Consider the following 922,746-nt stretch of genomic DNA (forward strand, 5'->3'; position numbering starts at 1 on the left):
GCGGAGGCATTCTTGAGCTTCGACCAGCAGTTCATGGAGCTGATCGACAAGCTGGGAATGAGTTCCGAGTTACGCACCCCCTCTACGGCACGCTCCTCCTTCCTGGTGGATGGCACATTCGTTGACATCCCGCGGGAGACCCTGATGGGCATTCCAGTCTCTGCCGACGTGGCATCCGAGGTGCTCAGCCCCGCGGAGGCAGCCCGGCTCGACGCCGAGCGGGACGGCCAGCCGATGACGTGGAACGCGGGTGATGACACCACCGTTGGCGCTCTGGTTGAGGCCCGGTTGGGCAAGGCCGTGGTGGATAAGCTGGTCTCGCCGCTACTGGGTGGGGTGTATTCCTGTAGCGCCTATGACCTCGGCGTGCGTGCCACCCTGCCACAGCTGGCGGAGGCATTGGATCGTGCAGGTGAGGGAGGTCAGGCTTTCTTCCTGCTCGACGTCGTGGAGGAGTTGCTCGCGAAGCGCCGGGCCACGGCGGTTGGTGGTGGGGGATCGCCATTCCGTTCCTTCGACAAGGGCTACCGCAGCCTGATCGAAGAGATGATGCGCCAAGCTGACCCTGAACTGATCCTGAACTCCGCTGTCGAGGAGCTCGGCAGGACGTCGGATGGCCGGTGGGTCATCGACCCACTGGGGACGGTGGACGCCGTCGTCGTCGCGACCTCTGCGCCAACCGCGTCGGTCATCTTGCAGGACGCTGCGCCTGCGGCCGCGGAGGCGTTGGGCAGCGTAGAACTCTCGAGCTCGGCGGTGGTGGGGATGCGTTTCGCCTCCGACCACGGTATCCCGGAGCGCTCCGGCGTGTTGCTGGGCTCTAACTCAGGCACCGCAGCGAAGGCCTTCACCTTCAGCTCGAAGAAGTGGCCGCATCTCGCCCAGGGCGGTGGAGCCTTCGTCCGCGCCTCCTTCGGAACCAAGGACGAACCCTGGTACGTCGACGCGAGTGACAGGGCTCTGTTGGCTTATGCTCTGGAGGATCTGGAGCGGGTCACAGGCGAGCGGAAAACTCCGGAGGAAATCTTCGTGCAGCGCTGGCACGGTGGGATCCCGTGTTACGGGGTTCACCATTCCGAAAAGATGTCCCGGGTCTTGGAGGACGTTGCCGGGGTTCCTCGTCTCGCGGTGGCTGGTTCGATGCTACGCGGGGTTGGGGTGCCGGCTACCGTTGCGTCCGGGGTCGCTGCGGCAGATAAGATTATCGCCGACTTGGGCTAAGGCCCACGTTGCGCGACTACGCGGCAGCAGTGAGCGCATTAAGCCGGGTGCAACTCCCTCAATGGAGTTGCACCCGGCTTCTTTCTGCTCGGGCGGCCGTTTGCTCTAAAGCTCGCGGGGCTCGAGAGTCAGCGCGATGCTGTTGATGCAGTAGCGTAGGTCGGTGGGGGTGTCGTAGCCCTCGCCCTCGAAGACATGACCCAGGTGGCCATGGCAGGTCGCGCAGAGAACCTCCACGCGACGCATACCGAGGCTCAAGTCCTCCCGCAGAACAACCGCATCGCTGTCAGCTGGGTCGAAGAAGCTCGGCCAGCCACATCCGGAGTGGAATTTCTCCGAGGAGCGGAAGATCTCGGAGCCACAGCCGCGGCAACGGTATACCCCCTCAGTTTCGGTATCGACGTATTCGCCGGTGTGCGGGCGCTCGGTGCCGGCCAGGCGCAGCACCTGAAACTCCTCGGGATTGAGGCGCTGGCGCCACTGCTCGGCGGAAAGATTCTGGAAATCTTCGGTCATTGGAAAAAGATTTACCTTTCCAGGCTTGGGTTTTTGTTCTCGTCTGCCGGCTTGCGGTGCCGTCCACTCAAGGTTGGCGGGGTGGAACGGTTGAGCAACCAGATCAGTGCAGTGATTGAAATGCTGACGAGCAGCAGCATCCAGCCTACGGTGCCGCGTAGCGTTTCGAAGATGCGCCCAGCCCAGAACCATCGATCCGAATACCAGCTGTCGATAGCCAGGCAAAGGTAGACCCCCAGCCAGGCGACTGGATTATGCACTGTCGACCGGCGAAGGAAGGCAGTGAAGAGAAGCGGAACGATAAGCAGCGAATAGTACATCTGCCCCAGGGAACTGACGAGGAACACCCCGATCAGCAGCAGGGAAGAAGTCGTGAACGCCCACATCACGCGATCCTCGTGACGAGTGGAACGGCGCCACGGCAACAGGGTGAAAGCGCCGATAAGGACGAGTACCGCGGCGAGAATGCGCCACAACCAAATCGTTGCAGCGCTGGCACCGAAGTACACACCGACACCGACGATCGAGGAGTTCGCGAAGTCACGGACCTCGCCGAGGTAGGGCACAAGATGATCGACGAAGCCCTGGGGTTCAGCCATCAACACCCACCCCACAACGTTGCAGACGATAGGCAGAAGGAGGGCCGCAGCCAGGCTTAGCCACTGACGTCGAAAGAAGGGAAGAAACAGCAGGACGATGAACTGGGGCTTGATCGTGATCGCGAGCCCCAGCGCGAGACCGCTGATTACTTGGGAGGAGACGCCGTCGCGTAGGAGGAAGTACAGGAAGAGCGTGGCCAAGAGCAGGAGCACACCGTTGATATTCGCGAAAAGCAGGTTGTTTTTTACAGCCTCGGTGTTGAATACGGCGATGATGCTCAGCGGCCACAGCGCGCCGGAAAGGGAGCCCAGCCAGGTCTCCGACCAGCCACGGGCGGTGTAGATGATGTGGCTCAAAAGCCCCAGGGCAATCACGATCGCGATGGCGTTGCCGAAGACATATAGCGCCCGCGCTGCTTCAAAACTGCCGAGGGCCGACAGTGGGCTCAGGAGCATCGTCCCGCCCGGAAGGTAGAGATAGTGCGGGTCTGTGGTGGTGTAGTCCTCGGAATACACGGGAACACCCGACCAGAAGCGGTTGAGGGCCTCCCAGACTGTGGTGAAATCGTCCGTTGTGCCACTCTCGTAGGAAGCCCAAATCTTATGCAGGGCAGTGAGGATCGCCAGAGGCCACAGCGCCCAACTTATCCACGGGAAGCGCTCATCGAAGCGGCTCATGCTTGCACTGCCGCGCCGAGGCTCGTCCGGGGCCGGTGACGCGGAAAAGGGCGCTGGGGAAGTGGCAGAGAGGCTCATGGTGTCTTCGAGAATATCTTGGGGATATGAGAAAAGAGGCAACAGTGTGAATACTGCTGCCTCTTCTTATATGGAGCGGATGACGAGACTCGAACTCGCGACCCTCACCTTGGCAAGGTGATGCGCTACCAACTGCGCTACATCCGCGTGCGAACTCACCGTTAAGGTGAACTCACCGTGCGCGATACTGGGATCGAACCAGTGACCCCTTCCGTGTCGGGGAAGTGCTCTACCGCTGAGCTAATCGCGCTAGCTTTCAAGTTCAGCCGTGGTGGCGAACTGAGAGGTGGAAACGGGAATCGAACCCGTGTAGACGGTTTTGCAGACCGTTGCCTAAGCCACTCAGCCATTCCACCGTGGCGTGAAACCCGCCTGATGTGGTGATCCTCCACGCAGGGTAGAGAATACCTGGAGCGGATGACGAGACTCGAACTCGCGACCCTCACCTTGGCAAGGTGATGCGCTACCAACTGCGCTACATCCGCGTGCGAACTCACCGTTAAGGTGAACTCACCGTGCGCGATACTGGGATCGAACCAGTGACCCCTTCCGTGTCGGGGAAGTGCTCTACCGCTGAGCTAATCGCGCGGTCCTCTAAAATAAGAGTGGAGCGGATGACGAGACTCGAACTCGCGACCCTCACCTTGGCAAGGTGATGCGCTACCAACTGCGCTACATCCGCATTGCACAAGCTTTCACTGAGAATCTACGATTCGTCGGTTGCAAGCTGTGCTGCAGCACTAAACGATAGTCAATGGTGTGCGAAGCAACAAATCGCCAGGTGTAGGGCTGAAAATCGCGTTGGCTTAAAGTCACTTCGTTGTTATTTGCCTGCCGTTGTTGCTTTGGATGCGGACGTTTTAGACGCCGTTGGCGCACTGTGGGGTGCCAAGTGGTCGCGGTGGGGCGCCGCGGGCTGGTAAGTATCGCGCTGAATGCGGTTGTGGCCTGCAGGTTTTGGAAAAAATTATGGAGCTAGGCTAGATTATGTGCTGCTAGGTCCTATAGCTCAGTGGGAGAGCACTTCGTTCACACCGAAGGGGTCACTGGTTCAATCCCAGTTAGGACCACGGTTGTTAAGGGGCCGGTCGTCAGTGACCGGCTCCTTTTTTGTATCGAATGTCCCCTGGTGTAGAGGGGGTTAAGTAGCAAAAAGTGTGTCTGCCCGGCGTGTCGCCGGGTGGGCCCTTTTTATCTCATGGGCCCTTTCCGGATTCCTATGTTGTGTTGGTATTCGGTTGGGATAGCGTTGTCGTAGAAGGCTGGTCGTCCTGTTTCGTGGTCGGCTTTGTTGTGGTCTTCTGGGACAAGATCGTTGACTTTGGCGAGTTGATCTTGTCCGTAATTGCACTGCCTGGCGATCTTTAGCAGGTCGTCAGGCAGCTGCGTTTTCGAGTGCAGGTACCACTCGAGCATTTTGCGTTGGCGTTCCCCGGATCTGCCGCGGTGGGCATCGGCGATGCGTTTGAGTTGGGCGTTGATGCCGCCTTCCAGACTGTTTGTTGTTGATGCCCAGCGCTGTGGTTCGAGTGCTTCTGGTGGGGGCTGCAGGTAGGTAAACAGCCATCCTTTCCGTGAGAGGTGCAGCAGGGAGTTGTATGCCTTGCGAACTCGCAGGTGGGTCCATTCCCACTGTTTATTCAGGGTGCGGCGTTCTTTGGGGAGGGGTGTTTTTTCGTTGAGGAATGCTTTGAATACCTGTCCGAAGTCATGCAGACGCAGCGTCCACTCCCGTGCCTGGTCGAGTGTGGTGATACGGGTCAGTTTCAACGCCAGGGCGTAGATGGCTTTGCCGGCGTCGGTGCGTGGACGCGATGTGGTGTAGCGACGGATGACGCGTTGGGCATGGACAAGGCAGCGTTGAATCCGTGTGTTGGGCCAGCAGGCTTTGATTGCTGAGTAGGCGCCTTGGCCACCGTCGAGGACAACGCATAGTGGTGGGGCGATGTTTTTGAGTAGTTGGGTGTAGGCGTGGGCGGTTTCGCGTTGTGTCCAGTGCCATGCGATGACGTGGTCGTGGCTGGCCGCCACAAGTAAGCAGCCCGCGTCGGTGTAGGTGCCGTCGATGAAGATCTGGTCGTAGACCCGGTTGGGGTCCGGGGTGTGAGGGACATTGATGAGCCAGAATGGTTCGAATTTACGGTCCAGTGTCCAGCGTGAGCAGCCGACTTCCGAGGCGATGCGAGTCAGTGGTGCTGTCGTAGTGACGTAGCGGTGAAATGTTGTGAAGTCGCGGGCCAGTGCTTGATCTTTGCGGTGTCGTGTTGTTGAGCATCCGCAGTCAGGGTTTTTGCACCGCCATCTGGTTGTTCCTTTGGTTGTGGTGCCGTTTTTCTTCATGTGCCCAGTACATATAGGGCATCGGGGTCTGTTTGGAGTCACCCAGAAAGACAACCAAGCCGCTGATACCACATGCAGGAGCCATTCCGGTGGATTGGACAAGAAACGGGCCTGAATAAGGTCTGGAACCTTATATAAGCCCGTTTTATGCGGCCTGACCAGCAGATAGGCTGAAAATCAGACACACTTTTTGCTACTTAACCCTGTAGAGGGGCGGCTGGTGGCTTCAACTACTTGTCTGAAGATCTCTAACAAGGAGCGGCTGCGCTCGACCTGGGGTGAGCAGCCAGGGGTACGCTCGGGCGGAGAACAGTTCGCGGGAACTTAATCGGGCGATTGTCCGACTATCTATATCGGACCCGAACATTAATGGAAGGTGAAGATGCAGTTGTGGTTTGCTGACGCGCGCAAGCGCCGGTCCCGGTTTGCGGGCCTCGTGGCGGCACTCGTTGCGGGGATTGCGATGTTGGGGGCTGGCGTTGGCCCGGCGGCAGCGCACGACCTCGTGGTTGAATCCACGCCGAAGCAGGGGTCGAAAATCCAGGAGCCGGTCAAGGAAATCTCCTTGACGTTCTCGGGTGTTCCGAAGGAGGGATTTAACCGTATCGCACTGTCCCGCGATGGGCAGGTTCTCTTCACAGGGGAGCCCGATGCGGATGGTCGAGTTTTGAGTATCGATGTCTCGGATGATGTGGACTGGCAGCCCGGTGAGTACACCGTGGGCTATCAGATCACCTCTTCGGATGGCCACGCTACTCGCGGCTCGCTGCAGTTCCAATACGGGGACACCGAGTCTTCGGATTCCAGCTCTTCCGAGCAGTCGGAGGAATCCGAGTCTGAGGGGCTGGGCGTGCCTACCTGGATTTTCGGCGTAACCAGTATTGTTGTTATTGCAGGAGCTCTCGTTCTTGCCATCGCACGGTGGCGGGATATCTCCAAGTAGTTTGGGGCGTCTGTCTGCGGCGCGAGCCGCGGCAGGGACGAAGAGAGCACGAGAAACATCAAGGAGTCTGAAAACCGTGAAGCAGAACCGCACTGCACTGTCCGCCGTCGTCGCGCTGAGCGCCGCACTCGCGCTGGCTGCCTGCGCTCCACCGAATGAGAACGCTACCGGCACCGAGCACATCGACACCGCCACCGTCGGGGCAAAGACCCCGGAGCTGGCCGATAAGACGGACAAGAAGGCCGACTCGGCAACTTCTGAGACGCAGGAGACCACCACGTCTGAGGAGGCCACCGAGACGGAGGAGGCCCCCGCTGACGTTCAGCCAGGTACGGCTGACGTTGCTGGCACTGAGCCTGTGGCAGGCACCGTCAACTAAACCGTTCTGGTTGGGTCCACATCCCATGCGCGTGGGGTGAGAGGCTGGGTACGGTTCGTTCGTCCTGGCGTTTCCGCCCTCCGCACCAACCACCTCCTTGAGAATCAAGGACTTTTCCGTGAGGTACACCATGAATACAACCGTTGGACACTCTGTGCGCCGCCCAAAGTCCCTGCGCGCTACCGCTGTCGCGCTGATGGGCGTCACCGCCCTCGGTCTGGCTGCATGCTCCCCGTCGGAGGAGAAGCCTAGCGAGCAGACGGCTTCTGAGTCTCAGACCGCCGATAATGCCGCTGAGGGCCTGACCTTCGAAGAGGCATACGTCGGGGCCAAGGGCACCGATAAGGACATGACCGCGGTCTTCGGCAAGCTGGTCAACAACACCGACAAGGATATCCACATTGTCTCCGCATCCGGCAGCCTGGACGCGAAGTACGAGCTCCACGAGGTTGTCGATGGTGTTATGCAGGAGAACCCGGATGGTCTGCGTATCTCGGCCGGCGGCGACCTGGAGCTGAAGCCGGGCGGGGACCACATCATGATCATGGGGTACTCCGAGGAAATCGCTGCAGGTGACGACATTACGGTCACCCTCAAGGCAGAGGATGGCACGGAGTACGAGCTGAAGAACATCCCGGCCCGCGTACAGCAGTCCAGCCACGAGCACTACGGCGATGCCCCACGGTGATCACGCTGGCATGGAGGGCCACGGTGATCACGTTGGCATGGAGGATCACAGCGAGCACGGCAGCCATGGTGCCGAGATGGGCGGCGAGGGGGAGCACGCCGGTCACGGCGAGCACTAAAGCTGCCTCCCATCACCTCATGCAGTGAAAGCCTGGGCCGCGTGACCAACGCGGGGCCCAGGCTTTCCCGCCATTTGGCTGCGGTTTTAGAGATTTAGCAAGGATAAAAGAAGGTAGTTGAGTGAGATGAGTACTGGGGAGTCTTCGGGATTTTTTAATGTCAGCCGGCGTGGCCTATTTGCCGGTGTCGGTGCAGCGGGCGCGGCTGCCGTGCTCGCCAGCTGCGCGGAGGGCGAGGGACGCGGGGGAGATAAGCCCAACTCCTCCGGGCACATCGAAGAAAAGTTGACCGTCCCCTTCGACGGTGCTCGCCAGGCTGGCATCCAAACGCCACACCAGAGTCATGGGCTCATTGTGGCATTCGATTTCCACAACACAAACAGCCGTGAGGCCCTCCGTAAGGACCTCCGCCGGCTCATGCGCGTGTGGACCCCGGATGCCCGGAAGCTGACCCAGGGTGAGGCGGCGTTGGCAGACCTCGAGCCCGAGCTCAATCTGCAACCCGGCAACCTGACCATCACTATCGGCTGGTCACCGGCCCTCATCGAGAAGATCGGGGCCCTGGATTCAGCACCACAATGGGTTTCCTCCCACACGAAGGGGCTGCCTAAGTTCAAGGGCGACGATTTGGACCCGGCGTTTAGCGATGGGGACGTCGTCGTCCAAATGTGCGGCGAGGACCTGACCACCCTGTCGCATGCGATGCGGGTGCTGACCCGTGGTGGTCGGGACTACGTTAAACCACGCTGGACCCAGCGCGGCTTCGTCGATATCCGGGAGGGGCAGACCGCGCGCAACCTCATGGGCTTCAAGGACGGCACCGTCGTTCCGCGCACCGACGAGGAATTCGACAACGCGGTCTGGGACGACCGTAACGGCACCTCCATGATCGTGCGTCGGGTGACATTCGATATGCCTGGTTGGGAAGCTCTCGACCGCGAGAGCCGGGAGAATGTCTTCGGCCGCAAGGCCATCAGCGGTGCGCCCCTGACCGGAGAAGATGAGTTCGACGACCCGGACCTCAACGCGGTGGACTCCACCGGCTTGCCCGTGATTGACCCTAAGAGTCACGTGGGGATCACGGCCGGGGAGGGCAAACACATGCTGCGACGCCCGTTCAACTGGGACGGCGAGGTGAATGAACACGGTGATTCCGGCCTGATTTTCATCTGCTTCCAGGAGGACCCGGATACCTCGTTCACCCCGCTGCAGCACCGTCTGGCGGAGAACGACCGACTCAATCAGTGGATCACCCACACCGGTTCCGGGGTCTACTGGGTGCTGCCTGGCACCGAACCGGGCTCCTACTGGGGGCAACAGATCCTCGAAGGGTAAACTGAAAGGTCGTTAGTGGCAGTCACCCGGTATGTGACCGCCCACGTCGTTGCTTGAAGGAGCATTTTCTTGAACTCTCCCGTTTCCGCACAGCCTGCCGTTAAGTTCCTCGTTCCGGCTGGCGAGACAGCCGGTGCGGCCATGCGTCCGCTGGAACTGCCGAACAAGGGGCCCGAGGCCATCGTCGTCGTGAAGGACCCAGAGGGCAACCTCCGCGACCTTGCCTGGGCCCCGGAAGTGGACACCGAGGTCACTGCGATTGCGTCAGATACGGAAGAGGGACGCGGCGTGATCCGCCACTCCACCGCGCACGTTCTCGCCCAGGCGGTGCAGCGGGTTTTCCCGGGTACCAAGCTGGGAATCGGGCCGGCCATCGATGGTGGTTTCTACTACGACTTCGATGTCGCGGAGCCGTTCACGCCCGAGGATCTGAAGAAGATCGAGCGGGAGATGAAGAAGATCATCAAGTCCGGACAGCGCTTTGAGCGCAAGGCCTATAGCTCTAACGATGAGGCCCGCACCGAATACGCGGCCGAGCCGTACAAGCTCGAGCTGATCGAGGATAAAGGCAACGTGGCGCCGGACTCGGAGGAGGCCATGGAGGTCGGTGCAGGCGAGCTGACCGCCTACTCGAACGTCAACCCGCGCACCGGCGAGGTCGAGTGGTATGACCTGTGCCGCGGCCCGCACGTGCCGACCACGCGCTACATCCCGGCGTTTGCGATTACCCGCTCCTCGGCGGCGTATTGGCGCGGCGACCAGGACAACGCAGGCCTGCAGCGTATCTACGGCACCGCATGGGAGTCCAAGGAGAAGCTCGCCGAGTACCAGCACATGCTGGAGGAAGCTGAAAAGCGCGACCACCGTCGACTGGGTGCGGAGCTTGACCTGTTCAGCTTTCCCGACGAGGTGGGCTCCGGCTTCCCGGTTTTCCACCCGAATGGCGGCATCGTGCGCCTCGAGATGGAAGAGCACTCACGCAGGCGCCACCTGGCGAGCGGCTACTCCTTCGTCAACACCCCGCACATCACGAAGGGCGACCTGTTCCAGAAGTCCGGTCACCTGGACTTCTACGCCGAGGGCATGTTCCCCCCGATGCAGCTGGATGGCGAGACCGACGAGGAAGGCAACGTCACCAAGCCGGGGCAGGACTACTACGCCAAGCCGATGAACTGCCCGATGCACAACCTCATCTTCGCTTCCCGTGGCCGCAGCTATCGTGAGCTGCCCCTGCGGCTCTTCGAGTTCGGCACCGTATACCGCTACGAGAAGTCCGGCGTGGTGCACGGACTGACCCGCGCACGTGGTTTCACCCAGGACGACGCGCACATCTACTGCACCGAGGATCAGCTCGAGGACGAGCTGACGACGGTACTGGAGTTCATCATCTCCCTGCTGCGCGACTACGGTCTGGACGATTTCTACCTGGAGCTGTCGACGAAGGACCCGAAGAAGTTCGTCGGCACCGACGAGATCTGGGAGCGTTCCACTGAGATTCTGCAGCGGGTCGCTGAGAAGTCCGGCCTGGAGCTTGTACCGGACCCGGCGGGTGCAGCCTTCTATGGGCCGAAGATCTCCGTCCAGGCTCGCGACGCCATTGGTCGTACCTGGCAGATGTCCACCGTGCAGCTGGATTTCAACCTGCCTGAGCGCTTTGACCTGGAGTACACCGCGCCGGACGGCACCAAGAAGCGCCCGATCATGATTCACCGCGCGCTATTCGGCTCCATCGAGCGCTTCTTCGGCGTGCTCCTGGAGCACTACGCCGGCGCCTTCCCCGCTTGGCTGGCACCGCACCAGGTCATGGGTATCCCGGTGGCCGAGGACTTCACCGAGTACCTGGAGGAGTTCGTCGCCGACCTTCGCAAGGACGGCATCCGCGCCGAGGTTGATACCTCCGATGACCGCATGCAGAAGAAGATCCGAACCCACACCAAGGGCAAGATTCCATTCATGCTGCTCGTCGGAGGACGGGACGTCGAGAATGGTGCGGTGAGCTTCCGCTTCCACGACGGCACCCAGGTCAACGGAGTGCCTCGTGAGGAGGCAGCCAAGGCGATTAAGGAGTGGATCGGCCAGCGTCGCAATGAGCAGCCGACGAAGGAACTCATCGCGTCGGAGCTGGGCTAAGCATCGCCCGGCGACAGCTACTACAGGTAGGGGTGTGAAGATAGTGAGTTGCGACCCGGACCAGGTTCCGGCCGGCCGGTGGTCCTCAGAGCAGGGGACGGCGGAACCTGCGGCAGCTGAGCTATCTACCCCGGGGCCGTCGGAAGATAAAGACCGGGTCGTGGATACCGGGGTGGGCTCGCAGCCTGAACTCTCCGGCGGTTTGGACCGCCTCTGGGCGCCCTACCGCTCCGCTTACCTCGCCGATCGGCCGAAGAAGTCCGCCCAGGAGGGAGCAGGAGGCCCCGAGGGCGGTGAGAAGAAGCCTGAGGACCCGTTCCTCGACCTGCCTAACCTTTCCGACGAGGACGCGCTCATCGTCGCTCGTGGTGAGGAGGTCTTCTGCGTTCTCAACCTGTTTCCCTATAACCCCGGGCACATGATGGTGATCCCATACCGCCAGGTCGCGAATTACGAGGACCTGACAATGTCGGAGCTTATTGAGATGGCGACCTTCACCCAGCATGCAATCAAGACCCTGCGCTTTGTCTCGGGCCCGGACGCCATCAACGTCGGCATGAACCTTGGCCGCCCGTCAGGCGGCTCGGTCCCAACACACCTGCACCAACACATCGTTCCCCGCTGGACCGGGGATACAAGTTTCATGACCGTGATCGCCGGCGCTAAAGTGCTACCGCAGACACTTCGCGATACCAGGGCTCTGCTCTCTCGGGCGTGGCGCGAGCTTGAGGATCAAAAATAGTGGATAATACCGGGCGTAGGGGACCCGTACTAAGGATGATCGTGATGACTGAAAGGAAGGCTTTATGTTGAGCGAACACGCCCGTCGGCCTGCCTCCGTCATCATTGAACCCATCGCCCGCACCCTTCAGAAAGCGCACGTGAGCCCGAATGCGGTCACGCTGGGCGGAACAGTCGCTGCGGTGGTGCTCGCGCTGTGGTTGATCCCAACCGGGCATCACTTCGCCGCGGCCGTGCTGATCGGGCTCACGACCGCGCTGGACATGGTCGACGGCACCATGGCCCGGATGGCGGGCGGCGGCACAAAATTCGGCGCCACCCTGGACGCAACCTGCGACCGGGTCACGGACGGTGCGATCTTCGGTGCGCTCGCTTTTTGGTTTGCTCTGGACGCCGAGTCCCACCCGGTGCTGCTCGCTCTCACCCTCACGATTCTTGTCGCGGGACAGGTGACCAGTTATGTGAAGGCGCGAGCAGAGGCCAGCGACCTGCCCGTTGACGGCGGCCTCATCGAGCGTCCAGAGCGGCTCATTATCTCGTTGGTCGCCCTGGGCCTGTCCGGCCTGGGTGTGCCTTACGTGCTCTGGGTTGGCCTGTGGCTGCTTGGCCTGGGGTCCGTGTTCACGGTGATCCAGCGCCTCGTGATGGCTTCCCGCTCGGATGCATCTACCGATCACATCGCGGCCCCCGCGGGAGCACGGGAGTTTTAGCCCGTGGCCAAGAAGCTATCCCTCCCCAGCGGCGAGGAACTGTCTGCCCTGGGGTACCAACTGGGTTGGGCGGCAACCAAGCGCCTGCCGGAACCCGTCGCAACCGTGCTTTTCAACGTGATCGCGGATGCTGCCTCTGGTAAGGGGAAGGGGCCTGATCAGCTACGTCGTAATCTGTCGCGTGTCGTCGGGCCCGAGAATGTCACTCGTGCCCTCGTGCGCCGCGCCATGCGCTCCTATCTCAGGTACTGGAAGGAGGCCTTCCGGCTGCCCAGCATGGTCGGGAAAAATTTGGCCGTCACACTCGACCGGGGCTTCGACTCCCCAGTGAGCAAGCAGCGCGTGGCTGCGGCCGTCGAGGAAGGGCGCGGACTCATCCTGACGTTGCCGCATTCCGGGAACTGGGACATGGCTGGGGTGTGGCTCGTTCATACCCACGGCGGTTTCGCGACCGTCGCGGAAAGGCTGAAGCCAGAATCGCTATTTGAAGCTTTCGTCCGCTACCGCAACCAGCTGGGCTTCGAGGTGCTCCCACTGACTGGTGGCCAGCAACCCCCGATGGCCCGGCTTGAGGAGGTCCTCCGGGGTGGCGGGATCGTGTGTCTGATGGGGGAGCGGGATCTGACCGGTCGTGGAGTTCCCGTGGATTTCTTCGGCGAGCGCACCTCCATGCCCGCAGGCCCCGCTCTGCTTGCCCAGAAAACTGGGGCAGCCCTGCACGTAGCTCACAGTTTCTTCGGCGAGTCCACGGATCAGTGGGGCTTTTCTGTGGGGCCAAGGATCGACGCGGACCGCCCGATCGCGGAGGTTGCGCAGGATATTGCCGACGGCTTCGAGAAAAATATCGCTGCCCACCCCGCCGACTGGCACATGCTGCAGCCCCTTTTCTATGACGACCTGAGCGAGGCGCGCCGTGCTCGGCTCGGTGCGGGGGAGGTTCCGTGACCCAGGATCAACTCGCAGTGACTGGCGAGCGCCCCCTTAACATCGGAATGGTGTGCCCCTACTCCTTCGACGAACCCGGCGGGGTGCAGATCCACGCGATTGAGCTCTGCACCGAGCTACAGCGCCGTGGCCACCGCGTGAGCCTCATTGGTCCGGGGGAGCAACCGGAGGGGCTGCCGGAGTTTCTGGAGTGCGGAGGCCCCAGCATCCCCATCCGCTACAACGGTTCCGTGGCCCGGCTGAGCTTCGGACCTCGAACACGCCGGCACCTTCGCCGCTGGATTGCGCGAAATGATTTCGACGTCGTGCACATCCACGAACCGAACTCTCCGTCCTATTCCATGCTGACCCTGGCAGTTGCCGAAGGACCCATGGTGGCCACCTATCACGCTTCGGCTAGCGGTTCGAAGCTCCTGAAGCTCGCTTTGCCGGCTTTGCGGCCGTTTCTGGAGAAGATCCATGCCGGCATCGCGGTCTCCGAGGAGGCGCGGCGCTGGCAGGTGGAGATGCTCGCCGGCGACCCCGTGCTGATCCCCAACGGGGTTGACACTGCTGCGTACCGGGAAGCCAAAGTGTTGACTGAGCTAGACCCTGACCGGCCTCGCCTGATGTTCCTCGGTCGCTTCGATGAGCCGCGCAAGGGTCTCCAGGTGATGCTCGGGGCGATGCCGGCAATCCTGCGCCAGCACCCGAATGTCGAACTGTTGGTCGTGGGTGCGGGGTCTGTTGAGGCACTCGGTAAGCGCCTGGACGGGATGGGGCTGAGCTGGGTCCACGGCAGGCAGCCTAGTGAGGCAACAGTGCGGGTGTTGGGCAAGGTCAGTGACGCGGAGAAAGCCCGCGCCCTGGCCAGCAGCGACATTTACGTCGCCCCCAACACCGGAGGCGAGAGCTTCGGCATCGTGCTTGTGGAGGCAATGGCTGCAGGTGCGGCCGTCGTCGCCAGTGATATCCCGGCCTTCCAAGCGGTCGGCGACCAGGGGCGCGCCGCGTGCCTGTTCGCCAACCACGATGCAGCCAACCTCGCGCTGAAGGTCAACGGTCTGCTCTCGAAGCCCGCCGAGATTCGCGAGCTGGCTGCCCGCGGGCAGGAACGGAGCCAGATGTACGACTGGAACACCGTGGCCAGTCGCGTGGAGCAGGTGTATCACACAGCCACACTCAAGGGACGGAAGGTGACCTGCTCGTGATTGCGATGCCGACCTGGTTCGTCGTACTTGCTGCCGTGCTGGCTGTTCTGCTGGTGGTCGGCCTGTGGGCCTATTTCACCGCCGCCCGACTCAACCGTCTGCACATCCGCACTGATAGCGCCCGGCTCACTTTGGAAGGCGCGCTGCATGCTCGCGCGATGTTGATTGCCACGCTGCGGCCAGATCTGAAAAAGCAGGCGGACCGGGTGTCCCGAGTACCCCTGCAGGCCACCGATATGGGGGCGCACTCTGAGGCGGAAAACAGCCTGCTTGCGGCGCTGGACGCCACCGTTATCGAGCACCCGGAGTTCATCGCAGCCTCCACCCGCGTTGACCTGGCTTCCCGCTTCTATAACGACGCCGTGTGGGACACTCGCCAGCTGCGTTCGCGGGCCGGCGTTCGGGCCCTCAAGCTGGCCGGTTTCGCGCCCATACCTGAGTTTTACGAGGCAGCTACGACCGATCACGTGGCATGAACCCGGCCCTGTTAGACGGGCCACAACTAGACAGGTTAGACTAGTGGCCTAAAACAGCAACGAGTTGGAACGTGTTGGTGTCCTTAACAAGCGCGCGCCCGAGGGAACTCCGCAAGGCTAACCCGAGGGCTAAGGCGGGTAAGGGCCAGCACGCCCAGCCACGAAGAGACGGGAATACAACGTGAGCAAGGCATCCAAGACCGCTGCGGCGGACGCGTCCATCACCACCGGTTCCGCGCGCGTCAAGCGCGGTTTTGCCGACAAGCTGAAGGGCGGCGTCATCATGGACGTCGTCACCCCTGAACAGGCCAAGATTGCCGAGGACGCAGGCGCCTCCGCTGTCATGGCACTGGAGCGCGTTCCGGCTGACATCCGCGCACAGGGCGGTGTGTCCCGCATGTCTGACCCGGACATGATCGCTGGCATCATCGACGCGGTCGAGATCCCGGTCATGGCTAAGGCCCGCATCGGCCACTTCGTTGAGGCAGAGGTGCTCGAAGCACTCGGCGTGGACTTCATCGATGAATCCGAGGTGCTGAGCCCGGCCGACTACAAGAACCACATCGACAAGTTCGACTTTGAGACCCCATTCGTCTGTGGCGCCACCAACCTGGGCGAGGCCCTGCGCCGCATCAATGAGGGTGCGGCCATGATCCGTTCCAAGGGTGAGGCTGGCACCGGCGATGTGTCCAACGCAGTGACCCACATGCGCACCATTCGCGCGGAGATCAACCGCCTGAGCAACATGGCCGAGGACGAGCTCTACGTCGCCGCCAAGGAGCTGGCCGCACCGTACGAGCTCGTCGTTGAGGTCGCACGCAACGGCAAGCTCCCAGTCACCCTGTTCACCGCCGGTGGTATCGCTACTCCGGCCGATGCTGCGATGATGATGCACCTCGGTGCTGAGGGCGTGTTCGTCGGCTCTGGTATCTTCAAGTCCGGCAACCCGGCTCAGCGCGCCGCAGCCATCGTCAAGGCGACGCAGAACTACCAAGACCCGAAGGTCATCGCGGACGTTTCCCGCGGCCTGGGCGAGGCTATGGTCGGCATCAACGTCGACGAGCTGCCAGTGTCCCACCGCCTCGCAGAGCGCGGCTGGTAATTCCCCATGGTCGCCTCCTCGTCCGCCGCCCGGCCCCGTATCCTCGACGTTCTCGACCTTGAGAAGATCGACGGGGATATCTTTCGGGGACGCGTGATTCCTTCGACGTTGAGCCGAACGTTCGGCGGGCAGGTGGCTGCTCAATGCCTGGTCGCTGCCACCCGGACCGTGGGAGCGGAATATCAAGTGCATTCCCTGCACGGGTATTTCGTGGCCCCCGGACGTTCCGAGGAACCCACGCTGTATATCGTGGAACGCATCCGCGATGGCAGGTCATTCTGCTCCCGTCAGGTGAAGGCAGTTCAGCACGGCAAGCCGATCTTCATCATGCAGGCGAGCTTCCACGTTCGCACGGACGAAGGGCCGGAGCACTCCGACGAGATGCGCCGGGTGGTACCGCCGGAGGAGGTCGTGGTCAACCGCGACGAGCTGCCTCCGGTGCGCAAGGCGCTGTTTGATGAGTGGCGCGAGTGGGATTTGCGGGTCGTCCCGGAAGGGGACTTCGAGCCGAATAAGTATGCGGCCTCCCAGCAGGTTGTTTGGTTCAAGTCGAAGGCCAAGCTCCCGGACGACGAGACTTTCCACGTGTGCACGCTGGCCTATATGTCTGACATGACTCTGTTGTCCTCCGCTCTTGTCCCACACCGGGGCGAGCAGTACCAGGAGGCCTCACTCGACCACGCGATGTGGTTCCTGCGACCGTTCCGTGCCGATGAATGGCTGCTCTACGACCAGGTCAGCCCATCGGCGCACGCGGGGCGCGCCATTACCCACGGACGCATTTTCAACCAGGCCGGGGAATTGGTCGCCGTCGTGACTCAGGAGGGGCTGACCCGAAAGATCGTGGGCGACCGCCCGGCCGTCCCCCTCAAGGGCTTCGAAGGGAATTAATCTTCGAACTCGCGCCCAATCGGGGCAGTGGCCTCGATGTAGCAACAGAACCGCCGTGCCAAGGAGCACGGCGGTTTTTCTTTCGAGGAACGCTCCACCCGCGCGATGACTACTGCGATGGCCACGAAGAGATGCTAGCGAAACGCGCGGGCCAGTGGTTGCTTAGAAAAGCCACCGGAGGTGCGTAGTAAGCTGGTAAATGCGAAAAACTGCACCGCAGTTTAAAGGAATTATTCGGCTAGTAGGAAGAGGACGATGGCAGGCCATTCAAAGTGGGAGACCACGAAGCGTAAGAAGGCAGCAATCGACGCCAAGCGTGGCAAGGAATTCGCCCGACTGGTAAAGAATATTGAGGTTGCGGCGCGCATGGGTGGCGGCGACCCCGACGCCAACCCGACGCTCCAGGACGCCATCACCAAGGCCAAGAAGTCCTCTGTTCCCAATGACAACATCGAGCGTGCCCGCAAGCGTGGCTCCGGCGAGGAAGCTGGTGGCTCCGACTGGGAGACCATCATGTATGAGGGCTACGGCCCGGGCGGGGTCGCGATGCTCATTGAGTGCCTGACCGATAACCGCAACCGTGCGGCCACCGACGTCCGCACCGCGATGACGAAGAACGGTGGCAACATGGCGGACGCCGGCTCCGTGTCCTACCAGTTCGAGCGCAAGGGGCAGGCCCTTCTCGACAAGGGGGAGCTGACCGAGGACGACCTGCTGCTGGCTGTCCTTGATGCCGGTGCCGAGGAAGTCAAGGACCACGGCGAGCAGTTCGAGGTGCTCTGCGATATCTCGGACCTCATGGGCGTCCGCGAGGCGCTCAAGGAAGCAGGCATCGAGTACGACTCGGTCGAGCAGGTGTACCGCTCGAACCTGGAGGTTCCGGCGGACGCAGAACTGGCCCGCAAGGTCGCTAACCTTATCGACGCTCTCGACGACGTCGACGATGTCCAGGAGATTTACACCAACATGTCCGTCTCCGACGAAGTGGCGGCCGAACTCGCTGAGGACTAGTCGGTCTACCTAAGGGGCGCTACGGACCCGCGTGCCCCATGGGAAAGAGCTGGCTGCCTGGCCGCATTCCGAGTTACTTCCAGGCCACGGCAATTTCGATCATGTGTGCTATATTCGGTAATCATCATGAGCACAAGGTCTAATGCAGTGCCGGATGCGGCACCAGGGAAGGCTGATCACACCGCCTTCGGCCACAACCCTCGATCGGCGGGAGGGTGGGGTTCGCCCACGGGATTTCGACGTGCAGAATCGATGGTCGGCAAACGCGTCATGGGGATCGACCCAGGTCTGACCCGCTGCGGGCTCTCCGTCGTACAAGCCGGTCAAGGTCGCGCAGTGTTTCCTGTCGCGGTGGGGGTGGTGCGCACCGAGTCCCATGTCCCGCTGGAGCAACGACTCCAGCGGCTATACCGCGCCGTGAGCGAGTGGATCGCTGATTACTCCCCGGATGTCGTCGCGATCGAGCGGGTATTCGAACGTTCGAACGTGTCGACGGTGATGAATACCGCTCATGCCTCCGGGGTACTGATGCTTGCTGCGGCGGAACGCGGATTGGCCGTAGAAAGCTATACCCCCAGTGAGGTGAAGAAGGCGATTAGCGGCAATGGTCGGGCCGATAAGGCTCAGATGACCAAGATGATCACCCGAATCCTCGGGCTGTCGGAGGCGCCGAAGCCCGCGGATGCCGCTGATGCGCTCGCGCTGGCGGTCTGCCACTGCTGGCGGGGGCCGATGAATCAATTCCTGCGCGCCTGAGGCGCCGGGGCAGAAAAACAATAGAAGGATGATGAGTTCGACATGATTTCCTCGCTGCGCGGTGACGTAATCGATAAGGGCTTGGACTACGTTGTGATCGAATGCGGCGGGGTGGGATACCGCTGCCTCGCGACCGGCGATACCCTCGCCACATTGCGGCGCGGCGAGTCGGCTTTCGTCCTCACCAGCCTCGTGATCCGGGACGATGCGCATACGCTCTACGCTTTTTCCACCTCCGAACAGCGCGAGACCTTCGGGATCTTGCAGAAGGTCTCCGGTGTGGGCGCCCGCCTCGCCATGGGCGTGATGAGTGTGCTGCAGCCGGCGGACATTGCTCGGGCTGTCGAGGAGGGGGATATCAAGACCTTGCAGCAAGCCCCGGGGGTGGGGAAGCGGCTAGCCGAACGCATGGCTGTCGACCTCAAGGGCAAGTTTCCGGCTCTGGAAGCGACGAGCGGCCAGGCGACCATTGGCGACATCGCGGCGACCGGCAACGACACGGCGTTGCAGTCGCAGGTCGTGGAGGCGCTTGTCGGCCTCGGCTTCACTGAAGCCAAGGCAGCCACGGCTGTGAAGAAGATTCTCGAGGAGCAGAACGGAACCACCGACCCATCCTCGGTGCTGCGTGAGGCGCTACAACGGCTGAGCGGCCAAAAGCGTTAATCGCTCGACGGCCACGATACACCTAGGATTCACAGCAGCAGACCACACAGGCAAAGGACGCACAAATGTCAGACATCGAACGCACCGAATTCGAACTGCCGGGTTCGTCGTTACCCACCCCGCGCCCCAAGCCTGGGAATCAGCCCACGGGCCAGCCGCCGAATAGCGAGCTCAGCGGGGCGCAGATCCCCGGAGACACCGAGTTCGATAGCTCGCTTCGCCCGAAAAGCCTGACGGAATTCATTGGCCAGCCGAAGGTGCGCCAGCAGCTTGAGCTCGTGTTGGGCGGGGCGCGCAGCCGTGGTGTGGCGCCCGACCACGTGTTGCTTGCCGGCCCGCCGGGGCTGGGTAAGACGACAATGGCGATGATTATCGCCCAAGAACTTGGCTCCTCTCTGCGTATGACCTCCGGGCCGGCTCTCGAACGGGCAGGGGACCTGGCGGCCATGTTGTCGAACCTCATGGAGGGCGACGTCCTCTTCATCGACGAGATCCACCGCATGGCGCGGCCAGCCGAGGAGATGCTGTACATGGCGATGGAGGACTTCCGCATCGACGTCATCGTCGGTAAGGGACCTGGCGCTACGTCGATCCCCATCGAGATCGCTCCGTTCACGCTCGTCGGCGCGACGACTCGCGCTGGCATGCTCACGGGCCCCCTCCGTGACCGCTTTGGTTTCACGGCCCAAATGGAGTTCTATGACACGCCAGAGCTCACCCGGGTCGTGACCCGCGCCGCAGGCATCCTTGGCGTAGACATCGATTCCGACGCTGCCACTGAGATCGCCTCCCGTTCGCGGGGCACGCCGCGTATCGCTAACCGGCTGCTTCGCCGTGTGCGGGATTATGCCGACGTGCAGGCCGATGGTCGAATCACTGTGGACATTGCCCGGCAGGCGCTCGTCGTTTTCGACGTCGATGAGGTGGGCCTCGACCGTCTCGACAACGGGGTTCTAGAAGCCCTGGTGCGTGGCCACGGGGGTGGGCCGGTGGGAGTGAACACCCTCGCATTAGCGGTTGGGGAGGAGCCCTCGACGGTCGAGGAAGTCTGCGAGCCATTCCTCGTGCGAGCAGGCATGGTGGCCCGCACGCCGCGGGGGCGGGTTGCCACCGCTGCTGCATGGCGACACGTCGGCCTGGAACCACCAGAAAACGCACCGGGTATGTAGAGCACTACGGCGGGCGCACTGTGAACGAGCTGGTGTCTCCCGGCTACCACTGGTGTTGGGAACCAACGGCGCTCACGGTCGCGGCTGCGTGCAAAAACCTGAGAATGTGAGACACTGAACATTATGAATTCTTTGATACTTATCCTGATCGTCGTCGTGTTTATTGCTCTGCCGTTGCTGCAGATCCGCAAGCAGAACCAGCGGATGAAGCAGATTCGCGAGTTCCAGGATTCCCTCCAGCCGGGGATGGTCGTCCAAATGACCTCGGGCATCCAGGGGCGCGTGACCCACGTGGGTGACACCTCGATTGATCTGGAGATCAGCCCTGCGGTCGTCACGACCTGGGACCGTGCCGCCGTGCTGCAGGCCGTGAACTCCGTGGAGCCTGGCTCGCAGCAGGAAGAGCAGCTGACCAACCGTCCGGATAGCCCGGCCGAGACGGTTGACGGCGACGTCCAGAACACGGATTTCGACGTCGACGGTGGTAACGCCGCCGGCGGCGAGTCCCGCAACTAGTTGGCGGCGCGCCCCGCCGGGTGCGGCAATCGCCGCCCACGCGGACTCTGACATCTGGTGACCGGAGACAAGAATCCGGGTGCCAGATGTTTTGCGTCTCAAGCAGGCACTAAGATATTTTCCCAGCTTTCATTTAAACCCGATTAACAGCTCAGGAGCCCAACTGTGGCCACAGCGCGAACTCGGCAGCAGAAGCCCACGAAAAAGAAGTGGTTGAAGCGCTCGCTGCTCGTATTCTTCGTTATTTTCCTCGCCGTTTACGGACTTGTTTTCACCACTGGCGACAAGTCCGCCACGCCGAAACTCGGCATCGACCTGCAGGGTGGCACGCGAGTAACCCTCGCCCCGCAAGGGGAGCGACCGACCGCCGACCAGCTGCAGCAGGCGCGCCGCATCCTAGAGTCCCGCGTCAACGGCATGGGTGTCTCCGGCGCGGAGGTTGTCACCGACGGCGATAACCTCGTGATTACCGTCCCGGGTGAGGATGCTAGCGAGGCCCGCGCCCTGGGGAAGACTTCCCAGCTGCTGTTCCGCCCGAACTCCCAGCCACAGCCGACGACCGCGAAGTTCGCCGAGGTTTACCAGGACATGGCGAACCGCTGGGTTGAGGCGGGAATCCTGAAGAAGCAGCCCACCCAGGAGAAGATGAACGATCTGCTCAAGGCCATGAAGGAGCAGAATGCACCTGGGCTGCCAGACAAGCTGACGGTGACGGCCAAGGAGCCAGCGGAGCCGAAGAACTCTGTCGAAGAGCAAAAGCGCCGTGATAAGCAGGTTCAGATCCTGCTGAAGGACCGCCAGGCCGAGAACGCGGACACGCAATCCGCAGCAGCGGGGCTGCTTGACTGCTCCGGACCAGACCCACTATCTGGTGCTGATGATCCTGCCAAGCCGCTGGTGACGTGCTCGCCGCAGGGGCCAATGGTGCTGGGCCCGGCCCCGGTGCTCATCGGTGATGAGAATAAAGACAAGCCTCGTCGCCTGACCGGTGACATGATCGATACGAATTCCACTATCACCGGTGGTTTCGACGCTCAGTCCGCGCAGATGGCCATCACGTTCCGTTTCAAGACCGGCAAGGACACCCCAGGTGGTGAAACCTGGTACAAGCTTGGCCAGGACATGATGAACCAGCAGGTCGCAATCACCCTGGACTCCCAGGTCATCTCCGCCCCGCAAATTCAGGGTGCAACCCCGCCAGGCGAGGTTTCCCAGATCACGGGCCAGTTCACCGAGAAGGAAGCCCAGGACCTCGCCAACAACCTGCGCTACGGTGCGCTACCACTGAGCTTCGTGGGCGAGAACGGCGAGCCGGGGGGCACCGCGACGACCATCTCGCCGACCATGGGTGAGGCCTCCCTGCGCGCTGGGTTGATCGCCGGGCTCGTTGGGCTTGTGCTCGCTTCCCTCTACGCGCTCTGGTACTACCGCGGACTCGGACTGATCGCCATTGTCTCGTTGGTGGCCAGTGTGGCTATGGTGTTCGGTCTTCTGGTCCTACTGGGACGCTGGATCGGTTACAGCCTGGACCTGGCTGGCATCGCTGGTCTGATCATCGGCATCGGCACCACCGCCGACTCCTTTGTGGTGTACTTCGAGCGCATTAAGGACGAGATCCTCGGGGGTTCGACGTTCCGTTCCGCCGTGCCTCGCGCGTGGGATCGGGCTCGTGGGACGATCGTCACCGGTAACTTCGTGTCTCTCATTGCCGCGGTGATCCTGTACTTCCTCGCCATTGGCGACGTCAAGGGCTTCGCGTTCACCTTGGGGCTCACCACCGTCGTCGACGTCGTGGTTGCCTTCCTGCTGACCGCACCTCTGACGATCATGTTGTCCCGTAAGCCTTTCAGCGCCAACCGGAAGGTCAATGGTCTTGGACCGGCGTTCCGCCTTGCGGAGTCCCGCGGCTACTCGCCGACCCGACCACAGTTTGCTGCCACCACGGCAGACGTTAAGACGACGAGTGGCTCCGTGGAGAGCGACTCGACCGAGGAGGAGACCCGATGAGCAGCACGGACACTGCCATGAGCAGCGTGAATACTGCGCAGCCAAAGGAGCAGGACAAGGGCTCCCGGCTGAGCCAGATGTACAACGGCACCGGAAACTTCCCATTCGTGGCGAAGCGGCGCCTCTGGTACCAGATTCTGATCGCTATCTTCGTCCTGTGCATCGCGACGATCGGCTTCCGGGGCTTTAACCTCGGCATCGATTTCGAGGGCGGTACCCGCATCAGTATGCCGCCGAGTGCAAACGTTCAGCAGGATGCCGTCGAACGGGTTTTCACTGAGGCCACGGGAGTAGCGCCCAACGCGGTTCAGACCGTCGGATCGGGAGACTCTCAGGTCATCGAGATTAACTCCGAGCGGCTCAGTGAAGATCAGATTCGTCAGGCCCGGGCCGCGCTCTTCGAAGAGTTCAAGCCCGTGAATGCTCAAGGACAGGCCTCCGAGGACGCAGTGAACGACTCCACGGTCTCTGAATCCTGGGGCTCGTCCATTACGAAGCGCATGCTTCTCGCGCTCGGCGTTTTCGTGCTCGCAGTCTTCGCCTACATCGGGCTGCGGATGGAGCGCGACATGGCGATCTCCGCAATCATCGGTGTGCTCATCGACCTGACTGTCGTTTCGGGTATTTACGCCCTGCTGGGGCTCGATGTCTCTCCGGCGACGGTCATCGGACTGCTGACCATCCTGGCTTACTCGCTGTACGACACTGTCGTCGTGTTCGACAAGGTACAGGAGAACACCGCCGGGCTATTCGACTCGAACCGCGCGACATACGGGGAACAGGTCAACCTCGCGATCAACCAGACGGTGATGCGCTCCATCAACACCTCCATTTTCTCGCTGGTGCCGATCGCCGCGCTGTTGGTCATTGCAGTGTGGCTCATGGGCGTGGGCACCCTGAAGGACCTTGCCCTCGTGCAGTTCATCGGCGTGATCTGCGGTACCTTCAACTCCATCTTCTTCGCCGCCCCCATGCTGGTGAGCTTGAAGATGCGGCAGAAGAAGTATCGGGAGCACGACGATCGCGTTCTTCAGGCCCGCGAGCGGGTCGCTGCGGGCGAGGAACCGGCTGAGGACTCCGAGGAGGAACCCCGCGCGGGAACCCGCACCGTCGTGAGCCCGAACGCTGGTCTTGGTGCTCAGCGTAAACAGCAGCCGGATACCTCGGGCCTGGATACCAGCGGGGTATCCTGGCGACCTGGAATGTAGCTGGCGAAGGCCCAAAGACCTAAGGAGATCCTGGGGGAGCGTTCGCATGGCGGTGAAGCCAAGCGCACGCTCAAGGAGGTGTGAAGTGTTTAAGCATCGTGGATTCCGTATGGGAATAGCGACCCTGGCCGTAGGAGCCTTGCTGGCCGGCTGCGGTAGCGATGGCGGCGGGCTCGGCCGTGCCGAACCGCAGTTCGGCTATCAGCTACCGACCACGCCGGTCACCACCAACGCGGGATCAGCTGTCGGGGTGGCCACCGACGCGGCGAAGCTTTCCGCCCGCCTGTACCCAGGGGCTTTTCTTGCGGGGCCGGAGGGCCAAATGCTGCCCAACCGGGATTTGGTTGAAGTGACTCCGAGCAAGAAGCATCAGGAAGTCGTCGATTACAAGATCAACCCAGCGGCAAAATATTCCGATGGGCATAAGGTCGTTTGTGATGACTTCCAGCTGACGAAGTTGGCCAGCGAACGTGCTGATCTTTTTTGCGTCGGATTTGCCCATCTATCACCAGGTCGCTGAACTTTATTGCGCCCCAGGAGCGGACCGTTTCCGGGTGGTGTTCAAGCCGGGTTTCGGGCAGCGCTATCGCGAACTTTTTAGCGCGGGCACGGTTCTGCCGGCCCACGCTGTGACCAAGCGGGCCGAGGTGGAATCAGTCACGGCAACTGTTGAGTCTGGGGTGGAAGAAGACCTGCTTCGCCTGGGCAAGGCTTGGCAGGAGCTCTTCGATATCACCAAGACGGACCCTGCCACTGTCCCGACGTTCGGCCCGTACCGAATCGCCGAGAAGGGCGAGCGAGGCCAGCTGGTGCTCCGGGAGAACTCGGAATGGGCGGGGGACCGCCCCGCACAGCTGCCGATCTACGTGTGGGGGCCGGGGGCGGACCTGCCGAAGCTCGCCGAGGACAACCAGATTTCGGTGCTTGACGCGCCCGTCAAGACTGATTTCGCCGCCGCCGGCATCGCATCGGAGAAGTTTTCAATTAGCCGCCAGCCCAGTGATCGTCTCGATACCCTGAGCCTTGCGGACACCGGAATCTTCGCTGACGAAGGTTCGCGGCACGCCTTCAGCTCCTGCATTGACCGCAAGGCCCTCGTTAAGACTACGTCGGAGTTCTCCCGCAATCGCGTGACTGCCACTGGCCTGCGCGTACTACAGCCATCTGCGCCGACTCACCCCCGGCTGAAGGCACTGTCCGGGGCGCACATGACCCGGGATATCCCCGCGGCGAAGGCTGCTCTCGAGGGAGCTACCGTGCGCATCGGTTACCTGCAGGAGCACGAGCGTTACGCCAAGCAGGTTGAGACCATCAAGAACAGCTGCGCGGAAGCCGGGATCACCGTCGAAGCAGTGCCACTGACCGCCACAAACTACGGAACCTTGGGGGAGGACTACGACGCGCTGCTGTCGACCCTCAGCGGGTTCGGACGCAATGGGCTCAGCAAGGCGGACCAGGCATCGCTGTTGCCGGAGATCCTTCGTGCGGAGAAGGAACTGCAGCAAGCGATGTGGACGATTCCGCTGACCACCGAGCCGCGGGCGATTGCAACCCTGAAGAACCTAGACAACGTCGTGGATAACCCGGGCAATGTCGGCCTCAGCTGGAATATGGACCGGTGGGTCGAGCTTGACCACATCCCCGAAACCACCAGCGCAACGGACACATCCACCAAGAAGTCTTAAAGGATTAGTCGACAACCATGACCCAGGCATCAGATTTCATCCTCTCCGACCCGAGCGCGATCAAGCGCCAGGAATACGCCCAGAAGCTGCTCGCCGATCACATTCGGCTCGTGCCAGGATTCCCCGCCGAGGGCATTGTTTTCGAGGACCTCACGCCGGCGCTCGCCGACGCGGAGTCTTTCCGCGCCGTTGTTTGTTCCTTGGCTGACGCTGCCCGCGAGATGGAACCGGACCTGATCGCCGGGCTCGACGCGCGCGGGTTTTTGCTTGGCAGCGCTGTGGCTTATGAGCTGGGACTCGGCATCCTCGCGGTGCGTAAGGGCGGAAAACTACCGCCGCCGGTCCACCAGGCCAACTATCAGCTGGAGTACGGCACCGCCACGCTTGAGATCCCAGCCGACGGCTTGGACCTGCGGGGGCGGCGGGTGCTGCTGCTCGACGACGTCCTGGCGACCGGGGGTACCCTCCAGGCTGCCCGCAGCTTGCTTGACAAAGCTGGTGCGACGGTCTGCGGCCTTGGGGTAGTACTTGAGGTACAAGCGCTGGACGGTCGTCAACGCTTCCCTGATATCCCGTTGTATGTCGTAGGAACCGATCATGAGTAAAGAAAAGGGTTCGCTGTGGATGGCGGCGCGCATCGCGCGTACCCTGACGGGGACCGCCCGCCCGAAGGTGAACCCTGTGCTAGGACCGCTTATCGTGGTGCACCGAAAGTTCCACCCGAAGGCGAATCTTGAGGTACTCAACCGGGCGTATAACACCGCGGAGCGACTGCACGACGGCGTGATGCGCAAATCGGGGGAACCGTACATTACCCATCCACTGGCCGTGGCGACCATCGCCGCGGAGATCGGCATGGACACCACCACGCTAGTGGCGGCGCTCCTGCACGACACGGTGGAAGACACCGACTATTCACTCGAGGAGCTCACCACTGACTTCGGGGAGGAGGTTGCCCGCCTCGTGGACGGTGTCACCAAGCTGGACAAGGTGGCACTCGGTTCCGCAGCGGAGGCCGAGACCGTCCGCAAGATGATCGTGGCGATGTCGCACGACCCCCGCGTGCTGGTCATCAAGGTCTGCGACCGGCTGCACAATATGCGCACCATGCGCTTCCTCCCGCCTGAGAAGCAGGCGAAGAAGGCTCGGGAAACCTTGGAAGTCATCGCGCCACTCGCACACCGGCTGGGGATGGCGACGGTCAAGTGGGAACTCGAGGACCTCGCCTTTGCGATCCTGTACCCACGCAAGTACGAGGAGATCGTCCGCATTGTTGCGGACCGTGCGCCAAAGCGCGACCAGTACATCGCCCGCGTCAAGGATGAAATCGAGTCCGCGATGCAGGACACCGGCATCAACGCCGAGGTCGTGGGCAGGCCGAAGCACTACTGGTCGATCTATCAGAAGATGATCGTCCGTGGCCGCGACTTTGACGAGATCTTCGACCTGGTCGGCATCCGCATCCTCGTGGAAACTGTGCGTGACTGCTATGCCGCCGTGGGCGCGGTTCACGCGCTGTACCAGCCCATGCCGGGGCGGTTTAAGGACTACATCAGCTCGCCGCGCTTCGGCGTATACAAGTCCCTGCACACAACTGTTCTCGGGCCGGACGCTAAGCCGCTGGAAATCCAGATCCGCACCCTGGAAATGCACCGCAACGCCGAATACGGCATTGCCGCGCACTGGCGCTATAAAGAGACCCGCGGCACCCACAGTGGAACCAGCGAGGACCTGGACCAGATGGCGTGGATGCGCCAATTGCTGGACTGGCAGAAGGAGGCAGCGGATCCGAATGAGTTCCTGGATTCACTGCGTTACGACCTCTCCACCGATGAGATCTTCGTGTTCACCCCGAAGGGGGATGCCATTACGCTTCCTGCGGGTGCCACCCCCGTGGACTTCGCCTATTCCGTGCACACCGAGGTCGGGCACCGCTGCATCGGTGCGAAGGTCAACGGGCGTTTGGTTGCGCTGGAAAGCAAACTGCAGACCGGCGACAAGGTCGAGATCTTTACCTCTAAGGACCAGTCGGCAGGCCCCAGCAAGGATTGGCTGAACTTCGTCGTTGTCCCGCGAGCCCGTGCCCGCATCAAGCAGTGGTTTGCTAAGGAGCGCCGCGGTGAAGCTGTCGAGGTGGGGCGTGACGCACTCGCCGCAGAGGTGCAGCGCAACGGCGTGCCGGTGCAGCGCCTGTTCACGCCCGAGTCAGTCCGTGCCCTGGCAGCCGACCTGGGGTACGACGACGTCGACGCCCTGTACGCCGCCATCGGCCGCCACGACGTCACCGCCGGGCACGTCGTCAACCAGCTCATGGAACAGCTCGCTGGCGAGGATGACGCGCCCGCGATGCTGCCCAACGAGGTTCCCGTCCACCCGGCGAGCCGGATCGCGAACACCCCGCAGGAGGGCCGCGGCGACGGCTCCGGCATTCTTGTGCAGGGGGAGGCGGACTTTTCCGCGAAGCTGGCGAAGTGCTGCACCCCGGTACCGGGAGACGCGATCTTCGGCTTCATCACCAAAGGCGGCGGAGTCTCGGTCCACCGTACGGATTGCACTAACGCTCCGAAGCTGCACCAAGACCAGGAGCGAATCATCGAGGTGGGCTGGGCACAGAGCTTCCAGAATGCCGTGTTCCTCGTGACGATCCAGATCGAGGGTCTGGACCGCAACGGCCTGCTCTCCGAAGTCACCCGCGTGGTCAGCGAGCAGAAGGTTCCGATCATCGCGACGAGCTCGCGCACCTCAGAGGACCGGGTGGCGATGATCCGTTTTACCTTCGAGGTCTCCGATACCAAGCAGCTGGGCTACCTGATGGGGCAGCTGCGCAACATCGAGGGTGTATTCGACGTCTACCGAGTCACCACCGGCGGTTAGGGGCCAGCCAACGCGGTCTGTGACTTAAGTTCTAGTGGTCGTTGCAACACTGATCTGAAGGGTTGGTGTTGGTGATGACGGTGTCACGGTGGGATCCACCGGTTGAGGAGATCACTCGGTTTCACCAGTTGGTGGTGGGTGATGGTTTGTCGGTGCGTGCGGCTGGGTTGGATCTGGGATGGTCGTTAGCTACGGCGTATCGGATTGCGCATCGTGATGGGTTACCACTGCGGAATAAGACGTTGTCGTCACAGGTGGTTGACGAGATTGTTGCGTTGTTTGCCCAGAATGTCGCGCCAATGGATATTGTGCGGCGGTTGGGTGTGAATCCTTCGTCGGTATACCGGGTGGGGATATCGATTGGTGCGCGGCCCCGTCCTGCTCCTGAGGGTCGGCGGGCTGTGGCTACGGCGCGGCGAGTGGAGTATTTGGAGCTTCGGGCCTGTGGGTTGGATCGTCGTTCTGCTGCAGCTGCGTGTGGGATGGGGTTACGTGGTGCGCTTGATGTTGATAAGGGGGTGATTAAAACACGTGGTCGGCGTGTGCCGTTTGTGCCCGATGGTCAGGCAGTTTATCGCTATAAACGGCTTATGCAGGTTCTTGCGTATGTTGATGGCCGGGTCAGTGTTCCGGTGGAGGTGCTGCCGCAGGCTGCGGTGGAGAAGGTGATTGACCGGCGGTACTTGTCGTTGGTGGAGCGGGAGCGCATCGCGGATCGGGTGAATCGGAATTTATCGGTTCGGGCGATTGCGCGTGAGCTTGGGCGTGATCCGGGGACGATTTCGCGCGAGATTAGTCGCAATAGTGGTGATGATGGCATTTATCGCCCGTTTGAGGCGCACCGGAAGTCAACGCTTCGGAGGTTTCGGCCGAAGGTGTCGAAGATTGCGGCGAATCCGCGGTTGAAACAGCAGGTGTGGCAGTGGTTGCGGATGGAGTTTTCCCCTGAGCAGGTGGCTGGCCGGTTGCGCAGGGAATTCCCTGGCGATGAGACTATGCATGTGAGTCATGAAACGATCTATCAAGAGCTGTACTGCCAGGCCAGAGGCGAGTTGAAGAAGGTGGTGGCCCATGCCCTTCGTACGGGGCGGACGCGGCGTAAACCGCGTGGTCAGCGTGTTGCGAGGAGTCGGTTTGTTGATCCGATGATCATGATTGCTGATCGTCCTGCTGTTGTTGAGGATCGGGCTGTGCCGGGGCATTGGGAGGGTGATCTGATTATCGGTGCAGGTGGAAGGTCTGCGATTGGGACGTTGGTGGAGCGGACGACGCGGTATGTGATGTTGCTGCATTTGCCGGATGGGCATGGTGCGGTGGCGGTGCGTGATGCGCTGGTGGAGGCGATTATGACGTTGCCGCAGCATCTTCGGGGGTCGTTGACCTGGGATCAGGGTTCAGAGATGGCTGGTCATAGGTCGTTTAGCATTGCGACGGATTGTCCGGTGTATTTCTGTGATCCGGGGTCGCCGTGGCAGCGGGGGACGAATGAGAACACTAATGGGTTGTTGCGTCAGTATTTTCCGAAGGGTGCGGATTTGAGTGTTTATGGGCGGGAGGAGTTGGAGCTTGTTGCTCATCGGTTGAATTGTCGGCCGCGTAAGACGTTGGGTTTTGCTACTCCTGCGGAGCGGATGGCGGAGCTGTTAGATTTAGCTGAAAGCTAGGAAATGTTGCAACGACCCCTAGAATCCGCCTGAGGCAAGGACCAACGAAAAGCCCGGGTACCCATTTGGGGTACCCGGGCTTCGTGCAGCTAGGGGAGCTTAGCTGACGGTGGCCTTCTCGATCTTCACCTCATCAGCCGGCTTGCCGTCGCCTTCTGGGGCAGCGTCGTAGATCTTGTCCAGGGTGGCCAGACCCTCGTCGCTGATCTTGCCGAAGACGTTGTACGCCGGTGGCAGCGTAGTGTCCTTCGTGACGAGGAAGAACTGCGAGCCGTTGGTATCCGGGCCGGAATTCGCCATTGCCAGGGTGCCACGCGGGTAGGTCAGCGGGGACTGGCTTTCGCCCTCGGCCACACCGTTGAGCGGGAACTCGTCGCCGAACTTGTAGCCCGGTCCACCCGTGCCCTTGCCGGTCGGGTCGCCGCACTGCAGGATGCCCATCTGGTCGGACTTCACGTGGCGGTGGCAGACCGTGTTATCGAAGTAGTTCTGCTTGGCCAGGGACTCGAAGCTGTTCACGGAGCACGGGGAGGTGCCGCGGTCCAGCTCAATTGGAATCTCGCCGGCGGTGGTCTTCAGGTTCACCTTGACCAGGCCCTCCGTCGCGATATTCTCGCCGCCTGGCTTATCGACCTGCTTGGCGGCGCCGCCCTCATCCTGGTACTCGCAGCTGACCTGCTTCGGGTAGACCTTCATTGGGCCGTCCGGCAGCGGCGGGTACTGCTGCTCGTCCTGGGCCTGGGTTTCCGTCTGATCCTCCGAATCCGAGGACCCCGTGTAGGTGCTGGCGAAGTAAATGCCGCCCACGATTGCGGCCAGGACCACGACGGTGGTCACCATCACGCCGAGCGGCGCGAGCTTGGCCTTGCGCTCGCGGCCTTTGATCGCCTTGTCGAGGTTATCCAGCGCCTCGTCGCGGCGCTGCGCGTTGGGCATCTTGCGCCCAGTGTTCTCACTCACGTGTTGAACCGGTGCCTTTCTTCCTGCGTGATCAGCTTTAGCGTGATCATGGACGATTCGCGCAGAGCCTGGCTGTGGGGCCGCGGGCCTGCGTAACCTTTCCCATTATGCCCTAAGAAAGTTATTTTCTGACACGATGGGGGCATGAAGCACTCCGAGAACACCGGTGCAGGGGCGGCCACCCCCTCCTTTGAGCTGCTGGGCTTCCCGGCGGGCGCCTTCCAGACCAATTGTTACGTGCTGATCAATACGGATGAGTCCGCAGCACGCGACGCCCAGGGGCACAGGCCCGCCACGGTGGTGGACCCGGGGCACGGCGCCCACCAGGTCATCATCGATGCCGCGAGCGAGCACAATTTCTATGTGGAGTCGATCGTGCTAACCCATGGCCACATCGACCACATGCGAGATGCCGCGGAGTTCGGGGTGCCGGTCCACGTCCACGAATATGATCGTTCGATGCTCGAGGATCCGGGGATGTACACCAATGTCCTCGACTTTGCTCGCATCTTCGATACCGAGAACATGAAAGTTCCCGAGGACATCCGGAACCTCAGCGACGAGGTGAGCATCGGCGGCCAGAGCTTCGCCGTGCACCACATGCCGGGGCATTCCCCCGGATCCGTCATGTTCCGCATCCCGGGGCTGATCTTGGGTGGGGACGTCCTCTTCAACGGCGGCGTGGGGCGGACGGACCTGCCTGGTTCGGACCCGGCGGATATGACTCTGTCCCTGAAACGTCTGGCAGCCGAATTCGATGACGACGACGTCGTCCTTCCCGGTCACGGTCCGCAGACAACGATCGGTCAGGAAAAGAAGACCAACCCCTTCCTGCACGAGGTGGGGTAGTGCTACGCCCGTAGCGGTCCAGTCACTAAGATCTGGTGGCGTGACTAACTCAGGTGAAAAGAAGTTCCAGCCGCTGCACGCCCCGAAGGGTATTCCGGACTACGTGCCACCGCAGTCCAGCGAATTCCTGGCGGTGCGCACCGCGTTTCTCGACGCCGCCCACAACGCCGGTTATGAGCACATCGAGCTGCCCGTGTTCGAGGACACCTCGCTGTTCGCCCGCGGCGTGGGGGAGTCCACCGACGTGGTGAGCAAGGAAATGTATACCTTTGCTGACCGGGGTGGTCGCTCGGTGACGCTGCGCCCGGAGGGCACCGCTGGAGTGATGCGTGCGGTGATCCAGCACAATCTCGATCGTGGGCAGTTGCCAGCCAAGCTGGCGTATCACGGCCCGTTTTTCCGCTACGAACGCCCGCAGGCCGGCCGTTTCCGCCAGCTTCAGCAGGTCGGAGTGGAGGCCATCGGGGTGGACGACCCGGCGCTGGATGCCGAGGTCATCGCCCTGGCAGACCGCTGCTTCCGTTCCATTGGGTTGGACGGCTTCCGTCTCGAGTTGACGAGCCTGGGGGATAGCACCGATCGCCCGGCATACCGCGCGAAGCTCCAGGAGTTCCTGGCAACGCTACCGCTGGATGAGGAGACCCAGCGCCGCGCGGAGCTCAACCCGCTGCGAGTGCTGGACGATAAGCGCCCGCAGATGCAGGAGATGCTGGCGGACGCTCCGTTGATGAAGGATCACCTTTCCGACTCCTCCCGCGAGCACTTCGAGACCGTCACCGGTCTGCTGGAGGACATGGGCGTGGAGTACACGATCAACCCACGCATGGTCCGTGGGCTTGATTACTACACCAAGACCTGTTTCGAGTTCGTCCACGATGGCCTCGGGGCGCAGTCCGGAATCGGCGGCGGTGGTCGCTACGACGGCTTGATGGCCCAGCTTGGTGGCCAGGATCTCTCCGGCATCGGCTTCGGCCTCGGCGTGGACCGGGCGCTGCTGGCCCTCGAAGCAGAGGGCAAGACGGCTTCTACCGGTCGCCGCGTGGACGTGTTTGGGATCCCGATGGGCGATGCCGCGAAGCGCCACATGGCTGCTTTGATCAACGAGCTGCGCGCGGCGGGTGTTGCAGCGGACATGGCCTATGGCAATCGCGGGCTCAAGGGGGCGATGAAGGCTGCCAACCGGGCACATGCTCAGCTCGCCGTCGTCATCGGTGACCAGGAGCTCGAGGCGGGCACCGTGGCGGTGAAGGACCTGCAGCTCGGAGAGCAGCACGACGTCGCGGTGGCAGATCTGGTCACCCACATCCGTCGACAGCTGGCGTAGGTCCGAAGGACCCCTATACAGCTCCTTCGGGCTAGTAAAAACGGCACTGTGCGAAAAGCACAGTGCCGTTTTCTTTACCATGGGCCGTTTGGCCGAGCGGAGCGCACCGGCCATGGCGGGCCTTGGCTCGTGGTGAGCTTAGCGGCGGAAGTTCGCCTCGCAGCTGGCCATTGTTCCGCCCTGGTAGCCGCGCAGGAATGCGTCCACGCGCTGCTGGGAGGAGCCGTGAGTCCACTTCTCCGGGTTGACCGAGCGACCGGCAGACTTCTGAATGGCATCATCGCCGATGGACTGGGCAGTTTTCACAGCCTGATCCACCTGGTCCTGTGTGATCGGGTCGAGCATGGCGTCCGGCCCCTTATCTGCCTGGCTAGCCCACAGACCCGCGTAGCAGTCAGCCTGCAGCTCCATCTTCACGGCGTTGGAGTCCTCACCCGGGTTGTTGTAATCGGAGAGACCGAGGTTGCCCTCGAGGTGTTGAATGTGGTGGCCGAACTCGTGGGCGACAACATACATCTGGGCGAACGGGCCATCGGAGCCACCCATCTGCCGCAGCTGCTTAAAGAATGGCGTCGCGAAGTAGGCGGTCTCATCGCCCGGGCAGTAGAACGGTCCGGACTGGGAGGCATCAGCCGCCCCGCAGGCGGTGTTCAACTGACCAGAGCCGATGAAGAGCCCCGGCTTGGTGTACTCAATATTCGCCTCCTGGGGGAGCGCCTCGCCCCAGAAGTCGTCCAGAACCGTCGCGGTGGCCTGGATGCGGCAGTCGTCGTGCTCGTTGGCGTCCTCGTACGTCTTGCAGTGCGCGAGCGCATCCGAGTCGGTCTGCGGGCCCTGCACATTGTTGGCCCCGCCGCCAATGCCTGGGATTCCGCCGCCGCTGTTGAGGAAGAAGATCACCAAGCCGGCGATGATGATGCCGGGCAGCCCGAAACGAGCGCCCACCTGACTCACCAACATGTTGATGAGGAAGTTGCCGCCGCCACGGTTTCCGCCGCCGAAGTTGGAGCCCCCGGAATTGCCGCCACCTTGGGCGCGGCCGGAGGAGTCGCCTAGATTTTGATTGAAGGTCACGCCCTAAAGTTTGCCACACTTGTTGATGGACTAAGCTGAAGGGTTGAATTCGACACCCTTTTTCAAAGATTGAAAGCATCGGAAGGATAAGCGACGTGCTGCGAACCCATCTAGCAGGCGAACTTCGCCCAGGAGACATCGACTCAGAGGTCACCCTCACCGGCTGGGTAGGCCGTCGCCGAGACCACGGTGGCGTGATCTTCATCGACCTGCGCGACCGTTCCGGCGTCGCACAGGTCGTGTTCCGCGAGTCCGAGGTCGCCGAACGTGCCCACGCATTGCGCAGCGAGTACTGCGTCCGCGTCCGCGGTCGCGTGGAGGCCCGTCCGGAGGGCTCCGAGAACCCGAACCTGCCGTCCGGCGCCGTCGAGGTCAACGTCAGCGAGCTCGAGGTACTCAACGAGTCCGCCGCGCTGCCGTTCCAGATCGACGACCCGTCCTCCGCCGGCGAGGTCGGCGAGGAGACCCGCCTGAAGTACCGCTACCTGGATCTGCGCCGCGCCTCCCAGGGCGACGCACTCCGTCTGCGCTCCAAGGCCAACGCTGCGGCCCGTAAGGTTCTCGAGCGCCACGATTTCACGGAGATCGAGACCCCGACGCTGACCCGTTCCACCCCGGAGGGCGCACGTGACTTCCTGGTTCCGGCACGCCTGAAGCCAGGCACCTTCTACGCTCTGCCGCAGTCCCCGCAGCTGTTCAAGCAGCTGCTCATGGTCGCCGGCATGGAGCGGTACTACCAGATCGCTCGCTGCTACCGCGACGAGGACTTCCGCGCCGACCGCCAGCCAGAGTTCACGCAGCTGGACGTCGAGATGAGCTTCGTCGACCAGGAGGACGTCATCGCCCTGGCCGAGGAGATCCTCACCGAGGTGTGGTCGACCGCCGGCTACGAGGTCCAGACCCCGTTCCCGCGCATGACCTACGCCGACGCGATGCGGCTCTATGGCTCCGATAAGCCGGATCTGCGCTTCGACATCCAGATCACCGAGTGCACCGAGTTCTTCAAGGACACGACCTTCCGCGTGTTCCAGAACGAGTACGTCGGTGCTGTCGTCATGGACGGTGGAGCTAGCCAGCCACGCCGCCAGCTCGACGCCTGGCAGGAGTGGGCCAAGCAGCGCGGTGCGAAGGGCCTGGCCTACATCCTGGTGGGCGAGGACGGCGAGCTGTCCGGCCCAGTTGCGAAGAACATCACTGATGATGAGCGCGCTGGCATCGCCGACCACGTTGGTGCGAAGCCGGGCGACTGCATCTTCTTCGCAGCCGGCGACACCAAGTCTTCCCGTGCCCTGCTGGGTGCGGCTCGTGGCGAGATCGCCCAGAAGCTGGGACTCATCGACGACAGCAAGTGGGCCTTCACCTGGGTCGTCGACGCGCCGATGTTCGAGCCTGCAGCCGATGCCCGCGCAGAGGGCGACGTGGCGCTCGGCAACTCCGCATGGACTGCCGTGCACCACGCCTTTACCTCCCCGAAGCCCGAGTTCCTGGACTCCTTCGACCAGGACCCAGGTTCCGCGCTGGCCTACGCCTACGACATCGTCTGCAACGGCAATGAGATCGGCGGCGGTTCCATCCGTATCCACCAGCGGGACGTCCAGGAGCGCGTGTTCCAGGTCATGGGAATCTCCCAGGAGGAGGCCCGGGAGAAGTTCGGCTTCCTGCTCGACGCCTTCGCCTTCGGCGCTCCGCCGCACGGCGGCATCGCGTTCGGTTGGGACCGAATCGTCAGCCTGCTGGGCGGCTTCGACTCCATCCGCGACGTCATCGCCTTCCCGAAGTCTGGCGGCGGTGTCGACCCACTGACGGATGCGCCGAGCGAGATTACCCCGGAGCAGCGTAAGGAATCCGGCATCGACGCGAAGCCGAAGAGGGCCGCAGCGGCGCAGGCCGGTGCAGCCAAGGCCAGCTCCAAGTAGAGCGAAAAGGTAACAAGACCAGCTGGGGCGGCACACGGTGCCGGCCCGCCTGGCAATAAGGATGAGTAAACAGGTGGCCGAACACAATCCAGCCCTCTCCGTGGCGGCAGTCGGCGAGTCCGCGCAGCGAGTTCTCGCCGCCCGCTTCGGCGGATCGCCGGAACTGAGCAACCCGGAGAACCTCGGAGGAAACGGATCCTCCCTGGTTCTACGCGCTCGGGTCGGGCACAATGACTTCCTCCAGGAACGCACGGTGGTGGTCAAACAGCTACCACCGCAGCCCTCGGGGGAAGAGCCCTCATCCCTCGCTGACCCGGAGGCCAACCGGTCTCGGGGTAGCAGGCGAATCTCCTTCGACCGCACCGGGCTCTTCCGCGAGCTTGTGGCTTATCAGTTCACAAACACCCTTGCTGAGGAATCACGACCAGGCCCGTTGCTGCTCGCGTATGACATCCAGGAGCGCCTCCTGATCCTCTCAGACCTTGGTGACGGCCAGAACTTCGCTGAGGTGCTCACCGGACTCTCGGCCAAGGACCGCCGCACCGCACTGCGGAAGCTGGGGCGCTCACTCGGCCGCATGCACGTAGCCACGGCAGGTAAAGAAGAGTCCTATGACACCCTCTTCCGCCGCCAGTGCCAGAAGCATGGCTACGCCTTCGAGGATGTCGTCGGCCAGCAGCCGAAGATTGAGGAAACTATCATCCTCGGACTGGAGCTGATGGAGAGCAACTCAATCAGCATGCACCCGGAGGTCATCCGGTTGGCGAATCTGGCGGCGAGCCGACAGGCGGATGCCACCGCTCGCGCCTTCACCCCGTTCGACCTCATGCCAGACAACATCGTGTTGGCACAGCGGGTGTTCTTCCTCGACTACGAGTGGGCAGGGTTCCGCGATATCGCCTTCGACGTCGCGTGCGTCATGGCCGGTTTTCCGCAGGACCTGTCAACTCCGGCCCTGAGCGACCAGGAGACCGCCGAGTTTCTCGATGCCTGGCGGGCCGAGGTCGTCCACTATTGGCCGGAGTTCCGGGATGACGGCTACTTCAACGAGGTCCTGGTAGCCACTCTGATCGCGTGGGCCTTCTTCTCCCTGGCGCTGTTGTACTACGGCTCCGATAAGGTGAACGACCTCCGCGAATTCGATATCGAGGCCGATGACTTGAAGAAGCTGACCACCGCACAGCTCATCGACCTCGCGACCACCGTGGACGCCATCTTGCGCTTCACCGCAGGGCTAGGCGAGAAACGTTTCGCTCCTGTCACCGAGCTTGCAGAAAATCTCCTAGCGGCGCTGGCCCCACTGGGCGCGCATCCGCAGCGACGTGAGGACTAGGCGCGACGTGGAAGACCTGTTCAGTCAGGCCGCCCCACACCAGTCTGGGGCCGGTCCAGCGGAGGTGGAAGCATACTTCCACCCGGGTTCGCATGCGCCGCTGGCGGTCCGCATGCGGCCGCGAAGCCTGGCTGAGGTGGTGGGGCAGGACCACGTGCTTGGGCCAGGGACCCCGTTGCAGCGGCTCATTGACGGGCGCGGAGACTCCTCCGTTATCCTCTTCGGTCCGCCCGGCACGGGCAAAACCACCATCGCATCTCTGATCTCGGCGGCATCCGGACGCCACTTTGTCGCCCTGTCTGCCCTGAATTCGGGAGTCAAGGAGGTTCGGGCCGTCATCGAGGACGCCCGCCGTCGCCTGCTCCACGGTGCACGCACCGTGCTTTTCATCGACGAGGTGCACCGTTTCTCCAAAACGCAGCAGGACGCTCTGCTCGCCGCCGTGGAGAACCGCACGGTGCTGCTGGTCGCCGCCACGACCGAGAACCCGAGTTTCTCCGTGGTCTCGCCACTGCTGAGCCGCTCGCTGCTTGTCCAGCTGAAGTCGTTGGACGAAGACGGCATTAAATCCGTGCTGCGTCGCGCGATCGCCGATGAGCGAGGCTTGGCCGGCCAGGTGCAGATTGCTGACGACGCCCTGGACCAGCTCGCCGCGGTGTCTGGTGGGGACGCTCGACGCAGCCTGACGTACCTCGAGGCCGTCGCCGAGGACGTCCTCCAGCAGAAGGAGGCTGGCGACGAGGCTCCTACGATCACGGTCGCCGACGTCACTCGCTCCACGAATAAGGCGGTGGCTCGCTATGACCGCGACGGCGACCAGCACTACGACGTCACCAGCGCTTTTATTAAGTCCATGCGTGGCTCTGATCCGGATGCCGCGCTGCATTACCTCGCGCGGATGCTCGAAGGAGGGGAGGACCCCCGGTTCATCTCCAGGCGTTTGGTCATCGTCGCTTCCGAGGACATCGGAACAGCTGACCCTACCGCCCTGCAGGTCGCAGTCGCAGCGCACCAGGCGGTGAGCTTCATCGGCATGCCGGAGGCCCGCATTACGCTGGCCCACGCCACCGTCCACATGGCCACCGCCCCGAAGAGCAACGCCGCCTACGTCGGTATCAACGAGGCCATCGCCGATATCCGGGCAGGCAAGGGGGCGATCGTTCCTGCTCACCTGCGCGACGGACACTACAGCGGCGCGAAGGCCCTCGGAAACGCCACCGGCTACCAGTACCCGCACGATGATCCTCGGGGCGTGTTGCGCCAGCAATACCTGCCGGATGACCTGGTCGAAGCGGTGTACTACCGGCCCACCACCCACGGCCACGAGCGTACGATTCACAGTCGCCTGGACACGCTGCGGGGCATTGTGCGTGGTTCCGGCCCGGGCAAGTAGAATGCCATCTGTAGTTTTAGCTTTCCCCGCGGCATGAAACCCGTAGGAGGCGGTTGGCCCCACCAGGGCTGCCGAGACAACCCGAGACAGATTGAGGTAGCACTACCGTGCAGACGCATGAGATTCGCCAGCGCTTCACCGACCATTTCGTGAAAAGCGGTCACACCGAGGTGCCCAGCGCGTCGTTGATCCTCGACGACCCGAACCTGCTCTTCGTCAACGCGGGCATGGTCCCCTTCAAGCCCTACTTCCTGGGCCAGGAGACCCCGCCGTTCGGTACCGCCACCTCCATCCAGAAGTGCGTGCGAACCCTCGACATCGACGAGGTCGGCATCACCACCCGCCACAACACCTTCTTCCAGATGGCCGGCAATTTCTCCTTCGGCCAGTACTTCAAGGAAGGCGCGATCAAGAACGCGTGGACGCTGCTGACCAATTCCGTCGACGACGGTGGCCTTGGGCTGAACCCGGATCGCCTCTGGGTCACTGTCTACGAGGACGACGACGAGGCCGCGCAGCTGTGGCACGACCTCGTCGGTCTACCAACCGAGCGCATCCAGCGCCTCGGGATGGAGGATAACTACTGGCACATGGGAGTGCCCGGACCGTGTGGGCCGTGCTCCGAGATCTACTACGACCGTGGCCCGGCTTATGGCGAAGACGGTGGCCCGGCAGTGGACGATAGCCGATTTATCGAGATCTGGAACCTCGTGTTCATGGAGTTCGAGCGTGGCGAAACTAAGCCCGACGGCAGCTTCGACATCGTGGGCAACCTGCCGAAGAAGAACATCGATACCGGCATGGGTGTGGAGCGCCTCGCATTCCTGCTGCAGGGGGTGGACAACGTCTACGAGACTGACCTGCTGCGCCCGGTGATCGACACCGCCGAGAAGCTGACCGGCACCCGCTACGGCACGCAGGACAAGGACGATATCCGCTTCCGCGTCATCGCCGACCACAGCCGCACCGCGCTGATGCTCATTCTCGACGGCGTGACCCCAGGCAACGAGGGACGCGGCTATATCTTGCGTCGCCTGATTCGCCGCATCATCCGCTCTGCCCGTCTGCTGGGCGCCCAGGGGGCCGTCATTGAGCAGCTGCTGGGCACGGTCCGTGAGGCGATGACCCCGTCCTACCCGGAGATCGAGGAGAACTGGGAGCGTATCCGCTCCGTGGGAGTGACCGAGGAAAAGGCCTTCCTGAAGACCCTCGAGTCCGGATCCCAGCTCTTCGAGCAGTTCCTCACTGAGGCCCGCAATAGTGGTACCTCGGTTGTTCCGGGTGCAGTGGCTTTCTCGCTGCACGATACCCACGGCTTCCCGATCGACCTGACCCGCGAGATGGCTGAGGAGGCCTCGCTGACGGTCGACGAGGCTGGTTTCCACGAGCTGATGGCCGAGCAGAAGGCCCGCGCCAAGGCTGATAGCGCCGCAAAGAAGCACGTCCACGCGGACTTGAGTGTCTACCGCGCATTCATCGACTCCCACCCGACCCACTTCACCGGCTACGAGAACACGGCGGACGAGGGCAAGGTGTTGGGCCTGATCGTCGACGGCCAGCTCGCCGACCGTGCATCTGCCGGGCAGCACGCCCAGGTCATCCTGGACCAGACCCCGTTCTATGCCGAGTCCGGTGGCCAAATGGCCGACCGCGGTAGCCTCCGCGGCCCAGGAGGCCTGGCGAAGGTCGTGGACGTCCAGAAGATCGCCAAGAAGGTCTGGGCGCACCTGATCGAGGTCACCGAGGGCGAGCTCGCCATCGGCGAGCTTCTTGAGGCGCGCGTCGACCAGAAATGGCGCCACCAGGCCCGCCAGGCGCACTCCGGTACCCACCTGATCCACGCTGCGCTGCGCGAGGTACTGGGTCCAACAGCCGTGCAGGCCGGATCCATGAACAAGCCGGGCTACCTGCGCTTCGACTTCTCCTACGGGGATCAGCTGACCGAGAAGCAGCTGCAGCAGATCGAGGAGATCGCGAACTCTGCGGTCGACACCGACTACCAGGTCAACACCATCGAGACCTCCCTGGAGGAGGCCAAGGCGATGGGAGCGATGGCCCTATTCGGCGAGAACTACGGAAAGCAGGTTCGTGTCGTCGAGATCGGCGGCCCGTTCTCCATGGAGCTGTGCGGCGGTATCCACGTGGACCACTCCTCGCAGATCGGCCCGATTAGCGTGCTCGGTGAGTCCTCGGTGGGCTCTGGGGTGCGCCGCATCGAGGCTTATACCGGTATGGATTCCTTCCGCCACCTCGCCGCTGACCGTTCCCTGGTTGCCAACCTCGCGGCGAACTTTAAGGCCACCAGCGAGGAGATCCCGGAGCGCATTGACGCGCTGACCGCCAAGCTCAAGGCCGCAGAGAAGCAGGTCCAGCAGCTGCGCGCCCAGCAGCTGGCTGCCCAGGTTGGCAGCATTGTGGACAGTGCTGCGGATGTGTCCGGCGTGAAGGTGCTTACCCAGAATCTCGGGGAGGGCCTGGGTGCGAAGGAGCTGCGCTCTGTGGCGCAGGACGCCATCGCCCGTTTCAATTCCGAGACGGCGGTCGTGCTCTTCACGTCTCAGGATGGGGAGAAGGTTCCATTCGTTGCTGCGGCGAACCCACAGGCAGTCGAGCGCGGCCTGAAGGCGGGCGACCTGGTGAAGGCATTCGGCGCCGAGGTTGGTGGCCGCGGTGGCGGTAAGCCAGCCCTGGCGCAGGGCTCCGGTTCCGATGCTTCCGGCGTCGACGCCGGCCTGGCGGCCGTTCAGCGCCTCGTGAACGAGATCCTCAGCTAGTTCCACGAGGTCGATCACCGATGACATCCGGTTTTTCCCGCGAGGAGATTTCTCCCGACCGTCCCGACCCGGAGACCGATCCAGGGCGGGGACGGCGGCTGGCGCTCGACGTCGGCAGCGTACGCATCGGTGTTGCACTGAGCGACCCGGATGGCATCCTGGCCTCTCCGCTGGAGACGGTGGCCGCTGCCGTGGACGGCTCCGACGTGGCGCGCGTGGTGGAGCTGATCGAGGAGAACTTCGTCGTGGAGGTTATCGTCGGTCTTCCGGTGGCGTTGCGCGGCAACCACACCTCGAGCACCGTAGCAGCCCTGGACTTTTATGAGGACCTTGGCGAAGAGCTACCGGAACTGCCCATACGGCTCGTCGACGAACGCATGTCCACCATGGCTGCGACCCAGGCCTTTCAGGCTTCCGGGGTGAGCGCCAAAAAAGGGTCGGAAGCGGATTGACCAAGCTGCGGCGGTGCATATTCTGCAGGGGTGGCTCGACGCCCGTCGGCGCGTCATCTCGTAATCGAATCGTGATCATGGAATAATGTCCGATGATCGATCCACGATCATCGGATGCATCGCTGTCCTATGGCGATGCTTCGCGTTGCCTTCACGCTTCGAGCGTGGCCGCGCGTTCCGTAGCACCTGAGATCCGAAAGGCATAGTTGCATGACCCTGAAGCGGAGTATGCAACCGAAGTACCGGCGCCGCCGTCAACTGGCTGTCGCGCTGGCTTTGGCGCTCACCCTCTTGTTGGTGGGCATCTCCGGGTACGTCTGGTACCAGCGGTCCGTTGTTGGCCAGCGTGACTACGAGGGTGCGGGCAATGGAACGGTCGTGATGGTCAAGGTCGGCGAAGGCGATAGCCTGTCTTCCATCGCCCCGACCCTGGTGGAGAAGAAGATTGTGGGGTCCAGGCGGGCGCTGATGCGCGAAGCCGAGGCCCGCGACGCCAGTCTGCAGACCGGTTATTACCCGCTTCAGGAAAAGATGTCGGCCTCAGCCGCGCTGGACGCACTGACGGACGACGCTAACCGCCGAGGCGTCGTCGATATCCCGAACGGCCTGCCGCTGGAGGACGTCACCGTCGTGGGCGGGAAGACACGCGAGGGCATCTACTCGTTGATCTCCGCCCAGACCTGTTCGAGCCAGGATGAATGCATCACCTCCGATACGCTGCGCGACGCTGTGGTGAGCTCCACTCCGGAGGAGCTGGAGGTACCGCAGTGGGCGAAGGGGGCGGTGGCTAGCCGTGCCGACGATCCGCGCCGCATCGAGGGGCTGATCTCCCCGGGCGTGCACCTCTTCGACCCGACCGCGACTCCGCAGGAGATCATGCGAGAGTTGATCAGTAACTCTGCTGCGGAATACGAGGCGACGGGGCTGCTCAAGGCCGCTGACGCAGTGGGACTGAGCGCCTACGAGATGATCACCGCCGCCTCCCTCGTCGAGCGCGAGGCTCCGGCCGGAGCTTTCGACAAGGTTGCCCGCGTTATTCTCAACCGCCTCAAGGAAGACCAGCGTCTGGAGTTCGACTCCACGGTGAACTACGACGTCGCCGAGCAGGAGGTCGCCACGACGGATGACGACCGCGCTCGCCGCACCCCGTGGAACACCTATGCGAAGAAGGGGCTGCCGGAGACCCCGATCGCCTCCCCGGGTATTCAGGCGCTGCAGGCGATGGAACACCCCGCCGAGGGCGATTGGCTCTACTTCGTCACCATCAACAAGGATGGTGAGACCGTGTTCAACCGGGACTTCGATGCCCACGAGGCCGCGATCGAGAAGGCGCGTGCCAATGGCGTGCTGGACTCGGCTCGCTAAGCGCTAAGCCAGGAGGAAGAGGAAGTCGATGTCGGAAAACCAGGATGCCCAGTTGTCTACCGGCGGTGACCCTCTGCCCATTGGGGATTCGGCTGGCGCGAGCGTGCTCAGCCCGGAGGAATTTCTCGCGCTGAGCGGGCCGCGTTGCGCGGTGCTGGGCAGCCCAGTGTCGCATTCGTTGTCCCCGTTGATCCACAAGGCTGGCTACCGGGCCACGGGCCTGGATCTGGATTACTACCGCGTGGAAGCGCCCGAGGCCCGAGATATCCGGGTGATCGTTCAGGCGCAGGACCCGAACATCCGGGGCCTGTCCGTCACGATGCCGGGTAAGGGGGCGGCGCTCGAGCTGGCTGGGCTTGCGACGAAGCGTGCGGAGGACATCGGTTCCGCCAATACGCTGGTCCCGCAGGAGGATGGTCGCTGGCTGGCGGATAATACAGACGTTGACGGGCTCACCGCGTGCCTGGACGCGGTAGCAGCTGAGCTCGCCGAACGTGATCCGGAACGAGGTGCACCCTTCGCCGGACAGACCGCAGTCATCGTCGGTAACGGCGGTACCGCCCGCCCTGCCGTCGCTGCCGCAGCGGCTGCTGGCTTCGCAGAGATTAACGTGGTCGCCCGATCGGAGCGTGCTCTGAACCTACAGGCACTCACCGAATCTCTGGGTATGGCGTTCTCCTGGACTCGGTTCGACGCTCCGGAGCTAGGCCATGTATGTGGCCAGGCTGCGACACTGATTTCGACGGTGCCGGAGGACGTCGCTGCGGAATATGTGGATGCGTTCTGTCGCGCCGAGTCGGTCATCGACGTGATTTACGATCCCTATCCGACCGCGCTTTTGGCCCAAGCCAAGCAGCAGGAGCTGCCATTTTCTGATGGCCTGCAGATGCTCGCTGGCCAGGCGGAGGAGCAGTTCCGGCTGTTCACCGGCCAGCAGGCTCCTGAAGGGCTATTCTTGACCGAACTGCGCCAGCACTTGGCGCTGGACTAACCCGGGGGCTTATCTTCTCTAGCGTAGGCAGGGCACTTATTCCTGCGCTGGGGGGGGAAGAGGCAGGCTCTTGAGTCAGGGGATCAGGAGCTATAGGGGGGGGGAGGGCTATCGATGATGGGCGCCGTGCTTGCCGCTCTTGGCGTGGCAGTGGCCTATCTGGCTGTCGTTGATTGGCGGTATCGTCGCATCCCCAACGCAGTGGTGCTCCCCAGTATCCTCTGCGCGATTGTCGCGGCGGGTGCTTGGCAGCCTGCCGCACTCGCCGGTGGCGCGGGGTGGTGGCTATTGTTCAGCTTCTTCCACCATCGCGCTGCGAAACACCGCCGGAAGGGGAGTAGCGCTGCCGGCCGCTATTTAGGTGGAGGGGACGCCAAGTTCGCGGTGGTGTGCGGCATCCTTGCCTCCTGGCATGGTTCGGGGTGGGTGTTGCTCGCGATGGCTGCCGCCGGGATGTTGTCTACCGTGGCCATTTTGTATCGGGGGCACAGCCGGAAACTTCCCAATCAGCGAGCCGTGGCCATGGGGCCGGCGATGGCTCTGGGCACGTTGCTGGCTTTCCTGGTGACCTTGTAGATGTTTGATGGCTCACACAGTAGACCTAGTAGCCTGCGTCGATCACGGCTTCCTCCACCGGGCCCATCAGAGTGCGGAATAACCGCTAACGGACTCGTGTTGTGGACTGCATGACGACACTCTTCGACTCACTTGAAATTGGACGACTAACGCTGCCAAATCGCGTGACCATGGCACCTTTGACCCGCTCACGGGCAGGCCGCGACGGTGTCCCCACGGCCTTGCATGAGACGTACTATTCACAGCGCGCTTCCATGGGGCTTATCGTAACGGAGGGCGTATTCCCTGCGGTCACGAGCCGCGCTTTCCCCGGCCAGCCTGGTATTGAAACTCCAGAGCAGATTTCCGGCTGGCGGCGTGTGGCCGATTCCGTACATGAGGCCGGCGGACGCATCTTCATGCAGGTGATGAATGGCGGGCGTTTGTCCCATGCGGGCCTGCTCGAAGGGGCTCAGCCGGTGGCCCCCTCTGCGTTGGCATCGGGCACTGCGGTGCGGGATTTCGAATCCCGCAAGGAATGCCCAGTGCCTCGCGCCCTCGGCATCGAGGAGCTACCGCGCATCGTCGATGAGTTCCGGCAAGCTGCCCGCAATGCGATCGACGCTGGCATGGATGGTGTGGAAATCCATGGTGCGAACGGGTATCTGCTGCAACAGTTCCTTTCCCCGAGCTCCAATCACCGAGAGGATGCTTACGGCGGAACCCCAGAGAATCGCTACCGCCTAGCGCAGGAAATCCTCACCGCTGTGGCCGAGGAGATCGGGGCCGACCGCGTGGCGTTGCGCTTGTCCCCGCAGCACAATATTCAGGGGATTGAGGAAACCGACGATGCAGATGTCCGTGCCACCTACGGCGGGTTGCTGCGCGCAGTCGCAGACCTTGGTTTGGCCTACGTTTCCTTCCTGCATGCAGAGCCCACCGGTGAGCTCATTACTGAGCTGAGCGCCGAAGCCCGCGCTAACGGGCGTACCCGCGTCATCCTGAATTCGGGATTTGGGCGAGTGACCCAGCGCGCGGAAGCCGAGGACCTGGCACGGCACGGTGATGCCGTTGCTGTGGGACGGTTGGCCATCTCCAACCCGGACCTAGTTCGCCGTTGGCAGGAGAAACTCCCGGTCACTGCGCCGGATGAGACCACGTTCTATACAGGAGGAGAGAACGGCTACACCGATTACCCGTTCTATGCGGTCAGCTCTTAAGACGCAGCTCGTTGAGATCGCGCGCGCTGCAACGCTCCCGTAGCGCGCATTCATCGCTGGACTAGCCTTGCTCCACTTGATGTGAACAACCCCTTTCCACCACAGAAAACCACCAGGTAGCTGTGTCTGGAATGGCATTGATTACTCACCTGCGACCTCAGCCGGGACATCGCCCCAGAGGGCTGTAGCCATGGGGTTGGCGATGGTTCTGGGCACACTGCTGAGCTTCGCGGCGTCCTTATAAATGTTCAATGGCTCACATAGTAGACTCGTCGGTATGCTTCGATGGACTACTGCTGGTGAATCCCATGGCCAAGCGCTGATTGCGCTGGTGGAAAACCTCCCCGCTGGGCTGAGCGTGACTCGTGAGGACGTCGCGGAACAGCTCGCTCGCCGTCGCCTCGGCTATGGCCGTGGCGCCCGGATGAAGTTTGAGGCCGATGAGCTGACCTTCGTCTCTGGCGTCCGGCACGGCAAGACCCTCGGTAGCCCCGTTGCCGTCATGATCGGCAACACCGAGTGGCCGAAGTGGACCACCATCATGTCCGCTGACCCGGTGGACATGGAGGACCCGGAGGTAGCCAAGGCGATGGCCTCTGGTCGTGGGGCTAAGCTGACCCGCCCGCGCCCAGGTCACGCGGACTTCGCGGGCATGCTGAAGTACGACCACGACGAGGCTCGCCCGATCCTCGAACGCGCCTCTGCACGCGAGACTGCTGCCCGCGTCGCTGCCGCCACCTTCGCCCGTGCCCTGCTGCGCGAGGTGTTGGGAGTGGAGGTATTCAGCCACGTCGTTTCGATCGGCCGGAGCGAGCCGTATACCGGCGCCACCCCGAGTTTCTCTGACCTGGAAGCCATCGATGCCTCTCCGGTGCGCGCCTTCGATAAGGCCTCGGAGGATGCGATGGTCGAGGAGATCAAGGCTGCAAAGAAGAGCGGTGACACCCTCGGCGGCATCGTGGAGGTCGTGGTGAAGGGCCTGCCGATCGGCCTGGGCTCCCACACGTCCGGCGACGCTCGCCTCGACGCCCAGCTGGCCTCCGCCGTGATGGGAATCCAGGCCATCAAGGGGGTCGAGATCGGCGACGGATTCGAGGAGGCGCGTCGCCGCGGCTCCGAAGCTCACGACGAGATGGTGCGCGAGGACGGCGAGATCACCCGCCTGAGCAACCGCGCCGGTGGCATCGAGGGCGGCATGACCAATGGTGAGGACGTCATCGTCCGCGCCGCGATGAAGCCGATCAGCACGGTTCCGCGCGCGCTGCGTACTGTCGACATGGCCACCGGAGAGGCCGCCACCGGCATCCACCAACGCTCCGACGTCGTCGCCGTCCCCGCGGCAGGCGTCGTTGCCGAGGCGATGGTCGCCCTCGTGCTGGCTCGGGCCACCGTTGAAAAGTTCGGGGGCGACTCCCTCGCTGAGATGAAGCGTAACGTGGCCGCCTATCAGCAGCAGGTTGCCGAGCGGCTGGACTTCTAACCGACCTGCGAACAAGGAGGCTTCGCGAAAGATGACTCGATTCGGGCAATCTGAACCGTCGGACGCGCCGCACACCGCATCTGGGCAGCGCCCAAAGGTCGTGCTTGCTGGCTTGCCGGGAGCGGGCAAATCCACGATGGGGCGCCGCATCGGGCATGCTCTCCACCTGCCCGTCATCGATACCGATGAGCTCATCGCCGAGCGGTTCAACAAGCCCTGCGGCGACGTGCTTCGGGAACTCGGCGAGGAGAAGTTCCGCGCCGCTGAGGAGGAAGCCATCGCTCAGGCGCTGAAGACCAACGCGGTGGTGTCCCTAGGTGGGGGAGCTGTGAAGAGCGCGAAGACCCGCGAGGCTCTCATGAACCACCAGGTTGTCTACCTCTATGTGGACGTTGCCGAGGGCGTTCGCCGTACCTCTGGGAACAAAACCCGCCCGCTGCTGGACGTCCCCAATCCCGAAGAGGTCTATCAGCGGCTGTACGACGAGCGCCACGAGCTCTACGAAGAGGTCGCGAGCTTCCGCATCCGCTCCGGCAACCACGACCCGCAGCGGACGGTTTCCGCCATCCTGCAGTACCTCGAAGACGCAGAACAGCTCTAGGCCACAGCCAGCCGGCCGATCAACCGCAGCACAGAGATCACTGCATAACACCACAACGACCACAGCACGAGAGAAAGAACGTGACAGCGTGACAACGCCTAACTCCGCGCAGCAGCACACCCCACGGCGCATCGATGTGCGCACCGCTTCGCCATACCCCGTCCTCATCAGCCGCGGCATCGAGACGATGATCCCGCCGATGCTCGAGGTGACGGAAGGGGCCAGCACATTTCTGATCATCCACCAGCCGGCCCTGGCTGAGCGCGCGGCTCATGTCGCACGCTTGCTGGAGGCCGAAGGCAAGGTCGCCGAGCTCCTGGAGATCTCCGATGCCGAGGACGGGAAGACCATCGCCTCCGCCGAGCGTTGCTGGGATCGCTGCGCAGACGCCGGGTTGACTCGTCAGGACTGCATCATCTCCGTGGGCGGTGGCGCTGCCACCGACCTGGCCGGATTCATCGCCGCCACCTGGATGCGTGGCATCCGCGTGGCGCACGTCCCGACCTCTTTGCTCGGGATGGTTGACGCTGCCGTGGGCGGCAAAACGGGGATCAATACCACCCGAGGCAAGAACCTCGTCGGTGCCTTCCACGAACCAGCCGCAGTCCTCATCGATCTGGATACCCTCAAGGACCTGCCCCGAGAAGAGCTGATCGCGGGCTCCGCAGAGATCATTAAGGCCGGCTTCATTCGCGACGAGCGCATCATTGAGATCTACGAGGACGATCCGACCGAAGCGCTGAACCCGGCAGGTGACGTACTTCCGGAACTGATCGAGCGGGCGATCAAGGTCAAGGCTGACGTCGTGGCCCAGGACCTCAAGGAATCCTATATCCGAGAGATCCTTAACTACGGGCACACCTTCTGCCACGCGGTCGAACAGCAGGAGAACTACCGGTGGCGGCACGGGCAGGCCGTGGGCGTGGGGATGATGTTCGAGGCCGAGCTGGCCAAGGCCGCTGGCCTCATCGACCAGGAGCTCGTGGACCGGCACAGAAACATCCTGCGCAGTGTGGGGTTGGCGACGACTTATCGGCACTCCGATTTCGACACCCTCATTGAGGTTATGGGTCGGGATAAGAAGAATAAGCAGGGCAAGATCCGCTTCGTTGTCCTCGAGGGGCTGGCTAACCCTACGCGGCTCGAGTCCCCGAGCAGGGAACACCTGGACGCAGCGTGGGAGGCGATTTCGGAATGACCGCACAGGAACAGCAGCTGACGGTGAGCGTGCTCAACGGCCCGAACCTCAACAGGCTGGGCAAGCGGCAGCCGGAGGTCTACGGGGCGACGACGCTGGCTGACGTCGAGACGCTCATTACCGAGGAAGCAGCACGCCTGGGCGTGGCGGTGGAGTTTTTCCAGAGCAACCACGAAGGGGAGATGCTGGATCGCATCCACGCTGCAGCGGACCGGGGGCACGCGGTGATCATTAACCCGGGTGGCTGGACGCATACTTCTGTGGCGCTGCGCGACGCTCTCGCGGAGGTCGCCGACGGGCAGGGTTTCGTGGAGGTCCACATTTCTAACGTTCACGCCCGTGAGCCCTTCCGCCACCACAGCTACCTCAGCCCCATTGCCCGCGGCGTGATCGCAGGCCTGGGTATCGAGGGATACCTGGCCGCCCTGCGTTACCTCGCGAAGGGCTAGTACCGCCGCCGACTTTTACGGTGAGACCGGGGCTTGACGCTCCGTGCACTCACCCGGGCCTGCGAGCCGGGACATGCAGGGGAGTAGCGTGGGAGTGATTAACCCTAGCGCGGGACACGGACCGATCGAAGGAGAGCGCGAATGACCCAGACTCAGCGATACACCGAGCGCCGAAAGAAGCTGGCCGCACGCCTACAGGAGCGCGACCTGCCTGGCCTTTTGGTGACTGACCTGAAGAACGTTCGCTATCTCACCGGTTTCAGCGGATCCAACGCGGTCTATCTCCAGCAACCGGATGGCCGGGGGGTGCTCGGTACTGATGGCCGCTACGCCACCCAGGTGGAGATTGAGACCGGCCAGCCGGAGGATATCGAGCTCCTTATCGAGAACAAGCTGCTCGAACAGGTGCCGGAGCGAGCTGAAGTCACCGGCTTTGCCGTGGAGTCCAGCCTGAGCATTGGCGAGGCAAAGACACTTGCCGCAGACGGCCCGCTACCGGAGGTGGCAGCCGGCATCGTCGAGGAGCTGCGTCTGGTTAAGGACAGCCAGGAGATCGCCGCCCTGGAGGCAGCAGGGGAACTCGCGGACGCGGTGTGGCAGGAATTCCTCGACGATGGCGGTATCCGCGAGGGCCGCACGGAGATCGAGGCCGCAGCGGACTTGGAATACCGCCTGCGCAAGGCTGGTGCGGAAGCATTGAGCTTCGACACCATTTTGGCTTCGGGCGTCAACGCCACCAAGCCACACGCCGGTGTCTCCCGCGACCCGATCGTGCCGGGTCTGGTCACCGTCGACTTCGGCATCTACCTGGACGGTTACGCCTCCGACCAGACACGTACCGTCTGCGTAGGGGAGCCGGACGAGCTCTCCGCCACCCTCTACGACGTCGTCCTGCGCTCGCAGCGGGCTGGTGCCGCGGCCGTCGCCCCGGGAACCGCCCTGTTCGATATCGATAAGACCTGCCGGGACATCATCACCGATGCGGGCTACGGCGAGTACTTCGTGCACTCGACGGGCCACGGCGTGGGCCTGGACGTCCACGAAGCGCCGTCGGCGAACTCCCGTGTTGACCGATCAGTGACGCTTGCTGAGGGGATGACGCTGACCGTGGAGCCGGGGATCTACATCCCGGGCAAGACCGGCCTGCGCATCGAAAACACCTACGTGGTCACTGCCGATGGTGCCAAGAGCTGCAACGCCTCCAGCACTGATCTGCGCATCGTTTAAGGTGTTAGAATAAGTCGAACGAGAACGCCTGAGACCTCGGGCGTCGACGTGCGCGCAAAAAAATCTCAACGAGAATAGAGGAGCCTGAACTAGTGGCAACCACTGCAGATTTCAAAAACGGTATGGTCCTGATGATCGACGGCAAGCTGCAACAGATCGTGGAGTTCCAGCACGTCAAGCCAGGTAAGGGCCCGGCGTTTGTGCGCACGAAGCTCAAGGACGTCGTCTCCGGCAAGACCGTGGACAAGACCTTCAACGCAGGTGTGAAGGTCGAGCAGGCCACCGTTGACCGTCGCGACATGACCTACCTGTACAACGACGGCTCCGCCTACGTCCTCATGGACGACAAGACCTTCGAGCAGGTCGAGCTGCAGCCGGAGCTCATGGGCGACGGCGCGAAGTTCCTGCTGGAGAACTCCCGCGTCAACGTTTCCTTCCACGACGGCCAGGCACTGTTCGCTGAGCTGCCAGCCAACGTTGACCTCAAGATCGAGCACACCGACCCGGGCCTGCAGGGCGACCGCTCCACCGGCGGCTCCAAGCCAGCCACCCTGGAGACCGGTGCCGAGATCCAGGTGCCGCTGTTCATCGAGACCGGCAACGTCGTCAAGGTGGACACCCGCACCGGCGAGTACCTGTCCCGCGTCACCCAGTAACACCCCAGGAGCCTGATACTTCCTCATGGTTGAACCACAGTCGCCGACGCCCTCCTCGCGCCCTCAGAACCACGACCCGCAGTCTGCGGGGAAGGGGTCTGGCTCGAAGGATGAGCGCTCGGCTGCGCGTTTCAAGCGGCGTGGTGCGCGCTACAAGGCCCGCCGCCGTGCCGTGGACATCCTCTTCGAGGCGGAGTTCCGCGATATCGACCCGGTCGACATCATGGAAGAGCGCGCGGAGCTGGCCAAGGATCAGGAAAACCAGATCAAGCCGATCCCGGAGTACACCTCCCAGATCGTGCCCGGCGTGGCAAGCAACCTCGACGCGATCGATGATGCCATCGCCGTGCACCTCACCAGCGATTGGACCCTGGATCGCATCCCCGCCGTGGACCGCGCCGTCATGCGCGTGGCGGCGTGGGAGCTGATGTTCAACGCGGACGTTCCGCACCGTGTCGCTCTGTCCGAGGGGATCGAGCTTGCCAGCGAGTACTCCCACGTCAAGGCCCCGGACTACGTCAACGCTGTGCTCGACGGCGTGGCCACAGACGCGGACGCCGCGATGGCTGATCGCCTGGCCGCCCAGCGGGAGCAGGAGCAGTCGGGGTCCGAGAGTGGCACTACGACTGAGCTGGCGGGCATCGACGCGCTGGTTGATTCCGTGATCGCAGACCCGGCCGAGCAGGCAGCGGACGCAGCCACCGAAGGCCCCGAAGACAGCCAGGCGGGCCCTGCTGAAAGCACCGCCGCCGAAAACCAGGATTCCGTGTAAAACGCGAGGTTTTTCAGCGGCACATCCGTGCTGGCGAATGATCGATTCTCACCCATCTACCCCCGGTTGCCCCGCGCAGCCGGGGGTAGTGCTTTGTGCTATCGTTCACATGAAAGGTTTTCTTTCAGAGGCATCCTTTAACAGACCGCACAGAGAGGCGGGAAAGGAGGTCACGATGAATCCGACAGTCGATAGTCATTCCGTGGTTCTGCTGAACCCGGACGATGTCAATCGCACGGTCGCACGCATCGCGCACCAAATCATCGAGAAGACGGCTCTAGACAGCGGATCCGCCCGGCGGGTCGTGGTTTTGGGTATTCCGTCTGGGGGAGTGCCGCTCGCGGAGCGGCTGCAGAAAAAGATCAGCGAATTCAGTGGCGTGGATGTGTTCCAAGGCTCGCTGGATATCACGCTGTACCGGGACGATCTGGGGCGCGGCCCGCACCGTGCGCTCAAGCCCACGATCATCCCGGACGAGGGGATCGACGGCGCAACCGTCATCTTGGTCGACGACGTCCTGTTTTCGGGCCGCACCATCCGCGCCGCGTTGGACGCCCTCCGGGATCTCGGTCGACCCGATGCCGTTCAGCTGGCCGTCCTGATTGACCGCGGTCACCGGCAGCTGCCGATTCGCGCCGATTACGTGGGCAAGAACATTCCGACGGCAGCCTCCGAGGACGTCACCGTCGCTCTCCACGAGCTCGACGGCCGCGACGAGGTCACCCTGACCCGATCGACCACACCCGCCGACCAGCAACCAGCGAATCAGGGCGGGCAGGTACCGCCCGCTGCAGACAAGGGGCGTGCGTAGTGAAGAATCTGCTTAGCATTTCCGATCTCACTCCGAATGAGATTTTGAGCATCATGGACGAGGCGGATCGCTTCGCCGAGGCGTTGAAGGGCCGCGAGGTCAAGAAGCTGCCGACCCTGCGGGGACGCACCGTGTTCACGATGTTCTACGAGAACTCCACCCGAACCCGGGCCAGCTTCGAAACGGCGGGGAAGTGGATGAGCGCGGACGTCATTAACATCTCCGCGTCTTCCTCGAGCGTGAAGAAGGGCGAGTCCCTCCGGGACACGGCACTGACGCTGAAGTCCATCGGCGCCGATGCGCTGGTCATGCGCCACCCGTCCTCCGGAGCGGCGCAGCACGTTGCCAACTTCATCGGCGATACGGCCGTGATCAACGCTGGCGATGGCTCCAACCAGCACCCCACCCAGGCGCTGCTCGATGCCACGACGCTGCGCCGCCAAAGGGGTGATCTGTCGGGGCAGCACGTCGTGATCGTCGGTGACATCCTGCACTCCCGCGTCGCCCGCTCCAACGCGCAGCTGCTCAATGCTCTGGGCGCGGACGTCACCTTCGTCGCACCTCCGACGCTGCTTCCGATCGGGGTGGAGAACTGGGGCGTGCGCGTCAGCCACGATCTTGACGCGGAGCTGCCGAGCGCCGACGCGGTCATGATGCTGCGGGTCCAGGCGGAGCGCATGAACGGTGGTTTCTTCCCCTCGCACCGCGAGTACGCCACCCGATACGGACTGTCGAAGGCCCGCCACGCCATGCTGAAGCCGGACGCGGTCGTCATGCACCCCGGTCCGATGCTGCGCGGCATGGAGATCAACTACAGCGTCGCGGACGCCCCGAACACCGTCGTGCTCCAGCAGGTCACCGCCGGTGTCCACGTCCGCATGGCGATCCTCTTCCAGCTGCTGATCGGCGGCCACTCCGCCTCCGAGACCGAGACAGACGCTTAAGGCCAGAAAGGACAAGCGATTTTTATGGTCGACAACAAGAACTTTCCCCCGACTGGCCCACTGGCTGCGCACCCGGCGGGCGCCGAGAACGCGGTGCTGCTGAAGGGCGTGCTCATCTATGGTGAAGGCGAGCCCCAGGACGTCCTTCTCTCCGACGGCGTGATCGCCAAGATCGGTGCAGATCTCTCCACCGAGGCTCCGGCTGAGGCTGAGGTGCTCGACCTTTCTGGACAGGTACTCCTGCCGGGCCTGGTGGACATGCACGTTCACCTGCGCGAGCCGGGCCGCGAGGACACCGAGACCATTGCCTCCGGCTCCGCTGCTGCTGCGAAGGGTGGGTTTACCGCCGTGTTCACCATGGCGAATACCTCCCCGGTCATGGATGACCCAGCCATCGCGGAAAGCGTCTGGTACAAGGGCCAGAACACAAACCTCTGTGATGTCCACCCCGTCGGCTCCATCTCCAAGGGACTGGAAGGTAAGGAACTCACCGAGTTCGGCATGATGGCCGATTCCGATGCCAAGGTGCGCATGTTCTCCGATGACGGCAAGTGCGTCGACGATCCGCGCCTGATGCGCCGAGCCATCGAGTACTCCCGCGGCATGGACGTGCTGCTCGCTCAGCACTGTGAGGAGCCCCGCCTGACCGAGGGGGCGGTGGCCCACGAAGGCGAGACCGCCGCCCGCCTGGGGCTTCGCGGCTGGCCACGAGTGGCGGAGGAATCCATCGTCGCCCGCGACGCCCTCATGGCCCGCGACTACGGCGGCCGGATCCACATCTGCCACGCCTCGACGGAAGGCACCGTCGAGCTGCTGCGCTGGGCGAAGGGCCAGGATATCCCGCTGTCCGCCGAAGTCACCCCGCACCACCTGATCCTCACCGATTCCCGGTTGGAGACTTTCGACGGCGTGAACCGAGTGAACCCGCCGCTGCGTGAAGAGCGGGACACGCTGGCCCTGCGCCAGGCCCTCATCGACGGTGTGGTGGACTGCGTGGCCACCGACCACGCCCCGCACTCCTCGGAGGAGAAGTGCTGCGAATTCGACCAGGCCCGTCCCGGCATGCTCGGCCTGGAGACCTCCCTGGCGATCATCGCGGATCTCTTCGTCATCAATGGTGACCAGGACTGGCGCTTCGTCGCCAAGGTGATGTCCGAGCGTCCCGCCGAGATCACCAAGCTGCCGGGCCACGGCCGCCCGATCGCCGAGGGCGAGCCAGCGAACCTGTGCGTGGTGGACACCAACGCCAGCTGGACCGCCGAGGCCAAGGAGATGGCCTCCAAGTCCGAGAACAACCCCTACGAAGGCATGCCCATGCCGGTCCGAGTATCCACGACGATCCTGCGTGGCAAGGTGACATGCCGCAACGGCAACCCTGTGAAAACGGACTAGCTGCGCGATTCACCCAAGAATCGGCAACTGACCTTGAAAGAAAAACTAAGGACTAAAGATATGCAGACTCACACTCCAGCAGCACTGGTTCTCGCAGACGGCACGATCTACCGCGGCTTCGCGATGGGCGCGACCGGCAAGACCCTCGGCGAGGCAGTGTTTACCACCGCCATGACCGGCTACCAGGAGACCCTCACCGACCCGTCCTTCCACCGCCAGATCACGGTGCTCACCGCACCACAGATCGGTAACACCGGATGGAACGACGAGGACTCCGAGTCCCGCGACGGCAAGATCTGGTCGGCCGGCCTGGTCATTCGCGACCTCTCCAACACCGTCAGCAACTGGCGGGCCAAGCGCAGCCTCAACGAGGAGCTCGAGGAGCAGGGCATCGTCAGCATCTGCGGTGTGGATACCCGCTCCGTCGTACGCCACCTGCGCGAGGAGGGGTCCATCGCCGCCGGCATCTTCTCCGGCGACGCCCTCGGCACCGACGAGGAGATGATCGCTCAGGTCAAGGAGCAGCCGTCGATGAGTGGTGCGGACCTGACCGCGGACGTCACTACCAACGAGCCTTATGTCGTCGACGCGGAAGGGGAGCGCAAGTACACCGTCCTCGCCTACGACATGGGCATTAAGACCAACACGCCACGCGAGTTCGCCAAGCGTGGCATCCGCACCGTCGTCATCCCGGCTGACACCGAATTTTCCACCCTCGAGGGCTACCTCAGCGAATACGACGCCCAGGGCGTGTTCGTCTCCAACGGCCCGGGCGACCCGGCTACCGCCGACCACACGGTGGAGCAGGTCAAGAAGGTGCTCGAGGCCGACATTCCCTTCTTCGGTATCTGCTTCGGCAACCAGATCTTCGGCCGCGCCCTCGGCCTGGACACCTACAAGCTGAAGTTCGGCCACCGCGGCACCAACGTGCCGGTGAAGGACCTCGAGACCGGCAAGGTCGCGATCACCGCCCAGAACCACGGCTTCGCTCTCGCCGCACCCGCCGGCGGCCTGGAGAAGGAATTCGACACGCCGTTCGGTTCCGCCAAGGTCACCCACATCTGCCTCAACGATGACGTCGTCGAGGGTGTGGCGTTGACCAGCGGACGCGCCTTCTCGGTGCAGTACCACCCGGAGTCCGCCGCCGGCCCGCACGACGCAAACCCCCTGTTCGACCACTTCCTCAACCTGTTGGAGCAGGAGAAGAAGGCCTAAGCCGGCGCCTTTTTCACAGCACAGAACGCATCCAGCAGCACAACGCCCAACAGAAAGAGAAACATTCATGCCACGTCGTGAAGACATCAACCACGTCCTCGTCATCGGTTCCGGCCCGATCGTTATCGGTCAGGCCTGCGAATTCGACTACTCCGGTACCCAGGCCTGCCGCGTGCTCAAGGAAGAGGGCCTCCGCGTCACCCTGATTAACTCCAACCCGGCGACCATCATGACCGACCCGGAGTTCGCCGACCACACCTACATCGAGCCGATCCAGCCCGAGTACATCGAGAAGATCTTCGCCAAGGAGAAGGCAGCGGGCCACCCGATTGACGCAGTGCTGGCCACCCTCGGCGGCCAGACCGCGCTCAACGCCGCGATCCAGCTGGACCGTCGCGGCATCCTCGACAAGTACGGCGTCGAGCTCATCGGTGCAGACATCGACGCCATTGAGCGTGGCGAAGACCGCCAGAAGTTCAAGGACATCGTCGAGAAGATCGGTGGGTCCTCCGCCCGCTCCCGCGTCTGCCACAACATGGACGAGGTTCACGAGACTGTCGCCGAGCTGGGCCTGCCGGTCGTCGTCCGCCCGTCCTTCACCATGGGTGGCCTGGGCTCCGGCCTGGCCTTCGACTACGAGGACCTGGATCGCATCGCCGGCGGGGGGCTTGCCGCGTCCCCGGAGGCCAACGTCCTGATCGAGGAGTCCATCCTCGGCTGGAAGGAATTCGAGCTGGAGCTGATGCGCGACGGGAAGGACAACGTGGTCGTCGTCGCATCCATCGAAAACGTCGACGCCCTGGGCGTCCACACCGGTGATTCCGTCACCGTCGCCCCTTCCATGACCCTGACGGACCGCGAGTTCCAGATCATGCGTGACCAGGGCATCGCCATCCTGCGCGAGGTCGGCGTGGAGACCGGTGGCTGCAACATCCAGTTCGCCATCAACCCCAAGGACGGCCGGATCATCACGATCGAGATGAACCCGCGCGTCTCCCGTTCCTCCGCGCTGGCATCCAAGGCCACCGGCTTCCCGATCGCGAAGCTCGCTGCGAAGCTGGCGATCGGCTACACCCTCGACGAGGTCCGCAACGACATCACCCAGGTCACCCCGGCTGCCTTCGAACCGACCCTGGACTACGTCATCGTCAAGGCCCCGCGCTTCGCCTTCGAGAAGTTCCCGGGTGCTGACGACACTCTCACCACCACGATGAAGTCCGTCGGTGAGGCAATGTCCATCGGCCGTAACTACATCACCGGCCTGAACAAGGTCATGCGCTCCCTGGAAACCAAGCAGGCCGGCTTCTGGACTGTCCCGGATGAGGACTTCGCGGGCGAACGTGCCACCGACAAGGCAGCCGTCCTCGAAGACCTCAAGCGCCCGACCGAGGGTCGCCTCTACGACGTCGAGCTCGCCATGCGTCTCGGCGCGACCGTTGATGAGATCTACCAGGCCTCCAGCATCGACCCGTGGTTCCTGCATGAGCTCATGGCCCTGGTGGAGTTCCGCCAGCAGCTGATCGACGCGCCGGTCCTGGACGTGGATCTCCTGCGTTACGCGAAGTTCCTGGGCCTGTCCGACCGCCAGATCGCCGCCCTGCGCCCGGAGTTCGCAGGGGAGGACGGCGTGCGTTCACTGCGCTGGTCCCTCGGCATCCACCCAGTCTTCAAGACCGTGGACACCTGTGCCGGCGAGTTCGAGGCGAAGACCCCGTACCACTACAGCTCCTATGAGCTGGACCCGAACGCTGAGTCCGAGGTTGAGCCGCAGAAGGATAAGGAAAAGGTCATCATCTTGGGCTCCGGCCCGAACCGCATCGGCCAGGGTATCGAGTTCGACTACTCCTGCGTCCACGCTGCCCTCGAGCTCTCCCGCGTCGGCTACGAGACCGTGATGGTCAACTGCAACCCGGAGACCGTCTCCACCGACTATGACACTGCCGATCGCCTGTACTTCGAGCCACTGACTTTCGAAGACGTCATGGAGATCTACCGGGCGGAGTCTGAGTCGGGCACTGTCGCGGGCGTGATCGTCCAGCTCGGTGGCCAGACCCCACTGGGCCTGGCGCAGCGCCTGTCCGACGCCGGCGTGCCGATTGTCGGTACCACCCCGGAGGCCATCAACCTGGCCGAGCACCGCGGCGAGTTCGGCAAGGTCTTGCGCGACGCTGAGCTGCCGGCCCCGGCTTTCGGCACCGCCACCAGCTTCGAGGAAGCCCGTGAGGTCGCCGCAAACATCGGCTACCCGGTGCTGGTCCGTCCGTCCTACGTCCTCGGCGGCCGTGGCATGGAGATCGTCTACGACGAGGCCAGCCTGCGCGATTACATCTCGCGCGCCACGGAGATCACCGACGAGCACCCGGTCCTGGTTGACCGCTTCCTGGATTCCGCGATCGAGATCGACGTCGACGCTCTCTGCGATGGCGAGGACGTCTACCTCGGCGGCGTGATGGAGCACATCGAGGAGGCCGGTATCCACTCTGGCGACTCCGCCTGTGCGCTGCCTCCGATGACGCTGGGGGAGCAGGACATCGAGAAGGTCCGGGAGTCTACCCGCAAGCTGGCCCAGGGCATCGGTGTGAAGGGCCTGATGAACGTCCAGTACGCGCTGAAGGACGATATCCTCTACGTCATCGAGGCCAACCCGCGCGCCTCCCGCACCGCCCCGTTCGTGTCCAAGGCCACGGGCGTGCAGATGGCCAAGGCCGCTGCCCGCATCATGCTGGGCTCTTCCATCGCCGAGCTCAAGGAGGAGGGCATCCTTCCTTCCGATCGCGATGGCGGCTCGCTGCCGATCGGTCACCCGATCGCAGTCAAGGAAGCCGTGCTGCCGTTCAACCGTTTCCGCAGCTTCGAGGGCAAGGTGCTGGACTCGCTGCTGAGCCCGGAGATGAAGTCCACCGGTGAGGTCATGGGCCTTGACTCGGACTTCGGTACCGCGTTCGCGAAGTCCCAGGAGGGTGCTTATGGTGCGCTGCCGACGAAGGGGAACGTCTTCGTCTCCGTCGCCAACCGCGACAAGCGCACCCTGATCCTCCCGATCCAGCGACTGGCCTCCCTGGGCTTCAACGTTCTCGCGACCGCGGGCACCGCAAGCATGCTGCGTCGCAATGGTGTGGAGTGCGAGGTCGTCGCGAAGGTCTCCGACACCAGTGGCGAGGGCGAGAATGCCCGCAACGTCGTGGACTACATCCGCGACGGCGAGATCGACCTCGTCATCAACACCCCGGCCGGTTCCGCTGACGCGCGCACCGATGGCTACGAGATCCGCGCGGCTTCTGTGAACAGCGGTGTGCCGTGCGCGACGACCGTTCAAGGAACCGTCGCAGCGGTGCAGGGCATCGAGGCACTGCTGGACCACGACACGACGGTGACCCCGATCCAGGAAGTGGAGCACTAATGACCACGCCGGTGGGGCAGGCTGCAGACCAGTCGCAAACCTTCGGCGAGCGCTTCCTGGCTCGGGCTGCCGAGCTAGGGCCGTTGTGCGTGGGGCTTGACCCGCATGCGCACATCCTCGAGCGCTGGGGCTTGACTTATGATCTGGCTGGACTGAAAGAATTCACCGATACTGCGGTAGCTGCCTTTCGGGATACTGTCGCCGTCGTCAAGCCACAGGTGGCCTTCTATGAGGCTTTCGGGGCAGCAGGCTTCGAGATCCTCCAGAACGCGATGGCCGAGCTGCGGCAGGCCGGGGTGCTGGTGATCGCCGATGCCAAGCGTGGCGACATCGGTTCCACGATGGCGGGCTACGCCAACGCGTGGCTGAGGCCCGGTTCGCCGCTGGAAGCAGACGCGTTGACGGTCTCCCCGTGGCTCGGGGTGGATTCCCTAGCCCCGGTGTTTGAATTGGCTGCTGAGTACAACAAGGGCGCCATCGTTCTGGCAGCGACCTCCAACCCGGAGGCGTCGTCTGTGCAGCTGTCCCAGACCCAGTCTGGCACCACGCTGGCTCAGGCGGTGTGCGACCGCGTCGCCGAACTCAACGCGGGGGACAGGCCCGGAAACGTTGGCGTCGTCGTCGGTGCGACGGTGGATGATCCTCCGGTACTCGACCACGTCAACGGCATGATCCTCATGCCCGGCGTTGGTGCCCAAGGCGGCACGATGGCCGATGTGCGGCGCATTTGCGGGCAGGCGGCACGCTACGCTAGCCCTAATGTCTCCCGCGCGGTCCTGAACGAAGGGCCGGAGGAGCCGAACCTGCAGGCCGCCGCCCGCCGCTTCGCCGCGGAACTTCAGTTGTAGCCCGCATGTGTAGTCGAGGTGAATCCGCGCGTCGCAGTTGCCACCACGGCAAAAGCACCTTAGGATTCACCTTCGTGCTTTGCTTTCTTAAGCAAGTAACGCCCTTAAAAGGGGTGTTCCAGCCAGCAGCCCCACGCTGATTGGCTAAAATGCAAGACATTCCACAAGATTTTCAAAAAACGATTACGTACGGAGGAATCCCGTGGCACTTCCCCAGCTGACCCCGGAGCAGCGTGCAGAGGCCCTGAAGAAGGCTGCCGAGGCACGTAAGGCACGCGCCGAACTTCGCGAGAAGCTCAAGCGCGGCGGCACCGATCTGCAGCAGGTCCTGAAGGACGCCGAGACCGACCCGATCCTGGGCAAGATGAAGGTCTCCGCTCTGCTGGTCTCCCTGCCGAAGGTCGGCAAGATCAAGGCCGAGGAAATCATGAACCAGCTCGAGATCGCCCCGACCCGCCGTCTGCGTGGCCTGGGCGACCGTCAGCGTCGCGCTCTGCTGGAGCACTTCGGCTTCGACCCAGAGGCCTAAGCCATGACGCAGGAATCGGGCCGCGGTCGCGTGGTCGTCCTCGCCGGGCCGTCCGCCGTTGGCAAGTCCACGGTGGTCTCGAAGCTTCGCGAGTCGGTTCCGAACCTCTTCTTCAGCGTCTCGATGACCACGCGCGACCCTCGCCCCGGCGAGGTACACGGTCGTGACTACCTCTACGTGACGCGAGACGAGTTCCAGTCCAACATCGACAGCGACCTCATGCTCGAATGGGCTGAGATCCACGGTGGACTGCAGCTCTCCGGAACGCCCCGCAAGCCGGTGGAACACGCCATGGCTGCCCAGCATCCCGTCCTCATTGAGGTGGACCTCGAGGGGGCGCGAAACGTGAAGAAGATTCTGCCGGAGGCACACACCGTCTTCCTCGCCCCGCCTTCCTGGGAGGTGCTGGTGGACCGACTGACCGGCCGCGGCACCGAGTCCGACGAGGTGATCCAGCGTCGCCTGGAGACCGCCCGCGGGGAACTGGCCGCTAAGGGTGAATTCGACCACGTCATCGTTAACTCGGATGTGGACGAAGCCGTCGCAGGAATCCGCGACATCCTGGTGCCGAAGGCCTAGGGGACCTCGCCTCCGAGACAAACGGCCCCACGGCGCCTGCTTCCGCACCCCGCGACCCACCGACGTGGGCGTGGGGTTAGGCGCTTTAGGGCGATTAAGATATAGTTTCCCCAAAGCCGTCGTGGGGTTAAAGACGCGGCTTAATGAAGTAATCGAAAGAATAGGTGCATTTCGTGGAAAATCAGGACGTCAACTCAAACGAGACGGTTTTCGATCCGCCAGTCGGCATCACCAACCCGCCGATCGACGAGCTCCTGACCAAGGTGTCCTCGAAGTATGCCCTCGCGATCTTCGCAGCTAAGCGCGCGCGCCAGATTAACGACTACTTCCAGAGCATCGACGAAGGTGTGCTGGAGTTCGTTGGCCCGCTGGTGACCCCGGAGATGCACGAGAAGCCACTGTCCATCGCCCTGCGCGAGATTAACGCGGATCTCTTGGAGCACACCGAGGGCTAAGAGGCTATCCTGTCACGTGTGACTGATAACGCTTCGAAGAATAATACGAGCAAGCCGCTCCGCATCCTGGTGGGTGTTGGGGGCGGCATTGCTGCGTTTAAGGCGGCCCACCTCGTGCGCTATTTCACGGAACGGGGACACAATGTCCACGTCGTTCCCACCGAATCCGCCCTGAACTTCGTGGGCGCTGCCACCTGGGAAGCCCTATCCGGTAATCCGGTCAGCACGACCGTCTGGGACGACGTCTCCGGGGTGCAGCATGTCCGTCTCGGGCAGGAGGCTGACCTCATTGTCGTCGCCCCGGCCACGGCTGACCTTATGGCGCGGCTGCGTATGGGGCGCGCGGATGACTTGCTCACCGCGAGCTGCCTCGTCGCAACCTGCCCGGTTGTTATCGCCCCGGCGATGCACACCGAGATGTGGGAGAACCCGGCGACCCAGGACAACGTGGCCACGCTACGTAGCCGGGGTATAACGGTGCTGGAGCCGGCCCACGGTCGCCTCACCGGTAAGGATAGCGGACCTGGTCGACTGCCTGAGCCCGACCACATCGGAGCCCTGGCACTGGCAGCCCACGCCCAGCCGGGAATCTTCCACCAGGACTTGGTCGGCACCCGCGTGGTGGTCACCGCCGGCGGCACGCACGAGGAGCTCGATCCGGTGCGCTTTTTGGGCAACGCCTCCTCTGGCCGCCAGGGGTACGCCCTGGCTGACGTCGCAGCACAGCGCGGCGCCGACGTTCACCTGATCGCGGGGCACACCGAGGACCTGCCGACGCCTTCTGGTGCGCGGGTGACCCGAATCAGCAGTGCCTTGGAGTTGAAGGACGCGACTGAGCAGGCTGCCCGGGAGGCGGATGTCGTCATCATGGCGGCGGCAGTGGCGGACTACCGCCCTGCGCAACAAGCCGACTCGAAGCTGAAGAAGGGCGGCGAGGACCAGCTGGAGGTCATCGAGCTGGTAGAAAACCCCGACATCCTGGCAGGTCTTGTCGAACTGCGACGGGCAGGGGAGCTGCCAGAGGGGCTGCGCATCGTTGGCTTCGCCGCCGAGACCGGTGACTCGGAATCCACGCCTCTCGAACATGCTCAGCGGAAGTTTCTCCGCAAGGGCTGCGACCTGCTGATGGCGAACGCGGTAGGCAGGGGTAAGGTCTTCGGTCAGGAAGACTCCGCGGGGTGGCTGATCACCAACCCGTTCGGCTCCGACAATCCGGAGGCGCTGGAGGTTCGCGAAGTACCGGCCGGGCATAAGCTTGAGGTAGCCGGAGCGATTCTCAACGCGCTGCCGAACACCTAACGTGCAAATCTAGACCGCTTGGTCTATTATTATTGGATTAGTTCACCGTCCAGGTCGTCGCCCGCCGCCTGCCATCGACGGGCCGAACCAAGAATACGAACGATAGAAGCGAGATAACTAGTGTCTAAGCGCCTATTCACCAGCGAATCCGTGACCGAGGGGCACCCGGATAAGATCTGTGACGCGATCTCCGATACGATCCTCGACGCCATGCTCACCGAGGACCCGCAGGCTCGCGTCGCCGTGGAGACCGTGGTGACCACCGGCCTCGTCCACGTCGTCGGCGAGGTACGCACCTCTGGCTACGTTGAAATCCCGCAGCTGGTGCGCGACACCCTCAAGGAGATCGGTTTCACCTCCTCCGACATGGGATTCGATGGCACCACCTGTGGTGTCTCTGTCTCTATCGGTGCGCAGTCGCCAGAGATTGGGGCCGGCGTGGACACATCTCACGAGGTCCGCGGTTCCTCCTCGACCGACGAGGACGACCGTCAAGGCGCAGGCGACCAGGGTCTGATGTTCGGCTACGCGACTAACGAGACCCCTGAGTACATGCCGCTGCCGATCTCCGTTGCCCACCGCCTCTCCCGTCGCCTGACGGAGGTCCGGAAGGAAGAGATCGTCACCGGCTTGCGCCCAGATGGCAAGACCCAGGTCACCTTCGAGTACGACGATGCTGGCACCCCGGTGCGCCTGGACACCGTCGTCATTTCCACGCAGCACGACCCGGAGCGCACCCAGGACGAGCTGCGGGAGCTCCTGTCCGAGCACGTGGTTGGTCACGTGCTGGCTGACGAGAGCCTCAAGCCCTTCGTAACGGAGGACTTGAACCTTTTGGTTAACCCCTCGGGTTCCTTCATCTTGGGCGGTCCAGCGGGCGATGCCGGCTTGACCGGTCGCAAGATCATCGTCGACACCTACGGCGGCATGGCTCGTCACGGCGGCGGCGCTTTCTCCGGCAAGGACCCGTCGAAGGTGGATCGTTCTGCCGCCTATGCGACGCGTTGGGTGGCGAAGAACATCGTGGCTGCAGGTCTGGCCGATCGCGCCGAGGTTCAGGTGGCCTACGCGATCGGTGTGGCCCGCCCCGTCGGCCTTTATGTGGAAACCTTTGGCACAGAGAAGGCGCCGGTGGAGGACATCCAGCGCGCCGTCGCCGAGGTCTTCGATCTGCGTCCGGCGTCGATCCTGCGCGAGCTGGATCTGCTCCGCCCGATCTACGCTCAGACCGCCGCTTATGGCCACTTCGGCCGCAATGATCTTGACCTGCCATGGGAGCGCCTCGATAAGGTCGAGGAGCTCAAGAAGGCGGTTGGAGGCAACTAACGGCGGCTCTCAGGGCGCGTGTTCGGGCGCCCACCGGGGGTGTCTTCGCCGTCGGCTAGCCTGTAGCTCATGAATACGACCGCACAGCCAGCCACAGCCATCCCCGGTGATGGTAAGCCGCTCGCTGCCCGTGCGGGACGCGGGCCTCGCCGGATCGCCCGGGTGCTGCCACTGGTTGGAGTGCCGCACCTCGACCGTCTCTTCGACTACGAGGTCCCGGCCGAGATGGACGACGACGCCCAAGCCGGCGTACGGGTGCGTATTCGGTTTAATGGACGCCTCGTGGACGGCTTCATCATCGAGCGACGTACGAGCAGCGACCACTCCGGAAAGCTGCGTCCGTTGGAGCGGGTTATTAGCCCGATTCGGTTGCTGCCGGAGCACATGTGGCGCCTCGTTAATCAGCTCGCCGAACGCGCTGCTGGTACCCGGGCGGATGTTCTGCGGGCCGCGATCCCGCCCCGCCACGCGAGCGCCGAGAAAGCCGGGCTGTTCGCGGCAGGCAAGGCGTGGGAGGACCTTTACTCTCCATTGGAGCCCGTAGCCGAGCTGCGGGCCCAGGCCCGGAGTGATGCCGAGGCCGCGCTTTCTAAGTATCACTTCGGGCCGCGCTTCCTGGCGGCCCTCCTGGATGAGGACGCCACACCGCGGATGTCCTTGCTCACCGCCCCCGGGGACGACGACGCCCGCTTGGCCGCTGTCCTTGCCGCTGCCACCGCATGGGCCGGGAAAACGGCGCTGGTGATCGCCCCAAATCAACGGCTCGTGGACCGGGTTAGCGAGGCCCTGGCCGCCTGGACGTCATCCGAACAGGTGCTCCAGATGACAGCCGCGGAGTCCTCGCACGTGCGTTACCGGCGTTTTCTCTCCATCGTGCTCGGCCAGGCGAGGATCGTCGTCGGTACCCGCAATGCGGTCTTTGCGCCACTCAAAGACCTCGGCCTGGTGATCGTATTGGGAGAGGGGGACGATATGCTTGTCGACCCCCGAGCTCCCTACCTCCACGCCAGGGAGGTCGCGAAGACGCGCAGCCAAAGTGAATCCGCCGCACTGGCAATCATCGGTCACCACCGCACCGCCGAGGTTCAGCAGTGGGTCGCGGCAGGAGCGTTGGCTTCCATTCGTCCTACGCCCGAAACTCTGCGCGCCCAGCTGCCCTGGATCCGTGGACTCGGTGACACCGAACGCCAACTCGAGGCAGAAAGCCACGCCCCGGGAAGCCGGCTTCCGGCCCTGGCTTTCGCCACGATCCGCGAGACATTGGATGCGGACCGCACCGTGCTGGTCCAGGTGCCGCGCCGCGGCTACGCCCCTGCGCTGGCCTGTGCACGCTGCCGCACACCGGCCCGTTGCCGGAACTGCAATGGCCCGCTCGAGCTGCCACAGGCGAAGGAACAATCAGCTCCCACGTGCCGGTGGTGCGGACATCTGCACCCGACTTTTACTTGCACCAACTGCGGTAATCACGCATTACGCATGAGCGTGGTGGGCCACGACCGCACTGCAGAGGAGCTGGGCCGCGCATTCCCCGGCGTACCGGTGACGACCTCGGGCGGAGAACAAGTAAAAACTTTCGTCCCGCCCGGGCGCCGCATCGTCGTCGCCACCCCAGGGGCCGAGCCGATCCTCCGTGCCCCCGATGCGCCACCCGAGCAGCCCAATGGGCACTATGGGGCGGCGATCATCTTGGACCCCTGGGCGCCGCTGACCCGCGCGGATCTGCGGGCAGAGGAGAACGCCTTGCGTCAGTGGATGGGTGCTGCCGCACTCGTCTCACCCCGCGAGGACGGAGGCCGGGTCATCGTGGCCGGGGACTACCGGCTTGGCGTGATCCAACAACTCATCCGCTGGAACCCGGATGCTTCAGCCGCCGCAGAGTTGGCCAGCAGGGCTGAGGCACAGTTCCCGCCGGTAGTGGTGGTGGCGGTCGTGGATGGCATCCCCGCCAGCCTGGCCGAGTTAGAGGAGGCCTGGGAGCTGCCGGAATCAGCGGAACTTTTGGGTCCCGTCGAACTTCCAGCCGGAGTCAGGCTTCCCGCGGGGCTGTCTAGCGGCCATGCGGATGAGGCCCGCCGACTCATCATTCGCGTGCCGCACGCTGATGCGCTTTCCTTGGGCAGTGCCCTGAAAAGTGCCGTTGCTGTGCGCTCCTCCCAGCGGCACTCCGCACCCCTACGCGTGGTCATGGACCCGGTACGTATCGGATAGAGTATCCCCATGGCTGTTCTGTCCCTGCGCTACTTCGGCGACCCCGTCCTCCGCACTCCTGCTGCCGAGGTCGAGGCCGATTTTTCTTCCGACGCTGCCCTCGCCACCCTTGTGGCGGACATGTTGGAAACCATGGACCATCACGGTGGAGTCGGCCTGGCCGCGAACCAGGTCGGAGTCACCAAACGCGTCTTCGTCTACGACTGCGAGTCCGACCGTGGGCACGTCATCAACCCCACCTGGGAATCGGTCGGCGAGGAGACACAAACGGGCCCGGAAGGCTGCCTGTCCATCCCCGGGATCCGCGGCGAGGTCCAGCGTGCGGAGACTGTGCGACTGCGTGGACAGACACTGGATGGCGAGCTGGTCGACATGGAGGTCTCAGGTCTACTGGCTCGCTGTGTACAGCACGAAACCGATCACCTGGACGGTGTGCTTTTCCTGAAGCACCTCTCGCCGGAGGACCGCAAGCAAGCCATGGCAGACATTCGACGCTCGGAGTGGTTTTAGATGAAGATTCTTTTTGCTGGCACACCCAAGCCCGCCGCTATCGTTCTGGAGCACCTGCTCACTGATCCGCGGCTGGAGGTCCTCGGGGTCATCACACAACCCGACGCTCGACGCGGGCGAGGCCGGAGCCTGCATCCCAGCCCCGTCGCGGAGGTCGCCGAGGGCGCTGGACTGAAAGTGCACAAGTGGCATTCCCTCGGGGCCAGCTCCGAGGACGCAGCGGCTGTCCGCGAGACCCTGGCTGCCTATCGCGAGGCGGGCGCCACAGCGGTGGCCGTGGTGGCCTACGGCAACCTGATCCCGGCCGACCTGCTCGACGCTGTTGAGCACGGCTGGGTGAACTTGCACTACTCCCTGCTTCCACGCTGGCGCGGTGCCGCTCCCGTACAGGCAGCCATCGCCGCGGGCGACCAGGAGACCGGTGCGACAATCTTCCGCATCGAGCAGGGCTTGGACACCGGTCCGATGCTGTCGAAGAAGGCTTATGAGATTGGAATCCGCGAGACCGCCGAGGAAGTGCTCATCGAGCTCACTAATTCCGGCAAGTCGCTGCTGGCCGACACCCTGGTGGAGCTCGGCGAAGGTAGCGCCACCCCGCAGCCGCAGCCAGAGGAGGGGGCGACGCATGCCCCGAAGCTTCACCCTGCTGACGCGCGCATCGATTTCTCTGCACCCGCGAAGGTGATTCAGCGCCGCGCCCGTGCCCACACCCCAGCACCGGGTGCGTGGTGCACGCTGGATGGCCAGCGCTATAAGTTTGGGCTGATGCTACCGGTAGCCGAAGGGGAGGAGTTCCCGGAGCTGGCTCCCGGCCAGCTGTGGGCAGATAAGACGCGAGTGCTCGTCGGCACCGGCGATACTCCGCTCCTGGTGGAGACGATCCAGCCGCCGGGCAAGAAGATGATGCGGGCCGCCGATTGGGCCCGAGGTCAGCAGGAATTGCTGGCTCAGTCCCCACGCTTTGATATCGAGGAAGACACGGCTAAATGAGTTCTTTTCGTTCGAGGTCCGAGTCCGCGCGTAGCGGCAAGGCACGCCCCAACACGGCCTCCCGCGGCACCGGACGTGCTAAGCAACGCGAATCGGGGCGGGCTCGGGGCTATCAGCAGCGTCGCCCGGAACACCGCCAGGAAAAGAGCCGACGGGCCGGGACCGGGGATAAGGCCCGCGACGCCGCATTTGCCGTGCTTCGGCAAGTCACCGAGGAGGACGCCTACGGCAACCTCGCCCTGCCCGCCGTCTTGCGAGAGCGCGGGATCAGTGGCAGGGATGCGAACTTCGCCACCGAGCTGACCTACGGCACGCTGCGGGCAACCGGGCTGCTCGACGCGATCATCGCCAAGGCTGCGGGACGGCCCGTGGCGAAGATTGATTCGGTAGCGCTCGACGCGCTGCGCATCGGTGCCTATCAACTGCTCCGCACCCGGGTCGAGCCTCACGCCGCGGTGGACACCTCGGTAGAGCTGGTCAAGGCCAACGGCGGCGGCAAGGCTAGCGGTTTCGTCAACGGCGTATTGCGCACGATTTCTCGCAGCACACCCGAACAATGGCTGGACCGGGTGGCTCCCGGTTCGGACTTGGCCAACATGGCGCTGCGCTACGCTCACCCCGAGTGGATCGCCGCCGCCTTCAACCAGTCGCTCGGCGGGAGCTCGGAGAAGCCCGCAGCTGATCTGGCCGAGGCGTTGGAAGCCGATGACGCCCGCCCCACGGTGCACCTAGCCGCCCGACCAGGGCAGATCTCCGCCGAGGAGCTCGCGCTCATCACCGGGGGCGAGCAGGGCCGCTGGTCTGATTACGCGGTCTACCTGGATTCGGGTGCACCGGGCGAGCTCGAGGCGATCACCCAGGGCCTGGCGAGCGTCCAGGACGAGGGGTCCCAGTTAATTTCCTTGGCTCTGGTTCAAGCACCGCTGGGGCGGGAGGACCGCGGCCGTTGGCTCGACCTGTGCGCAGGACCGGGCGGCAAGACTGCCTTCATCGGCTCGTGGGCGCAGGCAGAGCAGGCCACGGTGGACGCCACTGAGATCTCCGCCCACCGCGCTGAGCTCGTCGCGAAATCCACCAAGGAGCTGCCAGTGCGGGTTCGTACCGGCGACGGGCGGAACCTCGCGGGGGTTCGCGACCTCGAACTTCCTGAGGAGGGTTTCGACCGTGTCCTCGTCGACGCCCCGTGCACCGGTCTGGGTGCGCTGCGTCGACGCCCGGAGGCTCGCTGGCGCAAGCAGGAGACGGACGTCACCGAGCTGGTTCCCCTTCAGCGAGAGTTGCTGCGCTCGGCGTGGGAGGCCACCGCACCGGGCGGGGTGGTCATCTACTCGACCTGCTCACCGCACCCGCTGGAGACCACGCAGCTGGTGGATTCCTTCTGCCGCGACACTGGGGCCGAGCCCATCGATCTGGGCGCCGAGGTGCCGGCGCTGGCCGCCGCAGCAGCTGCCGGGGGAGCGGTCGGACCCTATATCCAGCTGTGGCCGCACCGCCACGGCACCGACGCGATGTTTATCGCGGGCATCAGAAAAGCCTAAGTAGAGTGAGTGTTATGAGCACAGCCAACGGACAGCAGACCATCATCGCCCCCTCCATCCTCGCCGCGGATTTCTCCGCCCTGGGCGCGGAGGTGGGCGCCATTTCGGACGCCGAGTGGGTGCACATCGACGTGATGGACGGCCACTTCGTCCCCAACCTCTCCTTCGGAGCCCCGGTCGCCAAGTCCCTGATTGGGAAGACCGAGCAGTTCCTCGACGTCCACCTCATGATCGAGGACCCGCAGCGCTGGGTGAAGGAGTACACCGACTTCGACAACGTCACCTTCCACGTGGAGGCTGCCGGCGGAGTCGAGGAATCCGTGGCTCTGGCTCGCGCCTTGCGTGCTGCCGGGACCAAGGCCGGTGTGTCCGTCAAGCCAAATACCCCGGTGGAGCCACTGCTGGAGCACTTAGCGGAGTTTGACCTCGTGTTGGTGATGAGCGTGGAGCCGGGCTTCGGCGGGCAGAAGTTCATGCCCGAGGTGCTGGACAAGGTTCGCGCTTTGCGGGAACGCATCGACGCCGAGGGCTTGGAGACCCTCATCGAAATCGACGGCGGCATCGGGCCGGAGACCGCGGTTCAGGCCGCTGCGGCCGGGGTTGACGTCTACGTCGCGGGTTCCTCGGTCTTCGGCAAGGAGGACCGCAACCAGGCAATCGGCGAGATCCGCGCGGCCGCGGAGGCCAACGCTGGTGCCTAACAGCCCCCAGCACGGGTATCAGACAGCAATGCAGGGGACGAGCCCGTCGCGTACCGAGATTCCAGCGGACCTCCCAGCAGAGTTTGTGCTCGCCGACGAGATGGGCTGGCAGGCTGCGGGCAGCACGCGGCCGAACCCGCCGGTGGGCTGCGTGATCGTGGACTCGGCCGGCACGATTCTTGGCCGGGGCGCTACCGAACCGGCAGGCGGTAGGCATGCCGAGGTGGTTGCGCTGCAGGCCGCCGGCGCGCGCGCAGCTGGCGCCACCGCATACGCCACCCTCGAGCCTTGCAACCACACCGGACGTACTGGACCGTGCGCGGAAGCCCTCATCGCTGCCGGAGTCGCGGAAGTGCACTATCTTTTCGCGGACCCGGGCAAGGCCGAGGGTGGGGGAGGCGAGCGCCTGCGAGCTGCAGGTGTGACCGTGAGTGGCCCCTACCTTGAGCCCTTCCACCTGGGGGAGCACCGGTTTAGCGTCGAGCCCTGGCTACGCGCCGCGTACCTGGGCCGACCACACGTGACGCTGAAATTCGCTAGCACCCTCAACGGCATGGCTGCTGCCACAGACCGCACGAGCCAGTGGATCACCGGCCCGACTGCCCGCGCGGACGTTCACGCAGACCGGCAGTACCGGGAAGCGATCCTGGTGGGCACCGGAACCGTCCTGGCCGACGACCCGCAGCTCACCGCCCGCCCCGGCGGGGTGGAAGGCCCCAGACAGCCACTGCGGTTCGCAGTAGGGCAGCGGGAGATCCCCTCCAGCGCCCGCCTCCTCCAGCCCGGCGCGCACGCTCTAGCAGGCCAGCATCTTCCCACCCGGGACCTCGAGGCGGCGCTAACGACGCTGCGCCGGCAAGGCATCTCGGATGTGCTGGTGGAGGGCGGACCCGAACTTGCGGGAAGCTTCCTTGCTCACGGCCTGGTCGACGAGATCCGGGCTTATCTGGCCCCCGCTTGGCTGCCGCGCGGTCTGCCCGCACTGGGGGACGGCGGCATCGGCAGTACGTCGATCACGGATCTGCAGCGCTTCGCCACGCGCAGCGTGCAGCGCATCGGCGAGGACATCCTCTGGCTGGCGCAACGCCAGACCGGGGATTGACCCGTGCGTAAGCGCAAGAAGATATATCATCATTGGTAGTTTTGGCCCCGACGTCAGAGAGGATGGCTGTGTTTACCGGAATCATCGAAGAGATCGGTCACGTCGAGAAGATCGAGAGTCTTCCCGACGCCGCGCGCATCCGCGTCGCCGCATCGCGAGTGGTCTCCGATGCCGACCTGGGAGACTCCATCTCCGTCAATGGCGTCTGCCTGACCGTCACCGACTTCGACGACACCGGCTTCACCGCTGACGTCATGAAGGTCACCCTCGATTACACTTCGCTGGGCACACTCTCCGAGGGGGCGTCCGTCAACCTGGAGCGCGCGATGTCCGCCCGGGGGCGCTTCGGCGGACATGTCGTCCAGGGACACGTCGACGGCACCGCTACCTTGCAGGACCGCGTGCCCTCTGAGCATTGGGAGGTCTTCCGCTTCCAGCTTGACGATCCGGAACTTGCCACCTACCTGGTGAAAAAGGGATCGATTGCAATCAACGGCACCTCCCTGACCATCGCGGAACTAGCCGATGGACTCTTCGAGGTCAGCCTCATCCCTGCCACTTTGGAGGCCACGATGCTGGGCGAACTCCAGCCGGGGGATAAGGTCAATATCGAATGCGACGTGCTTGCGAAATACGTCCGCGCCATGCTCGACCGCTGACCCGCCGCAACAGAACCACAAAGAAGAATTCGACAAGCCTAAAGCCACCCGCCCCGACCGGGCGAGGGTGGCATCGTTGGAAAGAAGCTATGACCGCTGAACGAGACTCGCTAGTCCTGGATTCCGTCGAATCCGCCATCGCCGATATTGCCGCTGGCAAAGCGGTGGTCGTCGTCGATGATGAGGACCGCGAAAACGAAGGCGACCTGATCTTCGCTGCGGATCTGGCAACCCCAGAGCTCGTGGCCTTCATGGTGCGCTACACCTCTGGTTACATCTGCGTTGCCATGGAGGATGAGCGCGCCGACGCGCTCAACCTGCCGCCGATGGTCGCCCGCAACGAGGATGCCCGCTCGACCGCCTACACCGTCACCGTGGATGCGGCCACGGGTTCCACCGGTATTTCCGCCCGCAGCCGCTGCGAAACCATCACCCGCCTGGCCGACGAGAGCTTTGGCCCCGAGGCCTTCACCCGGCCGGGCCACATCGTCCCCCTGCGCGCCCGCCGCGGTGGCGTGCTCGCCCGCGATGGCCACACTGAATCCTCCGTAGACCTGTCCCGACTGGCCGGCCAGGCACCCGTCGGCGTTCTCTGTGAAATCGTCTCCGAGGACGACCCCACTGACATGGCCCGTGGCCCGGAGCTGCGCCGCTTCGCCGACGAGCACGGACTACGCATGGTCTCCATCGAGCAACTCATCGAGTACCGCCGCGCCACCGAGCAGACCGTGGAGCGCAGCACCGAGGCCCGGCTGCCAACGACCCGCGGCGAGTTCCGCGCGGTGGGCTACACCAGCCTCATCGACGGCACCGAGCACGTCGCGCTCGTCCACGGGGACGTCACCGGCCAGAAGGACGTACCGGTCCGCGTGCACTCCGAGTGCCTCACCGGCGACGTCTTCGGCTCCCTGCGTTGCGACTGCGGCGAACAGCTCCATGCCGCCATGGAGGCTGTCCAGGACGAGGGCCACGGCGTCGTCATTTACCTGCGCAACCAGGAAGGCCGCGGGATCGGGCTGGTTCCGAAGCTGCGCGCCTACGTCCTCCAGGACGAGGGCCTGGACACCGTGGAAGCGAACACCGCCCTGGGCCTGCCAGCCGACGCCCGCGAGTACAGCGCGGCCGCATCGATCATCAAGGAACTCGGGATCGAAAGCGTCCACCTGATCTCCAATAATCCGGCGAAGAAGCAGAGCCTCGAGAACTTCGGGGTGTCCGTCACCGGCCGCATCCCAGTGCAGCCGCCGGCTACCAAGGACAACGCTCGCTACCTGCAAACCAAGCGGGACAAGATGGGCCACCAGCTCGACAACCTCAACGTTGCACCGGCAACCGACGCTGACGCGAAGGAGAACTAACATGCCAGCAGAAGGTATCCCGCAGATCAACCTGGACCCCGGTGCAGCCGAAGGGCTGCGCGTCGCCGTCATCAGTGCCCAGTGGAACGCCGAGATCACCGATAAGCTCCACGCCGAGGCTATCGGCGCGGCCCGCGAGCTCGGCGCCAGCGTCGAAGACTGGCGGGTGGCAGGCGCACTGGAGCTGCCGGTCGTCGTGGCCGCGGCCTGCAAGAACTTCGACGCCGTGATCGCCACCGGCTGCGTCATCGAAGGCGAGACCGAGCACTTCCGTGTGGTCTGCGATGCCGTTACCTACGGACTGACCCGCGTTAGCCTGGATACGGGCGTGCCGATCGGCAACGGTGTGCTCACCGTGGCCAACCACCAGCAGGCCGTCGACCGCGCTGGCGGGCCGGAGGCCAAGGAAAACAAGGGCGCGGACTCGGCAACCGCGGCAATCCACGCCGCATTGGTTCTCCGTCAGATCGCGGCGGTAGGGTAGTAGCCGATACATTGTGGCAGTACGAGCGAGGAGAGCGGTCGAGTTTCACAGATGAGTAATCCAGTGTCGCAGGCAGCATCGGCCGAGGGGCAGTGGCTCTTTGAGGCCCGTTCGCCCTTCCTGAAGCGGATCGCGATCATCGGCGTCGTCGTCATCATGATCATCCACATTTTCATGGCCTTCATCGTGGGGATCGGCGACACCGGCGTGACGCTGACCTCGGCGGACCAGTGGTCCTTCATCGGTATCGGCCTGCTGTTCTCCGGTGTGTGCCTGTTCCTGCTGCGCCCCCGTGTTCGCATTGATGAGCGCGGGGTCGAGGTGCGCAACATCGCCAACGCCCAGTTCTACCCCTGGCAGATCATCCACGGCCTTTCCTTCCCGGCCAAGGCGAAGATGGCGCGGCTGGAGCTCCCGGATTTCGAGTTCGTGCCGATGATGGCGCTGAACATCTACGACAAGGAGACCATCGCCGCGAACGTCGAGCGGTTCCGCCTGCTTGAGGACCGCTACATGCCGGAGGACTAGCCGGTGGCGGAACGCACCCCGAACACCGTCGACTATCGGCCCGCCCCCGGCACCATCCCCACACAGCCGGGGGTCTACACTTTCCGCGATAAGCACGACCGCGTCATCTACGTAGGCAAGGCCAAAAACCTCCGTGCCCGTCTGTCCAATTATTTCCAAGACTTCAGTCAGCTCCATCCACGCACCCGCACCATGGTGCAGACCGCCAACCGGGTGCAGTGGACCGTCGTGGGCAGCGAATTTGAGGCCCTCAACCTCGAGTACACGTGGATTAAGCGCTTCAACCCGCGCTTCAACGTCATGTACCGGGACGATAAGACGTACCCGATGCTGGCCATCAGCGTGAAGGATCGCTTCCCGCGCGCTTATCTCTACCGTGGGCCGCGTCGCAAGGGCGTGCGCTACTTCGGGCCCTATCCGAAAGCTTGGGCGATCCGAGAGACCTTGGAATCCCTGACCCGGGTCTTTCCCATTCGCACCTGTGCGCCTGGAGTATTTCGCCGCCACGAAGCCCTTGGCAGGCCCTGCCTCCTCGGCTATATCGACCGTTGTTCCGCCCCCTGTGTCGGCAAAGTAACCGAGGCCGAGCACCGGAGCCTCGTCGACCAATTCAGTAGCTTTTTGGCAGGCAACACCGAGCCCGTGCTGCGCCGGGTGCGTGGCGAGATGGAGGAGGCCGCCGAGAACCTGGACTTCGAGCGTGCCGCGAGCCTGCGTGATCAACTGCAGGCCATGGAGAAGGCAATGGAGAAGCAGGCGGTCGTGTTCTCCGACGCCACGGATGCCGATGTCCTCGCCATCGAGCAAGACGAGCTGGAAGCGGCGATCCAGATCTTTCACGTCCGCGGCGGTCGTATCCACGGCCAGCGCGGCTGGGTGGTGGAGCATTCGGACGAGTCCCGCGCGGAGATGATCGGACAGTTCATCACCCAGTTCTACGGCGGGGAGGCCGAGCTGGTCGCCGCGACGGAGACGGCGGTTGGTGGCGCCGCAAGCTCGCATGTGGATGTCGGCCTGGCCACCGCCATTAACCCGGCCTCGGCCGCGGAGCTCGGCGGTTTGGTGGGGGATGTGCAGGTCTCTCCCGTTCCCCGCGAGGTGCTCGTGCCCGAGCTGCCCGCCGGCAACGCACGTCTCGGCGCGTGGCTCAGCGAATTGCGCGGCTCCAAGGTCACCATCCGGGTCCCGCAGCGTGGCGATAAGAAGGCCCTGTTGAGCAACGCGCACACTAATGCCACTCAGGCGCTGGCACAACATAAGCTGAAGCGCTCCGGGGACATCACCGCTCGCTCCGCGGCCCTTCGAGACCTGCAGGAGGCCCTCTGGATGGACGAGTCACCCCTGCGCATTGAGTGCACGGATATCTCGCACATCCAGGGCACGGACGTCGTCGCAAGCCTCGTCGTTTTCGAAGACGGCCTGCCGAAGAAGGCGGATTACCGCCGCTATAAGATCCGGGATGCCGCGGGCGACGGACATTCCGACGACGTCGCCTCCATCGCCGAGGTCGTCCGTCGTCGTTTCTTGCGGCACAAGGAGGACATCACCGCCGTCCCGACTGGTGATGACGCCGGCGACCGACTCGAAGGAGAAGAGGAACTGGAGCAGGCCAAGACTGAGGAGCCGAAGCGCGCCTTCGCCTACCCACCGCAGCTTTTCATCGTGGACGGTGGCCCGCCACAGGTCAACGCCGCGCAAAAGGTACTAGACGAATTGGGGGTCAACGACGTCACCCTCGTGGGCATCGCTAAGCGACTGGAGGAATTGTGGCTGCCCGAGGACCCGTACCCGGTGATCATTCCGCGCGATTCCGACGCCCTCTATCTCGTGCAGCACATCCGCGATGAGGCGCACCGCTTCGCGATCAATTTCCACCGTCAGCAGCGCAGCAAGCGGATGCGCGCTTCCGTCTTGGATGAGGTGCCGGGGCTGGGGCCGAAACGCCGCCAGGAGCTGGTGAAACACTTCGGATCCGTGGCGAAGGTACGTGCCGCCACTGTCGAGGAGATCGCCGAGGTACCTGGTTTTGGCCCCGCGCTGGCTAAGAAGGTGCATGAGGCGGTGCAGGCCCGCCCCACTAAGCCAGCGGGGTAGCTACTATGGGCAGCATGACCTCGTCGAAGAAGGGACCCTCGTTAATCCTCGTTACAGGCATGTCCGGTGCCGGTCGTCGCACCGCCGCAGCCGTGCTTGAGGAGATGGGCTGGTACGTCACGGATAACCTCCCACCGGAGCTGATCGTGCGGATGGTGGAGCTCAGCTTTGACGCGGAATCCCCGGTGGAGAAGCTGGCGATTGTCACGGACGTGCGCTCTCGATCCTTCGCCGGCAGTCTCACGGGGGTTCTGGACAAGCTGGTCGACTCCGGGCGCAAGCCCACCGTGCTCTTCCTTGAAGCTTCGGATGAGTCGCTGATCTCCCGCTTCGACGAGGTGCGTCGCTCTCACCCGCTGCAGGACGGCGACTCCTTGCAGAATGGCATTGACCGCGAGCGGGAGATGCTTAGTGGGATCAAACAGGAGGCCGACATCGTGGTCGACACCTCCAGCACGAGCATCCACGACCTGCGCCGCATCCTCGAGATGAAGTTCTCCGACGCGGGTGGCGACAGTACCCGGGTGGTTCTGCAGTCCTTCGGTTTTTAAGCACGGGGCTCCCAGGGACGTGGATATCCTCATGGACGTTCGCTTCTTGCCGAATCCCTACTGGGTTTCTGAGCTCCGGGGACTGCGGGGAATAGATAAGCCGGTGTCCGATTACGTATTGAGCCAGCAGGACGCCCCGGGTTTCCTAGACTCCTTCGAGTCGATGCTGATGGCCATGCTGCCGGGTTTCCACCGAGAGGGGAAGGGCTTCCTAAGCATCGGGGTCGGCTGCACCGGTGGTCACCACCGTTCCGTCGCGGTGACCGAGGAGGTCTCCGCCAGGTTGCGGGAGCGGGGAGTGGAGGTTCGTACCAGACACCGCGATCTGGAACGCGGCTGATGGCCGACGACGCACTGAACATTTCCTTCATCCCTTCGTTCCCCGTCGTGTGGGGAGCGCACACTGCTCATTGGGAAGTTGCATCTCATGTCTCATAACGATCGCCCCGAGGTCGGTAGCCCGACCACTCCACCCGCTGCGGAGGCGGGTGATAAGCCCCTCCAGCGTCTCGTATCGCTCGGCGGTGGCCACGGTCTTTTCGCCACCCTGCGCGCAGGCCGAACCATCGCGGATCACGTCACCGCCGTCGTGACCGTCGCTGACGACGGCGGTTCCTCGGGACGTATGCGCCGAGAACTGGATTGCCTGCCCCCGGGGGATCTGCGCATGGCGCTGGCAGCATTGACCCAGGACAGCGATGAGGGACGCTTCTGGGAGGAGGTCATTCAGCATCGCTTCGGCGGGCAGGGCGCGCTCAACGGGCACGCGGTAGGAAACTTCCTCATCACCGGGATCTCCCAGGTCTTGGGCGACGACATCGCCGCCCTGGATACCCTCGCGAAAATGCTGGGGGTCCGCGGCCGAGTGCTGCCGATGAGTACCGAGCCTCTGGACTTGGAGGCGGATGTGTTGGGGTTGGCGAAGGACCCCCGAGAAAGCGTGCAGGTGCGTGGCCAGGTGGCCGTGGCCACGACGATCGGCGAGGTGCGCCGGGTGCGTGTTCACCCAGCCAACCCGCCTGCCGCCGCACCGGCCGTGGCCGCGATTAAGGACGCCGACCTCATCACCCTCGGCCCCGGGTCGTGGTTCTCCTCGGTGATCCCGCACTTGCTGGTGCCGGGGATCGTTGAGGCCCTCAACGAATCGGAGGCCCCGACCGTGGTGGTTCTGAACCTGGTGGCAGAAGCCGGGGAGACAGCCGGTTTCTCCCAGGAGCATCATGTGCACATGCTGCACCAGCACGCCCGGGACCTGAACGTGGACTACATGCTCATCGACCAGTCCACCATGCCTGGCGGGACGTTGGGCACCCACATCGAACGCGCGGCGGCGTCCATGGGCGCCGAGCTGATCTGCGCGGACGTTCGAGAGGACGATAACCGGGGGCGCTGGACCGACCGCCACAAGCCCAAGAAACTGGCTGCCGCCCTAGCAGATATCGCCGCGAAGCATCGCGCAGGGTAGCACCGCCGGAACGCATGAAGCACCCGGTTCTAAGACAATGAGTAGAGGAAAGAGGTAAGCAAGCCGTGGCTCTCACCGCCGATGTGAAGGACGAGATCGCCCGCGTCAGCGTCGTTCGCGCCGAGGACATGAACGCCGAAGTGGCCGCACTGCTGCGCTATAGCGGTGCGCTGCATCTGGTCGCCGGCCAGATCGTGGTGGAGTCCGAGGTGGACAGTTCCGCGACGGCGCGGCGCTTGATGGAATTCGTCGAGCAGCTCTACCACCACGAGGCCCAGCTACAGATCATCGGCGCGGGCAACCTGCGCAAGAGCGCGCGCTACATCGTCAAGTGGATCAAGGGCGGCACGGAGATCGCCCGCCGTACCGGCCTGATCGACCGTGCGGGTCGCCCTGTGCAGGGGCTGCCGCGGACCATCATCGGCGGCCCAAAGTCCGCGTGTGTGGCAGCCTGGCGTGGTGCGTTCCTGGCGCGCGGCACCCTCACCGAACCCGGGCGCAGCTGTGCGCTCGAGGTCGCAACCCCCAGCAATGAGGCGGCACTCGCCCTCGTGGGCGCGGGGCGTCGGATCGGGGTGACCGCGAAAACCCGCGAAACCCGTGGCGTCCACCGCGTGGTGGTCAAGGACGCCGAATCGATCAGCGCGCTGCTAACCCTCATGGGAGCGCAGGCCACCCGTCTGGTCTGGGAGGAGCGCCGCATGCGCCGGGAGGTTCGTGCCACAGCCAACCGCCTGGCCAACTTCGACGATGCGAACCTACGCCGCTCTGCCCGCGCCGCGGTCGCCGCTGCGGCCAGGGCAGACCGGGCGCTGGAAATCCTCGGCGAGGACGTTCCCACCCACCTCGCGGAAGCAGGCCAGCTGCGCGTCAAGCACCGGCAGGCCTCCCTGGAGGAGCTTGGTCAGCTGGCGTCACCACCGATGACGAAGGACGCGGTAGCCGGCCGCATCCGCCGCCTGCTTTCGATGGCGGATAAGCGAGCCGAGGAGCTGGACATCCCGGACACCCACGCCGCGGTGACCGAGGATCTCTTCCAGGACGTCGAATAATCCCTAAGATCGGGAACTGGAAGCCTCAAAAACCCATCAACCACGACCAATAACCTTGCCGCAGGCGGCTAGAGATACCCGCAGGCACCGGACCCGCGGGGTCGAAGAAGCGAAAGGACAGTGGCAATAACCATGCCAACGAGTAACCAGAAGAAGATCAACATCGGCATCAACGGCTTCGGCCGTGTGGGGCGCAGCTTCTTCCGCGCGGTGCGCGAGATGCACCCCCACCTCAACATCGTCGCGATCAACGACCTGACCGACAACGCCACCCTGGCCAACCTGCTGAAGTACGACTCCGTCATGGGGCGCCTCGGCGAGCCGGTGCTGCATTCTGAGCACTCGCTGCGCATCGGTGAGGAGACGATCCGCACCTTTGCGGAGCCAGACCCGGCGTCCATTCCGTGGTCCGAGGCTGGCGTGGACATTGTCGTCGAGTGCACCGGCCAGTTCACGAAGAACGAGAAGGCTCACGGCCACCTCGAGACCGGCGTGAAGAAGGTTCTGCTCTCGGCACCAGGCAAGGAGGTCGACGCCACCCTCGTCATGGGCGTCAACCACGAGGACTACGACCCGGAGAAGCACACCGTCGTCTCCAACGCTTCCTGCACCACGAACTGCCTCGCACCGCTGGCCAAGGTCATGAACGACGCCTTCGGCATCGAGCGTGGCCTGATGACCACCGTGCACGCCTACACCGGTGACCAGCGCATCCACGACGCCCCGCACAAGGACCTGCGCCGTGCTCGCGCCGCCACCCAGAACATCGTCCCGACCTCCACCGGTGCTGCCCGCGCCGTCGGACTGGTGCTGCCGGAGCTGGAAGGCAAGCTGGATGGCTATGCCGTGCGCGTGCCGGTCATCAACGGATCCCTGGTTGACCTCACCTTCGAGGCCAGCAAGCCGGTGACCGTCGAGGCCGTCAACAACGCCCTGCGCAATGCTGCGGAGGGGCCGCTGGCGGGCATCGCACTGTACTCCAACGGGGAGCCCTACGTCTCCACCGACATCATCGGTGACCCGCACTCCACGATCTTCGATTCGGAGCTGACGAAGGTTATCGGCTCTCAGGTCAAGGTTGTCTCCTGGTACGACAACGAGTGGGGATACTCCTGCCGACTCGCGGACCTGGCTGACTATATCGGCGCCCGCCTCTAGGTAGAATCGCAGCGGTTACTTATCGCGCACGCCCGGTGGCTTCCGGCCGCTGAGCGTGGGTGCGAGCAGAAAACTTTCCCTCAAGCTTCTTTCAAAGGATGTCGAGTTTCATGGCAGTAAAGACCCTCAAGGACCTTCTGGCCGAAGGCGTGGAAGGCCGCCACGTGCTGGTTCGTTCGGACCTGAATGTTCCGCTGGCTGACGGGGAGATCACCGACCCGGGCCGTATCGACGCGTCCATCCCGACGCTGCGGGCCCTGTTGGACGAGGGGGCTCGCGTCATCGTCGCCGCCCACCTGGGCCGTCCCAAGGGCGAGGTCGACCCGGAGCTGTCCCTGGCACCAGTCGCCGAGGCGCTCGCCGAGCGTCTGGACCAGTGGGTGCCGCTGGCTGGCGACGTGACGGGGGAGGACGCCCACGAGCGCGCCAATGGCCTGGACGACGGCGACATCCTGCTGCTGGAGAACGTCCGCTTCGACCCCCGCGAGACCTCTAAGGACGCCAGCGAGCGCGCGGAGTTCGCCGCGGAGCTGGCCGAGCTCACCGCCGATAACGGCGCCTTCGTCTCCGATGGCTTCGGCGTGGTTCATCGCGAGCAGGCCAGTGTCTACGACGTGGCCAAGAAGCTGCCGAGCTACGCCGGTGGCCTGGTCTCCGCGGAGCTCGAGGTTCTTGAGAAGGTCTCGGGCGCCCCGGAGGCGCCGTACGCGGTCGTGCTGGGAGGCTCCAAGGTCTCCGACAAGCTGGGCGTGATCGAGGCGCTGGCACCGAAGGTCGACCGTCTCATCATCGGCGGTGGCATGTGCTTTACCTTCCTGGCCGCCCAGGGCCACGACGTCGGCGGCTCCCTGCTGCAGGAAGACATGATCGACACCTGCAAAGACCTGCTGGAGCGCTACGGCGACGTCATCGTCCTGCCGACGGACGTCGTCGCAGCAGAAAACTTCTCCAAGGACGCCGAGCACAAGGCCGTGGGCCTGTCCGAGATCCCGTCAGGCTGGATGGGCCTGGATATCGGCCCGGAGTCCGCGGACGCGTTCGCTGCGGTGCTCGGCGAGGCGAAGACCGTCTTCTGGAATGGCCCGATGGGTGTCTTCGAGTTCCCGGCGTTCGCCGCCGGAACCAAGGCGGTGGCTGAGGCCATCATCAAGGCCACCGACGCCGGCGCCTTCTCCGTGGTCGGTGGCGGAGATTCCGCTGCCGCTGTGCGCACCCTGGGGCTGGATGAGAAGGGCTTCAGCCACATTTCCACCGGCGGTGGCGCCTCCCTGGAGTTCCTGGAGGGCAAGACCCTGCCGGGCGTCGAGGTACTGGGTTAGTCCGAGATACCGGGTTAGTCCGAGGTGCCGGGCCGCAACCCGCCGTTTTTCCCGCACCCGAGGCACGGGGCGGGGAAGTCACAGAAAGGATTCTTGAGTGGCAGCTCACAGCGCCGTCAAGCGCAAGCCCCTGATCGCGGGCAATTGGAAGATGAACCTCAACCACCTTGAGGCGATCCAGGTGGTGCAGAAGTTTTCCTTCGCTCTGCCGAAGGAGTACTACGAGCGAGTCGACGTCGCGATTCTGCCACCGTTCACCGACATCCGCTCCGTGCAGACGATCGTCGAGGGTGACAAGCTGCAGATCAGCTATGGCGCCCAGGACGTCTCTGCCCACGACTCCGGTGCGTACACCGGTGAGGTCTCCGGTGCGATGCTCGCGAAGCTGGGTTGCAGCTTCGCGGTTGTCGGTCACTCTGAGCGCCGTCAGTACCACGGTGAGGACGATGCGACGGTCGCTGCGAAGGCGCGTGCCGCGCTCAAGCATAGTCTGACCCCGATCGTCTGCGTCGGCGAGCCGCTGGAGGTTCGTGAGGCGGGCGAGCACGTGGGCTACGTCGTCGACCAGCTCCAGGCGTCGCTTTCCGGCCTCGGTGGGGAGGAGCTCTCCAAGATCGTGCTCGCCTACGAGCCCGTCTGGGCCATCGGCACCGGCAAGGTCGCCTCCGCCGCGGATGCGCAGGAGGTCTGCGCCGCGGTCCGCGAGGCGCTCGCTGAGCTGGGAGGGGAGGACGTCGCCGCTGGCGTCCGTGTCCTGTACGGCGGCTCCGTTAAGCGGGAGTCCATCGGCGAGCTGATGGCCCAGCCGGACATCGACGGCGGCCTGGTCGGCGGCGCGAGCCTCGACGGCGCGGAATTCGCCCGCCTCGTCGCGGCATCCGTCAGCTAGGCGTTAGGCAACTTTCCTGCCTGGCGGGCGGCGCGCCGAATTGCCCGTCGCCCGCCTAGCTGGGTAGATTTGTTCTGTTAGTTAGATTCTTCAGCGAGAAGTTTTTAAAGGTTAAGGCTTTGATCCTCACTCTCCAGATTCTCCTTGTCATCACCAGCCTGCTGCTGGGGCTGTCCGTGCTGCTGCACAAGGGCAAGGGTGGCGGCCTGTCCAGCCTCTTCGGCGGCGGTATGCAGACCAACCTCTCCGGCTCCACGGTCGCCGAGAAGAACCTGGACCGGCTCACCGTCGGCACCGGTGTGGTGTGGCTGCTGTGCATCATCGCGCTGAACCTGGCGCTGCACTACGGCTAATCTGTCCTCGCAACCAGCAAGCAACGAGCGCCGCTGCATAGCGCTAGCGACGCTCGGGTAGTTTTAAGCCCCGCTCGGCGGTACTGCCGAGCGGGGCTTCGTGCTAACTCTATCTAGTTTTTTGCTGCCTTAATCAGCCGTGTCATAGGCAGTGCCATTGGCGAGCCACGGGGAGGCGGCCTCATCGACCCACAGTACGGTGCGCTCCACGCCGGCCACGATCGCGCCCGGCCACTGCGCCCCGTTGCCGCCGCCCGCTACCTGCTGGGCGGCCTCGGCCTTCTCGGCCCCAGCGACTAGGAGCCACACCTGGGCCGCCCGGTTCACCGCGTTGATCGTGAGGCTGACCCGCTCCGGCGGGGGCTTGGGGCAGTCACGCACTGCCACCACGTCACCGGTGGCCTCCAGCAGCTCAGGGGTGTGGGGGAATAGGGAGTTGATGTGTCCCTCTGGCCCCATCCCAAGCAGGTGGATATCGAAGCCTTCCGGGGCCAGGCGGGCCAGCTTCTCCTCGTAGTCTCGTGCCGCTTCATCCAGCTCCGCCCCATCATGCGGAGCGGCACCGGTGGGGGCGAGGTAGCTGACGATGTTTTCTGCCGGAATCGCGACATGGTTCAGCAGCGCGTCGCGCGCCTGCTTCTCGTTGCGTTCCGGGTCATCCGCTGGCACGAAACGCTCGTCGCCAAAGAAGACCAGCACCCGGGACCAGTCGATGGCGTCGATAGGGAAGTCCTCCGCAGCGGTCGTGGCGGCGTGGTCCAGCACCGCGAGCTCGCGGAGCGTCTGGATACCGGCACCCCCGCCGGTGAGAACGACGCGTGCAACCCCATCGCCGTGGACGCCGGACTGTTCGCGTTGGACCTTCGTGACCGTGCGCACGAGATCCCGTGCCGCAGCAGCAGCCAGGCCTCGTTGGTCAGCATTCTGGATGATGGTGACGCCACCGTCGCTCACGGTGCCGTCGATGGTGCTGTGTTCTGCACGGTTATCTGCGGTCATGCTTTCTCCTTGTGTTCAGCCACAACTGGGTGGGGAAGAAGTGCTTAACGCTGGGACTCGAGGCTCTCCAGGTCCTCGACGATGCGGGTGACCGTCTCGCCGCTGCGGCGGGGGCGATTAACCCGAACCAGTCCACGGAGGGCCCGCCCGAAAGCGTAGTCGGAATCCAGGTGGCGCAGCTCCTCGGCGAGGCAGTCGCCCAGATCGCGGGGAGCCAGGGCCACCAGGGAACGTCGCGTCCCGACGGTGACCTCGGCGGTGTGGGCGTCCTGAGCAGCGACGGTGATGTCCGCGCCCTTCCGCTTCAGGACCGTTTTCTGGACCGGGACGGTCTCGTGTCCAGCGGCGTCGACGGGAGGGACCGGGGCGTCGGAATTGATCCGCTTCACCGGAACCCCCAGCTGGTCGGCGAGCCAACCCGCTGCCAGGTCTACGGCGGCGTCGTCGGCGGGCCCGGTAACCTCAGCGGACTCCACCGGCTCGAAGGGCGGCTGGTCCAGCGTGGATGCCAGCAGCGCCCGCCACAGGGTGATGCGGCTCCACCCGAGGTCGGAATCCCCGCGGGAGTAGGTGGTACGTCGGCGGTAAATGCTGCGGGTGGTGGTCTCCGCGTTGACATCCGTGATGCGGCGATCCGCTAGCACGCCAAGTGGGTCGGCGGCGGGGTTCCGGGGCGCATCTCCCGGCCACCAGACGACGATCGGGGTGTCCGGGAGCAGCAGCGGGCGGACGATGGAGTCCTCGTGCTCGGTCAAGCCACCGTGCAGGCTCAGCACGATGATCTCGGAGGCACCGGCCTTGCCGCCTAGGTGGATCTGCGCGTCCAAACGCGGTTCATCGCTGGGTCCGTCGGCCTCCTGCAGGATGATCACACGGGCGGGGTGCTCGCGGGCGGCGTCGGTGACCGGCACCAGGATTGACTCCAGCGGGGTTGCTGCGGTCGAGCTGACGACCACGGTGAGCACGCGGCCAGACGCGACCTCACCGCGTTCCTCGCGGGCCTTGTTGAGCCGCTGGGTCACCTCACGGGTGCTGGTGTTCGGAAGCGTGATGATCATGCCTGAACTCTTCCTTCTCTCGCTTGAATGGTGGGGAAGCGGGCTTATGGGCGGCGCCACTGGCGGCCGCTGCGGGACATGAGTTCGTCTGCTCCCGGTGGACCCCACGTGCCGGCTGGGTAGTCTTCTGGAGTACCGTGGCTTTCCCAGGACTTCAGGATGGGGTCCAGGATGCGCCAGGAGAGCTCGACTTCTTCGTTGGTGGGGAAGAGGCTCGCCTCGTCGAGGAAGGCATCCAGGATCAGGCGCTCGTAGGCCTCGGGGGATTCCTCGGTGAAGGACTCGGAGTAGGAGAAGTCCATGTTCACATCGCGGACCTCCATCCCGGAGCCAGGCACCTTGGAGCCGAAGCGCATGAGCACGCCCTCCTCGGGCTGAACGCGGATGACCAGCATATTGCTGCCCTGGGCGGTGGTCTGGCCGTCCACGAAGGGCAGGTGCGGGGCCTTCTTAAACACCAGCGCGATCTCCGTGACCCGGCGGCCCAGGCGCTTGCCGGTGCGCAGGTAGAAGGGCACGCCCGCCCAGCGGCGGGAGGAGATCTCGAAGGTGGCCGCCGCAAAGGTCTCGGTGGTGGACTCCGGGTCGAAGCCCTCCTCCTCCCGCAGGCCACACACCGGAACGCTGCCCTGCCAGCCCGCGGTGTACTGGCCCCGTGCGGTGGTTTTCGCGAAGGGGCCGACGGGGCGGGTGGCGCGCAGCACCTTGATCTTTTCGCTCTGCAGCTCTGCGGGGTTGAAGGCTACGGGTTCCTCCATCGCGATGAGGGCGAGCAGCTGCAGCAGGTGGTTTTGCAGCACATCCCGGGCGGCACCGATGCCGTCGTAGTAGCCTGCGCGCCCCCCGAGCCCGATGTCCTCGGCCATCGTGATCTGCACGTGGTCGATGTAGTGGGAGTTAAACAGCGGGTCGAAAAGCTGGTTGGCGAAGCGCAGCGCCAGGATGTTCTGCACCGTCTCCTTACCCAGGTAGTGGTCGATGCGGAAGACATCGGACTCGGGGAAGACCTCGTTGACCACATCATTGAGCTCCTTCGCGGAGGCCTCGTCGTGGCCGAAGGGCTTCTCGATGACCACGCGGCGCCAGCCGTTTTCGCTGCGGGCCATTCCGGAGCGCTGCAGCTGGTGGATCACGCTGGAAAAGTGCTGTGGCGGAACGGAGAGGTAGAAGGCCCAGTTCCCGGACGTGCCGCGCTGCTCGTCGAGCCGGGCGGTGACGGCAGCGAGCTTGTCGAAAGCGGCGTCATCGGAGAAGTCGCCCTGGACGAACTCGATGCCTTCGGCGAGCCGGTCCCAGACCGCGTTACGCCACGGGGTGCGGGCTCCCGCCTTCACGCTCTCCAGAACCTGGGCTTCGAACTCCGCCTTGCTCCACGCGCGTCGCCCGTAGCCCACCAGGGAGAAGCCCGGGGGCAGCAGGCCGCGGTTGGCGAGGTCGTAGATCGCGGGCAGCAGCTTCTTGCGCGCCAGGTCACCGGTAACCCCGAAGATTACCAAGCCGCCGGGGCCGGCGATGCGCGGGAGGCGCTTATCCTGCGGATTGCGCAGCGGGTTGTTCAGGTTCTCCTGTGATGCGCCCACGTCGAAGCGATCCCCTTTCCGATTGGCAGTACTCGTGGCGGAAAAACTACTTGGCCTTCGCGAGCTGCTCGCGCAGGGTCGCGAGGAGCTCGTTCCAGGCTTGCTCGAATTTCTGCACGCCCTCGGTTTCCAGGCGCTGCCAGACCTCCGGCAGGTCGATCCCGGCGCTGGTGAGCGCGGAGAAGACCTCGAGGGACTCGCTGGCCCGCCCGCTCAGCTGGTCGCCGGTGGTCTCGCCGTGGTCAATCGTCGCGTCGAGGGTGGCCTCAGGCATCGTGTTGACGGTGTTGGGGCCCGCGAGCTCGGTGACGTAGAGGGTGTCCGGGTACTGCGGGTTCTTCACGGAGGTGGACGCCCACAGCGGGCGCTGGGTGTTCGCCCCGCGGCCAACAAACTCCTGCCAGCGGGGGTTATTGGCCAGCTTGTCGAGGTAGGAAGCGTAGGCCAGGCGGGCGTTGGCGAGTGCCGCCTTGCCCTGCAGCGCTGCGGCCTCCGCACCCTTCTCAGCCAGCTGCGGATCGATGTCGCTGTCCACGCGGGAGACGAAGAAGGAGGCAACAGAGTGGATCTTGCTGATGTCCTGGCCCGCCTTCTCGGCGGCAGCGATGCCCTCGATGAAGGCTTCCATGACCTGCTCGTAGCGTTCCACGCTGAAGATCAGGGTGACGTTGACGCTGATGCCTGCGGCCAGCACCTCGCTGATCGCGGGCAGGCACTCGGTGGTCGCGGGGATCTTGATCATCAGGTTCGCGCGGTTAACCTGAGCGGCCAGCTCCTTGGCCTGCGCGACCGTCCCGGCGGCGTCGTGGGCGAGGCGAGGGTCAACCTCGAGGGAGACCCAGCCGTCGACTCCGCCGGTCTGCTCGTGGACGCCCGCCAGAACGTCGCAGGCATCCTGCACGTCCTTGACCGCCATGGCGAAGACCGCCTCGTCAGCGGCGATGCCGGCGGCTGCGAGCTGATGCAGTTGCTCGTCATAAGCATCCCTCTGGGACATGGCGGCCGCGAAGATGGCTGGGTTGGTCGTCACTCCCACGATGCCCTTGGTATCGATGAGGGAGGCGAGCTCACCGCTGGTCAGACGTGGTCGGGACAGGTCGTCGAGCCAGACGGAGGTGCCAGCGGAGGCGAGTTTCTGGATATTGCTTGGAGTGTTCATCGCTCACCAGCCTACTGCTGGCAGGCGATGGTTTCGACTTTGCTCCCCCGGGGAGAAAACCCGCCAAAAAAGGCCAGGGGAGCGAGTCGAAAAAGAGCAGGTTAGACGAGCTCGCGGGCGGCGTCGGCGACAGCCTCTGCCGTGATGCCGTACTCCTGGTAGAGGCGCTGGTAGTCCGCCGAGGCACCGAAGTGCTCGATGGAGATGTTGCGTCCACCAAAGCCGGTGAACTCGTGCCACGGCATCGCGATGCCCGCCTCGACAGAGACGCGGGCGGTCACGGACGGCGGCAGAACCTCGTCACGGTAGGCCTGATCCTGGGCCTTGAACCACTCGACGACCGGCATGGAGACGACGCGGGTGCCGATGCCCTCGGCTTCCAGAGCCTCGGCCGCTGCTACTGCCAGCTGCACCTCGGAGCCGGTGCCGATGAGGATGACCTGCGGGGTCTCGGTGGAGGATTCGCGGAGGATGTAGCCACCGCGGCGCACGCCCTCGCGGGCCTTCTCCTTGGTGCCCTCCAGGACCGGGACGTTCTGGCGGGTGAGGATCATGGCCTTCGGTGCAGCCGGAGCCTCGAGGGCTTCCGCCCATGCGGCGGAGGTCTCGTTGGCATCCGCCGGGCGGATCACAGCGAGGTTCGGGATTGCGCGCAGCGCAGCCAAGTGCTCGATCGGCTGGTGGGTCGGACCGTCCTCGCCCAGGCCGATGGAGTCATGCGTCCACACGAAGTAGCTATCCGTGCTCATCAGCGCGGCCAGGCGGACGGAAGCGCGCATGTAATCGGAGAACTGCAGGAAGGTCGCGCCGTAAGGGCGGGTCGGGCCGTGCAGGGCGATGCCGTTGATGATCGCGCCCATCGCGTGCTCCCGGATGCCGAAGTGTAGGTTTCGACCGGTCGGGGAGGTGGTGAAGGTGGAGGTGGAGATACTGCTCGGGCCGAAGGAGTCCTCACCATTGATGAGGGTGTTGTTGGAGCCAGCCAGGTCGGCGGAGCCGCCCCACAGCTCCGGCATCTTCTTCGCCAGGGCCTGCAGTGCAGCGCCGGAGGCCTTGCGGGTAGCGACGGACTCGCCGGCCTCGTAGCTCGGCAGCTCGGCGTCGAATCCTTCCGGCAGCTCACCGGAGAAGAGGCGGTCGAACAGGGCCTTGTTTTCTGGGTTAGCCTCAGCCCAGGCGTCGAAGCTCTTGCGCCACTCGGCCTCCGCCGCCTCGCCGCGCTCGATCAGCTGGCGGGTGTGCTCGATGATCTCTTCTTCGACCGGGAAGGGTTTGTCCGGGAAGCCGAGGTTCTTCTTGACCCCGGAGATCTCCTCGGCACCCAGGGCCGCACCGTGGGAGGCGCCGGTATTCACCGCGGTCGGCGCGCCGTAGGCGATGACGCTGCGCATGCGGATGAAAGTCGGCTTGTTCTTCTCCTGCTTCGCGCGCTCCACGGCGTCGAGGATGCCCTCGACGTCCTCGCCGGTGACCTCCAGGACCTGCCAGCCGTATGCCTCGTAGCGGGCGGCGACGTCCTCGGTGAAGGCGATGGTGGTGTCGTCCTCGATGGAGATGCCGTTATCGTCCCAGAAGACGATGAGGTTGCCCAGCTCCTGGGTACCGGCCAGGGAGCCCGCCTCGGCAGTGATGCCCTCCTGGACGTCGCCGTCGGAGGCGATGACGTAGACGAAGTGGTCGAACGGGGACTCGCCGTCGCCGGCGTTCGGGTCGAAGAGCGCCTTCTCGCGGCGGGCGGCCATCGCCATGCCCACGGCGGAAGCCAGGCCCTGGCCGAGCGGGCCGGTGGTGATCTCCACGCCGTCGGTGTGGCCGACCTCCGGGTGGCCCGGGGTCAGGGAGCCCCACTGGCGCAGCTGCTTGATGTCCTCGAGTTCCAGGCCGAAACCACCCAAGTACAGCTGGATGTACTGGGTGAGCGAAGAGTGGCCACAGGAGAGGACGAAACGGTCGCGACCAACCCAAGTCGGGTTCTTCGGGTTGTGGCGCAGCACGCGCTGGTAGAGCGTGTAGGCCAGGGGCGCGAGGCTCATCGCGGTGCCCGGGTGGCCCGAACCGCACTTCTCCACGGCGTCGGCGGCAAGCACGCGGGCGAGGTCAACCGCCCGGGTGTCCTTCTCAGACCAGTCCGCCGGGAAGTTGCGGACCATCAATGCTTGGAGCTCGGCAGGGAGATTCGGATTATAAGACACGAACTTGGGCCTTCCTCGGGGTGTGACGTACTCGGGTTGTAGCTCTCGCCACCGCGGACGCGCGGGCGAGGCTTGACTATGCATATTCAATCTACCGGCCAGGGCGAAACTCTGCGTTCTTGGGGCAGCCGGAACTTTTTAGCGGTCATTTTCGACTACTCAAGAGGGCTTGATGAATCATCCCCAATCCGGCTTTCAATCTGGCGACTCGCGGTATCGGCGCAGTTTCGCCCACAGAATGCGCTCGGGTAGCGTATAGGCGGATAAGACGTGGAGAAGTGGAGGCAGAAGGCTTCGTGAATGGAATCTTGGATGCGGTCAAGGCTTATCTAGCGTTGACGAAGCCCCGGGTCATCGAGTTGCTCCTCGTCGCGACGATCCCGGCGATGCTCCAGGCCAATCGCGGTGAGATTGAGCTCGGCCTGATCATCCTCACCCTCATCGGTGGCTGGATGGGCGCAGCCTCCGCTAATACCTTCAACATGGTCGTCGACTATGATATCGACCAGTTGATGCGCCGCACGCGCCGCCGCCCGCTGGCCAAGGACACGGTTCCGGTCGAGCACGCAAAGATCTTCGCCTGGGTGCTGATGATCGCCAGTGTGCTGTGGCTGACCTTCCTCGTGCACTCTCCGCTGTCTGCCGCGTTCATCCTGCTGACCATCTGGTTCTACGTCTACGTCTACTCCAAGTGGTTGAAGCGCCGCACTTGGCAGAACGTCATCTGGGGTGGGGCCGCCGGCTGCATGCCCGTCATGGTCGGCTGGGCAGCTGTGACGGATAACAACGGCGGTGCCTTCAACGCCGGCTGGAGCTCCTGGATTCAGGCGATCATCCTGTTCATGGTGATCTTCTTCTGGACTCCGCCCCACACCTGGGCGCTGGGCATGCGCTACCGCGAGGACTACAAGGCCGCGGGCGTACCCATGATGCCGGTGGTCAAGCCGCCGCTGGAGGTCACCCGCCAGATCCTCTGGTACACCTGGGCTACGGTCATCACCTCGCTGCTTCTGGTCCCCGCCGCGGGTTGGATCTACGCCGTCGCGGCTCTGGCCTCCGGCGCCTGGTTCATCTTCCGCGCCCACGGCCTGCACCGCGGGGTCAAGGAGGGCACGCCGGTCAAGCCGATGAAGCTGTTCTTCCTGTCGAATAACTACCTTTCCCTGCTCTTCGTTGCCCTTTCGGTCGACGCCGTTATTGGCTGGGACACCATTTGGCAGATGCTCGGCAACTAAGGTGGAGAGCCAACCCGGGGAATCGCCCCGATCTGCAGGCCGCATCCGGGAGGCTGCGGCCGTTATTTTTTTGTTAGCGAAGAGGAGTACCGATGCCGCTCTTTTCCATCATCATGGTGACTTCTTACCTGGCCGGGGGCGCCGTATTGCTGTGGGTTGGGGTGAAGGGCGGATCAGAAACTCTGCCCCGCAACGACTGGATCGGAATCAGGACCCACAAGACGCTTTCCAGCGATGAGGCCTGGCTGACGGGGCATAAGGCTGCTGCGGGCTATCTCAAAGCCAGCAGCGTGCCGATGATCCTCGGTGGGATCTTCTTCATCTTCGCCAGTGACGAGCAGATTGGCTACGCAACTCTGCCAACTGCGGGGATCACGTTTGTGCTGGTGATGCTCGCAGTACGCAAGGCGCATACAGCCATCAGCGAATAGGTCTCGCCCCCGTCGTGGTGAAAAGCCCGGGCCGAGCCGTTGGAAAACAACGGTCCACCCGGGCTTGTGCGCGTCACGGGCCGCGTCGATATGTTGCGGCTCCTGGAAGGTTTTTGGGGGCGTTTGCCCGGCGCTTGAGTGTGTCCTATGCGCCGGGTTGGAAAGCCGTTTAGTCTCCCTGGACGGCGTGGCTCACCGTTTCGCTCTGTTCCTCGTGGGTCTTCTGGTAGCGCAGCGCCCACAGGTAGCCGGTGGCCAGGGTGACCAGACCGGATCCGATGACGTGGACCGGGACAGTCCAGCGGGGCACGCCCAGCCAGAACTGGATGATGCCCACCACGCCCTGGAAGAGGATGCCGGCGCACATCCAGGCGGCGGCCTTCCGCACGCGTGGCGCGGCCACTACGGCGATGAGGGCGGCGATCAGGCCGATCGTCAGGCCCAGGTAGAGGTACATGGCGTGGGCGTGGATATGGGCGATGGATTCGAGGCTCACCTGCAGTCGGTGCTCCGGCTTGATGGCCTCGTCACCGGCGTGCGGGCCCGCACTCGTGACGAGTACACCCGTGATCAGGGTGAAGGCCAGTGCCACGGCGCTCATCGTGGTGAGCACGCGCAGGGCGGCGGGCATCTGAGGTTTGACGGGGGCGTCGTCGTCCTCGGTGACCTTGACGAGCAGAATCGCAGCCAGGAAGACGAGCAGCATGGAAGGCAGGAAGTGGGCGGCGACGATCCACCACGCCAGATCCAGGCGCACGCTGATGCCGCCGATGATGGCCTGGGCGATAATACCCAGACCCTGGATGAAGGACAGGTGGAGGATCGAGGAGCGCCGGCCTGCTCGCAGCAGAGCGATGAAGGCTGCGAGCGCCGCAGCAATCAGCACGAAGGTCAGCAGCCGATTGCCGAACTCAATAATCTGGTGGATCCACGGCGCAGAGCCAGCAACGGGAACGAAGGAACCTGGGTGGCACTGTGGCCAGGTCTCACAGCCGAGGCCGGAGCCGGTCACGCGGACGAGGGATCCGGTGAAGGTGATGCCCGTCTGGCAGATCAGCAGGATAAGGGTCAGCACCCACTGGGTCTTGAGGCGCGGGACCTTCACGGCCTTGTTGCCATCGGCGTCCACCTCGCGGGGCAGGCCGACCTTGCGGTCCGCGCGGTAAATAGCTGCGTAGAGTTTCAGCATTGCCCGGCTCAACGGGTTGTTCGTTTGGGCTGCTTGTTGGCTAATCGGATCCATCACAGCACTCAAGATTAGTCGTGGTGAGGGAGCAAAGCTAAAGGGCGCGCGCTAGGCGAGGCCTAACACGCCAGGCTGTGAAGAAGCACACATAAAACTTGGCGTTGAGGCCAGTTCCGCCGGTGAGAAGCAGTCTTGCTCTAATCGCCCTTGATGGTGAAGGAGAAGAGCTTCTGGGCGGCGGCCGCACCCACGATCGCCCAGACCGCGAGGACGACGATGGCGAACCAGTCGACCCCGCCGGCGAAGGACTCTTCCAGCCCGGCGGCCAGCGCCACGGATGGAATGAGCTGCAACAGGGTTTGGGCCTGGGGCCCCAGATCGGAGGCGACGGTGGAGTAACCAACCGCGCCCAGCAGCACAAACCAAATGGTGTTCGCGAGCGCGAGCACCATCTCGGAGCTCAAGGTGCCCCCAAGCAGCAGGCCCAGCGAGGTAAAGCAGCCCACGCCCAGAATGAGGAAGATCACTGCGATGACCAACCCAAGCCCCGGTGGTGACCACCCCAGCAGCAGCGCAACGACCGTGAGGATCAGCACTTGGATGGCGACCACGATCAACACCGCAGCGATCTTGCCGGCGATGAGGGCAGAGGTGGGAACCCCGGCCGCGCCGATTCGCTTGAGCGCCCCGTAGCGCCGGTCGAAGGCCACGGCGATGGCCTGGCCGGTGAAGCCCGCACCCATAATCGCGACTGCGAGCACCATCGGGAACGCGCTGGCCACGGGATCATCCAGCGGGACGACCGGTACCAGGGCCAGCCCAAGCAGCAGGCCGACCGGGATGATCAAGGACAGCAGCTGCTGCTCGCCGTGGCGCAGGAAGAGCAGGGACTCGATCTTGGTCTGTGCCAGCAGCATGCGGACAAAGCTCGCCTGCTTCGGGGCGGGTTCAAAGGTGCCGACGGGGAAGCGGCCGCCGGTTGCTGGCGCGTCCTCCATCACGGACCCCGTCTCGGTACCCTGCTCTGCGGGAGCACCGGAACCCTGCCCCGACGGCATGCCGGCGGGCTGGCCACCTTGGGCGCCTAGGTTGTTCGTGGAAGTCATGAACGCATCTCCCATCCGGTTAGCGAGAGGAAAACTTCCTCCAAGGTCTGTTCAGTGCTATCGAGCTTCGTGATCATCGTCGCGCAGTCGCGGGCAGCGAGCGCGAGCATCAGGACGCCGTCGGGAGTGGCAGGGATACCCTCCACGGCGAATTGGCGTGGCTTGATCTCCCGCACCCGTACGGATGGCGCCGACGCCGCGCCGCTGGCCTCATCCAGCAGCGCCCCCTGTGCTGCCTTGGCCGCACCGGCCTTGACCTCGAGGAGCGCACGGTGGAAGTGATCCCGGTCGAGGTCGGCGTCGACACTGACCTGGAAGGTATGCCCGCTTCCGCCACCTGAGCGCTCGGAGGTGAGTTCCTTCGGGGTACCCGCGGCGACAACCTTGCCCTTGTCGATGATGACGACCCGGTCGGAGAGCGCCTCAGCCTCGTCGAGCAGGTGGGTGGTGAGGACCACGCCCACGCCATCGCGACGCATGGAGCGCACGATATCCCATACCGCGTGACGGGACTGTGCATCCAGCCCTGCGGTGGGCTCATCGAGGAAGACCAGTTCCGGGCGGTTCACCAGGGCGCAGGCGAGCGCCAGACGCTGCTGTTGGCCACCCGACAGGCGCCGATAGGTGGTGGAGCGGTGCTTGGTGAGCCCCACCATGTCCAGCAGCCACTCGGTATCCAGTGGGTCCTCGCTGTAGCTGGCAACCAGCTTTAGCATCTCGCCGACCCGGATGCCGGGGTAGGCGCCGCCGCCCTGCAGCATCACCCCAATGCGGGAACGCACGGCGTCGGATTCCTTAGCGGGGTCTAGGCCGAACAGCCGGATCTCGCCGGCATCCGGGCGGGCGAAGCCCTCGCACATCTCGATGGTCGTGGTTTTGCCCGCACCGTTGGGGCCCAGTAGTGCCACGATCTCGCCGGGGTAGACCTGGAAGTCCAGCCCATCGACGGCGGTGTGGGCGCCAAACTTCTTCACCGCGCCAGTGACCTGCAGCAGTGGTTGGAGTTGGGGGGCCGAAGAGTCCTGCATTTTCACAGCTATTCAGTCTAGCCAGATGACTGTGGCTAGGGGATCACCGGTTGTTGGGTGTGTCTGCCTTCGTGGGCATCTCTTTGGGGCGAGGCAACGCGAGGGCGTTGGCATATGCCGGGTGTTTCTTGAGGTAGCGCCAGCTGGCGACCAGAAACGCGAGGAAAAGTAGCGCGGACATGGCGTAGATGAAGGCCACCGTCGCCGGCGGTAGCCCGAGACCACGGGGCAGGATGAAGAAGCTGAAAGCTACCGAGTACACGATTGTCGCGAAGTGGAAGACCGGCCGGTTGGCCCACGCCGCGAGCGGCAGAATGGCCCAGAGCAGATACCAGGGGTGGACGACGGGGAAGAAGATCACGAGGAACAAAGTGGCGACCCCGAGCCCTCCCACGGGGTGGATGCGGCCCCGGTAGGAGGCCCACAGCATGCGCACAACCCAGAATGCGCCGATCATCACCCCGATGAAGCGGAAGACGAGCAGCGCAGCGGACTGTTGATCCCCGAGGCCAAGGAGGGTCCCTAAGAACGACGACGCCAAACCCGCCAACGTGGACAGGCTCATCCAGCTGATGATTTCTGCCGCCCCACCCTGGGAGGTGATCCAACCGAAGCCCACGCCTGTGATCACGGAGAACAGACTCGCAGTGGCCGCGGCGACCACCGCGCTGGCCACTCCTGCACCGATAAGGTGTCGCAGTCCCTCGCCCCACCAGCGCGCGATCGCCACTGCGGTGAAGCCGAGAGCCATCAGGGCGGTCACCTTGATCAGGCCCGCGCAGGTGACGAGCACCGTGCCGGAGGCCATGAGCAGCAGGCGGCTGCTCAAAGGTCGCTCGTAATGGTCGGTGCCGCGCAGCACGAACTCCATGCCCACGAGCAGAAAGCCGAGCATGAGCGCCTCGTTGTGGATACCCGCGACGAGGTGGAGCAGCGTCAGCGGGTTCAGCACCCCGAGCCACCAGGCTGTCTGGGGCGCGATGCCGCAGCGCTGGGCGAGCCTCGTCAACGCCCAGCCGGTGAGCACCAGGCCGGTGATGCTCATCAGCCGATGGCCGAAGACCCCCAGCACGATGTTGTTGCCGGTGATCATGGAGATCACGGCCCCGTAGCCCAGTGCGACCGGGCCGTAGGGCGCAGGGGAGTGCGCCCACAGCAAGGGCACGGAACGGGCGAGCGGGTCTTGCACCCCGAGGATGTCCACCGGACCTGCGCTATACGGGTCCAGCCCCTGCGCGGCGATCGCCCCTTGGGCTAGATAAGAGTAGATGTCCTGGGTGAACATCGGCGCAGTGATCGCCAGGGGAAGCACCCAGAGGGCGAAGATCCGCCAATAGGTGCGGATGGGCAGGCGGGGGACTTGCCTTCCCCCTGGCCCCAGCACGAAGGCGCCGAGTAGGAGCCAGGCGAGCACTAGGAATCCGATTCCGACGAAGACGGTCACGGTGGTGCTGTGCAGCATCCGGGCCAAGACGTTGATCCCGGGAACGGACCAGAATGGGTTGCCCACCACGGGCATGGCGCCCGCGCCAATACCCCCGAGAGCGATGAGAATGGTGCCGATGGATCCCAGCCACACCGCGATCTGCAGCCGCAGCCGGTAGGCGGGGTTAAGGGGCTCCAACGGCGCGTGGAGGGGAAGCACCCGACCCTCTTGGTGGAGCTGTGCTGAGCGGGAACCGGCCAGTCCGAGCCGGGGCAGCACATGCAGATAGCGGCGCCATAGGCTGAAGGGGTCCCGGATCAATGCGCGACCGGGTCGGTTCGAAGACATGCAACCACGATAATGAAGCCAGCGTTTTTAGGGAACATAGGTTCGCCTTAGTGGACAGGGGGAATTATTTAAGACACACTCTTGTTGTCTAATCATGACGGCCCTCAACGATGAAAGGCGGGTTGATATGGCACCAGTGGAAACCGACACGCGCCGTCGCATCCTGCTCTATGTCTTGAGACACGGGCCAGTGAGCGCGACAACCATCAGCGAGGCTTTTGGTTTGAGCGCCGCTGGCGTGAGGCGCCATCTGGACAACATCGTCGCGGATGGGCTCGCCGAGGCCGTTGACGCGCCACGGTCAGGACAGCGTGGGCGACCGGCGAAGCTATTCCGCCTCACTGATGCGGGTCGAGCACAGTTCGGTCATGATTACGACACCCTCGCACTCCTCGCACTGCGTGCCCTGAAAAACTCGGGCGGAGAGGAAGCAGTCGAGGCCTTTGCTGCGCAACGCATCAATGATCTGCTGGGGGACATCCCCGAACTCGACGGTGACTACGCAGACGACCGTGATGTAAAGGCCCAGGCCAAGAACATCGCGGAGGCGCTGACCAACCGAGGCTATGCGGCAACCGTGAGCCATGCGGCCGGCGGCGTCCAAATCTGCAGGCACCACTGCCCAATCCAAGACGTGGCGGAGGAGTTCCCCGAGCTGTGTGCTGCAGAGCACCGGGTAGTTGCGGAACTACTCGGCCAGCACACTCAGCCACTCGCTACGATCGCGGACGGCAACGGTATCTGTACGACCCATATTCCGCTGACCACCATTACCCCTTCCGCAACGAAGGAAAGCTAAAGAATCTATGACTCAAGCTGCTGACAAACTGCAATCCGATCAGGAAATCATCGACTCGATCGGTGCCTACGGCTACGGTTGGCACGATTCCGACGACGCCGGCGCCAGCGCGCGCCGTGGCCTGAACGAGGACGTCGTCCGGGATATTTCTGCCAAGAAGAACGAGCCAGAGTGGATGCTCGAGCGCCGCCTCAAGGCTCTCGAGATCTTTGACAAGAAGCCCATGCCCACCTGGGGCGCGGACCTATCCGGCATCGATTTCGACCAGATCAAGTACTTCGTCCGCTCCACCGAGCAGCAGGCCACGAGCTGGGAGGATCTGCCGGAGGATATTAAGAACACCTACGACAAGCTGGGCATCCCGGAGGCGGAGCGCCAGCGCCTCGTCGCCGGTGTCGCCGCGCAGTACGAGTCCGAGGTTGTTTACCACCAGATCCGTGAGGACCTGGAGGAGCAGGGCGTGATCTTCGTCGACACCGACACCGCCCTGGAGGAGTACCCGGAGCTGTTCAAGGAGTACTTCGGCACCGTGATTCCCGCGGGCGATAATAAGTTCTCCGCGCTGAACACCGCTGTGTGGTCCGGTGGCTCCTTCATCTACGTGCCGCCGGGAGTCCACGTGGACATCCCACTGCAGGCCTACTTCCGCATCAACACGGAAAACATGGGCCAGTTCGAGCGCACCCTCATCATCGTCGACGAGGACGCCTACGTTCACTACGTCGAGGGCTGCACCGCCCCGATCTACAAGACCGACTCCCTGCACTCCGCAGTCGTCGAGATCATCGTGAAGAAGGGCGGCCGCTGCCGCTACACGACGATCCAGAACTGGTCGAACAACGTCTACAACCTCGTCACCAAGCGCACCAAGTGTGAAGAGGGCGCGACCATGGAGTGGGTCGATGGCAACATCGGTTCCAAGGTCACCATGAAGTACCCGGCCGTCTGGATGACCGGTCCGCACGCCAAGGGCGAGGTCCTGTCCGTCGCCTTCGCAGGCGAAGGCCAGTTCCAGGACACCGGCGCGAAGATGACCCACATGGCGCCGTACACCAGCTCCAACATCGTCTCGAAGTCCGTGGCCCGCTCCGGTGGCCGCGCGGCCTACCGTGGCCTGATCGAGGTACACCCGAATGCGCACCACTCCGCCTCCCAGGTTGAGTGTGACGCCCTGCTGGTGGACTCCATCTCGCGGTCGGACACATACCCGTACAACGACATCCGCAACGACCACGTCACCTTGGGCCACGAGGCAACCGTCTCCCAGGTCTCCGAGGACCAGCTCTTCTACCTGATGAGCCGAGGCCTCGAGGAGGACGAGGCGATGGCGATGATCGTTCGTGGCTTCGTTGAGCCAATCGCCAAGGAGCTCCCGATGGAGTACGCGCTTGAGCTCAACCGTCTGATCGAACTGCAAATGGAAGGATCGGTGGGCTAAGCCAGATGACCACCTTGGAAAACGTTCAGAACCAAACCGTCAAGGCGGGAACCGATCACCAGACCAAGGGCGACCGCTTCACCTCCTTCAAGGCTGAGGACTTCGCGATCCCGAAGGGCCGCGACGAGGACTGGCGCTTCACCCCGCTGCGACGTCTTCGTGGCCTGCACGACGGCACCGCCGCAGCGCCGACGGACGCCAACGTCGTCATCGAGGTCCCGGAGAATGCCGGTGACAACGTCTCCGTGACGAAGGTTGATTCTTCCGACCCGCGCGTCGGTCTGGCCGGCGCACCGGTCGACCGCGCCGCAGCCCAGGCCTGGGAGAACGCCCCGGTCGCGGACTACGTCCAGGTTGCCAAGGACACCGCGCTGACCGAGCCGATCGAGATCACGATCACAGGCCCTGGCCAGGACCAGGTGTCCTACAGCACCCTCGTCGTCGAGCTCGAGCGTCACGCCGAGGCCGTCGTCATCCTGCGTTACGAGGGTTCTGGCGCGCACTCCGACAACGTCGAGTTCGTCGTCGGCGACGGCGCGAAGCTGGTCACCGTGGTGCTGGAGGACTGGGAGGACGATGGCGTCCACCTCTCCAACTCCCACATTCAAGCTGGCCGCGACGCCACCGTTCGCCACGCCTACGCAGCATTCGGCGGCGAGATCCTGCGCTCCGTTCCGCACGTGCGCTACACCGCACCGGGTGGCGACGTGGAGATGCTGGGCGTGAACTTCGCCGATGCTAATCAGTACTTCGAGCAGCGCCTGCTCATCGACCACTCCGTCCAGAACTGCCGCTCCAACGTGCTCTACAAGGGCGCACTGCAGGGCGACCCGGCCGACGCTGATCGCCCGGCGTCCGAGCGTAAGCGCGACGCCCGCACCGTGTGGATCGGTGACGTCCTCATTCGCCCGGAGGCCACCGGGACGGACACCTACGAGACCAATAACAACCTGCTGCTGACCACCGGAGCCCGTGCGGACTCCGTGCCGAACCTGGAGATCCAGACCGGCGAGATCGCAGGTGCCGGCCACGCCGCCACGGTGGGCCGCTTCGACGACGAACAGATGTACTACCTGCAGGCCAGGGGCATTCCGGAGGCACAGGCCAAAATGCTCATCGTCCGCGGTTTCTTCACCGACGTCATCCGCCGCATCCCGGTGGAGTCCGTCCGCGAGCACCTGGAAGAGCTCGTCGGCAACGAGCTTGAGCGCACCGTCCTCTAACCCCGCTAATCCTCCCAAGATTTTTCAAAGGAAACATCACTAGTATGAGCACTCTTGAGATCAAGAACCTCCACGCCCAGGTCCTGCCCTCGGACGAGAACGACGAGCCGAAGAAGATCCTCAACGGCGTGAATCTCACCATCAACTCCGGCGAGACCCACGCAATCATGGGGCCGAACGGCTCCGGTAAGTCCACCCTGGCGTACGCCATCAGCGGTCACCCGCGCTACGAGGTCACCGAGGGCGAGGTCCTGCTCGACGGCGTGAACCTCCTCGACCTCGACGTCGATGAGCGCGCCCGCGCCGGCCTCTTCCTGGCGATGCAGTACCCAACCGAGGTGCCAGGTGTGTCCATGGCCAATTTCCTGCGCTCCGCAGCCACCGCCACCCGTGGCGAGGCCCCGAAGCTGCGCGAGTGGGTCAAGGAGGCCCGCGAGGCCATGAACGAGCTGGACATCGACCCGTCCTTCTCCGAGCGTTCCGTCAACGAGGGCTTTTCCGGCGGCGAGAAGAAGCGCCACGAGGTGCTGCAGCTCGGCCTGCTGAAGCCGAAGTTCGCCGTCCTGGATGAGACCGACTCCGGTCTGGACGTCGACGCCCTGCGCATCGTCTCCGAGGGCATCAACCGCTACCAGGAGCGCGAGAACGGTGGCGTGCTGATGATTACCCACTACCAGCGCATCCTGAACTACGTGAAGCCGGATCACGTGCACGTCTTCGCCGGCGGCCGCATCGTCACTTCCGGTGGCCCTGAGCTGGCCGAGCAGCTGGAGAACGAGGGCTACGACAAGTTCGTCAACGCCTAAAACACCCCGAAAGCCCACCCCGCAACCCCCTGGGGTGGGTTTTCAATCCCCTCCCAATGCTTTAACCGCGGCACAGCGGACAAACAAGCAAAGAATCGAAGGTTTTCATGGTTGATACTCACCTCAACACCGAAGCGATCCGACAGGATTTCCCGATCCTCTCCCGCACCGTTCGGGACGGCCAGCCCCTGATCTACCTCGATTCCGGGGCGACCGCCCAGCGGCCCCTGCAGGTGTTGGACGCGGAGCGCGACTTTCTGACCAAGCACAACGCCCCGGTTCACCGCGGTGCCTACCAGCTCGCGGAGGAAGCCACGGATGCCTATGAGAGCGCCCGGGAGGCCATCGCGGCGTTCGTTGGTGCGGAAGATGAGGAGATCGCCTTCACGAAGAACGCCACCGAGGCGCTCAACGAGGTGGCCTTCGTCCTGGGGGACTCCCGTGCCGGTGAGCTGCAGGTCGAGGAGGGCGACGAGATCGTCGTCTCTGAGCTCGAGCACCACGCCAACCTCGTGCCCTGGCAGGAACTGGCGCGCCGCACTGGTGCGACCCTGAAGTGGTACCAAACCACCGAGGATGGCCGCATCGACCTGGATAGCTTGCAGCTGAGCGAGAAGACGAAGGTCGTGGCGCTCACACACCAGTCAAACGTCACCGGCGCCGTTCTGGACGTCAAGGAGGCCGTGCGGCGGGCCCGGGAGGTCGGCGCGCTCTTCGTGCTGGATGCCTGCCAGTCCGTGCCACACATGGCGGTGGACTTCCATGAACTGGATGTGGATTTCGCGGCCTTCTCCGGGCACAAGATGCTTGGGCCCAACGGCGTGGGCGTGATGTACGGCAAGAAGGAGCACCTGCGCGTCCTTCCACCGTTCCTCACCGGCGGGTCGATGATCCAGAAGGTGACGATGGAGGGCTCCACCTTCGCCGACGCTCCGCAGAAGTTCGAAGCGGGCACCCAGATGACCTCCCAGGTCGTGGGTCTTGGTGCCGCGGTGGCATACCTCAACGAGCTCGGCATGGATAAGGTCGCCGCCCACGAGCATGAGCTCACGGCCTATGCGCTGGAGCAGCTCAGCGACATCCCGGGACTGCGGATCATCGGTCCGACGGATATGCACAACCGGGGTAGCGCGGTGAGCATGGTGGTCGACGGCATCCACCCGCACGACCTGGGGCAGATCCTGGACGACCAGGGTGTATCCATCCGGGTGGGGCACCACTGCGCGTGGCCGGCCCACACCTGCCTCGGTGTGCAGGCCACGGCGCGCGCCAGCTTCTACGTCTATAACGAGAAGTGGGAGGTCGACCGGCTCGTCGAGGGCATCCGCAAGGCGCAGGAGTTCTTCGGCGTCTAGCCCCGCCGCCAGGGTGATGTCGCTCTTTTTAAGGACGTCACCGCCCTCGCGTAGCGGAAGACCTGAATCCAACTACACAACCTCAACCTTCAAAACGGTGGTGAAAGTACATGAGAATGGAACAGATGTACCAGGAGGTCATCCTGGACCATTACAAGCACCCGGAACACGCGGGTCTGCGTGAGCCGTATAACGCGGAGGTCTTCCACGTCAACACTTCCTGTGGTGACGAACTGACGCTGCGGGTGCACCTGAGCGAGGACCACAAGACGGTTCAGGACATCTCCTACGACGCCGTGGGATGCTCGATTAGCCAAGCATCCACCTCCGTGATGGCCGATGAGATCGTGGGCAAGCCGGTCACGGAAGCCTTCGCAAAGCTCGCCGAATTCGAGAAGATGATCACCTCCCGAGGCAAACTGGAGGGCGACGAGGACCTCATCGGCGACGGTATCGCCTTTAGCGGTGTCTCCAAGTACCCGGCCCGTGTGAAGTGCGCCCTGCTGGGTTGGAAGGCCTTTGAGGCCGCCGCGATCGACGCAGGCGTTACCCCACCCGAGCAGTCCGAAGACGCTTAGAAATCACCCATTAACTAACAACTCACCGTTTCTTTCACGGCACTTAAGCCCAACCCCCAAAGCGAGGAAAGCAATGTCTGAACAGAACCCTTCCAGCCCGGAGATGGACCCATCGCCGCTCAACGAGGTTCCGGAGCCACCGGCAAACCCAAGCCAGGAGGATCTTGAGCGTTACGGCAAGATCGAGGAGTGCCTGCTCGACGTCATCGACCCGGAGCTGGGCATCAACGTCGTCGACCTTGGTCTGGTATACGACATCTGGGATGAGGGCAAGACTGTCATGATCAATATGACGCTGACCTCCCCGGCGTGCCCGCTGCACGACATGATTGAGGACCAAGCGCAGACCGCGGTGCTGAGCACGCTCCAGGAGTATGAGGACCTGCAGATCAACTGGGTCTGGACCCCAGCCTGGGGCCCGCAGATGATCAACGAGGAAGGCCGCGAGCAGCTGCGTTACCTCGGCTTCTCGGTCTAATTTCGCTGCAGGCCGAAGCGTAGGTACCGCCAGGGGCGGCGATAGAGGGGGAGTAACACCGGGTGAACCCACCCGGTGTTTTTCCTTAACCGCCACATGGTTCTGGCGGTGCGCAGCCCGCTGCGCCCGGAAAGGTAAGCCAGCTGGTCGGCGGTGGACAGGGAAAAGAAGGCGGCGAAGAAGCTTTGGACGTCCTCGGTGTCGGCCTCGGCGACAAGCAGGGAACCGATCCGCCGCAGTGCCCGGGCGAGGGTCACGTTCGCCCGCCGAGCCAGCCCCATAAGATTCGCCCCACTGCGTCCTAACCCAGTGCGTTTTACCCCACTGTGACCTAACCCAGTGTGTTTCGACCGAGCCTGTGTCGCCCCCACTCGGTCGAGGAAGCCATCCACCTCCTGCAGCGCCGTACCTACCGAATAGCCGGTCGCGGGGTGGATGAAGCCGTCTCGGGCCCCGAAAGCGAGCGCCTTTGAGCCGGCAGCGGTGGTGCCCATAGGGATGGCGACGAGCTCCTCCTCCACGATCTGAAGATCATCGCGCCAACCCTCACCCTGGAGGCTTGCCAGTCGCGCCTCGAGCCGGGCGCGCAGCAAGCAGAAATCAGCGTCGGTGGGGTGGGACGTGCTCGCCAGGATCGTTTCTTCCGCGAGCCAGCCATCGGGGAGACGCTGAACGTAGAGGAAGCTTGGTTTGGCGTCGAGGGATTCCGCCGCGGGGGATGCGGTCCAGTCCATGAGAGTCGGGGTGGTCAACGGCTCTGAGAGCGCGACGTCGGAGGCGGGATGGGGGCGAAGCACGTACCCCACCGCGATCTGCCACAGTGCCCCTCGGGTGGCCGCACCGCGGCAGTCCACTGTGAGCCCCGGCAAGCCAGCGAGTTGATGCTCGGCGATGACTTCGTCGTATAGGCGCCCCTCGCTTCGCTTCACCGCCTCGGCCACAGCAGCGCGCAGCTCATCTTTGGCCATCATCCGGTAGCCAAAACCCAGCTGCTTGGTGCTCCCCCGGGGTGGGGGTCACGCGGATGGCTTCGGCGGGGGAGAAGAAGCTCCCGGCCCAGTCTGGGATCTCCGGAGCGAAGGCACCGTAGGTGGCGGGCCAAGCAGGCCATGCATCCGCCCCTGCTGCGTTTGGACGTGAACCGGGATCGTAGCCGTGCACCTGCCAACCCCGCTGCGCGGCGCGGAGCGCGAGGATCGCGCCCGCTGGCCCCAAACCAATGACGTTGATTCGGCGCGTCCCAGCGCCCCGGAAAGGGGCCGCCGGGGCTGCGGTAATTCTCCAGCTCATGCCCCCAATCTAGCTAAGGGCCGAGCAGTGTTAGGGTATTGCCTGTGATTGTGACGAAGGATCTGGAAGTTCGGGTGGGCGCACGCACCCTCCTCACCGCACCAGGCGAGCACCTGCGGGTGCAGCCGGGCGACCGTATCGCGCTGGTGGGACGTAACGGCGCCGGTAAAACCACCACGATGCGGATCTTGGCGGGGGAGACCGAGCCCTACGGTGGCAGCGTCGTCAGCTCCGGGGAGCTGGGCTACCTGCCACAGGACTCGAAGGAAGGGGACATCGAGCAGAGTGCGCGGGACCGCGTCCTCTCGGCACGAGGCCTTGACCGGATCCGGCAGTCCATGGAGCGCCAACAGGAGATCATGGAGACCGCGACGACGGACTCCAAGCGCGACGCCGCGATCCGCAAGTACTCCCGGCTGGAGGAGCAGTACCACTCGCTGGGCGGCTACGAGGCCAATGCCGAGGCGGCCCGCATCTGCGACGCTCTGGGCCTGCCGGAACGCGTGCTCGACCAGCAGCTAAAGACCCTCTCGGGCGGCCAGCGCCGACGCGTGGAGCTCGCCCAGATCCTCTTCGCCGCCACGGCCGGCTCCGGGCGCTCCAAGACCACCCTGCTGCTCGACGAGCCGACCAACCACCTGGACTCGGATTCCATCGCCTGGCTGAAGGACTTCCTCTCCAAGCACGAGGGTGGGCTGATCATGATCTCCCACGACGTCGAGCTCATCGAGGCGGTCTGCAACCGGGTCTGGTTCCTGGACGCGGTCCGCGCCGAGGCGGATGTCTACAACATGGGGTGGAAGAAGTACCTGGACGCTCGCGCCCTGGACGAGGCACGTCGACGTCGGGAACGGGCGAATGCGGAGAAGAAGGCCTCCGCACTGAAGAAGCAGGCCGATAAGTTCGGGGCGAAGGCGAATAAGGCCCGCGCCGCTAAGCAGATGGTGGCCCGCGCTGACCGGATGCTCGACCAGCTGGATGAGGTGCGCGTCGAGGATAAGGTCGCCTCGATCCGTTTCCCGAAACCCGCCCCGTGCGGCAAAACCCCGCTGTTCGCCAAGGGGCTGACCAAGATGTACGGCTCCCTGGAGGTCTTCGCTGGCGTAGACCTGGCGATCGACAAGGGCAGCCGCGTCGTCGTCCTGGGCTTCAACGGTGCCGGTAAGACCACGCTGCTGAAGCTGCTGGCCGGGGTGGAGCGCACGGACGGGGAGGGCGGCATCGTCACGGGCCACGGGCTCAAGATCGGCTACTTCGCCCAGGAGCACGACACCATCGACGGGAGCAAGTCCGTGTGGCAGAACGCCATCGACGCTTGCCCCGATGCCGATGAGCAGGAGCTGCGCAGCCTGCTGGGCGCGTTTATGTTCTCCGGGGAGAAGCTGGACCAGCCCGCGGGCACGCTCTCGGGCGGCGAGAAGACGCGCCTGGCGCTAGCTACGCTGGTTTCCTCCCGTGCGAACGTGCTGCTGCTCGACGAGCCGACGAATAACCTCGACCCGCAGTCCCGCGAGCAGGTCTTGGACGCGCTGCGCACCTACGAGGGAGCGGTGGTGCTGGTGACCCACGACCCGGGTGCCGTGCGGGCTTTGGAGCCGGAGCGGGTCATCGTTCTACCTGATGGTGTGGAGGACCTGTGGAACGACGAGTACATGGAGATCGTCGAGCTGGCGTAGGCGCCGCCGTCATTGGACGGTTAGTCGGGGAGGTAACGGCGCGGTGCTTCCGCTCTTACCAGGCCCAGCCGGCCCGCCCGAACCAGTTGCGCTCCGCAAGGTTGAAGACGGCTTCGCGCTGCTTCTGCGTCAGCCCGGAGTCCAGCTCCGCGTGGGTTTGGCCTGGGCGACGGCTGATGCCCACGATCGCCCAGCCGTTATTGTTCCAGTCATCCACCGTGGCATCCCCCTCGGAGCTCGCCATGTTGAAGCGGGAACGGTACCAGTCGGGTTTGCGGCTCATTTCGAACTCGAAGGAGTGCATCTGCCGGGTCGTGCCGTCGGGGAGAAGCACGGTCAGCGGGGCCCGGTAGTAGTAATGGAACGTCCGGCCGGAGTCGCTGGAGCTGCTGACATCAGTGCGGCAGTGATAGAACTGCCCAACGAGCGCCGGATAGTAGTCGATCCAACCATTCTTCCAAGCCGTGATGATCCGCTTACGCCGGTGAAGATCGCGCGAGATCGCGTACGCCGCGACGCACACAAAGATGCTGCCGATGATGGCAAAGAAGATGTCAATGGTGTCGAATTTATCTCTCCACGACCCGGTGGCACTCAGGTCGCTGAGCAGGAACCTGAAGCCGATCAGCGCGAAAACGCCGCCGAAAAGGCCAAAGATCAGGAAGAACACGACGCGACCGGGCAGCGAACGCAGGTATGGCGCGGGGCCTGCTCCCCGCACCGCTTCGAAGACTCCGCTGCGATCCCGCATCGGGTTGGGGGCGGCGTAGTAGTCCTCGCCTCGTTCGGGCACCAGAGGGGTCTCCAACCCAGATTTAAACTTCAATTGAGTGCGCGGCATGCGCGTCGGCTGCGTCACGGCTGTAGCCCCTCGTCGCTGTGAAGTAGACAACAAAGTGCCACCAGAATACGTAATGACGCCACCGTGGACACGAAAAAACCGAGCTGCAGCCAAGCACAGCGCCGATCTTTAGACGCTGTGCTGGTCCGCGCTCGGGAAGTTTCGCTAGTTACGGAAGCCGTGCACCGGGGCTGGGATGAAGCCACCGCGGTGGACGAAAGCATCGTTGCCCTTCGCGTTCACCGGGATGACCGGGGCGTAGCCCAGCAGGCCACCGAAATTCACCTCGTCGCCAGGCTTCGTACCTGGCACAGGGATGAGGCGAGCGGCGGTGGTCTTATGGTTCATCACGCCGATCGCAGCCTCGTCGGCAATCATGCCGGCGATGAGCTCGGCCGAGGTATCGCCCGGGATGGCGATCATGTCGAAGCCGACGGAGCAAATGCTGGTCATGGCCTCGAGCTTGTCCATGGTGATGGAGCCTTCGCGCACGGCGTCGATCATGCCCTTGTCCTCGGACACCGGGATGAAGGAACCGGAAAGGCCACCCACGCGGGAGCAAGCCATCATGCCGCCCTTCTTGACCGCGTCGTTGAGCAAGGCCAGAGCAGCGGTGGTGCCGTGGGTACCAACCTGGTCCAGGCCCATGCTCTCGAGCACGTGCGCCACCGAGTCGCCCACCTCGGCGGTCGGTGCCAGGGAGAGGTCGACGATGCCAAAGGGGACTCCGAGGCGCTCGGCAGCCATCGTGCCGACCAGCTGGCCTGCGCGGGTGATCTTGAAGGCAGCCTTCTTGATCTCCTCGGCAATCTCGTTGAGGGAGGCACCAGCCATCGGGGCGATCGCGTTGTTGACCACGCCCGGGCCGGAGACGCCGACGGAGATCACCGTGTCCGGCTCCTCGATGCCGTGGAAGGCACCCGCCATGAACGGGTTATCACCGACCGCGTTCGCGAAGACCACGAGCTTCGCGCAGGCGATGGAGGACTCGTCCTTGGTCAACTCGGCTGCTTCCTTGACGACCCTGCCCATCAGGCCGACGGCGTCCATGTTCACGCCGGCACGGGAGGTCGCGACGTTGACCGAGCCGCAGACCGCGCCGGTGGTAGACAGCGCCTCGGGGATGGAGCGGATGAGTCGCTCATCGGAGGTCGTCGCACCCTTTTCGACCAGCGCGGAGTAACCACCGACAAAGTTCACGCCCAGCTCGCCAGCGGCACGGTCCAGTGCCTTGGCGATCTCCACCGGGTTACCCTCCACACCGGCAGCGACGAGGGAGACAGGGGATACGGAGACCCGCTTATTCACGATCGGGATACCCAGCTCACGCTCGATACCCTCGCACACCGGCACCAGGTCACGGGCGCGCTCGGTCACGCGATCGTATACCGCCTGAGCCGTGGCCTCCATGGTGGAGCGGGTGCAGCCGATGAGCGAAATACCCATCGTCACCGTGCGGATATCCAGCCGGTAGTCCTCGATCATCCGGATGACCTCGAGGAAGCGGGCAGAAGAGAATTCGAAGTTCACGCCGCGCCGCCTTAAATATCGTTGATGGCGCTGAACAGGGCCTCGGACTGGATGCGCACAACCATGCCCAGCGGCTGGCCCGCGGCGTCAAAGGCCTCCTGGAGGGCACCCATATCCACGCCGGTATCCGGCAGCTCCACGCGCATGATCATGGTGAAGAAGTCATCCATGATGGTCTGGGAGACGTCGACGATATTTAGACCCTCGTCGGCTGCCGCCTTGGCGACGGCGGCGATAACACCGGGGCGATCCTTGCCGGTAGTGGTAATGATTGCATACATGTGGCCAGTATAGACCTGGAAAAATGCAGCTAGAAAAGGGGTGTAGGGTGGGCGCCATGAAAAAGCAACATGTTCTCGTCCTTGGCGCCGGCGGCAACGTCTCGCGCCACAGCATCCCGAAGCTCGTCGCAGCAGGCCACAGCGTCTCAGCGCTGGTCCGCAACCCCGATCACGTCCAGAAGCTCGTCGACGAGGGCGCAACCGCGATTGTGCGCGATCTCACGACGATCAGCACTGAGGAGTGGGAGCGCCTGCTCCGCCCATTCGATGTGATCGTTTGGTCTGCCGGTGCCGGAGGAGGCTCCGCAGAGCTGACTTACGCCGTCGACCGCGATGCTGCGATGGCAATGATCGACGCCCTCGAGTCCCTTGGGGATGCAGCCCCGTTTACCGTCATGGTCTCCTACGCGGGCGCAACCGAGGCGACGACCGAGGACGACGGCGGTTCCTGGTACGCCTACGTCGAATCCAAGAAGGCGGTCGACAAGCGACTGCTCGGTTCCACGCTGCCGTACCAGATTCTGGGCCCAACCCGCCTAACCGACGACGCGGCAGCAGGCGTCACGGTGCTGGATGGCGCCATGGACCCCGCGTCCGAGACGGCGCGCGAACTGGTCGCTGACGTCATCGTCGAGTCCGTCGGGCGCGGGGAAGCGTTTGACCGCAACCCGCTCGACTTCGAAAACGGCACGGGCGACGTCGCCGACGTCTAACTGCGAGGGCTACTCGCCGCGCACCGACTGCTCGACGAGGTCGAGCATCTTCTCGAGCTGCGTGGTGTCAGCTCCTTCGGCCATTTTCGTCATCAACCCGTCCATCACTGTCTCGAGGTAGGTCTGGATGACCTCCAGCGGAACATCGGTGCGCATCGAGACATTGTGGGACAGGCGAGCCCGGATGGCGGCATCGAGGACCTGCTGGTGCTTGCGCCACCGCGCCTCGAACTCCGGGTCGGTACGCAGCTTGCGGATCGTTTCCGCACGCGTGATGTACCAACTGTTGGTCTCCGGGTGCGTGATCATGTGCCGCATAACCTCAATGAGGCCGTGGTTCGACACGACTTCCGCGTGACGGGCGGCATCCTCCCGCACCACCGCGAGGAAGAGAGCTTCCTTGTCTGCGAAGTGGTGGAAGATCGCGCCCCGGGTCTTGCCGGTGGCTTTCTCCAGCCGGGCGACGGTCGCCCCCTCGTAGCCATATTGCGCGAAACAACCACGGGCTTGCTCGATAATCTCCCGACGACGGCGGGATAGTTCACGGTCGCTGACGATGGGCATGGCAGATTCCTTGGTTGCGCGCCCTCGATATGGGGTTTGGGGTCGCGCGGGGTCGAAGAAAAAGTTTAAGAAAAGGGGAGAGGGGCCCACCGGCTAGGCCGGAAGGCCCCTCAGCAGATGGGGAGAACTACTTGTTCTCGTCCATCATGTTGCGCAGGACGAACTGCAGGATACCGCCGTTGCGGTAGTAGTCAGCCTCGCCCGGGGTGTCGATACGGGTCACGGCGTCGAACTCAATCTTCTCGCCGTTCTCCTTGGTAGCGACGACCTTCACGGTCTTCGGGGTCTCGCCCTCGTTGAGCTTCTCCAGACCGGTGATGTCGAAGGTCTCGGTGCCCTCGATGCCCAGGGACTTCCAGGACTCGCCCTCCGGGAACTGCAGCGGAACAACGCCCATACCGATGAGGTTGGAGCGGTGGATGCGCTCGAAGGACTCTGCGATGACGGCCTTAACGCCGAGCAGCAGGGTGCCCTTTGCAGCCCAGTCACGGGAGGAACCGGTGCCGTACTCCTTGCCGCCGAGAACCACGAGAGGAGTGTTCTGCTCCTTGTAGTTCATTGCAGCATCGTAGATGTAGGACTGTGGGCCACCCTCCTGGGTGAAGTCGCGGGTGTAGCCACCTGCAACGCCGTCCAGCAGCTGGTTCTGCAGGCGGATGTTCGCGAAGGTACCGCGAACCATGACCTCGTGGTTACCACGACGTGCGCCGAGGGAGTTGTAGTCCTTGCGGGCAACGCCGTTCTCGTCGAGGTACTGAGCAGCCGGGGTGCCCGGCTTAATGGTGGAGGCAGGGGAGATGTGGTCGGTGGTGACGGAGTCGCCCAGCAGAGCCAGGACGCGTGCACCCTCGACGTTGTTCACTGCCTCCGGCTCGCGGCTCATGCCGTCGAAGTACGGAGCCTTGCGGATGTAGGTGGACTTTGGATCCCAGTCGAAGGTCTTGCCGGTCGGGACCTCCAGGCCCTGCCAGCGCTCGTCGCCCTTGAAGACGTCGGCGTAGTCAGAGACGTACATCTCCTTGGAGATGGAGGACTTGATGACCTCTTCGATCTCCTCGGTGGACGGCCAGATGTCCTTCAGGAAGACGTCGTTGCCGTCCTGGTCCTGGCCCAGCGGCTGGGTCTCGAAGTCGAAGTCCATGGTGCCGGCGATGGCGTAAGCGATGACGAGGATCGGGGACGCCAGGTAGTTCATCTTGACGTCCGGGTTGATGCGACCCTCGAAGTTACGGTTACCGGACAGGACTGCGGTAGCAGCCAGGTCGGAGCGGTTGATGCCCTCGGAGATCTCCTCCGGCAGCGGGCCGGAGTTACCGATACAGGTGGTGCAGCCGTAGCCGACGAGGTAGAAGCCCATTGCCTCGAGGTCCTCCCACAGGCCGGCCTTCTCGTAGTAGCCGGTGACGACCTGGGAACCCGGTGCCATGGAGGTCTTGACCCATGGTGCAGCCTTCAGGCCCTTCTTGCGGGCGTTGCGTGCCAGCAGGCCTGCGCCGAGCATGACGGACGGGTTGGAGGTGTTGGTGCAGGAGGTGATGGACGCGATGGCGACCATACCGTGGTCCAGCTCGATGTCCTGACCGTTGTAGTTGACGGTGGTCGGAGCGGACGGACGGCCTTCAGCACCAGCGGCTGCGGACGGGAGGTTGCCCTTGGCGTCTGCAGCGGAAGCCGGGGTGCCCTCGGCCTTGGAGGTGTCGTCCGTGCTTGGGCCTTCAGCGTCGAAGGTGCCGCCGTCCTCACCGACTGCGGTGTCGATGTAGTTGTGCAGGTCCTTGCGGAATTGGGACTTGGAGTCGGTGAGTTCGATGCGGTCCTGCGGACGCTTCGGGCCAGCGATGGACGGAACGACGGTGGACAGGTCCAGCTCGAGGTACTCGGAGTACTCGACGTCGGCCTCCGGGTCGAGCCACATGCCCTGCTCCTTGGCGTAAGCCTCGACGCGGTCCAGGGTCTCCTGGTCGCGGCCGGTCAGAGCCAGGTAGTCGACCGTCTCCTGGTCGATCGGGAACATCGCGGCGGTGGAACCGAACTCAGGGGACATGTTGCCGATGGTTGCGCGGTTTGCGAGCGGCAGCTCGGCAACACCTGCGCCGTAGAACTCAACGAACTTACCGACGACACCGTGCTGACGCAGCATGTCGGTGATGGTCAGGACGACGTCGGTTGCGGTCACGCCAGGCTGGATCTCGCCGCTGAGCTTGAAGCCAACAACGCGCGGGATGAGCATGGAGATCGGCTGGCCAAGCATTGCAGCCTCGGCCTCGATGCCACCAACACCCCAGCCCAGGATGCCCAGGCCGTTCTGCATGGTGGTGTGGGAGTCGGTACCAACACAGGTATCCGGGTAGGCCACGCCGTCCTTCTCGAAAACGGAACGAGCGAGGTACTCGATGTTGACCTGGTGGACGATACCGGTTCCCGGAGGAACGACGCGGAAGTTCTCGAAGGCGCCGGTGCCCCAACGCAGGAACTTGTAGCGCTCCTCGTTGCGCTCGTACTCGATCTCGACGTTCTTCTCGAAGGCTGCATCAGAACCGAATGCCTCGATGATGACGGAGTGGTCGATGACCATCTCAGCCGGGTTCAGTGGGTTGACCTGGTCAGCGTCGCCGCCCAGGGAGACCACTGCGTCGCGGATGGTTGCGAGGTCAACGATGCAGGCCACGCCGGTGAAGTCCTGCATGATCACACGAGCCGGGGTGAACTGGATCTCGATGGACGGATCAGCCTTGGGATCCCAGTTCGCGATGGCCTCGATGTGCTCACGGGTGATGTTCTTGCCATCCTCGTTCCGCAGCAGGTTCTCGCCAAGCACCTTCAGGGAATAAGGGAGCTTCTCCATGCCAGGCACTGCGGACAGGCGGAAGATGTCATAGCTCTTCTCGCCAACCTCCAGCGTGCCCTTCGCGTCGAAGGAGTTGATGCTTTCAGTCACTATTAGCTCCTGAGTCTCTTCTCGTAGTCGATAAGTCGCTCCGCGGCTGGAGCGCGGGGGAGCGCTCCTTAAAATTACGTCCCGGAGTTCGTCGTGGACGTAGCACGGGGAGTACACCTCTATTATGCAGGTTTTCCCGGTGACGTCTGCCACCGACATTAACAGTACGGCCGTTACGTTTAGAAATCTTTCGACGCCACTTCCCGGAAGGGCATTACCCCCGGCCACCCACAGACCGCACAGCCCCTCAAGAGAAAACTGAATTACCGGGCCGAGATGCGCGACGAGACAGCCATGATCTACACTTCATGGAACCAAACCCTCAAGTTCCCCTTTAAAGTTCCGGATGGAGTTCTTATGACCAACACTGCGTGCCCCGCAGCCACGTCACCCCATCCAGACACCGTACAGAAATTCGCCAAGCTCGGAATCGATGCGCCGCAGATCATTAGCGGCCTCGAAAAGGACACATTGTGGGTGGACCCCAAAATTGCGGATCGCGTGGAGCCTGAAACGTCGGGAATGCGCGCCGCGCTGAGTAACGCGGAAGGGGGATCGCGGATTCAGCTCGCGGTCCTCAACAGCACCCAGCTCGAGCCGGCAACTGAGCGAGACCTCGCGCAAATCCTTCACGATGCTACTTGTTCGGACACAACACTCGTGATGACACCAAAGTGGGGGACGTCGGTATCCGACATCTACCCACGCTTCACCCTGGAGCGGAACCATGAGAAGCTCCACGGCAACCTCAACGTAGACGCGGTCGAGAATTTCCTCAGCGCGATAGACGACACAGCAACACCGACGACTGCCGTCAGTAACGGCCTGCTGGGCATCATCATTCTATCGATCGCCATCACGGCCTTGTTCGCGCAGCGATCCCGCTAGCAAAACACAAGCGACTGCAACCACCGGCAGGGGATTTAGCGGCGCCATATGCTCGCACCCTCGCCCCCAAACCTTGAGTCCCTCCACGCCAGCTCACGCCCAGCGGGGCATCAGGGCAATAACAGGGGGACTGTCAGTTGATCGCGCCTTTCGGAGCTTAAGGTCACGAAACAGCAAAGAAAGACCGCACAACCGAACCGCCGAAAGTCGGGTCAACCCCAGAGGCTTGACGTACCTAAATTGAAAGTTCAGCGATTTGCAAGCCTTCTTGCACACTTCAAGCAGACACGCCATCAACACCTTAAATGTGACCCACCTCACAAATTTGCCAATTCTTTACCTTTCCGCTGGTCAAGCCATATGACATGACCAAAGTGGCGTGTGTTTAATTTGATACTTATGTGAATTGAGTCGCTCCGTTATGCATTTGTGCCCTAGGGTTTTCAACGTCATCGACTGAAACAGGAGGGCACTCGAGTTACTCGAGCTGCGCCGAAGCTTTCGGACACCCCCTGGACCGTGCTTCATCTCATGGGGAAGTGAGATAAACCGGACCGCGGGCGACCTTCCTGTGGATGTCCACCGTCAACCAGGAGATCTTTAACGTGCTATCTCGCCCGAGCATCGGCCGTATCGATACGGCAAACATCGCGCGGTCTAGTCGCACTCTTCTCGCGGTCGCTGTGACCGCTGGCATCTATGCGCACACGGCCACCGCACCCGCACTAGCAGAGGACCAGGAGTCCGTTGAGGCATACCTCGCGGACCTAGTGGACCAGACCTCCAGCAAGCAATCCGAGGTTGACAACATCCTCAACCGGATGGGTGGCATCCGCGAGGCGGCAAATAAATCCCGCGTGGACCTGGAGCGCAGCCAAAAGGCCGCCCAGGAGGCGCAGGATAAGACGCTGTCCGCGCGCAAGCGACTAGACAGTGCCGAAAAGGACGTCAACACTGCCCAAGAGAAGCTAAACGAGATCGCCCGCTCTGCATATAAGCAGGGAGGCCACACAGCTCCGGTAACTCTCGCTGCGGGAGGCGATTCCGCAGCGTCCCAGTTGGATCGCGCCAGCTATGTTCGTCTCGCAACCGAAAAGCAGCAGGGCGTAGTCAACCGCCTGGACTTGTCACGCACCCAGAGCGCAAACGAAGAATCTCGTCTTCGCGCATCCCGCGAGGCCGCGGATAACGCAGTCCAGAATGCAGTCAAGGCGCATCAGACTGCCGTGGAAACGCTGCGCAATTCGCAGCAGCAGCTGCAGACGATCTCCGCGGAGTACCAGAAGCTCAAGCGTCAGGCCGAGCAGGCTCAGGCGAAGCTTCGCGCAGCCAAGAGCGCGATCGAGACGCTGGCAAACCAGAAGCCGAAGGCGTCCTCCTTCGAAAAGCGCGCCGCTGCCGAGAAGGCCGCAAACCTGGTCGAGGAGAAGGCGGAGAAGGACTCCGCTAAGAGCTCCGAGCAACCAGATACTCCACAGCAGAACACGCCACAGACCGAGGAACCAGCCTCCGGAGACAACACCGCTGAGACTACTGCTGCAACGACTGAAACCCAGGCGCCGTCCGAGGCGCCTACGCCGGACACCGCGGCAACTACTGCGCCAGAAACCCCCGCAAGCTTCGAACAATCCAGCTCTGGTGACGATCACCGCCAGAAGGCCATCGATGGTCTGATCGCTGCTGGCCAGGACGCCTTCCGGGCGGGCGCCACTGCCGCCGCCAACGGTCAGGACCGTGCCGGTGCGCTGCGTGCTGCTGGTGAAGCGGGCCGCAACACCGCCGGCCAGCACTACGATCAGCTCGTCGCTAACGCGGGCAATGCACAGAGCACGCAGACCACTCCGGCTACCAGCGAGGCGCCGTCGCAGAACCAGACGACGACCCCTACCGAAGCCGCGCAGGAGCCAGCTGAGCAGCAGGCCGAGCAGACCGCAGAGGCAGAGACCCCGGATCAAAGCGACAACCCGGCTCAGCAGGCAGAGTCCCAGGGCATTCTGATCAATCCGGAGACCGGCCTCCAGGAGGAGCGCCCCGGCGAGATGCCACCGGTCACGGCACCTGATAACGACAACCTGCCGTCCGCGGACACCACCGTCGACACCAGCGGTACCGCTGAAGAGAAGATCGAGCGTGTGATCGACCGCGCGATGAGCCAGCTCGGCGTGCAGTACGCCTGGGGCGGCGGAAACGCCAATGGCCCGACGCTCGGAATCCGCGACGGGGGTGTGGCGGACCAGTATGGCGACTACCAGAAGATCGGTTTCGACTGCTCCGGTCTAACCCTCTACGCCTTCGCCGCAGTGGGCCTGGATATCGGCCACTACACCGGCTACCAGTACAACCAGGGCCGCAAGATCCCGGTCTCGGAGATCAAGCGTGGCGACATGCTCTTCTGGGGACCGAACGCCGAGTACCACGTCGCGATCTACCTCGGCGACGGGAAGATGATCGAGGCCCCGCAGTCGGGCGATGTGGTCAAGATTTCCGACGTTCGCTACAACGGCATGAGCCCCTACGCGGTGCGCATGATCGAGTGATGAGACGCTAAATGAGCTCCTGCGGAACTGCTCCGTTAGTCAAGTTATTCGCCTTGACTAACGGAGCAGTTCTCGTTGCGCATAATCCACTGCCGTCATGCGCGCAACCCGCACTGCCCGCCCCAGCGGCAGGAGAAAAGGATCGAGGCTTGACTGAGGCGCAGAGTCGCGCGCGACATCAATGATGGCCGCGACATAGTCGGCACGGGCCATGAGCTTCTCCGCGCGCGAAGGAACGTTCACGGGCAATCCTGGCACGCCGAAAGCATCGCTCAGCGCCCCGACCAACATCCGTGGACCGACCGAACCGGTCGGCCAGCGAACGATCACCCCGCTGGATTCGATCCCCGCAACCGCCCGGTCCGTCGCTTGCCGCAACATTGCATCCGCGTCGCCCGGCCCGTTGGTTGGCAGTTGCGGAGCTCGCCCCTCAGCGGTGTACCAGTGCCAGTAAATCACCGAGGAATCAACGATCTCAGGCACGGCGACGTGGTGGACGAGCGGGTCTTCGTCCGCAAAGGAGATCCCCGCACCCGCCGCGGCGACCGCCGCAGCGGCCTCCCCAACCGGCAATGGTGGTGGATCACCCATCCCAGCCAGCGCCAAATTCACCAGCGGCCGGTGCTCTAGTCCGACGGGAGCCCCGTCAGTGACTGCGCGCACGGTCTTAAGGAGGTCAATCAATCCGGTGGCCTCATCCGCCTCTGTGGCGGTGCTTGAGACAGACCCGCTGGCCTTTGCGAGAACCCGGTGGTGGCGTCCCTGCACCGCATGGAAGGAGTCGATCACCTCGTCGGTGCTAATGACCCCGTGCAGCCACCACGCCAGCCATAGGGACGTGTTCTGCACTGGAGACCACAGCTGGCTGCGGATCAGCCGTTTCGTTTCAGCGTTAGGCATTGCGCCACCGACATCTTTCATTCGCCTTAGCCTAAGCTTGACAGCCATGAGCTTCAACAATCGCGACCCTTACTCAGGCGACATTCTTAAAGGTCACGCCCGCACGAAACGGCCACAGTACCCGGAGGTGCCCGCCGAGCCGGGGCTGATCATCGAAGTTCTCGCCGATGATTTCGTGGGGGAGGTCGTCGGTGGGGAGAAGACGATCGATGGTTGGTGCGTGAAGCTTGAAGACCGCCATGGCGCCCAACGCCTCTTCCCGCTGCGCCCCGGCGGCTTTCTCCTCGAGGGGCAGCGGGTCAGCCTCAGCCGGTACGTCGCGCCCCGCGAGGTGCCCGTCGAACCCACGATCTCCAATTCCGGCTCCCGCCGGGTGGCTAACGTCGAAGCAAAGGTCGCCGCCCCCTCCCGCATCTGGGTGGAGGGAATTCACGACGCCGCGATCGTCGAACGCGTCTGGGGGCACGACCTGCGAGTCGAGGGCATTGTGGTGGAGTACATCGAGGGCTTGGACAACCTCCACGAAAGGCTCGCTGAGTTCCAGCCAACCGCCGATCGGCGCGTCGGCGTGCTCGCCGATCATCTGATCGAAGGCACCAAGGAGATGCGGCTCGTTCAGAGCCTTGGCCCCCACGTGATGGTCACCGGCCACCCGTATATCGATATCTGGGAGGCCGTGAAACCGTCCTCAGTTGGAATCAAAGCTTGGCCACACGTGCCGCGTGGGATCGATTGGAAGACAGGGGTGTGCCAGCAGCTCGGCTGGGGAACCCCACAGGATGGCTGGCGGAAGGTCTATTCCTCTGTAAAAACCTTCCGGGACCTCGACTCCTCGCTGCTGGGGGCAGTGGAGCGGCTCATCGACTTCGTGACGGTCGGGGGATAGCGAACCCTTATATCCGCGGGGCGTTCCTAGGTCGCTCGGTTGGCCCCCACGCGGGTTCAGCGCCCCTGGCAGTTGCCTCAGTCCCGGTGCGAGTTAGCCCAGCTCGTCCACGCGGGCGAGCATGTGCACCGCAAGGTTCCACCCGGCCTGCTCGGCCTGCCAACCCGCAGAAGCAAGCCGTTGGCTCATCGCCTGCTTGGAGATCCCGACGACCTCCGCAGCCTCCGACTGCGAGTAACCAGACCGCAGAAGGGCGGTAGCCTCACGTCCCTCCTTTGTCCGCCGCGCCAACACGTGGGCGATGAGGGTAAACGCGGCGGCAATATCTTCAGCAACCTCCGTGCCCTTGCCTGGTGCCTGTGTGTGATTTGAGCCAGGCAGTTCCAGCCGAACACTCACCTCACCAGCCCGCTGCCGGATGCGGACCGCTCTCCGCGCGACCTCGCCAGTAGCAGCCATCTGCTCGTACGGCGCCAATTCCTCCCAGTCCTCAGCGCTTTCTGGGTAGAGCTCGACCATCGTCACGGTGCGTCCGATACCAATGGCGAAGTCCCCGGCCTGGATCAGGCTTAAAACGACCGCGAGTGTCTCCTCAGCCCCCTCGGTGTGGCAGAGCAGGTCCTCGACACCGACCTGTTCCACGTTCAGCACAGAGTCCGCGTTAGCGAAGGCCTCGGCGACCTCCTCGACGTATTCCGCCCGCCGGCGGGAGCGGCCACGGTAGGAAGCGAAAATTGCGAACACTGCTGCTGTCTAGGCTTTCTTAATTGGGGACTGCGGGACTCTAGCTGCGTTCCTGCGACGGCAGGGAGACATCAAACGGGACGGCGCGTGTGCGTCGATGAACACCATTCTAGGACCTGCTGCCGACGAGCTTGCGCCAAAGCCAGGCCTCACGGGACGCGATAGCCAGTCCCACCAGCATCAACAGGGCCGAGGCCACGAGCCACAGCATCCGTGAACTAGGGTCCAGGTGCTGGGAGGTGAGGCTATTGGTCGCAATGATGAGCCCCACAGTATTGGGAGCGCTGCCCACCACCGTGGCGAAGAGGAAACCGGGCAGGGGTACACGCACCAGGCCGCAGGCGTAATTTAGCAAGCTAAACGGCACCGCTGGCACGAGCCGAAGCCCCAGCACAGCCAGCCAGCCACGCTGTTCAATCAGTTTGCGCAAGGTTGCCACGCGCGGGTCGGCACCGTTCTCGGCCGAACTCCACCGACCACCGACGCGGCGGAAAATCAGCACGGAGATGGTGGCTGACAGCGCGAGCCCCAGGAACATCAGGGTAATACCCAGCAACGGGTTGAACATCAGCCCCGCGCTCAGCGTCCAGACTGTGCGAGGGAACGGAAACTGGGTACACAGGACCATCAACACCAGGTATGCCAGTGGCGCCCAGGGGCCGGTTGACCCCACCCAGTCGCGGATGGTGTGCGGGGAGGGCAGAGGGATGAAGAAGAGGCAGGCGATCACCGTGAGCGCGGCGAGGAAGAGACCGATCTGAGCCCTGGTTCCCAGCTGCGCCCAGCGCTCGCGAAGATGGGTCAGCACTTGAGGGCGCCCCTTCCAGCCACGTGAGATCCAATGAAAAATCGCCCCGCTTGGTTCAAGCGGGGCGAATCTCTGGTGTCCGGAGGGGGACTTGAACCCCCACGCCCGTTAATAGGGCACTAGCACCTCAAGCTAGCGCGTCTGCCATTCCGCCACCCGGACAGGGTAAGCATGCACTGCGATTAGATACCTTAGCACCTAGGCCGTGCGTGCTTGAAACACTCTATCCAGCTTATGAAATTAAAACAAATTGGCTGGTCAGGGCATTAAAGTTCCGAAAAATCATGCGTGGAGCAAAAGATTGTTCGGTAGACTAAACAGCATGACTCTTAACCCAGAAGATGCTTCAACTCACGCTTCCTATGTCGACGAGCGCTTCCCGGGTCCGGACCCGTATGCGCCACTAGCCGACCTGCCCACGCTGAAGGTCACCAGCGAGACCTTCGCCGACGGGGACCGCCTCCCGGAGGCACAACTTGGCGGCAACGATGTCTCCCCGCAGCTCAGCTGGGAGCCGGGTCCGGAGGGGACCGAAACCTACGCAGTCACGTGCTTTGACCCGGATGCGCCTACCGCCAGCGGCTTCTGGCACTGGGCCGTCTTCAACATCCCCGCCTCCGTGACCAGCCTCCAACTCGACGCAGGCGATGACGAGCTCGCTGGCCTGCCAAAGGGAGCAACAGCACTGCGCGGAGACTCTGGAAGCCGTGGCTACTACGGCGCCATGCCCCCGGAAGGCCACGGCCCGCACCGCTACCTCTTCGCGGTGCACGCCGTCGGGGAGAAGCTGGACATCAGCGACTCCGCAACACCGACCGTCCTGGGGTTCAACCTTCAGTTCAAGGCTTTGGCGCGCGGCATCCTGTGGGGTTGGGCGGAGAATTAAGCCCCCACACAAGAGCTCATCGCGTGGGGGCTGCTTAGAGCTCCTTCCACTCCAGACCCGAGCCCACCGCTTCGGAGATATTCCGCAGGCCGTGGGCTCGAATTTGTGCGGCCACACCCCGGTGGATCTTCGAGATCCAGTTGGGGCCGCCATAAATGAAGCCGGTGTAGCCCTGCAGCAGGCTTGCACCTGCCGCGATGCGCTCCCAGGCCTGCTGCGGAGTCTCGATGCCGCCCACACCGATGAGCACGAGCTTGCCTTCCGCACGTGCCGCGATGCGACGTAGCACCTCGAGGGAGCGTTCTGCCAGGGGAGCACCCGATACCCCGCCCGCACCAAGGGAGCGAACCCACTGCGCGTCGGACTTCAGGCCCTCTCGGCTGATCGTCGTATTCGTCGCGATCAGGCCGGTGACACCCAGCTCAATGGCCAGATCGGTCACGGCGTCGATGTCCTCATCGGAAAGATCCGGCGCAATCTTAACGAACAGGGGAAGATCGGCCTCCTCCTGAACAGCCGCGACGATGGGACGCAGCGAATCCACGGCCTGCAGGTCCCGCAACCCCGGCGTATTCGGGGAAGACACATTGATCACCAGGTAGTCAGCAACGTCCTTCACCGCACGCGCGGACTCCCGGTAGTCGTTAGGCGCGAGCTCCGGTGGGGTGATCTTCGCCTTGCCCAGGTTCACACCCACGGGCTCTAGGCAACGGCGACGGGAGAGGCGCTGTGCAGCGGCAATCGCGCCGTCGTTGTTGAAACCCATGCGGTTGAGGATCGCGCGGTCCTCAGGAAGTCGGAACAACCGTGGGGTCGGGTTGCCTGGCTGCGAAACGCTGGTCAGCGTGCCAAGCTCCGAGTAGCCAAAGCCGAGCGGACCCCAGATGTGGAACTCCTCGGCGTTCTTATCGAAGCCGGCAGCCAGGCCGAGAGGCCGATCAAAGCGGATACCGGCCACCGTCTGGGAGAGCACTGGATCGTCGACGACAAGCGCGCGGCGGACCGCAGCGCAGGCCACCTGCGAGTCAGCGATCCGACGGAAAACGCCCGACAGCATGCCGTGAATTCGCTCTGGCGGGATACGGAACATCAACTTCAGCAACTTGTCATATGCCGAGCCCGAAAGGCGCTCGAAGCGAGGGGAAGTTGGGGTGTGGGCCATGGCAGTCTCCTGAATTGTGTTGTGATGGACGTGGTTTTCTGTGGCGACCAGTGGGCTACTGGTCCTCGTGAATCACGGGGAAGTCCTCGGCCCCTGGAACCCCACGCTCAACGGTGGCATCAAGGTCCGCGGCCGACACCTGCTGGGTTGTCCCATCCGCACCGAAGAGCAGCATGTCGCCGCCGGGGGAGTCCAGGATGTGACGCACGTTCGCGATGGAGTCGAAGCTCGCTACCTGGATCGGGGTGCCGCTATCGATGCGGTAGCCGGTGACCTTGTTATCGCCGGTGGTGGAGACCCAGGCGATCTGGCGCTTGCCGTCCCACAGGACTGCCCAGGGGCTCTTGCCGGTGGGGGCGGCCTGGACCTGGCGCACCACGTCGTTCAGAGTGAAAACCTGGAATTGATCCTGCACGGTATCCGCCGCGATGAAGATCCCTTGATCCCCTCGGCCAACGCTGGTCAGGCCAACTCCCTGGCCGATGCGCAGGGCACCGCGCGGGCCGTTAGTAGCGAGATCGATGTCGGTGATGCTGGTCTGGTCGCGGTCGATTACCGCGAGCCTTTCCTCACCGTGTTCGTTGTTGACGTGGACGAGGTCATCGAGGCTACGACTGACGACGATGGACTCCGATTCTCCGAGCTGATCGCCGGACGGGGAGTAGTAGTTCAGCTTGTTCGAGCCCTTGAATCCAACGAAGACCCGGCCGTCCGTCGTGGCGGTGGCCACCGTGGGGGTGCCGTCGACGCTGTACTTCTTCAGCTGCTTGCCGTCGGTGCCGTATTCGTACAGCTCGCCTTCACAGGCAAGCATGACGCCGTCGGCCGAAGGCGTGACCTTCGTGCATTTCTCCGGCACGTCGATCTTCTTCGCCTCTCCCTCACCAGACAGCTCGGTTAGCGTGCCGATGCGCAGCGTGGACGCGCTCAGTGCCGCCACCTGCTTGGTTTTCGGATCCAGACCGATCTGGGAAACGTCGATGACCTCGCCAGCATCGCTATTCTTCTTCACTTCACCGAGCGGGTCCTTCGCAGTCGGGGAGCCCGCCGGGGTGGCAGGGGTGCCGCCCTTCGGCGCCGATTCCTTGGCTGCTGATCCCTCCGGCGCGCTGTTATCTGCCGTGTCCTCGGTGGCACAACCTGCCAGCCCGAGCCCAAGGGTGGCTGTCACCGCAGCTGCCCACGTCAGAGGTTTCTTCCAAGCCATCGCGTCATCGCCTCGTTTACGCCAAACACGCTTACCTGCATTCATCAGGTAGTACGCTACCAGCCGATGTGGGTGGGTCGGTGTATCGTCCTAAAGCATGCCTACCGAAATGTCTTGGCTGCAGACGATCGTGCTCTCGATCGTGCAAGGTCTCACCGAGTTTCTACCCGTTTCCTCCTCCGGCCACCTGCGGATTGTCTCCGAGCTGTTCTGGGGAGCCGACGCGGGCGCCTCCTTCACCGCCGTGATCCAGCTCGGCACGGAGCTGGCGGTGCTCGTGTACTTCGCGAAAGATATCTGGCGGATCCTCACCGCGTGGTTCGCGGGCCTGGCGGATAAGTCCCGGCGGAACCACGATTATCAGATGGGGTGGATGGTCATCGCCGGCACCATCCCCATCGCTGTGCTGGGGTTCTTTGGTAAAGATCTGATCCGCGACCAGCTCCGTAACCTGTGGATCACCGCTGCCATGTTGATCCTCTTCTCCTTCGTTTTCATTCTTGCGGAGAAGGTTGGACGTCGACGCCGCTCCTTCGACGAGCTGACCATGCGCGATGCGGTGCTCATGGGTTTGGCCCAGTGCCTCGCCTTGATCCCTGGGGTGTCCCGGTCGGGCGGTACGATTTCCGCCGGTCTGTTCCTCAACCTGGACCGCGAGGTCGCTACGCGGTTCAGCTTCCTGCTGGCGATTCCCGCTGTGCTGGCCTCTGGTATTTTTTCGCTCGGGGATGTCTTCGATCCGGCAGCAGGCCAGGCGGCAAGCGGAGGCCAACTGGCTGTTGGCACACTGATCGCCTTCCTCGTCGGATACGCCTCTATCGCCTGGCTGTTGAAGTTCGTGTCTAACCACAGCTTCGCCTGGTTCGCGGCCTGGCGAATCCCGGTCGGCGTGCTGGTGATGGTGCTGCTGGGCGCCGGAGTTTTGCAGCCGTTATAGTGGGTAACCATGCATTCTTGGTCTGCTCCCCGTGTTCCACAGTTCCCGTCGTCCATTCCGGCTGTAGCGGATTCCCCGGCCGCTGAGGTGGCTGCTCTGCCAGAGTTGCGGCTTTATGACACGGCGGATGACCGGGTCAAGGCGGTCGCGTTGCCGGACGATGGCGCGCCGGTGGGCATATACGTCTGTGGGATCACCCCTTATGACTCCACCCACCTGGGGCACGCGGCAACCTATAACACCTTCGACCTGGTGAACCGCTATCTGCGCGCTGCCGGTCATGGCGTCACTTATGTCCAAAATGTCACGGATGTCGACGACCCACTGTTCGAGCGTGCCGATCGCGATGGCGTGGACTGGCGCGAACTTGGCAAAGAACAGACCGACCTGTTCCGCTCCGACATGACTCAGCTGCGGATTCTGCCGCCGGAGTTCTTCGTCGGGGCGATGGAGACGATCGATGAGGTCGTTGAGATGGTCAGCACGCTGCTGGATAAGGGCGCGGCCTACGTCGTGGACGGGGAGTACCCGGATATCTACGCCGACCACACCTACACCGAGCAGTTTGGCTACGAGTCCCGTTACGACGAGGCCACCATGCGCGAGCTCTTCGCCGAGCGCGGTGGCGACCCGGAGCGGGAGGGGAAGCGCCACCCGTTGGACGCACTGCTGTGGCGGGCCCACCGCACCGGGGAGCCTGAGTGGGATGCCCCATTCGGCTCGGGTCGGCCTGGCTGGCACGTGGAGTGCGCGGCCATCGCGACGAACCGATTGGGGGAGCAGTTCGCTATCCAGGGCGGCGGCGTTGACCTGCGTTACCCGCACCATGAGTACTCAGCGGCGCACGCCGAGGCTGCCTGCGGCAATCAGCGCATGGCGGGCCACTATGTGCACACCGGCATGATCGGTCTCGAGGGAACCAAGATGTCTAAGTCCTTGGGCAACCTGGAGTTCGTCTCTGCGCTGACTGCGCAGGGATTCGACCCCGCAGCGATCCGGGTGGGGCTCTACGCCGGGCACTACCGGGAGGACCGCGACTGGTCCGCGGAGGTCCTGAATGAGGCAGAGGATCGCCTCGCCAAGTGGCGTGCCGCAGCCGCCGAGGAGAACAACCCACAGCGCGTCGCGGAGGTGCTGGCTACCGTCACCGGACACCTGGCCAACGACCTCGACACTCCCTCCGTGCTGCGCACTCTCGATGAGTGGGCAGCCGCTGTGAACGAGAGCATTGGCGCGAGCGGCTACCAGGTCACCCCCGCCGCCGACCGCACTGCGGCTTCCCAGGCGCTCACCGCGGGTCTCGACGCGTTGCTCGGTGTTTCGGTCTAGGAGGACGAGCACAGTGGCAGAACACCGACGCCCGGTGGGCGATGCTTTGCTCTCCGATTGGCCACCAGATGTCCGTGAGGCAGCCACGGAGTTCATCGAAAACCTCCGGATGATGGCCACCGGCAGCTACCTGCGCGCCGAGGAGCGGGGGCATTGGGATCCTCCGTATCCGGAGTCTGCCGTGAACGAGGCTCAGGCCGAGCTGGTGACGATCGGGGAGAGCATTCTCGGCGGGGCGGATCCACAGGAGACGTCCCTAGCGGGGGCCCGCAGAATCATCGCAATCTCCGATGCCAACGGAGGGCTGCTGTTGGATAGCGAGGAGCTGGACGAGCTGCTGGTATTCCTCAGCCGTCTCACCGAGACGGTGGGTGGGGAGCCCGCGGTGGTCTGCGACGCCGTGCGAGAGCTCGTCGAAGAGTAGACTTTTAAGCCCCCTGGCTCCCGGCCTCAACCCCAATGTGGCGGACTATTCACCCCACTATCGGGGCTCCTTGCAACCTGCAGGGGAGACGCGTGCCACAATGGGGGCGTGAGCAATCCCAAGAATTTTGATTCCCTATTCGCGGAGCTTTCCGAGAAGGCGCGCACCCGCCCAGAAGGCTCCGGCACCGTCAAAGCCCTCGACGCCGGCGTCCATTTCCAGGGCAAGAAGATCGTCGAAGAGGCTGGGGAAGTGTGGCTGGCCGCCGAGTACGAGTCTGATGAGGAGCTGGCCGAAGAGATCTCCCAGCTGCTGTACTGGCTGCAGGTTGTGGCAGTCGGTCGGGGCCTCAGCCTCGAGGACATCTACAAGCATCTTTAGTCCAAGCTAAGCGCCACAATTAAACGCACGGACCCCCGACTGCGCCGCACCAATCACCGCGACGGCGCGCAAACCGCATCCACCACGCAAGGAGCCACATGACCCCGGTCGCGCCCAACCTGAACGCCCCGATCCCTGAAGACAACGCCACCAACTCCGGTGAGCGCTACCTGCGCGTCGCCGTCCCGAACAAGGGTTCGCTTTCGGAAGCCGCGACGAACATCCTCAAGGAGGCGGGCTACACCACCCGCGCCGATTCCAAGGCACTAACCGCAGTCGATCACGAGAACCAGGTCGAGTTCTACTTCCTGCGCCCGAAGGATATTGCCATCTACGTTGCCTCCGGCCACCTCGACATCGGAATCACGGGCCGCGACCTTGCCGCAGACACCCGTGAGGAAACTGCCGAGCTGCTACCGCTGGGCTTTGGGGCCTCCACCTTCCGCTACGCCGCCCCGATGGGCGAAGGCTGGACGGTCGAGAAGCTGGCGGGCAAGCGCATCGCTACCGCCTACCCGAACCTCGTGCGCAAGGACCTGAACAACCGGGGCATCGACGCCACGGTGATCCGCCTGGACGGGGCAGTGGAGATCTCCATCCGCCTGGGTGTGGCCGACGCGATCGCCGACGTGGTTTCCACTGGCCGCACCCTGCGCACGCAGGGTCTGGAGCCCTTCGGCGAGCCACTGTGTGTCTCTGAGGCCGTCATGATCGGGCGCAAGGGCGCTGAGGTAGACGAAGCTAAGCAGGTGCTGATCAAGCGCATGGAGGGCATCCTGCACGCCCAGAATTACGTCATGCTGGACTACAACGTCTCCCGTGACGTTCTGGACGAGGCTGCCGCCATCACCCCGGGGCTCTCTGCCCCAACCGTCTCTCCGCTGGCCAATGAGGGCTGGGTCGCGGTACGCGCAATGGTGCCGCGCAAGCAGGCGAACGCGCTGATGGATTCGCTATCCGCCTTGGGAGCGGAGGCGATCCTCGCCACGGATATCCGCATCGCCCGTATCTAGCGGATTCTCCTTACCCTTAACGGGGTCGCCATCCGGGCGGCCCCGTTTTTCGTGCGTGGGTACCCCAGGGGAGATAGCCCCGCGCCCGAAACGCGGCGTTTCTTCTACACTCATTAAGTACACCCCGTACCAACACCGGTCAGCGAGAGCTTCCCATGCTCCGCCGCACCGGGACATTGGTGCGGCTCCCATCCCTCTTTGACGCCTGCGGCGATTGACGCGAAAGTTTAGGTGGCAGTTTCACATGGCACACCGCCCCAAGCCCTCTCCGAACTCCCAGAGCTCCAGCAACGGGCACGTCCTGAGTTCGACGGACATCATCACCTCGGCTGAATCATCCTCTCTGGAGGCCCGCAGCGGCGCGCACTACCGCCTGGAGGAAGATCTGCTGGGCACGTTGAAGGTTCCGGCAGACGCCTACTACGGAATCCACACCCTCCGCGCCGTGGATAACTTCCAGATCTCCCGCACGAACATCAACCACATCCCGGAGCTCATCCGCGGCATGGTGATGGTGAAGAAGGCCGCCGCGATGGCCAACATGCGGGTCAAGGCGCTGCCCATCGACAAGGGCGAGGCGATCGTCGCTGCCTGCGACGCGGTGCTCGAGGAACACCGCGCGATGGATCAGTTCCCCATCGACGTCTTCCAGGGCGGGGCCGGGACGTCCCAAAATATGAACACCAACGAGGTCATCGCGAACCTCGCACTGGAGCACCTCGGGTACCCGAAGGGCCGCTACGACATCATCAGCCCGAACGATGACGTCAACATGTCCCAGTCCACCAACGACGCTTACCCCACCGGGCTGCGCCTGGGGCTGCACTTCGACATCGACGAACTGCTCAAGCATCTTGCTGCGCTGGAGCGCGCGTTGTACGCGAAGGCTCAGGAGTTCGACCACATCATCAAGATGGGCCGAACCCAGCTGCAGGACGCCGTGCCCATGTCCCTGGGCCAGGAGTTCCGCGCCTTTGCTAACAACATCGCCGAAGAGTCCGCGCAGCTTAGGCATGCGCAGTCCCTGCTGCGCCAGGTGAACCTGGGTGGCACCGCGATCGGCACCGGTGTGAATACGCCCCCGGGCTACCGCGAGGCGGCGATCGAGGCTCTGCGGGAGATCACGGGCCTGGATATCACCTCCGCGTACGACCTGGTGGAGGCAACGAGTGACACCGGCGCGTTCGTCAATACCCACGCGGCGGTGAAGCGCACCGCGATGAAGCTGTCCAAGATCTGTAACGACCTGCGTCTGCTGTCCTCCGGCCCGCGCGCTGGCCTGGGGGAGATCAACATCCCACCGCGCCAGGCGGGCTCCTCGATCATGCCGGCGAAGGTCAACCCGGTGATCCCGGAGGTCGTCAACCAGATCTGCTTCAAGGTCTTCGGCAACGACGTCACCGTCTCCATGGCAGCGGAGGCCGGCCAGCTCCAGCTCAACGTCATGGAGCCGGTCATCGCGCAGTGCGCCTTCGAATCCATCCGCTTTATGGCGCGCGCCTGCACCACGCTGCGCACGCTGTGCGTCGTGGACATCACTGCCAACGAGGACGTCTGCCGCGAATACGTCGAGAACTCGATCGGCATCATCACCTACCTCAACCCGCTGATCGGCCACCACAATGGTGACCTGATCGGCAAGGAGGCCGCGGCAACCGGAAAGTCCGTGCGCGAGCTCGTCCTGGAAAAGGAGCTGCTCGACGAGGACACTCTTAACGAGGTGCTGAGCACGGAAAACCTGCTCAACCCGATGTACCGGGGTCGCCGCTACGAGTAGGCGCTAGCGGACCCCCGGGTACTCCGGGGGCGTGCCGCCGAAGGCGGGGCAGAGTTCCTGGAAGGCGCACCAGTCGCAGAGCTTGGAGGTCTTCGGCTGAAAGTCCCCGCTCTGGATATCAGCGAGGATGCTGTCCCAGAGCTCGCGCAGGTCGCGCTCGAAGTACTGCAGTTCAGCGGGGGTGGGCTGTAGTACCAGGTCATCGGCCACCTTCAGGTACATCAGCCGAAGCTGGGCCGGGATCAGGTCGTACAGCCGCCAGTAGACCAGCGCGTAGAACTTCATCTGGAACAGCGCCTGGGCGGCGAAGCGCGGTGGCGGCTTTTTTCCAGTCTTGTAGTCGACGACGCGTACCTGGCCGTTCGCGGCGACGTCCACCCGGTCGATGAATCCGCGGACGGGAACCCCATTGGGCAGGGTGGCTTCGACGAATTCCTCGACCTCGTGGGCGTCGAAGCCCTGGGGGTTCTCCATCTGGAAATACCCCTTAACCAGTAAGCGAGCCTCGACGAGGAAGTCATAGAGCTGCTCATCCGGGACGAGTTCGTTCAGGTCGGCGTCCTTGTCCACCATCTTTGCCCACGCGGGCTTCAGCATCTTCACCGCAACCGGGTAAGTGCGTTGCTCCCTCGGCAGGGCGTGGAGCTCCTCGAGCACCGCGTGCACGAGGGTTCCCTTCACCTGCGCGATCGTCTTGGGTTCCGGCAGCTTATCGATACTGCGGAAGCGGTAGAGCAGCGGACACTGCTGATAATCCCCGGCGCGGGAAGGGGAGAGCGCCAACCGGTCGAGGGAGACCTTCGGCTGGGGTTTCTCGGATGGGGTAGACACAGCTTCTCCTTCTGCTTAGTTCTCGGGGTGTCGGGTCAACACAGATGGACTGCGCAGCGCGGTTGGGTTGGGCTACAGCGGCAGGCCGGCGCGGCGGCGATGCTCGCGAACCAGCTGGTTGATCGCCACAGTCACCAGGGTGATCAACGTCAGCAGCTCGATAGCGTGGATTCCCAGCATGTGATAGGCCACGGCGCCAGCGATCGCCCCAACGGACAGGCTCAGCCACAGCGAGAGGTTGAGGATCCAGACGAGGTGACGGCCGTCGAAGAACGCGTCGACGAAACGCTGCCCCGTGCGCACCAACGTGCCCGTCATATACGTCAGCGGGATCGCGACCTCGCCGTTGCGCTCAAAGATGCTGTTCATGGTACCCACCCCGATGGACAGGGCGATGATGGCCGCTCCGTGGTGCTCCAGCTCGATCAGGACGCTGGAGAGGATGAACCAGAAGCTGACGTTGACGAGGACGAATTCCCGACCACGGGTTTCATCCAAGGCTCGCACCACGATGCGTTTCGTGAACGCCCCGTTGATCACGCCGAGCAGGAAGAAGAGGATGCAGCCACCGGCCACTTTCACCATGTCCCAGTTGCCGTCGACGATGGCGGTGGCGGAGCGGGTGGTGTTGCCCGACATGAAAGAGAGGAACACCCCGCCCAGGTAGAGAAAACCCACCGAGTCGATAAAGCCGGCAATGAAGGCGAATACCCCTGCCAGCACCCGTTCCCCGGGACGCGATTCCATCATAGTGATTTGAGAGTCTAGTAGGTTAGGGTTTTCCTATGGCATATACCGGACCTTTTACCGCCGGAGACCGCGTCCAGCTGACCGACGCGAAGCGGCGACACTTCAGCATCACCCTGACTCCGGGGGAGAGTTTTTTCACCCATAAGGGCGAGATTCGTCACGACGACATCATCGGTGCGGACGAGGGCACCGTCGTGGAGTCCAGCGTGGGCGGGGAATACCTCTGCTTCCGTCACCTTCTGGTCGACCAGGTGCTTTCCATGCCCCGTGGCGCAGCGGTGATCTACCCCAAGGATGCAGCGCAGATCCTGGTGGAAGGGGATATCTTCCCCGGCGCGACGGTGCTCGAAGCAGGCGCCGGTTCCGGCGCGATGTCCAGCTGGCTGCTACGCGCGGTCGGTGAGCACGGAAAGGTCATCAGCTACGAGGTCCGTCAGGACCACCTGGACTACGCGGTGAGCAACGTCCACAACATCATGGGTGGGGAACCGAAGAATTGGGACGTTCGCCTGGGCGACGTCAAGGAGGCCACTCGCGAGACTGTGGGCGAGGTCGACCGCGTTCTGCTGGACATGCTGGAGCCGTGGGAGGTTCTGGAGACGGTGCGGGACGTCCTGGTTCCGGGCGGGGTGTTCATGACCTACGTGGCTACCGTCCCGCAGTTGATGAAGGTGATGGAGGGCATCCGGGAACTTGGGTGCTTCACCGAGCCGCGCGCCTGGGAGTCGCTGGTGCGCGAGTGGAAGGTGGAGGGCCTGGCAACCCGACCGGAACACCGCATGAACGCGCACACCGCGTTCCTCATCTGGGCCCGCCGCCTGGCTGACGGGGTGACCGCCCCGCGACCGCAACGCCGGGCGCGTCGTTAGAGCGCTCCGGGCACGGCTACCGGGGCGCGTTTCCCGGTGGCCGCTCCGCTAGGCCTACCGGCGGGTTTTGGGTCGCGGGGGCTTCAGTAGGATTGATGGCATGACTGCGCAGAATCCTTCCGATCAGCCTTCGCCCACCGCCCGCGAATTGCGGCTGGCCAATCATCGGTTGGGGGCTCAGAACGAGAAGCTCACCGAGGCGCTGAAGGCCTCCCGCGAGAAGCTGGCTGAGATCAATTCGCGCCTGGCGGATATGGCGGAGCCGCCGAGCACCTACGGCACGCTGCTGCAGCTCAACGGGACGGGGAAAACCGCGGAGGTCTTCACCTCGAACCGCCACATGCGTTTGGCTGTCTCCCCGCTGCTGGATCGGACGGATCTGCAGCCTGGGGCGACGGTGCGGCTGGGGGAGAACCTGCAGGTGGTGGAGGTCACCGGTTTCGCTGATTCCGGCGACGTTGCCGCGGTCGTCGAGGTCGTCGGCGACCGGCTGATCGTCGCGGACAAGCTGGGGGAGGAGGCGATCGTCAAGGCAGCCCGACCGCTGCAGTCCCTGATCACGAACCGGGAGCTCACCACCGGCGATAGCGTGGTCGTCGACCGCCGCAGTGGCTGGGCCTTCCACATGATTCCCCGGGCCGAGGTCAGCTCACTGGTGCTGGAGGAGGTCCCAGACGTCAGCTATGAAAACATCGGGGGCCTGAGCAATCAGATCGAACAAATTCGGGACGCGGTGGAGCTACCCTTCCTCCACCCGGAGATCTACCGCCACTACGGGCTACGCCCGCCGAAGGGCGTGCTGCTCTACGGCCCTCCCGGTAACGGCAAGACGCTCATCGCCAAGGCTGTGGCCAACTCGCTGTCCAAGTCCATGGGCTCCAGCGACAAGGCGTCCCGCTTCGCGGATTCCTACTTCCTCAACGTCAAGGGCCCGGAGCTGCTGAATAAATTTGTTGGTGAGACGGAACGTCAGATCCGGCAGATCTTCGAGCGCGCCCGAAAGATCGCCCACGCCGGTAAGCCGGTGATCGTCTTCTTCGACGAGATGGAAGCCATCTTCCGCACCCGTGGCACCGGCGTGTCCTCGGACATGGAGTCCACCGTCGTCCCGCAGCTGCTCTCCGAACTAGACGGCGTGGAGGGGCTGGATAACGTCATCGTCATCGGCGCGTCGAACCGTGAGGAACTCATCGACCCCGCCATCCTGCGCCCGGGCCGCCTGGACGTGAAGATCCGGGTGGACCGCCCCGACCAGGAGGCCGCCCTGGACATCCTGTCCAAACACATCGACGCCTCCCTCCCGCTGGCCGCGGACCTGGTGGCGGAGCACGGCGGCAAGGAGGAGGCCGCGGCTGCGCTGTGCCGCGCCATCGCTGAGGAACTCTTCCGCCGGGATGCCGCACACCGCTACGTGACTCTCCACCTGGCGGATGGCCAGACCAAGGACCTGTACTGGGCGGACTTCGTCTCCGGCGCGATGCTGGCCAATATCGTCGACCGAGCAAAGACCTTCGCGATCAAGCGTGCCCTTTCGCAAGCCGCGTCCACCAGAGACGCCGCCGCTGAGGGCGGACTGAACACCGCGGACGTCCTCGATGCCATCACGGCGGAGATCAACGACAGCGAGAACCTGCCGGATACCACCAACCCCACGGAATGGGCTCGCATCTCCGGGCACGCCACCGGCCGGGTCGTGGACATCACCCTGGCGGACTAGAGAACCAAGCCCGACGAGACAACACTTTTCGACTCCTGGAAGGAAAACCCTGGTGAACGCGCAGAAGGATAACGAGGCCACCGGCTACGTGCTCGGCTCCGAGACGGAGTTCGGCATCGTCGCCGTCGACGCCCCGGAGGCCAGTCCCGTGTACACGAGCACGCAGGCGGTCGTCGCCTACGCGGAGGTCTCCGGGCAGGGAGTCAACCGCCGGACCCGCTGGGATTATGACTCCGAGTCTCCGCTCCGCGACGCCCGTGGCTTCGACCTGCGCCGCTACCGTTCCGGCGCGGCCCCCAGCTACGACCCGAACGCGGTGGGCATCGCCAACGTCATCACCCCGGCGGGTGCGCGCTTCTACGTGGATCACGCCCATCCGGAGTACTCCTCGCCTGAGGTCACCTGCGCCTATGACCTGGTGGTCTGGGATCAGGCCGGCGACCGAGTCATGCACGCGGCTGCCCAGGCAGCAGGGCAGGTCGAGGGCCAGCCGGAGCTGAAGATCTACAAGAACAACGTGGACGGCAAGGGCGCGTCCTATGGCGCCCACGAAAATTATCTCTACCCGCGCAGCCTCAACGTCGAGGACGTGCACCAGGCACTGATCCCGCACTTCGTGACCCGCCAGATTTACGCCGGCGCGGGCCGCGTGGGGCTCGGGCAGGCAGGGGAGCAACCCGGCTTCCAGATCTCCCAGCGCGCCGATTACATCGAGACGGAAGTCTCCCTGGAGACCACCCTGAACCGCGGAATCGTCAATACCCGCGACGAGCCCCATGCCACCGCGGATGATTGGCGCCGCCTCCACGTGATCATCGGCGATGCGAACTTGAGCCAGTTCGCGACCTACCTGCGCTTCGGCACCACCGCGCTGGTTCTCAAGGCCGTCGAGGCGGGGGCCGATTTCAGCGACATCGTTCTCATCGATCCGGTCGAGGATGTCCGCCGGGTCTCCCGCGATCTGGAGCTGACAACCCCGCTGCGGCTCTACGGAAACACCACCGCCACCGCGATCGAGCTGCAGCGCAGGATCCGCGAGAAGGTCATCGCCGCCCTCGAACCGGCAGGAAAGCTCACCACCGACGAGCAGCGAGTGCTGGCGCTGTGGGAGGAGATCGTGGACGACCTTGCCGCCGACCCGCTGCGCACCGCCGACCGGCTGGACTGGACGGCGAAGTACGCGCTGCTGCGCGGCTACCGCGCCCGGGGGTTGGAGTGGTCGGATCCGCGGATGGCGCTGGTCGATATCCAGTACCACGACATCGATCCGGCCCGCGGGCTGTACCACGCGCTTGTCGCGCGCGGGAAGATGCGCACGCTGGTCGACGACGCTGAGATCGCAACGGCCGTCGACACCCCGCCCCGGGGAACGCGGGCCTGGCTGCGTGGGGCGCTGGTGAAGCACTACGCCCCAAAGATCCTCGCCGCGAACTGGGATAGCGTTGTTCTCGATCACTCGTACGAGGGGCACCCAGCGATGCGGGTCGGGCTGCCCGAACCGCTGCAAGCCACGGCCGACAGCTTCGCGGGCACCGTGCTCGCGGATCTCGCGGAGGCCGAGCCGGGCCAGGCCCCGGAGTTCTCGGAGGTGGCTGCCGCGCTGATCGCCGCTCTGCCCGAGCGCGTGATGGGCGTGGGCTAGCGCCGAACGCGCCTGGGAGCCCAGGTAATGTGAAGTTCAACTAATCAACGTTTGAGGAGATAGGCATGGCAAACGCTCAGCAGCAGGTCTTCGGCGGCGGGGGCGGCGACGACGCCGAAAACAACGACGCCCCGCAGCAGGGTTCGGGCACCCAACAGGTCAACGTCACCGGGACGGATGACCTGTTGGACGAGATCGACGGGCTGCTGGAGACTAACGCCGAGGAATTCGTCCGCTCCTACGTCCAGAAGGGCGGACAGTGAGCCCAGTGACCGGAGAAGAGACGCCAGCGGAGCAACAGGGTACGGCAGACAACCCCGTCTATGTCCGCCGCATCATGGGGCTGGAGACTGAGTACGGCATCACGAATGTCCTCGACGGCACGCGCCGCCTGGGCCCCGATGAGGTCTCCCGTCTGCTGTTTTCTCCCATCGTGGAGAAGTATCGCAGCTCCAATATCTTCACCGAGAACGCTTCGCGACTGTACCTGGACGTGGGCGCCCACCCGGAGATTGCCACTGCGGAGTGCGATAGTCTCCACCAGCTGCTCGCCTACGATCGCGCAGGCGACGAGCTTGTCCAGCAGCTGGCCAGCCGCGCAGAGGAAGAACTAGCCAGCAACGGTATCGGCGGGAACGTCTTCCTGCTGAAAAACAACACTGACTCGATGGGCAACTCCTATGGCTGCCACGAGAACTACCTGATCAGCCGCAACGTGCTGCTCAAGCACCTGTCCTCTCAGCTGCTGCCGTTCCTGGTGACCCGCCAGCTGATCTGCGGGGCTGGCAAGCTCACAATCCCAAGCCCGGGCGCCCCGAACGAGAACTTCGAGGCCGGGTTCATGATGAGCCAGCGGGCGGACTACATGTGGGAGGGCATCTCGAGTGCCACCACCCGTTCCCGGCCGATCATCAATACCCGCGATGAGCCGCACGCGGACTCGTCGAAGTACCGCCGCCTGCACGTGATCGTGGGGGACTCGAACATGTCCGAGACCACCACCGCACTGAAGATCGGTTCCGCGCTGCTGGTCCTCGAGATGATCGAGGCGGGTGCGGAGCTGCCGAACTACGAGTTGGCCAATGAAATCCGCGCGATTCGGGATATCGCCCGAGACTTCACGGGGCTCACCGAGGTGAAGCTGCGCAGCGGCGAAACCGCCACCCCGCTGGAGATTCAGCGCACTTTCCACGCCGCCGCAGTGCACTGGCTGGAGCACCGCCCGGAGCCAGAGTGTGTCGATGGGCGTTGGCTGGGTACCCCGCGCGAACAGCTGGCTCCGGTCGTCGAGCTGTGGGGCCGCGTCCTGGACTGCTTCGAGACCGGGGACTTCTCGCCGGTGGACACCGAGATCGACTGGGTGATCAAGAAGAAGCTGCTGCACGGCATGGCCTCCCGCCATGGGTTGGAGATGACCGATCCGCGGTTGGCGCAGATTGACCTGCGCTATCACGATATTCACCCCGCCCGTGGGCTGTTCAACGTGCTCAAGCGTCGCGGGCAGGCCGCGTCGATTCTCGGTGAGGAACAGATCCGCGAGGCAATGGATCAGGCGCCGGCGACGACGCGCGCGGCCCTGCGTGGGAGGTTCCTCACCGCTGCACGGGAGCACGGCTGTGCCACGACCGTGGACTGGATGCGGTTGAAGATCAACGGCGAATTCGGCAGCGAGGTCGCGCTCCCGAACCCGTTCGCGGCCACGGATCCGCAGGTGGACGAGATGATCGCCAGCATGGCGGATCTCGGTGACACCGACGCGACCGCGCGAGGTTAATCGCCGATGGTGCCTCCACAGAAGCCAGGCAGCGCCGGGTCCCGCAACCGCCCAGTGAAGGTGACCTGGCAGCAGGGCGCGAGTCGGCTATTCAACCTGGTCATCGGCCTACTGAACGCCCCCAGCCCGCGCCCGACCGCCTGGGTCGTGAAAAATATCGCAGGCTACTCCGGGCAGCTTAAGTCCCGGGAGCGCGTGTTCCACCGGGACCGGGAAACGCTGCGCCAGCTGGGGATCCAGTTGAGCCACGAAAACCGGGAGGGCCAGGACTACTGGCTGCTGCGCCCCGAGCAGGTCTTTCTCCCGGACCTGGCCCTCTCGGATGCCGAGCTACAGGTATTGGCGACCGCCACGCAGTGGGCACGCCAACCGGTGGACTCCGCGATGGCGGGTCCGACGGCACAGGCACAGCTGAAGCTCGCGGGTGCGGGACTTAGCCGGATCGATGACTCCGCCGTGGTTCAGCCCGTTCCCGACATGGTGGAGCTGGATCCGAGTAGCGTCGACGCTATTTTTCGCGCCACCCAGCGCGGGCTGCGGATGACCTTCTGGTACTACCCGGCCTACTTGGTCGAGCCGGAGCAACGCACGCTGGATCCGTGGGCGGTCGCCGGGGTCGAGGGCAGGCTCTACGTCACCGGTTTCGACGTGGACCGGGGAGCTCAGCGCACCTTCCGGCTCGCCAGGCTCTCCGATGTGCGCGCGGAGGCGCAGTTCATCGAACACCCGGCGCCCACCGATCCAGCCACCGGGCAGCCAGTGCCGGCCGGCGAGTTGATCCGTCGCGGCCTTGAAGGCCACCAGACGAAGGTCACAGCCAGCGTGTTGTTCACGGGGGAGGGGGCAATCGAGCTTCAGGACCTGGCCCACGACCTCCGCGACACCCCCGAGGGCAAGATCGGCACGGTTGGTCCGGTGGATCGCGATTGGCTGGTGCAAACTGCGGCGAGCTACGCCCCGGACGCGGTGCTGCTGGAGCCACAGCAGCTGGTCGGTGACGTCGTCGACCTTCTGCAACGCGCCCAGCGGTTGGGCGCCCAGGAACGCCCTTCAGCAGGCGAGGCTACAAACACTTCTCCCGGGGCCTTGGAGGGCACGTCAGCGAGGGCCGAGCACGAGCCGGAGGTCACGGATTCAGACGATCCCAATCAGGCCGTCGACGAAGATGGGCCAACCGAGGTCACGGCACCGCCGGCAAACCTGGTCGCCCAGCAGTTCGCCCAGACGCTCTCGGTGCTGGCCTGGTTCCAGGCGAACCCGCGTGGTTCCTTCATGCGGGCCTCCCGCGACCTGGGCCTCAGCGTGGTCCAAATCCAGCACGAGCTGAAGCAGCTGAGCATGTGTGGGCTGCCGGGCTACTACCCGGGCTCGCTCGTTGAGATTGCGATGGACCGCACCACCGCGGAGGCGCAGTTCACCGCCGGGTTGGACGGCCCGGTGCGGCTCAGCACCGTTGAGGCCGGTGCCTTGCTGTTGAACCTGGAGGCGGTCCGGGACACCATCCCCGCCGAGCAGCGGGAGGCCGTGGACTCGGTGACCGTCAAGCTCCAAGGTCTGCTGCAGGGAACACAGGGCACGCCCAACCAGCCTGCGACGGAAACAGGCGCCGATCCCTCGCAAGACAGCGCCCTCACCGCGGAGCACCAGGAAACACCGACACCGCCACAGGCTCACGCCCCCGAGGATCCCGTAGAGGCCACGCTGGGCCTGCTGCGCAGCGCACTTGCGGAGCGTCGCCTCGTGGACTGCGAGTACCTCACCCTCAGCAGGGATCAGCGCAGTAAGCGCAGGCTGGTGCCCGATGCGATCCGCATGATCGAGGGCAACGCCTATCTTCTGGCGCGCAGCCTCGATGACGCGGGTGTGGTGCACGAGGCCCCGAAGAACTTCCGGGTATCCCGCATGAGCGAGATCACGCTCGGGGAGGAAGCGAGCGCGCCAGCAGGATTGCCCTCCGAGGTCGATGCCACCGATCCCTTCGACTTCGGTGCGGCCACCGAGTGGGCCCACTTCCGACTGTCCAACTCCGCGCTGTGGATGCTGGAGTACTTCCCGCTGTGGCAGGACGCCGACGCCGACGATGGAGACGTGAGCGAGGACGCCCGCCCCGAATCCAACTCCGCGTCCACCACCCCCGAGGCTCGGAGCATCGCGGTGACGATGCCGGACACCGGGGCCTGGCTGGAGCGCTTCCTGATCGCCCATGCCGGGCAGGTCGCGGAACTCTCGACCCCGGACCTCGCCGGACGCGTCGCGCGACGCGCGGAAACAGGGCTGGGGGTTTATCGGGACCGTTTCCCCGATGTAAGCTGAAGGCTGAGATTTTTAACGCAGGTCCTGAAAGGCAAAAACCTTCATGCTCTCTGGTAGCCACATCCTCATCCTGTTGCTGGTTGTCCTTCTCGTGTTCGGCGCATCCCGCCTGCCGAACGCAGCCCGCTCCCTCGGCCGTTCGATGCGCATCTTCAAGTCCGAGATGGACGAGATGCGCACCGATAACCCAGAGCAGAACGGGCAGGAGGCCATCGAGCAGCAGCGCGCGCCGCAGCCGAATCCAGCGCAGCAGGTTAATCCAGCACAGCAGCAGAACCAGAACAGCAACTAGCTAAAGAATTCGCGCCCATCTTCCGGCGCGTTTTCGTTTCCCCGCATGAGTAATACCCCTCAGGCAGCACGCCCAGCCCGGCGGCCCCGCCACCGGGCTTTTCGCCGTGCCAATCAGCGACCAACCGATGGCGCGATGAGCATCGTCGAGCATATTCAGGAGCTGCGCCGCCGCCTCATTATCGCGGTCATCGCCATCCTGATCGGCACGATCTTGGGCTACCTCTGGTACGGCACCAACGTGGGCCCGCTGCGTAGCCTGGGCGAAATCCTCCGCGAGCCCTACTGCAAACTTCCTTCCGAGGTGCGCTTCGGCGCCGCGACCGGGGAGTGCCGGCTGCTGGCCACGGGCCCCTTCGAGATGTTCCTGCTGCGATTGAAGGTCGGTTTCATCGCTGGCATCGTGCTCTCCGCACCCGTGTGGATTGGCCAGATCTGGGGCTTCATCACCCCAGGGCTGAAGAAGAATGAACGCCGCTGGGCGGTCTCGGTCTCACTCGTTGCGACCCTGTTTTTCTTCTTCGGCGCCGCACTGGCCTACCTGGTCCTGCACCACGGTCTGCACTTCCTTCTCACGGTCGGCGACGAGGCCCAGATCACCGCGCTCAAGGGCAGCGAGTATTTCAGCTTCGTCCTCATCCTCCTACTCGTCTTCGGTGTGAGTTTCGAGCTGCCGCTGTTCACGGTGCTGCTGAGCTTTGCGGGGCTGCTGCGCTACGACAGCATCAAGACGAAGCGCCGTTATATCATCGTCGGTCTCTTCGCTTTCGCGGCCTTCGTGACTCCGGCTGACCCGTTCTCCATGCTGGCGCTCGGCTGCGCGCTGACCCTGATGATGGAGATCGCCTACGTGATCATCCGCTTCAACGACAAGCGTCGGGATAAGCGGCAGGCTCGTGAGGCCGACGCCCCTGGTTCCGACATTCGCCCTTCCGGTGCGGTCGCGCCAGCGGAGGCTGTCGAACGGGCCGAGCCGATCAAGGCGTCCCAGGGTATCGCGGGTCAGGGTCCGGCAGACCCGGGCATGGGCCGGCGGAACTCGTTCAACTACGCCGAGATCTTCGACGAGGACATCTAAGCCCCACCTCGCCCTCGATGGGCAGCGGGCCGGGGCGTGGGTGCCTGCCCGAACCGAGGTCCTGAAACGCGTGAGCAACAGCGAGCGGATAGACTCGGTACACATATGGCTAACAGCGCTACGTGCAACGCAAAAAACTACCCCACGCTGGTCGAAGAGTTCCGGAAGGAATACGACTTCGAACTCGATGAATTCCAGCTCGACGCAGCCGCTGCGATCGCCGAGGGCAGGGGAGTGCTCGTGGGAGCACCGACCGGCGCCGGAAAGACGATCGTCGGCGAATTCGCGGTTTACATGGCCTTCCACGGTGGTGGGGCCTGCTTCTACACCACGCCCATCAAGGCGCTGAGCAATCAGAAGTACCACGACCTGTGCGCCAGCTACGGGGAGGAGAACGTCGGACTGCTCACCGGCGATGTCACCCTCAACCCGGACGCGCCGATCGTCGTCATGACCACCGAGGTCCTGCGCAACATGATCTACGCGGACTCGGATCGGCTGGCCAGCCTCACCCACGTGGTGATGGATGAGGTCCACTTCCTGGCCGACCGGTGGCGCGGACCGGTGTGGGAGGAGACGATCCTCAACCTGGACCACAGCGTGACCCTGGTATCGCTGTCGGCGACGGTCTCCAACGTGGAAGAATTCGGCGGCTGGCTGCGCACGCTACGCGGTGAGATGGACGTCATCGTCACCGACAAGCGCCCCGTCCCGCTGACCCAGTACATGATGGTCGGTTCCAAAATCATGCGGCTGTTCAGCAAGAACGCCGAACACCTGGCGGGGGAGGACCACCCCGGCGCGATCAATCGCTCCCTGCTGACAGCTGTGGGCAAGGCCGAGGCCTATGGCAATCAACGTGGACCCCGGCGCGAGGACGTGGTTCGCCACCTTGAGCAGGCGAAGATGCTGCCGGCGATCTACTTCATCTTCTCTCGCATCGGCTGCGATAAGGCGGTGCAGCAACTCCTGATCCGGAAGGTGGAGCTCACCACGCCCGACGAGGCCCGGGAGATCGGCGAGATCATCGACGAGGGCGTTGCAGGGCTGGAGCCGGCGGATCTGCACATGCTGGGCTTCCGCCAGTGGCGCCGGGCGCTGATGCGGGGCTTCGGGGCGCACCACGCCGGGATGTTGCCGGCCTTCCGGCACATCGTGGAGAAGCTGTTTAGCCGTGGGCTGCTGAAGGTCTGCTTCGCCACCGAGACGCTGGCGCTGGGAATCAACATGCCCGCCCGCACGGTGGTGCTGGAGAAGATGACGAAGTTTAACGGGGAGGCTCACGCGGAGCTGACCCCAGGGCAGTACACGCAGCTGACGGGTCGTGCGGGGCGCCGCGGTATCGACACGGTGGGCAATGCCGTGGTGCTGTGGAGCCCCCAGGTCGACCCCTATGCGGTGGCTGCGCTTGCCTCAGCCCGGACCTATCCGCTGGATTCGACGTTCCGGCCGGGCTACAACATGGCGGTCAACCTCATCGCTACCAAGGGCTGGGCTGAGGCGCACCGGATCCTGGAGCGTTCCTTCGCCCAGTACCAGGCCAATGACACGATCGTGGAACGCGCGCACGCTGTCGAACTGCGGCGTCAGGACTTCGACCGGGAGCGCGCAGAGTTGGAGGCCCTGGTGGGTCGCGCCGAGGCGGCACAGCGGGAAGACGCAGCCGAGCTCACCGAGCAGGTCTTGGATTACGCCGAGCTGCGGCGCACGCTCTCCCACGAGGAGCGGCAGGCCAAGCGGGATGCTGCCCTCGAGCGCCAGCAGGAGGTCGAGCACCTGCTGCGCTCGATCAACGTCGGCGATGTGCTCGCCCTCCCGACAGGCAAGAACCCGGCGACGGCCGTGGTCGTCCGTTCTGATTCAGGCCGCAATCCGCGCCCCACCTTGGTTCTCGACGACGGCTGGGTGGAGCGCGTCGCCGCCGACATGTTCCGTAACACCCCGGTGGTCATCGGGCACATGCGGATTCACCGAGGCGTGGAACGCGCGCCGAAGCGCCACGCTCGGGCTGTGGCTTCCCAGCTGCGTCGGATGCACCTGGATAAGCCGAAGAAGATCCGCCCACATGCCCGCGGCGGCTCCAAGAAGGCTGCGGATCTGCGCAATCAGCTCCATGTCCACCCGGTGCATTCCTGGGCAGAGCGCGAGGAGCTGGCGAAGAAGGCGCAGTCGGTGTTGAAGGCCGGTCGGCGTTGGGAGTATCAGAAGCAAGAGTCCGAGCAGCCTGGGGACTCGCTGACCGCCACCTTCGACCGGATTATCGCGCTGCTCGAGGAGCTGGGTTACGTGGAAACCTGGACTGCCGAGGGCGGTACGCCGGCGGCAAAGGTCACCGAAGAAGGTGAGAAGCTGGCCCGGATTCACCATGAATCCGATCTCCTGGTGGCCCAATGCCTCCGCCGCGGGCTGTGGGATGATCTCGATCCGGCCGAGCTGGCCGCTGCGGTGAGTGCCTGCGTGTTTGAGAACCGTCGAGAGTCCACCGTGCGCACCCAGCTTCCGACCGATGCGCTGGAGGAGGCGGTGGCTCACACGCTGCGCGTGTACAAGGAGCTGGTCAGCGACGAGGAACGCCACCGCCTGACCGCCACCCGGGAGCCCCAGCTGGGCTTCGCCACGGCTGTGCACCAGTGGGTGGCCGGGGCACCGCTGGAGTACTGCCTGCAGGCCGCGGAGGCCTCGGGGGCGGTGCTGACCCCGGGCGACTTCGTCCGCGCCTGTGGTCGGGTGAAGGACCTGCTGGATCAGATCAAGATGACCGGTTATTCCAACGACGTGAGGAAGTCCGCGCGTAAGGCCGTGGACGCGATGCAACGAGGGGTTGTGGCTATCGATGTCTAATATCGCCATTTTCGGCGCCACCAGCGAGATCGGCGAGCACATCGCGCGCCTGCTGGCACCGGGGCAGTCCTTCCTTTTGGCAGGACGCCGGCCTGAAGCGCTGGATACCCTGGCCGAGGAGCTACGAGGCTTGGGCGCACGGCAGGTGGAGACCTACTTCTTCGACGCAGCAGATACCGCGAGCCACAGCGGCCTGATCGATGAGATGGAGGCGGCGTGCGGACCGATCGACACAGCCTTCGCCATGTTCGGGGTACTGGGTGATCAGCAGCTCGCGGAGGTGGACGGTGCTGAGGTCTACCGGGTGCTGCACACCGACTTCACCGCGCAGGCCGTGCTGCTCACGGAACTATCCCAGCGGATGAAGCGCCGCGGCACGGGCACGCTGGTGGCGTATTCCTCGATCGCCGGTGCCCGGGTGCGCCGCCCGAACTACGTCTACGGTTCGGCGAAGGCCGGCCTGGATGGGTTCGCCCAGGGGATGCAGGACGCCCTGCGGGGCAGCGGGGTGCGGCTGATGGTCGTGCGCCCCGGCTTCGTCATCGGCCGGATGACCGAGGGGATGGATCCTGCACCGATGTCTTCGACCCCTGACGTGGTTGCGAAGGCGACCGTGGAGGCCCTGGAAGGCAACCGCGACGACGTGTGGATCCCGGGGAAGCTCCGCGTGCTGGCTGTGGTGATGCCGCTGGTGCCGCGTTGGCTGTGGCGGCTCGCGCCGCGTTAGCGCGCTTTTGCTTCCGCCGGGACTACGATGGAATCTCTAGCACCACCGCGGTGTTGGTCCTATCAGGTACCGCATGTCGCTGGTGCAGGTGATTGTTTTTAGGAGGACACAGAAAACTTATGCGCAGGAGCTTCTTCCTCTACGTGGTCGTGGAGCTGTTGGCCTTTGTTCTGCTGGGCAAGTGGCTCGGCTTCGGCTGGACGATCCTGCTGTACCTGGGGCTGTTCATCCTCGGTGTCGCCATCGCCGCCTGGCAGATGCGTGTGCTGACGGTTCGCGTGCTTCGGGACCGCAGGTCGCCAGGAAAGTTGACCGGTGATGCAGCGCTGTCTGCATTCGGCGCCCTACTGGTAGCCCTGCCGGGCGTGGTGACGGGGGTTGTGGGCATTCTTTTCATGCTGCCGCCGACCCGCTCTTTGGCGCGGCGTTCCATGGGTACCGCTTTGCGTGCGAAGATCACCCGGCTGGGTGGAGAGTCTTTCATCGTGTCCTCCCGCGCCAGCGATCCACAGGTGCGCAACATTCCAGGCTGGGGAGAGGTCATTGACCACCGCAGCGAGGAGTTCGGTGATGAGGGCCCTGCTGGGACCACTAGCGCCCGATGAAGCAGTGGCTCGCTAAACTTCCCTCGCCGTGGCGGGTGGTGGGAGCCCTGTTTGCGGGCTTCATGGTCTTCGCGTCCTACGAGCCCACCGGGCTGTGGTGGGCCGCCCCGTTGGGCTATGCGCTTTTCTTTGGCGTTCTGACGCAGCGGCATGCAGTGTCGCTTGCCTTCCTCAATTCGCTGGCGACGTTTGGTTTTCTGCTGCCCTGGATCGGGGAGTTCGTCGGTGCTTCGGCCTGGATCGCGCTTGCCATCGTGCAGGCGCTCTACGCCTTGATTTTTTGGTCTTGGGGCTCGCAGTTTGCTGCGCTGGGGCAAGGGAGCCTGGAACTGGCGCAGCATCGTGGGCGCGGCGGCGTTCTTCGTCGCCGTCGAGGGGGTCCGTTCCCACTGGCCGTTCGGGGGCTTCGGTTGGGGACGGCTGGCGTGGGGTCAGGTGTCCGGGCCGCTGGCCGCCGATATCCGGCTTGGTGGCTCCGCGTTCGTGAGTTTCCTGGTCGTCTTGCTCGGTGGCTTCATCTACTTGGCAGCCCGTCCGCCGTACACAACGCGGGCTGCTATCGCCTCCAAGCTCCGCCTGCAGCACGCGGGCGTGGTGGCCATTGTGTTGCTGGCCTCCGCCATCTACGGCTCGAGTTTTAGCCAGGAGCCCACCGCGGGCCAGGTCAACGTCGCAGCAATCCAGGGCAACGTCCCCCGAACTGGTCTCGACTTCGCGGCACAGCGACGCGCCGTGTTGAACAACCACGTGCAGCGCACCCATGAGCTCGCGGATTCGGTCGCAGCCGGCGAGGCTAAGCACCCCGACGTGGTGATCTGGCCGGAAAACTCATCCGATGTGAACCCGTTTAAGGACCCGGACGCCTACGCCGCCATCGACTCAGCAGTAACGGAGATCGATGCGCCCGTGATGGTCGGCACCGTCATCGGAAATGAGAACACGATGCTCACCTGGGGCCCGGCCGGCAGCAGCGAGCCGGGCCCGGGGGAGAAGCACGTGAAGAAGTTCCTTCAGCCCTTCGGCGAGTACATGCCCTTCCGCGAGATCCTCAAGCACGTTAACGAGAACGTCGAGCGGGCGGGCAACTTCGTCCCCGGCGACGGGCCTGGTGTCGTGCGGATGCCGGCTGCGCGTGGGGACGTCCTCGTAGGCGTATCCACCTGCTACGAGATCTCTTTCGACGCCAGCGCCCGCGACGCGGTGCGCAATGGTGCCCAGTTCCTGGCTAGTCCGACGAACAACGCCACTTTCGGCTTCACGGACATGAGCTACCAGCAGCTCGCGATGAGCCGGATGCGGGCGATCGAGACTGACCGGGCGGTCGTGGTGGCTGCCACCTCCGGTGTCTCGGCGATTGTTATGCCGGATGGGGAAGTGGTGGACCAAAGCCGACTGTTCCGCCCAGACATCCTGCAGGCAGATATTCCGCTGCGGGATGGCACCACGCCGTCCGTGGCTGCGGGCCCCTGGGTGGAACGGGGGCTGGCCGCCGCAGGTGTTTTGGGGATAATCGGGGCCTTCCTCGCGTCTCGCCCCACACCACGCAAGAAAAGCAGATAAACTAATCACATTATGAAGAAGCTCAGCGATAAGACTCTCGTCATCATCCCGACTTTCAACGAGCGCGATAACCTTCCGATCATCACGCGTCGCCTGTTGGAAGCCGAGCCGGAGCGCGTCGATCTCCTCGTCGTCGACGACAACTCGCCGGACGGTACCGGGGAGCTGGCGGATCAGATGTCCAAGGACGACTCCCGCATCCACGTGCTGCACCGCGAGGGTAAGGGCGGCCTCGGTGGTGCGTACCTGGCCGGTTTCAAGTGGGGCATCGAGAACGGTTATGAGGTTCTCTGCGAGATGGACGCCGACGGCTCCCACGCCCCGGAGCAGCTCCACCTGCTGCTGGACAAGATCGACGATGGCGCGGAACTCGTCCTGGGGTCCCGCTACGTTAAGGGCGGAAAGACCGTGAACTGGCCGGCCGACCGCAAGTTCCTCTCCCGTGGCGGCAACATCTACGCTTCCATGGCACTGGGCGCCGGCCTGTCCGACATCACCGGCGGTTACCGCGCCTTCCAGCGGGATCTTCTGGAGCGGATGGATCTCGACGCCGTGGACTCCGCAGGTTATGTCTTCCAGGTGGACATGGCATGGCGCGCCGTCAACGAGGGCGCTGACGTGCGTGAGGTCCCGATTACTTTCACCGAGCGTGAGATCGGCGAGTCCAAGATGAGCAGCCGCATCGTGGGCGAAGCGATGGCTCAGGTGACCCGCTGGGGCTTCCGCCACCGCATGTACCAGGTTCGCCAGCTCATGCGCGAGGGCGCGCGCATCGGCGCCGGCACCGTGGAGCGTGCTCTGCAGAGCTAACCCGAGAGCTCAACGCTAAAGGCCTGGCCACGTTGGTTTCGTGGCCAGGCCTTTATGTGTATTGACGCGAAAGAAGGGCCGGTCTAGGCCTTCTCCTGCTCCTTGAGCAGCTTCATGGCCTCGCGGCGGCGCTTACGCAGCAGCTCGATACGCTCCTCCAGCAGCTCGTCAAGCTCCTCCAGGGAGCGGCGCTCAAGAAGCATGTCCCAGTGCGTACGTGGTGGCTTCGCAGGCTTAGATTCGATGCCCTCGCCCTCGACGAGGGTGCCCATCTGGCCGTTCTTGCACAACCAATCCTGCGGGATCTCGGCGTCGTCAGCGAACGGGACCTCAAAAATTTCGCCGTCCTCAGTCTGGTACTTCACCATCCGACGTGGCGCGAGATCGTGGTCCCGGTCGGTTTCATACGACACGGCACCCATGCGACTGCCTCGCAGTACGCGGTCTGCCATTAGTTCCTCACTTCCGAAGTTCGCTAGCGGCGCCTCCGGGGCGCCATCAATGTAGCTAACGCGCCGGGTGCGTGTTTTGTTCCCAGTTTTTCCAAAAGGGTTAGGATCTTTAGCCATGAGTACCCCCACTTGGCGCGAGGATTTCCCCCACACGCCGGGCTTCTGCGCATGGTGCGGGGAGGAAATGCCTGGCCAGCAACGGGGGAGACCACGCAAATTCTGCAGCCGGTCATGTCGCCAGCGGGCCTACGAGCAACGCGCCAGCCATTCGGCGGCGGATGCCCCCACGGTGAAAAACACCCAGCTGCCGACCTTGAGTGTGAGCGGGGAGGAACTGGCCGACCAGCTCTTCGAACTCCGCTGCGCTGCGGAGGACCTCGTCACTGCGATGGACGAGCACGCAGAGCCCGCCGCGCTGCGCAACATGGCTACGGACCTGGTGCGGCTGGCACACCGCGCGGAGCAGCTCAACCACCCCAACGCCCGGGACGCGCTTGAACCCCACCTTTTCCTAATCTTCCCTGCTTAGCACTAGGCTGGGTGCCATGCGCAAGGGAATTATCACTCTGGGTGTTATCGGTATTATCGCGGCATTCCTGTTCGGTGTAGGGCCGATCGCGTATCAGCTGCTCACTGATCGCGGTCTGCAGACCGCTGATCTCGTCGAGGGTGGTCCTGAACCAACGACGTCAGCGGACGGTCACTGGGTGATCGTCCCTGGTGCCGGCGCCAACCACACCCAGGCTGGTTATACCTTCCGTGAGATCCTGCCGGGGCAGGAGAAGACCACCTCCGGACGTGCGGACAACAGCACGGAGGAGAACATCAAGGGTGACCTGCAGGTCACGGACGGAACCCTCACGGAGGGCCTGGTGGAGGTCCGCGTTGCAGGGATCTCTTCAGACGTGGAAAAGCGCGACATCAACGTCCGCCGTTCGATCCTGCACACGGAGGACTACCCGAAGGCGAAGTTCAGCATCACCGAGCCGGTGGATCTGAGCAAGGTGCCGGAGGATGGCTCCGTCGGTGAGGTCGAGGTCACGGGGGATCTCACCCTCCGCGGCGAGTCCAATAAGGTCACCGCACCGCTGAAGGTACTGCGGACGGGGGACAAGGTCGTCGTCCAGGGGAAGGTGCCGTTCAAACGTTCGGACTTCAACATCGAGACCCGGGAGTTCGTCGCGGCCAAGATTGCCGACGAGGGAACGATCGACCTGCTCCTCGTGTTCGAGAAGCCTTAAGCCCCCACGCGGGACGCGCGCGACAATAATCGCGGTCACTGTTAGGAGCACCATTGAATACCCAATTTCTGCTGTGGTCCCGGGTTATCCGGCTCGTGGTGCTGCTCGCCCTCGGCGGGTGGCTCGTGAGTAACGGCACGGGTCTTGACTACTTCTTTGCCGCGATCTGCGCCGCGTTGATCGCGCTGACCGGTTATCAACTGTGGGCGAGCGTCCAAAGGGGAGGCCACTGATATGGCGTCGAACGCACGTTTCCTCGAAGACCTGCTGGACGATAAGGACCTCGACGCGGTAAGCCGATGGCTCGCCGACCGCTCGTCCGTCGTGGTGGCCGAGGAACTCGGCCGAATCTCCGGGGCGGAGCAGGCAGTGGCCTTTCGGTTGCTGCCCAAGGACCGTGCCCTGGACGTTTTCGAGTACCTGGACCCGGTACACCAGGCTGAGCTTCTGGAGGCGCTACGCGACGACCACGTCACGGAGATCTTCGCGAGTCTGGCCCCAGACGACCAGGCGTCTCTGCTGGACGAGATGCCCGCGAAGGTCGCCTCGCGCCTCCTGCAGGGCCTGCCGTACTCCCAGCGGCGTGTGACCAGCGGGCTGCTGGGCTACCCAGCAGAGTCCGCGGGGCGTCTGATGGTGCCCACGCCCACTGTGCTGACCCCGGATGCCACCCGGGAGGAGTCCCTGGAGAAGCTGCAGTCGCGCGCTAAGCGCTACGCAGCGGGCCCGCATCACTCAATCGCATTGGCCACGGTGGCGGTGACCGACGAGTCCCGCAAGCTGCTCGGCATGCTGGAACTCGCGGACCTGGTCACAGCACCTGAGGGCACGCTGGTCGGGGAGTTGCTCGACGAGGAGCAGCACAGTGTCTCTGCCTACGACGACCAGGAGCACGCCGCCCGCCTGATCCAGGAAGCGGACCTTCTGGCGCTGCCTGTCGTCGATGACGAGGACCGCATTCTGGGCGTCATCACGGTCGATGACGCCATGGAAGTCCTCGAGGCCGAGGTGACGGAGGATGCCTACCGCGCCGGTGGTGCCGAGCCGTTGAACGAGCCTTATCTGACGGCGACGGTGATGACGTTGGCGAAGAAGCGCGGCGTCTGGCTGATCGTCCTAATTTTGGCGGCGTTCCTCACGATTAACGTGATGCAGTTCTTCGAGGACGTGCTCGAGGCCGTGGTGGTGCTCAGCATCTTCGTGCCGATGTTGATCGGTACGGGTGGTAACGCGGGCTCGCAGGCGGCGTCATCGGTGGTGCGTGCGCTCGCGGTCAATGAGGTCAGGCCTCGCGACGTGTTGCGGGTCATCGGCCGTGAGGTTCGGGTGGGCTTCCTGCTGGGTGTCTTCCTGGGCGCAGTGATCTTCCCAATCCTGGCTTTCTTGTACTATCCGCAGGTCGCGTTCACTATTTCGCTGACGATCGTGGCGATCTGTACCTGGGCCTGCATTGTCGGCGGCGTGCTGCCGCTGGTCGCGAAAAAGCTGGGCGTGGACCCGGCGGTCTTCTCGACGCCAGTCGTGTCCACGCTGGTGGACGCCACCGGCCTGATCATTTACTTCAGCATCGCCGGTGTGATCATGGCTGATCAGATCCGCCAGGCGACGGGCGGCTAGCGCCGGGGTTGGGCCCTGAGCCGGGGTTCGTCCCCACCACGGGGGGCTGGGGCCTACCGCCGACCGAACTTCTCCAGGTCGGCGGGCGCGCCGGCGAGGATGACGTCGTCGTCGGGGGAGAGCTGGTGATCTGCAAAGGGTGGGGCCCACTGGTTACCGCTGTGCACTGCCACCAGCTGGACGCGGTGCTTCGCCCACAGGCTGTGCCGGTTGAGGGAGTGGTTGACCAGCTCCTTGGGTGCCCGCAGGGTGATCATCGCATAGCCCTGGTCGAATACGGTGTAGTCCTGGAAACGGCCGCTGAGCAGGTGCGCAACTCGGCGACCGGTGTCCCGCTCGGGGCGGACGACGTGGTGCACGCCGACGCGGGTGAGGATGCGGGCGTGGGCATCAGAATCCGCCTTGGCCCAAATGTCCTTGACCCCAAGTTCCACGAGGTTGGACGCGGTCAGGATCGAGGCTTCGAGGCTGCTACCAATGCCGATGACGACCTGCTGGAAATCCTTCACTCCGAGCTGCTTGAGCGCCTCGGGGTCGGTGGCGTCAGCGATGAATGAGTCGGTGAGGTGGGGGTCGCTGTCGTGCAGTAGCTTCTCGTCGACGTCGATGCCGAGGACGTCGACGCCGTGGCTGTGGAGCTCCTCGGCCATGGCGGAACCGAACCGGCCGAGCCCAATGATCGCGACCGGTGGCAGATCGATGGGGCGGGCGTTGGGGAGGAGCTTGTCGAGTGGGTTAACCAATGTAGGGCCTTTCTGCAGGATAGGAGTAGTGTTTGCTCGGGGTAGTGGTGGCGAGTGCTGCGACGAGGGTGATGGGTCCGACGCGGCCCATGAACATGAGGACGCAGAGGAGGATCTGCGAGGCACCGCTGAGGTCAGCGGTAATGCCGGTGGAGAGGCCGACGGTGGCGAAGGCGGAGATGACCTCGAAATGGATTTGGTCGGCGCTGAACTGAGAGTTGAACGTACGGAGGCACGCGATAACGAATGTTATGACACCTACCGCCACAGCACCGACGGTGAGAGCCTGGCGGATCACGGTGTGGTCAACGCGACGACCGCCGACGACAGTATCTTTGTCACCCTTAATTTCTGCCACGATCGCCGCGAGCACCACGAAGAACGTGGTGATTTTCAGGCCACCTGCGGTACCGCCGGATCCGCCTCCAATGAACATCAGAATGTCGGTGCCCATCAGGGTATTGGGGGACATCTCGCCAAAGTCCACGGACTGGAAACCAGCGGTACGGGTCGTAATGGACTGAAACACTGCCGCTAGGGCGGCATCCCAGCTGCTCAGCTCGGCGAATGCATGATTGCGCTCGAGCACCCAGAACATGACGAAGCCGCCGATGAGGAGTACCGCAGTGCCATCAAGAGTGATCCGAGCGGTCATAGACAGCCGCGGCGGTTTCCTTCGCTGCCTGCGCAGGCGCACTCGCGCGATGAGCTCATCGAGCACAGGAAAGCCGAGCCCGCCAAAGACGATCGCCAAGCCGATCGGCAGGACGATCCATGCATCGCCGACATAAGGAATGAGGCTACCGGCGTTCAGCCCGAAACCGGCGTTATTGAAGGCGGAAACGGCGTGGAAGATACCCATCCACGCAGCAGAGCCCAGGCTATCGACATAACCGCCCGTGAACATTCGTATCGCGAGGACGCCCGCAACGAGCAGCTCGCAGATCACTGTGAGAACGATGGCGCCAATAATGGTGGATTTCACGCTGCCGACGGTGAGCGTGCGCCGCTCCGCGACGGTATAAAGCTTAGTTTTCAGCCCTAGTCGGCCACTGAGGATGAGCCCAGCCAAAGACGTCAAGGACATGATCCCGAAGCCACCGATTTGGATGAGGGCCAGAATGACGACCTGCCCGGCGGCAGTAAAACCCGTGCCGGTGTCGCGAACACCCAGCCCGGTCAGCGTCACGGCGGACGTCGCGGTAAAGAAAGCCTCGAGCGGCGAGACGGAGTTACCGTCGGGCGCGGAGAACGGCATCAGCAGCAAGAAAGTGCCGAGCACGATGAGGCTCAAAAACCCGACAGACACGAGGCGCGCCGGATTCTGCGTCAGGGACGCGGATAACCGATTCACCAGAATGATCCTAGACCTGTAGTGGCGCGCACACTAGAGTTTTGTGATCGATTCAGAAACACGGGGCTACAGGGATCATCGCGACATCCGTCGGCAAGCAGCCTGGTCGCTATTGTCCGATAATATACATTATGACACTTTGCTTTTATGGGGCCGGGCCTGCGCCATGCCCCAGCGGCCCCGTCGCAGCAGATGCAACGGGCGCCACCCCCTCGGAACTCTAGGAGTCCTTGGCTCCCTTCAGCTCGGAATCCTCGCCGGGCTCCCAATCAACCTCGAGCTCATCCATGAGCTCCTGGGTCGAGTTTTCGATCTCCGTCGTGGCATCCTCCTCCGAAGACGGCTCCTCGGAGGCCTCTCCGGTGTCGGCAGCGTTCTCCTCAGCCGAGTCCTTCTCGTCCAGATCTTCAGAATCACCGTGGTACTCGCGAGTGAGCGCCTCGGCGAGCTCGTAGTTGCCCACGTTGGACTTCTCCACGATCTTCTTGAGCTCGCGGCTCTCCGAGTCGCTCAGCTCTTCCTCCCCCTCGTGGAACTTATTCACCAGTTCGGTGGCGCGCTCGCGGTACTTAGCCTCGCGCTGGATGCGCACGCGAGACTTGATCCACCAGGCGACGAGCACTGCGATCGTCAGTAGCCCCACCCAGCCGATGATCGGATAGACATTGGCCATCAGCGCTTCGAAGCCGAAGAAGCTCACGCCGAAGCCCACCAGGCAGACACCCAGGAACACCGGACGGTACTTATCGCGGTGATTGGCCGTCAGGCGACGCCCCAGCGCGTAGAACATGCCGATGCAGGTGTTGTAGATCATGATGAAGATAATCACGGCCATCACATAGGACAGCGGGTGATTGATGTGGTCGATCAAGCTCAGCATCGGCACGCTCGAATCCCCGACCACATCGAAGTTCGCGAGCAACACGAAGGTCGCCATCATCAGCATCGTCAGGTAGATCAGACCACCCATAAGGCCGCCTACACCCGCCTCGCGCGGCTTGGTGTTGGCACCGCCGATGACCAGGGCCATCGAGAGCCCCAGCAGCAGCGCGAGCCCCGTGTAGTTCAGCGCAGACAGCCACCACGGGCTAATCGGCGATTCCGCCCCCTGGGCCAACTGCCCCATTTCCGCCATGTCATCCGGCAGGTTGAACAGCGTGTAGCCGAAGGCGAAAAGCACCGCGATGATGATCAGCGGCGTCACCGTCGAAATGATGCTGGAAACTTTGTCGACGTCCATCAACCCGGTGATCATCACCAGGATCAGCATGATCAGCGAGCCGACCCAGGCGGGCCAGCCGAACTGCTGCTCCAGGTTGGACCCCGCCCCCGCGAGCATCACGAAGCCCACGGCAAACAGCGTGAAGGTCACGCCGAAGTCCAAGAACCTGGAGACGATCGGGTGGGACATGTTTCGGAACACCATGCGGTGCTCCTGCGCCAGGAAATAGCTGCCGAGCTGCAGGATCACTGCCCCGGCGATGGTCATCAGGACTCCGGCGAGCAGCGCGCCCCACAGCGCGGAAAGCCCAAAGGAGCCGAAATATTGAATGACCTCTTGACCAGTCGCGAAACCCGCGCCGACCAGGAGGCCCACAAAGGATAATGCAATTTTAAAAGTGTTTTTCAAAGACACTAATGAGAGCCTCTTTCGTAAATATCACAAATACGAACGCTTCCCAGTATTGCTTAATATTCCCTTATTCTCATATTGCGAAACTGTGTTCGCAGACACAAATCGCCCCCGCATCCCCTGGGTCACGCCAGTTCGCGGGCAAGATCCAGGAGCTTTTTCTCGGCGCCGACATCTCCCACCATTTGCACGCTGGTCGGAAGCCCGTCGCTGCCCTGCCCCATTGGCACGGCTAGCGCCGGCTGACCCGCGACATTCCACATGGCGGTGTAGGCGATCGAGGGCATGCTCAGCAGGGAGGCACGAATGGCTCCCTTCCCCACCAGCAGGTCAGCGCGGCGTGGCCGGTCGGCCACGGTCGGCGTGAGGATCGCATCAATACCCTCGCGGGCCATGATGTCCGAGACCTTGCGCCCAATGGCGGCTGCCTTTTTCTCCGCCCAGGACACCATCTTCGGCGTCATGAGCGCGCCCACCAGCTTGGTCAGTCGGTGGCGCTTTTCGATGCGATCGGGCTTTTCCAGCAGTCCGATTTCGCTCCGGATTCCGGCGAACATGAGGATCAGGAACGGCAGCGTGGGATCCGGCAGCCGAGCAGACAGCGGCCGAACCTCCACCCCCTGCGCCTCGAGCTGCGCGGTGGCACGCTTTCGCGCCTCGCGATTGGCCGTGGCCACCGGGATGAACGGCGTGCTCGAGCGGTCCAGCCACGCAACCCGCCAGGGCCTCTCCCCTTCGTGTCCACGCGGTCCGAGTGGAGCAGGATCGTAGTCCTGCAAGACGGACATCATCAGCTCGATGTCCTCCACCGTGCGCGCCATCGGGCCGGACGTCCCCAGGGACTTCCACAGGTCGGTATAGGGGGCGGTGGGCAGCACTCCCCGACCCGGTTTGAGCCCCACCAGCCCGCACATCGCCGCCGGGATTCTCACCGAGCCACCACCATCGCCGCCCATCGCGATCGGCACCATCCCCGCCGCTACCGCTGCGGCGGAGCCCCCAGAGGAGCCACCTGGGGTCCGGGAAAGATCGATCGGGTTGCGGGTCACCCCGTAACCCTGCGAGGAGGTCAGTGGATAAGCGCCGAACTCCGGCATGTGAGTCTTGCCGATGATGATCGCCCCCGCGGCGCGGAGCCGGGCGACGACCGCGGAGTCTGCGGTCTTCGGCGTGTGGTTCGCGCGGGTTCCAAAACTCGTCACCGCACCAGCGACATCGAGCTCCTCCTTAATGGCTACGGGGACGCCGTGGAGAGCTCCACGCTCCGAGGGATCAAGCTGGTCGAGCGCTGAAGCTGCCCGCAGGGCGTCTTCCGCAAAGACCTGGCTGAAAGCGTTGATGAACGCGTCTCGCTCCTCAATCCTTTCGAGGGCTGCGCGCACCCCTTCCACCGCCGAACGCTCCGCGACCCTCGCGCGCCACTGGTGCGCGTCGAGCTCGTGCCACGGGGCGTCCCCGACGTTTCCATGACGGGCACTGGCGTTGTTTTCCTGAGGCGCCATCTCCACTCACCGCTTTCTTTCGATCTATTTCCAGCTCCTGATCCCCCGCGCTACAGCGGGGCACAGCGCTCACCCGGTCACCCCACCCGGCGTGAGCCCTGCCACCCTCGGGTCGCGCTATGCCCCAGCGCCGGCCTTAGGCAGCGTGTACCTCAGCTGCTCGCCGACCCGCTTTCCGGAGTGGATGCAGCCGCCGAGGAAGGTTCCCTCCAGCGCGTTCTGGCCGTGCATACCGCCACCACCGAAGCCCGCGACCTCGCCGACCGCGTAGAGCCCCGGCAGGACTTCCCCATCGTTGGTGAGGCAGCGCCCAGCCAGGTCGGTCTCGATCCCGCCCAGGGTCTTTCGGGTCAGCACACTCAGACGCACGGCAATCAACGGCCCGTGCTTCGGGTCCATCAGCTCATGTGGCGAAGCACAGCGCACCACCTTGTCGCCCAGATACTGGCGTGCGGTGCGGATGTAGTTGATCTGATAGTCCTTGGAGAACTTATTCTCGATCTGGCTATCCCGATCCTCGATCTGGCGGCGCAGCTCGGCCTCGTCGACCTGTGGCTTATCCGGCCCGACCAGCTCGTTCATCTTCTTGACCAGGCTGCTGAGGTCGTCCGCGATCACCCAGTCCTCGCCGTGATCCATGAAGGCCTGCACGGCGACCTGCATGCCGGAGCCGAGCTTGGAGAGCAGCTTCTTTACGCTCTTGTCCGTGAGGTCCGGGTTCTGCTCGGAGCCGGAGAAGATGAACTCCTTGGCGGCGATGGTCTTGTTCAGGATGAACCAGCTGTAGCCCATCCCGGTGCGCCCAATATGGCTCAGTGCCGCGAGGTTATCGCCGCCCGGAATGAGGGTGCTGGGCAGCCGCTGCCCCGCAGCGTCCAGCCACATCGCGCTGGGACCTGGGATGATTCGGATGCCGTGGCCTGGCCAGATGGAGTTCCAGTTGTGCATGCCCTCCGGGTAGTGCCAGGTCCGGTCGGTGTTCACGAGGTTCGCGCCCGCAGTTTCGGAGATGCCGATCATGCGGCCGTCGACGTGGGCCGGCACGCCGGTGACCATGTCCTCCGGGGCGGGTCCCCAGCGGTCCGTCGGCCAGCGCTTGCGCACCAGGTCGAGGTTTCCGCCAATTCCGCCCGAGGCGACGACGGTGCCCGCCGCCCGGAACTCGAACTCACCCACCGCTGTTCGGGAGGACGCCTCGCCGCGCGGGAGGTCCGTGGCTTCCAGGACCGTGCCACGCACGCCCTCGATCCGGGTGCGCCCGTCGGCCCCGGATCCCGTGATCAGCTCGTCGACGCGGTGACGGAACTCGAAGCGGATGCGACCCTCCTGTTCCAGCTTCTCGACCTGCTCGCGGAAGACGCGGACGACCTCCGGTCCGGTCCCCCAGGTCAGGTGGAAACGCGGCACGCTGTTGCCGTGCCCGGAGGCGTCGCCGGAGCCGCGCTCCGCCCAGCCGACGGTGGGCAGGACGTTGAGCCCCAGGTTCTTCAGGTAGCTGCGCTTCTCGTTGGCGGCGAAGCGGACGTACTCCCGGCCCCAGGCCTTCGGCCAGCGGTCGTTCGGGGTGTCTTCGAATTGCGCGGAGTTCTCCCAGTCTCGCCAGGCGAGGTCTTCGCTGTCCTTGACCCCCATGAGCCGCTGCTCCGGGCTGTCGACGTAGAACAGGCCGCCGAGGGACCAGAACGCCTGTCCGCCGAGGTTATTACGGTTTTCCTGGTCCAGAATGAGGACGTTCAACCCGCTCGTTGCGGCCTCGTATGCGGTGACAAGGCCTGCCAGGCCTGCGCCGACGACGATGACGTCCGGATTCCACTGCGTGCTCAAACTGTCCTCCCCTTATCTACGGGCATCTGCCTCGGCTCCACGGGATCGTGGGGCGCGAATATAGATGGTTAGTTTAGGCAAAGGACATTGCTGTGTGCGTGAATTGCGAAATTTCCATCAACCCCTCGCGCGACCGACCCCGCCTCGCGCTAATGGCGGTGGCGAATAACGAACTGCATGCAGTCGATGTCGCCGGCGTCCACGAGAGCCTGGTGCAGCGCGAGCTGGAAGTCCCAGAGGCGGCGATAGATCGCGTCGAAGCCCGCGGCAGCAGCCTGTCGCTCGCGGGAAGCGAAGTGGGCACGCCACATCGGCAGGGTCGCCGCGAGGTGCGGCCCCAGGTGATTTTCGGCGACGACGTCCAGCCCGGCGGCGAAGATGTGCTGGCGGATCAGTGCCGCCGGCGAGTATTCCAGCGCGGGCCAGATGTAGCCACGCACCACGTCGAGGGATTCCCGCGCGGTATCGCGCATCTGCGGGGTGGCGACCAGGGTCTGCACCACGGCCACGCCCCCGTCCGCGAGGAGCCTATCCACGGCCCGGAAGAAGTGCCCAAGGCCACCTCGCCCCAGGGTTTCCAGCCGCTCGGTGGAGAAGATCGCGTCGTATTCGCCTGCCCATTGCCGCGGCGAGGGTACCGGGCCACTGATCAGCTCGACGCGCACGCCGCCGGCTACGCCGGCCTGGCGCACACGGGAGCGCACCACCTCGGCGTGCTCCTCATCGGAGGTCAGCACACTCACCGAGGCGCCCCGCTGGGCCGCGAGAATCGCTAGCTGACCGCCGGAACTCGAGAGTTCGAGGACGCGGTCGCCCGGGCCAACATTCGCCTCGTCCAGCATCAGATTGATGCGGCGCAGCTGCCCGGAGTTGAGGTCCTGGCGCTGCGCGTCGGCGGGCTTGAGGTACCAGGTTTCATCAAGAGTGACGGGCTGCTCCGGCTTGCTGAGTCGGCGGCGCACACCTGCCAAACCGCGGGGCTCGGGATTCTCCTCGTCATCCACTAGAGTCTCCCCGGTCCTGCGGTCGACCTGCACGGTTTCCGTGGTGCGGGCGGCAGAGGCAAACAACGCAGTGGCGGTGGCGCGGGTGGCTCCCGCGTACAGCTCCACGAGACCGTCGGGCAGCTCGCCGGCACGCACCGAGCCGAAGTTATGTCGCGGCTTGAGCGGGCTAATGCCACCGAGCAGGGTGTTCATTGGAGCCTCGAGGGGCTGGCTGAGAAGAACCTCCAGCACCTTGACCAGCGGATCGGCCCGCCACTCCCCGATCAGATAGCTTTCCGCGAGCCCCAGCCAGCCTTGGGCGACCACCCGGTCGAGCATGAGCCCGTCGCGTACCTCGAGGTAGGTCTCGTCCTTGGAGTCGAAGGAGACCCCCTCATCGTCCAAGAGTTTTTCCAGTCGCTCGCGAAATGCCTCGGATCGCTTGCCGAGGAACCGGCCGCGGGGCAGCTCAGCGAGGTGCGGCCACCGCTCGGGGTCGATATAGGGGTCGAGAGAGAAACGCTCCACGGGAACTATCAGACACTCCTCTCCCGGTGCTCGCGGGGCCGACTCGGCCATTCGCGGTGAAGTTATCCCTAAAGTTAGCCGATATTGTGGCCCAAACGGGGTATTAACACTCAGGAAGCAACTCATATCAGGTGGATCCCGGAAGTGCTTTAGAAGGCCTTAAGCATTAGGATTGTTGAAGCACGCTTCGTGAGGATCTCACAGGGTCCGTATATCAGCGAGAACTTGAATACAAAAACCAAAAATATTGTGCTGAGGAGCATTAGTTTCTTATGACCACCAACTCCCTTGGTCCAGCAGGTAAGCGCCACCACGTCGTCATCATCGGCGGCGGTTTCGGCGGTCTGTTCGCGGCAAAGAAGTTCAAGGGCAAGGACATCGCGGTCACCATCATCGACCGCACCAACCACCACCTGTTCCAGCCACTGCTGTACCAGGTCGCGACCGGTATCCTGTCTGAAGGTGAGATCGCACCTTCCATCCGCCAGCTGATGGCGGACGACGAGAACATCCGCGTGATCAAGGGCGAGGTCCGCAACATCGACATCGACGGCCAGAACGTCACCGCGGACCTGGGCGGCAAGGAAGCTGTCATCGAGTACGACTCCCTGATCCTCGCTGCGGGCGCTGCACAGTCCTACTTCGGTAATGACCACTTCGCCGAGTTCGCGCCGGGCATGAAGTCCGTCGACGATGCCCTGGAGATCCGTGCCCGCGTCACCGGCGCCTTCGAGCGCGCCGAGATCACCACTGACCCGGAGGAGCGCCGCCGCCTGCTGAACTTCGTCGTCGTCGGCGCGGGCCCGACCGGCGTGGAGCTGGCTGGTCAGCTGGCTGAGATGGCGCACCGCACCCTCGCCAAGGAGTTCCGCGAGGTTGACACCAACGACGCCCGCATCATCCTCATCGACGGTGGCCCGCAGGTTCTGCCTCCGTTCGGCAAGCGCCTGGGCCGCAAGGCTCGCCGCAAGCTTGAGGATCTTGGCGTCGAGGTCGTCCTGAACTCCCTGGTCACTAACGTGGACCGTGAGGGCGTGACCTACAAGAACATGAAGACGGGCGAGGAGTCCTCGATCCCGAGCTACGCCAAGATCTGGTCCGCCGGTGTGGCCGCTTCCCCGCTGGGCAAGCACGTCGCCGACCAGGCTGGTGTGGAGTCCGACCGCGCGGGCCGCGTCATGGTCAACGAGGACCTGACCCTGGGCGAGCACAAGAACGTCTTCCTGATCGGCGACATGATCAACCTCAACGGCCTGCCGGGCGTGGCCCAGGTCGCTATGCAGGGTGGTCAGTACGCTGCGAAGACCATCATCGACGAGATCGAGAACGGCACCAGCCCGGAAGCTCGCGCCCCGTTCGACTACTTCGACAAGGGCTCCATGGCGATCGTCTCCCGCTTCAACGCTGTGGTGAAGATCAACAAGGCCGAGGTCTCCGGCTTCATCGGTTGGCTGATGTGGCTGGCCCTGCACCTGCTGTACCTGGTCGGCTTCCGCAACCGCGCGATCGCCGCGTTCAGCTGGGGCCTGAACTCCGTTTCCCGCCGCCGCTGGCAGCTGGTTGCTACCCGCCAGCAGCTGCACGCCCGTAACGCGCTGAACAAGCTGCGCAAGCTGGAGGACGAGAAGGGCATCCGCTCCCTCGAGGTGCGCGATAACCTTAAGTTCGGCGAGGGGCGCGATACCCCGGCTGACGCCGACTAGTTCCCGCGCTGGCGCCCGAGGGCGCTAGAAAAGCTCGATCCCCGGCCCCACCTTCGTGGTGGGTGGCCGGGGATTTTTGCTTGGCGTTAACTCACTTATTCATCACGGCGGTCTTCAGCATGGTCAGGGCCAGCAGCTTCCCGGTCTCCTCATTGCGGTGCTCGACGCGCCACAGGTGGGAGGTCGACCCCAGGTGCTCAGCGGTCGCGGTGGAGACGATGACGTCGCCGGCCTTCGATGGCCGCAGGAAGTCGGTGTTGTTGTTCGTTCCGACGACGATCGGGCCCGCGCCCGCGGCAACAAAGCTGGCCATGCTGGCTGCGGTCTCCCCCAGCGTGGCGTAGATGCCCCCGTTGGTGATCCCCCAAGGCTGCAGGTGGATCGGTTGCACCTCAAGGCGCAGGGTGAGGGAATGAGGTGCTACCTCGGTGTAGCGAACACCCAGTGCCTCTTCCAATCCGTTGGTGGCGGTCATAATTCCGTTGAGGGTGTCGAGCTCTTCACCGGTGAGCTTACGCTGGCCGGCAGTGCTGCTGAGCTCCAGCATGGTCTTCACATGTTCGTTCATGCCAATAGATTAACCACTAAGCATCGGGGTAAACTGGGAAATCATGAGTAAACCTTCGGCACCGAATCTTTCCTCGAATCAGGCACCCGCAGGCGCACCAGATGGCGAGCTCGCCCAGATCGGCGTGATCGGCCTGGCGGTGATGGGGTCCAACATCGCCCGCAACTTCGCGAATCACGGCCACACCGTGGCGGTTTTCAACCGCACTTTCGCCCGCACCGAGGGCTTCATGGAGAACTTCGGCGAGCAGGGTTCTTTCATCCCAGCCGAGACTTTGGAAGCCTTCGTGGCTTCCCTCGAAAAGCCGCGCCGCGCGCTGATTATGGTGCAGGCCGGCCCCGCCACCGATGCCATGATCGAGCAGCTCGCCGATCTCATGGACCCGGGCGACATCATCATCGATGGTGGCAACGCCCTGTACACGGACACGATCCGCCGCGAGAAGGAGATCTCCGCGCGCGGCCTGCACTTCGTCGGCACCGGTATCTCCGGCGGCGAGGAGGGCGCCCTGAACGGCCCGGCGATCATGCCTGGCGGCACCGCCGAGGCCTACGAGTCCCTGGGCCCGCTGCTGGAGTCCATTTCCGCGAAGGTTGATGGCGAGCCGTGCTGCGCGCACATCGGCCCGGACGGCGCCGGCCACTTCGTCAAGATGGTCCACAACGGCATCGAGTACGCGGATATGCAGGTCATCGGCGAGGCTTACCACCTGCTGCGTTACGGGGCGGGGCTGAGCCCGAAGGAGATCTCCGAGGTCTTCCGCGAGTGGAATACCGGCGAGCTGGAGTCCTACCTCGTGGAGATCACCGCGGAGGTCCTGGCGCAGGTCGATGCCGAAACCGGCAAGCCGCTGGTGGACATCATCGTGGACGCTGCTGGCCAGAAGGGCACGGGCCGCTGGACTGTGAAGTCCGCCTGCGACCTGGGCATCCCGGTCACCGGTATCGGTGAGGCGGTGTTTGCCCGCGCGCTCTCCTCTGATGGCCCTGCGCGCCAGGCCGCCCAGGGCAAGCTCGCCTCCGGTGAGCTGGCTACCCCAGTGGACCCCGCCCAGCGTGCGGACTTCATCGAGGACGTCCGCCGCGCGCTGTACGCGTCGAAGATGGTCGCCTATGCCCAGGGCTTCGACCAGATCCTCGCGGGTTCGGAGGAATACGGTTGGGACGTCGACCCCCGGGACCTTGCCCGCATCTGGCGCGGTGGCTGCATCATCCGCGCCCGTTTCCTCAACCGCATCGTCGATGCCTACGAGGCTGACCGGCAGCTGCCGTCCCTGCTGCTGGATGAGTACTTCCTGGAACAGATGTCTGGTCTGGTGGATTCGTGGCGCCGTGTCGTCGGGACCGCGACCGCCCAGGGGCACCCAGTTCCGGTGTTCGCCTCGTCGCTCTCCTACTACGACTCCCTGCGTGCCCAGCGCCTGCCGGCCGCGCTGATTCAGGGCCAGCGCGACTTCTTCGGCGCCCACACCTACGGCCGCGTGGATAAGCCTGGTGCCTTCCACACCCTCTGGTCCGGCGACCGCAGCGAGGTCGAGGCTTAAGTGCCGTCGCCTGACCCCGAGCCGCCGTCTTCCCAGCCCGAGTTTCGATCGCTCGGGCTACCACTAGCGCTCGCCCAGTCCCTGCAGCGCGCGGGGCTGCGTGAAGCCTTTCCCATCCAGGCCAGCGTGATCCCCTCCGCCGTTGAGGGCAAGGACGTGCTGGCCAGCGCTCCGACCGGCTCGGGCAAAACGCTCGCCTTCGGGCTGCCCATGCTGGCCCGGTTGAGTTCCGGGGATCTGCCTCGTGCCACGCGGCCGGGCAATCCCCGCGGCGTGGTGCTCTGCCCCACCCGCGAACTCGCGGAACAGGTCTTCGAGAACCTGGACCCGCACGCCGCAGCGCTGGGGCTGCGAGCACTTGTCCTGGTGGGAGGGGTCAAGGTGCGGGCTAACCTCACCTCCCTCGCCCGCACGGTGGATATCGTCGTTGCCACCCCGGGCCGGCTGAACGACCTTATTGAGCGCCGAGCGATCAGCCTGGAGCACTGCGCGGTCACCGTCGTGGACGAGGCCGACCACATGGCTGACCTGGGCTTCCTTCCCCAGGTGCAGGCTATCCTCGAACGCACTCCGAGGGGCAGCCAGCGGCTGCTCTTCTCCGCGACCCTGGATGGCGAGGTCGCGGCCCTGGCCGAGGGCTGGACTCATAACCCGGTCCGCATCGAGGCCGAAGGCACACACTCGGGCGCAACATCCGCCCCGGGCCCCACCACGGCCAGCGTGAGGCACCAGGCCGAGGTAAACGCTCGCCCCACGGGCCCTCGCCCAACTCCACGTGCAACCGAGGACCTGGCCTCCCCGGTGGAATTCCTCCTCAGCGAGGTTGCCGATAACGGTCAGCGTCAGGCAGCGGTCCGCGCGATCGCCCGCAAGGTACCCCGCGTGATTTTCTTCGTGCGTACCACTCATGCGGTGACGCGCTGGGCGAAGTACCTCTCGGCGGGCGGGATCAAAGTCTCCGCATTGCATGGTAATCGCGGCCATCAGTCCCGCCAGCGAGCGCTGGCGGACTTCCGGGAGGGCAAGGTGCGCGTGCTTGTTGCCACCGATATCGCAGCCCGGGGCATCGATGTGCCCGGCGTGCAGGCCGTCGTGCACATCGACCCACCGCGGGACCCCAAGGCGCTCGTACACCGCTCGGGCCGTACGGGCCGCGCGGGTGCGTCCGGCACGGTCGCCCTGCTTGCCTTCCCCGACCAGGTTCGCGAAGTTTCGACCATGATGCGGGCCGCTAACCTGGGCTACGAGAAAGTCGAGTCCACCAGGCTCGTCCGCCGGATTCTCCGTGAATAACCACCACCGCCCCGGGTCCCCGGGGCACGCGCAACCCACCACCCACTCACTCCTCGCCAAGGACAACTTCTCAAGAATATGGACATACTGCTGAGCATTCTCGGCCTCGCGGGCTTCATTGCACTGACCGCGGGCACCGGGCTGTTCGTCGGGATCGAGTTCGCCATCACCGGTCTCGAAAGATCGACCATCGACCAACACGTTAAGGAAAAGAAGGACGGCCCGGCACGCCTTATCCAAAAGGCTCACGGCGAGCTCTCGCTGCTGCTTTCCGGAGCCCAGCTGGGCATCACGATCACGACCCTGGCCACTGGCTTCCTCGCCGAACCGATCCTGGCGAAGTTCTTCACCCCGATGCTGGACCTATTCGGCATCCCGCACTCCGCCTCGATGGCGATCGCGCTGACCCTCGCCGTCATCCTGGCCACTGCCCTCTCCATGATCTTCGGCGAGCTAGTGCCGAAGAACTTGGCGATCACCGACCCGATCAAGGTCGCGCGCTTCACCATCCGCCCGGTGTGGGCCTTCAACCAGTTCTTCCGTGGCTTCATCTCTTGGCTGAACAACCTCGCCAACTTTGTACTGCACCGCTTCGGCATCGAGCCGGCCGACGAGCTGGCCAGCGCGCGTAGCCCGAAGGAGCTTGCCGCGATCGTGAAGTCCTCCGCCGGGACCGGCGAGTTCACGCAGGCCAAGGCTCAGATCCTGGACCGTTCCCTGCGATTCCGGGACATCTCGGCCGACGACATCATGACGCCGCGCTCCACCGTCGAGTCGCTGGATGAAGAGGACACCGCCGACAAGCTGATCCTGCTCGCAATGGAGACCGGTCACTCTCGCTTCCCCGTCACCCGCGGCGATTTGGACGACACGATCGGCGTCGTCCATGTCAAGGACGCGGTCGCGCTGCAGCCGGAGCGGCTGGCGACGACCACCGTCAAGCGTCTCGCCCGCCCCGTCCCCACCGTCCCAGAAAGCCTGGGCGGGGAGGCCGTCCTGCAGAGCGTGCGTTCCGCCGGTTCGCAGCTCATCCTCGTCGCGGACGAGTACGGCGGCACCTCCGGCATCATCACTATCGAGGACGTCGTCGAGGAAATCGTCGGCGAGGTCTGGGATGAATACGACGATAAGGACGAGGACGCCGAGGTCCGCCGCACCGGGCAGATGTGGGAGATGTCCGGCTTGGTCCGTACCGACGAGATCTTCGAGGAGGTCGGCTACACCGCCCCGGACGGCCCCTACGAGACCCTCGGTGGGCTCGTGATGTCGGCCCTGGGCAGGGTGCCGCAGGAGGGCGACCAGGTGGTCCTCCCCCGCTCCGAGCGGGAACTCCGGGACTCGTTTGAAAGCGGTCTGAACAACCGCTGGTTGGCCCGCGTGATCTCGATGGATAAACACCGCGTCGACCGGGTGATCCTGAGCCCGATCACCGAGGAGCAGGCCGCAGAGTACATCGACGAGGAGGGTGAGAACTAATGGGTGATTTGTGGGGCATTCTTCTTGCCGCTTTTCTGATCCTGGTCAACGCCTTCTTCGTGGCGGTGGAGTTCGCGCTGATCTCCTCCCGCAAGGACCGCCTGGACTCGATGATCGCCTCGGGTAACCAGCGGGCGAAGAAGGTCCGCTACGCCGTCGAGCATCTGACCATCATGCTGGCGGGCGCGCAGTTCGGTATCACCATCGCCTCCGTCCTGTTGGGCATGATCGGCGAGCCGGCGATCGCCCACCTCATCGAGGCCCCGCTGGCGGCTCTGGGGCTGCCGGAGAGTTTCGTCCACCCGATCGGCTTTACCATTGCGCTGCTGCTGATCACGATGCTGCACATCGTGCTGGGCGAGATGGTGCCGAAGAATATCGCGCTCGCTGGACCGGAGACGGTGGGTACGTACCTGGTTCTGCCGCACCTGGCATTCGTTAAGGTCACGCACCCGATCATGGTCGTGCTGAACTGGATGGCCCGCACCGTGCTGCACGCCTTCGGTGTCGAGCAGAAGGATGAGCTGGACTCCACGGTCTCGCCGCACGAGTTGGCGAACATGATCGCGGAGTCCCGTTCCGAGGGGCTGATCGCCGCCGACGAGGCGGACCGCATCTCCAACGCTTTGGCTAGTTCCCGCCGCGCGATGGGCGAGGTCCTCATCCCCCGTGAGGATGTCTACGCCCTGCCCTTCGGTGCGTCCGGACCGACGGTCATGGAGGTGCACCGGGCGGTGGTGGAGACGGGTTTTTCCCGCTTCCCTGTCGCCGATTCGAACGGCACCTGGTTGGGTTACGTGCACGTCAAGGACGCGCTGGACGACTTCCTCGCCGACCGCGACGTCGCCGTCCCCATCCGCCCGCTGATCACCGTGACGAGCACGCAGAACTTCGACCTGGCGATGCGCGCGATGCGCGTGAACTCCTCGCACGTGGCCGCGGTCGTGGAGAACGGGCGCACCATCGGTCTGGTGATGCTGGAGGACATCATCGAGGAGCTCGTGGGCACTGTCCGCGACTGGACCCACGACTAGAAGCACTAGATCCACCCGAAGAGAAGAGGAGGCAGCGAAGGCCTGTATGGCTTCTGATACGCAGTTATCCCCCACTCGCCCGGCCGAGCGTGTCCTGGGTTGGGCTGAGTGGCAGGCTCGCGAGGTTGCCCACATTCAGCGGGTGGAGTCTCTGACCGCAGCACACCAGGCGCGCCGCAAGCAGGGTCAACGCCACCCGGTGTGGGACTTCCTCTTCAGCTACTACCCGGTGACCCCTGGGAAGCTGAAGAAGTGGCACCCGGGGCTGGGCACGGCACTGGAGATCCGCCCTGACGACTCGGTGGAGGGCTTGCCGCAGGTGAAGGATTTCTACCACCGCGTTGGGGATACCTGGCGGCTGGATCCGGCGGCGTTTCTGGCGCGCCGGGGCGAGACCGCCCGGTTCATCCAGCGGCTACTCGCTGCGACGGCTGCCCGACCCGCGGTCTTAAGCTGCTTCGGCCTGCACGAGTGGGCGATGGTCTACCGCGATACCCCGCGACACCCGGAGCCGCTTCGGCTGGGAGCAGCAGGAACCAATGAGGTGGTGGAGGCGCATGAACTGAAGTGCACTCATTACGACGCTTTCCGCTTCTTCACCCCGGCCTCCACCCCGATGAACACCAACCAGCTTTCGCGGGAAAGCCAGGAGTTCTTTGAACAGCCAGGCTGCCTGCACGCGGGCATGGACCTGTACAAGTGGGCGACCAAGTTGGGCCCGGTGGTGCCGGGCGAGCTGTGGGTGGACTGCTTCGAGCTGGCGCGGGACTTCCGCCAGCTGGATATGGAGGCCAGCCCCTATGACCTGCGGGAATGGGGTTTCGAGCCAGTGCGCATCGAAACCGCCGAGGGCAAGGCGGAGTACGTCCGCCGCCAGCGGGAGCTGACCGGCAGGGCCCAGGAGCTGCGCGGCAAGCTGCTGGAGCTTCTGGATCTGCTGCTCAGCCACGAGGATCACCCCCGGCGGGCAGGGCAGGACGCGCCGGGCACGTGATCCGGGTTCGGGGTGGGATGGGCTGCACTAAACTGAAGGTTTAAACACGATTTTTGGAGGGTCGATGGCGCGTCACGCGAGTGGTGAGAATAACTTCAAGGTCGCAGGGTGGGTCTGGGCCGTGTTGATCGCGGTCGTGCTGGTCACTGCGCTGATCATCGGCTGGTCGGCGGTGTCGAAGAATAACCAGACCAGCGTGGCCGCTGAGGAGTGCGCGGAAGGCGATTACGAGCTGAGCGTCTGGGCCGCACCCCAAGCCAAGGCGGCGGCTGAGGAGCTCGCGAAGGCATATAACGATGCCGACCGGATCGTCGCTGATCACTGCGTCACCGCCTCCATCTCTGAGGTCGCGGACCGCGACGGCCTGTCCAAGCTGGACTCCGAGGTCCCTGCAGCATGGGTCCCGGAGGACGTCGCGGCCGTCCTCCCAGCCGCGAAGGATCACGGCGTGCGAGCCGCTGGTAATGACGTCCCGAACGTGGGCGAGCCGGCTCGTCCGGTGCTCCGCTTGGAGGCCGGCGACCGCGTGCCAGAGCTTGGGCAACGAGCAGCCTCGGACTTCACCAGCTTCGCAGTTGAAGAGCAGAAGCTGCCGAGCACCAAGGTTGCTGAGCTCACCGGTGACAAGGCGAAGGACACCGAGGACGGCAAGGACAAGAAGGACCAGAAGGACGCGCAGGCCAAGGACGCTAAGAAGGATAAGGATGCGGCGAAGAAGCCAGCTTTGGCCCGTGGCACGGACGTGACCTTCCTGCTGGATACCTCCGACGCGATGGGGGTCGTCGAGGGTGATGCCCGCCGCCTCGACGTGGTGCGTGGTGCGCTGCACTCAGCCTTCCAGCGCGTTGGGGACAACGAGGGTGCGGTGAGCCTGTGGAACTACTCTTCCCAGCTCTCCCCCGGCGCCCGCACCCCCTACCGCGTGAATGTCGACCTTTCCGCCCGTGACGGTGGGGCGGCCGCCGGTGCGGTGCTGGACCAGCTGAATGTTGGCGGCGGCAACCACGCAAACGTTTCCATCTCGGCGGCGCACAAGGCGGCGGTGGATTCCGCTGCGGCCGGCTCTGGGAAGCCGGCGGGTCGCATGGTGGTGGTGCTGGCCGGTAAGAACCAGGACGAGCTCTCCGTGGAGCAGCTGAAGGCCCAGCTGGCTGCGGCCAACCCGCAGGTGCGTGTGGACATCGTGGGTATCGGTGGCGATGTCGCTGCAGACGAGCTCGCGCGGATCGCGGAGGCGACGGGTGGAAAGTTCTACCCCGCCCGCGACGCAAAGGCCGTGGACGGGGTATTGAAGGGTATTGTTTAAGCCCCGCTGCGGTCAGGGGGCAGCGAGGCTTGGGGGTTCTCGAGCGGCTGGGGCCTAGCGTTTAGGCCGCCGCAGCCTGAGGTCCCGCGTGGTCGAATTCGACGCCACGGACTTCGATGGCTCTTAGGCCAGGCGACGGCGGCGACGACGCTCAGCGAGCTCATCGATCGCCGGGTCCTGGGAAATCTTCTCGGAAGGGAAGCTCGTGATATCGCCGCTGAGCTCCTTCATCAGACCAGGAACGGCAATGCCGAACACGCCCTGGCCACCATTGAGCAGGTCGATGACCTCCTCGGAGGAACGGCACTCATAAACGGTCGCACCATCGGAGACGAGGGTCAGGCCGGCGAGGTCGTCCACGCCGAGGTTCTCCAGCTTGCTGACTGCCTTGCGGATGTTCTGCAGGGAGATGCCGGTATCGAGCAGTCCCTTGACGATCTTCAGCACGAGGATGTCACGGAAGGAGTACAGGCGCTGGGAACCGGAGCCGGAGGCGTTGCGGATGGAGGGCTTCACCAGGTCGGTGCGCGCCCAGTAGTCGAGCTGACGGTAAGTAATACCTGCGACCTGGCATGCGATGGGCACGCGGTAGCCCACCTCATAGTCTGGCCCGTGCACATCGAAGAGTGCATCCTGCTGGCCTTCGTTCGTACCCATTCGCTTCTCCTGACCGTGGCCGCTTATGCGGTCCCTCTTGCTAGTTAAAGAATAGCCGGGTCGGCGGACACGTCAACCGCAAACCCTTAAGTTCAAGTTCAAGGTTAACATTAACATCCACAACAAACGACACATGTGTAACAACACGCGTGTCAGATAACTTTTGTTTCCCCCGGATTAGTCCCCGACCAAAAGCTAAGGCCCGCGCCCCTCCCCTTGCGGGAGGTCGGCGCGGGCCCAAAAGCTCTAGAGAATCTAGTCGAGGTTGCCCTTCACGATGGCGGCGTTAAGAGAGAGCAACAGCGCAGAGACCTCGCGAGCCGTTTCCGCGGAGCGCTGGCGCGCGTTTTCGTCGCGGGCGTGCTTCAGCGGATCAGAAACGCGGGAGACCAGGTCGAGCTGGCGGTGCGCGATGGTCATCATGGCCTTCAGGTGGCGGCCGTCGAGGCCGAACTCGCTGAGCCGGTCCGCCAGCTGCACGATCGTAATGTCGTCCACGCTGAAGAAACCGGACTGGTCGGCCATGACCAGGCCGAGGCGGATCAGGCTACCGGTGAAGGAGTCCTCCACACCAGCACGCGCCGTCAGGTCCGCACGCGTCAGGCGGCGTGGCTCCGAGGTGCGGAACTGCTCCGCGGACATCGCACCGGCGATCTGGCGCTTGGCGTAGACCGGGGTGACCTTCCCGGCGTCCATCGCATCGAGCTGCTCCTTGATGACCTTCAGCGGCAGGTAGTTATCACGCTGGTGGGTCAGGATGTAGCGCAGACGCTGGATGTCCTCCGGGGAGAAGCGGCGGTAGCCGGACTGGCTACGGCGAGGGGTGATGAGCCCCTCGGACTCCAGGAAGCGGATCTTGGAGACCGTCACATCCGGGAAGTCCGGCTTCAGCTGCTTCAGCACATCGCCAATGGAGGCGGTGGGAAGCACCTTCTCCCCGGTCTGCGCCGGGTTCTGCTCGAGCAGCTTTTTCGCTGCGTTGCCTTCTTGTGCCGCCACGAGTTTTAGCTTTCCTTTGCGCCGTTCAGGAACACGAGGCGGAACTTGCCGATCTGGATCTCGTCACCATTGGACAGAACCGCGGCGTTCTTCGGCTCACGGTTGACGTAGGTGCCGTTCAGGGATCCGACGTCCACGACCTCGTAGTCCGCGCCATTGCGGCGGAACTCAGCGTGACGACGGGAGACGGTGACGTCGTCCAAGAAGATGTCGCTGTCCGGGTGACGGCCAGCGGCGGTGGCTTCCTGATCGAGGAGGAAGCGGGAACCGGCGTTTGGTCCGCGCTTCACCACGAGAAGGGCGGAGCCCTCCGGCAACCCCTCGACACCGGAAGGAGATGCGTCGGCCTGGGCGCCGGACTCCATCTCCTTCAGGAGGTCCGCGCGAAACACCGATGTGGTCTCGACAGATGCCTCCGGCTTACCGGTGTTCTGGCTCATAGTGAGATCCTCTCTGGAACGTATTTGGCTAACGACAACACAATACTACCCCGCCGGCGATGGAGAGTCACCGAGGTTGTTTTCACAAGTTCATAACTATCTGAACATCTGCGCCACAGAGCCGATCAACGAGCCGCCACCGCTGGAAAGCGGATTTTCGTTGACCATATAAGTCCAGGTCGCAGACGGCTTGTGGAGGCCGAGGCCATCCAGATCCACGCCTTCGCTGGTGAATTCCGCCTCAGCAAAGGTGTCCTCCGCCTTGTTCACCGCACGAGCTGCCAAGTCGCCGAACGCGGCGATGGACATGCGGTGGAACTCGTCGATGGGCGACTCCCGGGCAATGGCGCGCAGGTGGATGGACTCCCGGATGTCGTCCAGGTAGGCCAGATGCTCGCTCCACTCCAGGTCCAGGTGGAAGAGCATGATCGCGCGGGCCGAGTGCTCCAGCACGCCCTGCTCGATGCCCTGCTCCTGCAGGCTGGCGGCCTTCTTTGGCTGCGCTTCGGCGAGCTCCTGCCAGGCGGCGTCCGTATCCAGCAGCTTCTGACGGCGGGCGTCGATGATGTCCCGCTGGTCCTTGATGAGCTTGTTGTACTTCCAGGTCGTGGCGTGGATGTCCAGCATCTGGCCTTCGGTCACGCGCTGGCAGTGGTCGACGAAGTTCGCGACCTTCTTCTGATTCAAACGACCGCTCGCATCCGGCTGGGCTTCCAGGCTCTCCCCGGCACCGCCGGTTTCCACGACGTCGTCCTGCAGGGAGACGAAGAAGACCGAGCTTCCGGGGTCGCCCTGGCGGCCCGCGCGACCGCGCAGCTGGTTATCCAGGCGCTGGGAGCGGAAGCGCCCAACGCCGACCACGTGCAGTCCCCCGGCCTCGACGGCGGCATCGCGGGCGGATTCATCCTTACCGCCGAGCTTGATGTCCGTACCTCGGCCCGCCATCTGGGTGGAGACGGTAACGTGGCCGGGGCGCCCCGCTTCAGCGACGACGGCGGCCTCGGCCTCGTGGTTCTTCGCGTTCAGGATCGAGCTCTCTACGCCACGAGCCGCAAGCGCCTCGGCGATGCGCTCGGAGGCGGCGACATCCTGGGTGCCGATGAGCTGTGGCTGGCCGGTCTCCTGGACCGCGAGGATGTGTTCGATGACGGCCGCGTCGCGTTCCTCGTCGGTGGCGTAGATGCGGTCGGCCTCGTCGAAGCGTTTGGTCGGCACGTTCGGGTCGATGACCGAGACCTGCAGGCCGTAGAACTGGCGCAGCTGGTCCCCGGCCGCCAGGGCCGTGCCGGTCATGCCGCAGACGGTCGGGTACATGCCGATCAGGGCCTGGATGGTGATCTGGTCGAGGATGCGTCCACCATCGGTGACGCGCAGCCCCTCCTTGGCCTCCACCGCGGCCTGCAGGCCATCGGGCCAGCGCTGGAGATCAGCAATGCGGCCCCGAGAACCGTCGATAAGGGCGACGGAGCCGTCCTTGACGATGTAGTGAACGTCCCGGATGAGCAGGTGCTCGGCGTGCAGGGCGACGTTGACCTGGACGAGCGTCTGACCGGCGTCCTCGCCGTCCTTGCCTTCCGAGTACAGGGAATCGATGCCGAGGGCCTTTTCAACGAACGTGGAGCCCTTGTCTGTCAGAAAGACGTTGCGGCGGTCCGGCGAGATGGTGAAGTGCTCGTTTTCCTCCATTCGTTGGACCAGCTGGGTGATCTGGCCGGCCGGGGCGGTGCCCGGCTCGCTGCCTGCGAGGACGAGGGGAACGAGGGCTTCGTCGACAAGCACGGAGTCCGCCTCGTCGATGACGGCGACGTCCGCGGGGGTGCGGACGACCTCGGAGCGTTCGGTGGCCAGGTGGTCGCGGAGGACGTCGAAGCCGAGTTCGTTGATCGCACCGAAGACGATGTCCCGCTGGTAGACCTCGCGGCGCTGCTCGGAGGTCTGCTCCTCCTGGATGGCGCCGTGGGTGAGCCCGAAGAAGTCGAACATCGGCCCCATCCATTCGTCATCGCGGGCCGCGAGAAAGCCGTTGACGGTAATGACGTGTACGCGCTTGCCCTGCAGTGCGTAGCCGATGGTGGCCATCGCACCGGTCAGGGTTTTGCCCTCACCGGTGGCCATTTCGGCGACGTCCCCGTTGAGCAGGGCGAGGGTGCCCTGGAGCTGGACGTCGAAGGGGGCCACACCGAGGGTGCGGCGGGTGACCTCGCGGAGGACGGCGAGCAGCTGCGGGACATCCTTGATGCGCCCCTTCTCACTCTCCCCGGCCTTGACAACCGCCTCCGTGGCGGCGGCGCGGAGTTCGTCGTCGGTGGCGCCGGTGTAGCGCTCGGGGTTGGCCTGCGCGACGACCGCCCGGGACTTCTTCTGATTCTTCTTCGGAGACGTGCCCATCGCACGCCAGAACCAGTCAAATGCAGCCATGTGCTCTTCTACAACCTCGTGTCGGATCGACGCTTGTTTATGCGCCGTCCACTTTACCGGGGCGGCCGGACATGCCCGCCCAAAGTGGGGCACCTTGCTGTTCAGGGGTGGTCCAGCACCTATGCTTGGAGGCTATGAGCGAGATCACTTTTATCCCCACGGCAGACTTGGTTGACATCATCGGAGCGGAGTCCCGGTCCTGCGACACGCAGTTCCAGGACCTCGGCGGCAAGGTCGAGTTCTGCGGCCGCATCACCACGGTGTCCTGCTTCCAGGACAATGCGCTGCTGAAGTCCATCCTCAGCGAGCCGAACCCGGGCGGCGTGCTGGTCATCGATGGCCAGGAGTCCCTGCACACCGCACTGGTGGGCGACATCATCGCCGGCCTGGGCCAGAAGAACGGTTGGGCGGGCGTGATCGTGAACGCCGCGATCCGCGACAGCAAGGCCATCGGCGACATGGACTTCGGCTGCAAGGCGCTGGGCACCAACCCGCGCAAATCCACGAAGACGGGTGCTGGCGAGAAGGATGTTGTGCTGCGCTTCGGTGGCGTGGAGTTCAACCCGGGCGAGTACGTCTATGCGGACTCGGACGGCATCATCGTCACGGAATCCCCGGTTGACCCGCAGTAATGCCCACTGGCGGGGCTGATTAGTACGCGCCCTGAGCCATGCTGTACTGTTACAGGGCGTAACGGGCTGTGGCGCAGTTTGGTAGCGCACTACACTGGGGGTGTAGGGGTCGCAGGTTCAAATCCTGTCAGTCCGACCACGTGAAAGAAGCCCTGGCCGCAAGGCCAGGGCTTCAGTCGTTTCCGCAGGTCAGGGGCACTGTGGCCTATCCTTCTTCGCCCTTTTCACCCGTTGTCTTATCTTCCTCGGACTTCTTCTTGTCCAGCTCACCCATCTCCTTAGCCGCGGCCATGATGTCGGCCAGGGCGTTGATCACACCGTTGAGCACGTCCCGGTCACTGGAGAGCAAGGTATCGCGCTTCTTACGCTCCGCGATGCCGTCGAAGATCGCCTGCGTCGCCGCGCCCTGGAACTTCTTGGAGCGTTTGAGCTGTTCCTTGGAGTTCGTCCGACCCAGTTTCACCGCCTCGGGCTGCTCGGAGAGTGTGCCCCAGGCCGCAACGATCATCTGCGAGGTTTCATCGGAGTTCACGTCTACACCGGCCATCGAGAAGATGTCGTTGACCTTGTCCACCGCGTCGTAGAATGCGGCGCGCATAGGGGTGCCTTCCCCACCCACGGTGACGTCGAAGGTAGGCACCTTCAGCGCTTCGGTCCCACCGTCGCTCAGCGAGCGGTCGACCTCGATGTCGCTCTGGGTGATCGCCACTCCGGCCAGGGAGAGCCCGGTGATGAAGTCCTCGTCCTCGTCGTCGTATTCAGAGAGGTGGAGGTTGCGCTCCAGCACGGCGGCAAGCATCGCCCGCTTCGAGACCTCCGCGTCGGCGTAGGCGACGATCTGGGAGAGGAACTCATATGCGTGGCGGTATTTCTCTGCGTTGGATTTGAAGTCGCGTGCCGCGTCGCGCCCGTCCTTGCCGGAATCGCGTCGCACTTGCCAGCGCCGGATGATCGGTGCGGCCGCACCGCGGAGCGCCTCCGCGTCGGAGCCAGCCATATAGGCCTGAGCGACCTGTTCCATCTCCTCGGGAGTGTAGAACCCAGAGGTGTCGAGCTCCTCACCGAGGGTGTGCAACGCGTTCGGGTCGATGTCCGTGTTGATGGAGGCTCCGGCGTAGTAGCGCTGGAAGTCTTTGACGATCATCTCCGGGTCGTTGACGAAGTCCACCACCATCGGGGTGGGCTTGTTCTCGTGGATGCGGTTAAGTCGCGAAAGTGTCTGAACGGTGGTGACACCGGATAGCTGCTTATCGACGTACATCGCGCACAGCCGGGGCTCGTTGAAGCCGGTCTGGAACTTGTTCGCGACGATGATGACGCGGTAGTCCTGTTCGTCGTCCTTGAAGGCGCGCTCGACGTCCGGCACGCCGTTGAGCTGTACCTCCGTGACCGGTTCGGAGCCCTCGTCGACGCGCACCGCGTCGGAGAAGGCGACCAGGGAGCGGAAGTCGTAGCCCTTGGACTGGATGTAGTGGTTCATCTCCTCCGACCAGCGCACCGCGGCCTTGCGGGAGGAAGTCACGACCATCGCGCGGGCCTGCCCGCCCAGGTGGTGGGCGACGTTGCGGCGGAAGTGTTCGATAACGACCTCCACCTTCTGCGCGATGGAGGTTGGGTGCAGGCGCACGAAGCGCACCATGTCGGTCACGGCCGCGGACTCATCGACTTCCTCGGTCCGGCCCAGCTCGTCGCGGACCTCGGCCCACATCTGGTAGGTCGAATAGTTGCCGAGCACATCAAGGATGAAGCCCTCCTCGATGGCCTGGCCCATCGGGTAGGTGTCGAAGGCGACGAAGTGACCGTCCGGGGTTTCGGTGCCGAACAGGCGCAGGGTCTTGCCCTTGGGGGTGGCGGTGAGCGCCACGAAGGTCATGTTCTCGGCGACGGCGATGGCCTCCTGCCGCAGTTCCAGCAGATCGTCGGCGGTGTACTCCTCCCCCTCGTCGAGTTCCACATCGGTGAGCAGCTCACGCAGCGCTGAAGCGCTGGAACCGGTCTGGGAGGAGTGCGCCTCATCCGCGATCACGCACCAGCGCCGACCCGCGAGGTCTTGTTCGTCCTCGAGCAGCTTCAGCACGTGCGGGAAGGTCTGGAGGGTGCAGGTGATGATGTGGTCGCCCTCTTCGATCGCCTGGCGCAGCTGCGGGGATTTCGCCCCAGCATTCTCGCCAACGGAAACCACCAGACGCAAGGATGCTTCCATCATCTGCATGTCCTGGCGCACGTTGGTGTCCAGCGCGGTGCGGTCGGTGACGACGATGACGGAGTCGAAGGTCTTCTGCCCATCCTCCGCCACATGCCGGATCAGACGGTGGGCCAGCCACGCGATGGTTTTGGTTTTCCCGGAACCCGCGGAGTGCTCGATCAGGTAACGGCCACCGGCCCCGCGCCGGGTGACATCCCTGGTGACGCGCTCCACCGCGCGCAGCTGGTGGTAGCGCGGGAAGATCAGTTTTCCTCCTGGGGTGCCGCGCTTCGGTGTGGCGTCTGGTTCCCAGACGGCGAAGTCTCTGAGGATGCGGAGGAACATGTCACGCTCCAGCACGTCCTCCCACAGGTAGGAGGTCTCGGACTTGCCGGGGATGGGTGGGTTCCCGGCCCCGCCGTTGAAACCTCGGTTGAAGGGCAGGAAGAAGGTATCCGAACCCTTCAACGCAGTGGTCATGTAGACCTCGGCGTTGGAGACGGCGAAGTGGACGAGCGCGCGCCCCGGCTGCAGGAGGCGCCGGCTGGAGCTGGGCACGCGGTCTTCGCGGTACTGCTTGCGGGCGTGCGCCACCGACTGGGTGTTGTCGGTCTTCAGCTCCATCGTCACGACGGGGATGCCATTGACGGTGAGCACGAGGTCGATGGTCTCGTTGGTTTTGGGGTCGAAGTGGACTTGACGGATGACGCGCAGGATGTTTTCTTCTGCGCGTTCAGCAACTTTCTCCAGCAACGGGTTCGCGGGCGGGAAGGCGACCATCGGGCCGAAGGCGGCGGAACGGGCCCCGACCTGGGCGTATTTGAAGCCCTCCCGCAGCGTGCCTAACAGCCCACCGAGGGTGCGCCCGGATTGTGGGTCCTTCCGCGTTTTGGTTTCCAGCCGGTCGGCGACATATTCAAGCAGTTTGCGCTGCGCGACCTCGCGAGTGGCCTCCGGGGCGTCCGCGGGTACGGCCTTGGCGTACTCTTCCGGGTATTGAGTGGAGAGCCAGGCCAGCACGTCGGCTGGGTAGAGCGCGAGGCGGCGATCCCAACCCTGGTCGTTCTTGCCTTCCTCGTAGGTCCAGCCGCGCTCAGCGAGTGCGTTGCAGATAGCGGACTCGTGCGCGTATTCGCCTGTGATATCTGAGCTAGGCATGGGTGGGCTCCTCGGCGGTGGGGATATCGATTTGGCCGGTCACAGCCGCGGCGATGAGGGCGGCGCGGCGCTCGGCGAGCAGGTCACGCAGCGCGGTGATGTCGGCGAGCATGTCACTGAGCGAGGACAGGTCCCGGTCTAGCCTAGCCACGACGAGCTCTTGATCCGCAAGACTTCGTACCGGAACTCGGAACCTAGCTGCCTTTTCTGCAGGGAAATGGGCTAAAGTAGCAAGACTCGCCTGGAGATCAAACTGGCCGTCCTCAAACGCGAACGTGAGAGCGTAGAAAAGGTATTTCCCGATAACCTTGTCTTCGAAGGGTCTTGCTCGAATCACGGACTTTTGAATGCCCCAGCCATCCACCGACTTAGCAATGTATCCCGGACGTCCCGCAGCCCCACCTTCGACGACAACCACGTCCCCTTTACGCAAAAGCATGTGGTCCAATTCATCTGGACGGAACCACATGTGTTTGACTGAACACTCAAGATCAATCATCCCACCAGGACGAATATTGGCCGAATGAAAGAATGGCGCGTATATTTCGTCCGCTGACTTTTGCCTGGGCTGCTCCATTTTTCCGATGTAGAGTTCTGCGATTGTTGCCAAAGGAGCTCTTGGATTGTTTAACTGTTCCCCGAACCAGCTTCGGAGAATCTCGGCCCTGCGCTCCGTCAGCAGCGCCTCCATCTTGTCCAGGTCGGCGGTCATGGCGTCGATTTCGGCAGTCTCGCGGTCGAGGTAATCCGCGATGGCGCGCTGAGTTCTTCGGGGTGGGAAGGGAACTCTAAACTGCGCGACTTTTGGCCACTCTACGCGGGGCATTTTCGATCCAGTCGAAGATGTATTAGCCAATCCCGTGAAATAGTCTGATCCGACAATGTATGCAAGGAAGCGCGGGTCAGTTCTAAGCGTGGGGCGGTAAACGTGAATATCCCCCTGGGCGGTTCCTGGTCTATCTGCCAACCAATATTTTGCAAGGTAGGGGCGCAATTTTCCGAAAAGCACATCGTCCTTTCGGAAATGTCGACCGTTTGCGTTTGACTCGCCTCCCCCTTGTAGAAGCCGCCCAGTCTTACCCTCGATACGATCGAGAGAAACCAGCTCGCCTTGGGGAGTGGAAACTTCGTTCACCAAGGAACTTAAAGCCCAAAACGGCGCTAATGGAAAATGGCTGTCGATCATTCCCGCACCTCCGCGAACTTTTCCGCCAGGCGGCCCATCACCGCGGCGACGTCGGCGTCGATTTCCTCCAGCGACCGGACTGGCGTTGGTCGGTAGAACACGCGCTTAAACGGGATCTCGTAGCCCACCTTGGCGGCTTCCTCGTCCCAGGTGACGTCCGGCGCGAATGGGAGGACTTCGCGGGTCATGTGCTCGCCAACGTCCTCGGTCAGCGGGATCCGCTCGGTCATGGAGAAGGCTGGGTCGAGGATTGGGTTGCCCTTGCGGTCCACGCTTGGCTCGGCGTTCTCGTCCGGCACCCCCACCGCCTCGAGCACCGCGTCGATCATGCCGGCGAGCATCTTCACACCTCGCTTCTTCGCCGCAGCCTTCAGTGCCTCCGGCAGGTCATTGAACTTCACGTCCGCCACGTCGGCAAGGACCTCCGCGTGCTCGGGCACTGCAGATTTGTGCTCCAGCACCTGCGCCACAGCCTCCGGGGTGACCGCCACGCGCAGGCGCTTCTGCTTGGTGACCTTCACGTCGCGGAAGCCCAGGTCCGCTGGTGTGAGCACCTTCGAGATCTCGGTGTCCTCGAAGGCGGCGTACTCTTCGAGCACGCGCTTGCGGTCGGGCTCCTTCATCTCCCGGCGCTTCTCCCCCAGCCCCTTATCGGGCACCGACCAGCACTCGGAAGCATCGATCAGCTGGACGAAGCCCTTGCGGTGTTCCTCCTTGTTCGTATCCAGGATCCACACATAGGTAGAGATCCCCGTGCCATAGAACATATTCGTCGGCAACTGGATAATCGCATCCACCAGGTCATTTTCCAGCAGCCACGCGCGGATCTTATCCGGCCCTGATTCCGGCGCACCGGTAAACAGCGGCGAGCCATTGGACACCACCGCGCCACGACCGCCCGCACCATTGGGGCCTGCGGGCATGAGCTTCGAAGCGACATGGGCCAGGAAAAGCATCTGGCCATCGTCTTTACTTGGCAAGCCGTGGCTGAACCGGGAGCCCGGCACCTTCGCCTGCTCCTTCACCGACTGTTGCTGCACCTCCCAATCCGTGCCGAATGGCGGGTTGGAGAGGATGTACTCGAACTGCTCGCCCTCATACAAGTCGGTGAGCAACGTATCGCCGTGGCGGATGGCATCCGGCTCACCACCCTGGATCAGCAGATCTGCCTTACCGATGGCATAACCAGTGGACATGAGCTCCTGGCCCGCAAGCACCACCTCAATATCCGGGTTGAGCTCCTTAAGGGCCCGCGCCGCCACGAGCAACATGCCGCCCGTACCCGCCGTCGGGTCGTACACGGTTCGGGAGGCCCCCTCCGCGGTCAGGCCGACGTCGTCGGAAGCAAAAAGGATATCCACCATCAGCCGGATCGCATCGCGCGGGGTATAAAACGCACCCGCAGCCTTGCCCTTGGTATCGAAGGCCTTGTACATCACGTGCTCGAAAAGGTCGCCCATCTGGGCATCCGGCAGCGCGTCCAAGCTCATGTCGATGGTGGCGAAGTGCTTCACTACCGGCCACAGGCGCGAGGCGTTCTCGAGGGTCTTCATCTTCACCGCGAAGTCGAAGGCATCCCACACATCGCGCACGGAGGACGAGAACGCGCCGACATAATCCATCAACGCCTCGTAGACGTGGTCGTCGAGCTGCGCGATGCGCGTCAGGTCCAGGCGGGAGGAATTGTAGAAGGACAGGCCAAAACGGACGCGGACCTCCCAGTCGATCATCTCCTCGCTGTAGCCCTCCTCCTGGAGGATTTCCACCAGGTCGAGGACCTCGCCCTTCGTGGGTTCGAGAATGCACTCCAGACGGCGAAGCACCGTCATCGGCAGGATGTAATCCCCGTAATCCTCGGGCTCGACGATGGACCGCAGAAACTTATCTGCGGTATTCCAAACGGCAGACTGATTAAGCTCCGCTGTGCTCATCCGGGCATGCCTCCTTGGGCCAGAAAACGCAATGTGTCCACGGTAAACGGCGCGCTGCTTAAAATCTGTGAGACACGCTCTCACCGCTCAGCTGCCATTCGAGCAGGGTCAGCAGACACGGACCCAGCGTGCTCGAACACAATGCCGAGTGGCTCTGGCGAGGTGCACCAAAGGGCGTGGGATTCGCAGCTAGGCCGGTGCTCTACAGCGCCAGCGTTGGCTTTCTGGTGACGCTCGCAAATGTCATGACAACGCAAAAAAACCTCCCCCAAGCCGAAGCTGGGAGGAGGTCCGTGGACGCCCGGAGGCGATCCAGTATTAGCCCTTGATGGCAGCAACGATGGCCTGGAAGGCACCGGCGATAGCGCCAACGAGGACGTCAAACAGGGTAGAGATAAGCTGGAACATGATGTTCTCCTTACTAGTGGAAGGTGTCGCACCCGGGGGTTGATCGGTGCACCCTTGACGCTAACAATTCATTTCGAGTGCACTTATTTGCACAAAACTATCGACCCCCTAAGCGGGGGCACGGCAAAGCTCTCACCTGGCATTAAAGCTAGACTCACCACCCCTCCCCTCGGCTCAATTTCTTCCTCTCGCGAGCAAGCCTGCCGGCAATGCCCCCTCGATCCAGCCCCACCACCGCGCGCCACAGGAGGGGCACCAGTGCCGATTAGCGAGCAGCCAGCGCCGGCGCCCCGGCATCAACAATGGTGCCATAACAGCAAAAGGCCTCCCCCGAGCCAAAGCTCGAAGGAGGCCAGAGATGCCCGAAGGCGATCTATTACTTGCCACCCTTGATGGCGCCAACGATGGCCTCGAAGGCAGCCTTAGCTGCGTCAACGAAAACGTCGAAGAGGGTGGAAATAAGCTCGAACATAATGTTCTCCTAACTATTGGAAAGCGTCGCACCCGGGGGTTATTTGGTGCATCAAAGAACCTACACGACCTTCGTGAAGGCGCTTATTTTTACCGCACAAAAGACCCCCTTCTGGGGGTATCAAAACGCTCTCACCTGCACTTTAAGTGCAACTCAGATGGCCTCACTCTCAGCACGTTCAGCTCAACCGACAAGCAAGCACGCAGGTAGCATTTGGGGAATCGACCGCATATCACATCACCAAGCGCTAGGCAAGCCCGGCCGGCGACCTCACCTAGCTCAGTAGGCGTCGCTGGTCGTGAGGGGCCGGAGCCCCATGACAAAAGTCATGGGCAAGTAATGACAGAAAATATTTCGGCTCCTCATGCTGGATTTCTAGCGTGAAGACCATGAACACGACACACACCGCCCAAGCGATAGAAGCCACCGGAGTCAGCAAAACCTTCCACCCACGTTCCAGCCTTCCCGTGCACGCGCTCAAGAACGCGAACCTCACTGTCCAACCGGGCGAGATCATCGCCCTCCTCGGCACCAACGGCGCGGGTAAGACCACCCTGCTGGACCTCATCCTGGGGCTGACCACCCCGACCTCCGGCACCGTCACCGTGATGGGGCATTCCCCCACCCAGGCCGTTTACAAGCAACACATCGGTGCGCTGATGCAGACCGGTGGCCTGCTCAACGAGCTCACGGTCAAAGACACCGTGGAGATGGTCGCCGCGACCTTCCCGGAGCACCTGCCCCTCGACGAGGTCATCGCACAGGCCGACCTGGAACCCATCTACGCCCGGCGCGTCGGCAAATGCTCCGGCGGGGAGCAACAGCGACTCCGTTTCGCCCTCGCCATCCTCGGCAACCCGGAGATCCACATTCTGGACGAGCCGACTGCCGGGATGGATGCTGGCGCGCGGCGCCGCTTCTGGGACTCCATGACCCACCAGGCCCAACAAGGACGCACGATCATCTTCGCCACCCACTACCTAGAAGAAGCGGAGCACTTCGCCCAGCGCATCGTCCTCATGAAGAACGGTGAAATCATCGCCGACGGAACCACCGCCGAGCTGCGGAACATGACTGCCGGCCGGGTGGTTAGCGCCGAGTTCCCGGGCGAGCTCCCTGACCTGACCAGGCTGCCTGGTGTGACAGGCAACGACGTCACCGGCAACCGCCTGAGCATGACCACCGAGGATTCCGACGCACTCGCCCGCTATCTGCTGACCCACACCGAGGCCCACGACCTCAGCATCAGCAGCCACACCCTGGAGGACACCTTCCTCGCACTGACGAAAGAACACCAGGAGACATAAAACCATGAGCACCACCCTGAGATTTACCGGCCACGAACTCCTCCGACTGCGCCGGGACATGGCCACTCTCTTGTTCAGCATCGGGCTGCCGATCTTCTTCTACCTCATCTTCGGCGCGCTACAGGACTACGGGGATCAGAAAATCAACGGCGGGAACCTCGCCGCCTTCGTCATGCTGGGTATGGCTTTCTACGCTGGCGTGGTGGGCGCGGTCGGCGCCGCAGGGTCCGCCGTCACCGACAACCGCAGCGGGTGGTCGGCTTATCGTGCGCCGCGAACAGGGCCTAATTACCGTACTGATCACGATGGGTGAGGATCACGAATTCATCGACGATCACTCCAACCGGCAGGAGGCAGCCCAATGACAACAATCCGCGTACTACTCGCCGAGGACCAGTCGCTGGTGCGTGGGGCGCTGGTCGCGCTACTCAGCGCAGAACCGGACATCGAGGTTATTGCGGAATGCGCCACGGGCACTGAAGCCCTGCGCCTGGTGCAGGAGCACCCCATCGACGTGGCCCTCCTGGATATCGAAATGCCGGGGCTCAACGGCCTGGACGTGGCCAAAGAGCTGTCCGGGCACCCGTGCCGTTGCCTGATCGTCACGACCTTCGGTAAGGCGGGCTACGTCAAGCGCGCGATGGAGTCGGGCGTGGACGGGTTCATCGTGAAGGACACCCCTCCCGAGGAGCTCGCCGATACAATCCGTCGGGTGCACGCCGGTCTGCGTGTCATCGACCCGACGCTAGCCCGGGACAGTCTGCTCGCCCCGGATAATCCCCTCAGCGACCGGGAAACGCAGGTATGCCAGCAGCTCTTCCAAGGAAAAAAGCTCGCCCGCCATCGCCAAGGCCCTGCACCTTTCGCCGGGCACAGAGCGCAGTCACATCTCCAGCATTATCTCGAAGACCGGCGCGGGAAACCGCTTCGAGGCTGCCCACCTGGCGAAGGCGAATGGCTGGATCTAGCCCGCTGCCCGGGGAAACACAGCAGGCTTGGGCATGTGCTGCCCTCGCTGCTGCCCCAGGCCAGTCCCCTAGTTCTCCGGTGCTTTGCCGAACTTGATAAAGGAGTTCCTGCCGAGGACAAACTTTCTCCGGGACAGCTGCCCGAAGATCTCACGGCTTTCCACGGAATCCTTAGTCACGCGGACGAGCAGCGTGCGACTGGCCTCCTCAACGAGGTAGAAGGAATCACCGCTGAAGGAGTTCTTCACCTCGGAAATGAAATTGGGCACCCCGTCGAAGGCAATCTCGGTGAACCACTTCATGGCCGTCTCGCCTTTAGTGTTCTTCTTTTCCCGCAGCAGTGGAGTGATCACCGCGTGCGGGAAGACCTGCCGAACCGCGGTGTGAGCCTGCGTCCCTTTCGCCAGGAACCTGCCCTCGGTCTTCTCCAGGGACTTGACGTCGACGGCCACGCGGTCGGTCGTTGCGCCTAGTACCGCTCCCTCATTACCCAGAAGGTCATCGGTGCTGACCCCGAACAGCGCAGCAAGCCTCTTGAAGGCCTCGATATCGGGCGCGCTGTCCCCAGATTCCCAACCTTGCACGTCTTCCCGGGCCACCACGAGCTTGTCCGCGAGCTCGGCCTGGGAAAGCCCGGCCTTGTTCCGGAGAGCCTTAATGCGCTGTGCCAGTGCCATGCGAAAATCCTACCCCCCCCCCCATTCGGCACCAAGTCCTCAATCATCCCTATGAATAATGCGTTTCATAGTGCACGAAAAACTCCCCTGTGAGGCACACTACAGTCCATGGAATTATTGCTGACTTACCTCGGCGTGGTTTTCATCTGTGGACTCATCGCCTGGGCCGTGCGGCTGCCGCCCCTGATCGGCTTCCTTGCCGCCGGTTTCGCACTCCACGCCGCGGGTGTGGAGCACGTCGAGTCCCTCGACCTCTTCGCTGATATCGGCGTGACCCTCATGCTCTTCGCCATCGGCCTGCGCCTCGACCTGAAGGCGCTCACCGATAAGGCAGTCTGGCTTACGGCCAGCGCCCACGTCCTGGTCATGACGCTCGTCGGCGCGGGATTCATCACCGCCCTCGGTGCGCTCGGTGCTTTCGGTCCCACCAGTTTCCAGGTGGCCGTCAACGTCGCGCTGGTCTTGAGCTTCTCCAGCACCATCGTGGTCATCAAAATCCTGCAGGACCGAGGCGACGAGCAGGCTCTCTACGGGAATATCTGCATCGGCGTGTTGATTATGCAGGACATTCTCGCGGTGGCCTTTATGAGCATCCTGCGCGGCGAGCCGCCACACCTGGCTTCCCTGCTGCTTGTCGTGATCGTGCCAGTGCTGGCCCTGACCACCCGCCGTTGGTACAAGCTCGGCCACGGTGAACTCGGGGCTCTATTCGGCATCGCCATGGCACTGATCCCCGGCTACGCGCTTTTCGAGTGGGTCGGGCTTTCCGGCAGCCTCGGCGCACTGATCATGGGCGTGGTTCTCTCCCGCTCCCCCGGTGCTGAACAGCTCAGCCACTCCCTGTTCACACTCAAGGAGCTGTTGCTGGTCGGATTCTTCGTCAACATCGGATTCATGGGGCTGCCGAATTGGCAGAACGTTGCCGACGCCGCCCTACTCCTCCTCTTGCTCCCCGTTCAGGCCGCCGCCTACTGGGCGATCCTGTGGTCCCTGGGGCTGCGCAACCGCACCTCTGTGCTCGCGGCGCTCCTGCTGGCCAACTACTCGGAGTTCGCGCTCATCATCGCCGCCGTTGGCGTTCAGGACGGCTGGCTCAACCAGCGCTGGCTGCTCTCCCTGGTGCTTGCAGTCTCCATCAGCTTCGTCATCTCCGCGATCTTCAACCCGCAGAGCGTGTCCCGCGCCACCCACCTGGCTAAGCGCCTGCCCGTGCGCCCACCGCACAAAATCCACCCGGAGGACCGCCCCATCGAGCTCGGCGACGCCCACGCTCTCGTGCTCGGCGTCGGCCGCGTCGGGCTTGCGTGCTACAACGAGCTCAGCGAAGTCTACGGGGCCAAGATCTTGGGCGTGGAGCACGACCCCGCCCGGGTTCGCCACCTGCAGGAACGCGGCTACAACGTCGTGGAAGGCGACGCGACGGATATCGACTTCTGGGAGCGGGTGAAAGACAGCCACCAGATCGACATGATCATGCTCGCCATGCCCGCCCAGCACGCGAACGTGGATACCGTCAAGGAGATCCACGCCTCCCATGTGGACACCGAGGAGTGCACCATCAGCTCGGTGGCGATGTACCGGGAGGACGTCGAAGCCCTCGAGGAGCTCGGCCTGGACGTCGTCGTCCACCTGCAGGACGGTGCCGGCGAGTCCCTGGCGGAGCGAACCTTCCTGAACCAGGAGCAACGCCGCTCCCAGCTGCAGTAGTGCTACGTCGAGCTAGGTTCGCTTCGCGTAACGCATCCCCTCGATGACCTCACCGTTATCGAAGATGACGGGGCGGCCGTACTCCAAGCCCGGCCCGTCGTCGTACTTCTGCATCAGGTAGTCGTTGAGCTGCTGCATGTCCTTGACCAGAATGGCCTGATAGGGCATGTCGAAGGCGATCTTCTCCAGGAAAAGGAGCTTGCCGTCGTAGGGCACTGCGACCCCAGTGTGACCAACGAAGAGGGTGGCCGGGTCTGTCAGGGTGTCGTGGGAGAACATCGAGATCACGCGCGCCTTCGTATCCTCGAACGTGATGCCGCGATCCTTGGCGTAGGCCTTGATATCCGCAATGTGCTGGCCCGAGTCCTGGTCCTTGGTGGTCGGGATCGCACCGTAGAGAGCGTCGAAGCGCTGGTGCTCGGCGCTGGTCAGGATCTCCTTCGGCGCGTTTTTGAGGGACTCCTCGTCGATAAACAGCAGCGAGGTGTCTGGGTTGGATTCGTCCTCGACGCTGAACAGGGACTGCGCCAGCGTGAAGGTGTTGATCCGGCAGTTGGTGCCCGCGTAATGCTGGCCGTGATGCTTCTGCCACGCACTGGTCAGCGCCTCGACGTCGTACTCCGGGTCCTGGGTGCCGTAGTCCCGGAAACCGCTGGAGATGAGGCTGTCGGTCGGCACCGCGCTGTTGTACTCGGTCACAAGGTCGAAGAAGCGGTCGATGTTCTCCTTCGGGAGCCCGGCGTCTTCAAGCGCGCTGCGGGCGAGGTCCTGGGACGCCGAGTCGACGAGGTTGCTGATCCTCACGCCAGCCAGCAGTTCTTCAGGCCCCTGGTCCGCGGCCGTGGGCGTGGGCTGCTGAGCGGAGTTCGCCCCGCCAGACTGCTGCTCGCCGGTTTGCTGAGCACCGGGGCTCTGTTCGCTCGAGCTCTGCTGCTCGTTGGGGGCAGAATCCTCCGCAGACGCGCAGGCCGTCGCAAGCAAGCAAGCCGCAAGAATGGGGAGGCTAAGAGAAGGAAAACGCATGAGGACATGCTCGCCCCGCGCCTACCCTCGGCAGGCGCTGCAGGGGACGATTATTCTGGAAATATGACTTATTCCAGTGTGATCACCAAGCCTCAGCCCAGCGACGTCGAAATCGCACAGGCTCACATCCTCGAGCCCATCGCGGACATCGCCGAGCGCGCCGGAATCCCCGCCGAAGCACTCATCCCCTACGGCACCACTAAGGCCAAGGTGGACGTCCCCGCCCTGCGCACCACCGACGTATGGGACAAGCCCCTGGGCCGCACCGTCCTCGTGACAGCCATGTCCCCCACCCCCGCGGGCGAAGGCAAGTCCACCACCCTGATCGGCCTGGCTGACGCCCTGCGCACCGCCGGGAAGAACACCATCGTCGCCATCCGCGAACCGTCCCAGGGCCCAGTCATGGGCATCAAGGGTGGCGCGGCCGGCGGCGGCTACGCGCAGATCGTCCCGATGGAGGACATCAACCTCCACCTCACCGGCGACATGCACGCCCTCACCGCCGCAAACAACACCCTCGCTGCCCTCATCGACAACCACATCCAGCAGGGCAACGAGCTCGGCATCGACCCGCGCCGGGTCACCTGGCGCCGTTGCATGGACGTCAACGACCGCAGCCTGCGTTCCATCGTCACCGGTCTTGGCGGACCAGCCCACGGCACCCCGCGTGAGGCTGGGTTCGACATCACCGCCGCCAGCGAGATGATGGCGATCCTCTGCCTCGCCACGGACCTGGCTGATCTGAAGGCTAAGCTCGCCAACATCGTGATCGGCCAGACTTATAGCGGCGGGCCGGTGACCGTAGGCGACCTGCAGGTCGAGGGCGCGCTCACCGCCCTGCTGCGCGACGCGCTGAACCCGAACCTCGTGCAGACCCTCGGCGGCACCCCGGCGCTGATCCACGGTGGCCCCTTCGCCAACATCGCGCACGGCTGCAACAGCCTCATCGCCACCCAGACCGCCCGCCGTCTCGGTGACATTGTCGTCACGGAAGCCGGCTTCGGCTCCGACCTCGGCGCGGAGAAGTTCTTCGACATCAAGGCCCGCGAGGGCGGCATCGACGTGGACGCGGCCGTCGTCGTCGCGACCATCCGCTCCCTGAAGTACAACGGCGGCGTCGCGAAGGAGGACCTGAACAGCGAAAACCTGGCCGCCCTGGACGAGGGACTGAAGAACCTCGAGCGCCACGTGAAGAACATGGAGAAGTTCGGCACCACCCCGGTCGTCGCGCTGAACCTCTTCACCTCCGACACCGACGTCGAGCGCGAACACGTCGCCGAGTGGGCTGAAAAGCTGGGCGTGCGCCTGGCCGAGTCCACCGTCTGGGCCGAAGGCGGCGCCGGTGCTGCCGAGCTGGCGGAGCAGGTGCTCGAGGTCATCGAGTCCGGCCAGGCCCCGAATGCCGGCTCCCAGCAGCTCTACGATCCGGCCGAGGGGATTGCCGAGTCCATCAAGACCATCGCGACCCGCATCTACGGCGCTAGTGGCGTGGAGTTTTCCACCAAGGCCAAGAAGGACCTGCAGTTCCTCGCCGATCACGGCTGGGACAAACTGCCCGTGTGCATCTCCAAGACGCAGTACAGCTTCTCCGACGACCCGGCGGAGCTGGGCGCGCCGGAAGGACACGTGCTGCACGTCCGCGAACTGCTCCCACGCCTGGGCGCGGGCTTCGTCGTGGCGCTGACCGGGCAGGTGATGACGATGCCGGGGCTGCCGAAGCGCCCCGCAGCAGAGCAAATCGATGTCGCCGAGGACGGCACGATCGCCGGACTGTTTTAGCGGCAAAAATGGGACTACACTGAGCTTCGTGCAGAATCAGGTACTCACGAAGCGACGTCCCCGCCCGGTCTTCGACCGCGGCCCCAGGCCCTACATGCGAGGGCGGTTACACACCGCCGCCGCGTGGTACTTTGGCGGGATGGGCACCGCCCTCACAATCGTGGCGCTGGCGAAATTCGGCATCTCCTGGATGTCCCTGACCACCGCCCTCTACGCGCTGTGCCTGGCCGGGATGCTGAGTGTAAGCGCCCTCTATCACCGGGTTCCGTGGCGCTCCGCGGCGGCGGTCAACAGCTGGCGGCGGGCCGACCACGCCATGATCGCGATCTTCATTGCCGGCACCTATGGGCCGGTAACGGTCGCCGCATTCGGCGCGCGGTGGTTCACCGGCTGGGCCTGGTTTAACACCGGCGGATTGTGGATCTTGGCGGTGTGCTGGCTCGCCGCGCTGGCCGCGGTCGTGCTGAACCTGGTGTGGATCGACCACCCGCGGTGGCTCGACGCCGCCACCTACCTCACGCTCGGTTGGCTGGCAGCTATCGGCGCCGTGGGCTACTACCAGCAGCTTGGGGTCGCTGTGAGCCTGTTGATGCTGCTCGGCGGGCTGGTCTACTCGCTCGGTGCGGTGATCTACGCCAAGCAGTGGCCGAACCCCTCCCCTCGTTGGTTCGGCTTCCACGAGGTCTTCCACGCTGCCACCATCGTGGCAGCGCTTCTGCACCACATCGCAATCTGGGTGCTCGTGCTCCGCTAGAAGCTCGGGGTAGCTTCCGCTAGCGCTTCTTTTTCTTCTCCCGGATGCGGATCGCGATGCGCACCGGGGAGCCCTCGAAGCCGAAGGTCTCGCGCAGCTTGCGCTCCAGGAAGCGGCGGTAGCCGTGCTCCAGGAAGCCCGTGGTGAACAGCACGATCACCGGCGGGCGGGACGAGGCCTGCGTGGCGAAGAGCACGCGCGGCAGGCGACCGCCACGCATCGGTGGCGGAGTCTCCGCGATGACCGCACGCAGCCAGGTGTTCAACTGTCCGGTAGGAATGCGCTGATCCCAGCTATCCAGAGCCTCCATCATCGCCGGTTCCAGCTTCTGCAGAGCACGACCAGTCTTAGCGGAGATATTCACCCGGCGGGCCCACGGCACGTGCGAAAGCTGCAGATCGATCTCCCGCTCCAGCAGCTCCCGGCGATCCTCGTCCACCAGGTCCCACTTATTGAACGCCACGACCAGAGCCTTGCCGGCATCCAGGATCATCCGCAGCACGCGCTGATCCTGCTCCGCGATCGGCTCGGAGGCGTCCGCCAGGAACACCACGACCTCACTGGCATCAATCGCGGCACGGGTGCGCAGCGAGGCGTAGTACTCGTGCCCCACCGCGTTCTTCACCTTCTTGCGGATACCGGCGGTATCCACGAAGCGCCAGGTGCGCTCCTCCAGCTCGACGATGGAGTCCACCGGGTCCACCGTGGTACCCGCGACGTTATCCACCACCGAGCGCTGCTCGCCGGAGATCTTGTTCAGCAGCGAGGACTTGCCCACGTTCGGCCGGCCCACCAGCGCCACACGGCGCGGGCCGGAAACCACCGAGAGCTCGCGCGGCGTCTCCGGGAAGACCTCCAACAGCTTGTCCAGCACATCTGCCGCGCCGCGCCCGTGCAGCGCGGAGACTGGATACGGGTTGTCCAGGCCAAGCGCCCAGAACTCAGCCATGTCCGCGTACTGCGTATCGGACTCGAACTTATTGGCCACCACGATCACCGGCACGTCGGAGCGCTGCAGCTTGCGGGCGATAACCTCGTCGGTTTCGGTGATGCCGACCTTCGTATCCACTACGAAGACGATCGCATCCGCCGTGGCCATCGCGGTCTCCGCCTGGCGGGCGATTGCGGCGTGAATGCCCTTGGCGTCCGGGTCCCAGCCGCCGGTGTCCTGCACCCAGAAGCGGCGCCCACCCCAGTCGCCCAGGTAGGAGATTCGGTCGCGGGTCACACCCGGGAAGTCCTCCACCACGGCCTCACGGCGCCCGATGAAGCGGTTGACCAGCGTGGACTTACCCACGTTTGGTCGACCGACGATCGCCACCGTGCACAGCGCTTCCTTCTGTGCTTCGAGCTCATCGGCGATTCCGAAGGCTTCCTCGATGGACTCCCAGTCGGTGTCCTCCTCGTCGGATTCCAGCAGGTCGAAGTTCTCCGCCTGCAGGTAGTGCTCGCCGAGCTGCTCCGGGTCGACCTCCCAGGTCTCGCCGTCCCAGTTCTCGGGGTCCCAGTTCTCCAGGTCCTCCTCGGATACTTCCTGCACCGAGGCGTCCCCATCAGCAGGGACGACGTGCCCCTCAACCGTGCGGAACACCAGACCACCGGTGCTCTCCGCGCCGTCGGCTGGGATAGCGGAGTCCAGGTCCGATTCCTCGATCAGGCCGGCGATCGCCTCGATGACCTCATCGATGCTCATCTCGCCGGTGTCGAGCATGGTGGCATCCTCTGCCGGGCGCAGCGGGGAGGTCTCGCGGGTGGAGTCTGCCTCGTCGCGGCGCTGGACGTCAGCCAGGACTGCCTCGAAGGTGACCTCGCGGCCAGCGGCGGTGTCCTGGTCGAAGCGGCGCTGCGCGCGCACTTCAGCGCTGGCGGTCATGTACACCTTCACCGGGGCGTCCGGGAGCACGACCGTGCCGATGTCGCGGCCCTCGACGACGCAACGGCCAGCAGCGGCGGCAAGGTCTCGCTGCAGCTGCACCAGGTTGGTGCGGACCTCCGGGATCGCGGCGACGGCGGAGACATGCGCGGTAACCTCCGGGCCACGGATGTCGGCGGAGACGTCCTCTCCGTCCAGCAGAACCTCGGTGGACTGCGGGTCCTCGTTGACCTGCAACGGCAGCTGGGAGGTCGCCTCGATGATGGCCTCGGTCGCAGCCGGGTCGGCCGGATCGATGCCGGCCTTCAGCACGTGCAGGGTCGCCACGCGGTACATCGCACCCGTATCCAGGTAACGCGCGCCCGCGTACTGGGCGATGCGGCGGGAGACGGTGGACTTACCGGTCCCCGACGGGCCGTCGATGGCCAGCAGGAACCCGCCCTCCTCGAGGTTGTCAATCAGCGCGAGCTGGGAGAAATCAGCGTTCATATCAGTAGTCATCCTTGAAGTCCTCCCGGCTTACAGGCCCACGGCCTTGTACAGGCTGGTCAGTTCCGAACGGTTGAGCGCGCGCACGCTCCCCGGCTTCTGGTCGCCGAGCTGCACCGTGTGAATCTTGGTGCGCACCAGCGCCTGGACCGGGAAGCCCGCGGCCTTCAGCAGGCGGCGCACGATGTGCTTGCGGCCCTCGTGCAGCTCCAGTTTGATCAGGGACTTGCCCTGCCAAACGTCCACGATCTGGACGTCATCGGCCTTCGCGATGCCGTCGTCCAGCTCGATGCCCTTCTTCAGCTCGTGGACCAGGCCCTTCTTCGCCTCGCCCAGCACGGTGGCCATGTAGGTCTTGGAGACCTCGTAGCTGGGGTGCATGAGGCGGTTGGCGAGCTCACCGTCGTTGGTGAGCAGCAGCAGGCCCTCGGTCTGGGCGTCCAGGCGGCCGACGTGGAACAGGCCCTGGCCCTGCTTGAGGCGCTCGTCGATGAAGTTGCCCACCGACGGACGGCCCATGTCGTCGCTCATCGTGGACTGGACGCCGCGCGGCTTGTTGAAGATGTAGTAGTGCATCTCGTCGTTGACCTGGACGCGCACCCCGTCGACGCGGACGACGTCCTTATTCGGGTCGATGCGCACGCCCATCCGGTCCACGACCTTGCCGTTGACCTCGACGCGGCCCGCGGCGATGAGCTTCTCGCTCATGCGGCGGCTGGCCACGCCGGCGGCTGCCAGGACCTTCTGCAGGCGGACCTTGTCTTCCGCAGCTGGGGCGGCCTTCTGCTCTGACTTTGTGACGTGCTGGTGGCGGGCCGGCTTGGCCTTCGGGACGAAGGTCTCGGCGCCGCCGGGCTTCGCAGCGTTCTTTTCCGGTATGCCATCTCGGCGAGCGGGTGTATTCAAATTATGTCCTTATTTGCTCAAAGTCTTTGAGGTACGCAGCCCAGTCTAGATCAGTAATCGGATTCGATCGATTCCACATCCGGCAGCAGCGGGGCCAAGTCCGGCAGCTCGTCCAGCGATTCGATGCCCAGCTGCTCCAGCAGCAGATCGGTGGTCTCGTAGAGGTGGGCGCCACCCGGTCCTGCGGCTGCGGTTTCTTCCTCCCCCTCGGCTGCCACCTCAACCTGTCGGATCAGCCCGCGCAGCGCCAACGTCCGCATCACGCCATCGCAGTTCACCCCGCGCACCGCCGCGACCTGGGAGCGGGTCACCGGCTGTCGATAAGCCACCACGGCCAGGGTCTCCAAGGCAGCCCGAGACAGGCGCTGTTGGGTGCCTTGAAGGATCTTCGCCTCCACCACATCCGAGTTCTCGGGCCGGGTGTATAGGCGCCACAGCCCCTCGCGCTCCCGCAGGTCGAAACCGGAACCACGGGCGTCGAACTCCTCAGCGATCTGGCGCAGCACGTCCTCCACCTGGGAGCTATCCACACTGCAGGCCTCGGCGAGCTCCTCGGCAGCCACGGGCTCGTCGGAGACCAGCAGCAGGGATTCCACCCGGCTACGCAGCTGGGACACCGCGGGCAGGTGCAGGTGTTCTTCACTCATGGTCCAGGGCTCTCCTTCTCAGGTTCATCAGGGGGAATGTGGTGCTGGGGCTAATCCCAGTTCGACGCTGCGACAACCTGCGGATCCACGTCCAGGCCGGTCCAGGCCACCAGCATTTCCTCCAGCGGCGTGGGCTGTTCCACCCCAATGGCGCGGGCCTTGTACAACTCCAGCAGAGCGAGGAAACGGCCCACCACCACGATGGATTCCTCCGCGTCGCTAATCAGCGAGTCAAAGTTCACCCACTTATTCTCCCCCGCGATCTTCAGCGTGTTGAGGATCTTGCCGGCCTGCTTCGGCACCGAGACCGCAGGCGCGTGGACGTGGCCGGTCTGCACCCCCTCCGGACGGGGCCGGAAGACATGGGCGGCCAGCTCCGCGAAGCTCTCCTTCGTGTGCTTAATCTCCACCGGTGGCAGCAGATTGGCGTAGCGGTCCTCCAGAGAGAGCGCCACCGGATAGCTGCGAGCCGCACCCCGCTGCCACTCAGCGAAGAGATCCGCGACTTGCTTATAGGCCTTGTACTGCAGCAGGCGGGCGAACAGAAGGTCGCGGGACTCCAGCAGCTCCAGGTCGGCCTCGTCGTCGACCTCGCCGCGAGGAACCAGACGGGCGGCCTTCAAATCCAGCAACGTGGAAGCAACGAGCAGGAACTCCGTGACCTCATCCAGGTCCTCAGCGGACTGAGACAGACCCCGGGTATAGGCGATGAACTCGTCGGTGACCTCGGCCAGCGCGATCTCCGTGATATCCAGCTTGTGCGAGTGAATCAGCTGGAGCAGCAGGTCGAAGGGGCCGTCGAAGTTCGCGAGCGCGACCCGGAACCCCGTGAGCTCCGGTTGCTGGGAATCTGTCACGCGAACCTACTTTTCTGCCACCACGCTGACCAGCGCGGGGCGTGGCCTAGTGCTGCTCGGCGACCCGCTGGATGACCTCCGCCGCGAGGTTGCGGTACTGGATCGCACCGGAGGACTTCGGGGCCCACGTGCTGATCGGCTCGCCGGCCACAGAGGTCTCCGGGAAGCGGACGGTGCGGGTGATGACCGAGTCGAAGACCTTGTCCCCGAATGCCTCAACGAGGCGCTCCATGACCTCGCGGGCATGCAGGGTGCGGCGATCGAACATGGTCACCAGGATGCCCAGGACTTCGAGCTTGAAGTTAAGGCGGTCACGCACCTTCTCGACCGTGTCCATCAGCAGCGCAAGGCCGCGCAGGGAGAAGTACTCGGACTCCACCGGGATCATCACGGAGTCTGCACAGGAGAGCGCGTTGACGGTGAGCAGGCCGAGCGAAGGCTGGCAGTCGATGATGATGAAGTCGTAGTCCTTCATCACCGGGCGCAGGGCTCGCGCAAGCGCCTGCTCGCGGCCGACCTCGTTGACGAGCTGGATCTCCGCAGCGGAGAGGTCGATGTTCGCAGGAACCAGGTCGAGGTTCTCGACACCGCTGGGCAGGATGGCGTCGAAAATGGAGGAGGAATTGTCGACGAGGAGGTTGTGGACGGTGACGTCCAGCTCCTCGTGGCTGATCCCCAGGCCGGCAGACAGCGCGCCCTGCGGGTCGAGGTCGACGAGGAGAACTTTACGACCGAACTCCGCGAGTGCAGCACCCATGTTGATCGTCGAGGTGGTCTTGCCGACCCCACCCTTCTGATTACACATGGCGATGATGGTCGCAGGCCCATGAGAGGACAGCGGCTCCGGGTCTGGCAGCGGGCGCATGGGGCGCCCCGTGAGCCCGAGTTCTTGCTCGGGCTTATCGAAAAGCGCGTCGGAGCTCTGCACTGTCAAGCCCTCTCCCTTGTCTAACGGTCATTTTAGAGCGCGGTTGGCGCTCCCACTACACATAGATTACGCGTAGATTACGCCGGTGCAATTCCCTCCACCCCATTTTTCGCAGGCTTTTCGGCCAGGTCAGTTGAGTTCAAAGCCAAGGTTGATACTAGGCAAGGCTTAAGCCTTGAAAGGTCTCTAGTTCGAGCGCGGGTGGCTCTCCGACCATGCCTCCCGAAGGTGGTCCGGGCTCACCTTCGTATAGATCTGGGTGGTCACCACATTGCTGTGGCCGAGCAGTTCCTGCACCACGCGGATGTCCGCCCCGCCCTCCAAGAGGTGCGTGGCAAAAGAGTGCCGGAAGCTGTGCGGACTCACCCCAGCGACCCCGGCCTTCTCACTGACCGACGAGACCATGTTGAACGCCGACTGACGCCCCATCCGCCCGCCATTGCGGTTGAGAAACAGCGCCGCCGAACCCTTCTTGTTGAATGCCGGACGGACCCGCACCAGGTAGTGCTGCAACGCATCCAGCGCCGGATCCCCCACCGGGACGACCCGTTCCTTCGAACCCTTGCCCCGGACGATGATGAGCTTCTCGGTCGGGTCCACGTCGTCGACGTCCAGCCCCAGCAGCTCGCTGACGCGCGCGCCGGTGGAGTACAGCATCTCCAGCAACGCGCGGTCGCGGATCTGGATAAGCGACGCGGCGTCGTCGTTCGGGCAGGATTCCAGGATCGCGGTCACCTCGGCGATGCTGAGCGCCTTCGGGATGCTCGCCGCCTGACCGGGGCGCGCGACGTCGTCCGCGACGTCCCCTTCGGTGACACCTTCGCCAGTCAGGAAGCGGTGGAAGTTCCGCACCGCCGCAAGAATTCGTGCACGCGTGGAGGCCGCCAGCCCCTCCCCTTTGGCCAGCGAGGCCATGAAGGACTCGATATCCCCCGTATTCAGCTCGGTCACGCTGCGCGCGCCCAGCCACGCCAGGTAACGGTCCGTGTCCCGACGGTAGCTATCCAGCGTGTTGCGGGAGAGGTTCCGCTCCAGTCGGAGGTGTCGCAGCCACCGTTCCCGGTGCTGCAGGTTCGCCTCCTGCGCGTCCGCCGTCACCGACGCCGCCTGCGCCTAGTTCTTACCGACGGTGGCGGCCTTGGCGTTGGTCGCCGCGCCGTAGTGGCCAGCGTCTCCGCCAGCCTGTTCCTTCAGCGCTCGCACCGCAGTGATGCGGCCCGCACTGCGCTGGACGTTGTCCACCGTGGACAGCTTCTCGGCATAAGCCCGCTCGTTGCGCACGATGCCCAGCGCGGCCTTCTTATCCGCACTGCCGGACTCGCCCACCAGCACCGCGCCCGGCATCTGGCTATCCAGGCCGGCAGCGAAATCAGCGATGAACTGCGCGCCGTAACCCGACTCATCGGCGGTCACGCCCTTGTTGGTCACGATCAGGGCCAGGTCCACGCCCTCGTCGCCAAGGTCTGCGGGCTTCTTCAGCACCCCGTTTTTCTCCAGTGCACCGAAGACGACGGCCCGGTCCGAGGCGCTGGCGGTTCCCCCGCCGCGGTTGCCCTCGCTAGCACCCTCGCGACCCTCACCGCGATCGCGGTTCTGCTCGCCCTCCGCGGACTTCTCAGCCTTCGGCAGCGTCGAGCTCAGCGCAGCACCCAGCAGTTGGCCGGTGTGCATGCCCGGGCTTAGCACCTCCTCGCTGAGCTGGGCGCCCGCGGGCAGGCTGTTGGCCGCCACGGACTTCAGCTTGTCGCCCTTCTCCGGGTTCAGCATCTCCTCGGTCACCGGCAGTGGGGTGACCTCCGCCCCCGCCTTGTCCACCAGCCAGCGCAGTCGATCAACGGTCTCGCGGTCGGCGTCCGGGAAAGAGATCAGCGCGACCGTCTTCCCCTCCAGCTCACCGGCAACAGCCTTCGCAGCCAGCCCAGCGACGACGTCATCCGAAGCCTGGGCATCACGATCCGCGGCGTCGGCGTCCTCGCGGGCAGCGGTGAGCTCCTGGGCGCTCGTCCCCGCACCACCGGCAGCCCCCGGAACGTTCGGGGCCAGCACGTAAACCCCGCCCAGTACGCCAAGGGCAATGCCGAAGCCGAGGCCGGCAATCGTTCCAGACTTACTCACGAGCGACTCCCTAGTTCTTAAACAGGCCCTGCACGCTGAGTGCCAGGTTATTCCACGAATCGATCAGGTTATCCACGAACCCAGCATCGCCAGAGAAGCCGGCGATGAGGATGATCACCAAGATCGCGGCCAGCACGCCGATCAGCGCCCACAGCCACCCGGAGCCGGACTTCGAGACGCGGTAAAGCTCGGCGATGGAGCTGGCGTCCACGAACTTCGGACCAACGCGCAGGCGGGATAGCAGAGCGGACGGGGTGTCCTCAGATTCCGTCTCAGAAAAGACGCGATCCAGGTCCCACTTCTCGCCGAGGTGAACCACCATCGACGCGCCGTGGTAGTCGGCCAGCAGCAGCGCCAGGTCGGTCGGGTTCTTCGTCGCCGCCGGGAAGGTCATCGCGCCGACGCCGAGATCCTGGATACGCTCCAGGCCCTGCGCGTAGCCGTCCGCCTCCGCGGGAAGGACGACGGTCGCGCCGGAACGCAGCGATTCGGAACCGATGTTTTCCGGGTTACCGACGATGACGGCCGGGCGGTAGCCCAGCTCCAGCAGTTCGTCAGCGGCGGACTCGATCGCGACGATGATCGGGTCGTACTCGCGCAGGAAGAAGCGCAGGTCGCGCAGCTGGTCCTTCAAATCCGGCAGCGGGCTGATCACCATGACCTTGCGGTCCACCATGTCCACGTCGACGTCCGGGATGCCCAGGCCGTCGATCAGCAGTGGGGACTCGGAGCGGGCGAGCTCCGCGGTATTGCCAGCCAGGGCGTCGAGGTGATCGCCGAGGGCCGAGCGGGCGTCATCGAAGCGCTGCATCGAGGCGTCCAGATCGAGGATCGCGCCGCTGCCGAGGGAACGATCGCCGTAGTAGAGGTGCCCGCCCTCCAGGCGGCCCTTCTTACCGTTCTTGACCTTCTCGGTGATCTCCGGATCCACATTCTCCACGAGCTCGATGCCTGCGTCGAGCAACATCTGCGGACCAAAGTTTGGCACCTGACCAGTGGTGAACTGGGCGGTATTGACCACCCCGGCCACGCCGGCGTCGATGAAACGCTGCGCGGTGGCGCGGTTAATATCCGGAGCAGAAATGACGACGATATCCCCCTCGGAGATCTTCGTCTTAGACCAAGCTTTGGGGCCGGTGAGGTTCCGGGTAGCCCCGGTAATGCCAGGTTTTTCTGATCGGGAAAACATCATGCGTACCATTTTGCTGCTTAACCGCTGGATTCTCGGTTAGGCGCGCCGATGTTTTAGTGCTTCTTCGCCTCCACAGCCATCGCCATGAGCTCCTCGGCGTGGGCCCGGCCCGTATCGGACTCCAGGCCCGCGAGCATGCGGGCGAGCTCCGCCACCCGCTCCTCCTCGCTCAGTGTGCGCACGCTCGAGGAGACGGTCGTGGAGCTGGCGGTCTTATCCACGTAGATATGAGCATCCGCGAAGGCAGCGACCTGCGGCAGGTGCGTCACCACGATCACCTGGTTCTCGCGGGCAAGCGCAGCCAGGCGGCGCCCGATCTCCACCGCGGCCTTCCCGCCCACGCCCGCGTCAACCTCGTCGAAGACCATCGTGCGCCCGCTACTGGCCAGGATCACCTCGATGGCGAGCATGATGCGGGAAAGCTCACCACCGGACGCGCTGGAGCCCAGCGCGGTGCGGTGCCCGCCCTGGACCAACTGGAACTCGCACTCGTCGAGGCCCTGTGGGTTCGGGTCCACCCGCTTGAGGTCCACCTCGACGCTGGCGTGCATGTGCAGCCCCGAGATCTCCTCGGTGACCGCCTTGCCGAACTCCTTGGCTGCTTTTTCACGCGCGGCGGAGAGCTTACGGCCGACCTTGAGCATCGCCGCCTCCTTCTCCGCGACCTGCTTGGCGAGCTCCGCCAGCGCATCGTCGGAGACATCGAGCGTGGCGAGCTTCTCGCGAGCCTCGTCTCGCCAGGCGATCGCACCATCCACGTCCACCGCGAAACGGCGCAGCTGGCGGAGTTCCTGCTGGCGCTCCAGCAGCTCCTCCAGCTCTTCGGGATCGGGAATATCCACCAGCTCTTGGCCCAGGTCCAGTGCAATATCCGAGAGCAGGGAGTTGACCTCCCCGATGCGCTCGGCAAGCTCCGCCAACTTCGCGTCGCCGCCCTGCAGCTCGGACTGCGCCTGGCCGAGCAGATCATTGGCTCCGCTGGACAACTCCCCCTCGCCCAGCTCCTCGCCGCCATCGATGAAGGAGATGGCGCGCTGCAGGGCGGAACGGACGTCGCTGGCGTCCTGCAGGCGAGAGATCCGGGACTTGAGGAACTCGTCCTCGCCCGGCTCCGGGTCGATCTCGTCGATGACCTCCAGGGCGCGTTGCAGGGTCTCGGCCTCCAGGGCCAGCTCCCGGCGATCCTTCGTGCGGGTTTCCAGCTCCTTCGCCGCAGCCAGCCACTCGCGTCGCAGCACGGCGAACTCGGTGGCCTGGCCCGTCAGGCCCGCGAATTCATCAATCGCAGCGAGCTGCTTCGTGGAATCTTTGAGCTGCAACTGGTCGTTCTGCCCATGGATGGTGATGACCTCCGCGGCGAACTGCCCCAGCACGCCCGCGGCGACCGTTTTTCCAGCGAGGTGCGCCCGGGAACGCCCGGACGCGGACACCGTCCGGGAGGCGATGTACTCCCCCTCGTCAGAGTAGCCCCCGAACTCAGAGACGATCTCCTCGACGCGTTCCTGAACTGCCGGGTCATCGTGGGAAAAGACCCCCTCCACGCTGGCACGCTCCGAACCAGCTCGCACCTTCGAGGCATCCGCCCGGTGCCCCGAGAGCAAACGCAGGCTGCTGACCACCATCGTTTTGCCGGCACCCGTTTCACCGGTGACGACAGTCAGTCCGCTGGCGAACTCGGCGGTGGCTTCTTCGATCACACCGAGGTTGGTGATGTGTAGGTCGTGGAGCATTCCAGAAAAGTCGCTTCTTGAGGTTTTGGGGACTCCCGGTCGTCGGGGTGAGTGAACTACTAGTGGCGTGGGCCGCGCCAACCGGTGATCGGCAGGCGGAACTTGTGCACCAGGCGGTCCGTGAACGGCGCCTGATCCAGGCGCACCCAGCGCACAGACTGCGGGCCGCGGCGGATCTCCACGCGCGCCCCTGGCGGCATGTGAATCTGACGGAAGCCATCCATCACCGCGGTAGCCGGCGAGGTCTCCGGGTTCGTCTCCACGGCGACGGAGGAATTCGGGGACACGACCAGCGGGCGGGAGAACAGCGTGTGGGCGTTGGACGGGACGACCAGGATGGCGTCCAGCTCGGGCCACAGCACCGGGCCACCGGCGGAGAACGCATAAGCGGTGGAGCCAGTCGGCGTCGATACCAGGACACCGTCACAGCCGAAGGAAGACACCGGGCGTTCGTCGACCTCGAGGATCGAGTCGAGCACGCCCTGGCGGTTCAGGTTCTCCACCGAGCACTCGTTGAGCGCCCAGCCGGTGCCGAGCACGCGGCCGTCCATATCGCGGACGGTAATCGACAGGGTCATGCGGTCTTCCACGCGGTAATCGTGCGCGATGACGCGCTCGATGGCCTCGGCGAGGGACTCCTGCTCCCACTCCGCGAGGAAGCCAATGTGGCCCATGTTGATGCCCAGCACGGGCACATCCGCGGAGTGCGCGATATCGGCTGCGCGCAGGAAGGTGCCGTCGCCGCCAAGGACGAGCACCATCTCGACCCCCTGCGCGGCCTCGCGGGTGTGTCCGAAACGTGGGAAGCGCCCCAGGATCTCGTGCCGGGCCACGGGAGCTGGATCGGCGGTTGCCATCACGCGGACGTTGATTCCGCCCTCGTGGAGTTGGGATGCCGCTTCGGCGGCCATGCCCAGGTTCTCATGCACCCCGGTGTGGGCGACGAGCAGCACCTCGCGCTGCTTCTCCTCACCAGGCGACTGGTTCTCGGCCTCCTGCTTGGGGGCCTCGTTGGCAGCCGTCACTGTGGTCCCTCCTTCACCGCCGTGGACACCATGGCCTCAAGTGTATCCATCGTTGGCGCCTGCTTTCCCCCATCTTTGGAAAGCCAGAGGAAATACTCCACGTTCCCGCTAGGTCCGGGAAGCGGAGAGGCAACGACGGCCTTCGTTGATAGACCATACTTCAAAGCCTCCCGCGCCACGTCGAGGGTCACCTCCGCGCGCAGCTCCGGGGAGCGCACGACCCCGCCGGGGCCCAGCCGGTTCTTGCCCACCTCGAACTGTGGCTTGACCATCGGCAACAGATCCGCACCCTCGGCCATGCACTCGGCGATGGCGGGGAGGACCAGCTTGATGGAGATGAAGGAGAGGTCCCCGACCATGACGTCCGCGGGGCCACCGATCGCTTCCGGGGTCAGCGTGCGGACGTTGGTGCGGTCCATCACGGTGACGCGGGGGTCGTTCTGCAGCCGCCAGATCAGCTGCCCGTAACCGACGTCCACCGCGAGCACTTCGCTAGCACCGCGGTCGAGGGCGACGTCCGTAAAACCACCGGTCGAGGCGCCGGCGTCGAGGACGCGTTTGCCTTCCAGGCTCAGCCCCTGCGGTTCGAAGGCGGCCAGTGCGCCGAGGAGCTTATGCGCCCCGCGGGAGGCCCAGTGATCCTCCTCAGACTCCGCGACCCGGATCGAGACCTCGGCATTCACGCCGGTCGCGGGCTTCTGGGCGAGCATGCCGTTGACCTGCACGCGGCCTTCCTTGATCATCTTCTGCGCCTGTTCGCGGGAGCGTGCGATCTTGCGGCGCACGAGTTCTGCATCGAGGCGTTGAAGCCGCTGACCTTTTTTTCGCCACCTGTGTGCTTTCCTTCTTCTTCCGCTGCTGGGTTCGACGGTGCTGGTTGTTTTCCGCGTCCTTTTTAGGACGCCGACATCGGGGGTTTAGCCCTGCCCGAGAGCCTTGCTGATCAGGCTGTGGGCTTGCTCCAGCATCTCGGCTTCCTCGGTGCCCTCCAGCCGCTGGCTGAGCAGCTCGTCGATATTCTCGGCGAGGTGATCGGCCTGTGCCTCCGGCGAGTTCGGGGTCGGCCCGCCCGCCTGGGCGGGCATGTGGCTGCCTGGTGTCGGTGCCGATCCTCGTGTGGGCTGGGGGTGCTGCATAGTGCTGTAGTTTAGTCCCGCCATGCTGCGATGGCGTCGGCGGCCAGTGGATCGTTTCCGATAATCCGAAGCTGATCTCGGGTGGTCCCGGCGTCCAGCAGCTCCCAGGCGAGCGGGGCGGCTGCCGCGAGCGCTGCCGCAGCGGTGAGCTGCTCGGGGGTGGCGAAGCTAGTGTCTGTTCCCTGTCCGTCGGCGGGGTTTTCGCCGGCGGTGACGGTGACCGTGTGCGGCTCGGTGACCTCGGCCGTCCAACCGCCGAGCTCCTCGCTGAGATTGGCGCGGATGTGGGTCGGCCGGTGCTCGGTGTGGATCACGTCCCAATGGGTGGAGACCCCGGTGAGCACCATCAGGGTGTCCATCTCGGCGGCGCGTCCACCAGCGATGTCAGTGTCCAGACGATCGCCGACGACCAGTGGCGCACTAGCCCCCGCCTTGCGTGCTGCAACGTGGAACATCGCGGGCTGCGGCTTGCCTGCGCTCAAGGGCCGCACCCCGGTGGCGCTGACGACAGCGGCCACCATAGACCCGTTACCGACCAGGAAGCCGCGGGACGAGGGCAGCGTCGTATCCAGGTTGCTGGCGATGTAGCGAGCGCCGCGGGTGATCGCGAGCGTGGCCTCGGAAAGCCGAGCCCAGTTGTTCTCCGGGCTGTGGCCCTGCAGCACCACGTCGGGCGAGTCGTCGGCGGAGTCCGTGAGTTCGAACCCTGCCTCCTGGGTGAGATCGCGGAGGCTCTGGCTGCCCACGACGAGCGCCTTCAGCGGGCCTGCACCGGGGCGTTCCTGCGCCATTGTTTCGGCTGCCAGCGTTGCTGCGGCCTGCGCGGAGGTCAGGACCTCGGAGGGGATTGCACTAATGCCGAGGCTGCCCAGGTGTTCCACGACCTCCTCAGGACTGCGCGAGGCGTTATTAGTCACGAAGACCCTGCCCCGGTCAGCAATGCCCTCGACCGCGCCGGGGATCAGTTTATCCCCGGCGAAAACGGTGCCGTCGAGGTCGAGCAGGAGGGTGTCGTAGCGGCTGAGCAGCTCAAGCATGGCTACTTCTCCTCGCTGCTCTCCGCGCCAGCATCGTTGCCATTGCTCTCGCCGGTACCCTCATTGAGCTCCGCGATGCGCTTCTCGGCGTCGAGCACCTCTTCAGTATCGAGTTCGTTGGCCTTGGTAAACCACTGGATGGCATCGGCCGTGCGACCGGCCCGTGCGAGTGCATCGGCGTACGCGTAGGTCACGCGCAGCTTGGTGACGTCTGGAGCGTCGGCAGCGTCGAGTTCCTCCTCGAGGGCGACGATGGCCTCCTCGTAACGGTCAAGGTCCTGGTAAGCACCGGCCACCACCATGGCGAGCTCAACGCGGGTCTCCGGGTCGAGCTCCTCGGGACGGTACTCGCCGGCCACTCCCAGCGTCTTCTCCGGTCGTCCGAGCGCGCGCTCAGCGTCGGCAAGGACGGCAATCAGACCTGGGCCACCCTGCATGCGACGAGCAGCGCGCAGCTCAGAGATGGCTTCCTTCCACTCTCCAGCGTGGTAGGCAGCGATGCCGTTGGTTTCGCGGGCTACTGCCACGCGGCCAGCACGGTCCTTGGCGGCACGCGCGTGTTCGAGGGCCTTTTCGGTGTTCTCGTCCAGAAGGGTGGCGGCCATGATGAGGTGCTTGGCGACCATGTCTGCGTTATCGCGAGACAGGCTGCGCAGCTCCTGGCGCACCTGTGGATCGAGGTCCTTGGGATCCACACCCTCCGGAATGCGGGGCTCTTTCATGCGGGCGTTGATGCGCTCCTCGCGGTAGCCAGAGCGCTGGGGCCCGGACTGACGTGCTCGGTTGGCCTGGCCACCACGGTTCCTGAAGTTCCCACCCCGCCGGTCGCCACCCTTGCGACGATCCCGGTCGAACTTCTTGCCCCCACCGTACGGACGGCCACCGCCCCGAGGGCCGCGTGGCTGGTCGCCATCACGGTCGTTATACCGGCCGTCGCGACGGTCATCGCGGTCCCGGTAGCGGTTGTCTCGCCGATCATCGCGGTCGCGGTAACGGTTACCTCCGCGGCGTTCCCCGCGGTCAAAGTCACGGTCACGGTTATTTCCGCGACGGTTGTCGTCGGAGTTACGGTGCCTGCGGGGCTTGAAGTTTCCGTCTCGCTGGTTGCGGGGACGGTGACCTCGATCGCCGCGGCTTTGGTATTCCGACATTGAACCCTTCTTTCACAGACTCTGTGGACTGCTCACACGATATCACCCCGGGTGGACGGGGTTTTTAGGCAATAAAAAAAGTGGTGGTGCGACGGGCTGTCGATCATCACCCGTACAAAACGGGAACAACCAACAACACGTCGCACCACCACTATGAAAGTTTAATGCCGGCGGCGTCTTACTCTCCCACACCCTCCCAGGTGCAGTACCATCAGCGCAGGTAGGCTTAGCTTCCGGGTTCGGAAAGGGACCGGGCGTGACCCCACCGCAAAAACCACCGACAAACACAACAGAATAACACACACCCAACCACACCCACAACAGGCGTGTGGTGTGCCGTGTCATTCCAGACACTGCATAACAGACGCGAGCACTTCATCCTCATAGAAGTTCACATTGTGTGCGCTTCACACAACCAACCCAAAAGGCAATTGTGTGGTTTGTTACACGTCGGCCAATTAGTACCAGTCACCTCCACACCTCACAGTGCTTCCAGATCTGGCCTATCAACCCCATCATCTCTAGGGAACCTCAAAAGAAACCTCATCTCGAAACAGGCTTCCCGCTTAGATGCTTTCAGCGGTTATCCCTCCCATACGTAGCCAACCAGCCATGCCACGGGCGTGACAACTGGCGCACCAGAGGTATGTCCAACCCGGTCCTCTCGTACTAGGGTCAGCCTTTCTCAAGTTTCAACGCGCGCGGCGGATAGAGACCGAACTGTCTCACGACGTTCTAAACCCAGCTCGCGTGCCGCTTTAATGGGCGAACAGCCCAACCCTTGGGACCGACTCCAGCCCCAGGATGCGACGAGCCGACATCGAGGTGCCAAACCATCCCGTCGATATGGACTCTTGGGGAAGATCAGCCTGTTATCCCCGGGGTACCTTTTATCCGTTGAGCGACACCACTTCCACAAGTAGGTGCCGGATCACTAGTCCCGACTTTCGTCCCTGCTCGACCTGTCAGTCTCACAGTCAAGCTCCCTTGTGCACTTACACTCAACACCTGATTACCAACCAGGCTGAGGGAACCTTTGGGCGCCTCCGTTACACTTTAGGAGGCAACCGCCCCAGTTAAACTACCCACCAGGCACTGTCCCTAACCCAGATCATGGGCCGAGGTTAAGATATTCAATACGATCAGAGTGGTATTTCAACAACGACTCCACACCCACTAGCGTGAGCGCTTCACAGTCTCCCACCTATCCTACACAAACCGAACCGAACACCAATACCAAGCTATAGTGAAGGTCCCGGGGTCTTTTCGTCCTGCCGCGCGTAACGAGCATCTTTACTCGTACTGCAATTTCGCCGGGCCTGTGGTTGAGACAGCAGAGAAGTCGTTACGCCATTCGTGCAGGTCGGAACTTACCCGACAAGGAATTTCGCTACCTTAGGATGGTTATAGTTACCACCGCCGTTTACTGGGGCTTAAATTCTCCGCTTCGCAACAAAAAATGTTGCTAACGGGTCCTCTTAACCTTCCAGCACCGGGCAGGCGTCAGTCCGTATACATCGACTTAACCGTCTTCGCACGGACCTGTGTTTTTAGTAAACAGTCGCTTCCCTCTACTCTCTGCGACCACCACCAGCTCAACACGTCGTTCACCAGCAGTGGCCCCCCTTCTCCCGAAGTTACGGGGGCATTTTGCCGAATTCCTTAACCACAGTTCACCCGATCGCCTTAGTATTCTCTACCTGACCACCTGTGTCGGTTTACGGTACGGGCCATACATGCACTCACTAGAGGCTTTTCTCGACAGCATAGGATCACCAACATCCCCACAAACGGGTACGCATCACGCCTCACCCAAAAGCTGTACGGATTTACCAATACAGCGGGCCACACGCTTACACCACAATCCAATCAGTGGCTCGGCTACCTTCCTGCGTCACCCCATCGCTTGACTACAACAGATCAGGTCCCACGCATCCCAACACAACACACACAAAGTGCATGAAGCATCGTTCAGGGCGGTTAGTATCACTGCTTCACCATTGGTCGCACACATACGGGTACGGGAATATCAACCCGTTAACCATCGACTACGCCTGTCGGCCTCGCCTTAGGCCCCGACTCACCCTGGGAAGATTAACTTGACCCAGGAACCCTTAGTCATCCGGCGGATGAGTTTCCCACTCATCATTCGCTACTCATGCCTGCATTCTCACTCGCATAACCTCCAGCACTGGGTTACCCCGCACCTTCAACGGATCACACGACGCTCCCCTACCAACCCAACACACAATGTTGAGTTCCGCGGCTTCGGCGGTGTACTTGAGCCCCACTACATTGTCGGCGCAAAACCACTCGACCAGTGAGCTATTACGCACTCTTTCAAGGATGGCTGCTTCTAAGCCAACCTCCTGGCTGTCTAAGCGATCCCACATCCTTTTCCACTTAGTACACTCTTAGGGGCCTTAACCGGCGATCTGGGCTGTTTCCCTCTCGACAACGAAGCTTATCCCCCGCTGTCTCACTGCCGCGCTCTCACTTCACAGTATTCGGAGTTTGGCTGATGTCGCTAAGATAGTAGTCCCGCTAAACCAACCAGTAGCTCTACCTCCATGAAGAAACACACGACGCTGCACCTAAATGCATTTCGGGGAGAACCAGCTATCACGAAGTTTGATTGGCCTTTCACCCCTACCCACAACTCATCCCCTCAGTTTTCAACCTAAGTGGGTTCGCGCCTCCACGACGTCTTACCATCGCTTCACACTGGTCATGGGTAGATCACTCCGCTTCGGGTCCAGGACATGCCACTCAAAACACACTAGTTAGTATTCGCTTTCGCTACGGCTACCCCACCAGGGTTAACCTCGCGACATGCCGCTGACTCGCAGGCTCATTCTGCAAAAGGCACGCCATCACCCCACAAAAAGGGCTCTGACGGATTGTAAGCACACGGTTTCAGGTACTATTTCACTCCCCTCACGGGGTACTTTTCACCATTCCCTCACGGTACTCAATACACTATCGGTCACAACAAGTATTCAGGCTTACCGAGTGGTCCCGGCAGATTCACAGCAGATTCCACGAGCCCGCTGCTACTCGGGAAAAATTGTCAACGCACACATTGCATGCTTTCACGTACCGGACTCTCACCGTCTACGGCAGGCCATTCCAAACCACTTCCGCTAACACACAACACACACGCGGGCCATGGCAGCAGCCCACAACAAAATCCCACAACCCCACACACGCAACCCCTGCCAGGTATCACACGCATATGGTTTAGCCATCATCCACGTTCGCTCGCCGCTACTAGCAGAATCATTATTATTTTCTTCTCCTGCGGGTACTGAGATGTTTCACTTCCCCGCGTTACCACCACACCACCTATGCATTCAGTGATGGGCGACCACACATAACCGTGGCCAGGTTTCCCCATTCGGACACCCTCGGATCAACGCTCTATTGGCAACTCCCCGAGGCCTATCGTGGCCTTACACGTCCTTCATCGGCTCATTGTGCCAAGGCATCCACCGTGCGCCCTTAAAAGTAACAAATCAAACACTAAGACACACACAAACACACACCACAAACGGTGCGCATCAGGTGAACAACAAAATCACAAGAAATTAGATACTCGCGTCCACTATACAGTTCTCAAACAACACGAACACCACCCACACAACCAACCACCACGGTCAGTCACACAGGACAGCATCCCAACAGGAACAACAACACATGCCATTCCAGACACCCAACAACGCAACAAACCAAACAACACAACCCGGAAACACAACAACACACACCAACAACCAACCGGTCACTGGCGGACACGCAAGCAAACCCCCATCAAAAGGGTTTCTAATGCCCACGATTCACCCACAAACAAATAAACAAAAACTCCTTAGAAAGGAGGTGATCCAGCCGCACCTTCCGGTACGGCTACCTTGTTACGACTTCGTCCCAATCGCCGATCCCACCTTCGACAGCTCCCTAACAAGTTTAGGCCACTGGCTTCGGGTGTTACCAACTTTCATGACGCGACGGGCGGTGTGTACAAGGCCCGGGAACGTATTCACCGCAGCGTTGCTGATCTGCGATTACTAGCGACTCCGACTTCATGGAGTCGAGTTGCAGACTCCAATCCGAACTGAGGCCGACTTTCAGGGATTAGCTCCACCTCACGGCATCGCAACCCACTGTATCGACCATTGTAGCATGTGTGAAGCCCTGGACATAAGGGGCATGATGATTTGACGTCATCCCCACCTTCCTCCGAGTTAACCCCGGCAGTCTCTTGTGAGTCCCCACCACAACGTGCTGGCAACACAAGACAAGGGTTGCGCTCGTTACGGGACTTAACCCAACATCTCACGACACGAGCTGACGACAACCATGCACCACCTGTACACCAGCCCCGAAGGGAAACTACATCTCTGCAGCGATCCGGTGTATGTCAAGCCCAGGTAAGGTTCTTCGCGTTGCATCGAATTAATCCACATGCTCCGCCGCTTGTGCGGGCCCCCGTCAATTCCTTTGAGTTTTAGCCTTGCGGCCGTACTCCCCAGGCGGGGCGCTTAATGCGTTAGCTACGGCACGGAAATCGTGAAAAATCCCCACACCTAGCGCCCACCGTTTACGGCATGGACTACCAGGGTATCTAATCCTGTTCGCTACCCATGCTTTCGCTCCTCAGTGTCAGTAACTGCCCAGAGACCTGCCTTCGCCATCGGTGTTCCTCCTGATATCTGCGCATTCCACCGCTACACCAGGAATTCCAGTCTCCCCTACAGCACTCCAGTTTGCCCGTATCGCCTGCACGCCCGGAGTTAAGCCCCGGAATTTCACAGACGACGCGACAAACCACCTACGAGCTCTTTACGCCCAGTAATTCCGGACAACGCTCGCACCCTACGTATTACCGCGGCTGCTGGCACGTAGTTAGCCGGTGCTTCTTATCCAGGTACCGTCACCCGAAGGCTTCTTCCCTAGCGAAAGAGGTTTACAACCCGAAGGCCGTCATCCCTCACGCGGCGTCGCTGCATCAGGCTTCCGCCCATTGTGCAATATTCCCCACTGCTGCCTCCCGTAGGAGTCTGGGCCGTGTCTCAGTCCCAATGTGGCCGTCCACCCTCTCAGGCCGGCTACCCGTCGTCGCCTTGGTAGGCCATTACCCCACCAACAAGCTGATAGGCCGCGGGCTCATCCTCCACCGAAAAAACTTTCCACCAACCACACTAAAGATTGGTCCTATCCGGTATTAGACCCAGTTTCCCAGGCTTATCCCGAAGTGAAGGGCAGATCACCCACGTGTTACTCACCCGTTCGCCACTCGAGTACCCCTGCAAGCAGGGGCCTTTCCGTTCGACTTGCATGTGTTAAGCACGCCGCCAGCGTTCGTCCTGAGCCAGGATCAAACTCTCCATAAAAGCCATGAGGCCCAAACAATGAAGAGCCAACATCAACTGGCTAAACAAAAAATAATAAAAGAACTACTGACAAGAAATTAACATCGTCACTCAGAAACACATGACAACAATCCTTGATAAGTAGACACGAAAACCACACCAAACAAAACGTCCAGCGTAGCTTCAGGCGTATTCACAACCAATCACCACACACAAATGTGTCGAGCTGGTTATGCACCACATTTAACGACCATCACTACACAACAAACCATTGTGTAGACACCTGCATCAAGGACCTTTTCGCAAAGCCCCCGAAACACACTAAACAGTGCATCAAGCGACAGTCGGTGGCATGAACAACACCCACGTATCAACCACTCCCCACCACCAATTAACGGTGGCGCGTCAGAGTAGACTGCATCATCATGTTCCAAGTCATGTATAAAAAATCAAACAAATTCCACACACACAATGTGTGTCAGAACCGTTGATCTGCTTGGTTCATCACGCTATTGAGTTCTCAAACAACATATGCACACAACAATCCACAACCACAACACTGTGGCGCTTCACGTTGAGGCGGATTCCGAGCTTATCACCCACATGAACCAGAAGCAAACCGGAGAAAAACTCACGATCACTCACCGTTCACCAAAGCTTGGTGATAAGAAAACAAGACCGAAGGGAAATCCAACCACCCGGCATCAGCGCCGTCGGCCTTGCAGATCAATAATCTACACACACCCCACAACAAACACAAAACCCCAGGTGGAAGCAGGAAACCCGGGCATCGTTATGGTCAATGATGCCCGGGTTTGTTCAACAGCTTCGGCGCTCACACCAAGAACGGCGCAGCGCTGCTCGCCTAGGAGCTGATCTTCGCGCCGGCGAAGTTCTTCTTCCCCTTACGCAGCACCAGCCAACCGCCAACCAGAAGGTCCTCCACAGAGACGGTCCACTCGGCGTCGTCGATGCGCTCGTTATTTACGTACGCACCGCCCTCCTTAATGGTTCGGCGGGCCGCACCATTGGACTTCTCCAGACCAGCGGCGACGAGCAGCTCGACGAGGCTTGCACCAACAGCACCCTCCGCGACCGTCGTCTCCTGCAGAGCTGCGGCAAGAGTCTGCTCGTCGAGGTGGCTCAGATCAGCCCGACCGAACAGTGCCTGGGCAGCCAGCTCGACCTTGCCGACGGCGTCCTCACCGTGAACCAGCGCCGTCATCTCCTGGGCGAGAACACGCTGCGCCTCCCGCTTGAACGGGCGCTCGGCGACCTCCACGGCAAGTCGGTCGATCTCCTCGCGGTCCAGGAAGGTGAACATGCGGAGGAACTTCACCACGTCGGCGTCGGCGGTGTTGAAGAAGTACTGGTACCAGCTGTACGGGCTCGTCAGCTCCGGATCGAGCCACAGGTTGCCGCCACCCGTGGACTTGCCGAACTTCTTACCCTCAGAGTCCGTAACCAGCGGAACCGTCAGGCCGTGGACAGAATCCCCGTCCATACGACGGACAAGATCCACACCGGAGACGATGTTGCCCCACTGATCGGAGCCACCGACCTGCACGCAGACGTCGTGCTCGCGGTGCAGGTGAACGAAGTCATTCGCCTGCAGCAGCATGTAGGAGAACTCGGTGTAGGAGATGCCGTCGGCAGCGAGGCGACGCTTCACGGTGTCACGGGAAAGCATCGTGTTCAGCGAGAAATTCTTGCCCAGGTCGCGCAGGAAGTGGATGACGGACATGTTGCCGATCCAGTCAGCGTTATTGACCAACGTCGCGGGGTGCAGGTCCTTGCCCGACTCCTCGAGCTCAGCACTTCCCTCGAAGAGGAGGAAAGCGCGCAGCTGCTTCTTGATGTGTTCCACGTTCTCGGCGACCTGCTCCTCGGTCAGCATGGAGCGCTCGCCTACGTCGCGCGGGTCGCCGATCATGCCGGTGGCACCACCCGCCAGGGCGAAAGCCTTGTGCCCGGCCAGCTGGAAGCGACGCAGCAGGAGCAACGGCACGAGGTGGCCGGCGTGGAGGGAATCGCCCGTCGGGTCGAAGCCGCAGTAGACCGCGGTCGGGTTCTTCAGCTGCTCGCGAAGTTCATCAAGGTCGGTGGAGTCGGCGATCAGCCCGCGCCACTGCAGCTCGTCAACCAGGTTGGAGTTTTGAATCGTCTCGTTAGACATGTGTTTTCCTCAGTCAAAGATGTGTGATCGTTTTTAAGCTTCTGCCAGCGGCCAGTCGACCGCCTCATCGGTGAGCAGCACCGGAATGCCATCGGAGACCGGATAGGCACGCCCCAGCCGCGGGTTCACCAGATAGTCGCCGTGATCCTCCAGCGGCTGCTTATCTTGCGGGCAGGCGAGGATCTCCAGAAGCTTCGGATCAATCATGCGTCTCATTGTAGCGACATCTTTTCCTCCCGTTCGCTTGGCTACCCCTACCCGCTTTCTGCCCTCTCCCCTGTGTTCATTGCTGTTGTTTTAGGACGCCGCGCTCGCCTGGCTGCTGCTTCAGGTTCACTCATTGTTTGCGTGTCCGAAGCGTTCGCTATGGTGGGTGCCGTACCGAAATACGGGCGCCCCTGATGTGGCTGGGGCTGAGATCGCGCATGGCAGCGCGGAACCGTCTGAACCTGTCTGGTTAGCACCAGCGAAGGAAGTTGGAGGGGCTCTTTATGAGCGCGCAAAACGCAGATATTTACGCGTCCGAAATTCACCCAAAGCACCGTTACGAACCCCTGCGGGTCAACGGTCTCGAGGTGCCGCAGACCGCGATCGACCTGGACGATTCCCCCACTGGACCGAACGAGCCGGTGAAGATCTACCGCACCCGCGGTCCCTACGCGGAGCCGGAGGTGGGCCTGCCCGCGCTGCGCAGCGAGTGGATCCAGGAACGCGGTGACGTCGAGGAATACGAGGGCCGGAAGCGCAACCTGCTGGACGACGGCACCCGGGCCGCCAAGCGCGGCGCAGCCAGCGAAGAATGGCGTGGCGAGAAGCGCGCACCACTTCGAGCGAAGCAGGGGCAGCGCGTGACGCAGATGGCTTATGCCCGCCGCGGGGAGGTCACCCGCGAGATGGAGTTCGTCGCACTGCGCGAGAACTGCGACGTCGAGAAGGTACGCGCGGCGGTGGCCTCCGGCCGGGCGATCATCCCGAACAACGTCAACCACCCGGAATCCGAGCCGATGATCATCGGTAACCAGTTCCTCACCAAGATCAACGCCAACATCGGCAACTCCGCGGTGACCAGCTCCATCCGCGAGGAAGTGGACAAGCTGCGCTGGGCGACCCGTTGGGGCGCGGACACCGTCATGGACCTGTCCACCGGTAACGACATCCACACCACCCGCGAATGGATCCTGCGCAACTCCCCTGTTCCGATCGGCACCGTTCCGATCTACCAGGCACTGGAGAAGGTGGGTGGCGTGGCCGAGGACCTGACCTGGGAGATCTTCCGCGACACGGTCATCGAGCAGGCCGAGCAGGGCGTGGACTACATGACCGTGCATGCAGGCGTGCGCTTGCCGTTTGTGCCGCTGACATCCAAGCGTGTCACCGGCATCGTCTCCCGCGGCGGGTCGATCATGGCGGGCTGGTGCTTGGCCCACCACAAGGAGTCCTTCCTCTACGAGAACTTCGATGAGCTGTGCGAAATCTTCGCGGCCTACGACGTCGCGTTCTCCCTGGGTGACGGTCTGCGGCCAGGCTCCATCGCCGACGCCAACGACACCGCCCAGTTCGCGGAGCTGAAGACCATCGGCGAACTGTGCAAGCGCGCCTGGGATTACGACGTCCAGGTCATGATCGAAGGCCCGGGACATGTGCCGCTGAACAAGATCCAGATCAACAACGAGAAGGAAGAGGAATGGTGCGGGGGCGCGCCGTTCTATACCCTTGGGCCGCTGGTCACGGATATCGCACCGGGTTATGACCACATCACCTCCGCAATCGGCGCGGCGAACATCGCTGCCGGTGGCACCGCGATGCTGTGCTACGTCACCCCGAAGGAGCACCTGGGGCTGCCGAATAAGGACGACGTGAAGACCGGCGTGATCACCTACAAGCTCGCCGCGCACGCCGCAGACGTGGCCAAGGGCCATCCCGGCGCCCACGAGTGGGACGATGCCATGAGTAAGGCCCGCTTCGAGTTCCGCTGGCACGACCAGTTCGCGCTCTCGCTGGACCCCGACACCGCGCAGGCGTACCACGACGAGACGCTGCCGGCTGAGCCCGCGAAGACCGCTCACTTCTGTTCGATGTGTGGCCCGAAGTTCTGCTCGATGCGCATCAGCCAGGACATTCGCGACGAATTCGGCGACAAGATGGCCGCAGACCTGGGGCTACCAAGCATCGGCCAGCCCGAGGACGCAGCACATGCCGACGCGGACGTCCTCGCGGCAGTCGAGGCTGGCATGGACGAAAAGTCCGCTGAGTTCCTGGAACGTGGCGGGCAGATCTACTTGGAGGATGATGCGAGTGTGCAACACAGTTGATAACGGTGGGGACCAGCCGGGCGCAGGCCCGGCCCAGGGCGCGCAGGCGGTGACTCCCCGCGCACTAGACCCCCGGTCGCTGACCTGCTACCTCGTCACCGGTCGCATCCCAGACCTCGACTGGGACGAGGAGTGCGAGGAGATCACCCGGATCGCCGCTGAGGCAGCAGCCGGCGGTGCCGGGGTGATCCAGGTGCGCAGCAAGCCGATCACGGTGCGTCAGCTTACGGAGCTTTCCATCCGGATCGCAGCGGCAGTCGCCGAAACGAACCCGAGAACGTTGGTCCTCATCGACGACCGCGTGGACGTCGCCGCTGCCCTCATGACAGAGCACAACATCCACGGCGTGCACATCGGCCAAGACGACCTCGACCCGCGCCTGGCGCGCGCTGTGCTGGGAGACGACGCGATCATCGGGCTGACCACAGGCACCCTGGAACTGGTGGAGGACGCGAACGCCTACGCGGACGTCATCGACTACGTCGGTGCTGGGCCCTACCGCCCCACCCCGACGAAAAACTCAGGCCGCGATCCACTCGGGCTGGAAGGCTACCCTGCGCTGGTCACAGCCTCCGAGGTGCCGGTCGTCGCGATCGGAGACGTCCGCGCCGAGGACGCCGCAGATCTTGCTGCCACGGGTGTGGCTGGGTTGGCGATCGTCCGCGGAATCATGCAGGCCGAGGATCCGAAGGCCTATGCCGCAAGCGTGATTTCCCAGTTTTCGGGGGCCAACGAGCGTTAGATAGGGCCTATGAGCACACCCGGAACGAGAGCGCGCCGAGTCTTTATCAGCGTTGCTACCCTCCTGCTCACCGCGGGCTGGTCGGCGAATCACTTCGCGTCCGTGCTCGTGGCGCTGCGCGAGCAACTCAACCTGTCGCCGCTGCTGGTTAACGGCGCATATGGGATCTACGCGCTGGGTTTGGTGCCGAGCCTTCTTGTCGGCGGTGCGCTGGCCGACCGGTTCGGCGGACGTCTGGTGGCATTGGCGGGCTCGCTCATCGCGGTGGTGGGTAACAGCATCCTCATGCTCTTCCACGGGGCGCCTGGGCTGCTCACCGGCCGCTTCATCGTCGGACTGGGTGTAGGGCTTGTCGTCAGCGCGGGCACCGCGTGGGCGGCCCGGCTGAATGGAGCTGCGGGCTCGACTCTCGCTGGCATCGTTCTCACCTCAGGCTTCGCGCTGGGGCCGGTCATCTCCGGGCTCGCCGAGTTCGCATTCTCGCCACTCTGGCTGCCTTTTGTGCTGAGCATCATCGCCTCACTCATGGCCGTGGTGTTTTCGCTGCGCACTGGTGACATGCCCCGGCGGATCCTGGCCGTCGCGGAGGATCCGCAGGTCGATCCGAGTGCCTCATCCCGCAAGGCGCTGGCTACCTCGGTGCCGGTGGCGATGTGGGTCTTCGCGGCGATCACCACGGCCTTTGTGGGATTAGCCGCGCGGGTCGCTGAATACTTCGAGACCGGGGTATTCCTGCCTGGGATCGCCGCAGCGGTGGGCTTCGGCGCGGGCCTGGCGATCCAAGCGGCCGGGCGTCGCTGGGGCTGGGGCCCGGGATCCGGAGTGGTGGGCATCCTGTGCGCAGGGGCCGGTTTCCTCGTCGTCGCCCTCGGCGGCGAGGCCCCCTCACTGCCGCTATTCTTCCTGGCCACTGTGCTGCTCGGGCTCGGCTATGGCCTTTGCCTGCGCGACGGTCTACTGGACGTCAACGCCTACTCCCCTGCTTCGCACCGTGGCCGCGTCCTCGGGGCCTACTACGTCGCAACCTACGTGGGTTTCGCCCTGCCTCCGCTGATGCAGGTGCTGGAGCCGCGAGTGGGTCCGTCAGTCCCCTTCGCCGTTTTGACCGCCATCGCGGTGGCCGCTGCAGTGCTGCGCAGCTGGCAGATCCGAACTGGCTACCTTAACCGCACATGAGGCAGCCGAAGACCTTGTCCGTTTTCCGAGAAGCACTATCTACAACCGCGGGATGCGCTTCTGCAGCCCACGCAGTTCGTGGCGCAAGCGCGCCGCTAGAAAGAATGACACTTTGAGTAGCTACGAGCACGTGATTATCGGCGCCGGGATCATTGGTCTCAGCACCGCCGTGGAACTGACGCGGGCCGGTGTGCCCGCGAAGGATATCGCGATCATCGATCCGGCCCCGATCAGCGGTGCCTCATGGGTGGCCGGTGGCATGCTCGCCCCCGTCGCCGAGGTGCAGTACGGGCAGGAGGAGCTCTATCCCCTGATGATCCGCGCCGCCGAGCTGTGGCCGGCGCTGCGCGAAGCTGTGGAATCCCACACCGATTTGGCCACCGGTTACCGGGAGGAGTCCACGCTCGTCGTCGCTGCTGACCGGGCCGACGCCACCCACCTCGCCGAGTTGCTGGAGCACCAGCGCGCCCACGGCATGACGGCCACCCGGCTGCCTGTCCGTCAAGCCCGCAAGCTTGAGCCTGGGCTGCATCCGCAGCTCGCAGGCGCCGTGGAGATTCCCGGCGACCATCAAGTCAACCCCAGGCTGTACTGCGCGGCGGCCGTCGACGTCCTGAAAAAGAAGGGCGCGACCTTCGTGGAGCAGAAGGCGACCGGGCTGGTACACGGCTGCGATGCGGCGGGGTCTGACGCCGACCTCCCTCACGCAGAACAGGCCGACAGGTGTACCGCGGTACGGCTCGCCGACGGCACGGCGCTGGGTGTGAGCGGGAGCGTCTACATCTGTAACGGCGTGGGAGCAGCAACCCTCGAGGGCGCCCCTGCCTTACCGGTGCGGCCCGTGCGCGGGGATCTGATCCGCCTTGGCGTGGCTGAGGGTAGGCCCGCCCCGGTGGAGCGCGTGATCCGGGGGTTCTTCGAGGATCGGCCAATCTACGTCATCCCCCGCACCGATGGCACGATCGCCGTGGGCGCGACGACGCGGGAGGACGAACGGCGGGCCCCCGCTGCCGACGGGGTCTACACATTGCTGCGCGACGCTATCCGCGTGGTGCCCGGGATCGAGGACTGCGAATTCATCGAAGCCCTTGCCGGGGAACGCCCAGGCACACCCGACGACCTACCACTGATCGGCAAGACCAGCGGGAATGTGGTCATCTCCGCGGGCTACTTCCGGCACGGAATCCTGTTGTCTGCGCTGGGCGCTAAGGTGACGGCACACCTGGGGCTCAGCGCGGACGATGGCGATGCCGCGTTGAACGAGGCCGCAAAGGCCACCGGGACGAGCCTCGCGGCATGCCGCTGGGACCGCTTCGACGCAGGTGCGCACTAAAACAGTCGCCCGCGATTAGGGAATAATGGGCAAGTAGAACGCCTCGAGAAAGACGAGCGAGAGGATGCTGAGAATGAATTACACGGTGAACCAGGAAGAGCGGCAGGGCGACGAGGGCCTGAAAATCGCCGAGGTCGTCGCCAACGAGACCGGTGAGAAGGACGCCACGGGCATCGCGATCGCACTGAACCAGGCGGTCGTTCCACGCAGCCAGTGGGAAAGCCGCGAGGTGACCGACGGCGATGAGATCGACATTCTCGTCGCCGTGCAGGGTGGCTAAGGCCAGCTTTCCCGCTTACTCGGCTGAGCCACCCACGATGCCCCCACTCCCCGGAACGACGGCACTGATAGACGCACAAGAAGAAGGCATAGATGCTTGAAATCGCAGGCAAGAAGTTCGACTCGCACCTGATCATGGGTACCGGCGGGGCGACCAGTCAGACACTGCTTGAAAAGGCCCTGGTAGCCAGCGGTACCCAGCTGACCACCGTGGCGATGCGCCGCTTCCGGGCAGGCAACAACACTGGCACCGCTGGGACCTCGAGCGGTGCTGCAGGAGGCGAAAGTGTCTTCGGGCTGCTGAACCGCCTGGGCATCGACGTCCTGCCGAATACCGCTGGCTGCCGAACCGCCAAAGATGCGATCCTCACCGCCCAGCTCGCCCGCGAGGCACTGGGCACCAACTGGGTGAAGCTGGAACTCATCGCCGACGACCGCACCCTGCTGCCCGACGTGGTGGAGCTGGTGGACACCTGCGAAATGCTGGTCGCCGAGGGCTTCGAAGTGCTGGCCTACACCAGCGACGACCCCGTAGTCGCCAAGCGCTTGGAGGATGCCGGCGCAGCGGCCGTCATGCCGCTGGGATCCCCGATCGGCACGGGACTGGGGATCCTCAACCCGCACAATATCGAGCTGATCTGTGCCCGCGCCTCCGTCCCAGTGCTGCTCGACGCCGGGGTAGGCACCGCATCGGACGCCGCGCTAGCCATGGAGCTCGGCTGCAGCGGCGTGCTGCTCGCCAGCGCCGTCAACCGCTGCCAGGATCCGGCCGCTATGGCCACCGCCATGAAGCACGCGGTCGAGGCCGGCCGCCTGGCAGCCGCGGCGGGTCGCATCCCGCAGCGCACCCACGCGGAGGGTGCGCTGGCCAGCTCCAGCTTTGAGGGCCTGGCGTCCTGGGACGAAGACTGGGCGGAGGAGGTGCTCTAAACGTGGCTGAGTCGGCACACACTCCTTCACCGGATGCAGCAGGAACTGGCCAGGCATTCCCCGCCGGGGACTTCGTCTCGCTTCCCTACCGGGAGCAACGGCGGACCGCCCGACACCTGAACCTGCCAGGCTTCGGGGCCGCCGAGCAGCAGCGGCTGCACGACGCCCGCGTGCTCGTCGTTGGGGCCGGCGGGTTAGGTTGCCCCGCGATGCAGTCCCTGGCTTCGGCTGGGGTGGGCACGATCGTGCTTTATGACGACGACACGGTGGACGTCACGAACCTGCACCGCCAGATCTTGTTCTCGGCCGAGGATGTCGGCCGGGCGAAGGTGGATGCGGCCAGCGACGCTCTGAAGCGAATCCAGCCAGATATCAGGGTCGAGACCCACCGATGCCGACTGGACACCGAGAATATCGTCGAGGCCTTCCGGCAGGTCGATCTGGTCATTGATGGCTCGGATAATTTCGACACGAAATTCCTGGTGGCTGATGCCGCCGAAATCTCCGGTACTCCCCTGGTCTGGACCACGGTCCTGCGCTTCGCAGGGCAAATCTCGGTGTTCAACTCCACCGCCAGCGGTGAGCGCGGCATCGGTCTGCGGGATCTGTTCCCCGAGAAGCCAAGCGGAGATTCGATCCCCGACTGCGCGAGCGCCGGCGTGTTGGGTGCGACCACCGCGGTGATGGGCGCGCTGGCGGCCACGGAGGCCATCAAGTGGGTCACCGGGGTCGGCCAGCCGCTGCTGGGCACGGTTGTGAGCTACGACGCGCTGACCGCGCGCACCCAGAGCTTCCGTATCGCCCCCGACCCGAGCCGCCAGCCAGTCGTGGCCCTGTCCCCCAACGACGGCCCCGCATCCTCCACTACCGCCTGCGCAGTCCAGTCCCCGGAGGACTCGCACACCACGCCAGACCAGGACCCAGGCCCCCGCCCAGCGAAGGCACCGAGTAACGCCGCTCTGCACGAGCTCGTCCGCACCGGAAAGGCCTTCACGGTGGACGTCCGCGAGTACCACGAAACGCTCCTCGCCCAGCCGAGCTTCATCGGCGAGCAGGGCGCCGACGAGCACCTAGCGATGTCCGCGCTCGCGGATCCCGCGGGCACCCTGGACGTTGCCTCCCCTGCAGTGGCCGAGGCCTTCGCCCGCCACCAGGGCACCGACGCGGTGGTCTACTGTGCCTCCGGGGTGCGCAGCCAGCACTTCGTCGAAAAATACGGGCAGGCTGCCAGCGAGTATGGAATCACGCTGCACAACCTGCCCGGAGGGGTGCGGGGCTAAACTCCGCGAGGCTCTTTCCTTAGCCGCGGACCGGCTTTTCCGCCCACCCGCGCAGCTCACCGGAGAGCTTCTCGACGCGCTCGCGCTGCTCGGCTACCCGCACACCAGCGGTGCCGCCGCGGGTCGACCGGGACGCCACCGCGCCGTCGATGGTGAGCACCTCGCGGACCTCCGGGGTGAGCCGGGAATCCACGGAGGCGAGCTCCTCGTCGGTGAGGTCGATGAGGTCCACGCCGCGGGACTCCGCGATGCGAACACAGGAGCCCGAGGCCTCATGGGCCTCACGGAACGGCACGCCCTGGCGCACCATCCACTCCGCCAGATCCGTCGCGAGCGTGAAGCCCGCCGGGGCGAGCTCGCGCATGCGGTCCTCGTGGAAGGTCAGGGTGGACACCAGGCCCGTCATCGCCGGCAGCAGCAGGTTGAGCTGCGCGACCGAGTCGACGATCGGCTCCTTATCCTCTTGCAGGTCGCGGTTGTACGCCAGCGGGAGGCCCTTCAGGGTGGCCATCAAGCCGGCGAGGTTACCGATCAACCGACCCGTCTTGCCGCGCACCAGCTCTGGCACGTCCGGGTTCTTCTTCTGCGGCATGATCGAGGAGCCGGTGGACCAGGAATCGGAGAGCGTGACGTAGCCGTACTCCGGGGTGCACCAGTAGATGATCTCCTCGGCCAGGCGGGACATGTCCACCGCGATCTGCGCCAGCACGAAGGCCGTCTCGGAGGCGAAGTCGCGGGAGGAGGTGCCATCCAGGGAGTTATCCGCCGCAGAGTCGAAGCCGAGCTCTTCTGCGATAGCCTCCGGGTCCAGCTTCAGCGAGGAGCCAGCCAGCGCGCCCGAGCCATAGGGCGAGACGGCCAGGCGCTTATCCAGGTCCTGCAGGCGCTGGAGATCGCGCAGCAGCGGCTGGGCGTGAGCCAGCAACGAGTGGGCCAGCAGGATCGGCTGGGCAGCCTGGGAGTGAGTCTTACCCGGCATGATGGCCTCTGGGTGAGCCTTCGCTTGGGCAGCCAGCGCGTCGATGAGCTCGGTGACCTGGACGGCGATATCGCGGATCGCATCGCGGATCCACATGCGGAACATCGCAGCCACCTGGTCATTGCGGGAACGTCCCGCGCGCAGGCGACCGCCGACCTCTGGGCCGACCCGGTCGATCAGGCCGCGCTCCATCGCGCCGTGGACGTCCTCGTCGGAGGGGGCGGGGACGAAGGAACCATCCGCGACGTCCCGACCCAGCTGGTCCAGCCCGTTCAGCATGGTCTCCAGGTCGGCGTCGGAGAGGAGCCCGGCCCGATTCAGCACCTTGGCGTGCGCCTTCGAGGCGAGCACGTCATAGGGGGCGAGCACCCAGTCGAAGTGGGTGGACACGGACAGCGCGAACATGGCCTCCGAAGGGCCGCCGGAAAAGCGGCCGCCCCAGAGCGCGCCCTCGTTCGTGCCGTGCTTGTCCAGCGAACCGGGGTTGGACGCACCGTGATCTGCCATTGAAGGATTCCTCTCCGTGAGTGACGTCGTGAAAGAAAGTCGGTCTGAAAGAAACTAACGGCGGGCAGCCCCACGAACGGGACCGCCCGCCAGGAAGGGGCTATTACAGGATGCCCATATCGCGCTTAGCGGCGATCTTGGAGGACAGGCCGTGCAGCTCCACGAAGCCCTTGGCCAGGGACTGGTCGAAGCTATCGCCCTCGTCGTAGGTGGCCAGGTTGAAGTCGTAGAGGGAGTGGTCGGAACGGCGGCCGTTGATGATGATGTTGCCGGCGTGCAGCACCAGGCGGATGTCGCCGGTGACGTGCTCCTGGGACTCCTCGATGAAGGCATCCAGGGAACGCTTCAGCGGGGAGAACCACAGGCCGTCGTAGACCAGGTCGGACCACTCGGCGTCGATGCCGCGCTTGTAACGAGCCAGCTCGCGCTCGATGGTCACGGCCTCCATGGCCTCGTGCGCGCGGATGAGGGTCATCGCGCCCGGAGCCTCGTAGATCTCGCGGGACTTGATGCCCACCAGGCGGTCCTCGACCATGTCCAGGCGGCCCACGCCCTGCGCACCAGCGCGGCGGTTGAGCTCCTCGATGGCCTCCAGGACGGTCACCTTGCGGCCGTCGATGGCCACCGGCACGCCGGACTCGAAGGAGATGATGACCTCATCCGGGGCCTGGCCCAGGGCCGGGTCCTCGGTGTAGGCGTAGACGTCCTTGGTCGGGGCGTTCCACAGGTCCTCCAGGTAGCCGGTCTCAACGGCGCGGCCCCAGACGTTCTGGTCGATGGAGAACGGGGAGGACTTGGACTGCTCGATCGGGATGTTGTTTTCCTCAGCGAAGGCGATGGCCTTGTCGCGGGTCCAGGCGTAATCGCGGGCCGGGGCGATGATCTCCAGCTCCGGTGCGGTGTTGGCGAAGCCGACCTCGAAACGGACCTGGTCGTTGCCCTTACCGGTGCAGCCGTGGGCGACGGCGGTGCCGTTGTGCTCCTTGGCGGCCTCGGCCATGTGCTTGACGATCAGCGGGCGGGAGATCGCGGAGACCAGCGGGTACTCCTTCATGTACAGACCGTTGGCCTTGATCGTCGGCAGGCAGTAGTCGTTGGCGAACTCGTCGCGGGCGTCCACCACGATGGACTCCACGGCGCCGGCGCCGAGCGCGCGCTGGCGGACGGTCTCCATGTCCTCGCCGCCCTGGCCCAGGTCGATGGACACGGCGATGACCTCAGCGTTGCGCTCCTTGGCGATCCAGCTGATGGCGACGGTGGTGTCCAGGCCACCGGAGTATGCGAGTACGACGCGATCCTTCATTGAGGTTTCCTTTCCCCGTTTTCTGTTCTTCTTTTAAAGATTCTAGTTGCTGTGATTTTTTGTTGAGCATCCGGCGCGGGCTAGTGGCGTCCATTCTGGACGGCCGCTCTCCCACCGGATCGCCGGCACGGTTGCTAGCCGCGGGCCAGCTCCGCGAAATACTCCGCGACCTGGGCCCCACTGTGTCCTTCGCGGGCGAGCACGAAGACCGTGTCATCACCCGCGATGGTACCCACCGTCTGTGGCAGTTCCGAGCGGTCGAGGACGCTGGCCAGGTATTGGGCCGCCCCCGGCGGGGTGCGCAGCACCGCGATGTTGCCGGAGTCGTCGTGGGCGACCAGCAGCTCGGAAAGCACCCGGCGCAGGTGTGCGGGCCCGTCCCCCACCATGGCTTCCGCCAGGGTGTAGTGGGACTTGCCGTCGGTGCGTACCTTGCGGGCTCCCAGGTCCACGAGGTCCCGGGAGAGCGTGGCCTGCGTGATCTCGATATCCATGGTGTGCAGGATGTCGAGCAGCTCGCGTTGGTTCGCCACCCGGTGCTGGCCGATCACCCGAGCGATGGCTGCCTGCCGGGCAGACTTCGACGGCGTGGCAGACCGGTCTAACGGAGCAGCCATACCATCAGCGCCTTTTGCGCGTGCAGGCGGTTTTCGGCCTCGTCGAAGACCACCGACTGCTCGCCGTCGATGACCTCAGCGGTGACCTCGTTGCCCCGGTACGCGGGCAGGCAGTGCAGGAAGATCGCGTCTTCCTTCGCCTCCGCCATGAGCTCCTCGTTGACCTGGTAGGCGCGCAGGGCGCTGCGGTCGACGTTCGGGTCCTGGCCCATGGACACCCATGTGTCGGTGATGACGACGTCGGCGTCCGCGGCGGTGACCTCGTCCGTCACGGTGACGGTGGAGCCCGTCTCCGCGGCCCGCTTCTTCGCCCGCTCCACGAACTCTGCCTCTGGCTGGAAGCCCTCCGGGGCGCAGATCGTGATGTCGATGCCCGCGGTGGCGAAGCCCAGCATGTAGCTGTTGGCCATGTTATTGGCACCGTCGCCGAAATAGATGGCCTTCAGACCGGCGAGCTTGCCCTTCTTCTCCCGGATGGTCTGCAGGTCAGCGAGGATCTGGCAGGGGTGGAAGTCATCGGAAAGTGAGTTGATGATCGGCACTGTCGCGGTTTCGGCCATCTCGGCGAGGTTGCTGTGCGCACCAGTGCGCCAGACGATCATGCTGGCGAACCGGGAGAGCACCGCGCCAGTGTCCTGGAAGGTCTCCCCCTTGCCCATCTGGGAGCTGCCGGAGTCCACGACGATCGGGCTGCCACCCAGCTCGGTGATGCCGGCGCTGAAGGAGAAGCGGGTGCGGGTGGAGGTCTTATCGAACAGCACCGCCACGGACTGGCGCTCCAGGATATTACGGAAGGGGTTGCCGTAGCGGTCAGCCTTCACCTTTTCCGCGAGGTCCAGGACCTGCGCCTGCTCTTCCGGGGTGAGGTCGTCGTCCGCCAGCATGTGGCGCAGAGGCTTGGTGTTCTTTTCTGGAAGGGTCATTTCTAGCTTTCTGTCGTCGACGTCTCGTTAGGGGTTCGGCAGGTCGTCGAGCATCGCGGTGATCTTCAACGCTGCCTCGTCGGCCTCGGTCGGGCTCAAGTTCAGCGGTGGCACGATACGCAGCACCTCAGGCGAGGGCTTGTTGAGCAAGATGCCGTAGTCCGCTGGGTCTAGCTCGCATGGGGTGTCCAGGACGACCCCCAGCATCAAGCCACGGCCGCGGATCTCGGTGACCCGCGGGTGGTTCTGCAGGGCGGCAACCAGCTGCGCCCCAACCTGCCGCACGTTCTCCAGTAGGTTTTTCTCATTGATTTCGTCGATCACGGCGTTCGCTGCTGCACAGACCACCGGGTTCCCACCGAAGGTGGTGCCGTGCATGCCCTTGGCCAGCAGCTGGGCTCGGGGCATGGCCAGGCAGGCGCCGATCGGCAGCCCGCCGCCTAGCCCCTTGGCCATGGTGATGACGTCCGGAACAACGCCGGAGCCATCGGACTGGAAACCAAACCAGGCACCGGTGCGTCCCATCCCCGCCTGGACCTCGTCGACGACGAGGAGAATCCCACGCTCGTCGCAGATGCGACGCAGCCCGGCGAGGAAGCCCTCCGGGGCGGGGATCACGCCAGTCTCGCCCTGGATGGCCTCCAGAAAGATGGCGGCGGTGTTCTCGTCGGCCATGGCGTCGACGGCGTCGAGGTCGCCGTAGGGGTAGTACTCCACGCCCGCTGGCATCGGCTCGAAAGGCTTGCGCTTATCCGGCTGGCCAGTCAGCGCCAGAGAACCCATCGTGCGCCCGTGGAAGCCGCGCTCGGCGGCAAGAATCTTTGGCCGCCCGGTAGCGCGCGCGATCTTGAACGCAGCCTCGTTGGCTTCGGCGCCCGAGTTGCAGAAGAACACGCGTGCGTCCGCGGCCTCCTCGGTGCCGACCAGCGAGATCACCTTGCCCGCAAGCTCGATGACCTGCGGGTGGGCGAAGACGTTCGAGGTGTGCCCCAGGGTCTGCAGCTGGGTGGTCACGGCCTCCACGATCGCGGGGTGTGCATGCCCAAGGGCATTCACCGCGATGCCGGACAGCAGGTCGAGGTACTTCTTGCCCTCGCTGTCCCAGACGTAGCTGCCCTGCCCCTTAACGAGGTTCAGCGCCGGCGTGCCGTAAGTGTCCATTAGCGTGTGCTGCCAGCGGTCCTGCCACGTCGAATCCGTGGCGGGAGTGGCTTGAGATTCAGTGTTGCTCATCGCCTTGATCCTTCGGGTTGTGCGTCGGAAGAGCCTTTGGTGCTGGGTTTAGTGTTCGTAAGACTCGGAGGAAATCATCGTGCCGATACCGCCTTCGGTCATCAGCTCGAGGAGCACCGAGTGCGGGACGCGTCCGTCGATGACGTGGGCGGCCTTCACGCCGTTGTGGATGGCATCCAGGCAGGCGGTCATCTTCGGGATCATGCCGCTATCCAAGGTCGGGAGGAGCTCCTCCAACTCCGCCGGGGTCAGGCTGGAGACCAGCGAGTCCTTGTTCGGCCAATCCGTGTAGAGGCCCGGCACGTTGGTGAGCATGACGAGACGCTCGGCGTCCAGGGCCCCCGCCAACGCACCAGCGGCGGTATCGGCATTGATGTTGTAGACCAGACCGTCGTCATCCGGGGCGATCGTCGAGACCACCGGGATGCGGCCGGCATCGATGAGGTCGAACAGGCTGGTGGGATCGACGTCGGTGATGCTGCCGACCCGGCCGATGTCCACCAGTTCCCCTTCGATCTCGGGCTGGAATTTCTCGGCCGTGAACAGCCCGGCGTCCTCCCCGGAGGCGCCCACTGCGTAGGGGCCGTGCTCGTTGATGAGGCCGACCAGCTCGCGGCCGACCTTGCCGAAGAGCACCATGCGCACGTACTCCATGACCTCAGGCGAGGTCACGCGGAAGCCGCCGCGGAACTCCCCTTCCAGGCCGACTTTGTCGAGCATCATGTTGATCTGTGGCCCGCCGCCGTGCACGACGACGGGGCGCGCACCGACCGCGCGGAGGAAGACCATGTCGGCGGCGAAGGCGCGCTTGAGCTCGTCGTCAATCATGGCGTTGCCGCCGTACTTCACAACCACGATTTTGTCGCGGTAGTGCAGCAGCCATGGCAGGGCCTCGGCCAGCACGTGGGAGCGCTGCGAGGGGGTCAGCCCGCTGGTGCAGGAGGAATCGTGAATCTTAGGCATGGTGAATCCTTGGGTTACCGCTGGCGTTTAGCTCGAGTACTCGGAGTTGATCTCGACGTAGGAGTAGGACAGGTCGGTGGTCCAGACGGTGGCCTTGCCGTCGCCGCTGGCGAGGTTGACCTCGACGTCGATGTCCTCACCCGAGAGGTCAACCTCGCGGGCGTTCGGGGTTCCGGCGGCGTCGACGCAGACGTCGTGGCCGTTGAAGGACACTCGGATCCTCGTCGGGTCCATGGTTACCGGGGCCATGCCGACGGCGGCGAGCACGCGACCCCAGTTCGGGTCGGAGCCGAACATCGCGCACTTGAAGAGGTTGTCGCGACCGATGACGCGGGCGGCGGCCTTGGCCTCCTCGTCGGTGGCGGCGCCGGTGACGGTGATCGCGACCTTTTTAGTCACGCCCTCGGCGTCGCCCTGCAGCTGGCGGGTGAGGTCCAGGCAGACATCGTGGACTGCACGGGCGAACTCGGCGGCGTCCGGCTCCACACCGGAGGCACCGTTGGCGAGCATGATGAGGGTGTCGTTGGTGGAGGTGGAACCGTCCACGTCGATGCAGTCGAAGGTGACCCCGCTAGCGGCCCCCAGCGCCTCCTGGGCAGCCTCTGCGCTGGGGAGCTTGGCGTCGGTGGTGAGGAAAACGAGCATCGTGGCCAGGGATGGCGCCATCATGCCCACGCCCTTGGCCATCGCACCAATACTCCAGCCCTCGCCCTCGTAGACCGCCTGCTTGATGACGGTATCCGTGGTCATGATCGCCTCGGCAGCCTTGGTGCCGGCCTCGAGGTCGGTGGAGAGCGCTGAGGCCAGCGCACCGACTCCCGCCTCGATCTTGTCCATCGGCAGCAGGTCGCCGATCAGGCCGGTGGAGCACACGGCCACGTCAGCGGGATCAATACCCAGCGCGGTGCCGACGAGCTCGCCGGTGCGCTTGGCATCCGCCATGCCCTGCTCCCCCGTGCAGGCATTCGCGTTACCGGCGTTGATGACGGCGGCGCGGAAGGTGCCGTTGTGCAGCGACTTGGTCAGCTGGACCGGGGCAGCCTTGATCTGGTTGCGGGTAAACAGCGCGGCGGCGTGGTAGTCGGGGCCGTCGTTCACGATGAGGGCCATGTCCGGGTTTCCGGAGGGCTTGACGCCTGCGGTAACACCGGCAGCGCGGAAGCCAGCCGGTGCGGTGACTCCGGTGCGCTGACCGGCTTGTGGGTTGTGGTGTTCAGGCTGAGTGCTCACTGCGTGCTCTTCTTCTACTTCTTCGAAGGGATTGTTGTGGTGGGCTTATTCTTCGGGGGTTGAGGTCGCCGCTGGTGTTAGGACGCCGCGATGGTCGGCAAACCCGCGGTCTCGTCCCACCCGTTCATCAGGTTGAGGCACTGTACAGCGGCTCCCGCAGTGCCCTTGGTGAGATTGTCGATCGCGGAGGTGGCGACGATCATCCCGTCGTCCACGGCTACCTGCAGGTGAACCATGTTGGTTCCGGCGACGTGGCGGGTCTCTGGCTGCTGGCCTTCCGGCAGGAGGTGCAGGAAAGGCTCGGTTGCGCAGAAGTCCTCGTAGGCACGTCGGACGTCGGCGGCGCTGCCGCGGGCCGGTGCGGTGACGGTGGTGAGGATGCCGCGCACGAGCGGAGCCAGGACGGGGGTGAAGGTCACGTGGACGTCATCCCCCTGGTCCCCGCCCGGGACGAGCTCGAGGAGATTCTGCTTAATCTCCGGTGCGTGGCGGTGGGTCATGACACCGTAGGCGCGGAGGTTCTGCATGGTTTCAGCACCGAGTAGGGCCACGCTGGGCTTCTTGCCGGCGCCGGAGACACCCGTGACAGAAACGACGGAGACCTGCGGGGCCATCATGCCGGCGGCGATGCCGGGCATGGCGGCGATGGTCGCGCCGGTTGGGAAGCAGCCGGGAGCGGCGACGCGGTTGGCAGCGGCGATCTCCTCGCGGTGCCCGGGCATCTCGGGGATGCCATAGGTCCAGCTTCCGGCATGGGGGGTGCCGTAGTAGCGCTCCCACAGGTCTTCGTTGCGCAGCCGGTAATCCGCACCACAGTCCACGATCTTCATGTCCTCCGGCAGGCCCTGCTCCACGAGGGTGGCGGAGACACCGTGCGGGAGGGCGAGGATCGCCATGTCGTGCTCGGCGAGCACCTCCGGGGTGGTCTGCTGGAGGGTGCGGTCCGCCAAAGGGGTCAGTGCCGGGGCGAGTTCCCCGAAGTTCTGGCCTGCGTTGGATCCCCCGGTGAGGGCTCCGATCTCGAAGTCCACGCCGTATCCCGGGTGGTTGAGCAGCAAGCGGAGGGCTTCCCCACCTGCGTAACCGCTGGCTCCTGCGACTGCAATCTTCTTCATTCTTTAATTATGCGCCCGATCACAGGAAAATGCAATATATACACGCTTATGCAAAATATACAGCCCGCGAGGTTGGTCCTCGCGGGCTGTATAAGGGTCGCGCTCTAGAGGATTCTCCCCCAGCAACAAGGGTGCATATTAAGAATGCACTTGCGCGTTAGGAGCGCAGCTGCGTCTTAGGAGCGAAGCTGTGTCTTAAGAGCGCAGCTCGGCCCCCAGCTTCGCCGTGGCGGCGTCGATGGCTGCACGGCGACCCTCCGATGCCTCGTCCTCGGTCAGAGTGCGATCCGTCGCGCGGAAGCTCAGGGAGAAGGTCAACGAACGCTTGCCCTGACCCAGCGATTCCGACTCGTAGATATCGAACAGGCGGATGCTCTCCAGGAGCTCGCCTGCCCCCTCCTGCAGCACCTTCTGCACCTCGGCGACCGGCAGGTCCTCGTCGACCACGAGGGCGACGTCCTGATAGACCGGCGGGAAGGCCGACACCTTCGGCTGCGGGAAGCGCTCCGCGACCGGAAGGGCATCCAGGTCGATCTCGAGCGCGATGCTCCGGGCCGGGATGTTGGACCGCTCGCAGACCTGTGGGTGCAGCTCGCCCGCATGCCCCACCACGGTGCCGTCGACCAGGATCTCCGCGCAGCGGCCCGGGTGCCACGGCAGGAACTCCGCATTCCGGAACTCCACTTCCACACCCGCCGCACGCCCGATCAGGCGGGCGGCCTCGAAGGCATCCTGAGCCTCGAAGTTCTCCGCGCCGCCCCACGGGCCCTGCAGGGCACGCTGGCCGGCTGCGACCATCGCCACGTAGAGCGGCTGCTCCGGCAGGGTCTGGGCCAGCTCGTCCAGCTCCGCCTCGGACGGTCGCTGGGTCACGGCGGGCATCGGGGTCGGCTTACGCTCGCTTTCCGGCAGACGCGGCAGGGAAACCTGCTCCACACCGAACAGGGCGACATCCTTCTGGCCACGCGCGGAGTTGCGACGCAGCGCATCAATCATGGATGGCAACAGCGTGGTGCCCAGGGATGCGTGATCGGATTCCAGCGGGTTCTGAACCTTCACCACGTTGCGACGAGGATCATCCTCGGCCAGCCCCCACTCGTCGAAGACATCATTGGCGATAAACGGGGTCGGCAGGATCTCAGCAAAGCCATTCCAGGCCATCGCGTGGCCGACGCGGCGGCGCAGGCGCTGGCGTGGCGTCAGACCGCGGCCAACCGGTGCGTGCGGCAGGACCGATGGGATGTTCTCCAGGCCCTCGAGGCGGAGAACTTCCTCCACCAGGTCGGCCGGGATAGTCAGATCCGGGCGCCAGGTCGGCGGGGTGACCTCAATCTGACGGGCACCCTGACCGTCGCGCAGCCCAGTCTCGCGGACGGTGCAGCCCACCTCACGGAGGCGACCGATCGTGGTGCCGTCCGGGTAGATCATGCCCGCGACCTTGCCCGGACGGTTGGTGTGCATCTTGATCGTCGGCATGCTCGGCACCTCGCCGACCATGGTGCGACCGTTCACCACCTTGCCGCCGGCAATGCGGACGAGCAGCGAAACCGCGAAGTCCAGGGCATTGCCGATGACCGCGGCGTCGGTGCCGCGCTCGAAGCGGCGAGAAGACTCAGAGGAGAGCTTGTGGCGGCGGCAAGTGCGGGCCACGGTGAGCTCGTCCCAGTGGGCGGCCTCGAAGAGCACATCGACCGTCTCATCGGAGATCTCGGAGGTGCTGCCACCCATCACACCAGCCAGGGACTGGATTCCGGAGTCGTCGGAAATGACGACGTCCTCGCTGGACAGGGTCCGCTCCACACCGTCCAGGGTGGTCAGGGTGTCGCCCTCAGCGGCGCGGTGCACCCGCAGGTTGCCGGTGATCTTGCCGGCATCAAAAGCGTGCATCGGCTGGCCGAGCAGCATCATGACGTAGTTCGTGACGTCCGTGGCGGCGTTGACCGGGCGCTGGCCGCAGAGCATCAGCTCGCGCTGCAGCCACAGTGGGGATTCGACCTTCGGATCAATGCCCTCAACCTTGCGGATACCGAAGAGGGAGCACTTGGCGTCCTCCGCGACCTCAAGGGTGAGGATGTCCTCCTCGATGCCCGGGATGCCCGCGAAGAGGTCATCGTCGAGGGCTGCTGCCGCCGGATCAAGCGCCGGGTCGCGGTACTGCAGCTCGAAGGAGGACGCCAGCTCGCGAGCCAGGCCTCGCGCGGACAGCGCGTAGCCGCGGTCCGGGGTGACGTTGACCTCAAAGACGGTGTCGTCCAGGCCGAGCAGGCCGCGGGCGTCGTCACCGATGCCGAGACCGTTGGCCTTGATCTCCTCCTCGGAGACGGTGATGATCCCCGGGCTCGTGCCGTCGTAGAGGCCGAGCTCGGAAGCGGAGCACATCATGCCCTCGGAGACCTTGCCGTAGGTCTTGCGGGCGGAGATCTCGAATGGGCCAGGCAGCACGGTGCCCGGCAGCGCGACGATCACGTAGTCGCCCTCCGCGAAGTTGCGGGCACCACAGATGATGTTCTGCGGCTCGCCGGTGCCATTGGCCTCGCCGACGGCGACCTCGCAGTAGCGGATCGGCTTCTTGAAGCCCTCCAGCTCCTCGATGTTGCTCACCTTGCCGATGACGAGTGGGCCCTCGGTCTTCGGGAGGCGCTCGTAGCCCTCCGTCTCGAAGCCGACGCGGACGAAGCCTGCGTCGAGGTCTTCGGAGTCCACAGACCAGCTAGGGTTCGCGGTCTGCAGGATCCGAGTGAGCCAGTTCTGAGAAATCAACATGTGCTTGAAAAGGTCCTTTTGCCAGAAGAGTTGTGGAGCGGAGTTTGTTGTGGCGGCGGGGTAAAGCGGGGCTTAGCCGCGGACCCCGAATGGCAGGGTGAAACGGACGTCGCCTTCCACCATGTCACGCATGTCAGGCAGCCCGTTGCGGAACTGCAGGGTGCGCTCGATGCCCATGCCGAAGGCGAAGCCCGAGTACTCCTCCGGGTCGATTCCTGCAGCGATAAGGACGTTGGGGTTGACCATGCCGCAGCCACCCCACTCGATCCAGCCGGCGCCGCCCTTCTTATCCTCGAACCAGACGTCGACCTCGGCGGAGGGCTCGGTGAATGGGAAGTAGTTCGGGCGGATGCGGGTCTTGGTGTTCGGTCCGAACAGGGACTTCGCGAGGTGGTCCAGGGTTCCCTTGAGGTGGGCCATGGTCAGGCCCTTGTCCACGGCCAGCCCCTCGACCTGGTGGAAGACCGGGGTGTGGGTGGCGTCCAGCTCGTCGGTGCGGAACACACGGCCTGGGCAGGCGATGTAGACCGGTACCTCGCGGGAGAGCATGGTGCGCATCTGCACCGGGGAGGTGTGGGTGCGCAGCACCTGGCGGGAACCTTGCGGTGCGATGTGGAAGGTGTCCTGGAGGGTGCGGGCCGGGTGGTCCGGGATGAAGTTCAGGGAGTCGAAGTTGAAGTACTCCGCCTCGACCTCCGGACCATCGGCGATTTCCCAGCCCATGCCGACGAAGATGTCCGCGATCTGCTCGTTGAGGATCGTGATCGGGTGCTGGGCGCCAACCTGGCCGCGGGTGGTGGGCTGGGTGACGTCGATGCGCTCGGCGCGCAGCGCCTCCTGGTTGCGCTTCTCCTCCAGCTCGGCCTTCACCTGGGCGAAGAGCTTCTCGACGCGGCCGCGTGCCATGTTGACGATGCGGCCAGCGTCCTTGCGCTGATCCTTCGGCAGGGAGCCGAGGGAACGGCGGGCAGCGGGGATCGGAGCGTCGTCGCCGAGGTGCGCACGACGGGCCTCGGCGAGTTCCTCGAGGTTGGTCGCGGAGGTAAAGGCCTTCTCGGCGGCTTCGGCCGCAGCCCCCATCGACTCTTCAGAGATTTCTACAGCAGCCTCAGGCGACACTGGGGATTCCGACAACGGGGGCTCCTCGCAACACGTAAAACGACTATTTCAGGCTACAGCTTAGCAATCTGTGCTTTGGAGGATTCGTAAAGGCACACACTTGCCGCCGTGGCGAGGTTCAGCGATTCAGCCTGCCCTTGCATCGGGATACTCACCCGGATATCCGCAAGGTCGAGCCAGTCCCCCAGCCCGTGCGCCTCGTTGCCGAAAAGCCATGCGGTGGGCTGGGCGAGCATGCCATTGGCGGGGTCGGCCGCCTCGTGGAGGTTGACATCCCCGTCCGCTGCGGTAGCGAGGATCTGGAACTCCGCCTCGTGGAGTTTCTCGACGACCTCCACCACCGAGGTGTTGCGGGCGACCGGCAGGTTGAACAGGCTTCCGGCTGATGCGCGCACCGCCTTGCCACCCTGCGGATCCACGGTATTTCCCGCGAAGAGGACTCCCCCGGCGCCGAAAGCATCGGCGACACGGATGATGGTTCCCGCGTTCCCGGGCTCGTTCGTCTCGACGGGCACAGCAATGAGTGGGCTGTTCTTGACGGCGCTAGCGATGAGGGCATCGTCGTCGACCATCTGGTTTGCGCAGAGGGCGAACAGGCCGGTGTGGGTGACCGTCTCGGAGAGGTGATCGGCCGCGCGTTCGGTGATCAGGTGGACGTGGGTGCTGGTGACGTCCTGAAGGAAAGGAAAACGTTCCCACGCAGCCTCGGTGACGTAGAGGTCAAGGACCTCGCCCCGAGCAAGCGCGGCGGTGACGGCGTTTTCCCCCTCGGCGAGGAAACGGCCGGTCTTGCGCCGGGTCGCGGCGCGGTGCAGCTTGGCGGCATTGACAATGCGGGGCGTGCGTTCAGTGAACATCTCCATGGCTTTACAGCCTAGTCGGGTTGCTGTGGGGCGATGACAGTGGTGCCCCGCTGCCCGGCCCTCCCCTGTTGGGACACTTCACTGCTAGGCGCCCAGCTCCATTGCACGCACAGTATGCGATGTAGACATGAAAAACCGCCCCCGACGCGATGCGCGTCGAAGGCGGGAAGAGGCTTAACGCCTCGGCTGGCTTTAGGAAGCTGCCGGTGCGTTGACGTCCTCCGGCAGAGCAGCCTTTGCAGCCTCGCACAGTGCGGTGAAGGCAGCAGCGTCGGAGACAGCCAGCTCGGCCAGGACCTTGCGGTCGACCTCGATCTCGGCCAGCTTCAGGCCCTGGATCAGGCGGTTGTAGGTCATGTCGTTCTGACGAGCAGCGGCGTTGATGCGCTGGATCCACAGCTTGCGGAACTCACCCTTGCGGGCGCGACGGTCGCGGAAGGCGTAGGTCTTGGAGTGGAGCATCTGCTCCTTCGCCTTGCGGTACAGGCGGGAGCGCTGGCCCCGGTAGCCCTTCGCAGAATTGAGTACTTCGCGACGCTTCTTCTTTGCGTTCACAGAGCGCTTGACACGTGCCACGGTGATACGTCCTTTACTTCAGGTTGTTCTTTAGTATGTCGAGAAAAGGGGGAGGCTTAAGGTTATTAAGCCTTGCCCAGCAGGCGCTTCATGCGCTTGTTGTCGGCTGCGGACACGTCGGTGGTGCCCTTCAGGCGGCGGGTGCGGGTGGACGGCTTGCCCTCAAGAAGGTGGCGTCGGTAGGCGCGCTCGCGACGGAGCTTGCCGGAACCGGTGACCTTGATGCGCTTAGCGGTACCCTTGTGCGTCTTCTGCTTCATTGGTGAAAATCCTCTAGCAACGTTTGTGAACTACTGAGACTACTTCTTGCCCTTGTTGCGGACGGGGCCGAGAACCATCGTCATGTTGCGACCGTCCTGCTTCGGACGGGACTCAACCTGACCGACTTCCTCAACGTCAGCGGCAAGACGCTCCAGGAGGCGGAAGCCCAGCTCGGGGCGGGACTGCTCGCGACCACGGAACATGATCGTGACCTTGACCTTCGAACCCTTCTCCAGGAAACGAACGACGTTACCCTTCTTGGTCTCGTAGTCGTGGTCATCGATCTTCGGGCGGAACTTCTGCTCCTTGACCACAGTCTGCTGCTGATTACGTCGAGCCTCGCGGGCCTTCTGAGCCTGTTCGTACTTGAACTTGCCGTAGTCCATGATCTTGGCCACAGGCGGCTTCGCGTTCGGCGCAACCTCTACAAGATCGAGGTCTGCTTCATAGGCCAGTTTGCGAGCATCGTCCGTCTTGACAATGCCGACCTGTTCACCGTTGGGACCGACGAGTCGGACCTCGGGGACTCGAATTCGGTCGTTGATGCGAGCTTCAGCGCTGATGTGAACTCCTCAGTAGCAGTAGTAAGTGATCTTTACCGCAACTGCTTGTGAAGCCCTATAAAATCCCCCGCGCCGGAGCGCCCAAATAAAAGCCCCCTTCAACCATACGGAAGAGGCTGCGAGGATAAAGCCTCGCTTTGGACCCGAGCCCAACCAGTGACGGCGGTCTAAGGTGGGAGAAAAAGAACTCCACTTGCAGCTTGTCGACACACGACAAGCGGTAGTGCTCATGAATATAGCACGCAGATCTTAGGCGGGCAACATGGGCGCGAGGTATGTCGCGGTGTGGGAGCCGGCGACCTTCGCAACCTCCTCCGGGGTTCCCTGGGCCACGACTGTGCCGCCACCCGAGCCGCCCTCCGGGCCCATGTCGATGATCCAGTCTGCGGACTTAATGACATCCAGGTTGTGCTCGATGATCAGCACCGTATTGCCCTTGTCCACCAAGCCCTGCAGAACAAGCATGAGCTTACGGATGTCCTCAAAGTGCAGACCGGTAGTCGGCTCGTCGAGGATGTAGATCGTCCGCCCGTTGGAGCGCTTCTGCAGCTCGGCTGCGAGCTTCACACGCTGCGCCTCACCGCCAGACAGCGTGGTGGCCGCCTGGCCAAGACGCACGTAGCCCAGACCAACATCCACGAGCGTATTGAGGTAGCGTGCGATCGCCGTGATCGGCTCGAAGAACTCCGCCGCTTCGGAGATCGGCATGTCGAGGACCTCGGCGATGTTCTTGCCCTTGTACTTCACCTCGAGCGTTTCGCGGTTGTACCGGGCACCGTCGCAGACCTCACAGGGCACGTAGACATCTGGCAGGAAGTTCATCTCGATCTTCAGCGTGCCGTCGCCGTGGCAGGCCTCGCATCGCCCGCCCTTGACGTTGAAGCTGAAGCGCCCGGCCGTGTAACCGCGCACCTTCGCCTCCGTAGTTTCCGCGAAGAGCTTGCGCACCTTGTCGAAAACACCGGTATAGGTCGCGGGATTAGAGCGCGGGGTGCGCCCGATCGGGCTCTGGTCGACCTGCACGAGCTTGTCCAGCTGGTCGAGTCCGCTGACCTTCTTGTGGCGCCCCGGCACCAGGCGGGCACCGTTGAGCTGATTAGCCAGCGACCGCGCCAGAATGCCGTTGACGAGGGAAGATTTGCCCGAACCCGACACGCCGGTGATGCAGGTCATCACACCGAGCGGGATCGAAACGTCCACCTTCTTGAGGTTATTTTCCTGCGCCCCGTGGATCGTGAGCATCCGCTCACTATCGATCTCGCGGCGGGATTCCGGCACCGCCAGAACCCGGCGCCCGGCGAGGTAGTCACCGGTCAGCGAGCGTTCGGCACCCGTGATGCCCTCGGGCCCGCCGGAGTAGACGATATGCCCGCCGTACTCGCCGGCGTTTGGTCCGATATCCACCAGCCAGTCCGCCGCACGAATCGTGTCCTCATCGTGCTCGACGACGATCAGGGTATTCCCCAGGTCGCGGAGGTTCTCCAGGGTCGTGATCAACCGGGCGTTATCCCGTTGGTGCAGACCGATCGAAGGCTCGTCCAGCACGTAGAGAACGCCTGCCAGGCCCGCACCAATCTGGGTTGCCAGGCGGATACGTTGCGCCTCGCCACCGGAGAGCGTGCCCGCCGATCGGGACAGGGCGAGGTAGTCCAGGCCGACGTCCAGCAGGAACTTCAGGCGCGCCTGTGTTTCGCGCAGCACCGCGCCGGCGATCATCTCCTGGCGCTTATTCAGCGTGAGGTTATCCAAGAACTCGCTGGCATCGGCGATGGAGAGGTCGGACACCCCCGCGATGGATAGCTCCCGATCCCCCGAGGCGATGGTCACAGCCAGCACCTCCGGCTTCAGGCGCGCCCCGTTACAGGTCGGGCACGCTACCTCGCGCATGTAGCTGCGGTAACGGTCCTTGGACCAGTCGGAGTCGGTCTGGTCCAGCTTGCGCTTCAAGAAGGGCATCACGCCCTCGAAGGGTGCGTTGTACCGACGCTGGCGGCCATAACGGTTCTTGTAGCTCACGCTGATCGGGGTGGGGTGCCCCTTCAAGACGGCCTTCTGCTCGGCCTTCGTCAGCTCCGACCACGGAGTCTTCGGGTCAATGTCCAGTTCCTTGCACAGCGCAGTGATGAGCTTGTCGAAGTAGCGCGCGTTCGGGCTGGACGTCCACGGGGCGATGGCCTTATTCAGCGGCGCGTCCTCGTCCGGGATGACGAGCATTTCATCAACCTCAAGCTTCGTGCCCAGGCCGTCGCAGGCCGGGCACGCACCGAACGGAGAGTTGAAGGAAAAGGCGCGCGGCTCAAGCTCGTCGAGCTGCAGGGCGTGGCCGTTGGGGCAGGCCATCTTCTCGGAGAAGCGCCGCTGACGATTCGGATCGTCCTCGTCGAGACCGACGAACTCGATGACGACGACACCGTCCGCGCGGCGCAGTGCCGTCTCGACGGAGTCGGTGAGTCGCTGCTTCTGGTTTTCCTTCACCTGGAGGCGGTCGATGACGACATCGATGTCGTGCTTGACCTGCTTCTCCAGCTGCGGTGGGTCAGTCAGGCGGTGGACCTCGCCGTCGACCCGGACGCGGGCGTAACCTTCCGCAGCGAGTTCCTCGAAGAGGTCGACGAATTCGCCCTTGCGGGTGCGCACGACCGGCGCAAGGACCTGGAACTTGGTTCCGGCTTCCATGGCCATGATCTGGTCCACGATTTCCTGCGGAGTCTGCCGCTGGATCACTTCGCCACACGTCGGGCAGTGCGGGGTGCCGGTGCGGGCGAAGAGCAGGCGCAGATAGTCGAAGATCTCGGTCACGGTACCCACGGTGGAACGTGGGTTGTGGTTGGTCGACTTCTGGTCAATGGAGACCGCCGGCGAGAGCCCTTCGATGAAGTCCACATCCGGCTTATCGAGGCGGCCGAGGAACATGCGGGCATAGGAGCTCAGGGACTCGACGTAGCGCCGTTGCCCCTCAGCGAAGATGGTGTCGAAGGCCAGCGATGACTTCCCGGAACCGGACAGCCCCGTAAAGACGATCATTTTGTCCCTCGGCAGCTCGAGGTCCACCCCCTTGAGGTTGTGCTCGCGTGCACCGCGGACCAAAAGCTTCTCTGCCACTCGTCCTCCTGTTTGGCTTTGTCCCTGAGCCGCGCCTGGGTGGCGCGGGCTCAGGATGAGTTCATTCCCACTGTACGACAAGTAGATATGCTCGAGTTCATGCATATGTCACAGGTCAGTGAGTTCGGACATCTTTCCAACCCCCGAGATGTCGAGATTATTTCCACGGATGCCACGATCGTGGCGCGCACCTCAGTCGGCGAGATGGATAACAACGTCTACCTCATCGCCAGCGGCGGCAACGCGCTGCTCATTGACGCGGCTACGGACGCTGAGCACATCCTGGCCCTGGCGGATCAGCTGCGGGTGACCATCACCGACGTCCTCACCACCCACCAGCATGGCGACCACGTGCAGGCGCTGGAGGAGGTTCTGGCGGCAACGGGTGCGCGTCACCACGCACCACGCAAGGAGGCCACCAACCTGCCAGCCCCGGCCGATGAGGTCTACGGCAACGACGAAGGGACCCCGGAGCTGCTGCGTTTGAAGGGTAACTGCTCGGAGTTGAAGATGACTGCGGTGGAGCTGCGGGGCCACACCCCGGGCGGCATCGCCGTGCACGTGGAACTGCCGGAAGACGCCCCACGCATGTTCGTCGGGGATAGCGTGTTCCCAGGCGGGGTCGGCAAAACGAACTCCCCGGAGGAGTTCCAGCAGCTGCTCTCGGACGTCACGCAGCGGGTGTTCAGCCTGCCCGACGGCACGCGGCTGCACCCCGGCCACGGCGACAGCACCACCGTCGGCGACGAGGCCCCGCACGTCGAGGAGTGGGCCGAGCGGGGCTGGTAATCCCGCGAAACGCGCAGCTGGCGCCCGGCCACTCGCGTAGACTTGATCCCCTAACGCTGGATAAAACTCCAGCTATCTTGCTACCCACACCGAAGGAGTCTTCATGCTTCGCAAGATCGCCCGTCCCCTGATGGCTTCGGCATTCATCGCCGATGGTGTCCAGATGGTGAAAAGCCCGCAGAATCACGCGAAGAACGCCGAGGTTGTGACCGGCACCCTGCGCAAGGTTCTGCCACCGCAGGCTGCTGGCCTGCTACCACGTGACGCGGAAACCAACGTGCGCATCGCGGGTGGCACCAAGATCGCCGCCGCTGCCCTGCTGGCCCGCGGTAAGGCGCCGCGCCTGGCCGCCGCAGCGCTCGCAGCCGCACACCTGCCTGCGATCCTGACCCGCCACGACATCAAGAACGTCGCCGGCAAGGGCGGCCAGAACACCCAGCTGACCACCCTCCTGGCGGACGTCGGCCTGCTGGGTGGTCTGTTGATCGCCGCCGAGGACACTGCCGGCAAGCCGGGCCTGGCATGGCGCGCGCAGCAGGCGCTGCCGGGCAAGTCCCAGCAGCAGGAGATGCTCGCCACCGCGCAGGACTACGCCAGCGACTTCTCCGAGAAGGCCCGCGAGCTGGCTTCTGAGGCCTCGGACAGCATCTCCTCTGCAGCGAGCGCTGTGAGCGACTACGTCGACGAGCACTCCGACGAGTGGCGCGACACCGCCTACCAGGTGCGCGACCAGGCGAGCGCGTATGCTGAGACCTTTGCTGAGGAGCTGCAGGACAGCACGAAGGGCCTGTCCAAGAAGGCAAAGAAGGCCAAGAAGAAGGCGAAGAAGCTCAAGTAAGCCCGTTGCACCGGAGGTAGATTGACCAGCCCCGCATCTCGCGGCACCACGAATAATGCCGACCGCTCGCTCGCAGAGGCCATCGCGAGCGAGCAGGACCATCTCGATGACCTGCTGGCTGAGGTGGACGCCACGACCGCCACGCTGAAGAAGCGACTGGCCAGCGTCCGAGCCACGGCAGATATCGATGACCCGCAGGGGCTGATGCGCCGCGACCGCGAGATCCAGGACATCTCGCAGCGACTGGATAACCTGTCCATCGCGGAGATCGGACTGATGTTCGGCCGCATCGACGTGGCCGATGAGGAGCCAGAGAATCCGGTGTCAGGCTCCCCCGATCTGGACCGCCGCTATATCGGGCGGCTGGGGCTGCACACCCGCGACGACGAGATGCGTACCCTCCTGATGGACTGGCGCGCACCGATGGCCCGCCCCTTCTACCTCGCCACCACCCTGCACCCAGATGGGGTGCACCTGCGCCGCCACATCAAGACTCGCGGGCGGAAGGTGACCCACGTCGCCGATGAGCGGCTCACCACCCGCGGCGAGGACCAGACGTCCTTAACTGAAAAGACGACGTCCGCGGCGGGAGGGGTGGCTCAGGAGGCCGCGCTGTTGGACGCGGTGAACGCGGCCCGCAGCACGCGGATGGGCGACATCGTGGAGACCATCGCCGCGGAGCAGGACGCCATCATCCGCAGCGAGCACCGCTCCGTCACCGTCGTCCAGGGTGCGCCGGGGACCGGGAAGACCGCGGTCGCGCTGCACCGCGCGGCCTACCTGCTGTACACGTGGCGCGAGCAGCTCGCGAAGACGGGCGTGCTCATCGTCGGCCCGAATGCGCGCTTCCTGGACTACATCTCGCAGGTGCTGCCCTCCCTGGGTGAGACCGGCGTGGTGCTGGCGACCCCGGGCACGCTCCTGCCGGGGGTGAAGACGCGGCCCGAACCGAGCCTGCTGGCCCGTGAGGTCAAGGGCAGCGCGGAGATGCTGCACATCCTGAAGCTGGCGGTGCAGTCCTGGCAGCAGGTGCCGGAGCAGCCGCGCGATTTCATGGTAGATGGCGTGGCCGTGGAGTTGAGCCCGAAGATGGTCCGCGCCGCCCGCACCCGGGCGCGACGTAGCCGCAAGCCCCACAACCAGGCCCGGCCACTGTTCGTGGATCATGCGATCAGTTCCCTGGCGGATGCGTTGGCGCAGACGATCGGGCGCGACCCCCTCGGCGGGGAGAACTTGCTGACCGCGGAAGACCGCACCAGCCTGCGCGATGACCTGCGCGAGGAGCCCGCGGTGGTGGCAGCGTTGGACGAGTTCTGGCCGGAACTCACGCCGGAGCAGGTACTGGCCGACCTGTACGAGCATGCCGAGGAGATCGCCTCGGAGTACGACGAGGACACGATCCGCGGGCTGCAGGCCACCCCGCCGGTGGAGCTGGACGGTGGCCAGATCCTGTGGACTGCCGCAGATGCGCCGCTGCTCGACGAACTGGCGGACATGCTGGGCATCATCGACGACGAGGCGGCCGAGAAGGCGGAGCGTGAGGAGTGGCTGGCGAAGATCGCGGAGGCCCAGGACGCGCTGGACATCCTCACGGGCTCGGCGACCCAGGACTTGGACGATGGCTTCGCCCCGGAGATCCTCATGGCCTATGACGTCATCGACGCCGAGCAGCTAGCGGGTCGCCAGCGAGTACGCGACGCGCGCAGCACGGCGCAGCGTGCCGCCCAGGACCTGCGCTGGGCCTTCGGCCACGTCATCGTGGACGAAGCCCAGGAGCTTTCGGAGATGGACTGGCGGATGATCTTCCGCCGCTCCCCCAACCGGTGGATGACCGTGGTTGGTGATCCGGCACAAACGGGAAACCCGGCGGGTGTGGCCTCCTGGGGCGAGACCCTGGCCCCTTATGTGTCGGATCGCTGGGAGCTGAAGGAACTCAGCGTGAACTACCGCACGCCGCAGGACATCGCGGACGTGGCCAATCAGTTGCTCCCCGAGATCGCCGCGGATCAGGAGCCCGCGATCGCGCTGCGCGGCACCGGCACGGGTGTGGCTTATGCGGCGCGGACGAAGTTGGCCGACGCGCTGCCCGAGATCGCGCGGCGGGCCGGCGAGGGCCTGGTGGGGATCATCGCCAGCGATGCGGACCTTGAGTGGGCACGCGGGAAGGTGACTGCGGCCTTGGGCGATGCGCTGGGCTCTGACCTGGTCGGCATCGACGCGGAGGTGCTGGTGGTCAGCACCGCCGAGGCGAAGGGCCTGGAGTTCGACGAGGTCGTGCTCATCGAGCCCGCCGCGATCGTCGCTGCCTCCCCACAGGGACTGCAGGACCTCTACGTGGCAATCACCCGTGCGACCCAGGGTTTGAGCGTGTTCGCGGACCAGCCACTGCCCTGGGATCAGGGTTAAGCGCGCAGGTCAGGTTCTTTTTAGCGCGGCGGCATGACCAAGTGATCAACAAATTCTTAAAAGGCTCTTAGCTGGCTATAATCTCATTCAATCCACTCACCCGCTCCTCTCACCGGAGCCAGCACTTTAAGGAATGAGCATGAAGCGCAAGCTCGCCGTCGCCACCGCCACGGTCCTCTCCCTCGCCTTCCCCACCGCCATCGCCAACGCGGCTCCGGACCCAACCACCGGGGTGGAACTCGGTGTAAGCCAGAGCCAGTTCTCGGCGCTCCAGGCCCAATTCAACCCAAGCCTCGCACGCACGGAGGGTCTCCGAGCCGTCCGTCAGCTCCGCGAGGAGATGTGGAACCTGAACCCTTACCTCAGCGTCAACGGATCCACTGGAACGAAGCTTCGCGATGTTGTGCGGGCCAAGGGTTGGAGCAAGACTGACTACATCAGCAACGTCTCGATTGATAGCGACCTCACGTGGATGGCTATTCAGCGCGCTTCCGAACAGGTCCACCGTTTCGAGCCCGCACACACTCGCCCCAACGGCGGGAACATCTGGGACGCCACGCGAAACGGTCGTCGTTCGAACGGCGAAATCCTCATGACCGGGACCGGTGTCACTCTCTCTGACGCGATCGTCAAGTACTGGGGCCATGGAGAACTTCGAGCACTCAATGCAAGCAAGGGCGAGGCGAATGCTCAGAGTGGCCACCTGCACACGCTCATTAATCCGGAAAACACATACTACGGATTTGGTCGAGTCAGTGGTCGTAAGAACGGTCAGGGCTCTGTCGACACCGTCATCGCGGGGCTCTCGGGCGTTGCACCAGCGAAGGCCCTCGCGAATGAGTCCAACACCCCGAACAAGACCTACAACACCTGGCTTTATAATGCTGCCGGTGACCGAAGGGATGTCACGGGAGTTAAGGACAACGCTCCGGGCCAATTCCCTTCTGGCATCACCAACCCAGGCGGCACCTCTGGGTCCAGTGGCGACATCGGCATGATCATCAGCATCATCCTGGGCACCATCTCGATCCTGGGCAGCATCTGGATGGCGATCCAGCAGTTCCTGCCCCGCTAAGTCGGCAGCCTCTGCGCAAGCCTGAACCCCGCGGAAAATTTTCCGCGGGGTTCTTCGCTACCTTGCCCCTAGCGTCCGCGCGCTAGCGGCGAGTCCGATGCGAACGCTGGCGCGGCGCGTCTAAGGATCCAGTTGCGCGCCTAGCCGACGGTGTGGACGATCATCACGTCGCAGTCGGACTGGCGGGCCACATCGGCCGGAACCGAGCCCAGCAGGCGGCCGGTGAGGGAGTTAATCCCCCGGTTACCCACCACGAGCAGGTCGGCTTTCTCCTCGGTCACCACGGCCATGAGCGCGTCCACCGGGGCGCCCTCCCGCAGCACGGCGCGCACCTTCTCGGCCCCCTCCTCGCGGGCGACCTCCATCGCGGAGCCCAGCACTTCCTCGGCGTGCTCGTCCCCCACGACCGGCGAGGACTCATCCCGGCGCGAGGCCTGGGTGTCAGCCTCCTTGGCGAAGTACGCCGACGCGAGCACCAGCTCCGAGCTAAAAGCCGCTGCGATTCCCGCCGCACGCCGGACGGCGAGGTGGGAGGATTTGGATCCATCAGTGCCAACGACGATCTTTGAGAACATGCTCTTCATTCTATAGGCCAGCTTCCTTCATGCCCCGAAGTTCCTTATTCAGGTCCGCAATTTCATCACGCAGCCGGCCGGCCAGCTCGAATTTCAGCTCTCGTGCGGATTCCTTCATCTGCGCGGTGAGGCCTTCGATGAGCTTTTCCAGCTGTGGGCGGGCCATGTCGCCGCGGTCTTCCGCTCGGCCGAAGGTGGCCATGTCCCCCTCCACGCCAGTCGAGGCAGAACCCGCAACCTCGCTGCCCGGCTCGCCGTAGCCTTCGGAGAATTCCTCGACCTGGTCCAGGATGTCGGCGATCTTCTTGCGCAGTGGCTGGGGGTCGATGCCGTGCTCCTCGTTATAGGCGATCTGCTTCGCCCGGCGCCGCTCTGTCTCGTCGATCGCGTTGCTCATCGACTCGGTGACGTTATCGGCGTACATGATGACCTCACCAGAGACGTTTCGGGCGGCACGGCCGATCGTCTGGATCAGTGAGCGGGTGGAGCGCAGGAAGCCTTCCTTATCCGCATCCAGGATCGCGACCAGGGAGACCTCCGGCAGGTCGAGGCCCTCGCGCAGCAGGTTGATGCCCACCAGCACGTCGAACTCCCCGAGGCGTAGCTGCCGCAGCAGCTCCACGCGCTTGAGGGTATCGATATCCGAGTGCATGTAGCGCACCCGCACGCCGTGTTCCAGCAGGTAGTCGGTGAGGTCCTCGGCCATGCGCTTGGTGAGGGTGGTGACGAGCACGCGCTCGTCCTTATCCGTGCGCTTGCGGATCTCCTCGATAAGGTCGTCGATCTGCCCCTCCGTGGGGCGCACCTCCACCTTCGGGTCCACCAGGCCGGTTGGGCGAATCACCTGCTCCACGAACTCGCCCTGGGCCGCGGCGATCTCGTAATCCCCCGGGGTGGCGGACATGTACACGCACTGGCCCTTGCGGTCGTCGAATTCTTCCCAGGTCAGCGGTCGGTTATCGAGCGCGCTGGGCAGGCGGAATCCGTGCTCGACCAGGTTGCGCTTGCGGGACATGTCGCCCTCGAACATGCCGCCGATTTGCGGCACCGTCACGTGGGACTCGTCGATGATCGTGAGGAAGTCCTCCGGGAAGTAGTCGATCAGCGTCGCCGGGGCACTGCCGGCGGGTCGGCCGTCGATGTGCCGGGAGTAGTTCTCGATGCCGCTGGTGAAGCCCACCTGCTGGATCATTTCGAGGTCGTATTCCGTGCGCATCCGCAGCCGCTGCGCCTCCAGCAGCTTGCCGCGGTTCTCCAAGTCCTCCAGGCGCTCCGCCAGCTCCTCCCGGATGGCCTGCATCGCCTTTTCCATCCGCTCCGGCCCAGCGACGTAGTGGGTGGCCGGGAAGATGCGCAGTTCATCCACTTCGCGGATCACGTCGCCGGTCAGCGGGTGAATGTAGTACAGCGCGTCGACGTCGTCCCCGAAGAACTCGACGCGGACGGCGAGCTCCTCGTAGGCCGGGATGATGTCCACCGTATCGCCCTTCACGCGGAAGGCACCGCGGGTGAAGGAGACGTCGTTGCGGTCGTACTGGATGTCGACGAGTAGGCGGAGGAACTGGTCGCGGTCGACTTCCTCGTCCACCCGCAGGACGACGGAGCGGTCCAGGTAGGACTGCGGGGTACCCAGGCCGTAGATGCAGGACACGGAGCTGACGACGACCACGTCGCGGCGGGACAGCAGCGCGGAGGTCGCGGAATGGCGCAGGCGCTCGACGTCGTCGTTGATCGAGGAGTCCTTCTCGATATAGGTATCGGTCTGCGCGATATAAGCCTCGGGTTGGTAGTAGTCGTAGTAGGACACGAAGTACTCCACCGCGTTATTCGGCAGCAGGGAGCGCAGCTCGTTAGCCAGCTGCGCGGCGAGGGTCTTATTCGGCGCCATGACCAGGGTGGGGCGCTGCTGTTGCTCGATCAGCCAGGCTGCGGTCGCCGACTTACCCGTACCGGTCGCGCCCATGAGGACGACGTCGCGTTCGCCGCGGTTCAGCCGCTCGTCGAGTTCCGCGATGGCGGCTGGCTGGTCGCCCGCGGGTTCGTACTCGCTAATGACCTCGAATTTGGCATCGCTGCGCTCGACCTCCCCCACGGGGCGGAATTCGGAGTAGGACAGCTCGGGACGCTCTGCTGCAAAAGCCATGTGTCTATCCTAGGCAGCCCACGTGGTGGGCAGCCACCGGGCTGAGGTGTGGCTGGGCGGCCGGCTGGCAGGCACTGCGATGGCTGGGGCAGGGTCGCGGTACGCGCCCGGGGGTTACTGCCGTCCGAGCCGCTGGATTATTTCTCGCCGAGCTGTGGCGCGACGACCTGCTCCCAGAAGGTGTCGACCTGCTGGAGGAGCTGATCCCGGGTGCCGGAGTTATCCACCACGGAGTCCGCGGCGGCGAGGCGCTCCTCACGGCTGATCTGCGCCGCGATGCGGCGGCGGGCGTCCTCCTCGTCCAGGCCTCGGGAGTTGACCAGGCGGTCGATGCGGATCTCGTCCGCCGCGTCAACGACGAGCACGTGGTCCGTCTTCTTATACTCGCCGTTTTCGATGAGCAGCGGCATGTCGTAGACGAGCACCGGCACGGCCTCAGTGCGGGCCTGGGCGAAGCGCTCGAGGGTGCGTTCCCGGATGCGGGGGTGGGTGATGGAGTTCAGCTTCTCGGTGGCCTCCGGGGTGGCGAAGGCCTGCCGGGCGAGCTCGGCACGGTTGAGGGTGCCGTCCGCGTTGAGTACCCCGTCGAAGGCCTCAGCCAGCTCCGCGAGGGCGGGTTCGCCGGGTTCGACGATCTCGCGGGCGATCTTATCGGCGTCGACGATCCGGGCACCGAGGGTCTTCAGCCGACTGGCGACGGTCGTTTTCCCGGAGCCGATGCCACCGGTGAGTCCGATGAGAAACATTGCTTCAATCCTAAGAGCTCAGGAGCAGGCGATTAGCCGACTGCAGGCACTGTGCCCACGAGACGGTCACGTTGGTGTAGTCCACGCGCAGCTGATTTGCCGTATAAAAATCGCCGTCGGTCACTGCCTGCTGCCACTGGCCAGCTATCTCGTCCGACTGTGCCTTGAGCTTCTTGCAGTTCTTCGGGTTGAGCATCAAAGATCCGCCCGAACCTGCAGTGGGCCGTTCGATGTCTGGGAGTGGCTGGGCTTCCTCAGCCTTTGCCGGCGCTGCCCCGCCGCCGACACCTGCCGAGAGAGCGAGAGCTGCGGCCAGCGCAACGGTGGCGCGTTTCCGAAAAAGATTCATGCTCCTAAAGCTACATCACTTGAAGATCCCCGTTGTGATTGAATTAACACCATGACTGTTCTCTCCGGGCATCGCAGCCCTTCCCCTTTCACCCGCCGTGGAACCAGGACGGCGTTGCTGGTCGCCGCCCTCGCCACGTCCTCCTTCTCGGTGATGATCGGCTCCGCTGGCACCGCGCACGCCGCTGGGCCGTGCTCGGCCTGGTCCCCCGGCAGCTCCGACACAGCGGCAGCGTTGGGCTCCAGCGGCAGCTCCTCGGGCTCCTCGGCCCCTCGTGGTTGAAGGGCATCCCCGGCGGCATGCCTTCCTTGACCGGTAACACCACGGCCATGCACATCCTCACCGGTCCCAACGGCCCCGATCAGCTCTCCAAGTTCGGCTTGGCCAGCACGGACCTGGGCTTCATGTGGGACGCCGGCGACGGACGCACGCTCGCTGTGTTTGGGGACTCCTTCAGCTGCGGCCCCCGCGGGGACGGCTGGCATTCGAATGCGATCTTCGAATCGGACGACCGCGACCCGTCCAACGGCATTCACATCACCCGACCGGCCAACGGGGACCGTTCGGACGAGTTCCTCCCGCGTTCGCTGAAGATCGACGGCGTGGAGATGACGGTCATCCCGACCTCCGGCATCGCGATCGACGGCGTGCAGTATGTGGACTTCATGTCCGTGAAAAAGTGGGGAACGCCCGGAAACTGGACCACCAACTACGCGGCCACCGCCAAGTCCACCGACGGCGGAAAGACCTGGACCGTGATGGAGGGCTCCAAGCGAACCAACACCAACCCCTCCACCAGTGATAAGTTGCCCGCGCTGCCCGCCCACGTTCGCGGCGCGGAGAACTTCCAGATGACGGCCTTCGCCGCCCCACCAGCCGAGAGTAACGACCCCTACGTCTACGTCTACGGCACCCCCAACGGGCGTTCGGGGCAGGCCCGGCTCGCCCGCTTCCCGAAGGACAGCTTCGCCCTCTTCCCCGGTGCTGCGGCCCACTCCGACGCCGAGTTCTACACCGGCAGCGGCTGGAGCCCCGCCATGTCGGATGCCGCACCCGTACTCGACGGTAAGGTCTCCGAGCTCTCGGTGATGTACCACCCGGAACAGGATGCTTGGCTCGCACTCTACGAGGCGCCGCAGGGCGTGGTGATTAGGAAGGCTGCCTCTCCGGAGGGGCCGTGGAGCACGCCGACGACCCTGGTCTCTCGCGCTCAGATCGGTGACCTCTACGGCGCATTCATGTTCCCCCACCAGGTCGATAAAAACCTCTACTGGGTGGCCACGACGTGGAAGGACTACAACCCGGTCGTGTACAAGACCGACCTGGGTCGCGTGTTCCAATAGAAGCACCTATTAACGCTCATGGTCTGAGCACGCCGAAGGCGCCCCGCGGGCGAGGAGAATCCTCCGCCGCGGGGCGCCTTCTCTTTCGCTATCGGCGCAGCTGGTTTAGCGCTCGACGATGGCGACGATGCCCTGGCCACCTGCTGCACAGATGGAGACCAGTGCGCGGCCGCCGCCGTTCTCCTCGAGCAGCTTCGCGGTGGTGGCGATGATGCGGCCACCGGTTGCGGCGAATGGGTGGCCAGCGGCCAGCGAGGAGCCCTTGACGTTGAGCTTGGAGCGGTCGATCGCACCCAGCGGCTTGTCCAGGCCCAGGCGCTCGCGGCAGTACTCCTCGGATTCCCAGGCCTTCAGGGTGGCCAGGGTCTGGGAGGCGAAGGCCTCGTGGATCTCGTAGAAGTCGAAGTCCTGGAGGGTCAGGCCGTTGCGCTCCAGCATGCGCGGGACGGCGTAGGTCGGGCTCATCAGCAGGCCGTCCGGGGTCTTGCCGTCGTGGCCGTGCAGGAAGTCCACGGAAGCGACCTCGGAGTCCACCAGGTAGGCACGGACCGGGAGGTTGCGCTCCTTGGCCCACTCCTCGGAGGAGAGCAGGACGGCGGATGCCCCGTCGGTCAGCGGGGTGGAGTTACCGGCGGTCATGGTGGCGGTGGTGCCGTGCTGCGCGGCGTCGCGCTTGCCGAAGACCGGCTTGAGCTTGGCCAGCTTCTCCGGGGTGGAGTCCGGGCGCAGGTTGGTGTCACGCTGCACGCCGAGGTACGGGGTGATGAGGTCCTCGAAGAAGCCCTCGTCATAAGCCTTCGCGAGGTTCTGGTGGGAGGTCGCGGCGAACTCGTCCTGCTCCTCGCGGGTGATGTTCATCTCACGGGCGGTGATCGCAGCGTGGTCACCCATGGACAGGCCGGTGCGCGGCTCGCCGTTGCTCGGCTGATCCGGTGCCAGCTGGGCCGGGCGGATGGAGCCGACCAGCTTCAGGCGCTGCTGGGTGGTCTTGGCCTGAGTCAGCTTGATGAGAGTCTTGCGCAGCTGGTCGCCGACCGCCAGCGGGGCGTCGGAGGTGGTGTCCACGCCGGAGCCGATGCCGGACTCGATTCGGCCCGCGCGGATGGCATCGCCGACGGCGACGATGGCGGCCAGGCCGGTGCCACAGGCCATCTGCATGTCCATGGCCGGGGTGGTGTTGGACAGGGAGGAGCCCAGCACGACCTCGCGAACCATGTTGAAGTCGCGGGAGTGCTTCAGGACCGCACCGCCAGTGACCAGGCCGAGCTCTTCGTCCTGGAGGCCGTAGCGGGCGACGAGGCCCTCGATGGCCGCGGTGAGCATGTCCTGGTTGGATGCGTCCGCGTACTCCTTGTTGGAGCGGGCGAAAGGAATGCGGTTGCCGCCGAGGATGGCGACCTTCTTCTGGTTACCGTTCGTCATGATGGTTTTCACTCCGTCTCTAGAATGTGCACCAAAGTTGTGCGTCTCCCAACCGACTATAGAGACGTGCTGGGGCGTGGGTTAGAAAACGAAAATATAAAAATAATTTCACTAGATTTCACCCTCAGTGTGACCCCCAACACCGTAGAGTTGAGGTCACGTTCTTAAAAACCTTCTCCGGTCAGCGCGCTGTGCCCGCTAGCCCGCGCCTTATCTGAAGGGGCGCTCCCAGCGCGCAGCAAGTTAACGTGACGCGAAGACCGGAAAGCGACAACCCGAAGGAGAATAAGTGTCTAAGACTTCCTCCCAGCACTCCGACCGTTACGGCGAGTTCATCGAGTCCCCGTTCGGCAACTTCCTGGCTGACAAGGTCGGCCTGCCGAAGCCTGAGAAGCTGCGCCGCTACAAGGCCGGCGAGCCAGCACTGCCGGGCCTCGTGCTCGTCGGTGGCCAGGGCCGCCTGATCGACCCGGTCACCTCCCTGCTGGATGCGGACTACGACCTGACCCGCGACTCCGGTGACAGCAAGTACGCCGCCTTCGTTTTCGACGCGACCGGCATCACCAAGCCGGAGGAGCTCCACCAGCTCTTCGACTTCTTCAACCCGGTGATGCGCAAGCTCGCCCCGAACGGCCGCATCGTCGTGCTCGGCACCACCCCGGAGCTTGCCGAGTCCACCGACGAGGCGATCGCCCAGCGCGGCCTCGAGGGCTTCAGCCGCTCCGTGGCCAAGGAGCTGCGCCGCGGCGCGACCGCCCAGCTGGTCTACGTCAGCCCGAAGCTCTCCGGCGACTTCACCGGCCTGGAGTCCACCCTGCGCTTCCTGCTCTCCGGCAAGTCCGCCTACGTTGACGCCCAGGTCATCCGCGTCGACGACACCGCAGCCACCGCACCGGCCAACTGGGATCAGCCTTCTGAGGGCAAGGTCGCCGTCGTCACCGGTGCTGCGCGCGGCATCGGAGCCACGATCGCCGCGGTCCTGGCTCGCGACGGCGCGAAGGTCATCTGCGTGGACGTCCCGCAGGCCGGCGACGGCCTGGCCGAGACGGCCAACCGCGTCAAGGGCACCTCCCTGCCGCTGGACGTCACCGCCCCGGACGCGGCCGACAAGCTCAAGGAGCACGCCGAGGCGCGCTTCGGCCAGGGCATCGACATCATCGTCCACAACGCAGGTATCACCCGCGACAAGCTGCTCGCCAACATGGACGACGCACGCTGGAACGCCGTCATGGCCGTGAACCTCATCGCCCCGGTCCGCATCACCGAGGGCCTGATCGCCAACGGTGGCCTCAACGACAACGGTCGCGTCATCGGTGTGTCCTCCATCGCTGGCATCGCCGGTAACCGTGGCCAGACCAACTACGGCACCACGAAGGCCTCCGTCATCGGGCTGGTCAACACCTTCAGCGAGAAGCTGGCGGACAAGAACATCACCGTCAACGCCGTGGCACCGGGCTTCATCGAGACCCAGATGACCGCCGCCATCCCGTTCGCGACCCGCGAGGCCGGCCGTCGCATGAACTCCCTGCAGCAGGGTGGCCAGACCATCGACGTTGCAGAGACCATCGCCTACTTCGCGGCACCGGCTTCCAACGCCGTGACCGGCAACGTGGTCCGCGTCTGTGGCCAGTCCCTGCTGGGCGCGTAAACAAAGCACTGCCCCGCTGACATCTTTTCAACTTCTTAAAGGAGGTTCCTGTGGCTGAGGTTTCCTACAAGGAACTGCCCAAGATTCCGGCTCTCATGGACGAGTACCGGAACGCAGTCAAGGACATTCTGCCGGTCGTCGGGTCCACGCGCTCCGCAAAGGACAACCCGAAGACCGCCTTCGAGGTCCGCGGCGTGAACATCGACGTTCCGCACCTCGCGGCGTACTGCAGCGCGACGGACCTGCGACTGACCAACGAGCTGCCGCTGACCTACCCGTACGTGCTCTCCTTCCCCATCGTGATGAAGGTCCTCACGGCTCCGGACTTCCCGTTCGGCGCTGTGGGTGCGGTGCACCTGAATAACGTCATCGAACAGAAGCGGGCGCTGACGGTCGACGACGTCCTGGACATCAAGGTCCACGCCGAGAACCTGCGCGAGCACAACAAGGGCCTGCTCATCGACCTGGTCACCGAGATCACCTCGGGCGGCGAGATTGTGTGGCGCCAGGTCTCCGGCTTCCTGGCCAAGGGTGCGAAGCTATCGAGCTCCTCCCCGCTGGCAGGTGGCGAGAAGACCGACGGCGTGATCCTGCCGATCACCGAGCTGGCGGATCCGCGTCCGACCGCGAACGTGCGGGTCACCCCGTCCCAGATCAAGGACTACGCGGAGGCTTCGGGCGATAAGAACCCGATCCACGTCTCCGGCGTGGGTGCGAAGGCCTTCGGATTCCCGGCGGTCATCGCGCACGGCATGTGGTCCGCCGCTCGCCTACTGGCCACGCTGGAGGGAGAGATCCCGTCCGCGGCGCGCTACACGGTGCAGTTTGCTAAGCCGGTGACCCTGCCGGCCAATGTCGCGGTCTTTACCGAGAAGGCTGCCAACGGCGACTGGGACGTCCAGCTACGCAAGGCATCCAAGCTGGACACGGTCCACGCAGTGGCGAAGATCGAGCAACTCTAAGCCACTCGCTGTAACACTCCCCCTTTCGGCCGGTTCGCGTTCTCCGCGGGCTGGCCGAAAGCCTTTTGTTGGCCGCGAACTACCATGAGAATCATGGAGCAGGTACAGCAGGCCTTCTACGAGCAAATCACGATCGACCCAGCCCGCATCCCCATCGTCATCCTCTCGGCGCTGGCGATCTACCTCTTTTTCCTGATCCTCGTGCGACTGTTCGGCGTCCGCATCATGACGAAGATGAATGCCTTCGACGCGGTCGTCCTGGTCATGTTCGGCGCGGTCTCGGGCCGCGTGGTCATCGGGCACCCGCCGACCCTTGCCGCGGGGGCGATCGGACTGTTCACACTCATGCTGCTGGAGGCGATCTTCGGAGCAGCGCGCAAATCCACCGCCGTGAGCCGCGTCTTCGACGAGGACCCCCAGGCCGTCTTCGCGCACGGCCAGTACCTGGACCGGCAGCTGCGCCGCACCCACGTCTCCCGCGACGACCTGCGGATGGTCATGCGCCGCGCTGGAGTTGCAGCCCCAGCCGACGTGCAGCTGATCATCCTGGAGCCCACCGGTGAAATGACCGTCTACAAAGTCGGCATCGTGATCGACCCGGAGATGCTGCGCGGGGTTGCGGGGCTCCCCTCAGGGTTTACGCAGCACGATCGCGAGAATCACTAGGGCGATACCGGCCAACTCCGTGAGGCTGATCCACTGCTTCAGCGCCACCGCGCCCACCAGGGTCGCAACGAGCGGCAGCACGGCCTGCAGGAGGGCGAACAGCGAGGACCCCGCGAGCCTCAGCACCACCTGGTCCAGGGAATAAGGGATCGCAGCCGAGAGCAGCCCCAGGCCTGCGGCGAGCCCGATGATCGTCGGTGCGGCCATCGCGAGGTTCTCTGGCCACAGCCAGATGGCCAGGGGAAGACCAAGGACACCGGCGTAGGTGAAGCCCACCGCCAGCGATGCCTTCGAGGTGTCCGCGTTGGAGGAAATCTTGGCACCAAGCAGAATGTAGCCTGCCCAGAAGCCACCCGCGGCCAGCGCCCAGAGGATGCCGCTAGCCTCAGCTGACCACTGGGCCCCGGAGATCACCAGCACGCCAGCGATGGCGAATCCGAGAGCTAGCCAGTCGCGCAGCAGCCTCGACCCCCAGGCCGCAACGATCACCGGCCCAATGAACTCGATCGCCACGGCCGAACCCAGCGGGATGGACTGAATGGCCATGTAGAAGGTCATGTTCATCGCCATCGCGGCCACACCAAAGAAGGTGGCGATCAGCGCCGGGCGGCCGATGAAGGAGCTCGCCCGCGGCCGGAAGAAAGCCCAGAGGATCAGGCCTGCTGTGGCAATGCGGAACCACGCCACCACCACCGGTGGGAAGTGATCGAATAGCCCCACGGCCAACGCTGCGCCCACGTAGAGCGAGAGGCCGGAGACCGCCATGATTGCCGGAGGCAGCACGCGGGAAGAGCCCTGGTGAGAAAGCGATCCGAACATGCCGTTGATCCTATCCAACCGCCTTCAAACACGAAGAAGGGCCCGCACCGTATGGTGCGGGCCCTGCTTTCAGCGCTCTAGCGTCGTTGTTTCAACTCCGCCAGAGCTGGTTGGTGCGATTTACTCGCCGCCGGCCAGCTTCTCGCGCAGAGCAGCCAGCTGCTCGTCGGAAGCCAGGGTGCCAGCGTCCTCGGCCGGAGCCTCGGCTGCCTTGGTCTCAGCGCCGGACTCGGAGGAGTAGCCGCCCTCGCCGTTAGCCGCAGCCTCAGCAGCTGCGGCGCGGTGGCGCTCGATCTGAGCTGCGTGCAGACGGTGGCGACGCTCGGACTCGGCGTAGCGAGCCTCCCATGCCTCACGCTGCTCGTCGAAGCCCTCGAGCCACTCGTTGGTCTCCGGGTCGAAGCCCTCTGGGAAGATGTAGTTGCCCTGCTCGTCGTAGGAGTCAGCCATGCCGTACTTGGACGGGTCGAACTCCTCGGTGAAGTCCTCGTCAGCCTGCTTCAGGGACAGGGAGATACGACGACGCTCGAGGTCGATGTCGATGACCTTGACCATGACCTCTTCGCCAACGTTGACGATCTGGTCCGGAACCTCGACGTGGCGCTCAGCCAGCTCGGAGATGTGAACCAGGCCCTCGATGCCCTCCTCGACGCGAACGAATGCGCCGAACGGAACCAGCTTGGTGACCTTGCCCGGAACGATCTGGCCGATCGCGTGGGTGCGGGCGAAGACGCGCCATGGGTCTTCCTGGGTTGCCTTCAGGGACAGGGAGACGCGCTCGCGGTCCAGGTCGACGTCCAGAACCTCGACGGTGACCTCGTCGCCAACGGTGACAACCTCAGACGGGTGGTCGATGTGCTTCCAGGACAGCTCGGAAACGTGGACCAGGCCGTCAACGCCGCCGAGGTCAACGAATGCACCGAAGTTGACGATGGAGGACACGACGCCCTTGCGGACCTGGCCCTTCTGCAGCTGGTGCAGGAACTCGGAGCGGACCGCGGACTGGGTCTCCTCCAGGTATGCACGGCGGGACAGCACGACGTTGTTGCGGTGCTTGTCCAGCTCGATGATCTTGGCCTCGATCTCCTGGCCGATGTACGGCTGCAGGTCGCGGACGCGGCGCATCTCGACGAGGGAAGCCGGCAGGAAGCCGCGCAGACCGATGTCCAGGATCAGGCCGCCCTTGACGACCTCGATGACGGTACCGGTGACCGGCTCGTCGTTCTCCTTGAGCTGCTCGATGGCGCCCCAAGCGCGCTCGTACTGGGCACGCTTCTTGGACAGGATCAGGCGCCCCTCCTTGTCCTCCTTGGTGAGGACCAGAGCGTCGATCTCGTCGCCAACCTCGACAACCTCATTCGGGTCGACGTCGTGCTTGATGGACAGCTCACGGGACGGGATTACGCCCTCGGTCTTGTAGCCGATGTCCAGCAGGACCTCGTCGTGATCGACCTTGACGATGGTGCCCTCGACGATATCGCCATCATTGAAGTACTTGATGGTCTCATCGACGGCGGCGAGGAAATCCTCAGCGGAGCCAATGTCGTTGATGGCTACCTGAGGGACGTTGTTGGTTGGCATATGGAAGTGTTCTCCGAAACGGAAATCAAATAGAAATGGACAGGGTCAAACTGCGCCTTTCGACGCGTAACGTACTGAAGGTTACACGAGAGGCTTTAGCTGCACAAACACCTGTTTTGCAAATTCCTCGGTCGTGGCGGGGCGGGGCGCACCTTCCACCCCACGCGCCACAGCAGGCTCATCTGCCACAGGCGTTGCGGTCTCGGGGTCTGCTGCGGCAGCCTCTCGGACCAGATCCGCGGTCGGCGCCTTGACCACGGCCTCGCGTACCGCGCCTTCCAGAAGCTCCGCAGCTTGCGGATAACCCAACGAGTCGAGCATCTGCGCGGCGGAGTTCATGATGCCCGCCGGGTTGGCAATGCCCTGCCCCGCGATATCCGGGGCGGAACCGTGCGCCGCCTGTGCCATGACCTGCGACTCGCTGGCATTGATACTGCCCGCAATCCCCAGCGAACCACCCAGCCCACCGGCCAGGTCGCTCAAGATATCGCCGAACATGTTCTCGGCCACGATCGTGGCATAGCGCTCCGGTCGGGTCACCAGCTCGGCGCACAGGGCGTCGATATGAACGGGCTGAACCTCGACCCCGAACTCTTCCGCGCAGGCCTTCGCCTCGGCGACGTAGCGCCCCGAGGTCTCGGTCAGCACGTTGGACTTGTGCGCCACCGTGAGCACCCCGTCGCGGGCGGCGGCGATGGCGGCGGCGCGACGGACGATGCGGCGGATCTTGGTCTGGGTGAAAACGCCGATCGCCAGGGAGACTTCCCCGTTGACCGTGATATCGCCGCTGCCCATCAGCATGTTGCGGTCGGCGTACATGCCCTCGGTGTTCTCCCGGACGATCACCACGTCCAGGTCCGGGTGCACCGCCCCTGGCACGCCACGCACCGGGCGAATATTCGCCCACAGATCCGCCTGTTTGCGCAGATGAGCAGAAGGGTTGAGCTGGCCCGCCACGCTCGGCGGATAAGACACATTGTCGTGAGGACCCAAGATCCAGCCATCCAAGCCAGTGATCGTCTCCCAGGTCTCTTCCGGCACGATTCTTCCGGTGGCGTTGATCGCCTCGCGGCCCAGCAGCAGTGGCACAAACTCCGGTGTCGCTTCCCCACTGGCCTGTAGCGCAAGTTCCACCGCCTGCACCGTCGGGGCGACGATCTCCGGGCCGATGCCCTCGCCCTGCCATACTCCGAGACGACAAGTTTCTGTATTTGCCATGCACTCCACCCTAGGGCTCGCAGACCGGCCGAGCACAGGGTGTTCACATTATTTTTGCGTGCTGCCCGAACCCGACGTCCTGAAATAAACCCAGCGTGCCTGGTGTCTTTTGCAAGGATTCGGCCGTAAAGTACCTCGGGTGACTGATTACTCTTCGCACTCCGCAGCATCGGAGCAAGCCCCGGCCGACACGGCCGACAGCTCCAGCGGCGTGAGCTTTGACAAGACCAAGCCCTCCGCTCTCACGATCATCCTCAACGCGATTCGCGGCGGCCTGATTGGCCTGGCCGAGCTCGTGCCAGGTGTGTCCGGCGGCACGATCGCGCTGGTGACCGGCGTGTACGAGCGCGTGATCTATAACGCCAACGTCTTCCTCGACGGGGTGAAGACCCTGCCGAAGGGTCGGGCGAAGGCCGGCCAGCGTTTCCGCGACGTGGACTGGTGGCTGCTGATCCCGATGCTCATCGGCATGGGACTGATCGTGGTCCTCATGGCGGGGCCTATGAAGGACTTCGTCACCAACCAGCCAGTCGCAGCGCGTGCCCTATTCCTCGGCATGGTGATGGTCTCTATCGCCGTTCCGCTGCTGATGATCGACTGGAAGAGCTCTTCGGCGAGCTGGGCGAAGGTGCTGCCGGTGATGGGCATCTTCGCGGTGCTGACGTTCTGGGCCACCGGGTTCACCAGCAGCACGCAGCGTGAACCACACCTGATCATCGTGTTCCTCGCTGCAGCGGTCGCGATCTGTGCGCTGGTGCTGCCCGGCGTGTCAGGCTCCTTCTTCCTGCTGGCCGTCGGCCTTTACGAGGCCACGCTCGGCGCGGTGGACGAGCGTAACTTCACCTACTTGGGTGTGTTCGCCCTCGGCGCGCTGACGGGCATCGTGCTCTTCGTCCGCCTGCTGGAGAAGATGCTCAACGAGCACCGCACCGTCACGCTGGCTGCGATGGCCGGTCTGCTGTTGGGAAGCCTGCGCGCGCTGTGGCCATGGCAGGACGACGCCGCTGGTCTGCTCGCCCCGGGCGAGAATGTCGGTGGTGCCATTGTTCTGTTCGTGCTGGGGGCAGCGATCGTAGCTGCGATGGTTATCGCGGAACGGCGCTTCGGGGGCGACAAAACCGAAGCCACCGCAACGTCCTAGAAGGCGTCTGTAACAAGGCGAGAAACCCCACGGTGAATGATTGAACTGATCACCGTGGGGTTTCGCATTGCTGTGGGGGTAGCGCCACACGCACGGGGTGGCGCCACAAGCACGTCGCGGCGGCGCTGTGGCGGCGATGCTACAACGCTGGGGCGAAGGCTAGTGCCCGGCGAGATCCCAGTTCTCGCCGTGGCCTGCGGAGACATCCAGGGGGACCCGCAGGCTGGCTGCCGAATCCATGTTCTCCTCCAACAGCTGCTGGATCTGCTCGAGCTCACCGGGCGCGATCTCCAGCACGAGCTCATCATGGACCTGCAGCAGCACCCGGGACTTCAGATTCGCATTGCGCAGCGCGCGATCCACCCGCAGCATCGCGAGCTTGATGATGTCCGCAGCCGTACCCTGAATCGGCGCATTGAGGGCGGCACGCTCGGCATTCTCCCGAGCCACCCGGTTCGAGCTGGCCAGCTCCGGCAGGTAGCGGCGGCGACCGTAGAGCGTCTCTGTGTAACCGGTTTCCTTCGCCGCCTCGACGACCTTATCCAGGTAGCGCTTCACGCCGCCGAAACGGTCGAAGTAGTTTTCCATGATCCCCTTGGCCTCGCCCGGGCTGATGCCCAGCTGCTGGCTGAGTCCAAACGCGGAGAGCCCGTAGACCAGGCCATAGCTGAGGGCCTTGACGCGACGGCGTAGCTCCGGGGTGACCTCGTCCACGGGGACGTCGAACACTCGGGAGCCGACGTAGTTGTGCAGGTCCTCCCCCGCCCGGTAGGCCTCGATCAGACCTGCGTCCTCGGAAAGGTGCGCCATGACGCGCATCTCGATCTGCGAGTAGTCGGCGGTCAGCAGCGTCTCGTAGCCCTCTCCGACGCGGAACGCGGAACGGATCTTGCGGCCCGCTTCCGTGCGCACGGGGATGTTCTGCAGGTTCGGTTCCGAGGACGACAGTCGGCCGGTCGCCGCTCCCTTCTGGTTGAAGGTAGTGCGGATGCGGCCGTCGCCGTCGATGGCGTTGATGAGGCCGTCAATGGTGCTCTTCATCTTCTGGTACTCACGGTGCGCCATGAGGTGGTTGAGGAAGGGGTGTTCGGTCTGCTGCTGCAGCTTCTCCAGCTCCGCGGCAGCAGTTGAGTAGCCGGTCTTCGTCTTCTTGGTCTTCGGCAGGCCGAAGTCCTCGAAAAGTACCTTCTGCAGCTGCTTGGGGCTGGAGAGGTTGAGCTGATCGTCCTCGGCGAGCTCGCGTGCGGCGGTGACCTCGTCGGCGATCTGGGCTTCGTAATCGGCGGCGAGCTCCTCGAGGGCGGCCTTATCCACCGCGATGCCCCGGGCTTCCATCTCCGCCAGGATGTGGGTCAGGGGCACCTCCATGGAGAAGTAGAGCTCGGCCTGGCCGGCGTCCGTGAGCTCCTGGTTCATGATCCCGACGAGCTCGCGGACCGCCTGGGCGCGCTCCAGGCTGCCCGAGTTTTCGGGCAGGTCGCGGCCCGCGTGGCGCTGCAGCACGTCTCCCAGCGACCAGCTGCGCAGGTCCGGGCGGACGAGGTAGGCGGCCACGGAGGTGTCATGTTCCACCCCGTCGAGGGCGAAGCCTTGCTGCCGCAGTGCGTGGAAGCTCTGCTTGGAATCGTGGAACCACTTCGGCGCGCCACGGTCGGCAAGCCAGGTGCGCAGAACCTGCTCGTCCTTCGCATCCAGGGCGGCAAGGTCAAGCTTTAGGCCTTTATTTTCGGCGCTGAGCAGGCCGAGTGTCTCACCGTCAATGTCCACGGCGAGAGCCTCGGCGACCGCGTCACGGCCCTCCTGGTAGGCGGCGTTCTTCTTCAGCCAGTTGGCGAGTTTGCCGGGGGTCAGATCTTCCTCGGTGATGGGGATGCTCGCGGTGTCCTCGAATTCCACCCCGAGGGTGCGGAAGGTGCGGTTGCGCAGCGTAGTACCGAACTGCAGCTTCTCGAAGATCGCCAGCGCGTCGTTCGGGTCGATATCCGCCGGCTTCAGCGTGTCCAAGCTGTCCACCATGTCCAGGTCCCGGACCATTTCGGTGATCTTCCGGGCCAGCTGGACATCGGCGACATAGGCGCGCAGGTTTTCGCCCACCTTGCCGCGTATGTCGTCCATGTTGTCGATGACGCCGTCCAGGGAACCGTACTTCTGGATCCACTTCTGGGCGGTCTTCGGACCCACACCCGGCACGCCCGGCATGTTGTCCGAGGTATCGCCGCGGAGTGCCGCGAGATCCGGGTACTGCTTCGGGGTCACGCCATACTTCTCTTCCACGGCCTCCGGGGTGAAGCGGTGGAGCTCGGAGACCCCGCGCAGGGTGTAGAGGACGGTGACGTCGTCCTCGACGAGCTGCAGGGAGTCGCGGTCACCGGTGCAGATGAGGGTGTTCATGCCCGCGTCATGGCCCTGGGTGGCTAGCGAGGCGATGATGTCGTCCGCCTCGTAGCTTTCCTTATCCAAGGTGGTGATGCCGAGGGTCTTCAGCGTCTCGCGGATCAGCTCGATCTGGCCCTTGAACTCCGGCGGGGTGGATGGGCGCTGCGCCTTGTACTCGGGGAACTCCGCTTCGCGGAAGGTCGGGCCCGAAAGGTCGAAGGCGGCGGCGATATGGGTGGGCTTTTCCTGTTCCACCAGCCCCAGGAACATCCCCAGGAATCCGTAGACGGCGTTGGTGTGCTGCCCGCCGGTCGTCGAGAAGTTCGCCGCCGGGAGGGCGTAGAACGCCCGGAAGGCAAGGGAATGCCCGTCGAGGAGGAGCAGGGTTTCTTCAGATTTACCACCGGTTGTCATGCCCGCCATCCTACTGAACCGCACCCCGCCCGCTGTTTTGTGCCCACCTGGGCGCTGCCGTATGCTTTGACCTATTGCGCCCCCGTAGCCCAATTGGCAGAGGCAACGGATTCAAAACCCGTCCAGTGTGAGTTCGAGTCTCACCGGGGGCACGTTTTAACCCCGCTGCGACCAGCATGAGCGCCAGGTCACAGCGGGGTTCTTCTTTTTCCGCCACTTCCGCCGGGCAAGGCCAGGGTGGTTAGCGGAGCATCTTCAACATCAGATATCCGACACCTGCACTGACCCCGATGCAGCCGCCGACCGAAAGGTCCGCCCAGACGCCAACACCTAGGCCGACGAGTCCCATCGCAACCCCAACCAGTGGCGCGGCGATGAGGAGGGTGCGAGTAGTGGAGCACACTCCCACCAAGCCAGCGGCGGGTGCCACGAGCAGAGCGATCGAAAGAATCGTCCCGACAGCAGGAATGAGCGCCACCAGGGTGGCCACAATAAGCGCACTGATGATCCCTTGCGCAAACCTTCGATTGTGGGACACCCCGAATGCTTCAGGGTCGAAGGCGAAGAACACCAGCTTCCGCCAGCCACCCCACAGGATGAACAGAGTGACTGCGAGCAGCCCGAGGGAAATTCCGATGTCCACCCAATCAACGTTGAGCACGCTACCAACGAGGAAGCTCTCCACCTTCACGGGCAGTGGAGCGAAAAACTTGTTGAGGAAATACCCCAGCGCGAATCCTGACGTCAGCACGATGCCTGCAGCGGCAGAGGGCGTTCCAAATTTCGAGAGTCCGAACAGGGCTCCGATGGGGATGCACATGAGTAATGCGCCGAGGAAAAGCAACGCCGAGATCCCCGCGAAGTTCAGACCGAGGGCAGCAGCCACGACCACTCCGAGGACTGCCCCGGGGAAGGTGGCGTGGGTGATGGCTTCGGCGAAGAAGACCTGCTTATTGAGCACAGCGAACACACCCACCAGCCCGGCGAGCATTCCGACGGCGATGACCTCGATGATGGGGAGCAGAAGAATATCAAGCATCGTGGCCCACCCCTGCCTTCAGCCACCGCACCCCAAGGGCCAAGAAGTAGAAGCCGACGGCGGTGAGCGCGACTACTGCCTGCGGGGACACCGGCCCCAGTGGGACGAAGGCGAGGCCCACCACCCCACTCAGGCATCCGATGAGCACCGAGATGGGAACCATCGTGCGCACCCTCGTCGCCACTAACCGGGCTGCTGCACCGGGCACGATGAGGTAGCCAACCACCAGGAGTACTCCGACGGCGCTGGCTGAAGACACGACGATGGCTGCGACGGCGACGTTGATCGCGATGTCAATGACCCACAAGTTGATTCCGCTGGCGGCCGCCGCGACGCGGTCGAAGGCAACAAAGACTTGCCGACGCCACGTCACCGCGATCACCACGAGCGCTACGGCGCACACCATCAGCGCGCTGTTGAGTCGGGAATCCGTGACCTCGAGGAGCCGGCCGAACATCAGCGCCTCCAACTGCCCCGATTGGTCACCCTTCTTCAGGGAAAGCACCACCCCTAGGGAGAAGAAGCTGGTGAGCACCACGGCCACCCCTGGTTCGGATAGCCGCGAGCGGGACACCACCGCCAGGATGACAGCCACCACCAGGGCCAGCGCCGAGGCGGCCGGAATGATCATGTCGATCCCGCCGAACACTGCTCCGGCGACGATGCCGGGGAAGATCGAATGCACCATCGCCTCAGCGTTGAACTCGAGGCTGCGCAAATTCACGATCACCCCCACCAGGCCGGAGACCAGTCCTAATGCGAGCAGCAGCACCAGCGGGCGAAACATGAAGGGCGATATCCCCAGCGCGAGTGCTAGATCAACCCACATACAGCGGCACCACCTCGGCACTCGGCCCGAAGACCGACTGCTCAGCGACAATGAGCGTGTAGTCACAGGCCCGTTCTGCCAGGACGAGATCGTGGGTAGAGGCGATGATCGCGGTGCCTTCTTCTTTCAGCTCTTCTAGCAGGTCCAGCAGCATCTCACGGTTCTGGGAGTCCAGTCCGTTGAATGGTTCATCGAGCAGAATGAGTTCGGTGCGCGCAACGACGGCGCGGGCAAGCAGAACCCGTTGCTGTTGCCCACCGGAGAGGCTGCCAAAGCGCACGTGCGCACGTTCCGCGAGTCCGACTTTTTCCAGGGCCTGGTAGACGCGCTTCTTCTTCCCTCCCAGCGGCTGGAAGGGGCGAAGTTCCCGGAGGACGCCCATCGCGACGACGTCGAAGGCAGTGACGGGGAAGCTACGGTCCAGGTCGGCGACCTGGGGCACGTAGGACAGGCGGGTGGCGTTGACGTCCAACTTCCCATCGGCAAGGCGCACCGCCCCCAGAATGCCGCGCAGCACGGTGGTCTTCCCGGAGCCGTTCGCACCGATCAGCGCGAGACCCTGGCCAGCGTGGAGCCGGGCGTCGAGGTGCTGGACGACGGGCGGGCCACCGTAACTGAACGCGGCGTCCGAAAGCTCAACGATGGGCTGTTCGGAAGATGCAGTGGACATTACTTCAGGCTCTCAGGCAGGTCGGCGAGCTTGCCATCCCAGGCCTCCACGAGGGTGGTGACGTTGTGAATGATCGAGGAAATGTAGGTCTCGCCAGCGGAGCCCGCGGGGCCCAGGGAGTCACCGTAGAGGGCATCGTCGCCGACGACCGCCTTCACGCCGGCTGCCTTGGCGATGGCTTCGATGGACTTCGAGTTATTGGAATTCTCCGCGAACAGGGCGGTAGCTCCGGACTTCCGCACGGTCTCAGCTGCCTTGCGAATGTGGTCGGCGGTGGCGTCCTGCTGGTCGCTGAAGTCGGAGAGCGCGGCGCCGATGAAGTCGATGCCGTACTCCTTGGAGAGGTAGCCAAATGCATCGTGGCTGGTGAACAGGACCGGGTCCTTCACCGTCGCGAAGGACTCGCGTGTCCACTCGTCCAGGTCGTCGAGCTTATCCTGGTAGCTCTTCACACCCTCGGAGATCGCCTTCTTCATCGCTTCGTCGCCGCGCTCATCGGCAATCTTCTCCAGCGCGTAGCCGATGTTCGCCACCTGGACCTTCGCGTTCTTCGGGGAGGTCCAGACGTGCGGGTCGTAGGTGAACTCCGCCTCCTCGCCTGGTTCCTCCGGTGGGAACGGCCAGGGCGCGACGTCCACCTGCTCGATCCCGCGGTCGATCTTGTAGTCACCGTTGGCAGCGTCCTCGATCTGCTTCGGCTTTTCCTTCACGTCGGAAGCGGTGAGCACGCCGGTGGTGACCAGCATGTTGCCCTTGAAGCCGGAGGATTCGATCGCGTTGGAGAGGAAGTGCTCCAAGTCAACGCCGTTGACGAGCAGGAGTTCCGCTTCCGAGGTCGCCTTGAGCTGCTCATGGGTCATCTCAAGCTCGTGAGCGCTCGCATTGGGCGCCAGCAGGCAGGTGAGATCAACCTCGGAGAGGTCCATCTGCTTGACGTAATCGCAAATCTGGGTGGTAGACGCGACGACCTTGATCTGGTCATCGCTGCCGGACGGCTCGCCCTCGCTGCTGCAGGCCACCAGGCTGGCGCCAGCAATCGTGAGCCCGATGGCTGCGGTCAGCGCACGAGCGAATGGGCGGCGGGGGCGCGCGGCTGGGCGTTCGGCGGAGGATGGTGAAGCTGGGGACATGGGTATGAGTTCCTTCTCGACGAGGTTTCGGCTCCCTGTCATCAGGCAGCCACAATTAAGTAAGGCAACCCTAAGTCGATCGCAAAGAGTTAGTCAAACCCCCAGTATAATGGCACTGTTTTCCATTAATACTATCTCCGCTGCTGCGCCCACTCCACCGTTCCGAACCCCAAGCGACAGACTCCGCCCTCGCAGGGGGTATCGCAGCTTCGCCCCTCCTACCGCTACATTTGCACGACCATCTTCCCGGTATTGCCGCCGGTGAACAGCTCCAGGAAAGCCCCAGGCATAGCCTCAATGCCATGACGGGTCGTGACGTCGTACCGAACCTCTCCGCTGGCGATCAGTGGCGCCATCCGCTCCCGGAACTCCCCTGCTACGTCGAGGTACTGCCCCAGCACAAAGCCACGCAGGGTGAGACACTTGCCGATCGCCAACGCAAGGTTTCGCGGCGCGGTCGGCGGCTGTGTGTCGTTGTATTGGGCAATCGCACCACACATCGCAACACGGCCGAAGGTATTCATGCGAGCAATGGCTGCCTCCAGGTGATCGCCGCCGACGTTATCGAAGTAGACGTCGATCCCCTCGGGCGCGGCCTGGCGCAGCTGCCCCGCGAGGTCGCCCTCCCGGTAGTTGATGGCCGCGTCGAAGCCGAGCTCCTTGAGTCGGGCAACCTTTTCCTCGCTGCCTGCCGATCCGATCACGCGGGAAGCGCCCAGGTGGCGGGCGAACTGCCCCACCGCAGACCCCACGGCACCGGCCGCACCGGAGACGAAAACCACGTCCCCTTCCTTGATCTCCGCGATGCGGGTCAGCCCCACGTAGGCGGTCAGTCCGGTGAGGCCAAGGATGCCGAGATAGGCCGCCGCTGGGGCGACATTCAGATCGACTGGCTTAGCCTGCCCCTCATCGACGATGGCGATATCCTGCCAGCCCAGCGGATGGGAAACGGTATCGCCGACCTGGAATTTCTCCGACCGGGATTCGCGAACCACACCCACTGCCCCGCCGGTCATCGGCTTGTTGAGATCGAAGGGCGGGATGTACGACTTGACGTCGTTCATCCGGCCGCGCATGTACGGATCGACCGTGTTGACGGTGTTCTCGACGAGGATCTGTCCCTCAGCTAGGTCTGGGAGCTCGACCTGCTCGAGGCGGAAGTTCTCCATCGTCGGGGTTCCTGTCGGTCGGGAAGCGAGAACCCATTGTTTCGCGGTAACCATGGCACGTTGTCCTCTCTGTTGATTTTCGTGACGCCCACGGTACTCGCCCGAGAGATTTCACCGCTGCCTCTAAAACCATCTCCTTTCGGTATTGCCCCCACACATAAACGAGCGCTAAGGTTAGCCTTAGTAAAGATCACTTAGGGTTGACTAAGTCGCTAGGCCATCTCATGGATGATCAGCGACGAACAGCCCCCACGCTTCCCGAGCAGAACTGAGACCACCTACCCATGAAGCTCCTCCCCATCGCCAGAAAGCCCCGCGCAGCAGCATGCCAGGACAGCCCTTGCGGATCTGGCTCCTGCCTACGCGGCGACCAGGTACCCGCCGACACCTGCGCGCTCCTGCCCGAGTGCTGCCTACAGCGTGTCATCGCTCAGCAACCCGCGCTCGCTACTCGCTTACTCGAACTGGGATTCCGCCCGGGCACGAAAATCCGGGTGGGTGGCACGGTGGCTGGTGGTGCCCGCGTGGTCACCATCGGCAATGCCCACTACGCAGTGGATCATCACACCCTGCGCCAGCTGGACGTCGTCATCACTGCGGCATAAAGGATCGAAAAGAGAATGACGAAGGATCACAGCACCCCGGTGAGCTGCCACGGCGCCCCAGCAATGGCGGTAGCTGCTGCAGGTTCGCCGGTCATCACGCTAGTGGGCGCCCCCAACTCCGGTAAGTCCACCCTCTTCAACGCGCTGACCGGCGCGAAAGTGCAGACCGGAAACTGGCCCGGCACCTCCGTGGAGATCAGCCGGGGCCTCTGGCACATCGGTGACACCCCCATCGACCTGATCGACTTGCCCGGCGCGTACTCCCTGGACCCTCTGAGCCCGGACGAGGCCTTCACCCGTGAGATGTTGGTGGACTGCCCGGCCGATGAACGCCCCGACGTGGTCGTCGTCCTGATCGACGCGACTGCTCCGGCGCGTGGGCTGAACCTGGCTTTTCAGGTTGCTGAGCACCCATACCGTGTGGTGCTGGCGGTGACCAAACAGGATGTCGCCGCTGACCAGGGCATTCACATTGACCTTGAGTCACTGGCTAAAGCGGTGGGGATGCCGGTGGTTGCTGTGAATGGGCGCCGGCGGGAGAATCTCGGCGGCCTGCGGGATGCCGTCACGCGAGCACTAGCGACTGAGCCCGCGGTGGTGCGTCCGGATGCTGACCTGGAGCGCCGTTTCGCGGATCTGGATGCGGCGGAGAAAGCTGCGGTTCAGCGTGCGGAGGTGGGGCCGAGCATCAGTGAGCGGATCGACCGGGTGGCTTTGCACCCTGTGCTGGGCCCCGTTCTGTTCCTTGTTGTGATGTGGGCAGTCTTCATGATCACCACAAAGGTGGCCGCACCGCTGCAGGACGGCCTGGAGGGCTTCATTATGGGCCCGGTCTCCGATGCCGCCCGGTCCGGATTGGAAGCCGTCGGCGCGGCTCACTGGTTGGTCACCGGCCTGCTGGTTGATGGGCTGATCGGTGGTGTGGGCATGGTGCTGACCTTCGCCCCGCTGATGGCGCTGATGTTTCTGTGCCTGGCCGTACTGGAGGACTCCGGCTATATGGCTCGTGCCGCGGTGGTGACTGACCGAGTGATGCGGGCGATCGGGCTGCCGGGCAAGGCCTTCATCCCGATCGTGGTGGGTTATGGCTGTAATGTGCCGGCAATCTCCGCCACTCGTGTGCTGGGGGATGTGCGCCACCGGATCTTGACGTGTCTATTGATTCCCTTCACGTCCTGCTCTGCGCGCTTGGTTGTTTTCATGATGCTGGCTCAGGTCTTCTTCCCGGCTCACGCGGGCTCAGCCGTGTTCGTAATGTATGTTCTTTCCATTTTGTTGGTCATTGTGTGCGGTCTTGCACTACGGCACACGCTGTGGCGGTCAATGCCCTCGGAGGCGCTGGTAATTGACCTTCCGACGTATCAGCTGCCCACCTTCCGCCTTTCTCTATCGGTGATGTGGACCCGGTTGAAGGGATTCCTGCAGACCGCGGGTGGCATCATCGTCGCGACGGTGGTTGTCATTTGGCTGCTGATGTCCATCCCAGTAAGCGGCCAGCGATTCACCGAGGAGGGGCCGACCCCGCAGGATTCCGCATATGGGCTGGTCTCCGAGGCCATGGCCCCCGCGTTCGCCCCAGCCGGATTTGGTTCCTGGTCGCTGACGGGCCCGCTGGTAACGGGCTTCGTGGCCAAAGAGGCGCTGATCTCCACGTGGGCGCAGACCTACGCGGTGGAGGACGTCACCGACGCTGATCCGGAGACGCAGGCGGATTCTCCGCTGGCGCGCAACATCCGTGCGGACTTCGATGAGGCCTCGGGTGGGCACGGGCTGGCTGCGGTCTGGGCCTATATGGTGTTCCTCCTGGCCTATACCCCGTGCGTGGCGACGATCGCTGCCCAACGCCGCGAGATCGGCTGGAAATGGACGCTGCTCGGTTTCGGGCTTCAGCTGGCGGTCGCGTGGTTGCTGGCCGTAGGAACCTTCCAAGTGTTGAAGGTGTTCCTATGACGCCGATGACGCCACAAGCCAAGGTCGCAGAGGCTATCACCCGCGGGGTGACCCGGCCGGTGGACATCGCGCTGGAAACGGGTCTGGGGCAGGGCACCGTTGAGGTGATCATGACGCACATGGAACGCAGTGCGCAGCTAGTGCGGGAGCCCATTGGGGGATGCCCGAGCACCGGCTGCGACCGCTGCCCGCAATCCAGGGTCTGTTCGGGGGCGTCGGGGAGCCGCGGGCCAGTGTTGCTCAAGCTGAGCTCTCCCCCGCGGCACGACTAGCCGCCGAAGGTCTGCATCGCTCCGCGAAGCATCACAACGCCTGCCCCCAGTGTCGCCATGATCAACGAGAGCTTGTGGGCGCATTCGAGCGAAATGTAGCGGGAAAGTTTCGAGCCCGTAGCGATGCCGACCACCAGGGCCACGAGGCACAGCGGCCAGAGCACGATGGGTGCTGTGGCGAAGATCGACTGCTCAGCACCCAGTTCCTTAAACAGCAGCGAGAGAGCCCCGGAAACGAAGAACAGCGGCTGCAGCGTGGCGGCGAAGGTGCGAGTCGGCCACCGTGAGACCTGGGCGTAGACCGTGATCGCAGGCCCGGCGATACCCGCCAAGGTGTTCATGAAACCGCCGGCCACCCCAGCCGCGACGGCGTAGTGGGGCCCATCAACCCTCGCGCGCTCCGGTAGCCGCGAGGTCACCAGTAGGGCGAGGAGCACCAGGGCACCGACGATCATCTGGAGCGGCCCCAGTGGCGTGTTGTGCACCACCCAAGTGCCAGGCAATGCCCCGAGCGCCATCACGGGTCCAATGAGCCAGAATTTCCGCCAGTCGATGTTCTCCCACACGGAGGCGGATTGCATGACGGCGTTGACGGTTGCGACCACGTTGATGACGAGCACTCCCGCCACGGGGCCTGCGACCAACGCCACAACGGGCGCGCCGAGTAGCCCCAGCCCCATCCCGGAGATCCGCTGCATCATCGCGCCGACGAAGATCGCCGCGAGGATGCACACGAAAGCCACGATGGTCAGTTCCATGTGTAGGCAGTCTACTGCCAGCTAGGACGTCGCCACCCCAGCACCCGGAACCTCAGCGCCCGATGTCTCAGCGCCCGGCGTTCCTGTATCCGGCGTCTGACTGCCCGGCGCGGTGGCCTTCTCCCCTTCGGGATCTTTGGGTTCGCCCTCCGCACCCCGGCGCAAACGCGTCATAGCAACCGGCCACCAGAGGACGGCCGCGGCCAGCACCAGCAGCACCATGCCCCACAGCACATAACCCATGGAGAATGGCACCGGCCAGCGCACCTGGTGCCAGAGCCGCATCGCCGGGGCGATATGGCGGGTGATGAAAGGTACCGCGCACACCCCCACTGCCAGAATCGCCAGCAGCGTCCCCCACCACCGGGGCACCCATGTGATCACCTGGTCGGCCACGCAGAGCAGCACCGGTAGCACCCAGACCCAGTGGTGCATCCAGGAAAACGGCGAGACCATGACCAAAGCCACCCCGGCAAACCCCAGCTCGGCGGTGCGGTGATCCTGCCGGTGTGCCTGCCACAGCACGGCGACGGTCACGCCGAGGATGAGTACGCAGCCCAGCGCCCAGAAGAGCTTGCTCTCCGTGTGGAAGGAGCGCTCCAGCACCACTCCCAGAGACTGGGCGCCGGGGTTGATCGCCTCACCGACCCGTGAGGAGTCGAGCATCTTCTCGGCCCAGTACGTGCCGGCGTCTTTGACGAAGAGAAAGCCGATGCCCACCGTCACGAAGAAAGCGGCGACCGAGCGGGCGAGCGCCCACCACTGCCGCCGGACGATGAATACCAGCCAGAAGAACGCGGGCACGAGCTTGATGCCCGCCGCGATCCCCGTCGCAATCCCGATATCGCTGCGCCACCGATTGGCTGGGGACCGCAGCACGTCCGCTGCCACCAATGCCATGAGCAGCAGGTTGATCTGGCCGAAGAAGAAGCCCTCCCGGATCGGGACGAGCGCGAAACTCGCGATACCGAGCAGGGTCGCGAATCCCACGGTCGCCCCATTCACGCGATAGCCACGCTCGGCAATGATCGCCACGAGAATGATGAGCAACAGCAGGAAGGCGCCGAACTGCCATAACACTGCCCCCACTACTGCGGGGACGTGCGAGAATGCGCTAAACAGCCACGCCGAGAACGGTGGGTAGGTAAAGGGCAGCTTGCCTACCAACCCGCCGGCGTAGACGTCCTGACCATGCTGCACCAGCGCACCACCGCGGCGGTAGACGATGAAGTCGATGGGAACGCGGAACAGGGAGGCTTTCGAGCTGAGCATGTGCTGGCTGAGCTCGGTTCGCGCCACGACGAAAATCGCGGCGATGACGGCGAGGTAGGCCCACGGCTTACCGGGCACGCGCTTGGACTGGTGTTGCACGGGCTGGGCCGTGGGCTGCGGGGTCATGACAATTCGGGGAAAAGCTTTCGGGGGTCTTTGAGGATAACGTTGCGGCCCGCGGTGCGCAGGCCCTGGAAGCCCTGGACGACCATGCGTCGGCCAATGTCATTAACCGAAGCGACCTCGGAGAGGTCGAACACCACCCGGTCGGCGAGCTTTTCTTCTTGAAGAATAGTACGCCACGCGTTCTCCGCAGCCGCAAAATCAATGATTCCTTGGAGTTCGATAGTGGTGGTGCGACCATTCGGCCCGTCCTCACGGGTGATGATGTCGCGCACCGCGGTATCGCCGCGCTGGCGCAGGCCCATCAAGTGCAGCCCCATGTCTTCCGAGAGGCGGTGGAAAGTTTTCACGCCGCGCACTGAATTGCCCGTGCTGTCCAAACGTGGCGAGAAAGTCGCCAGGCCCATCACGCCGGGCAGCGTGCCCATGATGCCGCCGGAGACACCGGACTTCGCGGGGATGCCGACCACGGACATCCACCGGCCTGCAAGGTTGTACATGCCGGCTGAGGACATCACGGCCTGTACCTGCCGAGAGACCAGCGGGGAGACCACGCGCTTACCGGTCAGGGGCTGGATACCACCGCTCGCCAGGGTCGCAGCCATCACCGCCAGGTCGCGCACCGTGACCTTAATGGAGCACTGCTGGGTATAGCTCTCCACCGCGTCGTGGGCCATATCCTCGATGATGCCGTGACTGCGCAGCATGTGCGCGATGGACAGGTTGCGGTCCGCGACCTCCAGCTCGGAGTCGCAGACGAGGTAGTCGATCTCCAGGTCCCGGCCCGCCAGCTCGCTCAAGAACTGCCGGATAACCTCGGTGCGCTCCTCGACGGTGGAGTCCTCGCCGTTGATGAGCTGGTTGACCGCGATCGCACCGGCGTTGATCATCGGGTTCATCGGCCGATTGCTGCCCGGGTCGAGGCTGAGCTCGTTGAAGGCCTCGCCAGAGGGCTCCATGCCCACTGTGGCACGCACCTTTTTCAGTCCCCGCTCCTGGATCGCCGCGGCATAGACGAAGGGCTTGGAAGCCGACTGGATCGTGAACTCCAGCTCATCGTCCCCCTCGTTAAGCCCCGCGCTATAGACAGCGCCGTCGGTGGTCGCCAGCGCGACCGCGAACGGTGCCGGGTCGGCGGTCGCCAGCTGCGGGATATAGTCCGCGACCTCACCGCCGTCGGAGTCCTTCAGCTCCTCCAGGATCTCCTGCAGGTAACCATGCACCATGTGGCGTTTCATAGACGTACTCCTTCGCGGGTCAATAATTCGATCTTGCGCTCCAGCCCACCGCCGAATCCCGTGAGGGATCCATTGGACCCCACCACGCGGTGGCACGGCACGAGGATACTGATGGGGTTGTGGCCCACGGCCTGCCCAACGGGCCGTGCCGCCTTCGGGCGCCCAATGCTACGCGCCACCTCCAGGTAGCTACGCGTCTGCCCCACCGGAATGCGCCGCAGCTCCTGCCACACGGCCTGCTGCATCGCAGTGCCTGAGGGAGCCAACGGCAGGTCCCGGGCCTCGTCCAGGGCCACGACGTCGCCATCGAAGAAGCGGGACAGAATACTCGCCGCGCTGCCGAGAACCGCGTCGGACTCAGCAGGAACCTCCACCACCCCGGTGAGGTCTGGAATCCTGTCCGGCTGATCGAACCAACAACCGACGAGGAACTCCCCCTCAGCGATGAGCCACAGCCTGCCCACCGGGGAGGCCAGGACAGTGTAACGGCGCCGCGGAGTAACCCCGCCGGAAGAAAAGTTGGCGTCCATAGCATCCGATATTAAGGCCCAGCTGGTCATCCGTTAATATTGCCCGCATGAACAATCACCCGAAACACCGGTCTGCTGTGGCGGCGATCCTCGCCACGGCGACCCTCGTCCTCACCGGGTGCGTGACGAATGAAGAGCTCGGCAATCCCGATGGCTGGGAGGAGATCCCGCCCCCGGCCAAACCGGAGCTGGTCGGCATGGTCCCCCAGAAGTTCCAGGACAAGGGCACCCTGTCGGTAGGCGCGAACACCCCGTACGCCCCCAATGAGTTCAAGGACTCGCAGGGCAAGATCATCGGATTCGAGATGGATCTGGTCCGGGCGGCTGGTTCGAAGCTGGGTCTCGACGTGGTTCCGCGCCAGATGGACTTCAACCTCATTCTGCCCGCAGTCTCCGCCGGCACTATCGACGTCGGCGCCTCCGCCTTCACAGACACCGAGGAACGCCAGAAGAACTACGACTTCGTGGACTTCTTCAGCGCCGGCATTGCCTGGGCTACCCAGCCGGGCCGGGAAAACAGCATTGACCCGGACAACGCCTGCGGCTTGACCGTCGCGGTCCAGAAGGGCACCTACTCGGACACGGACGAGGTCGAGGAGAAGAGCCAGGCTTGCGTCGAGAATGGGAAGCCAGCAATCGACAAGCTGGTCTATCCCACCGCGGACGCCGCCGCTACCGCGACGATCCTGAAGCGCGCCGATGCCTATAGCTCGGACTCCTCCGTCACCGCCTTTGCCATTCAGCGCTCCGAGGACAAGCTCGTCCAGGTCGGCGAGGCTTTCGATACCGCCCCATTCGGCTGGGCCTTCCCGAAAGGATCCGAACTGGGCCGGGCCTTCGCCGCGGCTCTGCAGGACATGATGGACGATGGCACCTATGACAAGATCCTCAAGCCCTGGGGCCTGGAAGAAGGCGCACTCGACGAGGTGACCTTCAACCTGAAGCCGATGCCCCAGACCCGCCAGCGACACAATCAGCTGCCCGACGCCACCGGCCGCCGCACGCGCCGGGGCACCAACCACACCATGAACAGGAGGCGCCGTGAGCACAGCTAACAACAGCTCCCGGACGACCGTGATTTCCGACGAGCCACGCCGCCGGCCGTCGTCCAATAAGGCAGTCCCGCTGCGCCACCCCGGCCGCTGGATCACCGCCGCCGTACTCGTAATCCTGCTGGCGTGGTTCCTCATCAGCGCCGCGGGCAACGAGGCCTACGGCTGGGAGACCTACCGGCAGTACATCTTCGACACCCGCATCGCCGTCGCCGCAGGCCACACCCTTCTGCTGACGGTACTGGCCATGATCCTCGGCGTGGCGCTGGGCTCGATCATCGCCGTGCTGCGCATGTCCCCCAACGGCGTGCTGCGCGGCGTGTCCTGGCTCTTCCTGTGGGTCTTCCGTGGCACCCCGGTCTACGTGCAGCTGATGTTCTGGGGCCTGCTTGGCTCGATCTACCAGGTGGTCAACATCGGCATCGCGGAAATCGACATGCAGGACTTCCTGTCCAACATGTTCTGGCTTGCCGTCATCGGCCTGGGCCTCAACGAGGCCGCCTACATGGCCGAGATCGTCCGCGCGGGTATCCAGGCCGTCCCAGAGGGCCAGTCCGAGGCGTCCAAGGCACTCGGCATGACCTGGTGGCAGAACATGCGCCGCACCGTGCTGCCGCAGGCGATGCGCATCATTATCCCGCCGACCGGCAACGAGCTGATCAGCATGCTGAAGACGACCTCCCTGGTCATCGTGGTGCCGTACTCCGGCGAGCTCTTCGGCAAGGCGACGGACATCTCCAACAGCATCTTCCAGCCGGTCCCGCTGCTCCTCGTGGCGGCTAGCTGGTACCTGGTGATCACCAGCGTGCTGATGGTGGGCCAGCACTACCTGGAGCGCTACTTCTCGCGCGGGTCCTCCCGCCAGCTGACTTCTCGCCAGCTCGCCGCCTTCACCGATGCGGAAGGCGTGATGCCGCGCAATATTTCCATCAAGGACGACGACAGCGTTACGGAGAATAATCGATGAACGTCCCCATGATTGCTTTCCGCGATGTGTGGAAGAACTACGGCCGCCTCGACGTGCTCAAGGGCATCGACCTTGAGGTCCCGAAGGGCTCGGTGACCTGCCTGATCGGCCCGTCTGGTTCCGGCAAGTCCACCCTGCTGCGTTGCGTCAACCACCTTGAGAAGGTCACCGCTGGCCGAATCGAGGTCGATGGCGAGCTCATCGGCTACCGGGAAAACAACGGCACCTTGTACGAGATCTCGGAAGCAGCGGCAGCCAAGCAGCGCCGCGGCATCGGGATGGTCTTCCAGCACTTCAACCTCTTCCCCCACCGCACGGTGCTCGAGAACATCATCGAGGCCCCGGTGCTCGTCAACGGCGAGGACAAGGAAACCGCCACCGGCTACGCCATGACCCTGCTGGAGCAGGTCGGGCTGGCCAACAAGCGGGACGCGTACCCAGTGCAGCTCTCAGGTGGTCAGCAGCAGCGCGTGGCCATCGCTCGCGCCCTGGCGATGCGCCCGAAGCTGATGCTCTTCGACGAGCCGACCTCTGCCCTGGACCCGGAGCTCGTCGGCGAGGTGCTGGGCGTCATGCGCTCCCTGGCCGACGACGGGATGACGATGCTGGTCGTCACCCACGAGATGGGCTTTGCCCGCGAGGTCGCCGACGAGGTGGCCTTCATGGATGGCGGCGTCATCGTGGAGAAGGGTCCTGCCGGGGACCTCATCAACAATCCCCAGCACCCCCGCACCCAGGACTTCCTCTCTAGCCTGCTCTAGGCGCTAGAGCCTTCCCGGGTTGCAGGTGGTTCTTCGCTTCGTGGGATGCTCTCCCGGGGTGCGGGCTCAAGCCTTCATTGGCTACGGGGGTGAGCGCTCCACTCATGTGTTTCTGCAGTTTGGGCGCTACGGGGTGACCTCGAGGTGCCACGGCACCCGCGGGGTGCCCGGATCGTCCTTCACCTCGCGCAGCAATGGCTCGGCGGGCTCGTCCTCAATCACGGTGAGCAGGTGTGCGAACTGCATCGCCAGCCCGGAAATCGACCCGCCCTCGTACTGAGCGACGGCGACGTCCAGGGTGGTTCCCGAAGTCGGGTCGTCCTCCGAGGTCTCCCCGAAGAGCTCCACCCAGGTGGTCTCCAACTCAGGGTCCGGGGTCAGCCCGGTCTGCACCGCCAGTTCCGCGTCGAGGCGGGGTTCGAGAGAGTCGATGAGAGTGCGAAAATCCTGCTCGATCTCGTCGCGCTGGGCAGCGGTGGACAAGATCCTAAAACTAATCTTTGGCATGGGCCATAGTATGGCAGCTTTGCTGGTTGATTAGCTAGGATCGGCAGGTGTGATTGCTAATTCAGGACGCATCCCGGCCCCGGTTCCCCCGCTGACAACGCTCCCAGACGGGACGATCAAGCAGGTCAATCCTTTCTCCGGTACCGAGGTGTGGACTGTCCCCGGCCGTGGTCACCGCCCCATGGAGCCCTACCAGCTGGCCAAGGACCCCATCGCCGACCGCGACCGGGCCAGCGACTTCGGCATCGCTCGCAAACTCGACACTCCCCCGGAAAAAGCCCGCATGGTCCGGGACATCAACGGTGACATCCGCATCGACCGCGGCGTCGTCGCCAGCAAGCTGGAGGACAGTGAGCCGCTCTTCCGCCGCGTGGCGAACCTCTACGAGATTCTCACCTATGACTACTGGGCGCTGAACTACGGCTACCGCATGAACCCCGCCGCAGCGAAGCACATGACCGACTACCTCAGCGAGGAAGCCGGCTGCGAGCACGTCGAAAACATCCTGCGCGTGAAGCTCGCCGCAGCAGGCACCCCGAAGGCCGAGATCGACGAACTGTTCACCGAAGAGCGCCGCCACCAAACGCTCCACGAGATGGGTGCTGCACTTTTCGCTGGTGGCCACGATGTCGTCATCGCACGCGACCACTACGTCCCCGGGGCGAAGACAACGGACCAGCTGGCGTCCTCCGGCGAGATGAGCTGGGAGGACCACCGCCTGTTCATCGAGTTCACCGTCGACGGGATGGACCAGCTCTACCGCGCGAACCGCTACGTCCGCTACGTCGCGGCCTTCCAGAACTGGCTGGAACCTTCCGGTGCGACGATGGAGCACCTGCACAAGCAGCTCGTGGCTATTGACGAGCACGGGCTGCAGAACGACTGGGAGATCTCCCTGGTCCGCAACAACCCGAATATGTACAACGAGTGGGCCGTGGATTACGCCGCCCGCCATAACCTCGTCTTCGCCGAAAACGAGCACGCCATCGCCTTCGCCGGCTTCGGGCACCGCTGGCCGACCCTGGAGGTCTTCTCCAAGTCCGCCACCACCGAGCCGTGGCTGATGACGCCAGAGGAGCGCGCGGGTGTCGCGGACCTCGTGCACGCCTGCCACATCGCCAGCGGCCCATCCATCCCCTGCAACGAGGAGTGGTTGCACCGGCCGATGGACGTGGACGTGCCGATGCCGTGGCGCATCGTCATTAAGTGGCGTGTCTCCACCCTCGCCGGCTTCGAGGGCGGCACGAAGATCTACATCAACACCATCACCCCGCAGGAGCTTTGCGAGCTGGTGCTTCACCGCCTGGAAGCCGCGCAGGCCGCGGGGCGCCTGGCGCCGGGAATCAAGCTCGGCGAGGACATCGAGCACGCCCCCAACAAGCTGAAGTATAACCCGGCGATCCGCTAGCAGCGGGCAGCACCGCTACCTCGCAGGTGCCGCACCGCAGTCACGCACGGCTGAAGGCTGAACGCTGAAGAAAGGAAGTTTTCGCATGTCTGCATCCGACTCCACCTCCCCCGCCCAGGCCGCACCAGAGGCGGTCGCGGAGCTGATCAACTCCCTGGGCTCCGGCCCCGGGAGTGATCTGGGGTGGACCCAGGAGTTCTACGAGTGGATGCACGCCCACCCCGAGCTCTCCCTCCAGGAGGAGCACACGGCACACGCGATCGCGGAGAAGCTCGCCCACTTCGACTGCGAGGTGACCACCGGCATCGGCGGCCACGGTATCGTCGCCATCTTCCGCAACGGTGAGGGACCAACCGCGCTGATGCGCGCCGACTTCGACGCCCTGCCCGTACGCGAGACCACCGGGCTGCCCTACGCCTCCACCGTGGACGGTGTGATGCACGCCTGCGGGCACGACGTCCACACCTCCTCCCTGCTGGGGCTCTGCGCCGTCATGGACGCCCACCGCGAGGCGTGGTCGGGCACCTTCATCGCCCTGTTCCAGCCCGCCGAGGAGGTCACCCAGGGCGCGAACAACATGATCAAGGACGGGCTTGCCGAGGTGATCCCCCGCCCCGATGTCTGTTTCGGCCAGCACGTGGTCGCAGGCCCGCAGGGGACGGTCTACACCGCCGCAGGCCCCGTGCTCGCGGCGTGCGACACCATCACCGTGACGATCCCCGGCCTATCCGCGCACGCCTCCTCCCCACACCTGGGCCTGGACCCCAGCTACGTCGCGGCGATGATCGTCGTGCGCCTGCAGGGCATCGTGGGCCGCGAGGTGGACCCGAACGACTTCGCGGTGATCTCCGTGGGCTCCCTGATCGCAGGTCACACGAATAACACCATCCCCAGCGAGGCGAAGCTGGTGCTGAACTGCCGCTTCTACAACACCGAGGTGCGCGACCGCACCTACGAGGCCATCGAGCGGGTCATCCGCGGCGAGTGCCTGGCCTCCGGGGTCACCGGCGAGCCGACCATCGAGTACTCCGCCCGCGGCGAGCTAACGGATAACGACCCGGAGCTCTTCCGCACGGTCCGCCCGTACTTCGACGCGGTCTTCGACGGCCAGTCGCAGGACTCCGAGCGGTGGACCGCCTCCGAGGATTTCTCCGAGATCCCCCGCCACTTCGGCTGCCCGTACCTGTTCTGGACGGTCGGTGTGACCCCCACCGAACAGTGGGACGCAGCCACCCCGGCGCCGGGGAACCACGCCAGCGACTTCGCCCCGGCGAAGGGCTCCGTGCACACCGGCATCAAGGCCGCCGCCGCAGCGGTGCTGGGCTACCTGGGGGTCTAGCCCGCCTGGGATTGCCCCCTGCGGCGCCCGCACCGCAGTATTCGCTCCACCTGCTTTGCCCCACCCGCGATAAGCACAGCGAAAGGGGCCGGGTCTCGCGTCACCAGCGAGCAGCCCGGCCCCTTTTTCACGCCTGCGCGCTTTGACCTAGCGGCGGCGCTCCTGACCCAGCATGTGTACCTGGATCATGTTCGTGTTGCCTGGGATCCCCGGTGGGGAGCCCGCGGTGACCACGACGAGGTCGTCGTAGTTGTAGTTCTTCTTGCTGAGCAGGGACTCGTCCACCACGCGCATCATGTCATCGGTGGAATCGACGTCATTGGTGAGCAGCGTCTCAGTACCCCAGGTCAGCGACAGCTGATTGCGCACGTCCTGCGAAGGCGTGAACACCAGCAGCGGCAGGTAGCTGCGCAGGCGTGCCACGCGCTTGGCGGTATCCCCAGAGGAGGTGAAGGCCACCAGGGCGCGCGCGTTGAGGCGCTCGCCAATGTCCTTCGCCGCATAGGAGATCACGCCGCGGCGGGTACGCGGGCGGTGCGTCAGCGGTGGGGCCTCGCCGTCATCCTCGGCGGCAACGACGATGCGGGACATCGTCTCCACCGTCGCGATCGGGTGCTTACCCACGGAGGTCTCACCGGACAGCATGACCGCATCCGCACCATCCAGCACGGCGTTGGCCACGTCGGAGGCCTCCGCGCGGGTCGGGCGGGAGTTCTCGATCATGGAATCCAGCATCTGGGTCGCCACGATCACCGGCTTGGCGTTCTCGCGGGCGATCTGGATGGCGCGCTTCTGCACCAGCGGGACGTCCTCCAGCGGCACCTCCACGCCCAGGTCACCGCGGGCAACCATGATCGCATCGAAGGCCAGGATGATCGGCTCCAGCGCGTCGACGGCCTCCGGCTTCTCCAGCTTCGCGATGACCGGCACGCGGCGGCCGACCTCGTCCATGATCTCGTGGACGAGCTCAACGTCCGCCGGGGAGCGCACGAAGGACAGGGCGATGAAGTCCACGCCCATCTTCAGGGCGAAGCGAAGGTCCTCGCGGTCCTTCTCGCTGAGCGCCGGGACGGAGATGTTCATCCCCGGCAGGGACACGCCCTTGTTGTTGGAGACCGGACCGCCCTCGACGACCTCGCAGACCACGTCGTCGTCCTCGACAGCCTTGCAGATCAACGCGACCTTGCCGTCGTCGACGAGCAGACGGTCGCCCGGCTGCGCGTCCCGGGCCAGACCCTTGTAGGTGGTGGAGACGCGGTCGTGGGTGCCCTCGATGTCCTCCACGGTGATGCGGACGGTCTCGCCGGTCGCCCAGTAGGTCTTATCCTCGGCGAAGCGGCCGAGGCGGATCTTCGGTCCCTGCAGGTCGGCCAGAATGCCGACCGGCTTCCCGGTCTCCGCCGAGGCGTCGCGGACCCACTGGTAATTCTGCTGATGATCAGCGTGTTCCCCGTGGGAAAAGTTCAGGCGCGCGACATTCATGCCCGCGTCGATCAGCCCGCGAATCGAATCCTTATCGGCCACTGCCGGGCCGAGCGTACACACGATTTTTTGTTCTTCTGCTCACAGCTCCCCAGAATAGCCAGGAGCAGCCGACCCCCGCTACATAAGGGGTAATTGGGGCGTGTTTTTACTCCGACGCGGTGCTTAGTTCCGCATCGCCGCGGACGTACTCGGGAGTTTCCCGACGTCGGTTCCGGGTCGCCCAGAACAAGATGGCAGCCGACACAAACGCCACGGCAGAGACCACCACGTTGATGCGGATGTCCCCGAAGACGGTGGTGGCCGGATCGGTGCGCAACATCTCGATGAAGAAGCGACCCAGCGTGTAGCCAGCCACGTAGAGCATGAACACCCTGCCGCCACCCAGCCGGCGGGTGCGGTCGATGTAGACCAGCAGGCAGACGATGAGGAGGTTCCACACCATCTCGTAGAGGAAGGTGGGCTGGACGGTGGCGATGACCTCCCCGGTGGAGCGCCCCGTGACGGGTGCCAGGTAGCCGGATTCGTCGACGCGGCGGTAGATCTCCAAGGCCAGCGGGCCATCTGCGGGGGCGCCGTAAAGCTCCTGGTTGAACCAATTGCCCAGCCGGCCGATGGCTTGTGCCAGCAAAATGGTGGGCGCGATGGCATCCGCGAAAGGCATCAGTGGGAGGCGTTTGAACTTAAACAGCAGCGCCACGGCTACCCCGCCCAGGATCACCGCACCCCAGATGCCCAAGCCACCGTTGGTGATCTTCAGGGCGTCGACGGGGTTCTTCCCCGGCCCGAAGTACTTATCGTGGTCGGTGATGACGTGATAAATACGCCCGCCGATGATGCCCGCGGGCACGGCGACGAGCAGCGCGTCGACCACAACCTCCGGGTCGCCGCCGCGGTCTGCGTAGCGTTTACGCGACCAGAAGTACGCCACGACGATGCCTGTGAGAATGCACAGGGCATAGGCCCGCAGCGGGAATCCGCCCAGGTACCACACGCCCTGTGGTGGCGAAGGAATCGCGGCGAGCAGCATGGTGTCCGGGGCACCCATCATCCGTGGCTGCTCCCCTACGCCTTGGCACGCACGCCGGCGGCCAGGTCTGCTGCGACCTCCACCAGGGTGCCTTGCTCGGTAGCGTTGATGAGGACGGAGCCCACGATCACACCGTCGGCGAAGGCCGCGATCTGCGCGGCCTGCTTGCCGTCGCGAACGCCCAGGCCGACGGCCACCGGCAGGTCGGTGACCTTGCGGCAGCGCTCCACGAGTTCCTGGGCGCCCTTATCGACCTCGTCCTGAGCACCGGTGACACCCATGTGGGAGGCCGCGTAGATAAAGCCACCACCAGCGTGGGTGGTCATCTCCAGCCGCTCCATCGTGGTGGACTGAGCCGCCAGGTACACGGGGTCCAGGTCGTTTTCATCACACGCAGCCTTCCAGCGGCCGGCCATCTCCGGAAGCAGGTCCGGGATGATGCTGCCCAGGCCACCGGCCTCAGCGAACTCGGCGGCGAAGCGCTCCGGGCCGTACTGCAGCACCGGGTTCCAGTAAGTCATGACCACGCAGTTCGCGCCGGCCTCGGTAGCCCGGCGGACGACCTCGATGGTGTCCTTGACCTTGAAGCCGTTCTCCAGGGCGATGTCCGCGGCGTGCTGGATGGTCGGGCCGTCCATCATCGGGTCCGTGAACGGGATGCCCACCTCGATGAGATCCGCGTGCTTGGACAGCTCGATGATGTTCTCGACGGACTCCTCGACCGTCGGGAAACCGGCCGGGTAGTAGGCGACGAACGCCGCCCGTCCCTCGGCCTTGGCGTCCTTAAAAATCTGTTCCAGACGGCTCATTTAGTTTCCCTCCTTCGCGAACCACTTCGCGGCGGTCGCGACGTCCTTATCGCCGCGGCCGGAGACGTTGACGATGATCAACGGGTTGTCCTCGCGCTCGGCGTACTTGATGGCAGCGGCCACACCGTGGGCCGACTCGATGGCCGGCAGGATGCCCTCCAAGCGGGTCAGGAGGCGGAAAGCTTCCATGGCCTCGGCATCGGTGATGGCGAAGTATTCCGCGCGCCCCTCAGCGTGCAGTGCGGAGTGCTCGGGCCCCACACCCGGGTAATCGAGTCCGGCGGAAATGGAGTGGGACGGGATGATCTGGCCGTCCTCGTCCTCCATCAAGTCGGAATAGGAGCCTTGGAACACGCCCTGGCGGCCCATGTTGATGGGTGCGGCGTGGCGGCCGGTGTCCATGCCGTCGCCCGCGGCCTCGGCGCCGATCAGCGCGACGGACTCGTCTTCGATGAACGGGTGGAACAGACCGATGGCGTTCGAGCCACCGCCCACGCAGGCCACCACGGCGTCTGGGAGGCGACCAGCGCCCTGAAGGATCTGCTGTCGGGCCTCGGTGCCGATGATGCGCTGCAGGTCGCGCACCATCTGCGGGAATGGGTGGGGGCCGGCGGCGGTGCCGAAGCAGTAGTAGGTATCGTCCGCATTGGCCACCCAGTAGCGCATGGCCTCGTTAATCGCGTCCTTTAGCGTGGCGGAGCCGATCTCGACCTCCTCGACCTCCGCTCCCAGCAACTTCATCCGGGCGACATTCATCGCCTGGCGCTGGGCGTCCACGGCCCCCATGTAGATGCGGCACTCCAGGCCGAGCAGCGCACAAGCGGTGGCGGTCGCGACGCCGTGCTGGCCAGCACCTGTCTCAGCGATCACGCGGGTCTTGCCCATGCGCTTGGCCAGCAGGGCCTGGCCGAGCACGTTGTTGATCTTGTGGGACCCCGTGTGGTTGAGGTCCTCACGCTTGAGCCACACCTGGGCACCCACGTGCTTGGAGAAACGCTCCGCGTAGTACAGCGGAGACGGTCGGCCCGAGTAGTTGCGGTGCAGATCGTCGAGCGTATCCAGGTACTGCGGATCGGTCTTCGCCTTGCCCCAGGCGTCGGTGATCTCGTCGATCACGGCCATGAGGGCCTCTGGGATATAACGGCCACCGAAGTCGCCCCACTGCCCGAGGTTATCGGGTTCGTGGTGGGTCGCGGTGCCGATGACTTCACCGGCAGTGGGCAGTGCTTGTGCTGGGCTTTTCTTGTTATTACTCACGAGTTCCAACTTACCTGGCTGGCGTTATGCGTCTTGCTTGGAGCCGGTCGGGCACGCCGGGTGCTGGCCTGCCACCACGAGGGCCTTGGCGGCCGCACCCGGGTCGTCGGCGGTGACGAGTCCCTCGCCCACGAGGACGGCGTTCGCGCCGTGGCGGGCGTACTCGATCAGGTCGTGCTTATCCCGCACACCGGATTCCGCGATCTTCACGATGTGATCCGGGATCAGCGGGGCGATGCGACCGAAGACGGACATATCGACCTCGAGGGTCTTGAGGTTGCGGGCGTTGACGCCAATGACCTTGGCACCAGCAGCGACCGCGCGCTCAATCTCATCCTCGGTGTGCACCTCGACGAGGGCGGTCATCCCCAGCGACTCGGCGCAGTCCAGCAGCCCGGTCAGCCGCTCCTGCTCGAGGGCTGCAACGATGAGGAGAATGACGTCCGCGCCATGCGCCCGGGCCTCATAGATCTGGTACGGGTTGACGATGAAATCCTTACGCAGCAGCGGGATATCCACGTTCGCACGCACCGCATCGAAGTCGGCCAGGGAGCCGTTGAAGCGACGCTCCTCGGTCAGGCAGCTGATGACGGCGGCACCGTTCTTGGCATAGGCCTTGGCCAGCACCTCCGGCTCCGGGATCGCGGCCAGCGCTCCCTTCGAGGGGCTGGAGCGCTTGACCTCAGCGATAACGCTCACATCCGGACCGGAGAGAGCAGCCAGCGCGTCGAGCGGGGGCGGGGCGTCCAGTGCACGGGCCTTGATCTCCGCCAGCGGCACCTCCGCTTCACGGCGAGCCTGGTCCTCGAGAACTCCGGCGATGATCTCATCCAACACTGTTGCCATGTCGGCCTAACCTTTCACGATCGCTGTGTCGATGGTCACAACACTATCCACGCCGGGCGCTGGCACGAAATCCTGCCACCCCGGGTGGTGCATGCTACTTCCGTTCGTCGTCCGTGGGGTCCACCCCCGCGTCGAGGGCGTCCCACAGCACCCGGCCGGAATCCGGGTTTTCCGTCAGGTCCTGCTTGGCCCCTTCGCGGCGGCGTTCCGGGGTCTCATAGCGGCTATAGCCACTGTCCGAGGCCCCGGGCTTCATCGCGAGGATCACCCCGCCACACACGCCGAGAATGGCGACGATGACGGTGAGCAGGACGGGCAGGTTGTGCACCTCCGCGGACAGCACCTGAGCCCAGGCGGAGATCTGCTCGGGATTGCTGGAATTCTGGGTGGCCACGCCAGAGCGCAGCAGCTGCTGGGCACGGTAGAGATCCGGCTCCGCACCCACGAGCTGCACGGCCCGGAAGCTCGCGCCGGCAGACAGCAGTGCGATGAGCACGCCGATGATGCGACGCACCACCGGTGGGACCGCCATCGTCGCGATCAACGCGGCCATCATCGCCAGGGCCAGCGGCGTACCCGCCGGGTCCCAGACCGCGCCCACGAGCTGGTGGGTCGATTCGCCGGACTTATCGTCGAAGACCTCCGCGGTCAGCCAGTTCATGCGGCCAAAACCCCACACACCGGCCGCTGCCAGGATCACCAGCAGTTGGGCCAGCCCACGAATACGCTTCTCAGTCTTCGTCATGCCCTCTTACCTTCTCGTCAACGTCCTTGAACGGTGGTGGCCTAGAGCTTGCGCAGCGTCTCTGCTGCCGCCACGGCGCGCAGCACGGCCTTAGCCTTGTGTTGGCACTCCCGGTCCTCTGCCGCCGGGTCGGAATCCGCAACGATACCCGCACCAGCTTGCACGTACACGGTGCCGTCCTTGTAGAGCCCGGAGCGGATCGCGATCGCCTGGTCGGTGTTGCCGGAAAAATCGAAGTAGCCGACCGTGCCGCCGTAGATACCACGACGGGTGTCCTCGAGGCGGTCGATGATGCTCATGGCGGATGGCTTCGGGGAGCCAGACAGCGTGCCCGCTGGGAAGGTCGCCGCGGCAGCGTCCACGGCCGTCTTCCCCTCCGCGAGCTCGCCCGTCACACCGGAAACCAGGTGCATGATGGCGCTGTAGCGCTCGATGTGGCGGAAGTCGTGTACCGCCACTGAGCCAGGCTTCGAGATCTTTCCCACGTCGTTGCGGCCCAGGTCTACGAGCATCAAGTGCTCGGAGTTCTCCTTCTCATCGGCCAGCAGCTCCCGCTCGTTGGCCAGGTCTTCCTCCGGGGTGGCCCCGCGGGGCCGGGAACCGGCGATCGGGTGGGTGCTGATGTGCCCATCTTGCACGCGGACAAGGGACTCCGGCGAGGATCCAACGATCCGGAACGCGGTCTGCGTGAAGTCCTCGTTCGGAATATTCATCAAGAACATGTACGGGCTCGGGTTGGTGCGCCGCAACATCCGGTAAATATCCAGCGCGGGCACATCCGTATCGATCTCGAAGCGCTGGCTCAGCACGATCTGGAACGCGTCCCCTGCCCGGATGTGCTCCTGGCACTTCAGCACGCGCTCCCGGTAAACCTCAGAGCTTTGCTGGCGGCGGACCTGTGGCTCGACGGTGGCGTCGTAAGTATGAACCCCGCCCGCGGTCGCGCCGGAGAGCTTGCCGAGCATGTCCTCGATGCGGGCGACGGCGTCGTCATAGGCGGCGTCCACGTGCTCCGGTGAGTTATTCCAGTTCACGGCATTGGCGATGAGCCAGATGCTGCCCTCGTGGTGATCGACAACCGCCAGGGTATCGACGAGCATCTGCACCAGGTCGGGAACGTCCAGGTCGTCCTCACAGGTATCCGGTAGCCGCTCGATATAGCGCACCATGTCGTAGCCCAGATAGCCCACCAATCCGCTGGTCAGCGGAGGTAGGCCCGGCATGGGGGCAGTGTGCAGGGCTTCGAGGGTGGCGCTGATCGCAGCGAGCGGGTCCTCGGCGGCGGGCAGGTCCTCGGGAGTCTGGCCGATCCAGCGGGCGTCCTTGCCCTTGGCAACCAGGGCGGCGCGCGCCCCGGTGCCGATGATGGACCAGCGGCTCCACGACTTGCCACTCGGGGCCGATTCGAAGAGGAACGTGCCCGGCCGGTCTTCTGCGAGCACACGGTAAGTGTTCAGGGTGGACAGCCCATCGGCAAGCACCTTGTACACCACCGGGACCACGCGATGTGCCGCCGCCAGAGCGCGGAACTCCTCGCGGGTCGTCATCTGCTGGAAATTCCCCTGCGCTGTAGCCATGTTCTAGAGCAACCTATCCGAATCGAAGCAGGTGGTGGTTCCGGTGTGGCACGCCGCACCGGTCTGATTGACCTTCAGCAGCACCGTGTCGCCATCGCAGTCGAGCCGTGCCTCCACGACCTCCTGCGTGTGCCCACTGGTCTCCCCCTTGACCCACAGTTGCTGCCGGGATCGGGACCAGTACGTGCCCTTGCGAGTGGCCAAGGTCAGCGCCAGGGCCTCGTCGTTCATCCAGGCCTGCATCAGGACGTCGCCGGTGGTCGCGTCCTGTACGACGGCGGCGACGAGGCCGTCAGCGTTGCGCTTCAGGCGTTCGGCGATGGCGGGCTCGAGGGCTGCAGAACTCAACGGCGCACCTCGTAGTCTTGGCCGAGTGCGTCCTTGACCTCGCGGATGCTGACCTCACCGAAGTGGAAGATGCTGGCCGCCAGGACCGCATTCGCACCGGCCGCGACGGCCGGCGGGAAGTGGCTGGCCTTACCCGCACCACCGGAGGCAATGACGGGAATGGACACGACTTCACGCACCGCGGCGAGCATCTCGGTGTCGAAGCCGTCCTTGGTACCGTCGGCGTCCATGGAGTTGAGCAGGATCTCCCCCACGCCCAGCTCCTCGCCCTTCTTCGCCCAGGCCACGGCGTCCAGGCCGGCGGACTTGGTGCCGCCGTGCGTGGTGACCTCGTAGCCGGAGGGCTGGTCATCGCAGCGACGAGCATCCACGGAGAGCACGACACACTGGGCGCCGAAGCAGGTGGACAGCTCGCGGAGCAGCTCCGGGTTCGCCACCGCAGAGGAATTCACGGAGACCTTATCGGCACCCGCCCGCAGCAGGGCGTCGGCGTCCTCGACGGAACGAACCCCGCCGCCGACGGTCAGCGGGATGAAGATCTGGTCCGCGGTGCGGCGGACGACGTCCAGCATCGTGCCGCGGCCTTCCTTGGACGCGGAGACGTCCAGGAAGGTCAGCTCGTCGGCGCCCTCTTCGTCGTAGCGCTTTGCTAGTTCCACCGGATCACCGGCGTCGCGCAGGTTCTTAAAGTTCACGCCCTTGACGACGCGGCCGTTCGCCACGTCCAAGCACGGAATGACGCGCACACTGACGCTCATCGGATTCCACCTCGGTCCATAATCTCCTGCGCGGTGCGCGCAGCGGTGCCGATCGGCACGTTTTGAATGTGTTCCAGCAGCGTGGCGTGCACGTCCGGTTCACCGGCCACCAGGCCGGACACACCCGGTCGCCACGGGTTCCCCGCGAAGTCGGTTGCCACGCCACCGTTGGCCTCCACGGCCAGGATGCCGGCAGCGTTATCCCACAGGTTCGGGCTGAAGGTCACCGTGCCGCCAAAAACACCAGCAGCGGTAAAAGCCAGGTCAATGCCCACCGAGCCGGTCACGCGCATGCGCGGATAGGACTTGCCAATTTCGTTGAGCATGTCCTGGCGGTAGGAAATCGGCAGGTTACCGCGACGCTGGGACAGAATCGAGCCGAAGCTGATCTGGGTCACGCCCGCATCCGAGGGAGGCATCGGCCGGGCCGGATTGCCGTCCACGAACAGCCCGTGGTCCTTATGCGCGGTGATGCGGCGGCCCAGCAGGGGCATCTCGGTGACCGACAGCAGGGTCTCGCCCTGGTGAATCAGGGACACGAGGATGCAGCAGAATGGGTTGCCCACCGCGTAGTTCGCGGTGCCGTCGATCGGGTCGACGACCCAGAAGGTCTCCGGCTTCTCGTCGCTGAGTTCCCGACGACGTCGACGCGGACCGTCGAGGGCGTCCGCGCTCTTGTCACCGGGGTTGTATTCGGGCGCTTCGCCCGGCAGTTCGCCCGGCATAACGGTGCCGTATTCCTCGCCGTGAACCGGGAAGCCGGTGTACTGACTCAGCAGGTTACGCAGCTGCCGTTCCACCTTGAGATCGGCCTCGGTGGCGAAGTCGCCGGGGCTCTTGATGACCTCGGGGTCCGCACCGACGGCCGCCGTGAAGGTAGCTTCCGCTTCATCGACCGCGGCCTCGGCGATGGCCAGCAGCGCGCGGGTATCGAGAGCTTCCGTCATCAGTCCTCCTGGCCCCGGGCGATCCGCAGCGCCTCCTCGAGCGTGAACTTGCCTGCGTACAGGGCCTTACCGACGATGGCGGAGTCCACGCCCTCGTCTACGACGGCGGCGAGTGCTCGGATGTCGTCCAGACTGGAGATACCGCCCGACGCGACGACAGGCGCGGACGTCGCTGCGGAGACCTCGCGCAACAGCTCGACGTTCGGTCCGTTGAGCATGCCGTCACGGGAGACGTCGGTGACGACGAGGCGAGAGACGCCCTCGGCGTCGAGGCGCTCCAGGACCTCCCACAGGTTGCCGCCGTCGCTGGTCCAGCCGCGGCCGCGCAGGCGCCACTCGCCGTCGACCTCGCGGGTGTCCAGGCCGATGGCGACCTTGTCGCCGTGCTCCTGGATGATCTTCTTGCACCACTCCGGGTTCTCCAACGCGGCGGTGCCGATGTTGACACGCTCGCAGCCGGTAGACAGCGCACGCTCGAGGGAGGCGTCGTCGCGGATGCCGCCGGAGAGCTCGACCTTCAGATCCATCGCCTGGGTGACCTCGTGGATGATCTCGAAGTTGCTGCCCCGACCGAAAGCGGCGTCGAGGTCGACGAGGTGAATCCACTCGGCCCCGGCGTTCTGCCAGGCCAGGGCGGCCTCAATTGGCGCGCCGTAGCTGGTCTCCGTGCCGGCCTCGCCCTGGACGAGGCGGACGGCCTGGCCCTCGGAGACGTCGACGGCGGGAAGGAGAGTCAAAGCGGTGGTGGTGTTGTGGGACATGTTTTTCACTTTCTCGCCACGGGGGATTTAGCTATTAAATGATCAGTGTAGCCCCGGCCTGCCAGTACAGTGCCGAGACCGTGCAACTAGAGGGTCTTGACCCAGTTGCGCAGCAGGTGCGCACCCGCGTCGCCGGACTTCTCCGGGTGGAACTGGGTGGCCCACAGCGGGCCGTTTTCCACGGCTGCGACGAAGCGGCAGTCCTCGTGCTGGGCCCAGTGGACCAGCGGCGCGCGGGTCCGGCCGTCAGTGTGCAGCTCCCATTCCTGGACCCCGTAGGAGTGAACGAAGTAGAAGCGCTCGTCGGCGGGGAGGCCATCGAACATCTGGCTGCCCGCGGGGTCGGTGTCCACGGTGTTCCAGCCCATGTGCGGCAGGATCTTGGCGTCGAGGCGACGGACAGTACCCGGCCACTCCCCCGCGCCCTCGATCTCGGAGCTGCCGTGGGCGCCGTCGGCGAATTCCACGCCGTGTTCGAAGAGGATCTGCATGCCCACGCAAATGCCAAGCACCGGACGGCCGCCGGCGAGCCGCTCCCCGATCAGTCGGGCCCCCTGGACTTTGCGTAGGCCCGTCATGCAGCTGGCGAAAGCCCCCACCCCGGGCACGAGGAGACCATCGGCGTTCAGCACCGTCTTCGGGTCGTTGGTCACGGTGACCTCTGCCCCGGCCCGCTCGATGGCGCGCTGCGCGGAACGAATGTTGCCGCTGCCGTAGTCCAACAGTGCGACGCTGGGCCGCCGCCCTCCCGCGACTGTAGGGGCGCCCTGCTCAGCAGGGGTGGCTGTGCTCGAATTCGCTTCTGTGGACTGTGTTTCCATAGCCCGCATTGTACCCGGGCACCTATCGGCGACGAACGCGCACCCGGTTGGTCACGCGACGCAGACGGGTACGGACGTTACCGGTGTCCACGACGCGGTGCTGGCCCATGAAGCGGTCCAGGACGACCAGGCCCAGGCCGACGAGGATGACGATGCCCGCACCGATGAAGGCTCCTTGGAAAGCGAAGCTGGAAGCCACGATGCCCAGCAGGATCGAGCCGACACCGGTGCCGGAATCGAAGGACATATTCCACAGGGCGGAAGCCTCGGCGGAGCGGTCACGCGGCAGTCGATAGAAGAGCAGCAGCAGGGCCTCGGACTGAGCCAGGCCGAAACCAGCTCCGAAGATCGCGGCGGTCAGCAGGGCACAGGCCACCAGCAGCCGTCCGGTGGGCTCCATGTTGATCGTCACCGCCGCACCCAATACGCCGGCGAGGGCGAAGATGAGCGAGGCTACCGCCAGGCTGCCCGGCTCACCCATGTGGTCGGACCACCAGCCAGAGAATGCACGCGCAATCGTTTGTGCCGCGCCCAACACCGCAAGGGTCAGGCCAGCAACCGTCGCGGCGATAGCGGGGTCGATCTTGGCGGCGGCAGGCGCCAGGAAGTTACTAAACGCGGCAAAGCCCACGGCCGCGACACCGATGAGCAGCCCGGGGACGGTCGCCAGCTTCCAGGTGGCGACCACCGGGGTGGCGAGCTTTTCAACCTCGGTTGTTTCGTGGGTCGCCTCGGTGACGTCCCTGGATTCCACCGGTAGCCCCAGCGCGGCCGCCGCGCCGACGACCGCGTAGACGGCGGCCAGAACATAAACTGCGGAGCCGTAATTGTCATAAACCCACATGCCCAGCGGAAAGCCGATGAGCTGGCTGCTTCCCACGAAGACACCGAAGATACCGCTGGAGCGGCCAAGCAGGTGCAGCGGAACGAGGTCCGCGATCAGCGCAGCCTCCGCCACCGTGACGGCGCCGAAACCAATGCCGCGGATGATAGCTACGGCGATCACCGCCTCATTGGACATCGAAGAGATGTGCAGTAGCGCGGGGAGGCCGAGCAACAATCCTGCCGTGGCCATGACGGGGAAATATCCTACTTTCCGCAGGATCCTCGGGGTGAAGTACTGGGTGGCCACGGTGGCCCCCATGAAGATGCCGGTACTAGCACCGGCCATCGTCTCGGATCCCCCGGCCTCAATGATGGCCAGCGGGATCACCGGCAGGAGGATCGCCCACCCACCGAAGGCACAGAACACTGAAATCAACGTGGCTTTGAGCCCTGGGGCCTGCCACACGGATTCGATCTTGGCGAGCTCTGCCGCCGGGAGTGCCTTCGGGCGAATAGGCAAGGTCATCCTTCCTTCCTCCGTACGTGGTGCGCACGGGGTTGAAAATCTGCTGGTCTATATCGGCGACGGGTCTCTCACCCGCCCAGGCCGCACGGCTGGGGCGCGTGCGGCTCCGATCCTACAAGGCCCCCTTTGTCGACGGGATGCCGGTCACGCGCTCGTCGCGCTCCACGGCAGCGCGCAGTGCGCGGGCCACGGCCTTGTACTCCGCCTCGGTGATGTGGTGCGGATCCCGGCCATACAGGCAACGCACGTGCAGGGCGATCCGAGCGTTGAGGGCCAGGGTCTCGAAGAAGTGCTGGTTAATCACGGTGGCATAGTGGCCACCGATGACCGTGTGCACCATCGCATCCGGCTCGCCAGTGCCGACATAGTACGGGCGACCCGACACGTCGACGGCCGCGTGGGCCAGGCACTCGTCCATCGGGATGAACGCATCACCGAAGCGGCGGATGCCGGCCTTGGTCCCGAGCGCCTCGCCCAGGGCCTGGCCCAGAACGATGCCGGTGTCCTCGACCGTGTGGTGTGCGTCGATCTCGACGTCGCCGACGGCCTTAACCTCAAGGTCGAAGGAACCGTGCGCCCCGAGTGCGGTGAGCATGTGGTCAAAGAAGGGCAGTCCGGTGGAGATGTCGGTCTTACCGCTGCCATCCAAGTTGATGCTCACCGAGATATCGGACTCGCTGGTCTTACGCTGGGCGCGTCCGATCCGGTCCTCGAAGGTGTTGCTCATAGCTAGTTCTTTCCTTTCACTGCTGCCGCTGCGGCCAGGAAGGCGTCGTTTTCTTCCGGCAGGCCAATCGTCACGCGCAGCCAGCCGGGAATGCCGACGTCGCGGATGAGGACGTCCTGGTCCAAGAATGCCTCCCACGTGCGGTGACTGTCCTGCAGTCCGCCGAAGAAGATGAAGTTGGAGTGCGAGTCGACGACCTCGTAGCCGAGTTCCTTCAGCTCGGCTGCAACCCGGTCGCGCTGCTCGCTGAGGGTGGCGACGGTGGCCAGTGTGTCCTCCCGGTGGCGCAGCGCCACCCGGGCAGCGGCCTGGCTCAGCGTCGAGAGGTGGTACGGCAGGCGCACCAGCATGACTGACTCGATAAAGGCCGGGTCGGCCACGAAATAGCCCAGGCGCCCACCGGCGAAGTCGAAGGCCTTGCTCATCGTGCGGGACACCACGAGCTTGGCCGGGTAGTCCGCCAGAAGCGTGCAGGCGCTCGGCTCGTCAGAGAACTCGGCGTAGGCCTCGTCGATGATGACGACCCCAGGGGCGGCGTCGAGGATCCGGCGGATGTCCGCGAGCGGGGTGATGCCTCCGGTCGGGTTATTCGGGGTGGTGACGAAGACGATATTCGGCTGATGTTGCTCGATGGCCGCTACCGCCTTGTCCACGTCGATCGCGAAGCCCTGAGCAGGGTCGCGGTCGATGGCGATGAACTCGGTCTGGGTACCCGCCGCGAGGATTGGGTGCATGGAGTAGCTGGGAACGAAGCCCAGCACGCTGCGGCCGGGTCCGCCGAAGACCTGGAGGAGCTGCTGCAGGATCTCGTTGGAGCCATTGGCCGCCCACAGATTGTCCTTGGTGACCGCCACGCCCGTCTGGGCGGTGATGTAGTCGGCCAGGTCCTCACGCAGCTCGACGGCGTCGCGCTCCGGGTAGCGGTTCAGCCCAGTACCGAGCGCGCGGACCTCGGCGACGAGGTCCTCGACGATGGCCTCGCTCGGCGGGTAGGGGTTCTCGTTCGTGTTCAGCTGGTTCTTGACGGTCAGCTGGGGCGCGCCGTAGGCGGACTTGCCCTGGAATTCTTCACGGATCGGGAGATTAACCACGGTTGGTCCAATCTGGGTTGGTGCGGGCCTTGATTGCTTCCCCGTGAGCGGGGAGACGCTCGGCGTCTGCGAGGGCGATCACGGTCTCGGAGACCTCCTGCAGGGCCTGCTCGCTGTAGTTCACGACGTGCACGGACTTGAGGAAAGTGTGGGTAGACAGGCCCGAGGAGTGCCGGGCACTGCCGCTGGTCGGCAGAACGTGATTGCTGCCCGCGGCGTAATCCCCCAGCGGCACCGGGCTGTACGGCCCGATGAAGATCGCACCAGCGTTGACGATCTTCTTCGCGGTGCCGGTGTCGTCCTTCGTGTGGATCTCGATGTGCTCGGCGGCATAGGCATTGGCCACGCGAATGGCCTCCTCCTCGTCGCCGACGAGCACGATGCCGCTCTGCTGGCCCTGCAGGGCCTCGGCGACGCGCTCGGAGTTATGGGTCACCTGGTAGCGCTCGGCGATCTCGCGGTCGACCGCGTCGGCGAGCTGCTCGGAGTTTGTGATCAGCACGGACGCCGCCATCGGGTCATGCTCGGCCTGGCTGATCAAGTCATAAGCCACCTGCACGGGGTCGGCGGACTCATCGGCCAGGACCGCGATCTCGGTAGGGCCTGCCTCCGCGTCGATACCGACGACGGAGCGGCACAGTCGCTTGGCGGCCGTGACGAAGATATTGCCTGGGCCGGTGATCATGTCCACCGGCTCCAGGTCCTCATCGCCATAAGCCAGTAGCGCGATGGCCTGCGCGCCTCCCACGGCCCAGACCTCGTCCACACCCAGCAGCTTGCAGGCCGCAAGGATCGTCGGGTGCGGCCAGCCACCATTATCCGCCTGCGGCGGGGAGGCCACCACGAGGCTGCCCACGCCCGCCGCCTGGGCGGGAACTGCGTTCATAATCACGCTGGATGGGTACACGGCCTTGCCACCCGGGACATACAGACCCACCCGCTCCACCGGGATCCAACGCTCGGAGACCACACCACCTTCAGCGATCTCGACGTCCTGGTCCTCCGGCCGCTGCGCCTCGTGGAAAACCCGCACCCGGCGGATCGCCTCCTTGAGTGCGTCCAGCACCTTCGACTCCAGGGTTTCAAGGCTCTGCTCGATGACCTCTGCCGGCACCCGGAGGCTCGCCGGGACGCAGCCGTCGAATTTCTGGGAGTACTTATTCGCCGCCGCCACGCCGTGGGCCTTGACGTCCTCAACGACGGGCGAAACGGTCGGCAGCACCGCATCAATATCCGTGCCGCCGCGGGGCAGCGCCCGCCGAAGCTGCGCGGTGGTGGGTGTGGTGCCTCGAAGATCAATGCGCTGGAGCATGCCAGATCCTCTCCCTTAAAGGAGCTAAAAATGGTGGGTTGCTAGGGTGATCCTTATTCTAATCAAGCCAGGTTTCCGGAGGTTCATGGGGCATGCCACTGACTTTGAACGCATTGTTGGCCGATAGCGCCCACGATGTTGCTCAGGGGCGCACCGCTTGGCGGCAGATGAGCGAATTCGCCCGCTTCCACTGGCTCGCCACCGCCGAGGACGTCAGCCCCGAGCTCGTCGGTGAGTTCTACTTCCTGCGCGCCGGCGCCGCGGATGTGATGGGGATGACCGACGAGGCCATCGCCGCGCTGGGCGAGCTCAACGCCTGGGCGGACAGCCGCGGGGACCATGCGCTCACGCTCGTCGGCAAGGCTCACCTGGCCTTCCACGCGCTCAACCAGGACGAACCCTCCGTGTACCCGCTCGGCGAGCCGGAGGACCGGCTGCGCGCTCTGCTTGAGGATTTCCATGCCTGGCGACCCACCCCGGATTCCCCCACCGTTGGCGAGGAGCCGACCATTCGCGGTGAGAGCATCGACCGCCCCGATGCGGTGAAGCTCGCCACCGCCGCCACGACCGCATACTCGGTGGCCGTGAACGTCAGCGAACAACTGGCAGAGGCCTTCGCTGGCCTGGTGCGCCGCTTCGGCACCGCCTACCCCACCGAGGCTGACCGCTTGCTCTGGTACGCCCAGCGGCACTGGTTCTCCGGCCGCAAACAGCAGGCCTACGCCCTGGCCAGCGAGGTGCTGAGCAGCCCAGACACCACCTCGGTCTCCCGCTTCGACGCCCACGACATGCTGGGGCACTTTGCGCTTTTGGAAGGCGATGAGGCAGGCGTGGCCGAGCACTGGGCACGCTGCGTGGAGCTGGCCCGAATCATGGACGCCCCGGTCATCGCGATGCGTCACGCGGAGCTCACCGCCCGCGTGTACTTCTCCCAGGACCGCGCGGGAGAGGCCTGGCAGCTCTCCCACGACATGGTCACCTGGGTCGACGGCGTCCCCGTCGGCCCCATCCTGCTGGACTTGCAGGAGGTCATCGCCCAGTCCGCCTTCGAAAACAACCTCTTCGAGGAGGCCTGGGACACCGCGCGTTCGGTGATCCACTGGTCGGAGATGACCCCCAATGACCAGCGCACCGCCTCCTGCTACGCGATCGCCACCTTCGCGGGCCTGCGCCTGGGGCTGGCCGAAGAGGTCTTCGACCTGCAGCACCGCCGGGCCGAATTGTTGAAGGCATCCGGCCGGCTGCTGGATGCCGCCGAGGTCTTCCAGACTCTGGCCTACCTCGACGAGGACGCCGCGACCGCCTACCTCCGCCGTTCCTGGGAGCTGATCGAGGCCAGCCAGGAGGAAGGCAAAGACTGGCACGTCGCCGAATGGCTGCTCACGATGGCCCAGTTCGCCGAGGGCGGGGCTGCGGTGGACTTCGCGCGCCGGGCGACCAGCGCCTTCGAGCAGTTGGGGCACCCGGTCAAGGAGGCCTTCGCGCTGCTGGCGGAGGCTCGCGCCCAGCTGGCGATGGGGGAAACTGACCTGGCGCGGCAGGCCTACGCCCAGGCGAACGTGGCCATGCCCGCGGAATTCGCGCGCCCCGCAGAGCTCGATGCGGTATTTGCGCAGGTCAAAGAGGAGCTCGGCGGCTAGCGATCGGCCGAGGCTGCACTATCGCTGAAGGTCTCGCTGTCGCTCATCACGGACGCGCACCAGTAGAAGACCAGCGCGATGGTCATCGGCAGCAGCAGCGCGGTCAGCGAGATATCGGCGCTGGCCAAGTGGAGAACGTCCCCCGGGGCGGGGTGCCCCTCGGGCAGGGTATTCTTCCAGCTGGTGATCCGCGCCCCGATCGCGAAGGCCCACCAGGTGCCGGAGAACACCACGAGCGTGGTCCAAATCATCATGGCCGGTCCGCGCGGTTTGGTGAGGAAAGACCACCCGGCAACGGCGAAGGCCAGCAGGCCGGTGACGATGACGAAGCACGCAAAGCCCACGAAGCTGGCGTCTTCGGTGCCGGGCACGGGGTCGAGCGCACCGTTGGCGGTCACCTCGACGTCGACGGTCGGGTGCCACAGCCCCCACAGCACACCGACAACGCCGTAGGCCAGCATCGCGAAGAGGAATACCGCCGAGACCGGCTGCGCCTTGCGCGCGATGCTAGCTAGCCGCAAAACTTCCAGCGCCCGCCTTCCTTGACCAGGTCAATCGGCGCTGGCTGGGACTGGCCCTGTGCGCTTGCGGTGGTCTCGACGCGCGCGGTGTTGCCGTTGACCCGCACGCTGTTGATGTTGTCGATGCGTGGGATCAGGTTCAGCCCGGTCCCTGCGAGATTGTTTGCTGCCTCGTCGAAGGCACCATCGCCAACCTCGTTGCGGACGCGCTGGCACGCGTTGTCACGGCGGTAGTTCATGTAGGCGTGCGGGTTGTTGACGTGGGTATTCATACCCATGACGAGGTCGCGGATCTCCTTCTCGTCATTGGCCGCATTACCCTGAGCCGGCGCAGCACCCGGCGCCTTGGGCTGCTCCTTCGCCTGCTCCTGCTGGTTCTGCTTCGCGGCTTCTGCCTTCTTGGCCTGCGCCTGCTTCTTCTCGTCTTCTGCTTTCTTCTTTTCCTCCGCCTTCTTCTCTTCGGCGGCCTTCTTCTCCTCAGCCTTCTTTTCTTCGGCCTTCTTCTTGTCCTTGTCCTTATCCTCGGACTTCTTCGCGTCGGCCTGCGAGGTGGTGGTCGAGGTGGACTTCTCGTCCTTGCTCGCTTCCTCTTCCTTCGAGCAAGCGGACAGGGCAAGCCCTGCTGCCAGGCACACCGCGAGGGCGCGCCGTCCAGAGCTGGAAACTGCTGAGATCTTCATAGCTTTAAGAGCCTAGTCGCTCGCGTGTCCTGTGCCTAGCTCCATCGGGTAGCGTCGAAGCCATGACGGACTCCTCGATCACCATCACGAGCGACGGCATTCAGGTCCACCGTTCGCTGCTCGCCCGCTCCCTCTCCCCCGATCTCGCCATCTCCCCGGAGCAACTGCTGGGGTGGCGCGTCTCGGCGCCGACAGCCAGCTCGCCAGGGTGGCTGCACTTCTTGCTGGCCGGGGCCAGCACCAACGGCTTCATCCGAAGCTTCGATGAGGCGCGGCTGAACCCCGCCACCGTCCATTTCTTCCCCGGCGAGTCGGAGATGCTGACCGAAATCGACGAGCAGCTGGCCCGTCTGCAGGCTGGTTTCGACGTCGACGTCACTGCCATCGATGCGGCAGAGTGGTCGGCCTCCTTCGAGTCGGACGCCCTGGCGACGGCGAACTCTGCAGCTCCAGCGGCCGCGCCGGCGTCGTCGACGACAAAGAAGAGGAGTAGTGGGAAGGGAGGCAACCGGCGCGCACCCTGGGACCGGGTGGCCACACCCGACAAGGTGCCGGAGCAGAACACGGAAGCGGACGTGGACGGTCCCGTCTTCGGTGAGACGGTCGTCATCACCGGGGACGTGGAGCCCTACTCCAAGGGCGAGGTATGGAACATGCTGGCCGATGCTGGCGCCATCGTCGCGAAGAACGTGACGAAGAAGACCACGCTGCTGATCGTTGGCGAATGGGCGACGGTGACCAGCAAGGAGAAGCGCGCACGGGAACTGCAGGAACAGGGCCAGGAGCTGGCGATCTGGACCTTCGAGGAGCTGCTGCAGAAGCTGGGCGTGCAGGACTAGCTCCCCCGGCGCGATGGGGCTTTTCCGAAGATTTTTTGGGGAGTTTTGCCCTTCCCGGGAACCAAATGAGTTCCCGCGTTGTCTAACACTGTCATGACGAGCACAGTGACAACGCGTACAACAGGGACCACGATCATGCCTGCCGCAGAGGTCGGCGCGCAGTGCACGGCCCGAGCGGCGAGGCGCAGCCTGCCCGGGATGGCGCGCCTGACCCGCCTGCCCGAGGCCTGCTACAGCCGCCCGATTCGGGTGCCGGTGGGCTCCGGCTTCACCGCCGAGCTGCCAGAGTTCGCGGAGAAGGATTATCAGACACTCCTGCAGCTGTGGGGTGAGACCGCAGCCGGCATCAGCGAGGTAGTCGGTGAGTCCGGCGAGGCATACCGTATCCGGCGCCTCGATGCTCGGGACTACGGCTGGCTGGAGCTCACTGCTCCTGCAGGCTTCCCGCCGCCGACTGCGATGTTGACCCACCCGAGGCTGGCCCAGGGACTCGCGGAGCGGATGGCAAAGGTATTGGACGGGGTGGTGGCGTTCTATGTTCTCGGCGAGCGTGTGCAGGTCTGCCCGCTGCCGTTGGCCATCAAGCGCGACAGGTGGCATGGCCCCTTCGACCTGCGCACCGGCTTCTGCGTGGCCTTCGAGTTCCTGTAAAACCGCTCTCCCAGGTTGCGCACGCGGTGACCTAGAATGTGGGGCATGGGAAACTCCACCTCGCCTTCCGCCAGCGCCATCACCAAGGCGCTGAAGGACTACGACGCCTGGCTCGATGAGCACCCAGCTGCCGAGCGCGAAACGAAGGAGCTCGTCGCCGCCGCGCTGGACGACGCCGGCATCAGCTTCGATCAGGTCTCGGTGAGGCTGAAGGACCGTTCCAGCTTCGTCGCGAAACTGAAGAACCCCGCCTACCCGGAATACCAGGACTTCGCGAGTGCCCACGACATCGTCGGTATCCGGGTGACGACCTTCCACTCCGCCGAGATCGAGCAGCTGCTCGCGGCGGTGAGCACCATCTTCGCCATCGACACTGTGGTCGACAAGGCCGCCGAAACTGCCAAGAGCGGGCAGTTCGGTTACGCCTCCCACCACGTGATCGGGCACTCCAGTCAGCTCGGCCGACGGGTGGAGGTGCAGCTGCGCACCGTGCTGCAGCACGCGTGGGCCGAGTTTGAGCACGATATGCGTTATAAAAACCCGGAGATGTCCGGCAACCCGGAGGTGGACCGAGCCTTCACACTGGCCGCAGGACTCATCGAGCTCGCCGACGAGCAGTTCGACAAGATCGCGCGCATCGTCGACGCCCGCACCCTGGAGCAGGACGCCACCGAGCTCGACACTCGATCGCTGCCGGGTCTGCTCACCCGCCTGCTGGGGAGCTCTTATCCCACCTCGCGGGCGGACTACTACGGTTGGGCCATCGCGATGCTGGCTGCCCACGGCATCACCACGGTCGCGGAGCTCAAGGAGCTGCTGGACCCGGATCGCATTGCCGCGCTCAACGAGGCGATGGCATATCCCTTCGAGCCCGGGCGGGTGCGCTTCATCGACGACCTGTTGCTGTTTACGTACGGCCGGGACCATATTCGGCGCACCGTGCACATCGGGGAAAATATCGAGACCCGCCCAGGGCGCCTCGGAAACCGTTGGCAGCAGCTCGGCCAGCGCGTCTACTCTCCTGCTGCGCGCCGCTAACCGAAATCAGCGGTGCCGCTGGTTGCGCATGAACTTATCCAGCTGGCGGCGCTCCTTCTTCGTGGGCCGGCCGGCCCCGGGGTCACGCCGCGGCATGGAGGCGATGATCTCCTTGGGCGGCGGTGGCGGCGAGTGGTCGATATAAGCTTTCTGCGCCACCGGCGCCCCCACCCGCTTGTGGAGCAGCTCCGTGACCTCAACGATGCGTTCCCGGTGATTGACCCACACCCGCACCTGGTCCCCCACGGCGACGTGCTGGGCCGGCTTCACCGATTCGCCGTTGATTTTCACATGCCCGGCGCGGCATGCTGCCGCGGCCTGCGCTCGGGTCTTGGTGAGCCGGACGGCCCAGACCCAGGCGTCAACGCGGACCATGTTTTACCAGTTGTCCTTCTGGTTGATGATCTTGTTGATCTGCCAGCCGTTGTAGCCAGCCACGATCAGGGAGATCACCAGGACGGTCATGATGAAGCCCAGGCCGGCGCCGGTGAGGGCGCCCAGGACGATGAGTCCGCCGCCGACGCCAGCGGTGATCTGAATGGCCTTGGAGTGCTTGCGCACGGCGGCCTTGCGCTGGGCAATTGGGTTGTCTCCGTAGGGGCTGAGGGTCATGGTGTGTCTTCCTCTATCGCGTCGTTGGGGTCTTCAGTTCTCGGGGGCTCGCCGGGTCTCCAGGGTCGCCAGGGTGCCAGGGTGCCAGGGAAAATTTTTAGCTTCCGGTGGGTAAATCTACCCAACGTTGGCCCGCGCGGGTGGGTTCCACCCGGCCTTGGGTCCAGCTAGCTAGGTGGGTGGCTAGCGCATCGTCCCCGGCGACGAGGAATCCGACCTTGGCGGCGTAATCGGTTTCCAGGATCTGGTAACCGGCATTGCGGATGTCGGATTCCACGCGCCCGGCCTCGTCGTGGTTGAGCTCCACACGGTAGAGCTCCAGCTGGGTGCGCGTCACCCAGGTGACGTCATCGAGCGCGGCCTTGGTGGCGTCGTGGTAGGCGCGGACCAGGCCACCGGTGCCGAGCAGGACGCCGCCGAAGTAGCGGACGACAACGGCGGTGATATCACGCGCCCCGCTGCCTCGCAGCACCTCCAGCATGGGTTGTCCGGCGGTGCCAGCGGGCTCGCCATCGTCGCTGGAGCGCTCGATGGGGTGCGCACCGTCCTGGTGGACGAGGTAGGCGCTGCAGTGGTGCCGGGCATCCGGGTAGCGATCCCGGACCTCATCGATGAAGGCTCGTGCCTCGGCCTCCGTGGGCGTCTGCCGTACCAGACCGATGAAGGTGGAGCGCTTGATCTCGAGCTCCGCCTGCCACTCGCTGTTCGTCGGGCGACGGTAGGGCGCGAGGCGGGTGAACTCTTCTGCGCCCTCCACCTCGGGGGTCTGCTTCTTCTTGCTCACTGCGGGTTCTTTTCCTGCTCGTGGTGTTCTAGGACCTAGGCTATCTGGGCGGTTAGGCGAAGATACCCTCCCAGGTGCTGGCCTTCAGGTCCCCCATCAGTGCCGGGGACTTGGTCACCCGCATCTCTGGCCCGAGCAGGAACTGCACCTCCTGCTCGCCATCGATGAGGGTGAGGTAAACATCCGAGTCACCCTTGTTGTTGCTCAGCACCTGCTTGAGGCGCTGCATGTTCTCCGGGGTGGCCTGGTCGACGCGGATGTTCAGCCGCAGTGGCACGCCGGTTCCCGCCCCGATGGAGAGCTCAGCGGACTTCAGATCTTCGCAGAAGATGCTCATGCGGTCGTCGCGGTAGCGGATCTTGGCCTTGGCCAGGACAATGTTGTCCTCCACAATCTGCGGGGCGACCATCTGGTAAGTCTTCGCGAAGACGAGCAGTTCCACCTGCGCGCCGTGCTGATCCTCGAGGGTGGCGATGACCCAGGGCGCACCATTGCGGTCCACGCGCCGCTCGACGCTGGAGATGATGCCGCCGATCTTGACGTCCTTGTTATTCGGCAGCTCGCCGGACAGGACAGTGGGCAGCGGAGTGTCGATCTGGGCGTCGAGTGCATCCTCGAAACCGTCGAGGGGGTGGCCGGAAACGTACAGGCCCAGCATGTCGCGCTCCAGAGCGAGCTCGTGCTTGCGCTCCCACTCCTGGTCCGGGACCTCGACCTTGAAGACGTCCCCGGCCTCCTCGGCACCGAGGCCGGCGAAGAGGTCGAACTGCCCCTTAGCGGCGGCCTTCTTCGTCGCGACGACGGCGTCGACGGCGTCCTCGTGGACAAGGACGAGGCCCTTGCGCGGGTGCCCCAGGGAGTCGAAGGCGCCCGCCTTGATGAGCGACTCGGTCACCCGCTTGGAGGCGGCGACGGCGTCGATCTTGTCCAGGTAGTCGGAGAAGTCCTTGAAGTCACCCTTCTCCTCCCGGCTGGCGATGATGGATTCGACGACGTCCTCGCCGACGTTGCGGACCGCGCCCAGGCCGAAGCGGATGTCCTCACCCACGGACTGGAAGGTGAAGGCGGACTCGTTGACGTCCGGGGACAGCACCTTGATGCCCAGGTGGCGGCAGTCGGAGAGGTAGATCGCGGACTTGTCCTTCTGGTTGGACACCGAGGTCAGCAGGGCTGCCATGTACTCGGCGGTGTAGTTGGCTTTGAGGTAGGCCGTCCAGAAGGAGACCAGCCCGTAGCCTGCGGCGTGGGACTTATTGAAAGCGTAGTCCGCGAACGGGAGGATCGTGTTCCACAGCGTGTCGATGGCGTCCTTGGAGTAGCCATTGTCGATCATGCCGCCGGAGAAGGTCTCGTACTCCTGGTCCAGGACCTCGCGCTTCTTCTTACCCATGGCCTTACGGAAACCATCTGCCTGACCGGCGGTGTAGTTCGCGACCTTCTGCGAGATCCTCATGATCTGCTCCTGGTACACGATGAGGCCGTAGGTCTCCTCCAGGATCTCCTTGAGCGGCTCCTCCAGCTCCGGGTGGATCGGGGTGATCGGCTTGCGCCCGTTCTTGCGGTCCGCGTACTCCCAGTGGGCCTTCACGCCCATCGGGCCCGGGCGGTAGAGCGCGAGTGCGGCGACGATGTCGTTGAAGCCGGTGGGCTGCATGCGCTTCAGCAGCTCCTGCATGCCGCCGGAGTCCAGCTGGAACACGCCCAGGGTGTCGCCGCGCGCCAGCAACTCATAGGTGGCCGCATCCTCGGTGGCCAGGCCTTCCAGGTCGAAGTCCTCGCCCCGGTTCTTCTTGATGTTGTCGATCGCGTCACCGATGACGGTGAGGTTGCGCAGCCCCAGGAAGTCCATCTTCAGCAGGCCGATGGCCTCACAGGCCGGGTAGGGCCAGCCGGTGATGAGCGCGCCGTCCTGCTTGCGCTTCCACATCGGGATGCAGTCCAGCAGCGGCACGCTGGACATAATGACGGCACAGGCGTGCACACCCGCCTGGCGCACAACCCCCTCCAGGCCGAGGGCGTCCTCGTAGATCTTGTTGACCTGCGGGTCGGTGTCGATGAGCTGGCGAACCTCGGCGGCCTCCGCGTAGCGCGGGTGCTCCGGGTCCTTGATGCCCTTGAGCTCGATGTCCTTGGCCATGATCGCTGGCGGCAGGGCCTTGGTGATCCGGTCGGCCATCTGGAAACCGGCCTGGCCGTACCAAGCTCGTGCGGAGTCCTTAATCGCCTGCTTGGTCTTCACCGTGCCGAAGGTGATGACCTGGGCGATCTTGTCCTCGCCCCAGCGGTCGGAGGCATAGCGGATCATCTCGCCACGGCGGCGGTCGTCGAAGTCGATATCGATATCGGGTGCGGACGGACGCTCCGGGTTGAGGAAGCGCTCGAAGAGCAGGCCATGCTCGATGGGGTCGATGTTCGTAATCGTCAGAGCGTAGGCCACCAGGGCGCCTGCGGCGGAGCCACGGCCGGGGCCGACGCGGATGCCGACGGAGCGGGCGTACTTGATCAGCTCGGCGACGATGAGGAAGTAGGAAGGGTAGCCCTTCATGTCGATGACGCTGATCTCGTACTCAGCGCGGTCGAGGTATTCCTGCGGCACCGGGCCACCGTTGAACCGCTCCTCCAGGCCGCGGTTGACCTCGTGGGTCAACCAGGACGTCGGCGTGTGGCCTTCCGGAACCTCTGCGACCGGCATGCGGTCGTAGGGGTGCTCTTCCCAGATCTCGCCGTAGTCCTGGACGCGTTCGGCGATCCACAAGGTGTTATCGCAGCCATCCGGGACGACGTGGTCCCACTGGTTGCGGATGTCCTCCGCAGTGCGGATGTAGTAGGAGGAGCCGCTGAAGGCGAAACGCTTACCGCCCTCGTCGATGGTGGGCTCGTCCATGGTGGAGCCGGTCTGCACACAGAGCATGACCTCGTGTGCAGCGGCCTGGTTCTCCAGCACGTAGTGGCAGTCGTTGGTCACCAGCGGCGGCAGGTCCAGCTTGCGGCCGATCTCCATGAGCTCGTCGCGGACGCGCTTCTCGATCTCCAGCCCGTGATCCATCAACTCGAGGAAGAAGTTGTCCTTGCCGTAGATGTCCTGCCACATCGCCGCGGCCTCGAGGGCCTCGTTGAACTGGCCAAGGCGGAGGCGGGTTTGCACGTCCCCGGAGGGGCAGCCGGTGGTCGCGATGACGCCCTCGGCATGCTCGGCGATGAGCTCGGCGTCCATGCGGGGCCACTTACCCAGCTGGCCCTCGTAGGAGGCCATCGAGGAGAGGTAGAAGAGGTTGCGCAGGCCGGTGGCGTTCTCGGCGAGCATGGTCTGGTGCAGGTACGCGCCGGAGGCCGAGACGTCGTCCTTCTTCTGCTCCGGGTTACCCCAGCGCACGCGGTTCATATTGAAGCGGGAGTCGGGGGCCATATAGGCCTCGATGCCGATGATCGGCTTGATCCCGGCCGCCGTCATGGTGCGGTAGAAGGCATCCGCGCCGAACATGTTGCCGTGGTCGGTCATGCCGACCGCGGGCATCCCCTGGCGGGAGACCTCCTCGGCGAGCATGTCTACCTTCGCCATGCCGTCGAGCATGGAGTATTCCGTGTGATTATGCAGGTGGACGAAAGACGAGCGGCTCATAACTGGATATCCTATCGTTTTCCGGACACCGCGAAACTCGGGCGCTAAGCTTTTGCTCCGTGAAGTATTTGACCAGGTCTGCCGTTGCCCATTTGGACGCCCCGTTTTCGGTCATGGATCTCGACGCCGCGCTTGCCAACGCCCGCGATATGGTCCGCCGCGCGAACGGCACCCCGATCCGGCTGGCGAGCAAGTCGGTGCGTATCCGCGAAATGCTGCGCCGCGTGCTGGAGCTGCCCGGCTACGCCGGGGTGTTGGGTTTCCACCTCTCCGAGGCGATCTGGCTCGTAGAGACCGGGGTCAGCGACGACGTCCTGGTGGCCTACCCCACCACTCACCGCGAGGCGCTGCGCACGCTCGCCGCGTCCCCGAAACTCCGGAAATCCATCACCGTGATGGTGGACTCTCCGGCCCACCTGGACTTCATCGACGAGGCGGTGGCCGATCAGGATGCCTCTGGCGCTGAGCGCGGGCAGATTCGGGTGTGCATCGACGTGGACGCCAGCCTGGCCATGGGGCCGGTACATGTTGGCGCGTTGCGCTCCCCGGTTCATTCCGTGGAGCAGGTCCGGCGCCTTGCCGAGGTCGTTGTCGCCCGGCCGGGCTTCCGGCTGGTGGGACTCATGGCCTACGAGGGGCAGATCGCCGGAACCACGGATAGCTCGCCGGCGATCTCGGTGATGAAGGGAATCGCCACCCGCGAGCTGGCCGCCCGGCGTGGAAAGATCGTGCGAGCGGTGGAGCAGCTGCTGGCCAGCGCGGGGCAACCGCCACTGGAGTTCGTCAATGGCGGGGGTACCGGGTCGATCGAGAGCACCTCGGCGGAAACAGTGATCACGGAGATCGGTGCAGGGTCGGGAGTGCTGGCCCCCGGGCTATTCGACCGCTATAAGAGCTTCCAGCCGGATCCGGCGCAGTGGTTCGTAGTGCCGGTGGTCCGCCGCCCCGCCCCGGATGTGGTGACGGTAGCCGGTGGTGGCCGGGTGGCCTCCGGGCCGCCGGGGGCAGACCGGCTGCCGACGGTGGACTACCCCGCGGGGATGCGCATGGCACCGCTGGAAGGCCCGGGCGAGGTGCAGACCCCGCTGAAGGGGGCCGCAGCCAAGAGCCTGCAGCTGGGCGATCACGTGTGGTTCCGCCACGCGAAGGCCGGTGAGCAGGCGGAGTGGTTCGACGAGGTGATCGTCGTGTCCTGCGGTCAGATCGTGGACCGGTGGCCGACCTACCGGGGCGAGGGCCGGGCCTTCGTCTAGTCTTCTGCCTCGGCTGGAGTGAGCTTACCGAGCTTTTTGAGGGAAGCGTTGCGCCGGGTAGCGCGGGTCTGGACGACCATGTCGATGATGAAGATCACCACTGCCACCCAGATGATGGAGAAACTAACCCAGCGCATCGGCTCGATGTGCTCCTTGGTGACGAACACGGCCCAGAGCATCTGCATCACCGGGGTGAGGTACTGGATCATGCCCAGCGAGGTCAGGGACATTTCCTGGGCGGCGCGGGCGAAGGCCAGCAGCGGCAGGGCGGTGACCACGCCCGCAATCATGAGCAGGGCGGTGTGCCTGCCGCCCTCGGTGGTGAAGGTCGACGCTGGGCCGAGCCACAGCAGATAGATCACGGCGATGGGGGCGAGCACCATCGTCTCGGCGGCGAGGGATTGCAGTGGCTCCAGCCGCATCCGCTTCTTCACCAGCCCGTAGAATCCGAAGCTCAGCGCCAGTCCCAAGGAGATGATCGGCGGCTGGCCGAGCGCGATGGTGAGGATCACCACCGCCACGGCGGCGATGGCCACCGAAAGCTTCTGCATCGGGCGTAGGCTCTCACGCAGCAGCAGAACGCCGAGTATGACAGAGACCAGCGGGTTGATGAAGTATCCCAGGGCGGCGTCCGCAACGTGCCCGCTGTTGACCGCGTAGATATAGAGTCCCCAGTTCACGGAGATCAGCAGGGAGGCCACAGCCACCCGGATCCACTCGCGTGCCGTGATCTGCCGCAGCAGCTTGATGCGCCGCAGCGCCAGCAGGAGTAGCACCACGAAGGCGAGGGTCCAGATGAAACGGTGCGCCAGGATCTCCACGGGCGCGGCGGGTTCCAGTAGCGGGAAGAACGCGGGGAAGAATCCCCACATGATGTACGCGGCAAAGCCCCACAGCATGGGCTAACTCTCCTCGTGTGTGACGGCGCGGATACCCATGCGACCATAGGCGGCGTCCACTGGGGCCGGTTCAACGGCCATGACTTTCGGGTTCTCCGCAATCGCCTTGAGCTCCGCGGGCGCGGCGTAGACGAGGGCGCCGTTGATTGCGACATCCTCCCCCTCCAGCCCTTCGGTGGCGATGGTGAAGACGTCCTCGCGGCGCAGGCCAGCTGCCGGTTCCGGGATCGGGCGCTGGACCACCGGGCCGATCAGCAGCGTGGACACTCGCACCCGCTCCGCGTGCGGGATGTCGAAGACCTTGGCGAAGTCTTTAGGCGCCATCGCCTTGGCAGGCGAGACCAGCGCCCAGCGGGGCTCTTCGCCCTCGGCCTCGTCGAGGAGTTTACGGGAGTGTTCCTCGTATGCCTGGTCGGACATGTAGAACGGGCCCAGCTGGTCACCATTAATGTTCATCGGCTTGCTAGTGCGATCTGACTGGGCCATGACCATGATCCCCACGAGCAGGGCGACAGCACAGATCCCGCCGAGCCACGCGACCCACGCGGGTCGGCGGGTGTCCTCCCAGTCCAGCTCCCGCTGGCGGGCACGGTTGGGCTTGACCACCTGCGGAGACCTAGATTCCATCGTTGGCCTCCCGCAGCCTATCGAGGGCCTGCTGAAGGTCCTCCGGGTACGGGCTGTCGATCTGCATCATCCGGCCCGTGGGGTGCTCGAAGCGCAGGGAGACCGCGTGCAGCCACTGGCGGATCAGCCCCAGCTTCTCGGAGAGCGCAGGGTCGGAGCCATACATGGGGTCGCCGCACAACGGGTGGTGAAGGGAGGAGAAGTGCACGCGAATCTGGTGGGTCCGTCCGGTCTCCAGGTTCACCCGCAGCAGGCTGGCCTGCCGGTGGGCCTCCAGGGTGTCGTAGTGCGTGACCGCATGCTTGCCGTCGTCGCGCACGGCGAAACGCCAGCCCGCCGAAGGGTGGCGCCCGATCGGGGCATCGATGGTCCCAGAGGTCGGGTCGGGGTGGCCCTGCACCAGCGCGTGGTAGATCTTCTGCACCTCGCGGTTACGGAAGGCTCGCTTCAAGTGGGTATAGGCCCGCTCGCTGGCGGCGACGATCATCACCCCCGATGTACCCACATCAAGCCGCTGGACGATGCCCTTGCGCTCCGGGGGTCCCGAGGTGGAAATGCGGAAACCGGCGGCCGCCAGGCCCGCGGTCACGGTGGGACCCTCCCAGCCCAAGGTCGGGTGTGCGGCCACACCGACGGGCTTATTCACGGCGATGACGTCGTCGTCGGAGTAGAGAATGTCCATGCCCTCGACGAGCTGGGGTGGCTCGGCAGCCAGGTCGCGTTCCGGGGCAGGCAGGGTGACATCCAACCACTGGCCGGCAACAAGCCGGTCGGACTTGCCCAGCGACTTACCCTCGGCGGTGATGTCCCCCGCGGCCGCGAGGTCGGCCACCACCGTCCGGGACAGCCCCAGCAGTTTGGACAGCCCCGCGTCGACACGCATCCCCGCCAGGCCATCCGGCACGGGCATCATCCGCTGTTCACGTTCGGTCATTCCTGTGCCTTCCTTTCTGCCCTGGGTTCGGCGATGAAAACGATGGTGAGGTAGAGGACCACCCCGACGTTAATAGCGATATCCGCCACATTGAAGATCGCGAAGTTCCAGAAGCTGAAGAAGTCCACGACGTGGCCGCGCATGCCGCCCGGCTCACGGAAGATGCGGTCAATCAGGTTGCCGGCCGCCCCTCCCCCGATCAGGCCGATGGTCAGGGCACTGAGCCCGGAGCGGGCCCGAAACGCCAGGAATACCGCAACGCCCACCGCGATGAGCTGGATGAATGCCAGCACGATGGTGGCGTCCGTGCCCATCGAGAATGCCGCCCCCGGGTTGCGGACCAACAAGAAACGGAACCAATCTCCCAGCACCGGTACGGGTTCGCGCGGCGGCAGGGTGGCCACGGCCAGCCACTTGCTCAGCTGGTCGACGATCACCACAACCGCCAGGGTCGCCAGGGCGACGCCGGTCCAGGTTCCTCGGTTACTCTGCTGCTTCACTCCAGCAAGTCTAGCTTGAGGCCCAAACTGCTACGGTTATGACCGTGTTTACTCCCCCACGTCCCCCATCCCACCGCATTGGGCGGCGCGCGGTCGCCGCGCTGATGTGCTCCCTCGGCCTCCTGGGCTCGGCCGCATGCTCCTCCGAACCTGCAGGGCCGGAGGCCGTCGAGGCGCCGGTCGAGGGTGTGCGAGTGCAGCTGCTTGAGCCCGGCCGCGGCCCCCGCGAGCCCCTCGCCTACCGCATCGGCGAGGAGGAAAGCTCCCAGGAGCTGACCTATTCGGCAACCCAGGGGCTGGAGCAGAAAACCGCCCACGGTGAGGGCGAAGACGTCCCCTACGGGGATGTCACGATGGACCTTCCGCTGACTGCCACGGCAAAGAAAAACGGCGAGGAGATCGCCACGACCGTCGTGGTGGGGCGCCCGGACGGGACGAACGCGGAGCTGAACGAGGACATGGCATCTGCCGAGGGCTTCGAGATGCACCAGACGATGGAGCCCAGCGGTCGGGTGAAGACCCGATCCTTCGGAGCCCCAGAGGGGGCCACGGACGGGGCACGGGCCAGCGTCGAGCAGGCGCTGACGCAGATGACGGATGTGCCGATCGTCTTCCCCGAGGAGGCAGTGGGCCCGGGCGCGAAGTGGACGGTCAGCGGGCGCGTGGACGAAGGGGTCTCGCTGCGCCAGGAGTTGACGTACACCCTCGTGGAACGGGACGGCGACAATGTCGTCCTCGACGTCGCGGCTAAGCGCCGACCGGCGGTCGCGAGCCTGGCGGATACGGACCTGAAGGTCCTGGAGGCGGATTCGACCTCCGAGGGGCGGATCACCGTCGACCTCACCCGCCCGCTACCCGCCGAGGGCACGGTCCGCGTGGACACGACCGTCACCTACGGCAAGGACGATGCCCCGCTGCGCGTGCTGCAGACCATTACGTCGCGCAGCGAATGGAAGTAGGCCGCTCGAAGCCCTAGGCCTTGAGCAGCCCAGGGCTTTGAGGGGACTTAGAGCTCCTTACACATCGGCGGGACCTGCTCCGGCAGGACGGTCTCGACGAGGGTACAAGCCCAGCGGGTGTCCAGCTTCCACTTGCCGTCCTCGTGGACGAACTCCACTCCGCTGACGACCTGCGGGTCCCGCTCCGGGGCCTGCAGCTTGATGGTGGCCTCAGCCATATCCGGCAGCACGCCCGGCAACACCGGGTCCACGACCTCGAGCTTCGCCTGGGCCTCGCTCTGGCTGCGGGTCAGTGCCTCGAAGATCTCCGGGGCCTGGTCGCCGTCCACGACGGAATTGACCTTCTCCTCGGCTGGGACGCGCGGGTCGACCGCCTTGAGTAGGACCTCCTGCAGTTCCTGCGGGGTCGGCAGCTTCTCCTCCGGTGCTGTGGAGGACGGTGCGCTGCTGGCGGTGGTCTGCTCGGTGGTGGCTGCGGTATCCGCATCCTCCGAGCCGCAGGCGGTCAGCGTGAGGCCGGCGACGGCAGCGGTTGCCACGGCCACGGACTTCCAGATCTTCACGGTCAACATTCTCCTTCGACGCGGGGGTGTCAAAGCCCTGATCCTACTCGCCTAGGCGTCAAAGCCCGCTTCCGCAGGTGTTGGTGTGTGCCGGATCTCACTCCGGGCGGGGCTCAGTCGGGTCTTCCCCACCGAGTTCCAGTTGCCCGCTGCCATCGTCCGCATCCGTGCCCCAGGCCAGGCTGTCCAGCGGGTCCGCGGGCTGGAGCTGCGGGTCGTCGGTGTCGAAGGTCGCGATGCGGCCGGGTCCGGTTTCGCGGGTCTCGAAACGCACGGTCACCACGCCCACCCCACTTCCCTGCACCCAGCCGTGGCCATAATCCGGATGCCAGACGTCCTGGGTCTGTTGCCAGCGGCTTTCTTTCCGCTCCGCTGCTCCCCCGGGATGTGACTCGCCAGCAGCCTCGGCCCCCGCGGGGACCTCACCCCGGCCGGCCACGGTAGTGGCGCTCTGGGTGACGCTCTGGTGTGGCACCGCAGGGTGGCTGAGCTCCGGGAAGAGCATCTCCTGCCGGTCGTGGCTGAGCCCGGAGAATCCCACGCCCACCAAGCGCACCGCGCCGGAATCCTCCGGCCGGGGCAGCACCGCGCGGGCGGCGCGCAGCAACTGCTCGAAGTCATCAGTGGGTGCGGGCAGCGTGGTCGATCGGGTATGCAGCGCGAAGTCGCTGGTACGGATCTTCACGGTGATGGTGCGCGCCGCCCGGCCGTCCTTGCGCAGCCGCCGATAGGCCTGCCGGGCGGAGAGCTCCATGATGTTCAGCACGTCCCGGTAGGTCCGCGCGTCCACCGGCAGGGTCTGTTCGGCGCTGATCTGTTTGGCCTCCGCGCGTGGGGCCACGGGGCGGGGGTCATCGCCGCCGGCCATCACCTGAACCTCCAGGCCGACTTTGCCGAGCAGTGACTTCACGTCGGTGGGGTCCATGTCCACGAACTGCTGGATCGTATGCACGCCGATGTCGGCCAGCTTGGCCTGGGCGACCCGCCCAATTCCCCACAGGTCGCCCACTGGGCGCGGGCCGAAGGTGGCCATTCGGTCCTCCACCACGAAAATCCCATGGGGCTTGGCTAGGTCGCTGGCCATCTTCGCATCCAGCTTGGTACTCGCCATCCCGATGGAGCATGGCAGCTCCGTGGCCTCCTCCACCGCACGCTGGAGGTCCTCGGCCCACCGCCGGGCGGCGGCAGCGTCGACCAATCCCTGTGGCTCGGCGAAGCCCTCGTCGACCGAGAGCTGCTCCACAACACCCGCGTGCTCGGCGATGACCTGGAAGATCCGCCGGGAGATCATCTTATACAGCACCGACCGGGGCTGGATCACGATCGCCCGGTTGCGGCATAGTCGGATCGCCTGGTGCATCGGCATGGCTGACCGCGCCCCGTAGGCGCGCGCCTCGTAGCTCGCTCCGGCCACAACCCCGCGTCCGGACATCCCGCCAACGAGGACGGGCCGGTCGCGCAGGGTCGGCCGGGTAAGCTGCTCCACGGACGCATAGAAGGCGTCCATGTCGATGTGAGCGACCCAGCGCATGGCGGCTTAGCGAGCCACCTTTGCCACCTCGGCGGTCACGCCGTCCACAATCTCGTGGCCCAGCTTCTCGCCGGTGAACACCTCGTGCTCCACGGCGAGGACCTCCTCAGCGATGTGGGCGATGTGCTGGTCGGCCCAGTCCTTCTTCTCCGCCGGCACCGACAGACGCAGGCGGATACGGTCGGAAACCTCGAAGCCCTCGTTCTTGCGAGCGTCCTGCAGGCCACGGATGACATCCGCTGCCCAGCCTTCGGCCTCCAGCTCCGGGGTGACGGTCATGTCGAGGACCACCAGTCCGTCGACGCCGCCCGGGCCAGCGACGCGCGCAGTGGAATCCGGGTTCTCCGCCACCAGGCGCTCGGTGTACAGCTCCGGGGTCAGGACGATATCGCCGTCGACGACGACGTTTTCGCCTTCGCGGACGTAGTTACCAGCCTTGACGTTCTTGATCGCGCGCTGGACGTCGCGGCCGAGCGTCGGGCCAGCGACCTTCGCGTTGACGACGACCTCAAAGCTGCCGGCAGAGTCGACGTCGTCCGTCAACTCCACGTCCTTGACGTTGACCTCGTCGCGGATGGTGGCGGCGAAGTCCGCGAGCTTGGCCGACTCCGGCAGCGCGACCGTGAGCTTCGGCAGCGGCAGGCGGTTGCGCAGCTTATTGGACTTGCGCACCGAGCTGGCCGAGGAGCAGACCGCGCGGGTGGCATCCATCGCGTCGACGAGCTCCGCGTCGGCCGGGAAGTCCTCGGCCTTCGGGTAGTCCGCCAGGTGGACGGAACGCTCGCCGGTGAGCCCGCGCCAGATGACCTCGGAGATGTACGGCAGCAGCGGAGCGGTCACGCGGGTGGCCACCTCGAGCACCGTGTACAGGGTGTCGAAGGCCTCCGGGTGGGCCTCCTGGCCAGCCCAGAAACGATCACGGGAGCGGCGCACGTACCAGTTGGTGAGGATGTCGGCGTACTGACGCACCTCATCACAGGCGTCCGCGATGCGGGTATCGGCCAGAGCCTTGTCCACGTTAGCCACCAGGTCGTGCGTCTTGGCGAGGATGTAGCGGTCCAGCACGTTATCGGAGTCCACGGACCAGCGCGCCTCCTCAGAGGCGTAGAGCTGCAGGAAGCTGTACGCATTCCAGATCGGCAGCAGCGCCTGGCGCACACCCTCGCGGATGCCCTGCTCGGTAACGATCAGGTTGCCGCCACGCAGGATCGGGCTGGACATGAGGAACCAGCGCATCGCGTCGGAACCGTCGCGGTCGAAGACCTCATTGACGTCCGGGTAATTGCCCTTGGACTTGGACATCTTCAGCCCGTCGGAGCCCAGGACGATGCCGTGGGCGACGACCTTCTTGAAGGCCGGCCGGTCGAACAGCGCGGTGGAGAGCACGTGCTGGACGTAGAACCAGCCGCGGGACTGGCCGGAGTATTCGACGATGAAGTCCGCCGGCTGCTCCTCCTCGAAGGCCTCCACGTTCTCGAATGGGTAGTGGTACTGGGCGAAAGGCATAGAGCCAGACTCGAACCAGCAGTCGAGGACGTCAGGGACGCGGCGCATCATGGACTTGCCGGTCGGGTCGTCCGGGTTCGGGCGAACCAGCTCGTCGATGTCCGGGCGGTGCAGGGACTTCGGTCGGACTCCGAAGTCGGCCTCCAGCTCTGCGAGGGAGCCGTAGACGTCCACGCGCGGGTACTGCGGGTCATCAGAAACCCATGCTGGGACCGGGGAACCCCAGTAGCGGGTGCGGGAGATGTTCCAGTCGCGGGCCCCCTCCAGCCACTTACCGAACTGGCCGTCGCGGATGTGTTCCGGGATCCACTCAATCTGCTGGTTGAGCTCCACCATGCGGTCGCGGATCTCAAGCACATTCACGAACCAGCCGGGCAGAGCCATGTAGATCAGCGGCTCGCCGGAGCGCCAGGAGTGCGGGTAGGAGTGGACGATCGTCTGATCGCGCAGGACGCGCTGCTTGGCCTTCAGGTCGCGGATGATGTCGCGGTTGGCGTCGAAAACCAGCGTGCCCTGGTACTCGGGTACCAGGGAGGTGAACTTGCCGTCGGCGTCCACCGGGATGACCAGGTCGATTCCGTAGCCCTTACAGACGTCCATATCGTCCTCACCGAAGGCCGGGGCCTGGTGGACGACACCGGTGCCGTCCTCGGTGGAGACGTAGTCCGCGACGAGCACCATGAAGGCGTTCTCGTGATCGGCGAAGTGATCGAAGACCGGGGTGTACTCCAGGCCCTCGAGTTCAGCACCCGTGAAGGTGGCCAGCACCTCTGGTTCCTTGCCCAGCTCCTTGGCATAGGCCCCCAGCAGCGCGGTGGCCAGTAGTAGCTTGGCGCCAGCGAAGCCCTCCGCACCGTCTTCGTCGACCTTGACCAGGGAATACTCGATCTCCGGGCCGACGGCCAGAGCGAGGTTGGACGGCAGCGTCCACGGGGTCGTCGTCCAGGCGATGGCTGCGGCGTCGTGCAGCTCGGGGTGAGATTCCCAGGCCTTGGTGGCTGGGTAGCCCTCGCGTGCGCCAGTGAACGGCATAGTCACGGTGACGGTCGGGTCCTGGCGGTCGCGGTAGGAGTCGTCGAGGCGGGTCTCCTGGTTGGACAGCGGGGTGTGCTCGGCCCAGGAGTACGGCAGCACTCGGAAGCCCTGGTAGATCAGGCCCTTGTCGTAGAGCTCCTTGAAGGCCCACATGACGGACTCCATGTAGTCCTGGTCCATGGTCTTGTAGCCGTTCTCGAAGTCGACCCAGCGAGCCTGACGGGTGACGTAGTTCTCCCACTCGTCGGCGTAGTGCATGACGGACTTGGCGCAGTATTCGTTGAAGCGGTCCAGCCCCATGGACTCGATCTCACCCTTGTCGGTGATTCCCAGCTGCTTCTCCGCCTCCAGCTCGGCAGGCAGGCCGTGGCAGTCCCAGCCGAAGACGCGCGGGACGTGGTAGCCGGCCATGGTGCGGTAGCGCGGGACGATGTCCTTGACGTAGCCGGTGAGCAGGTGTCCGTAGTGCGGCAAGCCGTTGGCGAACGGAGGACCGTCGTTGAAGACGTACTCCTCGTTGCCCTCGCGGTTTTCAAGGCTGGCCTGGAAGGTGTTGTCCTTCTTCCAGTACTTCAGTACCTCTTCTTCCATGGCTGGGAAGTTGCTGCCCCCGCCGCTCATGTCCACGCGGGGGTAGACGCCGCCAGCTGGTGTAGCCATAAGAAAATCCTCGTCTCTGGTGCTTAAAGTGAAATTTCTTTCAAGCACAGGGACGAGGATTCGCGGTACCACCCTGCTTGAAGCCTGCCGTGGGCGCCACCCGCCCGTTGGAAAGGCTTCCTCTTATCTTGCGTTGTTGTACGGAACGCGACTCCGCTCGGTTCTACTAGGCATCCCTCGTGGGGGCTGTTCTTCCGAGACGCTCGCCGGTGATGGCCGGGTCCTTGCGGCGGATTGGCTTGGTGTGGCTGCCAACCCTAGGGGTAAAGCTATGTAGTTATTTTCTGCTCTTACGGTGCTGGATGGCCTCCGCGAAGGAGAGCAGAACTCCGATGGCTGCAATGATCACGCAGATCCAGGCCCAGGTGACTGAGCCCAGGTAGAGCGCCACCAGGAGTGCCGCAAATCCGAGGACCGCGAGGCCCAGTGAGGCCACGAGCATGATCGCTAGTTGCGCTCGCCTTCGCCCTCGACGGCCTTCGGCGCTGCGGTGCCGCGGCTGTTGAGGTCCTCAAGCTGGGACTCGAGGAAGGTCTTCAGGCGGGTGCGGTACTCGCGCTCGTAGGTGCGCAGCTCCTCGATGCGTGCCTCGAGAGTGGTCTGCTGCTTCTTCACCGTGGTCATGATCTCGGTGTGCTTGCGCTCGGCGTCCTGCTGCAGGGCGTTGGCCTTCTCCTGTGCCTGGCGCACGGTGGCCTCTGCCTGGGCATTGGCGTCGGAGATCAGGGTCTCGGACTTCTGCTTCGCGTCAGAGAGCTGGGTCTCGGACTGCTGCTTCGCGTCGGCCAGCATCTTCTCGGAGCGGGTCTTCGCGTCAGAAAGCTGCTCCTCAGAGCGCTTCTGGGAGTCCGCCAGCTGGCTCTTCGCGGTGGAGTCCGCGTTATCCAGGGTCTTCTTCGCCTCGGCACGGGCCTCATCCAGCATGGCGCCGGACTCGGACTTCGCCTCGTTGGTGAGGCGGTCGGCCATCTCCTGAGCCATGGAGAGCACACGAGCGGCCTGCATGTGGGTGTCCTCGGTGGCAGCGCCATTGGCAGCTGCGCCACCTGCGACACCGGAAGCCTGCGGGGCGGCCTTGCCAGCCTGGGACTTCGCGGCCTCAGCGTCCTGCTGAGCCTTCTTCGCCTTCTGCTCAGCTTCCTGGGCGCGACGCTCAGCGGCCTCGGCGCGCTGCTCCGCCTCCTTCAGCTTGGACTGCAGGCCGGAGACCTCTTCAGCCCCCTTAGACTGGGAGTTCTGCGCTTCGCGGTGAGCCTCCTCGCGGACCTCGGCCTCAACCTCGGAGCGGATCTGCTTACGCAGCGCCTCCTCGTCAACCTTGGTGCCCGCTGCGGCACCGGCAAGCTGGCCGCCGTCGCCCACCTGGCTGCGAAGTTCAGCGTTCTCGTCCTGGAGCTCGGCGAGGGTGTCCTCAACGAGGTCGAGGAACTGATCGACCTCGTCCTCGTTGTAGCCTCGCTTACCAATCGGGGGCTTACTGAACGCAACATTGTGAACGTCAGCTGGTGTGAGCGCCATCAATACTTCCCTTCGCTCTCGGATATTTTCGGCAAAGCCTGTCTGCAGGATGGTTTTATTCTTCAGAAAGACTGTAGTCCACCATACCAGCGCGAAAAGGCTTTGTTCTCATCTAGAGCTGGTTTTCTTCACCAGCTTTGAAAAACCATCGCCCTCGCCGGGTACCCCCAAGATTCTTCGTTAGAGGAGGGAGTGCAGAATCGTCTGCAGAATCTGCAGCCCAAAGAAGAGCACCAAGACAGAAACGTCAAGGGCAACCCCGCCCATATTCAGCGGCGGGATAAGCTTACGCAGCCCCTTAACCGGCGGATCGGTGATCGCGAAGATCGGCTCGGCGATCATGATGAACCAACGCTGTGGGCGCCAGTTTTGGGAGAAGGACTGCACCATCTCCACGATGATCCGCACGATAAGAAGCAGCGTGAAAAGGCGGACGAGCAGGATGAGTGCTCCGATGAGGTTGACCACTCGGGATCAGCCCTCCGTCAGCTGGTCCAGCTGGGACTGCTCAAGCTCAATGCCGTGCGGGATCAGCACGAAGTTACGCACCCCACCCAGCTTCTTCAGCTCGGCATCCAGGCCCAGGCTCAGGCCAGCGGCGAAATCCAGCACGCGGGTTGCGGCGGACTTCTCCATCCCGCCCAGATTGAAGACGACGACGTCCCCGGTCTTCAGCGCTTCGGAGATCTCTCGCGCCTGGTTGTACTCATTCAGAGCCAAGCGAATAACCATCGGGTTCTTCTGCGCCGGGGCAGCCTCGCGCTCGGTAGCACCGTAGCGGGAGCGAGCCGGGGCGGCGGCGTGGTCCCGGTCGGAGCCGTAGCCGTGGGAAGCCCCAACCTCGGAGCGTCGCTCGCTGGAGCGGTAAGAACCGTAGTGATCGGAGTCGTAACGACCGGCCGCGCGGTCCTCGCGCTCGTGACGTTCGGTACGCTCAGGGCGCTCTTCGAAATTATCCCGGTAGTAAGGGTCCTCGTAGCTTTCTACGCCCCCGAGCCCGAAAAACTCCTTGAACTTATCGCCAAAGCCCTCAGCCATGCTTGGGTTTCCTTTCGCTTGCTGCAATCACTGTTTATTGGGGTATTCGTTGTTCGTTAACGTACTGGTCGTGAGCCCATGATGTCCGTACCGACACGCACCAACGTGGAGCCCTCGCCGATCGCGATCTCCAGGTCGTGGCTCATGCCCGCGGAGTACACCGGCGCACCCAGAACGCGGTCGCTAATGCCGTCCAGCAGCGTGCGACCTCGGGCGAAGACCTCGGCCGGGTCGCTACCCAGGGGAGGGACGGTCATGAGGCCGCGCAGCTCGAGGTGTTCCGACCCCGCAACCAGATCTGCGAGTTGGTCGATCTGGTCTTCTGGGGCACCACCGCGCTGCGGATCACCGTCGGCGCTGAACTGCACCAGCACCGGCAACTTCTCCGCCCGGTCGCCGCGCTCCAGCGCCAGGCCGGCGCCCCGCTCGAGAGCGGTAATGAGGCGCTCCGAGTCCGCCGTGTGGACGGCGGCTGCCCACCGGGCCACGGAGTTGGCCTTATTGGTCTGGATCTGACCCACCATGTGGATCTCGACGCTTCCCGCCAGCTCGGTGGCCTTGCGCTTGGCTTCCTGTTCGCGGTTTTCCCCGACCGCGTGGATACCGCCGGCGCGCAAGAGCTCGATGTCCTCTACCGGGTGAAACTTCGTGATCGGCAGGAGGTCTGCTCCCCCGGCTACGGCGATACGCTGCCGCACGGCGCGGAGGTTCTCCGCCAGCTGCTCCGCCCGCTGGGCGCGGACCTTGTCTCCATCTGGGGTTGTCATGATGGCATCCAGATTACGCCAGCTTGGCGACCGGTGGTGCCCTCGCGGCGGTAGCTAAACAGGTTCTCGGAGGCAATGGTGCAGCGTGGGTCGATGTCCACCGCGCCCACGCCGAGGCCTTCGAGCTGACGGGCGATGCCCGCGCGGATATCGAGCCCGGCGGTTCCCTGCTTCGTACGGGTTTTCGCCCCAGGCAGGCGGGACTCCACGTCCGCCGCCATGTCGGCCGGAACCTCGTAGTTTTCGCCACTGGCCGCAGCCCCCATCACCGCGTGGATCGCGGCGGGGTTAGCGCCAAGCTCCACCATGCGCTGCACGGCCCGGCGAACGATGCCGTTGCGAGCACCGATCCGCCCGGCGTGGACCGCCGCGATGACGCGGGCGTCCTGATCCGCGAGCAAGAGCGGGACGCAGTCGGCAGTCAAGACAACCAGCGGGACGTCTCGCAGCGTGGTGACCAGGGCGTCGGTCGCTGGCACGGGCCCCGACCCCACCATGTCCGCGGTGACCTCCGTGACGGTCGGGGTGTGCAGCTGCTCCATGAACATGAAGCGCTCACCGTCGAGCCCCAGGATCTCGGCGAGCCGTCCGCGGTTGGCGGCGACCGCCGCCGGGTCATCCCCGACGTGATCTCCCAGGTTAAAGCTGCCGTAGGGAGCTTCGGACACGCCGCCGTCGCGGGTGGTGAACACCATCCGGACGAGGCGCTCGCTCGCGCGTGCCGTGACCATCGTTTTTAGAGGAAGGACGGGAGGTCGAGGTCGTCGCCCTCGTCCTGGCCGTCGGTGCGCTCGTGACGCGGGCGAGCCGGCTCGTCAGAGGTGAACAGGCCACCGCCGCGTGCGGGACTCTGAGCTGCGCGACCTTCGCGGGCAGCGAAGGAGCTCTGTCGCTCCTGGCGCGGCTCGCTTGCCGGGGTCGCTGGCTGGGCCGGTGCGGCCTCCTGCAGTGGCTCAGCCTCCACTCGCGGAGCCTCGGAGTCGCCGAAGATGCTGGCGCCGCGGTTCTCGGCAGCGTGGGCAGCCCCGCCGCGCTGGGCGCTGGAGGATGCCGACGGGGAGTCGTCGAAGCCGGTGGCGATGACGGTGACGCGGACCTCGTCACCGAGCTGGTCGTCGATGATGGTGCCGAAGATGATGTTGGCGTCCTCGTCGGCCATGGTCTGGACCAGGGATGCAGCCTCGGAGACCTCCATCAGGCCCAGGTCGGAGCCACCCGCGAAGGAGAGCAGCACACCCTTGGCGCCCTGCATGGTGTTCTCCAGCAGCGGGGAGTTGATCGCAGCCTCGGTGGCCTTGACGGCGCGCTGCTCGCCACGGGAAGTACCGATGCCCATCAGGGCGGAGCCGGCGTCGGTCATGACGGAGCGGACGTCCGCGAAGTCCACGTTGATCACGCCCGGGGTGGTGATCAGCTTGGTGATGCCCTCGACACCGGACAGCAGGACCTCGTCCGCCTTGCGGAAAGCGTCCATCATGGACAGCTGCTCGTCGGAAAGCTTCAGCAGGGAGTCGTTCGGAATGACGATGAGGGTGTCACAGACGTCGCGGAGCTCCTCGATACCCGCCAGGGCCTGCTTGGTGCGGCGCGGCCCCTCGAAGGTGAACGGACGGGTGACGACGCCGACGGTCAGGGCGTTCTGCTTCTTCGCGATGTTGGCAACGACCGGAGCGGCACCGGTGCCGGTGCCACCGCCCTCACCGGCGGTAACGAATACCATGTCCGCACCAGCGAGAATCTCCTCGATCTGGTCCTTGTGGTCCTCGGCGGACTTGCGGCCGACATCCGGGTTGGCACCAGCGCCGAGACCGCGGGTCTCCTCGCGGCCGATGTCGAGCTTCACGTCGGCATCGGTGAGCATGAGAGCCTGCGCGTCGGTGTTGATCGCGATGAACTCCACACCCTGGAGCTTCTCATCGATCATGCGGTTGACCGCGTTGACTCCGCCGCCGCCGACACCAACCACCTTGATTTCTGCGAGGTGGTTTCCAGGAGTTGTCATAAAGTTTTCCGCCTTCCTTGTGCGCGAACCTTCGGGGAAAGATCCGCGCTTTTTCGTGGAGCCTTTTCGTTGCCTTCCATCTTGACCCGTAGGGCCAAAGATTTGGCGCACATTTCAGGAGCGTGTCGTATCTTTAAAGTTCTACTTTAAGGTTCCGACCTGCGAATATCGGCACATGAGTCACACCAGTCACACGCACTTCAGGAGCGCCGCGCCAACCCCAACGCAGCGAAAAATCCCTGTTAATCCCGGGCTGTCGGCATGGCGGGATTAGACACGTTCCACGTGGGCTGCTCACGCTGCAGAACCACGCGCACCGCCTCGGCCTTTTCCGTCAGCTGCTCGGCAGCTCCGAAGTACACGACCTTGCGAGGCTTCTGCTCCCCCTCCGGGGCGGGCAGTTCGAAGGTCATCTCAACCGCTTCGGCGTTGGGGGCCGCGACCTCCACCAGCTGTTTCCGGTTCTCCGGCTGCAGCGCATCCACAGCCGCAGCGCCGGCAGCCAGTGCTCGGGTGTCGCCGTCCTTGACCTTGGTAAACGGCACCGCGCCCTCCGGGGCTGGTCCCTTAAGGAACACCTTGCCGTCCCGGTCGATCAGGGATGTCTCCCCGCCCTCGTCGAGCACGCCAACGGCCTCGTGTTCGGTGATCTTAATCGTCACGGTGCTTGGCCAGCTGCGCGAGACCGTCACCTTCTTCACCCACGGAGTCGGAGCGACATTCCGGGCGACCTGCTCGGTATCCAGCCGCAGCATGTTGCTCTGCTGGCCCACCCCGCTCGCCTCGCTGACCTGCTGGACGTCAGCATTCTTCGCGCCTTGGACGTCGACGTTCTTGACCGTCAGCACCGGGAAGAAGAAGAGCACAGCCCACGCGGCGACGACAGCCAGCACCGCCACGAATGCCCACCGACGTCGCGCGTGCTTGCTCCGTCGGCGGCGTTCCCGAGCCTGCGCGCCCGCACTCCGGGGACGGCGCCGATCGCGGGTGGTCTTATCCTCCGCCATGGTTTCTACTCCCCCTGCGCTTCCCTGCCGCAGCGCAGGATCTCATCAGCCAGCATGGTGACCGTGCCGGCGCCAATGGTGAGCACCACGTCCCCCGGCTTCGCGATACCGATGACCTGCTCCGCGACGGCGGAAAAGTCCGGCTGGAAATGCCATTCGCAGGTTAGCTTCTCCCCGATGATGCGGGAATCCACTCCCTCCACCGGCTGCTCACGCGCGCCGAAAATATCCAGCAGAACGACCTCGTCAGCCAGGGACAGGGCGCGTGCGAATTCAGAGGCGAAGTTCATGGTGCGACTGTACAGGTGGGGCTGGAAGACAGCGATGATACGTCCAGCGTCGGTCGCCTCAACGAGCTCCTTAGCAGCGGTAAGCACAGCGGTGACCTCGGTCGGGTGGTGCGCGTAATCGTCGTAGACCCGCACTCCGCCGGCCTCACCGTGGTACTCAAAACGGCGGCGCACACCGTCGAAGTCGGCGACACCGGCAATGACCTTCTCCAGGTCCGCGCCCAGGAGCGCACCGCCGGTGATCGCGGCGACCCCGTTGAGCGTCATGTGGGCGCCCGGGATGGCCACGCGGATGTCCTCATAGCGCTCCTCCTGGCCGGGCAGGTTGAACCGAACCTTTGCGGCCGTACCACGCGCATCAGGGATCATTTCCTCGATAATCGCGGCGGCTGGGATATCCGGGTGCTGATCGGCGGCCGCGCGGGATCCGTAGCCCAGCACGGTGGGCGCCGTGCCCGCAGCGCGAACCCGGGCTGCCAGCGCGGCAGCGCCCGGATCGTCGAGGCAGCACACCAGGTAGCCACCCGGGGTGACCTTCGTGGCGAACTCGTCGAAGATCGCCACATAGGCCTCTTCGGTGCCGTAGTAGTCGAGGTGATCCGGCTCGATGTTCGTGATCACAGCGACTTCCGGGCTATAGGAGAGGAAAGAACCATCGGATTCGTCAGCTTCGGCAATGAAGATCTCCCCGGTGCCGTGGTGGGCGTTCGTGCCCGCGCGATTCAACTGCCCGCCGATGGCAAACGAGGGATCGAGGCCGGCAGCCTGCACCCCTACCACCGCCATCGAGGTCGTGGAGGTCTTCCCGTGGGTGCCGGCCAGCAGGAATGCCCGGCGATCGGACATGAGTTCGGCAAGCACGTCGGAGCGGCGGACGATGGGGATCCCGGCCTCGCGGGCGGCGGTGAGCTCGGGATTATCCTTCGGAATCGCGGCGAAAGAGGTCACGACGACCGTCGGCAGCTCCGCGCCACCGGTGACGTTCGCGGCGTCGTGTCCAATAGCGACCTCCGCCCCGGCTGCACGCAGCGCCAGGACGCTGCGGGAGTCCTTCATGTCGGAGCCGGTGACGCTGTAGCCCCGGGCGAGCAGGATTCGGGCGATGCCGGACATCCCGGCCCCGCCGATGCCCACCATGTGGGTCCGGCTCAGATCAATCTGTTCAGGCTGCGTGGTCATGGGATCCTCAATCTCTGTGGAAAGGCTGTTGCCTTGAAATGGGGGTCGTGGTGGCCTCGCCGGGGCAAGGTCACCTGCTGGTGCCGGGGCTCAGCGTCCGGTTGAAGCGCGTCTGTGTGCCTAGCCGGCTGCTGATAGCAGAGCGCGAGCAATCTCGTCTGCCGCATCGCGGTGACCGGCGGATTCGGCGGCCGCGCTGGCCTGGGCGAGCCGCTGCTCGTCGCCGAGCAGAGCGGTGACCTCTGAGACGACGCGCGCGCCGTCGAGCTCCGCATCGGGGACGATCACCCCACCACCGGCGTCGACAACTGGGCGGGCGTTAAGCTCCTGCTCCCCGTTGCCGTGCGGTAGCGGGACGTAGATGCCGGGCAGGCCGACGGCGGACACCTCGGCGACGGTCATCGCGCCTGCGCGGCACAGTACTGCGTCGGCTGCGGCGAGCGCGAGGTCCATGCGGTCGATGTATGGCACCGCCTGGTAGCGGGGTGCGGTGTCGAAGTTAGGTGCAGTGATCTCGTTCTTCTTACCGAAGGCGTGAAGGACGCCCACGCCCGCCTCGTGGAGGGCATCGGCAGCGTCGACGACCCCGCGGTTGATGCTGGCCGCCCCCTGGGAACCGCCGGTGACCAGCAGGACCGGACCTTTGGGGTCAAGACCAAAGAACTCGCGGGCCTCGGCGCGCAACGCTGCACGGTCGAGGTTCAATACGGATTCCTTGACCGGGATGCCCACGATCTTATCGTCCTTCAGCCCCGAGCCCGGCACCGCGGCCAGCGCAGTCCCACCCAGGCGCACGCCCAGCTTGTTCGACATGCCGGCACGGGCATTGGCCTCGTGCACGAAGAACGGGATTCCCAGCGAACGGGCGGCGAGGTAGGCCGGAGCGGAAACGTAGCCGCCAAAGCCGATGAGCACGTCCGCCTGGACGTCGCGGAGGTGGGCCTTGGTCTCGTCGATGGCCTGCTTCAGACGCAGCGGCAGGGTGAATAGGTCCTTATTCACCTTGCGCGGGACCGGAACCGGCGGGATCATGCGCAGGTCAAAGCCTCGGTCGGGCACGATCGAGGCTTCCAATCCCTTTGGGCTTCCCAGTGCGGTGACCCGGGCGTTCGGGGCCAGGCGCTTCACAGCCTCGGCGACCGCGAGCGCTGGCTCGATGTGGCCAGCGGTACCGCCTCCTGCGACAACCACCGACGGTGCGGCATCGGTGCTCGTGCCTGCCGGATGATCCTCCCGGTGTGTGCTGTGGGCCATCGGTTTCTACTTCCTCCTCGGCGAGTAGCGGTTCTCGCTACTACGGCTTCGACGTTGCGGCAGTGGTTCCTGCCGGTGCCAGGTGTTAGTGCCATCGTAATCCGGCACGCGATCGCGGTGCGGCAGCCGCTGCTGCGCGCGACGGTTCCGGTCACGTTCGCGGCGGACATCCTGCCCCGCGGTGCCAGCGGTGGACTCCCGGCGAGTCACCGGGCGGCCGTAGCGCTGAGTGGTGTTGCGACGCTCGATGCGGCGCTCCTCCCCCGCCCGGTACGGCAGCGGCTCAGGCAGCAGGAACATCCGGTCGAAGAGGCTGCGCCCCTCGTGTTGCATCGAGGAGATCGCCTTGGGCTCGTGGCGTGCGCAATTGGCGAGGAGACCGAGCGAGCCCAGGGTGATGACCATGGAGGTACCACCCGCAGAGATCAGCGGCAGCTGGATACCCGTCATCGGCATCAGGCCCACGACATAGGAGATGTTGTACAACGCCTGGACGACGATGCCCAGGGTCAGCGTTGCGGAGAGCATAGACAGGAACGGGTCTGCCTGCGCCAGGGCGGTGCGGATGCCGAACCAGCCGAGGACCGCGAAGAGCACGACCACGATGCTGGCCCCAACCCAGCCGAGCTCCTCCCCGATGATTGCGAAGATGAAGTCATTCTTCGCCTCCGGCAGGTAGTACCACTTCGCGCGAGATTGCCCCAGCCCCGTGCCGGTCAGGGAGCCGTCCGAGAGGCTCAGCAGCCCCTGATAGGACTGGTAGGACGGCCCGCTGGTGCTGCCCTCCCGGAAGTTCAGGAACAGGGTGTCCTTCCACGTCGTGATGCGGTCGCTTCGGTAGGCCTGGGCGATGGTCGCGCCAGTGGCCAGCAGCGCGATGACACCGCCGACGAGGGCAATGAGACGGGCCGAGACGCCGGAGAAGAAGAACAACGCCATCAACACGATGCCCACGGTGAGCATCATGCCGAGGTCCTTCTGCAGCAGAACCAGAAGCACCATGGCCGTGCCCACGGCCAGGAATCGGCCAAGGACGGGGCGGAACTCGTCGGACTGCCGCGTCTTGGAGCTGATCTCCGCCGCTCCCCACACAGCCAGCGCCACCTTGGACAGCTCGGAGGGCTGAATGCCGAAGGAACCGAACCGGATCCACGAGTGGGATCCGATCTCCGCGCCGACACCAACCCCCGGGATGAACAGGGCGACCTGCAGGAACAGCGCGAGGCCGAGCAGCCACGGGGAGATGGCCTTGATCGTGTCCGCACGCAGCCGCAGGGCAAGCCAGGCAACGGCGAGGCCAATGATGACATAGAGAGCCTGGTTGAGGAATACGGACCACACGGAGGTATCCGGGGTGCGTGCCGTCACCATCGAGGAGGACAACACCATCGTCAAACCAATGGCCGTGAGCATCAGGGTGACGCTCAGGATCACCTTGTAGTTCAGCTGCGGGGTGTCCAGCACCGCCTTGATCTTGGCCCACACACCCTTTGCGGTGGAGTTCTGCCCGCTACCGCTGGACTTCGGCTGTGTTTGATCCGGGCGACGGCGAGGGTACTCGGTGCGGGTGGGTTGGCGCCGGGCGCGATCGCGGTCTGAGCCGTGGTGTGAAGTCATAGTCATTAGCTCTCGCCCTCCCATTCGCTGGTGCCAGCCTCGGCACCCGTGCCCCTAGCGTAGGCGGCGAAAAGGTCGCCGCGCTGTGCCATGCCGGTGTACATGTCCAAGGACGCCGCCGCGGGTGCAAGGACAACGCTGTCCCCTGGTGCAGCAAGGGTGCGGGCGGCTGCCACAGCCTCGGCCATGGCTCCTTCCGGGTCGGTGTTCGAGACCTCCGTGACGGGCAGGTCTGGGAACTGTGCCGCCAGTTCACGAATGATCTCCGCCCGGTCACAGCCGAGCACGACCGCGCCCCGCAGCCCAGGGCCGACGGTGGCGATGAGGTCATGGACCTCCGCGCCCTTGAGCTGGCCGCCGGCCACCCACACGATGTTTTCTAGCCCGCCGAGCGCGGCAATGGCTGCGTGAGGGTTCGTGGCCTTGGAGTTATCAATCCAGATCACCCCTTCTGCCAAGTGCACGGCCTGGCCGCGGTGCGCCTGCACTTCGAAGCCGTGCAGCGCCTGCGAAATGGCTACTGGCGGCACGTCGAAGGCTCGCACGAGGGCGCAGGCCGCCACAGCATCGGCGATGCCCGCCGGCCCCGGTGGGGAAATCGCCTCCGCCGAGGCGATGGGGGTGACCTGCAGTTCACCGTTCTCGGCGGTGGCTACCTCGGTGATGACCGCCCCCGCCTCGGACTCCACCACCCCCACAACGAGCGGGAAATGTGCCTGGGCGAGCACCTCGGCAGGATCCTGCATGCTGCAGGCCACCACGTTGGGGACACCGTTGTCCGCAGCGAGCTCGCGGACGAGCTGTTCGTCCACTGCAACCACCGGGCGCGGTCCCCGAAGGGCGCGGAGCTTATCCCCGGCGTAGCCTGCCATGGAACCATGCCAATCCAGGTGATCTTCCGCGAGGTTGAGCACCACGCCGGTGTCCGGGGTGAAGCTGGGCGCCCAATGCAGCTGGAAGCTGGAGACTTCGGCGACGAGGTAGTCCGCCCGCTCGTCGGCCACCAACGCGGCCCCCGGCGGGGTGCCGATGTTGCCGACGGACACGGCGGCCAGGCCCCCTGCCTGCAGCATCGCCGTGGTCATCGCGGTGGCGGTTGTTTTACCGTTCGTGCCGGTGATCGCAATCCAGGTGCGCGGGGTCCCGAAGGCCCCGGCCTGGTCCGCGAGCCAGGCGGCCTCGATATCACCAATCACCGGCACACCCGCGGCCTGGGCTGCGAGCAGCAGCTCGGAGTCCGGGCGCCACCCCGGCGAGGTGATCAGCAGCGCGGGCGCGGTCTCAGCCGAAGACACCGCGGCAATAGCCTCGGCGGTGTTGAGATCCGCAACCTGGGCACGGTCATCGACGACCTTGAAGTTTCCACCGATGCCCTCGAGCATGGCGACGATGCCCTTGCCCGCCACGCCGGCGCCGGCGACGAAGACCGTCCGCGAGCGAATGATGTCGACAGCGGACTGGGGGTTGAGGATCGAATCGGTGGACATGGTGAGCCCTCTTTCGCGGGTTTAGAAACTCGTGGCGGTCAGCCACTCGCCATAGAACAGGCCGAAGCCGGTCATCGCGGCCAGGGCTGCGAGCAGCCAGAAGCGGACGACGACGGTGGTCTCGGCCCAACCGCCGTTCTCAAAGTGGTGGTGGATCGGCGCCATGCGGAACACGCGCTTACCGGTCGTCTTGAAGTAGGTCACCTGGATGACCACGGAGACGGTCTCCAGAACGAAGATCGCGCCCACGATGATCATCAGCAGCTCGGTGTGGGAGGTGATGGACAGGCCGGCGACAAGGCCGCCCAGGGCCAGCGAGCCGGTGTCCCCCATGAAGATCTTCGCCGGGGAGGCGTTCCACCACAGGAAGCCGAGGCAGGCGCCCAAGCCGGCGGAGGCCAGCATCGCCAAGTCCAGCGGATCGCGGACGAAGTAGCACCCGGCAGCCGCCCCATCGGCGCAAGAATTGCGGAACTGCCAGAAGGTGATGAGCACATACGCCCCCATCACGATGGCCGTCACGCCGGACGCCAGGCCGTCTAGGCCGTCCGTGAGGTTCACGGCATTCGACCAGGCGGAAATGACGATGTTGATGAAGATCAGGAACAGGATCATCCCGATGACGGCGCCGCCCACGGCGATGTTGAACGTCGGCATCTCCCGGACGAAGGAAAGGTACGTGGATCCCGGGGTGATGTCATTGGAGTCCGGGAACTGCAGAATCATCACGCCGAAGGCGATGGCGATCACCAGCTGGCAGATGAGCTTCGCCCGGGCGTTGAGCCCCAGGTTCCGCCCCTTGACCAGCTTGATGTAGTCATCGGCGAAGCCCACCCCGCCCAGGGCGAGGGTCAGGCCCAGCACCAGCCAGCCGGACACGCCGGGGCCGGAGCCGGTGAAGACCAGCCCGACCAGCACAGCGACAATATAGCCAAGGGTGATGCCCACGAGGATGGCGATGCCACCCATCGTGGGAGTGCCGCGCTTCTTCAGGTGGGACTTCGGCCCCTCCTCGCGGATCTCCTGGCCCAGGCCCTCGTCCGAGAACTTCCGGATGAGAACCGGGGTGAAAAGTACAGCCGCGAGGAACGCCACGGCGCCCGCGATGAAGATCTGCATCATGGGTTTTCCTTATGCTCCTTCGTCCGCCAAAAGCCCTTCGGCGACCGCCCAGAGACCATCAGAGTATGACGCCTTCACGAGCACAACATCCTTGGGTTTGACATGTTGATCCACAAAATTCACTGCCGCGTCGACATCCTCGACGCTGCGGGTATCCACACCGTGCTCCCGCGCCGCATCGGCGATGGCACGCTGGTTGACCCCGGTGCCAACGATCACGGCGTGATCGATGCCCCGGGTGCCGAGGAACTTGCCTAGCTCGGTGTGCTCCTCGGCGGATTCCTCACCCAGCTCGCCCATCTGCCCCAGCACAGCCCAGCTGCTGGCCTCCGGACGACCACCGGCCGTGTAGGCCAGGGCGTCGATGCCAGCGCGCATGGACTCCGGGTTGGCGTTGTAGGAATCGTTGATAATAGTCGCACCATCGCGCCGGGTTCGCACGTCCATGCGGTTGGCGCTGGCGGCGACGTGGTTGCCCAGCACTCGGGCCACCGACGCCGGCAGCATGCCGGATTCGACCGCGACCGCAGCGGCGGCGAGCGCGTTGGAGACTTGGTGGGCACCGAACACGCCCAGGCGGATGTCCACCGGCTCACCGTACGGGTGGTGTAGGCGGAAGGACGCCCGAGCGACCTCGTCCAGGCGGATATCGCTGGCCCAGTAGTCGGCCCGCTCCCCCGTCTTGGAACGCTCGTCAAGCGCGAAGGTTACGACCCGCGCGCGGGTGCGGTGCCGCATGGCGATCACCGCGTCGTCGTCCGCGTTGAGGATCGCGATCCCGCCATCCTCCGCGGCTGGGAGTGCCTCGACGAGCTCTCCCTTGGCCTGTGCGATCGCCTCCCGGGAGCCGAACTCACCGAGGTGTGCGCTGCCCACGTTCAGCTCGACGCCGATTTTCGGCGGGGTGACCGTGGTCAGGTGGGCAATGTGGCCCACACCGCGGGCGGACATCTCGGAGACCAGGAACTTCGTGCCCCGGCTCGCGCGCAGCGCGGTGTAGGGCAGGCCAATCTCGTTGTTGAAGCTGCCCGGCGGGGCGACGGTCTCTCCCAGGTCACCCAGCAGCGCGCCGATCAGGTCCTTCGTGGAGGTCTTCCCGGCCGAGCCGGTCACACCAACGACGACCATGCCCTCTTCGTCGGCAAGGACGTCGGTGTTGTGGCGCGCGAGCTTGTCGACGGCGGCGAGCACCGCCGCCCCGTAGCCCTCCTCATCTGCGCCGAAGACCGCGGAATTATCGGTGCCCTCAGCCCGCTCGCTGGCCGGCGCCAGCAGCGCCGGGTAACCAACGGGCCGGCCCACGATGGCCAACGCCGCGCCCTGCTCACCCGCGGCGGCCACGTAGTCGTGCCCGTCCACGGTGGCCCCGGGCAGCGCCATGAAGATGCTCCCCGGCGCTACCTTGCGCGAGTCGAACTCCACGGGGCCCGCCACGATAGTCTCCGCGGCGGCGCCGTCAATCAATTCGCCACCCGTGATGGCGGCAATTTCACCTGCTGAAAGCTCAATCATTGCTTCGTCGCCTCTCGTTAGTCGCGGATCTTCGTGCTTGCCTGCTGGTCAACGCCCGCCCGCTGCTCAAGTGCTGCGGCGAGCTCCTCGAGGTCGGCGAACGGGTGGATTTCCCCGCGGACCTCCTGGCCGGTCTCGTGCCCCTTGCCTGCCACCACGATCGCATCACCAGGGCGAGCCCATGCGACCGCCGCGCGGATGGCGTCCGCGCGGCCCGGGACGTCGTCATAAAAGACCTTCTCGCCGTTCGCCTCGCGGGCCTCGGCTGCCTTGCGCACCCCGTCCAGGATCATCGACCGAATCGGGGCGGGTTCTTCATCGCGCGGGTTGTCGTCGGTGACGAAGACGGCGTCGGCGACCTTCGCGGCCTCCTCGCCCATCATGGGGCGCTTGTCGTGGTCACGGTTACCGCCGGCTCCCAGCACAATGCCGATGCGCCCCGTCGGGGACGGCAGGTAGTCGCTCAGGGTCCGGACGACGGCGGCGACGGCGCCCGGCTTGTGGGCGTAGTCCACCACCGCGAGGAAGGGCTGCCCGGCGTCCACGGCCTGCATGCGGCCCGGCACCTGCACATCCGCGATGGCCGCTGCTGCGGCTTGCGGGTCCTCCCCCAGCTGCGTCACGCAGCTGATCGCCAGCAGGCTGTTGGCCACGTTGAAAGAGCCGACCAGGCCGATGTCGTAGCTGAATTCCTCGCCCTCGGTGGCTACGGTGATCTCCTGGCGGCCGGCCGGGGTGACGTGCACGTCGGTGACCTGCCAATCCGCGCCGGACTGCTTCGTGGTGCCCACGGTGAGGGCCTGGAGTCCGGAGTCTGCAATCATGCCGGCGAGGCGCTGGCCCCAGTCGTCGTCGACGCAGACCACGGCGGCAGGCAGCTCCGCGCCCTCGGCCTGAGCCTGGAGGAACAGCTGGGCCTTCGTCTCGAAGTAGTCCTCCATCGTCGGGTGGAAATCCAGGTGGTCCTGGCTCAAGTTGGTGAAGCCGGCGACGTCGAAATCGATGCCGGTCACCCGCCCCAGCGCGAGCGCATGCGAGCTGACCTCCATGACCACGTGGGTGACCCCGCGGTCGCGCATCTGCGCCAGCAGAGCCTGCATGGTCGGCGCCTCGGGGGTGGTGAGCTTCGTGGGGATCTGCTCGCCATTGATTCGGGTGCCGGTGGTGCCGATGATGCCGACGCTGTGCTTGGCCATCAGGGCGCGCTCGATGAGGTACGTCGTGGTGGTCTTACCCGAGGTTCCGGTGATGCCGATGATGCGCAGGTCGCGGCTCGGGTGGCCGTAGACCGCCGCGGCGACCGGCCCCATCCAGCGCCGGACGTCGTCGACGACCAGCAGCGGGAGGTCCGCATCGGCGAGGATCTCCGCGCCCTCGGCATCCGTGAGGACGGCAGCGGCCCCGCTGTCTGCTGCGAAGGTCGCGCCGTGGACGCGGCTACCCGGAACGGCGCAGAACAGGCCGCCGGGCTGGACGTCCGCGGAACCGATGGCGGCGGAGTCGACGGTGACGTCCTGATGGGTAGCGGCGACCGTACCGCCGGTCAGTGCCGCGAGTTCGCGGAGGGTTACCCCGCGGGTGTTGCGGTCGGAATTGTCAGTGGCCTGGTGGGTTGCCATGTTATCGAGCCTCCAGCATGAGCCGTGGTGCCTTCGGAGAAGGCGGAACGTTGTAGTGATCCATCAACCAGGATGCAATGTTGTGGAAGGTCGGCGCAGCCGAGCCCCCGCCGCCACCGCCTTCCTCGGTGCCACGCTGCGGGTTGTCCAGCATGATCGCGACGACGAAGCGGGGGTTATCCGCCGGGGCGATGCCCGCGAAGGTGATCCAGTAGTTGGAGTTCGAGTACGCGCCGGTGTCCGGATCAATCTGCTGGGCGGTGCCGGTCTTGCCGGCGATCTGATAACCCTCGACCGCAGCCGCCGCACCGGTGCCGTTCTGCACACCGTTCGGGTCACCCTGGGTGACGGACTGGAACATGGCGCGGACGGTCTTCGCCGTCTCTGCGGACACGGCGCGCGTCTCGGATTGAACCGGCTGCGGGACGTCCTCCCCGTCCGAGTTGGTGATGGACTTGATCAGGCGCGGCTGGACGCGGACGCCGTCGTTGGCGATCGCCTGGTAGATGCTCGCCATCTGCAGCAGGTTCATGGACATGCCCTGCCCGATGGGCAGGTTGGCGAAGGTACCGCCCGACCACTGGGAGAGCTCGGGCATGTAGCCCGCGGCCTCGTGTGGCATGCCCACGTCTGCGGCCTGGCCTACGCCGAACTTCCGGAAGTACTCGTACATCTTCTCCTGACCGACGCGCTCGGCGAGCATCAGAGTGCCGACGTTGGAGGACTTCCCGAACACGCCGGTGGTGGTGTACGGGGCCACGCCGTGCTCCCAGGCGTCGCGGACGGTGACACCGGCCATCTCGATGGAGCCGGGCACCTTCAGCACCTCGTCCGGGGTGGTCTTCTTCTCCTCGATGGCGGCCGCGGCCGTCATGATCTTGGCGATGGAGCCCGGCTCGAAGGTTTCCGCGGTGTTGCGGTCGCCGAAGGCCTTGTTGCCCCGCAGCTGCTTCTGCAGGTCACCGTTGGGATCGATCGTGTCGGAGGTGGCCATCGCGATGACCTCTGCGGACTTGGCATCCAGCACGACGGCGGAAGCGGACTCGGCCTTGGAGTTATCCTTTGCCTGCTGCACCTGCTGCTGGATGAAGGCCTGCGCGTCGAGGTCGAGGGTGAGCTCGAAGTTATCGCCGTTGACCGGCGGGTGCTCGTCGCGGGCGGAGCCTGGGATAGTAAGGCCACCAGCGATGTCCAGGGTCTTGGAGCCGTTAACACCCTGCAGTCGGCTGTCCTGGGAGAGCTCCAGGCCGAATTGGCCCTGGTTATCGGAGCTGATCTTGCCGATGATGTTCTGGGCCACCGCACCGTTGGGGTACTGGCGGATGTCCTGGCGTTCCGCGGTGATCTCCGGGAACTTTTCGGTGACCTTCTGCGCGACGTCCGGGGCGACGTTGCGGACGAGGACGGTGTAGGTGACCTTCTCGTCGGTGAGCTTCTTGCGGAGGTCTTCCTTCTTCACCCGGCCTTCGGATGCCGGGATCATGTCGGGCAGTTCTTCGATGATCTGCTCGATGCGCTCGTCGGCTGGCGGGACCTCATCCGGGTTCGCCTTGTGGCGTTCGTCCATGTAGCCGCGCAGCTTATTCGGCAGCACGGACAGCGACTTGGCTTCCATCGTGTAGGCGAGGTTGCGACCCTCGCGGTCGACGATAGCGCCACGGTGGGCTGGTTCGGCGATGAAGGCTGTGCGCTGGGCGGCGGCGTGTTCCGCGAGCGTTGGGCCTGCGATGAGCTGGACCCAGGTCAGGCGCAGGATGAGTGCGAGGACGACGATAACGACGGCAAACAGGGACAGCCGCAGGCGCTTGTTATAGCGTTGCGGGCTGTTGTCGAGGAGCAGCAGCGCTCGCGTATTCCGCGAGCCGTCTGCCGGCCGACGGTTCCACTGCTGAGCCAACGGTGTGTGTCCTCCTCGATCTTTGTCTTCACAGTTGCAAGATCGGCATGGTTCTTGGGTTGGAGACGCAGATCTTCACTGGCCGGGACGTGGCGGTGTCCCGGAAGTTTTAGCGCTTAGAATCTTAGGCGCTATGCGGCCAGTTACGGTCGCGGCGCGGCCGGTGGAGCCGGATTCGCTTCGGCTGGGGCCGCCTGCTCGGGCTGTGCTGCTGGCGCCGCCGGTGGTGCCGGCTGCTCGCCGTTGGCCGGGGCCGGTGCCGGAGCTGGTGCGGGAGCCGGGGCGCCGTGGCCCTGGTTGGCATATGGCAGGTCCCCGGAGTTCATGTTGCCGGCTGCTTCAGCGCCCGCCGGGCTAGACGGTGCCAGCCCCGGGATGTTGCGGGTTTCCTCCGGGGAGGAAGTTGCCTCGCGAGTTCGCTTATTCCCAGTGACGTCGACGATTCGGCGGTCCTTGGAGTTATCGGACTCCCGGCGCTGCTCAACCTTGTCGCCGTTGGTCTCGAGAATGCCTGCCTGGCCCGGGGCGACCATGCCCAGCTCGGCAGCCTTCGCGGAAAGATTCTGCGCGGACTTCGCCTTTTCGACGTCTCGTTCCAGCGTGGTGATCTCGTTGGCCAGCGTCTTGGACTTAGCCTCTGCGTCCGTGACCTGGAAGGTCTTTTCCGTCGTCATGCCGGCAAGCAGCATGACGGCGACGGTACCAATAATGCACGCGGCGACGACGAAGGATACGAAGCGGAAGACCCGGGAGTTTTCCTGCTTGATGGGTTGCAGTCGGCGGCCGCGTTCCGAGACGCGCTGCTGCGAGCCGAGGCGACCCCGGTAGGCCGGAGCGCGGTGCAGGTTGCGACGAGGCTTGGCCGGCTGCTGCCTGAGCGAACGGGGTGCGCTGGTGCGCAGTCCTGCTCGTTCAGCCTCTGCAGCGGTCCTGGGGCGCTCCTTCAGCATTCCGGGATTGGTCATATCCTGTCCTTTGCCTGATTCTTCCGGCTCGTTGTGGGCTAGGTGGTGCGATGTGCGGTTGTTGTGGAGTTCTCTATCGGGGTGGGGCAGCTTAGTGCGTCGACACCAGCGGGTACCGTGGCCCGCCTGCCCCCGAGGCGTGGGCACCTATTCGCCGGGCTGCCCGGACCCTCACAGGGGCGGATCTGGAGTTCTCGGCGATTTCTTGCTCGCTGGCCTTCTCGGCCCCGCGAGTAAGGAGCTCGAACTCCGGTTCGGTGCCGGGCAGCTCGACTGGCAGCCCGGGCGGAGTTGAGGACTCGGTCATCCCCTTGAGCTGCTGTTTGACGATCTTGTCCTCGAGGGACTGGTAGCTCATGAAGACTCCGGCGCCGTCGACACGGAGCCAGCTGAAGGCTGCTGGGATAACGAGCTCGAGGCTTTCTAGTTCCGCGTTGACCTCGATCCTCAGCGCCTGAAAGGTTCGCTTGGCAGGGTGCCCGCCGGTCCGCCGTGCAGCCGCGGGAATGGTTGCGTAGAGCAGGTCTACGAGTCGCGCGGAGTTTTCGAAGGGCTGCTTCTCGCGCTCGCGGATGACGGCGGAGGCGATCTTGCCCGCGAACTTCTCATCGCCATAGCGCTTGAGGATGCGGGCAAGCTCGCCGTGCTCGTAGGTGTTGAGGATCTCCGCCGCAGTCAGCCGGCTGCTGGGGTCCATGCGCATGTCCAGTGGGGCGTCGACGCGGTAGGCGAAACCGCGATCCTCCTGGTCCAGCTGCATGGAGGACACCCCGAGGTCGAACAGGAACCCGGAGATCCCCTGCTCACGGATGTCGACCGGGAAGTCAGGGTCCTCGGAGAAGTGCTCCAGCGCCTCACCGATGCCGTCGAAGCGGGTCTGGTAGCTGAAGAAGCGCTGACCGAAGCGCTCGAGGCGGGCGCGGGCCTCAGCAAGCGCGTTGGGATCGCGATCCAGCCCGATGACGATGGCATTGGGGTAGGCCTCGAGGAATGCTTCGGTGTGGCCTCCGGCCCCCAGGGTGCCGTCCACGATGATGGGCTGAGCTGGGGCGCTGCCTGCGGTCACACCGATGCCGACAAGTTCGACCATGCGCTGCCGCATGACGGGAACGTGGCCTGGGCTGCTTGGATCGTGGGGGGTGTTCGCTGCCACGGTCACGCTCCTCTGGGCTCGTCGGTGGGTTACTTCGGGTGAGCGCCTGCCTGTGGGTCGGGCGCCGTCAAACTGCTTGGGGTTTTTGTCTTGGGTTGATATGAACAGGGCCTTACCTGCGCGGGCGTGGGCTTGATGTTGGGGAAGTGCATCAAACGGTCACGTCTTCCGCTCAGGCAAGGGCCTGCACACATCACGGGGATCGCCGGCGTGATCGTGGCCGGTCGATGTGGCATGGCGGGCTAGAGGAAATTCGCGAAGGCTTCGTCGTCGCCTGCGGCGAAATCTGCCTCGTGGGCTGCGCTGTACTCCTCCCAAGCCTGGGCATCCCAGATCTCGAGGAAGTCCACCGAGCCGATGACGACGCACTCCTTCTTCAGCCCCGCGTATTCGCGGTGTGCTGCGGAGACGGAGATGCGCCCCTGCGAGTCGAGGTCCTGCTCGTCCGCGCTTGCCGCGAGGTTTCGCACGAAAGCGCGAGCTTGCGGGTTGCTACGGCTCGCGGCCGCGGCCTTGCGGGCCCGGAGGAGGAACTCCTCGCGGGGGTAGATCGCGAGGCTGTGATCCTGCCCCTTAACGACCATCAGGCCGTCCTTGAGTTCCTCGCGGAATTTCGCAGGGAGGGTGAGTCGCCCTTTGTCGTCGAGCTTCGGCGTGAAGGTGCCAAAGAACATGTCTTGTGACCCCTTTCGCCGTTTTCTCGTGCAGCCATGCCATGTTTTCGCTGTGAAGTTATCCGTGGCTCTTGCGGTGCGTCCGATCTGGACCCGCGGGCTACCTATGCCCAGGAAGCCCCCTCAATCACCAACATGCCCCACTTTACCCCACCTTGCGCCACCATAACCACCCAGTGGGCGAGTTTAGGCTCGTTTTTTCTGAAGCTAGCGAAACAACCTGCAGATTCACCAGGCAGCAAGGTGGGGAGCGTGAACTTTTCATCAGCGAAGGGCGGTCCGTATACCCCGAAAATTGCGCTCTTCCCGGTGGCTTTCACCCTAAACCCACCATTTTGAGCCCCAATAGACCGACGGTGGGTGAAAGTGGGGATTCGGAAGAAGGCACGAAAAAACCCTCGCCATGTGGCGAGGGCTCTCGGGCTGGGCCCGCTACTTCACCGGCAGAACTTAGCGCTCGAAGCGCTTACGGAACTTATCCTCCATGCGGTCCCCCAAACCGCCCTCCCCCTGCCGGACAGCTCCGCCAGCGGAAACCCGACGAGACTTCGCGCTCTTCGCTGGAGCCGGGGAATCGCCGTTATTCAGCGCGATCATTCCGCCACCCAGCATGACCAGGAAGCCTGCAACGCTCAGGATCACGAACCACAGGGAGACCTGCGCCAGAGCGACACCGCCGACCAGCAGACAGATGCCGAGCATGATCAGCGAGATCGAACGAATATCGAAGCGCACCCCCGACGGCGCCGAGTCATCCCCACCCTGAGCAAAGCGCGGATCCTCCGCGATCAAAGCCCGCTCGATCTCTGCGAGCATCTGCTTTTCCTGTTCCGAGAGAGCCATGACAGTCCTCGTTTCCCTCTACTGATCCTCCGCGTGGCCACAACAACGCAGCACACGACCTGATAACCCACTGTAGCGCGCTTCAGATCTTCATTTACTCCGGCGGAAGATCGCGCCAACGCCGCAGTCTGCTGGAAGCCACCCCGCCGCAGCGAGGCTTCCCCATGTTTTAGTTACTACTCAGTTCCCCACTCTAACCAATGAGCAGGATTAAGTCAGCCCCAAAGCCCTAAGCGGCCTGCAGGCCAAGACCCAGCTCCATTCGCACACGCTCCAGAAGTTCGACAGAATCCGAGTACACCTCCTGAAACGCAGAGTCTGCTACATCGCGCTCGAGGCCGATATCTGCTCGCTCCGCCAGCCTGGCGTGTTGCTCGAAAGAGTCAGCCCAGCCGCCGAGGTCAGGTCGCACCGCCCGGAGACGCAGCCACGCCGAACCGGCTGGAAGCCTGCGACGAGCCGGCCGCTCGGCGTCGATAACAGCACCTGCAGCACGCAGCCCGGCGCGATAGGCGTAGACAACAGCCCGCGGCAGATCCCCCTGGTCATAAGCCTCGTTCGCCAACACGAGTTGCGATTCCGCGCGCATCAAAAATTCCGCCGGATTAGGACGCAGCGTCCCCCTCGTCTTCGACATCACAGCCATCGCCACTCCCACCTTTCGAGAACTTCCGTTTCGTCATTTGCACCCCTGACGTTAAAGCTCGGCGCAGACAACCTCGCTCACCATTCGAACACGTGTTCTAATTATGCTTTAGTGTCGCCCGCTACACCCCCTCGAGCGTGATACGTGGGACGATATCCCTATGAGCCAGCCCATCGCGCAACCCGACCAGGATCACCTCGTCTCCCTCGCACCCATCAGCCGCGCGCTCTTCCTGCGACGCCTCGATGAACTCGTTGCTGTGCACCTCAAGGCCATGGGGTATCCGCCGGAGGCATTTCGACAACGGCGCAGCCTGTGGCTCAGCAACGCTAACCACCCACACTTCACGAGCCTGGTGGCACTCTTGCACTCACCGGCGGAAGATCCGGATCCAGCCAACCCTGCGCAGAAGATCGTGGGTGTCTGCTTTGGATTCCAGGGAAGCCGAGGAACGTGGTGGTACCAGCAGGTCAGCTACGGCCTGCTGGCTGCGAACATGCCGCCGGAGGACGTCACCGAGACCCTGTCGAGCTACACCGAGATTTCGGAGATCCATGTTCTGCCGCGATTTCAGGGCTCCGGCATCGGCACCCAGCTGTTGACGGAAGTCTTGGGCATCCTGCCGACCCGCGACGCGATGCTCTCCACCCCGGAAGTGCCCGGTGAGAACAATCATGCGTGGCACGTCTACCGCAGCTTGGGGTTCACTGATTTGCTGCGGGAGCACCGCTTCCCCGGTGATCCCCGCCCCTTCGGCATTCTTCGCAAGCGCCTGCACAACCCCCAAGTCGGCCCCACCACGGTGCGTGAGCCAGCGGCAGGCAAAGACCGGGCAGCAGACTAGCCCCACTCACCGTTTCGGATCAGCCCCGCCCCCACGAGCTAGCGAACCATATCCTGGCCGTAACCCGGCCCCCACGCCGGCGCCATCCCCAGGTTGTGTAGCACGTCCTGGGTCGCTCGCACGTTATTCATCGTCATGAAGTGCAGGTTCGGCGCACCCTCCGCGATGAGGCGCTCGCTCATCTCGGTGGTGATGTCAATGCCGACCTCGCGGACCGCATCACGGTTGGCAACTTCATCGCCAGCAGCGGCCTTTTCCAGGCGCTCGAGGATCTTCACGGGAACCTCGCCACCTGCCAGTTCCATTTGGCGGCGCACGGAACGGATCGAAGTAATCGGCATGAGTCCCGGAATCACGGGCTTTGCTCCGTGGACGGGGTCGGCGGCGGCGAGCCTATCGCGCAGCCGGAGGTAGTTCTCCACGTCGAAGAACATTTGGGTAATCGAATAATCCGCACCCAGACGCAGCTTATGCAGGGTCACTTGCGTATCCTGCTCCAGATCCTCGGCGCGGTAGTGCCCCTCTGGGAAGCTGGCGATGCCGATATCGAAGTTTTCGCACTCCGGAGTGTTTCGAATCAGCTCGATGAGGTCGGAAGCATAGTTCAGTCCACCAGGCGTGGGCTGCCAGGTCCCGAGTGGGTCACCCGGCGGGTCGCCACGCAGCGCGAGCACGTTCGTCATGCCGCGGCGGGCGTAGTCCTGAAGCATGGCGCGCAGCTCTTCGGCCGAGTGATCCACCAGGGTGAGGTGCATCAGGGTGGTCAGCGGCTTGGCCGCCAGCTGTTGGGCGACCTCCATCGTGCGCTCTCGGGTGGAGCCACCGGCCCCGTAGGTGATGGAGGCGAAGCTCACGCCGAGGTCGTGGAAGGCCTCCGCAGCGTTCCACAGCCGGGTTTGGGCAGCGTCGTCGCGCGGTGGCATGAATTCGACGGAGAACGGAATCTTGCCGGGACTGTAGCCGCGGATGGCTTGGCTCACTGGAACCTGCAGCGTGGGCTGTGGTGGTATGCCCGGCAGCGGTGAGGCCTTCTCGTGGTGATCGTGGGGGTTGGATGCAGACATGAAGGAAATCATAGTAGACATCTCTGTCTAGGTTGCATTCTGGGCTAACAGTCGCGCGCTGTCGGGTTCCCCACCCCCACTCGCTTACCCAAACCCCGCCCCGGTTGCGCCTGTTCGCCGGTGTCTGCAGCGACCTTTAGACTATGAGGCACAAGATCGAACCTTTGAAGCAGGGCTCTGCGTGCGACGTTTACTCGACGTCCACGCCCCGCCCCGCCCACCGCCCCGAAAGGTGTGCTCCCTGTGACCACTCCGTCCTCCCCGCATGGACTGTCGACGATCTCCCAGCCACCCGTCGCGAACCAGCGCTTTAGTTGGGACCTGCGCGCACCACTGAAGGACGTTCCAGCTGCTGTCGACCGCGCCCTGGACGCCTACTTTGACCACAGTGCGGCCGAGTTTTCCGCGATCGCGCCCGAGTTCAACGACGCCATGGCGGTGTTGCGGGGCTTCGTCATGGGTGGCGGAAAGCGCGTCCGACCAACCTTCGCCTGGGCTGGTTTCCGCGCCGGCCTGGAAGGCGGTGGGGCAGATGGCAGCAGCATTCAGGACGTCGACCCGGCGAGCGTGCTGCTGGCGCTCAGCGCCCTCGAATTCGTTCAGGCATGTGCGCTGATCCACGACGACATCATCGACGAGTCCGATACCCGCCGAGGTAACCCCACTACCCACCGAGTGTTCGAAAGCCAGCACCGTGAACGCGGCTGGTTTGGGTCCTCGGAGCACTACGGCATCAGCCAGGCCATTCTGGCGGGTGACCTCGCGTTGAGCTGGGCGGATGACCTGCTTGCCACCGCCGGTCTGAGTCCATCGATTGTCGATCGCGTACGGGGCCCGTGGCGCGCGATGCGTACCGAGGTGCTCGCCGGTCAGCAGCTCGACATCGCGTTGGAGAACAACGGGAGCGAGTCGATCGCGGATGCCATGCAGGTGATCAACTTCAAGACCGCCAGCTACACCGTCGCCCGCCCGCTGCACATCGGAGCGGCCCTGGCAGGCGCTGATGAGCGAACGATCGAGCTGCTCCTGGAGTACGGAACGCTGGTGGGGCAAGCTTTTCAGCTTCGGGACGACCAGCTTGGCGTCTTTGGGGACCCGGCCGTGACCGGCAAACCTAGCGGGGACGACCTACGCACCGGGAAGCGAACGGTGTTGGTGAATACCGCTTTCGCGGAGTGCAGCCCTGAGCAGCTGGCCCGCCTGCGGGGAGATTTCGGCCCGTTGCCCGGCGCGGCGGAACACACTGCGGAGCAGATCGACCGGATGCGCCAGATCATTCAGGACTGCGGGGCAGCGCAGCAGATCGAGGACAAGATCAACGATCTGTCCGAGCGGGCCATCACCCTGGTTGAGGAGTCCTGGTTGGAAGACAGCATCAGCGAGGAGCTCGTCGCCTTCGCACGTTTGTTGAGTGACCGGAGGTTCTAGGGCATGCCGATTTTTAGCGCGATCCCCTCCCCTCGCCAGGTTCTCGCCGCCACGCGCCGGATGGTGGTTCCAACCACCCGCCCAACGACCCGTGACCGGGTTCCTGGGAATGTCGAGTCCGTCATTGTCGTAGGTGCGGGGCTATCCGGTCTGGCGGCCGCGTGCCGGCTACAGGCCGCGGGTAAGCAGGTGACGTTGGTTGAGGCGAACCCCGAGGTCGGGGGCCGCTGCCGGACAGAGCAGCTGCGCAGCGACCACGGCGAGTTCTACGCCGACACCGGGGCAACGGTGCTGACGATGCCGGATCTGGTGGATAACCTTCTGCTGCACCTGGGGGTGGGCGCCGAGGAGGTCGGATGGGCATACCGCAAGCTGCGCCCGGCGTATCACGCGATGTTCGCCAGCGGCCGCGAGCTCGATGTCTACCCGGATGGCGACACGATGGAGCACGAGGTGCGGCGCTTCGCCGCTGGGAAGTACGGTGCTGACAACACGGATATCGACCGGCTTGCCCGGGGATACCGCCAGCATCGCCAGTGGATTGGCAGGATCTTCGACGCTTCATTCGAGTCCTTCATCGGCGCGAATTTCGATTCCGCCCTCGACGCCGTTGCGACCCCTGCCACCGCCAATGACATGGCGGACCTCGTGGAGCTCGGGGCATTCGGCAGCCTGGGAAAGCGCGCCTCCCGCCACCTGGGGGACGAAGAGCTAGCCCGGGTGTTCAGCTTCCAGGCTCTCTACGCTGGCGTCGCCCCAGCGAAGGCCCGGGCGGTCTATGGGGTGATCTCCCACATGGACACGACCATGGGTGTGTTCTACCCGCGCTTCGGCATGGGGGACGTTCCTGAGGCACTGGCCAGGGCCTTCCGCCTGGCCGGCGGAGAGTTGCGCTGCAGCACCCGGGTGGATCGCATCGTCCACGACGGTGCGCGTGCCACGGGGATCCGAACAGCCGACGGCGAGCAGGTGGCCGCGGATGCCGTCATCGTCACCGCGGATCTGCCCGTCGTGGAGGAACTATTGGGTTCCCCGGCACGGCTGGCGGGGCGGAAGCCGAATTGGTCCCCCTCCGCAGTCGTCGTGCATGGCAGCATCCCGGTGGACGTCACCGCAGCATGGCCGGTCGCAGGTACAGGGGGCTACCACCACACCATCAGCTTCGGCGAGGCGTGGGACGAGACCTTCGCCGAACTCACCGCCCCGCGCGGCCGGGCGGGACTCATGTCGGACCCATCGCTGCTAGTAACCCGCCCAGCGGCGACGATCCCCGAGCGGCTGATCCGCACCGAGGATGGCCGAACGGTCGAGCCGGTGAGCGTTCTCGCCCCGGCGCCGAACCTGGACCGGGCGGGCGTGGATTGGGAGGCCATCGCCGAGAACTACGTCCAGGAGCTGCTGGGTGTGTTGGAGGGGCGAGGCTTTACTGGTCTACAGGAACACCTGTCGGTGGCCAGGATTGATACCCCTCGGTTCTGGCAGCAACAGGGCCATGGCGCCGGCTCGCCGTTCGGGTTGGCCCACACCGTTGCGCAGACCGGCCCCTTTAGGCCGCGTAATTATCCGGTGGCAGGCCTGGAGAACGTGGTTCTCGCTGGATCGTCGACTACTCCAGGTGTGGGCGTACCAACCACGCTACTTTCCGGTTCTTTGGCGGCACGCAGGATTATTGGCGGAGGTTCCATCCGATGAGCACGCAATTGACGGAGTCGCAGGACCAGCCCGTCGCGACCGACCGACCTTTCACTGGGCACCCCGTCGTCGCCCGCCCCACTGCGTGGCTGCGGGCCCAAAGCATGGGCAGAGCGATCCGCATGGGTCTGATCGGCTCAGTGATTCTCACGCTGTGTTCCTACACCGTGGGCGCGACCCGCGAACGCGGTGGCATCATGCAAGCCCTCGGCCTGGATTGGCTAACCTTCGGGCACATGGAGGGGATCTTCTCCGTCGTGCTGTGGGTGGGCATTGCGCTGCTGGTGCTCAGTTGGGCGATCGTCGGCGGGCTCGTGCTCCGAGGCGGGCACGCCTTGCCGCAGCGGGCGCTCGCCGCATGGATCGGACCGATGGTGCTGGCAGCACCTTTGATGAGCCGCGATATTTACTCCTACTTGATGCAGGGGGCGCTGGCGAAAGAGGGATTGGACGCCTACCGGGTGGGTGCTGCGGCCAACCCGGGTCCGATGCTCTACGAAGTCTCTGCTGACTGGCGCAACACCACCACCCCGTATGGCCCCGGCCACCTGTGGCTGGGCAAGGGGATCACCACGATCACCGGGGATAACGTCACCGCCGGGATATTCGTGTTCAAGCTGCTGACTTTGGTGGCTTTCCTGGCGTTGATCTGGGTGGTGCGCCGCCTCGCCTCCGAGCTCGGCAGCGACCCCGAGCTGGCGGTGTGGCTGGGTGTGGCCAATCCTTTGGTGATCGTGCATCTCATCGGCGGGCTGCACACCGAGTCGATGATGATGGCGCTGGTGATGCTCGGGATTCTGGCGAGCCTGCGGCTGCGCCCCGTCCCCGGCCTGCTGCTGGGCAGCGTGCTCATTGCGGTCGGCGTGGCTTTGAAAGCCACCGCCGCGATCGCTTTGCCGTTCCTGATCTGGATCGCTGTGGCCCGTATCGCCGGGCCCGCGCCCGGTGGCTGGTTCAAGGAGACCGGTGCCCGGTTCGCCGCGTTGCTGTGGACGGGTATCAGCTCCGTGGCGATTGTCGTGGCCGTCATGTTCGCCATCACCTGGGCCTCGGGGCAGACCTGGGGCTGGATCGCGGAGATGTCCGGCAACTCGAAGGTGATTAATCCGCTGGCCGCCCCCACAATGCTGGCCAGTACCCTGGAGCCCTTCATCTCCCGCATCAACGACGACATCGGCTTCAATGTCCTGGTCGGCATCTTCCGGCCGATCTCGATGGTCATCATGCTGATAGGTCTGGTCGTGGTGTGGTGGTGCTTCCGCCACGACATCCGTCGTGCCCTGTTGGGCGCCACCTTGGCCTACGCGGTGACCTGCGTGTTCAACTCGGTGGTTCTGCCCTGGTACTACGTCGCACCGCTGGTGATCGTGGGTGTGTGCGTCCGTGACCGCCGGGCGGTGTTCATCGTGGCCTGGTTGAGCGCGGTGCTGTGCTTCATGTTCGACGGCGGCGGAAACAACCGGCTCTACGTTTTGTGGTGGGTCATCGCCATCGGGGTGGTGATGTGGTTCGCGCTGCGCGCCACCTTGGGCTTCGCGCCCGGCATGCCGGAAGAGCAGGCCGAGCCGTGGCCGAAGGCCGCTAAATCAGCGCCATCGCCTGCGCCCGGCGACGAACCTCGCGAGCCAAGTGCCCGTGCAGCGCATCAACCGGCCGACCCGGCAGGGAGTCGTCCTCAGTAAAGAGGTACTCCAGGATCTCCGTGGGCTGGTAGCCACCGTCGAGAAGGAGGGCGACCACCCCGGGGAGGAAGCGGGTGACCTGGCCGTCCTCGTCGAAGAAGCGGGCGGGGAGGTAACGCACGCCGTCGATCTTGGTGTCGAGGATCTTTTTCTTCTGCACCAGGTCCAGGATCTTGCTCTGCCCCACCCCCATTCGCTGGGCGGCCTCGGGGATGCTCAGCAGTTCCTCGCCTGCGGGCAGGCCGCCGGCGGCTTCCTGCAACACGCCGCTGGTCACGCGACCGCGATCAGAGCGGCTTTTGGCTGCTGGGGTGGCTTCTGGGTGGGAAGACTGCGGGTCCGGCTGTGTGGAGTTGCTCATGGCTGCCATTGTATTCGACTGCGACAGGCTAGAATCGTTGACACCTTCAAGGCATGCTTGAGCCTTTAGGGCGCCCTGCGTCGCGTCAACGGCTCGGTGTGGGACCGCCCTGCCCTCCCCTTTCGGTCGACGCCCTGCGGATACAACGGCCACGTTGTGCGCGCTCAGTGGCACGACCTGGGGGAAGAGCGAACGAAGAAAACATAAGCAAGGATTATCGGCAGTAACAGTGATGGAACCGCAACCCGGCAGCTACCTCGACGACCGCTACCACCTGGGCGCAAAGATCGCCAAGGGCGGAATGTCGACGGTCTACCATGCCGTGGACACTCGCCTGGACCGTGAGGTTGCGGTGAAAATCATGAACCCGGAGCTTGCGACCGATCCGACCTTCCGCACCCGCTTCGAGCGGGAAGCCCGGGCAGTCGCCAAGCTCACGCACCCGGATCTGGTTAACGTCTTCGACCAGGGCGAGGACGGCCCGTTCGTCTTCCTCGTCATGGAACTCGTGGACGGCGGTTCGCTGCGGGAGCTGCTCCGGGAGCGCGGCCCAATGCCGCCGCACGCCGCGCTCTCAGTGATGGAGCCGGTGCTCACCGCGCTATCGGTTGCCCACACGACGGGCATGATCCACCGGGACATCAAGCCGGATAACGTGCTGATCAGCGCTAATCACCAGGTCAAGCTCGCGGACTTCGGTCTCGTCCGCGCGGTCTCGACGGGCTCGGGTGAAGCGGCGCGCACCTCCGCCACCGGGCAGGTCATCGGCACCGTCGCCTACCTTTCTCCCGAGCAGGTCCAGGGCCATTCCCTGGGCGCGACCTCCGATGTCTATTCCGCCGGGGTGCTGCTCTACGAGCTGCTGACCGGCGAGACCCCGTTCAACGGTGGCAGCCCCGTCGAGACTGCACTGAGCCGGCTGACACAGGACGTCCCCGCCCCCTCCGAGATCATCGACGGGGTGCCACCGGAGATCGACGACCTCGTGCTGCGGGCCTGCCAGCGGGCACCGGAGGATCGATTCGCGGACGGTTCCGAGTTCCTCGCCGCGGTTCGCCAGACCGCTGCGGAACTCCAACTTCCGGCTTTCCGGGTGCCCGTCCCGGCCGATTCCGCGGTGCAGCACGCCCTGGCAGGCTCGAGCTTCACCGACCGCCTGGCCTGGGACGACGAGGCGATGTCCACCCGAGCGGTCACTCTCGACCCCGCGGCGGGCACCCACGAGGACGGGCACACGGCCGAGACCCGCTACTCGGCTCCGGGCCAGGCTCACGAGACGTCGGAGACCGCGCTGGTCGACCCCTACGGGGATTACTCCCCCGCCGAGGCTGATCAGGGCTATAACCAGTGGGCCCAGCCAGCCCAGCCCCAGGAGTATGGGGCTGCGCCGGGCTACGCGGAGCCACAGCACTACCCCGCTGCTCCCGCCGGCTACCCGCCGCAGCAATCCAGCGGCTACCCGGCACCCGAACATCGCCCCACGCCTCCACCGGCGCCAACGAAAAAACTCAGCAACCGCTCCACTGTCAAGGGTCTGCTGTGGACCGTGATCATCACCGCGCTGGTGATCGCGATCGCGCTCGGCGGCTGGTGGCTGACCTCTGGCCGCTATGGCCAGATCCCCTCGGTCGTCGGCCTCGACCGCGAAGCGGCGGTCGTCAAAGTCGAGGACGCAGGCTTCGTCTCCCAGGTGGACGAGCAGTTCTCCGACAACCACCCGGCGAAAGAAGTGATGGGGACCGATCCCCCTTTTGGTGAGCGAGCACCGAAGGGTAGCCAGGTTTCGGTGCTCGTCAGCCTCGGGGCGCCTACCGTCCCGATCCCTGGTGAGACGGACACGGCGGAGACCTATTCCGCCAAGCTGACGTCCCGCACCCTCGTCGCCGAGATTGGCGAGGAGGTCTACTCCGACGACGCCGAGAAAGGAACGGTCGCGGAAGTTTCCCCCTCTCCCGGCAGCGAGGTCCGCACCGGGTCCACAGTGACCATTCACGTCTCCCGCGGGCCGAAACCGGTCCGGGTGCCGGGCGTGGAGGGCCAGAAGCTGGACCGCGCGAAGAAGACCTTGGAATCCGCCGGCCTGAAGGTGGGCAAGACGATCAAGGAGTTCGACGCCGACGCCGCCCCGGATACTGTTCTTCGTACGACGCCCGCGAAGGGCGCGGAGGTTCCGAGCAAGTCTGAGGTCACCATCGTGGTCAACAACGCCACGGAGGTCCCGGATATCACGGGGCTGAGCAAGTCGGAGGCCATCGCAGAGCTGCGGGATGCGGGCCTGGATCCGGTCGATGACGGCGAGGTTTATGACGAGGACGTCTCCGGCGGCGACGTGGCTTCCCAGTCGCCGGAGGCGGGCACGGTCGTCGACCCGTCCCGGGACACGCAGGTGAAGTTCAGGGTCTCCAACGCCGAGTCGGTCCCCTTCGTGTTGGGGATGCGGGCGGAGAAGGCCCGAGAGAAGCTGGAAGACGCGGGCTTCGAGGTCGAGATTTCGGGCTCGGAGGACGGCCTGGTGTGGAGCCAGTCGCCGAACACCGGTCGGAAGGCACAGAAGGGCGACACGGTGCGGATTTCGACCTTCTAGGCTCCGCTGGGGCGCTCGGGTTAGCTCCACTGCGGTCTCCCCACCGCCCCCGCCTGACACCCTGGATGGCTATCGCTGCCGTGCACCCTGCACAACCGGCTGGGCAACCGGCCCTCAATCAACCGACCCCACGCAATCGGCTGGGCACGAAATAACCCCGGGGAAGGATATCTCCTTCCGCCGGGGTTGCGTTGCGCTGCGGGACCGGTGCGGTCCGGCGCTGGCTACAGGGGCAGCAGCCTAGTTGCGGAGCATCTCCGCGACGAGGAACGCCAGCTCCAGGGACTGCTGGGTGTTCATGCGCGGATCGACGGTAGTGTCGTAGCGCTTCGGCAGGTCCACGTCGGTGATGGACTGGCCGCCGCCGACAACCTCGGTGACGTCGTCGCCCGTGAGCTCCACGTGCACGCCGCCCGGGTGGGAGCCGATGGCCCGGTGGACTTCGAAGAAGCCCTGGACCTCGTCGATGATGCGGTCGAAGTCGCGGGTCTTGTAGCCATTGGAGCTGGTGTAGGTGTTGCCGTGCATCGGGTCGGACTGCCAGATGACCTTGTGCCCGGTGGCCTCCACGGCTTCCACGATCGGTGGCAGGACGTCGCGGATCTTGTCGTAGCCCATGCGGGTGATCAGCGTCAGGCGGCCCGGATCATTGTGCGGGTCGAGGCGGTGGACGTACTGCACGGCCTCCTCCGGGGTGGTCGTCGGCCCGATCTTCACTCCAACCGGGTTGCCGATCAGGGAGGCGAAGTGGATGTGGGCGTCGTCCAGCCCGCGGGTGCGCTCGCCGATCCACACCTGGTGCGCGGAGAGGTTGTAGAGCACGTCCTTGCCCTCTTCGTCGTGGGCCAGGCGCAGCATTCCGCGCTCGTAGTCCAGAACGAGGGCCTCGTGGGAGGCGTAGATGTCCGCGGTGTGCAGGGTCGAGGAAGTCACGCCACAGGCGCTCATGAACTCCAGGCCACGGTCGATCTCCTGGGCCAGGGCCTCGTAGCGGGCGCCTGCCGGGGAGTTGGCGACGAATTCGCGGTTCCACTCGTGCAGCTTGTACAGGTCCGCGGTGCCCGAGCTGGTCAGCGCGCGGATGAGGTTCATGGTCGCCGAGGAGTTCGCGTAGGCGCGCACCATGCGGGACGGGTCGTGGGCGCGGGCTTCCTCGGTGGCCTCGTGGCCGTTGACGAGGTCGCCGCGGTAGTTCAGCAAGCCGTTGGAATCGCGGTCAGCGGAACGCGGCTTGGCGTACTGGCCGGCGATGCGGGCCATCTTCACCACGGGGGTGGACGCCCCGTAGGTCAGGACGACCGCCATCTGCAGGAGGGTCTTGATGTTGCCGCGGATGTGCGGTTCGGTGTTGGACTCGAAGGTCTCGGCGCAGTCACCGCCCTGCAGCAGGAAGGCCTTGCCAAGGGCAACGTCCGCGAGCTGCTTGCGCAGACGTCGAATCTCCGGCGCGACGACGATCGGCGGGACGGACTCGAGAATCCTCCGGACCCGATAAGCATGATCCTTGTCCCAGCTCGGCTGCTGCTTGGCATCACGAGCAAAAACCTGGTCAAACTCCACTGCAATATCGTCTGGCAGCGGTGGGAGGTCGGGCATCTCATCGATAGGGAGGTCAATAGTCCAAGACATGCCTGAAACTATACCCGAAATTGGCCCTGGGCTGCGCCTTAAGTGCGCTTACTCAGCGCCGCCATGCTCAGTCGGTACTTCACGGCATTGAAGCGGGCGTCCACGAGCGCGTCGTGGGCCTTGGATGGGGCCTCCGGCAGCTGCGGTTTGCCTGCCATCTCCCACAGCTGGCGCAGCTCGCGGGTGAAGTGCGGGATCTCGCGGGGAAGCTTGGTCATATCTCCCCACAACTGCGCGAGCGCCACGTGGTCGTACGCCCCCAGCCAGGCCCAGAGCTCTGGCCAGTCGCGGCGGGTCGTGCCGGGTGGCAGGAGGAAGTCGTAGAGCTGGTCGCGCATCTGCGCGCGACTCATCCAGGCCGCGTGGGAGCGCGGAGGCAGCAGCGGCAGCACATTGCGCTTGACCCATGGGCCGGCTGCTGACGCATCAAATTCCGTGGAGATCGCATAAAACTCGCGACCGTCCTCCGCGACAACACCGATGGAGATCAGGTCGATGGTGCGACCGTTTTCGATGAACTCGGTGTCATAAAAATAGCGCACTGCTACTGCTTTCTAGCTTCGCGTTTGGGTGGAGCTTGCGCACTGCTGGCGCGGCGTGGGGTGTTGTTCCGCGGTCGAGTGTAGCCGGGTAGCGCCCCGACGGGGCAAAGCCGGCGGATAAAGAATCCACTTGAGCACCGGCACCTTGCCGACGTTGTAGAACAGGGCCCCGGCGAACAGGCAGGCAGCAAAACCGAGGAGCATGAGGGGGTAGGTCTCGGTGAGGAAGCCGTAGCGATCCGGGTCCCCATCAGCGAGACCGCGGGCGATAACGTCCATAAACAGCCACATCATCGCGTGGTGGCTGACGTAAATCGGCAGCGTATTCGCCCCAACGAAAGTAAGAAAGCGGTTGACCATCGGGGTGTTGCTCAGCCACACGGCCAGCACCACACCGAAGGGTACGGCGGTGAAGGTGCGAATCAGCGCGAGGAAGGCGTTCTGGCTGAAGATGACGATATCCCAATCTTGGAAGACCACCGCCTCCATGTAGCGGTACACGAATTCCCATGCCACGAAGATTCCGAAGGTGCCGAGGATGACCGCCGCATTGCCGGCCTTATTTGCCAGGCCAAAGAACCACGTGCGGAAATGCAGGCCGGCAAAGAAAATTGGCATGTAGATGAAGGCCTGGCGGAAGCTCTGGGTCTGCACCCAGCCGGTCATCATGCCTGCGCAGATGGGAACGAAGGATAGTGCCAGGGCCACGACGGCTGGCTGGCTGCGCAGCAACCACGCGACAATGTTGTAGACCATCAGCGTGTAGAGGAACCACAGCCCCGGGTCCCCGAACAGGATCGCCTGGATCAGGTGTGGCAGGTCGGCATTGCCCGCCATGTGGAGGCGGATCAGCGCCTGGAAGGGGGTGAAAACCAGGTAGGGAACGAGCAGGAACCACAGGCGGCGGTACCACAGGTCCCCCAGCGTGCGCTCCAGCACGCGGTGGGCGAAGAGCCCGGAGACCAGAAAGAACAGCGGCATGCGCAGCGGGTCGAGGAAGGAGGACAGCAGCCCCAGCGGCGTGCTCGTACCGTCCGGAACCGCCGTCACGATGTGCATCAGGCACACGCCGATGATCGACAGCCCCTTCGCGGTATCCGCCCACTCGACGCGGCTCACCTTGCGGGGCGTCGACGCGGGCGTCGACGTCGGCGCCACCGCCCTGGTCGCCGCGATCGCGTCCAGGGTCTCCCCACTGCTCGTCTTGATGTTTGCTCCTCTATACCAATGGGGCTCTGCCCTGCCTTGGAATGTTCCCGCAGCCGGCAAGCCCCTCATTGAAGCGCGACTTCTTAACGTTTTTTTAAGAGTACACCACGCCCTCGCCAGGGGCGGAACCCTCCGGGTAGCCCTGACCTGCAGCGAGAGAGTTTTTTACGTCCGCGGCGTAGAAATCCTTCACGTACTCCTGGCCGCTGAGCTTCGCGAGTTCTTCCATCACGCGGTCGGTCAGCGCGCGGGCCTGCTGGTAGTCATCGCCAGCGTCCTTGAACTCGGCGGGGTCGATCGGGTCGCCCACGATCACGCCGCAGCGGTAGGGCCGAGGGATCCAGGAGCCGATCGGGTTGACCTTATTCGTGTTGATCATCGCCACCGGGTAGACCTTCACGCCGGATTCCAGCGCGATGCGAGCCATGCCGGTCTTGCCGCGGTAGAGGCGGCCGTCCGGCGAGCGGGTGCCCTCCGGGTACATGCCCAGCGCGTCCCCCTTCTCCAGCACCCGCAGCGCGGTCTGCAGAGCGGCCTCCTGGGAGCTCTTGTCGGCGCGGTCGATCGGCACCTGCCCCACCGAGGAGAAGAACCAGCGCTGGATCGCGCCGACCAGTCCTGGGGCGGTGAAGTACTCCTTCTTCGCCAGGAAGGTCAGCTGGCGCTTGTTCACCAGTGGGAAATAGAAGGAGTCCATCACGGCGAGATGGTTAGAGGCGAAGATCACCGGCCCATCCGCTGGCGGCTTGTCCAGCCCGCGGGTGAATGGCCGGTTGTAGATCCACAGCCACGGCCCGATGAAGACGTGCTTCAACCACCAGTAAGTCCGGTTCCGCATTTGGAAAAGTCTTGCCTTCCTAGAGTTAGCCTCGAGCGCCGAAGCCCCGTTCGTGATTGGCCGCGCGCGGCGAGCAGGGGCTGGCCCGGGGGGATTGAATTCTTTAGTCCAGCGCCTGCGCTGCGAGTAGAGCCACGCCGATCATACCGGCGTCCCCACCCAATTCCGCGGGAATGACGCGGGCTAGGGGCCGGCGACCTTGGCCAACGATGCTTTTCGCCATCTCTGCCCGCGCGGTATCCAGGAAAAGGTCGGCATCGGCGCTCACTCCCCCGCCCAGGACGATGAGTTCCGGGTCCAGGATGTCCTGCACCATCGCCAAACCGCGGCCGAGCCACTCGCCGACGTCCCGTACGATCTCGAGACCCAGCTCGTCGCCATCGCGGGCGGCCTTGACGATGTGGCGGCCGGAGATCTCCTCCGGTTGCCGGTGGAAGCGTGTAAAGAGCACAGATTCCGGATAGGCCCGCTGCGCGATGCGGTCGTGGGCGGCCAGCTGCAGCGCGGAGCCGGAGCAATAGCGTTCCAGGCAACCCCGCTTGCCGCAGGGGCAGGCCCGTCCGCCGGGCACGACCGTGATGTGGCCGAACTCGGGCGCGGTGCCGAAGGATCCCCGATACAGCTCACCGTCGTGCATCAGCGCGCCGCCCACCCCGGTGCCGATGGCGAACAGCGCCCACGTGCCGACCCCCTGAGCCGCGCCGCGATGGTGCTCCCCGATGGCGGCGGCGTTGGCGTCGTGCTCCACGACGATGGGCAGCTTGATGCGGTTTTCTAGTCGGGCAACGACGTCGACGTCCTCCCACGGCAGGTGGGGCGCGAAACGAACGGTGCGCAGGTCGGGGGCCAGGAAACCCGCGATCGCCAGCCCCACCGCTCCGACCTTTGGGTGGCGGGCGCGCAGTGTGTCGACGACGCGGGCGATGGTGTCTTCCAAAGCCGGGGCTTCGGATGGCGTGGGAAGCTTCTCGAGGTCGACGATCGCACCGTCGGCGTCGATGACCGCCGCGCGGAGGTTCGTGCCTCCGATGTCCATACCGATCGTCAGCTGTGAGTGTTCAGCTGGTGCTTCCTGGTCGTGCACCGGCAACCTTTCTCGATTCAGGCGCGGAAATACCGGTGCCACGTAGCACCGGTATTTGCCGTGATTCTCGCCCCTCGGTTGAGTTTGCCGCGGTCGTGTCGTGCGGCTGGCGAGTTGAGGTCCTTATAGAACTTACTTCTTCTTGACTGGGGAATTCCAACTGTGGCGCGGTGGTGTGCGCCGCCGTGCCTGCTGGTCGCCTCGAAGGACGTACTCCAGTTGCTGGGCGAGAACGCGCCAGTCCCAGGCCTCCGCGACACGCTTCTGACCAGCTGCAGCCAGGTTTGCGGCGCGTTCCGGGTCGTTGAGCAGCTCGCTGAGGCAGGTGGCGACGGCGGCGGTGTCACGCCCGTCCACGATCTCGCCGGTGACCCCATCGATGACGGTCTCGGGCGCTCCCCCGCCATTGCCGGCCACGGTGGCCCTCCCCGCGGCTTGTGCTTCGAGGAAGACGATGCCCAGCCCTTCGACGGAGAGCCCACCGCCCTGGGTGCGCACCGGCAGGGCGAAGACATCCCCGAGGCTGTAGTAGCCGGCGAGGTCTTCTGGCTGCACCGGCCCGGTGAAGGTCACGTGCTGGGCGACGCGGAGTTTCTCGGCACGCCGCTGGAGTTTCTCCGCGTAATCGCCGGGGCCGACGATCACGAGGTGGGCGTCCGGGACCTCCCGCAGGATCTGCGGCATCGCCGCCACGAGGGTGTCCTGCCCTTTCCTGGGAACGACCCTGCTGACCGCGACGATGACCTTCTTATCCTCAACGCCCACGCGGTGGCGGAGGCGTTGCCGGACCTGCTCATCGGGGGTGAAGCTTGCGGCGTCCACACCACCGGGCATGGGTTCCCACGCCACATCCGGGCCGAAGACCCCGGCGATGCGCCCGCGCACGTAGCGGGAGACGAAGGTGAGTGTGTCCACGTTCCGGCCGATGTAGCGGAGCACCGCCCGGGTGCCGGGGAACATGGACCAGCCAACCTCGTGGCCGTGGGTGGAGGCCACCACCCGCGTTGCCCCGGCAGCTCGGGCGCTGGGCGCCATCACAGCAAGCGGGGCCGCAGCACCAAACCAGACGGTGTCGATCCGGTATTCGCGGATGAGCTGCCGCATGCGGCGGGCAACCTGCGGGGTGGGCAGCATGATCTTCCGGGGCCACCGCGCGACGTGATAGTCGACAGCGGCGTCGAACTCGGCGGCCGCGTCGGCGTCCTGGGTGGAGGCGAAGACCACGATGTTCTCCGCGGGAATCCCAGCGTGGGTGATCAGCGCGTTCAGATAGTCGCGAATGTAGGTCTGGATGCCCCCGAGGGTCGGTGGGAAGTCGTTCGTGACGACGAGGACCCGCGGGGCTGGGACACCGTTGTTCTGCTGCTCCGGCACGCCGGCTGGGACCTGCTAGTAGCGGACGGCGCCGACGATCGGCATGGAATCGACCGGAACCACCTGGACCGGGATGCCGTAGTCGGAGGCGTGGACGAGCTGGCCGTCGCCGATGTACATGCCCACGTGGGTCGCACCTGGGTAGTAGGCAACGATGTCGCCCGGCTGCAGGTCGGAGGTGCTCACGCTCTGGCCACCAGAAAGCTGGGCCTGGGAGGTGCGTGGGATGGACTTGCCGATCTGCTGATAAGCCCAGACCATCAGGCCGGAGCAATCGAAGGCGTCTGGGCCGGCGGCGCCCCAGCTGTATGGGGAGCCGAGCTTGCTCATCGCCGCGGCGACGGCACCTGCGTAGTTACCCTTCGCGGCACCGCCTGCGGACTTCTTCAGCTTGCCCAAGAACTCATCGACGTCGACGTCGATCGGCCCGTTGCGGTCGACCCAACGGCGGCGGTCCTCCGGGGAGAAGCCGTCGACGATGGTCTTGACCTCAGCCTTGAGCCGGTCCAGGTCCGCGGAGCGCTCGTTGAGCTTCTTTTCCTGGTAGCGCAGCTCGTTGAGTCGGTGGTCGGCCTGGGCCTTGGTGCGCAGCGCCTTGGAGCGAGCGGCGTGGGCGTCCTTCTGATCCTGGGTGACGGCGTCCATGCGGGACTGCGCGTCGCGGGTCAGGGCGGTCAGGTAGGCGGAGCGATCCATGGCCGCGGCCGGACCGGATGCGCCGGCGATCGCGGAGACCGGGTCCACGCTGGCGCCACGGTAGGCAGAGCGGGACATCTCGGAGACGGAGGCGCGGGAGGCGTCCACCTTCTTCTGGGTCTTGTCGAGCTGGGCCTTGGCGGCGTGAACCTCACGGTTAGCCTTATCCAAAGCCTCGTGCTGCTTGGCGATGCGCCCCTTGGTGGACTCCACGAGGTCGCTGGTGACCGCCGCGGTGCGGGAGATCTTTTCGAGGCGCTTGATCAGGCCGTCGACGTCCTGCGGCGCGGGGCTCTTGAGCAGACGGTCGACGTCAGCCTGGGTGGCGTCGAACTCGCTGAGCTTCTTCTTGTCCTTCTTAGTGCCCGCCTGGTTGACTCCATTGTCTCGGGTCGACGCGGCGGGGTCGGCCTGGGCGATCGGCGCGGTCGGCAGGAGCGTTGCGGCGGTGAGCACAGCAGCGCAAACACTAGTCCCGAGGGTGAATTTCTGCTTAGACAAGATTTTTCCAAACCTTTGTTTCGAGGAGCCACAGTGTGGGGAGGATGTGAGGGCCGTTGACAGGGATGTCACGGCCATAAGCCGGGTTTCAGGGGGATCGTGCAGCCGTGTTGGCTTGGGCTGACACCTGCTGCGGCGAACCGAAACCCAGCGGAACAACCAACTTGTGATTATGCCACAGTTGGCTCGCAATGAGTAGCTGTTTCTTTAGCCTGAGCTGCAGCGCAGTAACGCCAGCCCTCGTTAGCCACAAGAGTTAACTGAAGGAAACAAGAAACCCGCCGGAGGCCGCATTCTGGGCCACTCCGGCGGGCAATCAGAGCGCTGTAAAACTAGAAGCGCACCGCGTTGTTGACCGGCATGTAGTTGAGGTCATTGACCTGAACCGGGGTGCCGGAGTTGACGGCGTGGACGACCTTGCCCTTACCGATGTAGATGGCCACGTGGGATGCGCCACCGTAGTAGGAGACGATGTCGCCCGGGCGCAGATCCTTGATGGCGACCGGCTTGCCGCCGCCAGCCTGAGACTGGGAGGTACGCGGGATGTTCTTGCCGACCTGCTTGTAGGCCCAGCTGGTCAGGCCGGAGCAGTCGAAGGCGTTGGGGCCTGCAGCACCCCAGGCGTACGGAGCGCCAACCTTGCTCATGGCGTAGTCAGCGATCTTCTGGCCGATGCTGACCTGGGAAGCCTTAGCCGGGGCAGCCTTCTTCGCACCCTGGGTTGGAACCTGGGCCTGCTTGACCAGCCCCATGTTCACTGCCTGGCGGTGAGCGTTATCAATGTGCGGCTGGACCTGCTTGGCGACGTGGTCCGGCGCCTCGACGGAGAAGTCGGTGTCCGGGACGGTGATCGGTGCGGCAGTCGCGGTAGCTGGGGCCAGAGCCGCGAGGCCTGCGCCTGCTGCTGCGAATGCGACTGCGTTGCGGACGGTGTTGCCCTGCTTACGGTGCTTACCCATAGAAATTCTTGCCTTTCGCTTCTCCCCTAGTGGGGAGTTCTTATTCGGTTTCTTTTCTCCGGATGTTTACCGGCGGGGCTGCTGCCCTCTGCTTTAAGGTCACGGAAAGATTACGAAACGATCACAAGCCCTGTCCACCGAAACGGCCGAATTTGTGAAAAATCTTCTGATTTCATGCCAACCAGAGCCACCAACCTGGGAACTTCGCTCTATACACACGTAAAAGTTACCAAACCGTAATAACCCCGCTACCTGCGTTCTTACATTTGCTGCACCGCTCGACCACTGGCGCCAGCACCGCAGCCATGGCGGCAAAGTCCCAGCAATGTGATCTTGCTCACATCTCTCCATATTGGGTGCTTTGTGGCGCTGGAAACACGGTTTGGAGGGAAGAAAACCGGACATCGAACACCTGCTGCTCAGCCAAAGAACGGGCTCGTCCGAGAGCGCGCCTAGACTCCTTAGCTATGAGCACTCCCCCGGCTAATACTCAACCCGGCTGCGATCGTGATGATGGCTCGTCGGTGAACCCGCGCCCACGCCTTGAGGCTGCGTTGGCAGCAGCGTTGGAACGCTGTGCGGTGGTGGACCTGGAAACCACCGGGCTGGAGCCTGCCACGGATAGAGTCATCGAGATCGCTGTCCTGACCGTAGAGCATGGAAGCATCGTGGGGAGCTTCCACTGCCTCCTCAACCCCGAGTGCAGCATTCCTGGGGAATCCAGCAACATCAACGGCCTTAGGGACGATGATGTCGCCAACTCACCCACTTTTGCCGAGGTCGCTCAGGAGCTCCTACCCCACGTATTGAATAGGACGCTCGTGGGGCACAACGTGAAGTTCGACGTCGGCTTCCTCGCGGCGGAATACGCTCGCCTGGGGCACGCGGATGCGGCACGGGTTTTGACGGAGCAGTGCCTCCCACAAGCGTTGTGCACGGCAGCGACCGCTCGAGAGCTCATCCCCCGGGAGGCCGTGGGGCGTTATACGTTGGCGAACCTCGCGGCACACTGTGGGTTGGCCTCCTCCCCTGCCCATCGGGCGCAGCAGGACGCGGCCACGACTTTCGATCTCACCCATCGGCTCTACACAATCGCACAAGAGCCCCCGCGGCGTTAGCGGAAACAGCTACCCCACTTCCGACCCAATTCTGATGCTCCCCCGGGCCACGGGCAGGTGTTGCGTTCCGTTTCCGGAACCCGCTGCTCCGCCCTGACGCTCCCCCCCCCGGGCACGGGCAAATGGCTGGTGAATAAGAAGGCATAGCAAAAGGGCGGGGCCCACGTTTTTAACGTGGGCCCCGCCCTTAGCCTTTCCCGGCTGCTAGTGGCAGTTGGAACTAGCGCCGGTACTTCTGCGAGCTATGCGCCTCGTGGCGTTTAGTCCTCGTTGCGGGACTCCAGCTCGGCACGGTTGGCCTCCTGGAGACGCTCGAACATCTGCTTGCGCTCCAGCGCGTTGCGCTGCTCGATCTCCTGAGCCTTTTCGGCGATCTCCGGGGAGTCCGGGCTGAACCAGCCACCGCGGCCCGGCTTGCCAGCCGCACCGAGGTCGTTCGGCTGGGTCGGCACGTATGCACCCTGGTACTCCAGCGGGATGGCGTGGCCGTGCTCGTCGACGCCACCAAGCGGCTGGTGGACCTCGATGAACTCGCCGGACGGCAGCTGACGGATGGTACCGGTCTCGATACCGTGCTCCAGGATCTCCCGGTCGCGACGCTGCAGACCAACGCAGATGCGGTGGGTGACGTAGTACGCGATCGGAGGCAGCACGATCAGGCCGATGCGGCCGACCCAGGTCATCACGTTCAGCGAGATGTCGAAGAAGTGAGCGACGTGGTCGTTACCACCAGAGACGGTCAGCAGTGCGTAGAACACCAGCGCCATAACGCCGAGGCCGGTGCGGACGGGAACGTCGCGCGGACGCTGCAGCAGGTTGTGATGCGCAGTGTCACCGGTCATCTTCTGCTCGATCCACGGGTAGGCAACCAGCAGCGCGACCAGCAGGCCGAGCAGCAGAGCAACCCAGAAGACAGAGGCGATGGTGTAGTTACCGAGGTACAGCTCCCATGCCGGCATGACACGGGCAGCACCATCAGTCCACAGCATGTAGACGTCCGGCTGGGAACCAGCGGAGACCTGCGACGGGTTGTACGGGCCAATGTTCCAAATGCCGTTGATCTGGAAGACACCGGCCAGCAGTGCCACGACACCGAAGGTGATCAGCCCGAAGGAAGCAGCCTTGACACCGAAGACCGGCAGGATTCGCACGCCGACAACGTTGTTCTCGGTGCGACCCGGTCCAGGGAACTGGGTGTGCTTCTGGAACCAGACCAGAGCCAGGTGAGCGGCAATCAGAGCCAGCAGGATGCCCGGGATCAGCAGCACGTGCGCGATGTACAGACGCGGGATGATGATGTCGCCCGGGAAGTCACCGGCGAACATGATCCAGTGCATCCAGGTGCCGATGATCGGCAGGGAGATCACGATCGCAGACATGATTCGCAGACCCACACCGGAGAGCAGGTCGTCCGGCAGAGAGTAGCCCATGAAGCCCTCGGCGATCGACAGCAGCAGAAGCAGGCAGCCGATAACCCAGTTAGCCTCACGCGGCTTGCGGAATGCACCCGTGAAGAAGATGCGCATCATGTGAACCATGATGGACACGGAGAACAGCAGTGCTGCCCAGTGGTGGACCTGGCGAATGAACAGGCCACCACGCACCTCGAAGGTGATATCGAGGGCCGTGTGGTAAGCGGCGGACATCTCCACACCGTTGAGCGGTGCGTAGGCGCCGTCGTAAATGACCTTCGACATGGATGGGTCGAAGAACAGGGTCAGGTAGACACCCGACAGGATCAGAATGATGAAGGAGTAGAGCGCGATCTCACCGAGCATGAAGGACCAGTGAGTCGGGAACACCTTGTTGATCTGCGGGCGGATTACCCCAGATGCGGTGTAGCGCTCATCGATGTTGTTTGCGGCCTGCGCGAGGCGGCCTTGTTGCTTAGTGGTCATGACCTACGCTCCCAGAATGCCGGGCCAACAGGCTCAATGAAGTTGCCCTTGGCGATGAGGTACCCTTCCTCGTCCACCGTGATCGGCAGCTCTGGCAGTGCACGTGCGGCTGGGCCGAAGACCGGCTTGCCGTACTGCAGTGCGTCGAACTGGGACTGGTGGCACGGGCAAAGAATACGGTTGGTCTGCTGCTCGTACAGGGACGTCGGGCAACCAATGTGCGTACAGATCTTGGAGAACGCAATGTAGTCGCCGTAGTGGAAGTCTTCCTGGCCGGCACGCTGGACAGCACGCAGAGCATCCTCGTGGCGCAGACGGATCAGCATGACCGCGTTGCGGGAACCGTGGATGGAGTGCATGTGCTCCTCGTAGACATCGGCCTTGGCGTCGTACTTGTCGCCGTCGTTGACCATGCTTTCGGTCATCGGGAAGACGGTCTCCATGGCGCCAGCGTCCAGATCCTCCGGACGGACGCGGACCAGGCGGGAGATGCCCTGGGTGCTCCAGTGGCCGTCGTGGTTCTCAGCCACGGCGCCGGTGTCGCGAGCCAGGTACAGCTTCTCGCCCTGCTCGTGCAGGGTCCAGCCGGTGGTCCACAGGGTGCCGTCGCCGGCGATGCCCATTGCGCCGCGCTTCCACGGGTTCTTCACGATGCCGCCCATTGGGAGGATGATCGCGAGACCAGCGAGTGCAGCACCACCTGCGGCCAGGCCGGCGATAACCGGGCGGCGGCCGAGGGTGGAGGTCTTCCAGGAGTCGTTCAGGAGGGCCACGAGGGTGCGACGATCGACCTCGTCAGACGGGCCGTCGTGGCGAGTCTGAACGGAGATCTCCTCCGGGATGAAGCTCTTGGTGTATGCCGCAACACCCATGCCCAGCAGGGTGATGGACAGACCAGAGGTAATACCCAGCAGCGGGGTGTAGAAGGTGTACCACCACAGGCCCTCTTCATCCATGTGCTTGTACTCCCACGGCCAGAAGAGGTAGATGGCAACGAATGCCAGGCCGAGGACGATGGAGAGGATCAGGTAGGTGGCAACCCGACGGGAGGCACGCTTCTCAGCCGGATCGTTCTCGATCGGGAAGCGTTCCTTACGGTAAGCGACGGTCACGCCGTCCAGCTCGGTGCCGAGGCGAGCGAGGTCTTCCTCGCTCATCTGTGCCAGCTCGGCATCAGTGTACTTATTCTTCAATTCGCTCATGACCGGGTTCCAATCCACATCGCGAAGGCGATCATCACGATGATGCCTCCGAACCACATCAGCATGCCCTCGCTAACGGGACCCAGACCGCCGAGGCCGTAGCCACCCGGGTTCGGGGTTTCCTTAGCGTTCTTCACGAAGGCGATGATGTCCTTCTTCTCGTCAGCGGTCAGCTGGCGATCAGAGAACTTCGGCATGTTCTGCGGGCCAGTCAGCATGGCCTGGTAGATCTCCTGCTCGTTCGCATGATCCAGAGTCGGTGCGAACTTACCGGAGGACAGTGCGCCACCACGGCCAGTGAAGTTGTGGCAGGAGGCACAGTTCAGACGGAAGAGGTCGGAACCGCGTGCCACGTCGGCCGGGTTGATCTCACCGTCGGTGGTGCTCTTACCGCGGAGGGACTCCATGGCGATGGAGCCGTCCTCGTTGCGGACGATGCCCGGGCCGCCACCGTTGGCGTTGACGTATGCCGCCAGAGCCAGGGTCTGCTGCTCGGAGTAACGCGGCTGCTTACGCTTTGCCTGCGCCTCGTTGCGCAGCATCGGCATGCGGCCGGAGTGGACCTGGAAGTACACGGAGCCCTCGCCGACACCGATCAGCGAAGGACCACGACCCTCCTGGCCCTGGAGGTTGGCACCGTGGCAGGTGATACATGCCACTTCGTAAATCTCCTTACCCTGCTGGACCAGTGCGGTCTCGTCCTGCTGTGCCGTAGCAGTGTTCGGGTCCGGAGTGAGGGCATTAGCCAGGAATCCCGCGCCGGTCAGTCCGACGACGAGAGCGAATGCCCCGGCAAGCACCTTGCGGAGCTTGCGGCGCCGCCGTGCGGCCCCTGGGGAACGCTGTGCACCGGTTGCTGCACCGGTGCCCGCGTTGTTGTTAGAGGTATCCATCTTGTTCCCTTTAACTCGTCAATGGAATTGCGATGGGCTGTCGGCCAACCTGAGTTGGCGCTAACGGCCTATTGAACGAAGTAAATCGTGATCCACAGGCCGATCCAGACAACGTCGACGAAGTGCCAGTAGTAGGACACAACGACGGCAGCGGTTGCCTGTGCCGGGGTGAACTTGGACTTGAACGTCCTGAGCAACACAACGAGGAACGCAATCACACCGGCCAGCACGTGTGCGCCGTGGAAACCGGTCGTGATGAAGAACACCGAGCCGTAAACGGAGCCCGGGATCGTGGTTCCAGTCTGAACGAGGTGGAAGTACTCGTATCCCTGACCGATAAGGAACACGGTTCCCAGCAACGCCGACAGTGCGTACCAACGACGAAGAGCGAAGACATCCCCCCTCTCAGCCGCGAACACGCCGAACTGCGCAGTCACGGACGAGGAGATCAGGATGATCGTAATCGTCGCCGCGAAAGGCACGTTCAGCTCGGTTGGCTCGGATGGCCAATTGCCTCCCGAGTTGGCCTTGGACACGAAGTACATCGCGAACAGGCCAGCAAAAAACATCAATTCTTGAGACAGGAACACGATCGTGCCGACGCTGACCATGTTCGGTCGGTTCAGCGTCGCAACACGATGTGGTGCTGCCATACCTGGGTTTTCAACTGCGCTTGTCACGTGTCTAAGTATGGCTGTTTTCTGGCAGATAGTCGATTCCCCACGCGTGAAAGCTCAAAGCGGACTGGAAAACAGCAGGTCAAACCTTGGACAAACCTGCCAGTATCCCCCCTTTGGGGGATAGTCGGAACTTTTTGGAACCGCTATCCGACGCGCCACATCGTGGCAGGTCAGCGCATAAGCGGCAGCGGTTTTCCGCCGTACTGACACCCGATTTTGTTCACAGGATTCAGCCAGCAAGGCACCACTCCCTCCCCCACTTCGGGCCCGAACCCCGACACCGAAGCGCCCCGCATCTCACCTCTACCCCCGCAGAAGTCGCCGAGATTCGGTTCGTAGTGGTGATCCACGCCACCCGCTCACAGGCAACACTAACCTCCGCCGTATTATTTAAAGAAACAGCTTTGGAAGGGAGCCAACAGGTGGCAACAGAGTCAACCGATCACAGCACATTCACCTCTACCGCTCATGCACTTGGTGCCGAGCAACTTCCGGAGTCCTACTTCACCTGGCCGGGCCTACTGGACCGCCTGGGTCGCCGCGAAGAGCTCAGCGAGTCCCAGACCGCGTGGGCGATGAACGAGATCATGGCTGGGCGCGCCAGCGACGTCCTGATCTCCGCCTTTGCCTTTGGTCTTCGAGTTAAGGGCATCACCGCCGCGGAGCTCGCCGCTGCAGCAGAGGCCATGCGCTCTTTCGCGACCCCGGTGGACTTCTCAGGCGTGGACAAGATTGTGGACATCGTCGGAACCGGCGGCGATGGCCGCAACACCGTAAACATCTCCACGATGGCGTCCTTCGTCGTCGCGGGCACCGGAACGAACGTTGTTAAGCACGGTAACCGCAAGGCGTCCTCCCAATGTGGGGGCGCAGACATGCTCGAGGCGCTCGGCGTGGACATCGAGCGCTCCCCCGAGGCTGTAGCGGAGGACCTGAAGGAGACGCACTTCGCGTTCCTGTTCTCGAAGGCCTACCACCCCGCTATGCGTTTCGCTGGCCCGGTGCGTAGCGAGCTGAAGGTTCCGACCGTCTTCAACTTGCTCGGCCCGATGACCAACCCGGCAAAGCCCGGTTATGGCCTCATCGGCTGTGCGTTCAAGGATCTCATGCCGATCATCGGCGGCGCCTTCGCCCACCAGGGAAGCCGTGTGCTCGTGGTTCGCGGCATGGACGGCATGGACGAGATCAGCGTGTGCGCCCCAACCGACGTGGTCACCGTGGATGCCAACGGACAGACCGACGAGGAGATCATCAACCCGCGTTCCCTGGGCCTCGACTTCTATGAGGAGGACGCCCTGCGTGGCGGGGATGCCGAGTACAACGCCGATATCGCCCGCAAGCTTTTCCGCGGCGAGCTCGAGGGTGCGATCAAGGACGCCGTCCTTCTCAACGCGGCCGCAGCTTTGGCCACCGTCGAGGGCTGGGAGCAAGACGGCCTGCAGGCCACACTGAAGCGGAACATCGACCGCGCACGCGAAAGCCTGGAATCTGGTGCAGCACTGAAGAAGATGGAGGCGATGATCGCCCGTTAGGGACCGCATCACTCCCCCGCGAGGCCCCTCGGTCAAGGTTTAAAGCCTGACCGAGGGGCCTTTGCGTCAGCCTTCAACGCAAAAACTCCGCTGCCATTGATAGCCGGGCCGAGCGCCCCCTTCGACCCGAACCCGATATCCGGTCCGCCGAACAGCCCCCCGAATGGCAACGGATGCGGTGGCCCTCCGGCAGACAGCCAGGAATCGACGGACAGGTTCCAGAAATGCAGAACGCGGCCGGGATCCCACGAGGGGAATCCGGCCGCGGCCTTAAAGCGTGTGAACGCTTAAGCGTTTAGTGGTCGTCGCGAGCGACACCGTACTGGAGGTTCATCATGACAGAGCCCCAGACCAGGAAGATAGCGCCGGCCACGATCAGCCACAGGTGAGCGAAAGCCAGACCGTAAGCGACCAGCATGACTGCGATGGTCAGCTGGAACGGCCAGATGGAGCCAGCGGAGAAGAAGCCCAGCACGCCAGCACCGTCCTCAATCTCAGCCATCTCCCAGTCAGATGGACCGATGTCGGTCTTGTTGTCGGTGATGTGCAGGTACACCGCCAGCATCAGGGACAGCAGAAGGGCCAGGGTCAGGCCGGTGACACCAGCCCACTCGGTCCCCATCACGCGGTTGGTTTCGGCCAGGTACTTGGTACCCAGAATGTAGACCACGTCCATGACCAAGAAGAACACGGCGAGGCCGTAGAAAAGCTTTGCTCCGGAAGTCATCTTTCCCTCTTTCTCTAGTTAGGAACTCGCGCGGTGCCCTTAGGCAGCGTTGCGGTCCGTCATGTTCTCGCCGGCCTCACGGGTAGCCGTGCGGTCGGAAACGAATGGGTGGGTAGAGGTGGAGTACGGAGCTTCACCGATGGACTTCAGGGCCTCGGAGTTCGGAGCCTCTGGGTTGTCCTGACGGAACTTGATGTAGTCCGCGAACTTCTCCGGGGAGACGACACGCAGCTCGAAGTTCATCATGGAGTGGTAGGTACCGCACATCTCGGCACAGCGACCGACAAATGCTCCCTCTTCCTTGATCTCGGAGATCTGGAAGCGACGCTCAGACTGGTTCGCCTCCGGGTGCGGGAACACGTCGCGCTTGAAGAGGAACTCTGGGATCCAGAAGGAGTGAGCAACGTCCGCGGAAGCGAGGTTGAACTCGATTGCCGTGTTGGACGGAACAACCAGGACCGGAACCTCGTCGGTGGAGCCGACGGTCTCGATCTTGTTGAAGTTCAGGTAGCTGTAGTCTTCCTTCGAACGACCGTGGATCGGGCCGACACCGTGGTTGGTATTGGAGCGGATCTCGTACTTGGAGTCCTCAGCGCGCTGCTGAGCCTCCTTGTCGACGCCCTCGTAGTCCTGGCCGCCCAGCAGTTCACCGTTGATCTCGCCGTAACCGAACTTCCAGTTCCACTGGTAACCGGTGACGTCAACCTTGACCTTCGGGTCCTTATCCAGGGCGGTCACGCTGTCCTGAGTCTGGACGTTGAAGAAGAACAGGACCATGACGATCAGAACCGGAACGGTGGTGAGCACCAGCTCAAGCGGGACGTTGTAGCCCGTCTGACGTGGGAATTCTTCGTTGTCGCCACGGCGGGAGCGAGCCTTGCTGGAGTAGCGACCCATAACGAAGAACATCAGGGCCCACATGATGATACCGATGATCCAGGCGGTCACCCAGACCCAGACCCAGTAGTTGCCCATCTGCTCAGCCTCTGGGGTGATACCCATCGGCCAGCCCATGCGGAGAGCATGGAAAAATCCGTTCTCCGGGGGCGCGACGTTACAACCAGCAAGGGCGAGGCCGGACAGGCCGAGCGTCCCTGCCATAGCAATACGGCGAGTCATACCGTGCACTTTTCGCTGTTCCACGCGATTATGCCTTCCTCGTTCACACGTTCATAGCCTTGGGTTTTCAGCGTTATCGCTCGTGGTGAGCGCACGCTTGTTGCGCCCAAGACTGCTTCACTAGAGAACTTTAGACCATATACAGCGAATTGCCACTATTCGTTGCGGTGGGTGCCACATTTTGGGGGTTTCCTGTGAGCCCCTCCCCCCGTCCGGGGCAACTTGCCCGTTTTCTGCCCCGCGCGCCAGCTAGGACGAGCGCCCCCGAGCGCGTAGTTTGTAGTCTAACCGACCTGGCTCGCGGCCACCTCTGTTCCGCGCGTCAGTTTATATAGTCCCCGATGATTCAGGAGTAGTAAAGCACCCTATGTGTGGCCTACTTGGTTTACTGTCCGCCGACGGCACTGCCAACACGTTCACCGACCCGGTCGCTGAAGCGCTGCCGTGCATGCGTCACCGTGGTCCGGATGATAGCGGCACCTGGAACGACGACGATGTGGTCTTCGGCTTCAACCGCCTGTCCATCATCGACCTGGAGCACTCCCACCAGCCGCTGCAGTGGGGGCCGGCGGATCAGCCGAACCGCTACTCCATGACCTTCAACGGCGAGATCTACAACTACGTCGAACTGCGCGAGGAGCTCCAGGAGCTGGGTTACTCCTTTAATACCGGCGGCGACGGCGAGCCGATCGTCGTTGGTTTCCACCACTGGGGTGCCGATGTGGTCAACCACCTGCGTGGCATGTTCGGCATCGCGATCTGGGATTCGGTGGAGCGCCGCCTGTTCCTCGCTCGCGATCCGTTCGGCATCAAGCCGATGTACCTGGCGTCGACGGACAAGGCGACCGTCTTCTCCTCCGAGAAGAAGTGCATCCTTTCCCTTGCGGACGCCATCGGCCTGAACCTCGATCTGGATCCCCGGGCTATTGCTCACTACACGGATCTGCAGTACGTCCCTGAGCCGGAGAGCCTGCACAAGAACATTTTCCGTCTGGAGTCCGGCTCCCGTGCGTTCGTCACTCCCCCAGCAGAGGGCGCACACGGCGGCTGCACCATCGAGCAGGAGCGTTACTTCGAGCCGAAGTTCCCGGTGGCTAAGGTGCCGGCGGGCGGCGAGGATGCCCTGTTCCAGCGCATCGCCGAGGCCCTGGAGGATTCCGTGGCCAAGCACATGCGCGCGGACGTCACGGTGGGGTCCTTCCTCTCCGGCGGCATCGACTCCACGGCCATCGCCACCCTGGCGAAGCGCCACAACCCGGATCTGCTGACCTTCACCACTGGTTTCCAGCGCGAGGGCTACTCCGAGGTTGATGTGGCCGCGGAGTCCGCTGCGGCGATCGGCGCGGAGCACATCGTCAAGGTGGTCAGCCCGGAGGAATTCGCCGACGCGGTGCCGAAGATCATGTGGTACCTGGACGACCCGGTCGCCGACCCGGCCCTGGTTCCGCTGTACTTCGTGGCAGCCGAAGCCCGCAAGCACGTGAAGGTCGTGCTCTCCGGCGAGGGCGCGGACGAGCTCTTCGGTGGCTACACCATTTATAAGGAGCCTTTGAGCCTCGCCCCGTTCGAGAAGATTCCTGGCCCTATTAATAAGGTGCTGGCGAAGCTGGGCGACGCACTGCCGGACGGCGTGCGCGGTAAGTCGCTGCTGCAGCGCGGCACGATGTCCATGGAGGAGCGCTACTACGGTAATGCCCGCTCCTTCAACTACGAGCAGCTGGAGCGCGTGCTGCGCGAGGTTCGCCCGGAGTGGGATCACCGGGAGGTCACCGCCCCGATCTACGCGAAGTCCCAGGACATGGATCCGGTGGCCCGCATGCAGCACCTGGATCTGTTCACCTGGCTGCGCGGGGACATTCTGGTCAAGGCGGACAAGATCACGATGGCCAACTCCCTGGAGCTGCGCGTTCCGTTCCTGGACAAGGTCGTTTTCGACGTCGCGGAGACCCTCCCGATCGACATGAAGATCTCCCACGGGACGACGAAGTACGCGCTGCGTAAGGCGATGGAGCGCATCGTTCCGGAGCACGTGCTCAACCGCAAGAAGCTGGGCTTCCCGGTGCCGATCCGCCACTGGCTGGCCGGCGATGAGCTCTATGGCTGGGCGAAGAAGCACATCGAGGATTCCCAGACGGATCACATCTTCAACAAGGCCGAGGTTCTGGCGATGCTCGAGGAGCACCGGACGGCGATGACCTCCGGTTCCGGCCCGGATCACTCCCGCCGCCTGTGGACGGTGCTGGCGTTCATGATCTGGCACGGCATCTTCGTGGAGAAGCGCATCGACCCGGGCATCAGCGAGCAGGACTACCCGGTGAAGCTCTAAGTGTGCTGCGTTCCGGGGAATCCGGGGTCTAGGCCTATTTCCCCGGCCCTAGAGCCCCTCCCCGGCGCCAGCGGCTGCTTCCCCAGCGCATAGGTCCAGCCCTTCGGCCAAACCCTGGGCTCCCTGCCCCGCTGGCCCCCTAAATTATCCACCCCAACAGAAAACGCCGCGGCACCCACTGATCGTGGGGCCGCGGCGTTTCGCCGTCTTCCCTCTTTCGCTACCCCGCAATTGCGGGGCCCAGGGGCCTTCTTCGGCTTAGGAGAAGGAGTCGCCGCAGGCGCAGGAGCCCGAAGCGTTCGGGTTGTCGATCGTAAAGCCCTGGGACTCGATGGTGTCCGCGAAGTCGATCTTCGCGCCCATCAGGTACGGGGCGGACATGCGGTCGACGACCAGGTTCACGCCCTCGTACTCGTCCTTCAGGTCACCGTCCAGGGAGCGGTCATCGAAGAACAGCTGGTAACGCAGGCCAGCGCAGCCGCCTGGCTGCACCGCGATCCGCAGCGCCAGGTCGTCGCGGCCCTCCTGGGCCAGCAGGGAGCTTGCCTTGGCCACAGCGGCGTCGGTCAGCTCAACACCCGTGACCTTCTCTGGGGCAGTCATATTTCCTCCTCAATAAGGATGGTTTCGATGCTCGTTTAGGTTACTCGCAGAGCGGTGCGAATTCCACAACCTCACGCTCCGTCCTCCCGTACAACGAAGGTTGCCCCGAAACTATTCCATCCTTTTGATAGACCCCTGATTCTGCTCTAGCCTAAGAGGCGTGAAAAAGTCGCGTAAGAACAGCACATCCACTTCCGCTGCCGCCAGCTCCGCCGCAGCATCCGCCGAGGCCGCCCCAGAGGCCCAGGACAAGCAGCCGACCAACAAGGCCTTCACCCCGCCGAAGGGTCGCCCGACCCCGAAGCGTAACGAGCAGGAGCGCCAGGCCGGCGTGCGCCGCGGACCTTACCAGGGCCCAGAGACCCCGGCCGAGGCCCGCAAGCGTCGTAAGGAGCTCAAAGCCTCCATGTCCAAGGAGGAGTACAAGGAGCTCAAGGCCAAGGAGCGCCAGGAGCGCGAGGCCGAGCGCCGCCACATCAACGAGCGCATGATGGCCGGAGATGAACGCTACCTCATGGACCGCGATAAGGGCCCGGAGCGTCGCTTCGTCCGCGACTGGGTGGATTCGCACCGCTACCTCGGCAACTTCTTCATGCCGATCGCGCTGGTCGTGGTCGTGATTATGGTGATCGGCCTGCGCAACCCGATGCTGGCTAACACCGCCTCCCTGGTGATGTTCGGCATCCTGATCCTCATGGTCATCGAGGGCATCATCCTGGGCCGCAAAGTCAACCGCCTGGTGCGCGAGAAGTACCCGGACACCACGCTGGGTAAGTTCGGGCTGGGCATGTACGCCTTCGGCCGCGCGACGATGATCCGCAAGATGCGTAACCCTGCCCCGCAGGTGGAGATCGGCGAGGACGTTCGCTAAATGGCAGTGGACTTCACGGCCGTGGAAGCAGTCGATCCGACGCGTGTTGCTGAGGCGACCCGCCGGCTGGAGGCGACGACGATGGCTGCCGGTGGCGGCCGTGCGAGCTTGGGGGAGCTCGCCGCCTGGGGTGGCTGGTTGGCGGCCTGCCAGGGCCGGGAGCTGCCCGCCGCGCTGGAGCGCGTGACCTTGGCGGTCGTCGCGGGTGGGTCTTCAACGACGCCCAGCGTGTCCGTTCTCCCCGAGGACTCCCTTTCCCAGGTGGGCGAGCTGTATGCCTCGGGTCGCTCCCCCGTCGCCGCCGCTGCTGTGGCCCAGGCTGTTCGGGTGGAGTTTATCGACGCCAACACCGCGGCCGCCGATCAGCTTTCCACCGAGACGGAATCCTCTGGGGCGGAGCCCGGCCTCGAGGAGTGGCTGGCGGCCGGTGCGGCCTTCGCGGACGCGGAGGCGGATAAGGGCACGGAGCTGCTGCTGCTCGGCGATTTCGGCCCGGGCACCACGACCGCGGCCGCAACGATCATTGGCGCGATCTGCGGGATCGAGCCGGTGAAGGTCATCGGTTGGGGTTCCGGCATTGATGACCAGGGCTGGCGGCGCAAGGTAGCCCAGATTCGCGACGGCATGTTCGCGGTGCGGGATGTGCGCACCGAGCCCCGCGAGATCCTCTCCCGAGCGGCCGCGCCGCATATCGCGGTGCTGACCGGGATGCTCGCGCAGGCCGCGATCCGGCGCACGCCGGTGATCTTCGATGGTGCGGGCTGCGCGGCGGCCGCGCTGTGCGCGCAGATGCTGGCTCCCACCGCTCGCGACTGGTGGCAGCCTGCCTCCCCCGGCACGGAGCCGGCGATCGTGCCGGCGCTCGGCGCCTTGGGCTTAAGCCCAATCCTGCCGACCGGGATCGGCCTGGGTCAGGGAGCGGGTACGCTGCTGGCGCTGCCGCACTTGCGCCTGGCCACACAGTTCGCCGAGGGCGAGGCATAAGACCGCACTCCCCTGATCAGCGCCCTGCCTAGCAACGCTTCAGGCTCCAGCGCCACCGAAAGTGAACTAGCCCCCGAAAGTTGGGCTTTTAACCCTAGGCCTTTGAGCCGTTGTTGGATGCGTTCATTGTTGGACCACTTACTGCTAGCGCTGATCTTCGCTCAGCGAACTTCGTACTCTCAACGGAAAACTGCTCCCCAGTAGTTGGTAGCTGATAACTCAGCCCAACTACTGGGGAGCAGTTCATTTATTTAGCGGAGTTTCTTCGGTTTATGAGTCGTCTAATCGCGACAGCTAGCAGGTTGAAAGGGGTGCAAAGCAGCGCTATTCCCACAAAGGCAAAAACAACCCCAATTCCTTCTTGGGATGATATTCCAAAGGCTGCATCGAAGGCGAAAGCTGTGCCAAAACCTGAGCCTGTAAGAAGAGCTATAATGAGAGATTCCTTGACGGACCTGTAGTTAACATATGCAATGATGCTCGATCCGAGTATCAGGGAAATTCCGCAACCAATAATCTGCCATTTAGGGAATTGATTAGGCGCGCCATATAGAAAAAACTCTTCAATGCTTGATCCCGGAGACCATGAAAGCCAGGCTGCAGCTGACAGAATTCCAACAAGAAAAGATGCAACGGGTGCCCTATATGGAAGTCGTGAGTTCTGAGCACTTTCAGGAACATGCCTGTTTATTAAAACGTAAACTACTACGGTGGGAACCAGCACCAAGATAAAGGCGACCCAAAGGAAATGCCGAGGGTGAAAATTTCCAATCAGCATTGCGTCTCCAATCAAAGATTATCGCCGTGCGCTCCTATAACAATAGCCCAGTAGTCGCACCCTGATGAGATAGCAACACCACCATATTTCCCCTGAGTGGAATTGGGAACCGGACATCTACTTGCAGTGCGAGCAATCGTTTCGGGGCTTATGGAAGATGGGTTCTTTTGATCAACCGCACTCCCCTGAGCAGCGCCCTGCCTAGCAACGCTTCAGGCCCCGGCGCCGCCGAAAGATGGTGGCCCGGGGCCTGAAGTTTCGCTCCACACCACCGCGCGAGGCGCGTTACGGAGCTAGTGCGTTATTGCAGGCGCCCTACTGCAGATCCTCAGCCGGAACCAGGGTGTGCAGCCAACCGTGCTTATCCTCCACGGCACCACGCTGGATGCCGGTGAGGTGGTCGCGCAGCCGCATGGTGACCTCACCGGTCTGGGCACCGTTGATCTCGTACGCACCGCCGGCGTACTTGACGGAGCCCACCGGGGTGACCACCGCGGCGGTGCCGCAGGCCAGCACCTCGGAGAGCATGCCGGAGTTCGCGGCCTGCTCCCACTCCTCGATGGAGATACGGCGCTCGTTGACGTTGTAGCCCAGGTCGCGGGCGACCTGGATCAGGGAGTCGCGGGTAACACCCGGCAGCAGGGAGCCGGAGAGCTCCGGGGTGATGACCTCGGCGTTCTCGCCCTCGCCGAAGACGAACATGAGGTTCATGCCGCCCATTTCCTCGACCCACTTGCGCTCAACGGCGTCCAGCCATACGACCTGGTCGCAGCCCTGCTCGGCGGCCTGGGCCTGTGCCATGAGGGAACCGGCGTAGTTACCGGCGCACTTCGCAGCCCCCGTGCCGCCGGGCGCGGCGCGCACGTACTCGGTGGACAGCCACACGCTCACCGGCTTGATGCCGCCGGTGAAGTAGGCGCCCGCCGGGGAGGCGATGACGATGTAGGTGTAGGTCTTGGACGGCTGGACACCCAGGTGCACGTCCCGGGCGATCATCAGCGGGCGCAGGTACAGCGCGGCCTCGCCGCCTGCGGCTGGCACCCACTCGTGGTCGATGGCGACCAGCTGCTTCAGAGACTCGAGGAACAGCTCCTCCGGCAGCGGGGCCATGCCCAGGCGCTCGGCGGAACGGGCCATACGCTGGGCATTCTGCTCCGGGCGGAAGGTGGCGATGCTGCCGTCCGGCTGGCGGTAGGCCTTGATGCCTTCGAAGATGGCCTGGCCGTAGTGGAAGACCATGCTGGCCGGGTCCATGGTCAGCGGACCGTAGGGTTCGACGCGGGCGTTGTGCCAGCCGATCTCCTCGTCGTAGTCGATGAGGACCATGTGGTCGGTGAAGTGGACGCCGAACCCCGGGTTCTCGAGGACCTTGGCGATGTCCGCCGAAGAGGTGCGGTTCTCGTTCGGGGTGACGGTGAAGCTCAGATTGGTGTTTGGTGCGGTGGTGTTCGGTGTGCTTTCGCTCATGGCTACAACCATAGTTCCTCGAAAAATTGTGAGTACAGTTGATGGCGCATTAGTGAGATTCTGCGTTGCGAAAGGATTGATTTTCGATCATGACCACCCAGCCAGGCCAGCCGATCGCGCTGGATCCCGCCCAGATTTATTCCGCCCTGCCGAACCGCGGCACGATGCCGACGATTGACCTCGTCGCGGAGCTTCCGGCGGACGCGGAGGTGGACACGCTGATCGTTCCGGTGTTCCAGGGTGCCAACGGCCTGGAGCTGGCCGCCACGGGTTCTGGCCTGTTGAGCAAGGAGCAGGAGATTACCCTGTGGCGCGTGCTCACCAGCGTGGGTGCGACTGGCAAGCGCGAGGAGCTGACCCCAGTGCCGGGCGAGCTGCTGGCGACCGAGGGCTCGGCCCCGGCGACCAAAATCCTGGCCCTGGGCCTGGGCGATATCGACGACTCCACGGACGAGGACATCCGCGAGCTCGCGGGCGTGGCCTCCCGTGCCGCTGGTCTGGGTTCGAAGGTTGTGTCCAGCCTCGGCCTGATCTCCCCTGAGGCCGCGCTCGTCGGTCACGCGCTGGGTGGTTACCGTTTCGCTGGTTTCAAGGGCGCTTCCGCCAAGAACGCTGCTAGCCAGGACGCTGCTGGCCAGGACGCTGCTGGCCAGGACGACGCCGCCGCGTCCGACTCCCCCGTCACCATCACGGTCCTCGCCCGCGAGGCCGACGCCGCCCTGCTGGCCCAGGCTCAGGTTGACGCCGCCGCGGTGGCGCTGGCCCGTGACTTCGTGAATACCCCGGCGAACTTCCTGTACCCGGAGACCTATGCCAACACGATCCGCGAGATCGCTGAGGCCGTGGGGCTGGGCGTCGAGATCCTGGATGAAAAGGAGCTGGAGCAGAAGGGCTACGGCGGCATCGTCGGCGTCGGTAAGGGCAGTGAGCACGCCCCGCGCCTGGTGCGTCTGACCCACGAGCCGTCCGCGGATAACGAGGCACCGCAGGTGGCACTCGTCGGTAAGGGTGTGACCTTCGATACCGGCGGTATTTCTCTGAAGCCGGGCGCGAATATGTGGGACATGATTTCGGACATGGGTGGCTCCGCGGCTGTCGTCGCCACGATGGTGGCGGCCGCGCGCCTGGACCTGCCGATGAAGGTCATCGCCACGATCCCGTTGGCGGAGAACACCCCGAGCTCCACGGCAACCCGCCCGGGTGACGTGCTGCGCCACTACAACGGCCTGACCACCGAGGTGTTGAACACGGATGCGGAGGGCCGCCTGATCCTGGCCGATGCGATGGCTCGTGCCTGCGAGGACGAGCCGGATTACCTCATCGAGACCGCGACCCTGACCGGCGCGCAGATGGTGGCGCTGGGCAACCGCACCCCGGGCGTGATGGGTTCCATCGCCTTCCGCGACAAGGTGGCGGAACTGTCCCAGGAGATCGGCGAGAACGGCTGGGCTATGCCGCTGCCGCCTGAGCTCGGCGAGGCTCTGAAGTCCGATGTGGCCGACCTGCGCAATATCTCCGCCAGCCGCTGGGGTGGCATGTCGGTGGCCGGCCACTACCTGGCTAACTTCGTGACCGAGGGCGTGGAGTGGGTACACATCGATATCGCCGGCCCGGCGTATAACACCGAGGGCGCGTTCGGCTACACCCCGAAGCGCGGCACGGGCGTGCCGGTGCGTACGATCCTGGCGACCCTGCGCCACCTGGCAGGGACCACCAAGGGGGGCTAAGCCCAAGCCCTGGCCCTCCCCCTCGGCTAGAACTGCCCGGGGCTAGGCTTTCTCTCCCCCCCCCCCGGAGGGCTAAGACTCCTCTTCCGAGCGGCGCGCCTGTTCCATGCGGGCGCGCCGTTCGCGCTGTTCGAGGCGCTTTTTTGATCAGCCGGTCACGCTCGATGCGGTCGCGCATGCGCTGCGGGTAGCCGGTCTCTTCGGCGAAGTAGAGGGGGATGCCGAGCTTCTTGGCGACCACGTCGATGCCCTTCGGCCCGCCGATCTTGCGGCGCGTCCAGTCCCCGGAGCCGTCGACGAGAACGACCGACATCTCGTTGATGATGGTTTCGGGTTCCACGAAGCCCTCCACCCCACCTGCCTGTCCGCCATGCTGCGCGGACCAGGTGCTCAGGTACTCCAAATCACGTGCGCGGATGGTGTCTCCGGGCGCACGCGGCGGCTTGGTCTGATTCTTGCTGGATCGGCCAAAAAGATTGAACACAACTAGCCATTCTAGGCAGTCCGGTTCTCGGTCGGGGTTGGGTGCGTCGAAAGTTGCTTGAGAGCGTACAATTGTTGAGTAACTGGTCTTTAAAACTCGACCACAGCTAGTTTTCGCGTTTCAAGAGGAGCTTCAACACCATGGCGCAGTCCGTCGAAATGCCCGAGTTGGGCGAATCGGTCACTGAGGGCACCATCACCCAGTGGCTGAAGAAGGTTGGCGACAAGGTAGAGGTGGATGAGCCTTTGCTCGAGGTGTCCACCGACAAGGTTGATACCGAGATCCCCTCCCCTGTTGCCGGCATTCTGCTGAAGGTAATGGCCGAAGAGGACGACACCATCGAGGTCGGTTCCGTCATCGCTGAGATCGGCGAGGAGGATGAAGCTCCTTCCTCCGATGACGAGGGCGACGACTCCTCCAACGAGGACGAGGCTGCGGACAGCTCCGACGAGGAGGCTGAGGACTCCTCCGAGGACTCCTCCTCCGATGATGCATCCGAGGGTTCCGGTGAGGGCGAGGACGTCACCATGCCGGAGCTCGGCGAGTCCGTCACCGAGGGCACCATCACCCAGTGGCTGAAGTCCGTCGGCGACAAGGTCGAGGTCGACGAGCCACTGCTCGAGGTCTCCACCGACAAGGTCGACACCGAGATCCCATCCCCGGTCGCAGGCACCCTGGTCGAGATCCTCGCTGAGGAGGACGACACCGTCGAGGTCGGCGACGTCATCGCCCGCATCGGCGACGGCGAGGCTAAGCCGGCCAAGAAGGAAGAGCCGAAGGCTGAGGAGCCGGAGGAGACCGAGGACGAGGACGCTGAGGCTTCCTCCGAGGACGCATCCGAGGACACCTCCGCCGATGAGTCTTCCGACGATTCCGCTTCCGAGGGTTCCGGTGAGGACGAGGACGTCACCATGCCGGAGCTCGGCGAGTCCGTCACCGAGGGCACCATCACCCAGTGGCTGAAGTCCGTCGGCGACAAGGTCGAGGTCGACGAGCCACTGCTCGAGGTCTCCACCGACAAGGTCGACACCGAGATCCCATCCCCGGTCGCAGGCACCCTGGTCGAGATCCTCGCTGAGGAAGACGACACCGTCGAGGTCGGCGACGTCATCGCCCGCATCGGCGACGGCTCCGGCAAGCCTTCCAAGAAGGAAGAGCCGAAGAAGGAGAAGTCCGAGGACAAGTCTTCCGAGAAGGCTAAGGCGAAGGACGAGCAGAAGTCCGAGAAGAAGGACGACTCCAAGGACGAGCAGAAGTCCGAGAAGAAGGACTCCGGCAAGGACAAGGCCGCGGCCGCCCGCGAGGCGGCACGCGAGAAGGCTGCGAAGACCACCGCTCGCCCGAACGTCGCCGACCGCGGCGAGAAGTCCGGCTCCGCTGGCGAGCCGTCCGGCGATAACCTGCCGTACGTGACCCCGCTGGTCCGCAAGCTGGCCGAAAAGAACAACGTGGACCTCTCCAAGGTCACCGGCACCGGCGTTGGTGGCCGCATCCGCAAGCAGGACGTCCTGGCCGCCGCCGAGGGCGAGGACATCACCACCGGCGCGAAGACCAACCTGCCGGCCGGCCCGCGTGCGTCCGCACACAAGGTCGACCCGGATAAGCAGGAGCTGATCGGCACGACCCAGAAGGTCAACCGCATCCGCGAGATCACGGCACGCACCACCCTGGAGTCCCTGCGCAACTCCGCGCAGCTGACCCAGGTCCACGAGGTCGACATGACCCTCGTCGCCGACCTGCGCGCGAAGTCCAAGAAGGCTTTCCAGGACGCCCACGGCGTGAACCTGACCTTCCTGCCGTTCTTCGCGAAGGCTGCCGTCGAGGCGCTCATCTCCCACCCGAACGTCAACGCATCCTACAACGCTGAGACCAAGGAGATGACCTACCACGACCGCGTGAACCTGAGCATCGCGGTGGACACCGAGGACGGCCTGCTCTCCCCGGTCATCCACGACGCGCAGGACCTGAGCCTGCCGGAGCTGGCGAAGGCCATCGCGGACATCGCTGACCGCGCACGCAACAAGAAGCTGAAGCCGAACGATCTGGCCGGTGGCACCTTCACCATCACCAACATCGGTTCCGAGGGCGCCCTGACCGACACCCCGATCCTGGTTCCGCCGCAGGCAGCCATGGTCGGCACCGGTGCGATCGTGAAGCGCCCGGTCGTCCTCACCGAGGACGAGAACGAGGCCATCGCCATCCGCGACATGGTCTTCCTGCCGATGACCTACGACCACCAGGTCATCGACGGCGCCGACGCAGGCCGCTTCATGTCCACCCTGCGTGACCGCCTGGAGAAGGGCGACTTCGAGGATGACCTGGAGCTCTAAAGCTCCCGCGCCGCTCACGGTGGCGCTGGCTAAAGGCAGCGCCACGCGCGGAAGATAGCGCCCGCGGGTAGTTCCCAGCCACTAACGGGACCCGCAGTACTCAGACCCCCGAGCCTCAACGCTTGGGGGTCTTTTGCTGCGCGCTACACTTGGCAAACATGGGCTTTCAAACCGGCAGTATCCGCATGGACTCCACCCCGATCGAGGTCAAGGAGCTCGGCACGGTGGATTATCAGGAGACCTGGCACCGCCAGGCCGAACTCGCCGCCGAGCGCGCCGAGGGGAAAATCAACGACCAGTTGCTGATCCTGGAGCACCCGTCGACGTACACGGCGGGTAAGCGCACCGAGGACAGCGACCGGCCGGACAACGGGCTGCCGGTGGTGGACGTGGACCGCGGCGGCCGGATCACCTGGCACGGCCCGGGCCAGCTGGTGGCCTACCCCATCATCAAGCTGGCCGACCCGGTGGACGTGGTGGACTATGTCCGCCGCCTGGAGGAAGCATTGATCCAGACCTGTAAGGACGTGGGCCTGGAGGGCACGGGCCGCGTTGAGGGCCGCTCCGGGGTGTGGCTGCCCGCCGGCGTGGTGGGCGGCGAGCTGAAGCCCGCCCGGAAGATCGCAGCGATCGGCATTCGGGTCACCCGCGGCGTAACCATGCACGGGGTGTCCCTAAACTGTGACAACACCATGGAGTACTACGGGCACATCGTGCCCTGCGGCATCGCCGATGCCGGGGTGACCACGCTGTCGGCGGAACTCGGCCGGGACGTCCCCGTCGAGGAGTGCCGCGAGGCGCTGGAGAAGAACATCGTGGCCGCGCTGAACGGCGAGCTGGCGGTGCACAAGGACTAGCCGCAGTGCTCGCCATGCCGGTGATGTTTGGGCAGGTCAGCCCGCACGCCGAGATTGTTAGCAATCATCGGGTGACCAGCGTAGGGTGGTCTGCATGACTGTCAGCGCTAATGGACGCCGGATGCTTCGCATCGAAGCTAAGAACTCGCAAACTCCCATCGAGGCTAAGCCCCGCTGGATCCGCACCACCGCGAAGATGGGCCCCGAGTATCGGGACATGAAGAACCGCGTGACGGGCATGAGCCTGCACACGGTGTGCCAGGAGGCTGGCTGCCCGAATATCCACGAGTGCTGGGAGGACCGCGAGGCCTCCTTCCTTATCGGCGGCGATACTTGCTCTCGCCGTTGCGACTTCTGCCAGATTAAGTCCGGTAAGCCCACTCCCCTGGACCGCGATGAGCCACGCCGCGTGGCGGAGTCCGTCCGCGAGATGGGCCTGAAGTACGCAACCGTCACGGGCGTGACCCGCGACGACCTGGACGACGAGGGCGCCTGGCTGTACGCCGAGGTCGTCCGCAAGATCCACGAGCTGAACCCGAACACGGGCGTGGAGAACCTCACCCCGGACTTCTCGAATAAGCCGGAGCTGCTGCAGATCGTGTTCGAGTCTCAGCCGGAGGTCTTCGCCCACAACCTGGAGACCGTGCCGCGCATCTTCAAGCGCATCCGCCCGGCCTTCAAGTACGAGCGCTCCCTGGAGGTCATCCGTGCGGCTCACGATTACGGGCTGATCACGAAGTCCAACCTGATCCTGGGCATGGGCGAGACCGAGGAGGAGGTTGTGGAGGCGATGCGTGACCTGCGCGAGGCCGGCACCGATATCCTCACGATTACCCAGTACCTGCGCCCGACCTCCATGCACCACCCGATCGAGCGGTGGGTGCGCCCGGAGGAGTTCGTGGCACACTCCGAGGCTGCTTATGACATGGGCTTCCCGGCTGTTATGTCCGGCCCGCTGGTTCGTTCCAGCTACCGCTCCGGCCGCCTGTACGCGCAGGCGATGCGCGCACGTGGCCGTGAGATCCCAGAAAACCTCTCCCACCTCAACGAGAAGCTGGACGGCTCCACCCAGCAGGAGGCCACCAACCTGCTGGATAAGTACGGCGCATCCGAGGAGACCCCGGTCGCATACCGCTAGGGAAACCCAGCGATGTAGCGCTAAAGATAATCCTGCGGCGTACCGCTAGCGCGAGAGGCGTTGAGACGCGCGTAAGGCTTCGCACCTTGCGCGCGTTTCTTTGTTTTCGCTGCATGTTCTATCCTGGAGCACATGGCTAAGGACATCCGCGAGAAGGAAAACAAGAAGGCAGAAAAGGCCGCCAAGCGCGCCGCCCGCAAGGAGCAGCGCGGCCAGCTGTGGCAGGCCTTTAAGCTGCAGCGGCAGCGCGATAAGAAGCTGATCCCGCTGATGCTGGTGGGCTTTTTGGTGCCCGTCGTGCTTCTGCTTCTGCTTTCCACGGTGTTCGGCTGGTGGTGGCTGAACCTCATCGTGGGTATCCTGCTGGGCATCGCCGTGGCGGTGTGGGTATTCACCCGCCGCCTGCAGAAGGGTGTCTACGAGCAGATCGAGGGCGAGGCCGGCGCTGCCGCCTGGACTTTGAGCAACCTGCGCGACGGCGTGGGTATGAAGTGGATCGTCGAGCCAGGCATCGCGCAGAACACGAACCTGGATGCCGTCCACCGCGTCGTCGGCACCCCGGGCATCGTCCTCGTCGGTGAGGGCGATTCGAACCGCGTGAAGCAGATGATCGCCCGCGAACGGAAGAAGATCGCCCGGATCGCTGGCAATGCCCCGATCTACGACGTCATCGTCGGCGACGGTGAGGGCGAGGTCCCGGTCCGTAAGCTGCAGAACCACCTGATGCGCCTGCCGCGAAATGTGAAGAAGAACGAGGTCGATGCGCTGAACTCCCGCATCGATTCGATTTCCCGCTTGCAGTCCCCGATGGCGAATATGCCGAAGGGTCCGCTGCCGAAGGGTGGCCAGATGGCCGGCATGAACCGCCGCGCCCGCCGTGCTGCACAGCGTGGCAAGAAGTAAAATTTAAGATTATTTAGCGCTCAACCGGCCGCATACTGTGGCCGGTTTTTGCTTGGAGATTTGGGATTAGTTTGTGGACGTAGCCAACATCGGGATCATCATGTTGTTGAACATGCTCGGCGTGATGACCCCTGGCCCGGACCTGTTTTTGGTGCTGCGGATGGCCACCCGCTCGCGGAAGCATGCCTTCGCGGCGATTGGCGGGATCATCACCGCCCTGGTGTTCTGGTCGACACTGACCGTGATGGGCGCGAGCACGCTGCTGAATAAGAAGCCGTGGATCCTGGATTACCTGCAGATCTTCGGTGGCCTGTGGTTGGGCTATATGGCGTTTAGCCTGCTGCGGCAGGTGCGGGAGTACTACCGGACGCGGGCGGGGGCGAACACGGATCTGGTGATGGGCCCGGGGCTGGGTTCGCCGAGTGCTGCTTATCGCACGGGTATGGCGACGAACCTCTCCAATCCGAAGGCGGTGCTGTACTTTACGGCGATTCTGGCACCGTTTTTGCCGGTGGGCGCGCCGTGGTGGGTGTCTGTGGTGTATGTGGTCACCATCATGGCCTCGGCGGCGATTGTGTTTAGCCTGATCGCGCTGTTCGTCTCGACGCAGCGGGTGCAGTCCCGGCTGCTCTCCGTCTCCCACCTGATCGACCTGGGTGCCGGGCTGTTCTTCGCTGTGTTCTCGGTGACCTTGCTGTACAACGGCCTGACCGGCCTGTTGGGCTAGCGCTGCGGCGCCGGCGATCTCGGTTCGACGTCGCCGGCATCCCCCTGCTGCGGCAGCACTCCGCCGCTTCCCCATTCGGCCGCAGCTGCCCGCCGCTCTCCGTTCTGCGGCAGCGCCCGGCGCTGCCGTTCCCCCGTTTCCCCGCTTCTCGGGCAGGCTATCGGGTCTTAATGACGCCGGTTTGGGTCACGCGGTCGTGCAGCCCGCGGCCGTCGGTGTCCTGGACGACGGGCGGGAACATGAAGATGGTCAGCAGGATGCGCACGAAGGAGCGCCAGAGTCCGACGCGCTGGGTGGCGTCGTCCAGGCGGGCGACACCGATGCCCATAACCGCGTGGCCTGGGGTCTGGGCCAGTAGCCAGACGGTGAGCAGGCGCATCAGCACGAAGACCAGCATGGTGAGGGTGGACAGCCCGCCGAACTTGGTGGTCTGGGTGGTGATGAAGAACGCGATGCCCATGCTGAGGAACCAGTCGATGAGCAGCGCGATCATGCGGGGCATCAGCGTCGAGAGCGAGCCGGGCCCGTCCTTGGGCAAGCCGATGGCTTCGCCGGCGTAGGAGCTGAGTTTGTTCGGGTCTTCGTTTTGGCCGGGCAGCTGGGGGCCTTCGAGCCAGGAGCGCTTCTGAGTCATGATGGTTTTGAGCCTATCCAAGCGCTGGGGCGGGAACAATTTCCCGCGCCCCTGCTGGGCTTATGAGGCTGCCCTGACCCGGCGGGGTGAGCCTCAGCCCGGGACCAGGGCTAGCGGCTGATCACCTTCTTCGTGGTCCGCGGCTTTGCGCCCAGGAATTGTCGCTTGAAGTACTCCGAGACGCTGCCGGACCACTGCCCAGCGCCTGGCTTCACTTGGCGTCCCTTGGTCGCCCCTCCCCGAGCGCCGGGCGCCATGCCGCCGTAGAAGCCGCGGCCGCGTTGGTTATTCTGCGCGGCGGCTGCCTGCTCAGCGTGTGGCGTTGCCGCAGTCGAGTAACCATGGCCGGTGCCGTGCATGCCCGTGTGCGGAGCTGCGTTGGGTGTGCCCGGCGCGCCGACACCGTGCAGCCCACGACCCACCGCACCGTTGCGGAGATTTTCAGGGTGCGCGGCGGGGAGCTCGGGGCGGATGACGGTAGCCCGTGGTGCCCTGCCCTGCCCGGTGGTGGCGTGAGTTCCGTAGCCCTGGTTGCGGCTGCCGGTGCGCTCGCCGGTGGCCTCCGCCCCGCCGAGCCCTGGCGCGTTCCGGAGTGCGCTGTGTGCGCCGGTGCCGTGTGGCGCGCTGCCACCACGTGGGAGTGGGGCTTGGCCGTTGGGCCGGTTGATTCCCGCAGTCGGCAGCGCGGGGCGGGCAGGCTGTGCTCCACCAGCGTTCGCGCTACCGCCCGCGCCCCGCTGGTTAGCCCCGGGCAGGGCGAGGCCCGGCGTAGTCGCGTTGCCGGGAGCCCCGCCCGGCATGCCTGCTGTGTGGGCGGGTGTATTCGCAGGCAGCTGTGCGCCTGCCGATGCCACTCCCGGACCCGCGGGTGCTGCGGGGCTGGCCCCTGCAGGGGCGACGTGTTGCTGGCTGGCGGGGAGGTGCTCCCCTGCCGCTGGGCTGGTGTTCCCGGCTGCCGGCGCATTGGCGGCGGCGTTGCCGCGACCTGCATCCGTCACAGCGTCGGCGGTTTGTGCCCCGAGTTCTTGGACGTTATTCGCGGCGGCGGGTGCGACGTTGCCGTTGATGCCCTGGAATGCCTCGGCGGGGCCGGTGGTGTTGAAGCTGGTGATGTTCACCCCGCCGCCCCCGTTGTGCCCGACGACCGGCACCCCGAAGTTATGGACTGGTGGCTTGAGCAGCTCCAGCGAGGGCTGCAGGTGCGTGCTCACGAAGGTCGCTACCGCAGCTTTCCGGGCTGCCACTACCCCGGGGCCAGTCCCCGCAAGTGCGTTGGTGCTTAGCAGCCCTTGGAGATAAGTCAGGTTCGCCGCCCTCACCACTGGAAACTGGCTCGCAGATTCGGCCATGAGAGCGGCATTGGCGGAGATGTTGTGACCCCGCTTAACGAAGTCCTCCAGGGCATGACGCACCTCATCGAAAGCACGCCCCTTGTTGTTTCGGGCGAGGTCGCCGGAGATCGAGTGCAGGGTGTGCGCCGTGGCTTCCAAACGGGTGGCTGCCTGCGACCATCTTTCTGCTGATGCCAGTGGTGCCGCATCCGAGCTGGTGAACATTCCGATCAGAACTTCAAGCTCGGTACCTGCTTCCGCGACTGTCACTGGTGCCGTGTAGTTCAGGTTCTTGAATGGTTCGTTGTCTCGTGGCTGAAAACATTCAAAGCTGCCAACTCCAGCTGCGTGCTTCGCGACATCAAATTTGTCGAGCACCTTCGCGCTGGACTTATCCTGCTGATCAATCGCGAAACCGAGGCTGTCCAGCAGATCCATCGCCCACTGCAGGTCATCCTGATACTTCTGCATCGCCTGCAGAACGTCCCCGGGCTGGCCACTCCAATAGGTGCTGTGCTGCGTAAAGGCCGCGTTTAGCGATGGAACCTGTGTATATGCGCCATCCCACGGCGAAGATGGCGCGATGGTCTTGGTTGAGTGCTCAGCACGAGCGAGACCTTGCTGAGCCGCTCTGATATCCGCAATCGATGCTTGAATTTCCATTTTAGAACCCCCCAGAAACGTTCCTGATGACTTGCCAATAAAGGCTATTAATTGTGCACATTGCGTACTGAGACTCGACGTTGCTTGCTCCCGTAGCGAGATAGACCCGATCTGTCCCCTTCAAAGCAGGGCCACGCACCATGCACGTACTCGCTCCCTTGGCTCCATGCATCGCGACGAATTCATCACTTCTTGGTAGCTGGTACTCCATCTCGCTCGTCAGTTCGTCCAACTTTGCGCCAGGAGTACCTACTGATAAGTCGAGTGCGTCGAGATTATGCAGCTGTTTTACATCTAGATTCGCGAAGTTACAGCTATACCTAATCTCGTTGTTAGTGCTGAGCTCTGGATCATCCGTGTACCCCAGCTCGGCCATGCGCTCGCGCACCACCGGGCCGCAAATATCCGGCAAACCCACAAAGTCCCCCTTCACCTGCCCCTGCTTCAACTTTGGGATGTCCACCGGCTCACCGACGAAGCGCTGCGATTCCCACACCACATGCTCCCGGCGACCATAGGGCTCCTTCTCGAACCAGATGCCATCGAAGCCCTCCGGCCTGGGCCAAGAAAGATCCATCCCACCGTTATTAGACAACCGCTCGCCCAGTTCGGTTCCCACGTAGTTTCCGGCGTCCACGATCGGCATCACCCCCGCGGCCTCCCGCTGCAGCTCGCCACCCGTGCCGGGCGCGAAACCCATCACCCCCGCCAGGCCCACGATCGTGGCGATCACCACCACGACCCGCATGATCCCGCGAGGAGATCGGGTGGTTGTGCGGGGGTTGACGTCGTTAAAAAAGCTGGTCACAGCGCCCCCTCAAAAAACAATGATTTCCCTCCCCACCCCGCAACCGGTGCCCCCTGCTGCGGGAACGAGGTAAAAGAAACAGTAACCCAGCGGCCACCGGCGGGGACGGGAAAAACGGAAAGTTCACCCCCGCGTTATCCCCGAGGGCAATACTCGGGATAACGGCGGGTAAAATGTGATCCGAGCAACCCCCACAGACACGACTACGAAGAGCGGAGTTTAGCGTGGCATTTGAAACACCCGAAGAGGTCGTGAAGTTCATCAAGGACGAGGACGTGGAGTTCGTCGACATCCGCTTCACGGACGTCCCTGGCACCGAACAGCACTTCAGCATCCCGGCAGAGGCTTTCGACGAGGACGCCATCGAGGAAGGCCTGGCCTTCGACGGCTCCTCCATCCGCGGATTCACCACCATCGACGAGTCCGACATGAACCTCCTGCCGGACCTGTCCACCGCGAAGATCGACCCGTTCCGCGAGTCGAAGACGCTGAACATCAAGTTCTTCGTCCACGACCCGTTCACCCGCGAGCCGTTCAGCCGCGACCCGCGCAATGTGGCGCGTAAGGCGGAGCAGTACCTGGCGTCCACGGGTATTGCGGATACCTGCCTCTTCGGCGCGGAGGCGGAGTTCTACCTCTTTGATTCCGTGCGCTACCGCGTGGAGGGCCACGAGGCGTTCTACAGCATGGATTCCGACTCCGGCTGGTGGAACCGCGACCAGGAGTTCGACCTGGATGGTTCCCGCAACCTGGGCTACAAAACCCGCCCGAAGGGTGGCTACTTCCCGGTCGCGCCGTACGACCGCTACCAGGATCTGCGCGATGAGATGAGCAAGGAGCTCATGAAGGCCGGCTTCACCCTGGAGCGTCTGCACCACGAGGTGGGCTCCGGCGGGCAGCAGGAGATCAACTACAAGTTCGACACCCTGCTGGCCGCGGCGGATGACATCCAGACCTTCAAGTACATCATCCGCAACGTGGCATGGCGCAATGGCAAGTCCGCGACCTTCATGCCGAAGCCGCTGGCCGGCGATAATGGTTCGGGTATGCACGCGCACCAGTCCCTATGGAAGGACGGCGAGCCGCTGTTCCACGACGAGAACGGTTACGCAGGGCTTTCGGATACCGCCCGCTACTACATCGGCGGCATCCTGGAGCACGCTGGCGCGGTGCTGGCATTCACCAACCCGACGCTGAACTCCTACCACCGCCTGGTGCCGGGCTTCGAGGCGCCGATCAACCTGGTGTACTCGCAGCGCAACCGTTCCGCGGCTGTGCGTATCCCGATCACGGGCTCGAACCCGAAGGCGAAGCGCATTGAGTTCCGCGCGCCGGACCCGAGCGGTAACCCGTACCTCGGCTTTGCCGCGATGATGCTGGCCGGCCTGGATGGCATCAAGAACCGCATCGAGCCGCACGAGCCGGTGGATAAGGACCTCTACGAGCTGCCGCCGGAGGAGGCGAAGAGCATCCCCCAGGCGCCGACCTCCCTGGAGGGCGCGCTGAAGGCCCTGGAGGATGACAATGAGTTCCTCACCGAGGGTGGCGTGTTCACCGACGACCTGATTGATACCTACATCCGCTACAAGGTGGATAACGAGATCATGCCGAGCCGTTTGCGCCCGACTCCGCTGGAGTTCGAGATGTACTACGACTGCTAGTTGCTGGTCTAGCGCGAGGCTCGGAAGCTGTTGGTAGCTTCCGGGCCTTGTGCTGTTGGTGGGAGGGGGGTGTCCCTTCTTCTGGCAAATGGGGTTGCTGGGGGTTGCGTATTGGGGAGGGCTGGGCTCAACGGTGAAGTGCCCCAGGTTTTGTTCCGTCGAAGGCTTTGTAGATATCGACGACGTTGCCTTTCATCGGCTGCAGCAGCTCCTTGTGCGTGGTGGGTGGTGGTGTTTGTCGGGATTCTAACAGCCAAGCATCGTGGAGGCCGCTGAGCTCAATCCGGGATACAGGAGTGCGGGTGCCCTGGAGTGAGCCAAGGGGCATTACGGCCAGTTACTCGAAGTAGTCCTCGTCGATCTCGACGATCTGGACCGTCCGCTTGGTCTGCACACCAACGCCGTACTTGATCATCAGTTTGGCAAGCAGCGCACCATCCATAACAACCACCCGGGACTGAACAGGCCCCGCATAACCAATAGCCCCAGAGCTGATGGTGAAAGGCTCGCGCGGATTCATCCTCCGCGACAATTACTCACGATGTGACTTTTACAATCTTTGTATGCAGCTGCCAGAGGGAAGAACCATCGACGTGCGCGATCTTACGTCACTTGCGCCCGCGTTTAAGAAGGGCGACTCGGAGTGTGGGGTCTACCGCCTCCACTTCGAAAATGGAGAGGCATACCCGGGCAAGTCCAAGAATGTAGTGAGCCGATTTGCGAATCATAGACGACGATGGCCAGACATCGTTGCCGTCGATTTCTTCCCGATGCCGGAAGACCAAATCACGGCCGCGGAGCAATTTTTAATCACCGAGACTGAAGCGCAATACTCGGTGCGAAACATCATGCTCACCAACCGGCCACGGGGAAATGACACTGCTGAGATCGTGACCCTGAATGGCTCAACCGTGTCGCTGCCGTGGGAGCGAGAACGTGCGAAAGGCGCCACTCAGTCGTATGCGGACGAGTTCGACGCGAAGCCCGCCCAGCTTCTTCGGCACCCCGAATTCCCAGAAATTCGTGCTTTGCTTGGGTGGTACATCGCCTACACCATGCCAGACCCGGCAGCGACCGCAGGCCAACTATGGACGGTGACATGTATGCCGTCGACAAATCGCACTCGAACTGAGCACCGCCTGGTCACGCTGTCCTGTGGAAACCTGGAGACTCTGTTCATTGTGGCGAGCAAATCGGTGGATTACGCCAACGACCCGAACGCGTTCGTCGCCGTAAACGTGAACACGGCGCTCTTGGACAGCCACACGCAGTTCCGAGATCCATCCGGTCGTTGGGCGGTTTTCAGTCGCGGGTACAGAGGAGAGAAGGTGTCGAGTCTCCAACTCGACCTGGGCACTCTGCTCGCAGTCATCGACGGCCATATCGAATTTCCGCATTTCGACGAATTGCTTGCTGAGGCATACACGCTCAATACCCGCCTCATGCGCCGCGGCTCCACGATGTATTCGCGCTTCCACAACGAGAAGCTCGCGGACCTGCTCCTCGCGGAGGCCGTGACCTGGGAGGAATAGAGCCTAACCTTCCAGCCCCTGCACGATCCGCACCGTCTCCACTGCCACACGTGTGACCTTAGCAATGAGGTCCAGGATGTAGAGCGGATTGCCCACCTCGTCGGCCCAGTCGTTGGGGTCGTTGACAATCCCGGACGCTTTATCCCGCTTCACCTGGTAACGATCAATCAGCCACGCCAACGCAGAACGCGACCTCAACACATACTCGTCAGCCTCAGCAGGGATACCGCTTATCGTCACGCGCTTGTTGTAAATCAGCTTGGTGACATCATTGACGCTCTTTCCTGTCTCCGGGTCCTTCTTGCGTGCCCACTTCATCTTCAACACACGCCAGGTATCCGGGTCGGACTCATTGCCCTTCACCGCGATGCCCAGGGGGCACGGGCCCTCGCCCTTATCCACACATGTAGAGCAAACATGCTGGCAAACGGTACGAAACGGACCTCGAACAGCGATTCCTCAGGTAACATACCAGCTGTCAATCCGGATCAAGTTCTTTACATGCGCGAGCAGGAGGAAATCATGCTGACAAAAGTACTGAGCATTAAAGGGATAGGATTGCTCCACGGCGCCAAGACGGAAAAGCCAAACTTTTTCCGCAAAGCAACGCTTCTCTACGCGGAGAACGGGCGAGGAAAATCTACCTTCGCGAGTCTCTTGACCTCCTGCTCTACTGCGGACGCTGAACTAATTGAAGAACGCGCCACCATTGACGCAGGGGTGGAGCCTTCGGCGGAACTCATGTTTGGCAACTCGGCAGCGAGATATGAAGATGCCGCCTGGAGCGGATATAAACCAAATATCATCGTCTACGACGGCAACTTCGTAAACAATAACGTCCATTCGGGCATGGAAGTTACGTCAAGCCAACGGGCAAATCTCCTAGACTTCGCGCTCGGCGTCAATGCAGTTAGAGCCAGAGCCGATGAAGCCCGGGCTACAGATCGCGCAAAAACGGCGGGTCAACTTGTCAAGTCACTGAAGGAGGAGTTGCAGGCTCTTACAAAGGACGAAATGTCCTTGCCACAGTTCCGAGCGCTATCTGAAGATGCGAAGATTGACGAAAAAATCTCGGACGCTGAACAACGGCTGGAAGCGATAAAAAAGAGTCGCAGAAATCAAGCGCAAGCCACTGCCGCAAACATTCCGTTTTCCCGAGTTGAATATCGACTCGATTTTTTCACTCCTGAACCGCACGCTTGAAAGTGTTCATGCGAAAGCCGCCGCGAAAGTGACGGAGCATCTGGGGCACCTGGAAGATTCAAACTCGGCTGCATGGGTGCAGCGCGGGCTCGAACTAGCACAAAACGAGAATTGTCCATTCTGCGGCCAAGATGTCAGTCGCGTGGAACTACTGGAAATGTACCGCATCTATTTTGATCGAGCTTACAGCGATCTCCAGAAAAGTGTCGCAGATACGTCGGTAAAAGTCTTCTCTTCAGTAAACGCGGCGATAGTCGATCAAGCAGTGACGAACCGGCTGCGCAATAACGAAACAATCGAACAGTGGGAAGGTCACGTAACACTAAACCCGCTGACTGGAGAGAATGACGACCTGGCCCGGGCTTCGTTGGAGAATCTGCGCGACCTATTGGAATCGCTCTTTGCCCGTAAAACGTCTGCGCTCACAGAGGCGCACGGCAGCAACGATGAAGTGAAAGAAGCCGCCCGGTTGTGGCAGCAGGCTAAATCGGTTTACGACGATGAGAACTCGATCGTGGAAGGTTACACAAAAAGTATCGAGGACTACAAAAGTTCACTCGCCTCAGCGTCGCTTGATGATGTTAGTAAGGAACTCAAGCACCTTTCCGTCGTTAAGGCTCGATTCAGTACCGACGCTGTCACGATCATCGATAAATTGAAAGATGCCGAAGCCGACCTTAAAGATGCTGAACGGGAGAAGAAGACTGCTCGCGACACATTGAATCAAACTATGGTCGGTACACTTAGCCAATTCAAAGAGGACATCAACTCTCATCTCGACGAGTTTAACGCCGAATTTCGCATCAACGAATTTAGTCACAACTATCGCGGAAAGAGCCCGCAGGCTGAGTACGGGATACAGTTGCGTGGCGAGGCAATAGAACTAGCGGGGGGACGCCCAACATTCGCCACCGCCTTGAGCGAGGGCGATAAGAAGACGATGGGGTTCGCATTCTTCGCGGCTTCGACTCTGGCTGATCCAGATCTCGGAAAGAAGATTGTGGTAATTGATGACCCTATGAGTAGTCTTGACGCACCTCGTCGGGATCACACCATTGAGGTCCTTGACCAAATCTCCGCGCGTGCTGAGCAAGTCATTATTATCGCACATGATGCCCATTTTCTCCGAGCGATGCAGGGCAAATTTGAGAAGAGGTTTGAGAAAGACGAAATAGGGACGCTGCATCTGAAGATGGTGAAGAATGGCTACTCTGATTTCGATACTCTGGACCTTGATTATCTTTGCCAATCGCAGTATCTCGCCGACTATAAACTTGTGACAGGCGTTGTTGCAGGTGAGATAAACGATCCTGAAGGAGTTGCACGAGGCGCTGTCGCACTGCGACCACTTTTGGAAGGCTATCTTCATAGGAAGTACCCAGGGATCATCCCTACGGGTATCACGCTAGGGCGCGCCATCGAAACGATTGAAAGTAAAGGCGGGACAAATTCACCGTGCGCCGCAATGTTCGACCGTGTCGAAGAGTTGCACAAGATGAATAAGTACGCCAGCAAGTTCCATCACAATACGCAACCAGACATGGTAGCCGCCCAGCGGGAAAGCCAGTCTGCGATTGTAAACAACGGTGCGAGGATTCTAGAGTTCATTCACTCTGCGTAGAGAGATGCAAGAACGAAGGTCGCTACTGTTCCTCACTGAAGAGTTGGCTGACGCCTTATTGCAACTCCCTTGCTATCCCCGGCATTCGCTTGAGGTTCAGTGGCATTTTACCTAGTTCCGCCTGCACTAGCGAAGATACAGATAAACCGGCGTTATGCGCGAGTCGCTCCTGACTGATGCCGAGGTGTTTTCGCGGGTAGCAATGCGCCGACCAAACCATTGGAGGAACTCTTCAATTTGAGGATCGCTATTGTCGTTGTTCACGCATCGAATTTGTCTGCGACTAGTCTCAGACTCCAGAGCGTGAAGAAACAGCACTAGCCGCCTAGTAGTACTCTGCTAGGTGGTGATTTTCTTGACCTGGAGATGACCCAACGAACCGCCCTTCTGCCCTCGCCCTACCCTTCACGATTGCCCTCTTGCTCTGCGGTTGCTCAGGGAACGCGGGTATCCCCACCTCCGAGCCAACCCAAGGGGTTACCCCTGTTGCAACGTCGACCGACGCGCGAGGGAACTCGACTTCGCCAGCAGGTCTCTATCTGGATGTCACCGCCCATCCAGGGACTCAGCAGATCTCGATGCTGCAGTGCTGGCAGACCGCTGCGCCGGGCAAGGACGCGACCGTGTACGAACCCTTGGAGGATACGTACACTCTCGAACTTAACGGCGAGACCCGGATGTTCGACACGGCGACCGATTCATGGACGCCCGACGAAGACCTGTCGGAATCTGTCTTGTTGAATCGGGATACTGATGACAAGCCAACGATCACAAGTGGGGGCGAAGCAGACGCAATCGATTGGCGGGCCGTTAAGTGCAGCTCGAAGCTGAACAGCTCACCATCCGAGGCCGCAGCAGGCTCCCAGGTGAAACGCGAGAAATACCGACCGGCGTTCGAGCCGTAAAGAGCCAAGTCCGGAAGCAGATTAGTCGCAAAGGCACTGTAGGGTTTCACCGCGCCTACGGTCATCTGAGCAAACCCGATGATGTTGTGGTGCTGCGTCGGGAACATCGACGGCAACTGATACACCATGTCGTTGAGTTCTTTCGCAAAGTAACTGCGCTGTTTGAAAAACGGACGGTACAACGATGTATACACACGGTCTGTATTAACCGTAATCTCAGTTCCGCGGGCTAACTCCTGCTTCAAGCTGCGGTTCCATGAACCTTGCGTGCTTTCGACGGGGCTGTGGCCAGCAGGTCTTCGGCCAGGGCGTAGGTAGCAGCGCCTTCTTCGCGGAGGGCTTCATCGAGACCGGGGCGAGACCACTTGGCATCATTAATGGTGTCGCTGTCGCTGTGCTTAGGGTCGCAACCAACGTCGATGAGGCCCTTGCGTTGCGTGTCCAGCGACTGCCCCTGACGGGAGGTCGAGACGCGCGCGTAGCCGATCAACATGCCTACTCACCAGCCAGTTCTTCCTCGGTCACGCTGAGGTCGGCAGGCAACGCGCCGTCGATGATGTAGGTGCGCAGCAGCTTGTCCAGCATTGCACGGACCTTGAACTTCGATACCGGTGCACCGGTGGCCTCAGCGAAGTATGCTGCCGCTAGGTCAAGGTCAACCGATTCTTTCAGGTCATCGAAGCGCCCGTACTCGTTGATGGTTGTTGCTGTAACCCGGATGTCGAGAATTCGGTGCAGCTGCACCATGTCCAGCCCCAGGCGCTCATGCAGCCGTACCAGCTGCCGGTCGCGCTCGGTGATGCGGTACTCGTTGATGTAGTCGTGCACTGTCTTACCCGGTTGCAGGGTCACGTCACCTGCTTGGAGGTCGTGCAGCCAGCGGTTAGCGTAGCGCTGGTCATCCTTACTCAGACGCGCGAAGCTGTCATGCAGCTCTTCCAGCAGGTCATCGAGCACATCCTGCGGCACGCCGTCCTGGAGGGCCTTGAGGTACTTGTCGAACTTGCTGTTGAGGTACTCGGCATCAATGCGGTCGGTGTCGATGTGCGTGATGTGCACGTCAATGTCGAAGGGTGCATCCTCAGGCAACTGCTCTGAGTCGTCGCCTGCTTTGCCGAGTTCCTTATAACGGGTCACCAGCGTGGTGTAGGTGTCCTCGGTAAGTTCCACCACGATAGGCTCCAGCGGGGCATCGAAGTAGTAGGTGTCCTTGTCCCAGGTGAAGCCCTGCACCTGCGCGGCCTGAAGTTCCCGGTACATGCGGTTGAAGGTCTTGGCGAACTCGCCTTGGTCTGCCTCAACGTCGGGTAGCTGCGAGAAGTCCGGCTGGCCGGTCTTCGGGTCTGTAAACAGCGCCTCGATGGTAGCGAAGCACTCGTTAGTGGACTTGAGATGGTCACCGAGGTGGTCCACGAACAGACCGAGGGGGCGGTCGCCGGAGTAGAGCTTTACCGCCCGGTCGATGTTGCCCCGCATAGTGTGCGGTCTGCGGTAGTAGCGGATGGACCCGAAGGGCTTTTCCGGGCCGAAGATGCGGTTGGTGCGCGAGAAAGCCTGGATGATGGATTCGTATTCGATTACCTTGTCCAGGTACAGGGTGTTGAGCCACTTGGAGTCGAAGCCGGTGAGCATTTGGTCCACGACGATGAGCAGGTCGATGTGTTGGCTGCGGTCCTCGAGGAAGGCCTTGGCGTTGTAAGGCTTCTTGTGGGCTAGGCGCTTGGAGACGTCCTTTTTGAACTCATCATGGGTCGGCATGGTGAAGTGCTGGCCGTAGGTGTTGTTGTAGTCGCGGAGAATCTCCAGCAGGCCGTCTTCCTTGAACAGCTGATTGTCCCCGGCGTTGTCGATGTTGGGGTCGAATAGTGCTGTCACGTTGATATGCGGGTACTGGTTTTTGAAGATGCGGTAGTACTCCACGGCGTCGGGGATGCTGGAGGTCGCGAGGATGGCATGGAACATGCTGTTGCGGCTCAGCTGCATCCAGTGCTCGTTGATGTCGCTGGCGACAGCCTCGCGGTGGTTTGCCTTTTCATACTGGGTCGTCGGCAGGTAGTCCTCGATGCCCTTGGTGACACGCTTATAGGTGCTGTTGCCTTTATCATCCTTTTCCAGCTCATAGATAGAGGCCATAGGGACCTGCTTCTTGTCCATGAACTTGCTGTAGACTGCCGCCTTCTGCGGGTCCGAAAGTACTTCCTCTACGGTCTTGGCCTTGGCCGCCTGGAGGGCGACCACGGTGCGCACGTCATGTGCCCTGAAGGTCTCCACCATCTCCGGGTCGAAGCTCAACACATTCTTATCGCGGATGCCATCGGCAATCGAGTAGCGGTGTAGCTCATTGCCGAACAGGGTGGTCGTGGTGGAGTGCTTCTTCTGGTTCTCATCGTGGATGGGCGTGCCGGTGAAGCCAAAGAACAGCGCGTTCGGCAAGGTACGCTTGACGGAGGCGAGCATGTCACCGAAGGTGGTGCGGTGTGCCTCATCGACGATGAAGACCACGCGCTTGGAACGGATGAGGTCCAGGTCAGCTGTCTTCATAGTCTCAGCGTTGACGCGGCTCATCTTGTGCAGTGAGGTCACGATGAGGGTGGAGCGCTTGTCCTTGAGCAGCGTTGCCAGGTTGGCAGCACTGGAGGTGTCCTCCACCGCGATGCTGTCACCGCCGTAGCTGACGTAGTTCTCCAGCGACTGCGTGCCCAGCTCCACACGGTCGAGCAGGAACACTACCTTGTCGGCGTTGTGGGAGTCAGCGATGAGCTGAGCGGTCTTGAAGCTAGTAATCGTCTTGCCGGAGCCGGTGGTGTGCCAGATGTAGCCCCCCAGCTGGTCGCCGCTGTCCCAGTCGTGACGGTCCACACGGTCAGCGATACGTGAGGCTGCATAGTACTGGTAGGAACGCATAACCAACAGGTTGCCGGAGGCCCGGTCAGCGACGGTGTAGAAGCCGATGAGCTGGTGCGCCATCGGAATGGACAGCAGCGCACGTGCCACGTCATCCCATTGATTGACCGGCTCGTTGTTAAAGTCGGCCCAGTGGAAGAAGTAGTCCGGGTTGAACTTGCCTGCGCCCGGGTTGGCGAAGTAGAGCGTCTCCTCTGGGGTGATGGCGACGAAGATTTGCACCAGGGAGAAGATGCCCTGGTAGACGCCCTCGTGGGCGTACTTGGCTATCTGGTTCGCACCTTGGGAGACCGGCACGCCGGAGCGCTTCAGCTCGATGTGGAAGACCGGCATACCGTTGATGAGCAGCATCAAGTCGCCACGTCGAATGGGCAGCAGCTTATTGGCGGTCTGGAAGCGCGGCTGGACGGCAATCTGGTAGCGCGACTGGCCACCGGCAATCTCTAGGCGGTCGTAGATTTTCAGGCTGACCTCAGAGCCGAAGTTGGGGGCCTGCGGTGCATCTCGGGTAATGGTCACGGTGCGACCGTTGATGAACTCGTTGAGCGCCAGCGGCGTGCGCAGGTTGTTGACCTGCTCGATGATTTGTGCCATCTCGCCTTCGGTGAGCGGCACGTCGCCTAGCAGGTTACGGCCCCGGTTGTTGGCGTAAAGAATATCTGCCCAGTTGTCGATGAGCTGTTGCTCTGTCGGGAAGCGCAGCAGCTGCTTGCTCCAACCGTGGCGGGTGAGCAGGTCGATGAGCGCAGCCTCGAACTCAGCCTCAGAACGAAATGGTGTGGTCATAGCCGCTCCTTAGATGTACATCCGCTGCAGCAGCGCCGTCTTGGTCTGCTTGAGGGACTCGATGTACTTGGCCTCGGTAGCAATGAGCGTGTCCAGCCGTGTGAACACCGCACCGATGGCCTGCTGTTCTTCGAGAGTGGGTGGAATGGTAGCCGCCGCCTCTGCCAAGTGACGGGCGTTCAGTGACGGCAAAGCACCGCTCTGAGTGAATCGGGTCAGGTCCACCGTCTTGAGGTAGGTATCGGCAAACTGAACATCCCAAGATTTAGTGTCCAAGGAAAACGCCATCAGATTGTTGTCGAGGAGGAATGTGTCGGTAGCGAGTCTTTTGCGCCCTAGAAAGACAGCAGCACCAACCTTGGCGAACAGAATCGCAGGTACAGCTGTTACAGGTATCCAGTGATTGCGAACAATCTGTTCCTCCGTCACATAGTGGTTGGCGGAACGCAGTTGCAGCTCATTCCCTGGTGCGGAGAGGTCCGATACCTTGTAGAAAGGTAGGCCTGTGTCCCCGCCTTGTTCACGTTCCGGGAATCCGACGCCTGACTTGAACGAGCCGAGTTCACCCAGTGTTGTCGTCTTCCACTCACCGTCGAAGCCCTCCAGGCGCAACTCCGGCACCGTCTGGCCCTCCTGCGGAAACATCCGTTGCATGAGCGCAGTCTTGGCCTGCTGCAGAGCCTGGTGCTTCTTGGAGTGCTGGTTGATGGCAGCGTCGAGGTTGGTGAAGATAGCGCCGATGGCCTGCTGTTCTTCGAGCGTTGGAAAATAAGCTGTGACGGTACCGTATTGCGGGAATGAAATGTTCAGCAACCCGTCCATACGTGCACCAGAAGATACAAGCCGTTCAAGTTGACTTTGGACGCTCTTGCGATTTAGCGAATACGACGTGAATGTCGGGTGTTCCTCGGGCACCCGAAAACAGTGATAGACAAATGGGACCCTAGCGGCACTTTCTCGAAGCTCGAAGCAGGAGCCGAAGGGACGAATTTTACTGGCACCGTGGTTATATGCCAGCTCCCCTTGATGTAGCTCAATGTATTTGCTCAGGCTCTTGCCTGCGTTGTCACTTGAGTACTTTTCGGATTGATTAATGAATCCGTCAGCTGCCGAGATCATCATGACGGGTGCAGTTGAGTCGGGGTTGACGCGAGCGACAGGGACGGAGATTTGCTGTACAGTTTTTTCTTCCCACTCATCCTCGAAGCCATCCAGGCGTAGCGCGGGCACGTTGTGGCTATGCATCGCGATCACCGCCCAGCAGCTCCTGGAGTGCAGCCACGGCCTGCATATCAGCGGCGTTGCCGGTAAGCCCGCTCAGTAGACCAGCGAGTTCCTGCGCTGTCTCGCGAATCTGCACGTCGAGGTCGGTCAGCGCAACGGCGTACTTATCGTGCAGCGCTTGGACGCGGCCGGCTAGGCCTGCAAGCACATGACCAGGGATTTCACGCAGGTCATCCATGAGCGCAGTAATCCACTTGGCAGTGAGCACCTCATCCACCTGCGCGTCGGTAAGCGCTTCGATGGTCGCGTAGGTGTCTTTCTCCAGCTGCTCTTGCGCAGCTTTGAGATCCTTCTTGAGCTTGTCGCGCTGGGCGATAAGTGCCTTGGCGCTGAGCATGGCAGCCTCGGTGCTGCCCTCCGGCCAGGTCTCGCCCTCGGCCAGCTTCGGCAGGTCCTTGATGGCCTTGTTCAGCTCGGTCTTTTTGAAGGCATCCTGCTTGTCGTTGAGTACCTCTACCAGGTCGACCTTGTCGTCTTCGCTTAAGTTCTCGACGAGCTGCGTTAACTCAGATACAGCTGTGTCCACGTCGCGGCTTAGCTGCGTTACCTGGTCCTTCTGTTGCGTCAGGTAGAAGGTCTGCACCAACTCGTTGGGAACAATGCGCCCGTCCCATCCGATTTGGACATAGACCTTCTTCTTGTCCTTGGTCTTCCACTCCATCACGGGGTCGTTGACCCGCACGGCATCGAGGCCTTCGGTCTGGATGACCTCCAGGTCACCGGTGGTTTCGACCCAGCTGTCATGCAGTACCTGGTAGCCCTCGTAAGCATCGACCAATGGCACTGGGTCGAGGCGGTCGAACAGGTCTTCCTTGAGCTGGCCCTCGGCGGTGGTGATGGGCACGGTGGCTGCACCATCCACCAGCAGCGCGTGCAGCTTCTCCGGGAAGTCGGATAGTGCAGCGTCAACCTGGTTACGCAGTGCCTGGGCTGCAGGGTGCTGGTTGATGGTCTCGCGCAGGTTGGTGGTCTTCAGCTCCGCGTAGCCTTCTGCCTTCTCGGTGAACAGCGCCTCACGCAATCCCGGCAGGGCGGTCCAGTAGTGCTCCAGGGTGGAAATCTCACTGGTGGGGATGCCGCCGTGCATGGTGGCGTACAGGTCAACAGCCTCCGGCGGCAGGGTAGCGGACACGTAGCGCGGGATGTTGAGGTTATGGTCGTTGGCACGAATCTCGTCGCGGGTCACGACCTTAGCGAAGTGCGGCACGTCCACGCGGTTGTGAACGGCATCGACGATGCGTTGGATGTCACGGGCACGCAGGTGGTTGTACTTGCCCTGCTTGATGAAGCCCTGCGAGGCGTCGATGAACAGCACGTCATCGCGGTCACGCTCCTGCTTGAGCACCATGATGATGGTCGCGATACCGGTGCCGTAGAAGATGTTGGACGGCAGGCCAATGACGGCGTCGATGTGGTTGGCCTCGATGAGATTGCGGCGGATGTCGGCCTCCGAGCCGCCACGGAACAGCACGCCGTGCGGCAGGACGATGGTGAGGATACCGTCGGGTTTGACGTGGAACAGCTCATGCAACAGGAAGGCGTAGTCGGCCTTGGTCTTGGGCGCTAGAGCAAACCGCGCGAATCGAGGGTCAGCCCCATTGCCTTCCGGTTCCCACTTCTGGGAGTAGGGCGGGTTGGAGACTACTGCATCCACATATAACGGCTGGTAGGTCTGCACCGGGTCAGACTCGTCGAACATCGGCCAGTCATGGGCCAAGCTGTCACCGTTGCGGGCAACGATATTGTCCGCCTTCACGCCGCGCATGACCAGGTTCATACGGGTGAGGTTATAGGTGTTCTCGCGCAGCTCCTGGGCGAAGTACTTAATACGGTCTGGGTCGCCCATGCGCTTGGCGACGGCCTGACCGATGTTAAGTAGCAGGGAGCCAGAGCCGGAGGTCGGGTCGTAAATCTGAATCTCGTCGCGGCCCTTGAGGTGGTCAGCGACGATGTTGCTCATGACAAGCGAGACCTCGTGCGGGGTGTAGAACTCGCCTGCCTTCTTGCCCGCGTTGGCCGCGAACTTCTCGATGAGGTACTCGTAGATGTAGCCCAGCACGTCATAGCCCTGCTTGCCGTCAGTGGGGATGTCATCGATAAGGTCCAGTAGCTTCTTGATGGCAGCAGTACGGGCAGCGTCGGTTGTGCCCAACTTCGACAGGCTGGTGTCCAGGGTGTTAAGGATGCCGTCGAAGACGTGCTTGCGCTCCGGGGCGATGTTGCGCTTGAAGGTAGCCAGGCCCTCACGCACGTGAGCGATGGAGAAGTCGTTACCCTTGTCTCGCCACGTTGAGTACAGGTTCTCGTACGTAAGGAAGTAGCCCAAGTTGTTACGTACCAGGGCCACGGTGTCAGTGTCGGTCTCAACGAGCGCATCTGGCAGGTCTTCCGGCTCAGCGTCGTTATCGAGCATGAACTGCTCTACTTGGTCGGACAAGAACTTATAGAAGATGAAGCCGAGGATGTAGTCCTTGTACTCATTGGCCTCAATCTTGGAGCGCATATTGTTGGCCGACTCCCAGATGCGGGAGGCTAGTTCTTGTTTGTTCATGGGGGAACTTTCTTCACTAAGGCATTAACTACATGGCTAGATCGCGGTCCATGAACCGCCGTCCACGCGACGGGCGACCAGGTCGATACCGGTATCAGCCTTGCCGCCGTTGTAGCGCCAATCAGTCCATCGGTAGACCTCATCAAACTGGGTCTTCAGCGTGGGGTCGGTACGGAAATAATTGACCATCAGCTTCTCAAAAGCGATGCCATACTTCGCCTTCGGCTGATTATCACGCAGCTGGGTGAGGACCTCGGAAAACTTCGCCATGGAGCCATTATGCCCCGTGACCGGAATCACTCAACTACCGGCACGGGCCGTAACGCGCGTTCCCCCTACCGCACCCCTACCGCCCCTGCTCGGTTCGGCAGCAAAGATAGCTGGCGGACGAAACTCCCATTTTTCAAAAATATGTTCGATTTCCCTGCGGTCGTCTGCCCCCACGGTTAGCTTTAACAACTGAGGCCTCAACGAGAGGCCCGCTGTTGGCTACCGCACCGCATTCGAAAGGAGCACGTCTGAAAATGGATCAGGCACTTACTCGCTACATTCCCGACCACTGGGGACCAACGCTCGCATCGCTGTGCGAGGGGACCGCCGGAACTCTACAGGCGATCGCGCGTTGCTCACCCTCCGAGAGCAAAGAAATGCGGGCACTAGCGCACGAAATTTTCGATACGGACATCTACTTCGTCCCCGCGCTAACCGAGGAGATTAACCAAGCACTCGCGAATCACACTGCGAGCCTGGTTCGCGGCCTCGGACACCTCATTAACCGCGTAGGGTTGCGCGCCGCAAGGACACCGCTCGTTATCGCAGCCTTGGAAACCAGTAGTCTGCTCCAGAGAATCAACCAATTCTCCTACGTGGACCGATGCTATTGGGCCACCCGCGTTATCACCGATAAGATGACGTCTCCAAGGCTCTTGCGGGAATTCAGCGAGCTTGAAGGATTTCTCGAGGCTATTCAGACGGCATACGAGACAAAAGTTTCGGATAGTCGGGAACCATTTCCCGATGATGCCACTCTGGTCTCCGAGATGATGGGTCACCTCATCGGTGGTGACTCTTTTTATAAAGAGGAGTGCGAATACGCCGAGCAACACGCCCTAGCCGCACACCATGATGCGACCGTGAAGAACCAGTATCCGGCGACGGCCGAATTTCACCAGTTTCTTGGTACGATCCACGCCCTCCGGTGTGCAGAGTCTGCTGCTCACTTCCTTGCTTGGCGCCGGGATGGCACCGAGTCCGAAGGTTTCCTAGAAGCCCTCAGCGAAATTTCGTCAAGGCGCGAGCGCATTGCCAGCGAGTACAACGAGCAACTGAAGATAGCACTAGGTGATTAGCCGACTCAAAGAATGTGTCCCGCAGCCGGCCACCGCCGCTTCGCGGTCAAGCTCGCTACGCCTGAAGGCCACAAGGTACTAGAGCAAAAATGGGCAACCACCTTTAGGAAATTGTCGCCGTATTCCTTTCACAAGAGGCGATAACAACCTCTGGATAGGGCTAGATTGGGGCCCGCCATCCTGACCCGCGCCAGCCGCGATCGGAGGTTTGAAGCTTTCCGCATGTCCGTTTGAATTACCTCGTGCAGGCGAGCTCGCGAAATACAATGATCCAGTTTTAGGCGGCACCGCCGAAGAGTGCGCCCGCGCCATAGGTGAGCGCCAGACCCAGGCCGCCACCGACGACCAGGCGAACCATCGAGCGGCCCACGCTGGTGCCCGCGATCTTCGCCGAGATCAGGCCCGTCAGGGCCAGGGAGAACATCGTCACCGCGGTGACAACCCAGGCCTGCGTGCCAGAAGGTGCCACGAAGACCGAGATCATCGGCAGCGCCGCGCCAGCCAAGAAGGACAGCGCAGAGAAGAACGCCGCCGCCCACGCGCTGGTCAGCTCGTCCGCATCAATCCCCAGCTCCAGCTGCAGGTGGGCGCGCAGGGCGTCCTCCGCGTGGATCTCGCGGGCCGCCTCCACAGCCGTGTCCTTGCTGATCCCGTAACCGGAGAGAATCCCCGCGAGCTCCTCCAGCTCCTCCTCCGGTTCCTCCCGCAGCTCCTTCTTCTCCTTGGCGATCAGGGTCTGCTCGGAGTCCCGCTGGGCAGAGACCGACACGTACTCCCCCAACGCCATGGACACCGCGCCAGCGATGGTGGCGGCCAGGCCGGCCATCAGGATGGCCTTATCCCCCGCCCCGGTGGCGATCACGCCGATCAGCAGCGCCGCCACGGAGACGATGCCGTCGTTGGCACCCAACACACCAGCGCGCAGCGAGTTCATCTTCGCCGCCTCGTCGGAATCGTGAAGCTCCTGGTGAGCGCCAGGAACAGCGGGCTTGGTGGTTTTCCTCATGCCCGGAATTTTAGCCCACTGATTCACCAGGGCCGGACCTGCGACCGCTGCTATGCACCCGCACCATTGGGGCTCACTGCGTGGCATAGCTGCTGCTGCGCATAGTCGAACAAGATTCTTTCCTGCTCAATGCGCAAGCATCCGCCTGCAGACCGCCCCCGGAGATAATCCAAAGCCAAGCGCTCCCCGTAACTCAACAGCTCAGGATCAAACCGGCTAGGTTGCGGTTCCTCCACCGCAAGATCAACATGATCCCGAACCGTATCCAGGTCCATGAGAACAGAACGCGCGTGAGGCACGTATCGCCTCACGAGTTCCAGGATGTAGAACCCATACGAATCCAGATCGCCCCAATAAAGAACGTCTATCTCCCCTAACGATGGGATCTGCTGGACGATCCTGGCAGCGTTCAATCCACCACCGAAGATCGCCACTGTCGCAGGCAAGTCGGGCAAGGCAAGGAAACTCTGGTGATTTTCGACGATAAGAACCCGCTCCCCAGGCGTTTCACCCAGCTCAGCCACCGGGCACGCTAGATATCGCATCCCGCTAATATCCAGCGCCGGGTCAAGGCTGCGGACCTCTACCAACTGGGGTTTAGACTTAAAATTCAATGGGCCGACTACCGCTTCAACGACCGCCCTATGCGCCTCGAACCACTTGCTATCGACGCCAAAGATTGGCAGTTCGCGAATATAAAAGTCGCTGACCTCATGTTCGTGGACCCACCGGACAACAGCGATGAACTGTTCCACGGTCACGTCGCCCCAGTCTTCCCATGAAGAAAGGTGCCTGATGAGTTCTGGGCGAACGCTTTCCCCCAACTCCATGCAGAAACGGCCCAAGACCGCCTGAAGACGTTGCCAATGATCGAGCTTGCCCGCCACGCGAGCCGCAGTATCCGCATCGGAGAGAACAACACGCCGGGGCAGCGAATACGTCCCCAAGTAGCTGAGCTTTTTATCCTCCCACTCAGCGGTAATTGAACTGCGGTTCCACTGTGCCACCCATGCTCGCACGGCAGCGCCGTTATCACGCTCTGCCGCCCGTCCAGTCGGCGGATCCAGGTTGATGGTCAGAGTCTTGAATTTCCCGGCCAGCCAGCTGCGATGGTTGCGCGAGTAAAAGACCGCAGCGCGTTGGCGCACCTGATCAGGAGTCTTCATCCTGCACCTCCTCGATCGTCAAAGAACTCGTTCGCGATCGCTTCCGGTCTGGGCATTCCACCATCAGCACACCCCCGATATAGTCCTGCACGGTCTGCAGCAGCTTCTCGGGCGTGGCCAGAATCATGTGAAAACCAAAGCGGCGGAAGGCCTCCATCGCAGCCCGGGTGAACTCCGTATCCGCACGGTCAAAAGCCTCATCCAGAACAATGGTGCCGAATCGCGGGTAAATATCCTCCCCCACCCGGACAATGGATTTCTTTTCTTGCGCGGCCGGCAGGCCCATCCCAGTCAGCCGGTAACGCAAGGCAGCAGCCAAGCAGAAGGAGGACAGCTTTTGGGCTTGGCCACCTGAAAGACCTTCCGATGAGTCATAGACCGCACCACGCGCTCCGTCCTCGCTATATTCCACGCCCAGGAACTTCACGTGTTGCCTCGTGTCCAGGCGCAGCTGGCGATCACGAGTTGATGTACCGTCCGAGACCGTCACTGCGTCGATCACCGCCTGCAGTTTATGGAATCGCTGCTCACTCTCCTCCTGATCAGCATCATTGATAATCCCAGCCAACGCAGAATCCAGCAGCTCAACGAAATCGCGGGCGATCGCAGGCTGTGCTTCCCGCACCTCGATCGTCAGGTAAGCACCCGGATAGAATTCGACCTCAGCGAGCGAATCATTAATCATCTGGATCGAGCTGCGCGTCTTTGCTGCCGCATCACGGATCAGCCGCCGCAGGCGCCCAAGATGCTTGTGGGTTTCGTCTTGCAGCATGTCCCGGAAACGCTGTTCGAAACGTGGCAAATCGTCTGCCTCAAGCCTGCCCAGTTCCTGGAGAAAGTCCTGCTCCCATTCCATGTCCGCCTTGAGGTCGCCCGCTCGATCCGGCCAGCGCACCAAGTAGAGGTTCATCGCGTTCACCAAGTCGCCACCATGTTTGGTGAACCGAGCATTGAGCTCTGCAAGTTGATCCTCAATACCGCGAACGAGCTGGTTGCTGAGCGCATCGATGTTATCGGACCGGATGGTGCGATCGATAGCCTTGCAACGTTCTGTCAGACGAGCTGCAACGTCCTCGGAGACGGTCTTCCCACCTCGGCGATTCCGAACCCTCTCAAGCGTTTCCTCTGCCTGCTCCAGGCGAATTTTGAAGCCGCTGAGCTGATTACGCAGCGCCATGACCTGCTCCTCAACTTTGTCGAGAGCAGATTCGACACTCTTCAACTTCGCCTTCAGCTGAGCCAGCTCGGCGTTCCCATCAGTGAGTTCATCCACGTCGCTCTGGGCTTCCGCAAGCTCCTGGGCCACCGATGACACGTCGATATCCTGAAAACGCTCCGTCTCCAATAGCCGCTCGATCGTAGCTATTTGGGCACGCCGTTTCTCCTGGCCAGCCGCGATGGTCTTGCGTTGACGTTCAGCGTCTTCAAGTTTCGCCACAGTGGAGCGCACCGATGCTTGGAGAGCATCAATCTTGTCAGCGAGGTTGCCCCACAGCACCCAGTTCGAACGGTCATCGATTCGGCGGCGATCATCCTTGATGTGGTCATTGCGGTTATGCTTCACCTGCCCCTTTGCAGTCACCGCCCGCCGGGCGGCACGAAACTCTTCCATAGAGTCACAGCACAGGTAATCGAAATTCTTAGAAAGTTGAGTCTGGATCCAGTCGTGATACCGCCCGGGTTTCACGTTGATTTTTAGGCCCAGCGAGTTCGGCACAAAACGCGATGGGCGCTGTTCTTCCAGATCCTGCGTGAACCGGGTGTAGCTCACCTTCGCACCAAGGTAGGTCCCATCAATAGCCGAAGAAACCTGGTCATAATGTTCATCTGGAACGAGGATCCGCCGAGCAAAACCACCCATCACCCGTTCTGCGGTTCCCTGCCAGTGGCCTTCACCAGGCCTCATGCTCACGAGGTCAGCGATGAATGGAAGATCAGATTCTCGCACCCCAGACCGCTCCGCAATCAAGGCTCTCGCCCGGAGCAGCCGGTTATCCATGGCCGATTCGTATTTACGCAACGCTTCAAGCTCCGCGATGCGCTCTTTCTTGTTCTCGCCCAGCTCGTGAACTCGCACATGTGCTTGGGCTAGCTTTCCGTCTTCCGTTTCACATGCAGCGCTCAACCGCTTCCGCTCTTCACTCAACTGAAGAACGAGGTTGGTGAATTCCTCCGCGCTCCCGGGCTTTGTAGCCCCAATGGCCTTGAGCCGGGAGTTGAATGCCTTTTCCTCTTTGGTCACTCGCTCCAGCCGGTCTTGCAGGCGGTCTCGCCGAGCCTGTGCAGAAACCAAGGCCGAATCCTGTGCACCATGAATCAACGTGCGCAGCTGATCTACTTGCGCCCGGTGCATGTCCCGCTCCCCGGTGGCTTCTTCGATCGTCGCGCTGACTGCTTTGATCTCGGAGATCCGCTGATCCCGCTCCTGTTCGGCAAAACGCTGCCGCCACTCGTCGACGAATGTTTCGACACCGTCCCGGTCTTCTTTCACCCTGGTCAGGCTGTCTTCGACCTCTGCGCGCTTCTCTGCCGCCACGCGTACCGGTACCAGTTGCTCGATTTGCTTACGAGTTTTCACCACCGACTCATACGCCGTACGTAGGTCTGTGAAGTTCTCCGCTGCTTGCTCCGCGATCTCGAAGGTCTCTGGTTCGGGCAGCATGAAAGTGCGCATCAAGTGGTTAAGATCGCCGAGTGTTTTGGCTGATTGCGTTCGGTTCAGCAGGTCCAAAGCGCCGGCATCCGCGATCCCCACTGCTCGGCGCAGTGCCAAGCTGAACTTCGGGTGATTTCGACTAACATGCAGAGCATCACCGTACGTCTTCTTCGCCTCGGTAACCGGCAGGTTCTTCTGCGCCAGATCCTCAAACTCCGTCAGGTCGGCGTCCCGAGGAAGCAAAATATAGAGGTCTGTGATCTCCTGACGCGAGTAAGCATTTGCGGGCAAAAACATCAACCGGCACGCTGTTACAGTCTCCCCCGCCCCGTCGCTGTAGCGTAGAGCGACGCCCGTCCACGTCGCACCTGTTCGGAGATAGGACTGCGTAAGTTCGTCTGCCTCGATCGAATGCTCGCGGCGCCAGGCGCCGCGGCAGTAGGTAACCAAGTTACGACCCGAGTGCGCTTGGTTATCCGCTGCAGCGTTGAAACGAATCTTGCCGGGTGGAACAAGAATCGTCGAAATCGCATCAATTAGCGTCGATTTACCGGAACCTGAAGGGCCCGTAATGAGGAAGCCTTCCCGTGGCACCTCGACACAGTGGAGGTTGTCGAATGTTCCCCAGTTATAAACCTGGATTTGGGAAAGCCGGAATTGGCCAGGCAGAGTCGTCGTCATTCTTCTTCCTCCAGGAGAGCACGGAAAGTCTCGGTGACAGCAGCGATTTCTTCGCTGGAAAAGATGATGCGCAGCACTGGGGATACCTCGAAACGCCCCTCGGTCGGGGTGCTGGCGATAATCGAGTAGTTCTTCAGCTTGTTCCACGCTGCAGTAAAACGCTTACGCTGCGTGGACTTATCTGTGCCGGCGTGCCCTTGATACGGCAGGGTCGCCTCAAAAACCTCGCCCTCATCCACGATGGTTCGCTCGTTGGGGCTCGTCGTCACCAGTTCACGGCGCAGGTGGAGGATCACCACCGTGTCCATGAAAGTCAATGACTGTTTACGCAGCAACGCACGCTTTTCAGGGACATCCGCTTCCCACGCCTTTGTGTAGGCAACCCCCGCGTTCTCATCGAGGATGAGGGTGAGGAAGAGGTTATCCAGCTGTTGGGCAAGGATCTCCCGTGAGTTGGATATCGCAGTGAAGACCTCCGGCGATTTCACGCTCGACACGTATGGGCCACGGATGAGTTCCGCCAGGGCACGACGCTGCAAACCTGTCAGGGTTCCGGTATCGCCTTCATACAGTTTATTTTCCATCTAAATGCGCCCAACCTTCCTCCGAAATTCGAAACGTTCATACCGTGCTTGGTACCTTTTCCCGCTTGGTCTCTCCCACTGCAGGATTTCCGTACCGTCGGACCTTTCACCGTGATCATGTGCAAGTTTGATGAGCCCCACCACACTCGCTAGCCCCTGGGTAGCAGGATGTTCTTCCAAAACTTCCCGAATCGATGCTTGCCCCTTACTGCCGACCACATCGTTGATTGCGACGCGCAGTTCCTGCCAGTCAATTTCTGATTCCCGGATGCGCTGACGCATCTGTTCGAAATCGATCTCGCCCGACTCGTTGACTTCCATCGAGCGCTCAATGCGGTATTCCTTAGGATTGTGTAGTTCCCAGCTGGACAGCGACGTCGGTTGCCGCGTCGTCAGCTCAAGCTCGTAGCCGACCTTCTCGTAGGGCGCGATCCCTCGTTTTGCGAGCTCGAGTGCTTGCTGCTGCGCCTGATTGATTGCCCGCGTGAGCGCCTGCTGCGATTCTGCTTCTCGGGACTGCACGAAACGCCTGAGCGACCGAGATAGGCCCGTGAGCGAGGTATGTACCTGCCCCGAGGAGGAATCCAGCATGTCAACTAATTGAGCGATCTCAATCCGCTCTTCCGGGCCTAGCTGCTCCATGAAGTCCCGAGATTGCACGGCATCCATCACGGCATCGAGCTGCTTTGATTGCTCCGGGTCAAGGAAAAGCTCATAGAAGGAGTTGAAGGCTCGCCCTGCCTCCGACTCTGCGATCAGATCAACACCGCGGAAGACATTGTCCAGCACCTCACCAGCGTTGAGTTGCCCTTCGACGAGCGATTCTCGAAGTTCGTGATCGACATTTTCAACCTCCTCTCGAACGCGGGAGAAGTCGGTGGGCAAATCCCTAGCCAGGGCGAGGATTTCCCGCGCCCTCTCCACTGCCTCCTCGTCGGAAATCACGCCGACACCGTTGATGCGGATGTTGTCGATACGAGCTTGGATCTGATCCCGCTGGGCCTCCAGTCGGCTAATCGCCCTCGCCTCGTCGGGGTCTGTTTCAGCTGCGAGATCCTGAAGATTATTGAATAGGGTGCCGAGACGGGATTTGGTCACCACCCGCTGAGGACTGATCAACTGCTGCACATAATCGATGGCAACGTGAGCGTCCGTAGTGAGCTCGTAAAACTCCTCCCTCGAGCCCTGTGGACTGCGCCTCGTGAGGTATCCGAGCTTCACCCAGTCGTTGATATAAGCCACTGCCGACTTGGGCAGTTCCAAATTGGTTTGTTCCCGAATATCGATCAGCAACGATTCCACTGAGAGAGTGAGATCGGATCCGGCGATCTGGCGATTACTTCCTTCGAAGACAGCACTTAAGACAGAAAGAACAGCTGGGGCGTTATGGGCACGAAGCATCGCCCAAGCAGGCACCGAGTCCGCAAGGCGGATCATCGCCAACGCATCTGCCACCGCGGTTGTCCGATTCATGTGCTCAATCTAACAACCGCTGCAGACGAGGATCCGGAAATATCGAACATTTCGCCGCCAATGGAAGCGTTCGATCCTCCTCTACCCGACTGCAAGGTGGTCCTGCCCTGCAAGAAAAATCTAGCGAAGTGCACTGGTTAGCCCACTCCTCCCCTGCTCCCCGCCGCCACAACTTGGGCTAGCCTCGGGGCAACCAACCCCGCTCCCGGCGCGTGTGCCCAGCCGCATCGCAGGCCAGCTCGCCACACGGCAACGCCACAGGCCCCCGGAGCGAGGGCACATAAGAGAAAGGAACGCACCCATGGAACTGAACCGCGACAAGGGCGAGGAGTTCGTCCGCGAGACCCAGACCCCAGAATCCGCCGCCGCATGGAAGAAGCAGCTCGACGAGTTCGCGCCCGGCGCGTCCGACTGGGTTGTCGAAGCCGTCTTCGGCGGAACCTACCAGCGCGAAGGAATCACCCTGCGCGACCGCCAGATGCTGAACATGGCGGCCCTAGCCGCGATGGGTGGTGTGGAGCCACAGCTGACCGGCCACATCAAGACCGCCGTGGACGTCGCGGGTATGAGCCCTGAGGAGGTCGCCGAATGCTTCGTGCACCTCATGCCCTACATCGGCGTGCCGAAGACCCTGGCCGCGATGCGCTGCATGAAGGCCGCTCTCGAAGACTAAAGCCCCGCCCCTCACCCCACCCCGTGGAATAAGGGCACCCTAAGTAGCGTTATGCTCCTTGAGAAGGATGAACCACACACGTGACTAGGTGATTTTAAGGAGAGCGCACACCACGGTGGCTGAGAAGGACACGCACGCAGAAAGCACACGCCAGGACCCCCAACTGCAGGGCAGCCAGGAGCAGGGCAACCAGCAACAGGCCCCGGCAGCGGGCAACCCAGCACAGGGCACCCAGCAAGGCACCCCGGATCAGGGCAAGCGGCAGGCCCAGGCAGAGGCCAAACCGCAACCCGGCGCCACGAAGGCCACGATCCACTCGCCGGGCACCTATCCCCCGGGCGAAGATCCGCGCCGCTGGAAGGTCCTCGGCGTGATCCTCACGACGATCTTCATGTCGCTGATCAGCGTGTCCATCATCAACGTGGCCCTGCCCTCCATCCAGCAGGGCCTGGGTGCGACCGAATCCGACATCCAGTGGGTCCTAGCCGGCTACACCCTGACCTTCGGCGTCGTCCTCGTCGCCGCGGGACGTGCCGGCGACCTACTCGGCCGCGGCGGTATCTACCTCATCGGCCTCGGCATCTACACGATCTCCGCCATCGCCGCGGGCTTCGCACCCACCGCGGAGGCCCTCAACGTCACCCGCTTCATCCAAGGCATCGGCGCCGGCCTGCTCAACCCACAAGGCGTGGGCATGATCCAGCAGTACTTCCGCGGCAAGGAACGCGGCCGGGCCTTCGGCTGGTTCGGCACCGTCGTGGGCGTGGCCGTGGCCATCGGCCCCACGCTGGGCGGCTTCCTCATCCGCCTCGGCGGACCCGAGCACGGCTGGCGCTGGACCTTCCTGGTCAACGTCCCCTTCGGCCTGCTGGCCTTCGCCCTCGCCCTCCTGTGGTTCCCCCGCCCCCTGCTGGGCCGCGTCAAGGACCCGGTCACCGGCCGCAATGTCGGCGTCGTCCGCGCCGTCCGCAGCCTCGACCCGATGGGCTCCCTACTGCTGGGGCTGACCGTCCTGGCCTTCCTCTACCCCTTCGTCGAACACAGCGGAAGCGCGCGCAACTACCTGCTGCTGCCCGTCGCCGCCCTCCTGCTTCTCGCCTGGCTGGCCTGGGAGCGCCACGTGAAAACCACCAAGCCCTTCGAGCCGATGGTGGATATGCAGATCTTCCGCTTCCCCAGCTTCCGGCTGGGCACCATGCTCGCGGGCGTGTACTTCATGGGCATCACCAGCATTTGGGTGCTCGTGGCGCTCTTCTTCCAAAATGGCCTCGGCCACAGCGCACTGGTCGCCGGGTCCGTGGGTATCCCCGCGGCGATCAGCAGCTCCGTGTCGGCCAACTGGGCGGGCAAGCGAGTCGGCGATCGGGGCCGCACGGTCGTCATCCAGGGAATCACCGTGGCACTGACCGGCATTGCGCTGACGATCCTCGCGCTCGTGCTGCACCACACCGCCGGGCTCTCCGAGTGGTGGATGGTGCTCACCCTCTTCCTCGTCGGCACCGGCCAGGGCGCGGTCATCGGCCCGAACCAGACGCTCACTCTCGCCGACGTCCCCCTCAACTACGCCGGCAGCTCCGGCGCCGTCCTCCAGACCGCCCAGCGCATCGGCACCGCGGTGGGGCTGGCGTTCATCACCGCGATCGTCTTCGCCAGTGCCCGCGCGATCAACTGGACGCTCGGCACCGCCATCGGCTTCGTGACCATCGGCGCGCTCATGGGGATCGCCCTGCTCATCGCGCTCTACGACAACCGCACGCGCACCCGCCAGGCCGAGTAGCGCTTCTTTTTAGGACGTCCATCCCGCCGCGGTTGTTGTTGAGGACGTCCAGGTAGGACGTCAGTTCCGCGCCCTGCCAGCCCCGCGGACCTCTGCGATGGGCACGTCCTGCTCGATACCCCAGGCCTCCCACTCGGCGGCGGTCTTGGTCTTGAAGGTGGCCGCGAATTGCTCCTCGGTGCCGTCCACGCCCAGCAGCTGCATGGCGCGGGCCATGAAATGCGGCTCCAGGGCGGCAAAGGCCACGTGGGTGGGTGTACCACCAGCGGGTGCCGCCTCATAGATCCGGTAGCCCGGCAGCGCCCCGCCTAGCAGGCCACCCGGCGCGCTCAGGCCGAACTGGGCGGGCAGAGCGAAGGCCTCCGCCGCATCGGCGAGAGCGACCTCGTGATAGCCGCCCCCACCGGTACCGCCGGCACCTTGACCATCGGAGCCTTGGCCTTCTGCGCCCTGACCGCCCACGCCCGAGCCATCGGCCCCCTCACCCGCACTCCGGCCCAGCAGCAGCGCCAACGCCGCCTGCACCGCGAGCTCGGCACCCGCCAGGTCGGCCACGGGCACCGTCGGCATGGCCGGTGGCAACAGCGTGCCCGCATGGGCCTGGTAGGTCAGATCATGACCGGCAAGATCGGCGTCGTCCCCCGAATGGCCAACGATCGCGACCTGGCACAACCGCGGATACGCCGCGTGCAGCTCGTCCCAGGACAAACCCAACCGCGCGAGTGCTGAGGGCCGGGAGGAGGTGATCAGGACGTCGCAGCTACTCAGCAGCTCATGGAGGGTGCCGCGGTCCGCCTCCTCCTTGAGGTTCAGCTGCACCACGTCCTGGCCGGTACAGAGCCACTCGTAATACTTCGGGGCCGCCTGAGCCATGAGGTCCCCGGTGGGGCCCTCGATCTTGGTCACCTTCGCGCCCATGTCGGCCAACCTGCGGGCCGCGATCGGACCCGGCAAATTGGGCGCGAGGCTCAGCACATTGACTCCGCGAAGCACGGTCGGCGGTACTGGCAAAGGCACAACAATCCCCTCCATTTTTCGGGCGCATTTGATCCCAAAAACTACACTGTGACGGAACTCACATCTAGCGATAGTAGCAATCACGCTGGGCCGTGCCCGCGTTTCGCGAGTGACGCGCATCACTGCATGTCTCCGCCGGTTCCCAGCCCGCTCCCACGGTTTTCTGCGGCGCCACTACCCCCGCACGAAAAGCACCCTCAACACCCGGGCTTTTCACAGTTTGCGCAATAAACCGCCCCGCACCCTGCGCTTTTCCGTATCGTGGAAAACCGTGCCCCTCGGCGCGACGCGGAATAATCCCCGCCAATCGCCCCCGCACACGGGTCAGCAAACCAGCGCGGCACACCGCGCACGCAACAGATGCTGAGAGGCTGCCGAACACGATTCTGGAGAGAATGCTTCTGGAATTCCTTGTCCGAGGCCGCAGCACAGGTGGCCGTCGAAACAAATGGAAAGGATTGAGTACCCCTTGACCAGCTCAAGCACGGAGAACTCAAACACTACTGACCAGGCATCCGCCAACCCGACCCGCATCGACTTCCTCTACCTCAACGAAGAAGAGATGGTCGACGCTGGCGTCACCGACCTCGCCGCGTGCGTCGAGACGATGGAGGAAACCCTCATCCTGCTCGCCGACGGCGACTACCGCATGGCAGGCGCGTCCGCGAACTCCCACGGCGCGCAGATCAACTTCCCGGACAACCCGGAGCACGAAGGCATGCCCGCCAACGGCCCGGACCGCCGCTTCATGGCCATGCCCGCCTACCTCGGCGGCCGCTTCCGCAACTCCGGTGTGAAGTGGTACGGCTCCAACGCCGATAACCGCCAGAACGACCTGCCGCGGTCCATCCACCTGTTCATCCTCAACGACGCCGTCACCGGCGCACCGCTGTCCGTGATGTCCGCGAACCTGCTCTCCGCCTACCGCACCGGCTCCGTGCCGGGCGTGGGTGTCAAGCACCTCGCCGTCGAGAACGCCGAGACGGTCGGCATCGTCGGCCCAGGTGTGATGTCCCGCACCATCCTCGGTGCCGCACTGACCCAGCGCCCGAGCATCAAGAACGTCAAGATCAAGGGCCGCTCCGCAGGCTCCACCCAGCGCGCCGCCGACTGGATCAAGGAGAACTACCCGCAGCTCGAGGACGTCCGCATCGTCGAGACGGAAGAAGAGGCAATCCGGGACTCCGACATCGTCATCACCGGCACCTCCACCTCCCCGGACGGCCCGTCCGGCTTCCCATACCTGAAGAAGGAATACCTCAAGCCAGGCGCCCTCCTGCTCATGCCAGCAGCCGCCCGCCTCGACGACGAATTCGTCCAGTCCGATGACTGCCGCCTCGTCGTCGACTACACCGGCCTTTACGAAGAGTGGTTCAACGAAAACGGGCCGGACGTCACCTACGAGCGCCTGCTCGGCATCCCGGGCAACCGCTGGTGGGACATGAAGGAAGAAGGCACCCTGCCTGCAGACAAGCTCGTCAACATCGGCGACATCGCCTCCGGCAAGGCCCCAGGCCGCCAGAACGACGACGAGATCTTCTGCTACTCCATCGGCGGCATGCCCGTCGAGGACGTCGCCTGGGCCACCGACGTCTACGAAAACGCCCTGAAGAAGGGCATCGGCACCAAGCTCAACCTCTGGGACACCCCACGGTTGACCTAAAGCCTGCGGCAACAGACCGCACGCAGCAACGCCCGGTCGCACAGCACTGACCGGGCGTTTTCCCTACCATCGGTAGTGAGAACTAAATACACAACTGAATAACGCACGACTTGCACACCACAAACGCCAAGAAGCGAAGTGAAACCCCATGGGTAAGTTCAAACCCGGAAGCGAACACACCACCCCAGAAGGCATCCAGAAGTTCATCCGCGACGAAGAGATCCGCTGGGTGGACGTCCAATTCACCGACGTCCCAGGCATCGAACAGCACCTCACCGTGCCAGCATCCGCCTTCGACGAGGACGCGATCCAGGAAGGCCTCGCATTCGACGGCTCCTCCATCGCCGGCTACACCAGCGTCGACAACTCCGACATGATGCTACTGCCCGACCTCGAGACCGCGTTTGTGGACCCCTTCCGCAAGTCCAAGACGCTGAACGTGAAGTTCTTCGTCCACGACCCGCACACCCGCGAGCCCTTCAGCCGCGACCCCCGCAACATCGCACGCAAGGCTGAGCAGTACCTCGCGGAGCTCGGCTTCGCCGACACCTGCAACTTCGGCGCCGAGGCGGAGTTCTACATCTTCGACTCCGTGCGCTACGACTCCACCACCAATAAGTCCTTCCACGAGGTGGACTCCGTCGAGGGCTGGTGGAACTCCGGCGCGAAGGAAAACCCGGACGGCTCCCGCAACCTGGGCCACAAGGTGCGCACCAAGGGCGGCTACTTCCCCACCGCGCCCTACGACCACATGCAGGACCTCCGCGACGAAATCGGTGAGCACCTGCAGGACGTCGGCTTCGACGTCGAACGCTCCCACCACGAGATGGGCTCCGGCGGACAGCAGGAAATCAACTACCGCTTCAACACCCTCCTGCACGCCGCGGACGACATGCAGACCTTCAAGTACGTCGTGAAGAACACCGCGAAGTTCAACCAGAAGTCCGCCACCTTCATGCCCAAGCCGCTCGCCGGCGACGGTGGCTCCGGCATGCACATCCACCAGTCCCTCTGGAAGGACGGCCAGCCGCTGTTCCACGACGAGAACGGTTACGGTGGGCTCTCCGACATGGCGCGCTACTACATCGGCGGCATCCTCAAGCACGCCGGCGCTGTGCTGGCGTTCACGAACCCGACGATGAACTCCTACCACCGCCTGGTGCCGGGCTTCGAGGCGCCGGTGAACCTGGTGTACTCCCAGGAGAACCGCTCCGCCGCGATCCGCATCCCGATCACCGGGTCCAACCCGAAGGCCAAGCGCATCGAGTTCCGCGCGCCGGACCCATCGGGTAATCCATACCTGGCGTTCACCGCCGCGATGATGGCTGGCCTGGATGGCATTAAGAACCGCATCGAGCCAGGTGACCCAGTGGATAAGGACCTCTACGAGCTGCCGCCGGAGGAGCTGAAGGGCATCCCGACCGTTCCGTACTCCCTGGACGGGGCCCTCGAGGCGCTGGAGGAGGATCACGACTTCCTCACCGCCGGGAACGTGTTCACCGAGGACTTGATCGAGGCGCACATCCGCTACAAGTTCGACGAGGAGATCATGCCGGCCCGCCTGCGCCCGACCACGCAGGAGTTCGAGCTGTACTACGACTGCTAGTCGGTTTGGGTGGCGTCCCATCGTGCGTTTTGCACCCCATCGTGCGTTTTGCGCCCCCTCGTGCGTTTTGCAGAGTTTAATGCCGCTTTTCGGGCATTTTCCGGCATCAAACTCTGCAAAACGTGAGGGGTCGGGAACACACTCTGCAAAACGTTCGGGGAGGCGGAGTTCTTTCGCGGGCCGCTAGTCCGCCGGGACCGCTACGCGCGCCCCGACGTCGGACCTCTTCTTCACGTTGTCTGCGTAGGCTCCCGACCCTGGTAGTGATACCCGACCCCGACGTCGGACCCCTCCTTCACGTTGTCTGCGTAGGCTCCCGACCCTGGTAGTGATGCCCGACCCCGACGTCGGACCCCTCCTTCACGTTGTCTGCGTAGGCTCCCGACCCTGGTAGTGATGCCCGACCCCGGCGGTGGCGCCCGACCCCGACGGTGGCACCCGACCCCGACGGTGGCGCCCGACCCCGACGGTGGCGCGCGGGGCGTGGAGCGTTACTATGCCCTGCGTGACTAAGAAGTTTCGGGAACTCCCGCCACCGGGCCCCGCATGGGGCGGCAGCCTCATGGGCACCTCGATCGTCGCGCGCCTGCTCGTCGAGAAATACATAATGATCGGCGCGAGCATCTTCGCAGCGATCGCGTGCGTGATCCTTGTGGCGCTGACCATCGGATTCGCCCGCTACCGGCAGCCGAGCTTCCAGCGCACCACCGTGGCCGAGTGGTCGATGTTTTTCATCGGCATTCTCGCGCTCGGGGCTGCGCTTTCTGGACTTACGGACGTCCCCACCTACCGCCTCATCGGGTTCTGGATTGGTGCACCCGTCACCACAGTGACGTGGGCGATCCAGCTATCACGCTTTTCCGGGAAACCACGGTTCACATGGGGTTTGCCGCTGGTCGGGCCGATGATTTCCGCTTCGGTGTCCGGCTGGCTGGCCCGCGATTACGGGCAGATGTACCACGTCATGGGCACCGCGTTCTTCGTGATGTCGCTGCTCACCGCCGTGCCCGTGTTCGCGCACGTGTACTGGGCGGCGTGGCACGGCGAGGTGGACCTTTCAGGCCCGAACTCCGCGACCGCGTGGGTGCCACTCGGCGTGATCGGGCAGTCCACCACCGCCATGCAGATCCTCTACCCGAGCACGATCTCGGTGTACTACGGCTACGTCGCGCTTGTGCTCGCCGTGCCGCTGGCGATCTTTGCGATGGTGACCTTCTACCCGAATGTGGCGCGCTGGGCGGATTACTCGCCGGCGTGGTGGTCGTGCACCTTCCCGCCGGGCACCATCAGCATGGGCGGACACCAGGTTGCACTGGTCAATGGTTCGCAGTGGCTGGACGCGGTCGCGCTGGCGATCCCCTTCCTGCTTCTCGCGCACTGGACGGCCTGCTCGACCCGCTTCCTCAGCTGGGTTGCTGAGGGCCGCCGCGGCCGGGCTGCCTAGCCCCGCCCGCGGCCGTGCCCTGCCCCCCCGCTCGGCCCTGCCCTGCCCGGCTCTGCCCCCTGCCCGACTCGGCCCCCGCTCGGCTCCGTTCGGCCCTCTTCCCATGCGTTTTGCAGAGTTGAGTGTCGCGTTTTGGCTCTTTTCCGGCATCAAACTCTGCAAAACATGAGTAGGGCGGGAGCACACCCCGCAAAACGCGAATGAGATGCGTGCAGAGCCCCGCTCGGCCCTCCCCGGCCCGTTTTGGGCCGTGGAATGTCAATAATCACGCAAAAAGTGACACGCCACAGCCCAAAACCAGGTTCGCAGTGAGCGCTCAGCCGCAGCGCCCGGCAGGTCGGGGCACCCAGGTAGGTCAATGGGCCCCCGGCCCGTCGGGACACCCAGGTAGGTCAATGGGCCCCCGGCCCGTCGGGGCACCCAGGTAGGTCAATGGGCCCCCGGCCCGTCGGGGCACCCCCAGGCAAGTCGGGGTCACCCCGCCAGGTCAGTGGACCACCCCAGGCATCTCGGGAACCACCGCGGGCATGGAACGGCGATGCGTCCTCAGCGCCCACACCAGCACCAGCTCCGAAACCACGCACACGACCACAGCAAACATGGGTACGCCGGGCCACGGTGCGGCGATGTTGACGTCCAAAACCATGAGCACGGCACCAAGACCATAAGCCGCAACGAAACCACCCAACACGGCAACAACGCACGCCCTGGTGCCGCGCGCGCCGAAGACCGCACCAAGGGCGGTGCCTGCAAACGTCCCCATCAGGAAGCTGAGGAATACGCACAGCCCGGTCAGCGCAAACGTCCCCACCGGCATGCCTGGGCCGTCGCTGGCGTAGCGCACGCCATCGGCGACCTCGTAGCCATGCGCATGAACGGTGAAGGAAGCAAAGTCCTGGTAAAAGGTCGGATTCCGATCCGACACAATAATCATCAGCGTGACCAGGGCCGCGGCCAGAAGCGACACCAGCAACGCCGACAAGATCGCGGACCGCACCCAGCGGGCCGCGCTCACCCCGAAATCGCGCAGCCGCACAGACCGCGCGGCCGTCACCGCGAACAGCCCCGCGAGCACGAGGACCGCGAGCATCGTGTTCTCCGTCCCTCGGGACACAACCAGGCCACCGAAAGCGGCGAGCAGCATCGCGCCCGCGCTCACCCCAAGGAAGGTCCGCGGGTTCGTGGCGCTAAAAACTCCGAGTGTCATTGTGCGCTCCTTTCGATATAAGCGCTGGTACTGGCCAGGTCAATGAGTTCCGCGGGGTCGAGGTAGCTGACCTCAACGCCGACGGTGCGCGCATGCTGGGCTGCCGACGCGCTCAGCGGTGCGGCGAGCACGAGCTCACTGCGCTCCCCCAGGGTTTTCCGCGAGAACACGGGCAGGTCCGCAGCGATCAGCCCCACCTGCTCCGTCATCCCGCGCAGCACCGGGTGGCGCGTGCGCAGCTGGTCGACGTCGAATGGGCCGTGGGGTTCGTGGTTATGGATGACGATCAGCGTCTCCACCAGGCCCGCGAGATCCTGGGAGTGTTGGGAGGTCAGGACGATCGTCCGTTCCGGGGCTGGGTCCTTGGGTGGGACGACGTCCCCGCCGTCGGTGATGGTGGCGTCCGCGACGGCGTCGTCCGTCATGGCGTCGATGAACATGCTGCGCAAACGGTTGCGGAACTCGACGTCCAGGCCGTTGAAAGGTTCGTCGAAGAGGAGCGCCGGCTGGCCGGAGGCGAGGGCCGCGGCGGTGATCACCATCTGGCGCTGCCCAAGGCTGAGGCTCTTCATCGGGGTGGTGGCCGGGAAGTCGAGAAGGGATTCAGCGCGGCTGATGTCGAGCTCTGACCAGCCAGTTTTCGCGATTGCGAAGTACTCGCGCGGAGTGGCGCCGTAAAGGGCGGCGTCGGGAGCTGCTTGCGCGAGCGCCGTGCCGGGGTTCTGGCTGAGGGTGCGCAGGTAGTAAGTCTTGCCGGCACCATTCGGGCCAATGACTCCGTAAATGCTCACTTCTCCTCCTTCAGCATGGCGATGATCTCCTCGAGCGAGAGACCGAGCGCGACGGCTTCGGTTTTGAGCGGGTCGATGTAGGTGCGTTGGAATGCGCCCTTGCGCTCGCTGCGGATGCGCTCGCGGGCGCCCTGGGTGACGAACATGCCGAGCCCTCGTTTCTTTTCGACGAGCTTTTCTTGTGAGAGTTCTGTCATGGCTTTGGCGGCCGTTGTGGGGTTGACCTGGTAGAACTCCGAGAGTTCTTTCGTGGATGGGGCTCGTTGATCGATGGCGAGCTCACCGGACAAGATCATGGACTTCAGGTCCTCCGCGATCTGTATGTAGATCGGGCGGGGATCTGCTGGATCAGTCTGCATGACCACCTCCCTGGTTATGGGGTTTACCATGTAGGTCATAAACCTAAGGGGAGGTGGGGGTCGGCGTCAAGGCTTTATGGCAAAGGCTCGACTTGGTGCAGGTCGCGGCGAAGCGCGCACCGTAGCCCCCGGGACCCGTAACCCCGTGCCCCCCGTGCCCCCCCGTGCCCCCGTGCCCCGCCTGCCGCCAGGCCGTTGACCTGCACCCCCGCGGCGCCATAGCCCGCCACCTGAGCCCCGGCACCCCCCGCAACCTGCGCCCCGTCACCCCTATGGCCCCCCGCTCGGCCCTCCCCTGCACGTTTTGGGCCGTGGAATGTCAGCAAACGCGCAAAAAGTGACACGCCACGGCCCAAAACCAGGTTTGCTGCCCCTAGCTTGTGCGTGCTGAGGGCCAGGGCACAGCCCGCGACCCCCCCCACGTGCGTTTTGCAGAGTTGAGTGTCGCTTTTTGGCCGATTTCCGGCATCAAACTCTGCAAAACATGAGGAAGGAGGAAACACACTCTGCAAAACCCCAGAAGGACGGGAGCGCACTCTACAAAACATCAATGATCGGGCATGCTGATTCCTCTCCCCGGCCCGTTTTGGGCCGTGGAGTGTCAAAAAGCGCGCAAAAAGTGACACGCCACGGCCCAAAACCAGGTTCGCGGCCCCTAGCTTGTGCGTGCTGAGGGCCAGGGCACAGCCCGCGCCCCCCCACGTGCGTTTTGCAGAGTTGAGTGTCGCTTTTTGGCCGATTTCCGGCATCAAACTCTGCAAAACATGAGGAAGGGGGAAACAAACTCTGCAAAACGCGAATGGTGGGGCAGGCCTAGCCCTGGCGGCCCTCGGCCTGCGCCTTGATCTGCCCCTCCAGCGCGCCCTGCATCATGTCGTGCAGCGGCGTCGGCACACCAACGCGGGCAGCCATGCGCCGCACCGCGCCCACCTGCGCATCCAGCTCATTCGGCAGCCCATCACGGATATCGCGCTGCATCGAGCTGGTCGCGGAATCCGGCTGCTTATCAGTGAGCGCCATCGTCTTGGCCACGATGTCCTCCGGCAGCCCCACGCCGTGCGCCCGCGCGGCCGCCTCGTACTCCCGCATCAGCCCCTCCAGCGTGTTGCGCAGCCCCGGCTTCCCCTCAGCCCCCTCCTCGCGCAGGTACCCGAGCGGCTGGTGGGCCAGCGCGCCCAACGCACCCGTCGGCGTGACGAACATGGCCTTGGACCAGATCTCCACGAAGATGTCATCCCAGACCTCGGACTTGAACCCCGCCGCGACCAGCGCCTCGCTGAGCTCGCAGGCCACCCGGTACGCGTGGCTATCCTGCGCGCGGTCGAAGGTACCGATGTTCAGCACCTTCATCCCCGGCAGGAACTGCGCGGTCGCCGGCCCCTTGTGCACGAAGTAGCCGCGCACGATGCCCGGGATCACGTTCTGCTCGCCGTACTGCTCCGCCACCAGCTGCGGAACCTCCACCGAGTTGTGCAGGGTCACGATCGGCACCTGCTTGCCGTCGGCGGTCTTGATTCCGGAGACGTCCGGGAAGGAGTCGTTGCCGGGCAGGGACTTCGTCGCATTGATAATGACGTCCAGCCCGCCCATCGTCTCCGCAAGTTCCTCGAAGCTTTCTGCCGCGGCGACGTTGGAGACCACCGAGGTCTCCTCGTTGTCATCGATGAGCGTTACACCCGTGGTGCGCAGCGCCTCGAGGGTCTCGTTGCGGGCGACGAAGCCAACCTCCTGGCCCGTCTCGGCCATGCGGCCACCATAGTATGCGCCCAGCGCACCGGCACCCAGAAAACCAATCTTCAAAGCCACGCCTCCTCAAGGCTCGCGAAAACAATTGCGAGCCCCACCATACGTCGGCGGTATGACGAGTGGCGCGGGCGGGCTAGACCCCGCCGCCGAGCGAGCCACACAGCCCGGCCAAGCCCCTCGCTCCAAGCCCGGCCTTGGGCTCTACTTCCCAGCCCCAGCCTGGACACCCCACGCCCAGCTCGGCCACCCCCGCAGCCAGCCCGACCTAGGGCTGTACCCCCGGCCAGGCCCCTCACCCTGCGCGGCAACCAGCCCGGACAACCCCGCCCCCAACGAGGCACACAGCCGGGCCAGCCCCCTAGCCCCCAAGTAGGGCCCCATGCCCAGCCCGGCCAGGCCAGTTCCCTAGTTCTCGACTTCCTTGGTCTCCGCGATGGAGTCCAGGATGTACTGCTTCACGCGCTCAGCGTCGTTCGGCAGGTCAACCACGTGGCGGTCAGCGTCCATAATCCCGGCGAAGCGCTCCGGAACCTCAGGGACCTCCCCGATGGCCTCCTCGATGGTCTCCGCGAACTTCACCGGCAGCGCCGTCTCCAGGACCACGATCGGGCCCTCAACCTGGTCACGCCACTGCTGCGCGGCCTTCACACCATCGGCGGTGTGCGGGTCGATGATCACGCCCAGGCGCTCGTGCAGATCCCGAATCGTCGCCACGCGATCCGCATGCGAAGAGGTACCGGACGCGAAACCGTACGTCGCCGCTGCCTCCGGGAACGCCGGTTCGTCGGCCAGGGAGAACCCGCCCTCGCGCACCTTCACACCGAACAGGTCCGCCACCCGATCGGCGTCCCGACCCAGCAGGTCGAAAACGAAACGCTCGAAGTTCGAGGCACGGGAAATATCCATCGAAGGGCTGGAGGTCTTCAGCGTCTCCGCGGAGCTGCGCACCCGGTACTCGCCGGTGCGGAAGAACTCATCCAGCACGTCGTTTTCATTCGTCGCGACGATCAACCGCTCGATCGGCAGGCCCATCTGCTTGGCGATGTGGCCTGCGCAGATGTCGCCGAAATTGCCGGTCGGCACGGAGAAGCTGATCTTCTGATCATTCGACTCCGTCAGCTTCAGCCAGGAGGAGATGTAGTACACGACCTGGGCCATCAGGCGCGCCCAGTTGATGGAGTTCACCGCACCGATGCGGTTATCCCGCTTGAAATCCGCATCCGCGGACACGGCCTTGACCACGTCCTGGCAGTCATCGAAGACCCCGTCCAGGGCGATGTTGAAGATATTCGGATCATCCAGGCCGAACATCTGCGCCTGCTGGAAGGGCGTCATGCGCCCGGCCGGGGTCAGCATGAACACGCGGATCCCCTGGCGGCCACGCATGGCGTACTCCGCCGCCGAACCCGTGTCACCGCTGGTCGCGCCCAGGATGTTCAGGGTCTCGCCGCGGCGGGCCAGCTCGTACTCAAACAGCTCGCCGAGCAGCTGCATGGCCATGTCCTTAAAAGCAGCCGTCGGTCCCTCCGAGAGGTGGCCCAGGTACATGCCGTCCTCGAGCTCCGTGACGGGGACGATCTCCTCGTGCGCGAAAGCCTTCGTCGTATACGCCCGGGCCGTGATGGCCTCCAGGTCCTCGGCCGGGATGTCGTCCACAAAAATCTTCAGCACCTCGGCAGCCAGCGCGGCATAGCCCTTCTCCGCGAGCAGCTCGCGCCACTCGGTGAGGGTCTCGTCGCTCAGCTGCGGGTATTCGGCGGGCAGGTAGAGGCCGCCGTCCGGGGCCAGGCCGCCCAGCAGGATGTCCGAGAACTTGGCGGGGGTACGGGAAGAATCACGAGTCGAAAAGTAGTCCACGTCTCAACATCCTAGAGCACGGTCCCGACATCGGGTGAGACCAGCCGGAACAGGCTAGACTAACCTGCGTGAAACAGCCCCAGCCCACCCCCCGACGCGAATCCTTGCGGGAGACGTCTGCGTCCAACGTGGCGTCCTCCAGCACTTCAGCGACCACCGGGGCGGTGTCCGATGGGGCGGCGTCCGATACGGCAACGTCGGGAGGGACGACGTCCGGAACGACGACGTCGCGACCAGCCACGGTGGAACGTTCGGCGACGGTGGGGCGTTCGGTTACGGCGTCCCGCCCGGCGCGGCCGATCTCACAGTCCCCCATTGCGGTGTGGGTCTGTTGGCTGCTGGCCAATATTTTCCAGCTGTGGATCGTGGTGACCTACCGCTGGGGCACCGAGGACCTCAGCTACTACCGCAACGGCAGCCTGCTCTCCGGCCCGTTCGGAGAGCACATCGTCGGCATCGGCGGCAGCCCCACCCCGTTGAGTGAATATCCGGACGTCGGCGTGTGGCCCATCCGCGCGGTCAAGGCCATCGCGGACGTGCTGGTACCTGGCAGCGAGCGGGGGTTCTTCCTGATCTTCGCTCTCGCCTGTTGCCTGCTCGGGGCGCTGTTCACGGGGTATCTGCTGCGTCTGGGGCGGTTCCTCGGGGCGTGGACCTGGGTCGGCGTGAGCTTCGCTATCGGGCCGATCCTGCTGACCCGGCTGGATCTGATCCCCGGGCTCGCGGTCGGTGTGGGGGTGGCCGTGGTGGTCTCCCACCCGCGAGTCGCTGGTGCGTTGCTGGCCTTCGCCACCGCCTCCAAGCTGTGGCCCGGGGTGCTGGCGGTTGCTCTCGTGGACCGCTGGAATGCGCGTGGCATGTGGCAGCGGCTGGGCTTCTTCGCCCTCACACTCGCGGTGTTGGTGGGGATCACCACCGCCACCGAGGGCTTCGAGCGCGTCATCAGCCCGCTGACTTATCAGGACGTCCGCGGCCTCCAGGTGGAGTCCGTCGCCGCGACACCGTTTACCTTCCTCTCGGCCTTCGACGACCGCTGGGAGATCAACCTCTCCTCCTCCAAGAGCTACGAGGTCTCCGGCCCCGGGGTGGAGCTGGCGATGCACGCCGCCACCGCCGTCATGGCGCTGACCCTGCTGCTGGGCGTGTACATCGCGCTGCGGCACTTCCTCCGCGGCGGATGGAACACCGAACGCGCCCTGGCTGCGGCAACGATGCTCGTGGCCCTGCTGCTGCTCGGTAATAAGGTGTTCTCCCCGCAGTACGTGCTGTGGCTTGCACCCCTGATCTGCCTGGCCATACCTGCAAGGATCGGACGGCACGGGGTTCGCGGCGAGGGTGCCCGGTGGCGGGGCGTGCTGCTAGACACCAGCGAGGGCGCTCCCCTGGTACTCGGGGTGCTCACCGTGATCATCGCGGGTCTAAGCTTCCTGGTCTTCCCCATCTCCTATGGCTGGCTGGTCTCCTCCGGCCCGGCGGGAATCCCGGCGAGCATCCTCGTGGTACGCAACCTGCTGTGCATCCTCGTGGCGGTCATCGCCGTGCGCTGGTGGCTCCGGGTTTCCCGTCTCGGCGCGCAGGTCGTGTAAGCCTCAGCCTTCCACACTGAAGACACGGCGTCGGCGTTCCCCGGCGCGCGGGCTGTATTTGGTGCGGCTTGGGCGCGTGTCGGCGAGACTACGGCGTTCCCCGGCGCACGGGCTGCGTAAGCCCGGGGAAAAATCACACCGACCCGGCATGCCCAGCAGGACGCCAGCGGGTGACGTCCCTCAAAAAGAAGAAGGACTTACTCCCCCAGCAGGAAGCCCACGGTCCCGTGGGGATCCGCGAAGAACTCCGAGAGCGCGGTGAAGGCCTCAGTGTGCTCCAGCGCGGTGGTGCGGATACCGTGGTCGCCGATCTCGTAGATCGTGGTGCCGGGGAAGGCCATGAGGATCGGCGAATGCGTGGCGATCACAAACTGCGCCCCCTGGCGGACCTCCTCGGCGATCTGGGCGAGCAGCGTCATCTGACGGATCGTCGACAGGCCAGCCTCGGGCTCGTCGAGCAGGTACAGCCCGGCACCGTCGATGTACTCGTGAAAGATGTCGAAGATCGACTCGCCGTGGGAGCGGGCGGTGATGTCCCAGTCCATGCCCAGGCGGTTTCGGCCCGCGGCCTCCATCGGCGACTGGTTGTGCAGCACCTGGGTCAGGTGGCTCTCCGCGCGCAGGAAATAGCCCCGGAGCAGCGGCTGCGAAAGGTCCGCGACGAGGTCGTCCACCAGCGGCGACTCGGTGCCCGTGCTCGCCTGTTTGAACGGGTCGTCCAGGCGGCCCCCGGTGGCCCCGAAGCCCAGCTTCAAAGCAAGCGCTTCTAAGAGCGTGGACTTTCCCACTCCATTTTCCCCAGAGAGCACGGTCACCGGCGAAGAAAACTCCAGCCGGCCACGCTCACGAAGATCAGCGACGACCGGCATCTGGTGCACCCAGAAGCTGGGCTCGCGCAGCACGTGGCGCAGCCGGATAGACCGCAGCGGGAGCGTGGATCTCATGGGACTCAGCTTAGTAGGAAGCGGGCGGCGGCTAGAACGCGCGGTAACAATCACAAGCCCGGCTAGTTCACGCTAGCCGCAACAGGCGGCGACTAGAGCGCCAGGCTGCGGTGCACCGCCGTCATAGCCTGGCTCACATAGGAACCACCGAACACCGCGACGTGCAGGAAGAGCAGATGCAGCTGGTGCAGCGGCACGCGCTGCCGCCACGACGAATCCCAGCCCGCGGCCTCCTGGTACGCCCCCAGGATGCGCTCCTGATGCGCGATGCCGAACAGCTGCAGGGCCGCCAGGTCCGTCTCCGGGTGCCCGCCGTGGGCGGCCGGGTCGATGAGTACTGCGCCCTCGGGGCTCCACAGGACGTTGCCCGCCCACAGGTCGCCGTGGCAGCGGGCCGGGGTCTGGGAACCAGGGACGTCCAACTCCCCGTCGCGCAGGCGCTCCAGCAGCGCGCGGACGGCCTGCTGGTCCTCGCCCGACAGACCACCCCAGGCGGGCTCGATCAGGGGCTCCAAAAGGTTCGCGTAGAACTCGCCCCAGCTCTCCCGCCGCCCCAACGGCAGCGGCAGCAGGTGCTCGTTCGGGCCCTGGTAGCCCGTCCCCTCCCAGGGCTCGCCCGCGGCATTCACCGGGCCGGCACCGAAACACGGGGCGCCTGCGGCGTGCGTGGCAGCCAGCTCCCGGCCAAAGGCCTCCGCGGCCTCCGGGGTGGGGCGGGTCTCCTGCACCCGCTCCAGGACGATCGTGTCCGGGGTGCGCTCCACGACGCCGACCACCCGGGCGCCCTGAGCGGCACCGGGCCCGTCACCGTCCAACGCAGCGGGCCCGCCGCCGTCCCGGGCGGCAGCCAGCCACTCCAACCCGGCGGCCTCCCACGCGCCGGTGCGTCCCGGATTGTGCTTGGTGAACGTGCTCATCGAATCACTCCCTGACTCACTGCCCTTTAAGGGTGTTATGCGTGCTCGAGGCCGCTATCCGACGACCTTTTCCGGATCCCCCAAGCGGTCGCCCAGCCCCACCAATACCGCGAAGACCACCCCGAGTGCCAGCGCCAGCCACACCCACACCTTGTGCCAACGCGGCCCCATCTTCACCGCAAAATACGCGCCCAGGAACGCGCCCAGCGTGTTGCACCACCAGTCGTCCACCGAAGTACGCCCCACCGAGAACACGTACTGGCAGACCTCGATGCCCAGGCTCAGCAGGGCCGCGATCCACACGGCGCGCCACACGGGCCGGTTCACCCCGAAAAACACCACGACCAGCAACATGCCAAGGGGCACGAAGAAGGCCACGTTGCCCACGTAGTCGAAAACCACCCCGAAGATCGTCGGAGACTCCCTGACCAGCTGAAAAGGCACCAACAGGAGCTCGCGCACCCGCTGATTCTCCGGCTTCCACAGCAGACCGATCTGGTAGAAGCTCTTCCCCACCGTCAGAGCGAGGACGACGGCCACGTAGGCGCCCAGTGCGGTCCACTGCAGCGCGCGGGCTGGCCGGGAAGAATCGTGGGACATGGTGCGAGACATACCACCGAAGCCTAGCGACGCGGCCGGGTGGCCACCACCCCAACCAGACCCAGCGCCCACACGCCGAGCACCACGAACCAGCCGAAGCGGAACTCCGCCCACGTGTACTCCCCGTTCGGCGCCGCCAACGTCAGGTACACCCCCATCGCCTGATTCGCGGCCATCCCGGCCAGCCAACCGCCCATGTTCGCCAGCCCCGTCGCGGTGGCCACGAACTCACGCCGGCACTCCTCGCGCACCGAATCGAAACCGATATTCGCCAGCGGCGAGACCACCCCCATCACCACGTTCATTACAAACGCCGCAGCGGCCGTCCGTGGTTCCGGGGAGATGAAGAACAGCAGCCACGCGGCCGCACCCAGCGACGTCCCCACCACGATGGCCTTCCACCGCGACCGTCCCAACCGGGCGGAGAGGAAGCCCACCAGCACCCCGCAGATCGCCATCGCGAGCGTGGAGGCGGAAATCGCCCACCCGGCGGTGGCCTTATCCATGCCCATGCCCAGCGTCATGATCGGCATGCCCCACAGCAGGGTGAACACCACCAGCAGGGACAGCCCCGACCAGTGGATGAAGAAGCCGTGCCAGGCGGTGCGGTTAGCCAGCGCGTACTTCACCGCCACCATCGGCGAGGGGCCAGGTCCGTCTTCTGGTTTTTCGACGCCGCCGCGCCGGCCTTCGGCAAGCTCCCCCGGGGTATCCCACACGACGGCAAAGGCCACGATCCCTACGAGCAACCCCACCGCGGACAGGGACACGAAACCGATGCTCCAGCCCGCGGAGCCAACCAGCGCGAGGAAGGGAACCGCAGAGAGGAACTGCCCCAACTGCCCCACCGCACCGGTGGCCTGGCCGAACAGTGGTGCGGTGCGCAGCGGGAACCAGGCGGGGATAATCCGCATGACGGACAGGAACGCGGTGGCGTCGCCCGCCCCAACCAGCACGCGGGCAAGCACAGCAACCGGGAAGCTCGTCGTCAACGCCAACAGCACCTGGCCCACAGCCATCAGCACCGCACCGTAAAGCATCATCTTCCGCGGCCCCAGCCGGTCCACCAGCAGACCCGCGGGGATCTGGGCGAAGGCGTAGGTCGCCAGCTGCACAGTGGTGAACACCGCCAGCTGCCCGGCGTTGATCTGGAACTGGTCGAGGGCGTCCACGCTGACCACGCCCAGGGAGGTGCGCCCAAGCACCGCCATGACGTAGACGAAAACACCCGTAACCCAAATTCCCACCGCCCGTGGGGTCACGGTGGTGGGAATGGGGCTGTTGGCTTCAGACGTCACGGTTTACGCGTCGCGCTCCTCATTCTCAGCAGCTGCCGCAGCGCCAACCTGCAACTCCGGATCGTCCTCCGGAACCTCGATGCCCTTGACGCGGGAAGCCAGGCCCTGGACCACGCGGCCCACGGCCATATCGCCGGTGACGTTCGCGGCGGTGCCGAAGGAATCCTGCGCCAGGTACAGGGCGATCATCAGGGTCAGCATCGGCTGGTCGAAGCCCAGCATGGACTCCAGCACGCCCAGCGCGGTCATCACCGCACCACCCGGAGCACCCGGGGCGGCGACCATCATGATGCCCAGCACCAGGATGACCGGGATCATCTGGCCGAAGGAGATCATCTCACCGTGCGCCAGGGACCACACGGCCATGGAGCAGGCGGTGATGGTGATGATGGAGCCAGAGAGGTGAATATTCGCGTTCAGCGGGATCAGGAAGTCCGCGAAGCGTGGGTGCAGGCCCGCGCTCTTCGCCGAACGCAGGGTGACCGGGATGGACGCCGCGGAGGATTGGGTGCCCAGCGCGGTGACGTAGGCCGGCAGCATCGTGCGCAGCATCGTGAACGGGTTCTTGCTGGAGACCGCACCAGCGATGCAGTACTGGAAGACCAGCATGCCCCAGTGCAGGACCAGCACCATGATGAAGACCTTCGCGAAGACCGCGAGGATGTTCGCAACCACACCGGCGTAGGTCAGGTTGCCGAACACGCCCATCACGTGGAACGGCAGCAGCGGGATAACCACGGAGCTCAGCAGGCGCTCGATGATCTGGCGGAAATCATCCGTCAGCTGGTACATCGTGCGGTCGGTCAGGCGAGTCATGCCCAGGCCGACGACGAAGGCGAGGATCAGCGCGGTCATGACGTCCATCACCGGCGGGATCTCGATGTTCGTATACGCCGCGACGAGGGCGTCCTCCGGGTTATCGGTCTCCATCAGGCCCTGGGCGCCGTCCAGCAGGAAGCGGAACAGGCCGAAGGAGGTCAGCAGCGCCAGCAGGCCGGCAATGACCGTCGACGAGTAAGCAACGCCCAGGGACAGGCCGAGCAGCTTGCCCGCGCCGCGACCCAGGGAGCCAATGCCCGGAGCGATGAAGCCAAAGATGATCAGCGGGATCACGAAGCTCAGGAAGGTGCCGAAGATCTGGTTAAAGGTGGCGAACGCGCGGATCGGCCACTCGGCATCCGCGGAGCGGCAGATCGCGCCGACCACGATGCCGATCACGATGCCCGCGATCAGTCTGACAATAAGGGGGATCCGGTTCACGAATACTCCTGCTGGTTTATGGGAGGGAAACGCCCGGGTAATGGGCAGGATCAGGGCATAGTTTAGGTTTCCATCCCCCAGATGGGTTAATTGACGGTGAACAATCCGGCACATCAGGGCGCCCGGCATCCCCCGAAGTAGGTAATCAGGGGGTGCTCGGGGTTACACCGGGGCTACAGCCGTGGCCTGCGCCCGCGGAAGGCCCGCACCACCTCGTCGCGGCGGTCGGCCGCCCAATCGCGGTCCAGCATGTCGGCGTTGAGAACCTTGTCCAGTTCGACCTGGTCGCCAATGCCGAAGGCGCGGGAGTCCTCGGGGTGGTGGTCCGCACCCCAGTCCAGCTGGTCCATGTGGTCGAACTCGCTGCCCTCGGCGTCCTCGACGATGTCCTCACCCCAGAACACCCGGTCGACGACCGTGCGCGCCCGGCGCGTCTTCTTCAGATAGTCGTCCAGGAACTCCTGGGACTCCTCGATGGGCCAACCAGCCGCCGCGGCGACTTGCGCCAGCGGCTTGCCAGAGGCCGGCAGCTGATCCTTCCGCTTGCCGCGGACCAGCGCGAGTGCATTGCGGGCCTTCGTGGCGGTGATCCACGCCTCCCGCATCGTCAGCGCGTCGGCCTCGCTGATCAGCTCCTCGGCTGCCATCTCCTTCAGCACGCCCAGGGTGGAGGTGTTGCGCAGATGCTCCTTATCGCAGTGCTGCATCGTGAGCAGCTGGGCGGTCCACTCCACATCCGTGAGCCCGCCGCGGCCGAGCTTGGTGTGCAGGTTCTTATCCGCGCCCTTCGGCAGGCGCTCGGAGTCCACGCGCGCCTTCATGCGGCGAACCTCGCTGACCTGCTTGGCCGTTGCCCCACCCGCCGGATAGCGGAACTGATCGATCATCCGCAGGAAGCGCATGCCAAGGTTCTTATCGCCGGCGATCCAGGTCGCGCGCAGCAGCGCCTGCAGCTCCCAGGTCTCGCCCCACTCGGCGTAGTAGCGCTCGTAGCTGGCCAGGGTTCGCACCAGCGCCCCGTTGCGCCCTTCCGGGCGCAGGTTGCTGTCCACCTCCAGCGGCGGGTCCTGCGAGGGCTTGCCCAGGCGGCGGCGCACGGATTCACAGATCGTGATCGCCCACTTCAGCGGGTCCACCGCCTCGACCCCACTGCCCGCAGCATCACTGCCCGCAACGTCGCTGCCCGTAGCGTCACTATCCACAGCGTCAGCACCGCTCCCCTGCGTCTCCGCGCCGCTGTTGTCCACTCCCGTCTTCTCGACGTCGACGTCGTCCTTCCCGCCCACGGCAGCCTCGGCACCGTCGCCTTCTTGGGCGACCGACGCAACCGACCCAACCGGCTCGGCGACAAACATGACGTCCGCGTCCGAACCATAGCCCAGCTCCGCCCCACCCAAGCGGCCCATCCCGATCACCGAGATCGTGGCCGGGGCGTTGGTTTGGTGTTCATCCTCCCAGGCCCGGATCTCCGTCTGCAAGGCCGCCTCCAGCACCGCATCCCAGACCCAGGACAGAGACTCGCACACCTCCTCCACGCTCATCAGGCCCAGCAGATCGGCGGCCGCGATGCGGGAGAGCTCCGCCCGGCGCAGCGCGCGGGCCACGCCGATCGCCTTATCCGGATCCCGTTGCCGGCTCGCCGCAGCCACCAAGGAGTGGGTCACCACCGCGGGCTCCTGGTCCAGCAGCTTCGGCCCCTTCGCCCCATCCGAGAGCAGCTTGACCGAATCAATGGAATTCAGCAGCAGGTCCGCCAGGAAGGGCGAGGTCCCCAGCAGGAACATCAGGCGCTTGCCCACGATGTTCTCGTCGCGCAGCAGGCGCAAGAACCAGGAGCGATCCATCGCCGCCTCCGAGAGCTTCCGGTACGCCAGCAACCCGGCATCCGGGTCAACCGTCGCGGACAGCCACTCCAGCAGGCTGGGCAGAATAATCGCCTGCAGTTTGTGCTTGCGGGTCGTGCCGTCGGCCAGTGCGCGCAGGTGCTCGAAGGCACGCTGTGGGCTTTCGTAACCCAACGCAGCCAGCTGGCGCTTCGCCGCCTCCGGGGACAGGCGGACGGCGTCGGCGTCCATCCCGACCACAGAGGACAGCAGCGGCCGATAGAACAGCTTCCGGTGCAGGTTCTGGATCTGCAGCGCGGACTGGCGAACATCCAACTCCAGCTGCTCCACCAAGGAACGCTGAGCCCCCGAGGAATCCCTGGAGCGCACACGGCCAGAAGTTTTGGCCAGCCAGCGGCGCTCCTGAATGTCATCCTCCTCCGGCAGGGTATGGGTCCGCTTCAGCCGGTGCAGCTGCAGGCGGTGCTCCAGCAGACGCATGAACTCGTAGCAACGGATCAGCACCTGACCGTCCTCGCGGCCCACATAGCCGCCGTCCACGAGCTGGCGCAGGGCCGAGACCGTGGCTGGGACGCGCAGGTTCTCATCGGTGCGGCCGTGGACGAGCTGCAGGAGCTGGACGGCGAACTCCACATCGCGGAGGCCTCCCTCCCCGAGCTTCAGCTCCCGCTCGCGGAGGTCTGCGGGCACATTCTCGATGACGCGGCGACGCATGGCCTGCACGTCCGGGACGAAGTCCTCCCGCTCCGCCGCGGACCACACCATCGGGGAGATGGCCTCGCAGTAGTCCCTACCGAGTTCCAGATCCCCACTCATCGGGCGGGCCTTCAGCAGTGCCTGGAACTCCCAGGTCTTCGCCCAGCGCCGGTAGTAGTTCACGTGGGAATCCAGGGTGCGCACCAACGCACCGCGCTTGCCCTCCGGGCGCAGTGCTGCATCGACCTCGAAGAACACGCGGCTGCCGATGTTGATGAACTCACCCGCCCAACGCATCGCGCGGGCGTCCGCAGGTTCGGCGACGAAGATGACGTCCACGTCCGAGATGTAGTTCAGTTCCTGGGCGCCGCACTTGCCCATCGCCAGCACCGCCAGCCGGGCGGGCTGCTTCTCGTTCTCCGCCCCCGGCTTGCCGTAGACCATGCTGCAGGCCACCGCCAGCGCCGCGGTCAGCCCCGCGTCCGCCGCATCCGTCAGTGCCAGGGATAGGGCCTCGAATCCCAGGGGCTTCGGCGGGGTGTGGCCGCGCTCCACCATCGTGGACGCCAGGTCGATGGCCGCCACCCTGGCCAGCAGATTGCGGTAGGCCACCATCAGCGCCGAGTCCGCTTCGCTGCCGGTGATCGCCGCCTTGAAGGTCAGCTCCCCGGCACCCTCGACCGGCGTGGCCCCCACTGCGGCGAGCATCGCGTCCATCATCTCCTGGCGGCTGGGCATCGGGGCGGCCAGATCCACCCAGGTGCCGGGGTTGGCCACCACGTGATCACCAAGCGCGGTACTGGCCCCGAGCACGGCGAAGATGCGGCGCCGGAAGTTGGGGTTCTCCTCCACCGCCGCGAGCAGGGTGTCGGCCTTCGCATCCGTGAACTGGGCGACTTGGCCCACCGGCACGGCCACCGCAGGGTCCACCTGGGAGCCGTCGGCCTGCGCTGCGTCCTGCTGGGGTGTGCTGCTCCCCTGCTGCCCCGCATCTGCCCCGGCCTGGGCAGCCGCTGCGGCGGCCATGGACTCCGGATGCGCCGCGCCGGGCGCTGGCAGGCCGCCGTCCTCCTCCGCCGCCCGCAGAGCGTCGACCAGGCGCACGAAATTATTCAGCGCCAGATCCGAGCTACCAGCGGCCGCGAGCGTCCACAACAGGGAGGTGTGCTCCGGTCCGGTCCAGCCCAGCATCTCCAGGTCCTCCACCGCACGCTCGCGGCGCAGACCCAACACCCGCGGGGACGGGACGTCGGAACGGGAGGAGCGGGGAAGCCCCTGCGACCTAGTCATAGAACACTCACTTCTTTAAGAAAACGTCGATGGTGGCGGGCTGTGCGCGGACTTGTCAGTCTCACCGTGGAACCGGAAGGCTTTCGCCGTGTTGCCAGGACAGAGCCGGCGACACGCTTCGGACCTAGAACTCCAGGTGATGGCGCAGCTCCCACGGGGAAATCTGGGACTGGTAGGCATGCCATTCCTGCCACTTATTGCGCAGGAAGAACTCGAAGACATGCTCGCCGAGTGCTTCGGCCACCATCTCCGAACGCTCCATCTTCCGCAGCGCATAATCCAGGTCCGTCGGCAGATCCCTAAAGCCAGCGGCGATGCGCTCCCGGCGCGTCATCAGGGATACATCCTCTTCCGCCGGGGCAGGCAGCTCGTAGCCCTCGCGGATGCCCTTCAGGCCCGCGGCCAACATCACCGCATAGCCCAGGTAGGGATTCATCGCAGAGTCCGGGGAGCGGATCTCCACCCGGCGTGTGGCCGCCTTGTGCTGCGTGTACATCGGGATACGCACCATCGCCGAGCGGTTGGACGCACCCCAGCTCGCTGCACGCGGTGCTTCCTCGCCATAGGAGAGGCGCTTATAGGAGTTCACCCACTGATTCGTCACCGCGGTGAACTCCGGGGCGTGCTCCAGGATGCCCGCGATGAAGCTCTTCGCGGTGGCAGAGAGCCGGAATTCATCGTCCGGGTCGTGGAAGGCGTTATCCTCCCCCTCGAACAGGGAGATGTGGGTGTGCATCGCGCTGCCCGGATACTGGCTAAAGGGCTTGGGCATGAAGGTCGCCCGCACCCCATTGCGCCGCGCGACCTGCTTGATCAGGTAGCGGAAGGTCATCACGTGATCCGCCATCGTCAGCGCGTCCGCGAAGCGCAGGTCGATCTCCTGCTGGCCAGGACCGTTCTCATGGTGGGAGAACTCCACCGGGATGCCCATCCGCTCCAGGGAGTTAATCGCCTCGGCCCTAAAGTTCGGCGCATTATCCGTCACCGCCTGGTCGAAATAACCACCATTATCGGCGGGCACCGGCGGCTGGCCGTCGGTATCGATGGACTTCACCAGGAAGAACTCGATCTCGGGGTGGACGTTGCAGCTAAAACCGTCCTCGGCCGCCTTCGCCAGCTGGCGGCGCAGCACCTGGCGTGGGTCCGCCCACGAGGGCTGCCCATCCGGCATCGTGATGTCGCAGAACATGCGGGCGGAGAGGTAGCCGTCCTGCTCCCCACCGAAGGGCAGGATCTGGAAAGTCGAAGGATCCGGCTGGGCGATCGTGTCCGCCTCGAAGGCCCGCGAGAACCCCTCGATGGCGGAACCGTCGAATCCGATGCCCTCCGCGAACGCCCCCTCCAGCTCGGCTGGGGCCACGGCTACGGACTTCAGGTAACCCTGAATATCGGTGAACCAGAGGCGGACGAAGCGGATATCGCGTTCTTCAAGGGTACGGAGGACGAATTCCTGTTGGCTGCTCATAGTCCCCCATCTTAGGCACTAGCCCGGACACGCCCAGGGTGCTTCTGGCACAATCACATTCATGGCTCGACAGGATTCCCCACGTGGGTACATGGTTCCCACCAAGCAAGTTCGCATCTCCGACCTCACAGCGCGCAAAGCCAGCGGCGAGAAATGGGCGATGCTCACCGCATATGACTACTCCACCGCCGCCGCCTTCGCCGAGGCCGGAGTGGAGTGCCTCCTGGTCGGCGACTCCGCGGCCAATGTGGTCTTCGGCTACGACCAGACTCAGCAGGTCAGCCTGGAGGAAATGATCTTCCTCGCCGCCGGCGTGGTCCGCGGCGCCGGCAATGCGCTCGTCATCGCCGACCTGCCTTTCGGCACCTACGAGGCCTCCGATGAGCAGTGCGTGAAGAGCGCTGCGGAGATGATGCGCCGTTCCGGTGCCGCGATGATCAAGATCGAGGGTGGCCGCCGCATGGCGCCCCGTATCAAGGCGCTGACCGAGGCCGGCATCCCGGTCTGCGCGCACATCGGCTTCACCCCGCAGTCCGTCAACCAGCTCTCCGGCTTCAAGGTCCAGGGCCGCGGGGATTCCGCCGCCCAGCTGCTGGACGACATGGCCGCCGTCACCGAGGCGGGCGCCGAGATGGTCGTGCTGGAGATGGTGCCCGCGGACGTCGCGAAGCAGGCCACCGAGCAGTTCCCCATCCCCACCATCGGCATCGGCGCAGGCCCGGACACCGACGCCCAGGTGCTGGTCTGGCACGACATGGTCGCCCTGCCAGAACATGGTCACCGCCCGAAGTTCGCCAAGCAGTGGGCCCAGGTCGGCGCGTCCCTGACGGATGCCGCCGCCTCCTATAAGCGCGAGGTCGCCGAGGGCACCTTCCCCGCCGAGGAGCACTGCTTCTAGCTACTCACTCTCCCGTTTAGGACGTCGCCACCTGGGCCAGCCACGGCCCCGGCAGGCGGCGTTTTTACGTTGCCCAGTCCCCGACCAGGGCAGAGATCCCACACTGCCCACCCGGATCAGTCAGCGCCGATGTGAAGCGAGGCTCGCGACGTCCTTAATCCTGGTGGAGGAGGAAACGGCGGGCCAGGAACTGGGAGAACTCGATCACCACGGCGCCACATAGCCCCACCACCGCGCCGGTGATCATCAGGCGAGTGTTGCCGATATCCAGCAGCACGATCTCGCGGATCGGGGCGATCAGGAAGAGCACCAGGTAGCCGCCGATGCAGCCGAACCACAGCGCCCACTTCCACGTTTTCATCGGGCGGGCCACGATGTTCAGCACCCACAGCCCCATGATGATCAGCGCCAGCAGCACCGCCGTGCCCGCCTGCCGCTGCTCGGTCACGCTCGCCCCATCACCTGGGTAGATCACGAGCCACATGATCACCGAGCCCAGGCCCACGATCGCCCCGCCCGGGATCGCCAGGGACAGCACGCGGCGGACGAAACCATCCTTCGGGCGCTCCGTATTCGGCGCCAGGGAGAGGATGAACGCGGGGATGCCGATGGTGAACCAGCCCGTGATCGTCACGTGGATCGGCTGGAAAGGGAAGGTCACGCCCGCCACCGCCACGACCATCGCCAGCACCACGGAGTAGACGGTCTTCGTGAGGAAGAGGTTCGCCACCCGCTCGATATTGCCGATCACCCGGCGCCCCTCGGCGATGACGTGCGGCATCGAGGAGAAGCGGTCATTGAGCAGCACCAACTGTGCCACGCTGCGGGTAGCGGCGGAGCCGGAGCCCATCGCCACACCGATGTCGGCCTTCTTCAGCGCCAACACGTCGTTGACGCCGTCGCCGGTCATCGCGACGGTGCGGCCGTGGGCGTGGAGGGCCTCGACCATCGCCTGCTTCTGCTCGGGCTTCACACGGCCGAAGACCTCGGAATCCAGAACGGCCTGCTCCATGTCCTCCGGCGCGATCTCGCGGGCGTCGATGGAGCTCAGCTGCTCGCCGGTGGCCTCCTTCGCAACCGCGGCGACGGAGCCAGGGTTATCGCCGGAGATGATCTTGACGTCCACGCCTTCGTGCTCGAAGTAGGCCAGCGTCTCGGCCACATCGGGGCGCAGCTTCTGCCGCAGGACGATCAGCACCGGGTCGCCGAGCTCAGGGGTGGTGACGTTCGCGCCGTCCTCGTCCGGGTCTTCGACCTCGTCCAGCGCGCGGCCGAAGGCCAGGACGCGGCGCCCATCGGCCTCCTCCTTCGCCGCGACGTTGGCGGCCGGGGTGCCCTGATCCAGGAGGACGTCGGGAGCTCCCAGCACGAAGGTCGGGCCATCCGTCACGCGGAAGCCGGAGAATTTATAGGCCGAGGAGAACGGGATCTCGCTGCCCTCGAAGGCGTGGGGCTGGGAGGAGTCGGCGGCCTCGGAGCCCTCCTCCTCGGCGGCGCGCTCGGCCCACTCGTCGAGCCCCTGGACGATCGCCTCGGCCGTGTTATTCAGATCTGACTGGGAGGCGAAGAGGCGGCGCAGGTCGCGCAAGGTCTCCGTACTGGCCTCGTCCCCGTCCTCGTCGACAACCGCCTCCAGCTCCATCTCGTTGCTGGTCAGCGTGCCGGTCTTGTCCGTGCACATCGTGTCCACGCGGGCCAGTCCCTCGATGGCGACCAGCTCGTTGACCAGGGCCTTGTACTTGCCCAGGCGCACGATGCCCACCGCGAAGGCGATGGAGGTCATCAGCACCAGGCCCTCGGGCACCATCGGCACCAGTGCCGCGGCCATGGAGAGGATCGACTCCCGGATCGGGGCGTCCGTACGGGTCAGCTGCGTGAAAATGGTGAGCAGGCCGGTGGGGATCAGCAGCCAGGTAATCACCCGCAGGATGGAGTTGATGCCGCTCATCAGCACCGAATCGGTCAGCGAGAAGTCGCTGGCCTCGGCAGCCAGGCGGGCGGCGTAGGACTCCCCGCCTACCTTCTCGGCGCGGAAGACCCCGCTGCCGTGCTTGACGAAGGACCCGGAGAGCAGCTCGTCGCCGGGGTTGTGCCGCACCGGGTCGGCCTCCCCGGTGAGCTGGGACTCGTCCATGGACAGCGAGCCGGACAGCAGCGGACCGTCGACCACGATCTCGTCGCCGGAACCGACGCGGATCAAATCCCCCTCGACGATCTCGCTTTGGGCGACCTCTTTCTCCTCGCCGTCGCGGATGACGCGGGGCCGGGACTCGGAGAGGATCTTGAGATTCTCCAGGGTCCGTTTCGCGCGGAGCTCCTGGATGATGCCCACCGCGGAGTTCGCGATAATCAACAGGCCGAAGGCGGCGTTGATCCAGGAACCCGTGGCCAACACGATCACGCACAGCACACCCAGCATCGCGTTGATGCGTGTGAAGACGTTCGCGCGGATGATCTCCCAGGTCGTACGCCCCGTGGTGCGGGTGGCCTTGTTGGTTCTTCCCGCCCGGGTGCGTTCCTCGACCTCGGCTGTGGTGAGTCCGCTCAGGTCCGGTTTTTCTGCGGTGCCGTGCTTGGTGCTGCCGTGCTCGCTGGTGCTGTGTTCGGTGCTGCTCATGAACTATGCGGAAAGCCGGGGCTTAGTCCTCGTTATCCCAGTCGTCCTGCTCGTCATAAGCATCGGCGGCCTCGGTGCGCTGCTGCGCGGTGCTGAGAGCCTGGCGGGCAGCCTCTTCGGAGTCATAGGGGCCCATGCGGGTATCCCAGCCGCTGGACTTACCCTTGGTGACCTCACCGGTCTTGGTGTCGAAGTACCACTTTTCTTCTGCCATGGGTTTCACCCATCCTTTCGGGTTGATACTTCCCACCAGTGTAGATGCAAAGTGTGAGTGTCGAGGCGGCCTCTAAGCCGGATTCTGTCTGATGCCACCCACGAGGGGTGGCACGAGGTGACCATCCATCTGGACGCACCATTGCTGGGCGCCTCAAGCAGTCCACCTGTCCTTCATCGGGCGAGCAGCCCTCAGACAACGCCGCCCGCCCCGCCCTGCGACGGGCGGGGCCGTGCGGCTCCTTGACCTTGCTCCCAGTGGGGTTTACCTAGCCGCGACAGTCGCCTGCCACGCTGGTGCGCTCTTACCGCACCCTTTCACCCTCACCCGCCGCACACCGCGAAAAACGGTGGGCGGGCGGTCTACTTTCTGTTGCACTTGCCCGCAGGTCACCCTGGGTTGCCGTTAGCAACCACTGTGCTCTGTGGAGTCCGGACTTTCCTCGACACGGGGCCTGACCCGCCGGCATAACACCGGCCGGTGGTTCCACCGCGCCGCAGCCACCCGGCCGCCTCGACAAGCCTTAAGTCTAACCCCCAGGCCGCTAGCCGAGGTAATGAGATTCGTTGACCAAGCGGACCACGCCCGCCCCGTTCGGCAGGAAATCCGCGACCGAGAGGCTGGCCACGTCCAGGTGCAGGCTGCGGTAGATCTCCCCGCCGGTGCCTAGCGCCCGACGCAGCACCGACTTGATCGGCATCATGTGGGTGACCACCAGCACCGTCTTGCCCGGATACTCGGCGATCACGCGATCCACGAACTCGGACACCCTCCGGTAGACCTGCTCCGGGGACTCCCCGCCGTGGGGCGCGGCCGTGGCGTAGTTGAAGCACTCCCGGTGAGCCTCCGGGTGGTCCGCCTGGATCTCGACGAAGCGGCGGCCCTCCCAGGCGCCGAAGTCCATCTCGATGATGGCCTCGTCCGTCGTGATCGCGTCCTTGCCCATGCCCAACGCCTCAGCGGCGGCCCGTGCGGTCTCCTGACAGCGGCCCAACGGCGAGCTCAGGATGACGTCGACGTCGCCGCGCTCGCTGATGTGGCGGGCGGCGTGCGCGATCTGCTTCTTGCCCAGGTCGGTGAGCTCCGGGTTACCGCGGCCGGAGTATTTGCCGTCGCGGTTGAGCTCGGTCTGGCCGTGGCGCAGCAGAAGGAGGGTCGTCGGCTCGGTCTTGCCCATCCACGCGGTGGGTGAGACCCCAGCAGGCTGAGGCTCCTCGTCCTCGCGTTGCGTTTCTGCCGTGTTTTTCTTTGCGGTGGTTGTCGCCGCGGTGTTTGTTTGTGCGGGCTCCTCCCGCTTGGCTCCGGCAGCGGCATCCTCCGCGGGTTGGTCGAGGTCGAAGAGCATGTCCGCGCCCTCCGCATCGCCGGCCGGCGATGCGGCGGCAGCAGACCCGGCCGCAACCAGCTCCTCGTCGATCCACTGGCCGCCCTCGCGCTCATCCATCGCACGGTTGGCCAGCTCATCGGCGCGTGCATTCTGGGCACGCGGCACCCAGGTGTAGCTCACCTGCGCGAGTTGACCCTCGATGCGCTTGACCTCCTGGGCCAATGGCTTCATGTCCGGGTGCTTGATCTTCCACCGGCCGGACATCTGCTCCACAACGAGCTTGGAGTCCATGCGCACATCCACGCTTAAGCTCCCCGGCTTCACGCCCTGTTGCTCGGCGATCTCCACCGCCAAGTTCAGGCCGTTGATCAGCCCCTGGTATTCGGCGACGTTATTGGTGGCGTGCTTGATGAACTGCCACACACAGCCGACCTCCGCCCCCGCGGCGTCCTTCACCGACGAGCCGGTACCCGCCGGCCCCGGATTGCCGCGCGAACCGCCATCGCATTCCACGCTCAAGCGCATGTTGCCTCCCATATCTTCCGCTGCCTTGCCTTTTCTACTCCACCACTAACCTTGAGCCGCTACTCACCGCCGCACCGCTGATACGCGGGGCGCGCCAGTCTCCTAACGGCGTTGCTCGAAGCCACCCGTGCTGGCCTCGTGCAGCGTCCACGGGTCCGTGCGTTGCTCCAGCACCTCGGTATCCACGCCCAGCTTCTGGCCCACCAGTGCGGCCGCCGCCGCGCACCACGGGTACTCGCTGGCCCAGTGTGCGGTATCGATCACCGGGCAGCCCCCGGCGCGCAGGTGCTCGTCCACCGGGTGGTGGCGCAGATCGGAGGTGACGAAGCAGTCCACGTCCATGCGCGCGATCGTGCCCAGGAAGCTATCGCCCGCCCCGCTGGCCACCGCGACCGTGCGGATCATCTTCTCCGGGTCGCCGGCCGCGCGGACTCCCCACACCGTCGACGGCAGCCGGTCGGCCACCCGCTGGGTGAACTGGCGCAGCGTCATCGGTTCGTCGAGCTCGCCGACCCGGCCGATGCCCAAGCCGTGCTCCCCCAGGTCCCCGGCGTGGCTCTCCACCACGTCATAGGCAACCTCCTCGTAGGGGTGGGCGCGCAGCAGAGCCGCCCGCACCTTCTCCCGCAGGTGGCCCGGCGCGATGAATTCGACGCGCAGCTCGTCCACCCGCTCCAGCTCGCCGCGGGACCCGATGTGTGGGTTCGCCGCATCGCCTGGGCGGAACTGCCCGTTGACGCGGAATTCGAAGGAGGCCTCCGAATAGTCCCCGTCCACGCCCGCGCCGGCGTCGAAAATTGCCTGCTTCACTGCCTCCGCGGAATCGACCGGGACCGTGAAGCCCCACTTGTCGATCGGGTTCGGGATCGGGCGCAGCGGGCGACCCGCGCGCACCCCGAGCAGCTCCGCCAACACATCGTTGACACCAGGGCGCGCCGAATCGGCGTTCGTGTGCGCGGCGAAGAGGGCGACCCGGTTGCGGATCAGCTTGTGCACGATCCGGCCCTTCGGGTGATCCGCCGGCACCCCGGTGGCCCCGCGCAGCAGCAGCGGGTGGTGGACCACCAGCATGTCCGCGCCCGATTCGATCGCAGCATCCACGACCTCGTCGGTGCAGTCCAGCGCGAAGGCCACCTTGGCCACGGGCTCGGCGCGGTCTCCGCAGATCAGACCAACCGCGTCCCAGGACTCCGCCAGTTTCGGCGGGTAGGCCTCCTCCAGGCAGGCGACAACCTGGCCCACCGTCAGCTGCGCAGCATCCGAGGTGGTCTGGGGGGTACTCGCGGTGGTCGTCACGCGGGATCACGCTCCTTGGTGGCTTGAGTGACCCGGGCCGGGCGGCCCGGAATTGTTTTCCACTGTATCCCGTCCGAACCCCCGCTGTATCCGGTCTGCTCCCCCACCCGATCCACCCACCGCCCCACCGCGCCGGGACATTCTCCCACCGCTCGCCCCGCACCAGGAACACCGAGCTGGCACAGCGGTCACGCTGCGATGGCACAGTGACCACACTGCAATGGCACAGTGGAGGGCATGAGAAAGATCCTGCTTATCGACGTCGACGGCACCCTCATCGACTCCTACCCCGGCATCCGCGCCTCCTTCATCCACGCACTGAGCACCCACGGGTACGCCATCCCGGACGAGGATTTCCTCCACGGGCTGCCCGGTCCCCCGATGCGGGACTCCATCGCCGCTGCGGGCGTCCCTGCCGAGCAGGTCGAGACGGTCATGGCCGATTACAGCAAGCACCAGTCCAGCGGCGGCTGGCTGGATTCCGCCCTCTTCCCCGGCATCCCGGATCTCCTGACCGAGTGGCGGGAGGCGGGCCACATCCTGGCCACCGCGACGTCCAAGTCCTACACCGGTGCCCTTCGTGCCCTGACGCACTTCGGGCTGCTGGAGTACTTCGACTACCTCGGAACCGCCGAAGATGACGGCGGACCGCGACAGCACAAGGAGGACGTCGTCGCCTACGTCATGGGACTCATCAACGCCGAACACGAAACGGAGCCCTCCCAGTTCCTGATGATCGGCGACCGCAAACACGACGCACAGGGAGCAAAGAGCCAGGGGATAGATTGCGTGCTGGTGAACTGGGGTTATGGTAGTCAGCAAGAGTTGGCCCAGGTCCCCCTGATTGCCAACACCCCGGAAGAGCTCAAAAGCATCGTTGAGCAGCGCTGAAGCTCGTGACACGCGCGGCGAGAATCCGCCGCCATGAACCTGCTGAGCGAGCAGCTCCACGAACCGAGAAGCACCAAAGGAAGCTATGCCTGACCCTGACGCGCCCCACCCGTTGTCCCTGATCACCGTCGTGTGCACCGGCAACATCTGCCGTTCCCCGATGGGAGAAATCATGCTGGCGGACGCGCTGGCGAAGAGCGGCGACCCCCGCCTGCAGAACGTCACCGTGAATTCCTGCGGCCTGGGCGATTGGCATGTCGGGGACGGCGCGGACCCGCGGGCAGTCAAGCAGCTGGCCGATCAGGGCTACGATGGTGCCGAGCACGTCGCTGCGACCTTCGGGCCGGAACACGAGGCCGCGGATATCTTCCTCGCGATGGATAAGGGGCATGTCACGGGTCTGAAGCGCCAGGGGGTGGATCCGCACAAGATCCACCTCTACCGGGCCTTCGATCCCGCGAGCGTGACCGTGGATCGCCCGCACCCCGAAGTCGCGGACCCCTACTACGGCACCGAAGCAGACTTCGCGAGCGCCGCCGAGGAAATCGAGGCCGCCGTGCCGGGCATCATCGAGTTCATCGAGTCGATCCTCGACGAGCAGGAGAACTAGCGGGGCTTCAGGACGTCGCGGAACACGCGGTGAGCTAGAAACGGTCGCCGTCTCCCGGCTGATTCCAGCCGAAGCCGCGGCGCTGTGTTGCTAGAAACGCTCGCCGTCTCCCGGCTGGTTCCAGCCGAAGCCGCGTCGTTTGGCCGCCTTGCCGTAACGGGCGGCCATCGCGTCCTCTTGGCGTTGTGCCTCCTGGCGCTGTGTCTCCCGCGACGGTTCGGTGAGGACGTCGCCCGCTACCGCGTTGGCGCCCGTAGCCTGCTCGGTGCCGGTGCCCGCAGCACCGACTGCCGCCTTCTCCCCCTCGTTCGAGACCGCGCCCGCAGCAGCGCCCGCCGTGGCCAGCTGCTCGTTTTCCAGCTGCTCGCGGCGGCGCTCCTTGATCTCCGACCAGATAAACCACCCCAGCAGGATCGGAGCGATGATGCCGAAGGCGATCCACTGGATGCCATAGGAAAGATATGGGCCGGACTCGATCTTGGGCAGCGGAATCGGGTGTGGCGCGACCCCTGCGTCCCCGGCGCGATCAGTGATGGCCTCGGTGGACTGCTCGTCGAGCTGCACGTAGTCGTGCGCCAGCGTCAAGCCCGTCGCCGCGCCGATCTGCTCGGCGTTCACGCGGGTGGTCTGCTTAGCACCCTCCGCGTCGATCACCCCGCGGTCGTTCTTTCCCTCCCCGAGCCGGACGTAGCCGGTCAGCTCCATCTCCCCTGCCGGGGCCTTCGCGATCAGTTCCGGGCGATTATCCCCACTCTCCGCGGGCACCCACCCGCGGTTGACTAGCACCGTGGTGCCGTCCGTGGTCTCGAATGGTGTGATGACCTGGTAGGCGGGCGCGGATTCCACGGGGCGGTTGCGCAGCAGCACCTCCTGCTGCGGCAGCAGCTTGCCCTGCAGGGTGACGTGGCGCCACTCCTGCGCCTCCTCCACCGGCTTCGCAGGCTCGGCCGGGAGCACCTCCGAGACGGGCACGGGGGCCTGCTCCATCGCGGCCTTGAGCCGATCGTTGAACTCCGTGCGCTTGGTGTTCTTCCCCAGCTGCCAGGGCGCCAGGGTGTTGAAGGCGAAATAGGTGAACAGCAGCACGAAAACAGCCGAGAGGATCCAGCCCGGCGTCAAAAAAGCCCGAAAGCCGCGCTTCTGCTCCTGGCCGCGCTGTGGATCGACCGCCATCGTTCATTCCTCCCGTCGGGCCTGCCTGGTGCTGTCAGGAACCCGCTATCCAAGGACTCCCTTTACGAGAACCTACTCTAGCCCGCCCTCCCCGACGCTCAAGAACCCACGGACGCCGCGCCACTGCAGCCAATGCACAGGCTCACCCGAGGATGTCCCGACGACCCCCACGGTGCTGCGGCTTTCCAGGCACTAACCCCACGCAACAGCGTCACATGTGCGTGAAATAAAAAGAAACCCTCACGAACCTACTGTTCGCTAGGGTTTGACTCGGTGCGCTCTGACGGGTTCGAACCGCCGACCTACTGGGTGTAAACCAGTTGCTCTTCCAGCTGAGCTAAGAGCGCGCAACAGCTAGAGAGATTAGCCCAGCCATCCCGGCGGGGCAAATAGGCCCAGGGCTAACGCTTCGCGCCGCGCGCGACCAGGCACGCAGCCTGCCAATCCCCCAGACGCTCCGAACCGGTCTGAACCATGCCACCCAGCTGCGCGGACTCCGCGACCTCACCCGGCTGAATAGAGTTCTTCAGGCCTGGCGCCGGGGTCAGCACCCAGACGCGACCGTCCTCACTCAGGGAACGGTTGGCGTCCATCAGCCCGTCGACCAGGTCGCCGTCCTCCTCGCGCCACCACAACAGCACCACGTCAACGAGCTCGTCGGTATCCGGGCCCAGCAATTCCTCGCCGATTGCGTCCTCGAGGGCCTCGCTGATCGAGGAATCGCAGTCCTCATCCCAGCCGAGCTCCTGAATGATCGTGCCGCTGGAGACCTCCAGCAGCTCTGCGCAATTCAGTCCCTCCGAGCCTTTCTCGTCGCGGACTGGGTCGCTGGGAGTGTTACCCACTGTTGTGAAAAACCTTTCTGGTGTAGCTCAAGACCAGCTCCTTGCTGATCATCTAATGTGACCCAAGCTAACACAGCAGACCTTAAGGTGGGACACATTTTTCACGATTCTCCCCGCCCATCTTCCCCTCCTCGCGGATAAAGCTCCGCCACGTTGCCTGCGGCACTCCGCGCCCACTCATCGCCAGCGCCATGCCAGTACCGTGCCCGTACCGCGCCAAGCCACCTATCACGCCCTCCCACCACCGACCCTGAATACGTAGGCTGGGGAGGAAGAACAACCCCTTGAGTGAGGAGGCACACCATGGCCAACAAGCCACAATCAGACTCCGAGGACCGCCGCACACCCAGCGTCGGTGAGGACACCCACTTCGGCAACATCCGCGACGGGGTGGCGTCCTACCTCGTCGACAGCGACCCGGAGGAAACCCAGGAGTGGATGGACTCCCTGGACGGGCTGCTCGACAACGCCGGCCCGGACCGCGGCCGCTACCTCATGCTCCGCCTCCTCGAGCGCGCCACCGCCAAGCGCGTTCCCCTGCCGCCGCTGACCTCCACCGACTACGTCAACACCATCCCCACCACCATGGAACCGGAGTTCCCCGGTGACGAGGAGATGGAGAAGCGCTACCGTCGCTGGACCCGCTGGAACGCGGCGGTGATGGTGCACCGCGCCCAGCGCTCCGGCATCGGGGTGGGCGGGCACATCTCCACCTACGCCTCCGCCGCTCCCCTCTACGAGGTCGGACTGAACCACTTCTTCCGCGGCAAGGACCACCCCGGCGGCGGCGACCACATCTTCTTCCAGGGCCACGCCTCCCCCGGCATGTACGCCCGCGCCTACCTCGAGGGCCGCCTCAGCGAAGAACAGCTGGACGCCTTCCGCCAGGAGGCCTCCAAGCCAGAGGTCGGCCTGCCCTCCTACCCGCACCCGCACGGCATGCCCGAGTTCTGGGAATTCCCCACCGTCTCCATGGGTCTGGGACCACTCAACGCGATCTACCAGGCACGCTTCAACCGCTACCTGCACGACCGCGGCCTGAAGGACACCTCCGAACAGCACGTCTGGGCCTTCCTCGGCGACGGCGAAATGGACGAGCCGGAATCCCGCGGCGCGATCCAGATGGCCGCCCTGCACAACCTGGACAACCTCACCTTCGTTGTGAACTGCAACCTCCAGCGCCTCGACGGGCCGGTCCGCGGCAACACGAAGATCATCCAGGAGCTGGAGAGCTTCTTCCGCGGTGCCGGATGGAACGTCATCAAGGTCATCTGGGGCCGCGAGTGGGACGAACTGCTCGAAAAGGATAAGGACGGCGCGCTCGTCGACGTCATGAACAACACCTCGGACGGCGACTACCAGACCTTCAAGGCCAACGACGGCGCCTACGTCCGCGAGCACTTCTTCAACCGCGACCCCCGCACCAAGAAGCTCGTCGAGGATATGAGCGACGAGGAGATCTGGGCGCTGCCCCGCGGCGGCCACGACTATCGCAAGATCTACGCCGCCTACGCCCGCGCGATGGAGACGAAGGACCAGCCGACCGTCATCCTCGCGCACACGATTAAGGGCTACGGCCTGGGCCACAACTTCGAGGGTCGCAACGCCACCCACCAGATGAAGAGCCTCAGCCTCGAGGATCTGAAGCAGTTCCGCACCAAGCAGGACATCCCCATCAGCGACGAGACGCTGGAGAAGGACCCCGAGCTGCCGCCGTACTACCACCCGGGCGCGGACGCCCCGGAGATCGAGTACATGCTGAACCGCCGCAAGGAGCTCGGCGGCTTCCTGCCGGAGCGTCGCCAGCACTTCGAGCCGCTCGCCGTACCCGAGGTGGAGACCATGCGCAGCGCCCTGAAGGGCTCCGGCAAGCAGAAGGTCGCCACCACCATGGCGCTGGTGCGCATCGTGCGAGATTTCATGCGCGACGAGACCATGGCCGAGCGCCTGGTGCCGATCATCCCGGACGAGGCCCGCACCTTCGGCCTGGATTCCTGGTTCCCGACGCTGAAGATCTACAACACCCACGGGCAGAACTACACCCCGGTGGACCACGACCTCATGCTGAGCTACCGGGAAGCCAAGGACGGCCAGATCCTCCACGAGGGCATCACCGAGGCCGGTTCCGTGGGCAGCTTCATCGCCGCCGGCAGCAGCTACGCCACCCACGGCAAGGCCATGATCCCGCTGTACATCTTCTACTCGATGTTCGGGTTCCAGCGCACCGGGGACTCCATCTGGGCGGCCGCCGACCAAATGAGCCGCGGTTTCCTGATCGGCGCGACCGCCGGGCGCACCACCCTGACCGGCGAGGGGCTGCAGCACATGGATGGCCACTCCCCTGTTCTGGCGACCACCAACCCGGCCGTCGTGACCTACGACCCGGCGTTCGCCTACGAGATCGCCCACATCCTGCGCGACGGCGTGCAGCGCATGTACGGCGAAGGCTCCGGCCCGGACGGCGACGGCCAGGGCGAGGACGTCATCTACTACCTCACCGTCTACAACGAGCCGATGCACCAGCCTGCCCAGCCAGAGAACCTGGACGTCGAGGGGCTGCTCAAGGGCATCTACCTGTGGAGCCCGGCGGACAAGCTGGTCGGCATCGACGAGGGCATCACCGGGGACGCGGGCGAGGCCGAGGAGCTGGAGCACACCGCGAACATCCTCGCCTCCGGCGTGGGCATGGGCCAGGCCATCCGCGCCAAGCAGATGCTCGCCCACTACGGGGTCAACACCAATATCTTCTCCGTAACCAGCTGGAACGAGCTGGCCCGCGATGGCCAGGAGGCCGGGCTGGAGGAGCTGCGCAACCCGGGCGAGGAGCCGCGCACTCCGTATATCCAGCAGGTGCTGGAGGGCTACGACGGCCCGTTCATCGCGGTCAGCGACTTCGCTACCGCGCTGCACGAGCAGGTGCGCCGCTGGGTGCCGGGTGATTTCATCAACCTGGGTGCCGATGGCTTTGGTTTCTCCGATACCCGCGCCGCCGCCCGCCGTTACTTCAACATCGACGCCGAGTCCATCGTGGTTGCTACTTTGCTCAGCTTGGCTCGTGAGGGGAAGATTGATCGGAAGATCGCCATCAAGGTCGCCGAGGACCTGAACGTCGGCGACCCGACGAAGGCTTAAGGTTCAGGAAGTTTAGGACGTTCAGGAAGGTAAGCAATGCCCGAGAATTCTTCTGCCGCCCCGCAATCCGGCCTCTCCGAGGACGCGAAGGCCAAGCTCGCCGCAGCCCTCGGCGGCTCGGTCGGCGCGGCGGGTGAGGAACCCGCTGCGAAGGCCGCGGGGTCCACTGCGAAGGCTAAGGCCGCGGAGGCTCCCGCCGAGGAGGCCGGGGTGGCTGCCGGGCTGGCCCGCATCATCGAGGCCGCCTCTGGTCTGCCCCTGGAGGAGATCACCCCGAACGCCCGGATCGAGGAGGACCTCGCGATCGATTCGCTGTCGCGGATCGACATCATCACCCAGGCCGAGGATAAGTTCGGGGTGCGCATCGACGAGATGGACCTGCAGGCCAGCATGACGGTGAAGGAATTCGCCGAGCTCATCGAGGCCCGGCAGGCGGGCAACTAGACGGCGACGGGACAGCACCGAGAAAGGACATTTGCGAGTAAGCATGACTGATTCCGCAATCACGGATGTGCTCAACCAGGTCGCGGACTGGCCGGTGAACAACGTGGCGGCCGCGGCCATCACGCTCGGGGGTGGGGACGACGCCGACGGCACGGGAGGCGAGGCTGACGTCGTTACCCACGGCGACATGGAGCACGTCTTCCAGCTGGCCAGTGTCTCGAAGCTCATCACCGCCTACGCCACCCTGATGGCCGTCGAGGAGGGCGCCTTCGAGCTGGACGATAAGGTCCCGGCCGAGCTGGTGCCCTCCTTCGAGGAGCCCCCGACTGTTCGCGAGCTGCTCTCCCACGCCTCCGGCATCGAGTTCCGGAAGCACCGGCAGATGCGCCCGGCGCACACCCGGCGCATCTACTCCTCGGCGGGCTACGAGGTGCTGGCCAGCTTCATCGAGCAGGCCACCGAGATGTCCTTCGCGGAGTACGTGCAGCTTGGCATCTGCGAGCCGTTGGGCATCGAGATCACCGTCGAAGGCTCCGCTGGCCACGGCTTCAGCGCCTCGGCGTCCGCGGTGACCACCCTAGCCGAGGAGTTCCTGCGCCCGAAGCTGCTCGCGGAGCAGACCGTAGCCGAGGCGCTGACCGTGCAGTTCCCCGACCTGGTGGGTGTTGTGCCTGGTTATGGCCGCCAGACCCCGTGCCCATGGGGCCTGGGTTTTGAGATTCACGGGGAGAAGAAGCCCCACTGGATGGGAGAGAACATGCCCGCCACGGTGGCCGGGCACTTCGGCCAGTCCGGCACCTTCCTGTGGTTCGCCCCAGAGCAGGGGCTGGCCGCGGTGGTGCTCACCGACGAGCCTTTCGGCGACTGGTCCAAGGACCGGTGGCCGGAGTTCAACGCCCAGCTGTGGGAGGCGATGGCCAACTAGGCCTGCCCTGACACCAGCGACTGGGCCTTGTGAGGCCCGCTCCGGAGCGCATAGGCCTCGGCGGCAAGGCGTCGGCGGTTAAGCCCCGGCCTTGAGCTTCTGGATGATCGCGTTGAGCACCTGCTGGCCGGTCTCGTAAGACCCGTCTGCAGCGCGCACGGCGATCGCGATCGGCACCACAGCGTCCGCTGCGACGGCACTGCCGTCCCCAGCTCCGCCACCGGCCACCGCACCTGCTGGCACCACGCCGAACTGGCGGACCAAATAGCCCCCGGTTTCGTCCGGCCCCCAACCGCCCTTGAAGGCGGACCCCGCCAGCTGGCCGATGCCATAGGCGTGCCCGGGCATGATCTGTCCCATCAGCCGGTAGACCTCACCGGCGGCCGGGTCCTGCCCCGCGCCCTCCGCCAGGCCGGCAGCGAACGCAGCCTGCTGCGCCAGCGACCACCGGGTCTGCCCGTAGGCGCTAAAGCCCGGGCGGGTGACGGTCGGCTGCACCGAAACCTCCTGGCCGCTATACTCGCGGATCACCGCCGCGACCTTTTCGGCCGCAGCAGCCCCACCGCCGAGCGAGGCCCACAGCTGCTCCGCCGCGGCGTTATCCGAGGACTGAATGGCCCGGGCGGCGGCGGAGTTATCCCCTCCCCCGGAGCGCAGCGCGGCGATAGCCAGCGGCACCTTGATCGTCGACCACGCTGGCTCGGACTCGCCCCGCAACGCGCCGGCCTGCACGGCCCCGGCACCGCTGCCGAGGCTCACGCCGACCTGTGCGCCGAACTGGGCAGAGACCTCCCGGACGATCGCATCGAGTGTCGCCTGGTCGATGGGTGCGCCCTCCGCGGTCTCCTCCCCTGTCGGTTGCGGCCCGCGCCACTCCCGGTCCCGGCCCGGCTCCGCCCCGCGCGTGGGCTTGGGCCCCACGGCCTCGCGAGGGCCGGTCTGCGCCACGGTCGGTTCCTCCTCTTCCCGGTGGTCGGTGGGAATGGTGCAGGACGCCAACCCCAGACCGGTGGCCAGGACGGTTCCCGCGATCGCCGCGCGCCGGTTAAGCGATGTAGACATTGGCGTCGTTTCCGCCGGTGCAGTGCACGTACTCGCCGTTATCGCGGCAGCTCATGGTGTAGCTGGTGCCCGTGACATCGCTATAGGCCTCGACCACGTGGTTGAACTCGTCCTCGTCGCCGTCCAGGTAGGCGTCCACGTAGGCATCGCGCACCGCGAGGGCGAAGCTATCGCTGGTCGGGCCGGACTTCCAGACGCTATTCAGGTCGCCGCCCGGGTTCGAGCCCCGCGCCGAGCTGTTCACCGGGGTCGCGTACCCCGGGAGGCGCGGGTTTTTCGGACGGGACTCAGCCTCATCGCCGGTGTCTTCGTCATCGTCCTCGCGGTTGGCGTCCTCGTCGCGGTCGTCCCCTTGAGCGTCCGCGTCCTCATCCTCGGTGCCACGGGCATCCGTTGCCTCGGACGAGCTCACGGTGGTCTGCTCGGAACTCTTCCCTTCGCCTGGCTTGCCGGTGAACCAGAAGACGGCGAAGGCCACGGCTGCCAGCAGAGCCAGAACCAGCAGCACAATGATCAGGATGTTGCGCCCGTTGGACTTCTCCTCCGGCTGCTCCTGATAGCCCTGGTTCTCGTAACCCTGGCCCTGCCACTGGCCGCCCGGGCCCGCGTAGCCCTGCTCCGGGTATCCCTGGTTGCCGTAGTTCGGCCCACCGTATCCCTGGTTGTTATAGCCCTGGGCGCCGTAGTCCTGCCCCTGCCACTGGGCGCTCTGCCCCTGGGCGCCATAGGGGTTCTGCTGCGCCCACTGCTGGGATGCGCCAGCGCCATAGCCCGCGCCAGCCTGTCCCCACTGGCCGGAGCCTTGCGATCCCCACTGGCCGGCGCCTTGCTGGGCCGACGGGCCGGCGCCCGGCTGGGCCCAGGGATTGGCGCCCTGTTGGCTCGATCCATCGGCAGTTGGGGTGTCACCTGGGCGACGGTACTGCGGTGGCTGCGGGCCCGAGGCGTCCCCGCCCTCGGCGCCGGTGTCATCAGGGTGGTGATCTTGTGGCTTCGTCATGCCCCTAAAGTTAGCGCACGCCGCGGACAACACCATGCACCCGAGCGACCTAAACAAACGCGTCGCAGCGCTGACCGTTAGACTGGCTTTCACAAGAGCTCATCCCGGTTCTGCGGTGCCCCGTGTGATCGGTGCCGCGTGATCGGCACCGTGTGGTCGGCGCCGTGTCACCGGTACCGGGTGATCAGCACCGCCGACCGGCAGGCCCAAAGAAGGAGGCGATCGTGGCCCACCCAGCACATGCCCGATCCCGGTCCCGCCAGCTACTTTTCCTGGCGTGCACCCTCCCCGTGCTGGCCACCGCGACCGCGTGTGGCTCGGGGGAAGAAGAGCCCACCGGAAAGACGTCCGAGGCCACGAGCTCCAGCACCCAGCCCACGACGAGCAGCAGTGCGTCCCCCACCACCTCGACGAGCGATGCGGCCCCCAACCCTACCCTGGCCAGCGATACCGATCAGGCGGACGAGGGCACGCCGGAGCCGGCGACGTCGCCCCACAACGTGGCGCCCCAACCTGACCGCAGCAACGGAGCGGCGAACACCCCGGGCACGCCGGCGCCGAGCGCGCCGGACTACAACTGCCGCAACCGCAGCGCCCCACCGCTGAACAACACCACCATCCCGATGGCTGGCGGCGGCAGCTTCCACTACACGCTGAAGGCGAACCGCTATAACCCCTGCAAGACGCTGTCCTGGATCCACATCGCCGGCGAGCACGACGGGCCCAAGGAGGCCGTGCTGCTCTATCACAACGGCAACCCGGTGAACTCCCCACAACCGCGGCTGATCACCGCCGTCACCGGGATTCAGCGCCTCGGGGACGGCGCCGTCCAGGTCACCTACCGCACCGCGCAGGGTGCGACCGGCTCCGTCACGACGCGGGCGACCGGTAACGGCGTCCAGGAGGAATCCAACCTTCCGCCGAATGTGGACAGCAGCGCGCCGCGACTGGCCGGGGCGCATAGCTAAGCTCAGCCACGGCAGCACTGGCTCAGCACCGCAGTGCTGGCCTAAACACCGCCCACAGCCATCTGACACCTGGCGCTGACCGGCGTTTTGGGGACGCCTGCCCCCGCCTTCACTACACTGAATGCATTTATGCCGAAATCACTACACATTTCGGCGAGCAAGTGTGAGGAAGGACCCCACCGTGTCAGAGAACCCACGTGGCCTGCCACCCGAACAGACAGCCGCACAGCGGCGTAAGGAAGCCGCAGCCGGCGCGCAGCGGGCCGCCGAACGTGCCCATCAGGAACGCGCCCGGCGCCGCGAAACCCAGACCGCAATGACCAGGCGCGCCCGCATCGCCCTGGCGCAGGCCTCCAGCGGCGAGCGCTCCATCCACCCGGCACTGATCCCGGGCATCGACGTCGAAAACACCGACGCGGAGTTCAAGACCAACAAGCCGGTCTTTGCGGTGGCTCTCGCGGCCGCCATCGCCGTGCTGGCGTGGGCGATCATTGCCCCTGAAAACCTCGCTGAAACCGGTGGGGCCATGCGCGAGTGGGTGGTCATCCACTTCGGCTGGATGTTCACCACCATCATGGTCGCCGCCCTGGTGTTCCTGCTGGTCGTGGGGCTTGGACCGACGGGCAAGATCCGGCTCGGCCAGGACGATTCCGAGCCCGAGTTCTCCACCTTTGCCTGGATCTCCATGCTCTTCGCCGCCGGCCTGGGCATCGGCCTGATCTTTTACGGTCCGATGGAGCCGCTGACCCACTTCCTCAGCCCGCCGCCGTTTGCTGGCGTGGAAGCGGGAACGCAGGACGCCGTGTTCCCAGCGCTGACCGCCGCGGTCCTCCACCAGGCCTCCCTGCCGTGGGTGGTCTATGCGCTGGTCGGCGGGTCCATTGCCTATGCTTCCTTCCGCCGTGGCCGCCTGCCGCTGATCTCCTCGCTCTTCGAGCCACTGATCACCGACCCGAATAACAGGGTCGCGGGCAAGATCATCGACATCTTCGCCGTCCTGGTCACCCTGTTCGGCACCGCGACCTCCCTGGGCATCGGCGCCCTGCAGATCCGCACGGGCACGTCGATCATCACCGGCAATCCCCTGGAGGGCGACGGCGTGATGGTGGCGATCATCTCCATCCTCACCGTGATCTTTATCTTCTCCGCGACCTCGGGGGTCAAGCGTGGCATCCGCATACTGTCGAATACGAACATGGGTCTGGTCATCTCCCTGGGCCTGTTCGTGCTGATCACCGGCCCAACGCTGTTCATCTTCGACCTGCTGCCGGTCACGGTGATGCAGCTGATCCAGAACTTCATCGACATGATGTCCACCAACCCCTCCGAGGGCCCGGTGGAGAAGGAGTTCGTCACCGCCTACACCATGCTCTTCTGGGCCTGGTGGATCTCCTGGTCCCCGTTCGTGGGCATGTTCATCGCGAAGATCTCCAAGGGCCGCACTCTGCGCCAGTTCGTCACCGTGGTGCTGCTCGTCCCGTCGGGCCTGTCTATCGCCTGGTTCGTCGTCTTCGGCGGCACCACCATCTGGCGCACCCTCAACGGCGACCCGATCGAGATCAAGGGCTCGGGCGAGAACGTCATGTTCGACCTCATCGACAAGCTGCCGTTCTCTGGCTTGGTGAACATCATCGCGCTGATCGCGATCATCATCTTCTTCAACACGGCCGCGGACTCCGCGACGAACGTGATGGGCTCGATGTCCCAGAGCGGTCGCCCGGTGCCTTCCCTGCCCGTGACGATCATCTGGGGTACCGCTCTTGGTTCGGTCGCCCTCTTCCTGCTTCTCGCTGGTGGCGACGACGCCCTCTCCGGCCTGCAGGCCATCATGGTCTCCTGTGCACTGCCGTTCGCGGTGATCCTCATCGGCGTGATGGTGGCGTGGACGAAGGACCTGCACAATGACCCGGTGATGCTGCGTCGCCGTTTCGCCGTGGAAGCGATCGACCGGGGCGTGCGCCGGGGCCTGGACGAGCACGATGGCCACTTCATCTTCGGCGCCACCCAGGTGCCGGAGGGCCAGGGTGCTGCTGAAGCCGTGGACGTGGAGGACGAGTCCTTCCACACCTGGTACACCGACAATGCCTCGGAGGACTACATCGTCCACAAGCTGGAAGAGAAGGCCGGCGCACAGATCGAGCGGGAAGAGTTCGAGCAGGCCGTCGCTGACGCTGAGGCCCGGGCCGAGGCAGAGGCCGAGATCGCCAACGATGCCCGAGCGATGGAGGACTACTGGACTGAACGTGTCTCCGGATCTAATTCTGATTCGGACACGGAGGAACACTCCAAGGAAGACGCAGACAGCGAAGACGATAGTTCCCGCTAGCTCCGGTTAGCGCGGTGGCGCGTACCCCTCCCAGCATGCGCCCCGGCTGTGGAAAGAAATATGGCCCAGGCTGTGCAGCCTGGGCCTTTTGCTCCCCCAGCTGGATTCGAACCAGCAACCACTCGATTAACAGTCGAGTGCTCTGCCATTGAGCTATGGGGGAATGCTCACGAGGAAGCTTACTAAGGCTTACCCCGTCCACCAAATCCTGTCACCACCCCCAGCCCGGTACTGGGAACAGGTTCCGGTTAAGTAAAGAAAAGTGTGTCCGCATGCCACCATAACCCCAGACCACACACCACAAATCACCAAAGAATAGCTCCCCGAAAGCTATTACCCACACCATCCCGCACCTCCGGCCACATTTGTGCTAACCGCACACCGGTTGGATTAAAGGATGACCACCAACCGCCCCAGCTGCCCACTATGCGGCAACAACACAAAGAAAAACGGCACCACCAGCAAATCAACCACCCGTTGGCGCTGCACCCACTGCGGACACTCCTTTACCCGCAACACCCAAACCCACAACAAAAACACCGCCACCATGGCTTTGTTCATCCAATGGGCCACCGGCACCCAATCTCTAACCACCTTCGCCGCACACCATGGCGTAACCAGGCAAACCATGCACCACCGATTCCGATGGTGCTGGTGGATCATCCCCACACCCACCATCGACTCATTCCGCATCCATGACCAAATCTTCCTCGACGCGACCTATCTAAAGTCCGGATGCCTCCTGATCGCAGCCAGTAAAACCCACGTCATCAACTGGACCTGGGCCAGACACGAAACCACCGCCGCCTACACCGAACTCCTACGCCCCATTGCCGCACCACTAATCGCAGTCACAGACGGCGGACAAGGTGCCCAATCAGCCATCCACCACTGCTGGCCAACAACACGCATCCAACGCTGCCTCGTCCACGCCCAACGAACAGTCCGCCGCCACACCACCAGCAACCCCCGCACCGATGCCGGCAAAACCCTCTACCGCCTAGCCCTGAAACTCACTCGCATCACCGACCTTGACCAAGCATCCACATGGGTCGCCCACCTGCACGAATTCGACCACACCTACCGGGAATGGATGAACGAGAAAACCACCATCAAAGACCCCGTTACCGGCGCCTACACCAAGGTCTACACCCACCAACGCGTCCGAGCGGCCTATCAATCATTGCTATCTCTGCACCGCAGAGACCTGCTGTTTACCTACCTGCAACCCCCACCAACAACCATCGACCCCGACAACCTTGCAGCAACAACAAACAGCCTCGAAGGTGGCATCAACGCCCCCATAAAAGAACTAGCCCGCAGACACCGCGGACTATCACTACCGCATCAACGCACAGTGATGGATTGGTGGCTGTATCTACATACAGAAGTCCCTGACGATCCGGTCAAGATCGCCAGGGACCAACGATGGGGCCAAGACGCACTTTCCACAGCAACAGACCTGATCGCCCACAACACCACAGCCACTACCAATGACATCGGTGCACCAGCAGAATACGACACCGCCATCGACACCAGCTACCAACACAACCTCGGCATCCAAAAAGGCTGGATCAAATAACCGCAACACGCCCGGAAAAGACACACTTTTCTTTACTTAACCCACAGGTTCACAGGGCGGTAGAAAAGAAGAAAACCCAGGGCTTGCGGACCCTGGGTTGTGGTGTTGCTCCCCCAGCTGGATTCGAACCAGCAACCACTCGATTAACAGTCGAGTGCTCTGCCATTGAGCTATGGGGGAATATGCCATCTTGGCAACGAATAGACACTCTACCCAGCAAGCCCATAAGCACCAAATCAGCAGGTCACAGCGTAAATATCGGCTTTAAGGCTGCGGTGTGGTTCAATGACCTGGTGGCGGGACCATAGCTCAGTCGGTTAGAGCCGCGAACTCATAATTCGCTGGTCGCGGGTTCGAGCCCCGCTGGTCCCACAAGAATCATTCGCCGCCCAACGCGGGGCGGCTCCCCGGCGGGCCGGCAGCTTGGAAAGAGCACCAGCCCCGCCGGGGTTTTCGTATCCTTCACCCCGCCCTTAGGCAGTTAGCGAGTGAAGCGCGCGATCGCCTGCGACACTTCCTCCAGCTTCTCCTCCACCGCCTGATCCGAGGTTCGGGCGGCTTGTACCACGCAGTGCGCCATGTGCTCCTCCAGCAGCACCAGCCCCACCCCCTTCAGTGCGGACTGCAGTGCCGCGATCTGAGTGAGCACGTCGATGCAGTACTCCTCCTCGGCGACCATCCGCTGCACACCGCGCACCTGGCCTTCGATGCGCTTCAGCCGCGCGATCAGCTTGGCCCGGTCGCCGTGGCCGCTGAGCGGCTTCTCGCTGTGATCAACCTTGCCATTGGCCGCGGGATCGCCGTGCTGTGGCGCGTGGCAGTCGCTCTTGGTTGCTGGCTTCGCATTATCCATGGTGACTACTTCTCCTCGACCTCAGGCTGGATGGACTTGAAGCCACGCAGTCGCAGGCTGTTCGAGACCACGAACACACTGGACAGTGCCATGGCCGCACCCGCCAGCATCGGGTTCAGCAGGCCGAAGGCGGCCAGCGGGATCGCCGCGACGTTATAGGCGAAGGCCCAGAACAGGTTCATCTTGATGGTGCGCAGGGTCTTGCGCGACAGGCGGATGGAGTCCACCACCGCGCTCATCTCGGCGCGCACGAGCGTGATGTCCGCGGCCTCGATGGCCACGTCCGTCCCCGTACCCATGGCGATACCGAGGTCCGCCTGGGCCAGCGCGGCGGCATCGTTGACGCCATCGCCAACCATCGCCACGCGCTTGCCTTCGGCCTGCAGGTCCTTGACCGCGGTGACCTTATCGGCGGGCATCACGCCTGCCCGCACGTTGTCGGGGTTAATCCCCACGAGGCCAGCGACCTCACGTGCGACCTGCTCGTTGTCACCGGTGACCAGCATCGGTTCCAGGCCCAGCTCCTCGAGCTGAGCGATGGCCTCCGCGCTGTCCGGCTTCACCGCGTCCTCGACGGCGACCGCACCAGCCAGCTGACCGGCGACGAGCACCGGAACCACGGTGCCGCCCAGCCCGCTGCGCTCGACGATCTCGGCGCCAACGGTGGTGCCGTCGGAGGTCTCGAAGCCGCGTCCGACCTGAACGGTCACACCGTCGACGGTGGCGGTCACGCCACGCCCCGGGACGGACTCGAAGTCCTCCGCTTCGGGCAGTTCGCCGCCGATCTCCGTGCGGGCACGCTCGGCGATCGCCTGGGCGATCGGGTGCTCGGAGTGATTCTCCACCGCACCGGCAATGCGCCACAGCTCCGCCTCGGTGATCCCGACCTTGCCGGAGCCGTCCTCGATCTTGTCCGCAGCCGGCGCGAGCCAGGCCTCGGTGGCCGTCATCTCGCCGGTCGTGATGGTGCCGGTTTTGTCCAGAATGATGGCATCCACGCCACGGGTCTGCTCCAGGGTCTCCGGCCCGCGGATCAGCACGCCCATCGAAGCGCCCCGGCCCGTACCGACCAACAGCGCGGTCGGGGTGGCAAGGCCCAGCGCACACGGGCAGGCGATGATCAGCACCGCCACGGCCGAGGCCATCGCGGCACCCACATCACCCGTGATCAGGAGCCAGGCGACCAACGTAATGACTGCAAGGGCGATGACCACCGGCACGAACACCGCGGACACCCGGTCGGCCAGCCGCTGCACATCGGCCTTGCCGGATTGCGCCTGCTCCACCAGCTTGGCCATCTGCGCCAGCTGGGTATCGGAGCCCACGCGGGTGGCCTCAACAATCAGCCGGCCCGAGGCGTTGACGGTCGCGCCCGTCACCCCATCACCCGGGGCGACCTCCACCGGCACGGATTCGCCGGTCAGCATGGACTCGTCCACTGCGGAGCTTCCTGCCACCACTCGCCCGTCCGTGGCGATCTTTTCGCCCGGGCGCACCACAAAGTACATGCCCTCGGCCAGCTGGCCGATCGGAATGCGGCGCTCGTTGCCACCCTGGGCGTCATCAACGACGGCAACATCCTTTGCACCCAGCTCACTCAGCGCACGCAGCGCCTCGCCAGCACGATGCTTCGCGCGCTTCTCGTAGTAGCGCCCCGCCAGGACGAACATGATCACGCCCGCGGCGACCTCGAGGTAGATATCCCCCATCGGGTCGCTGTGGGCATTAAACAGGTTCCAGGTGTGGCTCATGCCTGGCTCGCCGGCGGTGCCAAAGAATAGCGCGACCAGCGACCACAGGAAGGCCGCCCCGGTACCCACGGTGATCAGGGTGTCCATCGTCACCGCGCCGTGCTTGATGTTCAGCCAGGTGGCGCGGTGGAACGGGTAACCGGCCCACACGATCACGGGCGCGGCCAGCGTCAGTGACAGCCACTGCCAGTTCGTGAACTGCAGGTTCGGAATCATGGCCAGCACGATCACCGGGATCGCCAGCCACAGGGACCCGATCAGGCGGTTGCGCAGGCCCTCCAGCTCACGCTCTGCCGCCTGCTCCGCCGGGGTTTGGGACGTCGGTTCGCCCCCAGGCTGGATCGCGTCCGCCGCCCCTTGTTCGCCGGCCCCGCCCTGCGGGTCACCGGCGGCAGGCTGGGAAGCCAGCGGCTGCGAGAGCTGGGCCTCGTAGCCCATGTCCGCGATGATCTCCCGGATCTGCTCATCCGTCACTGCCTCGGCGGCGCCGTCCTGCTCGACGTGCGCTTTCTCCGTGGCGTAGTTGACGGAGGCGGTCACCCCGTCCAGCTTGTTGAGTTTGCGCTCGATCCGGTTCGCGCACGAAGCGCAGGTCATGCCAGTGATCTGGTAGTCCAGGTCGAGAACTGGCTGGGCTGCCCCGATGGCGCCCACCTCGGTGGCCGAGCTGTCTTGGTGTTGAGACAAGTTTTCCACTTCCTTTCCACCACCGACCCTATACCCCCTGGGGTATATGGCAAGGTTGGCGGCACTGGGGAACGGACACGCGAAAAGCCACACTAAGGGCACGCAAAAAAAGGGGCCGCGGGAAGAATCCCCACGGCCCCTCGACCAAGACCCCTGAGGCCCCGATCCAGCGCACTAGTAACCGCGCTTAATCCACTCGTCCAGGTGCGGGGCCTCGTCCCCGATGGTGGTGGAATCGCCGTGGCCGGTGAGCACCTTCGTCTCCGCCGGCAGTGTCAGCAGCTTCGTCTTGATCGACTCGATGATCGTGTCGAAGTCCGAGAAAGACCGCCCCGTCGCGCCCGGACCACCGTTGAACAGCGTGTCGCCGGAGAACAGCACGCCTGCGGCCGGGACGTAGAACACGCAGCAGCCCGGCGAGTGACCCGGGGTGTTCATCGTCTTCAGCTCCACGCCGCCGACCTCGAAGACGTCACCGTCGGCCAGTTCCTTCGGCTCCAGGTCCGGGTAGCTCTGATCCCAGAGCACGCGGTCCGCCGGGTGGACGTAGATGTCCGCGCCGAAGATCTGGGAAAGCTCCGGCGCCACGGTGATGTGGTCATTGTGCGCGTGGGTGCACAGGATGGCCTTGACCTCGCGGCCGTCGACCGCCTCCTGGATCGGGTCCAGTTCGTGGGCGGCGTCGATGATGTAGCACTCCTTGTCATCGCCGATGACCCAGATGTTGTTCTCCACGTCCCACTCGCCGCCATCCAGGGCGAAGGTGCCGTTGGTGATCACGCGGGTCACGCGCAGCTTCTCGCCTGCACCAGAGAGCTGACCTGGGGAAATAATGTCGGTGATCGCGTTATCGCTCATTGTTCTTCTCCTTCATTGGGGTGCCAGTACCCCGGCAACACAGCGCTGCGAACCCCGCAGCAAGGGGTTTTAAGAAAACTCCACCACGGAGCGCATGACCTCGCCGCCCCGCATCTTCTCGAAAGCGGCCTCCACGTCCGCGATGCCGATGCGCTCGTCCACGAAGCGGTCGAGCGGGAAACGGCCCTGGCGGTAGAGGTCGATATAGGTCGGGAAGTCCCGCTCCGGCAGGCAGTCGCCGTACCAGCTGGACTTCAGGGCGCCACCGCGGGAGAACACGTCCAGGAACGGCAGCTCCAGCGTCATCTCCGGGGTCGGCACGCCCACCAGCACCACGCGGCCAGCCAGGTCGCGGATGTAGAAGGCCTGCTTGAAGGTCTCCGGGACTCCCACCGCATCCACGGCGACGTCCACACCAAAACCGCCCGTGAGCTCCTGGACCTTTTCCACCAGCTCGTCGGTGGACAGGCCGCGGGAATTGATGGTGTGGGTCGCGCCGAATTCTTCCTTCGCGCGCGTGAGCTTATCCTCGGAGATATCGATCGCGATGATCGTGCTGGCTCCGGCGACCTCGGCACCAGCGACGGCAGCCATGCCCACGCCACCCAGGCCGATGACGGCGATGGACTCGCCGCGCTGGATCTCGCCAGTATTCACCGCCGCACCCAGGCCGGCCATCACGCCACAGCCCATCAGACCCGCAGCCGCCGGGTCCGCCTCCGGGTCCACCTTCGTGCACTGACGCTCGTGGACCAGCGTCTTCTCCGCGAACGCACCGATGCCCAGGGCGGGCTCCAGCTCGGTGCCGTCGGTCAGCGTCATCTTCTTCGAGGCGTTGAAGGTATCGAAGCAGTACTGTGGCTGGCCCTTCTTGCAGGCACGGCATTCGCCGCACACCGCGCGCCAGTTCAGCACCACATAATCGCCGACGGCGACGTGGGTGACGTCCTCACCGACCTCCGAGACCACACCCGCGGCCTCGTGGCCCAGCAGGAAGGGGTAGTCGTCCGTAATGCCGCCGTCGCGGTACGCGAGGTCGGTGTGGCACACACCGCAGGCCTGCACCTGCACAACCACATCATTCGCGCCCGGGGCGGGGATCTGAATATCCACCAGCTCCACCGGGTCGCCCTTGCCGCGCGAGACCACTGCCTTAACGCTCTGTGTCATGCTTTCCTCCTGCTGTATCTACGTTTCTGGCGCCACCGCTGCCACGTTCCGTCATTTTTAGGACGTCAAACCCGCAGCGTGGCGCTGACTTGCACTTTCCATCGTGGCATAATTTCCCACCTCGCGCCCCGCGGCGTACTTGCCGGTAGCATCTAAGCCCCCCGCGCTCGGGCGAAGCTGATTCCCGCGGCGGGGTTATGACGTAGACTAGGCTTTCACAGCTCCACCGCCGCCGACGAACATCCGGGCAGGCGGTGGCCGAGTGCACACCACGTTTGGGAGGGCTTGAACTTCATGATCCAGTTCGTTGTCGGGGCCGCAGCCGGCTATCTGATGGGAACCAAGGCCGGGCGTCGCCGTTACGAGCAGATCCGGCGCGGCTATGAGACCGCGATCAACTCTGAGGTCGCCCAGTCCGCGCTCCGTGCCAGCCGCAAGGCGCTGGCCAATCGCCTGGACCCGGACCCGCGCATGCACGAGGTGCGCGACCTGAACGCCAGCACCCGAAGCTCGCTGGCCGATGGTCACAGCATCGTCGAGCCGGACGACGCCCACCCCAATGACCGTCCGCTACGCTCCGCGTCCGAGTTCAAGCGCCCCCGCCCCCCCAAGAAGCCCCGCTAGGGCTCGCTAGAGCTAGGGTCTCGTCCCTCTTCCGCTGCTCGCCGGCCGCACCGTCGCCGGCGCTGACCCGCGGACGGGATGCCCGCCGTACAACCTATGAGCGGTGGGCGAATTAGTTGCCGAAGGTGAAATCCCCGTAGGCGTTGGCCCGCTCGTTGAGCGAGCGCCGGTACTTCTCCAGCGCGGTGAGGTCGGCGAAGGTGGCCATATAGGCCTCCTTGTCCTCGTCCGGCCGCATCCGCTGCATCTGCGCGCGCAGCTCAGCAACCTCGTTGCTCACCCAGCGTTCCTGCATCCGGGCCATGATCGCCGAGGCATAGTACGGCAGCCGCTCCTGCTGGCACTGCAGGTCCTCCACCGCGAGTTCCGAGACCACGGCCTGCCCCATCGCATCCGGCACGTTGTTACTCACCGCGTCCAGCCACCCCGAACCGGACTTGGCCTGGGCGGCACCACCAGCCGCGGCCATCGCATTGACGATCGCGATATACGTCGGGTGCAGGAAACTCTCCGGCGGCATGAGGTCGAAGATCTGCCCCGCCAGCTCCGGCTCCTGCAGCCCCAGCTTTAGGACTTCGCGGATACCCAGTAACAACTCGTCCTTCGGGTCCGGGCGCTCCATGCCCGCCACGACCCGCAGGTGACCGCCGGAATCCTCTCCGCCAGGAACACCGCCCTGGTTCGCCGCGCCCGGACCTGCCTGACCACCCTTCTCCGCGAGCCTTTCCCGGCGCGCCGCCCCGCGCTTGAGCTCCAGTTTCGGCTTCTCCGTCCGGCCGCGCCGGGCCTCCTCGCGCACCTGGGCCACGATGTCGTCCGGGTCGTCGAAACCCACCCAACCGGCGGCCTGGCGGGAGTACTCGTCGCGCAGGGCGTCGTCCTTAATCCCGGCGAGCACCGGGATGATCCGCCGCATCGCGTGGACACGGCCATCCACGGCGGCGGTGTCGTAACCCTCCAGCAGAGTGCGGATCACGAACTCGAACATGGGGATGCGGTTGGAGACCAGCTCCCGCACCGCCTCGTCGCCACGCTCCAGGCGGATATCGCAGGGATCCTGGCCGCCCGGAGCGACGGTGACATAGCTGCGGCCGGTGAACTGCTGATCACCCTCGAACGCACGCAGCGCGGCCTTCTGGCCGGCCTCGTCGCCGTCGAAGGTGTAGATGATCTCGCCGCGGAAGTAGCGGTCGTCCAGCATGAAGCGCCGCAGCATCGCCAGGTGCTCGGAGCCGAAGGCCGTGCCACAGGAGGCCACCGCCGTGTCCACTCCCGCGGCGTGCATGGCCATGACGTCCGTGTAGCCCTCCACCACCACGGCCTGGTGCTTCTGCGCGATGCTGCGCTTGGCTTGGTCGATACCGAAGAGCACCTTGGACTTCTTGTACAGCAAGGTCTCCGGGGTGTTCATGTACTTGCCCAGCTTGTCGTCCTCAAACAACTTACGGGCGCCAAAACCAATGACGTCACCTGCCACCGAACGGATCGGCCACAGCAGGCGGCGATGGAAACGGTCGATCGGCCCCTTGGATCCCATGCGGGATAGGCCAGCGGCCTCCAGCTCCTGGAACTCGAAGCCCTTGCGCAGCAGATGCTTGGTGAGGGTGTCCCAGCCGAGCGGGGCGTAGCCGCAGCCGAACTGATCCGCATGCTCCTGGGTGAAGCCGCGGTCGATGAGGAACTGACGGGCCACATCCGCACCCTGGACGTCCGAGGCGAACTGCTCCCGGTAGAACTCGAAGGCCGCCTTATTCGCCGCGACCAGTCGCTGGCGGGTGCCGGGCTTCTCCCGCCTCCCCGGGCCGCCGCCCTCGTAGTTAATGCGGTAACCGATGCGCTCGGCGACCTGCTCCACGGCCTCCGGGAAGGTCAGGTGCTCCATCTTCATGAGGAAGCTGAACACGTCCCCGCCCTCGCCGGTAGAGAAGCAGTGGAAGTAGCCCTTGTTCGGGCGGACGTGGAAGGACGGGGTCTTCTCATCCTTGAACGGGCTTAATCCCTTCATGGAATCGACGCCGCCGGGCGTGAGCTGGACGTACTCCCCCACGATCTCCTCGATCGGCGTTGCCTCGCGAATCGCCTCGATGTCCCGCTCCGGGATCCTGCCCTTAGCCATAAGGGACATGCTAATACACCCGGCAGATACGGGATGCGGCCGAGCGGAACGCCCATTCGCCAGACAAAACCGGGCCAGCTTTTTAACATAGGTTCCCTGACATACTTATTTGCCACGATGTTTACCCATCACGTGCACCACAGACCCGGGAAGGTAGGTCGCCATGACCGCAACCCACTACGACGTCCTCATCATCGGCTCCGGCTTCGGCGGCTCCGTCACCGCCCTACGCCTCGTCGAGAAGGGATACAAGGTCGGTGTCCTCGAGGCCGGCAAGCGCTACGCGGACAAGGACTTCGCGAAGAACTCCTGGCACCTCAAGCAGTTCCTCTGGGCACCCGTGATCGGCTGCTACGGCATCCAGCGCATCCACCTGCTGCGCAACGTCATGATCCTCGCCGGCGCCGGTGTCGGCGGCGGTTCGCTGAACTACGCCAACACCCTCTACCAGCCCGAGGACGAGTACTTCCGCAATAAGCAGTGGGCACACATCACCGACTGGAAGGACGAGCTGACCCCCTACTACGACCAGGCACGCCGCATGCTGGGTGTGGTCACCAACCCCACCATGACCCCGGCGGACAAACTCTCGAAGCAGACCGCCGAGGAACTCGGCGTGGGCGATACCTTCCGCATGGCTCCGGTGGGCGTATTCTTCGGCGAAAAGGTGGGGCTGAACGGCAAGCCGAAACAGACCGTGGAGGACCCCTACTTCGGTGGCGCAGGCCCGCAGCGCACCGCCTGCCACGAGTGCGGCGAGTGCATGACCGGCTGCCGCCACGGGGCGAAGAACACCCTGCTGAAGAACTACCTCTACCTCGCCGAGAAGGGCGGGGCCGAGGTCCACCCGCTGACCACGGTCACCGACATCACCCGCAAACCGGGCGGCGGCTGGAACGTGGATACGAAGACCACGGGAGGCCTGCTGGGCAAGAAGAAGACCCGCCGATTCACCGCGGACAAGGTCGTCGTCGCCGCGGGTGCGTGGGGCACCCAGAACCTACTGCACCGGCAGAAGATCAACGGCAACCTACCGCAGCTGCCGGACTCCCTCGGCACGATGACCCGCACCAACTCCGAGGCCCTGCTCGGCGCGCAGTTCAAAAAGTACGACCCGGAGTGGGATTTCTCCGAGGGCGTGGCCATCACCTCCAGCTACTTCCCCGCCCCGGATACCCACATTGAACCAGTCCGCTACGGCAAGGGCTCGAACTCCATGGGCCTGCTGCAGACCCTCATGACCGACGGCGACAAACTGCGCCCCCGCGTGCTCGAGTTCCTCCGCCAGCTGGTTCTCCAGTTCCGCCAGATCCCTCGCCTGGTGAACCTGCGCCGCTGGTCGCAGCGCACGGTGATCAACCTGGTGATGCAGTCCCGCGATAACTCGCTGACCACCTACCCGCGCACGCTCGGGAAGTTCACCTGGCTGACCTCCAAGCAGGGCACCGGCGAGCCGAACCCCAGCTGGATCCCGGAGGGCAATAAGGCCACCCGCATCCTGGCCTCCCTGCGCAAGGGTGGCCTGGCAGGCGGGGTGTGGTCCGAGGTGGTCGACATCCCCCTGACCGCCCACTTCCTCGGCGGTTGTTCAATCTCCAGCTCCCCGGCCGACGGCGTGGTGGACCCCTATCACCGCGTGTGGGGGCTGCCGGATCTATTCGTGGTCGACGGCTCGTCCATGGCCGCCAACCCCGGCGTGAACCCTTCTCTGTCCATCACCGCCAACGCGGAGCGCGCCGCTGCGATGTGGCCGAATAAGGGCGAGGAGGACCCGCGGCCGGAGCAGTCCGAGGGCTATCAGCGCATCGAGGCCGTGGAGCCGGCCTCCCCGATGGTTCCTGCCACCGCCCCGGCCGCGCTGCGCCTGCCGATCACCCCGGTGGGCAACTAGCCCTACCCCGCCCGGTATAACTGGCTGTTATGGCGCAGAAGAACAACGGTCCTAAAGCTGGTAAGTACGGAACGGTCGGCGGCGTGGTCGTCGCCCTGGCGCTGGCCGGGGCGAGCCAACTCGGTCTCTTCGGCGATGACGATAACGCCGGCGGCGGCCAGGGTGGCAGCTCCCAGTCCGGGCAGTCCTCCAACGCTGCCCAGCAGAACCCGGGCGCGGATAGCGCTGCTGATTCCGAGTGCGCGGTGGACACCCTGCCGGAGGAGGCCCGGGAGCAGATCGAGGACATCCTCACCGGCGCCCCTTCCGACGACGGCCCGCACGACGGCAAGCACTTCGGCAACTACGAGGGCCTCCTACCGAAGGAGAAGTCCAGCTACTACCGCGAGTACACCGTCAAAACCCCGGGCCTGAACCACCGGGGCGAGCGCCGCCTCGTCGTCGGCGGTGGCACGGAGACCGACCCTAAGGTCTGGTACTACACCTCCGACCACTTCGAAAGCTTCTGCGAGATCCCCGACGCCGAGGATTAACGCGAAGAAACCACTATGCCCACGCTGCGCTGATACCGGCAGCGGAGGCGTCCAAGCGCTCCAGCCGAGATTCGGTGAGCGAGGCAACCTGGTCGATGACCACGCGTCGGCGCTCCACCTCGGTGGCCGCGTTCTCATACCAGAGCCGGAAGACCGGATCCAGCGCCCCGGCACCGCCACGGGCCAGGAACTCCGTGACGCGGAAGATGCGCTCCCGCTGGCGATCCTGCTCCGCTAGGTGCAGCTTCTCGTCCATCACATAGAGCACGGCGATGGACTTCAGCAGCGTGACCTCGGCCTTAACCTCCGCGGGAATGACCAGGTTCGCCGCATAGCGGCCCAGCGGTCCGGTGCCGTACTCCCGGCGGGTCGCCGTGACCACGGCCGTCACAAAGCGGCTGACCAACTCCGAGGTCATGGACTTCAGCGCGACCAGGTCCTGCAGGCTGTGGCGGAAGTCCGCGGCCCGGGAGACCACCGGCATCTGCCGCAGGCGATCCGCTGCGGCCAGCAGCTCCTCGGGCTCCCCGCCGAAGTGGTGCGCTCCCTTGTCCGCGAGCGCGGCCAGCTCCACCAGGTCCCACAGCACACCCAGGGTAATGCGCCCGGAGAGCATGCCATCCTCGACGTCGTGGACGGAGTAAGCAACATCGTCCGACCAGTCCATGATCTGTGCCTCCAGGCACTGCGCCCCCTCAGGCGCACCCTCCCGGATCCACTCCAGGATGTGCAGGTCGGACTCGTAGGCACTGTACTTGCGGCGCGGGGTGCCGTCCGGGGCGGTCGGTCCCCAGGGGTACTTGCACGCCGCATCCAGGGCGGCGCGGGTGAGGTTCAGCCCATAGGAGGTGCCGTCCTCCCCGAGGGTCTTCGGTTCAAGACGAGCCAGGATGCGCAGCGTCTGCGCGTTGCCCTCGAAGCCGCCGATGCTGGCCGCGGCCTCGTCCAGGGCCCGCTCGCCGTTGTGGCCATAGGGCGGGTGGCCGATGTCGTGGCTCAGCCCCGCCAGGTCCGCGAGGTCGGGATCCGCACCCAAGGTTTTGCCGATGCCGCGGGCAATCTGGGCGACCTCCAGGGAGTGCGTCAGCCGGGTACGCGGGGTATCCCCCGAGCCCGGCCCCACGACCTGCGTTTTATCAGCCAAGCGGCGCAGCGCTGCGGAGTGCAGGACGCGCGCCCGGTCGCGGTCGAAGTCCTCCCGGCCATCCGGGACCGATCCCTCCAGCCCCAGGGTCTTCGGTGCGACGCCATGACGGCGCGCGCAGTCGTGCTCCGTGTACTGATACCGCTGCATCTCGCGCTCCGTTAGTCCTGTCTCCGTCCCCGTGGGCTGCAGTACCCCGGTGGCTCGCACCGGCAGAACCACCCCAGCCCACGGGGCGTTTAGCCCCTAGATGCTGCCGACGTTGCCCTCGGCGAAGAAGTGGTGGCCCGGGCGGCGCACACGGCCCTGCACCGGCGGCAGCATCGAGTACTGGTCGTAGGTCGCGCGGTCGTAGTCACGCTGCCAGTCGTCCGGAGCCTTGCCTTCCAGCAGGCTGCCCGGCTCGAGCCACGGGTAGAGATCCTCATACGGGCGGGCCTGGGTCTGGTCCACGCGGCGCACCAGGTGGCCGGGTCCCAGCTGGCTGACGTCATGCAGACCCATGGCTCCCAGAATGCGAGTGGTGGACTTCAGCGTATTGCGGTGGTAGTTCGCCACACGCTCGGCCTTGCTGTCCACGTCCAGGCCGCGGGAGAGCCACGGGTTCTGGGTGGCCACACCAGTCGGGCAGGTATTGTCGTGGCACTTCTTGGCCTGGATGCAGCCGGCGGCCATCATCATGCCGCGGGCGGACATCGTGAAGTCCGCGCCGATCGCGAGGCGGCGGATGATGTCCGCACCGCCGACGACCTTGCCGGCAGCGCCGACGGCGACCTGGTCACGCAGACCCGTGCCCACCAGGGCATTGTGGACGATCATCAGACCCTCGGTCAGCGGGGTGCCCACACGGTCCAGGAACTCCAGCGGGGCCGCGCCCGTGCCGCCCTCGGCACCGTCGACGGTGATCCAATCCGGCGCGGTCTTCGCCTTGAGCATCGCCTTACACAGGGAGAGCACCTCGTGGCGGGAGCCCACGCAGAACTTGATGCCCACCGGCTTGCCATTGGCCAGGCGGCGCAGCTTCTTGACGAAGTGCATCAGCTCGAGCGGGGTGTCGAACTCGGAGTGCCACGCCGGGGAGAGGCAGTCCTGCCCCTCCTCGATGCCACGGGCCTCGGCGATCTCCGCGGTGACCTTGTGGCCCGGCAGCATGCCGCCCATGCCGGGCTTGGCACCCTGGCTGAGCTTGATGAGGATGCCCTTGACCTCCGGGTAGTTCGCCTTGACGCGGAACTGCTCCGGGTCGAAGTGGCCATCCTCGGTGCGGCAGCCGAAGTAGCTGGAGCCGATCTCCCAGATCAGGTCCGCGCCGTACTCCAGGTGGTACTTGGTCAGCCCACCCTCACCGGTTTCCTGGATGAAGCCGCCCATCGCCGCGCCCTTGTTCATGGCGAGCACGGCGTTGGCGGACAGGGAGCCGAAGGACATCGAGGAGATGTTGAACAGGGAGATGTCGTAGGGCTGGGTGCACTCCGGGCCGCCGAGGCGCACGAGTGGCGCATCGGTGCGGGCCGGCACCGGGTGGGTGGAGTGCAGCAGGTGGTCGCGGCCCGGCACAAAGAGGTCGCGCTGGGTACCGAAGGCCTCCTCCGCCGGGATGTTCTTGGCGTTCTGGTAGACCATCGTGCGGGTCACGCGGTCGAACGGGCGGCCGTCGGTGTTGGACTCGACGAAGTACTGCTGGATCTCCGGTCGGATGGATTCCATCAGCCAGCGGGCGCGGCCCAGGACCGGGTAGTTACGGCGAATAGCGTGCTTGGGCTGGACGATGTCCACCGCCGCGACAGCAGAGGCGGCCAGTGCCCCGTACTTCACCGCTTTACGGATGAGTTTGCGACCACTTGGCATTGATGATGCTCCTTAAGAATTTTATTCTTCGGCTAGGTGGTGAACCAGACGACAATCGCGATGACCACGCAAATAGCCAGCGCCATCGTCAACATCCCCGTGGTTCGAATCACTCGAGTTTCCAGGGTACGCCGGGCAACCCAGGATACGAAGACCTGGACATCCAGCGGCAGCTTCTCCCCCGGCCCTTCGAACTCCACGTGGAGGTTGCGCAGGCCCCGGTTGTCGGAACTGTACTGCCCCGCCTTCTCGCCATCGATGTCGAGGACGAAGTTGCGGCGGGATTCAGCGATGATTCCGATTTCGTGGCGGTCCGCGTTGATCGTCACCCGGTCCGCGGTGTGGAACTTATCGCTGTTCCCCTTCGCAGTCCAGGTGCCCGTCGGGGTCTCCGCCTGTGCCTCCGGTCCCTCGTCGGCGGTGAGCCGCCAGGTGTCGCCGCCGAAGCGGATGTGCTGCACCCCGCGCTCGTCGGCGAACTCCGCGATGCGGTCCATGTCATCCGCCGGGCCGGCGTAGATCGGGAAGGTGTGCCCGTCGCTGGGCACGCCCCATCGGATGTCGCTGTTCATTAGCAGCCAGCCAGGCGCTGTGCGAGGTAGCCCTCGAGCTCGTCGATGGAGACGCGCTCCTGCTCCATCGTGTCGCGCTCGCGGACGGTGACGGCGTTATCTTCCAGGGTGTCGAAGTCGACGGTCACGCAGTACGGGGTGCCGATCTCGTCCTGACGACGGTAGCGGCGCCCGATGGCACCGGAGGTGTCGTAGTCGATGTTCCACAGACCGCGCAGCTTGTCGGCGATCTTCTCCGCGGTCGGGGTCAGGGTCTCCTTCTTCGACAGCGGCAGGACGGCGACCTTCACCGGGGACAGGCGCGGGTCCAGCTTCAGGACGGTGCGGGTGTCCGTGCCGCCCTTAGCGTTCGGTACCTCCTCCTCGGTGTAGGCGTCGACGAGGAAGGCCATCAGGGAGCGGCCCAGGCCGGCGGCCGGCTCGATGACGTACGGGATCCAGCGCTCTTCCTTCTGCTGGTCGTAGTAGGACAGATCCTCGCCGGAGCCCTCGGAGTGGGTCTTCAGGTCGTAGTCCGTGCGGTTGGCGATGCCCTCGAGTTCGCCCCACTTGGAGCCGGTGAAGTGGAAGGCGTACTCGACGTCCACGGTGCGCTTGGCGTAGTGGGACAGCTCGTCCTCGGTGTGCTCGCGCAGGCGCAGGTTCTCGCGGTCAATACCCAGGTTGACGTACCAGTTCAGGCGCTGCTCGATCCAGTACTCCTGCCACTCCTCGTCGGTGCCCGGCTCGACGAAGAACTCCATCTCCATCTGCTCGAACTCGCGGGTACGGAAGATGAAGTTGCCCGGGGTGATCTCGTTGCGGAAGGACTTACCGATCTGGGCGATACCGAACGGTGGCTTCTGGCGGGAGGAGTTCATGACGTTCTTGAACTGCGTGAAGATACCCTGTGCGGTCTCCGGACGCAGGTAGGCCAGGCCTTCCTTATCGTCGACCGGGCCCAGGTAGGTCTTCATCAGGCCGGAGAAGGCGCGCGGCTCGGTCCACTTGCCCGGCTGGCCGGTCTCCGGGTCGTTGATGTCGGCCAGGCCGTTTGCCGGCGGGTGGCCGTGCTTCTCCTCGTAGGCCTCCAGCAGGTGGTCGGCGCGGTAGCGCTTGTGGGTGTAGAGGGACTCGACCAGTGGGTCGGTGAAGACGTCCACGTGGCCGGAGACCTCCCACACGCGGCGCGGGAGGATGACGGAGCTGTCCAGGCCGACGACGTCGCCGCGGCTGGTCACCATTGAGCGCCACCACTGGCGCTTGATGTTCTCCTTGAGCTCCACGCCCAGCGGGCCGTAATCCCACGCAGAGCGGGTACCGCCGTAAATCTCACCACAGGGGTAAACCAGGCCGCGGCGCTTCGCGAGGTTGACAACGGCATCTACTTTTCCTGCCATGCTGGGACGCTCTCCTTTAAAAACGAACTCTGCTCTGCAATTTCTTGCACTGTTGCGCGACGTGCATTCCTGGGCACCAGGGCAGTCGCTTACCACAGGCCATCTTAACCGATATGGCAATTCGGTGTTTCAGTGCGCCCCCTCCCCCCGCAGCACCGAATCACGGGCCCGCTATTGACAACTTATTGAAAACCAGCGCCGGCAGGGCTAGGCTTCAATTCATGGTCAGCAAGAACTCCACCGGTGGAATCAGCATCGGTCAACGCAACACCCGGCAGCGCGCGGCGGTCGTCGCCATGCTCGAACAGGTTGAGGAGTTTGCCAGCGCCCAGGACATCCACGCGCGCCTCGTCGCGGCGGGCGAGAAGGTCGGACTCACCACGGTCTACCGCACCCTGCAGCAGATGTCCGCGATGGGGGCGATCGACACTCTCAACAACGAGTCCGGGGAAACCCTCTACCGGCGCTGCGCCATGGATACTCACCACCATCACCTAGTGTGCAACGACTGCCGCACCACCGTGGAAATCGACGGCGGCCCAGTTGAAGACTGGGCCCGTGACGTCGCCAAGAAGTACGGCTTCCAGAAGACTGGCCACACCGCTGACGTCTTCGGCCTCTGCGCCGACTGCGCCGCCAAGAAGACCCAGAAGAACTAGACGCTGACGTCGAAGAGGGACCCCAGACCGTAGGTCACCGCAGCGGCGCCGGCGCCGATGGCCAGCTGACGGAACGCGCGCTTGGCCGGAGAGGCGCCGGAGAGAAGCCCCACGATCCCGCCGGTCAGCAGCAGCGCCAGGCCCACCAGCACGCAGGCGATCACCGCAGCGCTCAGACCGCCCGCGCCGAAGAGGTACGGCAGCACGGGCACGATCGCCCCCAGGGAGAACAGCAGGAAACTCGACACCGCAGCGGATACCGGAGAGCCCGTGGACTCCTCGTCCTCCGGGGCTGCCTCCGCCGAAGACTCGTGGGGAGGAGTTTCGTGGGCCGCAACCTCGTGATGCGCAGTCTCGTGGGGCAGCTCCACATCCACCGCAGGGGAGGAGAGGATCTCCTCGAAGACCCGCTGCGCCTTCGCCCGGGCCTCCTCTGGCGCCATGCCGCGGGCGCGGTAGACCAGCTCCAGCTCATTTTCCCGCACGTCCAGCTTGGGCACCGCTCCCGCCGTGTCTTTCGCCGGGGCGTTAGCCGCGAGCAACTCCTGCTGGCTGGACACCGACACATACTCGCCGGCCGCCATGGACAGCGCACCGGCAAGCAGCCCGGCGATACCGGTCACCAACACCACGTTGGAGGACGCGCCGGTGCCCACCATGCCGAGCACCAGGGCGAGGTTCGACACTAGCCCGTCGTTGGCCCCGAAGATCGCTGCCCGGAAGTCCCCCGACATCCGCGCCCGGCCACGCGCCGCCAGACCGCGGACAACCTCGGCGTGAATAGCCTCGTCCGCGAGGATGGAATCCGCCGCGTCAATGTCCGCCACCCCGCTGCGGCGTTCCTCCGCCGACTGCAGCAGAGCAAGCACGAACACCGAACCGAAGCGCTCCGCCAAGAAGGCGTGCATCCGGGTGCTGAAGCTGGCCCTCTGCGGCAGTCCAACGTACTCCCCCAACCGGGCGCGCCAATAGGCCTCATGCCGGGCTTCCGCCTCCGCCAAGCCCAGCAGGATCTCGCGCTCCTCCCCCGTCTTCTTGCGCGCCAGCTCGCGGTACACGGCCCCCTCTGCCCGCTCGTCAGCGAGATAGCGCCGCCACGTGGCGATCTGCTTCTTGGTCGGCTGCTCCACTGGTTGCTCAGCCGGCAGCCCGTCAGGCTGCTCGTTGGGCCGCTGATCCGGCTGATCAACCACGAACCATCACGCCTTCCTCACGCCGCGGCGGCGACGTCGTAAAAAATCAGAGAAGCAGAAAAGAAAACCAGAGAGCAATCCTACTTCACGCCACCGAAACGGCGATCCCGCGAAGCGAACTCCCAGATCGCCCCGCGCAGGTGAGCCGGGGTGTAGTCCGGGAAGAGCACCTGCTGGTAAACCATCTCGGCATAAGCCGACTGCCAGATCAAAAAGTTGCTGGTCCGCTGCTCCCCCGACGGGCGCAGGAACAGGTCCACGTCCGGCATGTCGGGCTCGTCGAGGTAGCGGGAAAAATCCTTCTCCGAGACATCCCGGGGCTTGATCCGCCCCTGATTCGCCTCCGCCACCAGGGCCTTCGCCGCATCCGCGATCTCCGCGCGGCCACCGTAATTGATGCACATGTACAGCGTCATCCGGGTGTTGTGCTTCGTCTGCTCCTCCGCGCGCTCCAGCTCGCTAATCACCGAGCGCCACAGGCGCGGTCGGCGACCCACCCAACGGATCCGCACCCCAAGGGAGTCCAGGTAATCGCGCTGTTTGCGCAGCACATCGCGGTTGAAGCCCATGAGGAAGCGCACCTCCTCGGCCGAGCGCCGCCAGTTCTCCGTGGAGAAGGCATAGGCGGAGAGCGCCTCGACACCCAGCTCCAGGCACTCCTCCACCAGACTGATCAGCACCGACTCCCCTCGCTTGTGCCCCTCGGTCCGTGCCAGGCCGCGCTCCTGTGCCCAGCGACCGTTGCCGTCCATGACCAGCGCGATGTGCCGCGGCACAAGTCCAGTAGGCAGGCTGGCGATCTGTTCTCGGGTTGCGGTTTCGTTCTTCACAACAGCCATTGTGCCAGCCCCACCTCGCGGATCCGTTATCCCCTCCCGCGGTCACCCCGTTGTTGTGGGGACGACGCCACCGGCTGGCGGATGATTCTTCCCGGCCGGTTCCGATCGGTTCACAGGGCCGCGTAGGCCGGGCAGGCGACCTCCAGCTGCTGGCGGACGTGCGCCAACAGCAGTTCGTGAGCCACCCGCACGTTGCCGGGGTTGGCCGCGACCTGGGCAGCCACTGCCAGCCGATCGTGAGCCAGCAGCCACAGCAGGCGCACCGCCTCGGGGGGAGGGGTGGCCGAACCCGGTGGGCGGCAGAGCACGCACACGCTGCCCCCGGCGCGCGGATGGAAGGCCCGGTGTGGCCCGGGACGGCCGCATTGGGCGCAGTCCACGAGGCTGGGCATCCAGCCAGCTTCTGCGAGCCCGTGGAGGACGAAGCGATCGGCCACGCTCACTGGGGGCAGCTCTGGGGTGGCTGGGTCAGTTCCGGCGAGGAGGGCGAGGCCTGCGTCCAAGCTAGAAAAGACGGCTTCGGAGGACCCTTCCGCGGTGGAGAGGATCTGGGCGAGCTCCAGCATCGCGGCCCCGGCGAAGTATTTGTCCACGTCCGCGACGATGGGGCCGGCGTAACTAGCCAGGGAGGCGGTGTCCGTGATTTTGCCGAGGCTGCGGCCCCGGTAGACCTGCACGTTGACCTTCGAGAAACGATCGAGGCGGGCCCCGAAGCGGGACTTCGTCTTGCGGATGCCCTTGGCGACCGCGCGCACCACCCCGTGACTGCGGGTCAGCAGCACGAGGATGAGGTCGGCCTCCCCCAGCTTGTAGCTGCGCAAGACGAAAGCCTCGTCCCGGAAGTTCGGGCGAGGCGAGAAAGATGACATGGCTGACAGGCTACCGCGTGAGGCAGCTACTTAGACGATGAGCTCGGGGTGCGCGTCGGAGCGGCGACGGATCCGCTGCCAGGCCGTGGCCGTCGCGGCGATGGCGGCGACCATCTCCAAACCGACGCGCAGCAGGGCGATCTCGATGAAGGCGAGGACAGCGTAGAGCACGCCGGAAACCAGAACATTGGCCACGTTCGGCTCGAAGCTGATCTCCGGAGAGCTGGTGAAGAACTCGGAACCATCGAAGCCGTTGATGGAGATGCCCACCCCACTCAGCCCGATCATCGAACCGAAGGTCATAACCACCGCGTTCACCAGAATGATCACGATGCCCAGGATGTAGAGCACCCGGATGAAGCCGGGGGAAAGGATACGGTTGAAGCCGAAATCCGTCAGCGTACGGAGGAATCCCTCCGCTTTCGCAGGCTCGCTAGTTCTGCTCGCCATGGCTCTGCCCCGGGTTCTGGTTCTGCGCCTGATCCTGCTCCATGGCCCGCAGGCGCTGCTCCTGGCGCGCGTCGATGGCCTGTACGGACTGAGAGGTGCGGATCAGGGAGACCGCGACCTCCAGGTAGACGCGGGACAGCGCCAGCACCGCCACCGTAATCAGCACGATCGGCGGGACAGCCAGGACGAAGACCAGCAGGCTGAAGCCCAGCGGCTGGCCGGAGAAGAACACGCTCACCGCGCCCAGCAGTGCCAGGCCGGCGGCCACACCGATGACCACGAAGAGCACCATGTACAGCACCTGGGCCACGCTCGGGGTGACGTAGCGGCGGAAGCTGAAATCGAACAGTGCGCCGAAGAAGCTGCCGCCTTGCGGATCCTGACCCACCGGGTAGCGCGCATCATCGCTAGCGAACTGCGCACGCGAGGAGTAGTCCACGCCAGGGTGTACCCCAACGCTGTGGTCCTCGGCGCTGCCACGGTATTCCGGTGCGCTGTGGTCCATGCCCTGGCCCTGCAGGAAGGTCTCATTGGCCTGCCGGGCCTGCTCAGGTGTCAGCTCGCCCGGGGTGCGGGGCGAGAAGTCGGAAGGTTGTTTCTCGGGATTATCCATGTGTACTCCTTGGATGCACGCTCGCACTGGTGTGTCGCGACGCGCCCAGTGCCCGGGCCGGGCGGGGGTTTAGAAGCCCATGCGCTCCAATGCCTTCGGGTCAGACTGCCAGTTCTTCGCCACCTTCAGGCGGACGTCAAGGTAGATGTTCTGCCCCAGCATCTCAATGATCTGGAGGCGAGAGTTGTGCACGATCCGAGACAGTCGGCGGTTATTGCGGCCCCGCAGGATGGCCTTCTGGCCCTCCCGTTCCACGTAGATCACCGCGTGCACGTTCAGCACACCCTCCCTGGTCGGGGACGGCAGGATCTCGTCGACCTTCACAGCCACCGAGTGCGGCAGCTCGTGTTCCAGTCCGCTCAGTGCGGCCTCGCGGATCAGCTCGGCGATGCGGGTCTCGGTGTCGTCGTCGGTGACGTGGTCATCCGGGTAGAACTTCGGTCCCTCGGGCAGCTTCTCAGCGATGACGTCCACCAGGGTGTCCAGCTGGAATCCATCCTGGGCGGAAAGAGGGACGACGTCCACCTCGGCGCCGTCGAGCGCTTCGGTGAGCATGGCGTGCAGGCCGAGCAGCTGCTGGCCAACCCTGTCCTTGGAGACCTTGTCGGTCTTGGTGACGATGCCCATTAGCGGCACCTTGGGCGCGACCTGGCGGACGTTTTCCACGATCCAGCGGTCGCCGGGGCCGATCTTCTCGTCGGCTGGCACGCACACACAGATCAGGTCCATGTCCACGTAGGTTTCCTTGACCACGTCGTTGAGCCGCTCGCCCAGCAGGGTGCGTGGCCGGTGCAGGCCCGGAGTGTCCACGACGACGATCTGGGCCTTCGGCCGGTGCACGAGCCCGCGGATCGGGTGGCGCGTGGTTTCCGGCTGATCGGCGGTGATGGCGATCTTCTCCCCGACCAGGGCGTTGGTCAGCGTGGATTTTCCGGTATTCGGCCGGCCCACGAAGCTCACGAAGCCGGAGCGGAAGCCCTCGGGCGTGTCGAAGCCGAGCCCAGCACCCGCACTTTCGGTCGCGGGGTTGCCTGCTGCCGGGCTGGCAGCAGCGTCGGCGGGGAGCATCGACTCATCGGGGAAAATCATCTCGCTAGTCACCCTCCCCATTCTGCCCTACTGCAGGCCGTGGGGCGGAATCATCGCGCCGCGGGGCAGCCTCGCCGGAACCGGCCTGGCCCACCGCCTCGGCGCTTTCCTCAGCGGCCTGCTCCTCCCCCGGGGCCACCCGGCTGACGACGGCGGATTTCACAATGTAGCGCCCCTTCTTGTTGTGGCCGCCCTCGAAGACCAGGTGCAGCCCAGCAGTGGTGATCTCCGCCCCCGGCATCGGCACCTTGCCCAGCTCGAGGGCGCCCAGCCCGGCCACGGTATCGGCCTGGTCATGCTGCTCCTCGCTGAATTCGATCTCCGTGGCCCGCTCCGGAACCCAGCTGCGGTCCTCCCAGGATCCTGCTCCGCCGCGTTCATGGTGGCCGGCCTCCCCATGTCCGGACTCGGCGCGGGAAGAGTCTTTCTGCTCGCCGTGGTGCGCCCCCTCATAGCTCTGCTCACGGAAGAGCTCTTCCAGCTCGCCCAGAGGGAGCCGGGAGCTGACCCGGTAACGGCCATCGCCCAGACTTTCGATCGGCTGGTCCTCGTCGGCGTCGTACTCATCAGAAATTTCGCCGACGATCTCCTCCAGAATGTCCTCGATGGAGATCAGGCCTGCGACCGCGCCGTACTCGTCGACCAGCATTGTCAGGTGCACCTGGTCGCGCTGCATGTCCTCGAGCAGGTCGGTAAGCAGCCGGGAATCGGGGACGAAGTTCGGCTTGCGCATCACCTCGGTCACCGGCGTATGACGGCCGGCGTCCTGGTCGTGGTACGTCTGCGCAACCAAGTCCTTGAGGTAGACGATTCCGACAATGTCGTCGACGTCCTCGCCGATCACCGGGAGGCGGGACAGCCCGGAGCGCACGCACAGGCTCGTCGCCTGGCCTGCGGACTTGCTGTCCTCGATCCACACCATCTCCGTGCGTGGCACCATCACTGCACGGGCAGTCGTATTCGTCAGATCGAAGACAGACTGGATCATCCTGCGCTCGTCAGTCTCCACGATGCCGTGCTCCGTCGCGATATCCACCATCTCCCGCAGCTCGATCTCCGAGGCGAACGGACCATCCCTAAAACCACGACCCGGGGAGAGCACCGATCCGGCGCGCACCAACCCGCGAGCGAGAAAACCGAAGACCCGGTTCACCCCCAGAAGGAATGGGGCTGCGGCCAGGGAAACGGAGTAGGGGTTTTGACGTCCCAAAGTACGAGACAGCACGCCGATGACGACGAAGTTGATGAACGCCGTCAGCAGAATAGCGGCGATCAGTGACAAGGCCTGCAGCTCGAAAGCCTCGACGAACACCGCCGCCATCAATGCCGTGCCCGTGACCTCGCACAGGGTGCGCAGCAGGACGAGCAGGTTGATGTGCTCCGCGCGGCGGGCCATGACCTTAGCCAGGTGGCGAGCCCCCGGGCGCTCGTCCTTAACGAGTGTTTCGACCCTCGCCGGAGACAGCGAGGATAGTGCGGTCTCAGCCAGGGAGAACACCGCACTGACCGCGAGCGCGAGGATCAGGCCGATAGTGCCAGCTAATATCCAGGTGTCCATTTACTTCGGCTCGGTTTCTAGCCCGGAGCTAAAGGAACTGCCGGAACCGGAGTCGTCCCGGTCCGCCGCACTCGGGAATGCCGCGGCACCGCTCGGCTTCGGGCCGAACTTCACGCCGCGCTCCTCCTGGGAGTCGTACCAATTCGCCAGGACCTCGTTCTGGATGGAGAACATCTGCTGCTCCTCCTCCGGGGTTACGTGGTCGAAGCCCAGCAGGTGCAGCACGCCGTGCACAGTCAGCAGGTCCAGCTCGTGGGCCAGGGAGTGGCCGGCGCGCTCAGCCTGCCCCTTCGCAAAGCTCGGGCAGAGCATGATGTCGCCCAACATCGCTGGCGAGACCGGCGGGCCGTCCTTGCGGCCCCAGCCCGGGGTGAGCTCATCCATCGGGAAGCTCATGACGTCCGTCGGGCCCGGTAGGTTCAGCCAGCGCAGGTGCAGGTCGGCGATGGTCTCCTCGTCCACGATGTGGATGGACAGCTCCGCGCTGGAGTGGACGTCCATGGTCCACAGCGTGTAGCGGGCGACGTCGATCAGCTCTTCCTCGTTGATCTCGCCCCAGCCGGATTCGTTAAAAACCTCGATGCTCACTAGCGGGTTCTCCATTCCTGTTGTTCTTCACGGTCCAAGCGGGCGAGCTCCTCTTCGGCCTCGAAGCGCTCGTAGGCGTCCACGATGCGGGTCACCAGCCGGTGCCGGACGACGTCATTGCTGCTCAGCTCGGCGAAACGGATGCCGTCCACCCCGTCCAGGATCTCCTGGCTGGCGGCCAGGCCGCTGCGCTGTTTCTTCGGCAGGTCCACCTGGGTCAGGTCGCCGGTGATGACCATCTTCGACCCGAAACCCAGCCGGGTGAGGAACATCTTCATCTGCGCGGGCGTTGTGTTCTGAGCCTCGTCCAGGATGACGAAGCTGTTGTTCAGCGTGCGGCCGCGCATATAGGCCAGCGGGGCGACCTCAATGACGCCGGATTCCATGAGTCGCGGGATGATCTCGGGGTCCACCATCTCCCGCAGCGCGTCGTGGAGGGGGCGCAGGTAGGGGTCGATCTTGTCGCCCAGGGTGCCGGGCAGGAAACCGAGGTTCTCCCCCGCCTCCACTGCTGGCCGGGTCAGGATGATCCGGGTGACCTCCTTGGCCTGCAGCGCTTGCACTGCCTTGGCCATCGCCAGGTAGGTCTTGCCCGTGCCTGCGGGGCCGAGCCCGAAGACGACCGAGTAGTTGTCGATGGCCTCGACGTATTCTTCCTGGCCAAGGGTCTTCGGCCGCACCGCCTTGCCGCGGTAGCTGACGATGGGGGCAGCCTTGTAGTTCAGTACTGCGCCCTGCTCGTCGAGCATTTCGATGATGCGGCGAGTGACGTCCGGGGTGACGGCCTGGCCGTGATCAGCGATGGCGGCCATCTCCATCAGGATCTTGCGGGTGCGGCTCACCTCGCTGGCCTCGCCTCGCAAGACCAGGTGGTTGCCTCTGGTCAGGATGTCTGCGTCGACGGCGTCTTCGACGATCCTGAGATTCTCATCTGCTGGACCGGAGATGGCCAGCACGGCTTCTGGGGGAAGTTCGAGGGTGGAGCTGGCGACTCGCGGGCGTGGTGATTGCGCTGCGTGGGCTCCGTGGGTGCGGACATTATGAGGAACCATATGGGCTTTATCCTACCGCGCCCCAGCGTCCGTGAGGGCGCCAATCGCACCCAGCGCCACCGCGCCGGCGGTGGCCGTGCGCAGCACCTCGGGGCCGAGGACGACCGATTGGCCGCCGAGCTCCTCGAGGGTCGCCAGCTCCTCCGGAGCGATGCCGCCCTCTGGCCCGATGACCAGGACGATGTCCTCTACATCGGCAGCACCCTCAACGAAGGTGCGGAAGCTGCCGCGGGCGTCCTCGTGAAGCATCCCGAGGCGCGCGGTGCTCGCGGGGCTCGCTAGCCCCGGCACCAGCTTCGGTAGGTCGGTGAGATTGCGCAACAGCCCGGTGATCTCGGGAAGAACGAGCCGACGGGACTGCTTGGTGGCTGCGAAGGCGGTTTTCTCCCAGCGAGCCAGCGCCTTATCTTCCTTCTTGTCCCAGCGGGCGATGCAGCGGCTGGCCGCCCATGGGATGATGCGATCCGCCCCAGCCTGGACCATCAGATCCACCGCCAGCTCGGAGCGGTCGGACTTCGGCAACGCTTGAACGATCGTCACCCGAGGACTGGGTTGCGGCAACTCCAGCAGCTCCGAAACGTGCACTCCCGCAGACGAGAACGTGCCGCGCACAGCGGTGGCGGCACCGTCACTGACGATGACCGCCTCCCCGTCGGCAATGCGCTTGACCTGGCTGTGCCGCGCCTCTGCCCCGGTAAGCTGAACGGAATCACCGACCGCGACACCCTGAGGCAGGGGCTGGATGAACACTGATTCTGTCACTAGATTCTTTCCGCTTCTTCCGCTGGTGGCTCGGCTGGTTGAGCCGGTGCACGGATGCTTGAGCTAGGCCGGCCTTATCGGCCTTATTGCGCCGCTTTAGGCGCGGGAGAAGTGCTTGCGCAGCCGGGAGAACAGGCCGCTGTGCTGTCCACCCTTCGTGTTCACGGCCACGTCCTCCTTGGAGTGGTCGCGCAGCTGCTCCAGCAGTTCCCGCTGCTTGTGGCTCAGGTTGGTCGGCACGGTGACGTCCACGTGGACGATCAGGTTGCCGTGGCCCTCGCGGCGCAGGTGCGGCATGCCCTGGCCAGACAGGCGGATCTGCTCGTCCGGCTGAGTGCCGGCCGGGATCTCCACCGACTCATTGCTGCCATCCAGCAGCTCCAGCGAGGTCTTCGTCCCCAGCGCGGCGTCCACTGCCGGGACGGAGATGGTGACGTGCAGGTTATCGCCCTCGCGGATAAACATCGGGTGCTCCTCGGCCTGGACCTCGATGTAGAGGTCACCGGCCGGGCCGCCGCCCGGGCCGACCTCGCCCTCACCGGTCATGCGGATGCGCATGCCGTCGGAAATACCGGCCGGGATATTCACCGCGATGTCCCGGCGAGCGCGCACCCGGCCATCGCCCTGGCAGTTCTCGCACGGATCCTCAATAATCTCGCCGGTACCGCCGCAGCGGTGGCACGGGCGGGCGACCTGCACGCGGCCCAAGATGGAGTTCTGAACCTCCATGACCTGGCCCTGCCCGTGACAGGTGGGGCAGCCCACCGCCTCGGACTTGGACTGAGACCCCGTCCCCTCGCAGGGCTCGCACAGCACTGCGGTGTCCACGGTGACCTCGTGCTTGATGCCGGAGTAGATCTCCTCCAGGCTCAGCGAGATGCGCAGCAGCGCATCGTTGCCGCGGCGCACACGGGGGACGCGCTGGCCCGCTCCCCCGCCGCCACCGCCGAAGAAGGCGTCGAAGATATCGCCCAGTCCGCCGGTGCCGAATCCACCGCCGCCGCCCGGCTGGCCGAAGCCCGGCTCCTCTGGGTCGCCACCGGCGTCCACAATCTGGCGCTTCTGCGGGTCAAGGAGAACCTCTTGGGCAAGGGTTGCCTCCCGGAACTTCTCCGCCGCGTCCTCGGACGGGTTGACGTCCGGGTGGTACTTGCGGGCGACCTTGCGATAAGCCTTCTTGATCTCCGAATCGGTGGCGTTATGGTCCACGCCAAGAATGCCGTAATAGTCACGGGCCACGGTGAGTTTTATCCCCTTTGCTCGCTATCGAAACCAAACTTGCAGTCTACTCCCCGGCCAGAATCCGGGATACATAGTGCGCCACTGCGGTCACCTTAGACATCGTGCCGGGGTAGTCCAAGTGGGTTGGGCCCAGCACACCGAGCCCGCCCATGACCGCGTTTTCCGCGCCGTAACCGGTGGAGATCACCGAGGCGCTGCGCAGCTCTTCGTCCTCGTTTTCCTCGCCGATGCTGACCTGGATACCCATGTCGCGGACCCCAGAGAGGAGTTTGAGAACGACGACCTGTTCTTCCAACGCTTCGAGCACCGGGGTTAATTCCCCCACCCGGGCGATATTCGGGGTCCCAGCGAGGATGAGCCGGTCGTTGGGGCGCTCCACCATGGTCTCCATCAGCACGGTCGCCACCGCGATCAGGGCCGGCCGCAGCTCCGCGGGCACCGTCTTCGACCGGGCCTCCTGGGCTAGGGAGGCGATCTTCGCGCAGGCCTCCTCCAGGGTCAGCCCGACGACGCTGTGGTTCACCAAGTCGCGGACGCGCGGCAGGTCGGACTCGGCGAGCGGTTCCCCGAGGTCGACGTTGCGCTGGTCGACCCGCCCGGTGTCTGTGATGAGGACGACGAGCAGGCGGTGGGTGGAAAGGTGCACGAGCTCGCAGTGCTTCACCCGGCCGATGCGCATATCCGGCAGCTGAACGACCGCCACCTGGCGGGTCAGCTGAGCCAGCAACTGAACGCTGCGGCGCAGGACGTCCTCGAGGTCCACCCCGTGCTCCAGAAAGTCCAGAATCGCCCGACGCTCCGGCATGCTCATCGGCTTGACCGCGTGGATGCCGTCCACGAAGTGGCGGTAGCCCTTCACGGTGGGGATGCGCCCAGAGCTGGCATGCTGCTGGGTGATGTAGCCATCCTGCTCGAGGGCGGCCATGTCGTTGCGGATCGTCGCCGAGGACACGCCCAGCTGGTGCCGGTCGAGGAGCATCTTGGAACCCACCGGCTCCTGCAGGGAGATGTAGTCTGACACGATGGCGCGCAACACCTCGCTGCGGCGTTGCTGGGTCGACAGCGACGCACGGTTCTTCGGCACGCGATTAGTCACGGAAAAGCTCACCACCATCTGTTCTGCTTCTCCCCCAGCCTAGGCGAAAGGCTGGGTTCACTCCATGATCACTCCATGGCGAGCAGTAGGTCGGTCACGATGCCGTCCACCAGGTAGCGGCCCTGCTCCGTGACCCGCAGACGTTGTGCGCGCGCATCGACCTCGAGCAGGCCCAGGTGCTGGTAGCGCTCGATTTCCGCCTCGGTTCCCGCCAGCCCAGCAAGTGCGACACCCTCTCGCAGTCGCAGGCCCAGCATCAGGTGCTCGGTAGTCAGGTCTGCTTGACTCAGTGGTTCGAAGGTCACCGCGGGCAGGTCATGGCGCTGCATGAGGGCCTCCCAGTAGCGCGCAGGGTACTTGGCGTTGACCAGGCGCGTGATGCCAGAGAAATCCTCCGCGCCCGTGCGCTCCGCTGCTTCAACCGGTAGGTACTGCGCCGCCGCATCCTCACGCAGCCGCACGCAACCGTGGGCCCCTGGGCCCGCGCCCCACCACTGACCATCCCGCCAGTAGATGAGGTTGTGCTCGCACTCCCCGCCCGGCTTGGCCCAGTTGGAGACCTCATACCACTGGAAACCCGCCTCGACGAGACGCTCGTCAATCATGCGGTAACGGTCGGCGTAGACGTCCTCATCGGGTGCCGGCAGCTCCCCGCGCCGGACCTTGCGGGCCATCGCGGTGCCGTCCTCGACGATGAGGGAATAAGCGGAAACATGGTCCACGTCCGCCTCGATGACGGCATCCAAGCTGCGGGCCAGATCCTCGTCACGCTCGGTGGGCGTGCCGTAGATCAGGTCCAGGTTCACGTGCTCAAAGCCCGCGGCCTTGGCTTCCGCCACCGCCTGTTCCGGGCGGCCAGGCGTGTGCTGGCGCTCCAGGAGCTTCAGGACGTGTCCAGCCGCCGACTGCATGCCAAGGGAGATCCGGTTGAAGCCTGCCTCGCGGAGGCGGGTGAAAAATTCCGGGCTCGTGGACTCCGGGTTGGCCTCTGTGGTGACCTCCGCGTCCGGGGCCAGGCCAACGGTGCGGCGCACCGCGTTGAGGGCGCGCACCAGCCCCTCAGCACCCAGCATGGAAGGGGTGCCGCCGCCGAAGAAGACGGTGCTCACCCCGGGGTCGGATTCCCCCTCGTAGAGCCCCCGCCGATCCCAGGCCGCTGCCGCCAGCTCAAGTTCCACCTCGAGCGCGTCGAGATAGCCGGCCGGGGTGCGCCCCTGCGCGGACCCCATGCTGGCAGGATCGGCGGCCAGCTCCGCGGGGGTATAGGTGTTGAAGTCGCAATAGCCGCAGCGCGAAGCGCAGAACGGCACGTGGATATACAGCCCGCTGGTCATGCCCAGCTACACTACCCGGCCGCGCCGCTTCGTCAGCTTTGCGATGAGCTGCTCGATGCGAGCCCGCTCGGCGAGGAACTGCGGTGGGGCCTCCCCGCGCATGGCTTGTGCCACGGCTGGCTGCTTGGCCACACCCTCCTGCCAGTGCGCCACGATCTCCCGGGTGCGCTTCTCGGCCTCGTTGAAGACCTGCGGCAGGAGAACGGCCTGCGCGTTGATGGCCAGGTCGGTCTGCTGGACGACCCACTCGGAGAGCTCCGCCAGCTCGCCGATGATTTCCTCGTTGCGCTCGCGCAGCCACAGCCGCCAGCCGGCGGTCGTTGCCATCTGCGGCCGGGCTCCGTCGTCAGCGCCCTGCGATGAGGACGTCACCCCCGTCGCGGCCTGATTGCTCTCGGGCGGCGGTGTGGGTGCGCCTTTGCGCAAGAAGGACAGGGTGCGTCCGGGGTGGTGGAAAGTATTGGACATCTCTCCGCTGCGCACTCCGGATACGAACGCCTGGCGTAGGCCGTTGAGCTCCGCGAGCCCCGGGCGGACCTCCTTGCGGCCCTGGCGGACGACAGAGGTGAATTCAAGCAAGCAGTCCTCGACCAGCTCGCCGTCCCAATCCGCGATGGCCTGGGCGATGTGCTCGATGTGCTCGGCGATTTCATCGCCGATGTCGTAGATATTCTGGGTGAGGTCGCGCACGCGCAGCGACGCATCGTAGTGCACGTGACCTCCCTTTTTTACTTCGTCCACGACATCCGACACTTCGCCTTCCCAGCTTCCGTTTCCCTGTAGGGCGGCGCATAAAAGGCTGTACCCGCATCACATTATGTGAGTGATGCGGGTACGTCCGGGAGGCTTGGCCGTGTCCGGGGATTTATGTGAGCTTTCGGCCCCTGGCGCCACCCAGTGGGACGGCGTCACGGGGACGGGCAGCTACTTCTCGGAGTAGATCCAGGCAATATCGTCGGCGAAATTCTTCTCCACCATGAAACGCTTGAGCTTCATTGACGGAGTCACCTCGCCACGCTCCTCCTCGAAGTCGCGGTGGACGATGCGGAACTTCTTGATGCCCTCCGCGTGGGAGACCGACTGATTGGCCTCGTTGATCGCGTCCTGAATCTCGCCGCGCAGGTTCGGGTTCTTCGCCAGATCACGGATCGAGGTGCCGGCGGAGATGCCGTTGCGGGCCTTCCAGCTCTCCACTGCGGCCTCATCCAGGGAGATCAGGGCGCCGATGAACTTCTGATCATCACCCACGACCATGGCCTGGGAGATCAGCGGGGCGGAACGCAGGATGTCCTCCAGCGGACCCGGGGAGACATTCTTACCGCCAGCGGTGACGAGGATTTCCTTCTTGCGGCCGGTGATGCGCAGGTGGCCGGTCGGCAGCAGGGCGCCCAGGTCACCGGTGGCGTAGAAACCATCCTCGTCGAAGGCCTCCTTGGTGGCCTCCTCGTTGTTCCAGTAGCCGCCGAAGATGACGTCGCCCTTGAGCAGGATCTCGCCGTCCTCGGCGATGCGGACGGTGTTGCCGCCAACGGGGCGACCCACGGTGCCGATGATGTTATCCGGCTCGAAGTTCACGGTAATCGCGGCAGTGGATTCGGTCAGCCCGTAGCCCTCGTAGATGTACACGCCGACGCCGCGGAAGAAGTGCATGAGCTCCGTGTTGAGCGCCGAGCCGCCAGAGATGGCGTACTCCAGCTCCCCGCCCATGGCCTCGCGGACCTTGGAGTAGATCAGCTTGTCGAAGATCGCGCGGCTGGTCTTCAGAGCAAGGTTCGGCCCCTGCGGGGTGTCCAGCGCCTTGGAGTACTCCACCGCGACCTTCTCGGCGCGCTCGAAGAGCTTCTCGCCGATCTTGGACCCATCGGAGGCCTTAGCACGCACACCCGCGTGGACCTTCTCGAAGACGCGTGGCACGCCCAGGACCATGTTCGGATTGGAGCGCTGGAACTCGGTGACCAGAGTGCCGAAGTCCGACCAGTGGGTCTGGGTGCAGCCGGTCGTGAGCAGCAGGTAGGACACCGCGCGGGAGAGCACGTGCGCCAGCGGAAGGAAGGTCACCGCACTCTTGCCCGGCATACCCAGGCGGCCGATCGGGTGGGTTGCCAGGCCGCGGGCCTCGCTGAGCCAGTTGGAGTGCAGCACCTTGCAGCCCTTCGGGCGGCCGGTGGTGCCGGAGGTGTAGACGATGGAGCAGACATCGGAGGTACGCACATCGGCGATGCGGGCCTCAACCTCGTCCTGGGAGATCTTCTTGTCGCGACCGTCGTTGATGAGGATGTCGACGGCACCGCGGTTGATGCCCAGCACGCGTGTCAGCGGTTCCTTCTCGGTGGGAGTTCCATCCTCGGGGATGAAGTTTTCGAGACGCTCGCAGTGTTCTTGGGTCTCGCCTACGGCGAAGCTGGCGCCGGAGTCCTGCACGATCCAGGCGCACTGGGAGGTCGAGGAGGACGGGTAGATCGGCACGGAGATCGCGCCCGCTGCCTGGATCGCCAGGTCAAGCAGCGACCACTCGTAGCGGGTTTCCGACATGATGACGACGCGGTCCTTGGCCTTCACCCCATTGGCGATGAGGCCGCGGGCGACGGCATAGACCTCGTCGAGGAACTGAGTGGTGGTGACATCCTCCCAGTCGAAGTTCTTCGGACGACTGAAGACGACCACGCTCGGGTGATCTTTCTGCAGGTCACGCAGCGCGGTCAGAATCGTCTCGTTCTCGCCGATGGTATACAGCGGTTCTGAGGTGTATTCCGTCCTCATCATTCTCCTTTATGGACCGTAGCTCAGTAATAGATTTCGCTACAGCTATAAAAACACACATAAGTGGTGCAGGTCACTAAAACGCAGATTTCCCCGGGTCGCGCATCGTTGCGGGCCTCCCCCACCACCGAGGGGCAAAGACCTTAGAGGACGTTAGCCGCGAGCCACGCCACGAGAAGGAGCACGAGCAGCAGGGCAAGGGCCTGCCGAACCTTCGAATGGTGCTTCATGGTTTCCTAAACACTCTCCTGTTCACCGCAGCGCCCGGCATCTGCACCGGCGCCACGCTCTGGCTGAGAACCCGAGGACCGTTGGGCACGCCCCGGGGTCGCAGGTTTTTCAACCTGTGCTGCCAGCAGCTTCACGCTCTCTGGCCCCAGCACCTCCGCCTCCTCGGCGCTTCGGGGAATGATCCCCCAGAGCACCTTATTGAGCAGCCAGGATACGCCCCCGGCGAAGGCGAGCAGGAACGCCACCACCACCGGAGCCTGGATCCATACCGAGGCGTTGATCAGCCAATTCATGTTCTCACTACCGCGAATCTACTCGTTGCGCGCGCTTAGCCGGTAACCGCGCCGGCCAGACCACGGCGGCGCAGCAGCGGTTCGACGCTGCGCTGACGGCCACGGAACATCCAGAATGCATCCTCGTAGTCGATGGTCGCACCGCGCGAGAGGATCATGCGGCGGAAGCGCTCCCCAGCGAAGCGGACGTCGTCCAGATCGATCTCTTCAGCTTCGGCACCGCTGGTCTTCGCCGCATCGTCAGCATCCAACGACGCCTCCCGGGCGGCTCCGGTGTCAACGAAGGCCTGGAAACCATCGGCGTCCAGGACCTCAGCCCAGAGGTAAGACCAGTAGTCCGCCGAATAGCCACCAGCGAAGATGTGGTTGAAGTAGGCGGAGCGGTAGCGGGGGGCGATCTTATCCGCGATATCGATGCCAGCCTCCTCGAGCGCGCGGCGCTCGAAGGCGGCGATGTCCGTCACCTGGGCCGCTTCGTCCTCGGTGAGCTGGTGCCAGGCCAGGTCCACCACGCAGGCGGCGACGTACTCGGTGGTAGCGAAACCTTCGCCCCACTGCGCCTGCTTCTGGACGGCGGCGACCAGCTCGGCGGGCAGCACCTCGCCGGTATCCACGTGCTTGGCGTAGTTAGCCAGGATCTCCGGCTGCAGTGCCCAGTTCTCATTGATCTGGGAGGGGAACTCCACGAAGTCGCGTGGTACGGAGGTGCCGGACAGGCTCGGGTAGCGAACCTCGGAGAGCAACCCGTGCAGGGCGTGGCCGAACTCATGGAAGACCGTGGCCACCTCATCGAGGCTGAGCAGCGCTCGTCCCACCTCGCCCGGCGCGAGCTCGGCCGGCTTGGCGATATTGAGGACGTTGACGACCACCGGCTTGGTGCCCAGCAGATCGGACTGATCCACAAAGCTGCTCATCCACGCACCTCCCCGCTTGGTCGGGCGGGCGTACATATCGGTGATTATCAGCCCGATGCCCTCCCCAGGGGCCACTCCCGGGTAGCTGCTGTCCGCACCCTCGCGGACCTCCCAGACCAGGGCTTCCGGGTGGTAGCCCTCGAGGTCCTCGCGGCGGACAACCTCGATGCCATAGAGGCGCTGGGCGGCGTAAAAGGCGCCGTCGATGAGCACCTGGTCCAGGGGGAAGTAGCTGCGCAGCTCCTCCTCGTCCACCGAGAGCTCTTCCTGCTTGAGCTGGGCGGACCAGTAGGCCCAATCCGCGCCCGTGAGCTCTGGATTTTCCTCGCCAGCGGAGACGGCCTGCTTGTCCAGCAGTCGCTTGTACTCACCGTGGGCATTGCCCACCGCGGCGGGAATGACCTGGTTCAGCAGCCCCTTGACGGCATCGACGGAGCCGGCGGTTTCCTCCTCTGCCACGAAGTCCGCGTGGGAGGCGTAGCCCAGAAGCGCTGCGCGGCGGGCGCGCAGGCGGGCGATCTCCTTGAGGGTCTCATCATTGGCAGTACCGGCCCGTTGTAGGGAGGCCTCGTAGACCCGGCGGCGAACCTCCGGGTTTTCGAGGGACTCCAGGATGGGTTGCACGCTGGGCAGGCCGAGCCGGATGAGCCAGCCCTGCTTGCCGGCTTCCTTCGCATCGGTGGCCAGCACCTCGCGGGTGGCCTCGCTGAGGCCCGCGAGCTCTTCCTCCAAGGTGATCAACACGGCGGACGCTTCGGTCTGCTCCTGTAGGACACGGCCGAAGCGGGTGGATAGCTCGGCGAGGCGCTCGTCGATCTGCTTGAGCTCGTCTCGCTGTTCCGGGGCGAGTTCTGCCCCGCCCCGGCGGAACTTGCGGCGCCAGTAGGCCATGAGCGCGGCCTCCTCGCTGCCCTCCTCGATCTGAGTGTTTTCATCGACCCGCTTGATGCGCTCCCACAGCGCCTCGTTGAGGTAGAGCTCGGAGAAGTGCTTCGCCAGTGGCGGGGACACCGCCTCTTCCACGTCGCGGATCTCCGGGGTGGCCATCGTGCCGGCGTAGTTGAAGATCACCGCGAGCACGCGGTCAAGCATCCGCCCGGAGGCCTCCAGGGCCTCCACGGTGTTCTCCCACGTCGGCTCTTCGGGGGTCGCCGCGATGGCGGCCACCTCCGCGGCATGATCGTCCACTGCAGTGAAGAAGGCCGGAACGAGTTCGCTGACCTCGACTTTGGCGAAGTCCGGCAGCTCGTAGGGAAGGCTGGAAGGCGTGTCGAAATCTAACATGCGCTCCAGTGTAGCGACCCGCCCAGACACGGCCGTGGGGCCGGTGGGCAGGCGCCGGGCTAGGAGCTAGTCGTCCTTGGATACTTCCTTGGCGATGATCTCCAGCGGCTCGATGGAGCGCACCGACGGGTCCAGTCCAACACCCGGGACGACGATGAACTTGTTCTCGCGCACCGCCTTCATATTCTTGGTCGCAGGCTCGCGCTTGAGCTCGTCGATCTTCTCCTGCGCGGTATCCATCGGCAGACCGCGGCCAGAGATGTCGGCGACGACGATGTAGTCCGGATCCTTTTCGGCGAAAGCCTCCCAGCTGACTTCGTTGCGATCCTCCTTGAGGTCCTCGAAGACGTTGGTCGAACCAGTGAGCTTCGCGATGTCGTTGGAGATTCCGTAGCGGCCGTCGACCCACGGGGCGGCGTCGTTGATGTTGAAGAGGAAGGCCAGCGACTTGCCAGAGTTCACATCCGCGTTGTCGACGGCCTCCTGCGTCTGGTCGATGAGCTTCTTGGCTTCTTCTTCCGCGCCGAGAATTTCGCCCAGTTGCTCGTAGTCCTTTTGGAGATTCTCGAAGCCGGTCGTGCCGTCGGCCGGGCAGTCCGTGTTGGACACGAAGGTGCGGACCCCGTTATCCGCCCAGAACTCACGGGTGCCGGTGAGACTTTCCACGAAGCTGCCACGCTGGGTCGCGACGATGAAATCCGGGTCCACGTCGAGCACCTGCTCCGCGGTTGCGACGGTCTTGCTCAGCACTGGAATGCTGTCATAAGCCTCCTGCCATTTCGGCTGGACCTTGTCGCGCAGCGAGCTGGTGCCAACCATCTTGTCCTTCTGGCCCAGCTCGAAGAGGTTTTCGGTGGTGGCCTGGCGCAGGGTGACGATGCGCTCCGGCCTCTTTTCGATCGAGATCTCCATGCCGCAGTTGTCGATGGTGCGCCCACCCTGGGCGGCAGTGTCCTCCTCCGAGCATGCAACCAGGCCTGCCGCCAGGGTCACGCCGACGATGCCTGCGCCAATCCGCAGCGTTTTTATTCTTCATGTTGACCTTCCTTCGTCACTCACGGGGGACCTCAGCCGGAGCGCGACAGTCCCATCGACAGCCGACCCGCCTGTCGCTCTGGCGTTCAATCGATACTCGACCCTAGTTAAGCACTCAAAGTCAGAACATAGACAGTGTTGTCTATACCCCCGTCCGGGCGCGTACACTGTTGCCCATGACTAGCCACAATTCCAGCTCCCTCGAATTGCCCGCCCTGGCTGAACTGCGCCGCCGCGGTACGAAGAAGTGGCGCGGCTACCCCGATGACGTCATCCCCATGTGGGTCGCGGAGTCTGACTTCCATACCTGCCCCGCCGTCGCCCGCGCCATCCAGGACTGCGTGGACCGCGAATATTTCGGCTACTCCGCCGACGACGTGGAGCTGCGAGAAGCACTCGCTGCATTCTACGAGCGCCGGTTCGGCTGGAGCTTCTCCCCCGACTGGGTTCGCACCGTCCCCGACGTGGTTAAGGGTGTGACGATTGCCGTCGAAGAGCTCACCCCCGCTGGCTCCGCGATCGTGCTGCCAGTTCCCGCCTATAACCCCTTCTTCGAGATCCCCGTCGTCACCGGCCGGCCCGCGATCGAAGTGGCTCTGACCCCGGAGGGCAGGTTCGACCTCGCGGCCCTGGAAGAGGTCTTCGCATCCGGCACCGCAAGCACACGCGGACGCGTCGTCGTCGGAAAGGAAGCGGGAAACAACGGACCGGCGGAAGAAGGAAACCCAGCCGCGCCGGCCGGGTCGCTGATCTTGTGCAGTCCCTATAATCCGCTCGGCCGGGTGTTCAGCAAGGAAGAACTGCGCGACGTCGTCGAGCTGGCGGCGAAGTACAACGTGCGGGTCATCTCCGACGAGATCCACGCCCCCATTGTCTATCCGGGACACCAGCACACCCCGGCCGCCTCGATCAGCGAGATCGCGGCGGAGAACACCATCACGGTCACCGCCACGTCGAAGGGGTGGAACACGGCTGGCCTGCGATGCGCCCAGATGATCCTGAGCTCCCCGCGCGACCGCGAGATCATGGCAGGAGTGCACAAGCTGCGCACCGGGGAGGCATCCACCATCGGGATCGCCGCCGCGACCGCCGCCTACAGCGACGAGTCCGGCTGGCTGGAGGAACAGGTCGACTACCTCAGCGGCAACCTCGACCTGATCGAACGCCGCCTGCCCGAGGTCCTGCCCGGCGCAACATTCCACCGACCGGAGGGGACCTACCTACTGTGGGTGGACGTCCGCGACGTCCCCGGGATTTATAAGGCGACGGACGGGAACAGCGAAACACCCCCGGACCCAGCGGAGCAGATCTTTAAGCGGGCGAAGGTGGCCTTCAACACCGGAGCCATCTACGGTGCCGGCGGTGACGGGCACGTGCGGATCAATTTTGCGACGTCTCGGGAGATCCTCACCGAGGCGCTGGACCGCATCGCCGCGGCAGGCTTTGGAGAGCGCGCCTAAAGCCTGTCTGCCCTCTTCGCTAGGCTTCTTGGTTGGTAAACCTCTAGCCCAACGAAGGAGCAAGCGAGTACATGATTGCCGCTTTCGGCAGGATCCTGCGATCCACGAAGGAGCTCATGCCCTTCTACGTGATCGTGATGATCTCGAGCATCCTCACCGCCGGCCTGGCGCTGGCCGCACCATTCCTGGTGAAAAACGCCACCGACACGATCGTGGCCTCGGTGCAAGGCGAGCTCTCCCGCGACACCGCGCTGCAGACCGTGATCTGGCTGGCCGTGGCCCTGCTCGGCGTGGAACTGGCCAGTAACCTGGTTCGCAATATCGGCGGCTGGTTCGGTGACGTGATGGCCACCCGGATGCGGCAGATCCTCTCCAACCGCTACTTTGCGAAACTGCTCAGCCTGCCTCAGAGCTACTACGACAAGCAGGTCACGGGCACCATCATCTCGCGATTGGACCGCTCGATCCTGGGGCTCACCCAGTTCCTGCAGTCCTTCGCCAATAACTTCTTCTCCATGCTGCTCACGGTCGCGCTGATCCTGGTGATCACCGCGATCTACTACTGGCCATTGGCCCTGCTGCTGGCCGTGATCTTCCCGATGTACCTGTGGCTCACCGCGCTAACGAGCCGAAAGTGGATCGTCTGGGAGAAGGAGAAAAACGAGCACATTGACACCGCCCAGGGCCGGTTCGCCGAGGTCATCGGCCAGGTGAAGGTAGTCAAGTCCTTCGTCACGGAGCTGCGCGAGCTGCGCATCTTCCAGAAGCACTTCGACGAGACCGTGCAGATCACCCGCGTGCAGTCCCGTTACTGGCACATGATGGACACCCTCCGCATGGGCGGGATGAACATCATCTTCTTCGCCATCTACCTCACCCTGTTCTGGCAGACGATCAGCGGGCGCTTCACCATCGGCGACATGGTCCTGCTCCTGCAGCTTGTGGTCATGGCCCGCCAGCCGGCCAGCATGATGAGCTGGCTGGTGGACACCGCCCAGCGCGCCGCCGCCGGTTCCCGCGAATACTTCGAAGCGATGGAGGAGCTGGAGGAGCCAACAACAGCACCCGCCTTGCAGCAAGCCTCTCGCCCAGGCGGCAGCATGCTCGTCGACCAGGAGGATGTGAACGCTGCTCTCGTCCCGCAGCTTTCAGCCCCGCAGTCGGGGCCGGTCTTCGAGTTCCGGGACGTGGATTTCGAGTACCTGCCCGGCGAGCCCGTCATTCACGATGTGAGTTTCAGCGCGCAGCGGGGCCAGACGGTGGCGCTGGTCGGCGAGTCCGGCGGCGGTAAATCCACCCTGGTGAACCTCCTGCTGGGCCTGTACCAGCCCACCGCTGGGACGCTCACCGTCTGCGGTGAGGACGTCTCGACGTTGAGCAGCGCGGAGCTGCGTTCCTCGGTGGGCGTGGTCTTCCAGGAGCCGGCGCTGTTCTCCGGCACGATCCGCGAGAACATCGCCTACGCCACCCCGTATGCCAGCCAGGCAGATATCGAGGATGCCGCCAAGCGTGCGAATGCGCACGAGTTCATCGTGGGCTTCACCGACGGCTACGACACGGTCATCGGAGAACGGGGCCTGCGGCTGTCCGGCGGCCAGAAGCAGCGCATCGCGGTAGCCCGAGCGATGCTGAAGGACGCCCCCGTGCTGGTATTGGATGAGGCCACCTCCGCGCTGGATACCAAGGCAGAGCGCGTGGTCCAGGCGGGCCTGGAACAACTGATGGAAGGGCGCACCACACTCGTGATTGCCCACCGGCTGTCGACGATCGCAAACGTGGACACCATCGTCACCCTGGACGAGGGCCGCGTCGACGAGGTTGGCTCCCCCGCGGAGCTGGCGACCTCCGGGGGTATCTACTCCGAACTGCTGAAGCTCACGGGCTCGACCTCGGCTGCTGACCGCGAGCGGTTGAAGCGCTTCGGTTTCTGGGAGGGCGAGCCGGAGGAGGAGCCCGCGGAGGGCTAAGCCCCCGGGCTGGCCGAGGAACTCAGGCAACGTGGCAACAAGAAAGGCTCCCACCGGAAAACCGGCTGGGAGCCTCAAAAATCTTCAGCCTAAGCGCCGGGGCTTATGCCCAGGGGCTTAAACGAGGGAAAATTCTTTACTTGTCGGTCGCGTCGTTGAAGACCTCAGCAGCCTTGTCCTTGACCTCGTTAGCCTTGTCCTGCAGATCGGACTTAGCCTGATCGATCTTGCCCTCAGCCTTGGTGGACTCGTCGCCCGTTGCGTCGCCGAAAGCTTCCTTTGCCTTGCCCTTGATGTCGTCGATAGACATGTGCTTCCTCCTAGAAGTTGGAATGTTCCGTTGCCCCTCCCACGATACAGAAAAACCGCGGGCGGCAGAGATAGTTTTTAGTACTCGTAGAAGCCCTTGCCGGACTTGCGGCCGAAGTGGCCGGCCTGCACCATGCGGCGCAGCAGCGGCGGGCAGGAGTAGGTCGGGTCGCCGAACTCCTCGAACATGACGTCCGCGATGAAGGCACAAGTGTCGAGACCAACCATGTCGGCCAGGGTCAGCGGGCCCATCGGGTGCGCGGCGCCCAGCTTCATGCCGGTGTCGATGTCTTCTGCGGTGGCCACGCCCTGCTCCACCATGCGGATCGCGGAGAGCATGTACGGCACCAGCAGGAAGTTCACGATGAAGCCGGAACGGTCCTTCGCACGGATGGCGGTCTTGCCCATCTTCTCGGTCGCGAAGGTCTGCGCCTTCTCCACGGCCTCCTCAGAGGTGGTCAGCGCCGGGATGACCTCCACGAGAGGCAGAACCGGAACCGGGTTGAAGAAGTGCAGGCCGAGCACGCGCTCCGGGTTCTTCGTCGCCGAGGCGATGGTTTGGATCGGCAGCGACGAGGTGTTGGAGCACAGCGGCGCGGTCTTGTCTTCGACGATCTCGTCGAGCTGCGCGAAGACGTCCTTCTTGATCTTCTCGTTCTCGACGATGGCCTCCATGACCATCTCGCGGTCCGCGAAGTCCTCCAGGTTGGTGGTGTAGCTCAGGCGGGACAGGGTGGCGTCCCGGTCCTCTGCGGAGAGCTTTCCGCGCTCCACGGCCTTGGCCAGGGACTTCTCGATGCGCTCCTTGCCTGCGTCGAGGGCCTCCTGCTTCAGCTCCCACACGAGGACGTCCGCGCCGGACTTCGCAGCAACCTCTGCGATTCCGGATCCCATGAGACCTGCTCCGACGATGCCTACTCGCTGCACCATGTGAAACCTCCGTTTTGTCGGTAGATAGTTATATTTTCCAGCATAGTGACGCAGGCTACATTTCGCCGTCATTTTCCCCTCTCCGTCGCCACTCCCCTCGCCTCATTTCGCCCCGGTCTGCCGACACGGGCGTTGATAGGATGTTCGGCGTGAATATCGACGGCCAGGAAGTCACAGCTCAACGCATCGATTCGCTCATCGACGGGCTGGTCGACGTGCGTTACCACTGGGAGGCCACCACGCAGCGGGTCAACCGGCTCCGCGAGGGTGGACCCGCCCCAACGCTGTGCTCCGAGGACTCCGCCCGACTCTTCGGGCTTGGGCAGAACCTCAGCACGGCCGCTTTCCTGCGCAACATCGCAGCAGGCCAGGCGCCGAGCATTCCCTGGAACGAGGTCAACTCCTCGCTGCAGACCGTGGGAGAAATCCCCACCCGCGACGAGCTGGAACAGCAGCGCCCGGAACTCAAGAAGCTCGCCGAATACCGGGGCCTGCGCCGCCTCTTCCGATCCCGCCCACAGGCCCAGATCGACACCTACCGCAGGTACGCCGCCATCGACGGCGCCACGGTTCACTCCATCCTGACCGGTGTGGACGCTGCCCTGGGTTCCACGGACCGCGGCCAGTTCCTGGGGATCGATCTCGCGACAATGCGCCCGGCGATCACCTCCGAACTGGAAAAGCTCACCGGATGGGAGGTGCACTGGCACCAGCCCGAGGATATCGATGTCCACCGGCAAGCACTCGCGCGGCTGGCGGAAGTCGAAGCCACCGAGAAATCACTGTTGGCCGAAGTCGAGAGCCAGCAGCGATCCCTGAAGACCAAGCTCGCGGACGCGGAGCTAAGGCAGACCGACATCCAGATCCTCGACCAACTCACGCCATCGACGTCCCTGCGCTTAGGCCCCCTGCAACACCTGAATCTGCTGGACATCGAGGCCGCCACCGTCAGTGACCTCACCCGATACGACGGCGTGGGGGAACAGACCGCTCGGCAGGCCATCGCCGCGGCGAAGCGCTACGCCGCCGAAATGCGTGCGGATCAGCCCGCGGTGATCGACTACCGGGATAAGGGCCCCTCCACCGCCTACGTCCGGGCACTGGCTGAGCTGCTCCAGTTCCGCGAGCAGCAACGCGAAACCCAGCTCGAAGGACCATTCCTGGCACTGCCGGAAGGCTTCGATGCCTACGCGCAGGGCGTCAGCGAATTCGCGCTGGCCCGCCCGGCCGATGGTCCGCGCCTGATCACGCAGGCAGAGCTCGCAAAGATCCCGGCCCGCGGTGCCCCGCTGTCCACGGAGCAGGCGTGGCACCTGTACGCCATCCGCGCGGCGGAGTTCCACGCCTTCGGCGACGACAAATCCGCCACCGCCGTGCCGGAGGACATCGCCAAGTCCATCGAGGAGATCACTCTCCGTGGCGTGCTGCACGCGAGCCTGCGCGGCTACCAGGACTTCGGGGCGAGGTACGCGCTTGCCCAGCGCAAGGTCCTGATCGGCGATGAGATGGGCCTGGGCAAAACCATGCAGGCTCTTGCGGTGTTCGCCCACCTCGCCGCCCGCGGCGAGAAGCACTTTCTAGTGGTCTGCCCGCCGAGCCTGCGCATCAACTGGGAGCGCGAGATCAAAAAAATTCACGGATCTTGATCCCCACATCATCGCCGGCCCGTACAAGGACGCCGCCTACGAGGCCTTCAGCAACCGGGGCGGGGTGGCCATCGTGGGCTTCCCCGAGGTGCGCGGGGACTCCACGGTCATGACCGGCGACCTTAACTACGGCGCGCTCGTCGTCGACGAAGCACACCGGGCGAAGAACCCCAAGTCCAAGCAAGCGCAGGGCGTACAGCAACTCACCGCACGGACGGACGTCGTCACCTACCTTTCCGGCACCCCGCTGGAAAACCGGGTGGCCGAGATGGAGACGCTGCTGGGTTACCTCGATCCCGAGCTAGCGCCCAAGCTCGAGAAGGCACGCAGGAGCGCGCGTGAGTTCCGCACCGTCGTCGCGCGCCGCTACCTGCGCCGCAACCAGAGCGACGTCCTCGCCGAGCTGCCACCGCTGACCGAGACGGAGGAATGGATCGAGGCCTTCGAGGCGGAGCGTGAGAAGTACAACGAGGCCGTCGAGGCGGGCAACTTCATGCAGATGCGGCAGAGCTTCAGCGGGCCGGGGTCCGCGAAGATGGAGCGCTTCGCCGAGCTGCTCACCGATGGCCTGGATGACGATAAGACGATCGTTTTCACGTACTTCCGCGGCGTGCTCGATCACCTCATGGACAGCCTCGGCGACCGAGCATTCGGCCCGATCGCGGGCGGGGTGAGCCACCAGGAACGCCAGCAGGCGGTGGATGACTTCACCGCAGCCGAGCCCGGCGCTGTGCTCGTCGCGCAGATCAACGCTGCCGGCGAGGGGTTGAATATCCAGGCGGCCAACCACGTGGTGCTCATCGAGCCGCAGCTCAACCCGGCGGTCGAGGCGCAAGCCATCGCGCGCGCCCACCGGATGGGCCAGATCAACCCGGTGGAGGTGCACCGGCTGCTCACCCCAGACTCCGTGGAGGAGCGACTGCACCTGCTGCTGGCAACCAAGCGGGAGCTCTTCGATTCCTATGCCCGCGACTCGGTGGCCGCCCAGCAGAATCCGGAGGCCATGGATATCACTGACCAGCAGGTCATGAGCGAGGTGCTCGCCGCCGAGAAGGAACGGATCAAGGAGCTTCGGGGCGAGACCCCGACGCTCTAAATCGCTCTAAGGCGTCCTGGGCCACTCTCAGCTTCTTAAGCTCGCCCAGGGGGCGCGCCGCAACGCCCCGCGGGCAGGCGCCGGATACTAGCCCAGCTGGTTCAGCAGGTCGTCGGCGCGGTTGCGCAGGTCCTGCTCGAGCTGGCTTGTGTCGGGCAGCTCAATGCCGCCGGTGCCGTTGCCCGGGTTATTGCCCTCCGGCGCGGGGTTGGTGTCCCCGCCCGGCTGGCCACCCGGACCCTGGTTATCGCGACCGCCGAGGCGATTGCGCAGATCATCCAGGCTGGGGCCGCGACTCGGCTCCTGCGTCTCCGGCGCTTCGGTGCTCGGCTCGGTGGTGACGGTGGTGGTTGTGGTCGTCGAGCTCGAGGTCTTGTCGTCCGCCGACTCGTCGGAGCGGTTATTCCACCACATGAACCCGCCGATCAGCAGGGCGATGACCAGCAGGATTCCCAGGATGGGCCCCACTGGGGTGCGCCGCTTGCCCTGGCCATTCTGCCCTTGGGCTCCGCCGCTGAACTGGGGGTTGCCGTGCTGCTGTGGCTGGCGCGGCGGGTAGCCATTCGGCGGCTGCTGATAGCCCTGCTGTGGGCCTGGCCCTTGCGGTCCGGGGTAGCCGGCACCGTAGCCCGGTGGCGGGCCCTGCTGATACTGCGGCTGATTGTGGCGATACTGAGGAGGCTGCCCGTTCTGGTAGTCCGGCTGCCCGGCCGCCCCGTGCGGCGGGTACTGCGCGGCCCCATAGCCCGAGGTGCCCGCTGCCCCGTCCGGAAGGTATTGAGTGTCGAACTGCCCCGTCGGGTCCTGATCCGCCCCACCCTGTGGGCGAATAATGCGCGTTGCATCATCGTTTCCGTCGAAACCGTCGCCGGCCTGGTCAAAGCCCCCGTCATTGACGCGGGGGAAGAATGAGGTCTCGGCGTCGTCGTCCTCAAAATCCCAATTGGGACGGCCGTTTCCGTTGTCGCGGTTATTGCTCACAGTCTGTTTCCTCCTTCAAGGGAAGAACCCTTTCTTGAGAAACCAGTCTAGGTGACGTGGGGCCTACCCGGAGTGCGGACGGGCGGACTTCACATCCGCCGTCTGCTTGGCAGGCCCACCCCAGGTGAAGGCGGCGGCGGTGTAGTTGGCGCCGTAGCTGGCGGAGCTCACCGCCGTCTGGCCGTAGTCGGACCAGCCCCACTTGGTGCCTTCGGCGCCCGGCAGCTGCGCGGTGCCCCAGTTCTGGCGGGTGCCGTCGCTGGCCACGGGGGCCGCCGTGCCCATCCAGAACAGCACCGGGGAGTTGGGGGTGTGCTTGCGCAGGTTATCGAGGAAGACCGCGGCGTCCGTCGCGCTCGTCAGCGAGGTGCCCCACTTATCCCCCGCCACGGTGCTCCACAGGCCATAGCGCTGGGCGGTCTTGGTGATCGCCTCCGGGTACTTCTTATAGAGCTGGTTGGCGGCGTCGTCGTCGGAGATGCGCAGCATCTTCTGGGTGAGGTACCAATCGCGGCCGGACTTATCCCCGGACTTCAGGACGTAGTCCGCGATGTACATCTTCATCACGGACAGCCCGGGGCGCGGTTCATCGGCGTTGCCGGTCTTCGCGATCCCCTTTGGGGTGACGACGGCCATCGTGGTCTCGGCAGGCACGTTGGTGATGTACTTGCCTAGATTTTCGGACGTCGCGGGCCACGCTGCGAGCGCTTCCTGCTTCGCCGCGTTCGTTGCACCAACCGGTCCTGCGACGGCCGAGACAGTGAGGCCCGCACCGAGGAGTACGGCTGCGAGCGAGCGTGCCGGTGTCGCGGCAGTGCGGATATTGAACTTCACTGTCTTCCCACCTTTTAAAACGTCCAGGGGTGCCCGAAGCAGGAGAAATGCAGCTTAGGGCATGAGGTTTTCGGATTAACCCTACCTTAGAGACCTCTCAGAGCAACGCAGGCCAGCAAATTTTGCTCAGCACAGGGCCTTGGCAATCTCAGCACTTAGGCCCGCCCGGAGGCCATCAGGGTCTCCATAAGCTCTTCCTTCACTACCGGCTTGAACCCCCAGGGATCGACGCCGACGTCTACCTGGCCGACACCGGTGATGGGGGTCGGCGAGTGGAGATGACCGTGCAGCATCCAGGGCACGTCCAGGCGCAGCTCGTCGTGGCGGGAACCACCCGGGATGTGGTCCTGGCCGGGGCGCGGGAAGTGATTGAGCCACACTGTGTGCCCCTCCCAGAGGAGGTTTTGCATCGACTGCACGGAGTCGAAGACCTCCAGGAAGCGGGGCTGGCGCAGGTAGGCGTGCGTGTGCAGGGGGTGGGTTGAGTCGTGGTTGCCGCTCACCAGGTGGAGGTAGACCCGCGGCATATCTTCCGCACGCAGCGCCGCCTGAAGCTTGTCGAGCGCCGCCTCCTCCTGAGGCTCCCAGCCGCTGGAGATATCTCCGAGGACCCACAGGTGATCGCCTTCGTTCAGAGCCTCGCGCAGGTTAGTAAGCAGGGTGTCGTCGTGCCGGGCCACCCCGGCCTCGTCCTCGCCGAAACCCCTAATGCCGGACACCAAGGGGTGCCCAAGATGCAGATCGCTCGTGAACCAGGTTGTGGACCCTTCTCCGCTGGCCAACATCGCGCACACCTCCCTTAATCCTCAAAAACATCGCGCCCATCTCATCGATGACGCGCTCTGTTCAACACTTTCATCCCAGCTTAGCCATGCTTAGCAAAAACCGCCCCATTTCACACTTTGGGAATCTAATCCCATATAGTGGTTTTATGACTCAGCACAACACCACCACGAACACCACCACCGTGGACGCCGAAGAGCGCTCGGCACGCATCGCCGTCTTCGCTTTCCCGGCGTTCATCCTGGCCGGCTCCGCCCTGGCCTTCTTCTCCCCCGGCACCTTCACCCCGCTGGCCCCGCACGTCTCCACGATGATCGCCATCATCATGCTGTGCATGGGGCTCACGCTGACCCTGCCGGACTTCAAGGAGATCCTGCGCCGCCCCTGGCCGATCTTCATCGGCGTCGTCGCCCAGTTCATCATCATGCCGCTGGGCGCGGTCGCGGTCGCCAAGCTGCTGGGGCTCAACCCGATGCTCGCCATCGGCCTGCTGATGCTGGGCTCCGTCCCCGGCGGCACCACCTCCAACGTGGTCGCCTACCTCGCGAAGGGCGACGTCGCCCTCTCCGTCGCCATGACTTCCGTGTCGACGATCCTGTCCCCCATCGCCACCCCGATCATCATGCTGCTGCTCGCCGGTGAGGAGACCCCGGTCGACGGCGCGAACATGGCCTGGTCCCTGGTCCAGACGGTGCTGCTGCCCGTCGTCGGCGGCCTGGTCATCCGCGTGATCTTCGACCGCTTCGTCACCGCGCTGCTGCCGATCCTGCCGTGGCTGTCCATCATCGCCATCGGTGGAGTGGTCTTCCCCGCTGTCGCGAAGTCCTCCGACACCCTCGCCCAGGTCGGCCTGCTCACCCTCATCGCGGTGATCCTGCACAACGCCATCGGCTACGGCCTGGGCTTCCTGGCAGCCAAGGTCTTCGGTTACCCACAGGCCGTCGCCCGCACCACCTCCATCGAGGTCGCCACCCAGTCCGCAGGCCTGTCCTCCGCGATGGCGGGCAAGTACTGGAGCCCCGAGGCTGCTATCCCGGGCGCGATCGCCGCGGTCTGGCACAACATCTCCGGTGCGATCTTCGCCTTCCTGGCCCGCCGCATCGACGCCAAGCGCGCGTCCCAGCCCACAGGCCAGGCCGCTGAGCAGCGCGCCGAGCAAGCCAGCCCAGCGAGTACCCCGACCCCAGTCGCAGACTAGAGTTCACAGACTAAAACTCACAGCTCCCGCTTCCCGCGTCCCGCGCGCCACCCTGGCACCCACGCGCAGGCCCCAGAGGAGGCTTCAATACACAACGACCCGGCTACGCCAAGATTGGCGGCCGGGTCGTCGTAACGGAAGGAAGCTAGTCCTCGCCCCCGGTGGACAGGGCAGCGACGAAGGCCTCCTGCGGCACCGAGACGGTACCGATGTTCTTCATGCGCTTCTTACCTTCCTTCTGCTTCTCCAGCAGCTTGCGCTTACGCGAGATGTCACCGCCGTAACACTTGGCGAGGACGTCCTTGCGCAACGCGCGGATGTTCTCACGCGCAATGATCTTCGAACCGATGGCAGCCTGGATCGGCACCTCAAACTGCTGGCGCGGGATCAGGTCCTTGAGCTTCACGGCCATCTTATTGCCGTAGTAGTGCGCATTCTCGCGGTGCACGATCGCGCTGAACGCATCCACCGGCTCGCCCTGCAGCAGGATATCCACCTTCACCAGATCAGCCTGCTCCTCGCCGGCCTCCTCGTAGTTCAGGGATGCGTAGCCCTTGGTGCGAGACTTCAGGGAATCGAAGAAATCGAAAATAATCTCGCCCAGCGGGATGCGGTAGCGCAGCTCCACGCGATCCTGGGAGAGGAAGTCCATATTCTTCATCTGGCCGCGCTTGGACTGGCACAGCTCCATGGTCCCGCCCAGGAAAGCCTCCGGCACGATGATCGTCATATCCACCATCGGCTCGTAAACCGCCTGCAGCTTGCCACCCGGCCAGTCGGACGGGTTGCGCACGAAGGTTTCGGTACCGTCCTCCTGGATCACGCGGTAGACCACGGACGGGGCAGTGGAGATCAGGTCCAGGCCGAACTCCCGCTCCAGGCGGGTGCGGGTGATCTCCATGTGCAGCAGGCCGAGGAAGCCACAGCGGAAACCGAAGCCCAGGGCGACGGAGGTCTCCGGCTCGAAGCTCAGGGAGGCGTCGTTAAGCTGCAGCTTCTCGATGGCCTCACGCAGTTCCGGGTACTGGTCCGCGGAGATCGGGAACAGGCCCGAGTAGACCATCGGCTTCGGCTCCGCGTAGCCCTGCAGCGGCTCGGTCGCGCCGTTGTGCGCCAGGGTGACGGTATCGCCAACCTTGGACTGGCGGACGTCCTTCACACCGGTGATGAGGTAGCCCACCTCGCCCACGCTGAGGCCCTTGGTCTTCGTCGGTCCCGGGGAGACGACGCCGATCTCGAGGGTGTCGTGCTCCGTGCCGGTAGACATCATCTTGTTCTTCTCGCGGTCGTTCAGGCGACCGTCCATCATGCGGACGTAGGTCACGACGCCACGGTAGGTGTCGTAGACCGAGTCGAAGATCAGCGCGCGTGCCGGTGCATCCGGGTCGCCCACCGGGTGCGGGACGAGCTCGCAGACCCGGTCCAGCAGCTCCGGCACGCCCTCGCCCGTCTTGCCCGAGACGCGCAGGACCTCCTCCGGCTCGCAGCCGATGATGTTCGCCAGCTCCTGGGAGTACTTCTCCGGGTCGGCCGCCGGGAGGTCGATCTTGTTCAGGACCGGGATGATCTCCAGGTCCTTATCCATCGCGAGGTAGAGGTTCGCCAGGGTCTGGGCCTCAATACCCTGGGCCGCATCGACCAACAGGATCGCACCCTCACAGGCCTCGAGGGCGCGGGAGACCTCGTAAGTGAAGTCCACGTGGCCCGGGGTATCGATGAGCTGGAGGACCAGCTGCTCCCCCTCGTGTGCACCGGACTTCGGCACCCACGGGATGCGAACGTTCTGCGCCTTAATGGTGATGCCGCGCTCCCGCTCCAACTCCATGTTGTCCAGGTAGCGGTCGCGCATATCGCGGTGTTCGATGACGCCGGAGAGGTCGAGGATGCGGTCCGCCAGCGTCGACTTCCCGTGGTCGATGTGCGCGATGATGCAGAAGTTTCGGATCCGCTCGGGCTCCGTAAACGTCTCGATGGCGTAGTTCTTCTGCTTGGCGCTCATGCCGTACTCCTCGACTCTCCTTCAAGCCACTTCTCCCCAGCACGGTGCGGGGGTAAATCGCTATCCAAACCCTACTATGTTCCGCGAATTGTGCACTATCGTCGCGCCTCGTTCCTAACGCCCCACCAGCCGGGCGCGATAAGATCAGCGCTATGCCCCTTTTCGACCGAACGCCACCGCAACCGAAGCAGCAGGACCGGCCTGGCCGGATCACCCGACTGCTCAACCGGCACTTCCGGCACTACGGGAACCTGGCCGAGGGGCTCGAGCTACTGAACTCCGAGCTGGGGCTCACGGAATCCGCCAACGTGAGGTACGTGCCGCCCGAGCCCACCGTCAAAACACCCACGCACGTGCACGCGCGCGCCACGATCTACGCACCAGACATGGACGGCCAGGCGGACCCCGGTGAGGTGGTGTGGGCAGACATTCGCCCCAACCGTGGGGCAGAGATCCAACGACGGGCCGTCCTCATCGTCGGACGTAACCACCACACGCTGCTGACCCTGCTGATCTCGTCGAACGAAGAGCACCGCAACCACGACAACTGGACCGCGATCGGGCCGGGCGCGTGGGACATGAACCGCAGCGAAAGCTGGGTGCGCCTCGACAAGATCCTCGAAATCCCGGAGTCACAGATCCTGCGGCGCGGGCTGCACATGCCGGAACGGCGCTACGACCGCATCGCTCAGCGGCTACGCGAAGGCTACGGCTGGCACTAATGGACCCCTCCGGGGGGATCCTCAAGCTTTCGCATCACTCTGGAAAAGGTGTCGCGCCAGTGTGGTTAGGTTTCGCGCCTAGCAGCTGCTAAAATCCCTCGAGTTCCCCATGGGGGATTCGGGCCACCGACCGCACGGGGCAGGACCTTGGGCATCGTGTGAGAGAACGTCGTTGGGCACACTCGGCCACCATGGTTTTCACGAACACTGATTTTTAAGGAAGAGGTAGCCAGCACATGGCAAACATCAAGCAGACCAAGAAGCGCGTTCTCACCAACGAGATCGCACGTCAGCGCAACAAGGCAGTCCGCTCCCGCCTGCGCACCGAGTCCCGCAAGTTCCACGCACTCGTGGAGGCCGGCGACAAGGATGCAGCCGAGAAGCAGATGCGCGTTGCTGCTCGTCTGTACGACAAGGCCGTCACCAAGGGCGTTCTGCACCGCAACAACGCGGCGAACAAGAAGTCCCGCATGGCCGCACACCTGAACGGCATGAAGTAAAATACGCCGTTTCAGGGGGACCGCGCAGCGCGGGGGTTTCTCCGCCGCGGGGTTCCACTAGAGTACGAAGGGATCGGTCATCCGGTCCCTTTTTGCTTTCCTGCGAAACCGCAATTTCGCACTCCTCTTTTTGAAAATCCAAGGAGCCACAAGTTCTATGAAGGAACGCTTCCGTTCGGCACTGTTCGGCACCGCGTTGGGGGACGCATGGGGCTTTCCTTATAACGCCGAGCCCCAGTCGGACAGCACCCCGCTGCCGGATCAGCTGAAGATCAGCGACGACACGCAGATGACGCTGGCGCTGACCGCCGCGATGCTGGCGATCGATGAGGGCGACATGGACCGCGACGAGGGCATGGAGACTATCGCCAGCCAGTTCATCGCGTACCGCCGGGACCCGGACTACCAGCGCTACCCGGGCGCGTCGAACACCGAGTCCCTGGATCGCCTGCTCGAACACGGCCCCAAGGAGTGGGACAAAGTATCCACCCACTCCCCTGGGTCGGGCGCAGTGCTGCGCTCCTCGGCCTCCGCGTTCCTTGGCCAGGGAGGCACCGGCGTGGGCTGGAGCGTGCTGCAGACGACGCTGACCCATGACTCCTGCCCGGCACGTGCGGCGGCAGCGGTTGTGGCGTGCGCGCTGCTCGCGGAGCCGGGTTCTGACCTACTGGACGTGGCCTCCGGGCTGGCGGGCGACCGCCACTTCGATGAGGACACGATCCTCACCGAGCAGGAGAAGTCGGACATCATCGAGGACCTGGAAAACGCGCTGATCACGGACCTGCCGGGACCGGATGTGCCACTCGTCGAGCTGGTGAACCGCGTGATCGAGGTACGCAAGGTGATCAGCCCCATGCTGGCCAGCGGCGACTTCGAGGAGCTCTACCGCGATGCGCACAAGTTCCTGAAGATTCTGGGGCGCGGCTGGGGCGCGGGTTCCGCTACCGCCTCCGCGCTGCTCCTGGCACAGCTGTATCTGGACAATGCTGAGCGCTACGCCCCGCAGGACTTCCTGCACGTCGCCGTGAGCTGGGAGGGTAACCGAAACTCCCGCGCCGCACTGACGGGCGCGCTGATCGGCGCGCACCTGGGGGATAATCGCTGGGAGGCGACCCGCGATTATGACTTCGGGTCCCGTTACGATCAGGCGATCCACTCCGGGGTCTGGGCCGGGTTCGGCGCCTAGTTCCCCGGTCGGGGGAGGCTCGCTCCCCGGGGGAGCGAGCGGCACACCATGGGTCGCGGGGTGGGGTTGGCCGGGGGCTAGGCCCAGGGCGCTAACGGCGGGCGATGAGCCCCGCGAGCTGTCGCACCGTGTCCTCCACCGCATATTCCGGGGCGGGCAGCTGCCCCTTCACCCCGGCATCCAGCTGCGCGACCAGCTGCACGCCCCGGGACACCGCCGCCGGGGGCCACTGCCTGGCCACCCGCAGCGTCTTCTCCAGCTTCCAGGGCGCCATCCCGAAGGCCGACGCGTCCCTGCGTGGGTCGATCCGTCCGGCACCGGCCACGCGCGCTACGTCTCGCATCGCGGTGGACAGCGCCGAGGCGATGAGAACCAGTGGCACGCCCAGCTGGATCGCCCGGCGCGCTGCGGCCACGGCCTCCCCCTGGCGGCCGGCCAGCACCAGGTCCGCGATATCGAAGCCGGTGACCTCCGCCTGCCCCTGGTAGTAGCGCTGCACAGCATCCGGGGTGACGTTCGCATCGGTGTCGGCGACCAGCTGGCTCACCGCACTCGCCAGCTCGCGCAGATCGGAGCCCACCGAGTCGAGCATGCGGTCCACGACCTCCGGGCCCACGCTCACCCCATAGGAACGGAACTCCTGCTCCACGAAGGACCGCCGCTCCCGGGGCCGGAGTGGCTCCGCCGGGAAGATCCGCACCCCGAGCTTCTGCCACTCGTTGACCAGCCGCTTATTGCGGCCCTTCCCGCTGTGCAGCAGGATCAGCACCACGCCATCAGCCGGGCTTTCGATGGCGGACTTCAGCAGCGCCACCGTCTCCTTCCCACAGTCCGCGACCCCGGAGATCACCACGATCCGGTCCTCTGCGAACAGCGAGGGGCTCAGCAGCTCGATGAGCTGCGGCTCGCTCAGGTTGGTGGCCTTGTGCAGCTCCACGGGTAGGTCTGGATTGCCCGCGTTCTTGCGAGCCGCGTGGACGATGGCGAAGCGTTGCCGCTCGGCGAGGAATTCCTCCGCGCCCACGATCATGTTGACCGCGGAGATCGCCGGGGGTTTCTTGCTCGCCTGTTCGCCACGTGCCATGCCCAAAATCATGCCAGATCATCGCGGGCCACCGGAAACAACCAGCCCCTTCGGTGTGAGCAGCCCCGCCCCATCGGCGCAGGGATAGTGCACGGGCACCCCACCCGGCGTCTGGCTTGGCCGCCCGTGGCTGCGCCTCCCCGTGCCCTCGGTGGGACCTTCGCAGTCCAGCACGACGATGAGCGCTGCCTCCCGGACGCTTAAGGCCTGGTCCTCGCTGCTCACCGTCACTACCTTCGGCTCTCCGGCCGCTGCCTGTTCCCCTTTCTTCTCGACGACGCCGCCCGCTTGCAGTGTGAGCTTCCCCCGCGGCGTCTGGCAGGGCTGGCGCGTGCCGGTGGGATAGCGAAGCTGCCAACCGCTTGTCCCGTCTCCCACACCGCAGACCGCGACGGCCCAGTGTGGCTCGGCACCGAGGTCGCTGCCCCAGCCCGGCTCAGGTGCCGCTGCCTCGTAGGGCCCAAGCTGCCAGGTGCCGATGCGCACCAGAAGCATCGCGCAGGCGATGAGCACGGGGATGGTCTGCCACCACAGTACGCCCATGGCTGCCAGGATCATCGCCCCGAGCATCGCTGCCCAGGCCAGCGCCCACCCGGGTCCGCCGGGGGTGTGGAGCACCCAGGTGCGGGAGCATCGCTCGGCCACGGTGTGGATCCACCATGCCGCGGGGGCTGCAGGAACGAGAAGCCAGGCGGCCAGACCCACGGGCATACCGAGGAGCAAGGCAGCGCTGCCGACGAGGCAGGCAGCAAGTGCCAGCACCATCAGCGGGGCGACCGCCCACCCCACCGCGAGGTTGGCGGGCACGGCCGCGGGCGAGACGATGCCCGTCATCATGACGATCGCCGGCTGGGTCGCCACATCGGCGACGAAGGAGACCGCGAGAGCGCGCAGGAGCATCCCTTCGACCACCCGTGGCTCGCGAGCCCAGCGGCGCTGGGTGAACCGGCCCCAGACCAGGATGAGCCAGCGGCCAATCCGGGGGCCGGCGGTCACGATCGCCACGGTCGCCAGCACCGAGAGCAGCAGGCCGTACTCCACCGCCATGCCAGGCCGGATCAGCACCAGGGCCAGAACCGCCCCACCAAGGGCTGCCAGCGAGTCGCTCCACCGGGAACTCAACACCGCCACCGCCCCGACGAGCCCCATAAACCCGGCGCGCAGGATACTCGGCAGCGGCCCCACCACCATCGTGAAAGCCACGAGGGTGCCCATGACGATGATCCACCTACCCCGCCGGGACACCCCGCATGCGGTGGCGGCGATGGTCACCGCGCTGATGAGCACGGCGACATGCAGCCCGGAGACGGCGGTCAGGTGGGAAAGCCCGCTGACGATGTAGTGCTGCCGAATGTCCTGGGGCATCTGTGAGATATCCCCGATAAGCATGCCCGGAATCAATGCTTCTGCACCGGAGAACCACTCCTGGTTGGCCAACGTAGCCATCGGCCCGGTGCTGGCCAGCTCGTTGATGTTCCGGCGCAGCCGTGCGGAGATCCCCATAACGCCCCGTGGCTCTGCCGTGATGCTGGGCTGCCTGGTCGCGGATAGCCTTGCGGGTAACAGCCCGGGGCGCTCATCGGCCCGCACGGTCGCCGCGAGTTCGAGGGTGGTGCCGGGCTGAGCAGAAAGCAGCTCCGGGCTGCGGTGGCGGTCGTTCACAAACAGCGGCAGCTCGCCCAGCCCAGTGATCCGTACCGGGATCTTCAGGCTGCCGCCGTTGAGCACCCGTGCCCCACCGGCGATGGTGACCTCTCCCCGGTAGTGGCCCCGCGCCCCCTCCTCGTTTTTCTCACCTTGCTGGCCTGTCGATTCGCTGGAGCTGAGTTCGCGCATCAACGGGTGACTATCCACCCTGCTGACCTGCAGAGCCGTGCCCGCCGCAGCCAGGCTGGCGATCACCGCCGCAGCAACGAGATTCCACCCAGCCGCCCGAAGCACCCCGCGCCAGCGCAAGTATCTCCGCACCCGTGATGAGACCAGTACCGCGGCCGCAACGACCGCAAGGCCCACCGCTGCGACGGCCACCCATGGGCCCCGCAGCAGGATCGTCGCCGCCGTTGCGGCCCACGCGGCAACGGCGGGAAGCAGCAGCCGAAGATCCGGACCACGGCGGGCGCGCTGCGCATCGGGCGAACGCGGGTCCCGGGTGGCCTCCGGGGGCCTGCGGCCCGCCACCGACTCCACGGCCTGGGCATCCCCACCCGAATGCAGCCGCACGCTCATAAGCTGACCCCGTCCTTCATCGCCGCGAGTTTGCCGGGTCCGATGCCACGGACCTCCATGAGCTGCTCCACGGAGCGGAATGGCCCGTTGGCCTCCCGCCATTCGACGATCGCCTTGGCCGTCGCGGGCCCCACCCCGTCCAGTGTTTCGAGCTGAGCGGCATCTGCGGAGTTGATGTTAACTTTCCCGCCAGCTCCGCCTTCCCCAGCCGCACCGCCGCCAGCCCCACCAGTCGGCGTGCCAGCAGCAGCCCCACCCGACGGGCCACCCGCACCAGCCGGCCCGGCCTCGCCTGGCCGCAGTACATAGGAACCGTGCTGGTCCACAACGATCTGCAGGCCGTCGGAGACCTTCTCGGCCAAGTTCACGTTATTGAGATTCGCGCCGGGCAACGTTCCACCGGCCTGACTAATCGCCTCGCCCAGCCGCTGCTTTCCTGCCAGCTCAAGCAACCCCGGCTTACGCACCTTGCCCTGGACAGATACGACGACTGCCGCGTTCTCGTCCTGCTTTCCGTCTCCCGCCGACGCAGCGGAGCCACTGCTCTGACTGGTGACGCCTGCTCCAGCGCCCCCTTCACCAGCAGCACCATCGTTCGCTGCCGCGTCGCTGGCCCCGTCTCCATCCGCCGACAGCACCGTCTCGGCGTCCCCGCTATTCACGTTCCTGCCCGCTGGGTTGATGACTTCCTGCGCCTGCCCACCGGACCGAGAGAGCAGGCCGATGGCCCCCACCCCGATCACCAGCACGGCGACGATCCCCACCAGCACTTTGGCGGACGCGGCGCTCAACCACGAGCGCTTCTCGAAGTCCACAAGCGCCGTTTCGTGCCCCGGCATCGGCTGGGTCAGCGCGGCGATCCGTTCCTGGAGCGCGCTGTGATCCTGCTTGCGTTGAAAACTTCCTCCCATGCCGCCCAGCGAATCACGGTCGGCGGGCAAGCCCAGCGCCACGGGAGGCAACTCCCGTGGCAAAACCCCAGGAGCCTGTGGACATCCCCGGCCTGTGGATGCAGCGTGTTATACGCAGACTACGGCCACGCCGATCGCGCCCGGACCTGTGTGAACCGCGAGCCCTTCGGAAACCTCAAAGAGCTCGACATCGATGTCGGGCAGTGCCGGCGGCTTCGGCTCAGCCGCAGCACCGCCTACGGCGTCCTCCGTCGTGGCGTCCTGCGCAGCCTTCGCCGCCTTGTCGGCTTTATCCGCCTTCTCGGACTTCTTCGACTTCTCCGGCTTCAGGGCGCGGTCCATCAGCTCCGCCGGGAGCTCAGCCAGCTGCTCCTCGATCAACTGCTTCAGGTGCTTGGCCGGTTCCACCGCCTCTGACTGCATGATCCCGATCTTCATGCGACGGGGCTTCCGCGATTCCTCGGCAGCGGCATCTGCCTCGGCAACGACGACCTCGCTGGTCATCTCGACCAGCTTCGCCATGGCCTTGGCCTGGGTGCGGGTCTTCGCCGCCAGCTGCAGCTCCCCATCCGCAAGCTTGAGGATTGGCTTGATCGCCAGGGCCGTGGTCAACAGCGTGCGCGCGGTGGACAAACGCCCGCCCCGGCGCAGGCTATCGATCTTGTGCACGTACAGCCACAGGGTGGCCGTGTTCAGCACCCGGTCCGCGGCATCAGCCACCTCATCGAGGCTGCCTCCTGCGCGAGCCACCCGCGCGGCTTCCAGCGCAGCGTAACCGAGCGTCATACCCGCCGTGTTCGTATCCACGACGCGCACCTTGCCCTCCAACACCCCAGCTGCAGTCACCGCGTTGGACCACGTGGAGGACAGCTCCTTGGACAAGTGCAGCGCGACCACGCCCTCGTCCCCACTGCGCTCCAGCAGTCGGGCATAACTCGCGGTCAACTCCAGCGCCCCCAGTCCCGCGGTGGTCTTCTCTGCCCCCTGCCCCGAGGTATACAGGTCCACCACCGTCACGCCCGCAGCGTCGGCGAGCTCGCGGGGCAGGCAGCTGGCGGAGTCCGTGATCACATGAACGGTCACCGTGCTGCTCCCCCTTCATCCGGGTTATCCAGTTGTTGGCCCGAAACCTGCACTCCGACGTTCCAGCCTTCCAGGTACCAGCGCGGGGTGCGCCACCACTCGGCCGCAGCGTTCGGTACCTCCGGGACGGTGGAACCATCCACCGCAGGCGCGGTCTGCGGCCCGTCCCCCAGCTCAGTCATCGGGAAGTGCGGGCGCGCCACCAATTCTGCCCAGCGCGCGTTGCCAAGCCGGGCGAATACCGGGTAGTGCTCCGCCGGCACGTCCAGCAAGCGCGAAGTCAGCGCCGCGATCGACCCACCATGTGCCACCACCAGCACGGTGCCTTCGAAGGAATCGGAGGCCATAAGGTCCGCGATCCCCGCCGCGGTGCGTTCAGCCACTTCCAGCCGGGTCTCCCCACGAGGCGGTGACCAGCGCGGATCGTGGCGCCAATACGCTCGCTGGCCGGGGTACTGCTCGTCGATCTCGGTGTGGGATCCGCCCTGCCAGTCTCCCAGGTGGGTTTCCCGGAACCGGGGATCGACGTCAACATCCAGCCCCCAGGCCTCGGCGACGATGCTCGCCGTCTCCACCGCGCGCTCCAGGTCGGAGGCGACCACCTTCGTGACGTTCCAGTCGCGAGCCACCGCGGCGACGTCACGGGCTTGCTGCCGGCCGACGTCTGATAGCGGGGTGTCCAGCTGACCCTGCATGCGCCCTGCGGAGTTGTACTCCGTCTCTCCGTGGCGCATCAGGATGAGCCTGCGCTGGCTCGCGTTAGCAGTCATGGCGGTGTTCTTCTTGGTCGTGTTTTATCGTGGCTGGGTTTTAGAGCTCGTCGGCGTCGGGCTCTGGGCCAGCCAGCGGCAGATCGTCGATGGTCTGGACGTCGAGGACCTCCACCTCGGCATCCGGGTCCCAGTTGGCGCCGCGATCGACCTGCTCCACGCCCTCGACCTCGATCTGCGGGGCGTCGAGGAAGAGACGGTCTAGCGCATAGTACTCGCGCTCCGCGCGGCGCTGCACGTGGACGACAACGTCGCCGTAGTCCAGCAGCACCCACAGCCCCTCGCCGCGCCCCTCGCGGCGCAGGGGCTTCGTGCCATTTTCGGCCAGGTGATCCTCGACTTCGTCAACGATGGACTGCACGTGGCGTTCGTTATCGCCGGTGACGATCACAAAACAGTCGATGATGGCCAGGCGGTTGGAGACGTCGATGACGAGGATGTCTTCGCCCTTCTTCTCATCTGCCGCCTGGGCAGCGAGACTGGCGAGGGCGATGGATTCTGGTTGTGCGGTCAAGCGAAACCTTTCTAAAGAAGTATGCTCTAGCCCCATGATAGCGGGGCACCCACAAGGGTTCCGCCTGCTCCCGGCGCGTCGGGCAGTACGGGGTGTCGCGCGTTGCTAAATGGCACCTAATCCACGTACATGCGGTGCTTGGCGATGTACTGCACCACACCGTCAGGCACGAGGTACCAGACCGGCCGGCCGCTCATCGCACGCTCCCGGCAGTCCGTGGAGGAAATCGCCATCGCTGGAATCTCCACGAGGCTCAACCGCCCGGCGTCCACTTCCCTGACCAGGGGGAAATCCAGCTCGGAGAGTTCATAACCAGGGCGAGTCACCCCGACGAAGTTCGCCAGGTCGAACATGGATTCCCAGTCCCGCCACGTGAGAATCTTATTCAGCGCGTCCGCGCCGGTGATGAAGAACAGTTCCGCGTCCGGGTAGATCTTGCGCATATCTGTCAGCGTGTCGACGGTGTAGGTGTTTCCCCCACGGTCGATATCCACCCGGGAGACCCGGAAGCTCGGGTTCGCGGCGGTTGCAATGACGGTCATCAGGTAGCGGTCCTCTGCCGGGGAGACCCGCTTGCCCTTCTTCTGCCAGGGCTGCCCGGTGGGGACGAAGACGACGACGTCCAAGTCGAAGCGGTCCGCAACCTCGCTCGCGGCGACCAGGTGGCCATTGTGAATGGGATCGAAGGTCCCACCCATGACGCCGACGCGGCGCGGCGAATCCGGGGTCGCGGGGGCTTCCACGGCCGGGGACTGGGTGTTAGTCATGCTGCTTAGGCTAGCGCACCGGAATCAAAAGACCAGTGCGCGCTGTACTACCTAGGGGCGGGTCTGTCCCTCACCCGTGAGCACCCACTTGGTGCTCGTGAGCTCCGGCAGACCCATCGGCCCGCGAGCGTGCAGCTTCTGGGTGGAGATGCCGATCTCGGCACCAAAGCCGAACTCCTCACCGTCCGTCCAGGCGGTGGAGGTGTTGAGAGAGAGCGCGGCAGCATCCACGTGCTTCTCGAAGTAGCGCACCACCTCGTAGTCGCGTGCGGAGATCCCTTCGGTGTGGCCAGAGCTGTAGGTGGTGATGTGCTCCACTGCCCCATGCACCCCGTCCACGATCGCTGCGGCGATGTCGAAGCTCAAGTACTCGTCGGTCCAGTCCTCCTCGGTGGCCTCCACCACGTCTTCGGCCAGGCTATCGAGCTCGGCCTTCACGCCGTGGATGCGCACGCCGGCGGCGGACAGCTCGGCGAAGACACGCTTCTTGGCGCCCTCAGAAAGGGCAGCATCCAGCAGAACGGTCTCGGTCGCATTGCACACCGAACAGCGGCGGGTCTTGCCGTTGAGCAGCAGCTGGATCGCCTCGTCCAGGTCCGCGGAGGCGTCGATGTAGAAGTGGCACTTGCCCGTGCCCGTCTCGATTGCTGGCACGGTCGCGTTGAGGACGACTGCCTCGATCAGTCGCGCCCCACCGCGTGGGATGACGACGTCCACCAGGCCGCGGGCGGTGACCAGGTCCTGGACGGAATCGTGGCTATCGCACGGCAGCAACTGGACGATGTCGCGGGACAGCCCCTGCTCGGCGGCGACGTCCTGCAGCAGCTCCACCAGCTTCTCGTTGGTCTGGCGGGCCGAGCGGGACCCGCGCAGCAGCGGGACGTTGCCGGACTTGATGGCCAGGCCGAAGGCGTCGACGGTGACGTTCGGGCGGGCCTCGTAGACCATGCCCATCACGCCGATTGGGGTACGAACCTGCTTAAGGTCGATGCCGTTCGGGCGGGTGTGTCCGCGGACCACCTCGCCGACCGGGTCCGGCAGACCGACGATCTGGCGCAGCCCGCCGGCGATGCCCTCGATGCGGCCTGCATCCAGGGCCAGGCGGTCGATCAGGGCATCGTCGAAACCGGCCCCGCGGCCTGCAGCGATGTCCTTGGCATTGGCCTCGATGATCGCGTCGGTGTTGGCGATCAGCGCATCGGCGGCGGCGAGCAGCAGGTCATTCTTCTGCTGGGTGGTGAGCACAACCCGGCTGGCCTGCTTCGCCTTGGCGGCCTTCTCAAGCACTTCTTCGCGCTCAGCCTGACGCTGGGGGGAAAGGTTATCGATCTTTTCGCTCATCATGCCTCTTTCATGTTGGGAAAAATTTGGGTCTGCCCTGGCGGGAGCCAGGAATGGTGGGGCTAGATCGGCAGCTGCTGGCGGCGGGGCGGCTGTCGGTTTGCGTAATAGGAGAGGTAATCGGTGTGGATCACGGGGCGCTGCGCGTCGCCCGGAAGCTCCGAGGTGTGGCGTCCCAGCATCGGAGCCAGGTCGGTGGCGTCATAGTTGACCTCACCGCGGCCGAAGATCTTGCCCTCGCTGTCCACGAGGTCCACGATGTCGCCGCGGTTAAAGTCACCCATGACCTGGGTGACGCCGACGGCCAGGAGGGACTTGTTGCCGTCGACCACGGCCTTTTTCGCGCCGTCGTCGAGCTGCAGTGCGCCGCGGGACTCGGCGGCGTAGAGCACCCAGAACTTCCAGGCGGAGAGGCGATCTTCCTCCGGCCAGAAGCAAGTTCCCACGGACGCACTTTCCAGGGCGGGGGCGATGTTTTCGGTGGAGGTCAGCAGCACCGGCACTCCCGCTCGGGAGGCGAGTCGGGCAGCGGTGACCTTCGCGGCCATCCCACCGGTGCCCAGTCGGCCGCCGTCGCCGGCGGCAACCCCCGAGAGGTCATTGCTGCTACGCACCTCGGAAACAAACTGCGCATCCGGCTCGTTCGGATTGCGGTCGTAAAGACCGTCGACGTCGGAGAGCAGGACGAGGGCGTCCGCGAAGACGAGGTGGGAGACGATGGCGGCGAGGCGGTCGTTATCGCCGAAACGCATCTCGGAGGTCGCGACCGTATCGTTCTCGTTGACGATCGGCACGGCGGAGAGCTGGCGCAGGCGGTCGATGGTGCGCTGCGCATTGCGGGCGCGGTCGCGACGGCCGGCATCGGCGGCAGTCAGGAGGACCTGGCCGATGGTGCGGCCGTAACGGGCGAAGCTCCTCCCCCACTCCTGGGCGAGCAGCACCTGGCCCACCGAGGCGGCAGCCTGCTTGGTGGCCAGGTCGCTGGGGCGCTGGCGCAGACCGAGCGGGTCCATGCCCGAGGCGACCGCACCGGAAGATACGACGATGAGGTCCGTGTCATCCGACATACGAGCTTCGAGAGCATCGGCGATGGTGTCGATGCGCGCAGGATCTACGCGTCCGGACTCGTCGGTCAGGGAGGAGGATCCGATTTTCACCACCAGTCGCTTGGCATTGGCGATGCGATGGCGCACGGTGCCGGGCTCCGGCATCGTGGCGGCATCTAGCTGCTGTGTGGGCATTGAATTTTCTTTGCTCGCTGCAGACATGCCCACCAGTATGCCAAATTACTTATGAATACTGAGGCTTTTGAGTTATCTAAACGTTATCTAACTCGCTACCCAGGGTCGCACTAGCCCTGCCAGCGCTCGGTATGCGCGACCTCGCCATCGCCGTAATCGTATTCGTCGATCAGACCGCGTCGTGCCTGGGAGGCACGCTTACGCTGCTCTGCAGTCACACGGTCCGTCTGCTCCAGGCGGCGGTCCTTACCACGGCCGTATGCCGGGGTCTGATCCACGCCCGCCACGGTCTGCGGATCCCACTCGAAGGTGATCCCACCGATGGTGACCTCGGAACCATCCACGGCGCCGGCCTGCCACAGCGCTTCCTCAACACCGGCCTTAGCCAGGCGGTCGGCGAGGAAGCCGATAGCCTCGTCATTCTCGAAATCGGTCTGCAGGATCCAGCGGTCAATCTTCTGCCCGGTAACAATGAACGCGCCTGGGTTCTGCTTATCCTCGTGGACTTCGAAGTCCGCGAAACGGCCCTTACGCTTCGGCCCCACCGACTGCGGACGAATAACCTGCTGCGGCTCTGGGGTGTTCTCAACCTTCTTGCGGTGCTCCCGGACGATGTCCATCAGGGCGAAGCGCAGCTCGTTGAGCCCGGTACGCGCGACCGTGGAGATGCGGAAGATCGGCCAGCCGAACTTCTTCAGCTCCTCTTCCTGCAGGTCCGCCATGTCCTCGGCATCCGGCACGTCCATCTTGTTCAGGATGATGACGCGGGGACGTTCCCGCAGGTCGCCCAGTCCGGCATCGGCGCTGAGCTCACTCTGGTAGCTGTCCAGTTCGTGCTCGAGGGCTCGAATATCGTCCAGCGGATTGCGCTCGGATTCCAGCGCTGCTGCGTCCACCACGTGTGCCAGGACGGCAGTGCGCTCGATGTGGCGCAGGAAGTCCAGGCCGAGGCCGCGCCCCTCGCTGGCCCCTGGGATGAGGCCCGGAACGTCGGCGATGGTGAAAGTATCGTGATCCACGCTGACCACCCCGAGGTTCGGCGCGAGCGTGGTGAAGGGATAGTCCGCGATCTTGGGCTTGGCCGCGGAAAGCACGGAAATCAGGGAGGATTTGCCCGCAGAGGGGAAGCCCACGAGGCCGACGTCGGCCATCGACTTCAACTCAAGGGTGACGTCCTTCTGCTCGCCGGGTTCACCCAGCAGCGCGAAGCCCGGGGCCTTACGCGTCTTAGAGGCCAGCGAGGCGTTACCCAGCCCGCCGAAGCCTCCCTGGGCGACGATAACCTTCTGCCCGGGGCTGACGAGGTCGGCGAGCACCTCGCCGTCTTCGTCAATGACGACGGTTCCCGGTGGGACGTGGAGGGTCAGGTCCTTGCCGCGGGCACCGTGCCGGTCGTCGCCGGCGCCATTGTTGCCGCGCTCGGCGCGCACGTGCGGGGAGAAACGGAAGTCCAGCAAAGTGTGCACCTGGGGGTCAACTTCGAGGACGATATCCCCACCGTGGCCACCGTTGCCGCCGTCCGGCCCGCCCAGGGGCATGAACTTCTCGCGGCGCACAGAGTTACAGCCATTGCCGCCATCGCCGGCTTTGAGGTGCAGAACGACCCGGTCAACGAATTGCGACATGGTTGTAAGTCCTTCCTTCGATCGGATTCAAATTTTAGCGAATAATGCAAAGAAGCTCCCGCCCTCGCCCCGGTGGGGCGGAAAGTGCGGGAGCTTCGTGCTCGTGGGGTTGTTAAAACCGCGGGCTTTAAGCCTCGACGGCCTCGTCCTCCACGATGTTCACCAGGCGACGGTTGCGCTTGGTGGAGAACTGGACGGCGCCAGCCTTCAGTGCGAACAGCGTGTCATCGCCGCCGCGACCAACGTTCACACCTGGGTGGAACTTGGTGCCGCGCTGACGGATGAGGATCTCGCCCGCCTTGACCTGCTGGCCGCCGAAGCGCTTAACACCGAGACGCTTTGCCTCGGAGTCGCGACCGTTACTGGAGCTAGAAGCACCCTTCTTAGTTGCCATGAGTCTCCCTCCTCGGGAAGAAGTAAGAGCACCCGCGCACTCAGCACGGACGCGTCTCGGTTATTACTTGATGCCGGTGATCTTCAGCACGGTCAGGGCCTGACGGTGGCCCCAGCGGCGCTTGTATCCGGTCTTGTTCTTGTAGTGCATTCCGCGGATCTTCGGGCCACGAACGTGCTCGACGATCTCTGCGTTCACGGCGACGTTTTCCAGCTTGTCGCCGGAGGTCAGATCCGCGCCATCGACGACGAGAACCGGGGTGAGAGCCACGGCGGAACCTGGCTCACCCTCGATCTTCTCGACCTTGACGAGGTCACCTTCGGCAACCTTGTACTGCTTGCCGCCGGTCTTGACGATCGCGTACATGGTAGGGCTACCCCTTATAAATCTCTTCGACTCAGGCAGCTCTCGACGACGATCCCACGTGCGACGCGAGCATCCTGACTGGACAATATGCAAAATTAAGTGTGTTCATTTCGGCATAGCAAGCCGGGCCCGATTAGGGGCAATGAACAGCGACTGCTCAATACTACCCAGCAGGGGCCGGAAAACCAAAATCTTTTTCCAGCCCATCGCAGGTAGCGCCCGGCCGAACCATCAGGCCGTTAAGGGTGGGGCTCAAGTGACGAACCCGCCATGGGCTCCTCCCCCGGCCGCGGTCAATCAAGCACGCAACGGTGGCTCAGACATGACCGCGGACTGAGCGCTCACCCGTGAAGTGAGCGTGCAGCCCCTGGGGCTAGCGCCGCGGATTGCTGCGCACAACCCGGCGACGACGATCGCGCGTGCGGCCTCGAGACTCACTCTGCGCCGGTTGCTCGGTCTTCCCGGCGTTCCGGCTCTCCCGCTTCGGCTCCTCCTTGGCCTGGTTGGCCTCGGGCTGAGCGCCGAAGTCCTCCGGCTGCGGACGGCGGTCCGACACGGAATTGCCGCGAGTGCGGCGGCGACGGCGTGGCGAGTTCTCGAACTCCTTGACCGCCTCCTCATAGGTGGTGGCACCGTACTTCCCCGCACCCCGAGTTCCAGAGCGCCGCGTTGCGCTGGATCGGCGATCGCCCGCCGAACCTTGCTTCTGCCCGGAACGCTGCTGCCCGCTCGACTCCTCACCGCGCAGGGTGTCCCCGCCTGCCTGTCGCGTGTCGGACTGTCGAACGGCCGGCCTCGAGCGGACCACGCGACGGCCACGGCGACGCGCCCCACGGGAGCCGCTCTCGGACTTCTGCTGCTCACCCCGCTGATCAGAACCGCGGTCCTCGCGAGAAGAAATCTTCAGCTCCGGGGCATCCGCATTCGCCGCAGAGCGTCGCTGGGCGGCGCCACCCCGCTGCTGGCTAGGTGCCGTGCGCCGCACAATGCGGCGAACCACCCGGCGAGGAGCGCGCTCCTGGCCGGACTGGGATGCCTCATCCGATCGGTCGGCAGATTGCTTCTTCTCCGCGGACCCCTGCTCGGTGCGGGCGGTGGCGTCCTTCACAGAAGAGCTGGTGCGGCGCTGAACGGAACGGCGACCGCCCCGGCGCGACGTCCTCGTCTCCTGCTTCTGCTCCCCGCCGAGATCTGCCGCGGACTCAGAACCTGCCTGCGAATCCTGGCGCTGCTTGCCGGAGCGGCGTTCCTGCCCCTCGGAGTTGCGGTGGTCCTGAGCATCCTCGCGCCCCTTGCCATTGGCGACCTTGGACTTGGAGCCCTTGTCCTCGTGGCGCGTCGCGTTCTTGCCGCGCTGGTCACGCTGCTCGTCACGGCCGTGGTTCTTGGACCCCTGGTCTCCGCGTCCGCCCTGACGCTGCTCCGTGCCCTGACCGTTGCGCTGCTCCTTGCTGCCACGCTCGTCACGGCCGCGGCCATTGCCACGGGAGGAACGACGGCGACGCTCTGGCTCCTCGCTAAAGTCCTGCTCGACCGGGTCGGGATGCACGATCACGCCGCGGCCGTCGCAGCACTCACAGGTGGTGGAGAAGGTCTCCAGCAGGCCAGCACCCAGGCGCTTGCGGGTGATCTGCACCAGGCCCAGCGAGGTGACCTCGCTGACCTTGTGGTGGGTGCGGTCGCGGCCCAAGTACTCGATGAGGCGGCGCAGCACCAGGTCCTGGTTCTCCTCCAGCACCATGTCGATAAAGTCGACGACGATCATGCCGCCGATATCGCGCAGCCGCATCTGGCGCACGATCTCCTCGGCGGCCTCGAGGTTATTCTCGGTGACTGTTTCCTCGAGGTTGCCGCCGGAGCCCACGAAGGAGCCGGTGTTGACGTCGATGACGGTCATCGCCTCGGTGTGGTCGATGACCAGGTGGCCACCGGAGGGCAGCCAGACCTTCCTGCACAACGCCTTGGCGAGCTGGTCGTCGAGACGGTGCGCGGCGAAAACGTCCTCGTCGGCGTGCTGCTCGGGGTGCCACTTGTGCACCCGATCCATCAGCTCCGGGGCCATGCGACCCATGTAATCGCGGACCATGCGCCAGGACTTATCGCCCTCGACGAGCAGCTCGGAGAAGTCCTCGTTGAACAGGTCGCGGATGACCGTGATCAGCATGTTCGGCTCTTCGTAGAGCGTCACCGGCTTCGCGCCCTTGGACTTGCGCTCCTTGGCCTCGGTCTTCTCGATGTTCAGCCACTGCTTGTGGAGGCGGTTGACGTCCTCCTCGATGAGCTCCTCGGCTACGTTTTCCGCGGCGGTGCGGATGATCGCCCCGCCCTGGCCCGGCACGACGCGCTGCAGGATCTCCTTCAGCCGCTTGCGCTCGGCCTCCGGCAGCTTGCGGGAAATGCCTGCGGTGGTACCGCCCGGGAAGTACACGAGGTAGCGACCTGCGAAGCTGATGCGATTGGTCAGGCGGGCACCCTTGTGGCCGACCGGGTCCTTAATGACCTGGACCATGACCTGGTCGCCAGAGCGCAGCGCCTGGTCAATGCGGCGGGACTTGGAGTGCAGGTGCGGGGAATGCCAGTTGACCTCGCTGGCGTAGAGCACCGCGTTGCGGCCGGTGCCGATGTCAATGAATGCCGCCTCCATGGAAGCCAGGACATTCTGCACCCGGCCCAGGTAAATATTGCCGACCATCGACTGCTGGGTGTCGCTGGTGACGAAGTGCTCGACCAGCTGGCCATCCTCAACGACGCCCACCTGGGTCGTCAGGCCGGTGTGGTCGTGGCGCTCGGCGTCGCGCACCATCATCTGGCGGTGCACGGACTCCCGGCGCGCGAGGAACTCGGAGCGGCTGATGGCCTTGTGGCGGCCGCGCTCGCGGTTCTCCTCCCGCCAGCGGCGCTTGGATTCCAGGCGGGTGGAGCCCTTCAGGCGCACCGGCTCGTCGACGATGTCCGCCTCTTCGCGCTCACCCGGGTGCAGCTGGTCGGCGGTGATGGCCTCCTCGGTTGCGCCCTGCGGCTCCGGGTTGGGCTGCTGGGCCTTCTGTTCCTTCTTCTTGGGCTCCGCCTTCTTGGCCTCGGAATTCTTCGAGGGTTCCTGCTTCTTGGACCCCTCGTCCGAAAGCTCCGTCTTCGCCGCTGCCGAGTCCTGCTGGATGGCTCGGCTGCCCACGCGGCGCACGATTCGGCGCACACGGCGGCGAGTGGGCTGCGGAGTCGCCTCGTCCGTAGAAGTCTGGCTCTCCGGGGTGGTGCCTGCCGGCGACTCGGCCTGAGCTGGTTGCTCCGCTGCGGCCTGGCGCGGCTGCGCGTTGTCTACCTCGGCCTTCTTCGCTTCCGCCTTCTTGGTGGCGGCACGCTTGGTGCTCGACTTCTTCGCAGCGCCCTTCTTCTCAGCCTGCTGTGCACTCTTTTCGGCGCTCTTTTGGGTGCTCTTGCGAGCACCCTTCTTAGGCTCTGCCTTCTTCTGCTCTTCCTGCTGTTCAGCAGCCTCTGGAGAGGTGTCTTGCTCCGGAGTCTCCTGCGTGGGCGCAGCCTCCTTCGCAGCAGTCTTCTTCGTGCTCTTCTTAGCAGTCGTCTTCTTAGGCGTTGCCTTCTTAGCGGCGCTCTTCTTGGCCCCCGCCTTCTTGGCAGTACGCTTCTTGGCCTCGACCTTGTCGGCAGCGGGCTCCGCTGCGTCAGCCTCGCGCTTCGCCGCTGGCTGCTCAGACTGGGTTACCCCTCCCCCGGCAGCCAGGCGAGAGACCACATCGGTGGCCTCCTCGTTCGACAGCGTCGAGGAAGGAACCTTGCCAGCGATCCCGAACTCCCCCAGCACGGCGATGAACTCCTTGCTGGTGATCCCCAGCTCCTTGGCCACCGAGTGCACGCGCACCCTGCGACCGAAGCTTTCAGTATTAATTTTTCCGGCCGATTCAATCAGCGCTGGTTCCGGCGTAAAAGCCACGTTTCTCCTTGAAAGTTTTTCTCGCGCTAGCTGGCGGCGTCCTAAAGAAAAAGATCGAGAACAGCAGCGGACCTGTGGAAACGACGGCCGCTGCGCCAGCCAGGCGCCAGAGCGACACCGAGGCCGGACGCCTCAAAGGAGGCCTGGCAATGGGGTGTGCTCGCAAACGATGTTTAAGTGTGATGGATTAGCCCTGACCTGACCGCATCGTCGTTGTGGGTGACGGTGAAGGAAAATCCTGTCCCCCATCTTGTCATAACTTCCCCCGCGATGAGGGAGCCGGCATCGCGAGAGGTCGTGTGTGGGGAGGTTGCTACGCTGATGGAATGTTCCAGATCAGCGAGAAGCAGCTTCAAGGCCACTACGCGAAGCATCAACCTTCCACGGTGCTTGGTTGGGCCCTCGGCGTTGTGTGGACGCTCGTCGTCATCACCTGTTCTGCCCTGCCAGAAGTGTGGATGGGTTTCGTGGCGATTGCTTTTCTGCTGGGGCTGATGGTCTTCGGCTATATGAAGTTCTTCAACCGGCATGGCTACCGCATGAACGACTACGATCCGCTCAAGCCGGATGCGAAGCTGCAGCGGACCGAGTTCAACTGCCGCGAAGTGCTGCGCTTCGTTGTCCCCTACTCCGCAGCCTATGTGGCACTGAACCTCGCACAGTCAGCGGCGCCGTGGCTGGTCGTCATTCCGGCAGCGATCGCCACCGGCCTGGGGATGGTGTGGTATTTCAACTCCGGGGCGCACCACCCAACGCATTATGCAGCGCCACCACAACTATTCGGCGACGCGGGCGATGACTCCTCAGCGGTTGGGACTGGCCAGGTGTTCGAGGGTCCGGATGCCATCGTGGCCTTCATGCATGCCGATGAGCTCGTGCCCGGCATTTATCAGCGTTTGGAAAGCGAGCTCGTGGCGGAGCTGGTCGCGCACGGGGCCGTCGAGCACGAGGTCAAGGCTGCCCTCAACGAGGCCGATGCGCACGGGCAGGTGGTGCGGATCCGCGAGATGCGACACCGCGGTAGCACCGACCAGTGGTTGACGCTGACTGAAGAAGCTAGCCAGGAGTACCAGGACAGCGTCCGCGCCACCCGTGGTCTAGCAAACAAATAACGGCACCGCTCCCCGCAGCATAAGAAAACGTCCCGGCGAGCCTATGTGGGCTTGCCGGGACGTTGTGCGTTGAGCAGTTTTTAGACGTTCGGGAACCAGATAGCGATCTCGCGCTCAGCGGACTCCGGGGAGTCGGAGCCGTGAACGACGTTCTCGCCGACGGTCAGTGCGAAGTCGCCGCGGATGGTGCCCGGGGTGGCTGCCTCGACCGGGTGGGTGCCACCAGCCAGCTGACGCCAAGCAGCGATAGCGGACTCGCCCTCGACGATGCCGGCGACCAGTGGTGCGGAGGTGATGAAGTCCACGAGCTCGCCGAAGAACGGCTTGTCCTTGTGCTCCTCGTAGTGCTTCTCTGCGGTTGCGCGGTCTGCGGTGCGCAGGTCCATCTCGACGAGCTTCAGGCCCTTGCGCTCGATGCGGGAGATGATCTCGCCGACGTGGCCATTAGCGACACCGTCCGGCTTAATGAGGATGAGAGTGCGTTCAGTCATGGTTCCTAAGGATAGCGAATTCTTAAAGCCCTCGCCCCTTGGGCTTCCCCTTTGCCCCCATGTGTTCTGGTCTCTTCGCTGACGTAATGGAAATAGCGAAATAATTTTTATAACAGACACTATTATTTATGAGACATAGATCACACCTCACCCAAGGAGGCGCACATGGCACCCAGGATCTACTCCAGCCCATACCCGAGTTTGGACTACCCCAGCACCGACGTTTTCGACCTCATCTTCGGCGACCTCACCGAAGAAGAAGCAGCACTGCCCGCCATCACCGAGCTCTCCACGCAATCGACGGCCACCTACGGCGAACTCAAAGAATTCTCCGAGACCATCGCCGCCGAGCTAGCTTCTCGAGGAATCGGTGAGGGCGATGTGGTCACCCTCCAGGTACCCAATTCCATCAACTTCGCCGCCAGCCTGCTCGGCATCCTGCGAGCCGGGGCCATCGTCAACCCGATCGGCATGCTCATGAACCAGGCAGACGTGGAGCACATCGTAGAAGCTGCCGGAGCCAAGTTGTTCATCGGCCCGACCAACATGGAGCAACTCCCACAGATTTTCTCCATGGAGCTGGCTTCCCTACAGGGCAGTCCGAAACCCGCTCCAGAGGTCGATATCGATCCTGACTCGGTTGCCGCTGTCCCATTTTCTTCCGGCACCACCGGGTTGCCGAAGGGAGTGCAGCTGACTCACCGCAATCTCACCAGCAACTTGATCCACGTACGGGAGATGATTGAGCGCTCCGGCATCGAAGCACGCAGCAACACCCTGAGTGTGCTCCCCTTCTCCCATATCTATGGCATGACAGTCCTGCTACTCGGCCCGCTGCTGCACCGGCACCACATCTTCACCATGCCGAAGTTCGACATCGAGCAGTTCCTGCGTGCCCACGCTGAGCGCTCGATCGAGTTCACGTTCATTGCCCCGCCGATGGCCATCGCTATGGCCAAAGGCCCAGAGATCGACCCCTCGTGGTTCTCCGCTTCGAAGCTCATGGTCTCCTCCGCGGCGCCGATCGACGCTCCAATTATGCGCGCGGTCGAAGAACGTCTCGACACGAAGGTCGTGCAGGGATGGGGCATGACGGAGGCCTCCCCGTTGGTCGCCCTAAACCTTCACGGCGACGCCGATCATTCCAGCGTCGGTAAGCCAGTGGCCGACACAGAGATCCGGCTGGTGGATATCGACACATTGGAAGATGTTCCCGAAGGCGAGGCCGGGGAAGTCCTCGTGCGTGGCCCGCAGGTGATGAAGGGCTACCTGAACAACGAGGAGGCCAACGCCGAGACGCTCATCGAAGGCGGGTGGCTGCGAACCGGAGACATCGCCCACTTCGGAGAGGATGGTGGCCTACGCATCGTTGACCGGGCCAAGGAGGTCATCAAGTACAAGGGCTATCAAGTCGCGCCGGCCGAATTGGAGAGCCTGCTGCTCTCCCACCCAGACATCGCCGACGTCGGCGTCGTCGGCGCGGAGCGCGACGGCCTGGAGATCCCGCGCGCATTCGTCGTTCTGCAGGAGGGCGCCGAGCTCACGGAAGATGAAATCATGGACTGGGTCGCGGAACGCGTCACCCCGTATAAGAAGGTGCGTGCCGTGACGTTCCTAGACGAGATCCCGAAGAACCCGACCGGGAAGATTCTCCGCAAAGACCTGCGTCTTATCCCCCTGGCGGGCTAGCAGTGCCACACCGCGAGAAGCCCTAAAGCCTCAGCCTCCCCGACCCGCCCGACGTTGGGCTGGTGGGGAGGCTTCACGCTCAATGGCGCTCGCGGAGCAAGTTAGACGTGCTGGCTCGGCAGCAGGCCGCGCCGCATGCGCTCCTGAACCACCTTGCGAAGGTGGTAGATGTACCACCACACGCCGATGAAGATCAGAGCCATCACGCCGATCACCAGGTTGGCGAAAACCCCGATCAGAGCCAGGACCTGCAGACCCCAGTTGATCTTGTCCGCCGCCGGAGCCTTCTGCATGAAGGCCGCCGCAAACATCAGCACCGCCACGGCCAGGACGTAGCCGAACTGCAACCAGACAGGACCCAGCCCCGAATCCACGCGGCCGACCACGGTCAGCCCCAGCAACATGACGATCCCCTCCAGGACCAGGGTGCCCGCCATGACTCCGCGAATGCCCTTCATCGGGTCATTAGCTGGGGCATGCCCGGGACCGAGGGGGCCCATCTCCAGTTCTTCAGCCGGCTTGCGCGCCATCTGCTTCCACTCCTCCTGTGTACTCGAGCGTTCTACTCGGGCTTCTTGGCGAACAGCGTTCGCGCCTCACCTGCGGTGACCACCGAGCCGGTGACCAGCACTCCGGCCCCGGCCAGCATGCCATCGCTATCGTCCTCAGCCAACTGGATGGCGGTCTCCACCGCAGTCGGGAGCTGCTCGGCGACGTGGACCCGCTCCTCCCCGAAGGCATCCCGGGCATACTCGGCGAGCACGTCCACCGGCAGCGCGCGCGGGGACTGCACCTCCGTGATGACGACGTCGTCGAGGACAGGCTCGAGCGCGGCGAGGATGCCGCGGGCGTCCTTGTCCCCCAGGACCGCGACCACGCCGATGAGGCGGCGGAAGTCGAAGTCCCGGTCCACGGCCTTGGCCAAGGCTGCCGCACCGTGCGGGTTGTGGGAGGCGTCGATGAACACGCTCGGGGTGGCGCGCACACGCTCCAACCGGCCGGGAGATGTCACGGTAGCGAAGCCCTCGCGCACCTTATCGACGTCCAGCTGGCGGTCGCCGCCAGCTCCGAAGAAGGCCTCCACCGCGGCCAGGGCGGTGGCGGCATTGCGGGCCTGGTGTTCGCCGGACAGCGGCAGGAAGATGTCGTCGTAGGTCCCGGCCAGTCCCTTGATCGTCAGACGCTGGCCACCGACTGCGACGGTGGATTCCACGGCGCCGAACTCGGCTCCGGCGCGAGCGACCGCGGCGTCGACCTCGACCGCACGCTCCAGCAGCACGCGCATCGCCTCGGGCTCCTGCTCGGAGATGATCGCGATATTTTCCGGCGGAGTGAGCAGATCCTCGCGATCCCAGCGGGACTTGATGATGCCTGCCTTCTCGCCAGCGATCTCGGTGAGGGTATCGCCGAGGAAGTCCGTGTGGTCCATGCCGATGGGCGTAATCACGGAAACGTCGGAGTTCACGACATTCGTCGCATCCCAAGTTCCGCCCATGCCGGTTTCGATGACGGCTACGTCCACCGGAGCGTCCGCAAAAGCGCTGTACGCGAGCGCGACCAGCACCTCAAACTTGCTCATCTGCGGGCCGCCCTCGGCGGTGGACTTCGCATCCACCATCTCCACCATCGGCTGGATCTCCCGCCACATGCGGATGTAATCCTGCGGATGGATCGGCTCGCCGTCAACGGCGATACGCTCGGTGACCAGCTGCAGGTGCGGGGAGGTCGTTCGCCCTGTGCGACGATGGAATGCCCGCAGCAAGGACTCGATCATCCGCACCACGGAGGTCTTGCCGTTGGTGCCAGCGACCTGGATGGTGGCAAAGGAGCGCTCCGGGTTGCCCAGCAGGTCCATGAGCATCTCGATGCGTTCCAGGGAGGGGTCGATCTTCGTCTCCGGCCAGCGCTGATTCAGCTCGGCTTCGACCGCGGCGAGGTCTGCCAGATCCTCCTCAGTGATGGGCCGAGGCGGCAGCGCATCGTCGCCGCTTAGCTGACCATCCTCCTCACCGGGCTTCGTGCCGGCGGCATCGATAGGAAGCGCCAAGCCGTGCTCGTCGAGGCGCACTCCCCCGACGGCGGACCCGGCAACGGCCTCCTCCTGGCCGGTCAGCTCAACGGCACCGGTGTCCCCGGCCTGGCCTTGGCCCTGGTCCTCGCCCGGCGCGGTGTTCAAGTCACGATCCGTCGAATCGATCATTTCTTTGGCAGCCCCTCCAGACGGCGAGTGATGCGGTCAAACTCCTCCTGGGCCACGACCTGGCGTTCCTTAATATCCGCCACGACGTGCTCCGGAGCCTTGTTCAAGAAGTTCTCGTTGCTGAGCTTCTTCGCTGCGTTGTCCAGCTCCTTCTGAGCGTTGGCGAGATCCTTTTCCAGGCGCTTGCGCTCGGCCTCAATATCCACGGCGTCGGAGGTATCCAGTTCGACGGTGATCGTGGCCTGGCTGAGGCGCAGCTCAATGGAGGCGGTGGTCTCCCAGTCATCCCCCGGCTCCTCAAGTCGGGCCAGGGAGCGGATGGCTGCCTCTTCTTCCTCGAGGTCGACGGCGGCGAAGTCCAGTCGGCCCGGGACACGCTGCTTCGGCTTGACACCCTGGTCCGCACGGAAGCGACGCAGCTCGGTGACCAGCTTCTCCAGGTCAGCCATGCGGCGGGCGGCCAGCTCGTCTGGCTCGGCGCCGTTATTGGTCATGGACTGGTCTGGCCACTCGGCGATCACCAGGGACTCCGGGTAGCCCTCGACATCCTTGGTCAGGGCGGTCCACAGGGTCTCCGTGACGAATGGCATCGCCGGGTGCAGCAGGCGCAGCACCGCGTCGAGGACGCGACCGAGCACCACCTGGGTGTTCACACCGCGGGCGTACTCCTCCTTGGTGGCGGAATCCCAGTCGCGCGGGATCTGTACCTTCGCGATCTCCAGGTACCAGTCGCAGAACTCGCCCCAGGCGAACTTATAGAGGTTCTCATTAGCCAGGGAGAACTCGTAGCGCTCCAGGGCATCGTCGACGAGGGCGCGGGTGGCCTCCAGGCGGTCGAGGATCCAGCGGTCCGCGTCGGTCAGCTCCTCGCGTGGCGGCAGCTCGCCGATTTGGGCACCGTTCATGAGCGCGAACTTGGTGGCGTTGTACAGCTTCGTCGCGAAGTTACGGGAGGACTGCGCGGAGTGCTCGCCGACCGGCAGGTCCGCACCAGGGTTGGCACCACGAGCCAGGGTGAAGCGCAGCGCGTCAGCACCGTAGTCGCGCACCCAGTCCATCGGGTCGATGCCGTTGCCCAGGGACTTAGACATTTTGCGGCCGTGCTCATCACGGACGAGGCCGTGGAGGAAGACATCCTTGAACGGAACCTGCGGGCGCCCATCGCGGGCAGCCTGGTTCTCGCCATTGGCCTTACCGTGCAGTGGGGAACCTTCGAGCGTGTCCGCGAAGGTGGCGAACATCATCATGCGGGCGACCCAGAAGAACAGAATGTCGTAGCCGGTGACCAGCACGGAAGTTGGGTAGAACTTCTGCAGGTCCGGGGTGTTCTCCGGCCAGCCCATCGTGGAGAACGGCCACAGGGCGGAGCTGAACCAGGTGTCCAGCACGTCCTCGTCCTGGTGCCAGCCCTCGCCCGTCGGTGGCTCGTCGTCCGGCCCGCAGCACACGACCTCGCCTTCCGGCCCGTACCAGATCGGGATGCGGTGGCCCCACCACAGCTGGCGGGAAATGGTCCAGTCGTGCATGTTGTCCACCCAGTCGAACCAGCGTGGTTCCTGGGAGGCCGGGTAGATGGTCGTATCGCCTTCACGGACGGCGTCGCCGGACATCTTCGCCAGCTTCTTCACATCCACCCACCACTGCAGGGAAAGCCGCGGTTCGATCGGCTCACCGGAGCGCTCGGAGTGGCCGACGGAGTGCACGTAGGGGTGCTTGCGGGCCACAACGCGGCCCTGCTCCTCGAGGGCCAGGCGGATCTTCTCGCGGGCCTCGAAGCGGTCCATGCCGTCGAACTGTGTGCCCGTGCCGGAAACGTGGCCGGTCTCGTCGAGCACCACCGGCATCGGCAGGTCGTGGCGCTGCCCCATCGCGAAGTCATTCGGATCGTGCGCCGGGGTGATCTTCACCGCACCGGTGCCGAACTCGGGATCCACGTAATCATCCGCGATGATCACCATCTCGCGGTCCGGCAGGAATGGGTGCGGCAGCGTGGTGCCGACGAGGTCAGCGTAGCGCTCGTCCTCCGGGTGCACCGCGACGGCCACGTCACCCAGCATCGTCTCCACGCGCGTGGTCGCGACGATGACGTGGGGCTCGTCGTCGTTGAGGGAACCGTAACGGAGGCTGACCAGCTCGCCCTCGACGTCCTCGTAGTTGACCTCGATGTCGGAGATCGCGGTCTGCAGCACCGGCGACCAGTTAACCATCCGGTTGTCCTGGTAGATCATGCCCTGGTCGAACAGGGCCTTAAAGATCGTCTGGACTGCGCGGGACAGGCCCTCATCCAGGGTGAAGCGCTCGCGGGACCAGTCCACGGAGTCGCCGATGGCGCGCATCTGCTGCTGGATCAGGCCGCCGTATTCGTCCTTCCACTCCCAGACGCGCTCGATGAACTCCTCGCGGCCGTAATCGAAGCGGTCCTTAGATTCGCGCTTCTTCAGGTCGGATTCCACGCGGGTCTGGGTGGCGATACCTGCGTGGTCAGAGCCCGGCAGCCACAGGACCTCGTAACCCTGCATGCGGCGGCGACGGGACATCGCGTCGATCAGGGTGTGATCCAGCGCGTGGCCCATGTGCAGCCGACCGGTGACGTTCGGCGGCGGCAAGACGATGGAGAACGGCGGCTTATCACTTGCCGCGTCGGCCTTGAAGTAGCCGGCCGAAACCCAGCCTTCGTAGAGCTCCGATTCCACATCGGATGGGTTCCACTGATTGGGCAGCAGCTGCGAACGATCCTCGCCGCGCTGGACACCCTGGGACGTTGCAGGAGTATTGCTGGTCATCGCACCCTGATCACTTACTCGGGGACAAATTCTGTTGAACTCGTCCCAGTGTAGTAGACGGGGCAGACACGGCTGGCAGCTCGTCGGCTAACGCGAGCCACCAGCCTGAGAGGCGATGTACCGCTAGTCGATGAAGCCAGCCTCGCGCACGGCGGCCAGCTCCTCCTCCAGCTCCTGCTGGGTGCGGGCGATGCGCTGCTTTTGCTCCTCGCCCAACTCCAGCCCCTGGACGATCTCCCACTCGCCGTTGACGCTGCGGCACGGGAAACCGAAGACCAGCCCTTCAGGCACGCCGTAGGAACCGTCGGATGGCAGCGCGACGGAGACCCACTCGTCACCCTCGGTACCAAGCAGCCAATCCCGCATGTGGTCGATGGCGGCAGAGGCCGCGGAGGCTGCAGAGGAGTGGCCGCGGACCTCGATGATCTCGGCGCCACGCTTGGCCACGCGCGGGATGAACTCCTCACTGATCCACTCCGTGCCCAGCTTCTCGAAGACCGGCTCGCCGGCCGCGCGCAGGGCGGTGGCATCCGGGAACTGGGAGGCCGAGTGGTTGCCCCACACGACCATGCCGGACAGCGCGGAAACCGGGACGTCCAGGCGGTCGGCGGCCTGAGACAGCGCGCGGTTGTGGTCCAGGCGCATCATTGCGGTGATGCGGTTCGGCGCGATGCCCTTGGCGTGTGCGGCGAGGATGGCGGCGTTGGTGTTCGCCGGGTTGCCGACCACCAGCACGCGGGCATTCGGGGCGACCTCGCCTAGCGCCTCACCCTGCGGGCCGAAGATCGCACCGTTAGCGGCGAGCAGATCCGCACGCTCCTGCCCCTTCTGGCGCGGCTTCGCACCGACCAGGAAGACGACGTCGGCGTCCTGGAAACCCTCCCTGGCGTCGGTGTGGACGGTGACGTCCCCGAGCAGCGGGAACGCGGCGTCCTTCAGCTCCATGGTCACGCCCTCCGCGGCTCGCTTGGCGGGCTCGATCTCGATGAGTCGGAGGTTCACCTTCCGCCCCGGGGAGATCTCGCCTGCTGCCAGGCGGAAGAGCAGGGAGTACGCGATCTGCCCCGCTGCGCCGGTGACCGCCACGTTCAAGGCATCGGAGGTGTTCTGCGAAGTGTTATCAACCATGAGTGAAACCGCCTTTATTCAGGATCGGGGGCACCAACCGGGGGCGATATCCCCCAATTGATCTTTCCGACCCCAGCCTACCCGCGAACAGTCATTACGATGAGGAGAGAAAGTTTCGACCGGAGAGGAATCATGACCGACGACTCAGCTCGCCATCTTCCTCACTCGGCGCATAGGTACGGCCTCGATCCGGTCGACTATGCCCGAGCGATGGAGTGCGCCCTGCCGATCGCCGTGGAGTATGGGACGGATATCCCGAAGGCCCAGCTGGTGGCGATCCAACGCGCCGGTAACCTCCCCGCCAAGCACGCGCTGCTGAGTAATAACCAAGACCTCTACGAGGAAGCGCTCCGCTACGCCCTGGCGACCCTGTGGCCGGCCGAGCCGAAGAAGTTTGAGGACGACATCGCCAGCCTCACCCCAGTGCAGGCGGTGCGGCGCCTGGTGCGCGAGACGCTCGCCCGGGCGCAGCGCAACCCGGATTCCATGCGCCTGGTCGCCGCAGAGAATCTCTACAACCGGGCGGATGTGCCGAACCGTATCGACGTGCTGGAACAGTCCCCCGTCATTCTCCAGATCGACCGCGCGCTCCTGCGTGGCCACGACCTCGGTGCATTCCGCACCGGGGTCTCCGCGGAAGACGTCTACCTCCTCATCCTGGGACTATCCGGTTTCGCCACCCTGCACCGCAACACCTTCTACGCGCTCTATGGGATGGACGTCCGCGAGGCGCACAACGAGTCCGGGGTCATTGAGCTAGCCTGCGACGCCGTCGTCGCCTTCCTCACCACGCCGATGCGGACCAATCAGGATAATTCCTACACCCACTCCTCCCCCTCCGAAATTGTGGGCGAGTCGGTTGCCGCGAGCCTCTACGACTCCGAAGAGATCTGGCAAGAGTAGCCCTCCGCCAACTGTCCCCACGCGATACGCCACGTGGGGCGCGGTTGACTACCCCCCCCTTAGAGGCCCTATCCCCCCTTTGCGCCCCCGTTAGGCGGAGCGCTTATCCCGCTCGGCGACCTCCTCGTGGGTCAGGCGAGTCGGCTTTGCATCCCCCTTCGCGGCAGCCTCGGTGATCAGCACCTCGGCGATATCCTCCTCCTCGGGGATGGAGTACATGATCGGCAGCAGGATCCGCTCCATGATGGAGCGCAGCCCGCGCGCACCGGTCTCCCGGGCGAGCGCCTGGCGAGCAACCTCGCGCAACGCACCATCCTCGAAAGCCAGCTGGACGTTATCCATCTCAAACAGGCGCTGATACTGGCGCACGAGGGCATTCTTCGGCTCGGTGAGTACCTGCACCAAAGCGTCCTCATCCAGGTGTCCGACGTGGGTGACCACCGGCAGTCGGCCGATGACCTCCGGGATCAACCCGAACTTCACCAGGTCCTCCGGCTCCACGTACTGGAACGGGTCCTTGACCTGGTCGTTCTTGGAGGTGACCTCCGCGCCGAAGCCCAGGCCCTTCTTGCCGCGGCGATCCTCGATGACCTTCTCCAGGCCCGCGAAGGCACCCGCGACGATAAAGAGCACGTTCTTCGTATCGAACTGGATGAATTCCTGGTTCGGGTGCTTGCGCCCGCCCTGAGGCGGGACGGCGGCGACCGTGCCCTCCAGGATCTTCAGCAGCGCCTGCTGCACGCCCTCACCGGAGACGTCGCGTGTGATGGACGGGTTTTCGGACTTACGGCCGATCTTGTCCACCTCGTCGATGTAGATAATGCCGCGCTGTGCCTTCTCGACGTCGAAGTCTGCGCTCTGCAGCAGCTTCAGCAGGATGTTCTCGACATCCTCGCCCACGTAGCCGGCCTCGGTCAGCGAGGTCGCGTCCGCGATGGCGAAGGGGACGTCCAACATGCGCGCGAGGGACTGCGCCAGGTAGGTCTTACCAGAGCCGGTGGGCCCCAGCATGAGGATATTGGACTTCGAAAGCTCGACCTCGTCGTCGTTGCGGCGGGCCAGTGCATTGGCCTCTTCGACCTGAATGCGCTTGTAGTGGTTGTAGACAGCCACCGCGAGGGTTCGCTTCGCGTCGTCCTGGCCGATGACGTACTTGTCCAGGAAAGCGGAAATCTCGGACGGCGTTGGCAGCTTGCCCTGCGGTTCCTGCGCGCTGGTGGCTACCAGCTCTTCCTCGATGATCTCGTTGCAGAGTTCGATGCATTCATCGCAGATGTAGACCCCGGGGCCGGCGATGAGTTTGCGGACTTGTTTTTGGCTCTTTCCGCAAAACGAGCACTTCAGCAGCTCTGCGCTTTCTTGCATCTGTGAGAACCAGTCTTTCTGAGAAATTGGTGGTGCTACGGCGGGTATCCAACACTACCCAAAAACCCCGCTGCGCTGACTGAGCAACACTGCGGGGATTGAGGGGCTGGGCTCACCAGCCCCGGTAGCGGAAACCATGAGGCGGGGCCTCACGGGAACGATCGACTACTACTCCTGAGCGGAGAGCTTCCGGTACTCGAAAACCTGGTCGATGATGCCGTATTCCTTGGCGGCCTCGGCGTCCAGGATCTTGTCGCGGTCGGTGTCGATGCGAATCTGCTCCTCGGTCTTACCGGTGTGGCGGGCCAAGGTGGTCTCCATGAGCTTGCGCATGCGCTCAATCTCGTTGGCCTGGATCTCCAGGTCGGAAACCTGCCCCTGCACACCACCGGAGGCCGGCTGGTGGATCAGCACGCGGGCATTCGGCAGCGCGGCGCGCTTACCCGGGGTGCCTGCGGCGAGCAGCACGGCGGCAGCAGAGGCTGCCTGGCCGAGGCACACGGTCTGCACGTCCGGGCGGACGTACTGCATCGTGTCGTAGATGGCCATCAGGCTGGTGAAGGAACCACCCGGCGAGTTGATGTACATCGTGATGTCACGGTCCGGGTCGAGCCCCTCCAGGACAAGAAGCTGGGCCATGATGTCGTTGGCTGCGGCGTCGTCCACCTGGGTGCCCAGGAAGATGATCCGCTCTTCAAAGAGCTTGTTGTACGGGTTGGATTCCTTCGCCCCGTAGCTGGAGTGCTCAACGAAGGATGGCAGGATGTAGCGCGATTCTGGCATCTTCATTCTTTACTTCTCCTTCGCAGAGCTGATGACGTGGTCGACGAATCCGTACTCCTTGGCCTGCTCGGCGGTGAACCAGCGGTCGCGGTCGGAGTCCTTCGTAATCTGCTCGACGGTCTGGCCGGTGAAGCCAGCGATCAGCTCCGCCATCTCACGCTTGGTGTGTGCAAACTGCTCCGCCTGGATGGCAATGTCGGCCGCGGTGCCGCCCACACCAGCGGAAGGCTGGTGCATCATGATGCGAGCGTGCGGCAGAGCGTAGCGCTTGCCCTTCGTACCCGCGGAGAGCAGGAACTGGCCCATGGACGCGGCCAGGCCCATGCCGTAGGTGGCGATGTCGCAGGGCGCGTACTGCATGGTGTCGAAGATGGCCATACCCGCGGTGACGGAGCCACCTGGCGAGTTGATGTACAGGGATATGTCCTTCTCCGGGTCCTCGGCTGCCAGCAGCAGGATTTGAGCGCAGAGCTTGTTCGCGATTTCGTCGTCGACCTGGCTACCCAGGAAGATGATGCGCTCGCGCAGCAGACGCTCGAAGACCGAGTCGTTGAGGTTCATCCCAGCCGTGTCGGCGGACATGAGGCTGCTCGAAAGACTGCTCATTGTGCCCCTTTTCGTTCATTGGTTTATTCTTTGTGGCTTCCACAGTAGCGACTAACCCTCGGGTCGTGCCCTATGAAAAGCCCCTGTTCGCTTTAAGCGCACAGCACCCCCGGAGTATTCCTCCAGGGGTGCTGCGTCGAAGCGGTTGCTTCGGTGTCACGACGCCGCCGGTGCTCGCCCAAGCCTGTCAGGCGCGGCGATCCAGACGGCTAGCGTGTGCGGGACTTACTTGTCCTCGCTCTTCTTGGCTGCAGCCTTCTTCGTGGTCTTCTTGGATGCGGCCTTCTTGGCGGTCGACTTCTTAGTGGTCTTCTTCGCCGTGGACTTCTTAGCGGTCGACTTCTTGGTCGTCTTCTTCGCCGTGGACTTCTTGGCAGCCTTCTTGGTCGTCTTCTTTGCGGAAGACTTCTTGGCGGCCTTCTTCGGCTTCTCGTCCTTCTTGGCCTCCTCGGCCTTCTCGGACTCCTCCTCGGTGCCGAAGAACTGCTTTGGATCAATCTCGTTGCCCTCGGAGTCCTTCACGGAGCTCTTGGAGATGTTGATCGCCAGAGCCTTGCCGCGGCGGACGTCAGCGAACAGGCTGCCGATCTGGCCGGCCTGCTGCAGCTGCATGATGAACTGGTTCGGGTCCATGCCGTACTGGGCAGCGGTGAAGCCGATGTGATCCATCAGCTCCTCCTGGGAGACCTCCGGCTGCTCGACGTCAGCCAGGGCGTCCAGGAACAGCTGGGTGCGGACGGAGCCCTCAGCGGCCTCGCGAGCATCTTCCTCGAACTTCTCGCGAGTGATGTCCTGAGCTGCGAGCATCTGCTCGAAGACCTTCTCGTCACCACCGAACTGGCTGATGAGCTGCTGGACCTGGCCCTGCACCTGCTCGTCAACCACGGACTGCGGCAGCGGTACCTCGACCTTTTCCAGCGCGGCCTCGAGGACCTTATCGCGGATCTGGCCGGCCTGGCCGTTCTTCAGCTGCTCCTCGACCTGGGTCGCCAGGGAGTCCTTGAGCTCATCCAGGGTGTCGAACTCGGATGCCAGCTGTGCGAAGTCGTCGTCCAGCTCCGGCAGCTCGCGCTCCTTGACGGAATCAACCTTGACGGTAACCTCTGCCTCTTCGTCGGCGTGCTCGCCGGCAACCAGCTTGGAGGTGAAGGTGGACTCCTCGCCGGCCTTCATGCCGACCAGGGCGTCGTCCAGGCCCTCGATGAGGGAGTCGTTGCCGACCTCGTGGGATAGGCCCTCGGTGGTGGCCTCGTCCACGGTCTCGCCGTCAACGGTGGCGGACAGGTCGATGGAGACGAAGTCGCCCTTCTTGACCTTGCGGTCAACAGACTTCAGGGTGCCGAAGCGAGCCTGCAGGTTCTTCAGCTCACCCTCGACGGCCTCGTCGTCGGCCTTGATGGCGTCAACCTCAACGGAGATGTCGGAGAAGTCTGGGACCTCGATCTCGGGACGGACGTCGACCTCGGCGGTGAAGGTGACGGACTCGCCGTCCTTCAGCTCGGTGATGTCGATTTCTGGCTGGCCGAGAGCCTTGACGTCGTGCTCCTCGACGGCCTGGCTGTAACGGGACGGCAGCATTTCGTTGATCACCTGGTCAAGAACCACGCCGCGGCCGAGACGGGTCTCGATGATCTTCGCCGGGACCTTGCCCTTGCGGAAGCCAGGGATGCTGACCTGCTGGCTCAGGGAGGCATACGCCTTGTCGAACTCCGGCTTGAGCTCGTCGAAGGGTACCTCGACGGTGATCTTGGTGCGGGTAGCGCTGAGCTTTTCAACAGAGCTCTTCACGAGTGCACTCTCCTGTGTATTCATGGTTGCTGACGGCCTGTGTCGCCAGTCAGCGTTGGACATCGACCAAGTTTATAGGGTCTTGATTTTCCGTGTCACCACACCCCCACCTAGTTTTGGCTAATGCCACCAGACCAGCTGTGTTTCCGCCGGGCGGAAATCACGGAAAATTGACCACTCCGCCCGTTAATGACGCGGCGCGATCCCTTACCTCGCATGGCTTTGGACCATCATCAAGCTCTGCGGTTCGCCCCTGAACAAGCACCCCTAGAACTTAAGGCTTACCCCAGATACGAGAAAACCCCTAGTCCGAAGACTAGGGGTGAACCTTTGCCGTCGGGGCAACAGGATTTGAACCTGCGACCCCTCGCTCCCAAAGCGAGTGCGCTACCAAACTGCGCCATGCCCCGGCCACACTTTCGCGAACCTAAGCTCGCGTTGCGTGCGCTCTAACCATACGTTAGCCCTGGGGAAAGTCCAAACCGCTGTGTGCAGCCTGGAATCCCCCGCTATAACCGCTGGTCAGAGTGGAGGGAACGACGGGAATCGAACCCGCGTCTTCAGCTTGGAAGGCTGAGGTATTAGCCACTATACGACGTTCCCAGCAAGCAATCTTCGCATCATGCCGGCCCGGCGTGAGCACGAAGCTTGCTGTGGATAGACACCCTACACGATGGCGCGGTCAACTACCCAACCGACACCACCGGGGTGAGCCAAGATTTTAGGCCTCCGGGAGGGCCGGAGCCTCGCCGGTCTTCTCGTACTCAGCGAGGATGTCGATGCGACGCTGGTGGCGCTCCGCCTCGCTCCACTCCTGCGCGATGAAGGCGTCGACGATAGCCAGCGCCTCCTCCTCGGAGTGCATGCGACCGCCCAGGCCGATGAGCTGGGCGTTGTTGTGCTCGCGAGCGAGCTTCGCGGTCTCCACGGACCAGGCCAATGCGCAGCGCGCGCCCGGTACCTTGTTCGCCGCGATCTGCTCGCCGTTGCCGGAACCACCCAGGACGATGCCCAGGGAGCCCTCGTCGGCGACGACCCGGCGGGCTGCCTCGATGCAGAAAGCCGGGTAGTCGTCGTTCGCGTCGTAGGTATGTGCACCGCAGTCGATCACCTCGTGGCCAGCGGCCTTCAGGTGGTCTGCGATGAGGTTTTTCATGTCAAAACCGGCGTGGTCGGCACCAAGATAAATTCGCATGATCTTTAGCCTACCGCAGTCTCCGTGGCGCTCGGATTCTCCGTGCGGGTCCGCTTGAGCTCGAAGAAGTGCGGGTAGCTACCCAGGGTGACGGAGGCGTCGAAAAGCTCGCCTGCCTGCTCCCCCGTCGGCACGCGGGTCAGCACAGGGCCGAAGAAGCCACGGCCGTCGATGTCCACAATCGGGGTGCCGACTTCGTCTCCAACCAGGGAGAGGCCGCGGCGGTGAGTTTCCTTCAGTTCGTCGAGGAATGCGTTCTCGGCGTGGGGACGCAATCCGATGCGGTCGATGAAGCCCTCCGGCAGGTCGAGCTTCTCCACGACCTCAGCGATCAGGTCGTCGTAGCAGCCGATGTAATCCCGCTCACCGCGGTTCTCGTTGTGGATGGCCTCGCCCATCAGGGTGTAGTAATCGGCGATCTGGTCCGGGTGCTTGGCGTAGATCGCGGCGGCGGCGAGCGCCGGTGCCCAGGCCGCCTCCATGCGGTCCATGTAGGCGGGGTCGAGGTCGCGGCCGTCGTTGAGGACGGACAGGCTCATCGGGATGAAGTTCACCTTCACGTCGCGGACCTTCTCGACCTCCAGCAGCCAACGGCTGGTCACCCACGCGAAGGGGCAGGTGACGTCGAAGTACATGTTCAGCTCGTTCGTGGTTGCCACGGCGGGCTCCTTTCCTTTTGCTTCTTTTCTTCTTCTCGCCACTGTATACATCTCTCCGGTCCCCCACTTTTGTTAACGACGACGCCCTCGTCCTCAAGAACGAGAATCCGTGTCCGGGCCCGGGCGTAGGGTGGAGCGCATGACCTCAACGAATCTCACTCAGACTGAAGCTCAGGCCCGCGCCGAGCTGATCTCCAATGTCCACTACACCGTGGAGCTGGATCTTTCCGCCGGTGAAGATATGCAGCGCGAGCAGTTCCCGAGCCGCACCACGATCGACTTCCGATCCGGCACTGGTTCCACTTTCGTGGATTTCCGGGCGCGCAAGGTGCATTCCGTCCACCTCGATGGAGCGGACATCACCGAAAAAGCCATCGGGACCGGCGACTACGACGCCACCGCGGGCATCGTCCTTGCCGATCTTGCTGAGGGCGACCATCAGCTGGTGGTGGACGCGCTGGGCGATTATTCCGTCACGGGCGAGGGACTGCACCGCTTCCGGGACCCCGCGGACGGCAATATTTACCTCTACTCCCAGTTCGAGACCGCCGACGCCAAGCGTGTCTTCGCCTGCTTCGACCAGCCGGATATCAAGGCCACCTACTCGCTGAGCGTGCGTACCCCGCAGCCGTGGCGAGTCGTGACCAATAACGTCGTCTCCGCCGAGACCGAGGGCGACACGGTGCTCCACCGCGCGGAGGTGGACTACCGGCTGTCCACCTACTTGATCGCCTTCTGCGTTGGCCCGTGGCACGAGGTCACCGACGAATGGCACGGCGAGATCACCGCTCACCCGGAGACCTCCGACGATGCACTGGTCGAGGCGCGCACCCGCGGCGAGATCCAGAACAGCGGTTTTCAGACCGTTCCGCTGGGCCTATACTGCCGCCAATCCCTAGCCGAGCACCTGGACGCCGAAGAGCTGTTCACAGTCACGAAGCAGGGCTTCGACTACTACTCCGAGCACTTCGGCATCGCTTATCCCTTCTACAAGTACGACCAGGTGTTCTGCCCGGAGTACAACATGGGCGCGATGGAGAACGCGGGCGTGGTGACGATCCGCGACGAGTACGTCTTCCGCTCTGCGGCCAGCCACTATGAGTACGAGCGCCGCGCGGACACGATCCTCCACGAGCTGGCGCACATGTGGTTCGGCGATCTGGTCACGATGACCTGGTGGGATGACCTGTGGCTCAACGAGTCCTTCGCCACCTGGTCCGCCGCCATGAGCCAGGCGAATGCCACTCGCTTCGACACTGCCTGGGTAACCTTCGGCAATAAGGAAAAGGCCTGGGCCTACGCCCAGGACCAGCTGTCCACCACCCACCCGGTGTTCACCGATGCCTCCGATATCGTCACCGTGGACGCCAACTTCGACGGCATCACCTACGCCAAGGGCGCAAGCGTGCTCAAACAACTCGCTGCCTACGTGGGACTGGAGGCCTTCTTCGCCGGGGTACGCACCCACTTCGCGGCGCATGCCTGGGAGAACGCCACCTTCGACGACCTGCTCTCCGCGCTGGAGCGCTCCAGTGGCCGGGACCTGTCCGACTGGGCGGATCAGTGGCTGAAGACCACCGGCATCAACACTCTCAAGGCCAGCTTCGAGGCCGTCGATGGCGCCTATCAGAACTTCGCCATCGAGCAGAACGGGGCAGCCCCTGGCGCGGGTGAAACTCGTACCCACCGCATCGGCATCGGCATCTACCGCACCGACGGGAACGGGCAACTCAGCCGAATCACCCGCGTGGACGCCGACGTCGCTGGATCGACCACCGCGATCCCAGAGCTGGATGGCACCCCGGCGGGCGATCTCGTCATCGTCAACGACGACGACCTGAGCTACGCCTTCATCGAGCTCGACGCCGACTCCCTGAAGGTGGCAACCGAAAACATCACCGCGATCGCCGATCCGATGCCACGCTCCCTGATCTGGTCCGCGGCCTGGAACATGACCCGAAATGCGCAGATGAAGGCCCGCGACTTCGTGGCACTAGTTGCACGTGGTGCTGTCGCGGAAACCGAGATGGCGGTGCTGGAGCAGGTCCTCGCGCAGTCCCGCGTGGCGGTGAGCACCTACGCTGCGCCTGACTGGCGCGAGCAGGGCTGGGCGCTACTGCGCGAGGCCTTCCTGCGCGGCATGAAGGAGACCACGGGCCAGGCACAGCTGGCCTTTGCTCGCGCGTTTGCGCACAGCGTCCACAACGGCGAGTCCGCTGAGATCCTGCAGGAGCTGCTCGGCGGGGATGCGGCGCACTATGCACCAGGGCTGGAGATCGACCAGGACCTGCGCTGGCAGTTCCTCATCGCCCTGGCCGCCAGCCAGGACGAAAGCGGGGAAACCGAAGAGCAGGTGGCCGCGCGGATCGCCGAGGAGGAGACCCACGATGCGTCCTCGTCGGGTGCGATGCTGGCGCTGGAGGCCCGCTCTGCCGTCCCGGCCGCCGAGGTCAAGGCCGCGGTGTGGGAGGAGATCACGCAGCGTGGCCCGCAGCTCTCCAACCTCGCGCTACGCCACCGCATGGCCGGACTGACCCGGATCGGTCAGGGCGAGCTGCTGCAGACCTTTGCGTCGAGCTACGTGGCCAATGCCGCCCGCCTGTGGGAGGAGCTCAGCCCGGAGATGGCGCTGCGCACCCTCTCCGGCATCTACCCGGCCTGGGATCTCAGCGAGGAGACGGACCGCCAGGTCGCCGAGCTGATCGAAGCCCCGGATACTCCGGCCGGACTGCGCCGCACCCTGCGAGAGGGCCGCGACCGGGTGGCTCGCGCTAAGGCCGCCCAGGCCTTCGACTCCGCCACGTAGTGGCTTAGTACGTGGCACCGGAGCCAGATCGAGATTGAGCGGCCCGCGGCAACAGCCGGGAAAACGCTAGTCTCGGGAGGAAAGAACCAGCCGCGGGCGGGGACTCCGGCCCCGTCCGCGTGCACCGATGGGTGGCCCGAATGACTGCCACCCCAGAGAGGAAAAGTTTAGGAACAATGGGCACTTTTTTATGATGCAGTTGGTGGCGAGGATACCTTCCGCACCATCGTGTCCGAGTTTTATAAGCAGGTGAAGGGCGACGACATCCTTGGCCCGATGTACCCAGCCGACGACATGGCGGGTGCTGAGGACCGGCTGCGCTGGTTCCTCGCACAGTACTGGGGCGGGCCGGAAACCTTCAACGAGAAGCGTGGCCACCCGCGCCTGCGGATGCGCCACGCCCAGTTCCACATCGACGAAGCGGCTCGCGACCGGTGGCTGGAGCTCATGGCCAACGCCATGGAGACCGTGGACGAAGAGACCCTGCCGGCCGAGCACCGGGCCGCGATGTGGGATCACATGGAGCGGGTGGCGCAGATGCTGGTCAACGAGCCGACCATGCGCTCCGGGCGCTCCTGGGACGCCTAAGGCAGACGCGCCAGTCCCCCGGGACGCGGCGCATAGAGGGTGCCGAAGACCCCGTCCAGCCGGATCCACGACCCGGTGGCGGCCACGCGCACCACGTCGAGTTGGCGCCCCGGGTACTTCTTCTGCAGAGCAGCTGGCGGTGGGCTGATGACACCCGTCGCCCCGGCCGTGGCGACCATTCGGCCGGTGATGTTAACCAGCTGGGGCGCTGCTCCCCCGGCCGTATTTCCAGTCCGGTCTTCCTCGGAAGCGCCGTGCTGGTCAGCGTTGTTCTCGGCCTCGCTGGTGACCTCCACGAGCTCCTGGTCCAGCATCGAAGGGGCGAGCCCCGCGGGTCCGCCGCGCAGCTCGTGCTCCTCCTCCATCTCGCGGTACACCTCCCGCAGCACCTCGGCGGGCACCCAATCCACCAGTTGAAAGCCACTGACGGGTGGCAGGGCACCCAGCCACATCATGTCCACGCCGGTACCCAGATCGAAGGTAGCTTCGGACTCTCGTGCCCCGGCATCAGTGCTTGCGGAATCGGCCCACTGCTGCAGCGCATCCTTCAGCGCGGCGGCCCGCACGACGGTCGAATCGCCGTCGTCGTCCTTTCCGCTAAGCCCCGCCCCCGGAAGGCGCTGGCTGAGCGCGCAGCCCAACGGCGTCGAGAAGAAAATGTCCAAGCCATCCGGCAACGGGCGCAGCCGAGCGAGCGACTCGGGGTCCATGCTCAGTACCCGCTCCGCCACACTTGCGATTCGACGCGCCACGGAGCGCGGGGCTTTATTCACCATTCTCAGCTGCACAGTCATGGCCACCAGCCTAACCACACGCCCGCGGCTATGTGCCCTTGAGGTTCAGCACCTGGCGCAGCTCGTGGACGACCTCGACCAGGTCGCGGGCGTCCGCCATCACCTGATCGATGGGCTTATAGGCGTCCGGGATCTCGTCCACCCACGCCGCGCCCGGCCGGTAGACGATGCCCGACATCCGCTGGTCAAGGTCCTCGGCGGTATAGCGCTTCGTCGTCACTGGTTTCTTTTCTTCTTCCGGTGAACTGTGGTTTCTGACCTTCTCGGGACGTCGCTTCGTCCCTCGGGTGTTATCCGTTCACCTTCGGCAGGACGTACTCGGCAATCTCTTCAATCTGCTCGCCAGCCCGGCGCGTGGAGCCCAGCAGGTTGATGCTGACGTGGTTGATCCCGATCTCTCGTTGGGAGATCAGCAGGGAGACCAGGGTATTTCGCCCTAGCCGGTAGCCGAAGGTTCCGCCCTGGGCTGGGGCGTCCGGATCCTCGTGCAGGTCGATCCACATGGCCTCCAGGAAGGGTTTGAAGCTTCCTTCCCCGCAAGTGTCGACGACAGCTGCCCGCCACTGGTCGACGTTCTTCTGCTGGATGGCGAGTCCCTTGTGGTACATGAACCAGCCGTCGGTGTGCTCGGCTTTCCATTCCAGGCTCTGCTGACAGGAGCCGGTGGCCAGCACGGGCACGTGGTGGGCAGTGGGCTTCGGAAGCACCTCGGCGCCGCCGACCTTTCCCTCGGACCAGCGGATCGGACGCATGCTCGTGCGCAGTGCTTTGGTGTAGACGGCGAGGTGCTCGCGGAAACGTTCGTCCCTGGCACCCTGCTCCTGGTTGAATGCGGGAAATTCCTCCGGGCGGTCGCCGGTGGCGATACCCATGAGGAAGCGCCCGCAGCTGAGTCGGTCCAGGCTTGCGGCCCGCTTGGCCATCAACAGGGGGTGCTGGAAAGGGACGACGATCGCTGCGGTTCCCAGCGCGATTGTCGAGGTCCGTGCTGCGATGTAGCTCAGGTACATCCAGGGGTCGTAGACCTGCCCGTCGTCGCCGAAGGTCTCCACGCTCAAGGGGATATCGCGCGCCCAGACAGCAGAAAAGCCGCCGTCCTCGGCGAGACGAATCAGGCGTAGCTGTTCGGCGAGGTCGGCGGCGGGTTCTGTACTACTCCCCGGTCCTGCTGGGTGGGCTACCTCCGTGGGGCGTTCGCTGTCGCGGCGCCCGATGGGCAGGGAAAGCCCCACCGAAAGCCTGCCGGGCGCGAAGTTGCGCTGGTAGCCAGGCAGCTCGGTGATGGGGGTATCGGAGATTGAACGCAGCGGGGTCATACCGCCCACGCTAGTACAGCGCGAGCGCTAAAGCCCCTGCTGAACGAGTTAAAGCGCTTAGCGGGTCAGGCGGCGGTGCGTGACGCGGGACGGACGTGCCGCCTCCGGGCCGAGGCGCTCGACCTTGTTCTTCTCGTAGTCCTCAAAGTTGCCCTCGAACCAGTACCACTGGCCCTCAGCAACGTTGCCCTCCCAGGCGAGGATGTGGGTACAGGTGCGGTCCAGGAACCAGCGGTCGTGGGAAATCACGACGGCGCAGCCCGGGAACTTCTGCAGCGCGTTCTCCAGGGAGCCGAGGGTCTCGACGTCGAGGTCGTTGGTCGGCTCATCCAGCAGGATCAGGTTGCCGCCCTGCTTCAGGGTCAGCGCGAGGTTCAGACGGTTGCGCTCACCACCGGAGAGCACCTTGGACGGCTTCTGCTGGTCCGCACCCTTGAATCCGAATGCGGAGAGGTATGCGCGGGACGGCATCTCGTTCTGGCCGACGACGATGTAGTCCAGGCCGTCGGAGACGACTTCCCACACGGTCTTCTCCGGGTCGATGTTCTCGCGGTTCTGGTCCACGTAGCTCAGCTGCACGGTGGAGCCGACCTTGACCTCGCCGGAGTCCGGCTCCTCCAGACCAACGATGGTCTTGAACAGCGTCGTCTTACCCACACCGTTCGGGCCGATAACGCCGACGATGCCGTTACGTGGCAGGGTGAAGGAGAGATCCTTGATCAGGACGCGGTCGCCGAAGCCCTTGGTGAGGTTCTTGACCTCCACGACCTGGTTGCCCAGGCGCGGCGGGGTCGGGATCTGGATCTCCTCGAAGTCGAGCTTGCGGTACTGCTCGGCCTCCGCTGCCATCTCCTCGTAGCGCTCGAGGCGGGCCTTGTTCTTCGCCTGGCGGGCCTTGGCACCGGAGCGGACCCAGGCCAGCTCCTCCTTCAGGCGCTTCTGCAGCTTGGCGTCCTTCTTACCCGCGACCTCGAGGCGCTTGGCCTTGGTCTCCAGGTAGGTGGAGTAGTTGCCCTCGTAGGGGTAGAGCTTGCCGCGGTCGACCTCACAGATCCAGCCTGCGACGTGATCCAGGAAGTAACGGTCGTGGGTCACGGCCAGGACGGCACCCTTGTAGTCGGCCAGGTGCTTCTCCAACCACAGGACGGACTCGGCGTCCAGGTGGTTAGTCGGCTCGTCGAGGAGCAGCAGGTCCGGCTCAGAGAGCAGCAGCTTCGCCAGGGCGACGCGGCGGCGCTCACCACCGGAGAGGTTGGTCACCGGCTCGTCGGACGGCGGGCAGCGCAGGGCCTCCATGGCCTGCTCGATCTTGGAGTCGACCTCCCAGGCGTCGGCGGCGTCGAGCTCCTCCTGGAGCTTGCCCATCTCTTCCATGAGCTCATCGGTGTAGTTGGTCGCCATCTCCTCGGCGATCTGCTCGAAGCGCTGCTTCTTTTCGAAGATGTCGCCCAGGCCCTCTTCGACGTTCTCGCGGACCGTCTTCTCCTCGTTCAGCGGTGGCTCCTGCTGCAGGATGCCCACGGTCGCGCCCGGGTCGTGGAAGGCCTCACCGTTGGAGGGCTGATCCAGGCCGGCCATGATCTTCAGGATCGAGGACTTACCGGCGCCATTTGGTCCCACGACGCCGATCTTGGCGCCCGGGTAAAACATCATCGTGACGTCATCGAGGATGACCTTGTCGCCGTGCGTCTTGCGCACGTTCTTCATCGTGTAAATAAATTCGCCCACGGTGAACTACTTCAGCCTTTCCGTTGAAGAAAAAGTTCGATAAATCGCTGCCCCATAGTCTACGTGTTCGGCACCGATTTCAAGATTCCGCTGCTGCCCTCCCTGATTCATCTCCTACTGCAAGACCAAAGGCCGGGGCGCCCCCTTTCGCCCCGGCCATTGTCTCCCCGGCTACCTGCGGATCCCCCTATTCCGCAGCCCCCAAGCACAAGTTGCTTTTAGAACGGTGGCGCTGCCGCACCGACCAGTTCGCGCTCCTCGTTCTCGCTTCCCTGTGCGGCGTCTTCTGCCGCAGTGTCTTCGGCCTGCGACGAGGCCACATCGTCGCCGTCCTGATCGGACTGCTGCTTATTACCCACCGGCTCCTCGCGTGTGACCGTCACCCGGCGCAGGCCCATGTCTGCGCCCACATGGCTGGCCCGGATACGCAACGCAGAGCGCTTCTCCCCGCTATCCTGCGCCGTCCACGTGGACTGGTAGAGCCGACCGACCACCACGACCGGCATGCCCTTATAACCATCGCTCACCACATTCTGGGCCAGCTTCCCCCAGCACTGCACGGTAACGAAGGTGGGACTGCCGTCCACCCATTGGCCGTGACGGTCCTGATATCGGTGGTTGACCGCCATGCGGAACACGGCCATCGCCGCGTCCTCGGTGCGGTGTTTCATCTCCGGGTTGCTCACCATGTTTCCGGTGAGGTGAATCGTTGCCATCTGGCTGCTCATCGTGGACCACTCCTTCTTCGCGTGAATTGCTTGTCCCCCACCGGCAGTTAGCTCCCCCGCCGGTAGGTCCTTCTTTGAGCACCACGCCGCGGATTCTGCCGCGGCGCGTAGCCATTGGTTTACCGAATGCCCCGGCCAGCACACCTGATTCGCGAACCCACGCTGTGGATAGCGTTCCCGGCATGTGAGAAGTCCACAGAGCCACTCACATGGCTCTTGACGGCCCGTGCCCGCCGTGACATGTCCGCCGCATTGCCCTGCAGGCCACAGTGAATAACAAAGAAAGGGACGCCACCAGGCGGGGCTGGTGACGTCCTCGAAAGAAACGGTGACGGGGCTAGTCAGCGTCCTCGGCGGAAGCGTCGTCGGACCTAGTACCGGAGTCCGGGGCCGGGCGCTGCGACCGCGGGGCCTGGCCATAAGCACCCGGGATGTTCGCGCCGTACTCCGGGGACGGCAGATCGGTGAACTTCTGCCCCTTGCGGCGGCGGACCTGTTTGCGGCGACGCTGCTTCTCGGTGTGCAGCTGGCTCTGCACGGACTCGGTCTCGTAGTCGGCGGTGTAGTACTCCTTCTCGCCGAAGTCCCCGCCCTCGCCGGCCATGCTGGCCAACATCGCGTTATAGGCCTGCAGGTCCTGGCCACCAGTGCGGTCCTGGTGACGGTCGTAGCGCTTCGCCTCCCGGTCCTCGGAGCGGTACCACTGCACACCGTGGGCGATGGAGACGATCAGCAGCGGCAGCTCGCCCAGGCCCCAGGCGATCGCGCCACCCACCCACTGGTCGTGGAGGATGTCCAACGCGAAGGGGAAGTCCAGCCGCTGGTAAAAGTCCGCGTTCATCGGACTGCGCATCTGCATCAGGGCGATGCCGAACCAGGCGTGGAAAACCACGGAGCCGAAGAGCACGAGCATCTTATTGAACGCGGAGATGTGGCGCGGGGCGGCGTCCACACCGATGATCACCCAGAAGTAGATGTACCCGGAGATCAGGAAGTGCCCGATCATGAACAGGTGGCCGGAGTGGTTGCTGCCCATCCAGTCGAAGAGGGTGGACAGGTACAGCCAGTAGAAGCCCACGACGAACTGGATGCCCGCGACGATGGGGTGGGTCCAGAAGCGCGAAATCGGGTTGTTGATGAACACCACCAGCCACTCGCGCGGCCCCGGCACCCCATCGCGACCGGCGGCGGGAAGTGCTCGCAGGAAGAGGGTCATCGGGCCACCGAGCGCCCAACAGATCGGGACCACCATGGCCAGGATCATGTGCTGCAGCATGTGCGGGGAGAACATCGCCATCGCGTACATGCCCAGCCCGGAGCTCGTGGCGTAGAGGAGGAAGACGTTGCCGGCAGTCCACCACAGCAGGCGGTTGAGTGGCCAATCCTGCCCCTTCTTGCGCAGCGTGAACCAGGCCCACATGTACAGGACTTGAAGGATGATCGCGCCCACGCCGTAGATCAAGTCCAGGCGGAACATGCCGAACATGTGCAGGTAGTTCGGCGGTTCGGTGATGCGGAAGCCCAGCAGGATGTCCATCGTGGTGATCTCGATCTGCTGCGGCAGCGGGGGCGGAATGCGGGACAGGGAGATGGCCACGCCGATAGCACCCGCCATGACCAGGACCTCGCCGATAGCCAGGCGGCTAAACGCCTTACGCGCCTCGGCGGTGGAGCTGCCGCCCTCCCCCTCGGCGGCCTCCAGCTTCGGGATGACCGACTTGCGGTGCAGGTAACCACACACCAGCAGGACGATGCCGAGCACCGCCTTGGCGGTGATGACCAGGCCGTAGTCGGTCGTCAGCCACTCGGAGAAGCGCACGCGGATCGCAGCGTTCACCAGGCCGGAGAGAACCACCGCGACGAAAGCCCAGAAGGCCACGAAGCTATAGCGCTTCGTAATCAGCGCCAGGTGTGGGCCGCGGCGCTTCGCGTGCGCGACCAGGGCCATCAGACCACCAACCCACACAGCGGTGGCCATCACGTGCCACAGCAGGGAGTTCACGCCAAAGTCGTGGTTACCGCCCGAGGCAGAGTGCCCATCCAGCGCAAGGGGGATCATCGTGCACAGCGCCAGGGCCAGGAAGACCGGCTGCCAGATCCACTTGCGGGTCAGCAGGGAGAAGAACCAGGTCAGGCCAGCGATGATCGCCACTGCAAGGAAGGCCTTTGCCGTGGAGACCTGCTGAATCGCCACACCCCACAGATCTGGCTTCAGGGTTTCCTTCAGCGGCGAGCCCGAAACATCGGACATGTACAACGGAATCAGGAACAGAGCGCACACGGCCCACAGGAACATTCCCCACTGGCCGGTACGGGCTGCGGCGTAGCCGTCGTAATCCAGGTAGCCGTCCTTGCGCGGCGGGGCGCCGAAGGCGCTCATCAGGAACCCGCCCACACCCATGCAACCGATCAGGGTGGCGGCGGAACGCAGGAAGGGCAGACCGAAGGTCGTCGCGGTGCCCGGATCCGGCACGCCGAGGGCGGCGAGGGACTCGCCCAAGAACTCAACGCTGATGACGGCGCCGACGATGCCAGCCACGAGCGCGGCGGCAATGTAGACGAGGATCGGCGGGCCTAGTTTCTGTGCACCGCTCCCCGATTGCGCGGGGGCGGCGGCGTTCTTCACGGGCGCAGACATGTCTCACACAATACCCCCCGACCTGGTGATTACCATTTCCCCAGGCATCAACTAACCTATGGTGCGTGGCAGCGCCCGCAGGTCGGGAAAACGCTCGCCGCATGCCTCCGTAGCTCAGTGGATTAGAGCAGTGGGTTTCTACCCCATGTGTCGCGGGTTCGAATCCTGCCGGGGGCGCTTTTTGCTTTTAAGGGGCGGCTACCTCGCTGCCGCCGGTGACCTAGGATTGACCCAGCACGGTTCTTAAACGCTCACCTCCGACGCATGCCCGTGTGTCTTGCTGCGGTGAGCAGGAAACCCCGCGCAGGCTTAAGCCCGCGCCCCCATCCGCCAACGTGAGGAGCCTTCTTGACTACCGAGCACAACATCCCCCGCCCCCAGCCCGGCGCTTTCGCCCTCGTCACCGGCGCATCCTCCGGTATCGGCGAGGCACTCGCCCTCGAGCTGGGGCGCCGTGGCCACGACCTCATCCTCGTCGCCCGCTCCACCGGGCCGATGGAGGCCATCGCCGAGCAGCTGCCCGGCCGGGACGTTCGCATCCGTTCTGTTGACCTTTCCGACGCCGCCGCCCGCGCGGAGCTCATCGCCGAGGTCGAGGACTTGGACGTCAACATCCTCATCAACTCCGCCGGCATCGCCACCTTCGGCGACTTCACCGACCTGGACTACGGCGGGGAACGCGCCCAGTTCGAGCTGAACGCCACCGCCTTGTTCGAGCTCACCGCCGCCGTCCTTCCCCGGATGCTGGCCCGTGGCGAGGGCGGCATCGTCAACGTCGGCTCCGCGGCCGGAAACATGGCGATCCCCGGCAACGCGACCTACGTGGGCACCAAGGCCATGGTCAACACCTACACCGAGGCCCTGCACTACGAGCTGAAGCCCAAGGGCATCAAGTGCACGCTGCTGGCACCGGGCCCCGTGCGCGAGGCGGTCAAGGAGGAAGAGAAGAAGACCGGCGTGGATCGGGCTGTGCCGGACTTCATCTGGACCACCTACGAGGACTGCGCCATCGAAACGCTGGAGGCGCTGGCCGCGAACAAGCTGCGCGTCGTCCCCGGTCCGCTGTCGAAGGCGATGAACTTCCTGTCCACCTACGTCCCCCGTCGCGTGAGTGCGCCGATCATGGCGAAGCTCTACCGCAAGATGGCCGCCGAGGTCGCGGCGGAGGACGCGGCAAAGAAGCAGCAGAACTAAAAGCAAGAACGAAGGAACCCAAGGAACACAGTGTCCACCCCTAATCAGGTAGCGAAGAACGACCGCATCGTCTGGGCAGACTGCGAGATGACCGGCCTGGACCCCGACCGCCACGTCCTGGTGGAGATCGCGGTGATCGTCACCGACGCCGAACTGCGCCCCCTCGACGAGGGCATCGACCTGGTCATCCACGCCACCGAGGACGAGCTCGCCGAGATGGATGACTTCGTGCAGAACATGCACGCCCGCTCGGGGCTGACGGAGCAGATCCGCGAGTCCACGCTCTCTCTCGCGGAGGCGGAGCAGCAAGTGCTGGAGTATGTACAGCGTTACGTGGAGGTCGAGCGGGCCGCGCCGCTAGCGGGCAACTCCATCGGCACGGATCGCCGCTTCATCGCGAAGTACATGCCGAAGCTGGACGAGTTCCTGCACTACCGCATGATCGACGTCTCCAGCATTAAGGAGCTCGCCCGTCGCTGGTACCCCAAGGTGTACGCGGGCCAGCCGCAGAAGGGGCTTTCCCACCGGGCGCTGGCGGATATTCAGGAGTCGATCCAGGAGCTCGCGTTCTACCGGCACGCGATCATGGTCGACGCGCCCGGCCCGGATAAGGGGCAGATCCTGGCGGCCGCTGAGGCAGCGGTCGAGCCCTGGGCCTAGGCCAGGGAAATCGTTTGGTGCTCGTTCGGCGCTCGCTCATAAGGACGACGCCGCGTTCCGCGGGGTCACTGTTGCGCGGTTGCACGGCGGGGAGCTTCCAGGTTCCGGGGCCTCCACGCTGGCGTTTTGGCGCTTTTGTGGTTCTGGCCTAATATAGTTCTCGCTGTCTTAGAGCAGTGATGGTGACTGTAGTTCAGCTGGTAGAGCACCAGGTTGTGATCCTGGGTGTCGCGGGTTCGAGTCCCGTCAGTCACCCCAGAGAAAATCCCCGGCAGGGTTCTGAACTAGCCCCCGAAAGTTGGACTGGTTTAATTCTAGGCGGTGAGGGGTTCAAGGGTCTGATTCCGATATTGCATCGGGGTCAGGCCCTTGAGTCGTTGTTGGACGCGTTCGGTGTTGTACCACCCGATGTACTCGTCGATCGCTTGGTTGAACTCTGCGACCGTGTCGAAGACCTCACCGTGGTACATCTCGGTTTTCAAGTGCCCGAAGAAGTTCTCCATGACCGCGTTGTCGTAACAGTTGGCTTTACGCGACATCGACTGAACACCGCCGTTGTCGCCGATCAGATTGCGCCACGAGGAATGCTGGTACTGGAAGCCTTGATCGGTGTGCATCATCCACCCGGGTTCAGGTGCACACGCTGCAATCGCCTTGGACAAAGAATCGGTGGTCAACGCTGTCGACGGTGATGTAGCCACAGTGTGGGCAACGATCGAGCGGTCGAACAAGTCCATCACCGGTGACAGGTAGACCTTGCGGCCTTGGACCCTGAACTCGGTGACGTCGCTGACAAAGACGGTATTCGGCCTATCTGGGGTGAACCTGCGGTCAAGCGTGTTGTCAGCGATGTGGCTGATCGTCCCAGTGTAGGAAACATAGGGCCTGCGCTGGCGGATCTTGGCTCGAAGCCCCATCTCGTACATGAGTTTGTACACGAGTTTGTGGTTGACCACCCACCCTTGGTTGCGCAGGTCAAGTAGGACTCGCCTATAGCCGTAGCGATGCTTGTTCCGTTCGAAGCACTCCCGGATCGCGGCTTTGAGTGCTGCGTGCTTATCCGGTTTGTTGAGGCGTTTCTGGTGGTAGAAGAACGTCGACCTCGGCATGCCTGCCGCATCCAAAAGGTATTGCAGACGATGCTGTGACTTGAGGATGACAATCGCCTGGACTTTCAGGCGTGTCCCTGGTTCCTCAAGTCCCGCAATTTTTTTAAGTAAGCGTTTTCCGCTTCCAACCGCGCGATCTGACGGCGAAGCTTGTCTTCTTCTGTAAGCTGCTTCGGTGCGGTCGAGCCTTTGGGTCTGCCCTTCGGTTTCGGTGTCAACGCGTCATCGCCGCCTGTGCGCCATTTCCTGGTCCAATCTTTGACGAGCTGGTCTGACGACAGGCCAAACTCGCGGGCAAGATCCATTCTTGTCTCGCCGGCAAGGTAGCGTTGGACAACTTCCTTTTTGATGTCGAACGAGTACTGCTGTTTAGTTGGTTTCTCCACAAGACATAGCTTGCCATGCAGCTGAAACCGACGACGCAGCGTACGGGCGGCATACTTGGAGACACCAAGAGCATTGGCAGCGGCTGTATAACCCATGCCTTGCTCAAATAGTTCAACCAACTGCTCGCGCTGCTGCTTACTCAGCGAACTTCGTGCTCTCAATGGAAACTGCTCCCCACTAGTCGGTAACTGATTTCTCAGTCCAACTAATGGGGAGCAGTTCATTCACCTGCCGGGGATTTTTCGTTGCCGTAAGACCCCGCGCGATCACGGAGCTACTCGCCTGCCCCCGCTACGCATTGAAGGCCTGCATGCTGGCCCCACAGCGTTATAGTTAGGCCATGATGCATCTCCTCGCCGCTGGCGATTCCCTCCCCATGGAGGGCGATAACACGATTCCGCCGGCATATGACCTCCTGTGGGCAGGGCTGGCGGTCGCTTGGGTCGCCCTGCTAGCAACTGCGCTGATCCTGTTGTTTAAGGATCAGAACACGCCCCGAGCCGCCCTGCTGTGGTTCCTCGCGATCCTGGTGTTTCCGATTCTCGGTTCGGTGGTCTACCTGTTCACGCGGAACCGGAGGAACCGGCAACAGCGCCAGCAGGTTTAGGCGCGCGCCGCGTCGTAGCCAGCCTCGTCGATAGCGGCAATGATCTGCTCCTCACTGACGGTGCCGTCGTTATCGAAGGTGGCGGTGCCCTTCTCAGCGGACACAGCGATGTCGCTGAGCCCGCCCAGCGCGGAGAGCTCCTCGGTCACCGCGGCCTCGCAGTGCCCGCAGCTCATGCCCTCAACCTTGTAAACCTGTGCAGCCATGACTGCTCATCCCTTTCTCTTTTTCTTGCTTCGCTTTCCTTAACGTGAGCGCAGGGAGCGCCCCCGCTGGAGCACCACCAGCCTACGCGGGACTGCCCAGAAGATGCGGGCGATGGTCGGCTGCACCCGGTGGGCTAGAGTCAGATCCATCATGAAGCTTCCCCACCGTCCGCACCCCAGCCCCACGGAGAAGTACGCCACCGTAGCCCAGCGCGCGGCTGCTGAGGTCATTAGGGGATATTCCACCAGCTTTTCGATGGCCTCCTCCCTGCTGCGCGAGCCGGTGCGCACCCACGTGCGCAACCTCTACGCCATGGTGCGGGTGGCAGACGAGGTCGTCGACGGGGTCGCCGCCGGTGCCGGTCTGAACACCGAGGCCACCCGCGCCTGCCTCGACGCCTACGAGCAGGCGGTATACCAGGCCTGCGACCGCGGCTTCAGCACGGACCTGGTGCTGCACGCCTTCGCCCGCACCGCCAACGAGTGCGGGCTCGAGGACGCCGACCTGCGGGACTTCTTCACCTCGATGCGCCAGGACACCCTCGTCGCGGTTCACGACGCCGCGAGCGTCGACTCCTATGTCCACGGTTCCGCCGAGGTCATTGGACTGATGTGCAACGCCATCTTCGCCGCGGACTCCGCCGGTCGCGGGCGCCCGTGGTCCGCGCAGCGCCGCAGCCAGGCCAACGAGGGAGCGCTGGCCTTGGGGCGGGCTTTTCAGAAAGTGAATTTCCTCCGCGACATGGCCGAGGACACCCAGAAGCTGGGCCGGAACTACGTCTCGGGCGAGGCGATGACCGACCAGCCTGCCAGCCCGGGCGATCCGTCTCACACGAACAACGCCACCAGTTCCACCCCACGCGAGACCCCCGCCCCCGCTCCCCTGACCGCGCAGCAGAAGGCTGCCCATATCGCGGATATCCGCGCCGACCTCGCCCTGGCAAACAGCGCCATTAGCCTGCTGCCTGCCACCGCGCGAGCGGGAGTTGCGGCCGCTCACGCGCTGTTCGCGGAGCTCACGGAGCTACTGGACCAGGCCAGCGTCGCAGAGATCATGTCGGGCCGGATTCGGGTTTCCGCACCCCGCAAGGCCGCGGTCACCGCCCGCGCCGCAGCCCGGGCGTGGCGTGCCTAAGCCTCCGTTTTAGTACTGCGGGCCGTCGCCGGCGTTACCGGCCTTCCAGGTCGCCCAATCGATGTTCCAGTCCCCCAGGCCGTCGTAGCCCGGCAGCGTGGGCCCCGTGGAGTTCTTCACCGTCACGATGTCCCCGCGCTTGAAGTTCTGGTACACCCAATTCGCGTTCTCCATCGACAGGTTGATGCAGCCGTGCGAGGTGTTCTGGCTGCCCTGCGCCCACACCGACCATGGGGCTGCGTGGATGTAGATCCCGGAGTAGCTCATCTGGGTCGCATAAGAAACGTCCGTGACGTACCCACCCTCCGCTTCGGAATAGCCGAAGGTATTGGAGTCCATCGTCAGCGCCTCATACTGGTCGCCGATCTGGTAGACGCCATTCGGGGTGGCCCACTGCGTGTTATCGCGGCCGTTGGACGTCGGCATCGTCTTCAACGTCTGACCGTTCTTCGTCACGGTCATCGTCTTCGCGGCGTCGTCGACGACGGCGCGGACATCGTCACCGATGGTGAACTTCGCCTTGCGGTCGTCCGCGGAGTAGAGGCCGTCGCCGAGGTCCACGCCGCGCAACTTCGCGTCCACGGTGACCGTGGTTCCCGGCTTCCAGTAGTGCTCCGGGCGCCAGCGAACCTCAGTATTGCTGATCCAGTAGAACGCACCCTCCACTTTCGGCTCGGTCTTGATGCTGATCGCGTCCTGGACAGCCTTGCGATCTGTGGGAACGGAGTCGAGCTTCAGCGCGATGGACTGCCCCACACCGACCGTGACCCCATCCAGCGGCGCGAGATAAGCGTTGGTCAGGACATTGGGCTGGATCGTGGTGAAGGTCTGGTTCAGGTCCGTCGCACCGTTGGTCGCCGTGAGGGTGTAGCTCGAGCCGTATTCCATTCCGGCCGTGCTACGCCATTCGGTCTTGTCCTTGTTGAGCTTGCCCTCGATGGTGTTTCCCGCGCTATCCATCAGGCTGACGTCGGACAGTGCCTTGTCGGAGGTCAACGTCACCGTCTCGGTGGGGTTCACGCCGTCGGCTCCGTCCTTCACGGATGCGGTGATTCCGACCTTCTTCTCCTGCGCTTCCTCCGTGGCGGAGGTGTCACCCTCCGAACGGTCGGTGTCGATCGTGCACGCACCGAGCGTGACGAGGCTGGCTGCTGCGACAGCCGCAACGATGGCGCGACGAGGGTTCAATACACGTCCGGCCTGGCGCTGACCGATTCGCGAAAGAAAGGACATCATGGGCTCCCAGGTAGGGCGCTGCCGGTTTCCAGCCTTCCCCAGTGATGTCCGCTCACACGATGGGCGGGCATTGGAAACGATCGACAGCAGTTGGTGCGGCCCCTTGCCACGGTGATGGGCGGCGGGTCCGCTGGCAATTTTTAATACCCGGTTAGCTTAGCCGGTCAGGCAGACAAACCGGATGTTCAACGTGGCAAGTGTTAGAACACTGTTATGAAGCCGTTGGTTTTGCGCCACGACCAGGCGATTTGCCAAGTTTTAAAAAGCCTAATATAGTTTCATCTCGTTGCCACGGAGAGCACATGCAAAGCAGTGTTCACCTCGCAGCAAGATGGGCCATTAGCTCAGTTGGTTAGAGCAACTGACTCTTAATCAGTGGGTCCGGGGTTCGAATCCCTGATGGCCCACCACTGACCACCCCCGTCGGGATCATTCCCGCCGGGGGTTTTTCCTGTCTCGAGCCAGCGCGGGTCAACTCCCGTAGCAAAAGCGATAGCCGAGATCAGCGGACGCTTAGGCGTCCTGACCCCCTGCTCCGCATTGGCGAGCGTCGCCCGGCTAACGCCCACAATCTTCGCGAGCTCCGTCTGCGTGAAGCCTCCGATCTCCCGCGCCCGCTGCAGTCGGTGCTTAATCTCCCATTCGGGAATAATCCCTGCATTACTTACTGGTTTCGTCATGCCTAAAGGTTAGCGCATTGGCTAACAGTTGGCAATAAAACCGCTGGTCAGTTCACCAGCTAAGTTAAATGACTAAATTTTAGTTGCTTTAGATTAGTCATTGAGCTAATTTCTAGTCATGCGAGAAATTCTGACAACCTCAGAGGTCGCCGAGCTATTAGGAATCGGACTGAGCACTGTCACTTGGCGGGCTCGACAAGGACGACTCCCCGTCCTGCAACAGATTTCCGGTCGTGGCACTTACCTCTTCGACGGCGAGACGATCCGCAAGATGGCAGATCGCGCCGGGCGAGAAAACACCACCGACCAGGCACCACAAACGGAGCCGCCGAAATGACCCAAGAATTCAGCCGGCGAATCACCCTCCCCTACATGGACATGACCAAGACATACCCGTGGACGCGGATAGAGCCGCAAGACATCGAGATCAGCCTTGAAGCAGCCTTCGACGACCCAGATGACGAAGCGCCCCTGCTGATCAGGGCCCATGTGCTCAACGAGATCAAGGTCAAGACCCTCAACCGGGACAACTTGCCGCGACTCTGCACCGCCATCTTCCGCGCCGCGAACGCAGCCCTGTTCTTCACCGAGCCATACGAAGAGCCAAGACCCGGCGTCGAGCTCACCCCGTTCCGCACGGAGCCCACGGGCACCGATCAAGACACCTACTTCCGGATCCTCGTCGACCTGGGCGACCCGTTTGATGAAGACCGTTCCCGCCACCTGCCCTGCCTGATCTACATCCCCACCCCCGAAGGAGCCACCAATGACAATCCCTAACCCGAGCGCAGTCCTCGCCCTCCTCCAAGGCGGCCCCTTCACCGACCTCACCCCCGAGAAAATCACGGCCGGTTGGAGAGCCAATCTCACGAATACGCAGATCACCGTGCTTATCGACGGAACTGTGCAGCTGCCCGACACTAGCGCCGAGCTCGTGTCCTGGCTCGCGCTCGCGATCGCAGCAGCAGTACGCGAAGACAAGACCCCCGGCATCGTGAACCGCCCACCATTGAAGAAAGTCACCTCTCGCCGCCTCCCGGCAGGCCACGGCGCCACCGACGCGATCACACGCTACGAGTACCGCTTCGTGGAGGTCTCCGAGTCCCCGAGCACCGCGCAGGCGAAGGTCCACCGCACCATCATCGTCACCCTGGCCGTGGAGCAAGTCACCCCCGGGGCCCAGCCGTGACTACCAGCGCCAACCACCACCTAATGATCCCCGCTAACCACCCCGCAGGCTCCAAGAGCTATGAGGTCAACGCTTACGAGATCAACGCCAGCTACGGCCTTGTTCTCACGATCTGGTTCACCCGTGAGCGATTCCCCGACGACACCGACCCCGAAATGCTCAAGGAGCTCGCCGTCTTCCTCTCCCGCGAGGTGAAGGACCGCATCGCGAGCAAGTGGGCAGATCGAGTGCCAGCCAATGTCCGGCTGGTGCCGGAAAGCGACCCGCTGGCCGGACGAAACCAACGCGTGGTGCGGATCACCGAGCATGCCCCTGGCCGCTATCCCAGCCCGGGTGAACCCTGCAACTGCATCCAGGTGATCTTCGACAACCAGACCACAGCAACAACGAAGGAAACCCAACCATGACCACCACACTCAACCGTCCCGCTCTTTCCGCTGAGTCCGCCCGCGAGCAGGCTTACACCCAGTCCGCCTCCGACTGGATCGACCACGCCGACACCTTCCGCCGCCTGGCGGCAGTCGCATTCGAGCGAGCCCAGGGGGAGGATGACTCCTATTGCCGTCGGATGGATGAAGACCTCGCGATCGCCTACACGTCCGCCTATATCGCGTGCACGCAGAAGGGCATGGCGATGCAGACACCAGTCGATACCGAGCGCAGCGTCCACCGACTGCCCCCGTCCGTCACGGAGCTGCTCCTCGACTATGCCCAGGGCCGCGATATCGACCCGCGAGACACCGAGCTGCTGCGCCAGAACGCGCTCGTGGAGTACGGCACCGACCGCATCACCCGTGAAGGAATGCGCATCGTTGCTCACTGGCGCGGCGAGATCAGCTTTCCACGGGCCTAATGCGGACACGTCAGCTGCGGATCCCGTCCGGGCGGTTAATCACCGTGGTCATCGACGGCCAGCAGCTCACACACGTGGCGTACGGGGATCTGTGCCAGAACCTGCCAGCCAGTTGGCGGGACAGCCTCCCCCACCACCAACGCCGCCCGATGTTCTACCGAATCTTTGCAGAGGTATCCGACTTGAAGCAGCTAACCACCACCGACCGGATCGACAAGAAGGCCCGCAACGCCCTCGAAGAGCTCCTCGACAACCTTCACAAAATCCTTAACGAGCAGACCCACGACCAGCAGGAGAAGAAATGACCACGACCACCCACCTCGAGCGCACGCCCATCCCACAGGCTCGTCGAGCACAGCGGCAGTGCATGCCCCTCCCCCTCGCTGCCCCAGCCCCAGCCCCAGCGCCCGCGGCACAGATCGACCGGCAAGAACAGGATGACGCCGAGCAGGCTCGACTGCCGGAATGGGCGGACTACCTCGTCATTCTGCTGCTGGCGGTCGTGGCTATCCAGATCGCGATCCTGGTGGTGTTCAACGTCCTTCGAGCGCTGTGGCTATGGTGAACGACCCTTACACACAGGCAGACCTGCCCCCGCATGAGCAGCCGCTCGGGGTGTGTATGTCCCCGGCCTGGTCAGCGAAGCCGGGCACACCGAGCCTGTGGGAGACCGCGGAAAACGAGACATGGGTGACCCGCGTGTCTCGTTTCGAGAAGGCTCGGCAGCTGTGCTTGGAATGCCCAGCCTTGGCCGCGTGTCAGGCGTATGCCGACGACATGGAGCGCCAGGGCTGGGCCATCGATGGGGTCGTCGCCGGGCGGGTGCCTCCAGAGCCCGGCAGGCGGCGGTGCCATCGGTGCCACCGGTACTTCATCCCCACATCCTCGTCTGCCCGCAGCAATGATCTAGCGGCGCGCGAGTACCGGCGGGGATTGTGCCGGAACTGCTACCGAATCGAAGTGGACAACCCGAAACCCCGCTCGCGCCGAGCGGGCAAGAGGAAAGGGAGGTAGCCGAATGATTCGCTTCTCCGTAGTGCCCCGCGCGCGATAGCGCTGACCGCCGTTCCGTGGCCCGATTGTTTTGTGTTCTGTGTTGATGACTGGTGAGGATTCCCTGATGGTGTTTGTGCGTGAGTACCGCCTAGCGGAGCCCCGTTTCGGAGGTGTGCGCTGATGGCGTGGATTCGTGTATCTGACACATTCAATTCCGCACCAGAGTGGATGAAAGCTCGCGAGCTGGCTGTGGATCGTCGTGATGGGCGCTTGGTGGCCGAGCTACGTGGGCATGCGATGGCGATGTTCGCTTGGTCTGCCCAGAACTTCACTGACTACGTGGTGCCCTTGGGCGCTGCTGTGGAGATCTGTGGGGTGGATCGAGTGGAGCAGGTGCTGGCCGATCTCGTGACGATCGGCATCTGCGAGGTCGCTGACGCTGATGGGGAAAGGCGGTGGCGGCTCGTGGAGCGGGCTTCCTTCGTCCACCTCATTAAGTCCGATCAAAAGCTGTTGAACGCAAAGCGGAAACGGGATCAGCGAAAGGCGAGCCTCGTCGTCCCAGTGCTGCTCCGTGATGGTAGCGAATGCCGCTACTGCGGGGAGCAGGTCAATTGGGATGACCATAGGCACGAGGGTGGCGGCACCTTCGATCATCGGGACGTGGAAGCAGAGACCACGACGGAGAACTACGTCGTGGCGTGCCGTGGCTGCAATCGGCTGCGCGCTGACTTCGATGACCCCGATGAGCAGTTGCCGTTGCTCGACCCACCAGAGCAGCCGATCTATGATGCCCAGCTTTGCAAGAAGCTGGCAGTGTGGCCACGCATCGTGGCCGCCGAGGCATCGCGAATGGGATTCCCGAACCCGCTTGTCAGCCATGGCGAGCTGGGCAAGGTTGAGTCCCCGTCGAAGAACGGGCGTCCGAATGGACTTAATGCTGTTGAGTCAGAGTCTGGTCGAGTCCAGTCTCCGGAACCCCCTGCCAGGCCAGCAGGGGTTGATCCGCAGGTGGCGGCCTCACATCCAGTGAGGAAGACGCGGCCCGCTAATGGGACAGGATTCCTGGACAATGATTCCGGCACCCGCACCGAGACTAAGCGACGCCGCAAGCGTCGCAGGCGTTAACGACCTGCGGCACTCCCTTGCGGTGATACACCTCTAGATCAACCAGCTGCCCTTGTGGTTCAGGCGTGTTTGGGCTCCGCCCCACGCCCCTTTTCGCGTACCCATTTCAGCCCGCCCGGGCTTTCGTTTTTGTCCCAGGACAGGCTGGGACAGTCATCGCCCGCGGCTGGGAGGCCGGGACGGGACGGGACGGGACGGGACGGGACGGGACGGGACGGGACGGGGTGGCTTACCGTTACCACCCTCTTACGGTGAGGTTTTCTTCTTAGGTTGTCTGTCTGCTTCTTGTCTGTGTGGTTCTGGTGTGGGGCTGTTGGTGTGTCTTCTTGAGGGAGGTTTGTGTCGTGGATGTTGCGGATAGGTACGTGTTGGTTTCGGCGTTGCGTGATGCTGTGGTGTTGGTGCCGAAGTTGGATCAGTTTCTTGTGCCTCGTGTTGCTCCGTCTGGTGAGAATGCTGGGGTGGCTCCGAGGCGTCCGGGGTCGCGGGCTCCGGTGGATGAGTCGGTGTTGGCGGTCAAGGAGCGGGTGGAGGATGTGGTCTTCACGTGGTGTGGGTCGGTGGCTGAGGCGACGGGGGTTCCGGCTCCGGGTGGTCGGTCGGTCGAGGTGCGGGCGGCGTGGCTGGCTGACTTGGTTGATGATGTCGCGGAGTGTGAGTGGGCGGAGTTGATGCTGGAGGATGTGGTGCGCGCGGTGCGTGCCGTGCGTGATGTGGTGGAGCCTGCTCCTTCTAGTGTGGTGGAGGTTGGCGGTGGTGGTGTTCTGCTGAACACGGGTGGGCGGGGTTCGCTGGGCGCGGTCGTTGGTGGTGGGGAGTGGATGCCGGTAGCTGATGTGGTTGCTGGGCTAGGTTCGTTGGGCTTTCGGGTTTCGGCGTCGAGTGTGTACGGGTGGGTGCGGTCTGGCCGGGTGGGGTCTGTGGTCAGTGACTCGGGGGTGTTGGTCTCTCCGTCGGAGGTGGCCAGGCTCGCGGTGAAGCGCCGGCGGTAGGTCACCGGGGCGCAGTGCCTCGGGCGGGGTGGGTGTACCGGGGTGCCCTATGCCGGGGTGGGTGCACCGGGGCCCACCGGGGTACGGGGGCCAGCACGGGGCGGGACGCCGGGGCAGCGAGGGGTGGCGGCGCGTTGCGCGTACTCGACGGTGTTGGTGGGAGTGCCGACATGGTTGCTGCTCGCTGGTCGCGCGTTGGTGGGTCTCGCACCTGGTGTGTGGGCTGCGTGGCCTGGTGGGTGGTCGGTTGCTGGTGCACGGTGGTCAGCGCCGTGGTTCGTGGCGTGGTCGTGTGTGCTCGCGTGCTAGAAGGCTGGCAGCCGTCGGCAGCAGTAGGTGGCAGCGTCACCTGTGCTTGGTGTTGGTGCGTTGTGGTCGGTCGTGGCGTGAGCGGTTCATCGTCGCCGGGTGTTGGCGCTGCGATCGTGGGAGATTCAAGCACTGTTGACTGCTTGGGTTGGTTGCATGTGATTACTCAAAAGCGCAGGTGACAGTGGTTATCGCGAACATAGCTTTTAGATGGTTGGTTATGGTGTGTTGTAGCGGTCATGATGTGAGGAAGCATGATCGCTGACCGTCGCAATTTTGGTTCCGACACCTTCGGTGCCTTCTGGTCTCGTTGCTGAACTCGGGTTCTCGTTTAAGGCTGGCCGCCACTTCTGTGGTGACCAGCCTTTTACGATGCGCAAGGGTTTTAGTGACGAGGTTGGTTATTGCGGCGGTGCGTGAGGGTTAGATGGTGACGTGCGTAGCGCGCCGCGTATCGGGAGGTGAGTGGTCTGTCTCGTACAGCTCACTCGCGTTACCGGGCGCGGCGTGCTCGCATTCTTAGCGGCCAGCACATCGTGTGTGCCTGGTGCGGTCAGCCCATCGATAAGCGCTTGAAGTTCCCCCACCCGATGTCACCGACAGCGGATCACGTGCACCCCGTATCCCGCGGGGGTTCAAACTTCGGCAGGCTCCAACCAATGCATCTTCTGTGTAACCAGCAAAAAGGCGCTGGGTTCTCGCAGTTCGATTCGGTTCACGCCCGCCGGTGGTAGCCCTCCGGGCCCCGGTGAGGGCGCTGGCACCCCGCTCCCCCGTTCGGGGGTGACGTTTGGCGGCAAAACCACCCGGGGGGTTGCCCCCCTCAAACCTGCAGGGCATAGCACACGGCATTGCAGTAGATATCCCCCCGCGCTGGAATTCTCCAACCCCCAAAAACAGGATTGCCAAAAATCCTATCCCCCGAGCGACGCTGACGCGAATTCAGCGCCCTCGCGACTTTTTCGCACCCCCGCGATTCCCAACCCCTCTAATCCGCACTTTTTGAATCACCTAGAAACATGTGACAAATAGCAGGCCAGAGCCTATTTCCTGGTAACATAAGGGGCATGAGAACCTGCGAGTCCTGCGGCGATGAACTCACCAAGCCGCGCCGGGGCCCGTGGCCGAAGACCTGCGGCCAACGGTGCCGTAAGCGGCTCTCCCGTGCCCGCACGACCGTAGGAACCAACTCGAACAGCCCCTACCCCGTCGCAATGCGGGCTCTCCCCCGGTGGACACGCGCAGCAGGAAAACGCCCCATCACCATCACCGGCGCGCCCGCATCCACGACCAACCCCTCCACATGGACGCGCTTCGCCACCGTCGAAAACGATGCCCACGGCATCATGCTCGGCGACGGGCTCGGCTGCATCGATCTCGATGATTGCTTCACCGCCACCGGCGAGCTCACCCCACTAGCCGCGCGGATCGTCGCGAAGAACCCAAAGGCCTTCATCGAAGTCAGCCAATCCGGTAAGGGGCTGCATATCTTCGGCCTACGACCGGAAGGCCCCGGAATCCGCCGGGGCGGCCTCGAGGTCTACTCCTGGGGCCGGTTCATCCGCACCACCGGCGACATCTACCAGCACGGCGGACTCGAAGAGCTCAACGTCTAACCCCGACCAGCCACAGCCCCCTCTCCTCCTCACGCCCCGTCTCACCCACCAACTACGCGTCGAGGAGGTACAGCCGTGTCCCGCCCACCCCGCAAAGCACTACCAGCCGCCAGGGATAAAGACCCCGCCCTTCTCCTTATCGCGCTTCGCGACCGCCTCGCCGACGAGATCGACCGCACCGAAGACCCCCGCGAGCTAACCGCCCTCACTCGCCAGCTGCTAGACGTTCGCGCTCACCTGCGCACCGAGAGCGCCGCAGCATCAGAAAAGGTAACCCCGATTGACTCAATCCTCCGCCGTAGGCAAGCAAACGCCTAGCTACTCCTTCTTCCCCACGATCACCGCCTCCGACGCCACCGACGCCATCGAACTATCCGAGGCCTACGGGCTAACCCCCGACCCTTTCCAGCGCTTCGTCTTAGAGTCATGGAAGGCGCGCCGGGCGGACGGGAAGCTCGCGTCCTCGCGTGTGGGGTTGTCGGTGCCACGCCAGAACGGAAAGAACGGAGCACTGGAGGCCTCCGAGCTGTTCGACATCCTCGTTCTCGGCCGGAAGGTGCTGCACACTGCTCACGAGACGAAGACCTCGCAGCAGGCGTTCCGCCGCCTTGCGAGCTTCTTCCGCCCTGAGGTGAATCCTGATCTCGCCCGCCAGGTTGAGCAGATCCGTCAGGTCAACGGGCAGGAGGCAATCGTGCTGCGTAATGGCGGCGAGATTCGCTTCATTGCTCGGACGAAGAACTCGGGTCGTGGGTTCACCGCTGACACTCTTGTCCTCGACGAGGCGCAGGAGCTGAATATGGAGGCGCTCGGCGCTCTCCTGCCCGCGATCTCGTCCGGCCCCGCTGGCGACCCCCAGCAGATCTATCTGGGCACCCCGCCGGGGCCAACCAACGACGGCGAGATCTTCACCAAGCTGCGCAACGACGGCCACGAGGCCACGGATCCACGACTGTCGTGGATTGAGTGGTCAGCCGATCGAGGGTGCGACCTCGACGACACTGAGCAGTGGGCACAGGCCAACCCTGCGCTAGGCACCCGCTTGATGTGGGATGTCGTTTACGACGAGCGCGCCGCGCTCGATGATGAGACCTTCGCCCGCGAGCGTCTCGGCATGTGGTCGACGGAAGAATCCGCCCGGGTGATTCCCCAGGCCGACTGGGAGGCCTGCGCTGAACCGAACATGCGCGACGCTGGCGGCGAGGTTGCCATCGCGGTGGACATCTCCCCCGCCCGCTCCACAGCCTCGATCGCCGCCGCGGGGCTCACCGTTGATGGTGCCCCGTGGGTCGATGTCATTGAGACCCGCCACGGCACCCCAGACTGGCTGCTCGAGCGGATCGTGGCGATCTGTGGCCGCCAGCCTGTCCGCGCCGTCCTGATCGACGGCAAGGGGCCGGCCGCGTCCCTGATCGACCCGCTCAAGCGCCGCAAGATCAAGGTTTCCATCACCACCGGCTACAACATGGCGGCAGCAGCCGCCGACTTCTACGACGCGGTGCTATCCCACCGCCTCGTCCACCTCGACCAGCCCGCCCTGAACGTCGCTGTCGCAAGCGCCCGGAAACGTCGCCTCGGCGACGCCTGGGCATGGAACCGCAAGGACGTGGAGTCCGACATCACCCCCTTGGTCTCCGCGACTCTCGCGCTGTTTGGGCAGTCCTACTCCGACGTCGTCCGCCCCACGCCCCGGAAAACTCGCAGAAAGGTGATCGTCCTATGAGCACTCTCACCCCACACGAGACAGCACTAACCCAACAGCTGCTCTCCCAGCTCGCAGGCTTCCAGTCCGCGAACCGCAACCACGAGCAGTACTACGCCGGCACCTTCAAACCCCGCTACCTCGGCATCGGCCTACCCGAGATCGCCAAGAACCTCGAAATGGTCGCGGGCTGGCCAGCCACCACCGTCGACGTACTCGAAGAACGCCTCGATATCCTCGGCTGGACAAACGACGACCTCGGCACAGTATTCGCTGACAACGCCCTGGACGTGGAAGCCTCCCAGGTTCACCTCGACGCCCTGATCTACGGCACCGCATTCGTCTCCGTCACCGCAGGCAACGGGGACGACGAGCCCGAGGTGCTCGTCCTCGGCCACGACGCCAAGACCACCACCGGCTACTACAACCCCCGAACCCGCCGCCTCGACGCGGCAATCACCAAAACCGTCAGCCCCGACGGCAAGACCGTAGAGGCCACCCTGTGGGGCCCGCACGAGCTCGTCGTCTCGCGCCGGGAGAACGACACCAGCCCCTGGGAGGTCACCAACCGCATCCGCCACGGGTTCCGCCGTGTGCCAATGATTCCCTTCATCAACCGCCCCCGCGTCGGCGACCGCAAGGGACGATCGGAGATCTCCCGAGCGGTCCGCCGCTACACAGACTCCGCGGTGCGAGCGCTCACCTCCATGGACGTCAACAGGGAGTTCTTCAGCGCCCCACAGCGCTACGCCGTCGGCGTCTCCGAGGAAGACTTCACCGACGCCTCCGGCAACCGGAAGAATCCCTGGCAAACGGTCACTGGCCGTATCTGGGCAGTGCCTGGTGCCGAGGAAGGCCAGCCCCAAACCCAGCTCGGCCAGTTCGACCCAATCAGCGCTGGCCCCTACCTCGAGCAGGTCAAGGGGCTAGCCCAACTCCTCGCCGCCGAGGCCTCAATCCCCGCCTCCTACCTTGGCTTCACGACCGAGAACCCCTCCTCGGCTGACGCGATCCGCCAGATGGAGGCACGTCTGGTTAAACGCGCCGAGCGGCGCCAAACCCAGTTCGGCCACTCATGGAACCAGGTCGGCCAACTCGCCCAGCAGGCACTCGGGATCCCCAACGACAACCCCAACATCAAATGGGCCGAAGCCTCCACCCCGACACTGGCCGCGACCATGGACGCCATGGTTAAGGCCGTCCAGGTCGGCATCCTGCCCCCGGGCCCCGTCATCTGGGACAGGCTCCGGTTCAGCCCAGAAGAGCAACGCCTCCTCTCTCAAGAGGTGGCCACGCGCCGGGCAGAGGGGCGTGCAGCGATGTTGGCGGGGCTCGCGCAGCGTGGCCAGGAGGTTCCCGACTTGATCGGTGACGATACGTTTGGAGGCATGCCGGATGGATTATCAGTCGATCAGGCGTAACTATGCGGGCACGCTCGACGGTCTCGAGAAGCTCGCGTGGCGTGATCTGCTGGCGTGGTGGAATGCCACGGAGGGCACTCCTTTCCTGCAGCGTCGTGCGCTGATGGAGGAGCCATTCACAGCGATCACCACAGCATATGGGGAGCAGGCGGCGCATGCCGCGGCTGATTATCTGTTCCTGCAGCGATCGCTTGATGAGACGCTGGCGCGTCTGGATTATCCAGAGGTTGCTGATCCAGTGGCTTATGAGCAGGCCGTGGCGGCGTACAGGTCGGCGACGCGGCTGTCCAACAGGGATTTCAAACAGCTCATGGAGTTGGGCAAGGACTATGCCGGAAACCAATTCAACGTGGTCACGATGAAAAAGCTATCGGGCGCGTTGAACCGCATGGTGCTGCTGCCCGCGCGTTCGACGATCGTCAACAATCTGGGCAGTGATCGTTCGTTCGCTCGTGTCCCGGAGCCTGGGGCGTGCTCGTGGTGCCTCATGCTGGCCTCCCGCGGTGCGGTGTATCGTGCCAGCACCGCGCTCTATAAGGACGGTGCGCGCTACCACGACAACTGCCGGTGCGTCGCCATCGAGGTAAGCGCCCACGCCCCGTTGCCGAGGATTAACCAGGAGCTAGAGGCTGCCTGGAAGGAAGCCCAAGAAGGTGGTGGCACCCAGGCGGATCTGTACCGCAACTGGGAGGACTACCTACAACGGCGGTCAGCAGTGCTGCAGTCGCAGGTGAGGTTCCCTGATATCCCCGGGGTGAAGACCCCGACGTACGAGGGGACGGGAAAGAGACTCGCAACGGTCAAAACGTGGGGAGGGAAAACCACAGAGATTGAGTTCCCTCTGCCAGACCTGCAGCAGATGCCCGGACACGTCCTGTACGGCTGGAATACCGCCCCGCCGTTCTCTACCTCCCGCCGCTCCTCGCGCGGGCGTAAGCCTGGCGATTACTCGATGGACAATGCCTTTGGGCATCGCCACGGATCACAGGCTAAAGGGAAAACCACGTTCCCCGCCCACTGGTCGGATCAGAAGGTCGTTGATTCTGTCCGAGAAGTGTTGGAAAACGGCGAGGCAACAATCCGACCAGCGCCCCGCGGGCTGGTGAAGGACCGTGACGGAAACGAATGGAAGCCATCGTATGACTACGAAGTACGTACACAAGGTATTATTGATGGTGTTTCCATCATGACGGTTTTCCTCGTTGTCGATGGAACGCCACTAAAAGCCACCGGGTACCCAAGCAGGTGATTCCCTTGACTTCCAAGAAATTCGACACAGCTGCCGATCTCTACGCATACTTCCGGGAAAAGTATCCTGTCGAAACACAAGTTCATGACGACTTCGACCAAAGAGACGTACGCTGGGCTAACGAATCAGGCGAAGCCGGGCAATATGTCGATGCAATGGATATCCTGATCGGTGGCTTTCCCGATTTCTACGACGAAGAAATCAGAACCATCATCCGCGATAACTTCGACCTCTTGTGGGGCTACAACGCCGATGAGTTCCTCGCGATGAAAGTAGGGGCCCTCTAAGCCCCGCCGCATAACTTCATATCGGCCACCTGGACGGGTAAAGCCGGGGTTCGAATCCCCGCATGGCCTCTGCAAAACCCCATTCCCTTAGAAGACACATAACGAGCCCGGCGCTCGCGTCACAAAAAAGGGGGTGGGGTTTTGCTATGCCCAAAACATGACTGTCGCATTCCCAGGAGGAGCACCATGGATAAGCCAACCCCCACCCCCGCAGACGTGGCAAAGCTCACCGCGAACAAAACCCCGGACGCGCCGGGCGCCACTGAGCAGCCAGCAAACCAGGAGAGTCCCACCCCGGATTCCAAGCCGGAGGAGCTCACCCGCGAGCAGCTGCTCAAGGAGCTCGCTAGCGTGCGACGGGAGGCGGCGAACTACCGCACCCAGCGCAATGAGCTAAAGCCCCTGGCCGAGAAGTACCAGGCCGCCGAGGAGGCGAAGAAAACCGAGCTGGAGAAGGCCCAGGAGCGCATCAAGGCACTGGAAACCCAGGCCGAAACCTCCCAGGCCGAACTCGTCCGCGCCAAGGTCGCCGCGGAAACCGGGGTACCCGCCCACCTACTGCCCGCAGGCTCCCAGGAGGACGTCACAGCAGCAGCTCAGGCACTCGTCGAGTGGGCAGGCAAGACCACCACCCCGCCAACCGCCCCGGTTGTCCCTGGGGTGGGGCGTACATCCAATGGTGATGACCGCGACGCGAAGGCCCGCCAAATCCTCGGCATCTAAACACCACCCGGCGCCCCGTATGGGGTGCCTACAACGAAAGGAATGGTTGCTATGGCAACGCTATCCACCGACACGCTCGGAGGCCTGCTCCCCCGCTCCGTCTCCGAGGACATCTGGAAGGCCGCCACCCAGGCGGCTGTCGTCCCGACTCTCGCCAAGGCACACCCAATCATCCTCGGCGAGAACATCATCCCCGTGCTCTCCAAGCGCCCCGCCGCATCCATCGTCGGCGAGCTGGAGAACAAGCCAGGCTCCGAGATCGAACTCGGCGCTAAGTCCATCAAGCCGATCAAGGCCGTCGTCGGCCTCGAGTTCTCCATGGAGACCGTCCACGCCAACCCGGCCAACGTCATGGACATGCTCTCCGAAGAGCTCTCCGAGGCGCTCGCCCGCCAGATCGACCTGGCCATCCTCCACGGCCGACAGGCATCCACCGGCACCGCTCTCTCCGGCGACCCGGACTACATCAACAAGACCACCAACCGCGTCGAGCTCACCGACAACCCAGCATCCGCCGACCAGGCACTCTGGGACGGCTACGAGCTCGTCGTCGGCGGCGAGAAGGCCTACAACTTCACCGGCTTCGGCTTCGACCCGCGCTTCACCGCGCGCCTAGCCAACGCCCGCGACAAGGAAGGCCGCCGACTCAACCCGGATATCCCCATGGGCGGAGGGCTCTCCAACTACTCCGGCCAGCCGGTCGTGACCTCCCGCACCATCTCCGGCCAGGTCGACGCCTCCGACGACAGCGGTGTACGCGCCTTCGGCGGCGACTGGGAGCAGCTCCGCTTCGGCCGCGCCCTAGACATCAACCTCAAGAAGATTGAATACGGCGACCCCTTTGGCAACGGCGACCTCCAGCGTCGCAACGCCGTCGCCTTCCTCTCCGAGGTCATCTTCGGCTGGGGAATCCTCAACACCGACGCCTTCGTCGCCTACGACGCCCCAAAGGCCGAGTAGCCCAGGCATCACCATGAGGATCCAAAACACCACCACCGGCACGATCTGCCACGCCTCCGGCGACCGAGCACAACAGCTCATTGCCGAAGGCCACTGGCAGCCCGCCGACACCAAACCGAAAACCACAAAGACCACCACCCGCAAGACCAAGCCGAAGACCACAAAGGCCACCGCCAACCCCACCGGCGGCGCGGTCTAACCACCACAAGGAGGTGACACCATGCCAGCAGTAGAAATCACCACCGACGACATCCTCGTCTTCAACCCCGACCTCGACCCCGACCAAGTAGAAATCCTCATCCGCGATGGACTCGCCCTCGCGCGCCGGGCGGCGCCGTGCATCGACCAGGAGGAGTTTCTGTACCCGGAGGCGGCCGAGGCGGTGATTAGGTCGGCGATTCTGCGGTGGGCTGAGTCTGGTTCTGGTGCGATCACCCAGGAATCGAACACGGCAGGGCCGTGGAGTTTCCAGCAGACGTTCGACACGCGTTCTGCTCGTCGGTCGTTGTTTTGGCCGTCTGAGGTCACGGAGCTGCAGCGGCTCTGCCAGACCAGTGGGCAGGGGGCGTTTTCGATTGACACGATCCCCACCAACGGGGCGTGCAGTCATTCGCCCGAGTGTTCCGTTCGCTTTGGTGGGTTGTGCAGTTGTGGGGCTGTGCTGAACGCGGATCGGGGTGCCCTGTGGTGATCCGCAAGGCCAGGTTCCCAGCTCTGTATGCCGTCGAGGTGCTCACGCCTGATCCGCCTGGAGTGGACAGGCTGGGCAACCCGAAGCCATCCGGCACGTTCAGTGCTAAGACCATCAGCGTCATTGGGTGGCACACAGGTTCGACTGAGGAGGTCTTCGGCGACTCGGTGCTGCGAACGAAGGACACGTTGTCCTTGTACGTGCATGCCGACGCTGCCCCTCAGCCGGATCAACGTATTCGTCTACCTGATGGGTCTGAGTGGGACGTGGACGGCCACCCTATCGATCATCGTCACGGCCCCTGGTTCGACCCAGGGGCCGTGGTCGTCAGCTGTAAGAAAGTGGAGGGCTAAACCATGCCTCTGATTGTCCAGACCACCGAGGGCCCAGATATCGCTTTCGACACCGATGCGTGCACGGTGACCGATAGCGGGGCTCTGGTCGTTTACACGCCAGTGGAGCCGCGTGTCGTCGTCGCGGGGTTCTCCCCCACGGTGTGGCAGACGTTTCACTTCGAACCACCCGAGGACGAGAGCTAATGCGCTTCCGCTGGAACCGTGACGTCTTCGAGGAGCTGCGCCGTGAATCAGGTATTCAGGACGCAGTAGACGACGCAGCCGATGGCATCGCGGAGGCCGCTGGTGAAGGGTTCATTGTCGATTCGATGCAGGGTAAGAGCCGCTACCGGGCGATCGTGGCCCCACAGACTCGGCTGGCGCACCGGCGTAACGCGAAGCATAACGTGCTGTTGAAGGCCGTTAACGCCCGCAAAGGTTAGGAGGCCATCGGTTGCTTGCCCTTGAGCTAGTCGCCCCACTCGTTCGCTCCCAGGTGGAGTGCCCAGTCGTGACGAAAATCCCCCGTCCCCGTCCGCCGGTGTTCATCCGCCTCGATCAATCCGCACCGGTGCGAGTCAACCCTGTAGTAGACCGCACTGAGCTGATCGTCCAGGTGTACGCGCCAGACGCTGACACCGCGCTCGGCATCGCCGAGCAAGTCAGGGAATGGTTGCTCGACCTCGACGCTCATGACGCGCGGGTGCAGCAATGGTCTGAATCCGCCGGCCCCTATGAGTTCCCCGACCCAGACCTGCCAGAGATTCAGCGCTGGCAGATCTCCGGCACCATCTACCACCACATCCTCTAAGCATTCTCTGATCCCAAACCCCACCGTGCATCACGCCGGTGGGGTTGCTGTATGCATGAAAGGAAGCCTGCTCATGGCTAACAAGATTTTCCGTAACAAGGCCAACGTCCTGCTTGGCGCTCCCGATGTCGCCGCCGCCGGTGGCGCTGTCTCTATCGTCACGCCCGCCGCGGATAAGACGCTCTACCCAACTGATGCGGTCACCGAGCTGAATGAGGGGCTCAACCCACAGCCCGGCGGCTATGTAACTCCGGACGGTCTGTCCAAGGCCGTGGAGATCGACACCGAGGACATCGAGGACTGGAACGGTGACCTCGTCCTCCGCCCGATGTCCAAGCGCACCGTCACCCTGAGCCTGACGTTCATGGAGACCGCCAACGAGTCCGTCCTCAAGATCGTCAACCCGGAAGGCGCGGTAAGCACCGACGACACCGGCAAGGTCATCGAGGTCAAGGATCTTGCGAACGATAACCCGCACTTCGGCATCGTCTTCGAGATCAAGGGCTCTCGTAACCGCAAGATCCGCATCTACGCCCCGTACGCGCAGATCACCGATCTCGGCGACATCCAGTACACCCGCTCCTCCGCAGTCCAGTACGAAGCAACGATCACCTGCTACGTCGATGACCACGGGGCAGCGCTCTACACCTGGATCCAGACCATCGACGACACCACCGCCGATAAGGGCACCACCAACGACCAGGGTGCCGAGTCCCCGGGCACCGCGCTGGAGTCCTAACCCCTCGCCACCATCACCCTCACCCCTCACTTCTCTTCATCCCCTCGTTCCCAAAAGATTTGGAGTTACACCTTGTCCGCAAAAGTCTTCACCTGGACGATCAACAACGGCCCCAAGGCAGGTAAGACCATCACGCTGCCAGCCGACCCCGTCAACAAGCTCGGCGTCGGCTTCCACCGCCGCCACCGCAAGGACTCCCCAGAAGAGCAGATGTGGGCGCAGGTCGAAGCCCTGGCCGACGATAAGAACCTCGATCTCATTGACACCCTCTGGCCAGACGAGTTCTCCGAGTTCATGGAAGCCTGGCAGGGCGGCTCCATGGGGGAATCCAACGAGTCCTCGGAATCCTAGAAGACCCTGACCGCAAAGCAGCCCTCGAAGTCGACCTCATCGACCGAGGGCTGCGCCTGCGGTGGCTCATGGACGGCACCGACCGACTCACCTACCGCGACATCGCCGTCATCACCGCCAACCCCACCCCCACCAGTCACCTCGCAGCCCTCGACAGCCCCGAACACTACGGCTGGACAACCAACACCTACCTCCTCGCCCACATCATCGACGCACTCAACGGCGCGAACTGGCAACGATCCGGCCAACCAACCCAAAAACGCCCCAAGCCATTCCCGCGCCCAACAACTCCTCAAGACCCAGACCACATTCCCACCGGCGACGAGGCCGGAACCATCACCCCAGAGGCAACTCCAATCAACGAGCTACGCGAGTGGCTCGCAGCCACCACCAAGCCCCGCCCCTCAACCGCCTAGGCACCCACAACAACACCGCAAGGAGACACCATGCCAGCCAAAACCGGCAACGAGATCGCCCACGTCTATGTCTCCGTCATCCCCGAAACCTCCAAGATCGCCCCCGGCATCAAAAGCGCCTTCAAGGGCGTAGACGCCACCGCCGAGAAAACCGGCAAATCCATGGGCAACCGCCTCACCAGCGCCGTCGGAAAAACCTTCAAAGCAGGCGCAATCGGCATCGGAGCCGCCGCAGGCGCAGCCCTCGGAGGTTCCCTCGCCAAAGGCCTAGGGCGCCTCAGCGCCATCGAAAACGCCCAAGCCAAACTCCGCGGCCTCGGCAACTCCGCCAACGACGTCTCCCAAATCATGGACAACGCCCTCGCCTCCGTGAAGGGCACAAGCTTCGGACTCGGCGAAGCAGCCACCACCGCCGCCGGAGCAGTCGCCGCAGGCATCGCGCCGGGCAGGGAGCTGGAGAACGTGCTGAAGGCGGTGGCCAATACGGCCGCGGCGTCTGGCACGTCGATGGAGGAAATGGGGGCGATCTACAACAAGGTCGCGTCCTTCGGTAAGGCGCAAAACGATGTGCTCCAGCAGGTCGCTAGCCGTGGTATCCCGATCTATGAGGCGCTGGCTAAGCAGATGAACGTCACCTCGGAAGAGGTGTTCAAGCTCGCTTCTGATGGGTCCATTAACTTCGAGACGTTCCAGAAGGCCATGACCGAGGCCGGTGGCACGGTGGCGAAGGAGCTCGGCCAGACGACCACCGGCTCGATCGAGAACGCCGCGGCAGCGATGGGCAGGTTCGGTGAGAAACTGGCCGCCCCGGTGTTCGCTAGCGCGCCCGCCATCATCGGCGGGGTGACGAGTGTGTTCGATGGGCTCACGGACGCGATCGCCCCGGCCAGTGAACGCATCGGTGAAGTGCTCGCCCCGGCGCTGGAATCTGTTGCCCAGAAGATGGAGACCACCCTAGCCCCGGCTGTGGCTCGTGGTGCTGAGGAATTCGGCAAGATCGCAGTCGCCTTCACGGAGGCTGCGGTCGATCCACAGCTATGGGAGCGCATCGGCTCTACGTTCTCCTCGATCGGCTCTGTAGTCGCCGATCTGTGGCCGTCGGTGCAGTCCCTCGCGGGCGCCTTCGTTCGTGTGGCTACGTCGTTCAGTATCGCCACGTGGCAAGCCTTCGGCGCCGTGGTCGGGGCGCTAGCCCCTGTGCTCGAGCACACGCTTGTTCCTGTGCTCAACACGATCGCAGATGTTGCCGAAGGCCACCCTGGCCTGGTGAAGGCAATGGTCGCGGCCTGGCTCGGGTTCAAGGGCATTAACGCTGCGATCGTGCCGTTGAAGAACGTTGGCGGGGCCGTGAGGTTCGTGTCCGGCGTGCTCACTGCAGGTGGCGGGCCCGGGGCTGCGATCCTGAAGTTCGCGGCGTCCGCGTCTTCGGCGAATCCGATCATCGCGAAGATCGGGTCGGCGTTTGTCGGCCTGGGGAAGAACCTGATTAAGGTCGGCAACGTCACCCAGGTGCTCGCCCCGCTGGCCTCCGCGTTGAAGGCCGGATTGTCGCTGGTTAACCCGTGGGTGGCAGGGTTCGCTGCCCTGTCCGCCGCTGCCGTCTGGTTCTTCACCAAGACGGAGGTGGGGCAGCGGATTTTCCAGGCTGCCACTGATGCGCTCAAGGCCGCGTGGGAGTCTACGGTTAACGCGCTCAAGGCGGGGTGGGACGCTATCACCTCGGTGTTCTCTACCGCCTGGGAGTGGCTGAACTCCAGCGTGTTCGAGCCGATCAAGACTGCCTTCGAGGGGCTGAAAGCCCTGTTCCTAGAGGGAGACTTCACCGGCGCTTTGCGTGAGGCCTTCGGCTGGGAGGAGGACTCGCCCATCGTCGGCGTGCTGCTGAAGGTTCGCGATGTGGCGATCGCCGTCAAGGACGGGGTCGTCGCCACCTGGGCCATGCTGCAGGACAAGTGGACGGAATTCACTACCGGGCTCGGACAGTTCTACGAGACGTGGATCCAGCCGCTCGTGACCCTCGGGGCGACGATCGGTGAAGCAATCGGCACGGCCGTCGGGTGGGTTTCCGACAAGCTCGGCGCACTATTCACGTGGATTGGTGAGAAGCTCGGCAATGCTGCCGGATGGGTTTCCGAAAAGCTCGGCACGGTTTATGAGGCCGTCGTCAGTGTGTTCACCAGTGTCGTGGACTGGATCAGGGAGCGTTTCTCCCAGATGCAGGAGGTGTTCCAACCGTTTGCTGATTCCGCCCGCGATATTTTCCGCCTGGTCGGCAGCATCATCCAAGATGTTTGGGAAGGCACCGTTCAGAGTGTTTTCGATGCGTGGAAGCTCGCCGCCAGCCTGCTTGGCAATGCTATGCAGACTGCGGGGAACATCATCAAGCTCGCGTGGAATGCTCTGGGCCAGACAGTGCAGTCGGTGTGGACCAACATCATCAGGCCACCGTTGACTTTCTTCCGCCAGCTTGGTGGCCTGCTCGCTGACGTGCTCACTGGAGATTTCCAGAACATCGGCAACAGATTCCGTGAGCTGGGCAGTGTCCTCAAGGCCACTGTCACTGGCCCCATCAACGCTGCCTTTGACCTATTCAAGATCGCCGCGAATCTCGCGAAGGACTCCTTTAACGTCTTCCGCGACGGAGTAAGCCAGGCAACCAACAAGATCAAGGGCTACATCTCTGATCTTGCTGCCAACTTCCGCGGCCTGCCGAGGAAGATCAAGGCGGCCTTCTCCGGGGCTGGCACGTGGCTCGTTGAGGCCGGCAAGTCCATCATTCGGGGGCTGGCCAACGGCATCCGTTCCGCTGGGTCGATGGTCGCCGACGCGATCCGAGCCGTCGTACCCGACAGCTTGGAAAGGTTCGTGCCCGGATTGCATTTCGGAGGGATTATCCCCGCCTTTGCGCGTGGTGGTGTGCTCCCTGATGTCCCTGGTGTGTCTCGTACCCAACGCGACCCAATCCTGGGCTGGTCGGCTGACCAGAAAGTGCCAGTCGCTCGCGTCGAACCGGGCGAGTTCATTGTGAACCGCGAGCAGACGAAGCGGCACCTACCGCTCCTGGCAGCGATCAATGCCGGGCGGGTCAACCCCAAGATGGGTGACCTGGGCGGGTTCGCGAATCTGCCGGGCTATGCCAAGGGCGGCATCGCCTCCGCACCAGATCTGCTGAAATTCGCCCGTGGGCAAGCCGTCAACGGGCGGAAGGCTGCACGCTCTCTCCAAGGAGCACCCTATGTGTGGGGAGGCTCGAACTGGGGCGACTGCTCAGGCGCAATGAGTCAGTTCGCAAGCGCCGTGTCGAACGCTGGGAACTGGCTTACCCGGAAGTTCGCGACCGGCACGCAGGCCACCTGGTTGGCACAGCACGGATTTAAACCTGGCCTGGGTTCAGGCGCGCGGTTCGCCACCGGCTTTTTCAATGGTGGACCGTATGGTGGACACACCTCCGGAACGATCTACTTCGGTAACGGAAAACGTGTCAACGTCGAGATGGGCGGTGGCGCGGGTGGGCAAGGAAAGATCGGTGGTGCCGCGGCCGGTGCTGACCACTCCCAATACACACACCGGTACCACTACCCGCTGGCAGGCGGACCATCATCCAACAAGCCACGGAACACGGCGACGTGGGGCCCTTCTTTCTTCGTCGGCGAGATCGTCCGCAAGTCCGAGGACATGAAGCTCGATGGCCTCGCCGCGAAAATCGGTGTGGCCACCGCGCTCGTGGAGTCGGGCGACCCGTTGAAGATGTACGCCAACAGGTCTGTCCCTGAGTCCTTGAAGTACCGTCACGACGCGGTGGGATCAGACCACGATTCGGTGGGGCTGTTCCAGCAGCGGAATAACGGTGCATGGGGCACGGTCAAGCAGCGCATGACACCGTACGATTCGGCGGGCATGTTCTTCCGCAAGTTGAAGTCGTTCGACTACCGGAAGATGGATCCGGGTGCTGCCGCGCAGAAGGTGCAGGTAAGTGCCTTCCCCGACCGGTACGGCAAGAAGATGGGCCGAGCCCAAGCGCTGATTAAGCAGTACGGGTCTACCGGGGTTTCCGCCCAAGCAGAGACTCTGGCAGGCGGCGGTGTGGAGTCCACCTCCTCTTCGGGCATCACCCTCACAGGTGGTGAGCAGATCGACTGGGGTGAGGCGTCGAACCTCTACTCCGAGATCAAGCGCGAACGCGATCTAGCCAAGAAGCTAGCCCGCTGGCGCCGCGGTGCGTTCGACCGAGGCGGCATCGCCCGCGGCATCGGCTTCATGCCGAAGGCCACCATCAAGCCCGAGCGCGTCTTGAACCCGTCAAACACCAAGGCGTTTGACCAACTCCCAGGCGCGCTCGCAGATGTGGCAAACAAGCTCGGGATCTCCGCCGAGGCGCAAGCCATGGCAGCCCGGGCAATGTCCAACGTGGAAGCCGCCATCACAAGCTTCAACGTCAAGGACGCGATCAAGCTCGGCGACATGCTGGGCCTTGAGAAGATCACTGGGGTGTTCAAGGGCAGCGTCACCGCATACGACGAGATGCAGACCGCCCACGCCGCCCAGGTTGATGCCGCCGACGGCGTGAAGCAAGCCGAGAAGAACTTGGCGACCGCGCGCCGGGAGTATGCCGAGGCTCTGGCCGAGGATACTGAGCTGACCGTGAAGCAGAAGCGGAAGCTGGAGGATGCGCAAGCTGCCGTCGTCGCGGCGAAGAAGCCCGATAAGAAGGGCAACGTCAATGCCGACAAGGTAGCCAAGGCCGAGCTCCGGCTTAAGCGTGTCCAGGAGGATATCGCCGCCGAGCAGGAGAAGACGGGCAAGAAGCAATCCGACAAGGTGAAGGAGGCTGCAGAAAATCTCACGAAGGCTGAGGACGAGCTCGCGGCTGCCCGGTATGTGGTGACCGCTGCGGCTAAGGCCGCAGGCTTCGCCGAGATCGGCATGGTTCTGGCCGTCGCCGAGATCGTGGGCAAGGTCGCGAAGAAGATCGGGACGGCGATCCGTGCTGCCCGTCAGGGTATGGCCGACGCTCGTGCAGAGTCGATGAAGGCAGTGTCCGAATGGACACAGCTGGTGGACTCGCAGCGGGAGACGGTCTCCAAGCTGAAAATGAGCCTGATCGATGCACAGATCGCGCTCACCAGCGCAGCGTGGAAGACCCGCCTCTCCGTAGCTGATGTGACCCGCGCCCAGCTTGAGGGCGCGAAGAACGTCGCCGAGGCTGAGGCGAAGCTCAAGGCAGAGCGGGAGCGCGTCGCCCGTGCGGGCATGTTGCACTACAACGACATGCGCGCCGCATACGACCGTTTCCGTCTTGCTGAGCGTGACGCGATGGCCGGAAGACTGGACGACTTCATCCGCATCACCCCGGAAATCCGGGCACTGGAGCACGAGGTCAACGTCGCCCGGATCGAGGGAATCCAGGGCCAGCACAAGGCTGTGCTCGCCTCCCTGGAGGCAATGCACGCCCAGCAGCTGGCAGCCCTCGATCTCGCCAGCACAACCCTGCAGCTGCAGCAGCAGACCGCCCAGCTCGCACAGATGGCCCAAACCCACTTTGGACTCACCAGCGAGCAGGCACTCACTGGCGCGAACACCGCGGCCCTCGAGGCCGAGGCACTGCGCCTGCGGGGTAAGACGAACCGGGGCATCGGCTGGGTCGGTGATTTCCTCACCGACCCGATCGAGACCCTCCGGTACGCATTCGGCGGCGCGCGCGCCGATAAGGCACGCCTCAAGCAGCTGGAAGCACAGATCGCCGAGCGTAACGCCGCAGGCCTAGGCACCGGCGTCGAGCTGGATCCGAAGATCGCCCGGCAGGCGCAGATGCTCTTCGGCCGAGGGCTGGAGGAAGAAGCCCGCAACCTGCTGGCATCCTCCTCCTGGGGTGACGCCCAACGCGCCCTCGATGCGGCCAAGGAGCAGCAGCAGATCCTCGGAATGCGGCAAGCCGAAGAGGCACTCAAGGCCTCGAAGGAACGCCTGCAAGCGCTCGTCGACTTCGAGACGAAGGCGAACCCGCTTCGCCAGCAGCTTGATGCCCTCGAGTCCGCAGCCAGCGCAGAGAAGCACCGAGCAGAGTACTGGCGGGAGGAATCCCCCGCCGTCCGCGAGGCGCTCAAGGCACTGGCCGACTTCGAAGCCTCCAACGCCACCGACCTCATCGCCGCCAGCCGCGGGCAAAAGACCACCCTCAACCTGACGATCCCCAACCAGGACGTCTACACCCGCGAACAGATGGACGCCGTCCTCAACCTCCTCACCGAGATCCCAGAACTGGAATCCCGAATCGAAAGAATCGAAAACCCACCAACCGGCGCCAACGCACTGATGAACGCCCGCCTCGGCCGCTAACCACCAACAAGAAAGGAGGCCACCATGAAGTGGGACATAAGCTACACCGCCTACACCGGCGACACCGTAGAACTAACCACCCCCACCTCCCCGGTGTTCATCACCAACGGCGGCATCGAAGGACTCGTCGGCACCATCACCGAAAGCCCCCGAACCACCATCAACACCCCCGGCCACACCGTCACCCCACACGACCAAACCATCATGCCAATGACCGGCACCCTCACCCTCCGAGTCAAAGGCACCCCACACGAAGCCGAACACCACTACACCCGCTTCACCAACCTCTGGCACCACAACCCCACAAAAGCCGGAACCCTCCACCTCACCACCCCACACGGCAACTACCACACCACCGCCCGACTCGCGCCGGGCGAGGCAATCGCACCACCAGCGATCCGCCCGGGGCGCAGCTCTGCGCCGACGATTGAGGTGCCGATCATCTGCGATCGGGGCGGGTGGCTGCTCACCCGGTCGGGCACCGGCACGGTGGCTGTGGCTAATCCTGGTGATACTCACCTGTGGGTGCGTGTCCGGTGGCAGGGTACCGGCGGCCGGTTCGTCCTCCCCTCCGGGTTCAGCGTCCACCTGCCCCCGGCGTCCTCACCCCGCACCTTCCTGCTCTCCCCCGCGGAATCCTGCGCTGTTGTCGATGATGCCGGCGTGCTGGATGATGCTCTCTCCTCCCAACTGTGGGCGACCCCGCCAGAGGGCGTGCCCCCTGGCACGACTCGCACCTTCACGGCACCAGCCGGTGCCCGTGTGTCGTGGGATGTGCTCACCCTCAACCCCTGGACATAGAGACAACGTAGAAAGGCACCTTCATGGTCAACTGGGATCAATGGCGACGCCACATCGACCACACGGTTGCTGATACCGGCCAGTGGGTCGGTCTCCTCGACGGCGACTGGCAGCCGATCTGCACCATGCCCCCACTCCTCGACCTCACCGCCGCCACTAACCGGCTCGCCGCTGGTGAAGTCCAAGCCACCTTCGACATCACCAGCCACCACCGCCCAACCCACCCCGTTGCTGATCGCCTCATCGCCGACAAGCTCGGCAAGTTCGACGACAACGGCAGGATCAGTCCCGCCATCGACGAGGACCTCAACCTCGCGGTCATCCGCCCCGGATCACGCCAGGTGTACTTCATCACCCATACCGAAAGCGAGGGCACCACCGCCCCCACAACCCTCACCGTCTACGGCACCGACCTGATCGACCTCCTCGACGCCACCCCCTGCCCCTCAAACCCCAAAACCTGGGGAATGTACCCCATCACCACCCGCACCGAAGACGCCGGCGGAAAATACACCACCCCACGCCAATACGGCCCCGTCGAGATGGCAGACGTCGCCGACGGCTACACCTACGACGACCCCGCCGACATCGCCCTCCGCCGCTGCATCCAAGACTCCGTCGACGCAGTCATGCGCGAATGCGAATTCACCCGCCCCCACATCGCCGTCCAATGGGACACCCCCACCCCAGGCGCACCCCGCATGGTGCTCCGCCCCCAAGACGAAACGATCTGGGCATGCATCCAAGAACCCGCCCTCCTCGCAGGGGCAACCATCAACGCCTCCCTATGGTGGCCAGGCGATGACCCATTCCCCGTCCGACACCACCCCGACCAACCCCCAGCACTCACCAGCTACGACCACCCCATCGCAAAAATCGAAGTCTCCATCACCGGCAAGGAGTAAGCACCCATGACAGGCCTGCCCGCACTCGTCGCCGACGGCGGCACACTCACCGTCATGCGCCGCCTAGCCACCTACGCCTGGGGCGAATACACCGTCACCTGGCCCGAAAACTTCACCCCACCCGACGTCGAAGAAGGAAACACCCTCGGATACGTCGCCCACCTCAACAACAAAAACCCCTCCCTCTCCGGCCGCCGCTTCATCCGCTCCGACGTCGACATCACCGCCACCGACCCCAACCCCACACCACCAGAACCAGGCCAAACCAACGTCGAAGAAATCCTCGACGCCGCCACCAACCAAGTCACCGGCGACGCCTTCCTCGAAAAAGACATCACCACCCCAGGCCTCGGCAGACTCACCCCAGGCCTCCACTTCCGCGTCGGCGACCGCATCCCCATCCGCATCTTCGGCCGCATCCTCGAAAAACAACTCGTCACCGCCATAACCCGCACCTCCGAACCCTCAGGAACGATCGGATACCTCGTCCACATCGGCGGCCAACTCACCGGCGACCAACTCCAACTACTCCAACGAAACACCGAAATCGACCGCGCCATCCTCGCCGAACGCCGCGAACGCATCCGCGCCGTCGGAGCCGTAGAACACAAAGCCGATCGCGCCGGGCAGACGGCGTCGACAGCGGTGGCGGAAACCCAGCAGATTCGCGATACGTTGACCCGCCGCGGGGCAAGCCCCAGTGAGGTGACTGCGCAGCTGCAGCGGCTGAACGACCAGCTGGCTGCACATGGGGAGTCACCGCCTGGTGGGCTGATCCCGGCGATTCTGCAGGAAAATGCTTTGCGATGGCGGATGCAGGAGGAGATCGACCGCCTGCAGACCCGACAGATTAAGGACAACGCAGGTGTGCTGCAGGGGCTACAGGAGCTGCGGGAACGGGACGCCGCGCAGATTCGTGAAATTGATGCGCTGTCCGCCCGCCTGTCTGTGCTGGCTGTGGGCAAGGTGACTGTGAGCGGTGGCATGAGCGCGAAGTCCACGCTTCACGGCATTGCGCTGCGCACCCCGTCCGGTGACCGGCACCTGTATGTGTGTGCCAGCCCGGATTTTCACGGGACGATCACGGTGCAGATCTTCTATGCCAATGGGTCCGGCTATCAGAAGGTCTTTTCTGCGAAGGACTTTGAGTACCGCACCGGTAAATACGATTTGCGGCGCCTAGAGGTGCTGAAGGATTTCTGGGTCACTAACCGCACTAGTTCCCGCCCCTACGCGGCCTATTGGTGGGTGCCGCTGGGAAATATTGATTCCACCACCGTCCTGGTGGATCACACCACATGGAACCAGGGCGTAATCGACTACGTCCCAGAAGAAGGAGAAGACTGATGACACGTGTGACCGGAACGCTTCACCACGTCCTCGGGAACGCCGAGGCGATCACGGAGGTGTGGGTGCGCTCGGCGCGTGCTCGCGGCCACGGTGGTGGCTGGCTCATGAAGACCAGCGCCCGCACCCCGATCACCGACGCTCACCTGTCGCTGGATATCGTCCCTGGGCCTGCGATCCTCGTCGCAGTGGCAGAGGGGCAGCCACTGGAGCACATCGAGATCATCGTCCCAGATACGGAGTCGGCCTCTCTCGAGATCTGTATTACCGCGGCCCAGGGCACGGGCGGACAGACTGCCGAGGCGCTGGACCTTCTGCGTCGGCAGATCGCCGATGATTTGGGGGAGTCTGCTAAGGCCGTCACGGATTCAAGGGCAGCAGCCAACGATGCCGAAGCGTCGGCACAGACCGCGGGTAGTAGTGCGTCGAAGGCTGGGCAGTCCGCCACTCGTGCGGCATCGTCTGCGTCTATGGCTAGTGCGAGTGAGAGTAGGGCTGCAGCTCATGCTGGTGAGGCGGGCGCCCATGCGTCGGCGGCTGGTGAGTCTGCGAAAACGGCTGAGGCTAGCGCCAGTGCGGCTGCGGATAGCGCCGGTACGGCGAAGACGCAGGCTGACCGAGCTGCGGATCGGGCCTCTGCTGCCGCGGTGTCTGCGACTGAGGCCGGTCAGCATGCTGATCGTGCGGAGAGCATACCCGAGCACGTGGACTGGCACGGGGATCGGCTGATGGTGATGGGGAAGATCAGTCCGCCGCTGACTGGCCCCCGTGGTCAGCGGGGGCCACAGGGCGACTCGGGTGCGTCTACGTGGGATGCGATCACCGGGAAGCCCAATGTGGCGACGCGGGATGATTTAACCCAGCAGGGGTTGGATTATCTCAACGCGCTGCACGAGAAGGCTGATAAGTCTCACCAGCACCGGATGGCTGACATCACCGACCTGCCCACGGTGTCTGACGCGCCCACGCGGAATACGCTGGTGAAGCGGTCGTCAACCGGGACTGTGCGTGTGGCGGATCCTGCTGGGCCGAATAATGCAGCAAATCAGGGGTACGTGGATAGGCAGGACGCTGCCACCCTGGCCGAGGCGAAGGCCTTGGTCGATGCCCGAGTCCGCCTTGTCTCCTCCTTACCCTCTCGGCCAGACCCGAACGTCCTTTACGTGATTCCGGAGTGATTCTTTGTCTGTCTTTTTTGGCGGTCGCAAGATCGAGGCTCTCAGTTTCGGGGGAAGGGCGATCAGTGAAGCGTACTACGGCGCCAAGTTGGTCTACGCTGCTCGGAGCAGTATTAAGGGCTTTGAGGCGTTCTTCGATACCCTCGACCGGGACGGGTATAGCTACGAGCTTGACCTCCCCGCGACGAAGGTTGTTACCACGAACGTCAGCTCTACCACAACCAACTTCCACATCCACGTGCTGTGCGGAGACGATGCTTCTATCGTCGTAGAGCAGAGCAGTGGTGGCCGTAAGGCGCTGGACCTGCGAGTAAGCGGGGGGAAGGTCTCGGTAAAGTCCACGGGCGACCGTGGGAAGAGCAACCTTTCTTTCTCCGGAGACTGGCCGGGAGGGGTGCATATCCTTTCCGTCTCTACCGACAAAGAGTGGTACGGCTACCAAATGAAGGTGCTGGTCGACGGGAAGGAGATTGCCTCCCAGTCTAACGGCGGTGGCTTCACCCTCTCTGAGAACCTGCTGTCTTCTGGTGAGGTTAAGACCACCCTTAAAGGCTGCCTAGCTCGCCAGCCCCTGGCTACCAGAAGGCTGCTCAGCAACAGCAGCTCCTCCGTGGGGTGGATTGTGGAGGCGGTTAAGCCTGGCGCTGTGGTTTGGTGGACCCTGCCTGGGAAGTTGCCCTCCCTTCCAGGCGCTCGTATGAAGGGTGCGCTTTACGGAGGCGGGTCGGGAGGCGCAGGCGGGGCCACCTCTATTAGTGGAAAGTCGGGCAGCGGAGGCACCAGCGTATTTACCCCGGAACTGTCCATCGATGATCTGAAGACGCTGGTGGTAGGGTCAGGCGGTCCAGGTGGCGGGCGAGGGACGCTCGCCACCGAACCCGGCAAGGAAGGCGACCCCTCGTATATTACTGTCGCGGGGAAGAGGGTCTCGTCTGAGTCCAACGAGAGGTTCACCCCAACGATCTTCGGGAGTAAGTATTCGGGTTCCCTGCCGGGAGCAGGGGGGTCGGGCGGTGACAGCTCCCCTCGGTCGAAGGACGATAGCAGCTTCGATCTGTTCGGAAAACCCGGAAGCCCTGGTAAACCCGGGGGGCTCCTCCTCGCCCGAACCTGGGATCCGTCCCCCCCTCGCCATAGCCTCGAGGACGCTCCCCGCGACAACGCTCCGCTCCCGCCTCCGCCGCCGAGCTCTGGAGTTTTCCGTGGAGACTTTGAGCTGGATGTGCTTTACAGGGTTGGCGACACAGTGAAGGTTAGCGACCAGCACGCGTCCGCTAACGGCACCTACGAATGCCTCATGGAGCACACGTCCAACGTCTACGACTACCCGTGGAACAGCACGCGCCGATGGAAGAAGATTAGCTAGGACTTCTTCGTTGCGGTCGGTGCGTTTGGTACTGGAGAGCCTGGCCGACCAGCTTGCCAGGCCTTCACCTCCTCCGCATCCCATAGCGGCGTCATCCTGTTAACCTCACCGACTTTCTCAGGGGGCATACCCCGGCGTACGTACGAACGCCACGAGGATTCAGTAATCCCACAGTGAGCTGCGCACTCCCGGATCGTCCAGAGCACCGCTCCTGTTTCTGGGTTCGTGATTAGTGGCCTCACTTGTCGTCACCAGAGTTAAGCGAGTCGACGAGGTTCCATGCAGATGCCCCGCAAATGGCGGCAATAAGCACCTTGGAGGGTTTTTCACTCCTCGCGTAGATGATGGCAGTGACAAATCCCGCGAGTGCGCTGATGGTGCGCAGATTCATGATCTTCTCCTATCTTGTGTTCGGTAGTGTTGGAGGTAGCCCCGGGAGGGGCTGGGCAGTTACAGTGCCCAGCCCACCAGGGGTTATTTCTTCCGTCCCTGCCAGACCTGGATTGTCTGGAGTATGACGGCAATGATTCCGAGCAGTAATTCCGGACTCATTGATCCTCCTTTCACTTTTTTAGTTGTAGTGCGTCTCTCACCCGCACTATCTACACTATAGCACGATAGCGCTACATTATTCAAACTGCGCTAGTACCGAAACCCAACTGCTCTACCCCGCCCATCCGGCGGGGTTTTCTTATGCCCAAAAAGAGGTCGAAAGGACAAGCACTATGTCAATTACCCCAGTCCCGCATTGGCGAGGTGACCCGATGTGGCTCGCGGATGTTATCCGCGCCTACGGGGTCACCGTCAAAGAACTCCCAGGCTGGAAGCTTTGGGGCATGGGTGATTTCGCCGCGATCCAGGGGATCATGGTGCACCACACCGGGGCGAATACGACGTCCGCCCAGTACATCGCCCGCAACTCGGGGCTAGGTGGCGCGCTGTCGTCTCAGATCCACCTGTCCCGCACCGGCGTAGCCACCATGTGCGGGGTGGGCATCGCCTACCACGCAGGACGCGGCTCTCACCCCGGCTGGCCAACCAACAACGCCAACGCCGTCTCAATCGGTATCGAGGCGCAGTCCGACGGCACAAGCCCGTGGCCTGCCGTGCAGATGGAGGCCTACTACAAGATCTGCGCCGCGATCCTCATGAAGTTGGGCAAGCGCGCGACGACCAAGACGTTGATCGCGCACTGGGAGTACTCCCGCGCAGCACAGGGCAAGTGGGACCCAGGCGCCGGCAACGGCGTACCGGGCGCGGTGATGGACATGGACGTGTTCCGTGCCCGTGTGAACCACTACATCGACAACCCACCATGGCGACGCGCCCCACTGCCCGCCCCGAAACCGAAAGGTGAACCACTGTTGACCATCAAATACTTCCGCGACTTCATCACCGGCTACATCGGCCCCGTCATCTCCGATGTCAAGGACATCCGCGAGCAGCTCACCGGCGGACGTAACCGCGGCGAGTACCCGGGCTGGAGCCAGCTCGGACGCCGCCCCGACGGACGTGGCCTCACCCTGGTCGACAGCCTCGCGTCCCTCCACCAGCGAATCACCACCATCGAAACCAGCATCCGCGAGCTACGCACCCTGCTCCAGCAGGCAACCACCCCCAACAAGGAGGCATAGAAAATGGCAAGTGTTCTACAGCAAGCAGTCGCCGAAGCAGTCGTCGAGCAGTCTTGGTGGACGCGCCGCAAGGACTCCCTCGCGGCAGTCGCCGGCATGCTGCTCCAGGTCACCAACCTCGAGGTGTTCCACTCGACTGGCATGCCAGTGTGGGCCAGTATTCTCATCGCCGTCATCATCGGCGCATGTCAGACCGTGATCCACGCCTACACCCTGGGCGCGATCACCCCATCGATGGGCGCCCGCCTCGAGCAGGCCGCTGAGAAGGCGCACATGAACCGCCCCCAGGTCTCTGGCATCACCGTCTCCGGTACTGCCCCAGCAGACCCCACCCCGGCCACCATCACCCCCGCCCAGCCTGTCGACGAGGAGGACATCAGCACCCCGCTCCCCGTGTACGAGGGCGCCACGTCCGACGAGTATGTCGGCGCCCACCGAGCAGAAGATCGCGCCCCCATCCCGCCGGAGGCCGATCACGATGCATAACCTCATCCCCCAGAAGCTCCACCCTGCCGCGCGCCGGGTGAGGCGGTTCCTGCTCTCTGATGGGGTAGCGCTGCTCGTGCTGGGGCTGGGGATTCTCGCTCGTGGGATTAGCTACACCACACCGTCGCGTGGCTCTGGGTACGCCCATCCCGCCGAGGCGGCACTGCCGATGGGGATCTGGGCGATCATCTGGATTGTCATCGGCACGCTGCTGATCGTCGCCGCCGTGTGGCATGAGACCGTGTTCGCCGCCTTAGCCCTTGGGTCAGGTGTTGGCCTGAACCTGCTCTGGGCGGGTAGCTTCACTGCTGCGACTGTCACCGGCGACATGCCCCGCGGATGGGTCTCCTCCGTGGGGTATATCTCGGTGGCGGTGCTGGTCCTGTGGACGACATGGCGCGGCACACACGCCCGCGACCTCACCGCCCCCAGAGGTGATGCGAATGCTCTCTGACAGCCTCGGGGCGATTCTGATCGCCGTCGTCTCCGCTGCAGGGTCTGCTCTCGTCGCGTGGCTCAAGTTGCGCGGCGACCGCTCCGCCAGTGTGCCCGCCGCCTACCAGGCACTCCTCGCGGACGTAAAGCACTGGACTGGCCAGCAGCTTGCCGAGCGCGACCGGAAGATCGAACATCTCGAATCCGACGTCGAGGAACTAAAAAACGCCGTCGCAACATGGCGCGGCAAATTCCAATCCGCGGTCCACTACATCCGCGCCCTGTATGAAACCGTGGACGACAGAATCCCCCTCCCCACCCCGCCCAACGAAATCCGCGAAGACCTCCGCCTCTAACCCCGCCCCCGCCCGGCCACGCGCCGGGCGGGGGCTTTTCTTCGTGAGGGGGAGGTTATCAGGCGATTCGGTTGGCTAGTCGGCGTGCGTGTTGGTCGATGTGGTCTCTGGCGACGGCTTCGACGCCCAGGTTTTGCCACCGGTTCGTGGCCAGGGCGAAGCTCTCCATCTGCTCTTCGGTCTTCGGCTCCCAGTAGGTTGCTGACACCGGTGTGTCCTTCGCCAGTGGGATGACGTCGTTGTCCGTGGTTGTCAGACGTGCGCCTTCCTGCCGGAGCTTATCGATCTTCCAGCCCCAGGAGTCAATGAGGTTCTTCAGAGATCGTTGGTCTTTCCCTCCGAAGGAGAAGGAGGTATTGAGTTCGACGATGGCGCCGTCTGCGCTGACCGCGATATCCAGTTCTTGTGAGAGGTCGCCCGCGGTGGTGATTTGAGGCTTGGAGAGCAGTTGGGCGCGTGTGCCGACTGCTTCCTCGAAAGCCCCCCAGACGTCGTTGCGCACTTGGGTGAGCTTCCGCTTCTTCGGGGTGGATTGCTCTGCACCGAGGATCGCGTCCTGCAGCGAGTCCATCCCTGCCTCTAGTGATTCGGCGGACATGACTCGTTCGGATGAGACTTCAACGGCGTTGTTCCAGTGGCTAGCCAGGTGTTGGAACACTGATTTGGTATCGAGTCGGCGGCTGAGGTCGAGCGATGATTGCGCCTGTTGGAGTGCCTGCACGTCTTCGCGCAGTCGGTGGATACTACCGAGGTTGTCGGGGGAAACGCCCAATGCGGTCAACGCCCGGTTGACGTTGTTGGGCTGCTTGAAGAGTACACGGCCACTTGCTGCATCTTGCCCAACGAGGGCGACCCCGATGCGGTGCGAGCTCAGGGGGGTTGGGCGGACGGTAATGACCCAGTATCGAATGAGCATAACTACCCTCCCATTCCGTGTCTGTTCTTAAGCTCCTCGAGTCGTTCTACAGTGTAATCCTTCCGGCGGTAGACGTACTCGATCAGCGTCGTGACGTCGTGCTCTGGGACGTCCCATTCCGTAGGTAGCGCGTCCATCACACGTGTTTCGAGGTCACCAGGTAGGGCCCTGACGGCGTCAATGGCGTGATCCCACTTGGTGGCGGGGATCTGTTCGCGAAGCGCCGGAAGCTCGGTTTGCCCACCGAGTTCGTTCGATTCCCCGAGCCCCCAAACGTTCTCCCCGGAGCCGAACCACCAGCCGAAATCGAACCCCCAGATGGCATTGTCGTTGGAGCTGTCCAGCAGGTATTGGATGTCTTCGGCGTTACAGAGCACCATCAGGGCGCACAGCAGCGGGATCCGCTGGTAGTTGTTGTCATCTGAAACCTGGACCCAGAGATCACCGTCCAGCTCCCTGTCGGCGTAGTGCAAGATCCTTGAGCCGAAGACCGGCTCGGGACTTAGCCTGATCCGCTCTATCCCGTCGCCGATGAGTCGACCAACCAGCTCCTCGGGGACGTTGAGAATGCTCCAGTCCGGCACCGGAGCGCCCAAGGCGTCGGCGATGACCGATACAACCACTTCGTTGATCGCGGCGCTCGCGCCATGCTGCGTGTGTAGCTGCTTGCACCAGTAGTAGTGCCCGTCGGAGGCCTGGCACTTGAAGGGCTTCGTTCCCGTGCTCGCCACTTCTCCTGGAGTAGTAATACTCGGGCGCTCGCGTCGCTCACGAGCAGAATTTAGGTCGACAACGTTGCTGTTGCGCATGGGTTCATTCTCCATTCGCAGCCTCACGCGGTGAGGAAGAGAGGCTTGAGTCCCCTAACAAGCTACCCGACCCCGGGCAGAACCAACCGTATTTACGCCGCCTCCAGCGTCCAGGCGTACTGCGCAGACTGCTGCCGCGCCGAGTCATCCAACGCCACATAAATCATCGTCGTATCCAGCTTCGCGTGCCCCAGCAGAGACTGCACCGCCACAATGTCCCGCCCCTTCCGGTACGCCACCGTCGCAAACCTATGCCGCAGCTGGTGAGGCGTAACCCCCGCGGGCAACGCCCGCCCAATCAGCTTCCCCACGTAAGCCGCCGACAAGTGCCCATCAATACGCCCCGGGAACAAGTACCCCGCCGTCATCCCCCGAATCTGCCCAGACAAGTGCGGCGGAAGCGGCACGAAACGTTCGTGCCCACCCTTCCCCACCACTCGCAGCGTGTCCCCCACGAGATCACAGGTTCGCAGCTTACACACCTCCCCACGCCTCAGCCCACCGTATGCCATCAGCTCGATCATCAGCTGCGTCCGCGCCGGAGCCTTACGAAGCGCAAGCAGGATGTCGACGTCGCGCGCCGGGCGGGGTAGTGATCGGTGGAGTCGTGCTCGTGGGAGGTCGCGGGCGATGTTTTCGCCGAGGCCGGCTTTTTCGCGCCAGGCGAAGAACTGGCGGAGGCTTGACCTGTATCCGCGGCGGGTTTCGGGTTTCCAGTTTTGTTGTGCCAGCCAGTCGATGAGGTCGTCGAGGGTGAGGTCGTCGAGTGGTTTGTTGATGTGTGTGAGGACGCGGTTGACGTGGCGGCGTCGGAGGTAGAGGGTTTCGTCGGAGAGGGAGGCGGCGGTCATGTAGTCGCCCCATTTATCGAGTTCGTGTTCAAGTCGCATGAGGAAAAGTTACTGATGTGGCGCGTGTGGCGGGGGTAGTTTTGCCGTTTTCGCTAGCTCGCGATCGCTGATTCTGCCGCTTCGAGCTCGCGCGAGAACGGGATGACGACGCCAGGTCGCAGGGGCGAAAGTCGCGAACCAGTGGGTCCGGGGTTCGAATCCCTGATGGCCCACCACTGATAATCCCCCGGCAGGTTTTCCTGCCGGGGGATTTCTTTATGCCTAGGCGTTGAACTTATAACCCAGCCCGCGCAGGGTCACCAGCAGCTCTGGCTTCGAAGGATTCTCCTCAATCTTCGTGCGCAGCCGCTTGACGTGCACATCCAGCGTCTTCGTATCACCCACATAGTCCGAGCCCCACACACGGTCGATCAGCTGCTCACGGGTCATCACGCGACCCGCGTTGCGCACCAGCATCTCCAGCAGCTCGAACTCCTTCAGCGGCAGCTGCATGTCCTCGCCGCGCACCGTGACCACATAACGGTCCACGTCCACGCGCACGCCCCCGGCCTCCAAAACATTGCTGCTCCCTTCCGACCCCTGGGCCTGGCCACGACGCAGCACCGCGCGGATACGGGCCAGCAGCTCACGGGAGGAATACGGCTTGGTCACATAATCATCCGCCCCCAGCTCCAGGCCAACGACCTTATCGATCTCCGTATCCTTCGCGGTCAGCATGATGATCGGTACCATCGACTTCGCCCGGATCGCCCGGCAAACCTCCGTCCCCGGCAGGCCCGGCAGCATGAGATCCAACAAAATGATGTCCGCGCCATGCAGCTCGAACATCTCGACGGCCTTCAAACCGTCCTCCGCAATCGAGACGTCATAGCCCTCCCGCTCCAACAGGTAGGACAGCGGATCGGACAGGGACTCCTCGTCCTCAACCAACAGAATCTTCGTCATCTTCCTTATTCCTCTCTCACAGACCCGCGGGCTAACCGCCAGTCACTACTTCGCTGGATGCTTCGTTGTCATATGTCCGGTCAACGTGCGCGATCGGCAGGAGAACCGTGAAGGTCGAGCCCTCTCCCGGCCGGCTCCAGACCTTGATTTTGCCGCCGTGCTTGGCGATGATGTGCTTCACGATCGACAGCCCCAGGCCCGTGCCGCCAGTGTTGCGGGACCGCGCCTTATCCACCCGGTAAAAACGCTCAAAGATGCGGTCCGTCTCCTTCGAACTCATCCCGATGCCGTGGTCCGTCACAATCACCGCTACAGAATTGGCACGCCGCTTAGTGCTGATACCAATCTCGGTATCAGCGCTGGAGTAATTGACCGCGTTATCCACCAGGTTGCGCACCGCCTTAGCCAACAGGTCGAAGGATCCCTCCACCCGCAGGCCGGGGCTCTGGGCGACGTTCATCGTGATGTTCTTGGACTCCGCGTTCGTCCGTGCCCGGTCGATTGCCTCCTCCACCACGTCGGATACCTCGATGACGGCGGATGACTCGAGTCCCTCGTTGTCCTGGACCTGGGAGAGGTCAATGATTTCCTGCACCAGGTGAACCAGCCGGGTGGATTCCTTCTGGATCTTGCCCCCGAAACGGTGCACCGCCTCCGGGTCATCGGAGTAGTCCGTCACGGCCTCGGCCAGCAGCGAAATCGCACCGATGGGGGTCTTCAGCTCGTGGGACACGTTGGCCACAAAGTCGCGGCGCACAGCCTCGACGCGGTGGAACTCCGTCTCGTCATCGCACAACACCAGCACATAGCCCTTACCCAGCGGGGCAACACCCGCGTGAAGGAAGCGGCGGGAGTATTCATTCGCATCGTGCTTAATGACGAAATTGACGTCCTCGTAAATACGACGATCCGCTACCCGGGCTACAGTCTCCTGCAACTGCGGGGAAGCAAAAGCTGGACCGTCGACCAACCCCAGGGCGTAGGCCGCGGTGGAGGCCTTAATCACCTCCCCATCCATGTCGATGACGATGGCGGCGCTGGGAAGCGCAGCAAGGACCTCGTCCATTCCCGCTGGCAGGCCCTCGTCCGGATCCTCTTCGACGACCTGGCGGCGACGCCCCACCGCCCGAAACACGAGACTGAGTAGAACACCTAAAACAACGCCGACCGCACCAGCGATAAGCGAAATGAGCAACACATCCACGCCCCCACTCTAAACTGCAACCAGGCGGCCCACTACGGCGCGGGTAGGGCTGGGAGCGAGGTTTCGTGTGGAATTCACACCACTGAAACTCCAAGTTCACCTCGGGCTGCAAGCCTCGTCTTTATTGCCGTGGGCCTCGCCCACACTGGATTTGTAAAGAAAGGACCTCGAGTGCGCGAAGTCTTCCACAACGAACTCGAATCTATCGCAGACAGCCTCGTCGAAATGGCCGAGAAGGCCACCTCAGCCATGGAGAAATCCGTGGAGGCGCTGCTGAACAATGACCTGGAACTGGCCCAACAGGTCATCAGCGATGATGATTCCATTGACGGCATGCAGGCGGATCTGGACCAGCGCTCCGCTGAAGTCCTCGCCCTGCAGGCCCCCGTCGCCGCCGACCTGCGCGTGGTCATCTCCGCGCTCAAGATGTCCGTGGCCATCGAGCGCATGGGCGACCTCGCCCGCCACATCGGCTCCCTGGTTCGCATCCGTTACCCAGAGAACGCCCTCCCGGACCAGTTCCGCGACGTGTTCACCCACATGGGTACCACTGCCGTGCGCATTGGCCGCGCCCTCGTCCAGCTGCTCACCGAGCCGGGAACCTCCGCCGTGCCGATGATCGCGGCCATTGACGAGGAGATGGACACCCTGCACCTACGCGTGTTCACCATCATCGGCGAGCTCGCCCGCAGCGAGATCTCCCCGAGCCAGATTGCGGATGTTACCCTCATCTCCCGCTACTTCGAGCGCTTCGGCGACCAGGCGGTCAACGTCTCCCACCGCGTGGAGTACCTGCTGACCGGCAGCTTCGAGCCGACGCTCGCGAGCATGTACGACACCCAGAGTGGTCGCAAGCCACTGACCGACACCCCGGCGGAGGGCGAGCAGAGCTAAGCCGCTCCCCTGGCGCGGCAGCACGCGACACCGCGAGTATTTTCTGGCCCGGGTTTGTTAACAAACCCGGGCCAGAGGCGTCTTCACAACAAAAAAAGACTCCAAAAATAGCCCCTGAGCTGGAAGAACCAAAACTTCACCTAAGGTTCACCTGAAAAGGAACCGGCCGTCACTCACGCCTTTTATCTTTTCATTCGTATCGGGGAAACCCCGCACGTAGTTGAAAGAAGAAAGGCCCCCTTAAGTGAAGCTCAACCGCCTCGCTCCTGCTGCAGTACTGACTGCAGCCGCTCTCACCCTGACCGCCTGCGGCGGCAACTCCGCCACCGGTGACCAGGAGGCTAGCTCCGGCAACGACGGCCAGCAGGTCTCCGGCAATATCGTTGGTATTGGCGCTTCTTCCCAGAAGGCCGCCATCCAGGCGTGGACCACCGACTTCTCTGCTCAGAACTCCGGCGCGAACATCAACTACTCCCCGGATGGCTCCGGCGCAGGCCGCAAGCAGTTCCTGGCAGGCAAGGCCGACTTCGCCGGTTCCGATGCCTTCATGGATGAAGACGAGATCGCTCAGTCCAAGAAGGTCTGTGGCGAAAACGGCGCCTTCGAGTTCCCGGTCTACGTCTCCCCGATCGCCATCGCCTTCAACCTCAAGGGCGTGGACAAGCTGAACCTCGACGCCGCCACTGTCGCGAAGATCTTTGCCGGCAAGATCACCAAGTGGAACGACCCGGAGATCGCCAAGCTGAACCCGGAGGCAGACCTCCCGGACACCAAGATCACCGCCGTTCACCGCTCTGACGAGTCCGGCACCACCAAGAACTTCACCGACTACCTCAACAAGGCCGCTGAGGCCGAGTGGCCTCACGAGGCTGCCGAGGAGTTCCCGGCTGAGTACGGTGGCGAGGCTGCACAGGGCACTGACGGTGTCGTCTCCCTCGTCGCAGACACCGAGGGCGCGATCGGCTACGCCGACGCCTCCGCCATCTCCGACGACATGGGCAAGGCCGCCATCAAGGTCGGCGAGGACTTCGTCGAGTACACCCCAGAGGCTGCCGCCAAGGTCGTCGACGAGTCCCCGGTTGCTGAGGGCCGCCACGAGGGCGACATCGCCGTCGAGCTAAAGCGCGACATCGACGCCGAGGGCGCTTACCCGATCGTCCTGGTCTCCTACCACATCGTCTGCTCCAGCTACGACAGCCAGGAGAAGGTCGACCTGGTCAAGGCCTGGGAGAACTTCGTCATCAGCGAGGAAGGCCAGCAGTCCGCAGCGGACAACGCCGGCTCCGCCCCGATCTCCGGCGAGATGCGCGACAAGATCACCAAGGTCCTCGACCAGATCGAGGTCAAGAAGTAATAGCGTCGCGTTACTGACGCTCGCATCCTAAACACGAGGCTGGGTTGGTCTTTCGAAAACACCTCTCGAATGACCAACCCAGCTTCACGTGTGAATCAGCCAAATTGATTTGCACCCCATACCACCCCTCACTCACCCCGCACAGGAGCTCTCTTGTCAGCTGACACAGCCACCGCTGCGCCCGCGAAGCAGGCAAAGAAGGGAACCGTCGTTAGGCCCGGGGACAGAATCTTTTCTTTCCTCGCCCTCGCCGCCGGCGTCCTGATCCTCGCCATCCTCGCTGGTGTCGCGTTCTTCCTCTTCCTGCAGTCCACGGACACCATCAAGGCGTCTTTCGACGACCCGTCGACCATCACCGGTGGCCGTGGCTTCCTCCCCTACGTCTTCCCGCTGATCATCGGCACGCTGATCTCCGCGATCATCTCCCTGATCGTGGCCACCCCATTCGCCATCGGCATCGCCCTGTTCACGACGCACATGGCGCCCCGCAAGCTGGCTCCGGTGCTGGGGTACACGATCGACCTGCTGGCTGCCATCCCATCCGTCGTCTACGGCCTCTGGGGTCTCGCACTGTCCAGCAGCTTCGTTCCGCTCTACAGGTGGTTCGCGAAGTACCTGGGGTGGATCCCAATCTTCGCTCCGGATGACGACGGCGCTGTCTCCCAGACCGGCCGCACCCTGCTCACCGCCAGCCTGGTGCTGTCCATCATGATTCTGCCGATCATCACTTCCCTGGTCCGCGAGGTCTTCCTGCAGACCCCGCGCCTGCAGGAAGAAGCCGCCCTGGCGCTCGGCGCAACCCGCTGGGAAATGATCCGCATGGCCGTGCTGCCTTTCGGAATCTCCGGCATCGTCTCCGCCGTGATGCTGGGACTCGGCCGCGCGCTCGGCGAGACCATGGCGGTGGCCATGGTGCTCTCCTCCGGTGGCCTCATCGTTTCCCTGCTGCTCTCCGGTAACCAGACCATCGCGGCAGAGATCGCGCAGAACTTCCCCGAGGCAGCGGGCCTGCGCATGTCCGAACTCATCTCGATCGGCCTGGTTCTGTTCACCATCACCCTGATCGTGAACATGACCGCGCGCTGGATCGTCGCACGCACGACCGTCAAGGGGCACTGATCTCATGGTTGATAAGAAGAACACCGCGACCGCTGAAAACCCGCGCGAAGACACCCAGGCCCGTACGAAGGGCAACAGCAGCGCCTCACACCTAGTCACCAACCACCTGCCGAAGTGGGCCCCCTACGCCATCGTGGCTGGCTCCGTTGTCGCCGCGATCGTCGTCACGGCCCTCATCTCGGATGGTTTTTCCATCGCCCTGGCCGCGTTCCTGGCCGGCCTGTTCAACCTGGTGGTGACCTTCGCCTGGTCCAGCGCCGTTGAGGGTAAGCGCAAGGCCGTGGACCGCGTGGCCACCGTGCTCGTCTCCTCCGCCTTCGCCCTCGCACTGGTGCCGCTGGTCTCCCTGCTGTGGATGGCCATCGAAAAGGGCGGCCCGGTGCTGATCGAAAACAGCTCCCTGCTGAACCGCTCCATGGAGGGCATGAAGGGCATCTACGATAAGGAGTTCGCGGCCGGCGAGTCCGAGCTCATGGGTGGTTTCCACCACGCAATCGTCGGTACCCTGCTGATCACCCTCGCCGCGGCGATCATCTCCATCCCGATCGGTGTGCTCTGCGCGATCTACCTGGTGGAGTACGCCAACGACAAGAAGTCCGGCGCGCTCGGCCGTGCCATCACCTTCTTCGTGGACGTCATGACGGGCATCCCGTCCATCGTCGCTGGTCTGTTCGCGTTCTCCCTGTTCTCCACGGTGATCGAGCTGTTCGCCCCAGAGAACCTGACGGCCGCCAAGTCCGGCATCTCCGCCGCCGTGGCGCTCTCCGTTCTCATGATTCCGGTCGTGGTGCGTAACACGGAGGAGATCCTCCGGCTGGTGCCCCACGATCTGCGCGAGGCCTCCTACGCCCTGGGGGTGCCGAAGTGGAAGACCATCATGAAGATCGTTCTGCCGACCGCGATCTCCGGCATCCTGTCCGGCATCACCATCGCCATCGCTCGTGTTATCGGTGAGACCGCCCCGATCATGGTCACCGCGGGCTTCGCCGCGAGCGTGAACTGGAACGTCTTCTCCGGGTGGATGTCCACCCTGCCGACCTTCATCTACGACTCCGTGACGCGCCCGACCGCACCTGGTACCGCGGCCATCGCGTCCACCGACCGCGCCTGGGCCGCAGCCCTCGTGCTCATCGTCATCGTGATGCTCCTCAACCTCGGCGCCCGCATCCTGTCGAAGGTGCTCGCCCCGAAGTCCGGCCGCTAAAGCTACCGGGAGATGTCGATCCCGGGCTCGACCCCGGGGGCAACACCCCGAAAAGAAGAACTTAATCACCCACGCCGAGCCGGCGACGTCCCAAAGAAACCGGCTCCCCGCCCACCCGAAGCGGTGCGCACACAAAACACTGGAGGAAAAATGTCTAAGCAAATCGACATCGAGGATCTGAACATCTTCTACGGCGATTTCCGCGCGGTCGAGGGGGTGTCCATGACCATCGAGCCGAAGTCCGTCACCGCCTTCATCGGCCCGTCCGGCTGTGGTAAGTCCACCGTGCTGCGCACCCTAAACCGCATGCACGAGGTCATCCCGGGTGCCCGAGTCGAGGGCAGCGTGAAGATGGATGGCAAGGACATCTACGGCGCTGGCGTCGACCCGGTCAACGTCCGCCGCGAGGTGGGCATGGTCTTCCAGAAGGCCAACCCCTTCCCCACCATGTCCATCCAGGACAACGTGCTGGCCGGCGTTCGTCTGAACAACAAGAAGCTCTCCAAGTCTGAGGCCGACGAGCTGACCGAGAAGGCGCTGCGCGGCGCGAACCTGTGGGAGGAGGTCAAGGACCGCCTCGACAAGCCGGGCTCCGGCCTGTCCGGTGGTCAGCAGCAGCGCCTGTGCATCGCGCGTGCCATCGCCGTGGAGCCAGAGGTCCTGCTCATGGACGAGCCGTGCTCCGCGCTCGACCCGATCTCCACCCTGGCTATCGAGGACCTGATCAACACGCTGAAGGACCGCTTCACCGTCGTCATCGTGACCCACAACATGCAGCAGGCCGCGCGTGTGTCCGACAAGACCGCGTTCTTCAACATCGCGGGTGCCGGCAAGCCGGGCAAGCTGATCGAGTTCAACGACACCAAGCAGCTGTTCAGCAAGCCGGATAAGGAAGAGACCCAGAACTACATCTCCGGTCGATTCGGCTAAACCTGCGCTGGGGCTTCTTAAAGGGGTCTGTCGGGACATTCCCGGCAGGCCCCTTTTCCTATGCTTGCCCAGGCGCACGAACAGACCCCGAGCCCTAAGCTCGAGCGATAAATACTCGCACGCACAGCCCAGCTGACGGGCTCAACCTCGGCGGCCACCCCGTCACTTGCTGCTCGGTGGTAAGACGGTGGTGATGACTAACTCGAATCACACCCCACTGTCCCTGATCGACTTCGCGCTGATTTTCGACGGCGAACGCCCCGGCGCCTCCTTCGAGCGCTCCGTGAGCTTCGCCCAGCGCGCCGAGCAGCTCGGCTTCAAGCGCATCTGGTACGCCGAGCACCACAACATGCGCTCCATCGCCAGCTCCGCGCCGGCGGTGCTCATCGCCCACGTCGCGGCGAACACCAACTCCATCAACCTGGGCGCGGGCGGCGTCATGCTGCCGAACCACTCCCCTCTCGTGGTCGCCGAACAGTTCGGCACTCTCGCGGAGCTGCACCCGGGTCGCATTGACCTGGGCCTTGGCCGGGCACCTGGCACCGACCAGAACACCCTCCGCGCCCTGCGCCGCGACCCGCGCAATGCGGAGAACTTCCCCAGCGATGTCGCCGAACTCAACGGCTACCTCACGAACCGCTCCGTCGTCCCGGGGGTGCGGGCAGTCCCCGGCGCGGGAACGAACGTTCCGCTCTACATCCTCGGATCCTCCCTCTTCGGCGCGCAGCTCGCCGCGAAGCTGGGCCTGCCCTACTCCTTCGCCTCCCACTTCGCGCCGGCCGCGCTCGAGCAGGCGGTCAGCGTGTATCGGGAGAATTACCAGCCCTCCCCAGAGCACCCGGAGCCCTATGTGATCGCCGCGGTGAACGTCACCGCCGCCGATACCGAGGAGGACGCGCTCGAGCAGCACAAGCAGGTCGGCCGCAAGCGCGTCCGGGAAATGGCTTCCCGTGGCGGGCGGACTTTTACCGATGAGGAGCTGGATCTGGTGATCCAGTCCCCTGGCGGCCAGCAGATCCTCGACATGCTGCGTTACACCGCGGTCGGCACGGGCGAGCAGGTGCGGGAGTACCTCGAGTGGTTCACCCAGCATGCCCAGGCCGACGAGCTGATGATTTCCCTTAACGCGCCGTCGGGCGATCAGCAGCGTCGCGGGATGGAGATCCTGTCCGACGCGTGGGGCTTGTCCTCCTAAGCCAGTCGATCACCGTGGGGGCAAACGCCCCTGCGATGAGCATTAGCAGGACGCGCAGGACCTGCACCACCGTCACCAGCGGATCGGAGCCCGAGTCGTGGGCGAAGGCCAGGACGGCGTACACTCCGCCCGGGACGGTGGCCAGGTAGGCGTCCAAAATATCGAAATCGCTGGCCCACGCGATGAACCAGCCGGTGGCCAGGGAGCTTGCCACCATGAGAAATAGCACGCCCAGCAGCATCGGAAGTGCCGCACTGAACTGCCGCAGCGCCCCCTTGGTGAGGGTGCCGCCGGCTTGGACGCCGATGATCGCATAGGCCAGGTTCACGGCCAGGCCCTCGGGGAGCACAAACTCCTGGGGTACTCCCGCAGCGATCGCGGCCACGACCACCGCCATGGAGACAATCAGGTAGGGGCTAGGAATCTTGAACAGCGGGGCGGTGGCCTTCACGATCAGCCACACGAGCAGCCCAACCGCCAGGGCACCCAGCACGCCCTGCCAGGGGGTACGCCAGAAACTCCCCGCAGCGGCCGCCACCCCGTCCCACAGGCTTGGGTCCACGGCACCGGCAGCCTCCCCCGCACTGCCCGGGCCAACGCTGTCGGGGCCCGGAGCGTCCGAATAGGTGGACAACCACGCAACCAGCCCTGGCAGGGTAAACACGATCACGGTGAGCCGCAGGTACTGGGTCAGCGTGACGAACTGCACGTCCGCGCGCACATCCCGGGCGATCAGCACCATCCCGGAGGCCCCGCCCGCGAGGGTGGCCAGCAGACCGGTTGCGCCGTCCACCCCGTTGACGCGGTGCAACAGCCACGCCCCAAAGGCGCACACCACAAGCGTGACCACCAGGGAAAGCGCGGCCGGAGCCAGATAACTGGCCACCTGGCCGCCACTGACGGTGGCCAAGGGACCTGCGCACAACATCGCGATGAGCACCTGGGCGGGCGTCATCAAAAAGGCAGGGGGAATCGTCGCCCGGCCACTGAACACGGCGTCGGCGCCGAAGACAACGAGAAAAGCAAAAATCCACGCCGCGGGAACCCCGATGGCGGTGCACAGAAGTGCCAACGCCAGCGAGATCGCACTCAGCGTGGAAATTCGACCTAACAAGCCGAATCTTCAGTTAGCGAGTGGAAGCGAGCAGGCGCTGGATCTCGCGGACCTGCTTCTTCTCCTTACGCTTGGAGGAAACGGTTGCGGCGACCAGCAGGACGACACCAGCGGCCACCCCTCCCAGCACCATCTGAACCTTCGGCTCGCGCAGGAAATCGGAGACCTGCCCACGAGCGTCATCTGCGAGGTTCTTCGGATCGGCGCGAAACGCGAGTTCGTCCAGCGTCTTGGCCAGCTGGTTGCGGGTGCGCTCAATGTCACGCTCGATAGCGTCGATACTCCGTGCCACGGACATACTCCCTAAAAGACGGTAAAAATCAGTCGTTTCTTCTGAACAATTGTAGAGGATACGCAGCCATCGTGTGCGAAAGCCCACGGCTAGGCATCCGCGTAGGCTGGGCGGCATGACGAAGAACAACGACACAGCAAACATCCGCCTCGCCGAGGGCGACGAGGCTCCGGGCTTCGCACTCACCTCTGACAAGGGTGAGACGATCGATCTGAAGGACTACCGCGGCAAGAAGGTGCTCGTGTACTTCTACCCACGCGCCAACACCCCGGGCTGCACCAAGGAGGCCTGCGACTTCCGCGACAACCTGGCTCAGCTGAATGACCAGAACATCGACGTGGTGGGCATTTCCCCGGATAAGCCGGAATCCCTGGCGAAGTTCCGCGACAAGTACGAGCTGACCTTCCCGCTACTCTCCGACCCGGACAAGGCCGCCATGACGGCCTATGGCGCCTTCGGTGAGAAGAAGAACTACGGCAAGATCGTCCAGGGCGTGATCCGCTCGACCTTCCTCGTCGACGAGAAGGGCAAGATCGCCCTGGCCCGCTACAACGTCAAGGCCACCGGGCACGTCGTCCGCATTATGAAGGAGCTCGAGGCCTAGGACGTCGCCCCGGTGGCCGTTGCTGGTTCGGTTGCGGCCCCTCTCCTGGCAAGGCTGTTCCCACAGCGCTCGTCCGATCGTGATGCCATGATGAGTTTCCAGCACGGTTAGGTTTTCGCCCCGGCGGCGTTGCTATAGTGTTCCTAGCCGTGGCGGGACACCGCCACCTGCGCCTGTGGCGGAATTGGCAGACGCGCTGGATTTAGGTTCCAGTGTCCTAGGACGTGGGAGTTCAAGTCTCCCCAGGCGCACTCATCAACACCTCGTGACTATGCAGGTCACGGGGTTTTTTGTTTTCCGCACTCGTTACGCCACGTGGTCAAAATTTCGCCCATTTTCCGCCCAGTTAGACCTAACCCCGTGTCGAAAAGATGCAACTGGTTGTCGAGAATGATGGACTGGTCCGCTTACCCCCCGCTGCCGCCGCACCCGCATGACATTGGCCACCAAGGCGACAAGCAGTGACGCGGCAGTATGGCGAAGGTCATGGCACGAGATAGCCGGCGGGAGAGATTCTCTGCCCGCATGTGCCACGCCATCGCCGGGGCTGTACTGTAGGCGCACCCACGGCAGGGTCGCGGTGACCGTTTTGCCGGAACGGATCATGTGCCGGGTTGGGTCATCACACATAGGCAGTACCCACGTGATCGGTGTCCCTGCCGCGAATGAGTCGCGGGATGAGCTCGCAGGACTATCGGCCAAGCCTCGTCAATTCTTGAATCCATTGACTAGGGAAGCCCATCTAGTAGAATCATGTAGCCATAACTCCCCTCGTTGCAAGCAGGATATCCGCCCGACCCCCCGTAACAGTCATGTCTTCGGATACCCACGTCACTACTTGACCATAGATTGATGCAGCGATACGCTTTGAACATGTTCACTGAACAGGTTCAATCAAATCGTGCCACTCAGAAGCAGACGACACGCAATAAGGTCTTAGATGCCGCCTATGCCCTTTTTGCGTCAGCCGGGTACGTAGATACAAATGTGCGCGCCATCGCACAGAAGGCCAACGTCAGCGTTGGAACCGTTATGAATGTCGGGAGCAAGCAGTCGTTATTAATTCAAACCATCGGACATCGAATCACCATGATGCACGATGAGCTCCGCGGACAATCAGACAACCTTATCGACGTTCTCGCTCCGTTCCTGAAAATGTTTACTGGTCAGGAAGAACTATCAAAAGCGTATGGCGCCGCCCTAATTACCCAAGGAAGCAACGGAGAGACACTCAAGGAGCTTCGAACTCTCTTGGTAGATGAAATCGTTTTGCGCCTGGGCAACATGCTCCCTAAAGATGACGCTCAAGAGTTCGCGACAATCCTTTACAACATCTATCTTGGCTTACTTCTTGGCTGGGCTGCCGGCGCATACGACACCGACGAACTATCCATTCACGCCAACAGTTCCATCTCCCGTCTTAAAATCGCGTACGGAGTAAACTAATGACTCTCGAATCTTCACCTGCTTGGCCCTCCATCATTCTTGCAGCTATTTTGTTCGGAGACGCAGCACTCTCACTCAAACCCCCAGCATTCATCGAGGTCTGCCTCAGAGGAGTACGACTCCCTGCAGAGTGGTGGTGGACGCTTATCGTTATCAAGCTCCTAGCCGCAAGCGGGCTCATTGTTGGGCTCTGGGTACCAGGCATTGGAATAGCGACGATGGTTGGAGTCATCGCCTACTTCTGCGCTGCCGCCATCGCACATATCCGAGCCCATTTTCTAGGTAGCGAGTTTTGGGTGAATTGCTTAGGTATGCTCACGATCTCGCTAGGCGCTCTCATTGCAACACTACTGATAGCCTGAGACGACCAATTAACCGATTGCGTCCGCCCATTGGGGAGCGTCATTGCCCGCGCAGAGCAACCTACCGCGGGGTGTTGGTGACCCGCTGGCCGCCTACCGCCTCGCCGGTCTGCTCAACGGGTATGGGTAGCCTACCGGGGAGCAGGAAGCGGCTGCGGCGACCGCACTTCGTGTGCCGACAGTATGAGAAAGCCCCAGCCGATTGTGAACTGGTCCCGACAGTTGGACTGGTTTAATTCTAGGCGGTGAGGGGTTTAAGGGCCTGCTTCCGATATTGCATCGGGGTCAGGTCCAGGTGACTTACAGTGCCGGTGTAGGAAACATAGGGCCTGCGCTGGTGGAGCTTGGCCCGTAGATCCATCTGGTGCATGAGTTTGTCAATCAGTTTGTGGTTGACCACCCAGCCTGGCTACGTAGGTCAGGCAGGACCCTCGTGTGGTCGTAGCGATGTTTGTTTCGCTTGAACCCGTCCTGGATCGCCTGCTTGAGTGCCGCGTGCGTGTCCGGCTTGCTGAGTCGTTTTGGCGGTAGAAGAATGTCGTATGGCGCATACCTGCTGCTTCGAGGAGGTACTACCAGCGGTGTTGCGACGTGAGGATGACAATCGCCTGGACCTTCAGGCGCGTCCCTGGCTCCTCAAGTCCCGCAATTTTTTTAGATAAGCGCTGTCCGCTTCCAGTCGCGCTACCTGACGGCGCAGCTTGTCTTCCTCGGTGAGAACCTTCGGTGCGGCTGAGTCTTTGGGCCTGTTATGTCATTGACACCGTCGGTAGAGCGTGCGATGTGAAGTGCTCCGGGTTTTGTTCCTAGGCATTCGCCTTGATTTCTATTTTCTCGTGATTTGGATTGCCAGTCCAAAACTCTCCTTCTACCTCTGTCGGCGTACGGTAGCCGAGACTTTGGTGAAGCCGTGATTCGTTCCACCACGAGACCCACTCAAACGTCGCGATCTCAACATCAACCACGTCAGTCCACGACCGCCTATGAATGAGCTCATTTTTGTAAGAACCGTTGACGTTCTCGGCCAAAGCATTGTCGTAGGAGTCACCGACTGTCCCAGTAGAGGCAGTGATTCCATGCTCAGCAAGGCGCTCATTGTAGACAATGCTCACATACTGCGAGCCGTGGTCTGAATGGTGAATCAGTCCCGTTGTTTCCTTTGCGCATACAATCGCCTGGTTGAGTGCTTGTAGTGGCAACGCTTCCGTGCGCATCGTATCTGATAATGCCCATCCGACAATTTTGCGGGAGTACACATCGGTGACAAAAGCGGTGTAGACGAACCCATTACCGGTACGGACGTAGGTAATGTCAGCCACCCATAACCGATTCGGTCCAGCGGCACGAAAATCACGGCCCACCAAGTCAGGGCGATTATCCGAGCCCTTGGACCTGCGAGTTGTCACAGGCAACCGGCCTTTACCTTTTCCACTGACTCCAGCAAGGCGCATCAGGCGAGCGGTTTGCTCACGGCCGATGTCGATTCCTTCACGGCGTAGAGCATGCCACATCTTGCGGATACCATAGACTGCGTAGTTTTCTTCATGGACCTCGGCAATATGCCTTGTCAGTGCGGCGTCACGAAGGCTGCGGGTACTTAATCCCCGGGCTTTTGACTGACGGTATCCGCGTGAGGAAATGAAGCCACCTTGCCGATTGCTCTTCAACGTCTGACAGATGAACTCGACTGTGAAACGATCCCGGTGTTCATCGATGAACTGGATCATTTCCGACGTTTGGGGTCGAGTTCCGACACGAAAAAAGCTGACGCGGCCTTCAATAACTCGTTAGTGTCGCGAAGCTCCTGATTCTCACGACGCATCTTGGCCACCTCTGCAACGAGATCTTCAGGTAAAGGATCAATTGCCCTGCCTTCGCGACGGGCCGCCTGAGCCCACTGCCGGGCAGTATGCCATGAGACACCCAGTTTCGGGGCCACGATCTTGCACGCTTCCTGCATGGAGATCCCCTCCGCCAGGATGCGGTCCTCAACAAGGCGGACCACCCGATCCTTGGCATCCTGGTCAAATTTCTTCGGCATGTTCCAGATTTTCCCATCTACTCAAACGGAACAAAACCTGGGACACTTCAAAGCACCGATCGTCCTAGCCAGCACTGACACAAGCAGCGCAACTGCTGCAAGCAGTAAAAACACTGGGACACTTTCGCCTATTAGCCCTGCCTAGTTGATAGGGGTGATAGGGAAACAGGGCTTGAAGCGAGAGTTTTCTTAGTTTTATTCTTATCCAACCGTTTTAGGATTACGGGCGTAGGCCTTAAAAGCTCGCACTATGCGGTAGTTCGTATTGGCTTCAATTACAGAGGAAAGTCTTTCTCCGTCAGCAATCCATTGGAGAGGATCAAAACTGCTGTTCCATCGCTGAGCGACACCAACTCTGCCGTCGCTTTGAAAATTTTTCCGCCATTCTCTGATCCATCCATCGAAGGTATGGGGTGAACTTTTTAAAGCTTGGTGGGCTGCAGAACAGAATGCGTTTTCTTCTGCTTCATCTACTCCCCAGACTGCTGAGGGTCTTGCATTGTCGGGGTAGATGATTACGTAGGTGTGTTTCATGACAATGTTTTATTTGCAGGGACTAGGGGGATGGGGCGGTGTAGATAGTGTGCGAATCTTCTATCGACAGTTACATCAGCCTCTGCTTCTATCTGTCTTGCAATCCACAGCCCTTCTTGTAGCCAGCTGTTGAGGTCAAAGCCCTCTCTCCACCAAGAAACAAACGACGTACCAACACCATATCCATAGTTTTCGATCCAAGTGCGGTTCCACCGTTTTAAGATTTCGATTAGGCCAATGCTGAGGTGTAGGTCAGATGGCTGAAGGAAATCGTCTTCACGTTCGCGCTGTATGTCATCCCTTTCTGACCATAGTCCCCAATCCATCCCTTCTTCAGGAAACAGTGTGATTATCGTGGTAGGTACTTTCGGCATCCTCCCCAATCCCTTCCGCCTCGGTCGTCATTCGTGTAGGCATTGTGCAGGGTAGAAGAGCTACTCCATACAATGGCGTAGCTTCTGACTTTAGAGTAAGTGTTATACCTTGTTTTAAGGTATGTCCCAGGCCTGCTTGTTTTATTGGTGAACTCTTGTGATAGGAGCGTATGTGCTACGCAGGTTTGAAAGTCTTCCCAAACCTGTCTCGTTATCTCCTCTTGAGGGGGCATGTGGTTATCGGCAATATGCCAAAGATCCCTGCAGTATAGACTCACGCCAGAGTGGTGAAAAACGGTAAGTTTTCCGTTGTCATATCCGCCAATACACTCATGCATTCTATCAAAATTGTCTCCGATAACTTCCTCTGAATCAGTTGATCTACTGGCTGGCCGGCTGGCTCCGAAGGCTGATATTTCTTGGTATGCCGGAAGAGGAAAATTAGGAGACCGGATAAGCCCTCGCTGAAAATACTGCAAATCCCCTCCGTCTTTAGTCGGTTTGATGTCTGCGGTCGGATACCCGTATTTTCCTTTTTCGAAACCGCTATTTGCCCATTCATACAGAACTGGACCATAGATAGGATGGGCTCCGGTTGCTGGAGACCAGTAGATAAAACCCCAGACAAACCTGCTGAATTTTCCAACTCCATCTGGAGTTGATGTCTCATCCTCGATTGGGTAGCTGAGCATTTGTCCTTGTTCGGCACCTGTCTCCAGCCACTTATCGTAGATTGCACCCTTGATAGCTGCTAGACCAGCAAGGGATCCATAGATGTGTCCCTTTGAGAAAGACTGTTTCCGGCCGGTTCCGTCTGGCAAAGCGAATTCATCGGTGGTGGGGTATCCCAGCTCACCTCGCTCCCAGCCATTGCGGGCCCAAACAACAGAAAAGTGCGTGGTAATCGGATGAGCGCCGGTTTGGGGGTGCCAGTAGATGAACCCGTTGACGAACTCATTGCGACGTCCGACACCATCAGGAACGCCGAGTTCATTGGACTTCGGCCAAGTGAGGAAACTCTTTGGTCCACCGAGGGAATCGTACTTTTCCCGGATTTTTCCGCACACTTTAAAAGGGCTAGGCCAATACGTCCGACAGTTATCAACGGCGGCAAACGTCTGTACTCCAGAGCGTGTCTGCGTGGCTTGTTCTTTAGCCTCTTGGATTTCGGCTTGGTTAGCTTGTTCTTTCGTGAATCCACCGGGAATTTGTTCTTTATCGGAACGCATCTTCCCTGGAGTGATTTTGCTTTTGGGGTTGGTGGTGGGATGCCAGTTCTTACCTGTTTGGTTATCAACGTTGTTGTCGTCGAACCCCGGTTCTGTTGGTTCTAGGTTTTCTCGTCCGGGTGCGACCTGATCAGCGTGGTTGTCTGCTGGTGTACTGGTAGTTGTTGGTGGTTGTGTGGGGTGAGCCTGCACGGCAGGGGTGAACCCCATGCCGAGGGTGATGGCGAATAGGAAAGTGGTGATAATGCGAGATGGTCTGGCCATGGTGGGGCATCTTTCGCTGTAGTGGATGGTTAGAAATGAGCTTAGTGTGAGAAACGTATCTCGGGAATGAAAAATGGCTGACTAGTTGGAAAATCTTGCAAAATCCCAGGGAAACTACGGTTGCGTCCCTTAGTGTGGTGTAACGCTTACTGATGGTGGGCCCTTGAAAATAGTGAGGCGGGAGAGTGTCCGATTGTTTGTGTGCGGGGGCTTGGTTTACAAGTAGTCCGCGAATCGGTCGGGGTATGCCACAGCTAGTTGGTTGATGGCTTGTTTCCACCCGGTGGCTTTCGCCCCTTCAACATAGCCGTTGCATTCGATGTCGCGCTTTGCTTTCTTCGCTCGCTGGGCAGCGCGCTTGTCTTCGATGTTGCAGATCATCAGCCACAGCGTTTTCAGCGCCGCGGTGTCGTTCGGGAATTGCCCGCGGTTACGGGTAGCTTTACGCAGTTCAGCGTTGAGCGATTCGATCGAATTCGTGGTGTAGAGCACCCGGCGGGCCGCTGGCGGGAACTGTAAAAACGGCACGAACCGGTCCCAGGCGTCGCGCCAGACTTTGACCGATTGCGGGTATCTCTGGCCCAGTTCACTGGCCTGGAACGCGTCCAGGGCGTCGCGGGCGGTGTCCTCGTTGGCGGCCGTGTAGACCTCACGTAGCGCACGGGAGACAGATTTGCGGTCCTGATGCGACACCCACCGGTTCGAAGCCCGAATCAGGTGCACAATGCAGGTTTGCACCATGGAATTCGGCCAGGTTGCCTCGACAGCTTCCGGCAAGCCTTTCAGCCCGTCGCAGCACACGATGAACACGTCCTGGACGCCACGGTTGGCCAGATCCGCGCACACCGATGCCCAGAATGCAGCGCCTTCATTATCGGCAATCCACAATCCCAGGATGTGCTTGATGCCGTCCATGTCGACACCAACCGCCATGTAGCAGGCCTTATTGACCACGCGGTGACCGTCACGGATTTTCACGCGTAGCGCGTCGAGGAAGATCACCGGGTAAAACTCGTCGAGCTGGCGGTTTTGCCAGATCATGACCTCGTCTAACACCGCATCGGTGATCGTGCTGATCGTATCCGGGCTCATATCCACCCCGAGCGTGGTCGCGAGGTGATGCTGAATATCGCGCACTGTCATCCCACCGGCGTATAGCGAGACGATCATGTCGTCGAGCTCTGTGAGCCGCCGTGCGCCCTTGGGCACCATCTTCGGAGCAAACGTGCCGGCACGATCCCTGGGCACGGTCACTTCCACCGCGCCGTAGCCAGAACTGACGGTCTTGGTGTACGACCCGTTGCGGTGATTGCCGCCGTGCACGGGTTCAACCTGGGCTTTGGACTTGCGGTCGGAGTGGCTATAGCCCAAATGCGCATCCATCTCCGCCTGCAGACCAGCGTTGATTGATGCCTGCAACAAGCCTTTGACCAGGTCGCTTGCATCATCAGCGGAGGTCGACAGCTCGCTGATCAGGCTAGCCAGCTCAGGATTTTCCATCAGCTTCTCGCTGATCTCGTTGACCCTCGCCGGGTCATGGCCTTTCTTCGGTGACACAGTAGTCATTATCGGTGACACTCCTTCTCGATCAGAGCCTCACACACAAACTTCCTGACACCCTCTGAGGCGGCCATCGTCAGTAACCTTTCGACTCCACGACCACATCTCACCGAAAGGCACATGACGATGACCGCTGCTCCGCATTCTATCGACCCGACAACCTATCTGGATGATGTGCTGACCCAAGCGTCGCCGGATCTGATGCGGCAGATGCTGCAAGGGTTTATCAACCAGATCCTCTCCGCCCAGGCTGATACCGTGTGCGGGGCTGAATACGGTGTTGCTTCCACCGAACGGGTCAACCACCGCAACGGGTACCGTCACCGCGACCTCGACACCAGAGTCGGCACAATCGATGTGGCAGTGCCGAAGCTGCGCCACGGCGCGTTGTTCCCGGACTGGCTGCTCGAGCGAGGCTCACGTGCCGAACGCGCACTATCGACCGTGATCGCAACCTGCTATCTCAAAGGGGTTTCCACCCGCCGAATAAACGATCTGGTGGCAACGCTAGGGATTTCCAACATGTCGAAATCGCACGTCTCGCGGATGTCGGAAGAACTCGACGCGATGGTCGCAGATTTCAAAAACCGCCCCCTGGATCCCGGTGGGTATGCCTACCTGTCGTGCGACGCACTCGCGATCAAGGTGCGGGAAGGCGGCCGGGTGGTTACATGCTGCGTCCTTTTGGCCACCGGGGTCAACGCCGACGGCTATCGCGAAATGCTCGGCATGCATGTCGCCACCGCGGAATCCAACGCGTCGTGGAAAGGCTTCTTTCAGGACTTAAAAGCCCGCGGGCTTCGCGGTGTTTTCCTTATCACCAGTGATGCTCATGAGGGCATCCAGCACGCCATTTCTGACGTGCTGCCCGATGCGTCGTGGCAGCGCTGTCGCACCCATTTCGCGAAAAACCTCTACGAAAAGGTCCCGAAGACACAGTGGCCGATGGTCTCTGCGATGTTCCAGACAATCTTCCAGCAACCCGACGCTCAATCCACCTGGGGACAAGCCCGCGAAGTCGTTGATCTACTGGAACCAAAGTTCCCGTAGGTTGCGGCCTATCTAGAAGAGTTGAAGTGCTCCGGGTTTTGTTCCTAGGCATTCGCCTTGATTTCTATTTTCTCGTGATTTGGATTGCCAGTCCAAAACTCTCCTTCTACCTCTGTCGGCGTACGGTAGCCGAGACTTTGGTGAAGCCGTGATTCGTTCCACCACGAGACCCACTCAAACGTCGCGATCTCAACATCAACCACGTCAGTCCACGACCGCCTATGAATGAGCTCATTTTTGTAAGAACCGTTGACGTTCTCGGCCAAAGCATTGTCGTAGGAGTCACCGACTGTCCCAGTAGAGGCAGTGATTCCATGCTCAGCAAGGCGCTCATTGTAGACAATGCTCACATACTGCGAGCCGTGGTCTGAATGGTGAATCAGTCCCGTTGTTTCCTTTGCGCATACAATCGCCTGGTTGAGTGCTTGTAGTGGCAACGCTTCCGTGCGCATCGTATCTGATAATGCCCATCCGACAATTTTGCGGGAGTACACATCGGTGACAAAAGCGGTGTAGACGAACCCATTACCGGTACGGACGTAGGTAATGTCAGCCACCCATAACCGATTCGGTCCAGCGGCACGAAAATCACGGCCCACCAAGTCAGGGCGATTATCCGAGCCCTTGGACCTGCGAGTTGTCACAGGCAACCGGCCTTTACCTTTTCCACTGACTCCAGCAAGGCGCATCAGGCGAGCGGTTTGCTCACGGCCGATGTCGATTCCTTCACGGCGTAGAGCATGCCACATCTTGCGGATACCATAGACTGCGTAGTTTTCTTCATGGACCTCGGCAATATGCCTTGTCAGTGCGGCGTCACGAAGGCTGCGGGTACTTAATCCCCGGGCTTTTGACTGACGGTATCCGCGTGAGGAAATGAAGCCACCTTGCCGATTGCTCTTCAACGTCTGACAGATGAACTCGACTGTGAAACGATCCCGGTGTTCATCGATGAACTGGATCATTTCCGACGTTTGGGGTCGAGTTCCGACACGAAAAAAGCTGACGCGGCCTTCAATAACTCGTTAGTGTCGCGAAGCTCCTGATTCTCACGACGCATCTTGGCCACCTCTGCAACGAGATCTTCAGGTAAAGGATCAATTGCCCTGCCTTCGCGACGGGCCGCCTGAGCCCACTGCCGGGCAGTATGCCATGAGACACCCAGTTTCGGGGCCACGATCTTGCACGCTTCCTGCATGGAGATCCCCTCCGCCAGGATGCGGTCCTCAACAAGGCGGACCACCCGATCCTTGGCATCCTGGTCAAATTTCTTCGGCATGTTCCAGATTTTCCCATCTACTCAAACGGAACAAAACCTGGGACCCTTCAATGCGCACTTCGACACCCTGACTCTGTTTGCAGCGCGCTGGTGTCCCATGATCTGGCCAGAACTGGCCACTTACTACTCGCGTTGATCTTCGCTCAGCGGATTTCGTGCTCTGAGCGGAAAACCGCTCCCCACCAGTTAGTAGCTGATTTCTCAGTCCAACTAACGGGGAGCAGTTCAGTGGCGCGGGGCGGGGGCACATCTCTTTTTCTGTTTTCCCACCGCGTGCGGCGTAATGGGTATGAGGTAGAGCGATATGCAGTGTACAAACCGAAGGGTCAGCGGGCGGTTGTTTGTCTGATCTAGGATATATCGGGGAGTTCAAGTCTCCCCAGGCGCACCATATTTTCCCTCGTGACCGCCGGATTTTCTCATCCGGCGGTCATTTGGATTCGCCCCCGCCGTGGGTAGACTCGGGAGTTGTGAAGGAATCGCGCGAAAACCAGGATCCGCAGGAGCCCTTTCCCCTGCGCGTGCGCATTGTGCAGATCATCTTTCTCGCACTCGGCGTCATCGCCACGCTGCTACTCGCGTGGTGGCAATATGAACGCTGGCAATCCACCAGCGGCTCCTTCCAGAACTTGGGCTATGCGCTCCAGTGGCCGATCTTCGGCATCTTCCTTATCGTCACCTACCGCAAGTACATCGAATACGAGCGGGAGCGCCTACTCGGCGACGACGAGGCCGCCGTCGAAAAATACGCGGAAGACCAGCTCACCGAGGTCCCGGAAGACTTCCTGGCCCCCAGCGCAACGAGGGAATCCGAGACCGCGGAGGTTTTCGAGGATCACCGCAGGCGGGATGCCCGCTCGGCACCGCTACCAGCCCAGGAAGAACGAAGGAAGCGCCAGGCCAACGAGGGCTAGCGCCCGCACGCCCGATTCCCGATAATCCACCCAACCGTAGAGGGAGAACAAGAGATGACGCAGCCAGCCTCGCCCCAGCCAGCGGGCGCCAAGATCCACCCGGCACGCCAGCAACGGGTCGCTAAGGCCCTGAAGTGGTACTCGGTCATGGCGATCGCCACCGGTATCTGGCTGCTCGTGCTGGTCGTGGAGATGATCTTCAAGTACCTGATCCTGGGCAGCGATAACACCCCGGCCTGGTTCTCCTATATCGGCCCAGCTCACGGCATTTTCTTCATGCTCTACTGCATCACCTGCCTGGACCTGGGCACAAAGGCGCGCTGGGAGCCCAGCAAGTGGCTGACCACCATCCTCGCCGGCGTGGTCCCGCTGCTGAGCTTCTTCGTCGAGCACAAGCGTCGCGTCGAGGTGAAGAAAGCCTTCGCGCTGAGCTAAGCCCGGGGGGGCAATCCCCCCGCCTGGATTAATCGCCCGGTGCAGTTTCGATCTGCGCCGCGGCGATTTCTTTTTGCGTCGGCTGCTGGCGCAACTCTTCCGGGCTGGAGGTATCCGGCCAGCTGCGCTGCAGGCAGGCCAGAATCGCGACCGCCGCGGCCTCCGTGGCCACCGGCAGCGTCCCCAGATCAGGCAGGAAGCCCGGGTTGTGGTTCGTCGGAATATCGATATCTAGCCGGCCCGCTTCCTCGGCCCGCTGCCACTGGCGCCGCGGCGTAATGCCCACGGTCCACAGCAGATAAGGCACCCCGAAGTGCTTCGGGATCACCGAGAAATCCTCGGAGGCCGTCCACGGCTCCATGTCCAGGCTGTTCTTGCTGAAGCGCTCGTCGAAGGCGGGCCGCACGGTCTCGAAGGCCTCGGCCGCATTGTCGGTCGCCCCCAGCATGCCGACGAATTTAAAGCTCGGCTCCCGATCCGCGCCCGCTGCCTGAGCCTCGGCGCGCACGATCCGCTTGATCGCGGCCACCACGCGCTTGCGCAGATCCTCGTCGTAGAAGCGGCAGCTCAGAGAGATCTTCGCCGAGTCCGGGATCACGTTATTGGCCTTACCCGCCTCCACGGACGCGACCGTGACCACGGCGAACTGGCCTGGCGGAACCTCCCGGGACACGATCGTCTGCAGGCGCATCACGGTGGATGCGGCCAGCACCACCGGGTCGACCGAACGGTGCGGCATAGAGGCGTGCGCGCCGCGCCCGTACAGGGTGATCTCGATGGTGGTCGAGGAGGTCATCACCGGGCCCGGCGCGGTGTAGATCTCGCCCGCAGGCCCCGCGACGACGTGCTGAGCCAGGCACACATCCGGGCGCGGAATGATCTGGTCCAGCCCATCGGAGACCATGCGGTGCGCACCCACCGCGGCCTCCTCCGCGGGCTGAAAGAGCGCGATGACGGTGCCGGACCAGTCCTGCCGCGTCGCATCCAGGATCGCCATGGCACCCAGCAGCGAGCTGGTGTGGTGGTCGTGGCCGCAGGCGTGCATCGTCGGCACTCGCTGGCCCTCCGCGTTGAGCTGGGAATGCTTCGAGCCGTAGTCCACCTCGGTGGCTTCGGCGACGGGCAGGCCATCGAAGTCCGCGCGCATCAGCACCGTCGGGCCGTCGCCGTTGCGCAGCACCGCGGTGATGCCGTAGCCGCCGATGCCGGTCGTGACCGCCCAGTCGGGGAAGCGCCGCAGCTCCTCCTCGATGCGCTGGGCTGTCTGCTCCTCCGCCCCAGAGAGCTCTGGGTGGGCGTGGAGGTACTTATAGAGGTCCTCCTGCCAGCTCAGATCCGCCGCAGCGTTGGCGACGATCGTGCTCGGGGTGGATGGAGGGGTCACGGTGCACTTCCTTTCTTGCGTTCGAACTTATTGCGCGCTGGGTGCCCCGGTGGCGTTTTCGCTCGGGCGGGACCTGGCTGGTCTACTGCGCGGACTGAGCCAGCACACGCAGCGCCGGGACCAGCTGCTGCAGCGCCTTGCCGCGGTGGGAGAGCTCGTCCTTACGCTCCGGGGTGAGCTCAGCCGAGGACTGGCCCGGCGCTTCCGCAGGTTCGAAGAGCGGGTCGTAGCCGAAGCCGTTGGTGCCCTGCTCAGCACGCAGAATCCGGCCCTCCCACTCGCCGGTGACTGCCACCTCGGGCTCCAGGTCGGCGGCGTCGGCAATTTCGGCGGGAACAGCGAGCACGCAGGAGGAGACGAATCGGGCGCCACGTCGGTCGTCGGGAACATCGGAGAGCTGGGCTAGCAGCAGCCGGTTGTTCTCGGCGTCCTCCCCGTGGGCACCGCACCAGCGGGCAGACAGCACCCCGGGCATGCCGTTGAGTGCGTCGACAGCGAGGCCGGAATCATCCGCAACGGTGGGCAGGCCAGCATTCCGCACCCCGTCGAGGGCCTTGATCCGGGCGTTGGCCTCAAACGTCGCGCCAGTCTCCGGGGTCTCCGGATACTCCGGCACGTCCGCGAGGCTGAGCAGCTCGATGCCCTCGACGTTCGCCGCCGCGAGCACCCGCTGCAGCTCCGCGAGCTTCTTCTTATTTCTGGACGCCACCAGCACCTGCATTGCGTCCTCCTTCCGCGTGGTCTGTGGGGGGTTTCTAGAGCGTGACCGGGCCCGAAGCCGGGTCGGTATTCAGCGCGCGCTCTTGCAGCTCGATCAGCTGGTGCAGACCACCTTCTGCCAGGTCCAGCATCGTGTTGAGCTCCGCGCGGTCGAACTCCGCGGCCTCGCCAGTGCCCTGGATCTCTACGAAGCGGCCGGCCTTGGTCATCACGACGTTCATGTCCACGTCCGCCCGCGAGTCCTCCTCATAGGGCAGGTCGAGGCAGGCCACGCCATCGATGATGCCCACGGAGACGGCGGCGACGGGGGCGCGCAGCGGCTTGCCCGGCACGACACCCTGCTCCTGCAGGTAGGCCAGGGCATCGGCGAGGGCGACGTAGGCACCGGTGATCGCGGCGGTGCGGGTGCCACCGTCGGCCTGCAGGACATCGCAGTCGATGGCGATGGTGTTCTCCCCCAGCTCGGTCAGATCCACGGCGGCGCGCAGGGCGCGGCCAACCAGGCGGGAAATCTCGTGGGTGCGGCCCTTGACCTTGCCCCGCATGGACTCGCGCGGCATGCGCTCGTGGGTAGCAGAGGGCAGCATCGCGTACTCCGCGGTCAGCCAGCCCTCGCCGGAGTCCCGCTTGAAGCGTGGCACGCCGAGCTCCACGCTGGCGGTGCACATCACCCGGGTGTTCCCGAATTCGACGAGCACGCTGCCTGCCGGGTTGGTGGTGAACCGGCGGGTGATTCGGATGTCGCGCAGCTGGTCGACGCTGCGTCCATCGGCGCGGGTATGGGTGCTTTGTTCTGGCGTATTAGACATGCCAGCCAGTGTAGCGGGCGCTTAGTGCTGCTCGCTGATGCGCAGACCCGGCCGGGCAACCTCGATGGGGCCCGTGTAGTGGCGGGCGGCTGCTGCGACGGTGGCGGCCTTATCCCCCCATGGCGGAATGTGGGTCAAAACGAGCCGACCCACGCCCGCTGCCTGGGCGGCCTCGCCGGCCTCCGCGCCGGAGAGGTGCATGCCCTCCGGCATGGTCGCTCCCCCATCGCCCCAGGTTGCCTCGCAGACGAGGACGTCCGCCCCCGCGGCGATGCGCGCCAGGGCCGGGGTTGGCGCGGTGTCCCCGCTGTAGACCACGGAGAAGCCGGAGGAGTCCTCGAAGCGGATAATGTAGGCCTCGGTGGGGTGAATGGCGTCCACCGCATAGATCCGCAGGTCACCGATTGTGTGATGCGGCCAGGTCTCGGCATCGAAATCGCTCTCCGGCCCGACAACGTGGTCAAGGACCTCGAAGGTGTCGGTGAGGTCGTCCGGCGCCTCCGGGGAGTCGGCGCTTGCTTGCCCGATGTGCTTGGCGGCAATACTCGGCCCGATCAGCTTGTGGCGGGTACTCGCCGGCGCAAAGGGGTGGTAGCGGCGCCACACCAGCAGGCTCGGGACGTCCGAGCAGTGGTCGGCGTGCATGTGGGAGAGGACGACGTGGCAGTCGGAGGGATCGATCCCCTCATAGCGCTGCATCTGCTTGAGCACCCCCGAGCCCAGGTCCACGACCACGCCCTCACCCGCTGCGCTGCGCAGGAAATACCCCGAGGCCGCGGCCGAGGGGCCGGGCACGCTTCCGGAACAACCCAACACAAGCATCTCCATAAGTGGATATTGTTTCACGATGCCCGGCGTTTTTCGATATTTGGGCAAGCTTTAGATCAGGTTTCCTTCAGCGGGGCGGTTTCCGGGCTGTCCAGGACCAACTCCGGAGCGATTCCGTCGCGCCCCAAGGGTTAGCGCAGGGGTTAGCGCAGGGACTAGCGCAGCAGCTCCGGGATCTGCGACACACTCGTGATCTTCGGCCCCAAGAAGCGCTGTGCGAGTTGCGCGAAGCGGTGCGGGTCCCCGGTGGATTCGAAGGACAAGGTGGCCTGGCGCTCCGGGTCGTTATCCGCCAGCTGCCCGCTTTCCGCCAGCGTGCGGTAGACCATCTTCGCGGTCTCCTCCGCGGAGTTCACCAGCGTGACGTCCTCCCCCATGACGAACTGGACCACCCCGGTGAGCAGCGGGTAGTGCGTGCACCCCAGCACCACGGTGTCCACCCCGGCCTCCTTCAGCGGCTCGAGGTACCCCTCCGCCAACGCGTGGATCTGGCGACCCGAGGTGATCCCCCGCTCCACGAAGGGCACGAACTGCGGGCATGCCTGGGCAACGGCGGTAACGTCCGGACTTGCGGCGAAGAGGTCCTGATAGGCCCCGGAGGTCACCGTCGCCTGCGTCCCGATCAGGCCGATGCGGTTGTTCCGGGATGCGGATACGGCGCGACGAACCGCGGGGAGGATGACCTCGACGACCGGGATCGGGTAGCGCTCGCGGGCGTCGCGCATGAAGGCGGCGGAGGCGGTGTTGCAGGCGATGACGATCATCTTCACCCCGCGGGCAACCAGCTCGTCGGCGACCATGCGGGCGTACTCGCGGACCTGCGCGATCGTCTTATCCCCATAAGGCGAGTTCGCGGTGTCCCCGATGTAGATGATGGATTCATGCGGCAGAAGGTCCACGATCGTGCGCGCCACGGTGAGCCCGCCGACCCCGGAGTCGAAGATCCCGATGGGCGCGTTGTTGTGGGATTCCTGTTCCGGGGTACTGCCTGCCGCGCTGCCGCCGTCCGCCTGCTCCGCCATGTGCTTACTCGGTCCTTCCTTCGTCGTTCTCGCTGTTTTAGTTTAATGACGTCGCTCACGGCCCCAAGCAACCGTGCGCCGGCCGCGTCCTGGGGTTGGTCGGCCGTGGCTACATGCCGAGGGAGGCACGGCCTGCGGTGCGCACGGCACGGGTGGCGGTGGGCATCTTCGGCATCAGCCAGGCGGCGAGAATGCCGGCCAGCGCCCCGCAGAGGTGCCCCTGCCAGCTAATAGCCTGGTCGGTGGGTAGAATCCCGGTCCACAGGGAGCCGTAGAGCAACAGCACCACGACCCCACCGGCCAGCTGGCTGAGCTTCTTGGTGAAGAGCCCCCGGGTGATGAGAAAAGCGACCCAGCCGTAGATCATGCCGGAGGCGCCCACGTGAACGGTGCCCGCACCACCAATGAGCCAGGTCCCCACCCCGCTGGCGAGCAGGATGATCAGGGAGCTGCGCCAAAAGACGCGTCTGCCTGACCAGCAGATCATCGTGATCAGCACAACCGCAGTCATGGAGTTGGCGATGAGGTGATCCCAGCCCCCGTGCAGAAAAGGCGCGGCGAACACGCCCAGGAGGCCGTAAGGGTCGCCGGGCCGGATGCCGAAGGCGTTAAGCCCGTAGCCCAGCATCATGTTGATGACCTGGACAATCCAGGCCACTCCCACGAGCCGCAGGGCGAAAGCGAGGTTCTGCATGTTCAGGCTCCTGAACTTGAGGGATGGCATCACCCCGGCGCGGTGACGGGGTAACGCCGTGGGGCTCTTTAACAGCCCACGATACTGCGCCAGGAGGGATGCTCGTAGGCGGGCTCTGCCGCCAGCACGGCGTGCACGATGGCCCGTTCCACGCAGTTGGCGGCCGTGGCGGCGAGCACCGACATGCCGACGGCGTCCACGCTGCCACTCCGGGTGCCGGTGGCCAGCCCGAAGAGGGTATCCCCGTCCATGGGCATGTGGGCCGGGCGGATCGCGCGCGCCAGGCCGTCGTGGGCGGAGAGTGCCAGGCGCTTGGCCTGCGCCTTGGTGAGCGGGGCGTCCGTTGCGACCACGCCAATGGTGGTGTTCAGCTGTGGGCTGTCGCTACCGGGCTGCCCGTCGCCCGGTGCGGGGAACTTGGTGCCCGCGAGGTTCATTCCGCGCAAGTGCGCCGCGGCCTCGTCGGAGACCGGCGTGGTCGACGCCGCGCCGAACTCACCGGCCAGCTCCGAGTCGAAACCCCACAGTCGCCCGGAGGCGGGGTTAAAGACCGCGCCCTGCGGGTTGACGACGATACCCGCGGCCACCGTCGCCCCGCTGAGCGCCGCCAGCTCGCCCGGCAGCTCCGGGAGCACCGCGCTGGCCTGCCCGAATCCGCCCTTCAGGGCGCCGGCGGAGGCGCCCAACCCCGCACCGAGATTGCCCGATGCGGTAGCGGCGGCAAGTGCAGAATCATCGTCGCCCTGCCCGGCTACTGATTCCCCGTCGCGGGCGATGCTCGCGCTGCGCAGCGCGACCTCGGCGGCCGCCGCGCCGGTCGCCGCGCTAGGGCGGGAGCCCCAGCGACCCAGCAGCAGGTCGAAGATCACAGCACCTGGCACGATCGGCACGATCTTCTCAGGCGCCTCCTCCCCCAGCACGGGGAAGCCGATGCCCGCTGCCTCCAGGGCGGCCATCGCACCGTCGGCGGCGGCGAGGCCGTAGGCGGAGCCGCCGCACAGTGCGATGGCGTGAACCCGGTCGACCGTATTGTGTGGCTCCAGCAGATCCGTCTCGCGGGTGCCGGGCCCGCCACCCCGCACGTCGACCGAGGCAACTGCCCCGGCGGGTACGGCGATAATCGTGGCCCCAGAGTCTCCAGCGCCACCCTCACTGATCGCGTGGCCCACGCCGAGGCCACGGACGTCCATAAGGGAGTTGCTGGGCCCCGGCTGGGCGGCGAACAATTCGGTGGACATCCTAAAACTCGCCTGTCGGGCGACCATCTGGGCCGGGTTTCCCCTTCGGCCCCTGGCCACTGCCGTCGTCTGGGTTCTGCGGACCGTCAGCGTCGGGGTTGTCCATCATCTCCGCCGGCGGCTCCCCCATCATCGCGCGCAGCAGGCTGTCCTGGTGAAAAGCCAGCCAGGAGGTCAGCTCCTTGGCCGCGTCAACCCGATCCGGTCCCTCAAGTCCGTGCAGCGCGGGCTGGCAGAGCTCGTGATAGTAGTTCCGCACGTCGTTGATAGCCGAGAGCCAGGGCTGGACTTCCTCCTGGCTCAGGGTGATGTTCACCGAGCCATCCGGGCCGATGTGCTCTGCGATGAGCGCGAGGTTCATCAGCTTATTTTTGATGATCTCGGTCTCGTTGAGCTGCCGGGTTAGCGCGGCATCTCCCTCGACCTTCTCGGCGCCGTCTGCGAAGAAGTCCGGCAGGAGTCGGGCAAGCGCCGGGCTGCTCGGGCGCTCCGAGTGGCCGCTGGCCATGCCGGTCAGCTCCGCCAGCTCATCCTTCGGCGCGGTGCGCACCCGCTCCATCAGGGCATCGGCGACGGTGGCGGCGCAGTTACCCAGGGTCTCCCGCTCCAGGGGGTTGAGCTGGGTGACAAAGCGCGTGCCACGCAGCATGCCGGTCTTCTTCTTCCACGGTTCCATCTGTGGGGAGTCCTCCTCACCTCGCGGGTGCTTACTAGCCCGTTCTAGCCCGTTGCCTGCTCCATCGTGGCCCACAGGCCCGCTGTGTGGAGCTTCTTGACATCTCCCTCGACCTTATCGCGCTCACCAGACGAGACCACGGCCTTGCCCTCGGTGTGGACTCGCATCATCAGCTCGGTGGCCTTCTTGCGGGAGTAACCGAGCACGGTTTCGAAGACGTAGGTCACGTAGCTCATGAGATTGACGGGATCATCCCAACAGATGCACTGCCACGGCAGATCGGCATCCGTCAGGGTCTCGGGTCGTTTTTCCGCAACTGGGGTTGCGCTTGGTGCAGCCGGGGAAGTCATGCCCCCAAGGATACCGTCGCCACGCCGGGGCGGCGAAGGCATCGCGGTGGAATATTTCTTTGCCTGTCCGCACCGCTCGCTAGAGTGTGAGTATTCGCCGAGGCCACTCATCGGCCACGGCACCACCTGAAGAAGAAAACGCGTAGGGATCCACTTGTCTTCCACAACCCAGAACCCACAACAAGACGCCGCCTACGGCTCGATCGGCCACCTCGACCCATACCTCTCTGCACCGCGCTCCTCCGCCCTGCTCACCGATAAATACGAGCTGACCATGCTGGAAGCCGCGCTGCAGGACGGCACCGCCGAGAAGCAGTGCGCCTTCGAGGTCTTCACCCGCCGCCTTCCCAACGAGCGCCGCTACGGGGTCGTCGCCGGCACCGAGCGCGTCCTCCGCGCGATCCGGGACTTCGTTTTCACCGAAGCCCAGCTGGAAAACCTGGACTTCCTGCAGCCCGAGACCCTGGAGTACTTGCGCAACTACCGCTTCCGAGGGCAGGTGGACGGCTACCTGGAGGGCGAGGTCTACTTCCCGCACTCCCCGATCCTCACCGTGCGCGGCACCTTCGCCGAATGCGTCATCCTGGAGACGGTGATCCTCTCCATCCTCAACGCGGACTCCGCCGTGGCCTCCGCGGCCGCCCGCATGGTCACCGCCGCCAACGGCCGACCCATCATCGAGATGGGCAGCCGCCGCACCCACGAGTACGCCGCGGTCTCCAGCGCCCGCGCCGCCTACCTCGCTGGCTTCGACGCCACCTCGAACCTGGAGGCAGCCTTCCGCTACAACATCCCCGCCTCCGGCACCGCGGCGCATGCCTGGACGCTGCTGCACACCCACCCGGACGGAACCACCGACGAGGAGGCCGCCTTCCGGGCGCAGATCGCCGCGCACGGCGTGGGCACCACCTTGCTGGTCGACACCTATGACATCGCCGAAGGCGTGGAGACCGCCATCCGCGTGGCCGGCCCGGAGCTCGGCGGGGTGCGCATCGACTCCGGCGACCTTGGTGTGCTCGCCCAGCAGGTCCGCGACCAGCTGGATTCCCTGGGCGCCCACAACACAAAGATCATCGTCTCCAGCGATATGGACGAATTCTCCATCGCCGCGCTGCGCAGCGAGCCGGTGGATGGCTTCGGTGTGGGCACCTCCGTGGTCACCGGCTCCGGGGCGCCGACCGCCGGCCTGGTCTACAAGCTCGTCGAGGTCGAAGGAGCACCGGTGGCCAAGCGCTCCCGCGGCAAGGACTCGCGGGGCGGGGCGAAGGCAGCTATCCGCACCTGCCGAGACACCGGCACCGCCGTCGAGGAGATCACCTTCCCCTTCGGCGAGGCCCGCCCGGATACCGGCATCCTCGGTGCCATCGAGCTTTCCGTCCCACTCATCCGCGATGGCGAGCCAGTGGATGGCCTGCCGACCCTTGAGGACTCCCGCCAGCTGCTGGCCGATCGGTTGATCTCCCTACCGTGGGAGGGCCTGGCCCTGTCCCGCGACGAGCCGGTGATCAGCGTCCGCCACGTACCGCGGGCCCAGAACTAGCTGACCGGCAATCGGCCCGGTCACCCCTTTCCCAGCCCGGCCACCAGTACCTTTCCCGTTACTCGTAGAAGAAGTGCTCCCGTGAGTTCCACCCAAGACCTCCTCGCCGCAGCCGTCAGCAACATCGGCGGTGCGCCGCGCCCCGGCCAGCAGAAGATGGCCGATGCCGTCACCGAGGCCATGGAACAATCCACACACCTCGCTGTCCAGGCGGGCACGGGAACGGGTAAATCCCTGGCCTACCTGGTGCCTGCGGCACGTCACGCCACCCAGACGAACGTCCCCGTCATCGTCTCCACCGCAACCATCGCCCTGCAGCGCCAACTGGTGGAACGCGACCTCCCCCGCCTCGCCGACGCCCTGGAGGAGCACCTCCCCCGCCCATTGACCTCCGCGATCCTCAAAGGGCGCAATAACTACCTCTGCCTCAACAAAATCAACGGCATCGGCGACGAGGCCATCCCCGAGGCCGAGGAGGACGCGCTCCTCGACCCCTCCCAGATCTCGAAGACGGGAGCCCAGGTTGCCCGCCTGCACGAATGGGCCCAGGAGACCGAGGACGGGGACCGCGATAACCTCGACCGCGGCGTCTCCGACACCGCCTGGCGGCAGGTCTCCGTCAGCTCCCGGGAATGCGTCGGCGCGAGCCGTTGCCCCTTCGGCGACCAGTGCTTCGCGGAACGGGCCCGGGCGGAAGCAGCCGAGGCGGACATCGTCGTCACCAACCACGCGCTCCTGGCCATCGACGCCCTCTCCGACGTGCCGGTCTTACCAGAGCACGACTGCGTGGTCATCGATGAGGCGCACGAGCTCGAATCCCGCATCACCTCCACAGCCACCGCGGAGCTCTCCCCCACCAATATCGCGATCCTCGCCAAACGCACCGGAAAGATCGGCCCCGACGGCACCGGCGATGCGCTGACAGAGGCGCTCGACGAGTGGGTCACTGCCCTCGACGGCGCGATCGCCACCGACGGTGATCGGATAGTCGGCCGGTGGACCGGGGTCCCCAACGGCCTGGAGGTTCCCCTCGGCGTGCTCAAGGATGCGGCCTGGAAAACCAACCGACAGATCAACTCGGTACCCGCCGGCGAGTTCGCCAATGACCCGGCCAAGGCCGCCGAGCGACAGGCCCTGCTCGTGGCGACCGAGGAGCTGAACGATACCTGCGTGCGCGTCCTCGAGGCCTCCACCGCGGATGCCGCCGCGGATCAGGAGGACCTGCTCGGGGAGGACGTCGTCTGGCTCTCTACCGACGGCAACCGCAAGGTCGTCCGCGTCGCACCACTTTCCGTCGCTGACCTGCTGCGGCAGCGGCTCTTCGCCCAGTCCACGGTGATCTTGACGTCCGCGACCCTCGCGCTCGGCGGGAAGTTCACCGCCATGCTCGCCCAGTGGGGTGCGGCGAAGGACACGAAGACCCTCGACGTGGGCACCCCCTTCGACGCCCGGACACACGGCATCCTTTATGTGGCCCGTGACCTCGCAGCGCCTGGGCGAAATGGTCCGTCCAGCGGCTTCATCGACCATGCCGCCCAGCTGATCAACGCCGCCGGTGGCCGCACCCTCGGGCTCTTCTCCTCCCGCCGGGCGGCCGAGGAGATGGCGGACCAGCTGCGCAGCGTGGTTCCCTACGAGATCCTCCTGCAGGGCGAAGATTCGATGTCCAGCCTGGTGGAGAAGTTCCGGAAGGACGAGTCCGCGTGCCTCTTCGGCACCCTGGGCCTGTGGCAGGGCGTGGACGTGCCTGGGTCCTCGCTGCAGCTGGTGCTCATCGACCGCATTCCCTTCCCTCGCCCGGATGACCCGCTGAAACAGGCTCGCAAGGAGGCCGTAGATAAGGCTGGCCGCAGCGGATTCATGGAGATCGCCGCGACCCATGCCGCGCTGCTGATGGCGCAGGGGGCAGGACGACTGCTACGCAGCGTGAATGACCGCGGCGTCGTCGCCGTGCTGGATTCCCGCCTGGCCACCGCGCGCTACGGCTCCTTCATCCGCGCCAGCATGCCGCGATTCTGGGAGACCTCGGATCTGAATGTCGCGCGCGGGGCGTTGCGCAGGCTGAATGCGCAACCTGGGAAATAGCGCGCCGGTGGGCTCGGTGAAATCGGCCTAAAGCCCACGCGGTGGCGATTATCATGGTGCCAACTGCGGTTTCTGCTTTGCGTGGGACCGCAAAAATATTTGCCTCGTACAGCGCGCGATCATCCGATGGCGCTTAGGAAGGACCAGCCATGCCAGTTCAGAGCACGCGGGAGACCATCCAGATCCCCGACGTTGGAATCTACGAATTCACCTTCGGCCAGCTGGATCCTGCAGACGAGGACAAGGTCGCGATCATCGACATCGCCGATGGCACGGAAACCACGTATCAGCAGCTGCGCAGCTATATCGAGTCCGTTGCCGGTGGGCTCTCCCACCGCGGTATCCGCGACGGCGACGTGGTCGCACTGCACTGCCCCAACTCCCTGGCCTTCGTCGTCTACGCCCACGCCGTCTGGCGGCTGGGCGCGACCCTCACCCCGGTCTCCCTTCTTTCGGACGAGGCAGCCATCACCCGGCAGCTCAAGGACTCCGGCGCGCGCATGCTCGTCACGCTGGCGGCGATGGGCGATCACGCCGCCCAGGCAGCTCAAGCCGCCGGGCTCAGCGAGGAACAGATCCACCACCTCGACCGCAATTCGGGAATGCAGCAGATGCTGGCCGAACGGCGCCACGCACCGGCGGGCATCACCTTCGACCCCGCCACCCACCTCGCGGTCCTGCCGTACTCCTCCGGGACCACGCAGGATCCGAAGGGGGTGCGGCTGAGCCATCGCAACCTGGTCGCCAACGTCTGCCAGGCCGCGGATCAGGACCTGGTGACCCGGGAGGACGTCGTCTTCGGGGTGCTGCCTTTCTTCCACATCTACGGGCTCACCGCACTGCTGAACCTCGCGCTGAAGCAGCGCGCCACGCTGGTGACCCAGCCGCGTTTCGAGCTGGGCAGCTTCCTCGCCTCCCACGAGCGTTTCGGCGTGACCTTCACTTTCATCGCCCCACCCATCGCGGTGCTGCTGGCGAAGCACCCACAGGTCGAGGAGTTCGACCTGAGCAGCCTGCGGGCCGTACTTTCGGGCGCTGCGGCGTTGGACACCAGCCTTGCGGAGGCCGTCCAGAAGCGCCTCGGCGTGGATGTCTACCAGGGCTTCGGGATGACCGAGTCCTCTCCAGTGACCCATCTGAACCTGGATATGAGCGTGCCGCGCGGTTCAATCGGCCTGCCAGTAGCTAACACTGAGCACAAGCTCGTGGCCGTGGAATCGGGTAAGGAGATTCCGCTGCCGAGCAATGGCCACTCCGAGGTCGGCGAGCTGTGGGTGCACGGCCCCCAGGTGATGCTCGGTTATCTGAACCGTGACCGGGAGACGGCAGAGACACTCGTGGACGGTGGCTGGCTGCGCACCGGCGACCTCGCGATCCAGGACCCCGAGGGCAATGTTTATGTCGTGGACCGACTCAAAGAAGTCATCAAGTACAAGGGTTACCAGGTCGCACCCGCCGAGCTGGAGGCTCTGCTGCTCACCCACCCAGAGGTCGCGGACTCCGCGGTGATCGGGGTCGCGGACGAGGATGGCTTGGAGATCCCCAAGGGCTTCGTCGTGCTACAGCAGAACGCCACAGCCACGGCGGAGGACATCATGGCCTACGTGGCCGAGCAGGTGCCGAGTTATAAGAAGGTTCGGGTGATCGAGTTCATCGATGCCATCCCGAAGTCCTCGACCGGCAAGATCCTGCGTCGCGTGCTTCGCGACCGCGAGGGCTAGCGGGGCGCACGGACGCTACGGGGGATTCAGCCCGCTGCCCCGTGTCCCCGGCTTGAAGCTCGAGCCAGGGCTGTTCCTCCTAGCGCGGAGGATGCTGGCCACCGTAGGAGGTGGCAATAACAGTCGCGCTCCCCGCGGCGATCTCCGTGTGGCCTGCGTCGCGAACTTCCACCGCCGGCCACTGCCCGCCCACTGCGGTGACCCACCGCGAGCTTGCAGCGGCAGCGTCTGCGGCGTGACGTTCGGCGAGTGCCGTCCGCTTGGCGGCGAATTCCTCAGCCGGGATTTCCCTCACGTGCACGGGGCAGCCCAGACTGAACCACGCAACCGCCTGCTCCGGGCTGAGAAAGGCGGCATACAGCATCGACCCATGGCCGACCTGGGCTGCAGCCTTACCGACGGTCATGCCCAAGCCGGCGTCCACGAAAATGATCGGGTGCAACGGATCAGGCTCGGGCGTGGGCAATGGCTCGGGCTCGGGTGGTAAGTCGGACCCCTGGATCTGCAGCTTGTTGATCCGTGGGTCCACGCCATCAACGCGTCCAGGCAGGAAAGCCTTAGCCATCGCACCGTGCACATCCACCTCGTGCCCGGGCAGTCCGAGGACCGCGTCCCACTTGGTAGCGCGGGCACGGCGGGCGAGTTTGCGAATCTTCGCGCCGTACCAGCCTTTCAGCGCCTGCGCCCATTCGCTGTCCTCCTCGCCTGCCCGAGGGTCGAGGCAGACACGGGCGCAGGCAGAGGCAGCCGCAGCCAAGAGGTCGTGGCGCAGCGGCGCATCCACCTTCGGCAAGTGCAGCACCATGGGCATAGCCTGCACGCTGCTCGGGTCCTGTGGATCCTCGGTACCAGGGTGGCCAGCAAGATGAACGAGCATGCCATGCGCCCGCCGAATAAGCTCCAGCTCGTCCGCCTCCAACTTCCCTGGATCGTTGTTCGTGCGCACTAGTCCTGCAGTGGCGGACGGCGGTAAGTGCCGTCAGCCATGTCCTCGTGCTCGATCTCGGAGCGGGAGATACCGAGCAGGAAAAGGACCTGGTCGAGGAATGGGTAGTTCACGGATGCGTCTGCCACCTCGCGAAGTGCCGGCTTCGCATTGAAGGCAATACCAAGGCCCGCGGTGGAGAGCATGTCGATATCGTTCGCACCGTCGCCCACAGCCACGGTCTGGTTGAGCTTGATGCCATTCGACCAGGCAAACTCCTTGAGGGACTCGGCCTTCGCGCGGCGATCGATGACCGGCCCGATCACGCGTCCCGTGAGCTTGCCCTCGCGGACTTCCAAGGTATTAGCTCGGGCGAAGTCGAGGCCAAGATCACGAGCCAGCGGCTCGATGATCTGAATGAAGCCGCCGGAGACCACACCGGTCTTGTATCCCAGGCGCTTAAGGGTGCGAATCGTCGTGCGCGCACCCGGGGTGAGCTTAATGTCGTTTGCGACCTTCTCCACGACAGATGCATCGAGCCCAGCCAGGGCCTTGACGCGCTCGTGGAGGGATTCCGCGAAGTCGAGCTCGCCGCGCATGGCCCGTTCGGTCACAGCAGCAACCTCATCCTCGCGGCCGGCGTAGGCCGCCAGCATCTCGATGACTTCCTGCTGGATGAGGGTGGAGTCTACGTCGAAGCAGATCAGGCGCTTGCTGCGGCGGGCCAAACCAGCACGCTCGACTGCGATGTCCAGGTGCAGCTCAGCGGTGAGCTCGGAGACTGCCTTGCGCAGCTCCACGCCGCCACCCGGACGGGGGTTAGCGACGGTGAAGTGGATCTCGAGCCCGGTGACCGGATAATCGGCGATCCCGCGAATGGTATCGATATTCGCGCCCTCGACTGCCAGAGTCTGTCCAATTCGCTGCACGTCCTCAGCAGTGATGCGGCGCCCAAGGACGACCATCACGTGGGAGGGCATCGGCTTGGTCGCCATAGCCTCCGTGTCCGTCTGGATCTGCACGCTCATGCCGAGGGCCTCCAGGTCGGCAGGCAGCTCGTTGTTCAGGGTGGCCAACGTATCAGCGTCGACGCCGACGAGGGCAGCGAGGGCGAGATTGCCACGGAAGACGGATTGCTCGACGTCGATGAGCTGAACATCGTGGGCGGCGAGGCTGCGGAAGAAGCGGGCAGTAACGCCGGGCTTATCGTCACCGGTGACGGTGATGACGGCCGGTTCGCAGCCGTTATTCAGGATGGATTCCAGCTCTTCGGGGAAAGCGAGCCTCGTGGGCTGGAGATTATCAACTGGGGTGGAGTTATTTGCGCTAGTCACACCCCCGATTGAACCACAGTGGCTGCCGGGAGGAAGATCCCCTACCCCCGTTTTTCGGCAAAAGAAAAACCACACCCTGCGTAGTAAGGGTGTGGTTTGCGCTCACAGCACCTCAGTGCTGGAGTATGCGCCGCGGCCAGCTGGCTGCTGGCCCCGGCACCGTGGCCGACTTCTTAGAAGTGGCGGCCGACGTGAGCCTCGTCGCGCATGCGCTTGACCATGTGCGGGTAGTGCAGCTCGAACGCTGGGCGCTCGGAGCGGATCCGCGGCATGGAGGTGAAGTTGTGGCGCGGCGGCGGGCAAGAAGTAGCCCACTCGAGGGAGTTGCCGTAGCCCCACGGGTCATCGACGGTGACGACCTCGCCGTAGCGGTAGGACTTGAAGACGTTCCACAGGAACGGCAGCACGGAGACAGCCAGGATCAGGGCACCGATGGTGGACACCTGGTTGTAGGTCGTGAAGCCGTCGGTCGGGAGGTAGTCCGCGTAACGACGCGGCATACCGGAGTTACCAGCCCAGTGCTGAATCAGGAACGTGGTGTGGAAGCCGATGAAGGTCAGCCAGAAGTGCAGCTTGCCCAGACGCTCGTCCAGCATGCGGCCGGTCATCTTCGGGAACCAGAAGTACAGACCAGCGAAGGATGCGAAGGCAACCGTGCCGAACAGGGTGTAGTGGAAGTGCGCAACCACGAAGTAAGTGTCAGACAGGTGGAAGTCCATTGCCGGGCCAGCCAGCATGATGCCGGTCAGACCACCGAAGAGGAAGGTGGCGAAGAAGCCCAGCGCGAACATCATCGGGGTTTCGAAAGTCAGGCGACCGCCCCACATGGTGCCGAGCCAGTTGAAGAACTTCATACCGGTCGGGACTGCAATCAGGAACGTCATGAAGGCGAAGAACGGAAGCAGAACCGCGCCGGTGACGAACATGTGGTGTGCCCACACAGCCATGGACAGAGCAGCGATGGACAGGGTTGCGAAGACCAGACCCACGTAGCCGAACATCGGCTTGCGGGAGAAGACCGGGAAGATCTCGGAGACGATGCCGAAGAACGGCAGAGCCAGGACGTAGACCTCAGGGTGGCCGAAGAACCAGAACAGGTGCTGCCACATGATGGCGCCACCGTTGCCCGGATCGTAGATGTGGCCGCCCAGCTTGCGGTCGTACAGAACACCCAGTGCAGCAGCAGCCAGCAGCGGGAAGATCAGCAGGACCAGCAGGGAGGTAACGAAGATGTTCCAGGTGAAGATCGGCATGCGGAACATGGTCATACCCGGAGCGCGCAGCACCAGGATGGTCGTGATCATATTCACGCCGGAAAGAATGGTACCGACACCACCGACGCCGACACCCACGATCCACAGGTCAGAGCCCAGACCCGGGGAGTGAATAGCGTCTGCCAGCGGCTGGTACATGGTCCAGCCAAAGTCAGCCGCACCACCCGGGGTGAGGAAGCCGGTCAGCATCAGGACACCACCGGCGGTGGTGAGCCAGAAGCCGAAGGCATTCAGACGAGGGAAAGCCACGTCCGGTGCACCGATCTGGAGCGGAACGATGTAGTTAGCGAAGCCGAACACCATCGGGGAACCATACAGCAGCAGCATGATGGTGCCGTGCATGGTGAACAGCTGGTTGAACTGCTCCGGGGACAGGAACTGCATGCCCGGGTTAAACAGCTCGAGACGAATAAGCAGGGCCATGAGGCCACCAACCAGGAAGAAGGTGAAGGACATCATCAGGTACATGATGCCCAGCAGCTTGTGGTCGGTGGTCGTCAACGATTGCCAGGCAAAGCTGCCTCGGCGACCATGGCCTGACGGTTGTGGGCGTTCGGGAGCAACTTGCTGTGGTTCCCGTGGCGCGACCGCGGTCATTGATTCCTCCTGACTACGCAGTGTCGAGGGGTTTTCCCTGACACTCCAAAGAATTTTGGCCTTCTGAGGGAGCTCCCCCGCAGCAAGACGCTTAATTTTCTTGCAGCCCAGAGAGGGCCCCCATACGAAGGGTTGGTGCCATGTTATCTCCTTTTCCCGAATATAAGAAGCCGGGTGGCGGGAAACCTCCAGTTCCTTCACAGTTTTGGGGGTAGTTCCAAGGTTCCTCCACGCTTGAAAACACAAAACGGCCGTTTCGCTGCACCTAGCGAGTCGGCCGTTCGTGTTATGGGAGGAAGCGCAGAGCTAGAAATCCCAGTCGTCGTCGGTAGTGGTCTCCGCCTTACCGATGACATAGGAGGACCCAGAGCCACTGAAGAAGTCGTGATTCTCGTCGCCACCCGGGTTCAGCGCGGCGAGGATGGCAGCGGAAACGCGGGTCTCCTCTACCGGGAACAGCCCGTCATAGCCAAGGTTGTTCATCGCCTTGTTGGCGTTGTAGCGCAGGAAGCGCTTCACATCTTCGGTCCAGCCGATCTCGTCGTAGATGGACTCGGTGTATTCGACCTCATTGTCGTAGAGGTCCAGCAGCTGCTCGACGACGAAGCCCTTCAGCTCCTCCTGGCGCTCCGGGCTCTCGTTCTCGAGAGCTCGCTGGTACTTGTAGCCGATGTAGTAACCGTGGACGGACTCATCGCGGATGATGAGGCGGATGATGTCCGCGGTATTCGTCAGCTTGCCCATGGAGGACCAGCGCATCGGCAGGTAAAACCCGGAGTAGAAAAGGAAGGACTCCAGCAGCACGGAGGCAATCTTGCGCTTCAGCGGGTCGTCGCCCTTGTAGTACTGAAGGATGATCTCACCCTTGCGCTGGAGGTTTTCGTTCTCCTCGGACCAGCGGAACGCGTCGTTAATTTCGCGGGTGGAGGCCAGGGTCATGAAGATCTGGGAGTAGGACTTCGCGTGCACCGACTCCATGAAGGCGATATTGGTGAGCACCGCCTCCTCGTGCATGGTGGTCGCTTCCGGGATCAGAGAGACCGCGCCGACCGTGCCCTGGATGGTGTCGAGCATCGTCAACCCGGTGAACACGCGCATCGTCGCGTTCTTCTCCGCATCGTTGAGCGTCGCCCAGCTCTGGATGTCATTCGAGACGGGTACCTTTTCTGGCAGCCAGAAGTTGGCCGTCAGCCGATCCCATACCTCGAGGTCACGGTCATCCGGAACCTCGTTCCAGTTGACGGAACCGATGATATTCCCCGCCTTGTGCTGCGCAGGGGACTGAGATGGCCTAGCAGGCATAAACGCGCATTCTCCTCATCTGAACTCGGCAGAGTTCCCAACTTTCCAACCGCTGACCTGCACGTATAGTGCGCGGTGAGCGAAATGAATACATACCTACTCTACCCGTCAGGGCTCTTCACCGCACGGCGTGGTGGCGGGCGCCGCTCAGCAGCAATCTACCCGCCCCGCGCCAAGCCCAGCACCCGTTGCACAACCACCATCGCCCCCCCCTATTCACACGCCCCACCGTCCAGTAATATTGCTGCTATGAGTATCAATCAAAAGCTTGAAGAAGCACTCAATAATCAAGTCATCGCCGAGCACCAGGCTGCACTGGTCTACACCCAGCTGGCGTACGAACTGGACCGCCTCTCTCTGACCGGCATGAGCGCGTGGATGTTCGCGCAGGCCGACGAGGAGCGGGAGCACGCCCAGCGCTTCGCCGATCACCTCATCGACCGCGATTCCCGCGTCAATCTGAAGACTATCGAGCTCCCGGAGATCAAGATCGAGAGCGCCCTGGAGGCTTTCGAGCTCTCCCTGGCCCACGAGAAGAAGGTCTCCGCGATGATCCGCGACCTCGTTCGGGTCGCCGAGGAGGTCAAGGACATCGATTCCCGACCGCTGCTGGATTCCTTCCTGAGCGAACAGGTCGAGGAGGAAGCCACCGTTGGCGAGATCATCGACCGCCTGAAGATGGTCGGCGCCGACGGCAGCGGCCTGCTGCGGCTCGACGCCCAGCTCGGCGGCCGCGAGTAAAACACGCCTCGCCCCTCCCCTCGCCACGGTTGCGTGGCATCAGCAGGGCGCTGACCTAACAGCCCTAAGCCAAAGGGTGGTGTCGGATCATTCCGACACCACCCTTCAACTATTCAGCGCGAGCGCTCCTTAGAGCATGCAGGACACGCAGCCCTCGACCTCGGTACCGCTCAGCGCAGTCTGGCGCAGGCGGACGTAGTAGATCGTCTTGATCCCCTTGCGCCAAGCGTAGATCTGGGCACGGTTGATGTCGCGGGTCGTGGCGGTGTCCTTGAAGAACAGCGTCAGCGACAGGCCCTGGTCCACATACTTGGTCGCCACCGCGTAGGTGTCGATGATCTTCTCGAAGCCGACCTCGTAGGCGTCCTCAAAGTACTCCAGGTTCTCGTTATTCATGTGCGGCGCTGCGTAGTAGACGCGGCCGATCTTGCCCTCCTTGCGGATCTCGATCTTCGAGGCGATCGGGTGGATCGAGGAGGTGGAGTTGTTAATGTACGAGATCGAGCCGGTCGGCGGAACCGCCTGCAGGTTGCGGTTGTAGATACCGTGCTTCGCCACGGAGGCCTTGAGCTCCGCCCAGTCCTCGGTGGTCGGCACCTCGATGCTGGATGCGGCAAAGATCTCCTTGACCTTCTCCGTCTTCGGGGCAAACTCAGCCGGGTCGTAACGGTCGAAGAAGGCACCGGATGCGTACTCGGAGTTCTCGAAGTCGTGGAATGCCGTGCCGCGCTCGATCGCGATCTTGTTGGAGGCCTTCAGGCACTCGTACATCACGGCAGCAAAGTAGGCGTTGGTGAAATCCAGTGCTTCCTCAGAGCCGTAGTGGATGTGCTCGCGACCCAGGTAGCCGTGCAGGTTCATCTGCCCCAGCCCGATGGCGTGCGAGTGATCGTTGCCCTGGCGGATGGACGGCACGGAGTCGATGTCCGTCTGATCCGAGACAGCGGTGAGCGCCCGGATTGCGATCTCGATGGTCTTCGAGAAGTCCGCGGAGTCCATCGCCATGGCAATGTTCATGGAGCCCAGGTTGCAGGAGATGTCATCGCCGATGGTCTCGTAGGTGAGGTCCTCGTTGAAGGCGGACGGCGTGGAGACCTGCAGGATCTCGGAGCACAGGTTCGAGTGGGTGATGCGGCCGGCAATCGGGTTGGCACGGTTCACGGTGTCCTCGTACATGATGTACGGGTAGCCGGACTCGAACTGGATCTCCGCGAGGGTCTGGAAGAAGTCACGGGCGTTGATCTTCTTCTTGCGGATGCGTGGGTCCTCAACCATCTCGTCGTAGTGCTCGGTGACGGAGATGTCGGCGAAAGGCTTGCCGTAGACGCGCTCGACGTCGTACGGGGAGAACAGGTACATGTCCGCGTTCTTGCGGGCCAGTTCGAAGGTGACGTCCGGGATCACCACGCCGAGGGAGAGCGTCTTAATGCGGATCTTCTCGTCCGCGTTCTCGCGCTTGGTGTCCAGGAAATTCAGGATGTCCGGGTGGTGGGCGTTGAGGTACACCGCGCCGGCCCCCTGGCGGGCACCCAGCTGGTTGGCGTAGGAGAAGGCGTCCTCCAGCAGCTTCATGACCGGGATGATGCCGGAAGACTGGTTCTCGATGTGCTTAATCGGCGCGCCTGCTTCACGGATGTTGCTCAGCAGCAGTGCCACGCCACCGCCGCGCTTGGAGAGCTGCAGGGCGGAGTTGATGGAGCGGCCGATGGACTCCATGTTGTCCTCGATGCGCAGGAGGAAGCAGCTCACCGGCTCACCACGCTGTGCCTTACCGATGTTGAGGAAGGTCGGGGTCGCCGGCTGGAAACGGCCGTCGAGGATCTCGTCCACCAGGGACTTCGCCATCTCCTCGTCGCCATCCGCGAGGCCGAGGGCCACCATGCAGACGCGGTCCTCGAAGCGTTCGAGGTAGCGCTTACCGTCGAAGGTCTTCAGGGTGTAGGAGGTGTAGTACTTGTACGCCCCGAGGAAGGACTGGAAGCGGAACTTCTTCGCATAAGCCTGCTTGAACAGCGCCTTGATGAAGGGGAAATCGTACTTGTCGAGGATTTCCTTATCGTAGTACTTGTTCTCAACCAGGTACTCGAGCTTTTCCGCCAGGTTGTGGAAGAAAACGGTGTTCTGGTTGACGTGCTGCAGAAAGAACTGGTTCGCGGCCTTGTGGTCCGCGTCGAACTGAATCTGCCCGTTTTCGTCGTACAGGTTCAGCATTGCGTTGAGCGCGTGGTAGTCCAGCTTCTCGGACTCCTTGACTGGCTCTGCGACAGTCTTGCCAAAGTTCTCGGCCATCATTGTCCTCTCTTGATGTTCTTCTTTATTACGACGCCAGTAGCTGGCGGTAGTGCGTTGTTTTTAGTTTTAATGTGGCGTTCGGGGCCGTTATTGCCAGGTGCCTTCGGCGATCATGGCCTGCTTGAATTCTGCGAGGCCCTCCTTGACCCGTTCCACGTCATGCTCCGTGCCCATCATTTCGAAGCGATAGAGGTAGGACACTTGACACTTGGCTGAGATGACGTCCCCGGCGAGGCAGAAATCTGGACCAAAATTGATATTGCCAGCGGCGATGACCCCGCGCAGATAATCCCGGTTTTGCTTCTCGTTGAGGAAGTGGATGACCTGTTTGGGGACGGGTCGGGAGTTCTCCCCCACCATACCCACCCCACCGCCGTAGGTGGGCACGATGAGTACGTGGGGTTCATCGACCACCAACGGTTCCTCGTAGCGGTAGATCGGGATGCGTTTATTCGGCAGCCCGAGCTTTTGCACGAAGCGGTGTGTGTTGTTGGTCGTTGATGAGAAGTACGTGATGAGCATGTGAACTCTAAGACCCTTCTTTCTGAATGCCTTGAGCCGCATCTCCGTGATGCTCGGCCTCGATGCTGTCGAGGGCGGCTGCTGGCGTCCACGTCAGGAAACGTGGCACGACCAGGAGCATCACGATGGTCCCGATGATGACTAAGCCACCGCCTGCTGCGGTGACGGTGCCGGCCGGGTAGTGGGAGCCCGCCCAGCCGTGGAGGCCGTCCGCGATGCGGGGACCGCCGGCGACGACCACGAAGAACACGCTCTGCACTCGGCCGCGTACCTCATCGGTCGCGGCTTCCTGCAGCATCGTGGAGCGCAGCACCGCGGAGAACATGTCCGCAGCACCACCCGCCGCGAAGGCCAGCAGGGCCACCGCCGCCCACAATCCCACTGTGCCATTCGCTGCAGACACGGCCAGGCCCATGACGAGGATCGCCACGCCCCAGAGCCCAACGAAGCAGCTCACGCCCAGTCCGCGGCGTTCGATTTTCGTCACCACGCCGGAGAACAGTCCACCGAGGACTGCGCCCACGGGCAGGGCCGCGAACAGCAGCGCGTACATGATGCCGCCACTGGCCTGTTCCCCGAAGTCTTCGGCGGACATCTGCGGGATAAGTGCCCGCGGTGAGCCGAAAACCATCGCGATGAGGTCGATGGCGAAAGTCATGAGGATGATCGGCTGTGTGAGCAGGAACCGGAAGCCGTCGATCACGGAGGCGATCCCCGCCTTCGCGGGCTGTCCGTCATCGGTAGTCCGCGGCGGCAACGCGGGCAGTCGGTGCACGGCGTAGAGCGTGGCGAAGAGCGCCATAAAATCCAGGAAGTACAACCAGCTGAACCCGAGGATCGGAATCAACATGCCGCCCAGCACCGGACCGACGATCGCTCCGGTCTGCTGGACTGTCATGTTAAGGCTGGTCGCCGCGGCGATCTGTTGCCTGCCCACGAGGGTGGCAATGATGGCAACCCTGGTGGGCTGGTTGACGGCAAAGAAGCCCTGCTGCACCGCGAATAGGGCAAGCAAGGGCCACACGGAGGCGCCACCGGTCGCCGCGAAGACCCAGAATCCTGCCGCCGAAAGAATCATGCCGGTGGTGGTGATGTGGAGCAGGGTTCGGCGGTCCATGTTGTCTGCGAGGGAACCGCCGTAGAGTCCGAAGACCACCAGCGGGACGAAGCCGCAGAGGCTGGCGAGTCCGACGTACGCGGAACTGCCGGTCAGCGCGTAGATATGCGCAGGAACAGCGATGATGTTGAGCTGTGCACCGATAACGGTGACGATGTTTGCCTGCCAAAGGCGACGAAATTCGGGAACCTTCAAGGGCGTGGTGTCTACGAGCAGTTGACGCACGACGACCGCGACCTTTCTTGGTTTCCAGTGGCTTCCCCGCGTGGGTGCAGCGCTGACGCAGGGGCGCAGTGGACCCTTCCCACCTGGGCTGTTGCATTGGGCCCGCTCCCGCGTGAGGCGAAATCAGGCATAAGTAAAGCCAGCGCAAAGTTTCTAACGCTGACGGTTGAGGTGCCGCTCCTAGCGTGGGAGGCGGCGCGGGCATCCAGCCCGCAGAATTGTGCCCCGGCCTCGCACTTCAGGCTGGGCGCGGGGCTAGAAAGTTTGAGTGAGCTGCAGCAGGGTGTCCGGTGACGACGCCTCAGGCTGCTGCGACACTCGGCGACTTAGGCAGCCGCGGCGCTCAGAGCCTTGATGCGGTCTGGACGGAAGCCGGACCAGTGCTCCTCGCCGGAGACGACGACCGGGGCCTGGAGGTGGCCGAGTGCCAGGACGTACTCGCGGGCCTCATCGTCAAGGCTGATATCGACCATCTCGTATTCCAGTCCAGCCTTGTCGAGAGCCCTCTGGGTTGCGGTGCACTGGACGCAAGCTGGCTTGGTGTAAACGGTGATCATATCCGCGCAAATCTCCTATATCGCGCCGCCCGTATGGGCGGAGTCTGTGGCGTGTTGACTGCCCTGAGATTACACACCTGTCACCACACACACAACCCGTAATGCCACAATATTTTGGGCCATAATAGGGGCCAAAACACTAGATATTGTGGTTGCTGTGACTAAAAGCGCAGGTAATGATTTCAGCTCGCCACTACATGTTGAGCCCCGGAATACAAGATTGTAATTCCACATGCGGTATCCCCCACTACTCCCCCGACCCACCCCCGCCGGAGCCACCCAAGGCAACGGAAAAGCCGGCCACACCCCACACGGAATGTGACCGGCTTCGCACCGCGCTAGCGGTAGAAACTATCCACTAAGAATTAGCCCTGGCGAGCCTTGAAACGCGGATCCTTCTTGTTGATGACGTAGACCTTACCGTGGCGACGCACAACCTGAGCGCCCGGCTTGTTCTTCAGCGACCGAAGGGACTTACGGACCTTCATCGGGCGCTCCTTTCTTTATAGACTTCTCAAAAGCTCGACACTTTCGCACTACTGCGAGCGCTGCGTGAAGCAGCACGTTCACACGTTCTTCACGCGCGGCAACGTGCCAAGCTGAAACACAATGACTGATTGTAGCGGCTGAACAGCCAAAAGCAAAAACGATTGGCTAGCATGGACGCCCATGAACACCACCGCCCTGCAGCGCCGCATCATCGCCGAACTCTACGCCAAACCCCACATCGACCCCGAGGCCGAGGTCACCGCACGCGTGAACTTCCTCGTGGATTATGCGCTCAGCACCGGCGCGAAGGGCTTCACTCTGGGCATTTCGGGCGGGCAGGACTCTACCCTCGCCGGCCGGTTGAGCCAGCTCGCCGTCGAGAAACTGCGCAGCCGCGGTGTCCCGGCCGAGTTCTACGCGATGCGCCTTCCCTACGGCACCCAAGCGGATGAGGAGGATGCTCAGATCGCACTGCGCTTCATCCAGCCGTCGCAGTCCGTCACCATCAACATTCAGGACGCCACCCTGGCCATCGCAAGCGCTGTCTCGGAGAGCCTCACGGGCAAGCCGGTGAGCGACTTCAACAAGGGCAATATCAAGGCCCGGCAACGCATGATCGCTCAGTACACCCTGGCCAGCGAGACCGGCACCCTCGTGGTCGGCTCCGATCACGCGGCCGAGGCGATCACTGGCTTCTACACCAAGTTCGGCGACGGCGCCGCCGATCTCATGCCATTAGTGGGGCTCAACAAGCGCCAGGGCGCTGAGCTCCTGCGCTACCTGGGCGCGCCGGCGTCGACATGGGAGAAGGTTCCCACCGCAGACCTGGAGGAAGACCGCCCCATGCTCTCCGACGAGGAGGCGCTGGGAGTGACCTACGCGCACATCGATGACTACCTGGAGGGCAGGGACGTCCCGAAAGCGGCGGCGGAGCGCATCGAGTACCTCTGGCGGGCCAGCCGCCACAAGCGCACCACTCCCCCAGGCCCGGCAGACACCTGGTGGCGCGACTAGCCGCGGGGCACGGCACAGCCGCCGGACTCGCAGGCACCCAGCCCCATGGCCCTGCCGATGCGGCCCCGGTTGTGTGAGAACAGCCGGTAGCCCAGCGCGTAGACCGGCGAGAGCACACAGATCAGCAGCGCCCGACCCGCCAGGCGCACACCAAAGTTCCGCCCGTGGCGCCACAATGCCTCGCCGATGGCGCGGTGGCCCAGGGCCAGCGTGCCGTCGTCACCCAGGTACACCGCGTGCTCGGCGATGTTGGCTCGCACGTCGGCGGGCTGGGCCGGGTCATCGGCGGAGCCCGCCACGCAGCTCACCCCCGGGGAGAGCCGGGTGAGAATCTGGGCGAGGCGCTCACAGACGGCGCAATGGGCGTCGTAAAAGAAAAAGGCCATGATGCCTAGAGCCTAGGCAAGAGCAACTAGAAGAAGAAGTGGCTGCCGATAATGACCACGAAGCCCAGGTACCAAGCGATGAGCACGATCACCGGCTGGGCCACCCCCTGGCCGGTCGCCTTGTTGCGGTTGTACGCCCGGCCGCGGGTGAAGCGGACGAGGGTCATCAGGAACAGCGGCAGGGTGACGGTCCAGACGGCCATGCAGTAGACGCACAGGGCTCCGATCTCGAAGACGGCTTCATAGGCGAGCCAGTGCACGAAGCCCACGGCGAAGATCAGGCCCAGCAGCTCGCCTGCCCACATCCACTCGGGGAAGCGCACGCCCGCGGCCAGGGAGACGCCGAAGAAGACCACCAGGGCGAAGCCAACTAGACCGATATAGGGGTTGGCGAAGCCAAAGGCGGAGGCCTGCGGAGAGGCCATGACGTCCGTGCACGACACGATCGCGTTGACCGTGCAGGCGGGGATGTAGTCCGGGTTGGAGAGCAGTGTGACCTTGTCCTGCATGATCAGCCCCGAGAAGAACAGCCCCACTGCTCCGAGCACAGCCATGAGGATGCCGAAGGCTGAACTTGCCCCGATGGTTCGGGGTTGAGCGGCAGCGGAATCGACACCAGCCTCAGCAGGCTCGACCGACGATTGCTTCGCTTCTGCGGAGGCAGTTGACATGGGGTCACCTTCAAGTCGAAAACGGGCACCCGGCGGAATAGCTCACCGGGTCATCCTGCGTGATTATATCGCGTCTGCACCCCTCGACGAGGCCACTCAACCCCGCTTTCCGCGACTTCAAACGTCACTCCTCGTGACTTGTCATGATATTCACATAAACACATTTCTTGGCATGTTTTCATACATGTTTAGCCGAGCTCCGCATTGCTCAAAGATTTGCGTTTGCATAGTCTCTGCAACATGTCTGAGTTCTTATATAGGGTAGGTAAAACGTCCTACCGCAAAGCATGGCCGTTCTTGGTCGCCTGGATTGTGATTCTGGGCGCACTAGGTTTCGGCGCCGCCACATATGCGAAAGACCCAAGCCCCACCTTCTCCATGCCGGACATGGACTCCACCGTCACCCAGGAGGAGATGAACAACCGCTTCGGCTCCGACACCGATGCCATGAGCGTGCCCTCGGGTTCCGTTGTCGTCCAAGCGCCGGAGGGCAAAAAGCTGACCGACCCCGCCGTCATGGCAGAAGTCGACGAGATGCTGGATGAGCTCAAGGCCACCGGCGAGTTGGCTAACCAGGATGCCATCGTCAACCCTGTTCTGGCCGCCAAGGGCATGGAACAGCAGATGACGAAGGCGAAGGCAGCACAGGGCATGCCGAAGGAGCAGATCACATCCGATCTTGAAGCCCTCTCCCCGCTGAGCGCCGACGAAACCACCGGCACCGTCAGCATTACCTTTGACTACGACTCCATCCTTGAGGTCCCTTCTGAGGCACGCGGAGCAGTCACTGACGTCCTCGATAAATACGACGACACGGACCTCACCGTGAAGTACAACGGCAATGCATTCTCCGGGGCAACCGAAATGGATGGCACCGCCGAGCTGATCGGTATCGCTGTTGCGGCGATTGTCCTACTGGTGACCTTCGGCTCACTCGTCGCGGCGGGGCTGCCGATCATCGCCGCACTGGTCGGCGTGGGTGTCGGAATTCTCGGCATCCAGCTGGCCACGCTGGTCACCGATTCGATTTCGGACATGACCCCAATGCTGGCCTCCATGATCGGCCTGGCAGTGGGCATCGACTACTCGCTCTTCATCGTTGCCCGGTTCCGCAACGAGCTGATTTCCTCCTCGGGGCTCAACGATCTCTCGCCGAAGGAACTGGCGGAACAGCTACGCACGATGAGCATGAACAAGCGTGCTCATGCCATGGGCATGGCACTCGGAACCGCAGGAGGTTCGGTTGTTTTCGCCGGCGCCACCGTGTTGATCGCACTGGCCGCTTTGTCAATCATCGGCATCCCTTTCCTGACAGCCATGGCCTTCGCCGCGGCAGCCACAGTGCTGGTCGCCGTGCTGGTCGCGCTGACCTTCCTGCCCGCACTCCTTGGCCTGCTGGGCACGCGCGCTTTCGCTAGCCGCATTCCCGGCCCCAAGGTCCCCGACCCGGAGGACGAAAAGCCCACGATGGGGCTCAAGTGGGCACGCCAGATCCGGAAGCGCCCATGGGTAACCCTGGTGGCCGGAGTGGTCCTGCTTGGTATTTTGGCGATCCCCGCCACGGGTCTGCGCTTGGCGATGCCAACTGACGGCACGGCAAAGCTGGGCTCCCCCCAGCGCGATGCCTACGAGATGACTGCAGAGAAGTTTGGGGATGGCCGCAACGCCCCCATGATCGCGTTCGTGGATACCGCCAACGTCGATGCGAAGGACCGTCCCGCCGCTTACCAGGAGCTGCTGCAGGACTTCTCCAGCACTCAAGGCGTCGTGAACGCCCAGATCATCGACACGACAGAGAACCAGGACGCCGCCCAGGTGCTCATCACCCCGGAGACCGGCGCGACCGATGAGGCGACCACCGAGACTCTCGAGCGCCTCCGCGAATTCAAGGGCTCCTTCGAGGAAGAAACTGGCGGAACCTTCGGCATCACCGGCATCACCCCGATCTTCGATGACATTTCTGAAAAGCTCGCGGACGTGCTCGTGCCCTATATCGCCATTGTTCTGGGCCTGGCTTTCATCGTTCTGACCCTGGTCTTCCGTTCACTGTGGGTGCCGTTTATCGCGGCCCTCGGCTTCGGTCTATCCATGGCTGCCACCTTCGGTGTGACCGTGGCGATCTTCCAGGAGGGCATGTTCGGCCTGATCAACGACCCGCAGCCGTTGCTGTCCTTCCTGCCGATCATGCTCATCGGACTGACCTTTGGTCTGGCGATGGACTACCAGGTGTTCCTGGTCACTCGTATGCGCGAAGGTTATGTCTCGCGCGGCAAGGAAGCTGGCAACGCCGTGGCCAATGGATACAAGCATGGTGCGCGTGTGGTGACCGCTGCTGCGCTGATCATGATTTCTGTGTTCGCGGCATTCATGCTGATCGATGAACCCTTCATTAAGGCCATGGGCTTCGCCCTTGCGGCAGGCGTTCTGCTGGACGCCTTTGTGGTTCGCATGACGCTCATCCCGGCAACCATGTACCTACTGGGTGATCGCGCGTGGTCGATCCCAGGCTGGCTAGACAAGATCCTGCCGAACCTGGACATCGAGGGTGAGAAACTCCATCAAAAACATTCCCAGGCGCAGGTGAAGGCTACGGTATAAGCCATGGATTACCGGGAAGTAAAAAAAGGCCGCGACGCGGCGGTCAATCTCCGAGGCGACGGTTCAACTGATGCTGGAGCACCCGGACAGGATGCCGACCGTCGCCCAGATTTCGGATCGAGCTGATATCTCGGTTCGCACCTTCCACAATTACTTCGCAGATACCGATGAGGCGATTTTCGAGTTCCTCCGCCAGACCTTCGACAAAATCAGTGACCAGATCAATGCGCTTCCTGAACAGTGGACAGCGGCCCAAGCGATGGAAGCGATCGTCTCTGACGCGTTGAATGACGACGGCGTGGAGCTCTACTCCGCGTCCACACTGGTTTTGTTGGGAAGCCACGCGAGCTCTCGTTCGCGCCGCCCACCCAGCGAAGAAACCGTCACGGAGATTTCTTCCTCCATGATGAAGGCCCTCAAGAACAGAATTCCTGGAGCAACGCATTTTGATGCACAGGTACTGATTGGCGCCTACACCGTCGCCAGCGCGACCGCAGTCAGGGAATACCTGGAGCGGCCAGAGCCTCGATCCCCTGAGGAGGGACGCGACCTGGTTCACCGAGCGTTCCAGGTACTCCGCGACTACCAATAGCGCCTCATCTTTCTTGGGGCGTGCCGTCGCATGATCGCGCTGGCCGCCAAGCTCACCGGCGTGCCCGCCCCCAGCGGGTAGTGCACGCCAGCGGGCCAGAGGGTTAAGTAGCAAAAAGTGTGTCTGATTTTCAGCCTATCTGCTGGTCAGGCCGCATAAAACGGGCTTATATAAGGTTCCAGACCTTATTCAGGCCCGTTTCTTGCCCAATCCACCGGAATGGCTCCTGCATGTGGTATCAGCGGCTTGGTTGTCTTTCTGGGTGACTCCAAACAGACCCCGATGCCCTATATGTACTGGGCACATGAAGAAAAACGGCACCACAACCAAAGGAACAACCAGATGGCGGTGCAAAAACCCTGACTGCGGATGCTCAACAACACGACACCGCAAAGATCAAGCACTGGCCCGCGACTTCACAACATTTCACCGCTACGTCACTACGACAGCACCACTGACTCGCATCGCCTCGGAAGTCGGCTGCTCACGCTGGACACTGGACCGTAAATTCGAACCATTCTGGCTCATCAATGTCCCTCACGCCCCGGACCCCAACCGGGTCTACGACCAGATCTTCATCGACGGCACCTACACCGACGCTGGTTGCTTGCTTGTGGCAGCCAGCCACGACCACGTCATCGCATGGCACTGGACACAACGCGAAACCGCCCACGCCTACACCCAACTACTCAAAAACATCGCCCCACCACTATGCGTTGTCCTCGACGGTGGCCAAGGTGCCTACTCAGCAATCAAAGCCTGCTGGCCCAACACACGGATTCAACGCTGCCTTGTCCATGCCCAACGCGTCATCCGTCGCTACACCACATCCCGTCCACGCACCGACGCCGGCAAAGCCATCTACGCCCTGGCATTGAAACTGACCCGTATCACCACACTCGACCAGGCACGGGAGTGGACGCTGCGTCTGCATGACTTCGGACAGGTATTCAAAGCATTCCTCAACGAAAAAACACCCCTCCCCAAAGAACGCCGCACCCTGAATAAACAGTGGGAATGGACCCACCTGCGAGTTCGCAAGGCATACAACTCCCTGCTGCACCTCTCACGGAAAGGATGGCTGTTTACCTACCTCCAGCCCCCACCAGAAGCACTCGAACCAAAGCGCTGGGCATCAACAACAAACAGTCTGGAAGGCGGCATCAACGCCCAGATCAAACGCATCGCCGATGCCCACCGCGGCAGATCCGGGGAACGCCAACGCAAAATGCTCGAGTGGTACCTGCACTCCAAAACGCAGCTGCCTGACGACCCGCTAAAGATCGCCAGGCAGTGCAATTACGGACAAGATCAACTCGCCAAAGTCAACGATCTTGTCCCAGAAGACCACAACAAAGCCGACCACGAAACAGGACGACCAGCCTTCTATGACAACGCTATCCCAACCGAATACCAACACAACATAGGAATCCGGAAAGGGCCCATGAGATAAAAAGGGCCCACCCGGCGACACGCCGGGCAGACACACTTTTTGCTACTTAACCCGGGCCAGAGACGGGTTAAACGACAAAAGGGGATGCGGACGGGATCTTGGAGGATTCCACTTATGAACCGTTCGTACACAGATCAGCAGCGTCGCAGAGCGATTGAGGTTTATAAGCGCACTCAGTCGGTGACGAAGACGACCCGGCAGCTGGGGTATCCGGGGAGATGGACGCTGTACAAATGGTTGCGTGAACCCACCACTCCAGGTAGACCGCGTAAGCAGGCGAAAACCTTGACGCGTTACCCGTTTGAGGTCAAGCTTCGTGCTGTCGAACTTTTCAACGCCGGCTGGAGCCCAGCTGACATCGCTCAAGAATGTGGGCTGAGGTCAAAAATGAGCGTCTATTCTTGGACACAACGCCATCGTGAAGAGGGACAATGGGGGCTGATGTCGAAAAAGGAACGAGAAGAACGTGCTCGCATCCCCACCCGAGCAGCCCTTGAAAAATCTTTGCCGGATGATCCATCTGAACTGAAAGAACAGATGGCCAAGCTGCTGGTCGAGAAAGCTGTATTGGAAAAGGAGCTGGAGCTTGTAAAAAAAGACGTCAGCGTCATCCCAGGTCAGCTCAGTAATAGACAAAAGACCGCAGTGGTTGACGCGCTACGCCCTGACTTCCCCTTGCCGATGCTGCTCGACTCTATCGGCCTTGCACAATCGAGTTTTTACTACCACCTTCAACAACGCAGCCGGCCCGATAAGCACGAGCATATCCGTGACATACTCCATGCCATCGACGCGCAGTCGGACAACACGTACGGCTATCGACGCATGTGGTGGGAGTTGCGTCATCGTGGGATCATCATCAGCGAGAAGGTTGTTCGTCGCCTCATGCGCGAAGAAGGAATCGTGCCCCGCTTTCCGAAACGCAAGTGGAGGTACTCCAGCTATCAGGGAGAAATTTCACCAGCTCCGGACAACTTGGTGAACCGTAATTTTCACGCTGACAGCCCAAACAAGTTGTGGCTAACTGACATCAGTGTTTTTGCAGCTCACGATAGTCGCGTGTACCTCTCTGCCATAATCGACTGTTTTGACGGCAAGGTCGTCGCCGCGAAAACAAGCGTGCACCCCACTATGGAGTTGGCGCAGGAAACCCTGCTTGCTGCCATTGAAGCGGAGCAGCCAGAAGCAGATGGTTCCCTGGTGCTTCATTCTGACCGGGGTGCACATTACCGCGGTAGCACCTGGCGCAGTTTGACCGCTAAATACGGGATTGTCAGCTCAATGTCTAAAAAGGGTTGCAGCCCAGATAACGCAGCGTGTGAAGGATTTTTCGGCCGTATGAAAAATGAGATGTACTACGGCAAGGTTTGGCAAACCACCAAAGAGCTCGAAGAAGCCATCGCGCGATACATCGAGTTCTATAACAACCACCGGATCAAAACCAGTCTAGGCGGTGTGAGTATCACCGCCTACCGAAAACTTCATGTAGCGTGACCCGAAACTGTCCAACAAAATGTCCGCGTCCCCAAATGTGTGTCCGGATTCGTCGATTTGTTTGGGTTGATCAGGGGTAATCCGGAAAGTATATGCTCCTAGAGCATATATCCGCCCCGGGGCGGCGAAATACCGGGTGTGACAGCAGCGTGTGGTAGGAGCTGGTGTTGGCATTGATCAATGCCGAAGAACAGACCACGCTGCCACTGCGGCGGCGAGATGAAACGCAACGGTAAGACCTCCGCCAACCGCACCCGGTGGCGGTGCAAAATCTGCGGCGCTTCCACCACCAAGCAGCGCCCCGATATCACCAACTCCGCAGCCTTCGCAGCATTTATCACCCACCTCACAACCGGTGCGAGCTTGGAAACCGCTGCCGCCGAAGCAGGGTGTCATCCGCGTACCCTGCAACGCCGGTTTGAACACTTCTGGCTAGTTGATGTCCCCGATCCCACGATCGGGCACGAAGGCCGGGTCTACGACCAGGTCTTTCTTGACGGCACCTACACCGCCGGCGGATGCTTGATTGTTGCCGCCACCTTGGATCACGTCATCGCTTGGCACTGGTGCACACGTGAGACCACCCGCGACTACCAAAGGCTCCTCGAACGTATCCCCGCGCCCCTGATCGCTGTCATCGACGGCGGCCAAGGCGCTGCCAGCGCAATCAAGACATGCTGGCCTGCAACGAAAGTGCAGCGCTGCCTCGTTCACGCCCAACGCGTGGTGCGTCGGCACACCACCTCACGCCCCCGCACCGATGCAGGACGAGCGATTTACCAGCTTGCGCTCAACCTTACGAAGATCACCGCTCTTGACGAGGCGGCCGCGTGGGGTGCGCAACTGCACGAATACGGCACTATCTACCGCGACTGGATGAACCAGAAAACGTTCACAACCGACCCGGCGACACGGCAACGCACCTGGTCATGGACGCATGAACGCACCCGCAAGGCCTACAACAGTCTCAACCACCTGTGGCGCAACCAGCTGTTATTTGTCTATCTCGACCCACCTGACGGTGTCCTCGATGTCAGCCGGATCAAATCCACCACCAACAGCCTGGAAGGCGGCATCAACGCCCAGTTGAAACTGCTTGCCCGCACCCACCGCGGCAGATCCGGTGAACACCAACGCCGGATGCTGGATTGGTGGCTGTACCTGCAAACGGAACTGCCTGACGACCCTGTTGAGATCGCCAGGCAGTCCAACTGGGGCCAGGACCAACTCGCCAAAGTATCCACCCTGACCCAAACCGAGAACCAAGCCGACCACGAAACCGGACGACCAGCCCTCTACGACAACGCTATCGACACCGACTACACACACTCAATCGGCATCCAAAAAGGCCACATCTAACCCCGCGACACGCCGGAGTCAGACACACATTTTGTCGTTTAACCCCCAGAGACCCCACCTAAACACGAAAAAACCTCCGGCCGATAAGACCGGAGGTTTTCTCTCTAAGTGGAGCTAAGGGGATTCGAACCCCTGACCCCCACACTGCCAGTGTGGTGCGCTACCAACTGCGCCATAGCCCCTTGGTGCGGATCTAAAGATACCCCACCGGAACACAACCCACCAAATCGGTGGCCGTGAGGGCCGAAAAACCGACCCTCACGCTGCGGTTATTTAATTCTTGACCACGTCCGGAACCCAGGACTGCAGCATTCCGTCCTTGCCGGTCTTAATGTCGAGCTTCTGGCCATCCACCAGGACGATCGGCGAGGACACCTGGCCAACCTTCTTCTTCAGGACCTTCGCGTTGGCCTCGCCAACCTCGACGCCCTTATCCTCCAGCTCGCCATTCTTGATCTTCTCGATCAGCGAAGCGTCCAAGTCATATGCCGAAGCAGCCTGCGCCAGGTCCTCGTAGTCCCAGGTGCGTGCAACGGTCTCCTGCTCGAGCATGGTGTAGTTGTGGAAGTTCCAGAACGCCTTGACGTTGCCGGTCTCAGCGATGGCGTATGCCACCGCAGCACCACGGGTCGACGGACCACGACGGCCGTCGTCCAGGAAGTTCAAAAAATTAAAACGAACCTTGAGCTTGCCATCGGAGACGGCCTGCTTAACGTCCTGGTGATCTGCTTCCACCAGTTGGGAGCAGTACGGGCAGGAGAAGTCCTCGTAGATGTCAGCGACGGGGGCGTCCTTATCGACGTTCTTCGAAGCCAGCTCGACGACATTGTCCTTCGCGGTGATGGTGAAGTTGACGTCTTCCTGTGGCATGTTCGCCGCGATGTCCTCCTTCGACCCACCGCGGGTGACGACGATGCCGATTACGACGGCCGCGATCACAAGAACCGCGATGATCGTCCACATGAAACCACTGCCACCCTTTTGATCGGGGGCCTTAACCTTCTGGCTCACTAAAACTTCCTTTCAGACCTTCACATGCGCGCCATTCGCCGGGTGCGGGGGCGCCCAAATGGACGGCCGGTTCCCGGCCTATCGTCGCTAACCCTAGTGATCTTAAAGTCACAAAATCCACTTGGGAGACCCCAAAAGCCCAGGTTGCCAGGAAGCTGTTACCCACCGGCACAAGCTGCCAGAGTTCCCACAGCTTCGCGTCGCCTTCAGTACATCGCGTCAGTGCACATCTTATTGACAGGAATTTTTGATCTTCCGGCAAGTGACGTAGCTCACCGACGTATGTTTAGACCATGGAAGAACAAACTTTTGCCTCACAGTTGAATGATGTGCTGGGCACAATCTCGGGCTTCGTGTGGGGGCCCTGGCTACTCATCCCACTCCTCTTCGGTACCGGTCTGGTGCTCACGATCCGCCTGCGTGGCGTCCAGTTCCGCAAGCTCGGCGCCGCGCTCCGTCATGGCCTGCTGGACCGGGACGACGAGGGCGGCGAGGGCGATATCTCTCAGTACCAGGCCCTGACCACCGCGCTGGCCGCGACCGTCGGCGTGGGCAATATCGTCGGTGTCGCGACCGCGCTGTCCATCGGTGGCCCCGGCGCGCTGTTCTGGATGTGGGTCACCGGCCTAGTCGGCATGGCATCCAAGTACGCCGAGGCCTTCCTGGGCGTTCGTTTCCGCACCACGGATAAGAAGGGCAACATCTCCGGTGGCCCACAGCGCTACCTGGAGCACGGCATCAAGGGCGGGCTCGGGAAGTTCCTCGCCTGGTTCTTCGCCATCGCCGCGGTCATCGCATCCTTCGGCATCGGTAACCTCACCCAGGCCAACGCTGTGGCTGAGGGTCTGAAGGATACCTTCGACATTGACCCACGCCTGACCGCGGTCTTCCTCTTCGTCGGTGTCGGCGCGGTGCTGATGGGCGGCATCAAGTCCATCGGTACGGTGACCTCCGGTTTCGTCCCAATGATGATCGTGATCTATCTGGGCGGCGGCATCATCGTGCTCATTAAGCACGCTGCTGAGATCCCGGCCGCATTCGGAATGATCTTCAGCGATGCCTTCACCGGCACCTCTGCGGTGGGCGGGTTCATCGGCTCGTCCATCATCATCGTGATGCAGATGGGTTTTGCACGAGGCATCTTCTCCAACGAGTCCGGTATGGGTTCCGCCGCTGTCGCAGCTTCGGCGGCGAAGACATCCCACCCGGTGCGCCAGGGCCTTGTTTCCATGACCCAGACCTTTATCGACACCATCATCGTGGTCACAATGACGGGCCTCGTTATCGTGACCACGGGCGTGTGGGATCTCGGCGCCGACCAGGCAGGTGTGATGACCGCACGGGCCTACTCCGCCGGCCTGGGCTCTGATTGGGGCGGCATGATCGTCTCCGTGTCGGTGGTCTTCTTCGCCTTTTCCACCCTGCTGGGCTGGTCCTACTACGGCGAGCGCAATGCACAGCGCGTCTTCGGCGACTGGGCGTCCCCCATCTACCGCATGCTCTTCACCTGCGTGGTCGTGGTCGGTGCGACGACCGAGCTTGAGCTGGCATGGACCTTCGCCGACCTCGCTAATGGTTTGATGGCTCTACCGAACCTGATCGGTTTGCTGATCCTCTCTGGCCTCATCGCCCGGGAGACGAAGGCGTACCTGGACTTCGACCCCACCCTGCAGGCCACCCCGGAGCAGGTGGAACAGTTCCTCATCGATTCCGGCAACCCGTGGCGCACGGACCCGAACAGGGCTATCGATATTCCGCACGAGGCACAAGATGCCAAGTAAGGCCTAGCCACTGCCCCCAGCTGGCCACGGTTCCACGTGGCCAGCAATGACTAAAGGTCGGTCCCCACCAGGATGGTGGGGACCGACCTTTAGCGCTACCGGGCGCTTCTCCCCGAATTCACCCGCGTCTCCGAGAAGAGCTGCTTGGGGGTGAGGGGGGCACCGACTACTGCTTAGCGTCGAAAGTGACCTTCACAGAAGCGGTGTTCTGCTCGTTATCGTCTTCGTGGACCTCGGTGCTGACGACGTAGCGGTCGCCGGTCTTGACGACCTTGGCGTCGCGCTCCTGCTGGTCGGAGGTCTCCCACTCCTTGCCGTCGACCTTGAGGCTGAGGCCGTCGAGGGTCGGGTTATCCCCCTCGAGGATCTCGACCTCGAGCTCGGTAGCACCGTCGCCAGCCTCGTACTTCAGCTCCTGCTGACCATCATCCGTGGTGCGCTTGACCTTCACAGGAGCGAACTCGCCGTCAACAGGCTTCCCGTCCAGCAGAATCTTCGGCTGGCTCAGGTCCGAGTTCTCGTCGGCGGCGGCCGTCGTGGAGGTGGACTCGTCCGCCTTCGCGGAATCCACCGCGTCGCCAGCCTTCTCGGTCGCGGAGCTGGCGGCGTCGCCCGCCTGCTCGGTGGCGTTGTTGACCGTCTCTTCGCCAGAATCACTGCACGCAGCCACGCCCAGCAGTAGAGCCGGGGCGGCGACGGCAGCGGTCAGCGACTTCAGGACATTGCTCTTAGCGATGTTAGTCATGATTCCACGTTAACAGATTTTTTCCTTTGTCTCCCGAAACCATATCGGGGCTCAACAGTGAACCAGAACGACTTTCCCCTCAGCAATAACGTCGAGCTAGATCAGCAAAGAGCCAAAGAGGAATCCGAAAGCCACCGCGAGTGCAATATTCACCACCCCCGGAATCATGAACGGATGGTTGAAAACTGCCTTGCCCACGCGCGTCGAGCCAGTGTCATCCATCTCGACCGCCGCGAGCAGGGTCGGGTACGTCGGCAGCACAAAGAGTGCAGACACGGCCGGGAAGGCCGCGATCGCTGCCACGGGACCGACGCCCAGCGCCAGTGCCGTGGGCATGAGAGCCTTTGCCGTCGCGGCCTGCGAGTACAACAGCGCCGCCGCGAAGAAGAGAACAACGGCGAGAAGCCACGGCTTGGTACTGAGGGTAGCCCCGGCAACATCCGTGATCTCGTCGAGATGAGCGTTGACGAAGGTCGTTCCCAACCAAGCCACACCAAGGACACACACGCATGCGGACATCCCAGAGCGGAAGGTCGCCATCTCCAGAATTCGGCCCGGCTCCACACGACAGAACCCCGTGATAGCCATCGCAGCAGCAAGCATGATCGACATAATCGCCTCGGTGCGCGGCAACGTCGGATCCGCAATGATCTGCAGGTTATCCGAAATCAACGCCGCATAGCTGACCACGGCGACGATGGCGAGCAAGAAGATCAGCACCGACGCCTTGGCACCCGGCTTCTCGGTGTACCGCACCTTCCCCCGGAACTTCACCAGGCCCCTTTCCTTGCGCTCCAGGTAGACGGGGTCCTCCGCCAACGGGGTGCCGAGCCAGTTGGCAACAAAGCTGGTGATAATGACCGCGAGGAAGGTCGACGGAATCGCAATCCCGAGCAGGGTCAGGTACCCGACTCCCATCGGCTCCAGGATGGATGCCAGGAACACCACGGCGGCCGAAATCGGGCTGGCGGTGATAGCCATCTGCGAGGCCACGACCGCGATGGACAGTGGCCGCGACGGGCGAATCTCGTTTTCCTTGGCCACCTCCGTGACCACCGGCAATGCAGCAAAGGCAGTGTGCCCAGTGCCAGCGAAAAGCGTGAGGAAATAGGTCACCATTGGAGCGAAGAGCGTGATGCGCTTCGGTTGCTTGCGCAGCAGCTTATCGGTCTGCGCCACGAGCCAGTCCATGCCGCCGGCTGCCTGCATCGCGGCGATGGCAGCGATGACGGACATGATGATGCCGATGACGTCGAAGGGAATGTCCTCACCAGTCACCGGCGCTCCGGCGATCGCAAGGGCGATCACTCCCAGGCCGCCGGCAGCACCGATCGCGATCGACCCATACCTCGCACCGAGCACAATGGCGGCGAGGACGATCAGGAGGTGAACCCAAATCATGGTGGCGTCTCTTTCAGCTCAACGAGGGGTCGGCTTCCATCCGCTCACCGGCCGCAGTTCCGAAGCGGAGCAAATGGAAGTTCGCAAAATCTTATGAATGGCACAGTTCTGGGACGAAATGCACCCTTGGGAACCCGAGAATAACACGGTAAATAGAACCAACCGCTATCGCTAAAAACAGGACGAACATAATGTGCGGGCCGTCACTTTAATAAAAACAGAGAAACAGAATAAGCATCTATAGTTCCCGAATAAACACCCTTCTCGCAGATCAGGCAGCCTTTGCTCCGGACGCCTTCCTCGCGGCCGCTAAGCTCACCGACAAAGTCGCGAATCAGAAAAGTGACCCCAATAACAGTAGTGATAAATCACCATTTAGCCATGGTTGCGGAAACGTCACGCTTGCCTTAATTTCAGGCAGCTGCTTTTTGGAATTCCCCCAGGAAGCTCTTCACATCGCCCCAGAGCTCTTGACGGCAACTCCCCCGCTCTGTGGCCGCGCAGCTCGTCTGACCAAGCCATCGCCTACCTAAGCTCACGGTCATCGTCACCACCGGTTTAACCAGGCAGCGCGAGTGCGATAGCTGCCTGCTAGCCTGGAGTTATTCATAAAGAGAAGGCGAGAGACAAGCTCGATGACCCTTCAGCAACCTACCGACGCGCAAGGTGCTCCAGCTTGAACGATGAGTATTCTTTTTATGTGGTCTTCCACCCGACCAACATCAAGGAGAAGAAATGCGGGGCGAGATTTTCTACGACAGCGGTGAGCTCAAATATTCCGGTGGCACGAGCATCGATCCACAGACGGGGGACGTCTACCGCGAGGGTCACGGAGTCGAATACTACGAAGACGGCACGCCTAAGAAGGTCGGCGTATTTCAACGCCGAGGATTGGTCTACGGCTGCGAGTTTTACCCCAGCGGTCGATTGAAGTCCGTAGCAACCTATAACGACCCGGAGGACGGAGCCTACTACGGCCCCTCCTACCCCGTGACCGGGACCTTCTTCGACGAAGAGGGCCAGATTCTCCACTCCGGACCGTTCACCATCTCTCGGTCTGGAATCGGCTGGCCACGCGTGGTCGAACCCGAGGGCTACGGGCCCCTGGACTAGGGGCGGCCCCAGAATTCCACTGTGAGACAGCTCGCTGAAGTGTTTCCCCCTAAAAGGGAAACAAAATAGTCACTAAAGGGGCAGCACCACGAGCGTTACGCGCCTCTCAGGGGCTCCCCGAGGAGACCACGGATCACATAATCCGCCAGTTAAATTGCGTTGATACGACAAAACCCCAGCTCATTTCTGAACTGGGGTGATGTCAATCGTGGAGCCGGCGGGAATTGAACCCGCGTCCTTCGCGACTTCGCCAGGGCTTCTCCGTGCGCAGTTCGCTGTCATCTCTGCTCGGCTCTCCGGGTCACGCGAACCAGCCCGGACGATGAGCCCAGTCACTCTAAGATGTCCCGTGCAGCTCGAGTGACCTAGCTGCACAGCAAGCCTCTTTAAACGATGCCGGGTGCTAAGCCAGAGGCTAGCTTAGGCCGACAGACACGCGGTCGCTGAATTAGGCAGCGAGGGCGTAGTCGCGCTGAGTGTTCTCGGCGCTTAGAAATCGCAGCGACGCTTACGGTGGTCATCTGCCTTCACCGGCACGCTTCCCCTAGCTCAATGCACGAAGTCGAAACCATGTCGGCCCCATACAAGCCTGCTGCGGAAGTTGCGTCTCAGCAGGATGGTTCAGATTACTGCATTTTTCGCTTTTCGTAAAGCGCGTTCAATGCCGTTGCCATCTTTTGCCGCTGCCAGTGCAGCTTTTCCTTCTGCGAGCGCCGCGCGTTGCGCACCGCGATGATTCCTACAACGACCCCCACCACAATCGGCACCCAGAACCTCGGGTGGTCCAGCAGCCACACGAGCCAGTCCGGCAGCTCAGGCAAGCTCGGTAGATCGATCTGCGGCCACGGGATTGTGGGCCAGTTGATATCCGGCCACGGGATCTTGGGGAGCCGTATCTCGGGCCAGGGAATCTCCGGCCAATTGATATCCGGTATCAGCCGTTGAAGAAACTCGATGATCGGGGCCAGCAGCGCGGCGAGGATCTTGCCCAGGATCGGCACGACAAGAAAGGCGAAGATCGCCCAACCGCTCTTACCGAGCCCACCGAGCAGCGGATAGAGCCACCGCCGGACGGGCGAGGCCTCCATCTTCGCAGCACGCTTCGCAGCTGGAGCACCAGCCGGCGGGTCGAAGAAGATGAAGGAATTCTTGGTCTTTACCCCGACCTGGATGAGGTGCCGGTCGAAAACTGCGGTGTCCAACTTCAACATCGCAGGGGCCGCGGATACCCCTGGGTCCAGGACATCGGAGAACTCGCCGTCGGCCATCTGCTTGGGGGCTTTGCCCGTCGGCGTCAGCCGGACCTTGCGCTGGCTCAGGCTGCGTTCCCGGTAGACGGGCACGCCGTGCTGTAGCACGACCACCGGAGGTGCCTCGTACTCGAGGAACGCCTCCAACTTCTCGGCGATCTTTCCCCGTACCCCATCATCAGGGTTTTCCTTCTCCCCCTCAGTTCCGGTTGCGGCATGCTGCTCAGCCGGCCGCGTCGCGGGCAATTCCCCCACCTCGACCTTTGCCCCGCCCTCTGGTGCCTCAAGTTCGACGAAGCCATCGGAGCTGGCCGCCGCACCAGGATCAGCATCGTCCTTCTTGAGCAGCGGGAACCCCGGGTCAACACGACGGAGCTCGGCCGGCTGACCGACGCACACCTCAATCAACCCCAGGCTCGGGTGAGTAAGCCGCCAGTGCTCCACGGCGGTTCTCCCTTCGTCTCGAGGCCGGCGGCGGCTAGCCCTTCATCCCCTTGATCTTGCGCCCCAGCTCGCGGACCACTTCGCGCTCCTCGGTGCGGCGCTTGATGTCCTGGCGCTTGTCGTAGTCCTGCTTACCGCGGGCCAGGGCCAGCTCGCACTTCAAGCGCCCATCGACGAAGTACAGCTGCAACGGAACAAGCGTGTGGTTGCCGTCGCGCACTTTGCCCGTCAGCGAATCAATCTCGCGGCGGTGCAGCAGCAGCTTACGCACGCGTCGCGGGGTGTGGTTCCAGAAGTTGCCGCGGGAGTACTCCGGGATATGCAGTCCCCGCAGCCATACCTCTCCGGCATCGATAGTGGCATAAGCATCCACGAGGCTGGCCTTGCCCTCCCGCAGGGCCTTGACCTCTGTGCCGACGAGAACCACGCCGCACTCGTAGGTGTCGAGGATGTGGTAGTCGTGGCGCGCCTTGCGGTTGGTGGCAATGACGGCCGGGCCCCCGCCACGTGGTGCGGAGGCCTTCTTCCCCTTCGATCTCCCGGAATCCACCGGGGTGCTCTTCTTAGCCATGATTGCTCACACGTTACCAGCCGCGCTGTCGTCGAAGGAGTCGAACCGAGGCCACATGCGGCCAGTTAAGAGGAAACAGAAGGACCAAGCGATCCCCAATCAGCCAGCCCTTCCACTCAGGTCGCTATTTCTTGACGTACCAGCGCAGCGTGATCTGCGCGGTAATCGCCGCCACCGCGGCACCAATGATGACGAGGATCGGGGCCATCAGCCAGATATCGGCGGTGGTGATCTTCGCAACCAGGTTTGCCCGGTAGACCGAGTCCAGCGCCTTGTCCACGACCAGCGCCTTGCCGGCAAGCATGCCGCCCACCGCGATGACGGCACCGATCACTGCGCCGATGATGGCCTCCAGCACGAATGGCGCTTGGGTGTACCAGCGGGACGCACCCACCATGCGCATGATGCTGATTTCCTCTCGGCGCGAGTACGCCGCGATCTGCACCATGTTCACGATCAGGAAGATCGCCGCGATTGCCTGGACGGCGGCGACGAAGAACGCCGCGTTGCGGATGGAGTCCAGGTTGCGGGTCGCCGCCTGCAGGTCCTCGCCCTGGTCGACGACGTCCTGCACCACCGGGTTTTCGCGCACCGCATCGATCGGCGCGGTGTCGGTTGGGTCCTCCAGGCGGACGTGGAAGGCCGCCGGGAAGGCGTCCTTGCTGGTCTGCTCAACCAGACGCGGGTCGGAGTCCTGGAACAGCTCCACGAAGCGGTCATAGGACTGCTGCTTGTTACGGAAGGTGACGGACTTGATGCCCTCGTCGCCCTCCAGCTGCTCGCGGAGCTTGGCGCAGTCCGGCTTCGCGCACTCCGGGTCCTCGACCGAGACCTCGTCCTTGAGCTGGACCATGACCTCGATGCGGTCGATGTAAATATCCTTGGTGCGCTCGGTCATCGTGGTCATGAGAAAACCGGTGGCCAGCAGCGCCAGCGAGATCGCGGTGGTGATGATCATCGCGATCGTCATGGTGGCGTTGCGGGTCAGGCCACCGAAGGCTTCGCGGGTGATGAAGTTACTTCGCATACGTATTAAACCTTCCTCGTTGCCCCGGTTTAGTGGCCGACGCCGTACATGCCGCGGGCGTCGTCGCGCACGAGCTCACCGTTGTGCAGTTCGATGACGCGCTTGCGCATGGAGTCGACGGCGACGTCGTCGTGGGTGGACATGACGACGGTGGTGCCCTGCTGGTTGATGCGGTTGAGCAGGTTCATGATCTCGGCGGAGGTATCCGGGTCGAGGTTTCCGGTCGGCTCGTCGGCGAGCAGGACGAGCGGGCGGTTGACGGAGGCGCGGGCGATGGCGACGCGCTGTTGCTCACCGCCGGAGAGCTCGTGCGGGAAGCGGTTCTCCTTGCCCTGCAAGCCCACGGTTTCGAGAGCGGCCGGCACCAGCTTCTCGATATCCGGGCGCTTCTTGCCGATCACCTCGAGGGCGAAGGCGACGTTTTCGAAGACCGTCTTCTTCTGGAGCAGGCGGAAGTCCTGGAAGACGTAGCCGATGCGCTGGCGCAGCTTCGGAACTTCCTTATCCTTTAGCGCGTTGACGTGGAACCCGGCGACATGCAGGTCACCAGAGTCCAGCACCTCTTCGCGGACCATGAGCTGCAGAAAAGTAGACTTTCCGGAGCCGGAAGGGCCAATAAGAAAGACAAACTCGCCCTTTTCGATCTCTGCGGAAATACTCTGGAGCGCAGGCCGGGTTGAGGTCCGGTAGCTCTTGGAAACGTTATCGAAAGTGATCACGGCTCTAACCTTAGCGAACCAAAGGTGAAACTGTTATAGAAGGGAAGCGTGTGACTGCCGAGAAGACAGAGAACAAGCACAGCGACCAAAAAAGCCGACCGCAGCGACGACCACCAGGAGGAGCGCGCACCCGAAAGGGTCGGCGGTTTCCTCGGCTGGGTGGAGCGAATCGGCAATAAGCTGCCAGAGCCGTTCTGGCTCTTCGTCATCATCGGCGGCCTGGTCCTCGTCAGCTCCTGGCTGGGTTCACTAGCCGGGCTCAGCGCGAAGGATCCCGAATCCGGCGAAACCGTCGCCGTGAAGAACCTGCTCTCCGCCGAGGGCTTGTCTTCCATCGTCTCCAACGCGGTCGAGAACTACACGAGCTTCCCGCCACTCGGGCTCATCATCACGGTGATGCTGGGCGTGGCCATTGCGGAGCACTCCGGCCTGATCGCCTCGACGGTGCGCGCGGTGGTGAGCAAGGTGGGTCCGAAGAGCCTCACCTTCGTCGTCGCACTGGCTGGCGTGACCGGCTCCGTCGCCTCGGACGCGGTCTACGTCATCCTGATCCCCATCGGTGCGATGAGCTTCCGTGCGATGGGCCGCTCCCCGATCGTCGGTGCGATGGTCGCCTTCGCCGCGTCCTCGGCCGGCTTCAACTCCTCGCTGGTCCTCAACATCACTGACGTGCTGCTCGCGGGTATTTCCACCTCGGCCGCCAATATCGCGGACGCCGAGTACGCGGTCTCCCCGCTGGCTAATTACTTCTTCGTGATGGCTTCAGCGGTCGTCCTCGCGCTGATCATCACCGCGGTCACCGAGCTCTACCTCAACAAGAAGGCCCTCGAACTGATCGACCACGACCAGATCAACTACGAAGAGCTGACCTTTGGCAACGCCGAGCATGTCGATTCTGAAGGCAGCGCGGCGCTCGACAAAGATGCCAAGGATATGACGAAGGACGAGCTGGAGGCGGACCTCGCCCTCAGCGGCAAGGAGATCCGCGCCCTGAAGTGGACCGGGGTCGCCGCCGTCGTCTTCTTCGCGGCGTACTTTGCCGCCCTCTTTGTCCCGGGTTCCCCGCTGCAGGGCGAGGGCGGCGCGGTGATGGAAAGCCCCCTGATTACGGACGTCGGTGTCCCCATCGCGGCCGGCTTCTTCCTGCTCGGCGTGGTCTACGGCCTGGTTGCCAAGACTCTGACGAAGTGGCACCAGGTCCCGGAGTGGATGGCCCGCGGGTTGAAGACGCTGCTGCCGATGATGGTGCTTTTCTTCGCCGTCGCCCAGTTCCTGGCGTGGTTCACCGAGTCCAACCTGGGCTCCTGGACTGCGATCACCGGCGCGGAGATCCTGCAGAAGGCGGACCTTCCCCCGCTGCTGCTCTTCGGCCTCTTCGTCCTGCTGGTGGCCGGACTGAACCTGCTGATTACCTCGGGCTCTGCGCAGTGGGCACTGATGGCTCCGATCGTGGTGCCGATGTTCATGTACCTGGGCTACTCCCCTGAGGTCACCCAGATGCTCTTCCGCATGGGTGATTCGCCGTCGAACATCATTACCCCGATGAGCCCCTACTTCGCGCTAGCGCTGACCTTCCTTCAGCGCTACTACTCGCGCTCGGGCATCGGCACCCTGATGTCGCTCGCGCTACCCTATGCGATGGCGATGCTCATTGGCTGGTTCCTCTTCTTCGTCGTCTGGTGGCTGCTCGGCATCCCACTGGGACCGGGTACCTCGATGGATTACCCGGCCTAACCGCCAGGTTCCGCCGGACCTTCTTCCGGCGGGGCGCCGCTTACACCGCACACTCCCCAGCACCCGGGGCGTGCGCGGTTTTTATTTCACTTGCTGAAGCAATCCCGAAAAGGGCGTAGATTTGGGGCATGTGGAATGACACGGTCTCTCCCGCGGGGTGCGACACCGGGTATATCGCCCGGTACAGCACCCAGTACCGCGGTGCGCTAAGCCGGGTCACGCAAACCCGGCTGCGCGCGCTGTCCCGCGATCGCCGCCGCCGTCCTGGCGACCGCCCACCGGTTCTCGCTGTCTAAGACCGCCCCCGCCCCGAGCAGCCGGTCCCCTCTTCTTACCCAGCCCGTTTGAGGCCTTCTTTGGGCTCCCCAAAAACTGCAACGGAGTCAGGCCAACAACGGGACCCCCTCATACACAGAGAGACAGCGATCATGACTTCCCACAAGGAGAACAGCAAGCACTCCGCACACCAGGACCTCGCGCCGAACAGGGACATGGAGGGCCTCGTCGACGTCGCCATCGAACAGGCCGACACCTGGCTGGAGGTCAAGGAAACCGCGCCGGCCACGAAGCAGCTGGCCGACATGGTTCACGACCCGCACGGCGTGGAGTTCACCTTCAGCTTCGTCGACCGCGTGGCCCGACCGGAGGACAACAAGGTCGCGGCCGAAGAATTCGCGAAGATCGCTTCCCCCTTCAAGCGCACCGACCCGGCCCCCGAGTTCCTCGGCCTGATCGACACGATCCTCGTCACGGCAGGCTCGATTGCGGCCCCCATCCTGCCCAACGTCGTGATGCCCATCGCGCGAAAGTACCTGCGCTCCACCGTCGGCCACCTGGTGCTGGACGCCGGCTCCGAGACGTTGGACGCGATGCTCGACGACGCCCGGGAGAAGGGCTTCACGCTCAACCTCAACCTGCTGGGCGAGGCCGTCCTCGGCGAGGCGGAGGCCAAGCGACGCCTGCAGCAGACCATCGACCTGATTCGGAACCCGAAGGTGGAGTACGTCTCCGTCAAAGCCAGCTCCGTGGTCTCCCAGCTCAACCACTGGGACTTCCGTGGCTCCGTTGACCGGCTGAAGGACCGCCTGCGCCCGCTCTACCGGGAAGCCAAGCGCGCGGGCCAGGGGCGATCCGGAAAGCCGACCTTCGTCAACCTCGACATGGAGGCCTACGAGGACCTCGACCTCACGCTAGAGCTATTCACCGAACTTTTCGCCGAGAAGGAGTTCCTCGACCTGGAGGTCGGCATCGTCTTGCAGGCTTACCTTCCGGACTCCTTTGAGGCGCTCCAGCGACTCACTGAATTCGCGAAGCAGCGCGTGGCCCAGGGTGGCGCGAAGATCAAGGTGCGCCTGGTCAAGGGTGCGAACCTCTCGATGGAGCGGGTGGATGCGGAGATGCACAACTGGCCGCAGACCCCTTACCTCACGAAGGCGGAGGTGGACGCCAACTACCTGCGCTTGATCGACTGGGTGCTCAACCCGGAGAACGCAGGGGTAATCCGCATCGGCGTGGCCAGCCACAATGTCTATCACGTGGCACTCGCCCACAAGCTCGCCGAACAGCGGGGCGTGGCCGCGCAGCTGGACATCGAGATGCTGCAGGGCATGGCCCCAGCCCAGGCCAGCGAGGTGCAGAAGAAGACCGGCAACCTGATCCTCTACACGCCGGTCGTCCGCAAGGAAGACTTCGACGTCGCCGTCTCCTACCTGGTCCGCCGCCTCGAGGAAAACGGTGCGAAGCAGAACTTTCTGTACGCGCTGTTCACCCCGGAGGAGGACGACGACACCGGCCTGACGCCGATGGAAAACCAGGAGGAGCGCTTCCGGGATGCCGTCGCCGACCGCTGGACGACCTACCACGGGCCGCGCCGCACCCAGGACCGCATCCAGGAGGCCAAGGACAAGGTTGGCGCCACGGGCGGCTCGATCCCGGGCAACTTCCTCAACGAGCCGGATACCGATCCCGCCCTAGCGCAGAACCGCGAATGGGCACGGAGTCTGCTCACCCCGGAGGCCGACCCGGGCCCGGCGCAGTCCCCGCTGGTCACCGACCCGGCGGAGATCGACCTGGTCGTGCAGCGAGCACTCGAGGCCCACAACGGTGCGTGGGGGCAGAAGACCGGTGCGGAGCGCGCCGAGCTGCTGGATAAGGTCGCCGATTCCCTGGCGAACTACCGTGGCCGTCTGATCTCCGCCGCGGCTTTCGAGGCCGATAAGACGATCGCGGAGTCTGACCCGGAGATCTCCGAGGCCATCGACATGGCGCACTACTACGCAGAGTCTGCCCGTCAGCTCGACCGGCACCGCGGTTCAACCTTCACCCCGTACAAGGTCGTCGTGGTCACCCCGCCGTGGAACTTCCCCGTGGCGATCCCAGTTGGTGGTGTGACGGCCGCGCTTGCCGCGGGTGCCACCGTGATCCTCAAGCCCGCCCCGCAGGTGCTGCGCATCGCCGAGGTCTTCGTCGAGGCCATGCGGGAGGCCGGTGTGGGCGAAGACCTCCTGCAGCTGGTCAACGCCGACGAGGACGAGGCCGGCAAGCGCCTGATCAGCCACCCGGATGTGGAATCCGTGATCCTCACGGGGGCCTCGGAGACCGCGCAGTTGTTCCGCAGCTGGGACCCTCGCAAGGTCCTCAACGCGGAGACCTCCGGTAAGAACGCCATCATCGTCACCCCGGCTGCGGACCCGGACCTTGCGGTGGAGGATATCTACCAGTCCGCCTTCGGCAACGCCGGACAGAAATGCTCCGCAGCCTCCCTGATCATCACCGTGGGCTCGATGTCCAAAAACAAGCGCTTCATGAACCAGCTGGTCGATGCCGTCGAGTCCATCAAGGTGGGTCGCGGAACCGACATCTCCACGTACATGAACGGCATCATCGAGGCCCCCGGCGAGAAGCTGGACCGGGCGCTGCGCAAGCTCGATAAGGGCGAGAAGTGGCTGGTCAAGCCGAAGCAGCTGGACGAGACCGGCACACTGTGGAGCCCGGGCATTCGCGATAACGTACAGCCGGGCAGTTGGTACCACAAGAACGAGGCCTTCGGCCCGGTCACGGGCATCATGCACGCCAAGGACCTGGACGAGGCGATCGAGTGGCAGAACTCCACGGGCTTCGCTCTGACCGGCGGCATCCACACCATCGACCGGGACGAGACCGCCTACTGGCGCGAGCGGGTCGAGGTGGGCAATGCTTACGTGGAGCGCGGCATCACCGGCGCCATCGTGCAGCGCCAGTCCTTCGGCGGTTGGAAGGGCTCCTCCATTGGCTCCGGGGCGAAGGCGGGCGGCCCGAATTACGTCGCCCAGCAGGGCGTGTGGACCGAAGGCAATATCGAGGAGCTGACCTCCGGGACGGTCGAGCCGCACATCACCCAGATGCTGCGCGAGTTCCGCGGGCTGGGTTCCCCGGTTCTGGAGGACTCGGATCACGAGTGGCTCCGCCGGGCAGCGGAGTCCGATGCGCATGCCATGGCCGTCGAGTTCGGCGTCGAGCACGACAAGTCGGCGATGGTCGTGGAGTCCAACGTCTTCCGCTACAAACCACTGCTGGAGCCGCTGCGCGTCCGCGTCAACGCCGACGCCAAGGCACGCGACGTCCTGCGCCTACAGCTCGGGGCGGCGGTCACCGGTACCGAGCTGGATATCTCGGCGTCCGAGGAGGTAGCAGCGCAGTTCGGTGAGCTGGGCAAGAGCTTCCGGGTCGCCAGCGATCTGGTGTTCGCCGCGGAGATCTCGAAGGCTGCGAACTCCCGCATCCGCTCCCTGGGCGAGAGCCCGGATGCCTTCTACGAGGCGGCGGTCGATTCGAATTCGAAGATCTTCGACCAGCCGGTGCTACCGGATGGCCACCGTGAGCTGTTGACGATGCTGCTGGAGCAGAACATCGCCACCACCGAGCACCGCTTCGGCTACATCCACGGACTGACGCCTTAGGCGCCCTCCTCCTGCTGCTGCGCCATGCGCCAGCGGATACCGGCCTCGATGAGCCCGTCGAGGTCGCCGTCGAGGACCTTCTGCGGGTCCCCGACCTCGTACTCGGTGCGCAGGTCCTTGACCATCTGGTACGGGTGCAGCACGTAGGAGCGCATCTGGTTGCCCCAGGAGGCGTTGCCGCCTGCGCCGAGGGCATCCATTTCCGCCTTCTCCTCCTGGCGCTTCTTCTCCAGCAGCTTGGCCTGCAGCACGCGCATGGCGGAGGCCTTGTTCTGGATCTGGGATTTCTCATTCTGACAGGTCACGACGATGCCGGTCGGGATGTGGGTCAGGCGCACCGCGGAATCCGTGGTGTTCACGGACTGCCCGCCCGGACCGGAGGAGCGGTAGACGTCCACGCGAACATCCGCATCCGGCACCTCGATGGAGTCCGTCTGCTCCACGACAGGCAGGACCTCCACCTCGGCGAAGCTGGTCTGTCGGCGCCCCTGGTTGTCGAAGGGGCTGATGCGTACCAGGCGGTGGGCCCCCTGCTCCACGGAGAGCGTGCCGTACATGTAATCGCCGTGGATGACGAAGGTCGCGGACTTAATACCCGCCTCCTCCGCGTAGGAGATGTCGTAGATATCCACCTTGTGTCCGTGCTGCTCGGCCCAGCGGGTGTACATGCGCAGCAGCATTTCTGCCCAGTCCGCAGCATCCACGCCACCGGCGCCGGAACGGATGTTGACGAGCGCCTCGCGCTGGTCGTACTCGCCGGAGAGCATGGTGGTGATCTCCAAGGATTCGATGGCGGCCCGCAGCGCCGAGCGCTCTTCCTCCGCCATCGCAACGGCGTCCTCGGACGCCGCGGGGTCTTCCGCGGCTTCCTCCTCGGCCATGTTGTAGAGCACCGGGAGGTCCTCGAGCCGCTGGCGCAGTTCGCGAATTTTCTTCAGCTTGGCTTGCACGCGGGAGAGCTCCGAGGTGACCTGCTGGGCGTGATCCGGATCGTCCCACAGTGAGGGGTCGGCGGCTTGATCCTCCAGTTCGCGGGCGCGCCAGTCCAGCTCGTCGAGGTCCAACACCCGCTCGATGGTGGTCAGGGTGCCTTCCAGGTCTTTCAGATCAGAGCTCACATCCGGTTGCATAGTGCGCAAGTCTACCCGGCAGTGTGCACAATGGAATGTATGGCTAAGGCAAAGAATACGTCCACCTCCACCGGCAACTCCCCGGTGCCGGAGGAGATGCTCAACGCGATCATCAAGACCTTCATCGTCGCGCACGTCGACGACACCGATAACCACCTCGCCCAGGCGCTGGTGTATAACGCCGCCCGTCTGGCGTGGCGCATGCGAGCCTCCGGGCTTGAGACGGAGACGAAGACCTCCATCTCCGACGTCGTCACCGCCGCTGACCGCGCCGCCGAGAAGTTCATCACTGACGCGCTGGCGACGATCCGCCCGGAGGATGGCGTCCTTGGCGAGGAAGGCACCCGGCGCGAAGGGACCAGCGGGCGGACCTGGGTGATCGACCCCGTGGACGGGACCTATAACTTCACCACCGGCTCGGACTACTGGTGCTCCGCGCTGGCCCTGGTGGAGGGTGATCCGAACAACCCGGAGAAGATCATCTTCGGCGCGGTCCACCGCCCCGCGATGGGCTACACCTGGTTTGGTGGCCCGGAGATCCCCACCACCCGCGACGCCCAGCCGGTCCCGGAGTTCAAGAACACCCCAGCGGAACGCACCGTGGTCGCCACCTACCTGCACCCGCCGCTGTTTTCCGTGCCGGAGGTTCGGGACGCTTGGATCGCAGTGACCGGCAACTTCGCGACCGTCCGCATGCTCGGCTCGGCCTCCGTGGACATGGCGGGTGTGGCTTCCGGGGAGCTTGGCTGCTGGATCCAGGATTCTGTGGCTGCCTGGGACTGGCTGCCGGGCCGGGCTCTCGTGGAGGGCGCCGGCGGAGTGGCCGAGCAGATCGAGGCAGCAGGCAAGACGTGGTCGGTAGCCGGCACCGAATCAGCCGTGGCGAGCGTTAAGGCTGCGCTCATCGGCAGTTAGTTTTTGAGGCTAAGATCCAGGGCATGAGCACCACATACTCCGATGACCTGTCACTAGCCTTCGAGCTGGCCAACGCCGCGGACGAGATCACCATGGCTCGTTTCGAGGCCGAGGACCTCCGCATCGAATCCAAGCCCGACCTCACCCCCGTTTCCGACGCCGACACCGCCGTCGAGCGTCGCCTGCGCGAGATCCTGGCGGATTCCCGCCCGGATGACTTCGTGCTGGGTGAGGAGTTCGGCGGCGAAGCGCACTTCGAGGGCCGCCAGTGGGTCATCGACCCGATCGACGGCACGAAGAATTTTGTCCGGGGCGTGCCCGCGTGGGCCACGCTGATCAGCCTGCTGGAGGATGGCGTGCCGAAGGTGGGTCTGGTCTCCGCACCCGCCCTGTGCCGCCGCTGGTGGGCCGCCCCGGGGGCAGGGGCGTGGCGCTCCTTCTCCGTGCCGAATACTTTCGACGAGGACTCCACCCCGTCTGCCCAGCCGCGTCGGCTGAGCGTGTCGGGCGTGGGCAAGATTGCCGACGCCAGCCTCTCCATCAGCTCCCTGTCCGGCTGGCAGGATCGCGGCCTGCGGGAGCAGCTGGTGGGGCTCAGCGACCAGACCTGGCGGCTGCGCGGCTTCGGGGATTTCTGGTCCTACATGATGGTCGCCGAGGGCTCCGTGGATATCGCGGCGGAGCCGGAAGTCAGCCTCTGGGATCTCGCAGCACTCGTCCCGATCGTGACGGAAGCCGGCGGCACGTTCACGAACGTCGAGGGCACCCCGGGCCCGCACGGCGGTTCCGCGGTGGCCACCAACGGGCTGCTGCACGAGGACGTCATCGCCGCGTTGAATAAATAGCGCCGACCCAGGGCAGACAGAAAGAAAGGACGCTACCGCACGAGGCGGTGGCGTCCTTAACTGTTGGGGGGGAACTCCCCCGGAGCGGCCCTAGTAGGAAACGGTGATGAACTGGGTTTCGAGGTACTCCTCGATGCCCTCGAAGCCGCCCTCGCGGCCGATGCCGGACTGCTTCACCCCGCCGAAGGGCGCGGCCGGGTCGGAGAGCAGGCCCTTGTTGACGGCCACCATGCCGACCTCCATCTTCTCGGCGAAGGCCATCGTCTCCTGTAGCTTCTCGCCGACCACGTAGCCGGCCAGGCCGAAGTTCGTGGCATTGGCGTTGGCCAGGGCCTCGTCCTCATCGGCGAAGGTCTGGATGGTCATGACGGGGCCGAAGATCTCCTGGTTGGCGATCTCGAAGTCCTGGGTGACCCCGGAGAGGACGGTCGGGGCGTACCAGAAGCCGTTGGTGTCCAGCTCACCAGTGGTCTTGAGCTCCGGGTGCTTCGCCAGGGAGTCCTCGGTCAGCGTGAAGCCGCCGATCTCCACCTTCGCGCCCTGCTCGACGGCCTTTTCGACCATGTCTGCGACCTTGTCGCGCTGCTCTGCGCTGACCATTGGGCCTGCGGTGGCATCGCTATCGGTGCCCGCGCCAAGAACGAATTCGCCGATCCGCTTGGTGACCGCTGCGGTGAATTCCTCGGCGAGGGACTCGTGAACCAGGATGCGGTTGGCGGCGATGCAGACCTGCCCTGCGCCTCGCATCTTCGCGTCGATGGCGGCGTTCACGGCCTTGTCCATGTCCGCGTGCTCGAGGACGACGAGCGGGGCGTTGCCACCCAGCTCCAGGGAGGTGCGGATGGTGCCCTCGGCGGCCTTCGCCGCGAGCGCCTGGCCCACCTCGGTGGAACCGGTGAAGGTGAACTTGCGCAGGCGGTCGTCGTCCAAAATGGCGGAGACATTCGACGCGGTGCTGGTCGGCAGGACCTGGAACACTCCGTCCGGCAGTCCGGCCTGGCGGGAGAGTTCGGCCAGGTAGAGCGCGGTCAGCGGGGTCATCTGTGCGGGCTTGACGATCATGGTGCAGCCAGCGGCCAGCGCCGGAGCGAGCTTGCGGGTGATCATCGCTAGCGGGAAGTTCCACGGCGTCACCGCCAGAACCGGACCGACCGGCTTCGGGTGGGTGATGATGCGGCTGCCGCCGTCCGGGGACACGCGGTACTCCCCCGCGATGGCCTCAGCGCGGGAGGCGTACCAGCGGAAGAATCCCCCGCCGTAGCCGACCTCGCCCTGGCTGTCCTTCAACGCGCGACCGAGCTCCAGGGACTGCAGGTAGGCCAGGTCATCGGCATTGTCCTGCACCAGCTGATACAGGGAGCGCAGCAGGTCGGCGCGCTCCTGCGGGCTGGTGTTCTCCCAATCGGGCTGCGCCTTCGCAGCGTGGTCCATCGCCTCGCGGGCGTCACCCTCCGTTGCGGACGCCACCCGCACGAACTCCTGGCCGGTCGCGGCGTCGGTAACCCCGAGGGTCTCCCCGTCCGCGCCGTGGCGCCACTGGCCGTTAATAAAAAGCCCCGTCGGGACGGTGATCTCCCGCGGTCCGGCGGTGACGGTGGTGAAGAATTCTGGATTCGAGGTGTTCTGTGCTGTGTTGTTTTCTGCCGAAGTAGCCATGCCTCCACTGTGCCACTGGGCGTGACCGCCGGCCACCGTGCTTCAGCGGCGGCCGCTGGGCGTGACCGTCGGCCACCGTGCTTCAGCGCTGGTCGCTGGGATCAGACACCGACCACCGCGCGGGTACACAGCCCCACCGGTAGCTATGTCGCGGGGCACGCTGTGGCACTACCGTGCGACCGCCACCGAGACGACTAGGCTGGGTGACGATACGTCCAAGATTCACCGGCGACGCACCTCCCGAGGAGAACTCAAGCAGTGAGCATCCCACCCAACCCACAGCGGGTGACCAGCACCGCACCGTGGCAGGAACTCCAGGACTATAAGGAAAGCTTCGTCGGCACCACCCTCCGGGAGATCTTCAACCAGGAGGCCACCCGCGTCGAGGACATGACCATCCAGGCAGGCCCCCTGCACATCGACCTGTCGAAGAACCTCGCCGACGCCCGCGTCATGGAGCTGCTGGTCCAGCTGGGCGAAGCGATGGGGCTGCCGGAGTACCGCGACGCGATGATGGCCGGGGCTACGGTCAACACTACCGAGAACCGTGCCGCCCTCCACACCGCGCTGCGCATCCCGGTGGACCAGAATTTCGAGGTCGACGGGGTGGACGTCGCCGCGGACGTCCACGAAGTCCTCGGTCGGATGCGGGACTTCTGCCGCGACCTGCGCAGCGGCCGGTGGTTGGGTATCACCGGGCGGACCATCAAGCAAGTCGTCAACATCGGCATCGGAGGATCCGACCTGGGACCATCCATGGCGGCCACCGCACTACGCCCCTACCGGACCGCGGGCATCGAACCCTACTTCGTCTCCAACCTGGACCCGGCCGACCTCAGCGCTGCACTGGACGCCCTGGACCCGGAGTCCTGCCTCTTCGTCATCAGTTCGAAGACCTTCAGCACCCAGGAGACCCTGGTCAACGCGCGCGCGGCGAAGCAGTGGCTCCTCACCGAGCTGGAGCGCCGCGGTGTGCCGGCGGACACGAGCGCGCAGCGGCAAGCCATCATCGAAAAGCACTTCGTCGCGGTGTCCACCAACCGCGAAGCCGTCACGGAGTTCGGCATCGACCCGGCAAATATGTTCGGCTTCTGGGACTGGGTGGGCGGCCGCTACTCGGTGGATTCCGCCATCGGGCTCACACTCATGGCCGCGATCGGCCCGCAGGACTTCGACCAGTTCCTAGCCGGCCTGCACGACGTAGACGAGCACTTCCGCACCGCCCCGATGCACGCCAACGCGCCAGCCCTGATGGGTCTGCTGAGCGTGTGGTACCGCGACTTTCTGGACTCCCAGTCCCACGCGGTGATGCCCTATAGCGAGGACCTCCGCGAATTCCCGGACTACCTGCAGCAGCTGACCATGGAGTCGCTGGGCAAGTCCGTACGCCTGGATGGATCCAAGGTCGGGGTCCCCACGGGCCCGGTGTATTGGGGCGCGCCCGGGACAAATGGCCAGCACGCGTTCTTCCAGCTGCTCCACCAAGGCACGCAGCTCATCCCCTCGGACTTCATCGGGTTCTGCAACCCCCACGGCGAGGTCACCACCCAACCCGAGGGCACGAAGATGCACGACATGCTGATGGCAAACTTCTTCGCCCAGACCAGGGTGCTGGCGTTCGGTCGCACCGCTGACGAGCTGCGCGCCGCAGGTACCCCGGAAGAGCTGATCCCCCACAAGGAAATGCCAGGCAACCAGCCCAGCACCACCATCCTGGCGGACATGCTGACCCCGCGCTCCCTGGGTGGACTGATCGCGCTCTACGAGCACATCACCTTCGTCCAATCGGTGATCTGGGGTATAAACGCCTTCGATCAGTGGGGTGTCGAGTTCGGGAAGCTCCAGACCAGCGATCTGCTCCCGGCGGTACGGGGCACCGCTGACGTGGCAGCCGGGGATGGCTCCACCGACGCGCTGATCAGCTTTTACCGACAGCACCGCAACGAGGGTTAGACTCAATAAACACCATCGGCGCAATGACCTGCGCCGACCGAAACTGGAAAGAACCGCCTGCTCATGGACGTTGTGATTCGGCAGACCCCGAAAGAAGTCGCGCAGCTCGCGGCCACCATCATGGCCCGCTACGTCTCCGAGGGGAAGAACATCGGGCTGGCCACCGGCTCCACCCCACTGCTGACCTACCAGGAGCTCATCGCCAAGCACCGCGAGGGTCTGAGCTTCGCGAACACTACGGCTTTTCTGCTGGACGAATACGTGGGCTTGCCGGAGGATCACGAGCAGTCCTACCACTACACGATCTACAACGAGTTCACGCAGTACGTGGACTTCGCCGACGGCGCAGTGCACACCCCCGATGGGATGAACCCCCGCACCGATGAGGCAGGTCGCGAGTACGAGGAGGCCATCGAGGCCGCCGGAGGCATCGACATCCAGCTCCTCGGCGTGGGGACCAACGGGCATGTGGGCTTCAACGAACCCGGCAGCTCCTTCGACTCCCTCACCCGACTGAAGACGCTGCACCCGCAGACACGGCGGGATAACGCCCGCTTCTTCGGTTCGCTCGAACAGGTTCCGATCCACGTGATCACGCAGGGCTTGGGCACGATCCGCCGCGCCGGGCACCTACTGTTGCTCGCCACGGGGGAAAACAAGGCTGATGCGGTGGCGAAGCTTGTGGAGGGGCCAGTGTCCGCGATGATGCCGGCCTCCGTGCTCCAGCTGCACCGCCACGCGACTGTCATCGTGGACGAGGCGGCGGCATCCCAGCTGCAGGAAACCGAGTTTTACCGCTTCGTGGATGCCAACCGTCCGGAGTGGCAGGCATACTAACCCCACTTCGGGGGTAAAACGGCAATTTCCACAACGGGGGCACCCGAGGCATCGGGTGCCCCCGTTGGCATATTTTCTGCTGGAAATACGCCAAGCGCACAACAAGAGCGTCAAAAAGGGGATAAATATAGACCCAATGTTTTCGGGTCGCTCTTGCGAATCACCACACACTCGCGCTGGACGATCACGACGCCACCTCTACGTTGCGATCAGTGCCCGGAATGTTCATCCCCCAAAAGACTGCACAGGAGACAAAGTGCGTATCGGTATTCCGGTTGAGCCGGGTGAGAACCAGCCGCTGGTGGCAGCCACACCAGACACGGTCGGCAAGCTCATCAAGCTTGGCTATGACGTTGAAGTACAGGCAGGTGCCGGCGAAGACGCCGCCTACCCTGACGCCCTCTACCGCGAGGCCGGCGCGAGCATCGTAGGCGAGGAGGTCTGGGAAGCGGACATCGTCACGACGCTCGACACCCCGCCCAAGGAGAAGCGCGACCTCATGCGCTCCGGAGCCACCCTGATCTGCCGCATGGCTCCAGGCCGCAACGAGGAGCTCATCAACGAGCTCGCCAACCGTGGCATCACCGGGCTCGCGATGGACGCTGTGCCGCGTATTTCCCGCGCACAGTCCATGGATGTCCTCTCCTCCATGGCAAACATCGCCGGCTACCGCGCAGTCATCGAGGCCGCCAACGCCTTCGGTCGACTGTTCACCGGCCAGGTCACCGCGGCAGGTAAGGTGCCGCCGGCAAAGGTCTACGTCATCGGCGCTGGTGTCGCTGGCCTGGCCGCGATCGGTACCGCCAACTCCATGGGCGCGATCGTCAAGGCCACCGACCTGCGCGTCGAGGCAGGCGAGCAGGTCGAGTCCATGGGGGCGGAATTCGTCGCCATCCAGGAAGAGGCCGAGAAGTCCGAGGACGGCTACGCCAAGGAGATGACCCAAGACCAGGCGGAACTCGCTGCGAAGATCTATTCCCAGCAGTCCGCCGAAGCCGACATCGTCATCACCACCGCAAACATTCCGGGCCGCACCTCGCCGGTGCTGCTCACCGAGGAAGATGTCGCCAACATGCGTCCGGGCAGCGTCGTCGTCGACCTGGCGGCAGCCAACGGTGGTAACTGCGCGCTGACGAAGCCGGGCGAGGTCTTCGTCACCGATAACGGCGTGACCATCATTGGCTACACCGACCTGGCGGGCCGCCTGCCTGGCCAGGCCTCCCAGCTGTTCGGCCAGAACATCGTCAACCTGTTCAAGCTGATCACGCCGGAGAAGGACGGCCAGCGCGTGCTGGACCTGGATGACGAGATCATCCGCACCATCACCGTCACCCTCAATGACGGCCAGGAGACCTCCGTCCTCTGGCCGCCACCACCGGTGAGCGTGTCCGTCGCCCCGCAGCAGCAGCCCGCGCAGGACACGCAGGCCGCCGAGGAGCCGGAGAAGCAAGCCTTCATGGGTGGCCCCTTCGCCAAGATCGGTCTGGCCATCGCCATCCTACTGGGCGCTGCAATCGTCCTGGTCAGCCCGCTGGGAATGAGCGGCAACTTCGTCGTCCTGACCCTGGCCATCGTGCTGGGCTTCTACGTGATCTCCGCTGTCACCCCGACCCTGCACACCCCGTTGATGTCCGAGACGAACGCGATTTCAGGAATCGTCCTGGTCGGCGCGATCTTGCAGGTCAACAGCCCCAATATCATCGTTACGGTCCTCGCGTTCCTGGCAATCGTCGTGTCCTCCGTCAACGTGTTCGGTGGCTTCGCCATCACAGACCGCATGCTCGGCATGTTCGTTAAGGAGGATGCATAAACCATGACTGCCACTCTGATTCTTTCGCAGGCAGCGACCGGCGAGAACGCCACGCTGCTGGATTGGCTGGCCCGGATCTCGAACCTGGCCTACATCGTGGCTGCCGTGCTCTTCCTCATGGCACTGGCCGGCCTCTCTAAGCCGGAGACCGCAAAGCGCGGTAACACGCTGGGCATGAGCGGTATGGCTGTTGCCATCGCCGTGGCCATCTTCCAGGCCGTGGTTCACTCCACCACCGATTCCGATGCCCTGGACCCGGTCATCACCGTCGTCCTCATTGCCCTGGCTATGAGCCTCGGTGCGGCCTACGGCATCAAGCGCGCGCACTCCGTCGAGATGACTGGTCTGCCGCAGCTGATCGCGCTGTTCAACGGCATGGTCGGTCTGGGCGCGGTCTTCATCGGCTACAACTCCTTCGTTTCCGAGTCCGCCGACTCGATGGGTGCTGCCGCCTACAACTTCCACCTGGGTGAGGTCTTCCTCGGCATCTTCATCGGTGCCGTGACCTTCACCGGCTCGATCCTGGCTGGCCTGAAGCTCTCCGGCAAGGTCAAGGGCGCCCCGCTGCTGCTGCCGGCCCGTAACCTGCTGAACGTCGCCATCCTGGTGATCAGCCTCGTGCTCATGGTCGTGTTCATCCTCGCGGGTGAAGGCACCACCGCCTGGATCGCGGTTGGCATCATGACCGCCCTGGCGCTGTTCATGGGCTGGCACCTGGTCGCTGCCATTGGCGGTGGCGACATGCCGGTCGTCGTGTCCATCATGAACTCCTACTCCGGCTGGGCAGCTGCCTTCACCGGTCTGATGCTGCAGAACCCGCTGCTGATCATCACCGGTGCGCTGGTCGGTTCCTCCGGTGCATTCCTCTCCTACGTGATGTGCCAGGCGATGAACCGCTCCTTCCTGAACGTCCTGCTGGGCGGCTTCGGCACCGACGGTGGCGCGGTCGCGGAGGGTGTCGACGGCACCCACACCGAGATCGACACCGACGAGGCTGTCGCGATGCTCAAGGACGCGAAGAACATCATGATCACCCCGGGCTACGGCATGGCTGTCTCCCAAGCGCAGTACACGGTCGCTGAGCTGACCCGCAAGCTGCGCGACCAGGGTAAGACTGTCCAGTTCGGTATCCACCCGGTCGCCGGTCGCCTGCCTGGCCACATGAACGTCCTGCTGGCTGAGGCGAAGGTCCCTTATGACATCGTCATGGATATGGAGGAGATCAACGACGACTTCGACGAGGTCGACGTGGTCCTGGTCATCGGCGCGAACGATACGGTCAACCCGAGCGCTGAGATGCCGGGCTCCCCGATCGCCGGCATGCCGGTTCTGAAGGTGTGGGAGGCTGAGCGCGTGATCGTGCTGAAGCGTTCCATGGGTGCCGGTTACTCCGGTGCGCAGAACCCGCTGTTCTTCAACGAGAACACCGACATGCTGCTCGGTGATGCGAAGGCATCCATCGAGAAGCTGGCCGCAGGGATCAGCAACTAAGCCTGGGAACCCCGCGGTGACCGCGCCACCCACCCGGGTGGTGCACCGAGAAAATCCCCGTCGATGCGACAAGCATCGGCGGGGATTTTGACGTCCCTAAAGGGACAACGATCCGGAACTCTAGGGGTGGCGAAGGCCACTCCCCCAGTCGGGATGGGGGCTAGAAGAGGCCCTCGTTCTTCTTGCCGGTATCGGTGACCGTGTGCTCACGGGAGTCCACCTGCTCGTCGTTAGCGGTGGCGGTGTCCTCCTTGTGGCGGCCGGTCTGGGTGACCTCAAGGTAGTTGTAGAGGCGACCTTCCTTGGTGTTGCCGTCACCGAAGTCCAGGGCCGCGACGGTCGCGGTATCGCCGGCGTTAATCGGGTTGGAGAGGGTGACGGTGAAGGTTCGGGTGGAGGTCTCCGGGTCGAAGCCCTCATCGAAGATGTGCGCACCGTTCATGCCGCGCGGGGTGATGAGGCGGTCAACGCCCTCCGGGCCCTTGTCGGTCTTCACGTTGATGCGGAAGGTCGTCAGCGGATAGTCCTGGTAGTAGCGCTGGCTGCCGACGTTCTTCAACTTCAGGACGACGGTTCCGGCGAAGCCCTTCGCCTTGGCGCCGGAGGTCTGGAAGTACGGCTCGAGGTCATAGTCGGCCTGGTTGGACGCAGCGGCGTGGGAGAAGTCCTGGTCGATTTCTTCCTGCGCGGTGGCAGCACCAACCGCACCGCCGATTCCGCTGAGCGCGGCGACGGTGGCCAGGCCTGCGGTGGCCAGGCGGAGGGAGTTCTTGGTTTTCTGCATTAGGCTTCCTCTTCCTCGAGCGTGGTGGTTTCGGACTTAGCGGCGATTTCTTCAGCCTGGGCGGCCTTTTCTGGCTCTGCCTCCTTGGTCACGGCCTCTGGAGTCTCGCCCTCGGTCGGCTTCGCATCCTCCTGGACCTCCACCGGCTCGCCCTGAGGCTCGGTACCTTCCTCGACCTTCGCGCCCTCGGCAGCGCCGGCCGGGTTTTCATAGAGCTTCACATTGACCTGGTTCTTGATCGGGGTGAGTGCAGTCCAGCTGCGCGGGGTGGACCAGGTGCCGTTCGGCTTGCAGTACTGCTGGGTGCCGGTCATGGTGATGGTGCGGAAGCCGTAGGTCGCCTCGCCGGTCTTTCCAGCTGGAACGTCGTATGGGCCGATGCTCTGGCCGACTTCCCAGCTCAGGGAGTAGGAGGCCTCGAAGCCCAGGGTCTTGGCTAGGGAGTAGGTGATACCGGTGGAGACGTTGCCCTTGTCCCCGCTGGCTCCGCCGCCGAGGTTGGCGGTGGTGGTGGAGGTCCGGTCGCCCTTAACGGAAAGCTGGATGGACTGGGACTTGGACAGGTCCTGGGTCAGCGGGATGGTGTCGGCAGTTCCGTTGGTCGCAGAGATCGTGCCGGCCGGGGTGAATTTATCCTTGACCTTGTAGACAACGGTGCGGAAGTCCTCCCCAGAGTTGCACACTGGGCGCGGGTTGAGGATATTGGCCTTGATGTGGTCGCTACCGTGGTAGGTGTTGACGATCGGCAGGTCAACGTTGGTTTTGGGGGTCTCCGGGTAGTGATCGTTCAGGGTGTCTGCCTGGGCCTGGCCGGCCAAGCCGGTGGCCACGAGGCCGAGAGTTGCTACTGCGGCGGCGCACTTACCGGCCGTCGAGGTTTTGCGGGTGAACACGAAAGAATTCTCCTCCTCGGTGTAAAGCTGACTGCATGACGCTGACTCTGTGTTAGCGGCACCGATACGATAACCACCCTCGAACAGCCACTTGGTTAATGGAGTGAAACCTCAAAGTTAACCAGAGATCACCCCTAAGAGCCCTCTTAAAACAGACCACGAACCCCTAGCACTCCCCCAACCGAGGAGCCCACACGCTTCAGATTTACAGCTCGCATGCATAAGTCGATATCAATAGATATCGTTCAACGACTACGGAATACATGCGTGACATGACACGCTCGCGGAGCAGTGAACCCAGCTAGCAGCGCGTCACACAGTACTGAATCGTTCAGATAAAAATTCCCTGAAAATTTTTCCTAACCCGCGAAAACAGCCTGCTCTACCCCAACCTGGGGGAGCTAACGGGAGGGGAGGCTAGGCCTTAAACGCCCGGCTGGCAGTGCGGGCACCACCAGATGATGCGTTCCAACTCCCCGGCGTCCAGTACCGGGTCCCCGCCTGCGAAACGCCCCCCGAGGGTGGACTGTTCGATTGTTTCCCCGCAGCGTCGGCAGGGCTTCGCCGCGCGGCCGAAAACGAAGGTGCCCATCCCGGGGCGCCGGTCACCAGTGAACACCCGGTGTGGCTCCAGCCGGTTCTCCCACATCACCCGACGCGCCAGGTCCAGCGCCTGCGCCACCTTCTCCTCCCCAACCCGGCCGACGGGTACGGCGGGGTGCAGGCCGGTGAGGAACATGACCTCGGCGCGGTATTCATTGCCGATACCGGCGACATTGCGTTGATCCAGCAATGCGGCCCCCAGGCTCCGGTCGGGGCGGCGCAGGATCCGTCGCAGGGCCTCGTCTCGCCCCGTCCGGCCGGTGTCCCGGAATTCTTCGCTGGCCCAGCAGGGGTCCAGGATGTCGGGGCCCAGGTGCTGGACCACGGCGGGGTAGTCTCGGGCCGGATACAGGCGCACGAAGCCCAGCTCGTGGCCGACGACCTCGATGGGCGGCCCGCTCGGATGCTGGGGGCTCAAGTGAAGCACGACCCGGGCGGTGTACCCCGGGCGGCGCCAGCGGCTGCCAGCCGCGTGGATGGCCCATACCCCCTCCATTTTCAGGTGAGTGTGCAGGATCTGCTCCCCTGCCTGGATGAACAAGTGCTTTCCATAGGGCCAGACCGCCTGGATCCGCTCACCGGTGATGGAGGCGGTGGCCAGGGCGGGCACCCGGAAGTCGCTGTGCAGCACCTCGCGGCCGGGCATCCACTTGAGCCTATTGGCCAACTGCAGGACGGAATCTCCCTCGGGCATTGCCCGCCTCCTTCCGGTCTCGGGGTTCTAGCTCAGCTGAGCTTGCTCGGTTGGGCCGTTAGCCGCGGATGCTCAGACCCTTCGGGGTGAGCCGCGCCCCCGCAGCGATCCAGCCCTGGGTGGGCAAATCCATCACGGATGCGCCATTGATCCTGTCAATCGTGACCGGAGAGAGCCGCCCGGCGCGAATCGTACTGCTCAGCGCGACGATGATGGCGTCGATCGTCGGCTGGCTGATGGCTCCTGGCGGGGTGTCGTCGGCCATGCTTGGTGCGTCGAAGGCGGTGAGCGTCCTGCCACCCCGGGTGAAATGCGCGACCAAGCGGCCACGATCCAGCACCACGAAGGCTCCCGCACCCCGGGTCAGCCGGGCGGGCTCGCCGTCAAGGCTAGGCCACGGCAGGGCCGCACCGTAAGGGTTGGCCACGTCACCGGCGGCCAGCAGCACCGGCCCGTCCCCCGCCCTGCTGGCGGGCGTGCCATCCGCCTGAGGGTTCGCACCGTGGTCTTCCAGTTGTCGCAGCTGCCGGATCACCGCGTGCGGGGCAAATTGCGCCCCGCCGAGGCCCTCGATGACGTATCCGCGCAGCACCGCGCCGGAATCCTCCCAGGCGCTCAAGGTCCGGTAGGCCTCCGCGAAACCACCGGCGTGATGTTCCGCCATCACAGCCCCGCGCGTGACCACGCCATAACGATCAATCCACGCCTCACTGCGGGCCAGGGCACGCTCCGCGTCGGTCACATCGATCTCTAGCAGCGGGGCGAGTGCTGCCCAGCGCCCCGGCACCGACTGGTGCGCGTTCATCGCCTGGCGCCGCTGCCGGATGCGGTCCATCGACTCGTTGCCGGCCATCTGCGCAAAACTGCTGCGCCCCATCCGCAGCCGCCGCGCCGATCCCCTCCCGCGGTTGCGGCGGGGTGCCCGGTGGGCGGTGGCACCACTTTGTTTTCCGGACGTCAACCTCGCCCGGAGCGCGGCGAAACCATCGGGAGCAATGAGGCCACAGTCGAAGAGCTCCCACAGGGCGTCGTCGACTTCTTGATAGGCCGCGCCCGTAGCCCGGGTGAGCTCGGCGGCGAGGAAAGCCCCGCCACCGGACATGTGTTCCAACAGCTGGGTGGCGACCATCGAGAGCTGCGGGGCCTCCGCCGGCTCGTCGATGAGCAGCGGAGCGATGTCCGCGGGCAGCAGGCTGACGAGGGCGTCATTAGTCCCCGCGGTCCCCACCCCGCGCAGGATGATCTCCCCGGTGGCCAGCAGGTCGTCGAGATCTCCTGGCTGATAGTCCGGGATCCGGCTGGGCAACACCAGGGTTTCCCAGGCGCTGGTGGGCAGTGCGACCCCGGCGAGCTGTTCGATGACTTCGCCGAGCTCCTCCCGCTCGGAGCTGCCTACCCCATGCCAGTCCACGAGGAACTCCGCATAGGTCTGCGGGCTGACTGGCTCCACGGCCCCGCGGGCGGCGGCGAGCGTGGCCGAGCGCAGGCGACGCAGCATGCCGGTGTCGATATATTCCGTAGCCTGCTCGGTTGTACCCTCACCGCCACCTGCGGTGAAGTGGCCCGATTCAAGCCGGCGCTGGCCGATCCAACGTTTCAGCAAAGATTCGGCGGTGGCTGCACCCAGCCCGAACTCTGCAGCCACGCGGGCAGGGGTCACCGGACCCTGGTGTCGCATGAAGCGCAGCACCAGCTGGTCGATGGCGTCATCCACCTGCGCAGGATCGGCGGCCACGCCAGGTGGGACGGGCACGCCGAGCCCGTCGCGGAGCACCGGCATATCCTCAACGACCGCCCAGCGGCTGGCCCCGCCGAAGGTCACCTCGGCGAGGCGCTGCGGGACAAGCTCCGCCAGTTCCGCCAGCACTGCATCCCGATTCTCCGGCACCAGGCGCTGACTGACCTGCTCCCGGGTGAGGGGGCCAAGGGCGCGGATCATGTCGATGGCCTGCTCGGCAGTGCCGGCCTGGCGACCATCGGCCAGCCATTGGGCTGCCGACACCACCCGCGTGACCACCGCCGGGTCCAATTGGAGACCGTCGCCGCTCTTGCCCAGCAGCTTGGCCAACAGCGCGGGGTCGACCGCCAGCGCGGCGGCCCGCTCCGCGGAATCACCTTCGTACATGAACGCGCTGGTGTAGGTGAACAGCAAGGATTCGGCAAAAGCGCTCGGCCCCTCGGTGGTGACCTCCGCAACCCGCACGCCAGAGCTGCCGCCGCGTACACCAAGCTTCTTCAACAGTTCGGTGAGGGCATTCAGCTGGTAGACGTCGTGGAGGCATTCGCGCATGCTCTCCACCATGATCGGGAACTCGGGGTGTTCCCGGGCCACATCCAGCAGCTGGGAAGCGCGCTGCCGCTGCTGCCACAGGGGCTGCCGCTTGCCCGGGTTGCGTCGGGGCAGCAGCAAGGCTCGAGCCGCACATTCTCGAAAACGCCCCGCGAAGAGCGCGGAGCTGCCCACGTTATCCATCACATCGGCCAGCACAACCTCGGAGAGCTCCGCCGGCTGCCTTCCATCCCAGCCTGCATCATCCTTCCGATCCCCGGCGCTGCCACCAGCAGCACCCTCCCCGACTCCAGGTCTGGCCTCCCGGAAGAACTGCCCCAGCAGCAGGTCCGCCCCTGGCGGCTCCTCGGAATACGGAAGACGCAACACCAGCCCATCGTCACCGGCCACGGCCATCGCGTCGATCCCGGTCTCCCGCTGCAGCACCGCCCCGAGAGCCATCGCCCACGGCGCATTAACCCCACGCCCATAGGGCGAGTGGACGATCACCCGCCAGTCGCCGATCTCGTCCCGGAAACGCTCCACCAGCAGGGTTCGCTCGTCCGGCAGTATCCCGGTGGACTCCTTCTGGTCCCGGTAGTAGCCGTCCAGGTTTTCCCGGGTGTTATCGCAGATGAACGGGGCCGCGTGCAGGTCGCCCACGGTGCCGCTGCCCCATTGCCGGCGGTGCTCACCGATCGCGGTGCCCAGTTCCACTGGCCGGCCGGCGGCGTCGCCGACCCAAAACGGCAACCGCCCGGTGTGGCCCGCCGCGGGCACGACGATGACCTGGTCGCGGTTGATCTCCGTGATCCGCCAGCTGGAGGCCCCGAGGGTGAATACGTCCCCGACCCGGGACTCGTACACCATCTCCTCGTCGAGCTCCCCGACGCGCCGGGCCCCCTCCTCACCGGCGGCGAGGAAGACTCCGAACATGCCGCGGTCCGGGATCGTTCCGCCGCTCGTGGCCGCCAGCCGCTGGGCACCAGGGCGGGCTTGGAGCGTTCCCGCCGCCGGGTCGTACACCACCCGAGGTTTGAGGTCCGCGAAGTCGGTGCTGGGATAGTGCCCGCTGATCAGCTCGATCACGCCGTCGAAGGCATCCCGTGGCAGCGCTGCATAGGAGTACGCCCGGCGCAGCGCATGCCACCAGCGCTCCACGTCCAGCGTCCCGTGTGGTGCTTGTGCCTCCTCATTTTCCGACGCCAACGCCCCGGCCTCCGCGCCGGCCGGCGGATTCGTGAAACCCAGCTGGGCCTGCACCGCAGCGGCAATCGTCTGCTGCGCGAGCACGTCCAGGGCGTTCGTGATGATCTGCAGCGGTTCCAGCTCGCCCGCGTACAACCGCTGGGTGATGACGGTGGCGGCCTCGGCGTCCTGCTTATGCAGCGGGTAAATCGTAGCATGCGAGGTCGCGCCCACGGTGTGCCCGGCGCGGCCGCAGCGCTGCACCGCAGAAGCCACCGAGGGTGGGGCACCCACCTGCACCACGTGGTCCACCAGGCCCATGTCGATGCCGAGCTCCAGGGAGCTGGTGGCGACCACGCAGCGCAGGGTCCCGGACTTCAGCGCTGCCTCGATATCTGCGCGCTCTTCCTTGGATACCGAGCCGTGGTGGGCGCGAGCGATGACGGCCGGTACGCCGGTGACCCGGGTAGATTGCGCCATGAGCTGCGCGGGGTCGCGACGGGTGGGAGCGGCGATGGACTCCGGGTCGTGCTCCTCGGCCCACAGCTCGTTGAGCGCCCCGGTGAGCCGCTCAGCCGCGCGCCGGGAGTTCACGAAGACGAGTGTTGCCCGGTTCGCCATGACCTGCTGATAGATGGCGTGCTGAACGTGGGGCCAGACAGATTTTTGTTGCGGGAGGGCGGATTCCTTATCGACGCCACTGGCCACCCGTGCCCCGGACCCCAGGCCGGAGGCGCCACCCAGCCCTTCGCCGATGAGGCTGGGGCCGACGAGCGCCTCGTCGATCAGGGCTTCATCACCAGCGCCATCGCCCTCCGCAGGTCCGCCACCTTCTACGACACCGGCTGCGCTCTGGCTCCCGTCGACGCCCTCCTGGTCCCCGCTGGCCGGGTCCTCGTAGCGCGCGGCGTCGAGGTCTTCGGCAACCGGCGGATCCTGGAAGTCCGGCACCACGCTGCGGACCTGGACGTCCCAATCCTTTCTGATCGCCGGGTTAACCACCGTAACTGGGCGGTCGCCGCCGAGGAAGCTGGCCACCGCATCCACCGGGTTCACCGTCGCCGATAGCCCGATGCGCTGCACCGCCCGCCCGGTGAGCAGCTCCAACCGCTCCAGGGAGAGGGCCAGGTGGGCGCCACGCTTGGTTCCGGCCACCGCGTGGATCTCGTCTACGATGACCGTATCCACCCCACGCAGCGTCCCCGCCGCCTTCGAGGTCAGCATGAGGTACAGGGACTCCGGGGTGGTGATGAGGATCTCTGGCGGGTTACGCAGCAACTTTGCTCGCTCCGACTGCGGGGTGTCCCCGCTGCGCACACCCACCCGGACCGGGGCGACGTCCTCCCCCATCGCCGCGGCGGTGCGCGAGATACCTGCCAGCGGGGCGGCGAGGTTGCGGTCAACGTCCACTCCGAGTGCCTTGAGCGGCGAGATGTAGAGCACGCGGGTGGGGGTCTGTGGGTCGGTCTGATCCGCGGAGGGATGGGAAAGCACACCCGTGCGTGTCAGCTCGGAGAGCGACCACAGGAACGCCGCCAGCGTCTTACCGGAACCGGTGGGAGCAACGACCAAGGTGTTCTCCCCTGCGCTAATGGCCCGCCACGCCTGGGATTGGACAACCGTCGGCTCGTGGAACACGTCCCGGAACCACGCGGCTACTGGGGCATGAAATTGATCCAAGTCGGCGGAGGGCATGAGTACATACAACCAGAAGCGCTAAGGTGTAGACCATGACACAAGGACTAGGCCCAGGCGACGCGCTCGATGATGCCACTCTTTGCGCCCGTTTGGCCCGCAGCACCGGGGATATCCTCACCAGTATTCGCACTGCTGGTGCGCCCGACCCCCTCCTGGTGGACTCCGACGGGCTCGGTAAGTCAGGCGATAAGGTCGCCCAGGCCTGGATCGCGCGTGTGCTGAGCCTGCACCGCCCCGATGACGCCATCCTGTCCGAGGAGGCGGAGGACGACCCTTCCCGCCTGAACAAGTCCCGGGTGTGGGTGATCGACCCGCTGGACGGCACCCGCGAATACGCCAGCGCCCGCAATGATTGGGCCGTGCACATCGCGCTCGCGGTCGACGGCGAGGTTGCCGAGTCCGCGGTCGGCATGCCGGAAATGCACACCGTCTACACTGCGGCCGACTACCGGGAGGGCCGGGTGAAGGCTGACTTCGGTGAGCTGAACAACCGCCTCGTCATCAGCCAAAATTCCACTCCACAGATCGCGGTAGACGTGGCCGAGGATCTGGGCATGGAGATCACCCGCCTGGGCTCCTGCGGCGCGAAGGCCATGAGCGTGGTGCGTGGGGAAAACGATGCGTATATCCACGCCGGAGGCCAGTACGAGTGGGATAACGCCGCCCCGATCGGCGTCGCCCTAGCAGCAGGACTGCACTGCAGCCGCCTGGATGGATCGCCCGCGACATATAACGAGCCGGATCCGTACTTGCCGGACTTGGTAATCTGTCGCAAGGAAATCGCCGAGGACCTGCTGGCGAGCATCCAGAAGTTCCTCTAGCACCTACCCGGTGGCGGGCAACTGGCTGAGCTGTGGCCCTTTTGCCTAGACTATGAGGCATGTCAGAGGCTCAAACTTCCCCCACCATCGCCACGCCCTACGAGGACCTGCTCTCCAAGATCCTCGCGGAGGGCGCCAAGAAGGACGACCGCACCGGCACCGGCACGACGTCCCTGTTCGGTCAGCAGATCCGCTTTAATCTGGCGGAGTCCTTCCCGCTGATTACGACGAAGTCCGTGCACGTGAAGTCCGTGGTCGGCGAGCTGTTGTGGTTCCTCTCCGGGGACTCCAACGTCCGCTGGCTGCAGGATAACGGCATCCGCATCTGGAACGAGTGGGCCGATGAGGACGGCGACCTGGGCCCGGTCTACGGCGTGCAGTGGCGCAGCTGGCCGACCCCGGATGGCCGCCATATCGACCAGATCTCCCAGGCACTGGAGATGCTGAAGCAGAACCCAGATTCCCGCCGGAACATCGTCAGCGCGTGGAATGTCTCGGAGCTGGAGAACATGGCGCTTCCGCCCTGCCACCTGCTGTTCCAGCTGTACGTGGCCGATGGGAAGCTCTCCTGCCAGCTCTACCAGCGCAGCGCGGACATGTTCCTGGGCGTGCCATTCAACATCGCCAGCTATTCGCTGCTGACCCACATGTTCGCCCAGCAGACGGGCCTGGAGGTCGGCGAGTTCATCTGGACCGGTGGGGACTGCCACATCTACGACAACCACCGCGAGCAGGTGGAGCTGCAGCTTTCGCGCGAACCGCGCCCCTATCCGCAGCTGGAGCTGACTAAGGCCAAGGACATGTTCAGCTATGGCTTCGAGGACGTGAACTTCGTGGGCTACGACCCGCACCCGGTGATTAAGGCAAAGGTGGCTGTGTAATGGGAGTTTCGGAGTTTGGCGTCCAGAATAAACAGCGCCCCAGTGGTTACCGCGAGGGCGACTACCCCACCCTGACCCGGGAGGACGTCCCGGAAGGGGTGGAGATCGCGATGATCTGGGCTGAAACAACCGCCGGCATCATCGGCGATGGGGCGGAGATGCCCTGGTATCTGCCGGAGGACCTGAAGCACTTTAAGAACTCCACGATGGGTTATCCGGTCGTGATGGGCCGCACGAGCTGGGAGGCGCTGGGCAAGTACCGCCCGCTGCCGGGCCGCGAGAACTTCGTCATCACCCGTAGGGCCGACTATTCGGCTCCCGGTGGTCACGTGGTCGCTTCCATTAAGGACGGCATCGCAGCGGCCGCGGCATTTGCCCGCGGAGAAGGGTCGGGCGGCGAGGTCCCGGAGACGGCGTCGGAGGCGCTGCAGGACGACGGCCGGGTGACCGTATGGATCCTGGGTGGGGGCCAGGTATACGCGCAGTGCATGCCGATCGCGGACCGGGTGGTGATCACGGAGATCGACATGGTTGCTCCGGAGCGTTTCCAGGTTTATGCCCCGGCGATGGATGAGTCAGATTTTACGGTCGAGCGTTCCGAGTGGTTCGCATCGGATAAGGGCCACCCGGTCGACGAGGAGCCGAACGGGTTGCGCTACCGATTCGAGACGTGGCGCCGGAAGGCGTAGGTCTTACACGGGGGATGCAACGGGGGTAGGAATCAGCCCGGCCATATGGCCGGGTTTTTCTCTGCGATCGGCGTTTTTGCAGGTCTGGCGGAAATTTTCATAAAGGGTATCTATAAAGTTGAAAGTTTCCCATTGGAAACTTTGGAAAAAGCTCTAGATGACGGTAGATTCTTTCGCAATCGCAAAAGAATTGTGATGGTAATCACAGAAGCTTCGGTCCTGCGGCCGTAGCAAAACGTGAAGATCTGCACAGTCCCCAGGAAGGGAGAAAGAGTTGACCCAGCCGGCCACCCCCGCGCAACGGCATATCCCCACGCCCGATGAGTTCGTCGCCGCGCAACAATCACCCGAGTTCCAGGAACTTCGCTCAAAAATGCGCGGGTTCACCTTTCCCATGACCGTATTTTTCATCGTCTGGTTCGTCCTCTACGTCGGCCTGGCGATGTTTGCGCCGGACTTCATGGGGATCAAGATCTGGGGACACATCAACCTCGGCGTGCTCCTCGGCTTCGGCCAGTTCATTACGACCTTCCTGATCACGTACCTCTACGTGAAGTACGCAGACCGCGAAATTGAGCCCCGCGCCCAGTATGTTCGCGAGTCCCTCGAAGGCTCCCCCGCAACCCCAGCCAGCCAGGCTTCCCAGGGCTAGCGGCACCGCGCCCCGCTCACCCACGGATTAAAAAAGGAAAGGTCTCACTATGGATCTCATTCTTGCTGCGTCGCAGAAGACAAACCCGATCCTGAACATCAGCGTGTTCGTCGCCTTCATCGTGGTGACGATGTACATCGTGACGAAGGCTGCCGCCAAGCCACAGAAGTCCGCGACGGACTTCTACACGGGTGGCGCGTCCTTCACCGGTACCCAGAATGGTCTGGCCATCGCGGGTGACTACCTCTCGGCGGCGTCCTTCCTGGGCATCGTCGGCGCGATTGCGCTCACGGGCTACGACGGCTTCCTGTACTCCATCGGCTTCTTCGTTGCATGGCTCATCGCCCTGCTGCTGGTCGCCGAGCCGCTGCGTAACACCGGTAAGTTCACCATGGCGGACGTGCTCTCCTTCCGCCTGAAGCAGCGCCCGGTGCGCGTGGCCGCAGCTTTCGCGACCCTGTTCACCTCGCTGTTCTACCTGATCGCTCAGATGGCCGGTGCCGGCTCCCTGGTCTCCGTCCTGCTGGACCTGCACTCCAAGACTGCCCAGGCCGTCGTCGTCGTGGTCGTCGGCCTGGTGATGATGGCTTACGTCCTCATCGGCGGCATGAAGGGCACCACCTACGTGCAGATGATCAAGGCGGTTCTGCTGATCGCCGGTGTTGGTTTCATGTTCCTGATCATCGCTGTGATGTGGAAGGGCAACCTTTCCCAGCTCTTCGCTGACGCGGTGAACTCTCACGGTGACCCGGCGATCCTACAGCCTGGCCAGAAGTACGGCGCGACGACCGCAACGAAGTTCGACTTCATCTCCCTGGGTGTGGCCCTGGCACTTGGTGCCGCTGGCCTGCCGCACGTCCTGATGCGCTTCTACACGGTTCCGACCGCGAAGGAAGCACGTAAGTCCGTGACCTGGGCGATCGTCCTGATCGGCTCCTTCTACCTGCTGACCCTGTTCCTGGGCTTCGGCGCTGCCGCGCTGCTCTCCCCGGAGGACATCAAGAACGCGCCGGGTGGCGCGAACGCCGCCGCGCCGCTGCTGGCAATGGAGCTGGCCGGCCCGATCTTCATGGCCCTGATTTCCGCGGTCGCCTTCGCGACGGTGCTGGCTGTGGTCGCTGGCCTGGCAATTACCGCTTCTGCTTCCGTGGCACACGACTTCTACAACGGCGTGCTGCGCAACGGTCAGGCAACGGAGGAGGAGCAGGTCCGCGTGTCCCGCATCACGGTGGTCGTGATCTCGCTGGTCTCCATCGCGCTGGGCATCCTGGCGATGGACCAGAACGTGGCCTTCCTGGTCTCCCTGGCGTTCTGCATCGCTGCATCCGCTAACCTGCCGACGATCCTGTACTCCCTGTACTGGAAGAAGTTCAACACCACTGGCGCCGTGGCCTCCCTGTGGGTCGGCCTGGGCGTGGCGCTGGTCCTGATCTTCTTCTCCCCGGCTGTCTCCGGTGCAGAGACCGCGATGTTCCCGAACGTGGACTTCTCGTGGTTCCCGCTGACTAACCCGGGTCTGGTCTCCATCCCAGCTGGCTTCATCGCCGGTATCGTGGGCACCTACCTTGGCAAGGGTGACGAGGATCCGAAGCTGCAGTCCGAGATGGAGGTTCGCTCCCTCACCGGTGTTGGTGTGGAGGCTCCGGTCGACCACTAAGCCACTCCCCTAGGCTCCTCGCCTTGGATAAGCCCAGCCACTTGGTCAACGGTGGCTGAGCAACACCCCCGCCGCATCTGGCTAGTTCCGGAAGCTGCGGGGGTACCTTGTATCATGAGTGGTCGTGCCCGCAGGGTGCGGTCGCACAGCCCCAGTAGCTCAGTGGATAGAGCACGGCTCTCCTAAAGCCGGTGTCGGAGGTTCGATTCCTCTCTGGGGCGCTTTTTTGTTTTTTGCCCTCAGCTTGACCATCACTAGTCCCACCAACCCACCCACCTACATTGTGTTAGCCTAACCTAAGAATAAGGCGTGGGTGCGGGCATTCTCTTCCCACAGCACCCCAGTGTTTGAAGGACAGTGATGGTTATGGCTGCCCAGCCGCAAAACTCAGCGCCGAAGCGCAAACCCCGTAAGGCCAACGAAGCAACCGTGACTGGCCGTCGCCAGCTCTCGCCGGATCTCGTTCGTTTGAGCTTGAACTCTCCTGCATTTGTGGGCAAGCAGCTGGAGTTTACAGATCACTACATCAAGTTCCTCTTCGCGCCAGAGAGCGCCGATTACTCGTGGCCATTCGATCTCGAAAAGGTCCGCGAGGAGCAGCCCAGGGAAAACCAGCCAGTGACCCGAACCTACACCCTGATTAACCTGGACCCAGCAACCGGGGACTTCGACGTGGACTTCGTCACCCACGGTGATTCTGGCCTGGCCGCTCCCTGGGCACGCACGGCTGAGGTCGGGGCAAAGATCGGCTTCTTCGGCCCGGGTGGCGCGTGGGGCCCCGGGGAAGAATATGAGCACTTTGTCTTCGCTGGCGATGAATCCGCGGCACCAGCCATCGGTGCGGGACTGAAGCACCTCCCCGAGGGAGCCACGGCGACCGCCTATATCGAGATCGAGGCAGAGGACCGGAAGTTTGAGCTCCCTACCCGCGAGGGCGTGGACGTCAACTGGGTTATCCGCGATGGGGCAACCCACGGCACGGAGCTTTCTCGCGTGGTGCGCTCGGCCGGTGTGCCAACGGGCAAGAAGACCAGCTGGTTTATCCACGGTGTCGCCGAGATGATTAAGGAAATGCGCCGCTTCCTCTTCGTCGACTCGGAGATCCCCCGCGCCGACGTTTCGATTTCTGGTTACTGGCGGATCGGCATGACCGAGGACCAGTGGCAGTCCTCGAAGCGCGAATTCAATGCTGAGATTGAGCAAGAGGAAGCACAAGCCCAGGCCTAACGCTTGCTCGCAGACCTAGCGCTCGCAAGCACCCCCTTTGAGCGGGCGAAAGCCTAGGCGGGCTGGAGCTCCCGCTCCGCCTTGGGATCTGCCTCTGCGCCTGTGGCCGCATTGCCCTCGGCAGCGACGGCAGACTTCCGTCGCCTTGCCAGGAGCCTGTCCACCGCCAACATGGCAGCAAAGCTGATCCCCAGCAGTGGCAGAAACAGGCCAACCGGGATCGCAACGAGAGCAATGATCACCCAGTCGATGCGGCTGAGGTTCGCCTGCCCCTTCTCAGGTATGTCACGGCAACGCCGATCGCGACGACGCCGATGAGCGCTCCCACCGGGAGCAGGATCACCGGCAGAGGATTGATCACCACTCCGTCTCCTTGCGAGGGCCTGTACTCGTAGTAGAGCGCTGAGCCCCATGCGACGAGAAGACACGCGGCCCCGACCCCGTTTAGCGCGTTGAGGACCAGAACCCCCGAGCTCCACAGAGCCAGAAACAGGAGAAAGGCGGCGAGAACAGTCGCAGCCCAAACCAGGGGCCAGGACACCGACTCGGCAAGAGTAAATGCGACCGCAGAGCACAGGCCGACGAGAGCCTGCAAAACAATTGTCGCCAGCAGGTAGGCGCGGCGAGAACCCGATTCCACTGGGGCAGTAGCCGGAGCGGGCACAGATTTCACTGAACGAGTCATGAGGCGACTTTCTGACGCATTGTGTCCTCTAGCGAAGACTGACAGTACCTCTATTCTCGTTGCTATTCGACAAAAATACACCCTTCTAAACGTATAAACGTTTGCTGACAAAGCATTTTTAGGGGCGTAGCCTCAGGGGCATGAGGTACCAAAAAAGTTGCACTATCCATCGCCCTCTCCTGCACCTTGGCGGGAACGCTGAGCGCGTGCAGCGATGATGGCACCGCCACCGAATCTACCGATGCCAGCTCGCCGGCAACCGTCACCCAGACGATGAAGGAGTCGAACCCCTCGGCGGCGAAGGACCAGCCGAAGCCTGAGCCGACGAGGAAGTCCCCGGCACAGGAGAGCGAGCCGGGCAAGAAGCCGGATAAGCAGTGCGGAGACCTCCCCGCCGAGGAGGCGCTCCGACAAAACGTGGGCAAGCTCGCCTCCCCAAAGGGCACTGACTGGACATGGAACACGTCGTATGCCGGCACGGATCTCTACGACCCTTGTGCTGATCTTTCGCCCATCGTGCTGACCATCGACGGCGCAACCGGATCCAGCCCGTACCACATCATGCTCTTCCACAAGGGCGAGTACCTGGGCACCGCTACCGCCGAACCGCAGGGCTTCTCCCCCGACGTCAAACAGGTCGACGGGAAGACCCTGGCAGTGACCTACTTCTACACCAAGCCCGGCGAGGCTAACGCTGAACGCTCGGGCGAAGCCCACGCCACCTTCACCTGGGATCCGACACAGGAGAAGGTCGTCATGAACGGCGAACTGCCGCCGAAGCCTTAGTCCTGGTCCGCCAAGGCCCCACCCTCACTACTCCCCCAGGTCAGCTTTATACCTGGGGCGAAGTAATCTCATAGCCATGAGGCTCCACAATGTTGCGCTACCACTGGCTCTTTCCTGCGTCCTCGCGGGAGGACTGGTCGCGTGCAGCAGTGACGGCAGCGACGCTGCCGACTCCGCTTCCCCCGTCACCATCACCCAGACGGTGAAGAAGACGCGGCCCGCGGAAAGCAAGGACCGGGCCAAGCCAAAGCCAACGAGAAAGGCCCAGGAGAGCGAGCCAAGCAAAAAAGACCCGCCCCAAGCGGTGCGGAGACCTTTCCGCCGAGGAGGCGCTGGCACAGAACGTGGGTAAGCTTCCGACCCCTGATTACATCAGCCGGGACTGGAACACCGAGTTTGCCGGCACGGGTCTTTACGACCCTTGCGCTGATCTCTCGCCTATCGTCCTCACGATTGATATGGCAACAGCTTCCAGCCCATACCACATCATGCTCTTCCACCGGGGCGAGTACCTGGGCACCGCCACCGCCGAACCGCAAGGCTTCTCCCCCGCCGTCAAGCAGGTCGACGACCAGACGATCGCGGTGACCTACTTCTACACCAAACCCGGCGAGGCCAACGCTATGCGCTCCGGCGAAGCCCACGCGACCTTCACCTGGGACCCGGCACAGGAGAAGGTCATCATGGACGGCAATCTGCCGCCACGGGGCTAGGTCACGCGCCACCGACTGGCGCCCCGCTACAACAGGAACCACCCACATCCCAGGCCTACCCCTGGCCTGGGATGTGCATTAATCTCAAAGCATGAGGCACCACAATGTCGCGCTAGCCCTCGCCCTCTCCTGCGCTCTCGCGGGAACGTTGGCCGCGTGCAGCGGCGACGACTCCACCACCGACGCCACCGGGAACAGCGCACCAACGAGCGCCAGCCAGAGCAGCGTCGTCCCAACCACGGCGACAGCGCCGCAGACCACAGAGAGCTCCCCCAAGCACAAGCCGGAGCCGACCAGGAAGCCGCGCGACACCGAGCCCCGCACGCAGTGTGGCAACCTCTCCGCCCAAGAACTCGTGGCCACACATGTCGATAAGCTCCCACCACCTCCCTCCACCGAGAGCTCGTGGGACACCGAGCGCGCCGGCATCGGCCTCTACGACCCCTGCGCCGAACTCTCCCCCATCGACATCACCGTGGAGGGCGCAACAGCTACCAGTCCGCACCACATCATGCTCTTCCACAAGGACCAGTACCTAGGTGTGATGTCCAGGGACGTTGTTGAGTCGGTCGAAGGGTACGCCGCCAATCGCAGAGTGGTGTCGGTGGTGGTTGTAGAAGTGGAGCCAGCCGGGCAGCGCCAGGCGTCGTTCGGCCTCTGAACCGTAAAACCTGGCATAGGCCCAGCCGTCCCCGAGCGTGCGGTGGAATCGCTCGATCTTCCCGTTCGTCTGCGGCCGGTAGGGGCGTGTCCGCTTGTGTCGGATGCCGAGCCGAGCGCAGAAGTCCCTCCATGCGTGGGATCTGTATGCCGACCCGTTGTCGGATAGGACTCGCTCGACGGTCACGCCTCGTTCGGCGAACCAGGCCACGGCGCGTTCGAGAACTCCCACCGCTGTGCTCGCCTGCTCATCCGACCAGATTTCTGCGTATGCGACGCGGGAGTGGTCGTCGATGACTGTGTGAACGAACGCCGTCCCGGTGCGCGGCTTGTGATCTTTTCCTCGTGGTAATCCCGGAGTCGCGAGCTTGTTCCGTGCGCCTTGCTGCCGACCTACGTAACGATGTCCACCGCCGTCGGGGATGTTGCCGAACTTCGTGACATCGACATGAATCAACGATCCCGGATGAGGATGCTCATATCGCCGCAATGGCTCGCCAGTGACACGATCGATATGCGAGAGGCGGTTCACGCGGCAACGGACGAGGACCGCGTGAACAGTCGACGTCGAGAGACCAAGTCGCGCAGCGATCTGGGCTGGCCCCAGTCGAAGCCGCCAGCGCAGGTTGATGATCTTCTTCTTGACATGCTCGGGCGTCCTGCCTGGGATCCGGTGCGGCTTGCTGGAGCGATCCTGCATCCCAAACTCACCCTCTTCCCGGTAGCGGCCTGCCCATTTCCGGGCAGTGATCGGGGAGACCATGAACATCTTGGGGTCGTTTGCGGGAGGGGGCGGAATCCTACGCTAAGGCTTTGGCCAGCGATATTCTCCGGTGAGATTGATGTGTTCCCATCCGAGCGGCGAAACATGGGCCAAGAGATCGGGCGATAGCAGCTTTCCATCGCGTTTCTGGTTTGCAACGACCTCGCCGAGCTTCATGGTGTTCCAGAAGATGATGATGGCGGCGAGCAGATTCATGCCGGCGATGCGGTAATGCTGGCCTTCGGCGGAACGGTCGCGGATTTCACCGCGGCGGTGGAAGCTGATTGCCCGCTTCAGCGCATGATGAGCTTCGCCTTTGTTGAGCCCGATCTGGGCACGCCGTTGGAGTTCGGCATCCAGAATCCAGTCGATCATGAACAGGGTGCGCTCGACGCGACCGACTTCCCGCAGGGCTGTCGCGAGCTCGTTCTGCCGCGGATAGGAGGCGAGTTTCCGCAGAATCTGGCTTGGCGCGACGGTCCCGGCAGCAATGGTGGCGGCGATGCGCAGGATGTCGGGCCAATTGCGCTCGATCATGGCTTGGTTGACCTTTCCGCCGATCAACGCTCGCAGGTGCGCCGGGGCGGCCGACGGATTGAACGCGTAGAGCCGTTTGGATGGCAGGTCGCGGATGCGCGGAGCGAACCGGTAGCCGAGAATGGCACATGCGGCAAAGACGTGATCGGTGAAGCCGCCCGTGTCGGTGAACTGCTCGCGGATATGGCGTCCAGCATCGTTCATCAGCAGGCCATCGAGGATGTAAGGCGCTTCGCTTGCCGTTGCAGGAATCACCTGGGTTGCGAACGGCGCATATTGGTCGGAGACGTGGCTATAGGCTTTCAGGCCCGGGGTATTGCCATATTTCGCGTTGACCAGGTTCATGGCCTCACCTTGCTCTGTAGCGACGAAGAACTGTCCGTCGCTCGAAGCCGACGTGCCCATGCCCCAGAACCGGGCCATGGGTAACGCTGCCTGTGCCTCGACCACCATGGCCAGCGCCCGGTCATAGGCTTCGCCCTCGACATGCCACCGTCCAATGCGGATCAATTCCCAGAAGGTGTGGGTGTTTGTCGCATCCGCCATTTTGCGCAAGCCGAGGTTGATCCCTTCCGCCAAGATAACGTTCATTAGCCCGATCCGGTCAGCGCAGGGTGCTCCTGTGCGCAGATGGGTGAACGCTTCGGTGAAGCCGGTCGCCGCATCCACCTCCAGCAGGAGATCGGTGATGCGCGTGGGCGGGATCTGCTTGTAGAGATCGAGCACCAGATCTTCGGCGCCTGTCGGCGCGGCGGCTTCGAGTTTCTCGATATGCAGAACGCCGTTTTCAATCGACCCGCCCGGGATCGTGCCTGCGCGAGCGGCACGGCCAAGCTCGCGCAACCGCATGTCGAGGCGAGCTTGCCGGTCTGCCAGCCATTCCTCCGGCCGCAATGGCACAGCGAGACGACCGCCTTCCGCGATGGCTTGTGCCGGAACGAGTGCGTGTTTCAGATCGCCATAGCGCCGGGACCTAGTAAGCCAGACATCTCCGGAGCGGAACGCATCGCGCAGATGGAACAGCACCGCGATCTCCCATAGGCGAGCGTCGCCAGCCCTCTGGGCCCGAAGGTGGCGATGCCATTTCGAGCTGGGCCGCAAGAAGCTGGTCATCGCGGCATCGTTCAAACCGGTACGAAGGGCCGTCACCGCTTCCAGAAGCGGCAGTGCAACGGGCGCAGCTCGCAGATCGAGCAGGCGCAACATGCGTGGAGCGTATCGGCGGAAGCGGTGATAACCGTCGAGCACATGATTGAGCGGATCGTCGGCCATGGTGGCGGTCAGCCTGGTTGCCATTGCAACAAGGGTTTTTTAAGCCGTCCCACCCTGACCCACTCGCGATGACATCGCCCAGCGGCTGGCCATCATCCTGTGCATCGACCAGGGCGCCCCCGATCTCGGCGAAGGATTTCAGGGTGTCACGCACCACCCCCGCTTCGTCTGCGACCTTTGCATGGCAAATACGCTCCGAAGCACGGTAGAGACGGCCGACGATCCGGTCGTGGGTTTCGACCACTGCGTCGGCCAACATCGCCTGCCATTCCGAGACGCAAACAGCCAAGATCGCAAGCCGCCTGTCCTCCGGGAGATCGCGCATGCCGTCGGCATAATACCGTTCACCCTGCCTGCGCAGACGAGTCACCCGATGGGCAGGAACGCCGGCAAGCAGATCCTCGGGGAGATCGACGCGTTGCAGATATTCGAGCCGGTCGAGCAGCCGGTTGGCCGACGAAGAGTTCGAGCCAGGCTCGAACTGGCGCAGCCACACAAAACGGGTCACCCGATCATCAGCCGTCTCCTCGAGCAATGCCAGCAACTGTTCTCGGATCGACATAGGCAGCCGACTGGCGATCCTCGTCTCGATGCGTCGCTCGGCATCGACGAGAGCCGCGGCACAAAGCCGCTCGATCGTGGATGTCGCGGGAAGGACAGTGCGGGTGCGTCGGCACTCGGCTACGAAGCGACGGGCGATATCCTCGTTCGACACCGCCATCTCGGCTTCTCGGAACAACCATTCCTTCAGCTCGCTCGCACCACGTCCGGAGAAGGTGCGGAAGCCGTAGAGCCCCCGTAACTCGGCAAGATGCTCGTGCCGTGTTTCCTCGCGGGCAGCATAGTCTACGAGATCGTCGGCACCCAGGCCAAGCTGCGCTCCGATAAATTCGATGACCTCTGCAGGGATCAGTTCGCCTGGAGCCAGCACCCGGCCGGGATAGCGCAGGACACACAATTGCAGGGCGAAGCCGAACCTGTTGTGAGCGCGCCGACGCAGCCTGATATGCCCAAAGTCTTCATCACTCAGCGTATAGTGCTTGAGCAAATCCGTCTGTGAAGTCGGCAAGCGCAACAGCGCGTCTTTCTGCCGATCGGTTAGAGTGACGCGACGCGGCATACATGTTCCTTTTTCAAAATCTGATAGCGTTCAAGACGCTTTGTTTATGAAGCTGGTTGAGATACATTTCCAGAGGTCAATGCAATCGTGGCCGAAGCGCCGCCTCAAACCAACGTTTGTGATACATGCTGATCGGATATGCCCGCGTCTCCAAAGCCGATGGCTCGCAGTCTCTCGACCTGCAGCACGACGCCTTGCGCGCCGCAGGTGTCGAACGGGACAATATCTATGATGATCTTGCTTCCGGCGGTCGTGATGATCGCCCTGGCTTGACTGCCTGCCTCAAGTCATTGCGTGACGGCGATGTGCTGGTGGTCTGGAAGCTCGATCGCCTCGGACGATCGCTTGCCCATCTGGTCAACACGGTGAAGGAGCTGTCAGACCGCAAGATCGGCCTGCGGGTTCTGACTGGAAAGGGCGCTCAGAGGCACTGTTGCAAAGTTAGCGATGAGGCAGCCTTTTGTCTTATTCAAAGGCCTTACATTTCAAAAACTCTGCTTACCAGGCGCATTTCGCCCAGGGGATCACCATAATAAAATGCTGAGGCCTGGCCTTTGCGTAGTGCACGCATCACCTCAATACCTTTGATGGTGGCGTAAGCCGTCTTCATGGATTTAAATCCCAGCGTGGCGCCGATTATCCGTTTCAGTTTGCCATGATCGCATTCAATCACGTTGTTCCGGTACTTAATCTGTCGGTGTTCAACGTCAGACGGGCACCGGCCTTCGCGTTTGAGCAGAGCAAGCGCGCGACCATAGGCGGGCGCTTTATCCGTGTTGATGAATCGCGGGATCTGCCACTTCTTCACGTTGTTGAGGATTTTACCCAGAAACCGGTATGCAGCTTTGCTGTTACGACGGGAGGAGAGATAAAAATCGACAGTGCGGCCCCGGCTGTCGACGGCCCGGTACAGATACGCCCAGCGGCCATTGACCTTCACGTAGGTTTCATCCATGTGCCACGGGCAAAGATCGGAAGGGTTACGCCAGTACCAGCGCAGCCGTTTTTCCATTTCAGGCGCATAACGCTGAACCCAGCGGTAAATCGTGGAGTGATCGACATTCACTCCGCGTTCAGCCAGCATCTCCTGCAGCTCACGGTAACTGATGCCGTATTTGCAGTACCAGCGTACGGCCCACAGAATGATGTCACGCTGAAAATGCCGGCCTTTGAATGGGTTCATGTGCAGCTCCATCAGCAAAAGGGGATGATAAGTTTATCACCACCGACTATTTGCAACAGTGCCAACCCATGTTATATTGCACAAGATAAAAATATATCATCATGAACAATAAAACTGTCTGCTTACATAAACAGTAATACAAGGGGTGTTATGAGCCATATTCAACGGGAAACGTCTTGCTCGAGGCCGCGATTAAATTCCAACCTGGATGCTGATTTATATGGGTATAGATGGGCTCGCGATAATGTCGGGCAATCAGGTGCGACAATCTATCGATTGTATGGGAAGCCCAATGCGCCAGAGTTGTTTCTGAAACATGGCAAAGGTAGCGTTGCCAATGATGTTACAGATGAGATGGTCAGACTAAACTGGCTGACGGCATTTATGCCTCTTCCGACCATCAAGCATTTTATCCGTACTCCTGATGATGCATGGTTACTCACCACTGCGATCCCCGGGAAAACAGCATTCCAGGTATTAGAAGAATATCCTGATTCAGGTGAAAATATTGTTGATGCGCTGGCAGTGTTCCTGCGCCGGTTGCATTCGATTCCTGTTTGTAATTGTCCTTTTAACAGCGATCGCGTATTTCGTCTCGCTCAGGCGCAATCACGAATGAATAACGGTTTGGTTGATGCTAGTGATTTTGATGACGAGCGTAATGGCTGGCCTGTTGAACAAGTCTGGAAAGAAATGCATAAGCTTTTGCCATTCTCACCGGATTCAGTCGTCACTCATGGTGATTTCTCACTTGATAACCTTATTTTTGACGAGGGGAAATTAATAGGTTGTATTGATGTTGGACGAGTCGGAATCGCAGACCGATACCAGGATCTTGCCATCCTATGGAACTGCCTCGGTGAGTTTTCTCCTTCATTACAGAAACGGCTTTTTCAAAAATATGGTATTGATAATCCTGATATGAATAAATTGCAGTTTCATTTGATGCTCGATGAGTTTTTCTGATAGTTAGTCTTTGTAGAGACACAAACCTGAAATTCCGGACACCGCGCTTCAGGACATCTCCCTGGACGCCGATATCTGGCAGTATCCGGACGGGGCACTGTTGCAAATAGTCGGTGGTGATAAACTTATCATCCCCTTTTGCTGATGGAGCTGCACATGAACCCATTCAAAGGCCGGCATTTTCAGCGTGACATCATTCTGTGGGCCGTACGCTGGTACTGCAAATACGGCATCAGTTACCGTGAGCTGCAGGAGATGCTGGCTGAACGCGGAGTGAATGTCGATCACTCCACGATTTACCGCTGGGTTCAGCGTTATGCGCCTGAAATGGAAAAACGGCTGCGCTGGTACTGGCGTAACCCTTCCGATCTTTGCCCGTGGCACATGGATGAAACCTACGTGAAGGTCAATGGCCGCTGGGCGTATCTGTACCGGGCCGTCGACAGCCGGGGCCGCACTGTCGATTTTTATCTCTCCTCCCGTCGTAACAGCAAAGCTGCATACCGGTTTCTGGGTAAAATCCTCAACAACGTGAAGAAGTGGCAGATCCCGCGATTCATCAACACGGATAAAGCGCCCGCCTATGGTCGCGCGCTTGCTCTGCTCAAACGCGAAGGCCGGTGCCCGTCTGACGTTGAACACCGACAGATTAAGTACCGGAACAACGTGATTGAATGCGATCATGGCAAACTGAAACGGATAATCGGCGCCACGCTGGGATTTAAATCCATGAAGACGGCTTACGCCACCATCAAAGGTATTGAGGTGATGCGTGCACTACGCAAAGGCCAGGCCTCAGCATTTTATTATGGTGATCCCCTGGGCGAAATGCGCCTGGTAAGCAGAGTTTTTGAAATGTAAGGCCTTTGAATAAGACAAAAGGCTGCCTCATCGCTAACTTTGCAACAGTGCCCGCTCAGATCGACACCACGACTGCGTCCGGTCGCATGGTGTTCGGAATCTTCGCCACCTTGGCCGAGTTCGAGCGGGATCTGATCCGAGAGCGCACCATGGCGGGTCTCGCCTCCGCGAGAGCGCGCGGTCGCAAGGGCGGACGAAAATTCGCGCTCACCAAAGCTCAGGTGCGTCTCGCGCAAGCCGCCATGGCCCAGCGCGATACTTCAGTTTCCGATCTCTGCAAGGAACTCGGCATCGAGCGCGTCACTCTCTACCGATATGTCGGTCCCAAAGGCGAGCTCAGAGACCATGGAAAGCATGTTCTCGGACTTACGTAGCAACTCGTTTCTTTTCGCAGGTTGAGCCACCTCCGCGCTTCATCAGAAAACTGAAGGAACCTCCATTGAATCGAACTAATATTTTTTTTGGTGAATCGCATTCTGACTGGTTGCCTGTCAGAGGCGGAGAATCTGGTGATTTTGTTTTTCGACGTGGTGACGGGCATGCCTTCGCGAAAATCGCACCTGCTTCCCGCCGCGGTGAGCTCGCTGGAGAGCGTGACCGCCTCATTTGGCTCAAAGGTCGAGGTGTGGCTTGCCCCGAGGTGATCAACTGGCAGGAGGAACAGGAGGGTGCATGCTTGGTGATAACGGCAATTCCGGGAGTACCGGCGGCTGATCTGTCTGGAGCGGATTTGCTCAAAGCGTGGCCGTCAATGGGGCAGCAACTTGGCGCTGTTCACAGCCTATCGGTTGATCAATGTCCGTTTGAGCGCAGGCTGTCGCGAATGTTCGGACGCGCCGTTGATGTGGTGTCCCGCAATGCCGTCAATCCCGACTTCTTACCGGACGAGGACAAGAGTACGCCGCAGCTCGATCTTTTGGCTCGTGTCGAACGAGAGCTACCGGTGCGGCTCGACCAAGAGCGCACCGATATGGTTGTTTGCCATGGTGATCCCTGCATGCCGAACTTCATGGTGGACCCTAAAACTCTTCAATGCACGGGTCTGATCGACCTTGGGCGGCTCGGAACAGCAGATCGCTATGCCGATTTGGCACTCATGATTGCTAACGCCGAAGAGAACTGGGCAGCGCCAGATGAAGCAGAGCGCGCCTTCGCTGTCCTATTCAATGTATTGGGGATCGAAGCCCCCGACCGCGAACGCCTTGCCTTCTATCTGCGATTGGACCCTCTGACTTGGGGTTGATGTTCATGCCGCCTGTTTTTCCTGCTCATTGGCACGTTTCGCAACCTGTTCTCATTGCGGACACCTTTTCCAGCCTCGTTTGGAAAGTTTCATTGCCAGACGGGACTCCTGCAATCGTCAAGGGATTGAAACCTATAGAAGACATTGCTGATGAACTGCGCGGGGCCGACTATCTGGTATGGCGCAATGGGAGGGGAGCAGTCCGGTTGCTCGGTCGTGAGAACAATCTGATGTTGCTCGAATATGCCGGGGAGCGAATGCTCTCTCACATCGTTGCCGAGCACGGCGACTACCAGGCGACCGAAATTGCAGCGGAACTAATGGCGAAGCTGTATGCCGCATCTGAGGAACCCCTGCCTTCTGCCCTTCTCCCGATCCGGGATCGCTTTGCAGCTTTGTTTCAGCGGGCGCGCGATGATCAAAACGCAGGTTGTCAAACTGACTACGTCCACGCGGCGATTATAGCCGATCAAATGATGAGCAATGCCTCGGAACTGCGTGGGCTACATGGCGATCTGCATCATGAAAACATCATGTTCTCCAGTCGCGGCTGGCTGGTGATAGATCCCGTCGGTCTGGTCGGTGAAGTGGGCTTTGGCGCCGCCAATATGTTCTACGATCCGGCTGACAGAGACGACCTTTGTCTCGATCCTAGACGCATTGCACAGATGGCGGACGCATTCTCTCGTGCGCTGGACGTCGATCCGCGTCGCCTGCTCGACCAGGCGTACGCTTATGGGTGCCTTTCCGCAGCTTGGAACGCGGATGGAGAAGAGGAGCAACGCGATCTAGCTATCGCGGCCGCGATCAAGCAGGTGCGACAGACGTCATACTAGATATCAAGCGACTTCTCCTATCCCCTGGGAACACATCAATCTTACCGGAGAATATCGTTGGCCAAAGCCTTAGCGTAGGATTTCGCCCTCTCCCGCAAACGACCCCATCTTTGCGGCGATCGTGGCCGGATAGCCGTCTTCGACAATCAGCCGAGCTAACCGGAGACGGGCACGAGGAGTGAGAAGAGCGTTCGGATGGGTCATCAATTGGCCTCCGCCGCGGTCTTCGTAAGCGCGCGTCTGGTGAGAAGCATGATGACGAGAGCGATCGCTGTCAGCACCGAAGCGACCCAAACCGGCGCGAGCAGCCCCAGCCCGGTCGCGAGCCCGAGCGCACCAAGCACGGGCCCCGCTGCAGCTCCGATATTCAATGCTGCGGTTGCGTACGAACCGCCCATCGTTGGCGCACCCGATGCTGCATACAGCACACGCGTGATCAGAGTACTGCCGACGCCGAACGACAGGAATCCCTGAACGAGGACGAGGACGATAAGCGCAACGGGATGAGATGCGACCACTGCCAACACGATCCAGCCTGTCAGCAATAGCGGTCCGCCGACTGCGAGCACGAGGCCAGGTCGTTGATCTGATAGTCGTCCTGCGATCGTGACGCCAAGGAACGATCCGATGCCGAACATCACCAGCGCGACGGACACCCACGCTTCGGCCAAGCCCGCGGTCTCGGTCACGATGGGTGCCAGGAAGGTGAATGCCGCAAAGGTCCCTCCGTTGATCAGCGCTCCGAGTGCCATGGCCAGGATGAGCCGCGGCGTCGCCAACTGGCTGAGCTCGACACGGAGCCTTGGTGAGGTCGCGCTAGTCTCGCTCCGACCAACATTGTTCGTGACGCCACGAATGACTCCAACGGCCGCGGGAATACAGAGGATGGCGATCGCCCAGAACGTCGTTCGCCAGCCCAGCGCTGTGCCGAGCAGTGCCCCGGCGGGGACGCCCACGACGGTTGCGATCGTCGTGCCGGAGAGCAGGATCGACAGTGCACGCCCCTTCTGGTTCGCTGGCACGAGGGTAGTGGCCGTGCTCAGTGCTACGGCGAGGAATCCTGCGTTTGCGAGAGCGCTGAGCACCCGGGTGATGAGCAGGAGAGAGAACACTGGTGTCATCGCTCCGATGACGTGGCTTCCCGCGAACACGAGAAGGCAAACGATCAATGTGAGCCGCGGTGGCCAACGGCGAGCGAATGCCGCCATCACTGGCGCGCCGACGACCATACCGACTGCGAATGCGGAGGTCAGCAGGCCCGCAGTGCCGACCGAGACGTCAAGTTCGGTCGCGATCGCGGGGAGCAATCCCGCGAGCATGAATTCTGAAGTGCCCATGACGAAGACCGCCAGGGCAAGCATGTAGAGGGCAAAAGGCATCGAGTACTCCGAGGTGTGAGATCAAGAAATGGTTCTTCTTGTCACCACGGCCAGCGCCCCGGGTACGCCAGACATACGCCCACACAGATCGTGGGCGTCGTAACTAGTGGTTCAAGGGGCTGGCGGTGTGACCGACAACCCCTGACCTGTCTGATTCGGGACTCGACATGCCCCAAACTCTAACATGCCTTCAAGAGAGTGTCTAATGGTTTGTGTGTGAGGGGTTTCCCTTACATGAAGGAGATAAACCATAATGGATTCTGTGGCGAAACGAGATCCAGAAGATTCCGCGAAGATTAAAGCGATCGAGCAAAGACTGCTGGCAAACCCCGAGATAGCCAAGCTAATTGACGAGCTGGGAACCACCGCGACCGACGCGAATGATTTGGTGCGCGGGCTCTTGCAGGCCTCGGTCACCCGCGGGCTAGAAGCCGAAATGGATGCTCATTTGGGCTATTCCAAAGGCGACCGGGAGGCCAAATCGGCTGGTGGTGGCGATAATTACCGCAATGGTTCGTATGTCAAAAAGGTTGATTCGAACTACGGCCCGGTCGATGTCACCGTCCCACGCGATCGCCAGGGCACATTTTTGCCGACCATGGTGCCCAAAGGCTCACGCCGGTTGACTGATGTCGATGACATGATCATTAGCTTGTATGCCGGTGGCATGACAGTGCGCGATATCCAGCATCATATGGCCACAGCGATGAGAGTTGATATCTCTCACGAGACGATTTCCGCGGTAACTGATGCGGTGCTAGATGAGGTCATGATCTGGCAAAACCGGCAGCTAGACGAGTTTTACCCAGTAATATTTCTTGACGCGCTGCGGATTAAAGTCCGCGACGGTGGACGCGTAGTCAACAAGTCCGCCTATTTGGTTATCGGCGTGGATATGGACGGTATCAAACACATCCTGGGTATCTGGTTGGCGAAAGAAGAAGGCGCCTCCTTCTGGGCTCATGTGTGCGCGAACCTGGCAAGCCGTGGAGTCCAGGACGTGTTTATTGTCTGCTGCGATGGTTTGAAAGGCCTGCCGGAAGCGGTGGAAGCAACGTGGCCGGATTCGATGGTCCAGACCTGTGTGGTGCATTTGATTCGGGCAGCAAACCGGTGGGTAGCCTACGGTGATCGCAAGGCAGTATCTGCGTCGTTGAAGAAGGTCTACACCGCCCCGGATGAAACAACCGCCAAGGCAGCGCTGGAGGAATTCGCCGACTCAGAACTGGGCCAGAAATATCCCCAATCAGTCAAGGTCTGGACGGATGCGTGGGATCGTTTCGTGCCGTTTCTGCAGTTCCCGCCGATGGCCAGGAAGGTTATCTATACGACAAACTCGATTGAGTCGATGAATAACGAGCTGCGTAAAGCCACCCGTAACCGTGTGCAGTTTACCAATGACGATTCTGCGATTAAGACGCTGTGGTTGATGATCTGCAATATCGAGGATAAACGCGCGGCCAAACGCGCGAAACAGGGCAAGAAAGCTGCGGCTACCAGCGGAAGACTCATCGAAGGCAGCAAGGTCACCAACTGGAAACAAGCCATAAACCAGATGGCAGTGGCCTATCCCGAACGATTCACAAACTACCTATAAAACACTTACCCGAAAGCCCCACACACAAACAGCTTGACAGGCTCGCCTTCAATGGCAAGCGGTCTGGACAGATACTTCTTGAATCGGCACGGTGTCATTACGGGCGGGGGCCAGAACAACGTCCCTGGACATCACACCTAGGCACCGCCACGCCTGAGCCCCGCAGCTTCGCCCCCGACATGAAGCTACTCAACACGCAGACGGTCTCCGTGACGTACTACTACGCCAAGCCCGGCGACCCGAAGGATCAACCTTCCGGCCGGGCACACGTGAACTTTATTTGGGATCACGCGAAGAAGAAGGTCATCATGGACGGCAATCTTCCCCCGAGAGGCTAGTTGCCGTCGTGCCCAGAGAGCAGATTCAGAAAATCCGGCACGTCCGCAGCAACGTCGTTGCCGGAGCTGCGCTTGACCTGCGAAGAAGGCCCCAGCCCCTCGACGGCGCCGGAGACCCGCGCGATCTCGTCGGCGAGCTGGCTGGCGGCGCGTTCGATGCGCCGGTCGAGGTTCTCCTCGCCACCGAAATCATCAGTGGCTGCGAAAACTGCAGTGCTCATGACGTCCGCGCGCAGGTAGCTCAGCAGCGGGCGCATCGCGTATTCCAGCATCAGGGAGTGCCGCGGCGTCCCGGCGGTGGCGGCGATGATCACAGGCATGCCGGTGATCGCGTCCGGATCCAGGGCGTCCATGAACATCTTGAACAGGCCTGAATAGCTAGCAGCAAAGACTGGGCTCGCGGCGACCATCGCGTCGGCGGCGGTGATCTTATCCTGGGCCGCCTTGAGCTTCTCCGAGGCGATCCCGGTGGTCATCATCGTGGCCAGGTCGGCGGCGTACTCGCGGATGTCGATGTATTCCACGGCCACGGACTCCCCGCGGCGACCTACTTGGGCTTCCACGGCACCGGCGATACGCTCGGCGAGCTTGCGGGTCGTCGACGGGCTACCCAATCCTCCGTTAAGAACGATGAGTGAGTTCATGAACTCTTCTGCTCCATCCTTTCCTTGCACTTCCAGCGGCGATCCTAGACCTGCGCGGCTCACCCGGCCACTACCACTGCCGAGCTACTGAACCTGCGCGGGCTGCACCTGCCGGTGCGGGGAGTCCGGCCCCTCCGCCACCAGTGTGGCGTGGGTCGGCGGATCGGAGGGCACGTGCGCCGGGCGGCGGCGTTCAAACTCCTCCCGCAGGACCGGCACGATCTCCCGACCGAGGATCTCGATCTGCTCGAGCACCATCTCCTGCGGTAGACCGGCGTGGTCGATCAGGAAGAGCTGGCGCTGATAGTCGCCTACCGCGTCAGCGTAGCCCAGGTAACGCTCGATGATCTGCTCCGGGGTGCCGACCGTCAGCGGGGTGATGCGCTCGAATTCCTCCAGCGACGGGCCGTGCCCGTAGACCGGGGCGTTATCGAAGTACGGCCGGAAGGTCGCCTTTGCTTCCTTCTCGGTATCGGCAGCAAAGATCTGCCCACCCAGCCCCACGATCGCCTGGTCGGCCGCACCGTGCCCGTAATGTTCGAAGCGCTGCCGGTACAGGCGCACCAGCTGCTGGGTGTGCTCGATGTTCCAGAAGATGTGGTTATGGAAGAACCCGTCCCCGTAGTACGCGGCCTGCTCGGCGATCTCCGGGGAGCGGATGGAACCGTGCCACACGAAGGGCGGGACGTCGTCCAGGGGCCGTGGGGTGGACGTGAACTGTTGCAGTGGGGTGCGGAATTCGCCCTTCCACGTCAGGTCCTCCTCGCGCCACAGGCGACGCAGCAGGTGGTAATTCTCCACGGACAGGGGGATCGACTTGCGGATGTCCTTACCGAACCAGGGATAGACGGGGCCGGTGTTGCCGCGGCCGAGCATGAGGTCCACACGACCCTCCGCGAGGTGCTGGACGTAGGCGTAATCCTCCGCGATCCGCACCGGGTCGGTGGTGGTAATCAGCGTGGTCGCGGTAGAGAGCTGGAGGGTCTCGGTCTGCGCGGCGAGGTGCGCGAGCAGGATGGGTGGGTTCGCGGGCGCGATGAACGGCGGGTTGTGATGCTGGCCAGTAGCGAAGACGTCCAGCCCCTCGGCCTCTGCCTTCTTCGCGATCTCGACGGTGTTCTTGATGCGCTCGTGCTCGCTGGGCACGTCCCCCGTGACCGGGTTGGGGGTGACATCGCCGATGGTGAAGATTCCGAATTGCATGCCCTAACCTTAACCCAAACGTACGTGACATGTCACCTAAATGTGATGGCGCGGCCCGCTCACCTAGCATGAAGCCATGAATCCCGAAGCCCAGAATCCCGCCCCTCCGGCGCAGACCGCGCCGGACCCACACGCTTTCCCCGCACCACTCGACGTGCCCGAGTTCCTGATCCCCCATCTGAGCGCGAGCACACACCTACTCGACGCTGGCTGCGGGCAAGGGGACCTCACGACGAACCTCGCCGAACACATCGCCCACCTCGGCGGTACGCCCGCACAGGTCACCGGGATCGACCAGTCCGCCGAGGCAATCGCCGCCGCCACTGAACTCGCTTCCAGTAAACAGCTGGACGTTGCGTTTCAGCAAGCGGACATCCACCAGCTCCCCTTCGCAGACGACACCTTCGACGTCGTCTTCTGCCACCAGGTCCTGCACCACGTCCCCGACCCGCAGCTCGTGCTCCAGGAATTCCGGCGCGTCACGACGCCCGGCGGAATCATCGCCGTGCGGGACGCCGACTTCGGCGCGATGACGTGGTTCCCGCCCAACCCGGGGCTATCCCGCTGGCGCGCGACCTTCTCCGTCGGTCTTGCAACCCACGACGGCAACCCCGCCATGGGCCGCCAACTGCCGCATACCTTCTACTCCGCGGGGCTTAGCGACCTCAGCGTGAGCGGCAGCCTGACCGCCTACGCCAGCGAGGCCGAGCGCGATGCCCTGGCCGAGAAGTGGACGCGTCGCAGCATGTCGCCCCACTCCGTCCGCACGACCGCCGCCGCGCTTGGCGAGGACTTCCCCGATACCGCGGTGACGGATGACGGCGAACTTGTTACCGACCAACTCGGAACGATCACCCGCGAAGCCCTGGTCCAGATCACCGACGGTTGGTCCCAATGGGCCGCCACCGGTGGCGCGGCATTCTTCATCCCGAATACCGAGGTCATCGCGCGCGTGCCCTAGATCTCGCTGCGGATTAGCGGCCGTGAAACTTCGGCGCCCGCCCCTCGCGCCGGGCCGCCCGCGCCTCGGCCGCGTCCTCACTGGCCCAGGTAGTGGAGAAAAGCTCCTGCAGGCGGACCCGGGTCTTCTCCCGCGTGACCCCGTCGTCGCCCAGCGAGTTCAGCGTCGCCTTGGAATGCTCCATCGATAGGGGTGCCTGGGCCGCGATCTTGGCGGCGAACTGCTCCGCGGTCGCACCGCGCGGGTCGATAGCAAAGCCCGCCGCGCGGGCCTGCTCGGCACTGAGGTGCGCCCCACCGAGAAAAACATTGCGGGCCCATGCCCCTCCCATGAGCTCCACGGCGCGGCTGTGCGTCCACTCATCGAGGGCGAAGCCGTGGCGCGCCACGGGAACCCAGCACTCCCCCTGATCCTGGAAAACCCGCAGGTCACAGGCGAGGATGAGCTGGCATCCAGCCCCGATCGCAGGCCCGAAAACATCCGCGATGATCGGCACTGGCGCCGCCAATACTGCGTGCAACATGGCCTCGACGGCTCTTTCGAAGCCATCTTCGTACACCCCGCCCCCGAGATCGGCGCCGGCACACAAGACTGGGCCGGTGCCCGTGAGAAGGATCGCTCGCGCGCCCGCATCCACCAGCTCGCGCACACCGTCCGCGATGGCGAGGCACTCCGCCGTGCGCAAGGCATTGCGCTTCTCGGGCCGGTCGAGGGTAATCACCCCGACCTGGCGCTCGCCGTACGGTCCTTGCTCCTCGGAAAAGCCGACACGGACCGTGGCCTGACCCGCGCCGGAATCATTCTTGTTCACACCCTCAACCTAACCGCCCACGCCCACCGGCCGGGCGGTTTTCCGTCGATCGCGGGAGAACTACTGTTTCTGCAGCGAGGTGCCCTGGTAGAAGGTATGCGGGTTCGGACCGCGGCGGCCCGCCTCGCCCTCCTCGATCACGGTGATGCGCTGCATCTGTTCCTCGGTGAGCTGGAAGCCGAACACGTCCGCGTTGCTGCGGATGCGCTCCGGCTTAGAGCTGCGCGGGATCACCACGTCCCCGCGCTGGATGTGCCAGCGGATGATGACCTGCGCGACACTCACCCCGTGGGCGTCCGCGATGGCCTGGAAGGCCGGGGTATTCAGGTTCTGTCCCTGCTTCAGCGGGGACCAGGACTCGGTTAGGATGCCGCGCTTGGTGTTCTCTGCACGCAGCTCATCCTGGTTGAAGCCGGGGTGGACCTCGATCTGGTTCACAGCCGGGATATCTCCGCTGGCCTCGATCATCTTGTCCAGGACCTCTGGGTAGCTATTACACACGCCGACGCTGGCGGTCTTCCCCTGATCCCGCAGGGTCACCATGTCCCGGTAGGCGGTGGCGTACATGCCGATCTTCTCCACTGGCCAGTGGATCAGGTAAAGATCCACGTAGTCCAGGCCGAGGCGCTCCAGGGAGGCGTCCAGGGCACCGGCGACACGGTCGTGGCTATCATTCCACAGCTTCGTGGTAACGAAGAGCTGCTCGCGAGTCACCTCGCCGACATCGATGGCGTCTTGGATGGCGCGACCGACCTCCTCCTCGTTGCCGTAAACCGCGGCCGTATCGATGTGGCGATAGCCCGCGGTGATCGCGGCTCGCACGGCGTTGTAGCAGGTCTCGCCGGACAACTGGAAGGTACCGAAACCGAGCTGCGGGATCTGCCGACCGTCGTTCATGGTCAGCAGCGGGATGATGGAATTATTGTCCAGATTCTGAGTAATAGTTGGCATGCCTCCCTGTTTACCTTTTTCCACCACACCCCGCTGTGGCTCCAGTCCGATCGGTAAAATCCTTAGCGCACAGAAACGTCGCCTACATTCGCCCGTTTCTGCACCCCGAAAGCACCGAACGCCACCGACTTCAAGCAAAGGAACGGATGACAGGGACAGCCCTCCACATCGAGAAATTAAACAAATTCTACGGTGACCACCATGTACTGAAGGACATGAGCTTTTCCGTCCAACCGGGCGAGATCTACGGCTTCGTCGGTTCTAATGGCGCCGGCAAGTCCACGACTATGCGCATCGCTCTGGGGGTCCTGGCAGCTGACTCGGGCGAGGTCCGCCTGGGTAGCACCCCCATGAACGACGACCTGCGCCGCCGGATCGGCTACATGCCAGAGGAGCGCGGGCTCTATAACAAGGAGAAGATCGCAGACCAGCTGAGCTTCTTCGGCCGCCTCCACGGCATGGATAAGTCCGCCGCCGCCAATGCCGCGCAGGATCTGCTCGAGCGCCTGGACCTTGGGGAACGCGCCCAGGACAAGCTGGAGGAGCTCTCCCTGGGCAACCAGCAGCGCGTCCAACTGGCGGCCTCCCTCATCCACGACCCGGACGTCCTCATCCTGGACGAGCCCTTCTCCGGGCTGGATCCGGTCGCGGTGCAGGTCATGTCCGATATGCTCGTCGAGCGCGCCCAGCGCGGCGTGCCCGTACTCTTCAGCTCCCACCAGCTGGACCTAGTCCAGCGGCTCTGCGACCGCGTGGGCATCATCACCGCCGGCCAGATGCAGGCCGAGGGTGGTGTCCAGGAACTGCGTGAGCGTGGCCCGGTCATCTTCGAGATCGGCACCCCGGCGCGCGACTGGTACCCGGATTTCGCCACCTTCGTCGGCGAGGACGACGGCGCCGTCCTGCTGCAGGTCGACCGCCAGGACCGTGACCAGGAGCTGTTGCGTGACGCGCTCGCGGCCGGTCCGGTGCACCACTTCCAGCGCCGCATCCCCGACCTGACCGACCTGTTCCAGGAGGTCATCCAGGGGGCGAAGCAGCAGGCCGCGGAAGAAAGCACGACCCGTGAGGGAGGCGCAGCATGAGTTACACCAGTTCAAACACGATCCGTACCGTCGCCGCCCGCGAGATCGCCGTCGCGGTGCGGAACAAGGGAATCATCTTCTCCCTGATCATCACGCTCATCCTCGCGATCGGAGGTATCGGAGTAGCCAGCTACTTCAACAACCGGGAGGACAGCGCCCCAGCACTGGCGGTTGTTGGCATATCTGCCGAGCAGTTCAGGCAGGTGCAAGACAGTCTGGGAGACAACGTCGAAAAACTCTCCGTCGCCGATGCCACCAGCCGCGATGCCGCAGAGGCCGCGGTGAAGGAGGACATCGACGCAGCCCTGATCAAGACCGACGAGGGCTATGAGCTGCTCAGCGACGGTCAGCCTAAGAGCAGCGTCCAGGCAACTGTCGCGGCAGTGACGGGCACGCTGACTCAGAATGAGGCCCTGGACAAACTCGGCATCAACCCGCAGGAATTCGGCGAGGCGATGGGTGCTGCGGACGTGACAACCACGGATATCAGCGAGGATCCTGTCGAAGAGCAGATGGGCGCCATCGTCACCGTCATGCTGGGGATGATGCTGATGACCTTCTTCATCATGCTCTTCGCCGGAAATATCGGCGGGCGCATCACCGAGGAGAAGTCCTCCCGCGTCGTGGAGATCATCCTGGCGAGCGTGCGACCATTAGACTTCCTGGCGGGCAAGCTCATCGGGAACACCATCGTGGGCCTGGTAGCCACAGCCGCGATCGTCCTCGCCAGCGTGGCGGCTCTGTCCATCTCCGGGCTGGCCGATGGCTTCGAGTTCGACATGTCGGTGCTGCCGATGATCCTGGTGTCCTTCATCTTGGGCATGCTCTTCTTCGGCAGTCTCTACGCCGCCGCGGGCTCGATGGTGAGCCGCACCGAAGACCTCCAATCCACGCAGATGCCGATCCTGCTGTTCGTCTTCGGCATGGTCTATGCCCCCGCGTTCGGTTTCAGCGCGCTCGACAGCACCATCATGCAGGTGCTCGGCTGGCTTCCGCCGTTCAGCCTGGCCGTCGCCCCGCTGCAGTACGTGGCCGGGCACATGAGCTTGCCAGCAGTGCTCGCAGCCTATGGGCTCTGCGTCGTCGTGGTCATCGCGGTGCTGGCACTGGTGGCGCGAATCTACCGCAATGCGATCCTGCACAACGGCAAGAAGATGAGCTGGATCGGCGCGCTGAAATAGCCCTCAGCTACCTCTGATTCAGCCACTCACAGCACAACCCCGGCTTTGGTTCCACGAGAACCTGGCGGGGTTGTGTGCGTTCTAGCCTCGGGCACGATCCCCTGCCCTCAGCGGTGTGTCGCTAGGAGGCCTGGGTGGGGTTGCCGACGACACCTCGCGGCACGATGATCGGTGCTGTGCCACGGGGATCCTCCCACACCTCCGCGCGCAGCCCATAGGCCTCGTGGAGCACGTCCTCCGTTAACGCCTCCCGCGGCGTGCCCTGCGCGATCTTCTGGCCTTCCTTCATCACGATCATGGTGTCACTAAAGGCGCCCGCCAGACTGAGGTCGTGCAGTACCGTCACGACCGTCTTGCCCTCCCGAGCGAGCTCACGCACGATCCCCAGGATCTCCATCGCATGCGCAGGATCAAGGTACGTTGTGGGCTCATCCAACAACACCACTGGCGTGTCCTGCGCCAGCACCATGGCCATCCAGACTCTCTGCCGCTGCCCACCAGATAGCGCCGCAACATCACGAGCTGCAAGGTGATCGGTCGCTGTTTTCTCCAATGCCTCCCGCACCTTCTTCCGATCTTCGGAAGGCGATTCGCTCCCACCCCACAGTGCGCGCCGGTAAGGATGCCTCCCGCGCTCCACCAGCTCCCCGACCGTCAGCCCCGGCGGGCAGATCGGATGTTGTGGCAAGAGCGCAATCAGCCGAGCTGCTTCGCGAGCGCCCAGACTGTGGACGTCCTTATCCGCGACGAGCACCCGCCCCTGACTGGGCACGAGAAGCCGAGAAAGCGCCTTGAGCAAGGTGGACTTGCCACAGCCATTGGGCCCCAGCAGTGTTGTGACCTGCCCCGGGTGTGCCTCGAAAGAGACATCCTTCACGATGCTCTGGGCATCGCTATAGCCTGCTGTCACGTGCTCGACTCGGATACTCATTGGATCATTCCTTTCACAGTTCCGCCACGCGCGGCCGACCACACCAGCCAAATCAGCGCAGGTCCGCCGATAATCGCGGTCACCAACCCCACAGGAGCAGTAAAAGGCAGCGCACCTGCCACCACCGCGCACACGGCCATGAGCGCGGACCCTGCCACAGTGGAACACAACGGATGTGGCGTGGGAGTGCCGGCCACCAACTTGGCCAACTGAGGAGCCAACAAAGCGATGAATCCGATCGGGCCGACAAAGGACACCACGACCGCAACAATGCCCGTCGCTGCAATCAGCAAAATAGAGCGCACCCTGGTGACATTCACGCCAAGGGTGGACGCAGTGGCGTCGTCATGAGCAAAAAGTGGAAGATCGACCGCGACGACGAGACCCAAGACCACAAAAGGCAGCATGCCCAACACCATGGGCAACAACGCTTCGGTACGGACGAAGCCGGTGGAACCAGCGAGCCACGTTTGAGCATCGGCAGCACGGGTCAGCTCTGCTTTGAGCAAAAGATACTGCACCAAGGCCTGCGTCAGAAAAGAAAGCGCCAGGCCAATGAGCACCACGCGCTGAGAGGTACCAAAGCCACCGAGCAGCATAAGCAACGCGACAATCACCAGGGAGCCGATGAGGGCGAGACCCGCACGCCACCAAAACGTCGGGATACCCTCGCTCCATGCCGGTCGGGCAAGCACTGTGCCCGCAACGACAAGCACTGCTGCGCCCCCGGAAACGCCGAGGATATCGGGGCTGGCTAGCGGATTGCGGGCCATGGCTTGAGTCCATGATCCAGCGAGCCCCAGGGCCGCGCCAACCACGACGGTGGCAATGGCGACGGGAAGGCGCAGATCCCACACGACGTTGATCGCCTGGCGCGTACCGCCACCGGTGAGAACATCAAGCACCTCAGCCGGGCTAAGTTTCACAGCCCCCTGCCCAAGAATGAGGAAATAACCGAGCACCGTGGTGGCGGCGAAGCCTAATGTCGCCAGGAAGATACGCCTGGTGCGAGCGCGCTTGACTGCGTGCAATGCCGTCATCCCGCTCACACTGCCACCTCCGCGTCTTTCGAGCCCGAAATGCCTCGCCGACGACGAACCGCCGCGACCATAATGGGCGCACAGCCGATAGCCAGAACAATCGACATCTCGAGTTCATTCGGCTGCAGAATGAAACGGCCAATGACGTCTGCCAACAGCGTGGCAGCACCGCCAACCACCGCGGTGGGCACCAGCAAGCGCGTAAGCCCAGGGCCGGTGACAGGCCGCAGCAAATGCGGTACGGCAAAGCCCACAAAAGTAACAAGCCCCACGGTGGCGGTCGCCGAACCGGCAAGAATAACCACCGCAGCGGCGGCGAGCAGACGTGCCCGGGCGGGCGAACCACCCAGAGAACGAGCCGCATCCTCCCCCATGGCCAGAAGATCCAGTGGGCGCGCCGCTAACGCCGCGCACAGCGCCCCGAGGGCGAGGCCGACAGCCGCCATCAGCACGTCATCCATACCGCGACCTGCGGTGGAGCCGACGGTCCAGCGGCGCAGGCCTTCCAGCGTGTCGGAAGAGTAGAGGCTCAACATGTTCGTCGCTGCTTGCAGGGTGAAGGTGACGCCGACGCCTACTAGCACCAAGGTCAGTGGGTCGCGTGAGACTCGGGAGATCAGCAGGACGACCAGGGCGGCAATGGCCGCACCGATAAGCCCTGCCACTGCCCGGTGCCCGACGGTCGTCGCCCACCCCACAGTGAGCGAGACGGCGACCGCGAACCCCGCGCCAGCGTTAACTCCAATGATGCCCGGATCCGCCAAGGGGTTTCGTGTCCAGCTCTGCGCGATCGCTCCCGCCATAGCGAGGGCTGCTCCAGCGAACACGGCCAGGAGAGTGCGCGGCACGCGCAGGTCCCAAATAATTCCTGCCCGTTCCGCATTAGCGCCAGACTGCGTAGCCTCGTGCGGCCCGTTCAGGAGGATGCTGGTCACCTCCCCCGCAGACAGGCTGCGGGCCCCTAGGTACAGGGAGGCAATCATCAAAAGCACCAGAAAAACCAGTGCGCCTAGCGTCACCGCAAGGACAGAGAGGGTACGCCTAGCCCCCGCACCGCCAGGGGGCTGCTGTGCGGGAGAGACGAGCGGTGAGAACGCTTTGATCACAGAACTCTGCAGTTAGACCGCGTCGGAGAACTTCTCGACGGCCCACGGGATGGTCAGGGGGTTGGGCATGCTCATCGCGTTACCGACGTTTTCCTCCATCCAGCGCACCTTGCCCTCGCGGACCACCTCGAGCTTGCTGAAGGTTGGGTCCTTCTTCAGAGTCTCCGCCGCCCCCTGGTAATCGAGAACAAAGAGGTAATCCACGTTGTTGAGCTCGTTGTAGTTCTCGGGAGCGATGTCGCGGTAGAATTCACCGCCGTCGCCTTCAAGCTCCTTCGGAATGTCGAAGCCCAAGTTCTCGATGAACTGTCCTCGACCATCGCCGGAGGTGTACAGGCCAATCTTGCCGTCGTAGGGCATGACGATAGCCGCACGCTTGCCCTTGAGCTCAGGGTGCTGCTTTTGGAAGTCGTCGAAAGCCTTCTGCGTCTCCTCGACGAGCTTGTCTCCCTCCTCCTTCTTATCCACAGCCTGCGCGATCTGGGTCACCTGGTCTCGCCACGGGATCTGCCAGTCCGTCGTTCCCTCTGGCTTGACGGTGGTTGGGGCGATGTCGTTGAGAGCCTTCTTCGCCTGCTCATCCACGGCGTTGTTCACAGCGATGATCTTGTCAGGGTCAGCAGCCGAGATCTTTTCCAGGACTTCGGCGGTGAATCCGCTACCGGTGCCATAGACAGTGTCTGGCTTATCGTCACCAAGCTTGTCAGTTGCCCATGGGCCAACACCCGAGGCATCCACATCGCCCTCTGCACCCCACGGTGCGACCAAGACCGGCTGGATACCGAGGGCCAGCAGGGTATCCGCGTCCCCAAGACCAACTGCCGCGATTCGTTCATTGCCTGCACCCTCTCCCCCTGAGGCTTGCTCCTCCCCTCGCGCGCAGCCGGTCAGAACGAGGGCGGATGCAGCCAGGGCTGCAGTGGTCTTGATAGCCGCTCGGCGGCTCAGGGTCTTCTTCAGGAACATTTCGGGCCTTAAAGGTGTGAGAAATTTATGGCGCTTCGGCTATAGAGAAACGTCGCGGTATAAACGGCCCAAAGAGTCGGGGTAAAACCCGGCGGAAGGCCACGCTGACAACGCAACGCTCAACAACCTCCGCAAGAATAGCAAGGCTAGCCTAACCATACAATGCCTAGCCTTGGCTATTAATGGCGAGGCTCAAACCCCAGGTTCACGTCACCCCCGACCACCACCGACGAGGCCCACGGTGCTCCCTACACAGCACAACCCCCGCCCGGGCCTCAAGGGCCCGGGCGGGGGTTGTATGCGCTCTAGCTAGCCTGCGCCACCCAGAAAATTGACGCGGCACCAGCTAGTTCGCATCGATCAAATCGATAACGCTGTGCCAGCTACTTCGCATCGATCAAATCGATAACGCTGTGCCAGTTACTTCGCATCGATCAAATCGATGACGAAGACCAACGTGCGGCCCGCAAGGGGGTGCGGAGTACCAGCCGGGCCGTAAGCCAACGCCGGCGGGATCGTCAGCTTCCGGCGACCACCCGTCTTCATGCCCGGAATGCCCTCCTGCCAGCCAGCAATCAGGCCCGAGAGCGGGAACTGGATCGACTCGCCGCGGTCCCAGGAGGAATCGAACTCCTGGCCGGTCTCGAAGTCCACGCCCACGTAGTGCACCTCAACCATGCCGCCAGGCACAGCTTCAGCACCGTCGCCGACCACCAGGTCTTCGATCACGAGCTCTTCAGGCGCCGGACCAGAACCAGCGTCAATCTGCGGCTTCGACATTCTTTGCCACTCTCCTCACGCCAGCCTGCACCGGCCGGCAAATTTTCTTCTCGAAAAAGCACCCCGCCCCTGCCCTATGCAGGAGGCGGGGTGTCACAACACCGACTGTACGTAGCCGGCATAGCTTGCGCGAGCCACGTTCTCACGCGGCTCGGTGAACCACACTTAGCGGTTGAGCTTGCGCTCGCTCTGGCCGGCGTAGATCTGACGCGGGCGGTTGATGCGCGCGGTCGGATCGTTGACCTGCTCCAGGTAGTGAGCGATCCAGCCTGGCAGACGGCCGATGGCGAACAGGACCGTGAAGAAGTCGGTCGGGAAGCCCATCGCGCGGTAGATCAGGCCGGTGTAGAAGTCCACGTTCGGGTACAGCTTGCGCTCGATGAAGTAGTCATCGTTCAGCGCGATGTCCTCGAGCTTCATAGCCAGGTCCAGGAGGTGGTCACCACCCAGGTGGTCCAGGATCTGGTGAGCGGACTCCTTCACGATCGCTGCGCGCGGGTCGTAGTTCTTGTAGACGCGGTGGCCGAAGCCCATCAGCTTCACGCCGTCTTCCTTGTTCTTGACCTTGGTCATGAACTCGTCGGCGTTGTCGCCATTAGCGTGAATGTCCTCAAGCATCTCCAGAACGGCCTGGTTGGCGCCACCGTGCAGCGGGCCGGACAGCGCGTTGATGCCACCGGCGACGGAGGCGAACATGTTGGCGTCGGAGGAACCGACCATGCGGACCGTGGAGGTGGAGCAGTTCTGCTCGTGGTCAGCGTGCAGGATCAGCAGCTTGTCGAGCGCGTCGACGACGACCGGGTCAACCTCGTAAGGCTCGGTCGGGTAGCCGAACATGCTGCGCAGGAAGTTCTCGCGAGCGTTCAGGGAGTTGTCCGGGTACATGTACGGCTTACCCTGGGAAGCGCGGTAAGCGTAGGCAGCCAGCATCGGGACCTTCGCCATCAGACGGTAGGTGTTCAGCTGCTGCTTCTCCGGGTCACGCGGATCCAGGTCGTCCTGGTAGTAGGTGGACAGAATGTTCACGGAGGAAGCCAGCACGCTCATCGGGTGAGCATCGCGCGGGAAGACGCGGAATGCGGCCTTGAAGTCCTCGTCCAGGAGGGTGTGGCGGCGGATACGCTCGGAGAACTCCTTGAGCTCATCCTCGTTCGGCAGCTCACCGTTGATCAGCAGATAGGAGACCTCGTTGAAGGTGGCGTTGTTAGCCAGGTCAGCGATGTCGTAACCGCGGTAACGCAGAATGCCGTTTGCGCCGTCGATGTAGGTGATCTCGGACTTGGTGGAGCCCGTGTTCACGTAGCCAGGGTCCAGGGTGGTCAGACCGGTTTCGGCCAGCATCTTGCCAAGCGCGACACCGTCGTTACCCTCGGTCGCCCTGACGATGTCCATTTCGTACTCTCCACCTGGGTAGTGGAGAACGGCCTTGTCCTGATTATCGGTAGCCAATTGCCATCCCTTTCTAAAAGTTCACGTGCGATATCTCCACACGCGGAGTACGTCCGTAGCTAACAGTGTATAGCGCTTGTGGCTCGTCTCGCGGCGTACACCTTGAAACTTTGCGTGCTGCGCCCGCATTAGCGGGCACCGAGCCGCCAGGCGGCTCTAGTGAAGTTCCCTGCCGCTGCCGTTCCACAGCGCCGTGGGGATACCCCAACATTCTACGTCATATGTGAGCTACGCGACATTCTTGGGGTGCGTCGCCACTACCCCCAGCGGGTGGCAGCGCCCAGAACGCCGCCCGCTAAAATGAGAACTGAACCACAAAGCCCACCGCCTCACGCGGCCACGCAGTGAGGACAGTTAGGACAGCAAGGAAGGTCCGAATCTATGGCAACCCCAAACAACGAACTGCCAACTCTGCCCCAGGAACTCATCCCCGGCGACGGCCGCTTCGGCTGCGGCCCGTCCAAGGTTCGCCCAGCTCAGCTGCAGGCCATCTCCGATAGCGCAGCCATCATGGGCACCTCCCACCGCCAGGCTGGGGTCAAGGACGTCGTCGGCAGCGTCCGCGAGGGCCTGAGCGAACTGTTCAGCCTCCCTGAGGGCCACGAGATCGTCCTCTCCCTCGGTGGCGCAACCGCATTCTGGGACGCCGCCAGCTTCGGCCTGATCCGCAACAAGTCCGCCCACCTCACTTACGGCGAGTTCTCCGGCAAGTTCGCCACCGTCTCCAAGAAGGCGCCATGGCTCGACGCCCCGGAGATCGTCGAGGCGGAGCCAGGCACCGCACCGTCCCCGTCCCAGCTGGATAACGCGGACGCCGACGTCGTCGCATGGGCCCACAACGAGACCTCCACCGGCGCGATGGTGGACGTCACCCGCCCGGCTGGCGACGCGCTCGTCCTGATCGACGCCACCTCCGGCGCTGGTGGTCTTCCGGTGGACATCGCCCAGACGGATGCCTACTACTTCTCCCCGCAGAAGTGCTTCGCCTCCGACGGTGGCCTGTGGCTCGCCGCCTTCTCCCCTGCCGCGATCGAGCGCGTCGAGGAGATCGCCGCAACCGACCGCTACATCCCGGCCTTCCTGGACCTGAAGACCGCCGTCGATAACTCCCGTAAGAACCAGACCTACAACACCCCGGCCGTCGGCACCCTGGTGATGCTCGACAACCAGGTGCAGTGGATGAATGAGAACGGCGGCCTGGACGGCATGGTCAAGCGCACCACCGAGTCCTCCAGCCACCTGTACTCCTGGGCTGAGGGCCGCGACGGCGCCAACCCGTTCGTCACCCCGGCATCCGCCCGCTCCCTGGTCGTGGGCACCATCGACTTCGACGAGTCCATCGACGCCGCGCAGATCGCCAAGATCCTGCGCGCCAACGGCATCCTGGACACCGAGCCGTACCGCAAGCTGGGCCGCAACCAGCTGCGCATCGGCATGTTCCCGGCCATCGACCCGGAGGATGTCAAGAAGCTGACCGCCGCGATCGACTGGATCCTCGATAACGGCCACGCCGCGAAGTAACTGATCCAGCGGGGCTGGTTTCTAGCCCCTCCCCTGCGCCGGCCGCGCGCCCGAGAATCACCCGGGCCCGGCCGGCGCCGACGTACCTGCCTGGGATTCGTTACCCAACAAGCACTGTGACTGCGACACACCGGCAGGCAATCTTCGTTAAAGTTGTTAAGAGTGATTTTTAGGCGTGAGGAGGCCCCAATGAGGGAACTGAAACTGGTAACGACTGACAGCGATGCTCAGTCGCTGGTTTTCGTACCCGCCGAGGCACCGGCGGGGGCTGAACCTGCCGAAGAGTTCTTCCTCGCGGTCACCGACGAACTCCGCGAGCTGCTGGGCGCGGCCGAGGGCAGCAAGTCGGGCTCCGAGCACGGCTCCGAGCAGGCTGCGGACGCGGCCGGGGTTCCGGCGGCAGACACCGAGGACCCGGGCGCCGAAGCGAAGGATGCTTCGGAGGACGACGCCGGTTCCGGTACCTCTGGTGACGGTCTGGCCGCCGCATTCTCCGAGCTGCGGGAAAACGAGTCCCGGGCCCGTGCCGAGCGCGAGCGCGCCCGCCAAACCGAGCAGGAGTCCGCAGACGAGGAGCGCGTCCGCAAGGGCTTCGGGACCAAGTCGGGCAGCGGGCGACCGCACCGCACCCGCATCGCGCTGAGCCCCCGCATCATCCAGGATCGGGTCCGCCACGGCGCCAGCATCGCGGAGCTCGCCGAGGAAGCAGACACGGACGAGTCCCGCATCGAGCCTTATGCGTGGCCCATCCTGCAGGAGCGCTCCCGCATTGCGGAGCTGGCCCGCTCGGCTCGCCCGGCCACGAGCGAGGGAACGTCCGAGCACACGCTGTGGGAGGCGCTGGCCACTGCCTTCGCTGCGCGCGAGGAGAACGTCGCCGACACCCAGTGGGATGCCCACCAGGATCAGTCCCGGCAGTGGGTCGTGACCGTCAGCTGGGCGAAGGCCGCGGCGGGGCAGACCAACACGCACTCCGCTGAGTTCCTCTTCGAGCCCTCCGCCACCGGTGGTCACAACCTGGTCCACCCGCTGGATTCCGTGGCACGCGACCTCGTGGATCCTCGTTTCTCCCAGCCGGTGCGCAGCGTGACCCCGCTGCACCCGGTGGACAATGCGGAGAGCGGTGGTGGTCACCCGGCCGCTGGCGCCCACGACCTGTTCGCCAACACCCAGGGAGGCACGACCCCCGAGCGCCGCGAGGATCAGCGTGCACCGGAGCAAGGCAATGCACCGGCCAGCGGCGAGGCCGCTGAATCGGGCGCCGAGCAGGGCGAGGATTTCCTCCTGCATCCGACCGAGGAGCAGGGCAAGAAGCGCCGCCGCAAGGCCGTTACCCCGCACTGGGAGGACGTCCTGCTGGGCGTACGCACCAATCCGAAGAAGAAGCGCTAAAGCACACCGTCGATAGGGTTAAGCCATGGCCGAAGAGACCGCGAACCCCAACCAGGGTGTCGTCATCACCCAGCCGCACACGCTGGTCACCTTGTGGTTCGTTAACGCGGCGGATCCCCGCAGCGTGTTGGACGCCGAACCCGCCCCCGACCGTGGCTTCGCGCGCAAGTACCTCGCCCAGGTCAACCCGGCCTGGCCGCTGACGCACATCGGGGACTTCGACATGACGCGCAGCACCTCACCCGATGTCCATGAGTTCTACATCGGCGCGTTCCCCGAGGTCTCGGTCGTGCAGACGATCATGCCGGGCCTACTGCGCCTCTCCGAGATCCCGGAGAGCTACCGCAACCTCGTCGCTGCCGCGGACGTGTATGCCACGGCCTACGTGCCCGAGGACGCCGGCGAATCCGAGGACTCCCAGACCTACGCTGGTCTGGGCGGATTCGCCCACTGGTCCGGCGGCACCCTCAAACGGGCGTTCAGCGCCACCCGGGAGAACATCCTGGAGGACGTGGGCCTTCCGATGCCCTTCGAGATGCCCTTCTGGGAGGGCAACGCCGAGGCCACAGGCATCCAGCTGCCGTTTATCCCCCACGAGATCGCCGCGGCCGCCGCCGAGGAGTGGCTGGGGTTCCGCACCGACGGCTCGGGCCCCAGCATCCACATCAGCGCCTTCGCTACCGACGGTCGGCCAGAGACGAAGTCGCGGGCCACCGATCCTGCCCGCCTTAGCGGAGCGCGTTCGCAGTCCGCCGAGGACTCCGGACTGTCCGGCACAGACGACGGCGCCAGCTACGACGACTACACCCCGGGTGGCACATCGAACACTGAGGTCAAGCCAGCAGCCGAGCTCGCGAAGGACGTCGCCGCCGCCACCGGTAGGCTCGCCGTGCGCGGCGCCAAGCAGGCCTGGGGCGGCCGCTACGGGATCAAGAACATGGGCCGCAAGCTCCGCGACGAGGCCCAGCGCCTGGCGCGCAATAGCGGGCGGAACTAACGCACGCGTCGGCCTGCCCCAGTCACCGCCGCCGTCCCCCTAGTAGCGGCTGGCGTAGAAGCCGATGGCGGCGGCCGTCGCCACGTTCAGCGAGTCCGTCCCCGGCATCATCGGAATTTTCGCCCGCATATCGGCCGCGCGCATCGCGTGCTCCGTCAAACCCGGACCTTCGGCACCAACCATGATCGCGATGCGCGCCCCCTCCCCCTGCTCGCGACGCACCGCGAGCACCGCGTCCGCCAAACTCAGCTCCGTGTCCGGGGTCATCGCGATGATCTGAAAGCCTGCCTCCCGGACCGCGTCCAGGCCGTGCTGCCAGTTCGTCGTCTTGCCCGAAAAACGCGCCCACGGCACGCGCAACACGTGCCCCATGCTCACGCGTACCGCGCGACGATACAGCGGGTCAGCCGTTGCCGCACCAAAAAGCACCGCATCGACCCCCAGGCCCGCGGCGTTGCGGAAGAGCGCACCAATATTCTCGTGGTCCCCCACGCCCTCCAGGATGGCGATCACGCTCGGCCCAGCGGGAATATCCGCCAGGACCTCCGGAACCGTGCGTTCCGGGATGCGGTCCGCCGCGGCTACGAGTCCGCGGTGCATGTCGAAGCCCGCAACCTCCCGCAGCACCTCGCGGGAGACCTGGTAGACCACTGGTCCGCCGGCCGGCTGGGCGGCCGAGCAGGTGACGTCCTGAAGAACGGAGAGCTTGCCCTCGAAACCGACCACCGACCGCACCGGGTACCCCGAGGACAACAGTCGTGGCACGACCAGCGAGCCCTCCACGATGACCAGCCCCTTGCCGCCCGGCAGGTCGGGCCGGGAATCCGAGGAATTGAGGTCCCGGAAATCGTCTAGCCGCGGGTCTGCCGGGTCGGTGATGGCGATCGGGGCCAGATGCACTAGTTAATCGCCCCCAGGATCGGGTCCACAGCGAAGTACACGACGAACAGTGCAGCCACGACGTACAGCAGCGGGTGGACCTTCTTCGCGCGGCCCGCGAGCACGGACATCACCACGTAGGTCACGAAGCCCACGCCGATGCCGTTGGCGATGGAGTAGGTAAACGGCATGACGACGATCGTCAGGAACGCCGGCAGTGCGATGGAGAAGTCGCTGAAGTTGATGTCCTTGACCTGCGACATCATCATCGCACCAACGATCACCAGAACGGGTGCCGCGGCCTCGATCGGGACGATCTCGTACAGCGGGGTGAGGAACATCGCGGCGAGGAACAGCAGGCCGGTGACGACGTTCGCCAGGCCGGTGCGGGCACCGTCAGCGATACCGGAGGCGGAGTCCACGAAGACAGTGTTGGAGGAGGCAGATGCCGCGCCACCGACGACCGCACCCGCGCCCTCGACGACCAGGGCGGTCTTCAGGTTCGGCAGGCGGTCCTCATCATCCATGAGATTGGCCTGCTTACCGAGCGCGGTCATGGTGCCCATGGCGTCGAAGAAGTTCGCGAGCACCAGGGTGAACACCAGCAGGGAGGCTGCGAGCACGCCCACGCGGGAGAAAGCACCAAGCAGGTCGACCGCACCCAGCAGGGAGAGGTCCGGCAGGCCGCCCACAGAATCCGGCAGGGTAGGCACGGACAGGGACCAGCCCTTCGGGTTCGGCTCACCGTTCTCGAAAGACGCGCCCGACGGTGCGAGTGCCTCGATGACGACCGCAATGATGGTGTTGATGACGATGCCAATGAACAGGCCACCACGGACCTTGCGGACCACGAGCCCGCCACAGATCAGCAAACCGAGGACGAAGACGAGGGTCGGCCAGGTAGCGATCGAGCCGTTGATGCCCAGGCCGACCGGGACAGTGGTGCCAGCGGCATCCGGGACGCGTCGGACGAAGCCGGAGTCCACCAGGCCGATCATGGCGATGAACAGGCCGATACCCACGCCGATCGCAGCCTTCAGGCTGGCCGGGATCGAGTTGAAGACCGCCTCGCGGAAGCCCGTGACGGCCAGGAGGACGATGATGATGCCGTCGATGACCACCAGGCCCATGGCCTCTGGCCAGGTCAGCCCCTCGGTAGCAACGAAAGTCACCGCGACCAGGGTGTTGATGCCCAGGCCGGCGGCGATACCGAACGGGTACTTGGCAATGACACCAAAAGCAATGGTCATCACGCCGGCAGCGAAGGCCGTCACCGCGGCGACGCGGGAGGTGCCGAGGACGTCGCCGTTGACGTCCGCGCCCGTTCCCAGGATCAGCGGGTTCAGAATGATGATGTAGGCCATCGCGAAAAACGTGACCACGCCACCGCGAATCTCGTCGGGGATGGTGGAGCCACGCTCCGTGATGTGGAAGAAGCGATCCAACCCGCTACGGGCGGGCTGTTGCGATGGAGCCGAATCTGGTGAGGCGGCGGAGGTGGACATGGACGTGCACAATCCCTTCGGACGCAGTGTTATTTCGCCTAAGAGATTCTCACTTCGGCCCAAGATTCTGCAACCAACAGCCTCGTTGGCTCGGGGGTGGCCGGGGCTGGTCGCGGGGCTGCGGTCAGAACTTGCGCGGAGCCCTACCTACGGGTGGCCGGGGATGCGGCAACAACCGCGCCAGACGCTGCGCCGACCGTGGTGGCTTTAGATCCCGTCGTCGAAGGCGCCGTACTCGCGGCCACCGGTGGAGTCGAACTCCTCCTTCGTCTCCGAATGCGCGCCGCAGCCGTAGGTCGCGTGCACTACGCGCCCATCGGCGGAATACTCATTAGTGCACATGCCGAACTGGGTATCGGGGTTATTGATCGGCAGGTAGAAAGCGCAGGTCTTGCAGCTCATCGCCGCCTTCTCCGCGAACTCGGAGTTCGGGCCGAAGTTGCCCTTCCGCCACCGCTGCAGGGTGTCGGCCAGTCCCTTCGCGCTCAGCGCCTGTGGTGCCTTCTGGTTGCGGGGGAAGTTCTCCAGTTCAGCGCGCCGGTCCTTCGCCAGCTCGTCCCAGGACGCCAGGCGCTCGTCGTCTTCCCGTGGCGGGAGGGTGTCGCCGGGGCCCAGGTCCCCCGGGCGCACGCGATCTTCGTAGGGAACCCACTCGGGCGCGAGTTCGGCCTTCGCCCCTGCTTGGAGGGCGACCTCGTTGACGGTGATCTCCTGGCTGCCCGGCACCGCGGCGAGCACTGCGATCCATTCCCAGTCCTTATATCCGGGGGTGAGGCTCGCGAAGCGGTGAATGGCCACGTGCCCGGAGTCCTGCCCCTGGCGCGGCGGAACCTTCACCCCGAGGTGCTCGCCCACCTCCCCCTCGGCTGCCTCGGTGATTACCTCCCGGGCAATCTCACGGGCCTCGGCGCTGAAGAGCAGCTGGTCGCGCTGTTTCTTGTGCTTAGTCATCTCCCCCATTATGCCCTGCACGCCACCGAGCGGGGCACAGCCGAGCGCCTGGGGCACAATGGAGGCCATGACCATTGCAGCTTTTGCCCGTTCTGCGCGCCGGCCTGTCCGGCTGATGATCGGTGCGGTACTCGCCGCTGGCCTGCTGACCGGCTGCGGCTCCGCCGACGACGAGGCCACCCAGGCCGCCGGGCCCGCCACGGCAGCGGAAGATGCCCGCCAGCCAGAGCAGCTCAAGGCCACCGTGATCGCCGAGCACCCGTGGGACGCCACCAGCTTCACCCAGGGCGTGGAGGTCGTGGACGAAGGAAAACTCCTGGTGGGGACGGGCCGCAACGGCGAATCCCGGATTTACCACAGCACCATCGACGGTGAGCAGTCCGATAGCCACGACCTCGACCGCCGCTACTTCGGCGAAGGGGTCACCCGCCACGTCGATAAGGACGGCCACGCCACCGTCTGGCAACTGACCTGGAAGGAAAACACCGCATTCCGGCGGGACGCCGACACCCTAAAGGAACTGGACCAAGTCCGCTACGAGGGCGAGGGCTGGGGAATCTGCTCCACCGGGGAGCAGCTGGTGATGAGTGACGGCTCCGGCACGCTGACCTTCCGCGATCCGGAGAGTTTCGCCGCCACGGGCAGCGTGGATGTCACGCGCGGCGGCGAGCCCACCACCATGCTCAACGAGCTCGACTGCCGGGGTGACGAGGTCTGGGCCAATGTGTGGCAAAGCGACGAGATCTACCGCATCGACCCCGCCACCGGGGAGGTCACCGGGGTCGTGGACATGACGGGGCTGGTGCCCACCGCTCGGCAGGCCGGGGTCGACGTCCTCAACGGCATCGCCCACGTGCCGGGAACCGACCGCTTCTACCTGACCGGGAAGCTGTGGGACACGATGTACGAGGTCACCTTCGAGCCCGCGTAGGAGCTACGGGCCGCCACTCCCCTCCTCAAGGTATTCTCCGATCGCACGCTGCGGGGGTGCGCCCGGCAGGGGCAGCCACTGCGACTTTGCGTCGGCGCAAGTTAGCATGAGTAGCCGTGAACTCTTCTAACTCTCAACCGCGTCCCGAGGACACCGAGCAGTTCCTCAAGCGAGCCAACGCAAGCAAGCCGACCCCGGCGGAGGGCGCACCGCAGCGCTCCCGCCCCAGCGCGAAGCAGCGCCGCAAAGCAGAGCAGCGCAAGCAGCTGATCACCATGCTGAGCATTCTCGCGCTCGTCGTGGTGATCGTCGGCGCCGTACTAGCGGTGAACTGGTGGCAGAACAACCGCGAGGGAACCCTGCCGGAAAACCAGCGCGTCGTCGCCGTCGTCGGGGACGAAGAGGTAGAAATCCCACCGTATTCGGCCTGCGAGATCGACGACCCCGATTGCGAGCCAGGAAAGCCCTTCGAGCTGGACTTCAAGGGCCAGGAGGAGATCACCCTCCGCATCCCGGAGGATGTCTACGACCACGACTGGGCAATGCTCAGCATCTTCGACGACCCGGGCGCGAACGACGAGCAGTACCACAAGGCCAACGAGACGACCGAGACCACGGTGCGGCTGAAGTCGGAGAAGAAGAAGTCCGACGGATCCAACCCCGAGCTCACCGTGGTGGAAATCCACTCCCTGCTCGTCGGTCGCGACGCTGACGGCGAGGAGACCCCCGTGGCCACGGTATGGGCCATCTCCCCGGCCGGAAAATAACAGCCAGAGCAAAAGGAACGCCCCGGCATTGCCGGGGCGCAAGGGTGTTATTAGGGGCTAACGGGGGTTAGGAATCGAGCTCGCGCGCGATAGTGCGAAGAATCTCTACGATCTGGCGAGAGTCACGGCGATCCGGTCGGTGCCCCGCCTGCAGGACCGGAACAACCTCGGAGTCCAACAGGTTGATGGTGTCCTGCACCATGCCAGCCAGCTGCTCTGGCTTAAAGCGGTGCTGGGCGCGGCGGGGACCGGCGTCCAGAATGGTCAAGCTGAGCGCCTGTGGTCCGCGACGGGCAGCCACAAACTCATATTCCACGCGCTGACCTGGGACGAGTTCCGTGACCCCCTCGGGCAGAACCTGGCGGCCGACGTAGACGTCCTCCTCACCAGGATTGGATACAAAGCCGAAGCCCTTGTCGGCGTCGAACCAACGAACTTTACCGACTGGCATGTTGCCTCACCTTTCTTCTCTTCCTTACCTTGGCGCGCTGTGCGGTCTTTCCCGCGAGGCTTCACGCGCCGTGGGGCGGATGCCGCAAGCAACGTCCGCACGGTGAATGTGCGATCCCGCCCAGTGTTAAGCCTCCAGGATACCCGCTTCGGCGCGCACCCCTGGGCTACTGAAGAAGCTGAAATTAGCAGGCCGCCCCAGCGAGTGCACAATCCATGACGCAGGCCACTGCGTGGCACATCAATGCGCCGAAACCCCGCCCCGATCGGTGAAACACGTCACAATCCAGGAAAAAATTACGATTCGTTATTTTTCATTAACGGCCAGGTCAAATGCCTTTTATAAGGGCCTCCCACCGAACGCGCGGCGGGTTTTCTTCCCGAAGAACGTGACTATTTCGTTATAAACGGCTAGCGTATGTTCTCAGCACAGAGCAGAACGCTCACAGCGTCGCGCACATCAGCACGGCGCACCATTGAAGCAAGAGAACACGAAACGAACGGTTTTCGGCCGGTCACAGCACCGGCCACCGGAAGGGAAACTCAAGAAAAAATGGGACGCCACTCGAAGCGCAACTCCATCTCCACCGTCGGCCGCATCGCCGTCGCAGGTGCCGCACTCTCCGCAGGTGCCGCCGCTTTCGCACCGGCAGCCTCCGCTGCACCGGACTCTGACTGGGACCGCCTGGCTCAGTGTGAGGCCGGCGGCAACTGGCAGATCAACACCGGCAACGGCTACCACGGTGGCCTGCAGTTCTCCCCGTCCACCTGGAACGCATACGGTGGCCAGAAGTACGCACCGTACGCATACCAGGCAAGCCGTGAGCAGCAGATCGCCGTCGCCGAGAAGGTCCTGGCAGGCCAGGGCTGGGGCGCATGGCCGTCCTGCTCCGCACAGCTGGGCCTGAACTCTGCCCCGACCCAGCGCGACGTGCCTGCGAAGAAGGCTGCACCGCAGGCTACGGCCAAGAAGGCTGTTTCCCAGCTCGCCCAGCAGAAGGACGTCCTGGCGATCGATAAGGTCTACCAGCAGATCGTCGAGCGCTTCGAGGCTGCAGGCCTGGCAGTCCCGGCACCGGTCGAGGAGTTCTACAAGGCTCACCGCGTGAACCTCAACAACCACCTCAACGCGCACAACGCCCGCGTTGCTCAGGCACAGCAGATCCTGAACCAGTTCGGCCTCTAAGCTCAACGCTTCAGTCCGAACAGCACACAGCCCCGGCTAGCGAGGAAAACTCGCCGACCGGGGCTGTTGTAATTGCTAGCCGCTCCTGCCCGTGGCAGCTATCGCTTAACGCTGGCGGTTAGAAACGCGAAATCCGCCGTGGGGAGCTTGAACCCCACGGCGTGAAAACGCTATTAGCGGTTGATCACCGTGTCTGGGTGGACGTACGGGAGAGTGGAGGAGTCCACCGGCCACTCGATCTCGCCGTAAGGGGAAAGAGCGCCTGCCGAGAACGCCACCAGCTCGGTGACAGCGTGCTGACCCTCTGGAATATCAGTCGGCCACGCCGGGTCTACATAGCCTTTTTTCTTTTCAACGTTCGCCATAGTTTGAGTTTCTCACATCACACCGAAAATCGCACCATAGGAGGCGAAAAACAGCTGACCGGTCCACCCGTTTGGGAAAGCCCGCGCTTCGCTGCCGACGGACGCAGGCGGGGCCAGTCCATTAGAATGGTTTGCCTATGACTGCCCCCGACTCTCCCCGTGACGATGCATCGAACCCTCCCCTCAGCTATCCCGCATGGCTGCTGGGGCAGGATTACGCGTCGCTAGCCGGGCTCCTGGGCAGGCTCCACAGCCGCGGGGCGATTGACCTGCTCGCCCCCACTCCCCTCTCCGAGCTTGGATCCACCGCCCGCGGGGCGTCCTATTACGCAGGTTCCGACACGCTGGCTGGTGCGGCGGGCGCGTTGGACGACACGCTGCTCGACAGCGCCAGCATTCGCTTCCTCTCCGCCATCGAGCTGCTGGTACTGCACGCCGGCTTCGAACTAGACGCAACTCACGACTGGATCAGCGCCAGCGACATCATTGCGACCGCCACAGAACTACTGGACATCGCTGGAACGCCGGCCGAGCGCCGCCCCAGCCAGGCGGATCTGCTGGCAGCCATGCGCTCCTGCGCGTCATGGGGCCTGATCTACGGCCCCCGGTGGTCGCTATCCCTCGACTCGGAGCACCCGTCCGATTCCGAGCACCTGGACGAACTTCTACTCAAACTACCCGGACCCCTCACTACCATGTTCCACCCCTCGGTCCGGGAACTGTGGCGGCTTGCTGACTGCAACCGCTGCCCCATCCCCACGGCGGAGCTACCCGACACGGTGGAGGCCCTCCCCGACCGCCAGCGTCGCCTGCTCAGCACCCTCAACAACGCGGGCGGGGTGGGCCATTCCGAATCCCTGCGGCCGGGCGCAGACCCCGACCAGCCACTGCCCACCTTGGTGCGCACCGGGATCTTGGACCAAATCGATGAGAACACCGCCCGGTTAAGCGGCCGAGTCGCCCAGTACCTACGGGGCACCCTGATCGCCGAACCCGGCGGAGACTTCCGCCCGGCGCGCCCTGTCAACCGTTCGACCGGCGAGGCCGGCCCCCATGACCCGGCAGCTGTCGAGGATTCGGCGTCCGAGCCTTCGACCACCGACCCGAATAGTCAGGCCTCGGCCACGGCGGTCGCGAATGTCATCCAGACGATTCAGGACTTAACCGAACTACTGGAGGAACTGGGGTCCGAGCCCATTCAGCCGCTGATGTCCGGCGGCATTGGGGTCCGTGAAATGAACCGCATCGCTCGCCGCTGGGGCACCGACTCCGATGAGGTGGCCCGCCGCCTCACGCTGGCTTACGAGGCAGGCCTGGTGGACCTTGGTTTTGCACACCCACCCGCCGGAGACGGCCCAGTCTGGGCTCCGACCGAGCCAGCCATGGACTTCCTTGAAGCCTCCCTAGCTACCCAGTGGGCGATGCTGCTGCTCGGTTGGCACGCTAGCCCCTACGCCCCCTGGCATGCTGAGGCGCTGGATGTCCGCGCCTTCCAGGAGGAGTTGCTGGACCCGAATGCGGCTCACCTCCGCCAGTTGTTTCCCTTCCTTTTTAGGACGCCAACGGGCGCGACGACAACCACCGCGCAACTCGCTGATCAGCTGTGGCGTGTGCAGCCTTTCCAGGCCTGGGGCACGACCGCGGAGGGGCTGGAGGCGATCGTCGCGGAGTCGGTGGACCTGGGGCTCACCGCGTTGGGAGAACCCACGGCAGCGCTGTCGGCTTTGAAGCTAGCCCGCGAGGCCGCTGAGGCTCGTGCCGCCCGATCCGCAGCCGCGGCTGCCCACGCCCCAGATGACGTCAGCGCGGCGGAGGATGACAACGATGACGACGACCCCGTCGTCGCGCTGGCAGCAAGCCTGGACGAGCTGCTGCCTTCCCCTGTCAAGTACCTCATCATCCAGGGCGATCACACCGTCATGGCCCCGGGCCTGCTGGCTTCGGCAGACGCGGCGATGCTGCGAGCCATGGCAGTGCAGGAATCCTCCGGCATCGCCTCGGTCTGGCGGATCACGAAGGCGAGCCTGCAGTCCGCGTTCCGTACCGGGCATCGCAGCGAGGAGGTCTCAGAGTTCCTCTCAACCATGACCCCGGGCGGGCTGCCGGCGGTGCCGCAGTCCATCCGGTACCTCATCGAGGATGCCGAGCGAGGCCTTGAGCTCTCGGGCAGCACCCCGGAGGATGCCTCGGCCAGCGGCCGCAGCTCCGTGCCGCACCGCCTGCAAGGAAGGTCAGGCCGGCATTCCGACTCGCAGCTGCGGGAGGCCATCGCAGCCGAGATCGAAAGCTACCGACGGGCCGCGAGCGTCGAGAGCGAGGCCCACGAGGGCGACGAAGTCACGCTGACCGAGCCCCGCGCCGCGCTGTCCGCGCTGCGTCAGGCCTATGCCGCGGGCCACCAGGTGCGCCTGAGCTACGCAGAGGCGGATGGTTCTACGGTGAGCGCGTGGATCTCGGTGGTGATGGTCACTGCCTCGCAGATCACCGCAGTGACCGAGCCGGATGGCGAGACCTTCACGGTGCACCCGCACCGAGTGGTCGCAGTCTCCGTCCCTTCGCGCTAGCCTGAAGTTTTGACGCTTTTCGGGTCGGCTCAAGCAGCAGACCCGGAATACAAGTGTTTCTGCCCCGGCGCGACCGTTTTCCGCACCGCCGGGTCACACGTCTTCCAAGGAAAGGACAACGGCTTTGCCCATCGGCGACGGCCCCTTGATCGTGCAGTCGGATAAGACCGTGCTGCTCGAGATCGACCACCCGAAGGCGCAGGAGGCGCGCACCGCGCTGGCCCCGTTCGCGGAACTGGAGCGCGCCCCGGAGCACGTGCACACCTACCGCATCACCCCGCTGGCGCTGTGGAACGCCCGCGCGGCAGGGCACGACGCGGAGCAGATCATGGACGTGCTGGAAACCTACTCGCGGTTCCCCGCCCCGCAGCCGCTGCTCATCGACATTGCCGACACGATGGATCGCTACGGGCGGCTGAAGCTCATCAAGCACCCAGCGCACGGGCTCGTGCTAGAGACGACGGACAGGGCTGTGCTGACGGAGATCCGGCGTCACAAAAAGATCAAGCCCATGTTGGGCGCAGAGATCGACGAGGACTCGATCGTTGTGCACCCTTCCGAGCGCGGCAGGCTCAAGCAGGAACTGCTGAAGGTCGGCTGGCCCGCAGAGGACCTGGCGGGATACGTCGACGGCGAGGCACACCCCATCGAGCTGTCGCAGGAACACGAAGAATGGCAGCTGCGCGACTACCAGGAGATGGCGGCCGATAGCTTCTGGGAAGGCGGCTCGGGCGTGGTAGTGCTGCCATGTGGTGCGGGCAAGACGATGGTCGGCGCGGCCTCGATGGCCAAGGCAAAGGCCACCACCCTGATCCTGGTGACGAACACCGTCGCGGGCAGGCAGTGGAAGGACGAGCTAGTGCGCCGCACCTCCCTGACGGAGGATGAAATCGGCGAATACTCCGGAGAGAAGAAGGAGATCCGCCCCGTGACCATCGCCACCTACCAAGTGGTCACGCGCAAGTCGAAGGGCGAATACCGGGCGCTGGAGCTGTTCGACTCCCGCGACTGGGGCTTAATCATTTACGACGAGGTTCACCTGCTGCCTGCCCCGGTGTTCCGCATGACCTCCGACCTGCAGTCTCGCCGCCGTCTGGGGCTCACCGCCACCCTGGTGCGCGAGGACGGCCGCGAAGGCGACGTATTCAGCCTGATCGGGCCGAAGCGCTATGACGCCCCATGGAAGGACATCGAGGCCTTCCTGGATCGCATGTCCCCCGGCGGTCTCTCGTCCGTTCCCCAGTCCCTGCGGTATTTGATTGACGACGCCACCAGGGCATTCCAGCAGGGCTCCGCCACCGAACCCCACTCGGCTCGTGTCCCGTCTCGCGTGGATACTCCCCAGCGCAACATCATGGACATCACTGGGGACTCCACCGAGATCGCCTCGGAGATCGACGGCGCCGTGGAGGGTTTTCGCCGCGCCCACGACCAGGCCATCGCCGTGGACCCGGCGGACGGCACGAAGGCCTCGGACACCCGGACCTTCCGCTCGCCGCGGGAGATCATGTCCGAGCTGCGCCGCGCCTATACCGCGGGCACACAGGTGCGCCTGCACTACGTGGACTATGCGGGTGCCACCAGCCATGACTGGATCTCCATCGTGATGATGACCCCCTCCACCATCTCCGCGGTGCTCGAATCCACCGGGGAGAGCCTCACGATCCAACCCCACCGCATCGCTGCGGTGGACGTGCCGTGCTAGAGGTTATGACGCAAGTTTATTGAATTCCAGAGAATTTCTGAACATCCGGCGAGCGAAGGAAACGCCCGGCCATTTCCACAGCTGGCTGAGAAGAATCTCCTTCGATTACAAGGGACGCAATCGCCAATTCCCCTGTCGTTCCAGCGAACCAGCCATTGGAAAGCTTGCCATCAATTTCTGCTGTACCAGTCTTTCCGCTAAGTGCACTAAGATCACTCAACGACCTAGCTGAACCGTGGTCAATTGTTGATTTCATCATCGTCCGGAGGCTTTGAATAGTTGTATCGCTGACATGCTGGTCTGCCTGTTTATTCACTACTGTCTGTTCGCCTTGAATGAGCTGTGGAGGAACAAGCAAGCCGCCGTTAGCGACAGTCGATTGCATGAGCGCAATCCCAAATGGACTAGCTAGAACCTCGCCCTGTCCAATAGAAGCCTCCACACGAGGAGCTCCAGCCGGTGTCCGCGGCACCGAACCAGTAAGTGTGGTCATCCCTGGTACGTCGAAGTCGGAGCCAATTCCGAGTTCTAAAGCAGTCCGTTGCAGATCATCTTCTCCCAAACGATCCGAAATGACCGCTTGGGTTGTGTTACATGATTGGGCGAAAGCTTCTTCCAGTCGAACGCTACCTAGATCGAAGTCATGATCGTTGGGAATCTTGCGTCCAGCGACGGTGATATTGCTAGGACAAGGTAGTTCCTCATCCATGCTGACTGCCCCTGCCTCTAGTGCCGCCGCTGTGGTCACAGTTTTGAACGTCGATCCCGGTGGGAATAGCCCGGTGAGTGCGATTGGCCCTTGGTTATTTGCCTTGTCATTTTGTGCAACGGCAAGGACACCTCCTGTTCTAGGATTGAGCACGACTAGAACTGCGGCACGTTGCTCACTGTCCACTGCTTGTTTTGCTGCGCTTTGCAGTGTGTTATCCAGAGTGGTTGCGATTGGCTGAACTCGGCGAGGCGGCTCAGAGGCTACCGTCGTCATACCTTGTGAACTCTCAGCGCGTATCGACCATCCTGAATTAGCATCGAGCACTGACTCCCAATATTTGTTCAATTCAGCATCCATCGGAGAGTTAAGAGTTTTGGACACGCTTAAGAGACGCCCCTGCTCCACAGTGGAAATTCCCTCAAAGGTCCTAAGTTGCTCTTGTATCTTCCGGAATTCTTCCTGCCTCAAAGTGAGGAGCACGGTGTCTTCATCCTGAGACTCTCCCAAGGTCTGCTCGATCCACTCCTTAGTCGTTGTGGGAGACACTGGTGCAAAAATCTGGGCCAATTCCTGCGCTCTAGAGGCTATATCTTTGCGACCTCGTACCTGAATAACTTTCGTCCAGGTCATATATTCATTGCCCAAGCGATCTTTAATTGGAAGATCGTACTGTTTATCTTCAGCAAAAAAGAGTGCGGAATCATCGCTCAACTGAGCTTCGAAGATCGAAGGCAACCATTGAGGCTTACCATCCTGTCCACTAAGGACGAGCCGACCATTGCTCTCCAACTCCACACCATCTTTGGACCAAGTCACATGAGTATTCTGCTTTCCATTGGAAATATCAGATTTTTCGATGTTGACCTTCACACCATGAAGTGACTGCCGAAATTCATGAAGGGCGCGCTCCGGGTCTGGATGATCCAGATACCGTGCAGCCTTGCTGTCATCTCCCGCGTTGAAAGCTTTGAGAAATACGTCTGAGTCTGATTCCCACGGTAGAGCTGAACAGCTGCTCAACATCACTGCGGAGAGCGAACAGAGTGCAATCACCGACTGACGGAAACGATTGTGCTTAGTCATCATGGGAGTGACGTTAAGTGAGACGCATTGGATGCCACCAATATCACATAATGCAATTGTCTCATTTCATTCACATATAGGCGATGGTAGAAGTGTGTATTCAAGTGGCAGAAATTCTAACGAAGAGCGTCCACGAGCAGTCTAGCCACTTCGCCAATAGCACCATCGTGAGTACTCATTGCTTGTTCTGGCACCACCTGTTTCAGCATGATGGACACCACAATGGGCTCCTCGCCCTCAACCTGGATAATCGAAGCTTCACCATGGAGAAGTCCTACAGTGCCCGTTTTTCCATAGATATCAACGCCGCTTGGAGGAAAGCCTGAAGGAACACGGTGACGCCACACCTGCAACCCCAAGAGTTCACACATAGATCGACGTACCGCTGCACTATCGTCTTTCCAAACCTGTTCCAAGTCATTAGTTATTTCCGCCAACGAAGAGACTGCAGAAAACGCTATATCTGTACTACTCCCCCCTTGGGATTGAACATATTGACGCAATTGTTTCTCCGCCGTCACTAAGCTATTCCGATCTTGCAAGTCATAATGAGGTGGAAACCGTTTAAGAAATGCTTCTCGAGCCCACGCAGGCAGTAGACGCAAAATCTCGTGGGCGGCCACGTTATCTGACACCGATGCGACTTGTTTCATTAAGTCTCGGAGACTCACGTTCACTGCGTCATCAAAGGCAGCGAACCCATACCCTTCGTAAGTTCCTTTGGACGGTGCAACGTCAACACGAAGACGAGGATCCAGATCACCTCGTTGAATCGCTTCCAAAGTGAGGTGGAGGAGCCGGATTTTATATAAGGATGCCACCGTAATTTTCTCGTCTTGTTTGCGTCCGATAGTCACCCCATCGTGCAGTCGCGATGCACACCACCATCCCTCACACCCCGACCGCGTCAACACGTTTTCCAGGGCCATCTCCATCCGTGCAGTCATTGGTTAATCCTTCGACAAATTCTTTCGGCGACCGCCATGGCCTCGGCGCCATTGTCCATCCCACCTCGGCGAACCACTACATCCACGGAAAAATCGAAACGGGAAGGAAGCTCAATAGCATTGTCAAACTGGTGAAAACCGCGAAATACCAAAGACATCCCCTCCCCTCTTCCAATCAATAAGCCCCTACCTAGAGCATCCTCTGAATCATTAATTTCGCAAGACACACCCGACCGAAATAGCTCTCTCGCCAAACCACTGGCTGCACTTGAATTGTCATTCAGGTTCTCCACCAGCAGATTCAATTGAGACAAGGTCTTATCCAACCTTGAATACCCCGGCGGCACCACTAGATCACGTGACAGAGAAAACTGCCTCGCACTGCGGTGAGTACCCAAGGGAACCGGAGCTTGAACAAGCCCCGCATGAATAGCGCCTTCTTCAACACGGGCAAGAATCTCAACAGAAGGCAGTGACGACAAAACTACTCCATCATGCTGCTGTGCCTTTGCTGCAATACGCGATCCTATCTCGCTTGGAAGCGCACTACTGATGGCCAAACGAAACCCGCTTTGCGCACCACTTCGGATACCGTCAATCATCGAATGCATAGTCTGAAGATCGCGATTAATCACCCGGGCATATGGAAGCAAGGTCAACCCTGCCTCGGTTAGTTTCACTTCCCCCGCCCCTCGGATAAATAGCGGTGTACCTACACCAGCTTCTAAGCGCTTAATGGCATTGGAGACAGGCGGCTGACTCACTCCCAGTCGCGCTGCCGCCGCTGTAAAACTACCGGTCTCCGCTAAAGCCACGAAATACTGCCATTGGCGCAGATTTCCCGTCTGAGCAATCATGGGTCTCAGCATAGTGGAGCACGAGTTCGCACCACTGCAGCGTAAAATGATGTCTTTGGCTTGAGCAACACCGTCGCGGTGGCGTCGATAAACAAAAAGGAAGTGACACACAGCGTGGGCATTGGAAACGGACCGCTCATTGTGCAGTCGGATAAGACCGTGCTGCTGGAAATCGACCACGAACAGGCGCAGGAGGCGCGCACCGCGCTGGCACCGTTCGCGGAGCTGGAGCGCGCGCCGGAGCACGTGCACACCTACCGCATCACCCCGCTGGCGCTGTGGAACGCCCGCGCGGCAGGGCACGACGCGGAGCAGATCATGGACGTGCTGGAAACCTACTCGCGGTTCCCCGCCCCGCAGCCGCTGCTCATCGACATTGCCGACACGATGGATCGCTACGGGCGGCTGAAGCTCATCAAGCACCCAGCGCACGGGCTCGTGCTAGAGACGACGGACAGGGCTGTGCTGACGGAGATCCGGCGTCACAAAAAGATCAAGCCCATGTTGGGCGCAGAGATCGACGAGGACTCGATCGTTGTGCACCCTTCCGAGCGCGGCAGGCTCAAGCAGGAACTGCTGAAGGTCGGCTGGCCCGCAGAGGACCTGGCGGGATACGTCGACGGCGAGGCACACCCCATCGAGCTGTCGCAGGAACACGAAGAATGGCAGCTGCGCGACTACCAGGAGATGGCGGCCGATAGCTTCTGGGAAGGCGGCTCGGGCGTGGTAGTGCTGCCATGTGGTGCGGGCAAGACGATGGTCGGCGCGGCCTCGATGGCCAAGGCAAAGGCCACCACCCTGATCCTGGTGACGAACACCGTCGCGGGCAGGCAGTGGAAGGACGAGCTAGTGCGCCGCACCTCCCTGACGGAGGATGAAATCGGCGAATACTCCGGAGAGAAGAAGGAGATCCGCCCCGTGACCATCGCCACCTACCAAGTGGTCACGCGCAAGTCGAAGGGCGAATACCGGGCGCTGGAGCTGTTCGACTCCCGCGACTGGGGCTTAATCATTTACGACGAGGTTCACCTGCTGCCTGCCCCGGTGTTCCGCATGACCTCCGACCTGCAGTCTCGCCGCCGTCTGGGGCTCACCGCCACCCTGGTGCGCGAGGACGGCCGGGAAGGCGACGTGTTCAGCCTCATCGGCCCGAAGCGCTACGACGCGCCGTGGAAGGACATCGAGGCGCAGGGGTGGATCGCACCGGCGGACTGCACCGAGGTGCGGGTGCAGCTCAGTGAGTCCGAACGAATGGTTTATGCGACCGCCGAGCAGTCCGATAAGTACCGGCTGGCGGCCACCACCCCGGCGAAGAACCGCGTGGTCAAGAAACTGCTCGCGATGCACCCTGAGGAGCCTGCGCTGATCATTGGCGCCTACGTGGACCAGCTGGAGGAGATCGCCGAGGAGCTGGACGTGCCGGTCATCGACGGCAAGACCAGCACCGCGAAGCGGGAAAAGCTCTATCAGCAGTTCCGGGATGGGGAGATCACGACGCTGGCGGTGTCTAAGGTCGCGAACTTCTCGATCGACCTCCCGGGGGCTAGCGTGGCGATCCAGATCTCGGGCACGTTTGGTTCCCGGCAGGAGGAAGCGCAGCGCTTGGGTCGCATTCTGCGGCCGAAGCCGGATGGTGGTGGCGCCTTTTTCTATACCGTTGTCACGCGGGATACGCTCGATGCTGACTACGCAGCCCACCGCATGCGTTTCCTCGCGGAGCAGGGTTATGGCTACGGCATCATGGATGCGGCGGACCTGCCGGATCCGGTGGAAAATAATTAATAAGGAAGGCACATTTCAGCAATGACTGAGTTTCATGTCCCCGTCGAGGAGGACTACGCGCGGAAGCACAATGAGTTCTTCCGAGATGCGAAGCGCCTGCAGATTTCCGCCGCGATCCTGGGCGCACTGATGTTTGTAATCATCGCCATCCTGGTGGCCGTCAATGGTTGGCAGGGGCGCACGATCGGGTTCACGATCTCGCTGGGTATCTTCGGCGCCCTGTGCTGGATCATCATCCCCGCACTCCCGAAGGCGATGGGCAGCCCGCAGCAGTATTACGACATGTACCAGCTGGCCCCGGCAGTCATCGCGAAGGTCAATCCGCGCGACATGGTGCTGCTCTCTCTGGTGGACGCCAGCACGAAGTCGAAGGCCAACCCGGGTCCGAACCTGATCGAGCCAGCACTGGCCGCCCGCACGGTGACCTCCATCCCCGGGGTGCCGCGCGAGGTCGGGGCTCGGGTGCCGTCGATGGCGGTGACGGGTGCACAGCGTTCCCGTCGCTCAGAGCTCTTCCAGGAGGTTCTGCCGATGCCGGTGGCCTGGGGAACCAGCGACGAGAAGGTGTGGAAGGACGCCGAGCGGGCGATCCCGTCTAATCAGTGGCGCCGCCTGGAGGGGCTGATTGACCGCTGGGAGGAAGTCCAGAAGGATCGCCACAGCCTCGTGGTTTTGCGCGACGAACGCAAGTAGGCTACAAACACCCTAACCAAAGGGACTGTCAGTCCCGGCGGGTCGGGTCAGCCCGCCCCGCACAGCCCCCACCACCCCGCCCCTGTCCAGCGGGCACAACCTGAGCCCCGAAAGCCCTGGTGCCATGACCCCCAACGATCGCCTCGTTGACCTCGCCGCCGAGACGCGCGAATCGATCCGCTCGAGCGTCAATATGCTTCGCCGCGTCGATCACGCCTCTGGCCTCACCACCTCTCAACTCGCCACGCTGACCGCGCTGGAAGGTGGCCCGCTCACGATGTCCGAGCTCGCGGAGATTAAGGACGTCGCCCAGCCGACAATGAGCCAGCACGTCTCCCGCCTGGAGGGATGGGGACACGTGCGTCGCGTCTCGACGCCGGAGGACGGACGCATCGTCCGCGTCGAACTCACCCAGCACGGCAAAGAGGTCGCGGACAAGGCCAACCGCGCCCGCGACGAGGTGGTTGCCGCAGCCCTCGAGCAGCTCTCCGAGGAGCAGCATGCGGCTCTTCACGAAGGAATCATCATCCTTCGCGGGCTTGCCGAACAACTCCTCAAGTCTGACCAGGGCAAGTAGCCCGTAGCCGGCAACAGCTCGCCGGCACCTCATCGGCAGCTACAAGGGGAAGACCCCGAGAAGTAGCATTTAGCTTCGCCAGAAACGTGACGCAGCGTACACTCGAGGTACTGTTCAACAATTTCTGGAGGAGCTGATCCTTTTGACCTCCGCGCAGTTCATCGACTTAAACGCCGATCTGGGAGAATCAAACGCCGGCAACCCGGTGAGTGACGACGCCGCCATGATCTGCGTCGTCTCCTCTGCGAACACCGCCTGCGGCTTCCACGCCGGCGACCCGCACGATATCGCCAAAACCCTTGAGGCCGCCGCCGAGCGCGGCGTGACCATCGGAGCCCACGTCGGCTACCGCGACAAGCCCGGCTTCGGCCGCCGTTTCATCGACTACGCGCCCGCCGAGCTCGCCGACGAGGTGCTCTACCAAATCGGTGCCCTCGACGCACTGGCCCGTTCCCACGGCACCAAGGTCTCCTACGTCAAGCCCCACGGCGCGCTCTATAACACGATCGTGCACCACGAGGCCCAGGCCCAGGCCGTCGTCGACGGAGTGAAGGCCTTCGGCGACCTGCCGCTACTGCTGCTCCCCGGCTCCATCGCGATCGAGAAGGCCGAAGCCGCCGGACTGCGCACCGTCCGCGAGGCCTTCGCCGACCGCAATTACAACCCGGACGGCACCCTGGTCTCCCGCCGCGAATCGAACGCCGTCCTCCACGACCCGGACGCCGTGGCCGAGCGCGTCCTCCGCCTCGCCACCGAGGGCACGCTCACCGCAGTGGACGGCAGCGAGATCAGCATCGGAGCCGAATCCGTATGCATCCACGGGGACTCCCCCGGCGCGGTCGCCATGGCCGAGCACATCGCTGCCAGCCTGGATAGCGAAGGCATTGCTGTGAGGTCCTTCCTATGACCGACGCACCACTGACGCCTCGAACCATCCACCGGGCGGGAACGCGTGCCCTCCTGGTCGACCTCCCCGAGCTCGCAGAGGTCATGACCTGGCACGCAGCGCTGACGGCTCAGCCACTGGCCGGGCAGACCTCGGCCATCGCCGCTGCCCGCACCGTGCTGCTGGAGTTCGCCACCCCGCGCGATGCCCAGCGCGCAGTGGAAACGCTGGCCGGGTTCTCCCCCACTGCGGCTGGCCAGTCCACTCCACGCGAGGTCACCATCGACGTGATCTACGACGGCGAGGACCTAGCCAGCACCGCCGAGCACCTGGGCATCAGCACCGAGGAGCTCATCAGCCGCCACACCAGTCAAGCGTGGATGGCCGCCTTCGGCGGCTTCGCCCCGGGCTTCACCTACTGCGTGCCCGCCGATGCCAGCACCAGCGAAGGCGCCGAGAACTTCGAGTGGAGCGTGCCACGGCGCGCCAACCCCCGTACCGCGGTGCCCGCGGGCGCGGTCGGCCTGGCCGGCGAGTTCTCCGCCGTCTACCCCCGCCAGTCCCCTGGCGGCTGGCAGCTGCTCGGCCACACCAAGACCCCCATGTGGGACCCAAGCGCCGAACACCCGGCGTTGCTGAACCCCGGCGATATCGTGCGTTACCGCGCGGTCCGCGCCGAGGCCAGCGGCGCGGCGTCCTCGAATGCGGGGTCCGGCAAGGCGGCCTCCCAGCACAACCGCACCCAGGCGGCGATCCTTGGTCGCCCGGTCGCGACCCTCACGGACGCCGGCCTGCTCAGCCTCGTGCAGGACCGCGGCCGCCCGGGCCACGGCGATATTGGTGTGACCCGCTCCGGCGCGCTCGACCGGGCCAGCGCCCGCGCGGCCAACGCCGCGGTGGGTAACAGCTCCAGCGCCGCCGTCATCGAGAACATCGGCGGACTGCGCATCACCGCGAACGTGGATACCGTCCTCGCGGTTACCGGTGCAGAGGCCACAGTCGAGGTCAGTACCCGCAGCGGCCACAAGGTACCCAAGGCCCTGGCACAGCCGATCGGGCTGCTCGCGGGCGAGGAGCTCGCCGTGCGCCCCACCGGCACCGGGGCCCGCAACTACGTGGCGATCCGCGGCGGACTCGCCACGGACACCGTCCTCGATTCCGCCGCGAGCGACGTCCTATCCGGAATGGGACCGGCACCACTTGCGGACGGCGACTCGCTCAAGGCCGGGCGAGCCGCACGCACCGCGGTGGACCCCACGATCCTCAACCCGGCGGACAGCACCAACGCCGCAACCCTGCGCTGCGTACTCGGCCCCCGTCACGACTGGTTCGCAGAGCAGACCGTGCAGGACTTCCTCAGCACAACCTGGGAGGTCTCCGGCCAGTCCAACCGTATCGGGCTGCGCATGACCGGCCCCGAGGGTGCCGAGCTTTCCCGCGAGCGCGAGGAGGAGCTGGCCAGCGAAGGCATGCTGCCCGGCTCCATCCAGGTCCCGCCCAACGGCCTGCCCGTACTCTTCCTCGCCGACCACCCCGTCACCGGCGGGTACCCCGTCATCGCGACGGTCATCCCAGAGGACATGGACGCCGCCGGACAGCTCCCACCCGGCAGCACCGTCACCTTCCGCGCCGTCGACCCCGACACGCTGGCAGAACTGCCGATCAACCCCACCGACCAGAACACCGACACCCAGGAGGAAGAACAGTGAGCACCTTCTACAACGAACAACCGACCCCAGCACTTCCGCTGAAGAAGGTCCTCATCGCCAACCGTGGCGAAATCGCCGTGCGCATCGCGCGCGCCGCCCGCGACCTGGACATCGAATCGGTGGCGGTGTACTCCGACGCGGACGCTGATAACCAGCACCCGGTCTACGCCGACGAGGCCTACCCGCTGCGCGGGGAGTCCGCTGCGGATACCTACATGAACATCCCGGCCCTGCTGGACATTGCGGCCCGCAGCGGGGCGGATTGCGTGCACCCGGGCTACGGCTTCCTCGCCGAGAACGCAGACTTCGCCCGCGCGGTGCAGGACGCCGGGCTGGTGTGGGTCGGCCCCTCCCCGGAGGCCATCGAAACCCTGGGCGATAAGGTCGCGGCCCGCCAACTGGCTACCAAGGTCGGCGCCCCGCTGGCCCCCGGCACCGACCAGCCGATCGAGAGCTGGGAGGAGGCCCGGGACTTCGCCGCTGAGCACGGCATGCCAATCGCCATCAAGGCGGCCTTCGGTGGCGGTGGCCGTGGCCTGAAGGTCGTGCACGAGGAAGCGGACATCGAGGAGGGCTTCGCCTCCGCGGGTCGCGAGGCTAAGGCAGCCTTCGGTCGCGGCGAGTGCTACGTGGAGAAGTTCCTCACCAAGCCGCGCCACGTCGAGGCCCAGGTGTTGGCAGATACCCACGGCAATGTCCGCATCGTCGGTACCCGTGACTGCTCTGTGCAGCGCCGCTTCCAGAAGCTCGTCGAAGAGGCCCCGGCGCCGTTCCTGACCGATGAGCAGAACACTTCCATCTACGAGGGTGCCCGCGAGATCTGCCGCGAGGCGGGCTACACCGGCGCGGGCACGGTGGAGTTCATCGTCGCTGAGGACGGCACCGTCTCCTTCCTCGAGGTCAACACCCGCGTCCAGGTCGAGCACCCGGTCACCGAGGTGGTCTCCGGGGTGGACATCGTCCAGGAGCAGTTCCGCATCGCCGCTGGCCTGGAGCTGTCCTTCGACGCCGACCCCGTCCCGACCGGCCATGCCTTTGAGTTCCGCATCAATGCCGAGGACGCCGCGAACGGCTTCGTCCCCTGCCCAGGCCTGGTCCGGACCTTCGAACCGCCGACTGGCCCCGGCATTCGCGTGGATACCGGCGTGCGTTCCGGGTCCACCATTCCGGGCAGCTACGACTCGCTGATCGCGAAGCTGATCGTGTGGGGACCGAACCGCCAGGCGGCGCTGCGCCGCTCTGAGGAAGCCCTGCGGGGTCTGAAGATCGAAGGGGTGCGTACGGTGATTCCGTTCCACAAGGACATCATCCACCACCCTGCCTTCGCCGAGGATCACCTGGATGTGTACACGGACTGGGTCGATAAGGAGTACGTCCCAGGCTTCGGGGATGGCAACACCGACGTGGAAGCCTCCTACACGGAACGCACGGAGGTCAACATCGAGATCGACGGCAAGCTGCACCGGGTGGGCCTGCCGATGAGCGTGCTCTCCGGGCTGGGTGCTGCCCCGGCGCGGGGCTCGGCGGTTAGCGCCGAGACCGCAGCGGCGAAGGGCTCCGCTGGTTCCGCTGCATCCGAACCGGCGGGTGCGGATGCCATCACCTCCCCCTACGCTGGTGTGCTTATCAGCTGGAAGGTCGAGGACGGCGCTGAGGTCGCGGAGGGCGACACCGTGGCGATCATCGAAGCGATGAAGATGGAGTCCCCGGTCAAGGCGCCGGCTGCAGGCACGCTGCGCCGTTCCGATATCGCCGAGGGCGGCTCTGTGGCTCAGGGTGAGGTCCTGGCCCGCATCAGCTAGAGCTTCTGAACGGGCTGGGTACGGCGCGTAACCGGAGCCAGCCCCTCCCCTTGCAGGAGGCCCCACGGGTGTTGATTCTCCCCGTGGGGCCTCTTCCTAGGCGCTGCACTGCCCCTTAACCGCCTCCTGGCTTCCTGCCCTGGAGTGGCGTTGCCTAGGATTGTTCATCATGAGGTCCCAAACGGTCGCCAATCAACTCCGCCAGGAGATCTCCCGCGGGCGCTATCAGCCGGGGGAAAAGCTCAACGAGGTTCAGCTCGCCGAGCGCTTGGACGTGTCCCGAAATACCCTGCGCGAAGGCTTCGCCGAGCTCGCGAGCCAGGGCCTGGTGACCCGAATCCACCACCGAGGCGTGTTCATCGCCAAGCCCACGGTCGCAGATGTCGCGGACTTCTATACCGCCCGCGCCTTCATCGAACCGAATGCACTGCGCACCGCGGATGTCGACGTCCCCCGTCTCTCAACGATCGTCGCCGCGGCGGAACAGGCTCTGGAGGAGGGCGACCTCGCGAAGGTCGCGGACGCGAACCAGCGTTTCCACCGGGTCATCGTCGCTGGGGTGGGTTCCTCGATGGTCGAGGACATGATGGACCGCATCCTCGCGCTGATGCGCCTGGCCTTCCTCCAGGTTCTGGAGGCGGAGCCCGAGTTTCATGCCCCCTTCGTAGCAAAAAACCGCGAGGTCATGAACGCCCTCGAGAGGATGAACTTCAACGAGGCCGCGGACATACTCGAGGACTCGCTCATCTCCACCCCCACTGCGGTTCAGAAGTACCTCTCCCACTAACCCCCTGGCTCCACTAACCCCCTGGCTCCACTAACCCCTAGCCCCACTATCCCCTAGCGCCGAAAGGGCGCGTTTTAGGGGACCTGGTATTGCAGGTCGCGGGCGTCGGTGACCAGCATGTGTCCCGGCGCGTGGGCGATCGCCAGGCTGGGCTTGGTCTCCATCACCGCGGCCTGCGGGGTCACACCACAGGCCCAGAACACCGGGATGTGCCCGTCCGGGATCTCGACGGCGTCGCCGTAGTCAGGGGACGCGAGGTCGCTAATACCGATCGCGGCGGGGTCCCCCACGTGCACCGGCGCACCGTGGACCGCCGGGTAGCGGGAGGTCACACGGACGGCGTCCGCAATCTGGGACGCAGGAATCGGCCGCATCGAGACGACCAGCGGACCGTGGAACCTCCCCGCGCGGGCGGTCGGGATCGACGTCTTGTACATCGGCACGTTCCGCCCCTGCTCGATATGGGCGACCGGAATGCCGTTATCCAGCAGAGCACCTTCGAAGGTGAATGAGCAGCCGATGAGGAAGCTGACGAGGTCATCGCGCCAGAACTCGGTGACATCCGGGTACTCGCCTGCCAGCTCACCGTCGCGGTAGACGCGGTACTTCGGGATGTCGGTGCGGATGTCCCCGCCGGGCAGCAGCTCGGAGTTCAGCTGACCCGGCTCGAGCACCCCGAGGATGGGGCAGGGCTTGGGGTTGCGCTGGGCAAAAAGCAGGAAGTCGAAGGCGTACTCCTTCGGCAGGACCATGAGGTTGGCCTGCGCGTAACCATCCGAGTAACCGGTGGTCGGCACGGCCACTCCCTCGCGGAAGGCAGCGCGGGCAGCTGCCGGCGACATCTCGTGCGTGCTGGTACTCATCTCGACCTCCTCTTCGCCTAGGCCCACATGGCGACGATCCCGGAGAGGGAGCGCCAGCCGAGCCAGAGGGTCAGCAGCCAGGTGATCGCACCAATGGACCACAGCCACACCGGGTACTTGTAGCCCTTCAGCAGGTCGCGGCGGCGCCAGGCCACCCACAGCACCACGCCGAAGCCGATCGGCAGGATCAGGCCGTTGAACGCACCGGCGAAGATCAGCAGCTTCTGCGGCGCCTGGTTCAGGATGACGTAGGCGACGGCACAGACCAGGATGAATGCGAGGGTCAGCAGGTTGCGGGTGCGCGGTGCGATCTTCTGCGTGGTCACGAAGCTCACGGAGGTGAAGGACGCGCCGATGACGGAGGTCAGGCCGGCAGCCCACAGGACGATGCCGAAGAAGCGGACGCCGATCTCGCCGGCGGCGGCGCGGAAGGCATCGGCGGCGATGTTGTCGCCGGACAGGGCCACACCGGAAGCGACGACGCCGAAGATGGCGAGGAAGAGCAGGGTGCGCATCACGCCGGTGACGAGGATGCCGGTGACGGAGACGCGGGTGATGTCCTTGGCGTGCTCCGGGCCGGTCAGGCCGGAGTCGATGAGGCGGTGGGCGCCGGAGAAGGTGATGTAGCCGCCAACCGTTCCGCCGATGAGGGTGGTGATGATGACGAAGTCGATCTGATCCGGAACCACGGTCTGCTTCAGCGCCTCACCGACGGGTGGGGCGGATACGATGGCCACGTAAATCATCAGCAGGATCATCAGGGCACCGAGGATCACGACGATGCGGTCCAGGGCTGCACCGGCCCACTTGGAGAGGAAGACCAGCGCGGCGACCAGCGCGGAGATCGCGCCACCGATGATGGGGTCGACGCCGAGCATTGCGTTCGTGCCGAGGCCCGCGCCACCGATGTTGCCGATATTGAAGATCAGGCCGCCCACGAAGACGAACGCGCCCATGACCCAGCCGAGGCCTGGGACGACCGCGTTGCCGAGCTCATTGGCTCGCATCCCGGAGACACCGAGGACGCGCCAGACGTTCAGCTGGATGGCGATGTCCACGAGGATCGACACCAGGATCGCGAAGGCGAAGGCGGCGCCCAGCTGGACGGTGAACACGCTGGTCTGCGTGATGAAGCCTGGGCCGATGGCGCTGGTGGCCATCAGGAACATGGCACCCATAGTGGTTGCGCGGGTGGCCCGACGCTTTGCCTTAGCAGCCTTGGCGTCAGTGCTATCCACTGGGGTAGAGGCTGCTCCTGGCTGTGTTTCAGCCTGGTTGGGATTCGTGGTCATAGTCGCACCTTTCCATCAGTGATTTAGGTCACTTTATAGGATTGTTCAACGAAGACCAAGGGCGGGGGTAATGTCACTCTCCCCACGTCGGGGCGCTTATGGCGCCCAAGGGACGCCGGCGGGACATCGACCAAGCAGCAGCTGCAAGACGCCAGCACGAAACAGCATCACACCCCTACCGCGACGTGTGGCGATCGACGCTTAGCGGCGAGAGAGCCACTGCCCGGCTGCGCTCACCCGCTCGCGCCACACGGTCGGCGGAGCGATGATGTGCTCACTCAGGAACTCCTGGGTGTCGACCTCGGAGAAAACGGACTTCGCGAAGCTCGCCGCGCGCTCCGCCGGGGTGGCGCGCGAGTCCTCGCTGGCAATAGAAAGCAGTGCCGGAATACCCAGCTTCTCCCCCTCCAGTTCCTCCAGCGGGCCCGCGATACGTGGGCTCAGCGCCGCCACCCACGCCGCTTCGCGCAGGGCCTGGGCTGCAGCGACCAATCCGGAGCCGAATGCCACGATTCCGGCCCGAGCCTCATCGCAGCCCAGGGCCTCGGCGCTGCCGCGCACGGCGTCGAAGGCCTGTCCCACGGCCGCGACCGTCGCCTCCCAGCCCCGCGCGCCATCGCCGCCAGCCAGGGGCAGCGGATAGGTCAGATCCACGATGGTGACGCCGGACTGCTGGGCCAGCGCTGCGAACAACGGCTGCCAGAGCTGCTCGTGCGCCTGCTGATCACCGAACCAGCCCGGCCCACCGTGCAGAGAGATCGCGAGCGCACCGGTGGGCTCGTCCGGGCGCAGCACCGTCGCGCCCACGCCCTGCGGAAACTCGGCGACGCCAGGTTGCCCCACCGGCCACGCCGCGGAGCTAATACCTTCCCGGCAGAACGCCACGTGCGGCATCGCGTGATCCAGACCTGCGCCCAACACCAGCTGGCTGCTGTGAGTCAGCAAGTCCGGGACCTTCGACCACATGCGCTCCGTGGCCGCTGTAAGTTCCTGCGGAACCGGCTGACCCTGCTGCATGTATTCCGCCCCTTCGTCGGTCGTCAGCGAGCGGAAGATCTCCGGGTAGTTGTCCTCGAAGAAGTTATTGAGCTGCACCAGCTGCTCGGCAGGGGTCAGCGGCTCCACGCCTTCCTGCACATCGCGGTGTGCCCCCGGCAGGCTCGCGATATCGGAGTTCGGGGTGGCCCCCAGGGTCTTGGCGTTTTGATCAGTGCTGTTCTTCTCACCATCGGTCATGCCTTCGATCTTAGTTCCCCCTCCCAGACACGGCTCTGGTCGCGGCACCGGCATGCCCCGGCGGTCTACCAGCCCCACTCATTCAGGCCGTCTCCCGGCATAGATACACTGGGCAACACCCACAGCCAGTGGCAACGCTGGCCCCACGACCAAGGAAAGCGAAAATAGACGATGAGCGTCAACATCAAAACCACGCACGTCGGCAGCCTGCCGCGTACGAAGGAACTACTCGAGGTCAATAACAAGTTCGCCGCCGGCGAGATCGAGCGTGAGGACTTCCTGGGCATCCTGCAGGAGTCCATCGACAAGGTCGTCGCCAAGCAGCACGAGATGGGCGTGAGCATCATCAACGAGGGCGAATACGGCCACGTCACCAGCGGTGCCGTCGACTACGGCGCCTGGTGGAACTACAGCTTCTCCCGCCTGGGTGGGCTGACCATGACCGACGAGGACCGCTGGGCCAACCAGGAGGCTATCCGTTCCGAGCCGGGCAACATCCGCCTGACCAGCTTCGCCGACCGCCGTGACCGCACCCTCTTCCGCGAGGCATACGAGGACCCGGCCTCCGGCATCCTCACCAACCGCGCCTCCGTCGGTAACCCGAAGATCACCGGCCCGATCACCTACATCGGCAAGGACCAGATCGACACCGACGTCCAGCTGCTGACTAACGCCATGAAGAAGACCGGTGCCACCGAGGGCTTCGTCGCCGCCCTGTCCCCGGGGTCCGCGGCCCGACTGAAGAACGAGTACTACGAGACGGATGAGGACGTCGTCTGGGCCTGTGCCGACGCGATGGCGGAAGAGTACCGCGCCATCACCGATGCTGGGCTGACGGTATCCATCGACGACCCGTCGCTGGCGGAGTCCTGGGACCAGATCAACCCGGAGCCGTCCATCGAGGACTACCGGGCGTACATCCGCACCCGCGTGGACGCCATCAACCACGCCGTGAAGGATCTGCCGCGCGAGCAGACCCGCCTGCACATCTGCTGGGGTTCCTGGCACGGCCCGCACGTCACCGACGTGCCGTTCGGCGATATCGTCGAGGAGATCCTGCGCGCCGAGGTCGGCGGCTACTCCTTCGAGGGCGCTTCACCACGCCACGCCCACGAGTGGCGTGTCTGGCAGGACCACAAGCTGCCGGAGGGCACCGTGATCTACCCGGGTGTAGTCTCCCACTCCACGAATGTGGTGGAGCACCCGCGCCTGGTCGCGGATCGCATCATTCAGTTCGCTGAGCTCGTCGGCCCGGAGAACGTCATCGCGTCGACGGACTGTGGCCTGGGCGGTCGCCTCCACGAGCAGATCGCATGGGCGAAGCTGCAGTCCCTCGTCGAGGGTGCGGAGATCGCCAGCCGCGAGCTCAACGGCTAAAAGCCCGCAGCGTACGCTGCGGGCTTCGCCGGAGCCGCCGGCCTGCGACCCGCTGGCACTAGCGTCGGCTAGTACTTAGTCCCGGGCGGAGCTGCCCAGGAAGGGCTGGCTGGACCCCAGGAGTCCATACCCCTCGGAGGAGGACTGGCTCGAGCCCTGCAGGGAAGACTCGGTGGTGTAGTTCCCACCCTCGCCCTTGACCGGCAGGTCGTTGAAGCGGGCGATGATGAAGTCCAGACCATACGGAGCTCCAGTTGCAGCCTGGGCGAGGTGGTTGTACTCGCCGATCGGCGGCATGAAGTCATCCTTGTAGACGACGCTGGCGCCCTTATCGCGCCAGGTCTTCGCCAGGACCTTCGCCTGGTTGTACTCGACGTTGCGGTCGTAGCGACCGGAGACGATCATCACCGGAGCCTCTGGCTTGCCGTTACCGATCTTCTGATCCTCCAGCGCCTTCTGCGCCGCTGGCATGTCCTTGAGCAGCTCGGTCAGGGAGCGGCCATCCTTGGTCCAGTTGCGGGTCTCCTGGTGGCCGAAGTTGTCCATGATCTCGTCGGTGCACATCTCGGCGGTCGCGGCCAGGGCCTTCTCACCTTCCTCGTTGAGGTGCTCCTCCAGCAGCGGACGCAGCTCCGGGTAGCGGGCCAGCATGCCGTTGATGGTGAAGCCGATTGCGCCCATCAGGTCGGAGCCGTCGATATTCTGCTGCACGGCGTTCAGGTCTGCCGGTGGCGCGGAGGCGTAGGCACCCGCGACGTCGAGGTCCTTGCCGTAGTTCGGGGCCTCCTCGACGGCCGCGGTGGACGCGCCGCCACCCTGGGAGTGGCCGTAGAAGGCGACCTTCCCGAACTTCCCGCCATTCTTCTCGACGATGTTGCGCGCCGCGCGGCCCGCGTCGATCATCGCGTGGGCCTGGTCGAGGCGGTTCATGTAGGTGTGAACCTCGTCGGTGCCCATGCCGATGTAGTCGGTGACGATGACGCGCACGCCGTACTTGGCGAACGCGACGTCGTAGATACCCTCGAGGTTGACACCACGCCCGCTCTGGACCGGGTCCTGGAGGTTGTGCAGCGGCCAGTTGCGGGTCGGGGCGCACTTATCGCCTTGGCCGACGGTGCCGCGGCCGATAATGACGGTCGGGCGCTCGCCCTTACCCTTCCACTCGGCGCGCGGCTCCATGATGTAGCCAGTCACCGGGGTGAGCTCGCCGTGTGCGTTGGTGGTGGTGTACATGATGCGGTCGACGGTCTTCGGGACGTAGCCCTTCATGCCCCGCGGTGCGGGGTTATAAGGCACAGTCTCGGTCTTGAGGATCTCACCCGGAGTGGTCGTGGTGACGCCATCAGTGTCGTAGAAGGCGTCATGATCGCCCTGCTCCGGCGCCTTCCCCGTGCCGGAGGAACCGAGGGCCCCGCCCTCGCTGGAACCAACGGAGGACAGCGTTACGCCGAAATCCTGGTCCTTCGAGGAGGATTCGTCAGCGTGCGCGACGAACCCGGCCCCTGCGATCAGAGTGGTGGAAAGAATACTGGTGGCAATGAAAGATGCGGAACGAGCTCGCCACGGCCGTCCCCCTCGTGTGATCTTCGTCATAGGGGGGATTAAACATCACACGTTGGTAATTTGTTGGCAAAACGAAGTAATTGCTTTAAGAAAACTATATTTGCGCTGGTAGTGCCCCGTCCCAAACATGACCGTGGGCTGCCAGCCACCCCCCACAGTGGCGGCCGGCTTTCCCTAATCCGCGATGGCCTCCAGCGGAGGGGTACGACCCGCCTTGATCGCGGGCCAGGCGGCGGCAACCACGCCCACGAGCGCGGATCCAAGGAGCATAAGCACCAGTTGCAGCCACGGGACGGCGAGTTCTTCCAGCCCCTCCCCCGCGAGGACCGTGACGAAAGCCCAGCCCAGGCCGAGCCCGATGAGGACACCAACGATCGCCCCATACACCGCGATCTGCACGGCCTCCAGGGTGATCATGCGGCGGATCTGGCCGCGCATCGTGCCGATCGCGCGAAGCATACCGATCTCCTGGCGCCTCTCGATCACGTTCAATGCCAGCGTGTTCACGATCCCGAGGATGGCCACGATGATGGCTAGCGCCAGCAGCGCGTAGAGGATGTTGAGCATCTGGTCGACCATGACGGCAGCCTCACCCGAAGCCTCCGCTGGGGTGAGGACCTGTACCACGATGTAGTCCTTGGTTGCCTCCCGAAGCGCTTCTTGAAGCTCGCCCGGAGCGCTGTGGTCACCACCGCCCTCCCCCGGCACCGCTGTGACCATAAGGGCCATGATTTGGCCGGGCCACTGCCCCTGAGCGGAGGGCTGCACGCTCTCCACTCCGGCCCGGCTCAACACGTAGGGGCCGAGCGCCTGATTGGGCTCGTAGGTGCCGAGCAGAGGGAGTTTCTTTCCAGCCGAAACCTTGCCGAGGTGGGCTGGGTAGCTTTCGCCGACCTTCCAGCCGTGGGAGGCGGCGGTCTTGGTATCCGCGATGAAGCCCTCATCCGCGAGTTCTGTCTTGCCTTCAACGGTCTCGAGCACAATCCCGTCGTGGGGGTTACCCCCGTAGTAGTTCGCGAAGGGCTGCCCGGCGAAAGCGCCGATGCCCTCGATGTTCACGAGGGAGCTGCCCATCACTCCGACGGTACCCACCCCCGGGGTCTCCTGCACCGCACCGACGGCACCGTTGGGGACGGGGAAGCCGCTATTCGACGGACCCGTCGCCACGAAGTCGGCCTTCACTGCGGTTTCGGTCACCTCGGCCACGGAGGCCTTCATCGACGCTCCCAGCATCCCGACGGCTCCGACGAGCGCCAGTCCCAGGGTGAGGGCGAAGGCGGTGGTGGCGGTGCGCCGTGGGTTCCGGGCGGAGTTCTTCCGCGCGAGTGCGCCGACGGTGCCGAAAGGCAGCCCAACAACCCGGCCGATCGCTGGCACAGCGCGACGCGCGACCGCCGGTGAAGCCAGGAACGTCCCCAGGATGACAAGGACCGCAGCGACCCCGACCAGAATGGCCCGCGTCTTCGTGCTCCAGCCGTCGCCGAGCGCCCCGGCGAGGGCAATAGCGACACCGACCGCGAAGGCGAGCCCTCCGGCAATGGTGCGCCCCACCAGGGAGCTGGAGCTGCTGGCGTCACCGGAACGCATGGCCTCGACGGGGCGAGTGGCCCCTGCACTGCGGGCGGGTGCCCACGCACTGAGGATGGTGACGAGCACTCCGACGATCATGGGGAGCGCGACCGCCAAAGGTGTCAGGACGATCCCGCCCGCAGGGAGCCCCGCACCAGTGCTTTCGAGAACCGCATAGATGGCCTTCACTAGCCCCATTCCGGCAAGCACACCGAGAGCCGAGCCGAGGACGCCCACCACCGCGGCCTCGAAAACCACGGAAGCCGTGAGTTGGCCGCGGGAGACACCCAGGGCGCGGAGCAGAGCGAATTCCCGCATCCGCTGCGCCACGATCATCGAGAAGGTGTTGGCGATGATGAAGGTCCCTACCAGCAGGCCCACGAGCCCGAAGGCGATCAAAAAGTAGCTGACGAAACTCAGCGCCTTCGAAATCTCAGCGGAAAGCTCCTCGGAGACCTCCTCCCCCGTCTGAACGCTATAGGGGAATTCGGCAGCCAGGCGGTCAACAAGCTCGTCTGCGGTGGTGCCGGGGGCCGAGCCGACATAAAGAGTGCGCGGTTCCCCCGACTGTAGGAATTTCTCCTTGAAGGTCTCAGCGGCAACCGATAGACCGATGAAGCCGCCGGTTTCGATATCGGAATCGTAAATGCCGGTGACTGTCACCTCGTCCTGGTTCCGCGAAGTGACGACCTTCAGCCGGTCCCCGACCTTGACGCCATGAGTTTCTGCCGCGCTGGCGTTGATGGCCACTTCGCCGGCGGCTGTGGGCGCGGCACCGTCGATAATGTGCGTCTCGCCCTTCACCGATTCTTCGCCATTGTAGAAGGGCTGCAGCATCGTTGGCGCGGGGGCCGACTTCAAAGTCTCGCCGCTTGCCGTGGCGGCAACAGCTTGAACCTGGTCAGCGATGTTCACCTGGCTGACACCGGGCATCTGTTGGATACGACGCAGATCGTCATCACTGATGCGTCGGTTGGAGGGCGCTTGGGGTTGACCCGCTGCACGGTCAGCCGGTGCCCGCGTAGCATCCTCCCCAGCGCGCGTCGCTTGACCCCCGGCAACGGTTTCAGCGGTGTCACCAGAGTTGCGTGATTGCGAACCTGTGGACTGTCCGTCCGCACCGCCGCTGGAGCCTTCATGTGGCGAGGGCGAGGCACTGACCACTGCGTCGACGTTCTTCATCTCCCCGTCGACGAGCGAATCAAAGGTTCGGGAAAGCCCCGCTGTGAACATCAGGGAGCCGGCGATAAACGCGGTTCCAAGAATGACAGCGAGGACTGTCAGCAGCAGCCGGACCTTGTGTGCTGCAATGGAGCGAAAGCTCAAGCGCCCCACCGCAGCTGCCCCGCTGATGCAGGACCCATTGGCGCTCTGTGGCATCAGTAGTCCTCGATTCGGCTCATCGTCGAGAGGATGTCTTCGGCAGTTGGGCTTTCCAATTCGTGGACAACCTTGCCGTCCGCGAGGAAAAGCACCCGGTCGGCGTAACTGGCTGCCTTTGGGTCGTGAGTCACAATGACGACGGTCTGGTCGTCGTGGTCGACCGCTGTGCGGAGGATGTCGAGCACTTCTTGAGAACTGTTCGAGTCCAGGTTGCCGGTTGGTTCGTCGCCAAAAATGATCTCTGGTCGGGCGACGAGTGCGCGTGCACAGGCGACGCGTTGTTGCTGGCCACCCGAGAGCTCACTGGGTCGGTGGTTAAGTCGTTCTGCCAGGCCGAGGCGCGTGGTGACTTCTTGAAACCAGGAAGAATCAACCTTCTTGCCGGCAACGTCGAGCGGCAGGGTGATGTTTTCCGCGGCGGTCAGTGTCGGGACCAGGTTGAAAGCCTGGAAGATAAATCCGAGTCGGTCGCGGCGCAGGGTTGTAATCTGCTTTTCGTTGAGCTCAGAGAGTTCGGTCTCCCCGATATAGGTCTGGCCGCTGGTGGGGCTGTCGAGGGCCGCCATGCAGTGCATAAGCGTTGATTTGCCGGATCCAGACGGGCCCATGATCGCTGTGAAGCGGTTCTTCTCGAAGCCGATGTCAACATGATCCAAGGCAGTGACTTTGGCTTCGCCGTGCCCATATGTTTTGACCAAATCGATGGCGCGCGCGGCATCGCCGGTCGCGGAATCAGGGACGGCGTGTTCTTTAGCCTGCGTGTTCATGTTCTGGCCTCCAAGGCGCGAGGATCCGGCTTAAGTGGATAGTCACCAGTATGGTTGACCGAACAGAAAAGCAACAAACCCCAGGGACCCTGTGGCCGCGCCAGTTAGTCGAAAGGATGGACGGGCCGGCGCCTGGCTCAATATTAAATTAGTCTAGAAATGCAAAAAGCAGCGAGCGGAGCCAGTCCCCTTAGGACTAGATCCAGCTCGCTGCTTCTTGTTCTCAAGTTTAATGCCGGCGGCGTCTTACTCTCCCACACCCTCCCAGGTGCAGTACCATCAGCGCAGGTAGGCTTAGCTTCCGGGTTCGGAAAGGGACCGGGCGTGACCCCACCGCAAAAACCACCGACAAACACAACAGAACAACACACACCCAAACACACACAATGTGTTGGTGTGCCGTGTCATTCCAGACACTGCATAACAGACGCGAATACCACACTCATGACAACATTCACCTATTACGTGTGTGCTTCACACAACCAACCGGGCTGTGTGGTTTGTTACACTTCGGCCAATTAGTACCAGTCACCTCCACACCTCACAGTGCTTCCAGATCTGGCCTATCAACCCCATCATCTCTAGGGAACCTCAAAAGAAACCTCATCTCGAAACAGGCTTCCCGCTTAGATGCTTTCAGCGGTTATCCCTCCCATACGTAGCCAACCAGCCATGCCACGGGCGTGACAACTGGCGCACCAGAGGTATGTCCAACCCGGTCCTCTCGTACTAGGGTCAGCCTTTCTCAAGTTTCAACGCGCGCGGCGGATAGAGACCGAACTGTCTCACGACGTTCTAAACCCAGCTCGCGTGCCGCTTTAATGGGCGAACAGCCCAACCCTTGGGACCGACTCCAGCCCCAGGATGCGACGAGCCGACATCGAGGTGCCAAACCATCCCGTCGATATGGACTCTTGGGGAAGATCAGCCTGTTATCCCCGGGGTACCTTTTATCCGTTGAGCGACACCACTTCCACAAGTAGGTGCCGGATCACTAGTCCCGACTTTCGTCCCTGCTCGACCTGTCAGTCTCACAGTCAAGCTCCCTTGTGCACTTACACTCAACACCTGATTACCAACCAGGCTGAGGGAACCTTTGGGCGCCTCCGTTACACTTTAGGAGGCAACCGCCCCAGTTAAACTACCCACCAGGCACTGTCCCTAACCCAGATCATGGGCCGAGGTTAAGATATTCAATACGATCAGAGTGGTATTTCAACAACGACTCCACACCCACTAGCGTGAGCGCTTCACAGTCTCCCACCTATCCTACACAAACCGAACCGAACACCAATACCAAGCTATAGTGAAGGTCCCGGGGTCTTTTCGTCCTGCCGCGCGTAACGAGCATCTTTACTCGTACTGCAATTTCGCCGGGCCTGTGGTTGAGACAGCAGAGAAGTCGTTACGCCATTCGTGCAGGTCGGAACTTACCCGACAAGGAATTTCGCTACCTTAGGATGGTTATAGTTACCACCGCCGTTTACTGGGGCTTAAATTCTCCGCTTCGCAACAAAAATGTTACTAACGGGTCCTCTTAACCTTCCAGCACCGGGCAGGCGTCAGTCCGTATACATCGACTTAACCGTCTTCGCACGGACCTGTGTTTTTAGTAAACAGTCGCTTCCCTCTACTCTCTGCGACCACCACCAGCTCAACACGTCGTTCACCAGCAGTGGCCCCCCTTCTCCCGAAGTTACGGGGGCATTTTGCCGAATTCCTTAACCACAGTTCACCCGATCGCCTTAGTATTCTCTACCTGACCACCTGTGTCGGTTTACGGTACGGGCCATACATGCACTCACTAGAGGCTTTTCTCGACAGCATAGGATCACCAACATCCCCACAAACGGGTACGCATCACGCCTCACCCACAAAGCTGTACGGATTTACCAATACAGCGGGCCACACGCTTACACCACAATCCAATCAGTGGCTCGGCTACCTTCCTGCGTCACCCCATCGCTTGACTACAACAGATCAGGTCCCACGCATCCCAACACAACACACACAAAGTGCATGAAGCATCGTTCAGGGCGGTTAGTATCACTGCTTCACCATTGGTCGCACACATACGGGTACGGGAATATCAACCCGTTAACCATCGACTACGCCTGTCGGCCTCGCCTTAGGCCCCGACTCACCCTGGGAAGATTAACTTGACCCAGGAACCCTTAGTCATCCGGCGGATGAGTTTCCCACTCATCATTCGCTACTCATGCCTGCATTCTCACTCGCATAACCTCCAGCACTGGGTTACCCCGCACCTTCAACGGATCACACGACGCTCCCCTACCAACCCAACACACAATGTTGAGTTCCGCGGCTTCGGCGGTGTACTTGAGCCCCACTACATTGTCGGCGCAAAACCACTCGACCAGTGAGCTATTACGCACTCTTTCAAGGATGGCTGCTTCTAAGCCAACCTCCTGGCTGTCTAAGCGATCCCACATCCTTTTCCACTTAGTACACTCTTAGGGGCCTTAACCGGCGATCTGGGCTGTTTCCCTCTCGACAACGAAGCTTATCCCCCGCTGTCTCACTGCCGCGCTCTCACTTCACGGTATTCGGAGTTTGGCTGATGTCGCTAAGATAGTAGTCCCGCTAAACCAACCAGTAGCTCTACCTCCATGAAGAAACACACGACGCTGCACCTAAATGCATTTCGGGGAGAACCAGCTATCACGAAGTTTGATTGGCCTTTCACCCCTACCCACAACTCATCCCCTCAGTTTTCAACCTAAGTGGGTTCGCGCCTCCACGACGTCTTACCATCGCTTCACACTGGTCATGGGTAGATCACTCCGCTTCGGGTCCAGGACATGCCACTAAACATCACACTAGTTAGTATTCGCTTTCGCTACGGCTACCCCACCAGGGTTAACCTCGCGACATGCCGCTGACTCGCAGGCTCATTCTGCAAAAGGCACGCCATCACCCCACAAAAAGGGCTCTGACGGATTGTAAGCACACGGTTTCAGGTACTATTTCACTCCCCTCACGGGGTACTTTTCACCATTCCCTCACGGTACTCAATACACTATCGGTCACAACAAGTATTCAGGCTTACCGAGTGGTCCCGGCAGATTCACAGCAGATTCCACGAGCCCGCTGCTACTCGGGAAAAATGTCAACGCACACATTGCATGCTTTCACGTACCGGACTCTCACCGTCTACGGCAGGCCATTCCAAACCACTTCCGCTAACACACAACACACACGCGGGCCATGGCAGCAGCCCACAACAAAATCCCACAACCCCATACACGCAACCCCTGCCAGGTATCACACGCATATGGTTTAGCCATCATCCACGTTCGCTCGCCGCTACTAGCAGAATCATTATTATTTTCTTCTCCTGCGGGTACTGAGATGTTTCACTTCCCCGCGTTACCACCACACCACCTATGCATTCAGTGATGGGCGACCACACATAACCGTGGCCAGGTTTCCCCATTCGGACACCCTCGGATCAACGCTCTATTGGCAACTCCCCGAGGCCTATCGTGGCCTTACACGTCCTTCATCGGCTCATTGTGCCAAGGCATCCACCGTGCGCCCTTAAAAGTAACAAATCAAACACTAAGACACACACAAACACACACCACAAACGGTGCGCATCAGGTGAACAACAAAATCACAAGAAATTAGATACTCGCGTCCACTATACAGTTCTCAAACAACACGAACACCACCCACACAACCAACCACCACGGTCAGTCACACAGGACAGCATCCCAACAGGAACAACAACACATGCCATTCCAGACACCCAACAACGCAACAAACCAAACACACACAACTCGTGAACACAACAACACACACCAACAACCAACAAACGGTCACTGGCGGACACGCAAGCAAACCCCCACTACAGGGTTTCTAATGCCCACGATTCACCCACAAACAAATAAACAAAAACTCCTTAGAAAGGAGGTGATCCAGCCGCACCTTCCGGTACGGCTACCTTGTTACGACTTCGTCCCAATCGCCGATCCCACCTTCGACAGCTCCCTAACAAGTTTAGGCCACTGGCTTCGGGTGTTACCAACTTTCATGACGCGACGGGCGGTGTGTACAAGGCCCGGGAACGTATTCACCGCAGCGTTGCTGATCTGCGATTACTAGCGACTCCGACTTCATGGAGTCGAGTTGCAGACTCCAATCCGAACTGAGGCCGACTTTCAGGGATTAGCTCCACCTCACGGCATCGCAACCCACTGTATCGACCATTGTAGCATGTGTGAAGCCCTGGACATAAGGGGCATGATGATTTGACGTCATCCCCACCTTCCTCCGAGTTAACCCCGGCAGTCTCTTGTGAGTCCCCACCACAACGTGCTGGCAACACAAGACAAGGGTTGCGCTCGTTACGGGACTTAACCCAACATCTCACGACACGAGCTGACGACAACCATGCACCACCTGTACACCAGCCCCGAAGGGAAACTACATCTCTGCAGCGATCCAGTGTATGTCAAGCCCAGGTAAGGTTCTTCGCGTTGCATCGAATTAATCCACATGCTCCGCCGCTTGTGCGGGCCCCCGTCAATTCCTTTGAGTTTTAGCCTTGCGGCCGTACTCCCCAGGCGGGGCGCTTAATGCGTTAGCTACGGCACGGAAATCGTGAAAAATCCCCACACCTAGCGCCCACCGTTTACGGCATGGACTACCAGGGTATCTAATCCTGTTCGCTACCCATGCTTTCGCTCCTCAGTGTCAGTAACTGCCCAGAGACCTGCCTTCGCCATCGGTGTTCCTCCTGATATCTGCGCATTCCACCGCTACACCAGGAATTCCAGTCTCCCCTACAGCACTCCAGCTTGCCCGTATCGCCTGCACGCCCGGAGTTAAGCCCCGGAATTTCACAGACGACGCGACAAACCACCTACGAGCTCTTTACGCCCAGTAATTCCGGACAACGCTCGCACCCTACGTATTACCGCGGCTGCTGGCACGTAGTTAGCCGGTGCTTCTTATCCAGGTACCGTCACCCGAAGGCTTCTTCCCTAGCGAAAGAGGTTTACAACCCGAAGGCCGTCATCCCTCACGCGGCGTCGCTGCATCAGGCTTCCGCCCATTGTGCAATATTCCCCACTGCTGCCTCCCGTAGGAGTCTGGGCCGTGTCTCAGTCCCAATGTGGCCGTCCACCCTCTCAGGCCGGCTACCCGTCGTCGCCTTGGTAGGCCATTACCCCACCAACAAGCTGATAGGCCGCGGGCTCATCCTCCACCGAAAAAACTTTCCACCAACCACACTAAAGATTGGTCCTATCCGGTATTAGACCCAGTTTCCCAGGCTTATCCCGAAGTGAAGGGCAGATCACCCACGTGTTACTCACCCGTTCGCCACTCGAGTACCCCTGCAAGCAGGGGCCTTTCCGTTCGACTTGCATGTGTTAAGCACGCCGCCAGCGTTCGTCCTGAGCCAGGATCAAACTCTCCATAAAAGCCATGAGGCCCAAAACAATGAAGAGCCAACATCAACTGGCTAAACAAAAATAATAAAAGAACTACTGACAAGAAATTAACATCGTCACTCAGAAAACAAATGACAACAATCCTTGATAAGTAGACACGAAAACCACACCAAACACAACGTTTTGGCACAGCTTCAGGCGTATTCACAACCAATCACCACACACCACAAAAATAGTGCGTCGAGCTGGTTATGCCACAATTTTTAACGACCATCACTACACAACAAACAATTGTGTAGACACCTGCATCAAGGACCTTTTCGCAAAGCCCCCGAAACACACTAAACAGTGCATCAAGCGACAGTCGGTGGCATGAACAACACCCACGTATCAACCACTCCCCACCACCAATTAACGGTGGCGCGTCAGAGCAGACTGCATCATCATGTTCCAAGTCATGTATAAAAAATCAAACAAATCCCAACCACACAAAAACTGTGTGTCAGAACCGTTGATCTGCTTGGTTCATCACGCTATTGAGTTCTCAAACAACATATGCACACAACAATCCACAACCACACCCAGTGGAGCTTCACGTTGAGGCGGATTCCAACCCTATCACCCACATGAACCAGAAGCAAACCAGAGAAAAACTCACGATCACTTGGCGTTCACACACTCGGTGACAAGAAACAAGACCGAAAGGGAAATCCAACCACCCGGTAATAACCGGCGATCTTGCAGGATTGCTAAGCTACACCATCCAAGAACCAGATGCAAACACAGAAGCAAAACCCTTCTTAAGGATCTTGATTCCCCCGTGTGCACCGGGCCTGTCGGCCTCGCTTGCAGATCAATAATCTACACACACCCCACAACAAACACAAAACCCCAGGTCAGAGTTCCTTCCGACCCAGGGTGTTGGTGCTTATGTCCCGCGTTGAGCGGTGTCCGACTGCGCTATTAGCGCTCCACGCGGCGAATGTCCGCGCCGAGGTCACGAAGTGTGCCAACAAAGTCCTCGTAGCCACGATCGATGTGAAAGACGTCGTGGACCTCCGTCTCTCCATCGGCAATCAGCCCGGCGAGCACCAGCCCCACCCCGGCCCTGATATCCGAGGACCACACCGGCGCAGAGGACAACTGACGTCCTCCCCGAATGACCACATGGTGACCATCGACGCTGGCGTCCGCACCAAGACGGACGAGCTCGTCGACGAAGCGAAAGCGTGATTCGAAGATGTTCTCCGTGATAACGCTCATCCCCTCCGACGCCACGCACAACGCGATCGCCATCGGCTGCAGGTCAGTCGGGAAGCCGGGGAATGGAAGAGTCTGATAGTCAACCGCAGTGGGCTTGGATTCCTGCACCACGCGGAAGCCCGTCGGATAGGTCTCCACCCGCGCGCCGGCGAGCTTGAGCTTTTCCAGCGGAAGGTGCAGGTGTTGCGGGTCGATGCCGCCGACGGTCACATCCCCTTGGGTGATCGCCGCAGCATATGCCCACGTGCCGGCGACGATGCGGTCACCTACTACCTCGTGCTCTACCGGGTGCAGCTTCTCCACGCCGGTCACGGTGATGACATTCGAGCCGCCACCCTCTACCTTCGCACCCATCTCATTGAGCATGTCGCACAGGTCGACGATCTCCGGCTCGCGAGCCGCGTTATCCAGGACGGTGACGCCATTCGCCAAAACCGCCGCGGTCAGGATATTCTCCGTCGCTCCCACCGAAGGGAAGTCAAGCTTGATCTCCGCACCGTGCAAGCCGTCGGTTTCCGCGACCACGCAACCATGCTCAATGCGAGTGGTCGCACCGAGGGTCTCCAGCCCGGTCTGATGCATATCGAGGGGGCGGGAGCCAATGGCGTCGCCACCCGGGAGGGCGACCCGCGCACGGTGGCAGCGCGCGGTCAGCGGCCCAAGAACAGCGACGGACGCACGGAACTGGCGGACCGCATCGAAGTCCGCGTCGTGATTGATCTCCGCTGGGACGTCGATGATGACGGTGCCGCCGTCGAGCTCGACGTCGCAGCCAAGGCCGCGAAGGACGTCCGCCATATAAGGAACGTCCGAAATCTGCGGGCAGTTCTTCAGGACGGTCCGGCCTTCGGCGAGCATGGCAGCGCTCATGAGTTTAAGCACGCTGTTTTTCGCGCCGCTGACTTTCACTGCGCCCTGCAGCCGGGCGCCTCCATTCACCACAAAACTGTCGTTCACAACAGCCAAGGATACGCGTTAAAACCTTGCCTAGCTGTCGGCCGACGTCCCGCGTGGTGTGGCTTGGACATCATGCGGGACATTGGAGGTCCCGCATGATCGCCGGATTTTAAGGCAGTGCGCCGATACGACGGGCAGCATTGACTGCCTCGTATCGAGTGTGAGCACCAAGCTTGCGCATGACGGAGCGCAGGTAGCTCTTCACGGTTTCCGCACCGATGCCCATTTCCTCCGCGGCCTCGACATTCGTGTGGCCGAGGGCGACGCAGGACAAAACGTCCAGCTCGCGGGCGGACAACTTGGTGGTCTGTTTGACGCGGACCGGGGAGACCATCTGGGTGCACAGTGCCTCCAGGTCGCGGCGGAGGGTCTCATCCTCCACGCGGCCAGCGAGCATACGCAGCTTGGAGTGCGTCGCACGGACCTGTTCCCATTCGGCACTGTTCAACGAGCCGGAAGGCTTCGGTGCGTCCTCAGCAGCCTTGCCTTCCGAGGCGGACTGCGAAGGTTCACCGGAGGCACGCTCGCGCAACGCCTCGTTGATAGCGAGTTCCTGCTCGAGGCAGCGGGCGGTCATGGTCACTTCCTCAAGGACCTTGTCCCCCAGGCGAGCTCGGGAGTGGATTCCGGCGTAGAGAACCCCCTTCAGCGAGCGGCTCACGATCACCGGCACGGCAACGAGCGAGTGCAGGCCTTCGTCGCAAATGAGGGAGTCGTACTCATGGCTGATGGCCTTGGCGCGGGTGTAGTCGGAGACACCGACCGGGCGCCGGGTCGCCATGACGCGTCCGCCGACGCCTGCGGCGCTGACCACCTCGAGGTTTTCCAGCGCAGGGGTACGAAGCCCGATCCAGTTAACGATTTGGAGCTTCTTCGGACTCTTGACTTCCCCGTACATGGTGACGGGGATTGCCGTTTGCTCCTTGAGGTAGTCCAGGGCCTTCTGGACTGCTTGATCGTCATCGTTTAGACGCCGCTTTTCCACGGATCACTCCCTTGTGTGCGGGAAGGACACCGCGCAGGGCGCGGCACTTCCCCAGCGACCAACCACGAGCACCGGTTTAGCGCCGCCGGTGCTCCTGGCACTGTTACCCAGCGGCCCGGCCGGCGCGGTGCGCCAAAGCGGGCCGAAGTTTTTCCACCAAACACTCCCCCATTTAGGGGTTAGTGGATGGTAAAGCAAAGTATAGATCACCCGCTAACTACCCCCAAAATCCCCCCGCTAAAGCGAAAACCGCCCGTGCGCCAAGCCCTCAATCAGGCAACGCACAGGCGGTTAGCAGAATCCACACCATGAACCCCACTCGCTCAATCCTTCACGCTAGCGGCGAGACAACCCCTCCGCTTCGATGCGCCCCAGGCCCTTATCGATGGTGTTATCCGCATCGCCCAGGATCTTGCGCGCGACCATGCCGCCGACCATCGGAATTGGGACACTCACGTCCACCGATACTTCAACGACGACGTCGCTGGACTGCGGATCCTTGCGCTGCGGGGTGTAGGTGAAGTGCATACGCATCTCCCCCAGCCCCTGCGGCAGAGGCATGGCGGTTTCGGCAACGCAGGTCTCCCCCGTCAGCGGCTCGACGATGGTGGTTTGCTGGAGACGCATCGGCTGCTTCGAATCCTCCTCCGCGCCGGACTCGGCCGCAGATCCCTCGGCAGCCGCGGCAGGCGTGATCTCTACCTGAAGGTGAGCGGTAACCTGCCCTTCCGGAGTCCGAGCAATATCCGAGTCGACGATCTCGACCGTCGAGCCATCTGTGGGCTGGTCGACGTGCAGCAGGTAGTCTTCGCTGCTCAGCACTCCGTACGCCTCTGCTGGCGAGAGCGCGATCGTCCTCTTGAAGGTCTTCTTCTTTGCCATGTTTCCTAGTGTGCCCCGTTGTTTTCGAAAAACCTAAGCCCACTCATCCCGTAACCGCCGAACAAGTGGCGATCTTTAGCGGTGCTTCCACTCCGGCTTGCGCTTCTCAACGAAAGCGGCCATGCCTTCCTTCTGGTCCTCCGTGGCAAACAGGGACCAGAAGGCATCGCGCTCACTGAGCAGCCCCTGCCGCAGGGTGGTCTCGTAAGCGGCGTCCACAATGTCGGTCGCGGCGGTGGAAGCAACCTTGGACATGCCCGCAACCTTGGCGGCGACCTCCTGGACCGCCTCATCGAATCCCTCGGCGGGTAGCACGCGGGACACCAGCCCGGAGCGCTCCGCTTCCTGTGCATCCATCATGCGGCCCGTGAGGATCAGATCCATCGCCTTGGCCTTGCCCACCGCGCGAGTCAGGCGCTGGGTGCCACCCATGCCTGGAATGATGCCCAGGGTGATTTCTGGTTGGCCGAACTTGGCCTTTTCGCTGGCCAGCAGGATGTCCCCGATCATCGCAACCTCGCAGCCACCGCCGAGCGCGAAGCCGTTGACGGCCGTGATGATTGGGGTGGAGACCTGCGCAACGCGCTCCCACTCCAGGAACATCTTCTTCTGACGGATCTCTGGGTAGGTCTCGGACTGCATCTGCTTGATGTCAGCGCCCGCGGCGAAGGCCTTATCGCTGCCAGTGATGACAATCGCGCCGATATTCGGGTCCTGATCGAAGCCCTCAACTGCGTCCACGACGGCGTGCATGAGTTCGCTGTTGAGTGCGTTGAGAGCCTCCGGGCGATTGAGTCGGATCGTGGCGACGCGGTTATTGGTGCTGGTGAGGATGACGTTCTCGCTCATCGTGACCTCTCTTCTTCTGGGGTATGCGCGTGAAATTGTTTCGCTGTTTTCTTCCGCTGCCCATTGTGCCCATTTTTGTTAGGGACGTCACCAGCTTGGCCAATTCCCGTCTTCACCATTGCCTCACAACCCCAAGGGCGGGTATCATAACGGATAGACAGATCAGTCTATTTTACTTCAGGCTGATTCGCAACCAGGAAAGGTAAACCAGAAAATGGCAAAGATTTACGAGAACATCACCGAGCTCATCGGCAATACCCCGCTGGTCAAGCTCAATAAGCTCACCGAGGGTTACAAGGCTGATGTGGTACTGAAGATCGAGTCCGCCAACCCAGGCAACTCCGTGAAGGACCGTATTGGTCTGGCTATCGTTCAGGCTGCCGAGGACGCCGGCGAGCTCAAGCCGGGCGGCACCATTATCGAGGCAACCTCCGGCAACACCGGTATCGCACTGGCCATGGTCGGCGCGGCTCGCGGTTACAAGGTCGTCCTCACGATGCCAGAGACGATGTCTAACGAGCGTCGCATCATGCTGCGCGCTCTTGGCGCTGAGCTGGTACTCACCCCGGGTTCCGCCGGCATGCAGGGTGCAGTCGATAAGGCCAACGAGTTGGTCGAGTCCACCGAGAACTCCATCCTGGCCAGCCAGTTCAAGAACCCGGCCAACCCGAAGAAGCACTACGAGACCACGGGCCCGGAGATCTTCGAGGACACCGACGGCAATGTGGATATCTTCGTCGCCGGCATCGGCACCGGTGGCACCATTTCCGGCGCCGCGAAGTACCTGAAGGAGAAGAAGGAGAGCATCGAGATCGTCGGCGTCGAGCCGGCCGATTCCCCGCTGCTGACCGAAGGTCGCTTCGGCCCACACAAGATCCAGGGCCTGGGCACGAATTTCTTCCCGGAGACCCTCGATAAGGACGTCCTCGATCGCGTGATCGACGCCCCTCTCGAGGAGGCCGTGAAGACCGCCCGCGAGCTCGCGGTCACCGAGGGCATCCTGGGCGGTATCTCCGGCGGCGCAGCCGTCTGGGGCGCACTGCAGGAGGCTCAGAAGCCGGAGAACGAGGGCAAGACCATCGTCGCGATCCTGCCGGACTTCGGTGAGCGCTACGTCTCCACCCTGCTCTTCGAGGACCTGCGCGACTAGAAGAGGCGATGCTCCGGGCTCACCCGAGTCCGGATACAGCCCGCTCACTCTCTGCACGCCACCGCCGTTGGCACCCGGAATTAAAGTTTCGGGAATACGCCACGGCGGTGGCGTGCTGCATATGATGAGTATGCTTCCCTCCAACTGATGAAACGGCCTGCTGGAATGCCCAACCCGGCAGCACAGGGAGCAAAAATTCGATGTGAAGAAAGAGGATCGCGCGTGAGCATTTTTGCCACGATCCGGGAGGATCTGAAGAACGCCCGCCTGCACGACCCCGCCGCACGAGGCGATCTGGAAAATGCCATCGTGTATTCCGGCCTCCATGCCATTTGGGCGCACCGCGTGTCCCACAAGATGTGGAAGCGCGGTTGGAAGGGGCCAGCACGGATTCTGGCGCAATTCACCCGCTTCCTGACCGGCATCGAAATTCACCCCGGTGCGACGATTGGTCGGCGCTTCTTCATCGACCACGGCATGGGCATCGTCATCGGCGAGACGACGGAGATTGGCGACGACGTCATGCTCTACCACGGGGTGACCCTCGGCGGACAGGTACTAACTCAGACGAAGCGCCACCCCACTATTGGAAACGGTGTCACTGTGGGCGCGGGCGCGAAGGTGCTGGGCCCGATCACGATTGGCGATAACTCCGCCATTGGTGCCAACGCCGTCGTGACGAAGGACGCGCCCGCTGACTCGATCCTCACCGGTATCCCGGCGAAGGTGCGCCCGCGCCAGAAGGACCAGCGCACCCCGCTGGTGGACGCGGTGCACTGGGTCGCGGAAATGCAGAAGAGGAGCCCCGCCGAGGGATCGGGCGACGCGGGAAAAAATACCGCGAATGAGCCCCAGAGCGCGGCCGGTGGCGACGGCTCGAAGGCCGCCCCGTCGAGCCCCGATAACGACGTCGACGGCGCCGTCTAGGACCTACTCGACGACGAGGTCGCCGTAATCGTCCTGGTTCTTCTCGACGAATCCCGCCACGGCCGAGCAGGTCGGGCGAACCTTCAGCCCCTCCTCGCGGGTGGCATCCAATGCCGCTGCGATGAGGGGATTTGATAGTCCCTGGCCCCGGAATGCCGGGTCCACGACGGTGTGGTTGAAGTCGCGGACGCCGTCGGTGTCCTCGAATGCGGCAAAACCTGCCTGCTCGCCGTCCACCTCGATGACGAAGCGGGCGGCGTCCTTGCGGACCTGTCGCTGGGAATCTGATGCGGTCATGGCACTCCCCTTTCGCTGGGTTGGGTTAGCCCACCACGGAGGACGGGCCTTGAACCTGCGATTTTACGCGGGATAGCTGCCGACTCAGGTGCTCGAGAGGAACCGGGTTAAAGGACAGAATGGGGCCCGGCCCCCGACAGATGTGGCCGCACCCCACTTCCCAGCAGGCCAGAGTCATGGTATGCCGCATGATGCGCACCCATAAACCCCTTAATTAGGTTGGTGAAGGTCTTGGGCCACCGGAATCAGTGCTGCATGTCAGCGCAAACGAAGGTTACTCGGACGTGCTTTCACGACTCGGTGGCTGCGTGAAGTAATAAGCTCACGGTCTGCCGCACCCAAGACACAACGGATGGGCTCGGCTCCGAAGCGATCCTCGAACATATCGACACATGCGCTCATCCCGGCGTACGCCAGTCGAGCCCCACTGCGAAAAAGATGACGCCGTCTTAAGACCTCACTGACCCGCCGCGGTTCAGCGTTATCACGCTTCAGTTCGCGGATTTGTTCTTGGGCATCCGTGGACACACCCGACTTCCGACCAGTGTCGATCTTGGCTTGTCCCACGAATTTTTTCCATCGTCGGGTAAATAAATAATATCTAAAGTAACCTGCTAGGTCCCGGTTCTCTCCTTCCGCTCTTGCCGCTCGCTCACTGAGGTTCATAAAATGCCGTCACTGTCTTGCGCTTCCCATCGACTTCTATAGTTCCTCCGTAAGGAATGATATATTGGGGGCGCAAATGTCCAATAGGTAGCCCCAATACTCTAGGGAGCCTATCGTTGTAATTAGCTATTTCACAGGAAATAGCCCTGAGAAGTCTTATTGCATCTCCTGGACTCGGCGAGGCTACTCGCTGCCCTCTTTGGTTGCTTGAATACGGCGGTAGACCGAAAAGGAAAGCTCCTACGGAGTGAAAGTATCCCGATTCTCCGAAAGCTCTCACGAGTTTGAGGACATTGCCGTCCCCTAGGTGCTCATCAGAAAGCTCCAGGAAGAGAATAGCGCCCTGCAGTTGCCGCGGAGTCGGCAGGTCATTCATTACTGCAAGCTGTAGAAGTGTTTGCACGCACCCTCCCCAAGATCGACCTCTAATAGTCCTCCGCTCGCCCGCCCAGAGATATTCAGGATAAGGAGCCCGAGGCCCCACCTCAGTCAGGGCGAGTGGAGACTGCCAATCTTCCCCTCTTACTTCGTAGTCTCTGGGCTTTACTAGCTGCAAAGAACCCTTCCTATCCAGGATCTTCTTAATCGAAGCTGACTGAATCCGGTCCACAGATGGTCCCGGTCCGAGTTGAACTTGCGTTGACCCACCATAGTAACTGGTTCTTCCTAACTTCCATAAGAAATTGTGGATTGCTGTGTTATCCGAGTATCCAACAAATGGGGTTACACTTTTGGCTAGAACACTATGGTCAAGGTTCTTCAGTAAGGTAATTGCGTCGTTCCCGCCGACCACAGAGAAAATAGCCTTGCAGTTTTTCTGACGACTTGCATTGTTAATGTCGTTAGCTCTTTTTTCCGCGGAGAGCTTTTCTTTAACCGATGGGTACTCTACAGGCGGAAAACCAAATTCAGTATTAATTCTCCGCATCGCTTGCTCGTGTACAGCCGGTCCAATTAGCGCAGCTGGCGATGAAGGTGCGACCACAGCGATGTGGTTGCGATCTATATCGTATGTCTTCATTTTATTTAGCTTTTCGTCTTGAACAATCTGGGGAGAGTGTCCGATTGTTTGTGTGCGGGGGCTTGGTTTACAAGTAGTCCGCGAATCGGTCGGGGTATGCCACGGCTAGTTGGTTGATGGCTTGTTTCCACCCGGTGGCTTTCGCCCCTTCAATATAGCCGTTGCATTCGATGTCGCGCTTTGCTTTTTTCGCTCGCTGGGCAGCGCGCTTGTCTTCGATGTTGCAGATCATCAGCCACAGCGTTTTCAGCGCCGCGGTGTCGTTCGGGAATTGCCCGCGGTTACGGGTAGCTTTACGCAGTTCAGCGTTGAGCGATTCGATCGAATTCGTGGTGTAGAGCACCCGGCGGGCCGCTGGCGGGAACTGTAAAAACGGCACGAACCGGTCCCAGGCGTCGCGCCAGACTTTGACCGATTGCGGGTATCTCTGGCCCAGTTCACTGGCCTGGAACGCGTCCAGGGCGTCGCGGGCGGTGTCCTCGTTGGCGGCCGTGTAGACCTCACGTAGCGCACGGGAGACAGATTTGCGGTCCTGATGCGACACCCACCGGTTCGAAGCCCGAATCAGGTGCACAATGCAGGTTTGCACCATGGAATTCGGCCAGGTTGCCTCGACAGCTTCCGGCAAGCCTTTCAGCCCGTCGCAGCACACGATGAACACGTCCTGGACGCCACGGTTGGCCAGATCCGCGCACACCGATGCCCAGAATGCAGCGCCTTCATTATCGGCAATCCACAATCCCAGGATGTGCTTGATGCCGTCCATGTCGACACCAACCGCCATGTAGCAGGCCTTATTGACCACGCGGTGACCGTCACGGATTTTCACGCGTAGCGCGTCGAGGAAGATCACCGGGTAAAACTCGTCGAGCTGGCGGTTTTGCCAGATCATGACCTCGTCTAACACCGCATCGGTAATGGTGCTGATCGTATCCGGGCTCATATCCACCCCGAGCGTGGTCGCGAGGTGATGCTGAATATCGCGCACTGTCATCCCACCGGCGTATAGCGAGACGATCATGTCGTCGAGCTCTGTGAGCCGACGTGCGCCCTTGGGCACCATCTTCGGAGTAAACGTGCCAGCACGATCCCTGGGCACGGTCACTTCCACCGCGCCGTAGCCAGAATTGACGGTCTTGGTGTACGACCCGTTGCGGTGATTGCCGCCGTGCACGGGTTCAACCTGGGCTTTGGACTTGCGGTCGGAGTGGCTATAGCCCAAATGCGCATCCATCTCCGCCTGCAGACCAGCGTTGATTGATGCCTGCAGCAGGCCTTTGACCAGCTCGCTTGCATCATCAGCGGAGGTCGACAGCTCGCTGATCAGGCTAGCCAGCTCAGGATTTTCCATCAGCTTCTCGCTGATCTCGTTGACCCTCGCCGGGTCATGGCCTTTCTTCGGTGACACAGTAGTCATTATCGGTGACACTCCTTCTCGATCAGAGCCTCACACACAAACTTCCTGACACCCTCCAATCTGGGGAGTTCACGTCCTTAGCGTACTCTTTCAATTCGAAAAGAAACCACCCGATGGCGCTGCAAAAAATGCGGCGTCTCCCGCACCAAACACCGACCCGACATCACCAACACCGCAGCCTTCACCCAATTCATCAACCACTGCACCACTGGCACCAGCCTGACCACCCTCGACGACCAACGCCTCCTCGAACGCGTCTGCCCACCAATCATCGCCGTCATCGACGGCGGACAGGGAGCCTACAGCGCCATCAAAAAATGCTGGCCAACCACCCGCATCCAACGCTGCCTCGTCCACGCCCAACGCGTGGTACGCCGACACACCACCAGCCGACCACGCACCGACGCCGGACGAGCAATCTACCAACTCGCCCTGAACCTCACCAGCATCACCACACTCGACCACGCCGCACAATGGGGCGCACAACTCCACGACTTCGCCACCATCTACCGAGCCTGGATGAACGAAAAAACCCTCACCAAAGACCCCGCAACCGGCACCTGGATAACAACCTGGACACACCCCAACGTCCACAAGGCCTACAACAGTCTCAACCACCTCTGGCGGTCCGAGATGTTGTTTGTCTACCTCAACCCGCCTGACGGGGTACTTGAACCTGACCAAATAAAACGCGCCACCAACAGCCTGGAAGGCGGCATCAACGCCCAGCTCAAACTGCTTGCCCGCACACACCGCGGCAGATCCGGTGAACACCAACGCCGGATGCTGGATTGGTGGCTGTATCTGCAAACGGAACTGCCTGACGACCCCGTTGAGATCGCCAGGCAGTCCAACTGGGGCCAGGACCAACTCGCCAAAGTATCCACCCTGACCCAACACGAGAACCAAACCGACCACGAAACTGGACGACCAGCCCTCTACGGCAACGCTATCGACACCGACTACACACATTCAATCGGCATCCAAAAAGGCCACATCTAACCCCGCGACACGCCGGAGTCAGACACACATTTGGGGACGCGGACATTTTGTTGGACAGTTTCGGGTCACGCTACATGAAGTTTTCGGTAGGCGGTGATACTCACACCGCCTAGACTGGTTTTGATCCGGTGGTTGTTATAGAACTCGATGTATCGCGCGATGGCTTCTTCGAGCTCTTTGGTGGTTTGCCAAACCTTGCCGTAGTACATCTCATTTTTCATACGGCCGAAAAATCCTTCACACGCTGCGTTATCTGGGCTGCAACCCTTTTTAGACATTGAGCTGACAATCCCGTATTTAGCGGTCAAACTGCGCCAGGTGCTACCGCGGTAATGTGCACCCCGGTCAGAATGAAGCACCAGGGAACCATCTGCTTCTGGCTGCTCCGCTTCAATGGCAGCAAGCAGGGTTTCCTGCGCCAACTCCATAGTGGGGTGCACGCTTGTTTTCGCGGCGACGACCTTGCCGTCAAAACAGTCGATTATGGCAGAGAGGTACACGCGACTATCGTGAGCTGCAAAAACACTGATGTCAGTTAGCCACAACTTGTTTGGGCTGTCAGCGTGAAAATTACGGTTCACCAAGTTGTCCGGAGCTGGTGAAATTTCTCCCTGATAGCTGGAGTACCTCCACTTGCGTTTCGGAAAGCGGGGCACGATTCCTTCTTCGCGCATGAGGCGACGAACAACCTTCTCGCTGATGATGATCCCACGATGACGCAACTCCCACCACATGCGTCGATAGCCGTACGTGTTGTCCGACTGCGCGTCGATGGCATGGAGTATGTCACGGATATGCTCGTGCTTATCGGGCCGGCTGCGTTGTTGAAGGTGGTAGTAAAAACTCGATTGTGCAAGGCCGATAGAGGCGAGCAGCATCGGCAAGGGGAAGTCAGGGCGTAGCGCGTCAACCACTGCGGTCTTTTGTCTATTACTGAGCTGACCTGGGATGACGCTGACGTCTTTTTTTACAAGCTCCAGCTCCTTTTCCAATACAGCTTTCTCGACCAGCAGCTTGGCCATCTGTTCTTTCAGTTCAGATGGATCATCCGGCAAAGATTTTTCAAGGGCTGCTCGGGTGGGGATGCGAGCACGTTCTTCTCGTTCCTTTTTCGACATCAGCCCCCATTGTCCCTCTTCACGATGGCGTTGTGTCCAAGAATAGACGCTCATTTTTGACCTCAGCCCACATTCTTGAGCGATGTCAGCTGGGCTCCAGCCGGCGTTGAAAAGTTCGACAGCACGAAGCTTGACCTCAAACGGGTAACGCGTCAAGGTTTTCGCCTGCTTACGCGGTCTACCTGGAGTGGTGGGTTCACGCAACCATTTGTACAGCGTCCATCTCCCCGGATACCCCAGCTGCCGGGTCGTCTTCGTCACCGACTGAGTGCGCTTATAAACCTCAATCGCTCTGCGACGCTGCTGATCTGTGTACGAACGGTTCATAAGTGGAATCCTCCAAGATCCCGTCCGCATCCCCTTTTGTCGTTTAACCCCCTTACCCCCCCTAGAACTTAAGGCATGCAACTATAAAGCAAAAGCCCCATCCGTTGGGATGGGGCTGGGAGTGTGGCCAGACCCGGGATCGAACCGGGGACCTTTCACTTTTCAGGCGAACGCTCTACCGACTGAGCTATCTGGCCGAGAAGCCTGAGGCTTCACAGCGACCCTGACGAGACTTGAACTCGCGACCTCCGCCGTGACAGGGCGGCGCGCTAACCAACTGCGCCACAGGGCCGTGTGCTATCGCACGAGTGGTAACTATACCCAGCGGTTAACGTGGGCACAAATCACGGCCAACATGCACACATCGCAGCAGGTAGATAGGCATTTTAAAGGGCGCCTTTTCGGGCCATGCAAGCTGCTTTTTATAGGTTTTACCCCTCCACCATGGCAGCTTAGCGCTCCCGCAGCTCCGGTACCGATGACACTAATTGGCACTAATCGCAGAGGGTCACCATGTCGATCAGTTTTTCGGGGGCACCGAGGCGGCGCAGCCGAGCATCGGAGAAGCACGGCCCCTGCATGCCGGAGGTGGTCACCCCGTCGGCTTCCACCTCACCCCATTCGGCGCCGTCGAAACGTTCGACCCACACGTGATCAGTGCCGTTACGCCCCGCCCGCATCCATCGCCCATCGCAGTACATGGAGACGATTTCACCGGGTCGGGTGTTCGAGTTGGACTCAAGATAGGGGCACTCGCCCTTCTTCACGCGCTGCGGTTTCGGCCGCGCGCGCTCCCGCTGCGGCTCAGTCCTCTCGTCGGCATCGCCCGAAGCATCGTTCCCCTCCCCTGCACCATCATTCTGAACATCGGACGGCGGCGGGCCAGCCTTAGTGATCGTTTGAGTCACGGTAGGGCGATCGGCTGCGGAATCGCTAGCTTCGTCGGCACAACTAGCCAACAGCAGTGACAGGCTGAGCGCAGCGAGGCAGGATCCAGCCCGACGAGCGACGCCGAACTGCCGCCGGGACAAACTTCGGTTGAGGCGCATAACAGGAGTCTGGCACAGCCTTTGGAACTTTTTAAGGCCATTGCCAATCTTCAGCTAGGCAGTCGCCCGCTGAAGATGACTCACGAATTCTCCTAGCACCCCACGCTCCCGCATCTGCAAAAGGGCGTGCCGGGTCATCTCCATCTGCATGGACACCGCGCCACCCTCAGCACGGTGATCCTTGACGATGCGGTCCACGCACTGCGCGATATCCTCCCCTGCCTGCAGCCGCTCCGCTCGCATCCCCGTCTGGAGCCCCTTTTCCGAGCGCAATGCCTTATTCCCGATCGCCTGCTCCGCGGTGAGTTCCGTATAGGACAGGTTGAAGTAATCCGGCAGCCCTGCCCGCGCCAGATCGCGCATATAGGCGATAGGGCGCGTAGCGATCGGCACCGGCACGGTGACACTGTCCGGAGTCCGGAACACCCCGGTCGACTTCGTCTTTCGCAGGTATTCCTGCGCACCCGGAACTGCAGCCTCCTCGAAATACTCGCGCTGGGCAGCGCCAGCAATAATGTCTGCAAAGGTGGCGGCATAGAAGCTGTCGTTCAGGGACACCGAGCCGGAGCCAGACGGGATCAGCATGCCCTGCGAATTATCGCTCAGCGAGCCCTGCTGACCGATAATCACGTAACCGTCGGAGGTCAGGACCAAGGTCGAGGAGCCGATGACATTCGCCGCCTTGCTCTCGATGAGGTCGATGAGGGCGCCGTCGTCCTTATTGACGATGATGGAGCTGCCGTCGAACAGTAACTCGTCGTATCCCGGGGTGTAGTAGACGTTATCGACGACAAGATTGGATGTGATGTGGTCGAAGTAGCCGATGGGATGCAGCTGAACGACGGGGCTCGTCCAATCAGGGTCGCAGGCCATGCCCAGAAGCTTCCCGTTGAACATCGCGCGCCCCTGCGCGTAGTGACGGCGCAAATTCAGGTACTTAAACTGCTCCAGATCCTTCGGCAGCCGGTACCTGTAGGAGGAGAACTCCCACGGCTTCTCCAGGCCACCGTCCTGGATGAATTCATCGACCCGTTCCGAGGCGAGGTACGGGCGACCGTCGACCTCCCGCTTCTCGAAATCGTGCTCACGCTGATAGTCCGAGAGGCTCGCCGAGGCGATTTTTGCGGGACGTGAGCTCCTTGCGTGAACGCACGGCGTAGTTATAGCGCTGGCGATTTTCGAGACCAATCGTCGCAATCCAGTACAGCAGCACACCCACCACGATGGCGCCCAATGTCAGCCACCAGGCGGAGGCGGTGAGAACCTGGGCCTCCGCGAGGGCTGCGAGCACCGGAATGAGTACCGCTAGGGGTGTGACTAACTTCGATGCAGTAGCCACGGACATGCTCTCGCTTAGCAGCCCAAGCTTGGTGAACGTCGCGCCCTGCCACCGGCGGAAGAGGTGATACGACGAGGTCTTGGAGGAACTCATGGGCAAGAGATTACCTGGCTGCCTGCGCAGAACCCCCTATCCCGTGCGCCACGACCGGGCCGGGCGCAAGATAAATGGCAAAGCAAAAACCCCAAGCTCCGAAGAGCTTGGGGTTGATCTTGCTGCGACCCTGACGAGACTTGAACTCGCGACCTCCGCCGTGACAGGGCGGCGCGCTAACCAACTGCGCCACAGGGCCGTACTCCCAACGGGATTCGAACCCGTGTTGCCGCCGTGAAAGGGCGGAGTCCTAGGCCACTAGACGATGGGAGCACGTTCAAAACGCTCTACGCGTCTCAAACAGCTCGCTCAGTCTAACCCGCTCCCCGCACAACAACCAAATTGCCATGTGACGAGGGGATTTTCTGACCACTGGGTTCGTCTCAACAAGATACTGTGCCACGCCGCGCGACGCAATTCCTAGAGTTGTGCCTCCAACCACTCAGCCACATCCGGCCACAGATCCCGGTGCTTCGAGCGGTAGAAACCCATGTGCCCCACTGGCCCATTTGCGGTCCCCTCACCCGCTTCGATGTCTTTTTTAAGGACGTCCGCACGGTCCAACCTATCCGTCAGAACATTCACCGCGCCCCGGTGCGCCCAGAGGTCGTCCCCCATGACCACCGACAACACGGGACCCTCTGCCTTGGCGAAGCGCTCCGTGAAATCGAATTCTGCGTCGTCGAAGAAATACTGCATCTGGCCTGCCCAGCGCCGCCATTGCAGCATCACGCCGAATCGCCCGGAGTCGCGGAGTCCCCTGTGCCACGGAAATCGTAAATCAGCCCAGCCCAGCCCCGCTCCGCGAGGAACACGGCGAACTTGCGATAAAGATGCATGTCCACGCCCGTCGCCGGGTGCAACGCCACTGCCTTCCGCGCTGGCCCACCGCCGGAGGGAAGCACCCACCACCCAGCCAGCACGGTGCCGTCTGCGCATTCGACGCGGGCAGGTTCAAACCTTGGTTCCCCGCGCTCTTCAGCCTGGGGCTGAGAATCATGATTTTCGAATTCCGACATGCTTTCCAACCTATGGCACAACAGGCACGCTGGTTCGGGAGAAGCAAAAACCCCGGTTGCACTGGCCAGTGTGTTCGGGAGAGAGCTTTCACTGTCTGCCCCTCACGCTATGCTCTCGACATCGACCGGACCCGATATTGCGGATTGAGCGCCTAAAGAAAGAGAAGGCATGAGAAAACTCGCGGCAATCACTGCATTAACTACCCTCGTCCTCACAGGCTGCGCCACAACTGAGGAAGCCCCAACGCCCAGCAGCAGCACCACGTCAGCAAGCAAGACAACCAGTACTAAGACCCCTAGCAGCTCGACCGCAACCCCCAGCCCCAGCACGGAGCCCGCTGCTGCCCCAAAGCAGACACAAGCACCGGCAGCCGAAATCTACGTCCTCGAATGTCTCCCCGGAACGCCAGGCCCCTCACGCATGTCCGATGGAAGCACCCAATACACGGACTACTGCGCTAACCAACCTGGCGCACAGACTTACCGCGATGCAGAAGCAGCAGCGGGTTGGGATCCATCGAAAGTTCCCTTCGCAAATGGCGGAACCTGCCCGGCCTACAAGTGCGGATATGGGCACGACGAGAACGGCAACCCCTACCCGAGTAGCGGTGAGCTTCAGTTCCAGCACGGCTGCGAACAGGGTTATATCGAACCATCGGAATGTGCCGCGGCGGGGTATTAGAGCTCCCTCGGTCACCGGCCCCTAATTGCTCATTAGGCCTGCAAAGATGCCACGCATCGGAAGCACATATAAGAAATCCCCGGCCAGAAAAGACCGGGGAATACAGAAGTGGGCCCTGTGGGGCTCGAACCCACGACCTACGGATTAAAAGTCCGGAGCTCTACCAACTGAGCTAAAGGCCCACGCGCACAATCGCACGCACACAAGCCACGCTTGCGGAACACAGCTTACCCCATGGCGAGGCACGAAAAACAAATAACCCGCCCCGGCGAAAACCGGGACGGGTTAGGTGCGCGAGATGGCTAAAGACTAGCCCTTCATGCTGCCCTTCTCCGCCAGGTTGATGTGGAAATCAAAAGCGGTGGCCAGATCGTGCGGGGTCTGCAGGCCAGTGCCCTTGGACTTCGCGCGCTCGTAGTACTCCTCCAGCAGCGGCTGGTAATCCGGGTGAGCGATCTCGATCATCTTCTTCACACGGTCGCGCGGCGCCAGGCCACGCAGGTCGGCGTAGCCACGCTCGGTGATGATGACCATGGCGTCGTGCTCGGTGTGGTCGATGTGGGATGCGAAAGGAACGATCGTGGAGATCGCGCCGTCCTTGGCGATCGTGCCCGAGATGAAGGTCGACAGGAAGGCGTTTCGGGTGAAGTCACCGGAACCGCCAATGCCGTTCATGATGCGGGAGCCGGAGACGTTCGTGGAGTTCACGTTGCCGTAGATGTCCGCCTCGATCATGCCGTTGGAGGAAATCAGGCCCGTGCGGCGCACAACCTCTGGGTGGTTAGAGATCTGCTGCGGGCGCAGGATGATGGACTCGCGGTACTTCTTCGCCTCTGCGTTCATCTTCTCCGCGTACTCCGGGGAGAGAGCGAAGGAAGTTGCGGAAGCAACGGTCATCTTGCCCGCGTCGATCAGGTCGAGCATGCCGTCCTGAATGACCTCGGTGTAGGCCTGGATGTTCTCGAACTTGGAGTCCAGCAGGCCCGCCATCACGGCGTTAGGGACGTTACCCACGCCGGACTGCATGATGTAGCCGTCGTAGGTCAGGCGGCCGGCCTTCACCTCACCCTCGAGCAGGTCGAGGAAGTGGCCAGCGATCTGCTCGGAGGTCTCGTCCACCGGCTTGAACGGAGCGTTGCGGTCCGGCGCGTTGGTCTTCACGACCGCGACAACCTTGGAGGACTCGATCGGGATGTAGGTGGTACCGATGCGGTCGCCCGGCTTGTTGATCGGGATCGGGGTGCGGTTCGGCAGCGCCGGCATCGACCAGATGTCGTGCATGCCCTCGAGATCCTCGGACTGCCACTCGTTGATCTCGATGATGACCTTGTCCGCGGCGTTGATGTACTCAACGTTGTTACCCACCGCGGAGGACGGCACGATGTTGCCCTCCTCAGTGATGCGAACGGCCTCGATGATGGCGACATCAAACTTGCCGAAGAAGCCCTGCTCCACCTGCAAACCCATGTGGGAGAGGTGGATGTCCTGGTACTTCATCTCGCCAGCGTTGATGGCCTTGCGCATGATCGGGTCGGAAGCATAAGGCGCGCGGTAGTTGACGGCCTCTGCCTCGGCGAGCACACCATCACAGTCCGGGGCCGTGGAAGCACCCGTGAAGACGTCGATCTTGAAGTCCTCGCCACGGGAGTGGGCGTCCTTCGCCTTATTAGCGATGGCGGTGGGGAGGGCCTTCGGGTAGCCGGCACCGGTAAAGCCGGACATGCCGACCTTGTCGCCATTATTGACGAACTGTGCCGCCTCCTCGGCGCTCATCACCTTGGACTTGAGCTGCTCATGGGCAATGCGATCTGTCATTTATTCCTCCTGTGGCGTTCAGCCCACAGCGACCGATAATGGTTTGTTTTGCTGAGTGGGCAAAAACTCTTGGCCTATAGGCGCCATGCTACATAAATCGATTCTGAAGTGTGACCTACACACTTTTGTATATCTAACTACCCCCTTTTCGGCTCCCCCGAAACCGGCTCACTGCCCCTGCCGCGGCATCGCCGTCCGAACTTTCGCTTTGCTGCAGCCCGCCCCGCCTGGGAACATGGTCACCGTGACTAGCAGCATCGAAACCAAGCAGCAGGGCCTCAGCATCGGAACGCTGAAGCTCGACAGCCCCGTCGTCCTCGCCCCAATGGCAGGCGTGACGAACGTGGCCTTCCGCACCCTCTGCCGCGAGCAGGAACGGGAGCGCATGGGCTCCGTCGCGGGCCTCTATGTCTGCGAGATGGTGACCGCCCGCGCGCTCGTGGAGCGCAACCCCAAAACGCTCCACATGACCACCTTCGCTCCGGACGAAGACCCCCGCAGCCTGCAGCTGTACACCACCGATCCGAAGTACACCTACGAAGCAGCCAAGATGATCGTCGATGAGAACATGGCTGACCACATCGATATGAACTTCGGCTGCCCCATGCCCAAGGTCACCCGCCGCGGCGGTGGCGCGGCCCTGCCCTACAAGCGGCGCCTCTTCGGCAACATCGTCGCCGCCGCCGTTAAAGCCACGGAGGGGACGGACATTCCCGTCACCGTGAAGATGCGTATCGGCATCGACGACGAGCACCGCACCCACCTCGACGCCGGACGCATCGCTGCCGACGAGGGAGCCGCCGCCGTCGCCCTGCACGGACGCACCGCCGCGCAGCGTTATGCCGGCGACGCCGACTGGAGCGAGATCGCCCGCCTCGTGGAGCACATGGACGGCCGGGTCCCGGTGCTGGGCAACGGCGATATCTTCAAGGCCACCGACGCCCGCGCCATGATGGATCAGACCGGCTGCGACGGCGTGGTCGTGGGCCGTGGCTGCCTGGGTCGGCCGTGGCTCTTTGCCGAGCTCTCCGCCGAGCTGCGCGGCCTGCCGGTGCCCGCTGAGCCACCCCTGGGCGAGGTGGCGCGCATCATCATGCGGCATGCCGAGCTCCTCGCGGAGCACGACGGCGAGGATCGCGCCTGCCGCGACCTGCGCAAGCACATGACCTGGTACATGCGCGGCTTCCCGGCTGGCGGCGAGCTGCGTCGCAGCCTCTCGAAGGTCAGCTCCCTGGCCGAGCTGCGCGAGGTACTCGACCCCATCTGGGACTCGGAGGCTCTCGCCAACGACGCCGACGGCGCGCGCGGCCGCCAGGGTTCCCCCGCGAAGGTGCAGCTGCCCGATGGCTGGCTCGACGATCCCGAAGACGAGACCGTGCCGGTGGGTGCCGATATCGAAAACAGCGGCGGCTAGCCCACCAGCCACTGAATCAGCAGCATAAAGCGGGGCCCTCGTCGATACGAGGGCCCCGCTTCGTTCTTGCTTCTTTAAGACTCGCTGCCGTAGGCGGTCTCCGCGAACTTCGCGGACGCCAGGGCATCGTCCACGAGATCTTCCGGCTTACGGGTCACGTCCAGCTGGATCCCCAGCTCGTCGGAATGCAGGCGCTCCAACAGCTCCAGCTGCGCCACCAGGAGCTCCTGCGGCATATCGCGGCCGATGCGGTGGCTCATGCGCTCCGAGAGCACATCGAAGGTGCCGTAGAGGTGCACGAAGAACGTGATGCCCTCGGCCTCGTTCAGCACCTCGCGGTGGGCCCTGGTCAGGGCCGGGCAAGCAACCACGGTGGACTCCCCGGCGCGGCCGTGCTCGCTCATCCAGTCGCGCACGCTCTCCAGCCAGTTGACGTACTTCGCCTTGCTGGGAACCTCACCGCGATCCAGAATGGCGAGGTTCTCCGCCGGGTGGAGATCATCGGCCTCCAGCACGGGCCGACCCGTGCGCTCCCCGATGATCCGGGCCAGAGTGGTTTTACCGGAACCACTGACCCCCATGATCACGAGGTGAATGGGGTTTTGTGGCTTGTCCTGGGTGGGCTGCGTCATAACCTCAATTATGCCTTAGAACGGTCCAACTCACCCACGGAATCCGCGAGCCGAATCCCTAGGCCCCGATCGCGCCGATTGCCTCTTCCACCTTGGTCTTCATCTCACCGGTCAGCGGGACGTAGCCCTTATCCGCGTAGTCGCCCTGCTGGTTGGCCAGCATCGTGTACAGCACGTTTTTCACCTTGTCGCGGGTCTCCTCCCCATAGCCCTTGGAGCAGACGACCTCGTAGGTGGTCAGCGCCAGCGGGTAGGTGCCCTCCGCAGCATCGGCGAACAGGGAGTCGGCGTCCACGATCATGTTCTTGCCCTTGCCCTGGTACTTCACTCCCTTGAGTGCCTCGGTGACGCTCTTCGAGGACGGTTCCACCGGGCCAAAGCCGAAGTCGACCTTCGCGGCCTTCAGCTGCGGGGTCGGCTTGGTGAACGGCGTGGCCGTGTAGGTGATAGAACCGTTTTCCGAGGCAGCCTGGTCGGCCACCCCAGCCGAGCCGTTCGCGCCCAGGCCCACGCCGGTTGGGAAGGACGGCCCCTGCGGCTTCCAGGCCCCATCGGTTGCCGCTGCGAGGAAGCGCTGGAAGATCTCGGAGGTGCCGGACTGGTCGCCGCGGTACACCACCTTGATCGGGGTCTTCGGCAGCTTCACTCCCTCGTTAGCCTTCGCGATCCGGGGGTCATCCCAGTGCGTGACGTTGCCTGCGAAGATGCTCGCCACGACTCGCGCGGGCAGGTTGATCTCCTGGTCCACGCCATCCAGCCGGTAGGCCACTGCCACGGGGCTCAGCACCATCGGGATGTGCCAGGCGGTGTTGCCTTCACAGCGCTGCTGCGCATCCTTCGTCGCGCGCTCGCTCAGTGGCACGTCGGTGCTCGCAAAATCCGCCTGCTTGCCAACAAAGGCCGCCTTCCCCTTGGCCGAGCCCGTGGCCTGGTATTCCAGCTCAATCCCGTCAGGGTGCAGCGCTGGTCCCACCGTGTCCTCGATGAACATTTTTTGGGACGTCGCCCCCGCGCCACGCACCGTGCCCGAGACGTCCGCCATCGGGTAAGGATTTTCTACCGCGGCGGTGGTGGAGTCACCGGACTCCGTCTGCGGGGCGTCACTACCGGAGCAGGCGGTCAAGGCGAGCCCACCGGCCAGCAGGGTGGCCAACGCGGCCGTGGTGCGTCGCGAACCCGGTGCGGCGATCAATGGCTTGTTCTTCAACATCTTCGAGGCAGCCTTTCACTGAGAATCCGCAACATAACTGCGGGGCTGGGAATTAATTTAATTCTCCACGATAAACCACATCGGTGTGGACGATCCCGAAGCCCAGGCCCTCGTAGGTCGCTACCGCCGGGCCGTTATCGCCCTCGACGTAGAGTTCGACGGTTCCCACGCCTCGCTTCATCAGCTCGCCGATGCCGAGCATCGTGATCGCGGGTCCCAGCCCCTTGCCCCGGGCTTCGTCGGCGAGGCAGACCACATAGACCTCCCCAGCGCGCTCGCCCTCAGGCTCCTCCTGCTCCTCGGTGGGGATTTTCGTCCAGTGGAAGCCGGCACACCGCGGCCCGGCGGCGTCCTCGTCTTCTCCGCAGGACCAGACCATCAGCACGCCGTTGGGGTCGAACCACGCTGTGTCACGGGCGCTGCGCAGCTGATCGATATCCCAGCCGCCTTGCTCCGGGTGCCAGGCGAAGGCCTCGTTGTTCACGCGGACCCATTCCTCGTCCACGAGCTCCTCTCCGAAGCGCTCGACGGCCTCGGGGTAGGTCAGCACCGTCAGCCCCTGGGATTCGACCTTCGAGGCGGCATCTTCTGCCCCGGCGCGGAACTGCTCGCCGCGGTCGCTGCCTGGGGAGGCGTCGACCGCCATCTTGTGCAGCTCACGGGTGCGGCGGGCATTCGCTGCCTCGGCCATCGCACGAGCCGGTGCCAAATCCCCGTGCGCCCACGTATCCAGGGGGCCAGTCAGCCCCAGGTCTTCGCGCGCCGCCGCGAGCATGCCACGGGCTACCCCCTGGCGACGAACATCGGGCGCGACGGCTAGCTCTGCGGTCGGGTTCTCCCCGCTCACACTGGCGGTCACGGCGCCATCCAGCGCCAGGACGCCCACCACACGCTCGTCGGTCATGGCCACGATGTGCTGGTGCCCGTGGTCCCCATCGATGCCCTTGAGGAAGGCCTCGCCCAGCGCAGCCACCCCGTCGGCCTGTTCGACCTCCCGGAGCAGGGTGTGTACTGCGGCGACCACCTCCGGCTGAGCGTGAAGCTGCTCGTAGGCGTGGAAAGTGCAGGTCATAAAACTCGCTCCCGGAAAAATTCTGGTTCATCTCGCTTGGTGTTCTATCCACCCTACGCAAGCACCCAGACATCGGATTTCGCCATCGATACCCCGCCGCCGCGGATCGGGTATGGCCCGCGCCCATCGATGCGCCATAATGTTCTTCATGGCAAACCCGCAGATTTCGGCTGATACCTCCCCGGCACCGCGCCCCCGGCGCCGCCTGTGGAAGGTTCTCGCCGGTCTTCTGGTCGCGTTCCTCGCGCTCATGCTCACGGACTCCCTCATCGCCGCCCGCACGGAGGCGAAGATCTCCCAGCAGCTCTACGAGGGCTCGCACCTGCCCAAGCCGCCGGAGGTCATGCTCGCGGGATTCCCCTACGTCACCCAGGCTCTCACCAAGGAGCTGGAGGCCGTCACTGTCACCGCCAAGGACGTCCCCATCGCCGGATTCGGCGACGTCACCGTCCACTCCTCCGCCCAGTACGTCGACGTCAATGCCTCCCAGATCTTCACGGGCGATATTCACGACGCTCCTGCGCGCAAGGTCTTCCACCGCCTCCAGCTGGGCGTCGTCCCCCTGGGAAAGCTGATGGGCATACCTGACCTGGACGTCTCGAATAAGGCAGACATCTCCCCGCGCGGCGGGTGGGAAACCGAAGCGATCTTCCGCGGCACCCCGAAGGGTTTCCGTGCCCCCGCGATCGTCGAGATGAAGGTCCGCATCAAGCGCGGCGACGTCTACCTGCGCCCCGTCACCGTCATCGAGGGACCGGTGAACAAGAAGGAGGGCGCGGAGATCGTCCCCGCTGATCAGCTGGACGAGGCGACCACCGCGGCGCTGATGGACGGCTTCCGGCTGAAGATCGAGAAGGACTCCATCCCCTTCCCCGGGATCCCGATGCGCGTCTACGTGGGAGGGGGCTCGGTGTTCATCGAGGCGGAGGACTACTACACCACCGTCAGCATCGGGGACCTCACCCCTCCGACCCGTCCCCTCACGGAAGAGCAACGGCCGTCCCTATAGAGTGGAGGCCATGAGTTCCGATAAGGCTAATAATCAGTCTCCTGACCAGGGTGCCAACACCCCGGCAGAAAGCACCAACTCCGGCCCGAAGCTGGACGGCAACCAGGCCGTGAACCTCGCCGCCGAGCAGTCGAAGAGCACGGCGGATAAGAACTTGCCGGTCTTCGGCGACCTGCCGATCCCGGAGGACACCGCCAACCTGCGCTTCGGCCCGAACCTGCACGACGGCCTGCTCGCACTCCTGCCGCTGGTCGGTGTGTGGCGCGGCCAGGGCCAGGCTGCGCACCCGGGCGAGGAGGAGTTCACCTTCGGCCAGCAGCTGAGCATCTTCCACGATGGCGAGAACCGCCTGGGCTTCGAGTCCCGCACCTGGAAGATCAACCCGCCCGCCGAGGAGGGCGCTGAGGCAGACGGTGACGAGGCTAGCGCTGAGTCTGCGGGCGAGCCGGAGGTCGGCGAGCTGCTGCGCCGCGAGGCCGGCTTCTGGCGCATCGACAATGACGACAACATCGAGCTGCTCATCGCCCACTCCGACGGCATGATCGAGCTGATGTACGGCAAGCCGCTCACCGAGCGCGCCTGGCAGCTGGAGAGCGCTTCCACCCTGGCCACCGAGACCGGCCCGAGCGCCCTGGGCCCTGGCAAGCGCCTCTACGGTCTCATGCCGAACAACGACCTGGGCTGGGTCGACGAGCGCCTCATCGACGGCGAGATGGTGCCGTGGATGTCCGCGCAGCTCAAGCGGGTACGTGGCTAGCTCTACACCTGGCTAGGCCTGCGCTGTGACGGCTTCCGCGATCAGGGCCTCGAGCTCGTCCGCGAAGGCCGGCCGTGGCATCGGCTGGCCGTCGATGGCCGTGACGCGCGCCTGAATCCGCACCGAGGACACCAGCCACACGCCCGCTGCGGTGCGCAGGTCCTCATCGGTGAGTTGCGCTTCAGCCACCGGCCAGCCGCGCTCCGCGGCGAGCCGGAACACAGCAGCCTGCGACGTGCCGGGGAGGATCCCGGTGTGCGGGCAGGGGGTCAGCAGCTGTGGTTTACCGTCGCCCTCGGAATCCCGGGCGATGATCACGCTGCTCGTCGGCCCTTCCAGGACAGTGCCTTCTTCGCTGAAGAAGATGACGTCGTCGAAGCCGGCCTTCTTCGCTGCCCGTAGTGCTGCCATGTTCGCGGCATAAGAGAGAGTCTTCGCGCCGATCAGCGCCCACGGTGAGCGATCCGAAATATCGAGGCTGAAACCCCGCTCGGCGGTCATCACGTTGACGCCCTCACGGCGGGCTTTGAGCTGGGCTTCGCCCACCGGGGTCACCGTGATCCACCCGGTGGGTTCACCGCCCGATTCGCGACCGCGCGAGTAGACCCAGCGCAGCGCCGCTTCGTGCTGCTCCGGGTAGACGCGAGCGAACTCGCTGACCGCCAGCTCGGTGGCTGCGGTCCAGCGCTGAATGTCCGGCTCCGGCAGCTCCAGCATCGCCGCGCTCGACTGGAAACGGGAGGCGTGGCGGTCCATGTTGCGCACCACGTCCTCGCGCAGGATCAGGGTCTCGAAGACTCCATCCCCGCGGATTGCCGCGAGGTCGTCGGCATAGAGGAACGGCTGCTCAGCGTCCCAGATGCGGGGTTCCGTGGCGCCGAGAACATCAATGACAATCGCCATAGCTACTCCTTTTTCGTCAAGCCACCTCAGCAACCGGCTATCCCCCCTTCGCGCCGAAGGCAGCACGCGCGGAGGCGCAGGGCTAAAGCCGGGATCCATCTTAAGAATATGCCCTGGTCGATCGCCGTGGCGATTCCCTACTAGCATCGGGGTAACTAACGAGCGCAGAAAGGTTGTTTTCCCTTCATGACCACCCCCAGCTCTCCCCTGTTGAGCCACGTCCCCGGCGCCAGCGCGACCAACGAGGACAAGACCTACCCCGTCGCCTGGCACTACGGGAACCCCCTTGGTGAGCAGAACGCCGTCGAAGATGGCGCGACCGGCCTCGTCGACCGCTTCGACCGCGTCGCCCTGTGGGTCCACGGTGAGGAGGCCAAGACCTGGCTCAACGACCTGATCAGCCAGAAGATCAACGCCATCCAGCCTGGTCAGGCCACCTTTGGTCTCATCCTGGACGTGCAGGGCCACGTGGAATACCAATTCGGGGTCGCTGCCTTGGAGGACGGCATCCTGCTGGACGTCGCCGCTGAGCAGGCCGAGGGACTGGAGACCTACCTCAGCCGCATGATCTTCTGGGCGAAGGTTGAGGTCGAACGCCTGGACCTGGTGCAGATGGCTGTCCTGAAGAAGGCTGGTGCGCAAGAGTCGGCGGAGGATGACCGGGCTGGGCTCGGAGCCACCCCGGATGGAGCGTTTCCGGATGCGCACTCCTGGCGCACCCGGAAACTTGGCGAGATTGCGGTGACCGACGTGTGGCTGCCGGCTGATGCGCAGATCGGAAGCTGGGATCACGCCACCGCGGAGCTTGGATACGCCCCAACCGGGCTGATGGCCTACACCGCCTGGCGCATCGCCGCACGTCAGCCGGTGATCGGCGAGGACACGGACGAGAAGACAATCCCCCACGAGGTCCCCTGGTACCTGGGCGAGAATAATCACGGGGCGACCCAGCTAGCCCAGGAGAGCGAGGGCCCGACGGCGCATGCGGTGCACCTGAATAAGGGCTGCTACCGCGGGCAGGAGACCGTTTCCCGCGTGCAGAATCTCGGCAAGCCGCCTCGCACTCTGGTGCTGCTCCACCTCGATGGCTCCCGGAACGCGCTCCCGGAGGTCGGCACTGACCTCACCGCGGGTGGCCGCCGCATCGGCCGGGTGGGCAGCAGCGTGCACGACGCGATTCTGGGGCCGATTGCCCTCGCGCTAGTGCGGCGCAATGTGGTGGAAAAGCTGGCGACGGACCCGGCGACAGTGCCAGCCCTGCAGGCCGGGGAGGTGGACGCCGCGATCGACCCTGCGGACGTGAAGGTGGACGACGCGGAAAAGCCGGGACGCGCAGCGATCAAAAATCTGCGCAACGGCTAATTTTCGCGGACACCGCCGCGCCACCCTATCTGACCTGCACTTTTGCGATGCATCTCGCATCGTGGCCACGGTTTCCCACGGCGCGGCGCGGGGCGGAGCGGGGCCGGGTTCGGAATTCGCGAAAAAAATTCGCTATGGTGTAGACCAGGAAATGCTTAAACAATAAGAAGGCGACCGTTCCCTCGAGTCGCCATACGATCTCTCAAGGGGGTCAGCCATGGGTCGCGGCCGCGCAAAGGCTAAGCAAGCCAAGGTAGCTCGCCGACTGAAGTACCAGGCTCCGGAAATGGATCTGGAGCGTCTGCAGCGAGAGCTTTCTGGAGCTCCGCAGCAGGACGAGTACTCCGAGCGCGATGACGAGTGGGACGACTGGAGCGACCACCGCTACTAGTCCCCCGCGCCATACGGCCCGAGCCCACGACCTCACAAACCCGGTCGCGCTCGGGCCGTATTTTTTACCCCGCGGCCTCGGGGTTAAACGACAAAATGTGTGTCCGGATTCGTCGATTTGTTTGGGTTGATCAGGGGTAATCCGGAAAGTATATGCTCCTAGAGCATATATCCGCCCCGGGGCGGCGAAATACCGGGTGTGACAGCAGCGTGTGGTAGGAGCTGGTGTTGGCTTGATCAATGCCGAAGAACAGACCACGCTGCCACTGCGGCGGCGAGATGAAACGCAACGGTAAGACCTGCGCCAACCGCACCCGGTGGCGGTGCAAAATCTGCGGCGCTTCCACCACCAAGCAGCGCCCCGATATCACCAACTCAGCAGCCTTCGCAGCATTTATCACCCACCTCACAACCGGTGCGAGCTTGGAAACCGCTGCCGCCGAAGCAGGGTGTCATCCGCGTACCCTGCAACGCCGGTTTGAACACTTCTGGCTAGTTGATGTCCCCGATCCCACGATCGGGCACGAAGGCCGGGTCTACGACCAGGTCTTTCTTGACGGCACCTACACCGCCGGCGGATGCTTGATTGTTGCCGCCACCTTGGATCACGTCATCGCTTGGCACTGGTGCACACGTGAGACCACCCGCGACTACCAAAGGCTCCTCGAACGTATCCCCGCGCCCCTGATCGCTGTCATCGACGGCGGCCAAGGCGCTGCCAGCGCAATCAAGACATGCTGGCCTGCAACGAAAGTGCAGCGCTGCCTCGTTCACGCCCAACGCGTGGTGCGTCGGCACACCACCTCACGCCCCCGCACCGATGCAGGACGAGCGATTTACCAGCTCGCGCTCAACCTCACGAAGATCACCGCTCTTGACGAGGCAGCCGAGTGGGGTGCACAACTGCACGAATACGGCACTATCTACCGCGACTGGATGAACCAGAAAACGTTCACAACCGACCCAGCGACACGGCAACGCACCTGGTCATGGACGCATGAACGCACCCGCAAGGCCTACAACAGCCTCAACCACCTATGGCGCAACCAGCTGTTATTTGTCTATCTCGACCCACCTGACGGTGTCCTCGATGTCAGCCGGATCAAATCCACCACCAACAGCCTGGAAGGCGGCATCAACGCCCAGTTGAAACTGCTTGCCCGCACCCACCGCGGCAGATCCGGTGAACACCAACGCCGGATGCTGGATTGGTGGCTGTACCTGCAAACGGAACTGCCTGACGACCCCGTTGAGATCGCCAGGCAGTCCAACTGGGGCCAGGACCAACTCGCCAAAGTATCCACCCTGACCCACAACGAGAACCAAGCCGACCACGAAACCGGACGACCAGCCCTCTACGACAACGCTATCGACACCGACTACACACACTCAATCGGCATCCAAAAAGGCCACATCTAACCCCGCGACACGCCGGAGTCAGACACACATTTTGTCGTTTAACCCCGGCCTCGCCCCACCCCCAGGTGGCAGCGAAGCCGCTTTACGTGTTGGCCCGTGGCTGCCAGCAACGTCCGGCGCCACGGGCTTCCCCCGAGAGAGGCTTAGCCCTCCGCCGGGTGCTCGCCCTGCAGGGTCGCACCACCCTCGCCGGAGCGGACCACGCCCAGGCGCCAGGCCTTCATGTGGCGGGCCGCCAGCATCGCGAGCGCGCGGTCGGCGTCCTCCTCGGACACGATGGCGACCATGCCAACGCCCATGTTGAAGGTCTTCTCCATCTCCTCCTGGGCCACCCCGCCCAGCTCCTGGATCTTGGTGAAGATCGGGCCCGGCACCCAGGTGGAGCGGTGCAGCTCGGCGACCAGGCCCTCCGGGATCACGCGGGCCACGTTGGCAGCCAGCCCACCACCGGTGATGTGGGCGAAGGTGTGGACGTCGCATTCCGCGGCCAGGTCCAGGCAGTCCTTCGCGTAGATGCGGGTCGGCTCGAGCATCTCCTCGCCCAGGGTGCGTCCAAACTCCGGCACCTCCTGGTCGAGCGGCAGGCCGGCATCCTGCAGAAGCACCTTGCGGGCCAGGGAGTAGCCATTGGAGTGCAGTCCGGAGGACTCCATCGCGATGACCACGTCACCCGGGCGGACCTTGTCCGGCCCCAGCAGCTTGGCCTCTTCGACCACACCAACGGAGGTGGCGGAGACGTCGTAGTCATTCTCGCCCATGACCCCCGGGTGCTCGGCGGTCTCGCCCCCGAGGAGGGCGCAGCCTGCTTCCTCGCAGCCATCCGCGATGCCCTTGACGATCTCGGCAACCTTCTCCGGGATCACCTTGCCGATCGCAATGTAATCCTGCATAAACAGCGGCTCGGCGCCACAGACGACGAGGTCATCGACGCACATGGCCACAAGGTCGCGGCCGATGGTGTCGTGCTTATCCATCGCCTGGGCGACGGCCAGCTTGGTGCCCACGCCATCGGAGGACGCGGCCAGCAGTGGCTTGTCGTACTCCCCCAGCGCGAACAGGCCTGCAAAGCCGCCGAGCCCGCCGCGAACCTCCGGGCGGGTAGCGCGCTTCGCCAGCGGGGCCAGCAGCTCGACAGCGCGGTCGCCGGCCTCGATATCCACACCAGCGGCGGCGTAGGACGCCCCAGCTTGAGTCTTCTGATCATCACTCATGAGTTTTCTCCTGCTTGTGAAATCCGGCTTCCGCCGAGGGTGTTCAATCGCTAGTTTTCTTCGGGGTTGTTGCTTGAGGCATCGCTGCCACCTGCGGCCTGCTCAGCCTCCTCCGCGAGGCGGCGCTGCCGGAGGCGAACCTGCTCCGCGTTCGGGTTGCCCGCCGGCAGACCCAGCGGGTACACGCCGTCGAAGCAGGCAGCACACAGGGTCTCCCGCGGCTGCGCGCTGGTCTCCACCATCGCCTCCGTGGAGACGAAGCCCAGGGAGTCCGCGCCGACCTCTTCCCGCATGGCTTCCACCATGTTGTCTGGGTCCACGTTGTTGGCCAGCAGCTCGTTTGGCGACGGAAAGTCGATGCCGTAGAAGCACGGCCACTTCACCGGCGGGGAGGCAATGCGCACGTGCACCTCGGCCGCGCCCGCGTCCCGCAGCATGCGGATGAGCGCCCGCTGGGTATTGCCGCGCACGATGGAGTCGTCCACCACGATCAGGCGCTTGCCCTCGATCACGTGGCGCAGCGGGTTCAGCTTCAGTCGGATACCCAGCTGGCGAATGGTCTGGGAGGGCTCGATGAAGGTGCGCCCCACGTAGGCATTCTTCGTCAGCCCCTGGCCGAATGGGATACCGGAGGCCTGGGCGTAGCCCACAGCCGCCGGGGTGCCGGAGTCAGGCACCGGGATCACCAGGTCGCCCTCAGCCGGCCACTCCTCCGCCAGGCGGCGGCCGATGTCCACGCGGGTCGCGTTCACTGGCTGGCCATTGATGACCGAGTCCGGGCGCGCGAGGTAGACGTACTCGAACACGCAGCCCTTCGGGGTCGCCTCGGCGAACTTACGGGAGCGGATGCCGTCCTCGTTGATGGCGATGAACTCGCCTGGCTCGACGTCGCGCACGAACTCCGCGCCGACGATATCCAGGGCCGCGGTCTCGCTGGAGACGACCCAGCCGTTGGCGAGCTTGCCGATGCTCAGCGGGCGCACGCCGTGCGGATCGCGCACCGCGTACAGGCCCTTGCCGTCCGTGAAGGTCAGGCAGTATGCACCCTTGACCCGCGGGAAGAGCTGGAGCGCGGCATCCTCCATCGAGGTGTTCTCATCGATGAGGTCTGCGATGAGCGCACACATGACGTCCGAGTCGCTCGGCTCGTCAGCGGGGTTCACGAGGCGCTTCTCCGCAGCCTCGGCCATCAGCTCCAGGTAGTTGGTGAGGTTACCGTTGTGCCCCAGGGCGACGTCCGTGCCGTCCGAGGCCATGCGGAACATCGGCTGGGCGTTTTCCCAGCGTCCCCCACCGGCCGTCGCGTAACGGGTGTGACCGATCGCGATGTGCCCCTTCAGGGAGTTAAGGATCTGCTCGTCGAACACCTGGCTGACCAGGCCGAGGTCCTTGTACACGAGGATCTGGTCGCCGCTGCCGACGCCGATGCCCGCTGCTTCCTGGCCACGGTGCTGCAGCGCGTACAGCCCGTAGTAGGTCAGCTTCGAGACGTCCTCCCCCGGTGCCCATACCCCGAAGACACCGCATTCCTCGCGCGGAGGCTGCTCCCCGTGATCGTCGTACCCCCGGTCCGCTGGCTGGGCGGGCTGTGCCGCGTCCACCGACGGTGCCGAGTTGGTCCCATTCAAAGAATTCAGGCCAGTATCTTTTGCCACTATCACGACATTACCAGCCCTTTAATGTCTTCCAAACAGAGGCAAGTGGCGCTCCACCTCCGAAGCACGGGTTCCGGAAAGCTCGACGCTGATCTTTCCCATCGGACTGCCCGCCGCGTCGGCGCCCGCTCGTTCTGACATTTCCGTCAATGACGCCGCTCCTGCCGCAGCCCGCAGCCAGGCCAGCGGGCTGCATTGCACGACGTTGGGCGGATTCCCCCGGCGATGCACCGGCCCGGCCACGCACTGCACCGCCACGAAGGGCGGCACCCGAAGCTCCACGGTATTCCCGGGCGCGTCCTGCGCGAGCAGTTCAGCGCTGCGCCGAACCGCATCCGCAAGCGCTTGCCGGGAGGGCACGGGCTGACCTTCCGGATCCGCCACCCAGTCCGCGACGGCGGCCATCGCCTCGGTCGCCACGGCAGTCAGCTCAAGACCACTTAATTTTTTGGCTCATAGCCCCCACCCTAATGACGCCTGCGGACAAGCCATTTTCGCAACAACGTGAGGCACCCCATAGCCTGCGCTTGACCTGCGAGAATAATCAGTTTCCCCGGCTTTCTGCGCAACAATATCGCCGCTGTGCCAGTGTTTTATCAGACCGTGCTTTAACATGGCCTTCATGGGTAAAGATGCGACGTCTGCAAACACCGATGAGACCTTGACGGCTCAGCCAGAAGTGACGAGCACAGGGGGTCCGTCACCGCTCGTCACGCTGCGTTTCCTCGCCTCCCCGACCGACGTGCTGTACGCCGGCGGCATGGGCGTGCACGGTGGGCGTGTGCTGGAGTGGATCGATAAGGCGGCCTACGCCTGTGCCGTGGGCTGGTCGCAGTCCTATTGCGTGACCGCCTATGTGGGACATATTCACTTCACTCGCCCGATCCCTTCCGGCCACCTGGTCGAGGTGCGTTCCCGTATCGCCTACACCGGGCGTTCCTCCATGCACATCGTCAACGAGGTGCTCTCCGCCGACCCGCGCGACGGCCAGTTCACCCGCGCCTGCGACTGCCTGGTGATCTTCGTGGCCATGGACGAAAACCGTCGGTCCAAGGCGGTCCCGAAGTACATCCCGCAGACCGAGGAGGAAAAGCGCGTCGAAGAAGCCGCGCTGTCCCGCATCCAGCTGCGCAAGGCCATCGAGGAGGAAATGCTGCGCCAGTCTTATACGGACGACTCCACGGCGCCGCAGGTCACCTCCCGCTTCCTCGCTAAGCCGACGGACGTCAACTGGGGCGGCAATGTCCACGGTGGTACCGCGATGCAGTGGATCGACGAGGCCGCGACTGCCTGCACCATGCGCTGGTCCGGGGAGCGCACCGTCGCTGTCTACGCCGGTGGCATCCGCTTCTACCGCCCGATCTCCATCGGTGACCTGATCGAGGTGGACGCTCGCCTGATCCGCACCGACAGCCGTTCCATGTCCGTCTCCGTCCACCTGCGCGCGGGCGACCCGCGCGAGGACACCTCGAACCTGCCGACCGCGATCCACGCCTCCTTCACTTACGTGGCGGTGGACGTCGACGGTCACGCGCTGCCGGCCCGTCAGTTCGTGCCGCAGACCAACGAGGATAAGCGCCTGGAGCAGCATGCGATGACGCTGCGTGAGCTGCGCTCCACCTACGTGCCGAAGCCGCTGGTCTCCCCGCTGCCGGGTAACATCAGCCTCAACGACTAGCCCGATGTCCGGCCCTCACGCCCACCCCTGCCACGGCACGGGTGGGTTCATGCGTTCGATCGAGGAGCACTACCGCTTTACCCAGTCGCTAGCCGAGGCCTGGCTACAGCGGGCGAACCGTGGCGCCGAGACGGTGCCTCTCGCCCAGGCGTTGGGCCGGGTACTGGCGTGCCCAGTGAGCGCCCAGCAGGCCGTCCCACCGTTTTCCAATTCAGCGATGGATGGTTTCGCCATCCGCGCCTCGGACGTGCCAGCTGACCTGAGCTCCTGGGACCTGAGCACGGCACCATTGCGTTTTCCCGTCTCCGGGGATGTCTTCGCTGGCGCCGTCCCTGAGCTACCGCCGCCAGGTCACGCCCAGCGGATCATGACGGGCGCCCCCGTGCCTGAGGATGCCGAGGTGCTGGTCATCCCAGTGGAGGCGACGAATATTCCTGCCGGCCCGCACCCGCTGCCCGAGTCCATCGAGGTCTACGAGCTCGACCCGGAGCATTCCCACGTGCGCCGCGCCGGTTCCAATATCCGTCCGGGCGACGCGCTCGCCCCGGCGGGCTGCGAACTCGATGCCGGGACCGTCGCCGCACTCATCGCGACGGGAGTTGACGAGGTCACGGTCTACCCCGAACTGCGCGTCGCGGTGGTCACCACCGGCGACGAGGTCGCGGTTACCAGCGACGCTGAGACCGACCGCGCTCGGTCAGGATCGGCTGAGAGCAGCCTCCCCCGCATCCCGGACTCCAATGGCCCGATGGTCGCCCAGCTCGCCGAGGCGCTGGGCGCCGGGGTCACCGCCAGCGTTCACCAGGTTCGGGACGACGCCGACGCCTTCCGCTGCCTTTTGAACGAACTCGCGGCCAGCCACGACATCATCGTCACCACCGGCGGTATCTCCGCCGGAGCCTTCGATGTGGTCAAACAGGTCGCAGGCGAAAGCAGCTCGGACATGTGGTTCGGACCGCTGAATATGCAGCCGGGTAAGCCCCAGGGCGGTGGCCTGTGGGCAGGCACTCCCTTACTCTGCCTGCCCGGTAATCCGGTAAGCGTGTGGGTGAGCTTCCACATCTTTGTAGACCCGGTGCTGCGCCGCATGCGGGGGCTAGCAAGCTATGGCACTGCGCTGAACCGACCGAGCGTGCGCGCCCGCGTGCGCGGGCAGTTCCCAGCTAGCACGGGACGCACGCTGATCTCCCCCGTCCGGGTCAACTACTCCGGGACGGAACCGGTGGTGGATGCGTTCAGTGGCCAGCGCTTTGGCTCCCACTTCGTCGCCTCCCTCGTGGGGCTGGATGGCATGGTGGTGATCCCGGCGGGGTCCTCGGGCCCCGCCGAGGGCGAAGAGGTGGACGTCCTCCTGCTCTAGAGGACTTCCGGAGGCGGTGGCAGCCAGAGACGGCGTCCCTGCAGGTCCAATACATGGAAGGAGCCGGCTGATGACCGACGAGCTGACGTACGAGAAGATCGCCTACGACCCCTTCGTCCGTGCCCGGCAGCACAGCGAAGAAACGCAGCTGCCCGGCGTGGAGCAGGGGCACGCCGACGGACCCTTCGACGGGCTCGACGGCAAGGCCCGCAAGCTGATCCGTAGCGCCCAGCACTTCTATATCTCCACCGTCACCGGCACCGGGTGGCCATATGTGCAGCACCGCGGAGGTCCACAGGGCTTCGTGCACATCAGTGCAGACGGCAAGCGGCTGTTCTGGCCGGAGTTCCACGGCAATAACCAGTTCGTCACCACCGGTAACGTCGACCGGGGCGGGGAGGACGGCGGGCGGGTGTGCCTCTTCTTCGTCGACTATCCGCTGCGTCGTCGGCTGAAGGTCTTCGGCCACGCACGCATCGTGGAGGCCGCTGAGGACCCCGAGCTCGCCGAGGCTGCGACCACCATCGGTGGCGTGCGGCTCCGCCAGCCTACTGAACGCATCATGGTTGTGGATCTGGTGGCCACCGACGCGAACTGCTCGAAGCACATTCAGCCGAGATGGACGAAGGCCCAGGTCGACGAGACACTGGGCCTATACCGAAAAGATATCGCCGAGCTGAAGGAGCGCATTCAGGCGCTCGAGTCTCAGCTCGGCGATCAGGAAGGCTAGCGTTTCGGGCAGTCCTCCCTAGCTAGGGGCTTGTGCGCCCTAGACGGTGGAGTTCGCTCCGGTGGCGTGGCCAAAGAGCGCAGGCAGGGTTGCCTCCCACACGTTGCGCAGCTCCTCGACGTTGAACACCAGGCGTGCGACCTCGCCGTCCTCGGAAGCGTCCTGCTCCGCAGGCTCCGGCTGATCGCCCGGCAGGTTGCCGGTGGCGCCAACCTCGAAGCAGACCTCCGGGCGGCCCTCAGCGTCCACGCTGCCCGTACGACCGATCCAGGCTGCTGGGACCTCGTGGTCGGCGAGGATCTCCATCGCCTTGGCGTAGCTTGCCTTCGGCACCGCGAGCACCACGCGGGTGGCGGTCTCCGAGAACAGGCCCACGAAGAGCTGCTCGTGCAGGTCCTCGCTGGCAGCCAGGCTTGGCTCCAGGTTCATGGCCGGGTTGACGGTGACACCCGTATTGGACTGGATCGCCAGCTCGACGATGGTCTGCGCCAGGCCGCCCTCGGAGAGGTCGGTCGCGGCAGCTGCCACGCCACGCAGAGCGGAGAGGGCATTGCCCAGGCGCTCTTCTGCGTGCAGATCGATCTGCGGTGGCAGGCCGGAGAGGTTGTCGTGGACAACCTGCTGCCAGATGGAGCCGCCCAGCTCGTCCTTGGTCATCGCGCCAGCCAGGATCAGCTCGTACTCCGAGCCCTCCGCGATCTGCTGCGGCAGGCGGGTGGTGGCGTCGTCGATGGTTCCCAGAACTGCGACCACCGGGGTCGGCAGGATCGGGGTATCACCGGTCTGGTTGTAGAAGGAGACGTTGCCGCCGGTGACCGGAATCTGGACGTCCACGCAGCCGTCGGCCAGGCCGTGGACGGCCTCTCGGAACTGCCACATGACCTCCGGGTCCTCCGGGGAGCCGAAGTTCAGACAGTTGGAAACGGCGACCGGGGTCGCACCCGTGGTGGCGACGTTGCGGTAGGCCTCGCCCAGCGCGAGCTTTGCGCCCATGCGCGGGTCGAGCTGCGCGTAGCGGCCGGAAGCATCCGCGGAGACTGCGATGCCGCGGTTGGTCTTCTCGTCGATGCGCAGCATGCCGGCGTCGGCGTCCTTCGCCAGGACGGTGTTGCCGCGGACGTAGCGGTCGAACTGCTCGGTAATGAACGCGCGGGAGCACAGCGCCGGGGAGGCGACCAGGTCCAGCAACTGCTGGCGCAGCTCCGGCAGGTTATTCGGGCGCGGCAGGTCGGCCTGCTTCTGCAGCTCGTCCTGGTCGGCCGGGCGCTGGTACGGGCGCTCGTAGACCGGGCCCTCGTCCGCGATGGTCTTCGGCGGGGCGTCGAGGATGACCTCGCCCTGGTGCTCGCAGATCAGGCGGCCGGTGTCGGTGACCTCGCCGATATCGGAGGCGATGACGTCCCACTTGCGGCAGATCTCCATGAACTCGTCGAGCTTCTCCGGCTCGACGACCGCGCACATACGCTCCTGGGACTCGGAGGACAGGATCTCCGCGCCGGTCATGCCCTTGGCACGCTGGTGGACGTTGTCGAGCACGACGTGCATGCCGACATCGCCGGCGGCAGCCAGCTCGGAGACGGCACAGGACAGGCCTGCGCCACCGAGGTCCTGAATACCAACGACCACGCCGGCGTTGTACAGGTCCAGGCAGCACTCGATGAGGACCTTCTCCGCGAAGGGGTCGCCGACCTGCACGGCCGGGAGCTTGCGCTCCGCGCCCTCTTCGAAGTTCTCGGACGCGAGGACCGACACGCCGCCGATACCGTCCAGGCCGGTGCGGGCACCGAAAAGGACGACGCGGTTGCCGGTACCGGAGGCGAAGGCGAGCTTCAGGTCCTCGGCCGGGAGCACACCCACGCCGAGGGCGTTGACCAGTGGGTTACCGCCGTAGGAGGAATCGAAGACGGTCTCGCCGCCGATGTTCGGCAGGCCGAGGGAGTTACCGTAGCCGCCGATGCCCGCGACCACGCCCGGCAGGACGCGCTGGGTATCCGGGGCATCCGCTGCACCGAAGCGCAGCTGGTCCATCACAGCGACCGGGCGCGCACCCATGGCCATGATGTCGCGGATGATGCCACCCACGCCGGTGGCCGCACCCTGATAGGGCTCGATGTAGGACGGCGAGTTGTGGCTCTCGACCTTGAAGGTCACGGCCCAACCGTCGCCGATGTCCACCACGCCGGCGTTCTCGCCGATGCCGGCGAGCATCTTAGAGTTCATCTCCTCGGTGGTGGTCTCACCGAAGTAACGCAGGTGAACCTTGGAGGACTTATAAGAGCAGTGCTCCGACCACATCACGGAGTACACGGCCAGCTCCGCCTCGGTTGGGCGGCGGCCCAGGATTTCCTTGATGCGGGCGTACTCGTCTTCCTTGAGGCCGAGGTCCGCCCACGGCTGGACGAGGTCCGGGGTCTGCTCAGCGTTCGCGACCGTGTCGTTGTGCACCTTGACAGCGCCAGAGTCGGCCGCGGCGCCGGAACCGTTGTTGAGGTTGTTCGTCATAGAACTACTTCCCTGAACTACTTTCTTGAAAAAGTTCTCGCTGGTAGCCGGTGAGGCCCTAGACCAGGCTGTGAAGGACGGACTGGAACATGCCGAGGCCGTCGGTGGACGGTCCGGTGAGCTCTTCCACGGCGTGCTCGGGGTGCGGCATGAGGCCAACGACGTTGCCCTTCTCGCTGCACACGCCCGCGATGGAGTTGCGGGAGCCGTTGTGGTTCACCACGTAGCGGAAGACGACCTGGCCCTCCCCCTCGAGGCGCTTGAGGGTCTCCTCATCCGCCTGGAAGCGTCCCTCCCCGTGTTTGGACGGGACCAGCAGGGTGGATCCCTTCTCCAGGCCGGAGGTCCACGGGGTGGAGTTGTTCTCCACCTCGAGTTCGATGTCACGGCAGACGAAGTGCAGGCCCTCGTTGCGGGTCAGCGCACCTGGCAGCAGCCCTGCTTCCTGCAGGATCTGGAAGCCATTGCAAATGCCCAGGACTGGCAGGCCACGGCCCGCAGCCTCGACGACGGAGCGCATGGCTGGTGCGATCGCTGCGATGGCACCGGCGCGCAGGTAGTCGCCATAAGAAAAACCACCCGGGACGACGACAGCGTCGACGTCCTTCAGGTCAGCATCCGCGTGCCACAGTTCGACGGGCTCGCCACCGGCGAGACGGACGGCGCGGAGGGCGTCGACGTCATCGAGGGTGCCCGGAAAGGTAATTACTCCGATGCGGGGGCTCACTGCTGAACCTCCGCAGTGACGACCTCGTAGTCCTCGATCACGGTGTTGGCGAGCAGCTCGGCGGCGATCTTCTCGAGATCCGCCTCACTCACCTGGTCATCGACCTCGAGTTCAAAGCGCTTGCCCTGACGGACATCCTGCACCCCGCTGATCTCCAGACGACCAAGGGCGCGGACGATGGCCTGCCCCTGGGGATCCAGAATTTCTTTCTTCGGCATGACGTTGACAACCACACGAGCCATGTTCTCTAGTGCTCCCAGCTGTTGGAAAAATCCATTAAGTACGTGCCCATGTTAACACCAGGCTGAAAGGCCAAGGAATTATTGGAATGGCGCCCCCGCAGGAGGCTTAAAAGCACCACCGAGGGTGGCGGAAAGCCACCACCGAAGGTGGCAAAAACCTAGTCCAACAGCTCCGTCGCACCCATTCGGTCCAGCTCCCAGGCAGTCTCGAACGCGCCCTGTTCCCAGGCCTTATAGCGGCCAGAGACACCACCGTGGCCGGACTCCATGTCGATCTTCAGCAGGACGTTCGCGCCCGCCACGTCGCGGAGCTTGGCCACCCACTTCGCGGGTTCCACGTAGAGCACGCGGGTGTCGTTGAGGCTGGTGACCGCCAGGATCGGCGGGTAGGTCTTGTCCGCGGTGATGTTCTCGTAGGGGGCGTATTCCGCCATGTAGTCGTAGACCTGTGGGTCGTGGTAAGGGTCGCCCCATTCATCCCACTCGGTCACGGTCAGCGGCAGCTCCGGCATGAGCATGGAGGTCAGCGGGTCGACGAAGGGCACGATCGCCTCGATGCCCGCGAAGCGGTCGCCGGCCATGTTCGCCACCGCACCCATCAGCATGCCGCCGGCAGAACCGCCCTCGGCGACCATGCGCTGCGGACTGGTCATGCCTCGGGCAATCAGTTCATCGGCCACGGCGATGAAGTCAGTGAAGGTGTTCTTCTTGGATAGCCCCTTTCCTTTGTCGTACCAGAGGCGGCCCATCTCCCCACCCCCGCGGACGTGCGCGATGGCGTAGACCACGCCGCGATCCAGCATCGAGAGTCGGAAGATGGAGAAGCCCGGGTCCATGGAGGACTCGTAGCTGCCATAGCCGTAGAGCAGCACCGGGTTCTCCCGGTCGAGTGGGACGTCCGCGCGGTGGATCAGGCTGACCGGGACCTGCGCTCCGTCCGGTGCGGTGGCCCAGATGCGGGTGGCTTGGTAATCGGCCGGGTTGAATTCCTTGCCGTCCGGGCCGGGGAGGACCTGCTGTTCCTTGCGCAGGATCTGCTCCCCGGTAACTAGGTCGAGCTCGTAGACCCGGGTGGGCGTCGTAAAGGAGGAAAAGACGAAACGTAGGACGGGCGGATTCCACTCGCTGTTCCCGGCAGCACCGACGGTCGCGAGCTCCTCGCCGAAGTCGACGGGGCGGAACTCGGACCAGCCGTCGGAGATGTCCATCAGGTGGCTCTTCGAGACAGCGTTCTCGCGGGCCTCGAGGACGAGGTGGTTCTGGAAGCAGTCCACGCCCTCGATGCGGGCGTCGTCTCGGTGCGGCACGAGGCTGTGGACGTCGTCCAAGGAAGAGATCTGGCCGACCGGGTGGTACCCCAGCTCGGAGTTCACGCCGTTCTTGTTGTGAATGACCAGCCAGTGCTCCTCGCCGCCGACGCGGGCGTGGTCGATGCCGTACTCCACGCCCTGCTCGCGTGGCAGGACGCGGGTCAGCTCCGCGCTTTCGCCCTTCTCCTCGGCCTCTAGATCGAGGTACCAGACCTCGCTGGTGACCTTGGAGGAGGAGGCGATCAGCAGGAAGCGTTTGGAGCGGGTGGTGCCGACACCGGTCCAGAAGCGCTCGTCTTCCTCGCGGTAGATCAGCTCGTCCTCTTCGACGGAGGTGCCGAGGGTGTGGCGCCAGACCTCGTGCGGACGCCAGGCGGCGTCGACCTTCTGGTAGTAGATCGTGTCCCGACCGACCCAGGTCGCGCCGTAGAAGACATCCGGGATGGGCTCCCCGATCTGCTCACCGGTGGTCAGGTCGCGGAAGTACATGGTGAAGCGCTCGTCACCGGCGGTGTCGACGGAGTAGGCCAGGCGGGTGCCGTCGAGGGTGACGCTTGCCGCGCCGAGAGAGAAGAAGTTGTGCCCCTCGGCCTCGGCATTGACGTCGAGGAAGACCTCCTCGCGTGGGTGCGGGGTGTCCGGGTCGATTTGCGGTGGGGCCCAATCCTCCGGGTTGTCGACGGGGACGCGGCACATCGACGCGTAGTTCTTCCCCTCCGTGGAGCGGGAGAAGTACCACCAGTCGCCCGCGCGGACGGGCAGGGACATGTCCGTCTCCTGCACGCGGGATTTCACTTCTTGGTAGATGGACTCGCGGAGCGGCTTCAGGTGCGCGGTCTCCTGGACAGTGAAGGCTTCCTCCGCAGCGAGGTGGTCCAGAACCTCCTGGGACTCCTTGTCCCGAAGCCACTCATAGTCATCGCTGAAGTCGCGGCCATGGAAGCTGCGCTGGGTGGCAAGCTTCTTAGCAACCGGGGCGGTGAGCCGCGGGGACCGCTGGCCCTGTTGAGCCGGAGTGCTGCCCGGGTGCTGGTTCTGCTGTTCGCCTGGGGTGGACTGAGTCACTGCGAGCCATGACCTTTCTTCTATGGACAAAACACGATAGTGTCATGAATTCGTTACCTGGGAGCCGGCTGTGTCGGCGCTGGGATGGCGGCCAGTTTCGGCCCCCACCGGCGGGGAGCGCTCCCCGCCACAGAGCCAGTTCGCACACAGCTCCCGGTTTCGCTAAGCCCCTAAGCTAGCACTCACACCGGACATGAAACACGGCCCCGGTGAGCTGCGCAGGGGCACGACCCGGAACCGCCGGGACAGTCCGGCAAGTTGCATAACTTCTGTAACTTGCACCCCAATAATGCTCATTTGTTTCATTTTCTCTGGGAAGCAAATACAATTCGGCTGTAACGAGCATCGAATCTTCTACACCAATCCACAGATAGGATGAATATGCGTCTCAAGGCCCTCGCCCTCTCCGTGGTTGCTGTTCTCGGCGCCATGCTGGCACCTGCCACAGCTTCCGCGGCGCCTGGCAACACCGTGCTACTCGGCGACTCGATCATGGCCAACCCGTCCGTCGCTCACTACATGAGCCAGCGCGGCATCCCACTCGACCCGAAGCCGTTGAACGGCGTGGGCTGCGCCTCCGATGACCGCTTCAAGAACGCCTACGCGTCCGTTAAGCGCGCCCCAGTGGACAACTACTCCTGCTCCGGCGCATCTTTCCGCACCGGCGGCAAGCACATCACCAGCCTGGCGAATAAGGCCCGCCAGGACGGCAAGCTCAACGGCGCGACCCGCGAGGTCGTCATCTTCGCCGGCGCGAACGACACCTACCCGTACATCCTGAACGACAAGATGCCGATCCCGCAGATCGAGAACAACCTGCGCGTATCCATCCGCAACACCGTCAACCACGTCAAGCGCCTGGCCCCGAACGCCCGCGTGAAGGTCATGGGCTACCCACGGATCACCAACCCGGCGGGCCAGACCTGCTACCTGAACCTGCTGCCGCAGGGCACCCCGTCCCTGATCGTCAAGGCTCGCCCGGTCGAGGACGCCCTGCAGCGCGCAGCGGCGAACGCCTCCCGCGACACCCGCTCCACCTTCGTGGACATTAAGCCGATGACCACCGGCCACGACACCTGCGCTCGCGATCGCTGGATCACCGGCATCATCGACGTCGCCCCGCAGCACCGCAACCTGGCTTTCCACCTGACGCACCACGGCATCACCGAGGTGGCTAAGCACACCGCACGCGTCTAGTCGCCCCGCTGCACCGCCCGCGCAGCGCGGTTCCCCGCTGCGTCACGCCAAAACCCCGCCCAACCATTGGTTGGAGCGGGGTTGAGCTTTATCCGGGTTCTTCGCCGAGGTTGTTCTCAGCCGTCCCGTCCGGTGCGGGGAACGCTACGCCGAGGGCTTAGCACCCCCGGGCGTGCAGGCTGTGTTCTAGATCCTGCTGTGCAGGCTGTGTTCTAGACGCAGCTGCCGATCCAGTCCGCGAAACGCTTACCGGAGATGCGCTCGTAGGCCTCCACATAGCGCGCACGGGTCGCCTCCACCACGGAGCCCGGAAGCTCCGGCGGCTGGGAGCCATCGTTCTTATCCCAGCCAGACTTCGGGCCGGTCAGCCAATTGCGGACGAACTGCTTATCAAAGCTCGGCTGCACCTTGCCCTCCTCGTAGCCCTCAGCCGGCCAGTAGCGAGAGGAGTCCGGGGTGAGCACCTCGTCGGCGAGCACCAGGTTGCCTTCCTTGTCCAGGCCGAACTCGAACTTCGTGTCCGCCAGGATCAGGCCCTTTTCCTCGGCCATCTTCGCAGCTTGAGAGTAGATCTCCAGGGTTGCGGTGCGTAGCCTTTCCGCGAGGTCCTCCCCCAGGTCCTTGACGACGACGTCGAAGCCGACGTTCTCGTCGTGATCTCCGATCTCTGCCTTCGTCGCCGGGGTGAAGATCGGTTCGTCCAGCTTGGAGGCCTCAACCAAGCCCTCCGGGAGCTTGACGCCGCAGACCGCGCCGGTGGCTTCGTACTCCTTCAGGCCGGAGCCAGTGAGGTAGCCGCGAGCCACGCATTCGAAGGGAACCATGTCCAGCTTCCTGCACACCATGGCGCGCCCGAGCACCTCCTCGGGGATGCGCTCGTCATCCAGCGGTCCCGCGAGGTGGTTCGGGAAGTCGATCTGCTCAAAGAAGTAGGCGCTCATCGCGGTGAGCACCCGCCCCTTGTCTGGAATATCGGTGTCGAGCACGAAATCGTAGGCACTGATCCGATCCGTGACGACCATCAGCAGGTGCTCTGCGTCGATCTCGTAGATCTCGCGGACTTTACCCGCGGAAATGTGCTCGTAATCAGACAATTCTGGTCGCATGGCTAGACAGTCTAGCACCGCGATTGGGCCCGGCTAGACCCCCGCCGGACCCGCCCCCAGGTGCGCCCTAATTCGTGGGGTTCGTCCACATATTCTGCGGATCCACGCTCTGCGGGGCTGGCTGCTGCACCGGCTCCGCCGGGAGTTCCTTGCGAGCGTGCTGCGGCTTAGGCGTCGGATCCATTGGATCATCTTCCACCGGCTTATTGGCCACCGCATTCGCCGCGGCGACGGCCTTAGCGATCTCCGGGTCGGAGGCCGTGGAGAACCACTCCTCCGTGTTATCCGCCTCGGCCTTCTCACGGGTGTCTTCGTCCACGTGGCCCGGCTCGTAGCGGAACACGCCCTCATCGTCCTTCTTGGCGAAGGCCTTGGCGAACTGCTCGAGGGAATCGCCGAACTGAGACGGGATCATCCACATCGTCGATGCCTCGCCCTGGGCCAGCTTCGGCAGCTTATCCAGGTACTGGAAGGCCAGTACCTCCGGCGTGAGCTTGGAGGCCTTGATGGCGGCGTTGATCTTCTGGACGGCCTTCGCCTCACCCTGTGCTTCCAGGTAGCGGGAGGCGCGCTCACCCTCGGCGCGCAGGATCATCGCCTGGCGCTCGGCCTCGGCGGCCAGGATGGCGGCGTGCTTCTCACCCTCAGCGGAGAGGATGCGGGCCTGCTTCTCGCCCTCGGCGGTCTTGATGTCCGATTCCCGGCGACCCTCGGCGGTGAGGATCATCGCGCGCTTCTCGCGATCCGCCTTCATCTGCATCTCCATGGACTGCTGGATGGACGGTGGCGGATCAATCGCCTTCAGCTCGACTCGGCTGATGCGCAGCCCCCACCGGGCGGTTGCAGCGTCGAGTTCACCGCGCAGCCGGCGGTTGATCGTCTCGCGGGAGGTCAGCGTCTCTTCCAGCGTCATGCCACCGACCACGTCGCGCAACGTTGCGACAGAAATCTGCTCCACGCCGACGATGTAGTTATCCACCCCGTAGATGGCCTTAGCGGGGTCGTTGATCTGGAAGGTCACGACGATGTCGATGGCCACCGTCAGGTTGTCCTGGGTGATGACCGCCTGCGGCGGGAAGGAGACCACGCGCTCGCGGGTGTCCACCCGGGCGCGGACCCGGTCGATGAAGGGAACGAGGATCGTGATCCCGCCCGATACCGAGCGGGTGTAGCTACCAAGCCGCTCGATGACGGCCGCCTCGCCTTGGGGGATCAGGGCGATGGATTTCACCACGACGAGGGCGATGAAAGCCAACAGAACTAAGAGGAAGATCATGCCGGACATGTGTTTACCGTTTCCTGGTTGGTTCTTTCACGGACTGATATCCCGCTATTCGCGCTTCCACACGACAGCGGTCGGGCCATCGATATCGATGACGTGAACTTCTTCGCCCCTGGTAAAGGTCTCAGATGGGTCCATCGAGCGCGCGGACCAGATGGAACCGTCCAGGCGGATCTGCCCACTGCGGGCGCCGACGTCCTCCAAAACCTCAGCGGTCGCGCCGACCAAGGCCTGCTGGGAAGTATCGAGCGCCTTCGGTCCGTGCAGCCTACGGCGAAGAATGGGACGCAGGAACAGGATCAGCCCAGCAGTGGCGATGCCGAAAGCGACGATCGCCGCCCAGGTCGGTGCGCCCGCCCACTCCACAAGGCCGCCGACGGTCGCACCGCCGGCCAGCATGAGCAAGGTGAACTCCCCGGCCGCCAGTTCGAGACCGGCGAGTACCAGGGCTGCGATAAACCAAATCATTGCTCCCACGCCTTCGAATTTACCGAATTACGTGGAAGCGGTGCCGGTTTAAAGAATCTCGCCCGGGGTGTAGGCCGCTGCGTCTGGGTGGGCCTGGACGATGGACTCCACGCGGTCCAGCACGCGGGAGACCTGGGACTCGGCCGCACCAATGAAGGCCTTGCGGTCAGCCAGGGCGTCGTGGAGATCCTGCTCATTCATCGGGAGACGCTCATCCTTGGCCAGGCGCTCGATGAGGTTCTGCTCCGCGCCGCGCTCGCGCATGTCCAGCGCCATCCCCACGGCGTTTTCCTTGATGACCTCGTGAGCGGTCTCGCGGCCCACGCCCGCGCGCACCGCAGCCATGAGGATGCGGGTGGTGGCCAGGAACGGCAGGTAGCGCTCCAGCTCGCGCTCGATCATCGCTGGGAAGGCCCCGAACTCGTCGAGCACGGTGAGGAAGGTCTCGCACATGCCGTCGAAGGTGAAGAATGCATCCGGCAGGGCGACGCGGCGGACAACGGAGCAGAAGACGTCGCCCTCGTTCCACTGAGCACCCGAAAGGTCGGCTGCCATCGTCAGGTAACCGCGAAGCAGGACCTGCATGCCACCGACACGCTCGCAGGAGCGGGCGTTCATCTTGTGCGGCATCGCGGACGAGCCGACCTGCCCCTCCTTGAATCCCTCGGTGACGGTCTCGTTGCCCGCCATGAGGCGGATCGTCATGGACAGCGAGCTCATCGCCGCGCCCAGCTCCACGAGAACGGACAGTGCGTCGAAGTCGAGGGAGCGCGGGTAGACCTGGCCGACGGAGTTGAAGACCTGGCCAAAGCCCAGGACGTCAGCAATCTGCGTCTCCAGCTGCGCGAGCTTCGCCTCGTCACCGCCCAGCAGGTCCAGCATGTCCTGCGCGGTGCCCATCGGGCCCTTGATTCCGCGCAGCGGGTAGCGGGCCAGCAGCTCTTCGGCGCGTGCCAGGCCCAGCAGCAGCTCATCGGCCGCGGAAGCGAAGCGCTTGCCCAGGGTGGTGGCCTGCGCGGCGACGTTGTGGGAACGGCCCGCCATCACGAGTCCCTGGTACTCGCCAGCCAGGCGGCCGATGCGGTTGAGGACGGCGATGGCCTTGTCACGGGCCAGCACGAGCGAGCGGTAGATCTGCAGCTGCTCCACGTTCTCCGTGAGATCGCGGGAGGTCATGCCCTTGTGGATCTCCTCGAAGCCGGCGAGGTCGTTGAACTCCTCGATGCGAGCCTTCACGTCGTGGCGGGTGACCTTCTCCCGCTCGGCGATGGAAGCAAGGTCCACCTGGTCGAGAATCTTCTCATAGGCGGCCGGAGCTTCGGCCGGGATCTCGATGCCGAGTTCCTTCTGAGCCTTCATCACGGAGAGCCAGAGCTGGCGCTCCATCTTGATCTTCTCCTCCGGGGACCACAGGTTGGTCATCTCCGGGGAGGCGTAGCGGGTGGCGAGGACGTTGGAAATATTCTTCTTTGCAGCAGTCACGCCCCTCATTATCCCACAGCGGCACCCGGCTGTGCCGCGGGACTGGTGACCAGCGTTTTAACGCCTATGCCGCGGGCTGGCAGCCGGGGCACCAGAAGAGGTTTCGGCCTTCCACCACGCGGTGCCTAATCTCCTCACCGCAGACGTAGCAGGGCTGCCCGGCGCGACGGTAGACGTAGACCTCGCCACCGTGGTCGTCTTTGCGCGGTGCCCGGCCCATCGCCTCCGGGGTGTGCTCGGGGCGCACGGTATCGATCCTTCCGCTGGCCTCACCCTCGGCCATGAGCTCCACGAGGTCCTGCCAGATGCTCTCGCGTTCCTCCGCCGCCAGGTCGCAGGCTCGGACGTCCGGATGGATGCCCAGCCGGAAGAGGGTTTCGGCCCGATAGATGTTGCCCACCCCGGCGTAGCGGGCTTGGTCCATGAGGATCGAACCGATGCTTCGGCGGGAGCGGCAGAGGAACTGGTCGAGCTCCGGGAGTTTCGCAGCGTTTTCCGGGTCGACGACCGGGTCGGTGGAGCGCAACGGGTCGGCACCGAGTTTGGCGACCGCGGCGTCCATCTCCTCGTCGGTGATGAGGCGGCACCACTGGGGGCCGCGCAAGTTCGCCTCCACCGCATTGCCCCAGGTGCACATGTCCTCCCCACCCTCGGCGTCGATGCGGTGCAGGTGCAGGCGCACCTGACCGCGGGGTTGGCTACCGGTAAAGGGCTCGATGGCCAGGGTACCGATCAGTCCCAGGTGGATATGGATGATGTGGTCGGCCCGCCGGTGCGGGTTGCGGGGATTGCCGAAGCTTAAGAACAGGTGCTTGCCCCAGGCCTCTGCCCGGTCCAGCATATCGCCGGTCAGGGCGCCGGCCTCCTCGGCGAAGCGACCCTGCGGGCTACTCACGCGCAGGGCGTGACCGGCGAACAGCTGGTTGAGCTGGGCCGCCAGCCGATGAATCACGTGTCCTTCGGGCATCGGTTTCTCGCCTGCGGCTTAGGCCTGCCCCTCGCCCGGGACGGTGATCTTGCCCTCGACGGCGGCCAGGGCGATGTCCTTACGGAAGTGCCCGCCCGGCAGGTCGATGGTGGCCAGGGTGGCGTAGGCCTTCTCGCGGGCCTCCTCGAGGGTCGCGCCCTCGCCCACCACGTTGAGCACGCGGCCGCCAGCAGCGACGAGCGCGCCATCCTTCTCTGCCACACCAGCAGCGCGGACACCGCGATCCTCGCTACCAGCCTCAGCGCCCGTGATGACCCCACCCTTTTTTGCGGACTCCGGGTAGCCCTCCGCCGCGAGCACGACGGTCAGCGCGTAGCCGTCCTTCCACTGAAGCGGCGGCAGCTCCGCGAGCGTGCCATTGGCGACGGCGTTCAGCACGCCCGCCAGCGGGGTGTCGAGCAGCTGCAGCACCGGCTGGGTCTCCGGATCACCGAAACGGCAGTTGAATTCGATAACCTCCGGGCCATTGGAGGTCCAGGCCAGACCCGCGTAGAGCAGGCCGGAGTACGGCACCCCATCCTCGGCCATCTGCTTGGCGACGGGGATGCAGACCTCGTCGACGATGCGCTGCACGCCGTCTTCCGGCAGCCACGGCAGCGGCGTGTAGGCACCCATGCCGCCGGTGTTCGGGCCGGTATCGCCCTCACCGACGCGCTTGAAGTCCTGCGCCGGGATCAACGGGACGACCGTCTCGCCGTCCACCAGGCAGAACAGGGAGACCTCCGGGCCATCCAGGAAGCTTTCCAGCAGCACCGGGTTGCCAGCGGCGTGGACGTCGTCGATGTGGGCGCGCGCGACAGCACGGTCGTCGGTGACGACGACTCCCTTACCGGCGGCCAGGCCGTCGTCCTTCACGACGAAGCGAGGACCGAAACGGTCCAGGGTGGCCTCGATCTCAGCATCCCACGTACCCGGCTGCAGGGACTCCGCCGAAGCGGTGCGGACCCCGGCGCGCGCCATGACGTCCTTCGCGAAAGCCTTGGACCCCTCGATCTGGGCCGCAGCCTTGGACGGGCCGAAGACCGCGAAGCCTGCCTCCCGCAGCTCGTCACCCACGCCCGCGACCAGCGGGATCTCCGGGCCGATCACGACTAGATCCACCCCGAGCTCCTGGGCCAGACCCACCGGATTCGAGTCATCCGGGTGGAGCGTGGCGATGGCCTTCATCCCCGGATTGCCGGGGCTGACGTGGACCTCAGAGACGGACTCATCGCGGGACAAGGAATAAGCCAATGCGTGCTCGCGGGCACCGCTGCCAAGTACAAGAATGCGCATAGTGCCCAGTCTAGCGAGCCCGCCGGACGGCCTCACGCGACGCTGCCCCAAAGCCCTGTTCGACGATGGTTTCGCGGGTACGATCGCAAGGTATGGCTACCGTTTTCACGAAAATCATCAACGGCGAACTTCCAGGTCGCTTCGTTTACCGCGACGCCGAGGTCGCCGCATTCCTCACCATCGAGCCGGTCGCTTATGGCCACGTGCTGGTCGTCCCGGTCCAGGAGATTGACCGCTGGACCGATATGCCGGCCGAGCTATGGGGCAAGCTCAACGAAGTCGCCCAGGTGATCGGCAAGGCTATTTGCGAGGCATTCGACGCCCCGCGGTGCGGCTACATGATCGCCGGTTTCGAGGTGCCGCACACCCACATCCACCTGTTCCCGGCCTCCGACATGTCCGGCTACAGCCTGCAGAACATCATCCCGATGGATCAGACGGACCCGGCGAAGATGGACGATGCGGCGGCGAAGATCCGCGCGGGGCTGCGCAGCCAGGGTGTTGCTGGCGTGCCGGAGGACGAGGCCTAAAACGCCAGGGTTCTACAACGACATGTCCCCGTCCACGCCCCGTTTTCCCCACCGAAGCCCCATCCTGCACTCCGGGCTAGGCCAGGAGGCCGCGCCGCGGCGCTCGCTGCTGGCCCACATCCCGGACCTCGGCCAGTGGGAGGAGTCCCCCACCCACCGGGTACTGCCCTCCGAGCCCCGACCCATCGTGGTGGTGCACGGCACCGTGGGCGGTCGCGGGAACTTCGCGCGCATGGTTCCCTACCTGCGCAGCACCTTTGACGGCAGAGACCGGCGGGTATTTTCCGTCCGCTATGGGGACAATGGCACCACGCCGCTGGCACAGTCCATCGCCCAAGCACGCTCGCAGATCGCGGCACTCCAGGAGGCCACTGGAGCGGAGTCCTTCGACCTGGTTGCGCACTCCCAGGGCGGACTGATCTCCCTGGCCGTGGCGAGCCGCCCCGGCGGGGAGGTCGTCAACCACATCGTGGGGCTGGGCGCGGACTTCCGTGGCGTGCATATGCCGTGGTCCGGGACCGCACGGGAGACCCTGGTCAACCGGGTGATCAGCGCCGTCATGGCGCCTGCCTTCGCGGAACAGGTCGTGGGTTCTCCCGCACTGGCCGACGCGCTGGCGCCGGCCGGGGAGTGCACCGTCCCGATCACACAGATCGCCTCCGATTACGACCGCATGGTCCCCCTCAACGCGGCCTTCGCCCTGGCCGAGGCCGAACCGACCGGGGGTATCCCCCAGCACCCAGGCCCATTGCGGCTGGTGCGGGTGCAAGACTTCTACCCACAACTGCAGGTGGCGCACAATATGCTGCCCCGCAACCCCAAGGTCAGCCTTCTGGTGAAATTTGCTCTCGAGAATCCTCCGGCGCCACGGGCAGCTGCACCCTGAAGGTCGTGCCCTCCCCCACCGTGGAGTCCACGGTGATCGCCCCGCCGTGTGCCTTGACCAGAGACTGCACGATGGACAGCCCCAGCCCGGAGCCTCCCGAGGCGCGGGAGCGCGAGCCATCCGGGCGGTAGAAACGCTCGAAGAGATGTGGCAGGGCGTCGGCAGGGATACCCTCGCCGTCGTCCTGAACATCGATGGTGACCAGCTCTGGGCTCGTCTTGAGCAGGCTGATCTTCACGTTGGCGTCCTCACCCGCGTGCTTCAGCGCGTTCGTGAGGAGGTTGCTGATCACCTGATGCAGGCGGTTGGCGTCCCCCATCACGACCGGAATGGATCCGTAGTGATTCTCGACGCCGATGTTGCGCCCCGGGAAGCTCGCCCGGGCCCCGTCAGCGGCGCGCAGCGTCAGCTCCAGCACATCCACCCGCTGGTTCTGCAGCGGCCGCCCCTCGTCCATTCGAACCAGTGCCAGCAGGTCCTCCACCAACAGTCCCATCCGCTCGGCCTCATCGGAGATACGGCCGATGACCATGTCCGCATCGTCGGTGGCCCCGGAGCGGTAGAGCTCCGCGTAGCCCCGCACGGAGGTCAGCGGGGTGCGCAGCTCATGGGAAGCGTCTCCAATGAAGCGGCGCATCGTGGCCTCGGATTTGCGAGCCTGGCGCTCGGAGGCACCCACCGCGAGGAACGCGCCCTGAATCTGCGCGAGCATCCGGTTGAAGGCCTGTGCCAGACGACCGACCTCAGTGTCCGGCTCCCAGTTGGGGACGCGCTGGTCGAGGTGCCCCTGGGAAATCAGGGAGGCGGTCTCCTCCACCTGGTTCAGCGGACGGAGGGCGCGGCGCACCAGGTACTGGGAAACGATCATGATGGAGGCCACCACCAGGAAGCCGATGATGATCTGCCGGTACACCAGCCTGCGGATGGTGTGCTCCTCCCCCTCCAGCGGCAAGGCGACGATGGTGACGGTGCCGTCCTGGTTCTCGACGGAGGCCGCACGCCACGGGGCGTGGGAAGCGCTCCCCGCGCGGGCTGGTACCGTCACGGGTTCCCTGGGTTGTTCCAATCCCCGCAGTTCCGGGGCGGAGTCGAAGACAGAGTTCAGTGGCTCGATAGAGATCTCGCCGTCCACCACGCGGACGAAGAAGTCCGTTGGCGGCCGGTTGGGCTGCGGGGTGCTGCTGCCGGGCCGGTCTTGGTAGGAACGTTCATCGTCGGTGGTCCGGTAGGCCCAACCGTTGATCGCGCTGTTCAGCTGGTCATCCACGCGCGAGACCATGAAATGCTGCAACGTGGAAGTCGTCACCGCACCGGAAAAAGACAGACCGAGTGCGGCGAGGAACGTCATCACGACGACGAGGCTGACACGCAGCGGGAAGTTCGACAGGAAGCGCCCGGGGCGCTGGAATTCACCGCGTTCCTCGCCCATCTGCGAGGTGGAAGTGTCGGACGCGTTCGCGCCGGGAGAACCAGCGGCGTTCGCTGTCCCGGAGCCGGGCCCGTCCGATTTCTCTGGGAAGAAAGCCATCGACCAGGGGACCTAGGAGCGTGGCTTACGCAGCACGTAACCCACGCCGCGGACGGTGTGGATCAAGCGGGGCTCCTTCGTGTCGATCTTCCGGCGCAGGTAGGAGACGTAGGACTCGACGACGTTGCCATCCCCGCCAAAGTCGTAATTCCACACGTGGTCGAGGATCTTGGACTTGGAAAGCACGACCTCTGCGTTGACCATCAGGTAGCGCAGCAGCTGGAACTCCGTCGGGGACAGGTCCACGACCTCCCCGGCCTTGGTGACCTCGTGCATGTCGTCGTCCAAGGTGATGTCCTCGTAGGTGATGAGGCTGGATTCCTCGGAGTCATCCTTGGCCACGCGGCGCAGGATCACACGCAGTCGGGTGATGACCTCTTCCAGGGAGAAGGGCTTGGTGACGTAATCGTCCGCGCCGATGGTCAGCCCGTGGATGCGGTCCTCCACACCGTCCTTCGCGGTGAGGAACAGGGCCGGGGCGTCGTGGCCGGCTTCGCGGAGCTTGTTGAGCAAAGTGAAGCCGTCCATGCCCGGCATCATGACGTCCAGGATGAAGGCGTCGGGGCGGTAGGTTTCCGCGATCTCCAGCGCGGTCTGCCCGTTGTCGGCAGTCTCCACGTCGAAGCCCTGGAACTTCAGGCTGACCTTGATCAGGTCGGAGATGTTGTCCTCATCGTCGACGACGAGGACCTTAACGGGCTGCGTGTTTGGGGTAGTCATGGCTCTATTTTCACCGATCTGCTTCCACCGAGACTGGGAGCTTGCTGAATGCTTGCTGTACATATTTTAGCGCTTCACCGGTGGAGAATATTCCCGGTAGAAGCAGCGCGGGAGCCACCGAACGTTGAGAGTTTGTGTCGGTGCCCCAGGGACTGATTCGATCACCGTCTCGCCGCGGACAGCGTTACCGGTTAGACGTTGCCCGTTAAACGCAGCATTAACAGGAGACTCAACCGGCGCGTTCAGCTTTCTCTCACATACAAATGGGTTTATTCTGAAGCGCATGACTCGTTATATCGGCAAGCACCGCAAGGTGTCCAACACCTCCAAGAAGCAGTTCGCGGGCGCTGCTGCCCTCGCGCTCGGCGCATCCGCCCTCGGCGTTGGGGCATCCGTCGCCACCGCCTCCGAGGCCAGCGCTGCCCCGCAGCTCGGCTCCTCCGTGGCGTCCTCCTCCCTGCCGCCGCAGATCTCCCAGCTGCAGGCTAACTTCGACGCCCAACTGCGCCAGGCCCAGGCCAATGGCGTCACCGCCCTGCTGAACACCCGCGACGCGCTGGTGGCACAGGCCCAGAACCTGCCGCCGCAGTTCCGTACCCCGGTGACCCAGGGCATCGATAACGTCGTCAACGCCATCGCACCGGGTGCCCTGCAGCAGCGCGAGGCCGCCCGCGCACCGAAGCCGGCCCCGAAGCCAGCACCAAAGAAGCAGGCCCCGAAGAAGCAGGCACGCCCAGCGTCCAACCCGTGCCCAGCGTCCGCGCACGCATGCGTTGATATCAAGGGCCAGCGCGCCTGGCTGCAGAAGGGCGGCAATCGCTCCTACGGCCCAGTCGTCGTCTCTACCGGCCGCCCAGGCCAGGAGACCCCACGCGGCATGTTCACCGTGACCCGCAAGGTCAAGGACGAGATCAGCTACGAGTTCGGCAATGCACCGATGCCGTACGCCGTGTACTTCACGAACAACGGCCACGCCTTCCACCAGGGCACGACCAACGTGCAGTCCGCCGGCTGCGTGCGCATGGACGGCAAGTCTGCCCAGACTTTCTTCAACTACCTGCAGCCGGGCGACAAGGTCTACATCTACTAATCCCCGACCTGCTGAAAGCTCCTTAAATATGTGAGCGCACCGGCGCCGAGCGCGGATCCCGGATCCCGCGGTTCGGCGCCGGTGTTCTATATTTGAGGGCATGAGCGAGGATATTCAGGCAGAGTCAGCAGCCGAGCGCCCGGCCACGGATGCGGTCACTTTTCGTGTCGCGAGCGAGGGCGACCGCGGATTCATCACGGAAATGTTCCGGGAAACCGACACCTGGGGTGACCCTGGAAAAGACGTCTCCGAGCACTTCCAGGATGACCTGGTCCGCTACGTAGACATGTGGACCGCGGATCAGGGCGGAATCATCGCCGAGTACGAAGGCGCACCCGCGGGCGCGGCATGGCTGCGTAACTTCACTGAATCCGAGCCCGGCGCGGGCTATATCTCCGATGACATCCCTGAGCTGGCCATCGCCCTCCGCCCGACCATGACCGGCCTTGGGCTCGGCCGCAGGCTACTGGGGGCAACCCTGGACCACGCCCGTGCGAGGGGTTACCACTCCGTCAGCCTGGCGGTGGACTACGGCAATGACCGTGCCCGCCGCATGTACTCCAAGTTCGGGTTCGTCGACCACGGCGTGGCACCCCACGAGGAGTGCTACGTCATGGTCTACCGCTTCTAGCAGCCCCCCGGCTGCCCCGCCCCAGTCTGGTCAGTAAACCCGCTGGGCGCGACTCAGCCCCGCGGCAACGCTGCGGGCACCCGGGGAGCCCACCTCGGCCCGGAAGCTATTTCCCAGGCGGAATGGGGTGTCCTTGGCCAGCACGTGGTCCACGAAGTGCCAGTCGCACTGCGTGGCCTCCTGCCCGACCTCGACAGCCATGTAGCCGTGGTGGGTTAAGTTGATCCACTTGAACCACCGGTTGAGCCCGGAGAGCAGGTTCTCCCCCGTATAGAGCAGCTGACGGGTGGCAGCGTCGAAGGCGCGGCTGACCGCCAAAGAATCGAATGCGCTATTCGCAGTGACAGACGGGGTTACGAACTCGGTGGCGACCGCCTTCGTGTTCTGGCCTGTGCGGTAGCCAAATACGTCCCTTGGAATGTCGCTGGCCCAAGAGGTGTGGATGTCCCCGGTCAGGAAGACCACGTTCTTATCCGGCAGCCCGGCGATCATGTCAATGATCTTCTGCCGTTCCGCCATGTAACCGTCCCACTGGTCGGGATTCAGCGGGATTCCCTGCTCCGGCAGGCCGATCTTCTCCACGAGCCAGGTGTGCAGCTTCGGGTCCAGGCTCTCCGGCAGGGTCATGGGTGCAAACATCACAGCATTCGCAATAACCTGCCACTTCGCGGTAGAGGACTTGATGGCATTGCTGAACCACTCGAACTGGCTGCGCCCCATCATGGTGCGCCCCTCCCGGCCGGCGGCGCGGATGAAGTCCGGGTCAGAGTCCAGCAGGTGGTCACCGGACTGGATCAGCTGCGCATCGCGGTAGGAGCGCAGGTCCGGGATGATGATCTCCATCAACGGGCCGTACTGCAGGGTGCGGTAGAGGTGCTGGGCTCGTGCCTCGGGGCGCACCCGCACCGGCATCCACTCAAAGTACGCGCGGGAGGCAGCCTGCTTCAGGGCGGAATAGTCATCGCCCTTCTTAAAACTCGTTCCGGTAGCGCCCTCACGCCAATTGTTATCAGCGAACTCGTGATCATCCCACATGCAGATCATTGGCTTGGCGGCATGCAAATCTGCAAGGTCTGAATCACGGTGGTGTACCGCTTGACGAATTCGGAAGTCCGTCAGAGTTTTTGTTTGATGTGCAGGCTCAACCTTGCGGACAGTCTCGCCATACATCCCCTTATAGCCGCCCGTCTCGTACTCATAGGTGTAGTCGCCAAGGTGCAGGACGAATTCCAGGTCATCGCGCTCAGCCATGTCCCGGTAGCTGCGGAAGAATCCGGCCTCGTAGTTCGCACAGCTGCACACGCCGAAGCGGATCGCGCTGACTTCGTCGCCGGAGCCCGGGGCGGTGCGGGTGCGCCCCACCCGGGAGGTGGCCTTGCGCTGCCCCAGGTCGGCCGTGAAGCGATAAAAGTATGTGGTGCCCGATCCGAGGCCGGTGGCGTCGACCTTGACGGTGTGGTCGAACTCGGCGCTGGCGGTGACCGTCCCGGACGCGGCGACGTCCTGAAATTCCGGGTCGGTGGCGACCTCCCACGTCACGGGGACGTCCGGCCCCTTCCCCGAGCCGGGCTGCGCGTCCTTCGTTGGGGTCACGCGAGTCCAGATGATGACGGCACTGGCGGTCGGATCCCCGGAGGCGACGGAGTGGGCGAAGACCTCGGGGTCCCAGTTCTCTGCGCCCAGCACGGTGCGGGCGGGGGCTGCATCAACGACGGGCAGCAAGCTGCCAGCGGCGGCTGCCCCACCGGTGGCGGCCATGCCCTGCAAGACGCGGCGGCGGGTAAGCGTTGCCATTATCCAGCTACCTCCACGGAAACATTGTCGGCGATGGTGACCTTGGCGGTGAGAGCCTTAGGCAGGTTGCGTCGCTGCCAGGAGCCCTCCGGGCCCTGCTTATCCAGCGGGTAGCCGGCCGGGCCGGCGGTCTGGCGGAGGATCTCGGCCCGCTGCTCGTGGGAGAGGCTCGGGTACTTTCCCAGCAGCAGGGCGGGCGCGGCCTGTGGAGCCACCATCGGGGCGGCGAGCGCTGCAAACCTAGGGCCCCCACGAGTACGTCTCTCGCACTGCCGATCAAAAAATTTTTGATAGGCGACCAAAAAGTCTTGAAGTTGATTCCGAAGTATGTTTATCCTCAATATGTGCCATGACGCACACTTACATGGAAAGTCCATGTAGTTGATACGCGAAAGCGAGAAGCGCGTGTCCACACTAATCAACAAGCTGCCTCCCGCAGTTTCAACTGATTCTTCAAAGATTGTTTCCGAAGTTCAGGCATTCGAGCCTACCGCTGCTCGTTGCTCCTGCACCACAATCCCGTGCTGCTGCTGCTGCGGCGGTTAACCAACCAAAGAAGCCGCTGGGCATTTGTTCCTCTCAGTGATGGCAAGTGCCCAGCGGCTTCCCTTAGGATTTCGGCATGAAGAACCCAACTTCTGGAGGCGCGTAGATTGATACTCATCGCGATCGTTGTGGCCGAGGTTTTATTCTGGATTCTGCTATTGGCCGGACTGTTGACACGATATGCATTGAAGGCCCCGCGCATCGGTGCAGCACTACTCATTGCCACTCCGATCGTTGATCTCGCGCTACTGGCTTTAACTTATATCGACTTAAGCTCAGGCAAATCTTCGAATTTTATTCACGGTCTTTCTGCTTTATATATCGGGTATTCAATCGCACTAGGGCCGACAATCATCCGCGCATTGGACGTGCGATTTGCTCGCCGATTCGGCACACACGAGAACAACACCAACGGTCCAGATAACCACACTGCGGAATCAGCAATGACAACATGGAAACGAGCCTGCTGGGCCTCGCTGATCAGTGTTGTCCTGCTCACCATTGGTATCGCCATCACGAGTTTGCAAGGTGCATTCTGGTTGATCTATTGGGTAATCGTCGCCATATTTATCGTGGTGTTGTGGTGGTTTATTGGCCCGCATCGAGAGAAAAAGAAGAAACGCGGTAAAAGCATGAAAATGGCTAAACTTCAGAATGCATCTACGTCAGAAGAATCCTCTCCTCGACAACCTGCGGATGAATAGAGTGACCTCCTCAACTAACTTGGAACCGACACAGCTGGTAGCTGACGAGGTCAAACGCAGAGCTCGCCGATGGTACCACGATCCTGAACGTGTTCCTGTTGCTCGGAACCATGACGCGGACGTGGAGCCCCGATATTCCAGTTTTGTTGCCCAGCAAATACACGAGCTTGGGGTGAATACTCCCCCTCGCATTATCGATGTTGGTTGTGGCGAAGGTTTGCTTGCCAGTCAACTGGAAGACTTTGAAGAATACATCGGAGTCGACCCAGATAATTCAGGCATACATACTGGCAATAATGCGTTATCCGCGAAGATGAAGTTTATACGTGCTGGTGTCGAAAACATTCCACCTTCAGTTTCCCACGCTGACATTATTGTGTCTTCGTTGAATCTCGCGCTTTGGGACGATCCCATTCGCCGGTGTGTTGATTTACGTAAAAGACTCAGCCTTGGTGGTCGAATACTCATCATTGACCTTCTGAGGACAGGATCACGTATTGAATACGCCGCAAGTAACGAGCTCAACCAATTTCTCATCGACCAGCACAACGCTTCGCTTACACCTGAGGATCTCGAAGTCCTTTGTCGAAAGGCACTACCAGGTGCCGAGATTTCAACATTTACCGATAAGCGAGAGACGATCGTCCCCACAATGGACACCGCCTCAGACTACGGCAACCTATTTTTCATAAACTACCAGGAGGCATGAACGTGGCAACTACGTATCTTGGGGCTCGCAGTCATCTCGCTCAAATACTGGATAAGTGTGGCATTGTCGATCCACCAGTTGTAGTTGATGCTGTCACCTTGAACCGTGAGGGACTGGTTGAACAACTCGAGACTACTGCGAATGCAGCAAAACGATTGTTGATTCGCCCAGAGGTTATTAACAAAGACATTTCCGACCGTGCTGCAGATTACCTTGCCTGGCTCGACACAATCGAGTCTAGATTGCGCCAGTTTGGGGAAACTAGAGTTCTTACCCTCCCCCGTTCAGCAGAAGACTGGGAGGAAGACATCAACAAGGCCATCGAATTCAAAGTGTTTTGTCTTGTAGAACCAGCACAATTCATAAGCCTGATCAGTCGTAAACAGAGAACTGAAATGGTGCAAGCGGCTGTTAACGCAACGGCTGCCGGAGCTAAATTTCAACCTACTGTTACGCCCTCGACGGTGCCTGTATATTCCATCACCAAGATCTTGAGCTCCGAGTTCGGCGAGAACATTAGGTCTGAGAAGGTTAAACCAGCGGACCTATACGACGTCATGGTTACTGCTGGGATGGGCGCAGAGCTCAGCAACCGTATCATATCCGCTCAGCAACTCGCCGTGTCAGAGGTCGCAATCAATAACCCTAACGGAGAGGAAGCATTGGAAGACTTCCGAACGTACGTAAGCAGAAAGAAGCAGTGAGGAAAGATGACTGAAACTCAGAGGTACCAAGTTAACCCAGACCTGCGGGTATCGCGCGACGGCAACCAGATCGTTATAGAAGCCGCGTCAAACACATATTGTCTCTCCGATGAGGCTCTATGGCCTTTCATCTCTGAAGTACTCTCAACCACCGAGGAGCTCACCATTCCAGAAAATAATGACGAGTATGAGCCTAGAGACATTGAACGACTTCAAGCAGCATTTGAAATTCTTTCAGAAACTGAAGTTCTTATTCCATCTGAACGCACCCCTTGGCCGGATACAATAGTTTCATTAGCTAACAGAAGTGGACGACTCGTTCCTCTTGAAGACATTGCCCACCGTTTAGAAACAGCCGAAATCCTCATCGTGGACCCGCATAGCTCCTCCACAGTGAGTACTTTGACAGCAGCAATGAGAGACTACCCCATCGCTGAACCGACAGTCGTACAACAATTACCGAAACACAGCTCAGCCGACCTGATGGTAGTCGTTGCCGCAGATGAACACGACCCACTGCTCGACGAAGCGAACAAAATTGCGCTGGACTCTGATATTCGCGTTTGGACGCCACTGACACCAACCCGCAACGGCAGGTTCAGGGTTGGCCCTTGGTTCTACCCCAATCAGTCCGCCTGCTACAAATGCCTCCGACTGCGAGAAGGCAGTGTCGAACGAGAACCGGTACTTGCTGACATCCAACGAAAAGGCCAGTCAGCCATACCAAGGCATGATCGTTTCGACAGCCAGCCCGCGATGACATCAATGATGATTTCGATGCTCACCGACGCAATGCTCACCCACATAGCTCTCGACGGAGCCCAAGGCCAGGCACCGGTCGGTGGGTTTGTCGATGTGAAATACGGGCTAGAAGGGTTTGAATTAGCCAATCACCGCGTGCTGCGTGTTCCTCGATGTCCTCAATGTTCAGCTGCTTCCGGAACAGGTTATCCACAAATTTGGTTTCATGAGGAGTGAAATGGCCGCATCAGCAGAATTTTCGCGACCAGCCTACACTGAACTGACGTCTGGGAATCGCTGGTCAAGCTTAGAAGATGGAATGAAACGAGCCCGCCTACTAGTTTCCGATCGAGTGGGCATCGTTAGTCGTGTGTTCGATAAAGTACATGACATTGATGACTCATACTGCTATGCCATTGGTTCGGAAACGGCCAACGGAGAATATCTAATAGGCTCGACGAGCAATAAATTCAATGGCGGTGGTGCGATCTCAGAGACAGGCACATACCTAGCTGCCATCGGTGAATGCGTTGAACGCTACAGTGGCGCATGGGTCCCGTGGGAAAATCTTCGACGGACTAGCTACTCAACCCTGAGCAAGGACTCAACGCCTGGCGTACACCCAGACGTGTGGAGTCCCTTTCATGCCCGCCAGTTCGAGGACACGAGTTTCGAATATCATCCATTAACGCACGATAGGGAGCTAAACTGGTCTGCTATGCAGGACCTTTCCACCGGAAAAACGGTATGGGTGCCTTCTCAGATGCTGTATCTATATCCGACGGACCCGCATCATGAACAATCAGCTGTGGGTTACGCAACCAGTAGCGGGTTAGCTTTCCATTCTACGCCTGCGGAAGCTATTCTTGGCGGTCTTTATGAGCTGATTGAACGGGATGCGTTCATGATCGTCTGGCATTCACGGCTCACAATGCCACTCATCGACATTGAGTCGCAACCTGAGCTTTCCAAGTTCATGCGCCGCTACATTAAACCCTCAGGTGTTGATGTGTATCTGGTCGATCTCTCTAGCATCTCGAGGATCCCGGTTGTATTGGCAGTAGCTATCAATCCACACACGGATCACGCACCCGTTGCTCTGGGTGCTGCCGCAGGCCCCACACTGCTCGCCGCTGCTAAAGATGCAGCGATCGAGTGCTTGCAGACAAGGAACTGGGTTAAAGCGGAACAGAGGGATGGAAATTCCCTTGACCCGGACCTTCGTGACATGAAAGCCTCCATCAGAGATTTCGACGATCACATTCGCTTCTATGCAAACGCGAAAGCACGCGACCGAGTGAAGTTCCTCATCTCTTCAGATGAACGAACTGATGTATCTGCTGGCGGAAGTTTCGCCGGTGACAGCCCAAATGAAGAGATCGCCACGTTAGTATCGGCTTTGAACACACAAGGGATCGATGTGTTCGCTAGAGACCTCACGAGCCCAGATGTTCGCGAAGCAGGCGGTGCGGTTTTTAAGGTCTTTAGCCCGCAGCTGCAAATGCTGGATGTTGGTTTCCACCGCCGGTTCCTCGGAAGCCAACGTCTCCGAACTCGCGCCCGCGAACTCGGCGCTTGCTCTAAGGACCTCAGTTTTGAAGATTTCAACCCTCTTCCCCACCCATTCCCATAAGGAGGAAATTCTTGTCATCCGCAGCCGAAGCAAGCCACAGCGCAAACCTTCGAGAAATCGTCTACAACACTGGCGTACCGGAAGTATCCGACCCCAGCGAGGACTACTTTGAAGCGTCAAAACTGACTAGGGACGGCCTTGCCTGGGAAACGCCCGGCATCCCTCTGCTGCTGCAATCGCCAGAACTTCAGAAGATGAGTGGACGAGCGTCAAGACGTTACACCTCGCGTCCCTTCACCGAACTAGGCGAACCTGAGCCGCTTCCGCGAGGTCTGGACTCATTACTTCGATCACGACGTTCATGCCCCCAATTCGGAGGAGGCAAACTGTCGCTGAACTCGATTCACCAAATCCTTCATCATTCCTACGGAGCCTATCCCGTCGATAACGGGCACCAAACACGCAGAAACGTGCCTTCAGGTGGTGCTTTATACCCGCTTGATCTTTATCTCGTGTCTCGCAACGTTGAGACCCTAGATGCAGGAGACCTTCACCACTTCGACCCTTACAGAAAGGGGCTCGCACACATTCGAAGTAATGTTGACCTCGACTCGCTCGACGAGGCCCTCTTGTTGCCGGAGGTAGCGCAGGACGCGTCGGCCTTCATAATAATCAGTGCTACTTTCTGGCGTAGCAGGTTTAAATATTCCCAGCGAGCTCTGCGTTTCAGCCTGATGGAATCAGGTCACGTTGCTCAGAATCTGATCACAGTGGCTACAAGCATCAACGTTCAATCCCGAGTATTCGGTGGATTCATCGATAGTGAGGTGAATTCGATTCTTTCCGACCATAACGGCGTGGATGACGCAAGCCTGTACGTGGTGCTCTTAGGATCTGAGACATGACCTTTCTGTCCAAGTTCGTTCATGTGGCGTGGACATTCAAAGGACCTGAACTTCTAACTCGAGCTCGGAAACAATGGCCCAAACAGTTCCGCCCCTCCGCGGGGTGGTATCACGACATCCCAACAGCAATTATTGCTGTAATATCCCTCTGCGAAGAAGCGCTGCGACGCCACAGCCGCCCCTTACTATGGAAAGGGGGCAAGAGTTGCAGCTTGATGGCCATTGGCGCTGGTTTGGCGTTGCATAATCTTAGCGTTTTCGTGTTAGCACGACGGGTGCCCCAGTACCATTTCCGCTCCCTGTCAAAAGTACAGCTTGCACAAACTATAACGGTCGCAGCCGCAGAAGAAATTATCTGGAGAACCGACGGCGGATATACCTCACGACTCATCGAAAGTATAGGGTTCGGCCTTACTCATCTAAGAATTGGGTCAATTCCCGGCGTAATCCATATGGGTATATTCGCGTTGATTGCGCGCTATTTCGAGCGGAGACATGGGTTGGTAGCCTCCGCCTTGTTCCATAGCTCCTACAACATTGCTCATGAAAGCGAATCGCATAGAGACAAGAAGTAATCGGAAACTACCAACCTTGATGTCCCATGATTAGGGATGTTCACGAGGCCATGCCCAATCTAGGTTACTAATTGGGATTTGAAGTGTCCCAGGTTTTGTTCCGTCTGAGTAGATGAGAAAAATTGGACCATGCCGAAGAAGTTTGACCAGGATGCGAAAGACCGCGTCGCCCGCTGTTGGGAGAGTGTCTGATGGTTTGTGTGTGGGAACCTAACCTGCATGAGGAGATGGATCAGAATGACTACTGTGGCGAGACAAGATCCGGCTGATAAGGCCAAGATTGATGCGATTGGAAAGAAGCTTCTCGCTAACCCTGAAAACGCGAAACTGATTGATGACCTTGGCACATCGACGACGGATGCCAACGACCTAGTTCGGGGGCATGCTACGAGCCTCGATCACTAGGGGTTTGAATGCTGAGATGGACGCCCACCTTGGCTATGAGCCCGGCGACAGGAGCGGAAAAGCTGCCGCTAGGACAGACAAGTACCGCAACGGGTCGTATCCAAAAACCGTGGATTCTAACTACGGGCCGGTTACTGTGGATGTGCCGAGAGATCGGGCTGGAACATTCTTGCCGACTATGGCCCCGCAAAGGCTCGAGGCGTTTGACTGACGTTGGGTGAGATGATCATCAGCTTGTATGCCGGTGGGATGACAATTAGGGATTCCAGCACCATATGGCAACTGCGACCCGGGTTGATAGTTCCCATGAGACGATTTCTGCGGTTACCGACGCCGTCTTGGATGAGGTCATGGTCTGGCAAAACCGCCAGTGAGATGAGTTCTACCCGGTCATTTTCCTCGATGCGCTGCGCATTAAAGTCCGCGACGGCGGCCGGGTAGTCAACAAGTCCGCGTACATGGCAATCGGTGTAGACCTTGACGGTATCAAGCACGGACCTGGCCCCGTTAGGTAGACACCTGCTATCCAGCCCGGTTGGGTTGGGAAGAAAGGTAATCTACCATTATTCCTAGGTACTCCGAACAGTTCAAACGTGATGCTGTGGCCCTCTACGAAAACAATGAGGACCTCTCACTTCACCCGGCTGCAGCAGAGCTAGGAATCAATCGTTCTTCACTTTATTCCTGACTTAAGCTGTTCGGCACCGGCAAACGTGCCCACTCGAAAAACATGCGTGATAAAGCTCAGGCGACGACTGATTCTGAGCAGATCCGCCAGCTAGAAAAAGAAAACGCGAAGAACGCGATATCCAGCGCAAGGCCGCGAAATATTTTGTTTAAAGAGACACGCCGGTAATCCGCTTCCAGTTTGTCTATGACCACCGAACCGAGTACTCGGTTAAGCGGATGTGCCACGTGTTAAAGCTCAATCGCTCCTCGTTCTACCAATGGGTCAACACCGCCGAAAAAACGCAGGTTAAAGATGTGTTCCGATGCCCTTATTGGTGCAAAAATCAAGACCACTTTTGATGATGAGCAGGGCTTTATGGTGCTAAACGCATCGCTGCGAGCCTCAACGGTGATACGGATTTCGGCCCGATCAATCACAAGAAGGTCGCACGCATCATGAAATCCATGGGGCTTAAAGGCTTTGCCAAGCGCCGGCGATGTGTCGCTACCAGGCGTAAGCCTGGTCACCGAGTCATGCCAGATTTAGTAGGCCGCAAATTCACCGCTGAGAGGGTGTCAGGAAGTTTGTGTGTGAGGCTCTGATCGAGAAGGAGTGTCACCGATAATGACTACTGTGTCACCGAAGAAAGGCCATGACCCGGCGAGGGTCAACGAGATCAGCGAGAAGCTGATGGAAAATCCTGAGCTGGCTAGCCTGATCAGCGAGCTGTCGACCTCCGCTGATGATGCCAGCGAGCTGGTCAAAGGCTTGTTGCAGGCATCAATCAACGCTGGTCTGCAGGCGGAGATGGATGCGCATTTGGGCTATAGCCACTCCGACCGCAAGTCCAAAGCCCAGGTTGAACCCGTGCACGGCGGCAATCACCGCAACGGGTCGTACACCAAGACCGTCAATTCTGGCTACGGCGCGGTGGAAGTGACCGTGCCCAGGGATCGTGCCGGCACGTTTACTCCGAAGATGGTGCCCAAGGGCGCACGTCGGCTCACAGAGCTCGACGACATGATCGTCTCGCTATACGCCGGTGGGATGACAGTGCGCGATATTCAGCATCACCTCGCGACCACGCTCGGGGTGGATATGAGCCCAGATACGATCAGCACCATTACCGATGCGGTGTTAGACGAGGTCATGATCTGGCAAAACCGCCAGCTCGACGAGTTTTACCCGGTGATCTTCCTCGACGCGCTACGCGTGAAAATCCGTGACGGTCACCGCGTGGTCAATAAGGCCTGCTACATGGCGGTTGGTGTCGACATGGACGGCATCAAACACATCCTGGGATTGTGGATTGCCGATAATGAAGGCGCTGCATTCTGGGCATCGGTGTGCGCGGATCTGGCCAACCGTGGCGTCCAGGACGTGTTCATCGTGTGCTGCGACGGGCTCAAAGGCTTGCCGGAAGCTGTCGAGGCAACCTGGCCGAATTCCATGGTGCAAACCTGCATTGTGCACCTGATTCGGGCTTCGAACCGGTGGGTGTCGCATCAGGACCGCAAATCTGTCTCCCGTGCGCTACGTGAGGTCTACACGGCCGCCAACGAGGACACCGCCCGCGACGCCCTGGACGCGTTCGAAGCCAGTGAACTGGGCCAGAGATACCCGCAATCGGTCAAAGTCTGGCGCGACGCCTGGGACCGGTTCGTGCCGTTTTTACAGTTCCCGCCAGCGGCCCGCCGGGTGCTCTACACCACGAATTCGATCGAATCGCTCAACGCTGAACTGCGGAAAGCTACCCGTAACCGCGGGCAATTCCCGAACGACACCGCGGCGCTGAAAACGCTGTGGCTGATGATCTGCAACATCGAAGACAAGCGCGCCGCCCAGCGAGCGAAGAAAGCAAAGCGCGACATCGAATGCAATGGCTATATTGAAGGAGCGAAAGCCACCGGGTGGAAACAAGCCATCAACCAACTAGCCGTGGCTTACCCCGACCGATTCGCGGACTACTTGTAAACCAAGCCCCCGCACACAAACAATCGGACACTCTCACCGCTGACAGGCCAAACCACGTCTATGGTAGCGACATTACGTACCTGCCGTGTAAGGGTGGCAAGAACATGTACCTTGCCACGGTCATCGACGTCTACTCTCACAAACTTGTCGGTCATGCACTCGCGGATCACATGCGGGTATCGCTAGTTATCGAAGCTTTGTCTCATGCCAGAAAGGTCCGCGGAAGCCTTAAAGGGGCAATTTTCCATTCCGATCACGGCAGTGTGTATACTTCACAGGCATTTAGGGACCACTGCGCCCAACTTGGTATGCGCCAATCCATGGGAGCAGTGGGAACGAGTGTCGATAACGCCCCTGCAGAATCCTTTAACGCCACCTTAAAGCGTGAAGTACTGCGTGATAGGAAACTCTTTGAAAGTCCAATCAGCTGCCGCCAGGAAATCTTCCGGTGGTGCATGCGCTACAACACGCGCAGGCGGCACTCCTGGTGCAACCTTCTAGCCCCGATGACTTCGAAGCGCTTAATTCAACTACACTGACCCAAGCAGCATAGCTAACCCCCGACGTGTCTACTTTCCGGGGGCCAGGCCCCCTTCCCCGCGAAATATAGGCACCCACCAACCACGGCAGTCCATGCGGGTGGACATATACTTTAGCATATGGCGGAACACACACTATAACATATGTCTAAACATATGTTCTGCCATATAGCAGGACTTGCGGGCGCACAGCGGTGGGGCGAACGACTACGCAGATTTCTGCCCGCAGTAGAGAAAAGGTAGCTACGGCCTCGGTGTGGGAGTATTGCGAAACCTCCGCGCACATTAGCCTAAGACATGACAGCATGGTTCGTCCCTGAACCATCGCTGCACAATAAAAAGGACCCCAGCGAGCGGCCACTCGTTGAGACCCTTGGGCCTAAAAGACCTACGTGAAGCACAACTGCAATGAGCTCTACTAAAGCGGTCATAAGAGTTACGACCTTGATTGCCAACTCCAGCTTCTTCCCGGAAGTGGCGTCAGGGTCTTTTTCTTTATGACCGGATGCTTAAGTTCTAAGGGGTTGCTTAAGTTCTAGGGGTCGTTGCAACACTGATCTGAAGGGTTGGTGTTGGTGATGACGATGTTACGGTGGGACCCACCGGTTGAGGAGATCATTCGGTTCCACCAGTTGGTGGTGGGTGATGGTTTGTCGGTGCGTGCGGCTGGGCTGGATCTGGGGTGGTCGTTAGCTACGGCGTATCGGGTTGCGCATCGTGATGGGTTACCACTGCGGAATAAGACGTTGTCGTCACAGGTGGTTGATGAGATTGTTGCGTTGTTTTCCCAGAGTGTCGCGCCAATGGATATTGTGCGGCGGTTGGGTGTGAATCCTTCGTCGGTATACCGGGTGGGGATATCGATTGGTGTGCGGCCCCGTCCTGCTCCGGAGGGTCGGCGGGCTGTGGCTACGGCGCGGCGAGTGGAGTATTTGGAGCTTCGGGCCTGTGGGTTGGATCGTCGTTCTGCTGCAGCTGCGTGTGGGATGGGGTTACGTGGTGCGCTTGATGTTGATAAGGGGGTGATTAAAACACGTGGTCGGCGTGTGCCGTTTGTGCCTGATGGCCAGGCAGTTTATCGCTATAAACGGCTTATGCTGAAGTGTCCTGGGTTTAGTTCCGATCATTTCTAGAGAAGGATTGGAATCATGCCAAGGAAGTACAGTGACGAGTTCAAGGCCAAGGCAGTGCGTTTGGCTGAGGACCTCGTTGAGCTCGAAGGGTGCTCGAAATGGGGTGCAGCCGTAGAGATCGGTGAAAAGCTCGACATTCCAGCGCACACGCTCAACAACTGGTTGAAGCCGAATATGGCCTCGTCCGATGCTGAGGTTGGCGCCGGCGAGTCACCGGCTGACGAATTGAAGCGGCTCCGGAAAGAGATTAAGCAGCTACGCAGGGCTAATGAGATCTTGAAAACCGCGTCAGCTTTTTTCGCAGCGGAACTCGACCGTCCCACCAGAAGATGATCGAATACATCGATGCGTATCGCGATCGCTTCGGGGTCGAGGCCATCTGTCGCACATTGAAAGAAACAGAATGTGGGTTCATCACCTCTCGTGGCTACCGAGCAGCGAAAACACGAGCCCCGTCGGCGAGGAGTTTGTCAGACGCGCTGCTCATCCCCGAATTGATGAAAGTCTACGAGGACAACTTCAGCGTCTACGGGGTCCGGAAGATGTGGAAGGCTATGCAGCGCGCCGGCTGGAACATCGGTGGTGATCAGACCGCGCGTTTGATGAAGCAAGCTGGCATTTACGGCCGCAGACGTGGCCGCACTCCGATGACAACGCTTCGGGTCAACGTGCCGGATGGCCGCCCTGGCCTGGTCAACCGTGACTTCACCGCGTCAGCGCCGCACCGGTTGTGGGTCGCTGACATCACCTATGTGCACACCTTGTCTGGTTTTGCCTACACCGCGTTTATCACCGATGTGTACTCCAGGAAGATCATCGGTGTGGCGACTCGGGCGAGCATGCGTACCGATGAACTTCCGCTGGAGGCCTTTGAGCACGCCCTGTACCACGCTGGTGATCTCCGTGCTGAAGGGCTTGTCCACCACAGTGACCGCGGCTGGCAATATGTGTCGATCCGTTACGGTGAAGCGCTCGCCCAGGCGGGTATCGATCCATCTGTCGGCACCGTTGGCGATTCCTATGACAACGCGTTGGCTGAAACGGTCAACGGGCTCTACACAACAGAGCTGATTTATCCCCACCGGCCGTGGACATCGGTCGGGGAAGTCGAGATTGCGACCCTTTGCTGGGTGCACTGGTGGAACAACCAGCGACTTCATCAATCCCTGGGATATATCACTCCACAGGAGATGGAGGACGTCTACTATCAACGATCAGGCGCTCAAACGTTGGGCGTTAAATAAGCGGAACGAAAACCAGGACGCTTCAGATGGCGGAGCTGTTAGGTTTAGCTGAAAGCTAGGAAATGTTGCAACGACCCCTAGAATCCGCCTTGGATAGAAAAAATGAGAAAAGGCCCCGGTTTCCCGGAACCTTTCAGGGTTAAGTAGCAGAAAGTGTGTCTGAATTTCAGCCTATCTGCTGGTCAGACCGTACAAAACGGGCTTAAATAAGGTTCCAGACCTTATTCAGGCCCGTTTCTTGTCCAATCCACCGGAATGGCTCCTGCATGTGATATCAGCGGCTTGGTTGTCTTTCTGGGTGACTCCAAACAGACCCCGATGCCCTATATGCGCTCGGCAAATGAAGAAAAACGGCACCACAACCAAAGGAACAACCAGATGGCGGTGTAAAAACCCTGACTGCGGATGCTCAACAACACGACACCGCAAAGATCAAGCACTTGCCCGCGACTTCACAACATTTCACCGCTACGTCACTACGACAGCACCACTGACTCGCATCGCCTCGGAAGTCGGCTGCTCACGCTGGACACTGGACCGTAAATTCGAACCATTCTGGCTCATCAATGTCCCTCACACCCCGGACCCCAACCGAGTCTACGACCAGATCTTCATCGACGGCACCTACACCGACGCTGGTTGCTTGCTTGTGGCAGCCAGCCGTGACCACGTCATCACCTGGCATTGGGCCAAACGCGAGTCAGCCCACGCCTACACCCAACTACTCAAAAACATCGCCCCACCACTATGCGTTGTCCTCGACGGCGGACAAGGCGCCTACAGCGCCATCAAAGCCTGCTGGCCCAACACACGGATTCAACGCTGCCTTGTCCATGCCCAACGCGTCATCCGTCGCTACACCACATCGCGTCCACGCACCGACGCCGGCAAAGCCATCTACGCCCTGGCGTTGAAACTGACCAAGATCACCACACTCGACCAAGCACGCGAATGGACACTACGCATGCACGACTTCGGGGTGGTCTACAAGGACTTTCTCAATGAGAAGACATCCGTGCCGAAAGAGCGCCGCACCCTGAATAAACAGTGGGAATGGACCCACCTGTGGGTCCGCAAGGCCTACCACTGCCTGCTGCACCTCTCACGGAAAGGATGGCTGTTTACCTTCCTCCAGCCCCCACCAGAAGCACTCGAACCAAAGCGCTGGGCATCAACAACAAACAGTCTGGAAGGCGGGATCAACGCCCAGCTCAAACGCATCGCCGATGCCCACCGCGGCAGATCCGGGGAGCGCCAACGCAAAATGCTCGAGTGGTACCTGCACTCGAAAACGCAGCTGCCTGACGACCCGCTAAAGATCGCCAGGCAGTGCAATTACGGACAAGATCAACTCGCCAAAGTCAACGACCTTGTCCCAGAAGACCACAACAAAGCCGACCACGAAACAGGACGACCAGCCTTCTACGACAACGCTATCCCAACCGAATACCAACACAACATAGGAATCCGGAAAGGGCCCATGAGATAAAAAGGGCCCACCCGGCGACACGCCGAGCAGACACACTTTTTGCTACTTAACCCACCTTTCACCGAGCCGAAGACGAGACTCGAACTCGCAACCTACGCATTACAAGTGCGTTGCGCTGCCAATTGCGCCACTTCGGCACACCCATCGCTCATACGAGGCGTGGGCGCTTAAAGAGTAGCAGCCCACCACAGAAGCCCACGAATTTTTAGGCCCACCATCACCTCCAGTGCGGGAGGGGCCTTGTGTACGGTGTTGTTGTGGCACATTATCTAGCTCGGTTCGCCCGACACGCCAGCGACATGCTCTTTACTGGCAATCGCGCGACCATCGACGGAATTCGGTTAGCGCCGCCACCCACGCCGCTGGCCCCGGTGAACCTCACGGACCCGGAGGAAATCCACCGCGTCCTGAACCTTGCCGCACGCATTGGGGACCAGCTGCTGGCTGCCGGCACCGGCAACTCGGACGCGAAGGCGGAGATCAAAGCGATCGCGGCCGCCTACGGACTGCACTACACGCACGTGGACATCACGCTGAACACCATCACCGTGTACGCCCACAACGACGAGTCCCGCAGCCCCGTGTCCGCCTTCCGGGTCGTGAAGACCCTCAGCACGAATTTCTCCCGCCTCACGGAGATCGACCGGCTGGTGCGTTCCATCATCGCGGGCGCTACCCCGCTGGATACTGCAGAGCAGATTCTCGCCAAGATCGAGCGCAGCCCGCTACCGTTCCGTACCCGCTGGGCTTTGCTGTCCTGGGGTGGATTTGCCTTCTCCATCGCCCTGCTGCTGGGCGGTGGCTACGCCGTCGCCTTCGTCGCGACGATCACGACCCTGTTCATCATGTTCTCGACGGCATGGTTGGCATCAAAGTCGCTGCCGGAGTTCTACCAGAACTTCCTGGGTGGCTTCATCGCGGTCTTGCCGGCCGCAGTAGTCACGCAATTCGCGACGGAACGCGGCTGGTATTTCCCACCCTCACTGGTGGTGGCGTCCTGTATCGTCGCGCAGCTGGCGGGGTTAACGCTGGTCCAGGCGCTCCAGGATGCGGTGACGGGGGCACCGGTCACGGCCTCTGCTCGCTTCTTCGAGACGGTGTTAAACACAGGCGCGATCATTGCCGGCATCGGCGCGGCCCTGCAATTCGTCCACATGGTCGGCATCGACATGACCCCCCTGGACGTGTCCACCACCTCAGGAGTACTGGGCGGAACGACAGTGCGCGTGCTCTCTGGCGCGGCGGCGACGGTCTTCTTCTGCCTGGCCTGCTTCACGGAGCGACGCGCGACGGTGGTCGCCGCGGCTACCGCGTTGGTCGCCTCCATCGCGCACAATATCGTCCAGACACTAGCCGAGAGCTCCACGATGATGCCGGCTGCGGCCGCCGCGATTCTGGTGGGCATGACCGGTGGTCTGCTCTCCCGCCGGTATATGGTGCCGCCGCAAATCACCGCCGCGGCCGGCATTACCCCCTTCCTGCCCGGCCTGGCGCTGTACCGGGGGATGTCCTCGATCTTGCAGGACAAGCTGGTCATCGGTATGTCGAACCTGGCATTGGCCGCGGCGACAGCGACGACGCTGGCCGCGGGCGTGGTCTTCGGTGAGTGGGTGGCCCGCCGCCTGCGTCGCCCCCGCATCCTGCACCGGGAGTACGGCCTGCGTCGCCCCCGCATCGCGGTGCGCGAGCGCCGGCCGCGGCGTCGGCACGGAAATCATGCGGCACACCCCCTGGACCAGCACCCGTTGGACCGCTCGGTGCCGCGGATGAGCCGCAAGCGGGAGGGCACCCGATCCCTGTGGAGCATCGACTCCCTGCTACACACGAGGCAACGCCGCAAGCTCACGAAGATCCGGGAAAACGAAAAGCGGGCACAACAGCAGCCGCAGGAGCAGGTCGATTCGCCGACCCAGCGAAACCTCAACGGCCATGGTGGCTCAGCTGCGGGCTCCGAACACGGCCAGGACTGATTAGCGTAGAATAGGCCCGTTACCAGGCAACGAGTTTTTGATTCATCGTCAAGGGCCACCGCCAGTTCAAGAGTTTTCGTGAAAGAGGATGCCAGTGCCCCCAAAGGTCACAGACAATCGTCCAGCTAGCGCCGAGTCTTTGCACGCCGTTCCGGTTGAAACTGCTCTCGCCGCCCAGCGGATCGTTGCCACCTATGCCGAGGATTTCCTGGACGGCGTGACCCTGATGAGCATGCTCGGCGTCGAGCCGGATGGCCTGATCCACCGCAAGGTCGTCGAGGAGCTGGAGGCTAACGAGGCCGCCACGAAGAAGGCTAGCCGGAAGACCACAAAGAAGTCGGCAAAGAAGGCCGCGAAAAAGGCGACCAAGAAATCCACGAAGAAGGCCGCGAAAAAGGCGACCAAGAAGGCCACGAAGAAGGCTGCTAAGAAGAGCACCAAGAAGGCCGCGAAGAAGGCGACGAAAAAGGCCACGAAGAAGGCCCAGTAGTCCGCGTACACTTGGTGCCATAATCGGCACCTAGGAAGCGCTTCAGGAGGCACGATGGCCACCGACGGTGGTTCAGATTTTCTTGTTATCGCCAACCGTCTGCCCGTCGACCGGATCGACGATAAGTGGGTCGCCTCCCCCGGCGGGCTCGTCACGGCACTCAAGCCGGTTCTGCAGGAGAACAACGGTGCGTGGATCGGCTGGCCGGGAACGACCAAGAAGGTCAAGGCCAAGGAGATGCCACCGCGACAGAAGACCGGCATCGACCTGATCCCGGTGAATCTCTCCGACACGGATTACGAGGAGTTCTACGAGGGCTTCTCCAATGCGGGGTTGTGGCCGTTGTACCACGACCTGATCGTGCATCCGCGCTATAAGCGCTCCTGGTGGGCGAGCTACCACGCCGTCAACCGCCGCTTTGCCGATAAGGCGATCAAGGAAGCCGCGCCCGGCGCGACGGTGTGGGTGCAGGACTATCAGCTGCACCTGGTGCCCGGCATGATCCGCGAGGCACGCCCAGACCTCAAGATTGGTTTCTTCCTCCACATCCCCTTCCCTGCCCCAGAGCTGTTCCGCCAGCTTCCGTGGCGCCGCGAGGTGCTGGCCGGCACGCTCGGTGCGGACCTCATCGGTTTCCAGACCCAGGACAGCGCCCGGAACTTCCTGCACACGCTCCGCGCGCTGGATTTCGACGTTCATTACGACGATCCCACGGATGCCGAGTTCGTCAGCGGCGCCCGCCTGCCGGAGGAGAACTCCGTCATCGGCTGGTGCACCACGAGCCCCACGGCGACCAGCACCGCCGCAGCCGAGGCTGCTAGCGAGGATCAGCAGGATGAACAGGCGCAGGAGCATGTCACCCGCATCGGGGTCTTCCCGATCTCCCTGGACTCCGCCGCCGTCGAACGACAGGCCCAGCAGCCGGAGACGCTGGCCAAGGCGCAGCACTTAAGCCAGCAGCTGGGCTCGCCGAAGGTCCTGATGGCCGGGGTGGACCGGCTGGATTATACGAAGGGCATCGTGCAGCGCCTGCTGGCTCTTGAGGAGCTGCTGGACTCCGGTGAGCTGAAGAAGCACGGGCTCAAGGCCAAGGACATCTCCATGGTGCAGGTGGCCACCCCCTCACGGGAACGGCTGGAGGACTACCAAGCCACCCGCAAGGACGTGGAGCGCATCGTCTCCCGAATCAACGGCAAGCACGGCTCGATGGGCCGACCGGTGGTCAGCTATGTGCACGATAACCAGTCCTTCAAGAAGCTGGTCGCGCTGTATCTGGCGGCAGATATCATGCTGGTCACCGCGCTGAAGGATGGAATGAACCTGGTGGCCAAGGAGTACGTGGCCTGCCACTCGGATGGCACCGGTGCCCTGGTGCTCTCGGAGTTCACGGGCGCAGCCACGCAGCTGACCAGCGCCTTCATGTGCAATCCTTATGATAAGACGCAGCTTGCGCAGACGATCCTCACGGCGGCTACGTCCAAGCCTTCGGACCGCCGGGAACGGATGCAGAAGATGTGGGAGAACGTCCGCGAGTTCGACGTCGACCACTGGGCGGACAGCTTCCTGGCCGAATTGCGCACGGACGCGACGTCCCCAGGCAAGGAGGAGCGGTGATGGAACTCAGTAAACTGCGCGGAGCTCAGCGGGGCCGAACTGCAGCCCGAGCCGGTGCCGCCGTCCTCGCTACGACCGGCCTGCTGGGCCTTAGCGCCTGCGGCGAGGCCGAATCCCCGGTGGGATGGACGCAGTGGCAGGTCACCCGCATCTACCAAGACCCGGACACACCGGCCGATCTGCCGGAAACCCAGGAGGGCCGCCTCTTCCTGGTCATCGGTGAAGACTCCCTCACCGGGGCGAGCGGCTGCCTGAATCTCAAGGCCGACGTCCAGTGGCGGGAGAAGGAATCCCAGCTTGAGGTCGGCCAGCTGAGCGTCGAGGAAATCGGCGGCGAAGCCGAGTGCGCACCGAGCGATGAGCGCAATGCCGAGCGCCTTCGCGACGTCCTGGAAAACCAGACGCTGACCTATACGCGCGACGGTGGGCGCTCGCTGCGGCTGCAGCAGTTCCACCCAGACGCCGCCGAGTGGGAAACCCCGAAGGCACTGAGCATGGTCGCCCGCGCCTAGGCAGCACCCACCCCCAGGGGCTGCCACGGGCCCCGCGAAGAGAACACTTTAAGGAGCTCGCCGATGCCCGCTACCCCGCCCCCAAGCCCCCACAATCCCAGCGAACGGCACCCCAAGGAGGAGGATCCCGACAAGCTGGGTCCGGACACACTGGGCCCCGACACTCTGGGCGCGGAGGATCTCACCTACCTCGCAGCAACGGAGAAGCTACTGCTCGCGGTCGACTTCGACGGCACGCTGGCGGAGTTCTCGGACTCCCCCACCGACGTGCGAGCGGTACCCGGCGCGCTGGAGGCACTGCAGGAGCTCGCCGGGCTCCCTGGGGTGACCGTGCTCATCATCTCTGGTCGCCAGCTACGCGAACTCTCCGCGGTCACCGGACTGCCAGTACTCGACAGTCCGGGCCCAGACGATATCCGCCTGGTCGGCTCCCACGGTGCGGAAGACTCCCTTTCGGGCAGCGCTGCCGCTGCGAACGAGGCCGTCGGCAGCGCCGCGGTTGGTACTGCGGACGGTTCCGTGAACCCCACCCCATCGGCGCGGGCAGAGGTGTTGCAGAAACTGGGCGAGCACGCCGAGCAGATCGCAGCCACCGACCGCGGCATGTGGGTGGAGTACAAGCCATACTCGGTGGGCCTGCACACCCGGCAGGCCGCCAGCCCCGAGGCCGCGCAGCAAGCGAACCAACGTTTGGCGGAGTTCGCGGCCACCTGCAGCACCCCGGCGGTTCCGGTGCAGGTCACCTGGGGCCGCGACATCCTGGAACTCAGCGTGGCCACGGCAACGAAAGGCAGCTACGTGGCAGGCTTGCGCACCCAGCTGCCGGAGCACGTGGTCTTCTTCCTGGGCGACGACGTCACAGACGAAACCGTCCTTGCCTCCCTCACCCAGCCACGCCCGGACGTCGGCGTCCACGTGGGCGGCCGACTCGCGGACACCACCGCGGCAACCCGGAGCCTGGGAAGCCCCTTCAACGTGCGGGACACGCTCCAGCAGCTCGCGGAGCTACGACGATAGAGCCCGCGGCGCAGTTGCCCGCGGAGCTAGATCCCTTGAGCCCGCGGCGCAGTTGCCCGCGGAGCTGTGCCGGTAGAGCCCGCGGCACCCTAAGCCCGCGGAGAAGCGATAGAGGTACCGTCCAGCACCGTCGTCTCCAGGTAGACCGCCGGCGGGGTCTCCGACTGCGCCCGCGATGGCGCGGATTTCCGATTTTTCGCCGCCTTCCGACGCGCCCGGATCTCCTCCGCGAGATGCTCACCACTCAGGCGCCCCTTCGTGCGGGAGGGCTGGCGCACCGTGACAATACCTTCGGCCTCTGCCTGCGGGATGCCGTCGAAACCGGTCACCGACAAGTCGCCAGGGACGTCGATGCCCACCGAGTCGGCGTAGCGCAGCAGACCGAGCGCCATCGAGTCGGTCGTACACACCACGGCGGTGAGATCCGGGTTATTCTCCAACAGCTCGCGGGCGGCGTCCTCGGTGGTTCCGGCATCGTTAATGTGGCGCTCCACGAGGGGCACGCTCGCGGTGTCGATGCCCGCCTCGGCGAGAATCTCCAGCGCGCCGGCCACACGATCCCGCTGCACATTCATGCGCGCCCCGGCAAGCCGCTCCTGGCTGACGGGCCCGTTGTTGGGTTCCCGATCCAGCCGGATGCACAGGATGCCGATCTTGCGGTGACCTGCGTCGACGAGACGACGGACGACCGGTTTAATGGCCTCGCGGTCGTCGATTCCGACGAAGCGGAGCCCTTCGCGACCGGCGGGCTGGTCGCAGATGACGACGGGGCGTCCCCGACTAATGGCGGCCTCCAGGTAGGGGTCCTCGTCGGCGACAGAGTAGACGATGAAACCGTCGACGGCAGCCTGGTTGATCAGGGCGGTGGCGTCCTTCCCATCGGACTGGACCCCGGCGGGGATGAGGAGCATGGACACCCCCATCTCGCCACAGGCCTGCGAGACGCCAGACATGAATTCGACGGAGGCCTGGTCATCGAAGGCGTAGGTCAGCTCCTCGGTGAGGAGGACGCCGACGGCACCCGCCCGCTGGATGCGCAGGGAACGCGCGATGGGGTCGGGCCCCGGGTAGCCCATCTTCTCCGCGGTCTGCAGGATCTTGGTGCGCAGCTCCTCGGAGAGTTGACCGGGCCGGTTATAGGCGTTGGAGACGGTGGTCCGGGATACGCCCAACTCGGCGGCGATGGAAGCGAGGGTGCCTCGACGGGCGGGTTGATTCATGCTTCTTACCGTAGGCGGTTGGCAAAAAAAATTGCTGGCCGGCGGGGTGCTGCATTAGATTGCTTATTGCAATCTGTTCCCATTACCAACAACTGTGAGAAGTTTCTATGAACTTTAGTGCAACAACCCGCAAGCGCGGCGCCGCCATCTTCGGTGCCCTCACCCTGACCGCAGGCCTTGCCGCCTGCTCCGAGGGCGGCTCGCAGGACAATCCGGCCGAGAACACGGAGTTCAAGATCGTCGCCTCGACCCCGGTCTGGGGAGATATCGCCAAGGCGGTCATCGAGAGCGTCGACGGGGCGGAGGAGACCTTCTCCGTCGAGACCATCATGGAGAACAAGGACGACGATCCGCACGGCTACGAGGCCACCGCCGCCGACATCGCGAAGGCCAAGAGCGCGGACCTCATCGCTGCCAACGGCGCGGGCTACGACAACTGGCTCACCGATAATGCGGACGACGCCCCGATCGTGAGCGCTCTCCCGCTGGCCGCGGCCCACACGCACGACCACGGCGATCACGAGCACGGGCATGACCACGATCATGAGGGCGACGATCACGTGGGTCACGACCACGACCATGATCACGGCGATCATGAGGGCCATGACCACGATCACGAGCACGGCCACGGGCATGACCACGGCAGCGGCCAGAATCCGCACGCCTGGCTGGACATGGACATCGTCAACGCCTTCGCCGATAACCTCGCAACCCAGCTCCACGAGCTCGACAAGGACTTCCCGGCCAAGCTGGACGAGAACAGCGAGATCAAGGAGAAGACCGCGTCCTACACCGAGCGCATGAAGAAGCTGCCGGCCAAGAAGGTCATGCTGACCGAGTCGGTTGCCGAGGCCATCGTCGAGGACTCCAGCCTCGAGGACATCACCCCAGAGTCCTTCGCCAAGGCCGTGGCCCGCGAAGCCGAGCCCTCCGCAGCAGACCTCGCCGCCGCGAAGAAGCTGATCACGGACGGCAAGCTGGACGTCCTGATCACTAACGAGCAGGCCCAGACCCCGGCAGCCGAAGAGCTGACGAAGGCCGCCAAGGATAAGGACGTTGCTACTGTAAACGTGAACGAAACCCCGGACCGGGGCACCACGTACTTCGACTACGTGGATGGCATCCTCAAGCAGCTAGAGGACGCATGAGATTAGCGTTTCACAACGCCGCGATTGAACCCCTGTGGCGCGACCTCAACCTCGAGGTCGCCCCGGGGGAATTTCTCGCTATTTTGGGCTCAAACGGCGTGGGCAAGTCCACCCTCTTCCAGACCGTGCTGGGGCAGCGCACGCTGACCCGCGGCAGCGTCGAGGTGGAAGGCACGATCGGCTACATCCCGCAGCAGCGAATGTTCCCTGCGAACCTGCCGATTAGGGCGCGTGACCTGGTGGGGCTTTCCACCGCACACGGGGTGTTCCGCAACCGCCGCCCCCGCCGCGAGCAGATCGACGCCGCGCTCGCCGAGGTCGGCGCGGCCGGGCTGGCGGACCGCCGCGTCGGGAAGATGTCGGGCGGCCAGCAGCAGCTGATCCGCCAGGCCCAGGCGCTCGCAGGGGACCCGGAAATCCTGCTGTGCGACGAGCCGCTGCTCTCCATGGACCTGCGCGCCCAGCGCGCCACCGTTGAGCTATTGGAGCGCCAGCGGCGGAAAAAGAATGCCGCGGTGCTGTTCATCACGCACAACATCAACCCGATCCTCGAGGTCACCGACCGGGTTCTCTACATCACCCCGCACGGGCATCGGCAGGGCACGGTCGCGGAAGTCATGAACACCGAGACCCTCTCGGAGCTGTACCAGACCGAGGTGAAGGTCATCGAGGTAGATGGGAAGTTGATCGTTCTATGAGCGAGTTTCATACCGGCCAGTGGTGGGCGGACACCCTTGCCCTGCTGAACGTGGATTTCGTGCAGCAGTCCATCCTCGCAGCCCTGTTGCTGGGCGTGCTCTCCGGAGCGATCGCGCCGATCATCGTGATGCGCAACATGAGCTTCGCGGCACACAGCACCGGCGAGCTCGCGCTGATGGGTGCGGCGGCCGCCTTGCTCTTCGGTTTCAGCGTCTCCTGGGGTGCGTTACTCGGAGCGGTCTGTGCGGCGGTGATTCTCGGGGTGGTGGGCGCCCGAGAACAGGACTCCATCGTCGCCGTGGTGCTGAGCTTCGGCATGGGCCTTTCGGTGCTCTTTATCTACCTCTACCCCGGCCGTTCCTCCATCGCCTTTAGCCTGCTCACCGGGCAGATCGTGGGCGTGAGCTCGTCGAATATGAAGATGCTGGCGATTATGACGGTGATCGTCGTCGCGGTCATCGCGCTGCTGTGGCGGCCGTTGCTCTTCGCCACCGTCGATCCGACGATGGCCGCTGCCAGTGGGGTGAAGGTGCGGTTGCTTTCCATCCTCTTCGCCGCCGTGCTGGGTGCGGTGGCCAGCCAGGGCGTGCAGATCGTGGGTGCCCTGCTGCTCCTCGCGCTGCTGATTACCCCGGGTGCGGCGGCGGTGAAGGTTACCGCCAATCCCCTGGTCGCCGTGGTCCTTTCCGCGATCTTTTCGGTGACGGCCGCGGTGGGCGGCCTGGTGCTTTCGCTGGCACCCGGCCTGCCAGTTTCCGTCTTCGTGACGACGCTGAGCTTCCTGATCTACCTGGTCTGCTGGTTCATCGAGTGGCTGCGGGGTCGCCAGATGGACGCCGACGAGGTGCGCGCCGCCTCCTATGCCGCAGGCCAGGGTTTGAGCGGGGTAGCCGGCCGCACCGGCCAGTCGGGCGCGGCGAGCCTGAGCTCTCAGCCGGGTACCGATAGTTCCGTGCCGCTGTGCGAGGCGGACTCCTGCGCCAACTCGGAGAACCACCACTAAGACGCCTCAGCGGGCCGATCCCCGGAACGTTATAAAGAAGGCCGCGCTAGCACTTGCTAGCGCGGCCTTTCGCTACTGCCTGGTCTTAGTTCTTGCCCACGCGACGCTGGCGGGCGAACTCGCTCAGCACCACGCCAGCAGCCACGGAGGCGTTGAGGGATTCAACCTTGTCAGCCATCGGGATCGAGAGGATCGTATCCGCGGTCTCCCCGACCAGACGGGACAGCCCCTTGCCCTCGCTGCCAACGACGACCACCGTCGGCGTCGTGCCGTCGTAGGTGTCCAGTGTGTGCTCCCCACCGGCATCCAGACCGACGACCTGGTAGCCGTTCTGCTGGAACTGCTTCAGCGCGCGCACCATGTTCGTTGCCTTCGCGACCGGCAGGCGCGCCGCCGTACCCGCGGAGGTCCGCCAGGTCACGGCAGTCACAGACGCGCTGCGACGCTCCGGGATCACCACGCCGTGGCCACCGAAAGCTGCCACGGAGCGGATCACGGCACCCAGGTTGCGCGGGTCGGTGATGTTGTCCAGCGCCACGACCAGGCCGGGCGTCGCGGAATCCGCGGCGCGCTCGATGAGGTCGTGCACATCCGCGTACTTATACGGTGGGATCTGCAGACCAATGCCCTGGTGTAGCCCGTTGCCGGTCATGCGATCCAGCTCCTGGCGGCTGACCTCCAGGACCGAGATGCCGCGGCTGGAGCAGATGTGGACGGCCTCGGACAGTCGGTCGTCATTACCCGTCCCTTCCGCGACGTACAGGGCGGACGCCGGGACGTTGGCGTGCAGGCACTCCACCACGGGGTTGCGGCCGACGACCAGCTCGTTGCCACCGAAGGCATCGCGGCGGTCGTGCGCCCCGGATGCCCGGCGCTGTGCGGCCTTCTTGCGCTTGTGCGCCTGGTGGTAGACGCGGTCCTCCGCCTTCGGGGTCGGACCCTTACCACGCAGGCCGCGGCGCTTCTCCCCGGCCGACCCCTTCGACGGGCCCTTCTTGTTCTTGCGTGCGCCGCCGTGTCGTCGCGAGTTGCCAGCCATCGTGCTCCCTAGTTGTGCGTGAATTATCGAGCACCAAGTCTATCGTTCCAGCGCCCATTCACACTATTGCTCGGCCACTGCGTCGCAGCTGTGGCTAGCTGGCGAAGGTGACTGGGACCTCCGCGACGTCCTCGAAGCCTTCGGTGTGGTCACCGAAAATCTTCAGAACGCATTCCTGCGTGGCGCAGTCAACGGCCTGCCCCTTCTGCTTTGCGGTCAGCGTGAACTCGGTCTCTCCTGCCGGGGAGAGGGGCGCGGTGCCGCCATCCTTCTGGGTGATCCACTGCTGGGTTCCGGCAGCGCCACGCTCGCCGGTGCAGTCTGGCATCGGCTTACCCGGGGTGCTCTCCGCAGCACAGATGGCGCCGTAGTAGCCCGCTTCCGGGTCCAGGCCGGTGACCTTGACGGAGATCTTCTGCCCATCCGCGAGGTTTTCTGCTGGGTCTGCGGTGATCTTCACTTCGCTGTTGCCTGTGGCCTCGGCGCTATCGCTGGACTCAGCGGCAGCGGACGTGCTCGGAGCCTCGCTCGACGCCTCGCTAGCTGGCGCTTCTGTGGTGGAGGAGGCCGACGCCTGCTCTTCTGATCCATCGTCCGAGCAGGCTGCCAGCAGAGGCAGGCTCAGTGCCATGAGTGCGGCGACAGCGGTTGCTGCGCGCGGGCGTGCGGTGCGGATTGTCTTCATTCTGGAACCTCTTCCTGGGGTATCACTAGGTTATGCTAACCTCACCGAGGTTAACCTAACCTATGTTGTTATAGTCAAGAATCTCTAAGGACTCTCACCATGCGGACACCCCCACAGCGCGTATGTCTGCCGCTTTACCTCGCGGCCGCGCTTGCCCTGAGCAGCTGCGGGGCGCCGACTTCGGGCCCTACCCCCACGGCCGAGCAGTCACAGGCCGCCTCGGCAGAAAAGGCAGCAACTGCGCGCCACGGCGAGAGTTCACCCGCCTCCTCCCCCGCTGGCCACGTCTCTGCACGCCTCCCCAGCCGCGACCCCGAGGTCCTCGTCGACAAGCAAACGGTGGAGCAATCTCCGGCGCGCGACGCCCGCATCCTCACCCTGGATCGCGCAGGCGCGCTTTCCCGGACGGTATGGGCGCTGGGCATGGGGGAAAACCTCATCGGGCGAGACACCGCCTCCGATTTCCCAGGGGTCAAAGACCTTCCCCTGGTCACCCCCGGCGGTCACTCGATCAACGCCGAAACGGTGCTGAGCCTGCGCCCCGACATCGTCCTCACTGATGGTTCGATCGGCCCGAGCCGGGTCATGAAGAAGCTTCGGGCAACCGGGGTGAAGGTCATCGACATCACTGCGGAACGCACCCCGGAAACCATCGGCACCCTCGTCGAAGAGGTCGCCGCCGGGATCGGGCTAGAGCAGGCCGCGGATCACGTCACCGAAAAGATCAACGCAAAGCTCGACCAGGCCTCCGCGTCCGCGAGGTCCCGGGCAGATGGTCGCAGCATGATGGTTCTCTACGTGCGCGGCACCGGTGTGGCGATGATCGCCGGGCCGGAATCCGGTGGCCGAAGCCTCATCGAGAGGCTCGGCGGTACTGACGCCGGCGTGAAACTGGGCATCGATGGCAGCTTCACCCCGCTGACCCCCGAAGCGCTCATCGAGGCCGCCCCGGACACGCTCATCGTGATGAGCAGTGGCCTGGAATCGGTGGGCGGGGTCGATGGGCTATTGAAGGTTCCGGGCGTGTCGCAGACTCCAGCGGGAAAGAACCGCTCCGTGCTCGACGTTCCCGATTCCGAACTGCTCTCCTTCGGACCAAACACCCCAGGCGTGATCGACGCGATGGCGGAGGCGCTATATGGCGACTAGCGTGCTCAAAAAGCAATCGAAAACGCCCCGCTCCGGTACCGCGAAGGGCGGTCAACCCGCCGGGCTCGTCTTCCAGCGCGACCCACGTCGGGCGATCCGGAGCCGCTGGAACCGCCTCCGTGCCGCCAAAACCCCAGCGGTGATCATCGCTCTCGGGGTTGGGCTTATCGCGGCCATCCTGTGGTCCGTCGCGGTCGGACAATTCGGAGCCAGCGCCCAGCAGTCCCTCCGCTCCCTGGCGCACATCGTCACCGGCCTTGGGCAATCCACCTCCCTTGATGTGGTGCTGTGGGAGGTCCGCCTGCCCCGGGTTGCCCTTGCCGCCATCGTCGGCGCAGGGCTAGCGATCTCCGGGTTGGCGCTACAGGCGGTATTTGCCAACCCGCTGGCCGAACCCGGATTGATCGGTGTGTCCTCTGGTGCTGCGGTCGGCGCGTCACTGGCCACCGTGTTCAGCACAGCCAGTGCCGCCGGCGCGCTCGGGTTGAGCAGCGCAGGACTGGCGGCGATCCTGACTTCAAACTGGACCATCGCCATCGCCGCCTTCGTCGGCGGAATCGCAGCGACCGCCATCGTCGCAGCCAGCGCGCGAGGAAGCCGCGATATGGCGCGCATCATCCTCGTCGGCGTGGCAGTCAACGCCGTCTGCGGCGGCATCGTCTCTTTCCTCACCTACATCGCCAGCACCACGGCGCGCGACCGCATCGTCTTCTGGCAGATGGGCAGCTTCGCGAGCGCCGACTGGTCCCAGGTGGGGATCATCCTAGCGCTGACCACTCCAGCCGCCGTCCTGCTCTGGGTGCTTGCACCCAAGCTCGACATCCTGAGTTTGGGGGAATCCCAGGCCCAACACCTCGGAATCAACGTGGTCGCGCTCCGCCGCATCGTCATCGCAATCGCAGCACTTGTGGTGGCTGCCGGTGTGGCATTCTCCGGGATCATCGTGTTCATCGGGCTCGTGGTCCCACACGCCCTGCGGCTGCTCATCGGCCCCGGCCACCGCGCACTCGTGCCCGCGTGTTTCCTCGGTGGCGCACTCGCAGCCACACTGGCAGACCTCGCCGCCCGCGCCCTCATCACCGGCACCGATCTGCCGCTGGGAATGCTGACGTCCATCGTGGGCGGCCCGATCTTCTTCTGGCTGCTGATTCGTTCCGATAGGTCGGTGAAGCACTAATGAGCATCACAATAGAAAAACTGCATTTCAGCGTGGACGAGCACGAACTGCTGGACGACGTCACCTTCACCGCTGCCGCAGGCCAGGTCACCGCACTGGTGGGGCCGAACGGTGCCGGGAAGTCCACCTTGCTCGCCGCGATCGCTGGCGACCTCGATATCGACTCCGGGCAGATCCTCATCGCGGGCGAGGACGTCAGCCAACTGAGCAGCAAGCAGCTCGCGCGACGGCGGGCGGTGCTGACCCAACACCACCCCATCGGTGTGCCCTTCACGGCGGAGGAGGTTCTCGATTTCGGCCGGCACCCCTGGTCCACGCCGGATCCACAGCTTCGCCAGGAAGTGATCACCACCTGCGAGATCGAGCACCTCCTCCCGCGGGTCCTCCCCACCCTCTCCGGTGGCGAGCGCGCCCGCGTGCACTGCGCCCGGGTGTTCTACCAGGACACTCCCGTGGTCCTGCTGGATGAGCCCACTGCGGCATTGGATTTGGCGCACGCCGAGGACGTTCTCAAAGCGATGCGCGGCCTCGCCGACGAGGGAAAGACGGTCGTGGTGGTTCTCCATGACCTCGCAGCCGCGGCGGCCTATGCCGACCACATCGTCGTTCTCAGCAGTGGCTGCGTGTTTGCACAAGGCGCCCCGACCGAGGTTCTCAGCTCCGGGCTCATCAGCGCCATTTACGACGCCGATGTGGAAATACTCCAGGATTCAGCAGGCAACCCGGTCGCGCTCCCCCGGCGCAGAACAAACCCCAGTTCACTCAAGAAGCTTTAATCCCGTTACGGAAGGAAAACCCATGACTACCGCCACCCGCCACACCTTTTATGCCGAAGGCCAGCTCTCCGCCCTGCTCAAAAGCGAGACCGCGCAGGCGCACCACGACGCGGAAAACTCAGTGTTTATGACCCAACTGCTCGACGGAAAACTGGATATCAACGCGGTGGCTGCCCTGACCGGCCAGCTCTACTTCGTCTACGAGGCCCTCGAATCCGCGGTCCGGGCGAACCAGGACACAGCGGAGCTGGCCTCGATCTACGACCCGCGCCTGGAGCGACTTTCTGCGCTGGAGTCCGACCTGGAGCAGCTCTACGGCGGGCAGTGGCGCGAGCACATTGCGCCACTGCCTGCGACCCAGAACTACGTCGAGGTCCTGCGCCAGATCGGCACGGAGCAGGACGGCGAGGCAGCGCTGGCTCACCACTACGTCCGCTACCTGGGAGACATGTCGGGTGGCCAGGTGATCGCTCGCATGTTTGAGAAGTACTACGGCCTGGATGAGCGCAGCACATCCTTCTACGATTTCGACGCCATCGGCCGGATCAAGCCCTACCGCGACCGCTACCGCATCACGCTCAACCAGCTCGAGCTCAGCGCCGAGTCCAAGGAAAAGATCATTAACTGCGCCAGCGCAGCCTTCGCCATGAACCAGGCGGTGTTCCAGGCCCTAGCTGAGCAGCACGTCCGTTAAACCGGCACCCCAGCCGGGGCGCCGGCGCCACGGGCGCGCCTCAGCGGAGCGGCGCTACTCCTTCAGGCTCCACTGAGCCCCATCGGCGGTATCGGTGACCTCAATACCGGCTGCCGTGAGCCGGTCGCGGACCTCGTCCGCCACCGCCCAGTTCTTCTCCGCGCGAGCCTCCGCCCGACGCTGCAGATCGTCCTGCACCAGGGAATCTAGGGCGGTCATCGCCGCCGAAGAGCCCTGCCCGGCCATCGTCTGCTCCAGCCAGTGCTCGTCGAACGGGTCCACGCCGAGGACGCTCATCATCGCACGAACCTGCCCCGCGACCCGCATCACCGTCTCAGTGTCCTTGACCTCGAGGGCCTTATTACCCTCGCGGACGGCGTCGTGGATGACGGCCAGCGCCTGCGGCACCGCGAGGTCGTCATTCATCTTCTCGGCGAAGGCCTCCGGCCACTGGCCCACGGCCACCAGCTGTTCCGGGCCGCGGGCAGCCTGATCCCCGGCCGAGGCGGGGGCGTCGTCCTCAATGGCGGCGAGGTAAGCGGCCGCACGCAGCAGGAACTTCTCAATCCTGCGGTAACCGGCGGCGGCCTCGGCCAGCGCGGACTCGGAGTATTCCAGCATGGAACGGTAGTGGCCGCTGCCCAGGTAGTAGCGCAGCTCCACCGGGCGGACCTTCTCCAGGATGTTCGGCACGCTCAGCACGTTGCCAAGCGACTTGGACATCTTCTCCCCGCTCATGGTCACCCAGCCGTTGTGCATCCAGTACTGAGCGAAGCCATCCCCGGCGGCGGTGGCCTGGGCGGCCTCATTCTCGTGGTGCGGGAACTGCAGGTCCAGCCCGCCGGCGTGGATGTCGAACTCCCCGCCCAGGTAGTTCGTGGCCATCGCGGAGCACTCGATGTGCCAGCCCGGGCGTCCCCGGCCCCACGGCGTATCCCATGCGGGTTCGCCCGGCTTGGCGGCCTTCCACATGGTGAAGTCGCGGGGGTTCTTCTTGCCCGTGCCTGCGGATTCACCCTGGTCCAGCTCGTCGAGCTTCTGACCAGAGAGGAAGCCGTAGTTCTCGATCGAGGCGGGCTGGGCGTAGACATTGCCGTCGGCGGCATAGCCGTGGCCGTTATCGATGATGCGCTGCATGTACTCGATCATCTGCGGGACGTGCCCGGTTGCCCGCGGCTCCACGGACGGCGGCAACACGCCCAGCTGGTCATATGCCCAGGTGAAAGCGCGCTCGTGGGTTGCTGCCCACTCCCACCAGGGGCGGTTGTTCTCGGCGGCCTTGGTCAGGATCTTGTCGTCGATGTCAGTGACGTTGCGGACGAACGCGACGTCGTATCCCTGGGCGAGCAGCCAGCGGCGCAGGACGTCGAAGGCCACACCGGAACGGACGTGCCCGATGTGTGGGATGGACTGCACGGTGGCGCCACACAGGTAGATGGAAACCTTGCCTTCGCGCAGCGGGGTGAACTCGCGGACCTTGCGGCTCGCGGTGTCGTAGATGCGCAGCTGGAGCGGCATCGGCTCCGACGCGTCGGTGGGCAAAGAATCAACCATGGTTGGCCGCCTTCGTGGGTCTTGCAGGTTTTTGCTCTGGCGGGCCAGGACGGATGCGCCCCGTGCCCCTCGTCACCGCAATTGTACTTCGGTGGCCGGTGGCTGCCGACTGGAAGGCTATCCTCGGTAGGCAGTCACCAAAAGACCTGCCCGAGGAGGATCATGGCCCACCGCCTAGCAACCATCGAAACCGCCGGCCGTCTGCGCACCATCCGTGTGGAGAGCTTCGACGGCACGCACGGCACCGGTACCGTCCTGGCCGACGGGGATCTCGGGGGTTTTCTTCAGGACGTCACCCTCTCGGCCTCCGCGAGCGCCGGGGAGAGCATTGAGTTCTCGGCCCGTCAGTTGGCTCCGGTGATTCCGAACCCGCGGAAGGTGCTCTGCACCGGGTTGAATTTCCGGGAGCACATCGTGGAGATGGGGCATCCGGTGCCGGACCACCCCACGCTGTTCGCGAAGTTCGCCACGGCGCTGACCACGCCTTATGGGAATGTGCGGGTACCACGTGCGATGGCGCAGAAGCTGGATTATGAGGGCGAGCTAGCGATCGTGATGGGGCACGGTGGCCAGATCGCGGGGTATGCGGTGATGAATGACTTCTCCCAGCGGGATTGGCAGTACCGCACTCAGCAGTGGCTGCAGGGTAAGAATCTGGACGAATCCAGCGCGCTCGGCCCGTGGCTGACGATGGCCACCGATGAGAAGGGTCAGCCCTTCGACCCGGTGGCGGAAGGCGCGATGCTGCGGACCAGGGTGAACGGGGAGCTACGCCAGGAGCACAGCCTCGCCGACCTGGTGTTCAAGCCGCAGGAGCTGGTCGAGTACGTGGAGAATTTCGCCACGCTGGAGGCCGGGGACGTCATCGCTCTCGGCACACCGGCAGGCGTGGGCCACGGGATGACACCGCCTCAGTACCTGGGGCACGGGGACACCGTCGAGGTTGAGATCGAGGGTCTGGGCCGGATCTCCAGCACCATCGACGTGCGCTAATTCTTAGGCCGACCATAAAACGGATTTAGCCAAAAACCTTCCGCACCAACCATCGGGCGATATATTGAATATTGAACTGATTCACCTGAGCCACATTTGGAAGAAGTAGAGCCCACCGATGCACAGCTGGTTGATCTTTCTCATCCTCGCAGTGGGGGCTGCCGTCGGCGCGGCTTCTTCTTTCCACCACTACCGGCACGGAGACGCAGCGCTAGGGCGAACGACGTTGCTCGGAACCACACTGCTCGGGATCCCCGCAGTAGTCATCCTTATTCTGATCCTCAAGGATGGACCCCGCTCAGCGAGCACCGTGGAGCTTCTAGGTTTCGCGATTTACACCTTCATCGTGTCCATTTTCGTGGGCACGCAATTTAAGCGCCAGCCTTCCACACAACCGCGGTAGCGAGAGCGGCCACGCCTTCCCCGCGGCCGGTGAAGCCCATCTTGTCGGTGGTCGTCGCGGAAACGGACACCGGCGCCCCGACGAGCTCGGTGAGGCGGCGCTCGGCTTCCTCCCGGCGCGGCCCCATCTTCGGCCTATTGCCAATCATCTGGGCGGCAACGTTGCCGATCGTGAAGCCGTTCTCGGCCAGTAGTTGACGGCACTCCGTGATCAGGCGCTCGCCCGAGACGCCGTCGTATTCCTTGCGTCCCACACCGACGAAGCTGCCCAGGTCCCCCAGTCCGGAGGCGCTGAGCAGTGCGTCGACGATGACGTGGCTGACCACGTCGCCGTCGGAATGTCCCTCGCAGCCATCGGCGTCCTCGAAGAGTAGCCCGGCCATCCAGCAGGGCTTGCCGGGCTCGACCTGGTGGGCGTCGGAGGCGATGCCGACGCGGGGGATAATCGGCTGGGTCATGGGTGCTATTTCCTTCCTTGTTCGACCATCATCGGTCGATCATCATCACTCAACCATCATCTCAGCGATGGCGAAGTCCCGCGGGGTGGTGATCTTCATCGCCCGGTCATCGCCGGCGGTGATGGCTACCGGATAGTCGGCGAGCTCCATGATGGAGGCATCGTCCGTGGCCAGGCGGGCGTGCCCACGGCCGAGCTCCAGGCCTGCCTGGTACTTCCGATTAGCGTCCATCAGCGCGGAGAAGAGGAAGCCCTGCGGGGTCTGCACCGCCACCAGGCCATCGCGGGCCGGGGTGCCGGTGACCATCCCGTCCGCAATGGTCTTGATCGTGTCCGTCACCGGCAGGGCGGGAACCACACCCGCCGCGGTACCCGCCTCCCCGTGGGTGCGGACCTGCTCGACGATGTGGACGATCATTGCAGGTGGGGTGAGGCAGCGGGCGGCGTCGTGCACCAGCACGATCGCCTCGTCCACCTGCGCGCATTCCACGCAGTCCACCGGCGAGCCGAGCTCGCCCTCCACGAGCTGCAGGCCGGCGAAGACACTATCGGAGCGCTCGGATCCCCCGGTTCCGGTACTCACTCGCATCCCTGCCCACGCGGCCTGGTTCGCAGGATCGTCGAGAATCTCCGCCATGCGCCCCTGCATGTCCGGGCTGATCATGACAAAGGTTCGCCCCACCACCCCGGAACTGGCGAGCCCGTCCAGCGCCCGCTCCACGAGGGTGCGCCCCGCCAGTTCCACGAAGGCCTTAGGCTGATCGGCGCCCAGCCTGGTGCCGCTCCCCGCCGCCGCGATGACGGCCACCACGGGCAGCGCTGCAGTATCGGTCTTGGAAAACACGTCTCACCCGGCGCTCTCTACTCGTTGAGCCACCCTCGAGGGACGGCTGGCAACCGTGGCTGTTACTTGTTGAGCTCGTCGTCGAGATCGATGGCGGCGTCCCCCTCGGTATCCGCCGCACGGGCGGCAGCGGCCTGCTCACGGTGGCGCTCGATGGTCTCGTGCATCTCGGCCAGCATCGCGTCGGCCTTCTTATCGTCGACGCCATCGGCCAGCGCGAGCTCGCCCACCAGGATCTGGCGGGCCTTAGCCAGCATGCGCTTCTCGCCTGCCGAGAGGCCACGATCCTGGTCACGGCGCCACAGATCACGAACCACCTCGGCGACCTTGTTCTGGTCGCCGGAGGTCAGGCGCTCCTGGTTGGCCTTGTACCGGCGGGACCAGTTGCCTGCCTCCTCGACGTCCGTCTCGCGCAGCACGGAGAAGACCTTGAGCAGACCCTCCTCGCCGACGACGTCGCGCACACCCACCTTCTCGGCGTTCGCGGCCGGGACGCGGACGGAAAGGTCACCCTGGTAGAGGCGCAGCACCAGGTAGTCCACCGTCTCACCCTTGAACTCGCGCTGCTCGATCCCCTCGATCTGAGCTGCGCCGTGGTGTGGGTATACGACCGTGTCGCCGACCTTGAAATCCATCCGTGACCTTCCTATTTACGCCCTCGTTGCGCTTTAAAAACCGTGTTCGAGCATACCCGATCGGCCCGCTGCCTGCAGAAAGGCCCGGTCCCGCAGGAAAGCTTCAACGCTTCGACCAGCGCGCACCGACGCCGGAGGGCGACGTCCCCAAATAATAGGGGTAACAACGGGGTGGGATTAGGGGAAAGCGGTGGCCTGAACTAGGAATCTGCCCACCCAAGGGGCTATTCTGTGAAGCAGCTATAAGTTTCCGGCCAATTTGCGCCGGGTACGATGACCACAACTGTTGAAGGGCCTTAACCGGCCTAGGCCTAGCCTCACAATGGAGGATCAGAACGTGAAGTCTCAGAAGTCGACCGTTGTCCGCGGTGCCCTCGCCATCGTTGCTGCAGGTGCCGCCCTGGGCATGACCGCTTGCTCCGCTGGTCAGATCACCCAGACCGCAGAGCAGGCCCCGGCCGTGAACGGCCTGCACGCCAAGGAAGGCAACGTGGACGTCGCGGACGTCTCCGTGGTTCTGGGCGCCGACGGCAAGCCGTCCCTGAAGTTCACCGCTTCCAACGCGGAGGACAACGCCAAGGACGTCAAGCTGGTCTCCGCTTCCGTGGACGGCAAGGCTGCGAACCTGAGCGAGACCATCAAGCCGGGCTGCAACCTCGTCGTGGACCGCAAGGATGCCCTGGAGGACCTGCAGAAGGGCGCTAAGGATCAGAAGTGCCTCAGCTACGCCGCTGGTGACGTCTCCGGAGTGAAGGACCTCTACGTCGGCGGCCAGAAGCCGGTGGAGATCAAGTTCGACGGCGCTGAGTTCTCCCTGAACGCACCGGTCGTCGCTTACACCCCGGAGGCTGGCGCCTTCGACCGCGACAAGGACGGTCACCCAACCGACAAGTAGTCGCTACTCGGCTGTTATAGGCCCACCGCCGCTCCCCTTCGTTGGGGCGGCGGTTTTTGTTTTTCGGTGGCCACTGACCTGCGATGTTCGATTATTGCTGTGCTCGCGGGAGGGGTGTCTGCACCACTGCCTAGAATGACCGGCATGGCAACAAAGCGGAGCTCGAAAACCAGCTACGAATGCACCGAGTGTGGCTACGTCCTGTCCAAGTGGATGGGGCGCTGCCCGAGCTGTGGTGAGTGGGGCACGCTCGAGGAACGCCGCCCCGCGGCCGCGAGCGCAGCCGGGTCCCGCTCCGGCGCCCGGCACCTCGCCGGAGCCACCAGCGACGCCCTGCCGGTGACGGAGATCGACCCGCAGATCGCCAACCACATCCCTACCGGCTCGGCAGAGCTGGATCGGGTGTTGGGTGGCGGCATCGTCCCCGGTTCTGCGGTGCTACTCGCGGGCGAACCAGGCGTGGGCAAGTCCACGCTGCTGCTGGAGGTCTCTGCCAACTGGGCCAAGGCCAACCGCTCGGTGCTGATCATCACCGCCGAGGAGTCCGTCGGCCAGGTACGCCACCGAGCAGAGCGCACCAATGCGCTCTCCGAGAAGCTCTACATCGCCGCCGAGCATGACCTGGAGCAGGCGCTGCATCACGTGGATACGGTCAAGCCCGAGCTGATCATCGTGGACTCCCTACAGACCATGAACGCCAGCGGCGTGGAGGGCGTGCCGGGCGGGGTGACCCAAACGCGGGCTGTGACGTCCACCCTGACCACCCTGGCGAAGCAATCCGGCACCCCGGTGCTGGCGGTGGGGCACGTAACGAAGGACGGTAACGTTGCCGGCCCGCGCACCATCGAGCACCTCGTGGACGTCGTCCTGCACTTCGAGGGCGATCAGCACTCCTCCCTGCGTTTCCTGCGCGGCATTAAGAACCGTTTCGGCCCCACCGAGGAGGTCGGCTGCTTCGAGCAGACCGCAGAGGGGATCAAGGAGGTGACGGACCCTTCGGGGCTGTTCTTGAACCACCGCACCGAGTCCGTGACGGGCACTGCCGTCACCGTGAAGATGGATGGCCGCCGGGCGCTCGTCGGGGAGATCCAAACGCTCGCGGTGGAGACCGAGCAGGGTAATCCGAAGCGATTCGTCACCGGCATCGAATCGGGCCGGGTGTCCATGATGCTCGCGGTACTGGCCCAACGCTGCGGGATGCAGCTGGGGCGCCGGGAGGTCTACGCCGCGACTGTGGGCGGGATGCGGATCAGCGAACCGGCCGCGGATCTCGCGTTGGGTCTGGCGCTCGCCTCCACTGCCCAGGACGAGCCACTCCCCCTCGGCCTGTGTGCGATGGGCGAAGTAGGCCTGGGCGGCGAGGTGCGGCGCATCCCGGAGATCAACCAGCGACTCTCCGAGGCCGCGCGACTGGGGATGAAGCATGCGATCATCCCGGCGGGCACCAGGCCGAGCGTGCCGAAGGGTTTGGAGGTGCACCAGGTCAAGAACATCGGCCAGGCGCTCGGCGTGGTGCGGCGGCTGCGTGAGAGCTAGCCGCTAGCTCATGTTGAAGGTCGCTGGCTGGGAGACGTTATCCCCCAGGTGTGCGTAGAGCAGGTAGCTGCCAGGGCCTACAGGCTGGCGATCATCGCACCGATCCGGTGCGGAGGTGGTCCGGGACCAGGAACCCATCTTGTAGTTCTGGCTCTTACCGGCCTCGATCGTCACTTCCCCGGTGATGGAGGGCTCGTTGCAGTCCAGGTCGCCCCACACGCGGTGGTAGTCATCCATCGCGAAGACCTCGAAGAGCAGCTTGGCCTCGTCCACGTCGATCACGCAGTCCGCCTTCGTGGGGTTCGCGATCTTCGCGTAGAAGGTCGGCTCCTCGCCCGGGTCGAAAGTGGACTTACCCGGCACTGCGGTCACGCGCAGGTCCGCGAGCTCACAGTTGGTCTTCTCCGCGGCCGGATCCTTCGGCTCGGCGTCCTTCTTTTCTTCCTTGCGCTTCTCCGCGCCCTTCTTCTCGGCCTCGGCCTTCTTGTCCTTCGCGTCCGGCTTCTTTTCTTTTCCGGACGTCGGCGCAGCACTGCTGCTCTGCGCGGTATCCGCCGCGGGCGTGCTGGCGTCCTCCTTGGATCCGCCGAGGGAACTGAGCAGCCACCAGAGCAGGAGGATCACTACGACAACCGCGGCGATCGCGGCGATGCGCCTACGACGGTAAACCTCGGGCGGCAGCGGTGGCTGGGCATCACGAGGTGGGCGCTGGCCCCGTTCGGGGTCGCGGCGCCGGAAGCTGTCTCCTGTGTTCCCTGGTCCTGCGTTCACAGCACCAGATTTTAGTTGGCTTACCTCGACTAATGGCGCTTAGACACACCCCACCCGCCGGGTGGGGTGGCAGCGACGAGAACCGGCCGGAGCGTCGGGCGGCGCAGCAGTCCCGAGCTGCTCCGAGTAGCCGAGCTGCCCCGAGCAGCCTAGAGCTGGTCCTCGTCCAGACCGAAGGAGATCAGCGGCTCGGCCAGTCCGTCCTCCAGGCGGTAGCGCAGACCCACAACCGCGCAGCGGCCCTGCTCCACCTGCTGCTGAATCTCAGGGGATCGGTCCATGATGTGGCGAGTGATCTCCACGACGTGCTGCTTCTCGAAGTCCTGGGAGCCCTCCCGGCCCTCGCGGCGGGCGGCCAGCAGGGATGGGGTGACCTTCTCCACCAGCACGCGCTGGAAGCCGTTCGGCAGCTGGCCGGTGTTCAGCGCGGTCTGCGCCGCGGCCACCGCGCCGCAGGCCTCGTGGCCCAGCACCAGCACCAGCGGCACGCCCAGCCCATCCACGGCGAACTCCAGGGAAGCCAGCACCGAGAGGTCTGTGATCTCCCCGGCGGTGCGGATCACGAAGACATCCCCCAGGCCCTGGTCGAAGACGATCTCCACCGGCACGCGGGAGTCAGAGCACGCCAGGACCACCGCATGCGGGCGCTGCCCTGCGGTGAGGACGTGGCGGCGGTTGACGTCCTGATTCGGGTGGGCAACATCCTCGATCATGAAGCGGCGGTTGCCATCGCGCATCGCAGCCCAGGCCTGCGCCGGGGTCATGGTTTGCTGCTGTGCGGTGGGCTCCTGCGACTCTGTGTTGGCCTGCTGGCCGGGTACAGTATTCGAAGGGCTTTCAGGGCTGCGGGAGTCAGTCATGGCTTCAATCTTGCTCTTAAAGCTTTCCCAGGACAATTTTGTAGGACAATCCGGCAGGTGGGGCCCACCCACTGCCTTCGAACAACCGCTGTAATCCACTCTCCGATGCGCTTTCACCAGGCACCCCGCCCACACCCCGCGGGACACATCGCAGGGCAAGGTTCACCCCGACACCCCGGGGAGGTGGCCGCATGACACTCCCAACCGCAGAGGGTCAGCAGGAAACCACCTTCGACCTTGCCCTCATCAGCGCACTGAACCACTGGTTCGCACGCAACGCGCGCGACCTGCCCTGGCGCCACATCGGCACCAGCCCGTGGGCCATCCTGGTGAGCGAAGTGATGTCGCAGCAGACCCCCGTCACCCGCGTCGCCCCGCGGTGGCAGGCCTGGCTGCAGCGCTGGCCCACCCCGGCCGCGCTCGCAACCGCTGCCACCGCGGACGTCATCCGCGAATGGGGAAACCTGGGCTATCCGCGCCGCGCCCTGCGGCTGCAGGAATGCGCCCAGGCCTGCGTGGACCGCTTCGGCGGGGAACTCCCCAGCAGCGTCGCAGAACTGGAGAGCCTGCCCGGCGTGGGCAGCTACACCGCCCGCGCGGTGGCCGCCTACGCCTTCGAGCAGGCCGTTCCCGTGGTGGACACCAACGTCCGCCGCGTGTGCCACCGGGCAGCCCACGGCAACTTCCTGCAGGGACCGGCGCGCAGCCGCGACCTGGCGGACGTCGCCGACATGATGCCGTGGGTGGACCACGACCCAGCCCTGGACCGTCGCGGCTACCGCAACGCGGGCCACGACCGGGACCACCGGGACGCAGCGCTGCTCATGACCGCCTCCCTGATGGAGCTCGGCAGCCTGATCTGCCAGGCCCGCACCCCGCAGTGCGAGCTCTGCCCCATCGCCGCGCGCTGCGCGTGGGTGGCGGCAGGCAAGCCCGCGCCGACGGAAGAGGAGAAATCCGCCGCCGCCCGGCGCGTCCAGAAGTTCGAAGGCACGGACCGCCAGGTTCGCGGCCTGGTCCTCAAAACCCTGAGAGAATCTGCGACCACCCACGTCGCAGTCGATGAAATCGATCAACTGTGGCCCGATCGGGTTCAGCTTTCGCGAGCGGTGGATTCGCTCGTGGCTGACCGGCTGATCGAGCGCACCCACGCCGGGATTACCCTTCCCGACTAGTTGATTCTTACTGGGGCACCCTAACCTCTACTTAAATACGTTTATTCTGATCCGCCACTGGTTCAGCCTCGAGCGGCACCACCGCCACAACCGGCCGCGCTTGCTCACGCCACCCCACCCGGGGGTGTGGTTGAACCTGGTCCTAGGCCGCCACCGCGCGGATCGTCGTTGTAGAAAGGCCCTCATTTCATGAGTTCCGGAACCTCCACTCAGTCCACGGCTGGCCGTGGCACGGCGAAACCCGCCGCCTCGATTTTCGCCGTCGGGCTGATGCTGTTTTCGATGTTCTTCGGCGCCGGCAACCTGATCTTCCCGCCCATGCTGGGGATCGAGTCCGGCGAGAACTTCACCCCCGCCATCATCGGCTTCATCCTGACCGGCGTGCTGCTGCCGACAATCACGATCATCGCGGTGGCCATCTCTGGCGCCGGCGTGCGCCAGCTGGCGTCGCGCGCGGGCGCGGTGTTCGGGCTGGTGTTCTCCATCGCCGCCTACCTGTCCATCGGCTCCTTCTACGCCATGCCGCGTGCCGCTGCGATCGGCTACGAGCTGGGCCTCGAGTCCACCTTCGGGCTCTCGGGCCAGATGTGGCGCCTGGTGACCACCGCGGTCTTCTTCGCGGTCGCTTTCGCGATCGTCCTGTTCCCCGGCAAGGTCGCCGACACCCTGGGCAAGTACCTGACGCCGCTGCTGCTGGCACTCATCGCCATCCTCGCGGTGCTGGGCTTCATGAAGCTCAATGGCGAACCGGCCGCCGCAACCGGCGAGTACGCCAGCAGCCCGCTGACCGCGGGCATCCTGGAGGGCTACTTCACGATGGACTCCATCGCAGCGATGGCCTTCGCGATCATCGTGGTGAGCTCCTTCAACGCCCACGGCGTCAAGGAGCGCAAGACGGTCGTCAAGTACTCCTCGATCTCCGCGGTGCTGGCTGGTTTCTTCCTGCTGATCGTGTACCTCGCCCTGGGCGTGATGGGCACGAAGATGCCGGATAAGGGGCAGTACTCGGACGGCGCGGCGGTGCTCTCGCAGGCGTCGAAGCTCTCCCTGGGAACGGCCGGTGACATGGTCTTCTCCGGCGTGGTGCTGCTCGCCTGCTTGACGACGGCGGTCGGCCTGATCGCGGCGTCGGCGTCCTTCTTCCACGAGCTGGTTCCTGCGATCAGCTACCGCTGGTGGTCCGTGGTCTTCACCCTGATCGGTTTCACGGTGGCCAACCTCGGCCTGGAGAAGATCCTGAGCTTCTCCGGCCCGATCATCGGCCTGATCTACCCGCCGGCGATCGCGCTGATCGCGGTGACCTTCACGCAGCTGGCGGTGCGTGGCCGCCCGATTCCGCTGACCTACCGCGCTGCCGTGGCGGTCGCCCTGGTGTTCTCCATCATCGACCTGCTGAGCGATCTGCTGGGCGAGACGATGGACGGCATCACCGATGCCCTGAGCGTGATCCCGCTGTACCCGGAGGGACTGGGCTGGGTGCTGCCCACCATCATCGTCGGCGCCATTGCGCTGGTGGTGGACCTGAGCCGGAAGGATTCGGGCCACGAGGCCGACGCGCTGGCTGTCGTCGAACCGGAATAGTAATTTCCCCGGCACAATAGTGTTCCCGCCGATAGGATCTAGCTGTTAACTGCCTGCCAGCCACGATCCTTCCAAGGAGCACGCATGTTCAGCCTTCGATCCTGCAATTCCCGACGCACCAGCCGCGCGGCGAGCCTCGCCGCCGCCACTGCCATCACCGCCGTCGCGCTGCCACTGTCTGTGTCCGGCGCGGCGGCGTCTCCGCTTTATGGCTCCGTCGAAGGCGCGTGGCGGGGCTCGTCGGAGATGGGCTCCGGGGCTGCGCTCGGCAGCTCCATGCCGAACTACGATCCGGATAACTTCTACAGCTCCCTCCCGGAGTACGTGGAGGGCAAGCCCGGCCAGGTGCTGAAGACCGGCCCAAGCACGCTCGCGCTGGGGCTGCCATTCGTGGACCTGACGAACAGCAAAGCCACCCGGGTGGCCTACGTGTCCACCGACTCGAATGGCAAGACTATCCCGGTCACCGGCACCATCTACGAGTCCTCAAAGCCGTGGCGGGGCAAGGGGCCGCGCCCGCTGATGCTGATTGCCCCGGGCACCCAGGGCTCCTCCAACGCGTGTGCGCCGGGCAAGCTCGCGCCGTGGGGGCTGGAGTACGAGGCGCTGCCCGCCCTGCAGGCACTGATGCGCGGCTGGGATGTCGCGCTGACCGACCTGCCGGGCCTGGGGACCCGCGCGCAGCACACGTACATGAACCGCGTGGCCCAGGGGAACGCGACGCTGGATATCGGCCGCGCCGCGAAAAACATGGGCATCCGTGGGGTCAGCGACAAGACCCCGGTGGCGACCTGGGGCTACTCCCAGGGCGGTGGGGCAAGTGCTTCTGCCCTGGAGCTGGCGGATTCCTACGCCCCGGAGCTGAACCTCGTCGCAGGCTACGCGGGCGGCATCCCGGCGAACCTGGGCGTGGTGGCTGGTGCCATCGATAATGGCGCGCTGGCCGCGGCCCTCGGCTACGCTATCAATGGCCTGCTGTACTCCGATCCGGAGCTGCGCGAGCCGATCTACTCGAAGCTCAACGACAAGGGCCGGAAGCTGCTGGAGCAGACGAAGGATGAGTGCGTGCCGGAGTCGCTGATCCGCCATGCTTATAAGGACACCCGCACGCTCACGAAGGATGGCTCCTCCCTGACGGAGCTGATGCAGGAGGAGCCGATCGCCAGCGCGGTGCAGAAGCAGCTGATCGGCACGCTCTCCCCGTCCGTCCCGGTGTACATCGGGCAGGGCAAGAACGACGACACGATCCCGGCCTCCCAGGCCCGCGACCTGGCCCGCAGCTGGCTGGGCAAGGGTGCGAAGGTGTACTACCGGGAGCAGAACGTGCCGAGCGTAGCCCCGCTGGTGGATCACGTGATCCCGATGTTGGCGAACCTCTCCCCCGCTGTGCTGTGGCTGGAGAAGGTCATCAATGGCCAGCCTTATGAGCTGTCCACCGCAGATCAGATCCCGCGCTAGGCCGAGCTCGCGGGGTCGCTAACCTCGGCCCCGCGCTGCCCGACCCGGCGCTGCACCCGCGCTGCACCGGCGCACTGCCCCCTCCCCGGCACCGCGTCGGCGCTGCAGCGAGGTGTAGCGCGACGTATAGCACCCCAGGCATAGCAAGAGCCGCGGCCACCCGTTACTGGGTGTGCCGCGGCTCTTTAGCTGTGGCCGGTCTCCGCTTATACCGGCCCAGGGAGGGGGTTAGTCCTCGGACTTGCCCTCGGAGCCGGCGCTCTCGCCGGCAGCGTCCTCCTCAGGCACGTCCCCGGCTGCCGCGGAGGCGACAGAGGCCTTGGCCTCCTCGGCCGGGCTGTGGTGCTCCTCGCCGCGCTCGACCTCGAAGTCAGCGGCGTCGAACTCCGGCAGCGGCTTCGGCTTGGAGCCGAAGACGAACTTCGCATCCTTGCCGGCGGACTCGCCGTCCCAGTTCTCCACGTCCACGGTGACGATTTCGCCGGCACCGAACTCGCCGAAGAGGATCTTCTCGGAGAGCTCGTCCTCGATCTCGCGCTGGATCGTGCGACGCAGCGGGCGGGCACCCAGAACCGGGTCGAAGCCACGCTTGGCGAGTAGGTTCTTGGCCTTCTCGGTGACCTCGATGCCCATGTCCTTGTCCTCCAGGGCGCGGCGGACGCGGCCCATGAGCAGGTCCACCATCTGGACGATCTGCTCGCGGGTGAGCTGGTGGAAGACCACGATGTCGTCGATACGGTTCAGGAACTCCGGGCGGAAGTGCTTCTTCAGCTCGTCATCCACCTTGGACTTCATCCGCTCGTACTGCGCGGCCTCATCCTGCTCGCCGGCGTTGGAGAAGCCCATGCCCACGGCCTTGGAGATATCCCTGGTACCCAGGTTCGAGGTGAAGATCAGCACCGTGTTCTTGAAGTCCACGATGCGGCCCTGGCCATCGGTCAGACGACCTTCCTCCAGCACCTGCAGCAGGGTGTTGTAGATGTCCTTATCGGCCTTCTCGATCTCATCGAAGAGAACGACGGAGAACGGCTTGCGGCGGACCTTCTCGGTCAGCTGGCCGCCCTCGTCGTAACCGACGTATCCCGGAGGGGCACCGAACAGGCGGGAGGCGGTGAACTTGTCGTGGAACTCACCCATGTCCACCTGGATCAGGGCGTCGTCGTCACCGAAGAGGAACTCGGCGAGCGCCTTGGACAGCTCCGTCTTACCCACACCGGACGGACCAGCGAAGATGAAGGAGCCGGACGGGCGGTTCGGGTCCTTCAGGCCGGCACGGGTGCGGCGGATCGCGCGGGAGACGGCCTTGACGGCATCGTCCTGGCCAATGATGCGCTTGTGCAGCTCGCCCTCCATGTCCAGCAGGCGGGAGGACTCCTCCTCCGTCAGCTTGAACACTGGGATGCCGGTCCAGTTGGCCAGCACCTCTGCGATCTGCTCCTCGTCGACCTCGGCGACCTCATCGAGCTCGCCGGCGCGCCAAGCCTTCTCCTTCTCGGCGCGCTCCTCGGTCAGGGTGCGCTCGTCGTCGCGCAGTGCTGCTGCCTTTTCGAAGTCCTGCTCATCGATCGCGGCCTCCTTCTTGCGGCGGACCTCGGCGATCTTATCGTCAACTTCCTGGACGGACTTCGGCGCGGTGAGACGCTTGATACGCATGCGCGCGCCCGCCTCGTCGAGCAGGTCGACGGCCTTATCCGGCAGGAAGCGGTCGTTGATGTAGCGGTCGGCGAGAGTGGCTGCGGAACGCAGGGCACCATCGGTGATGGACACGCGGTGGTGGGCTTCGTAGCGGTCGCGCAGACCCTTCAGGATCTCGATGGTGTCCGCGACGGACGGCTCCGGCACCTGCACCGGCTGGAAGCGGCGCTCCAGGGCGGCGTCCTTCTCGATGTGCTTGCGGTACTCCTCCAGCGTGGTGGCACCGATGGTCTGCAGCTCGCCGCGGGCCAGCTTCGGCTTCAGGATGGAGGCGGCGTCGATCGCGCCCTCCGCGGCACCGGCACCGACGAGGGTGTGGATCTCGTCGATAAACAGGATGATGTCGCCACGCTGGTTGATCTCCTTGAGCACCTTCTTCAGGCGCTCCTCGAAGTCACCACGGTAGCGGGAGCCAGCAACCAGGGAACCCAGATCCAGGGAGTAAACCTGCTTATCGCGCAGGGTCTCCGGGACCTTGCCGTTGACGATATCCAGGGCCAGGCCCTCGACGACGGCAGTCTTACCCACACCCGGCTCACCGATGAGCACCGGGTTGTTCTTGGTGCGGCGGGAGAGCACCTGCATGATGCGCTCGATCTCGCCGGCGCGGCCGACGACGGGGTCCAGCTTGCCGTCCTTGGCAGCCTGCGTGAGGTTGCGACCGAACTGGTCCAGGACCAGGGAGTTGGACTTCTGGCCTGCCTTGGCTCCGCCCTGGCCGGACGGGGCGACACCGGCCACGGCCGGCTGGTCCGGGGCCTCCTCGTGCTCGCCGCCACCCTCGTAGCCGGAAAGCAGCTGGATAACCTGCTGGCGAACGCGGGACAGATCGGCGCCCAGCTTCACCAGCACCTGGGCAGCGACGCCCTCGCCCTCGCGGATGAGGCCGAGCAGGATGTGCTCAGTGCCGATGTACTTGTGGCCAAGCTGCAGCGCCTCGCGCAGAGCCAGCTCCAGCACCTTCTTGGCGCGCGGGGTAAACGGGATATAACCGCTCGGCGGGTTGCCACCGGAACCGATGATCTCCTTCACCTCGGTGCGCACCGCGTCGAGGGAAATTCCCATGGACTCGAGCGCCTTGGCAGCTACGCCCTCACCCTCTTGGATCAACCCCAGGAGGATGTGCTCGGTACCGATGTAATTGTGATTCAGCGCTCGCGCTTCCTCTTGTGCCAAGACGACAACGCGTCGTGCCCGGTCGGTAAACCTTTCGAACATTTATCTTCCTTTTCGCTCGTGCGCTTTGATGCCCCACCATAACTGGGCAAGCGCCTTCCTTGAATCGCATTCCATGCAACGCCGGACCCCACGCGGAGTATTCCGACGCACTCTACCGCCCGTGCCATATGAAAAGGCCAGCTCAGAAGTGTTTTTTATGGGCTGAAATCACGAGTTTTCAGCCTGTACGCCCCTAGCGAACACCCGCCAAAACCCGCCATTTTTTATCGCCTAGCGCGCCCCCTCCGCACCGATATCACTAAATCGAAACGTGATCCACGTCACTTAGATAGGGTGACCAACATAGCTATTAGGTGAACAAAGCTACTCACCTATCGCTGCAGAACAAGGCGCGGGCGAACGCCCGTGCAGACACATCAGATTCGACAGGGGTTATCGAAATGACCGACACGTTCTCACCCGCAGGCCCAGCAGGCATCAAGGACAAGCTCAGCCACACACTCGGTTCGGCGGGCACGCTCGCGCTCGGCACCCTTCCCCTGATGCGCGCCGGTGTGCTGGGATCGATGACCCCCGTCGCCGCAGCTAAGGCTCTGGGCTCCATGTACCAGTGGGAGTTCCAACCCGCGTCCCTGCTGGCCATTGGTGCCGCCCGCGACCCGTTCCACACCGCGATCATCGACGACCGCGGCTCCATGACCTACCAGGAGCTCCACAACCAGGTAAACCAGCTCGCGAAGGCACTATTCCGCATCGGTATCCGCGAGCACGATCGCATCGGCGTGCTGACCCGCAACCACCGCGGCTTCATCATGGCGCTGTGCGCTCACGGCCGCCTGGGCACCGATCTCGTCCTATTCAACACTGGAGCATCGGCCGAGCAGACCCGCGCGGTCGCTCGTGAGAACAAGCTGGACGTCCTGTTCATCGACGAGGAATTCATCCCGCTGCTGCCGAAGGACTTCGACGACTGCCCCGTCATCGTCGCCCACGAATTCGGCGACACCATCGGGCTGACCCGCGAGGCCGAGGAAGCACTGCCGATGGACTCGAATATCCGCGACGCACTGGCCATGGAGGACCACGCGACCCGCAGCGAGGACTGGCCGTCACTGAGCCTCGTGCTGCGCACCACCCCGGCCGAGCAGACGATCCCGTCCCGCCCGCGCCGTGGCCGAACCATCATCCTGACCTCCGGAACCACCGGCACCCCTCGCGGAACTCGCCGCCCGGAGCCGCCAAGCTACCTGCCAGCGTCCTCCATCATGAGCAGGATCCCGCTCAAGGCGCGCCGCCCGTTCTACCTGGCAGCCCCGATGTTCCACACCTGGGGTTTTGCCAATATCCAGCTAGCGCTCGCGCTTCGTTCGACGATGGTGATGCAGCGGAAGTTCCGCCCAGAAGATGCGGTGCAGCTCATCGAGGCCAACCGCCCGTATGCGATCGCCATCGTGCCGACGATGCTGCGCCGACTGCTGGAGGCCGTGCCGGAGGGCATGGACCCGGGCACGAAGGTCATCGCAGCTTCCGGTGAGCCGATCCCGCCGCAGATCGTGGAGAAGACTTTCGAGAAGTTCGGGCCCGCGCTCTACAACCTCTATGGCTCCACCGAGGTCAGCTGGGCCACGATCGCCAACCCGGATGATCTGCAGCGCCACCCGAATACCGCGGGCAAGCCGCCGATGGCCACGGTGGTCAAGGTCCTGGACGAAGACTTCCGCGAGTGCCCGGACGGCGAGGTTGGCCGCATCTTCGTCGCCAACAACATGATGTTCGAGGGCTACACCCGCCCGGGCAAGGACAAGGAGACCCATGAGGGCATGATCGCCACCGGCGACTTGGGGTACTGGGAGGACGGCCTGCTGTTCGTCTCGGGTCGCTCGGATGACATGGTCGTCTCCGGCGGTGAGAACGTCTACCCCACCGATACCGAGCACATCATCGGCACCCTGCCGGAGATTCTCGAGGTCTGCGTCCAGGGTGTTCCGGACGACGAGTTCGGCCAGGCGCTGTGTGCGTGGATCGTCACGAAGGAGGAGCTGAGCGCAGCCGATAAGCAGAAGCTGCAGGAGGAGATCAAGGCGACTGTCTCTAAGCAGCTGGCCCGCTTCGCCGTGCCGCGCCACTTCGTGTACGTGGACTCCCTGCCCCGCAACGCGGTGGGCAAGGTCGTCCGCCGCGAGCTGCCACGGCCAAAGTCCGCAGCCGCTGCTTAAGCCGGCGGACAGGGAGCCTCCTCAGGGCCCTTTAGGCGCGCCCCAGCCACCGGCACGACAACAGCGCCCCGGGTGGTTCTCCACCCGGGGCGCTTCTGTGTGCTTTTGTTCTACGGCTCTGCGGCTCCTTGGCTCTTCTGCTCTTAGAAGATCCAGCCGATCACCAGGACGCCCACGGCGCCGATCAGCGCGGCAGCCGGGATCGTGATGATCCAGGCCAGGGCGATCGGCTTCATCAGGCGCCAGTTGGCGGCGCGGTTGACGATCCCCACGCCCAGCACCGCACCGATCAGGATGTGCGTAGAGGACACCGGCAGGCCGGAGATGGACGCGGCCATCACCACACCCGCAGCAGCGAGCTCAGCGGCGAAGCCGGAGGCCGGGTGAATGTGGGTCAGCCCCGTGCCGACCGTCTCGATCACCTTGCGGCCGATGAACCACAGGCCGGAGATCAGAGCCACACCGGCGGCGAGCATCAACGCCATCGGCACCGGGGCGGTCGCGTTGATGGCGTCGGTCTTCAACACGTCGAAGATCGCTGCGAAGGGACCCACCGCATTCGCGATGTCATTGGAACCGTGGGAGAAGGCGAAAGCCGAAGCGGTGAAGACCTGCATCCAGCTGAACATCACGAAGGTCGCGCGGTCCACGGTGTAGCGCCGCAGCCCGGTGGTGAAGGAGCGCAAGGTGAGGAACACCGCGATGCCAACAATTGCGACGATGCCGAAGACCATGGCGCTCGTCATGTTCGGGAAGATGTTGCTCAGGCTCTTCAGCAAGAGCATGCCCGTAATGATCATTGCGCCGATGGCGGCCAGCGACGGACCCCAGGTCTCCAGGGCGCGGTGCGCCTCGATCTCCCGCTCGTCCTTATCGATGACCACAAGCTCGCGGTAGTAGTCAGATTCCAGATTCTGCGGCTCCGCGCGTCCGGTGATGTAGACGGAGGCATCGCGGGCGATGGTCTGGGTATAGGCCACGCGCTGCACCTCATTGAGGCGGGAGAAGAGGTCCTTGTGGCGCTTCTTGTGCTCGCTGCGGCGCTCCTGCATCTCGCGCATCTTGTGCTCGACTTCATCGTTGTAGCGCAGTACGTGGCGCTTGATAAAGGAGTACAGGAGGAGGGCCACCAGGCCACCCAGCACTGGGGAGAGCACCCAGCTCATCGCGATCTCGCCGATCTTGCCCCACTGGACCATCTCCAGGCCACCGGTGCCCGTGGCCATGCCCTGAGCCACCGCGGCACCGACGATGCCGCCGATGATGGAGTGGGTGGTGGAGACCGGCCAGCCCTTGCGCGTGGCGATCAGCAGCCACAGTGCCGCACCGAGAAGGGCGGCCATCATGATGTAGGCGAAGTGCTGCGGGTCGAGGTCCACGCCGTCCAGGTCGACGATGCCGGAGCGGACGGTGTCGGTGACGTCACCGCCGGCGATCAGCGCGCCACCGACCTCGAAGACGGCGGCGATGAGCAGCGCCTGCTTGATGGTCAGCGTCTTCGCGCCGACCGAGGTACCGAAGGAGTTCGCGACGTCGTTACCGCCGATGTTGAACGCCATGAACATTCCGAAGAAGATCGTGACGATCAGGATCCCGATGTTCGCGGACTCCGGCATGAGGTCCACGGACCACCAGGTGAGTGCGAGTACGGCGATGAGCAGCAGCCCCCCAAAGATGGTGTGCCACCAGAAGTCGTTTTCTTGTCCTGCTGCGCTCCCGTTAATGGGGGCTTTGGTCTCCGGTTGAGACATTCAGTGCTGACCTAACTCGTAAATCAAACAGTTACAAATAAGACGCTTCACGGGACTCCCAGCGTTTTCGGAGAGATCCCAGGCATTACACATTTTGCCTTGCTCCCGGACTTTTCTAAAGCCCATGATTTCCGTTAGGGGGTGGGCATTAACCCCGGCACAGAAATAACCCCGTTACCAGCGAGAATCCTTGCTGGTAACGGGGCTATTCAGGGGTCGCGGAAAGCTCGGTCGGCGCTTACTTCAGCTCAGCGGAGCTCAGGCCCAGCTCGCGGCGAGCGACGATGAGCTGCTGAATCTGCTGGGTGCCCTCGAAGATGTCGAGGATCTTGGAGTCGCGGGACCACTTCTCCAGCAGGTCGCGCTCGGAGTAGCCGTAGGCACCGGCGAGCTCCACGGCGCGCAGGGTCAGGTCGGTCGCCATGCGGCCTGCCTTCGCCTTACAGATGGAGGCTTCCTTGGAGTTCGGGTTCTTGTTATCCGCCATCCATGCTGCGCGCATGGTCAGCAGGTAGGCAGCCTCCCAGTCGGACTCGAGGCGGATGTACTCGGACGCGGCGGCGGACTGGTTCCAGGCCGGTGCGTCGTAGTCGATCTTCACGCCAGCGTCGGTGAGGACCTCGCGCAGGCGCTCCAGGGAGGCACGTGCAACACCAACGGCCATCGCTGCGACCAGCGGGCGGGTGTTGTCGAAGGTGGCCATGACACCGCCGAAGCCCTTCTTGGTGTCCACCTCTGGGGAGCCAAGCAGGTTGTCCTTCGGGATGCGCACGTTGTCGAGGATGAAGTGCGCAGTGTCGGAGGAGCGGATGCCCAGCTTGTGCTCGAGGCGGACCAGCTCGAAGCCCGGGGTGTCGCGCGGGACGACGAAGGACTTGATAGCTGCGCGGCCTGCGGACTTGTCCACGGAGGCCCAGACGACCACGTGGGTGCAGCGTTCACCGGCTGTGACGAAGATCTTCTCGCCGTTCAGGACGTACTCGTCGCCGTCCAGCTTCGCGGTCGCGGCGACGGCTGCGGAGTCGGAGCCGAACTGCGGCTCGGTGATGGCCATGGCGGCCCAGATCTTGCCGAAGCGCTCGAGCTGCTCGTCGGTCGCGACGGCGGCGACGGCTGCGTTGCCCAGACCCTGGTACGGGATGGACAGGGTCAGGCCGACGTCGCCCCAGCAGGTCTCCATGACGTTCAGGGCGGCAGCCATGTTGCCGCCGTTCTTCACGCCAGTGTCCTGCTTCTTATCCCCACGGCTGCTGGTAGCGCCGGCCATGGCCACGCCACCGTCAGCGGCGCCCTCAACGAGGGCGGCCATGGTGTCGAGCTCGACCGGGCGCTCGTGTTCCTTGAGGTCGTACTTGCGGGAGATGGGGCGGAAAATCTGTGCGGCCGCCTGGTGTGCCTGGTTGGCGCCCGCCTTCAGACGCTTGGGAAGTTCCAGATTAAGCATGATCTTTTTCCTCTGCTCTCGGGACTGTGTTGTGCGTAGATGCCAAAAGTCGTTGTTATGGCGGGTTAGATGACGACGACGCCCTCAGCAACGCCGATCGCGCGCATGTCGCGGTACCAGCGCTCAACCGGGTGCTCCTTGGTGTAGCCGTGGCCACCCAGCAGCTGGACGCCGTCCAGGCCCATGACCATGCCCTTGTCGGATGCGTAGCGGCGAGCAAGGCCGGCCTCGCGGTGGTAGGACAGGCCCTGGTCGAGGCGGGATGCGCCGCGCAGCATGATCAGGCGCAGGCCGTCGAGCTCGATGCGGAGGTTGGCGACCATGAAGGCCACTGCCTGGCGGTGGGAGATCGGCTCGCCGAAGGCCTCACGCTCGTTGACGTACTTCTTGGTGTACTCGAGGATGGCCTCGCCGGTGCCGGAGGCCAGTGCGGCCCAGCCCAGGCGGGAGCGGCGGATGATCTCCGCGTACTGCTCGGTGCGGTCGGTGTCGGAGAGGTTCGCGCCACCCAGGAGGTTGGCGGCCGGGACGCGGACGTCCTTGAGGACCACACGGCCCAGGGCTGCGGCGCGCAGGCCCATGGACGGGTCAGACTCAACCTCGAGGCCCTCGGTGCCAGATTCGACGATGACGAAGGTGTTCACGCCGTCCAGCTCGACGGCGATGACGAAGAGCTCGCACTCTGCGGCGTTCGGGACCATGGTCTTCACACCGTTGAGGACGACGTCGTCGCCCTCCAGCTTCGCGGTGGTCTGCAGCTCGAAGGCGTCGAACATCGGGCGGGCCTCGGAGACCACGACGGCTGCCGGCGGGACGGACTCGCCGGAGAAGGACGGCAGGTAGGTCTTCTGCTGGGCGTCGTCGCCGTAGTTGGTGATGGTGTTGGCCACGCCTGCCGGGGCGAGGATGGAGACGGCCAGGCCCATGTCACCGAAGCCGAGAGCCTCGGCGATGAGGGCGTTGGTGCTGGCACCGGATGCGCTGGCGATGCCCTCGAACTCCTCCGGGAGGTTCACGAGAGCGATGCCGAGCTCAGCGGCAGTGTCGAGCAGCCCCTCGGTCGGCTTGGACTCGTCGTTGGCCTCCGCGGCGGCCGGACGCAGCCGCTCGATGGCGAACTCGCGCACCGCGTCGAGGATCATCTGCTGGTCCTCGGTCGGGTTCAGGTCGAACGGTGCCTTGCCCGGCTCGAACTGCTGAACGTCGCCCTCGTTCTGCTTGGGGAGGCGAACCGGATCGCCGGAGCCCTTGATGCGCTTGAACTGGCGGTTCATGGCGCCGGCGGTACGGATGCCGCCCTTGGCGGTCTCGTAGGCAGCGCGGTCGACGGCCTTGTTGAGGTTGTACTTTTCTGCGAAGTCGGAACCAGTGAAACGAGACAGCGCCCGCATAACGACACCAATGGCGTCACGCTTGACGTTGTTCAGCCCCGGGGTGGAGTCGTTGAGCTTCTTGGAGTCGCTCATTGTCTGGTAGCCACCTTTCAGTAGAGGTGCCCTACGCATCGCTGTCTGCGATCCGCCGAGCATCACCATGTGCGGATAATGATCTTATTAATCATAACTGGCATCATGGCGTAGATCACATTTTCCGCAGAATGACATGAAGAAAGCCACACACCATGGGCGGTGTGTGGCTTTATGCAATCGAGAGGAAGATTACTTCTCTGGCTTCACCAACGGGAAGAGCACGGTCTCGCGGATGCCGAGGCCCGTGAAAGCCATCAGCAGACGGTCCAACCCCATGCCGGTACCGGCGGTTGGCGGCATGCCCTGCTCCATTGCCTGCAGGAAGTCCTCGTCGAGAACCATGGCCTCATCGTCGCCGCCCGCAGCCAGGCGAGCCTGGTCCTCGAAGCGCTCGCGCTGGATGACCGGGTCAACCAGCTCGGAGTAGCCCGTTGCCAGCTCGAAGCCACGCAGGTAGAGGTCCCACTTCTCGGTCACGCCACGCTCGGTGCGGTGCTGACGCACCAACGGGGAGGTCTCGACCGGGTAGTTATAGACAAAGACTGGACCCCACAGCTGGTCCTCGCACAGGAACTCCCAGATCTCCTCGACGAGCTTGCCGTGGCCCCAGCCGCCGTCCTTCGGGACCTCCAGGCCGATGACCTTCGCGAGCGCCTTGAGCTCCTCGACGGTGGAGTCGACGGTGACCTCTGGCTGATCCGGGAACTTCTCGGCCAGCGCCTTATTCAGAGACGGGTAGACCTCGATGACCGGCCACTCGCCGCCGAGGTCGTACTCGGTGCCGTCGTGCATGGTCAGCTTGGTGGTGCCGAAGACCTCCTCGGCGACCTCCTGGATGACCTCGCGGGTCATCGTCGCAGCGGTGTTGTAGTCCCCGTACGCCTGGTAGGTCTCCAGCATCGCGAACTCCGGGCTGTGGGAGCGGTCGATGCCCTCATTGCGGAAGTTGCGGTTGATTTCGAAGACGCGGTCCAGACCACCGACGACGGCGCGCTTGAGGTACAGCTCCGGCGCGATGCGCAGGTAGAGGTCGATATCCAGCGCATTGGAGTGGGTCACGAACGGACGAGCCGCGGCACCGCCGTGCAGGGTCTGCAGCATCGGGGTCTCGAGCTCGTTGAAGCCACGACGCTCCAGGGCATGGCGCAGGGCGCGCATCACCTTGATGCGGGTCATGGCGTTCTTGCGGGCTTCCTCCCGCATGATCAGGTCGGTGTAGCGGTGACGCACACGGGCGTCCTCGCTCATCTCCTTGTGCGCGACCGGCAGCGGGCGCAGCGCCTTGGCGGCCATGGTCCACTCCTGGGCCATGACAGAAAGCTCACCGCGGCGGGAGGAGATCACGCGCCCCTTGGCGAAGACGATATCGCCCAAGTCGACCTCCGCCTTCCAGCGGTCCAGTGCTTCCGCGCCGATCTCTGCCTGGGAGAGCATAACCTGCAGCTGGGTGCCGTCGCCGTCCTGCAGGGTGGCGAAGGCCAGCTTGCCGGTGTTGCGGACGAACATCACGCGGCCGGCCACGCCGACGACGCTGTCCGTTTCCTCACCGACGTCGAGGAGAGTCGCCCCCTCCGGAAGAGCGGCGAGCTTCTCCGCAGCCTCCGGATCGTCCTCCTTGGGCTTAACTGCCCACTGCTGACGAACCTCCGCCAGCGAGTGAGTCCTGGGAACTTCTACTGGATAAGCCTGACGACCCTCGTCAAGGATGCGCTCGCGCTTCTCGCGGCGAACGCGCATCTGCTCGGGGATTTCATCATTGCTGGTGGATGGATTCTTTGTAGTCACCCCACCAGACTACTGCATCGCCGGTACACGCCCGTGAGCGGTTCACGGACGCAGATTACCCCATCGATGGCACGGCAAACGGGGCTCGGCCCACCATTGGCCGAGCCCCGCGATACCCCTGCAAGATGCAGGCCAGTTTTAGCTGATCAGCCAGTCGTTTGGGCTGAAGAGCTCAAAGTCGACCTTTTTCGGAGCCAGCGCCTGCTCGCCATCGGCGATCTGCTCGCGAATGTCCTGCAGGAAGGACGTTCCACCACACAGGTACCAGTGCGCGCCGGTTGGCAGTACGCCCTCATCCATCAGTTCCCCGATATTCATGCGCTGACCGCTCTCCCGGTAGAAGAGCTTGTAGGTGGCACCGATCTGCCCGCTCAAACTCTCCTGCAGATCGCGCTGCGCGTGGTCCTGGGCAGAGGAGTCAGCGTGGAGCACCACGACCTTGCGCTCAGACTTGGCGGCGGCGAGGGCGGACAGCATTCCCACCATCGGGGTGGAGCCGATGCCCTGGGAGACGAGCACCACCGGGGCGCTTGAATCGTCGAGCACCAGATCACCGGCCGGCAGGGTGGCGTCCACACGATCCCCATCCGAGAGGGAGTCCATCAGGAAGGAGGACACCTCACCGTCGCGCTGGACAGCGATGCGGATGCAGCCAGCCTCCTTGTCGACGTCGACGAGGGAGTACTGACGCAGCTGGCGAGCCCCGTCAGGCAGTCGAACACCGATGGAGGTGTACTGCCCGGGGAGGGCGTCCATAAACTTCTCCGTCATCTCGTCCGGACGGAGGGTAAATTCCATCGCCTCGGCGGGCAGCTGCTTGCGGGAGACAATCTCGGCCGTGGTGAAAACCTCACCGTCAGCGACTCCCGCGGAGCGGTAGAGCTCGCGCTCGTAGTCGATGAGGACCTTGGCCATAAGCCAGTAGACTTCGTCCCAGGCTGCGGCAACCTCGGGGGTGACGACGTCTTCACCGAGCACCTCGACGATGGCGGCGAAGAGGTTGTCGTGAACGATGGGGTACTGATCTTCCACGATCCCCAGGGATACGTGCTTATGGCCGATGCGGGAGAGCATGTCCACCGGATCCGGTGCGTTATCATCCACGAGCATTGCAGCAAAGGTCGCGATGGAGGCAGCCAGTGCCTTCTGCTGCTCCCCGGACTTCTGGTTGCCACGATTGAAGGTATCGGCGATCAGCTCAGGGTGGGCGGCGAACATCTTCTCATAGAAGATGGGGGTGATCTTCGTGATGTTCGCACCAACGAGCGGGAGGGTCTGCTTGATGATCTCGGCATTACCTGGGGTTAGGCGGCCACGGGCATTGGCTGGGGTCTCGGCGATGAACATTGCGAATCATTCCTCCTCAAAACTCCCCGCAGGGATGTTAAGTCGTGGGCTTTGCCTTGAGCGTTGGAGCGCCGAGTGGCACGGGCCCGCCGGAGGCTCCGGCGGCGAGCCCCTTCGTCGCGGAGACAAGATCGCCGACGGTATCCCCGTCGAGAGTGGCGAAGAACGCCTCCTGTGCGGCAGCAAGCCGGCGACGCAGCGCGCAGTCGTGGCGAGCGAGGGGGCATTGCAGCGCCCCCTCGCAGTCGACGACTTCCCTGTTGCCTTCGAGTTGGCGCAGGAGTGCGCCGACGCTCGCACGCATGCCCTGTTCAGTGATATGCACCCCGCCGTAACGCCCGCGGATGGATTCAAGCAGCCCGTCGCTAGTCAGCATGTTCACAACCTTCGCGACGTGGTTTCGCGAGGCGTTGAGCTGGTCCGCAAGGTCCTGAATCCGTACCGGCGAACGATCGGCAGCATCCACTGCCTGGGTGGCACCGAGCACCATCAGTACGCGGAGCCCCAGGTCAGCGAATGTTGTGAGTTGCATAATTCCAACCTATCTAGAAATCCCTTAAAGATGCATCTGTAATACATCTTTTATGGTGTGGTGTTAAACACAGTCACAGATAGCGTCAAAGCCCGCCACGCACCCTTGGCGTAGGCGGGCTTAGACGAACACCTTCTCGGGCGCTACTCCCCCTCCGGGTGGCGCGGGTCCTTCAGACCACTGCCGGCCGGGGCGTGGGCCGGGTCCTCCCCCAGCTCAACCTGCTTATTGTTCTCGTCGACGAAGATCACCCGCGGGTGGTAGTCCCCCAGCTCGGCATTGTCGAAAATGCCGTAGCCGATGATGATCACCAGGTCGCCAGGGCTGATCAGGCGGGCAGCTGCGCCGTTGATACCGATGACCCCGCTGCCCCGCTCGCCGGTAATGGCGTAGGTGGTCAGCCGGTTGCCGTTATCGATATCGACGATGTCGATTTGCTCGCCCTCGAGGATGTCGGCGGCGTCCATCAGGTCTGCGTCGATGGTGCAGGAACCCACGTAGTGCAGGTCGGCCTGGGTGACCGTCGCGCGGTGGATCTTTGACTTCAGCATGGTGCGGAACAAGGGATGAACCTAACTTTTTCTAGCTCTGGGGTGCGTCATCGGGAGCGGCAGGGGCGGCAGCATCGGAGCCGCCTGCGCCCTGCTCGGGGTCCAAGTTCTTGAACCCTACACCAATCGGCACGCCAACATTATCGATCAGCCGGGTGCTGCCCACGCGAGCGGCAACCAGCAGCCGGGCGTCCCCGGTCTCCGGGGCCTCGCCGAGATCGGTGCCACGAAGAGCAAGATAGTCCACCTCGACGCCCTCGGCGTCATCGAGAATGGCACGGGCAGTAGACAGCACCGCATCCGCGCCGTCCTCGGCGACGAAGGAACCGGCCGTCAACGCTGCGGAGAGGGTGAGGGCCAGCTCGCGCTCCTCATCGGAGAGGTAGACGTTGCGGCTGGACAGCGCCAGTCCACCACCCTCGCGGACGATCGGCACGCCGTGGACGCGCAGCTCCAGGTTGAGGTCGTTGACCATCTGCTGGACCAGGACGAGCTGCTGATAGTCCTTCTCGCCAAAGAAGGCGTGGTCGCAGTGAGAAATCTGGAAGAGCTTGTTGACCACCGTGAGCATGCCCGCGAAGTGGGTCGGGCGGTGCTCACCCTCCAGGATCGAGCCAGCTGGGCCGGGGTGAATCGTGGTGCGGGGGCCATTGGGGTACATCTCTCGGGCAGAGGGCGCGAAGACGGCGTCCACGCCCGCGGCCTTGAGCTTTTCGACGTCGGCGTCGAGGGTGCGGGGGTAGGCGTCCAGGTCCTCGCCCTCCGCGAACTGCAGCGGGTTGACGAAGATACTGACCGCGACGAAAGCACCCGGGACCGTCTTTGCTGCCTTGACCAGGGAAAGGTGGCCTTCGTGGAGCGCACCCATCGTGGGCACGAGGCACACCGGTTTGCCGGCCTTGCGCATCGCGCGGGTGACCTGGCTGAACTCGTCGATGGTGGTCATCAGGGTGGCTTCGCCGCGGCGGAAGGGCTGGGGGTTTGCCTGCGGGTCGGCCTGGGGGCTGGGCTGATTCTTGGTCATGCGCCTTAGGTTAGTCCACCCGGCAGACCGTGTTCGCTGCGGTAGGCCATGAGCGCCCGCTCGACCTCCGGGGAGCCGGCTGCCTGGGCGGTGCGCTCAGCCATCGGCAGATAACGCAGGTGCAGGTCATGGGAGTGAGGGTCGGCGGAGTTTTCGGAGAGCTGGCGCAGTGCCTCGAGGTGCGCGAGGACGGCGGGGGCGTCGTCGCGGGAGGCAGGGCCGGTCAGGGCGCCCAGGTGCTCGCGCAGGGTGGCATCCGCTCCGGCTCGGACGATGGAGTTGAGCAGCAGCCGGGCCTCGCTCGACTCCCCCTCCCCCTCGATGGCGGCCGGGTCGTTCGGCTTATCGAGCACCGCGTTGAGCATGGAGTGGGCGTCCGAGATGAGGGTGACCAGATGGTTCGCGGCGTGGGCCATGGCCGCGTGATAGGCCGGGCGGCGGTCCTCCGCGATGTGGACGGCCACACCGCCGAGGGACTGGACGAGCAGTTCGCCGACTGCCTGGCCGACCTCGGAGTCGGTGGTGACACCCCAGCCGCAGCCCAGCAGGTTGTCGGTGTCCTGCGGGGTGCCGACGAAGCCCATCGCCGGGTGCAGGGCCAGCGGGAGTGCGCCCTCGTCGGTGATGGGCTGGAGCACCTGGCAGCCGTTACGCCCGGAGGTGTGCATGACCATCTGGCCGTCGCGGACGGTGTGGGCCACCTCGGCGGCCACCTCCGGCAACACCGGGTCCGGCACGGCGAGCACCACCAGCTGGGCCATCGCGGCCTCGGCCACCGAAACGATGGGGGTGCCCGGGACGCGCTGGGCTGCCCGTGCCCGGGAGCGCTCGGAGTGGGCGTGGATGCCGTGGACGTGGTGCCCGGCCCGGGTGAAGGCCTCGGCGAGGGCGAGCCCGACGGCGCCGGCAGAAATAATCCCCACGCTCAGGCGTGGGGGTTGGCGATCAATCATGCTGAGTCTTTGGGTCGCGGTGCGAGATCTTTAGGTCGCGGTTCGAGCTACTTCTTGTCGTTCTGCTGGAAGCGCTTCATGAGCTCTGCGACCGTCAGGCCCTCGGAGTTCTCGTCCGCGCGGCGACGGCCGGCGCGGTATTCGTGGGCGCCACGCTTCTCATCGGCAGCTGGCTTGGCGGCCTGCTCGCGCTGCTGCTCAGCCTGCGGCGCAGCCTGCTTCTGTGCCGATCCGCTGGCCTGCTCGGTCGTAGCCTGCTCGGCAGCGGCCTGGCTCGGCTCGTAGGCGCGGAACGCCGGCTCGGTGCGCGGGGCGGGCTGGGCTGCGCGCTCCTGCTGGGGAGCCTGCGCGGCCTCGCGCTGCTCGTGCTGGCCACGGCCCGCTGCCTTCGGCTCGGCGGCCTCGGATCCGCGGTTGGCTGCAGCCTGCGCGCCGGAGGCACCCGACTGGGTGCTGGACTGGGCGCTGCTGGAGGAGCTGGAGTCCACGACGATCGGGATCTGCGTGGTCTCCTCGGTGTTGTCCCCGGTCCACTTCACGGCGGCGAAGCTGCCGGTGGAGAAGGCAGAGGCGCGGCGGTCGGAGCTCGGCTCGCTGTGGTGGCCAAGCGTCGGGGAACCCGCGGAGGAGGCGGCGCGGGCGGACGCACCCGGCTGGCTGCTGCGCGCCGCGCTCTTCTTGGTCTGCCCAGCCTGCGGCTGCTTCCACTCAGCCTGCCCGGACGTACCGGTCTGGTAGCGGCGGTCGGCCGGCTGCGACCCACCCCGGTCCAGCTCGATGATGCGCTCGGCGCGGGCGCGCACGGCGGTCTGCTCGTCGTCCAGCTCCTCGCCGGACATCTCCGCGAGCTGCGCCCGCAGGGAGATCAGCTCGTGGCGCAGCTGCTCCAGGTGCTCATCGCGCTGGTTGCGCAGCTGGCGGGTGTAGTTCTCCTTCAGCGCCGCCTCGCGCTGCTGGTGGCCCGCGACCTCGCGCTCCATCTCCGCACGGTGAGCACGCTCCAGGGTGTTCACGCGCTTCTGCTCGGCGCGCAGCGCGCTGGAGTACTTGGAGACCAGCACGATGCCCAGGAACGCGGCCCACAGCGCGGCGATGACCGCGATCTTCAGCCACAGGTCGGAATCCAGGAACAGCATCAGGATGCTGGCGATCAGCGCCAGCACCACGAGCAGCACCATCAGTACGCGCGGCCCGCTGTTCTGCCCGTCCGTCTGCTCGGCGCCGCCCGCAGCGGCGTTCTGGCTCCAGTTCTCCCGATTGCTCATGCTGGTCACCTTACCTGTTGACGTTGTTATTCACCGGGCACCCCGCCATCTTCCGGTGGTGTGAGGCAGTTCTGTTCCAGCCATTTGCCCGCCACCGCGGCCAGTGCCCCGCCGAGCATCCCGACAATCGCGCCCGGGGTGTCCTCCTGCGCGACGACGAGGTGTCCGGCGTTGAAGACCAGGAATATGACCATCCCGCCGTAGGCTCCGGCGAAGATCGCGCCGATCCACGCGACGGCCTGGCCGAGCACGCCACTGAACGCGACCGTCATGGGGTTGACCTGGCTGCGGTCCAGGCCGATGGCGTTGTCCTGCAGCTTCTTGCGCATGATAAAGCCCTGCACCCCGCAGATGATCGCGGCGATCCACAGCACGCTGCCGGTCGCCAGTTCGATGCGCGGGAAGTGGGCGTAGAAGCCGAGTGCGGTCACCCACGCGAACGCGGCGGCGATCACTGCTGCGATCACCAGCGCCGTGGGCGCGACCTGCTTCATCTTCTTCATGTTTTTCAGTCTACCCAGGGCTCGTCGCGGTCCCTGGGCTCGTTGCTGTCGTTTTTAGGACGTCAACCCCAGCCTCCCCGGGCGTGGCTGGACTGGTCAGCAGCGCCCCGAGCTGGGTGATGCCTGCGGTGTCCTCTTCGGGCAGCTGGGCCAGCCACTCACCGACCGTGGCGGTTGCGGCCGGCCCTGCCGGGGAGCCGGGCACGCGCGGCAGCGGGTCCTCCGGGGCGATCTCTGCCCAGGGCACGAGCACGAATCCCCGGGCGGTGGTGTACGGGTGCGGCAGGATCAGCTCCTCGCCCCAGCACCCACCGGAGATCACCGGCTCGCCGGTGGCGGCGTCGTAGGCGGCCAGCAGGTCGAGGTCCACGGTGCGCGGCCCCCAGTGCTGGAGGCGCACCCGACCGCCTTCGTTCTCGATGTGCTGGCAAGCGTGCAGCAGATCGAGGGGCTCTAGTTCGGTGGCCACGAGAATCACGGCGTTGCGGAATTCTTCCTGGGTGACCACGCCCCACGGCGGGGTGGCGTAGACCTGGGAGGCTGCCAGCAGCTGGGTGCCGGGCAGATCGAGCACGGCGCTGGCGGCCGCGCGGATCATGGCTTCCGGGCTGCCCTGGTCGCCGGGCATATTACTGCCCAGCCCGATGGCCACCCGCCAGCCGGCGGTGTTGCTCGCCACGGTCTTACCTGCCTCGTTGCTGCTTGAGGTTGCGGCGGGCAACCACCCGCACGTCGCTGAAGTGGTGCGGGATCGGGGCCTGTGGTTTGTGCACGGTGACCTCCGCAGCATGTGCCCCGCCGAGGGCGATGATCCGGTCAGCGATGGTGGCGGCGAGTGTTTCGATCAGGTCGAAGCGCTCCTGCTCCACCACGGCCACGGCGATGTCTGCCAGGTCCACGTAGGAGATCGTGTCGGCGAGGTCATCCGAGGCCGCGGAGGCGGCGAAGTCCGTCCAGACGACGATGTCCACCTCGAAGTTCTGGCCCTCGTCCTTCTCGAAGTCGTGGACCCCGTGGTAGCCATAGGCCTTCAGGCCCATGAGTTCGATGCGATCAGCCACGGCGCGCTCGCCACCCTTCTGCCACCGCCGGGCCGTCGCCCAGGCGGGAGTAATAAGCCACGTCCACCGCGGCCCGGGAGGGGGCCACGTTGTTCACCCGCACCGCCCAGGAGCCCGCCTGGGCTGCCAGCGCGGAGACCGCCGCGGTGGCGTCGTCCGCCGTCTCCGGGGAGCCAGGGAGGCCGTCGCTGGCAGGGCGCAGGGCGGTGAGGAAACGCTTACGGCTGGCGCCGATCAGCACGGGGAAACCCAGCTCGTTGAGCTGGCCCATCGCCCCCAGGAGCTGCCAGTTATCCGCCGGGGACTTCGCAAACCCGATGCCGGGATCCAGGATGATGTTCTCCTCTTTCACCCCGGCGGCGAGTGCTGCGTCCACTCGGCGCAGCAGCCAGTCGCGGACGGCGGTGACCACATCCACGCCGGTGCCCGCGCTCTGATCCGCGTAGCCTTCCGCGCCTTCGAAGCGGTCGGTCAGCCAGTGCATGAGGCAGATCGGCAGGCCGGTCTCGGCGGCGACGGGGAGCATGTCCTTGTCCGCGAGGCCACCGGAGACGTCGTTGAGGATGTCCACCCCGGCCTCCGCAGCGGCGAGTGCGGTGGCGGCGCGCATGGTGTCCACGCTCGTGGTGATACCCAGCGCGGAGAGCTCCGCGATCACGGGGGTCACGCGCCCGCGTTCGATTTCCGGGTCAACGCGCTGGGCGCCGGGGCGGGTGGATTCGCCGCCGACGTCGATAATGTCCGCGCCCGCGTCAACCATCTGCTGGGCATGGCGCACGGCGGTGGCGGTGTCCGGGTTGGAGCCCCCGTCGGAGAAGGAGTCTTCCGTGACGTTGAGGATCCCCATCACCTTGGTGCGCGGCGGGGTGGCCGACTGGTTCTGCTGGGTGCTCTTCTCCGGCGTGGTCGGCTGGTCAGGCTGAGCAGACTGTGCAGGCTGCATCATCAAGTCTTTCTAGGGTTGGTTCCCGCAGGGTTCGCTGTTGGTGCGCTTGGCCCGGGCGCTAGTGCTGGGGTTCTAGTTCCCGCGGATCAGCGCCATGGCCTCGGCGCGGGTGGCGGCGTTGTTCTGGAAGCCGCCGCGCACGGCGGAGGTCACGGTGTTCGCGCCCGGCTTGCGCACCCCACGCATCGCCATGCACAGGTGCTCGGCCTCGATAACGACGATCACCGCGGAGGCGTCCAGCCGTTCCATCAGCGCGTCGGCGATGGAGGTGGTCAGGCGCTCCTGGACCTGCGGGCGGCGGGCGAAGCCCTCCACCAGGCGGGCCAGCTTGGACAGCCCGGTGACCTTCCCGGAACGCCCCGGGATGTAGCCGATGTGGGCGTGGCCGAAGAAGGGCACGAGGTGGTGCTCGCAGGTGGAGTAGAACGGGATGTCCTTGACCAGCACGAGCTCCCGGTGGTCCTCGTTGAAGGTGGTGTTGAGCACCTCGGTGGGGTCGGTGCCGAGGCCGGAGAAGACCTCCTCGTAGGCGCGCGCCACACGGGCCGGGGTATCGGCCAGCCCTTCGCGGTCGGGGTCCTCCCCCACGGCGATGAGCAGCTCGCGGACGGCGGCTTCGGCGCGCTCGCGGTCGAAGTGCCTCGTCGACTCAGACGTGGTCGAATCAGGCTTTGTCGAATCAGCCATGTCGGTGTTCGCCGCCTTCCTTAGTTCTTCTCTTCGTCGGTGGGGTTGTTCCCCTCCGGGCCGGAGTGATGACGTCCACCCGGCTCGCCCCGGTCAGTTCCGTCGCCGTAGGCGCTGGTCCCTGGGTGCTGAGCGGGGTCGCGGCGGGCGTGGCGCCCGCCCGTGTAGGGCTCGGGCGTTGGGTTGCCCGACGCTGGGTTATTTGGCGCTGGGTTATCCGACGCTTGGTTGCCCGACGCTGGGGTGTTTTGCGTTGGGTTGCCGGACGCTGGGTTCTGCGGCGCCGAACGTTCTGGATCCTCCGCATCCGGGCCAGATACATGCGGTGCCGGCTCGCCGGCGGCCGGGGACTCCGAGACCCGCTCCCCTGCCTCGGTGACCGGACGGATCTGAGTGGTCGGGGCGTCGTCCGAGGTCCACGGGTTATCCGGGCGCTCGTGCTCCGGCAGCTCGAAACCGCGCTGCGGCTCCTGGTTGGCCTCCTGCTCACGCTCCAGCTGCTTGACCTGCTCCTGCTGTTCCTGCTTGCGCTTTTCGATGCGCGCACGGCGGGCAGCGGAGAAGTAATCCTTGCGCTTCGGCGGCTCCTCGCCGCGCTCCTTTGCCAGCTCGACCGGGGTCTTCACCGGCTCGCGGTAGTCCTTCGGACGGTCCAGATCCTGGCCCGGGAAGATCTCGGAGACCTCGCGCGGGGTGATGCCATCGAAAATGGCCTCCAAGTCCGGGCGGCGCAGCGTCTCCTTCTCGAGCAGCTTCTCCGCCAGCGTGTCCAGGTACTCCCGGTGCTCACGCAGCACCTCGTAGGCAATGTTCTGGGCCTTGTCCATGAGCATGCGGACGTCCTCGTCCACCAGCGCAGCGACCTTCTCGGAAGGGTGGAACTGGCCACCGCCGCCGCGGCCGACGAAGGGGTCGCCCTGCTCCTCGCCGAACTTCACGGCACCCACGCGCGGGCTCATGCCGTACTCGACGACCATGGCCTTGGCGATCTTCGTGGCCATCTCGATATCCGCGCTCGCACCGGTGGTCGGGTTACCGAAGACCAGCTCCTCGGCGGCACGGCCACCCATCGCGAAGACGAGGCGAGCAAAGAGCTCGGAGCGGTTGTACATGCCCTTGTCGTCTTCCGCGGCGGTCATCGCGTGTCCGCCGGTTCGCCCACGGGCCAGGATGGTGACCTTGTAGACCCGCTCGATGTCCTTCATCGCCCAGGCCGCCAGCGTGTGGCCGCCCTCGTGGTAGGCGGTGACCTTCTTCTCATGCTCGGAGATGATCTTCGAAGTGCGGCGCGGGCCACCCACGACGCGGTCGGTGGCTTCTTCCAGGGCATCCCCGGTGATGACGTTGCCGTCCACACGGGCGGTCAGCAGCGCGGCCTCGTTGAGAACATTCTCCAGGTCCGCGCCGGACATGCCAGCGGTGCGCTTGGCCAGGGAGGCCAGGTCGACGTCCGGTGCCAGCGGCTTGCCCTCAGCGTGGACTCGCAGGATCTGCTCGCGGCCCACCAGGTCCGGGTTGGTCACCGGGATCTGGCGGTCGAAGCGGCCCGGGCGCAGGAGTGCTGGGTCGAGCACGTCCGGGCGGTTCGTCGCGGCCATGAGGATCACGCCCTCGCGGCCGTTGAAGCCATCCATCTCCACGAGCAGCTGGTTCAGGGTCTGCTCGCGCTCGTCGTGGCCACCGCCCATGCCGGCGCCACGCTGGCGGCCGACGGCGTCGATCTCGTCGACGAAGATGATGCAGGGCGCGTTTTCCTTGGCCTGCTTGAACAGGTCGCGCACGCGGGAGGCACCGACACCGACGAACATTTCCACGAAGTCGGAGCCGGAGATGCTGTAGAACGGCACCCCGGACTCACCGGCCACCGCGCGGGCCAGCAGCGTCTTACCTGTGCCGGGCGGGCCGTAGAGCAGCACGCCGCGCGGGATCTTCGCGCCGAGCTTCTCGTACTTCCCTGGGTTGGAGAGGAAGTCCCGGATCTCGTCGAGCTCCTCGACGGCCTCGTCCGCACCGGCGACGTCGTCGAAGCGGGTATCCGGGTTGTCCTTCTGCAGGTCCTTGGCGCGGGACTTGCCGAAGCCGAAGGGGCCCATGCCCCCGCCGCCCTGCATGCGGGTGAGCATGAAGAACAGCAGGCCGAAGATCAGCAGCATCGGCAGGAGCATCATCAGCAGCCCGCCGATGAAGGAGTCCTGCGAGACGTGAGTGTCGAACTTCTCCGCCTCGGAGCCCTTCACCGCATCGAAGATCTGCTGGCTGGCTCGGGCCGGGTACTGGGTGGTGATCTGCTCGATCCCATCCTTGCCCTCGACCTCGATGGGCTTCTTCAGCTTCAGCTGGACCGTCTGTTCGCGGTCCTTGATCTCGGCTTCCTTGACGTTCTTGGCGTCGAGCTCCTTGATCGCGATGGAGGTATCGACCTTGTCGAAACCACGGTCGCTGTCCGTGAGCACGCCAAAAGCGTAAATAGCGATGAGGGCGGCGGCGACAATCCCCGCGATCCTCAGGACCTTGTTCTTGTCCATATTTCCCATCAGTTAGTTGTGCCCGCGCATTGTTTCGCCAGCGCTACTCGCGGACGTCCGGGCGCTGGCTGAAGGTGCGTGAACGCTCTATTCGTACACTTCCGGCTTCAGGGTGCCGACGAATGGCAGGTCGCGGTAGCGTTCGGCGAAGTCCAGGCCATAGCCCACCACGAACTCGTTCGGAATGTCGAATCCGACCTCAATGAGGTCCTCGATCTCGACCTTGACGGCCTCTGGCTTGCGGAAGAGTGTCACGACGGACAAGGAGCGCGGCTTGCGGTTGGTGAGGTTCTTCATCAGCCAGGACAGGGTCAGGCCGGAGTCGATGATGTCCTCGACGATCAGGACGTCGCGGCCCTCGATGTCGCGGTCCAGGTCCTTCATGATGCGGACGACGCCGGAGGAGCTGGTGGAGTTGCCGTAGGAGCTGACGGCCATGAACTCCAGCTGGTTCGGGATCTCCAGCTCGCGGGCGAAGTCGGTGATGAAGAAGACCGCACCCTTGAGCACGCAGACGAGGATGAGGTCCTCCGGGGCGTCGCGGTAGCGCTCGTCGATGGCGGCAGCGAGTTCGCGGATGCGGGAGTGGAGGGTGTCCTGGTCGATCAGGACGGCTTCCAGGTCGTCACCGTAGGGGTGGGCCGGGATGTCGGTGCTCTTCTTGGTCCAAGTCGAGTTCTGATCAGTCATGTGCTCGTCGATCCTTTGGGTGCTTGTGTGATTCTTCCGCCACGAGGCGCAGGACGCCGCCGCGCCGCGCCACCACCAGCCGGGTGCGGTGTTGCCCGGTGGGCGACACCTCCGCTGGTGGCGGGCTCGGCGGGTGGGCGCGGCCTCTGCCTAAAGCCTCATAACCGTTCATTGTATGCCACGGGACGGACACGCCGCCTTGCCCGGCCCAATCCGTGACGAGGGCGTCGATGCGGCTCAAGTGGGAGTAGGTCAACGGCCCGGTTTTTCCCGCGAGCCAATGGCGGATCACGCGGCGCCGGAGGGCGTCGGACAGCTCGGCGAGTGGGGCGCAGGCCAGCTCGGCGGTGGCGTGCGGACGATCCCCGGCGTGCTCACGGTTGTCGGCTTGCTCGTGACCCTCGGCGTGCCCGTGGCTGCCGGCTTCGGCGATAAGCCGGGTGTATTCCGCGTGGGCGGCGGCCTCCAGGTAGTCGGAATCCTCGCGCAGCAGCCGGGCGGTGCGGGTGAGGGAGTCGGCCACGCCGGGGCCGAGGATCTCCTCCAGCAGGGGCAGCAGCTCCTGACGGACCCGCGATCGGCGAAAGCGGGGGCTGGCATTGTGCGGGTCAGACCAAAAGCTCAGCCCGGCGCGGTGGCACGTGGCCTCGGTGTCCTCTCGCGTGCTGTCCAGCAAGGGGCGGCCGAGCCACCCGGCCCCCGCAGCAATGGCCGGGTGCTCGTTGCCGGCCTGTTGCTCGCCATTATCCGAGCGCTGGTGGGTGGCCGTCGTGATGGGGCGCAGCCCGGCCAGCGCACCCGTCCCGGAACCACGGGCCAGGCCCAGCAACAACCCTTCCGCGTCATCGGAGGCGGTGTGCGCCACCAACAGTGGCCGCCCCGCAGCCGCGGCCCCGAGCGCGCGGTAGCGGGCCTCGCGGGCGGCGGCCTCATCTGCACCCGGCCCGCCGGGGACATCGATGGTGAGGACCTGGGCCGGGATGCCGATCTCCTCACAGTTCTGCGCCGCGGTGGCGGCGACCTCGGCGGAACCTTCCTGCAGCTGGTGATCCACCACCAAGGCGCGGAAGCTCGCCCCCGGCAGGTCTTTCTTGGCGATCCCGGCGGCGGTATAGGCCAGCGCGAGGGAGTCCGCACCCCCGGAAACCCCCAGGTAGACCGGCCCCTCGGCCAACTGCGCGGCGTGCTCCGGATGCGTTGTGCGCAGCCCAGCGAGCCAGGCGCGGAAGTCCGCTGCGGTGCTCACGGTGTTCCTCCTCCCCAGGGCCTGGCCCCAGTCACCCTGCGTGGCCGTTGCCGAGAAAACTAGAGCCGATACACGGCGGCGGCCAGCCGGTCGAGGGCTTCGCGCCCGTCGCCGACGTCGGCGGGAGTATTGGACAGGAAAGCGAAACTCAACGGGCGGCCGGACTTGGTGACCACCGTGCCGGCCAGGGCATTGACCCCGTCGAGGAAGCCGGTTTTCGCGCGCACCCACCCGGCTGCGTCCTCGGCCCCGCTGCCCGCCAGGTAACGGTTGCGCAGCGCGCCCTCCGCACCGGCGACCGGCAGGTCCTGCTGCAGGGCGTGCAGCTTCTTGCTGCCCAGCGCGGAGTTCAGGTTGTGGGCGCTCAGGCGGTTGTCCTCGCTCATGCCGGAGGTGTCGTGCAGCACCGCACCTTCGGTGTCCACGCCGTTGTCCTTCAGCACCTTGAGCACGCCCTCGGTCGCGCCCTTGAAGGTGCCCGGCAGGTCCTGGCTGATCGCCACCTCACGGCCGACGGCCTCTGCGAGCATGTTGTCCGAGTGCAGCATCATGTCCCGCAGTCGGGTACTCAGTGGCGCGGAGAGCACCTGCCCCAACGCTTCCTCAGCGGTTGGATGGGCCGGCCCCACGGGATCATCGGAAACCTCGAGCTTCAGTTTCTTGGACTTGAGCTTCTCCCCCAGCCCCATGTCCTCGGCGAGCGCCTGGGCCACGTCCCGGGCTGGGGTGTTGCTGCGGGCGGAGTAATTTTCCGTGGGGATGATGCGGCCGGCGTCGATCATCACGGAGTCCAGGAAGGTCACGTTGCCCATCCCGATCTCCACCAGGTCCCAACTCTTGTGGAAGGTGGACTTCTCCCGCATGGAGTTATCCACCGTGATCTTGGTGATCTTCTTCAGCTCCTCGGCCGGCAACGCTCGGCGAACCTGATCCGCCAGATCGCTGATGGCCGGGGCATCCGTAAAGAAGCCGGAGCCAGGCTTGCGGGCGAGGGTGATATCCCCCTCGCCCACGAGGATCAACTCGCCCGGGCCGCCCTTGACCACGGAGGTCGCCAGCCGGTCTTGCGGGCCCTTCGCCAGCAGGGCCGCGGCGGTGGTGTACACCTTCGTCGAGGAGGCCGGCACCAGGTGCTTGCCCTCATTGTTGGCGTAGATCACCTCGCCGGTTTCCAGGTCGGTGATCTCCGCGGATAGGCGCCCCAGCTGCCGGTCCTTCGCCGCCTTCTTCACCTCGGTCAAGTCCACCGGGGTGGCAGGCGGGCTGGCCTCAACCATCACTGGTTCGTCAGGACGGGGAAGCGCTGCGGGGGCGACGTCGTAATGGGGACGCTGGGAAAGAACCACCGTGCCAGCGATGATGGCGGCGGCGACCGCGAGGAACGCCACCACCGCGAGGAGCCAGCGGCGGAAAGAGGACTTCTTCTCAGCTTCCAAAATCTAAATCCTGACAATGTGTGGGCGGCAGGGGCGGTGGTTAGTAGGTTCCACCTTATCCTGCGACTAGGATGGGGCCTGCATGTACGTCAGGCGCCACGAGGCGCTGTAAACAGACACCGATTTTAAGGATGGCGCGAGTTATGGCTCAGAGCATCGAAGTCACCATCGAGATCCCGAAGGGTTCCCGCAACAAGTACGAGATCGACGAGGAGACCGGCAAGGTTCACCTGGACCGCTACCTCTTCACCCCGATGGCGTACCCGGCTGACTACGGCTTCATCGACAACACCCTCGGCGAGGACGGCGACCCGCTGGACGCGCTGGTCATCCTGCCGGAGCCGCTGTTCCCAGGCGTGGTTGTCAAGGCCCGCCCGGTTGGTGTGTTCAAGATGACCGACGAGGCCGGTGGCGACGACAAGCTGCTCTGCGTGCTCGACGACCCGCGCTTCGACCAGTACCAGGACGTGGACGACATCTCCCAGTTCACGAAGGACGAGATCGAGCACTTCTTCGTGCACTACAAGGACCTCGAGCCGGGCAAGGAGGCCCGCGGCGAGGGCTGGGGCACCGCTGCTGACGCGGAGAAGATCCTGGCCGACGCCATCGAGCGCGCCAAGAAGTAGAAGGCTTTAGGCTTTTAGGCTTCTTGGGGCTCAGCGCCCGCTCCCCTGCTGTGGGGTGGGCGCTTTTGCATGTGTGGGCGGAAATGAAATTCTGTGGCGAGCTCGGGACATTTCACGAACGAGCCCCTGAACAACTGAGGCTTAAAATACATTAGTTTTCAACTCAGTGAACGGAGCGACCCAATTTGTCTACGTCGTGGAAGAACTTATCGCGCCATCAGGCTCACTGCATATGGGAAGCACTACCTGTGGCGAGAAGGGAAACCTACCTCAGGATCGCAGAGCAACATGGCGCTTGTGACACCCAAGCGATACTGCTGGCGATGCAGCTCTACGTCTGGAATGGCGATCTCGCAGCAGCGGTCGACCGCGCGACAGGAGAGGTAGAGGTCTATCTACGCAACTTCATTGACAAGAGCTTTTCTCAATGGAACGAGAGCTCAGTCGCTGGCACGCATGAATGGCTGACCCAGCCTGCCTCGCCATTAACAAAACTCGTGAACACCAGTAGAGGGTCTATTTTGAGCCTTGCCCACACCGATACAGTTCGCGGGAAGCCCACCCATCATGATTACGTAGCTGGCCTCTCATTTGGAACGTGGGTACACTTGCTCCCCCGACCACATGCGGGGTCAAAGAACGCCCACGTTCGACTCTGGAGAGAAGCCCTCGAGCCAAAGCTTGGCACATCGGATCGCGTCAATTTCCAACGTCAGGCGATGCGCATCAAGGATATGAGAAATCGCGCAACCCATAGGCGACCCCTAGTTAAAGACATCAAGAGCCTAAGCCAGGTACACCGCGACTCAGTCGAGATCTTGCGGGCCATCGACCATGACTTAGGCGAATGGTTCCGAATTCAAAAATGGATTCCGGTAGTCCTCAACGATTCCGGGTTAAACGACAAAATGTGTGTCCGGATTCGTCGATTTGTTTGGGTTGATCAGGGGTAATCCGGAAAGTATATGCTCCTAGAGCATATATCCGCCCCGGGGCGGCGAAATACCGGGTGTGACAGCAGCGTGTGGTAGGAGCTGGTGTTGGCATTGATCAATGCCGAAGAACAGACCACGCTGCCACTGCGGCGGCGAGATGAAACGCAACGGTAAGACCTCCGCCAACCGCACCCGGTGGCGGTGCAAAATCTGCGGCGCTTCCACCACCAAGCAGCGCCCCGATATCACCAACTCCGCAGCCTTCGCAGCATTTATCACCCACCTCACAACCGGTGCGAGCTTGGAAACCGCTGCCGCCGAAGCAGGGTGTCATCCGCGTACCCTGCAACGCCGGTTTGAACACTTCTGGCTAGTTGATGTCCCCGATCCCACGATCGGCCACGAAGGCCGGGTCTACGACCAGGTCTTTCTTGACGGCACCTACACCGCCGGCGGATGCTTGATTGTTGCCGCCACCTTGGATCACGTCATCGCTTGGCACTGGTGCACACGTGAGACCACCCGCGACTACCAAAGGCTCCTCGAACGTATCCCCGCGCCCCTGATCGCTGTCATCGACGGCGGCCAAGGCGCTGCCAGCGCAATCAAGACATGCTGGCCTGCAACGAAAGTGCAGCGCTGCCTCGTTCACGCCCAACGCGTGGTGCGTCGGCACACCACCTCACGCCCCCGCACCGATGCAGGACGAGCGATTTACCAGCTCGCGCTCAACCTCACGAAGATCACCGCTCTTGACGAGGCAGCCGAGTGGGGTGCACAACTGCACGAATACGGCACTATCTACCGCGACTGGATGAACCAGAAAACGTTCACAACCGACCCAGCGACACGGCAACGCACCTGGTCATGGACGCATGAACGCACCCGCAAGGCCTACAACAGCCTCAACCACCTATGGCGCAACCAGCTGTTATTTGTCTATCTCGACCCACCTGACGGTGTCCTCGATGTCAGCCGGATCAAATCCACCACCAACAGCCTGGAAGGCGGCATCAACGCCCAGTTGAAACTGCTTGCCCGCACCCACCGCGGCAGATCCGGTGAACACCAACGCCGGATGCTGGATTGGTGGCTGTACCTGCAAACGGAACTGCCTGACGACCCCGTTGAGATCGCCAGGCAGTCCAACTGGGGCCAGGACCAACTCGCCAAAGTATCCACCCTGACCCACAACGAGAACCAAGCCGACCACGAAACCGGACGACCAGCCCTCTACGACAACGCTATCGACACCGACTACACACACTCAATCGGCATCCAAAAAGGCCACATCTAACCCCGCGACACGCCGGAGTCAGACACACATTTTGTCGTTTAACCCACGATTCCCCGTTAACGCAGATAGAAAGATAGCCCCCAGCTTCATGCTGGGGGCCAGAGCTTATTTGCCTTTTGGGGCTTGATGTCTCACAGCGTAGCACGCCGGGGCACAGAATGTCATCCGACATGACACTTTCCAGCCCCGACCCCGGAAACGTGAAGATACGCCTCACACTGGGTCACATCCCCGCCCCGCAGCCGTGGGGTAGCCGGGGTGTGGCTAGTAGCATGGCGGGCATGAGTGACTTTGAATCCATGAGAGCAGAAGACGTCCCAGAGGACGTCCAGTTGGTGGACGTCCGCGAGGCCAATGAGTTCGCGGAGTGGCACGCCAAGGGCGCCGAGAACCTCCCGCTGTCCGAGCTGCAGCTGCGCTACGGCGAGCTGGACCTGGACCAGGACCTGTACATCATCTGCCTGTCGGGTGGCCGCTCGGCGAAGGCCTGCCAGTGGCTGGAGCTCAACGGAATTGACGCGATCAACGTGTCCAATGGCTCCATCGGCTGGCGAGATGCCGGCCGCACGATCATCGTCAACGGCGAGGAGACCACGAACCCGGCCTAAGCGCTGGGACGGCGTACGCTCCCCCCATTACTCCCGCTGCGGGTGGCTTTCAGCCACCGGTGGCGGGAGTTTCGTTATCCAAAATTCACTTTAGATTTCCCGCCAAAAGCTTCTTTTACACTGCTGGCGAGGCTAACGTCGAAGGGACAAGGCCCTGATCGACAGAGCTAAAGGTTGTATCACCATGAAGAAACATGCATTCATCACAGTCCTCGCGGTGGTTGCCGTCGCCGCCTTCATCTACCTCCTTGCCGCACCACCAGCGGAGTTCACGGCGCTGGAGGGCAGCACCCAGCTCATCATCCTGATCGTCCTGTTCATGGTCGCGGAGTTCCCGATCACCATCCTGCTGATCGAAAAGTTCGTGCGAGGCAACCGCGAAGAAGCTGCGAAACAACAGCGCACCCCGAGCTCGGATCACCTCCCCCGCCCGACTCTCTAAGGCCCAGCCTTCGCCTGGGCAGCACGCCCCGGCGCGGGCGCACCCCTGAGCCCCCACGCGGCGCCCCGCGCGCCGCAACCCCTCACGGACGCACCGTCGCGCCGTCGCGCCGCGCTCCGCACAGTTTTGCAGAGTTTAAGGTCGCCAAACACCCGAAAACCGACCACAAACTCTGCAAAAGGCGCAATGAGGCCCTACCTTCACTACACTCTGAGCACCCGCACCTCCCTAACCACCGCCCTTCGTTGTCCCCACCCCGTCATGGAAGAACCCGTGGCGGGGTTTTCGCTGCCCCCCCCCCGCGCTAACGTGGATAGCGAACCTTAGCCGCTAACCCGCTGGAAAGAGCACCCATGACTGAATTTCTCGCCCTGCAACGCCCTATCGTTTTGGCGCCCATGGCCGGTGGCCCCTCCACCCCGGAGCTCGTCGCCGCCGTATCCAATGCCGGTGGTCTCGGCATGATGGCCGCGGGCTACCTCTCCCCCGATGCGTTCCGCGAGCGGATTGAGGCCATAGAGAAGCTCACCACCCAACCCTTCGGGGTCAATATCTTCTCCCCACCCTCCCACACGGGCCTCTCCGCCTCTGAGCTGCGTAGCTGGCAGCGTTATCGCGAACAGTTGGGCACCTACTCGGCTGTGCAGGCTTCTTTTCCGGACGCCCCTTACAACACCGATGATCACTATGAGGAGAAAGTGCAGATCGCGCTTTCCTCCGCCGCGAAGGTCGTGTCTTTTACCTTCGGCTACCCGACCCAGGAGATCGTGGATACCCTGCACGCCAAGCAGAAGCTGGTGGTGCTCAACGCCACAACCCCGGAGGAGATCGAGCATCTCGCAGCCACGGACTGCGACGCCATCGTGCTGCAAGGAAAGGAGGCCGGTGGTCACCGGGGCACGGTGCTCTCCACCCCGGAGGAGGGCTGCGCGTACTCGCTCGCCGAGCTGCTAGCACACGCGAAGGAGGCCACCGATAAGCTGGTGATCGCCGCCGGTGGCATCGCGAGCAGGCAGGACGTCGCGGAGGTGCTGGAGAACGGCGCGGTCGCCGCCCAGGCGGGCACCCGCTTCCTCCTGGCCACGGAGGCAGGGACGAAGAAGACGCACCAGCAAGCACTGCAGACGCTCAAGGGGCGCCCCACCGTGATCACCACGGCGTTCACGGGCAAGCCAGCGCGTGCGATCCGCAATAGTTTTACCGACCGCTTCCAGCCGCTGGCCCCAAGCCTGTACCCGGAGCTGCACTACCTGACCTCTGGTCTGCGCGGCGAGGCGGATAAGGCTGGCGATCGGGAGTACCTGAACCTGTGGGCCGGGGAGAACTACGGGCTCACGCGACCGGGGCCGGCCGCGGCGATCGTCGCGGAGCTGGCACCGTAGGACACACAAAAGGGGAGGGCCACCCTGGTTGGGTGGCCCTCCCCTTCGCCGTGAGCGCGAGCGTTGCGCTCTAGCGGTCCGACACCGCCCCGCGGATTCCGCGGAGTCGGCTGCGAGTTTTAGTCGCCGATCTGGTCGCGGCCGCGTTTGACCAGCAGCGGGTCCGGCTGGCCCACGACCTCGTGGTCCTTACCGGTGTACTCGAACTTGCTGAGCACGTAGCGCATCGCGTTGATGCGGGCGCGCTTCTTGTCATTGGACTTAATGGTGATCCACGGGGACTCGTTGGTATCCGTGTAGCGGAAGGTCTCCTCCTTCGCCCGGGTGTAATCATCCCAGCGGTCCAGGGAGGCCAGGTCCATTGGGGAGAGCTTCCACTGGCGGACCGGGTCCACCTGGCGGATCGCGAAGCGGGTGCGCTGCTCCTTCTGGGTCACGGAGAACCACAGCTTGGTCAGGGAGATACCGGAGCCCATGATCATGTTCTCGAGCATCGGGACTTCGCGCATGAACTCGGCGTGCTGCGCGTGGGTGCAGAATCCCATGACGCGCTCGACGCCCGAGCGGTTGTACCAGGAGCGGTCGAAGAACACGATCTCGCCCCCGGCCGGGAAGTGCTGGATGTAGCGCTGGAAGTACCAGCTGGTGGACTCGCGCTCGGTCGGCTTCTCCAGGGCGACGGTGCGGGCGCCACGGGGGTTGAGGTGCTCGTTGAATCGCTTGATGGAGCCACCCTTACCGGCGGCGTCGCGACCCTCGAAGAGGATGATGTGCTTTTGGCCGGTGTCCTTGGTCCAGTTCTGCCACTTCAGCAGCTCGATCTGGAGGGCGCGCTTGATGTGCTCGTACTCATCGCGGCTCATGCGCTCTTCGTAGGGGTAATCCTCACGCCAGGTGTCAACGCGCTGGCCGTCTGGGGTGATCAGTACCGGGTCGTCTTCATCGGAGTCATCCACCATGTACCCCTCGGTGGACGCGAGGTCGACGAAGTGCATGTCTTCTTCGTTGGTATTGCTCATGCTTTGCACCTGTTTTCGGCCTAGTGAGTGAGACTTCTACGCCTTCTATTCTACTGCTTAACAGGCGCGGGGGTGGGCCACACCTCCCCTTAATGGAGAGCAGAACGCCTTTCCTTTCTTTAGAAATCTCCTGAACAACTCGCGCTCATTGTTAAATTGATTTAACTCATTCGCAGCACCACCAGTGAGGCACACGAACAGCGTGGACAATCGTGATTTCATCATCGACTCTCTCGGAGCCGCTCGTATGGAGCCCTATCTGCGGGCGACAAATGGTCACAAAAAGCAGGCCTTAAATTTATACCGCTGGAGCGTTCGGCTTGCCGCTTCGGTTCAGGAGGTACTCGGCATCACTGAGGTGTTGCTCCGAAACGCAATCGACAGAGAACTGCAGGAGTGGAATAACGCTAATCTTCCCGGACCACAGAGTTGGCTTCTCGAAAAGCCCGCAGCACCGCTACGCGGCTTGATCAAAAACAACGTCCACAAGGCCACGGAGCGAGCGGAAGAGTCCAGAACGCAGCGGAAAGAAGGCCACCCTCGCCGGTCAGAGCCCCTGAGTCACGACGATGTGTTGGCGCACATCATGTTTAGCTTCTGGAGACAAGTACTGCCTAACCACGCCCCGGATGCCAACCGGGACGATCAAAGAAACAAAAACAAACTGCGGCTATGGGAGGAGGCCATCTCCAAGGCCTTCCCCCACGCCGAGGACCCCGACGGTAAGCAAACATTCTGGCGGGTCTCTCACCTCGTCGAACTACGCAACCGAGTTTCACACATGGACAGCCTTCTCCATGTTGATATTGAAGATGTCTTGGGAGACGCGTTCGACCTCGTAGAAAGTATCGACCCTCAGCTCCGCGAGTGGCTGACAAGTATCAGCACGGTCAAGGGGATCATCAAGCAGAGACCAAAATAGGGAAGGCCCACCGGCGTCTCATCCGGTGGACCTTCCCTGCCTCAAAGCTAGGGACTAAATCCCTGCCTTCCGTAAGTAGATTAAACCGAACTCTCTTGAACTGTCAACCGGGTTTACACACCCCGGCGCTACGAAGCATGAGGGCTGCGGACGGGATCTCTACAGCAGAAACCTTCGACCCCACGAAGGCTGCGGCGGAGTTGTAGGGAAAGCAAAACCCCGCCACCGGAACGGTGGCGGGGTTTAGTCGCTCTAGGCGAGGCTTAAATTAGAAGCCGAATGCCTGGAGGAAGTTCGGCAGCAGGCCGATCAGCTTGGACAGTGCGTCGATCCAGCCAGCGACGTTGGACATGGTCTCGAAGAAGAAGGTTGCGTTACCCATTATGGAAACTCCTAGAGTGTAGGTCCGCTCGCCCGCAGGCGAGTGGGGAAACTGTTTTTAGAGGGCCCCGCCGGGCGGGGCGGGGTACGCCACTAGTGCCCTAGCGGCAAGCGGAAACCAGCGCGGTTTCCGGGGAGACTACTTGTTCTCGGAGGAACCTGCTGGCTTGTCAGCCGGGGTGTAGCCCTCGCCGACCTTTGGGTCCTTACCGAAAGCCTTAGCCAGCTCGTTCAGGTTCTTCAGGTCGTTCTCCTTGCCGACCGGGCCGAAGTTGTCCTTGCCCTGGACGATGTTGAAGATCGGCTTCAGGAACTCCCAGATGTTCTTCCAGAAGGTGGAGAAGTCGTTCAGGAAGGTGGTGATCATGTCGACGTTCATATGAACTCCTCGATAAGTATGACAGCCCCGCCACTTTCACGGGACCTACATTGGATCAACGCTTAGTGCGTTACGGCTCTCGATTATGGCACAGGGAATATTTATGTCAAGAGAGGATAACGATTTCCTGCCAACATGTGAAAAGGATCACATTTATAACCTTCTGCGACTTTCCATGATCGAGCATCTCCACTGGTTAACCCGCAATTAACCTGAGAAACCCACCCAGGTAACACCCACTCTGAACAGATGAAAAGCATTCCTGATAGGCGCTCAGATTTATATTTTCTTACTTTCCTGAGAAACACCTGATCATCTACGCTCGATGGGCACATACCCCGGTGCAGCAACGCCACAGGGCGCCGTAACGCACCTCAGAACACCGCATGGGGCGGCTCAGCCGCTTAAGGCGAGACCCCTCCCCGACCTACCCCATCCGGCACCCCAGAACGCACAAAGGCCTCCCGCCAGGAATCACCAGGATTCCCAACGGGAGGCCTTTAATACCCCTCCCCCTCAAGCGGGGGCGCAAGGAGCCCACAACAAGAGCCCTAGGACTCAGCAGCGGAGCCCAGGGCCCTGCGGGGGCCTAGAAGCCGCCCATGCCGCCCATGGCGTCTGCGTCCGGCATAGCTGGAGCGTCTGGCTCCGGCTTATCCGCAACCACAGCCTCGGTGGTCAGGAACAGACCAGCGATGGAGGCAGCGTTCTGCAGTGCAGAGCGGGTCACCTTCACCGGGTCGGAGATGCCAGCAGCCAGCAGGTCCACGTACTCGCCGGTGGCGGCGTTCAGGCCCTCGCCGGCAGGCAGGTTGTTGACCTTATCCTCGACAACGCCCGGCTCCAGGCCAGCGTTGCGGGCGATCTGCTTCAGCGGGCCGGCCAGGGCAGCGCGCACGATCTGCACGCCGGTTGCCTCGTCGCCCTCCAGGCCCAGGTTGTCCTCCAGGACGTGCGCGGCCTGCACCAGTGCAGCGCCGCCGCCCGGGACGATACCCTCCTCGGCAGCCGCCTTCGCGTTACGCACGGCGTCCTCGATGCGGTGCTTGCGCTCCTTCAGCTCCACCTCGGTGGCGGCACCGACCTGCAGGACGGCCACGCCGCCGGAGAGCTTCGCCAGGCGCTCCTGCAGCTTCTCGCGGTCGTAGTCGGAGTCGGCGTTCTCGATCTCCTGGCGGATCTGCTTGATGCGACCCTCCAGCTGTTCCTTGGAACCAGCGCCATCGACGATGGTGGTGTCGTCCTTGGTGACAACGACCTTGCGGGCGGTACCCAGCAGCGGCAGGTCGGCGGTCTCCAGGTTCAGGCCGACCTCCTCGGCGATAACCTGGCCGCCAGTCAGGATCGCGATGTCCTGCAGCTGAGCCTTGCGGCGGTCACCGAAGCCCGGAGCCTTAACAGCAACGGACTTGAAGGTGCCGCGGATCTTATTCACAACGAGGGTGGACAGCGCCTCGCCCTCGATGTCCTCAGCCACGATCAGCAGCGGCTTGCCGGACTGCATGACCTTCTCCAGCAGCGGCAGCAGATCCTTGACGTTGGAGATCTTGGAGCTCACCAGCAGGATGTACGGATCCTCCAGGACAGCCTCGCCACGCTCGATGTCGGTGGCGAAGTAGCCGGAGATGTAACCCTTATCGAAGCGCATGCCCTCCGTGACGGAGAGGTTCACGCCGAAAGCGTTGGACTCCTCGACGGTGATCACGCCGTCCTTGTTCAGCTCACCATCGCCGACCTTGTACATAGCCTCGGCGATCAGCTTGCCGATCTCCTCGTCCGCAGCGGAGATGCCAGCGGTGGAGGCGATCTGCTCCTGGGTCTCGATCTCCTTGGCGTTGGCCAGCAGATGCTCGGTCACCTTCGCGACACCAGCCTGGATGCCGCGCTTGATGCCCATCGGGTTGGAGCCGGCAGCCACGTTGCGCAGGCCCTCGCGGACCAGGGACTGAGCCAGAACGGTAGCGGTGGTCGTGCCGTCACCGGCGACGTCGTCGGTCTTCTTCGCGACCTCCTTGACCAGTTCCGCACCGATCTTCTCGTACGGATCCTCCAGCTCGATCTCGCGAGCGATGGTCACACCGTCGTTGGTGATCGTCGGTGCGCCCCACTTGCGCTCGAGGACTACGTTGCGACCCTTCGGCCCCAGGGTGACCTTGACGGCATCAGCCAGGGTGTTCAGGCCGGTCTCAAGACCGCGGCGGGCCTCTTCATCGAATGCAATCATCTTCGCCATTAGGCTTCAGATCCTCCGTTAGAGTTGGTGCGACACATGCGGGTCGAATCCAGCGCCCGCGACGGCACGGACGGGCAAGTGCCGCTCCACCCGTCCTCACTGAACTCGATCGTTCTTTTATCTGGCACTCAACCAGTGCAAGTGCTAACACCGTTTTTAGCACTCGCACCCCTTGAGTGCAAGGCTCGCAACTTTCGGAAAAGCGTTACCCTGGATCCCATGACAAATAACGCAATCCCTACCCCGAACGAGGCCCGCGCAGCCCTCGAGGCACAACTGCCCTTTATTAAGGATGCGCTGACCGAACTCATCGCTTTCCAGTCCATCCACTCCGTGCCTGAGCTCGACGAGCACAACGACGGCGCCGCCGACTGGGTCGTCCGCCAGTTCCGGGAGGTCGGGGTTCCCGTCGAGGCCTACCCCACCTCCGACGGATCAAAGTCCGTCATCGGCCTTCGGGAGCCGGAGGACGGCTACCCCACCGTCCTGCTGTACAGCCACTTCGACGTCCAGCCCGCTGGCAACGTCGACGCTTGGACCTCCGACCCGTGGACGCTGACCGAGCGCGACGGCCGCTGGTACGGCCGCGGCACCGCGGACTGCAAGGGCTCCGTGAGCATGCACCTGGGCACCCTGCGCGCCCTCAACGAGCTCGCTGAGCAGTACCCGGTTCTGAAGAAGGTCGGAATCCGGGTCGTCGTGGAGGGCTCCGAGGAGCGCGGCGGTTATGGCCTGGAGAACCTGCTGGCCGAGCGCCCAGAGCTCTTCGCCGCGGACGTCTTCCTCATCGCGGATTCCGGCAATGATTCCGTGGGCGTGCCGAGCCTGTGCACCGCCCTGCGCGGCTCCGCGGCGGTCACCGTCCGCCTGCAGACCCTCGAGCAGCCGCTACACTCCGGCCAGTTCGGCGGTGCTGCCCCGGACGCGACCGTGGAGCTGATCAAACTGCTCAGCACCCTGCACGACGAGAAGGGCCTGGTCGCCGTCGAGGGCCTGGCACCGAGCACCACCTGGGAGGGCGTGGGCCCGGACGAGGCCACCTTCCGCCGCGACGCCGGCGTGCTGGACGGCGTGGACGTCTACGGCGCGGACCAGGGCCTGAAGCCCAATGACCTCACCGTCGCCCGCCCGGCGATCACGGTCACCGCCATCGACGCACTGCCGGTCAAGGACGCGGTCAACGCGGTGCCGGCCGAGTCCGCGGCCGTAGTGAGCCTGCGCGTGCCACCGGGAATGGAGCCGAAGGAGTGCCAGGACCTGCTGGTCGCCCACCTGGAAAAGCACGCCCCGAACGCGAAGATGAGCATCGAGCGCGAGTCCCTGGCCGAGCCCTTCAGCGCTGACCTGACCGGCCCGGCCCTGCAGCGCCTGGCTGGCGCACTGGGTGACTCCTACGCCGCGGCTTCCGGCAAGGAGCACATGGACATCGCGGAGGTCGCCTCCGGCGGTTCCATCCCGCTGACCAATAAGTTGCTCTCCGCCCACCCGGGCGCGGAGCTGGCGCTCTACGGCCTGGCCGAGCCGCAGGCCCGCATCCACTCCGCGGATGAGTCCGTGGACCCGACTGAGATCCACTCCGTCGGTGCGGCACAGCTGCTCTTCCTCGCCCGCACGGCAGCTGAGGTGAACTAGCGCAATGGCGGAATCGGTAGCAGGCGGGGCGAAGAAGGCGCCCGCGAACGCGGGTGGTGCAGGAAAGATGGGCGGCGCTGAAAAGAAGGAAAGTACCGGACAGGCGGGCGCGGCACAGCGCTCCCCCGCGCCCGGTGACTTCTGGACCGTCCAGACCACCACCGGCGCGGTGAAGGGGCACGCGGAAACCGGTACTGCCGCATTCCGCGGCATCCCCTACGCCCAGCCACCCATCGGGTCCCGCCGCTTCCGCCGCGCCGAGCCCATCGAACCCTGGGAGGGAACCTTCGAGGCCCGCGCGGACGGCGAGTACTGCTACCAGTTCCGCAACAAGGCCACCGGTTGGATCGGTTCCGAGGACTGCCTGTGGCTGAGCGTCGTCGTGCCGCGCGGTACGGCACGGGGCAACAACACGACGAACGCGGACAGCGCCACGGACGTGGACACTGCTACGGACGCGGAACCTGCCACAGGCGCGGACAACGCACCAGCCCCTATTAATAAGGAGCACGCGATCGACGCCACGGCGCGCCGACCCATCGCGGTTCACCTCCATGGTGGCAGCAACGTCCACGGGTCTGCGGCCGATCCGCAGCGCTCCGGCGAGCACTTCGCGCAGGCCACCGACTCCATCTACGTGGGCGTGAACTACCGGCTCGGCATGTTCGGCCAGCTTTTCTTCGGTGAAGGCTTCGACGACGAGCGCATCGACACCAACGCCGGGCTCTCCGACATCATCGAGGCCCTGAAATGGATCCAGGCCAACGCCCGCGCCTTCGGCGGGGACCCGGAGCGCATCACGATCTTCGGCGAGTCCTCGGGCGGGGCGATGGTCACCGCGCTGATGACCAGCCCGGCCCTGGAGGGCGTGATCGCCGGCGCGATCGCCCAGTCGCCCGCAGGTGCAATGGTGCACACGCCGGAGAATGCGAAGTACTGGCGCGAGCAGGCAGTGGTGGAGCTCGCCCGGATCCGCGGGCTCGTCGATAAGGAAAAAGCTAAGGCTGAGGCTAAGAGCAAGGACACAGACAAGCACAAGGACGCCGGCACTGGCGCCGAACCCGCCACCGCGACCGGCGGCCTCAGCGTCGATGACCTCTTCGACGCCACCGCCACCGAGCTGGGCGAGATCACCGAGGCCCTCGTGGCCCATAACCTCCGCTACGCACCGGGGGTCTCCGGGCCCTTCGCCCCCATCGTGGATGGCGACCTGCTGCCCAAGCATCCGCTGGCCAAGGGTGCGCAGCGCGACCTGCCCCTGCTAGTGGGTTATAACCGCGACGAGTACCGCCTCATGCGCTGGGAGCCGCTGCGCACCAAGCACCAGTGGTCGCGCACCGTCGCGCTCGCCGGGCACGTGAGCACGGATGTCGACGAACTCCTCCAGCACTACAAGGGTGTTCAGCGCCGCTCCGCCGTGGGTGAGTTCACCGGGCACGCGATCTTCGTGGCCCCGGCCTATCTGCTGGCCGAGCAGCACCCCACGGGCAAGGTGTGGTTCTACCGGCTGGACATGACCACCCCTTCCCTGGAGCTCAGCGGCATGGGTGCGACCCACGCCCTCGACCTGCCGCTGCTGTTCCGCCGGGTGGATACCAGCCGCGGCAAGCTCGCCCTCGCGCTCGGCGGGGCGAAGCAGATGAACCGCACCAGCGAGGCCATGCTGCGCCGCTGGCGGGCGTTCCTCCACGACCTCGACCCGGGCTTCGAGCGCTACCGGGGTGATGCGGATGCAGAAGGCGCCACTGCGCCGGGTACCGCAGGCGCCGCTGCACAGAGCAGCACTGTGTCGAACTCCGCGGAGGGGGCTGACCCAGCCCGCCACATCCAGGTCTTTGACGGCAAGCGCTTCGAGAGCGGCGAGGAAAACCAGATCCTGGAACCCTCCCCGCGATGGAAGGCCTGGGAGAAGCTGCATATCCCGCAGGTCTGAGCGCCAGGCGTGAGGCTGGTGACGTCCTCAATATAAGGACAGGCGAGAAACAGGGACGCGGTCCGTGGGAAAACACCCCGGGTCGCGTCTCGCATTATGAGATAGCATATCCCACCTATTGCACCCCCATTTGGGCCTAAAAGCTGTTGAACAACTCGCGGGGGTGAAAGGAAAGGGATATATTCATGCCCATGATCACAATTCTTCTTAAGCGAGTACCCAACCCGGGTGGAGGCGCGGACTGACCCCTCCACCACCGGGGTAACAAGCGCACACGCTTAAGAGTCGGTCCACGAACCGAACAACCGGCGCACAGGCACAACCGCCAAGCGCCACCAGGACCGACCACAACGAGGAAGAGTGACCATGAGCACCACACTGATTCGCTTCGCGAAGCCGGAGACCAGCCGCCGAGAGCACAAGAGCTACACCACCACCCCGGCGCTGCGCTCCAACTCCATCACCTTCAACGCGCAAACCCAGACGCGCATCCAGAAGCGCCGCCAGCGCACCCGCACCTTCGCCGAGGACCCATTCCGCTCCCGCTTCGGGCAGCGACTGCCCAAGGCGATGCGCGGCGAGGCTCGCGGCATGGACTGGAAGACCTTCCGGCGCTCCTACTCCCCCAACGACATCCAGGTGGAGCAGCTGCGCTCCCAGCGGAAGTCCGCGGGCAAGCGCCAGTACGAGATCAGCATCCGCGGCCTGCGCGCCGACCAGCAGGGCACCCGGGTGTCCATCACCGCGATGGGCGCATCCTCCGCGATGTCCGAGATCCTGGCTGATCACGACCTGGCCGTGGAGATCCTGAAGTTCCACCAGTACGAGATCTTCGAAGCCACCGCGACCTTCATCTTCGCCACCCATAACGGGAAGCGGACCTGGGCCGTGGGCTTCGGTGCGGACCGCGATACCTCGATCGCCAACGCGCTGTGCTCTGCCGCAGCGCTGCTGCACCGCCGCTAAAGCAAGAGCTCTATAACAAGGCCACGCGACGGCCTCAAAAATCCAAAAACCCAGCGCCTCACCAGTGCTTTCAGCGCCCGCGGTTGCCACTCCTCAATGGCAGCCGCGGGCGCTGTGCTGTGCAAATGCCGGATGCGGGGTGTGCGTGTGGGCGCGTGGGCGCGTGGGCGCGTGGAAGGCAGCGTCCGGGGAGCGGAGCAAGCGCCCGGCGCCCGGCGGCACCCCGGTGGCAGCTCCCGGCTAGTCCCGGGCGGTCTCCCGCAGCGTGCGCGCCGTCAGCTCCACCGCCGCGCGCCACGCCCTCGGCTGGGTGAAGCCCTCCTCGGCCCCCGCATCCCCTCGGGTGCGCACCCCCGGCTCCAGTGCGGCACCGGCCGCGCGGGCTGCCGCGCGCTGGCGGGCATAATCCCCGCCCGTCTCGATCAGGCGCAGCACATCCTGCAGCTCAGCCTTGCAGCCCAGCTCCTCAGCCAGCGGGGAGAGCTCCTCCACCCACCGGCGCAGCTCGTCGGTGACCATCCGCTCCGTGGTCTCCCGATCGGTGATGATCAGCGCTTTCAGACCATAGCGGGCAGCGCGCCACTTATTCTCCGCCACGTGCCACTGCTGCAGGCTCGGCAGCTCCTCGCCTGCGTCGTACATCCGCTCGAAGTACACGACCAGGCAGTGCAGGTACGCGCTGATCGCCGCGACCTCCCAGATCGCCATCGTGGAATCCGCAAAGCGAACCTCGATGGTGCCGTACTTGGACGGGCGGACGTCGAAATGCATGGAACCGGTGTGGTTAATCACGCCGGAACGGTCCTGATCGCGGTTGAACTCCTCCCACTCGTCCCAGGAGGCGAATTGATAAGGAATGCCCGCGGTCGGCAGCTGCTGATAGAGCAGGGTGCGGTTCGAGGCATAGCCGGTGTCCAGGCCCTCCCACGCCGGGGAGGAGGCCGACATCGCCAGCACGTGCGGGTAGTGCGTCATCACAGCGTTGATGATCGGCCAGACCTTCTCCTTGGAGCCCACACCCACGTGCACGTGGATGCCCCAGATGATCATCTGCCGACCCCAGTACTGGGTGCGCTCGATGATCTCCTGATAGCTCTTCTTGTCGCTCATCTCCTGGTCACCCCAGTTGGTGAACGGGTGCGTGCCCGCGGAGAACAACAGCACGCCGATGCGATCGGCGCAGTCCAGCAGCTGCAGCAGCTGCTCGCGCAGGTCCTCCACGGCAGCGGGGATGTTCCCGTGAACGGTGGTGACCATCTCCACGGTATTGGCCATAAACTCGCGGGTCACACGGTGGCCCGGGTAGACCTCATCCATGAGGTCGAGCAGCTCGCCAGCCCGGGGGACCAGGTCCAGAGTCTCCGGGTCGATGAGGGCGACCTCCCACTCGAGTCCAACGGTGGGTTCAGATCCGGGAAAGTCCATCGGCCCAATCATCCCTTCGCTCGGTACAGCACGGCTGTCATATTCGGCGGTGCTGCGTGGCGCGGCTATCGCTTAAAGCCAGGGCGCGGAACCCCGGCGCGTTCTATCCCCCTATCCTTGCAGATCGCCTAGCGAGACATGTCATTCACCGTGACAACAATCACTGCGCCCGGCGCCGGACCGTCAAGCAGCTGGACGTCGCGGAGGGAATCGTCGATCTCACGGTTGCGCTCACGGGCCTCGAGGCCGTGATCCTTGGCGATCTGCTCGGCCGCGGCCTTCGCCTTCGCGTCGCCGGCCGGGTACAGCACGACGGACTCGCGGAAGACATACGCGGAACCCGGCAGGTTACCGATCGTCTTCGCATCCCACTTCTCGCCACGCAGGCCGTCGGCGGTGCGCCCGGCCAGGCCCTCGATCGGGGAGTTATTCAGGACGGTGACGTGGGTAGCCTCGCGGTCCTTGTCGCTCAGCGCTCCCTGGTTCTCGGCGTTCTCGGCTTCCTCGGCGGCCTTCTTCTCGGCCTCCGCCTTCTTTGCTTCCTCAGCCTTTGCATCATTGGCGGCCTTGTCGCGGGCAGCCTGACGCTCGGCGTTTTCCTTTTCCTTGGCCAGGCGCGCCTGCTCGGCAGGGCTCAGGTTGCTGGTGTCCTCATCCCCCTGGCCGGCCTGGACGGTGCCGTCCTTGGAATCGCCGCCGTTGACGAAGCTGACCGCGCCCCAAGCGATCAGTGCGATCGCGACGGCGATGAGCACCATGGCCAGGCCGCGCAGCGGCAGACCCTGGCCGGAGCGGGCCTCCGCACCAACCTGGCCACCGGGCTCGCCAGCGGCGGCACCGGCGCCAGCCCCATCTGCCGTTGCACCCGCGGCCCCAGCACCAGCGCCAGCTGCTCCGACACCGGCCGCACCAGCTACCGCGGCCCCGCCGATGCGGCGGCGCCCCGCCTCGTGGTGGCGCTGGGCCGCAGCGGCGGACTCGTCCTCGTCGTCCTCATACTCTGCGTATTCATCGCCATACTCGTCGTACTCGGCGTAGTCCCCGTGCTCGGCGTAATCGTCGCCGTAATCCTCGTACTCGGCATAGCCATCGTCGTAGCTTTCGTAGCCGTCCGCGTCATAGCCGTCGGCGTCGTAGTCGGAGTATTCCGCGTCCTCGAACTCGGCGTCGACCGGGTCCTCATGGGCGCCGTGCTGCGGCTCCAGGTTGAGGGGGCGGTCGTCGTCGAAGTTCTCGTCGAGGGAATGGCGTGGTCGATTCGAATCAGTCACAACACAAATCTTAACTACAGTCACACCCGCCACGGGAACGGCGCGCCGAGAAACCCGCGCTATTCCGGGGTACTCACTCCTCCCGGCGGCGCAGCAGAGTGCGCACCAACACCGGATCGAAGTCCAGGGCCTCCGGCTTCTCAATCAACCGATTCAGCTGCTGGAAATAGCGCACCGGCTTCACCCCGAAGCGATCCTGGATCGCCTCCCCCTTCGCCCCCGGGTGCCGCCACCATTGCCGCTCGAACTCCAGCATGGCGCGCTCCCGCTCACTCAGAGCAGAGTTTTCGGGATTCACGGAGGCTGGCATGCTCATAAAGCTAGTGCACTTCGGCCCTTGAACGCCACGCACCCTAAAATGGTCGCCATGACTGTTCTGCCCATCGTCATCGCTGGCGATCCCGTCCTGCACAACCCCACCAACAAGGTCGGGGAACCAGACCTCGACGCCAACGGCGTCCCCACCGAGGAATTCAAGAAGTTCATCGCGGACATGCACGAAACCATGGACCGCGCCCACGGCGTTGGCCTGGCAGGCAACCAGGTGGGGGTCGCCAAGCGGCTCTTCGTCTACCACTGCCCGGACATCGACGGCCCCAACGGCGAGCAGCGCACCGAGGAAGAAATCGCTGCCCAGGGTGGCCCGATGCGCCGCGGCACCGTCATCAACCCGGTGCTGGAAACCAGCGAGATCCCGGAAACCATGCCCGATGAGTACGAGGACGAGGAAGGCTGCCTCTCCGTCCCCGGCTACTCCTTCCCCACCGGCCGCGCCGATTGGGCGCGCGTGACCGGCATCGACGAAAACGGCGAGCCCGTGACCGTCGAAGGCTACGGCTTCTTCGCCCGCTGCCTGCAGCACGAGGTCGGCCACCTGGACGGATTCCTCTACACCGACACCCTCATCGGCCGGAACAAGCGCGCCGCGAAGAAGGCCTTCAAGGCCGAGGGTTGGAACGTCGAAGGCAACCGGACCTGGCTGCCGGGGGTCGATAAGGATCCCTTCGGTCACGACGACGCCGGTTCGGCCGAAGCTTAAGGATTAGCTAGCCACCCCATGAAGGATCACTCCGCACAACAGCCAGGGACTGCCGCCGCAGCTGACAACGCGACCACGCCCCACGAGGTGGATACCGACCTCGTCGCCGCGGCCGCCGGCGCCCGGCGCGTCCCCGGCCTGGACTTCCCGCTCTCCCGCCGCACCGACCCGGTATCGGTACGCCCGGGCGTGCGGGTCGTGGTGCGCCGGGTGACGGGCCGACTCGCCGAGTCTGGCCGGCCGGAGGTCAGCGACGTCATTGGCACGCTGCTCAGCGTGGATCCGCTGGTCGTCCGCCCCGCACCCCGGAAGCGGGAGCCCAACACTGCAGCGCAGGAACCGGTGGAGATCGCGGCGGGCAGCGTCGTCGTCCTGAAAACCTTGAGCACCAAGCCGGTGCGCAACAGCGACATCCGGGCGGTGGAGGAAGCCATCGCCCACGCCTTCCCCGGCATCGAGAACACCTGGGTGGAGGGCTGGCTGTGCCGCGCGGGCGACGGAATCACCGAACGCTCCAACACCGCCGTGCCACTTGGCCCCAATGCAGCGCTGCAACCGGTGCCGGTGGAGGGAATCAAGGCCTTCTACGCCAAGCACGAGCTGCCCGCTGCCCTCATGGTGCCGGACCGCATCGGGCGGACCGCAGAGAACCTGGAGGGCACGCGCGGGCCGGAGATTATCGTCATGACCCGGGAGTTGGAAGATCTCGATGAGGCTCCGGCGCTCAGCGGTGACGCGGGCCTGGTGCACCCCAACTTCGCGGGCCAGACCCTGGAGATCGAGGTGCTGGACCAGCCCACCGAGGAGTGGCTCTCCCGCTACCACTTCCGCGGCCAACCGCTGCCCGAACATGCCCTGGAGCTGCTGCGCAAGCGCATCGACGGCACACTGGGCTTCGCGCAGGTCCGCATCGGCGGGACCCTGGCCGCGATCACCCGCGCGACAATCACCACCACCGAGGCCGGGCGCTCCTTCCTGGGCTACTCCGCGGTGGAAGTCCTGCCAGAGTTCCGACGCCACGGCCTGGCCACCTACCTGGGGCGAGTGCTGCTGCACTGGGGCGCGGGGCACGGCGCCGCAGAGGCCTACCTGGAGGTCATCGAGACCAATACCGCGGGCCGGGGGCTGTACCACGAGCTGGGCTTCTCCGAGCACCACCGGCACCGCAGCCTGCAGCTGGACTAACCCCGGGCGCGGGGCGGGCAGCCGCCGCACAACAAAGAGGGCGAAGAGGCTGCCCCACCGTGCAGGGGCTGTCCGCAGGCTTCAGTAGGCTGTCATCTATGCGTATCGCCACGTGGAACATCAACTCCGTCCGCACCCGCGAAGACCGGGTCCGAGCCTTCCTGGAACGCTCCGACGTGGACGTCCTGTGCCTGCAAGAAACCAAGTGCACGGACAAGCAGTTCCCGGACTTCAGCGACACCGGCTACGAGCAGGCCCACCACGGCCTGCACTCCTTCAACGGGGTCGCCATCCTCTCCCGGGTGGGCCTGGAGGACGTGCAGACCGAATTCGGCCAGCCCGGCTTCGATAAGGACCTCAACGCTGTACAGCACCAGGAGGCCCGCGCCATCGGTGCGCTCTGCAACGGTGTGAGGGTGTGGAGCCTCTACGTGCCCAACGGCCGGGAAATCCGCGACCCGCACTACAGCTACAAGCTGGCCTGGCTGGACGCGTTGGCGTCCTACGCGAAAACCACCGGGGAGGACGGCACCGCGGAGAAGCTGGTGCTGACCGGCGACTTCAACATCGCACCCCGTGACGAGGACGTCTGGGACCGCAGCTGGTTCGAGGGCAAAACCCACGTCACCCCGAACGAGCGCAAGCGGCTGACCGCGCTGGAGGATGCTGGCCTGACCCAGGCCACGGAGCTCATCGCCGACCAGTACACCTACTGGGACTACCAGGCCATGCGCTTCCAGAAGAACGAAGGCATCCGCATCGACCTGCAGTATGCCCGCGGGCTTTCACCCGAGGCCGGGCGCGTGGACCGAGACGAGCGCAAAGGCAAGGGCGCGTCCGACCACGCACCCGTCATCATCGACTACACCGTCTAAACAGCCAAGAGGAACAAGCAGATGTGGTGGCTAGAGCCAGTCCAAATGGCGGTGGGAGTAGTGGACCAGCTGAAGTGGTACCACTTCCTCATCGTCGGGTTGGACTACGTCCTGAAGTTCGTGGCCCTGGGGTGGGTGCCGCAGAAGCGCCGCCCCTCCTCGGCCATGGCCTGGCTGCTGGCTATTTTCCTCATCCCCTTCGTCGGCATTCTGCTGTTCGTCATGATCGGCTCGCCCGTGGTCAACCGGCGCCGCCACAAGATCCAGGTGCAGGCCAACGAGCTGATCCGCGACATGTCCAGCGGGGAGCCGGATGTCCCCAAAGGCCTGGACGTCACCGACGAGCAGCTCTCCATGGTGCAGCTCAACCGCGAGCTCACCGCGATGCCCGCGGTGGGCGGCACCATGCAGAAGATGTACTCCGACTACGCGGAATCCATCCGCGCAATCGCCAACGCCATCGACGACGCCCAGCACTACGTCAACGTCGAGATCTACATCATGGCCTGGGACGAAACCACCGACCCCTTCTTCCAGGCACTGGCCCGAGCCGCCGACCGGGGCGTGGCAGTGCGCCTCATGTATGACCACGTGGGTTCCATGAAATACCCGGAATCGCACCTACTCGGCCGCAAGCTCGACCGGCTGGGCATCGAGTGGTACGCCATGCTGCCGCTGAAGCCCTGGCGCTGGAAGTTCCGCAGGCCTGACCTGCGCAATCACCGCAAGCTCGTCATCATCGATGGGGAGCGCGCCTTCATGGGCTCGCAGAATATGATCGACGCCAGCTACCTCAACTCCGGCAACCTCAAACTCGGCCGGCAGTGGGTGGACATCATGGGCGAATTCACCGGGCCGATCGTGTCGATCATCAACTCTGTCTTCGCCGTCGACTGGTACACCGAATCCGGGGAGACGCTGAACCTCATCGACCCTTCTGTCCACGCGGAACGTCTCGCCACCGCCCAGAAGGACACCGGCGCCGAGCTCATGCAGCTCGTCCCTTCCGGGCCCGGATTCACCACCGAGCCGAACCTGCGGCTGTTCGTCTCCATGGCGCATCACGCCAAGGAGAGCCTGCAGATCGTCAGCCCCTACTTCATTCCCGACGAGTCCCTCCTCGAGGCCGTCACCACCGCGGCCTACCGCGGAGTGAAGGTGTCGCTGTACGTCTCCGAGGAATCCGACCAGATGATGGTCGGGCACGCCCAGGCCTCCTACTACCAGGAACTCATGGAATCCGGCGTGGAGATCTACCAGTACCCCGCCCCAGCCGTGCTGCACACCAAGTGTGCCATCGCCGACGGCGAAGTGGCCGTCATGGGCAGCTCCAACATGGATATGCGCTCCTTCGGGCTGAACTACGAGATCACCCTCATGACCTTTGAGGGCGCGGTCATGGACAGCCTCCAGGAGATCATCGACGCCTACCGCGAAGCCTCCCTCCACCTCGATTTGAAGGAGTGGAAGAACCGCCCGTGGTACAAGCAGTACCTCGATAATGTCTTCCGTCTGACCAGCGCGCTGCAGTAGGCCAGCCCAGGGCAATTACTTTTCTCCCGCAAAATGCCACGGAAAGGCCTCACCTGTGCCTACACTGACTAGCTACATAAAGAAAAGTTTCGGCCCGCCGAACTGCCCCTGACGCACGCAGCTATCCACGGACCAAGAGCGAGGAACAGTAATGAGCAGCACAGCGACCTCTCCCCAGCGCCCCAAGCCCAACGTCAGCGGGCACAAGGCAAAGGAAGTCCTCCCGGACGTCGACGTCGCCGAAATCGCGTCCAGCGTCTTCGACTTCCTCTCCGCCACGCGCCGCCTCATGAGCCGCCCGAGCGCCGATATGAACATCTCCCAGTCCGAGATCGAGGTGCTGCAGTTCATCTCCCAGCACCCGGGCTGCGGTGTCTCCGAGATCGCCCGGCTGCGCTTCCTCCGCGCCTCCAACGTCTCCGCGACCGTCCGTCGCCTCATCAACGACGGCCTCGTGGACCGGCAGGCCAATGACTACGACCGCCGCGCCCAGGACCTCTACCTCACCGACAAGGGGGTGGACGTCATGAACGCCATCACCGACCAGTGGGCCATCTTCATCGCCCAGGCCACCTCCCGGATGGAGCGATCCGATGTCCGCAAGCTGCGCGACGGTGTGCCCGCCCTGCGCGGACTCTCGGACGCCGCGGAGACGATCATCGATAACCTCCAGCGGGAGCGCGAACGAGTGATCTAGCCGGGGCGACCGAAGGAACACCCCGGTCGCGGCCCTAGTGGCGGTAGCGCTACTGGGCGTGCGGGGCGAACTTCGCGGCCAGCAACGTGCCCGCGATAGCCACCGCCACCGAAGCCACCATGCACAGCCCCAGGGCCAGCATCCGATCGGAGCCCAGGCCCACCAGCGGGCTCATCACCCCGGCCACCACGAACTGCCCCGCCCCCAGGACCGCCGAGCCAGCGCCAGCGCGATCCGCCGCCAAACCCTGGGCCAGCGCGGTGGAATTGGACATGTTCAACCCCACCCCGAAGGTGGCCACGAAAACCGCAGCCGCCAGGGCGTACATCGCGGCGTCGACGTCCCTGGGAAGGACGAGGGCACATAACAACACCGCCACCGCCCCAGCAGCGATCACGCAGACCGCCACGCGCTGGAGCCGCCGCGCGCCGATGCGGCCCACCAGGCGGATATTCAAAGAATTCGCGCTCAAAAGTGCGACAGCGTTGAGGGCAAACATCACGGAGAAGCCCACCGAGCTCAAGCCGAAGACCTCCTGATAGACAAAGGAGGAACCGGAGATGAAGGCAAACATCGTGCCGAAACCGAAGGCGAAAGCCATCGCATAACCCACGAACGCCGGGCGGCGGAAAAGCCCCAGCATGTTCCGGTACATCCGCACCGGCCCACCACCATGGCGGCGCTCCACCGGCAGCGTTTCCGGCTGGCGCGAGGCCACGAGGATCTGGGTCAACGCGATCAGCGCCAGCGTGAAGAAGATCGCCCGCCAACCTGCAGCCTGGTTGATGACCCCGCCCAGCAGCGGCGCAAGGATCGGGGCCACACCGATGATGAGCATCATGACCGACAGCGCCTGGGCGGCGGCCGAGCCGCGCAGTTTATCGGCGATCATCGCGCGGGTGAGCACCACGCCGGTGCCGCCAGCAACACCCTGGAAGAAGCGAGCAGCGATCAACACTGCGGCTGTGGGAGCGATCGCGCACACGACGGAGGCAATCAGCCCCAGCACCATCCCGAAACACAACAGCCCCCGGCGGCCCCGGCCGTCCGAGAGCGGCCCAATCAGCAGCTGTCCCATGGCCATGCCCACCATGTAGGCGGTGATGGAGAGCTGAACCACGGCGGGGCTCGCCCCCAGGTCCCGACCGATCAGCGGTAGGGCGGGCAGGTACATATCCGTCCCCAGCGGCCCGCCCGCAGACAGCAGCGCGAAGCCCGCCAAGGTCAGTACACCGAACTGCTGCTTCTTCGAATCCATTGTTGTTTTTCACTCCACAAAGCCCAGCGCCGCGGTGCCTGTGAGCACCGCGGCGCTGGGCGTAACAAGAACTAGCGGGGACTTTTAAGCGTCGCGCTTCTTCAGGGCGATCAGGCCAGCGATGAAGAAGACCACACAGAATGCTGCGAAGTAGAGGATGGACCCAACCTGCCCCCACGGGGCGTCCGGGGTGTCCATCATCATCGTTGCCATGTCGATGTTGTTGAAGGGCATGTACGGCGGCAGCCAGTCGCGAATCTTCGGGACCAGCGGCACGACCGCGCTCTCGACAACGAGCTTCCACAGCAGCAGGGCCGCGATGCTGGCCGCAGTCGAGCGGAGCAGGTACCCCACGCCCGTGGAGATGACGACGGAGAGCAGGGCGTACAGCACCAGGCGACCAATCGCGGTCCACAGGCCATCCGCCCCGAAGCCGGCGCCCTCCAGGATCGTGTCGTTATCGGTGATGATGCGGGAGGCAGCGAACTTGCTGGTCCACACGGATAGCACCGCGCTGATGAAGGTCAGCACCATGGCAAGCACGCCATAGACCAGGACCTTCGCAAAAGGCACCGGGAGACGCTTCGGCGTGGCGAGCAGCGTGTTCTTCGCGGTGCCATTGGCGTACTCGTTGGTCACGTTGAGCACAGCCTGGATGATGATAATCATCATGCCGAAGACGAGCATGCCGCCCAGCGCACCCGTTGCATCCAGGGCGTTCTTCGCATCGACGACCCCGGCGACGTCCGCTGGACCATCGCCCTCGGTGGCCGATTGGTAGATCATGCCGGCGCCAACACCGTTCAGCGCAGCGAAGGCCACAGCGAAGAAGAGGATGAGCCCGGAGGTCCACCACACCGCCTTGGTCGTGGAGAGCTTGAGCCATTCAGACTTAATCAGGTTCATGGGTTCTTTACTCCCCCTTCTCGATGCGGTTGCCTGCGCCGTCGACCGGAACACCCGGCTCGGCGGTGGATGGGGTGGCGGGAATGCCCGGGGCGTCCAGCCCGGCCTTGGCCTGGTACTCGACGGAATGCCCGGTCTGCTGCATGAATGCCTCCTCCAGGGAAGCGGACTTCTGGCTCAGCTCGTTCAGGCGCAGCCCGTAGGTGAAGGCCAGGCCGCCCACCCAGTCGGTGTCGTGGTCCGGGACGACCAGGATGTCGCGGCCCTCGACATCCTTACTGCGCTCGAAGGTCACGGCCTCCTCACGCAGCGCGTTTTCCATCTCGGCCAGGTGCTCGGAACGCACGATCGTGGTGGTCTGGGAGGAGCTCTTGATGAACTCGTGGACGGACTGATCCGCTACCAGCTTGCCCTTACCGATCACAATCAGATGATCCGCGGTCTGCGCCATCTCGGAGAGCAGGTGGGAGCTGATCAGCACCGTGCGCCCCTCGCGGGCGAGCTGGCGGACGAAGTCACGCACCCAGCGGATACCCTCCGGGTCGAGGCCGTTGACCGGCTCGTCCAGGATCAGGACCTCCGGGTCGCCCAAGAGTGCCGCGGCGAGCCCCAGACGCTGCCCCATGCCGAGAGAGAACTTGCCTGCCTTGCGGCCGGCGACGTTGGACAGACCAACGATATCCAGCACCTCGTCCACTCGCGTGCGGGAGAAGCCATTCGCCGCAGCGATCCAGCGCAAGTGGTTGACGGCGGAGCGGTTGGGGTGAACCCACTTCGCATCCAGAAGGGTGCCGACCTTGGTCAGGGGGCGGTCAAATTCCGCGTAACGCTTACCGTCAATCAGAGCGGAACCACTGGTCGGCGTGTCCAGCCCGACGATCATTCGCATCGTCGTGGACTTTCCGGCGCCGTTGGGACCGAGGAACCCGGTGACAATCCCGGGTTTGACCTCAAAATCCAAGTTGTCGACAACGGTGGTGCCACCGTATGCCTTGGACAGCGAGTTCACTTTGATCATGGCCACCAGTTTGCCATAGAAAGCAGACATCCCAACAGACCAGCAGCCTGCCTTTCCGCTGCATACCCCTACCTGCCCCGCAATCCCCCCTGACCAATCCCCGCACAGTGCGGCTTCAGTCACCCCGTAGGATCCCACGCAACGTTTGTGACGGGAGTGGCAATAGTGAAATGTGCCCTGCGTTATAATCAGGCCATGTCTGCGCCGCTCTATGCCGATGCCGATCGGTGGATGGATCGTGACGACTCGCCCGCGGGCGGTCGCACGGTCCGCGGCCTCATTGCCCCAGCCATGGCGCTGCCCAAGCGCTTCCTCAACTTCATCTCCACCACGCCCGGGATCCTGACGATTATCTCCTTCCTACTCGTCGCCGCGATCCTCGCCGCTGGTGGCGCGATGGCGCTGAGCTCCACCTGGCGGCAGAACGACCTCAACACCCTGGTGAGCCGCACCGAGCCGCTATCCAACGCGGCCCAGGAACTCTTCAACTCCCTCTCTGTCGCGGACTCTGCCGCCACCACGGAGTTCCTCGAAACCAAGGAGCAAAGCTCCACCCAGTCCCAGAGCTACGACCGACACATCGCCAACGCGAGCCAGGAGATCATCAAGGCCTCCGCCGGCATCGACAATGTCGACTCCCGCGAGATGGAGCTCGTCCTCCAGCTGCAGACGAGCCTGCCCCGCTACGTCGAGCTCGTCTCCGAAGCGAGCGCGAACGACCGCTTCCGCAACCCCGTCGGAGCGTCCTACCTGACGCAGGCCTCCCACCTGATGCAGCAGACGATGCTGCCCGCCGCGGAGGAGCTCTACACCATCACCTCCAAGCAGGTCAGCGAGCAACAGCGCAACGTGATCTCGCCGATGTGGTTCCCGCTGTCCGGGCTCATCGCCGCGGTTGTCCTGCTGATCATCGCGCAGCTATGGCTCTCGGCCAACACCAACCGCGTATTCAACATCGGGTACCTGACCGCCACGACGCTCATGGTCATCGCCCTGCTCGTGGCATCCATCAGCGCGGGCTGGACCTGGAAGGCCGGCACCAACTGGATCCAGTCCTCCATGGGCCCGCTCGAAACGCTCACCCAGCAGCGCATCGCCGCCCAGCAAGCACGCACTGGCGAAGCCCTGGGGCTCGTGCAGCGCAGCTACGGCGACGATAACCAGGAGGAATTCTCCACGACGATCGCCCGGATCGACAACGAGCTCGAATCCATCCGCGACACCGTCGTCTCCCCACACCGCATCGTCTTGGCCCGCGAGCACCTCCAAAAATGGGACGCCGCCCACGCGACCATGGTCTACGAACTGCAGCACGGCAACTTCAAGGCTGCCTCCGCCGCCGCCCTGGGCTCCCCCTCCGATGACGACCAGCACGCCGTCGTTGCGAACTCCAACCGCTCGCCCAATGACGTCCAACTCGACCTGCGCACCAGCTACACATTCTTCGACGAAGAACTGCAGGAGCTGATCAGCGAGTCCCGCGCCCAGCTGCGCGACGTCCTCACCGCAGGGCAGTCGGCCGCACAACGCACCGCGACGATCGTCGCCATCATGACCGCCGTCGCCGCGATCGCCACGCTCGCCGGCACCAGGCCGAGGGTGAGGGAGTACCTGTGATGATCGACGCCAACCGCCGCACCACCCGCGCACGCCACTCCCGCCTGTTCCGGAGCACCGCCGCGCTCCTCGGCACCGCGACCCTGCTCACCGGCTGCGCCACCACCCCGACCAGCCCGTCCTGGCCGATCGTTGCCAACGAGCCCGACTCCGACCTGCCCGCCCAGGCACGCATCTATGACACCTCCGACCTCGAACCCGTCTACACCGAGCACACGGAGCCGCTCGGATCCCTGGCCCCGACCGCAGCCAGCGTGCAGGAGAATGTGCCGAATATCTCCAAGCGTGGTCGCCTCATCGTGGGCGTGGCTCAGTCCCTCTACCGGCTTGGCTACCGGGACTCGGAAAGCTCGGACCTGATCGGCTTCGAAGTCGACCTCGCCCGCGAGATTGCCCGCGATATCTTCGGCGACCCAGACAAGGTGGAATTCCGATACGTCGAATCCCGCCACCGCGAGGAGGCCCTTCGCACCGGCGATGTGGACCTCGTGCTGCGCACCATGACTACCACGCGGAAACGCCAAAAGGCGCTGGAGTTCTCGATCCCCTACCTCCATGTCCAGGAACGCCTGCTGACGCAAAAGGGCTCCGGAATCGAATCCGTCGCCGACCTCAAGCACAAGACCGTCTGCGCCTCCCAAGACTTCCCGCCCGGCATGGTGGCAGACCTCCTCCACCCCAAGCGCATCCTGCAGACCCGCACGTGGACCGACTGCCTCATGGCCATGCAGCAGGGGCAGGTGGACGCCATCTACTCCGACGACGCGGTCCTCTCCGGGCTCGCCGCCCAGGACCCGGACACCCAGCTCATCGGGGCTTCCCTGGGCGAGGGCTACTACGGCGTGGCCATGGCCCCACCCGGCAAGGTCGTGGCGCCCGGCGCGGAGTCCCTCGACGAGGACGACGAGCACGTGAGCTGGCAGAGCGAGGGGCTCACCCGGCAGGTCAACCGCACGCTGGAGCGGCTGCGAGACAGCGGCGAGCTGAACCGGATGTATAAGAACTGGCTCGAGGAATACCTGGGCCCAGCGAGGGAGTTGCCCGCCAAATACCGCACGCCAGAGGAATCCGCCGCACTGCAGAAGGAACGCGAAGAGTACAACAGGGAGCAGATTCCAGGCCTCGAAGAAGAGAGGGGAGGCGAGTAAGAGATGAGCGAGAAGGACGCACCGGAGCAGAACGTCCAGGAGCAGGACCGCACCGAACCGGAGGCGGTGACCGGGCCGGAGGCCGTCACCGGTGCCACCACGGAACGCACGGAACCGGACGTGGCCACCGGCCCGGCGACCGAACCCCGCGCCGGGAAGGAAGACGAGGAGGACGGCGAAAGCGGTACCGAGGCCGTCGTCTTCGACCCCTTCGCCGACGACGATGACGAGGAAGAATTCGACCTCGCGGACCTCGGCGACCTCTCCGACCTCATCGAGCCCGGCAGCACCTCCCAAGGACGCAGCCAGGCCGATGTCCCCACCTCCGCCACCGAGGTCGGCAGCAGCACCAGCGGGGCCACCACCGACCCCGTCAAAGTCGACTCCGGGGAACGCTCCCGCAGGGAGGCGCTCTCCACCTTCCGCGAACTGCGCGGCGCAGCGCGTGAGGGCAAGAACGTCGCCGACGGCATGGTTCACCTGCCGTTCATCACGCCCACCGACCCCGAAGAAGCGATCATTGACCCCAGCGCGGCCATCGCGAAGGGCATCGACCCTCCCACGCTGAAGGCCGGGGACCTCATCGCAGGACAATACGAAATCCTGGGCCCCATCGCCCACGGCGGCCTGGGATGGATCTACATCGCGACCGACCACAACGTCGCGAACCGCTACGTCGTCCTCAAGGGCCTGATGGCGACCGAGAACGAGCACGAACGCGCCGTCGCCGACTCCGAACGCGCCTTCCTCGCGGACATCACCCACCCCGGCATCGTGAAGATTTTCAACTTCATCGACGATCCTCGCTCCCCCGGCGGATTCATCGTCATGGAGTTCGTGGGCGGGCCTTCCCTGCGCGAACGGCGCCGCGAATCCCCCGACAACACCCTGCCGGTGGACATCGCCATCGGCTACATGCTGGAGGTCCTGCCTGCCCTGGACTACCTGCATTCCCGCGGGGTGGTTTATAACGACCTCAAGCCCGACAACATCATCATCACCGAGGACCAGGTCAAACTCATCGACCTCGGCGCGGTCAGCGGCATCGGGGCGTACGGGCACATCTTCGGCACCAAGGGCTTCCAGGCGCCCGAGATCGCCAGCACCGGGCCGACCGTGGCCAGCGATATCTACACCGTGGGGCGGACCTTGGCCTCGCTGGTCGTGAACCTCCCCATCACCAATGGCGCCTACGACCCCGAGCTGCCCACCCCGGAAGAGGAACCACTATTCCAGCGGTACATGTCCCTCTACCGGCTGCTTCTCCGGGCCACCGACCCGGACCCGAATAAGCGCTTCAGCTCCGCGGTCACGCTCGCGAACCAGATGGTCGGCGTGCTGCGCGAGGTGCTGGCGATCCGGGACCGGGTGCAGTACGCGCACCTGGACACCCGCTTCACCGCGCAGCGCTCCACCTACGGCACGAAGCACATGCTCTTCCGCACCGACCAGCTCATCGACGGCATCCCACGATCCGTGCAGATCGCTGCCTCTGAAGTCATCGCCGCGCTCCCGCTGCCGCTGACCGACCCAAGCGACCCCGGCGCGTCGCTGCTCTCCGCCGCACGCTACACAGAGCCTGGGGAAGTGCTGGACACGCTGGAGTCCGCAGCCAAGCAACCGCAGATGTCCAGCTCCGTGGAGATCCCGCTGACGATGGTGCGGGCGCGGCTCGACATGGGGCAAGCCCAGGAGGCACAGGACAAGCTCGACGAGGTACAGGATTGGCTGGGCGGTGACTGGCGCTTCCGGTGGCTCTCCGGTGTGGCGGCGTTGCTGCGCAGCGACTTCGTCACCGCGCAGTACCACTTCAACGAAGTGCTGCATCTGCTGCCCGGCGAGCCGGCACCGAAGCTGGCGCTCGCGGCGACGAACGAGCTGCTCATGCAGCAACAGGGGGTCAACACCACCAAGCTGCTCGACGACGAGACCGCCCAACTCGGCGCGATGCTGTCCTATGCCTACCGCACGCCGATGACCGAGGATGTGAAGGTTCCCCCAGCGCGGCACTTGTCGCAGGATCCCGCCACGCTGCGGATGCAGACGATGCGCTTGTACGGGCTGGTGTGGGCGACGAACCCGACGACCGTGTCCTCTGCCTTCGGGCTCGCGCGGCAGCTTGCCGCTGAAGGCCTGGTGGATGCCGCGGTGGGTGTGCTGGACCGGGTGCCAGTGGCTTCGCGGCACCACCGGCTGGCGCGGCTGACCAGCATTCTCATGCTGATCAGCGACCGCAGTAGGCTCTCGGAGTCCCGGATCCGGCGTGCTGCGCGACGGCTGGAGATCATGCCGACGAACGAGCCCCGGATGCAGCAGGTCCGACTCGCGGTGATGCTGGCAGGGCTGAACTGGATTTACATCAATAAGAAGAAGGGCAACGATGTCAGCAGCGAAAGCCCGCTCTTCGACGTGCCATTCACGGAGCGTGGGCTGCGGCTGGGCCTGGAGCAGGGGCTGCGGATGCTGGCGCGCCAAGCGCACTTCGATCTGCACCGCTTCCGGCTGGTGGATATGGCGAATATGATCCGCCCGCGCACCTGGTTCTGATGCGTTTGTAGCGCCCCCTCCCCAACCCCGCCCCCGTTGCTTCGCGAATGCCTGCCTGCGGAGGCTGAAATTGGGGCGCTTGTGAAGCACTGGGCGCTGGCGTCCAGGCGCTCGCCTAAGATCAGAACCATGATGATCCGCACCGTGCGCCGCAGCACCGGGGAAAAATTCACCCGCCGTGCCCGGCGCGTCGTCGCTGCGTTCGCCGCCGCACTCGCGGGGATGCTCGTCCTCGCCGCCTGCTCCTCGGAAGAAGCAAACGACGAACCCCTGCGCGTCTTCGCCGCCGCTTCGCTGAGCGTTGCCGGCGATGACCTGCAGCAGGCCTACGCCGACGAGCACGACGGCCAGCAGATCGAGTGGAATTTCGCCGGCTCCTCCGCCCTCGTCCGCCAGATTGAGCAGGGCTCCCCCGCGGATGCCTTCATCTCCGCCGACGAGAAGAATATGGACAAGGCCCTGAAACTCCCGGAGTTCAGCAAGGTCACGGACCGCGACGAGCCACGCATCGTCGCCACCAACCAGCTAGTCCTGGCCGTCGCGGAAAACCCCAAGACAAAGATCACGTCGCTCAAGGACCTCGCCACGGGCGCGCGCGTCGCCATCTGCGCCCCGGAGGTCCCGTGCGGCACCCTCGCCCACGAGGCGCTGAAGAAGGCCGGCACCCCAATCGAGCTGCAGAACCCCTCCGAAGAGGCCAACGTCTCGAACGTCGCCACCAAGGTCGCCACCGGCCAGGTGGACGCGGGCTTTATCTACGCCTCCGACGCCGCCGCCATCCAGCGCCAGGGCAAGAAGATCACCACCCTGCCGGCCGAGCACGTTTCCCCGAATAAGTACCCCGCTGCCAGCACGGATGCCGGGGCGAATCACTCCGCCACCGAGTTCGTCCGCTGGCTCGCCTCCCCAGAAGCCCAGCGCATCCTCGCTGAGCACGGCTTCGGCCCTGGAGAGTCCGAAGAGTGAGCACACGCGCCTTCCCCCTCTGGACACTCGCGCTAGCAGTCCCGGCCTTCGCGCTGATCGCGGGCCCGATGCTGGGGCTGCTGCTCAACATTCCGTGGCCGAAGGCGCTGCAGCTCGTCACCGCCCCTGAGGTGCTGACCTCGCTGGGGCTCTCGCTGTCCACCGCCGCGATCGCCACCGCGCTCTCCGGGCTATTCGGTGTCCCTCTGGCGCTGTGGCTCGCCCGCCTCCAGCGCCGCCGCCCGGGGTTGTCGCAGCTCATCCAGCTCGCTGTTTACGCCCCGCTGGTGCTCTCCCCTGTGGTCAGCGGCCTGGCACTCGTGTTTTTCTGGGGACGTCCCGGCCTGCTTGGCCCCTTGCTGGATCGCGCGGGCTGGTCGTTCGCCTACACGACGTTGGGAGTCGTGGTGGTGCAGGTTTTCGTCGCCCTCCCCTTCGTCGTCGCGACCGCGGTGACGGCGCTGCGGTCAGTCCCCGATTCCGTTCAGGACGCCGCCGCCGTGGACGGCGCGAGCAGGTCCGAGGCGCTGCGGTTGATCATTCTGCCGATCGCGTGGCCGGGGATTGCGGTGGGATTGGTGTTGGCCTTCGCCCGCTCGCTGGGCGAGTACGGGGCTACGTTGACCTTTGCCGGTAATGTCGCCGGCCGGACCCGCACCCTGCCGCTGCTCATCGAGTTGGGCTTGAGCTCCAACGATATGGACCGCGCGCTGGGGGCCTGCCTGGTGTTGCTGGCGGTGTACGTTCTGGTCGTAGGCGGTATCGCTGGGCTGCGCCTGGTGCAGCCCAGCCGCCGTGGCTAAGGCGTGTCTGCCGCGAAAGTTAAGCTGTCTAGCGAAAGCTAATTCTTGCCCCAAGGAGTGTGGAGAACATGTCCGACCCGCAGCCGCAGCTGACGCATGTGCGCGGTGATGGCTCCGCCCACATGGTGGACGTCACCGCCAAGTCCGAGACCACCCGCACCGCGACGGCGGAGGGCTTCCTGCGGACGCGGGAGGACGTCCTCGCCATGATCTTCCAGGACGGCGGCGGCGACCAGGCCGGACTGCCGAAGGGGGATGCGCTGCCTGTGGCGCGAGTCGCCGGGATCATGGGTGCGAAGAAGACCCCGGAGATTATTCCGCTGTGCCACCCACTCCCGCTGGGCAAGATCACCATTGACTTCGAGAAAGTCACCGATCCCGCCCCTGCCGTGCGGATTCTCGCGACGGTGAAGACCCGCGGTGTCACCGGTGTGGAGATGGAGGCGCTCACCGCCGTGAGCAGCGCGGCTCTGACGGTGTACGACATGATCAAGGCCGTGGATAAGCACGCCGAGATCACGGGCCTGCGGGTGCTGGCGAAGGCCGGCGGTAAGTCCGGGGATTGGAGTGTTAATGACTAGCACGGAATCGGCGCAGGAACTCCGGGCGAGGAACGCCGGCCGCACGGGGCTGGTGATCGTCGCGTCCACCCGGGCGGCCGCCGGCGAGTACGAGGACCGCTCCGGCATCATCGCTGTGGAGTGGCTGCGGGAACGGGGCATCGACACCCCGGATGCGCTGATCGTCGCCGACGCGGACGTCCCCGCAGTCATCGATCAGCTCTTCACCGGCGACGGGAGCACGGGAGTTGCGGGTGCCGGTGCCGGTAACCTCCCGGAGCTCGACGCACTACCCGACGTGGTGCTCACTTCCGGGGGCACCGGGATCTCCCCCAGTGACGTCACCGTGGATGCGGTGGAGCGCGTGCTCACTCGCCCACTGCCGGGCATCGCCGCTGAGTTCTTCCGGGTCGGAGGGGCCAAGGTGCCGACGGCGATCCTCTCCCGCTGCGTCGCCGGGATCGTCGACCGCCCCAAACCGGCCTTCGTGATGACGCTGCCCGGGTCCCGCGGCGGGGTGCGTGATGGGCTGGAGGTGCTGGACGGGGTGCTCGAGCACCTGCTGGACCAGCTCGCGGGTGGCGGCGACCACGAGGCCAAGGCTGCACAAGCCCCGACGGCAGAAGCTTCACCACCTGCGCCCACGCACGTTCCTGAGTCAAGCGCTGCCGAGCAGAACCACACGCTGCACGGGAGCGGCTGCTGCCACAGACCAGCCGTCCCCGATCCGCCGCACGTCGCGGAACAGACGGGCGTCGTCGTCCACACTCGGATCACCGAGGAGCCGCTGGAATCGCTGCTCAGCTCGGCGAAGGACGTCACCGCCACCCCAGCGATGGGCGCAGTCAGCACCTTCGAGGGTGTGGTGCGCGACCACGATGGTGGCGAGCTCGTCGACACCCTGACCTATAGCTGCCACCCCAGCGCGGCGCACGTGCTGCGGGAAGTGGTGGAAGAGGTCGTGGCCACCCACCCCGACGTCCGCGCCTGGGTGGCTCACCGCACCGGACCGCTGGAGATCGGTGACCTGGCGTTCCTCGTGATCGTCGCCGCTGCGCACCGCGGCCCAGCCTTCGCCGCCACCGCGGAGCTGGCCGACCAGGTTAAGGCGCGGGTGCCGATCTGGAAGGAGCAAAAACTCCGCAGCGGGGCCACCACCTGGGTCGGGCTCGATAGCTAAAGCCCCGCAGCAGGGGCTGCGGGGCTGCAGGGCTGTGAGATGTGGGCGGGTCCCACCCTCGGGTTCCGGCGAGCCCCGCCTCGCTTGCCTCTCCTCTCCCCTTTTCCGCTCCCGCGCGCCCTCCCTTCCCCCGTTTTGCAGAGTTTAAGGTCGCAAAAGCCACAAAAACCGACATCAAACTCTGCAAAACGCATATGAGAGTCGACCAAAAGCGGATAAGGGAGAGCGAATCACGAAAGGCCAAGACCACACCCCTCAGCCGTGCCACCCCCGCCCTGCGACACTTCATTCTGCGTTTGATTCCACGTCATCTCGGCATCCTAACCTCTCGGATTGTCCAACAAAGCAGCGCAACAATCGGAGATGAATAACCCCTTGCCATCCGACAACGCCACCCCAAACCGCAAGGTCAGCCGCCGTTCCCTGCTGGGCGGCGGCTCCATCCTCGCCGCCACCGCAGCCGCCACCGGGTTCGTGACGAATACCCAGGCCCAGTCCTCGCACAGCTCATTCTTCGGCTCCAGCCACGGCTCCTCCAACCCAGGCGGAGCCAACCCAGGCGCTGGCGCCCACGGCAAGCTCCCACTGCGCTTCCAGCCCAACGGCCGCTTCAAGATCGTCCAGTTCAACGACACTCAGGACGACCACCTCACCGACCGCCGCACCATCGAATTCATGGGCAAAGTCCTCGACCAGGAGAAGCCGAACTTCGCGCTCATCAACGGCGACGTCATCACTTCCGGTCCGAAGAACCCCCGCCAGGTCTACGAAGCCATCAACAACGTGGTCCTGCCGATGGAGTCCCGCTCCATCCCGTGGGCGATCACCTTCGGCAATCATGATGAAGACTCTGTCGAGGACGCCAACACCGGCGTGTATGAGCGCCACATGGCCGAGTTCGTTCGCCAATACAAGCACAACCTGAACCCGGTGGCGCCCGACCGCCCCTTCGGCCACTCCGATGCCCAACTGTTGATCGCGTCTGCCAAGAATCCGGCACAGGCCAGGTTCGCGATTTGGCTGCTCGATTCGGGCAACTACCTGCCCGAGGCCGACCCCGTGCAAGACAACGACGACGTTCCCAGCTACGACTACATCCGCCCAGCTCAGGTGGAGTGGTACGTCGGCAAGTCCATCGAGGCCGAGAAGCGCTATGGCACCAAGGTCCCTGGCCTCATGTACTTCCACATCCCCACCTACGAGCACCGCGACATGTGGTTCGGCGGCCCGGCCAAGCACCTCGCAGCCAACCACGCCAAGGCCAAGTCCACCTTCAACATCGAAGGGGTGAAGAACGAGGACGTGTACTACGGCTCCTTCAACTCCGGGATCTACGGCGCAGCGCGCGACCGGGGTGATGTCCTGGGCATTTACTGCGGCCACGACCACATCAATAGCTATAAAGGCGACTACTTCGGCGTGGAACTCGGCTACTGCCCGGGCACTGGTTTCGCCCCTTATGGCCTGATGGACGGCACGTGGCAGCAGCACACCCTGCGCGGTGCGCGTGTGTTCGAGCTCAATGAGAACTCGGAGAAGATCTACGAGTCCACCCGGCTGCTCTTCGCCAAGGACATGGGCGTGGACATGCAGCCGAAGAAGCAGCCCATCGCGAAACCAGCCGCGCTGCCGAGCTACGTGAAGTTCCCGCGCTAGCCGCGCGGTGCTACTCCACAGCGGGGCCACCACCTGGGTCGGCCTGGATAGCTAGAGCCCCGCGCACCCTCCCCTCCCCCGTTTTGCAGAGTTAAAGGTCGGAAAACACCCAAAAAGCGACACTCAACTCTGCAAAACAAGGATGAGGGGCGGGCGAATCACGGAAGGCCACAACCACACCCCGCAGCGGGGCCACCACCTGGGTAGGCCTCGATAGCTAGCCCTCCGCGCGCCCTCTCCCCTTTTCCGCTCCCGCGTGCTCCTCTCCCCCGTTTTGCAGAGTTAAAGGTCGCAAAACACCCAAAAAAACGACATCCAACTCTGCAAAACGCATATGAGAGCGGGCAAAACGCGGCTGAGGGAAAGCGCATCACGGAAGTGCAAAACAAAGGAAGAAGCTGGCGGCTCGCAAGCCACCAGCTACCCCTCTCGGCGAGGCCTACTGCTCGGCCAGCTCCATCGCGTACTGAGCGATAGCCAGCTCCTCGTTGGTCGGGACCACGAAGACCTTGATCTTCGAGTCATCCGTGGAGATCACACGCGGGCCTTCCACACCCTCCTTGTTGAGGTTGCGGTCCTCGTCGATCTTGATGCCGAAGCCCTCCAGATCAGCCATCGCATCCTTACGCACGAACGCGGCGTTCTCGCCGACACCAGCGGTGAAGGTGATCGCGTCCGTGTGGCCCAGGATCAGCATGTAGGAGCCGATGAAGCGACGCAGCTGGTGAATGTAGATCTCGTAGGCCAGGGTGGCGTCGTGATCACCCTGGTCGATCAGCTCCTTGATCTCGCGGAAGTCGTTGACGCCCGCGATGCCCTTCAGGCCGGAGTTCCGGTTGAACAGGTTATCGATCTCGTCGACCTTC

At 63.8% G+C, this 922,746-nt stretch carries 792 protein-coding genes, 28 tRNA genes, 6 rRNA genes, 2 other RNA genes, 21 pseudogenes and 2 riboswitches (2 of these 851 only partly in view); of the genes and pseudogenes, 402 read left to right on the top strand and 447 right to left on the bottom strand.

Annotation, left to right across the window (positions count from 1 at the left end; all coding sequences use genetic code 11):
- Positions 1 to 1,221, top strand: partial view of a protoporphyrinogen oxidase gene (hemG, locus tag CU_RS04595; RefSeq protein WP_012360165.1) — the 3' portion only. Its footprint begins 183 nt before the window's first position; the window shows 1,221 of its 1,404 coding nt (coding positions 184–1,404); its start codon lies beyond the left edge, outside the window; the stop codon is at positions 1,219 to 1,221.
- Positions 1,222 to 1,326: 105 nt separating this feature from the next.
- Here the strand turns inward: hemG and msrB are convergent, their stop codons facing one another.
- The 8 genes from msrB to CU_RS04635 all read right to left on the bottom strand — a co-directional run bounded on the left by msrB (position 1,327) and on the right by CU_RS04635 (position 3,774).
- A complete protein-coding gene (gene msrB / locus CU_RS04600; protein ID WP_012360166.1) occupies positions 1,327 to 1,737 on the bottom strand; it encodes a peptide-methionine (R)-S-oxide reductase MsrB in 411 nt (136 codons plus the stop codon).
- 11 nt (positions 1,738 to 1,748) lie between these two features.
- Positions 1,749 to 3,014: a glycosyltransferase family 87 protein gene (locus CU_RS04605; protein WP_231837765.1), complete on the bottom strand. Its 1,266-nt coding sequence runs from the start codon at positions 3,012 to 3,014 to the stop codon at positions 1,749 to 1,751.
- 149 nt (positions 3,015 to 3,163) lie between these two features.
- A tRNA-Gly gene (locus CU_RS04610) sits at positions 3,164 to 3,239 on the bottom strand.
- 31 nt (positions 3,240 to 3,270) lie between these two features.
- Positions 3,271 to 3,342 (bottom strand) — tRNA-Val (locus tag CU_RS04615).
- A gap of 34 nt (positions 3,343 to 3,376) precedes the next feature.
- A tRNA-Cys gene (locus tag CU_RS04620) sits at positions 3,377 to 3,448 on the bottom strand.
- Positions 3,449 to 3,501: 53 nt separating this feature from the next.
- A tRNA-Gly gene (locus CU_RS04625) sits at positions 3,502 to 3,577 on the bottom strand.
- 31 nt (positions 3,578 to 3,608) lie between these two features.
- Positions 3,609 to 3,680: transfer RNA gene (locus CU_RS04630), tRNA-Val, on the bottom strand.
- Between the two features lie 18 nt (positions 3,681 to 3,698).
- Positions 3,699 to 3,774: transfer RNA gene (locus CU_RS04635), tRNA-Gly, on the bottom strand.
- A 316-nt stretch (positions 3,775 to 4,090) separates the two neighbouring features.
- Between CU_RS04635 and CU_RS04640 the strand changes: the two genes are divergently transcribed.
- Positions 4,091 to 4,162, top strand: a tRNA-Val gene (locus CU_RS04640).
- Positions 4,163 to 4,283: 121 nt separating this feature from the next.
- On the opposite strand, the gene CU_RS04645 is transcribed toward CU_RS04640, so the two are convergent.
- Positions 4,284 to 5,474, bottom strand: coding sequence for an IS256-like element ISCur3 family transposase (locus CU_RS04645; protein WP_169847089.1), 1,191 nt, complete (start codon positions 5,472 to 5,474; stop codon positions 4,284 to 4,286).
- Positions 5,475 to 5,814: 340 nt separating this feature from the next.
- On the opposite strand from CU_RS04645, the gene CU_RS04650 reads away from it, so the two are divergent.
- From CU_RS04650 to CU_RS10775, 25 genes are all read left to right on the top strand, one after another.
- Positions 5,815 to 6,375, top strand: a complete 561-nt coding sequence (locus CU_RS04650) for a copper resistance CopC family protein (protein ID WP_231837766.1) — start codon at positions 5,815 to 5,817, stop codon at positions 6,373 to 6,375.
- A 76-nt stretch (positions 6,376 to 6,451) separates the two neighbouring features.
- Complete coding sequence (locus CU_RS04655; protein WP_231837767.1) at positions 6,452 to 6,754, top strand: hypothetical protein; 303 nt, start codon at positions 6,452 to 6,454, stop codon at positions 6,752 to 6,754.
- 130 nt (positions 6,755 to 6,884) lie between these two features.
- A complete protein-coding gene (locus CU_RS04660) occupies positions 6,885 to 7,442 on the top strand; it encodes a copper chaperone PCu(A)C (protein ID WP_012360172.1) in 558 nt (185 codons plus the stop codon).
- Positions 7,429 to 7,560, top strand: coding sequence for a hypothetical protein (locus CU_RS11035; protein WP_015381600.1), 132 nt, complete (start codon positions 7,429 to 7,431; stop codon positions 7,558 to 7,560). Before CU_RS04660 ends, CU_RS11035 begins: the two co-directional genes overlap by 14 nt.
- A gap of 126 nt (positions 7,561 to 7,686) precedes the next feature.
- Entirely contained in the window at positions 7,687 to 8,895 is a 1,209-nt protein-coding gene (locus CU_RS04665; protein WP_012360173.1) for a Dyp-type peroxidase, read from the top strand.
- Between the two features lie 141 nt (positions 8,896 to 9,036).
- The gene (gene thrS / locus CU_RS04670; protein WP_012360174.1) at positions 9,037 to 11,025 is read left to right on the top strand and encodes a threonine--tRNA ligase; all 1,989 of its coding nucleotides are present in this window, start codon (positions 9,037 to 9,039) and stop codon (positions 11,023 to 11,025) included.
- 160 nt (positions 11,026 to 11,185) lie between these two features.
- Positions 11,186 to 11,767 carry an HIT family protein gene (locus CU_RS04675; protein WP_173362344.1) on the top strand — a complete coding sequence of 194 codons (582 nt, stop codon included), beginning with the start codon at positions 11,186 to 11,188 and terminating at the stop codon, positions 11,765 to 11,767.
- A 64-nt stretch (positions 11,768 to 11,831) separates the two neighbouring features.
- The gene (gene pgsA / locus CU_RS04680) at positions 11,832 to 12,476 is read left to right on the top strand and encodes a phosphatidylinositol phosphate synthase (RefSeq protein ID WP_012360176.1); all 645 of its coding nucleotides are present in this window, start codon (positions 11,832 to 11,834) and stop codon (positions 12,474 to 12,476) included.
- 3 nt (positions 12,477 to 12,479) lie between these two features.
- Entirely contained in the window at positions 12,480 to 13,421 is a 942-nt protein-coding gene (locus tag CU_RS04685; RefSeq protein ID WP_012360177.1) for a phosphatidylinositol mannoside acyltransferase, read from the top strand.
- On the top strand, positions 13,418 to 14,611 hold the full coding sequence (locus CU_RS04690) for a glycosyltransferase family 4 protein (RefSeq protein ID WP_012360178.1): 1,194 nt from the start codon (positions 13,418 to 13,420) through the stop codon (positions 14,609 to 14,611). Before CU_RS04685 ends, CU_RS04690 begins: the two co-directional genes overlap by 4 nt.
- 5 nt (positions 14,612 to 14,616) lie before the next feature.
- Positions 14,617 to 15,087 carry a hypothetical protein gene (locus CU_RS04695; protein WP_012360179.1) on the top strand — a complete coding sequence of 157 codons (471 nt, stop codon included), beginning with the start codon at positions 14,617 to 14,619 and terminating at the stop codon, positions 15,085 to 15,087.
- Positions 15,088 to 15,268: 181 nt separating this feature from the next.
- Positions 15,269 to 16,189, top strand: coding sequence for a pyridoxal 5'-phosphate synthase lyase subunit PdxS (gene pdxS, locus CU_RS04700; RefSeq protein WP_012360180.1), 921 nt, complete (start codon positions 15,269 to 15,271; stop codon positions 16,187 to 16,189).
- Positions 16,190 to 16,195: 6 nt separating this feature from the next.
- On the top strand, positions 16,196 to 17,080 hold the full coding sequence (locus tag CU_RS04705; RefSeq protein WP_173362312.1) for an acyl-CoA thioesterase: 885 nt from the start codon (positions 16,196 to 16,198) through the stop codon (positions 17,078 to 17,080).
- Positions 17,081 to 17,335: 255 nt separating this feature from the next.
- Positions 17,336 to 18,091, top strand: a complete 756-nt coding sequence (locus CU_RS04710; protein ID WP_012360182.1) for a YebC/PmpR family DNA-binding transcriptional regulator — start codon at positions 17,336 to 17,338, stop codon at positions 18,089 to 18,091.
- Between the two features lie 252 nt (positions 18,092 to 18,343).
- Positions 18,344 to 18,847, top strand: a complete 504-nt coding sequence (ruvC, locus tag CU_RS04715) for a crossover junction endodeoxyribonuclease RuvC (protein ID WP_187289750.1) — start codon at positions 18,344 to 18,346, stop codon at positions 18,845 to 18,847.
- A gap of 42 nt (positions 18,848 to 18,889) precedes the next feature.
- On the top strand, positions 18,890 to 19,510 hold the full coding sequence (gene ruvA / locus CU_RS04720) for a Holliday junction branch migration protein RuvA (protein ID WP_012360184.1): 621 nt from the start codon (positions 18,890 to 18,892) through the stop codon (positions 19,508 to 19,510).
- A 65-nt stretch (positions 19,511 to 19,575) separates the two neighbouring features.
- Positions 19,576 to 20,679, top strand: coding sequence for a Holliday junction branch migration DNA helicase RuvB (ruvB, locus tag CU_RS04725; protein WP_012360185.1), 1,104 nt, complete (start codon positions 19,576 to 19,578; stop codon positions 20,677 to 20,679).
- A gap of 123 nt (positions 20,680 to 20,802) precedes the next feature.
- Entirely contained in the window at positions 20,803 to 21,195 is a 393-nt protein-coding gene (gene yajC / locus CU_RS04730; protein ID WP_012360186.1) for a preprotein translocase subunit YajC, read from the top strand.
- Between the two features lie 165 nt (positions 21,196 to 21,360).
- Entirely contained in the window at positions 21,361 to 23,202 is a 1,842-nt protein-coding gene (gene secD, locus CU_RS04735) for a protein translocase subunit SecD (protein ID WP_012360187.1), read from the top strand.
- Positions 23,199 to 24,410 carry a protein translocase subunit SecF gene (secF, locus tag CU_RS04740; protein WP_012360188.1) on the top strand — a complete coding sequence of 404 codons (1,212 nt, stop codon included), beginning with the start codon at positions 23,199 to 23,201 and terminating at the stop codon, positions 24,408 to 24,410. Before secD ends, secF begins: the two co-directional genes overlap by 4 nt.
- 46 nt (positions 24,411 to 24,456) lie before the next feature.
- Complete coding sequence (locus CU_RS10610; protein ID WP_012360189.1) at positions 24,457 to 24,930, top strand: ABC transporter substrate-binding protein; 474 nt, start codon at positions 24,457 to 24,459, stop codon at positions 24,928 to 24,930.
- A 34-nt stretch (positions 24,931 to 24,964) separates the two neighbouring features.
- Positions 24,965 to 26,095 (top strand): ABC transporter substrate-binding protein, encoded by a 1,131-nt coding sequence (locus CU_RS04750; protein ID WP_158307920.1) that lies wholly within the window; start codon positions 24,965 to 24,967, stop codon positions 26,093 to 26,095.
- 17 nt (positions 26,096 to 26,112) lie between these two features.
- Entirely contained in the window at positions 26,113 to 26,700 is a 588-nt protein-coding gene (locus tag CU_RS04755; RefSeq protein WP_012360191.1) for an adenine phosphoribosyltransferase, read from the top strand.
- Positions 26,693 to 28,969 carry a RelA/SpoT family protein gene (locus tag CU_RS04760; protein WP_012360192.1) on the top strand — a complete coding sequence of 759 codons (2,277 nt, stop codon included), beginning with the start codon at positions 26,693 to 26,695 and terminating at the stop codon, positions 28,967 to 28,969. Before CU_RS04755 ends, CU_RS04760 begins: the two co-directional genes overlap by 8 nt.
- Before the next feature lie 449 nt (positions 28,970 to 29,418).
- Positions 29,419 to 30,633 carry an IS30 family transposase gene (locus CU_RS10775; RefSeq protein ID WP_231837769.1) on the top strand — a complete coding sequence of 405 codons (1,215 nt, stop codon included), beginning with the start codon at positions 29,419 to 29,421 and terminating at the stop codon, positions 30,631 to 30,633.
- 99 nt (positions 30,634 to 30,732) lie between these two features.
- Here CU_RS10775 and CU_RS04770 read toward each other — a convergent pair whose 3' ends face one another.
- A complete protein-coding gene (locus tag CU_RS04770) occupies positions 30,733 to 31,593 on the bottom strand; it encodes a peptidylprolyl isomerase (RefSeq protein WP_012360193.1) in 861 nt (286 codons plus the stop codon).
- Positions 31,594 to 31,737: 144 nt separating this feature from the next.
- Here CU_RS04770 and CU_RS04775 point away from each other — a divergent pair, with 144 nt between their 5' ends.
- Both CU_RS04775 and hisS read left to right on the top strand, forming a co-directional pair.
- A complete protein-coding gene (locus CU_RS04775) occupies positions 31,738 to 32,442 on the top strand; it encodes an MBL fold metallo-hydrolase (RefSeq protein ID WP_012360194.1) in 705 nt (234 codons plus the stop codon).
- A gap of 40 nt (positions 32,443 to 32,482) precedes the next feature.
- On the top strand, positions 32,483 to 33,766 hold the full coding sequence (hisS, locus tag CU_RS04780; RefSeq protein ID WP_012360195.1) for a histidine--tRNA ligase: 1,284 nt from the start codon (positions 32,483 to 32,485) through the stop codon (positions 33,764 to 33,766).
- 138 nt (positions 33,767 to 33,904) lie between these two features.
- On the opposite strand, the gene ypfJ is transcribed toward hisS, so the two are convergent.
- Positions 33,905 to 34,840 carry a KPN_02809 family neutral zinc metallopeptidase gene (ypfJ, locus tag CU_RS04785; protein ID WP_012360196.1) on the bottom strand — a complete coding sequence of 312 codons (936 nt, stop codon included), beginning with the start codon at positions 34,838 to 34,840 and terminating at the stop codon, positions 33,905 to 33,907.
- A gap of 95 nt (positions 34,841 to 34,935) precedes the next feature.
- On the opposite strand from ypfJ, the gene aspS reads away from it, so the two are divergent.
- The 45 genes and pseudogenes from aspS (at position 34,936) to secG (ending at position 84,979) form a co-directional block, all read left to right on the top strand.
- Positions 34,936 to 36,756, top strand: coding sequence for an aspartate--tRNA ligase (aspS, locus tag CU_RS04790; protein WP_012360197.1), 1,821 nt, complete (start codon positions 34,936 to 34,938; stop codon positions 36,754 to 36,756).
- A 73-nt stretch (positions 36,757 to 36,829) separates the two neighbouring features.
- Positions 36,830 to 38,089, top strand: a complete 1,260-nt coding sequence (locus tag CU_RS04795; RefSeq protein ID WP_231837768.1) for a phosphotransferase — start codon at positions 36,830 to 36,832, stop codon at positions 38,087 to 38,089.
- A gap of 7 nt (positions 38,090 to 38,096) precedes the next feature.
- Positions 38,097 to 39,482 carry a replication-associated recombination protein A gene (locus tag CU_RS04800; protein WP_012360199.1) on the top strand — a complete coding sequence of 462 codons (1,386 nt, stop codon included), beginning with the start codon at positions 38,097 to 38,099 and terminating at the stop codon, positions 39,480 to 39,482.
- Positions 39,483 to 39,589: 107 nt separating this feature from the next.
- A complete protein-coding gene (gene alaS, locus CU_RS04805; RefSeq protein WP_012360200.1) occupies positions 39,590 to 42,256 on the top strand; it encodes an alanine--tRNA ligase in 2,667 nt (888 codons plus the stop codon).
- 20 nt (positions 42,257 to 42,276) lie between these two features.
- Positions 42,277 to 42,772 (top strand): annotated as a pseudogene (ruvX, locus tag CU_RS04810) (Holliday junction resolvase RuvX).
- Positions 42,773 to 42,918: 146 nt separating this feature from the next.
- Complete coding sequence (gene mltG / locus CU_RS04815; protein ID WP_012360202.1) at positions 42,919 to 44,073, top strand: endolytic transglycosylase MltG; 1,155 nt, start codon at positions 42,919 to 42,921, stop codon at positions 44,071 to 44,073.
- Between the two features lie 28 nt (positions 44,074 to 44,101).
- Entirely contained in the window at positions 44,102 to 45,064 is a 963-nt protein-coding gene (locus CU_RS04820) for a shikimate dehydrogenase (protein ID WP_012360203.1), read from the top strand.
- Between the two features lie 114 nt (positions 45,065 to 45,178).
- Entirely contained in the window at positions 45,179 to 45,640 is a 462-nt protein-coding gene (locus CU_RS04825) for a prepilin peptidase (RefSeq protein ID WP_012360204.1), read from the top strand.
- Positions 45,641 to 45,750: 110 nt separating this feature from the next.
- The gene (locus CU_RS04830; protein ID WP_012360205.1) at positions 45,751 to 46,839 is read left to right on the top strand and encodes an alkene reductase; all 1,089 of its coding nucleotides are present in this window, start codon (positions 45,751 to 45,753) and stop codon (positions 46,837 to 46,839) included.
- Between the two features lie 277 nt (positions 46,840 to 47,116).
- The gene (aroC, locus tag CU_RS04835; protein ID WP_173362313.1) at positions 47,117 to 48,319 is read left to right on the top strand and encodes a chorismate synthase; all 1,203 of its coding nucleotides are present in this window, start codon (positions 47,117 to 47,119) and stop codon (positions 48,317 to 48,319) included.
- A gap of 31 nt (positions 48,320 to 48,350) precedes the next feature.
- Complete coding sequence (locus tag CU_RS10930) at positions 48,351 to 48,920, top strand: shikimate kinase (protein ID WP_012360207.1); 570 nt, start codon at positions 48,351 to 48,353, stop codon at positions 48,918 to 48,920.
- An 88-nt stretch (positions 48,921 to 49,008) separates the two neighbouring features.
- On the top strand, positions 49,009 to 50,118 hold the full coding sequence (gene aroB, locus CU_RS04845; RefSeq protein WP_041628475.1) for a 3-dehydroquinate synthase: 1,110 nt from the start codon (positions 49,009 to 49,011) through the stop codon (positions 50,116 to 50,118).
- A gap of 17 nt (positions 50,119 to 50,135) precedes the next feature.
- Positions 50,136 to 50,567, top strand: coding sequence for a type II 3-dehydroquinate dehydratase (gene aroQ / locus CU_RS04850; protein WP_173362348.1), 432 nt, complete (start codon positions 50,136 to 50,138; stop codon positions 50,565 to 50,567).
- 141 nt (positions 50,568 to 50,708) lie between these two features.
- The gene (locus CU_RS04855; RefSeq protein ID WP_012360210.1) at positions 50,709 to 51,794 is read left to right on the top strand and encodes a M24 family metallopeptidase; all 1,086 of its coding nucleotides are present in this window, start codon (positions 50,709 to 50,711) and stop codon (positions 51,792 to 51,794) included.
- A gap of 92 nt (positions 51,795 to 51,886) precedes the next feature.
- Positions 51,887 to 52,450 carry an elongation factor P gene (gene efp / locus CU_RS04860; RefSeq protein WP_012360211.1) on the top strand — a complete coding sequence of 188 codons (564 nt, stop codon included), beginning with the start codon at positions 51,887 to 51,889 and terminating at the stop codon, positions 52,448 to 52,450.
- Between the two features lie 25 nt (positions 52,451 to 52,475).
- On the top strand, positions 52,476 to 53,222 hold the full coding sequence (gene nusB / locus CU_RS04865) for a transcription antitermination factor NusB (RefSeq protein ID WP_012360212.1): 747 nt from the start codon (positions 52,476 to 52,478) through the stop codon (positions 53,220 to 53,222).
- Between the two features lie 175 nt (positions 53,223 to 53,397).
- Complete coding sequence (pyrR, locus tag CU_RS04870) at positions 53,398 to 54,033, top strand: bifunctional pyr operon transcriptional regulator/uracil phosphoribosyltransferase PyrR (RefSeq protein WP_012360213.1); 636 nt, start codon at positions 53,398 to 53,400, stop codon at positions 54,031 to 54,033.
- Positions 54,033 to 54,977: an aspartate carbamoyltransferase catalytic subunit gene (locus CU_RS04875; protein ID WP_012360214.1), complete on the top strand. Its 945-nt coding sequence runs from the start codon at positions 54,033 to 54,035 to the stop codon at positions 54,975 to 54,977. Before pyrR ends, CU_RS04875 begins: the two co-directional genes overlap by 1 nt.
- Positions 54,978 to 55,001: 24 nt before the next feature.
- Entirely contained in the window at positions 55,002 to 56,369 is a 1,368-nt protein-coding gene (locus CU_RS04880; protein WP_012360215.1) for a dihydroorotase, read from the top strand.
- A gap of 60 nt (positions 56,370 to 56,429) precedes the next feature.
- The gene (gene carA / locus CU_RS04885) at positions 56,430 to 57,584 is read left to right on the top strand and encodes a glutamine-hydrolyzing carbamoyl-phosphate synthase small subunit (RefSeq protein ID WP_012360216.1); all 1,155 of its coding nucleotides are present in this window, start codon (positions 56,430 to 56,432) and stop codon (positions 57,582 to 57,584) included.
- Between the two features lie 67 nt (positions 57,585 to 57,651).
- A complete protein-coding gene (gene carB, locus CU_RS04890; protein WP_012360217.1) occupies positions 57,652 to 60,984 on the top strand; it encodes a carbamoyl-phosphate synthase large subunit in 3,333 nt (1,110 codons plus the stop codon).
- Positions 60,984 to 61,832, top strand: coding sequence for an orotidine-5'-phosphate decarboxylase (pyrF, locus tag CU_RS04895; protein ID WP_012360218.1), 849 nt, complete (start codon positions 60,984 to 60,986; stop codon positions 61,830 to 61,832). Before carB ends, pyrF begins: the two co-directional genes overlap by 1 nt.
- 202 nt (positions 61,833 to 62,034) lie before the next feature.
- Positions 62,035 to 62,361 (top strand): integration host factor, actinobacterial type, encoded by a 327-nt coding sequence (gene mihF / locus CU_RS04900; RefSeq protein ID WP_012360219.1) that lies wholly within the window; start codon positions 62,035 to 62,037, stop codon positions 62,359 to 62,361.
- 3 nt (positions 62,362 to 62,364) lie between these two features.
- Positions 62,365 to 62,940 carry a guanylate kinase gene (gmk, locus tag CU_RS04905; protein ID WP_012360220.1) on the top strand — a complete coding sequence of 192 codons (576 nt, stop codon included), beginning with the start codon at positions 62,365 to 62,367 and terminating at the stop codon, positions 62,938 to 62,940.
- 173 nt (positions 62,941 to 63,113) lie between these two features.
- Positions 63,114 to 63,395 carry a DNA-directed RNA polymerase subunit omega gene (rpoZ, locus tag CU_RS04910; RefSeq protein WP_012360221.1) on the top strand — a complete coding sequence of 94 codons (282 nt, stop codon included), beginning with the start codon at positions 63,114 to 63,116 and terminating at the stop codon, positions 63,393 to 63,395.
- 18 nt (positions 63,396 to 63,413) lie between these two features.
- A complete protein-coding gene (gene coaBC / locus CU_RS04915) occupies positions 63,414 to 64,694 on the top strand; it encodes a bifunctional phosphopantothenoylcysteine decarboxylase/phosphopantothenate--cysteine ligase CoaBC (RefSeq protein ID WP_012360222.1) in 1,281 nt (426 codons plus the stop codon).
- 120 nt (positions 64,695 to 64,814) lie between these two features.
- Entirely contained in the window at positions 64,815 to 66,020 is a 1,206-nt protein-coding gene (metK, locus tag CU_RS04920; protein ID WP_012360223.1) for a methionine adenosyltransferase, read from the top strand.
- Between the two features lie 69 nt (positions 66,021 to 66,089).
- On the top strand, positions 66,090 to 68,228 hold the full coding sequence (locus tag CU_RS04925) for a primosomal protein N' (protein WP_012360224.1): 2,139 nt from the start codon (positions 66,090 to 66,092) through the stop codon (positions 68,226 to 68,228).
- Between the two features lie 9 nt (positions 68,229 to 68,237).
- Positions 68,238 to 68,738: a peptide deformylase gene (gene def, locus CU_RS04930; RefSeq protein ID WP_012360225.1), complete on the top strand. Its 501-nt coding sequence runs from the start codon at positions 68,238 to 68,240 to the stop codon at positions 68,736 to 68,738.
- Positions 68,739 to 69,728, top strand: a complete 990-nt coding sequence (fmt, locus tag CU_RS04935) for a methionyl-tRNA formyltransferase (protein ID WP_012360226.1) — start codon at positions 68,739 to 68,741, stop codon at positions 69,726 to 69,728. It begins immediately after the preceding gene.
- The gene (locus CU_RS04940) at positions 69,725 to 71,266 is read left to right on the top strand and encodes an RsmB/NOP family class I SAM-dependent RNA methyltransferase (RefSeq protein WP_012360227.1); all 1,542 of its coding nucleotides are present in this window, start codon (positions 69,725 to 69,727) and stop codon (positions 71,264 to 71,266) included. The genes fmt and CU_RS04940 overlap by 4 nt, the downstream gene beginning before the upstream one ends.
- Positions 71,267 to 71,280: 14 nt before the next feature.
- On the top strand, positions 71,281 to 71,967 hold the full coding sequence (rpe, locus tag CU_RS04945; protein ID WP_012360228.1) for a ribulose-phosphate 3-epimerase: 687 nt from the start codon (positions 71,281 to 71,283) through the stop codon (positions 71,965 to 71,967).
- A gap of 28 nt (positions 71,968 to 71,995) precedes the next feature.
- Positions 71,996 to 73,069, top strand: a complete 1,074-nt coding sequence (ribD, locus tag CU_RS04950) for a bifunctional diaminohydroxyphosphoribosylaminopyrimidine deaminase/5-amino-6-(5-phosphoribosylamino)uracil reductase RibD (RefSeq protein ID WP_012360229.1) — start codon at positions 71,996 to 71,998, stop codon at positions 73,067 to 73,069.
- 62 nt (positions 73,070 to 73,131) lie between these two features.
- Complete coding sequence (locus CU_RS04955; RefSeq protein ID WP_012360230.1) at positions 73,132 to 73,728, top strand: riboflavin synthase; 597 nt, start codon at positions 73,132 to 73,134, stop codon at positions 73,726 to 73,728.
- An 89-nt stretch (positions 73,729 to 73,817) separates the two neighbouring features.
- The gene (locus CU_RS04960) at positions 73,818 to 75,086 is read left to right on the top strand and encodes a bifunctional 3,4-dihydroxy-2-butanone-4-phosphate synthase/GTP cyclohydrolase II (protein ID WP_173362314.1); all 1,269 of its coding nucleotides are present in this window, start codon (positions 73,818 to 73,820) and stop codon (positions 75,084 to 75,086) included.
- 1 nt (position 75,087) lies between these two features.
- Positions 75,088 to 75,570, top strand: coding sequence for a 6,7-dimethyl-8-ribityllumazine synthase (ribH, locus tag CU_RS04965; protein WP_012360232.1), 483 nt, complete (start codon positions 75,088 to 75,090; stop codon positions 75,568 to 75,570).
- A gap of 51 nt (positions 75,571 to 75,621) precedes the next feature.
- Complete coding sequence (locus CU_RS04970; RefSeq protein WP_012360233.1) at positions 75,622 to 76,098, top strand: PH domain-containing protein; 477 nt, start codon at positions 75,622 to 75,624, stop codon at positions 76,096 to 76,098.
- A gap of 3 nt (positions 76,099 to 76,101) precedes the next feature.
- Positions 76,102 to 78,192 carry an excinuclease ABC subunit UvrC gene (gene uvrC, locus CU_RS04975; protein WP_012360234.1) on the top strand — a complete coding sequence of 697 codons (2,091 nt, stop codon included), beginning with the start codon at positions 76,102 to 76,104 and terminating at the stop codon, positions 78,190 to 78,192.
- A gap of 5 nt (positions 78,193 to 78,197) precedes the next feature.
- Positions 78,198 to 79,083: pseudogene (rapZ, locus tag CU_RS04980) on the top strand (RNase adapter RapZ).
- Between the two features lie 87 nt (positions 79,084 to 79,170).
- Entirely contained in the window at positions 79,171 to 80,208 is a 1,038-nt protein-coding gene (locus tag CU_RS04985) for a gluconeogenesis factor YvcK family protein (RefSeq protein WP_012360237.1), read from the top strand.
- A gap of 65 nt (positions 80,209 to 80,273) precedes the next feature.
- On the top strand, positions 80,274 to 81,260 hold the full coding sequence (whiA, locus tag CU_RS04990) for a DNA-binding protein WhiA (protein ID WP_012360238.1): 987 nt from the start codon (positions 80,274 to 80,276) through the stop codon (positions 81,258 to 81,260).
- A gap of 132 nt (positions 81,261 to 81,392) precedes the next feature.
- A complete protein-coding gene (gene gap / locus CU_RS04995) occupies positions 81,393 to 82,418 on the top strand; it encodes a type I glyceraldehyde-3-phosphate dehydrogenase (RefSeq protein WP_012360239.1) in 1,026 nt (341 codons plus the stop codon).
- 110 nt (positions 82,419 to 82,528) lie between these two features.
- Positions 82,529 to 83,737 (top strand): phosphoglycerate kinase, encoded by a 1,209-nt coding sequence (locus tag CU_RS05000; RefSeq protein ID WP_012360240.1) that lies wholly within the window; start codon positions 82,529 to 82,531, stop codon positions 83,735 to 83,737.
- 97 nt (positions 83,738 to 83,834) lie between these two features.
- A complete protein-coding gene (gene tpiA / locus CU_RS05005) occupies positions 83,835 to 84,626 on the top strand; it encodes a triose-phosphate isomerase (protein WP_012360241.1) in 792 nt (263 codons plus the stop codon).
- A gap of 119 nt (positions 84,627 to 84,745) precedes the next feature.
- Positions 84,746 to 84,979, top strand: a complete 234-nt coding sequence (gene secG / locus CU_RS05010; RefSeq protein ID WP_012360242.1) for a preprotein translocase subunit SecG — start codon at positions 84,746 to 84,748, stop codon at positions 84,977 to 84,979.
- A 129-nt stretch (positions 84,980 to 85,108) separates the two neighbouring features.
- Here the strand turns inward: secG and pgl are convergent, their stop codons facing one another.
- The 5 genes from pgl to tkt all read right to left on the bottom strand — a co-directional run bounded on the left by pgl (position 85,109) and on the right by tkt (position 91,925).
- Positions 85,109 to 85,978, bottom strand: a complete 870-nt coding sequence (gene pgl, locus CU_RS05015; RefSeq protein WP_012360243.1) for a 6-phosphogluconolactonase — start codon at positions 85,976 to 85,978, stop codon at positions 85,109 to 85,111.
- 44 nt (positions 85,979 to 86,022) lie between these two features.
- A complete protein-coding gene (locus CU_RS05020) occupies positions 86,023 to 87,036 on the bottom strand; it encodes a glucose-6-phosphate dehydrogenase assembly protein OpcA (RefSeq protein WP_012360244.1) in 1,014 nt (337 codons plus the stop codon).
- A 44-nt stretch (positions 87,037 to 87,080) separates the two neighbouring features.
- The gene (gene zwf, locus CU_RS05025) at positions 87,081 to 88,616 is read right to left on the bottom strand and encodes a glucose-6-phosphate dehydrogenase (RefSeq protein ID WP_012360245.1); all 1,536 of its coding nucleotides are present in this window, start codon (positions 88,614 to 88,616) and stop codon (positions 87,081 to 87,083) included.
- A 46-nt stretch (positions 88,617 to 88,662) separates the two neighbouring features.
- The gene (gene tal / locus CU_RS05030) at positions 88,663 to 89,775 is read right to left on the bottom strand and encodes a transaldolase (RefSeq protein WP_012360246.1); all 1,113 of its coding nucleotides are present in this window, start codon (positions 89,773 to 89,775) and stop codon (positions 88,663 to 88,665) included.
- Between the two features lie 101 nt (positions 89,776 to 89,876).
- Positions 89,877 to 91,925 carry a transketolase gene (gene tkt, locus CU_RS05035; protein ID WP_173362349.1) on the bottom strand — a complete coding sequence of 683 codons (2,049 nt, stop codon included), beginning with the start codon at positions 91,923 to 91,925 and terminating at the stop codon, positions 89,877 to 89,879.
- Between the two features lie 350 nt (positions 91,926 to 92,275).
- Between tkt and CU_RS05040 the strand changes: the two genes are divergently transcribed.
- Together CU_RS05040 and CU_RS05045 are read left to right on the top strand one after the other, a co-directional pair.
- Positions 92,276 to 93,202: a heme o synthase gene (locus CU_RS05040; protein ID WP_187289753.1), complete on the top strand. Its 927-nt coding sequence runs from the start codon at positions 92,276 to 92,278 to the stop codon at positions 93,200 to 93,202.
- Positions 93,203 to 93,294: 92 nt separating this feature from the next.
- The gene (locus CU_RS05045; protein ID WP_012360249.1) at positions 93,295 to 93,633 is read left to right on the top strand and encodes an SdpI family protein; all 339 of its coding nucleotides are present in this window, start codon (positions 93,295 to 93,297) and stop codon (positions 93,631 to 93,633) included.
- Between the two features lie 169 nt (positions 93,634 to 93,802).
- Here CU_RS05045 and CU_RS05050 read toward each other — a convergent pair whose 3' ends face one another.
- The 4 genes from CU_RS05050 to mptB form a co-directional block, all read right to left on the bottom strand.
- Positions 93,803 to 94,876, bottom strand: a complete 1,074-nt coding sequence (locus CU_RS05050; protein ID WP_012360250.1) for a COX15/CtaA family protein — start codon at positions 94,874 to 94,876, stop codon at positions 93,803 to 93,805.
- Between the two features lie 140 nt (positions 94,877 to 95,016).
- Positions 95,017 to 95,925, bottom strand: coding sequence for an ABC transporter permease (locus CU_RS05055; RefSeq protein ID WP_012360251.1), 909 nt, complete (start codon positions 95,923 to 95,925; stop codon positions 95,017 to 95,019).
- A complete protein-coding gene (locus CU_RS05060; RefSeq protein WP_012360252.1) occupies positions 95,922 to 96,953 on the bottom strand; it encodes an ABC transporter ATP-binding protein in 1,032 nt (343 codons plus the stop codon). The genes CU_RS05055 and CU_RS05060 overlap by 4 nt, the downstream gene beginning before the upstream one ends.
- 43 nt (positions 96,954 to 96,996) lie before the next feature.
- Entirely contained in the window at positions 96,997 to 98,727 is a 1,731-nt protein-coding gene (mptB, locus tag CU_RS05065; RefSeq protein ID WP_269446310.1) for a polyprenol phosphomannose-dependent alpha 1,6 mannosyltransferase MptB, read from the bottom strand.
- Between the two features lie 127 nt (positions 98,728 to 98,854).
- Between mptB and CU_RS05070 the strand changes: the two genes are divergently transcribed.
- The 7 genes from CU_RS05070 (at position 98,855) to CU_RS05100 (ending at position 105,404) form a co-directional block, all read left to right on the top strand.
- Entirely contained in the window at positions 98,855 to 99,526 is a 672-nt protein-coding gene (locus CU_RS05070; protein WP_012360254.1) for a helix-turn-helix transcriptional regulator, read from the top strand.
- A 7-nt stretch (positions 99,527 to 99,533) separates the two neighbouring features.
- Positions 99,534 to 100,964: a Fe-S cluster assembly protein SufB gene (gene sufB, locus CU_RS05075; protein ID WP_012360255.1), complete on the top strand. Its 1,431-nt coding sequence runs from the start codon at positions 99,534 to 99,536 to the stop codon at positions 100,962 to 100,964.
- Positions 100,965 to 100,969: 5 nt separating this feature from the next.
- Positions 100,970 to 102,187, top strand: a complete 1,218-nt coding sequence (gene sufD, locus CU_RS05080) for a Fe-S cluster assembly protein SufD (RefSeq protein WP_012360256.1) — start codon at positions 100,970 to 100,972, stop codon at positions 102,185 to 102,187.
- 44 nt (positions 102,188 to 102,231) lie between these two features.
- Complete coding sequence (gene sufC, locus CU_RS05085; RefSeq protein WP_012360257.1) at positions 102,232 to 102,993, top strand: Fe-S cluster assembly ATPase SufC; 762 nt, start codon at positions 102,232 to 102,234, stop codon at positions 102,991 to 102,993.
- 107 nt (positions 102,994 to 103,100) lie between these two features.
- Positions 103,101 to 104,348, top strand: a complete 1,248-nt coding sequence (locus CU_RS05090) for a cysteine desulfurase (protein ID WP_012360258.1) — start codon at positions 103,101 to 103,103, stop codon at positions 104,346 to 104,348.
- Between the two features lie 110 nt (positions 104,349 to 104,458).
- A complete protein-coding gene (sufU, locus tag CU_RS05095) occupies positions 104,459 to 104,926 on the top strand; it encodes a Fe-S cluster assembly sulfur transfer protein SufU (protein ID WP_012360259.1) in 468 nt (155 codons plus the stop codon).
- Positions 104,927 to 104,999: 73 nt separating this feature from the next.
- Positions 105,000 to 105,404 (top strand): metal-sulfur cluster assembly factor, encoded by a 405-nt coding sequence (locus CU_RS05100; protein WP_012360260.1) that lies wholly within the window; start codon positions 105,000 to 105,002, stop codon positions 105,402 to 105,404.
- Here the strand turns inward: CU_RS05100 and CU_RS05105 are convergent.
- Both CU_RS05105 and CU_RS10615 read right to left on the bottom strand, forming a co-directional pair.
- Positions 105,401 to 106,375: a lycopene cyclase family protein gene (locus CU_RS05105; protein ID WP_012360261.1), complete on the bottom strand. Its 975-nt coding sequence runs from the start codon at positions 106,373 to 106,375 to the stop codon at positions 105,401 to 105,403. The genes CU_RS05100 and CU_RS05105 overlap by 4 nt on opposite strands.
- Positions 106,359 to 106,694, bottom strand: a complete 336-nt coding sequence (locus CU_RS10615; protein WP_012360262.1) for a hypothetical protein — start codon at positions 106,692 to 106,694, stop codon at positions 106,359 to 106,361. Before CU_RS10615 ends, CU_RS05105 begins: the two co-directional genes overlap by 17 nt.
- A gap of 44 nt (positions 106,695 to 106,738) precedes the next feature.
- Between CU_RS10615 and CU_RS05110 the strand changes: the two genes are divergently transcribed.
- Positions 106,739 to 108,370, top strand: a complete 1,632-nt coding sequence (locus CU_RS05110) for an ABC-F family ATP-binding cassette domain-containing protein (RefSeq protein WP_012360263.1) — start codon at positions 106,739 to 106,741, stop codon at positions 108,368 to 108,370.
- 55 nt (positions 108,371 to 108,425) lie between these two features.
- Here CU_RS05110 and CU_RS05115 read toward each other — a convergent pair whose 3' ends face one another.
- From CU_RS05115 to CU_RS05125, 3 genes are all read right to left on the bottom strand, one after another.
- On the bottom strand, positions 108,426 to 109,229 hold the full coding sequence (locus CU_RS05115; protein WP_041628476.1) for a hypothetical protein: 804 nt from the start codon (positions 109,227 to 109,229) through the stop codon (positions 108,426 to 108,428).
- 147 nt (positions 109,230 to 109,376) lie between these two features.
- Positions 109,377 to 110,741 carry a PFL family protein gene (locus CU_RS05120; RefSeq protein WP_012360265.1) on the bottom strand — a complete coding sequence of 455 codons (1,365 nt, stop codon included), beginning with the start codon at positions 110,739 to 110,741 and terminating at the stop codon, positions 109,377 to 109,379.
- Between the two features lie 11 nt (positions 110,742 to 110,752).
- A complete protein-coding gene (locus tag CU_RS05125) occupies positions 110,753 to 111,022 on the bottom strand; it encodes an ACT domain-containing protein (protein WP_012360266.1) in 270 nt (89 codons plus the stop codon).
- Between the two features lie 56 nt (positions 111,023 to 111,078).
- Between CU_RS05125 and CU_RS05130 the strand changes: the two genes are divergently transcribed.
- Entirely contained in the window at positions 111,079 to 111,735 is a 657-nt protein-coding gene (locus CU_RS05130; RefSeq protein WP_012360267.1) for an NAD(P)H-binding protein, read from the top strand.
- A gap of 9 nt (positions 111,736 to 111,744) precedes the next feature.
- Here the strand turns inward: CU_RS05130 and CU_RS05135 are convergent, their stop codons facing one another.
- Complete coding sequence (locus tag CU_RS05135; protein WP_012360268.1) at positions 111,745 to 112,299, bottom strand: TetR/AcrR family transcriptional regulator; 555 nt, start codon at positions 112,297 to 112,299, stop codon at positions 111,745 to 111,747.
- Between the two features lie 127 nt (positions 112,300 to 112,426).
- On the bottom strand, positions 112,427 to 115,237 hold the full coding sequence (locus tag CU_RS05140) for an aconitate hydratase (protein WP_015381637.1): 2,811 nt from the start codon (positions 115,235 to 115,237) through the stop codon (positions 112,427 to 112,429).
- A gap of 357 nt (positions 115,238 to 115,594) precedes the next feature.
- Between CU_RS05140 and CU_RS05145 the strand changes: the two genes are divergently transcribed.
- Positions 115,595 to 116,125 (top strand): Rv1476 family membrane protein, encoded by a 531-nt coding sequence (locus CU_RS05145; protein WP_012360270.1) that lies wholly within the window; start codon positions 115,595 to 115,597, stop codon positions 116,123 to 116,125.
- A gap of 575 nt (positions 116,126 to 116,700) precedes the next feature.
- Positions 116,701 to 118,662 carry a DIP1281 family NlpC/P60 protein gene (locus CU_RS05150; protein ID WP_012360271.1) on the top strand — a complete coding sequence of 654 codons (1,962 nt, stop codon included), beginning with the start codon at positions 116,701 to 116,703 and terminating at the stop codon, positions 118,660 to 118,662.
- A 57-nt stretch (positions 118,663 to 118,719) separates the two neighbouring features.
- Here the strand turns inward: CU_RS05150 and CU_RS10780 are convergent, their stop codons facing one another.
- Positions 118,720 to 119,622 (bottom strand): hypothetical protein, encoded by a 903-nt coding sequence (locus CU_RS10780; protein ID WP_012360273.1) that lies wholly within the window; start codon positions 119,620 to 119,622, stop codon positions 118,720 to 118,722.
- Between CU_RS10780 and CU_RS05160 the strand changes: the two genes are divergently transcribed.
- Positions 119,609 to 120,448, top strand: a complete 840-nt coding sequence (locus tag CU_RS05160) for a DUF3097 domain-containing protein (RefSeq protein WP_173362315.1) — start codon at positions 119,609 to 119,611, stop codon at positions 120,446 to 120,448. The genes CU_RS10780 and CU_RS05160 overlap by 14 nt on opposite strands.
- A gap of 93 nt (positions 120,449 to 120,541) precedes the next feature.
- On the opposite strand, the gene CU_RS05165 is transcribed toward CU_RS05160, so the two are convergent.
- From CU_RS05165 to CU_RS05175, 3 genes are all read right to left on the bottom strand, one after another.
- A complete protein-coding gene (locus tag CU_RS05165; RefSeq protein ID WP_012360274.1) occupies positions 120,542 to 121,192 on the bottom strand; it encodes a hypothetical protein in 651 nt (216 codons plus the stop codon).
- Between the two features lie 109 nt (positions 121,193 to 121,301).
- Positions 121,302 to 122,000, bottom strand: coding sequence for a TVP38/TMEM64 family protein (locus tag CU_RS05170; RefSeq protein WP_012360275.1), 699 nt, complete (start codon positions 121,998 to 122,000; stop codon positions 121,302 to 121,304).
- Positions 122,001 to 122,073: 73 nt separating this feature from the next.
- Positions 122,074 to 122,162 (bottom strand) — tRNA-Leu (locus tag CU_RS05175).
- 160 nt (positions 122,163 to 122,322) lie between these two features.
- Here CU_RS05175 and CU_RS05180 point away from each other — a divergent pair.
- Complete coding sequence (locus tag CU_RS05180; RefSeq protein ID WP_041628478.1) at positions 122,323 to 122,886, top strand: YbhB/YbcL family Raf kinase inhibitor-like protein; 564 nt, start codon at positions 122,323 to 122,325, stop codon at positions 122,884 to 122,886.
- Between the two features lie 34 nt (positions 122,887 to 122,920).
- Here the strand turns inward: CU_RS05180 and CU_RS05185 are convergent, their stop codons facing one another.
- Positions 122,921 to 124,048, bottom strand: coding sequence for a quinone-dependent dihydroorotate dehydrogenase (locus CU_RS05185; RefSeq protein ID WP_012360277.1), 1,128 nt, complete (start codon positions 124,046 to 124,048; stop codon positions 122,921 to 122,923).
- 55 nt (positions 124,049 to 124,103) lie between these two features.
- Positions 124,104 to 125,300, bottom strand: coding sequence for a YncE family protein (locus CU_RS05190; RefSeq protein WP_231837610.1), 1,197 nt, complete (start codon positions 125,298 to 125,300; stop codon positions 124,104 to 124,106).
- A gap of 52 nt (positions 125,301 to 125,352) precedes the next feature.
- On the opposite strand from CU_RS05190, the gene CU_RS05195 reads away from it, so the two are divergent.
- From CU_RS05195 to aspA, 6 genes are all read left to right on the top strand, one after another.
- A complete protein-coding gene (locus CU_RS05195; RefSeq protein ID WP_012360279.1) occupies positions 125,353 to 126,192 on the top strand; it encodes an undecaprenyl-diphosphate phosphatase in 840 nt (279 codons plus the stop codon).
- Positions 126,193 to 126,201: 9 nt separating this feature from the next.
- Positions 126,202 to 127,521, top strand: coding sequence for a cysteine--1-D-myo-inosityl 2-amino-2-deoxy-alpha-D-glucopyranoside ligase (gene mshC / locus CU_RS05200; RefSeq protein WP_012360280.1), 1,320 nt, complete (start codon positions 126,202 to 126,204; stop codon positions 127,519 to 127,521).
- Between the two features lie 13 nt (positions 127,522 to 127,534).
- On the top strand, positions 127,535 to 127,945 hold the full coding sequence (locus tag CU_RS05205) for a hypothetical protein (protein WP_012360281.1): 411 nt from the start codon (positions 127,535 to 127,537) through the stop codon (positions 127,943 to 127,945).
- A 108-nt stretch (positions 127,946 to 128,053) separates the two neighbouring features.
- A complete protein-coding gene (locus CU_RS05210) occupies positions 128,054 to 128,326 on the top strand; it encodes a phosphoribosyl-ATP diphosphatase (protein ID WP_012360282.1) in 273 nt (90 codons plus the stop codon).
- Between the two features lie 98 nt (positions 128,327 to 128,424).
- Positions 128,425 to 129,339: an ATP phosphoribosyltransferase gene (gene hisG / locus CU_RS05215; RefSeq protein WP_012360283.1), complete on the top strand. Its 915-nt coding sequence runs from the start codon at positions 128,425 to 128,427 to the stop codon at positions 129,337 to 129,339.
- Between the two features lie 244 nt (positions 129,340 to 129,583).
- Positions 129,584 to 131,116 carry an aspartate ammonia-lyase gene (gene aspA, locus CU_RS05220; RefSeq protein WP_012360284.1) on the top strand — a complete coding sequence of 511 codons (1,533 nt, stop codon included), beginning with the start codon at positions 129,584 to 129,586 and terminating at the stop codon, positions 131,114 to 131,116.
- 3 nt (positions 131,117 to 131,119) lie between these two features.
- Here aspA and CU_RS05225 read toward each other — a convergent pair whose 3' ends face one another.
- Together CU_RS05225 and CU_RS05230 are read right to left on the bottom strand one after the other, a co-directional pair.
- Positions 131,120 to 131,947: a RecB family exonuclease gene (locus CU_RS05225; RefSeq protein WP_012360285.1), complete on the bottom strand. Its 828-nt coding sequence runs from the start codon at positions 131,945 to 131,947 to the stop codon at positions 131,120 to 131,122.
- A 72-nt stretch (positions 131,948 to 132,019) separates the two neighbouring features.
- On the bottom strand, positions 132,020 to 132,697 hold the full coding sequence (locus tag CU_RS05230) for a YoaK family protein (RefSeq protein ID WP_012360286.1): 678 nt from the start codon (positions 132,695 to 132,697) through the stop codon (positions 132,020 to 132,022).
- A gap of 35 nt (positions 132,698 to 132,732) precedes the next feature.
- Here CU_RS05230 and CU_RS05235 point away from each other — a divergent pair, with 35 nt between their 5' ends.
- From CU_RS05235 to CU_RS05290, 14 genes and pseudogenes are all read left to right on the top strand, one after another.
- Complete coding sequence (locus CU_RS05235) at positions 132,733 to 133,566, top strand: tRNA (adenine-N1)-methyltransferase (protein ID WP_012360287.1); 834 nt, start codon at positions 132,733 to 132,735, stop codon at positions 133,564 to 133,566.
- A gap of 100 nt (positions 133,567 to 133,666) precedes the next feature.
- Positions 133,667 to 135,283 (top strand): proteasome ATPase, encoded by a 1,617-nt coding sequence (gene arc / locus CU_RS10320; protein WP_012360288.1) that lies wholly within the window; start codon positions 133,667 to 133,669, stop codon positions 135,281 to 135,283.
- 52 nt (positions 135,284 to 135,335) lie between these two features.
- Positions 135,336 to 136,925, top strand: coding sequence for a depupylase/deamidase Dop (gene dop, locus CU_RS05240; protein ID WP_173362316.1), 1,590 nt, complete (start codon positions 135,336 to 135,338; stop codon positions 136,923 to 136,925).
- Between the two features lie 65 nt (positions 136,926 to 136,990).
- Positions 136,991 to 137,188 (top strand): ubiquitin-like protein Pup, encoded by a 198-nt coding sequence (locus tag CU_RS05245; RefSeq protein WP_012360290.1) that lies wholly within the window; start codon positions 136,991 to 136,993, stop codon positions 137,186 to 137,188.
- The gene (gene pafA, locus CU_RS05250; RefSeq protein ID WP_012360291.1) at positions 137,185 to 138,699 is read left to right on the top strand and encodes a Pup--protein ligase; all 1,515 of its coding nucleotides are present in this window, start codon (positions 137,185 to 137,187) and stop codon (positions 138,697 to 138,699) included. Before CU_RS05245 ends, pafA begins: the two co-directional genes overlap by 4 nt.
- 6 nt (positions 138,700 to 138,705) lie before the next feature.
- A complete protein-coding gene (locus tag CU_RS05255; protein ID WP_012360292.1) occupies positions 138,706 to 141,012 on the top strand; it encodes a WYL domain-containing transcriptional regulator in 2,307 nt (768 codons plus the stop codon).
- 43 nt (positions 141,013 to 141,055) lie between these two features.
- Entirely contained in the window at positions 141,056 to 141,304 is a 249-nt protein-coding gene (tatA, locus tag CU_RS05260; protein ID WP_012360293.1) for a Sec-independent protein translocase subunit TatA, read from the top strand.
- A 45-nt stretch (positions 141,305 to 141,349) separates the two neighbouring features.
- On the top strand, positions 141,350 to 142,381 hold the full coding sequence (gene tatC, locus CU_RS05265; RefSeq protein WP_012360294.1) for a twin-arginine translocase subunit TatC: 1,032 nt from the start codon (positions 141,350 to 141,352) through the stop codon (positions 142,379 to 142,381).
- Positions 142,382 to 142,486: 105 nt separating this feature from the next.
- Positions 142,487 to 145,222: a DEAD/DEAH box helicase gene (locus CU_RS05270; protein ID WP_012360295.1), complete on the top strand. Its 2,736-nt coding sequence runs from the start codon at positions 142,487 to 142,489 to the stop codon at positions 145,220 to 145,222.
- Positions 145,215 to 145,949 (top strand): SDR family NAD(P)-dependent oxidoreductase, encoded by a 735-nt coding sequence (locus CU_RS05275; RefSeq protein WP_012360296.1) that lies wholly within the window; start codon positions 145,215 to 145,217, stop codon positions 145,947 to 145,949. Before CU_RS05270 ends, CU_RS05275 begins: the two co-directional genes overlap by 8 nt.
- A 119-nt stretch (positions 145,950 to 146,068) precedes the next feature.
- Entirely contained in the window at positions 146,069 to 146,554 is a 486-nt protein-coding gene (locus CU_RS05280; protein ID WP_012360297.1) for an FxsA family protein, read from the top strand.
- Positions 146,555 to 146,616: 62 nt separating this feature from the next.
- Positions 146,617 to 146,787 (top strand): annotated as a pseudogene (locus tag CU_RS11130) (apolipoprotein N-acyltransferase); the annotation flags it as partial.
- 67 nt (positions 146,788 to 146,854) lie between these two features.
- The gene (lnt, locus tag CU_RS05285) at positions 146,855 to 148,114 is read left to right on the top strand and encodes an apolipoprotein N-acyltransferase (RefSeq protein ID WP_012360298.1); all 1,260 of its coding nucleotides are present in this window, start codon (positions 146,855 to 146,857) and stop codon (positions 148,112 to 148,114) included.
- 12 nt (positions 148,115 to 148,126) lie between these two features.
- The gene (locus CU_RS05290; RefSeq protein ID WP_012360299.1) at positions 148,127 to 148,924 is read left to right on the top strand and encodes a polyprenol monophosphomannose synthase; all 798 of its coding nucleotides are present in this window, start codon (positions 148,127 to 148,129) and stop codon (positions 148,922 to 148,924) included.
- 83 nt (positions 148,925 to 149,007) lie between these two features.
- Here the strand turns inward: CU_RS05290 and CU_RS05295 are convergent, their stop codons facing one another.
- On the bottom strand, positions 149,008 to 149,376 hold the full coding sequence (locus CU_RS05295; protein ID WP_169847090.1) for an RNA polymerase-binding protein RbpA: 369 nt from the start codon (positions 149,374 to 149,376) through the stop codon (positions 149,008 to 149,010).
- A 115-nt stretch (positions 149,377 to 149,491) separates the two neighbouring features.
- Between CU_RS05295 and CU_RS05300 the strand changes: the two genes are divergently transcribed.
- Genes CU_RS05300 through mgtE form a run of 4 tightly spaced genes read left to right on the top strand, consistent with a single transcriptional unit; the run spans position 149,492 to position 152,234 of the window.
- Complete coding sequence (locus CU_RS05300) at positions 149,492 to 149,905, top strand: hypothetical protein (protein ID WP_012360300.1); 414 nt, start codon at positions 149,492 to 149,494, stop codon at positions 149,903 to 149,905.
- Between the two features lie 16 nt (positions 149,906 to 149,921).
- Positions 149,922 to 150,617 carry a YceI family protein gene (locus tag CU_RS05305; protein WP_012360302.1) on the top strand — a complete coding sequence of 232 codons (696 nt, stop codon included), beginning with the start codon at positions 149,922 to 149,924 and terminating at the stop codon, positions 150,615 to 150,617.
- 53 nt (positions 150,618 to 150,670) lie between these two features.
- Positions 150,671 to 150,850, top strand: a complete 180-nt coding sequence (locus CU_RS05310; RefSeq protein WP_012360303.1) for a hypothetical protein — start codon at positions 150,671 to 150,673, stop codon at positions 150,848 to 150,850.
- A 1-nt stretch (position 150,851) separates the two neighbouring features.
- Positions 150,852 to 152,234 carry a magnesium transporter gene (gene mgtE / locus CU_RS05315; RefSeq protein WP_012360304.1) on the top strand — a complete coding sequence of 461 codons (1,383 nt, stop codon included), beginning with the start codon at positions 150,852 to 150,854 and terminating at the stop codon, positions 152,232 to 152,234.
- A gap of 53 nt (positions 152,235 to 152,287) precedes the next feature.
- Here mgtE and CU_RS05320 read toward each other — a convergent pair whose 3' ends face one another.
- The 6 genes from CU_RS05320 to CU_RS05340 form a co-directional block, all read right to left on the bottom strand.
- A complete protein-coding gene (locus CU_RS05320) occupies positions 152,288 to 152,977 on the bottom strand; it encodes a potassium channel family protein (protein ID WP_231837611.1) in 690 nt (229 codons plus the stop codon).
- Complete coding sequence (locus CU_RS10935; RefSeq protein WP_012360306.1) at positions 152,970 to 154,331, bottom strand: TrkH family potassium uptake protein; 1,362 nt, start codon at positions 154,329 to 154,331, stop codon at positions 152,970 to 152,972. Before CU_RS10935 ends, CU_RS05320 begins: the two co-directional genes overlap by 8 nt.
- Before the next feature lie 220 nt (positions 154,332 to 154,551).
- The gene (locus tag CU_RS05325) at positions 154,552 to 155,967 is read right to left on the bottom strand and encodes a YkvI family membrane protein (protein WP_012360307.1); all 1,416 of its coding nucleotides are present in this window, start codon (positions 155,965 to 155,967) and stop codon (positions 154,552 to 154,554) included.
- Positions 155,968 to 156,089: 122 nt separating this feature from the next.
- A complete protein-coding gene (locus tag CU_RS05330) occupies positions 156,090 to 157,466 on the bottom strand; it encodes an amidase family protein (RefSeq protein ID WP_012360308.1) in 1,377 nt (458 codons plus the stop codon).
- A 117-nt stretch (positions 157,467 to 157,583) separates the two neighbouring features.
- Entirely contained in the window at positions 157,584 to 159,290 is a 1,707-nt protein-coding gene (locus CU_RS05335; protein ID WP_012360309.1) for an FAD-binding dehydrogenase, read from the bottom strand.
- A gap of 149 nt (positions 159,291 to 159,439) precedes the next feature.
- Entirely contained in the window at positions 159,440 to 160,930 is a 1,491-nt protein-coding gene (locus tag CU_RS05340; RefSeq protein ID WP_012360310.1) for a class I SAM-dependent methyltransferase, read from the bottom strand.
- 146 nt (positions 160,931 to 161,076) lie between these two features.
- On the opposite strand from CU_RS05340, the gene CU_RS05345 reads away from it, so the two are divergent.
- Positions 161,077 to 162,507, top strand: a complete 1,431-nt coding sequence (locus CU_RS05345) for an NAD(P)/FAD-dependent oxidoreductase (protein WP_012360311.1) — start codon at positions 161,077 to 161,079, stop codon at positions 162,505 to 162,507.
- A 91-nt stretch (positions 162,508 to 162,598) separates the two neighbouring features.
- Here CU_RS05345 and CU_RS05350 read toward each other — a convergent pair whose 3' ends face one another.
- Positions 162,599 to 163,075 carry a PaaI family thioesterase gene (locus CU_RS05350; protein ID WP_012360312.1) on the bottom strand — a complete coding sequence of 159 codons (477 nt, stop codon included), beginning with the start codon at positions 163,073 to 163,075 and terminating at the stop codon, positions 162,599 to 162,601.
- Positions 163,076 to 163,118: 43 nt separating this feature from the next.
- On the opposite strand from CU_RS05350, the gene gndA reads away from it, so the two are divergent.
- The 6 genes from gndA to CU_RS05380 all read left to right on the top strand — a co-directional run bounded on the left by gndA (position 163,119) and on the right by CU_RS05380 (position 170,721).
- Positions 163,119 to 164,618, top strand: a complete 1,500-nt coding sequence (gene gndA, locus CU_RS05355; protein ID WP_012360313.1) for an NADP-dependent phosphogluconate dehydrogenase — start codon at positions 163,119 to 163,121, stop codon at positions 164,616 to 164,618.
- Positions 164,619 to 165,911, top strand: a complete 1,293-nt coding sequence (locus CU_RS05360; RefSeq protein ID WP_012360314.1) for a DEAD/DEAH box helicase — start codon at positions 164,619 to 164,621, stop codon at positions 165,909 to 165,911. It begins immediately after the preceding gene.
- Between the two features lie 78 nt (positions 165,912 to 165,989).
- Positions 165,990 to 167,387: a hemolysin family protein gene (locus CU_RS05365; protein WP_012360315.1), complete on the top strand. Its 1,398-nt coding sequence runs from the start codon at positions 165,990 to 165,992 to the stop codon at positions 167,385 to 167,387.
- Positions 167,387 to 168,421: a hemolysin family protein gene (locus CU_RS05370; protein ID WP_012360316.1), complete on the top strand. Its 1,035-nt coding sequence runs from the start codon at positions 167,387 to 167,389 to the stop codon at positions 168,419 to 168,421. The genes CU_RS05365 and CU_RS05370 overlap by 1 nt, the downstream gene beginning before the upstream one ends.
- Before the next feature lie 46 nt (positions 168,422 to 168,467).
- Entirely contained in the window at positions 168,468 to 169,415 is a 948-nt protein-coding gene (locus CU_RS05375; protein ID WP_012360317.1) for a hypothetical protein, read from the top strand.
- Positions 169,416 to 169,479: 64 nt separating this feature from the next.
- Positions 169,480 to 170,721 carry a vWA domain-containing protein gene (locus CU_RS05380; protein WP_012360318.1) on the top strand — a complete coding sequence of 414 codons (1,242 nt, stop codon included), beginning with the start codon at positions 169,480 to 169,482 and terminating at the stop codon, positions 170,719 to 170,721.
- Positions 170,722 to 170,844: 123 nt separating this feature from the next.
- On the opposite strand, the gene CU_RS05385 is transcribed toward CU_RS05380, so the two are convergent.
- From CU_RS05385 to secA2, 4 genes are all read right to left on the bottom strand, one after another.
- On the bottom strand, positions 170,845 to 171,378 hold the full coding sequence (locus CU_RS05385) for a MerR family transcriptional regulator (protein WP_012360319.1): 534 nt from the start codon (positions 171,376 to 171,378) through the stop codon (positions 170,845 to 170,847).
- A gap of 255 nt (positions 171,379 to 171,633) precedes the next feature.
- Complete coding sequence (ftsR, locus tag CU_RS05390; protein WP_012360320.1) at positions 171,634 to 172,377, bottom strand: transcriptional regulator FtsR; 744 nt, start codon at positions 172,375 to 172,377, stop codon at positions 171,634 to 171,636.
- Positions 172,378 to 172,382: 5 nt separating this feature from the next.
- Positions 172,383 to 172,817: an oxoglutarate dehydrogenase inhibitor Odhl gene (gene odhI / locus CU_RS05395; RefSeq protein ID WP_012360321.1), complete on the bottom strand. Its 435-nt coding sequence runs from the start codon at positions 172,815 to 172,817 to the stop codon at positions 172,383 to 172,385.
- Positions 172,818 to 172,913: 96 nt separating this feature from the next.
- Positions 172,914 to 175,235, bottom strand: coding sequence for an accessory Sec system translocase SecA2 (gene secA2 / locus CU_RS05400; protein WP_041628480.1), 2,322 nt, complete (start codon positions 175,233 to 175,235; stop codon positions 172,914 to 172,916).
- A 134-nt stretch (positions 175,236 to 175,369) separates the two neighbouring features.
- Between secA2 and rraA the strand changes: the two genes are divergently transcribed.
- A complete protein-coding gene (rraA, locus tag CU_RS05405; RefSeq protein WP_095075320.1) occupies positions 175,370 to 175,867 on the top strand; it encodes a ribonuclease E activity regulator RraA in 498 nt (165 codons plus the stop codon).
- Between the two features lie 62 nt (positions 175,868 to 175,929).
- Positions 175,930 to 176,006: transfer RNA gene (locus CU_RS05410), tRNA-Pro, on the top strand.
- A 66-nt stretch (positions 176,007 to 176,072) separates the two neighbouring features.
- On the opposite strand, the gene CU_RS05415 is transcribed toward CU_RS05410, so the two are convergent.
- Genes CU_RS05415 through CU_RS05425 form a run of 3 tightly spaced genes read right to left on the bottom strand, consistent with a single transcriptional unit; the run spans position 176,073 to position 182,327 of the window.
- Complete coding sequence (locus CU_RS05415) at positions 176,073 to 179,210, bottom strand: type I restriction endonuclease subunit R (RefSeq protein WP_012360324.1); 3,138 nt, start codon at positions 179,208 to 179,210, stop codon at positions 176,073 to 176,075.
- Positions 179,203 to 180,396, bottom strand: coding sequence for a restriction endonuclease subunit S domain-containing protein (locus tag CU_RS05420; RefSeq protein WP_012360325.1), 1,194 nt, complete (start codon positions 180,394 to 180,396; stop codon positions 179,203 to 179,205). Before CU_RS05420 ends, CU_RS05415 begins: the two co-directional genes overlap by 8 nt.
- Positions 180,393 to 182,327, bottom strand: coding sequence for a type I restriction-modification system subunit M (locus CU_RS05425; RefSeq protein WP_012360326.1), 1,935 nt, complete (start codon positions 182,325 to 182,327; stop codon positions 180,393 to 180,395). Before CU_RS05425 ends, CU_RS05420 begins: the two co-directional genes overlap by 4 nt.
- Before the next feature lie 1,269 nt (positions 182,328 to 183,596).
- Between CU_RS05425 and CU_RS05430 the strand changes: the two genes are divergently transcribed.
- From CU_RS05430 to CU_RS10330, 3 genes and pseudogenes are all read left to right on the top strand, one after another.
- Positions 183,597 to 184,514: an ABC transporter ATP-binding protein gene (locus CU_RS05430; protein ID WP_012360328.1), complete on the top strand. Its 918-nt coding sequence runs from the start codon at positions 183,597 to 183,599 to the stop codon at positions 184,512 to 184,514.
- Between the two features lie 4 nt (positions 184,515 to 184,518).
- Positions 184,519 to 184,827 (top strand): hypothetical protein, encoded by a 309-nt coding sequence (locus CU_RS05435; protein WP_012360329.1) that lies wholly within the window; start codon positions 184,519 to 184,521, stop codon positions 184,825 to 184,827.
- A 48-nt stretch (positions 184,828 to 184,875) separates the two neighbouring features.
- A pseudogene (locus CU_RS10330) lies at positions 184,876 to 185,482 on the top strand (response regulator).
- Positions 185,483 to 185,550: 68 nt separating this feature from the next.
- Here the strand turns inward: CU_RS10330 and CU_RS10145 are convergent.
- A complete protein-coding gene (locus CU_RS10145) occupies positions 185,551 to 186,159 on the bottom strand; it encodes a helix-turn-helix domain-containing protein (RefSeq protein WP_015381662.1) in 609 nt (202 codons plus the stop codon).
- A gap of 108 nt (positions 186,160 to 186,267) precedes the next feature.
- Here CU_RS10145 and CU_RS05450 point away from each other — a divergent pair, with 108 nt between their 5' ends.
- The gene (locus tag CU_RS05450; RefSeq protein WP_012360331.1) at positions 186,268 to 187,866 is read left to right on the top strand and encodes a cation:proton antiporter family protein; all 1,599 of its coding nucleotides are present in this window, start codon (positions 186,268 to 186,270) and stop codon (positions 187,864 to 187,866) included.
- Positions 187,867 to 187,878: 12 nt separating this feature from the next.
- Here the strand turns inward: CU_RS05450 and CU_RS05455 are convergent, their stop codons facing one another.
- Entirely contained in the window at positions 187,879 to 188,889 is a 1,011-nt protein-coding gene (locus CU_RS05455) for a DUF4300 family protein (RefSeq protein ID WP_012360332.1), read from the bottom strand.
- Between the two features lie 63 nt (positions 188,890 to 188,952).
- Between CU_RS05455 and CU_RS05460 the strand changes: the two genes are divergently transcribed.
- Positions 188,953 to 190,668, top strand: coding sequence for a formate--tetrahydrofolate ligase (locus CU_RS05460; RefSeq protein ID WP_012360333.1), 1,716 nt, complete (start codon positions 188,953 to 188,955; stop codon positions 190,666 to 190,668).
- 94 nt (positions 190,669 to 190,762) lie between these two features.
- On the top strand, positions 190,763 to 191,422 hold the full coding sequence (gene trhA / locus CU_RS05465) for a PAQR family membrane homeostasis protein TrhA (RefSeq protein WP_173362352.1): 660 nt from the start codon (positions 190,763 to 190,765) through the stop codon (positions 191,420 to 191,422).
- A gap of 19 nt (positions 191,423 to 191,441) precedes the next feature.
- On the opposite strand, the gene der is transcribed toward trhA, so the two are convergent.
- The 19 genes and pseudogenes from der to CU_RS05560 all read right to left on the bottom strand — a co-directional run bounded on the left by der (position 191,442) and on the right by CU_RS05560 (position 214,257).
- The gene (gene der, locus CU_RS05470; RefSeq protein ID WP_012360335.1) at positions 191,442 to 193,796 is read right to left on the bottom strand and encodes a bifunctional cytidylate kinase/GTPase Der; all 2,355 of its coding nucleotides are present in this window, start codon (positions 193,794 to 193,796) and stop codon (positions 191,442 to 191,444) included.
- A gap of 18 nt (positions 193,797 to 193,814) precedes the next feature.
- Positions 193,815 to 194,663, bottom strand: a complete 849-nt coding sequence (locus tag CU_RS05475; protein WP_231837786.1) for a pseudouridine synthase — start codon at positions 194,661 to 194,663, stop codon at positions 193,815 to 193,817.
- Between the two features lie 77 nt (positions 194,664 to 194,740).
- On the bottom strand, positions 194,741 to 195,337 hold the full coding sequence (gene scpB / locus CU_RS05480) for an SMC-Scp complex subunit ScpB (RefSeq protein WP_012360337.1): 597 nt from the start codon (positions 195,335 to 195,337) through the stop codon (positions 194,741 to 194,743).
- 50 nt (positions 195,338 to 195,387) lie between these two features.
- Positions 195,388 to 196,194, bottom strand: a complete 807-nt coding sequence (locus tag CU_RS05485; RefSeq protein WP_012360338.1) for a segregation and condensation protein A — start codon at positions 196,192 to 196,194, stop codon at positions 195,388 to 195,390.
- Positions 196,195 to 196,240: 46 nt separating this feature from the next.
- The gene (locus CU_RS05490) at positions 196,241 to 197,059 is read right to left on the bottom strand and encodes a ParA family protein (RefSeq protein ID WP_173362353.1); all 819 of its coding nucleotides are present in this window, start codon (positions 197,057 to 197,059) and stop codon (positions 196,241 to 196,243) included.
- 249 nt (positions 197,060 to 197,308) lie between these two features.
- On the bottom strand, positions 197,309 to 198,220 hold the full coding sequence (gene xerD / locus CU_RS05495; protein ID WP_012360340.1) for a site-specific tyrosine recombinase XerD: 912 nt from the start codon (positions 198,218 to 198,220) through the stop codon (positions 197,309 to 197,311).
- A 15-nt stretch (positions 198,221 to 198,235) separates the two neighbouring features.
- Positions 198,236 to 199,237, bottom strand: coding sequence for a copper transporter (locus tag CU_RS05500; RefSeq protein ID WP_012360341.1), 1,002 nt, complete (start codon positions 199,235 to 199,237; stop codon positions 198,236 to 198,238).
- A 10-nt stretch (positions 199,238 to 199,247) separates the two neighbouring features.
- A complete protein-coding gene (gene steA / locus CU_RS05505; RefSeq protein ID WP_012360342.1) occupies positions 199,248 to 200,438 on the bottom strand; it encodes a putative cytokinetic ring protein SteA in 1,191 nt (396 codons plus the stop codon).
- Positions 200,439 to 200,482: 44 nt separating this feature from the next.
- On the bottom strand, positions 200,483 to 202,159 hold the full coding sequence (recN, locus tag CU_RS05510; protein WP_012360343.1) for a DNA repair protein RecN: 1,677 nt from the start codon (positions 202,157 to 202,159) through the stop codon (positions 200,483 to 200,485).
- A gap of 59 nt (positions 202,160 to 202,218) precedes the next feature.
- Positions 202,219 to 203,184, bottom strand: coding sequence for an NAD kinase (locus CU_RS05515; protein WP_012360344.1), 966 nt, complete (start codon positions 203,182 to 203,184; stop codon positions 202,219 to 202,221).
- Positions 203,181 to 203,996: pseudogene (locus tag CU_RS05520) on the bottom strand (TlyA family RNA methyltransferase); the annotation flags it as partial. The pseudogene CU_RS05520 and the gene CU_RS05515, both read right to left, overlap by 4 nt.
- Before the next feature lie 105 nt (positions 203,997 to 204,101).
- On the bottom strand, positions 204,102 to 204,320 hold the full coding sequence (locus tag CU_RS05525) for a hypothetical protein (protein WP_231837613.1): 219 nt from the start codon (positions 204,318 to 204,320) through the stop codon (positions 204,102 to 204,104).
- Positions 204,321 to 204,331: 11 nt separating this feature from the next.
- On the bottom strand, positions 204,332 to 205,357 hold the full coding sequence (locus CU_RS05530; protein WP_012360347.1) for an HAD-IIA family hydrolase: 1,026 nt from the start codon (positions 205,355 to 205,357) through the stop codon (positions 204,332 to 204,334).
- Between the two features lie 2 nt (positions 205,358 to 205,359).
- Positions 205,360 to 206,508, bottom strand: a complete 1,149-nt coding sequence (locus CU_RS05535; RefSeq protein WP_012360348.1) for a tetratricopeptide repeat protein — start codon at positions 206,506 to 206,508, stop codon at positions 205,360 to 205,362.
- Between the two features lie 165 nt (positions 206,509 to 206,673).
- Positions 206,674 to 206,790, bottom strand: a 5S ribosomal RNA gene (rrf, locus tag CU_RS05540).
- A 155-nt stretch (positions 206,791 to 206,945) separates the two neighbouring features.
- Positions 206,946 to 210,023, bottom strand: a 23S ribosomal RNA gene (locus CU_RS05545).
- A 351-nt stretch (positions 210,024 to 210,374) separates the two neighbouring features.
- Positions 210,375 to 211,895: ribosomal RNA gene (locus CU_RS05550) — 16S ribosomal RNA — on the bottom strand.
- Together the 16S, 23S and 5S rRNA genes form the textbook arrangement of a ribosomal RNA operon.
- A gap of 844 nt (positions 211,896 to 212,739) precedes the next feature.
- Positions 212,740 to 214,050 (bottom strand): tyrosine--tRNA ligase, encoded by a 1,311-nt coding sequence (gene tyrS, locus CU_RS05555; RefSeq protein ID WP_012360349.1) that lies wholly within the window; start codon positions 214,048 to 214,050, stop codon positions 212,740 to 212,742.
- Between the two features lie 33 nt (positions 214,051 to 214,083).
- Entirely contained in the window at positions 214,084 to 214,257 is a 174-nt protein-coding gene (locus CU_RS05560) for a Trm112 family protein (RefSeq protein WP_041628482.1), read from the bottom strand.
- A gap of 171 nt (positions 214,258 to 214,428) precedes the next feature.
- Positions 214,429 to 214,542: riboswitch (TPP riboswitch) on the top strand.
- Here CU_RS05560 and thiC point away from each other — a divergent pair.
- The 7 genes from thiC (at position 214,542) to CU_RS05595 (ending at position 222,102) form a co-directional block, all read left to right on the top strand.
- Positions 214,542 to 216,362, top strand: coding sequence for a phosphomethylpyrimidine synthase ThiC (thiC, locus tag CU_RS05565; protein WP_012360351.1), 1,821 nt, complete (start codon positions 214,542 to 214,544; stop codon positions 216,360 to 216,362). Its footprint overlaps the riboswitch before it by 1 nt.
- A gap of 79 nt (positions 216,363 to 216,441) precedes the next feature.
- The gene (locus CU_RS05570) at positions 216,442 to 217,104 is read left to right on the top strand and encodes a thiamine phosphate synthase (protein ID WP_392389288.1); all 663 of its coding nucleotides are present in this window, start codon (positions 216,442 to 216,444) and stop codon (positions 217,102 to 217,104) included.
- A gap of 9 nt (positions 217,105 to 217,113) precedes the next feature.
- Entirely contained in the window at positions 217,114 to 218,280 is a 1,167-nt protein-coding gene (locus CU_RS05575; RefSeq protein WP_012360353.1) for an MFS transporter, read from the top strand.
- Positions 218,281 to 218,392: 112 nt separating this feature from the next.
- The gene (gene thiO / locus CU_RS05580; RefSeq protein WP_041628483.1) at positions 218,393 to 219,613 is read left to right on the top strand and encodes a glycine oxidase ThiO; all 1,221 of its coding nucleotides are present in this window, start codon (positions 218,393 to 218,395) and stop codon (positions 219,611 to 219,613) included.
- A gap of 73 nt (positions 219,614 to 219,686) precedes the next feature.
- Complete coding sequence (thiS, locus tag CU_RS05585; RefSeq protein ID WP_012360355.1) at positions 219,687 to 219,893, top strand: sulfur carrier protein ThiS; 207 nt, start codon at positions 219,687 to 219,689, stop codon at positions 219,891 to 219,893.
- Positions 219,894 to 219,985: 92 nt separating this feature from the next.
- Positions 219,986 to 220,822, top strand: coding sequence for a thiazole synthase (locus CU_RS05590; RefSeq protein WP_012360356.1), 837 nt, complete (start codon positions 219,986 to 219,988; stop codon positions 220,820 to 220,822).
- Between the two features lie 2 nt (positions 220,823 to 220,824).
- Positions 220,825 to 222,102, top strand: a complete 1,278-nt coding sequence (locus tag CU_RS05595; RefSeq protein ID WP_012360357.1) for a ThiF family adenylyltransferase — start codon at positions 220,825 to 220,827, stop codon at positions 222,100 to 222,102.
- Between the two features lie 19 nt (positions 222,103 to 222,121).
- Here CU_RS05595 and argH read toward each other — a convergent pair whose 3' ends face one another.
- The 15 genes from argH to uvrA all read right to left on the bottom strand — a co-directional run bounded on the left by argH (position 222,122) and on the right by uvrA (position 240,219).
- Entirely contained in the window at positions 222,122 to 223,555 is a 1,434-nt protein-coding gene (gene argH, locus CU_RS05600) for an argininosuccinate lyase (protein WP_187289755.1), read from the bottom strand.
- A 136-nt stretch (positions 223,556 to 223,691) separates the two neighbouring features.
- Positions 223,692 to 224,891, bottom strand: a complete 1,200-nt coding sequence (locus CU_RS05605) for an argininosuccinate synthase (protein WP_012360359.1) — start codon at positions 224,889 to 224,891, stop codon at positions 223,692 to 223,694.
- A 134-nt stretch (positions 224,892 to 225,025) separates the two neighbouring features.
- A complete protein-coding gene (gene argR, locus CU_RS05610) occupies positions 225,026 to 225,508 on the bottom strand; it encodes an arginine repressor (protein ID WP_012360360.1) in 483 nt (160 codons plus the stop codon).
- On the bottom strand, positions 225,493 to 226,431 hold the full coding sequence (argF, locus tag CU_RS05615) for an ornithine carbamoyltransferase (RefSeq protein ID WP_012360361.1): 939 nt from the start codon (positions 226,429 to 226,431) through the stop codon (positions 225,493 to 225,495). Before argF ends, argR begins: the two co-directional genes overlap by 16 nt.
- Positions 226,432 to 226,458: 27 nt before the next feature.
- On the bottom strand, positions 226,459 to 227,664 hold the full coding sequence (locus tag CU_RS05620; protein WP_012360362.1) for an acetylornithine transaminase: 1,206 nt from the start codon (positions 227,662 to 227,664) through the stop codon (positions 226,459 to 226,461).
- Between the two features lie 48 nt (positions 227,665 to 227,712).
- A complete protein-coding gene (argB, locus tag CU_RS05625; RefSeq protein ID WP_012360363.1) occupies positions 227,713 to 228,627 on the bottom strand; it encodes an acetylglutamate kinase in 915 nt (304 codons plus the stop codon).
- Positions 228,628 to 228,654: 27 nt separating this feature from the next.
- Positions 228,655 to 229,857: a bifunctional glutamate N-acetyltransferase/amino-acid acetyltransferase ArgJ gene (gene argJ / locus CU_RS05630; protein WP_012360364.1), complete on the bottom strand. Its 1,203-nt coding sequence runs from the start codon at positions 229,855 to 229,857 to the stop codon at positions 228,655 to 228,657.
- Between the two features lie 77 nt (positions 229,858 to 229,934).
- Positions 229,935 to 230,972 (bottom strand): N-acetyl-gamma-glutamyl-phosphate reductase, encoded by a 1,038-nt coding sequence (gene argC, locus CU_RS05635; RefSeq protein ID WP_012360365.1) that lies wholly within the window; start codon positions 230,970 to 230,972, stop codon positions 229,935 to 229,937.
- Positions 230,973 to 231,167: 195 nt separating this feature from the next.
- Positions 231,168 to 233,735, bottom strand: coding sequence for a phenylalanine--tRNA ligase subunit beta (pheT, locus tag CU_RS05640; protein ID WP_012360366.1), 2,568 nt, complete (start codon positions 233,733 to 233,735; stop codon positions 231,168 to 231,170).
- Positions 233,736 to 233,807: 72 nt separating this feature from the next.
- On the bottom strand, positions 233,808 to 234,815 hold the full coding sequence (gene pheS / locus CU_RS05645; RefSeq protein WP_095075322.1) for a phenylalanine--tRNA ligase subunit alpha: 1,008 nt from the start codon (positions 234,813 to 234,815) through the stop codon (positions 233,808 to 233,810).
- A gap of 92 nt (positions 234,816 to 234,907) precedes the next feature.
- Positions 234,908 to 235,717 carry a TrmH family RNA methyltransferase gene (locus CU_RS05650; RefSeq protein WP_012360368.1) on the bottom strand — a complete coding sequence of 270 codons (810 nt, stop codon included), beginning with the start codon at positions 235,715 to 235,717 and terminating at the stop codon, positions 234,908 to 234,910.
- Positions 235,718 to 235,909: 192 nt separating this feature from the next.
- Positions 235,910 to 236,293, bottom strand: a complete 384-nt coding sequence (gene rplT / locus CU_RS05655) for a 50S ribosomal protein L20 (protein WP_012360369.1) — start codon at positions 236,291 to 236,293, stop codon at positions 235,910 to 235,912.
- 65 nt (positions 236,294 to 236,358) lie between these two features.
- Positions 236,359 to 236,553: a 50S ribosomal protein L35 gene (rpmI, locus tag CU_RS05660; RefSeq protein ID WP_012360370.1), complete on the bottom strand. Its 195-nt coding sequence runs from the start codon at positions 236,551 to 236,553 to the stop codon at positions 236,359 to 236,361.
- 39 nt (positions 236,554 to 236,592) lie between these two features.
- A complete protein-coding gene (infC, locus tag CU_RS05665; protein WP_081477610.1) occupies positions 236,593 to 237,117 on the bottom strand; it encodes a translation initiation factor IF-3 in 525 nt (174 codons plus the stop codon).
- Positions 237,118 to 237,366: 249 nt separating this feature from the next.
- Positions 237,367 to 240,219 (bottom strand): excinuclease ABC subunit UvrA, encoded by a 2,853-nt coding sequence (gene uvrA / locus CU_RS05670; RefSeq protein WP_012360373.1) that lies wholly within the window; start codon positions 240,217 to 240,219, stop codon positions 237,367 to 237,369.
- Positions 240,220 to 240,324: 105 nt separating this feature from the next.
- On the opposite strand from uvrA, the gene CU_RS05675 reads away from it, so the two are divergent.
- From CU_RS05675 to CU_RS05690, 4 genes are all read left to right on the top strand, one after another.
- Positions 240,325 to 241,008 (top strand): MBL fold metallo-hydrolase, encoded by a 684-nt coding sequence (locus tag CU_RS05675; protein ID WP_012360374.1) that lies wholly within the window; start codon positions 240,325 to 240,327, stop codon positions 241,006 to 241,008.
- A gap of 103 nt (positions 241,009 to 241,111) precedes the next feature.
- On the top strand, positions 241,112 to 241,846 hold the full coding sequence (locus CU_RS05680) for a DoxX family membrane protein (protein ID WP_012360375.1): 735 nt from the start codon (positions 241,112 to 241,114) through the stop codon (positions 241,844 to 241,846).
- Between the two features lie 21 nt (positions 241,847 to 241,867).
- A complete protein-coding gene (locus tag CU_RS05685; RefSeq protein ID WP_012360376.1) occupies positions 241,868 to 244,252 on the top strand; it encodes a HelD family protein in 2,385 nt (794 codons plus the stop codon).
- Between the two features lie 139 nt (positions 244,253 to 244,391).
- Positions 244,392 to 245,327, top strand: a complete 936-nt coding sequence (locus CU_RS05690; protein ID WP_012360377.1) for a CAP domain-containing protein — start codon at positions 244,392 to 244,394, stop codon at positions 245,325 to 245,327.
- Positions 245,328 to 245,467: 140 nt separating this feature from the next.
- On the opposite strand, the gene CU_RS05695 is transcribed toward CU_RS05690, so the two are convergent.
- The 4 genes from CU_RS05695 to CU_RS05710 all read right to left on the bottom strand — a co-directional run bounded on the left by CU_RS05695 (position 245,468) and on the right by CU_RS05710 (position 249,140).
- The gene (locus CU_RS05695; RefSeq protein WP_012360378.1) at positions 245,468 to 245,911 is read right to left on the bottom strand and encodes a universal stress protein; all 444 of its coding nucleotides are present in this window, start codon (positions 245,909 to 245,911) and stop codon (positions 245,468 to 245,470) included.
- Between the two features lies 1 nt (position 245,912).
- Positions 245,913 to 248,045, bottom strand: a complete 2,133-nt coding sequence (gene uvrB, locus CU_RS05700; RefSeq protein WP_012360379.1) for an excinuclease ABC subunit UvrB — start codon at positions 248,043 to 248,045, stop codon at positions 245,913 to 245,915.
- 137 nt (positions 248,046 to 248,182) lie between these two features.
- Positions 248,183 to 248,791 (bottom strand): dephospho-CoA kinase, encoded by a 609-nt coding sequence (gene coaE / locus CU_RS05705; RefSeq protein ID WP_012360380.1) that lies wholly within the window; start codon positions 248,789 to 248,791, stop codon positions 248,183 to 248,185.
- 10 nt (positions 248,792 to 248,801) lie between these two features.
- Entirely contained in the window at positions 248,802 to 249,140 is a 339-nt protein-coding gene (locus tag CU_RS05710) for a hypothetical protein (protein WP_012360381.1), read from the bottom strand.
- Positions 249,141 to 249,191: 51 nt separating this feature from the next.
- On the opposite strand from CU_RS05710, the gene CU_RS10940 reads away from it, so the two are divergent.
- The gene (locus tag CU_RS10940) at positions 249,192 to 249,422 is read left to right on the top strand and encodes a hypothetical protein (RefSeq protein WP_231837614.1); all 231 of its coding nucleotides are present in this window, start codon (positions 249,192 to 249,194) and stop codon (positions 249,420 to 249,422) included.
- 17 nt (positions 249,423 to 249,439) lie between these two features.
- Positions 249,440 to 250,483, top strand: a complete 1,044-nt coding sequence (locus CU_RS05715; protein WP_231837615.1) for a DUF4185 domain-containing protein — start codon at positions 249,440 to 249,442, stop codon at positions 250,481 to 250,483.
- Between the two features lie 105 nt (positions 250,484 to 250,588).
- Here the strand turns inward: CU_RS05715 and CU_RS05720 are convergent, their stop codons facing one another.
- Positions 250,589 to 251,905 (bottom strand): acetyl-CoA C-acetyltransferase, encoded by a 1,317-nt coding sequence (locus tag CU_RS05720; protein WP_012360383.1) that lies wholly within the window; start codon positions 251,903 to 251,905, stop codon positions 250,589 to 250,591.
- A gap of 289 nt (positions 251,906 to 252,194) precedes the next feature.
- On the opposite strand from CU_RS05720, the gene CU_RS05725 reads away from it, so the two are divergent.
- The 3 genes from CU_RS05725 to CU_RS05735 all read left to right on the top strand — a co-directional run bounded on the left by CU_RS05725 (position 252,195) and on the right by CU_RS05735 (position 255,181).
- Positions 252,195 to 253,553, top strand: coding sequence for a 3-oxoacyl-ACP reductase (locus CU_RS05725; protein WP_012360384.1), 1,359 nt, complete (start codon positions 252,195 to 252,197; stop codon positions 253,551 to 253,553).
- 50 nt (positions 253,554 to 253,603) lie between these two features.
- A complete protein-coding gene (locus tag CU_RS05730; RefSeq protein ID WP_012360385.1) occupies positions 253,604 to 254,515 on the top strand; it encodes a MaoC family dehydratase in 912 nt (303 codons plus the stop codon).
- A gap of 84 nt (positions 254,516 to 254,599) precedes the next feature.
- Positions 254,600 to 255,181, top strand: coding sequence for a DUF421 domain-containing protein (locus CU_RS05735; RefSeq protein WP_012360386.1), 582 nt, complete (start codon positions 254,600 to 254,602; stop codon positions 255,179 to 255,181).
- Here CU_RS05735 and CU_RS05740 read toward each other — a convergent pair.
- The 3 genes from CU_RS05740 to CU_RS05750 all read right to left on the bottom strand — a co-directional run bounded on the left by CU_RS05740 (position 255,146) and on the right by CU_RS05750 (position 258,799).
- Complete coding sequence (locus CU_RS05740) at positions 255,146 to 256,000, bottom strand: EamA family transporter (RefSeq protein WP_012360387.1); 855 nt, start codon at positions 255,998 to 256,000, stop codon at positions 255,146 to 255,148. The two genes, CU_RS05735 and CU_RS05740, sit on opposite strands and share 36 nt — an antisense overlap.
- A 120-nt stretch (positions 256,001 to 256,120) precedes the next feature.
- Complete coding sequence (rpsA, locus tag CU_RS05745; RefSeq protein ID WP_012360388.1) at positions 256,121 to 257,581, bottom strand: 30S ribosomal protein S1; 1,461 nt, start codon at positions 257,579 to 257,581, stop codon at positions 256,121 to 256,123.
- Between the two features lie 81 nt (positions 257,582 to 257,662).
- Positions 257,663 to 258,799 (bottom strand): isocitrate/isopropylmalate family dehydrogenase, encoded by a 1,137-nt coding sequence (locus CU_RS05750; RefSeq protein ID WP_012360389.1) that lies wholly within the window; start codon positions 258,797 to 258,799, stop codon positions 257,663 to 257,665.
- A 109-nt stretch (positions 258,800 to 258,908) separates the two neighbouring features.
- Between CU_RS05750 and CU_RS05755 the strand changes: the two genes are divergently transcribed.
- Entirely contained in the window at positions 258,909 to 259,940 is a 1,032-nt protein-coding gene (locus CU_RS05755; RefSeq protein ID WP_012360390.1) for a DUF368 domain-containing protein, read from the top strand.
- A gap of 159 nt (positions 259,941 to 260,099) precedes the next feature.
- Here the strand turns inward: CU_RS05755 and polA are convergent, their stop codons facing one another.
- On the bottom strand, positions 260,100 to 262,739 hold the full coding sequence (gene polA, locus CU_RS05760) for a DNA polymerase I (protein WP_012360391.1): 2,640 nt from the start codon (positions 262,737 to 262,739) through the stop codon (positions 260,100 to 260,102).
- A 69-nt stretch (positions 262,740 to 262,808) separates the two neighbouring features.
- Here polA and CU_RS05765 point away from each other — a divergent pair.
- Positions 262,809 to 262,882 (top strand) — tRNA-Leu (locus CU_RS05765).
- A gap of 89 nt (positions 262,883 to 262,971) precedes the next feature.
- Here CU_RS05765 and CU_RS05770 read toward each other — a convergent pair.
- From CU_RS05770 to CU_RS05790, 5 genes are all read right to left on the bottom strand, one after another.
- The gene (locus CU_RS05770) at positions 262,972 to 263,769 is read right to left on the bottom strand and encodes a metal ABC transporter permease (protein WP_012360392.1); all 798 of its coding nucleotides are present in this window, start codon (positions 263,767 to 263,769) and stop codon (positions 262,972 to 262,974) included.
- The gene (locus tag CU_RS05775; protein ID WP_012360393.1) at positions 263,762 to 264,598 is read right to left on the bottom strand and encodes a metal ABC transporter permease; all 837 of its coding nucleotides are present in this window, start codon (positions 264,596 to 264,598) and stop codon (positions 263,762 to 263,764) included. Before CU_RS05775 ends, CU_RS05770 begins: the two co-directional genes overlap by 8 nt.
- Complete coding sequence (locus CU_RS05780; protein ID WP_012360394.1) at positions 264,588 to 265,268, bottom strand: metal ABC transporter ATP-binding protein; 681 nt, start codon at positions 265,266 to 265,268, stop codon at positions 264,588 to 264,590. The genes CU_RS05775 and CU_RS05780 overlap by 11 nt, the downstream gene beginning before the upstream one ends.
- Positions 265,268 to 266,398, bottom strand: a complete 1,131-nt coding sequence (locus CU_RS05785; RefSeq protein ID WP_012360395.1) for a metal ABC transporter substrate-binding protein — start codon at positions 266,396 to 266,398, stop codon at positions 265,268 to 265,270. Before CU_RS05785 ends, CU_RS05780 begins: the two co-directional genes overlap by 1 nt.
- Before the next feature lie 224 nt (positions 266,399 to 266,622).
- Positions 266,623 to 267,621, bottom strand: coding sequence for an NADP-dependent oxidoreductase (locus tag CU_RS05790; RefSeq protein ID WP_012360396.1), 999 nt, complete (start codon positions 267,619 to 267,621; stop codon positions 266,623 to 266,625).
- A 230-nt stretch (positions 267,622 to 267,851) separates the two neighbouring features.
- Between CU_RS05790 and CU_RS05795 the strand changes: the two genes are divergently transcribed.
- The 3 genes from CU_RS05795 to CU_RS05805 are packed head-to-tail and all read left to right on the top strand — an operon-like array spanning position 267,852 to position 270,394.
- A complete protein-coding gene (locus CU_RS05795) occupies positions 267,852 to 268,172 on the top strand; it encodes a ferrous iron transport protein A (protein ID WP_012360397.1) in 321 nt (106 codons plus the stop codon).
- A gap of 15 nt (positions 268,173 to 268,187) precedes the next feature.
- Positions 268,188 to 270,122: a ferrous iron transport protein B gene (gene feoB, locus CU_RS05800; RefSeq protein WP_012360398.1), complete on the top strand. Its 1,935-nt coding sequence runs from the start codon at positions 268,188 to 268,190 to the stop codon at positions 270,120 to 270,122.
- A complete protein-coding gene (locus CU_RS05805) occupies positions 270,119 to 270,394 on the top strand; it encodes a hypothetical protein (protein ID WP_015381673.1) in 276 nt (91 codons plus the stop codon). The genes feoB and CU_RS05805 overlap by 4 nt, the downstream gene beginning before the upstream one ends.
- Here the strand turns inward: CU_RS05805 and CU_RS05810 are convergent.
- Genes CU_RS05810 through CU_RS05825 form a run of 4 tightly spaced genes read right to left on the bottom strand, consistent with a single transcriptional unit; the run spans position 270,391 to position 274,315 of the window.
- A complete protein-coding gene (locus CU_RS05810) occupies positions 270,391 to 271,152 on the bottom strand; it encodes a sulfite exporter TauE/SafE family protein (protein WP_012360399.1) in 762 nt (253 codons plus the stop codon). The two genes, CU_RS05805 and CU_RS05810, sit on opposite strands and share 4 nt — an antisense overlap.
- A 21-nt stretch (positions 271,153 to 271,173) precedes the next feature.
- The gene (locus tag CU_RS05815; RefSeq protein WP_012360400.1) at positions 271,174 to 272,550 is read right to left on the bottom strand and encodes a glycosyltransferase 87 family protein; all 1,377 of its coding nucleotides are present in this window, start codon (positions 272,548 to 272,550) and stop codon (positions 271,174 to 271,176) included.
- Positions 272,547 to 273,785: a glutaminase gene (locus CU_RS05820; RefSeq protein WP_012360401.1), complete on the bottom strand. Its 1,239-nt coding sequence runs from the start codon at positions 273,783 to 273,785 to the stop codon at positions 272,547 to 272,549. Before CU_RS05820 ends, CU_RS05815 begins: the two co-directional genes overlap by 4 nt.
- Complete coding sequence (locus CU_RS05825; protein WP_269446311.1) at positions 273,782 to 274,315, bottom strand: methylated-DNA--[protein]-cysteine S-methyltransferase; 534 nt, start codon at positions 274,313 to 274,315, stop codon at positions 273,782 to 273,784. Before CU_RS05825 ends, CU_RS05820 begins: the two co-directional genes overlap by 4 nt.
- A 47-nt stretch (positions 274,316 to 274,362) precedes the next feature.
- Between CU_RS05825 and CU_RS05830 the strand changes: the two genes are divergently transcribed.
- From CU_RS05830 to CU_RS05840, 3 genes are read left to right on the top strand one after another with little or no spacing between them, the layout of a single operon-like run.
- Positions 274,363 to 275,370: an ABC transporter substrate-binding protein gene (locus tag CU_RS05830; RefSeq protein ID WP_012360403.1), complete on the top strand. Its 1,008-nt coding sequence runs from the start codon at positions 274,363 to 274,365 to the stop codon at positions 275,368 to 275,370.
- 19 nt (positions 275,371 to 275,389) lie between these two features.
- A complete protein-coding gene (locus CU_RS05835) occupies positions 275,390 to 276,334 on the top strand; it encodes an amino acid ABC transporter permease (RefSeq protein WP_041628597.1) in 945 nt (314 codons plus the stop codon).
- Complete coding sequence (locus tag CU_RS05840; RefSeq protein ID WP_012360405.1) at positions 276,331 to 277,095, top strand: amino acid ABC transporter ATP-binding protein; 765 nt, start codon at positions 276,331 to 276,333, stop codon at positions 277,093 to 277,095. The genes CU_RS05835 and CU_RS05840 overlap by 4 nt, the downstream gene beginning before the upstream one ends.
- Positions 277,096 to 277,221: 126 nt before the next feature.
- Here CU_RS05840 and CU_RS05845 read toward each other — a convergent pair whose 3' ends face one another.
- Positions 277,222 to 277,602, bottom strand: coding sequence for a hypothetical protein (locus CU_RS05845; protein ID WP_012360406.1), 381 nt, complete (start codon positions 277,600 to 277,602; stop codon positions 277,222 to 277,224).
- 49 nt (positions 277,603 to 277,651) lie between these two features.
- Here CU_RS05845 and CU_RS05850 point away from each other — a divergent pair, with 49 nt between their 5' ends.
- A complete protein-coding gene (locus CU_RS05850; protein ID WP_012360407.1) occupies positions 277,652 to 279,010 on the top strand; it encodes a DUF4921 family protein in 1,359 nt (452 codons plus the stop codon).
- Positions 279,011 to 279,095: 85 nt separating this feature from the next.
- Positions 279,096 to 280,349 (top strand): amidohydrolase, encoded by a 1,254-nt coding sequence (locus CU_RS05855; protein ID WP_012360408.1) that lies wholly within the window; start codon positions 279,096 to 279,098, stop codon positions 280,347 to 280,349.
- Positions 280,350 to 280,496: 147 nt separating this feature from the next.
- Here CU_RS05855 and pyk read toward each other — a convergent pair whose 3' ends face one another.
- The 16 genes from pyk to hisD all read right to left on the bottom strand — a co-directional run bounded on the left by pyk (position 280,497) and on the right by hisD (position 296,211).
- Positions 280,497 to 281,894 carry a pyruvate kinase gene (gene pyk, locus CU_RS05860; protein ID WP_012360409.1) on the bottom strand — a complete coding sequence of 466 codons (1,398 nt, stop codon included), beginning with the start codon at positions 281,892 to 281,894 and terminating at the stop codon, positions 280,497 to 280,499.
- An 85-nt stretch (positions 281,895 to 281,979) separates the two neighbouring features.
- A complete protein-coding gene (lgt, locus tag CU_RS05865) occupies positions 281,980 to 282,882 on the bottom strand; it encodes a prolipoprotein diacylglyceryl transferase (RefSeq protein WP_012360410.1) in 903 nt (300 codons plus the stop codon).
- A 14-nt stretch (positions 282,883 to 282,896) separates the two neighbouring features.
- Positions 282,897 to 283,670, bottom strand: coding sequence for a tryptophan synthase subunit alpha (gene trpA, locus CU_RS05870; protein WP_012360411.1), 774 nt, complete (start codon positions 283,668 to 283,670; stop codon positions 282,897 to 282,899).
- Positions 283,671 to 284,927, bottom strand: a complete 1,257-nt coding sequence (gene trpB, locus CU_RS05875; RefSeq protein WP_012360412.1) for a tryptophan synthase subunit beta — start codon at positions 284,925 to 284,927, stop codon at positions 283,671 to 283,673.
- A gap of 24 nt (positions 284,928 to 284,951) precedes the next feature.
- Positions 284,952 to 285,773, bottom strand: coding sequence for an indole-3-glycerol phosphate synthase TrpC (gene trpC / locus CU_RS05880; RefSeq protein WP_012360413.1), 822 nt, complete (start codon positions 285,771 to 285,773; stop codon positions 284,952 to 284,954).
- 94 nt (positions 285,774 to 285,867) lie between these two features.
- Positions 285,868 to 286,518, bottom strand: a complete 651-nt coding sequence (locus CU_RS05885) for a TIGR02234 family membrane protein (protein ID WP_012360414.1) — start codon at positions 286,516 to 286,518, stop codon at positions 285,868 to 285,870.
- A 41-nt stretch (positions 286,519 to 286,559) separates the two neighbouring features.
- Positions 286,560 to 288,095, bottom strand: coding sequence for an anthranilate synthase component I (locus CU_RS05890; protein WP_012360415.1), 1,536 nt, complete (start codon positions 288,093 to 288,095; stop codon positions 286,560 to 286,562).
- Positions 288,096 to 288,098: 3 nt separating this feature from the next.
- Positions 288,099 to 288,443, bottom strand: a complete 345-nt coding sequence (gene hisI, locus CU_RS05895; RefSeq protein WP_012360416.1) for a phosphoribosyl-AMP cyclohydrolase — start codon at positions 288,441 to 288,443, stop codon at positions 288,099 to 288,101.
- A complete protein-coding gene (hisF, locus tag CU_RS05900; RefSeq protein WP_012360417.1) occupies positions 288,440 to 289,201 on the bottom strand; it encodes an imidazole glycerol phosphate synthase subunit HisF in 762 nt (253 codons plus the stop codon). Before hisF ends, hisI begins: the two co-directional genes overlap by 4 nt.
- On the bottom strand, positions 289,198 to 290,148 hold the full coding sequence (locus CU_RS05905; RefSeq protein WP_012360418.1) for an inositol monophosphatase family protein: 951 nt from the start codon (positions 290,146 to 290,148) through the stop codon (positions 289,198 to 289,200). Before CU_RS05905 ends, hisF begins: the two co-directional genes overlap by 4 nt.
- A complete protein-coding gene (priA, locus tag CU_RS05910) occupies positions 290,148 to 290,909 on the bottom strand; it encodes a bifunctional 1-(5-phosphoribosyl)-5-((5-phosphoribosylamino)methylideneamino)imidazole-4-carboxamide isomerase/phosphoribosylanthranilate isomerase PriA (protein WP_012360419.1) in 762 nt (253 codons plus the stop codon). The genes CU_RS05905 and priA overlap by 1 nt, the downstream gene beginning before the upstream one ends.
- Positions 290,910 to 290,995: 86 nt before the next feature.
- Positions 290,996 to 291,739, bottom strand: a complete 744-nt coding sequence (gene hisH / locus CU_RS05915) for an imidazole glycerol phosphate synthase subunit HisH (protein WP_012360420.1) — start codon at positions 291,737 to 291,739, stop codon at positions 290,996 to 290,998.
- Positions 291,740 to 291,752: 13 nt separating this feature from the next.
- Positions 291,753 to 293,081 (bottom strand): MFS transporter, encoded by a 1,329-nt coding sequence (locus CU_RS05920; protein WP_012360421.1) that lies wholly within the window; start codon positions 293,079 to 293,081, stop codon positions 291,753 to 291,755.
- Between the two features lie 112 nt (positions 293,082 to 293,193).
- Positions 293,194 to 293,808, bottom strand: a complete 615-nt coding sequence (hisB, locus tag CU_RS05925) for an imidazoleglycerol-phosphate dehydratase HisB (protein ID WP_012360422.1) — start codon at positions 293,806 to 293,808, stop codon at positions 293,194 to 293,196.
- A 2-nt stretch (positions 293,809 to 293,810) separates the two neighbouring features.
- Positions 293,811 to 294,911, bottom strand: coding sequence for a histidinol-phosphate transaminase (locus CU_RS05930; protein ID WP_173362357.1), 1,101 nt, complete (start codon positions 294,909 to 294,911; stop codon positions 293,811 to 293,813).
- Positions 294,892 to 296,211 (bottom strand): histidinol dehydrogenase, encoded by a 1,320-nt coding sequence (hisD, locus tag CU_RS05935; RefSeq protein WP_012360424.1) that lies wholly within the window; start codon positions 296,209 to 296,211, stop codon positions 294,892 to 294,894. Before hisD ends, CU_RS05930 begins: the two co-directional genes overlap by 20 nt.
- A 92-nt stretch (positions 296,212 to 296,303) precedes the next feature.
- On the opposite strand from hisD, the gene CU_RS05940 reads away from it, so the two are divergent.
- A complete protein-coding gene (locus CU_RS05940) occupies positions 296,304 to 297,851 on the top strand; it encodes a hypothetical protein (RefSeq protein ID WP_012360425.1) in 1,548 nt (515 codons plus the stop codon).
- Here the strand turns inward: CU_RS05940 and CU_RS05945 are convergent.
- Positions 297,848 to 298,372 carry a hypothetical protein gene (locus CU_RS05945; protein ID WP_012360426.1) on the bottom strand — a complete coding sequence of 175 codons (525 nt, stop codon included), beginning with the start codon at positions 298,370 to 298,372 and terminating at the stop codon, positions 297,848 to 297,850. The two genes, CU_RS05940 and CU_RS05945, sit on opposite strands and share 4 nt — an antisense overlap.
- The gene (locus tag CU_RS05950; protein ID WP_012360427.1) at positions 298,363 to 299,052 is read right to left on the bottom strand and encodes an Rv0361 family membrane protein; all 690 of its coding nucleotides are present in this window, start codon (positions 299,050 to 299,052) and stop codon (positions 298,363 to 298,365) included. Before CU_RS05950 ends, CU_RS05945 begins: the two co-directional genes overlap by 10 nt.
- A 62-nt stretch (positions 299,053 to 299,114) precedes the next feature.
- On the opposite strand from CU_RS05950, the gene CU_RS05955 reads away from it, so the two are divergent.
- The 3 genes from CU_RS05955 to CU_RS05965 all read left to right on the top strand — a co-directional run bounded on the left by CU_RS05955 (position 299,115) and on the right by CU_RS05965 (position 301,580).
- Entirely contained in the window at positions 299,115 to 299,891 is a 777-nt protein-coding gene (locus tag CU_RS05955; RefSeq protein WP_012360428.1) for a BRCT domain-containing protein, read from the top strand.
- 135 nt (positions 299,892 to 300,026) lie between these two features.
- Complete coding sequence (locus CU_RS05960) at positions 300,027 to 300,542, top strand: hypothetical protein (RefSeq protein ID WP_012360429.1); 516 nt, start codon at positions 300,027 to 300,029, stop codon at positions 300,540 to 300,542.
- Between the two features lie 36 nt (positions 300,543 to 300,578).
- Positions 300,579 to 301,580, top strand: coding sequence for a GTP pyrophosphokinase (locus CU_RS05965; protein ID WP_012360430.1), 1,002 nt, complete (start codon positions 300,579 to 300,581; stop codon positions 301,578 to 301,580).
- Between the two features lie 6 nt (positions 301,581 to 301,586).
- On the opposite strand, the gene CU_RS05970 is transcribed toward CU_RS05965, so the two are convergent.
- From CU_RS05970 to dnaE, 4 genes are all read right to left on the bottom strand, one after another.
- Complete coding sequence (locus CU_RS05970) at positions 301,587 to 301,955, bottom strand: RNA-binding S4 domain-containing protein (RefSeq protein WP_012360431.1); 369 nt, start codon at positions 301,953 to 301,955, stop codon at positions 301,587 to 301,589.
- 3 nt (positions 301,956 to 301,958) lie between these two features.
- On the bottom strand, positions 301,959 to 302,192 hold the full coding sequence (locus tag CU_RS05975; RefSeq protein WP_012360432.1) for a hypothetical protein: 234 nt from the start codon (positions 302,190 to 302,192) through the stop codon (positions 301,959 to 301,961).
- A 97-nt stretch (positions 302,193 to 302,289) separates the two neighbouring features.
- Positions 302,290 to 302,976 carry an IMPACT family protein gene (locus CU_RS05980; RefSeq protein ID WP_012360433.1) on the bottom strand — a complete coding sequence of 229 codons (687 nt, stop codon included), beginning with the start codon at positions 302,974 to 302,976 and terminating at the stop codon, positions 302,290 to 302,292.
- A 52-nt stretch (positions 302,977 to 303,028) separates the two neighbouring features.
- Positions 303,029 to 306,595: a DNA polymerase III subunit alpha gene (gene dnaE / locus CU_RS05985; protein ID WP_012360434.1), complete on the bottom strand. Its 3,567-nt coding sequence runs from the start codon at positions 306,593 to 306,595 to the stop codon at positions 303,029 to 303,031.
- Between the two features lie 68 nt (positions 306,596 to 306,663).
- Here dnaE and CU_RS05990 point away from each other — a divergent pair, with 68 nt between their 5' ends.
- Positions 306,664 to 307,848, top strand: coding sequence for an amino acid deaminase/aldolase (locus CU_RS05990; RefSeq protein WP_012360435.1), 1,185 nt, complete (start codon positions 306,664 to 306,666; stop codon positions 307,846 to 307,848).
- Here CU_RS05990 and rarD read toward each other — a convergent pair.
- Genes rarD through lspA form a run of 4 tightly spaced genes read right to left on the bottom strand, consistent with a single transcriptional unit; the run spans position 307,845 to position 310,808 of the window.
- Positions 307,845 to 308,747 carry an EamA family transporter RarD gene (gene rarD / locus CU_RS05995; protein ID WP_012360436.1) on the bottom strand — a complete coding sequence of 301 codons (903 nt, stop codon included), beginning with the start codon at positions 308,745 to 308,747 and terminating at the stop codon, positions 307,845 to 307,847. The two genes, CU_RS05990 and rarD, sit on opposite strands and share 4 nt — an antisense overlap.
- Before the next feature lie 3 nt (positions 308,748 to 308,750).
- A complete protein-coding gene (locus tag CU_RS06000; protein ID WP_012360437.1) occupies positions 308,751 to 309,374 on the bottom strand; it encodes a hypothetical protein in 624 nt (207 codons plus the stop codon).
- The gene (locus CU_RS06005; RefSeq protein ID WP_012360438.1) at positions 309,364 to 310,308 is read right to left on the bottom strand and encodes an RluA family pseudouridine synthase; all 945 of its coding nucleotides are present in this window, start codon (positions 310,306 to 310,308) and stop codon (positions 309,364 to 309,366) included. Before CU_RS06005 ends, CU_RS06000 begins: the two co-directional genes overlap by 11 nt.
- Positions 310,305 to 310,808 (bottom strand): signal peptidase II, encoded by a 504-nt coding sequence (lspA, locus tag CU_RS06010; RefSeq protein ID WP_012360439.1) that lies wholly within the window; start codon positions 310,806 to 310,808, stop codon positions 310,305 to 310,307. Before lspA ends, CU_RS06005 begins: the two co-directional genes overlap by 4 nt.
- Positions 310,809 to 310,846: 38 nt before the next feature.
- Between lspA and CU_RS06015 the strand changes: the two genes are divergently transcribed.
- Positions 310,847 to 311,767, top strand: coding sequence for a DUF6263 family protein (locus tag CU_RS06015; protein WP_012360440.1), 921 nt, complete (start codon positions 310,847 to 310,849; stop codon positions 311,765 to 311,767).
- A gap of 47 nt (positions 311,768 to 311,814) precedes the next feature.
- Here CU_RS06015 and CU_RS06020 read toward each other — a convergent pair whose 3' ends face one another.
- From CU_RS06020 to CU_RS06135, 24 genes are all read right to left on the bottom strand, one after another.
- Positions 311,815 to 312,339: a WKL family lipoprotein gene (locus tag CU_RS06020; protein ID WP_231837616.1), complete on the bottom strand. Its 525-nt coding sequence runs from the start codon at positions 312,337 to 312,339 to the stop codon at positions 311,815 to 311,817.
- 88 nt (positions 312,340 to 312,427) lie between these two features.
- Positions 312,428 to 313,861: a DNA polymerase IV gene (locus CU_RS06025; protein WP_012360442.1), complete on the bottom strand. Its 1,434-nt coding sequence runs from the start codon at positions 313,859 to 313,861 to the stop codon at positions 312,428 to 312,430.
- A 6-nt stretch (positions 313,862 to 313,867) separates the two neighbouring features.
- Positions 313,868 to 317,062: an isoleucine--tRNA ligase gene (ileS, locus tag CU_RS06030; protein WP_012360443.1), complete on the bottom strand. Its 3,195-nt coding sequence runs from the start codon at positions 317,060 to 317,062 to the stop codon at positions 313,868 to 313,870.
- A gap of 277 nt (positions 317,063 to 317,339) precedes the next feature.
- A complete protein-coding gene (locus tag CU_RS10785) occupies positions 317,340 to 317,504 on the bottom strand; it encodes a hypothetical protein (RefSeq protein WP_012360444.1) in 165 nt (54 codons plus the stop codon).
- A gap of 5 nt (positions 317,505 to 317,509) precedes the next feature.
- Positions 317,510 to 318,580, bottom strand: coding sequence for a DivIVA domain-containing protein (locus CU_RS06040; RefSeq protein WP_012360445.1), 1,071 nt, complete (start codon positions 318,578 to 318,580; stop codon positions 317,510 to 317,512).
- A 180-nt stretch (positions 318,581 to 318,760) separates the two neighbouring features.
- A complete protein-coding gene (locus CU_RS06045; protein ID WP_012360446.1) occupies positions 318,761 to 319,048 on the bottom strand; it encodes a YggT family protein in 288 nt (95 codons plus the stop codon).
- A gap of 6 nt (positions 319,049 to 319,054) precedes the next feature.
- The gene (locus tag CU_RS06050; RefSeq protein WP_012360447.1) at positions 319,055 to 319,618 is read right to left on the bottom strand and encodes a cell division protein SepF; all 564 of its coding nucleotides are present in this window, start codon (positions 319,616 to 319,618) and stop codon (positions 319,055 to 319,057) included.
- A gap of 56 nt (positions 319,619 to 319,674) precedes the next feature.
- Positions 319,675 to 320,385: a YggS family pyridoxal phosphate enzyme gene (locus tag CU_RS06055; protein ID WP_012360448.1), complete on the bottom strand. Its 711-nt coding sequence runs from the start codon at positions 320,383 to 320,385 to the stop codon at positions 319,675 to 319,677.
- Positions 320,382 to 321,116 (bottom strand): peptidoglycan editing factor PgeF, encoded by a 735-nt coding sequence (pgeF, locus tag CU_RS06060; RefSeq protein ID WP_012360449.1) that lies wholly within the window; start codon positions 321,114 to 321,116, stop codon positions 320,382 to 320,384. Before pgeF ends, CU_RS06055 begins: the two co-directional genes overlap by 4 nt.
- Before the next feature lie 5 nt (positions 321,117 to 321,121).
- On the bottom strand, positions 321,122 to 322,387 hold the full coding sequence (gene ftsZ / locus CU_RS06065; protein ID WP_012360450.1) for a cell division protein FtsZ: 1,266 nt from the start codon (positions 322,385 to 322,387) through the stop codon (positions 321,122 to 321,124).
- Positions 322,388 to 322,629: 242 nt separating this feature from the next.
- Positions 322,630 to 323,394, bottom strand: a complete 765-nt coding sequence (locus tag CU_RS06070) for a cell division protein FtsQ/DivIB (protein WP_012360451.1) — start codon at positions 323,392 to 323,394, stop codon at positions 322,630 to 322,632.
- 5 nt (positions 323,395 to 323,399) lie between these two features.
- On the bottom strand, positions 323,400 to 324,863 hold the full coding sequence (murC, locus tag CU_RS06075) for a UDP-N-acetylmuramate--L-alanine ligase (RefSeq protein WP_012360452.1): 1,464 nt from the start codon (positions 324,861 to 324,863) through the stop codon (positions 323,400 to 323,402).
- 120 nt (positions 324,864 to 324,983) lie between these two features.
- On the bottom strand, positions 324,984 to 326,117 hold the full coding sequence (murG, locus tag CU_RS06080; protein WP_012360453.1) for an undecaprenyldiphospho-muramoylpentapeptide beta-N-acetylglucosaminyltransferase: 1,134 nt from the start codon (positions 326,115 to 326,117) through the stop codon (positions 324,984 to 324,986).
- 6 nt (positions 326,118 to 326,123) lie between these two features.
- Positions 326,124 to 327,740 carry a peptidoglycan glycosyltransferase FtsW gene (locus CU_RS06085; RefSeq protein ID WP_012360454.1) on the bottom strand — a complete coding sequence of 539 codons (1,617 nt, stop codon included), beginning with the start codon at positions 327,738 to 327,740 and terminating at the stop codon, positions 326,124 to 326,126.
- Positions 327,740 to 329,221 (bottom strand): UDP-N-acetylmuramoyl-L-alanine--D-glutamate ligase, encoded by a 1,482-nt coding sequence (gene murD / locus CU_RS06090; RefSeq protein ID WP_012360455.1) that lies wholly within the window; start codon positions 329,219 to 329,221, stop codon positions 327,740 to 327,742. Before murD ends, CU_RS06085 begins: the two co-directional genes overlap by 1 nt.
- Positions 329,222 to 329,242: 21 nt before the next feature.
- Positions 329,243 to 330,343 (bottom strand): phospho-N-acetylmuramoyl-pentapeptide-transferase, encoded by a 1,101-nt coding sequence (gene mraY / locus CU_RS06095; RefSeq protein ID WP_012360456.1) that lies wholly within the window; start codon positions 330,341 to 330,343, stop codon positions 329,243 to 329,245.
- A 9-nt stretch (positions 330,344 to 330,352) separates the two neighbouring features.
- Positions 330,353 to 331,855, bottom strand: coding sequence for a UDP-N-acetylmuramoyl-tripeptide--D-alanyl-D-alanine ligase (locus CU_RS06100; protein ID WP_012360457.1), 1,503 nt, complete (start codon positions 331,853 to 331,855; stop codon positions 330,353 to 330,355).
- Positions 331,856 to 331,872: 17 nt separating this feature from the next.
- The gene (locus CU_RS06105; protein ID WP_012360458.1) at positions 331,873 to 333,474 is read right to left on the bottom strand and encodes a UDP-N-acetylmuramoyl-L-alanyl-D-glutamate--2,6-diaminopimelate ligase; all 1,602 of its coding nucleotides are present in this window, start codon (positions 333,472 to 333,474) and stop codon (positions 331,873 to 331,875) included.
- Position 333,475: 1 nt separating this feature from the next.
- Positions 333,476 to 335,371: a peptidoglycan D,D-transpeptidase FtsI family protein gene (locus CU_RS06110; protein ID WP_012360459.1), complete on the bottom strand. Its 1,896-nt coding sequence runs from the start codon at positions 335,369 to 335,371 to the stop codon at positions 333,476 to 333,478.
- Positions 335,372 to 335,514: 143 nt separating this feature from the next.
- The gene (ftsL, locus tag CU_RS06115; RefSeq protein ID WP_012360460.1) at positions 335,515 to 336,336 is read right to left on the bottom strand and encodes a cell division protein FtsL; all 822 of its coding nucleotides are present in this window, start codon (positions 336,334 to 336,336) and stop codon (positions 335,515 to 335,517) included.
- Between the two features lie 91 nt (positions 336,337 to 336,427).
- Positions 336,428 to 337,489 carry a 16S rRNA (cytosine(1402)-N(4))-methyltransferase RsmH gene (gene rsmH / locus CU_RS06120; protein WP_012360461.1) on the bottom strand — a complete coding sequence of 354 codons (1,062 nt, stop codon included), beginning with the start codon at positions 337,487 to 337,489 and terminating at the stop codon, positions 336,428 to 336,430.
- Between the two features lie 242 nt (positions 337,490 to 337,731).
- The gene (gene mraZ, locus CU_RS06125; RefSeq protein WP_012360462.1) at positions 337,732 to 338,163 is read right to left on the bottom strand and encodes a division/cell wall cluster transcriptional repressor MraZ; all 432 of its coding nucleotides are present in this window, start codon (positions 338,161 to 338,163) and stop codon (positions 337,732 to 337,734) included.
- A 450-nt stretch (positions 338,164 to 338,613) separates the two neighbouring features.
- Complete coding sequence (locus CU_RS06130; protein ID WP_012360463.1) at positions 338,614 to 339,006, bottom strand: DUF3040 domain-containing protein; 393 nt, start codon at positions 339,004 to 339,006, stop codon at positions 338,614 to 338,616.
- A 229-nt stretch (positions 339,007 to 339,235) separates the two neighbouring features.
- Positions 339,236 to 339,652, bottom strand: coding sequence for an SAV_6107 family HEPN domain-containing protein (locus CU_RS06135; RefSeq protein WP_231837617.1), 417 nt, complete (start codon positions 339,650 to 339,652; stop codon positions 339,236 to 339,238).
- A 160-nt stretch (positions 339,653 to 339,812) separates the two neighbouring features.
- On the opposite strand from CU_RS06135, the gene CU_RS06140 reads away from it, so the two are divergent.
- Positions 339,813 to 340,496 (top strand): GNAT family N-acetyltransferase, encoded by a 684-nt coding sequence (locus CU_RS06140; protein WP_012360465.1) that lies wholly within the window; start codon positions 339,813 to 339,815, stop codon positions 340,494 to 340,496.
- Between the two features lie 38 nt (positions 340,497 to 340,534).
- Here CU_RS06140 and CU_RS06145 read toward each other — a convergent pair whose 3' ends face one another.
- Positions 340,535 to 341,581 carry a methylenetetrahydrofolate reductase gene (locus tag CU_RS06145; RefSeq protein ID WP_012360466.1) on the bottom strand — a complete coding sequence of 349 codons (1,047 nt, stop codon included), beginning with the start codon at positions 341,579 to 341,581 and terminating at the stop codon, positions 340,535 to 340,537.
- Between the two features lie 222 nt (positions 341,582 to 341,803).
- Here CU_RS06145 and CU_RS06150 point away from each other — a divergent pair, with 222 nt between their 5' ends.
- Genes CU_RS06150 through CU_RS06160 form a run of 3 tightly spaced genes read left to right on the top strand, consistent with a single transcriptional unit; the run spans position 341,804 to position 346,362 of the window.
- Positions 341,804 to 342,988: a polyprenyl synthetase family protein gene (locus tag CU_RS06150; protein WP_012360467.1), complete on the top strand. Its 1,185-nt coding sequence runs from the start codon at positions 341,804 to 341,806 to the stop codon at positions 342,986 to 342,988.
- 3 nt (positions 342,989 to 342,991) lie between these two features.
- Positions 342,992 to 344,680, top strand: coding sequence for a phytoene desaturase family protein (gene crtI, locus CU_RS06155; protein ID WP_012360468.1), 1,689 nt, complete (start codon positions 342,992 to 342,994; stop codon positions 344,678 to 344,680).
- Positions 344,677 to 346,362 carry an alpha-(1->6)-mannopyranosyltransferase A gene (locus CU_RS06160; RefSeq protein ID WP_012360469.1) on the top strand — a complete coding sequence of 562 codons (1,686 nt, stop codon included), beginning with the start codon at positions 344,677 to 344,679 and terminating at the stop codon, positions 346,360 to 346,362. The genes crtI and CU_RS06160 overlap by 4 nt, the downstream gene beginning before the upstream one ends.
- On the opposite strand, the gene CU_RS06165 is transcribed toward CU_RS06160, so the two are convergent.
- Positions 346,262 to 346,723, bottom strand: a complete 462-nt coding sequence (locus CU_RS06165) for an Rv2175c family DNA-binding protein (RefSeq protein ID WP_231837618.1) — start codon at positions 346,721 to 346,723, stop codon at positions 346,262 to 346,264. The genes CU_RS06160 and CU_RS06165 overlap by 101 nt on opposite strands.
- A gap of 232 nt (positions 346,724 to 346,955) precedes the next feature.
- Here CU_RS06165 and CU_RS06170 point away from each other — a divergent pair, with 232 nt between their 5' ends.
- A complete protein-coding gene (locus CU_RS06170) occupies positions 346,956 to 349,307 on the top strand; it encodes a PASTA domain-containing protein (protein ID WP_012360471.1) in 2,352 nt (783 codons plus the stop codon).
- Positions 349,308 to 349,547: 240 nt separating this feature from the next.
- On the opposite strand, the gene CU_RS06175 is transcribed toward CU_RS06170, so the two are convergent.
- The 8 genes from CU_RS06175 to CU_RS06210 form a co-directional block, all read right to left on the bottom strand.
- Positions 349,548 to 350,936 (bottom strand): class II 3-deoxy-7-phosphoheptulonate synthase, encoded by a 1,389-nt coding sequence (locus CU_RS06175; RefSeq protein WP_012360472.1) that lies wholly within the window; start codon positions 350,934 to 350,936, stop codon positions 349,548 to 349,550.
- Positions 350,937 to 350,974: 38 nt separating this feature from the next.
- Entirely contained in the window at positions 350,975 to 351,478 is a 504-nt protein-coding gene (locus CU_RS06180) for a polyadenylate-specific 3'-exoribonuclease AS (RefSeq protein WP_012360473.1), read from the bottom strand.
- A gap of 12 nt (positions 351,479 to 351,490) precedes the next feature.
- Positions 351,491 to 352,756 (bottom strand): acyltransferase family protein, encoded by a 1,266-nt coding sequence (locus tag CU_RS06185; RefSeq protein ID WP_012360474.1) that lies wholly within the window; start codon positions 352,754 to 352,756, stop codon positions 351,491 to 351,493.
- 25 nt (positions 352,757 to 352,781) lie between these two features.
- Positions 352,782 to 353,525 carry a lysophospholipid acyltransferase family protein gene (locus CU_RS06190; RefSeq protein WP_012360475.1) on the bottom strand — a complete coding sequence of 248 codons (744 nt, stop codon included), beginning with the start codon at positions 353,523 to 353,525 and terminating at the stop codon, positions 352,782 to 352,784.
- 103 nt (positions 353,526 to 353,628) lie between these two features.
- Complete coding sequence (locus tag CU_RS06195) at positions 353,629 to 354,609, bottom strand: ROK family protein (RefSeq protein ID WP_012360476.1); 981 nt, start codon at positions 354,607 to 354,609, stop codon at positions 353,629 to 353,631.
- Positions 354,610 to 354,741: 132 nt separating this feature from the next.
- Positions 354,742 to 355,983 carry a glycosyltransferase family 4 protein gene (locus tag CU_RS06200; RefSeq protein ID WP_012360477.1) on the bottom strand — a complete coding sequence of 414 codons (1,242 nt, stop codon included), beginning with the start codon at positions 355,981 to 355,983 and terminating at the stop codon, positions 354,742 to 354,744.
- A 15-nt stretch (positions 355,984 to 355,998) separates the two neighbouring features.
- Positions 355,999 to 357,180: an NlpC/P60 family protein gene (locus CU_RS06205; RefSeq protein WP_231837619.1), complete on the bottom strand. Its 1,182-nt coding sequence runs from the start codon at positions 357,178 to 357,180 to the stop codon at positions 355,999 to 356,001.
- A gap of 332 nt (positions 357,181 to 357,512) precedes the next feature.
- Positions 357,513 to 358,139, bottom strand: coding sequence for a C40 family peptidase (locus CU_RS06210; protein ID WP_012360479.1), 627 nt, complete (start codon positions 358,137 to 358,139; stop codon positions 357,513 to 357,515).
- A 467-nt stretch (positions 358,140 to 358,606) separates the two neighbouring features.
- Here CU_RS06210 and CU_RS06215 point away from each other — a divergent pair, with 467 nt between their 5' ends.
- A complete protein-coding gene (locus tag CU_RS06215) occupies positions 358,607 to 359,257 on the top strand; it encodes a 3'-5' exonuclease (RefSeq protein ID WP_231837620.1) in 651 nt (216 codons plus the stop codon).
- A gap of 260 nt (positions 359,258 to 359,517) precedes the next feature.
- Here CU_RS06215 and qcrB read toward each other — a convergent pair whose 3' ends face one another.
- The 4 genes from qcrB to ctaE form a co-directional block, all read right to left on the bottom strand.
- Complete coding sequence (gene qcrB / locus CU_RS06220; RefSeq protein WP_012360481.1) at positions 359,518 to 361,155, bottom strand: cytochrome bc1 complex cytochrome b subunit; 1,638 nt, start codon at positions 361,153 to 361,155, stop codon at positions 359,518 to 359,520.
- Positions 361,152 to 362,357, bottom strand: a complete 1,206-nt coding sequence (gene qcrA / locus CU_RS06225) for a cytochrome bc1 complex Rieske iron-sulfur subunit (protein WP_012360482.1) — start codon at positions 362,355 to 362,357, stop codon at positions 361,152 to 361,154. The genes qcrB and qcrA overlap by 4 nt, the downstream gene beginning before the upstream one ends.
- Positions 362,354 to 363,250 (bottom strand): cytochrome bc1 complex diheme cytochrome c subunit, encoded by an 897-nt coding sequence (gene qcrC / locus CU_RS06230; RefSeq protein WP_012360483.1) that lies wholly within the window; start codon positions 363,248 to 363,250, stop codon positions 362,354 to 362,356. The genes qcrA and qcrC overlap by 4 nt, the downstream gene beginning before the upstream one ends.
- A gap of 68 nt (positions 363,251 to 363,318) precedes the next feature.
- Positions 363,319 to 363,930: an aa3-type cytochrome oxidase subunit III gene (gene ctaE, locus CU_RS06235; protein ID WP_041628485.1), complete on the bottom strand. Its 612-nt coding sequence runs from the start codon at positions 363,928 to 363,930 to the stop codon at positions 363,319 to 363,321.
- A gap of 422 nt (positions 363,931 to 364,352) precedes the next feature.
- Between ctaE and trpD the strand changes: the two genes are divergently transcribed.
- Positions 364,353 to 365,462: an anthranilate phosphoribosyltransferase gene (gene trpD, locus CU_RS06240; protein WP_012360485.1), complete on the top strand. Its 1,110-nt coding sequence runs from the start codon at positions 364,353 to 364,355 to the stop codon at positions 365,460 to 365,462.
- Between the two features lie 295 nt (positions 365,463 to 365,757).
- Here the strand turns inward: trpD and ctaF are convergent, their stop codons facing one another.
- Positions 365,758 to 366,189 carry an aa3-type cytochrome oxidase subunit IV gene (gene ctaF / locus CU_RS06245; protein ID WP_012360486.1) on the bottom strand — a complete coding sequence of 144 codons (432 nt, stop codon included), beginning with the start codon at positions 366,187 to 366,189 and terminating at the stop codon, positions 365,758 to 365,760.
- A 39-nt stretch (positions 366,190 to 366,228) separates the two neighbouring features.
- Positions 366,229 to 367,332, bottom strand: coding sequence for an aa3-type cytochrome oxidase subunit II (gene ctaC / locus CU_RS06250; RefSeq protein ID WP_012360487.1), 1,104 nt, complete (start codon positions 367,330 to 367,332; stop codon positions 366,229 to 366,231).
- A gap of 343 nt (positions 367,333 to 367,675) precedes the next feature.
- Here ctaC and asnB point away from each other — a divergent pair, with 343 nt between their 5' ends.
- Positions 367,676 to 369,634, top strand: coding sequence for an asparagine synthase (glutamine-hydrolyzing) (asnB, locus tag CU_RS06255; RefSeq protein ID WP_012360488.1), 1,959 nt, complete (start codon positions 367,676 to 367,678; stop codon positions 369,632 to 369,634).
- Between the two features lie 258 nt (positions 369,635 to 369,892).
- Here the strand turns inward: asnB and CU_RS06260 are convergent, their stop codons facing one another.
- On the bottom strand, positions 369,893 to 370,237 hold the full coding sequence (locus CU_RS06260) for a HesB/IscA family protein (RefSeq protein WP_012360489.1): 345 nt from the start codon (positions 370,235 to 370,237) through the stop codon (positions 369,893 to 369,895).
- A 160-nt stretch (positions 370,238 to 370,397) separates the two neighbouring features.
- On the opposite strand from CU_RS06260, the gene CU_RS06265 reads away from it, so the two are divergent.
- Both CU_RS06265 and CU_RS06270 read left to right on the top strand, forming a co-directional pair.
- Positions 370,398 to 371,108 (top strand): DUF3043 domain-containing protein, encoded by a 711-nt coding sequence (locus CU_RS06265; protein WP_012360490.1) that lies wholly within the window; start codon positions 370,398 to 370,400, stop codon positions 371,106 to 371,108.
- A complete protein-coding gene (locus CU_RS06270) occupies positions 371,109 to 372,092 on the top strand; it encodes a nicotinate-nucleotide--dimethylbenzimidazole phosphoribosyltransferase (RefSeq protein ID WP_012360491.1) in 984 nt (327 codons plus the stop codon).
- 247 nt (positions 372,093 to 372,339) lie between these two features.
- Here CU_RS06270 and CU_RS10620 read toward each other — a convergent pair whose 3' ends face one another.
- Positions 372,340 to 372,816 (bottom strand): hypothetical protein, encoded by a 477-nt coding sequence (locus tag CU_RS10620; RefSeq protein WP_148264196.1) that lies wholly within the window; start codon positions 372,814 to 372,816, stop codon positions 372,340 to 372,342.
- A 369-nt stretch (positions 372,817 to 373,185) separates the two neighbouring features.
- A complete protein-coding gene (locus CU_RS06275) occupies positions 373,186 to 374,349 on the bottom strand; it encodes a branched-chain amino acid aminotransferase (protein ID WP_012360492.1) in 1,164 nt (387 codons plus the stop codon).
- 77 nt (positions 374,350 to 374,426) lie between these two features.
- Between CU_RS06275 and CU_RS06280 the strand changes: the two genes are divergently transcribed.
- A complete protein-coding gene (locus tag CU_RS06280) occupies positions 374,427 to 376,064 on the top strand; it encodes a leucyl aminopeptidase (protein ID WP_012360493.1) in 1,638 nt (545 codons plus the stop codon).
- Between the two features lie 72 nt (positions 376,065 to 376,136).
- On the opposite strand, the pseudogene CU_RS10945 reads toward CU_RS06280, so the two are convergent.
- Positions 376,137 to 376,548 (bottom strand): annotated as a pseudogene (locus tag CU_RS10945) (hypothetical protein).
- A 140-nt stretch (positions 376,549 to 376,688) separates the two neighbouring features.
- Here CU_RS10945 and sucB point away from each other — a divergent pair.
- The 5 genes from sucB (at position 376,689) to CU_RS06310 (ending at position 382,503) form a co-directional block, all read left to right on the top strand.
- Complete coding sequence (gene sucB / locus CU_RS06290; RefSeq protein WP_012360495.1) at positions 376,689 to 378,878, top strand: 2-oxoglutarate dehydrogenase, E2 component, dihydrolipoamide succinyltransferase; 2,190 nt, start codon at positions 376,689 to 376,691, stop codon at positions 378,876 to 378,878.
- A 158-nt stretch (positions 378,879 to 379,036) separates the two neighbouring features.
- Positions 379,037 to 379,735: a lipoyl(octanoyl) transferase LipB gene (lipB, locus tag CU_RS06295; RefSeq protein ID WP_012360496.1), complete on the top strand. Its 699-nt coding sequence runs from the start codon at positions 379,037 to 379,039 to the stop codon at positions 379,733 to 379,735.
- Positions 379,736 to 379,829: 94 nt separating this feature from the next.
- The gene (gene lipA / locus CU_RS06300) at positions 379,830 to 380,873 is read left to right on the top strand and encodes a lipoyl synthase (protein WP_012360497.1); all 1,044 of its coding nucleotides are present in this window, start codon (positions 379,830 to 379,832) and stop codon (positions 380,871 to 380,873) included.
- A gap of 132 nt (positions 380,874 to 381,005) precedes the next feature.
- Positions 381,006 to 381,776 carry a DUF4191 domain-containing protein gene (locus CU_RS06305; RefSeq protein WP_012360498.1) on the top strand — a complete coding sequence of 257 codons (771 nt, stop codon included), beginning with the start codon at positions 381,006 to 381,008 and terminating at the stop codon, positions 381,774 to 381,776.
- Positions 381,777 to 381,849: 73 nt separating this feature from the next.
- Positions 381,850 to 382,503, top strand: coding sequence for a LysE family translocator (locus tag CU_RS06310; RefSeq protein ID WP_012360499.1), 654 nt, complete (start codon positions 381,850 to 381,852; stop codon positions 382,501 to 382,503).
- Positions 382,504 to 382,660: 157 nt separating this feature from the next.
- Here the strand turns inward: CU_RS06310 and CU_RS06315 are convergent, their stop codons facing one another.
- The 3 genes from CU_RS06315 to CU_RS06325 all read right to left on the bottom strand — a co-directional run bounded on the left by CU_RS06315 (position 382,661) and on the right by CU_RS06325 (position 385,939).
- A complete protein-coding gene (locus CU_RS06315) occupies positions 382,661 to 383,137 on the bottom strand; it encodes an RDD family protein (protein WP_043951913.1) in 477 nt (158 codons plus the stop codon).
- A gap of 110 nt (positions 383,138 to 383,247) precedes the next feature.
- On the bottom strand, positions 383,248 to 384,939 hold the full coding sequence (locus CU_RS06320; RefSeq protein WP_231837804.1) for a hypothetical protein: 1,692 nt from the start codon (positions 384,937 to 384,939) through the stop codon (positions 383,248 to 383,250).
- A 193-nt stretch (positions 384,940 to 385,132) separates the two neighbouring features.
- Positions 385,133 to 385,939: a hypothetical protein gene (locus tag CU_RS06325; RefSeq protein WP_012360502.1), complete on the bottom strand. Its 807-nt coding sequence runs from the start codon at positions 385,937 to 385,939 to the stop codon at positions 385,133 to 385,135.
- A gap of 224 nt (positions 385,940 to 386,163) precedes the next feature.
- Here CU_RS06325 and glnA (CU_RS06330) point away from each other — a divergent pair, with 224 nt between their 5' ends.
- Together glnA (CU_RS06330) and CU_RS06340 are read left to right on the top strand one after the other, a co-directional pair.
- Complete coding sequence (glnA, locus tag CU_RS06330; RefSeq protein WP_012360503.1) at positions 386,164 to 387,600, top strand: type I glutamate--ammonia ligase; 1,437 nt, start codon at positions 386,164 to 386,166, stop codon at positions 387,598 to 387,600.
- A 563-nt stretch (positions 387,601 to 388,163) separates the two neighbouring features.
- Positions 388,164 to 389,132, top strand: coding sequence for a GIY-YIG nuclease family protein (locus tag CU_RS06340; protein ID WP_041628488.1), 969 nt, complete (start codon positions 388,164 to 388,166; stop codon positions 389,130 to 389,132).
- A 3-nt stretch (positions 389,133 to 389,135) separates the two neighbouring features.
- Here CU_RS06340 and CU_RS06345 read toward each other — a convergent pair.
- Positions 389,136 to 389,516: pseudogene (locus CU_RS06345) on the bottom strand (type ISP restriction/modification enzyme); the annotation flags it as partial.
- A gap of 33 nt (positions 389,517 to 389,549) precedes the next feature.
- On the opposite strand from CU_RS06345, the gene CU_RS06350 reads away from it, so the two are divergent.
- Complete coding sequence (locus CU_RS06350) at positions 389,550 to 390,335, top strand: hypothetical protein (protein WP_148264197.1); 786 nt, start codon at positions 389,550 to 389,552, stop codon at positions 390,333 to 390,335.
- On the top strand, positions 390,292 to 391,956 hold the full coding sequence (locus CU_RS06355) for an AAA family ATPase (protein ID WP_158307921.1): 1,665 nt from the start codon (positions 390,292 to 390,294) through the stop codon (positions 391,954 to 391,956). Before CU_RS06350 ends, CU_RS06355 begins: the two co-directional genes overlap by 44 nt.
- A gap of 55 nt (positions 391,957 to 392,011) precedes the next feature.
- Here the strand turns inward: CU_RS06355 and CU_RS11135 are convergent, their stop codons facing one another.
- The 7 genes and pseudogenes from CU_RS11135 to CU_RS06385 form a co-directional block, all read right to left on the bottom strand.
- A complete protein-coding gene (locus CU_RS11135; protein ID WP_148264198.1) occupies positions 392,012 to 392,176 on the bottom strand; it encodes a helix-turn-helix domain-containing protein in 165 nt (54 codons plus the stop codon).
- Positions 392,177 to 392,521: 345 nt separating this feature from the next.
- Positions 392,522 to 393,106 (bottom strand): type ISP restriction/modification enzyme, encoded by a 585-nt coding sequence (locus tag CU_RS06360; RefSeq protein ID WP_012360509.1) that lies wholly within the window; start codon positions 393,104 to 393,106, stop codon positions 392,522 to 392,524.
- Entirely contained in the window at positions 393,103 to 393,354 is a 252-nt protein-coding gene (locus CU_RS06365) for a recombinase family protein (protein ID WP_012360510.1), read from the bottom strand. The genes CU_RS06360 and CU_RS06365 overlap by 4 nt, the downstream gene beginning before the upstream one ends.
- Before the next feature lie 2 nt (positions 393,355 to 393,356).
- Complete coding sequence (locus CU_RS06370; protein WP_012360511.1) at positions 393,357 to 396,551, bottom strand: type I restriction endonuclease subunit R; 3,195 nt, start codon at positions 396,549 to 396,551, stop codon at positions 393,357 to 393,359.
- Between the two features lie 9 nt (positions 396,552 to 396,560).
- A complete protein-coding gene (locus tag CU_RS10150) occupies positions 396,561 to 397,796 on the bottom strand; it encodes a restriction endonuclease subunit S (RefSeq protein WP_012360512.1) in 1,236 nt (411 codons plus the stop codon).
- Complete coding sequence (locus CU_RS06380) at positions 397,789 to 400,386, bottom strand: type I restriction-modification system subunit M (RefSeq protein ID WP_012360513.1); 2,598 nt, start codon at positions 400,384 to 400,386, stop codon at positions 397,789 to 397,791. Before CU_RS06380 ends, CU_RS10150 begins: the two co-directional genes overlap by 8 nt.
- Positions 400,387 to 400,425: 39 nt before the next feature.
- Positions 400,426 to 400,656, bottom strand: a pseudogene (locus CU_RS06385) (restriction endonuclease); the annotation flags it as partial.
- A 254-nt stretch (positions 400,657 to 400,910) separates the two neighbouring features.
- Here CU_RS06385 and CU_RS06390 point away from each other — a divergent pair.
- A complete protein-coding gene (locus CU_RS06390; protein WP_012360515.1) occupies positions 400,911 to 401,735 on the top strand; it encodes a hypothetical protein in 825 nt (274 codons plus the stop codon).
- A 277-nt stretch (positions 401,736 to 402,012) separates the two neighbouring features.
- Here the strand turns inward: CU_RS06390 and CU_RS06395 are convergent, their stop codons facing one another.
- The 5 genes from CU_RS06395 to CU_RS06415 are packed head-to-tail and all read right to left on the bottom strand — an operon-like array spanning position 402,013 to position 409,301.
- Positions 402,013 to 402,741 carry a VIT1/CCC1 transporter family protein gene (locus CU_RS06395; protein WP_041628490.1) on the bottom strand — a complete coding sequence of 243 codons (729 nt, stop codon included), beginning with the start codon at positions 402,739 to 402,741 and terminating at the stop codon, positions 402,013 to 402,015.
- 50 nt (positions 402,742 to 402,791) lie between these two features.
- Positions 402,792 to 403,907, bottom strand: coding sequence for a DUF3322 domain-containing protein (locus CU_RS06400; protein ID WP_012360517.1), 1,116 nt, complete (start codon positions 403,905 to 403,907; stop codon positions 402,792 to 402,794).
- Complete coding sequence (locus CU_RS06405; protein WP_012360518.1) at positions 403,894 to 407,244, bottom strand: ATP-binding protein; 3,351 nt, start codon at positions 407,242 to 407,244, stop codon at positions 403,894 to 403,896. The genes CU_RS06400 and CU_RS06405 overlap by 14 nt, the downstream gene beginning before the upstream one ends.
- Positions 407,241 to 407,828: a DUF4194 domain-containing protein gene (locus CU_RS06410; RefSeq protein ID WP_012360519.1), complete on the bottom strand. Its 588-nt coding sequence runs from the start codon at positions 407,826 to 407,828 to the stop codon at positions 407,241 to 407,243. The genes CU_RS06405 and CU_RS06410 overlap by 4 nt, the downstream gene beginning before the upstream one ends.
- Positions 407,829 to 409,301 (bottom strand): DUF3375 domain-containing protein, encoded by a 1,473-nt coding sequence (locus tag CU_RS06415; protein WP_231837621.1) that lies wholly within the window; start codon positions 409,299 to 409,301, stop codon positions 407,829 to 407,831. It abuts the gene before it with no gap.
- Positions 409,302 to 409,602: 301 nt separating this feature from the next.
- Here CU_RS06415 and CU_RS06420 point away from each other — a divergent pair, with 301 nt between their 5' ends.
- Positions 409,603 to 409,974, top strand: a complete 372-nt coding sequence (locus CU_RS06420; protein WP_012360521.1) for a carboxymuconolactone decarboxylase family protein — start codon at positions 409,603 to 409,605, stop codon at positions 409,972 to 409,974.
- 88 nt (positions 409,975 to 410,062) lie between these two features.
- Positions 410,063 to 411,751 carry an MFS transporter gene (locus CU_RS06425; RefSeq protein WP_012360522.1) on the top strand — a complete coding sequence of 563 codons (1,689 nt, stop codon included), beginning with the start codon at positions 410,063 to 410,065 and terminating at the stop codon, positions 411,749 to 411,751.
- Positions 411,752 to 411,811: 60 nt separating this feature from the next.
- Here CU_RS06425 and CU_RS06430 read toward each other — a convergent pair whose 3' ends face one another.
- Positions 411,812 to 412,768: a CoA transferase gene (locus tag CU_RS06430; protein WP_197534981.1), complete on the bottom strand. Its 957-nt coding sequence runs from the start codon at positions 412,766 to 412,768 to the stop codon at positions 411,812 to 411,814.
- A 448-nt stretch (positions 412,769 to 413,216) separates the two neighbouring features.
- On the opposite strand from CU_RS06430, the gene CU_RS06435 reads away from it, so the two are divergent.
- The 3 genes from CU_RS06435 (at position 413,217) to CU_RS06445 (ending at position 417,481) form a co-directional block, all read left to right on the top strand.
- Positions 413,217 to 414,431: a tyramine oxidase subunit B gene (locus CU_RS06435; protein WP_012360524.1), complete on the top strand. Its 1,215-nt coding sequence runs from the start codon at positions 413,217 to 413,219 to the stop codon at positions 414,429 to 414,431.
- Between the two features lie 148 nt (positions 414,432 to 414,579).
- On the top strand, positions 414,580 to 416,037 hold the full coding sequence (gene glnA / locus CU_RS06440) for a type I glutamate--ammonia ligase (RefSeq protein WP_012360525.1): 1,458 nt from the start codon (positions 414,580 to 414,582) through the stop codon (positions 416,035 to 416,037).
- A 496-nt stretch (positions 416,038 to 416,533) separates the two neighbouring features.
- Complete coding sequence (locus tag CU_RS06445) at positions 416,534 to 417,481, top strand: TDT family transporter (protein WP_012360526.1); 948 nt, start codon at positions 416,534 to 416,536, stop codon at positions 417,479 to 417,481.
- A gap of 487 nt (positions 417,482 to 417,968) precedes the next feature.
- Here the strand turns inward: CU_RS06445 and CU_RS06450 are convergent, their stop codons facing one another.
- From CU_RS06450 to thrC, 5 genes are all read right to left on the bottom strand, one after another.
- The gene (locus tag CU_RS06450) at positions 417,969 to 418,688 is read right to left on the bottom strand and encodes a hypothetical protein (protein ID WP_012360528.1); all 720 of its coding nucleotides are present in this window, start codon (positions 418,686 to 418,688) and stop codon (positions 417,969 to 417,971) included.
- Positions 418,685 to 419,479, bottom strand: coding sequence for an ATP-binding cassette domain-containing protein (locus CU_RS06455; protein WP_012360529.1), 795 nt, complete (start codon positions 419,477 to 419,479; stop codon positions 418,685 to 418,687). Before CU_RS06455 ends, CU_RS06450 begins: the two co-directional genes overlap by 4 nt.
- Entirely contained in the window at positions 419,476 to 419,838 is a 363-nt protein-coding gene (locus CU_RS06460; protein ID WP_041628493.1) for a GntR family transcriptional regulator, read from the bottom strand. Before CU_RS06460 ends, CU_RS06455 begins: the two co-directional genes overlap by 4 nt.
- An 813-nt stretch (positions 419,839 to 420,651) precedes the next feature.
- Positions 420,652 to 421,644, bottom strand: a complete 993-nt coding sequence (locus CU_RS06465; RefSeq protein ID WP_012360532.1) for a 2-dehydropantoate 2-reductase — start codon at positions 421,642 to 421,644, stop codon at positions 420,652 to 420,654.
- Positions 421,645 to 421,989: 345 nt separating this feature from the next.
- Positions 421,990 to 423,441, bottom strand: a complete 1,452-nt coding sequence (gene thrC, locus CU_RS06470) for a threonine synthase (RefSeq protein ID WP_012360533.1) — start codon at positions 423,439 to 423,441, stop codon at positions 421,990 to 421,992.
- Between the two features lie 68 nt (positions 423,442 to 423,509).
- On the opposite strand from thrC, the gene CU_RS06475 reads away from it, so the two are divergent.
- Positions 423,510 to 425,027: a hypothetical protein gene (locus CU_RS06475; protein WP_012360534.1), complete on the top strand. Its 1,518-nt coding sequence runs from the start codon at positions 423,510 to 423,512 to the stop codon at positions 425,025 to 425,027.
- A 197-nt stretch (positions 425,028 to 425,224) separates the two neighbouring features.
- On the opposite strand, the gene CU_RS06480 is transcribed toward CU_RS06475, so the two are convergent.
- The 7 genes from CU_RS06480 to CU_RS06510 all read right to left on the bottom strand — a co-directional run bounded on the left by CU_RS06480 (position 425,225) and on the right by CU_RS06510 (position 435,341).
- Positions 425,225 to 425,971: an AAA family ATPase gene (locus CU_RS06480; RefSeq protein ID WP_012360535.1), complete on the bottom strand. Its 747-nt coding sequence runs from the start codon at positions 425,969 to 425,971 to the stop codon at positions 425,225 to 425,227.
- 92 nt (positions 425,972 to 426,063) lie between these two features.
- The gene (locus tag CU_RS06485; protein WP_012360536.1) at positions 426,064 to 426,888 is read right to left on the bottom strand and encodes a fructosamine kinase family protein; all 825 of its coding nucleotides are present in this window, start codon (positions 426,886 to 426,888) and stop codon (positions 426,064 to 426,066) included.
- A 54-nt stretch (positions 426,889 to 426,942) separates the two neighbouring features.
- Positions 426,943 to 427,488 carry a VanZ family protein gene (locus CU_RS06490; RefSeq protein WP_012360537.1) on the bottom strand — a complete coding sequence of 182 codons (546 nt, stop codon included), beginning with the start codon at positions 427,486 to 427,488 and terminating at the stop codon, positions 426,943 to 426,945.
- Between the two features lie 23 nt (positions 427,489 to 427,511).
- Positions 427,512 to 428,786, bottom strand: coding sequence for an MFS transporter (locus CU_RS06495; RefSeq protein ID WP_231837622.1), 1,275 nt, complete (start codon positions 428,784 to 428,786; stop codon positions 427,512 to 427,514).
- Between the two features lie 3 nt (positions 428,787 to 428,789).
- Entirely contained in the window at positions 428,790 to 430,046 is a 1,257-nt protein-coding gene (locus CU_RS06500; RefSeq protein ID WP_012360539.1) for a dicarboxylate/amino acid:cation symporter, read from the bottom strand.
- A 173-nt stretch (positions 430,047 to 430,219) separates the two neighbouring features.
- Positions 430,220 to 433,876 (bottom strand): bifunctional [glutamine synthetase] adenylyltransferase/[glutamine synthetase]-adenylyl-L-tyrosine phosphorylase, encoded by a 3,657-nt coding sequence (locus CU_RS06505; protein WP_012360540.1) that lies wholly within the window; start codon positions 433,874 to 433,876, stop codon positions 430,220 to 430,222.
- 124 nt (positions 433,877 to 434,000) lie between these two features.
- Entirely contained in the window at positions 434,001 to 435,341 is a 1,341-nt protein-coding gene (locus CU_RS06510) for a glutamine synthetase family protein (RefSeq protein WP_012360541.1), read from the bottom strand.
- 61 nt (positions 435,342 to 435,402) lie between these two features.
- Here CU_RS06510 and panB point away from each other — a divergent pair, with 61 nt between their 5' ends.
- Positions 435,403 to 436,239 carry a 3-methyl-2-oxobutanoate hydroxymethyltransferase gene (gene panB, locus CU_RS06515; RefSeq protein WP_012360542.1) on the top strand — a complete coding sequence of 279 codons (837 nt, stop codon included), beginning with the start codon at positions 435,403 to 435,405 and terminating at the stop codon, positions 436,237 to 436,239.
- A gap of 154 nt (positions 436,240 to 436,393) precedes the next feature.
- Here panB and CU_RS06520 read toward each other — a convergent pair whose 3' ends face one another.
- From CU_RS06520 to CU_RS06535, 5 genes are all read right to left on the bottom strand, one after another.
- On the bottom strand, positions 436,394 to 438,856 hold the full coding sequence (locus tag CU_RS06520; RefSeq protein ID WP_012360543.1) for an HAD-IC family P-type ATPase: 2,463 nt from the start codon (positions 438,854 to 438,856) through the stop codon (positions 436,394 to 436,396).
- A gap of 22 nt (positions 438,857 to 438,878) precedes the next feature.
- Complete coding sequence (locus CU_RS06525; protein WP_012360544.1) at positions 438,879 to 439,070, bottom strand: SPOR domain-containing protein; 192 nt, start codon at positions 439,068 to 439,070, stop codon at positions 438,879 to 438,881.
- A 57-nt stretch (positions 439,071 to 439,127) separates the two neighbouring features.
- Positions 439,128 to 439,586: RNase P RNA component class A (gene rnpB, locus CU_RS10225), an RNA gene on the bottom strand.
- A 28-nt stretch (positions 439,587 to 439,614) separates the two neighbouring features.
- Positions 439,615 to 440,934 (bottom strand): bifunctional RNase H/acid phosphatase, encoded by a 1,320-nt coding sequence (locus CU_RS06530; RefSeq protein WP_231837623.1) that lies wholly within the window; start codon positions 440,932 to 440,934, stop codon positions 439,615 to 439,617.
- Positions 440,935 to 441,024: 90 nt separating this feature from the next.
- Positions 441,025 to 442,218, bottom strand: coding sequence for a Nif3-like dinuclear metal center hexameric protein (locus CU_RS06535; RefSeq protein WP_012360546.1), 1,194 nt, complete (start codon positions 442,216 to 442,218; stop codon positions 441,025 to 441,027).
- Positions 442,219 to 442,455: 237 nt separating this feature from the next.
- On the opposite strand from CU_RS06535, the gene CU_RS06540 reads away from it, so the two are divergent.
- On the top strand, positions 442,456 to 443,109 hold the full coding sequence (locus CU_RS06540; protein ID WP_012360547.1) for an HAD hydrolase-like protein: 654 nt from the start codon (positions 442,456 to 442,458) through the stop codon (positions 443,107 to 443,109).
- Between the two features lie 85 nt (positions 443,110 to 443,194).
- Positions 443,195 to 443,719, top strand: a complete 525-nt coding sequence (locus tag CU_RS06545; protein ID WP_012360548.1) for a low molecular weight protein-tyrosine-phosphatase — start codon at positions 443,195 to 443,197, stop codon at positions 443,717 to 443,719.
- Positions 443,720 to 443,809: 90 nt separating this feature from the next.
- On the opposite strand, the gene CU_RS06550 is transcribed toward CU_RS06545, so the two are convergent.
- The 3 genes from CU_RS06550 to CU_RS06560 form a co-directional block, all read right to left on the bottom strand.
- Positions 443,810 to 444,892: an SURF1 family cytochrome oxidase biogenesis protein gene (locus tag CU_RS06550; RefSeq protein ID WP_012360549.1), complete on the bottom strand. Its 1,083-nt coding sequence runs from the start codon at positions 444,890 to 444,892 to the stop codon at positions 443,810 to 443,812.
- 274 nt (positions 444,893 to 445,166) lie between these two features.
- Positions 445,167 to 445,239, bottom strand: a tRNA-Val gene (locus CU_RS06555).
- Between the two features lie 54 nt (positions 445,240 to 445,293).
- Positions 445,294 to 445,737, bottom strand: a complete 444-nt coding sequence (locus CU_RS06560) for a DUF3052 domain-containing protein (protein WP_012360550.1) — start codon at positions 445,735 to 445,737, stop codon at positions 445,294 to 445,296.
- A 303-nt stretch (positions 445,738 to 446,040) separates the two neighbouring features.
- Here CU_RS06560 and aceE point away from each other — a divergent pair, with 303 nt between their 5' ends.
- From aceE to CU_RS06575, 3 genes are read left to right on the top strand one after another with little or no spacing between them, the layout of a single operon-like run.
- Positions 446,041 to 448,869 carry a pyruvate dehydrogenase (acetyl-transferring), homodimeric type gene (aceE, locus tag CU_RS06565; RefSeq protein WP_012360551.1) on the top strand — a complete coding sequence of 943 codons (2,829 nt, stop codon included), beginning with the start codon at positions 446,041 to 446,043 and terminating at the stop codon, positions 448,867 to 448,869.
- A gap of 36 nt (positions 448,870 to 448,905) precedes the next feature.
- Complete coding sequence (locus tag CU_RS06570; RefSeq protein ID WP_012360553.1) at positions 448,906 to 449,313, top strand: acyl carrier protein; 408 nt, start codon at positions 448,906 to 448,908, stop codon at positions 449,311 to 449,313.
- Between the two features lie 43 nt (positions 449,314 to 449,356).
- Positions 449,357 to 450,238, top strand: coding sequence for a serine hydrolase domain-containing protein (locus CU_RS06575; RefSeq protein WP_012360554.1), 882 nt, complete (start codon positions 449,357 to 449,359; stop codon positions 450,236 to 450,238).
- Between the two features lie 78 nt (positions 450,239 to 450,316).
- On the opposite strand, the gene CU_RS06580 is transcribed toward CU_RS06575, so the two are convergent.
- On the bottom strand, positions 450,317 to 451,300 hold the full coding sequence (locus tag CU_RS06580; RefSeq protein ID WP_012360555.1) for a serine hydrolase: 984 nt from the start codon (positions 451,298 to 451,300) through the stop codon (positions 450,317 to 450,319).
- On the bottom strand, positions 451,284 to 452,300 hold the full coding sequence (locus tag CU_RS06585; RefSeq protein ID WP_231837624.1) for a hypothetical protein: 1,017 nt from the start codon (positions 452,298 to 452,300) through the stop codon (positions 451,284 to 451,286). The genes CU_RS06580 and CU_RS06585 overlap by 17 nt, the downstream gene beginning before the upstream one ends.
- A gap of 224 nt (positions 452,301 to 452,524) precedes the next feature.
- Here CU_RS06585 and CU_RS06590 point away from each other — a divergent pair, with 224 nt between their 5' ends.
- Positions 452,525 to 453,268: an LppP/LprE family lipoprotein gene (locus CU_RS06590; RefSeq protein WP_012360557.1), complete on the top strand. Its 744-nt coding sequence runs from the start codon at positions 452,525 to 452,527 to the stop codon at positions 453,266 to 453,268.
- A gap of 181 nt (positions 453,269 to 453,449) precedes the next feature.
- Positions 453,450 to 455,594, top strand: a complete 2,145-nt coding sequence (locus tag CU_RS06595) for a BCCT family transporter (protein WP_231837625.1) — start codon at positions 453,450 to 453,452, stop codon at positions 455,592 to 455,594.
- A 91-nt stretch (positions 455,595 to 455,685) separates the two neighbouring features.
- Here CU_RS06595 and CU_RS06600 read toward each other — a convergent pair.
- Positions 455,686 to 455,757 (bottom strand) — tRNA-Asn (locus CU_RS06600).
- A gap of 234 nt (positions 455,758 to 455,991) precedes the next feature.
- Here CU_RS06600 and CU_RS06605 point away from each other — a divergent pair.
- Positions 455,992 to 457,176, top strand: a complete 1,185-nt coding sequence (locus tag CU_RS06605) for an IS256-like element IS3503 family transposase (RefSeq protein ID WP_012360559.1) — start codon at positions 455,992 to 455,994, stop codon at positions 457,174 to 457,176.
- Positions 457,177 to 457,284: 108 nt separating this feature from the next.
- Here the strand turns inward: CU_RS06605 and CU_RS06610 are convergent.
- A tRNA-Asn gene (locus CU_RS06610) sits at positions 457,285 to 457,356 on the bottom strand.
- Between the two features lie 118 nt (positions 457,357 to 457,474).
- Between CU_RS06610 and CU_RS06615 the strand changes: the two genes are divergently transcribed.
- Positions 457,475 to 457,548: transfer RNA gene (locus CU_RS06615), tRNA-Ile, on the top strand.
- Positions 457,549 to 457,657: 109 nt separating this feature from the next.
- Here CU_RS06615 and CU_RS06620 read toward each other — a convergent pair.
- The 4 genes from CU_RS06620 to CU_RS06635 all read right to left on the bottom strand — a co-directional run bounded on the left by CU_RS06620 (position 457,658) and on the right by CU_RS06635 (position 462,495).
- Positions 457,658 to 458,029 carry a metal-sensitive transcriptional regulator gene (locus CU_RS06620; RefSeq protein WP_012360560.1) on the bottom strand — a complete coding sequence of 124 codons (372 nt, stop codon included), beginning with the start codon at positions 458,027 to 458,029 and terminating at the stop codon, positions 457,658 to 457,660.
- 5 nt (positions 458,030 to 458,034) lie between these two features.
- Positions 458,035 to 460,377 (bottom strand): heavy metal translocating P-type ATPase, encoded by a 2,343-nt coding sequence (locus tag CU_RS06625; protein WP_043952008.1) that lies wholly within the window; start codon positions 460,375 to 460,377, stop codon positions 458,035 to 458,037.
- Between the two features lie 264 nt (positions 460,378 to 460,641).
- Entirely contained in the window at positions 460,642 to 461,325 is a 684-nt protein-coding gene (locus CU_RS06630; protein ID WP_012360562.1) for an MBL fold metallo-hydrolase, read from the bottom strand.
- Between the two features lie 69 nt (positions 461,326 to 461,394).
- Positions 461,395 to 462,495, bottom strand: a complete 1,101-nt coding sequence (locus tag CU_RS06635) for an S-(hydroxymethyl)mycothiol dehydrogenase (protein WP_012360563.1) — start codon at positions 462,493 to 462,495, stop codon at positions 461,395 to 461,397.
- 294 nt (positions 462,496 to 462,789) lie between these two features.
- Here CU_RS06635 and CU_RS06640 point away from each other — a divergent pair, with 294 nt between their 5' ends.
- The gene (locus CU_RS06640) at positions 462,790 to 463,119 is read left to right on the top strand and encodes a hypothetical protein (RefSeq protein WP_012360564.1); all 330 of its coding nucleotides are present in this window, start codon (positions 462,790 to 462,792) and stop codon (positions 463,117 to 463,119) included.
- A 112-nt stretch (positions 463,120 to 463,231) separates the two neighbouring features.
- On the opposite strand, the gene dnaG is transcribed toward CU_RS06640, so the two are convergent.
- A complete protein-coding gene (gene dnaG / locus CU_RS06645; protein WP_407919456.1) occupies positions 463,232 to 465,235 on the bottom strand; it encodes a DNA primase in 2,004 nt (667 codons plus the stop codon).
- Positions 465,236 to 465,398: 163 nt separating this feature from the next.
- Between dnaG and CU_RS06650 the strand changes: the two genes are divergently transcribed.
- Both CU_RS06650 and CU_RS06655 read left to right on the top strand, forming a co-directional pair.
- Positions 465,399 to 467,126 (top strand): FAD-dependent oxidoreductase, encoded by a 1,728-nt coding sequence (locus CU_RS06650; RefSeq protein WP_012360566.1) that lies wholly within the window; start codon positions 465,399 to 465,401, stop codon positions 467,124 to 467,126.
- A gap of 29 nt (positions 467,127 to 467,155) precedes the next feature.
- Complete coding sequence (locus tag CU_RS06655; RefSeq protein ID WP_012360567.1) at positions 467,156 to 467,659, top strand: guanyl-specific ribonuclease; 504 nt, start codon at positions 467,156 to 467,158, stop codon at positions 467,657 to 467,659.
- 13 nt (positions 467,660 to 467,672) lie between these two features.
- Here the strand turns inward: CU_RS06655 and CU_RS06660 are convergent, their stop codons facing one another.
- The 4 genes and pseudogenes from CU_RS06660 to CU_RS06675 all read right to left on the bottom strand — a co-directional run bounded on the left by CU_RS06660 (position 467,673) and on the right by CU_RS06675 (position 472,602).
- Entirely contained in the window at positions 467,673 to 468,953 is a 1,281-nt protein-coding gene (locus CU_RS06660; protein WP_012360568.1) for a deoxyguanosinetriphosphate triphosphohydrolase, read from the bottom strand.
- Between the two features lie 357 nt (positions 468,954 to 469,310).
- Positions 469,311 to 470,651: pseudogene (locus CU_RS06665) on the bottom strand (FMN-binding glutamate synthase family protein); the annotation flags it as partial.
- A 32-nt stretch (positions 470,652 to 470,683) separates the two neighbouring features.
- Positions 470,684 to 471,223, bottom strand: a complete 540-nt coding sequence (locus tag CU_RS06670; protein ID WP_012360570.1) for a hypothetical protein — start codon at positions 471,221 to 471,223, stop codon at positions 470,684 to 470,686.
- Complete coding sequence (locus CU_RS06675; RefSeq protein WP_012360571.1) at positions 471,223 to 472,602, bottom strand: glycine--tRNA ligase; 1,380 nt, start codon at positions 472,600 to 472,602, stop codon at positions 471,223 to 471,225. Before CU_RS06675 ends, CU_RS06670 begins: the two co-directional genes overlap by 1 nt.
- Positions 472,603 to 472,715: 113 nt before the next feature.
- On the opposite strand from CU_RS06675, the gene CU_RS06680 reads away from it, so the two are divergent.
- Positions 472,716 to 473,261: a Fur family transcriptional regulator gene (locus CU_RS06680; RefSeq protein ID WP_012360572.1), complete on the top strand. Its 546-nt coding sequence runs from the start codon at positions 472,716 to 472,718 to the stop codon at positions 473,259 to 473,261.
- On the opposite strand, the gene CU_RS06685 is transcribed toward CU_RS06680, so the two are convergent.
- From CU_RS06685 to CU_RS06770, 18 genes are all read right to left on the bottom strand, one after another.
- Positions 473,258 to 474,454, bottom strand: a complete 1,197-nt coding sequence (locus CU_RS06685) for a VIT1/CCC1 transporter family protein (RefSeq protein ID WP_012360573.1) — start codon at positions 474,452 to 474,454, stop codon at positions 473,258 to 473,260. The genes CU_RS06680 and CU_RS06685 overlap by 4 nt on opposite strands.
- An 80-nt stretch (positions 474,455 to 474,534) precedes the next feature.
- The gene (locus CU_RS06690) at positions 474,535 to 475,293 is read right to left on the bottom strand and encodes an isoprenyl transferase (RefSeq protein ID WP_012360574.1); all 759 of its coding nucleotides are present in this window, start codon (positions 475,291 to 475,293) and stop codon (positions 474,535 to 474,537) included.
- 110 nt (positions 475,294 to 475,403) lie between these two features.
- The gene (gene recO / locus CU_RS06695; protein WP_012360575.1) at positions 475,404 to 476,162 is read right to left on the bottom strand and encodes a DNA repair protein RecO; all 759 of its coding nucleotides are present in this window, start codon (positions 476,160 to 476,162) and stop codon (positions 475,404 to 475,406) included.
- A gap of 30 nt (positions 476,163 to 476,192) precedes the next feature.
- Positions 476,193 to 476,612 carry a DUF4282 domain-containing protein gene (locus tag CU_RS06700; RefSeq protein ID WP_012360576.1) on the bottom strand — a complete coding sequence of 140 codons (420 nt, stop codon included), beginning with the start codon at positions 476,610 to 476,612 and terminating at the stop codon, positions 476,193 to 476,195.
- On the bottom strand, positions 476,596 to 477,225 hold the full coding sequence (locus tag CU_RS06705; RefSeq protein ID WP_012360577.1) for a DUF4282 domain-containing protein: 630 nt from the start codon (positions 477,223 to 477,225) through the stop codon (positions 476,596 to 476,598). The genes CU_RS06700 and CU_RS06705 overlap by 17 nt, the downstream gene beginning before the upstream one ends.
- Positions 477,226 to 477,294: 69 nt before the next feature.
- Positions 477,295 to 478,335, bottom strand: a complete 1,041-nt coding sequence (era, locus tag CU_RS06710; protein WP_012360578.1) for a GTPase Era — start codon at positions 478,333 to 478,335, stop codon at positions 477,295 to 477,297.
- A complete protein-coding gene (locus CU_RS06715; RefSeq protein ID WP_012360579.1) occupies positions 478,319 to 479,872 on the bottom strand; it encodes a hemolysin family protein in 1,554 nt (517 codons plus the stop codon). Before CU_RS06715 ends, era begins: the two co-directional genes overlap by 17 nt.
- Complete coding sequence (ybeY, locus tag CU_RS06720; protein ID WP_173362359.1) at positions 479,873 to 480,460, bottom strand: rRNA maturation RNase YbeY; 588 nt, start codon at positions 480,458 to 480,460, stop codon at positions 479,873 to 479,875.
- Positions 480,460 to 481,512 (bottom strand): PhoH family protein, encoded by a 1,053-nt coding sequence (locus CU_RS06725; protein ID WP_012360581.1) that lies wholly within the window; start codon positions 481,510 to 481,512, stop codon positions 480,460 to 480,462. The genes ybeY and CU_RS06725 overlap by 1 nt, the downstream gene beginning before the upstream one ends.
- Positions 481,513 to 481,524: 12 nt before the next feature.
- Positions 481,525 to 482,274, bottom strand: a complete 750-nt coding sequence (locus CU_RS06730) for a 16S rRNA (uracil(1498)-N(3))-methyltransferase (RefSeq protein ID WP_041628494.1) — start codon at positions 482,272 to 482,274, stop codon at positions 481,525 to 481,527.
- Positions 482,275 to 482,370: 96 nt separating this feature from the next.
- Positions 482,371 to 483,513, bottom strand: coding sequence for a molecular chaperone DnaJ (gene dnaJ, locus CU_RS06735; RefSeq protein ID WP_012360583.1), 1,143 nt, complete (start codon positions 483,511 to 483,513; stop codon positions 482,371 to 482,373).
- Between the two features lie 46 nt (positions 483,514 to 483,559).
- Positions 483,560 to 484,630 (bottom strand): heat-inducible transcriptional repressor HrcA, encoded by a 1,071-nt coding sequence (gene hrcA, locus CU_RS06740; protein ID WP_012360584.1) that lies wholly within the window; start codon positions 484,628 to 484,630, stop codon positions 483,560 to 483,562.
- A 50-nt stretch (positions 484,631 to 484,680) separates the two neighbouring features.
- On the bottom strand, positions 484,681 to 485,946 hold the full coding sequence (gene hemW / locus CU_RS06745; RefSeq protein ID WP_012360585.1) for a radical SAM family heme chaperone HemW: 1,266 nt from the start codon (positions 485,944 to 485,946) through the stop codon (positions 484,681 to 484,683).
- A gap of 6 nt (positions 485,947 to 485,952) precedes the next feature.
- Positions 485,953 to 486,699 (bottom strand): hypothetical protein, encoded by a 747-nt coding sequence (locus CU_RS06750; RefSeq protein WP_012360586.1) that lies wholly within the window; start codon positions 486,697 to 486,699, stop codon positions 485,953 to 485,955.
- A 171-nt stretch (positions 486,700 to 486,870) separates the two neighbouring features.
- Complete coding sequence (locus CU_RS06755; RefSeq protein ID WP_012360587.1) at positions 486,871 to 488,706, bottom strand: AMP-dependent synthetase/ligase; 1,836 nt, start codon at positions 488,704 to 488,706, stop codon at positions 486,871 to 486,873.
- 236 nt (positions 488,707 to 488,942) lie between these two features.
- Complete coding sequence (locus CU_RS06760) at positions 488,943 to 489,230, bottom strand: hypothetical protein (protein WP_012360588.1); 288 nt, start codon at positions 489,228 to 489,230, stop codon at positions 488,943 to 488,945.
- 35 nt (positions 489,231 to 489,265) lie between these two features.
- Complete coding sequence (locus CU_RS06765) at positions 489,266 to 491,428, bottom strand: M3 family metallopeptidase (protein WP_012360589.1); 2,163 nt, start codon at positions 491,426 to 491,428, stop codon at positions 489,266 to 489,268.
- 66 nt (positions 491,429 to 491,494) lie between these two features.
- A complete protein-coding gene (locus CU_RS06770) occupies positions 491,495 to 492,421 on the bottom strand; it encodes an ABC transporter substrate-binding protein (RefSeq protein WP_012360590.1) in 927 nt (308 codons plus the stop codon).
- Between the two features lie 218 nt (positions 492,422 to 492,639).
- Between CU_RS06770 and CU_RS06775 the strand changes: the two genes are divergently transcribed.
- Both CU_RS06775 and CU_RS06780 read left to right on the top strand, forming a co-directional pair.
- On the top strand, positions 492,640 to 493,923 hold the full coding sequence (locus tag CU_RS06775) for a MalY/PatB family protein (RefSeq protein WP_012360591.1): 1,284 nt from the start codon (positions 492,640 to 492,642) through the stop codon (positions 493,921 to 493,923).
- 71 nt (positions 493,924 to 493,994) lie between these two features.
- Complete coding sequence (locus tag CU_RS06780; protein WP_012360592.1) at positions 493,995 to 495,890, top strand: ABC transporter ATP-binding protein; 1,896 nt, start codon at positions 493,995 to 493,997, stop codon at positions 495,888 to 495,890.
- A gap of 136 nt (positions 495,891 to 496,026) precedes the next feature.
- Here CU_RS06780 and CU_RS10340 read toward each other — a convergent pair whose 3' ends face one another.
- Together CU_RS10340 and CU_RS06785 are read right to left on the bottom strand one after the other, a co-directional pair.
- Positions 496,027 to 496,200: a CsbD family protein gene (locus CU_RS10340; RefSeq protein ID WP_012360593.1), complete on the bottom strand. Its 174-nt coding sequence runs from the start codon at positions 496,198 to 496,200 to the stop codon at positions 496,027 to 496,029.
- A gap of 77 nt (positions 496,201 to 496,277) precedes the next feature.
- Positions 496,278 to 497,129, bottom strand: a complete 852-nt coding sequence (locus CU_RS06785) for a 3-hydroxybutyryl-CoA dehydrogenase (protein WP_012360594.1) — start codon at positions 497,127 to 497,129, stop codon at positions 496,278 to 496,280.
- Positions 497,130 to 497,278: 149 nt separating this feature from the next.
- Between CU_RS06785 and CU_RS11040 the strand changes: the two genes are divergently transcribed.
- Together CU_RS11040 and CU_RS11045 are read left to right on the top strand one after the other, a co-directional pair.
- Positions 497,279 to 498,775 carry an SNF2-related protein gene (locus tag CU_RS11040; RefSeq protein ID WP_269446312.1) on the top strand — a complete coding sequence of 499 codons (1,497 nt, stop codon included), beginning with the start codon at positions 497,279 to 497,281 and terminating at the stop codon, positions 498,773 to 498,775.
- A gap of 73 nt (positions 498,776 to 498,848) precedes the next feature.
- A complete protein-coding gene (locus tag CU_RS11045; protein WP_269446313.1) occupies positions 498,849 to 499,871 on the top strand; it encodes a DEAD/DEAH box helicase in 1,023 nt (340 codons plus the stop codon).
- 87 nt (positions 499,872 to 499,958) lie between these two features.
- Here the strand turns inward: CU_RS11045 and CU_RS06795 are convergent, their stop codons facing one another.
- The 3 genes from CU_RS06795 to CU_RS06805 form a co-directional block, all read right to left on the bottom strand.
- Complete coding sequence (locus CU_RS06795) at positions 499,959 to 500,852, bottom strand: hypothetical protein (RefSeq protein WP_012360597.1); 894 nt, start codon at positions 500,850 to 500,852, stop codon at positions 499,959 to 499,961.
- 63 nt (positions 500,853 to 500,915) lie between these two features.
- Positions 500,916 to 501,686, bottom strand: coding sequence for a serine hydrolase (locus CU_RS06800; protein ID WP_012360598.1), 771 nt, complete (start codon positions 501,684 to 501,686; stop codon positions 500,916 to 500,918).
- 155 nt (positions 501,687 to 501,841) lie between these two features.
- Positions 501,842 to 502,471, bottom strand: a complete 630-nt coding sequence (locus CU_RS06805; protein WP_012360599.1) for a metallophosphoesterase family protein — start codon at positions 502,469 to 502,471, stop codon at positions 501,842 to 501,844.
- 146 nt (positions 502,472 to 502,617) lie between these two features.
- On the opposite strand from CU_RS06805, the gene CU_RS06810 reads away from it, so the two are divergent.
- The gene (locus CU_RS06810) at positions 502,618 to 503,667 is read left to right on the top strand and encodes a bile acid:sodium symporter family protein (RefSeq protein ID WP_231837628.1); all 1,050 of its coding nucleotides are present in this window, start codon (positions 502,618 to 502,620) and stop codon (positions 503,665 to 503,667) included.
- A gap of 145 nt (positions 503,668 to 503,812) precedes the next feature.
- On the opposite strand, the gene lepA is transcribed toward CU_RS06810, so the two are convergent.
- Positions 503,813 to 505,666 (bottom strand): translation elongation factor 4, encoded by a 1,854-nt coding sequence (gene lepA, locus CU_RS06815; protein ID WP_012360601.1) that lies wholly within the window; start codon positions 505,664 to 505,666, stop codon positions 503,813 to 503,815.
- A 152-nt stretch (positions 505,667 to 505,818) separates the two neighbouring features.
- Between lepA and CU_RS06820 the strand changes: the two genes are divergently transcribed.
- The 3 genes from CU_RS06820 (at position 505,819) to CU_RS06830 (ending at position 508,074) form a co-directional block, all read left to right on the top strand.
- The gene (locus tag CU_RS06820; protein ID WP_012360602.1) at positions 505,819 to 506,388 is read left to right on the top strand and encodes a type II toxin-antitoxin system PemK/MazF family toxin; all 570 of its coding nucleotides are present in this window, start codon (positions 505,819 to 505,821) and stop codon (positions 506,386 to 506,388) included.
- A gap of 236 nt (positions 506,389 to 506,624) precedes the next feature.
- Positions 506,625 to 506,888 carry a 30S ribosomal protein S20 gene (rpsT, locus tag CU_RS06825; RefSeq protein WP_012360603.1) on the top strand — a complete coding sequence of 88 codons (264 nt, stop codon included), beginning with the start codon at positions 506,625 to 506,627 and terminating at the stop codon, positions 506,886 to 506,888.
- 157 nt (positions 506,889 to 507,045) lie between these two features.
- Positions 507,046 to 508,074, top strand: a complete 1,029-nt coding sequence (locus CU_RS06830) for an ADP-ribosylglycohydrolase family protein (protein WP_012360604.1) — start codon at positions 507,046 to 507,048, stop codon at positions 508,072 to 508,074.
- Between the two features lie 91 nt (positions 508,075 to 508,165).
- Here the strand turns inward: CU_RS06830 and holA are convergent, their stop codons facing one another.
- The 13 genes from holA to CU_RS06895 all read right to left on the bottom strand — a co-directional run bounded on the left by holA (position 508,166) and on the right by CU_RS06895 (position 524,342).
- Positions 508,166 to 509,170, bottom strand: a complete 1,005-nt coding sequence (holA, locus tag CU_RS06835; RefSeq protein WP_012360605.1) for a DNA polymerase III subunit delta — start codon at positions 509,168 to 509,170, stop codon at positions 508,166 to 508,168.
- Positions 509,171 to 509,176: 6 nt separating this feature from the next.
- Positions 509,177 to 511,384 carry a ComEC/Rec2 family competence protein gene (locus CU_RS06840; protein ID WP_012360606.1) on the bottom strand — a complete coding sequence of 736 codons (2,208 nt, stop codon included), beginning with the start codon at positions 511,382 to 511,384 and terminating at the stop codon, positions 509,177 to 509,179.
- Positions 511,381 to 512,337 (bottom strand): ComEA family DNA-binding protein, encoded by a 957-nt coding sequence (locus CU_RS06845; RefSeq protein ID WP_012360607.1) that lies wholly within the window; start codon positions 512,335 to 512,337, stop codon positions 511,381 to 511,383. The genes CU_RS06840 and CU_RS06845 overlap by 4 nt, the downstream gene beginning before the upstream one ends.
- Positions 512,338 to 512,403: 66 nt before the next feature.
- On the bottom strand, positions 512,404 to 513,378 hold the full coding sequence (locus CU_RS06850) for a DegV family protein (protein WP_012360608.1): 975 nt from the start codon (positions 513,376 to 513,378) through the stop codon (positions 512,404 to 512,406).
- The gene (locus tag CU_RS06855; protein WP_012360609.1) at positions 513,375 to 514,148 is read right to left on the bottom strand and encodes a histidine phosphatase family protein; all 774 of its coding nucleotides are present in this window, start codon (positions 514,146 to 514,148) and stop codon (positions 513,375 to 513,377) included. The genes CU_RS06850 and CU_RS06855 overlap by 4 nt, the downstream gene beginning before the upstream one ends.
- A 40-nt stretch (positions 514,149 to 514,188) precedes the next feature.
- Entirely contained in the window at positions 514,189 to 514,698 is a 510-nt protein-coding gene (rsfS, locus tag CU_RS06860; RefSeq protein WP_012360610.1) for a ribosome silencing factor, read from the bottom strand.
- 80 nt (positions 514,699 to 514,778) lie between these two features.
- Positions 514,779 to 515,429: a nicotinate-nucleotide adenylyltransferase gene (gene nadD, locus CU_RS06865; protein WP_012360611.1), complete on the bottom strand. Its 651-nt coding sequence runs from the start codon at positions 515,427 to 515,429 to the stop codon at positions 514,779 to 514,781.
- Positions 515,430 to 515,480: 51 nt separating this feature from the next.
- Entirely contained in the window at positions 515,481 to 516,770 is a 1,290-nt protein-coding gene (locus CU_RS06870; protein ID WP_012360612.1) for a glutamate-5-semialdehyde dehydrogenase, read from the bottom strand.
- A 62-nt stretch (positions 516,771 to 516,832) separates the two neighbouring features.
- Positions 516,833 to 518,011 carry a glutamate 5-kinase gene (gene proB, locus CU_RS06875; RefSeq protein ID WP_231837629.1) on the bottom strand — a complete coding sequence of 393 codons (1,179 nt, stop codon included), beginning with the start codon at positions 518,009 to 518,011 and terminating at the stop codon, positions 516,833 to 516,835.
- Positions 518,012 to 518,121: 110 nt separating this feature from the next.
- Positions 518,122 to 519,636: a GTPase ObgE gene (obgE, locus tag CU_RS06880; RefSeq protein ID WP_012360614.1), complete on the bottom strand. Its 1,515-nt coding sequence runs from the start codon at positions 519,634 to 519,636 to the stop codon at positions 518,122 to 518,124.
- Positions 519,637 to 519,763: 127 nt separating this feature from the next.
- Positions 519,764 to 520,030 (bottom strand): 50S ribosomal protein L27, encoded by a 267-nt coding sequence (rpmA, locus tag CU_RS06885; protein WP_012360615.1) that lies wholly within the window; start codon positions 520,028 to 520,030, stop codon positions 519,764 to 519,766.
- A 63-nt stretch (positions 520,031 to 520,093) separates the two neighbouring features.
- Positions 520,094 to 520,396: a 50S ribosomal protein L21 gene (gene rplU / locus CU_RS06890; RefSeq protein ID WP_012360616.1), complete on the bottom strand. Its 303-nt coding sequence runs from the start codon at positions 520,394 to 520,396 to the stop codon at positions 520,094 to 520,096.
- Positions 520,397 to 520,769: 373 nt separating this feature from the next.
- On the bottom strand, positions 520,770 to 524,342 hold the full coding sequence (locus CU_RS06895; protein WP_012360617.1) for a translation initiation factor IF-2 N-terminal domain-containing protein: 3,573 nt from the start codon (positions 524,340 to 524,342) through the stop codon (positions 520,770 to 520,772).
- Between the two features lie 326 nt (positions 524,343 to 524,668).
- On the opposite strand from CU_RS06895, the gene CU_RS06900 reads away from it, so the two are divergent.
- Entirely contained in the window at positions 524,669 to 525,454 is a 786-nt protein-coding gene (locus CU_RS06900; RefSeq protein ID WP_012360618.1) for a hypothetical protein, read from the top strand.
- Between the two features lie 80 nt (positions 525,455 to 525,534).
- Here the strand turns inward: CU_RS06900 and ndk are convergent, their stop codons facing one another.
- Entirely contained in the window at positions 525,535 to 525,945 is a 411-nt protein-coding gene (ndk, locus tag CU_RS06905) for a nucleoside-diphosphate kinase (RefSeq protein WP_012360619.1), read from the bottom strand.
- A gap of 165 nt (positions 525,946 to 526,110) precedes the next feature.
- On the opposite strand from ndk, the gene CU_RS06910 reads away from it, so the two are divergent.
- On the top strand, positions 526,111 to 527,634 hold the full coding sequence (locus CU_RS06910; protein ID WP_012360620.1) for an AMP-binding protein: 1,524 nt from the start codon (positions 526,111 to 526,113) through the stop codon (positions 527,632 to 527,634).
- A gap of 101 nt (positions 527,635 to 527,735) precedes the next feature.
- Here the strand turns inward: CU_RS06910 and CU_RS06915 are convergent, their stop codons facing one another.
- The 4 genes from CU_RS06915 to CU_RS06930 all read right to left on the bottom strand — a co-directional run bounded on the left by CU_RS06915 (position 527,736) and on the right by CU_RS06930 (position 533,745).
- Positions 527,736 to 528,164 (bottom strand): DUF4233 domain-containing protein, encoded by a 429-nt coding sequence (locus CU_RS06915; protein ID WP_012360621.1) that lies wholly within the window; start codon positions 528,162 to 528,164, stop codon positions 527,736 to 527,738.
- A 32-nt stretch (positions 528,165 to 528,196) separates the two neighbouring features.
- The gene (gene folC, locus CU_RS06920; protein ID WP_012360622.1) at positions 528,197 to 529,834 is read right to left on the bottom strand and encodes a bifunctional tetrahydrofolate synthase/dihydrofolate synthase; all 1,638 of its coding nucleotides are present in this window, start codon (positions 529,832 to 529,834) and stop codon (positions 528,197 to 528,199) included.
- On the bottom strand, positions 529,831 to 532,617 hold the full coding sequence (locus CU_RS06925) for a valine--tRNA ligase (protein WP_012360623.1): 2,787 nt from the start codon (positions 532,615 to 532,617) through the stop codon (positions 529,831 to 529,833). Before CU_RS06925 ends, folC begins: the two co-directional genes overlap by 4 nt.
- Before the next feature lie 123 nt (positions 532,618 to 532,740).
- Positions 532,741 to 533,745: a malate dehydrogenase gene (locus tag CU_RS06930; protein WP_012360624.1), complete on the bottom strand. Its 1,005-nt coding sequence runs from the start codon at positions 533,743 to 533,745 to the stop codon at positions 532,741 to 532,743.
- Between the two features lie 132 nt (positions 533,746 to 533,877).
- On the opposite strand from CU_RS06930, the gene CU_RS06935 reads away from it, so the two are divergent.
- Positions 533,878 to 534,648 (top strand): hypothetical protein, encoded by a 771-nt coding sequence (locus tag CU_RS06935; protein ID WP_012360625.1) that lies wholly within the window; start codon positions 533,878 to 533,880, stop codon positions 534,646 to 534,648.
- 90 nt (positions 534,649 to 534,738) lie between these two features.
- Here CU_RS06935 and clpX read toward each other — a convergent pair whose 3' ends face one another.
- The 8 genes from clpX to CU_RS06975 all read right to left on the bottom strand — a co-directional run bounded on the left by clpX (position 534,739) and on the right by CU_RS06975 (position 541,095).
- A complete protein-coding gene (clpX, locus tag CU_RS06940; RefSeq protein ID WP_012360626.1) occupies positions 534,739 to 536,013 on the bottom strand; it encodes an ATP-dependent Clp protease ATP-binding subunit ClpX in 1,275 nt (424 codons plus the stop codon).
- Positions 536,014 to 536,181: 168 nt separating this feature from the next.
- Positions 536,182 to 536,802: an ATP-dependent Clp protease proteolytic subunit gene (locus CU_RS06945; RefSeq protein ID WP_012360627.1), complete on the bottom strand. Its 621-nt coding sequence runs from the start codon at positions 536,800 to 536,802 to the stop codon at positions 536,182 to 536,184.
- Positions 536,803 to 536,805: 3 nt separating this feature from the next.
- Entirely contained in the window at positions 536,806 to 537,378 is a 573-nt protein-coding gene (locus CU_RS06950; protein ID WP_173362360.1) for an ATP-dependent Clp protease proteolytic subunit, read from the bottom strand.
- 249 nt (positions 537,379 to 537,627) lie between these two features.
- Positions 537,628 to 539,190, bottom strand: coding sequence for a trigger factor (gene tig, locus CU_RS06955; RefSeq protein ID WP_041628496.1), 1,563 nt, complete (start codon positions 539,188 to 539,190; stop codon positions 537,628 to 537,630).
- 336 nt (positions 539,191 to 539,526) lie between these two features.
- Positions 539,527 to 539,600, bottom strand: a tRNA-Pro gene (locus tag CU_RS06960).
- A gap of 118 nt (positions 539,601 to 539,718) precedes the next feature.
- A tRNA-Gly gene (locus CU_RS06965) sits at positions 539,719 to 539,793 on the bottom strand.
- 118 nt (positions 539,794 to 539,911) lie between these two features.
- Positions 539,912 to 540,385 (bottom strand): ribose-5-phosphate isomerase, encoded by a 474-nt coding sequence (locus tag CU_RS06970; RefSeq protein WP_012360630.1) that lies wholly within the window; start codon positions 540,383 to 540,385, stop codon positions 539,912 to 539,914.
- A 5-nt stretch (positions 540,386 to 540,390) separates the two neighbouring features.
- Positions 540,391 to 541,095, bottom strand: coding sequence for a mycothiol-dependent nitroreductase Rv2466c family protein (locus tag CU_RS06975; protein ID WP_012360631.1), 705 nt, complete (start codon positions 541,093 to 541,095; stop codon positions 540,391 to 540,393).
- Positions 541,096 to 541,183: 88 nt separating this feature from the next.
- Between CU_RS06975 and pepN the strand changes: the two genes are divergently transcribed.
- Both pepN and CU_RS06985 read left to right on the top strand, forming a co-directional pair.
- Complete coding sequence (gene pepN, locus CU_RS06980; RefSeq protein ID WP_012360632.1) at positions 541,184 to 543,850, top strand: aminopeptidase N; 2,667 nt, start codon at positions 541,184 to 541,186, stop codon at positions 543,848 to 543,850.
- A 186-nt stretch (positions 543,851 to 544,036) separates the two neighbouring features.
- Positions 544,037 to 544,438 (top strand): annotated as a pseudogene (locus CU_RS06985) (globin); the annotation flags it as partial.
- On the opposite strand, the gene CU_RS06990 reads toward CU_RS06985, so the two are convergent.
- The 6 genes and pseudogenes from CU_RS06990 to CU_RS07015 all read right to left on the bottom strand — a co-directional run bounded on the left by CU_RS06990 (position 544,435) and on the right by CU_RS07015 (position 551,642).
- Positions 544,435 to 545,232 carry a hypothetical protein gene (locus CU_RS06990; protein WP_231837630.1) on the bottom strand — a complete coding sequence of 266 codons (798 nt, stop codon included), beginning with the start codon at positions 545,230 to 545,232 and terminating at the stop codon, positions 544,435 to 544,437. The pseudogene CU_RS06985 and the gene CU_RS06990 overlap by 4 nt on opposite strands.
- A 28-nt stretch (positions 545,233 to 545,260) precedes the next feature.
- Positions 545,261 to 545,443 (bottom strand): annotated as a pseudogene (locus tag CU_RS06995) (RtcB family protein); the annotation flags it as partial.
- Positions 545,444 to 545,522: 79 nt separating this feature from the next.
- Positions 545,523 to 546,548 carry an LLM class oxidoreductase gene (locus CU_RS07000; RefSeq protein ID WP_012360636.1) on the bottom strand — a complete coding sequence of 342 codons (1,026 nt, stop codon included), beginning with the start codon at positions 546,546 to 546,548 and terminating at the stop codon, positions 545,523 to 545,525.
- Positions 546,549 to 546,605: 57 nt separating this feature from the next.
- The gene (ettA, locus tag CU_RS07005) at positions 546,606 to 548,276 is read right to left on the bottom strand and encodes an energy-dependent translational throttle protein EttA (RefSeq protein ID WP_012360637.1); all 1,671 of its coding nucleotides are present in this window, start codon (positions 548,274 to 548,276) and stop codon (positions 546,606 to 546,608) included.
- 218 nt (positions 548,277 to 548,494) lie between these two features.
- Entirely contained in the window at positions 548,495 to 549,004 is a 510-nt protein-coding gene (locus tag CU_RS07010) for a single-stranded DNA-binding protein (RefSeq protein ID WP_231837631.1), read from the bottom strand.
- Between the two features lie 337 nt (positions 549,005 to 549,341).
- Positions 549,342 to 551,642 (bottom strand): bifunctional copper resistance protein CopD/cytochrome c oxidase assembly protein, encoded by a 2,301-nt coding sequence (locus CU_RS07015; RefSeq protein ID WP_012360639.1) that lies wholly within the window; start codon positions 551,640 to 551,642, stop codon positions 549,342 to 549,344.
- A 103-nt stretch (positions 551,643 to 551,745) separates the two neighbouring features.
- On the opposite strand from CU_RS07015, the gene CU_RS07020 reads away from it, so the two are divergent.
- The 4 genes from CU_RS07020 to CU_RS07035 all read left to right on the top strand — a co-directional run bounded on the left by CU_RS07020 (position 551,746) and on the right by CU_RS07035 (position 553,754).
- A tRNA-Arg gene (locus CU_RS07020) sits at positions 551,746 to 551,819 on the top strand.
- A 171-nt stretch (positions 551,820 to 551,990) separates the two neighbouring features.
- Positions 551,991 to 552,836: a mycolate reductase gene (gene cmrA, locus CU_RS07025; RefSeq protein ID WP_012360640.1), complete on the top strand. Its 846-nt coding sequence runs from the start codon at positions 551,991 to 551,993 to the stop codon at positions 552,834 to 552,836.
- 30 nt (positions 552,837 to 552,866) lie between these two features.
- Positions 552,867 to 553,496 carry an oligoribonuclease gene (gene orn, locus CU_RS07030; RefSeq protein ID WP_012360641.1) on the top strand — a complete coding sequence of 210 codons (630 nt, stop codon included), beginning with the start codon at positions 552,867 to 552,869 and terminating at the stop codon, positions 553,494 to 553,496.
- Positions 553,497 to 553,678: 182 nt separating this feature from the next.
- Positions 553,679 to 553,754: transfer RNA gene (locus CU_RS07035), tRNA-His, on the top strand.
- 56 nt (positions 553,755 to 553,810) lie between these two features.
- On the opposite strand, the gene CU_RS10630 is transcribed toward CU_RS07035, so the two are convergent.
- A protein-coding gene (locus CU_RS10630) for an IS3 family transposase (protein ID WP_407919457.1) occupies positions 553,811 to 555,153 on the bottom strand; the annotation gives its coding sequence in 2 pieces (ribosomal slippage) (positions 553,811 to 554,712 and positions 554,712 to 555,153; 1,344 coding nt in all).
- 179 nt (positions 555,154 to 555,332) lie between these two features.
- Here CU_RS10630 and CU_RS07050 point away from each other — a divergent pair.
- Positions 555,333 to 555,599 (top strand): PLDc N-terminal domain-containing protein, encoded by a 267-nt coding sequence (locus CU_RS07050; protein ID WP_012360644.1) that lies wholly within the window; start codon positions 555,333 to 555,335, stop codon positions 555,597 to 555,599.
- Here CU_RS07050 and CU_RS07055 read toward each other — a convergent pair.
- On the bottom strand, positions 555,596 to 555,805 hold the full coding sequence (locus CU_RS07055; protein WP_012360645.1) for a heavy-metal-associated domain-containing protein: 210 nt from the start codon (positions 555,803 to 555,805) through the stop codon (positions 555,596 to 555,598). The genes CU_RS07050 and CU_RS07055 overlap by 4 nt on opposite strands.
- Before the next feature lie 151 nt (positions 555,806 to 555,956).
- On the opposite strand from CU_RS07055, the gene CU_RS07060 reads away from it, so the two are divergent.
- Positions 555,957 to 556,940 (top strand): phytoene/squalene synthase family protein, encoded by a 984-nt coding sequence (locus tag CU_RS07060; RefSeq protein ID WP_231837632.1) that lies wholly within the window; start codon positions 555,957 to 555,959, stop codon positions 556,938 to 556,940.
- A 9-nt stretch (positions 556,941 to 556,949) separates the two neighbouring features.
- On the opposite strand, the gene CU_RS07065 is transcribed toward CU_RS07060, so the two are convergent.
- Positions 556,950 to 558,173 carry a L,D-transpeptidase gene (locus tag CU_RS07065; protein WP_012360647.1) on the bottom strand — a complete coding sequence of 408 codons (1,224 nt, stop codon included), beginning with the start codon at positions 558,171 to 558,173 and terminating at the stop codon, positions 556,950 to 556,952.
- A 336-nt stretch (positions 558,174 to 558,509) separates the two neighbouring features.
- Here CU_RS07065 and CU_RS07070 point away from each other — a divergent pair.
- A tRNA-Lys gene (locus CU_RS07070) sits at positions 558,510 to 558,586 on the top strand.
- On the opposite strand, the gene CU_RS10345 is transcribed toward CU_RS07070, so the two are convergent.
- The gene (locus CU_RS10345) at positions 558,545 to 558,856 is read right to left on the bottom strand and encodes a helix-turn-helix transcriptional regulator (protein WP_012360648.1); all 312 of its coding nucleotides are present in this window, start codon (positions 558,854 to 558,856) and stop codon (positions 558,545 to 558,547) included. The genes CU_RS07070 and CU_RS10345 overlap by 42 nt on opposite strands.
- 118 nt (positions 558,857 to 558,974) lie before the next feature.
- Here CU_RS10345 and CU_RS10350 point away from each other — a divergent pair, with 118 nt between their 5' ends.
- The 32 genes from CU_RS10350 (at position 558,975) to CU_RS07230 (ending at position 587,557) form a co-directional block, all read left to right on the top strand.
- Positions 558,975 to 559,193, top strand: a complete 219-nt coding sequence (locus tag CU_RS10350) for a helix-turn-helix domain-containing protein (RefSeq protein WP_012360649.1) — start codon at positions 558,975 to 558,977, stop codon at positions 559,191 to 559,193.
- Entirely contained in the window at positions 559,190 to 559,636 is a 447-nt protein-coding gene (locus CU_RS07075) for a hypothetical protein (RefSeq protein ID WP_012360650.1), read from the top strand. The genes CU_RS10350 and CU_RS07075 overlap by 4 nt, the downstream gene beginning before the upstream one ends.
- Positions 559,623 to 560,045: a hypothetical protein gene (locus CU_RS07080; protein ID WP_012360651.1), complete on the top strand. Its 423-nt coding sequence runs from the start codon at positions 559,623 to 559,625 to the stop codon at positions 560,043 to 560,045. Before CU_RS07075 ends, CU_RS07080 begins: the two co-directional genes overlap by 14 nt.
- Before the next feature lie 23 nt (positions 560,046 to 560,068).
- Positions 560,069 to 560,452 carry a hypothetical protein gene (locus tag CU_RS07085; RefSeq protein WP_095075326.1) on the top strand — a complete coding sequence of 128 codons (384 nt, stop codon included), beginning with the start codon at positions 560,069 to 560,071 and terminating at the stop codon, positions 560,450 to 560,452.
- Positions 560,449 to 560,898, top strand: coding sequence for a hypothetical protein (locus CU_RS07090; RefSeq protein ID WP_012360653.1), 450 nt, complete (start codon positions 560,449 to 560,451; stop codon positions 560,896 to 560,898). The genes CU_RS07085 and CU_RS07090 overlap by 4 nt, the downstream gene beginning before the upstream one ends.
- Positions 560,898 to 561,203 carry a hypothetical protein gene (locus tag CU_RS07095; RefSeq protein ID WP_012360654.1) on the top strand — a complete coding sequence of 102 codons (306 nt, stop codon included), beginning with the start codon at positions 560,898 to 560,900 and terminating at the stop codon, positions 561,201 to 561,203. The genes CU_RS07090 and CU_RS07095 overlap by 1 nt, the downstream gene beginning before the upstream one ends.
- Complete coding sequence (locus CU_RS07100; protein ID WP_012360655.1) at positions 561,200 to 561,463, top strand: hypothetical protein; 264 nt, start codon at positions 561,200 to 561,202, stop codon at positions 561,461 to 561,463. The genes CU_RS07095 and CU_RS07100 overlap by 4 nt, the downstream gene beginning before the upstream one ends.
- A gap of 611 nt (positions 561,464 to 562,074) precedes the next feature.
- Positions 562,075 to 563,022 (top strand): HNH endonuclease, encoded by a 948-nt coding sequence (locus tag CU_RS07105; RefSeq protein WP_012360657.1) that lies wholly within the window; start codon positions 562,075 to 562,077, stop codon positions 563,020 to 563,022.
- A gap of 461 nt (positions 563,023 to 563,483) precedes the next feature.
- A complete protein-coding gene (locus tag CU_RS07110; RefSeq protein ID WP_148264200.1) occupies positions 563,484 to 564,014 on the top strand; it encodes a hypothetical protein in 531 nt (176 codons plus the stop codon).
- Positions 564,015 to 564,859: 845 nt separating this feature from the next.
- Positions 564,860 to 565,057 (top strand): HNH endonuclease, encoded by a 198-nt coding sequence (locus CU_RS11140; RefSeq protein WP_371441306.1) that lies wholly within the window; start codon positions 564,860 to 564,862, stop codon positions 565,055 to 565,057.
- Between the two features lie 333 nt (positions 565,058 to 565,390).
- Positions 565,391 to 565,939, top strand: coding sequence for a bifunctional DNA primase/polymerase (locus CU_RS07120; RefSeq protein ID WP_012360659.1), 549 nt, complete (start codon positions 565,391 to 565,393; stop codon positions 565,937 to 565,939).
- Positions 565,940 to 566,014: 75 nt separating this feature from the next.
- The gene (locus CU_RS10640) at positions 566,015 to 566,257 is read left to right on the top strand and encodes a hypothetical protein (RefSeq protein ID WP_041628499.1); all 243 of its coding nucleotides are present in this window, start codon (positions 566,015 to 566,017) and stop codon (positions 566,255 to 566,257) included.
- On the top strand, positions 566,220 to 567,662 hold the full coding sequence (locus CU_RS10720) for a terminase TerL endonuclease subunit (RefSeq protein WP_012360660.1): 1,443 nt from the start codon (positions 566,220 to 566,222) through the stop codon (positions 567,660 to 567,662). Before CU_RS10640 ends, CU_RS10720 begins: the two co-directional genes overlap by 38 nt.
- Positions 567,659 to 569,062, top strand: coding sequence for a phage portal protein (locus CU_RS07135; RefSeq protein ID WP_012360661.1), 1,404 nt, complete (start codon positions 567,659 to 567,661; stop codon positions 569,060 to 569,062). The genes CU_RS10720 and CU_RS07135 overlap by 4 nt, the downstream gene beginning before the upstream one ends.
- Positions 569,037 to 570,311, top strand: a complete 1,275-nt coding sequence (locus CU_RS10155) for an EndoU domain-containing protein (RefSeq protein ID WP_012360662.1) — start codon at positions 569,037 to 569,039, stop codon at positions 570,309 to 570,311. Before CU_RS07135 ends, CU_RS10155 begins: the two co-directional genes overlap by 26 nt.
- Before the next feature lie 5 nt (positions 570,312 to 570,316).
- Complete coding sequence (locus tag CU_RS07145; RefSeq protein WP_148264202.1) at positions 570,317 to 570,598, top strand: hypothetical protein; 282 nt, start codon at positions 570,317 to 570,319, stop codon at positions 570,596 to 570,598.
- Positions 570,599 to 570,784: 186 nt separating this feature from the next.
- A complete protein-coding gene (locus tag CU_RS10160) occupies positions 570,785 to 571,321 on the top strand; it encodes a hypothetical protein (protein WP_012360664.1) in 537 nt (178 codons plus the stop codon).
- Between the two features lie 51 nt (positions 571,322 to 571,372).
- Entirely contained in the window at positions 571,373 to 572,281 is a 909-nt protein-coding gene (locus tag CU_RS07155) for a phage major capsid protein (protein ID WP_012360665.1), read from the top strand.
- A 13-nt stretch (positions 572,282 to 572,294) separates the two neighbouring features.
- Positions 572,295 to 572,480 carry a DUF7302 family protein gene (locus tag CU_RS07160; protein ID WP_041628500.1) on the top strand — a complete coding sequence of 62 codons (186 nt, stop codon included), beginning with the start codon at positions 572,295 to 572,297 and terminating at the stop codon, positions 572,478 to 572,480.
- A gap of 21 nt (positions 572,481 to 572,501) precedes the next feature.
- A complete protein-coding gene (locus tag CU_RS07165; RefSeq protein WP_012360666.1) occupies positions 572,502 to 572,972 on the top strand; it encodes a hypothetical protein in 471 nt (156 codons plus the stop codon).
- Between the two features lie 356 nt (positions 572,973 to 573,328).
- A complete protein-coding gene (locus tag CU_RS07175) occupies positions 573,329 to 573,511 on the top strand; it encodes a hypothetical protein (RefSeq protein WP_012360668.1) in 183 nt (60 codons plus the stop codon).
- Positions 573,511 to 573,750: a hypothetical protein gene (locus CU_RS07180; RefSeq protein WP_012360669.1), complete on the top strand. Its 240-nt coding sequence runs from the start codon at positions 573,511 to 573,513 to the stop codon at positions 573,748 to 573,750. The genes CU_RS07175 and CU_RS07180 overlap by 1 nt, the downstream gene beginning before the upstream one ends.
- A gap of 68 nt (positions 573,751 to 573,818) precedes the next feature.
- Complete coding sequence (locus tag CU_RS07185) at positions 573,819 to 574,118, top strand: hypothetical protein (RefSeq protein ID WP_012360670.1); 300 nt, start codon at positions 573,819 to 573,821, stop codon at positions 574,116 to 574,118.
- Positions 574,119 to 574,191: 73 nt separating this feature from the next.
- Positions 574,192 to 574,857 carry a phage tail tube protein gene (locus CU_RS07190; protein WP_041628503.1) on the top strand — a complete coding sequence of 222 codons (666 nt, stop codon included), beginning with the start codon at positions 574,192 to 574,194 and terminating at the stop codon, positions 574,855 to 574,857.
- Positions 574,858 to 574,929: 72 nt separating this feature from the next.
- Positions 574,930 to 575,208 (top strand): hypothetical protein, encoded by a 279-nt coding sequence (locus CU_RS07195; protein ID WP_012360672.1) that lies wholly within the window; start codon positions 574,930 to 574,932, stop codon positions 575,206 to 575,208.
- Positions 575,209 to 575,276: 68 nt separating this feature from the next.
- On the top strand, positions 575,277 to 575,624 hold the full coding sequence (locus CU_RS10165) for a hypothetical protein (RefSeq protein ID WP_012360673.1): 348 nt from the start codon (positions 575,277 to 575,279) through the stop codon (positions 575,622 to 575,624).
- A gap of 30 nt (positions 575,625 to 575,654) precedes the next feature.
- A complete protein-coding gene (locus tag CU_RS07205) occupies positions 575,655 to 581,960 on the top strand; it encodes a tape measure protein (RefSeq protein WP_012360674.1) in 6,306 nt (2,101 codons plus the stop codon).
- A gap of 24 nt (positions 581,961 to 581,984) precedes the next feature.
- Positions 581,985 to 582,761 carry a hypothetical protein gene (locus tag CU_RS10170; RefSeq protein ID WP_012360675.1) on the top strand — a complete coding sequence of 259 codons (777 nt, stop codon included), beginning with the start codon at positions 581,985 to 581,987 and terminating at the stop codon, positions 582,759 to 582,761.
- A 23-nt stretch (positions 582,762 to 582,784) separates the two neighbouring features.
- The gene (locus CU_RS07215) at positions 582,785 to 583,666 is read left to right on the top strand and encodes an immunity-specific protein (protein WP_012360676.1); all 882 of its coding nucleotides are present in this window, start codon (positions 582,785 to 582,787) and stop codon (positions 583,664 to 583,666) included.
- A gap of 6 nt (positions 583,667 to 583,672) precedes the next feature.
- Positions 583,673 to 585,013 carry a hypothetical protein gene (locus tag CU_RS07220; RefSeq protein WP_012360677.1) on the top strand — a complete coding sequence of 447 codons (1,341 nt, stop codon included), beginning with the start codon at positions 583,673 to 583,675 and terminating at the stop codon, positions 585,011 to 585,013.
- A complete protein-coding gene (locus CU_RS10175) occupies positions 585,013 to 586,191 on the top strand; it encodes a hypothetical protein (RefSeq protein WP_012360678.1) in 1,179 nt (392 codons plus the stop codon). Before CU_RS07220 ends, CU_RS10175 begins: the two co-directional genes overlap by 1 nt.
- Positions 586,192 to 586,195: 4 nt before the next feature.
- A complete protein-coding gene (locus tag CU_RS07230) occupies positions 586,196 to 587,557 on the top strand; it encodes a hypothetical protein (RefSeq protein ID WP_012360679.1) in 1,362 nt (453 codons plus the stop codon).
- Positions 587,558 to 587,795: 238 nt separating this feature from the next.
- Here CU_RS07230 and CU_RS10725 read toward each other — a convergent pair whose 3' ends face one another.
- A complete protein-coding gene (locus tag CU_RS10725; protein WP_012360680.1) occupies positions 587,796 to 587,948 on the bottom strand; it encodes a hypothetical protein in 153 nt (50 codons plus the stop codon).
- Between the two features lie 334 nt (positions 587,949 to 588,282).
- On the opposite strand from CU_RS10725, the gene CU_RS10960 reads away from it, so the two are divergent.
- The 4 genes from CU_RS10960 to CU_RS07250 are packed head-to-tail and all read left to right on the top strand — an operon-like array spanning position 588,283 to position 590,468.
- Positions 588,283 to 589,191: a peptidoglycan recognition protein family protein gene (locus CU_RS10960; RefSeq protein WP_012360681.1), complete on the top strand. Its 909-nt coding sequence runs from the start codon at positions 588,283 to 588,285 to the stop codon at positions 589,189 to 589,191.
- Between the two features lie 3 nt (positions 589,192 to 589,194).
- Entirely contained in the window at positions 589,195 to 589,677 is a 483-nt protein-coding gene (locus tag CU_RS10815; RefSeq protein ID WP_012360682.1) for a hypothetical protein, read from the top strand.
- A complete protein-coding gene (locus tag CU_RS07245; RefSeq protein WP_012360683.1) occupies positions 589,670 to 590,131 on the top strand; it encodes a hypothetical protein in 462 nt (153 codons plus the stop codon). Before CU_RS10815 ends, CU_RS07245 begins: the two co-directional genes overlap by 8 nt.
- Positions 590,121 to 590,468: a hypothetical protein gene (locus CU_RS07250; RefSeq protein ID WP_012360684.1), complete on the top strand. Its 348-nt coding sequence runs from the start codon at positions 590,121 to 590,123 to the stop codon at positions 590,466 to 590,468. Before CU_RS07245 ends, CU_RS07250 begins: the two co-directional genes overlap by 11 nt.
- 58 nt (positions 590,469 to 590,526) lie before the next feature.
- Here CU_RS07250 and CU_RS07255 read toward each other — a convergent pair whose 3' ends face one another.
- The 5 genes from CU_RS07255 to CU_RS07275 form a co-directional block, all read right to left on the bottom strand.
- Entirely contained in the window at positions 590,527 to 591,384 is an 858-nt protein-coding gene (locus tag CU_RS07255; RefSeq protein WP_012360685.1) for a hypothetical protein, read from the bottom strand.
- Between the two features lie 2 nt (positions 591,385 to 591,386).
- On the bottom strand, positions 591,387 to 592,193 hold the full coding sequence (locus tag CU_RS10185; protein WP_012360686.1) for a HipA family kinase: 807 nt from the start codon (positions 592,191 to 592,193) through the stop codon (positions 591,387 to 591,389).
- A gap of 92 nt (positions 592,194 to 592,285) precedes the next feature.
- A complete protein-coding gene (locus CU_RS07265) occupies positions 592,286 to 593,083 on the bottom strand; it encodes a tyrosine-type recombinase/integrase (protein ID WP_012360687.1) in 798 nt (265 codons plus the stop codon).
- A 222-nt stretch (positions 593,084 to 593,305) separates the two neighbouring features.
- On the bottom strand, positions 593,306 to 593,989 hold the full coding sequence (locus tag CU_RS07270) for a response regulator transcription factor (RefSeq protein WP_012360688.1): 684 nt from the start codon (positions 593,987 to 593,989) through the stop codon (positions 593,306 to 593,308).
- Positions 593,990 to 594,020: 31 nt separating this feature from the next.
- Positions 594,021 to 595,193, bottom strand: coding sequence for a sensor histidine kinase (locus CU_RS07275; protein ID WP_041628504.1), 1,173 nt, complete (start codon positions 595,191 to 595,193; stop codon positions 594,021 to 594,023).
- Positions 595,194 to 595,364: 171 nt separating this feature from the next.
- On the opposite strand from CU_RS07275, the gene phoU reads away from it, so the two are divergent.
- The 6 genes from phoU (at position 595,365) to CU_RS07305 (ending at position 601,889) form a co-directional block, all read left to right on the top strand.
- Positions 595,365 to 596,087 carry a phosphate signaling complex protein PhoU gene (phoU, locus tag CU_RS07280; protein ID WP_012360690.1) on the top strand — a complete coding sequence of 241 codons (723 nt, stop codon included), beginning with the start codon at positions 595,365 to 595,367 and terminating at the stop codon, positions 596,085 to 596,087.
- A 244-nt stretch (positions 596,088 to 596,331) separates the two neighbouring features.
- On the top strand, positions 596,332 to 597,441 hold the full coding sequence (pstS, locus tag CU_RS07285) for a phosphate ABC transporter substrate-binding protein PstS (protein WP_012360691.1): 1,110 nt from the start codon (positions 596,332 to 596,334) through the stop codon (positions 597,439 to 597,441).
- Positions 597,442 to 597,594: 153 nt separating this feature from the next.
- Entirely contained in the window at positions 597,595 to 598,560 is a 966-nt protein-coding gene (gene pstC / locus CU_RS07290; protein WP_012360692.1) for a phosphate ABC transporter permease subunit PstC, read from the top strand.
- A 4-nt stretch (positions 598,561 to 598,564) separates the two neighbouring features.
- Positions 598,565 to 599,764, top strand: coding sequence for a phosphate ABC transporter permease PstA (gene pstA, locus CU_RS07295; RefSeq protein WP_012360693.1), 1,200 nt, complete (start codon positions 598,565 to 598,567; stop codon positions 599,762 to 599,764).
- Between the two features lie 150 nt (positions 599,765 to 599,914).
- Positions 599,915 to 600,694 carry a phosphate ABC transporter ATP-binding protein PstB gene (gene pstB / locus CU_RS07300; protein ID WP_012360694.1) on the top strand — a complete coding sequence of 260 codons (780 nt, stop codon included), beginning with the start codon at positions 599,915 to 599,917 and terminating at the stop codon, positions 600,692 to 600,694.
- A gap of 193 nt (positions 600,695 to 600,887) precedes the next feature.
- The gene (locus tag CU_RS07305) at positions 600,888 to 601,889 is read left to right on the top strand and encodes an LLM class flavin-dependent oxidoreductase (RefSeq protein WP_041628505.1); all 1,002 of its coding nucleotides are present in this window, start codon (positions 600,888 to 600,890) and stop codon (positions 601,887 to 601,889) included.
- Here CU_RS07305 and CU_RS07310 read toward each other — a convergent pair.
- Positions 601,816 to 603,003 (bottom strand): AbrB family transcriptional regulator, encoded by a 1,188-nt coding sequence (locus CU_RS07310; RefSeq protein ID WP_173362318.1) that lies wholly within the window; start codon positions 603,001 to 603,003, stop codon positions 601,816 to 601,818. The two genes, CU_RS07305 and CU_RS07310, sit on opposite strands and share 74 nt — an antisense overlap.
- 13 nt (positions 603,004 to 603,016) lie before the next feature.
- The gene (locus CU_RS07315; RefSeq protein ID WP_012360697.1) at positions 603,017 to 603,295 is read right to left on the bottom strand and encodes a DUF3618 domain-containing protein; all 279 of its coding nucleotides are present in this window, start codon (positions 603,293 to 603,295) and stop codon (positions 603,017 to 603,019) included.
- 115 nt (positions 603,296 to 603,410) lie between these two features.
- On the opposite strand from CU_RS07315, the gene bcp reads away from it, so the two are divergent.
- The 4 genes from bcp to CU_RS07335 all read left to right on the top strand — a co-directional run bounded on the left by bcp (position 603,411) and on the right by CU_RS07335 (position 605,707).
- Entirely contained in the window at positions 603,411 to 603,899 is a 489-nt protein-coding gene (gene bcp, locus CU_RS07320; protein ID WP_012360698.1) for a thioredoxin-dependent thiol peroxidase, read from the top strand.
- 169 nt (positions 603,900 to 604,068) lie between these two features.
- Positions 604,069 to 604,150: transfer RNA gene (locus CU_RS07325), tRNA-Leu, on the top strand.
- A 622-nt stretch (positions 604,151 to 604,772) separates the two neighbouring features.
- Entirely contained in the window at positions 604,773 to 605,345 is a 573-nt protein-coding gene (locus tag CU_RS07330) for a TetR/AcrR family transcriptional regulator (protein ID WP_012360699.1), read from the top strand.
- On the top strand, positions 605,345 to 605,707 hold the full coding sequence (locus tag CU_RS07335; RefSeq protein ID WP_012360700.1) for a DoxX family protein: 363 nt from the start codon (positions 605,345 to 605,347) through the stop codon (positions 605,705 to 605,707). The genes CU_RS07330 and CU_RS07335 overlap by 1 nt, the downstream gene beginning before the upstream one ends.
- A gap of 806 nt (positions 605,708 to 606,513) precedes the next feature.
- Here the strand turns inward: CU_RS07335 and CU_RS07340 are convergent.
- The 4 genes from CU_RS07340 to CU_RS07360 all read right to left on the bottom strand — a co-directional run bounded on the left by CU_RS07340 (position 606,514) and on the right by CU_RS07360 (position 611,715).
- Positions 606,514 to 607,748 (bottom strand): IS3 family transposase gene (locus tag CU_RS07340; RefSeq protein ID WP_148264203.1). Its coding sequence is split into 2 segments (ribosomal slippage): positions 606,514 to 607,472 and positions 607,472 to 607,748, totalling 1,236 coding nucleotides; the frame shifts between segments, so codons are not numbered across the junction.
- Positions 607,749 to 607,949: 201 nt separating this feature from the next.
- Positions 607,950 to 608,282, bottom strand: a complete 333-nt coding sequence (locus CU_RS10645; protein ID WP_141759501.1) for a hypothetical protein — start codon at positions 608,280 to 608,282, stop codon at positions 607,950 to 607,952.
- 349 nt (positions 608,283 to 608,631) lie between these two features.
- On the bottom strand, positions 608,632 to 610,149 hold the full coding sequence (locus CU_RS10360; protein ID WP_012360704.1) for an LGFP repeat-containing protein: 1,518 nt from the start codon (positions 610,147 to 610,149) through the stop codon (positions 608,632 to 608,634).
- 216 nt (positions 610,150 to 610,365) lie between these two features.
- Positions 610,366 to 611,715 carry an IS256 family transposase gene (locus tag CU_RS07360; protein WP_012360705.1) on the bottom strand — a complete coding sequence of 450 codons (1,350 nt, stop codon included), beginning with the start codon at positions 611,713 to 611,715 and terminating at the stop codon, positions 610,366 to 610,368.
- 120 nt (positions 611,716 to 611,835) lie between these two features.
- Between CU_RS07360 and CU_RS07365 the strand changes: the two are divergent.
- Positions 611,836 to 612,756, top strand: a pseudogene (locus tag CU_RS07365) (IS256 family transposase); the annotation flags it as partial.
- Between the two features lie 47 nt (positions 612,757 to 612,803).
- On the opposite strand, the gene CU_RS07370 reads toward CU_RS07365, so the two are convergent.
- Positions 612,804 to 614,038, bottom strand: a protein-coding gene (locus tag CU_RS07370) for an IS3 family transposase (protein WP_148264203.1) whose coding sequence is annotated in 2 segments (ribosomal slippage) — positions 612,804 to 613,762 and positions 613,762 to 614,038 — 1,236 coding nt in all. Because the reading frame shifts where the segments join, the coding sequence is not laid out codon by codon here.
- 470 nt (positions 614,039 to 614,508) lie between these two features.
- Between CU_RS07370 and CU_RS07380 the strand changes: the two genes are divergently transcribed.
- Both CU_RS07380 and CU_RS07385 read left to right on the top strand, forming a co-directional pair.
- Complete coding sequence (locus CU_RS07380; RefSeq protein ID WP_012360708.1) at positions 614,509 to 614,952, top strand: hypothetical protein; 444 nt, start codon at positions 614,509 to 614,511, stop codon at positions 614,950 to 614,952.
- 54 nt (positions 614,953 to 615,006) lie between these two features.
- Positions 615,007 to 615,387: a DUF3817 domain-containing protein gene (locus tag CU_RS07385; RefSeq protein WP_012360709.1), complete on the top strand. Its 381-nt coding sequence runs from the start codon at positions 615,007 to 615,009 to the stop codon at positions 615,385 to 615,387.
- 28 nt (positions 615,388 to 615,415) lie between these two features.
- Here the strand turns inward: CU_RS07385 and CU_RS07390 are convergent, their stop codons facing one another.
- The 9 genes from CU_RS07390 to clpS all read right to left on the bottom strand — a co-directional run bounded on the left by CU_RS07390 (position 615,416) and on the right by clpS (position 623,108).
- Positions 615,416 to 616,771, bottom strand: a complete 1,356-nt coding sequence (locus CU_RS07390; RefSeq protein WP_012360710.1) for an amidohydrolase — start codon at positions 616,769 to 616,771, stop codon at positions 615,416 to 615,418.
- 82 nt (positions 616,772 to 616,853) lie between these two features.
- A complete protein-coding gene (locus CU_RS07395) occupies positions 616,854 to 617,492 on the bottom strand; it encodes a non-canonical purine NTP pyrophosphatase (protein ID WP_012360711.1) in 639 nt (212 codons plus the stop codon).
- Between the two features lie 34 nt (positions 617,493 to 617,526).
- Entirely contained in the window at positions 617,527 to 618,300 is a 774-nt protein-coding gene (gene rph, locus CU_RS07400) for a ribonuclease PH (protein WP_012360712.1), read from the bottom strand.
- Positions 618,301 to 618,321: 21 nt separating this feature from the next.
- Positions 618,322 to 619,116 (bottom strand): MBL fold metallo-hydrolase, encoded by a 795-nt coding sequence (locus tag CU_RS07405; protein WP_012360713.1) that lies wholly within the window; start codon positions 619,114 to 619,116, stop codon positions 618,322 to 618,324.
- Between the two features lie 167 nt (positions 619,117 to 619,283).
- Positions 619,284 to 620,150, bottom strand: coding sequence for a glutamate racemase (murI, locus tag CU_RS07410; RefSeq protein ID WP_012360714.1), 867 nt, complete (start codon positions 620,148 to 620,150; stop codon positions 619,284 to 619,286).
- 109 nt (positions 620,151 to 620,259) lie between these two features.
- Positions 620,260 to 620,844, bottom strand: coding sequence for a rhomboid family intramembrane serine protease (locus CU_RS07415; protein ID WP_012360715.1), 585 nt, complete (start codon positions 620,842 to 620,844; stop codon positions 620,260 to 620,262).
- Between the two features lie 68 nt (positions 620,845 to 620,912).
- Positions 620,913 to 622,082 (bottom strand): P1 family peptidase, encoded by a 1,170-nt coding sequence (locus CU_RS07420; protein WP_231837634.1) that lies wholly within the window; start codon positions 622,080 to 622,082, stop codon positions 620,913 to 620,915.
- Between the two features lies 1 nt (position 622,083).
- Positions 622,084 to 622,758 carry a DUF2017 domain-containing protein gene (locus tag CU_RS07425; RefSeq protein ID WP_050816650.1) on the bottom strand — a complete coding sequence of 225 codons (675 nt, stop codon included), beginning with the start codon at positions 622,756 to 622,758 and terminating at the stop codon, positions 622,084 to 622,086.
- 44 nt (positions 622,759 to 622,802) lie between these two features.
- Positions 622,803 to 623,108: an ATP-dependent Clp protease adapter ClpS gene (clpS, locus tag CU_RS07430; RefSeq protein WP_173362319.1), complete on the bottom strand. Its 306-nt coding sequence runs from the start codon at positions 623,106 to 623,108 to the stop codon at positions 622,803 to 622,805.
- A 202-nt stretch (positions 623,109 to 623,310) separates the two neighbouring features.
- Here clpS and CU_RS07435 point away from each other — a divergent pair, with 202 nt between their 5' ends.
- From CU_RS07435 to CU_RS07445, 3 genes are all read left to right on the top strand, one after another.
- Positions 623,311 to 624,648, top strand: a complete 1,338-nt coding sequence (locus CU_RS07435; RefSeq protein WP_050816668.1) for a nicotinate phosphoribosyltransferase — start codon at positions 623,311 to 623,313, stop codon at positions 624,646 to 624,648.
- A gap of 81 nt (positions 624,649 to 624,729) precedes the next feature.
- Positions 624,730 to 626,733: an ATP-dependent DNA helicase gene (locus CU_RS07440; RefSeq protein ID WP_012360720.1), complete on the top strand. Its 2,004-nt coding sequence runs from the start codon at positions 624,730 to 624,732 to the stop codon at positions 626,731 to 626,733.
- 149 nt (positions 626,734 to 626,882) lie between these two features.
- Positions 626,883 to 628,454: an AMP-binding protein gene (locus CU_RS07445; RefSeq protein ID WP_012360721.1), complete on the top strand. Its 1,572-nt coding sequence runs from the start codon at positions 626,883 to 626,885 to the stop codon at positions 628,452 to 628,454.
- Between the two features lie 79 nt (positions 628,455 to 628,533).
- Here the strand turns inward: CU_RS07445 and CU_RS07450 are convergent, their stop codons facing one another.
- The 4 genes from CU_RS07450 to nrdF form a co-directional block, all read right to left on the bottom strand.
- On the bottom strand, positions 628,534 to 629,400 hold the full coding sequence (locus CU_RS07450; protein ID WP_231837635.1) for an aminoacyl-tRNA hydrolase: 867 nt from the start codon (positions 629,398 to 629,400) through the stop codon (positions 628,534 to 628,536).
- Positions 629,400 to 630,788 carry a phosphoserine phosphatase SerB gene (gene serB / locus CU_RS07455; RefSeq protein WP_012360723.1) on the bottom strand — a complete coding sequence of 463 codons (1,389 nt, stop codon included), beginning with the start codon at positions 630,786 to 630,788 and terminating at the stop codon, positions 629,400 to 629,402. The genes CU_RS07450 and serB overlap by 1 nt, the downstream gene beginning before the upstream one ends.
- Before the next feature lie 98 nt (positions 630,789 to 630,886).
- Positions 630,887 to 632,584, bottom strand: coding sequence for an aa3-type cytochrome oxidase subunit I (ctaD, locus tag CU_RS07460; RefSeq protein ID WP_012360724.1), 1,698 nt, complete (start codon positions 632,582 to 632,584; stop codon positions 630,887 to 630,889).
- A gap of 306 nt (positions 632,585 to 632,890) precedes the next feature.
- Positions 632,891 to 633,886, bottom strand: a complete 996-nt coding sequence (gene nrdF / locus CU_RS07465) for a class 1b ribonucleoside-diphosphate reductase subunit beta (RefSeq protein ID WP_012360725.1) — start codon at positions 633,884 to 633,886, stop codon at positions 632,891 to 632,893.
- 249 nt (positions 633,887 to 634,135) lie between these two features.
- Between nrdF and CU_RS07470 the strand changes: the two genes are divergently transcribed.
- Positions 634,136 to 634,627 carry a ferritin gene (locus tag CU_RS07470; protein ID WP_041628508.1) on the top strand — a complete coding sequence of 164 codons (492 nt, stop codon included), beginning with the start codon at positions 634,136 to 634,138 and terminating at the stop codon, positions 634,625 to 634,627.
- 129 nt (positions 634,628 to 634,756) lie between these two features.
- On the opposite strand, the gene nrdE is transcribed toward CU_RS07470, so the two are convergent.
- The 5 genes from nrdE to ykgO form a co-directional block, all read right to left on the bottom strand.
- A complete protein-coding gene (gene nrdE / locus CU_RS07475) occupies positions 634,757 to 636,916 on the bottom strand; it encodes a class 1b ribonucleoside-diphosphate reductase subunit alpha (protein ID WP_012360727.1) in 2,160 nt (719 codons plus the stop codon).
- A gap of 90 nt (positions 636,917 to 637,006) precedes the next feature.
- The gene (gene nrdI / locus CU_RS07480; RefSeq protein WP_012360728.1) at positions 637,007 to 637,441 is read right to left on the bottom strand and encodes a class Ib ribonucleoside-diphosphate reductase assembly flavoprotein NrdI; all 435 of its coding nucleotides are present in this window, start codon (positions 637,439 to 637,441) and stop codon (positions 637,007 to 637,009) included.
- A gap of 7 nt (positions 637,442 to 637,448) precedes the next feature.
- On the bottom strand, positions 637,449 to 638,783 hold the full coding sequence (locus tag CU_RS07485) for an MFS transporter (protein ID WP_012360729.1): 1,335 nt from the start codon (positions 638,781 to 638,783) through the stop codon (positions 637,449 to 637,451).
- A 326-nt stretch (positions 638,784 to 639,109) separates the two neighbouring features.
- A complete protein-coding gene (nrdH, locus tag CU_RS07490; RefSeq protein ID WP_012360730.1) occupies positions 639,110 to 639,340 on the bottom strand; it encodes a glutaredoxin-like protein NrdH in 231 nt (76 codons plus the stop codon).
- 365 nt (positions 639,341 to 639,705) lie between these two features.
- Positions 639,706 to 639,828 carry a type B 50S ribosomal protein L36 gene (ykgO, locus tag CU_RS07495; RefSeq protein WP_005288826.1) on the bottom strand — a complete coding sequence of 41 codons (123 nt, stop codon included), beginning with the start codon at positions 639,826 to 639,828 and terminating at the stop codon, positions 639,706 to 639,708.
- A gap of 181 nt (positions 639,829 to 640,009) precedes the next feature.
- Between ykgO and nadE the strand changes: the two genes are divergently transcribed.
- Positions 640,010 to 640,843, top strand: coding sequence for an ammonia-dependent NAD(+) synthetase (nadE, locus tag CU_RS07500; RefSeq protein ID WP_012360731.1), 834 nt, complete (start codon positions 640,010 to 640,012; stop codon positions 640,841 to 640,843).
- Here nadE and CU_RS07505 read toward each other — a convergent pair.
- On the bottom strand, positions 640,840 to 641,229 hold the full coding sequence (locus CU_RS07505) for a DCC1-like thiol-disulfide oxidoreductase family protein (RefSeq protein WP_012360732.1): 390 nt from the start codon (positions 641,227 to 641,229) through the stop codon (positions 640,840 to 640,842). The two genes, nadE and CU_RS07505, sit on opposite strands and share 4 nt — an antisense overlap.
- 26 nt (positions 641,230 to 641,255) lie before the next feature.
- Positions 641,256 to 641,900: a vitamin K epoxide reductase family protein gene (locus CU_RS07510; RefSeq protein WP_012360733.1), complete on the bottom strand. Its 645-nt coding sequence runs from the start codon at positions 641,898 to 641,900 to the stop codon at positions 641,256 to 641,258.
- Positions 641,901 to 642,140: 240 nt separating this feature from the next.
- On the opposite strand from CU_RS07510, the gene CU_RS07515 reads away from it, so the two are divergent.
- The 5 genes from CU_RS07515 to CU_RS07530 all read left to right on the top strand — a co-directional run bounded on the left by CU_RS07515 (position 642,141) and on the right by CU_RS07530 (position 649,396).
- Positions 642,141 to 644,498 carry an MMPL family transporter gene (locus CU_RS07515; protein ID WP_012360734.1) on the top strand — a complete coding sequence of 786 codons (2,358 nt, stop codon included), beginning with the start codon at positions 642,141 to 642,143 and terminating at the stop codon, positions 644,496 to 644,498.
- Positions 644,499 to 644,568: 70 nt separating this feature from the next.
- The gene (locus tag CU_RS07520) at positions 644,569 to 645,090 is read left to right on the top strand and encodes a TetR/AcrR family transcriptional regulator (RefSeq protein WP_231837636.1); all 522 of its coding nucleotides are present in this window, start codon (positions 644,569 to 644,571) and stop codon (positions 645,088 to 645,090) included.
- A 262-nt stretch (positions 645,091 to 645,352) separates the two neighbouring features.
- A complete protein-coding gene (locus CU_RS10365) occupies positions 645,353 to 646,543 on the top strand; it encodes an IS256-like element ISCur3 family transposase (protein ID WP_173362320.1) in 1,191 nt (396 codons plus the stop codon).
- A gap of 114 nt (positions 646,544 to 646,657) precedes the next feature.
- A complete protein-coding gene (locus tag CU_RS07525) occupies positions 646,658 to 648,037 on the top strand; it encodes an IS3 family transposase (protein ID WP_081477615.1) in 1,380 nt (459 codons plus the stop codon).
- A 180-nt stretch (positions 648,038 to 648,217) separates the two neighbouring features.
- A complete protein-coding gene (locus CU_RS07530) occupies positions 648,218 to 649,396 on the top strand; it encodes an IS256-like element ISCur2 family transposase (protein WP_012360738.1) in 1,179 nt (392 codons plus the stop codon).
- 109 nt (positions 649,397 to 649,505) lie between these two features.
- Here CU_RS07530 and CU_RS07535 read toward each other — a convergent pair.
- Together CU_RS07535 and CU_RS07540 are read right to left on the bottom strand one after the other, a co-directional pair.
- A tRNA-Ala gene (locus tag CU_RS07535) sits at positions 649,506 to 649,578 on the bottom strand.
- 91 nt (positions 649,579 to 649,669) lie between these two features.
- Positions 649,670 to 650,407, bottom strand: coding sequence for a DsbA family protein (locus CU_RS07540; protein WP_012360739.1), 738 nt, complete (start codon positions 650,405 to 650,407; stop codon positions 649,670 to 649,672).
- Positions 650,408 to 650,700: 293 nt separating this feature from the next.
- Between CU_RS07540 and CU_RS07545 the strand changes: the two genes are divergently transcribed.
- A complete protein-coding gene (locus CU_RS07545) occupies positions 650,701 to 652,188 on the top strand; it encodes an alanine/glycine:cation symporter family protein (protein WP_012360740.1) in 1,488 nt (495 codons plus the stop codon).
- Positions 652,189 to 652,354: 166 nt separating this feature from the next.
- Here the strand turns inward: CU_RS07545 and CU_RS07550 are convergent, their stop codons facing one another.
- The gene (locus tag CU_RS07550; protein ID WP_012360741.1) at positions 652,355 to 652,933 is read right to left on the bottom strand and encodes a lipoprotein LpqH; all 579 of its coding nucleotides are present in this window, start codon (positions 652,931 to 652,933) and stop codon (positions 652,355 to 652,357) included.
- Between the two features lie 96 nt (positions 652,934 to 653,029).
- Positions 653,030 to 654,334 carry an anaerobic C4-dicarboxylate transporter gene (locus tag CU_RS07555; RefSeq protein ID WP_012360742.1) on the bottom strand — a complete coding sequence of 435 codons (1,305 nt, stop codon included), beginning with the start codon at positions 654,332 to 654,334 and terminating at the stop codon, positions 653,030 to 653,032.
- A gap of 603 nt (positions 654,335 to 654,937) precedes the next feature.
- Positions 654,938 to 655,024, top strand: a riboswitch (SAM riboswitch).
- A 45-nt stretch (positions 655,025 to 655,069) separates the two neighbouring features.
- On the opposite strand from CU_RS07555, the gene CU_RS07560 reads away from it, so the two are divergent.
- Entirely contained in the window at positions 655,070 to 655,447 is a 378-nt protein-coding gene (locus CU_RS07560) for a toxin-antitoxin system YwqK family antitoxin (RefSeq protein WP_012360743.1), read from the top strand.
- 206 nt (positions 655,448 to 655,653) lie between these two features.
- Here CU_RS07560 and ssrA read toward each other — a convergent pair.
- The 5 genes from ssrA to ftsE all read right to left on the bottom strand — a co-directional run bounded on the left by ssrA (position 655,654) and on the right by ftsE (position 659,458).
- Positions 655,654 to 656,028, bottom strand: a transfer-messenger RNA (tmRNA) gene (gene ssrA / locus CU_RS10370).
- Between the two features lie 45 nt (positions 656,029 to 656,073).
- A complete protein-coding gene (locus CU_RS07565; RefSeq protein ID WP_012360744.1) occupies positions 656,074 to 657,141 on the bottom strand; it encodes a hypothetical protein in 1,068 nt (355 codons plus the stop codon).
- Positions 657,142 to 657,175: 34 nt separating this feature from the next.
- A complete protein-coding gene (smpB, locus tag CU_RS07570) occupies positions 657,176 to 657,712 on the bottom strand; it encodes an SsrA-binding protein SmpB (RefSeq protein ID WP_012360745.1) in 537 nt (178 codons plus the stop codon).
- 124 nt (positions 657,713 to 657,836) lie between these two features.
- Positions 657,837 to 658,739, bottom strand: a complete 903-nt coding sequence (ftsX, locus tag CU_RS07575; RefSeq protein WP_012360746.1) for a permease-like cell division protein FtsX — start codon at positions 658,737 to 658,739, stop codon at positions 657,837 to 657,839.
- Positions 658,740 to 658,768: 29 nt separating this feature from the next.
- The gene (gene ftsE / locus CU_RS07580; protein WP_012360747.1) at positions 658,769 to 659,458 is read right to left on the bottom strand and encodes a cell division ATP-binding protein FtsE; all 690 of its coding nucleotides are present in this window, start codon (positions 659,456 to 659,458) and stop codon (positions 658,769 to 658,771) included.
- A 159-nt stretch (positions 659,459 to 659,617) separates the two neighbouring features.
- On the opposite strand from ftsE, the gene CU_RS07585 reads away from it, so the two are divergent.
- Positions 659,618 to 661,192 (top strand): AbgT family transporter, encoded by a 1,575-nt coding sequence (locus CU_RS07585; protein WP_012360748.1) that lies wholly within the window; start codon positions 659,618 to 659,620, stop codon positions 661,190 to 661,192.
- 428 nt (positions 661,193 to 661,620) lie between these two features.
- Positions 661,621 to 665,130, top strand: coding sequence for a bifunctional proline dehydrogenase/L-glutamate gamma-semialdehyde dehydrogenase (locus CU_RS07590; RefSeq protein ID WP_407919458.1), 3,510 nt, complete (start codon positions 661,621 to 661,623; stop codon positions 665,128 to 665,130).
- Here CU_RS07590 and prfB read toward each other — a convergent pair.
- Positions 665,127 to 666,260, bottom strand: a complete 1,134-nt coding sequence (prfB, locus tag CU_RS07595; protein ID WP_012360751.1) for a peptide chain release factor 2 — start codon at positions 666,258 to 666,260, stop codon at positions 665,127 to 665,129. The genes CU_RS07590 and prfB overlap by 4 nt on opposite strands.
- A gap of 39 nt (positions 666,261 to 666,299) precedes the next feature.
- On the opposite strand from prfB, the gene CU_RS07600 reads away from it, so the two are divergent.
- Together CU_RS07600 and hisN are read left to right on the top strand one after the other, a co-directional pair.
- Entirely contained in the window at positions 666,300 to 667,175 is an 876-nt protein-coding gene (locus CU_RS07600) for an inositol monophosphatase family protein (protein ID WP_407919459.1), read from the top strand.
- A gap of 23 nt (positions 667,176 to 667,198) precedes the next feature.
- On the top strand, positions 667,199 to 668,020 hold the full coding sequence (hisN, locus tag CU_RS07605; RefSeq protein WP_012360753.1) for a histidinol-phosphatase: 822 nt from the start codon (positions 667,199 to 667,201) through the stop codon (positions 668,018 to 668,020).
- A 90-nt stretch (positions 668,021 to 668,110) separates the two neighbouring features.
- Here the strand turns inward: hisN and CU_RS07610 are convergent, their stop codons facing one another.
- Entirely contained in the window at positions 668,111 to 669,676 is a 1,566-nt protein-coding gene (locus CU_RS07610; protein WP_012360754.1) for an NAD-dependent succinate-semialdehyde dehydrogenase, read from the bottom strand.
- Between the two features lie 258 nt (positions 669,677 to 669,934).
- On the opposite strand from CU_RS07610, the gene pgi reads away from it, so the two are divergent.
- From pgi to CU_RS07630, 4 genes are all read left to right on the top strand, one after another.
- Positions 669,935 to 671,629 carry a glucose-6-phosphate isomerase gene (gene pgi / locus CU_RS07615; RefSeq protein ID WP_012360756.1) on the top strand — a complete coding sequence of 565 codons (1,695 nt, stop codon included), beginning with the start codon at positions 669,935 to 669,937 and terminating at the stop codon, positions 671,627 to 671,629.
- A 63-nt stretch (positions 671,630 to 671,692) separates the two neighbouring features.
- Positions 671,693 to 672,466, top strand: coding sequence for a glucosamine-6-phosphate deaminase (gene nagB / locus CU_RS07620; protein WP_012360757.1), 774 nt, complete (start codon positions 671,693 to 671,695; stop codon positions 672,464 to 672,466).
- 256 nt (positions 672,467 to 672,722) lie between these two features.
- Entirely contained in the window at positions 672,723 to 674,276 is a 1,554-nt protein-coding gene (locus CU_RS07625) for a Re/Si-specific NAD(P)(+) transhydrogenase subunit alpha (RefSeq protein WP_012360758.1), read from the top strand.
- A 3-nt stretch (positions 674,277 to 674,279) separates the two neighbouring features.
- Positions 674,280 to 675,767, top strand: a complete 1,488-nt coding sequence (locus CU_RS07630; RefSeq protein ID WP_012360759.1) for an NAD(P)(+) transhydrogenase (Re/Si-specific) subunit beta — start codon at positions 674,280 to 674,282, stop codon at positions 675,765 to 675,767.
- Positions 675,768 to 675,927: 160 nt separating this feature from the next.
- Here CU_RS07630 and CU_RS07635 read toward each other — a convergent pair whose 3' ends face one another.
- The 4 genes from CU_RS07635 to CU_RS07650 all read right to left on the bottom strand — a co-directional run bounded on the left by CU_RS07635 (position 675,928) and on the right by CU_RS07650 (position 683,893).
- On the bottom strand, positions 675,928 to 676,551 hold the full coding sequence (locus CU_RS07635) for a hypothetical protein (RefSeq protein WP_012360760.1): 624 nt from the start codon (positions 676,549 to 676,551) through the stop codon (positions 675,928 to 675,930).
- Complete coding sequence (locus tag CU_RS07640; RefSeq protein ID WP_012360761.1) at positions 676,551 to 677,444, bottom strand: hypothetical protein; 894 nt, start codon at positions 677,442 to 677,444, stop codon at positions 676,551 to 676,553. The genes CU_RS07635 and CU_RS07640 overlap by 1 nt, the downstream gene beginning before the upstream one ends.
- Positions 677,445 to 677,868: 424 nt before the next feature.
- The gene (locus CU_RS07645) at positions 677,869 to 678,741 is read right to left on the bottom strand and encodes a DNA-formamidopyrimidine glycosylase family protein (RefSeq protein ID WP_012360762.1); all 873 of its coding nucleotides are present in this window, start codon (positions 678,739 to 678,741) and stop codon (positions 677,869 to 677,871) included.
- 58 nt (positions 678,742 to 678,799) lie between these two features.
- Positions 678,800 to 683,893 (bottom strand): DEAD/DEAH box helicase, encoded by a 5,094-nt coding sequence (locus CU_RS07650; protein WP_012360763.1) that lies wholly within the window; start codon positions 683,891 to 683,893, stop codon positions 678,800 to 678,802.
- Positions 683,894 to 683,928: 35 nt separating this feature from the next.
- On the opposite strand from CU_RS07650, the gene CU_RS07655 reads away from it, so the two are divergent.
- From CU_RS07655 to CU_RS07690, 7 genes are all read left to right on the top strand, one after another.
- Positions 683,929 to 684,717, top strand: coding sequence for a 3'(2'),5'-bisphosphate nucleotidase CysQ (locus CU_RS07655; protein WP_012360764.1), 789 nt, complete (start codon positions 683,929 to 683,931; stop codon positions 684,715 to 684,717).
- 59 nt (positions 684,718 to 684,776) lie between these two features.
- A complete protein-coding gene (locus CU_RS07660) occupies positions 684,777 to 685,598 on the top strand; it encodes a thymidylate synthase (RefSeq protein ID WP_012360765.1) in 822 nt (273 codons plus the stop codon).
- Entirely contained in the window at positions 685,598 to 686,287 is a 690-nt protein-coding gene (locus CU_RS07665) for a dihydrofolate reductase (RefSeq protein ID WP_012360766.1), read from the top strand. The genes CU_RS07660 and CU_RS07665 overlap by 1 nt, the downstream gene beginning before the upstream one ends.
- Before the next feature lie 274 nt (positions 686,288 to 686,561).
- Complete coding sequence (locus tag CU_RS07675; RefSeq protein WP_081477616.1) at positions 686,562 to 686,939, top strand: DUF485 domain-containing protein; 378 nt, start codon at positions 686,562 to 686,564, stop codon at positions 686,937 to 686,939.
- 49 nt (positions 686,940 to 686,988) lie between these two features.
- Positions 686,989 to 688,596: a solute symporter family protein gene (locus CU_RS07680; protein ID WP_012360768.1), complete on the top strand. Its 1,608-nt coding sequence runs from the start codon at positions 686,989 to 686,991 to the stop codon at positions 688,594 to 688,596.
- A 148-nt stretch (positions 688,597 to 688,744) separates the two neighbouring features.
- Positions 688,745 to 688,817 (top strand) — tRNA-Arg (locus tag CU_RS07685).
- Positions 688,818 to 688,956: 139 nt separating this feature from the next.
- Positions 688,957 to 689,823 (top strand): siderophore-interacting protein, encoded by an 867-nt coding sequence (locus tag CU_RS07690; protein WP_012360769.1) that lies wholly within the window; start codon positions 688,957 to 688,959, stop codon positions 689,821 to 689,823.
- Between the two features lie 53 nt (positions 689,824 to 689,876).
- Here CU_RS07690 and CU_RS07695 read toward each other — a convergent pair whose 3' ends face one another.
- Positions 689,877 to 690,065, bottom strand: coding sequence for a hypothetical protein (locus tag CU_RS07695; protein WP_012360770.1), 189 nt, complete (start codon positions 690,063 to 690,065; stop codon positions 689,877 to 689,879).
- A 629-nt stretch (positions 690,066 to 690,694) separates the two neighbouring features.
- Here CU_RS07695 and CU_RS07705 point away from each other — a divergent pair.
- The 3 genes from CU_RS07705 (at position 690,695) to CU_RS07715 (ending at position 692,668) form a co-directional block, all read left to right on the top strand.
- Positions 690,695 to 691,294, top strand: a complete 600-nt coding sequence (locus tag CU_RS07705; protein WP_231837637.1) for an LppP/LprE family lipoprotein — start codon at positions 690,695 to 690,697, stop codon at positions 691,292 to 691,294.
- Positions 691,295 to 691,752: 458 nt separating this feature from the next.
- Positions 691,753 to 692,007: an LppP/LprE family lipoprotein gene (locus CU_RS07710; protein ID WP_231837638.1), complete on the top strand. Its 255-nt coding sequence runs from the start codon at positions 691,753 to 691,755 to the stop codon at positions 692,005 to 692,007.
- Between the two features lie 91 nt (positions 692,008 to 692,098).
- Positions 692,099 to 692,668, top strand: a complete 570-nt coding sequence (locus CU_RS07715; RefSeq protein WP_012360774.1) for an LppP/LprE family lipoprotein — start codon at positions 692,099 to 692,101, stop codon at positions 692,666 to 692,668.
- Here CU_RS07715 and CU_RS10375 read toward each other — a convergent pair.
- Together CU_RS10375 and CU_RS07720 are read right to left on the bottom strand one after the other, a co-directional pair.
- Positions 692,549 to 693,433, bottom strand: a pseudogene (locus tag CU_RS10375) (IS481-like element IS5564 family transposase); the annotation flags it as partial. The gene CU_RS07715 and the pseudogene CU_RS10375 overlap by 120 nt on opposite strands.
- Before the next feature lie 39 nt (positions 693,434 to 693,472).
- Positions 693,473 to 696,359 (bottom strand): annotated as a pseudogene (locus CU_RS07720) (Tn3 family transposase).
- A 125-nt stretch (positions 696,360 to 696,484) separates the two neighbouring features.
- On the opposite strand from CU_RS07720, the gene CU_RS10380 reads away from it, so the two are divergent.
- Complete coding sequence (locus CU_RS10380; RefSeq protein ID WP_012360777.1) at positions 696,485 to 696,892, top strand: recombinase family protein; 408 nt, start codon at positions 696,485 to 696,487, stop codon at positions 696,890 to 696,892.
- Here CU_RS10380 and CU_RS07725 read toward each other — a convergent pair.
- Positions 696,838 to 697,542, bottom strand: a complete 705-nt coding sequence (locus tag CU_RS07725; RefSeq protein WP_001067855.1) for an IS6-like element IS26 family transposase — start codon at positions 697,540 to 697,542, stop codon at positions 696,838 to 696,840. The genes CU_RS10380 and CU_RS07725 overlap by 55 nt on opposite strands.
- Before the next feature lie 150 nt (positions 697,543 to 697,692).
- Here CU_RS07725 and aph(3')-Ia point away from each other — a divergent pair, with 150 nt between their 5' ends.
- The 5 genes and pseudogenes from aph(3')-Ia (at position 697,693) to CU_RS07745 (ending at position 701,448) form a co-directional block, all read left to right on the top strand.
- The gene (gene aph(3')-Ia, locus CU_RS10385) at positions 697,693 to 698,508 is read left to right on the top strand and encodes an aminoglycoside O-phosphotransferase APH(3')-Ia (RefSeq protein ID WP_000018326.1); all 816 of its coding nucleotides are present in this window, start codon (positions 697,693 to 697,695) and stop codon (positions 698,506 to 698,508) included.
- Positions 698,509 to 698,664: 156 nt separating this feature from the next.
- Positions 698,665 to 699,369 (top strand): IS6-like element IS26 family transposase, encoded by a 705-nt coding sequence (locus CU_RS07730; protein ID WP_001067855.1) that lies wholly within the window; start codon positions 698,665 to 698,667, stop codon positions 699,367 to 699,369.
- Positions 699,370 to 699,422: 53 nt separating this feature from the next.
- Positions 699,423 to 699,743, top strand: a pseudogene (locus CU_RS07735) (recombinase family protein); the annotation flags it as partial.
- Between the two features lie 65 nt (positions 699,744 to 699,808).
- Positions 699,809 to 700,612 carry an aminoglycoside O-phosphotransferase APH(3'')-Ib gene (gene aph(3'')-Ib, locus CU_RS07740; protein WP_001082319.1) on the top strand — a complete coding sequence of 268 codons (804 nt, stop codon included), beginning with the start codon at positions 699,809 to 699,811 and terminating at the stop codon, positions 700,610 to 700,612.
- Positions 700,612 to 701,448, top strand: coding sequence for an aminoglycoside O-phosphotransferase APH(6)-Id (locus CU_RS07745; protein ID WP_000480968.1), 837 nt, complete (start codon positions 700,612 to 700,614; stop codon positions 701,446 to 701,448). The genes aph(3'')-Ib and CU_RS07745 overlap by 1 nt, the downstream gene beginning before the upstream one ends.
- 105 nt (positions 701,449 to 701,553) lie before the next feature.
- On the opposite strand, the pseudogene CU_RS10650 reads toward CU_RS07745, so the two are convergent.
- The 3 genes and pseudogenes from CU_RS10650 to CU_RS11145 form a co-directional block, all read right to left on the bottom strand.
- Positions 701,554 to 701,652: pseudogene (locus CU_RS10650) on the bottom strand (IS481 family transposase); the annotation flags it as partial.
- On the bottom strand, positions 701,652 to 702,827 hold the full coding sequence (cmx, locus tag CU_RS07750; RefSeq protein ID WP_005297378.1) for a chloramphenicol efflux MFS transporter Cmx: 1,176 nt from the start codon (positions 702,825 to 702,827) through the stop codon (positions 701,652 to 701,654). The gene cmx and the pseudogene CU_RS10650, both read right to left, overlap by 1 nt.
- A 21-nt stretch (positions 702,828 to 702,848) precedes the next feature.
- Positions 702,849 to 702,902, bottom strand: a complete 54-nt coding sequence (locus CU_RS11145; protein ID WP_011113070.1) for a chloramphenicol resistance leader peptide — start codon at positions 702,900 to 702,902, stop codon at positions 702,849 to 702,851.
- A 178-nt stretch (positions 702,903 to 703,080) separates the two neighbouring features.
- On the opposite strand from CU_RS11145, the gene CU_RS07755 reads away from it, so the two are divergent.
- Positions 703,081 to 704,424, top strand: coding sequence for an IS256 family transposase (locus CU_RS07755; RefSeq protein ID WP_012360779.1), 1,344 nt, complete (start codon positions 703,081 to 703,083; stop codon positions 704,422 to 704,424).
- Positions 704,425 to 704,495: 71 nt separating this feature from the next.
- Positions 704,496 to 704,762 (top strand): LppP/LprE family lipoprotein, encoded by a 267-nt coding sequence (locus CU_RS11050; RefSeq protein ID WP_262368266.1) that lies wholly within the window; start codon positions 704,496 to 704,498, stop codon positions 704,760 to 704,762.
- Here CU_RS11050 and CU_RS07760 read toward each other — a convergent pair.
- Together CU_RS07760 and CU_RS07765 are read right to left on the bottom strand one after the other, a co-directional pair.
- Positions 704,759 to 705,406: an FMN reductase gene (locus CU_RS07760; protein WP_012360781.1), complete on the bottom strand. Its 648-nt coding sequence runs from the start codon at positions 705,404 to 705,406 to the stop codon at positions 704,759 to 704,761. The two genes, CU_RS11050 and CU_RS07760, sit on opposite strands and share 4 nt — an antisense overlap.
- Before the next feature lie 84 nt (positions 705,407 to 705,490).
- On the bottom strand, positions 705,491 to 706,609 hold the full coding sequence (locus tag CU_RS07765) for a CE1758 family FMN-dependent luciferase-like monooxygenase (RefSeq protein WP_012360782.1): 1,119 nt from the start codon (positions 706,607 to 706,609) through the stop codon (positions 705,491 to 705,493).
- 76 nt (positions 706,610 to 706,685) lie between these two features.
- Between CU_RS07765 and CU_RS07770 the strand changes: the two genes are divergently transcribed.
- Positions 706,686 to 707,570 (top strand): class I SAM-dependent methyltransferase, encoded by an 885-nt coding sequence (locus CU_RS07770; RefSeq protein ID WP_012360783.1) that lies wholly within the window; start codon positions 706,686 to 706,688, stop codon positions 707,568 to 707,570.
- 13 nt (positions 707,571 to 707,583) lie between these two features.
- On the opposite strand, the gene CU_RS07775 is transcribed toward CU_RS07770, so the two are convergent.
- Positions 707,584 to 708,381: an enoyl-CoA hydratase gene (locus CU_RS07775; RefSeq protein ID WP_012360784.1), complete on the bottom strand. Its 798-nt coding sequence runs from the start codon at positions 708,379 to 708,381 to the stop codon at positions 707,584 to 707,586.
- A 60-nt stretch (positions 708,382 to 708,441) separates the two neighbouring features.
- Positions 708,442 to 709,332 (bottom strand): aldo/keto reductase, encoded by an 891-nt coding sequence (locus CU_RS07780; protein WP_012360785.1) that lies wholly within the window; start codon positions 709,330 to 709,332, stop codon positions 708,442 to 708,444.
- A 146-nt stretch (positions 709,333 to 709,478) separates the two neighbouring features.
- Here CU_RS07780 and CU_RS07785 point away from each other — a divergent pair, with 146 nt between their 5' ends.
- Complete coding sequence (locus CU_RS07785; RefSeq protein ID WP_012360786.1) at positions 709,479 to 710,417, top strand: ABC transporter ATP-binding protein; 939 nt, start codon at positions 709,479 to 709,481, stop codon at positions 710,415 to 710,417.
- Complete coding sequence (locus CU_RS07790; protein WP_012360787.1) at positions 710,414 to 711,598, top strand: ABC transporter permease; 1,185 nt, start codon at positions 710,414 to 710,416, stop codon at positions 711,596 to 711,598. The genes CU_RS07785 and CU_RS07790 overlap by 4 nt, the downstream gene beginning before the upstream one ends.
- A gap of 121 nt (positions 711,599 to 711,719) precedes the next feature.
- Here the strand turns inward: CU_RS07790 and CU_RS07795 are convergent, their stop codons facing one another.
- The 6 genes from CU_RS07795 to CU_RS07820 all read right to left on the bottom strand — a co-directional run bounded on the left by CU_RS07795 (position 711,720) and on the right by CU_RS07820 (position 717,870).
- On the bottom strand, positions 711,720 to 712,529 hold the full coding sequence (locus CU_RS07795; protein WP_012360788.1) for an ABC transporter ATP-binding protein: 810 nt from the start codon (positions 712,527 to 712,529) through the stop codon (positions 711,720 to 711,722).
- Entirely contained in the window at positions 712,526 to 713,569 is a 1,044-nt protein-coding gene (locus tag CU_RS07800) for a FecCD family ABC transporter permease (RefSeq protein WP_012360789.1), read from the bottom strand. The genes CU_RS07795 and CU_RS07800 overlap by 4 nt, the downstream gene beginning before the upstream one ends.
- A gap of 5 nt (positions 713,570 to 713,574) precedes the next feature.
- On the bottom strand, positions 713,575 to 714,552 hold the full coding sequence (locus CU_RS07805; RefSeq protein ID WP_231837639.1) for a FecCD family ABC transporter permease: 978 nt from the start codon (positions 714,550 to 714,552) through the stop codon (positions 713,575 to 713,577).
- A gap of 135 nt (positions 714,553 to 714,687) precedes the next feature.
- Entirely contained in the window at positions 714,688 to 715,641 is a 954-nt protein-coding gene (locus CU_RS07810; protein ID WP_012360791.1) for an iron-siderophore ABC transporter substrate-binding protein, read from the bottom strand.
- A gap of 420 nt (positions 715,642 to 716,061) precedes the next feature.
- Complete coding sequence (locus CU_RS07815) at positions 716,062 to 716,421, bottom strand: FKBP-type peptidyl-prolyl cis-trans isomerase (protein WP_012360792.1); 360 nt, start codon at positions 716,419 to 716,421, stop codon at positions 716,062 to 716,064.
- A 165-nt stretch (positions 716,422 to 716,586) separates the two neighbouring features.
- Positions 716,587 to 717,870 carry a citrate synthase gene (locus CU_RS07820; RefSeq protein WP_012360793.1) on the bottom strand — a complete coding sequence of 428 codons (1,284 nt, stop codon included), beginning with the start codon at positions 717,868 to 717,870 and terminating at the stop codon, positions 716,587 to 716,589.
- A 381-nt stretch (positions 717,871 to 718,251) separates the two neighbouring features.
- Here CU_RS07820 and serC point away from each other — a divergent pair, with 381 nt between their 5' ends.
- The 3 genes from serC (at position 718,252) to CU_RS07835 (ending at position 721,780) form a co-directional block, all read left to right on the top strand.
- Positions 718,252 to 719,391 (top strand): phosphoserine transaminase, encoded by a 1,140-nt coding sequence (gene serC / locus CU_RS07825; RefSeq protein WP_012360794.1) that lies wholly within the window; start codon positions 718,252 to 718,254, stop codon positions 719,389 to 719,391.
- Positions 719,392 to 719,580: 189 nt separating this feature from the next.
- Positions 719,581 to 720,783, top strand: coding sequence for a septation protein SepH (gene sepH / locus CU_RS07830; RefSeq protein WP_012360795.1), 1,203 nt, complete (start codon positions 719,581 to 719,583; stop codon positions 720,781 to 720,783).
- 25 nt (positions 720,784 to 720,808) lie between these two features.
- Complete coding sequence (locus CU_RS07835) at positions 720,809 to 721,780, top strand: DUF6928 family protein (protein WP_012360796.1); 972 nt, start codon at positions 720,809 to 720,811, stop codon at positions 721,778 to 721,780.
- Between the two features lie 39 nt (positions 721,781 to 721,819).
- Here the strand turns inward: CU_RS07835 and CU_RS07840 are convergent, their stop codons facing one another.
- From CU_RS07840 to CU_RS07850, 3 genes are all read right to left on the bottom strand, one after another.
- On the bottom strand, positions 721,820 to 722,680 hold the full coding sequence (locus CU_RS07840; RefSeq protein ID WP_012360797.1) for a TrmH family RNA methyltransferase: 861 nt from the start codon (positions 722,678 to 722,680) through the stop codon (positions 721,820 to 721,822).
- Entirely contained in the window at positions 722,680 to 724,164 is a 1,485-nt protein-coding gene (locus CU_RS07845) for an NCS2 family permease (protein WP_012360798.1), read from the bottom strand. Before CU_RS07845 ends, CU_RS07840 begins: the two co-directional genes overlap by 1 nt.
- 207 nt (positions 724,165 to 724,371) lie before the next feature.
- Complete coding sequence (locus tag CU_RS07850) at positions 724,372 to 725,190, bottom strand: DUF3027 domain-containing protein (protein ID WP_012360800.1); 819 nt, start codon at positions 725,188 to 725,190, stop codon at positions 724,372 to 724,374.
- Between CU_RS07850 and CU_RS07855 the strand changes: the two genes are divergently transcribed.
- Together CU_RS07855 and CU_RS07860 are read left to right on the top strand one after the other, a co-directional pair.
- On the top strand, positions 725,174 to 726,046 hold the full coding sequence (locus tag CU_RS07855; protein ID WP_012360799.1) for a glutaminyl-peptide cyclotransferase: 873 nt from the start codon (positions 725,174 to 725,176) through the stop codon (positions 726,044 to 726,046). The genes CU_RS07850 and CU_RS07855 overlap by 17 nt on opposite strands.
- Positions 726,047 to 726,162: 116 nt before the next feature.
- On the top strand, positions 726,163 to 726,813 hold the full coding sequence (locus CU_RS07860) for a DUF2771 domain-containing protein (RefSeq protein ID WP_012360801.1): 651 nt from the start codon (positions 726,163 to 726,165) through the stop codon (positions 726,811 to 726,813).
- Between the two features lie 67 nt (positions 726,814 to 726,880).
- Here the strand turns inward: CU_RS07860 and CU_RS07865 are convergent, their stop codons facing one another.
- Positions 726,881 to 727,264: a cold-shock protein gene (locus CU_RS07865; RefSeq protein ID WP_012360802.1), complete on the bottom strand. Its 384-nt coding sequence runs from the start codon at positions 727,262 to 727,264 to the stop codon at positions 726,881 to 726,883.
- 552 nt (positions 727,265 to 727,816) lie between these two features.
- On the opposite strand from CU_RS07865, the gene CU_RS07870 reads away from it, so the two are divergent.
- A complete protein-coding gene (locus CU_RS07870) occupies positions 727,817 to 728,449 on the top strand; it encodes a resuscitation-promoting factor Rpf1 domain-containing protein (RefSeq protein WP_041628511.1) in 633 nt (210 codons plus the stop codon).
- A 173-nt stretch (positions 728,450 to 728,622) separates the two neighbouring features.
- Here the strand turns inward: CU_RS07870 and CU_RS07875 are convergent, their stop codons facing one another.
- Positions 728,623 to 728,814, bottom strand: coding sequence for a hypothetical protein (locus tag CU_RS07875; protein WP_012360804.1), 192 nt, complete (start codon positions 728,812 to 728,814; stop codon positions 728,623 to 728,625).
- Positions 728,815 to 728,951: 137 nt separating this feature from the next.
- Here CU_RS07875 and CU_RS07880 point away from each other — a divergent pair, with 137 nt between their 5' ends.
- Both CU_RS07880 and CU_RS07885 read left to right on the top strand, forming a co-directional pair.
- Positions 728,952 to 731,378: a helicase-associated domain-containing protein gene (locus CU_RS07880; protein ID WP_012360805.1), complete on the top strand. Its 2,427-nt coding sequence runs from the start codon at positions 728,952 to 728,954 to the stop codon at positions 731,376 to 731,378.
- A gap of 124 nt (positions 731,379 to 731,502) precedes the next feature.
- Positions 731,503 to 733,083 (top strand): helicase-associated domain-containing protein, encoded by a 1,581-nt coding sequence (locus tag CU_RS07885; protein WP_012360806.1) that lies wholly within the window; start codon positions 731,503 to 731,505, stop codon positions 733,081 to 733,083.
- A 16-nt stretch (positions 733,084 to 733,099) separates the two neighbouring features.
- Here CU_RS07885 and pbp2m read toward each other — a convergent pair whose 3' ends face one another.
- The 3 genes from pbp2m to CU_RS10420 all read right to left on the bottom strand — a co-directional run bounded on the left by pbp2m (position 733,100) and on the right by CU_RS10420 (position 736,682).
- On the bottom strand, positions 733,100 to 734,881 hold the full coding sequence (gene pbp2m, locus CU_RS10410) for a penicillin-binding protein PBP2M (protein ID WP_012360807.1): 1,782 nt from the start codon (positions 734,879 to 734,881) through the stop codon (positions 733,100 to 733,102).
- A gap of 113 nt (positions 734,882 to 734,994) precedes the next feature.
- Complete coding sequence (locus CU_RS10415; protein WP_012360808.1) at positions 734,995 to 735,825, bottom strand: serine hydrolase; 831 nt, start codon at positions 735,823 to 735,825, stop codon at positions 734,995 to 734,997.
- Complete coding sequence (locus tag CU_RS10420) at positions 735,822 to 736,682, bottom strand: LysR family transcriptional regulator (protein WP_012360809.1); 861 nt, start codon at positions 736,680 to 736,682, stop codon at positions 735,822 to 735,824. The genes CU_RS10415 and CU_RS10420 overlap by 4 nt, the downstream gene beginning before the upstream one ends.
- A gap of 114 nt (positions 736,683 to 736,796) precedes the next feature.
- Between CU_RS10420 and CU_RS07900 the strand changes: the two genes are divergently transcribed.
- From CU_RS07900 to CU_RS07930, 7 genes are all read left to right on the top strand, one after another.
- On the top strand, positions 736,797 to 738,464 hold the full coding sequence (locus CU_RS07900) for a DNA repair helicase XPB (RefSeq protein ID WP_012360810.1): 1,668 nt from the start codon (positions 736,797 to 736,799) through the stop codon (positions 738,462 to 738,464).
- Positions 738,465 to 738,485: 21 nt separating this feature from the next.
- Positions 738,486 to 739,157: a DUF3239 domain-containing protein gene (locus CU_RS07905; protein WP_012360811.1), complete on the top strand. Its 672-nt coding sequence runs from the start codon at positions 738,486 to 738,488 to the stop codon at positions 739,155 to 739,157.
- A 124-nt stretch (positions 739,158 to 739,281) separates the two neighbouring features.
- Entirely contained in the window at positions 739,282 to 739,734 is a 453-nt protein-coding gene (locus CU_RS07910) for a MarR family winged helix-turn-helix transcriptional regulator (RefSeq protein WP_012360812.1), read from the top strand.
- 142 nt (positions 739,735 to 739,876) lie between these two features.
- The gene (locus CU_RS07915; protein WP_012360813.1) at positions 739,877 to 740,641 is read left to right on the top strand and encodes a LamB/YcsF family protein; all 765 of its coding nucleotides are present in this window, start codon (positions 739,877 to 739,879) and stop codon (positions 740,639 to 740,641) included.
- A complete protein-coding gene (locus tag CU_RS07920) occupies positions 740,638 to 742,329 on the top strand; it encodes a 5-oxoprolinase subunit B/C family protein (RefSeq protein WP_012360814.1) in 1,692 nt (563 codons plus the stop codon). Before CU_RS07915 ends, CU_RS07920 begins: the two co-directional genes overlap by 4 nt.
- Positions 742,326 to 744,131, top strand: coding sequence for an acetyl/propionyl/methylcrotonyl-CoA carboxylase subunit alpha (locus tag CU_RS07925; protein ID WP_012360815.1), 1,806 nt, complete (start codon positions 742,326 to 742,328; stop codon positions 744,129 to 744,131). The genes CU_RS07920 and CU_RS07925 overlap by 4 nt, the downstream gene beginning before the upstream one ends.
- Positions 744,132 to 744,300: 169 nt before the next feature.
- A complete protein-coding gene (locus tag CU_RS07930) occupies positions 744,301 to 744,918 on the top strand; it encodes a GntR family transcriptional regulator (RefSeq protein ID WP_012360816.1) in 618 nt (205 codons plus the stop codon).
- Positions 744,919 to 744,992: 74 nt separating this feature from the next.
- Here CU_RS07930 and CU_RS07935 read toward each other — a convergent pair whose 3' ends face one another.
- The 3 genes from CU_RS07935 to CU_RS07945 form a co-directional block, all read right to left on the bottom strand.
- Complete coding sequence (locus CU_RS07935) at positions 744,993 to 745,781, bottom strand: putative hydro-lyase (protein WP_012360817.1); 789 nt, start codon at positions 745,779 to 745,781, stop codon at positions 744,993 to 744,995.
- A gap of 17 nt (positions 745,782 to 745,798) precedes the next feature.
- Positions 745,799 to 747,073 carry an NRAMP family divalent metal transporter gene (locus CU_RS07940; protein ID WP_012360818.1) on the bottom strand — a complete coding sequence of 425 codons (1,275 nt, stop codon included), beginning with the start codon at positions 747,071 to 747,073 and terminating at the stop codon, positions 745,799 to 745,801.
- A gap of 201 nt (positions 747,074 to 747,274) precedes the next feature.
- Positions 747,275 to 748,309, bottom strand: coding sequence for a hypothetical protein (locus tag CU_RS07945; RefSeq protein ID WP_231837641.1), 1,035 nt, complete (start codon positions 748,307 to 748,309; stop codon positions 747,275 to 747,277).
- Positions 748,310 to 748,480: 171 nt separating this feature from the next.
- Here CU_RS07945 and CU_RS07950 point away from each other — a divergent pair, with 171 nt between their 5' ends.
- On the top strand, positions 748,481 to 749,686 hold the full coding sequence (locus tag CU_RS07950) for a cobalamin-independent methionine synthase II family protein (RefSeq protein ID WP_012360820.1): 1,206 nt from the start codon (positions 748,481 to 748,483) through the stop codon (positions 749,684 to 749,686).
- A gap of 75 nt (positions 749,687 to 749,761) precedes the next feature.
- On the opposite strand, the gene CU_RS07955 is transcribed toward CU_RS07950, so the two are convergent.
- From CU_RS07955 to CU_RS08000, 10 genes are all read right to left on the bottom strand, one after another.
- On the bottom strand, positions 749,762 to 751,279 hold the full coding sequence (locus CU_RS07955) for a lipase family protein (protein WP_012360821.1): 1,518 nt from the start codon (positions 751,277 to 751,279) through the stop codon (positions 749,762 to 749,764).
- 144 nt (positions 751,280 to 751,423) lie between these two features.
- Positions 751,424 to 754,198 carry an ABC transporter permease gene (locus CU_RS07960; protein WP_012360822.1) on the bottom strand — a complete coding sequence of 925 codons (2,775 nt, stop codon included), beginning with the start codon at positions 754,196 to 754,198 and terminating at the stop codon, positions 751,424 to 751,426.
- A complete protein-coding gene (locus tag CU_RS07965) occupies positions 754,198 to 754,968 on the bottom strand; it encodes an ABC transporter ATP-binding protein (RefSeq protein WP_012360823.1) in 771 nt (256 codons plus the stop codon). Before CU_RS07965 ends, CU_RS07960 begins: the two co-directional genes overlap by 1 nt.
- 233 nt (positions 754,969 to 755,201) lie before the next feature.
- Positions 755,202 to 755,318: ribosomal RNA gene (gene rrf, locus CU_RS07970) — 5S ribosomal RNA — on the bottom strand.
- A 147-nt stretch (positions 755,319 to 755,465) separates the two neighbouring features.
- Positions 755,466 to 758,543: ribosomal RNA gene (locus tag CU_RS07975) — 23S ribosomal RNA — on the bottom strand.
- A gap of 354 nt (positions 758,544 to 758,897) precedes the next feature.
- A 16S ribosomal RNA gene (locus CU_RS07980) occupies positions 758,898 to 760,418 on the bottom strand.
- 933 nt (positions 760,419 to 761,351) lie between these two features.
- On the bottom strand, positions 761,352 to 762,608 hold the full coding sequence (gene murA / locus CU_RS07985) for a UDP-N-acetylglucosamine 1-carboxyvinyltransferase (RefSeq protein ID WP_041628513.1): 1,257 nt from the start codon (positions 762,606 to 762,608) through the stop codon (positions 761,352 to 761,354).
- A gap of 109 nt (positions 762,609 to 762,717) precedes the next feature.
- Positions 762,718 to 763,593: an acetate metabolism transcriptional regulator RamA gene (gene ramA / locus CU_RS07990; protein WP_012360825.1), complete on the bottom strand. Its 876-nt coding sequence runs from the start codon at positions 763,591 to 763,593 to the stop codon at positions 762,718 to 762,720.
- Between the two features lie 336 nt (positions 763,594 to 763,929).
- Positions 763,930 to 764,475: a DUF2505 family protein gene (locus CU_RS07995; protein ID WP_012360826.1), complete on the bottom strand. Its 546-nt coding sequence runs from the start codon at positions 764,473 to 764,475 to the stop codon at positions 763,930 to 763,932.
- A gap of 75 nt (positions 764,476 to 764,550) precedes the next feature.
- Positions 764,551 to 765,324 (bottom strand): enoyl-CoA hydratase-related protein, encoded by a 774-nt coding sequence (locus CU_RS08000; RefSeq protein ID WP_012360827.1) that lies wholly within the window; start codon positions 765,322 to 765,324, stop codon positions 764,551 to 764,553.
- 214 nt (positions 765,325 to 765,538) lie between these two features.
- On the opposite strand from CU_RS08000, the gene cysK reads away from it, so the two are divergent.
- Positions 765,539 to 766,474, top strand: a complete 936-nt coding sequence (gene cysK / locus CU_RS08005; protein WP_012360828.1) for a cysteine synthase A — start codon at positions 765,539 to 765,541, stop codon at positions 766,472 to 766,474.
- Between the two features lie 222 nt (positions 766,475 to 766,696).
- A pseudogene (gene epsC, locus CU_RS08010) lies at positions 766,697 to 767,269 on the top strand (serine O-acetyltransferase EpsC); the annotation flags it as partial.
- A gap of 135 nt (positions 767,270 to 767,404) precedes the next feature.
- Here epsC and CU_RS08015 read toward each other — a convergent pair.
- The 3 genes from CU_RS08015 to CU_RS08020 all read right to left on the bottom strand — a co-directional run bounded on the left by CU_RS08015 (position 767,405) and on the right by CU_RS08020 (position 770,802).
- Positions 767,405 to 767,698: a GNAT family N-acetyltransferase gene (locus CU_RS08015; RefSeq protein WP_012360830.1), complete on the bottom strand. Its 294-nt coding sequence runs from the start codon at positions 767,696 to 767,698 to the stop codon at positions 767,405 to 767,407.
- Between the two features lie 652 nt (positions 767,699 to 768,350).
- Complete coding sequence (locus CU_RS10425; protein WP_012360832.1) at positions 768,351 to 769,385, bottom strand: S66 family peptidase; 1,035 nt, start codon at positions 769,383 to 769,385, stop codon at positions 768,351 to 768,353.
- 67 nt (positions 769,386 to 769,452) lie between these two features.
- Entirely contained in the window at positions 769,453 to 770,802 is a 1,350-nt protein-coding gene (locus tag CU_RS08020) for an IS256 family transposase (protein ID WP_012360833.1), read from the bottom strand.
- Between the two features lie 99 nt (positions 770,803 to 770,901).
- Between CU_RS08020 and CU_RS08025 the strand changes: the two are divergent.
- A pseudogene (locus CU_RS08025) lies at positions 770,902 to 771,804 on the top strand (IS1249 family transposase); the annotation flags it as partial.
- A 65-nt stretch (positions 771,805 to 771,869) separates the two neighbouring features.
- Here CU_RS08025 and CU_RS08030 read toward each other — a convergent pair.
- From CU_RS08030 to CU_RS08080, 12 genes are all read right to left on the bottom strand, one after another.
- Complete coding sequence (locus CU_RS08030) at positions 771,870 to 773,249, bottom strand: IS3 family transposase (protein WP_012360835.1); 1,380 nt, start codon at positions 773,247 to 773,249, stop codon at positions 771,870 to 771,872.
- Between the two features lie 124 nt (positions 773,250 to 773,373).
- A tRNA-Phe gene (locus tag CU_RS08035) sits at positions 773,374 to 773,446 on the bottom strand.
- Between the two features lie 21 nt (positions 773,447 to 773,467).
- Positions 773,468 to 773,541, bottom strand: a tRNA-Asp gene (locus tag CU_RS08040).
- Positions 773,542 to 773,743: 202 nt separating this feature from the next.
- A complete protein-coding gene (locus CU_RS08045; RefSeq protein ID WP_041628515.1) occupies positions 773,744 to 774,157 on the bottom strand; it encodes a hypothetical protein in 414 nt (137 codons plus the stop codon).
- Positions 774,158 to 774,352: 195 nt separating this feature from the next.
- Positions 774,353 to 775,486 (bottom strand): hypothetical protein, encoded by a 1,134-nt coding sequence (locus CU_RS08050; RefSeq protein WP_158307922.1) that lies wholly within the window; start codon positions 775,484 to 775,486, stop codon positions 774,353 to 774,355.
- Positions 775,383 to 775,730 (bottom strand): hypothetical protein, encoded by a 348-nt coding sequence (locus CU_RS08055; RefSeq protein WP_231837642.1) that lies wholly within the window; start codon positions 775,728 to 775,730, stop codon positions 775,383 to 775,385. The genes CU_RS08050 and CU_RS08055 overlap by 104 nt, the downstream gene beginning before the upstream one ends.
- A gap of 125 nt (positions 775,731 to 775,855) precedes the next feature.
- Positions 775,856 to 775,929: transfer RNA gene (locus CU_RS08060), tRNA-Asp, on the bottom strand.
- A gap of 1 nt (position 775,930) precedes the next feature.
- Positions 775,931 to 776,003 (bottom strand) — tRNA-Glu (locus tag CU_RS08065).
- 147 nt (positions 776,004 to 776,150) lie between these two features.
- Complete coding sequence (locus tag CU_RS10965) at positions 776,151 to 776,462, bottom strand: hypothetical protein (protein WP_231837643.1); 312 nt, start codon at positions 776,460 to 776,462, stop codon at positions 776,151 to 776,153.
- Positions 776,459 to 776,749, bottom strand: coding sequence for a hypothetical protein (locus CU_RS10970; RefSeq protein ID WP_231837644.1), 291 nt, complete (start codon positions 776,747 to 776,749; stop codon positions 776,459 to 776,461). Before CU_RS10970 ends, CU_RS10965 begins: the two co-directional genes overlap by 4 nt.
- Positions 776,750 to 777,540: 791 nt before the next feature.
- Positions 777,541 to 777,613: transfer RNA gene (locus CU_RS08075), tRNA-Lys, on the bottom strand.
- Positions 777,614 to 777,740: 127 nt separating this feature from the next.
- Positions 777,741 to 779,246 (bottom strand): acetyl-CoA hydrolase/transferase family protein, encoded by a 1,506-nt coding sequence (locus tag CU_RS08080; RefSeq protein ID WP_012360841.1) that lies wholly within the window; start codon positions 779,244 to 779,246, stop codon positions 777,741 to 777,743.
- Between the two features lie 235 nt (positions 779,247 to 779,481).
- On the opposite strand from CU_RS08080, the gene dusB reads away from it, so the two are divergent.
- A complete protein-coding gene (gene dusB / locus CU_RS08085; RefSeq protein ID WP_148264206.1) occupies positions 779,482 to 780,660 on the top strand; it encodes a tRNA dihydrouridine synthase DusB in 1,179 nt (392 codons plus the stop codon).
- Positions 780,661 to 780,734: 74 nt separating this feature from the next.
- Here the strand turns inward: dusB and CU_RS08090 are convergent, their stop codons facing one another.
- The 3 genes from CU_RS08090 to mshD are packed head-to-tail and all read right to left on the bottom strand — an operon-like array spanning position 780,735 to position 783,574.
- A complete protein-coding gene (locus tag CU_RS08090) occupies positions 780,735 to 781,292 on the bottom strand; it encodes a gluconokinase (protein ID WP_012360843.1) in 558 nt (185 codons plus the stop codon).
- Between the two features lie 58 nt (positions 781,293 to 781,350).
- Positions 781,351 to 782,502 carry a phosphate ABC transporter substrate-binding protein PstS gene (gene pstS, locus CU_RS08095; RefSeq protein WP_012360844.1) on the bottom strand — a complete coding sequence of 384 codons (1,152 nt, stop codon included), beginning with the start codon at positions 782,500 to 782,502 and terminating at the stop codon, positions 781,351 to 781,353.
- 52 nt (positions 782,503 to 782,554) lie between these two features.
- Positions 782,555 to 783,574 (bottom strand): mycothiol synthase, encoded by a 1,020-nt coding sequence (mshD, locus tag CU_RS08100; RefSeq protein ID WP_012360845.1) that lies wholly within the window; start codon positions 783,572 to 783,574, stop codon positions 782,555 to 782,557.
- A gap of 148 nt (positions 783,575 to 783,722) precedes the next feature.
- Between mshD and CU_RS08105 the strand changes: the two genes are divergently transcribed.
- Both CU_RS08105 and CU_RS08110 read left to right on the top strand, forming a co-directional pair.
- Complete coding sequence (locus CU_RS08105; RefSeq protein WP_231837645.1) at positions 783,723 to 784,583, top strand: LmeA family phospholipid-binding protein; 861 nt, start codon at positions 783,723 to 783,725, stop codon at positions 784,581 to 784,583.
- A gap of 10 nt (positions 784,584 to 784,593) precedes the next feature.
- Entirely contained in the window at positions 784,594 to 785,340 is a 747-nt protein-coding gene (locus tag CU_RS08110; RefSeq protein ID WP_012360847.1) for a heme-binding beta-barrel domain-containing protein, read from the top strand.
- Between the two features lie 12 nt (positions 785,341 to 785,352).
- Here the strand turns inward: CU_RS08110 and CU_RS08115 are convergent, their stop codons facing one another.
- Positions 785,353 to 786,243 carry an aminodeoxychorismate lyase gene (locus tag CU_RS08115; RefSeq protein ID WP_041628516.1) on the bottom strand — a complete coding sequence of 297 codons (891 nt, stop codon included), beginning with the start codon at positions 786,241 to 786,243 and terminating at the stop codon, positions 785,353 to 785,355.
- Positions 786,244 to 786,429: 186 nt separating this feature from the next.
- Between CU_RS08115 and ygfZ the strand changes: the two genes are divergently transcribed.
- The 3 genes from ygfZ to CU_RS08125 all read left to right on the top strand — a co-directional run bounded on the left by ygfZ (position 786,430) and on the right by CU_RS08125 (position 789,414).
- Entirely contained in the window at positions 786,430 to 787,605 is a 1,176-nt protein-coding gene (gene ygfZ / locus CU_RS08120; RefSeq protein WP_012360849.1) for a CAF17-like 4Fe-4S cluster assembly/insertion protein YgfZ, read from the top strand.
- Between the two features lie 217 nt (positions 787,606 to 787,822).
- Positions 787,823 to 787,996 carry a DUF3073 domain-containing protein gene (locus CU_RS10435; RefSeq protein WP_012360850.1) on the top strand — a complete coding sequence of 58 codons (174 nt, stop codon included), beginning with the start codon at positions 787,823 to 787,825 and terminating at the stop codon, positions 787,994 to 787,996.
- Positions 787,997 to 788,235: 239 nt separating this feature from the next.
- A complete protein-coding gene (locus tag CU_RS08125; RefSeq protein WP_012360851.1) occupies positions 788,236 to 789,414 on the top strand; it encodes an IS256-like element ISCur2 family transposase in 1,179 nt (392 codons plus the stop codon).
- Between the two features lie 143 nt (positions 789,415 to 789,557).
- Here CU_RS08125 and purM read toward each other — a convergent pair whose 3' ends face one another.
- From purM to CU_RS10440, 3 genes are all read right to left on the bottom strand, one after another.
- A complete protein-coding gene (purM, locus tag CU_RS08130) occupies positions 789,558 to 790,625 on the bottom strand; it encodes a phosphoribosylformylglycinamidine cyclo-ligase (RefSeq protein WP_012360852.1) in 1,068 nt (355 codons plus the stop codon).
- Positions 790,626 to 790,675: 50 nt separating this feature from the next.
- On the bottom strand, positions 790,676 to 792,226 hold the full coding sequence (purF, locus tag CU_RS08135) for an amidophosphoribosyltransferase (protein WP_173362363.1): 1,551 nt from the start codon (positions 792,224 to 792,226) through the stop codon (positions 790,676 to 790,678).
- Positions 792,227 to 792,301: 75 nt separating this feature from the next.
- Positions 792,302 to 792,592: a sterol carrier family protein gene (locus CU_RS10440; protein ID WP_331370645.1), complete on the bottom strand. Its 291-nt coding sequence runs from the start codon at positions 792,590 to 792,592 to the stop codon at positions 792,302 to 792,304.
- On the opposite strand from CU_RS10440, the gene CU_RS11095 reads away from it, so the two are divergent.
- The 4 genes from CU_RS11095 (at position 792,506) to CU_RS08155 (ending at position 796,048) form a co-directional block, all read left to right on the top strand.
- Positions 792,506 to 792,724 (top strand): hypothetical protein, encoded by a 219-nt coding sequence (locus CU_RS11095; protein ID WP_015381905.1) that lies wholly within the window; start codon positions 792,506 to 792,508, stop codon positions 792,722 to 792,724. The two genes, CU_RS10440 and CU_RS11095, sit on opposite strands and share 87 nt — an antisense overlap.
- Before the next feature lie 169 nt (positions 792,725 to 792,893).
- Positions 792,894 to 793,958, top strand: a complete 1,065-nt coding sequence (locus CU_RS08145) for an acyl-CoA thioesterase (protein ID WP_012360854.1) — start codon at positions 792,894 to 792,896, stop codon at positions 793,956 to 793,958.
- Between the two features lie 4 nt (positions 793,959 to 793,962).
- Positions 793,963 to 795,318: a molybdopterin molybdotransferase MoeA gene (locus CU_RS08150; protein ID WP_231837646.1), complete on the top strand. Its 1,356-nt coding sequence runs from the start codon at positions 793,963 to 793,965 to the stop codon at positions 795,316 to 795,318.
- Between the two features lie 70 nt (positions 795,319 to 795,388).
- Positions 795,389 to 796,048 (top strand): pyridoxamine 5'-phosphate oxidase family protein, encoded by a 660-nt coding sequence (locus CU_RS08155; protein WP_012360856.1) that lies wholly within the window; start codon positions 795,389 to 795,391, stop codon positions 796,046 to 796,048.
- Positions 796,049 to 796,087: 39 nt separating this feature from the next.
- On the opposite strand, the gene purL is transcribed toward CU_RS08155, so the two are convergent.
- The 4 genes from purL to CU_RS08175 all read right to left on the bottom strand — a co-directional run bounded on the left by purL (position 796,088) and on the right by CU_RS08175 (position 801,894).
- The gene (purL, locus tag CU_RS08160) at positions 796,088 to 798,550 is read right to left on the bottom strand and encodes a phosphoribosylformylglycinamidine synthase subunit PurL (RefSeq protein ID WP_012360857.1); all 2,463 of its coding nucleotides are present in this window, start codon (positions 798,548 to 798,550) and stop codon (positions 796,088 to 796,090) included.
- Between the two features lie 58 nt (positions 798,551 to 798,608).
- A complete protein-coding gene (purQ, locus tag CU_RS08165; protein WP_012360858.1) occupies positions 798,609 to 799,277 on the bottom strand; it encodes a phosphoribosylformylglycinamidine synthase subunit PurQ in 669 nt (222 codons plus the stop codon).
- Positions 799,274 to 799,519, bottom strand: coding sequence for a phosphoribosylformylglycinamidine synthase subunit PurS (gene purS / locus CU_RS08170; protein ID WP_012360859.1), 246 nt, complete (start codon positions 799,517 to 799,519; stop codon positions 799,274 to 799,276). The genes purQ and purS overlap by 4 nt, the downstream gene beginning before the upstream one ends.
- Positions 799,520 to 799,677: 158 nt before the next feature.
- Entirely contained in the window at positions 799,678 to 801,894 is a 2,217-nt protein-coding gene (locus CU_RS08175; RefSeq protein WP_012360860.1) for a S9 family peptidase, read from the bottom strand.
- Between the two features lie 381 nt (positions 801,895 to 802,275).
- Between CU_RS08175 and CU_RS08180 the strand changes: the two genes are divergently transcribed.
- Positions 802,276 to 803,091, top strand: a complete 816-nt coding sequence (locus CU_RS08180; protein WP_012360861.1) for a GDSL-type esterase/lipase family protein — start codon at positions 802,276 to 802,278, stop codon at positions 803,089 to 803,091.
- Positions 803,092 to 803,303: 212 nt separating this feature from the next.
- Here the strand turns inward: CU_RS08180 and CU_RS08185 are convergent, their stop codons facing one another.
- From CU_RS08185 to purD, 6 genes are all read right to left on the bottom strand, one after another.
- A complete protein-coding gene (locus tag CU_RS08185; protein WP_012360862.1) occupies positions 803,304 to 804,197 on the bottom strand; it encodes a phosphoribosylaminoimidazolesuccinocarboxamide synthase in 894 nt (297 codons plus the stop codon).
- 67 nt (positions 804,198 to 804,264) lie between these two features.
- A complete protein-coding gene (locus tag CU_RS08190) occupies positions 804,265 to 805,482 on the bottom strand; it encodes an SPFH domain-containing protein (protein WP_012360863.1) in 1,218 nt (405 codons plus the stop codon).
- A 45-nt stretch (positions 805,483 to 805,527) separates the two neighbouring features.
- Positions 805,528 to 805,956, bottom strand: coding sequence for an NfeD family protein (locus CU_RS08195; protein ID WP_173362322.1), 429 nt, complete (start codon positions 805,954 to 805,956; stop codon positions 805,528 to 805,530).
- A gap of 39 nt (positions 805,957 to 805,995) precedes the next feature.
- A complete protein-coding gene (gene purB, locus CU_RS08200) occupies positions 805,996 to 807,438 on the bottom strand; it encodes an adenylosuccinate lyase (RefSeq protein WP_012360865.1) in 1,443 nt (480 codons plus the stop codon).
- A gap of 55 nt (positions 807,439 to 807,493) precedes the next feature.
- Positions 807,494 to 808,396, bottom strand: coding sequence for an Fpg/Nei family DNA glycosylase (locus CU_RS08205; protein ID WP_012360866.1), 903 nt, complete (start codon positions 808,394 to 808,396; stop codon positions 807,494 to 807,496).
- 18 nt (positions 808,397 to 808,414) lie between these two features.
- Entirely contained in the window at positions 808,415 to 809,692 is a 1,278-nt protein-coding gene (purD, locus tag CU_RS08210) for a phosphoribosylamine--glycine ligase (RefSeq protein WP_041628517.1), read from the bottom strand.
- A gap of 92 nt (positions 809,693 to 809,784) precedes the next feature.
- Here purD and CU_RS08215 point away from each other — a divergent pair, with 92 nt between their 5' ends.
- Together CU_RS08215 and CU_RS08220 are read left to right on the top strand one after the other, a co-directional pair.
- Positions 809,785 to 810,222: an HIT family protein gene (locus tag CU_RS08215; RefSeq protein WP_173362323.1), complete on the top strand. Its 438-nt coding sequence runs from the start codon at positions 809,785 to 809,787 to the stop codon at positions 810,220 to 810,222.
- A 22-nt stretch (positions 810,223 to 810,244) separates the two neighbouring features.
- Positions 810,245 to 811,108, top strand: coding sequence for an esterase/lipase family protein (locus CU_RS08220; RefSeq protein WP_012360869.1), 864 nt, complete (start codon positions 810,245 to 810,247; stop codon positions 811,106 to 811,108).
- On the opposite strand, the gene CU_RS08225 is transcribed toward CU_RS08220, so the two are convergent.
- Both CU_RS08225 and CU_RS08230 read right to left on the bottom strand, forming a co-directional pair.
- Entirely contained in the window at positions 811,047 to 812,636 is a 1,590-nt protein-coding gene (locus tag CU_RS08225; protein ID WP_012360870.1) for a sensor histidine kinase, read from the bottom strand. The two genes, CU_RS08220 and CU_RS08225, sit on opposite strands and share 62 nt — an antisense overlap.
- A 12-nt stretch (positions 812,637 to 812,648) precedes the next feature.
- Complete coding sequence (locus CU_RS08230) at positions 812,649 to 813,356, bottom strand: response regulator transcription factor (RefSeq protein WP_070759720.1); 708 nt, start codon at positions 813,354 to 813,356, stop codon at positions 812,649 to 812,651.
- A 283-nt stretch (positions 813,357 to 813,639) separates the two neighbouring features.
- Here CU_RS08230 and CU_RS08235 point away from each other — a divergent pair, with 283 nt between their 5' ends.
- Both CU_RS08235 and CU_RS08240 read left to right on the top strand, forming a co-directional pair.
- Positions 813,640 to 814,446, top strand: coding sequence for a L,D-transpeptidase (locus CU_RS08235; protein ID WP_012360872.1), 807 nt, complete (start codon positions 813,640 to 813,642; stop codon positions 814,444 to 814,446).
- A 100-nt stretch (positions 814,447 to 814,546) separates the two neighbouring features.
- Positions 814,547 to 815,077, top strand: coding sequence for a GNAT family N-acetyltransferase (locus CU_RS08240; RefSeq protein ID WP_012360873.1), 531 nt, complete (start codon positions 814,547 to 814,549; stop codon positions 815,075 to 815,077).
- Between the two features lie 30 nt (positions 815,078 to 815,107).
- Here CU_RS08240 and CU_RS08245 read toward each other — a convergent pair whose 3' ends face one another.
- Together CU_RS08245 and CU_RS10975 are read right to left on the bottom strand one after the other, a co-directional pair.
- Positions 815,108 to 816,871 (bottom strand): alkaline phosphatase D family protein, encoded by a 1,764-nt coding sequence (locus tag CU_RS08245; protein WP_012360874.1) that lies wholly within the window; start codon positions 816,869 to 816,871, stop codon positions 815,108 to 815,110.
- Positions 816,871 to 817,089: a hypothetical protein gene (locus CU_RS10975; protein ID WP_231837647.1), complete on the bottom strand. Its 219-nt coding sequence runs from the start codon at positions 817,087 to 817,089 to the stop codon at positions 816,871 to 816,873. Before CU_RS10975 ends, CU_RS08245 begins: the two co-directional genes overlap by 1 nt.
- 187 nt (positions 817,090 to 817,276) lie before the next feature.
- On the opposite strand from CU_RS10975, the gene CU_RS11150 reads away from it, so the two are divergent.
- The 15 genes and pseudogenes from CU_RS11150 (at position 817,277) to CU_RS08300 (ending at position 830,782) form a co-directional block, all read left to right on the top strand.
- On the top strand, positions 817,277 to 817,417 hold the full coding sequence (locus tag CU_RS11150) for a plantazolicin family TOMM peptide (protein ID WP_157727790.1): 141 nt from the start codon (positions 817,277 to 817,279) through the stop codon (positions 817,415 to 817,417).
- Between the two features lie 107 nt (positions 817,418 to 817,524).
- Complete coding sequence (locus CU_RS10450; protein WP_012360876.1) at positions 817,525 to 818,121, top strand: hypothetical protein; 597 nt, start codon at positions 817,525 to 817,527, stop codon at positions 818,119 to 818,121.
- On the top strand, positions 818,114 to 818,830 hold the full coding sequence (locus CU_RS10455; RefSeq protein WP_268908752.1) for a class I SAM-dependent methyltransferase: 717 nt from the start codon (positions 818,114 to 818,116) through the stop codon (positions 818,828 to 818,830). Before CU_RS10450 ends, CU_RS10455 begins: the two co-directional genes overlap by 8 nt.
- Complete coding sequence (locus tag CU_RS08255) at positions 818,827 to 819,534, top strand: hypothetical protein (protein ID WP_231837649.1); 708 nt, start codon at positions 818,827 to 818,829, stop codon at positions 819,532 to 819,534. Before CU_RS10455 ends, CU_RS08255 begins: the two co-directional genes overlap by 4 nt.
- Positions 819,535 to 819,540: 6 nt before the next feature.
- Positions 819,541 to 820,512, top strand: coding sequence for a TOMM precursor leader peptide-binding protein (locus tag CU_RS10460; protein WP_012360879.1), 972 nt, complete (start codon positions 819,541 to 819,543; stop codon positions 820,510 to 820,512).
- Between the two features lies 1 nt (position 820,513).
- Positions 820,514 to 821,908, top strand: a complete 1,395-nt coding sequence (locus CU_RS10465; protein WP_012360880.1) for a YcaO-like family protein — start codon at positions 820,514 to 820,516, stop codon at positions 821,906 to 821,908.
- Positions 821,909 to 821,919: 11 nt separating this feature from the next.
- Positions 821,920 to 822,753 carry a SagB/ThcOx family dehydrogenase gene (locus CU_RS08270; RefSeq protein WP_012360881.1) on the top strand — a complete coding sequence of 278 codons (834 nt, stop codon included), beginning with the start codon at positions 821,920 to 821,922 and terminating at the stop codon, positions 822,751 to 822,753.
- Positions 822,750 to 823,328, top strand: a complete 579-nt coding sequence (locus CU_RS10470) for a CPBP family intramembrane glutamic endopeptidase (protein ID WP_012360882.1) — start codon at positions 822,750 to 822,752, stop codon at positions 823,326 to 823,328. The genes CU_RS08270 and CU_RS10470 overlap by 4 nt, the downstream gene beginning before the upstream one ends.
- Positions 823,329 to 823,565: 237 nt before the next feature.
- Positions 823,566 to 824,227, top strand: a pseudogene (locus CU_RS10475) (transposase); the annotation flags it as partial.
- 604 nt (positions 824,228 to 824,831) lie between these two features.
- Positions 824,832 to 825,005: a hypothetical protein gene (locus CU_RS11155; RefSeq protein ID WP_407919460.1), complete on the top strand. Its 174-nt coding sequence runs from the start codon at positions 824,832 to 824,834 to the stop codon at positions 825,003 to 825,005.
- 22 nt (positions 825,006 to 825,027) lie between these two features.
- Positions 825,028 to 826,377 (top strand): IS256 family transposase, encoded by a 1,350-nt coding sequence (locus CU_RS08285; RefSeq protein WP_012360886.1) that lies wholly within the window; start codon positions 825,028 to 825,030, stop codon positions 826,375 to 826,377.
- A gap of 35 nt (positions 826,378 to 826,412) precedes the next feature.
- Positions 826,413 to 826,930, top strand: a pseudogene (locus CU_RS10495) (IS3 family transposase); the annotation flags it as partial.
- Between the two features lie 552 nt (positions 826,931 to 827,482).
- Positions 827,483 to 828,013: pseudogene (locus CU_RS11175) on the top strand (IS30 family transposase); the annotation flags it as partial.
- Positions 828,014 to 828,064: 51 nt separating this feature from the next.
- A protein-coding gene (locus CU_RS08295; protein WP_095075329.1) for an IS3 family transposase occupies positions 828,065 to 829,293 on the top strand; the annotation gives its coding sequence in 2 pieces (ribosomal slippage) (positions 828,065 to 828,341 and positions 828,341 to 829,293; 1,230 coding nt in all).
- A 298-nt stretch (positions 829,294 to 829,591) separates the two neighbouring features.
- The gene (locus CU_RS08300) at positions 829,592 to 830,782 is read left to right on the top strand and encodes an IS1249 family transposase (protein WP_041628620.1); all 1,191 of its coding nucleotides are present in this window, start codon (positions 829,592 to 829,594) and stop codon (positions 830,780 to 830,782) included.
- 64 nt (positions 830,783 to 830,846) lie between these two features.
- On the opposite strand, the gene CU_RS08305 is transcribed toward CU_RS08300, so the two are convergent.
- Positions 830,847 to 830,919 (bottom strand) — tRNA-Thr (locus tag CU_RS08305).
- Between the two features lie 105 nt (positions 830,920 to 831,024).
- Here CU_RS08305 and thrE point away from each other — a divergent pair.
- The 5 genes from thrE to otsB all read left to right on the top strand — a co-directional run bounded on the left by thrE (position 831,025) and on the right by otsB (position 836,385).
- Positions 831,025 to 832,752 carry a threonine/serine exporter ThrE gene (gene thrE / locus CU_RS08310; RefSeq protein WP_012360892.1) on the top strand — a complete coding sequence of 576 codons (1,728 nt, stop codon included), beginning with the start codon at positions 831,025 to 831,027 and terminating at the stop codon, positions 832,750 to 832,752.
- A gap of 94 nt (positions 832,753 to 832,846) precedes the next feature.
- Positions 832,847 to 833,242: a hypothetical protein gene (locus CU_RS08315; RefSeq protein WP_173362365.1), complete on the top strand. Its 396-nt coding sequence runs from the start codon at positions 832,847 to 832,849 to the stop codon at positions 833,240 to 833,242.
- A gap of 54 nt (positions 833,243 to 833,296) precedes the next feature.
- Positions 833,297 to 834,856: an alpha,alpha-trehalose-phosphate synthase (UDP-forming) gene (locus tag CU_RS08320; RefSeq protein WP_012360894.1), complete on the top strand. Its 1,560-nt coding sequence runs from the start codon at positions 833,297 to 833,299 to the stop codon at positions 834,854 to 834,856.
- On the top strand, positions 834,856 to 835,368 hold the full coding sequence (locus CU_RS08325) for a hypothetical protein (RefSeq protein ID WP_012360895.1): 513 nt from the start codon (positions 834,856 to 834,858) through the stop codon (positions 835,366 to 835,368). Before CU_RS08320 ends, CU_RS08325 begins: the two co-directional genes overlap by 1 nt.
- Positions 835,369 to 835,431: 63 nt before the next feature.
- Positions 835,432 to 836,385 carry a trehalose-phosphatase gene (gene otsB, locus CU_RS08330; RefSeq protein WP_012360896.1) on the top strand — a complete coding sequence of 318 codons (954 nt, stop codon included), beginning with the start codon at positions 835,432 to 835,434 and terminating at the stop codon, positions 836,383 to 836,385.
- Positions 836,386 to 836,474: 89 nt separating this feature from the next.
- On the opposite strand, the gene CU_RS08335 is transcribed toward otsB, so the two are convergent.
- Positions 836,475 to 837,605, bottom strand: coding sequence for a LacI family DNA-binding transcriptional regulator (locus CU_RS08335; protein WP_012360897.1), 1,131 nt, complete (start codon positions 837,603 to 837,605; stop codon positions 836,475 to 836,477).
- 107 nt (positions 837,606 to 837,712) lie between these two features.
- Here CU_RS08335 and CU_RS08340 point away from each other — a divergent pair, with 107 nt between their 5' ends.
- The 3 genes from CU_RS08340 to CU_RS08350 are packed head-to-tail and all read left to right on the top strand — an operon-like array spanning position 837,713 to position 840,455.
- Entirely contained in the window at positions 837,713 to 838,753 is a 1,041-nt protein-coding gene (locus CU_RS08340) for a metal ABC transporter solute-binding protein, Zn/Mn family (RefSeq protein WP_012360898.1), read from the top strand.
- Positions 838,750 to 839,451, top strand: a complete 702-nt coding sequence (locus CU_RS08345; RefSeq protein WP_012360899.1) for a metal ABC transporter ATP-binding protein — start codon at positions 838,750 to 838,752, stop codon at positions 839,449 to 839,451. Before CU_RS08340 ends, CU_RS08345 begins: the two co-directional genes overlap by 4 nt.
- A complete protein-coding gene (locus CU_RS08350; protein WP_012360900.1) occupies positions 839,448 to 840,455 on the top strand; it encodes a metal ABC transporter permease in 1,008 nt (335 codons plus the stop codon). The genes CU_RS08345 and CU_RS08350 overlap by 4 nt, the downstream gene beginning before the upstream one ends.
- 85 nt (positions 840,456 to 840,540) lie before the next feature.
- Here CU_RS08350 and rlmB read toward each other — a convergent pair whose 3' ends face one another.
- Entirely contained in the window at positions 840,541 to 841,494 is a 954-nt protein-coding gene (gene rlmB, locus CU_RS08355) for a 23S rRNA (guanosine(2251)-2'-O)-methyltransferase RlmB (RefSeq protein ID WP_012360901.1), read from the bottom strand.
- Positions 841,495 to 841,588: 94 nt separating this feature from the next.
- Entirely contained in the window at positions 841,589 to 842,179 is a 591-nt protein-coding gene (locus CU_RS08360; protein WP_012360902.1) for a neocarzinostatin apoprotein domain-containing protein, read from the bottom strand.
- Between the two features lie 99 nt (positions 842,180 to 842,278).
- On the opposite strand from CU_RS08360, the gene CU_RS08365 reads away from it, so the two are divergent.
- The 4 genes from CU_RS08365 to CU_RS08380 are packed head-to-tail and all read left to right on the top strand — an operon-like array spanning position 842,279 to position 845,975.
- Positions 842,279 to 843,328 (top strand): heme/hemin ABC transporter substrate-binding protein, encoded by a 1,050-nt coding sequence (locus CU_RS08365; RefSeq protein WP_012360903.1) that lies wholly within the window; start codon positions 842,279 to 842,281, stop codon positions 843,326 to 843,328.
- The gene (locus tag CU_RS08370; RefSeq protein WP_012360904.1) at positions 843,318 to 844,505 is read left to right on the top strand and encodes a FecCD family ABC transporter permease; all 1,188 of its coding nucleotides are present in this window, start codon (positions 843,318 to 843,320) and stop codon (positions 844,503 to 844,505) included. The genes CU_RS08365 and CU_RS08370 overlap by 11 nt, the downstream gene beginning before the upstream one ends.
- A complete protein-coding gene (locus CU_RS08375) occupies positions 844,505 to 845,281 on the top strand; it encodes a heme ABC transporter ATP-binding protein (protein WP_012360905.1) in 777 nt (258 codons plus the stop codon). Before CU_RS08370 ends, CU_RS08375 begins: the two co-directional genes overlap by 1 nt.
- A gap of 22 nt (positions 845,282 to 845,303) precedes the next feature.
- Positions 845,304 to 845,975, top strand: coding sequence for a biliverdin-producing heme oxygenase (locus CU_RS08380; RefSeq protein ID WP_012360906.1), 672 nt, complete (start codon positions 845,304 to 845,306; stop codon positions 845,973 to 845,975).
- A 54-nt stretch (positions 845,976 to 846,029) separates the two neighbouring features.
- On the opposite strand, the gene cysS is transcribed toward CU_RS08380, so the two are convergent.
- On the bottom strand, positions 846,030 to 847,529 hold the full coding sequence (cysS, locus tag CU_RS08385) for a cysteine--tRNA ligase (RefSeq protein WP_456236537.1): 1,500 nt from the start codon (positions 847,527 to 847,529) through the stop codon (positions 846,030 to 846,032).
- A 162-nt stretch (positions 847,530 to 847,691) separates the two neighbouring features.
- On the opposite strand from cysS, the gene CU_RS08390 reads away from it, so the two are divergent.
- Positions 847,692 to 848,522, top strand: coding sequence for a fumarylacetoacetate hydrolase family protein (locus CU_RS08390; protein WP_012360908.1), 831 nt, complete (start codon positions 847,692 to 847,694; stop codon positions 848,520 to 848,522).
- Between the two features lie 371 nt (positions 848,523 to 848,893).
- On the opposite strand, the gene ispF is transcribed toward CU_RS08390, so the two are convergent.
- The 3 genes from ispF to CU_RS08410 all read right to left on the bottom strand — a co-directional run bounded on the left by ispF (position 848,894) and on the right by CU_RS08410 (position 850,860).
- A complete protein-coding gene (ispF, locus tag CU_RS08400; RefSeq protein ID WP_012360910.1) occupies positions 848,894 to 849,382 on the bottom strand; it encodes a 2-C-methyl-D-erythritol 2,4-cyclodiphosphate synthase in 489 nt (162 codons plus the stop codon).
- Between the two features lie 45 nt (positions 849,383 to 849,427).
- Positions 849,428 to 850,225 (bottom strand): IspD/TarI family cytidylyltransferase, encoded by a 798-nt coding sequence (locus CU_RS08405; RefSeq protein WP_012360911.1) that lies wholly within the window; start codon positions 850,223 to 850,225, stop codon positions 849,428 to 849,430.
- 62 nt (positions 850,226 to 850,287) lie between these two features.
- The gene (locus CU_RS08410; RefSeq protein WP_012360912.1) at positions 850,288 to 850,860 is read right to left on the bottom strand and encodes a CarD family transcriptional regulator; all 573 of its coding nucleotides are present in this window, start codon (positions 850,858 to 850,860) and stop codon (positions 850,288 to 850,290) included.
- A gap of 337 nt (positions 850,861 to 851,197) precedes the next feature.
- On the opposite strand from CU_RS08410, the gene CU_RS08415 reads away from it, so the two are divergent.
- Positions 851,198 to 851,755: a hypothetical protein gene (locus CU_RS08415; RefSeq protein ID WP_231837651.1), complete on the top strand. Its 558-nt coding sequence runs from the start codon at positions 851,198 to 851,200 to the stop codon at positions 851,753 to 851,755.
- Between the two features lie 135 nt (positions 851,756 to 851,890).
- Positions 851,891 to 853,291: a DNA repair protein RadA gene (gene radA, locus CU_RS08420; protein ID WP_012360914.1), complete on the top strand. Its 1,401-nt coding sequence runs from the start codon at positions 851,891 to 851,893 to the stop codon at positions 853,289 to 853,291.
- A 3-nt stretch (positions 853,292 to 853,294) separates the two neighbouring features.
- Here radA and CU_RS08425 read toward each other — a convergent pair whose 3' ends face one another.
- On the bottom strand, positions 853,295 to 854,062 hold the full coding sequence (locus CU_RS08425) for a hypothetical protein (protein ID WP_012360915.1): 768 nt from the start codon (positions 854,060 to 854,062) through the stop codon (positions 853,295 to 853,297).
- 149 nt (positions 854,063 to 854,211) lie between these two features.
- Entirely contained in the window at positions 854,212 to 854,826 is a 615-nt protein-coding gene (locus tag CU_RS08430; protein ID WP_173362366.1) for a carbonic anhydrase, read from the bottom strand.
- Between the two features lie 287 nt (positions 854,827 to 855,113).
- On the opposite strand from CU_RS08430, the gene CU_RS08435 reads away from it, so the two are divergent.
- The 3 genes from CU_RS08435 to CU_RS08445 all read left to right on the top strand — a co-directional run bounded on the left by CU_RS08435 (position 855,114) and on the right by CU_RS08445 (position 859,136).
- Positions 855,114 to 856,097 carry an HhH-GPD family protein gene (locus CU_RS08435; protein WP_012360917.1) on the top strand — a complete coding sequence of 328 codons (984 nt, stop codon included), beginning with the start codon at positions 855,114 to 855,116 and terminating at the stop codon, positions 856,095 to 856,097.
- Between the two features lie 189 nt (positions 856,098 to 856,286).
- On the top strand, positions 856,287 to 857,678 hold the full coding sequence (gene brnQ / locus CU_RS08440) for a branched-chain amino acid transport system II carrier protein (protein ID WP_012360918.1): 1,392 nt from the start codon (positions 856,287 to 856,289) through the stop codon (positions 857,676 to 857,678).
- Between the two features lie 84 nt (positions 857,679 to 857,762).
- The gene (locus CU_RS08445) at positions 857,763 to 859,136 is read left to right on the top strand and encodes a lipase family protein (RefSeq protein ID WP_012360919.1); all 1,374 of its coding nucleotides are present in this window, start codon (positions 857,763 to 857,765) and stop codon (positions 859,134 to 859,136) included.
- Positions 859,137 to 859,364: 228 nt separating this feature from the next.
- Here the strand turns inward: CU_RS08445 and CU_RS08450 are convergent, their stop codons facing one another.
- On the bottom strand, positions 859,365 to 862,049 hold the full coding sequence (locus tag CU_RS08450) for an ATP-dependent Clp protease ATP-binding subunit (RefSeq protein WP_012360920.1): 2,685 nt from the start codon (positions 862,047 to 862,049) through the stop codon (positions 859,365 to 859,367).
- A 401-nt stretch (positions 862,050 to 862,450) separates the two neighbouring features.
- On the opposite strand from CU_RS08450, the gene CU_RS08455 reads away from it, so the two are divergent.
- Positions 862,451 to 864,226, top strand: a complete 1,776-nt coding sequence (locus CU_RS08455; RefSeq protein WP_012360921.1) for an AMP-binding protein — start codon at positions 862,451 to 862,453, stop codon at positions 864,224 to 864,226.
- Between the two features lie 143 nt (positions 864,227 to 864,369).
- On the opposite strand, the gene CU_RS08460 is transcribed toward CU_RS08455, so the two are convergent.
- From CU_RS08460 to dacB, 19 genes are all read right to left on the bottom strand, one after another.
- On the bottom strand, positions 864,370 to 865,977 hold the full coding sequence (locus CU_RS08460) for an inorganic phosphate transporter (RefSeq protein ID WP_012360922.1): 1,608 nt from the start codon (positions 865,975 to 865,977) through the stop codon (positions 864,370 to 864,372).
- Positions 865,978 to 866,215: 238 nt separating this feature from the next.
- Complete coding sequence (locus CU_RS08465; RefSeq protein WP_012360923.1) at positions 866,216 to 867,421, bottom strand: acyl-CoA dehydrogenase family protein; 1,206 nt, start codon at positions 867,419 to 867,421, stop codon at positions 866,216 to 866,218.
- 65 nt (positions 867,422 to 867,486) lie between these two features.
- Positions 867,487 to 868,887 carry an acyl-CoA dehydrogenase family protein gene (locus CU_RS08470; RefSeq protein WP_012360924.1) on the bottom strand — a complete coding sequence of 467 codons (1,401 nt, stop codon included), beginning with the start codon at positions 868,885 to 868,887 and terminating at the stop codon, positions 867,487 to 867,489.
- Between the two features lie 192 nt (positions 868,888 to 869,079).
- On the bottom strand, positions 869,080 to 870,627 hold the full coding sequence (gene lysS, locus CU_RS08475; RefSeq protein WP_012360925.1) for a lysine--tRNA ligase: 1,548 nt from the start codon (positions 870,625 to 870,627) through the stop codon (positions 869,080 to 869,082).
- A 186-nt stretch (positions 870,628 to 870,813) separates the two neighbouring features.
- On the bottom strand, positions 870,814 to 872,022 hold the full coding sequence (locus tag CU_RS08480; protein ID WP_012360926.1) for a globin domain-containing protein: 1,209 nt from the start codon (positions 872,020 to 872,022) through the stop codon (positions 870,814 to 870,816).
- Positions 872,023 to 872,059: 37 nt separating this feature from the next.
- Positions 872,060 to 872,554 carry an RrF2 family transcriptional regulator gene (locus CU_RS08485; protein ID WP_012360927.1) on the bottom strand — a complete coding sequence of 165 codons (495 nt, stop codon included), beginning with the start codon at positions 872,552 to 872,554 and terminating at the stop codon, positions 872,060 to 872,062.
- A gap of 143 nt (positions 872,555 to 872,697) precedes the next feature.
- On the bottom strand, positions 872,698 to 873,117 hold the full coding sequence (panD, locus tag CU_RS08490) for an aspartate 1-decarboxylase (RefSeq protein WP_012360928.1): 420 nt from the start codon (positions 873,115 to 873,117) through the stop codon (positions 872,698 to 872,700).
- Between the two features lie 19 nt (positions 873,118 to 873,136).
- Positions 873,137 to 874,129: a pantoate--beta-alanine ligase gene (panC, locus tag CU_RS08495; RefSeq protein WP_012360929.1), complete on the bottom strand. Its 993-nt coding sequence runs from the start codon at positions 874,127 to 874,129 to the stop codon at positions 873,137 to 873,139.
- Positions 874,130 to 874,134: 5 nt separating this feature from the next.
- A complete protein-coding gene (locus tag CU_RS08500) occupies positions 874,135 to 875,082 on the bottom strand; it encodes a DUF2520 domain-containing protein (protein ID WP_012360930.1) in 948 nt (315 codons plus the stop codon).
- 47 nt (positions 875,083 to 875,129) lie between these two features.
- On the bottom strand, positions 875,130 to 876,347 hold the full coding sequence (locus tag CU_RS08505) for a DUF6779 domain-containing protein (protein ID WP_012360931.1): 1,218 nt from the start codon (positions 876,345 to 876,347) through the stop codon (positions 875,130 to 875,132).
- A gap of 26 nt (positions 876,348 to 876,373) precedes the next feature.
- Positions 876,374 to 876,850 (bottom strand): DUF3180 domain-containing protein, encoded by a 477-nt coding sequence (locus CU_RS08510; RefSeq protein WP_012360932.1) that lies wholly within the window; start codon positions 876,848 to 876,850, stop codon positions 876,374 to 876,376.
- 10 nt (positions 876,851 to 876,860) lie between these two features.
- On the bottom strand, positions 876,861 to 877,529 hold the full coding sequence (gene folK / locus CU_RS08515; RefSeq protein ID WP_012360933.1) for a 2-amino-4-hydroxy-6-hydroxymethyldihydropteridine diphosphokinase: 669 nt from the start codon (positions 877,527 to 877,529) through the stop codon (positions 876,861 to 876,863).
- A 4-nt stretch (positions 877,530 to 877,533) separates the two neighbouring features.
- Positions 877,534 to 877,911 carry a dihydroneopterin aldolase gene (gene folB, locus CU_RS08520; RefSeq protein WP_012360934.1) on the bottom strand — a complete coding sequence of 126 codons (378 nt, stop codon included), beginning with the start codon at positions 877,909 to 877,911 and terminating at the stop codon, positions 877,534 to 877,536.
- Positions 877,904 to 878,758 (bottom strand): dihydropteroate synthase, encoded by an 855-nt coding sequence (gene folP, locus CU_RS08525; RefSeq protein ID WP_173362367.1) that lies wholly within the window; start codon positions 878,756 to 878,758, stop codon positions 877,904 to 877,906. The genes folB and folP overlap by 8 nt, the downstream gene beginning before the upstream one ends.
- Positions 878,759 to 878,929: 171 nt before the next feature.
- On the bottom strand, positions 878,930 to 879,544 hold the full coding sequence (gene folE / locus CU_RS08530) for a GTP cyclohydrolase I FolE (protein WP_012360936.1): 615 nt from the start codon (positions 879,542 to 879,544) through the stop codon (positions 878,930 to 878,932).
- Positions 879,545 to 879,564: 20 nt separating this feature from the next.
- A complete protein-coding gene (gene ftsH, locus CU_RS08535; protein ID WP_231837652.1) occupies positions 879,565 to 882,069 on the bottom strand; it encodes an ATP-dependent zinc metalloprotease FtsH in 2,505 nt (834 codons plus the stop codon).
- Positions 882,070 to 882,156: 87 nt separating this feature from the next.
- On the bottom strand, positions 882,157 to 882,759 hold the full coding sequence (hpt, locus tag CU_RS08540) for a hypoxanthine phosphoribosyltransferase (protein WP_012360938.1): 603 nt from the start codon (positions 882,757 to 882,759) through the stop codon (positions 882,157 to 882,159).
- The gene (tilS, locus tag CU_RS08545; protein WP_187289720.1) at positions 882,752 to 884,005 is read right to left on the bottom strand and encodes a tRNA lysidine(34) synthetase TilS; all 1,254 of its coding nucleotides are present in this window, start codon (positions 884,003 to 884,005) and stop codon (positions 882,752 to 882,754) included. Before tilS ends, hpt begins: the two co-directional genes overlap by 8 nt.
- Positions 884,006 to 884,064: 59 nt before the next feature.
- Entirely contained in the window at positions 884,065 to 885,441 is a 1,377-nt protein-coding gene (dacB, locus tag CU_RS10500; protein WP_012360940.1) for a D-alanyl-D-alanine carboxypeptidase/D-alanyl-D-alanine endopeptidase, read from the bottom strand.
- A gap of 143 nt (positions 885,442 to 885,584) precedes the next feature.
- On the opposite strand from dacB, the gene CU_RS08555 reads away from it, so the two are divergent.
- The 6 genes from CU_RS08555 (at position 885,585) to CU_RS08580 (ending at position 890,731) form a co-directional block, all read left to right on the top strand.
- Positions 885,585 to 886,067 (top strand): inorganic diphosphatase, encoded by a 483-nt coding sequence (locus tag CU_RS08555; protein WP_012360941.1) that lies wholly within the window; start codon positions 885,585 to 885,587, stop codon positions 886,065 to 886,067.
- A gap of 323 nt (positions 886,068 to 886,390) precedes the next feature.
- Positions 886,391 to 887,020: a hypothetical protein gene (locus CU_RS08560; protein ID WP_231837653.1), complete on the top strand. Its 630-nt coding sequence runs from the start codon at positions 886,391 to 886,393 to the stop codon at positions 887,018 to 887,020.
- A gap of 100 nt (positions 887,021 to 887,120) precedes the next feature.
- Entirely contained in the window at positions 887,121 to 888,299 is a 1,179-nt protein-coding gene (locus tag CU_RS08565) for an IS256-like element ISCur2 family transposase (protein WP_012360943.1), read from the top strand.
- A gap of 281 nt (positions 888,300 to 888,580) precedes the next feature.
- Positions 888,581 to 888,907 carry a rhodanese-like domain-containing protein gene (locus CU_RS08570; RefSeq protein WP_148792649.1) on the top strand — a complete coding sequence of 109 codons (327 nt, stop codon included), beginning with the start codon at positions 888,581 to 888,583 and terminating at the stop codon, positions 888,905 to 888,907.
- Between the two features lie 184 nt (positions 888,908 to 889,091).
- Positions 889,092 to 889,349, top strand: a complete 258-nt coding sequence (locus CU_RS08575; protein ID WP_012360945.1) for a hypothetical protein — start codon at positions 889,092 to 889,094, stop codon at positions 889,347 to 889,349.
- A 353-nt stretch (positions 889,350 to 889,702) separates the two neighbouring features.
- Positions 889,703 to 890,731 (top strand): NAD(P)H-dependent flavin oxidoreductase, encoded by a 1,029-nt coding sequence (locus CU_RS08580; protein ID WP_012360946.1) that lies wholly within the window; start codon positions 889,703 to 889,705, stop codon positions 890,729 to 890,731.
- Positions 890,732 to 890,850: 119 nt separating this feature from the next.
- Here CU_RS08580 and ppk2 read toward each other — a convergent pair whose 3' ends face one another.
- Positions 890,851 to 891,750 (bottom strand): polyphosphate kinase 2, encoded by a 900-nt coding sequence (gene ppk2, locus CU_RS08585; protein ID WP_012360947.1) that lies wholly within the window; start codon positions 891,748 to 891,750, stop codon positions 890,851 to 890,853.
- 202 nt (positions 891,751 to 891,952) lie between these two features.
- On the opposite strand from ppk2, the gene CU_RS08590 reads away from it, so the two are divergent.
- Positions 891,953 to 892,672, top strand: a complete 720-nt coding sequence (locus CU_RS08590) for a hypothetical protein (RefSeq protein WP_231837654.1) — start codon at positions 891,953 to 891,955, stop codon at positions 892,670 to 892,672.
- Between the two features lie 520 nt (positions 892,673 to 893,192).
- On the opposite strand, the gene CU_RS08595 is transcribed toward CU_RS08590, so the two are convergent.
- The gene (locus CU_RS08595) at positions 893,193 to 893,432 is read right to left on the bottom strand and encodes a hypothetical protein (protein ID WP_012360950.1); all 240 of its coding nucleotides are present in this window, start codon (positions 893,430 to 893,432) and stop codon (positions 893,193 to 893,195) included.
- A gap of 589 nt (positions 893,433 to 894,021) precedes the next feature.
- Positions 894,022 to 895,665, bottom strand: a complete 1,644-nt coding sequence (groL, locus tag CU_RS08600) for a chaperonin GroEL (protein WP_012360951.1) — start codon at positions 895,663 to 895,665, stop codon at positions 894,022 to 894,024.
- Between the two features lie 219 nt (positions 895,666 to 895,884).
- Between groL and CU_RS08605 the strand changes: the two genes are divergently transcribed.
- The 3 genes from CU_RS08605 to CU_RS08615 all read left to right on the top strand — a co-directional run bounded on the left by CU_RS08605 (position 895,885) and on the right by CU_RS08615 (position 900,196).
- Positions 895,885 to 897,297 carry a dipeptidase gene (locus CU_RS08605; protein WP_231837655.1) on the top strand — a complete coding sequence of 471 codons (1,413 nt, stop codon included), beginning with the start codon at positions 895,885 to 895,887 and terminating at the stop codon, positions 897,295 to 897,297.
- A gap of 4 nt (positions 897,298 to 897,301) precedes the next feature.
- Entirely contained in the window at positions 897,302 to 899,230 is a 1,929-nt protein-coding gene (locus CU_RS08610) for a carboxylesterase family protein (protein WP_012360953.1), read from the top strand.
- A 366-nt stretch (positions 899,231 to 899,596) separates the two neighbouring features.
- On the top strand, positions 899,597 to 900,196 hold the full coding sequence (locus CU_RS08615) for a 2-isopropylmalate synthase (RefSeq protein WP_012360954.1): 600 nt from the start codon (positions 899,597 to 899,599) through the stop codon (positions 900,194 to 900,196).
- A 240-nt stretch (positions 900,197 to 900,436) separates the two neighbouring features.
- Here CU_RS08615 and CU_RS08620 read toward each other — a convergent pair whose 3' ends face one another.
- The 3 genes from CU_RS08620 to CU_RS08630 form a co-directional block, all read right to left on the bottom strand.
- The gene (locus CU_RS08620; protein WP_012360955.1) at positions 900,437 to 901,621 is read right to left on the bottom strand and encodes a glutamate--cysteine ligase; all 1,185 of its coding nucleotides are present in this window, start codon (positions 901,619 to 901,621) and stop codon (positions 900,437 to 900,439) included.
- A gap of 128 nt (positions 901,622 to 901,749) precedes the next feature.
- Positions 901,750 to 902,892, bottom strand: a complete 1,143-nt coding sequence (locus tag CU_RS08625; protein WP_231837656.1) for a LytR C-terminal domain-containing protein — start codon at positions 902,890 to 902,892, stop codon at positions 901,750 to 901,752.
- 73 nt (positions 902,893 to 902,965) lie between these two features.
- Entirely contained in the window at positions 902,966 to 903,208 is a 243-nt protein-coding gene (locus tag CU_RS08630; protein ID WP_015381924.1) for a DUF3263 domain-containing protein, read from the bottom strand.
- Positions 903,209 to 903,259: 51 nt separating this feature from the next.
- Between CU_RS08630 and CU_RS08635 the strand changes: the two genes are divergently transcribed.
- The 5 genes from CU_RS08635 to CU_RS08655 all read left to right on the top strand — a co-directional run bounded on the left by CU_RS08635 (position 903,260) and on the right by CU_RS08655 (position 908,221).
- Positions 903,260 to 903,931 carry a peptide deformylase gene (locus CU_RS08635; protein ID WP_041628521.1) on the top strand — a complete coding sequence of 224 codons (672 nt, stop codon included), beginning with the start codon at positions 903,260 to 903,262 and terminating at the stop codon, positions 903,929 to 903,931.
- Between the two features lie 18 nt (positions 903,932 to 903,949).
- A complete protein-coding gene (locus CU_RS08640; protein ID WP_012360958.1) occupies positions 903,950 to 905,116 on the top strand; it encodes an N-acetylglutamate synthase, CG3035 family in 1,167 nt (388 codons plus the stop codon).
- A gap of 98 nt (positions 905,117 to 905,214) precedes the next feature.
- Entirely contained in the window at positions 905,215 to 905,991 is a 777-nt protein-coding gene (locus CU_RS08645; RefSeq protein ID WP_015381925.1) for an exodeoxyribonuclease III, read from the top strand.
- A gap of 21 nt (positions 905,992 to 906,012) precedes the next feature.
- The gene (gene cls, locus CU_RS08650) at positions 906,013 to 907,524 is read left to right on the top strand and encodes a cardiolipin synthase (protein ID WP_012360960.1); all 1,512 of its coding nucleotides are present in this window, start codon (positions 906,013 to 906,015) and stop codon (positions 907,522 to 907,524) included.
- Positions 907,525 to 907,675: 151 nt separating this feature from the next.
- Positions 907,676 to 908,221, top strand: a complete 546-nt coding sequence (locus CU_RS08655) for a MarR family winged helix-turn-helix transcriptional regulator (RefSeq protein WP_012360961.1) — start codon at positions 907,676 to 907,678, stop codon at positions 908,219 to 908,221.
- Between the two features lie 49 nt (positions 908,222 to 908,270).
- Here CU_RS08655 and CU_RS08660 read toward each other — a convergent pair whose 3' ends face one another.
- The 3 genes from CU_RS08660 to CU_RS08670 all read right to left on the bottom strand — a co-directional run bounded on the left by CU_RS08660 (position 908,271) and on the right by CU_RS08670 (position 911,403).
- Positions 908,271 to 909,479 (bottom strand): multidrug effflux MFS transporter, encoded by a 1,209-nt coding sequence (locus CU_RS08660; RefSeq protein ID WP_012360962.1) that lies wholly within the window; start codon positions 909,477 to 909,479, stop codon positions 908,271 to 908,273.
- Positions 909,480 to 909,563: 84 nt separating this feature from the next.
- Positions 909,564 to 910,385 carry an ABC transporter permease subunit gene (locus CU_RS08665; protein ID WP_012360963.1) on the bottom strand — a complete coding sequence of 274 codons (822 nt, stop codon included), beginning with the start codon at positions 910,383 to 910,385 and terminating at the stop codon, positions 909,564 to 909,566.
- 7 nt (positions 910,386 to 910,392) lie between these two features.
- Entirely contained in the window at positions 910,393 to 911,403 is a 1,011-nt protein-coding gene (locus CU_RS08670; protein WP_043952016.1) for an ABC transporter ATP-binding protein, read from the bottom strand.
- A gap of 195 nt (positions 911,404 to 911,598) precedes the next feature.
- On the opposite strand from CU_RS08670, the gene CU_RS08675 reads away from it, so the two are divergent.
- The 8 genes from CU_RS08675 (at position 911,599) to CU_RS08710 (ending at position 921,880) form a co-directional block, all read left to right on the top strand.
- Positions 911,599 to 913,020: a hypothetical protein gene (locus CU_RS08675; RefSeq protein WP_231837657.1), complete on the top strand. Its 1,422-nt coding sequence runs from the start codon at positions 911,599 to 911,601 to the stop codon at positions 913,018 to 913,020.
- Positions 913,020 to 914,168, top strand: coding sequence for a transporter substrate-binding domain-containing protein (locus CU_RS08680; RefSeq protein WP_012360966.1), 1,149 nt, complete (start codon positions 913,020 to 913,022; stop codon positions 914,166 to 914,168). Before CU_RS08675 ends, CU_RS08680 begins: the two co-directional genes overlap by 1 nt.
- 3 nt (positions 914,169 to 914,171) lie before the next feature.
- On the top strand, positions 914,172 to 916,715 hold the full coding sequence (locus CU_RS08685) for a serine/threonine protein kinase (RefSeq protein WP_012360967.1): 2,544 nt from the start codon (positions 914,172 to 914,174) through the stop codon (positions 916,713 to 916,715).
- Positions 916,716 to 916,844: 129 nt separating this feature from the next.
- A complete protein-coding gene (gene modA, locus CU_RS08690; protein WP_231837658.1) occupies positions 916,845 to 917,681 on the top strand; it encodes a molybdate ABC transporter substrate-binding protein in 837 nt (278 codons plus the stop codon).
- Positions 917,678 to 918,484: an ABC transporter permease gene (locus CU_RS08695; RefSeq protein ID WP_012360969.1), complete on the top strand. Its 807-nt coding sequence runs from the start codon at positions 917,678 to 917,680 to the stop codon at positions 918,482 to 918,484. The genes modA and CU_RS08695 overlap by 4 nt, the downstream gene beginning before the upstream one ends.
- A 68-nt stretch (positions 918,485 to 918,552) precedes the next feature.
- Positions 918,553 to 919,065 carry a cyclic pyranopterin monophosphate synthase MoaC gene (gene moaC, locus CU_RS08700; protein WP_012360970.1) on the top strand — a complete coding sequence of 171 codons (513 nt, stop codon included), beginning with the start codon at positions 918,553 to 918,555 and terminating at the stop codon, positions 919,063 to 919,065.
- Positions 919,058 to 920,224, top strand: a complete 1,167-nt coding sequence (locus CU_RS11100) for a molybdenum cofactor biosynthesis protein MoaE (RefSeq protein ID WP_012360971.1) — start codon at positions 919,058 to 919,060, stop codon at positions 920,222 to 920,224. Before moaC ends, CU_RS11100 begins: the two co-directional genes overlap by 8 nt.
- 363 nt (positions 920,225 to 920,587) lie before the next feature.
- Entirely contained in the window at positions 920,588 to 921,880 is a 1,293-nt protein-coding gene (locus CU_RS08710) for a metallophosphoesterase family protein (RefSeq protein ID WP_231837659.1), read from the top strand.
- Positions 921,881 to 922,319: 439 nt separating this feature from the next.
- On the opposite strand, the gene CU_RS08715 is transcribed toward CU_RS08710, so the two are convergent.
- Positions 922,320 to 922,746 carry the final stretch of an acetate kinase gene (locus CU_RS08715; RefSeq protein ID WP_012360973.1) on the bottom strand. The gene runs 815 nt beyond the window's last position, so 427 of the gene's 1,242 nt are visible here — the last part of the coding sequence; its start codon lies off the right edge, out of view; it ends in the stop codon at positions 922,320 to 922,322.

Source organism: Corynebacterium urealyticum DSM 7109 (genome assembly GCF_000069945.1).
GTDB lineage: Bacteria > Actinomycetota > Actinomycetes > Mycobacteriales > Mycobacteriaceae > Corynebacterium > Corynebacterium urealyticum.

Excerpts from the sequence above, each read along its gene's own strand:
- msrB (WP_012360166.1), bottom strand. The coding sequence starts at position 1,737 with ATGACCGAAGATTTCCAGAATCTTTCCGCCGAGCAGTGGCGCCAGCGC.
- CU_RS04605 (WP_231837765.1), bottom strand. The coding sequence starts at position 3,014 with ATGAGCCGCTTCGATGAGCGCTTCCCGTGGATAAGTTGGGCGCTGTGG.
- CU_RS04650 (WP_231837766.1), top strand. The coding sequence starts at position 5,815 with ATGCAGTTGTGGTTTGCTGACGCGCGCAAGCGCCGGTCCCGGTTTGCG.
- CU_RS04660 (WP_012360172.1), top strand. The coding sequence starts at position 6,885 with ATGAATACAACCGTTGGACACTCTGTGCGCCGCCCAAAGTCCCTGCGC.
- CU_RS11035 (WP_015381600.1), top strand. The coding sequence starts at position 7,429 with ATGCCCCACGGTGATCACGCTGGCATGGAGGGCCACGGTGATCACGTT.
- CU_RS04665 (WP_012360173.1), top strand. The coding sequence starts at position 7,687 with ATGAGTACTGGGGAGTCTTCGGGATTTTTTAATGTCAGCCGGCGTGGC.
- thrS (WP_012360174.1), top strand. The coding sequence starts at position 9,037 with ATGCGTCCGCTGGAACTGCCGAACAAGGGGCCCGAGGCCATCGTCGTC.
- pgsA (WP_012360176.1), top strand. The coding sequence starts at position 11,832 with ATGTTGAGCGAACACGCCCGTCGGCCTGCCTCCGTCATCATTGAACCC.
- CU_RS04695 (WP_012360179.1), top strand. The coding sequence starts at position 14,617 with ATGCCGACCTGGTTCGTCGTACTTGCTGCCGTGCTGGCTGTTCTGCTG.
- CU_RS04705 (WP_173362312.1), top strand. The coding sequence starts at position 16,196 with ATGGTCGCCTCCTCGTCCGCCGCCCGGCCCCGTATCCTCGACGTTCTC.
- CU_RS04710 (WP_012360182.1), top strand. The coding sequence starts at position 17,336 with ATGGCAGGCCATTCAAAGTGGGAGACCACGAAGCGTAAGAAGGCAGCA.
- ruvC (WP_187289750.1), top strand. The coding sequence starts at position 18,344 with ATGGTCGGCAAACGCGTCATGGGGATCGACCCAGGTCTGACCCGCTGC.
- ruvA (WP_012360184.1), top strand. The coding sequence starts at position 18,890 with ATGATTTCCTCGCTGCGCGGTGACGTAATCGATAAGGGCTTGGACTAC.
- ruvB (WP_012360185.1), top strand. The coding sequence starts at position 19,576 with ATGTCAGACATCGAACGCACCGAATTCGAACTGCCGGGTTCGTCGTTA.
- yajC (WP_012360186.1), top strand. The coding sequence starts at position 20,803 with ATGAATTCTTTGATACTTATCCTGATCGTCGTCGTGTTTATTGCTCTG.
- secF (WP_012360188.1), top strand. The coding sequence starts at position 23,199 with ATGAGCAGCACGGACACTGCCATGAGCAGCGTGAATACTGCGCAGCCA.
- CU_RS10610 (WP_012360189.1), top strand. The coding sequence starts at position 24,457 with ATGGCGGTGAAGCCAAGCGCACGCTCAAGGAGGTGTGAAGTGTTTAAG.
- CU_RS04755 (WP_012360191.1), top strand. The coding sequence starts at position 26,113 with ATGACCCAGGCATCAGATTTCATCCTCTCCGACCCGAGCGCGATCAAG.
- CU_RS04760 (WP_012360192.1), top strand. The coding sequence starts at position 26,693 with ATGAGTAAAGAAAAGGGTTCGCTGTGGATGGCGGCGCGCATCGCGCGT.
- CU_RS04775 (WP_012360194.1), top strand. The coding sequence starts at position 31,738 with ATGAAGCACTCCGAGAACACCGGTGCAGGGGCGGCCACCCCCTCCTTT.
- mltG (WP_012360202.1), top strand. The coding sequence starts at position 42,919 with ATGACCCTGAAGCGGAGTATGCAACCGAAGTACCGGCGCCGCCGTCAA.
- CU_RS04820 (WP_012360203.1), top strand. The coding sequence starts at position 44,102 with ATGTCGGAAAACCAGGATGCCCAGTTGTCTACCGGCGGTGACCCTCTG.
- CU_RS04825 (WP_012360204.1), top strand. The coding sequence starts at position 45,179 with ATGATGGGCGCCGTGCTTGCCGCTCTTGGCGTGGCAGTGGCCTATCTG.
- CU_RS04830 (WP_012360205.1), top strand. The coding sequence starts at position 45,751 with ATGACGACACTCTTCGACTCACTTGAAATTGGACGACTAACGCTGCCA.
- aroC (WP_173362313.1), top strand. The coding sequence starts at position 47,117 with ATGCTTCGATGGACTACTGCTGGTGAATCCCATGGCCAAGCGCTGATT.
- CU_RS10930 (WP_012360207.1), top strand. The coding sequence starts at position 48,351 with ATGACTCGATTCGGGCAATCTGAACCGTCGGACGCGCCGCACACCGCA.
- CU_RS04855 (WP_012360210.1), top strand. The coding sequence starts at position 50,709 with ATGACCCAGACTCAGCGATACACCGAGCGCCGAAAGAAGCTGGCCGCA.
- nusB (WP_012360212.1), top strand. The coding sequence starts at position 52,476 with ATGGTTGAACCACAGTCGCCGACGCCCTCCTCGCGCCCTCAGAACCAC.
- pyrR (WP_012360213.1), top strand. The coding sequence starts at position 53,398 with ATGAATCCGACAGTCGATAGTCATTCCGTGGTTCTGCTGAACCCGGAC.
- CU_RS04880 (WP_012360215.1), top strand. The coding sequence starts at position 55,002 with ATGGTCGACAACAAGAACTTTCCCCCGACTGGCCCACTGGCTGCGCAC.
- carA (WP_012360216.1), top strand. The coding sequence starts at position 56,430 with ATGCAGACTCACACTCCAGCAGCACTGGTTCTCGCAGACGGCACGATC.
- carB (WP_012360217.1), top strand. The coding sequence starts at position 57,652 with ATGCCACGTCGTGAAGACATCAACCACGTCCTCGTCATCGGTTCCGGC.
- pyrF (WP_012360218.1), top strand. The coding sequence starts at position 60,984 with ATGACCACGCCGGTGGGGCAGGCTGCAGACCAGTCGCAAACCTTCGGC.
- gmk (WP_012360220.1), top strand. The coding sequence starts at position 62,365 with ATGACGCAGGAATCGGGCCGCGGTCGCGTGGTCGTCCTCGCCGGGCCG.
- CU_RS04925 (WP_012360224.1), top strand. The coding sequence starts at position 66,090 with ATGAATACGACCGCACAGCCAGCCACAGCCATCCCCGGTGATGGTAAG.
- def (WP_012360225.1), top strand. The coding sequence starts at position 68,238 with ATGGCTGTTCTGTCCCTGCGCTACTTCGGCGACCCCGTCCTCCGCACT.
- fmt (WP_012360226.1), top strand. The coding sequence starts at position 68,739 with ATGAAGATTCTTTTTGCTGGCACACCCAAGCCCGCCGCTATCGTTCTG.
- CU_RS04940 (WP_012360227.1), top strand. The coding sequence starts at position 69,725 with ATGAGTTCTTTTCGTTCGAGGTCCGAGTCCGCGCGTAGCGGCAAGGCA.
- rpe (WP_012360228.1), top strand. The coding sequence starts at position 71,281 with ATGAGCACAGCCAACGGACAGCAGACCATCATCGCCCCCTCCATCCTC.
- ribD (WP_012360229.1), top strand. The coding sequence starts at position 71,996 with ATGCAGGGGACGAGCCCGTCGCGTACCGAGATTCCAGCGGACCTCCCA.
- CU_RS04955 (WP_012360230.1), top strand. The coding sequence starts at position 73,132 with ATGGCTGTGTTTACCGGAATCATCGAAGAGATCGGTCACGTCGAGAAG.
- CU_RS04960 (WP_173362314.1), top strand. The coding sequence starts at position 73,818 with ATGACCGCTGAACGAGACTCGCTAGTCCTGGATTCCGTCGAATCCGCC.
- ribH (WP_012360232.1), top strand. The coding sequence starts at position 75,088 with ATGCCAGCAGAAGGTATCCCGCAGATCAACCTGGACCCCGGTGCAGCC.
- CU_RS04970 (WP_012360233.1), top strand. The coding sequence starts at position 75,622 with ATGAGTAATCCAGTGTCGCAGGCAGCATCGGCCGAGGGGCAGTGGCTC.
- CU_RS04985 (WP_012360237.1), top strand. The coding sequence starts at position 79,171 with ATGTCTCATAACGATCGCCCCGAGGTCGGTAGCCCGACCACTCCACCC.
- gap (WP_012360239.1), top strand. The coding sequence starts at position 81,393 with ATGCCAACGAGTAACCAGAAGAAGATCAACATCGGCATCAACGGCTTC.
- CU_RS05000 (WP_012360240.1), top strand. The coding sequence starts at position 82,529 with ATGGCAGTAAAGACCCTCAAGGACCTTCTGGCCGAAGGCGTGGAAGGC.
- pgl (WP_012360243.1), bottom strand. The coding sequence starts at position 85,978 with ATGACCGCAGATAACCGTGCAGAACACAGCACCATCGACGGCACCGTG.
- CU_RS05020 (WP_012360244.1), bottom strand. The coding sequence starts at position 87,036 with ATGATCATCACGCTTCCGAACACCAGCACCCGTGAGGTGACCCAGCGG.
- tal (WP_012360246.1), bottom strand. The coding sequence starts at position 89,775 with ATGAACACTCCAAGCAATATCCAGAAACTCGCCTCCGCTGGCACCTCC.
- tkt (WP_173362349.1), bottom strand. The coding sequence starts at position 91,925 with ATGGTCCGCAACTTCCCGGCGGACTGGTCTGAGAAGGACACCCGGGCG.
- CU_RS05045 (WP_012360249.1), top strand. The coding sequence starts at position 93,295 with ATGCCGCTCTTTTCCATCATCATGGTGACTTCTTACCTGGCCGGGGGC.
- CU_RS05050 (WP_012360250.1), bottom strand. The coding sequence starts at position 94,876 with ATGGATCCGATTAGCCAACAAGCAGCCCAAACGAACAACCCGTTGAGC.
- CU_RS05055 (WP_012360251.1), bottom strand. The coding sequence starts at position 95,925 with ATGACTTCCACGAACAACCTAGGCGCCCAAGGTGGCCAGCCCGCCGGC.
- CU_RS05060 (WP_012360252.1), bottom strand. The coding sequence starts at position 96,953 with ATGCAGGACTCTTCGGCCCCCCAACTCCAACCACTGCTGCAGGTCACT.
- mptB (WP_269446310.1), bottom strand. The coding sequence starts at position 98,727 with ATGTCTTCGAACCGACCCGGTCGCGCATTGATCCGGGACCCCTTCAGC.
- CU_RS05070 (WP_012360254.1), top strand. The coding sequence starts at position 98,855 with ATGGCACCAGTGGAAACCGACACGCGCCGTCGCATCCTGCTCTATGTC.
- sufB (WP_012360255.1), top strand. The coding sequence starts at position 99,534 with ATGACTCAAGCTGCTGACAAACTGCAATCCGATCAGGAAATCATCGAC.
- sufD (WP_012360256.1), top strand. The coding sequence starts at position 100,970 with ATGACCACCTTGGAAAACGTTCAGAACCAAACCGTCAAGGCGGGAACC.
- sufC (WP_012360257.1), top strand. The coding sequence starts at position 102,232 with ATGAGCACTCTTGAGATCAAGAACCTCCACGCCCAGGTCCTGCCCTCG.
- CU_RS05090 (WP_012360258.1), top strand. The coding sequence starts at position 103,101 with ATGGTTGATACTCACCTCAACACCGAAGCGATCCGACAGGATTTCCCG.
- sufU (WP_012360259.1), top strand. The coding sequence starts at position 104,459 with ATGAGAATGGAACAGATGTACCAGGAGGTCATCCTGGACCATTACAAG.
- CU_RS05100 (WP_012360260.1), top strand. The coding sequence starts at position 105,000 with ATGTCTGAACAGAACCCTTCCAGCCCGGAGATGGACCCATCGCCGCTC.
- CU_RS05105 (WP_012360261.1), bottom strand. The coding sequence starts at position 106,375 with ATGATGGCCAAAGATGAGCTGCGCGCTGCTGTGGCCGAGGCGGTGAAG.
- CU_RS10615 (WP_012360262.1), bottom strand. The coding sequence starts at position 106,694 with ATGAGCTGGAGAATTACCGCAGCCCCGGCGGCCCCTTTCCGGGGCGCT.
- CU_RS05125 (WP_012360266.1), bottom strand. The coding sequence starts at position 111,022 with ATGTATGCAATCATTACCACTACCGGCAAGGATCGCCCCGGTGTTATC.
- CU_RS05130 (WP_012360267.1), top strand. The coding sequence starts at position 111,079 with ATGAAAAAGCAACATGTTCTCGTCCTTGGCGCCGGCGGCAACGTCTCG.
- CU_RS05135 (WP_012360268.1), bottom strand. The coding sequence starts at position 112,299 with ATGCCCATCGTCAGCGACCGTGAACTATCCCGCCGTCGTCGGGAGATT.
- CU_RS05145 (WP_012360270.1), top strand. The coding sequence starts at position 115,595 with ATGACCAACACTGCGTGCCCCGCAGCCACGTCACCCCATCCAGACACC.
- CU_RS05150 (WP_012360271.1), top strand. The coding sequence starts at position 116,701 with ATGTCCACCGTCAACCAGGAGATCTTTAACGTGCTATCTCGCCCGAGC.
- CU_RS05160 (WP_173362315.1), top strand. The coding sequence starts at position 119,609 with ATGAGCTTCAACAATCGCGACCCTTACTCAGGCGACATTCTTAAAGGT.
- CU_RS05180 (WP_041628478.1), top strand. The coding sequence starts at position 122,323 with ATGACTCTTAACCCAGAAGATGCTTCAACTCACGCTTCCTATGTCGAC.
- CU_RS05185 (WP_012360277.1), bottom strand. The coding sequence starts at position 124,048 with ATGGCCCACACCCCAACTTCCCCTCGCTTCGAGCGCCTTTCGGGCTCG.
- CU_RS05190 (WP_231837610.1), bottom strand. The coding sequence starts at position 125,300 with ATGAATGCAGGTAAGCGTGTTTGGCGTAAACGAGGCGATGACGCGATG.
- CU_RS05195 (WP_012360279.1), top strand. The coding sequence starts at position 125,353 with ATGCCTACCGAAATGTCTTGGCTGCAGACGATCGTGCTCTCGATCGTG.
- mshC (WP_012360280.1), top strand. The coding sequence starts at position 126,202 with ATGCATTCTTGGTCTGCTCCCCGTGTTCCACAGTTCCCGTCGTCCATT.
- hisG (WP_012360283.1), top strand. The coding sequence starts at position 128,425 with ATGACCCCGGTCGCGCCCAACCTGAACGCCCCGATCCCTGAAGACAAC.
- aspA (WP_012360284.1), top strand. The coding sequence starts at position 129,584 with ATGGCACACCGCCCCAAGCCCTCTCCGAACTCCCAGAGCTCCAGCAAC.
- CU_RS05230 (WP_012360286.1), bottom strand. The coding sequence starts at position 132,697 with ATGATGGAATCGCGTCCCGGGGAACGGGTGCTGGCAGGGGTATTCGCC.
- CU_RS05235 (WP_012360287.1), top strand. The coding sequence starts at position 132,733 with ATGGCATATACCGGACCTTTTACCGCCGGAGACCGCGTCCAGCTGACC.
- arc (WP_012360288.1), top strand. The coding sequence starts at position 133,667 with ATGACTGCGCAGAATCCTTCCGATCAGCCTTCGCCCACCGCCCGCGAA.
- CU_RS05245 (WP_012360290.1), top strand. The coding sequence starts at position 136,991 with ATGGCAAACGCTCAGCAGCAGGTCTTCGGCGGCGGGGGCGGCGACGAC.
- CU_RS05255 (WP_012360292.1), top strand. The coding sequence starts at position 138,706 with ATGGTGCCTCCACAGAAGCCAGGCAGCGCCGGGTCCCGCAACCGCCCA.
- tatA (WP_012360293.1), top strand. The coding sequence starts at position 141,056 with ATGCTCTCTGGTAGCCACATCCTCATCCTGTTGCTGGTTGTCCTTCTC.
- tatC (WP_012360294.1), top strand. The coding sequence starts at position 141,350 with ATGAGTAATACCCCTCAGGCAGCACGCCCAGCCCGGCGGCCCCGCCAC.
- CU_RS05270 (WP_012360295.1), top strand. The coding sequence starts at position 142,487 with ATGGCTAACAGCGCTACGTGCAACGCAAAAAACTACCCCACGCTGGTC.
- CU_RS05275 (WP_012360296.1), top strand. The coding sequence starts at position 145,215 with ATGTCTAATATCGCCATTTTCGGCGCCACCAGCGAGATCGGCGAGCAC.
- CU_RS05280 (WP_012360297.1), top strand. The coding sequence starts at position 146,069 with ATGCGCAGGAGCTTCTTCCTCTACGTGGTCGTGGAGCTGTTGGCCTTT.
- CU_RS05290 (WP_012360299.1), top strand. The coding sequence starts at position 148,127 with ATGAAGAAGCTCAGCGATAAGACTCTCGTCATCATCCCGACTTTCAAC.
- CU_RS05295 (WP_169847090.1), bottom strand. The coding sequence starts at position 149,376 with ATGGCAGACCGCGTACTGCGAGGCAGTCGCATGGGTGCCGTGTCGTAT.
- CU_RS05300 (WP_012360300.1), top strand. The coding sequence starts at position 149,492 with ATGAGTACCCCCACTTGGCGCGAGGATTTCCCCCACACGCCGGGCTTC.
- CU_RS05305 (WP_012360302.1), top strand. The coding sequence starts at position 149,922 with ATGCGCAAGGGAATTATCACTCTGGGTGTTATCGGTATTATCGCGGCA.
- mgtE (WP_012360304.1), top strand. The coding sequence starts at position 150,852 with ATGGCGTCGAACGCACGTTTCCTCGAAGACCTGCTGGACGATAAGGAC.
- CU_RS05330 (WP_012360308.1), bottom strand. The coding sequence starts at position 157,466 with ATGGCGCCTCAGGAAAACAACGCCAGTGCCCGTCATGGAAACGTCGGG.
- CU_RS05340 (WP_012360310.1), bottom strand. The coding sequence starts at position 160,930 with ATGAGTTGCTTCCTGAGTGTTAATACCCCGTTTGGGCCACAATATCGG.
- CU_RS05345 (WP_012360311.1), top strand. The coding sequence starts at position 161,077 with ATGACCACCAACTCCCTTGGTCCAGCAGGTAAGCGCCACCACGTCGTC.
- CU_RS05350 (WP_012360312.1), bottom strand. The coding sequence starts at position 163,075 with ATGAACGAACATGTGAAGACCATGCTGGAGCTCAGCAGCACTGCCGGC.
- gndA (WP_012360313.1), top strand. The coding sequence starts at position 163,119 with ATGAGTAAACCTTCGGCACCGAATCTTTCCTCGAATCAGGCACCCGCA.
- CU_RS05365 (WP_012360315.1), top strand. The coding sequence starts at position 165,990 with ATGGACATACTGCTGAGCATTCTCGGCCTCGCGGGCTTCATTGCACTG.
- CU_RS05370 (WP_012360316.1), top strand. The coding sequence starts at position 167,387 with ATGGGTGATTTGTGGGGCATTCTTCTTGCCGCTTTTCTGATCCTGGTC.
- CU_RS05375 (WP_012360317.1), top strand. The coding sequence starts at position 168,468 with ATGGCTTCTGATACGCAGTTATCCCCCACTCGCCCGGCCGAGCGTGTC.
- CU_RS05380 (WP_012360318.1), top strand. The coding sequence starts at position 169,480 with ATGGCGCGTCACGCGAGTGGTGAGAATAACTTCAAGGTCGCAGGGTGG.
- CU_RS05385 (WP_012360319.1), bottom strand. The coding sequence starts at position 171,378 with ATGGGTACGAACGAAGGCCAGCAGGATGCACTCTTCGATGTGCACGGG.
- odhI (WP_012360321.1), bottom strand. The coding sequence starts at position 172,817 with ATGAGCCAGAACACCGGTAAGCCGGAGGCATCTGTCGAGACCACATCG.
- secA2 (WP_041628480.1), bottom strand. The coding sequence starts at position 175,235 with ATGGCTGCATTTGACTGGTTCTGGCGTGCGATGGGCACGTCTCCGAAG.
- rraA (WP_095075320.1), top strand. The coding sequence starts at position 175,370 with ATGAGCGAGATCACTTTTATCCCCACGGCAGACTTGGTTGACATCATC.
- CU_RS05415 (WP_012360324.1), bottom strand. The coding sequence starts at position 179,210 with ATGCCTAGCTCAGATATCACAGGCGAATACGCGCACGAGTCCGCTATC.
- CU_RS05420 (WP_012360325.1), bottom strand. The coding sequence starts at position 180,396 with ATGATCGACAGCCATTTTCCATTAGCGCCGTTTTGGGCTTTAAGTTCC.
- CU_RS05425 (WP_012360326.1), bottom strand. The coding sequence starts at position 182,327 with ATGAGCACAGCGGAGCTTAATCAGTCTGCCGTTTGGAATACCGCAGAT.
- CU_RS05430 (WP_012360328.1), top strand. The coding sequence starts at position 183,597 with ATGAACACGACACACACCGCCCAAGCGATAGAAGCCACCGGAGTCAGC.
- CU_RS05435 (WP_012360329.1), top strand. The coding sequence starts at position 184,519 with ATGAGCACCACCCTGAGATTTACCGGCCACGAACTCCTCCGACTGCGC.
- CU_RS10145 (WP_015381662.1), bottom strand. The coding sequence starts at position 186,159 with ATGGCACTGGCACAGCGCATTAAGGCTCTCCGGAACAAGGCCGGGCTT.
- CU_RS05450 (WP_012360331.1), top strand. The coding sequence starts at position 186,268 with ATGGAATTATTGCTGACTTACCTCGGCGTGGTTTTCATCTGTGGACTC.
- CU_RS05455 (WP_012360332.1), bottom strand. The coding sequence starts at position 188,889 with ATGCGTTTTCCTTCTCTTAGCCTCCCCATTCTTGCGGCTTGCTTGCTT.
- CU_RS05460 (WP_012360333.1), top strand. The coding sequence starts at position 188,953 with ATGACTTATTCCAGTGTGATCACCAAGCCTCAGCCCAGCGACGTCGAA.
- trhA (WP_173362352.1), top strand. The coding sequence starts at position 190,763 with ATGCGAGGGCGGTTACACACCGCCGCCGCGTGGTACTTTGGCGGGATG.
- der (WP_012360335.1), bottom strand. The coding sequence starts at position 193,796 with ATGACTACTGATATGAACGCTGATTTCTCCCAGCTCGCGCTGATTGAC.
- scpB (WP_012360337.1), bottom strand. The coding sequence starts at position 195,337 with ATGAGTGAAGAACACCTGCACCTGCCCGCGGTGTCCCAGCTGCGTAGC.
- CU_RS05490 (WP_173362353.1), bottom strand. The coding sequence starts at position 197,059 with ATGCGCCCGCTGCCAGACCCGGAGCCGCTGTCCTCTCATGGGCCTGCG.
- steA (WP_012360342.1), bottom strand. The coding sequence starts at position 200,438 with ATGGTACGCATGATGTTTTCCCGATCAGAAAAACCTGGCATTACCGGG.
- recN (WP_012360343.1), bottom strand. The coding sequence starts at position 202,159 with ATGCTCCACGACCTACACATCACCAACCTCGGTGTGATCGAAGAAGCC.
- CU_RS05525 (WP_231837613.1), bottom strand. The coding sequence starts at position 204,320 with ATGCAGCACCCCCAGCCCACACGAGGATCGGCACCGACACCAGGCAGC.
- CU_RS05530 (WP_012360347.1), bottom strand. The coding sequence starts at position 205,357 with ATGCTTGAGCTGCTCAGCCGCTACGACACCCTCCTGCTCGACCTCGAC.
- CU_RS05535 (WP_012360348.1), bottom strand. The coding sequence starts at position 206,508 with ATGTCGGAATACCAAAGCCGCGGCGATCGAGGTCACCGTCCCCGCAAC.
- tyrS (WP_012360349.1), bottom strand. The coding sequence starts at position 214,050 with ATGTCTAACGAGACGATTCAAAACTCCAACCTGGTTGACGAGCTGCAG.
- CU_RS05560 (WP_041628482.1), bottom strand. The coding sequence starts at position 214,257 with ATGATTGATCCGAAGCTTCTGGAGATCCTCGCCTGCCCGCAAGATAAG.
- thiC (WP_012360351.1), top strand. The coding sequence starts at position 214,542 with ATGAGCGCGCAAAACGCAGATATTTACGCGTCCGAAATTCACCCAAAG.
- CU_RS05575 (WP_012360353.1), top strand. The coding sequence starts at position 217,114 with ATGAGCACACCCGGAACGAGAGCGCGCCGAGTCTTTATCAGCGTTGCT.
- thiS (WP_012360355.1), top strand. The coding sequence starts at position 219,687 with ATGAATTACACGGTGAACCAGGAAGAGCGGCAGGGCGACGAGGGCCTG.
- CU_RS05590 (WP_012360356.1), top strand. The coding sequence starts at position 219,986 with ATGCTTGAAATCGCAGGCAAGAAGTTCGACTCGCACCTGATCATGGGT.
- CU_RS05605 (WP_012360359.1), bottom strand. The coding sequence starts at position 224,891 with ATGAAGGATCGCGTCGTACTCGCATACTCCGGTGGCCTGGACACCACC.
- argR (WP_012360360.1), bottom strand. The coding sequence starts at position 225,508 with ATGGCTGCTCCGTTAGACCGGTCTGCCACGCCGTCGAAGTCTGCCCGG.
- argF (WP_012360361.1), bottom strand. The coding sequence starts at position 226,431 with ATGACCCTTCCAGAAAAGAACACCAAGCCTCTGCGCCACATGCTGGCG.
- CU_RS05620 (WP_012360362.1), bottom strand. The coding sequence starts at position 227,664 with ATGAGCAACACTGAATCTCAAGCCACTCCCGCCACGGATTCGACGTGG.
- argB (WP_012360363.1), bottom strand. The coding sequence starts at position 228,627 with ATGCCTAAGATTCACGATTCCTCCTGCACCAGCGGGCTGACCCCCTCG.
- argC (WP_012360365.1), bottom strand. The coding sequence starts at position 230,972 with ATGAAGAAGATTGCAGTCGCAGGAGCCAGCGGTTACGCAGGTGGGGAA.
- pheT (WP_012360366.1), bottom strand. The coding sequence starts at position 233,735 with ATGTTGATTTCTCAGAACTGGCTCACTCGGATCCTGCAGACCGCGAAC.
- pheS (WP_095075322.1), bottom strand. The coding sequence starts at position 234,815 with ATGGGGGCTGCGGCCGAAGCCGCCGAGAAGGCCTTTACCTCCGCGACC.
- CU_RS05650 (WP_012360368.1), bottom strand. The coding sequence starts at position 235,717 with ATGGAGATGTTCACTGAACGCACGCCCCGCATTGTCAATGCCGCCAAG.
- rpmI (WP_012360370.1), bottom strand. The coding sequence starts at position 236,553 with ATGAAGCAGAAGACGCACAAGGGTACCGCTAAGCGCATCAAGGTCACC.
- CU_RS05675 (WP_012360374.1), top strand. The coding sequence starts at position 240,325 with ATGTCACAGGTCAGTGAGTTCGGACATCTTTCCAACCCCCGAGATGTC.
- CU_RS05680 (WP_012360375.1), top strand. The coding sequence starts at position 241,112 with ATGCTTCGCAAGATCGCCCGTCCCCTGATGGCTTCGGCATTCATCGCC.
- CU_RS05690 (WP_012360377.1), top strand. The coding sequence starts at position 244,392 with ATGAAGCGCAAGCTCGCCGTCGCCACCGCCACGGTCCTCTCCCTCGCC.
- CU_RS05695 (WP_012360378.1), bottom strand. The coding sequence starts at position 245,911 with ATGAAGAGCATGTTCTCAAAGATCGTCGTTGGCACTGATGGATCCAAA.
- uvrB (WP_012360379.1), bottom strand. The coding sequence starts at position 248,045 with ATGGCTTTTGCAGCAGAGCGTCCCGAGCTGTCCTACTCCGAATTCCGC.
- coaE (WP_012360380.1), bottom strand. The coding sequence starts at position 248,791 with ATGTTTCTCATCGGACTCACCGGTGGCATCGGCTCCGGGAAAACGACC.
- CU_RS05710 (WP_012360381.1), bottom strand. The coding sequence starts at position 249,140 with ATGAATCTTTTTCGGAAACGCGCCACCGTTGCGCTGGCCGCAGCTCTC.
- CU_RS10940 (WP_231837614.1), top strand. The coding sequence starts at position 249,192 with ATGACTGTTCTCTCCGGGCATCGCAGCCCTTCCCCTTTCACCCGCCGT.
- CU_RS05715 (WP_231837615.1), top strand. The coding sequence starts at position 249,440 with ATGCCTTCCTTGACCGGTAACACCACGGCCATGCACATCCTCACCGGT.
- CU_RS05720 (WP_012360383.1), bottom strand. The coding sequence starts at position 251,905 with ATGACGAACGGTAACCAGAAGAAGGTCGCCATCCTCGGCGGCAACCGC.
- CU_RS05735 (WP_012360386.1), top strand. The coding sequence starts at position 254,600 with ATGAGAATCATGGAGCAGGTACAGCAGGCCTTCTACGAGCAAATCACG.
- CU_RS05740 (WP_012360387.1), bottom strand. The coding sequence starts at position 256,000 with ATGTTCGGATCGCTTTCTCACCAGGGCTCTTCCCGCGTGCTGCCTCCG.
- rpsA (WP_012360388.1), bottom strand. The coding sequence starts at position 257,581 with ATGCCAACCAACAACGTCCCTCAGGTAGCCATCAACGACATTGGCTCC.
- CU_RS05750 (WP_012360389.1), bottom strand. The coding sequence starts at position 258,799 with ATGGCAAATACAGAAACTTGTCGTCTCGGAGTATGGCAGGGCGAGGGC.
- polA (WP_012360391.1), bottom strand. The coding sequence starts at position 262,739 with ATGGCGGGCATGACAACCGGTGGTAAATCTGAAGAAACCCTGCTCCTC.
- CU_RS05770 (WP_012360392.1), bottom strand. The coding sequence starts at position 263,769 with ATGCTTGATATTCTTCTGCTCCCCATCATCGAGGTCATCGCCGTCGGA.
- CU_RS05775 (WP_012360393.1), bottom strand. The coding sequence starts at position 264,598 with ATGTGGGTTGATCTAGCACTCGCGCTGGGGATATCGCCCTTCATGTTT.
- CU_RS05780 (WP_012360394.1), bottom strand. The coding sequence starts at position 265,268 with ATGTCCACTGCATCTTCCGAACAGCCCATCGTTGAGCTTTCGGACGCC.
- CU_RS05785 (WP_012360395.1), bottom strand. The coding sequence starts at position 266,398 with ATGTCCCCAGCTTCACCATCCTCCGCCGAACGCCCAGCCGCGCGCCCC.
- CU_RS05790 (WP_012360396.1), bottom strand. The coding sequence starts at position 267,621 with ATGGTTACCGCGAAACAATGGGTTCTCGCTTCCCGACCGACAGGAACC.
- CU_RS05795 (WP_012360397.1), top strand. The coding sequence starts at position 267,852 with ATGAAGCTCCTCCCCATCGCCAGAAAGCCCCGCGCAGCAGCATGCCAG.
- feoB (WP_012360398.1), top strand. The coding sequence starts at position 268,188 with ATGACGAAGGATCACAGCACCCCGGTGAGCTGCCACGGCGCCCCAGCA.
- CU_RS05805 (WP_015381673.1), top strand. The coding sequence starts at position 270,119 with ATGACGCCGATGACGCCACAAGCCAAGGTCGCAGAGGCTATCACCCGC.
- CU_RS05810 (WP_012360399.1), bottom strand. The coding sequence starts at position 271,152 with ATGGAACTGACCATCGTGGCTTTCGTGTGCATCCTCGCGGCGATCTTC.
- CU_RS05815 (WP_012360400.1), bottom strand. The coding sequence starts at position 272,550 with ATGACCCCGCAGCCCACGGCCCAGCCCGTGCAACACCAGTCCAAGCGC.
- CU_RS05820 (WP_012360401.1), bottom strand. The coding sequence starts at position 273,785 with ATGAAACGCCACATGGTGCATGGTTACCTGCAGGAGATCCTGGAGGAG.
- CU_RS05825 (WP_269446311.1), bottom strand. The coding sequence starts at position 274,315 with ATGGACGCCAACTTTTCTTCCGGCGGGGTTACTCCGCGGCGCCGTTAC.
- CU_RS05830 (WP_012360403.1), top strand. The coding sequence starts at position 274,363 with ATGAACAATCACCCGAAACACCGGTCTGCTGTGGCGGCGATCCTCGCC.
- CU_RS05840 (WP_012360405.1), top strand. The coding sequence starts at position 276,331 with ATGAACGTCCCCATGATTGCTTTCCGCGATGTGTGGAAGAACTACGGC.
- CU_RS05845 (WP_012360406.1), bottom strand. The coding sequence starts at position 277,602 with ATGCCAAAGATTAGTTTTAGGATCTTGTCCACCGCTGCCCAGCGCGAC.
- CU_RS05855 (WP_012360408.1), top strand. The coding sequence starts at position 279,096 with ATGTCTGCATCCGACTCCACCTCCCCCGCCCAGGCCGCACCAGAGGCG.
- lgt (WP_012360410.1), bottom strand. The coding sequence starts at position 282,882 with ATGATGGGTGCCCCGGACACCATGCTGCTCGCCGCGATTCCTTCGCCA.
- trpA (WP_012360411.1), bottom strand. The coding sequence starts at position 283,670 with ATGAGCCGTCTGGAACAGATTTTTAAGGACGCCAAGGCCGAGGGACGG.
- trpC (WP_012360413.1), bottom strand. The coding sequence starts at position 285,773 with ATGGCAACAGTGTTGGATGAGATCATCGCCGGAGTTCTCGAGGACCAG.
- CU_RS05885 (WP_012360414.1), bottom strand. The coding sequence starts at position 286,518 with ATGACGAAGACTGAGAAGCGTATTCGTGGGCTGGCCCAACTGCTGGTG.
- CU_RS05890 (WP_012360415.1), bottom strand. The coding sequence starts at position 288,095 with ATGGCTACAGCGCAGGGGAATTTCCAGCAGATGACGACCCGCGAGGAG.
- hisF (WP_012360417.1), bottom strand. The coding sequence starts at position 289,201 with ATGAGCGTCAGTGTGCGCGTCATTCCGTGCTTGGACGTGGCGAACGGC.
- CU_RS05905 (WP_012360418.1), bottom strand. The coding sequence starts at position 290,148 with ATGACGGAAGCTCTCGATACCCGCGCGCTGCTGGCCATCGCCGAGGCC.
- priA (WP_012360419.1), bottom strand. The coding sequence starts at position 290,909 with ATGTCCCACAACACCACCACCGCTTTGACTCTCCTTCCCGCCGTCGAC.
- hisH (WP_012360420.1), bottom strand. The coding sequence starts at position 291,739 with ATGCGGGCTATGGAAACACAGTCCACAGAAGCGAATTCGAGCACAGCC.
- CU_RS05920 (WP_012360421.1), bottom strand. The coding sequence starts at position 293,081 with ATGACCTTGCCTATTCGCCCGAAGGCACTCCCGGCGGCAGAGCTCGCC.
- hisB (WP_012360422.1), bottom strand. The coding sequence starts at position 293,808 with ATGAGCAACACCTTCGAGGACCGGATCGGACGCGCCCAGCGTAAGACC.
- hisD (WP_012360424.1), bottom strand. The coding sequence starts at position 296,211 with ATGCTCCAGCGCATTGATCTTCGAGGCACCACACCCACCACCGCGCAG.
- CU_RS05940 (WP_012360425.1), top strand. The coding sequence starts at position 296,304 with ATGCCACTGACTTTGAACGCATTGTTGGCCGATAGCGCCCACGATGTT.
- CU_RS05950 (WP_012360427.1), bottom strand. The coding sequence starts at position 299,052 with ATGAAGATCTCAGCAGTTTCCAGCTCTGGACGGCGCGCCCTCGCGGTG.
- CU_RS05955 (WP_012360428.1), top strand. The coding sequence starts at position 299,115 with ATGACGGACTCCTCGATCACCATCACGAGCGACGGCATTCAGGTCCAC.
- CU_RS05960 (WP_012360429.1), top strand. The coding sequence starts at position 300,027 with ATGCCTGCCGCAGAGGTCGGCGCGCAGTGCACGGCCCGAGCGGCGAGG.
- CU_RS05965 (WP_012360430.1), top strand. The coding sequence starts at position 300,579 with ATGTGGGGCATGGGAAACTCCACCTCGCCTTCCGCCAGCGCCATCACC.
- CU_RS05970 (WP_012360431.1), bottom strand. The coding sequence starts at position 301,955 with ATGGTCCGCGTTGACGCCTGGGTCTGGGCCGTCCGGCTCACCAAGACC.
- CU_RS05975 (WP_012360432.1), bottom strand. The coding sequence starts at position 302,192 with ATGACCCTCAGCCCCTACGGAGACAACCCAATTGCCCAGCGCAAGGCC.
- dnaE (WP_012360434.1), bottom strand. The coding sequence starts at position 306,595 with ATGAGCCGCTCGTCTTTCGTCCACCTGCATAATCACACGGAATACTCC.
- rarD (WP_012360436.1), bottom strand. The coding sequence starts at position 308,747 with ATGCTGTGGGGCTTTGCCGCGTACATCATGTGGGGATTCTTCCCCGCG.
- CU_RS06000 (WP_012360437.1), bottom strand. The coding sequence starts at position 309,374 with ATGGAATCTAGGTCTCCGCAGGTGGTCAAGCCCAACCGTGCCCGCCAG.
- CU_RS06005 (WP_012360438.1), bottom strand. The coding sequence starts at position 310,308 with ATGACCGAACGTGAACAGCGGATGATGCCCGTGCCGGATGGCCTGGCG.
- CU_RS06015 (WP_012360440.1), top strand. The coding sequence starts at position 310,847 with ATGACCGTGTTTACTCCCCCACGTCCCCCATCCCACCGCATTGGGCGG.
- CU_RS06020 (WP_231837616.1), bottom strand. The coding sequence starts at position 312,339 with ATGTTGACCGTGAAGATCTGGAAGTCCGTGGCCGTGGCAACCGCTGCC.
- CU_RS06025 (WP_012360442.1), bottom strand. The coding sequence starts at position 313,861 with ATGCGCTGGGTCGCTCACATCGACATGGACGCCTTCTATGCGTCCGTG.
- ileS (WP_012360443.1), bottom strand. The coding sequence starts at position 317,062 with ATGGCTACACCAGCTGGCGGCGTCTACCCCCGCGTGGACATGAGCGGC.
- CU_RS10785 (WP_012360444.1), bottom strand. The coding sequence starts at position 317,504 with ATGCTCGTGGCCTCACTGGGCCTCGCGGTCCTCGGATTTGCGGCACTC.
- CU_RS06040 (WP_012360445.1), bottom strand. The coding sequence starts at position 318,580 with ATGGCGCTCACACCAGCTGACGTTCACAATGTTGCGTTCAGTAAGCCC.
- CU_RS06050 (WP_012360447.1), bottom strand. The coding sequence starts at position 319,618 with ATGGCTGAGGGCTTTGGCGATAAGTTCAAGGAGTTTTTCGGGCTCGGG.
- CU_RS06055 (WP_012360448.1), bottom strand. The coding sequence starts at position 320,385 with ATGACAACCCCAGATGGAGACAAGGTCCGCGCCCAGCGGGCGGAGCAG.
- pgeF (WP_012360449.1), bottom strand. The coding sequence starts at position 321,116 with ATGGTCACGGCACGCGCGAGCGAGCGCCTCGTCCGGATGGTGTTCACC.
- ftsZ (WP_012360450.1), bottom strand. The coding sequence starts at position 322,387 with ATGACAACTCCTGGAAACCACCTCGCAGAAATCAAGGTGGTTGGTGTC.
- CU_RS06070 (WP_012360451.1), bottom strand. The coding sequence starts at position 323,394 with ATGGCGGAGGATAAGACCACCCGCGATCGGCGCCGTCCCCGGAGTGCG.
- murC (WP_012360452.1), bottom strand. The coding sequence starts at position 324,863 with ATGACCACGCAGCCTGAACAGATTGATCTGAGCCGGACCCACATGGTG.
- murG (WP_012360453.1), bottom strand. The coding sequence starts at position 326,117 with ATGGCCCACAGCACACACCGGGAGGATCATCCGGCAGGCACGAGCACC.
- CU_RS06085 (WP_012360454.1), bottom strand. The coding sequence starts at position 327,740 with ATGACTATGACTTCACACCACGGCTCAGACCGCGATCGCGCCCGGCGC.
- murD (WP_012360455.1), bottom strand. The coding sequence starts at position 329,221 with ATGTCCACCGATTCGATCCTCAACCCCCAGTCCGCTGTCGACATCATT.
- mraY (WP_012360456.1), bottom strand. The coding sequence starts at position 330,343 with ATGATGCAGATCTTCATCGCGGGCGCCGTGGCGTTCCTCGCGGCTGTA.
- CU_RS06100 (WP_012360457.1), bottom strand. The coding sequence starts at position 331,855 with ATGATTGAGCTTTCAGCAGGTGAAATTGCCGCCATCACGGGTGGCGAA.
- CU_RS06105 (WP_012360458.1), bottom strand. The coding sequence starts at position 333,474 with ATGGCAACCCACCAGGCCACTGACAATTCCGACCGCAACACCCGCGGG.
- ftsL (WP_012360460.1), bottom strand. The coding sequence starts at position 336,336 with ATGACCAATCCCGGAATGCTGAAGGAGCGCCCCAGGACCGCTGCAGAG.
- mraZ (WP_012360462.1), bottom strand. The coding sequence starts at position 338,163 with ATGTTCTTTGGCACCTTCACGCCGAAGCTCGACGACAAAGGGCGACTC.
- CU_RS06130 (WP_012360463.1), bottom strand. The coding sequence starts at position 339,006 with ATGGCTCTCTCGGAACAGGAAAAGCAGATGCTCGCAGAGATCGAGCGG.
- CU_RS06135 (WP_231837617.1), bottom strand. The coding sequence starts at position 339,652 with ATGGCTGTGATGTCGAAGACGAGGGGGACGCTGCGTCCTAATCCGGCG.
- CU_RS06140 (WP_012360465.1), top strand. The coding sequence starts at position 339,813 with ATGAGCCAGCCCATCGCGCAACCCGACCAGGATCACCTCGTCTCCCTC.
- CU_RS06145 (WP_012360466.1), bottom strand. The coding sequence starts at position 341,581 with ATGTCTACTATGATTTCCTTCATGTCTGCATCCAACCCCCACGATCAC.
- crtI (WP_012360468.1), top strand. The coding sequence starts at position 342,992 with ATGCCGATTTTTAGCGCGATCCCCTCCCCTCGCCAGGTTCTCGCCGCC.
- CU_RS06160 (WP_012360469.1), top strand. The coding sequence starts at position 344,677 with ATGAGCACGCAATTGACGGAGTCGCAGGACCAGCCCGTCGCGACCGAC.
- CU_RS06165 (WP_231837618.1), bottom strand. The coding sequence starts at position 346,723 with ATGAGCAACTCCACACAGCCGGACCCGCAGTCTTCCCACCCAGAAGCC.
- CU_RS06170 (WP_012360471.1), top strand. The coding sequence starts at position 346,956 with ATGGAACCGCAACCCGGCAGCTACCTCGACGACCGCTACCACCTGGGC.
- CU_RS06175 (WP_012360472.1), bottom strand. The coding sequence starts at position 350,936 with ATGTCTTGGACTATTGACCTCCCTATCGATGAGATGCCCGACCTCCCA.
- CU_RS06185 (WP_012360474.1), bottom strand. The coding sequence starts at position 352,756 with ATGAGGGGCTTGCCGGCTGCGGGAACATTCCAAGGCAGGGCAGAGCCC.
- CU_RS06190 (WP_012360475.1), bottom strand. The coding sequence starts at position 353,525 with ATGCGGAACCGGACTTACTGGTGGTTGAAGCACGTCTTCATCGGGCCG.
- CU_RS06210 (WP_012360479.1), bottom strand. The coding sequence starts at position 358,139 with ATGGGTAAGCACCGTAAGCAGGGCAACACCGTCCGCAACGCAGTCGCA.
- CU_RS06215 (WP_231837620.1), top strand. The coding sequence starts at position 358,607 with ATGAGCACTCCCCCGGCTAATACTCAACCCGGCTGCGATCGTGATGAT.
- qcrB (WP_012360481.1), bottom strand. The coding sequence starts at position 361,155 with ATGACCACTAAGCAACAAGGCCGCCTCGCGCAGGCCGCAAACAACATC.
- qcrA (WP_012360482.1), bottom strand. The coding sequence starts at position 362,357 with ATGAGCGAATTGAAGAATAAGTACACTGATGCCGAGCTGGCACAGATG.
- qcrC (WP_012360483.1), bottom strand. The coding sequence starts at position 363,250 with ATGGATACCTCTAACAACAACGCGGGCACCGGTGCAGCAACCGGTGCA.
- ctaF (WP_012360486.1), bottom strand. The coding sequence starts at position 366,189 with ATGACTTCCGGAGCAAAGCTTTTCTACGGCCTCGCCGTGTTCTTCTTG.
- asnB (WP_012360488.1), top strand. The coding sequence starts at position 367,676 with ATGTGTGGCCTACTTGGTTTACTGTCCGCCGACGGCACTGCCAACACG.
- CU_RS06260 (WP_012360489.1), bottom strand. The coding sequence starts at position 370,237 with ATGACTGCCCCAGAGAAGGTCACGGGTGTTGAGCTGACCGACGCCGCT.
- CU_RS06270 (WP_012360491.1), top strand. The coding sequence starts at position 371,109 with ATGGCAGTGGACTTCACGGCCGTGGAAGCAGTCGATCCGACGCGTGTT.
- CU_RS06275 (WP_012360492.1), bottom strand. The coding sequence starts at position 374,349 with ATGGTTGTAGCCATGAGCGAAAGCACACCGAACACCACCGCACCAAAC.
- CU_RS06280 (WP_012360493.1), top strand. The coding sequence starts at position 374,427 with ATGACCACCCAGCCAGGCCAGCCGATCGCGCTGGATCCCGCCCAGATT.
- sucB (WP_012360495.1), top strand. The coding sequence starts at position 376,689 with ATGGCGCAGTCCGTCGAAATGCCCGAGTTGGGCGAATCGGTCACTGAG.
- lipB (WP_012360496.1), top strand. The coding sequence starts at position 379,037 with ATGGGCTTTCAAACCGGCAGTATCCGCATGGACTCCACCCCGATCGAG.
- lipA (WP_012360497.1), top strand. The coding sequence starts at position 379,830 with ATGACTGTCAGCGCTAATGGACGCCGGATGCTTCGCATCGAAGCTAAG.
- CU_RS06305 (WP_012360498.1), top strand. The coding sequence starts at position 381,006 with ATGGCTAAGGACATCCGCGAGAAGGAAAACAAGAAGGCAGAAAAGGCC.
- CU_RS06315 (WP_043951913.1), bottom strand. The coding sequence starts at position 383,137 with ATGACTCAGAAGCGCTCCTGGCTCGAAGGCCCCCAGCTGCCCGGCCAA.
- CU_RS06320 (WP_231837804.1), bottom strand. The coding sequence starts at position 384,939 with ATGCAGAAGTATCAGGATGACCTGCAGTGGGCGATGGATCTGCTGGAC.
- CU_RS06340 (WP_041628488.1), top strand. The coding sequence starts at position 388,164 with ATGCAGCTGCCAGAGGGAAGAACCATCGACGTGCGCGATCTTACGTCA.
- CU_RS06350 (WP_148264197.1), top strand. The coding sequence starts at position 389,550 with ATGCTGGCAAACGGTACGAAACGGACCTCGAACAGCGATTCCTCAGGT.
- CU_RS11135 (WP_148264198.1), bottom strand. The coding sequence starts at position 392,176 with ATGGTTTGGTCGGCGCATTGCTACCCGCGAAAACACCTCGGCATCAGT.
- CU_RS06365 (WP_012360510.1), bottom strand. The coding sequence starts at position 393,354 with ATGTTGATCGGCTACGCGCGCGTCTCGACCTCCCGTCAGGGGCAGTCG.
- CU_RS06370 (WP_012360511.1), bottom strand. The coding sequence starts at position 396,551 with ATGACCACACCATTTCGTTCTGAGGCTGAGTTCGAGGCTGCGCTCATC.
- CU_RS10150 (WP_012360512.1), bottom strand. The coding sequence starts at position 397,796 with ATGCATAGCCACAACGTGCCCGCGCTACGCCTGGATGGCTTCGAGGAT.
- CU_RS06380 (WP_012360513.1), bottom strand. The coding sequence starts at position 400,386 with ATGAACAAACAAGAACTAGCCTCCCGCATCTGGGAGTCGGCCAACAAT.
- CU_RS06390 (WP_012360515.1), top strand. The coding sequence starts at position 400,911 with ATGGATCAGGCACTTACTCGCTACATTCCCGACCACTGGGGACCAACG.
- CU_RS06395 (WP_041628490.1), bottom strand. The coding sequence starts at position 402,741 with ATGAGGAAAACCACCAAGCCCGCTGTTCCTGGCGCTCACCAGGAGCTT.
- CU_RS06400 (WP_012360517.1), bottom strand. The coding sequence starts at position 403,907 with ATGAAGACTCCTGATCAGGTGCGCCAACGCGCTGCGGTCTTTTACTCG.
- CU_RS06405 (WP_012360518.1), bottom strand. The coding sequence starts at position 407,244 with ATGACGACGACTCTGCCTGGCCAATTCCGGCTTTCCCAAATCCAGGTT.
- CU_RS06410 (WP_012360519.1), bottom strand. The coding sequence starts at position 407,828 with ATGGAAAATAAACTGTATGAAGGCGATACCGGAACCCTGACAGGTTTG.
- CU_RS06415 (WP_231837621.1), bottom strand. The coding sequence starts at position 409,301 with ATGAATCGGACAACCGCGGTGGCAGATGCGTTGGCGATGATCCGCCTT.
- CU_RS06420 (WP_012360521.1), top strand. The coding sequence starts at position 409,603 with ATGGAACTGAACCGCGACAAGGGCGAGGAGTTCGTCCGCGAGACCCAG.
- CU_RS06435 (WP_012360524.1), top strand. The coding sequence starts at position 413,217 with ATGGAAAGGATTGAGTACCCCTTGACCAGCTCAAGCACGGAGAACTCA.
- glnA (WP_012360525.1), top strand. The coding sequence starts at position 414,580 with ATGGGTAAGTTCAAACCCGGAAGCGAACACACCACCCCAGAAGGCATC.
- CU_RS06445 (WP_012360526.1), top strand. The coding sequence starts at position 416,534 with ATGCCCTGCGTGACTAAGAAGTTTCGGGAACTCCCGCCACCGGGCCCC.
- CU_RS06450 (WP_012360528.1), bottom strand. The coding sequence starts at position 418,688 with ATGACACTCGGAGTTTTTAGCGCCACGAACCCGCGGACCTTCCTTGGG.
- CU_RS06460 (WP_041628493.1), bottom strand. The coding sequence starts at position 419,838 with ATGCAGACTGATCCAGCAGATCCCCGCCCGATCTACATACAGATCGCG.
- CU_RS06480 (WP_012360535.1), bottom strand. The coding sequence starts at position 425,971 with ATGAGATCCACGCTCCCGCTGCGGTCTATCCGGCTGCGCCACGTGCTG.
- CU_RS06485 (WP_012360536.1), bottom strand. The coding sequence starts at position 426,888 with ATGAGCACGTTCACCAAGCACAATCCGGGACGCACCGGCGCGTGGGAG.
- CU_RS06490 (WP_012360537.1), bottom strand. The coding sequence starts at position 427,488 with ATGTCCCACGATTCTTCCCGGCCAGCCCGCGCGCTGCAGTGGACCGCA.
- CU_RS06505 (WP_012360540.1), bottom strand. The coding sequence starts at position 433,876 with ATGACTAGGTCGCAGGGGCTTCCCCGCTCCTCCCGTTCCGACGTCCCG.
- CU_RS06510 (WP_012360541.1), bottom strand. The coding sequence starts at position 435,341 with ATGAGCAGCCAACAGGAATTCGTCCTCCGTACCCTTGAAGAACGCGAT.
- panB (WP_012360542.1), top strand. The coding sequence starts at position 435,403 with ATGGCTCGACAGGATTCCCCACGTGGGTACATGGTTCCCACCAAGCAA.
- CU_RS06520 (WP_012360543.1), bottom strand. The coding sequence starts at position 438,856 with ATGAGCAGCACCGAACACAGCACCAGCGAGCACGGCAGCACCAAGCAC.
- CU_RS06525 (WP_012360544.1), bottom strand. The coding sequence starts at position 439,070 with ATGGCAGAAGAAAAGTGGTACTTCGACACCAAGACCGGTGAGGTCACC.
- CU_RS06530 (WP_231837623.1), bottom strand. The coding sequence starts at position 440,934 with ATGGGAGGCAACATGCGCTTGAGCGTGGAATGCGATGGCGGTTCGCGC.
- CU_RS06540 (WP_012360547.1), top strand. The coding sequence starts at position 442,456 with ATGAGAAAGATCCTGCTTATCGACGTCGACGGCACCCTCATCGACTCC.
- CU_RS06545 (WP_012360548.1), top strand. The coding sequence starts at position 443,195 with ATGCCTGACCCTGACGCGCCCCACCCGTTGTCCCTGATCACCGTCGTG.
- CU_RS06550 (WP_012360549.1), bottom strand. The coding sequence starts at position 444,892 with ATGGCGGTCGATCCACAGCGCGGCCAGGAGCAGAAGCGCGGCTTTCGG.
- aceE (WP_012360551.1), top strand. The coding sequence starts at position 446,041 with ATGGCCAACAAGCCACAATCAGACTCCGAGGACCGCCGCACACCCAGC.
- CU_RS06570 (WP_012360553.1), top strand. The coding sequence starts at position 448,906 with ATGCCCGAGAATTCTTCTGCCGCCCCGCAATCCGGCCTCTCCGAGGAC.
- CU_RS06575 (WP_012360554.1), top strand. The coding sequence starts at position 449,357 with ATGACTGATTCCGCAATCACGGATGTGCTCAACCAGGTCGCGGACTGG.
- CU_RS06580 (WP_012360555.1), bottom strand. The coding sequence starts at position 451,300 with ATGTCTACATCGCTTAACCGGCGCGCGGCGATCGCGGGAACCGTCCTG.
- CU_RS06585 (WP_231837624.1), bottom strand. The coding sequence starts at position 452,300 with ATGACGAAGCCACAAGATCACCACCCTGATGACACCGGCGCCGAGGGC.
- CU_RS06605 (WP_012360559.1), top strand. The coding sequence starts at position 455,992 with ATGACCACCAACCGCCCCAGCTGCCCACTATGCGGCAACAACACAAAG.
- CU_RS06620 (WP_012360560.1), bottom strand. The coding sequence starts at position 458,029 with ATGGATAATGCGAAGCCAGCAACCAAGAGCGACTGCCACGCGCCACAG.
- CU_RS06625 (WP_043952008.1), bottom strand. The coding sequence starts at position 460,377 with ATGACCTGCGCTTCGTGCGCGAACCGGATCGAGCGCAAACTCAACAAG.
- CU_RS06630 (WP_012360562.1), bottom strand. The coding sequence starts at position 461,325 with ATGAGCGATAACGCGATCACCGACATTATTTCCCCAGGTCAGCTCTCT.
- CU_RS06635 (WP_012360563.1), bottom strand. The coding sequence starts at position 462,495 with ATGACACAGAGCGTTAAGGCAGTGGTCTCGCGCGGCAAGGGCGACCCG.
- CU_RS06640 (WP_012360564.1), top strand. The coding sequence starts at position 462,790 with ATGATCCAGTTCGTTGTCGGGGCCGCAGCCGGCTATCTGATGGGAACC.
- dnaG (WP_407919456.1), bottom strand. The coding sequence starts at position 465,235 with ATGGCTAAGGGCAGGATCCCGGAGCGGGACATCGAGGCGATTCGCGAG.
- CU_RS06650 (WP_012360566.1), top strand. The coding sequence starts at position 465,399 with ATGACCGCAACCCACTACGACGTCCTCATCATCGGCTCCGGCTTCGGC.
- CU_RS06655 (WP_012360567.1), top strand. The coding sequence starts at position 467,156 with ATGGCGCAGAAGAACAACGGTCCTAAAGCTGGTAAGTACGGAACGGTC.
- CU_RS06660 (WP_012360568.1), bottom strand. The coding sequence starts at position 468,953 with ATGCAGCGGTATCAGTACACGGAGCACGACTGCGCGCGCCGTCATGGC.
- CU_RS06670 (WP_012360570.1), bottom strand. The coding sequence starts at position 471,223 with ATGAACAGCGACATCCGATGGGGCGTGCCCAGCGACGGGCACACCTTC.
- CU_RS06675 (WP_012360571.1), bottom strand. The coding sequence starts at position 472,602 with ATGGCAGGAAAAGTAGATGCCGTTGTCAACCTCGCGAAGCGCCGCGGC.
- CU_RS06680 (WP_012360572.1), top strand. The coding sequence starts at position 472,716 with ATGGCAATTCGGTGTTTCAGTGCGCCCCCTCCCCCCGCAGCACCGAAT.
- CU_RS06690 (WP_012360574.1), bottom strand. The coding sequence starts at position 475,293 with ATGGCTGTTGTGAAGAACGAAACCGCAACCCGAGAACAGATCGCCAGC.
- recO (WP_012360575.1), bottom strand. The coding sequence starts at position 476,162 with ATGTCATCTTTCTCGCCTCGCCCGAACTTCCGGGACGAGGCTTTCGTC.
- CU_RS06700 (WP_012360576.1), bottom strand. The coding sequence starts at position 476,612 with ATGGCGAGCAGAACTAGCGAGCCTGCGAAAGCGGAGGGATTCCTCCGT.
- CU_RS06705 (WP_012360577.1), bottom strand. The coding sequence starts at position 477,225 with ATGGATAATCCCGAGAAACAACCTTCCGACTTCTCGCCCCGCACCCCG.
- era (WP_012360578.1), bottom strand. The coding sequence starts at position 478,335 with ATGGGGAGGGTGACTAGCGAGATGATTTTCCCCGATGAGTCGATGCTC.
- CU_RS06715 (WP_012360579.1), bottom strand. The coding sequence starts at position 479,872 with ATGGACACCTGGATATTAGCTGGCACTATCGGCCTGATCCTCGCGCTC.
- CU_RS06725 (WP_012360581.1), bottom strand. The coding sequence starts at position 481,512 with ATGGTTCCTCATAATGTCCGCACCCACGGAGCCCACGCAGCGCAATCA.
- hrcA (WP_012360584.1), bottom strand. The coding sequence starts at position 484,630 with ATGGTGGTGAGCTTTTCCGTGACTAATCGCGTGCCGAAGAACCGTGCG.
- hemW (WP_012360585.1), bottom strand. The coding sequence starts at position 485,946 with ATGACCAGCGGGCTGTATATCCACGTGCCGTTCTGCGCTTCGCGCTGC.
- CU_RS06755 (WP_012360587.1), bottom strand. The coding sequence starts at position 488,706 with ATGAGGACGGAATACACCTCAGAACCGCTGTATACCATCGGCGAGAAC.
- CU_RS06760 (WP_012360588.1), bottom strand. The coding sequence starts at position 489,230 with ATGAATTGGCTGATCAACGCCTCGGTATGGATCCAGGCTCCGGTGGTG.
- CU_RS06765 (WP_012360589.1), bottom strand. The coding sequence starts at position 491,428 with ATGTTAGATTTCGACACGCCTTCCAGCCTTCCCTACGAGCTGCCGGAC.
- CU_RS06775 (WP_012360591.1), top strand. The coding sequence starts at position 492,640 with ATGACTAGCCACAATTCCAGCTCCCTCGAATTGCCCGCCCTGGCTGAA.
- CU_RS06780 (WP_012360592.1), top strand. The coding sequence starts at position 493,995 with ATGATTGCCGCTTTCGGCAGGATCCTGCGATCCACGAAGGAGCTCATG.
- CU_RS10340 (WP_012360593.1), bottom strand. The coding sequence starts at position 496,200 with ATGTCTATCGACGACATCAAGGGCAAGGCAAAGGAAGCTTTCGGCGAC.
- CU_RS06785 (WP_012360594.1), bottom strand. The coding sequence starts at position 497,129 with ATGGTGCAGCGAGTAGGCATCGTCGGAGCAGGTCTCATGGGATCCGGA.
- CU_RS06805 (WP_012360599.1), bottom strand. The coding sequence starts at position 502,471 with ATGTTGGCCAGCGGAGAAGGGTCCACAACCTGGTTCACGAGCGATCTG.
- CU_RS06810 (WP_231837628.1), top strand. The coding sequence starts at position 502,618 with ATGACTCAGCACAACACCACCACGAACACCACCACCGTGGACGCCGAA.
- lepA (WP_012360601.1), bottom strand. The coding sequence starts at position 505,666 with ATGAGCGCCAAGCAGAAGAACTACGCCATCGAGACGTTTACGGAGCCC.
- CU_RS06820 (WP_012360602.1), top strand. The coding sequence starts at position 505,819 with ATGCCCCTTTTCGACCGAACGCCACCGCAACCGAAGCAGCAGGACCGG.
- rpsT (WP_012360603.1), top strand. The coding sequence starts at position 506,625 with ATGGCAAACATCAAGCAGACCAAGAAGCGCGTTCTCACCAACGAGATC.
- CU_RS06830 (WP_012360604.1), top strand. The coding sequence starts at position 507,046 with ATGAAGGAACGCTTCCGTTCGGCACTGTTCGGCACCGCGTTGGGGGAC.
- holA (WP_012360605.1), bottom strand. The coding sequence starts at position 509,170 with ATGATTTTGGGCATGGCACGTGGCGAACAGGCGAGCAAGAAACCCCCG.
- CU_RS06840 (WP_012360606.1), bottom strand. The coding sequence starts at position 511,384 with ATGAGCGTGCGGCTGCATTCGGGTGGGGATGCCCAGGCCGTGGAGTCG.
- CU_RS06855 (WP_012360609.1), bottom strand. The coding sequence starts at position 514,148 with ATGACTGCTAACGCGAGCCAGCGCAGGCTCATCCTGATGCGCCACGGA.
- rsfS (WP_012360610.1), bottom strand. The coding sequence starts at position 514,698 with ATGGGGCTAGAGCATACTTCTTTAGAAAGGTTTCGCTTGACCGCACAA.
- nadD (WP_012360611.1), bottom strand. The coding sequence starts at position 515,429 with ATGACTAACACCCAGTCCCCGGCCGTGGAAGCCCCCGCGACCCCGGAT.
- CU_RS06870 (WP_012360612.1), bottom strand. The coding sequence starts at position 516,770 with ATGAGCGAAAAGATCGATAACCTTTCCCCCCAGCGTCAGGCTGAGCGC.
- proB (WP_231837629.1), bottom strand. The coding sequence starts at position 518,011 with ATGCCCACACAGCAGCTAGATGCCGCCACGATGCCGGAGCCCGGCACC.
- obgE (WP_012360614.1), bottom strand. The coding sequence starts at position 519,636 with ATGTCGCAATTCGTTGACCGGGTCGTTCTGCACCTCAAAGCCGGCGAT.
- rpmA (WP_012360615.1), bottom strand. The coding sequence starts at position 520,030 with ATGGCAACTAAGAAGGGTGCTTCTAGCTCCAGTAACGGTCGCGACTCC.
- rplU (WP_012360616.1), bottom strand. The coding sequence starts at position 520,396 with ATGTACGCGATCGTCAAGACCGGCGGCAAGCAGTACAAGGTTGCCGAA.
- CU_RS06900 (WP_012360618.1), top strand. The coding sequence starts at position 524,669 with ATGTTCCAGATCAGCGAGAAGCAGCTTCAAGGCCACTACGCGAAGCAT.
- ndk (WP_012360619.1), bottom strand. The coding sequence starts at position 525,945 with ATGACTGAACGCACTCTCATCCTCATTAAGCCGGACGGTGTCGCTAAT.
- CU_RS06910 (WP_012360620.1), top strand. The coding sequence starts at position 526,111 with ATGGCACCCAGGATCTACTCCAGCCCATACCCGAGTTTGGACTACCCC.
- CU_RS06915 (WP_012360621.1), bottom strand. The coding sequence starts at position 528,164 with ATGGCGCGCAAGCCGGCTGAAGAACTGGAGATGGGCCCCCTCGGTCCC.
- folC (WP_012360622.1), bottom strand. The coding sequence starts at position 529,834 with ATGATCGATTCGACGGATCGTGACTTGAACACCGCGCCGGGCGAGGAC.
- CU_RS06925 (WP_012360623.1), bottom strand. The coding sequence starts at position 532,617 with ATGACCAGCAATACTCCTGCAACGTCCCAGGGTGTCCAGCGCGGCGAG.
- CU_RS06930 (WP_012360624.1), bottom strand. The coding sequence starts at position 533,745 with ATGGTTGATAACACTTCGCAGAACACCTCCGATGCCTTGAACGTGGCG.
- CU_RS06935 (WP_012360625.1), top strand. The coding sequence starts at position 533,878 with ATGACCGACGACTCAGCTCGCCATCTTCCTCACTCGGCGCATAGGTAC.
- clpX (WP_012360626.1), bottom strand. The coding sequence starts at position 536,013 with ATGCAAGAAAGCGCAGAGCTGCTGAAGTGCTCGTTTTGCGGAAAGAGC.
- CU_RS06945 (WP_012360627.1), bottom strand. The coding sequence starts at position 536,802 with ATGAAGATGCCAGAATCGCGCTACATCCTGCCATCCTTCGTTGAGCAC.
- CU_RS06950 (WP_173362360.1), bottom strand. The coding sequence starts at position 537,378 with ATGTCCGCCGACACGGCTGGGATGAACCTCAACGACTCGGTCTTCGAG.
- CU_RS06970 (WP_012360630.1), bottom strand. The coding sequence starts at position 540,385 with ATGCGAATTTATCTTGGTGCCGACCACGCCGGTTTTGACATGAAAAAC.
- CU_RS06975 (WP_012360631.1), bottom strand. The coding sequence starts at position 541,095 with ATGTATACAGTGGCGAGAAGAAGAAAAGAAGCAAAAGGAAAGGAGCCC.
- pepN (WP_012360632.1), top strand. The coding sequence starts at position 541,184 with ATGACCTCAACGAATCTCACTCAGACTGAAGCTCAGGCCCGCGCCGAG.
- CU_RS06990 (WP_231837630.1), bottom strand. The coding sequence starts at position 545,232 with ATGACTGTGCAGCTGAGAATGGTGAATAAAGCCCCGCGCTCCGTGGCG.
- CU_RS07000 (WP_012360636.1), bottom strand. The coding sequence starts at position 546,548 with ATGACCCCGCTGCGTTCAATCTCCGATACCCCCATCACCGAGCTGCCT.
- CU_RS07010 (WP_231837631.1), bottom strand. The coding sequence starts at position 549,004 with ATGAGCAGCCAGATGGCAACGATTCACCTCACCGGAAACATGGTGAGC.
- CU_RS07015 (WP_012360639.1), bottom strand. The coding sequence starts at position 551,642 with ATGTCTGCGCCCGTGAAGAACGCCGCCGCCCCCGCGCAATCGGGGAGC.
- CU_RS07050 (WP_012360644.1), top strand. The coding sequence starts at position 555,333 with ATGATGCATCTCCTCGCCGCTGGCGATTCCCTCCCCATGGAGGGCGAT.
- CU_RS07055 (WP_012360645.1), bottom strand. The coding sequence starts at position 555,805 with ATGGCTGCACAGGTTTACAAGGTTGAGGGCATGAGCTGCGGGCACTGC.
- CU_RS07060 (WP_231837632.1), top strand. The coding sequence starts at position 555,957 with ATGAAGCTTCCCCACCGTCCGCACCCCAGCCCCACGGAGAAGTACGCC.
- CU_RS07065 (WP_012360647.1), bottom strand. The coding sequence starts at position 558,173 with ATGTCCTTTCTTTCGCGAATCGGTCAGCGCCAGGCCGGACGTGTATTG.
- CU_RS10345 (WP_012360648.1), bottom strand. The coding sequence starts at position 558,856 with ATGACGAAACCAGTAAGTAATGCAGGGATTATTCCCGAATGGGAGATT.
- CU_RS10350 (WP_012360649.1), top strand. The coding sequence starts at position 558,975 with ATGCGAGAAATTCTGACAACCTCAGAGGTCGCCGAGCTATTAGGAATC.
- CU_RS07075 (WP_012360650.1), top strand. The coding sequence starts at position 559,190 with ATGACCCAAGAATTCAGCCGGCGAATCACCCTCCCCTACATGGACATG.
- CU_RS07080 (WP_012360651.1), top strand. The coding sequence starts at position 559,623 with ATGACAATCCCTAACCCGAGCGCAGTCCTCGCCCTCCTCCAAGGCGGC.
- CU_RS07085 (WP_095075326.1), top strand. The coding sequence starts at position 560,069 with ATGATCCCCGCTAACCACCCCGCAGGCTCCAAGAGCTATGAGGTCAAC.
- CU_RS07090 (WP_012360653.1), top strand. The coding sequence starts at position 560,449 with ATGACCACCACACTCAACCGTCCCGCTCTTTCCGCTGAGTCCGCCCGC.
- CU_RS07095 (WP_012360654.1), top strand. The coding sequence starts at position 560,898 with ATGCGGACACGTCAGCTGCGGATCCCGTCCGGGCGGTTAATCACCGTG.
- CU_RS07100 (WP_012360655.1), top strand. The coding sequence starts at position 561,200 with ATGACCACGACCACCCACCTCGAGCGCACGCCCATCCCACAGGCTCGT.
- CU_RS07105 (WP_012360657.1), top strand. The coding sequence starts at position 562,075 with ATGGCGTGGATTCGTGTATCTGACACATTCAATTCCGCACCAGAGTGG.
- CU_RS07120 (WP_012360659.1), top strand. The coding sequence starts at position 565,391 with ATGAGAACCTGCGAGTCCTGCGGCGATGAACTCACCAAGCCGCGCCGG.
- CU_RS07135 (WP_012360661.1), top strand. The coding sequence starts at position 567,659 with ATGAGCACTCTCACCCCACACGAGACAGCACTAACCCAACAGCTGCTC.
- CU_RS10155 (WP_012360662.1), top strand. The coding sequence starts at position 569,037 with ATGGATTATCAGTCGATCAGGCGTAACTATGCGGGCACGCTCGACGGT.
- CU_RS10160 (WP_012360664.1), top strand. The coding sequence starts at position 570,785 with ATGGATAAGCCAACCCCCACCCCCGCAGACGTGGCAAAGCTCACCGCG.
- CU_RS07155 (WP_012360665.1), top strand. The coding sequence starts at position 571,373 with ATGGCAACGCTATCCACCGACACGCTCGGAGGCCTGCTCCCCCGCTCC.
- CU_RS07160 (WP_041628500.1), top strand. The coding sequence starts at position 572,295 with ATGAGGATCCAAAACACCACCACCGGCACGATCTGCCACGCCTCCGGC.
- CU_RS07165 (WP_012360666.1), top strand. The coding sequence starts at position 572,502 with ATGCCAGCAGTAGAAATCACCACCGACGACATCCTCGTCTTCAACCCC.
- CU_RS07175 (WP_012360668.1), top strand. The coding sequence starts at position 573,329 with ATGCCTCTGATTGTCCAGACCACCGAGGGCCCAGATATCGCTTTCGAC.
- CU_RS07180 (WP_012360669.1), top strand. The coding sequence starts at position 573,511 with ATGCGCTTCCGCTGGAACCGTGACGTCTTCGAGGAGCTGCGCCGTGAA.
- CU_RS07190 (WP_041628503.1), top strand. The coding sequence starts at position 574,192 with ATGGCTAACAAGATTTTCCGTAACAAGGCCAACGTCCTGCTTGGCGCT.
- CU_RS10165 (WP_012360673.1), top strand. The coding sequence starts at position 575,277 with ATGGACGGCACCGACCGACTCACCTACCGCGACATCGCCGTCATCACC.
- CU_RS07205 (WP_012360674.1), top strand. The coding sequence starts at position 575,655 with ATGCCAGCCAAAACCGGCAACGAGATCGCCCACGTCTATGTCTCCGTC.
- CU_RS10170 (WP_012360675.1), top strand. The coding sequence starts at position 581,985 with ATGAAGTGGGACATAAGCTACACCGCCTACACCGGCGACACCGTAGAA.
- CU_RS07215 (WP_012360676.1), top strand. The coding sequence starts at position 582,785 with ATGGTCAACTGGGATCAATGGCGACGCCACATCGACCACACGGTTGCT.
- CU_RS07220 (WP_012360677.1), top strand. The coding sequence starts at position 583,673 with ATGACAGGCCTGCCCGCACTCGTCGCCGACGGCGGCACACTCACCGTC.
- CU_RS10175 (WP_012360678.1), top strand. The coding sequence starts at position 585,013 with ATGACACGTGTGACCGGAACGCTTCACCACGTCCTCGGGAACGCCGAG.
- CU_RS10725 (WP_012360680.1), bottom strand. The coding sequence starts at position 587,948 with ATGAATCTGCGCACCATCAGCGCACTCGCGGGATTTGTCACTGCCATC.
- CU_RS10960 (WP_012360681.1), top strand. The coding sequence starts at position 588,283 with ATGTCAATTACCCCAGTCCCGCATTGGCGAGGTGACCCGATGTGGCTC.
- CU_RS10815 (WP_012360682.1), top strand. The coding sequence starts at position 589,195 with ATGGCAAGTGTTCTACAGCAAGCAGTCGCCGAAGCAGTCGTCGAGCAG.
- CU_RS07245 (WP_012360683.1), top strand. The coding sequence starts at position 589,670 with ATGCATAACCTCATCCCCCAGAAGCTCCACCCTGCCGCGCGCCGGGTG.
- CU_RS07250 (WP_012360684.1), top strand. The coding sequence starts at position 590,121 with ATGCTCTCTGACAGCCTCGGGGCGATTCTGATCGCCGTCGTCTCCGCT.
- CU_RS07255 (WP_012360685.1), bottom strand. The coding sequence starts at position 591,384 with ATGCTCATTCGATACTGGGTCATTACCGTCCGCCCAACCCCCCTGAGC.
- CU_RS10185 (WP_012360686.1), bottom strand. The coding sequence starts at position 592,193 with ATGCGCAACAGCAACGTTGTCGACCTAAATTCTGCTCGTGAGCGACGC.
- CU_RS07265 (WP_012360687.1), bottom strand. The coding sequence starts at position 593,083 with ATGCGACTTGAACACGAACTCGATAAATGGGGCGACTACATGACCGCC.
- CU_RS07270 (WP_012360688.1), bottom strand. The coding sequence starts at position 593,989 with ATGACGAAGATTCTGTTGGTTGAGGACGAGGAGTCCCTGTCCGATCCG.
- pstA (WP_012360693.1), top strand. The coding sequence starts at position 598,565 with ATGGTTGATAAGAAGAACACCGCGACCGCTGAAAACCCGCGCGAAGAC.
- pstB (WP_012360694.1), top strand. The coding sequence starts at position 599,915 with ATGTCTAAGCAAATCGACATCGAGGATCTGAACATCTTCTACGGCGAT.
- CU_RS07305 (WP_041628505.1), top strand. The coding sequence starts at position 600,888 with ATGACTAACTCGAATCACACCCCACTGTCCCTGATCGACTTCGCGCTG.
- bcp (WP_012360698.1), top strand. The coding sequence starts at position 603,411 with ATGACGAAGAACAACGACACAGCAAACATCCGCCTCGCCGAGGGCGAC.
- CU_RS07330 (WP_012360699.1), top strand. The coding sequence starts at position 604,773 with ATGTTCACTGAACAGGTTCAATCAAATCGTGCCACTCAGAAGCAGACG.
- CU_RS07335 (WP_012360700.1), top strand. The coding sequence starts at position 605,345 with ATGACTCTCGAATCTTCACCTGCTTGGCCCTCCATCATTCTTGCAGCT.
- CU_RS10645 (WP_141759501.1), bottom strand. The coding sequence starts at position 608,282 with ATGAAACACACCTACGTAATCATCTACCCCGACAATGCAAGACCCTCA.
- CU_RS10360 (WP_012360704.1), bottom strand. The coding sequence starts at position 610,149 with ATGGCCAGACCATCTCGCATTATCACCACTTTCCTATTCGCCATCACC.
- CU_RS07360 (WP_012360705.1), bottom strand. The coding sequence starts at position 611,715 with ATGACTACTGTGTCACCGAAGAAAGGCCATGACCCGGCGAGGGTCAAC.
- CU_RS07385 (WP_012360709.1), top strand. The coding sequence starts at position 615,007 with ATGACGCAGCCAGCCTCGCCCCAGCCAGCGGGCGCCAAGATCCACCCG.
- CU_RS07395 (WP_012360711.1), bottom strand. The coding sequence starts at position 617,492 with ATGCAGGTGCTGGTGGCGTCCAGAAATAAGAAGAAGCTCGCGGAGCTG.
- rph (WP_012360712.1), bottom strand. The coding sequence starts at position 618,300 with ATGTCTAATACGCCAGAACAAAGCACCCATACCCGCGCCGATGGACGC.
- murI (WP_012360714.1), bottom strand. The coding sequence starts at position 620,150 with ATGGCGGAGCAGGCGGACGGCGGCAGCGCGGCAGGCAGTACCCCGGAA.
- CU_RS07415 (WP_012360715.1), bottom strand. The coding sequence starts at position 620,844 with ATGCAGAACCTCGCTTTCGCCCTGCGGCTCGTGGGAGTGGCCTGGATT.
- CU_RS07420 (WP_231837634.1), bottom strand. The coding sequence starts at position 622,082 with ATGTCCACCGAATTGTTCGCCGCCCAGCCGGGGCCCAGCAACTCCCTT.
- CU_RS07425 (WP_050816650.1), bottom strand. The coding sequence starts at position 622,758 with ATGGAACCGTGGAAGAAGAAGACCGGCATGCTGCGTGGCACGCGCTTT.
- clpS (WP_173362319.1), bottom strand. The coding sequence starts at position 623,108 with ATGACTTCCCCGGCTGCACCAAGCGCAACCCCAGTTGCGGAAAAACGA.
- CU_RS07445 (WP_012360721.1), top strand. The coding sequence starts at position 626,883 with ATGCCAGTTCAGAGCACGCGGGAGACCATCCAGATCCCCGACGTTGGA.
- ctaD (WP_012360724.1), bottom strand. The coding sequence starts at position 632,584 with ATGACCGCGGTCGCGCCACGGGAACCACAGCAAGTTGCTCCCGAACGC.
- nrdF (WP_012360725.1), bottom strand. The coding sequence starts at position 633,886 with ATGCCTGCTAGGCCATCTCAGTCCCCTGCGCAGCACAAGGCGGGGAAT.
- CU_RS07470 (WP_041628508.1), top strand. The coding sequence starts at position 634,136 with ATGAGTATCAATCAAAAGCTTGAAGAAGCACTCAATAATCAAGTCATC.
- nrdE (WP_012360727.1), bottom strand. The coding sequence starts at position 636,916 with ATGGCCGAGAACTTTGGCAAGACTGTCGCAGAGCCAGTCAAGGAGTCC.
- nrdI (WP_012360728.1), bottom strand. The coding sequence starts at position 637,441 with ATGCTCATCACGTACTTCTCATCAACGACCAACAACACACACCGCTTC.
- nrdH (WP_012360730.1), bottom strand. The coding sequence starts at position 639,340 with ATGATCACCGTTTACACCAAGCCAGCTTGCGTCCAGTGCACCGCAACC.
- ykgO (WP_005288826.1), bottom strand. The coding sequence starts at position 639,828 with ATGAAGGTCCGTAAGTCCCTTCGGTCGCTGAAGAACAAGCCGGGCGCT.
- nadE (WP_012360731.1), top strand. The coding sequence starts at position 640,010 with ATGAACACCACCGCCCTGCAGCGCCGCATCATCGCCGAACTCTACGCC.
- CU_RS07505 (WP_012360732.1), bottom strand. The coding sequence starts at position 641,229 with ATGGCCTTTTTCTTTTACGACGCCCATTGCGCCGTCTGTGAGCGCCTC.
- CU_RS07510 (WP_012360733.1), bottom strand. The coding sequence starts at position 641,900 with ATGTCAACTGCCTCCGCAGAAGCGAAGCAATCGTCGGTCGAGCCTGCT.
- CU_RS07515 (WP_012360734.1), top strand. The coding sequence starts at position 642,141 with ATGTCTGAGTTCTTATATAGGGTAGGTAAAACGTCCTACCGCAAAGCA.
- CU_RS07520 (WP_231837636.1), top strand. The coding sequence starts at position 644,569 with ATGCTGGAGCACCCGGACAGGATGCCGACCGTCGCCCAGATTTCGGAT.
- CU_RS07525 (WP_081477615.1), top strand. The coding sequence starts at position 646,658 with ATGAACCGTTCGTACACAGATCAGCAGCGTCGCAGAGCGATTGAGGTT.
- CU_RS07530 (WP_012360738.1), top strand. The coding sequence starts at position 648,218 with ATGCCGAAGAACAGACCACGCTGCCACTGCGGCGGCGAGATGAAACGC.
- CU_RS07545 (WP_012360740.1), top strand. The coding sequence starts at position 650,701 with ATGGAAGAACAAACTTTTGCCTCACAGTTGAATGATGTGCTGGGCACA.
- CU_RS07550 (WP_012360741.1), bottom strand. The coding sequence starts at position 652,933 with ATGACTAACATCGCTAAGAGCAATGTCCTGAAGTCGCTGACCGCTGCC.
- CU_RS07555 (WP_012360742.1), bottom strand. The coding sequence starts at position 654,334 with ATGATTTGGGTTCACCTCCTGATCGTCCTCGCCGCCATTGTGCTCGGT.
- CU_RS07560 (WP_012360743.1), top strand. The coding sequence starts at position 655,070 with ATGCGGGGCGAGATTTTCTACGACAGCGGTGAGCTCAAATATTCCGGT.
- smpB (WP_012360745.1), bottom strand. The coding sequence starts at position 657,712 with ATGGCTAAGAAGAGCACCCCGGTGGATTCCGGGAGATCGAAGGGGAAG.
- ftsX (WP_012360746.1), bottom strand. The coding sequence starts at position 658,739 with ATGCGAAGTAACTTCATCACCCGCGAAGCCTTCGGTGGCCTGACCCGC.
- CU_RS07590 (WP_407919458.1), top strand. The coding sequence starts at position 661,621 with ATGACTTCCCACAAGGAGAACAGCAAGCACTCCGCACACCAGGACCTC.
- prfB (WP_012360751.1), bottom strand. The coding sequence starts at position 666,260 with ATGCAACCGGATGTGAGCTCTGATCTGAAAGACCTGGAAGGCACCCTG.
- CU_RS07600 (WP_407919459.1), top strand. The coding sequence starts at position 666,300 with ATGGCTAAGGCAAAGAATACGTCCACCTCCACCGGCAACTCCCCGGTG.
- hisN (WP_012360753.1), top strand. The coding sequence starts at position 667,199 with ATGAGCACCACATACTCCGATGACCTGTCACTAGCCTTCGAGCTGGCC.
- CU_RS07610 (WP_012360754.1), bottom strand. The coding sequence starts at position 669,676 with ATGGCTACTTCGGCAGAAAACAACACAGCACAGAACACCTCGAATCCA.
- nagB (WP_012360757.1), top strand. The coding sequence starts at position 671,693 with ATGGACGTTGTGATTCGGCAGACCCCGAAAGAAGTCGCGCAGCTCGCG.
- CU_RS07630 (WP_012360759.1), top strand. The coding sequence starts at position 674,280 with ATGACTGCCACTCTGATTCTTTCGCAGGCAGCGACCGGCGAGAACGCC.
- CU_RS07635 (WP_012360760.1), bottom strand. The coding sequence starts at position 676,551 with ATGCAGAAAACCAAGAACTCCCTCCGCCTGGCCACCGCAGGCCTGGCC.
- CU_RS07645 (WP_012360762.1), bottom strand. The coding sequence starts at position 678,741 with ATGCCCGAGGGAGATTCCGTCCTGCAGTTGGCCAATAGGCTCAAGTGG.
- CU_RS07650 (WP_012360763.1), bottom strand. The coding sequence starts at position 683,893 with ATGCCCTCCGCCGACTTGGATCAATTTCATGCCCCAGTAGCCGCGTGG.
- CU_RS07655 (WP_012360764.1), top strand. The coding sequence starts at position 683,929 with ATGACACAAGGACTAGGCCCAGGCGACGCGCTCGATGATGCCACTCTT.
- CU_RS07660 (WP_012360765.1), top strand. The coding sequence starts at position 684,777 with ATGTCAGAGGCTCAAACTTCCCCCACCATCGCCACGCCCTACGAGGAC.
- CU_RS07665 (WP_012360766.1), top strand. The coding sequence starts at position 685,598 with ATGGGAGTTTCGGAGTTTGGCGTCCAGAATAAACAGCGCCCCAGTGGT.
- CU_RS07680 (WP_012360768.1), top strand. The coding sequence starts at position 686,989 with ATGGATCTCATTCTTGCTGCGTCGCAGAAGACAAACCCGATCCTGAAC.
- CU_RS07690 (WP_012360769.1), top strand. The coding sequence starts at position 688,957 with ATGGTTATGGCTGCCCAGCCGCAAAACTCAGCGCCGAAGCGCAAACCC.
- CU_RS07710 (WP_231837638.1), top strand. The coding sequence starts at position 691,753 with ATGGCAACAGCTTCCAGCCCATACCACATCATGCTCTTCCACCGGGGC.
- CU_RS07715 (WP_012360774.1), top strand. The coding sequence starts at position 692,099 with ATGAGGCACCACAATGTCGCGCTAGCCCTCGCCCTCTCCTGCGCTCTC.
- CU_RS10380 (WP_012360777.1), top strand. The coding sequence starts at position 696,485 with ATGCTGATCGGATATGCCCGCGTCTCCAAAGCCGATGGCTCGCAGTCT.
- CU_RS07725 (WP_001067855.1), bottom strand. The coding sequence starts at position 697,542 with ATGAACCCATTCAAAGGCCGGCATTTTCAGCGTGACATCATTCTGTGG.
- CU_RS07730 (WP_001067855.1), top strand. The coding sequence starts at position 698,665 with ATGAACCCATTCAAAGGCCGGCATTTTCAGCGTGACATCATTCTGTGG.
- CU_RS07745 (WP_000480968.1), top strand. The coding sequence starts at position 700,612 with ATGTTCATGCCGCCTGTTTTTCCTGCTCATTGGCACGTTTCGCAACCT.
- cmx (WP_005297378.1), bottom strand. The coding sequence starts at position 702,827 with ATGCCTTTTGCCCTCTACATGCTTGCCCTGGCGGTCTTCGTCATGGGC.
- CU_RS07755 (WP_012360779.1), top strand. The coding sequence starts at position 703,081 with ATGGATTCTGTGGCGAAACGAGATCCAGAAGATTCCGCGAAGATTAAA.
- CU_RS07760 (WP_012360781.1), bottom strand. The coding sequence starts at position 705,406 with ATGAACTCACTCATCGTTCTTAACGGAGGATTGGGTAGCCCGTCGACG.
- CU_RS07765 (WP_012360782.1), bottom strand. The coding sequence starts at position 706,609 with ATGCAATTCGGAATCTTCACCATCGGCGATGTCACCCCCAACCCGGTC.
- CU_RS07770 (WP_012360783.1), top strand. The coding sequence starts at position 706,686 with ATGAATCCCGAAGCCCAGAATCCCGCCCCTCCGGCGCAGACCGCGCCG.
- CU_RS07780 (WP_012360785.1), bottom strand. The coding sequence starts at position 709,332 with ATGCCAACTATTACTCAGAATCTGGACAATAATTCCATCATCCCGCTG.
- CU_RS07785 (WP_012360786.1), top strand. The coding sequence starts at position 709,479 with ATGACAGGGACAGCCCTCCACATCGAGAAATTAAACAAATTCTACGGT.
- CU_RS07790 (WP_012360787.1), top strand. The coding sequence starts at position 710,414 with ATGAGTTACACCAGTTCAAACACGATCCGTACCGTCGCCGCCCGCGAG.
- CU_RS07795 (WP_012360788.1), bottom strand. The coding sequence starts at position 712,529 with ATGAGTATCCGAGTCGAGCACGTGACAGCAGGCTATAGCGATGCCCAG.
- CU_RS07800 (WP_012360789.1), bottom strand. The coding sequence starts at position 713,569 with ATGACGGCATTGCACGCAGTCAAGCGCGCTCGCACCAGGCGTATCTTC.
- CU_RS07805 (WP_231837639.1), bottom strand. The coding sequence starts at position 714,552 with ATGATTGCCTCCCTGTACCTAGGGGCCCGCAGCCTGTCTGCGGGGGAG.
- CU_RS07810 (WP_012360791.1), bottom strand. The coding sequence starts at position 715,641 with ATGTTCCTGAAGAAGACCCTGAGCCGCCGAGCGGCTATCAAGACCACT.
- CU_RS07815 (WP_012360792.1), bottom strand. The coding sequence starts at position 716,421 with ATGTCGAAGCCGCAGATTGACGCTGGTTCTGGTCCGGCGCCTGAAGAG.
- serC (WP_012360794.1), top strand. The coding sequence starts at position 718,252 with ATGGCAACCCCAAACAACGAACTGCCAACTCTGCCCCAGGAACTCATC.
- sepH (WP_012360795.1), top strand. The coding sequence starts at position 719,581 with ATGAGGGAACTGAAACTGGTAACGACTGACAGCGATGCTCAGTCGCTG.
- CU_RS07835 (WP_012360796.1), top strand. The coding sequence starts at position 720,809 with ATGGCCGAAGAGACCGCGAACCCCAACCAGGGTGTCGTCATCACCCAG.
- CU_RS07845 (WP_012360798.1), bottom strand. The coding sequence starts at position 724,164 with ATGTCCACCTCCGCCGCCTCACCAGATTCGGCTCCATCGCAACAGCCC.
- CU_RS07855 (WP_012360799.1), top strand. The coding sequence starts at position 725,174 with ATGGAGGCCATGACCATTGCAGCTTTTGCCCGTTCTGCGCGCCGGCCT.
- CU_RS07850 (WP_012360800.1), bottom strand. The coding sequence starts at position 725,190 with ATGGTCATGGCCTCCATTGTGCCCCAGGCGCTCGGCTGTGCCCCGCTC.
- CU_RS07865 (WP_012360802.1), bottom strand. The coding sequence starts at position 727,264 with ATGCCAGTCGGTAAAGTTCGTTGGTTCGACGCCGACAAGGGCTTCGGC.
- CU_RS07870 (WP_041628511.1), top strand. The coding sequence starts at position 727,817 with ATGGGACGCCACTCGAAGCGCAACTCCATCTCCACCGTCGGCCGCATC.
- CU_RS07875 (WP_012360804.1), bottom strand. The coding sequence starts at position 728,814 with ATGGCGAACGTTGAAAAGAAAAAAGGCTATGTAGACCCGGCGTGGCCG.
- CU_RS07880 (WP_012360805.1), top strand. The coding sequence starts at position 728,952 with ATGACTGCCCCCGACTCTCCCCGTGACGATGCATCGAACCCTCCCCTC.
- pbp2m (WP_012360807.1), bottom strand. The coding sequence starts at position 734,881 with ATGATGACTAAGCACAATCGTTTCCGTCAGTCGGTGATTGCACTCTGT.
- CU_RS10415 (WP_012360808.1), bottom strand. The coding sequence starts at position 735,825 with ATGACTGCACGGATGGAGATGGCCCTGGAAAACGTGTTGACGCGGTCG.
- CU_RS10420 (WP_012360809.1), bottom strand. The coding sequence starts at position 736,682 with ATGATTGCTCAGACGGGAAATCTGCGCCAATGGCAGTATTTCGTGGCT.
- CU_RS07905 (WP_012360811.1), top strand. The coding sequence starts at position 738,486 with ATGACTGAGTTTCATGTCCCCGTCGAGGAGGACTACGCGCGGAAGCAC.
- CU_RS07910 (WP_012360812.1), top strand. The coding sequence starts at position 739,282 with ATGACCCCCAACGATCGCCTCGTTGACCTCGCCGCCGAGACGCGCGAA.
- CU_RS07920 (WP_012360814.1), top strand. The coding sequence starts at position 740,638 with ATGACCGACGCACCACTGACGCCTCGAACCATCCACCGGGCGGGAACG.
- CU_RS07930 (WP_012360816.1), top strand. The coding sequence starts at position 744,301 with ATGAGGTCCCAAACGGTCGCCAATCAACTCCGCCAGGAGATCTCCCGC.
- CU_RS07935 (WP_012360817.1), bottom strand. The coding sequence starts at position 745,781 with ATGAGTACCAGCACGCACGAGATGTCGCCGGCAGCTGCCCGCGCTGCC.
- CU_RS07940 (WP_012360818.1), bottom strand. The coding sequence starts at position 747,073 with ATGACCACGAATCCCAACCAGGCTGAAACACAGCCAGGAGCAGCCTCT.
- CU_RS07945 (WP_231837641.1), bottom strand. The coding sequence starts at position 748,309 with ATGACCGATGGTGAGAAGAACAGCACTGATCAAAACGCCAAGACCCTG.
- CU_RS07950 (WP_012360820.1), top strand. The coding sequence starts at position 748,481 with ATGAGCGTCAACATCAAAACCACGCACGTCGGCAGCCTGCCGCGTACG.
- CU_RS07955 (WP_012360821.1), bottom strand. The coding sequence starts at position 751,279 with ATGACGAAGATCACACGAGGGGGACGGCCGTGGCGAGCTCGTTCCGCA.
- CU_RS07960 (WP_012360822.1), bottom strand. The coding sequence starts at position 754,198 with ATGCCACAGAGCGCCAATGGGTCCTGCATCAGCGGGGCAGCTGCGGTG.
- CU_RS07965 (WP_012360823.1), bottom strand. The coding sequence starts at position 754,968 with ATGAACACGCAGGCTAAAGAACACGCCGTCCCTGATTCCGCGACCGGC.
- CU_RS07995 (WP_012360826.1), bottom strand. The coding sequence starts at position 764,475 with ATGGCAAAGAAGAAGACCTTCAAGAGGACGATCGCGCTCTCGCCAGCA.
- CU_RS08000 (WP_012360827.1), bottom strand. The coding sequence starts at position 765,324 with ATGAGCGAGAACGTCATCCTCACCAGCACCAATAACCGCGTCGCCACG.
- cysK (WP_012360828.1), top strand. The coding sequence starts at position 765,539 with ATGGCAAAGATTTACGAGAACATCACCGAGCTCATCGGCAATACCCCG.
- CU_RS08015 (WP_012360830.1), bottom strand. The coding sequence starts at position 767,698 with ATGACCGCATCAGATTCCCAGCGACAGGTCCGCAAGGACGCCGCCCGC.
- CU_RS10425 (WP_012360832.1), bottom strand. The coding sequence starts at position 769,385 with ATGAAGACATACGATATAGATCGCAACCACATCGCTGTGGTCGCACCT.
- CU_RS08020 (WP_012360833.1), bottom strand. The coding sequence starts at position 770,802 with ATGACTACTGTGTCACCGAAGAAAGGCCATGACCCGGCGAGGGTCAAC.
- CU_RS08030 (WP_012360835.1), bottom strand. The coding sequence starts at position 773,249 with ATGAACCGTTCGTACACAGATCAGCAGCGTCGCAGAGCGATTGAGGTT.
- CU_RS08055 (WP_231837642.1), bottom strand. The coding sequence starts at position 775,730 with ATGAGTTCCTCCAAGACCTCGTCGTATCACCTCTTCCGCCGGTGGCAG.
- CU_RS10970 (WP_231837644.1), bottom strand. The coding sequence starts at position 776,749 with ATGTCGGAATTCGAAAATCATGATTCTCAGCCCCAGGCTGAAGAGCGC.
- CU_RS08080 (WP_012360841.1), bottom strand. The coding sequence starts at position 779,246 with ATGACAGATCGCATTGCCCATGAGCAGCTCAAGTCCAAGGTGATGAGC.
- dusB (WP_148264206.1), top strand. The coding sequence starts at position 779,482 with ATGGTCACCGTGACTAGCAGCATCGAAACCAAGCAGCAGGGCCTCAGC.
- CU_RS08090 (WP_012360843.1), bottom strand. The coding sequence starts at position 781,292 with ATGACGCAGCCCACCCAGGACAAGCCACAAAACCCCATTCACCTCGTG.
- pstS (WP_012360844.1), bottom strand. The coding sequence starts at position 782,502 with ATGTTGAAGAACAAGCCATTGATCGCCGCACCGGGTTCGCGACGCACC.
- mshD (WP_012360845.1), bottom strand. The coding sequence starts at position 783,574 with ATGACCTGCACTTTCCACGCCTACGAGCAGCTTCACGCTCAGCCGGAG.
- CU_RS08105 (WP_231837645.1), top strand. The coding sequence starts at position 783,723 with ATGGCAAACCCGCAGATTTCGGCTGATACCTCCCCGGCACCGCGCCCC.
- CU_RS08110 (WP_012360847.1), top strand. The coding sequence starts at position 784,594 with ATGAGTTCCGATAAGGCTAATAATCAGTCTCCTGACCAGGGTGCCAAC.
- CU_RS08115 (WP_041628516.1), bottom strand. The coding sequence starts at position 786,243 with ATGGCGATTGTCATTGATGTTCTCGGCGCCACGGAACCCCGCATCTGG.
- ygfZ (WP_012360849.1), top strand. The coding sequence starts at position 786,430 with ATGACCACCCCCAGCTCTCCCCTGTTGAGCCACGTCCCCGGCGCCAGC.
- CU_RS10435 (WP_012360850.1), top strand. The coding sequence starts at position 787,823 with ATGGGTCGCGGCCGCGCAAAGGCTAAGCAAGCCAAGGTAGCTCGCCGA.
- CU_RS08125 (WP_012360851.1), top strand. The coding sequence starts at position 788,236 with ATGCCGAAGAACAGACCACGCTGCCACTGCGGCGGCGAGATGAAACGC.
- purM (WP_012360852.1), bottom strand. The coding sequence starts at position 790,625 with ATGAGTGATGATCAGAAGACTCAAGCTGGGGCGTCCTACGCCGCCGCT.
- CU_RS11095 (WP_015381905.1), top strand. The coding sequence starts at position 792,506 with ATGCACCGGCCCGGCCACGCACTGCACCGCCACGAAGGGCGGCACCCG.
- CU_RS08145 (WP_012360854.1), top strand. The coding sequence starts at position 792,894 with ATGGCCTTCATGGGTAAAGATGCGACGTCTGCAAACACCGATGAGACC.
- CU_RS08150 (WP_231837646.1), top strand. The coding sequence starts at position 793,963 with ATGTCCGGCCCTCACGCCCACCCCTGCCACGGCACGGGTGGGTTCATG.
- CU_RS08155 (WP_012360856.1), top strand. The coding sequence starts at position 795,389 with ATGACCGACGAGCTGACGTACGAGAAGATCGCCTACGACCCCTTCGTC.
- purL (WP_012360857.1), bottom strand. The coding sequence starts at position 798,550 with ATGACGAACAACCTCAACAACGGTTCCGGCGCCGCGGCCGACTCTGGC.
- purS (WP_012360859.1), bottom strand. The coding sequence starts at position 799,519 with ATGGCTCGTGTGGTTGTCAACGTCATGCCGAAGAAAGAAATTCTGGAT.
- CU_RS08180 (WP_012360861.1), top strand. The coding sequence starts at position 802,276 with ATGCGTCTCAAGGCCCTCGCCCTCTCCGTGGTTGCTGTTCTCGGCGCC.
- CU_RS08185 (WP_012360862.1), bottom strand. The coding sequence starts at position 804,197 with ATGCGACCAGAATTGTCTGATTACGAGCACATTTCCGCGGGTAAAGTC.
- CU_RS08190 (WP_012360863.1), bottom strand. The coding sequence starts at position 805,482 with ATGTCCGGCATGATCTTCCTCTTAGTTCTGTTGGCTTTCATCGCCCTC.
- purB (WP_012360865.1), bottom strand. The coding sequence starts at position 807,438 with ATGAGGGGCGTGACTGCTGCAAAGAAGAATATTTCCAACGTCCTCGCC.
- CU_RS08205 (WP_012360866.1), bottom strand. The coding sequence starts at position 808,396 with ATGCCCGAAGGACACGTGATTCATCGGCTGGCGGCCCAGCTCAACCAG.
- purD (WP_041628517.1), bottom strand. The coding sequence starts at position 809,692 with ATGCGCATTCTTGTACTTGGCAGCGGTGCCCGCGAGCACGCATTGGCT.
- CU_RS08215 (WP_173362323.1), top strand. The coding sequence starts at position 809,785 with ATGGCTACCGTTTTCACGAAAATCATCAACGGCGAACTTCCAGGTCGC.
- CU_RS08220 (WP_012360869.1), top strand. The coding sequence starts at position 810,245 with ATGTCCCCGTCCACGCCCCGTTTTCCCCACCGAAGCCCCATCCTGCAC.
- CU_RS08225 (WP_012360870.1), bottom strand. The coding sequence starts at position 812,636 with ATGGCTTTCTTCCCAGAGAAATCGGACGGGCCCGGCTCCGGGACAGCG.
- CU_RS08230 (WP_070759720.1), bottom strand. The coding sequence starts at position 813,356 with ATGACTACCCCAAACACGCAGCCCGTTAAGGTCCTCGTCGTCGACGAT.
- CU_RS08235 (WP_012360872.1), top strand. The coding sequence starts at position 813,640 with ATGACTCGTTATATCGGCAAGCACCGCAAGGTGTCCAACACCTCCAAG.
- CU_RS08240 (WP_012360873.1), top strand. The coding sequence starts at position 814,547 with ATGAGCGAGGATATTCAGGCAGAGTCAGCAGCCGAGCGCCCGGCCACG.
- CU_RS08245 (WP_012360874.1), bottom strand. The coding sequence starts at position 816,871 with ATGGCAACGCTTACCCGCCGCCGCGTCTTGCAGGGCATGGCCGCCACC.
- CU_RS10975 (WP_231837647.1), bottom strand. The coding sequence starts at position 817,089 with ATGGTGGCTCCACAGGCCGCGCCCGCCCTGCTGCTGGGAAAGTACCCG.
- CU_RS10455 (WP_268908752.1), top strand. The coding sequence starts at position 818,114 with ATGAATAGAGTGACCTCCTCAACTAACTTGGAACCGACACAGCTGGTA.
- CU_RS08255 (WP_231837649.1), top strand. The coding sequence starts at position 818,827 with ATGAACGTGGCAACTACGTATCTTGGGGCTCGCAGTCATCTCGCTCAA.
- CU_RS10460 (WP_012360879.1), top strand. The coding sequence starts at position 819,541 with ATGACTGAAACTCAGAGGTACCAAGTTAACCCAGACCTGCGGGTATCG.
- CU_RS10465 (WP_012360880.1), top strand. The coding sequence starts at position 820,514 with ATGGCCGCATCAGCAGAATTTTCGCGACCAGCCTACACTGAACTGACG.
- CU_RS10470 (WP_012360882.1), top strand. The coding sequence starts at position 822,750 with ATGACCTTTCTGTCCAAGTTCGTTCATGTGGCGTGGACATTCAAAGGA.
- CU_RS08285 (WP_012360886.1), top strand. The coding sequence starts at position 825,028 with ATGACTACTGTGTCACCGAAGAAAGGCCATGACCCGGCGAGGGTCAAC.
- CU_RS08320 (WP_012360894.1), top strand. The coding sequence starts at position 833,297 with ATGGCCACCGACGGTGGTTCAGATTTTCTTGTTATCGCCAACCGTCTG.
- CU_RS08325 (WP_012360895.1), top strand. The coding sequence starts at position 834,856 with ATGGAACTCAGTAAACTGCGCGGAGCTCAGCGGGGCCGAACTGCAGCC.
- otsB (WP_012360896.1), top strand. The coding sequence starts at position 835,432 with ATGCCCGCTACCCCGCCCCCAAGCCCCCACAATCCCAGCGAACGGCAC.
- CU_RS08335 (WP_012360897.1), bottom strand. The coding sequence starts at position 837,605 with ATGAATCAACCCGCCCGTCGAGGCACCCTCGCTTCCATCGCCGCCGAG.
- CU_RS08340 (WP_012360898.1), top strand. The coding sequence starts at position 837,713 with ATGAACTTTAGTGCAACAACCCGCAAGCGCGGCGCCGCCATCTTCGGT.
- CU_RS08345 (WP_012360899.1), top strand. The coding sequence starts at position 838,750 with ATGAGATTAGCGTTTCACAACGCCGCGATTGAACCCCTGTGGCGCGAC.
- CU_RS08350 (WP_012360900.1), top strand. The coding sequence starts at position 839,448 with ATGAGCGAGTTTCATACCGGCCAGTGGTGGGCGGACACCCTTGCCCTG.
- rlmB (WP_012360901.1), bottom strand. The coding sequence starts at position 841,494 with ATGGCTGGCAACTCGCGACGACACGGCGGCGCACGCAAGAACAAGAAG.
- CU_RS08360 (WP_012360902.1), bottom strand. The coding sequence starts at position 842,179 with ATGAAGACAATCCGCACCGCACGCCCGCGCGCAGCAACCGCTGTCGCC.
- CU_RS08365 (WP_012360903.1), top strand. The coding sequence starts at position 842,279 with ATGCGGACACCCCCACAGCGCGTATGTCTGCCGCTTTACCTCGCGGCC.
- CU_RS08370 (WP_012360904.1), top strand. The coding sequence starts at position 843,318 with ATGGCGACTAGCGTGCTCAAAAAGCAATCGAAAACGCCCCGCTCCGGT.
- CU_RS08375 (WP_012360905.1), top strand. The coding sequence starts at position 844,505 with ATGAGCATCACAATAGAAAAACTGCATTTCAGCGTGGACGAGCACGAA.
- CU_RS08380 (WP_012360906.1), top strand. The coding sequence starts at position 845,304 with ATGACTACCGCCACCCGCCACACCTTTTATGCCGAAGGCCAGCTCTCC.
- cysS (WP_456236537.1), bottom strand. The coding sequence starts at position 847,529 with ATGGTTGATTCTTTGCCCACCGACGCGTCGGAGCCGATGCCGCTCCAG.
- CU_RS08390 (WP_012360908.1), top strand. The coding sequence starts at position 847,692 with ATGGCCCACCGCCTAGCAACCATCGAAACCGCCGGCCGTCTGCGCACC.
- ispF (WP_012360910.1), bottom strand. The coding sequence starts at position 849,382 with ATGACCCAGCCGATTATCCCCCGCGTCGGCATCGCCTCCGACGCCCAC.
- CU_RS08410 (WP_012360912.1), bottom strand. The coding sequence starts at position 850,860 with ATGGATTTCAAGGTCGGCGACACGGTCGTATACCCACACCACGGCGCA.
- radA (WP_012360914.1), top strand. The coding sequence starts at position 851,891 with ATGACCGGCATGGCAACAAAGCGGAGCTCGAAAACCAGCTACGAATGC.
- CU_RS08430 (WP_173362366.1), bottom strand. The coding sequence starts at position 854,826 with ATGACCCCGGCGCAGGCCTGGGCTGCGATGCGCGATGGCAACCGCCGC.
- CU_RS08435 (WP_012360917.1), top strand. The coding sequence starts at position 855,114 with ATGACACTCCCAACCGCAGAGGGTCAGCAGGAAACCACCTTCGACCTT.
- brnQ (WP_012360918.1), top strand. The coding sequence starts at position 856,287 with ATGAGTTCCGGAACCTCCACTCAGTCCACGGCTGGCCGTGGCACGGCG.
- CU_RS08445 (WP_012360919.1), top strand. The coding sequence starts at position 857,763 with ATGTTCAGCCTTCGATCCTGCAATTCCCGACGCACCAGCCGCGCGGCG.
- CU_RS08450 (WP_012360920.1), bottom strand. The coding sequence starts at position 862,049 with ATGTTCGAAAGGTTTACCGACCGGGCACGACGCGTTGTCGTCTTGGCA.
- CU_RS08455 (WP_012360921.1), top strand. The coding sequence starts at position 862,451 with ATGACCGACACGTTCTCACCCGCAGGCCCAGCAGGCATCAAGGACAAG.
- CU_RS08460 (WP_012360922.1), bottom strand. The coding sequence starts at position 865,977 with ATGTCTCAACCGGAGACCAAAGCCCCCATTAACGGGAGCGCAGCAGGA.
- CU_RS08465 (WP_012360923.1), bottom strand. The coding sequence starts at position 867,421 with ATGCTTAATCTGGAACTTCCCAAGCGTCTGAAGGCGGGCGCCAACCAG.
- CU_RS08470 (WP_012360924.1), bottom strand. The coding sequence starts at position 868,887 with ATGAGCGACTCCAAGAAGCTCAACGACTCCACCCCGGGGCTGAACAAC.
- lysS (WP_012360925.1), bottom strand. The coding sequence starts at position 870,627 with ATGCGCGTTCGCCGCGAGAAGCGCGAGCGCATCCTTGACGAGGGTCGT.
- CU_RS08480 (WP_012360926.1), bottom strand. The coding sequence starts at position 872,022 with ATGTTCATCGCCGAGACCCCAGCCAATGCCCGTGGCCGCCTAACCCCA.
- CU_RS08485 (WP_012360927.1), bottom strand. The coding sequence starts at position 872,554 with ATGCAACTCACAACATTCGCTGACCTGGGGCTCCGCGTACTGATGGTG.
- panC (WP_012360929.1), bottom strand. The coding sequence starts at position 874,129 with ATGACCAAGAATCAGCCCAGCCCCCAGGCCGACCCGCAGGCAAACCCC.
- CU_RS08500 (WP_012360930.1), bottom strand. The coding sequence starts at position 875,082 with ATGATTGATCGCCAACCCCCACGCCTGAGCGTGGGGATTATTTCTGCC.
- CU_RS08505 (WP_012360931.1), bottom strand. The coding sequence starts at position 876,347 with ATGAGCAATCGGGAGAACTGGAGCCAGAACGCCGCTGCGGGCGGCGCC.
- CU_RS08510 (WP_012360932.1), bottom strand. The coding sequence starts at position 876,850 with ATGAAGAAGATGAAGCAGGTCGCGCCCACGGCGCTGGTGATCGCAGCA.
- folP (WP_173362367.1), bottom strand. The coding sequence starts at position 878,758 with ATGGGGATCCTCAACGTCACGGAAGACTCCTTCTCCGACGGGGGCTCC.
- folE (WP_012360936.1), bottom strand. The coding sequence starts at position 879,544 with ATGGCTGATTCGACAAAGCCTGATTCGACCACGTCTGAGTCGACGAGG.
- ftsH (WP_231837652.1), bottom strand. The coding sequence starts at position 882,069 with ATGGACAAGAACAAGGTCCTGAGGATCGCGGGGATTGTCGCCGCCGCC.
- hpt (WP_012360938.1), bottom strand. The coding sequence starts at position 882,759 with ATGACTGATCAGAACTCGACTTGGACCAAGAAGAGCACCGACATCCCG.
- CU_RS08555 (WP_012360941.1), top strand. The coding sequence starts at position 885,585 with ATGGCTCAGAGCATCGAAGTCACCATCGAGATCCCGAAGGGTTCCCGC.
- CU_RS08560 (WP_231837653.1), top strand. The coding sequence starts at position 886,391 with ATGCAGCTCTACGTCTGGAATGGCGATCTCGCAGCAGCGGTCGACCGC.
- CU_RS08565 (WP_012360943.1), top strand. The coding sequence starts at position 887,121 with ATGCCGAAGAACAGACCACGCTGCCACTGCGGCGGCGAGATGAAACGC.
- CU_RS08570 (WP_148792649.1), top strand. The coding sequence starts at position 888,581 with ATGAGTGACTTTGAATCCATGAGAGCAGAAGACGTCCCAGAGGACGTC.
- CU_RS08575 (WP_012360945.1), top strand. The coding sequence starts at position 889,092 with ATGAAGAAACATGCATTCATCACAGTCCTCGCGGTGGTTGCCGTCGCC.
- CU_RS08580 (WP_012360946.1), top strand. The coding sequence starts at position 889,703 with ATGACTGAATTTCTCGCCCTGCAACGCCCTATCGTTTTGGCGCCCATG.
- ppk2 (WP_012360947.1), bottom strand. The coding sequence starts at position 891,750 with ATGAGCAATACCAACGAAGAAGACATGCACTTCGTCGACCTCGCGTCC.
- CU_RS08595 (WP_012360950.1), bottom strand. The coding sequence starts at position 893,432 with ATGAACGTCGACATGATCACCACCTTCCTGAACGACTTCTCCACCTTC.
- groL (WP_012360951.1), bottom strand. The coding sequence starts at position 895,665 with ATGGCGAAGATGATTGCATTCGATGAAGAGGCCCGCCGCGGTCTTGAG.
- CU_RS08605 (WP_231837655.1), top strand. The coding sequence starts at position 895,885 with ATGACAAATAACGCAATCCCTACCCCGAACGAGGCCCGCGCAGCCCTC.
- CU_RS08610 (WP_012360953.1), top strand. The coding sequence starts at position 897,302 with ATGGCGGAATCGGTAGCAGGCGGGGCGAAGAAGGCGCCCGCGAACGCG.
- CU_RS08615 (WP_012360954.1), top strand. The coding sequence starts at position 899,597 with ATGAGCACCACACTGATTCGCTTCGCGAAGCCGGAGACCAGCCGCCGA.
- CU_RS08620 (WP_012360955.1), bottom strand. The coding sequence starts at position 901,621 with ATGGACTTTCCCGGATCTGAACCCACCGTTGGACTCGAGTGGGAGGTC.
- CU_RS08630 (WP_015381924.1), bottom strand. The coding sequence starts at position 903,208 with ATGAGCATGCCAGCCTCCGTGAATCCCGAAAACTCTGCTCTGAGTGAG.
- CU_RS08635 (WP_041628521.1), top strand. The coding sequence starts at position 903,260 with ATGACTGTTCTGCCCATCGTCATCGCTGGCGATCCCGTCCTGCACAAC.
- CU_RS08640 (WP_012360958.1), top strand. The coding sequence starts at position 903,950 with ATGAAGGATCACTCCGCACAACAGCCAGGGACTGCCGCCGCAGCTGAC.
- CU_RS08645 (WP_015381925.1), top strand. The coding sequence starts at position 905,215 with ATGCGTATCGCCACGTGGAACATCAACTCCGTCCGCACCCGCGAAGAC.
- cls (WP_012360960.1), top strand. The coding sequence starts at position 906,013 with ATGTGGTGGCTAGAGCCAGTCCAAATGGCGGTGGGAGTAGTGGACCAG.
- CU_RS08655 (WP_012360961.1), top strand. The coding sequence starts at position 907,676 with ATGAGCAGCACAGCGACCTCTCCCCAGCGCCCCAAGCCCAACGTCAGC.
- CU_RS08660 (WP_012360962.1), bottom strand. The coding sequence starts at position 909,479 with ATGGATTCGAAGAAGCAGCAGTTCGGTGTACTGACCTTGGCGGGCTTC.
- CU_RS08665 (WP_012360963.1), bottom strand. The coding sequence starts at position 910,385 with ATGAACCTGATTAAGTCTGAATGGCTCAAGCTCTCCACGACCAAGGCG.
- CU_RS08670 (WP_043952016.1), bottom strand. The coding sequence starts at position 911,403 with ATGATCAAAGTGAACTCGCTGTCCAAGGCATACGGTGGCACCACCGTT.
- CU_RS08675 (WP_231837657.1), top strand. The coding sequence starts at position 911,599 with ATGTCTGCGCCGCTCTATGCCGATGCCGATCGGTGGATGGATCGTGAC.
- CU_RS08680 (WP_012360966.1), top strand. The coding sequence starts at position 913,020 with ATGATCGACGCCAACCGCCGCACCACCCGCGCACGCCACTCCCGCCTG.
- CU_RS08685 (WP_012360967.1), top strand. The coding sequence starts at position 914,172 with ATGAGCGAGAAGGACGCACCGGAGCAGAACGTCCAGGAGCAGGACCGC.
- modA (WP_231837658.1), top strand. The coding sequence starts at position 916,845 with ATGATGATCCGCACCGTGCGCCGCAGCACCGGGGAAAAATTCACCCGC.
- moaC (WP_012360970.1), top strand. The coding sequence starts at position 918,553 with ATGTCCGACCCGCAGCCGCAGCTGACGCATGTGCGCGGTGATGGCTCC.
- CU_RS11100 (WP_012360971.1), top strand. The coding sequence starts at position 919,058 with ATGACTAGCACGGAATCGGCGCAGGAACTCCGGGCGAGGAACGCCGGC.
- CU_RS08710 (WP_231837659.1), top strand. The coding sequence starts at position 920,588 with ATGAATAACCCCTTGCCATCCGACAACGCCACCCCAAACCGCAAGGTC.